The sequence below is a fragment of the Bradyrhizobium ivorense genome (assembly GCF_900696085.1).
Classification (GTDB): Bacteria; Pseudomonadota; Alphaproteobacteria; order Rhizobiales; family Xanthobacteraceae; genus Bradyrhizobium; species Bradyrhizobium ivorense.
Window position 1 is genome coordinate 278,942 of sequence record NZ_CAADFC020000016.1, and the last position, 920,211, is coordinate 1,199,152.

848 protein-coding genes, 5 tRNA genes, 22 pseudogenes and 2 riboswitches (2 of these 877 only partly in view) are annotated in these 920,211 nt (G+C 63.3%); of the genes and pseudogenes, 399 read left to right on the forward strand and 476 right to left on the reverse strand.

The window, feature by feature from the left end:
• The 3 genes from CI41S_RS21150 to CI41S_RS21160 all read left to right on the forward strand — a co-directional run.
• Positions 1-1,189: the 3' portion of an IlvD/Edd family dehydratase gene (locus CI41S_RS21150; RefSeq protein WP_139861431.1), read on the forward strand. The gene continues 662 nt to the left of window position 1, outside the view; the window shows 1,189 of its 1,851 coding nt (coding positions 663-1,851); the start codon falls outside the window, past its left edge; it ends in the stop codon at positions 1,187-1,189.
• Positions 1,190-1,306: 117 nt separating this feature from the next.
• Positions 1,307-2,038, forward strand: coding sequence for an SDR family oxidoreductase (locus CI41S_RS21155; RefSeq protein WP_139861432.1), 732 nt, complete (start codon positions 1,307-1,309; stop codon positions 2,036-2,038).
• A 220-nt stretch (positions 2,039-2,258) separates the two neighbouring features.
• A complete protein-coding gene (locus tag CI41S_RS21160) occupies positions 2,259-3,005 on the forward strand; it encodes an SDR family NAD(P)-dependent oxidoreductase (RefSeq protein WP_139482897.1) in 747 nt (248 codons plus the stop codon).
• Positions 3,006-3,234: 229 nt separating this feature from the next.
• On the opposite strand, the gene CI41S_RS21165 is transcribed toward CI41S_RS21160, so the two are convergent.
• Positions 3,235-4,104 (reverse strand): LysR substrate-binding domain-containing protein, encoded by an 870-nt coding sequence (locus CI41S_RS21165; protein WP_139861433.1) that lies wholly within the window; start codon positions 4,102-4,104, stop codon positions 3,235-3,237.
• Between the two features lie 89 nt (positions 4,105-4,193).
• Here CI41S_RS21165 and CI41S_RS21170 point away from each other — a divergent pair, with 89 nt between their 5' ends.
• The 4 genes from CI41S_RS21170 to CI41S_RS21185 all read left to right on the forward strand — a co-directional run bounded on the left by CI41S_RS21170 (position 4,194) and on the right by CI41S_RS21185 (position 7,807).
• Positions 4,194-5,090, forward strand: coding sequence for a DMT family transporter (locus CI41S_RS21170; RefSeq protein WP_139861434.1), 897 nt, complete (start codon positions 4,194-4,196; stop codon positions 5,088-5,090).
• 70 nt (positions 5,091-5,160) lie between these two features.
• Positions 5,161-5,841, forward strand: a complete 681-nt coding sequence (locus CI41S_RS21175; protein WP_139861435.1) for a site-2 protease family protein — start codon at positions 5,161-5,163, stop codon at positions 5,839-5,841.
• Between the two features lie 46 nt (positions 5,842-5,887).
• Complete coding sequence (locus tag CI41S_RS21180) at positions 5,888-6,301, forward strand: hypothetical protein (RefSeq protein WP_172626877.1); 414 nt, start codon at positions 5,888-5,890, stop codon at positions 6,299-6,301.
• A gap of 285 nt (positions 6,302-6,586) precedes the next feature.
• Complete coding sequence (locus CI41S_RS21185; RefSeq protein ID WP_139861436.1) at positions 6,587-7,807, forward strand: ABC transporter substrate-binding protein; 1,221 nt, start codon at positions 6,587-6,589, stop codon at positions 7,805-7,807.
• A 112-nt stretch (positions 7,808-7,919) separates the two neighbouring features.
• Here CI41S_RS21185 and CI41S_RS21190 read toward each other — a convergent pair whose 3' ends face one another.
• The 7 genes from CI41S_RS21190 to CI41S_RS21220 form a co-directional block, all read right to left on the reverse strand.
• The gene (locus tag CI41S_RS21190; protein ID WP_139861437.1) at positions 7,920-8,723 is read right to left on the reverse strand and encodes a TonB family protein; all 804 of its coding nucleotides are present in this window, start codon (positions 8,721-8,723) and stop codon (positions 7,920-7,922) included.
• Positions 8,724-8,735: 12 nt separating this feature from the next.
• A complete protein-coding gene (exbD, locus tag CI41S_RS21195) occupies positions 8,736-9,197 on the reverse strand; it encodes a TonB system transport protein ExbD (RefSeq protein ID WP_139482756.1) in 462 nt (153 codons plus the stop codon).
• 3 nt (positions 9,198-9,200) lie between these two features.
• Positions 9,201-10,181 (reverse strand): tonB-system energizer ExbB, encoded by a 981-nt coding sequence (exbB, locus tag CI41S_RS21200; RefSeq protein ID WP_139861438.1) that lies wholly within the window; start codon positions 10,179-10,181, stop codon positions 9,201-9,203.
• Positions 10,182-10,184: 3 nt separating this feature from the next.
• Positions 10,185-10,874, reverse strand: a complete 690-nt coding sequence (locus CI41S_RS21205) for a Fe2+-dependent dioxygenase (RefSeq protein ID WP_139861439.1) — start codon at positions 10,872-10,874, stop codon at positions 10,185-10,187.
• Between the two features lie 15 nt (positions 10,875-10,889).
• Entirely contained in the window at positions 10,890-13,436 is a 2,547-nt protein-coding gene (locus tag CI41S_RS21210; RefSeq protein ID WP_139861440.1) for a TonB-dependent receptor, read from the reverse strand.
• A gap of 371 nt (positions 13,437-13,807) precedes the next feature.
• Complete coding sequence (locus CI41S_RS21215) at positions 13,808-14,047, reverse strand: hypothetical protein (protein ID WP_139482822.1); 240 nt, start codon at positions 14,045-14,047, stop codon at positions 13,808-13,810.
• A gap of 115 nt (positions 14,048-14,162) precedes the next feature.
• Positions 14,163-14,624 (reverse strand): MarR family winged helix-turn-helix transcriptional regulator, encoded by a 462-nt coding sequence (locus tag CI41S_RS21220; protein ID WP_139861441.1) that lies wholly within the window; start codon positions 14,622-14,624, stop codon positions 14,163-14,165.
• Between the two features lie 183 nt (positions 14,625-14,807).
• Between CI41S_RS21220 and CI41S_RS21225 the strand changes: the two genes are divergently transcribed.
• Genes CI41S_RS21225 through CI41S_RS21235 form a run of 3 tightly spaced genes read left to right on the forward strand, consistent with a single transcriptional unit; the run spans position 14,808 to position 19,753 of the window.
• Positions 14,808-15,989, forward strand: a complete 1,182-nt coding sequence (locus CI41S_RS21225) for an efflux RND transporter periplasmic adaptor subunit (protein WP_139861442.1) — start codon at positions 14,808-14,810, stop codon at positions 15,987-15,989.
• The gene (locus CI41S_RS21230) at positions 15,986-19,129 is read left to right on the forward strand and encodes a multidrug efflux RND transporter permease subunit (protein WP_139861443.1); all 3,144 of its coding nucleotides are present in this window, start codon (positions 15,986-15,988) and stop codon (positions 19,127-19,129) included. The genes CI41S_RS21225 and CI41S_RS21230 overlap by 4 nt, the downstream gene beginning before the upstream one ends.
• A 57-nt stretch (positions 19,130-19,186) precedes the next feature.
• The gene (locus tag CI41S_RS21235) at positions 19,187-19,753 is read left to right on the forward strand and encodes an invasion associated locus B family protein (RefSeq protein WP_172628122.1); all 567 of its coding nucleotides are present in this window, start codon (positions 19,187-19,189) and stop codon (positions 19,751-19,753) included.
• An 11-nt stretch (positions 19,754-19,764) separates the two neighbouring features.
• Here CI41S_RS21235 and CI41S_RS21240 read toward each other — a convergent pair whose 3' ends face one another.
• Complete coding sequence (locus tag CI41S_RS21240; RefSeq protein ID WP_244626618.1) at positions 19,765-20,196, reverse strand: GNAT family N-acetyltransferase; 432 nt, start codon at positions 20,194-20,196, stop codon at positions 19,765-19,767.
• 35 nt (positions 20,197-20,231) lie between these two features.
• Between CI41S_RS21240 and CI41S_RS21245 the strand changes: the two genes are divergently transcribed.
• Positions 20,232-22,052 (forward strand): hypothetical protein, encoded by a 1,821-nt coding sequence (locus tag CI41S_RS21245; protein ID WP_139861444.1) that lies wholly within the window; start codon positions 20,232-20,234, stop codon positions 22,050-22,052.
• A 115-nt stretch (positions 22,053-22,167) separates the two neighbouring features.
• Here the strand turns inward: CI41S_RS21245 and CI41S_RS21250 are convergent, their stop codons facing one another.
• From CI41S_RS21250 to CI41S_RS21265, 4 genes are all read right to left on the reverse strand, one after another.
• Positions 22,168-22,575: a GNAT family N-acetyltransferase gene (locus CI41S_RS21250; RefSeq protein WP_139861445.1), complete on the reverse strand. Its 408-nt coding sequence runs from the start codon at positions 22,573-22,575 to the stop codon at positions 22,168-22,170.
• A 165-nt stretch (positions 22,576-22,740) separates the two neighbouring features.
• Positions 22,741-22,814 (reverse strand) — tRNA-Gln (locus CI41S_RS21255).
• Between the two features lie 203 nt (positions 22,815-23,017).
• The gene (locus tag CI41S_RS21260; RefSeq protein ID WP_139861446.1) at positions 23,018-23,230 is read right to left on the reverse strand and encodes a hypothetical protein; all 213 of its coding nucleotides are present in this window, start codon (positions 23,228-23,230) and stop codon (positions 23,018-23,020) included.
• Between the two features lie 162 nt (positions 23,231-23,392).
• Positions 23,393-25,882 carry a penicillin-binding protein 1A gene (locus CI41S_RS21265; protein ID WP_139861447.1) on the reverse strand — a complete coding sequence of 830 codons (2,490 nt, stop codon included), beginning with the start codon at positions 25,880-25,882 and terminating at the stop codon, positions 23,393-23,395.
• A 564-nt stretch (positions 25,883-26,446) separates the two neighbouring features.
• Here CI41S_RS21265 and CI41S_RS21270 point away from each other — a divergent pair.
• Positions 26,447-26,758 (forward strand): hypothetical protein, encoded by a 312-nt coding sequence (locus tag CI41S_RS21270; protein ID WP_229175215.1) that lies wholly within the window; start codon positions 26,447-26,449, stop codon positions 26,756-26,758.
• Positions 26,759-26,849: 91 nt separating this feature from the next.
• Here the strand turns inward: CI41S_RS21270 and ggt are convergent, their stop codons facing one another.
• Positions 26,850-28,586: a gamma-glutamyltransferase gene (gene ggt, locus CI41S_RS21275; RefSeq protein WP_244626619.1), complete on the reverse strand. Its 1,737-nt coding sequence runs from the start codon at positions 28,584-28,586 to the stop codon at positions 26,850-26,852.
• A 183-nt stretch (positions 28,587-28,769) separates the two neighbouring features.
• Positions 28,770-29,681, reverse strand: coding sequence for a LysR substrate-binding domain-containing protein (locus CI41S_RS21280; protein WP_139861448.1), 912 nt, complete (start codon positions 29,679-29,681; stop codon positions 28,770-28,772).
• A gap of 107 nt (positions 29,682-29,788) precedes the next feature.
• Here CI41S_RS21280 and CI41S_RS21285 point away from each other — a divergent pair, with 107 nt between their 5' ends.
• The gene (locus CI41S_RS21285) at positions 29,789-31,165 is read left to right on the forward strand and encodes an FAD-binding oxidoreductase (protein WP_139861449.1); all 1,377 of its coding nucleotides are present in this window, start codon (positions 29,789-29,791) and stop codon (positions 31,163-31,165) included.
• Positions 31,166-31,265: 100 nt separating this feature from the next.
• Here the strand turns inward: CI41S_RS21285 and CI41S_RS21290 are convergent, their stop codons facing one another.
• From CI41S_RS21290 to CI41S_RS21335, 10 genes and pseudogenes are all read right to left on the reverse strand, one after another.
• Positions 31,266-31,994 carry a Crp/Fnr family transcriptional regulator gene (locus CI41S_RS21290; protein WP_139482742.1) on the reverse strand — a complete coding sequence of 243 codons (729 nt, stop codon included), beginning with the start codon at positions 31,992-31,994 and terminating at the stop codon, positions 31,266-31,268.
• Positions 31,995-32,396: 402 nt separating this feature from the next.
• A complete protein-coding gene (locus CI41S_RS21295) occupies positions 32,397-32,675 on the reverse strand; it encodes a hypothetical protein (protein WP_139482741.1) in 279 nt (92 codons plus the stop codon).
• A 271-nt stretch (positions 32,676-32,946) separates the two neighbouring features.
• Complete coding sequence (locus CI41S_RS21300) at positions 32,947-33,210, reverse strand: DUF3551 domain-containing protein (protein ID WP_139482740.1); 264 nt, start codon at positions 33,208-33,210, stop codon at positions 32,947-32,949.
• 792 nt (positions 33,211-34,002) lie between these two features.
• Positions 34,003-35,490 carry an amino acid permease gene (locus CI41S_RS21305; protein WP_172628192.1) on the reverse strand — a complete coding sequence of 496 codons (1,488 nt, stop codon included), beginning with the start codon at positions 35,488-35,490 and terminating at the stop codon, positions 34,003-34,005.
• A 151-nt stretch (positions 35,491-35,641) separates the two neighbouring features.
• Positions 35,642-35,944, reverse strand: a complete 303-nt coding sequence (locus tag CI41S_RS21310; RefSeq protein ID WP_139482739.1) for a BA14K family protein — start codon at positions 35,942-35,944, stop codon at positions 35,642-35,644.
• Between the two features lie 166 nt (positions 35,945-36,110).
• The gene (locus CI41S_RS21315) at positions 36,111-36,656 is read right to left on the reverse strand and encodes a c-type cytochrome (protein WP_139861450.1); all 546 of its coding nucleotides are present in this window, start codon (positions 36,654-36,656) and stop codon (positions 36,111-36,113) included.
• Complete coding sequence (gene soxC / locus CI41S_RS21320; RefSeq protein ID WP_139861451.1) at positions 36,643-37,920, reverse strand: sulfite dehydrogenase; 1,278 nt, start codon at positions 37,918-37,920, stop codon at positions 36,643-36,645. The genes CI41S_RS21315 and soxC overlap by 14 nt, the downstream gene beginning before the upstream one ends.
• 147 nt (positions 37,921-38,067) lie before the next feature.
• A complete protein-coding gene (locus tag CI41S_RS21325; protein WP_139861452.1) occupies positions 38,068-38,541 on the reverse strand; it encodes a DUF1801 domain-containing protein in 474 nt (157 codons plus the stop codon).
• Positions 38,542-38,697: 156 nt separating this feature from the next.
• Entirely contained in the window at positions 38,698-39,654 is a 957-nt protein-coding gene (locus CI41S_RS21330; protein ID WP_139861453.1) for a catechol 2,3-dioxygenase, read from the reverse strand.
• Between the two features lie 138 nt (positions 39,655-39,792).
• Positions 39,793-41,583: pseudogene (locus CI41S_RS21335) on the reverse strand (putative bifunctional diguanylate cyclase/phosphodiesterase); the annotation flags it as partial.
• Positions 41,584-42,082: 499 nt separating this feature from the next.
• Here CI41S_RS21335 and CI41S_RS21340 point away from each other — a divergent pair.
• The 3 genes from CI41S_RS21340 (at position 42,083) to CI41S_RS21350 (ending at position 45,035) form a co-directional block, all read left to right on the forward strand.
• The gene (locus CI41S_RS21340; protein WP_139861454.1) at positions 42,083-43,837 is read left to right on the forward strand and encodes an ATP-binding protein; all 1,755 of its coding nucleotides are present in this window, start codon (positions 42,083-42,085) and stop codon (positions 43,835-43,837) included.
• Positions 43,838-43,930: 93 nt separating this feature from the next.
• Entirely contained in the window at positions 43,931-44,509 is a 579-nt protein-coding gene (locus CI41S_RS21345; protein ID WP_139861455.1) for a peroxidase-related enzyme, read from the forward strand.
• A gap of 13 nt (positions 44,510-44,522) precedes the next feature.
• A complete protein-coding gene (locus tag CI41S_RS21350; RefSeq protein ID WP_139861456.1) occupies positions 44,523-45,035 on the forward strand; it encodes an MgtC/SapB family protein in 513 nt (170 codons plus the stop codon).
• Here the strand turns inward: CI41S_RS21350 and CI41S_RS21355 are convergent.
• A complete protein-coding gene (locus CI41S_RS21355; protein ID WP_139482731.1) occupies positions 44,996-45,622 on the reverse strand; it encodes a ParB-like protein in 627 nt (208 codons plus the stop codon). The genes CI41S_RS21350 and CI41S_RS21355 overlap by 40 nt on opposite strands.
• 368 nt (positions 45,623-45,990) lie before the next feature.
• On the opposite strand from CI41S_RS21355, the gene CI41S_RS21360 reads away from it, so the two are divergent.
• The 6 genes from CI41S_RS21360 (at position 45,991) to CI41S_RS21385 (ending at position 50,832) form a co-directional block, all read left to right on the forward strand.
• On the forward strand, positions 45,991-46,332 hold the full coding sequence (locus CI41S_RS21360) for a hypothetical protein (protein WP_139862090.1): 342 nt from the start codon (positions 45,991-45,993) through the stop codon (positions 46,330-46,332).
• Positions 46,333-46,513: 181 nt separating this feature from the next.
• Complete coding sequence (locus tag CI41S_RS21365) at positions 46,514-46,813, forward strand: acyl carrier protein (RefSeq protein ID WP_139482730.1); 300 nt, start codon at positions 46,514-46,516, stop codon at positions 46,811-46,813.
• A 9-nt stretch (positions 46,814-46,822) separates the two neighbouring features.
• Positions 46,823-47,299, forward strand: a complete 477-nt coding sequence (locus tag CI41S_RS21370; RefSeq protein ID WP_139861457.1) for a 3-hydroxyacyl-ACP dehydratase FabZ family protein — start codon at positions 46,823-46,825, stop codon at positions 47,297-47,299.
• Positions 47,292-48,479: a beta-ketoacyl-ACP synthase gene (locus CI41S_RS21375; protein WP_139861458.1), complete on the forward strand. Its 1,188-nt coding sequence runs from the start codon at positions 47,292-47,294 to the stop codon at positions 48,477-48,479. The genes CI41S_RS21370 and CI41S_RS21375 overlap by 8 nt, the downstream gene beginning before the upstream one ends.
• A gap of 114 nt (positions 48,480-48,593) precedes the next feature.
• A complete protein-coding gene (locus tag CI41S_RS21380) occupies positions 48,594-49,874 on the forward strand; it encodes a beta-ketoacyl-ACP synthase (RefSeq protein WP_139482727.1) in 1,281 nt (426 codons plus the stop codon).
• A gap of 22 nt (positions 49,875-49,896) precedes the next feature.
• Positions 49,897-50,832 (forward strand): lipid A biosynthesis lauroyl acyltransferase, encoded by a 936-nt coding sequence (locus CI41S_RS21385; RefSeq protein WP_139861459.1) that lies wholly within the window; start codon positions 49,897-49,899, stop codon positions 50,830-50,832.
• A gap of 130 nt (positions 50,833-50,962) precedes the next feature.
• Here the strand turns inward: CI41S_RS21385 and CI41S_RS21395 are convergent, their stop codons facing one another.
• From CI41S_RS21395 to CI41S_RS21425, 7 genes are all read right to left on the reverse strand, one after another.
• Positions 50,963-52,072, reverse strand: coding sequence for a polyamine ABC transporter substrate-binding protein (locus CI41S_RS21395; RefSeq protein ID WP_139861461.1), 1,110 nt, complete (start codon positions 52,070-52,072; stop codon positions 50,963-50,965).
• Between the two features lie 6 nt (positions 52,073-52,078).
• Complete coding sequence (locus CI41S_RS21400; protein ID WP_172628123.1) at positions 52,079-53,248, reverse strand: aminotransferase; 1,170 nt, start codon at positions 53,246-53,248, stop codon at positions 52,079-52,081.
• 8 nt (positions 53,249-53,256) lie between these two features.
• A complete protein-coding gene (locus CI41S_RS21405) occupies positions 53,257-53,586 on the reverse strand; it encodes a rhodanese-like domain-containing protein (RefSeq protein ID WP_139861462.1) in 330 nt (109 codons plus the stop codon).
• Between the two features lie 135 nt (positions 53,587-53,721).
• Positions 53,722-55,647, reverse strand: coding sequence for a potassium transporter Kup (locus CI41S_RS21410; protein WP_139861463.1), 1,926 nt, complete (start codon positions 55,645-55,647; stop codon positions 53,722-53,724).
• 155 nt (positions 55,648-55,802) lie between these two features.
• The gene (locus CI41S_RS21415; RefSeq protein WP_139861464.1) at positions 55,803-57,701 is read right to left on the reverse strand and encodes a potassium transporter Kup; all 1,899 of its coding nucleotides are present in this window, start codon (positions 57,699-57,701) and stop codon (positions 55,803-55,805) included.
• Between the two features lie 113 nt (positions 57,702-57,814).
• Positions 57,815-58,645: an OmpA/MotB family protein gene (locus tag CI41S_RS21420; protein WP_139861465.1), complete on the reverse strand. Its 831-nt coding sequence runs from the start codon at positions 58,643-58,645 to the stop codon at positions 57,815-57,817.
• Positions 58,646-58,679: 34 nt separating this feature from the next.
• Entirely contained in the window at positions 58,680-59,453 is a 774-nt protein-coding gene (locus CI41S_RS21425; RefSeq protein ID WP_139482719.1) for a motility protein A, read from the reverse strand.
• Between the two features lie 271 nt (positions 59,454-59,724).
• Here CI41S_RS21425 and CI41S_RS21430 point away from each other — a divergent pair, with 271 nt between their 5' ends.
• From CI41S_RS21430 to CI41S_RS44035, 4 genes and pseudogenes are all read left to right on the forward strand, one after another.
• Complete coding sequence (locus CI41S_RS21430; protein WP_139861466.1) at positions 59,725-60,702, forward strand: NADPH:quinone oxidoreductase family protein; 978 nt, start codon at positions 59,725-59,727, stop codon at positions 60,700-60,702.
• Between the two features lie 173 nt (positions 60,703-60,875).
• On the forward strand, positions 60,876-61,064 hold the full coding sequence (locus tag CI41S_RS21435; protein WP_139482717.1) for a hypothetical protein: 189 nt from the start codon (positions 60,876-60,878) through the stop codon (positions 61,062-61,064).
• Between the two features lie 343 nt (positions 61,065-61,407).
• The gene (locus CI41S_RS21440) at positions 61,408-61,641 is read left to right on the forward strand and encodes a hypothetical protein (RefSeq protein WP_139861467.1); all 234 of its coding nucleotides are present in this window, start codon (positions 61,408-61,410) and stop codon (positions 61,639-61,641) included.
• A gap of 247 nt (positions 61,642-61,888) precedes the next feature.
• Positions 61,889-62,089: pseudogene (locus CI41S_RS44035) on the forward strand (lipoprotein-releasing system transmembrane subunit LolC); the annotation flags it as partial.
• 9 nt (positions 62,090-62,098) lie between these two features.
• Here CI41S_RS44035 and CI41S_RS21450 read toward each other — a convergent pair.
• Positions 62,099-63,370: an NAD(P)/FAD-dependent oxidoreductase gene (locus tag CI41S_RS21450; protein WP_139861468.1), complete on the reverse strand. Its 1,272-nt coding sequence runs from the start codon at positions 63,368-63,370 to the stop codon at positions 62,099-62,101.
• Positions 63,371-63,431: 61 nt separating this feature from the next.
• Positions 63,432-65,090 (reverse strand): thiamine pyrophosphate-binding protein, encoded by a 1,659-nt coding sequence (locus CI41S_RS21455; RefSeq protein ID WP_139861469.1) that lies wholly within the window; start codon positions 65,088-65,090, stop codon positions 63,432-63,434.
• 892 nt (positions 65,091-65,982) lie between these two features.
• Here CI41S_RS21455 and CI41S_RS21460 point away from each other — a divergent pair.
• The gene (locus CI41S_RS21460; RefSeq protein WP_139861470.1) at positions 65,983-67,473 is read left to right on the forward strand and encodes a methyl-accepting chemotaxis protein; all 1,491 of its coding nucleotides are present in this window, start codon (positions 65,983-65,985) and stop codon (positions 67,471-67,473) included.
• Positions 67,474-67,497: 24 nt separating this feature from the next.
• Here the strand turns inward: CI41S_RS21460 and CI41S_RS21465 are convergent, their stop codons facing one another.
• The 5 genes from CI41S_RS21465 to CI41S_RS21490 form a co-directional block, all read right to left on the reverse strand.
• Positions 67,498-68,643 (reverse strand): acyl-CoA dehydrogenase family protein, encoded by a 1,146-nt coding sequence (locus tag CI41S_RS21465; protein ID WP_139861471.1) that lies wholly within the window; start codon positions 68,641-68,643, stop codon positions 67,498-67,500.
• 227 nt (positions 68,644-68,870) lie between these two features.
• A complete protein-coding gene (locus CI41S_RS21470; RefSeq protein ID WP_139861472.1) occupies positions 68,871-69,698 on the reverse strand; it encodes an SDR family NAD(P)-dependent oxidoreductase in 828 nt (275 codons plus the stop codon).
• Between the two features lie 219 nt (positions 69,699-69,917).
• A complete protein-coding gene (locus tag CI41S_RS21480) occupies positions 69,918-70,325 on the reverse strand; it encodes a MaoC family dehydratase (RefSeq protein ID WP_139861473.1) in 408 nt (135 codons plus the stop codon).
• Positions 70,322-70,777, reverse strand: a complete 456-nt coding sequence (locus tag CI41S_RS21485) for a MaoC family dehydratase N-terminal domain-containing protein (protein ID WP_139861474.1) — start codon at positions 70,775-70,777, stop codon at positions 70,322-70,324. The genes CI41S_RS21480 and CI41S_RS21485 overlap by 4 nt, the downstream gene beginning before the upstream one ends.
• A gap of 9 nt (positions 70,778-70,786) precedes the next feature.
• Positions 70,787-71,971, reverse strand: a complete 1,185-nt coding sequence (locus CI41S_RS21490; protein ID WP_139482708.1) for a lipid-transfer protein — start codon at positions 71,969-71,971, stop codon at positions 70,787-70,789.
• 93 nt (positions 71,972-72,064) lie between these two features.
• Here CI41S_RS21490 and CI41S_RS21495 point away from each other — a divergent pair, with 93 nt between their 5' ends.
• The 3 genes from CI41S_RS21495 (at position 72,065) to CI41S_RS21505 (ending at position 75,062) form a co-directional block, all read left to right on the forward strand.
• Complete coding sequence (locus CI41S_RS21495; RefSeq protein WP_139861475.1) at positions 72,065-72,838, forward strand: TetR/AcrR family transcriptional regulator; 774 nt, start codon at positions 72,065-72,067, stop codon at positions 72,836-72,838.
• Entirely contained in the window at positions 72,768-74,324 is a 1,557-nt protein-coding gene (locus CI41S_RS21500) for a long-chain-fatty-acid--CoA ligase (protein WP_139861476.1), read from the forward strand. Before CI41S_RS21495 ends, CI41S_RS21500 begins: the two co-directional genes overlap by 71 nt.
• Before the next feature lie 147 nt (positions 74,325-74,471).
• Positions 74,472-75,062 (forward strand): DUF2889 domain-containing protein, encoded by a 591-nt coding sequence (locus CI41S_RS21505; RefSeq protein ID WP_172628124.1) that lies wholly within the window; start codon positions 74,472-74,474, stop codon positions 75,060-75,062.
• A 1-nt stretch (position 75,063) separates the two neighbouring features.
• Here the strand turns inward: CI41S_RS21505 and CI41S_RS21510 are convergent, their stop codons facing one another.
• The 3 genes from CI41S_RS21510 to CI41S_RS44040 form a co-directional block, all read right to left on the reverse strand.
• The gene (locus CI41S_RS21510) at positions 75,064-76,374 is read right to left on the reverse strand and encodes an HlyD family type I secretion periplasmic adaptor subunit (RefSeq protein WP_139861478.1); all 1,311 of its coding nucleotides are present in this window, start codon (positions 76,372-76,374) and stop codon (positions 75,064-75,066) included.
• On the reverse strand, positions 76,371-78,116 hold the full coding sequence (locus tag CI41S_RS21515) for a type I secretion system permease/ATPase (RefSeq protein WP_139862093.1): 1,746 nt from the start codon (positions 78,114-78,116) through the stop codon (positions 76,371-76,373). The genes CI41S_RS21510 and CI41S_RS21515 overlap by 4 nt, the downstream gene beginning before the upstream one ends.
• Before the next feature lie 252 nt (positions 78,117-78,368).
• Positions 78,369-82,814 carry a DUF5801 repeats-in-toxin domain-containing protein gene (locus tag CI41S_RS44040; RefSeq protein WP_175607160.1) on the reverse strand — a complete coding sequence of 1,482 codons (4,446 nt, stop codon included), beginning with the start codon at positions 82,812-82,814 and terminating at the stop codon, positions 78,369-78,371.
• A 1-nt stretch (position 82,815) separates the two neighbouring features.
• Between CI41S_RS44040 and CI41S_RS21525 the strand changes: the two genes are divergently transcribed.
• Positions 82,816-83,055, forward strand: coding sequence for a hypothetical protein (locus CI41S_RS21525; RefSeq protein ID WP_139861479.1), 240 nt, complete (start codon positions 82,816-82,818; stop codon positions 83,053-83,055).
• 423 nt (positions 83,056-83,478) lie between these two features.
• On the opposite strand, the gene CI41S_RS21530 is transcribed toward CI41S_RS21525, so the two are convergent.
• A complete protein-coding gene (locus tag CI41S_RS21530) occupies positions 83,479-83,949 on the reverse strand; it encodes a carboxymuconolactone decarboxylase family protein (protein ID WP_139861480.1) in 471 nt (156 codons plus the stop codon).
• The gene (locus CI41S_RS21535) at positions 83,946-84,365 is read right to left on the reverse strand and encodes a cupin domain-containing protein (protein ID WP_139861481.1); all 420 of its coding nucleotides are present in this window, start codon (positions 84,363-84,365) and stop codon (positions 83,946-83,948) included. Before CI41S_RS21535 ends, CI41S_RS21530 begins: the two co-directional genes overlap by 4 nt.
• Positions 84,366-84,453: 88 nt before the next feature.
• Between CI41S_RS21535 and pdxR the strand changes: the two genes are divergently transcribed.
• Positions 84,454-85,893, forward strand: a complete 1,440-nt coding sequence (pdxR, locus tag CI41S_RS21540) for a MocR-like pyridoxine biosynthesis transcription factor PdxR (RefSeq protein WP_139861482.1) — start codon at positions 84,454-84,456, stop codon at positions 85,891-85,893.
• On the opposite strand, the gene CI41S_RS21545 is transcribed toward pdxR, so the two are convergent.
• Positions 85,871-86,698, reverse strand: a complete 828-nt coding sequence (locus CI41S_RS21545) for an SDR family NAD(P)-dependent oxidoreductase (RefSeq protein WP_139861483.1) — start codon at positions 86,696-86,698, stop codon at positions 85,871-85,873. The two genes, pdxR and CI41S_RS21545, sit on opposite strands and share 23 nt — an antisense overlap.
• 105 nt (positions 86,699-86,803) lie before the next feature.
• On the opposite strand from CI41S_RS21545, the gene CI41S_RS21550 reads away from it, so the two are divergent.
• Positions 86,804-87,241 (forward strand): hypothetical protein, encoded by a 438-nt coding sequence (locus CI41S_RS21550; protein WP_244626620.1) that lies wholly within the window; start codon positions 86,804-86,806, stop codon positions 87,239-87,241.
• Positions 87,242-87,515: 274 nt separating this feature from the next.
• Positions 87,516-88,151, forward strand: a complete 636-nt coding sequence (locus tag CI41S_RS21555; RefSeq protein WP_139861484.1) for a TerC family protein — start codon at positions 87,516-87,518, stop codon at positions 88,149-88,151.
• A gap of 170 nt (positions 88,152-88,321) precedes the next feature.
• Here CI41S_RS21555 and CI41S_RS21560 read toward each other — a convergent pair whose 3' ends face one another.
• From CI41S_RS21560 to CI41S_RS21575, 4 genes are all read right to left on the reverse strand, one after another.
• Complete coding sequence (locus tag CI41S_RS21560) at positions 88,322-89,041, reverse strand: RraA family protein (protein ID WP_139482697.1); 720 nt, start codon at positions 89,039-89,041, stop codon at positions 88,322-88,324.
• A 388-nt stretch (positions 89,042-89,429) separates the two neighbouring features.
• Positions 89,430-90,305, reverse strand: coding sequence for a CDP-diacylglycerol--serine O-phosphatidyltransferase (gene pssA / locus CI41S_RS21565; RefSeq protein ID WP_139862095.1), 876 nt, complete (start codon positions 90,303-90,305; stop codon positions 89,430-89,432).
• 79 nt (positions 90,306-90,384) lie between these two features.
• Positions 90,385-91,197: a phosphatidylserine decarboxylase gene (locus CI41S_RS21570; RefSeq protein ID WP_283813135.1), complete on the reverse strand. Its 813-nt coding sequence runs from the start codon at positions 91,195-91,197 to the stop codon at positions 90,385-90,387.
• Positions 91,148-93,136: an ABCB family ABC transporter ATP-binding protein/permease gene (locus tag CI41S_RS21575; protein ID WP_172628125.1), complete on the reverse strand. Its 1,989-nt coding sequence runs from the start codon at positions 93,134-93,136 to the stop codon at positions 91,148-91,150. Before CI41S_RS21575 ends, CI41S_RS21570 begins: the two co-directional genes overlap by 50 nt.
• Before the next feature lie 212 nt (positions 93,137-93,348).
• Between CI41S_RS21575 and CI41S_RS21580 the strand changes: the two genes are divergently transcribed.
• A complete protein-coding gene (locus tag CI41S_RS21580) occupies positions 93,349-93,969 on the forward strand; it encodes an LOG family protein (RefSeq protein WP_139861486.1) in 621 nt (206 codons plus the stop codon).
• 176 nt (positions 93,970-94,145) lie between these two features.
• On the opposite strand, the gene CI41S_RS21585 is transcribed toward CI41S_RS21580, so the two are convergent.
• From CI41S_RS21585 to cysS, 4 genes are all read right to left on the reverse strand, one after another.
• The gene (locus CI41S_RS21585) at positions 94,146-94,523 is read right to left on the reverse strand and encodes a VOC family protein (protein WP_139861487.1); all 378 of its coding nucleotides are present in this window, start codon (positions 94,521-94,523) and stop codon (positions 94,146-94,148) included.
• Positions 94,524-94,645: 122 nt separating this feature from the next.
• Positions 94,646-96,244: a citramalate synthase gene (gene cimA, locus CI41S_RS21590; protein WP_139861488.1), complete on the reverse strand. Its 1,599-nt coding sequence runs from the start codon at positions 96,242-96,244 to the stop codon at positions 94,646-94,648.
• On the reverse strand, positions 96,241-96,753 hold the full coding sequence (locus tag CI41S_RS21595; RefSeq protein WP_139861489.1) for a GNAT family N-acetyltransferase: 513 nt from the start codon (positions 96,751-96,753) through the stop codon (positions 96,241-96,243). The genes cimA and CI41S_RS21595 overlap by 4 nt, the downstream gene beginning before the upstream one ends.
• Complete coding sequence (gene cysS, locus CI41S_RS21600) at positions 96,750-98,150, reverse strand: cysteine--tRNA ligase (protein ID WP_139861490.1); 1,401 nt, start codon at positions 98,148-98,150, stop codon at positions 96,750-96,752. The genes CI41S_RS21595 and cysS overlap by 4 nt, the downstream gene beginning before the upstream one ends.
• A gap of 294 nt (positions 98,151-98,444) precedes the next feature.
• Between cysS and CI41S_RS21605 the strand changes: the two genes are divergently transcribed.
• Positions 98,445-98,765, forward strand: a complete 321-nt coding sequence (locus CI41S_RS21605) for a hypothetical protein (protein WP_139482808.1) — start codon at positions 98,445-98,447, stop codon at positions 98,763-98,765.
• A 197-nt stretch (positions 98,766-98,962) separates the two neighbouring features.
• A complete protein-coding gene (locus CI41S_RS21610) occupies positions 98,963-100,138 on the forward strand; it encodes a DUF2865 domain-containing protein (protein WP_139861491.1) in 1,176 nt (391 codons plus the stop codon).
• Position 100,139: 1 nt separating this feature from the next.
• Here CI41S_RS21610 and CI41S_RS21615 read toward each other — a convergent pair whose 3' ends face one another.
• From CI41S_RS21615 to CI41S_RS21625, 3 genes are all read right to left on the reverse strand, one after another.
• The gene (locus CI41S_RS21615; protein ID WP_139861492.1) at positions 100,140-101,891 is read right to left on the reverse strand and encodes an NAD+ synthase; all 1,752 of its coding nucleotides are present in this window, start codon (positions 101,889-101,891) and stop codon (positions 100,140-100,142) included.
• A gap of 221 nt (positions 101,892-102,112) precedes the next feature.
• On the reverse strand, positions 102,113-102,466 hold the full coding sequence (locus CI41S_RS21620) for a diacylglycerol kinase (RefSeq protein WP_139861493.1): 354 nt from the start codon (positions 102,464-102,466) through the stop codon (positions 102,113-102,115).
• A 15-nt stretch (positions 102,467-102,481) separates the two neighbouring features.
• Entirely contained in the window at positions 102,482-103,870 is a 1,389-nt protein-coding gene (locus tag CI41S_RS21625) for a class II 3-deoxy-7-phosphoheptulonate synthase (RefSeq protein ID WP_139861494.1), read from the reverse strand.
• 147 nt (positions 103,871-104,017) lie between these two features.
• Between CI41S_RS21625 and CI41S_RS21630 the strand changes: the two genes are divergently transcribed.
• The gene (locus CI41S_RS21630; protein ID WP_139861495.1) at positions 104,018-104,923 is read left to right on the forward strand and encodes an alpha/beta hydrolase family protein; all 906 of its coding nucleotides are present in this window, start codon (positions 104,018-104,020) and stop codon (positions 104,921-104,923) included.
• A 997-nt stretch (positions 104,924-105,920) separates the two neighbouring features.
• On the opposite strand, the gene CI41S_RS21635 is transcribed toward CI41S_RS21630, so the two are convergent.
• Complete coding sequence (locus CI41S_RS21635) at positions 105,921-106,274, reverse strand: cupin domain-containing protein (RefSeq protein ID WP_139482684.1); 354 nt, start codon at positions 106,272-106,274, stop codon at positions 105,921-105,923.
• A gap of 69 nt (positions 106,275-106,343) precedes the next feature.
• A complete protein-coding gene (locus CI41S_RS21640) occupies positions 106,344-106,532 on the reverse strand; it encodes a DUF2934 domain-containing protein (RefSeq protein WP_139482683.1) in 189 nt (62 codons plus the stop codon).
• A gap of 450 nt (positions 106,533-106,982) precedes the next feature.
• Here CI41S_RS21640 and CI41S_RS21645 point away from each other — a divergent pair, with 450 nt between their 5' ends.
• On the forward strand, positions 106,983-107,549 hold the full coding sequence (locus tag CI41S_RS21645) for a papain-like cysteine protease family protein (RefSeq protein ID WP_139861496.1): 567 nt from the start codon (positions 106,983-106,985) through the stop codon (positions 107,547-107,549).
• A gap of 157 nt (positions 107,550-107,706) precedes the next feature.
• Here the strand turns inward: CI41S_RS21645 and gor are convergent, their stop codons facing one another.
• The 3 genes from gor to rpiA all read right to left on the reverse strand — a co-directional run bounded on the left by gor (position 107,707) and on the right by rpiA (position 110,729).
• Entirely contained in the window at positions 107,707-109,092 is a 1,386-nt protein-coding gene (gene gor / locus CI41S_RS21650; RefSeq protein ID WP_139861497.1) for a glutathione-disulfide reductase, read from the reverse strand.
• Between the two features lie 378 nt (positions 109,093-109,470).
• A complete protein-coding gene (locus tag CI41S_RS21655; protein ID WP_139861498.1) occupies positions 109,471-110,007 on the reverse strand; it encodes a DUF2059 domain-containing protein in 537 nt (178 codons plus the stop codon).
• 23 nt (positions 110,008-110,030) lie between these two features.
• Entirely contained in the window at positions 110,031-110,729 is a 699-nt protein-coding gene (gene rpiA / locus CI41S_RS21660) for a ribose-5-phosphate isomerase RpiA (RefSeq protein ID WP_139861499.1), read from the reverse strand.
• A 245-nt stretch (positions 110,730-110,974) separates the two neighbouring features.
• Here rpiA and CI41S_RS21665 point away from each other — a divergent pair, with 245 nt between their 5' ends.
• From CI41S_RS21665 to CI41S_RS21685, 5 genes are all read left to right on the forward strand, one after another.
• Positions 110,975-111,655, forward strand: a complete 681-nt coding sequence (locus CI41S_RS21665) for an HAD-IA family hydrolase (protein WP_139861500.1) — start codon at positions 110,975-110,977, stop codon at positions 111,653-111,655.
• A gap of 158 nt (positions 111,656-111,813) precedes the next feature.
• Entirely contained in the window at positions 111,814-112,296 is a 483-nt protein-coding gene (locus CI41S_RS21670) for a PEGA domain-containing protein (protein WP_139861501.1), read from the forward strand.
• A 360-nt stretch (positions 112,297-112,656) separates the two neighbouring features.
• Positions 112,657-113,691, forward strand: coding sequence for a GTP 3',8-cyclase MoaA (gene moaA / locus CI41S_RS21675; protein WP_139861502.1), 1,035 nt, complete (start codon positions 112,657-112,659; stop codon positions 113,689-113,691).
• A gap of 338 nt (positions 113,692-114,029) precedes the next feature.
• A complete protein-coding gene (locus CI41S_RS21680; protein WP_139482675.1) occupies positions 114,030-114,569 on the forward strand; it encodes a TRAP transporter small permease subunit in 540 nt (179 codons plus the stop codon).
• Positions 114,566-116,167: a TRAP transporter large permease gene (locus CI41S_RS21685; RefSeq protein ID WP_139861503.1), complete on the forward strand. Its 1,602-nt coding sequence runs from the start codon at positions 114,566-114,568 to the stop codon at positions 116,165-116,167. Before CI41S_RS21680 ends, CI41S_RS21685 begins: the two co-directional genes overlap by 4 nt.
• Positions 116,168-116,291: 124 nt before the next feature.
• On the opposite strand, the gene CI41S_RS21690 is transcribed toward CI41S_RS21685, so the two are convergent.
• From CI41S_RS21690 to CI41S_RS21710, 5 genes are all read right to left on the reverse strand, one after another.
• Positions 116,292-117,380 carry a TRAP transporter substrate-binding protein gene (locus CI41S_RS21690; RefSeq protein ID WP_139861504.1) on the reverse strand — a complete coding sequence of 363 codons (1,089 nt, stop codon included), beginning with the start codon at positions 117,378-117,380 and terminating at the stop codon, positions 116,292-116,294.
• A 307-nt stretch (positions 117,381-117,687) separates the two neighbouring features.
• Complete coding sequence (locus CI41S_RS21695; protein WP_139482672.1) at positions 117,688-118,776, reverse strand: TRAP transporter substrate-binding protein; 1,089 nt, start codon at positions 118,774-118,776, stop codon at positions 117,688-117,690.
• 374 nt (positions 118,777-119,150) lie between these two features.
• Positions 119,151-119,384, reverse strand: a complete 234-nt coding sequence (locus CI41S_RS21700) for a hypothetical protein (RefSeq protein WP_139482671.1) — start codon at positions 119,382-119,384, stop codon at positions 119,151-119,153.
• 158 nt (positions 119,385-119,542) lie between these two features.
• Positions 119,543-120,676 (reverse strand): Mrp/NBP35 family ATP-binding protein, encoded by a 1,134-nt coding sequence (locus CI41S_RS21705; protein ID WP_139861505.1) that lies wholly within the window; start codon positions 120,674-120,676, stop codon positions 119,543-119,545.
• Between the two features lie 129 nt (positions 120,677-120,805).
• Positions 120,806-121,243 carry a VOC family protein gene (locus tag CI41S_RS21710; RefSeq protein WP_139861506.1) on the reverse strand — a complete coding sequence of 146 codons (438 nt, stop codon included), beginning with the start codon at positions 121,241-121,243 and terminating at the stop codon, positions 120,806-120,808.
• A gap of 200 nt (positions 121,244-121,443) precedes the next feature.
• Between CI41S_RS21710 and CI41S_RS21715 the strand changes: the two genes are divergently transcribed.
• From CI41S_RS21715 to CI41S_RS21735, 5 genes are all read left to right on the forward strand, one after another.
• Positions 121,444-122,316 carry an NAD(P)-dependent oxidoreductase gene (locus tag CI41S_RS21715; protein ID WP_139482668.1) on the forward strand — a complete coding sequence of 291 codons (873 nt, stop codon included), beginning with the start codon at positions 121,444-121,446 and terminating at the stop codon, positions 122,314-122,316.
• 232 nt (positions 122,317-122,548) lie between these two features.
• Positions 122,549-124,156: a sensor histidine kinase gene (locus CI41S_RS21720; protein ID WP_139861507.1), complete on the forward strand. Its 1,608-nt coding sequence runs from the start codon at positions 122,549-122,551 to the stop codon at positions 124,154-124,156.
• A 62-nt stretch (positions 124,157-124,218) separates the two neighbouring features.
• Positions 124,219-124,422: a DUF1289 domain-containing protein gene (locus CI41S_RS21725; protein WP_139861508.1), complete on the forward strand. Its 204-nt coding sequence runs from the start codon at positions 124,219-124,221 to the stop codon at positions 124,420-124,422.
• Between the two features lie 25 nt (positions 124,423-124,447).
• The gene (locus tag CI41S_RS21730) at positions 124,448-125,020 is read left to right on the forward strand and encodes a TIGR02281 family clan AA aspartic protease (RefSeq protein ID WP_139861509.1); all 573 of its coding nucleotides are present in this window, start codon (positions 124,448-124,450) and stop codon (positions 125,018-125,020) included.
• 309 nt (positions 125,021-125,329) lie between these two features.
• Positions 125,330-125,884, forward strand: coding sequence for an outer membrane protein (locus CI41S_RS21735; protein WP_430642084.1), 555 nt, complete (start codon positions 125,330-125,332; stop codon positions 125,882-125,884).
• A 26-nt stretch (positions 125,885-125,910) separates the two neighbouring features.
• Here the strand turns inward: CI41S_RS21735 and catC are convergent, their stop codons facing one another.
• Entirely contained in the window at positions 125,911-126,201 is a 291-nt protein-coding gene (gene catC, locus CI41S_RS21740) for a muconolactone Delta-isomerase (protein ID WP_139861510.1), read from the reverse strand.
• Between the two features lie 81 nt (positions 126,202-126,282).
• Positions 126,283-127,860 carry a 4-hydroxyphenylacetate 3-hydroxylase N-terminal domain-containing protein gene (locus CI41S_RS21745; RefSeq protein ID WP_139861511.1) on the reverse strand — a complete coding sequence of 526 codons (1,578 nt, stop codon included), beginning with the start codon at positions 127,858-127,860 and terminating at the stop codon, positions 126,283-126,285.
• Positions 127,861-128,133: 273 nt separating this feature from the next.
• Here CI41S_RS21745 and CI41S_RS21750 point away from each other — a divergent pair, with 273 nt between their 5' ends.
• The 6 genes from CI41S_RS21750 to CI41S_RS21775 all read left to right on the forward strand — a co-directional run bounded on the left by CI41S_RS21750 (position 128,134) and on the right by CI41S_RS21775 (position 133,726).
• On the forward strand, positions 128,134-128,745 hold the full coding sequence (locus CI41S_RS21750) for an FAD synthetase (RefSeq protein WP_244626621.1): 612 nt from the start codon (positions 128,134-128,136) through the stop codon (positions 128,743-128,745).
• Positions 128,742-129,266, forward strand: coding sequence for a flavin reductase family protein (locus tag CI41S_RS21755; protein ID WP_139861512.1), 525 nt, complete (start codon positions 128,742-128,744; stop codon positions 129,264-129,266). The genes CI41S_RS21750 and CI41S_RS21755 overlap by 4 nt, the downstream gene beginning before the upstream one ends.
• Before the next feature lie 69 nt (positions 129,267-129,335).
• Complete coding sequence (locus CI41S_RS21760; RefSeq protein ID WP_139861513.1) at positions 129,336-130,202, forward strand: intradiol ring-cleavage dioxygenase; 867 nt, start codon at positions 129,336-129,338, stop codon at positions 130,200-130,202.
• A 70-nt stretch (positions 130,203-130,272) separates the two neighbouring features.
• On the forward strand, positions 130,273-131,451 hold the full coding sequence (locus CI41S_RS21765) for a muconate/chloromuconate family cycloisomerase (protein ID WP_244626622.1): 1,179 nt from the start codon (positions 130,273-130,275) through the stop codon (positions 131,449-131,451).
• Positions 131,452-131,624: 173 nt separating this feature from the next.
• Entirely contained in the window at positions 131,625-132,530 is a 906-nt protein-coding gene (locus CI41S_RS21770) for a LysR family transcriptional regulator (RefSeq protein WP_139862098.1), read from the forward strand.
• Positions 132,531-132,667: 137 nt separating this feature from the next.
• On the forward strand, positions 132,668-133,726 hold the full coding sequence (locus tag CI41S_RS21775; RefSeq protein ID WP_139482657.1) for a class I SAM-dependent methyltransferase: 1,059 nt from the start codon (positions 132,668-132,670) through the stop codon (positions 133,724-133,726).
• 38 nt (positions 133,727-133,764) lie between these two features.
• Here the strand turns inward: CI41S_RS21775 and dusA are convergent, their stop codons facing one another.
• On the reverse strand, positions 133,765-134,760 hold the full coding sequence (gene dusA / locus CI41S_RS21780; protein ID WP_283813128.1) for a tRNA dihydrouridine(20/20a) synthase DusA: 996 nt from the start codon (positions 134,758-134,760) through the stop codon (positions 133,765-133,767).
• Positions 134,761-134,895: 135 nt separating this feature from the next.
• Here dusA and CI41S_RS21785 point away from each other — a divergent pair, with 135 nt between their 5' ends.
• A complete protein-coding gene (locus tag CI41S_RS21785) occupies positions 134,896-135,990 on the forward strand; it encodes a site-specific integrase (protein ID WP_139861516.1) in 1,095 nt (364 codons plus the stop codon).
• 630 nt (positions 135,991-136,620) lie between these two features.
• Here CI41S_RS21785 and CI41S_RS21790 read toward each other — a convergent pair.
• Complete coding sequence (locus tag CI41S_RS21790; protein ID WP_139861517.1) at positions 136,621-138,219, reverse strand: FAD-binding oxidoreductase; 1,599 nt, start codon at positions 138,217-138,219, stop codon at positions 136,621-136,623.
• A gap of 328 nt (positions 138,220-138,547) precedes the next feature.
• Between CI41S_RS21790 and CI41S_RS21795 the strand changes: the two genes are divergently transcribed.
• Positions 138,548-139,498 carry an oxygenase MpaB family protein gene (locus tag CI41S_RS21795; protein ID WP_139861518.1) on the forward strand — a complete coding sequence of 317 codons (951 nt, stop codon included), beginning with the start codon at positions 138,548-138,550 and terminating at the stop codon, positions 139,496-139,498.
• A 156-nt stretch (positions 139,499-139,654) separates the two neighbouring features.
• On the opposite strand, the gene CI41S_RS21800 is transcribed toward CI41S_RS21795, so the two are convergent.
• Positions 139,655-139,951 (reverse strand): hypothetical protein, encoded by a 297-nt coding sequence (locus CI41S_RS21800; protein ID WP_139861519.1) that lies wholly within the window; start codon positions 139,949-139,951, stop codon positions 139,655-139,657.
• 297 nt (positions 139,952-140,248) lie between these two features.
• Here CI41S_RS21800 and CI41S_RS21805 point away from each other — a divergent pair, with 297 nt between their 5' ends.
• Positions 140,249-140,563 carry a co-chaperone GroES gene (locus tag CI41S_RS21805; RefSeq protein WP_139861520.1) on the forward strand — a complete coding sequence of 105 codons (315 nt, stop codon included), beginning with the start codon at positions 140,249-140,251 and terminating at the stop codon, positions 140,561-140,563.
• An 89-nt stretch (positions 140,564-140,652) separates the two neighbouring features.
• Positions 140,653-142,293 (forward strand): chaperonin GroEL, encoded by a 1,641-nt coding sequence (groL, locus tag CI41S_RS21810; protein ID WP_139861521.1) that lies wholly within the window; start codon positions 140,653-140,655, stop codon positions 142,291-142,293.
• 184 nt (positions 142,294-142,477) lie between these two features.
• Here groL (CI41S_RS21810) and CI41S_RS21815 read toward each other — a convergent pair whose 3' ends face one another.
• From CI41S_RS21815 to CI41S_RS21840, 6 genes are all read right to left on the reverse strand, one after another.
• Positions 142,478-142,759, reverse strand: a complete 282-nt coding sequence (locus CI41S_RS21815; protein ID WP_139861522.1) for a DUF2274 domain-containing protein — start codon at positions 142,757-142,759, stop codon at positions 142,478-142,480.
• A gap of 3 nt (positions 142,760-142,762) precedes the next feature.
• Entirely contained in the window at positions 142,763-143,194 is a 432-nt protein-coding gene (locus CI41S_RS21820) for a TraB/TrbI/VirB10 family type IV secretion system protein (protein WP_244626623.1), read from the reverse strand.
• Positions 143,101-143,412, reverse strand: a complete 312-nt coding sequence (locus tag CI41S_RS21825; protein WP_347339258.1) for an ArdC-like ssDNA-binding domain-containing protein — start codon at positions 143,410-143,412, stop codon at positions 143,101-143,103. The genes CI41S_RS21820 and CI41S_RS21825 overlap by 94 nt, the downstream gene beginning before the upstream one ends.
• 494 nt (positions 143,413-143,906) lie before the next feature.
• Positions 143,907-144,416 (reverse strand): isochorismatase family protein, encoded by a 510-nt coding sequence (locus tag CI41S_RS21830; protein WP_172628126.1) that lies wholly within the window; start codon positions 144,414-144,416, stop codon positions 143,907-143,909.
• A gap of 69 nt (positions 144,417-144,485) precedes the next feature.
• Positions 144,486-145,124 carry an acyl-homoserine-lactone synthase gene (locus CI41S_RS21835; RefSeq protein WP_172628127.1) on the reverse strand — a complete coding sequence of 213 codons (639 nt, stop codon included), beginning with the start codon at positions 145,122-145,124 and terminating at the stop codon, positions 144,486-144,488.
• Between the two features lie 191 nt (positions 145,125-145,315).
• Positions 145,316-146,044: an autoinducer binding domain-containing protein gene (locus tag CI41S_RS21840; protein WP_172628128.1), complete on the reverse strand. Its 729-nt coding sequence runs from the start codon at positions 146,042-146,044 to the stop codon at positions 145,316-145,318.
• Between the two features lie 151 nt (positions 146,045-146,195).
• On the opposite strand from CI41S_RS21840, the gene CI41S_RS21845 reads away from it, so the two are divergent.
• The 8 genes from CI41S_RS21845 to CI41S_RS21880 all read left to right on the forward strand — a co-directional run bounded on the left by CI41S_RS21845 (position 146,196) and on the right by CI41S_RS21880 (position 156,137).
• Positions 146,196-147,791 (forward strand): ABC transporter substrate-binding protein, encoded by a 1,596-nt coding sequence (locus CI41S_RS21845; RefSeq protein WP_347339259.1) that lies wholly within the window; start codon positions 146,196-146,198, stop codon positions 147,789-147,791.
• A gap of 247 nt (positions 147,792-148,038) precedes the next feature.
• A complete protein-coding gene (locus tag CI41S_RS21850) occupies positions 148,039-148,353 on the forward strand; it encodes a putative quinol monooxygenase (RefSeq protein WP_139861525.1) in 315 nt (104 codons plus the stop codon).
• Positions 148,354-148,379: 26 nt separating this feature from the next.
• On the forward strand, positions 148,380-149,171 hold the full coding sequence (locus tag CI41S_RS21855) for an enoyl-CoA hydratase/isomerase family protein (protein ID WP_139861526.1): 792 nt from the start codon (positions 148,380-148,382) through the stop codon (positions 149,169-149,171).
• Positions 149,172-149,173: 2 nt separating this feature from the next.
• Positions 149,174-150,403, forward strand: coding sequence for a CaiB/BaiF CoA transferase family protein (locus tag CI41S_RS21860; protein WP_139861527.1), 1,230 nt, complete (start codon positions 149,174-149,176; stop codon positions 150,401-150,403).
• 435 nt (positions 150,404-150,838) lie between these two features.
• Positions 150,839-153,376 (forward strand): CoA transferase, encoded by a 2,538-nt coding sequence (locus CI41S_RS21865; protein ID WP_139861528.1) that lies wholly within the window; start codon positions 150,839-150,841, stop codon positions 153,374-153,376.
• A gap of 45 nt (positions 153,377-153,421) precedes the next feature.
• Positions 153,422-154,087: a flavin reductase family protein gene (locus CI41S_RS21870; RefSeq protein WP_139861529.1), complete on the forward strand. Its 666-nt coding sequence runs from the start codon at positions 153,422-153,424 to the stop codon at positions 154,085-154,087.
• 52 nt (positions 154,088-154,139) lie between these two features.
• The gene (locus CI41S_RS21875) at positions 154,140-155,051 is read left to right on the forward strand and encodes a hypothetical protein (RefSeq protein WP_244626625.1); all 912 of its coding nucleotides are present in this window, start codon (positions 154,140-154,142) and stop codon (positions 155,049-155,051) included.
• Positions 155,052-155,255: 204 nt separating this feature from the next.
• Entirely contained in the window at positions 155,256-156,137 is an 882-nt protein-coding gene (locus CI41S_RS21880; RefSeq protein WP_139861530.1) for a LysR family transcriptional regulator, read from the forward strand.
• A 160-nt stretch (positions 156,138-156,297) separates the two neighbouring features.
• Here the strand turns inward: CI41S_RS21880 and CI41S_RS21885 are convergent, their stop codons facing one another.
• The 5 genes and pseudogenes from CI41S_RS21885 to CI41S_RS21900 all read right to left on the reverse strand — a co-directional run bounded on the left by CI41S_RS21885 (position 156,298) and on the right by CI41S_RS21900 (position 160,702).
• Complete coding sequence (locus CI41S_RS21885) at positions 156,298-157,284, reverse strand: crotonase/enoyl-CoA hydratase family protein (RefSeq protein ID WP_244626626.1); 987 nt, start codon at positions 157,282-157,284, stop codon at positions 156,298-156,300.
• Positions 157,285-158,270: 986 nt separating this feature from the next.
• On the reverse strand, positions 158,271-158,789 hold the full coding sequence (locus CI41S_RS21890) for a thermonuclease family protein (RefSeq protein WP_244626627.1): 519 nt from the start codon (positions 158,787-158,789) through the stop codon (positions 158,271-158,273).
• A 163-nt stretch (positions 158,790-158,952) separates the two neighbouring features.
• Positions 158,953-159,099, reverse strand: coding sequence for a hypothetical protein (locus tag CI41S_RS43605; RefSeq protein ID WP_172628129.1), 147 nt, complete (start codon positions 159,097-159,099; stop codon positions 158,953-158,955).
• Between the two features lie 160 nt (positions 159,100-159,259).
• Positions 159,260-159,487 (reverse strand): hypothetical protein, encoded by a 228-nt coding sequence (locus CI41S_RS21895; RefSeq protein ID WP_139861531.1) that lies wholly within the window; start codon positions 159,485-159,487, stop codon positions 159,260-159,262.
• Between the two features lie 239 nt (positions 159,488-159,726).
• Positions 159,727-160,702, reverse strand: a pseudogene (locus tag CI41S_RS21900) (ArdC family protein).
• Positions 160,703-161,507: 805 nt separating this feature from the next.
• Here CI41S_RS21900 and CI41S_RS21905 point away from each other — a divergent pair.
• Positions 161,508-161,810: a hypothetical protein gene (locus CI41S_RS21905; RefSeq protein ID WP_244626628.1), complete on the forward strand. Its 303-nt coding sequence runs from the start codon at positions 161,508-161,510 to the stop codon at positions 161,808-161,810.
• A gap of 95 nt (positions 161,811-161,905) precedes the next feature.
• On the opposite strand, the gene CI41S_RS21910 is transcribed toward CI41S_RS21905, so the two are convergent.
• The 9 genes from CI41S_RS21910 to CI41S_RS21950 form a co-directional block, all read right to left on the reverse strand.
• Positions 161,906-162,565, reverse strand: coding sequence for a glutathione S-transferase family protein (locus CI41S_RS21910; protein ID WP_139861532.1), 660 nt, complete (start codon positions 162,563-162,565; stop codon positions 161,906-161,908).
• A 1-nt stretch (position 162,566) separates the two neighbouring features.
• Positions 162,567-163,307 carry an SDR family NAD(P)-dependent oxidoreductase gene (locus CI41S_RS21915; RefSeq protein ID WP_139861533.1) on the reverse strand — a complete coding sequence of 247 codons (741 nt, stop codon included), beginning with the start codon at positions 163,305-163,307 and terminating at the stop codon, positions 162,567-162,569.
• The gene (locus CI41S_RS21920; RefSeq protein ID WP_139861534.1) at positions 163,300-164,520 is read right to left on the reverse strand and encodes a CaiB/BaiF CoA transferase family protein; all 1,221 of its coding nucleotides are present in this window, start codon (positions 164,518-164,520) and stop codon (positions 163,300-163,302) included. The genes CI41S_RS21915 and CI41S_RS21920 overlap by 8 nt, the downstream gene beginning before the upstream one ends.
• Positions 164,521-164,567: 47 nt before the next feature.
• Positions 164,568-165,269, reverse strand: a complete 702-nt coding sequence (locus CI41S_RS21925; RefSeq protein ID WP_139861535.1) for an ABC transporter ATP-binding protein — start codon at positions 165,267-165,269, stop codon at positions 164,568-164,570.
• On the reverse strand, positions 165,256-166,005 hold the full coding sequence (locus tag CI41S_RS21930; RefSeq protein WP_139861536.1) for an ABC transporter ATP-binding protein: 750 nt from the start codon (positions 166,003-166,005) through the stop codon (positions 165,256-165,258). The genes CI41S_RS21925 and CI41S_RS21930 overlap by 14 nt, the downstream gene beginning before the upstream one ends.
• Positions 166,002-167,000, reverse strand: a complete 999-nt coding sequence (locus tag CI41S_RS21935; protein ID WP_139861537.1) for a branched-chain amino acid ABC transporter permease — start codon at positions 166,998-167,000, stop codon at positions 166,002-166,004. The genes CI41S_RS21930 and CI41S_RS21935 overlap by 4 nt, the downstream gene beginning before the upstream one ends.
• Positions 166,997-167,875 (reverse strand): branched-chain amino acid ABC transporter permease, encoded by an 879-nt coding sequence (locus tag CI41S_RS21940; protein WP_139861538.1) that lies wholly within the window; start codon positions 167,873-167,875, stop codon positions 166,997-166,999. Before CI41S_RS21940 ends, CI41S_RS21935 begins: the two co-directional genes overlap by 4 nt.
• Positions 167,876-167,901: 26 nt before the next feature.
• The gene (locus tag CI41S_RS21945) at positions 167,902-169,098 is read right to left on the reverse strand and encodes an ABC transporter substrate-binding protein (protein WP_244626629.1); all 1,197 of its coding nucleotides are present in this window, start codon (positions 169,096-169,098) and stop codon (positions 167,902-167,904) included.
• 143 nt (positions 169,099-169,241) lie between these two features.
• A complete protein-coding gene (locus CI41S_RS21950) occupies positions 169,242-170,117 on the reverse strand; it encodes an AraC family transcriptional regulator (protein WP_139861539.1) in 876 nt (291 codons plus the stop codon).
• A 1,322-nt stretch (positions 170,118-171,439) separates the two neighbouring features.
• On the opposite strand from CI41S_RS21950, the gene CI41S_RS21965 reads away from it, so the two are divergent.
• Genes CI41S_RS21965 through CI41S_RS21975 form a run of 3 tightly spaced genes read left to right on the forward strand, consistent with a single transcriptional unit; the run spans position 171,440 to position 174,150 of the window.
• The gene (locus tag CI41S_RS21965) at positions 171,440-172,231 is read left to right on the forward strand and encodes an ABC transporter ATP-binding protein (protein WP_172628130.1); all 792 of its coding nucleotides are present in this window, start codon (positions 171,440-171,442) and stop codon (positions 172,229-172,231) included.
• Between the two features lie 14 nt (positions 172,232-172,245).
• Entirely contained in the window at positions 172,246-173,088 is an 843-nt protein-coding gene (locus tag CI41S_RS21970; RefSeq protein WP_139861543.1) for an ABC transporter permease, read from the forward strand.
• 18 nt (positions 173,089-173,106) lie between these two features.
• Positions 173,107-174,150 (forward strand): ABC transporter substrate-binding protein, encoded by a 1,044-nt coding sequence (locus CI41S_RS21975; RefSeq protein ID WP_139861544.1) that lies wholly within the window; start codon positions 173,107-173,109, stop codon positions 174,148-174,150.
• Between the two features lie 104 nt (positions 174,151-174,254).
• Here CI41S_RS21975 and hutC read toward each other — a convergent pair whose 3' ends face one another.
• Both hutC and CI41S_RS21985 read right to left on the reverse strand, forming a co-directional pair.
• Positions 174,255-174,998, reverse strand: a complete 744-nt coding sequence (hutC, locus tag CI41S_RS21980; RefSeq protein WP_139861545.1) for a histidine utilization transcriptional repressor HutC — start codon at positions 174,996-174,998, stop codon at positions 174,255-174,257.
• 141 nt (positions 174,999-175,139) lie between these two features.
• A complete protein-coding gene (locus CI41S_RS21985; RefSeq protein ID WP_139861550.1) occupies positions 175,140-175,370 on the reverse strand; it encodes a hypothetical protein in 231 nt (76 codons plus the stop codon).
• Positions 175,371-175,632: 262 nt separating this feature from the next.
• Here CI41S_RS21985 and CI41S_RS44510 point away from each other — a divergent pair.
• Positions 175,633-175,773 (forward strand): annotated as a pseudogene (locus tag CI41S_RS44510) (hypothetical protein); the annotation flags it as partial.
• 9 nt (positions 175,774-175,782) lie between these two features.
• Positions 175,783-176,368, forward strand: a pseudogene (locus CI41S_RS21995) (HutD/Ves family protein).
• Here the strand turns inward: CI41S_RS21995 and CI41S_RS22000 are convergent.
• From CI41S_RS22000 to CI41S_RS22025, 6 genes are all read right to left on the reverse strand, one after another.
• Complete coding sequence (locus tag CI41S_RS22000) at positions 176,350-177,162, reverse strand: phosphate/phosphite/phosphonate ABC transporter substrate-binding protein (RefSeq protein WP_139861551.1); 813 nt, start codon at positions 177,160-177,162, stop codon at positions 176,350-176,352. The pseudogene CI41S_RS21995 and the gene CI41S_RS22000 overlap by 19 nt on opposite strands.
• Before the next feature lie 23 nt (positions 177,163-177,185).
• On the reverse strand, positions 177,186-178,187 hold the full coding sequence (locus CI41S_RS22005; RefSeq protein WP_139861552.1) for an ornithine cyclodeaminase family protein: 1,002 nt from the start codon (positions 178,185-178,187) through the stop codon (positions 177,186-177,188).
• Between the two features lie 555 nt (positions 178,188-178,742).
• A complete protein-coding gene (locus CI41S_RS22010; protein ID WP_139861553.1) occupies positions 178,743-179,792 on the reverse strand; it encodes a S1/P1 nuclease in 1,050 nt (349 codons plus the stop codon).
• 576 nt (positions 179,793-180,368) lie between these two features.
• Positions 180,369-181,307: an SMP-30/gluconolactonase/LRE family protein gene (locus tag CI41S_RS22015; protein WP_172628131.1), complete on the reverse strand. Its 939-nt coding sequence runs from the start codon at positions 181,305-181,307 to the stop codon at positions 180,369-180,371.
• On the reverse strand, positions 181,264-183,444 hold the full coding sequence (locus CI41S_RS22020) for a PQQ-dependent sugar dehydrogenase (protein ID WP_244626630.1): 2,181 nt from the start codon (positions 183,442-183,444) through the stop codon (positions 181,264-181,266). The genes CI41S_RS22015 and CI41S_RS22020 overlap by 44 nt, the downstream gene beginning before the upstream one ends.
• Entirely contained in the window at positions 183,411-183,626 is a 216-nt protein-coding gene (locus CI41S_RS22025; protein ID WP_139861555.1) for a hypothetical protein, read from the reverse strand. Before CI41S_RS22025 ends, CI41S_RS22020 begins: the two co-directional genes overlap by 34 nt.
• A gap of 354 nt (positions 183,627-183,980) precedes the next feature.
• Here CI41S_RS22025 and CI41S_RS22030 point away from each other — a divergent pair, with 354 nt between their 5' ends.
• From CI41S_RS22030 to CI41S_RS22050, 5 genes are all read left to right on the forward strand, one after another.
• Entirely contained in the window at positions 183,981-184,874 is an 894-nt protein-coding gene (locus tag CI41S_RS22030) for a 3'-5' exonuclease (RefSeq protein WP_139861556.1), read from the forward strand.
• 219 nt (positions 184,875-185,093) lie between these two features.
• Positions 185,094-185,738, forward strand: a complete 645-nt coding sequence (locus CI41S_RS22035; RefSeq protein ID WP_139861557.1) for an SGNH/GDSL hydrolase family protein — start codon at positions 185,094-185,096, stop codon at positions 185,736-185,738.
• 65 nt (positions 185,739-185,803) lie between these two features.
• A complete protein-coding gene (locus CI41S_RS22040) occupies positions 185,804-187,375 on the forward strand; it encodes a recombinase family protein (protein ID WP_139861558.1) in 1,572 nt (523 codons plus the stop codon).
• Positions 187,376-187,519: 144 nt separating this feature from the next.
• The gene (locus CI41S_RS22045; protein ID WP_139861559.1) at positions 187,520-187,741 is read left to right on the forward strand and encodes a hypothetical protein; all 222 of its coding nucleotides are present in this window, start codon (positions 187,520-187,522) and stop codon (positions 187,739-187,741) included.
• A 201-nt stretch (positions 187,742-187,942) separates the two neighbouring features.
• Complete coding sequence (locus tag CI41S_RS22050; RefSeq protein ID WP_139861560.1) at positions 187,943-190,159, forward strand: calcium-binding protein; 2,217 nt, start codon at positions 187,943-187,945, stop codon at positions 190,157-190,159.
• Positions 190,160-190,251: 92 nt separating this feature from the next.
• Here CI41S_RS22050 and CI41S_RS22055 read toward each other — a convergent pair whose 3' ends face one another.
• The 4 genes from CI41S_RS22055 to CI41S_RS22070 are packed head-to-tail and all read right to left on the reverse strand — an operon-like array spanning position 190,252 to position 195,385.
• On the reverse strand, positions 190,252-191,448 hold the full coding sequence (locus CI41S_RS22055; protein WP_139861561.1) for a M24 family metallopeptidase: 1,197 nt from the start codon (positions 191,446-191,448) through the stop codon (positions 190,252-190,254).
• A 35-nt stretch (positions 191,449-191,483) separates the two neighbouring features.
• Complete coding sequence (locus CI41S_RS22060; protein WP_139861562.1) at positions 191,484-192,953, reverse strand: MFS transporter; 1,470 nt, start codon at positions 192,951-192,953, stop codon at positions 191,484-191,486.
• 24 nt (positions 192,954-192,977) lie between these two features.
• Complete coding sequence (locus tag CI41S_RS22065; RefSeq protein WP_172628132.1) at positions 192,978-193,760, reverse strand: alpha/beta fold hydrolase; 783 nt, start codon at positions 193,758-193,760, stop codon at positions 192,978-192,980.
• Between the two features lie 2 nt (positions 193,761-193,762).
• Positions 193,763-195,385 (reverse strand): FAD-dependent monooxygenase, encoded by a 1,623-nt coding sequence (locus CI41S_RS22070; protein ID WP_172628133.1) that lies wholly within the window; start codon positions 195,383-195,385, stop codon positions 193,763-193,765.
• A 111-nt stretch (positions 195,386-195,496) separates the two neighbouring features.
• Here CI41S_RS22070 and CI41S_RS22075 point away from each other — a divergent pair, with 111 nt between their 5' ends.
• Positions 195,497-196,420, forward strand: a complete 924-nt coding sequence (locus CI41S_RS22075) for a LysR family transcriptional regulator (RefSeq protein ID WP_172628134.1) — start codon at positions 195,497-195,499, stop codon at positions 196,418-196,420.
• 740 nt (positions 196,421-197,160) lie between these two features.
• Here CI41S_RS22075 and CI41S_RS22080 read toward each other — a convergent pair.
• Positions 197,161-198,285 carry a glycosyltransferase family 4 protein gene (locus CI41S_RS22080; RefSeq protein WP_139861566.1) on the reverse strand — a complete coding sequence of 375 codons (1,125 nt, stop codon included), beginning with the start codon at positions 198,283-198,285 and terminating at the stop codon, positions 197,161-197,163.
• 653 nt (positions 198,286-198,938) lie between these two features.
• Here CI41S_RS22080 and CI41S_RS22085 point away from each other — a divergent pair.
• The 3 genes from CI41S_RS22085 (at position 198,939) to CI41S_RS22095 (ending at position 200,241) form a co-directional block, all read left to right on the forward strand.
• Positions 198,939-199,409 carry an Hsp20 family protein gene (locus CI41S_RS22085; protein WP_139861567.1) on the forward strand — a complete coding sequence of 157 codons (471 nt, stop codon included), beginning with the start codon at positions 198,939-198,941 and terminating at the stop codon, positions 199,407-199,409.
• Positions 199,410-199,488: 79 nt separating this feature from the next.
• Entirely contained in the window at positions 199,489-199,986 is a 498-nt protein-coding gene (locus CI41S_RS22090; RefSeq protein ID WP_139862106.1) for an Hsp20/alpha crystallin family protein, read from the forward strand.
• A 63-nt stretch (positions 199,987-200,049) separates the two neighbouring features.
• Entirely contained in the window at positions 200,050-200,241 is a 192-nt protein-coding gene (locus CI41S_RS22095; RefSeq protein ID WP_139861568.1) for a hypothetical protein, read from the forward strand.
• A 47-nt stretch (positions 200,242-200,288) separates the two neighbouring features.
• On the opposite strand, the gene CI41S_RS22100 is transcribed toward CI41S_RS22095, so the two are convergent.
• From CI41S_RS22100 to CI41S_RS22110, 3 genes and pseudogenes are all read right to left on the reverse strand, one after another.
• Entirely contained in the window at positions 200,289-201,449 is a 1,161-nt protein-coding gene (locus CI41S_RS22100) for an ATP-binding protein (protein ID WP_139861569.1), read from the reverse strand.
• A 49-nt stretch (positions 201,450-201,498) separates the two neighbouring features.
• Positions 201,499-201,969 carry a hypothetical protein gene (locus CI41S_RS22105; RefSeq protein ID WP_139861570.1) on the reverse strand — a complete coding sequence of 157 codons (471 nt, stop codon included), beginning with the start codon at positions 201,967-201,969 and terminating at the stop codon, positions 201,499-201,501.
• Positions 201,956-203,471: pseudogene (locus CI41S_RS22110) on the reverse strand (ATPase domain-containing protein). Before CI41S_RS22110 ends, CI41S_RS22105 begins: the two are co-directional and overlap by 14 nt.
• 296 nt (positions 203,472-203,767) lie before the next feature.
• Between CI41S_RS22110 and CI41S_RS22115 the strand changes: the two are divergent.
• Entirely contained in the window at positions 203,768-204,406 is a 639-nt protein-coding gene (locus CI41S_RS22115) for a MarC family protein (protein ID WP_229174182.1), read from the forward strand.
• Positions 204,407-204,533: 127 nt separating this feature from the next.
• On the opposite strand, the gene CI41S_RS22120 is transcribed toward CI41S_RS22115, so the two are convergent.
• The 7 genes from CI41S_RS22120 to groES form a co-directional block, all read right to left on the reverse strand.
• Positions 204,534-204,773 carry a hypothetical protein gene (locus tag CI41S_RS22120; protein ID WP_139861571.1) on the reverse strand — a complete coding sequence of 80 codons (240 nt, stop codon included), beginning with the start codon at positions 204,771-204,773 and terminating at the stop codon, positions 204,534-204,536.
• 193 nt (positions 204,774-204,966) lie between these two features.
• Positions 204,967-206,058, reverse strand: coding sequence for a trypsin-like peptidase domain-containing protein (locus tag CI41S_RS22125; protein ID WP_139862108.1), 1,092 nt, complete (start codon positions 206,056-206,058; stop codon positions 204,967-204,969).
• 134 nt (positions 206,059-206,192) lie between these two features.
• Positions 206,193-206,528 carry a hypothetical protein gene (locus tag CI41S_RS22130; protein WP_139861572.1) on the reverse strand — a complete coding sequence of 112 codons (336 nt, stop codon included), beginning with the start codon at positions 206,526-206,528 and terminating at the stop codon, positions 206,193-206,195.
• A 173-nt stretch (positions 206,529-206,701) separates the two neighbouring features.
• Positions 206,702-207,160, reverse strand: a complete 459-nt coding sequence (locus tag CI41S_RS22135) for an Hsp20 family protein (protein WP_139861573.1) — start codon at positions 207,158-207,160, stop codon at positions 206,702-206,704.
• 534 nt (positions 207,161-207,694) lie between these two features.
• Positions 207,695-208,027 (reverse strand): hypothetical protein, encoded by a 333-nt coding sequence (locus CI41S_RS22140; protein ID WP_139861574.1) that lies wholly within the window; start codon positions 208,025-208,027, stop codon positions 207,695-207,697.
• 197 nt (positions 208,028-208,224) lie between these two features.
• Positions 208,225-209,847, reverse strand: a complete 1,623-nt coding sequence (groL, locus tag CI41S_RS22145) for a chaperonin GroEL (protein ID WP_139861575.1) — start codon at positions 209,845-209,847, stop codon at positions 208,225-208,227.
• Positions 209,848-209,882: 35 nt separating this feature from the next.
• Positions 209,883-210,197, reverse strand: coding sequence for a co-chaperone GroES (groES, locus tag CI41S_RS22150; protein WP_172628135.1), 315 nt, complete (start codon positions 210,195-210,197; stop codon positions 209,883-209,885).
• A gap of 293 nt (positions 210,198-210,490) precedes the next feature.
• On the opposite strand from groES, the gene CI41S_RS22155 reads away from it, so the two are divergent.
• Positions 210,491-210,721 carry a hypothetical protein gene (locus tag CI41S_RS22155; RefSeq protein WP_139861577.1) on the forward strand — a complete coding sequence of 77 codons (231 nt, stop codon included), beginning with the start codon at positions 210,491-210,493 and terminating at the stop codon, positions 210,719-210,721.
• Positions 210,722-210,760: 39 nt separating this feature from the next.
• On the opposite strand, the gene rpoH is transcribed toward CI41S_RS22155, so the two are convergent.
• Complete coding sequence (gene rpoH / locus CI41S_RS22160; RefSeq protein ID WP_172628136.1) at positions 210,761-211,654, reverse strand: RNA polymerase sigma factor RpoH; 894 nt, start codon at positions 211,652-211,654, stop codon at positions 210,761-210,763.
• Positions 211,655-211,950: 296 nt separating this feature from the next.
• Entirely contained in the window at positions 211,951-212,829 is an 879-nt protein-coding gene (locus CI41S_RS22165; RefSeq protein ID WP_139861579.1) for an NAD(P)H-dependent oxidoreductase, read from the reverse strand.
• 90 nt (positions 212,830-212,919) lie between these two features.
• On the opposite strand from CI41S_RS22165, the gene CI41S_RS22170 reads away from it, so the two are divergent.
• The 3 genes from CI41S_RS22170 (at position 212,920) to CI41S_RS22180 (ending at position 215,074) form a co-directional block, all read left to right on the forward strand.
• Complete coding sequence (locus CI41S_RS22170) at positions 212,920-213,858, forward strand: LysR family transcriptional regulator (protein ID WP_139861580.1); 939 nt, start codon at positions 212,920-212,922, stop codon at positions 213,856-213,858.
• A 258-nt stretch (positions 213,859-214,116) separates the two neighbouring features.
• Positions 214,117-214,569, forward strand: a complete 453-nt coding sequence (locus CI41S_RS22175; protein ID WP_139861581.1) for an Hsp20 family protein — start codon at positions 214,117-214,119, stop codon at positions 214,567-214,569.
• A gap of 124 nt (positions 214,570-214,693) precedes the next feature.
• Positions 214,694-215,074: a hypothetical protein gene (locus tag CI41S_RS22180; RefSeq protein WP_139861582.1), complete on the forward strand. Its 381-nt coding sequence runs from the start codon at positions 214,694-214,696 to the stop codon at positions 215,072-215,074.
• Between the two features lie 338 nt (positions 215,075-215,412).
• Here CI41S_RS22180 and ftsH read toward each other — a convergent pair whose 3' ends face one another.
• Both ftsH and CI41S_RS22195 read right to left on the reverse strand, forming a co-directional pair.
• Complete coding sequence (gene ftsH / locus CI41S_RS22190; RefSeq protein WP_139861584.1) at positions 215,413-217,254, reverse strand: ATP-dependent zinc metalloprotease FtsH; 1,842 nt, start codon at positions 217,252-217,254, stop codon at positions 215,413-215,415.
• A gap of 150 nt (positions 217,255-217,404) precedes the next feature.
• The gene (locus CI41S_RS22195; RefSeq protein WP_139861585.1) at positions 217,405-217,677 is read right to left on the reverse strand and encodes a hypothetical protein; all 273 of its coding nucleotides are present in this window, start codon (positions 217,675-217,677) and stop codon (positions 217,405-217,407) included.
• Positions 217,678-218,768: 1,091 nt separating this feature from the next.
• Between CI41S_RS22195 and CI41S_RS22205 the strand changes: the two genes are divergently transcribed.
• The 5 genes from CI41S_RS22205 to CI41S_RS22225 all read left to right on the forward strand — a co-directional run bounded on the left by CI41S_RS22205 (position 218,769) and on the right by CI41S_RS22225 (position 222,238).
• A complete protein-coding gene (locus CI41S_RS22205; protein ID WP_139861587.1) occupies positions 218,769-218,972 on the forward strand; it encodes a hypothetical protein in 204 nt (67 codons plus the stop codon).
• A 25-nt stretch (positions 218,973-218,997) separates the two neighbouring features.
• A protein-coding gene (locus CI41S_RS22210; RefSeq protein ID WP_430649987.1) for an IS630 family transposase occupies positions 218,998-219,949 on the forward strand; the annotation gives its coding sequence in 2 pieces (ribosomal slippage) (positions 218,998-219,344 and positions 219,343-219,949; 954 coding nt in all).
• 784 nt (positions 219,950-220,733) lie between these two features.
• Entirely contained in the window at positions 220,734-221,195 is a 462-nt protein-coding gene (locus tag CI41S_RS22215) for an Hsp20 family protein (protein ID WP_139479865.1), read from the forward strand.
• A gap of 75 nt (positions 221,196-221,270) precedes the next feature.
• Entirely contained in the window at positions 221,271-221,762 is a 492-nt protein-coding gene (locus CI41S_RS22220) for an Hsp20/alpha crystallin family protein (protein ID WP_139479864.1), read from the forward strand.
• 77 nt (positions 221,763-221,839) lie between these two features.
• Complete coding sequence (locus CI41S_RS22225) at positions 221,840-222,238, forward strand: hypothetical protein (protein ID WP_244622062.1); 399 nt, start codon at positions 221,840-221,842, stop codon at positions 222,236-222,238.
• A 17-nt stretch (positions 222,239-222,255) separates the two neighbouring features.
• Here CI41S_RS22225 and CI41S_RS22230 read toward each other — a convergent pair whose 3' ends face one another.
• Positions 222,256-223,578, reverse strand: coding sequence for a serine hydroxymethyltransferase (locus tag CI41S_RS22230; RefSeq protein ID WP_172628137.1), 1,323 nt, complete (start codon positions 223,576-223,578; stop codon positions 222,256-222,258).
• A 34-nt stretch (positions 223,579-223,612) separates the two neighbouring features.
• A riboswitch (ZMP/ZTP riboswitch) is annotated at positions 223,613-223,698 on the reverse strand.
• Positions 223,699-223,897: 199 nt separating this feature from the next.
• On the opposite strand from CI41S_RS22230, the gene CI41S_RS22235 reads away from it, so the two are divergent.
• From CI41S_RS22235 to CI41S_RS22260, 6 genes are all read left to right on the forward strand, one after another.
• Positions 223,898-224,653, forward strand: a complete 756-nt coding sequence (locus tag CI41S_RS22235; RefSeq protein ID WP_139861588.1) for an IclR family transcriptional regulator — start codon at positions 223,898-223,900, stop codon at positions 224,651-224,653.
• A 122-nt stretch (positions 224,654-224,775) separates the two neighbouring features.
• A complete protein-coding gene (locus tag CI41S_RS22240) occupies positions 224,776-225,837 on the forward strand; it encodes an acyl-CoA dehydrogenase family protein (RefSeq protein ID WP_139861589.1) in 1,062 nt (353 codons plus the stop codon).
• Entirely contained in the window at positions 225,834-226,997 is a 1,164-nt protein-coding gene (locus tag CI41S_RS22245; protein WP_139861590.1) for an acyl-CoA dehydrogenase family protein, read from the forward strand. Before CI41S_RS22240 ends, CI41S_RS22245 begins: the two co-directional genes overlap by 4 nt.
• Positions 226,997-228,481, forward strand: coding sequence for a CoA-binding protein (locus tag CI41S_RS22250; RefSeq protein WP_139861591.1), 1,485 nt, complete (start codon positions 226,997-226,999; stop codon positions 228,479-228,481). The genes CI41S_RS22245 and CI41S_RS22250 overlap by 1 nt, the downstream gene beginning before the upstream one ends.
• Positions 228,478-229,587, forward strand: coding sequence for an acyl-CoA dehydrogenase family protein (locus CI41S_RS22255; protein WP_139861592.1), 1,110 nt, complete (start codon positions 228,478-228,480; stop codon positions 229,585-229,587). Before CI41S_RS22250 ends, CI41S_RS22255 begins: the two co-directional genes overlap by 4 nt.
• An 8-nt stretch (positions 229,588-229,595) precedes the next feature.
• Complete coding sequence (locus tag CI41S_RS22260) at positions 229,596-230,774, forward strand: acyl-CoA dehydrogenase family protein (protein ID WP_139861593.1); 1,179 nt, start codon at positions 229,596-229,598, stop codon at positions 230,772-230,774.
• 36 nt (positions 230,775-230,810) lie between these two features.
• Here CI41S_RS22260 and CI41S_RS22265 read toward each other — a convergent pair whose 3' ends face one another.
• Positions 230,811-232,271: an MFS transporter gene (locus CI41S_RS22265; protein WP_172628138.1), complete on the reverse strand. Its 1,461-nt coding sequence runs from the start codon at positions 232,269-232,271 to the stop codon at positions 230,811-230,813.
• 345 nt (positions 232,272-232,616) lie between these two features.
• Here CI41S_RS22265 and CI41S_RS22270 point away from each other — a divergent pair, with 345 nt between their 5' ends.
• From CI41S_RS22270 to CI41S_RS22290, 4 genes are all read left to right on the forward strand, one after another.
• Positions 232,617-232,976, forward strand: coding sequence for a hypothetical protein (locus CI41S_RS22270; protein ID WP_139861595.1), 360 nt, complete (start codon positions 232,617-232,619; stop codon positions 232,974-232,976).
• A complete protein-coding gene (locus CI41S_RS22275) occupies positions 232,933-234,282 on the forward strand; it encodes an alpha-amylase family protein (RefSeq protein WP_139861596.1) in 1,350 nt (449 codons plus the stop codon). Before CI41S_RS22270 ends, CI41S_RS22275 begins: the two co-directional genes overlap by 44 nt.
• 158 nt (positions 234,283-234,440) lie before the next feature.
• The gene (locus tag CI41S_RS22280; RefSeq protein ID WP_139861597.1) at positions 234,441-234,656 is read left to right on the forward strand and encodes a hypothetical protein; all 216 of its coding nucleotides are present in this window, start codon (positions 234,441-234,443) and stop codon (positions 234,654-234,656) included.
• A gap of 452 nt (positions 234,657-235,108) precedes the next feature.
• Positions 235,109-236,407: a c-type cytochrome gene (locus CI41S_RS22290; RefSeq protein WP_430650042.1), complete on the forward strand. Its 1,299-nt coding sequence runs from the start codon at positions 235,109-235,111 to the stop codon at positions 236,405-236,407.
• A 154-nt stretch (positions 236,408-236,561) separates the two neighbouring features.
• Here the strand turns inward: CI41S_RS22290 and CI41S_RS22295 are convergent, their stop codons facing one another.
• Both CI41S_RS22295 and CI41S_RS22300 read right to left on the reverse strand, forming a co-directional pair.
• Positions 236,562-236,867, reverse strand: a complete 306-nt coding sequence (locus tag CI41S_RS22295) for a hypothetical protein (protein ID WP_229173026.1) — start codon at positions 236,865-236,867, stop codon at positions 236,562-236,564.
• A gap of 45 nt (positions 236,868-236,912) precedes the next feature.
• A complete protein-coding gene (locus CI41S_RS22300; RefSeq protein ID WP_139862110.1) occupies positions 236,913-238,883 on the reverse strand; it encodes a 4Fe-4S binding protein in 1,971 nt (656 codons plus the stop codon).
• Positions 238,884-238,964: 81 nt separating this feature from the next.
• Between CI41S_RS22300 and CI41S_RS22305 the strand changes: the two genes are divergently transcribed.
• From CI41S_RS22305 to CI41S_RS22350, 10 genes are all read left to right on the forward strand, one after another.
• The gene (locus CI41S_RS22305) at positions 238,965-239,801 is read left to right on the forward strand and encodes a biotin/lipoate--protein ligase family protein (protein WP_139479852.1); all 837 of its coding nucleotides are present in this window, start codon (positions 238,965-238,967) and stop codon (positions 239,799-239,801) included.
• Complete coding sequence (locus CI41S_RS22310) at positions 239,798-240,337, forward strand: DUF6505 family protein (RefSeq protein WP_139861599.1); 540 nt, start codon at positions 239,798-239,800, stop codon at positions 240,335-240,337. Before CI41S_RS22305 ends, CI41S_RS22310 begins: the two co-directional genes overlap by 4 nt.
• Complete coding sequence (locus CI41S_RS22315; RefSeq protein WP_139861600.1) at positions 240,334-241,341, forward strand: DUF6352 family protein; 1,008 nt, start codon at positions 240,334-240,336, stop codon at positions 241,339-241,341. The genes CI41S_RS22310 and CI41S_RS22315 overlap by 4 nt, the downstream gene beginning before the upstream one ends.
• Complete coding sequence (locus CI41S_RS22320) at positions 241,338-241,850, forward strand: DUF3305 domain-containing protein (RefSeq protein ID WP_139861601.1); 513 nt, start codon at positions 241,338-241,340, stop codon at positions 241,848-241,850. Before CI41S_RS22315 ends, CI41S_RS22320 begins: the two co-directional genes overlap by 4 nt.
• The gene (locus CI41S_RS22325) at positions 241,847-242,488 is read left to right on the forward strand and encodes a DUF3306 domain-containing protein (RefSeq protein ID WP_139861602.1); all 642 of its coding nucleotides are present in this window, start codon (positions 241,847-241,849) and stop codon (positions 242,486-242,488) included. The genes CI41S_RS22320 and CI41S_RS22325 overlap by 4 nt, the downstream gene beginning before the upstream one ends.
• Before the next feature lie 119 nt (positions 242,489-242,607).
• Positions 242,608-243,387: a molecular chaperone TorD family protein gene (locus tag CI41S_RS22330; RefSeq protein ID WP_139861603.1), complete on the forward strand. Its 780-nt coding sequence runs from the start codon at positions 242,608-242,610 to the stop codon at positions 243,385-243,387.
• A gap of 28 nt (positions 243,388-243,415) precedes the next feature.
• Positions 243,416-243,625 carry a twin-arginine translocation signal domain-containing protein gene (locus CI41S_RS22335; RefSeq protein ID WP_139861604.1) on the forward strand — a complete coding sequence of 70 codons (210 nt, stop codon included), beginning with the start codon at positions 243,416-243,418 and terminating at the stop codon, positions 243,623-243,625.
• Between the two features lie 12 nt (positions 243,626-243,637).
• Positions 243,638-246,586 (forward strand): formate dehydrogenase subunit alpha, encoded by a 2,949-nt coding sequence (locus CI41S_RS22340; RefSeq protein ID WP_139861605.1) that lies wholly within the window; start codon positions 243,638-243,640, stop codon positions 246,584-246,586.
• 12 nt (positions 246,587-246,598) lie between these two features.
• Entirely contained in the window at positions 246,599-247,195 is a 597-nt protein-coding gene (gene fdh3B, locus CI41S_RS22345) for a formate dehydrogenase FDH3 subunit beta (protein ID WP_139479844.1), read from the forward strand.
• Positions 247,196-247,236: 41 nt separating this feature from the next.
• Complete coding sequence (locus tag CI41S_RS22350) at positions 247,237-248,235, forward strand: formate dehydrogenase subunit gamma (RefSeq protein WP_139861606.1); 999 nt, start codon at positions 247,237-247,239, stop codon at positions 248,233-248,235.
• Between the two features lie 33 nt (positions 248,236-248,268).
• Here CI41S_RS22350 and CI41S_RS45025 read toward each other — a convergent pair whose 3' ends face one another.
• The 4 genes from CI41S_RS45025 to CI41S_RS22365 form a co-directional block, all read right to left on the reverse strand.
• Complete coding sequence (locus CI41S_RS45025; RefSeq protein WP_283813129.1) at positions 248,269-248,391, reverse strand: hypothetical protein; 123 nt, start codon at positions 248,389-248,391, stop codon at positions 248,269-248,271.
• A gap of 159 nt (positions 248,392-248,550) precedes the next feature.
• Entirely contained in the window at positions 248,551-248,817 is a 267-nt protein-coding gene (locus CI41S_RS22355; RefSeq protein WP_139861607.1) for a DUF6510 family protein, read from the reverse strand.
• Between the two features lie 4 nt (positions 248,818-248,821).
• Positions 248,822-249,583, reverse strand: coding sequence for a ferredoxin reductase (locus CI41S_RS22360; protein ID WP_139861608.1), 762 nt, complete (start codon positions 249,581-249,583; stop codon positions 248,822-248,824).
• Entirely contained in the window at positions 249,570-250,187 is a 618-nt protein-coding gene (locus tag CI41S_RS22365) for a sulfite oxidase-like oxidoreductase (protein WP_139861609.1), read from the reverse strand. The genes CI41S_RS22360 and CI41S_RS22365 overlap by 14 nt, the downstream gene beginning before the upstream one ends.
• A 236-nt stretch (positions 250,188-250,423) precedes the next feature.
• Here CI41S_RS22365 and CI41S_RS22370 point away from each other — a divergent pair, with 236 nt between their 5' ends.
• The 11 genes from CI41S_RS22370 (at position 250,424) to ureG (ending at position 259,614) form a co-directional block, all read left to right on the forward strand.
• A complete protein-coding gene (locus CI41S_RS22370) occupies positions 250,424-250,609 on the forward strand; it encodes a hypothetical protein (protein WP_139479840.1) in 186 nt (61 codons plus the stop codon).
• A 13-nt stretch (positions 250,610-250,622) separates the two neighbouring features.
• Positions 250,623-252,029: an amidase gene (locus CI41S_RS22375; protein WP_172628139.1), complete on the forward strand. Its 1,407-nt coding sequence runs from the start codon at positions 250,623-250,625 to the stop codon at positions 252,027-252,029.
• A 179-nt stretch (positions 252,030-252,208) separates the two neighbouring features.
• On the forward strand, positions 252,209-252,823 hold the full coding sequence (locus tag CI41S_RS22380) for a cytochrome P460 family protein (RefSeq protein WP_139861611.1): 615 nt from the start codon (positions 252,209-252,211) through the stop codon (positions 252,821-252,823).
• 25 nt (positions 252,824-252,848) lie between these two features.
• On the forward strand, positions 252,849-253,430 hold the full coding sequence (locus tag CI41S_RS22385) for a cytochrome P460 family protein (RefSeq protein WP_139861612.1): 582 nt from the start codon (positions 252,849-252,851) through the stop codon (positions 253,428-253,430).
• A gap of 56 nt (positions 253,431-253,486) precedes the next feature.
• Entirely contained in the window at positions 253,487-254,764 is a 1,278-nt protein-coding gene (locus CI41S_RS22390; protein ID WP_139861613.1) for a lactonase family protein, read from the forward strand.
• A 95-nt stretch (positions 254,765-254,859) separates the two neighbouring features.
• Entirely contained in the window at positions 254,860-255,756 is an 897-nt protein-coding gene (locus CI41S_RS22395; protein ID WP_139861614.1) for an urease accessory protein UreD, read from the forward strand.
• Positions 255,757-255,781: 25 nt separating this feature from the next.
• Positions 255,782-256,084, forward strand: coding sequence for an urease subunit gamma (locus CI41S_RS22400; RefSeq protein ID WP_139861615.1), 303 nt, complete (start codon positions 255,782-255,784; stop codon positions 256,082-256,084).
• An 83-nt stretch (positions 256,085-256,167) separates the two neighbouring features.
• A complete protein-coding gene (locus CI41S_RS22405; protein WP_139861616.1) occupies positions 256,168-256,497 on the forward strand; it encodes an urease subunit beta in 330 nt (109 codons plus the stop codon).
• 18 nt (positions 256,498-256,515) lie between these two features.
• Positions 256,516-258,219, forward strand: coding sequence for an urease subunit alpha (gene ureC / locus CI41S_RS22410; RefSeq protein WP_139861617.1), 1,704 nt, complete (start codon positions 256,516-256,518; stop codon positions 258,217-258,219).
• A 52-nt stretch (positions 258,220-258,271) separates the two neighbouring features.
• The gene (locus CI41S_RS22415) at positions 258,272-258,946 is read left to right on the forward strand and encodes an urease accessory protein UreF (protein WP_244626633.1); all 675 of its coding nucleotides are present in this window, start codon (positions 258,272-258,274) and stop codon (positions 258,944-258,946) included.
• Positions 258,947-258,963: 17 nt separating this feature from the next.
• Entirely contained in the window at positions 258,964-259,614 is a 651-nt protein-coding gene (ureG, locus tag CI41S_RS22420) for an urease accessory protein UreG (RefSeq protein ID WP_139862111.1), read from the forward strand.
• Positions 259,615-259,694: 80 nt separating this feature from the next.
• Here the strand turns inward: ureG and CI41S_RS22425 are convergent, their stop codons facing one another.
• From CI41S_RS22425 to CI41S_RS22435, 3 genes are all read right to left on the reverse strand, one after another.
• Entirely contained in the window at positions 259,695-259,976 is a 282-nt protein-coding gene (locus CI41S_RS22425; RefSeq protein WP_229173040.1) for a hypothetical protein, read from the reverse strand.
• Positions 259,973-260,155, reverse strand: a complete 183-nt coding sequence (locus CI41S_RS22430) for a hypothetical protein (RefSeq protein WP_139861619.1) — start codon at positions 260,153-260,155, stop codon at positions 259,973-259,975. The genes CI41S_RS22425 and CI41S_RS22430 overlap by 4 nt, the downstream gene beginning before the upstream one ends.
• 106 nt (positions 260,156-260,261) lie before the next feature.
• The gene (locus CI41S_RS22435; protein ID WP_139861620.1) at positions 260,262-265,742 is read right to left on the reverse strand and encodes a trifunctional serine/threonine-protein kinase/ATP-binding protein/sensor histidine kinase; all 5,481 of its coding nucleotides are present in this window, start codon (positions 265,740-265,742) and stop codon (positions 260,262-260,264) included.
• 683 nt (positions 265,743-266,425) lie between these two features.
• On the opposite strand from CI41S_RS22435, the gene CI41S_RS22440 reads away from it, so the two are divergent.
• Complete coding sequence (locus CI41S_RS22440; protein WP_172628140.1) at positions 266,426-267,745, forward strand: sensor histidine kinase; 1,320 nt, start codon at positions 266,426-266,428, stop codon at positions 267,743-267,745.
• 82 nt (positions 267,746-267,827) lie between these two features.
• Here the strand turns inward: CI41S_RS22440 and CI41S_RS22445 are convergent, their stop codons facing one another.
• Positions 267,828-268,418 carry a YkgB family protein gene (locus CI41S_RS22445; RefSeq protein ID WP_347339260.1) on the reverse strand — a complete coding sequence of 197 codons (591 nt, stop codon included), beginning with the start codon at positions 268,416-268,418 and terminating at the stop codon, positions 267,828-267,830.
• Positions 268,419-268,830: 412 nt separating this feature from the next.
• On the opposite strand from CI41S_RS22445, the gene CI41S_RS22450 reads away from it, so the two are divergent.
• The 5 genes from CI41S_RS22450 (at position 268,831) to CI41S_RS22470 (ending at position 272,064) form a co-directional block, all read left to right on the forward strand.
• A complete protein-coding gene (locus CI41S_RS22450; RefSeq protein WP_139479828.1) occupies positions 268,831-269,196 on the forward strand; it encodes a response regulator transcription factor in 366 nt (121 codons plus the stop codon).
• Positions 269,197-269,351: 155 nt separating this feature from the next.
• Positions 269,352-269,837, forward strand: a complete 486-nt coding sequence (locus CI41S_RS22455; protein WP_139861622.1) for a sigma-70 family RNA polymerase sigma factor — start codon at positions 269,352-269,354, stop codon at positions 269,835-269,837.
• Between the two features lie 319 nt (positions 269,838-270,156).
• A complete protein-coding gene (locus tag CI41S_RS22460; RefSeq protein ID WP_244626690.1) occupies positions 270,157-270,744 on the forward strand; it encodes a sensor histidine kinase in 588 nt (195 codons plus the stop codon).
• A 21-nt stretch (positions 270,745-270,765) separates the two neighbouring features.
• Positions 270,766-271,293 (forward strand): YkgB family protein, encoded by a 528-nt coding sequence (locus CI41S_RS22465; RefSeq protein WP_139861624.1) that lies wholly within the window; start codon positions 270,766-270,768, stop codon positions 271,291-271,293.
• A gap of 105 nt (positions 271,294-271,398) precedes the next feature.
• Positions 271,399-272,064 carry a CGNR zinc finger domain-containing protein gene (locus CI41S_RS22470; RefSeq protein WP_139861625.1) on the forward strand — a complete coding sequence of 222 codons (666 nt, stop codon included), beginning with the start codon at positions 271,399-271,401 and terminating at the stop codon, positions 272,062-272,064.
• Positions 272,065-272,091: 27 nt separating this feature from the next.
• Here CI41S_RS22470 and CI41S_RS22475 read toward each other — a convergent pair whose 3' ends face one another.
• Positions 272,092-273,012, reverse strand: a complete 921-nt coding sequence (locus tag CI41S_RS22475; RefSeq protein WP_244626634.1) for a CGNR zinc finger domain-containing protein — start codon at positions 273,010-273,012, stop codon at positions 272,092-272,094.
• A gap of 350 nt (positions 273,013-273,362) precedes the next feature.
• On the opposite strand from CI41S_RS22475, the gene CI41S_RS22480 reads away from it, so the two are divergent.
• From CI41S_RS22480 to CI41S_RS22495, 4 genes are all read left to right on the forward strand, one after another.
• Positions 273,363-274,013, forward strand: coding sequence for a response regulator transcription factor (locus CI41S_RS22480; protein WP_210241716.1), 651 nt, complete (start codon positions 273,363-273,365; stop codon positions 274,011-274,013).
• Between the two features lie 222 nt (positions 274,014-274,235).
• Positions 274,236-275,189, forward strand: coding sequence for an AraC family transcriptional regulator (locus tag CI41S_RS22485; RefSeq protein ID WP_244626635.1), 954 nt, complete (start codon positions 274,236-274,238; stop codon positions 275,187-275,189).
• 170 nt (positions 275,190-275,359) lie between these two features.
• Complete coding sequence (locus CI41S_RS22490) at positions 275,360-276,334, forward strand: zinc-binding alcohol dehydrogenase family protein (RefSeq protein WP_139861626.1); 975 nt, start codon at positions 275,360-275,362, stop codon at positions 276,332-276,334.
• A 478-nt stretch (positions 276,335-276,812) separates the two neighbouring features.
• Positions 276,813-281,084: a beta strand repeat-containing protein gene (locus CI41S_RS22495; RefSeq protein ID WP_139861627.1), complete on the forward strand. Its 4,272-nt coding sequence runs from the start codon at positions 276,813-276,815 to the stop codon at positions 281,082-281,084.
• A 122-nt stretch (positions 281,085-281,206) separates the two neighbouring features.
• On the opposite strand, the gene CI41S_RS22500 is transcribed toward CI41S_RS22495, so the two are convergent.
• On the reverse strand, positions 281,207-282,229 hold the full coding sequence (locus tag CI41S_RS22500) for an LLM class flavin-dependent oxidoreductase (protein ID WP_139479821.1): 1,023 nt from the start codon (positions 282,227-282,229) through the stop codon (positions 281,207-281,209).
• Positions 282,230-282,446: 217 nt separating this feature from the next.
• Here CI41S_RS22500 and CI41S_RS22505 point away from each other — a divergent pair, with 217 nt between their 5' ends.
• From CI41S_RS22505 to CI41S_RS22545, 9 genes are all read left to right on the forward strand, one after another.
• Positions 282,447-282,905 (forward strand): hypothetical protein, encoded by a 459-nt coding sequence (locus CI41S_RS22505; RefSeq protein ID WP_139479820.1) that lies wholly within the window; start codon positions 282,447-282,449, stop codon positions 282,903-282,905.
• 317 nt (positions 282,906-283,222) lie between these two features.
• Positions 283,223-283,735: a GDSL-type esterase/lipase family protein gene (locus tag CI41S_RS22510; RefSeq protein ID WP_244626636.1), complete on the forward strand. Its 513-nt coding sequence runs from the start codon at positions 283,223-283,225 to the stop codon at positions 283,733-283,735.
• 4 nt (positions 283,736-283,739) lie between these two features.
• On the forward strand, positions 283,740-284,723 hold the full coding sequence (locus CI41S_RS22515; protein ID WP_139861628.1) for a tripartite tricarboxylate transporter substrate-binding protein: 984 nt from the start codon (positions 283,740-283,742) through the stop codon (positions 284,721-284,723).
• A 112-nt stretch (positions 284,724-284,835) separates the two neighbouring features.
• Complete coding sequence (locus CI41S_RS22520; protein WP_244626637.1) at positions 284,836-285,552, forward strand: TetR/AcrR family transcriptional regulator; 717 nt, start codon at positions 284,836-284,838, stop codon at positions 285,550-285,552.
• A gap of 46 nt (positions 285,553-285,598) precedes the next feature.
• Positions 285,599-285,850: a hypothetical protein gene (locus tag CI41S_RS22525; RefSeq protein WP_139479818.1), complete on the forward strand. Its 252-nt coding sequence runs from the start codon at positions 285,599-285,601 to the stop codon at positions 285,848-285,850.
• A 165-nt stretch (positions 285,851-286,015) separates the two neighbouring features.
• A complete protein-coding gene (gene minC, locus CI41S_RS22530) occupies positions 286,016-286,714 on the forward strand; it encodes a septum site-determining protein MinC (RefSeq protein ID WP_139479817.1) in 699 nt (232 codons plus the stop codon).
• Positions 286,715-286,734: 20 nt separating this feature from the next.
• Entirely contained in the window at positions 286,735-287,550 is an 816-nt protein-coding gene (minD, locus tag CI41S_RS22535; protein WP_139861629.1) for a septum site-determining protein MinD, read from the forward strand.
• Entirely contained in the window at positions 287,550-287,831 is a 282-nt protein-coding gene (minE, locus tag CI41S_RS22540) for a cell division topological specificity factor MinE (RefSeq protein ID WP_139480159.1), read from the forward strand. The genes minD and minE overlap by 1 nt, the downstream gene beginning before the upstream one ends.
• A complete protein-coding gene (locus CI41S_RS22545; protein WP_139479815.1) occupies positions 287,828-288,124 on the forward strand; it encodes a hypothetical protein in 297 nt (98 codons plus the stop codon). Before minE ends, CI41S_RS22545 begins: the two co-directional genes overlap by 4 nt.
• Before the next feature lie 117 nt (positions 288,125-288,241).
• On the opposite strand, the gene CI41S_RS22550 is transcribed toward CI41S_RS22545, so the two are convergent.
• On the reverse strand, positions 288,242-289,045 hold the full coding sequence (locus CI41S_RS22550; RefSeq protein WP_139861630.1) for an NAD-dependent protein deacetylase: 804 nt from the start codon (positions 289,043-289,045) through the stop codon (positions 288,242-288,244).
• Positions 289,046-289,155: 110 nt separating this feature from the next.
• Here CI41S_RS22550 and CI41S_RS22555 point away from each other — a divergent pair, with 110 nt between their 5' ends.
• Positions 289,156-289,536, forward strand: a complete 381-nt coding sequence (locus CI41S_RS22555) for a c-type cytochrome (protein WP_172626605.1) — start codon at positions 289,156-289,158, stop codon at positions 289,534-289,536.
• Positions 289,537-289,543: 7 nt separating this feature from the next.
• Here CI41S_RS22555 and CI41S_RS22560 read toward each other — a convergent pair whose 3' ends face one another.
• Positions 289,544-290,008 carry an Lrp/AsnC family transcriptional regulator gene (locus CI41S_RS22560; protein ID WP_139479813.1) on the reverse strand — a complete coding sequence of 155 codons (465 nt, stop codon included), beginning with the start codon at positions 290,006-290,008 and terminating at the stop codon, positions 289,544-289,546.
• Positions 290,009-290,169: 161 nt separating this feature from the next.
• On the opposite strand from CI41S_RS22560, the gene CI41S_RS22565 reads away from it, so the two are divergent.
• Both CI41S_RS22565 and CI41S_RS22570 read left to right on the forward strand, forming a co-directional pair.
• Positions 290,170-291,183 (forward strand): 1-aminocyclopropane-1-carboxylate deaminase, encoded by a 1,014-nt coding sequence (locus CI41S_RS22565; RefSeq protein WP_139861631.1) that lies wholly within the window; start codon positions 290,170-290,172, stop codon positions 291,181-291,183.
• Between the two features lie 350 nt (positions 291,184-291,533).
• Positions 291,534-292,802 (forward strand): S1C family serine protease, encoded by a 1,269-nt coding sequence (locus tag CI41S_RS22570; RefSeq protein ID WP_139861632.1) that lies wholly within the window; start codon positions 291,534-291,536, stop codon positions 292,800-292,802.
• Positions 292,803-293,265: 463 nt separating this feature from the next.
• Here the strand turns inward: CI41S_RS22570 and CI41S_RS22575 are convergent, their stop codons facing one another.
• Positions 293,266-294,207: a metallophosphoesterase gene (locus CI41S_RS22575; protein ID WP_139861633.1), complete on the reverse strand. Its 942-nt coding sequence runs from the start codon at positions 294,205-294,207 to the stop codon at positions 293,266-293,268.
• Between the two features lie 78 nt (positions 294,208-294,285).
• Entirely contained in the window at positions 294,286-296,034 is a 1,749-nt protein-coding gene (locus tag CI41S_RS22580) for a flavin-containing monooxygenase (RefSeq protein ID WP_139861634.1), read from the reverse strand.
• 196 nt (positions 296,035-296,230) lie between these two features.
• Here CI41S_RS22580 and CI41S_RS22585 point away from each other — a divergent pair, with 196 nt between their 5' ends.
• A complete protein-coding gene (locus CI41S_RS22585) occupies positions 296,231-297,163 on the forward strand; it encodes a DUF1186 domain-containing protein (protein ID WP_139861635.1) in 933 nt (310 codons plus the stop codon).
• A 54-nt stretch (positions 297,164-297,217) separates the two neighbouring features.
• Here CI41S_RS22585 and CI41S_RS22590 read toward each other — a convergent pair whose 3' ends face one another.
• Both CI41S_RS22590 and recQ read right to left on the reverse strand, forming a co-directional pair.
• Complete coding sequence (locus tag CI41S_RS22590) at positions 297,218-298,444, reverse strand: MFS transporter (RefSeq protein ID WP_139861636.1); 1,227 nt, start codon at positions 298,442-298,444, stop codon at positions 297,218-297,220.
• A 75-nt stretch (positions 298,445-298,519) separates the two neighbouring features.
• Positions 298,520-300,388, reverse strand: coding sequence for a DNA helicase RecQ (gene recQ, locus CI41S_RS22595; RefSeq protein WP_139861637.1), 1,869 nt, complete (start codon positions 300,386-300,388; stop codon positions 298,520-298,522).
• 98 nt (positions 300,389-300,486) lie between these two features.
• On the opposite strand from recQ, the gene CI41S_RS22600 reads away from it, so the two are divergent.
• The 3 genes from CI41S_RS22600 to CI41S_RS22610 are packed head-to-tail and all read left to right on the forward strand — an operon-like array spanning position 300,487 to position 304,540.
• A complete protein-coding gene (locus CI41S_RS22600; protein WP_139861638.1) occupies positions 300,487-301,830 on the forward strand; it encodes a c-type cytochrome in 1,344 nt (447 codons plus the stop codon).
• Positions 301,827-302,318: a (2Fe-2S)-binding protein gene (locus tag CI41S_RS22605; RefSeq protein WP_139861639.1), complete on the forward strand. Its 492-nt coding sequence runs from the start codon at positions 301,827-301,829 to the stop codon at positions 302,316-302,318. The genes CI41S_RS22600 and CI41S_RS22605 overlap by 4 nt, the downstream gene beginning before the upstream one ends.
• On the forward strand, positions 302,315-304,540 hold the full coding sequence (locus tag CI41S_RS22610; RefSeq protein WP_139861640.1) for a xanthine dehydrogenase family protein molybdopterin-binding subunit: 2,226 nt from the start codon (positions 302,315-302,317) through the stop codon (positions 304,538-304,540). Before CI41S_RS22605 ends, CI41S_RS22610 begins: the two co-directional genes overlap by 4 nt.
• A 6-nt stretch (positions 304,541-304,546) precedes the next feature.
• Here CI41S_RS22610 and CI41S_RS22615 read toward each other — a convergent pair whose 3' ends face one another.
• A complete protein-coding gene (locus CI41S_RS22615; protein ID WP_139861641.1) occupies positions 304,547-305,779 on the reverse strand; it encodes a T6SS phospholipase effector Tle1-like catalytic domain-containing protein in 1,233 nt (410 codons plus the stop codon).
• 340 nt (positions 305,780-306,119) lie between these two features.
• Between CI41S_RS22615 and CI41S_RS22620 the strand changes: the two genes are divergently transcribed.
• Entirely contained in the window at positions 306,120-306,656 is a 537-nt protein-coding gene (locus tag CI41S_RS22620; protein WP_139861642.1) for a hypothetical protein, read from the forward strand.
• Positions 306,657-306,869: 213 nt separating this feature from the next.
• Here the strand turns inward: CI41S_RS22620 and CI41S_RS22625 are convergent, their stop codons facing one another.
• The 9 genes from CI41S_RS22625 to CI41S_RS22660 all read right to left on the reverse strand — a co-directional run bounded on the left by CI41S_RS22625 (position 306,870) and on the right by CI41S_RS22660 (position 315,522).
• On the reverse strand, positions 306,870-308,246 hold the full coding sequence (locus tag CI41S_RS22625; RefSeq protein ID WP_139861643.1) for a vWA domain-containing protein: 1,377 nt from the start codon (positions 308,244-308,246) through the stop codon (positions 306,870-306,872).
• A 6-nt stretch (positions 308,247-308,252) separates the two neighbouring features.
• On the reverse strand, positions 308,253-309,200 hold the full coding sequence (locus tag CI41S_RS22630; protein WP_139479801.1) for an AAA family ATPase: 948 nt from the start codon (positions 309,198-309,200) through the stop codon (positions 308,253-308,255).
• Positions 309,201-309,442: 242 nt separating this feature from the next.
• A complete protein-coding gene (locus CI41S_RS22635; protein ID WP_172628142.1) occupies positions 309,443-310,075 on the reverse strand; it encodes an HAD-IA family hydrolase in 633 nt (210 codons plus the stop codon).
• A 239-nt stretch (positions 310,076-310,314) separates the two neighbouring features.
• Entirely contained in the window at positions 310,315-311,001 is a 687-nt protein-coding gene (locus CI41S_RS22640) for a methyltransferase family protein (RefSeq protein ID WP_139861645.1), read from the reverse strand.
• 107 nt (positions 311,002-311,108) lie between these two features.
• Entirely contained in the window at positions 311,109-311,432 is a 324-nt protein-coding gene (locus CI41S_RS22645; protein WP_139861646.1) for a hypothetical protein, read from the reverse strand.
• Positions 311,433-311,465: 33 nt separating this feature from the next.
• Positions 311,466-311,636, reverse strand: coding sequence for a hypothetical protein (locus CI41S_RS43610; protein WP_172626603.1), 171 nt, complete (start codon positions 311,634-311,636; stop codon positions 311,466-311,468).
• Positions 311,637-311,694: 58 nt separating this feature from the next.
• Complete coding sequence (locus CI41S_RS22650) at positions 311,695-311,886, reverse strand: hypothetical protein (protein ID WP_139479797.1); 192 nt, start codon at positions 311,884-311,886, stop codon at positions 311,695-311,697.
• A 176-nt stretch (positions 311,887-312,062) separates the two neighbouring features.
• The gene (locus CI41S_RS22655; RefSeq protein ID WP_139861647.1) at positions 312,063-314,525 is read right to left on the reverse strand and encodes a S8 family serine peptidase; all 2,463 of its coding nucleotides are present in this window, start codon (positions 314,523-314,525) and stop codon (positions 312,063-312,065) included.
• Between the two features lie 322 nt (positions 314,526-314,847).
• Positions 314,848-315,522 carry a LuxR C-terminal-related transcriptional regulator gene (locus CI41S_RS22660; RefSeq protein ID WP_139861648.1) on the reverse strand — a complete coding sequence of 225 codons (675 nt, stop codon included), beginning with the start codon at positions 315,520-315,522 and terminating at the stop codon, positions 314,848-314,850.
• A gap of 439 nt (positions 315,523-315,961) precedes the next feature.
• Here CI41S_RS22660 and CI41S_RS22665 point away from each other — a divergent pair, with 439 nt between their 5' ends.
• The gene (locus CI41S_RS22665; RefSeq protein ID WP_139861649.1) at positions 315,962-316,723 is read left to right on the forward strand and encodes a S1 family peptidase; all 762 of its coding nucleotides are present in this window, start codon (positions 315,962-315,964) and stop codon (positions 316,721-316,723) included.
• 173 nt (positions 316,724-316,896) lie between these two features.
• Here CI41S_RS22665 and CI41S_RS22670 read toward each other — a convergent pair whose 3' ends face one another.
• From CI41S_RS22670 to CI41S_RS22680, 3 genes are all read right to left on the reverse strand, one after another.
• Positions 316,897-319,119 carry an acetate--CoA ligase family protein gene (locus CI41S_RS22670; protein WP_139861650.1) on the reverse strand — a complete coding sequence of 741 codons (2,223 nt, stop codon included), beginning with the start codon at positions 319,117-319,119 and terminating at the stop codon, positions 316,897-316,899.
• A 168-nt stretch (positions 319,120-319,287) separates the two neighbouring features.
• Complete coding sequence (locus tag CI41S_RS22675) at positions 319,288-319,878, reverse strand: class GN sortase (RefSeq protein ID WP_139861651.1); 591 nt, start codon at positions 319,876-319,878, stop codon at positions 319,288-319,290.
• 192 nt (positions 319,879-320,070) lie between these two features.
• On the reverse strand, positions 320,071-322,296 hold the full coding sequence (locus CI41S_RS22680) for a marine proteobacterial sortase target protein (protein ID WP_430650043.1): 2,226 nt from the start codon (positions 322,294-322,296) through the stop codon (positions 320,071-320,073).
• A gap of 352 nt (positions 322,297-322,648) precedes the next feature.
• On the opposite strand from CI41S_RS22680, the gene CI41S_RS22690 reads away from it, so the two are divergent.
• Entirely contained in the window at positions 322,649-323,413 is a 765-nt protein-coding gene (locus tag CI41S_RS22690; protein ID WP_139862119.1) for a helix-turn-helix domain-containing protein, read from the forward strand.
• Positions 323,414-323,679: 266 nt separating this feature from the next.
• Here the strand turns inward: CI41S_RS22690 and CI41S_RS22695 are convergent, their stop codons facing one another.
• From CI41S_RS22695 to CI41S_RS22705, 3 genes are all read right to left on the reverse strand, one after another.
• Positions 323,680-324,390 carry a DUF1614 domain-containing protein gene (locus CI41S_RS22695; RefSeq protein ID WP_139861653.1) on the reverse strand — a complete coding sequence of 237 codons (711 nt, stop codon included), beginning with the start codon at positions 324,388-324,390 and terminating at the stop codon, positions 323,680-323,682.
• Positions 324,391-325,061: 671 nt separating this feature from the next.
• On the reverse strand, positions 325,062-326,282 hold the full coding sequence (locus tag CI41S_RS22700) for an ABC transporter substrate-binding protein (RefSeq protein ID WP_172628143.1): 1,221 nt from the start codon (positions 326,280-326,282) through the stop codon (positions 325,062-325,064).
• Between the two features lie 129 nt (positions 326,283-326,411).
• Positions 326,412-327,953, reverse strand: coding sequence for an acyl-CoA synthetase (locus CI41S_RS22705; RefSeq protein WP_139861655.1), 1,542 nt, complete (start codon positions 327,951-327,953; stop codon positions 326,412-326,414).
• 219 nt (positions 327,954-328,172) lie between these two features.
• Here CI41S_RS22705 and CI41S_RS22710 point away from each other — a divergent pair, with 219 nt between their 5' ends.
• Positions 328,173-329,309, forward strand: a complete 1,137-nt coding sequence (locus CI41S_RS22710) for an acyl-CoA dehydrogenase family protein (RefSeq protein ID WP_139861656.1) — start codon at positions 328,173-328,175, stop codon at positions 329,307-329,309.
• 164 nt (positions 329,310-329,473) lie between these two features.
• On the opposite strand, the gene CI41S_RS22715 is transcribed toward CI41S_RS22710, so the two are convergent.
• Entirely contained in the window at positions 329,474-330,268 is a 795-nt protein-coding gene (locus tag CI41S_RS22715) for a helix-turn-helix transcriptional regulator (RefSeq protein WP_139861657.1), read from the reverse strand.
• Between the two features lie 168 nt (positions 330,269-330,436).
• Between CI41S_RS22715 and CI41S_RS22720 the strand changes: the two genes are divergently transcribed.
• Entirely contained in the window at positions 330,437-331,093 is a 657-nt protein-coding gene (locus CI41S_RS22720) for a glutathione S-transferase family protein (protein WP_139861658.1), read from the forward strand.
• Positions 331,094-331,207: 114 nt separating this feature from the next.
• Entirely contained in the window at positions 331,208-332,026 is an 819-nt protein-coding gene (locus CI41S_RS22725) for a helix-turn-helix domain-containing protein (RefSeq protein ID WP_139861659.1), read from the forward strand.
• Between the two features lie 90 nt (positions 332,027-332,116).
• Here CI41S_RS22725 and CI41S_RS22730 read toward each other — a convergent pair whose 3' ends face one another.
• Complete coding sequence (locus tag CI41S_RS22730; RefSeq protein ID WP_139861660.1) at positions 332,117-333,340, reverse strand: ABC transporter substrate-binding protein; 1,224 nt, start codon at positions 333,338-333,340, stop codon at positions 332,117-332,119.
• A gap of 211 nt (positions 333,341-333,551) precedes the next feature.
• Here CI41S_RS22730 and CI41S_RS22735 point away from each other — a divergent pair, with 211 nt between their 5' ends.
• From CI41S_RS22735 to CI41S_RS22745, 3 genes are all read left to right on the forward strand, one after another.
• Entirely contained in the window at positions 333,552-334,418 is an 867-nt protein-coding gene (locus CI41S_RS22735; protein WP_139861661.1) for a beta-keto acid cleavage family enzyme, read from the forward strand.
• A gap of 100 nt (positions 334,419-334,518) precedes the next feature.
• Positions 334,519-336,135: an acyl-CoA carboxylase subunit beta gene (locus CI41S_RS22740; protein ID WP_139861662.1), complete on the forward strand. Its 1,617-nt coding sequence runs from the start codon at positions 334,519-334,521 to the stop codon at positions 336,133-336,135.
• On the forward strand, positions 336,132-338,120 hold the full coding sequence (locus CI41S_RS22745; RefSeq protein ID WP_139861663.1) for an acetyl-CoA carboxylase biotin carboxylase subunit: 1,989 nt from the start codon (positions 336,132-336,134) through the stop codon (positions 338,118-338,120). The genes CI41S_RS22740 and CI41S_RS22745 overlap by 4 nt, the downstream gene beginning before the upstream one ends.
• 275 nt (positions 338,121-338,395) lie before the next feature.
• On the opposite strand, the gene CI41S_RS22750 is transcribed toward CI41S_RS22745, so the two are convergent.
• Entirely contained in the window at positions 338,396-339,427 is a 1,032-nt protein-coding gene (locus CI41S_RS22750; RefSeq protein WP_139861664.1) for an IS110 family RNA-guided transposase, read from the reverse strand.
• 588 nt (positions 339,428-340,015) lie between these two features.
• Positions 340,016-340,756, reverse strand: a complete 741-nt coding sequence (locus CI41S_RS22755; RefSeq protein WP_139861665.1) for an SDR family oxidoreductase — start codon at positions 340,754-340,756, stop codon at positions 340,016-340,018.
• Between the two features lie 116 nt (positions 340,757-340,872).
• Between CI41S_RS22755 and CI41S_RS22760 the strand changes: the two genes are divergently transcribed.
• Complete coding sequence (locus CI41S_RS22760; protein WP_139861666.1) at positions 340,873-341,760, forward strand: LysR family transcriptional regulator; 888 nt, start codon at positions 340,873-340,875, stop codon at positions 341,758-341,760.
• Between the two features lie 19 nt (positions 341,761-341,779).
• Here the strand turns inward: CI41S_RS22760 and CI41S_RS22765 are convergent, their stop codons facing one another.
• Both CI41S_RS22765 and CI41S_RS22770 read right to left on the reverse strand, forming a co-directional pair.
• Positions 341,780-342,433 (reverse strand): nucleotidyl transferase AbiEii/AbiGii toxin family protein, encoded by a 654-nt coding sequence (locus CI41S_RS22765; protein ID WP_139861667.1) that lies wholly within the window; start codon positions 342,431-342,433, stop codon positions 341,780-341,782.
• The gene (locus tag CI41S_RS22770) at positions 342,420-342,734 is read right to left on the reverse strand and encodes a hypothetical protein (protein WP_139480545.1); all 315 of its coding nucleotides are present in this window, start codon (positions 342,732-342,734) and stop codon (positions 342,420-342,422) included. Before CI41S_RS22770 ends, CI41S_RS22765 begins: the two co-directional genes overlap by 14 nt.
• A gap of 131 nt (positions 342,735-342,865) precedes the next feature.
• On the opposite strand from CI41S_RS22770, the gene CI41S_RS22775 reads away from it, so the two are divergent.
• Entirely contained in the window at positions 342,866-343,072 is a 207-nt protein-coding gene (locus CI41S_RS22775; protein ID WP_139480544.1) for a hypothetical protein, read from the forward strand.
• Positions 343,073-343,432: 360 nt separating this feature from the next.
• Here CI41S_RS22775 and CI41S_RS22780 read toward each other — a convergent pair whose 3' ends face one another.
• The gene (locus CI41S_RS22780) at positions 343,433-344,065 is read right to left on the reverse strand and encodes a TetR/AcrR family transcriptional regulator (RefSeq protein WP_244626638.1); all 633 of its coding nucleotides are present in this window, start codon (positions 344,063-344,065) and stop codon (positions 343,433-343,435) included.
• Between the two features lie 106 nt (positions 344,066-344,171).
• Between CI41S_RS22780 and CI41S_RS22785 the strand changes: the two genes are divergently transcribed.
• Positions 344,172-345,083 carry an NmrA family NAD(P)-binding protein gene (locus tag CI41S_RS22785; protein ID WP_172626666.1) on the forward strand — a complete coding sequence of 304 codons (912 nt, stop codon included), beginning with the start codon at positions 344,172-344,174 and terminating at the stop codon, positions 345,081-345,083.
• 24 nt (positions 345,084-345,107) lie between these two features.
• On the opposite strand, the gene CI41S_RS22790 is transcribed toward CI41S_RS22785, so the two are convergent.
• From CI41S_RS22790 to CI41S_RS22815, 6 genes are all read right to left on the reverse strand, one after another.
• On the reverse strand, positions 345,108-345,785 hold the full coding sequence (locus tag CI41S_RS22790; RefSeq protein WP_139861669.1) for a DsbA family protein: 678 nt from the start codon (positions 345,783-345,785) through the stop codon (positions 345,108-345,110).
• Positions 345,786-345,821: 36 nt separating this feature from the next.
• Positions 345,822-346,559: a sulfite exporter TauE/SafE family protein gene (locus CI41S_RS22795; protein WP_139862121.1), complete on the reverse strand. Its 738-nt coding sequence runs from the start codon at positions 346,557-346,559 to the stop codon at positions 345,822-345,824.
• Between the two features lie 135 nt (positions 346,560-346,694).
• The gene (locus CI41S_RS22800) at positions 346,695-347,417 is read right to left on the reverse strand and encodes an LrgB family protein (RefSeq protein ID WP_139861670.1); all 723 of its coding nucleotides are present in this window, start codon (positions 347,415-347,417) and stop codon (positions 346,695-346,697) included.
• Positions 347,414-347,800 carry a CidA/LrgA family protein gene (locus tag CI41S_RS22805; protein ID WP_139862122.1) on the reverse strand — a complete coding sequence of 129 codons (387 nt, stop codon included), beginning with the start codon at positions 347,798-347,800 and terminating at the stop codon, positions 347,414-347,416. Before CI41S_RS22805 ends, CI41S_RS22800 begins: the two co-directional genes overlap by 4 nt.
• A 257-nt stretch (positions 347,801-348,057) precedes the next feature.
• A complete protein-coding gene (locus tag CI41S_RS22810; RefSeq protein ID WP_139861671.1) occupies positions 348,058-348,501 on the reverse strand; it encodes a PaaI family thioesterase in 444 nt (147 codons plus the stop codon).
• A 5-nt stretch (positions 348,502-348,506) separates the two neighbouring features.
• Positions 348,507-348,941, reverse strand: coding sequence for an acyl-CoA thioesterase (locus tag CI41S_RS22815; RefSeq protein WP_139861672.1), 435 nt, complete (start codon positions 348,939-348,941; stop codon positions 348,507-348,509).
• Between the two features lie 102 nt (positions 348,942-349,043).
• Here CI41S_RS22815 and CI41S_RS22820 point away from each other — a divergent pair, with 102 nt between their 5' ends.
• Positions 349,044-349,610: a TetR/AcrR family transcriptional regulator gene (locus CI41S_RS22820; RefSeq protein ID WP_139861673.1), complete on the forward strand. Its 567-nt coding sequence runs from the start codon at positions 349,044-349,046 to the stop codon at positions 349,608-349,610.
• A gap of 68 nt (positions 349,611-349,678) precedes the next feature.
• Here CI41S_RS22820 and CI41S_RS22825 read toward each other — a convergent pair whose 3' ends face one another.
• Complete coding sequence (locus CI41S_RS22825) at positions 349,679-350,170, reverse strand: hypothetical protein (RefSeq protein ID WP_139861674.1); 492 nt, start codon at positions 350,168-350,170, stop codon at positions 349,679-349,681.
• 182 nt (positions 350,171-350,352) lie between these two features.
• On the opposite strand from CI41S_RS22825, the gene CI41S_RS22830 reads away from it, so the two are divergent.
• Positions 350,353-350,634 (forward strand): PsiF family protein, encoded by a 282-nt coding sequence (locus tag CI41S_RS22830; protein ID WP_139480536.1) that lies wholly within the window; start codon positions 350,353-350,355, stop codon positions 350,632-350,634.
• Between the two features lie 175 nt (positions 350,635-350,809).
• Positions 350,810-351,895, forward strand: a complete 1,086-nt coding sequence (locus CI41S_RS22835; RefSeq protein ID WP_139861675.1) for an AbrB family transcriptional regulator — start codon at positions 350,810-350,812, stop codon at positions 351,893-351,895.
• A gap of 323 nt (positions 351,896-352,218) precedes the next feature.
• On the opposite strand, the gene CI41S_RS22840 is transcribed toward CI41S_RS22835, so the two are convergent.
• Entirely contained in the window at positions 352,219-352,815 is a 597-nt protein-coding gene (locus CI41S_RS22840; RefSeq protein WP_139480534.1) for a disulfide bond formation protein B, read from the reverse strand.
• Between the two features lie 163 nt (positions 352,816-352,978).
• On the opposite strand from CI41S_RS22840, the gene CI41S_RS22845 reads away from it, so the two are divergent.
• Positions 352,979-353,063: transfer RNA gene (locus CI41S_RS22845), tRNA-Leu, on the forward strand.
• A 210-nt stretch (positions 353,064-353,273) separates the two neighbouring features.
• Complete coding sequence (locus CI41S_RS22850) at positions 353,274-354,644, forward strand: tyrosine-type recombinase/integrase (protein ID WP_139861676.1); 1,371 nt, start codon at positions 353,274-353,276, stop codon at positions 354,642-354,644.
• A gap of 31 nt (positions 354,645-354,675) precedes the next feature.
• Here CI41S_RS22850 and CI41S_RS45390 read toward each other — a convergent pair whose 3' ends face one another.
• Positions 354,676-354,942, reverse strand: a complete 267-nt coding sequence (locus CI41S_RS45390; protein WP_139861677.1) for a helix-turn-helix domain-containing protein — start codon at positions 354,940-354,942, stop codon at positions 354,676-354,678.
• A 702-nt stretch (positions 354,943-355,644) separates the two neighbouring features.
• Here CI41S_RS45390 and CI41S_RS22860 point away from each other — a divergent pair.
• Positions 355,645-355,953 carry a hypothetical protein gene (locus CI41S_RS22860; RefSeq protein ID WP_244626639.1) on the forward strand — a complete coding sequence of 103 codons (309 nt, stop codon included), beginning with the start codon at positions 355,645-355,647 and terminating at the stop codon, positions 355,951-355,953.
• Between the two features lie 134 nt (positions 355,954-356,087).
• Here CI41S_RS22860 and ccoS read toward each other — a convergent pair whose 3' ends face one another.
• The 11 genes from ccoS to CI41S_RS22915 all read right to left on the reverse strand — a co-directional run bounded on the left by ccoS (position 356,088) and on the right by CI41S_RS22915 (position 365,197).
• Positions 356,088-356,255, reverse strand: a complete 168-nt coding sequence (gene ccoS / locus CI41S_RS22865) for a cbb3-type cytochrome oxidase assembly protein CcoS (protein ID WP_139861678.1) — start codon at positions 356,253-356,255, stop codon at positions 356,088-356,090.
• The gene (locus CI41S_RS22870) at positions 356,255-358,441 is read right to left on the reverse strand and encodes a heavy metal translocating P-type ATPase (RefSeq protein WP_139861679.1); all 2,187 of its coding nucleotides are present in this window, start codon (positions 358,439-358,441) and stop codon (positions 356,255-356,257) included. Before CI41S_RS22870 ends, ccoS begins: the two co-directional genes overlap by 1 nt.
• A gap of 11 nt (positions 358,442-358,452) precedes the next feature.
• On the reverse strand, positions 358,453-358,953 hold the full coding sequence (locus CI41S_RS22875; protein ID WP_139861680.1) for a FixH family protein: 501 nt from the start codon (positions 358,951-358,953) through the stop codon (positions 358,453-358,455).
• Positions 358,954-358,967: 14 nt separating this feature from the next.
• Positions 358,968-360,425, reverse strand: coding sequence for a cytochrome c oxidase accessory protein CcoG (ccoG, locus tag CI41S_RS22880; RefSeq protein ID WP_139861681.1), 1,458 nt, complete (start codon positions 360,423-360,425; stop codon positions 358,968-358,970).
• A gap of 95 nt (positions 360,426-360,520) precedes the next feature.
• Complete coding sequence (gene ccoP, locus CI41S_RS22885) at positions 360,521-361,393, reverse strand: cytochrome-c oxidase, cbb3-type subunit III (RefSeq protein ID WP_139861682.1); 873 nt, start codon at positions 361,391-361,393, stop codon at positions 360,521-360,523.
• Between the two features lie 6 nt (positions 361,394-361,399).
• The gene (locus tag CI41S_RS22890; RefSeq protein ID WP_139861683.1) at positions 361,400-361,564 is read right to left on the reverse strand and encodes a cbb3-type cytochrome c oxidase subunit 3; all 165 of its coding nucleotides are present in this window, start codon (positions 361,562-361,564) and stop codon (positions 361,400-361,402) included.
• Positions 361,565-361,574: 10 nt separating this feature from the next.
• Positions 361,575-362,309: a cytochrome-c oxidase, cbb3-type subunit II gene (gene ccoO / locus CI41S_RS22895; RefSeq protein ID WP_139861684.1), complete on the reverse strand. Its 735-nt coding sequence runs from the start codon at positions 362,307-362,309 to the stop codon at positions 361,575-361,577.
• 8 nt (positions 362,310-362,317) lie between these two features.
• A complete protein-coding gene (ccoN, locus tag CI41S_RS22900; RefSeq protein ID WP_430650044.1) occupies positions 362,318-363,940 on the reverse strand; it encodes a cytochrome-c oxidase, cbb3-type subunit I in 1,623 nt (540 codons plus the stop codon).
• A 26-nt stretch (positions 363,941-363,966) separates the two neighbouring features.
• Positions 363,967-364,467 (reverse strand): hypothetical protein, encoded by a 501-nt coding sequence (locus tag CI41S_RS43615; RefSeq protein ID WP_172628145.1) that lies wholly within the window; start codon positions 364,465-364,467, stop codon positions 363,967-363,969.
• 88 nt (positions 364,468-364,555) lie between these two features.
• Positions 364,556-364,900 carry a hypothetical protein gene (locus CI41S_RS22910; RefSeq protein ID WP_244626640.1) on the reverse strand — a complete coding sequence of 115 codons (345 nt, stop codon included), beginning with the start codon at positions 364,898-364,900 and terminating at the stop codon, positions 364,556-364,558.
• Positions 364,901-364,987: 87 nt separating this feature from the next.
• Positions 364,988-365,197, reverse strand: coding sequence for a hypothetical protein (locus tag CI41S_RS22915; RefSeq protein ID WP_139861687.1), 210 nt, complete (start codon positions 365,195-365,197; stop codon positions 364,988-364,990).
• A 663-nt stretch (positions 365,198-365,860) separates the two neighbouring features.
• Here CI41S_RS22915 and CI41S_RS22920 point away from each other — a divergent pair.
• The 6 genes from CI41S_RS22920 (at position 365,861) to CI41S_RS22945 (ending at position 372,793) form a co-directional block, all read left to right on the forward strand.
• A complete protein-coding gene (locus tag CI41S_RS22920) occupies positions 365,861-366,232 on the forward strand; it encodes a hypothetical protein (RefSeq protein WP_244626641.1) in 372 nt (123 codons plus the stop codon).
• Position 366,233: 1 nt separating this feature from the next.
• The gene (locus CI41S_RS22925; protein ID WP_139861688.1) at positions 366,234-366,461 is read left to right on the forward strand and encodes a hypothetical protein; all 228 of its coding nucleotides are present in this window, start codon (positions 366,234-366,236) and stop codon (positions 366,459-366,461) included.
• A gap of 117 nt (positions 366,462-366,578) precedes the next feature.
• A complete protein-coding gene (locus tag CI41S_RS22930; protein ID WP_139861689.1) occupies positions 366,579-368,009 on the forward strand; it encodes a PAS domain S-box protein in 1,431 nt (476 codons plus the stop codon).
• Positions 368,006-368,614, forward strand: a complete 609-nt coding sequence (gene fixJ / locus CI41S_RS22935; RefSeq protein WP_139861690.1) for a response regulator FixJ — start codon at positions 368,006-368,008, stop codon at positions 368,612-368,614. Before CI41S_RS22930 ends, fixJ begins: the two co-directional genes overlap by 4 nt.
• Before the next feature lie 557 nt (positions 368,615-369,171).
• Positions 369,172-371,577, forward strand: a complete 2,406-nt coding sequence (locus CI41S_RS22940) for a phosphoketolase family protein (protein WP_139862126.1) — start codon at positions 369,172-369,174, stop codon at positions 371,575-371,577.
• 37 nt (positions 371,578-371,614) lie between these two features.
• Complete coding sequence (locus CI41S_RS22945; RefSeq protein ID WP_139861691.1) at positions 371,615-372,793, forward strand: acetate/propionate family kinase; 1,179 nt, start codon at positions 371,615-371,617, stop codon at positions 372,791-372,793.
• Positions 372,794-372,926: 133 nt separating this feature from the next.
• On the opposite strand, the gene CI41S_RS22950 is transcribed toward CI41S_RS22945, so the two are convergent.
• The 4 genes from CI41S_RS22950 to CI41S_RS22965 form a co-directional block, all read right to left on the reverse strand.
• Entirely contained in the window at positions 372,927-373,388 is a 462-nt protein-coding gene (locus CI41S_RS22950) for a CBS domain-containing protein (RefSeq protein ID WP_139861692.1), read from the reverse strand.
• Positions 373,389-373,458: 70 nt separating this feature from the next.
• Positions 373,459-374,568 carry an ABC-type transport auxiliary lipoprotein family protein gene (locus tag CI41S_RS22955; protein WP_139861693.1) on the reverse strand — a complete coding sequence of 370 codons (1,110 nt, stop codon included), beginning with the start codon at positions 374,566-374,568 and terminating at the stop codon, positions 373,459-373,461.
• 16 nt (positions 374,569-374,584) lie between these two features.
• Entirely contained in the window at positions 374,585-375,322 is a 738-nt protein-coding gene (locus CI41S_RS22960) for an ABC transporter ATP-binding protein (protein ID WP_139861694.1), read from the reverse strand.
• A 2-nt stretch (positions 375,323-375,324) separates the two neighbouring features.
• Complete coding sequence (locus CI41S_RS22965) at positions 375,325-376,338, reverse strand: MlaE family ABC transporter permease (RefSeq protein WP_244626643.1); 1,014 nt, start codon at positions 376,336-376,338, stop codon at positions 375,325-375,327.
• Between the two features lie 272 nt (positions 376,339-376,610).
• On the opposite strand from CI41S_RS22965, the gene CI41S_RS22970 reads away from it, so the two are divergent.
• Positions 376,611-377,021, forward strand: coding sequence for a hypothetical protein (locus tag CI41S_RS22970; protein WP_139861695.1), 411 nt, complete (start codon positions 376,611-376,613; stop codon positions 377,019-377,021).
• Here CI41S_RS22970 and CI41S_RS22975 read toward each other — a convergent pair.
• Both CI41S_RS22975 and CI41S_RS22980 read right to left on the reverse strand, forming a co-directional pair.
• A complete protein-coding gene (locus CI41S_RS22975; RefSeq protein WP_139861696.1) occupies positions 376,991-379,762 on the reverse strand; it encodes a bifunctional acetate--CoA ligase family protein/GNAT family N-acetyltransferase in 2,772 nt (923 codons plus the stop codon). The two genes, CI41S_RS22970 and CI41S_RS22975, sit on opposite strands and share 31 nt — an antisense overlap.
• Complete coding sequence (locus tag CI41S_RS22980; protein ID WP_139861697.1) at positions 379,744-380,220, reverse strand: CBS domain-containing protein; 477 nt, start codon at positions 380,218-380,220, stop codon at positions 379,744-379,746. The genes CI41S_RS22975 and CI41S_RS22980 overlap by 19 nt, the downstream gene beginning before the upstream one ends.
• A gap of 206 nt (positions 380,221-380,426) precedes the next feature.
• Between CI41S_RS22980 and CI41S_RS22985 the strand changes: the two genes are divergently transcribed.
• Genes CI41S_RS22985 through CI41S_RS22995 form a run of 3 tightly spaced genes read left to right on the forward strand, consistent with a single transcriptional unit; the run spans position 380,427 to position 383,302 of the window.
• Positions 380,427-381,410, forward strand: coding sequence for a zinc-dependent alcohol dehydrogenase family protein (locus CI41S_RS22985; RefSeq protein WP_139861698.1), 984 nt, complete (start codon positions 380,427-380,429; stop codon positions 381,408-381,410).
• Positions 381,410-382,990: a bifunctional aminoglycoside phosphotransferase/ATP-binding protein gene (locus tag CI41S_RS22990; RefSeq protein WP_244626644.1), complete on the forward strand. Its 1,581-nt coding sequence runs from the start codon at positions 381,410-381,412 to the stop codon at positions 382,988-382,990. The genes CI41S_RS22985 and CI41S_RS22990 overlap by 1 nt, the downstream gene beginning before the upstream one ends.
• Before the next feature lie 60 nt (positions 382,991-383,050).
• Positions 383,051-383,302: a hypothetical protein gene (locus CI41S_RS22995; RefSeq protein WP_139861700.1), complete on the forward strand. Its 252-nt coding sequence runs from the start codon at positions 383,051-383,053 to the stop codon at positions 383,300-383,302.
• 201 nt (positions 383,303-383,503) lie between these two features.
• Here the strand turns inward: CI41S_RS22995 and CI41S_RS43620 are convergent, their stop codons facing one another.
• The 4 genes from CI41S_RS43620 to phbB (CI41S_RS23010) all read right to left on the reverse strand — a co-directional run bounded on the left by CI41S_RS43620 (position 383,504) and on the right by phbB (CI41S_RS23010) (position 386,841).
• Entirely contained in the window at positions 383,504-383,671 is a 168-nt protein-coding gene (locus tag CI41S_RS43620; protein ID WP_172628146.1) for a hypothetical protein, read from the reverse strand.
• Positions 383,672-383,825: 154 nt separating this feature from the next.
• On the reverse strand, positions 383,826-385,631 hold the full coding sequence (locus CI41S_RS23000; RefSeq protein ID WP_244626645.1) for a PHA/PHB synthase family protein: 1,806 nt from the start codon (positions 385,629-385,631) through the stop codon (positions 383,826-383,828).
• 86 nt (positions 385,632-385,717) lie between these two features.
• Positions 385,718-386,098: a hypothetical protein gene (locus CI41S_RS23005; protein ID WP_139861701.1), complete on the reverse strand. Its 381-nt coding sequence runs from the start codon at positions 386,096-386,098 to the stop codon at positions 385,718-385,720.
• Positions 386,099-386,115: 17 nt separating this feature from the next.
• Positions 386,116-386,841 (reverse strand): acetoacetyl-CoA reductase, encoded by a 726-nt coding sequence (phbB, locus tag CI41S_RS23010; protein ID WP_139862128.1) that lies wholly within the window; start codon positions 386,839-386,841, stop codon positions 386,116-386,118.
• Between the two features lie 161 nt (positions 386,842-387,002).
• Between phbB (CI41S_RS23010) and CI41S_RS23015 the strand changes: the two genes are divergently transcribed.
• The 6 genes from CI41S_RS23015 (at position 387,003) to CI41S_RS23040 (ending at position 391,717) form a co-directional block, all read left to right on the forward strand.
• Entirely contained in the window at positions 387,003-387,842 is an 840-nt protein-coding gene (locus CI41S_RS23015; protein WP_139861702.1) for a universal stress protein, read from the forward strand.
• 70 nt (positions 387,843-387,912) lie between these two features.
• Positions 387,913-388,200 (forward strand): c-type cytochrome, encoded by a 288-nt coding sequence (locus tag CI41S_RS23020; RefSeq protein WP_139862129.1) that lies wholly within the window; start codon positions 387,913-387,915, stop codon positions 388,198-388,200.
• A gap of 63 nt (positions 388,201-388,263) precedes the next feature.
• Positions 388,264-388,986 (forward strand): CBS domain-containing protein, encoded by a 723-nt coding sequence (locus CI41S_RS23025; RefSeq protein WP_139862130.1) that lies wholly within the window; start codon positions 388,264-388,266, stop codon positions 388,984-388,986.
• A gap of 367 nt (positions 388,987-389,353) precedes the next feature.
• The gene (locus CI41S_RS23030; protein WP_139861703.1) at positions 389,354-390,037 is read left to right on the forward strand and encodes a helix-turn-helix domain-containing protein; all 684 of its coding nucleotides are present in this window, start codon (positions 389,354-389,356) and stop codon (positions 390,035-390,037) included.
• A 61-nt stretch (positions 390,038-390,098) separates the two neighbouring features.
• Positions 390,099-391,451, forward strand: a complete 1,353-nt coding sequence (hemN, locus tag CI41S_RS23035) for an oxygen-independent coproporphyrinogen III oxidase (RefSeq protein WP_139861704.1) — start codon at positions 390,099-390,101, stop codon at positions 391,449-391,451.
• A gap of 134 nt (positions 391,452-391,585) precedes the next feature.
• The gene (locus CI41S_RS23040; RefSeq protein ID WP_244626646.1) at positions 391,586-391,717 is read left to right on the forward strand and encodes a CBS domain-containing protein; all 132 of its coding nucleotides are present in this window, start codon (positions 391,586-391,588) and stop codon (positions 391,715-391,717) included.
• A gap of 177 nt (positions 391,718-391,894) precedes the next feature.
• Here CI41S_RS23040 and CI41S_RS23045 read toward each other — a convergent pair whose 3' ends face one another.
• Genes CI41S_RS23045 through CI41S_RS23055 form a run of 3 tightly spaced genes read right to left on the reverse strand, consistent with a single transcriptional unit; the run spans position 391,895 to position 392,653 of the window.
• Positions 391,895-392,113: a DUF6894 family protein gene (locus tag CI41S_RS23045; RefSeq protein ID WP_139861705.1), complete on the reverse strand. Its 219-nt coding sequence runs from the start codon at positions 392,111-392,113 to the stop codon at positions 391,895-391,897.
• 59 nt (positions 392,114-392,172) lie between these two features.
• Positions 392,173-392,424, reverse strand: coding sequence for a hypothetical protein (locus CI41S_RS23050; protein WP_139861706.1), 252 nt, complete (start codon positions 392,422-392,424; stop codon positions 392,173-392,175).
• Between the two features lie 16 nt (positions 392,425-392,440).
• Complete coding sequence (locus CI41S_RS23055; RefSeq protein WP_139861707.1) at positions 392,441-392,653, reverse strand: YgaP family membrane protein; 213 nt, start codon at positions 392,651-392,653, stop codon at positions 392,441-392,443.
• Between the two features lie 304 nt (positions 392,654-392,957).
• Between CI41S_RS23055 and CI41S_RS23060 the strand changes: the two genes are divergently transcribed.
• Positions 392,958-393,512, forward strand: coding sequence for a SulP family inorganic anion transporter (locus tag CI41S_RS23060; protein WP_347339261.1), 555 nt, complete (start codon positions 392,958-392,960; stop codon positions 393,510-393,512).
• A 95-nt stretch (positions 393,513-393,607) separates the two neighbouring features.
• Here the strand turns inward: CI41S_RS23060 and CI41S_RS23065 are convergent, their stop codons facing one another.
• Both CI41S_RS23065 and CI41S_RS45395 read right to left on the reverse strand, forming a co-directional pair.
• Positions 393,608-394,291 (reverse strand): CBS domain-containing protein, encoded by a 684-nt coding sequence (locus tag CI41S_RS23065; RefSeq protein ID WP_139861708.1) that lies wholly within the window; start codon positions 394,289-394,291, stop codon positions 393,608-393,610.
• Between the two features lie 269 nt (positions 394,292-394,560).
• Positions 394,561-394,725, reverse strand: a pseudogene (locus tag CI41S_RS45395) (CBS domain-containing protein); the annotation flags it as partial.
• A gap of 226 nt (positions 394,726-394,951) precedes the next feature.
• Between CI41S_RS45395 and CI41S_RS23075 the strand changes: the two are divergent.
• The gene (locus CI41S_RS23075) at positions 394,952-395,197 is read left to right on the forward strand and encodes a hypothetical protein (protein WP_139861710.1); all 246 of its coding nucleotides are present in this window, start codon (positions 394,952-394,954) and stop codon (positions 395,195-395,197) included.
• Positions 395,198-395,308: 111 nt separating this feature from the next.
• On the opposite strand, the gene CI41S_RS23080 is transcribed toward CI41S_RS23075, so the two are convergent.
• Entirely contained in the window at positions 395,309-395,926 is a 618-nt protein-coding gene (locus CI41S_RS23080; protein ID WP_139862132.1) for an adenylate kinase, read from the reverse strand.
• A 58-nt stretch (positions 395,927-395,984) separates the two neighbouring features.
• Positions 395,985-397,964 (reverse strand): acetate--CoA ligase, encoded by a 1,980-nt coding sequence (acs, locus tag CI41S_RS23085; protein ID WP_139861711.1) that lies wholly within the window; start codon positions 397,962-397,964, stop codon positions 395,985-395,987.
• Between the two features lie 450 nt (positions 397,965-398,414).
• Between acs and CI41S_RS23090 the strand changes: the two genes are divergently transcribed.
• The 4 genes and pseudogenes from CI41S_RS23090 to CI41S_RS23105 all read left to right on the forward strand — a co-directional run bounded on the left by CI41S_RS23090 (position 398,415) and on the right by CI41S_RS23105 (position 402,978).
• Positions 398,415-398,714: a DUF485 domain-containing protein gene (locus tag CI41S_RS23090; RefSeq protein ID WP_139861712.1), complete on the forward strand. Its 300-nt coding sequence runs from the start codon at positions 398,415-398,417 to the stop codon at positions 398,712-398,714.
• Positions 398,714-400,404, forward strand: a pseudogene (locus CI41S_RS23095) (cation acetate symporter). The gene CI41S_RS23090 and the pseudogene CI41S_RS23095 overlap by 1 nt, the downstream one beginning before the upstream one ends.
• A gap of 35 nt (positions 400,405-400,439) precedes the next feature.
• Entirely contained in the window at positions 400,440-402,242 is a 1,803-nt protein-coding gene (locus CI41S_RS23100; RefSeq protein WP_139861713.1) for a putative nucleotidyltransferase substrate binding domain-containing protein, read from the forward strand.
• 1 nt (position 402,243) lies between these two features.
• Complete coding sequence (locus CI41S_RS23105) at positions 402,244-402,978, forward strand: 3'-5' exonuclease (RefSeq protein ID WP_139861714.1); 735 nt, start codon at positions 402,244-402,246, stop codon at positions 402,976-402,978.
• 377 nt (positions 402,979-403,355) lie between these two features.
• Here the strand turns inward: CI41S_RS23105 and CI41S_RS23110 are convergent, their stop codons facing one another.
• The 5 genes from CI41S_RS23110 to CI41S_RS23130 all read right to left on the reverse strand — a co-directional run bounded on the left by CI41S_RS23110 (position 403,356) and on the right by CI41S_RS23130 (position 406,938).
• Complete coding sequence (locus CI41S_RS23110) at positions 403,356-403,736, reverse strand: hypothetical protein (RefSeq protein WP_139861715.1); 381 nt, start codon at positions 403,734-403,736, stop codon at positions 403,356-403,358.
• A 228-nt stretch (positions 403,737-403,964) separates the two neighbouring features.
• Entirely contained in the window at positions 403,965-404,348 is a 384-nt protein-coding gene (locus CI41S_RS23115) for a RidA family protein (RefSeq protein ID WP_139861716.1), read from the reverse strand.
• Between the two features lie 78 nt (positions 404,349-404,426).
• A complete protein-coding gene (locus CI41S_RS23120; RefSeq protein WP_139861717.1) occupies positions 404,427-405,404 on the reverse strand; it encodes a PDR/VanB family oxidoreductase in 978 nt (325 codons plus the stop codon).
• A gap of 32 nt (positions 405,405-405,436) precedes the next feature.
• Positions 405,437-406,222, reverse strand: coding sequence for an alpha/beta fold hydrolase (locus CI41S_RS23125; RefSeq protein WP_139861718.1), 786 nt, complete (start codon positions 406,220-406,222; stop codon positions 405,437-405,439).
• A 2-nt stretch (positions 406,223-406,224) separates the two neighbouring features.
• A complete protein-coding gene (locus CI41S_RS23130) occupies positions 406,225-406,938 on the reverse strand; it encodes an SDR family NAD(P)-dependent oxidoreductase (protein WP_139861719.1) in 714 nt (237 codons plus the stop codon).
• Between the two features lie 72 nt (positions 406,939-407,010).
• Here CI41S_RS23130 and CI41S_RS23135 point away from each other — a divergent pair, with 72 nt between their 5' ends.
• Complete coding sequence (locus tag CI41S_RS23135; protein ID WP_139861720.1) at positions 407,011-407,694, forward strand: GntR family transcriptional regulator; 684 nt, start codon at positions 407,011-407,013, stop codon at positions 407,692-407,694.
• Here CI41S_RS23135 and CI41S_RS23140 read toward each other — a convergent pair.
• The 9 genes from CI41S_RS23140 to CI41S_RS23180 all read right to left on the reverse strand — a co-directional run bounded on the left by CI41S_RS23140 (position 407,624) and on the right by CI41S_RS23180 (position 415,902).
• Positions 407,624-408,130, reverse strand: a complete 507-nt coding sequence (locus CI41S_RS23140; protein WP_139861721.1) for a cupin domain-containing protein — start codon at positions 408,128-408,130, stop codon at positions 407,624-407,626. The genes CI41S_RS23135 and CI41S_RS23140 overlap by 71 nt on opposite strands.
• 16 nt (positions 408,131-408,146) lie before the next feature.
• Complete coding sequence (locus tag CI41S_RS23145) at positions 408,147-408,419, reverse strand: hypothetical protein (RefSeq protein WP_139861722.1); 273 nt, start codon at positions 408,417-408,419, stop codon at positions 408,147-408,149.
• Entirely contained in the window at positions 408,416-409,231 is an 816-nt protein-coding gene (locus CI41S_RS23150) for a DODA-type extradiol aromatic ring-opening family dioxygenase (protein WP_172628147.1), read from the reverse strand. The genes CI41S_RS23145 and CI41S_RS23150 overlap by 4 nt, the downstream gene beginning before the upstream one ends.
• Positions 409,232-409,257: 26 nt before the next feature.
• Positions 409,258-409,782 (reverse strand): aromatic-ring-hydroxylating dioxygenase subunit beta, encoded by a 525-nt coding sequence (locus CI41S_RS23155; protein ID WP_139861724.1) that lies wholly within the window; start codon positions 409,780-409,782, stop codon positions 409,258-409,260.
• Positions 409,779-411,122, reverse strand: a complete 1,344-nt coding sequence (locus CI41S_RS23160) for an aromatic ring-hydroxylating dioxygenase subunit alpha (RefSeq protein ID WP_172628148.1) — start codon at positions 411,120-411,122, stop codon at positions 409,779-409,781. Before CI41S_RS23160 ends, CI41S_RS23155 begins: the two co-directional genes overlap by 4 nt.
• An 88-nt stretch (positions 411,123-411,210) precedes the next feature.
• Positions 411,211-411,936: an ABC transporter ATP-binding protein gene (locus CI41S_RS23165; RefSeq protein WP_139861726.1), complete on the reverse strand. Its 726-nt coding sequence runs from the start codon at positions 411,934-411,936 to the stop codon at positions 411,211-411,213.
• Positions 411,933-413,696: a branched-chain amino acid ABC transporter ATP-binding protein/permease gene (locus tag CI41S_RS23170; RefSeq protein ID WP_139861727.1), complete on the reverse strand. Its 1,764-nt coding sequence runs from the start codon at positions 413,694-413,696 to the stop codon at positions 411,933-411,935. Before CI41S_RS23170 ends, CI41S_RS23165 begins: the two co-directional genes overlap by 4 nt.
• Positions 413,693-414,736, reverse strand: coding sequence for a branched-chain amino acid ABC transporter permease (locus CI41S_RS23175; protein WP_139861728.1), 1,044 nt, complete (start codon positions 414,734-414,736; stop codon positions 413,693-413,695). The genes CI41S_RS23170 and CI41S_RS23175 overlap by 4 nt, the downstream gene beginning before the upstream one ends.
• A 17-nt stretch (positions 414,737-414,753) precedes the next feature.
• On the reverse strand, positions 414,754-415,902 hold the full coding sequence (locus tag CI41S_RS23180; RefSeq protein ID WP_244626647.1) for an ABC transporter substrate-binding protein: 1,149 nt from the start codon (positions 415,900-415,902) through the stop codon (positions 414,754-414,756).
• A 141-nt stretch (positions 415,903-416,043) separates the two neighbouring features.
• Here CI41S_RS23180 and CI41S_RS23185 point away from each other — a divergent pair, with 141 nt between their 5' ends.
• Positions 416,044-416,823 (forward strand): SDR family oxidoreductase, encoded by a 780-nt coding sequence (locus CI41S_RS23185; protein ID WP_139861729.1) that lies wholly within the window; start codon positions 416,044-416,046, stop codon positions 416,821-416,823.
• A gap of 153 nt (positions 416,824-416,976) precedes the next feature.
• Here CI41S_RS23185 and CI41S_RS44515 read toward each other — a convergent pair whose 3' ends face one another.
• The 3 genes from CI41S_RS44515 to CI41S_RS23200 form a co-directional block, all read right to left on the reverse strand.
• Positions 416,977-417,588 (reverse strand): glutathione S-transferase family protein, encoded by a 612-nt coding sequence (locus CI41S_RS44515; protein ID WP_244626648.1) that lies wholly within the window; start codon positions 417,586-417,588, stop codon positions 416,977-416,979.
• A gap of 260 nt (positions 417,589-417,848) precedes the next feature.
• Positions 417,849-418,721 carry a c-type cytochrome gene (locus tag CI41S_RS23195; protein ID WP_244626649.1) on the reverse strand — a complete coding sequence of 291 codons (873 nt, stop codon included), beginning with the start codon at positions 418,719-418,721 and terminating at the stop codon, positions 417,849-417,851.
• Positions 418,722-418,888: 167 nt separating this feature from the next.
• Positions 418,889-419,647 carry a response regulator gene (locus CI41S_RS23200; protein WP_283813130.1) on the reverse strand — a complete coding sequence of 253 codons (759 nt, stop codon included), beginning with the start codon at positions 419,645-419,647 and terminating at the stop codon, positions 418,889-418,891.
• 514 nt (positions 419,648-420,161) lie between these two features.
• On the opposite strand from CI41S_RS23200, the gene CI41S_RS23205 reads away from it, so the two are divergent.
• Complete coding sequence (locus CI41S_RS23205; RefSeq protein ID WP_139862136.1) at positions 420,162-420,956, forward strand: crotonase/enoyl-CoA hydratase family protein; 795 nt, start codon at positions 420,162-420,164, stop codon at positions 420,954-420,956.
• Between the two features lie 226 nt (positions 420,957-421,182).
• Here the strand turns inward: CI41S_RS23205 and CI41S_RS23210 are convergent, their stop codons facing one another.
• From CI41S_RS23210 to CI41S_RS23275, 15 genes and pseudogenes are all read right to left on the reverse strand, one after another.
• Positions 421,183-421,410, reverse strand: a complete 228-nt coding sequence (locus tag CI41S_RS23210; RefSeq protein WP_139861731.1) for a hypothetical protein — start codon at positions 421,408-421,410, stop codon at positions 421,183-421,185.
• A gap of 270 nt (positions 421,411-421,680) precedes the next feature.
• Entirely contained in the window at positions 421,681-423,423 is a 1,743-nt protein-coding gene (locus CI41S_RS23215; RefSeq protein WP_244626650.1) for an adenylate/guanylate cyclase domain-containing protein, read from the reverse strand.
• A 473-nt stretch (positions 423,424-423,896) separates the two neighbouring features.
• A complete protein-coding gene (locus CI41S_RS44520; protein WP_283813136.1) occupies positions 423,897-424,256 on the reverse strand; it encodes a molybdopterin cofactor-binding domain-containing protein in 360 nt (119 codons plus the stop codon).
• Positions 424,257-424,703 (reverse strand): annotated as a pseudogene (locus CI41S_RS44525) ((2Fe-2S)-binding protein); the annotation flags it as partial.
• Positions 424,704-424,817: 114 nt separating this feature from the next.
• Complete coding sequence (locus tag CI41S_RS23225) at positions 424,818-425,477, reverse strand: hydrolase (RefSeq protein WP_139861733.1); 660 nt, start codon at positions 425,475-425,477, stop codon at positions 424,818-424,820.
• Positions 425,478-425,582: 105 nt separating this feature from the next.
• Positions 425,583-426,368, reverse strand: a complete 786-nt coding sequence (locus tag CI41S_RS45400; protein ID WP_139861734.1) for a sensor histidine kinase — start codon at positions 426,366-426,368, stop codon at positions 425,583-425,585.
• 56 nt (positions 426,369-426,424) lie between these two features.
• Positions 426,425-427,207, reverse strand: coding sequence for a 3-hydroxybutyrate dehydrogenase (locus CI41S_RS23235; protein WP_139861735.1), 783 nt, complete (start codon positions 427,205-427,207; stop codon positions 426,425-426,427).
• Between the two features lie 41 nt (positions 427,208-427,248).
• On the reverse strand, positions 427,249-428,424 hold the full coding sequence (locus CI41S_RS23240) for a DUF3734 domain-containing protein (protein WP_139861736.1): 1,176 nt from the start codon (positions 428,422-428,424) through the stop codon (positions 427,249-427,251).
• A 37-nt stretch (positions 428,425-428,461) separates the two neighbouring features.
• The gene (locus CI41S_RS23245; RefSeq protein ID WP_139861737.1) at positions 428,462-429,025 is read right to left on the reverse strand and encodes a carboxymuconolactone decarboxylase family protein; all 564 of its coding nucleotides are present in this window, start codon (positions 429,023-429,025) and stop codon (positions 428,462-428,464) included.
• Positions 429,026-429,130: 105 nt separating this feature from the next.
• Positions 429,131-429,538: a RidA family protein gene (locus CI41S_RS23250; protein WP_172628149.1), complete on the reverse strand. Its 408-nt coding sequence runs from the start codon at positions 429,536-429,538 to the stop codon at positions 429,131-429,133.
• A gap of 35 nt (positions 429,539-429,573) precedes the next feature.
• Positions 429,574-430,563, reverse strand: coding sequence for a zinc-dependent alcohol dehydrogenase family protein (locus tag CI41S_RS23255; protein ID WP_139861739.1), 990 nt, complete (start codon positions 430,561-430,563; stop codon positions 429,574-429,576).
• A gap of 305 nt (positions 430,564-430,868) precedes the next feature.
• A complete protein-coding gene (locus CI41S_RS23260) occupies positions 430,869-436,487 on the reverse strand; it encodes a trifunctional serine/threonine-protein kinase/ATP-binding protein/sensor histidine kinase (protein ID WP_139861740.1) in 5,619 nt (1,872 codons plus the stop codon).
• 375 nt (positions 436,488-436,862) lie between these two features.
• Positions 436,863-437,528, reverse strand: a complete 666-nt coding sequence (locus CI41S_RS23265) for a response regulator transcription factor (RefSeq protein ID WP_244626653.1) — start codon at positions 437,526-437,528, stop codon at positions 436,863-436,865.
• Between the two features lie 56 nt (positions 437,529-437,584).
• On the reverse strand, positions 437,585-437,956 hold the full coding sequence (locus CI41S_RS23270; RefSeq protein WP_139861741.1) for a response regulator: 372 nt from the start codon (positions 437,954-437,956) through the stop codon (positions 437,585-437,587).
• Positions 437,953-440,133 (reverse strand): PAS domain-containing protein, encoded by a 2,181-nt coding sequence (locus CI41S_RS23275; protein ID WP_139861742.1) that lies wholly within the window; start codon positions 440,131-440,133, stop codon positions 437,953-437,955. Before CI41S_RS23275 ends, CI41S_RS23270 begins: the two co-directional genes overlap by 4 nt.
• A gap of 695 nt (positions 440,134-440,828) precedes the next feature.
• Here CI41S_RS23275 and CI41S_RS23280 point away from each other — a divergent pair.
• The 8 genes from CI41S_RS23280 to CI41S_RS23315 all read left to right on the forward strand — a co-directional run bounded on the left by CI41S_RS23280 (position 440,829) and on the right by CI41S_RS23315 (position 446,966).
• Positions 440,829-441,392, forward strand: a complete 564-nt coding sequence (locus tag CI41S_RS23280) for a carboxymuconolactone decarboxylase family protein (RefSeq protein ID WP_139861743.1) — start codon at positions 440,829-440,831, stop codon at positions 441,390-441,392.
• Positions 441,393-441,636: 244 nt separating this feature from the next.
• Positions 441,637-443,286, forward strand: a complete 1,650-nt coding sequence (locus CI41S_RS23285; RefSeq protein WP_139861744.1) for an alpha-keto acid decarboxylase family protein — start codon at positions 441,637-441,639, stop codon at positions 443,284-443,286.
• A gap of 472 nt (positions 443,287-443,758) precedes the next feature.
• Positions 443,759-444,112, forward strand: a complete 354-nt coding sequence (locus CI41S_RS23290; protein WP_172628150.1) for a helix-turn-helix domain-containing protein — start codon at positions 443,759-443,761, stop codon at positions 444,110-444,112.
• Positions 444,109-444,807 carry an ImmA/IrrE family metallo-endopeptidase gene (locus CI41S_RS23295; protein WP_244626654.1) on the forward strand — a complete coding sequence of 233 codons (699 nt, stop codon included), beginning with the start codon at positions 444,109-444,111 and terminating at the stop codon, positions 444,805-444,807. The genes CI41S_RS23290 and CI41S_RS23295 overlap by 4 nt, the downstream gene beginning before the upstream one ends.
• 122 nt (positions 444,808-444,929) lie before the next feature.
• Positions 444,930-445,166 (forward strand): hypothetical protein, encoded by a 237-nt coding sequence (locus CI41S_RS23300; protein ID WP_139861746.1) that lies wholly within the window; start codon positions 444,930-444,932, stop codon positions 445,164-445,166.
• Positions 445,166-445,573, forward strand: a complete 408-nt coding sequence (locus tag CI41S_RS23305; RefSeq protein WP_139861747.1) for a hypothetical protein — start codon at positions 445,166-445,168, stop codon at positions 445,571-445,573. The genes CI41S_RS23300 and CI41S_RS23305 overlap by 1 nt, the downstream gene beginning before the upstream one ends.
• Positions 445,570-446,085, forward strand: coding sequence for a Mov34/MPN/PAD-1 family protein (locus CI41S_RS23310; protein WP_139861748.1), 516 nt, complete (start codon positions 445,570-445,572; stop codon positions 446,083-446,085). Before CI41S_RS23305 ends, CI41S_RS23310 begins: the two co-directional genes overlap by 4 nt.
• Positions 446,082-446,966, forward strand: a complete 885-nt coding sequence (locus CI41S_RS23315) for a ThiF family adenylyltransferase (protein WP_172628151.1) — start codon at positions 446,082-446,084, stop codon at positions 446,964-446,966. Before CI41S_RS23310 ends, CI41S_RS23315 begins: the two co-directional genes overlap by 4 nt.
• 79 nt (positions 446,967-447,045) lie before the next feature.
• On the opposite strand, the gene CI41S_RS23320 is transcribed toward CI41S_RS23315, so the two are convergent.
• The gene (locus CI41S_RS23320) at positions 447,046-447,255 is read right to left on the reverse strand and encodes a helix-turn-helix domain-containing protein (protein ID WP_069278491.1); all 210 of its coding nucleotides are present in this window, start codon (positions 447,253-447,255) and stop codon (positions 447,046-447,048) included.
• A gap of 1,487 nt (positions 447,256-448,742) precedes the next feature.
• On the opposite strand from CI41S_RS23320, the gene tnpA reads away from it, so the two are divergent.
• From tnpA to tnpC (CI41S_RS23335), 3 genes are all read left to right on the forward strand, one after another.
• A complete protein-coding gene (gene tnpA, locus CI41S_RS23325) occupies positions 448,743-449,630 on the forward strand; it encodes an IS66 family insertion sequence element accessory protein TnpA (protein WP_139861750.1) in 888 nt (295 codons plus the stop codon).
• Positions 449,627-449,980, forward strand: coding sequence for an IS66 family insertion sequence element accessory protein TnpB (tnpB, locus tag CI41S_RS23330; RefSeq protein ID WP_139861751.1), 354 nt, complete (start codon positions 449,627-449,629; stop codon positions 449,978-449,980). Before tnpA ends, tnpB begins: the two co-directional genes overlap by 4 nt.
• A gap of 69 nt (positions 449,981-450,049) precedes the next feature.
• Complete coding sequence (tnpC, locus tag CI41S_RS23335) at positions 450,050-451,585, forward strand: IS66 family transposase (RefSeq protein WP_139861752.1); 1,536 nt, start codon at positions 450,050-450,052, stop codon at positions 451,583-451,585.
• A gap of 436 nt (positions 451,586-452,021) precedes the next feature.
• On the opposite strand, the gene CI41S_RS23340 is transcribed toward tnpC (CI41S_RS23335), so the two are convergent.
• The 3 genes from CI41S_RS23340 to CI41S_RS23350 form a co-directional block, all read right to left on the reverse strand.
• Positions 452,022-452,345 (reverse strand): DUF736 domain-containing protein, encoded by a 324-nt coding sequence (locus CI41S_RS23340; protein WP_139861753.1) that lies wholly within the window; start codon positions 452,343-452,345, stop codon positions 452,022-452,024.
• Between the two features lie 665 nt (positions 452,346-453,010).
• Positions 453,011-453,322 (reverse strand): DUF736 domain-containing protein, encoded by a 312-nt coding sequence (locus CI41S_RS23345; protein ID WP_139861754.1) that lies wholly within the window; start codon positions 453,320-453,322, stop codon positions 453,011-453,013.
• A gap of 723 nt (positions 453,323-454,045) precedes the next feature.
• Positions 454,046-456,052 carry a ParB/RepB/Spo0J family partition protein gene (locus tag CI41S_RS23350; RefSeq protein WP_139861755.1) on the reverse strand — a complete coding sequence of 669 codons (2,007 nt, stop codon included), beginning with the start codon at positions 456,050-456,052 and terminating at the stop codon, positions 454,046-454,048.
• A gap of 951 nt (positions 456,053-457,003) precedes the next feature.
• Between CI41S_RS23350 and CI41S_RS23355 the strand changes: the two genes are divergently transcribed.
• On the forward strand, positions 457,004-457,261 hold the full coding sequence (locus CI41S_RS23355) for a hypothetical protein (protein ID WP_139861756.1): 258 nt from the start codon (positions 457,004-457,006) through the stop codon (positions 457,259-457,261).
• 15 nt (positions 457,262-457,276) lie between these two features.
• Here the strand turns inward: CI41S_RS23355 and CI41S_RS23360 are convergent, their stop codons facing one another.
• The 29 genes and pseudogenes from CI41S_RS23360 to CI41S_RS23495 form a co-directional block, all read right to left on the reverse strand.
• On the reverse strand, positions 457,277-457,954 hold the full coding sequence (locus CI41S_RS23360) for an NAD(P)H-binding protein (protein ID WP_139861757.1): 678 nt from the start codon (positions 457,952-457,954) through the stop codon (positions 457,277-457,279).
• A pseudogene (locus tag CI41S_RS23365) lies at positions 457,936-458,450 on the reverse strand (Ku family protein); the annotation flags it as partial. The pseudogene CI41S_RS23365 and the gene CI41S_RS23360, both read right to left, overlap by 19 nt.
• A gap of 400 nt (positions 458,451-458,850) precedes the next feature.
• A complete protein-coding gene (locus CI41S_RS23370) occupies positions 458,851-459,870 on the reverse strand; it encodes an NAD(P)H-dependent flavin oxidoreductase (protein ID WP_139861758.1) in 1,020 nt (339 codons plus the stop codon).
• A gap of 51 nt (positions 459,871-459,921) precedes the next feature.
• Positions 459,922-460,281, reverse strand: coding sequence for a hypothetical protein (locus CI41S_RS23375; RefSeq protein WP_244626655.1), 360 nt, complete (start codon positions 460,279-460,281; stop codon positions 459,922-459,924).
• A gap of 102 nt (positions 460,282-460,383) precedes the next feature.
• Positions 460,384-461,613, reverse strand: a complete 1,230-nt coding sequence (gene hemA, locus CI41S_RS23380) for a 5-aminolevulinate synthase (protein WP_139861759.1) — start codon at positions 461,611-461,613, stop codon at positions 460,384-460,386.
• A 379-nt stretch (positions 461,614-461,992) separates the two neighbouring features.
• Entirely contained in the window at positions 461,993-462,226 is a 234-nt protein-coding gene (locus CI41S_RS23390) for a DUF6894 family protein (RefSeq protein ID WP_139861761.1), read from the reverse strand.
• On the reverse strand, positions 462,223-462,447 hold the full coding sequence (locus tag CI41S_RS23395; protein ID WP_139861762.1) for a hypothetical protein: 225 nt from the start codon (positions 462,445-462,447) through the stop codon (positions 462,223-462,225). Before CI41S_RS23395 ends, CI41S_RS23390 begins: the two co-directional genes overlap by 4 nt.
• Positions 462,448-462,695: 248 nt before the next feature.
• Positions 462,696-463,127: a cupin domain-containing protein gene (locus tag CI41S_RS23400; protein WP_139861763.1), complete on the reverse strand. Its 432-nt coding sequence runs from the start codon at positions 463,125-463,127 to the stop codon at positions 462,696-462,698.
• A gap of 49 nt (positions 463,128-463,176) precedes the next feature.
• A complete protein-coding gene (locus CI41S_RS23405) occupies positions 463,177-463,632 on the reverse strand; it encodes a hypothetical protein (RefSeq protein ID WP_139861764.1) in 456 nt (151 codons plus the stop codon).
• A 5-nt stretch (positions 463,633-463,637) separates the two neighbouring features.
• Positions 463,638-464,033 (reverse strand): cytochrome o ubiquinol oxidase subunit IV, encoded by a 396-nt coding sequence (cyoD, locus tag CI41S_RS23410; RefSeq protein WP_139861765.1) that lies wholly within the window; start codon positions 464,031-464,033, stop codon positions 463,638-463,640.
• Positions 464,030-464,662: a cytochrome c oxidase subunit 3 gene (locus CI41S_RS23415; protein ID WP_139861766.1), complete on the reverse strand. Its 633-nt coding sequence runs from the start codon at positions 464,660-464,662 to the stop codon at positions 464,030-464,032. The genes cyoD and CI41S_RS23415 overlap by 4 nt, the downstream gene beginning before the upstream one ends.
• On the reverse strand, positions 464,659-466,641 hold the full coding sequence (gene cyoB / locus CI41S_RS23420; RefSeq protein ID WP_139862141.1) for a cytochrome o ubiquinol oxidase subunit I: 1,983 nt from the start codon (positions 466,639-466,641) through the stop codon (positions 464,659-464,661). Before cyoB ends, CI41S_RS23415 begins: the two co-directional genes overlap by 4 nt.
• 2 nt (positions 466,642-466,643) lie before the next feature.
• Positions 466,644-467,606, reverse strand: coding sequence for a ubiquinol oxidase subunit II (cyoA, locus tag CI41S_RS23425; protein ID WP_244626656.1), 963 nt, complete (start codon positions 467,604-467,606; stop codon positions 466,644-466,646).
• Positions 467,521-468,552 carry a heme o synthase gene (locus tag CI41S_RS23430; RefSeq protein ID WP_139861767.1) on the reverse strand — a complete coding sequence of 344 codons (1,032 nt, stop codon included), beginning with the start codon at positions 468,550-468,552 and terminating at the stop codon, positions 467,521-467,523. The genes cyoA and CI41S_RS23430 overlap by 86 nt, the downstream gene beginning before the upstream one ends.
• A gap of 77 nt (positions 468,553-468,629) precedes the next feature.
• Positions 468,630-469,592 carry a 3-hydroxyacyl-CoA dehydrogenase NAD-binding domain-containing protein gene (locus CI41S_RS23435; RefSeq protein WP_139861768.1) on the reverse strand — a complete coding sequence of 321 codons (963 nt, stop codon included), beginning with the start codon at positions 469,590-469,592 and terminating at the stop codon, positions 468,630-468,632.
• A gap of 13 nt (positions 469,593-469,605) precedes the next feature.
• Complete coding sequence (locus CI41S_RS23440) at positions 469,606-470,532, reverse strand: 3-hydroxyacyl-CoA dehydrogenase (RefSeq protein WP_172628152.1); 927 nt, start codon at positions 470,530-470,532, stop codon at positions 469,606-469,608.
• 141 nt (positions 470,533-470,673) lie between these two features.
• Positions 470,674-471,900, reverse strand: a complete 1,227-nt coding sequence (locus CI41S_RS23445) for a CaiB/BaiF CoA transferase family protein (RefSeq protein WP_139861769.1) — start codon at positions 471,898-471,900, stop codon at positions 470,674-470,676.
• A 39-nt stretch (positions 471,901-471,939) separates the two neighbouring features.
• Positions 471,940-472,737, reverse strand: coding sequence for an enoyl-CoA hydratase-related protein (locus CI41S_RS23450; RefSeq protein WP_139861770.1), 798 nt, complete (start codon positions 472,735-472,737; stop codon positions 471,940-471,942).
• Positions 472,738-472,789: 52 nt separating this feature from the next.
• Positions 472,790-474,004, reverse strand: coding sequence for an acyl-CoA dehydrogenase family protein (locus tag CI41S_RS23455; RefSeq protein WP_139861771.1), 1,215 nt, complete (start codon positions 474,002-474,004; stop codon positions 472,790-472,792).
• Positions 474,005-474,295: 291 nt separating this feature from the next.
• Positions 474,296-474,694, reverse strand: a complete 399-nt coding sequence (locus tag CI41S_RS44540) for a helix-turn-helix domain-containing protein (protein WP_244626657.1) — start codon at positions 474,692-474,694, stop codon at positions 474,296-474,298.
• The gene (locus CI41S_RS44545; RefSeq protein ID WP_244626658.1) at positions 474,694-475,254 is read right to left on the reverse strand and encodes a hypothetical protein; all 561 of its coding nucleotides are present in this window, start codon (positions 475,252-475,254) and stop codon (positions 474,694-474,696) included. The genes CI41S_RS44540 and CI41S_RS44545 overlap by 1 nt, the downstream gene beginning before the upstream one ends.
• Before the next feature lie 148 nt (positions 475,255-475,402).
• Positions 475,403-476,263, reverse strand: coding sequence for a COG3904 family protein (locus CI41S_RS23465; RefSeq protein ID WP_430650037.1), 861 nt, complete (start codon positions 476,261-476,263; stop codon positions 475,403-475,405).
• A 150-nt stretch (positions 476,264-476,413) separates the two neighbouring features.
• The gene (locus CI41S_RS23470) at positions 476,414-476,686 is read right to left on the reverse strand and encodes a hypothetical protein (protein ID WP_139861773.1); all 273 of its coding nucleotides are present in this window, start codon (positions 476,684-476,686) and stop codon (positions 476,414-476,416) included.
• A gap of 129 nt (positions 476,687-476,815) precedes the next feature.
• The gene (locus CI41S_RS23475) at positions 476,816-477,799 is read right to left on the reverse strand and encodes a helix-turn-helix domain-containing protein (protein WP_244626659.1); all 984 of its coding nucleotides are present in this window, start codon (positions 477,797-477,799) and stop codon (positions 476,816-476,818) included.
• 134 nt (positions 477,800-477,933) lie between these two features.
• Positions 477,934-478,170: a hypothetical protein gene (locus CI41S_RS44550; protein ID WP_244626660.1), complete on the reverse strand. Its 237-nt coding sequence runs from the start codon at positions 478,168-478,170 to the stop codon at positions 477,934-477,936.
• A 14-nt stretch (positions 478,171-478,184) separates the two neighbouring features.
• A complete protein-coding gene (locus CI41S_RS44555; RefSeq protein ID WP_244626661.1) occupies positions 478,185-478,415 on the reverse strand; it encodes a hypothetical protein in 231 nt (76 codons plus the stop codon).
• Positions 478,416-478,468: 53 nt separating this feature from the next.
• Positions 478,469-478,795: a hypothetical protein gene (locus tag CI41S_RS23485; protein WP_139861774.1), complete on the reverse strand. Its 327-nt coding sequence runs from the start codon at positions 478,793-478,795 to the stop codon at positions 478,469-478,471.
• A 47-nt stretch (positions 478,796-478,842) separates the two neighbouring features.
• Positions 478,843-479,025, reverse strand: coding sequence for a hypothetical protein (locus tag CI41S_RS23490; RefSeq protein ID WP_139861775.1), 183 nt, complete (start codon positions 479,023-479,025; stop codon positions 478,843-478,845).
• 250 nt (positions 479,026-479,275) lie between these two features.
• Positions 479,276-480,172 (reverse strand): LysR family transcriptional regulator, encoded by an 897-nt coding sequence (locus tag CI41S_RS23495; protein ID WP_139861776.1) that lies wholly within the window; start codon positions 480,170-480,172, stop codon positions 479,276-479,278.
• Between the two features lie 220 nt (positions 480,173-480,392).
• On the opposite strand from CI41S_RS23495, the gene CI41S_RS43625 reads away from it, so the two are divergent.
• The 10 genes from CI41S_RS43625 to CI41S_RS23540 all read left to right on the forward strand — a co-directional run bounded on the left by CI41S_RS43625 (position 480,393) and on the right by CI41S_RS23540 (position 490,109).
• Positions 480,393-480,530, forward strand: a complete 138-nt coding sequence (locus tag CI41S_RS43625; protein WP_172628153.1) for a hypothetical protein — start codon at positions 480,393-480,395, stop codon at positions 480,528-480,530.
• Positions 480,531-480,763: 233 nt separating this feature from the next.
• A complete protein-coding gene (locus CI41S_RS23500; RefSeq protein WP_139861777.1) occupies positions 480,764-481,120 on the forward strand; it encodes a hypothetical protein in 357 nt (118 codons plus the stop codon).
• A 270-nt stretch (positions 481,121-481,390) separates the two neighbouring features.
• Positions 481,391-483,445: an FUSC family protein gene (locus CI41S_RS23505; RefSeq protein ID WP_139861778.1), complete on the forward strand. Its 2,055-nt coding sequence runs from the start codon at positions 481,391-481,393 to the stop codon at positions 483,443-483,445.
• Positions 483,442-483,651 (forward strand): DUF1656 domain-containing protein, encoded by a 210-nt coding sequence (locus CI41S_RS23510; RefSeq protein ID WP_139861779.1) that lies wholly within the window; start codon positions 483,442-483,444, stop codon positions 483,649-483,651. Before CI41S_RS23505 ends, CI41S_RS23510 begins: the two co-directional genes overlap by 4 nt.
• The gene (locus CI41S_RS23515) at positions 483,648-484,091 is read left to right on the forward strand and encodes a DUF983 domain-containing protein (RefSeq protein ID WP_139861780.1); all 444 of its coding nucleotides are present in this window, start codon (positions 483,648-483,650) and stop codon (positions 484,089-484,091) included. Before CI41S_RS23510 ends, CI41S_RS23515 begins: the two co-directional genes overlap by 4 nt.
• The gene (locus tag CI41S_RS23520; RefSeq protein ID WP_139861781.1) at positions 484,088-485,011 is read left to right on the forward strand and encodes an efflux RND transporter periplasmic adaptor subunit; all 924 of its coding nucleotides are present in this window, start codon (positions 484,088-484,090) and stop codon (positions 485,009-485,011) included. Before CI41S_RS23515 ends, CI41S_RS23520 begins: the two co-directional genes overlap by 4 nt.
• A gap of 404 nt (positions 485,012-485,415) precedes the next feature.
• Complete coding sequence (locus CI41S_RS23525; protein ID WP_139861782.1) at positions 485,416-488,220, forward strand: ATP-binding protein; 2,805 nt, start codon at positions 485,416-485,418, stop codon at positions 488,218-488,220.
• A 102-nt stretch (positions 488,221-488,322) separates the two neighbouring features.
• The gene (locus CI41S_RS23530) at positions 488,323-488,850 is read left to right on the forward strand and encodes a helix-turn-helix domain-containing protein (RefSeq protein WP_244626664.1); all 528 of its coding nucleotides are present in this window, start codon (positions 488,323-488,325) and stop codon (positions 488,848-488,850) included.
• A 5-nt stretch (positions 488,851-488,855) separates the two neighbouring features.
• Positions 488,856-489,614 (forward strand): sulfite exporter TauE/SafE family protein, encoded by a 759-nt coding sequence (locus CI41S_RS23535; RefSeq protein ID WP_139861784.1) that lies wholly within the window; start codon positions 488,856-488,858, stop codon positions 489,612-489,614.
• A gap of 45 nt (positions 489,615-489,659) precedes the next feature.
• Positions 489,660-490,109 carry a MaoC family dehydratase gene (locus CI41S_RS23540; RefSeq protein ID WP_139861785.1) on the forward strand — a complete coding sequence of 150 codons (450 nt, stop codon included), beginning with the start codon at positions 489,660-489,662 and terminating at the stop codon, positions 490,107-490,109.
• Positions 490,110-490,269: 160 nt separating this feature from the next.
• Here CI41S_RS23540 and CI41S_RS23545 read toward each other — a convergent pair.
• A pseudogene (locus CI41S_RS23545) lies at positions 490,270-490,670 on the reverse strand (winged helix-turn-helix transcriptional regulator).
• Positions 490,671-490,703: 33 nt separating this feature from the next.
• Between CI41S_RS23545 and CI41S_RS23550 the strand changes: the two are divergent.
• The 5 genes and pseudogenes from CI41S_RS23550 to CI41S_RS23570 all read left to right on the forward strand — a co-directional run bounded on the left by CI41S_RS23550 (position 490,704) and on the right by CI41S_RS23570 (position 494,179).
• Positions 490,704-491,244: pseudogene (locus CI41S_RS23550) on the forward strand (VOC family protein).
• A 33-nt stretch (positions 491,245-491,277) separates the two neighbouring features.
• Positions 491,278-492,637, forward strand: a pseudogene (locus tag CI41S_RS23555) (epoxide hydrolase family protein).
• Positions 492,638-492,641: 4 nt separating this feature from the next.
• Positions 492,642-492,863: an antibiotic biosynthesis monooxygenase family protein gene (locus tag CI41S_RS23560; protein WP_347339271.1), complete on the forward strand. Its 222-nt coding sequence runs from the start codon at positions 492,642-492,644 to the stop codon at positions 492,861-492,863.
• Between the two features lie 104 nt (positions 492,864-492,967).
• Complete coding sequence (locus tag CI41S_RS23565) at positions 492,968-493,213, forward strand: hypothetical protein (protein WP_244626665.1); 246 nt, start codon at positions 492,968-492,970, stop codon at positions 493,211-493,213.
• A gap of 90 nt (positions 493,214-493,303) precedes the next feature.
• The gene (locus CI41S_RS23570) at positions 493,304-494,179 is read left to right on the forward strand and encodes an alpha/beta fold hydrolase (protein ID WP_139861786.1); all 876 of its coding nucleotides are present in this window, start codon (positions 493,304-493,306) and stop codon (positions 494,177-494,179) included.
• A 235-nt stretch (positions 494,180-494,414) separates the two neighbouring features.
• Here the strand turns inward: CI41S_RS23570 and hemA (CI41S_RS23575) are convergent, their stop codons facing one another.
• The 5 genes from hemA (CI41S_RS23575) to CI41S_RS23600 form a co-directional block, all read right to left on the reverse strand.
• Positions 494,415-495,644, reverse strand: a complete 1,230-nt coding sequence (gene hemA / locus CI41S_RS23575; RefSeq protein ID WP_139861787.1) for a 5-aminolevulinate synthase — start codon at positions 495,642-495,644, stop codon at positions 494,415-494,417.
• Positions 495,645-495,746: 102 nt separating this feature from the next.
• Positions 495,747-496,106, reverse strand: coding sequence for a hypothetical protein (locus CI41S_RS23580; protein WP_244626666.1), 360 nt, complete (start codon positions 496,104-496,106; stop codon positions 495,747-495,749).
• Between the two features lie 290 nt (positions 496,107-496,396).
• Positions 496,397-497,116 (reverse strand): hypothetical protein, encoded by a 720-nt coding sequence (locus CI41S_RS23585; RefSeq protein ID WP_139861788.1) that lies wholly within the window; start codon positions 497,114-497,116, stop codon positions 496,397-496,399.
• Positions 497,113-497,739: a flavin reductase family protein gene (locus CI41S_RS23590; RefSeq protein WP_139861789.1), complete on the reverse strand. Its 627-nt coding sequence runs from the start codon at positions 497,737-497,739 to the stop codon at positions 497,113-497,115. The genes CI41S_RS23585 and CI41S_RS23590 overlap by 4 nt, the downstream gene beginning before the upstream one ends.
• A 411-nt stretch (positions 497,740-498,150) precedes the next feature.
• Positions 498,151-498,990, reverse strand: a complete 840-nt coding sequence (locus tag CI41S_RS23600) for an SDR family NAD(P)-dependent oxidoreductase (protein WP_139861790.1) — start codon at positions 498,988-498,990, stop codon at positions 498,151-498,153.
• A gap of 100 nt (positions 498,991-499,090) precedes the next feature.
• Here CI41S_RS23600 and CI41S_RS23605 point away from each other — a divergent pair, with 100 nt between their 5' ends.
• Positions 499,091-500,002: a LysR family transcriptional regulator gene (locus tag CI41S_RS23605; RefSeq protein WP_139861791.1), complete on the forward strand. Its 912-nt coding sequence runs from the start codon at positions 499,091-499,093 to the stop codon at positions 500,000-500,002.
• Between the two features lie 89 nt (positions 500,003-500,091).
• On the opposite strand, the gene CI41S_RS23610 is transcribed toward CI41S_RS23605, so the two are convergent.
• The 11 genes from CI41S_RS23610 to CI41S_RS23655 form a co-directional block, all read right to left on the reverse strand.
• Positions 500,092-500,301 carry a hypothetical protein gene (locus CI41S_RS23610; RefSeq protein ID WP_057020993.1) on the reverse strand — a complete coding sequence of 70 codons (210 nt, stop codon included), beginning with the start codon at positions 500,299-500,301 and terminating at the stop codon, positions 500,092-500,094.
• Positions 500,298-500,471 carry a hypothetical protein gene (locus CI41S_RS43630; protein WP_172628154.1) on the reverse strand — a complete coding sequence of 58 codons (174 nt, stop codon included), beginning with the start codon at positions 500,469-500,471 and terminating at the stop codon, positions 500,298-500,300. The genes CI41S_RS23610 and CI41S_RS43630 overlap by 4 nt, the downstream gene beginning before the upstream one ends.
• 2 nt (positions 500,472-500,473) lie before the next feature.
• A complete protein-coding gene (gene clpX, locus CI41S_RS23615) occupies positions 500,474-501,751 on the reverse strand; it encodes an ATP-dependent Clp protease ATP-binding subunit ClpX (protein ID WP_139861792.1) in 1,278 nt (425 codons plus the stop codon).
• Between the two features lie 7 nt (positions 501,752-501,758).
• Positions 501,759-501,992, reverse strand: coding sequence for a DUF6894 family protein (locus CI41S_RS23620; RefSeq protein ID WP_057020995.1), 234 nt, complete (start codon positions 501,990-501,992; stop codon positions 501,759-501,761).
• A gap of 184 nt (positions 501,993-502,176) precedes the next feature.
• A complete protein-coding gene (locus CI41S_RS23625) occupies positions 502,177-502,482 on the reverse strand; it encodes a hypothetical protein (protein ID WP_139861793.1) in 306 nt (101 codons plus the stop codon).
• A gap of 231 nt (positions 502,483-502,713) precedes the next feature.
• Positions 502,714-503,889, reverse strand: a complete 1,176-nt coding sequence (locus CI41S_RS23630) for an HlyD family secretion protein (protein WP_139861794.1) — start codon at positions 503,887-503,889, stop codon at positions 502,714-502,716.
• 11 nt (positions 503,890-503,900) lie between these two features.
• On the reverse strand, positions 503,901-504,104 hold the full coding sequence (locus CI41S_RS23635; RefSeq protein ID WP_139861795.1) for a DUF1656 domain-containing protein: 204 nt from the start codon (positions 504,102-504,104) through the stop codon (positions 503,901-503,903).
• Between the two features lie 50 nt (positions 504,105-504,154).
• Positions 504,155-505,777 carry an FUSC family protein gene (locus CI41S_RS23640; RefSeq protein WP_139861796.1) on the reverse strand — a complete coding sequence of 541 codons (1,623 nt, stop codon included), beginning with the start codon at positions 505,775-505,777 and terminating at the stop codon, positions 504,155-504,157.
• Positions 505,778-505,805: 28 nt separating this feature from the next.
• Positions 505,806-506,267 carry a winged helix-turn-helix domain-containing protein gene (locus CI41S_RS23645; RefSeq protein WP_139861797.1) on the reverse strand — a complete coding sequence of 154 codons (462 nt, stop codon included), beginning with the start codon at positions 506,265-506,267 and terminating at the stop codon, positions 505,806-505,808.
• A gap of 564 nt (positions 506,268-506,831) precedes the next feature.
• A complete protein-coding gene (locus tag CI41S_RS23650; RefSeq protein ID WP_139862147.1) occupies positions 506,832-507,467 on the reverse strand; it encodes a response regulator transcription factor in 636 nt (211 codons plus the stop codon).
• A gap of 231 nt (positions 507,468-507,698) precedes the next feature.
• The gene (locus tag CI41S_RS23655; RefSeq protein ID WP_172628155.1) at positions 507,699-507,914 is read right to left on the reverse strand and encodes a hypothetical protein; all 216 of its coding nucleotides are present in this window, start codon (positions 507,912-507,914) and stop codon (positions 507,699-507,701) included.
• A 590-nt stretch (positions 507,915-508,504) separates the two neighbouring features.
• Here CI41S_RS23655 and CI41S_RS23665 point away from each other — a divergent pair.
• Complete coding sequence (locus CI41S_RS23665) at positions 508,505-508,894, forward strand: response regulator transcription factor (protein ID WP_244626667.1); 390 nt, start codon at positions 508,505-508,507, stop codon at positions 508,892-508,894.
• Here CI41S_RS23665 and CI41S_RS23670 read toward each other — a convergent pair.
• Positions 508,860-515,180: an ATP-binding sensor histidine kinase gene (locus CI41S_RS23670; RefSeq protein ID WP_139861800.1), complete on the reverse strand. Its 6,321-nt coding sequence runs from the start codon at positions 515,178-515,180 to the stop codon at positions 508,860-508,862. The two genes, CI41S_RS23665 and CI41S_RS23670, sit on opposite strands and share 35 nt — an antisense overlap.
• A 236-nt stretch (positions 515,181-515,416) precedes the next feature.
• Here CI41S_RS23670 and pqqA point away from each other — a divergent pair, with 236 nt between their 5' ends.
• The 11 genes from pqqA (at position 515,417) to cydB (ending at position 526,988) form a co-directional block, all read left to right on the forward strand.
• The gene (gene pqqA / locus CI41S_RS23675) at positions 515,417-515,569 is read left to right on the forward strand and encodes a pyrroloquinoline quinone precursor peptide PqqA (RefSeq protein ID WP_139861801.1); all 153 of its coding nucleotides are present in this window, start codon (positions 515,417-515,419) and stop codon (positions 515,567-515,569) included.
• A gap of 153 nt (positions 515,570-515,722) precedes the next feature.
• A complete protein-coding gene (locus CI41S_RS23680; protein WP_244626668.1) occupies positions 515,723-518,131 on the forward strand; it encodes a membrane-bound PQQ-dependent dehydrogenase, glucose/quinate/shikimate family in 2,409 nt (802 codons plus the stop codon).
• Between the two features lie 209 nt (positions 518,132-518,340).
• On the forward strand, positions 518,341-518,658 hold the full coding sequence (locus tag CI41S_RS23685) for a DUF3551 domain-containing protein (RefSeq protein WP_139861803.1): 318 nt from the start codon (positions 518,341-518,343) through the stop codon (positions 518,656-518,658).
• Between the two features lie 37 nt (positions 518,659-518,695).
• Entirely contained in the window at positions 518,696-519,610 is a 915-nt protein-coding gene (locus CI41S_RS23690; protein ID WP_139861804.1) for a 3-hydroxyacyl-CoA dehydrogenase, read from the forward strand.
• 23 nt (positions 519,611-519,633) lie between these two features.
• On the forward strand, positions 519,634-520,605 hold the full coding sequence (locus CI41S_RS23695) for a 3-hydroxyacyl-CoA dehydrogenase NAD-binding domain-containing protein (RefSeq protein ID WP_139861805.1): 972 nt from the start codon (positions 519,634-519,636) through the stop codon (positions 520,603-520,605).
• Between the two features lie 47 nt (positions 520,606-520,652).
• Positions 520,653-522,179, forward strand: coding sequence for a CoA transferase (locus tag CI41S_RS23700; RefSeq protein WP_139861806.1), 1,527 nt, complete (start codon positions 520,653-520,655; stop codon positions 522,177-522,179).
• A gap of 288 nt (positions 522,180-522,467) precedes the next feature.
• A complete protein-coding gene (locus CI41S_RS45030; protein WP_172628156.1) occupies positions 522,468-523,391 on the forward strand; it encodes an NAD(P)/FAD-dependent oxidoreductase in 924 nt (307 codons plus the stop codon).
• Positions 523,306-523,842 carry an NAD(P)/FAD-dependent oxidoreductase gene (locus CI41S_RS45035; RefSeq protein WP_172628157.1) on the forward strand — a complete coding sequence of 179 codons (537 nt, stop codon included), beginning with the start codon at positions 523,306-523,308 and terminating at the stop codon, positions 523,840-523,842. Before CI41S_RS45030 ends, CI41S_RS45035 begins: the two co-directional genes overlap by 86 nt.
• A 48-nt stretch (positions 523,843-523,890) precedes the next feature.
• On the forward strand, positions 523,891-524,325 hold the full coding sequence (locus tag CI41S_RS23715) for a hypothetical protein (protein ID WP_139861809.1): 435 nt from the start codon (positions 523,891-523,893) through the stop codon (positions 524,323-524,325).
• A gap of 252 nt (positions 524,326-524,577) precedes the next feature.
• The gene (locus CI41S_RS23720) at positions 524,578-525,978 is read left to right on the forward strand and encodes a cytochrome ubiquinol oxidase subunit I (RefSeq protein ID WP_139861810.1); all 1,401 of its coding nucleotides are present in this window, start codon (positions 524,578-524,580) and stop codon (positions 525,976-525,978) included.
• Positions 525,978-526,988 (forward strand): cytochrome d ubiquinol oxidase subunit II, encoded by a 1,011-nt coding sequence (gene cydB, locus CI41S_RS23725; RefSeq protein WP_172628158.1) that lies wholly within the window; start codon positions 525,978-525,980, stop codon positions 526,986-526,988. The genes CI41S_RS23720 and cydB overlap by 1 nt, the downstream gene beginning before the upstream one ends.
• Before the next feature lie 889 nt (positions 526,989-527,877).
• Here the strand turns inward: cydB and CI41S_RS23730 are convergent.
• The 7 genes from CI41S_RS23730 to CI41S_RS23755 all read right to left on the reverse strand — a co-directional run bounded on the left by CI41S_RS23730 (position 527,878) and on the right by CI41S_RS23755 (position 534,963).
• Positions 527,878-528,099: a Rossmann-fold NAD(P)-binding domain-containing protein gene (locus CI41S_RS23730; RefSeq protein WP_244622103.1), complete on the reverse strand. Its 222-nt coding sequence runs from the start codon at positions 528,097-528,099 to the stop codon at positions 527,878-527,880.
• Positions 528,100-528,812: 713 nt separating this feature from the next.
• Positions 528,813-530,045 (reverse strand): ABC transporter substrate-binding protein, encoded by a 1,233-nt coding sequence (locus CI41S_RS23735; protein ID WP_244626669.1) that lies wholly within the window; start codon positions 530,043-530,045, stop codon positions 528,813-528,815.
• A 77-nt stretch (positions 530,046-530,122) separates the two neighbouring features.
• Positions 530,123-530,902, reverse strand: coding sequence for a 2-keto-4-pentenoate hydratase (locus tag CI41S_RS23740; protein ID WP_139480533.1), 780 nt, complete (start codon positions 530,900-530,902; stop codon positions 530,123-530,125).
• Positions 530,899-531,708: an alpha/beta fold hydrolase gene (locus CI41S_RS23745; RefSeq protein WP_139480532.1), complete on the reverse strand. Its 810-nt coding sequence runs from the start codon at positions 531,706-531,708 to the stop codon at positions 530,899-530,901. The genes CI41S_RS23740 and CI41S_RS23745 overlap by 4 nt, the downstream gene beginning before the upstream one ends.
• A 30-nt stretch (positions 531,709-531,738) precedes the next feature.
• Positions 531,739-533,247 carry an AMP-binding protein gene (locus tag CI41S_RS23750; RefSeq protein WP_139862150.1) on the reverse strand — a complete coding sequence of 503 codons (1,509 nt, stop codon included), beginning with the start codon at positions 533,245-533,247 and terminating at the stop codon, positions 531,739-531,741.
• A gap of 5 nt (positions 533,248-533,252) precedes the next feature.
• Positions 533,253-533,735, reverse strand: coding sequence for a hypothetical protein (locus CI41S_RS43635; protein ID WP_172628159.1), 483 nt, complete (start codon positions 533,733-533,735; stop codon positions 533,253-533,255).
• A complete protein-coding gene (locus tag CI41S_RS23755; protein ID WP_139861812.1) occupies positions 533,728-534,963 on the reverse strand; it encodes an amidohydrolase family protein in 1,236 nt (411 codons plus the stop codon). The genes CI41S_RS43635 and CI41S_RS23755 overlap by 8 nt, the downstream gene beginning before the upstream one ends.
• Here CI41S_RS23755 and CI41S_RS23760 point away from each other — a divergent pair.
• From CI41S_RS23760 to CI41S_RS23795, 8 genes are read left to right on the forward strand one after another with little or no spacing between them, the layout of a single operon-like run.
• On the forward strand, positions 534,941-536,152 hold the full coding sequence (locus CI41S_RS23760) for an NAD(P)/FAD-dependent oxidoreductase (protein ID WP_139480529.1): 1,212 nt from the start codon (positions 534,941-534,943) through the stop codon (positions 536,150-536,152). The genes CI41S_RS23755 and CI41S_RS23760 overlap by 23 nt on opposite strands.
• Before the next feature lie 16 nt (positions 536,153-536,168).
• Positions 536,169-537,461: an aromatic ring-hydroxylating oxygenase subunit alpha gene (locus CI41S_RS23765; protein ID WP_139480528.1), complete on the forward strand. Its 1,293-nt coding sequence runs from the start codon at positions 536,169-536,171 to the stop codon at positions 537,459-537,461.
• A 10-nt stretch (positions 537,462-537,471) separates the two neighbouring features.
• Entirely contained in the window at positions 537,472-537,957 is a 486-nt protein-coding gene (locus tag CI41S_RS23770; protein ID WP_139480527.1) for an aromatic-ring-hydroxylating dioxygenase subunit beta, read from the forward strand.
• Between the two features lie 43 nt (positions 537,958-538,000).
• Positions 538,001-538,732 carry an SDR family NAD(P)-dependent oxidoreductase gene (locus CI41S_RS23775; protein ID WP_210241721.1) on the forward strand — a complete coding sequence of 244 codons (732 nt, stop codon included), beginning with the start codon at positions 538,001-538,003 and terminating at the stop codon, positions 538,730-538,732.
• Positions 538,729-539,052: a non-heme iron oxygenase ferredoxin subunit gene (locus tag CI41S_RS23780; RefSeq protein ID WP_139480525.1), complete on the forward strand. Its 324-nt coding sequence runs from the start codon at positions 538,729-538,731 to the stop codon at positions 539,050-539,052. Before CI41S_RS23775 ends, CI41S_RS23780 begins: the two co-directional genes overlap by 4 nt.
• Positions 539,039-539,785, forward strand: coding sequence for a TetR/AcrR family transcriptional regulator (locus tag CI41S_RS23785; protein ID WP_139480524.1), 747 nt, complete (start codon positions 539,039-539,041; stop codon positions 539,783-539,785). Before CI41S_RS23780 ends, CI41S_RS23785 begins: the two co-directional genes overlap by 14 nt.
• Positions 539,782-540,669 carry a VOC family protein gene (locus tag CI41S_RS23790; protein WP_139861813.1) on the forward strand — a complete coding sequence of 296 codons (888 nt, stop codon included), beginning with the start codon at positions 539,782-539,784 and terminating at the stop codon, positions 540,667-540,669. The genes CI41S_RS23785 and CI41S_RS23790 overlap by 4 nt, the downstream gene beginning before the upstream one ends.
• 15 nt (positions 540,670-540,684) lie before the next feature.
• Complete coding sequence (locus tag CI41S_RS23795) at positions 540,685-541,545, forward strand: VOC family protein (protein WP_347339262.1); 861 nt, start codon at positions 540,685-540,687, stop codon at positions 541,543-541,545.
• A gap of 259 nt (positions 541,546-541,804) precedes the next feature.
• Here the strand turns inward: CI41S_RS23795 and CI41S_RS23800 are convergent, their stop codons facing one another.
• A complete protein-coding gene (locus CI41S_RS23800) occupies positions 541,805-542,413 on the reverse strand; it encodes a cysteine hydrolase family protein (protein ID WP_139861815.1) in 609 nt (202 codons plus the stop codon).
• A 99-nt stretch (positions 542,414-542,512) separates the two neighbouring features.
• Positions 542,513-542,716, reverse strand: a complete 204-nt coding sequence (locus CI41S_RS23805) for a CsbD family protein (protein ID WP_139480521.1) — start codon at positions 542,714-542,716, stop codon at positions 542,513-542,515.
• A 224-nt stretch (positions 542,717-542,940) separates the two neighbouring features.
• On the opposite strand from CI41S_RS23805, the gene CI41S_RS23810 reads away from it, so the two are divergent.
• Both CI41S_RS23810 and CI41S_RS23815 read left to right on the forward strand, forming a co-directional pair.
• Entirely contained in the window at positions 542,941-543,429 is a 489-nt protein-coding gene (locus CI41S_RS23810) for a YciE/YciF ferroxidase family protein (protein ID WP_139861816.1), read from the forward strand.
• 152 nt (positions 543,430-543,581) lie between these two features.
• Positions 543,582-543,976 (forward strand): annotated as a pseudogene (locus CI41S_RS23815) (DUF4142 domain-containing protein).
• A 309-nt stretch (positions 543,977-544,285) separates the two neighbouring features.
• Here CI41S_RS23815 and CI41S_RS44565 read toward each other — a convergent pair.
• Positions 544,286-544,537 (reverse strand): VOC family protein, encoded by a 252-nt coding sequence (locus CI41S_RS44565; protein ID WP_244626670.1) that lies wholly within the window; start codon positions 544,535-544,537, stop codon positions 544,286-544,288.
• A gap of 172 nt (positions 544,538-544,709) precedes the next feature.
• Here CI41S_RS44565 and CI41S_RS23825 point away from each other — a divergent pair, with 172 nt between their 5' ends.
• From CI41S_RS23825 to CI41S_RS23840, 5 genes are all read left to right on the forward strand, one after another.
• Positions 544,710-546,497 carry a thiamine pyrophosphate-requiring protein gene (locus CI41S_RS23825; RefSeq protein ID WP_139861817.1) on the forward strand — a complete coding sequence of 596 codons (1,788 nt, stop codon included), beginning with the start codon at positions 544,710-544,712 and terminating at the stop codon, positions 546,495-546,497.
• A 124-nt stretch (positions 546,498-546,621) separates the two neighbouring features.
• A complete protein-coding gene (locus tag CI41S_RS23830) occupies positions 546,622-547,374 on the forward strand; it encodes a DUF72 domain-containing protein (RefSeq protein WP_139861818.1) in 753 nt (250 codons plus the stop codon).
• Entirely contained in the window at positions 547,301-547,711 is a 411-nt protein-coding gene (locus CI41S_RS23835) for an MgtC/SapB family protein (RefSeq protein ID WP_244626671.1), read from the forward strand. The genes CI41S_RS23830 and CI41S_RS23835 overlap by 74 nt, the downstream gene beginning before the upstream one ends.
• Positions 547,635-547,850, forward strand: a complete 216-nt coding sequence (locus tag CI41S_RS44570; RefSeq protein ID WP_244626700.1) for an MgtC/SapB family protein — start codon at positions 547,635-547,637, stop codon at positions 547,848-547,850. The genes CI41S_RS23835 and CI41S_RS44570 overlap by 77 nt, the downstream gene beginning before the upstream one ends.
• Positions 547,851-548,232: 382 nt before the next feature.
• On the forward strand, positions 548,233-548,664 hold the full coding sequence (locus CI41S_RS23840) for a CBS domain-containing protein (protein WP_139861819.1): 432 nt from the start codon (positions 548,233-548,235) through the stop codon (positions 548,662-548,664).
• 215 nt (positions 548,665-548,879) lie between these two features.
• On the opposite strand, the gene CI41S_RS23845 is transcribed toward CI41S_RS23840, so the two are convergent.
• From CI41S_RS23845 to CI41S_RS23870, 6 genes are read right to left on the reverse strand one after another with little or no spacing between them, the layout of a single operon-like run.
• On the reverse strand, positions 548,880-549,107 hold the full coding sequence (locus tag CI41S_RS23845) for a hypothetical protein (protein ID WP_139861820.1): 228 nt from the start codon (positions 549,105-549,107) through the stop codon (positions 548,880-548,882).
• Between the two features lie 15 nt (positions 549,108-549,122).
• Positions 549,123-549,317 carry a hypothetical protein gene (locus CI41S_RS23850; protein WP_139480513.1) on the reverse strand — a complete coding sequence of 65 codons (195 nt, stop codon included), beginning with the start codon at positions 549,315-549,317 and terminating at the stop codon, positions 549,123-549,125.
• Between the two features lie 60 nt (positions 549,318-549,377).
• Positions 549,378-549,557, reverse strand: a complete 180-nt coding sequence (locus CI41S_RS23855; RefSeq protein WP_139480512.1) for a hypothetical protein — start codon at positions 549,555-549,557, stop codon at positions 549,378-549,380.
• Positions 549,558-549,566: 9 nt separating this feature from the next.
• A complete protein-coding gene (locus tag CI41S_RS23860) occupies positions 549,567-549,911 on the reverse strand; it encodes a cupin domain-containing protein (protein ID WP_139480511.1) in 345 nt (114 codons plus the stop codon).
• Between the two features lie 50 nt (positions 549,912-549,961).
• Positions 549,962-551,305, reverse strand: a complete 1,344-nt coding sequence (locus tag CI41S_RS23865; RefSeq protein ID WP_139861821.1) for a PQQ-dependent sugar dehydrogenase — start codon at positions 551,303-551,305, stop codon at positions 549,962-549,964.
• A complete protein-coding gene (locus tag CI41S_RS23870) occupies positions 551,305-551,778 on the reverse strand; it encodes a DUF2231 domain-containing protein (protein ID WP_139480509.1) in 474 nt (157 codons plus the stop codon). The genes CI41S_RS23865 and CI41S_RS23870 overlap by 1 nt, the downstream gene beginning before the upstream one ends.
• Positions 551,779-551,915: 137 nt before the next feature.
• Here CI41S_RS23870 and CI41S_RS43640 point away from each other — a divergent pair, with 137 nt between their 5' ends.
• Positions 551,916-552,062, forward strand: a complete 147-nt coding sequence (locus CI41S_RS43640; RefSeq protein WP_172626664.1) for a hypothetical protein — start codon at positions 551,916-551,918, stop codon at positions 552,060-552,062.
• A 39-nt stretch (positions 552,063-552,101) separates the two neighbouring features.
• Here the strand turns inward: CI41S_RS43640 and CI41S_RS23875 are convergent, their stop codons facing one another.
• From CI41S_RS23875 to CI41S_RS23885, 3 genes are read right to left on the reverse strand one after another with little or no spacing between them, the layout of a single operon-like run.
• Complete coding sequence (locus tag CI41S_RS23875) at positions 552,102-552,434, reverse strand: four-helix bundle copper-binding protein (RefSeq protein ID WP_139861822.1); 333 nt, start codon at positions 552,432-552,434, stop codon at positions 552,102-552,104.
• Positions 552,435-552,443: 9 nt separating this feature from the next.
• Complete coding sequence (locus CI41S_RS23880) at positions 552,444-553,004, reverse strand: type 1 glutamine amidotransferase domain-containing protein (RefSeq protein ID WP_139861823.1); 561 nt, start codon at positions 553,002-553,004, stop codon at positions 552,444-552,446.
• A gap of 52 nt (positions 553,005-553,056) precedes the next feature.
• Positions 553,057-553,287, reverse strand: a complete 231-nt coding sequence (locus CI41S_RS23885; protein ID WP_139861824.1) for a hypothetical protein — start codon at positions 553,285-553,287, stop codon at positions 553,057-553,059.
• A gap of 185 nt (positions 553,288-553,472) precedes the next feature.
• On the opposite strand from CI41S_RS23885, the gene CI41S_RS23890 reads away from it, so the two are divergent.
• Positions 553,473-554,573, forward strand: coding sequence for an MFS transporter (locus CI41S_RS23890; protein WP_244626672.1), 1,101 nt, complete (start codon positions 553,473-553,475; stop codon positions 554,571-554,573).
• A 171-nt stretch (positions 554,574-554,744) separates the two neighbouring features.
• Here CI41S_RS23890 and CI41S_RS23895 read toward each other — a convergent pair whose 3' ends face one another.
• The 5 genes and pseudogenes from CI41S_RS23895 to CI41S_RS23920 all read right to left on the reverse strand — a co-directional run.
• Positions 554,745-555,149, reverse strand: a complete 405-nt coding sequence (locus CI41S_RS23895; protein ID WP_244622101.1) for a hypothetical protein — start codon at positions 555,147-555,149, stop codon at positions 554,745-554,747.
• 31 nt (positions 555,150-555,180) lie between these two features.
• The gene (locus CI41S_RS23900) at positions 555,181-555,402 is read right to left on the reverse strand and encodes a hypothetical protein (protein ID WP_139861825.1); all 222 of its coding nucleotides are present in this window, start codon (positions 555,400-555,402) and stop codon (positions 555,181-555,183) included.
• Positions 555,403-555,435: 33 nt separating this feature from the next.
• Positions 555,436-556,260, reverse strand: coding sequence for a hypothetical protein (locus tag CI41S_RS23905; protein ID WP_244626673.1), 825 nt, complete (start codon positions 556,258-556,260; stop codon positions 555,436-555,438).
• 736 nt (positions 556,261-556,996) lie between these two features.
• Positions 556,997-557,806 carry an alpha/beta fold hydrolase gene (locus tag CI41S_RS23915; RefSeq protein WP_244626694.1) on the reverse strand — a complete coding sequence of 270 codons (810 nt, stop codon included), beginning with the start codon at positions 557,804-557,806 and terminating at the stop codon, positions 556,997-556,999.
• A 281-nt stretch (positions 557,807-558,087) separates the two neighbouring features.
• Positions 558,088-558,384, reverse strand: a pseudogene (locus CI41S_RS23920) (helix-turn-helix domain-containing protein); the annotation flags it as partial.
• A gap of 132 nt (positions 558,385-558,516) precedes the next feature.
• Between CI41S_RS23920 and CI41S_RS23925 the strand changes: the two are divergent.
• The 6 genes from CI41S_RS23925 to CI41S_RS45040 all read left to right on the forward strand — a co-directional run bounded on the left by CI41S_RS23925 (position 558,517) and on the right by CI41S_RS45040 (position 565,071).
• Complete coding sequence (locus tag CI41S_RS23925; protein WP_139861828.1) at positions 558,517-559,017, forward strand: DNA-binding protein; 501 nt, start codon at positions 558,517-558,519, stop codon at positions 559,015-559,017.
• A 75-nt stretch (positions 559,018-559,092) separates the two neighbouring features.
• On the forward strand, positions 559,093-561,483 hold the full coding sequence (locus tag CI41S_RS23930; protein ID WP_139861829.1) for a phosphoketolase family protein: 2,391 nt from the start codon (positions 559,093-559,095) through the stop codon (positions 561,481-561,483).
• Positions 561,483-562,604 carry an acetate/propionate family kinase gene (locus CI41S_RS23935; protein ID WP_347339263.1) on the forward strand — a complete coding sequence of 374 codons (1,122 nt, stop codon included), beginning with the start codon at positions 561,483-561,485 and terminating at the stop codon, positions 562,602-562,604. Before CI41S_RS23930 ends, CI41S_RS23935 begins: the two co-directional genes overlap by 1 nt.
• A gap of 1,126 nt (positions 562,605-563,730) precedes the next feature.
• A complete protein-coding gene (locus CI41S_RS23945; RefSeq protein WP_139861830.1) occupies positions 563,731-564,087 on the forward strand; it encodes a hypothetical protein in 357 nt (118 codons plus the stop codon).
• Between the two features lie 442 nt (positions 564,088-564,529).
• Positions 564,530-564,775: a hypothetical protein gene (locus tag CI41S_RS23955; RefSeq protein ID WP_139861832.1), complete on the forward strand. Its 246-nt coding sequence runs from the start codon at positions 564,530-564,532 to the stop codon at positions 564,773-564,775.
• Between the two features lie 164 nt (positions 564,776-564,939).
• Positions 564,940-565,071 carry a hypothetical protein gene (locus tag CI41S_RS45040; protein ID WP_283813138.1) on the forward strand — a complete coding sequence of 44 codons (132 nt, stop codon included), beginning with the start codon at positions 564,940-564,942 and terminating at the stop codon, positions 565,069-565,071.
• 604 nt (positions 565,072-565,675) lie between these two features.
• Here CI41S_RS45040 and CI41S_RS23970 read toward each other — a convergent pair.
• The gene (locus CI41S_RS23970; protein ID WP_139480493.1) at positions 565,676-566,038 is read right to left on the reverse strand and encodes a DUF1236 domain-containing protein; all 363 of its coding nucleotides are present in this window, start codon (positions 566,036-566,038) and stop codon (positions 565,676-565,678) included.
• 158 nt (positions 566,039-566,196) lie between these two features.
• Here CI41S_RS23970 and CI41S_RS23975 point away from each other — a divergent pair, with 158 nt between their 5' ends.
• The 3 genes from CI41S_RS23975 (at position 566,197) to CI41S_RS23990 (ending at position 569,077) form a co-directional block, all read left to right on the forward strand.
• The gene (locus CI41S_RS23975; protein ID WP_139861833.1) at positions 566,197-567,600 is read left to right on the forward strand and encodes a TAXI family TRAP transporter solute-binding subunit; all 1,404 of its coding nucleotides are present in this window, start codon (positions 566,197-566,199) and stop codon (positions 567,598-567,600) included.
• A gap of 663 nt (positions 567,601-568,263) precedes the next feature.
• A complete protein-coding gene (locus CI41S_RS23985; RefSeq protein ID WP_139861835.1) occupies positions 568,264-568,626 on the forward strand; it encodes a DNA ligase-like domain-containing protein in 363 nt (120 codons plus the stop codon).
• A gap of 274 nt (positions 568,627-568,900) precedes the next feature.
• The gene (locus CI41S_RS23990) at positions 568,901-569,077 is read left to right on the forward strand and encodes a hypothetical protein (protein ID WP_175607161.1); all 177 of its coding nucleotides are present in this window, start codon (positions 568,901-568,903) and stop codon (positions 569,075-569,077) included.
• A gap of 2,437 nt (positions 569,078-571,514) precedes the next feature.
• Here CI41S_RS23990 and CI41S_RS24000 read toward each other — a convergent pair.
• Entirely contained in the window at positions 571,515-573,029 is a 1,515-nt protein-coding gene (locus CI41S_RS24000; protein WP_139861836.1) for a helix-turn-helix domain-containing protein, read from the reverse strand.
• A gap of 200 nt (positions 573,030-573,229) precedes the next feature.
• On the opposite strand from CI41S_RS24000, the gene CI41S_RS24005 reads away from it, so the two are divergent.
• On the forward strand, positions 573,230-574,474 hold the full coding sequence (locus tag CI41S_RS24005) for a vanadium-dependent haloperoxidase (RefSeq protein ID WP_139861837.1): 1,245 nt from the start codon (positions 573,230-573,232) through the stop codon (positions 574,472-574,474).
• 756 nt (positions 574,475-575,230) lie between these two features.
• Here the strand turns inward: CI41S_RS24005 and bfr are convergent.
• The gene (gene bfr / locus CI41S_RS24010) at positions 575,231-575,713 is read right to left on the reverse strand and encodes a bacterioferritin (protein ID WP_139861838.1); all 483 of its coding nucleotides are present in this window, start codon (positions 575,711-575,713) and stop codon (positions 575,231-575,233) included.
• 262 nt (positions 575,714-575,975) lie between these two features.
• On the opposite strand from bfr, the gene CI41S_RS24015 reads away from it, so the two are divergent.
• Both CI41S_RS24015 and CI41S_RS24020 read left to right on the forward strand, forming a co-directional pair.
• The gene (locus CI41S_RS24015) at positions 575,976-576,344 is read left to right on the forward strand and encodes a VOC family protein (RefSeq protein WP_139480485.1); all 369 of its coding nucleotides are present in this window, start codon (positions 575,976-575,978) and stop codon (positions 576,342-576,344) included.
• Between the two features lie 123 nt (positions 576,345-576,467).
• Entirely contained in the window at positions 576,468-577,388 is a 921-nt protein-coding gene (locus CI41S_RS24020) for a complex I NDUFA9 subunit family protein (protein ID WP_139480484.1), read from the forward strand.
• A 1,175-nt stretch (positions 577,389-578,563) separates the two neighbouring features.
• Here the strand turns inward: CI41S_RS24020 and CI41S_RS24030 are convergent.
• The 3 genes and pseudogenes from CI41S_RS24030 to CI41S_RS24040 form a co-directional block, all read right to left on the reverse strand.
• Positions 578,564-578,858: pseudogene (locus tag CI41S_RS24030) on the reverse strand (metallophosphoesterase family protein); the annotation flags it as partial.
• Between the two features lie 81 nt (positions 578,859-578,939).
• Entirely contained in the window at positions 578,940-579,335 is a 396-nt protein-coding gene (locus CI41S_RS24035; RefSeq protein WP_139480482.1) for a nuclear transport factor 2 family protein, read from the reverse strand.
• Positions 579,336-579,426: 91 nt separating this feature from the next.
• Positions 579,427-579,984 (reverse strand): annotated as a pseudogene (locus CI41S_RS24040) (aldo/keto reductase); the annotation flags it as partial.
• 11 nt (positions 579,985-579,995) lie between these two features.
• Here CI41S_RS24040 and CI41S_RS45405 point away from each other — a divergent pair.
• From CI41S_RS45405 to CI41S_RS45175, 5 genes and pseudogenes are all read left to right on the forward strand, one after another.
• Positions 579,996-580,265 carry a c-type cytochrome gene (locus tag CI41S_RS45405; protein WP_139480481.1) on the forward strand — a complete coding sequence of 90 codons (270 nt, stop codon included), beginning with the start codon at positions 579,996-579,998 and terminating at the stop codon, positions 580,263-580,265.
• Positions 580,219-580,530 carry a hypothetical protein gene (locus tag CI41S_RS24050; protein WP_139861840.1) on the forward strand — a complete coding sequence of 104 codons (312 nt, stop codon included), beginning with the start codon at positions 580,219-580,221 and terminating at the stop codon, positions 580,528-580,530. The genes CI41S_RS45405 and CI41S_RS24050 overlap by 47 nt, the downstream gene beginning before the upstream one ends.
• A pseudogene (locus tag CI41S_RS24055) lies at positions 580,530-582,289 on the forward strand (MOSC domain-containing protein). Before CI41S_RS24050 ends, CI41S_RS24055 begins: the two are co-directional and overlap by 1 nt.
• Before the next feature lie 36 nt (positions 582,290-582,325).
• Positions 582,326-582,921: pseudogene (locus tag CI41S_RS24060) on the forward strand (redoxin domain-containing protein).
• A 1,056-nt stretch (positions 582,922-583,977) separates the two neighbouring features.
• On the forward strand, positions 583,978-584,268 hold the full coding sequence (locus CI41S_RS45175) for an integrase arm-type DNA-binding domain-containing protein (RefSeq protein ID WP_347339264.1): 291 nt from the start codon (positions 583,978-583,980) through the stop codon (positions 584,266-584,268).
• Here the strand turns inward: CI41S_RS45175 and CI41S_RS24070 are convergent.
• The 14 genes from CI41S_RS24070 to CI41S_RS24135 are packed head-to-tail and all read right to left on the reverse strand — an operon-like array spanning position 584,265 to position 597,427.
• On the reverse strand, positions 584,265-585,764 hold the full coding sequence (locus CI41S_RS24070) for an aldehyde dehydrogenase (protein ID WP_172628160.1): 1,500 nt from the start codon (positions 585,762-585,764) through the stop codon (positions 584,265-584,267). The two genes, CI41S_RS45175 and CI41S_RS24070, sit on opposite strands and share 4 nt — an antisense overlap.
• A gap of 19 nt (positions 585,765-585,783) precedes the next feature.
• Positions 585,784-586,773 (reverse strand): amidohydrolase family protein, encoded by a 990-nt coding sequence (locus CI41S_RS24075; RefSeq protein ID WP_139861842.1) that lies wholly within the window; start codon positions 586,771-586,773, stop codon positions 585,784-585,786.
• A 12-nt stretch (positions 586,774-586,785) separates the two neighbouring features.
• Positions 586,786-588,174 (reverse strand): amidase, encoded by a 1,389-nt coding sequence (locus tag CI41S_RS24080; RefSeq protein WP_139861843.1) that lies wholly within the window; start codon positions 588,172-588,174, stop codon positions 586,786-586,788.
• Positions 588,174-588,368, reverse strand: coding sequence for a hypothetical protein (locus CI41S_RS24085; protein ID WP_139861844.1), 195 nt, complete (start codon positions 588,366-588,368; stop codon positions 588,174-588,176). Before CI41S_RS24085 ends, CI41S_RS24080 begins: the two co-directional genes overlap by 1 nt.
• Before the next feature lie 7 nt (positions 588,369-588,375).
• The gene (locus tag CI41S_RS24090) at positions 588,376-589,080 is read right to left on the reverse strand and encodes an ABC transporter ATP-binding protein (RefSeq protein WP_139480476.1); all 705 of its coding nucleotides are present in this window, start codon (positions 589,078-589,080) and stop codon (positions 588,376-588,378) included.
• The gene (locus CI41S_RS24095; RefSeq protein ID WP_139480475.1) at positions 589,073-589,828 is read right to left on the reverse strand and encodes an ABC transporter ATP-binding protein; all 756 of its coding nucleotides are present in this window, start codon (positions 589,826-589,828) and stop codon (positions 589,073-589,075) included. The genes CI41S_RS24090 and CI41S_RS24095 overlap by 8 nt, the downstream gene beginning before the upstream one ends.
• 58 nt (positions 589,829-589,886) lie before the next feature.
• Positions 589,887-591,146, reverse strand: a complete 1,260-nt coding sequence (locus tag CI41S_RS24100) for an ABC transporter substrate-binding protein (RefSeq protein WP_139861845.1) — start codon at positions 591,144-591,146, stop codon at positions 589,887-589,889.
• Between the two features lie 45 nt (positions 591,147-591,191).
• Positions 591,192-592,121, reverse strand: coding sequence for a branched-chain amino acid ABC transporter permease (locus CI41S_RS24105; RefSeq protein WP_172628161.1), 930 nt, complete (start codon positions 592,119-592,121; stop codon positions 591,192-591,194).
• Positions 592,122-592,150: 29 nt separating this feature from the next.
• Positions 592,151-593,002, reverse strand: a complete 852-nt coding sequence (locus CI41S_RS24110; protein ID WP_139480473.1) for a branched-chain amino acid ABC transporter permease — start codon at positions 593,000-593,002, stop codon at positions 592,151-592,153.
• A gap of 20 nt (positions 593,003-593,022) precedes the next feature.
• On the reverse strand, positions 593,023-593,907 hold the full coding sequence (locus CI41S_RS24115; RefSeq protein ID WP_139861847.1) for a polysaccharide deacetylase family protein: 885 nt from the start codon (positions 593,905-593,907) through the stop codon (positions 593,023-593,025).
• Between the two features lie 2 nt (positions 593,908-593,909).
• The gene (locus CI41S_RS24120; RefSeq protein ID WP_139480471.1) at positions 593,910-594,617 is read right to left on the reverse strand and encodes a fumarylacetoacetate hydrolase family protein; all 708 of its coding nucleotides are present in this window, start codon (positions 594,615-594,617) and stop codon (positions 593,910-593,912) included.
• Positions 594,614-595,498: a polysaccharide deacetylase family protein gene (locus CI41S_RS24125; protein ID WP_244626675.1), complete on the reverse strand. Its 885-nt coding sequence runs from the start codon at positions 595,496-595,498 to the stop codon at positions 594,614-594,616. Before CI41S_RS24125 ends, CI41S_RS24120 begins: the two co-directional genes overlap by 4 nt.
• A gap of 37 nt (positions 595,499-595,535) precedes the next feature.
• Entirely contained in the window at positions 595,536-596,183 is a 648-nt protein-coding gene (locus tag CI41S_RS24130; RefSeq protein WP_139861848.1) for a cysteine hydrolase family protein, read from the reverse strand.
• A 2-nt stretch (positions 596,184-596,185) separates the two neighbouring features.
• Entirely contained in the window at positions 596,186-597,427 is a 1,242-nt protein-coding gene (locus CI41S_RS24135; protein WP_139861849.1) for an alpha/beta hydrolase family protein, read from the reverse strand.
• Positions 597,428-597,641: 214 nt separating this feature from the next.
• Here CI41S_RS24135 and CI41S_RS24140 point away from each other — a divergent pair, with 214 nt between their 5' ends.
• Positions 597,642-598,367, forward strand: a complete 726-nt coding sequence (locus tag CI41S_RS24140; RefSeq protein ID WP_139861850.1) for a GntR family transcriptional regulator — start codon at positions 597,642-597,644, stop codon at positions 598,365-598,367.
• A 47-nt stretch (positions 598,368-598,414) separates the two neighbouring features.
• Here CI41S_RS24140 and CI41S_RS24145 read toward each other — a convergent pair whose 3' ends face one another.
• The 8 genes from CI41S_RS24145 to CI41S_RS24180 all read right to left on the reverse strand — a co-directional run bounded on the left by CI41S_RS24145 (position 598,415) and on the right by CI41S_RS24180 (position 609,318).
• Positions 598,415-599,182 carry a DeoR/GlpR family DNA-binding transcription regulator gene (locus CI41S_RS24145; RefSeq protein ID WP_139861851.1) on the reverse strand — a complete coding sequence of 256 codons (768 nt, stop codon included), beginning with the start codon at positions 599,180-599,182 and terminating at the stop codon, positions 598,415-598,417.
• Between the two features lie 152 nt (positions 599,183-599,334).
• Positions 599,335-600,333, reverse strand: coding sequence for a 4-hydroxythreonine-4-phosphate dehydrogenase PdxA (pdxA, locus tag CI41S_RS24150; protein ID WP_139480466.1), 999 nt, complete (start codon positions 600,331-600,333; stop codon positions 599,335-599,337).
• Positions 600,330-601,640 carry a four-carbon acid sugar kinase family protein gene (locus CI41S_RS24155; RefSeq protein WP_139861852.1) on the reverse strand — a complete coding sequence of 437 codons (1,311 nt, stop codon included), beginning with the start codon at positions 601,638-601,640 and terminating at the stop codon, positions 600,330-600,332. The genes pdxA and CI41S_RS24155 overlap by 4 nt, the downstream gene beginning before the upstream one ends.
• A gap of 29 nt (positions 601,641-601,669) precedes the next feature.
• A complete protein-coding gene (locus CI41S_RS24160) occupies positions 601,670-602,710 on the reverse strand; it encodes a 2-keto-3-deoxygluconate permease (protein WP_139861853.1) in 1,041 nt (346 codons plus the stop codon).
• A 485-nt stretch (positions 602,711-603,195) separates the two neighbouring features.
• Positions 603,196-603,870: a thiaminase II gene (tenA, locus tag CI41S_RS24165; protein ID WP_139861854.1), complete on the reverse strand. Its 675-nt coding sequence runs from the start codon at positions 603,868-603,870 to the stop codon at positions 603,196-603,198.
• A 328-nt stretch (positions 603,871-604,198) separates the two neighbouring features.
• A complete protein-coding gene (locus CI41S_RS24170) occupies positions 604,199-605,917 on the reverse strand; it encodes a PHA/PHB synthase family protein (protein WP_139861855.1) in 1,719 nt (572 codons plus the stop codon).
• Positions 605,918-606,053: 136 nt separating this feature from the next.
• Positions 606,054-607,430 (reverse strand): sigma-54-dependent transcriptional regulator, encoded by a 1,377-nt coding sequence (locus tag CI41S_RS24175; protein WP_139480461.1) that lies wholly within the window; start codon positions 607,428-607,430, stop codon positions 606,054-606,056.
• On the reverse strand, positions 607,420-609,318 hold the full coding sequence (locus CI41S_RS24180) for a sensor histidine kinase (RefSeq protein ID WP_139861856.1): 1,899 nt from the start codon (positions 609,316-609,318) through the stop codon (positions 607,420-607,422). Before CI41S_RS24180 ends, CI41S_RS24175 begins: the two co-directional genes overlap by 11 nt.
• On the opposite strand from CI41S_RS24180, the gene CI41S_RS43645 reads away from it, so the two are divergent.
• Positions 609,317-609,484 carry a hypothetical protein gene (locus CI41S_RS43645; protein ID WP_172628162.1) on the forward strand — a complete coding sequence of 56 codons (168 nt, stop codon included), beginning with the start codon at positions 609,317-609,319 and terminating at the stop codon, positions 609,482-609,484. The two genes, CI41S_RS24180 and CI41S_RS43645, sit on opposite strands and share 2 nt — an antisense overlap.
• Here the strand turns inward: CI41S_RS43645 and CI41S_RS24185 are convergent.
• From CI41S_RS24185 to aceE, 8 genes are all read right to left on the reverse strand, one after another.
• Positions 609,481-610,803: an NAD(P)/FAD-dependent oxidoreductase gene (locus CI41S_RS24185; RefSeq protein WP_139861857.1), complete on the reverse strand. Its 1,323-nt coding sequence runs from the start codon at positions 610,801-610,803 to the stop codon at positions 609,481-609,483. The two genes, CI41S_RS43645 and CI41S_RS24185, sit on opposite strands and share 4 nt — an antisense overlap.
• 48 nt (positions 610,804-610,851) lie before the next feature.
• The gene (locus CI41S_RS24190) at positions 610,852-613,128 is read right to left on the reverse strand and encodes an NADP-dependent malic enzyme (RefSeq protein ID WP_139861858.1); all 2,277 of its coding nucleotides are present in this window, start codon (positions 613,126-613,128) and stop codon (positions 610,852-610,854) included.
• 82 nt (positions 613,129-613,210) lie between these two features.
• Positions 613,211-613,936, reverse strand: a complete 726-nt coding sequence (gene phbB / locus CI41S_RS24195; protein ID WP_139861859.1) for an acetoacetyl-CoA reductase — start codon at positions 613,934-613,936, stop codon at positions 613,211-613,213.
• Between the two features lie 106 nt (positions 613,937-614,042).
• Complete coding sequence (locus CI41S_RS24200) at positions 614,043-615,215, reverse strand: acetyl-CoA C-acetyltransferase (RefSeq protein ID WP_139861860.1); 1,173 nt, start codon at positions 615,213-615,215, stop codon at positions 614,043-614,045.
• Positions 615,216-615,278: 63 nt separating this feature from the next.
• Entirely contained in the window at positions 615,279-616,613 is a 1,335-nt protein-coding gene (locus CI41S_RS24205) for a dicarboxylate/amino acid:cation symporter (RefSeq protein WP_139861861.1), read from the reverse strand.
• A 46-nt stretch (positions 616,614-616,659) separates the two neighbouring features.
• Positions 616,660-618,411 carry a dihydrolipoyl dehydrogenase gene (gene lpdA, locus CI41S_RS24210; RefSeq protein ID WP_139861862.1) on the reverse strand — a complete coding sequence of 584 codons (1,752 nt, stop codon included), beginning with the start codon at positions 618,409-618,411 and terminating at the stop codon, positions 616,660-616,662.
• 16 nt (positions 618,412-618,427) lie between these two features.
• Positions 618,428-620,002, reverse strand: a complete 1,575-nt coding sequence (aceF, locus tag CI41S_RS24215) for a dihydrolipoyllysine-residue acetyltransferase (protein WP_139861863.1) — start codon at positions 620,000-620,002, stop codon at positions 618,428-618,430.
• A 23-nt stretch (positions 620,003-620,025) separates the two neighbouring features.
• A complete protein-coding gene (aceE, locus tag CI41S_RS24220) occupies positions 620,026-622,725 on the reverse strand; it encodes a pyruvate dehydrogenase (acetyl-transferring), homodimeric type (RefSeq protein ID WP_139861864.1) in 2,700 nt (899 codons plus the stop codon).
• A 471-nt stretch (positions 622,726-623,196) separates the two neighbouring features.
• On the opposite strand from aceE, the gene CI41S_RS24225 reads away from it, so the two are divergent.
• Together CI41S_RS24225 and CI41S_RS24230 are read left to right on the forward strand one after the other, a co-directional pair.
• Positions 623,197-623,979, forward strand: a complete 783-nt coding sequence (locus CI41S_RS24225; protein WP_244626676.1) for a substrate-binding domain-containing protein — start codon at positions 623,197-623,199, stop codon at positions 623,977-623,979.
• Between the two features lie 39 nt (positions 623,980-624,018).
• Positions 624,019-624,951, forward strand: coding sequence for an amidohydrolase family protein (locus CI41S_RS24230; protein WP_139861865.1), 933 nt, complete (start codon positions 624,019-624,021; stop codon positions 624,949-624,951).
• 37 nt (positions 624,952-624,988) lie between these two features.
• On the opposite strand, the gene CI41S_RS24235 is transcribed toward CI41S_RS24230, so the two are convergent.
• Positions 624,989-625,621 carry a TetR/AcrR family transcriptional regulator gene (locus CI41S_RS24235; protein WP_139861866.1) on the reverse strand — a complete coding sequence of 211 codons (633 nt, stop codon included), beginning with the start codon at positions 625,619-625,621 and terminating at the stop codon, positions 624,989-624,991.
• Positions 625,622-625,723: 102 nt separating this feature from the next.
• Here CI41S_RS24235 and CI41S_RS24240 point away from each other — a divergent pair, with 102 nt between their 5' ends.
• Positions 625,724-626,389, forward strand: a complete 666-nt coding sequence (locus tag CI41S_RS24240) for an O-methyltransferase (RefSeq protein ID WP_139861867.1) — start codon at positions 625,724-625,726, stop codon at positions 626,387-626,389.
• 3 nt (positions 626,390-626,392) lie between these two features.
• Here the strand turns inward: CI41S_RS24240 and CI41S_RS24245 are convergent, their stop codons facing one another.
• The 4 genes from CI41S_RS24245 to CI41S_RS24260 all read right to left on the reverse strand — a co-directional run bounded on the left by CI41S_RS24245 (position 626,393) and on the right by CI41S_RS24260 (position 629,420).
• Positions 626,393-627,043, reverse strand: a complete 651-nt coding sequence (locus CI41S_RS24245) for a hypothetical protein (protein WP_139861868.1) — start codon at positions 627,041-627,043, stop codon at positions 626,393-626,395.
• Positions 627,044-627,167: 124 nt separating this feature from the next.
• Positions 627,168-627,917: a hypothetical protein gene (locus tag CI41S_RS24250; protein ID WP_139861869.1), complete on the reverse strand. Its 750-nt coding sequence runs from the start codon at positions 627,915-627,917 to the stop codon at positions 627,168-627,170.
• Between the two features lie 120 nt (positions 627,918-628,037).
• Positions 628,038-628,283 carry a hypothetical protein gene (locus CI41S_RS24255; RefSeq protein WP_139480445.1) on the reverse strand — a complete coding sequence of 82 codons (246 nt, stop codon included), beginning with the start codon at positions 628,281-628,283 and terminating at the stop codon, positions 628,038-628,040.
• A 156-nt stretch (positions 628,284-628,439) separates the two neighbouring features.
• The gene (locus CI41S_RS24260) at positions 628,440-629,420 is read right to left on the reverse strand and encodes an NAD(P)H-dependent flavin oxidoreductase (protein ID WP_172628163.1); all 981 of its coding nucleotides are present in this window, start codon (positions 629,418-629,420) and stop codon (positions 628,440-628,442) included.
• Positions 629,421-629,507: 87 nt separating this feature from the next.
• Here CI41S_RS24260 and CI41S_RS24265 point away from each other — a divergent pair, with 87 nt between their 5' ends.
• Positions 629,508-631,070 carry an AMP-binding protein gene (locus tag CI41S_RS24265; RefSeq protein WP_139861871.1) on the forward strand — a complete coding sequence of 521 codons (1,563 nt, stop codon included), beginning with the start codon at positions 629,508-629,510 and terminating at the stop codon, positions 631,068-631,070.
• Positions 631,071-631,215: 145 nt separating this feature from the next.
• On the opposite strand, the gene CI41S_RS24270 is transcribed toward CI41S_RS24265, so the two are convergent.
• From CI41S_RS24270 to CI41S_RS24310, 9 genes are all read right to left on the reverse strand, one after another.
• A complete protein-coding gene (locus CI41S_RS24270; protein ID WP_139861872.1) occupies positions 631,216-633,318 on the reverse strand; it encodes a hybrid sensor histidine kinase/response regulator in 2,103 nt (700 codons plus the stop codon).
• A 400-nt stretch (positions 633,319-633,718) separates the two neighbouring features.
• A complete protein-coding gene (locus CI41S_RS24275) occupies positions 633,719-634,495 on the reverse strand; it encodes a thioesterase family protein (RefSeq protein ID WP_139861873.1) in 777 nt (258 codons plus the stop codon).
• A gap of 116 nt (positions 634,496-634,611) precedes the next feature.
• Positions 634,612-635,583, reverse strand: a complete 972-nt coding sequence (locus CI41S_RS24280) for an NAD(P)H-dependent flavin oxidoreductase (RefSeq protein ID WP_139861874.1) — start codon at positions 635,581-635,583, stop codon at positions 634,612-634,614.
• Positions 635,584-635,824: 241 nt separating this feature from the next.
• Positions 635,825-636,082: a hypothetical protein gene (locus CI41S_RS45180; RefSeq protein ID WP_347339265.1), complete on the reverse strand. Its 258-nt coding sequence runs from the start codon at positions 636,080-636,082 to the stop codon at positions 635,825-635,827.
• A gap of 65 nt (positions 636,083-636,147) precedes the next feature.
• Positions 636,148-636,378 (reverse strand): hypothetical protein, encoded by a 231-nt coding sequence (locus tag CI41S_RS45185; RefSeq protein ID WP_347339266.1) that lies wholly within the window; start codon positions 636,376-636,378, stop codon positions 636,148-636,150.
• Between the two features lie 130 nt (positions 636,379-636,508).
• Entirely contained in the window at positions 636,509-637,090 is a 582-nt protein-coding gene (locus CI41S_RS24295) for a YqaA family protein (protein ID WP_139861875.1), read from the reverse strand.
• 64 nt (positions 637,091-637,154) lie between these two features.
• The gene (hisE, locus tag CI41S_RS24300) at positions 637,155-637,550 is read right to left on the reverse strand and encodes a phosphoribosyl-ATP diphosphatase (RefSeq protein WP_139480436.1); all 396 of its coding nucleotides are present in this window, start codon (positions 637,548-637,550) and stop codon (positions 637,155-637,157) included.
• 153 nt (positions 637,551-637,703) lie between these two features.
• A complete protein-coding gene (locus CI41S_RS24305; protein WP_139861876.1) occupies positions 637,704-638,162 on the reverse strand; it encodes a hypothetical protein in 459 nt (152 codons plus the stop codon).
• A 59-nt stretch (positions 638,163-638,221) separates the two neighbouring features.
• Complete coding sequence (locus CI41S_RS24310; RefSeq protein ID WP_139861877.1) at positions 638,222-638,413, reverse strand: hypothetical protein; 192 nt, start codon at positions 638,411-638,413, stop codon at positions 638,222-638,224.
• A gap of 25 nt (positions 638,414-638,438) precedes the next feature.
• Here CI41S_RS24310 and CI41S_RS24315 point away from each other — a divergent pair, with 25 nt between their 5' ends.
• The 6 genes from CI41S_RS24315 (at position 638,439) to CI41S_RS24340 (ending at position 646,579) form a co-directional block, all read left to right on the forward strand.
• Positions 638,439-639,485, forward strand: coding sequence for an ABC transporter substrate-binding protein (locus tag CI41S_RS24315; RefSeq protein ID WP_139861878.1), 1,047 nt, complete (start codon positions 638,439-638,441; stop codon positions 639,483-639,485).
• Between the two features lie 583 nt (positions 639,486-640,068).
• Entirely contained in the window at positions 640,069-641,847 is a 1,779-nt protein-coding gene (locus CI41S_RS24320) for a glucan ABC transporter ATP-binding protein/ permease (RefSeq protein WP_139861879.1), read from the forward strand.
• Positions 641,848-642,048: 201 nt separating this feature from the next.
• On the forward strand, positions 642,049-643,473 hold the full coding sequence (locus tag CI41S_RS24325; RefSeq protein ID WP_139861880.1) for a D-alanyl-D-alanine carboxypeptidase family protein: 1,425 nt from the start codon (positions 642,049-642,051) through the stop codon (positions 643,471-643,473).
• Between the two features lie 191 nt (positions 643,474-643,664).
• Entirely contained in the window at positions 643,665-645,347 is a 1,683-nt protein-coding gene (locus tag CI41S_RS24330) for a long-chain fatty acid--CoA ligase (RefSeq protein WP_139861881.1), read from the forward strand.
• 78 nt (positions 645,348-645,425) lie between these two features.
• The gene (locus CI41S_RS24335; protein ID WP_139861882.1) at positions 645,426-645,986 is read left to right on the forward strand and encodes a DUF924 family protein; all 561 of its coding nucleotides are present in this window, start codon (positions 645,426-645,428) and stop codon (positions 645,984-645,986) included.
• Positions 645,987-646,093: 107 nt separating this feature from the next.
• Entirely contained in the window at positions 646,094-646,579 is a 486-nt protein-coding gene (locus CI41S_RS24340) for a peroxiredoxin (protein WP_139480428.1), read from the forward strand.
• A 510-nt stretch (positions 646,580-647,089) separates the two neighbouring features.
• On the opposite strand, the gene rnhA is transcribed toward CI41S_RS24340, so the two are convergent.
• The 3 genes from rnhA to ispH are packed head-to-tail and all read right to left on the reverse strand — an operon-like array spanning position 647,090 to position 649,499.
• Complete coding sequence (rnhA, locus tag CI41S_RS24345) at positions 647,090-647,551, reverse strand: ribonuclease HI (protein WP_172627184.1); 462 nt, start codon at positions 647,549-647,551, stop codon at positions 647,090-647,092.
• Entirely contained in the window at positions 647,539-648,519 is a 981-nt protein-coding gene (locus CI41S_RS24350) for a homoserine kinase (protein WP_139861883.1), read from the reverse strand. Before CI41S_RS24350 ends, rnhA begins: the two co-directional genes overlap by 13 nt.
• Before the next feature lie 5 nt (positions 648,520-648,524).
• The gene (gene ispH / locus CI41S_RS24355) at positions 648,525-649,499 is read right to left on the reverse strand and encodes a 4-hydroxy-3-methylbut-2-enyl diphosphate reductase (protein WP_139486936.1); all 975 of its coding nucleotides are present in this window, start codon (positions 649,497-649,499) and stop codon (positions 648,525-648,527) included.
• 263 nt (positions 649,500-649,762) lie between these two features.
• Here ispH and CI41S_RS24360 point away from each other — a divergent pair, with 263 nt between their 5' ends.
• Positions 649,763-650,461, forward strand: a complete 699-nt coding sequence (locus tag CI41S_RS24360) for a DUF1013 domain-containing protein (RefSeq protein ID WP_172628164.1) — start codon at positions 649,763-649,765, stop codon at positions 650,459-650,461.
• A gap of 225 nt (positions 650,462-650,686) precedes the next feature.
• Here the strand turns inward: CI41S_RS24360 and CI41S_RS24365 are convergent, their stop codons facing one another.
• The 3 genes from CI41S_RS24365 to CI41S_RS24375 form a co-directional block, all read right to left on the reverse strand.
• Positions 650,687-650,959 carry a hypothetical protein gene (locus CI41S_RS24365; RefSeq protein WP_172627182.1) on the reverse strand — a complete coding sequence of 91 codons (273 nt, stop codon included), beginning with the start codon at positions 650,957-650,959 and terminating at the stop codon, positions 650,687-650,689.
• 391 nt (positions 650,960-651,350) lie between these two features.
• Complete coding sequence (locus CI41S_RS24370) at positions 651,351-653,261, reverse strand: propionyl-CoA synthetase (protein WP_139861885.1); 1,911 nt, start codon at positions 653,259-653,261, stop codon at positions 651,351-651,353.
• A 169-nt stretch (positions 653,262-653,430) separates the two neighbouring features.
• Positions 653,431-654,201 (reverse strand): lysozyme inhibitor LprI family protein, encoded by a 771-nt coding sequence (locus tag CI41S_RS24375; RefSeq protein WP_139861886.1) that lies wholly within the window; start codon positions 654,199-654,201, stop codon positions 653,431-653,433.
• Between the two features lie 137 nt (positions 654,202-654,338).
• Between CI41S_RS24375 and CI41S_RS24380 the strand changes: the two genes are divergently transcribed.
• Entirely contained in the window at positions 654,339-655,883 is a 1,545-nt protein-coding gene (locus CI41S_RS24380) for a cation:proton antiporter (RefSeq protein ID WP_139861887.1), read from the forward strand.
• A 238-nt stretch (positions 655,884-656,121) separates the two neighbouring features.
• Here the strand turns inward: CI41S_RS24380 and CI41S_RS24385 are convergent, their stop codons facing one another.
• From CI41S_RS24385 to CI41S_RS24400, 4 genes are all read right to left on the reverse strand, one after another.
• A complete protein-coding gene (locus CI41S_RS24385) occupies positions 656,122-656,928 on the reverse strand; it encodes an SDR family NAD(P)-dependent oxidoreductase (RefSeq protein WP_139861888.1) in 807 nt (268 codons plus the stop codon).
• Between the two features lie 91 nt (positions 656,929-657,019).
• Complete coding sequence (locus CI41S_RS24390; protein ID WP_244622530.1) at positions 657,020-657,397, reverse strand: DUF1850 domain-containing protein; 378 nt, start codon at positions 657,395-657,397, stop codon at positions 657,020-657,022.
• A complete protein-coding gene (locus tag CI41S_RS24395; RefSeq protein WP_139861890.1) occupies positions 657,394-659,502 on the reverse strand; it encodes a TRAP transporter permease in 2,109 nt (702 codons plus the stop codon). The genes CI41S_RS24390 and CI41S_RS24395 overlap by 4 nt, the downstream gene beginning before the upstream one ends.
• Positions 659,503-659,637: 135 nt before the next feature.
• On the reverse strand, positions 659,638-660,585 hold the full coding sequence (locus tag CI41S_RS24400; RefSeq protein ID WP_139861891.1) for a TAXI family TRAP transporter solute-binding subunit: 948 nt from the start codon (positions 660,583-660,585) through the stop codon (positions 659,638-659,640).
• A gap of 731 nt (positions 660,586-661,316) precedes the next feature.
• On the opposite strand from CI41S_RS24400, the gene CI41S_RS24405 reads away from it, so the two are divergent.
• On the forward strand, positions 661,317-662,534 hold the full coding sequence (locus tag CI41S_RS24405) for an EAL domain-containing response regulator (protein WP_139861892.1): 1,218 nt from the start codon (positions 661,317-661,319) through the stop codon (positions 662,532-662,534).
• A 22-nt stretch (positions 662,535-662,556) separates the two neighbouring features.
• Here CI41S_RS24405 and CI41S_RS24410 read toward each other — a convergent pair whose 3' ends face one another.
• Positions 662,557-663,036, reverse strand: coding sequence for a hypothetical protein (locus CI41S_RS24410; protein ID WP_139486926.1), 480 nt, complete (start codon positions 663,034-663,036; stop codon positions 662,557-662,559).
• 207 nt (positions 663,037-663,243) lie between these two features.
• Here CI41S_RS24410 and CI41S_RS24415 point away from each other — a divergent pair, with 207 nt between their 5' ends.
• The gene (locus CI41S_RS24415; protein WP_139486925.1) at positions 663,244-663,543 is read left to right on the forward strand and encodes a hypothetical protein; all 300 of its coding nucleotides are present in this window, start codon (positions 663,244-663,246) and stop codon (positions 663,541-663,543) included.
• Between the two features lie 287 nt (positions 663,544-663,830).
• Here the strand turns inward: CI41S_RS24415 and CI41S_RS24420 are convergent, their stop codons facing one another.
• A complete protein-coding gene (locus tag CI41S_RS24420) occupies positions 663,831-665,015 on the reverse strand; it encodes a hypothetical protein (RefSeq protein ID WP_139861893.1) in 1,185 nt (394 codons plus the stop codon).
• 143 nt (positions 665,016-665,158) lie between these two features.
• On the opposite strand from CI41S_RS24420, the gene CI41S_RS24425 reads away from it, so the two are divergent.
• Positions 665,159-665,374: a hypothetical protein gene (locus CI41S_RS24425; protein WP_244626677.1), complete on the forward strand. Its 216-nt coding sequence runs from the start codon at positions 665,159-665,161 to the stop codon at positions 665,372-665,374.
• A 3-nt stretch (positions 665,375-665,377) separates the two neighbouring features.
• On the opposite strand, the gene CI41S_RS24430 is transcribed toward CI41S_RS24425, so the two are convergent.
• The gene (locus tag CI41S_RS24430) at positions 665,378-666,346 is read right to left on the reverse strand and encodes a Bug family tripartite tricarboxylate transporter substrate binding protein (protein WP_139861895.1); all 969 of its coding nucleotides are present in this window, start codon (positions 666,344-666,346) and stop codon (positions 665,378-665,380) included.
• A 13-nt stretch (positions 666,347-666,359) separates the two neighbouring features.
• The gene (locus CI41S_RS24435) at positions 666,360-666,989 is read right to left on the reverse strand and encodes an NUDIX hydrolase (protein ID WP_139861896.1); all 630 of its coding nucleotides are present in this window, start codon (positions 666,987-666,989) and stop codon (positions 666,360-666,362) included.
• Positions 666,990-667,075: 86 nt separating this feature from the next.
• Between CI41S_RS24435 and CI41S_RS24440 the strand changes: the two genes are divergently transcribed.
• The 3 genes from CI41S_RS24440 (at position 667,076) to CI41S_RS24450 (ending at position 669,131) form a co-directional block, all read left to right on the forward strand.
• Complete coding sequence (locus CI41S_RS24440; RefSeq protein ID WP_139861897.1) at positions 667,076-667,507, forward strand: PaaI family thioesterase; 432 nt, start codon at positions 667,076-667,078, stop codon at positions 667,505-667,507.
• Between the two features lie 123 nt (positions 667,508-667,630).
• On the forward strand, positions 667,631-668,641 hold the full coding sequence (locus CI41S_RS24445) for an aldo/keto reductase (protein ID WP_139861898.1): 1,011 nt from the start codon (positions 667,631-667,633) through the stop codon (positions 668,639-668,641).
• Between the two features lie 289 nt (positions 668,642-668,930).
• Positions 668,931-669,131, forward strand: coding sequence for a hypothetical protein (locus CI41S_RS24450; protein ID WP_139861899.1), 201 nt, complete (start codon positions 668,931-668,933; stop codon positions 669,129-669,131).
• 104 nt (positions 669,132-669,235) lie between these two features.
• Here CI41S_RS24450 and katG read toward each other — a convergent pair whose 3' ends face one another.
• On the reverse strand, positions 669,236-671,416 hold the full coding sequence (gene katG, locus CI41S_RS24455) for a catalase/peroxidase HPI (protein ID WP_139861900.1): 2,181 nt from the start codon (positions 671,414-671,416) through the stop codon (positions 669,236-669,238).
• 118 nt (positions 671,417-671,534) lie between these two features.
• Between katG and CI41S_RS24460 the strand changes: the two genes are divergently transcribed.
• Complete coding sequence (locus CI41S_RS24460) at positions 671,535-672,485, forward strand: LysR substrate-binding domain-containing protein (RefSeq protein ID WP_139486918.1); 951 nt, start codon at positions 671,535-671,537, stop codon at positions 672,483-672,485.
• A 310-nt stretch (positions 672,486-672,795) separates the two neighbouring features.
• On the opposite strand, the gene CI41S_RS24465 is transcribed toward CI41S_RS24460, so the two are convergent.
• The 3 genes from CI41S_RS24465 to CI41S_RS24475 form a co-directional block, all read right to left on the reverse strand.
• Positions 672,796-673,143, reverse strand: coding sequence for a hypothetical protein (locus CI41S_RS24465; protein ID WP_139861901.1), 348 nt, complete (start codon positions 673,141-673,143; stop codon positions 672,796-672,798).
• A 182-nt stretch (positions 673,144-673,325) separates the two neighbouring features.
• A complete protein-coding gene (locus CI41S_RS24470; protein ID WP_139861902.1) occupies positions 673,326-674,012 on the reverse strand; it encodes a haloacid dehalogenase type II in 687 nt (228 codons plus the stop codon).
• A 59-nt stretch (positions 674,013-674,071) separates the two neighbouring features.
• On the reverse strand, positions 674,072-674,674 hold the full coding sequence (locus tag CI41S_RS24475) for a CGNR zinc finger domain-containing protein (RefSeq protein WP_139862155.1): 603 nt from the start codon (positions 674,672-674,674) through the stop codon (positions 674,072-674,074).
• Between the two features lie 184 nt (positions 674,675-674,858).
• Here CI41S_RS24475 and CI41S_RS24480 point away from each other — a divergent pair, with 184 nt between their 5' ends.
• From CI41S_RS24480 to CI41S_RS24495, 5 genes are all read left to right on the forward strand, one after another.
• The gene (locus CI41S_RS24480) at positions 674,859-675,554 is read left to right on the forward strand and encodes an alpha/beta fold hydrolase (RefSeq protein WP_139861903.1); all 696 of its coding nucleotides are present in this window, start codon (positions 674,859-674,861) and stop codon (positions 675,552-675,554) included.
• 34 nt (positions 675,555-675,588) lie between these two features.
• Positions 675,589-675,831: a TMEM175 family protein gene (locus CI41S_RS44590; protein WP_244626678.1), complete on the forward strand. Its 243-nt coding sequence runs from the start codon at positions 675,589-675,591 to the stop codon at positions 675,829-675,831.
• A 69-nt stretch (positions 675,832-675,900) separates the two neighbouring features.
• On the forward strand, positions 675,901-676,188 hold the full coding sequence (locus CI41S_RS44595) for a hypothetical protein (protein WP_244626679.1): 288 nt from the start codon (positions 675,901-675,903) through the stop codon (positions 676,186-676,188).
• Positions 676,189-676,229: 41 nt separating this feature from the next.
• Positions 676,230-677,084 carry an alpha/beta fold hydrolase gene (locus CI41S_RS24490; protein ID WP_139861904.1) on the forward strand — a complete coding sequence of 285 codons (855 nt, stop codon included), beginning with the start codon at positions 676,230-676,232 and terminating at the stop codon, positions 677,082-677,084.
• Positions 677,085-677,108: 24 nt separating this feature from the next.
• Positions 677,109-677,879, forward strand: a complete 771-nt coding sequence (locus CI41S_RS24495) for an SDR family oxidoreductase (protein WP_139861905.1) — start codon at positions 677,109-677,111, stop codon at positions 677,877-677,879.
• A gap of 107 nt (positions 677,880-677,986) precedes the next feature.
• Here CI41S_RS24495 and CI41S_RS24500 read toward each other — a convergent pair whose 3' ends face one another.
• The 3 genes from CI41S_RS24500 to CI41S_RS24510 form a co-directional block, all read right to left on the reverse strand.
• Positions 677,987-678,490, reverse strand: a complete 504-nt coding sequence (locus CI41S_RS24500) for an SRPBCC family protein (protein ID WP_244626680.1) — start codon at positions 678,488-678,490, stop codon at positions 677,987-677,989.
• The gene (locus tag CI41S_RS24505) at positions 678,487-678,813 is read right to left on the reverse strand and encodes an ArsR/SmtB family transcription factor (RefSeq protein WP_139861906.1); all 327 of its coding nucleotides are present in this window, start codon (positions 678,811-678,813) and stop codon (positions 678,487-678,489) included. Before CI41S_RS24505 ends, CI41S_RS24500 begins: the two co-directional genes overlap by 4 nt.
• A gap of 148 nt (positions 678,814-678,961) precedes the next feature.
• Positions 678,962-680,257: a PQQ-dependent sugar dehydrogenase gene (locus tag CI41S_RS24510; protein ID WP_139861907.1), complete on the reverse strand. Its 1,296-nt coding sequence runs from the start codon at positions 680,255-680,257 to the stop codon at positions 678,962-678,964.
• A 411-nt stretch (positions 680,258-680,668) separates the two neighbouring features.
• Here CI41S_RS24510 and CI41S_RS24515 point away from each other — a divergent pair, with 411 nt between their 5' ends.
• A complete protein-coding gene (locus tag CI41S_RS24515; protein ID WP_139861908.1) occupies positions 680,669-680,953 on the forward strand; it encodes a hypothetical protein in 285 nt (94 codons plus the stop codon).
• A gap of 73 nt (positions 680,954-681,026) precedes the next feature.
• On the opposite strand, the gene CI41S_RS24520 is transcribed toward CI41S_RS24515, so the two are convergent.
• On the reverse strand, positions 681,027-682,298 hold the full coding sequence (locus CI41S_RS24520) for a serine hydrolase domain-containing protein (protein ID WP_139861909.1): 1,272 nt from the start codon (positions 682,296-682,298) through the stop codon (positions 681,027-681,029).
• A 205-nt stretch (positions 682,299-682,503) separates the two neighbouring features.
• Between CI41S_RS24520 and CI41S_RS24525 the strand changes: the two genes are divergently transcribed.
• The 5 genes from CI41S_RS24525 (at position 682,504) to CI41S_RS24545 (ending at position 691,682) form a co-directional block, all read left to right on the forward strand.
• Positions 682,504-683,661: a caspase family protein gene (locus tag CI41S_RS24525; RefSeq protein ID WP_139861910.1), complete on the forward strand. Its 1,158-nt coding sequence runs from the start codon at positions 682,504-682,506 to the stop codon at positions 683,659-683,661.
• 143 nt (positions 683,662-683,804) lie between these two features.
• Positions 683,805-684,164: a hypothetical protein gene (locus CI41S_RS24530; RefSeq protein ID WP_139861911.1), complete on the forward strand. Its 360-nt coding sequence runs from the start codon at positions 683,805-683,807 to the stop codon at positions 684,162-684,164.
• A gap of 384 nt (positions 684,165-684,548) precedes the next feature.
• The gene (locus CI41S_RS24535) at positions 684,549-687,080 is read left to right on the forward strand and encodes a carbohydrate-binding domain-containing protein (protein ID WP_139861912.1); all 2,532 of its coding nucleotides are present in this window, start codon (positions 684,549-684,551) and stop codon (positions 687,078-687,080) included.
• A 355-nt stretch (positions 687,081-687,435) separates the two neighbouring features.
• Positions 687,436-689,559: a type I secretion system permease/ATPase gene (locus tag CI41S_RS24540; protein WP_283813131.1), complete on the forward strand. Its 2,124-nt coding sequence runs from the start codon at positions 687,436-687,438 to the stop codon at positions 689,557-689,559.
• Positions 689,560-689,633: 74 nt separating this feature from the next.
• Positions 689,634-691,682: an HlyD family type I secretion periplasmic adaptor subunit gene (locus tag CI41S_RS24545; protein ID WP_139861914.1), complete on the forward strand. Its 2,049-nt coding sequence runs from the start codon at positions 689,634-689,636 to the stop codon at positions 691,680-691,682.
• Positions 691,683-691,731: 49 nt separating this feature from the next.
• Here CI41S_RS24545 and CI41S_RS24550 read toward each other — a convergent pair whose 3' ends face one another.
• From CI41S_RS24550 to CI41S_RS24565, 4 genes are all read right to left on the reverse strand, one after another.
• Positions 691,732-692,118 carry a TadE/TadG family type IV pilus assembly protein gene (locus CI41S_RS24550; RefSeq protein WP_139861915.1) on the reverse strand — a complete coding sequence of 129 codons (387 nt, stop codon included), beginning with the start codon at positions 692,116-692,118 and terminating at the stop codon, positions 691,732-691,734.
• Positions 692,115-692,606, reverse strand: coding sequence for a TadE/TadG family type IV pilus assembly protein (locus CI41S_RS24555; RefSeq protein WP_139861916.1), 492 nt, complete (start codon positions 692,604-692,606; stop codon positions 692,115-692,117). The genes CI41S_RS24550 and CI41S_RS24555 overlap by 4 nt, the downstream gene beginning before the upstream one ends.
• Before the next feature lie 26 nt (positions 692,607-692,632).
• Positions 692,633-693,895 (reverse strand): pilus assembly protein TadG-related protein, encoded by a 1,263-nt coding sequence (locus tag CI41S_RS24560; protein ID WP_139861917.1) that lies wholly within the window; start codon positions 693,893-693,895, stop codon positions 692,633-692,635.
• A 243-nt stretch (positions 693,896-694,138) separates the two neighbouring features.
• Positions 694,139-694,924 carry a type III pantothenate kinase gene (locus CI41S_RS24565; RefSeq protein ID WP_139861918.1) on the reverse strand — a complete coding sequence of 262 codons (786 nt, stop codon included), beginning with the start codon at positions 694,922-694,924 and terminating at the stop codon, positions 694,139-694,141.
• Positions 694,925-695,213: 289 nt separating this feature from the next.
• Between CI41S_RS24565 and CI41S_RS24570 the strand changes: the two genes are divergently transcribed.
• The 3 genes from CI41S_RS24570 (at position 695,214) to CI41S_RS24580 (ending at position 698,545) form a co-directional block, all read left to right on the forward strand.
• Positions 695,214-697,400 carry a beta strand repeat-containing protein gene (locus CI41S_RS24570; RefSeq protein WP_139861919.1) on the forward strand — a complete coding sequence of 729 codons (2,187 nt, stop codon included), beginning with the start codon at positions 695,214-695,216 and terminating at the stop codon, positions 697,398-697,400.
• A gap of 262 nt (positions 697,401-697,662) precedes the next feature.
• A complete protein-coding gene (locus tag CI41S_RS24575; RefSeq protein WP_139861920.1) occupies positions 697,663-698,034 on the forward strand; it encodes a hypothetical protein in 372 nt (123 codons plus the stop codon).
• Between the two features lie 79 nt (positions 698,035-698,113).
• Positions 698,114-698,545 carry a hypothetical protein gene (locus tag CI41S_RS24580; protein ID WP_139861921.1) on the forward strand — a complete coding sequence of 144 codons (432 nt, stop codon included), beginning with the start codon at positions 698,114-698,116 and terminating at the stop codon, positions 698,543-698,545.
• A gap of 37 nt (positions 698,546-698,582) precedes the next feature.
• Here CI41S_RS24580 and CI41S_RS24585 read toward each other — a convergent pair whose 3' ends face one another.
• Positions 698,583-700,166: a hypothetical protein gene (locus CI41S_RS24585; RefSeq protein ID WP_139861922.1), complete on the reverse strand. Its 1,584-nt coding sequence runs from the start codon at positions 700,164-700,166 to the stop codon at positions 698,583-698,585.
• Between the two features lie 332 nt (positions 700,167-700,498).
• On the opposite strand from CI41S_RS24585, the gene CI41S_RS24590 reads away from it, so the two are divergent.
• The gene (locus tag CI41S_RS24590; RefSeq protein WP_244626682.1) at positions 700,499-700,780 is read left to right on the forward strand and encodes a hypothetical protein; all 282 of its coding nucleotides are present in this window, start codon (positions 700,499-700,501) and stop codon (positions 700,778-700,780) included.
• Positions 700,781-700,794: 14 nt separating this feature from the next.
• On the opposite strand, the gene CI41S_RS44605 is transcribed toward CI41S_RS24590, so the two are convergent.
• On the reverse strand, positions 700,795-701,286 hold the full coding sequence (locus CI41S_RS44605) for a hypothetical protein (RefSeq protein WP_244626701.1): 492 nt from the start codon (positions 701,284-701,286) through the stop codon (positions 700,795-700,797).
• Here CI41S_RS44605 and tnpC (CI41S_RS24600) point away from each other — a divergent pair.
• Positions 701,203-704,052, forward strand: a complete 2,850-nt coding sequence (gene tnpC / locus CI41S_RS24600) for an IS66 family transposase (protein ID WP_244626696.1) — start codon at positions 701,203-701,205, stop codon at positions 704,050-704,052. The genes CI41S_RS44605 and tnpC (CI41S_RS24600) overlap by 84 nt on opposite strands.
• Here tnpC (CI41S_RS24600) and CI41S_RS43650 read toward each other — a convergent pair.
• Positions 703,970-704,281 (reverse strand): hypothetical protein, encoded by a 312-nt coding sequence (locus CI41S_RS43650; RefSeq protein ID WP_172628167.1) that lies wholly within the window; start codon positions 704,279-704,281, stop codon positions 703,970-703,972. The two genes, tnpC (CI41S_RS24600) and CI41S_RS43650, sit on opposite strands and share 83 nt — an antisense overlap.
• Positions 704,282-704,329: 48 nt before the next feature.
• Between CI41S_RS43650 and CI41S_RS24605 the strand changes: the two genes are divergently transcribed.
• The 5 genes from CI41S_RS24605 (at position 704,330) to CI41S_RS24630 (ending at position 710,838) form a co-directional block, all read left to right on the forward strand.
• A complete protein-coding gene (locus CI41S_RS24605; protein ID WP_172628168.1) occupies positions 704,330-705,541 on the forward strand; it encodes a tyrosine-type recombinase/integrase in 1,212 nt (403 codons plus the stop codon).
• Positions 705,542-706,320: 779 nt separating this feature from the next.
• On the forward strand, positions 706,321-706,539 hold the full coding sequence (locus tag CI41S_RS24610) for a helix-turn-helix domain-containing protein (protein ID WP_139862157.1): 219 nt from the start codon (positions 706,321-706,323) through the stop codon (positions 706,537-706,539).
• Positions 706,536-708,812, forward strand: a complete 2,277-nt coding sequence (locus tag CI41S_RS24620; protein WP_172628169.1) for a hypothetical protein — start codon at positions 706,536-706,538, stop codon at positions 708,810-708,812. The genes CI41S_RS24610 and CI41S_RS24620 overlap by 4 nt, the downstream gene beginning before the upstream one ends.
• Positions 708,813-709,074: 262 nt before the next feature.
• The gene (locus CI41S_RS24625) at positions 709,075-709,431 is read left to right on the forward strand and encodes a hypothetical protein (protein WP_139861928.1); all 357 of its coding nucleotides are present in this window, start codon (positions 709,075-709,077) and stop codon (positions 709,429-709,431) included.
• Positions 709,432-710,295: 864 nt separating this feature from the next.
• Positions 710,296-710,838, forward strand: a complete 543-nt coding sequence (locus CI41S_RS24630; RefSeq protein ID WP_139861929.1) for a lipocalin-like domain-containing protein — start codon at positions 710,296-710,298, stop codon at positions 710,836-710,838.
• A gap of 220 nt (positions 710,839-711,058) precedes the next feature.
• Here the strand turns inward: CI41S_RS24630 and CI41S_RS24635 are convergent, their stop codons facing one another.
• The 4 genes from CI41S_RS24635 to CI41S_RS45190 all read right to left on the reverse strand — a co-directional run bounded on the left by CI41S_RS24635 (position 711,059) and on the right by CI41S_RS45190 (position 713,313).
• Entirely contained in the window at positions 711,059-711,787 is a 729-nt protein-coding gene (locus tag CI41S_RS24635; RefSeq protein ID WP_139861930.1) for a substrate-binding periplasmic protein, read from the reverse strand.
• A gap of 124 nt (positions 711,788-711,911) precedes the next feature.
• A complete protein-coding gene (locus tag CI41S_RS43655; RefSeq protein WP_172628170.1) occupies positions 711,912-712,076 on the reverse strand; it encodes a hypothetical protein in 165 nt (54 codons plus the stop codon).
• 161 nt (positions 712,077-712,237) lie between these two features.
• A complete protein-coding gene (locus tag CI41S_RS24640) occupies positions 712,238-712,717 on the reverse strand; it encodes a lipocalin-like domain-containing protein (RefSeq protein ID WP_172628171.1) in 480 nt (159 codons plus the stop codon).
• A gap of 371 nt (positions 712,718-713,088) precedes the next feature.
• Positions 713,089-713,313 (reverse strand): hypothetical protein, encoded by a 225-nt coding sequence (locus CI41S_RS45190; RefSeq protein ID WP_347339267.1) that lies wholly within the window; start codon positions 713,311-713,313, stop codon positions 713,089-713,091.
• On the opposite strand from CI41S_RS45190, the gene CI41S_RS45195 reads away from it, so the two are divergent.
• Positions 713,306-713,695, forward strand: a complete 390-nt coding sequence (locus tag CI41S_RS45195; RefSeq protein WP_347339268.1) for a tyrosine-type recombinase/integrase — start codon at positions 713,306-713,308, stop codon at positions 713,693-713,695. The genes CI41S_RS45190 and CI41S_RS45195 overlap by 8 nt on opposite strands.
• On the opposite strand, the gene CI41S_RS24650 is transcribed toward CI41S_RS45195, so the two are convergent.
• Together CI41S_RS24650 and CI41S_RS24655 are read right to left on the reverse strand one after the other, a co-directional pair.
• Positions 713,617-714,399: a hypothetical protein gene (locus tag CI41S_RS24650; protein WP_139861932.1), complete on the reverse strand. Its 783-nt coding sequence runs from the start codon at positions 714,397-714,399 to the stop codon at positions 713,617-713,619. The genes CI41S_RS45195 and CI41S_RS24650 overlap by 79 nt on opposite strands.
• A complete protein-coding gene (locus tag CI41S_RS24655; protein WP_139861933.1) occupies positions 714,400-716,370 on the reverse strand; it encodes a hypothetical protein in 1,971 nt (656 codons plus the stop codon).
• Positions 716,371-717,092: 722 nt separating this feature from the next.
• On the opposite strand from CI41S_RS24655, the gene CI41S_RS24660 reads away from it, so the two are divergent.
• Positions 717,093-717,890, forward strand: a complete 798-nt coding sequence (locus CI41S_RS24660) for a bestrophin-like domain (RefSeq protein ID WP_139861934.1) — start codon at positions 717,093-717,095, stop codon at positions 717,888-717,890.
• Positions 717,891-718,034: 144 nt separating this feature from the next.
• Here the strand turns inward: CI41S_RS24660 and CI41S_RS24665 are convergent, their stop codons facing one another.
• Entirely contained in the window at positions 718,035-719,012 is a 978-nt protein-coding gene (locus CI41S_RS24665; protein ID WP_139861935.1) for a Bug family tripartite tricarboxylate transporter substrate binding protein, read from the reverse strand.
• A 120-nt stretch (positions 719,013-719,132) separates the two neighbouring features.
• Here CI41S_RS24665 and CI41S_RS24670 point away from each other — a divergent pair, with 120 nt between their 5' ends.
• Positions 719,133-720,062 carry a LysR family transcriptional regulator gene (locus tag CI41S_RS24670; protein ID WP_172628172.1) on the forward strand — a complete coding sequence of 310 codons (930 nt, stop codon included), beginning with the start codon at positions 719,133-719,135 and terminating at the stop codon, positions 720,060-720,062.
• A gap of 116 nt (positions 720,063-720,178) precedes the next feature.
• Here CI41S_RS24670 and CI41S_RS24675 read toward each other — a convergent pair whose 3' ends face one another.
• From CI41S_RS24675 to CI41S_RS24695, 5 genes and pseudogenes are all read right to left on the reverse strand, one after another.
• The gene (locus tag CI41S_RS24675; RefSeq protein WP_244626683.1) at positions 720,179-721,783 is read right to left on the reverse strand and encodes an MASE4 domain-containing protein; all 1,605 of its coding nucleotides are present in this window, start codon (positions 721,781-721,783) and stop codon (positions 720,179-720,181) included.
• Positions 721,784-722,018: 235 nt separating this feature from the next.
• Positions 722,019-722,972 (reverse strand): annotated as a pseudogene (locus CI41S_RS24680) (transposase).
• 270 nt (positions 722,973-723,242) lie between these two features.
• A complete protein-coding gene (locus tag CI41S_RS24685) occupies positions 723,243-724,706 on the reverse strand; it encodes an adenylate/guanylate cyclase domain-containing protein (RefSeq protein ID WP_139861937.1) in 1,464 nt (487 codons plus the stop codon).
• A gap of 173 nt (positions 724,707-724,879) precedes the next feature.
• Entirely contained in the window at positions 724,880-726,574 is a 1,695-nt protein-coding gene (locus tag CI41S_RS24690) for an adenylate/guanylate cyclase domain-containing protein (RefSeq protein ID WP_244626697.1), read from the reverse strand.
• Positions 726,575-727,285: 711 nt separating this feature from the next.
• Positions 727,286-727,711: a hypothetical protein gene (locus CI41S_RS24695; RefSeq protein ID WP_175607162.1), complete on the reverse strand. Its 426-nt coding sequence runs from the start codon at positions 727,709-727,711 to the stop codon at positions 727,286-727,288.
• Positions 727,712-727,833: 122 nt separating this feature from the next.
• Between CI41S_RS24695 and CI41S_RS24700 the strand changes: the two genes are divergently transcribed.
• From CI41S_RS24700 to CI41S_RS24710, 3 genes are read left to right on the forward strand one after another with little or no spacing between them, the layout of a single operon-like run.
• On the forward strand, positions 727,834-729,372 hold the full coding sequence (locus CI41S_RS24700) for a recombinase family protein (RefSeq protein WP_139861938.1): 1,539 nt from the start codon (positions 727,834-727,836) through the stop codon (positions 729,370-729,372).
• Positions 729,350-730,228: a ParB/RepB/Spo0J family partition protein gene (locus CI41S_RS24705; RefSeq protein WP_139861939.1), complete on the forward strand. Its 879-nt coding sequence runs from the start codon at positions 729,350-729,352 to the stop codon at positions 730,226-730,228. The genes CI41S_RS24700 and CI41S_RS24705 overlap by 23 nt, the downstream gene beginning before the upstream one ends.
• Before the next feature lie 3 nt (positions 730,229-730,231).
• Positions 730,232-731,128, forward strand: coding sequence for a plasmid partitioning protein RepB C-terminal domain-containing protein (locus tag CI41S_RS24710; protein ID WP_139861940.1), 897 nt, complete (start codon positions 730,232-730,234; stop codon positions 731,126-731,128).
• Positions 731,129-731,571: 443 nt separating this feature from the next.
• Here CI41S_RS24710 and CI41S_RS43660 read toward each other — a convergent pair whose 3' ends face one another.
• Positions 731,572-731,970 (reverse strand): hypothetical protein, encoded by a 399-nt coding sequence (locus CI41S_RS43660; protein ID WP_172628174.1) that lies wholly within the window; start codon positions 731,968-731,970, stop codon positions 731,572-731,574.
• A gap of 876 nt (positions 731,971-732,846) precedes the next feature.
• On the opposite strand from CI41S_RS43660, the gene CI41S_RS24715 reads away from it, so the two are divergent.
• From CI41S_RS24715 to CI41S_RS24740, 6 genes are all read left to right on the forward strand, one after another.
• A complete protein-coding gene (locus tag CI41S_RS24715; protein ID WP_172628175.1) occupies positions 732,847-735,570 on the forward strand; it encodes an ATP-binding protein in 2,724 nt (907 codons plus the stop codon).
• A 91-nt stretch (positions 735,571-735,661) separates the two neighbouring features.
• Positions 735,662-741,613 (forward strand): alkaline phosphatase D family protein, encoded by a 5,952-nt coding sequence (locus CI41S_RS24720; protein WP_139861942.1) that lies wholly within the window; start codon positions 735,662-735,664, stop codon positions 741,611-741,613.
• 52 nt (positions 741,614-741,665) lie between these two features.
• Complete coding sequence (locus tag CI41S_RS24725; protein WP_172628176.1) at positions 741,666-742,064, forward strand: hypothetical protein; 399 nt, start codon at positions 741,666-741,668, stop codon at positions 742,062-742,064.
• Positions 742,065-742,463: 399 nt separating this feature from the next.
• Entirely contained in the window at positions 742,464-742,904 is a 441-nt protein-coding gene (locus CI41S_RS24730; RefSeq protein WP_172628177.1) for a hypothetical protein, read from the forward strand.
• Positions 742,905-743,195: 291 nt separating this feature from the next.
• Positions 743,196-743,711 carry a hypothetical protein gene (locus tag CI41S_RS24735; RefSeq protein WP_139861944.1) on the forward strand — a complete coding sequence of 172 codons (516 nt, stop codon included), beginning with the start codon at positions 743,196-743,198 and terminating at the stop codon, positions 743,709-743,711.
• Positions 743,712-744,536: 825 nt separating this feature from the next.
• A complete protein-coding gene (locus tag CI41S_RS24740; RefSeq protein ID WP_283813132.1) occupies positions 744,537-746,411 on the forward strand; it encodes a recombinase family protein in 1,875 nt (624 codons plus the stop codon).
• 173 nt (positions 746,412-746,584) lie between these two features.
• Here the strand turns inward: CI41S_RS24740 and CI41S_RS24745 are convergent, their stop codons facing one another.
• The 3 genes from CI41S_RS24745 to CI41S_RS24755 form a co-directional block, all read right to left on the reverse strand.
• Positions 746,585-747,658 (reverse strand): DUF2939 domain-containing protein, encoded by a 1,074-nt coding sequence (locus CI41S_RS24745; RefSeq protein WP_172628178.1) that lies wholly within the window; start codon positions 747,656-747,658, stop codon positions 746,585-746,587.
• Between the two features lie 862 nt (positions 747,659-748,520).
• The gene (locus tag CI41S_RS24750; protein ID WP_139861947.1) at positions 748,521-749,252 is read right to left on the reverse strand and encodes a hypothetical protein; all 732 of its coding nucleotides are present in this window, start codon (positions 749,250-749,252) and stop codon (positions 748,521-748,523) included.
• A 167-nt stretch (positions 749,253-749,419) separates the two neighbouring features.
• Positions 749,420-750,157 (reverse strand): hypothetical protein, encoded by a 738-nt coding sequence (locus CI41S_RS24755; protein ID WP_139861948.1) that lies wholly within the window; start codon positions 750,155-750,157, stop codon positions 749,420-749,422.
• 540 nt (positions 750,158-750,697) lie between these two features.
• Here CI41S_RS24755 and CI41S_RS24765 point away from each other — a divergent pair.
• The 7 genes from CI41S_RS24765 (at position 750,698) to CI41S_RS24795 (ending at position 765,811) form a co-directional block, all read left to right on the forward strand.
• Entirely contained in the window at positions 750,698-751,897 is a 1,200-nt protein-coding gene (locus tag CI41S_RS24765) for a restriction endonuclease (RefSeq protein ID WP_139861950.1), read from the forward strand.
• Between the two features lie 173 nt (positions 751,898-752,070).
• Entirely contained in the window at positions 752,071-753,357 is a 1,287-nt protein-coding gene (locus tag CI41S_RS24770) for a DNA cytosine methyltransferase (protein ID WP_139861951.1), read from the forward strand.
• Positions 753,293-753,667, forward strand: coding sequence for a very short patch repair endonuclease (locus CI41S_RS24775; RefSeq protein ID WP_139861952.1), 375 nt, complete (start codon positions 753,293-753,295; stop codon positions 753,665-753,667). Before CI41S_RS24770 ends, CI41S_RS24775 begins: the two co-directional genes overlap by 65 nt.
• A gap of 218 nt (positions 753,668-753,885) precedes the next feature.
• Positions 753,886-756,855, forward strand: a complete 2,970-nt coding sequence (locus tag CI41S_RS24780; RefSeq protein WP_139861953.1) for a hypothetical protein — start codon at positions 753,886-753,888, stop codon at positions 756,853-756,855.
• A gap of 3 nt (positions 756,856-756,858) precedes the next feature.
• The gene (locus CI41S_RS24785; RefSeq protein WP_139861954.1) at positions 756,859-762,969 is read left to right on the forward strand and encodes a DEAD/DEAH box helicase; all 6,111 of its coding nucleotides are present in this window, start codon (positions 756,859-756,861) and stop codon (positions 762,967-762,969) included.
• Positions 762,970-763,055: 86 nt separating this feature from the next.
• The gene (locus CI41S_RS24790; RefSeq protein WP_172628179.1) at positions 763,056-764,174 is read left to right on the forward strand and encodes a RecB family exonuclease; all 1,119 of its coding nucleotides are present in this window, start codon (positions 763,056-763,058) and stop codon (positions 764,172-764,174) included.
• Positions 764,175-764,929: 755 nt separating this feature from the next.
• Positions 764,930-765,811: an ArdC family protein gene (locus CI41S_RS24795; RefSeq protein ID WP_139861956.1), complete on the forward strand. Its 882-nt coding sequence runs from the start codon at positions 764,930-764,932 to the stop codon at positions 765,809-765,811.
• Between the two features lie 333 nt (positions 765,812-766,144).
• Here CI41S_RS24795 and CI41S_RS24800 read toward each other — a convergent pair.
• From CI41S_RS24800 to CI41S_RS24840, 9 genes are all read right to left on the reverse strand, one after another.
• Positions 766,145-766,220, reverse strand: a tRNA-Phe gene (locus CI41S_RS24800).
• 224 nt (positions 766,221-766,444) lie between these two features.
• Positions 766,445-767,422 (reverse strand): Bug family tripartite tricarboxylate transporter substrate binding protein, encoded by a 978-nt coding sequence (locus CI41S_RS24805; RefSeq protein WP_139861957.1) that lies wholly within the window; start codon positions 767,420-767,422, stop codon positions 766,445-766,447.
• A gap of 119 nt (positions 767,423-767,541) precedes the next feature.
• Entirely contained in the window at positions 767,542-767,724 is a 183-nt protein-coding gene (gene yacG / locus CI41S_RS24810; RefSeq protein WP_139861958.1) for a DNA gyrase inhibitor YacG, read from the reverse strand.
• Between the two features lie 402 nt (positions 767,725-768,126).
• Positions 768,127-768,756, reverse strand: coding sequence for a Maf-like protein (locus CI41S_RS24815; RefSeq protein ID WP_139486892.1), 630 nt, complete (start codon positions 768,754-768,756; stop codon positions 768,127-768,129).
• A gap of 199 nt (positions 768,757-768,955) precedes the next feature.
• The gene (locus tag CI41S_RS24820; RefSeq protein WP_139486891.1) at positions 768,956-769,420 is read right to left on the reverse strand and encodes an arsenate reductase ArsC; all 465 of its coding nucleotides are present in this window, start codon (positions 769,418-769,420) and stop codon (positions 768,956-768,958) included.
• Between the two features lie 96 nt (positions 769,421-769,516).
• Entirely contained in the window at positions 769,517-770,020 is a 504-nt protein-coding gene (locus CI41S_RS24825) for a UPF0262 family protein (RefSeq protein WP_139861959.1), read from the reverse strand.
• Positions 770,017-771,312 (reverse strand): histidinol dehydrogenase, encoded by a 1,296-nt coding sequence (gene hisD / locus CI41S_RS24830; RefSeq protein ID WP_139861960.1) that lies wholly within the window; start codon positions 771,310-771,312, stop codon positions 770,017-770,019. Before hisD ends, CI41S_RS24825 begins: the two co-directional genes overlap by 4 nt.
• Positions 771,313-771,424: 112 nt before the next feature.
• The gene (locus tag CI41S_RS24835) at positions 771,425-771,850 is read right to left on the reverse strand and encodes a DUF2948 family protein (protein ID WP_172628180.1); all 426 of its coding nucleotides are present in this window, start codon (positions 771,848-771,850) and stop codon (positions 771,425-771,427) included.
• 138 nt (positions 771,851-771,988) lie between these two features.
• Entirely contained in the window at positions 771,989-772,927 is a 939-nt protein-coding gene (locus CI41S_RS24840) for an SDR family oxidoreductase (RefSeq protein WP_139861962.1), read from the reverse strand.
• Between the two features lie 93 nt (positions 772,928-773,020).
• Here CI41S_RS24840 and CI41S_RS24845 point away from each other — a divergent pair, with 93 nt between their 5' ends.
• Positions 773,021-773,671 (forward strand): TetR family transcriptional regulator, encoded by a 651-nt coding sequence (locus CI41S_RS24845; RefSeq protein ID WP_430650038.1) that lies wholly within the window; start codon positions 773,021-773,023, stop codon positions 773,669-773,671.
• A 300-nt stretch (positions 773,672-773,971) separates the two neighbouring features.
• On the opposite strand, the gene CI41S_RS24850 is transcribed toward CI41S_RS24845, so the two are convergent.
• The 5 genes from CI41S_RS24850 to CI41S_RS44100 all read right to left on the reverse strand — a co-directional run bounded on the left by CI41S_RS24850 (position 773,972) and on the right by CI41S_RS44100 (position 778,099).
• On the reverse strand, positions 773,972-774,796 hold the full coding sequence (locus CI41S_RS24850; RefSeq protein ID WP_139861964.1) for an alpha/beta fold hydrolase: 825 nt from the start codon (positions 774,794-774,796) through the stop codon (positions 773,972-773,974).
• Between the two features lie 155 nt (positions 774,797-774,951).
• Positions 774,952-775,443, reverse strand: a complete 492-nt coding sequence (locus CI41S_RS24855; protein WP_139486885.1) for a hypothetical protein — start codon at positions 775,441-775,443, stop codon at positions 774,952-774,954.
• Between the two features lie 155 nt (positions 775,444-775,598).
• The gene (locus tag CI41S_RS24860) at positions 775,599-775,907 is read right to left on the reverse strand and encodes a UBP-type zinc finger domain-containing protein (RefSeq protein WP_139486884.1); all 309 of its coding nucleotides are present in this window, start codon (positions 775,905-775,907) and stop codon (positions 775,599-775,601) included.
• A gap of 169 nt (positions 775,908-776,076) precedes the next feature.
• The gene (locus tag CI41S_RS24865; protein ID WP_139861965.1) at positions 776,077-777,771 is read right to left on the reverse strand and encodes an FAD-dependent oxidoreductase; all 1,695 of its coding nucleotides are present in this window, start codon (positions 777,769-777,771) and stop codon (positions 776,077-776,079) included.
• Positions 777,772-777,874: 103 nt separating this feature from the next.
• Entirely contained in the window at positions 777,875-778,099 is a 225-nt protein-coding gene (locus tag CI41S_RS44100) for a hypothetical protein (RefSeq protein ID WP_210242698.1), read from the reverse strand.
• A gap of 307 nt (positions 778,100-778,406) precedes the next feature.
• On the opposite strand from CI41S_RS44100, the gene CI41S_RS24875 reads away from it, so the two are divergent.
• The 3 genes from CI41S_RS24875 (at position 778,407) to CI41S_RS24885 (ending at position 780,851) form a co-directional block, all read left to right on the forward strand.
• A tRNA-Thr gene (locus CI41S_RS24875) sits at positions 778,407-778,481 on the forward strand.
• A 377-nt stretch (positions 778,482-778,858) separates the two neighbouring features.
• On the forward strand, positions 778,859-779,365 hold the full coding sequence (locus CI41S_RS24880; RefSeq protein ID WP_139861967.1) for a DUF2778 domain-containing protein: 507 nt from the start codon (positions 778,859-778,861) through the stop codon (positions 779,363-779,365).
• A gap of 226 nt (positions 779,366-779,591) precedes the next feature.
• On the forward strand, positions 779,592-780,851 hold the full coding sequence (locus CI41S_RS24885) for a serine hydrolase domain-containing protein (protein ID WP_139861968.1): 1,260 nt from the start codon (positions 779,592-779,594) through the stop codon (positions 780,849-780,851).
• A 146-nt stretch (positions 780,852-780,997) separates the two neighbouring features.
• On the opposite strand, the gene CI41S_RS45045 is transcribed toward CI41S_RS24885, so the two are convergent.
• Positions 780,998-781,123 (reverse strand): hypothetical protein, encoded by a 126-nt coding sequence (locus CI41S_RS45045; protein ID WP_283813133.1) that lies wholly within the window; start codon positions 781,121-781,123, stop codon positions 780,998-781,000.
• Positions 781,124-781,226: 103 nt separating this feature from the next.
• Between CI41S_RS45045 and CI41S_RS24890 the strand changes: the two genes are divergently transcribed.
• From CI41S_RS24890 to CI41S_RS24915, 6 genes are all read left to right on the forward strand, one after another.
• Entirely contained in the window at positions 781,227-781,544 is a 318-nt protein-coding gene (locus tag CI41S_RS24890) for a hypothetical protein (RefSeq protein WP_139861969.1), read from the forward strand.
• Positions 781,545-781,734: 190 nt separating this feature from the next.
• Positions 781,735-782,469, forward strand: a complete 735-nt coding sequence (locus CI41S_RS24895; protein ID WP_139861970.1) for an outer membrane protein — start codon at positions 781,735-781,737, stop codon at positions 782,467-782,469.
• Positions 782,470-782,681: 212 nt separating this feature from the next.
• A complete protein-coding gene (locus CI41S_RS24900) occupies positions 782,682-784,826 on the forward strand; it encodes a methyl-accepting chemotaxis protein (RefSeq protein ID WP_139861971.1) in 2,145 nt (714 codons plus the stop codon).
• Positions 784,827-785,252: 426 nt separating this feature from the next.
• Positions 785,253-786,314, forward strand: a complete 1,062-nt coding sequence (locus CI41S_RS24905; RefSeq protein ID WP_139861972.1) for an MBL fold metallo-hydrolase — start codon at positions 785,253-785,255, stop codon at positions 786,312-786,314.
• Between the two features lie 176 nt (positions 786,315-786,490).
• Positions 786,491-787,720 (forward strand): 5-aminolevulinate synthase, encoded by a 1,230-nt coding sequence (hemA, locus tag CI41S_RS24910; RefSeq protein ID WP_139486878.1) that lies wholly within the window; start codon positions 786,491-786,493, stop codon positions 787,718-787,720.
• Positions 787,721-787,835: 115 nt separating this feature from the next.
• Positions 787,836-791,345 (forward strand): PAS domain-containing hybrid sensor histidine kinase/response regulator, encoded by a 3,510-nt coding sequence (locus CI41S_RS24915; protein WP_139861973.1) that lies wholly within the window; start codon positions 787,836-787,838, stop codon positions 791,343-791,345.
• A 161-nt stretch (positions 791,346-791,506) separates the two neighbouring features.
• Here CI41S_RS24915 and CI41S_RS24920 read toward each other — a convergent pair whose 3' ends face one another.
• Positions 791,507-792,181, reverse strand: coding sequence for a response regulator (locus CI41S_RS24920; RefSeq protein WP_139486876.1), 675 nt, complete (start codon positions 792,179-792,181; stop codon positions 791,507-791,509).
• Between the two features lie 315 nt (positions 792,182-792,496).
• On the opposite strand from CI41S_RS24920, the gene CI41S_RS24925 reads away from it, so the two are divergent.
• Positions 792,497-794,131, forward strand: a complete 1,635-nt coding sequence (locus tag CI41S_RS24925; RefSeq protein WP_210242700.1) for an MFS transporter — start codon at positions 792,497-792,499, stop codon at positions 794,129-794,131.
• A 93-nt stretch (positions 794,132-794,224) separates the two neighbouring features.
• Here the strand turns inward: CI41S_RS24925 and CI41S_RS24930 are convergent, their stop codons facing one another.
• The 3 genes from CI41S_RS24930 to CI41S_RS24940 are packed head-to-tail and all read right to left on the reverse strand — an operon-like array spanning position 794,225 to position 795,919.
• Positions 794,225-794,698, reverse strand: coding sequence for a secondary thiamine-phosphate synthase enzyme YjbQ (locus CI41S_RS24930; protein WP_139861974.1), 474 nt, complete (start codon positions 794,696-794,698; stop codon positions 794,225-794,227).
• 49 nt (positions 794,699-794,747) lie between these two features.
• Complete coding sequence (locus CI41S_RS24935) at positions 794,748-795,266, reverse strand: hypothetical protein (protein ID WP_139861975.1); 519 nt, start codon at positions 795,264-795,266, stop codon at positions 794,748-794,750.
• A gap of 29 nt (positions 795,267-795,295) precedes the next feature.
• Complete coding sequence (locus CI41S_RS24940) at positions 795,296-795,919, reverse strand: 2-hydroxychromene-2-carboxylate isomerase (protein WP_139486873.1); 624 nt, start codon at positions 795,917-795,919, stop codon at positions 795,296-795,298.
• Between the two features lie 254 nt (positions 795,920-796,173).
• On the opposite strand from CI41S_RS24940, the gene CI41S_RS24945 reads away from it, so the two are divergent.
• The 5 genes from CI41S_RS24945 (at position 796,174) to CI41S_RS24965 (ending at position 798,834) form a co-directional block, all read left to right on the forward strand.
• On the forward strand, positions 796,174-796,545 hold the full coding sequence (locus CI41S_RS24945) for an AtpZ/AtpI family protein (RefSeq protein WP_139486872.1): 372 nt from the start codon (positions 796,174-796,176) through the stop codon (positions 796,543-796,545).
• A gap of 72 nt (positions 796,546-796,617) precedes the next feature.
• Positions 796,618-797,367, forward strand: a complete 750-nt coding sequence (locus CI41S_RS24950) for a F0F1 ATP synthase subunit A (RefSeq protein ID WP_139861976.1) — start codon at positions 796,618-796,620, stop codon at positions 797,365-797,367.
• A gap of 56 nt (positions 797,368-797,423) precedes the next feature.
• Positions 797,424-797,654 carry a F0F1 ATP synthase subunit C gene (locus CI41S_RS24955; RefSeq protein ID WP_016847054.1) on the forward strand — a complete coding sequence of 77 codons (231 nt, stop codon included), beginning with the start codon at positions 797,424-797,426 and terminating at the stop codon, positions 797,652-797,654.
• 123 nt (positions 797,655-797,777) lie between these two features.
• Complete coding sequence (locus CI41S_RS24960) at positions 797,778-798,344, forward strand: F0F1 ATP synthase subunit B (protein WP_139861977.1); 567 nt, start codon at positions 797,778-797,780, stop codon at positions 798,342-798,344.
• 4 nt (positions 798,345-798,348) lie between these two features.
• Entirely contained in the window at positions 798,349-798,834 is a 486-nt protein-coding gene (locus tag CI41S_RS24965; protein WP_139861978.1) for a F0F1 ATP synthase subunit B family protein, read from the forward strand.
• 118 nt (positions 798,835-798,952) lie between these two features.
• Here the strand turns inward: CI41S_RS24965 and CI41S_RS24970 are convergent, their stop codons facing one another.
• From CI41S_RS24970 to CI41S_RS24990, 5 genes are all read right to left on the reverse strand, one after another.
• Positions 798,953-799,600 carry a hypothetical protein gene (locus CI41S_RS24970; protein WP_139486868.1) on the reverse strand — a complete coding sequence of 216 codons (648 nt, stop codon included), beginning with the start codon at positions 799,598-799,600 and terminating at the stop codon, positions 798,953-798,955.
• 116 nt (positions 799,601-799,716) lie between these two features.
• Positions 799,717-800,304 (reverse strand): GNAT family N-acetyltransferase, encoded by a 588-nt coding sequence (locus tag CI41S_RS24975; protein ID WP_139486867.1) that lies wholly within the window; start codon positions 800,302-800,304, stop codon positions 799,717-799,719.
• Between the two features lie 169 nt (positions 800,305-800,473).
• Positions 800,474-801,763, reverse strand: coding sequence for a M16 family metallopeptidase (locus CI41S_RS24980; RefSeq protein WP_139861979.1), 1,290 nt, complete (start codon positions 801,761-801,763; stop codon positions 800,474-800,476).
• Positions 801,760-803,178: a threonine synthase gene (gene thrC, locus CI41S_RS24985; protein ID WP_172628181.1), complete on the reverse strand. Its 1,419-nt coding sequence runs from the start codon at positions 803,176-803,178 to the stop codon at positions 801,760-801,762. Before thrC ends, CI41S_RS24980 begins: the two co-directional genes overlap by 4 nt.
• Positions 803,179-803,627: 449 nt before the next feature.
• Complete coding sequence (locus CI41S_RS24990) at positions 803,628-804,707, reverse strand: Cj0069 family protein (RefSeq protein WP_139861981.1); 1,080 nt, start codon at positions 804,705-804,707, stop codon at positions 803,628-803,630.
• Between the two features lie 506 nt (positions 804,708-805,213).
• Between CI41S_RS24990 and CI41S_RS24995 the strand changes: the two genes are divergently transcribed.
• The 6 genes from CI41S_RS24995 (at position 805,214) to CI41S_RS25020 (ending at position 810,174) form a co-directional block, all read left to right on the forward strand.
• Positions 805,214-806,032 (forward strand): chromate resistance protein ChrB domain-containing protein, encoded by an 819-nt coding sequence (locus CI41S_RS24995; protein WP_139861982.1) that lies wholly within the window; start codon positions 805,214-805,216, stop codon positions 806,030-806,032.
• Positions 806,029-807,420: a chromate efflux transporter gene (gene chrA / locus CI41S_RS25000; protein WP_139486862.1), complete on the forward strand. Its 1,392-nt coding sequence runs from the start codon at positions 806,029-806,031 to the stop codon at positions 807,418-807,420. Before CI41S_RS24995 ends, chrA begins: the two co-directional genes overlap by 4 nt.
• Positions 807,421-807,477: 57 nt before the next feature.
• Positions 807,478-807,711 carry a PepSY domain-containing protein gene (locus tag CI41S_RS25005; protein ID WP_172628182.1) on the forward strand — a complete coding sequence of 78 codons (234 nt, stop codon included), beginning with the start codon at positions 807,478-807,480 and terminating at the stop codon, positions 807,709-807,711.
• 42 nt (positions 807,712-807,753) lie between these two features.
• Positions 807,754-808,083 carry a hypothetical protein gene (locus tag CI41S_RS25010; protein WP_139861983.1) on the forward strand — a complete coding sequence of 110 codons (330 nt, stop codon included), beginning with the start codon at positions 807,754-807,756 and terminating at the stop codon, positions 808,081-808,083.
• Positions 808,084-808,130: 47 nt separating this feature from the next.
• Positions 808,131-809,075: a DUF1259 domain-containing protein gene (locus CI41S_RS25015; protein WP_139861984.1), complete on the forward strand. Its 945-nt coding sequence runs from the start codon at positions 808,131-808,133 to the stop codon at positions 809,073-809,075.
• Between the two features lie 382 nt (positions 809,076-809,457).
• Entirely contained in the window at positions 809,458-810,174 is a 717-nt protein-coding gene (locus tag CI41S_RS25020; protein ID WP_139861985.1) for a dihydrofolate reductase family protein, read from the forward strand.
• Between the two features lie 6 nt (positions 810,175-810,180).
• Here the strand turns inward: CI41S_RS25020 and CI41S_RS25025 are convergent, their stop codons facing one another.
• The 8 genes from CI41S_RS25025 to coxB form a co-directional block, all read right to left on the reverse strand.
• Positions 810,181-810,942, reverse strand: a complete 762-nt coding sequence (locus CI41S_RS25025; RefSeq protein WP_139861986.1) for an SURF1 family protein — start codon at positions 810,940-810,942, stop codon at positions 810,181-810,183.
• Positions 810,939-811,325 carry a DUF983 domain-containing protein gene (locus CI41S_RS25030; protein ID WP_139486857.1) on the reverse strand — a complete coding sequence of 129 codons (387 nt, stop codon included), beginning with the start codon at positions 811,323-811,325 and terminating at the stop codon, positions 810,939-810,941. The genes CI41S_RS25025 and CI41S_RS25030 overlap by 4 nt, the downstream gene beginning before the upstream one ends.
• A 121-nt stretch (positions 811,326-811,446) precedes the next feature.
• Positions 811,447-812,343, reverse strand: a complete 897-nt coding sequence (locus CI41S_RS25035) for a cytochrome c oxidase subunit 3 (protein WP_139486856.1) — start codon at positions 812,341-812,343, stop codon at positions 811,447-811,449.
• Positions 812,344-812,448: 105 nt separating this feature from the next.
• Positions 812,449-813,090, reverse strand: coding sequence for a cytochrome c oxidase assembly protein (locus tag CI41S_RS25040; RefSeq protein WP_139861987.1), 642 nt, complete (start codon positions 813,088-813,090; stop codon positions 812,449-812,451).
• 5 nt (positions 813,091-813,095) lie between these two features.
• Positions 813,096-813,260, reverse strand: coding sequence for a CoxF protein (locus CI41S_RS25045; protein ID WP_172627177.1), 165 nt, complete (start codon positions 813,258-813,260; stop codon positions 813,096-813,098).
• Between the two features lie 28 nt (positions 813,261-813,288).
• Positions 813,289-814,227, reverse strand: coding sequence for a heme o synthase (locus tag CI41S_RS25050; protein ID WP_139861988.1), 939 nt, complete (start codon positions 814,225-814,227; stop codon positions 813,289-813,291).
• A gap of 62 nt (positions 814,228-814,289) precedes the next feature.
• A complete protein-coding gene (gene ctaD / locus CI41S_RS25055) occupies positions 814,290-815,918 on the reverse strand; it encodes a cytochrome c oxidase subunit I (protein ID WP_139861989.1) in 1,629 nt (542 codons plus the stop codon).
• 77 nt (positions 815,919-815,995) lie between these two features.
• Positions 815,996-816,835: a cytochrome c oxidase subunit II gene (gene coxB, locus CI41S_RS25060; protein WP_139486851.1), complete on the reverse strand. Its 840-nt coding sequence runs from the start codon at positions 816,833-816,835 to the stop codon at positions 815,996-815,998.
• Between the two features lie 479 nt (positions 816,836-817,314).
• On the opposite strand from coxB, the gene CI41S_RS25065 reads away from it, so the two are divergent.
• The 5 genes from CI41S_RS25065 (at position 817,315) to CI41S_RS25085 (ending at position 821,622) form a co-directional block, all read left to right on the forward strand.
• Positions 817,315-817,848, forward strand: a complete 534-nt coding sequence (locus tag CI41S_RS25065) for an invasion associated locus B family protein (RefSeq protein ID WP_139861990.1) — start codon at positions 817,315-817,317, stop codon at positions 817,846-817,848.
• A 538-nt stretch (positions 817,849-818,386) separates the two neighbouring features.
• Positions 818,387-819,811, forward strand: coding sequence for a metalloprotease TldD (gene tldD / locus CI41S_RS25070; RefSeq protein ID WP_139861991.1), 1,425 nt, complete (start codon positions 818,387-818,389; stop codon positions 819,809-819,811).
• Positions 819,811-820,587, forward strand: a complete 777-nt coding sequence (gene lepB, locus CI41S_RS25075; protein WP_139486848.1) for a signal peptidase I — start codon at positions 819,811-819,813, stop codon at positions 820,585-820,587. The genes tldD and lepB overlap by 1 nt, the downstream gene beginning before the upstream one ends.
• Positions 820,588-820,700: 113 nt before the next feature.
• A complete protein-coding gene (locus tag CI41S_RS25080; RefSeq protein ID WP_139861992.1) occupies positions 820,701-821,042 on the forward strand; it encodes an MmcQ/YjbR family DNA-binding protein in 342 nt (113 codons plus the stop codon).
• A 13-nt stretch (positions 821,043-821,055) separates the two neighbouring features.
• Positions 821,056-821,622 carry a nucleotidyltransferase family protein gene (locus CI41S_RS25085; RefSeq protein WP_139861993.1) on the forward strand — a complete coding sequence of 189 codons (567 nt, stop codon included), beginning with the start codon at positions 821,056-821,058 and terminating at the stop codon, positions 821,620-821,622.
• Positions 821,623-821,729: 107 nt separating this feature from the next.
• Here CI41S_RS25085 and CI41S_RS25090 read toward each other — a convergent pair whose 3' ends face one another.
• The 3 genes from CI41S_RS25090 to CI41S_RS25100 all read right to left on the reverse strand — a co-directional run bounded on the left by CI41S_RS25090 (position 821,730) and on the right by CI41S_RS25100 (position 824,438).
• Complete coding sequence (locus CI41S_RS25090; protein WP_172628183.1) at positions 821,730-822,284, reverse strand: PAN domain-containing protein; 555 nt, start codon at positions 822,282-822,284, stop codon at positions 821,730-821,732.
• A gap of 153 nt (positions 822,285-822,437) precedes the next feature.
• Positions 822,438-823,808 carry a glutamate--cysteine ligase gene (locus tag CI41S_RS25095; RefSeq protein ID WP_139486844.1) on the reverse strand — a complete coding sequence of 457 codons (1,371 nt, stop codon included), beginning with the start codon at positions 823,806-823,808 and terminating at the stop codon, positions 822,438-822,440.
• A 93-nt stretch (positions 823,809-823,901) separates the two neighbouring features.
• Positions 823,902-824,438 carry a MarR family winged helix-turn-helix transcriptional regulator gene (locus tag CI41S_RS25100; RefSeq protein ID WP_139486843.1) on the reverse strand — a complete coding sequence of 179 codons (537 nt, stop codon included), beginning with the start codon at positions 824,436-824,438 and terminating at the stop codon, positions 823,902-823,904.
• A 131-nt stretch (positions 824,439-824,569) separates the two neighbouring features.
• Here CI41S_RS25100 and gstA point away from each other — a divergent pair, with 131 nt between their 5' ends.
• Both gstA and CI41S_RS44610 read left to right on the forward strand, forming a co-directional pair.
• On the forward strand, positions 824,570-825,187 hold the full coding sequence (gstA, locus tag CI41S_RS25105; RefSeq protein ID WP_139861995.1) for a glutathione transferase GstA: 618 nt from the start codon (positions 824,570-824,572) through the stop codon (positions 825,185-825,187).
• A gap of 149 nt (positions 825,188-825,336) precedes the next feature.
• Positions 825,337-825,747: a hypothetical protein gene (locus CI41S_RS44610; RefSeq protein WP_229176593.1), complete on the forward strand. Its 411-nt coding sequence runs from the start codon at positions 825,337-825,339 to the stop codon at positions 825,745-825,747.
• Between the two features lie 526 nt (positions 825,748-826,273).
• Here the strand turns inward: CI41S_RS44610 and CI41S_RS25120 are convergent.
• The 4 genes from CI41S_RS25120 to CI41S_RS25135 all read right to left on the reverse strand — a co-directional run bounded on the left by CI41S_RS25120 (position 826,274) and on the right by CI41S_RS25135 (position 832,117).
• Positions 826,274-828,499, reverse strand: coding sequence for a 3-hydroxyacyl-CoA dehydrogenase NAD-binding domain-containing protein (locus CI41S_RS25120; RefSeq protein WP_139861996.1), 2,226 nt, complete (start codon positions 828,497-828,499; stop codon positions 826,274-826,276).
• Positions 828,500-828,518: 19 nt separating this feature from the next.
• Complete coding sequence (locus CI41S_RS25125) at positions 828,519-829,727, reverse strand: acetyl-CoA C-acetyltransferase (protein ID WP_139861997.1); 1,209 nt, start codon at positions 829,725-829,727, stop codon at positions 828,519-828,521.
• A gap of 76 nt (positions 829,728-829,803) precedes the next feature.
• Positions 829,804-831,594, reverse strand: a complete 1,791-nt coding sequence (locus CI41S_RS25130) for an acyl-CoA dehydrogenase C-terminal domain-containing protein (protein WP_139861998.1) — start codon at positions 831,592-831,594, stop codon at positions 829,804-829,806.
• A 106-nt stretch (positions 831,595-831,700) separates the two neighbouring features.
• Positions 831,701-832,117, reverse strand: coding sequence for a nuclear transport factor 2 family protein (locus CI41S_RS25135; protein ID WP_139861999.1), 417 nt, complete (start codon positions 832,115-832,117; stop codon positions 831,701-831,703).
• Between the two features lie 170 nt (positions 832,118-832,287).
• Here CI41S_RS25135 and CI41S_RS25140 point away from each other — a divergent pair, with 170 nt between their 5' ends.
• From CI41S_RS25140 to CI41S_RS25165, 5 genes are all read left to right on the forward strand, one after another.
• On the forward strand, positions 832,288-832,875 hold the full coding sequence (locus CI41S_RS25140) for a PadR family transcriptional regulator (protein ID WP_139486836.1): 588 nt from the start codon (positions 832,288-832,290) through the stop codon (positions 832,873-832,875).
• A 394-nt stretch (positions 832,876-833,269) separates the two neighbouring features.
• Complete coding sequence (locus tag CI41S_RS25145; RefSeq protein WP_139862000.1) at positions 833,270-836,848, forward strand: tetratricopeptide repeat protein; 3,579 nt, start codon at positions 833,270-833,272, stop codon at positions 836,846-836,848.
• A gap of 292 nt (positions 836,849-837,140) precedes the next feature.
• Positions 837,141-837,800, forward strand: a complete 660-nt coding sequence (locus CI41S_RS25150; RefSeq protein ID WP_347339269.1) for a COG3904 family protein — start codon at positions 837,141-837,143, stop codon at positions 837,798-837,800.
• Positions 837,801-838,166: 366 nt separating this feature from the next.
• Positions 838,167-839,099, forward strand: coding sequence for a sulfite exporter TauE/SafE family protein (locus tag CI41S_RS25160; RefSeq protein WP_139862001.1), 933 nt, complete (start codon positions 838,167-838,169; stop codon positions 839,097-839,099).
• A complete protein-coding gene (locus CI41S_RS25165; protein WP_244626684.1) occupies positions 839,096-839,878 on the forward strand; it encodes a TIGR02186 family protein in 783 nt (260 codons plus the stop codon). The genes CI41S_RS25160 and CI41S_RS25165 overlap by 4 nt, the downstream gene beginning before the upstream one ends.
• Before the next feature lie 31 nt (positions 839,879-839,909).
• On the opposite strand, the gene CI41S_RS25170 is transcribed toward CI41S_RS25165, so the two are convergent.
• The 3 genes from CI41S_RS25170 to CI41S_RS25180 are packed head-to-tail and all read right to left on the reverse strand — an operon-like array spanning position 839,910 to position 842,981.
• Complete coding sequence (locus CI41S_RS25170) at positions 839,910-841,238, reverse strand: Nramp family divalent metal transporter (RefSeq protein ID WP_139862002.1); 1,329 nt, start codon at positions 841,236-841,238, stop codon at positions 839,910-839,912.
• A gap of 58 nt (positions 841,239-841,296) precedes the next feature.
• Positions 841,297-842,058, reverse strand: a complete 762-nt coding sequence (locus CI41S_RS25175; protein ID WP_139862003.1) for an MBL fold metallo-hydrolase — start codon at positions 842,056-842,058, stop codon at positions 841,297-841,299.
• Positions 842,055-842,981 (reverse strand): DMT family transporter, encoded by a 927-nt coding sequence (locus tag CI41S_RS25180; RefSeq protein ID WP_139862004.1) that lies wholly within the window; start codon positions 842,979-842,981, stop codon positions 842,055-842,057. The genes CI41S_RS25175 and CI41S_RS25180 overlap by 4 nt, the downstream gene beginning before the upstream one ends.
• A gap of 97 nt (positions 842,982-843,078) precedes the next feature.
• Here CI41S_RS25180 and CI41S_RS25185 point away from each other — a divergent pair, with 97 nt between their 5' ends.
• Complete coding sequence (locus CI41S_RS25185) at positions 843,079-843,942, forward strand: LysR family transcriptional regulator (protein WP_139862005.1); 864 nt, start codon at positions 843,079-843,081, stop codon at positions 843,940-843,942.
• Between the two features lie 215 nt (positions 843,943-844,157).
• Here CI41S_RS25185 and pdeM read toward each other — a convergent pair whose 3' ends face one another.
• The 4 genes from pdeM to CI41S_RS25205 form a co-directional block, all read right to left on the reverse strand.
• Positions 844,158-844,829 (reverse strand): ligase-associated DNA damage response endonuclease PdeM, encoded by a 672-nt coding sequence (pdeM, locus tag CI41S_RS25190; protein ID WP_172628184.1) that lies wholly within the window; start codon positions 844,827-844,829, stop codon positions 844,158-844,160.
• A 55-nt stretch (positions 844,830-844,884) separates the two neighbouring features.
• Entirely contained in the window at positions 844,885-847,650 is a 2,766-nt protein-coding gene (locus CI41S_RS25195; protein ID WP_430650039.1) for a ligase-associated DNA damage response DEXH box helicase, read from the reverse strand.
• Positions 847,651-847,922: 272 nt separating this feature from the next.
• Positions 847,923-849,149: an ABC transporter substrate-binding protein gene (locus CI41S_RS25200; protein WP_139862007.1), complete on the reverse strand. Its 1,227-nt coding sequence runs from the start codon at positions 849,147-849,149 to the stop codon at positions 847,923-847,925.
• Positions 849,150-849,444: 295 nt separating this feature from the next.
• Positions 849,445-850,371, reverse strand: coding sequence for a class I SAM-dependent DNA methyltransferase (locus CI41S_RS25205; protein ID WP_139862008.1), 927 nt, complete (start codon positions 850,369-850,371; stop codon positions 849,445-849,447).
• 117 nt (positions 850,372-850,488) lie between these two features.
• Between CI41S_RS25205 and CI41S_RS25210 the strand changes: the two genes are divergently transcribed.
• From CI41S_RS25210 to CI41S_RS25230, 5 genes are all read left to right on the forward strand, one after another.
• The gene (locus CI41S_RS25210; protein WP_139862164.1) at positions 850,489-851,547 is read left to right on the forward strand and encodes a ligase-associated DNA damage response exonuclease; all 1,059 of its coding nucleotides are present in this window, start codon (positions 850,489-850,491) and stop codon (positions 851,545-851,547) included.
• Positions 851,544-853,415 carry a cisplatin damage response ATP-dependent DNA ligase gene (locus CI41S_RS25215; RefSeq protein WP_139862009.1) on the forward strand — a complete coding sequence of 624 codons (1,872 nt, stop codon included), beginning with the start codon at positions 851,544-851,546 and terminating at the stop codon, positions 853,413-853,415. The genes CI41S_RS25210 and CI41S_RS25215 overlap by 4 nt, the downstream gene beginning before the upstream one ends.
• Before the next feature lie 98 nt (positions 853,416-853,513).
• Entirely contained in the window at positions 853,514-853,819 is a 306-nt protein-coding gene (locus CI41S_RS25220) for a DUF6460 domain-containing protein (RefSeq protein ID WP_172628185.1), read from the forward strand.
• 16 nt (positions 853,820-853,835) lie between these two features.
• A complete protein-coding gene (locus CI41S_RS25225; protein ID WP_139862010.1) occupies positions 853,836-854,564 on the forward strand; it encodes an MBL fold metallo-hydrolase in 729 nt (242 codons plus the stop codon).
• 2 nt (positions 854,565-854,566) lie between these two features.
• On the forward strand, positions 854,567-855,889 hold the full coding sequence (locus tag CI41S_RS25230; protein WP_139862011.1) for an MATE family efflux transporter: 1,323 nt from the start codon (positions 854,567-854,569) through the stop codon (positions 855,887-855,889).
• A gap of 280 nt (positions 855,890-856,169) precedes the next feature.
• On the opposite strand, the gene CI41S_RS25235 is transcribed toward CI41S_RS25230, so the two are convergent.
• Both CI41S_RS25235 and CI41S_RS25240 read right to left on the reverse strand, forming a co-directional pair.
• Positions 856,170-857,267 carry a quinone-dependent dihydroorotate dehydrogenase gene (locus tag CI41S_RS25235; protein WP_139862012.1) on the reverse strand — a complete coding sequence of 366 codons (1,098 nt, stop codon included), beginning with the start codon at positions 857,265-857,267 and terminating at the stop codon, positions 856,170-856,172.
• A complete protein-coding gene (locus CI41S_RS25240) occupies positions 857,264-857,608 on the reverse strand; it encodes a DUF952 domain-containing protein (protein ID WP_139486961.1) in 345 nt (114 codons plus the stop codon). The genes CI41S_RS25235 and CI41S_RS25240 overlap by 4 nt, the downstream gene beginning before the upstream one ends.
• A gap of 190 nt (positions 857,609-857,798) precedes the next feature.
• On the opposite strand from CI41S_RS25240, the gene CI41S_RS25245 reads away from it, so the two are divergent.
• Positions 857,799-858,452 carry a S24 family peptidase gene (locus CI41S_RS25245; protein ID WP_139486962.1) on the forward strand — a complete coding sequence of 218 codons (654 nt, stop codon included), beginning with the start codon at positions 857,799-857,801 and terminating at the stop codon, positions 858,450-858,452.
• Between the two features lie 106 nt (positions 858,453-858,558).
• On the opposite strand, the gene CI41S_RS25250 is transcribed toward CI41S_RS25245, so the two are convergent.
• Positions 858,559-859,344, reverse strand: coding sequence for a class II aldolase/adducin family protein (locus tag CI41S_RS25250; protein WP_139486963.1), 786 nt, complete (start codon positions 859,342-859,344; stop codon positions 858,559-858,561).
• A 183-nt stretch (positions 859,345-859,527) separates the two neighbouring features.
• Between CI41S_RS25250 and CI41S_RS25255 the strand changes: the two genes are divergently transcribed.
• The gene (locus tag CI41S_RS25255) at positions 859,528-860,013 is read left to right on the forward strand and encodes a cupin domain-containing protein (protein ID WP_139486964.1); all 486 of its coding nucleotides are present in this window, start codon (positions 859,528-859,530) and stop codon (positions 860,011-860,013) included.
• Positions 860,014-860,113: 100 nt separating this feature from the next.
• Positions 860,114-860,868, forward strand: a pseudogene (locus CI41S_RS25260) (carbonic anhydrase).
• Positions 860,869-861,218: 350 nt separating this feature from the next.
• Here CI41S_RS25260 and CI41S_RS25265 read toward each other — a convergent pair.
• The 5 genes from CI41S_RS25265 to CI41S_RS25285 all read right to left on the reverse strand — a co-directional run bounded on the left by CI41S_RS25265 (position 861,219) and on the right by CI41S_RS25285 (position 865,693).
• A complete protein-coding gene (locus tag CI41S_RS25265) occupies positions 861,219-862,871 on the reverse strand; it encodes a lysine--tRNA ligase (RefSeq protein WP_139862013.1) in 1,653 nt (550 codons plus the stop codon).
• 280 nt (positions 862,872-863,151) lie between these two features.
• The gene (locus CI41S_RS25270) at positions 863,152-864,180 is read right to left on the reverse strand and encodes an ABC transporter substrate-binding protein (RefSeq protein WP_430650040.1); all 1,029 of its coding nucleotides are present in this window, start codon (positions 864,178-864,180) and stop codon (positions 863,152-863,154) included.
• A 96-nt stretch (positions 864,181-864,276) separates the two neighbouring features.
• Positions 864,277-864,867 carry an SCO family protein gene (locus tag CI41S_RS25275; protein ID WP_139862014.1) on the reverse strand — a complete coding sequence of 197 codons (591 nt, stop codon included), beginning with the start codon at positions 864,865-864,867 and terminating at the stop codon, positions 864,277-864,279.
• Positions 864,868-864,885: 18 nt separating this feature from the next.
• Complete coding sequence (locus tag CI41S_RS25280; RefSeq protein ID WP_139862015.1) at positions 864,886-865,077, reverse strand: hypothetical protein; 192 nt, start codon at positions 865,075-865,077, stop codon at positions 864,886-864,888.
• A 145-nt stretch (positions 865,078-865,222) separates the two neighbouring features.
• Complete coding sequence (locus tag CI41S_RS25285) at positions 865,223-865,693, reverse strand: hypothetical protein (protein WP_139486967.1); 471 nt, start codon at positions 865,691-865,693, stop codon at positions 865,223-865,225.
• A gap of 285 nt (positions 865,694-865,978) precedes the next feature.
• On the opposite strand from CI41S_RS25285, the gene CI41S_RS25290 reads away from it, so the two are divergent.
• The gene (locus CI41S_RS25290; protein ID WP_139862016.1) at positions 865,979-867,637 is read left to right on the forward strand and encodes an FAD-binding dehydrogenase; all 1,659 of its coding nucleotides are present in this window, start codon (positions 865,979-865,981) and stop codon (positions 867,635-867,637) included.
• Positions 867,638-867,790: 153 nt separating this feature from the next.
• On the opposite strand, the gene CI41S_RS25295 is transcribed toward CI41S_RS25290, so the two are convergent.
• Together CI41S_RS25295 and CI41S_RS25300 are read right to left on the reverse strand one after the other, a co-directional pair.
• Positions 867,791-868,144 (reverse strand): hypothetical protein, encoded by a 354-nt coding sequence (locus CI41S_RS25295; protein WP_244626685.1) that lies wholly within the window; start codon positions 868,142-868,144, stop codon positions 867,791-867,793.
• 248 nt (positions 868,145-868,392) lie between these two features.
• Positions 868,393-868,740 (reverse strand): winged helix-turn-helix transcriptional regulator, encoded by a 348-nt coding sequence (locus CI41S_RS25300; RefSeq protein ID WP_139862018.1) that lies wholly within the window; start codon positions 868,738-868,740, stop codon positions 868,393-868,395.
• A gap of 295 nt (positions 868,741-869,035) precedes the next feature.
• Between CI41S_RS25300 and CI41S_RS25305 the strand changes: the two genes are divergently transcribed.
• The 3 genes from CI41S_RS25305 to CI41S_RS25315 all read left to right on the forward strand — a co-directional run bounded on the left by CI41S_RS25305 (position 869,036) and on the right by CI41S_RS25315 (position 871,913).
• Positions 869,036-870,466: a CDGSH iron-sulfur domain-containing protein gene (locus tag CI41S_RS25305; protein WP_210242701.1), complete on the forward strand. Its 1,431-nt coding sequence runs from the start codon at positions 869,036-869,038 to the stop codon at positions 870,464-870,466.
• Between the two features lie 90 nt (positions 870,467-870,556).
• Positions 870,557-871,483, forward strand: a complete 927-nt coding sequence (locus tag CI41S_RS25310) for a CE1 family esterase (protein ID WP_139862019.1) — start codon at positions 870,557-870,559, stop codon at positions 871,481-871,483.
• A 79-nt stretch (positions 871,484-871,562) separates the two neighbouring features.
• A complete protein-coding gene (locus CI41S_RS25315; protein ID WP_139486977.1) occupies positions 871,563-871,913 on the forward strand; it encodes a RidA family protein in 351 nt (116 codons plus the stop codon).
• Between the two features lie 171 nt (positions 871,914-872,084).
• Here CI41S_RS25315 and CI41S_RS25320 read toward each other — a convergent pair whose 3' ends face one another.
• On the reverse strand, positions 872,085-873,218 hold the full coding sequence (locus CI41S_RS25320) for an alpha/beta fold hydrolase (protein WP_430650041.1): 1,134 nt from the start codon (positions 873,216-873,218) through the stop codon (positions 872,085-872,087).
• A 146-nt stretch (positions 873,219-873,364) separates the two neighbouring features.
• Positions 873,365-874,432 carry an aromatic ring-hydroxylating dioxygenase subunit alpha gene (locus CI41S_RS25325; protein WP_139862020.1) on the reverse strand — a complete coding sequence of 356 codons (1,068 nt, stop codon included), beginning with the start codon at positions 874,430-874,432 and terminating at the stop codon, positions 873,365-873,367.
• 107 nt (positions 874,433-874,539) lie between these two features.
• Here CI41S_RS25325 and CI41S_RS25330 point away from each other — a divergent pair, with 107 nt between their 5' ends.
• The 7 genes from CI41S_RS25330 (at position 874,540) to CI41S_RS25360 (ending at position 879,821) form a co-directional block, all read left to right on the forward strand.
• A complete protein-coding gene (locus CI41S_RS25330) occupies positions 874,540-875,448 on the forward strand; it encodes a LysR family transcriptional regulator (protein WP_139862021.1) in 909 nt (302 codons plus the stop codon).
• Between the two features lie 108 nt (positions 875,449-875,556).
• Positions 875,557-876,246: an RNA polymerase sigma factor gene (locus tag CI41S_RS25335; RefSeq protein ID WP_139862022.1), complete on the forward strand. Its 690-nt coding sequence runs from the start codon at positions 875,557-875,559 to the stop codon at positions 876,244-876,246.
• A 94-nt stretch (positions 876,247-876,340) separates the two neighbouring features.
• Positions 876,341-876,862, forward strand: a complete 522-nt coding sequence (locus CI41S_RS25340; protein WP_139862023.1) for a DUF4142 domain-containing protein — start codon at positions 876,341-876,343, stop codon at positions 876,860-876,862.
• An 11-nt stretch (positions 876,863-876,873) separates the two neighbouring features.
• Positions 876,874-877,194 (forward strand): cupredoxin domain-containing protein, encoded by a 321-nt coding sequence (locus tag CI41S_RS25345; RefSeq protein ID WP_139486982.1) that lies wholly within the window; start codon positions 876,874-876,876, stop codon positions 877,192-877,194.
• Between the two features lie 93 nt (positions 877,195-877,287).
• On the forward strand, positions 877,288-877,650 hold the full coding sequence (locus tag CI41S_RS25350) for a nuclear transport factor 2 family protein (protein ID WP_139862024.1): 363 nt from the start codon (positions 877,288-877,290) through the stop codon (positions 877,648-877,650).
• A 123-nt stretch (positions 877,651-877,773) separates the two neighbouring features.
• Entirely contained in the window at positions 877,774-878,571 is a 798-nt protein-coding gene (locus tag CI41S_RS25355; RefSeq protein ID WP_139862026.1) for a helix-turn-helix transcriptional regulator, read from the forward strand.
• Between the two features lie 83 nt (positions 878,572-878,654).
• On the forward strand, positions 878,655-879,821 hold the full coding sequence (locus CI41S_RS25360) for a cytochrome P450 (RefSeq protein ID WP_139862027.1): 1,167 nt from the start codon (positions 878,655-878,657) through the stop codon (positions 879,819-879,821).
• Here CI41S_RS25360 and CI41S_RS25365 read toward each other — a convergent pair.
• From CI41S_RS25365 to CI41S_RS25380, 4 genes are all read right to left on the reverse strand, one after another.
• Entirely contained in the window at positions 879,818-880,747 is a 930-nt protein-coding gene (locus tag CI41S_RS25365; protein ID WP_139862029.1) for a dihydrodipicolinate synthase family protein, read from the reverse strand. The genes CI41S_RS25360 and CI41S_RS25365 overlap by 4 nt on opposite strands.
• A 70-nt stretch (positions 880,748-880,817) precedes the next feature.
• Positions 880,818-881,984 carry an NADH:flavin oxidoreductase/NADH oxidase gene (locus tag CI41S_RS25370; RefSeq protein WP_139862030.1) on the reverse strand — a complete coding sequence of 389 codons (1,167 nt, stop codon included), beginning with the start codon at positions 881,982-881,984 and terminating at the stop codon, positions 880,818-880,820.
• A 118-nt stretch (positions 881,985-882,102) separates the two neighbouring features.
• Positions 882,103-882,176: transfer RNA gene (locus CI41S_RS25375), tRNA-Gly, on the reverse strand.
• A gap of 206 nt (positions 882,177-882,382) precedes the next feature.
• Entirely contained in the window at positions 882,383-883,858 is a 1,476-nt protein-coding gene (locus CI41S_RS25380) for a glycosyltransferase family protein (RefSeq protein ID WP_244626686.1), read from the reverse strand.
• 239 nt (positions 883,859-884,097) lie between these two features.
• Between CI41S_RS25380 and CI41S_RS25385 the strand changes: the two genes are divergently transcribed.
• The 4 genes from CI41S_RS25385 to CI41S_RS25400 all read left to right on the forward strand — a co-directional run bounded on the left by CI41S_RS25385 (position 884,098) and on the right by CI41S_RS25400 (position 886,490).
• Positions 884,098-884,676, forward strand: a complete 579-nt coding sequence (locus tag CI41S_RS25385; RefSeq protein WP_139862033.1) for a methylated-DNA--[protein]-cysteine S-methyltransferase — start codon at positions 884,098-884,100, stop codon at positions 884,674-884,676.
• A 9-nt stretch (positions 884,677-884,685) separates the two neighbouring features.
• On the forward strand, positions 884,686-885,525 hold the full coding sequence (locus CI41S_RS25390) for a helix-turn-helix domain-containing protein (protein WP_139862035.1): 840 nt from the start codon (positions 884,686-884,688) through the stop codon (positions 885,523-885,525).
• Between the two features lie 56 nt (positions 885,526-885,581).
• Complete coding sequence (locus CI41S_RS25395; RefSeq protein ID WP_139862037.1) at positions 885,582-885,941, forward strand: VOC family protein; 360 nt, start codon at positions 885,582-885,584, stop codon at positions 885,939-885,941.
• Between the two features lie 132 nt (positions 885,942-886,073).
• Complete coding sequence (locus tag CI41S_RS25400; protein ID WP_139862038.1) at positions 886,074-886,490, forward strand: SRPBCC family protein; 417 nt, start codon at positions 886,074-886,076, stop codon at positions 886,488-886,490.
• A gap of 348 nt (positions 886,491-886,838) precedes the next feature.
• Here the strand turns inward: CI41S_RS25400 and CI41S_RS25405 are convergent, their stop codons facing one another.
• The 3 genes from CI41S_RS25405 to CI41S_RS25420 all read right to left on the reverse strand — a co-directional run bounded on the left by CI41S_RS25405 (position 886,839) and on the right by CI41S_RS25420 (position 890,854).
• Entirely contained in the window at positions 886,839-888,281 is a 1,443-nt protein-coding gene (locus CI41S_RS25405) for an MATE family efflux transporter (protein WP_139862039.1), read from the reverse strand.
• 120 nt (positions 888,282-888,401) lie between these two features.
• Positions 888,402-889,451: a hypothetical protein gene (locus tag CI41S_RS25410; protein WP_139862040.1), complete on the reverse strand. Its 1,050-nt coding sequence runs from the start codon at positions 889,449-889,451 to the stop codon at positions 888,402-888,404.
• Positions 889,452-889,747: 296 nt separating this feature from the next.
• Positions 889,748-890,854 carry a 2'-deoxycytidine 5'-triphosphate deaminase gene (locus tag CI41S_RS25420; RefSeq protein ID WP_139486995.1) on the reverse strand — a complete coding sequence of 369 codons (1,107 nt, stop codon included), beginning with the start codon at positions 890,852-890,854 and terminating at the stop codon, positions 889,748-889,750.
• A 130-nt stretch (positions 890,855-890,984) separates the two neighbouring features.
• A riboswitch (SAM riboswitch) is annotated at positions 890,985-891,064 on the forward strand.
• 77 nt (positions 891,065-891,141) lie between these two features.
• Here CI41S_RS25420 and CI41S_RS25425 point away from each other — a divergent pair.
• Positions 891,142-892,332, forward strand: coding sequence for an O-succinylhomoserine sulfhydrylase (locus CI41S_RS25425; protein ID WP_139862042.1), 1,191 nt, complete (start codon positions 891,142-891,144; stop codon positions 892,330-892,332).
• Positions 892,333-892,614: 282 nt separating this feature from the next.
• Here the strand turns inward: CI41S_RS25425 and CI41S_RS25430 are convergent, their stop codons facing one another.
• The 5 genes from CI41S_RS25430 to CI41S_RS25450 all read right to left on the reverse strand — a co-directional run bounded on the left by CI41S_RS25430 (position 892,615) and on the right by CI41S_RS25450 (position 899,991).
• Positions 892,615-893,388: an SDR family NAD(P)-dependent oxidoreductase gene (locus CI41S_RS25430; protein WP_139862043.1), complete on the reverse strand. Its 774-nt coding sequence runs from the start codon at positions 893,386-893,388 to the stop codon at positions 892,615-892,617.
• A 130-nt stretch (positions 893,389-893,518) separates the two neighbouring features.
• Positions 893,519-894,664: a pimeloyl-CoA dehydrogenase small subunit gene (gene pimD, locus CI41S_RS25435; protein WP_139862044.1), complete on the reverse strand. Its 1,146-nt coding sequence runs from the start codon at positions 894,662-894,664 to the stop codon at positions 893,519-893,521.
• Between the two features lie 160 nt (positions 894,665-894,824).
• A complete protein-coding gene (gene pimC / locus CI41S_RS25440) occupies positions 894,825-896,015 on the reverse strand; it encodes a pimeloyl-CoA dehydrogenase large subunit (RefSeq protein ID WP_139486999.1) in 1,191 nt (396 codons plus the stop codon).
• A gap of 70 nt (positions 896,016-896,085) precedes the next feature.
• Entirely contained in the window at positions 896,086-897,771 is a 1,686-nt protein-coding gene (gene pimA, locus CI41S_RS25445; protein WP_139862045.1) for a dicarboxylate--CoA ligase PimA, read from the reverse strand.
• 123 nt (positions 897,772-897,894) lie between these two features.
• Entirely contained in the window at positions 897,895-899,991 is a 2,097-nt protein-coding gene (locus tag CI41S_RS25450; RefSeq protein ID WP_139862046.1) for a 3-hydroxyacyl-CoA dehydrogenase NAD-binding domain-containing protein, read from the reverse strand.
• 180 nt (positions 899,992-900,171) lie between these two features.
• Between CI41S_RS25450 and CI41S_RS25455 the strand changes: the two genes are divergently transcribed.
• From CI41S_RS25455 to CI41S_RS25500, 10 genes and pseudogenes are all read left to right on the forward strand, one after another.
• Positions 900,172-901,038, forward strand: coding sequence for an IclR family transcriptional regulator (locus tag CI41S_RS25455; RefSeq protein WP_139487002.1), 867 nt, complete (start codon positions 900,172-900,174; stop codon positions 901,036-901,038).
• A gap of 69 nt (positions 901,039-901,107) precedes the next feature.
• On the forward strand, positions 901,108-901,905 hold the full coding sequence (locus CI41S_RS25460; protein ID WP_139487003.1) for an ABC transporter ATP-binding protein: 798 nt from the start codon (positions 901,108-901,110) through the stop codon (positions 901,903-901,905).
• Positions 901,902-902,615, forward strand: coding sequence for an ABC transporter ATP-binding protein (locus tag CI41S_RS25465; RefSeq protein WP_139487004.1), 714 nt, complete (start codon positions 901,902-901,904; stop codon positions 902,613-902,615). The genes CI41S_RS25460 and CI41S_RS25465 overlap by 4 nt, the downstream gene beginning before the upstream one ends.
• A 10-nt stretch (positions 902,616-902,625) precedes the next feature.
• Positions 902,626-903,504 carry a branched-chain amino acid ABC transporter permease gene (locus tag CI41S_RS25470; RefSeq protein WP_139487005.1) on the forward strand — a complete coding sequence of 293 codons (879 nt, stop codon included), beginning with the start codon at positions 902,626-902,628 and terminating at the stop codon, positions 903,502-903,504.
• 2 nt (positions 903,505-903,506) lie between these two features.
• Entirely contained in the window at positions 903,507-904,526 is a 1,020-nt protein-coding gene (locus tag CI41S_RS25475; RefSeq protein ID WP_139862047.1) for a branched-chain amino acid ABC transporter permease, read from the forward strand.
• 29 nt (positions 904,527-904,555) lie between these two features.
• Positions 904,556-905,782, forward strand: a complete 1,227-nt coding sequence (locus CI41S_RS25480; protein WP_139487007.1) for an ABC transporter substrate-binding protein — start codon at positions 904,556-904,558, stop codon at positions 905,780-905,782.
• A gap of 118 nt (positions 905,783-905,900) precedes the next feature.
• Positions 905,901-907,127, forward strand: coding sequence for an ABC transporter substrate-binding protein (locus CI41S_RS25485; RefSeq protein ID WP_139862048.1), 1,227 nt, complete (start codon positions 905,901-905,903; stop codon positions 907,125-907,127).
• Positions 907,128-907,402: 275 nt separating this feature from the next.
• The gene (locus tag CI41S_RS25490; protein ID WP_139862049.1) at positions 907,403-908,629 is read left to right on the forward strand and encodes an ABC transporter substrate-binding protein; all 1,227 of its coding nucleotides are present in this window, start codon (positions 907,403-907,405) and stop codon (positions 908,627-908,629) included.
• A gap of 189 nt (positions 908,630-908,818) precedes the next feature.
• A pseudogene (locus CI41S_RS25495) lies at positions 908,819-910,044 on the forward strand (ABC transporter substrate-binding protein).
• Positions 910,045-910,552: 508 nt separating this feature from the next.
• Positions 910,553-911,836 carry a glycerate kinase type-2 family protein gene (locus tag CI41S_RS25500; RefSeq protein WP_139862050.1) on the forward strand — a complete coding sequence of 428 codons (1,284 nt, stop codon included), beginning with the start codon at positions 910,553-910,555 and terminating at the stop codon, positions 911,834-911,836.
• Between the two features lie 133 nt (positions 911,837-911,969).
• On the opposite strand, the gene CI41S_RS25505 is transcribed toward CI41S_RS25500, so the two are convergent.
• Positions 911,970-912,488 (reverse strand): MarR family winged helix-turn-helix transcriptional regulator, encoded by a 519-nt coding sequence (locus CI41S_RS25505; protein ID WP_139862051.1) that lies wholly within the window; start codon positions 912,486-912,488, stop codon positions 911,970-911,972.
• A 184-nt stretch (positions 912,489-912,672) separates the two neighbouring features.
• Between CI41S_RS25505 and CI41S_RS25510 the strand changes: the two genes are divergently transcribed.
• The 3 genes from CI41S_RS25510 to CI41S_RS25520 are packed head-to-tail and all read left to right on the forward strand — an operon-like array spanning position 912,673 to position 916,214.
• The gene (locus tag CI41S_RS25510; RefSeq protein ID WP_172628187.1) at positions 912,673-913,713 is read left to right on the forward strand and encodes a branched-chain amino acid ABC transporter permease; all 1,041 of its coding nucleotides are present in this window, start codon (positions 912,673-912,675) and stop codon (positions 913,711-913,713) included.
• A 3-nt stretch (positions 913,714-913,716) separates the two neighbouring features.
• The gene (locus CI41S_RS25515; RefSeq protein ID WP_139862052.1) at positions 913,717-915,486 is read left to right on the forward strand and encodes a branched-chain amino acid ABC transporter ATP-binding protein/permease; all 1,770 of its coding nucleotides are present in this window, start codon (positions 913,717-913,719) and stop codon (positions 915,484-915,486) included.
• A complete protein-coding gene (locus CI41S_RS25520) occupies positions 915,483-916,214 on the forward strand; it encodes an ABC transporter ATP-binding protein (protein ID WP_139862053.1) in 732 nt (243 codons plus the stop codon). The genes CI41S_RS25515 and CI41S_RS25520 overlap by 4 nt, the downstream gene beginning before the upstream one ends.
• Positions 916,215-916,522: 308 nt before the next feature.
• Here CI41S_RS25520 and CI41S_RS25525 read toward each other — a convergent pair whose 3' ends face one another.
• The 4 genes from CI41S_RS25525 to CI41S_RS25540 all read right to left on the reverse strand — a co-directional run.
• A complete protein-coding gene (locus tag CI41S_RS25525; protein ID WP_139862054.1) occupies positions 916,523-917,674 on the reverse strand; it encodes an ABC transporter substrate-binding protein in 1,152 nt (383 codons plus the stop codon).
• A gap of 87 nt (positions 917,675-917,761) precedes the next feature.
• Positions 917,762-918,181, reverse strand: a complete 420-nt coding sequence (locus CI41S_RS25530; protein WP_139487017.1) for an acyl-CoA thioesterase — start codon at positions 918,179-918,181, stop codon at positions 917,762-917,764.
• 30 nt (positions 918,182-918,211) lie between these two features.
• A complete protein-coding gene (locus CI41S_RS25535) occupies positions 918,212-918,973 on the reverse strand; it encodes an SDR family NAD(P)-dependent oxidoreductase (RefSeq protein ID WP_139862055.1) in 762 nt (253 codons plus the stop codon).
• Positions 918,974-919,007: 34 nt separating this feature from the next.
• Positions 919,008-920,211, reverse strand: the 3' portion of a protein-coding gene (locus CI41S_RS25540) for a feruloyl-CoA synthase (protein WP_139862056.1). It continues 668 nt past the right edge of the window; 1,204 of the gene's 1,872 nt are visible here — the last part of the coding sequence; its start codon lies beyond the right edge, outside the window; the stop codon is at positions 919,008-919,010.

Below are 920,211 nucleotides of genomic sequence, written 5' to 3' on the forward strand. Positions count from 1 at the left end.
CATGGGCACCGCCTCGACCATGAACTCGCTGGCGGAGGCGCTCGGCTTCTCGCTGCCGGGCTGCGCGGCGATCCCGGCGCCCTATCGCGAGCGCGGCCAGATCGCCTACGAGACCGGCAAGCGCATCGTCGACATGGTCTGGGAAGATTTGAAGCCGTCGGATTTCCTGACCCGCCAGGCGTTCGAGAACTGCATCGTGGTCAATTCCGCGATCGGCGGCTCGACCAATGCGCCGATCCACATCAACGCGCTGGCGCGCCATGTCGGCGTCGAACTGTCGATCGACGACTGGCAGAAATACGGCCACGACGTGCCGCTCCTGGTGAACATGCAGCCGGCCGGCTTCTATCTCGGCGAGGAATATCACCGCGCCGGCGGCGTGCCCTCGGTGGTGCGCGAGCTGATCAAGCACAAGCGCATCCATGAAGGCGCGCTGACCGTCAACGGCCGCACCATGGGCGAGAACTGCAAGGAAGCGCCGACGCCCGACGGCGAGGTGATCTGGAGCTACGACAAGCCGCTGGTGAAGGACGCCGGCTTCATCGTGCTGCGCGGCAATCTGTTCGATTCCGCGATCATGAAGACCAGCGTGATCTCTAAGGAATTCCGCGACCGCTACCTCTCCAACCCGAACGACCTCAACGCCTTCGAGGGCCGCGCCGTCGTGTTCGAGGGTCCGGAGGATTATCACGACAGGATCGAGGATCCGGCGCTCGGCATTGACGAGCACTGCATCCTGTTCATCCGCGGCACCGGCCCGGTCGGCTATCCCGGCGGCGCCGAGGTCGTGAACATGCAGCCGCCGGCGGCACTGATCAAACGCGGCATCCTGTCCCTGCCCTGCATCGGCGACGGCAGGCAGTCCGGCACCTCGGGCTCGCCGTCGATCCTCAACGCCTCGCCGGAAGCCGCCGCCGATGGCGGGCTCGCGATTCTCAGGAGCGGCGACAAGGTGCGCATCGACCTCAACAAGGGCAGCGCCAACATCATGATCTCGGAAGATGAGCTGCGCACCCGCCGCGCCGAGCTGAAGGCCAAGGGCGGCTTCCCGCATCCGGCCAACCAGACGCCGTGGCAGGAGCTTTACCGCCAGACCGTCGGCCAGCACGCCACCGGCGCCTGTCTCGAACTCGCCACGCGCTACCACGACATCGCCGGCAAGGTCGGCGTTGCCCGGGATAATCACTAGCACCGTACCCATCCCCGTCATTCCGGGATGGTGCGCCAGCACCAGACCCGGAATCTCGAGATTCCGGGTTCGCGCTGTGCGCGCCCCGGAATGACCGACAAGAGAAGGAAGCAACGCATGTCAGACCGCCTGAAGGGCAAACGTGCCGTCGTCACCGCAGCTGCAGCGGGCATCGGGCGCGCCTGCGCCATCGCATTCGCGCGCGAGGGCGCCACTGTCATCGCCACCGACATCAATGAAAGCGGCATCGCCAACCTCAACAAGGAAGGCATTGCCGAGACGGCGCGGCTCGACGTTCGCAACACCGCCGACGTCAACGCCTTTGCCCAGCGTGTCGGCAAGATCGACATCCTGCTCAACGCGGCGGGCTTCGTGCACCACGGCACCATTTTGGAGTGTTCGGAGGACGACTGGGATTTCTCGTTCGATCTCAACGTCAAGTCGATGCACCGGACCATCAAGGCGTTCCTGCCGGCGATGCTGGCCGGCGGCGGCGGCAGCATCGTCAACATCTCGTCCTGCGCGGCGCTGCGGCCGCCGGCCAACCGCTACGCCTACAGCGCGTCGAAGGCTGCGGTGTCGCTGCTCACGCGGGCGGTCGCGCTCGACTTCATCACCCAGGGCATCCGCTGCAACGCGATCTGCCCCGGCACCGTGGAAACGCCGTCGATGCTCGAGCGCGCGGCCGCCGCCGGTCCCGACGGACGCGAGAAATTCGTCGCCCGCCAGAAGATGGGCCGGCTCGGCACGGCGGAAGAGATCGCGGCGATGGCGGTCTATCTCGCGAGCGACGAAGCCGCGTTCACCACCGGCGTCGACATGGTCGTCGACGGCGGCTTCATGCTCTGATCTTTAAACCTCTCCCCGCTCTTTGCGGGGAGAGGTCGGAAGCGCAGCTTCCGGGTGAGGGCAAGGCACAATACCTCCGCAGGCGCATGCGGAGACAGCCCCTCACCCCAACCCTCTCCCCGCATCCGCCTTCGCCCGAAGGCGGGCTTCGGCGGACAAGAGAGCGGGGCGAGGGAACGTCCGTGCGGCGGCACCGAGGGAACGTCAAAGGATAACACCAATGAACAAGATCGATCTCAACGGCCGCTGCGCCGTCGTCACCGGAGGCGCGCAAGGCTTTGGCCGCGCCATCACCGAGCGCTTCGTCGCTTCCGGCGCCAGGGTCGCGATCTGGGACTTCGACCAGCCGCTGGCGGCGAAAACTGCGCAGGCCATCGGCGAGAACGTGATCGCGATCAAGACCGACGTCACCGATCCCGCCGCCGTCGACGCCGCGCGCGACCAGACGCTGCGCGAGTTCGGCAAGATCGATATCCTGGTCAACAATGCCGGCATCACCGGCGCCAACAAGCCGGTGTGGGAAACCGAGCTCGAGGACTGGCGCAGGGTGATGCGCATCAACCTCGAGGGGCCCTTCATCTGCTGCAAGGCGATCGTGCCCGTGATGATCGGCCAGAAATACGGCCGCATCGTCAACATCGCCTCGATCGCCGGCAAGGAAGGCAATCCGAACGCCGCGCATTACTCGTCGTCGAAGGCCGGCCTGATCGCGCTGACCAAATCGCTCGGCAAGGAGCTCGCGCAGCACGACATCCTGGTCAATGCGGTGACGCCGGCCGCCGCGAAGACCGCGATCTTCGACCAGATGACGCAAGCGCATATCGACTTCATGCTGTCGAAGATTCCGAAGGGCCGCTTCGTGCTGGTCGAGGAGCTGGCATCGATGGTGGCCTGGCTGGCGTCGCAGGACTGCGCGTTCTCCACCGGCGCGGTGTTCGACATCTCCGGCGGCCGCGCGACGTACTAGCGCCGGCTGATTTTGGTTGCAGCGGCATGGCCGCGAACTCGTTTCGCCTCTCCCGCTTGCGGGGGAGGCCGACGCGCTCGGCAGCGCGCTTGCGCGCCAGAGCGCGGCGGGTGGGGGCTCTCTCCACGATAGGATTCGCTGTGATACCCCCACCCCAGCCCTCCCCCGCAAGCGGGAGAGGGAGCACACCGGCTTTGCGGCCGCCAATTCAATCTAATCTCGTCACGCTCTAACGCCCCCGCCTGTCCGGCTGGCGCAACGCCATCACCAGATGATCGGCCAGCAGCGACGCAGCGCGCGTCAGGTTGGGCGCGCGATGCAGGCGGATCTCGGCGCGCGACAGCCGCGGCATGCCGTCGCGCGCGGTCAGACGCCGCAGCGCCGGCGGGAACGTGCCTGACTTGACCACGGTCACCGCGAGCCCCTGCGCCGCGATCGCCTCGACCGCGGACAGGCTGTGGCTGACGAAGGCGAGCCGCCACGGCCGCTTCGCCTCGTCCAGCGCCTGCATCGCCCAGCTCCGGAACAGGCAGCCCTGCGGATAGAGCGCGACCGGCAGCGGATCGATCTGCTCGACGCGATGCTCCGCGCTCGCCGCCCACACCGCCTGCTCGGTGCGCAGCAGTTCGCCCTCGCCGCGCCCTTCCGGATGCATCGCGATCACGAGGTCGTAGGCCTCGCCGAGCCGGTCGGTCATCGTCGACGTCAGCCCGGTCTCCATCTCGACATGGACCAGCGGATAGTTGGCGACAAAGCTCGCCAGCAGCGGTGGGACAATCAAGGTCCCATAATCGTCCATCACGCCGAGGCGCACCCGCCCGTCCATGCCGTGGGCGCGCACCCGCCCGACCGCCTCTTCGTTGAGGCTGAGGATACGCCGGGCATAGCCGATCAGCCCCTCGCCCGCGGCGCTGAGATCGACATTGGTTGTGCTGCGGTGAAACAGCTCGGTCTGCAGCCGCTCCTCCAGCCGCTTGACCTGCATGCTGATCGCCGATTGCGTGCGGTTCAGCGCCGCGGCGGCGCGGGTGAAGGAGCGATGGTCCGCCACGGCGACGAAGGCGCGCAGCAGGTCGGGGTCGAGGACAGGCGCATTCATAATGAACCGTGATCTTGTCTATCAAGGATATTCCATTCCTTGATTATCCCCCGCTCCCTAGATTGCGCAAGCGAAACAAGGGGAACGGGATGGGCGAGATCTGGGGAGTGGCGGCGGCCGTGCTGTCGAGCGCGCTCGGCGGCACCTCGATCGGGGCGACGCGGTTTCTGGTCGGCGCCATCGATCCGCTGGCGATCGGCTCGTTCCGGTTCGGCATCGGCGTCGTGCTGCTGCTGCCGCTGGCCTTGCTGCAGCTTCGCAGCTGGCCGCCGCGTCGCGACTGGCCCGCTGTCGCCGGCCTCGGCCTGTTGTTCTTTGCGGCGTTTCCGATCCTGTTCAATGCGTCGCTGATCTTCACCACGGCAGCGCGCGGGGCGCTGGCGCTGTCGACGCTGCCGCTGCTCACGATGCTGGTCGGCGCCGCGCTCGGCGTCGAGCCGCTAACGGCGCGCAAGACCACCGGCGTGCTGGTCACGATTTTGGGCGTCGCGATGGCCCTGCTCTCCGGCCTCGCTGCGGCGCCGCCGGGCGCCTGGCGTGGCGACCTGCTGATGGTGGCGGCCGCGCTGTGCATGGCGCTCTACAGCATCTGGTCAAGGCCCTACATCCGCCGCTCCGGCCCGATCCCGTTCACCACGCTGGCGATGGCGGCTGGCGGCGCGGTGCTGATCATCGGCTCGCTGCTGCGCGGCAGCTTTACGCCGGTCGCGGATTTCGGCGCGGCGCAATGGTTCGGCGCGATCTATCTCGGCGCCTTCGGCGCGGCGCTGACCTTCTACCTCTGGGCGTTCGCGCTGGAGCGGACCACGCCGACGCGGGTGGCGATCTCGGTCACCGTCAATCCGATCGCGGCAGCGCTGGTCGGCGCCGCCCTGCTCGGCGAGCCGCTGCGCTGGAATCTGATGGCCGGCATCGTCACCGTCTTCGCCGGCATCTGGATCGCCACCACCCAGCCGCGCCCGATGCTGGATTGGCAAAGACCTTAGCAATTTCGTGCTAGCCTGACGGTCCGATCCGGAATGATCCCAATCCGGGACGAACCAGGGGCGGCACGCATTGAACATCTCACTTTATGACGTCTCGGTCTGGGTGCTGCCGGTCATCATCGCCATCACCTTTCACGAGGCCGCACACGGCTTTGTCGCGCACCGGCTCGGCGACAACACCGCCTGGCAGCTCGGCCGCGTCAGCTTCAACCCGTTCAAGCACATCGACCCGTTCGGCACGATCATTCTTCCGGGCGTGCTGTTGCTCGCGCATTCGCCGTTCCTGTTCGGCTACGCCAAACCGGTCCCGGCGAATTTTCGCAACCTCAAGCATCCCCGGCTCGACATGGTGTGGGTCGCGCTGGCCGGCCCCGCCACCAACATCATCCTGGCGACCGCGGCGGCGCTGGCATTCCACGCGCTGCCATTCGTGCCAGCCAATGCCGCGCAATGGACCCTCGACAATCTGAAAAACGCGTTCCTGATCAACATCGTGCTCGCGATCTTCAACATGATGCCGATCCCGCCGCTGGACGGCGGCCGGGTCGCGGTCGGGCTTTTGCCGCGCCCGCTGGCCTATCCGCTGTCCCGGCTGGAGCCGTACGGCCTCCTGATCCTGATCGGGCTGTTGATCCTGCTACCGATCCTGGGCGCTCAGCTCGGCCTAAATCTTGATGTTATTTCGGCGATACTGCGGACACTGACCGGATATGTGATCCAGGCCCTTCTCCTCATAACCGGAAACACATAGTCTGGGCGCGGGAACGCTTGAAGCCATGGTGATCAAAGCTGCAGATATGCTGATTGCGCGCCGCGCCGATACCCGCGCGCGGGCCGATTTTGCCACCTGGAAGATGATGGCCAAGCTGAACGGCGCCTCCGCCTTGCCGCCCGAGGCGCAGAACTTCCTCGCCAGCTACAAGAAGCTGCTGGAACAGATGGGCGACGCCGACGCCGGCGAGGCGACCATCCAGCTGATGTACCGCAGCTACTACGCCGAGATGGGCGGCGCCGGCAAAGCGCCGGAGGTTCCCGCCCGCTCGCGCGAGCCGGTCGCCGCCGACAGCGGCAACGTCACCGCGTTCCGCCGCCTCCCCGCCAAGCCGAAGGCCGGCACGTCCGACCCGAACGCCAAGCGTCCGCTCCCGGTGATGCTGATCTTCGCCTGCCTCGTCGTGGTCTACGTCGCGATCCGCTACTACTGGAAGTAGCCGCTTCTCCAATCGAAATCTGCACTCGTTCAACCCGTCATCCTGAGGTGCGAGCCTCTTCGGCGAGCCTCGAAGGATGCACGGCCACCAGCCGGGCCGTCGACCCTTCGAGGGCCGCTGAAGAAGCGGCCACCTCAGGGTGACGGGTCAGATAGCGTCGCCACCATCAAGCGCCCGCGTCCCGGAATATACGACCTTCGGACCGCCGCCCGCGCCCGCCTAGGCGGCATCGCCGTTGCCGGGCATACTGCGGGCCTCAAAAAACAAAATCATACTGGAGGAGACATGAAGCGTTCTATCGCAGCCGTTGTCGTGACCACGAGCCTGGCGCTCGCAGGCGGCGCGCTGGCGCAGACCATGGACAAGACGGTCCGGGTCGGCAGCCTCGGCGACCAGTCCGGGCTTTACCAGGACATCGGCGGCCCCGGCTCGACGGTCGCAGCGCAGATGGCGATCGAGGATTCCGGGCTGCTCAAGAAGGGCTGGAAGATCGACGTCATCGCGGCCGATCACCAGAACAAGCCCGACGTCGGCGTCAACATCGGCAAGCAATGGATCGACGTCGAGAAGGTCGACGTGTTCGTCGATCTCGCAAGCTCCGGCGTTGGGCTTGCGATCGCCAACCTCGCCAAGGAGAAGAACGTCGTCAATCTGAACTCCGGCTCGGCCTCCTCCGACCTCACCGGCGCGCAGTGCTCGCCGAACACCGTGCACTGGGTCTACGACACCTACATGCTCGCCAACGGCACCGGCAAGGCGCTGGTGAAATCCGGCGGCGACACCTGGTTCTTCCTCACCGCGGACTATGCGTTCGGCCAGGCGCTGGAGCGCGACACCGCAGCGGTCGTCACCGCGAACGGCGGCAAGGTGCTCGGCAGCGTCAAGCATCCGCTCAACAACGCCGACTTCTCCTCCTTCCTGCTGCAGGCGCAGAGCTCGAAGGCCAAGATCGTCGGGCTCGCCAATGCCGGCGGCGACACCACCAACGCGATCAAGCAGGCCGCCGAATTCGGCATCGTCGCGGGCGGCCAGAAGCTCGCGGGCATGCTGATGTTCCTGACCGACGTCAACGCGCTCGGGCTCAACGTCGCGCAGGGCCTCAACTTCACCGAGACGTTCTACTGGGACCTGAACGACGAGACCCGCGCCTTCTCGAAGCGCTTCATGGAGCGGTTCAAGAAAAACCCGCCGACCATGGTGCAGGCCGGGGTCTATTCGTCGCTGATCCATTACTTCAAGGCGCTGGAGGCGCTCGGCAGCAATCCGCATGACGGCCGTGCCGTGGTCGCCAAGATGAAGGAGCTGCCGACCGACGATCCCCTGTTCGGCAAGGGCTCGATCCGCGTCGACGGCCGCAAGATTCATCCGGCCTATCTGTTCGAGGTGAAGAAGCCGTCTGAATCGAAATATCCGTGGGACTATTACCGGCTGGTCGCCACCATCCCGGCCGACGAAGCCTTCCTGCCGCTGGAGAAGAGCGTCTGCCCGCTGGTGAAGAAGACCTGAGTACCTCGCGTAAAGCGGATTAGCGAAAGCGTAATCCGCCGCTCGTCGCAAAAGAATGGCGGGTTACGCTGCCGCTAACCCGCCCTACGCAACGACCGATCCTTCGCTCGCGCTACTTCTTCGACTTGTTGAAGTTGACGTCGAGGCTGAAGGAGAACTGATCTTCGGTCAGATCGGCCGGAGGCGCCGGGACCGGATCGGAGCGGTGCACCATCGAGATCGCCGCGTCGTCGTAGAGCGCATCGCCGGAGGATTCCATCACGGCAACCGACAGCACCTTGCCGACGCGGTTGAGCACCAGGGCGATCTTCACCTTGGCCGACTTGGCCTTGTTGCTGGTCTCCGGGAATTTCTTGTGCAGGTCGAGATAGGCGCTGATCTTCTTGCCCCATTTCGCGGTCAGAGCCAGCTTGTCCTTGCCGATGCCGGGATTGGGCGCCTTGGTGGTCTCGGACTGACGGGTGGCCTCCTCGAGCTTGGTAGGCGCAGCCGCCTCTGAGGCCTGCTGAGCTTCCTGGGCGTTGGTCTCGACCTTGGCGACCTTGGCCTCGTCCTCCTTCTCCTTCTTCTTGTTGTTGTCCTCGGTGACGATGCGATCGGGGTCCTCGGTCTGCTGCGGCTGCGCCTGGGGCAGATCGGTGTCCTTCACCTCCGCCTTCTGCTGCGTCATCTCCTGGACGGCCTGATGCTCGTCGGAAGCGACAGGCGCGGGCGGCGCCACCTCATCGTCCATGGTCGCGGTCGCCAATTCGACGGCGTATTCCGCGCCGGCGGCGCCGAGCCCTTCGTCACCGTCGTCGCCGCGCAAATTCGCCAGCGCCAGCGCCGCGCCGCCCAGATGCAGCCCGACCGCAACCACGGCCGCCATGATCCAGAGCGACTTTGACGTGCGCAGATCGAGAGCGGGATCAGACATCGCCGTCCGCCCTCAAGGTTTGGCCGGTTGCGCCGGCGCCGCGGGTGCGCCGGGGACCCCCTCGAGCGTCACCAGCTTCACCTTGGTGTAGCCGCCCGCGCGCAACAGCTCCATTACGCCCATCAGCTCGCCATAGGGCACGACCCGATCGGCACGCAGGAAAAGGTACTTGTCGCGACCCATGTCCGGCATCGCATCGAGCGAATTGATCAGATCGGTGCGCTTCACCGCGTTCTCGCCGATCGCCAAGGTCAGATCCGGCTTGATGCTGAGGTAGGTCGGCTTGTCCGGCTTCTTCTGCGGCGTCGAGCTGGAGGTCGGCAGATCGATCGGCAGGTCGACGGTCGAGAGCGGCGCCGCCACCATGAAGATGATCAAGAGCACCAGCATCACGTCGATGAACGGCGTGACGTTGATCTCGTGCGACTCCGCAAAGTCGTCGTCGCCATCGTTCTCGGAGATCGAGACCGCCATCGCCTACTCCGCCGCTGCGGCGCGTGCGCCATGCGAAACGTCGCCGCCATGGGTCCGGTCGAGATCGCGCGACAACAGCCGTCCCGCAGCGCCCGAGGCGCGGCCGACCAGCTCGAGATAGCCCTTCGTCACGCGCGAGAAGTGGTTGTAGATGATCACCGCGGGGATCGCCGCGACGAGGCCGATCGCGGTGGCGAGCAGCGCTTCGGCGATGCCGGGCGCGACCACGGCAAGGTTCGTGGTCTGCGACTTCGAGATGCCGATGAAGCTGTTCATGATGCCCCAGACCGTGCCGAACAGGCCGACGAAGGGCGAAGTTGCGCCGATCGTCGCAAGCAGACCCATGCCGACGCGGATGCGGCGCGCCTCGGCGTGCGCGATTTCGGCGAAGCTCGAGGCCGCACGTTCCTTGATGCCGCTGTCGCTGGAGATCCCGGCCGACAGCCGGCCCTCGCGCATCGCGGCGGCGATGAACGACGACAGCACGCTGCCCTTGGCGCCTAGCGCGAACTGCGCCTCGGCGAGCGAGCGGGATTCACCGATCTTGGCCAGCGCGCGGCGCAGCTTGCCCTGCACCACGGTCAGCTCGATCATCTTCGCGATGAACACGGTCCAGGTGACCAGCGAGGCGAAGGCGAGGCCAATCATCACCGCCTTCACGATGATGTCGGCGTTCAGGAACATATTCCACGGCGACAATTCGCGCAGGCCGGTGCTGCTCGACTTCAGCAGCTTGCCTTCGCCTCCCGCAGGCGCGGTTGACGCGTCCAGCGCGGTCGGCGTCGGCGCGGCGGCCGCCGCGGCAGGCGCTTGCGGCGCTGCAGCAGCCGGCGGGGCCAGCGGCTGCGACTGGGCCGGTGCCGCCTGCGACTGAGGTTGCGCTGCAGGCGCCGCCGGCTGCTGTGCCGATGACGGCACGGCGAGCGTGAGGATCGCCAGCGAGGCGATCATGGCGGATGCAACGCGGAGCATGGATGTCTTCATTACTTACACTTCAGCCCAGTGACGGATCAGGTTGTGATAGATGCCGGTCAATTTGACCGTTTCGGGGTCATCGCGCCCCAGCCGTTCCACCAGGGCCTGGATCGCGGTATCGAGATCAAAGATCAGGCTGCGCGCGTGTGCATCCCGTACCATGCTCTGGAGCCAGAAAAAAGACGCAACCCGGGTCCCCCGGGTGACCGGCGTCACCAGATGCAAACTGGAAGCAGGATAAACCACGAGATCGCCCGCCGACAGCTTGATTTCATGGGATCCGTAGCGGTCCTCGATCACGAGCTCGCCGCCGTCATAGTCCTCCGGCTCCGATAAAAACAGCGTGACCGAGAGGTCGGTCCGGATCCGCAGCCCGGTCAGGCGGTCGCCGCGCACCGCATTGTCGACATGCAGGCCGAAATGGTGCCCGTCGCTGGCGGCATAGCGGTTGAACAAGGGTGGAAAGATTCTAAGCGGGATCGCCGCCGAGATGAAGCGCGGGCTCGCCGACAGCGCCGACAGGACCCGGTTGCCGAGCTGCCTGGCGACCTCGCTGTCGGGCGGCAGCTGCTCGTTGCGCTTGACCAGCGCGGAGGCGGCGCCTGCGGTCGAGCGGCCGTCCTCCCAATCGCTGGCATCCAGGATGCGGCGGAAGTCCGCCACATCCTGCTTGCTCAACACATTGGGAACACAGACCAGCATCGCGCCGCTTCAGCCTCAGTAACGCGCAGAAATGACCAGATACGCAGCGCGTCCCGGCGCCTCCAGCACGAAGGGAGCCGCGCTCTGGTACAGCGCGTCGTAGTAGCGCTTGTCGAAGATGTTGTTGACGAACAGTTTGACGGTCCAGTTCTTGTCGATCTTGGCCTCGGCAAAGGCGTCGAAGCGCCAGTAGCTCGGGATCGAGGTGCCCTGGTTGGCCGCCAGGAACGTGCCGCCATAGATCTTCGAGCGATAGACCGCCTGGCCGCCCAGTTCCCAGGTGTCGTTCAACTGGTATTTGCTGAGCATGCTGAACGATTGGTGGGCGATATTGGCGAGCGGCAGCCCGACATTCGAGCCAAACAGGATCGTGTTCGCCGGCGGAATATTCGATTTGGTCACCTCCGACTGCATCAGCACGAGACCGCCGAACATGCTCCACTTGTCGGTGATCTTGCCGCCGACGCCGAGGTCGATGCCGCGGATGCGATAGGCTGCGCCGGCGCTGATGCAGGAGACGGTCCCGGTCGTGCCAGCCGGATAAGGACAGGCGGCAGTCTGGGTCGCCGCGGTGACGTTCATGGATTCACGCGCGTTCTCCTTCTCGGTCTGGAACAGCGCGGCCGTCAGCAACAGGTGCCGGTCGAACAGCTCCCACTTGGTGCCGAGTTCGATCGCCTTGTTCTTCTCCGGGCCGAAGATCTGGCTTGGATTGCCGTTGAGGACCGGCGCGAGGCCGCCATATTGAACGCTGGTGCCGTCAAATTCCGCACCGACCGGGTTGGATGACGTGGCATAGGCGGCATAGACGCTGCCGTTCGGCAACGGCTTGAGCGTCAGGCCGAGGTTGAAGTTCGGCATGCCGTAGTCTTGCTGCTGCTGACCGAAGACGTTGGCGACACCGTTGACCGTGCCGTAGCCACTGGTCTTGATGTTGTAGTCGTCGTAGCGGACACCGCCGTTGAGGATCACGAGATCGTTGTAGTTCGCAGTATCCAGGACATAAACACTCTTGGTGTCGATGGTGAGTTTGGTCGGCAGTCCTGACAGGCCAGCGGGTATGCCGAAGGGCAAATTCGTGAATTGCGGGCTAAATACGCTGACGCCAGTCAGCGATCCGTTGCCGCTGAAGCCGCCGGGCAGCGCTTCCGAGCTCAGGCCGAGATACTTGTCGATCGAGGACCTTTCGTTGTCATACTCGAACCCGGCAAGCGCCGTGTGCTTGAAGCCAACGCCGTCGTTGAACTTGTAGGTCGCCTCGGTCTGATTGGCGAACACGTCCGTGACCTGGAAACGGCTCTGCGGATTGGCACTCAGCGTCGAGGCCGAGAGCGGATTCTTGATGACCGGCGCTTCCGGCAGCGTGCCGATGTAGTTCTGGGTGGAGCGCGATTCCCGCGTCTTGTTGCTGATCATCAGGTCCGGGGTGATCTGCACCTCGGCGTTGATGGTGCCGATGTCCTGCCCGGTCCTGTAGAAGTCGCGGTTGACGAAGCCGTAGAAATTGTGGCGGTTGACGCCGAAATCCGTGAACGGGCCGCCGGCCGTGCTCGCGGTGCTCGGCCGATAATACGGCACGCCGAAATCCGGGATGCCGGTCAGCTCGGTGTGGATGTAGTTGCCGGTGATCTTGACCGCGTCGATCGGCTTCCATGTCCCGGCGACGAAGGCGCCGTTGCGGTCGTCGGTGACGTAACTCCGGCCGGCGACGTTGGCGTCCTGGAACAGGCCGCCGGCGCGCACCGCCAGCGTCGGCGAGATCACCTGGTTGACGTCGAGCACCACCCGCTTGGTCTGGTCGGTGCCGAACGTGGTGTCCATGTTGTAGAAGCTCTTCTCCGTCGTCGCCTGCTTGGTGACGATGTTGATCGCGCCGCCGGTGGTGCCGCGGCCGGCAAACGAGGAGCCCGGACCGCGCAGGATCTCGACCTGCTCGGTGAAGAAGTTCTCGCGGACGCTCACGCCCGCATCGCGCACGCCGTCGATGAAGACGTCGTTGCGCGCGTCGAAGCCGCGGATGAAGAAGCGGTCGCCGAAGGCATTGCCGCCCTCGCCGGTGCCGAGCGTCACACCGGCCGTCGACAGGATCGCCTGCTTCAGCGTGGTGGCGTTCTTGTCCTCCAGCACTTGCTTCGTCAGCACGGTGACCGACTTCGGCGTGTTCAGGATCGGCTCCGGAAACTTTCCGGATGCTTGCACACGATCACCCTTGTATGGCGCCGCCGGGTCGGCATAGGGATCGCGATCGGGCGGCAGGCCGCCGGCATTGGGAAATGCGACCGGTGCAGCCTGCGTCGGCTGGGCGCGACGTGCGGCACGTAGCGCGGTGCGGGCGCGAACATGGTCCGCCGACGGTTTTGACGCGGCAGGGCGCGGGCGCGCCACCGGGGCATCGACCGTCACCGGCGGCAGGTTGGACTGCTGCGCCTCGGCCCCCGAGAACGATGCCACCGCAATCAGGCCCGCGACCGCCGAGACCTTCTTGCCGGAGTGATTTGTTTCGTCAGCCGAGCCGGCCGCTGCCTCAAAGCGCAGCGATCTCGGCGCCCTCACATTGCCCATTCCAAACGCCCCCAAGAAATCCCGAGAAATCGAGTCCGCCCGCAACATCCGGAAATCGGGTGCGACGAACTGTCTCCCTCGGTTATCGAGCGTGAATTTTTCGGTCAATGCGATCGCGGCAACAGCGCGCTTGAATCGCCCCAATTCAAAGCGATTCTAATGTTCGATCTAAAACGGTTCTAAATACCAGAGCGTTTTCCAGCGAAGTGGACACCGGTTCGCGTCAAGAAAACGCGTCAAAGCAAATCTAGAGCTCCGTCCGATTCCATCGGAACGGAGCTCTAGTTTTTAAGCGTTCTAATAATCGTTCTAAATTGGCGCGAGCGTGCTCCGATTGATAACAGCACGGACACCGCGCGAAGCATCGCGAGTCACTCCGCGCTCGGCGGCTTCATCAGCGAAAACAACTCGTCGACGGTCCGCTGCGCGACCTGGCGGACGCGTTCGGTGTTGTCCATGCCCGCGATGTTGACGCCGTTGACCACGGCTTTGATCTCGTCGCGGAAGTCGGTGAGGAAGCGCAGCGGGTCGCGCTGCTCGTTGGCGACACGCGCAATCAATCCGGTAATCAATATCTGGCACGCCATCATGCGCCCGTTCAACTCGTCCATCGCAGCCCTTCCCGTCTCAGATCGGCGATGCGCGATATGAACGACATCGCGCGGCGTTTCAACCATGCCGCGTCGACCGATGACGATGGACGGATTTCAGGTTGCGCAACGCGCGCTATTTCGCGGCGATGCTCTCCGGTCCATCCCCGAGCGACTTGATGCGATCCTTGACCTCGCGCAGCGTGGCAAGTCCGCTCTCGACATGCTTGGCCGAGACGTCGCGCAGCACGTCGCTCGCGATCGCGTCACGCAGGCTGTCGAGATCGTCGACAAGCTGACGTCCGCCCCTCGTCAGGAACAGGCGGTTGGTGCGGCGATCCCGCGGATCGGGGCGCCGTTCGAGCAGACCATGCTCGACCAGACGATCGAGCAGCCGCACCAGCGAGATCGGCTGCAGCTCCAGCACGTCGGCGAGATCGACCTGCGACAGCCCCTCCTGCTCGCGCAACCGGAACAGCACGATCCACTGCGCGCGGGTGGTGCCACGCGCCTTGGCGCGGTGGTCGATATAGTTGCGCAGCAGCCGCGAACTCTCGACGAGCTGGGCAATGAACTGGCGTTTGAGATCGAGCGACATGAGGGTTCTCGGAGGCGTTCCCGGGGCGAACTATTGCTGTTCGTTTCTGACCCTAAACCTTTCCAAATGTTTAGGATTCTCAAGTTGTAGTGTGTTTACACATTAAGTGCACGCATATTATATCCGCAAGCTCTGGGAACCGTTTCAATCACCCTTTATTGTTCGTCGAACCCAAGAGCCCGTATGTCCAAGTCACGTACCATCGGTTGGGTCCTGCTGATCGCTGCGATCGGTGCAGCGGGTTACTTTGGCTGGCAAAAATACGAGGGAAACAGGCAGGCCGCCGAGGCCGCCCAGAAGCGTGCGGCCCAGCGCCCGCCAGTCCCGGTCAAGATCGCCCCGGTCGAGAAGGCGGATTTCCCGGTCTATCTGACCGGTCTCGGCACCGTGCAGGCGTTCAACACCGTCCAGGTCCGCACCCGGGTCGACGGCCAGATCGTCAAGATCGCCTTCAAGGAAGGCCAGTTCGTCAAGGCCGGCGACACCCTGGTCGAGATCGACCCGCGGCCGTATCAGGCGGCGCTTGACCAGGCCAAGGCCAAGAAGGCGCAGGACGAGGCCAATCTCGCCAACGCCAATCTCGACCTCGGGCGCTACACCAAGCTCGGCGAGTTCGCCACCCGCCAGCAGCTCGACACCCAGCGTTCCACGGTGGCCCAGCTCACCGCCCAGATCGCGTCCGACGAGGCCGCGATCTTCAACGCACAGACCCAGGTCGACTACACCACCGTGAAGTCGCCGATCGACGGCATTGTCGGGCTGCGGCTGGTCGATATCGGCAACATCGTCAACGCCTCGGCCGCCACCGGCATTGTCACGATCACCCAGATCGAACCGATCACGGTGATCTTCACTGCGCCGGAAGACCAATTACCTGATATCAAGGCGGCCCTTGCGGTGGCGCCGCCGAAGACCATCGCGCTGACCACCGACGGCAAGAAGGTGCTGTCCACCGGCACGCTGGCGCTGATCAACAACCTGGTCGACACCACGAGCGGGACTGTCCGGCTCAAGGCGGTGTTTGACAACAAGGACCATGCGCTGTGGCCGGGCCAGTCGGTCTCGACCCGGCTGCTGGTCAGGACGTTGAAGGACGCCACCGTGGTTCCCGATGACGCCGTGCAGCACGGCGCCAATGGTCTCTACGCCTATTCAGTCAACCAGGAGAACAAGGCCGAGCTGCGCAATATCAAGGTCACGCAGTCGATCGACGGCAAATCGGTGATCGACGAGGGCCTCACGCCGGGACAGCAGGTGATCACCGCGGGCCAATACAAGGTCTCGCCGGGAACCCTGGTGACGACGGCGGTGGCGAGCTCGGACCAATCCAAAGATGAGCCCAAGGCGAAAGTGACGCAGGAATGAGCGACGGAATTTCCGCACCATTCATTCGCTACCCGATCGGCACCTCGCTGCTGATGGCCGGCATCCTGTTTGTCGGCCTCGTCGCCTATCCGCTGTTGCCGGTGGCGCCGCTGCCGCAGGTCGACTTCCCGACCATCCAGATCACCGCGACGCTGCCGGGCGGCAGCCCGGAGACCATGGCGACCTCGGTGGCCCAGCCGCTGGAGCGCCAGTTCGCACAGATCCCCGGCATCGCGCAGATGACCTCGACGAGCTATCTCGGCACCGCGTCGGTCACCATCCAGTTCGACCTCAACCGCTCGATCGACGGCGCCGCCAACGACGTGCAGGCCGCCATTAACGCCGCCAGCGGCCAGTTGCCGAAGAACCTGCCCTCGCCGCCGACCTATCGCAAGGTGAACCCGGCGGATTCGCCGATCATGCTGCTGTCGGCTACCTCGGACACGCTGCCGCTCACCACGGTCAGCGACTCCGTCGACGCCCAGCTCGCGCAGCAGATCAGCCAGATTTCCGGTGTCGCGCAGGTCATCATCGGCGGTCAGCAGAAGCCGTCGGTTCGGGTCCAGATCGATCCGGCCAAGCTGGTGGCGAAAGGCCTATCGCTGGAAGACGTCCGCGCTGCGATCAACATTGCGACCGTCGACAGCCCAAAGGGCAATATCGACGGCCCGACCCGCGCCTACACCATCTATGCCAACGACCAGCTGCTGACGGCGGATCCCTGGAACGACGTCATCATCGCCTATCGCAACGGCGGCCCCTTGCGGATCCGCGACATCGGCCAGGCCGTCACCGGGCCCGAGGACGCCAAGCAGGCCGCCTGGGCCAACGGCAAGCGCGGCGTGTTCCTCGTCATCTTCAAGCAGCCCGGCGCCAACGTCATCGACACCGTCGACAAGATCAAGGCGACGCTGCCGCGGCTGGTCGCCGCGATCCCGCCGGCGGTCAAGATCGATGTCATCAGCGACCGCACCACCACGATCCGCGCCGCGGTGGAAGACGTCCAGTTCACCCTGCTGCTGACCATCTTCCTGGTCGTGATGGTGATCTTTGCCTTCCTGCGCAGCTTCTGGGCGACCGTGATCCCCGCCGTGACGGTGCCGCTGGCGCTGCTCGGCGCCTGCGCATTGATGTGGATCTTCGGCTACACCCTCGACAATCTGTCGCTGATGGCGCTGACGATCGCGGTCGGCTTCGTGGTCGACGACGCCATCGTGATGCTGGAGAACATCAGCCGCTACATCGAGCAGGGCGAGAAGCCGATGGCCGCCGCCTTCAAGGGCTCGAGCGAGATCGGCTTCACCATCGTCTCGATCAGTATCTCGCTGGTTGCGGTGCTGATCCCGCTGCTGCTGATGGGCGGCATCATCGGCCGCCTGTTCCGCGAGTTTGCGGTGGTGCTGGCGATGACGATCTTCGTGTCGATGTTCGTGTCGCTGACCTTGACCCCGATGATGGCCTCGCGATTCCTGCGCGCCCACAACGAGGAGCGGCATGGCCGCTTCTACCAGCTCAGCGAGCGGGCATTCGACGCGATGCTGCGCGGCTACGAGGCGGTCCTCGATCACGCGCTCGCCTGGAAGCGCACCACGCTCGTGATCTTCTTCGCGACGCTGGCGCTGTCGGTCTACCTGTTCGTCATCATCCCGAAGGGCTTCTTCCCGCAGCAGGACGTCGGCCTGATCACCGCGACCTCGGAAGCCAACCAGGACATCTCGTTCGCCGACATGAAGGGCAAGCAGGAAGAGCTCAGCAAGATCGTGATGGCCGATCCCGCGGTCGCGACGGTCGCGATGGCGATCGGGGGCAGCGGCCGTGCCGGCAACAACGGCACCATGTTCATCACGCTGAAGGCGCTGAAGGACCGCGACGCCAATGCGCAGCAGGTGATCGGCCGGCTGCGGCCGAAGCTGGAAAAGGTGCTGGGCGCCCGGCTGTTCATGCAGGCGGCGCAGGACGTCCGTCTCGGCGGCCGCCCGACCCGCACCCAGTTCGAGTTCACGCTGCAGGATGCCAACCTTGCCGAGCTGAACGAGTGGGCGCCGAAGATCCTCGGCAAGATGCAGACGCTGCCGCAATTGCGCGACGTCGCCACCGACCAGCAGACCAACGGCACCACGCTCGAACTGAAGATCAACCGCGACACCGCCTCGCGCTACGGCATCCAGCCGCAGCTGATCGACGACACGCTCTATGACGCATTCGGCCAGCGCCAGGTGACGCAGTACTTCACCCAGCTCAACAGCTATCACGTCATCCTCGAGGTGCTGCCGGAGCTGCAGGGCTCGGTCGACACGCTGAACAATCTCTACGTCAAGTCGCCGCTGACCGGCGAGCAGGTGCCGCTGTCGACCTTCGCGAAGTGGACCACCGCGCCGGTGCGTCCGCTCTCGATCAGCCACCAGGGCCAGTTCCCGGCGATCACCATCTCGTTCAACCTGGCGCAGGGCACGGCGCTCGGCCAGGCGACCGAAGCGGTGCAGAAGGCGATGGTCGAGCTCGGCGCGCCGCCGACCCTGAGCTCGAGCTTCCAGGGCACCGCGCAGGCGTTCCAGCAGTCGCTGTCGACCGTGCCGCTCTTGATCCTCGCCGCGCTGGTGGTGGTCTACCTGATCCTCGGCATTCTCTACGAGAGCTACATCCACCCGATCACGATTCTGTCGACGCTGCCCTCGGCCGGCGTCGGCGCGCTGGCGATCCTGATGGCGGCCGGCTTCGACTTCTCGCTGATCGCGCTGATCGGCATCATCCTCCTGATCGGCATCGTGAAGAAGAACGGCATCATGATGGTCGACTTCGCGATCGCCGCCGAGCGCGACAATCACATGGAGCCGGAGGCGGCGATCCGTCAGGCCGCCCTGCTCCGCTTCCGCCCCATTATGATGACGACGATGGCCGCCCTGCTCGGCGGCGTGCCGCTGATGCTTGGAACCGGCACCGGCTCGGAGATCCGCCAGCCGCTCGGCTACGCCATGGTCGGCGGCCTGATCGTTAGCCAGGCGCTGACGCTGTTCACGACGCCGGTGGTCTATCTCTATCTCGACCGGCTCTCCAACGCCTTCGCCAATTGGGGCCGCTCGCCGCGCGCCGAGGGCGACGACGACGGCGAGCATGGATCGGTCAAGGAGGCCGCCGAGTGACTTGACTTTGCGCCCGCCCCGGCACATCCGAAGGCTGTTCAGTTCGGAGCCGGTGCCGTGAAAATTGTCGCAAAGTCGCTCGTCGTCCTGTTGACCGCGCTCGGCGTCGCCGGCGCCGGTCATGCCCAGGCTCCGAAGGCCAAGAACGCACCGGCCGCCGCGCCTGCACCTGCGCAGCCAACGGCGCCCCAGCAGGCCGACGCGCCGCCCGGCAGCAACACCGGCTGGGTCGCACGCTGCACCAGCGCGAGCCGCGACGCGCCGCTCGAATGCGCGATGGAGCAGACCGCGGTTCTCACCAAGACCGGCCAGCTCATCGTGCTGGTCAATATCCGCGTCGCCGCTGACACCCGCACCCCGGTCGCACTGATCCAGCTGCCGCTCGGACTGAACCTGCCGGTCGGCGCCAAGCTGCAGGTCGACGAGGGCAAGGCCGTCGACGTCGCGATCCAGACCTGCGAGCAGCGCGGCTGCTACATCAACGCGCCGATCGCCGCCGACATCCTGGCCCAACTGAAATCAGGCAAGCAGCTGAAAGTGTCGTTCCAGAATCTGGCGAAGGAAACCATCACCATCCCGATGCCGCTCAACGATTTTGCGACGGTGTACGACAAGATCAAGTAGCCGCGCCGGCGCTAGCCGGCGTGGCGCCGCGTCTCCTCGATCAGGCGCTTGCCGATGCCGTGTCCCTGATACGCCCGATCGACCGCAAGATCCGACAATAGCAGCAATAGCAGAAATCGGTCAGCGCGCGAGACGCCGACGAGCTTGCCCGCCTGGCGCGCGGTGACGACGAGATCGGCATTGGCGATTATCCGCCCGATCCGGTCGGCGTCGTCAAGGCCGGACTGGCGCAGCACGTCGATGAACTCGTCGACGCCAACTGCGGGGCAAAACGCTGGAAGTCGTTGAACTCTGGCCGATAGGCAACGACTAATGGAATAGAAGGTGAGGAAGGGAGGCGCGCTCTTGCTTGCAAAACGGGGATGATACACTTTTGCTGATAGGTGTTTCTCGCGTGAACCTATTGCCGCAAACACTCTAGCGGTTGGCGGCGTTTCCACCACCGCTCAATTCTCGCTCATCGGATTGGAGGTGTGAAATGACCTCATTCGAGCCATGGCCACAGCGGACAGCGCCTAATTTTTATGCCGGAGTGGACGCGTCGTTCAGCGCGCCCGGACAGTCGAACAAAGAGTTCTTTACCTCGCAACTTTCCCTTCAAGCGGAGCAAGTGCAGGAAGTATGTCTGCGCGATCCGCCTGAGACGAAAGTCGATCTGCGTGACTCTATCCCAAAGAGCTTCCAATTGCCTTTTTCGCAGAATGTCATCCTCGGTCCGGACGTCCACTCTGACAAACCGCATGTGGTCGATATTCAGTTCAAGCAAAAGAGCGGCGCCACGTATATCTATCTAGTGACCGCAAAGAAAACTGCTGACAGCGCTTTGATCGAGGCGCGACCTGCAGGCTCAAGCGGGGCCGCTTTTGCATTCATGCGGGTCAAGGTCGCTGTGCCTGAGGTCGCAAAGAGCGTCAGCGACGCCACTGTGAGATTTGACGCAGCGGCGGCGCTGAAAGACGTGTACGCTGGATTTGTCGAGGGCCTCGCACCCCACACGACGGAAACGGCCAACGCCTTCAAAAAAGCGTTGGGAGGCTCGCTGGAAAGCGTAATTCCCGGTGGCAACGTCGTGCTTGGCGGCAAGTTTGCGGAGGGCTTCTTTAGGGGACTAAAGGAAGGAGGAGAAGCGTTCCTCAACATGTTGAAAGACGCCAAGAACCTGGCCTTTGACGCGAAATTCCGTGATGAGGTGATGAAGAATGCTGCGGAAATTATTGGCCCGATGTCGGAGACGCTACTCCTGATTCAGACAAATCCGGGCAAATTTTTTGCACCGCTGGCCGCCAATGCGAAGCCCATTGGCAGGGTGCTGGGTGACGAACTCGGTAAGGGAGTGAGTGAACAGATCGTCGGCAAGACTAATTCCGAGCTCTTCCAATGGGCTGGCCGTCTTACCGGCCTGGTCGCCTTCGAAGTCATTCTGCAGGTCGCCACTGATGCGGCCGGGATCGGCGTGGTTCAGGGCGTGAAATGGATGGGAGAAGGGGCCGGCATGATTGGCCGTCTGCTGCCCAGGCTGAAGGGTCTGCTGGTTGCGGCGGAAGAGCTCAAGAACGTACTTCGGCTCAAGTTTCAGACGCGAGCTGCAAGGGAGGCTGCGAAAGCTGCCGAAGAGGCCGTCAAAGCTGCCGAGGAGGCTCAGAAAGCCCTCAAGATGGTCGAGGAAGCCGCGCGGGGCGCTGGCAAGCTGCCGCCGGGTTACACCCCGCCGACTCACCAATTGCCGCCACATGTTCCCAGGGGAGGATTACGTCCCGGACCGGCTAACGCGGCCAGTTACGGCGAAAGCGTCGTAGAGCCGGAGGTCCTCAGACACTTCTTGCCGGACCATCTCCAAATGTCGGCAAAGGCCATCGGGTTTGACACCTGCGACCGTGTCGCCGTGGTTGGTACGCGCTTGACCGAAGAGGTGCGAGCAGGACAGACGATAAAGGTCTACGAGGAGCGGATCAGAGGTGGAACGTGGAGCACCATAAAGGGTGTGTCTCGACCCGACAGCAGATTGATCAGGGAAAATGTGGAGTTGGCCGTCCAGAAGGCGTCTGAGGGACTTAAGCTAGCCAGAGCAAACCAATTCGAACGAATTGAGGGAAATATCGCCTATCGCACTGTTTATGCAGGACCGCCGGACAAGGTTCTGATTGTCATCAGGTTGGAGACCGGCACGCCATTTGGTTACGAGCCGGGCTTGGGGCTCGAACAGCTGGCGGCGAAAGCAATTAAGGAATCTCCTTACCGCAGCGATATTCCGGCGGGAGTCGAGGTCGTTGCTGCAATCGTTCGCGTCGGCCGCCCATGATCTTGGCCCGGAGAGCTTCTGGTTCGCCGGAACGCGGAGCTTTTTAGTATGCTTCATCGTGAAGCCGCCAATTTCGGCCGCTTGCTGTACGACAAGATCAAGTAGGCCAACGAGACTAGCGCTCGCGCTTGTAGAGAAACGCGTTGTCCGCCTGCGGCATGCCGATGCTCTTGTAAAAGCTCGTCGCGCCCGGCGCCGACAGCAGCAGGCACATCGACTCGGGGCCGGCGTGGCGCCGTGTCTCCTCGATCAGGCGCTTGCCGATGCCGTGTCCCTGATACGCCCGATCGACCGCAAGGTCCGACAGATAGCAGCAAAAGCAAAAATCCGTCAGCGCGCGCGAGACGCCGACCAGCTTGCCGTCCTTGCGCGCGGTGACGATGAGATTGGCATTGGCGATCATCCGTCCAATCCGGTCGCTGTCGGCGATCGGACGCCGCTCGCCGAGACCGGACTGGCGCAGCACGTCGATGAACTCGTCGACCCCGATCGACGGCTCGCGGGAATAGGAGATCGCATCCATCACTTCACCTCTATCGCAAGATTCCGGCGCGGGCCGGCACGTGACAATGGTGGATTACGCTCCGCCGATCCACCTGCCGACGGCAGCAGCCAGCGCATGGCACATCTCCGCGCGATTGCGAATCTCGTCGGAATTTCTTGACGGCGGTCACGCCATGCGGCGGATTGGCTGGGGAACCTGGATTCGAACCAAGACAAACAGAGTCAGAGTCTGTTGTGCTACCGTTACACCATTCCCCAAGAAAAGCCCTGATATCAACAGCTTAGCTGGATGTCTGGACATCTCGGTACAGCGGGTTCGCCTGCCAAATCAGCGGTCCGCGCGAGTGCGACCTTCTACCTGCTTGGTCCCACGCTTGGCAAGCATTGTTGGCGGGGAATGGGCGTGAAAATCGCGGCCGGTGCGGCGTGTGCGGATGCGGCCCCGCTCCCCGGTCGCGGCGTCAAAGACCCGCGCAAAGGAATTCAAGGAGCACGGAAAGATCTGTGGCAAGCAATGCCCCGGCGCAAAACCCGACGGTGCCGAGCGCAACCGCGCCGATCCAGCCGTGATGCGCCCATCCATAGCTCGCGCCAACCAGGGTAGCGAACGAGATCACGGCAATCGCCCACACGATGTGAACGGCGACCTTCAGCACCTTCAGCACCTTGAGCATTCGTGACCCGTCGCAAACGCCACTTCGATGCGCTTCCATCCATTAGGTCGGTCGCGCAAGCGGCACGTTCAAGCGGCCTGACAAAGCGCCGCACCGCCAACGTTGCCGCGGGCGGTGCGCGAGACTGAATGGATCGAGCTGGCCGACGCTCGCTGCCCCGGCTCAGTACAGCCCGCCGGTGCCCGACCGCATCACCGCCTGCCCCGAATCCGGCGGCGGCTGCTGGGTGCCGTCGATCACGTCGGTGCCCGCGACCAGCGTCGGGTCGTAGGCCGGCGGCGCGCTGCCCGGCTTGAACGCTTCGAGCACCACGCCCTTCTGGCCGGACGCGGCGCGCAGGCCGGTCTTGGCGTCGACCAGCACGAGGCGGATGCCGGCCGGCTGCTTGAACGGGGTTGCGGGCTTGTCGGCCAGCGCGAGCTTCATGAAGTCGCGCGCGATCGGCGCTGCGGTGTGGCCGGCCTGGGCGTTGCGGCCGAGCGAGCGCGGCTTGTCGTAGCCGACGTAGAGGCCGACCACGAGGTCCGGTGAGAAGCCGACGAACCACAGATCCTTGGCCTCGTTGGAGGTGCCGGTCTTGCCGGCGATCGGCTTGCCGACCGCCTTCAGCGCGGTACCGGTGCCGGCCTGCACCACGCCCTCCATCAGCGAGGTGATCTGGTAGGCGCTCATGGGATCGAGCACCTGGTCGCGATGGTCGACCAGTTGCGGCTCGGCCTGGTTCTTCCAGCCCTCCGGCGCATCGCAGCCGCGGCATTCGCGCTGGTCATGCTTGAAGATGGTGTGGCCGTAACGGTCCTGGATGCGGTCGATCAGGGTCGCCTTCACTCGGCCGCCGCCATTGGCGATCATCGAATACGCCGTGACCATGCGCATCACCGTGGTCTCGCCGGCGCCGAGCGAATAGGACAGATAATTCGGCAGCTCGTCATAGACGCCGTAACGCCTGGCGTATTCGCCGATCAGGGGCATGCCGATCTCCTGCGCGAGCCGCACCGTCACGGTGTTGCGCGACAGGCGCAGCGCGTTGCGCAGGGTCATCGGCCCCATATACTTGCCGGCATCGAAGTTTTCCGGACGCCAGATGTTGCCCTGCCCCTGATCGATTTCGATCGGCCCGTCGACCAGCACGCTCGAGCCGGTGTAGCCATTGTCCAGCGCCGCCGAATAGACGATCGGCTTGAACGTCGAGCCCGGCTGCCGGTAGGCCTGGGTGGCGCGGTTGAACTGGCTCTGGTCGAACGAGAAGCCGCCGACCATCGCCAGCACGCGGCCGGTGCGCGGATCCATCGCCACCATCGCGCCCGACAATTCGGGAATCTGGCGCAGCCGATATTGCCCTTCGACGCGCTGGCCGTCCTTGTTGTAGAGCGGGTCGGCGTAGATCACGTCGCCGGGCTGCAGCACCTGCGCCACCGAGCTCGGGTTCTTGCCCTTGTACGGCCCGGAGAGCGCCCTCGCCCAGCGCACGCCCTCGAGCGTGACGATGCCGGTGTCGCGCTGCTTGCTGACGGCGCCGCCGAGCTCGCGGCCCGGCTGGAAGCCGATCCGCGCCGACTGGTCGTTGCTCTCCAGCACCACCGCCATCCGCCATGGCGAGATGTCCGACAGCGACTTGATCTCGGCGAGCGGCACGCCCCAGTCGCCGGAGACGTCGAGCTTCTGGATCGCGCCGCGATAGCCCTGCTGCTCGTCATAGTTCACGAGCCCGGTCACCATCGCCTTGCGCGCCATCACCTGCACCTTGGGATCGAGCGTGGTGCGCACCGACAGGCCGCCTTCATACAGCTTCTTCTCGCCGTAGCGATCGAACAGATCGCGGCGGACCTCTTCCGAGAAATATTCGCCGGCAAAGGTGTGCGCGCCGTTGGAGCGGTTGGTGACGGTCAGCGGTTCCTTGCGCGCCTTCTCGGCGTCGCCCTGGGTGATCCAGCCGTTCTCCTGCAGGCGGTCGATCACGTAGTTGCGCCGCTCGATGGCGCGGGCGCGGTTGCGCACCGGATGCAGGCTCGCCGGCATCTTCGGCAGCGCCGCCAGGTACGCGGCCTCCGAGACCGAGAGCTCGTTCACCGACTTGTCGAAATACACCAGCGAGGCGGCGGCGATGCCGTATGCGCCGAGGCCGAGATAGATCTCGTTGAGATAGAGCTCGAGGATCTTGTCCTTGGAATAGGCCTTTTCGATTCGCATCGCGACCAGGGCTTCCTTGATCTTCCGGGTGAACGACACCTCGTTGGTCAAGAGAAAGTTCTTGGCGACCTGCTGGGTGATCGTCGAGGCGCCCTGCGGACGGCGGTTGGAACCGAAATTCTGGATGTAGGCGACGCCGGCGCGCGCCATGCCGGTATAATCGACGCCACCGTGCTCGTAGAAATTCTTGTCCTCGGCGGCGAGGAACGCGTTGATCACGAGCTTCGGTACCGCCTGGATCGGCAGATAGAGCCGGCGTTCCTTGGCATATTCGCCGAGCAGCGCGCCGTCGGCCGCGTGGATGCGCGTCATCACCGGCGGCTCGTAGTTCTGGAGCTGCGAATAATCCGGCAGGTCCTTGGAAAAGTGCCAGAACGCCCCTGCCACGGCGGCCAGGCCAGCCAGGAACAGGATGGACCCCGCGGTGAACAGGAATCCGAAGAACCGTAACAGAAATCTCATCGACCAGATTTTCCGTGGCGAATACGTGGCTCGTTCTGAGCCCGTTGCGCTGCCACACAGGCGGTCCGGTATATCGGTCGCCTCCCGGACCTGCAATTCGACGCGGGAGAATTATAGCAGCCCAAACGTCAAACTAATGCCATAGAGCGCGGCTCGGGCGCGGCGTCCAAATCAGCGCATAGGCCGCAACAGGCGATGGCTCCGCGCGGCCGGAATCTCCAGCCTCAACCACCGGACCTGCACCAGCGGGGAGCGGATTCCGTCCCCGCCCTCCCGCTCTGAGCCGCAGCAAAACAGCCACCGATCCGGACTTCTACGGGATGCGACTCAACGTAACATCCACAAAGCAGTGGATATTGCTGCGGAAATTGCGGCGTTAATGTTTTGTTAACTATAACTACTGCAAGTTGTTATCACGCAATCGACTCGCGAGGGCTGACTTGAATGGCACTGCGCGGTTTTAGACGGCCATTTTCGACCACTGAAAATATCCTCGGATTTCCACGACCGCCCGCTCCCAATGCCGGCGTCCAGGCTCTCGATCTCGTCTATCAGGCGGCGGATTTGTTCCGCAGCATCGAGGACAGGGCCCGTGCCGGCGAAGCGCGCGCCGAGGCCGCCGAGCGGGCCCAGATCGAAATCATCAACGCCACCGAACGCAAGCTGCGCGACGCCTCGCGCGCGCTTGAAGAGGCCCGGCAACGCATCGAGGTCCAGCAGGAGCAGCTCGAGGCGATCGAATTCCGCGCCCAGGCCGCCGAGGCCGACGCCCGCGAAGCCAGACAATCGCTCGCACTCGTCGAGGACGCGATTCGCCGGCGCCTGCTGCTCACCGCCGACGAGGCCGCCGCCGGCGGATCATCGCAGGTCGCCTGACGCGACGCGGACGCGGTCTCGTAGCCCGGATGAGCGCAGCGATATCCGGGACTCGGTCCCCGCTTGCGGGGAGTAGGATCTACGGCACCGCTCAATACCCTGCGGCCAGTCCCGAATTGCGGCGCGGGTCGTTGGCGCCGTAGAAGCGGTTGTTGCCGACCGGCTTGCCGCCGAGCGACGGCGCGCCGATGATGATGACGGCGAGATGGTTGGCCGGCTGCGGCGGCCCGAATTTGTGGCCCATGCCCTCCAGAATCTTCCGCGTGTCCGGGGACAGCGTAAAATTCTCGAGATTGGTCGCCTCGGGCAGCCACTGCTGGTGGAAGCGCGGCATGTCGACGGCCTCCTGCGCGTTCATGCCGTAATCGATGGCGTTGATCATGGTCAGCAGCACCGCGGTGATGATGCGGCTGCCGCCGGGCGTGCCGATCACCATCACCGGCTTGCCGTCCCTGGAGACGATGGTCGGGCTCATCGAGGACAGCGGACGTTTGCCCGGCGCGATCGAATTGGACTCGCCCTGCACCAGGCCATAGAGGTTCGGCACGCCGACCTTGGCGGTGAAATCGTCCATCTCATCGTTCAGCAGCACGCCGGTCTTGGCCGCCGTCACCTTGGCGCCGAACCAGTCGTTCAGCGTGTAGGTCACCGACACCGCGTTGCCGTCCTTGTCGGCGATCGAGTAATGCGTGGTGTTGCTGCCCTCGTGCGGCGGCACGCCCGGCTTGATGTCCTTGGACACGCCGGCCTTGGCCGGGTCGATCGCGGCGCGGATCTTTGCGGCGTAGCTCTTGTCGAGCAGGCGCTCGAGCGGGTTCTTCACGAAGTCGGGGTCGCCGAGATAGCTGTTGCGGTCGACATAGGCATGGCGCATCGCCTCGATCTGGTAGTGCACGGCCTGGGCCGAATGATAGCCGAGCTCGCGCAGCGGATAGCCTTCCAGAATGTTCAGGACTTCGCAGATCACGACGCCGCCGGAGCTCGGCGGCGGCGCCGAGACCACGTGATAGCCGCGATAATCGCATTCGACCGGCGCCAGCTCGCGCACCTTGTAATTGTCGAGGTCCTCCTGGGTGAGCAGGCCCTTGCCGGCCTGGCTGGACGCCACGATCGCAGCTCCCACCCAGCCCTTGTAGAAGCCGTCGGTGCCGCGCTTGCTGATCTCGCGCAAAGTTTCCGCGAGCTCGTGTTGTGTCAGCCGCTCGCCGACCTGGAACGGCTTGCCGTTGTTGAGGAAGATCGCGGCCGAGGCCGGATCCTCGCGAAAATCATTGGTCGCCGAATGCAGCATCTCGATGTCGCCCTGGTCGAGCACGAAACCGTCTTCGGCCAGTTGCAGCGCGGGCGCGATCAGGTCGGCGCGCTTCATGGTGCCGTATTTCTCGCGCGCGTATTCCATGCCGGCCACCGAGCCGGGCACGCCGACGGCGAGATGGCCCTTGGTCGAGAGGCCCTTGATGACGTTGCCGTCCTTGTCGAGATACATGTTGGCGGTGGCGCCTTTCGGCGCGGTCTCGCGGAAATCCAGGAAAGTCTTGCGGCCGTCGGCGAGCTCGATGGTCATGAAGCCGCCGCCGCCGAGATTGCCGGCCGCCGGATACGCCACGGCCAGCGCATAGCCGACCGCGACCGCCGCATCGACCGCGTTACCGCCGCGCTTCAACACATCGACGCCGACCTGGGTGGCGAGGTGCTGGGCCGACACCACCATGCCGTTCTCGGCGGCGACCGGCGCCACCGAGGCGGCGCGCAGCGGCGCTGTGGCCACGGCGCCGATCGCTACAATCGCGGCGGCGATCCACCGCACGCGCATCGTTGACTTTTGCATGGACTTACCCCGGGGAACGCCGACGTGTCGCGGCCTAGGTTGCACTTTGAGCGCGTAGGTTTAGCAGGCCGCACGCGCGCGCACTATAGGCGAAGCCAACGTTCACCGCGTGCGACGCTGCCAGCCGGCACGGCACGAGGTTTCGCCTGCCCTGCGCCGCTGGTGCGCGCCGTCGATCCGTGTTTATCGAACCGAAAGCAGCCAGGCAGAGAATGCGCGAATGATCCGCTCGCGGGGATGGCCTGGCCTGCGGACGACATAGAAGCGATATCCGGGTAGACTGAGGTCAAACGCCTTTACCAGCGCGCCGGACGCCAGTTCGGGAGCCACGAGCACATCGCTGAAAATCCCGACGCCTTGGCCCGCGACGACCGCCTCGATGGCGTGAAGCTCCTCACGGAAACTCAGATGTTGCATGTCCGTGAACTCGGGCAGATTGCGCCATTTGCGCCGCGCTACGGCGAGCCACCGCTGCCAGCTGGGCGGATCGATGTCAGATGGAAACCAGTAGGAATGAACGAGGACATGCTTTCGAAGATCGGCCGCACTCTTCAGGCGGCCTCCGGCGGGGAGCAGGTCAGGGCTGCACACCGGCCAATAGGTGTCGCTCAAGAACTCTTCGACGATGCCCTCTCGCGGCACCTGGCGCGAGGTCGCATAGCGGATCGCCACATCGGCGTCGCCCGCCGGCAAATCGAGAACGCTGTCGGTGCCGGTGATATCGAGCGGTGATTGAGGATGCTGCTTTCTCCAATGCGGCAGGCGGGGCACCAGCCATCGCGCGGCAAAAGCGTTCGTCGTCGTGATGCGAAGGGCTTGCCGATCGTCCTTGCGCCTGATCGCGCCGAGCGCGGTGGCAAAGGCCTCGAGGCCGTCGCGCACCACGGGAAACAGCCGGGCGCCCGCCTCCGTCAACGACATCGGTCGTGGCATGCGCCGGAACAATGCCCTTCCGCAATACTGCTCCAACAACCTGATCTGATGGCTGATCGCCGTCGGCGTGACGCCGAGTTCGGCCGCAGCCTTCTTGAAGCTGAGGTGCCGCGCGGCGGCCTCAAACGCGCGCAGTTCGATCAGCGGCGGCAGCCTGTTCATGCCTCAGCCTAGATGAATTGTATTCATCTTCAAGCGCAATTCTTTGAGTTTGCCTTCCGCGCCGGCAAGGTGTGAGTGATGGCGAGGCACAACGAGGGCAGCCCACCATGACCGCACTCCGATCGATTGCCGCAGAGGCGGCTGAGCTTGGCAACAAATTTGGCGGCACGCTCATGCAGCCGGGCGATGCGGGCTACGAAGAGGCAAGACGGGTTCACAACGGGCTGATCAACAAGAAGCCCGCGCTCATCGCACAATGCCGGGATGCATCTGATGTCGCCGATGCGGTCAGGCTCGCGCAGCGACTGGGACTCGAGGTCGCGGTCCGTGGCGGCGGTCACAACGTCGCCGGCCGGGCAACGATCGACGGCGGCGTGATGATCGACCTTTCAGCAATGAAGCGCATCGAGGTCGACCCGGAACGCAGAACGGTGCGCGCACAGGGCGGTGTCACCTGGGCAGAGCTCGATCGCGAGACGCAGAAGCATGGCCTGGCGGTCACGGGAGGCGTCGTTTCGAGCACCGGAATCGCCGGACTGACGCTTGGCGGTGGTCTCGGCTGGCTGATGGGAAAATATGGCCTTGCGCTCGACAATCTTGTGTCGCTCGAGCTGATCAATGCCCAGGGCGAGTTGATACGCGCCAGCACGACGGATGAGCCGGACCTGTTCTGGGCTGCGCGCGGCGGCGGCGGCAATTTCGGCATCGCCACCACGCTCGAGTATCAGCTTCACGCGGTCGGGCCCACCATTACGGGCGGTCTGATCGCATACCCGTTCGATCGCAGCCGTGATGTGTTGTCGCTGTTCCGCGAACGCACGTCGTCGCTTTCAGATGAGCAAATCCTCTTCGCCACGCTGGCCCATGCTCCGGATGGCTCGGGGGTGAAATTGGCGGCGATGGTGACGTGCCATTGTGGCCCACTCGCAGCCGGCGAACTGGCGATGCGTCCGCTCAGGCAATTGGGCACGCCCGCATTGGACGGGATCGGCCCGATGCAATACTGCGATCTCAACGGCATGCTGGATGCGGGATATCCCAAAGGTGCATTCAACTACTGGAAATCGACGTTCCTGCGAGATCTCTCCGACGACGCCATCCGGACAATGATCGAATGCTTTGCGCGCTGCCCGACCCCGATGGGGCAGTTCGTTGTGGAGCATGTCCACGGGGCGGCGGTTCGCGTCGGAATCGAGGAAACGGCATTTCCGCATCGGCAGGAGGGCTACAACTTCCTGATCCTGACTCAATGGTTGGATGCCGCGATGACCGATCGTTGCGTCGCCTGGGCCCGCGATACCTATGCGCGGATGACGCCGTTCGCTGCGGCCGGCAGATATGTCAACTATCTCGGGGACGATGAAGGCGGAGATCCCGTTCCCGCCGCCTACGGAGCGAACTATCGGCGCCTTCGCGAGCTGAAGAGCAAGTATGATCCCAAAAACTTCTTCCGCATGAATCAAAATATCAGGCCATCGGTCTGATCGAGATCGCGGTGTCGTCGGCCAGCTCAATGCCGTTCTCGTCCCGCAGAACGCGGCCGCTCTCATGGAGGTCAAAGAAGGATTTTGGCACAGTCAGTCCCTAGGCCGCTGGACTGAGATGGAGATAATGCGGGTCGAACTGCCCGAGTTGCTCCAGCTTCGGCTGGTCGAGCAGCTGGAACGCGGAACGCTCGACCTCGATCAGCCCGTCGCGGCGAAGCTCCTGCAGCACCCTGTTGACGTGCACTGTCGACATCGCCAGGCAGTCCCCCAGCTCCGCCTGCGTGATCGGAAGCCGGAACGCGCCGTTCGAGGCACGGCCGATCGCCTCGAGCCGCCGGCGCAGTTCGGAGAGCAGATGCGCCATGCGCGCGAGCCCGGTGCGGCGGCCGACATTGACCATCCACTCCCTGAAGATGGCAGCGTCGATCAGCGTCTCCCGCCACAGCGCCGCCGCCACATTCGGGCGCACGCGGTTCACTTGCTTCAGAGCATCGTGCGGAACCAAACCCAGCGTGCACTGGGTCAGCGTGACGAGGTCGTGATCCATGATGCCGAGGTGGAGGCTTTGCAGGTCGGGAATCTCGCCCGGAATATGCAGCGACAGGATCTGCCTCTGTCCATCGAACGTCGTCTTGGCCCGGAATACGAAGCCCTCGATGACGAGACAGCACTGTGTCGGCCTTTCCCCGTCCCTGACCACGGTTTCACGCGCCCCGAACGCGCGCCGCTCGATTGGCAATTTCTCGAGCGCTCCAACGTCTTCCGGATCCAGTCTGTTCGATACGGCGATCTTTCTCAGCAGGGCATCCGCCAGATTGTTGGCCATCGTCCCGTTCCCTGAAAATAGAGCCAGGAGAAAGCCGAATGAGCGGTCCTAGCCACGCGACGGCGGACGATCGACGCCGTCTGTCCACCAGTGCCCATGGTCACCGTCGGGCAATACACGAGACAAGTCCGCGAGTGGGCACGGCGTTCCTGAGCCGATATCGCATTGAAAATGCGAGTCTTCTCGATGCAATCGTCCTCGCGAACCGGGTTATCCGGGAGAGGTTGAGGCAAGTTCTTGGTGTCCGCGCCGCACGATCGGGGATGCTCACTGCTCGCTGCGGCGCCTGGCGCTGGCTGCGAATGTTCGCGCTGACCTCGAACCGCGCCAACGGTGAGGACGAACCGGCGAGCCGCCGGTTCGTCTCCCGACGCTGGATGCAGACTGTATGATCGAGACTGCTTATCGATGCTGGCGGTCGGGGCTCACGACGCGACGGCCGTGCTGACGTCCACGCATTTCGGCATGCGCCCTCCTCGTGGCTTCCGAGGGAGCCTGGGCATTCGCCCCTTCAGCCGGCGCCGGCTTCACCGCCAAGCCCTCGGTGAAGGGATCACGGTTCTGGTAGACCGAGCACTCCGCGCACTGCGCAAACGCGTCAGTCGCGGACACCATCGATATCAGAGATGCAATAGCAAGCGTGGCAAATGCTGCTATCAATCCTTCCTTGCGGTTTTCCATCGTTGTTCTCCTTGGTTCAGCCCGCGCACTGCAAGTAGCGCTGCTTCGCGGAGGGATTAGTCCGCGTGGGATGGAGCTGGTATGCGTCGGGAGGACCGGTAGAATGGGCGTGCACGCGCGACAAACGCACCGGCAGGCGGCCGGCATGTCTGTACCGCCAGAACCTTTTCCGTTCCGATAGAACTTGGAACGGAGCTCTGGATTCTTTGTCTTGACGCGCTTTCTTCGCGGGAACCGGCGTCCACTTCGCTGGAAAACGCTCCAACCAAGCTCAGCGGTAGTAGCCCTGCCGTGCGAAGTAGTATTGCGGGTTTACGTCGCAATAGGCGTCGGTGCCCGACGCGGTTGCCATGCACTGGCCGTAGGTTGCGAACTGGCAGTTGCCCGGATAGCCCCAGATGCGGCCTTGCAGGCAAAAGCGGTCATTTGCGGCGTACACGGGGCGCTCACGATGGTACCGCTGCCCGGCAGACGCGGTCGAGACGGCCGTAACCGAGATGACGGCGGCCAGCAGGACGAGTAACGGGCGGTTCATGTTCGGATCCTCAAGATTCGGTTCTCGTCGTTGAGCTTACCAACAAACGCTCTGTCCCCTCCAGCCGTCCCCGGGTTCACATCTGCGACACTATAACCCGACGGGCAACTCGGCCCGAAAAACCTGTCAAGCCCTCGCGCTCAAAATAATTCTGTTTACACGAACGGAAAATTATCCTATGATGCGCCCGTCTCATCCGATCGAGGGGCGCTTCGCGAGTCGTCACAAGTGTTGCGGTGAGATGCGGTGGCCGCTGCGGCGCACGAGACGAACGTGCCGAAGCGGACGGTGAAATCGTGCAGGCCTGACGCCCTCGTGGCAGGTGTCTCCTCACAAGACGCAAGCGTCTTCGCGAGTGACGGTGACAACAAAGCCCAGTCTCGCCGGGGTGAGCACGTATAAGCCGTAAAACCATTGCGCAGGGAATGCCGGAGTGTCTCCCGCTGAACCTGTATGCTCGTGTGCGTTTTCTCTCTACCCTTTGCACACGAGACCGCGGGTGCAGCGCGCACCCGGCATTCCCTGCGCCCTCTGTTTTCAGAGAGGGCGGAACGAATGGCAAAGCTCGGGCAGATGATGTCGCGAGAACGAGAATGCACGCTCAAAGCCATCACCGTCATCCCCGCGCAAAGGCTTCGCCTTTGTCGCTGGAGGTGCGAGCCTTGCAGCGCAATTGCGCTGCCGGGCGAGCCTCGAAGGATGAATCGGCCCCGCTGGTGGCCGTCGATCCTTCGAGGCTCGCCGAAGAGGCTCGCACCTCAGGATGACGGGACTAACGGTACGACTCGCGGCCTACACCCCATCCCTCGCCCGCAGCCGGCTGTGACGCCGGCCGTACACCGCATAGATCGCGAGACCGACCGCCAGCCACACCGCGAGGCGGATCCAGGTGTCGAGCGGCAGGCCGAGCATCAGGAACAGCGAGGTCGCGGCCGCCGCCGGCGACACCAGCCAGATCGCCGGCGCGCGGAATGGGCGCGGCAGATCGGGATCGCGCAGCCGCAGCACCAGCGTCCCGATCGAGACCACCATGAAGGCGAACAGTGTGCCGATCGAGACGAGCTCGCCGACCAGCCCGATCGGCAACAGCCCGGCGAGCACGGCGGCGACGGTGCCGGAGAAAATCGTCGAGACATAGGGCGTCTGGAAACGCGGATGGATTCTGGCGGCCACTTGCGGCAGCAAGCCGTCATGCGCCATGGCGCGGAAGATCCGCGGCTGCGCCAGCAGCATGATCAGGATCACCGAGGTCAGCCCGAACAGGATGCCGAGCTTGATGAAGGGGCCGAGCCAGCCGATGCCGATGGCGTCGATGCCGACCGCGATCGGATCCGGCACGCTGAGCCGGTCATAGGGCACGATGCCGGTCAGCACGAATCCGACCGCGACATAGAGCGCGGCGCAGATCACCAGCGAGCCCAGAATCCCGATCGGCATGTCGCGCTCGGGCCGCTTCGCCTCCTGCGCGGCGGTCGAGATCGCGTCGAAGCCGATATAGGCGAAGAACACCACCGCGGCGCCTCGGACCACGCCGGACCAGCCATAGACGCCGGTGCCGGCATTCGGCGGGATCAGCAGGCCGTCGGGATTGCTCGGCGTCACCCAGTTCGCCAGCGTCACCGAGGAGGCGGCGGCGGCGAGAAACAGCGCGATCACGACGAGCTTGACCGCGACGACGAAGCTCGTGAAGCGCGCGGACTCGCGGATGCCGATCACCAAGAGCGTGGTGATGCAGACGATGACGGCCATCGCCGGGATGTTGATGACCGCGCCGGTCGACGACCACGCGCCGGTGTTGGCGTCGTAGGCCAGCGGCGCCGAGGTGAATTGCGACGGCAAATTGAGGCCGAAATCGCGCATGAAACTGACGAAGTAACCGGACCAGCCGACCGAGACCGCGATTGCGCCGACCGCGTATTCGAGGATCAGGTCCCAGCCGATGATCCAGGCGATCAATTCGCCCAGCGTCGCATAGGCGTAGGTATAGGCGCTGCCGCAGATCGGCACCGTCGAAGACATCTCGGCGTAGCACAGCCCGGCCAATGCGCAGGCGACGGCGCCGAGCATGAAGGAGAGCGTGACCGCGGGACCGGCGTTGGCCGCGGCGGCGTGCCCGGTCAGCACGAAAATGCCGGCGCCGATGATGCCGCCGATGCCGAGCGTCACCAGTTGCAGCGCCGACAGCGAGCGCCTGAACAGCGGCGTCGCCGCGTCGCCTTCGGCGCGCGCCGCCTCCCGCAGCAGGTCGGCGGTCGACTTGCGCTCCCAGAAATTGGCCAAGGACCCTGTCGAGGCGTCGGTCACGGAGTTGCCCTCCGCCGCAGGCCCGGCGGGCCAGATGCGGCGAGCAACTATAACGCGCAACACGCTCGAGCGTTCAGGCGCCCGGCAAAAGCCGCTGCGCGGACGCCGTTATCCACCGGCAATAGCGTTACTGACAGGCGTGGCGGCGGCCGTCGCGGCCGAGGAAGGTGCCCGACGCCGGATCGAACGAACGGTAGCGGGCGCAGGCGGACGGAGCCGCCGGCGGCACGGCGTTATAGGCGTCGGCTGGAATGCCGCGCTGCCCGGCTTGGCGGGCCTCGCCCCACGGCGTCAGCCTGCCGCCGTCGATCGCGCTGCGTCCCGGATTCTGCGCGTCAAACAGCGCCGGCTCCGAGAGCTGGGCCATGGCAGGAGCAAACGTCATTCCCACGAGCAGCGCAGCTGCTGCAACAGCCTTGAAGCCGGCCATATGATATCTCCGATCGATCAATTGAAAATTGCCCGGGGACAGCGGCGTCGCCCTGTGTCCCCCGCTGATGTGGGGAGGACACCACGCGGACGCAGCGGCGGAGCCGGTCACAATGCTGCGAGGCGGCAGGCCGCCCGGCAGGACGGCGCACCCGTCCGGCGTCGCTTCAATGGTTATGCACGTCGGGCCGCGGGTCGGCGACGAAGCCGTCGCGGTTCGGCATTTTGATCGCGCCGAGCGACCTCGCATCGAGCACGGCATTATCAGGCACGATGCCGTTGAGGCTGAGCAGATAGGCCGATACCGCGTAGACATCCTCGTTGCTCAGCGACTGCGGCGCATTCTGCGGCATCGCGCGCCTGACATAGTCGAACAAGGTCGAGGCGTAGGGCCAGTAGCTGCCGATGGTGCGGATCGGCTTCGGGCTCGCGAGCGTGCCCTGTCCGCCGACCAGACGGTCGCCCACGCCGCCCTGCCCGCTGTCGCCATGGCACGATGCGCATTGCTCGCCGAACACGATGCGGCCGCGTGCGACGCTGCCGCTGCCCGGCGGCAGATTAGCGCCGTCGCGGCCGATATCGATGTCCCAGCCGGCGATCTCCGCCGGCGTCGCCGCGCGCCCGATCCCGTAGCGCTCCGCGGCCTGCGTAGCAGCGCCGGGAATGACAATCGCGGCGGCGAGCAGCGCGACACCGAAGTTACGCCTGCGCATTGCTCACCTCGCCACTGGCATCGATCCGCCACGGCCAGATCGCGTTGTTATGATAGAACGAGTTGAGCCCGCGCACCGCCACCAGCTCGGCCAATGTCGGCTGCACGTAGCCGGTCTCGTCGATGGCGCGGCTCTGGATCACCGCTTGCGTGCCGTCCCAATGCCAGGGATAGCGGAAGCGGGTCAGCGCCCGCGTCAGGACCGGCTCCTGCAGCTCGGCGTCGCGCCAGCTGTTGCCGCCATCGACCGAGACCTCGACGCGCTTGATCGTGCCGTGGCCGCTCCAGGCCAGCCCGCTGATCTCGCAAAACCCCTTCGTGGTCAGCCGCTGCCCGCCCGAGGGCCGCGTGATGATCGACTTCGCCTCCATGTAGAACGAGAATTCGCGCGCCGTGCCGTCCGGCAGCGGGTCGGTGTATTTCGAGGTCTCCTCGCGCGAATAGGCCGGCTCGGCCACCACCTTCAGCCGGCGCAGCCATTTCACGTTCATGTTGCCCTCGAAGCCGGGCAGCAGCAGGCGCAGCGGATAACCTTGCTGCGGCCGCAGCCGCTCGCCGTTCTGGCTGTAGACCAACATGGCGTCGTCGAGACATTTTTCGATCGGGATCGAGCGCGTCAGCGCCGCCGCGTCGGCGCCCTCGGCGACGATCCATTTGGCGCCGGCCCGCAGGCCGGCCTCGTCGAGCACCGTTTTCAGCGGCACGCCGGTCCATTCGGCGCAACTGACGAGGCCGACGAGATCGGAGGCCGTTTTGCCGTAGGGCTTGGTGTAGACCGGATTGCCCGAGCACTCGATGAAGTGAATCCGCGATTGCGACGGGAAGCGGCGGATGTCCTCCATCGTGAACAGCAGCGGACGGTCGACCATGCCGTGCAGCATCAGCCGGTGCTCGGCCGGATCGATCGTCGGGACGCCGCCATGGTGGCGCTCGTAGAACAGGCCGTTCGGCGTGATGATGCCGTCGAGCTCCTGCAGCGGCGTGCGGCCCGACGCCGAGATGTACTGCTGCAGAGTCTTGGAGATGTTCTTGACCACGCCCCGCTCATGCACCGACGGCGCGCCATAGGGCTGGCTGCCCATCGGATCGCCCGGCGCCTTCATCCATTCCGGCACGTTGGGTGGAAGATTGTTGTTGGGCTCAGCGAGTGCATTTGTGCCAGCGAGACCTGCCAACGCAGAACCGCTTGCCAACGCCGCACTGGTCTGAAGAAAATGCCTGCGAGACGCCTCTCGCACGCGCTTGCCCCTCGTCCGTTCGCTCATCGACGCTTTCCCCTGACGTTGCAGGTCGAGCCTAGCACCAAATGCCCGAGGCCGAGCAATGATCAGGTATGCAGCGTCCGATCAACTGCCCGCGACGACCGGCAATGCCGCGAGCGAGGACCGCGTCGCCTGCGTACCCGCGGACACTCACATGCGTTCGCCGGGCAACCGGCTGGCTTGCTTCACCCAGCTGGTGAACTGGGCTTCGTCGAATTGGTCGTGCTCATGAATATCGAGATAGCGCGTATGCTGTTGCTTCGACGCGCCCGGCGGGACCGGACGCAGCGACGCACCGCGGAAGAACACCACCTTGACGTATCTGGTGAAGACATGGATGCCGAGGAACCAGCCTTGGCCTTCAACACCGTAGAGCGGCGAGTTCCACTTCACCGCCTTGTGCACGCCGGGAACGACGCGCGCGATCAGCGCATCGAGGTTGCGCCCGACGTCGCGCTTCCAGCCCGGCATTGCCGCGATATAGGCTTGCACAGGGGCGTCGCCGTAACCCTTCGCGATCTGCGGATTGCCGCCCGCAAGCAGCCGCGGCTTTACAGCGCCACGCTTGGTCGCGGCGGCCTTCGTTGCGCGCTTCGCCGATGTCCTGGGAGTCTTGCCGGCCATATGCCTGTTCCACTCGGTTCGCGCTGTGCAGCGTCGCCCCTCGACCCGGATCATATCGGGCATGCGATGACGTTGTCGTCATCGATCGCGCCGGTGCGCGGCGGCGGATCGACGCGCGCGACGCGGTGGACCACAGTGCCCGATCGGCGCGGACGCCTATCCCGTCACCGGCGGCGTGCCATGGGTGTGGAACGATTCGATCGTCTTCAGGCCCCAGGCCTGTCCCCGCTTGCGCTCCTCCTCGGTCCACACGATCGGCTTCCAGTCCGGCGCGAGGATCAGGCGGGCACCGGCATTGGCGACTTCGACGCGGTTGCCGCCGGGCTCGTAGACATAGAGGAAGAAGGTCTGCTGGATCGCGTGCTTGTGCGGGCCGGTCTCGATATGCACGCCGTGCTCGAGGAAGATGTCGGCGGCGCGCAAAATCTCCTCGCGGCTGTCGAGCGCGTAGGTGACGTGATGGAAGCGGCCGGCCTTGCCGTAATGATCGCGGGTGTAGGCGAAGTCGTAGCTTTTGTTCGACATCGTCATCCACATCGCAGCCTCGGTGCCGTCGTTGAGCACGATCTGCTCGGTGGTGCGGCATCCGAGATAATTTTCGAAGAACAGGCGATTGGCCTTGATGTCGACCGCGAGGCAGTTGAGGTGATCGAGCCTGCGGACATTGACGCCGCGCGCCGGAAAGCGCTGCGCCTGATTCTTCAATGCCGGCTTCAGTTCGGCGGGTGCCTGGTACCACTCGGTCTCGTAATAGAGCTCGATGACATGGCCGTCGGGATCGCGGCAGCGGAAGGCCGGCCCCTGCCCCATGTCGCCGTCGACCCAGCCGATCTCGAAGCCCGAGCCCTTCAGTGCCGCGACGCGGCGCTCCAGCGCTTGCGGGCTGCGGGCGCGCAGCGCCATGTGCTCCATGCCCGAGGTGTTCGACGCCGTCAGCTTGAGCGAATAGCGCTCATAGTCGTCCCAGCCGCGCAGATAGACCGACTCCCCCTTGCGGCCGCTGACGGTCATGCCCAAGACGTCGACGAAGAACGCCAGGCTCTCGTCCGGCTTCGGCGTCAACAGCTCCATGTGCCCGAGATGAGCGAGATCGAAGATCGGTTCGGGCTGCATGAGACGGTCTCCTTCGCGGACGCCGGCTCGACCTCGCATCATCCATGCGCGCAAGCGGCGGCAGATCGATTTGTACTACTGTACAAAGGATTAGGTCTCGTCAATAAATTGTTGGCCGGCGGAGCGCACAACGGCGTTTCAGGCAACCGACGCAGCCTTCTCGCAGTCCGACGACAGCAGCCGGCGAATTTCGGCGCCCGACACCGGCCGGCTGAACAGATAGCCCTGCATCTCGGTGCAGCCAAGCAGGCGAAGCATGGTGCGCTGCTGCTCGGTCTCGACGCCCTCGGCGGTGGTGGTCATGTCGCTGGCGGCCGCGATGTTCACCACGGCCTGGACGATGGTGGACGACGCGCCGGTGGCGCCGAGATCCTTGATGAAGGCGCGATCGATCTTGATCTTGTCGAACGGGAAGCGCTGCAGGTAACTCAGCGAGGAATAGCCGGTGCCGAAATCGTCCAGCGCGATGCGCACGCCGAGCTCGCGCAGCTGATGCAGGATATCGAGCGCGGCCTCGTCGTCGCGGATCAGCACGGCCTCGGTGATCTCGAGCTCGAGCCGCGCGGCCGCGAGCCCGGACGCGGCCAGCGCGGCGGCGACGTTGAGCGCCAGCGTCTGGCTCTTGAACTGGATCGGAGACACGTTGACCGCGACATGAACATGATCCGGCCAGTTCACCGCTTCGCGGCAGGCGGTGTTGAGCACCCAGTGGCCGAGATCGTTGATCAGGCCGGTGTCCTCGGCGATCGGGATGAAATCGGCGGGCGAGATCATGCCGCGTTCGGGATGACGCCAGCGCAGCAGCGCCTCGCAGCAGCTGACGGTGCCACCCTCGAGATGAAGCAGCGGCTGATAATGCAGCTCGAAGCCGCCGTCGGCGATGGCCTGGCGCAGCTCCAGTTCGAGCCCGCGCCGCGCCTTGGCGCGCGCGTCCATGCCGGCCTCGAAGAACCGGTAGGTGCGGCGGCCGTCGCTCTTCGCGCCGTAGAGCGCGAGATCGGCGTTGCGCAGCAGCTGGTCGAGGTCGAGCCCGTCGCCCGGCGCCAGCGCAATGCCGATGCTTGCATCGGTGGTGATCAGGTGCCCGCAGCAATCGATCGGCTCACGGATCGCCTGATAGATCGCGGCCAGCAACTGCATGGTTTCGGTATGACTGCGGATCGCGGTCTGGATCACCGCGAACTCGTCGCCGCCGAGCCGCGCTGCGACGCCGGTCTGGCCGAGGCACAGCCGCAGGCGATCGGCGATCGCTTTGAGCAGCTCGTCGCCGATCTGATGGCCGAGCGCATCGTTGACGCTCTTGAACTCGTCGATGTCGATATACATGACGGCGAGCTGCTCATCGGAGCGCAGCGCTCTCAGCGCCTGCTCGAGCCGCTCGCGGAACAGCACGCGGTTGGGCAGGTCGGTCAGCGCATCGTAATGCGCCATGTGCGCGATCTTCTCGTCGGCGCGGGTACGCTCCGTGATGTCCTCGATGGTCGCCACCCATCCGCCTTCGGCCAGCGGCTTGTTGACGATTTCGATCGCGCGCCCACCGGGCGCTTCCGTCAGCTGCCGCGTTCCCTTGCCGAGCCTGACGTTGCGGATGATGGCATCGCAGAACGCGTCGACATCGCCGTCGAACGAGCCGGTCTCCTGCCGGTGGGCGATCAGCCGGTGCATCGTGCAGCCGGGCTTGGCGATGTCGGGCGAAAGGCCGAACATGTCGATGTAGGGCCGATTGCAGATGATGATGCGCGCAGAGGCGTCGTAGAGCACAAGCCCCTGCGGAATGTTGTTGACGGCGGTCGAGAGGTTGCGGCGTTCGGCGGCGAGCCGCTCGTCCGAGATTTGATGCCGCTTCAACACGAGCAGGACGATGACGGCCAGGATCACCACGGCCGCCATCAGCAGGCCTTCGCGCACGCTCCATTCCGCCGTCGCGCTGCCGAGCAGGCTGCCCACCAACAGACCGGCGCAGAACGCGAGCCCCTTGGTCGAACCGGAGTCGGCATTCCCAGACCACGGATTGCGGTGCTCGACGCTCACGCTGCTGTCTCCCCAGGCGCGGCATCGTTACGCGGCACAAATGGAGAGGGCGTTACAAGTTGCGGTTAGCAATCGGTTACGAGATACCATGAGAGCGGGCGCGGCAAATCGTGCCGGGACGTCCGTAAACCTACGGGCCGCCGAGCTCTCCTCGGACATGGTGAATCCGGCGTTAACAGAAACACCGGGAAATAATCGCGGTCCGTGTCGGAAAGCGACGATTTCATCGCGGAAGCGCGCGAACGTGCCGCGCCGCGCCGTTCGACCAGAACATTTCGTCACCGGGAAAGTGTAGATTTAGCCGATCCGGACCCCGGGCGATTTAACGGTTTTTCCAGCCCCGCCTTGGCATATTGGTCCGGACATTTCATCAATCAGAACAAGCCAGGCAAAAACCGTGACATCCTTCGGACGTGTGATCTCTGTGCGCGGCTCACAGGCCCGTGTCGGACTCCTGGCCGCCGGCCAGATGCCGCTTTCAGAAGTGCGAGCAACCGTCGGCCGGTTCGTCAGCATCCGCTGTGCCAGCTCGATCATTGTCGCGATGATCACCGAAGTCTCGTGCGAGGATCTGCCGGCGACGGACAACTACATCGCGACCGCTTCGGTCGACCTGCTCGGCGAGATCCTCGGCGGCGACCGCCCGAAATTCCAGCGCGGCGTGACCCATTATCCGACCATCGGCGACGCCACCGAGCTGATCACGAACCAGGAACTGCGCACGGTCTATGCGCCGAGCGGCTCGGACCAGATCAATGTCGGCACGCTGCAGCAGGATCGCTCGGTGATCGCCTATGTCGACGTCGAGGAAATGCTCTCCAAGCATTTCGCGGTGCTCGGCTCGACCGGCGTCGGCAAATCCACCGGCGTCTCGCTGCTGCTCAACGAGATCCTGAAGTCGCGGCCGAACCTGCGCATCTTCCTGCTCGACGTCCACAACGAGTATGGCCGCTGCTTCGGCGAGCGCGCGCAGGTGCTCAACCCGCGAAACCTGAAGCTGCCGTTCTGGCTGTTCAACTTCGAAGAGATCGTCGACGTGCTGTTCGGCGGCCGGCCCGGCGTGCCGGAAGAGCTCGACATCCTCGCCGAAGTGATTCCGATCGCGAAGGGCATCTACACCCAGTACCAGAACTCCGACCGCGTCGGGCTCGGGCTGAAGCGCGTCGATCCGAAGCAGATCGGCTACACCGTCGATACGCCGGTGCCTTACCGCCTCGTCGATCTGCTGTCGCTGATCGACGAGCGGATGGGCAAGCTGGAGAACCGCTCCTCGCGCATCATCTATCACAAGCTGATCTCGCGCATCGACGCGGTGCGCAACGATCCGCGCTACGCGTTCATGTTCGACAACGCCAATGTCGGTGGCGACACCATGGCCGAAGTGATCAGCCATCTGTTCCGCCTGCCCGCCAACGGCCGGCCGATGACCATCATGCAGCTCGCCGGCTTCCCTGCCGAAGTCGTCGATTCCGTGGTGTCGGTGCTGTGCCGCATGGCGTTCGACTTCGGGCTGTGGAGCGACGGCGTCTCGCCGATGCTGTTCGTCTGCGAGGAGGCGCACCGCTACGCCTCCGCCGACCGCAACATCGGCTTCGGCCCGACCCGCAAGGCGGTGTCGCGCATCGCCAAGGAAGGCCGCAAATACGGCGTCTATCTCGGCCTGATCACCCAACGCCCGGCCGAGCTCGACGCCACCATCATCTCCCAGTGCAACACGCTGTTCACGATGCGGCTTGCCAACGACCGCGACCAGGCGCTGCTGCGCTCGGCGGTCTCGGACGCCGCCGCCAACCTGCTGTCGTTCGTGCCCTCGCTCGGCACCCGCGAGGTGCTGGCGTTCGGCGAAGGCGTGGCGCTGCCGACGCGGCTGCGCTTCAAGGAGGTGCCGCCGCATCAATTGCCGCGCGGCGAGGCCACCATCGCCACGGTGCCGTCGGTCACCGCCGGCCACGACATGCATTTCGTCAGCGCGGTGCTGGAGCGCTGGCGCGGCGCCACCTCGCATCGTGATACCACGGCCAACGACCCCGGCATGAACGCTCCGACAGCGCCGCCGCCGCGCTCGATGTCGCCCGCGGACGCTCCGATGCTGCAGCCCTCGCTGGGGCTCGATCCGGATCGTTTCTCGCTGTTGAAGAAGCCGCTGCGCTAATTGCGGCAAGGCGCGGCTCGCGCCTTGCGCCCGATCCGCCATGGACTATGGTTTCGGTGACGCCGCATTCAGGCGGCATGCCGGAACCTGCTCATGACGCAACCGACCGCAACGCGCTTCGCCACACCCGCTCTCGACAAATTGCCCGAGGACATCCGCACCCGCGTCCTGGCGGTGCAGGAGAAGTCGGGCTTCGTGCCGAACGTCTTCCTGACGCTGGCCTATCGCCCGGACGAGTTTCGCGCCTTCTTCGCCTATCACGACGCGCTGATGGAGAAGGAAAGTGGCCTCTCCAAGGCCGAGCGCGAGATGATCGTGGTGGCGACCAGCGCCGCCAACCAGTGCCAGTATTGCGTGATCGCCCATGGCGCGATCCTGCGCATCCGCGCCAAAAATCCGCTGATCGCCGACCAGATCGCGGTCAACTACCGCAAGGCCGACATCACGCCGCGGCAGCGCGCCATGCTCGACTTCGCGATGAAGGTGAGCCGCGCGGCCGAGGAGGTTGCGGAGGCGGATTTCGCCGCGCTCGCGGCCCACGGCTTCAGCGACGACGACGTCTGGGACATCGCCGCGGTTGCGGCGTTCTTCGCGCTCTCCAACCGGCTGGCCAACGTCATCGGCATGCGCCCGAACGACGAGTTCTACATGCTGGGACGGCAGCCAAAGTAGAAGCGAGGCTGCGTTGATTGACTGGAGCGAGATCATCCTGCGCCTCGGCGCCGCCACCCTGGCCGGTGGCGCGATCGGGCTCGACCGCGATTTGCGCGGCAAGCCGATCGGGCTGAAGACGCTCGGCCTCGTCAGCCTCTCGACAGCCACCATGGTGCTGCTCGCCGTCCAGGCGGCAGCGCCCGGGAGTTTCACCGACGCCGCGAGCCGCGTGGTCCAGGGCATCCTGACCGGCATCGGATTTCTCGGCGCCGGCGTCATCGTCCGGCACGGCGACCACTTCCAGATCCACGGCCTGACCAGCGCCGCGTGCACCCTGTTCGCGGCCTGCGTCGGCATCGTCTGCGGCGCCGGACACTGGCCGATCGTGGTCACGGCGCTCGTGCTGGCGTTCCTGCTCCTGACTGTTGGCAAACCCGCGGAGCGATGGCTGCACCGCACCCTCGGCGGCAAGGACGAGCCGCACGATCCGCAGGCCGCGCCCGATCAGTCGTCCGACGCCGGCCCGCACCAGCCGGGCAGATAGACCGCCTCCTTGCCGCGCCCCACCGCGAGCCCCTTCTCCAGCGCCCTGGCGAAGTTATTCACCACCATCTTGCGCGGGATGTGCCGGCGCAAAAAATCCGCCCAGAGGAATTCGCTGAACGGCGTCGTGTCCTTGGCGAAGCCGCCGGCCCGGCGCATCTCGCCGGCAAGGCTGCGGAACGGATCATCCTTGAGATCCTTGATCGATTTCGGAATGTCGCGGAAATGCCGGCGCTCGCCCTTGGCGTCGTAAGGGTAGACCCAGCGCTTGTTGTCCATCACGCCCCAGAATACGTCGCGCTCGACCATCGTGAGGTCGCCGATCACGGTGACCAGGATGTCCTTGACGCCCTCCTCGTGCAGCGCCCGCGCCATGTGATGGTGATCGACCACGTAGTAGCGGTCGTCCGGGCCATGGACCACCGGGATCATGTGCTTGCCGAGCAGCTCGGCGCGCTTCTTGTCCGACTTGTGCTCGCGCCAGCGCTTCTGCTTCTCCTTCACCTCGTGCATGCCGACCGTCATCTGGGTCGGCCGCAGCGACAGGATCGGCACCGGTTTGACGTAGGGCTCGCGCGTGTGGGCCATGATCTGTACTCCCGTTTCACCGGCGTTTTGGCGTGAGTTCCATTATGACATGATGTCATCTGCGGGTGAAAGGCTCGGTTGAGACCGCCGCCTCACGCTCGTGTGCTCATCGCTGTTCTGTGAACGCGGGCGCCAATGCGAGGCTCGACATTGCGACGCAAACTGTGCAGCCGCGAAAAACTCACACGACGATTTCGACATCAGTTTTCGGTGACCGTTACTCGCGACGCCGGCCGCCCTGAGTTCGACTGCCGCCAGTTCCGGCGAGACGATCAAAGATGAATACCACCTGTGCGCGCAGCAAGATTTTTGCTGTGGAGCGCTGCGAACATGCTAAGAATAATGGCGACGCGACCGGACTGACAGCAGTGAAAACGCAGCGGCCAATTTCCACGGATGACGAGCACGTGGTGCTCAAATTCCGGCCGCGCACGTCGGCGCAGCCACCCGGCAAGCGCGGGGAGCCGGCCCGGCAGGCCCGCCCGGCATCCGTCGCCAACGACCTGTCCCGCTACGAGAAGCCGCGCGAGGAGCCGGATGATTTCCGCCAGCGCATGCTGGCCAATATCGCGGCGTTCGCATTCACGGTGGCGCTCACCGCGATCGGCATCTGGCTCGCCATGAGCATCGCCGACCTGCGCAAGACCCAGGACTGCGTGCTGATGGGCCGCCGGGATTGCGCGAAGATTACCGTGATGCCGCGCAGTTGATTTGGCCGGAACCCCACCCAAAACCGTCCCCGCCCGGCCGGCCAAGCTCCATTGAACTCGCGGCCCCGCTCCGATATACGGGCACACGACTCCGGCAGCAGCAACAGGACATTTCCGGGGCAAAGCGCCCGCCTCCGCCGAGCCGACCCCGGATTATCCAAAATATATCAAAGGCTTAATGATGTCTTCCACATTCGAGCAGATCGCCAACATTATCGCGGAGACCTGCGACATCCCGCGCGATACGATCAAGCCGGAGAGCCACGCTATCGACGATTTGGGAATCGACAGCCTCGACTTCCTCGACATAGCCTTCGCCATTGACAAGGCTTTTGGGATTAAGATGCCGCTGGAAAAGTGGACCCAGGAGGTCAACGACGGCAAGGCCACGACGGAGCAATACTTCGTGCTGAAAAACCTCGCCGATCGCATCGATGAACTGGTCGCCGCCAAGAACGCGGGCGCGAGCACGGGCTCGTAATCGCCCATCATGCAGCTTGAAACTTTTCAGCTGATCGACCGGATCGTCGACCTCGACCTCGACGCAAGGACGATTGTGGTCGAAGCGGACGTTCCCCCTGAGTGTCATTCGGTCTTCGCCGGGCACTTTCCGGGCTATCCGATCATGCCCGGGGTGCTGCTCACCGAGGCGATGGCGCAGAGCTCGGGCTGGCTGATCCTCGGCCTGACCAAGTTCGAGCGCATGCCGTTCCTTGCCATGGTGCGGGAAGCCAAGATGCGCGGCTTCGTTCCGCCCGGCTCGCTGCTGATGATCGAGGCCAAGATCGAGCACGAAGGCTCAGGCTTCGCCGTGACCTCGGCGAAGGTCCGCGTCGGCAAAGAGCTCAAGTGCAATGCCGAGCTGACCTTCCGCCACATCCCCTTCCCCAGCCCGGACTTGCGCGTGCACATGGATGCGATGGCCAACAAGATCGGCTTCCCGCAGCAGGCAATGAGCAATGGCTGAGCCGAAGGAAGTCTGGATCACCGGCATCGGTTTGCTCTCCTCGCTCGGCGAGGGGCTGGATGCGCATTGGGAGGCGCTCGGCGCCAAGCGCGTCAATGCCGACGAGACGCGGCTCGCGCCTTATGTCATCCATCCGATCGCGCCGGTCAGCTTCGACGCCCAGATCCCCAAGAAGGGCGACCAGCGCCAGATGGAGATGTGGCAGCGCATCGGCACCTATGCGGCCGGCCTTGCGCTCGACTCCGCCGGCGTCAAGGGCAACCAGGAAATCCTGGCGCGGATGGACATGATCATCGCAGCCGGCGGCGGCGAGCGTGACCTGAATGTCGACGTAGCGATCATGAACGCCGATGCGCAGGGCAAGCTGCCGCCTGCCCTGCTCAACGAAAAGCTGATGAACGAGCTGCGCCCGACGCTGTTTCTGGCCCAGCTCTCCAACCTGCTCGCCGGCAATATCGCCATCGTGCACGGTGTCTGCGGAACGTCGCGCACCTTCATGGGCGAGGAGGCCTCGAGCATCGACGCCGCGCGCATTGCGGTTGCCCGCATCGGGGCCGGCCAGAGCGACATTGCGTTGGTCGGCGCCGCCCATAATGGCGATCGCGGCGACCTGCTGATGCTCTACGCCTTCGGCAACTTCGCGCTCAAGGATCAGCACAGCGCGATCTGGGCGCGCCGCAACAATCCGGGCTTTGCGATCGGCTCCGCCGGCGCCTTCCTGGTGATGGAGTCGCGCGAACATGCCGAGGCCCGCGGCGCCAAGCCATACGCCAAGCTGAGCAAGGTGGTCGCCGACCTCGCACAGCGCAAGCAGCCCGGCGCGGTGACCAGATCGCTGCAGGCGATGTGGCCCAAGCTCGGCGTCAGCGGCGACAACGGCGTTCTGATCACCGGCGCGAGCGGCGCCGAGCCGGCGACCGCCGAGGAGCGCGCCTTCCTGAGCGAGCACCCTGGCCTCGCCGTCCGCGCCACCGGCACGACCTTCGGCCACACCATGGAAGCGCAATTCCCGCTCGGGCTCGCGCTAGCGGCGCTGTCGATCTCGCGCGGCGCGCTCTATCCGGCCAACGATCCGACCGGGCTGGAGGTTGAAAAGGCCGAACCGCCAACCCAGATTGTCGTCTTGGGGGTCGGCCACTGGCAGGGCGAAGGCATGGCGCTGGTCGAGGCCGTCAGTTAGAGCATGTTCCGGAAAAGCGCGAAGCGGTTTTCCGAAAGATCATGCCCAAACGAATAGCCAAGCGCGATGATCCCATCGCGCTTTAAATCCGGCGCTGATATCGACGGGGAAACCATGACAGCACCACGCGACAAATTCGGCAGACCGATCGTGGTCGTGACCGGCATGGGAATCGTGACCTCGCTCGGCGCCGGCAAGGCCGACAACTGGAAGCGCCTGACCGCAGGCGAGTCCGGCATCCGGACCGTGACGCGCTTTCCGATCGACAGTCTGAAGACGACGATGGCGGGCGCCGTCGATTTCGTCACCGTCGAGCCATTCTCGTCGACCAGCCTGTCGCAGCGGCTGGCGGAGATGGCGACCGAGGAAGCCCTCGAACAGGCCGGCATCGGCAGCAAGGGCGACTTCCCCGGCCCGATGTTCCTCGCGGTCGCTCCGATCGAGACCGAATGGCCGCAGCGGCTGGAAGTCGCGCGCGCCGTCCCGAAGACCGACTTCAACATCATCGATTATCTGGCGACCTGCAGCGAAGGCGGCAAGTTCACCCACTTCCACCGCCGCTTCACCTTCGGCTCGGTTGCCCTTAGTCTCGCCGAGACCTTTGGCACCAAGGGCTCGCCGATCTCGCTGTCGACGGCCTGCGCGTCCGGCGCGACCGCCATCCAGCTCGGCGTCGAGGCGATCCGCCGCGGCGAAACCGATGCGACGCTGTGCATCGCGACCGACGGCTCGGTCAATCCCGAAGCCATGATTCGCTTTTCGCTGCTCTCGGCCCTCTCCACCCAGAACGATCCGCCCCAGGCCGCCTCAAAACCGTTCTCGAAGAATCGCGACGGGTTCGTGATGGCCGAGGGCGCCGGCGCGCTGGTGCTCGAAAGCTACGAAGCCGCAATGGCGCGCGGCGCGCGCATCCTCGGCGTCGTCGCCGGCTGCGGCGAGCTCACCGATTCCTTCCACCGCACCCGCTCGGCTCCGGATGGCAAGCCGGCGATCGGCTGCGTGCGCAAGACGCTGGCGGATGCCGGCATGGAGCCGAACCAGATCGACCACATCAACGCGCACGGCACCTCGACGCCGGAAAACGACAAGATGGAATATCTGGCGACGTCGGCCGTGTTCGGCGAGCACACCGCAAAGATCCCTGTGTCGTCGAACAAGTCGATGGTCGGCCACACCATCTCGGCGGCCGGCGCGGTCGAGGCGATCTTCTCGCTGCTGACGCTCGAGCATCAGCGGATCCCGCCGACCATCAATTACGAGGTGCCGGATCCGGCGATTCCGTTCGATGTGGTCGGCAACAAGGCGCGTGACGCCAAGGTGACCGCCGTGATGTCGAACTCGTTTGGATTCGGCGGGCAGAACGCTTCGCTGATCCTGACGCGCGAACCGGCGTGAGCCGGCGCTCGCGCTTCGCACGATGAAACGCCTGCTCCTTCGCGCCAGGGCGCATCTGCGTGACGCCGCGAAGCCCGTCACCGATGCCGCCGTCGGCGGTCTGACGATCGGCCTGTTGCGAACCGCGCGCTATTTCGACCCGGACAAGACCGCGAGGTTCTTCGGCCGCGCCGCACATTTTGTCGGCCGAAGGCTCCGCGAAGACCGCATTGGCCGCGAGAATCTCAAGGCCGCGTTCCCGGAAAAGTCGCCGGAAGAGATCGAGGCCATCCTCACCGGTGTCTGGCACAATCTCGGCCGCCTCGGCGCCGAGTTCGCGCATCTCGACCGCATCTGGGACCACGACCCGGCGCATCCCGACAAGCCTGGACGCGTCGAATTCTCCGGCCGCAGCAAAGAGCTGTTCGACCAGCTGCGCGACGACGGCAAGCCCGCGCTGTTCTTCGCCGCGCATCTCGGCAACTGGGAGCTGCCCGCACTGGCCGCCGTGGCGCACGGGCTGGACGCCGCGATCCTGTTCCGCCGTCCGAACATCGAGGCCGCCGACCGCGCCATCGAGCGCATTCGCGCCGTCAAGATGGGCACGCTGGTGCCGGCCGGCCGCGACGCGCCGCTGAAGCTTGCGCAGGCGCTGCAGCGCGGCCAGCACGTTGCGATGCTGGTCGACCAGTATCTGACCAACGGCGTTCCGGTCACCTTCTTCGGCCGCAAGACCACGGCCAACCCGACCCTTGCGCGGCTGCGCCGGCAGATCGATTGCCCGATCCACGGCACGCGGATCATCCGCCTGCCCGACGGCCGCTTCCGCGGCGAAGTCTCTGAGGAAGTGAAGCCGGTGTTCGACGCCTCCGGCGAGATCGACATCCAGGGCACCATGCAGGCGGTCACCGACGTCGTCGAAGGCTGGGTTCGCGAGTATCCGGATCAGTGGCTCTGGCTGCACCGGCGCTGGCGGTAGGATCGCCGCTGCCCAACTCGTCGTTGCGAGGAGCGAAAGCGACGAAGCAATCCATGCTTCAACGCGTGCGGCGAGATGGATTGCTTCGCTCCGCTCGCAATGACGGCGAGTGCGGCCGCGACGCCTCGCGTCACTTTCCCGTCTTCACCCGCGTCCAGAGCCGGTTGATGATCCGCTGCGTCGCAGGATCGTGCGCGGTGATCACGAACAGCTTTTTCTGCATCGCGTCGTCGGGATAGATGTTCTTGTCGTTCAGGATCTTTGGGTCGATCAGCTTCTGGCTCGCCAGATTGCCGTTGGCGTAGGACAGGAAGTCCGAGTTCTTGGCCGCAACCTCGGGGCGGTAGAGATAGTTGATCAGCTCATAGGCCTCGGTGACGTTCTTCGCATCCGCCGGAATGGCGAGATTGTCGAAGAACATCTGCGCGCCTTCCTTCGGGATCGTGTAGCCGATCTCGACCCCGGACTTGGCCTCCGCCGCGCGGCTGCGCGCCTGCATAACGTCGCCCGACCAGCCGACCACGAAGCAGATCTCGCCCGAGGCGAGCGCGCTGAGATACTCGGACGAATGAAACTTGCGCACATAGGGCCGAATCTTGATCACGAGATCGGCGGCTTTCTCGAGGTCGGCCTGCTTGGTCGAATTCGGATCGAGGCCGAGATAGCTCAGCGCCGCCGGCAGGATGTCGTCGGCGGAATCCAGCATGTGGACGCCGCAATCCTTGAACTTGGCGAGGTTCTCCGGCTTGAACACCATGTCCCAGCTGTCGATCTTGGCATCAGGACCCAGGATCTGCTGCACCATCTTGACGTTGTAGCCGATGCCGGTGGTGCCCCACATGTAGTTGGCGCCGTAATTGTTGCCGGGATCGTAGGTCGCGAGATGGTTCGTCACCATCGGCCATGCGTTGGCGAGGTTCGGCAGCTTCGACTTGTCGAGCTTCAAAAACACCTTCGCCATGATCTGGCGCTGCAGGAAGTAGCCGGTCGGCACCACGACGTCGTAGCCGGACTTGCCGGCGAGCAGCCGCGTCTCCAGCGTCTCGTTGGCGTCGAACGTGTCGTAGACCACCTTGATGCCGGTTTCCTTGGTGAAGTCCTCGAGGATCCCCGGCGCCATGTAGTTCGACCAGTTGTAGAAATTGACTGTGCGTTCTTCGGCACTTGCCGAGGCGGCGAACAACAGAACCGTGGCGACCGCACAGACAAGACTGACGAGACGACGGTTCTGCTGCTGCATTCTGTCCTACCTCTTGCGGCGGTGTACTGCGTCGGACAGCCGCTCCAGCGCGGTGTCGAGCGTCGAGTCCTTCTTGGCGAAACAAAAACGCACGACCGACGTCACCGCATCCTGCTCGTAAAACGCCGACACCGGAATAGCCGCGACCTTGTAATCCTGCACAATTCGCCAGCAGAACTCGGCATCGGTCTCGTTGAGCCCGAGCGGCGACAGGTCCACGGTGAGGAAGTACGTGCCCTGCGACTTCAGCACGGGAAAGCCGATGCTCTCCAGCCCCTTGGTCAGGCGGTCGCGGCTCCGCGCCATATCCTGGCGCATGTTCAGGAAGTAATCGTCCGGCTTGCCGAGGCCGTAGGCGACCGCGGCCTGCAGGTTCGGCGCCGTCGTGAAGGTGAGAAACTGGTGCACCTTGGCGGCCACCCGCAACAGCGGCGGCGCTGCGCAGACGAAGCCGATCTTCCACCCCGTCAGCGAAAAAATCTTGCCGGCGCTGCCGACCTTGATGGTGCGATCGCGCATGCCCGGGATGGTGATCAGCGGGATGTGCTCGCGGCCGTCGAAGGTGACGTGCTCCCAGACCTCGTCGCAGATCGCGACCACGTCGAACTCCTGGCAGAATCGCGCCAGGAGCTCGAGGTCCTCGCGCTGATAGACCACGGCCGCCGGGTTGAGCGGATTGTTGAACAGCACCGCCTTGGTCTTGTGATTGAAGACGCTGCGCAGCATCTCCTCGTTCAGCCGCCATTCCGGCGGCTCCAGGCGCAACAGCCGCGGAATGCCGCCGGCCTGGCGGATGATCGGCAGATAGGAATCGTAAACCGGCTGGAAGCACACCACCTCGTCGCCCGGTTCCACCATCGCGAGGATCGAGGAGGTCAGCGCCTCGGTGCCGCCTGATGTGACCATCACCTCGGTCATCGGGTCGAGCTTGAGCCCGTGCCAATGGCCGTAATGCGATGCGATCGCCTGACGGAGCTCGGGGATGCCCATCATCGACGGATACTGGTTGTAGCCGTTGAGCGAGGCGTCCGCGGCGGCGCGGCGGATGTCCTCCGGTCCCGGGTCGTCGGGAAAGCCCTGGCCGAGATTGATGGCGGCATTGTCGCGCGCGGCCTGCGACATCGCCTCGAAGATGGTGACGGGCAGGTCCGCGAAGACCTTGTTCATGGAGGTCATGTCAGGGATCAGCCGCCGGTCTTGGTGGGCAACCCTGCCTGCTTCCAACCGATGATGCCGCCGGCCAGGTGCTTGTCGTAGGGCAGGCCCGCGGCCTGGGCGGCCAGCGAGGCCGTCACCGAGCGCTTGCCCGAGCGGCAGGCGAACACCACCTGCTTGCCTTTCGGATCGGGGATCGCTGCCGGATCGAAGGTCGACAGCGGCACCACGACGCCATCGGGATAGGCCTCGACGGCGACCTCATTCGGCTCGCGGACGTCGACCAGGAGATAGCGCCCTTCGGCTATTCCCTTCGACACCTCGTCCGGAAACAAATCTTGCACTTGGTGGTCCGCCACGGAAAAAATCCTCCCGACTTCAGATTGGCCAGCGTCACGCCCCCTCGCCGGCTGGGTGCGCAAAGTCGCCCCTCGCGCGGAGAAAATCAAGCGTCCGAAACGGGTTACGGCCCTGCGCGGAGCCGGATCGTGACCCTAGATCGAGACCTGAGTCCCGACCTCGACCACGCGGCCGGTCGGGATCTGGAAATAGTCGGTGGCGTCGTTGGACGAGCGGCTCAGGGCGATGAACAAATGGTCCTGCCAGCTCGGCATGCCGGAATGCGCCGCCGGCTTCAGCGCGCGGCGCGACAGGAAGAACGACGTCGACATGATGTCGAACTGCCAGCCGAGCTTGCGGGCGATCGCCAGCGTCTTCGGCACGTTCGGCTGTTCCATGAAGCCGAACTTCAGCGTCACCTTGGAGAAGGTCTCGCTCAGCTGCTCCATGCGTACCCGCTCGGACGGATCGATCCGCGGCGTCGGCGCGGTCTCGATGGTGAGGATGACGTTCTTCTCGTGCAGCACCTTGTAGTGCTTCAGGCTGTGCATCAGCGCGGTCGGCGCGCTGACGGGATCGCTGGTCAGAAACACAGCGGTACCGGAGACCCGCTGCGGCGGCCGCTTCTCCAGCATCGCGACCAGATCGGCGAGCGGGAATTCCAGCTTGCGCGACTTCTCGAACAACAGCCGGCTGCCGCGCCGCCAAGTGTACATCACGCCGATCATGGCCCCGCCCATCGCCAGCGGCACCCAGCCGCCCTCGAACACCTTCAGCAGGTTTGCGGTCAGGAAGGTGAGATCGAGGAACAGGAACGGGGCGATCAGCGCCCCGGCTGCGAGCGGCGACCACCTCCAGACCCGCCAGATCACCACGAAGCCCATCATCGCCGTCACCACCATGGTGCCGGTCACCGAGATGCCGTAGGCCGAGGCGAGCGCGCTCGACGAGCGGAACATCAGCACCAGCACGATGACCGCGATGAACAGGAAGCGGTTGATCCGCGGCATGTAGATCTGGCCGGAATGCGCTTCCGAGGTGTGGCGGATCTCGAACCGCGGCAAGAGGCCGAGCTGGATCGCCTGCCGCGTCAGCGAATAGGCGCCGGTGATCACCGCCTGGCTCGCGATCACGGTCGCGACCGTGGCGAGCGCCACCATCGGGATCAGCGCCCAGTCCGGGAACATCAGGAAGAACGGGTTCTCGATGCCCTTGGCATCGCCGAGGATCAGCGCGCCCTGCCCGAGATAGTTCAGCGCCAGCGACGGCAGCACGATGAACAGCCACGCGGTCTGGATCGGGCGTTTGCCGAAATGGCCGAGGTCGGCATAGAGCGCTTCCGCACCGGTGACCGCAAGAAACACCGCGCCGAGGGTGATGAAGCCGATCACGCCGTGATGCACCATGAACGACACGGCGTGGATCGGGTTGAGCGCGTACAGCACCTCGGGATGCCGCATGATCTGCGGCAGCGCCGCGACCGCAATCACGGCGAACCACACACACATCACCGGCCCGAAGAAGGTCGCGACCCGCGCGGTGCCGCGCGACTGCACCGAAAACAGGATGACCAGGATCACCACCGTGATCGGCACCACATAGGGATCGAACGTCGAGGTGACGAGCTTGATGCCTTCGATCGCCGACAGCACCGAGAGCGCCGGCGTGATGACCGCATCGCCATAGAACAGCGCGCCGCTGATGATGCCGAGCAGCACGATGGCGCCGGCACCCCTGGTCGCCGCGCGCTGCGCCAACGCCATCAGCGCCAGCGTACCGCCCTCGCCATTGTTGTCGGCGCGCAGCAGCACCACGACATATTTCAGCGTGACGACCACGATCAGCGCCCACAGGATCAGCGAGAGCACGCCGAGCACCGCGTGCGACGTCACACCGCCCTCGCCGCCGCTGGCGGCCGCCACGGCCTCGCGGAAGGCGTAGAGAGGGCTAGTGCCGATGTCTCCGTAGACCACGCCGATGCTGCCGAGCATCAGGGCCCTGAAGGTAGCGGTGGAATGCGCTTCGCCATTGCCGTTGGCCGCGTGCGTTTCCGCCGCGGTGATCGCACTCTCGGATGACATGGGAAGCTGCGCCTCTGTCTTCTGCCGCACTGCACAATGCCGGGATGCAGGGCTATACTCCCGGCAGGAATGCATAGGTTAGCCCGGATTCAGGCCTCCGCCATGCATATCACGCATAGATCACGGTTTTTCGACTCAGGAATCCTGCTGTCCATTCAGATAGTTACCTGAGTGCCCACCTCAACCACCCGCCCCGTGGGGATCTGGAAATAATCGGTGGCATCGTTGGCCGAGCGGCTCATCGCGATGAACAAATGGTCCTGCCACTGCGGCATGCCGGATTGCGCCGAGGGCTTCAGCGAACGGCGCGACACGAAGAACGAGGTCGACATGATGTCGAACTGCCAGCCGAGCTTGCGCGCCACCGCCAGCGCCTTCGGCACGTTCGGCGATTCCATGTAGCCGAAGCGCAGCCGCACCGCGGTGAACTTGTCGCTGATCTTCTCGATCGCGACCCGCTCGGACACGTCGACCCGCGGCGTCGGCGCGGTCTCGATGGTCAGGATCACATTGTGCTCGTGCAGCACCTTGTTGTGCTTGAGATTGTGCAGCAGCGCGGTCGGCACGAAGCTGGGGTCGCTGGTCAGGAACACCGCGGTGCCCTTGACGATGTGCGGCGGCCGCTTCTCCAGGCTCTGGATCAGGTCGCGCAGCGGCACCTCGATGCGGCGGGTCTTCGCCAGCAGGATCGCGACACCGCGGCGCCAGGTCCAGATCATGGTCGCCACCACGACGCCGAACAGCAGCGGCACCCACGCGCCTTCCAGCAGTTTCAGCAGATTGGCGCTCAGGAACGCCATGTCGACGATCACGAACGGCAGGATCAACGCCGCCGCGGACGCCACACGCCAGTTCCACAGCTTCCAGATCACGATGAAGCCCATGATGCCGTCGGCGACCATGGTGGTGGAGACGGCGATGCCATAGGCCGAGGCGAGCCCGCTCGAGGTGCGGAACAGCAGCACCAGCAGCAGTACGCCGACCAACAGCAGCCGGTTGACCCGCGGCAGGTAGATTTGGCCGGCATGGGTCTCCGAGGTGTAGCGGACCTCGAAGCGCGGCAGGAGCCCGAGCTGCACCGCCTGTCGGATCAGCGAATAGGCCCCGGTGATCACCGCCTGGCTCGCGATCACCGTCGCAGCGGTGGCGAGCACCACGAGCGGCAGCAGCAGCAGGTCCGGCACCATGCGGTAGAACGGATTTTCGACCGCGCTGGGGTCGGACAGCACCAGCGCGCCCTGCCCGAAATAATTCAACAGCAGCGCGGGAAGCACGAAGAACATCCAGCCGGACTGGATCGGCTTGCGGCCGAAATGGCCGAGATCGGCATACAGCGCCTCGCCGCCGGTCACCGCGAGGAACACCGCGCCCAAGGTCACGAGGCCGATGGTGCCGTGGGTCAGCATGAACTGCAGCGCATAATACGGATTGATCGCGGCCAGTACCGTCGGATCGTCCTTGATGTGGACAATCCCCATCACCGCTAGCACGGCGAACCAGACCACCATCACCGGGCCGAAGGCGGAGGCAACGCGGGCGGTGCCGCTGCTCTGCACCGAAAACAGCACGACGAGGATCAGGATCGTCAGCGGCACCACGTAGTGCTCGAGATGCGGGGTGGCGAGCTTGAGGCCTTCGACCGCCGACAACACCGAGATCGCCGGCGTGATCATGGAATCGCCGATGAACATCGAGGCGCCGACCACGCCCAGCGCCAGCAGCGGCCAGCTGCGGCGGCCGAGCGCGCGCTGGCCGAGCGCCATCAGCGACAGCGTACCGCCCTCGCCGTTGTTGTCGGCGCGCAGCAGCAACAGCACGTATTTGGCGGTGACGACGGTGAACAGCGCCCAGAGGATCAGGCTGAGCACGCCAAGGACCATGATCCGGGTGACCGGCTGGCCGTGCGCGGCGCCGCCGACCGCCTCACGGAAGGCGTAGAGCGGCGAGGTTCCGATATCGCCGAACACAACGCCGATGCTGCCCAGTGTCAGGGCCCAGAAGCCCGAGGTGGTTTGACCTTCCTGGGCTTCGGTGGATGAGACGCTGACAGCCATGGCGAGGGTGGAACGCCCGATCGGTTGATTTGATCCGCGCGGCTATCGACGCTTCCGCTGTGCGTGTCAACTGAGCAACACGGCTAGCTTGACGGTAGTATGATAACACACAGCTACGGCTTCAGGTCCGGCGGCAGTGGCGGATTTTCCCGCATCAACGTAATGGTCACGCGACGGTTCGCCGGCAGGGTCGGATCGTCGGGAAACAGCGGCTGGCCGTCGGCCTTGCCGGAAACCGCGAAAACATGCGAGGGCGGCAGCCCTTCCCGCTCCAGAATCTGCCTGACCACATTGGCGCGGTCGGCCGACAGGTCGAAGGCATCGTAATCGCTGCGCGCGGGCACAAAACCTGCGGCAGTATGCCCCACGATCGAGATCCGCAGCGGCGTCGCCTTCAGCGGCGCGGCGAGCTTCTGGATCAGCCGCCTTGTGCGGTCATACGGCTCGCGGGAGCCATCGGCGAACATCGAGCGGCCGTCTTGGTCGACGATCTCCAGATTCAGCCCCTCCTTGGTCTCCTCGAACATGATGTTCTTGGAGATCTCGGTGAGCTCCGGCATGTCCTGCAGCGCCTGGCGCAGCGAGGCGGAGGCGAGCGCGAATTCGCGGTCGATCTTCAGCCGCGCGCCGTTGATCTGGCTGCGTTCCTTCTCGTCCGGCGTCGGGTTGGCCGAGGATTCCTCCGGCGAGATGTGCTCGACATTCTTCAGCTTCGGCCGGGTCGGCAGGCCGTCGGATTCGACGATGCCGGAATAGCGCACATTGGTCTGTACGCCGAAGGCGTCGCGCATCGAGCCGGCGACGATCTTCAGCTTGTTGTTGTCCATGGTGGAGAACGCGACGAGCATCACGAAGAAGCTCATCATCAGCCCCATCAAATCGGCGAAGGTCACGAACCAGCCGTGACCTCCGGTGTGGGCGTCGCCGCGCTTTTTCTTGGCCATCGCTGCTGTTTCCGGGAGCGCCGATGCCGCGCCGTCAGGCCGGGACCGGCTCGCCTTCCTCGTTGCGATGCTTCTCCGGCAGGTAGGCGAGCAGCATCTCGCGCACCAGCGCCGGGCTCTTGGAGTCGCGGATCATCAAGATGCCGTCGATGATCAGCGTGCGGTTGGTTTCCTCGTCGAGCAGCTTGCCGTGCAGCTTGTCGGCGATCGGCAGGCAGAACAGGTTGGCGACCAGCGCGCCGTACAGCGTCGCCAGCAGCGCGGTTGCCATGAACGGGCCGAGTTTCGACGGGTCGGTCATGTTGGCGAACATCTGCACCATGCCGATCAGCGTGCCGATCATGCCGAACGCCGGGGCGCAGTCGCCGATGGCGCGGTAGATCTTGCTGCCCTCGTCGAGATGCATCAGGAAATTGTCGCGGTCGCGCTCCATGTTGTCGCGGATGAATTCGAGATCGTAGCCGTCGGCGACGTAACGGATGCCCTTGGCGAGGAACGGCTCGTCGGTCTCGACCTTCTCGAGCCCCACCGGGCCCTGCTTGCGGGCGATCTCGGCGATGCGGGCGAGCTCGTCGACGAGGTCGCGGGCCGACAGCCGGCTCATGGTGAAGGCATATTTGGCGCCGAGCGGCAGGCCGTGCAGCATCACGCCGAGCGGAAAGCGGATCATGGTCGCGGAGATCGAGCCGCCGAAGATGATGATCATGGCGTGCTCGGAGATGAACATGTGCAGGTCGCCGCCCATGAACATCATGACTGAAATGACGATGATGCCAGCAAACAGCCCGGCGCCTGTCATGATATCCATGAAAAACTCCAACGCGAACGCGAGACCCGCCTGTCCTGGACGGCGTGCGGCCCAAGGCGGGCCGCGTTGGAAAACCCTAACGTTAATGCGATTAAGGACGCGTTACCGAATTTGGTAGGGATAACAACGGGTAAACGGCGTCCTTTTCGCGATGTTGTTGAAGATGTTGGCTTTCCGCAATGGCGCTGCGGCGGCATGCGCAAAAGGTCTCCCCGTAGAACAACGGACATGAGATAGCTTCCGGTCGGGGAAACGAACAAGCGAGCACAGGATGAAGGCGGTCGTCGTCGAGCAATATGCGCCCATCGATCAGATCGGGCTGAAGGAGATCGCCACGCCTGAGGTGGGACCGGGTCAGATCCGGGTCCGGGTGCACGCCGCGAGCATCGGCTTCGTCGACGGGTTGAAGGTCGAGGGCCGCTACCAGACCAAGGACCCGCTGCCGTTTACGCCCGGCGCGGAGTTCGCCGGCGCGGTCGATGCGGTGGCGGGCGACGTCACCGGCTTCACGCCGGGCATGCGGGTGATGGGCACAGCGCGCTCGGGCGCGCTGGCGGACGCCGTCGTCGTGCCGGCGGACGCGGTCGAGATCATGCCCGACGGATTGTCGATGGAGGCCGGCGCCGCGTTCCGCACCAACTACCTCACCGCGCTCTATGCGCTCGGCGAGCGCGGGCGGCTTTGCGCCGGCGAGCAGTTGCTGGTGCTGGGCGCCGCCGGCGGCACCGGCATCGCCGCGATCCAGATCGGCAAGCTGCTCGGCGCCCGCGTCATCGCCGCGGCCTCGACCGAGGAGAAGCGCAGTTTTGCGGCAAGCTTTGGCGCCGACGCGGTCGTCGACTACACCAGGCCCGACTGGCGCGACGCATTGAAGGACGCGACCGGAGGTGGCGGCCCCGACGTGATCTTCGATCCGGTCGGCGGCGAGGTGTCCGTGCAGGCGTTCCGCTCGATCGCCTGGAACGGCCGTCACGTCGTGGTCGGCTTTGCCGCCGGCAGCATCCCGGCGCTGCCGTTCAATTTGCCGCTGCTCAAGGGCGGCCTCCTGATCGGCGTCGACGCCGCCCAGATCGCGCGCCGCGAGCCGGACGCGCAGACGCGGGTGATGACGCAATTGTCGGCCTGGCTGAACCACGGCGAACTCGTACCAGTCGTCGGCAAGGTGTTCGCGTTCGAGGATTTTCGATCGGCGTTCAAGACCATGCAGAGCCGCGCCGCACTCGGCAAGATGGTGGTGCGGATCGGCTAGCGAGATGGGCGCCGCCATCCGGTCAGCCTCCGTGTCGTGCTGCGAAAGCAGGGACCCATTCTGGATGGTGCATGGCGACGTGGATAGAGGCCGCGCCGGCAAAACTATCATGCGTTATTGTCGCCGCGTTCGACGCCCCCTACCGTTCCGGAAAACCGAGCAGAGGCAGGACAATGCAGGACATGCTGACGCATCTGGAGAAATTGCGCGCCGACGCGGCGGAGTGCGCATTGATCCGGGATCTCGCCACCGACATCAAGAAGCGCGAGCTGTTCACCAAGCTGGCGGAGCATCTGTCCGCCCTCGCCGCGGAGGTCGAAAAGGCCGTTGCCGCGCAGCGCAGGGAAGGCGAAGCCAGCTGAGGCGTGCCTTGCGGTCCTCCGACGGGCGGTGGCCGGCGCCCTCGCCTGATCAAGCAGCACAGCAAATTCAGGAGATCGACGTAGCGAACGCCACAAGTGGCTGGGAATGCGCAGATTTCGCTCAGCGGGAACCAGCGATGCGAAGGCGCGTTATCAGGTTCATCCAACGGTTGAGGAGTAATACCCTGCCAGCTCCGGTTTTGCGCCGCTCCTGGCGGGTGGCTGCTCCGTCGGCACGGGCACTTATTGCACCTCCGGGCATTTTCATCGTGGCACCTATTGTACAGCCAAGACTCGGCAAGACACTGCAGCGCGCGCCCGGGCGGCCGTCAGAGACGACGCGATGAAGAACGACAAGGCCATCTGGTTCGTCTCGTTCGCGCTCAGAACCCCCGACGCCGGACACCATCGCTTCGCCCGCCAGACCCGCACCTTTCCCAATGAACAGGAAGCCAAGATCTTCGCGCGCGGTCTGCTCGACCGGACCGAGGACATCAGCGCCGGGACCATCAACCCGCACACGCCCAGGCGCGTGATCGCGCCGGCGGCGATCGTGACCTGGGTCGGTGATACCTGAGGCGTGTGCCAGTTCTCCCGCCTGGTCGACCAGGCGGTCGCCGAGCCCCGCTCTAGCCAATTCCGCGGCAAGCAGACAGAATGCCGACCCTGCCGGCCAATGAGCGAGACCGTGGCGGAGCCATCGCAAACCGCGCCCTTTGCACCGTTCGAATGGATGCTCTCCGCACGCTACCTCCGGGCGCGTCGCAGGGAAGGCGTCATCTCGGTTATCGCCGGGTTTTCGTTTCTGGGCATCATGCTCGGCGTCGCCACGTCGGTTCCTGTCATGGCTGACCGGCATCCAGCTGTTCCCGCCCGAACTCTACTTCCTGTCCGAGCTGCCGGCGGAGGTCGACGCCGCGCAGACCGCGGCCATCGTGATCATGGCGCTGACGCTGTCGTTCCTTGCCACGCTCTACCCGTCATGGCGCGCAGCGCGGCTCGATCCGACCGAAACATTCCGCTAACGCGGCCTGCTACAGGAAGCGCGCCGGCGCGAACGGCGCGAGCGGAATCTCCGGCTCGCGGCCGCTCAGGAGCTGCGCGACCAGCCGGCCGGTGCGAGCCGAACCGACCAGGCCGACATGGCCGTGACCGAAGGCATAGACGACGTCGCGCGTCGCGCGGGCGTAACCGATGCAAGGCCGCCCGTCGGGCATGCTCGGCCGATGGCCGAACCAGGTATTGATGCGCGATGCCGGAATATCCTTCGGCAACTTCGGAAACATGCTGAGCAGATGTTCGCGCAAAATCTCGGCGCGCTTCCAGTTCGGTTCGGCGTCGAGGCCGGCGATCTCGACGGTGCCGGCGGCGCGCAGGCCCTTGTCGGTCCAGTTCACCACCATCTTGGCGTCGGACGCCATCATCGAATTGCGCGGGCCCGATTCCGGGTTCTCGATCATGACGTGGTAGCCACGCTCGGTTTCGAGCGGCAGGGAATCGCCGACCGAGGCGGTGAGCTGCTTTGAGCGCGCGCCGGCCGCGACAACCGCGGCGTCGCAGGCGATCTCGCCGCTCTCGGTGACGACGGCGACGAGTCGGTCGCCCTGCAGCTTGAGGCCGGTCGCCTTGGCGGCTACGCGCACCGCGCCGTTTGCGATCGCGTGCGCGGCAAGCGCCGCGACATAAGCGCCGGGATCGCGGCAGCGGCCGGCCTCCTCGACCACGACGCCGAACTTGTAGCGCGGATGCAGATCGGGCTCGCGCTGGCGCATCTCGTTTTCGTCGAGCTCGAGCCATTCGATGCCGACGCGTTTGCGGATGCGCCAGCCGAGATCGCGGTCGAACGGCGCGCGCGAGGGAAACACGTGCATCACGCCGCGGCGCTCGATCAATTCGGGCACGCCGGCCTCTTCCGCGAGCTGCCGGTGCAGCAGCGGCGCGTCTTTCAGCAGATCGCGCATCGCCCGCGCGGTGGCCTCGACCTGCGCCTCCGTCCAGCTCGACAGCAGATACTTGACCAGCCAGGGCAGCGCCTTCGGCAGATATGACCAGCGGATCGCGAGCGGCCCGAGCGGGTCCATCAGATAACCCGGGACCTTTTTCCAGGTGCCGGGCTCGGCGGGCGGGATCACCGAATGCGACGACAGCCAGCCGGCATTGCCGTAGCTCGCGGCCTGCTCCCCGCCGGGCTCGCCGGGATCGATCAGCGTGATGCGGTGTCCGGCGCGCAGCGCCTCGATGGCGCTGATCACGCCGACCGCACCGGCGCCGATGATCGCGACGTGGCGACCGGCGAGCTTAGACATCAGGCTGTGGCCTCTCGTTGAGGCATGATCTGTTCGGAAAACCGCTTCGCACTTTTCCGGATCATGCCTGCTGCGGCGCAAAATCTTTGCCGACCGACAGCGCGCGCTGATCGACCAGGCAGTGCAGGATCGCGGGCTTGCCGGAGGCCAGCGCGCGCTCGAACGCCGGCGCAAAATCCTCGGTGCGCTCGACCCGCTCGCCATGGCCGCCGAACGCCTTGGCGTACAGCGCAAAATCCGGGTTCTTCAGCTGGGTGCCGACGACGCGGCCGGGATAATCGCGCTCCTGATGCATGCGGATGGTGCCATATTGCGCGTTGTCGATGACGACGACGATCAGCGGCGCATCATACTGCACGGCGGTGGCGAACTCCTGGCCGTTCATCAGGAAGCAGCCGTCGCCGGCGAACGCCACGACGACGCGATCCGGATGATGCCGCTTGGCCATCACCGCCGCCGGCACGCCATAGCCCATCGAGCCCGAGGTCGGCGCGAGCTGCGCGGCGAAGCTGTGGAAGCGATGGTGGCGGTGCAGCCAGCCGGCATAATTGCCGGCGCCGTTGCAGACGATGGCGTCCTTCGGCAGCCGGTCGCGCAGCCAAGTGACGACCTGGCCATACTGAAAATGGCCCGGCAGCTCGCGCGGCTTTTCGGTCCAGGCGAGATAGTCGGAATGCGCCTTGGCCGCCTCACCCTTCCAGGCCGGCGCGGCCGCGGGCTTCATGGTCTCGACGGCGGCAGCGAAGGCGGCGGGCGTCGCCTGGATCGCCAGCGCCGGCTGATAGACGCGGCCGAGCTCTTCGGAGCCCGGATGGACGTGGATCAGCTTCTGGCTCGGCACCGGAATGTCGAGCAGCGTGTAAGATGACGACGGCATCTCCGACATCCGGCCGCCGATCAGCAGGATGACGTCGGCGCCGGTGATGCGCGCCTTGAGCTGCGGGCTCGGGCCGATGCCGAGGTCGCCGGCGTAATGCGTGTGGTCGGCGTCGAACAGCGAGGCGCGGCGGAACGAGGTGGTGACCGGCAGATCGAAGCGCTCGGCGAAACGCGCGATGCCCTGCGCGGCTTCGGCGGTCCAGGCCGAGCCGCCGAGCACCACGATCGGCGCCTTGGCGCTCGCCAGCATGGCGCCGAGCCGGTCGAGATCTGATGGCGCCGGCCAGGTCGCAGCGGGCTCGACCTTCGGCGCGTCGGCGACCGCGGCAGTTTCGGTCAGCATGTTTTCCGGCAGCGAGATCACGACCGGACCAGGGCGACCCTGCAGCGCAACGCGAAAGGCGCGCGCCACCAGTTCCGGAATCCGGTCGGGCCGGTCGATCTCGACCGCCCATTTCGCCATGGTGCCGAACACCGCCTTGTAGTCGAGCTCTTGGAACGCCTCGCGCTCGCGCATGCCGGTGTCGACCTGGCCGACGAACAGGATCATCGGGGTGGAATCCTGCATCGCGATGTGGACGCCATGGGCGGCGTTGGTCGAGCCCGGGCCGCGGGTGACGAAGCAGATGCCGGGCTTGCCGGTGAGCTTGCCATAGGCCTCCGCCATCATCGCCGCCCCGCCCTCGGCGCGGCAGATTACGACGTCGATCGGACTGTCATGCAGGGCGTCCAGCGCCGCCAGATAGCTCTCGCCGGGCACGCAGGTGACGCGCTCCACCCCCTGCGCGACCAACTGGTCGATCAGGATCTGGCCTCCGGTCCGGGCATTGCTCTTGGTCATGACGGCTCCCTGCGGCTAGCGGCGCGCGCCTTGGCTTCGCGCCGATCGTGGCCCCACGGGGTATGATAGACGGAAATAGGGTGCAAGACCGAAGCCGCGTCGCGCGGGCGAAGCGGCGTCTAGCCATGCGATAGGCAATGGGCAGCGCTGTTTCGTCATCGAATTCCGCAGAGCGGACGATCGCGAGATCGTCGCGACCCAGCCCCGGAGCGCAGGAAGGCAATCCTCCACCGATTTCAGACCGCCCTCGCTGCCAGCTTGCGGATGAAATGGTCCGCCACCGGTCAACCGGCTAGATCCGGACTCGTGCCGCGCCAAGATCAACCCGTGCGTGTTTCTTTCAACAATAGCCTCATCGACGACACGACCGCCTCGCGCTCATCGCGAGGCACCGGCCATCGCCCACAGCGCGCATGCGCGACGACGATGCGCAAGCATCGCCAACACCGGCGGCGCGGCCGCTGTACGACGTGAGTCCAACGCGTCGCGGCGCGCGATAACAGCACGGCACAAACTGCATACAGCGCCGCGCCCTATGCACGATAACAATCATTCGAAGCGCACGCCTGCGTTTCCGTAAGACTACGGTGCAACGATCGGTCGCTTCGCGCCCTTCGTTGCATGATCGCGCGGATATCGCGGCAAATCGCCGTCTTACACCGCGATTTCGGCTGCGTGCATCGCATGCATTGCGCGTCGCGTCCTGCACGGTCGCGCGCGGCGCACGGCATGCGCTTTGGAATGGAACTCGAATCGCCTACGGTTTCGTACAGTCAGAAATTGTAAATCGTGTACGGCACCTGCCCGCCGTTCCGCTGCGGAAGGCATTTCTGCTGCCGATCAGGTGCACTCCTTTTAGTTCACCAATTGATACCAATGCTGGAGGCAATGCATGTTGGGGATGAAGAGTGTCGCAAGCGTGATCGGCGCGGATAGTTCATACCGGCTGCTCGACGATATGCCGATCAGTGTCATGCTCTGCGAGCTGGACAATTTCAAGATCACCTACATCAACGAGTCGACGCGGCAGAATCTGAAGAAGATCGAGCATGTGCTGCCGGTGAAGGTGGACGCGCTGATCGGACAATCGATCGACATCTTTCACAAGAACCCGCAGCATCAACGCCGGCTGCTGTCCGATCCAAAGAACCTGCCACACAAGGCGCGCATCACCATAGGCGGCGAGACGCTCGATCTCACCGTGACGGCGATGACCAACGGGCGCGGCCGCTATGTCGGGCCGATGCTGACCTGGGAGCTTGCGACCGAGAAGGCGCGGCTCGAAACCCAGACCGAGCGGCTGTTGCAGATGCTCGACAACATGCCGATCAACATCATGATGTGCGATACCGAATTCAACATCACCTACATCAACCAGACCAGCCTCAAGACGCTCGACACCGTGAAGCATTTGCTTCCGGTCGCGCCGGAGAAGATCCTCGGCAACTCGTTCGACATCTTCCACAAGAACCCGGCGCATCAGCGCCGCATCGTCGGCGATCCCAGGAACCTGCCGCACGCGGCCAAGATCAAGCTCGGTCCGGAAACGCTCGACCTGCGGGTGTCGGGGCTCACCGACAAGCGCGGCAAGTATACCGGCGCAATGCTGAGCTGGTCGGTTGTCACAGGCAATGTGAAACTGGCCGACGATTTCGAAAAGGACGTGAAGGGCCTTGCCGGAATGCTGGCGTCGGCCTCGACACAAATGCAGGGCACGGCCCGGTCACTGACGACGACTGCCGAATTCGTCAATCAGCGCTCGGCGAGCGCGGCGTCCGCCTCCGAAGAGCTGTCGTCCTCGGTCAACGAGATCAGCCGCCAGGTCGCCGAGGCGAGCCGCATCGCCCGCATGGCGGTCGAGGAAACCGAGAAGTCCGACAAGCTTGTGGCGGGCCTCGTGACCATGGCGCAGAAGATCGGCGACGTCGTCGCCCTGATCAGCCAGATCGCCGGCCAGACCAATCTGCTCGCGCTCAACGCAACGATCGAGTCCGCCCGCGCCGGCGAGGCCGGACGCGGATTTGCCGTCGTCGCGTCCGAGGTGAAGGCGCTGGCCAACCAGACCGCCAAGGCCACCGAAGATATTTCGGCGCAGATCAACGAAATGCAGACCGCGACCGGCAACACCGCCACGGCGCTGAAGGCGATCTCGCAGGTCATCGTGCAGATCAGCGAAATCTCGACCGTGATCGCCAGCGCCGTCGAGGAGCAGGCGGCGGCCACCAAGGAGGTCACCGCCAACATCAACGGAACCACCAAGGCGATCGACGACGCCAGCAAGGCCGCGGAGAACGTTCTGGCGGCTTCCGGAGAGCTCGCCAGCAACGCGTCCGAACTTGAAGTTCAGGTCGACAAGTTCCTCAAGAACGTGCGCGCGATGTAATGGCTGTCGGCATCGCGCGCTTGCCTATAGCGAGCGCGCGATCAACAGCTTCATGATCTCGTTGGTGCCGCCGTAGATCTTCTGGATCCGGGAATCGATGAACATCCGCGAGATCGGATATTCCTGCATGTAGCCGTAGCCGCCGAACAGCTGCAGGCATTCGTCGGCAGTCTCGACCTGCTTCTGCGAGCACCACCATTTCGCCATCGACGCCGTCACGGTGTCGAGGTCGCCGGCGACCAAGCGCTCGACGCACCAGTCGACGAAGACGCGGGCGATCATCGCCTCGGTCTTGCGCTCGGCGAGCTTGAAGGCGGTGTTCTGGAATTCCAGTAGCGGTTTTCCGAACGCGCTGCGCTCCTTGGTGTAGTCGGCCGTGATCCTGACCGCGCGCTCCATCGAGGCGACCGCGCCGATCGCGAGCGACAGCCGCTCCTGCGGCAGCTGCTGCATCAGCTGCACGAAGCCGTTGCCCTCGTCGTTGCCAAGCAGGTTTTCCGGCGGCACCGTGACATTGTCGAAGAACAGCTCCGACGTGTCTGAGGCGTGCAGGCCGATCTTGTCGAGGTTGCGGCCGCGCCGGTAACCTTCTGCGCCCGCGGTCTCGACCACGATCAGCGAGATGCCTTTCGAGCCCGCACCGCCGGTGCGCGCCACCACGATGACGAGATCGGCGGCCTGGCCGTTGGTGATGAAGGTTTTCTGGCCGTTGATGACGTAGCTGTTGCCTTGCTTCTTCGCCGTTGTCTTCACGCTCTGCAGATCTGAACCGGTGCCGGGCTCCGTCATCGCGATGGCGCCGACCATCTCGCCCGAGGCCATCTTCGGTAGCCAGCGCTGCTTCTGCTCCTCCGAGCCGTAGTTGAGGATGTAGTGCGCGACGATCGCGCTGTGCACCGACACACCCGTCGTCACCTCCGGCACCGTGCTCTCGATGTCCTCCAGCACCGCGGCATCATAGGCGAAGGTGGCGCCGAGACCGCCATAGGCCTCGGGCACGCTCGGCAACAGCGCGCCCATCTCGCCGAGCGCGCGCCAGGCCGAACGATCGACCAGCTTCTGCACGCGCCATTTTTCGGCGTGCGGCGCCAGATCCTTGGCGAGGAATTTGCGGAACTGGTCGCGGAAGACGTCCAGCTCCTCGGTCATCCAGGACGATCGGTATTGCATTCTGGCCTCTTCGTTAGTCTTATTGCGTCACAGACCGCCGGCATGCCGCAGCTCCATCCCCGTCATTGCGAGCGAAGCGAAGCAATCCATGCCACCGCGTATGCGGATCGATGGATTGCTTCGTCGCTTCAGCGCAAAATTGCTTTGCAATTTTGTCGCTACTGCTCCTCGCAATGACGGGGATGGAGCTGCGACACATCAGTGTAAGCGGTTCATGATGCCCTGAGCTAGATCAAAAGACCGCCGCCGGCGACGATCACCTGACCGCTGATGTAATTCGATTCCGGCGAGCAGAACAGATAGACCGCGTCCGCCGCCTCCTCCGGCGTGCCGCCGCGGCCGAGCGGGATCATGCGGCCCATCGCCTCCAACATCTGCGGCTGCACGCCGACCTTGATGTCGCGGCCGGCGACGTCGATGGTCTTCTGCTGGGTCTCGATCGGCTGGGTCAGGCGGGTGTTGATCAGGCCGAAGGCGACGCAATTGACGTTGACCTTGTAGCGGCCCCACTCCTTGCACATCGTCCGCGTCAGCCCGATCAGCGACGCTTTTGCCGAGGAATAGCTGGCCTGCCCGGCATTGCCGTAGAGGCCCGCGATCGAGGAGATGTTGACGACCTTGCGGAACACCTCGCGCCCCGCCTCGGCCTCCTTCTTGGCCATCACCCGTATCGGCTCGGCCGCCGCGCGCATGATGCGGAACGGGGCGACCAGATGAACGTCGAGCATGGCCTGGAACTGCTCGTCGGTCATCTTCTGGATCGTCGAGTCCCAGGTGTAGCCGGCATTGTTGACGATGATGTCGAGCCCGCCGAAGTGTTCGATGGCGCTGCCGACGAACCGATCGGCAAAGCCGGCCTCGGTAACGCTGCCGTTGACCGCGACGGCGTCGCCGCCGGCCGCCTTGATCTCGGCGACAACGGCATTGCCCGGCTCGGCATCGAGATCATTGACCACGACGCGCGCGCCCTCGCCCGCCAGCTTCAGTGCAATCGCCCGCCCGATGCCGCGGCCCGACCCGGAGACGAGCGCGACTTTGCCTTGCAGTTTCGACATTCAAATTCTCCCTGAGACAACATGATACCTGCCGGCGCCCTTTCGCCTCTCCCCGCCTGCGGGGAGAGGCCGGAACGCATCGAAGATGCGTTCCGGGTGAGGGGGAGTCTCCGCGAATCCGTCTGTCAGACGCACGTGCGGAGATGGCCCCTCACGCCAACCCTCTCCCCGCAAGAGCGGGGCGAGGGAGCGCATTCCCGTTGCGGTCGCAGCTTCTCCCTACAGCGCGATGACCGCTTCCCCGGCGAGCTTCACCTCGCCGTGCTGATCCTTGGTCGTCAGCGCGAGCTTCGCCCGCTTCTCACCACCCTGCTCCATCAGCTCGGTCACCGTGCCCTCGCAGGTCAGCTTCGCCCCGAGTTGGGTGATCGCGGCAAACCGCGTCGAGAACGAACGGATGCGCGACGGCGCCACCGCATCGGTCAGCGCCTGGCCGAGATAGCCCATGACGAGCATGCCATGCGAGAACACATCGGGAAAACCGGCGGCTTTCGCAAAATCGCTGTCGACATGGATCGGATTGTGATCGCCGGAAGCCCCGCAATACAGCGCGAGGCGGTGGCGGGTGATCGGCGGAAACTCCTTGTGGACGATGACGTCGCCGACCGCTGGTTTCGCTACGCTCATGACGGCCTCGCATTGCGCACCACGACGGTGCGCGAGAGGTCGGCGACGTGGACGCCGTCCTGGTTGGTGACCTCGGTTTCGACCACGATCAGCGTCATCGCTCCACCCTTCTTGTCGGTCACGCTGGTGACGCGCGGCCGGAACGTCAGGGTGTCGCCGACCACGACCGGAGCGCGATAGTCAAAGCGCTGCTCGCCATGCAGCACGCGCGCGAGATCGATGTCGAGCGCGGTCAGGAACTCGAACGGCACCGTCGCGTCCATCATCTCCAGGCAGAACAGATAGGTCGGCGGCACCGGCGCCGCCGCGAAGCCGGCCGCCTGCGCGGCCGTCTCGTCGCCATAGATCGGGTTGCTCTCACCGAGCGTGTCGAGGAAGAAGCGCAGGCGTCCCGGCTCGACGCGCGCGGTGACGGGCGTAAAGGTGCGCCCGACAGCGGTTTGATCGACCATGGCGCGCCCTCAGACGCGTTCGTAGAGCGTGACGACGCAGGCGCCGCCGAGGCCGAGATTGTGCTGCAGGCCGATCCGCGCACCCTCCACTTGCGTGGCGGCCGCGGTGCCGCGCAGCTGCCGCGTCAGCTCGTAACACTGCGCAAGGCCGGTGGCGCCGAGCGGATGGCCCTTCGACAGCAGGCCGCCGGACGGGTTGGTGACGATCCTGCCGCCATAGCTGTTGTCGCCGTCGTCGATGAAGCGCGCCGCCTCGCCCTCGCCGCACAGGCCGAGCCCCTCATAGGTGATCAGCTCGTTGTGAGCAAAGCAGTCGTGCAGCTCGACGACGTCGAGATCCTCAGGCCCGATGCCCGCGGTCTCGTAGACCTTCTTCGCCGCGTCGCGCGCCATGTCGTAGCCGACCACCTGCATCATGTCGTTGGCGCCGAAGGTCGACGGCGTATCGGTCGTCATCGCCTGCGCGGCGATGCGGACCTGCCTGTTGAGGCCGTGCTGCTCGGCGAATTTCTCCGAGACCAGGATTGCGGCGGCGCCGCCGCAGGTCGGCGGGCACGCCATCAGCCGCGTCATCACGCCGGGCCAGATCACCTGGTCGTTCATCACGTCGTCGGCGGTGACCTCCTTGCGGAACAGCGCCAGCGGATTGTTCCTGGCGTGACGGCTGGCTTTCGCGCGCACCTTTGCAAACGCACTCAGCGGCGTGCCGTATTTCTTCATGTGGCTGAGGCCGGCGCCGCCGAAATAGCGCAGCGCCAGCGGCACGCCGGGCGCGTCGACCAGCTTGTCGGCGGCCGCGTCGAAATCGTCGAACGCGCTGGGACGATCGGTGAAGACGGCCCCTAACGCGCCGGGCTTCATCTGCTCGAAGCCGAGCGCCATCACGCAATCGGCCGCGCCCGACTCGATCGCCTGCCGCGCCAGGAACAGCGCGGTCGAGCCGGTCGAGCAGTTGTTGTTGACGTTGACGATCGGGATGCCGGTCATGCCGACCGGATAGAGCGCGCGCTGGCCGCAGGTGGAGTCGCCATAGACATAGCCGACATAGGCCTGCTGAACCTTGCCGTAGTCGAGGCCGGCGTCAGTGAGCGCGAGCTTCGCTGCCTCCGCGCCCATCACGTGATACGGCGCATTGGCGCCGGGCTTGACGAACGGGATCATGCCGACCCCGGCAACATAGGCGCGTGACGTCATCGCGTATCCTCCCGAAATTTACCCACTGGACTATTTATTACCCATGGGTAATATACGGGCGATTTCACGGAGTCAATGCGACAACGACTGCCCATGGACGCCCGCTCCCCCTCCAGCAACGAATCCCCCTGGCTGCCGTTCGAGAGCCGGCGCCGTGCCCGCGACGAGAAGCGCGAGGCGGTGCTGCGCACGGCGGTCGCGCTGTTCCTGGAGCAGGGCTATCACCGCGCCACCCTCAACGAGGTCGCCAGACGGCTGAACATCACCAAGCCGGCGCTCTACAATTATTTCCGCGGCAAGGACGAGATCCTGTTCGAGTGCTGGGCGATCGGCAACGAGCTGGTCGACGAATGCATCGCCGAGACCTCGGCCGGCGGCGGCAGCGGCCTCGATAAGCTGCGCAAGCTCACGGTGCGCTACGCCGAGCTGATGACCGCCGACTACGGCAAGAGCCTGGTGCGCTTCGATCTCCGCGACCTCAGCGACGACAACCGCAAGATCGTGCAGAGCGCGAAGCGGCGGATCGACCGCGCCTTCCGCGACTATATCACGCAGGGCATCGCCGACGGCTCGGTCAAGCCGTGCGACCCAAAGCTATCGGCGTTCGCGATCGCCGGCTCGCTGAACTGGATCGGGCACTGGTTCCAGCCGGACGGCGCGCTGAGCGGCCGCGCGGTAGCCGAGGAATTCGCGATCCGCCTCACCGAGGGCATCGCCAGGACTTCAAGGAATACGACATCCAAGAAGAAGGCGGACAAATCGCCTCGCAAGGGAAACGCACCAAGGGAGGAGCAGAGTGAACATCACGCACGGACTGCGGCGCGCGCTGCAGGTCAATCCAAACGGGCTCGCAGTCGTCTGCGGTGAGCGGCGCCGCAACTGGCGCGAGGTCGGCGAACGCGTCGCCCGCCTTGCCGCCGCCATTCGCTCGCTCGGCGCCAGGGATGGCGACCGCGTCGCGGTGCTGTCGCTGAACTCCGACCGCTATCTCGAGCTCTACCTTGCGGTCGGCTGGGCCGGCGCGGTGATCGTGCCGCTCAACATTCGCTGGAGCCCGATCGAGAACGAAGACGCGCTGCGCGACTGCCGCGCCGACATCCTGTTCGTCGACAAGGCGTTTGCGCCGGTCGGTGCGACGCTGGCGAAGACCATTCCCGGCCTCAAGCTGGTCTTTGCCGACGATGGCGAGACGCCCGCCGGCACGGAGAATTACGAGACGCTGATCGCGCGCAGCCAGGCTATGCCGGATGCGATGCGCGGCCGCGACGATCTGGCCGGCATCTTCTACACCGGCGGCACCACCGGCCGTTCCAAGGGCGTGATGCTGAGCCACGGCAATCTGATGGCCAACGCGCTGAACGCGCTCGGCGAAGGCCTGTGGCCGAGCAGCACGATCTATCTGCACGCGGCGCCGATGTTCCACCTCGCAAATGGCGCGGCGATGTACTCGGTGCTGCTGTCCGGCGGCTCCAACGTCGTGATCCAGGGCTTCACCCCCGACGGCGTCGCGGCCGCGATCCAGAAGGAGCGCGTCACCGACGTGCTGCTGGTGCCGACCATGATCCAGATGTTCGTCGATCACCCCACCCTCGGCAATTACGACCTGGCGTCGCTGCGGAGGATCGCCTACGGCGCCTCGGTGATCTCGGATGCCGTGCTGATGCGCGCGATGAAGGCGCTGCCGCATGTCGAGTTCACCCAGGCCTACGGCATGACCGAGCTGTCGCCGATCGCAACCGTGCTGCACTGGAAGGAGCATATCGGCGACGGCCGCGCCAAGGGCCGGCACCGCGGCGCCGGCCGCGCCACGCTTGGCGCCGAAGTGAAGATCGTCGACGCCGAGGACAAGGTGGTGCCGAGGGGCACCGTCGGCGAGATTGCGGTGCGCGGCGACATGGTGATGATGGGCTATTGGGAGCGGCCGGAAGAGACCGCGCGCGCCGTAATCGACGGCTGGATGCACACCGGCGACGGTGGCTACATGGACGAGGACGGCTTTATCTATGTCGTCGACCGCGTCAAGGACATGATCATCTCCGGCGGCGAGAACGTGTATTCGGCAGAGGTCGAGAACGCCCTCGCCCAGCATCCCGCGGTGGCGCAATGCGCCGTGATCGGCATCCCCAGCGACCGCTGGGGCGAGCAGGTTCACGCCGTCGTGGTGCTGAAGGGCGGCGCCAGCGCCACGCCGGAGGAGCTGATCGAGCACTGCAAGACGCTGATCGCCGGCTACAAATGCCCGCGCAGCGTCGACATTACCGCGACACCGCTGCCGCTCTCCGGCGCCGGCAAGATTCTGAAGCGCGAGCTGCGCCGGCCGTATTGGGAGAACCGCGACCGGCGGGTGAGCTGAGGCGGGCAAGCTCTAACCCGCCATTCCGGGTCTGGTCCCGCGGACCATCCCGGAATGACGGACATTCATGACGCCATTCAATGGGAAACGTTTGACATCGGAGCAAGCGACCGATTGGATCGATCAACATCAATCCAGCGAGTTCCGATGACACCCGATACCAATGCCAACGGCGTGCCGCGCCGCCTGATGCACCGCCGCTCCGTCGAATGCGTCGGCTATCTCCGCGATGACGGCCTGTGGGAGGTCGAGGCGCGACTGGTCGATACCAAGCCGTATGCGCGGGAAGACCGCTATCGCGGCCTGCAGCAACCTGAGGATCCCGTACACGACATCCGCCTGCGGCTTGCGGTCGACGACAGCTTTACCATCCGCGAGACCGGCACCACGATGGCTTCGACGCCCTACCCGTCCTGCCTCGACGTCGAGGGCATTTTGCAGCGCCTGGTCGGCGAGCGGATCGGCAAGGGCTGGCGCGAGATCGTCAGGCGCAAGATCGGCAAGCTCGAGACCTGCACGCATCTCGCCGAGCTATTGGGTCCGGCGGTGACGACGCTGTTCCAGACCGCGACCTCGGGCAAGGACCCGGAGGGCCGCGGCGCGCTCGATCACCAGCACGACGCCAAGGAGCCGCCGTTCTTTGTCGGCGGCTGCTATTCGTGGCGGCTGGATGGGCCGGTCGTGGCGGAGATCTTTCCGCAGTTTGCGAAGAAGCCTGACGTCACGCAGGATTCGTGAGCTAGCGCTCGCGCCAGGCGCGCATCAACTGATCGGAAAACGGCTTGACGAGGTATGACATCACCGTGCGCTGGCCGGTCTGGATGAAAGCCTCGACCGGCATGCCGGCGATCAGCTTCAGATCGCCCAAGCGGGCGATCTCCGCCTCGGATACGGCGATGCGGGCCACATAGAAGCTCGCCGTACTCTTCTGGTCGACGGCAACGTCAGCGGACACGTGGCTCACTTCACCATTGATCTGGGGCGTGGTGCGCTGGTTGAAGGCCGTAAAGCGCAACAGCACCGGCTGCCCCATCGACACGCGATCGATCTCATGCGGGGGGATGCGCACCTCGACGACGAGTGCGTCCTGGCTCGGGACGATGAGCATGATCTGCTCACCGGGACTGATGACGCCACCGATGGTGTGCAGCGCCAGCTGATGCACGATGCCGTCCTGCGGGGCGCGGATATCGATGCGCTTGAGCTGATCCTCGGCCGCCACCCGCTTCTCAACCAATTCCGCGGTCTTGGCGCGAATCTCGGCAAGATCCTTTCCCACCTCGGTGCGCAAATCCTGGTCGATCTGCATGATTTGCAGCGTGGTCTCGGTGATCCGGCCCCTGGCCTCGGCGACGGCGGCGACCAAGGCGCCGCGTTCGCCATGCAGGCGCGCCGCGTCGCGCTCGAGCGTCGTCAGGCGGGTGATCTGGACCAGCTTCTTGCGCCACAGGTCGCGCACGCCGAGGAGCTCCTCGTCGATGAAGCTGGTTTCGCGGTCTTTGGCCTGGATCTGCTCGTCGAGCCCGCGGATCTGCTCCCGAAGCTGGCCGATCCGCTCGTTGAGCTGCGCCTTCTTGCCGGCGCGGGCGGTGCTGCGCAGCTCGAACAGCTTGTGCTCGCCGGCGAGCAGCCGATTGACGTCGGGATCTGCGGCGCGTGCGGTGAGGTCGTCTGGAAAGTCGAGACGGTCCCGATCGTCGCGCTCCGCCTCGAGCCGCGCCCGGCGCGCCGCCTGTTCGTCCAGACTCTTGACAACGATGAGGAGATTGGCCCGCGTCACGGTCTCGTCGAGACGCACGACCACGTCGCCCGCCCTCACCCGGGCGCCCTCCCGGACGTTGAGGTCACCGACCACGCCGCCGGTCGGGTGCTGCACCTTCTTGGTGTAGCTGTCGACCACCAGCGTGCCGGAGCCGATGACGGCCCCGGCCAATTCCGTGGTCGCGGCCCAGCCGCCGACACCACCGGCGAGAATGATGACGCCCGCGAGGCCGGCGCGCAGCTGTCGGCGGATCGTGTGCGGAACCACGTTCACCGGCTCGCGGCTCATGACCTCGCCCCCTCGGGTACGATCTTGAGCGGCACGGCCGGCCGCGGCTGCGCCATCCTGGCCAGCAGCGCGTGCTTGGGCCCGAACGCCTGCACGCGCCCCTCGCCCATCACGAGCAATTGGTCCACGGCGGCAAGCGCGCTGGTGCGATGCGCGACGACGATGACGATGCCGCCGCGCGCGCGCACGCTCTCAATGGCTTGGGTCAGGGCCTGGTCGCCTTCGGCGTCGAGGTTGGAGTTGGGCTCGTCGAGCACCACCAGGAAGGGGTCGCGATAGAGTGCGCGCGCGAGCGCGATGCGCTGCCGCTGTCCGGCCGAGAGCGCCGTGCCGGCTTCGCCGATCGGTGTGTCGTAGCCCTTCGGCAGTCGCAGCACCATCTCATGCACGCCGGCGGCGCGCGCGGCGGCGATCATCGCCCCCGCGTCGGGGGCCGGTTCGAAGCGGTTGATATTCTGCGCCACGGTGCCGGCGAACAGCTCGACGTCCTGCGGCAGATAGCCGATGTGGCGGCCGAGCGCCTCGGAGCTCCATTGGTCGAGGGCGGCGCCGTCCAGCCGCACCTTGCCGCGCGCCGCCACCCACACGCCGACGATGGCCCGCACCAGCGACGACTTGCCCGATCCGCTCGGGCCGACCATGCCGAGTCCCTGTCCCGGCTGCAACGCGAAGGAGGCGTCCTGGACGACGGCGGTCTGTTCGCCCGGCGGCACCACGAAGACCGCCTCGACGGCGAGGGCCTTGCGCGGGGGCGGCAGCGGCGTCTTGTCCTCCTCGGCCGGCAGCTGCGCCCAGTGCTGCTGCAGACGTTTCCAGCTCTGCCGCGCCGCGATCAGGCTCTTCCAGTGCGCGATGGCGATTTCGACCGGCGCGAGCGCGCGCGACGTCAGGATGGCCCCGGCGATGATGATGCCGGCGGTCGCCTCCTGGATGATGACGAGATAACCGCCGACGCCGAGCACCGCCGATTGCAGCACGAGACGAAGCACCTTGGAAACGGAACCGAAGCCGCCGGCGATATCGGCCGCGCGCCGCTGCGTGGCAATGTAGCTGTCATTGGCGTCCGCCCAGCGCGCGGCGAGGCGCCCTCGCATGCCCATGGCTTGCAGGACCTCGGCATTGCGCCGGCTGGCCTCGGCGAGTGCATTGCGCTGCGCGATCTGGCCGGAGGCTTCCCTGGTGCGCGCGCGGGTCAGCCGGTCGGTCAGGAAGGTCATTGCAACGAGCACCAGCGAACCGATCAACGCCGTGAGTCCCAGCAACCAGTGAAACAGGAAGCAGATCGCGAGGTAGAACGGGATCCACGGCAGGTCGAACAGCGCGGTCGGGCCGAGCCCGGAGAGATAGCTGCGAACCTGGTCGAGGTCGCGCACCGGCTGCAGCCCGTCGCCGCTCGTGCGCGCCCGCAGCGGCCAGCGCGCGACGATGTCGTAGACGCGCGCCGAGAATGCGCGGTCGAGCCACTCGCCGATGCGGACGAGGATGCGCCCGCGCAGAATGTCGAGGAACGCCTGGAACACATAGAGGGCACCGACCAGCGCGGCGAGGCCGACCAGTGTCGGCACGCTGCGGCTCGGCACCACGCGGTCGTAGACTTCCAGCATGAAGAACGAGCCGGACAGGTACAGCACGTTCAGCATGGCGGTGATCAGGCCGAGCCCGATCAGCACGCCGCGGCAGGCCTGAAGCAGCGAGGACAGGTCGTGCGCCGGCGATGACTCATCGCGATCGCGCGCAGGCACGACGCGTTCGCTCGCCCGCCGGCGTCGCGCCCGGCCGAAGAGAATGATCGCCGCCACAATGAACGGCGCAAGGAAAGACCAGGACTCTGAGAGAATGTCCAACACGCGATCGATTCCGAGAAAACTGTCTACTCCGAGAGATTGGCCCGGCGGCGCGGCTCCTCCGCTCAAGGATGCGCCGCCGGCCTGTTCGCCGCTTGGCTCGTCCGGCGGCCGGCCCTCAGCGCCGGTCTCCGGACGCACCGTCGCGGGCTACGCATTGAGCACGCCGACCGGAATGTGCTGCAGAAGCGTGGCATCCCCGTCCGCGTCCGCGACCTTGAACGCAAAGTCGAGGTTGGCGTCGATTGTCCCACTGGTCTGCTGCACGAAGCCGATGTCCACGATCTTCAAGACATCCTGATCGGCCGGGTCCCAGGCGGTCAGATTGCTGGTGGCATTGCTAAAGCCATTGGCACCGATCGCCCCGTTCAGGTTGATCGCGGTACCCGTCAACCCGTTCGAGCTCTGCATGATCTGGATGCCCTGTATCTGGTAGGTCTCGCCAGCGACCGTGTAGTCGTTCTGCTCGATGATGAGCAGGGCATCGTTGTTGTCGAGCGTGAACTCGGTGTTGTACGGGAACGGAATATTGGCGTTGCCCTTGATGAGGTCCGCGTTCTCGACGTTGACGGCTCTGGTGATTTCATTGCCGTTGGCGTTCTTCAGGTCGAGGATCACGACGAGATCCTCCGAATTACCAATGCCGTCGAACTTGATGACGACGCCACTGGCGGATGTCGTCGGGTCAAGCCGCTCGGTACCGCCACCAGGGGCATTCGGGTCGACGTCGCTAAGGATATTCTCCTTGAAGAACCGCAGCGTCAGCACTTCGCCCTTTTGTATCGTGTCTCCGGCGACACCGTTCGTCGCCTGAGTTGCGCTGACCCAGTCCTCGTTGACGTTGGTGACCATGTCGTGGATGGCACCGGCGTTGTTGAACGTGGTGTCACCAACAGGCGCTCCGTCGCCGGTCGCGTTGAAGCCGAACCCGATCTGCTGGGTAACCGAGTTCGCGGTGAACTGGACAAAGAACGGATTTGGATCGGCGTTCGGCGTCAGTTGCTCTGCGACGATCAGCGGGTGTCCGGTGTTGCCGGTCGGCTGCTTGGCAACCAGGTCGGCGGTGTGCAGCACGTCGAAACTGAATCCGTCGATCGGATCGGTCAAGGTGATCGTGTAGGTGTCGGCAACCTTGTCGAAGACAAGTGTGCCGCCTGCTGTACTGTCCTGCACACCGGCTGTGATCGGGTCCTTGTCGTAATGGAACGTGAATCCGAACGTCGCGGAGGTGGCGCTCTCTGCAGTGAGCGTCGCCACGGCGTTTGTGATGTTTGGATTCTGCGAGTTGTCAACGGTTCCCGTCAGGTCGATCTGCACACCCGCGAGAGTACTGTTGGAATCGACAAAGTCGGAGTGCGTCGCGTCGTAGAACGAGGTGGGACGGCTGTCGTGACCGATATCGTATCCGAAGGTCCCGCTGGCTGTCGCTCCCGCGCTGTTGCCCAGAGTTTCAGGAGTTTGGATCCCCGCAGTACCGGGGTCGGCATCGAACGGCGCCGTAATCGTCGGGGCATCGTCCGTAAAGATCAGGTTCTGGCCGATGTTGAGAGTGGCGGAGTGATGGTCGCCGTCCTTGTCGGTGATGGTTGCCGTCAGCTTGACCAGATTGTCCGACGTCAACGTCTCGGTGTCGTTCGGCCCGTTATTGGGGTCATGCACGACCGCCCGCTGCTGGTCGAGCGTCACGACGCCGGTGGCGTCCACGCTGACCGTGAAGACCAGGGCGTTGGTGACGGCGGTGCGGCCTTCAACAACCGTACCGTTCACTGACAGATTGACTGCCTCGCCCGTCAAGGTGTCGATCAGCCCCGATGCACCCGCGACCACGCTCAACGCGTAGGTCAGCGTGCCGGCGCCGTCGGCGCCGAAGCCCGAGCTGAAGTTGGAGGCGAAATTGGCAGTGGGGTTGGTCGAAAGATCGGTCTCGTCGGCGGTGGCCGTCGCCTCCGTGCCGGTCGTCGAAATGTTCGGCCCGTCGTCCTTGAAGTTGAGGTTCTGACCGATGTTCAGGGTGGCGGCATGATGATCGCCATCCTTGTCGGTGACGGTCGCGGTGAGCTTGACCAGGTCGTCCGCGGCCAGGGTCTTGCTGTCGTCGTCGTTGCCGGTGTCCGGATGGACCACCGCCCGGATCTGATCCAGCGTGACATTGCCGGAGGCGTCGACGCTGACCGTGAACACCAGGTCGTTGCTGACCGCGGTGCGGCCTTCAACCACCGTGCCATTGAGGGATAGGTTGACCACCTGGTTGGTGGCGGTGTCGACCAGACCCGATGCACCCGCGACCACGCTCAGCGCATAGGTCAGCGTGCCGGCGCCGTCGGCGCCGAAGCCCGAGTTGAAGTTGGCCGCAAAGCTCTTCGAATCGTTGGTTGCCAGCGCAGATTCGTCGACGGTCAGCGTCGGCTCGGTGCCGGTCGTCGAGATGTTCGGCCCGTCGTCCTTGAAGATGAGGTTCTGACCGATGTTGAGGGTAGCGGCATGATGATCGCCATCCTTGTCGGTGATGGTCGCGGTGAGCTTGACCAGGTTGTCCGCGGCCAGGGTCTTGCTGTCATCGTCGTTGCCGGTATCCGGATGGACCACCGCCCGGATCTGATCGAGCGTGACATTGCCGGATGCGTCGACGCTGACCGTGAACACCAGGTCGTTGCTAACAGCGGTGCGGCCTTCAACCACCGTGCCATTGAGCGACAGGTTGACCGCCTGGTTGGTGGCGGTGTCGACCAGGCCCGACGGCCCCGCGACCACGCTCAGCGCATAGGTCAGCGTACCGGCGCCGTCGGCGCCGAAGCCCGAGCTGAAGTTGGCCGCAAAGCTCTTCGAATCGTTGGTTGCCAGCGCAGATTCGTCGACGGTCAAGGTCGGCTCCGTGCCGGTCGTCGAGATGTTCGGCCCGTCGTCCTTGAAGTTGAGGTTCTGACCGATGTTGAGGGTGGCGGCCTGATGATCGCCATCCTTGTCGGTGACGGTCGCGGTGAGCTTGACCAGGTTGTCGGCGGCCAGGGTCTTGCTGTCATCGTCGTTGCCGGTGTCCGGATGGACCACCGCCCGGATTTGATCGAGCGTGACATTGCCGGAGGCGTCGACGCTGACCGTGAACACCAGGTCGTTGCTGACAGCGGTGCGGCCTTCAACCACCGTGCCATTGAGCGACAGGTTGACCGCCTGGTTGGTGGCGGTGTCGACCAGACCCGAGGGACCCGCGACCACGCTCAGCGCATAGGTCAGCGTGCCGGCGCCGTCGGCACCGAAGGCCGAGTTGAAGTTGGCCGCAAAGCTTTTCGAATCGTTGGTTGCCAGCGCAGATTCGTCGACGGTCAGCGTCGGCTCCGTGCCGGTCGTCGAAATGCTCGGACCGTCGTCGTCGAAGTTGATGAAGGATCCGACCTGTTCGGTGTAGGCGCTCGGTGTGTCACTGGTGAAGTGCACCTCCTTGACATCGAAATAGTCCTTGTCCGGATCGATGTTCTTGATGGTGAAACGGTCAAAGCTTCCGCTAGCCCCGCCTGCGGTCGTGAAATCGACCGTCACGCCCTCGCCGACATTGAGAAGAATCATTCCGGTGCCGCTGAGGTCGACGGTGATACCCAGGGCCGCAGCCGTCGTTGCGACGCCGTTCAATTTGAACGTCGCGCCCGTGATGTTGATCTCCGTGTCGTTGTCATCGCCGGGGAATGCAGCACCTTTCGCGTTGTCGTCATTGTTATAGGCGTGGATCTCGATATTGGCCTTGGTGTTGGTCGGCGTGGACTGCGAGATCGAGAAGCCCGCGCTCGAGATGTTATCGAGGTGGGCGGTGTAGTTAGGTGCGGTTGGCGAATTGGTAAAGTCCTTGCCCGCACTCTGCGTGCCGCCGCTGATCAGATCGATCTGGAGCTCGCGGCCAAAGCGCACGTCCTGCGATGCGACGCCCAGGCCCTGCGTACTGACGTTGACTTCGGATTGCACGCCGGTATCGTGGGCCGTGACAAGTATCTTCTGCGTGGACGCCACGTCGGCGTCGAGGATGTACCAGTCGTTGTGTCCGGGAGGAGCGTCGCCGAGCTGACTGAAATTGACCACCGTGGACGCCGAGACCGAGGCGAACACCTTGTCAGTCAAATCGATGCGATCGTCCGGGTCGTTCGTGTCCGGATGGAGCAGCGGCACATACTGGACCGTGTACAGGTCCGCATGGGTGGCGCTCGTGCTGACCAGTGCGAATGAGAACGCGAGTGGACCGGTTGCGGCAGGCGCAGCGGCCGGATCGGAGGTGCCGATCACGCCGATCACGACGTTGGAGTGGGTTGCGTCCTGGAACAGCCAGACATAGTTGCCATCGACGGTCTTGATGCCGCTGTTCACGCCGACGCTGGTGGAAAACGGCGTGCCACCGGAATTCTGGGTGAGAATGATTGAGGAGATGGTTTCCCCTGCGCTCGCCGAGGCCACCACGAAGTCGGCCTGGGAGGCAACCTGTGGTGAGGCCAGCCCGCCTGCACTGTCGAGGCTTAAAAGATAAGTCACCGTGGCGTTGGTCGCGCTGGTGTCATCGTCCTGAAGACCGGAGGTCTCGTCGATGATGAGGTCCTGGGCTACGATGTCGAGTGCCATAGTGTCCTCCCAATCGGATGCAGGCCGCCTCGCGCCCTGGCGCGCGATCGGTCCCGAAATATTCCTGTCTGATCAAAATTTTGCGCGCTCGCTCTCCGGCGATCTGTTGCGCTCGCCGGGAGGGGACGTCAGTTTCTGGCAGTCCATGCAAATGGGGCGCAGCAATAAATGCGCGACCTTGCGTATGCCCTTCAAACCCAGCCTGAACGATCAGTCGGAAAAAATAACGGCAATGGAATAATCGAACGCCTTTGAACGCTATGCTTCCTCGATCTGCCGCAGACCGCCGCGAACCCAAATCGGGAAGCCGACGAAGTCGCAATGAATAAATCGGAACCAGACCTGCGTTTGGAACCTTCCAGTAAGGGAGCGAGACAATTCGCGGTAAATTGCTAAAAGGCATTACCCCGTTGGGATGAGACGCATCGCCTCACATCGGTTTTGATAGAACAACGATGGAATCGACCTGCACGTGTGTCCACAGCGAGGGCTCACGGCGTGCCGATAAGTCCACGCGATGGTCATGCAACAAGCGCTTTGGCAGCTCGGCCGCCAAAGCGCTCGTTCCTGCCCAAGGCTGGCGCGAGTTGCCCTCGCCTCACCGTCGTCCGTCAGTCGAAAAGCCGAGCCTCGAGATTCCATGAGACACGTCGGCTCTGCCCATTCACGCCGCGGCGGCATCGTGCTCCAGCACGGCCTGCGGCGGGTTGCGAAAACCGATCCCGATCCGGTTGTAGGTGTTCATCAGGCCGATCGCGATGGTCAGGTCGACCAGCTGCTTCTCGCTGAAGACCTTGCGGGCTGCCGCATACTCCTCGTCCGGGATCGCGGTCTCGGCGACGCGGGTGACGGTCTCGGCCCAGGCCAACGCCGCGCGCTCCTCGGCGTCGAACAGCACTTCGGCTTCGCGCCAGACCTGCAGCACCGCGAGCTTCTCGACCTTGACGCCCATCTTCAGCAGGCTCCGCGTGTGGGAATCGAGGCAATAGGCGCAGCCGTTGATCTGCGAGATGCGCAGATAGACCAGCTCGACCAGCTTCGCGGAGAGGCCGCTCTGCATGATGTAGCCGTAGACGCCGCCGAGCGCCTTGATGCCGGCGGGCGCGACCTTGTTGTAATCGATGCGCAGGCTCATTGCTTGTGTCCTTCGTGATCGTAGGTGGTCAGCGCCTTTTCGCTGCTGTCGACGACAAACGTCGCCAGCAGCTTCGCCGGCTCGGTCGTACTCACGTTTCGGGTTAGCACGTGGTGAGCGCCCGGCGGCTCGAAGAAGCTGTCGCCGGCCCGATAGGTCCGCGCGGGTTCGCCCTCCAGCTGGCTCTCGATCGCGCCCGAGAGGATATAGACATAGAGAAACGCCGATTTGGCGTGGTGGTGCGGCATCGACGTCGCGCCCGGCGGAAAGGTGACCTCGACGGAGACCAGCGATTTTCCGGGGATGTTGGTGATGACGTGCTCGAATTTCGGCGTCACCGTCTCAGGGGGCTTCTGCGCCAGCGCGGGTGTCGCAAACGCCGTGCAGGCCAGCAGCATCGTCAGTAAGGTCTTCATGTTCTGTCTCCATTGCTGACCGATAGATGCGGGCGCGGAGGGCCAAAAAGTAGCACCAAGAACCAACCGAATTGGTGTACCACGGGCCATGCCCACCCCGCTCCCCATCGCGCTCGACCGCTCGGCCAGGACGCCGCTCTCCGAGCAGATCCGCAGGGCGATTGCGGTGGCGATCGACAATGGCGTGCTGCTGCCGGGCGCCCGGCTGCCGTCGTGGATCGACCTCGCGGCACAGCTCGGCGTCGCGCGCGGCACCGTGCGGGCGGCCTATGAAAAGCTCGCCGACGCCCAGCACATCGTCTCGTCGAAGACGAACGGGACCACGGTCGCCGGCCGGCGGAAGACCGCAAAGCCGGACACACCGGTCGCTCCCGGATCGGTCGTCGAGATGTTCCAGGATCTGAGCGGCCAGGGCATCTTCCGGATGGGCGTCCCGGCGCAGGATTCGCTTCCCGCAAAGCTGCTGGCGCGGATTCGCGCCCGCGCCGTGCGCGCCGAATTGAGCGCGGTGACCCGCTACAGCGATCCGCGCGGCGAGCTCGAGCTGCGCCGCGAGATCGCCGGCCATCTGGCGATTGCGCGCGGGATCGAATGCTCGCCGGCGCAGATCGTGATCACGTCAGGCTTCAGCGGCGGACTTGGCCTCACGCTGCGGGTGCTCGGGCTCGAAGGCCGCCGCGCCTGGATGGAGGACCCGGGCTTTCCACTGACCCGAAAGGGACTCGAGCTGGCCCGGCTCGATCTGGTCCCGATCCCTGTCGACGACGCCGGCATCGACGTCGCCTATGGTATTGCGCATGCGCCCGATGCAGCGCTCGCCGTCGTGACGCCGGGACAGCAGGCCCCGCTCGGCCCACCGCTCTCGCCGGAGCGGCGCGCGCGGCTGCTCGACTGGGCCGCGCAGGCCGGAGGGTGGATCATCGAGGACGATTACCTCGGCGAGTTGCAGCTCGACGGGCGCGCCGCGCCGGCGCTGGCCTCGCTCGACCGGCAGGGCCGCGTGATCCATCTCGGCTCGTTCAGCAAGACGATTTCGCCGACGCTGCGGCTCGGCTTCCTGGTGGCGCCGGAGCCACTGGCGGCGCAGTTCGCCGACGTCGCGACGTGCCTGGCGCCGGCGCCCGGGCCGTCGGTGCAGCTCTCGACCGCCGAGTTCATGCGCGAGGGGCACTACATCCGGCACCTCCGGCGCACCAAGCGGGCCTATTGCGACAGCCGCGATGCGCTGACCGCGAGCCTGCGCGCCTTCACCAACGATGTGCGCGTGGCCGGCCTCGCCGTCATGCTGACGCTGCCGGACACCACCAATGATGTCGAGATCGCACGGCAGGTGCTGGCGCACGGGCTCGCGCCGGCGCCGCTGTCGCCCTGGTATAGCGCGCCGGAGCGCGCACAGTCCGGCCTGCTGCTCGGCATTGCGACCGTGCCCGATCGCGGCGTCCGCACCGCATGCAAGCGGCTGTTCGATGCGATCCGCAGCCCCGCTGCGCAGCCGCCGCGCCGCGTCAGAGCCCCGGCAGGCCGGTAAGCTTCAGGCTCAACGCGCGCAGGCGCTTGCGCGCATCCGCGTCATAGGCCTGCGGATGGGCGCGCGCCTCGCGCATGCCGTCGAAGAACAGCCCGCTCCGGTCAGCGACGTCGTCGCCGTGCACCAGATGCAGGATGGCGTCGCCGCCCTGCTCCACGGTCGACATCGGCGTGGCGCCGCTGATGCGCACCATGGTGGTGTTCATGTAAGTCGCCGGATGCAGCGAATTCACCGTCACACCCGTTCCCGCGAGCGCTTCGGCGAGATCAATCGTGAACATGATCTGCGACAGCTTGCTCTGCGCATAGGCGCGGCTGCCGCTGTAATTACGTGTGATCATCACATCGTCGAAATCGAGCGGGTGCTGGCCGATCGAGGCGACGTTGACGATGCGCGCCGGCGCGCTCGCCTTCAGCCGCGGCAGCAGAAGATGCGCCAGCAGGAAGCCGGCGAGATAGTTCACCGCAAAGCGCAGCTCGTGGCCGTCCTTGCTGGTCTGCCGCGCCGGGCCTTCGTTCTGCGAGCCGATGCCGGCGTTGCTGACCAGGACATCGAGGCGCTCCTGATCGTCGAGCACCAGCTGGGCGAACTCGCGGACCTCGGCGAGCGAGGACAGATCGGCCTGGTAGAACATCGGCTCCTTGCCGCTGACGCGCTTGATCTCGTCGCACAGCGTTTGCGCCCGCTTGGTATCGCGGCCGTGGATCAGAACCCGGGCGCCGCTGGATGCAAGCTTCATGGCGACGTAGCGGCCGACGCCGTCGGTGGAACCGGTGATCAGCACCGTCTTGCCTGCCATGTTCATTGCAACGATCTCCTTGCGTCACCGCCAAAGATAACCGCGCGGAACCGACTTTGCCATGGCGGGTCCGGCGCGAAAGACGCCTCGGTCCGCAGGATGGGTGCAGATTTGTCGCGCGGCCTGCGGTCGCGCGGCGCCGCGCCGCGCGTCAAGGTGGATGGGTTCTGCTATCGTCGGCGGCGACGACGAAGCGGGAACGAAATGTTTTCGATCATTTCGGACAGGATTTTGCGCAAAGCTCCCTCGCTGGAACCCTTCGGCATGCTCCTGATCTTCGGCGTGCTGACCGCACTGCCGATCATTCTCGCTACGCGCCTGGTTGAGCCCGCACTTGTCCTGCCCGCGCTCAGCCTGTTGTTGTTCGTGCAGGCAGCCGTCGCCGCCCTTGTCGCGCATCTGATTCACGCGCGGACCAGCGTGGCGAAGGTCAATCTGTGGGATTTTGCCGGCGCATTCACCTTCATGGGCGTTGCGGCGGCGATCCTCGGCGAGCCGGACCAGGCGGCGCTGTTCTTCGAGGAACAGGCGGCGCGGCGTCCGGAATAGAGCATGATCCGGAAAAGTGTGAAGCGGTTTTCCGAAGAGATCATGCTCAAACAAGAAACCAAGCGCGATGATCCCATCGCGCTTTGACCGTAAATCCCAGGCCGGGCCCCTCTGGCAGCCACAAGCTGCGATGTCGGACTGGAACGCAAGTTGGAGTGGCCCTGCTCGACCCTCGGCGCGACCTCGTGCCGTGGCGGATTTGCCGTTCGCGTGACGGCAACAACCAATTGAGTCGAATTGGATCCACTCCCCAGACCGCAAGGGGAGCCGACCCATGTCCGAACTATTCTCGCCCGACCTGTTCTCGCTCGATGCCCTCAGCGCGCTGCTGCAGGTCGTCCTCATCGATCTCGTGCTCGCCGGCGACAACGCCGTGGTGATCGGCCTGGCCGCCGCAGGCTTGCCCGAAAAGCAACGCACCAAGGCGATCCTGATCGGCATCGGCGCGGCGACCCTGCTGCGCATCATGTTCGCGGTCGCCACCACGCAGCTGATGCAGATCGTCGGCCTCCTGCTCGCCGGCGGCATCCTGCTGCTCTGGGTGTGCTGGAAGATGTGGCGCGAGCTCCGCGCGTCCGCTCACGAGTCCACCGCGGAACATAGCGCTGACGGCAAGGCGCCGCCGCGCAAGACCCTGTGGCAGGCCGCGACCCAGATCATCGTCGCCGACGTCTCGATGTCGCTCGACAACGTGCTGGCGGTCGCCGGCGCTGCGCGCGAGCAGCCGATCATCCTGGTGTTCGGCCTCGTGCTCTCGATCGCGATGATGGGCGTTGCCGCCTCGTTCATCGCGAACCTGCTGCAGAAGCACCGCTGGATCGCCTATGTCGGCCTCGCCGTGATCCTCTACGTCGCTATCGACATGACGGTGCGCGGCATTGCCGATGTCGCCCAGGTCGCGCCGGCGTGATCGCTCAGGCCGACTTCGGAATAATGGAAGAGTAACGGTGAGTTGCCCGACGTGTCAAGTGGCCGTCGAGCGCCGGCAGCCGCCGGCTACTTTGCATGGGGTTGTTTTCGCGGTTTGGCCCTGCGCTCCCTCCCCGCAAGCGGCAGAGGGAGCGCAGCGCCGTCGCGGAACTAGTGGATTTCCGCCGAGCGCTTCAGCGCCTCCTTCAGCTTCTCGAGCGAAAAGTCCTTGCTACGTGCGATCTCGAGGATTGGCGTTTCGCGGCGGCCGCACAGTTCGGCCGCTTCCGGCAGCTTCGCCGCCAGTTCATACGGGATCACGATCGCGCCGTGGCAATCGGCGTGGATCAGGTCGTCGGAACGCACCGTCATGCCGGCGACTCGGACCTCGCCGCCGAAGCTTTCGGCATGCACCCAGGCGTGCGACGGGCCGATCGAGCCGGCCAGCGCCTGGAAGCCAGGCGCCCATTGCGGGATGTCGCGGATCGAACCGTCGGTGATGACGCCGAGGCAGCCGAGCGCCTTGTGCACGTTGCTCTGCACCTCGCCCCAGAACGCGCCGTAGCCGACGTCGGGGCCGTCGATGTCCTGGATCACCGAGATGCGCGGACCGAAGCCGGTGCCGACATATTCGTAGTATTCGATGCGGCGCTTCGACTGCTCCTCGGCCGACAGGCCGGATTTCAGCACCGAGCGGATCGCGACGGTGCGGGCGTAGCCGACGATCGGCGGCAGCGTCGGGAACGGGCAGACCAGCGGCTTCACCGTGTAGCCGATCAGGCGGCGTTCCGGCGCCACGACCTCCATCGCGTTGCAGATCGTCGGCGTGTCATAGCGCGCCAACGCTTCGAGGACGGATGCGGGCAGCGGGGCGGAAGCGGATGTCGTCACGGCGTTTCTCTCCTGGTTTTCGGCGTTCGCGGGCCGGCTTCAGGCTATAGCCGAGATCGGGCGCCGACCCAACCGAGGCCCGCGAATGGCTGATATTTGGGAAGATGCGCGCCGCTCCCTCCCGTCATTGCGGGCGAAGCGAAGCAATCCATGGCCGCCGCATATGCGGAAAGATGGATTGCTTCGCTTCGCTCGCAATGACGTGGATGGTTGGTCGGGCGTGGATGCGGGCGCCACTCTCTCACCGTCACCCTGAGGTGGCCGCTTCTTCAGCGGCCCTCGAAGGGTCGACGGCCCCGACTGTGGCCGATTCATCCTTCGAGGCTCGCCCAGCAGCGCAATCGCGCTGCAAGGCTCGCACCTCAGGATGACGGGTTTGAGAGATGCTTCAGTTCAGCCTTGCCGGCCGATTGTCCTGATCCGTGGCCGTGGGCGACGGCGGAAAAGTCGACGCCGCCTCCGGCGCGGGCGCCACGGCAGCGGCGGTCTGCGCCGCAAGGCTGCGCTCGTGGTCGCGATAGGTCTTCCAGCCCCAGGGAAGGCTGATCAGATAGGCCACCGTGCCGGCCGAGAGGATGTGCCAGGGATAGCCGATCAGGAGCGCGACAAAGACCACGACCGCGACGAACACCGGCAGCACCATCTCCGGCGGCACCCGCATCTTCACCGTCTTGCCGGAAAACACCGGCAGCCGCGACACCATCAGGAATGCGATCAAGAGCGTATAGAACGCGGTCAGCGTCGCCGGCGGCATCGGCACACCGAGGAAGGCGAGATAGACCGGAAGCAGCACCGTGATCGCGCCGGCCGGCGCCGGCACGCCGGTAAAATAGTTGGCGGCGAACGCCGGCTTGTTCGGGTCGTCGATCGAGGCGTTGAAGCGCGCAAGGCGCAGGCCGCCCGAGATCGCGAACACCATCGCGGCGATCCAGCCGCCATTGTTGAGTTCGTGGAGCTGCCAGAAATACAGGATCAGGCCCGGCGCGACGCCGAAATTGACGAAGTCGGCGAGGCTGTCGAGCTCGGCGCCGAATTTCGACTGGCCCTTGATCATGCGCGCGACACGGCCGTCGATGCCGTCGAGGATCGCGGCGAACACGATCGCGGCGACCGCAAGCTCCATCCGCCCCTCGGTCGACAGCCTGATAGCAGTGAGGCCGGCGCAGATCGCCAGCAGCGTGATCATGTTCGGCACCAGCATGCGCACCGGGATCGGGCGGAACCGGCGGCGGCGATACTCGGGCGAGTTGGGGTCTGACGGCATCATGGTGATGTAATATAGCAAGCGCCGCGGCCCTCCGCCATTGCGGGCGGAACCGGCTGAGTTGGCTGGCAAAACAGAGTTAATCGGCGCGGAAGGTGCGGCCCGGGTCGGGGGCGCGGAAATCCGCCAGCACGGTCTCGCCGGCAACTGCGGTCTGGCCTTCGGAGACCAGCGCCTTGGTGCCCTCGGGGAAATAGACGTCGAGCCGCGAGCCGAAGCGGATCAGGCCAAAGCGTTCGCCGGCGCCGATCGACTGGCCTTCCTTGACGAAGCAGACGATGCGCCGCGCCACCAGGCCCGCGATCTGGATCACGCCGATGCGGCCGTTCGGCGTCGAGATCACCAGCGAGTTGCGCTCATTGTCCTCGCTCGCCTTGTCGAGCTCGGCATTGATGAAGGCGCCGGGCCGATAGGCGATGCGGTCGATGCGGCCGGCGACCGGCGCGCGGTTCACATGGCAGTTGAACACGCTCATGAAGATCGAGACCCGCGGCAACGGGCGGTCGCCGAGGCCGAGTTCGGCCGGCGGCAGCGCCTGCCCGACCATCGAGACGCGGCCATCGGCCGGCGACACCACGATGCCGTCGCGCACCGGCGTCACGCGCACGGGATCGCGGAAGAACAGCGCGCACCAGATTGTCAGCAGCGTGCCGAGCCAGCCGAGCGGGGTCCAGATCCAGAACAGGATCAGGCTCGCCAGCGCAAAGCCGCCGATGAAGGGATAACCCTCGGGGTGGATCGGCGGGATCTGCGCGCGGATGGAATTGGCGATCGACATCTGATCTCGCTTTGATCTCGCTGTGGTACCCCCGCCCCACTGGCGGCAGAGCGCCCTAGATCGACTATTCCGCGGCGGTCGGCAAGGGTTTCTCGCCCCGGTCAGCCGCGGAATCCTCGGCCGGTTCGGCGACCACCGGCGGCAGGCGGTTCGGCGCCGAGCCGTTGTCGTCGACTTGCGCCAGCCGTTCGCGGGCCGCCTCGGCCTCGCGCTGCCGGTTCCACATGCTGGCGTAGAGGCCGTCGGCGGCCAAAAGCCGCGCATGGGTGCCGCGCTCGGCGATCCGGCCCTGGTCCAGCACGATGATCTCGTCGGCGCCGACGATGGTCGACAGCCGATGCGCGATCACCAGCGAAGTGCGGTTGCGCGAGACCCGCTCCAGCGCGCCCTGGATCTCGTGCTCGGTGTGGCTGTCGAGCGCCGACGTCGCCTCGTCCAGCACCAGGATCGGCGGCGCCTTCAGCACGGTGCGCGCGATCGCCACCCGCTGCTTCTCGCCGCCGGACAGCTTTAGGCCGCGCTCGCCGACCTGAGTCTCGTAGCCCTGCGGCGACAGCCGGATGAAACCGTCGATCTGCGCCAGCCGCGCCGCCTCCTCCACCTCGTCGTCGCTGGCGCCCCAGCGGCCATAGCGGATGTTGTAGCGGATGGTGTCGTTGAACAGCACGGTGTCCTGCGGCACCATGCCGATCGCCGCGCGCAGCGAGGTCTGCGTCACTGCACGGATGTCCTGGCCATCGATCAGGATCCGGCCGCCAGAGACGTCATAGAGGCGGAACAGCAGCCGCGAGATCGTCGACTTGCCGGCGCCGGACGGACCGACGATCGCGACCGTCTTGCCTGCGGGCACCTCGAAACTGAGCCCTTTCAGGATCGGCCGGTCGTGTTCGTAGGAGAAGCGGACGTCCTCGAAGCGCACGCTGCCGGAAGACACGGCGAGCGGCTTTGCGCCCGGCGCGTCCTTCACCTCGGGATCGCGCGCCAGCACCTCGAACATCTTCTCGATGTCGATGATCGCCTGCTTGATCTCGCGATAGACCATGCCCATGAAATTCAGCGGCTGGTAAAGCTGAATCATCATCGAATTGATCAGCACGAAATCGCCGACGGTGTGGGTGCCGTTGCGGATACCGAACGCGCACATCACCATGGTCGCCGTGAGGCCCGCGGTGAAGATGAACGCCTGCCCGGTGTTGAGCACGGCAAGCGAGGTATAGGTCTTCACACTGGCCCGCTCGTAGCGCTCCATCGAGCGGTCGTAGCGCTTGGCCTCGCGCTCCTCGGCGCCGAAATATTTCACGGTCTCGTAGTTGAGCAGCGAGTCGATCGCCTTGGTGTTCGCCTCGGTGTCGGACTCGTTCATGTTGCGGCGGATCTCGATCCGCCATTCCGTCGCGACGTAGGTGAAGTACATGAACACGACGACGGTGAGCAGCACTGCCAGCACATAGCGCCAGTCGAACTGCCAGAGCAGCACCGCCGCCAGCAGCGCGACCTCGACGATGGTCGGGATCAGCTGCAAAATCACCATCCGCACAATGGTCTCGATCCCGCTGCGGCCGCGCTCGAGGATGCGGGTCAGGCCGCCGGTCTTGCGCTCGAGATGGAAGCGCAGCGACAATTCGTGCATGTGCACGAAGGTGATGTAGGCGAGCCGCCGCACCGCGTGCATGGCGACGCGGGCGAAGATGCCGTCGCGCCACTGCGTCAGCACCGCCATGATGATGCGCACCGCGCCGTAGCTGATCGTCATCAGCACCGGCGAGGCGATCAGCCACAGCAACCAGTCGGATGGCGCGACCGGCGCCGAGCCGGCGCCGTTCAGCGCATCAACAGCCCATTTGAAGGTGAACGGCACCGACAGCGTCGCGAGCTTCGCGAACAGCAGGAGGACCACCGACCAGACCACGCGCATCTTCAGATCGTCGCGATCGCCCGGCCAGATATAGGGCCAGAGATGGATAAGGGTGCCGAACAGCGTCGCCTTCTCGGCGGCAGGTATCGCAGCCGCCGGTGGCGCGACCGCGGGCTTGTCAGGTTGCGGCGGCGCCATCAGAAGCCCGCCCGCACCGGAACGGCGCGCCGGCCCGCCGCCACATCTTTTCCACTGTTTGCCATATTGCCCGTCATATAGATCGTTTGAATGCCGCGTACAGACTTGTGGCGAAAATTGTTCGCGATTCGCGGGAATTTACGGGATTTTTCGGCTCACCATCCCCATATGAGAGTCTTGCGCGGTTTTCGCTGCAGTGCCACAAGGATCGCATGAAACAAATCAAGACCGACCAAATCAAGACTGTCTGTGTCTATTGCGGCTCCGGCCCCGGTAACAATCCCCGCTTCGTTGAGGCTGCCATTGCGCTCGGCAAGGCGTTTGCCGAGAACAATGTCCGCCTGGTCTATGGCGGCGGGTCGGTCGGCCTGATGGGCGCGGTTGCAAGGTCCACGCTGGATCACGGCGGCTCGGTCACCGGCATCATTCCGGAATTCCTGCGGGCGCGCGAGAACGCGCTGACCACGGTGCAGGAGATGATCGTCACGCCCGACATGCATGAGCGCAAGCGGCTGATGTTCGAGCGCTCGGACGCGTTCGTGGCGCTGCCCGGCGGCGTCGGCACGCTGGAGGAACTGGTCGAGCAGATGACCTGGCAGCAGCTCGGCCGTCATCACAAGCCGATCCTGCTCGCCAACATCGACAACTTCTGGGAGCCGCTGCTCTCGCTCTTGAGCCACATGCGCACGACCGAGTTCATCCGCGGCACGCTGGACGTCAACGTGCTGATGGCCGACCGCGTCGACGAAATTTTGCCGAGGCTGCGTTCAGCGCTGGCGCGCACGCCGGAGGCCGCGAAGGAACTCGCGCCCGAAGTGGCGCGACGGCTCTGATCTTGGGTCTCTTAGGGCACGTTTCGTGCGATATCATCCCCGTCACCCTGAGGCGGCCGCTTGTTCAGCGGCCCTCGAAGGGTCGACGGCCCGGCTAGTGGCCGATTCATCCTTCGAGGCTCGCCGAAGAGGCGAGCACCTCAGGATGACGGGTGAGGCGCGCCGCCAAACTCACCTCACCCGCTCGGAAACGTCACGGCCTCGATGCGGTTGCCGTCGGGGTCGAGGACAAAGGCTGCGTAGTAGCGCACACGGTCGTGCGGGCGCAGGCCCGGCGCGCCGTCGGAGCGGCCGCCCGAGCTAAGCGCCGCAGCATGGAAGGCATCGACCTCGGCCGTGGTCTTCGCGCGCAGGCAGATGTGCGTGCCGCTTTCGTGCGGTACCTGCGCCATCGCGGCGCGCAGATTGATCCAGAATTCGGGATAGGCCTTGCCGAAGCCGATCGTCGCGGGACGCGTGACGAGGCGGCTCAAGCCGAGCGCGGCCAGCGCCGGTTCATAGAACCTCGCCGCGCGATCGAGATCGCGGACGCCGACGGAGACGTGGTCGATCATGTGTCCCTCTCTTCCTCGTCATTGCGAGGAGCGAAGCGACGAAGCAATCCATACATCCGACCATGCGGAACGATGGAACGCTTCGCTTCGCTCGCAATGACGGCCGTGCGCCGTTTACCGCCTCACGCCGGCGCGCCTGACTTCACCAGCTTGTAGAATACCGAATCCATCAGCGCTTGGAACGAGGCGTCGATGATATTCGGCGAAACACCGACCGTGGTCCAGCTCTCGCCGGTCTCGTCCGCGCTCTCGATCAAGACGCGCGTGACCGCCTCGGTGCCGCCATTGAGGATACGCACGCGGTAGTCGATCAGCTTCAGGCCCTCGATGTACTTCTGGTACTTGCCGAGATCCTTGCGCAGCGCGACATCGAGCGCGTTGACCGGGCCGTTGCCTTCGGCGGCCGAGATCAGCCGCTCGCCGTCGACATCGACCTTCACCACCGCGAGCGCCACCGTGACGCGCTGGCCATTGGCGTTGTAGCGCTGCTCGACGTTGACGTCGAACTGCTCGACCTTGAAATACTCCGGCACCTTGCCGAGCGTGCGCCGCGCCAGCAGGTCGAACGAGGCATTGGCGGATTCATAGGCAAAACCCGCGGCCTCGCGCTCCTTCAGCTCCTCGACCAGGCGGGTCAGCCGCGGATCGCTCTTGTCATAGGCGATGCCGGCGCGGTCGAGCTCGGCCATCACGTTGGAGCGGCCGGCCTGATCCGACACCAGCACCTTGCGGTGGTTGCCGACCAATTCCGGCAGCACGTGCTCATAGGTCTGCGGATCCTTCAGCACCGCGGAGGCGTGGATGCCGGTCTTGGTGACGAAGGCGCTCTCGCCGACATAGGCGGCATGGCGATTGGGCGCGCGGTTCAACATGTCGTCGAGCGTGCGCGACACCTTCATCAAGGTCGCCATCTTCTCCGCGGTGACGCCGATCTCGAACTTTTCGGCGAATTCATTCTTCAGCCGCAAGGTCGGGATCAGCGAGCAGAGATTGGCGTTGCCGCAGCGCTCGCCGAGCCCGTTCAGCGTGCCCTGGATCTGCCGCGCGCCGGCGCGCACCGCGGCCAGCGAATTGGCCACCGCCTGCTCGGTGTCGTTATGGGCATGAATGCCGAGATTGGCGCCCGGCACCTGCTTGGTCACGTCGTCGACGATGGTCTCGACCTCGTGCGGCATGGTGCCGCCATTGGTGTCGCACAGCACCACCCAGCGCGCGCCCGCGTCATAGGCCGCTTTCGCGCAGGCCAGCGCGTAGTCGCGGTTCTCCTTGTAGCCGTCGAAGAAGTGCTCGCAGTCGACCATGACTTCGCGGCCGAGCGCCTTTGCCGCGGCGACGCTGTCGCGGATCGATGCGAGATTTTCCTCGTTGGTCGTCTCCAGCGCGACGCGAACCTGGTAGGCGGAGGATTTGGCCACGAAGCAGATCGCATCCGCCTTGGCTTCGAGGATGCCGGCGAGGCCGGGATCGTTCGACGCCGAGCGGCCCGGCCGCCGCGTCATCCCGAAGGCGGTGAAGCGGGCATGACCGAAATCGGGCTTCTTGCTGAAAAACTCGCTGTCGGTCGGGTTGGCGCCGGGATAGCCGCCCTCGACATAGTCGATGCCGAGTTCGTCGAGCATCTTGGCGATGACCTGCTTGTCCTGCAGCGTGAAGTCGACGCCGTTGGTCTGCGCGCCGTCGCGCAGCGTGGTGTCGAACAGATAGAGGCGTTCGCGGCTCATGCGTGGCCTCCCGGGGGCGAAGGCGCCACAGCATCGAGCGTCTTCTGCATCGTGGTGTTGGCGAGCCATTCGTCGCCGACGGTGACGGTGTTACGCTGCTGCGGGACGTAGCCGCGCTTGCGGAAGAAATCGAGCGCGGTGTCGCTGGCGTCGACCTTCAGCTTCTTGGCGCCGCGGGCGCCTGCGATCTTCTCCAGCGCCTCGCACAGCGCGGCACCGACGCCCTGCCCCACCGCGCTCGGATGCACGTAGAGCATGTCGATCTGGTCGGTGCCTTTCAGCGAGGCGAATCCGACCGGCGATCCCTGCAGCGTTGCAATCAGCGTGAGCTGGCCGGCGAGCTTCTTGCCGAACGCAGCCTCATCCTCCGCAGCCTGCGCCCAGGCCTCCTGCTGCGCCTCGCTGTAGTCGTCGCCGGTCAGGTCCATGATCGAGGCCGCGAAGATCGCCGCCAGCAGCGGCGCATCCTCGGGCAGATAGGGGCGCAATGCGGGGGCGGAACGGCTCATCGCGCAACCTCCCAGGTGGTGCCTTCCTTGGAGTCCTTGATCACGACGCCCATCGCGGCGAGCTGGTCGCGGATGCGATCGGACTCCTTGAAGTCCTTTCGCGCCCGCGCCGCGGTGCGCTCGGCGATCAAGGCTTCGACGGCACTGGCATCGACGCCGCTCGCCTGCTGCTTGCGGCTCTTCCAGGCCGCAGCGCTCTCCGACAGGAAGCCGAGCATGCGGAGCGAGCCGGCAAGCTCCCTGCGGCTCGCTTCGCTGCTCGCCGACGCGTTGCGCAGGCCATGCAGCACGGCCATCGCCTGCGCCGTGTTGAGGTCGTCGGACAGCGCCTCGAGCATGGCCGGCGACGGCGCGCCGGGCTCGATGTCGGCCGCGACCGCATACCAGTCGTCGAGCGTCTTCGCGCTCTCCTCCGCGCTGCGCAAGGTCCAGTCGAGCGGCGAGCGATAGTGCGTCTTCAGCATCGCGAGTCGCAGCACCTCGCCCGGCCAATCGGCCAGGAGGTCGCGGATGGTGAAGAAGTTGCCGAGCGACTTCGACATCTTCTCGCTCTCGAGCTGGAGAAAGCCGTTGTGCATCCAGACGTTCGCCATGCGGTCGGAGTGGAACGCGCAGCAGGTTTGGGCGAGCTCGTTCTCATGGTGTGGAAACACCAGGTCGATGCCGCCGCCATGGATGTCGAACCTTTCGCCGAGATGCTTCCAGGCCATTGCCGAGCACTCGATGTGCCAGCCGGGCCGGCCCTCGACCGCGATGCCGGCCGGCGAAGGCCAGGACGGCTCGCCCGGCTTCGCCGGCTTCCACAACACGAAGTCGGTGTTGTCGCGCTTGTAGGGCGCAACATCGACGCGGGCACCGGCGATCATCTCGTCGAGCGAGCGTTTTGACAGCGCGCCGTAGCGCGGCAGCACCGAATTCGCGGCGTTCATCGCTTGCGGCGAGAACAGCACGTGGTCCTCGGCGACATAGGCAAAGCCGCCGGCGATCAACTTCTCGATGATCGCGCGCATCTCCGGGATGTGCTCGGTGGCGCGCGGCTGCACCGTCGGCGGCAAGCAGCCCAGCGCGGTGACGTCGCCCTGGTACTGCTGGTAGGTCAGCTCGGTGACCTTGCGGATCGCCTCGTTGAGCGGCACGCCGGGATAGTCCCGCGCCGCGCGCTCGTTGATCTTGTCGTCGACGTCGGTGATGTTGCGGACATAGGTCACGTGATCTTTGCCATAGCGATGGCGCAGCACGCGGAACAGCACGTCGAAGACAATGGCGGCGCGGCCGTTGCCGATATGGGCGAAGTCATAGACCGTCGGTCCGCAGGCATACATGCGGACGTTATTGGCATCGAGCGGCACGAACGGCCGCTTCTCCCGGGTCAACGTATCGTAAAGGCGCAGTTCCATAGGCCCATCCCTTGCGGCCGGGCGTCCAATGATCTCATGTCGATTGAGAAAAGACGGCCTCAGCCAGCGAATCGCTAGCTAATAATCTCGCGGCAAATGCTGCAGATGGCGAGGTGACCGTTCATGGTTCCACCTCTCTCACGGCCCCTCCATGGCGTCAAGGGGCTGTTTTTGGCGGTTTTGCCCGCCGATCCGGGCAAGCAAGATCGCGCCAGCCCCTCATGGTTAATCATTATTAAGCATTTGGGCGTATCTGGTGGCCGTGCAGATTCTCTCGCATTTCATTGGTGCCCCATGGGACGTTTTCAGGGACGTTTTTCAGCATTGATTGCCGGCGTATCCTTCCTCATCTCCTCGGCCGCGCTGGCCGACAGCCGCATCTTCATCATCGCCAACCAGGCCGACGGCTACGGCATCGACCAGTGTTTGGCGCGCGGCGACAAATGCGGGGCATCGGCCGCCCGCGCCTACTGCCAGTCGCGCGAATTCGCTCAGGCCACTAGCTACCGCCGGGTCGATCCCGACGAGATCACCGGTGCGGTTCCGCACGCCGCGAACCAGAAGTGCCACGGCAATGTCTGCGGCGAATACGTCGCCATCACCTGCCAGCGCTGAGCTCATATCGACCGCACCGGAAATCAGCCGCGCCGCTCGCGGCGAATTCGCCTCAAGCGGCTGGTCAGGCCGGGCTTTTTGCCACACCGGTGCCCCGGAAACGACGTGACGCTGCCCAGAGAACAGGCTATTGCAGGGCAGCCTTGGCCGCGCGCTTCGGCGTTGATCGCCGCGCGGCGTCGTTTTAATGGCCGGATATGCCCAAGACCTCCTATCGTCGCTTCTCCCGCTGGCTCCTGAGCTGCGCCGTGCTGGCCGGCATCGCCCTGCCCGCCTCGTACGCCTTCGCGCAGCAGCAGATGAATCCGCCGGGCCCGCCCGGTCCGCCGCCGCAGCAGCAGGCGCAGCCCAATCCGCTGTGCAGCCGGCTCGAGGGGCAGCTGGCGACGATCGACCGTGGCGGCGGCACCGGCGATCCGGCGCGTGACGAGCAGATCCGCCGCTACCAGGATGCCGCCACGCGGCAGCAGGGCGAGCTCGACCGCGTCACCGCGCAGGCCCGGCGCATGGGCTGCGACAGCTCCGGCTTCTTCTCGCTGTTCAACAACAACTCGGCGCAGTGCGGTCCGGTCAACAACCAGATCCAGCAGATGCGCGCCAATCTCGACCAGATGACCGCCAATCTCGAGCGGCTGCGCTCCGGAGGGCTCGGCGGTGCCGACCGCGAGAACCAGCGCCGCTCGGTCTTGACCGCGCTGGCGCAGAACAATTGCGGCCCGCAATACGCCGCCGCGGCGGCGCGCGGCCCCGGCAACTTCATTGAGAACCTGTTCGGCGGTGGCGGCAACAGCAACAACCCGCTGCCGCCGCCCGGCGCCGATTATGCCGGGCAGTCCGGCACCTTCCGCACCGTCTGCGTCCGCACCTGCGACGGCGCCTACTTCCCGGTCTCGTTCGCGACCTCGCCGGCGCGCTTCCCCACCGACGAGCAGGTCTGCAAGGCGCAGTGCCCCGCCACCGAGGCGTCGCTGTACGCCTATCGCAACCCCGGCGAAGACATCAACCAGGCGGTGTCGATCAGCGGCCAGCCCTACACCTCGCTGCCCAACGCGTTCAAATACCGCACCGAGTTCAATCCCTCCTGCTCCTGCAAGCCGGCCGGCCAGAGCTGGGCCGAGGCGCTGAAGGCGGTCGACGACAAGGCCGCGGTCGAGCAGCAGGGCGACATCGTCGTCACCGAGGAGAGCGCGCGGAAGATGCAGCAGCGCGCCCAGGAGCGCGCGGCGAAATCAGCGCCCGCCGGCAGCAAGAAGGGCGCCCCCACAACGGCGCAACAGCAGCCCGCGGCGGAGACGCCGCCTCCGGCTGCGCCCTCTGGCGGCGATGGCCAGATCCGCACGGTCGGACCGACCTTCATCCCGCCGAAGCAGTAGCTCACCCTTCAAACGCCTCCGCCGACGCGCGCGAGGTGCGCGTCACCAGCATCTCGTCGGGCGCCGGCAAAACCTTGCCGAAATCGCGAAAGCGGTTGGTGATGGGATAGCGGCGGTCGCGGCCAAAATTTTTGCGCGTGACCTTGACGCCGGGCGCGGCCTGCCGCCGCTTGTATTCGGCGATGTTGAGCAGCCGATCGATGCGGGTCACGACGTCGCGGTCGAAGCCGGCGGCGATGATATCGGCCAGCGGCTCCTCGCGCTCGACCAGACGTTCGAGGATCGCATCCAGCATGTCGTAGGGCGGCAGCGAATCCTGGTCGGTCTGGTTCTCGCGCAACTCCGCGGTCGGCGGCCGCGTGATGATATTGGTCGGGATCACCTCGCCCGACGGCCCGAGCGCGCCGTCCGGCTTCCAGGAATTGCGCAAGCTGGACAGCCGGAACACCTCGGTCTTGTAGATGTCCTTGATCGGGTTGAAGCCGCCGTTCATGTCGCCATAGAGCGTGGCGTAGCCGACCGACATTTCCGACTTGTTGCCCGTGGTCACCACCATGGCGCCGGTCTTGTTGGAGATCGCCATCAGCAGCGTGCCGCGGGCGCGCGCCTGCAAATTCTCCTCGGTGATGTCGCGCTCGAGGCCGGTGAACACCGGCGCCAGAATCCTCTCGAACCCGTTCACGGCATCGGCGATCGGCAGCACCTCGTAGCGGATGCCGATCGCGGCCGCGAGCTTGGCGGCATCGTCGAGCGAGACCTGCGCGGTGTAGCGGAACGGCAGCATCACGCCGCGCACCTTGTCGGCGCCGAGCGCGTCGACTGCGATCGCGGCGCACAGCGCGGAATCGATGCCGCCGGAAATGCCGAGCAGCACGCCCGGAAAGCCGTTCTTGCTGACATAGTCGCGCAGGCCGAGCACGCAGGCGGCGTAGTCGGCCTTGTCGCCCTCGAGCTGCGGCGCGATCGGCCCGTTGCAGCGCCAGCCGTCCGCGGTCTTGCGCCAGAGCAGCGTCGTGATGTTCTCCTCGAATGCCGGCAGGTGCGCCGCCACCGAGAGATCGGCGTTCAGCGCGAACGAGGCGCCGTCGAAGATCAATTCGTCCTGGCCGCCGACCTCATTGAGATAAACCAACGGCAGCCCACTCTCGGTGACCCGCGCCACCACGATCGAGAGCCGGAGATCGGCCTTGTCGCGCGCATAGGGCGAGCCGTTCGGCACCACCAGGATCTCGGCGCCGGTCTCGGCCAGGCACTCGACGACGTTCTCGTATTCCTCCGACTCCTCGAGCCAGATGTCCTCGCAGATCGGCACGCCGATGCGCACGCCGCGCACCGTCACCGGGCCCGGCGCCGGGCCGCGCGCGAACAGCCGCTTCTCGTCGAACACGCCGTAGTTCGGCAGATTGGCCTTGAAGCGCAGCGCGGCGATGCGGCCGCCGTCGAGCAGCGCGCAGGCATTGTAGAGCTTGTCGTCCTCGACCCAGGGCGTGCCGATCAGCATCGCCGGCCCGCCGTCGGCGGTCTCGCGCGCCAGCTGCTCGATCTCGGCCCGGCAGGCCGCCTGGAACGCCGGCTTCAGCACCAGATCCTCCGGCGGATAGCCGGCGATGAACAGTTCCGAGAGCACCACCAGATCGGCGCCGGCCGCTTTCGCCGTCTCGCGTGCGGCGCGCGCCTTGGCGGCGTTGCCGGTGACATCGCCGACCGTCGGGTTGAGCTGCGCCAGGGTGATCTTGATCTGTTGTTCGCTCATAACCTTATGTTGTCCTTCGCAACCGCAAACTTCAATCGCCTTCCGGTCATGGTGCGATTGCAGAAATCGCCCGGGGAGCGTCAAGGTACGAGCTCTGCTCTGGGATCATCGCCGAGTTTTGGCCAAGTTTGGTCGTCCGGACAGGCGATCGGCGGCGAACATCGGGATTACCACCCTTGGTACTCCCCTTTGCCCGGCGCCATCGCGTCGGCCGCTGCACGTCAGAACGCCCCCATGCGTTCGGCGACGGCGAACAGCCAGAACAGCCCGGCCATCACCAACGCGACGCCGACCGCGGCCGAGCCCATGTCCTTGACCCGCCCAATCTGCGGGTCGTGATCCATGGTGAGGCGGTCGGCGAGCTTCTCGATCGCGGTGTTGAGCAGTTCGATCACCAGCACCAGCACCACGGTCGCGACCAGCTCGACCCGGCGCATCACGGTGGCGCCGGCCAGCCAGGCCAGCGGCACCGACAGCACCAGCGCCACCACCTCCTCGCGGATGGCCTGCTCCGAGCGGAGGGCGAACGCCAGTCCGTTGCGCGAGTTGATGGTGGCCCGCCAGAACCTCAGCAAGTCACAGCCCCCAAATCACAATCCCGCGGCGGCCGGCATCGGTTTGGCCTTGCCGGCGCGCTCCTGCTTGAGCAGCTCGGCGATCAGGAAGGCCATGTCGATCGACTGTTCGGCGTTGAGGCGGGGATCGCAGGCCGTGTGGTAGCGGTCGTTGAGGTCCTCGTCGGTGATGGCGCGGGCGCCGCCGATGCACTCGGTGACGTCCTGCCCGGTCATCTCCAGATGCACGCCGCCGGCATGGGTGCCCTCGGCGGCATGGATCGCGAAGAACGACTTCACCTCGGACAGCACGCGGTCGAACGGCCGGGTCTTGTAGCCCGACGTCGAGGTGATGGTGTTGCCGTGCATCGGATCGCACGACCACACCACGACACGGCCCTCGCGCTGCACGGCGCGGATCAGGCCAGGGAGATGGTCGCCGACCTTGTCGGCGCCGAAGCGGTTGATCAAGGTCAGCCGTCCCGGCTCGTTGTCGGGGTTGAGGATGTCGATCAGCTTCAACAGCTCGTCCGGCTTCAGCGACGGGCCGCACTTCAGCCCGATCGGGTTCTTGATGCCGCGGAAATATTCGACATGGCCGTGATCGAGCTGCCGGGTGCGGTCGCCGATCCAGATCATGTGGCCGGAGGTCGCGTACCAGTCGCCGGTGGTGGAATCGACCCGCGTCATCGCCTGCTCGTAGCCGAGCAGCAGCGCCTCATGGCTGGTGTAGAAATCGGTGGCGCGCAGCTCGGGATGGCTCTCGAGGTCGAGGCCGCAGGCGCGCATGAAGTTCAGCGCATCCGAGATGCGGTCAGCCAGCTCCTTGTAGCGGCGGGACTGCGGCGAGTCCTTGAGGAAGCCGAGCATCCACTGGTGCACGCTGCCGAGATTGGCAAAGCCGCCGGTGGCGAAGGCGCGCAGCAGGTTCAGCGTCGCCGCCGACTGCCGATAGGCCATCAGCTGGCGCTGCGGATCGGGAATGCGGGCTTCCGGCGTGAACGCGATGTCGTTGACGATGTCGCCGCGATAGCTCGGCAGCTCGACGCCGTTCTGCTTCTCGGTCGGCGACGAACGCGGCTTGGCAAACTGCCCGGCGATGCGGCCGACCTTCACCACCGGCAGCGCGCCGGCATAGGTCAGCACCACCGCCATCTGCAGCAGCACGCGGAAGAAGTCGCGGATGTTGTTGGCGCCGTGCTCGGCGAAGCTCTCGGCGCAGTCGCCACCCTGCAGCAGGAAGGCCTCGCCGGCGGAGACCCGCGCCAGCGCTTTCTTCAGGTTGCGGGCCTCGCCGGCGAACACCAGCGGCGGAAAGGTCGCGAGCTGGGCTTCGACATCGGCCAATGCCTTGGCATCGGGATAGTCGGGCACCTGCAGCACCTTCTTGGCGCGCCAGCTATCGGGTGTCCACCGCTCGGACATGAGGTCAACTCCTGAGCAAAAACCGCAACTTGATCGACGGGAAAGCCCGGCTTATACACAGCCGCCCCCTCCCCCGCCAGAACCAATTCCGGCAATTCCGTCAAGCTCTTGCAGGAACGGCCGAACTCGCATTTGCTGGACCATATCATGAATGCCGGGGGAAATGCCGTGGCCGGGGCGGCGCTGGACGACGTTTTTAGCGACGACATCGTGGTGCCCGCGGTCGACGGCCACCCGCTCGGCGCCACGCTGTTCCTGCCCCGCGGCGCCAAGCGCCGCGCCGTCCTGATCAATTCGGCGACCGCCGTGCCCCGAAAGGTCTATCGCGGCTTTGCCGGTTACCTCGCCCGCCGCGGCGCGGCGGTGCTGACCTACGACTACCGCGGCACCGGCGACAGCCGGCCGAAGGCCAAATCGCTTAATGGATTCAAGGCCGACATGGCCGACTGGGCCGCGCTCGACGTCACCGCCGCCGTGCGCTGGATGCGCGAGCGCTACCGCGATCTGCCCTTCGCCTATGTCGGCCATTCCTTCGGCGGCCAGGCACTCGGGCTGCTTGCCGACAACGCCGAGATTCCGCGCGCGCTGCTGGTCGCCTCGCAGGCCGCCCATTGGAAGCTGATGGCCTCGCCCGAGCGCTACCGCGTCGTTGCCTTCATGACCGGCGTCGGCCTGCCGCTGACCCGCCTGCTCGGCTACCTGCCGGGCTGGGCCGGCCTTGGCATGGAGCTGCCGAAGGGCGTGTTCGAGCAATGGACGCGCTGGGTGCTGCGCGAGCGCTATCTGCTGGATGATCCCGCGCTCGCTGCGCGCGAAAACTTTCCGAAGTTTCGCGGCAAGCTCCGCGCCCTTGTCATGACCGACGACACCTGGGCGACCCGCCCCGCGGTCGAACTGCTGTGCTCGGCGTTTACGTCCGTGACGCCAGAGATCATCTCGATCCGCCCGGCCGACGCCGGTGTCAAAGCGATCGGCCATCTCGGCTTCTTCCGCAACGAACACCGCGACACGCTGTGGCGCAGTGCGGCGGAATGGATCGAGGCGGAGGGGTAGTGCCAATCTCTCAACCGTCATTGCGAGCGAAGCGAAGCAATCCACGGTTCGGCACATGCGGAGCGATGGATTGCTTCGTCGCTTCGCTCCTCGCAATGACGCATCAAGCCGCATCCTCGATGTCATCACCCGCGCAGGCGGGTGATCCAGTATTCCAGAGACGGTCGTGATTGAGCCGATGGGCCGCGGCGTACTGGATCGCCCGGTTAAACCGGGCGATGACAGGTGTGGGTGGGGACGCAGTTTCGCCATCTCGCGACATGATTTGTCCGAGCTTTGCTTCTCGTTCCGCCCTCTCCGCTATCAGAGGGCGCAGGGAAAGCCGGGTGCCGATTGCACCCATGGGCCCGGTGCAACAAAAAAGCACCGGGGTAGGACCACAGGTGTAACCGGAAACAACCCGGCTTTCCCTGCGCGATGGGTTACGGCTTATACGTGCTCTCCCCGGCGAGACTGGGCTTTTTTGTCACCGTCCTCGCAAGACGCTACGCGTCTTGCGAGGGACACCTGCCACTAGGGCGTCAGGCCTGCACGACTTCACCGTCCGCCTCGCATGCTGTCGTCACTGACACGCGAAACGTCCACCGCATCTCACCGCAACACCGCGACGATGGCCAGCGCCCCTCGATCGGGTGAGACGGATGAACACTACACTGAGTTGCTATTACGAAAAAGCGAAATATTTTTGCGCGAGGGGATTGACGGGGTGGCCAACTCACTTTTGGAGCGAAACCTCCCGCTCGTCATTCGGAGGTCGAGGCGGCAGGGTTGCGCCAATCTCTCCTCCGTCGTCTCTGCGAATGCGATCAGACCCGTCATCCCCGCGCATGCGGGTGATCCAGTATTCCAGAGGCGGCGCTGCTTGAACCGAGAGGTCTCGGCGTACTGGATCGCCCGGTTAAACCGGGCGACGACAGTTGTGAGTGGGGACACGGCCTCACCGGCTCCGGAATGACGGCAGGATAGGTCTCGTGTGGTCCAGCCAACCTACGTTATCTCACACCACCTTCCGCGGTGCCGCGGTGGCCGCATCGCCGGTGTTCGGCGTGCCGGTCGGCTCGATCAGCAAGAGGTGCACCTCTTCCCGGGCGACGGGGCGGTGCTCGACGCCTTTGGGCACGATGTACATCTGGCCGGGCGTCAGCGTCACGGTGCGGTCGCGCAGCTCGAGGTCGAGCACGCCTTTCAGCACCAGGAAGAAATCGTCGGTGTCGTCGTGCTTGTGCCAGACGAACTCGCCCTGCACCTTCACGACCATGACGTCATGCGCGTTGAATTGCGCGACGGTGCGCGGCGACCAGTGATCGGTAAATGTCGATAGTTTTTGTGAAAGATCGATTGCATCGCTCATGGGTGCCTCCGGGCCTGGCCAGCCTGCCGGGCTCGTTAGCTCACCCGCGCGATGCGCTCAATGCGGACCTCAATGCCTCGCTGCCGGCTTGCGTTGCCCCTTGATGTCGCAAGGCCCCTTGCCGTTGGCGGCCTTTCGCTCCAGCAATTCCTTCTCGGCCTGGTACCAGAGGTGGTCCATGTTGCCGTGCGGCTCGCCAGCGTCCTTCCACAATTCGTAGGCTCGGGTCCGGATCTCCTGCTCCGTGGGTCCTGGCATGGGCGGCTCCCTTGGTCTGAGAGGTCAAACTATTTAGGAAATGGAACTGCCAGGCAAGCGCAAGGTTCCAAAAGTCGCACGCCGTTGCAATGTCTGCTGATTCCAGAGCATGCCCGGGAATGGGATGTGGCGCCAGCACCTCTCACCAATGAACATTCGTGATTATGGGGTCCGGCTCCAAGCCAAACGCTGAACCACTCAGGGCGTTCTAATTCTGTAAATCGGCAATTCACCCGGGCACGATCACCATGGCGATGCTCGGCGTGCGATCGTCACCAACTCTCGTCACGAGCTCTTGGGACGCGATCGGGTGAACCCCGTCGGTGGACTTCGCCGGCTGCTGACAGCGGCATATCACCGCTGAGATAAGACTCGCTTGGCCGGCGGGCGGGTGGCGTTTCCAGCTTGAACGAGTATGATTGAGCGTGGCAAAAACAGGGCAGGCCGACCATGCCGTTACCGCGTCCCGTACCGTTTTTCTCGCAAAACGCCGGCGGCCCAAATGGGCCTCCGATCGATGATCCCACAGGCTGTTGGTACGCGTGCGCAAAAATGATGGGCGTCTATTACGAAGGCACCTATTTCAGAGCGCGCAAGGGAGTGCCGGAACTCGTCAACCCGAACGGCACGCATCAATCGCTCGGGGCCGACAAGTTACAGGTCTTTCAGCTAAATGAGAGGCTGCAACCCCTGAGTATTACGACGCCGTTGAACACGGCCAGCGATTTCGACGCAGTGCTGACCAACAGGGGACCAATCATGTTCACCTGGTGGGTTCCGGGGCCGAAATTTTATATCTTTCACGCGTCGGTGGTCGTCGGAACGCTAGGGCCGGACGTTTGCTACCACGATCCCGCCGTTGGCCCCAACCAGTCCATGTCGGCGAGTGTATTGAAATTTGCGCGCAACGGTCCGGGGGGCCGCGTAGACCCAATGCTGGTGCGCGACCCCGCAACCATTCCGAAACAGCAGGTGGATGTAACCGCACCGAGAGGAATTGATTACGCGTCAAGATGAACGCCCCGGTGTTGCTCGCGCCGGCCGCAATCACCATCAGGCGTCGGCGCGCTTTGTCGAGCGTGTCCGGCGATTGCCGGGACTGCGGCCTGCCTTGACGACTGGATAGACTCTCCAGGTCGCCTGCTGCCGACGTGGGTGTCGATGAGGGTCGCCCCTACTCCGCCGCCTGCCGCACGTGGCGGGCGGTCGGGGTACGCATCGTCACCAGCTCTTCGGACGCGGTCGGATGCAGCGCGACGGTGGCATCGAAATCGGCCTTGGTCGCCTTCATCTTCACGGCGATCGCGACCGCCTGGGTGATCTCGGCGGCGCAGTCGCCGACGATGTGGCAGCCGAGCACGCGGTCGCTCAAGCCGTCGACCACGAGCTTCATCAGGACGCGGGTGTCGCGGCCGGACATCGTCGCCTTGATCGGGCGGAAATCGGCCTTGTAGACATCGATGTGGGAAAACTGCGCCCGCGCCTCCTCCTCCGTGAGGCCGACGGTGCCGACCTCGGGCTGCGAGAACACCGCGGTCGGGATCATCGCATGATCGACCTGCACCGGGCGCTTGCCGAACACGGTGTCGGCGAAGGCGTGGCCCTCGCGGATCGCGACCGGCGTCAGATTGGTGCGATGGGTGACGTCGCCGATCGCATAGATGTTGTCGGCCGAGGTCTTGGACCAGCCGTCGACCTGGATGCCGCCATTGGCCGGGTTGATCGCGACGCCCGCGGTCTCGAGCCCGAGATTGGCGACATTGGGATGGCGGCCGATCGCGAACATCACCTGGTCGGAGGCGATGCTGGAGCCGCCGGACAGATGTGAGGTGAAGTCACGGCCGTGCTTGTCAACCTTGGTCACCGTGCAGCCGGTGATGATGGTGATGCCGCGCTTCTCCATCTCGGCGCGCACATGCTTGCGCACGTCCTCGTCGAAACCGCGCAAAATGTTCTCGCCACGATAGACCACCGTGACGTCGGAGCCGTAGCCGGCGAAGATGCCGGCGAATTCCAGCGCGATGTAGCCGCCGCCCTGGATCACGATTCGCTTCGGCAGCTCCTTGAGGTGAAACGCCTCGTTGGAGGAGATCACGTGCTCGATGCCGGGAATCGCCGGACCGTGATTGGGCGCACCGCCGGTCGCGATCAAAATGTACTTTGCCGTCACTGTCTCGCCGGTGCCGAGGCGGATGGTGTGGGCGTCCTCGAGCACGGCGCGGGTCTTGACGATGCGGGCGCCGGATTTTTCGACATTGGTGGTGTAGGCGCCCTCGAGGCGGGCGATTTCCTTGTCCTTGTTGGCGACCAGCTTCGCCCAGTCGAGCGAAACATTGCCGATGCTCCAGCCGAAGCCGGCGGCGTCCTCGATCTCCTGGTGGACATGGCTGCCGATCACGAACAGCTTCTTCGGCACGCAGCCGCGGATCACGCAGGTGCCGCCCATCCGGTACTCTTCGGCGACCACGACCCTGGCACCATAGCCGGCGGCGATGCGGGCGGCACGGACCCCGCCCGAACCGCCACCGATGACAAACAGGTCAACGTCATACTCGGCCATGGTAACCTCTCTGTGCTCCCTCGCCCGGTGCCGGCACGAGCGAGGCCTGCTCCTCGGAGGGTTGGGGTGTGTGGTGCATCTCCGCAAGATAATCTCGCGGCGAGGCCCTTTCACCCCGCACACCGCCGAAGTTTCGCTGCTGCGTCGCTATTGTTACGCCGTGACGCGCAATCCGGGCTACGCAACTCTTTCTGCTCCCTCGCCCTTGCGGGGAGAGGGTCGGGGTAAGGGGCTGTCTCCGCGATTCCCCCTGCGGAGAGTCCCCCTCACCCGGATTGCTTCGCACACAGCCGAAGCTCTGCTTCGGCATTCTTCAAGAACGGCCGCCAAAGGCGGCCTATGCTCTCCCCGCAAGCGGGGCGAGGTGGCTAGGCAGGCTCAGATATCCTTGCCGCGCTTCTTCATCTCGGCCTTGAACTGGTTATTGATGATCACGCCGAACTGCTGCGCCCACTGCTGCATATATTGCAGCGAGCCATTGATGGCCGCGGGCTCCGCCTTCAGGAGCTTGTCACCGAGCGGCGTCTTGTAGAACGCCACCAGGTCCTGCAGCTCCTTCTCGGTGAACTCGGCGGCGTAGATCTGCGCCATGCCCTCGCCGATCTCCTTCTCGCTGCCGCCGAACTGCTTGGCGATCACCACAGCGACCTCGTTGAGGTCCTTCTGGAAGTTCAGGTTCTGCTGCAGCAGGCCGGTCTTGGTCTTCTCGATGATGCCGGCAACCGCGCCGGCATACATCACCGACACGTTCTTCATCGCCAGGATTTCCTTGGCGGCCGCGATCGCTGCCGGGGTCGACTGCTTGACCTTGGGCATTTCGGGCAGCGGCTGCTGTTGCGCCATCGCCGGCGCGGCCGAAAACGCCAATCCGGCCGCAAGCGCGGCAGCCGACAAAAGTCCCGAGAAACGCTTCATTCCAAGTCTCCTTGCTTGCGGCGTCATCGCCGTTCAACAACCCGAATTCCCTGCGCGCCGGCCAGCACGGCGCGGCTCGCGAGCCCAATGAACAGGCCATGCTCGACCACGCCTGGAATGACGCTGAGCAACCCCGCCAGACGCGGCGGATCGCCGATCCGGCCAAGATGCGCATCGACGATCCAGTGGCCGCCGTCGGTGACAAAAGCGTGACCTTCCTTGGCCTTGCGGATCACCATCTGGCCGGACACGCCGGCCTGCGCGAACGCCCGCGCCATCGCCGCCTGCGTGGCCGCGAGCCCGAACGGGATCACCTCGACCGGCAGCGGGAAGCGGCCGAGCGCATCGACCCATTTGCTGTCGTCGGCAATCACGATCATGCGATCGCTCGCGCTAGCTACGATCTTCTCGCGCAGCAGCGCGCCGCCGCCGCCCTTGATCAAATTGAGATCGGCGTCGATCTCGTCGGCGCCGTCGATCGTGAGGTCGAGATGGTCGACCTCGTCGAGCGTGGTCAGCGGCACGCCGCAGCGGATCGCATCCGCCTTGGTGGCTTCCGAGGTCGGCACGCCCACGACCTTCATGCCGGCCTGGACCTTCTCGCCGAGCAGTTCGACGAAATGCTTGGCCGTCGAGCCGGTGCCGAGCCCGAGCTTCATGCCGTCGCGGACCTCTTCGAGCGCGCGCGCTGCCGCCTGGCGTTTCAATGCGTCCATGTCCACCGACGAGTTCCCCCGCTTGCGCGCCGCCCCGGAGGCCCCGATCGGCCCGCCCGGCGGGCGCATATCTAGCGTCGTTTTGCGGGCAGGAATAGGCATGAATCGAGGCTTTTGCGACGATGTTTCAGACCTTTTTCCAGTGCTGAAGCGCCGAGAACGACTGCACCGGACCGCAAGAAATGAAGCGGTGTCCGGAACTGTACGGGAGGCCTTGCCAGCAGCCTCCATCATCGATAGCCAAAGACGTTATGCCCGCCGCTTCTCCCCCCATCATCGTGTTCGATCTCGACGGTACGCTGGTCGATACCGCGCCCGATCTGATCAGCGCGCTCAATTATGTGCTTGCGCGCGAGGGCCTGCGGCCGGTGCCGCTCGCGGCCGCGCGCAACATGATCGGTGCCGGCGCCCGCAAGCTGCTCGAGCGCGGGCTGGAGGTGGAGGGCCGCGCGGTCAGCGTCGCCGACCTCGACCGCTTGACCCGGGACTTCGTCGATTATTACGCCGACCACATCGCCGACGGCTCGCGCCCGTTCGACGGGCTGGAGACCGCACTCGACCAGCTCGAGGCGCAGGGCCACCGCTTTGCGGTCTGCACCAACAAGCTGGAATGGCTGTCGAAGCTGCTGCTCGACCGCCTCGCATTGACGTCGCGCTTTGCCGCGATCTGCGGCGCCGACACCTTCGGCGTGGCGAAGCCGGACCCGGCATTCCTGCGCGAGACCGTGGCCCGCGCCGGCGGCCGGCTGCCGGGCGCCATCATGGTCGGCGATGCCGGCACCGATGTCGGGGTGGCGCGGCGCGCCCAGGTCCCGGTGATCGGAGTCGATTTCGGCTATACCGACGTGCCGATGGCGGAGCTGAAGCCGGACCGGCTGATCGGCCATATGCGCGATCTGCCGGCCGCCGTAGCCAGCCTCGCCGCCGACTAATATTTCACAAACCTTTGATATCGCTTGGTATTATATTGCCATGCATTTTGCCGTTAACCATCCTTTAACGAGCAGGGCCCGCGCTGTTGCGCCCCTGTTCCGACGCCCATATGGTCGCGCCGGGGATTGTGGCTGATAGCCGCAGGTGAGTGTGGATCATGCGTCGTGTCATCGTGATTGCGGCCGCCGGACTGGGTCTGGCGGGCTGCTCTTCCTTTTCATTGGATTCGTTCAAGTCGGCGCCGCCGCCGATGCAGGTCCAGCTCGATTCGGCGCCGCCGGGGGCTGACGCCGTGACCTCGCTCGGGCCGGGCTGCAAGACGCCGTGCACGGTGTCGATCCCGACGCCGGAGACCAATTTCTCCGTCACCTTCAACCTGCCGAAATACCAGCCGGCGAATGTGCCGGTGACGGTCACCCGCGTGCCGGGCGACTTCACCAGCCCGGCCACCACGACGCTCGATCCGAGCCCGGTGTTCGCCGAATTGCAGCCGGCCGGCCCGCCGCCGCGCGCGGCGCGCAAGCCGATCCGGCCAAAGAAGAAGCCGAAGCCGGCCGCCGCGGCAGCCCCTGCCGCCGCCCCCGCCTCGGCGTTCCCCGATCCGAACGCGCCGCCGCCGGCTGCCGCGCCGTCGCGCTAGCAGTTCCCCCTCGCCCCGCTCTCTTGTCCGCCGAAGCCCGCCTTCGGGCGAAGGCGGATGCGGGGAGAGGTGGAGAGCGGCGCTAGCGCGATCGCTCGATTTGCACTGCACAAGAGCCCGGCCGGACGCCGGGCTCGCATTTGTGCTCAAGCACTTCGCCGATCAGGTTCTCGCATCGCGCGATGCGCCTCGCCTATCGTGTCAGCGCGGCTTTGCATGCTGCAGATCATGCTTTGGAACGCATTGTGACAACCCGCCAACATGCATACATTGTCTGACGTCGATGCCGTCAGCGGCGCCGGCGCACGGGGAACAATCGCAAGACCCAAGTCCAAGACCCAAGTCGAAGGCCCGAGTTGAATGAACGGATCCACGCAAGCGCATCCTGACACGCTGTTTCGTCCGATGATCGACCCGTTCGGCCGGACCATCCGCTATCTGCGCGTCTCCGTCACCGATCGCTGCGACCTGCGCTGCTTCTATTGCATGTCGGAGGACATGACCTTCCTGCCGAAGGCCGACCTGCTGACCCTGGAAGAGCTCGACCGGCTCTGCTCGGCCTTCGTCGCCAAGGGCGTGCGCAAGATCCGCCTCACCGGCGGCGAGCCGCTGGTCCGCCGCAACGTGATGAGCCTGGTGCGCTCGCTGTCGCGGCATCTGTCGACCGGCGCGCTCGACGAGCTTACGCTGACCACCAACGGCTCGCAGCTGGCGCGCTTCGCCCAGGAACTGGCCGATTGCGGCGTGCGCCGTGTCAACGTCTCGCTCGACACGCTCGATGCCGAAAAATTCCGCGCCATCACCCGCTGGGGCGACATCGACAAGGTGTTTTCGGGCATCGAAGCGGCGCAGGCAGCCGGGCTCGCGGTGAAGATCAACGCGGTCGCGCTGAAGAACCTGAACGAGGACGAGATCCCGGCGCTGATGCAGTGGGCGCACGGCAAGGGTATGGGACTGACCCTGATCGAGGTGATGCCGATGGGCGACATCGGCGCCGGCCGGATCGATCAGTACGTGCCGCTGTCGCTGTTGCGCGCCCGGCTCGAGAAGCACTACACGCTGACCGATCTCGACGACAACACCGGCGGCCCCGCCCGCTATGTCCGGGTCGCCGAGACCGGCGGCAAACTCGGCTTCATCACCCCGATGACCCACAATTTCTGCGAGTCCTGCAACCGGGTGCGGATCACCTGCACCGGAACGCTGCACACCTGCCTCGGCCATGAGGACGCCTCCGACCTGCGCCGGCCGCTGCGCGCCTCGGAGGACAATGGCCTGTTGTCGGCCACGATCGACCGCGCCATCGGGCTGAAGCCCAAGGGGCACGATTTCATCATCGACCGCCGCCACAATCGCCCGAGCGTCAGCCGCCATATGAGCGTCACCGGGGGCTAATCTCCGTAACTCCCCGGACGCCGTGGCCCTCCCCGATTTACCAAGGCGGGACAACAGTTTGTTGCCGCGTCAATTTGCCCATTTTCCGATTGACGGCGTCACACGGCGCTGAAATGGTGCCCCAGCTTTCACGCTAGTCTGGCCGGATAGGCCGCTGCCCCCGTCGGCTGCTGCCGACGATCCGGCAGCCAAGAACGGCGGAAGCGGATTTCGGGGGAGGACGACCGTTTTGCAACTGCTCCTGAAAGTGAGCCGTGGCTCCGTGCGCATGCGCGCGGCGGCCAGATGATGCTTGGACAGATGTTCGGCGCGCAGCATGCGCGGCCGCGGAGATCGTGATGCGCCCATTGTTGGCACTAAGTCAGGCCATCGACCGACTCAACGAGAAGATCGGCTATATCTGCAACCTGCTGGTGTTGATCTCCTGCCTGGTCAGCGCCGGCAATGCGATGATCCGCTACGCCTTCTCCTACTCCTCGAACGGCTGGCTCGAGGCGCAGTGGTACATGTTCGCCATCCTGGTGATGTTCGGCGCCTCCTACACCTTCAAGCGCAACGAGCATGTCCGGGTCGAGATCCTCTATCTGATGCTGTCGGAGCGCGGCCAGCTGATCCTCGATCTGATCGGCACGCTGTGCTTCCTGATCCCGGCCTGCCTGCTGCTCGCCTATCTGTCGTGGCCGTTCTTCTACCAGGCCTATGCGGTCGGCGAGATGAGCGGCAATGCCGGCGGCCTGTTGCGCTGGCCGATCAAGTTCGTGATCCCGGCCGGCTTCGTCATGCTGGCGCTGCAAGGCGTCTCCGAGGTGATCAAGCGGATCGCCGCACTGGAGGGCTATGTGACGATCGACGCCAAGTATGAGAGGCCGACGCAATGATCACGCTGGAGATGATGCCGCCCTTGATGTTCGGCGGCCTGATCATTGCGATGCTGATCGGCTATCCGGTGGCGTTCACGCTGGCCGCGGTCGGCCTGTCGTTCGGGTTCCTCTCGATCTGGCTCGGCTTCTTTGACCTCAACTTCCTGCAGGCGATCCCGGGCCGCATCTTCGGCAGCGTGCTCTCCAACGAGCTGCTGCTCGCGATCCCGTTCTTCACCTTCATGGGCGCGATATTGGAACGATGCGGGCTCGCCGAGGACATGCTGGATTCGATGGGCCAGCTGTTCGGCCCGATCCGTGGCGGCCTCGGCTATTCCGTGATCATCGTCGGCTTCATCCTCGGCGCCATCACCGGCACGGTGGCGGCGCAGGTCATCGCCATGGCGCTGATCTCGATGCCGGTGATGATCCGCTACGGCTACAACATCCGCTACATCACCGGCGTGCTCGCCGCCTCCGGCACCATCACCCAGCTGGTGCCGCCGTCGCTGGTGCTGATCGTGCTCGCCGACCAGCTCGGCAAGTCGGTCGGCGACATGTATCTCGGCGCCTGGGGCCCGTCGGTGTTCCAGATCATGCTGTTCGCCGGCTACACCTTCCTGCTCGGCATCTTCAAGCCGAGCCACGTGCCCGCGGTGCCGCTGGAAGCGCGCACGCTGACCGGCTGGGCGCTGTGGAAGAAGTGCCTGCTCGGCATCATCCCCTCCGCGGTGCTGATCTTCGTCGTGCTCGGCACCATGATGATGGGCCTTGCGACCCCGACCGAGGCCGGCGCGATGGGTGCGGTCGGCGCCATGGTGCTGGCTGCGATCCACCACAAGGATTTCAGCGCCACCGGCAACAAGGTGCTGATCGCGGGCGTCATCGCCGCAGGCATCGGCACCATCGTCGCGATCCTCTACAGCGAGAACCTGGTCTTCAAGCTCGCCTATGCCGTCACCTATCTTGCGATCGTCTGGATCTGCCTCGAGGCGGTGAGAATTCCCGACCTGCGCGACCTGATCAAGCAGGGCTACGAGACCACCATGCGCATCACCTGCATGGTCACCTTCATCCTGATCGGCTCGACCTGCTTCTCGGTGGTGTTCCTCGGCGTCTCCGGCGGCACCTGGCTGGAGCACCTGTTGACCTCGCTGCCTGGCGGCGTCTGGGGCTTCCTGATCTTCATCAACCTGTTCATCTTCTTCCTGGCGTTCTTCCTCGACTTCTTCGAGATCGCGTTCATCATCCTGCCGATGATCGCGCCGATCGCGCAGAAGATCCTGACGCCGGTGGTCGGCGCCGATGCCGCGCTGATCTGGTTCGGCGTCATGCTGTGCGTCAACATGCAGACCTCGTTCCTGCATCCGCCGTTCGGCTTCGCGCTGTTCTACCTGCGCGGCGTGGCGCCGCGCGAGGTGAAGAGCTCCGACATCTATTGGGGCGCGATGCCCTGGATCGGCCTGCAGGCGATCATGGTCGCGCTGGTGATCGCGTTCCCGGTCGTCGTCACCGGACTGCTCGACAAGCCGCTCAACGTCGACCTCGACAAGGTCAAGATCGATGTGCCGCAAATCGAGCTGCCGCCGCTCGATTTCGGCCAGCCGAAGCAGTAGCCCGGCTTGCAGCGGAGACGAAAAAACCCCGGAGCCCAGGCTCCGGGGTTTTTTGTTTGATGTCGCACGCGCGATGCGGTTTGCAGGCGGCGGCGAAGATGGCTCCGCCGTCGGCTGGCCGTGATCAAATCTGCGCGTGACGCGCCATGAAATTGTCGTAGCCGACTTCGGCGACCTGGAACCACTGATAGCCGTTGCTGGAATAGGCCGTCAGCGACTCCAGCAGCGCCTTGAAGGTGGGATTGCCGGCTGCGACCTCGGCGTGCAGCTCCCGCGCCGCCTTGAAGCTCGCCTCCATGATCGGCGGCGAGAACGCGTGCAGCTTGGCGCCGCCGGCCAGCAACTTCTTCAGCCCGGTCGGATTCACGCTGTCGTATTTCGCCATCATCCAGTTGTTGGCCAGGTGACCGGCCTGCTCGAGGATGTTCTGATAGTGCTTCGGCAACGCGTTCCACTTCTCGAGGTTGATCATCGCCAGCAGCATCGGGCCACCTTCCCACCAGCCCGGATAGTAGTAATGCGGCGCGACCTTGTGCAGGCCGAGCTTCTCGTCGTCATAGGGGCCGACCCATTCCGCGGCGTCGATGGTGCCCTTCTCCAGCGCCGGATAGATGTCGCCGCCGGCGAGCTGCTGCGGCACGCAGCCGAGCTTCTGCATGACGCGGCCGGCGAACCCGCCGATGCGGAATTTCAGTCCCTTGAGATCGTCGACGGTGTTGATCTCCTTGCGGAACCAGCCGCCCATCTGACAGGTGGTGTTGCCGGCGAGCAGCGAGGTGACGTTGTAGTTCTTGTAGAATGCGTTGAGCAGATCCTTGCCGCCGCCCAGCATGTACCAGGCCTGGTTGAGGCGCGCGTTCGGTCCGAACGGGATCGACGAGCCGAAGGTGAAGGCCGGGTCCTTGCCGAAATAATAGTAGGAAGCGGTGTGGCCCATCTCCACCGTGCCGTTCTGCACGGCGTCGAGCACCTGCAGGCCGGGCACGATCTCGCCGGCGGCAAAGGTCTGGATCTGGAATTTGCCGTCCGTCGCCTCGCCCACCGCCTTGGCCATCATCTCGGCGCCGCCATGGATGGTGTCGAGTGTCTTCGGCCAGCTTGTCGTCATGCGCCATTTGATTTCCGGCATCGACTGCGCGATCGCCGGCGCCGCCACCGTCGCCGCACCTGCGACGCCTAAACCGGTGACCTTGATGAAGTCTCTTCGTTTCATAATTATTCCTGCCCTGGTTGTTGGTCGTGTTGTTTGAAGCGGCGACCGATTATTATTGTCGCGCTCGCTTTTCTTGGCCGTCACGATCAGTGAGTGATCTGTGCGTCCGCCCCTGTGCCGAGGCTTGGCGGCGAGCATGGAGCATCCCTCACTTGAATGCCAGACGCAAAAAGCCCGGCCGTCTCGCGAGGGCCGGGCTACTTAAGTCGAACACTTTAGCTTTGGCTCCGACTAGATCAGACCCAAAGCCTTGGATTGTCGTGCTGCGTTCTCTTCACGCGAACGCTGGTCCGCTTCGCGGTGCCGATCAGCCGCGCGTGCGCGAGCGGATCATGAAGCTGTCGAAGGTGTATTCGGCGACCTGCCACCACAGATACTGGTCGGAGCGGTAGGCCTGCATCGCCTCGATCGACTTCTTGAAGTCGGGGTTCTTGCCCGAGATCTCGCTCCACAGCTCGTTGGTCGCCTTCAAGCAGGCCTCGAGCACTTCGGTGGTGAACGGGCGCAGCTGCGTGCCGCCGGCCACCAGACGCTTCAGCGCCGACGGGTTCTGCATGTCGTAGCGCGCGGCCATCCAGCTGTTGGCGTTGGCGCAGGCGTTGGTCAGGATCGCCTGGTAGTTCTTCGGCAGCGCGTTCCACTTCTCCAGATTGACGAAGGAGTGCACGGTCGGACCGCCTTCCCAGAAGCCCGGATAGTAGTAGTACTTCGCGACCTTCTGGAAGCCGAGCTTCTCGTCGTCGTAAGGACCGACCCACTCGGCGGCGTCGATGGTGCCCTTCTCCAGCGCCGGATAGATGTCGCCGCCGGCGAGCTGCTGCGGCACCACGCCGACCTTCTGCAGCACCTGGCCGGCGATGCCGCCGATGCGCATCTTGAGGCCGGACATGTCGGCGACGGTCTTGATCTCCTTGCGGAACCAGCCGCCCATCTGGGTGCCGGTGTTGCCGGTCGGGAAACCGATAACGCCGAACTTCTTGAAGAACTCGTTGCCGAGTGCCTCACCGCCGCCCTGGTACCACCAGGAATTCTGCATGCGGGCATTGAGGCCGAACGGGACCGACGAATAGATCGCGAAGGTCGGATCCTTGCCGACATAGTAGTAGGCGACCGTGTGCGACATTTCGACGGTGCCGTTGGAGGTCGCGTCCAGCGCCTGCAGGCCGGGGACGACTTCGCCCGCCGCGAACACCTGGATCTGGAACTTGTTGTCAGTCATTTCGGCGACGTACTTCGCCACCTCGACCGCACCGCCATAGATGGTGTCAAGCGACTTCGGGAAGCTCGAGGTCAGGCGCCACTTCACTTCGGGAGAGGACTGCGCGATCGCCGGCGCGGCAACGGCCGTCGCGGCAGCACCGGCCGCAGAAACTTTCAGAAAATCACGACGCTTCATCGTAAGGCTTCTCCTTGAGGGGGCGTTTCCCAGTAACTGCAAGCATGTCCTCCGGCGATTCCACGAAGGTGATGCCGGGGCGCTCTGGCTCGGCCCTTTAACACGGAAGGCGGCGTCACGGAAACGCGACAATGGCATGACCGCGCCAATTAAACGAAAGTCTGATGGTGCAGCATTGGCTCGGAAAAAACCGGCTCGGAACGCGACGATGACGCCTGGCACTGCTCGCGGCGCGCGGCGCGATAAATCGCCACGTGCGGGCGGTCCGACACCATCACCAGGTTACCGGAGGTGGTACGGATGGCCGTGTGCAACGGGGATACGATCATGCAACGGCACGTGGCGCCGTGGCGCGCGGCGCATGGCCGCGCCAGTCAGCGCTTCGCCGCTTCTCGCGCCTTCTTGGCCTTTTCGACCAGATACCGTCCGCGCCGGATCCAGCCTTGCGCGGTCGTGGTGCTGACGCCATAGATCTTCGCGATCGCCGCCGCAGCCTCGCCGATCGAGTCGGACTTCTTCATCAGGTTGAACGCCTGGCGCGAGGCCTCTTCGCGCTTCTCCCGCGTCAGATGCTTGCGGCGTTCCTTCTTTGCAGGTGACGGTGCCATGTGATCGTCGCTTACGGTCTCTCGGCAGTTTCGGCTTAACCGATCGCCCTCGTCAAGGTTGACGGACGGCGTGGTGCGATTCGGCTGTATCCGGGCCAGCATACAGGCTGGACGCGATCCGACAATCGGTCAGGGCGACAGTCCTGTGAAGAACGGCCTCAGGCGGCGGCAATCGCGCCCTTGAGCTGCTCGCGGACCTTGGCGCCGATCGCCCGGTAGATCGCCGCGTGCGGGCCGTCGGGCTCGCTCTCGACCACCGGATGACCGGAATCCGAGGTGGTGCGGATCGTGATATCCAGGGGGATTTCGCCGAGGAACGGCACCCCGAGCCGCTCGGCCTCGTGGCGGGCGCCGCCATGGCCGAAAATGTCCGAGCGGGTGCCGCAATGCGGGCACTGGAAGTAGCTCATGTTCTCGACGATGCCGAGCACCGGCACGTTGACCTTCTTGAACATCGCAAGTCCGCGCCGCGCGTCGATCAGCGAGAGGTCCTGCGGGGTCGAGACGATGACGGCGCCCTTCAGCGGGACGTTCTGCGCCAGCGTCAGCTGGGCGTCGCCGGTGCCCGGCGGCATGTCGACCACCAGCACGTCGAGCGTGCCCCAGGCGACGTCGCGCAGCATCTGGGTGATCGCCGACATCACCATCGGCCCGCGCCAGATCATCGCGGTCTCCTCCTCGACCAGGAAGCCGATCGACATGATCGCGAGGCCAAATCGGTTGAGCGGAATCATCTTCTTGTCGTCGTTGAGCTGCGGCTTCTCGTGAATGCCGGTCAGCCGCGGCACCGACGGGCCGTAGATGTCGGCGTCGAGCAGCCCGACCCGCAGGCCGAGGTCGCGCAGACCGAGCGCAAGGTTGAGCGCGGTGGTCGACTTGCCGACCCCGCCCTTGCCGGAGGCGACCGCGATGACGGCGGAGATGCCGGGAATTTCGGCCTGCCGGGCCATCGGCGAGGTAGCGCCGGGCGGCGGCGGATGGCGGTGCGCGGCCGCGGGGGGCACCCCGCCGGCCGGGCGCGGCGGCGGCGCAGCGGCGCTGCCCGGCTTGCGTTCGGCGGTCAGCGCGATCATCGCGACGCTGACGCCGGGAATGGCGCGCACCGCGTTCTCGGCCTGCGCACGCACGCTCTCCCAGGCGCGGGCCTCAGCGGCATCGACGTTGATCGAGAAGAACACCTTGCCGTCGGTGACCGTGATCGCCGACAGCACGTTGGCGTTGGTCAAGGCGGTGCCGCGCGGCGACATCACCTTGGCAAGGCAATCGAGGACCTGTTGCTGCGTCACGCTCACGGCATCTCTCTCCTTAAGGGGGCATGATCTCCGCGCAAACGCTTCGCGTTTGTCGCGCCGGAAAACCGCTTCACACTTTTCCGGATCATGCCCGGGAGACGACCCATTAGAGCGTTGCAGCGCAAAAGGCTACCTCGCTCCGACGTCGTCCCGCCGCTCGGCCGGCGCCGCCCCCGCCTCTTCCTTGGCGGCCTCGTAGTTCAGCTCGATCATGACCCCGTTGGGGTCGTTGACGAAGATCTGCCAGAGGTCGCCGCCGGGAACCTGGCGCGAGTCGTATTCCATGCCCTTGGACTCCAGCCGCTGCTTCATCCCGGCAAAGCCGTGGCTGGCGAAGGCGACATGATGGACGACGCCGGAATCCGGCTTTTGTGCCTCGTCGGTCTTGGAAATATCGACCAGATGCACCACCGCCTTGCCCTCGCTGTACATCCAGGCTCCGGGGAACGCAAAGTTCGGCCGCGGCCCCTTCTCCAGTCCGAGAACATCCTCGTAGAACCGGACCGTATCGGTGAGATTGCGGGTCCGGATGTTGAAATGATCGAGCACACCGACGCTCATGCCCATGCGAAACACTCCCTTTTTTGTGAAGTTCTTTGAAGGCCTTCGGTGAGCCGATCCTAGCACAAAAGCTGGACCTGCCATCCCACGAAGCCGTTGCCCTCCGCTGCACAGGGGGTATGGTGCGGCTCCCCTCCATGAAAGAAATGCCCTGCCCGCCCTAGGGTTGCGGGGCGATCATCAAGGCAAACCATAAGGTAGCAGACATGGCTAAAGTCGCTTTTCTCGGTCTCGGCGTGATGGGTTTCCCGATGGCGGGCCATCTCGTTAAAAAGGGCGGCCATGAGGTCACCGTGTACAACCGGACCGCGGCGAAGGCGAAGGATTGGGCCGACAAGTTCGGCGGCAAGACCGCAGGCACGCCGAAGGCCGCCGCCGAGGGCCAGGATTTCGTGATGTGCTGCGTCGGCAATGACAACGATCTGCGCGCGGTCACGATCGGTCCCGACGGCGCCTTCGCCGGCATGAAGAAGGGCGCGACCTTCGTCGACCACACCACCGCCTCCGCCGAGGTCGCCCGCGAGCTCGATGCCGCCGCGACCAAGGCCGGCTTCAAGTTCGTCGACGCGCCGGTGTCCGGCGGCCAGGCCGGCGCCGAGAACGGCGTGCTGACGGTGATGTGCGGCGGCACCGAAGACGCCTATGCCGGCGCCGAGCCGATCATCAACAGCGCCTATGCGCGGATGTGCAAGCTGCTTGGACCCGCCGGCTCCGGCCAGCTGACCAAGATGGTCAACCAGATCTGCATCGCCGGCCTGGTGCAGGGCCTCTCCGAGGGCATCCACTTCGCCAAGAAGAGCGGCCTCGACGTGACAGCGGTGATCGAAACCATCTCCAAGGGCGCGGCGCAGTCCTGGCAGATGGAGAACCGCTACAAGGCCATGAACGAGGGCAAGTACGATTTCGGCTTCGCGGTCGAATGGATGCGCAAGGATCTCTCGATCTCGCTGGCCGAAGCCCGCCGCAACGGCGCCACGCTCCCGGTCACCGCGCTGGTCGACCAGTTCTACGCCGAGGTCGAGAAGATGGGAGGCAAGCGCTGGGATACGTCGAGCCTGATGGCCCGGCTGCAGCGGTAACTCGCTCGCAGTTCGGCCGGCCGTCATCCTTCAGAATTCGTCATGCCCGGGCTTGTCCCGGGCATCCACGTCTTTGGATTCCCGTGCAAGCGGGGCGAGGTATTCGAAACCGTTAATTTAACCCCCCATTAACGAGTTTCTTTAGCTCTTTAAGTCATCGCTTAATGATTTGGCGTCACAGATAGACAATGCAAAAGGCCCGCGCGGTTCGCGGGCAGGATTTGTGTTGTTTATGAGTGATCCCGCAGAAAAGCCTGAAGTTGTAGCGCTTCCGGCAGGACCTCAACTGGCCGCTCCGGTGAGCAGCCGGCGTGCCGCTGCACAGCGGGTGCGTGAGGCGCGCGATCGGTTAACGTCAACCAGTGGAACCCGCCTGGCGTTCGACGCCGAGCTGCTCCGGCAATACGCCCAGACCCGGATATCGGCCTCCTACGTCGTCATGCTGCTGGTGGTGGCGACCGGCGTGCTGTTCGGCCTGCTCTGGATGCAGCCGATCATCGCCGCTGCCTGGACGGTCGGCATGCTCTGCGTCCATGCCGCGATCATTCGCAGCTGTTCCCGCTTCCTCGCCGAGCAGCCCTCGGTCGCGATGACCCGCAAATGGCGCACCCGCTTCGTGCTGCTCGACCTGCTCTACGGGCTGTGCTGGACCGCGATCCTGATCCACCCCGCCGGCCGCGATCTCGCCTCCAACACGCTGATGATGTTTTTGATGCTGCTGGTGATCGCGGTCTCCAGCATGCTGGCGGCGAGCCTGCCGATCGCGGCGCTCGCGGCCACCGTCCCGGTGACGGTGGCGATCGCGCTCGACCTCGTGCTGTCCGGCTCGTTCGACAATTACGTGCTGGCGCTGCTCGCGCTGGCCGCCGAAGGCTATTTTGCGCTGCTGGCGCACCGCCTGCACTCGACCACGCTGGCGACGCTGGAGGCGCGCGCCGAGAAGGATGCGCTGATCGGCGAGCTCGAGCAGGCCAAGGCGATCTCCGACGAGGCGCGGCACCGTGCCGAATCCGCCAATGTCGCCAAATCGCGCTTCCTCGCCCAGATGAGCCACGAGCTGCGCACGCCGCTGAACGCGATCCTCGGCTTCTCCGAGGTGATGAAGAGCGAGATCTTCGGCGCCCATGCGGTCGCGGTCTACAAGGAATATTCCGCCGACATCCATAATTCCGGCGTGCACCTGCTCAATCTGATCAACGAGATCCTCGATCTGTCGCGGATCGAGGCCGGCCGCTACGAGCTGAACGAAGAGGCGGTGGCGCTGGTGCATGTGGTCGCCGACTGCCACCATCTGTTAAAGCTGCGCGCCTCGAGCCGCGGCATCACCATCCACGAGGTGTTCGAGCACGGCATGCCCAGGATCTGGGGCGACGAGCGCGCGGTGCGCCAGGTCGTGCTCAATCTGCTCTCGAACTCGATCAAGTTCACCCCGCAGGGCGGCGAGATCTGGCTGAAGGTCGGCTGGACCGCGTCCGGCGGGCAGTATCTCAGCGTCAAGGACACCGGCAGCGGCATCGCCGAGGACGAGATCCCGGTGGTGCTGGCCTCGTTCGGCCAGGGCTCCAACTCGATCAAGTCGGCGGAACAGGGCGCGGGCCTCGGCCTGCCGATCGCCAAGAGCCTGATCGACATGCATGGCGGCACGTTCACGCTGAAATCCAAGCTGCGCATCGGCACAGAGGTGATCGTCACCTTCCCGCCGGAGCGCGTGATGAGCGCGCTGGCGCCGATGGCGGAAGAAGCGCCGCCGATGCAGCCGGAACCGATCGAGACCGCGCCGACCGCCGACCGCAAGCGGGTGCGCCGCAAGTCGATCATGAGTGCCGGGACCGGGTTGTAGCGCATGGTCCGGACGGTTCAGGCGGCTTGCGCAAGCCGCCGAAACCGTTCAACAGTTGAAGAATGAGCCTCGAGACGCCGTGTATCGCAGTCTGCATGATGGACCCCAAAACCAAGCTGTGCTTCGGATGCGGCCGCACGCTTCCGGAGATCGCGCGCTGGCACAAGATGGACAGCGCGGAACGGCTGGCGCTGATGGCCACCTTGCCGGCGCGGTTGGCGGAGGCCGGGCTCCAGCGTATCGAGCCGCGCCCGAAGCGCGCCTGACCGAGACTCCCGCGGGAGGCGCGCCGTGAGCCGCATCCTCCTCGTCATCCTGCTGCTGATGGCGACCGCGGGCGTCGTGGTTGCCTATGGCGATCCCCAGCAGATCGCGCGCGCCAGGGAAAACATCTCGCAGATCTTCGGCCACGGCAGCGCCGGTCCCGCCCCCGCGGTGCAGATCGCGCGCAGCCAGGGCGGCGAGTTCGCCTTCCGCGCCAAGATCAACGGCGTCAGCGCGCCGATGGTGATCGACACCGGCGCGACCTCGGTGGTGCTGACCTGGGAAACCGCCAAGGCGATCGGCGTGCCGATCGAGATGCTCGAATACAATGTCGATCTCGAAACCGCCGGCGGCCACACCAAGGCGGCGCGGCTGACGCTCGACCGCCTCGCGGTCGGCAAGCTGGTCGAGAAATCGGTGCCGGCGCTGGTGGTGCAGCGCGGCCAGATGAAGACCAATCTGCTCGGCATGAGCTTTCTCGACCGGCTCGAAAGCTGGGGCGTGCGCGCCGACACGCTGCAGCTGACCGGCTATCCCGATGTCACCGGCAGCATCAGCACCACGGGCCGCCACCGCCGTCCGCGCACCGCCGTCGACTGAGCACGTGTACCCACCTTAGACGAGCGTTGCGGTGTGGCGAGGCCGCTACAGCCATCGCCGCAGACTCGGCGCATGTTGCTTCTTCCAGGATCATGCGGGATGAAGGTCATGCGGAAATTGCTTTCCGGAGTGGCGGCACTCACCGCCTTGGCGGGCCCCGCAATCGCTGCCGATTTGCGACTTCCTATCAAAGCGCCGCCCCCCGCTGCCCCGTCATGGAACTGGACTGGCTGTCACGCCGGCGGTCACGGGGGCGGGCTGGACGCCTCAAAAAGGGACTGGATTGTGCGAACGTCCGGCGCCGCCCACGTGGGCGAGTCGCTCGGCGGCCATGACTCCAATAGCTGGATCGCCGGAGTTCAGGCCGGATGCGACTATCAGTTTGCCGGCGGCTTCGTGATCGGCCTGCAGGGCGACTACGCCTGGGCGGATGCGGTCGGTCGCCATGACAGCGCGCGCGAGGTGGGCGTGGCCTATTACAGCCGGGTGGATGCGCTGGCATCAGTCACCGGCCGCATCGGCCACAGCTTTGGTCGCTTCCTCGGATATGTGCGAGGAGGCGGCGCCTGGGAACGCAACGCGTATTGGGCAACAACCACGATTCTCGGCACAGCCTACGCGGCTCGCGCGACACACCCGGGATGGACCATCGGTATCGGCGGCGAGTACGCTTTCACGGATTATCTGTCCGCTTTCGCCGAATACAACTACTACGACTTCGCCACCAACCGGATCGCGTTCGCTCCCCAGTTGGCCGGGCTCCCGCCGGCATTCGTGGACGTGCAGGAGCGCACAAGCGTCGTGCGCGTCGGGCTCAACCTCCGATTCGGAACAATCGGAGCGCCTGTGGCGGGGAGATACTGAGCCCCCGACCCGCCCAGATCGGCTCGCTACCGGTCGTCCTCGTGGATCGACGACGGATGCCGGCACAGCGGCGTGACCTCGATCTCCATGAACTGAAACAGCGGCAGGCTCGACAGGATGTCGTGCAGCTCCTGCGCGCCTGAAACGTCGAAGATGCTGACATTGGCATAGCGCCCGGCCACCCGCCACAGATGGCGCCAGGCGCCGGAGCGTTGCAGCTCCATGGCCCTGACACGCTCGGCCTGCTTCAGCGCGTCCAGCCTTTCGGCGGGAAGATCGTGCGGAATCCGCACATCCATCTCGACGTGGAACAGCATGGCGAAAACTCCTTCTCCATCCAGACGGCTGGAGCCGCCACGCGATCGTGGCGGCCCCAGCACTTGAAGCGGTCGTTGAGATCAGCCCTGCACCAGGCCGCGGCTGACCAGATTGATGTCGTCGGGGTTGATCAGATCCTTCGCGGTCCAGCCCGACACGTCGTAATCGCTCATGCAGTTGCGCGCAAAATCCTGCATCGCGCCGAGGTCGCCGGTGGCGGTCGCGGCCATCAGGGTCTCGACGCGCAGGTTCTCGTAATTGCCGGCATAGTTGCGCTCGTAGAGCTCGTGGCGTCCGCCGAACTCCGAGCCGACCGCGTCCCACAGCAGCTTTAATAGCTTGATGCGGTCGATCGCGGCATAGCCGTTGGAGCCGCGGACGAAGCGGTCGAGATAGGGCCTGATCGCCTCGCTCTCGAGATCGGCCGAGCTCGACGGCAGATAGATCAGGCCGCTCGCGACATGGCGCTCGATCAATTCCTTGATCCGCGGATAGGCCATCGGCGCGAACACGCGGTAGGCGAGCCCGTAGTTCAGATTGGGCAGGTTGAAACCGTCGGTGCCCTGCCAGGCGATCGGCGATTTCACCATCGCGTCCGCAATGCCGTGGAACAGATTGCGCCACGCGATCACCTCGCCGACCGCGGTCTGCACGCCGCGGAAATCCTTCGAGCCGGTGGCGTCGACCGCCATCGAGAACAGGCCGGCGATGAAGTCGAGCTTGACCGCAAAGCGCGTCACGCCGTGCAGGGTGAAGCGCGGCACGAAGCCCGACGCCGGGAAGAACGCGTTGATCTTGTCGATATCGCCATAGATGAAGACGTTCTCCCAGGGCACTAGCACCTTGTCGAACACCAGGATGGAATCATTTTCGTCGAAGCGGCTGGACAGCGGATAATCGAACGGCGAGCCGGTCGCGGCCGCGGTGAACTCGTAGGACGAGCGGGCGATCAGCTTGATGCCCTTGGCGTCCATCGGCGCGGTGAAGATCAGCGCGAACGACTTGTCCTTGATCGGAATGCCGTAATGCGCGATGAAATTGTAATGCGTTAGCGCCGAGCCGGTTGCGACCACCTTGGCGCCCGACACGATCAGGCCGGCGTCGGTCTCCTTCTCGACATGCATGAAGACGTCGCGCACCTCTTCGATCGCCCGGTCGCGATCGATCGGCGGGTTGACGATGGCGTGGTTCCAGAAGTCGAGCCGCTCCTGGGTCCGCGCATACCATTTCTTGGCGTTGCCGGCGTACTCGCCATAAAAGCCCGAATTGGCGCCGAGGGTGCCGAGGAACGAGGCCTTGTAGTCCGGCGAGCGGCCCATCCAGCCGAACGCGACCTTCTGCAGTTCGGCGATCGCATCGCGGCCGCGGATCAGATCCTCGGCGGTCCTTGAACCGAGGAAGAACGGATGGGTCAGTTGCCCGGTGCCGGTGTCGGTGAGGACGCCGATCTGATCCTTCTTCTCGTGAAAGCGGTCGTACCACCGCGCCACCATCCGCGCCGAATTGCGGAACGCCGGATGCTCGGTGACGTTCTTGACGCGCTCGCCATAGATGTAGATTTCGCGCCCGTCCTGAATGCTCTCCAGGAATTCGGTGCCGGTGTAAACGTTGGTGGTCGACGCGGGCACATCGGCCCGCAGCGCTGCTGCAGTCGTCATGGACATATCTCCTCCGCTTGACGTCATCGGACGCGCGGGCCTGCCGCACCGGTCCGTGACCGTATCGTCACGCTCTTGCCCGGCGTGACATCGGAGCAGAAACTAGGCGCACACAATGAGCCGGTGGAAGGTATCACCCAATACCGGACAGAGCGCCGCGGCTCGCGCTATCACTTGCTGGCGCGGCGCAGACCACGACCTTGCAGCCGACGCAACGCCGCCGCGGACAACGCATCCGCGCACGGCAAGGGAGCGAACCCAAGGGAGCAAACCATGGGCAAGGGTTTTGGCAGCGACGCTGTCGCTTTGCATCGTGCCGGGGAATTGGGCCTCCCGGCCAGCGTGGTGACGATCGGCGCGTTCGACGGCGTCCACCGCGGCCACCAGGAATTGCTGCGGCAGACCATCACTGCAGCGCAGCGGCGCGGCGTCCCTGCCGTGGTCTACACCTTCGATCCGCCGCCAAAGGTGTATTTTGGCCAGGCCGAGGCGTTGACCTCGCTCGCCGAAAAGCTCGAGCGCATCGCAACATTCGGACCCGATCACGTGATCGTCGCGGGTTTCGACCGCGTCTACGCCCGCCGCACTGCGGCCGATTTCATCGCCGAGCTGCAACGGCTGCACCCGCATGAGGTGATCGTCGGCGAGGATTTCCGCTTCGGCGCCTGCAAGAGCGGCACCGCGCGGGCGCTGCGGCACCATTTCCATACACATGTGCTACCGTCGGTGCGGTGCAGCGCGGGTGAGATCGTGTCGAGTAGCCGGATCCGGGCGCTGCGCCGATCGGGCCTCGCCGCCGCCGCGGCAGCGCTGGAGAACTGGAAGGACGTTCTGGCGGCGCCACCGGCCAATCGCCCGTCCCAACTCGAGGTGGCCACCCCATGACCACGATCGATCCGCGCGCGCTGCGCAACGCCTGCGGCCAGTTCGGCACCGGCGTCACCATCATCACGACGCATTGCGAGGGCCGCGACCACGGCATGACGGCCAATGCCTTCATGTCGGTCTCGCTCGATCCTCCGCTGGTGGCGATCTCGATCGCCAAGAGCGCGAAGATGCTGCCCAACATCCAGAAGACCAGCCGCTTTGCGGTCAGCGTGCTGGCCGAAGGCATGGAGGACCTCGCCTGGCATTTCGCCGGCAAGCCCAAGCCTGATCTCTGCGACGTCTTCGAACGGCGCAACGAGCTGCCGGTGATCGCCAACGCGGCGGCCTATTTCGTCAACGATCTCGCCCACGAGATCGCCGCGGGCGACCACACGATTTTCCTGGGCCAGGTCCGCGAGATGTCGGTGCAGCACTGCAGAAAACCGCTGCTGTTCTTCAGCGGCCGCTTCGGCGGCCTGGCCGACCCGCACCCGGCGCGGGCGATGCTGGAGAATGCCGGCTACGAGTTCATCTGGTGAGATCGTCGCAGAGTTTGCCCTGAAGTGAGAAGCCAAACCGACCAACTGCAAGAAAAGGAGGAAACCACCATGAACGTCAACAAGGACACCATCACCGACCTCGTCATCGCCGCGCTCGACAAGGATATTCCGCCGCGCAACCGTCAGATCCTGACCAGCCTGATCAGGCATATGCACGACTTCTGCAGGGAGGTCGATCTGAGCTTTGCCGAGTGGCTCGCCGCCTGCGAGTTCCTGCGCCGCGCCGGCGATATCTCGGACGAGAAGCGCAACGAGTTCATCCTGATCTGCGACATCCTCGGCGTCGAGGTGCTCGTCGATATGCTCGATCACCGCGTCACCGATGGCGAAAGCGAATCGACCGTGCTCGGGCCGTTCTATCGGGAGAACCCGCCGGTGCTGGCCAAGGGTGCCTCGATCATCAAGAAGACGTTCGACAACGCGCAGACCGTCATGGTCAGCGGCCGCATCACCGACACCGCTGGACGGCCGATCGAGGGCGTCACCATCGACGTCTGGGAAGACGCGCCCAACGGCCTCTATGATCTGCAGGATCCGGAGCAGCCGGCCTACAATCTGCGTGGGCGTTTCATGACTGACGGCGACGGCGAATATGCCTTCGTGGCGCTGCGTCCGGAGCCGTACCCGATCCCCTATGACGGCGCCGGCGGGGAGCTTCTGAAGTACATGGGTCACCATCCCTGGCGTCCCGGCCACATCCACTTCATGCTGTCGAAGGACGGCTATCAATCGCTGATCTCGCAGATCTACGATTCCGAGACCAAATATCTCGACAACGACTCGGTGTTCGCCGTGAAGCAGAGCCTGATCGGCCAGTTCAAGAAAGCGCCGGCCGGCGCCAACACCGACCTCGTCCTCGACTTCGACTTCAAGCTCAAGAAGGCAGAGGTCGAGCGGCTTGTCGCGGCCGAGTGACACGCAATATGCCCTGCCCGGCATCGCAACCTGGCAGGGCTAGTCCTTTTGATATGACAGGTGAGGAATGATGGGGCGCGCCCTGATCGACATCGCCGAGCCCGCGCAGCCGGCACAGGCTCTTACAAGAGACACCACGATCCGCAGCATTCGTGCCACGATCGTGGACGCCCCGACGCGGCGACGGCACAAGCTTTCGAACACCGAGGTGACGCATCAGGGCTACGTGCTGGTGCGCGTCCTGCTCGACAATGGCGTCACGGGCATCGGCGAGGCCTCGACGCTCGGCGGACCGCGCTGGGCCGAGGAGAGCGTGGAATCGATCAAGGCCGCGGTGATGACCTATCTGGCGCCCGCGCTGCTGGGTCAGCCTGCGCTGGCGTTCGAGGCCAACGCGCTCCGCATGAGCAAGGCCGCCACCCGCAATTTTGCCGCTAAGGCCGCCATCGAATCCGCCCTGCTCGACGCCGCCGGCAAGACGCTCGGCCTCTCGGCCAGCGCGCTGCTCGGCGGCGCGGTGCGCGCGCGCATGGAGGTGATCTGGGCGCTCGCCTCCGGCGATAGCGGACAGGAGCTGGAGGAAGCCAAAGAGAAGCTGCACCGCCGCGAGCACCGCCAGTTCAAGATCAAGTTCGGCTTCAACCGGCCGCAGGCCGATCTGAAGCGGCTGCAAGCCCTGCGCGCCGGTCTCGGTGACGACGTCCCCCTGATCGTCGATATCAATCAGGGCTGGAGCGAGGCCGAATGCATCCGCTTCATGCCCGCGCTCGAGGAGCTCGATGTCGCGCTGGTCGAACAGCCGGTGTCGGCACTGCAGCTCGAGGCCATGGCCCGCGTCGCGGCGCGGACCTCGATCCCGCTGCTGATCGATGAAGCCGCCTTCACCAAGGAAGAGATCGCGCGGGTGGCGACGATGGCCTGCGGCAGCGTCTATTCCCTTAAACTCGTCAAGAGCGGCGGTCTGTTCGAGATGAAGCGCGCCGCGGCGGTCGCCGCCGCCCACGGGCTCGCACTCTATGGCGGCTGCCTGCTGGAGAGCAGCATCGGCGCGGCGGCGCATCTTGCTGCCTTCTCCACTTTGCCCACGCTCGAATGGGGCAGCGAGCATTTCGGGCCGCGCATCCTCGTCGAGGACCTCGTCACCAATCCGATCAGGTTTGAGGAGTTCGAGATCTGCGTGCCTGATGGCCCCGGCCTCGGCGTCGAGATCGACGAGGACAGGCTCCGCGCCTTCGCGCGAAGGGACTAGCTGATGGCGCCGTGGCCGCGGACAATTGACAAACCCATGACGCCCCCGCACTCTTTGCGCTGTAACCATCATCTCACCTTTGCGTTGATGACCGTGAGCTACGAGATCAGGCAGCTTCCTGGGACGTGCGCGCAGCAACATCCGGCTCGCCGGTGACCGGTCGCGACGATGTCATGGATCTCAGGCGGCTCGCCTATTTCGTCGCGGTCGCCGAGGAGCTGCATTTCGGTCGGGCCGCCTCGCGGCTCGCGATCGCGCAGCCGCCGCTCAGCCGGCAGATCGCGCAGCTGGAGAGCGATCTCGGCGTCATGCTGATCGATCGCAGCCGGAGCCAGATCCGGCTGACCCAGGCCGGCAGCGTGCTGCTGGAGCGTGCGCGCGACGTGCTGGAGCGGCTCGACCGGACGCAGCGCGAGATCAAGCGGATCGGCGAAGGATTTTCCGGGCATTTGCGCGTCGCCTTCGTCGGGTCGGCGACCCATGGCGTGCTGCCCAATGTCATCAAGGCGTTTCGTTCGGCCTATCCGGATGTCGAGCTCGCGTTGTCGGCGATGAACAATGCCGAGCTGAAGCGCGCCGTGATCCAGCGCGAGATCGATGTCGCCGTCGCGCGGCCCGCGCTCGAGGATGAGGAATTGAAGTCGGAGCCGCTGCTGCGGGAGCCGCTGATCCTCGCCGTGCCCGACACCTCGCCGTTGCTCGATCAACAGATCACGCAGCTGTCGGCGCTCAAGGCCGAGACCTTCATTCTCTACCCGCGCAAGCCACGGCCGAGCTTTGCGGACCACATCCTCAGCATCTGCCTCGAGGAAGGTTTCATCCCGAAGTCGCAGGTGCTGGCGCAGGACTACCAGACCGCGATCAGCCTGGTGTCGGTCGGCGTCGGCATCGCGCTGGTGCCGAAATCCGTTTCGCAATCGGAACGGCCGGGCGTCACTTATCGTGCTTATGAGGGACATAATCCGGGCACCGCGCTGTCGCTGAACTACCGGCGCGACAACCGGATGCCGCATCTCTTCAACTTCCTGAAGGTCGCGCAGGAAGTCACGCGGCGGCAGCGCAAGCAGGCGCCTGAGTGACCTGAGCACAGAGACGGGACAGACAGACTGACCCACAGCGATGTGAGCGGTCGTGATTTGCCACCGCCATCACAAAGGTGAACCTTCCTATCGGGCGCATGGACTTATCGCCACAGGGTTACCTCAGGGAGAGTGTCATGCAGCAACCGGATCAAGCAAAGCTCGACGCATTTCTCGGCAAGATGGTCGGCGACCTCGGCAGCATCGCCAGCGGGGCGCTGGTGGTGCTCGGCGATCGGCTCGGCTTCTACAACGCGATGCGCGACGGCGACAAGATGACCGCCGCCGAGCTCGCAAAGCGCACCGGCGCCACCGAGCGCAACGTGCGCGAGTGGCTCGCCGCCCAGGCCGCGGCGGGATATGTCGACTACGACAGGGACGATGACAAATTCAGTCTCAACGCCGAACAGGCCACGGTGTTTGCCGACGAGGACAGCCCCGCCTTCATGGCGGGCGCGTTCGAGGCCCTCTCGTCGATGTGGCTGGACGAGCCGAAGGTGGCGGACGCATTTCGCAGCGGCAAGGGGCTGGCCTGGCACGACCACAGCGCCTGCTTGTTCCGCGGCACCGAGCGGTTCTTCCGTCCCGGCTACAACGCCAACCTGATGTCGGCGTGGCTGCCGGCGCTCGACGGCGTCGTCGACAAGCTCAAGCAAGGCGCGCGCGTCGCCGATGTCGGCTGCGGCCACGGCTCATCGACCGTGCTGATGGCGAAGGCCTTTCCGAAATCGCACTTTGTCGGATTCGACTATCATCCGGCCTCGATCGAGCGCGCGCGCAAGGCGGCCGCGGAAGCCGGCGTCTCCGCCAATACCAATTTCGAGGTGGCGCCAGCCAAGGCCTACCCGGGCAAATACGACCTGGTCGCGTTCTTCGATTGCCTGCACGACATGGGCGATCCGGTCGGCGCGGCCACCCATGTGCGCGAGACGCTGAAGCCCGACGGCACCTGGATGATCGTCGAGCCGTTCGCGCACGATCATCTCGCCGCCAATCTCAATCCGATCGGGCGCGTGTACTACGCGGCATCGACCATGATCTGCACCCCGGCGTCACAGGCGCAGGAGGTCGGGCTCGGCCTCGGCGCGCAGGCGGGTGAGGTTCGGTTGCGGCAGGTGGTCAGCTCCGGCGGCTTCACCCGCTTCCGCCGCGCCGCGGAGACGCCGTTCAACATGGTGCTCGAAGCGCGCCCGTGAGCGCGCAATAGAACGCCGCGATCAAGGCTATCGCGCGCTCAGGCCGCAACCGGCGTGAGCGCGCGGTCGTCGACCAGTGCGATCGCATCACGCAGCACCTCGGCGCCCGCCCCTGGCCGGACGCCGTTCTCCGCCAGATGCCGGCGGAACGCTCGTGCGCCGGGGACGCCGTGGAAGGCGCCGACGAAGTGGCGGGTGATCGCATGCAGCCGGGTGCCTTGCGCCAGCTGCCGCTCGATATAGGGCAGCATCGCCGCGAACACGTCCTTCATCGTCGCGTGCGGCGCGGCCTCGCCGAACAGTTCGGAATCGACAGTGAGCAGCCGCCACGGCTCCTGATAGGCCGCCCGTCCCAGCATCACGCCGTCGACATGCGCCAGATGCCGCTTTGCCTCGGCAAGGCTCAAAATGCCGCCATTGATGATGATGGGCACGTCGGGCAACGCCGCCTTCAGCCGATAGACACGATCGTAATCGAGCGGCGGGATGTCGCGGTTCTCCTTCGGCGACAATCCGTTGAGCCAAGCCTTGCGCGCGTGCACGACGAGCGTGTCGGCGCCTGCGGCGATCACGCCGCGCGCCAGCACGTCGAGCGCAGCCTCCGGATCCTGGTCGTCGATGCCGATCCGGCATTTCACCGTGACCGGAATTTTGACCGCGCGCTTCATCGCCGCGACCCCCTCGGCAACCAGCGCGGGCTCCGCCATCAGGCAGGCGCCGAAGCGGCCGTTCTGCACCCGATCGGACGGGCAGCCGACATTGAGGTTGATTTCGTCATAGCCAAAGTCCTCGCCAATGACAGCGGCCGTGGCGAGGTCATGCGGATCGGAGCCGCCGAGCTGCAGGGCGAGCGGATGCTCGCTGGCATCGAAGGCGAGCAGCCGCGCCCGGTCGCCGTGGATCACCGCGCCGGTCGTGAGCATCTCGGTATAGAGCCGCGCCCGCCGCGACATCAGGCGATGGAAAAAACGGCAATGCCGGTCAGTCCAGTCGAGCATGGGCGCCACGGAAAAGCGATAGTCTTGCGATTCCAATGATTTACTCTACTATCTCAATGGGATGGAACAAGAACGAGTGCCCTCCAAACTAGCCGAAATTGCACACGTTTGTACCCGTTTTGACCTGTCAGCGCACACGTAGCGCACACGATTTGGGGAGTGCACACGACCGTGGCCAGCTTCACTCAGTTGCCATCCGGGAACTGGCGCGTCCAGGTCCGCCGCAAGAACCGGTACGTTGCAGAAACCTTCCGCCGCCGCAAGGATGGCGAGGAATGGGCGCTCGACATCGAGCGCAATATCGATCGCAACAGGTCACCTAAGGCGCGCGCCGCGGTGAAGGCCAAAACCTTCGGCGACATCATCGATCTTCATATCGGAGACATGCACGACGTCGGCCGCCCTCCCCGCCGATCCAAGGCGGCCGTCCTTGAAGCGCTTAAGGAAGACCTTGGATCCACAAAGCTGCCTCGGCTCGACCGGGAGCGGCTGATCGAATATGGCAGAAAGCGAGCGAAGCAAGGCGCCGGGCCCGCTACTCTGGCAATCGATATGTCCTTCATCAGGACCGTTGCGACGCACGCCGCGGCCGTCCACGGAATTGAGGTTTCTGCCGAAGAGGTGCGTCTCGCACGCTTTGCGTTGCGACATCTGGGCCTCGTCGGAAAATCAGATGAACGGGATCGGCGACCAACTCAAGACGAGCTCGACGAGCTGATCGAATACTTTGAGACCAATCCCCGACAGGTCATTCCGATGGGCCGCATCGTCCGTTACGCGGTCGCGACCGCAATGCGACAAGAAGAAATTTGCCGGCCCGCCTGGCCGCACGTGAATATGAAAACTCGGATTGTTACTATCATCGACCGCAAAGATCCCAGAAAGAAAGACGGGAATGATCAGAAGGTCCCCCTCCTCAACCTAACCGGTTACGATGCCTGGGAGATCACTCTCCAGCAGCACATTATCACGAGGGGTCAGGGTCGCGTTTTCCCGTACAACCATCGCTCAGTGAGCAAGGCGTTCGCACGCGGCTGCGAGGAATTGAAGATCGAGGACCTGCATTTTCATGACTTACGACACGAAGGCACTAGTCGGCTCTTTGAGGCAGGGCTACCCATCGAAAAAGTGGCCTTGGTTACCGGCCACAAAGATTGGCGAACGCTGCGACGCTACACTAAATTGAAGCCCGAAGAGCTCCATAAGCTGCAAACGGCACCACAGCCAACTTTGGAAGAATTCATCAAGACGTTAGCAGCTTCTTAGTGCACCAAACGCGAGCGGGTCCATTGCCCGCGAACACTGGTCGATCGAACACTATGAGGCTCAGTTCAACGTAACTGATCAGCTTACCACGGAAGACGATCGGAGGACTTGATCAGTTCGGCTCCCGTATTGGCAGAGCTGCTGGAACCTCCCGCGCGATCAACCGATTGCTGCGCAAGACACGGTCCGATGCCGACGCTAAAGCCATCGCAATCGGTGGCCGGCTTGGCCGACGGCGGCGGCCTATCGATCACCGATGCTGGCGAAAAGTTGTCGGGCGCTGACTGCGTATCCTCGACCCTGGCAGTTAGTGGAGCGCCCGCGGCAGCCGCCCATGGCGGCACATCTTTAGCGGCTCGGGGTGATACCGAACCTTGGCGGTCTCCGCCGGCGGCGGAACGTCATCCGTCGCCGGTGACGACCCACGACTGCTCTTTGCTGATGGCGTGGAACTTTGGCAGCCGCCCGCGGCGGCAACACGCTGGGTGAAGCCATCTGATCGCGTGACTTGGCCACGCTTCGCCGAAAATATCCACGCGCAGCCCGGCGCTCAAAATTGCCTTCCGATTCTCTCGCCATAGGTCTCCACCTTGACCTTGGGATCACCACACGTGCGTTAACGGCATCCGCCTAAGAATCGATCAGGACACCCGGGTTGAGCATGCCGCTGGGATCTAGTTCGCGCTTGGCGGCCCGCAACGCGGCGGCAAAAAGCTGTGGCCGCTGCCGGTCGTACCAGGGTCGGTGATCGCGGCCGACGGCATGGTGATGCGTGATGGTGCCGCCCGCCGCGATCAGCGCGTCGCTCGCCGCGTCCTTGATGGCCTTCCACTGCGCGAGCAGCCCACCGTGCCGACCGCGCGCATGGAAGGAGAAGTAGGGCGCGGGCCCGTCCGGGTAGACGTGGGTAAAGCGACAGGTGACTTCACCCTTCACCCCGGTCGCTTGTAGAATCGCGCGTTCGGTTGCCGTCTTGACCTGATCGTGAAAGCTTTCGAACCGATCCCAGGTGATGGCGGTCTCGAACGTATCGTTGATGATAGCAACGGGCGTCAAGAATTCGCGCGCATAGGGCATGCGAATGAACGCGTTGCGCCAGATGCCTGCCGCGCCTTCGAGATGCGCGTCGCCGGCCTCTACGGGCTCCGGTGTCCCGCGGTGGTCGGCGCAGCATTCGAGCGCACGCTTGAACCAGGCGTCCAAGGGATGGTCGCCCGATTCGAATGCCAGCACCATGATGGCGGAGCTGCCGTCGGACGCACCGGTGTTGAACGCCTCCTGCGGGTCCAAGATGCGGCAATTGGAGGGATAGAGGCCGGCTTGTGCCACGGCACGCACCGCGCGCGCGGCATCGAAGAAAGTGGGAAAGCGAACCGATGCGCCGGCGCGGTATTTTGGACGCTGCTGCAATCGCATCCATGCGCGCGAGATCACGCCTAAGATTCCTTCCGAGCCGATGAACATGCGGTCGGGACTCGGCCCCGCGCCCGAGCCGGGAAGCCGGCGCGTCTCCACAACGCCAACCGGCGTCACGACACGCAGGCTTTCGACGAAATCGTCGATATGGGTGTAGAGACTGGCGAAGTGGCCGCCCGATCGCGTCGCGATCCAGCCGCCCAAGGTCGAATACTCAAAACTCTGCGGAAAATGCCGCAGCGTGACGCCGTACGGCTTGAGCTGGTTTTCCAGCGCCGGCCCATAGGTGCCGGCTTCGATCAAGGCGGCGCGCGAGACCGGATCGACTTCGACGACATTGCAGAGATTGCGCAGGTCAAGCGTGACGGCCGCCTTGTGCTTGATGCCATCGGCCTGCGGCTCGACGCCACCGCACACGCTCGATCCGCCCCCGAACGGCGTCAGCGAAGCACCGACGGATCCCGCCCAGTCCATGACAGCCGAAATCTCCGTCTCGTTGGTTGGATAGGCCACGACATCGGGCGCGCAACCGTAATCGCCGAGCATGGCCCTGACGTAATCCGGGTAGGACTTGCCGTAAGTGTGCGCGGCGCGGTCGTAGCGTTCGGTCGTGCAGAACGGCGTGAGCGAAGCCGGCGGCACCACGCGCGGTTCCCGCAAGGACAGCTCTTCGAGGCCAGGAACAGTGACCGTTTCGAATTCGCCGGCGCCAAACTTGGCATGGTAGCGGCCGAGGACAAACGCCCGCTCTTCCGCGCTCATGCCTTCGCCTTCCCGTCCCCAGCCGTAATGTTTCAGCCTTGCGCCGGTCATGAGCGTTCCCCGCGTTTCGCTTTCGAGAGTTTTTTGAACCGAAGAACAAGAGACTCTGAACGACCACGCTGCGGAGTGAGCTCGTTCGATCGAAACAATACGCTTTCGAGCGGAAGTATGAAAGACGGCGGTAGGACAGTTCCTTCAGCAAACTGCGTCGCAGCAGCCGCGGCACGCGGCTTACCCGCATGGGACACGACCAAATCAGGCCGGCGTATTCCGCCCGGGTAGACATCATGCGACTACGTTGAGAGAGCTTTGGCTTGGCGAATTGCGATAGACTGCACAGACCAGTGGAATACCCCCGTCTGGTTCGGGAGGTGCGCAGTTGGTTTCCGAAAGCGATCTCGAGCTCGCTCTTGATTTCGTCCGGGCTCGGGCCGCCGGACCGGCCGAGGGCATTTTTGGTCCAGGCTCGATGACCTGGCGGATCGACCGAGAAGCCATCACCTTTTTGGGTGCCGGTCGTGCCTTGCTGCTTCAGCTGGCGCATCCCTGGGTCGCCGCCGCGGTGGCCGAGCACTCGCGGACCTTCGCGGATCCGATCGGTCGCTTTCATCGAACCTTTGACGTGGTGTTTACGATGGTGTTCGGCTCGCTCGATGCGGCCCTTACCGCTGCCCGGCAACTGCACCACCGCCATACCATGATCGTCGGCCGCCTGCCCGAAGCAATTGGTCCGTTCGAGAGCGGGTCGCCGTACCGCGCCAACGAGGCTGCAGCATTGCGCTGGGTTCACGCGACCCTTGTCGACACCGCTCTGGCCGTCCACGACCTGATCCTGCCTCCGTTCTCGGTCGAAGAACGCGAGCACTATTGGGCCGAAAGCCGGCTGTTTGGGGCGTTGTTCGGGTTGACTCCGAGCGACTTGCCGGCGCATTGGGATTCATTTGCTGCCTACACGGCAGCGATGATGCAATCGGATACATTGTCCGTCAGCACCGCCGCGCGCGAGGTGGCCCGGCAGATCTTCGCCGGTGGACGACCGTGGTTGCGGTCGCCGCGCTGGTATCAAACCCTGAGCGCCGAGTCGCTGCCGGACCGATTGCGCACCGGCTTCGGATTTGCCTTTGATGCACGCGACAGGAAGGCTGCAGAGCGTGCCGTTGCGCGGATACGACGCATCTATCCCAAAATACCGACCCAGCTTCGCTACGTCGGCCCTTACCAGGAAGCTCAGGCGCGACTACAGGGGAAGTCGCAGCTTGGCTGGACAACCCGGTGCCTGAACAGGGCCTGGATAGGACGCCCCCAGTTGGATGACCGCTGGAATAGGTGAAGGTGTCCCGGACTGCCGCAGACGTTCGCATGCGGCCGACCGCCGCCTGCCGCGATCCCAATCGGCCTACCGACTACCGCCTTCGGGTTACAGGCGGCGATAGAGGCCCGCACACAGAGAAGTCTGGTTCTCCCGCGGCAACCGAGGCGCGGAAGACTACGCATCAGATTCTATTTTCACCAAAACTTCCCCAGCGGTGATTTCGGGGTCTCCAAGATTAAGGTCATGCAGGCTTGCTTGAACGAAATCCAGTACTTTATCGTTTGCAGCATTAGCGCTTTCGCGGTCATCGAATATCATCACGGCGATACCGACGCCATCGCCCCCATCCAATACGTAATAAGATCTGAATCCGTGCGATTCTCTTAGGATCTGACCGATGCCGCTTTTGGCGCGGCGAGCAGCGTCCGCAACCGAACGAACGTTGGTGTACTTTCGAATGAACATGTACATCAGCCACCCATGTATCTCAGTCCTAACCCGCGCATCAAAGCATATTGGGCCGGCGCTGGACTAGGACGTACTTCCGCGTCGGGTCATTTGCGTCGATCTAGTATGCCCGCAGTCACGTCCGATCCCCCCAAAAGAGCCGTAGTCAAAGTGAGGGGCGCGGTTCGACACCAAGGGCCAACAGGCAACATGGGTCGAAGCCCTTGCGCCGGAGTGTCACGGACTTATGTGAGGAGCGGTGAGCACTCGCTCATTGCGACTGCCAATCCAGCAATAATCACAAAAGCCAAGGAGGACCGCATGAAATTCCGTCCGCTTCACGACCGCATCGTGGTCAAGCGCATCGACGCCGAAGAGAAGACCGCTGGCGGCATCATCATTCCGGATACTGCCAAGGAAAAGCCCTCCCAAGGCGAAGTGATCGCCGTCGGCCCCGGTGGTCGCGACGAAGCTGGCAAGCTGATCCCGATCGACCTCAAGGTAGGCGATCGGGTCCTGTTCGGCAAGTGGTCCGGCACCGAGGTCAAGATCGACGGCCAGGAGCTTCTGATCATGAAGGAGAGCGACATCATGGGCGTTCTCACCGACGTTTCCGGCTCCAGGAAGGCGGCCTAACGCTGACCGCCGCAAGCGCTCACCCTGAGGAGCACCTGTCGATGCTGCCTCGCAGGTGAGAGACGAATTTCAATTCAGGGAGGACAAACATGTCAGCTAAAGAGGTCAAACTAGGTGTCGATGCCCGCGATCGCATGCTGCGTGGCGTAGATATCCTTGCCAACGCGGTGAAGGTCACCCTCGGTCCGAAGGGCCGCAACGTGGTGCTCGAGAAGTCGTTCGGCGCGCCCCGCATCACCAAGGACGGCGTTGCCGTCGCCAAGGAGATCGAGCTCGAGGACAAGTTCGAGAACATGGGCGCCCAGATGGTGCGCGAAGTGGCGTCGAAGGCGGCGGATGCTGCCGGCGACGGCACCACCACCGCGACCGTACTGGCTGCCGCGATCGTCCGTGAAGGCGCCAAATCGGTTGCCGCCGGCATGAACCCGATGGATCTGAAGCGCGGTATCGATCTCGCGGTCGACGCCGTTGTCGCGGATCTGGAAAAGAACTCCAAGAAAGTGACCTCGAACGAGGAGATCGCGCAGGTCGGCACCATTTCGGCCAACGGCGATGCCGAGATCGGCAAGTTCCTCGCCGACGCCATGAAGAAGGTCGGCAACGAGGGCGTGATCACGGTCGAGGAAGCCAAGTCGCTCGAGACCGAGCTCGACGTCGTCGAGGGCATGCAGTTCGACCGCGGTTACATCTCGCCCTACTTCGTCACCAACGCCGACAAGATGCGCGCCGAGATGGACGACGCCTACATCTTGATATACGAGAAGAAGCTCTCCTCGCTGAACGAGTTGCTGCCGCTGCTCGAGGCCGTGGTGCAGACCGGCAAGCCGCTGGTCATCGTCGCCGAGGACGTCGAAGGCGAGGCGCTGGCCACCCTGGTCGTCAACCGCCTGCGTGGCGGCCTGAAGGTCGCGGCCGTCAAGGCTCCGGGCTTCGGCGACCGCCGCAAGGCCATGCTGCAGGACATCGCGATCCTGACCGGCGGCCAGGCGATCTCGGAAGACCTCGGCATCAAGCTCGAGAACGTCACGCTGCAGATGCTCGGCCGTGCCAAGAAGGTGATGATCGACAAGGAGAACACCACGATCGTCAACGGCGCCGGCAAGAAGGCCGACATCGACGCCCGCGTTGCCCAGATCAAGGCGCAAATCGAGGAGACCACCTCGGACTACGATCGTGAGAAGCTGCAGGAGCGTCTCGCCAAGCTCGCAGGCGGCGTCGCGGTGATCCGCGTCGGCGGCGCGACCGAAGTCGAGGTGAAGGAGCGCAAGGATCGTGTTGATGACGCGATGCACGCGACCCGCGCGGCGGTCGAGGAAGGCATCCTGCCGGGCGGCGGCGTCGCCCTGCTCCGGGCCTCCGAACATCTCAAAGGCATCCGCACCAAGAACGACGATCAAAAGACCGGCGTCGAGATCGTGCGCAAGGCGCTCTCCGCGCCGGCCCGCCAGATCGCGATCAACGCGGGCGAGGATGGTTCCGTCATCGTCGGCAAGATCCTGGAGAAGGATCAGTACGCGTTCGGCTTCGACAGCCAGACTGGCGAGTACGTCAATCTCGTCAGCAAGGGCATCATCGATCCGACCAAGGTCGTGCGCACCGCGATCCAGAACGCCGCCTCGGTTGCGGCGCTCCTGATCACAACGGAAGCGATGGTTGCCGAGCTGCCGAAGAAGAACGCCGGTGGCCCCGCGATGCCCCCGGCCGGCGGCATGGGTGGCATGGACTTTTGAGTCTGACCGTTCAGCGCTCAAGAGAAAAAAATGGCCCGGCATCGTTGCCGGGCCCTTGCGCGTTAGCTACGGGTCCGACTCGACTACAACAGCTGCGTGGAGGTGACGAATCAGCAGGGGTTGGATCAAGCGGAGACGTGGGCTCCGGCGGAGCCTCAGCTCTGACCACTCTCGCAGGGACGACCTAAAGCTTTAGACCCGGGTCGTTCGCCGGTTCACGCAAGCCCTGCAAGCTACCCAATCGGCTCGATTTTTTACGTTTGTCATCCTTTTGTTTCGATTTGTAATCCGCGTCACTATCGAGAAATGCCTCCAATATGAACGGGATCAATTCGGCAACCTCCTCCTTGCTGCCGTAAGTCTCCGCATAAAAATCAGCATACTCCCGCAGCCGCTTCGCCAAGCTCGGTGCCAGCACAAGATTCATCCTTACGGGTGTTCGATCAGGCAGCTTCGCAAGCTTCATCCCTCACCTGCCCTTCGCTACTGCCTCAACATCCTGGTATGGCTTCAGCACCAGATCCTTCGAAACAATCACCCGAAGCGGCCATCCCGGCCGCACCGTGATCGTTGGCTGCACGTCGAGCTCACGCTCCACCAGGCGCTGCCCCGCACGATTGGTCGTTTGTTGCGTGCTTTCCCGCAGCGCCTTGACGAGATCGCTCTCGTCGTTGCCGATAGAGAGTTGGGTCCCCACCCCAATCAGGGTCGCGAGCGCGACGCCCTTGAGCAACTGCCAGGTATGGAAATCGACCTCGTCTTCGAGACCTGCGTAGCCGGCGACGTCGGTTGCCGGAAGGTTCTCGATCACGACCGAATTGCCATTCGGCAGGATAAGTCTCGTCCAGACGACCAACGCCCGTTTCTGGCCAAAGGCCACGACGCTATCGTATTTGCCCACGAGCCGCGTCCCCTGCGGCCGGAATAGCTCTTGCCGGTCGCAGCGTTGCGCGGCAGGGCAAATGGCTCGCTCGCTCCGCTTGCGCTCCAAGGCCGCGCCCACGGAAAAATGCCCGCCTCAAGCTCGGCGATGATCTTTGCGGTGATATCTTCATAGAGACTTTGTTTCGCCGTGGTCCGCGGGCTCCGTGTCGGCATTGTGGACATGACAATCTCCATTCGCTCGTCCCTGCCGCGCCCGGCCCCCGAAGAGGCGGGGTGGGCGGCGAAGAGCGACCGGGAAGCCCCGAACGAAGAGGCGGGCCGCACCGTCAGGCCGGAGCGTCAGCGGAGGACCGCGCAACGGGCGTCAAAGACGTCTCCGGGCGGCTCGAGCACCCGCGCGGTTGCGGCCCGCCGGTTCGGGGCTATACGGGAGCGCCGCCCACCGCGCCGACCGGGGGCTCCTCAAAAAAAAACGCGCTGGCCGCAAAGGCGGCCGGCTCGACAAGCGAGCGCCATTGTCGGCATCGACGCATCACCGTTCCCGATGCGTCTTGCCGGTGCACCCAACGGTTCTGATGTCCGCGACATGGCGCGGGGAGACATCGCGTTGCGCCAGGGATCGACGCCGGATGGTCGAGACCGCACGCGGGCTCGGTCCACGAGAGCCTGGCCCGCGAGAATCTCGCGGCGGCGCTGCGTTATCAGCGCGGTCGTTTGGACGCTTTCCGTCATGACAACAGCCGCAGCACGCTTTGCTTCAATCGCGCATCGTCGCAAAAGGCCGCCCACTCCAGCAGCATCTGCCGCACGGTGCCTGCGAGGACGCCGTGGCTTGCCAGCCGGTCGAAGGCCAGCGCGCGGTCGTCGTTGCTGCGCGCTTCAATCAGGTCCGACAGCAGGCGGATTTCATATCCGCGTTCGGCGCCCTGGAGCGCGACAATGAAGATATCTTCCTCAAGCCAACTTCCGCAGAGGTAGATGATCCGGGTGTCCGACGCATCGAGAGCCGCAGTGAACTGCTCATTGTGCCAAAGCGAGAGCGCATCGCCCTCGAGCTCGCCCATCGGGCCCGCCGTCTGCTCGCCCGATGCAATCGAAAACGGTGCAGCCTGACCAATGGTCATTACGGGGACCGCGAACAACGCAAGGCCGGCCTTGAGCAGGCTCAAACCGGCCTCGCGCGCCCCAGACGCGGCGCTTGTTTGATCGCCGGCGCGCGCGAGGTTGATCAAGACCACGCGGCTATGTCGGGGATCCGCGAGCATCTGGACAAGCCATCCAACTCGGATTGCGCCTGCACGGGGTGTTCAGGCGGCGATTTCGGCGATATCCGCGGAGACGAGCACGGGTCCGGCAATCCCGGCTTCGCCGTAGATCTGAAGAAGTGATTGCTCGGACGTCTCGAGGAAGCCCGCGACCGCCATGGTGGATCCGATCTGCTGCGGAGCTGCGATCCGCCGGAGCGGCCAGCCTGCCCGGCGCAGAATGCGCTCCATCCTGATGTCGGTAACCGTCACGATGCTGTCGGCACCCGCCAGCCGTGCCGCCTCGATCATGGCGGCAAACAGGATCATGGTGGCGCGGTTGAGCCCCTTGCTGCCCTGTTCGGCAGCACGGCCGGTATCGACGCAAAAGCGCGAGCTCTCGAGAATGTTGTCACCACGTGGCGCGGTCTCCCCGCCGAGCAGAGCCGGAAAGGTGTCGGCCAGCATCGTTGGCCCGGTCGCTGGAAGCAGCCGAACCGCGCCGATCGCCTGTCCAGTGTCAGAGACCAGGACGAGATAGGTCGGCCCCAGCGCATCATAGACGTCGAGCTCGAACTCGCCGGACACGGACACCGACCAGTCGAGCCGGTCCTTGAAGACGCGGCGGCGCATTCGATACATCGCGGATAACAGCTCCAGATTGCGGGAAAATTGCGGGGCGTGAAGTACGACAGCGCGCATAGAGACCTCCTGACAACGTCGGGAGACCTCAAGACCAGAAAACGCGCCAGGCTTCGCCTGTCAGATTCTGCAGGGATCGGCTCATCCTTGCTTAAACTTGACCTGATAGCCGCGCGGACGCCGCGTGAACCCGGTACGCATCAGCGGCAGGGCTGCTTCGGTGGTTGCAGGAAATGAACGTGCAGGAAGCGCTATCGCAGCAGGCCGCGCCGCAGGGCTTCCGCGACGCATTGCGCGATCGACGCCGCACCGAGCTTGCGGCGCGCATTCTCAAGATGAAAGACCACGGTACGCGGTGCGATCTCGACAAGCAGCGCGATGTCGGCTGTGGTCTTTCCCTGCGCGATCCAGGCGAGGCACTGCCGCTCGCGCTGCGTCAGGTCGACGGCGAGGGCTTGTGGTGTGGCGGCGCGGCGAAGCCCGACACTGGCATGCGCGTGAAAATAAAGTCCGGCGAGTTGCACCACGTCCCTCAGTTTGGCTGCAAGCTTCTCGACCTGAATTTCCCGATCATTGGTCGCCAGGGTGAAGGCGGCGGTCTGACCGAACCCGCCGCGGATCGGGACGGTGATGCCCGACCTGATCCCGAATGTCCCTGCTTCCTCAAAGAGTCGACGCTGCTCGCGGCTGCCGCTCGGGGCCGAAGAGCTGCCTGTCCAGCTGAACAGCCCATGCTCGGCGCGTGCACGGATCACCACGGGGTCGAGCTCCTGGTAGCGCAGGCTGAAATAGCGGCTGGTCCAGGATCTTGGATAGGACGAGATCAATGTCGGCGTCTCACCGGCAAGACGCAGATAGGCAAATCGCTCGAAGCCGAGCTTCTCGGCGAAGCGATTGGCGACACGCTCGAACGCATCCATGTCGTCCGCGGTGTGGAGTGCGTCAATGAACTCCTGGAACGTATTCTCGACCTCGCTCATCTCACCCTTCCCCCGACCACCGGCACCTGCCTGCCGCGTCCGCACGCCCGGTGTCGCGCGGCCAAGGCCGTGGCTCAGAGCTCGCCGACCAGCGGAGCCAGGACGGGCGTGAACACCCATAGCAGCGGCCTGTCACCGTCCGTCCTATCGTGTGATTGCTGCCGTTGATGTTCAAGTTGATTGCCATGCCGCTCCCTGCAAGCCCGTCCCGCGATATGCGTCGCTTACCCGCCAGCAGGACCTACGGGACATCTCGACAAAAAATAGAAATCGCCGCCATGCCGTAAAGGGCAAATACGCCGTCATGTCAGGACATGCCGACTTCAGGCGAGTAGCGTTCGGCAGTGAAGTAGCCGGGCTTGTCGGCGCGCAGCTCCGTGCGGGCCTGCAATTCGTGCGCGCGAGCTATTTCATGGCTGGTGCTGGCCGATGCTTTGCCAAGCATTCGAGACCACGGGTTCAGACAGAACGCACCCTCACCGCCTGTTGGACCGCTGCCGGTTTGACTTACTCTCACGTCCTGCTTGTTGGAGGCGTCTTGATGTTCGTCAGGTTGAAACACGCGCTTGTCATTGCCGCGGCCGTTGGACTGGTTCACGCCGATGCGGCCGAGCTGCCAGGTGTTACGGCGACCGAGATCAAGATCGGTGCCACGTTCCCATTCAGCGGGCCGGCTTCACAATTCGGCGCCTACGGAAAGGGTGTGATCGCCTATATCAACGCGCTCAACGATCGGGGTGGGATCAACGGTCGGAAGATCAACCTGATTGCGCTTGACGACGCCTATAGTCCGCCGAAGGCGGTCGAGCACACGCGCAGGCTGGTCGAGGGCGATGAGGTCGCCGTCATCTTCAGCCCGCTCGGCACCGCCACCAATTCGGCGATCGTCCGCTATCTCAATTCGAACAAGATCCCTCACCTTTTCGTGGTTAGTGGCGCGGCAAAGTTCACCCATGCCAGCGAATTTCCCTACACCACGACCTCGCAGCCGAGCTATGCGACGGAAGGCAAGGTCATCGCGCGCTTCATCGCAACGAGCCTGCCCGAGGCCAGGATCGGCGTGCTCTACCAGAACGATGATCTGGGTCGGGACTTCCTCGGCGCCTTCAAGGACGCGCTCGGCGCGGACTTCGACAAGCAGGTGGTGGCAGCGCAGTTCGAGGTCACGCAGCCGACGATCGAATCCCAGATCCTGACGCTCAAGGCTGCCGGGGCGAATGCGCTGTTTGTCGCCGGAGCACCGAAGTTCGCGGCACAGGCGATCCGCAAGGCCCATGAGTTGAGCTGGAAGCCGCTGATTGCAATTCCCTCGGTTGCAAGCTCGGTCTCCGCGACATTGGTGCCGGCCGGGCTCGAGGCCTCGGTCGGAGTGATCTCTTCATCGTTCTACAAGGACCCGAATGATCCAAAGTGGGCCGACGATCCAGCGATCAGGTCGTACCGGGCGCATTTTGCAAAGTATCTGACGGGCGCAGATATTGGCGACACGCTCTACCTTGCGGGAACACAGCAGGCCGCGCTGCTGGAGCAGGTGCTGCGACAGTGCGGCGACGATCTCTCCCGGGAGAACATCAACCGGCAAGCCCACAATATCAAGGATTTCGCGCTGCCGACATTTCTGGACGGCGTCCGTGTCAACACCGGCCCGACGGTCAACCAGGCCATTACCCAGATCAAGCTGCGCCGCTGGAGCGGACGGGCATGGGAGGAGTTTGGCGAGTTGCTCGGTGTCTCCGGCGGGGACTAGCGAGCGATTGGCAACGCTCTGATCGAGCATCTGAAGGGAGCCGCGGCATCGCCGGTTTCACCTGTTTCCCCGGCGCGCCGTTCCATTGTCTTCCCAAGCCCGTTCAAGCGATTGATCTGCGATTGACCGGCAAGCGCCGGAATTGAGCACCAGAAGTGTTCTGACTAATCACCAGTCACTGGCTACTTGCTCACGCTGTGTCACGCTAGGTTTGGACCGTACAAACTCGCTTGAAGGACCAGTTCGAATGATACAAGGCATTGTCGTGATCGTCACCAAGCCCGGCATGAGAGCCGAGGTGCTCGAGATTTTCCATCGCAACGTTCCTGCCGTTCACGCCGAGGCCGGCTGCATCGAGTATACGGCCTTTACCGACTTCCAGGACTATGGTCCTCCGCAGACACCCTATGGCGACGACACCTTCATCATTGTCGAAAAATGGGAAAGCGTTGCGGCGCTAAAGGCGCATGCCCGCTCCCCGCACATGGCAGCCTATGCCGAGCGCGTGAAAGACAAGCTCGCCAGCCGCACGGTGCATCTCTTGCAGCCCGTATCCAGATAGCCAGCTGACCCGACGGAGCGCCGACCTTGTCTGACGATGCTTTGGTAACGCGCGAGGCCCACGGCGGCGTCTCCGTGCTGACGATGGTCTATCGACCCTACAATCTGATCGGGCCGAAACTGATCGATGCCCTGGTGGAAGAGATCGAGGCCGCACGCGATGCCGGCAGCCGGGCGATTACGATCCGCAGCGGATTACGGCATTTTTCCGCCGGAGCCGATCTCGATATTTTCGACCAGCGCGTGGCGGGTGGCGATGCCGGCGGCGAAGGCCGCCGGATGACCGGCCTTGAATTCCTGCGCTTCATGGAATTACTGCCGATCCCGGTCATCGCAAGCGTCCATGGTGCCTGCCTCGGCGGCGGTCTCGAGCTCGCCCTGGCCTGCGACTACATCATCGCAGCCGCCTCTGCGAAGATCGGCTCGGTCGAGGCGACGCTTGGGCTGCACCCGCTGCTCGGCGGCATCCAGCGGCAGGTCCAGCGCATCGGCGCGGCGCGGGCCAAGGAGATGTCGATGCTGGCGCGCCGCTACGATGCGCCGACCCTCGAGAAATGGGGCCTGATCAACCTGACCGTGCCCGACGAGGCGCTTGAGCAGGTGACGATGACGATTGCCGAAGAATTTGCACAGGGTCCGACGCTCGCGCATGCGGCAACCAAGGAGCTCGTCCATATTGCGGTCAACGAGGGAGTTGACGCCGCCGATCAGGCCATGGCGCGGGTTCAAGCGCCGATATGGGCCTCGGAGGACCTGAAGACCGGCCTTGCCTCGTTTCGGGCGAACGGGCCGGGACTGGCCAGGTTTGCGGGGCGCTGACCATGAGCGGGCCTCTGAAAGGATTGCGCGTCGTCGACTTCTCCCGGGTTCTTGCCGGGCCGCTCTGTGCACGCACATTGCAGGATCTCGGCGCCGGGGTCATCAAGATCGAGCCGCCGCGACCGGACCTTTCGCGGTTTGCCTTCCCCTCGAGCGAGGGGATGTCCGGCTATTACGCACAGCAAAACGCCGGCAAGCGCAATATCAGCATCAATCTCAATCTGCCGGGCGCCCGCGAACTGGCGCTCAAACTGTGTGACACCGCCGACATCGTGGTGGAGAATTTTCGCGCCGGAACGCTCGGTTTCTTCGGCCTTGACTACGAGACCCTGGCAAAACGCAATCCGCGCCTGATCTACGCCTCGATCACGGGTTACGGCCAGGGCGGCCCGTGGCGCAGCCGCATGGCTTACGCGCCGACGGTGCAGGCGGAAGTGGGCTTCACCGCGAACAGCGTTCGCCACTACGGCGAGGCGCTGCGCGAGCCGCGGACCGACAGCCTTTCCCATGGCGATGTCTACACCGGATTGCAGGCGGTGATCGCGATTTTGGCGGCGTTGAACAGCAGGCAAAGGACGGGACGCGGACAATTCATCGACGTGGCGATGGCCGCGACTTTGCTCGCGATCAATGAGCGCGCCCATCTCGACCTGTCGGACGATGACATCGGGGCAGAGCCGGCCATTCTGGGTGCGACCGACTGCGCCTTTTTCACCGGGCCCGGGGGCGAGCATTTCACCGTCGCGACGAGCATTGTCGGGAGCCGGACGTTTCCGTCCTGGCTTCGCGCGATGCGGCGGGCCGATCTCGCGGACGATCCGCGGTTTGGAACGGCGGCGGCGCGGCGGATCCATTTCGGTGCCCTGCACCAGATCATCCAGACCTGGATCCTGACCTTCCCGGACATGGCAAGTCTCGATGCCCAGTTCGACGAAGCCAAGATCGCGATGGGTGAAGTCCGCTCTGTCAAGGAACTCGCCGGTTCGGATTGGAGCGCATACTGGGGCGCCGTGCAGCGCGTCCCGGATCGCAGCGGCGGCGAATATCGCCTGCCCGGCCGGCCGTGGCGGTTTTCGGACGAGGAGCTGACGCCGCCGGGTCCCCCCGCCTTCCAGGGTGAGCACAATATCGAGGTCTTGAGCGAGCTCGGCGTCTGTGCGGCGGAATTGGCGCGGCTTGCCGCGGCCGGCGTGCTGATCAGCCATCCCCGCGCTCAAGCGGCCGAGGATTGAGCCCGGCCGCTGCACGAGCAGATGGTCCCGACGGCCTCCAATGGGCGCGTCGACGCCTGATGTTGCGTCATCTTGCCGGGTCGTTGCGCTCGCGCTTCCTCGTCCATGACGATCCGGAAGCCCGTGGTGATTCAGCCGCGAGCCGGCTCGACCTGCGCGCACGACGGCGACGCCTGGGCAGACGACGGCGCAACGCCCCGCACAGCTACGCAAGAACCGGTCGGCGAGGCCATGAGGTCCTCGATCATGCACGAATGGTGTTGATTGAAACAACCCGAAGCCGGTTTATGCCGCAAAGGCAATCGCTAGGATTATCTCAATTTGCTCCGAACAGTCCGAACCAGGCGCAATTCGGCACGAAGATTACCGCAAGGAAGCCCGGCACGAAGACAGCCCGGCACGAGCAATCAAGCGCAAGCAAGGGAGTAAGCAACGATGGCCGTGAAATCGCCTGCGGAACATCAAAAGGCCGACCGGCAAACTGTGTTCGCCCCATTGGAAGGTGTACGTGCCCTGAACCTTGGTGGCATCTGGGCTGGGCGGGTCGCGTCGATGCTTCTTGCAGACCAGGGCGCGGATGTCATCGACATCAACAAGCCGGGCGGCGCGGACGTCCCTGCGCGGGCGCTTCTGTCCCGTGGCAAGCGCGAGCTTGAGCTTGATCTTGCCAGCGAGAGCGGCCGCAGCCGTGCCGTTCGCCTTGCGGAGACTGCTGATATCGTCATCGACAATCTCGGCCAGGGGCGAAGTGTCAGATTCGGGCTCGACTACGAGACGCTGAAGCGGGCCAACAATCAACTGGTCTATATTTCGATGCCTGCCATTGCGTCGGGCACGCCTACCTCAGGGCAAGGCCAGTGGGAGGCCGCGGTTGCGGCATCTGTCGGCGTCTTCACCGATATCCATGCGCTGGGGCCAGTCCTCGGAGGCAGGCCGAACTTCACCGCGCTGCCAATGGCATCCGCCTATGGTGGCGTGCACGGCGCGATCGCAGCTTCTGCGGCCTACCTGCACCGGCTGAACACTGGGCGAGGCGCTCACGTCGAAGTCCCCTTGCAGGACGCGCTGCTGTCGGCAATGGCGCTTTTGATCATGAGGATCGAGAACCAGCCGCAATATTTCGACCTGCCGCCGATCGACAAGTCCATGAGCGAGGTTGCGCTGCCGATCCTGCGGGATCTCGAGGCCCATCTTGCGCCAAAACACCGCGCCGCGATCAGATCCCATCTTGTCGAGGGAGCGCAGCCCTTCTTTGCCAATCATCGCTGCAAGGATGGCCGCTTCATCTTCATCAACGCGATCGGTCATGTCCATCAGCCGAGGGCTTGTCTTGAGGCGCTCGGCCTCCTCAACGATCTGATCGCCGAGGGCATCACGGTTGCAAGCCCATACGATGTCGCGACTGCCGGCAGCAATGTCAGCGATTCCGGCGGCCTGTCGGTTGCCTGGAGAAAGCGCATCTTCGCACTGATGTCGGCGCGGCTGCTGACCAGGACCGCGGCAGAATGGGAAGCTGCGCTGCAGGCGGCCGGCGTTCCCGTCTCAGTGGTCCGGAGCACCGAGGAGTGGTTGAACTTTGCCGCGGCACTCGAGGCCGGCTGTGTCAGCATGCTCTATGATCTACGGTTCGGCACAACGCGGCAGGCGGGCCGCTTCGTGACCATCGCCGGCGAAGGCCTGCATTCGCCGAGGCTCCGTGCTCGCAGCGAAGGCCATGGCGAATGGTTGCGATCACGACTTGCCCCGGCCGGCGCAGTGAAGGCCGGCGGCGCGAATATCCTCGAAGGTCTGCGCGTCATCGATCTGTCGAATGTGATTGCGGGACCGGTTGCGGCACGGACGCTTGCCGAGCTTGGCGCCGATGTCATCCGCATCGACCCGGTCCATCCCCAGGCGGGGCCGCGCATGACGATGTGGTTCGGGGTCGATGTCAATCAGGGCAAGCGCGCCATCATCCTCGACCTCAAATCCGAGCGGGGGCGACGCGCATTCCACCGGATGGTGCGCGACTGCGACGTTCTCGTGCACAACTTCCTGGATCGATCGCTCGATGGGATCGGCATCTGCGAACAGCAACTGCGACAGATCAATCCCGAACTCACGATCTGCCAGATCAGCGCGTGGGGCGGCCCCGAGGGAGGTCCGTTCAAGGATTTTCCAGCCTATGACCCCGTGCTTCAGGCCGCGACGGGCATTACAACGCGGTTCGGCTCGCCAGAGGCCCCCGTGATGCACGGCCTCGCCTCCTGCGTCGACTATATCACCGGCTTCTCTGCAACGCTCGGCATGCTGCACGCCCTGATCGCGCGCCGGCTCGGCCGCGGTGCGTCTGATGTCAGGACCTCGCTCGCCATGGGGGCGCAGCTCGTCCAGTTTCCCTTCATGGTGCAAGCCGACGGTGTTGAGCAACAGGTTCCTTCCGGCCAGGAGACCCACGGCTACGGCGCGCACTACCGGCTCTACCGCGCCAGGGACGGCTGGATTGCATTGTGCAGCCGTCCGTCCGAGCTCGGCAGGATCGCAGGTCTGCTCAATAGCGCCGACAGTTCCGAGGCGGCAATCAGTGCTGCGATCGCAGGGCTGTCAACGCCCGAGATCTCCAGGCGGATCAGCCCGGTCCCGTCGGCCAGTGCGACTGCCGTGATCCGGCTCGATCAATTGCGCGACGCCATCCTGATTCCGGAAGCATCGCAAGCCGACCGGCAGCTGGACGGGCGCCCCTTACTGATGATCGAACGTGATCATCCAAGTGGCCACCGCACAGCCCTGCCCGTTCCTTCATGGTATCGCTCGGCCATCGTGCCGCCCGCGCTGCTGACGCCGGCGCCAAAGCCCGGGAGGGATACCGAGGAGGTATTGGCCGAGCTCGGTTACAGCCAGACCGAAATTGACGAGCTGATCGCTGTCCGCACGGCTGCAACCGCCTGGCCGATATCGCCTGATTATTTCCCAAAGGTCCGGCGCGGCGCCTGATCGCGGTGCCGGCACATCATTCATCTCTTGTTATGGACCTGCTTCATGATCTTTGACTTTCACCGCCTTGAGCCGATCGAGCGCTACAAGCTGCTGCTGGCCACCGTGCTGCCCCGGCCGATCGCCTGGGTCACAACCCGCGACCGGGCCGGCGCAGTCAACGCCGCGCCGTTCTCGTTCTTCAACGTTTTTGGCTCGGATCCCGCAACCGTCGGCATCGGCATTGGCAGCCGCTCACCTGGCGAGCCCAAGGACACCCGCCTCAACATCCGGACCAACGAGCAGTTCGTGGTCAACCTCGTTCCCTATTCGCTCGCCGAACAGATGCGGATCACGTCGATCGCCTTTCCGAACGGCGTCGAGGAGCCGGCCGAGGCGGGACTGACGCTCGCACCCGGCGAGTTCGTGGCTATTCCAAGGATTGCGCAGGCACCGGTCGCGATGGAATGCGGCTTCATGCAGGAGATCGCGCTGGGCTCGTTCAGCCTGGTGCTAGGTCGCATCCATTGCATGCATATAGCGGACGAAGCCGTGATCGACCCCGACCGCAAGCACATCGACGCCGAGAAGCTCGATCTGATCGGACGCATGGAGGGCGGATGGTACGCGCGCACGACGGCGCGCTTCGAGCTGCCCAGCATTTCGCTTGAAGACTGGACCCGGGACGCGGCGGGCCAGACCGCGCGCCAAACGCGGGCAGCTGACCGCTAGCCGCCAAAGCCTATCAGCCAACAACCGATCACCGGCCCCTTCGGAGTTTGCCATGCTCGCTTTGCTCAACGACATCCTTGACGCCCACGGAGGCCTTGCAAAGTGGAACGCGTTCTCCAAAGTGGCGGCCACCATCGTGACCGGGGGCGAGCTCTGGGGCATCAAGGGCCTCATCCAGGACCAGAACCCGCGGCAAATGACGGTGTGGTTGCACGAGCAGCGTGCATCGCTCCTGCCGTTCGGAGCACCGGATCAGAGGACAGCCTACTCGCCATCTCGCATTGCAATCGAGAAAGCCGACGGCACGCTCGTCGCCGAGCGGCAGGATCCGAGGGCTTCATTCGCGGGCCATCGGAAAACGACGCCGTGGGACGGGCTTCACCGCGCCTATTTCAACGGCTATGCCCTGTGGACCTACCTGACGACCCCGTTCCTGTTAAGCCTGGAGGGGGTCAGTATCGCCGAGATGCCCGCCTGGCACGAGGGGCCGGAGCGCTGGCACAGGCTGCGCGCGCGCTTTCCTGTCGGACTAGCGACCCACAGCATGGTGCAGGACTTCTTCTTCGACAGCACATTCCGGCTCCGCCGGCACGATTATGACGTGGACGTTGCCGGCTCATTCCCCGCGGCGCAGCTTGTCTATGACTACGCCGAGGCCTGTGGCATTCACTTTCCGACAAAGCGGCGTGCCTACCAGCGCGCCCCCGGACGAGGGCGTGATCCACGATCCGCTGATGGTGTCGATCGACCTGAGCGAGTTTCGGTTCTCGTGAGCTGGCCGAGACGCGCATCGATCGAGGCGTCAAATCATGAGACCGACATGAGACCGAACCGCTGCTCTGCAGGTCGTGCTGATGAAAATGGCCTGCCGGCGGATGCCGGCAGGCCAAGTCGGAAGACGTACGCCGCGGCGGCTGACACCGGAACGCTTTGCGTATGCGGCCGACGGACATTGCTTTGCTAGCGACCTGCCCGAATCCGAAAAAGCCGGCCGCAGTTGTTTGTGTGTGAACGCGTGGTCGACATTGAATGGTGTTGACGGCCCTGCTCCCTGCTCGACCGGTGTCCGCTCGGCTCCGGTGCGCGAGTTGATCGCTCAAGGTTCGTCAACAATACTGTGGTTCATCTGACGCGCTTCGCGCGCCGACCAACGATCTGGCTTTTGCCCGTGGACCGACTGACCAGCATGGCGGTGTTCATCAAGGTAGCCGACCTCGGCTCCTTTGTTGCGGCCGCCAAGGATTTGCGGCTGTCGCCGACCATGATCGGCAAGCACATCCGCTTTCTCGAGGAGCGGATTGGCTCGCAATTGATCAACCGGTCGACCCGCCGGCAGGGCCTCACCGAGCTTGGTCGGCATTACCTTGAGCATTGCCGTCATCTGCTGGAGGAAGCCGAAGCCGGTGACGTGCTCGCCGAGCACGCCCTGAAGGCGCCGCGCGGCAGGCTGCGGATCACAACCTCGGTGGCATTCGGCTCCTACAGCCTGGCGCCGGCGGTGGTCCGGTTCATGAAGAAATACCCCGAGATCAGCGTGGACATCGTCCTGAGCGATCGGATGATCGACCTGCTCGAGGACGGCATCGATGCTGCAATCCGCGTCGGCAAGCTCGGTGACTCCACGATGATGTCGCGCTCGCTCTCAGCCTACCAGGGGCTGGTCTGCGCCGCGCCGAGCTACCTTGCCGAGCGCGGTACGCCGGCCTGCCCGCAGGATCTCGCCCATCATGACTGCTTGCGGTATGCGGGCTGGGCGGAAGGCCAGCGCTGGACGTTCTTCGGACCGGATGGCGAGGTGGAGGTCGAGGTCAGCAGCCGCTTGAGCATCAACACTGCGTTCGGGATAAGGTACGCCGCACTCGCGGGTGCAGGGATCGTGTTGATGCGTGACGAGCTTCTGGTCGATGACGTCGCGGCCGGCCGCCTGGTGCCGCTCCTGCCGGAATACAGGACCGCCTCGCGCGAACGGCATATCGTCTGGCTGAAGAACCGCCGGATGACGCCAAAGCTCCGGGCCTTCATCGATTTTGTCGCCGAGGTCTACGGCTAGCCTGCATCGGCAAACTTGCTATTGGTCCTTCAACGGTGCCGGGCGGCCGAATTGCATGTTGGCTGACGGCTCGATCGCGGGAGCGGCAGCGCCCACTTGCCGACCAAGCCAGACGTCCGACTTGCCTGGCTGGTCGACTGGCGAGTCATAGCTCCGTCTGTCAGCGTCCCTTGAAGTGGGCCGCCCTTCGCTCGACAAAGGACTGAATGCCCTCGAGCATGTCCTCGCTGTTGAAGACGCGCTGCTTGATCTCGGGAATATAGCCGACAGCTTCCCGTTCCCCGGCATCGATATACTTCAGCGCCGCTTCCTTGGTCACCTGAATGCCGAGCGGCGCATTCCTGGTGATCAGCTCCGCTAGCTCCATCGCCCGCGCGATCTGGTGTCCCGGCTCGACAATTTCCTGCACGAAGCCTACTCTGCGGGCTTCTTCGGCGTCGTATTCGTCGCAGAGGAACAGGTGATACATCGCGTTGCCCCACCCTGCCCTGGTGAGATAACGAAAATGGGCGCCGCCGAGAGGAGCAATCCCGCGCCTCGATTCCATCTGGCAGAAGCGGCTGTCGGCGGCCGCGACCACGATATCGCCTGCGAGCATCATTTCGACCCCGATCGTAAACACGATGCCTTGCACGGCGGTGATGATCGGCTTGCGGCAGCGCCGCTTGAGCGCGAACACGTCGACATTTTGCTCCGGGATGTCGACCTTTTCTGCTTTCGGACCGAAGAACTTCGGCATGTCGAGGCCTGCCGTGAAGTCAGGGCCCTCAGCGCAGATGACGCCCACCCAATATTCGTCGCTGCGGTCCAGCACCGTCATGGCTTCAGACATCTGCAGCATCATCTGCGGCTGGAAAGCGTTCTTTTTGGCCGGATTGTCGATGATGATCTTGAACACATGGCCATGCGTCTCGGTACGAATCTGTCCCATCTCGACCTTTTGCTCGCCCATCGCGATTCTCACCTGCTCCCGTGTCCACACTGGTATTGTGACTTCGCGCCCACTCACACAAGATTTGGTAAACGGCGCTGGTGTGCTTGACGACCCCCGGTCCACGGGCATGGCGGCTTCGGCGGCGCCCGTGGTACGGGACCTCGATAATGAATGATTTAGGACCGATAAAGTCAGCGCCGGTTGTTTTGCCATACACCGCTGGTTTGCGATCACCTAAAGTGCTGAGAACTCTGCGGGTCGCAAGAAGCGGCCGCGAGGAGCCTGGACCGCAGGGAGAGGCGGGGAAAAAAGGAGATCGCGAGGGTTTGGGCGGCGGAGCGCTTGCCATAGGTCGTCGCGCCCGCAAGCAGGGGATCGTCCTTTGCGGCTGAAGGAAAGCGACCCGAGCGCGCCGGTTGGTGACCAGGACCGCGGCGTTGCCCAGCGTGAAGCTCAAGACCGGACCTATCCGGGCTGAGATCGACATCCTGCCGAACCGCGGCAAGACCGCGGACACTCACTTGGACGTCTCTATCGTCAGCCATCGTCATTGCGATCGGCGCGCTCCACGCGAATCCGTTGCGGCGAAAACACAGCCGCAAGGACTTGTGAGCCTGCCGCTGGCAGGTCCGGGGCCTGGAGCTTGCGCGCACGCAAGCCACCCCCAAGCCGCAGGTGGACAGTCCCAACCCGAGCAGGGTGCTGCATTGCGCATCATCGTCGAGACCGCGACGATCAGGCAGCTCATTAACCCGACATGGTATCATTCTTGCTAGTTTCGGATTAGCTTGATGGCGCGTGCGCTGGCTCGCAGCATTCGCGGATTCGTCAAGCCAATCCAACCACGAGGACGACATGGCCAAGAAAGCGAAGAAAGCGAAGAAGGCGAAGAAGACGGCGAAGGCGACCAAGAAGGTCGCCAAGAAGACCAAGAAGATGAAGAAGTAAGCGCGCGATTTTCTGCGCGCCCAAGCCGCCGCGGCGTCGTCACCACCGCAACGCTTTACGATGGTGACGCCGGACGTCTCGTAAGATAGTCCAGCGAAGCCGTAGCGACGAGCAGGCCGGCCCCATGTGCACACGGCTCGAGAAGCCTTTGGATTGATGCACATGGGGCTGGTTTTTCTGATCCGGCTTTCGGGTCCAGGCTCCGTCTCGCCGTCGGACCGGACGTGTCGGTAAGCCCCGAGCTTCCGTCGCTATCGCCCCGCGCCGCTCGCTTCGGTGGAGCAGACATCCGGGCGGCCTCCTCCGCCGATGCACTGCCGGTAGCGCCAGGGCTCGACAAAGCGTCCGCCCCACATGCCGCGCTGCTGTCCTCGTGCTTCGGCCTCGGCGGACGCGTAGGCGCCCTTGCTGTAGCGCGGCCAGTCGACCGCAAGTCCGCGCCGCACCAGCCAGTCCGCAAGGTCGATCTTGCCGGCGCTGCAGACCGCGACCGATCGCCCGTACCGGTCGCGGTCGACCTCCACGCAAGCCACCGTCTGCCTGCCGGTGAACTCGGCCAGCGCGTTCGCCGCGACCTGGCCGCAGCGATAGCTGCCGCCACGCTGGTCGCGGCAAAGCTGATCGTGTTCCGGCGCATCGATGCCGAAAAGACGCACGCGCGTGCCGCGGATTTCGATGGTGTCGCCGTCGATCACGCTGGCCTGCCCGGCCGTGTCGTCGGCGCGAACCTGGCTCGCCGGCATCGTCGCGGCAAGCAGCAATGCGAGCACGCTGGCTGTACGTGGCCCCGGTCCGCAAGTCCGGCTCGAACAGGTCCGGCGCGGCAAACTGCGGAACGGCCACGTCCGGCCCGACCTGACCGCGACCAGCGCGGGCGGCATCCCTTCTGGCTGGGATATAGCTATTGGCAACCGGTTTCCACCTCGCAGGATCTCAAGGCGTGCCAACGGCCAGCGACGAAACGAGCCGCGCCAGCACCAGGACGGTCGCGGTCAGCGTCGCTCCGCCGACCAGCACTTGCGCGAGGCAACGCTTCGCCATGGCACTGCCGTCAACAAAGAGGCTGAATGCATTCTGCATGGGTCCGGCTCCGCCGAATTCCGTGATCGAGCCGGACTCATAGTCTGAGTCGCGGGGCTCGCGCCTCAGGCTTATTTGCCGGGGCGTTAGGGTTTGATTCACGACTCGGGCGCTCCCGAATATGGCTGCGGCGGAGCTCGCCGCAGCCGAATCGACGCCGTCAACCGCCGGTAAACAAGTGCTCGATGCCATTCCAGCCTTCGGCGGCCTGCAAGGTCCTGGTGGCGTCGCAGGTCTGCGGCGGGAACGCCATAGAGCGCGGCACCCAGCCCTCGGCCTTGGCCCCGCCCGCGCCCTTGAGGCAGTCGCGGATGATCTTCCGCCGCACCTTGGCCGTTTCCGAGGCGTTGGCGGCGGCAACCCCGGCTCCCGCGACATGAGCGACCATGGCGTTAATCGCGCCACGATCCCGCACGAGGTCGAGCAAATGTCATCGGCCGCCTACGATCGCGCCACGTCGGGGTTCAAGAGAGGCTGACGGCGGCGATCTTGAGGTTGCTCAGCGTGTTGCAGGTCCATGGTCGGGTCTCCCTAGGTTAGCATGAAATGCGGGCCCAAGATCGAGAACAGCCTGGCCAACGGGCCCGGTTTCGGGAGGCGATGGATTGGCGACCGCGCGGCGGGGCCTCACGCCTCCTGCCCGTCAGGCGCTTCGTGTTCGGTGCTGGCGGGAGGGGGCGCGCGGAAGCCCAGCAGCAAGTCGGCCGCCCTGGATGCCTTGCTCGCGGCATGGAAGATCGCGCGGTTGTCGCCGCGCAGCACATCGATCCAGTTGCCGATGTAGTCGGCGTGCCGAACCGTTGGGGAAATTGAGAGCGTCGCGCAGACGAATGCCGCCGTCATCTCGGCGACCAGTTCCTCGCTGGCGTAGGCCTTCGACCCGAAACCGCCGGTCTGATCGCGCATCAACCGGCTGCCGTGCCCGGTCCAGTGCCCGAGCTCGTGGAACAGGGTGTGGTAGTAGTTGATCTGGTCGAAGAAGGCGGGCTGTGGCGGCAGCTGGATGTAGTCCCGCTCGCACTCATAATAGGCCCTCGTCTCCGCCGTGGCGGATATCGGCGAGGGTTGCGCGGGCGAGCGCCTCCGCCTCGGGCATGATCTCGCGTTCGGGCAATGGCGAGGGCGCGCCATGGCAATGGTCCGGCAGACCGTCGCATTGGGCGATGTTGAACACGGTGTAGCGGCGCAGGAACGCGACCGCCTGGGGTTCGCTCGCCTCGCCCAGTGCAGAGGATGCGTTACCCTGCGACTGCGTGCGGCGGTCCTTGGGAACGAACCTGTCGGCGTAGCAGATGCCGACGCCATGCTCGCCCTTTCGGACTGTCCCGCCGAGCGCGGCGGCCTGGCGGAAGGTGAGCCAGTGCTGCGAGGGATAGCCCGCATCGAACAGCCGGCCCCAGAGGATCAGGATGTTGATCCCGGAATAGCTCCGGCCGGTCGCCGCATTACGCGGCAGACCGATGGCGGATTCCTCCTTGCCGCTGCCCCAAGGCCGCACCCATGGCACGATGCCCTGCTCGAGTTCGCAGATGATGCGGACGGTGACGTCCTCATAAAGCGTCGCACGTGACTTGTCCGCGCTGTGGGTTTGCCGGCATGACATGGCCTTGGTCCTTGCCCTCTTCCCCGCACAGGTCCCCGGAGGTGGGGTGGGCGGCGAGAGCGACCGGACAGCCCCGAACGCAGAGGCAGGCCGCACCGGAACGGCCGGAGCGACAGCGGAGGACCGCGCGCAACGGCAGAGGGGGTCAAAGAGAGATTGGTCGGGGCGCGGTTGCGGCTTGCCGGTTCGGGGCTATACGGGAGCGCCGCCCACCCCGCCGATGGTGGCCAGAAAACCAAAAGTGCCGGCCGCCCAGGCCGGCTCACAATCGTCGTCGTAACTGCAGCGAGGCTTCCGGGTGACGCCGATCGTCAGATGAGCGAATTTCAGAGCGGACTTTTCCAATCGGCACATGTGCAGAGCGGAAGCGTGGCCCACCGCGCGCGCCAACGGTTCGGTCGACTGAAGAAAATCACGGTATTATGGCGCAAACGCCACAAGGCTCAGTTTGAAGTTTCTTCCCGGTATCGCGCAATCGCGCGCCGGAGCAATTCTCTGACAGCAGCCGCTCTATTTGGAAGTCGCTCGCGGAACCAGAAGTCTTCGATCGCCTTCCTATCGTCCTCTGACAATTCCACTTGAAGACGATACGGGCGCTCTGTCCGCTTCATTCCTCAAAACCTCCCGATCTCGCTTCATTGCGAAACCTGCCGCAAGCGTTAATGTGTCGAAAGGCCAAAGGCTCCAAAAGCGAGGGACCTATAATGCCGGCTTCGATCCGCAGCCACGGCTTCGAGGGGTCCCGCCTGCCCTACCTCCTGATGAAGGCCGGCCTGTTCCATGAAGCGCATCGTGCGCTCGACGAGTGCCTGCGCTGCTCGAGATTCCTGCCCACATTGATCGCACCGTCCTGTCGGTCCTATTGGAGCGGGCCCGACAAGTCATCAGAATCTGGGCCGAGCAGTCCCGGTTCGAGCTGAAACTCAAGCGCCACAGCTATCGCTGGAGCGACGGCGCCGACGGCCGGCCGCGGTCCTGGTACGTCGATGTGGACGAGGCCGGCCGGACGGCAGAGATCGAGGACCTGCAGAGAAACGTCCATCAGCGGGAGCTCCAGGTGCGAACTCAGGTCCTGACGGCCTTCGACCGCTTTTCCATCACGGCCTAAGGGAACAAAGAACCAGACGAGCACGCTCGGCAGCGCTTCCGCCAAGATCCAAGTCGCGGCAGCACCGTTACCATCCGCAGGAGCGCTCCTCCATCTCAAGAAGCCACGGGTGATACCGCGCAGTTGGTTTTCTCACTGGCGCGGTAGGCTTGCCTTGCTGTGGTTCGTTCAAGGTATGGGACAGCGCTATCGCAAATTCCTACGCCATAGTCGATCGCCCAGGTAAGGCACGTGGTGAGAAGAATGTCCGCCGTCGTGAATTGGTCGCCCATGAGATAGGTTCGCCCATCGCGCAATGCGACATCGACGTTTCGGAGTTGGCCACGAAAGTACTCACCGGCCTGCTGCACGACCTCTGGCGCATGACCGTAAATGTGCGCCAATCCCTTCACCGTTCCGTGCCGCCGCATCACATACAGGCTGGTCGAATCGAGTTCGGTGACGATGAAGAAGCACCACTCCAGCCACTTCGCGTAACCATCCGGATCCAGCGGCACCAGCGGATTTTCGCGGGTCCCGTAGCGACGCGCGAGGTAGGCGACGATCGCGGCGCTTTCGCCGATTGTGAGGTCGTGGTCCTGAAGCAGCGGAATTTTCTGTCGCGGACTAAGTGCGGTAAATTCAGCCGTCTTGGTCTCACCCGTCCGCGGCTGAATCGGGCGCATCTCGTATTTGAGCCCGAGCTCATGCAGCGCCCAATGCGGACGGATCGTGCGAGACGTCCCGACTCCCCAAAGGATGATATTGGGATCCATGTCACCAGGCCTCCACGCTCGGCCGCAAGTCAAGCTCATGCGTCCAGCCATCGCGGCTCTGCTGATGGGCGAACCAATAGGCCTCAGCGATCGAGGATGTCCTGGTCAGGCTGTCAGGCTTGATGGTCGAAAGATCCACGCCCGCAGCCTTCATGCGTTCGTGGATGGCCACGCTATCGACGCCTGCGTCTATGATGAGGTGCATGACGTGAACGCCTTTCGGCCCAAGTTCACGCGCCATGGCCTGCGCCACCGCCCGCAGTCCGAATTTGGCCGCGGAGAACGCCGCAAACCCCTTGCCGCCGCGGAGACTAGCGGTCGCACCCGTGAACAGGATCGTACCGCGCCCGCGCGGGACCATGTGCCGCGCGGCTTCCCGGCCGACGAGAAATCCGGCGTAGCAGGCGAGCTCCCAGGCTCTGGTGAAGAGCTTCTCGGTGGTTTCGAGCAGCGGCTTGTTCACGTTTGATCCGGCATTGAACAGGCAGACCTCGATCGGCCCCACCTCCTGTTCGACCTTCGTGAACAGCGCTTGCACCGCCTCCTCGCTGCGGGCATCGACCGAGAAGGCGTGGAAGTCACAGCCCTCCTTCCTGAGCTCCTCGCCGAGTTGATCCGACTTCGCGGCATCCCGCCTCGCGACGCACACGGCAAAGCCGCCCAGCGCGAAACGTCTTGCAACGGCGGCGCCGATGGCGTCGCCTGCGCCAACCAGCAATGCGACCTTTTTCGTCTCAGGCATGTTCGTGCTCCTTTACGATCGCAACCCGCACGGCCTTGTCCGCGATCATTCTTTCGATCTCGGCATCGGAATATCCGAGTTCGCAAAGCACCTCGCGGCTGTGCTCGCCGATCCGCGGCGCCGGTCCGCCGATCGCGGACTGATTCAGCGAAAACTGGGCTGCAGGCTTCGGCTGCCGAACGCGGCCGACGCCCGGTTGCTCGAACTCGGTGATGATGCCTCTGGCGACCACCTGTTCGTTCTCGATGATTTCCGACCGGCGCAGGATCGGCGCGCACGGCACATCGGCCGCGTCAAGTCGCGCGAGCCAGTCTGCCGTGGTGCGCTGGCCGATATATTCCTGCATCTTGTTGATCCGTGCGGTGGCATTCAACGAGCGCGCGGTCGGTGTCGCAAAGCGTTCGTCCCTGGCGAGCTCCGGGTCGCCCGAGGCCTTGCAGAACCCCTGCCACTCCGAATCCGAGATCGTGCCGCAGGTCAGGAAGCCGTCGAGCGTCTTGAACACCAGATCTGGCCGGTCGTTGGGGTCGGCGGCGGTCTGCTCCTTGCCGACGACCGTGTACTGCATCATCCCCTCGGGCCAAAGGTAGGAGATCATCACATCGAGCATCGCGACGTGGATGTGATCGCCAAGCCCGGATTTCTCCCGCGCATACAGAGCAGCGGCCACGGCCTGCGCGGTCATTACCGCCGTCGTCTTGTCGCAGACGATTGTCCGGATCATCTGCGGCCGATTGGTCACCGGCTGCGACTGAATGTCCGCGAAGCCGGACAGGCCCTGGACGATCGGATCATAGACCCGCTTCTTGACGTAAGGCCCGTGGTCTCCGACCCCGCTGATCGACACGTAGATCAAGCGGGGGTGGCGCTTCCGCAGGTCGTCCACGCCGAGGCCGAGCCGCTCCATCGTTCCCGGGCGGAAATTTTGTACCAGAACATCCGCTTGGGCGACCAGCCGCGCCAGGATGTCCCGCCCGGCGTCGGACTTGACGTCGACGGAGAGCGAGCGCTTGCCTCGATTGGAAGAGATGAACAGCGCGGAAAACTCGCCGGCCCGGTCAATGGTTGCCCGGCTGCGGCGGGTGATGTCGCCTCCGATCGGCTCGATCTTCAGGACATCGGCCCCCTGATCCGCGAGAAACATCGTTGCAAAAGGCCCGGATACGACTCCGGTCAGATCCAGCACACGGACGCCGTTCAGTGGTCCCGGCATTGAACTCTCCTTTTTTGGCTTCAGAACTCTGTAAGTGCCTCGAATTGTCAGATGCTCAGATACGTGCGGCGCATCGCCTCATCGGAATCCAGCGCAGACATCGTTCCGGCAAATTGGACGCATCCCTGGCTGAGCACATAGGCCCGCTGCGCGAGCCGCAGCGCGAGCTGATAGTTCTGCTCGACCAGCAGAATGGGCGTGCCCTCGTCCCTGATCAGTTCAAGGACATCAGCCAGATGGTCGACGATCACCGGCGCCAGCCCTTCGCTCGGCTCATCCAGGATGAGAAGGTCGGGACCGCAAAGAAGTGCGCGTCCGATCGCCAGCATCTGTTGCTCGCCGCCAGACAACTGGCCGCCGAGACTGCTGCGGCGCTCCGCGAGCCGCGGAAAGAGGCCGTAGACATAGTCCGCGGTCTTTCTCGACCGGCGACCGCGCGACGCTTTCACCGCAATGCCGAGGTGTTCATCAACGGTTACCGACGGAAAGATGCCGCGATCTTCCGGGACATAAGCGATGCCCGTCCGCGCAACCCGATAGGTCGGCAACCGCTCGATCCGGCGATCCCCAAACACCACCTTGCCCTTGCGCGACGGAACGAGGCCGACGATGGCCTTCAGGGTCGTGCTTTTGCCGGCCCCATTGCGGCCCAGAAGCGCCACACATTCCCGCGAGCCGACGGTGAGCGACACGCCCTGAACCACATGACTGTCGCCGTAATAGGCGTGGAGGTCTTCAACCTCTAGCATGACGGCGCCCCAGGTAAGCCTCGATGACTGCCGGATCCTCCTGAATATCGCGACGCGTTCCTGTGGCCAGAACCTTGCCATAGCTGAGCACGGTGATGATGTCGCAGGTCGCGAACACGACATCCATGTCGTGCTCGACCAGCAGAATCGTCAGATCCTTTGGCAGTCTGTTGATGAGATCGATCAGCCGGGCGCGTTCCTGGGGCGAAGTTCCGGCCGCGGGTTCGTCCATCAGGAGAATCTTCGGCTTCGCGCACAGCGCCAGCGCCACTTCCAGCTGCCGTTTCTGGCCGTATGACAGATGCGTAACCGGCACCTCGAGAATGTCGGTCAGGTGCATCCATTCCGCAGCCTGCCGGGCCTGCTCGAACAGATCGCCGAATTCCCGCTTCGAGCGCCAGAAGACGCGGCGGCACGGATGAAAAGCCTGGCAGGCGACCCTGAGATTCTCCACGACCGTCAGATCTTCCAGCAACAAGTTGCGCTGGAACGAGCGCGCAATACCGGCGTGAGTCACCTCTTCCGGATGGGTTGCGACGGCCTGTCCGTCAATCAGCACTGCGCCACTGGTCGGCGTCAGCCAACCCGTGATCAAGTTGAGGAAGGTGGTTTTTCCCGCGCCGTTCGGCCCGATCACCGCGCGCCGCTGCCCGGGCGGCACCGTCAGGTTGAGGTTCGAGATGACATCGAGCCCGCCAAACGCCTTGTGCAGACTTCTGACCTCGAGCGTGCTCATGGCTTGCTCCGAAAGGCCGATTTGAATGCCTCAACCACGCCGTTGCGAAAAAACGCGACCACCAGCATGAAGAAAATGCCGAAGAACAGCATGTACTCGGTGGTAAGGACACTGAGCCCCTGCTTCGCGAGGACGAAGACGGCCGCGCCGACCAGCGGACCAGCCACGGCCGTCGTGCTGCCGATGATGACCATCAGGACCCCCTCGCCGCTCAATTGCCAGCTCATCGAATCCGGATTGATGAAGTAGGTATATTGAGACTGCAGGATGCCGGCGACGGCACAGGTGACAGCCGCAACGACGAACGCGCCGACCTTGTAGCTGCTCACCGCGTAACCCATGGCTGCCGCGCGTCTTTCGCTTTCGCGGATGGCGGCCAGCACACTGCCAAACGGCGACTCGGCGATCCGCCACACGGCTGCGACGGCGAGCATGGTGACCAGGAGGATGTAATAGTAGAAGACCACCGGACTATCGGCGTTCAGGCCGAGCAAGCCGAGATCGGGCCGTGGGATGCCCGACATGCCGTCCGAACCGTTGGTCAACCGGAGCTTGATCGCGGCACCGTAGAACATCTGCGAAAACGCGAGCGTAATGAGCAGGAACTCGACACCGCGGGTCCGCGTGCAGACGGCGCCGATTGCGGCTGCCAGTGTCGCAACCAGGACCAACGTCGCAGGCACCGACAGCCACAGCGGCAGCCCCAACACCGTCGTCCCGATTCCTATGCCGTAGCCGCCGAGACCCAGGAACATTCCCTGCCCCAGCGAGACGAGCCCGGTGGTGCCGACGAGCAGGTTTATTCCTGAAGCAAATATTGCTGCGATCATGATCTCGATCGCCAGCGTTGTGGCGTAGGAGGTCGACAGCCAGGGAAGCGCCAGCGCCCCCAGAACGGCGGACCCAACCAGCACAAACGTGGCACGGCGGACCTGAGCTGCGGGAGAAATATCGTCCCGCGCCGTCGTTCGAGCAATCGTGACCTCCTCGCTCATGCGACGCGCTCTACGTTGCGGAACATGCCCTGCGGGCGGACGATCATGACGCCGATCAGAAGGGCATAGATCGCGAACATCTCGACCTCGGGCAGGTATGCCTGCGACATCGCATTCGTCATCCCGACAATCAGCGACGCATAGAAGGAGCCTCTGAGATTGCCCAGTCCGCCAACCACCACCACGACAAACGTCTCGACGACGATGGTGATGCCCATTTGCGAATAGACGCTCGTGAGCGGCGCTGCGATGACGCCCGCCAGGCCAGCCAGCGCGGCGCCGAGGCCGAACACCGCCGCAAACAGCGCGTTGATGTTCACGCCCAGCGCCGTCACCATCGCGCGGTCGTCGACGCCAGCGCGCAGCGTCGCCCCGAGCAGCGTCCGGTCGAAGACGAAGGTCAAGCCGGCGGCGACCGAAAGACCGACGCCGATAATGAACAGCCGGTAGACCGGGTAGGATATGCCAAGCAGGCTGACGTGGCCCGCCAGCGCTGGCGGCGTCGGTACGGCCAGAAAAGCGGATCCGAACAACCATTCGACGGCTCCGGCCGTCGCGAACAGCAGGCCGAACGTGAGTAGCGCGAGATCAAGATGGGTGGATCGGCCACGTTCGGCCAGCGGCTGCAGCAGCATCGACTGCAGCACGGCACCCAGCACCAGCGGCAACAGCGGCCCCAGCAGCAACGCGAGCCAGAACGAGCCGGTGGCACTCGCAACGGCAACACCGCAATAGGCCCCCAGCGTGAAAAACGCGCCGTGCGCGAGATTCAGGATGTTCATCAAACCGAAAATCAAGGTGAGGCCTGCGGCAAGAAGGTACACCAGCATGCTGAGTTGTAGACCGTTCAGTACCTGCGTGAGGAAAACCTGCATCTGACTGCGCTTTCACTGAATCCGGTTCAGAAGGACTTCGTGCATCCCGGCAAATCCTCGGCGCCGGCAAACTCGTCCACATAGGTCGGCAGGAGATTGCCTGCCGGATCCTTCTTGATCTTCACCACGTAGACTTTCTCGAGCAGCGCGCTATTGCTCGCATTGAAACGGACCTTTCCCCGCGGCGAGTCGAAGACAAGACCTCGCATGGTCGCGATGAACTGCGATTTGTCCGCCGGGATCCTGCCGCCCAGCTTCTCCAGGGTGAGCATGATGGCTTTTCCGTTGTCGTAGCCGAGTTCGGCGTTGACTTCCGGATCCTGCCTGAACATCTCGCGGTATCTCGCGACGAACCTTTCGTTCGCCTCGGTCTTGGCGGTCGGCAGGTAGGTCGTGATGAATTCCGGCCCGACGATCAGATCGCCAAGAGCCGACCAGTTAAGCTGGTCGTATATCCAGTGGTCGCCCACCAGCGGGAGCTTCTCGCGCAAGCCGAAGTCGGCATGTTGCTTGACCAGTTGGACGGCTTCAGCACCGGCGTAGAATGAGTAGATGATTTGCGCGCCCGAATTGCTCGCCTGGGTCAGCGCGGCGCCCCAATCCTTGGTTTTCTGGAACGGCGTCCAGATTTCCTGAACGATCTTGCCGCCGGCCTCCTGGAAACCGCGCTTGAACGCATCCAGGAAAGAGTGTCCCGCGGAGTAGTCGGGTCCCATGATAACGGCGGTACGGATGCCGTGGGTCGCCCAGTATTTGCCCGAGTTGTACTGAAACCCGTTGGCGCTGAACGAGGTGCGGGCCACGTAAGGGCTACAGAATTTGGCTGTGATCTCGTCCGCGAAAGTGTTCACGAGAACCAACGGCGTTGCCGCCTTATCTGCCAATCCCGAAACCGCGATGCCGACGCTCGAGCTGACCACACCCGCGACCAGGTCGACCTTCTCGAGCTGAACCAGGCGATTGAACTGCTGAACGCCCACGTTCGGTGTCAATTCGTCATCGGCCCGGACGACTTCGACGCGCCGACCTCCGACGCTGTTTCCGTATTCGGCGAGAGCGACCTGGAAGCCTCGATCGATCCCTTCGCTCGGAACCGCGTAGACCCCCTTGTACGGAAGCATGAGGCCAATCTTCAGAGGAGGCAGATCCTCGGCGAGCGCGACCTGCGACGCAGCGCCCGCGGCAAACAGCATTGCAGCCGCCAAAATGCCTGTACGCTTCATCCGCGTCCTCCCTCAGCTCATCTCCCGCGGCGCCCGCCTTCGCGGATGGGCTGCCACGCCCGAGCTCTACAAGGACACGTGATGCAATACTTCCGTCAGAGGGCCGGCATTTGCCAAAAAGCGCCGCAAAGCGACATGGTGCGTCAGGACAGACGGCTACGGCGAAACGCCGACGGGGTCATTCCGGTTGCGTGTCGGAAGCTGGTAGAAAAGTGCTGCGAATGGCTGAAACCGGATGCACAGGCAATGCTCGTAAGGTCTTCGTCCGAGCCGGTCAGCCGCTGTTTGGCGTCTTCTATGCGCAGATTGAGCACGTGACGGTGGGGCGTCGTCCCCGTGCTTTCCTGAAAAGCTCGCAGGAAGTGGCGCCTGCTCAGTCCGGCAACGCCACTCAAATCGTCCAGCGAAATGGGCTCCGCCAGGCGGGCCCTGATATACTCATCCAGTTGCGCCAGAACCCGCGCGCTGAGGCCGCCACGCGATACGATCTTTTCCGCGCCGGCGATCTCAGTGATGCGCGCCAAATGGGCCAAGGCTTGGGCACCCCATCCCTCCGCAAAGAGCTCAAACACATTGTCCGGCGCCAACGCCTCCCGGCGGAGCTCTTCCAGGCCCCTCGTCAACTGTTCGTGGGCAAAGCCCACCAGCGGACGATCGATGTTGGTCTTGAGGCGGTCATACACGAACGCCGGATCGAGAAACACGACGACGTAGTCAAGCGACGGGCCGACACTCCATTGACCTTGGATCTCCATACCCGCTGGAAACAGCGCGAGATTGGCTCTTCCGCTGAAACGATGGGCGGCATTGCAGCCGTCAATCATGCCTTGGAGATTTTCGGCACCACGTCGAAACCAGAACAGCGTGACCTCGGGCTGCCGGAAGTGCCACTCCATCTTCGGCCGGGACACCCGACGCAGAACCTCGATCCGCATGGCATCGGTGTTGGTGATCTTCGACGAAACGAGATCGCCCCCGACCATCCGCACGAATGAATTGGGCGCATGAAGCGCGGTCATGCCTTCCTCCCTTTCGACACGTCCTTCTTTGGGATCGCTATAGCGACGTCAGTTCCAATATAGAATGCACAAAATCACTCACCAATCCAGTGATTTATCGGCAGCCACACCCGTCGCTCACCCATTTCAGCACCAAACGATCGGGTTTGGCGCGTGCGACAATGCTGCGATCCCGGAGTCTCGGGCCGAAGCCCTGCGGAGGCGAGAAAGAAGGCAACCGGCGAGAGAGCAGTGATAGCGACGCGGGCATGCAATGCCCGCGGGCACCGAGGCGACTGCAGTCGCGAGACCGGTTAACAAGGCACCCGAGCGCGGGACAGCGATAGCGACGCCGGCATGCAATGCCGGCGGGGCCCGCGAGCGAGTGCCTCCGGCGAGCGACACATGATGCTGCGCGAGGTATCGAAGCCGGATGGAGACGCCGCGCGGCTCGGTTCACGAGAGCCTGCTGCGGCGAAAGCCGCACGCGCGCGGACAAAGTCCGAGAAGACGCGAATTCAGGGAATTCGGATTTCTTCCCGAGCCTTGGTCTCCGCGTCATAGATTCTAACCTGGAGCCTCGGAAAACGCTTCTTGAGCTCTTCTCCGCCTGCCCTGGCACCGGCCTCCGTTGCAAATTCGACCTTCAGCCGACCATCCACTTCAAGCCCGTAACCCGTAGCTGGCGATTTAGGAGTGGCTGCAACCATATCGTCCCCGTCGTGCAGTGAAGGCAATCGAGAGCGATTTGGTAGCGTGAGTCGCCCAAACCAGGCTAGCGGCACTTCAGCCAATGACCAGATTGTCCGCCTTCATCGATGAGGGATGGGCGTTCGCATCATCCGAGCACGCCGCCGCCGTCGGCGCTCCGCGTCGACCACACGAAATCCTGCTGCCCAAGCTGGCTGCGGCGCTTGGGCGTCAATCGCACCGGGCAGCACCAGAAAGCCCGAGCCGCCGTGCCTCTCTCATGCAGTGCCGCGCCGGCTCCAACGGCTTGCACCTTGCCGTCTCCGACTAGAACATAACCGTCCTCGGTCATCCGGTCCGGAAGAACAATCGTTCCTGTGAAAACGCAGTGGGCCATGTGTCTCTCTTCTTCATTGCTCTGTGTCTCGCCGCCCGCAACGTTAGTGGAAGGCTACCGGCGCGACCGATCCGGATCGGCCAAAGCCACCGATAGGAAAAACCAGATGCAGTGAACGCCGCAGATCGCCGCCACCCGCGGCGACTTTCCTGCCGCGGCTCCGGGCACGCGCGACCAAAATCTCGGCATCGATCCTGGCTTGCCCATTCGGACGGCTTCAATTATGTATAGACATGTTCGAATGAGGATCGTCGGCATGCATGACCGGGCACTCGTCTTCGACGGGATCGGACAGGACTTTCCGTCACCGGGGCAGCGGAACAAGGTCCGCGTGCTCGACGGCATCAGTTTCGACGTAGACCACGGCAAATTTGTCGCCGTGATCGGTCCGAGCGGCTGCGGCAAGAGCACGCTGTTGCAGATGGCCGCCGGCCTCTTGATCCCGACCCGCGGTGCGGTGCATCACCGCGGTCGCAAGATCGGGTCGATCAACACTGAAGTCGGCTTCGTGCCGCAGCAGGCCCAGCTGTTTCCCTGGAAGACCCTTGCCGAGAACGTCGAACTGCCGCTGCTGCTCCGCGGCGTCGCAGCCGGCGAACGGCGCCAGCGCGTCGCCAGCGCCCTCAATTCGGTCGGGCTCAAGGGCTTCGAGCAACATTTCCCTAGCCAACTCTCGGGCGGCATGCAGAAGCGCGGCTCAATCGCGCGCACACTGGTCTATCGCCCGGATATCATTCTGATGGACGAGCCGTTCGGAGCACTCGACGCGCAGACGCGCATGGTGATGCAGAGCGATCTGCAGAGCCTCTCGATGGAGGCTGGTGCGACCGTGATTTTCGTGACCCACGACATCACCGAGGCCGTGTTGCTGGCCGACCATGTCGTGGTGCTGAGCCAGCGGCCGTCGCGGCTGCTCGCCAATATCCCGATCGATCTGCCGCGGCCGCGCAACATGTTCGAGCCGTTCCGCAATCCAGGCTTCGAGGCCGCCTACGACGCGGTCTGGACCGAGTTCCGCTCGCAGATCGATACCGGACGGGTTCATTGACGGAGGGCAAGCCGATGACCGACACGGCGTATGACGCCCCTTCCGGCAACCCCACCGCGCGCCGAAGCCTCGCTGCGAGCGCAGCAAAACCGCTGCAATGGTTGCTGAAACTGCTGCCGGGGATTGTGCTGCTGCTGTTCTGGCAATGGGCATCCGGCCGTCTGATCAAGGAGATCTATGTCAGCAAGCCGACGGCGGTCGCCCAACGGCTGTACGAGCTGTTTGCATCCGGCGAGATTTATCCTCATCTGTGGACGACCGGCCAGGAGCTCGTGTTCGGTTACATCATCGGCGTGGCCGGCGGGGTCATCGGCGGCTATGCGCTCGGCCGGTCGCCGCGGCTTGCGCGAATCTTCGAACCCTATGTGATGGCGTTCTATGGCATCCCCAAGATTGCGCTGGCGCCGCTGTTCATCATCTGGTTCGGCATCGGGATGGGATCGAAGATCGCGCTCGCCGCGATCATGGTGTTCTTCCTCGTCTTCTATAACGTGTTTGCGGGCGTGCGCAGCGTCGACCGTGAGCTCGTCAACCTCACGCTGATTATGGGCGCGAACCAGCGTCAACTCACCAGCCACGTATTCCTTCCGGCCGCGGCGCCGTATGTGATGCTCGGCATGCGGCTTGCGATCCCCTACAGCGTGATCGGCGTGATCGTCGGCGAGTTCACCTCGTCGGCGCAGGGGCTTGGCCTGTTCATCCACGAGGCGTCGTCGACCTATGATCCGGCCGGCGTCTTCGCGGGCATCGTGATCCTGCTTGCATTCGTCACCGTCGCCAACGTTCTCGCAGGGCGCCTGGAGCGCAGGCTGCTACGCTGGCGCGCGCTGTCGGGTGCCGGCCCCGCCGACATCTGAAGAAGACCGGAGACCATCATGCGCAAGACCATGAACCTGGCGAGGCTGGCCGTCGTCGGCGCTGCATTGGCGCTGTTGCCTGATTCGGCGACGGCGCAACAGGCGGTGCGGATCGGGCTCGGCGCACCGACCTTGAGTTTCCTGCCGATCTGGTCGGCGCGTGCGCTGGATACCTTCAAGTCGCAAGGGCTGAGCGCCACCGTGGTTGCCCTGCCCGGCGGCGACGCTTCGGCACTTGCGGCGCTCGATGCCGGCGATATCGAGCTTGCCGCGGTCGGCCCCGACGCGACCCTGCGTGCCGTGGCGAAGGGCCAGCCATTCGAGATCGTCTACTCGCTGATGTCGAAGGTCACGCTTCAGCTCACCGTCTCGAAGCCGCTTGCGGAACGCACCGGGGTGAAGCCGGCTGATCCGCTCGAGAAGCGGATTGCGGCGATCAAAGGCGGCCTGGTCGGCGCCACCGCGCTTGCCGGCGTGCAAGAGATTGCGGCGCGCTGGCTCGCCGGCAAGGGCGGGCTCGATCCAAAGGCCGATCTCAAGGTCGCACAGGTCGGCAATCCGACCGCCATCCAGGCCGCGATGGAAGCGAAGCGGATCGACGCCTTCCTGCTGTCGCCGCCGGAAGGCTTCTTGGCCGAGAAGGCGGGCACCGGCATCGTGCTGATATCGCTCGGCGACGACTTTCCGCTGCTCGCCAATCAGCCCTATCTCGTGCTCGTCGCCAAGAAGCCGATCAGCCCCGCAACCGCCGACCTCATCACCAGGACAGCCAAGGCCCTCCAGCTGGCTAGCGCCACGACGGTCAGCAAAACCGACGAAACCGCCGAGGCAATCCACAAGCAATTTTTCCCCAAGGCGGATCCGCAGGCGATTGCGGCCGCGGTGAAAGTCATGAGCAGCGGCGTCGCCGGTGGCGGCAGCATCGACGTCCAGAGCATGCAGAACGCGCTGACTTTCGCCAAGGAAGTCGGCACCAGTTTCGGCAAGGAATTCGATGCCAAGGCATCCGAGAACGATCTGTGGACCAACCGCTACGTCGATGCCGCCAAGGCGAAGCAATGAGCAAGCCTAGAGCATGATCCGGAAAAGTGCGAAGCGGTTTTTCGAAAAGATCATGCTCAAACAAAGAGCTAAAGCGCGATGATTCAGCCTAATCTCATCGCGCTTTAAGCCTGACCGCTCGGCGTGAATCGCGCGACGAGGTCGTAGAGATCGGCGGGATGCGTGAAGCGCACCGCGGTAATCGGCTCGCCGCTGCGCCAGGTCCATCGCTCGATGACAAGGCAGGCTGCCCCGATTTCGATGGAGAGTTCGGCGGCAACCGCCGCGTCGGCATTGCGCGCCGAGATGCGATGCTCGGCTTCGGTCCACGGCACATGGTCGACCAGCCAGGTGCTTGGCGGTACCTGCGAAAAATCCTGCGTGGCGGCATCCGGCACCGCCTTGAGATTGAGCAGCCGGTCCTCCAGTGCGAACGGCTGGCCCGCGGCGTCGTGACGGCAGCGCAGCGCGATGATGGGTTCGCGGAGGTGAACCTCGAGCCGCCCCCTGTCGTCGCGCGTTGCGCCACGCTGCTGCCGTTCGAGCAGTTCGTAGTCGTATTGCTCGCCGCGATTCTCGACCTCCGCCTTGAGGTCCGGAATCTGCAGCACCGCGGAATGCACTTTCGGGCGTGCGACGAAGCTGCCGGCGCGGCGCCGGCGCTCGACCAGGCCGGAGGCTGCCAGCGCCGAAAGCACCTTGTTTGCGGTCATCCGCGCGCACGAATAGGTGTCCATCAGTTCGTGCTCGAATGGCAGACGGTAGCCGGGTGGCCATTCGCCAGACAGAATGCGCCGCTCGATGTCGTTGCGGATGCGTTGATGGAGAGTGCCGCCTGCCGACCCTTTCCGTTTCGATAGTGTTGTCATTCTGTCAGTAAGCCCTGAAGTCGCCGGCGGAAGACAGCCGCGATCGACTCTCCCCCGTCATGCCTGCCCTTTGTCACAACCTTGCGGCCTGATGTCCAGACGCAGTCCACCACCGGGCGCGCGCAGCGGAATATCCAGCCATCAAGGACGTCGTCGCCGGACCGGCCGGCCAGCGCCATCGTGCCATCGGTCGACGCGGTTTGTGGCGTCGCCATGATATTGCGCGCGCAGCGCCAGGCGCTGCGAAAATTCCAGCTGGCGCAGTTCGTCGGCCACGCCGATCAGCACGTTGGAATCGGACCCGACGCCAAATCGGCCTCCGCTTCCGCAATAGCTCGGCGCATCGAAGATGCCGTCGCCGACGATCGACACGCTCACATCGCGCGACCATCCGCTTGGAAGCGGGGCCTGCTCGAAATGCAGCTCGGACAATCCGCTCTCCCTTGTCGGCGGCCTGGACAGCCTCCGCCTCGGTGTAATATGTATAGACAAATATAGGCTTTCTGCCAAGCCAAAGGCTCGCTGCCAAGGCGGCCGACGGAGAAGTATTGGACCTTCAATATCACGACAGTCGCTGATCGAGCTGGCATCAGTGCCGGCCTGCCATGCTTTCTGCGGGTCCGAGGGTCTCGGCGGCACGACGGACGCGGCGCAGCGTGTCGCCCGCGTGCTTTGGAACAATCCGACGAGCGGCGTGATGCGCCATGCCGAGGCTGGCTATGAGACCGCGATCGATTGTGCGAGGTCCAACAATCTCGACCTCCCAAGCCTGGCTGAGGACGCCATGAGGATCATCCGCGCCGCCGATTATCGTCCGACGCCCTGGAAGAATGGCGGCGGCGAAACCACCGAGATCGCGGTCGAGCCCGCCAATGCCTCGCTCGACGATTTCGATGGCCCGGGTTGCCGCCGACGGCCCGTTCTCCGAGTTCGCCGGCATCGACCGGAGCCTTGCCATCGCGGCCGGCCGCGGACTAGCGTTGACGATCGGCGATTGTCCGGAGGTCGTGCTCGATAGCACCTCGGAGCCGGTCCGGTTTGCGGGCGACACGCCGACCTCGGCGAGCCTGCTGGCCGGTCCGATCGTCGATCTCAACGCGATGACACGGCGCGGCCGGTTCGACCACCGCCTGCAGCGCGTGAGCACCTCCACGAATTGCGACTTCGGCGATCATGACATCGCTGCGATCGTCGCGCCTTGCGACGAGGTCAGCCTGGTCGCGCGGCAAGGAACGGTGACGCTGATGCGCGGCGATGCCGCCATCCTGACATCCGCGGCCGACGCTCCCTGCCTGATCGTGCCGGCTCCGGCGAGCGCGTGCTATCTTGTGCTGCTGCGCGAAACCCGCCGTCAGCCCGGCTCGGCGTAGCCAGCCGCGCGCGCCGCGGCGTCCCAGCGCAGCATCAATTGATAGTCGTCGATCTTGACCGGGGCGAAGCCGTCGAGACAAAGCCGGTCCCGCAAATCGGCGCAGGCCTGCGCTTCACCGAACGTTGCGAGCGCCTCCCGCAATCGGACCACAACGCCATCGGGACATTCGGCCGCCGCCACCAGGAACGGGATCGGCGCAGGATTGGTCGTCGCGACGATCCTGATCTTCGGCGAGAGATCAGCCTCGTGGCGCAGCATCAGGTCCAGCGCGTAACTGTCGAGCGGCCCGACATCGATGTCGCCCGCCTGCAACGCATCGAGGACACGGCGCGGGGTCGTCAGCGGTCCGACGCTCTGCCGATAGAGCCTTGCACCGCGCTGCTGGTAATACGGCAGCAGATGGTGCCGCAGCGCGTTGTAGCCGGAATGGGAATCCGCGACCGTGTATCCGATCCGGCCACCGAACGTGTCCTCGATCGTATCGAACCTCGAATCCGCGCGAACCAGCAGCCGCGTCGCGTAGAACGGACGTCCGCGCGCCGGCGCCCCGGCCGGAACAGGAGCTGCGACCGGCCGTGGCCGGCGCGCCGCCAGCATGAACGGATATCCGCACATGAAGGCGCAGGCGAGATCGTTGCGCGACCACAAATCGGACAGTGGCAGCGGAAAAGCGTGGGCGATGACGTCAAGCTCGACGCCGGTCTCGCGCGCCAGCCAGCCGAACAGCTCTTTCCAGGCTGCGGCTGCCGGTGAATTGACCGAGTACATTCGCGCATTGGCAACAAAGCGCATGTTCGAATGCCTCCACGGCAGGATCAGGCAAAGCGCAGGCGTTGGCCGACGCCGATCCGCTCGGCCTTCTCCAGCATTGCATGACCCAGCGCAATGTCGGAGAGCGACAGTCCGCGATGCCACAGCAAATTCGTCTCGGAATCGGTTTCCCGCCCCGGCTTGAGGCCGGCGACGATCTGGCCAAGCTCGGCGTGCAGCGTCGTCTCGGACAGCTTGCCGGCCTCGACATGGGCGCGAAGGCTGCCGAACTTGCCGCCCTTGCATTGTCCCCAATCGTCGACGACCAGCTTTGCCATGATGTCGGTCAGCGACAACTCGATCGCGCTCATCGTGCCGTAAGGCACGACGAAGGCGCCCTGTTTGATCCATTCGGTCTTCAGCATCGGCGTCGGCCTGTCGAGGCGCGACGCCTCGACGACAATGTCGGCGCCCTCGACGCAGCCTTTCCAGTCCTCTGTCGCGACGACTTTCTTGCCGAGATCGCGGCTCAACCGCTCCGCAAAGCTGTTGCGGCTTTCCGCGCGGCGCGAGTGAACGCGAATTTCCTCGAAATCGAACAGATGATCGAGCAGCCGCACGTTCCAGTAGGCGGTGCCGCGGGCGCCGATATGACCGAGGATCTTCGAGTTCTTGCGCGCGAGATATTTGGCGCCGATCGCAGTGACCGCGCCGGTGCGCATGTCGGTTATGCCGCTCGCATCCATGATTGCCTGGGGTGCACCGGTGCGCGGATCGAACAGCGCGAGAATGCCAAGCTCGGAATGCAGGCCGAGCTTGTAGTTGTCGACGAAGTCGCCGACGATCTTGACACCGGCCCGGTCGATCGGAGGCTTGATCGCCCCGCGCAGCACGTTGAAATGGCCATTGGCCGCGCCCGGCTCGAGATGCATGCGCGGCTCGATCACAGTGTCACCCCTGCCCTGGGCAGCCAGGCTGGTCTCGATCGCCGCGAGGATTTCCTGGTCGGTGATCTCTAGCTCTTCGATGTCGAGGCGATTGAGATAGGCGATGTAGATGGGCGGCATACCAAGGTCCCTCGATAATATGTCTATACATTACCTTCGGACAAGTCGGTGTCAATCGCCCAGGATTGGGACGGACAGCTCCGGTGACATCGTCAGCGGGAACGATGCCGGCGGCGCCCGGAATCCACCGCCCGATGGGCGGTATTTTTTCATCACTTGAGCCCGGCGATCCATAGGTCGCCGTCGCCGGTGCGAGCCGCAGGGCCTCGCTGTCGATCTTGAGGCCGCGGAAATCTTCTGCAGCGGGTCAGATAGCGAGGACCGCGGGCCCCGAGGCGACCGCAGTCGCGAGTCCGGATAAAGGCACCCGAGCGGGGGACGGCGATGGCAACGCGGGCATGCAATGCCGACGGGGCCCGCGAGCGAGTGCCTCCGGCGAACGACACATGATGCTGCGCGAGGGATCGAACCCGGATGGCCGAGACGCCGGGCGGCTCGGTTTACGAGAGCCCGCAGCGGCAAACAGCGGCATGCGCACGGGATAAACCCTGACAGATTAGTGAGCGTGCGCCGCTTCACGAACGCCTCACCGCGCCCGTGAAGCGCGACTGATCGTTACGGCCAGATCGCGTTCAGCAGATTTGCAAGCCGAGCCCCTGCCTTCGCCAGTTGCTCACGCTTGATCTTGTCGCGGGCATCTGCATAAGCGGCGTGATCGGGAAACGTGATCGACCAGCCGCCCTTCGGATGAGCGGTGCTCGGCTGCACCCTCGCAAAGGTTGCGCCGGCAAAGGCGCGCGGCGCAAGCTTGATGGTGTCGCTCGCCCAGGCAAACGACCAGTTCTCGATCCGATCGTTGTCCCTGGCGACCTGCTGCGCGGCTGGCAGCAGATCGGAGGCCTGCGCGACATGGAAATTCGTCGGCGGTGCATCCCACGCCGAGTGGAAATTCTTATTGTTGTCGAGGATAGCGTTGCCGCCGATCGTCTCGGTGGCCGGATCGATGGTGTGGGTGATGTCAGGATCGACCAACTGCCCCTGCATGTCGAGATAGACGGACCCGACATGCAACGGCTGATGCAGGTCGCCGATCAGGTGAGCGAGAAGAAAGATCGCTTCTGCCTTCGTGGCGACCTTGAAGGGAGGCGGCGACGGACGATCGAGCAGGACCGCGATCGCCGCGTTGATCGCCGCGACAATGTCGTGGTCGTTGGTGCCCTGGAAGTTGCGGTCGAAACGGTCACGCTGAATGGCGACGTCATCGAAATGGTAGGTGTTGTGACATCCCATTTCCTCGTCGAACTCGTGACCGTTCTCCTTGCGGTGAACCGTGTAGCTACACTGGACGAAATTACGCCCGACATAGGCTTCCATCAGGTCCCTGGCATCCTTGAACGGCGTGCAAGGAGCTTCAAAGGCTTCCTCCACCACATATTTGAAGGTGCCGTCGTCGAGCCGATGGACGCTCTTCACGCAGTCGAGCCAGGGAGCTGCGGTGCGCAGATCAACGCCCAGGATCGCCGCGACCTTCGCCTTGGCGTTCGCGGACAGCATGGCGTCGGCGATCGCACCTACAATCTGATGGCCCTCGGCATTCCAGGCTTTTGCCTGCTGCGCCGTCAGGAGAAAAAACAGCACCGGCAGCGTGGCGAGAAATTTCCGCATGGCGAGGCCCTTTCGGCTGCTGCCGGATAAGACACGCTCAGGTAGATGATGTCAATCTATTCGCGCTGGGTAGTGGCCCCACCTCTCGATCAGGTCGCGAAGACCGCATTTGTCCCGACTGAACCCTGCGCTGGAACCGTGGGCTTACTCAAAATGCTGAGCTGAACAGCGAGCCGAGCTATGTTACAGCTGGCGAACGACAGGCGTGTACCGGTCGTCGCCAAGCTCACGGCTCGTTTCGCTTCCCCCGTTCGGACTTCGCGACGGCCTCGACAAATTCAAGGACCGCGTTTCGATTGTTGGGATCTTCAATTTTCGCGAATGCCCGCAGAAGTCTTAGAGCCTGCAATTCCTTTAACAACATCGATCTCATTCATTCCTCCGCCCCCCACTATTACGCAAGTGCGGGGGAGTCGTCGGTCTCAATTTGCCCTTGGGCAGAACACCGTAGTCTTACGGCTTACGCGCTCGCGGAAGCATAAGGCGAAGCCGCTGGATCAATGCCCCCGATGAGTCCAACCCGAAGTCGACCTCGTTAGGACCTTTGGCTGATGGGGAGACACGGGACCCGCCGGCCTAGCAATTGCCTCTCTGCAGGCAGTGCTCGCGCCCTTCCCGGTCGGTCCGGAAGGATTCGATGAAGCCGCCCTGTCGCTGGGTGACAAACACCGTCTGGCCGTCGCTGCCGCCGAATGCCAGGTTGGTTGGCTCCTTGCCTCTGAGCACGATCTCCCGCTGAAGGCTGCCGTTCGGATCGAGCACCGCGATCGCTCCCTTGAGGATGCGAGCGACGAACAGCCTTCCGCTGACGTCGGTGCGGACACCATCGACGGTGTCCGGCTCGAACGTCCGGATCAACCTGGCATCGGTCAGGTCGTTGCCGTGGAGAGAGTAGGACCAGACCTGTCCGCTGTTGGACTCGCTGACATAAAGCCGACGCCCATCCGGGCTCAGATCGATCCCGTTCGTGGTGCCCATCGCGCGCGGAGCCGTCATCACCTCGCCCTGCACCGCTCCATCAGCTCCGCGCGCAATCCGCCAGATACGTCCGCTGCGGCCTTTCCAATTCGGATCGCTGGCATAGATCGTGCCGTCACGCGCGATTGTCATGTCATTCGGCTGGTTCATCTGGTCGGAGTGAAACCAGACCGCAGCATCGGAGGCGCCTTTGGCGACCAGGAAGATGTTGTGCTTCTTGTAGTCGGCGACAAACATCGTCCCGTCGGGGCTGAAGCGGATCGCGTTGCCCACGCTTCCCTCCGGCAGGTCGAGGAATTTCTCCGACTGCGAGGCGCCCTGGGAGAGTCTGCCGATTGTGCCGGCCCTGCCGATATTGACGACAAACAGATTGCCGTCGAGATCTACAGCGGGGCCCTCGATGCCGAAGGTGTATTCGCCGGCCGGCGTCACCTGCCTGCTCTCGAACAGGGCTGGCTGAGCCGCGGCGGCCCCGCCCGCGACGATCAGGATCTCACAGCAAAGGCACCAGAAAATTGCTCTGGATGTAATAGCCATCTGCGTCGGTGCACTCGCCATTCAGGAAAGGATCGGCTGGCCGGTAGAAGCGGCTGAAGCCGGGCTTATCGCTGACGTTTCTTTGTGTCACCACCACGACCTTTGTCGTCGGAATTTCGCCGCACTCCTTGTTGGATTTGCTTATGAATTTCCGCTGGGGTGGACCGGCCTTGATCCGCATCCGCGTTCCCGGGACCATCTTGCCGACGAGATAATCGGCGAAGTTGAGCACCTTCGCGTAGCCGGTCTCCGTCTTCGGCAGGTTTTCGCCGGCGGGCGGCATCAATTTCTCGGCCCCGATCCCGCGCAGGCGGACCCGCAGCTTTCCGGAGTCCGGATCTCCGGGATAGATCCAGCCATCCTGCGCCAGCATGAAGCGCAGCACGGCCTCGTCCTTCTCGGCATCATTCTGCCCGGCCTTCAGACCAAAATCCGAGTGGCATCCAAGGCAGTGCTTCTCGACGAGATTGGCACGAACCGAGCTGAGATAGCCGCGCTTCTGGACGTCCTGCCTGACGAACCGCACCAGCTCGTCGATCTGGGCCTGACTGCGCATATCGCAGGGCAGCGGCGCCGGCGGCTCACCCGCGGCGCGATCGATGCGGATCACGGTCTTGTTGTTGTCTTCGACGAGCCAGATCGCGCCATCCTCGGCCACGGTCATGCCCACGGGTGCGCCGCGTGGCCGCGCGCCATTGACGCGGTGCCAGCCGGATATCAGTTCCTCGTACGGCGCGGCCTTCATCTCACCCGTGTCGGTCTGAAATGCGCGTGTCGGCTCGGAAGCACAGCTGACGCGGTAGCGCACCGGTGGCGGGCTCAGCTTCGGAAATCCGTGGTCGTCGACATCGTAGATCAGGACGCGGTTGCCGGTCGGGCGATAGCCGTGGAGCCCGACCAGGAGCTTGCCCTCAAGCTCGGGGAATTTGCTGCCATGGTAGTACAGCATGGCGAGCGGCGCGCCGTGGGGCGGTAGCAGCGAGTGCGGCTGCCTGTAGCTCGCCGCCCCGTTGCAGAGGTTCTTGTAGGGCCCCGATTGCAATACCGCCCTGAACTCGGGACTGGACGTCGAGAGATCGTAGCAATACGGCCAGCCATAATGCTTGCCTTGCTCGACGGCGTTGATCTCCTCGTTGGGCTTGAAGATGTCCTGCAGGTCCCGGCCGTTCTCGCCCTGCAGAAAAGCGTAGCCCTCATCGGGAAAGCGCGGGTGAATGGCGAGCGCCATCGAATTGCGCAGGCCACGTGCATAGACGATGCGCGGCGGATTCGGATCACTTGGCTTGAGGGCTGGAAATATGCCGCCCGCCGGCGGCGTGAACATCCAGATCGATGCCAAGGGCGATGGCCCCTCTCCGGCCGCGCAGGGTTTGGTGATCGGCGGCCGCGTAATGCAGTCGTCGCTGTGCGAGCCGATATTGACGAATATCCGGCCCAGCCGATCGAATACAAAATGCTTGAGCGGGTGGCTGCTTTCGGTGACCTTGGTGCCATCCGACAAGGTGAGCCGGCGGCCCGGAAGGTTATGGATGATGGTCTCGATCGTGCTCTTCGGATTGGCCGCAAGGGGGTCGAAACGAAAGATCGTCTCGGCCGTCGATGCGTAAACCTTCCCGTCCGGACCGACCGCAAGGCCGAACGGGTATTCGAACCCGGCGACCAACTCGCTCACTCTCTTCCCTTCCGCGGCAAGCGGATCAAGTAGCAAGAGCCGGCCGTCGCCGTGCCCCCAACCGCCCATGTCCGCAACGACGAAGAGCTCATGGCCTGGAATCTGGACAATCGAGCGCGGGAAGCGGAGGTCATGGTCCTCGCTGGCGACGAGGCCGGCGCAAAATCCCTGCTTCATGTCGATCTGAAGGGCGGGAAACGACAACGAGCCCGTCCCGCATCGATGAGAGCCGATCGCGTAGCCGCTCTTCTTATCGGGCTCTGAAGAGGCCGCTGGTGCGAACAACCCCGCAGCGATCGTGGAAAGAAGCCACGCAATGCCCAATCTGCCTAGTTTGCCCGCGTAGTTTTGCAGATTTTGCGTGCGACCTTTAGCACCGGCATCGTGACCGCCTAGTCCGCCTTTGAATCCCATAGAGCACCGGCTCTGATTCATTGGCCACCGAGCCACCTGCTCTTGAACCACACGACGAACGCCCCGATCAAAGCGGTAACGATGCCGCTCCACCAGATCGACCGCGGCCGCGCCGCGCTGATTGAACTGAGATAAAGAACCGCACCGAGCACGACGCCATAGTGCTTTCGAAAATCACCGCTTCTACGAGCGATTTCAACAATATCTGAAGACCTGACCGGCTCATTCGCCATGACAGCACCCCTGCTGCGTTACCCGACGCTTATAAAGGTGAGTTGGGTGTCCGGTCCAGCTCTTTTTCGCATTTTCCGAATAATGTGATCGGCGCGGCGCGGCGTAGCGCGAGGGATCGAAGCCGCCGGGCCGTGACGCGAAGCGGCACGGTTCACGAGAGCCCGTCCCGCCGATTGCGGCGCGCAGAACACCTCCGGTTCCGTGTTTCCGAACGAACCAATCTCCTTGTGAAAATACCTTCGGGAAAACGGCTTCCGGCGGAACTATCCACAGCCGGCCAGATCCTCGACCTGACCGGATGGGATAAGGTTACGGGCTGCCACGTCAGACAACCTCGACCCATCCGACCCGACATGACCGTTCAACCGACCTTGGCCGAGATAGCGTCCATGCTGGACCAGTCGCCCGACTACCGGGTGCTGCGCCGTCTCGCTCCCCGCTCCGAATTCACCCCTGGCGACGGGCAACCAGCCAGAACGGCGATCCTGCTTGACGTCGAGACCACCGGGCTCGACCCCGTCCGTGACGAGATCATAGAGCTCGGCATGGTCAAGTTTACATACCTTGCCGACGGCCGGATCGCCCGGGTCGTCGACACTTTCAGTTGCTTCAATCAGCCGTCGATCGCGATTCCGCCCGAGATCACGGCGCTGACCGGCATCACCGACGAGATGGTCGCCGGCCAAAGCCTCGAGGACGACCGCATCAATCAGTTCGCCTCCGATGCGGTGGTCGTCATCGCCCACAACGCCGGCTTCGATCGCAAGTTCATGGAGCGCTACGCGCCGCTGTTTGAGCACAAGGCATGGGCCTGCTCGGTCAGTGAGGTCGAGTGGCGCAGCCACGGCTTCGAGGGGTCCCGCCTGCCCTACCTCCTGATGAAGGCCGGCCTGTTCCACGAAGCGCATCGTGCGGTCGACGACTGCCTGGCGCTGCTCGAAATTCTTGCGCTGCATCTGCCCCTCCTCGATCGCACCGTCCTGTCCGTTCTGCTGGAGCGCGCCCGGCGCAAGACCATCAGGATCTGGGCTGAGCAGTCGCCGTTCGAACTCAAGGACGAACTCAAGCGGCGCGGCTATCGCTGGAGCGACGGCGCCGACGGCCGTCCGCGATCCTGGTATGTCGATGTGGATGAGGCCAGTCAGGCGGCAGAAGTCGAGTACCTGCAAAGAAATGTCTATCAGCGGGAGCTCGCGGTGCGAACTCAAGTCCTGACGGCATTCGACCGCTTCTCCATCAGGGCCTAAGAGCTCGCAGGCTCGGACCTACCTCGGAGACCATGTTAGGCCTCTCCTCCGGGTATTTGGCCAAGCAAGGTCGCCCCAAACGCGCGCCTGAAGACCGACGCGCACGCCCGTCTGGCTTGGAACGTCCACACCTGCCTACCCACGGTCGGCACAGCTTCGCTATTGCGCTACTGTTTCCAAATGTTGCAGCGCCGGCCAAATGCATTGATACTGGCTATCATGCGCCGCGCGCTCCCATGGATCTTGGCCGCCGTGTTTTTGGTCGGCTTTGTCGCTTCCTTCTCCGAACTGCAGAGGATGCGCAAACGCTTTGGCGAGGCGTCTCAACACACCTTTCACGACCACGCCGAGGTCCGCGAGTTCATGATACGCGCCGCGCTCGCAGAGGCGGCCGCCCCAATTGTCGTGCTTGGTGACAGCGTAACCGAAATGGCTCCGCTTCCCCGACAGCTCTGCGGACATCCCGTCGTCAACGCCGGCGTCGGCGGCCAGACTATTCAGGAAGCAAGCCGGCTTGCCGCGCGCCTGCTCAAGGACCCCGCATTTCTGGTGGCCCTCACCGTTGGCGCGAATGATATCGGATCGTCGACCGCACAGCGTGATTTCGGCGAGCTTATCGATACCGTCAAAACCCTGTCGACGCGGCCACCAGTGGTCGCCGCGGTCGCCGATGCGCTCACCAATGCGGCGATCGGGGCAGCCGCAGCGGCTCGTGCCGTTCAGTTTGTCGACCCTGAACTGCCATCCGGATCCAAGATGACAGACAGCAAGCATTTCACTGCCACAGGCTACAAGACATGGTTGCCGGCGCTCGAGGCGGCGATTTCCAAGGAATGCGGGACGTTGATTGCTGGCCCGAACTAAGTACCCCTGCTATAAAGTACCGGCATTCCGGCTCAGAACAGCCGCGGTCTTGAGGAGTAAATCCCATGGCCAACGCACTCACGGTCCGTCGCGAGCATCTGCCCACCTCAGACAGAGCAAGGCGACCGGCGCAATATGTTCGGATGTCCACTGAACGGCAGCGATATTCAGTTCAGAACCAGGCCGCCGTCATCGCTGCCTATGCTCACGCTCACGGTCTCAAAATCGTTCGCACCTACGCCGATGAGGGCGAGAGTGGCTTACAGATCAAAAATCGAGCCGGTATCCAGCAGTTGATCAAGGACATCACGACAGGCCAAGCCGACTACAAGCATCTCTTGATCTACGATGTCAGCAGATGGGGACGCTTTCAGGATACCGATGAGAGCGCCCACTATGAGTTCATTTGTAAGCGGGCTGGCGTCAAGATCGCCTATTGTGCAGAGCAATTCGAGAACGATGGGAGCATGCTCTCCAGCATCGTCAAGAACCTCAAAAGAGTCATGGCGGCCGAATACAGCCGCGAACTCGGCGTCAAAATCCATGCCGGGCAATGCCAGCTGGTGCGCCTTGGCTTCTCCCACGGCGGACCCAAACCCTATGGAATTCAACGCCTTCTCGTCGACAAAGATTCGAATCCAAAGGGCTCGTTGGATGATGGCGAGAACAAGAATCTCGTTACCGACCGCGTAAAGCTTCACCCCGGGACACCGCAGCAAATCGCGATTGTGAATTGGATTTTTCAGCAGTGTCTGCACAAGAAGAAGGACGCCGAGATCGCACGCGAACTTAACGCGGCGGGTGTTCCAAATTCGAAGGGGCGCCGGTGGAATGAAAAAAGCATAACGCGAATTCTTCATCACGAAGTTTACGTCGGCAATCTTGTTTACAACCGTCAGTCGTCAAGGCTGAAGACCCCAAGAATTTCGAATCCTCCAGAACTCTGGGTTCGGAATGATGGCTGCATCGATCCCATCATCGACATCGAGACATTTCAGCGTGTTCAACAGTTGACGTGTGATCGACACATTCGGATTTCCGAAGAGGAGATGCTTACAAGGTTGCGTCGCGCTCTCCAGAAGAACGGACGTCTTTCTGCCGCCATCGTCAACGCCACGCGCGGCCTTCCCCATATGTCTACATACATCAACCACTTCGGCTCGCTCCGCAATGCCTACAGGTTGATTGGTTATGCTGGCGACCGCGACTATTCCTTTTCCGATAACAGACAGCTATGGGATCAAACGAGACATGATCTCGTCAAAATAGTTGCGGCCCGCCTTGAAAGATCGGGGAAGCGGGTGAGGATCGCTCCCAAGAATGATCTCCTCCGCGTTGAAGGAAAAGACGACGTATGGTTTCGCGTCGCGCGATCAGAGGCCAATACTAATGTGATGACGCGATATTACATTAGGGACATGCCAAAGACGTCCGATCGATGGCTGGTCGTGATCCGACTCACCGACGATAACAAGTCCGTCCGGGACTACGTGTTGGCGCCGACCACGGGGTTGATTGATCCGTCCAGAGCTTGCGGGCCACGGTTTACTGACTACGCGAGAAAGCGGCTCGGCTTTCATACCTTCAAGACTCCCGATGCTTTGGCAAAGGGTATTCATCGACGACTGATAGCCTAGCGCCCGGGCCTTTCCTGACCGCACTGCTCCCTATCAAAAAACGCTTGCGCCGTCGGGCAACTCAGTGGTTAAATGCTGACATTCCGAAGCTTAACCAATCGAGCCGCCCGGCGCTCTCGCGCGCGGGCGAACGAGGCTGCGTGCATGTCAGACGAACTCAAGGATACCAACCTGGTCGAAGTCGTTAAGCGCAATGGAGATTTTCGAAAGAACTACGGGGTGCTCGTCGGCGCCCTGCTATATCTTCGATCCGTCAGCGCTGTGCGCGGCGGATCGGTCTTCTGGAATGCGGTCATTGCGCTGGCAGCAGCTGGCGTGACTGCCCTACTACAAAAATATGGACTGCCGATCATCACCGGCCATTAGTGGTCGATGCGGTGTGCCGCACCCTGCCGCCTGCCGTTTGGCGCACCGGTGACGGTCTGCTCCGAGAAGTCTTTGACAAATCTGACGTCGAATCAACCTGAGAGCTGATTGACACGCCGAGGTAGAGCAAAGACATTCTGCAAGTGAGAACTATGCCCCGTCGTCACCGATGACAAGGGCGGAATTCGTGGAAGGGAAGTTATGCCGCTGGTTCAAGGAACAGACAATCCAGAACTCCTCAACGGTACCCCAGGCGACGATACGATTACCGGACTGAAGGGCGACGACACTCTCAACGGTCTCGGCGGTGCCGACCTGTTCGTCTGGTCGCGCGGCGACGGCGCAGATACCGTGAACGGCGGTGACGGCAGCGACACGTTCCAGGCCACCATTCCCTATTACGAAGATGTTCTGCAAATCCTGGGGCAGTTCACCTTCGACGACACCGAAAAGGCGCGGATCGAGGTCGACCCCGTCACCGGCCACGTTGTGTTCGATTCGTACATCCTGCATTCGACCTTCAACAGCCATGAGCATACGACCACCTTCACCGAGAACGGCTTCAAGCGAACCGACCTGACATCCGTCGAGCATCTGCAGATCATCGGAGGATCCGCAAACTCGCCCTCACAGTTCACCGACGGCAACGGGCTCATTCACACCTTTTCGACGGACGATAGTTTCGTTCTGCCTAATCTGGCGGGGACCGGCGTTCAGGATGTGTCCTTCGATGGCGGCTCCGGCAACGATGTGTTCGATGCAACGGCAGCCGGGATCTCCGTTGCCGCGCATGGGGGCGACGGCAACGACATCCTGAACGACGGATCAGGTAACGACACGCTGTTCGGCGATGCCGGCAACGACACGTTGCGGGCAGGAGGCGGCCTCAACACGCTGGTGGGCGGAACAGGTGATGACGTCTATTTCGTCAACAACGCCGCCGACACTATCACCGAACTCTCCGGCGAAGGCAGCGACGCCGTGTTCGCAAGCTCGTCCACCTATACGCTCTCCGCGAACGTTGAGAACCTGTTCTATGCGGGCGCGCAGGGTCTCACCGGCATCGGCAATGCCGCGAACAACTGGATCCAGGGCGGTACAGGAAGCGACTGTCTGATCGGCCTCGACGGTAACGATGTCCTCTACGACTACGGCGGCGCGCCGGACGCGTTGCAGGGTGGCAGAGGCGACGACACCTACATCGTCGAGGCTGCCGGCGACGGATTGATCGAATTTCAGGACGAGGGACACGACAGGGTCTTGACCACCCTCGCCGTCTTTGCGCTCGGCGCAAACCTCGAGGACTTGACGTATTCCGGCAGCCAGAACTTCGCCGGCAGCGGCAACGAGCTCGCCAACAGCATCGACGGCGGCAGCGGCAACGATTTTCTGACCGGCGCGGGCGGCAACAATGTCTTGAACGGCGGCGCCGGCAGCGACACCGCGGACTATTCCGCGGCACCTGCGGCAATCTCGGTGAGCCTGGCGACCGGCCACGGCCTGAATGGCTATGGCGGGACCGACACCTATACGAGCATCGAGAACATCGTTGGTTCGAACAATGACGACACCATCATTGGCGATGGCGGCAACAACACGGTGAACGGCGGCGGCGGCGCCGATTCCCTGATCGGCGGCGGCGGTGACGATACGCTCATCGGCGGCGCCGGCGCAGCCAACACGATGCAGGGCGGCACCGGCAATGATCGCTACGTTGTCCAGGCGGCCGGAGACTCGGTGAAGGAGTTGGCCAATGAGGGCACCGACCTGGTCGAGACGGCCTTGGCAACGTACACGCTGCCATCGAACGTCGAGAACCTGACCCACACTGGAAGCGCAAATTTCACGGGGGCCGGCAACGAACTCAACAATGTGATCATCGGCGGGGCCGGCAACGACTATCTGATCGGCGGAGCCGGCGATGACACGCTGATCGACGGTTCGGGCCTCAACACCCTGCAGGGTGGACAAGGCAACGACATCTACGCCGTGCAATCGAACGCCGACACCGTTTTCGAATTCGCAAACGAAGGCGTCGACGAGGTACAGACCTTCCTCGCCTCCTATACGCTCCCGGCCAATGTCGAGAAGCTGACCTTCATCGGCTCGGCTTCGCACGTCGGGGTGGGGAATTCTCTCAGCAACACCTTCACCGGCGGGCCGGGAGACGACATCTTCTACGCCGGGGTTGGAGGCAACGACATCTTCAACTATCGCACACCCGGCAATGGATTCGACGACCTCAAAGAGTTGAAATTCGGTGACATCATCGATTTGTCGGGTCGTGGGCTCGCTTACAAAGACCTGGCGGTGACGGAGACGTTCTATGGCACAGTGGTCGGCATCCCGGGCGGCGATGCCATCCTTATGGACGGCATTCTGAAGGGGCAGGTCAACGAGTCCTGGTTCCGGTTCTGAGAAGGCACTCTGGCGGTTACCTGGATGCAAAGAGCCCCGCCTCAGAGGAGGCGGGGCCGAAGGTCATGATTAGATTGACGCAGCCGCTTTCATCACATCGAAACTCCGCCGAGATTCCACCCACGGCCCTTTTCGCCGAACATCTCATATCCGCTCGCAGTCACTGCGATCGTGTCCTCGAGCTTGATGAAGCCGCGCTTGGGATGCTTCATCGTGGTCTCGACCGAGATGACCATGCCGGGCTCGAGCGAGCGATCGGCATCGGCCGCATCGTAGCGGACGGGACCTGAGGCGGTCAGCCGGGGCGCTTCGTGACTGACAAGGCCCATGCCGTGAGCCAGGAACTCGGTGCTGTCGCGTTGGCTGGTCTCCTTCAGCGCACGCTCGGCCGCTGTGTAGATCATGCTTCCCATCGCACCCGGCTTGATCGCCGCAAATACTGCCTGCTGCACGGCGTCGATCTCGGCAAGCAGGCCCTCCAACTCGCTGTCCGGCTTCCCCAGCACGGCCATCCGTGCCAGGTCACCGATATAGCCGTGATAATTACCGCCTGAATCGAGCGAGAGCACGTCTCCCTCCTCCCAGCGCTGCTCCGAGGGCGCGCGGTTGTGGCTCCTGCCGGCGGCCAGCAGACAATATTCGAAGGTGAGCCCGCGATTGACCTCGGCGACCCGTAGCGCGTCGAACAGCTGTCGCTTGGTGGTGCCGGGGCCGTGATGGGCGATGACCTCGAGCATGGCTTCGGTCACGAGTTCGGAGGCGGCGCGCAATTTGGCGAGCTCGGCCGGGGTCTTCACCGCGCGCAACCGTTCCAGCACCAAGAGTGCATCCTTGATCTCGCTGCCCGCAAACGCGTCCTGCAGCGTCTTGCCCGCATCCATCGGCAGGAAGGCGGTCTCGACGCCGATGCGTTTAGCGGGTACGCCGCTGGCACGGATGATTTCCACGGCGGTCGCAATTGCGTCCACGCTGCCCTGGCCGGACGTCTTGAGTGTCGGCACCCAGGGACGGATCAATTCCCGCTGATGCGTCTCCAGCCCATGGCCGACATAGCCCGCCTTGTCCGGTGCGCCCTTGGCATAGACAACGACCGGCAGGTAGCGGCTGATGCCGATCGCATCCATGTAGTCGAAGAAAATTGCCCGCTCGACGTCGAGCATGTACTGCACATTATGTTTGGAGGTGACGAGCAGCACGTCGAGCCCCGCCGCCTCCATCAGCCGATCGAGCTTGTCCGCATCGAAGGGAATGCCCCGCGAGGCCGATCTCGTCTGAACGCTGTCCTGCATGACCTGCTTCCTTGCTGGTTTGTGGGCATTTAGGCTCACGGTAATGATGGCGTCGGCCGCGCCGCAACGCCGTCCTCCGCGACGTGGCCAAGAGGACTGGCGGCTGTTCCCGCGCTTTCACCGGGTTGCCGCACTTCCAACGCGAGCGGCCGGCCATGGGTTTCGACACCAAGCAGGGTGAATGCCAGTCCGATTACAAGCCCGCACGCCGCCAGGAACAGGAAGGCCGGCGTGACCGCATCGATGGTGGCCCTGGGCGTGATCAGGTTCGAGGTGCCGGCGATCAGCGCAAGGCACAAGGGACCGGCTATCTTGCCGACCCCATTGGCAGCTTGTGCCAGCCCGACGCCGCGTGCGCTGAGCCGAACTGGAAAGATCTCGGCCGAATATGGCGCGATGTTGGAGAAGCCGCCGTCAAAGAACAGCGCGGCCGGGACCAGAAGAACCATGAAGGCGGGATAGCCGAACAGCGTTTGGTCGAACAATAGCCCCGCCGCACCGAGCGATATTGCGATGCCATAGCCCATGATCTCTCCGCAGCGCCGCCGGCCGATCCGGTGCGCCAGCACGGAAAAGATTGCGCGCCCGATCATCCCCGTGAGCGAGACGATCACGAACAAATGAGCGACCTCCACAGCCGACACGCCCATCAGCAGGGCGACGATGGTTGGGCCCCAAAGAAAGACGCCGTAGTTGGCGGTACTTGCGCCGAACCAGACGATCAGCGTCAGCCAGATCCGCCTCGGCTCCTGCAGAAGTTCCACAAAACCCGCACCTTGCGGCTGTGCCGTCGTAGCGATCGCAGGCGACGGCGGCAATGCGTCAGGTGCAACCCGCAGCGCGCGGGCGACGATGCGACGGGCCTCCGCATCGCGGCCGCGCGACACAAGCCAGCGGACGGATTCCGGCATGATGAACGCAATCAAGAGCGCCGGCAGCAGGGGCAGGAAGCCAAGCGCGGCAAGGCCACGCCAGCCGATCTGGTGCAGCAGCGTCGCAGCCGACAGCGATGCGGCGAGGATGCCGAGCGAGACCGGGATGACAGTTGCGCTGGTCACCAGGGTGCGGTGACGGGTCGGGGTATATTCCACGATCAACGGCACGGCGACCGAGGCCGCGGCGCCGACACCAAAGCCGACGAAGAAGCGCAGCACGGCAAACATAACCCATGCCCCGTCCGGTATCAGCGCGACCGAGCCCGAGCTCAACGCGCATAGCGCAACTCCGGCGACCAGGAGCACCTTGCGGCCGAAGCGGTCCGCCAGCGCGCCCCAGGCAAGCGAACCCAGGATTGCGCCGACGCCCGCACTGAGCAGGATCAGCGAGGTCTGCCCGAAGGTCAGCTGCCATTGCGGCGCCAGCACTGCAACCAGGAAACCGACAACATAGTAGTCGAAATAATCGAAGATGCTGGTCGAAATGCCAAGTGCGATGCTGGTCCAATAGCGGGCGTCGAGCGGCGCGCTGTCATAGGCAGTGACGAGATCCTCCCCTGATTCCGCCATGGTCGTCCCTCCTCCACGATTTGGTTAGTCTTTTCTTTGCAGAAACTCCCTCACCCGAGCGGCCACCGCCGCCGGATCCTGAATGGTGCCGACATGGCCGACGCCTTCGATCACTGCGCTACGCGCACCCGGAATCTCCTGTGCCAGCGACATGGTATGCACGGGCGGAATCAGGCGGTCCTCGCTTCCCGCCAACACCAGCGTCGGCGCTTTGATCGCCTCGAGCGAGATTGCAATCGGTTGCCCCAGCACCGCGCCACGGCGCTCCCTCTGCCGCGCATCGCGCTTGTTGTCCGTGAAGAGGCGGAGAGCTTCCGGATGAGCCGCGATGTAGCCTGGCGCGAAGAAATATTCGGCGAAAGCCGGCATACTCTCCGGAAGGCGCGCGCGCAGCTCGGCAAATCTCGGAAAGCCTTCGGGGTTGATCGAGGCGACCGACACGCCGACGCGGAAGGTCGAGGCAAGCACCAGACGATCGATCCGGGCGGGGTGCCGGACCGCGGCGACCTGCGCGATCACGCCGCCGAAGGAGGTGCCGAAGACATGGGCGCGCCCATAGCCGAGCGCTGCGATCAGGGCGGCGAGATCGTCGGCGAGCTCGCCCAATCCGTAGGGCTCAGGCGGATTGAGCGTGGCGCCGGAATCGCGCTGGTCATAGGCGATGACCGTGAAATATCGTGCAAGGGCAGCACCAAACGCATCGAACATGGAATGATCGGCTTCCGCGCCATGCAGCAGGAACAGCGGCGGCCCCTCGCCGCTGCGCCGGAAGCCGATCGAGATGCCGTTGGCCTCAACTCTGTCCATGGCTAGTGCAACACGCTTTGCACGGCACTGGCGAGCTCGCGCGCGGGAGCCTGCGGGATGTAGGGCATGCGCCAGGCGACATGGCCATCGGGCCGGACCAGCACGGCGCCGCGCAGGCCCATCTGGATGCCGTCCGATTGATGCGCATTCGGCAATTGCTGCAAATTGAGCGGGATGCCGAGCTTGTCGGACACGGCGCGCCCGGCCTCCAGCCATTCGCCGCCGAGCGGGCCGGTGACGACCGTGAACTCCTTGTCGAACCAATCGAGCGTCGAGTGCTTGCGCGCCATGTCGAGCCAAAGATGCGGAAAACGTCCACCCGGGCGATCGGATGGAAAGTAGGTTCGGGTCAAGTGACCGCCGCGGGGCGTGCCGTCAGGGACCACGGCGCCCTCCTCATACGAGAAACCGAGCGCCTGGCCGATCGAGTGCAGATGATTGTCGAGGTCGTTGACCCAGAAGCGGATGCGGTCCTCGTTGCCGGAACGCACGGCCTCATCCAGCCGGCGGAAGCGGATCATGTTGCCGTAGCTGAAATCAGCGTTCGATTGCGCGACTGGACGGCGCTCGACATCGTAGCTTTCGAGCAACCGCTCCGAGGCGAGCCCGCGCAACACATAGGCAAGCTTCCAGGCGAGGTTATGTGCGTCCTGCACGCCCGAATTCAGGCCGAAGCCGCCAGTCGGCGGAAAGCGATGCGCGGCATCGCCGACCACGAACACACGGCCCTTGCGGAACTGTCCGGCAACCTGCTTGCTCATCCGCCAGATCGAGCGGTTGAGCAGCGTCACGTCGAGATCGGGAACGCCGGCGTGGCAGCGGATGATCTCGATGGTCTCCGCATCGGTCCAGGGCCGCGGCCGCTCATCCTTCTCCTCGCCGATCTGGATCACCGACAGCCAGCGATCCCGACCGTTGGTGTTGAGAATGCCCGCCCGCCGCGGCATCCCCGGCTTGTTGCTGTAGACCTGGTAACCTGCAGCCTCCCGCGTGATCGGAAAGCGCGAGAGATCGCCGCGCCAATACTCGTTGAGCATCACCGCAAGCGTCGCCGGGCCCGCCATGTCGATGCCGGCGCGGCGCCGGGTCTGGCTGCCTGCCCCGTCGCAGGCCAGAAGAAATCTGGCGTGCCAGCGCTCGCTGCGCCCCGTCTCCACCGACCTGATCTCGCAGATGACGCCATCCTCGACCTCCTCGAAGCCGACAAATTCGGTCGAGAAATGCACCTGGACGAGGTTGGAGTGCGCGATGACCTTGTAAATCTCCTCCTCGACAGCGTCCTGCGCGACCAGCGATTTCCAGGCTGGCGTCTGGCCGAGATTGGGTTCGGGACGCGAGCGGCTGATCTCGCGTCCGGCAATGCTTTCGACCTGAACGAACATGTCGGAGGAATCCTGCAGCCCGCGATCGCGGATCGCCTGCTCGATCCCCCATTGCCGGAAGATCTCCATGGTGCGGACCCAGCAGCCCCGCGACTTCGGATGATCGGTCGTGGTCGGGCTCTTCTCGACAATGATGGCGTCAATACCGAAGCGATCGAGCAACAGCCCCATTGCGAGCCCAACCGGTCCGCCGCCGACGATCATGATCGATGTCCGCCGCAGCGTCTCTTCGGACGTGCCCATGAGCATTTCCTTCCTGGTGATGTGTTCTTGGCCGCGAGGATGCGCGCTTTTTGACATCTCACAAGAATATGTTTGATATGCCCTCCATCTCATTTCGAGATGGAGGCGCGAATGGACCTGCGTCAGCTTCGTTATTTCATCGGTGTGGCCGAGCGCGGCGGTTTCGGCGCCGCCGCCAGCGCGCTGAACATCGCGCAGTCCGCGCTCAGCCGTCATATCAAGGAATTGGAGCGCGAGCTCGGCGGCGCCCTATTCACGCGCACCGCACGCGGCGTCGCGGTGACCGAGTCCGGCAAGGTGCTGCTGGAGCGCGGACGGTGGCTGCTCGGACTGGTCGACGACATCAAGGCCGAGGTGCGCACCGAGAACCGCGAGCCGAGCGGCACGGTGCGGCTGGGCGCACCGTCGAGCGTTGCGGAGATCTTCTATCCGCCGCTTGCCCGCCTGATTGCCGCGCGCTTCCCTCGCGTCCAGCTCGAACTCGGCGAAGCGCTGACCGAGCTTGCGTGCGACCGCCTGTTGCGTGGACAGCTCGACCTTGCGATCGTCACGGGACCGCAGCCGAACGATCATCTTTGCTATGAGACGCTGGTGGAGGAGCAAGTGTTTCTGATCGGCCCGCCAGATGACCCGAAGCTCAAGCGTGGCAGGATGACCGTCAATGACCTGAAACATCTGTCGCGTGCAGTGCTGCCCTTGAGCCGCACGCCGTTCCCGCCCGAGGTCCCCTCTTTCGTGCGCGTCGAAAGCAGCACGCCGATGAAGCGCATCGTGGCTTCCGGTCTCGGCTACGCGCTGCTCCCCTACTCAGGCATCTACCAGGAGGTCGACGCCGGCCAGCTATCCGCGGCCCTCTTGCCATGGATGAGCGCCGAGCGCGTACTCGCCCTGCCGCGCGGCCGGCCGATCAGCAGAGCAACGCAGGAAACCAGGACTCTGCTGAAAGAGATCTGCGGTGATCTGATCCGCGACGGAATAATCCGCACTTCACAGCGCAAGAGAGTCATCCGACAGCAGCGAACTTCCGCTCATTGAGAGCCCAGAGCGCTACCGCCTTTGCCCACACCAACCAAACCTACGATACCCCAACCAATCCTTCGCATAGGGCAATTCGTCAGCCTGTGTCGCGAGTGGAGATTTACCCTCACAAAGGGGAATCAAATCGCGGACCTGTAACCATCTCAAATTGCCATTAGAGGTAACGGCTTGAGGGGTAGATTTCTTGGCCGCAGATAGAATTGTTCGAAATGGCGGAGACAGTGTCCGACGAAGTTCTTTGGTCCGCACCACCGTAGGGTGCATCGTCCCTTTTTTCTTGTGAAGGCCGATCCGGGTCGTCAAATCCCGATCCGAATGTGACATGGATTTGGTATGGACCGGCCCCGACCACGGTCCCAAAAAAGTCCTTTCCGCCCTCCGAATCAACAAGCTCTCGGCGCCGGTACGGTGACGGGAACTGGTCGTCGACCCGTCCGATGGCAAGCGATGCGACATCGGGCCTGGCAGCCTACGCCTCGTGACGCTGGCAGAGCCGCGGACGAAGTCGATCGGCTACCGGAGGTTCGCCAAAGAGTGCGGCGACCGATCGTGGACAGCCGCTTGGCAAAGGCAACGGCCCCCCAATAGCTCGTTCAGATGTGGTGCAATCAAGCTGTGAAGGCGTCCGATCGCCGCCAAGGCAACGCAACGACAACTGCATGCTCACTCAACGTGCTACGCGTCGTCGGTACCTGGCGCACCGGCATTGGAGACATCCCTGGATGTATTGGGCCCCGTCAACTGGGTTCCCTTTGGACTACAGAGTCCGCGCGCGCATGTGCGTGGGAGGTCAGATGCTCCGCCAAGCTCGACAGGTGACGCTCGGATGCGGCATGCTTTCGCAGCATCATCTGATAAAGCTTCACGTAATCGGCTGCCATGCGCGTTGCGGAGAAGCGCTCCTCAAAACGGGCGCGCACGGCCTTACGGTCCAGCGCGAGCAAATTTGGCACGGCTTTCACGGCCTCTTCCACGCCATCGACAATGCATCCGGTGATGCCGTCTTCAATGATCTCGGCGACTGACCCTCCGCGAAACGCCAAGATCGGTGTGCCGCATGCCATGGCCTCGATCATGACGAGGCCAAATGGCTCCGGCCAATCAATCGGAAACAGCAGTGCTGCGGCGTTCCCGAGAAATTCCGTCTTTTCGCTCTCATTGATTTCGCCGATGAACTCCACCCCCGGGCCGTCAAGCAGCGGCGCAATCGTATCGCGGAAGTAGGCCTCATCGGCATTGTCGACCTTCGCGGCAATCTTCAACCGCAGCCCTGTTGCGCGCGCAATTGCAATGGCGCGGTCCGGCCGCTTCTCGGGTGAAATTCGCCCGAGGAAGGCGAGATAGCCGCCGCGCGGATGATAGGTCGGCATGTGCAGATCGAGCGGCAGCCCGTGGTGCACGGTTGAGATGAAATTGGCTCGCGACAGGGGCGCGCGCTGCGCGTTGGAGATCGACACCAACGGCATCTCCGGGAAATGGGCGTAGAACGGCAGGTGGTCTCGCAGGTCCTGCCGCCCGTGGAGGGTTGTTAAAGTCCGTCCCGCCTGCGTCCGAAACAGTGGGAAGTGCAAGTAGTCGACGTGGAAGTGGAGGACGTCAAATTCTCCAGCGCGCTCCCGGACCTTGTCGAGCAGCACCATCTGGTGCGGGATGGAATTTTCAACATCTGGGTCGAGACGCAGCGCCCGCGGCGTGCAGGGAACGAGCTCGGCGGAGGTGATAGAGTCCCCACTCGCGAACAGGGTGACCTTGTGCCCCTGTCTGACCAATTCCTCCGTCAGGTAGTGCACCACCCGCTCAGTACCGCCGTAGAGCCGAGGCGGTACGCTCTCGAATAGCGGGGCGATCTGCGCGATTTTCATTCGGTCCTCCGTGCTTCTAATTGGGTGCATCGTTCTCGGCGTCAGGTCTAGCCGGCTCTGGCGAGACGGCTACGCCGACGCGGCAGCGCTATGAACCGCGGCAGGCGCCGGTCGTTCCGTGATGTCGCCATGCGCTGCTATCGTCGAGCGACGCCTTGGGCGCCGCTGTCCGGCACCGAGGGCACCTGTGGTCTTCCGCCCAGCTGCGACCGAAGGCGGGCGGCTAAGCTCAAGATCCTGCGCGCGCGAAGTACCAAACCGGCTGGGAGCTCCGATATTGACACCGAGCGCGGCGAAGCACGGCGGATCACTCGCAGGAAATGACTCCAGAAGCGCCGTGTCGATCACGTCGTTTGGGACTGCCGCTGCCATGGTCACTCTCGTTGGGTAAGTACGTTTGGAGGGACCGGCTGAGACAGCAGGAACTCCTTTTGCATCCGTCTCAACTGGACCCGACCAAGACATGGGTGCGACATTGCAATTTTCGCAAGTGCCTGGAAGGCCTTGAAGAGATACGACCCGCTTCTAATTTCATGGGTAGCCGCGTAGCAATGGCGCGGCACGATCGGGCGCCTGGTACAGGGCCCGGTCATCGGGCACCCGGAAGGTGTCCGGGGTGCTCTTATCCATGTTGCTCAAAGGAGGATATGGCTATGACCACGCTTGATCTTGCTCCCCTGTGGCGAACGACGGTCGGGTTCGATCGCTTGTTCGACCTTCTCGAGGACTCCGGCCAATGGACCGGCGGGGACAACTACCCGCCCTACGACATCAAACGTGTCGGCGAGGACCACTACCAAATCTCGCTGGCTCTTGCGGGCTTCACGCCTGACGAGGTCTCCATCACGGCCGAGCAGAACACGCTGATCGTCGAGGGTCGCAAGGCCGAGAAGGGCAGCCATCAGTACCTCTATCAGGGCATCTCTTCGCGTCCGTTCCGGCGGATGTTCAATCTGGCGGAATACGTGGATGTGAAGGACGCCTGGTTTGAGGATGGCATGCTCAAGATCGATCTGGTGCGTGAGGTTCCCGAGGCGATGAAACCGCGCCGGATTGCGATCAGCACTGGTGACCACCAACAAGTCGAGAACCACCAACAAGTCGAGAACGAGCAGGCGGCGTAATGCCGCTTGCATCTAGGTGCGGTTCGCGGCGCTGTCTCGCCGCGTCGCGAGCCTTTGGAAACAAGAAAGGAGAAACCCTATGGCTATCACCGATCTGATCCCTTGGGGCCGTGGTCGTGATCTGACCACCCGTCGCTCCGAAAGCTACAATCCGGTCCTGACCCTGCATCGGGAGATGAACCGGCTATTCGATGATGTCTTCCGCGGCTTTGATGTCGCGCCGTTTGGCGGCAGCTTTTTGGAGCAGTCGATGAATTGGCCGAGCATCGAGGTCAATGAGACCGACAAGGACGTCAAGGTCACGGCGGAATTGCCGGGCCTCGAGGAGAAAGACGTCCAGGTCGAACTCGCCAACGGCGTCCTCTCGATCAAGGGAGAGAGGAAGACCGAGACGCAAGACAAGGATCGCAAGTTCAGCGAGCGTTACTACGGCCGATTTGAACGACGCATCCCGATCGAAGACGTGGATCAGGACAAGATCTCTGCTGCGTTCAAGAACGGCGTGCTGACGGTCACAATGCCAAAGCTGCCGCAGGCTGAATCCAAGGTGAAGCGGATTGCGATCAACTCGAAATGAACGCGAATGAACGGGAGCGGGTCCCCGCTCCCGTTTTGCCAAAGCCCGGGGGTATGCCCGACCATGGACACCAAGCGGACTTGCAGTTTTGCAGGCGCCGCGGACGTGGTTGCGCATGCGCAGGCCGCGGCTCAACACATTAAGGAGCTGAAAATCGCTTGCACGAACGGCGACAAGAGCGCCGTCCGTCGATTGTTGCGCCAGGCGAGCGAACTCGAGCTGGCTCGAACCATGGTGCGGACCGGTCTCGACTGAGTCCGAGCGCGGCCAAGTTGCGTTCGCGTGCGTCCGGCTTGAGCAGATTATTGGTTGGTTCTTGTGTGCAGCATCGCATCGAGCTTGCCCGACAGTTCCCGGGAGGAAAACGGCTTGCTGAGCAGCATACTGCCGTTCATACGTTTGCCGGTTTCTTCGATGAGATCAGGATAGCCGCTGCAGTACACGACCGGCAGGCCCGGCTGCCGCCGTTGGACTTCAAGTCCGACGTCCAGTCCCGAGACGCCGGGCATCGCGAGATCGATAATCGCCAAATCGACGGCTTGATGGGAGATGGTTGCCAGCGCAGCTTCCAGATTGTCAGCCGCGATTGCCTGGTATCCGAGATCGTCAAGCATGCTCCGCGTCGTTTCGAGCACGCTGGCGTCGTCGTCCACAACAAGGATGTGCTCCTTCGCGCCCACACGTGGAGTTCCCGATTGGCGATCTTCGTGTCCTACCACCGCTTCGGTGGATCGCGGTAAGAGAATCCGCACCACCGTCCCCCGACCAAGCTCGCTTTCAATTTTCACGGCCCCGCCGGACTGGCGGGCAAACCCGTAGACCTGCGACAATCCGAGTCCCGTTCCCTTGCCGGGCTCCTTCGTGGTGAAGAAAGGATCAAAGGCACGGGCCAGAACGTCCGGAGGCATTCCGGTGCCGGTGTCCTTCACTGCGATGGAGACATACTCACCCGGCCTAAGCTCGGCCTGCAGATCCTCCGGGACGCCGTGGAGAACGTTTGTCTTTATCGTAAGAAGTCCGCCGTCGGGCATCGCGTCCCGTGCGTTGATCGCAAGGTTGAGCAACATCAGCTCCAGTTGGGTGACATCGACCAATGCAGGCCAAAGATTCTTGTGCGTGACTACGTCGACGCGAATGGAAGCTCCCAAGGTTCTGGACAACATCTCCGCCACCGTGCCCACGAGTTGATTGACGTCCACGGGCTCCGGTGCGAGATGCTGCTTGCGCGAGAATGTCAGCAACTGCCCGACGAGTTTGGCTCCGCGCTGCGCTCCGTGCATCGCGTTCCGCACATATCGCTGAATGCGTTCATCCTCCACTCGCCGGGCGATCAGCTCAAGATTGCCGATAATCGCCATCAAAAGATTGTTGAAGTCGTGCGCAATCCCGCCTGTCAGTTGCCCGACAGCCTCCATTTTCTGTGCCTGACGCAGCGCAACTTCGGTGCGCTCTCGTTCCACCATTTCGTCTCTCAGCCGCTTGTTCGCTTCCGAGAGCTGCTCGGTCCGCTCCTCAACGCGCCCGCTCGAGCGTGTCGGCCAGCTGCTTCAATTGCCCCAGGTACTGCTCGGCTTGTCGCTGCCGCCGGCGACCGCGCACTGCTGCGAGTACCGCACTCTTGAGAGAGGTCGCGGCCAATGGTCGCTCGAGCACGGTGACATGTCCAAGCAGATCGATCAATTCCGTGAGAGCCGGGCCGTTGTTGCCGGTCCTCAGCGTTAGCAGCACGAATGGAAAATCTGACCATGGTGGCTGATTTGCGATCCAATGGGCCACCGCGCCACGATGCTCGTGCACGAGCGCCTCCTCCGCAACGACCGCGGCGGCTGCATCATTGAGATTGGCCACCAATGCCGAAAGGCTCGGCTGCTCGGAAGCGTGAAGACCAACGTCGCGCAGAGCCGAGCAAACCACGCCGGCATCACGCCCAAACGGCGCCAGCACGAGCACCGGTCCGCTCGGGGTTGGCTCACGAATGTCCATTGCTCCTCGCCGTAAGTAGCGCGCCATGCTGACCGGTATAGATCGGTGAACCCGATAGGACGCCCTGGAATTCCGCCAGAGGCGGGCCGACCCGGATGCCGCGGTTATCGAGCCGGTATTCTCTGATTTCGTCTTCGTGGCGCCCAGTACGCTTCTTCAGAACGGAGATCGCGCGACGGATCTTTCCAGCGGCCTCGAAGAAGCGCAGCAGCAGGACCGTGTCGCTCAGGTAAGTGAGGTCGACACTTGATTGCATCGAACCGATAAGACCGTGCTGCGCAAGCGTCAGGATCGTCACGACGCCGCGATGGTTAAGGTAGGTCAGCATTTCGTGCATCAAGAGCAGCATGAACTGCTCGGCCGGCATGGCGTTCTGATAGCCGCTCAAGCTGTCCAGCACCACGACCCTGACGTTGTCCGCCTCGACCCGCCGGCGAACCATCCCGGTGAGCTCTCCGGGCGAAAGCTCCGCGGGATCGACCTGCTCGAGCACCAGCTGCCCTGATGCGATCGGCCGATCCAGGTGCCAGCCCATGCCGGCTGCACGTTTCATTAGAATTGCCTTGGTCTCATCAAAGGTCACAAAAAGGGCGCGCTCACCACGAGCAAGCGCCGCCATGACGAACTGCATGGCGATGGACGATTTGCCGGAGCCGGACGGCCCCATGAGCAGGGTGCTCGTGCCGCGGTCGAGACCATTGCCCAGCAATTGGTCCAGCTCGCCGATCCCGCTCAGAAGCGGTTCTGCCAGGGGCTTGCCATCGAGGTGCTCGGACGCGATCAGGCGCGGAAACAGAATTATTCCGCCCTTGCGGATGACGAATTCATGGAAACCGCCGCGGAAGCTGCGACCCCGCATCTTGAAGATGCGCAGCCTGCGACGTTCTGCACCATATTGCAGTGCATTGTGCTCGAGCCTGATAACACCGTGAACGAGACTGTGCATATTAAGATCGTCGGCATCGTCGGTGAGGTCGTCCAACAACAGCCCGGTGCAGCCCTCCTGGGCCAGGAAATGCTTCAGCGCAATGACCTGCCTGCGGTAGCGCAGAGGGTTCTGCGCGAGCAGCCTTATCTCGGAGAGGCTGTCAAAAACCACCCGAGCAGGCGCAACCCGCTTCACCTCATCGAAGGTCATTTTCGTCGTTTCGCCGAGCTCCAGGTCCGGAAGCGTAGACGACGGTCTGTTGCTGCTTCGGGTCCAGGCTGAGTTCCGCGGGGACCAGCTCGAAGATTTCGATCCCATCGAGATTCCAGCCGTGGGTTTCGGCCACCTGTCGCAATTCGTCCTTGCTCTCGGACAGCGTGATGTAAAGACAACGCTCCCTTTTGGAGATGCCATCGAGAAGAAACTGCAATGCGAGCGTCGTCTTGCCGGTTCCCGGCTGGCCTTCGATCAAGTGGACGCGGTGCGACGCGTATCCGCCATCGAGGATGCCGTCGAAGCCGGCGATCCCCGTGGAGATCGCCTGCGTTTTGGTGCTGCCTTCAGGAATGTTCATTTGTCTTCCGATCGTCCAGGCGCGCGCCGGCCAGCAGGCGTCGCTCCGCCCGACTGGCATGGCAGGATGTGTGATTGGCGTGGTTCGCGAAGACAATGCCAAAGCCCTTGAGCAGGCACCTTGGCTCGAGCATCTCCCGGAGGGCTATTTTCGTACGAATTTCCGCTGTTCTGTCAAGCCGCTGGAACTGCCGCGGGCCGGAACCCGAATGAGAGGCTTGAGTTACCCGGTTTTCACGGAAAATCTCTGAGCACGACAGTTGCCTGACGGGCCAGAGCAAAGGGACCCGGAAAACTGTGGCTTGGAATCAGTTTGTCGGCACCATTATGCTCCTCTACGCCCTGACGAACCCGGTCGGAGCGATCCCGGTTTTCCTGGCATTGACGGGGCGCGCCGGCGCGGTGAAGACCCACCGGATCATTGTTTTGGCCTGCGCGGCAGTCGCCGTTTTCTTCGTTGGGTCTGCGATGTTCGGGAAGGAGATCTTGGCCTTCTTCAATGTCGGCCTCGATGACTTCCGGATCGCGGGTGGGCTGCTCGTTCTGGTGATCGCGTTCGAAATGTTTCAGGCACAATATGGAAAGTTCATCCCTCGCGCCGACGAGGCGAACTATAGCGAGGTCGACATACATGGTCTGGCCATCACGCCATTTGCGTTTCCCTTGCTGGTGGGGCCGGCCGAGTTGAGCATTATGATCACCCTCTCGAACGATAACCCGGGATGGCTTGGTAAGGCCTTCTTGGCGGCCGCAGCCGTGCTCGCCACCTCACTAATCGGTTTGACATTGTGGATGGCCGCTGCGATCGAGCGCTTCCTGGGGCGGACCGGCATCAGCATTATGACCCGTGTGATGGCCCTCATCATCGCGGCAATCGCCGTGAACTTTATCATGACGGGGATCAAGAGCCAGCTGCCTGGCTTGGTGAGCCGGTAGGAGGCATCCAGTGCCTGCCCGACTACGGCGTGATGTCGTTTCATGAGGATAAGTCTTTGCCACGGAGGTTGGGCGATCGTAGCTCGTCGTCAAATCGATCCCTTATCTCGAGAAGACGCGCCCGGGACTACGCCGCGGAGTTTAAGTCGCTCCTCTTGCCCCGCTCAGCCGCTGCGCGGCTCGCCGCAACAGCCATCCAATCTCGCAGCAATCCTCTGTCCTCCTTGGAAAAGGACGCCCGCCGCTTGAGATCCTCAAGGGTCTCGCCGGGATGGCATCGCTCGAAATCCTGGCGGATCAACGATTCGAGATACGCCGTCTCCGCTTGAGCGGCATCGCCCGACTCGGAACACGAATGAATCGTCATGGAAGCCACTCCCTTCCGCAGTTCTCAGCAGTTGGAGGAACTTGCCGGATTCGATCCGACTTATCTCCATCTCGGCCCTGACACCCAGCCAACATCCGGAACGACGCGACCGCGGAGGCTGACATTGAGACATCCAGCCCGGTCCTGTCATTTAGCAGCCACTCCGAGCAACGAAGCTCGCCGCCCCTGGGATCTAACGCGGACGAGTGGCGTTACTCGCCTCCACTGCTGGAGCGACTCTGACAACGAGTGAGCTGGCGCGTTCGCCGCGCGCAAACGTGAGCTTCACGTCCTGGCCGACACGCGCGAGACCGATTTTGTTACGAAGTTGCGATGCCGTGCGGATCGGACGGTCATCCGCCATGATCACGATATCACCCTTCCTCAAACCTGCCTTGTCAGCCGGAGATCCCGGCGCAACCTCAGCGATCTGCGCCCCCTCGTTGCGTCCTGGATTGGCCGACCGTTGAAGGTCGCGCAGTGACACGCCGATCCGGCCACGCTCGACGCGTCCCTTGTCGACAATCTGCTCCATAACCAGCCGCGCCATATTCGCGGGAATGGCAAACCCGATCCCGACGTTACCTCCACCGGGCGAAATAATCGCCGAGTTGATGCCAACCAACTCGCCGCGAAGATTGACCAGCGCCCCGCCGGAATTTCCCGGGTTGATCGCAGCATCGGTCTGGATGAAGTCCTCAAAGCCTTCATTGCTCAAGCCGGTGCGACCCAACGCACTCACGAGGCCGGACGTGACCGTCTGGCCGAGACCAAACGGATTGCCTATCGCAAGCACGAAATCCCCCACCTCAAGCGCATTACTATCGCCGAAAGGAAGTCCCTCGAGGCCGGCGGGGTTCTGAATTTGCAGCACTGCAACGTCCGTGGGCGGGTCGCGTCCGATCACTTTCGCAGAAAGCTGGCGGCCATCCCTGGTCGTAATCTGAACGACGGAGGCGCCTTCGACGACATGATTGTTGGTCAGAACATAGCCGCGCCGAGCATCGACGATGACTCCCGAACCGGTCGAATTGACTTCCTTCTCGACCTGCCTGGGAATGTCGAAAAACTCACGAAAGAACGGATCGCGGTAAAGCGGATTGTCCTCACGAACACGGCCGTGCACGGAAATATTCACGACCGCCGGCGTCACTTGTCGAACCACCGGCGCCAATGTTGGCACAGAACCGCCCGTCTTCGGGTCCGGCACCTGAGCTATAGCCGGCTGAAACGCGAACAGCGCCACAATCAGAAGCCATGCCAACATCGTGCGCTGACCAAACATCTCGATCACTCTTGCATTGTTGTGGGATCATTAAGTCGAGGCCAGAGGCGCCCGTTGCCATGCTACGATCGGAATTGCCAAGATCGCTGCGGCGTGGCCAAGCAGAACGATGCCCAGAACGGCTTCCGTGACCATCAGAGCGACCTCGGCTGTGCGGCGGCGGCCCAGGGCCGCCGCAACCGCATGGGAACGCCACCGCCACGGGGCGGTTCGTCATCACCGCCTTCGTCGAGCTGGCGCAAGGCTGCAAGTATGTCGCTCAGCCGTACCGAATTGCCGGTGCCGGGGATCTCCCGCAAGTCGGGCCAGGATGCCACCGCGTACATGTCCGACGCCCACGATGACAGGATGATTCGCTTCTCAGGGGTCGACAGCTCCTTGTCGTTGAGGACTTCCGCTGGCGAACCGTAGTGAGCAGCAGGGTGAAAGAATGGATGCGTACCACCGCCATTAAGGTTGACCTTGTTCATGGTCTGCCTCCCTATCACTCCTTTCCAAAGGGATGGTGCTTGCGTTAAGGGCAGCGGCGCGATCCGCGTCGCCACCCGGCATGTGGGTTAGTAAGCATTGATGCTTGATGAGACAAGACATCCGGAAGTGTGACGCAGGTTGGCGCCACATTCAGCCGTCACGCATCAAGTGCCTAAGCCGCCTTCTTCTGCTCGATCTGCGATGAAGCAGCCGCGCCGCTTCCGATCCGGATTTTGCGCGGTTTCATCGCTTCCGGAATCTCTCGAACGAGATCCACGATCAAGAGGCCATCGTGGAACGATGCCTGCTTCACCTGAACGTAGTCGGCAAGACTGAAGACTCTCCGGAACGGTCGCGCCGAAATACCTTGATACAGATACTCGTGCGCGGCACCATCGGACTTCTTGCCTTCGATCGTGAGAGCATTCTGCTCGGCCGTCACGGAGAGATCGTTGGCACCGAAGCCTGCCACGGCCAGCGAGATTCGATAGTGATCCTCGCCGGACCGCTCGATGTTGTACGGCGGGTAGCTGTCCTCGGTCGGCTTGCGCGACATGCCGTCGACGAGGTCGGCCAGATGATCGAAGCCGACGGTGGTGCGCCAAAGTGGCGCAAAATCAAGTGTCCTCATAGCCAAGTCCTCCAGAGAGCAATATGGATACGAAGCAAGGCAGGATGGAGCTTTCGGTTACGGTCGAACGCCCAGTCCAGCGCCTCGTGCCGAGCCCCACCTGGCGCTCGACACACCGCAGTCGCGGTCGAGAAACGAACTAGAACTGTCGCTCCTGAGTTCAAGTGGCCGTGCGCATTTTTTCCTGCAGCAGACGTTCGCCGGAGCTCAGTGACTACGCGGCGAAGCGCTCGGTGAGAGCGCCCTGGCGTAGATCGCTTATCACTCGCTGCTCCCGCTCAATTCGCGCTTGATAGAGCTAGCGCTCTTGCTCGCTTTTTGCAGTTCGGAGAAGGCGCTCGTAGTGGCCGATCACCTTCTGGCTGCCTCGGATGAGGAAGTCGCGGACGCCAGACCCGACCGTTGTGCTTGAGGCCGGGTCGGAGCTCCCGCGCAGCAAATATCTCGCCGAATTCGGTCCGGACATGATTGTCGCTCGCTCTCGACGACCTTGCATAAGCGAGCGAGCGGCCTTCGCGGGCCGCTCACTGACGTTCAGCTTGTCGCCGCCACTCCGGCGGGACCGGGGGTCGGCTGCGGCCAAATACCGGTCGGCGCGGAGGTCGGCGGCAGCAAGATGTCGATCTTCATCGTTGCCGCCGCAGGCTGCCACTTCAGCCACGGCATCGTCTCGAGATACGGGATTGGCGGTAGTGGCAGTCCCGTGAAGGCGCCCTGTGTGGCCTCGGCTCTCGGCGGGCTTTCCACACCGTAAGCACCGAAGGCGGTCAGGGACATTGCGCTGCCCATTACGAGAGAGAGCAGGCGTCGCCGCAGATTGCGGTTGGTCTCCGTTCGGGCGGAGAACGTACGGTGATGGCTCAGCATCTATACTCCTCCAATCGTTCGAAAACAGATCCAGGTAATGGTGACAAAGCTCAGGTAGAACATGAACCGGTGGATCGCGTCCTGCCTCATCCTGAGCTGACGACGATGAGACTTGTTCATGGGCGACTCCGTCTTTGGAAGCGGTCTTCTCTCCTCTCATTGGTCGAGCCCGGCCGTGATCGGCCGGGTTCTATTGTTCAGAAGTCCATGGCGGGAGCTGCCGGAGCTGGTTCAGCCTTATTCGGCTTCTCGGCTACGAGTGCCTCGGTGGTGATCAGCAGCGAAGCTACCGACGCGGCGTCCTGTAAGGCGGTGCGGACGACCTTGGCGGGATCGATCACACCGGCTTTCACCAGGTCCTCGTACTCGCCAGTCGCCGCGTTGAAGCCCCAGTTGTAACTCTGGTGCTCTACAAGCTTGCCGACAACCAGCGAGCCGTCCTCGCCGGCGTTTTGCACGATCTGCCGAGCCGGCATCCGGATGGCGCGGCGAACGATGTCGATGCCGGCCTTCTGATCGGCGTTCGCCGTCTTGATGCCGTCGAGCGCTTTGAGAGAACGCAGAAGGGCAACCCCGCCTCCGGGGAGAATCCCCTCCTCCACCGCCGCGCGAGTAGCATGCATCGCGTCGTCGACACGGTCTTTGCGTTCCTTGACCTCGACCTCCGTTGCACCACCCACACGGATCACTGCGACGCCTCCGGCAAGCTTGGCGAGGCGCTCTTGCAGCTTTTCGCGATCATAGTCGGAGGTCGTCTCCTCGATCTGGAGCCTGATTTGCTGGGCGCGCGCCTCGATATCCTTCTTGGCGCCCGCGCCCCCAACAATGGTGGTGTTGTCCTTGTCAATGACCACCTTCTTGGCGCGCCCGAGCATCTTTACTGTGACCTTTTCCAGCTTGATACCGAGGTCCTCGCTGATGACATTGCCACCGGTCAGGATCGCGATGTCCTCCAGCATGGCCTTGCGACGGTCACCGAAGCCCGGCGCCTTGACGGCCGCGACCTTCAGTCCGCCGCGCAGTCTGTTGACGACCAATGTCGCAAGCGCTTCACCTTCGATGTCCTCCGCGATGATCAGGAGCGGCTTACCGGACTGAACGACCTGCTCCAACAGCGGCAGCATGGTCTGCAAACCGGACAGCTTCTTCTCATGAATCAGAACGTAGGGATCCTCGAGTTCGACGCGCATCTTCTCGGTGTTCGTGACGAAGTATGGCGAGATGTAGCCGCGGTCGAACTGCATGCCCTCGACCACTTCGAGTTCGGTATGCAGGCTCTTGGCCTCCTCGACGGTAATCACGCCCTCATTACCCACCTTGTTCATGGCGTCGGCCAGGAAGCGGCCGATTTCGGTGTCACCATTGGCCGAGATCGTACCCACCTGGGCGATTTCGTCATTGGAGGTGATTTTCCTGGCGTGTGATTTGAGGTCGGAAACGACGGCGTCGACAGCCAGGTCAATGCCCCGCTTCAGATCCATTGGGTTCATGCCGGCGGCGACGGATTTGCTGCCCTCCTTGAAGATGGCCTGAGCGAGCACGGTCGCGGTCGTGGTGCCGTCGCCCGCTAGATCATTGGTCTTTGATGCGACCTCGCGCACCATCTGCGCGCCCATGTTCTCGAACTTGTCCTCCAGTTCGATCTCTTTGGCGACAGTCACGCCATCTTTGGTGATGCGCGGCGCGCCGAACGATTTCTCGATCACGACGTTGCGCCCCTTCGGACCGAGTGTGACCTTCACCGCGTTTGCCAGTGTGTCGACGCCCCGCAGCATGCGCTCTCGGGCCTCGGTTGCGAACTTCACGTCCTTGGCAGCCATTTTGATCTCTCCTTTCCTCTATGACTGTCAGCGCACTATGCTGCCTTCTTGAGGGTGCCCGCCTCGTCCATGACACCCAGAAGGTCGCTTTCCTTCATGATCAGGAATTCCTCGCCGTCGATCTTGACCTCTGTACCAGACCACTTGCCGAACAGGACGCGGTCACCGGGCTTGACGTCGAGTTGAACGAGCTGGCCCTGTTCGTTGCGTGCGCCGGGGCCAGTGGCGACGATCTCGCCCTGCTGCGGCTTCTCCTTTGCGGTGTCTGGAATGATGATGCCGCCGGCGGTTTTCTCTTCGGCGTCGAGACGTCGCACGAGCACGCGATCGTGCAAGGGACGGAAATGCATGCACATCCTCCTTGGGTAGGTTCAGCGATGTCCAAAACCGGGTCCATAACGGCCCCCGGGCGAAAATCCACCTAGGAGCGAGGGTTCTACTTTCAAGAGGAAGGAAGCAATTTTTTTTGCGGCGAAGGCCGGCTCGTCGATATCGTTTGCGGCTCGCAACCCGGAGTATTCCCTACGTCCAGAGTCGCTCGCCGCACGTTGAAAATTGAGACCATCAAACCGAGATGTTGTCTCGGCTGCAGAACAACTCTGCGCAGCAAATTGGAGCATCGTCGAAAGGAGGATAACCAGCGATGCGGAGCTTAATGGTACTTGCTGCTCTGCTCGGGATGGTGGTTTCGCTGCAGGCGAAAGAAGCGGATTCGTCGCGAGCAGTGCGAAGCCCCGAGGCCACCGTTAAGCAGCTTGTCAGTGATCAAAGCGGCCAGCCTGCGGGCAAGCCCGCAAGAACAAGGTCCGATGGCCGTAAGAACCGTGATTTCTCGGCGGAGATCATCGTGCCTGATATCTGCACCGGCTGCTGATCGATCGATCAGCAGCCGGCCAACGGCTTCTGTTTGCTTCTAGTATGCGCTCGCTGAAGCAGCCTCAAGCTCCGGAAGGCGTGCGCAGAGCATCTGCTTGATACGCTTCAACGCACGCTGCTCGATCTGGCGGATACGCTCACGAGAGATACCGAAGGTATTGGCAAGATCGTCAAGCGTTCTTTGCTCTTCAGCCATGTAACGGGCTTCGACGATGGTGCGTTCTCGCGGAGAAAGCGCACTCAGCGCCTCCAAGAGTGCGGCCTTCTGCCGTTCTCGATCTCCGGCCTCAACGAGCAGGGTTTCAGGATCAGGAGATGAATCGGCGACTCTGTCCTGCCACTGTTCGCCTTCTTCGTCACTGAGCTGAACATTCAGTGTCATGTCGCCACGGATCCGCCCGTTCATCTCGACGACGTCGGTTTCCTTGACCTGAAGATGGTCAGAGATCTGCTTCACCAGCTCCGGCGAAAGCTCGCCATCGTCCGGCGCACCAAGGCGTCTTTTCAGCTTTCGAAGGTTAAAAAACAGCTTCTTTTGCGCCGTGGTTGTGCCGAGCTTGACCAGCGACCACGATCTCAAGACGAATTCCTGCACGGACGCCTTGATCCACCAAGCGGCATAGGTCGCCAGGCGAAATCCCTTCTCAGGGTCGAACCGCTTGACGGCCAGCATCAATCCGACGTTGGCTTCCGAGATGAGGTCGGCGATGGGCAATCCATAGCGCCGATATTTCAGCGCGATCTTGGCAGCCAGTCGCAGATGGCTTGTCACGAGCCGGTAGGCAGCTTCGCGATCACCAGAATCCCGAAGACGCCTCGCATACATCACTTCTTCGGATGCATCGAGCAGCGGGAAGCTACGGATCTCTTGCAGATACCGGGACAAGGCGGCTTCCGAATGGATGGCAGGCAGGGCTGACTTGATTGACATGACTTGCCCTCCTTCAGAAGCCAAAGCCGCTCTTGAGTTCGAACGGGCTGCCAAAGGGAAGATGCAACCGCGCGAGCCCACCGAGGTGAGCGAGACCGGTGGACTGCAAGGTGAAGGGACAGGTGGCTTTCATATCCAAATCCTCCATGGAGCAAAATGGTACGACCCGCCGGGTTGCCTGACCTTGGTTGGGCCCAAAGGGCGCCCAGCGACACTCAGGCCGGCGGCGCCAAAAGAACTGCGAAGCGAATGGGTTGTTCCCCATTTCGACTAGCCATTAGTCGGAAAAATCGTCCTCATTTCGCAAGATCATTGACCACCGTACCGGCACCGCCGGCAGGACGAGGAGACGAGCCCAACGAGTGGAGCTTACCGTCCCGCCCGGCGCCACCCGCCCGATCGAGGTGAAGCGCAAATCCGCTTGCCCCTGGCCCCTCGAGCCCGGCGCGGAGCTGCATGCTCGGGATCAGGTAATCGCCACCATTCTGTCGCCGGTACGGAATGGGCGCTGCGGTTGCGAGCGCGCGCATCCGCTTGCGCAGGGCTTCGGCAATCGGCGCAAAACCGGAATGGTCGAGCCGGTCCGCCCGATAGACCACGAACGGCGGAAGGACGTCATAACCCGGATAGTGGAGAATGCCGTGATTGATGGGAAAGAGCAGGTCGTCGATCGGCCCGTTGATGCCGCGACTGGAATAGTGCTCCTCCCAGCCGCCGGCGGTCACGACCAGCATCGCGCGCTTGCCCTTCAAGGTTCCGTCGCCATAGCGATCGCCCCACCGCTTGTCGCTATGTTCGCCGACCCCATAGGCAAAGCCGTAGGCGAACACCCGGTCGACCCAGCCCTTGAGGATCGCCGGCATCGAAAACCACCACAGCGGAAATTGCAGAATCAGGACATCCGCCCACAGCAGCTTTTCGATCTCGGCTCTCACGTCGCCGGTCAACGTGGCGGCCTCAAAAGCCTGCTTGGAGGCCGCGGCCGGCTTGAGCTGCTCACCTTGGGCCAACGACGGAAAGTCGGCCCGGTCGACCTCCGATTTCCAGCCCCGGGCATACAGATCCGACACCTGCACATCGTGGCCGAGCCGCCTGAGCTCCCTGACAGCGACGTCTAGCAGCGCGCCGTTCAGCGAGCGCGGCTCCGGATGGGCGAAGACAATCAACACTTTCATGACAGCACTTCCTGATGAGTGACGTTGATCAGGTGGCACGCGAAGCCGCGATCCGGTAGATACAGACAATGGATAGGATTATGCCGAAAAATGGATAAATCAGAAGTTACGCTGGAGCGCATGCGCAGCTTCGTCCGGGTCGCCGAACGGGGCAATCTATCCGCGGTCGCGCGCGAACTGGGAGTCGGCCAGTCCACGGTGACGCGCCATTTGCGGGAGCTGGAAGACGCGGTCGGCGTGGCATTGCTCGGCAGAACCACGCGCCGGGTGACAATAACTGAAGAGGGGGCGCGCTACTATCGCCACTGCGTCCAGATCCTCCGCCAGGTCGATCTGGCGGGCGAGGAGGCGCGCAGCACACGCGGCGCGGCAGCCGGTACAGTGCGCATCTCCTGCACCGCGGCCTTCGGAGTGCTGCACGTGAGCCGTTTCATATTCGCGTTTCAGGATCGCTACCCTGACATCGTGGTTGATCTCAGCTTCACCGATGAACGGATCGACCTCGTGCGCGAAGGGGTCGATATCGCCATCCGGCTCGGGCCACCCGGTGATAGCTCGATGAAGCTGAAAGCCCTGGGCCAATCCCGGCGCGTGCTCGTTGCCGCACCTCACTATCTCGCCGCCCGCGGCAAGCCAGCACGCCCGCACGAGCTAGTCGGCCACGAAGGTGTCAGGATGTCCAACATCGCAGGGAGCGATCTGCTCGTACTCCATGGTCGCCGCGGCGGCCGCCACGTGGTGCCGTTCGGTGGCCATTTGCGCGTCGATCATGGACTCGCCGCGCGAGAAGCGCTGGCCGCGGGACGCGGGATAGCGCCCGCGCACCTATGGCTCGTGGAGGATCTCATTGCTGCCAACAAGCTCGAAGTGGTGTTGCCTGACTTCTCCCCGCCTCCGGTTCCGCTGAACATGCTGCTCGTACCCGAGCGGACGGGCATCTCCCGGGTGCGCCTGCTGGCCGACCACCTCGCCGAGCAGATCGCACGTACGCCCGGCATTGAGAAGCCGGCGGTCGGTGGCAGGATGTGAAGTCCCTCGAGCTTCGTCGAGCCGTGGCCAGGCACGGCGGAAGTGTAGTTCCTTTTTCGCTTGGTACTCGATTTGGGCGTGGTTCTCGACTTGGGCGCGCCCGACATCAGGCCTTGAAACTGACCGAGCCCGTTCTAATTCCAAGAGTGCAGCGCGCTCGGTGCGCTGCTCCGGGTGCCTTCTGAGGACCCGGTTATCGGGCGCCGGATACGGTGTCCGTGCGCTCGTAACCATATTGCTCGAAAGGAGGATGTGGCTATGACCACCTTTGACTTCAGCCCGCTCTGGCGATCGACCGTTGGTTTCGATCGCGTGTTCGATCTGCTCGAAGATTCCGCCCAATGGACGGGCGACAACTATCCGCCCTACAATATCGAGCGGACGGATGAGGACCACTATCAGATCTCGCTCGCTCTGGCCGGCTTCTCCCCCGACGAGGTGACCATCACGGCGGAGCAGAACGTGCTGACCGTCGAGGGCCGCAAGGCCGACAAGGGCCCCCATCAGTTCCTGTACCAGGGAATCTCGTCCCGCCCGTTCCGGCGGCAGTTCAACCTGGCCGAATACGTCCAGGTGAAGGGCGCTTCCCTCGTGGACGGCATGCTCAAGATCGAGCTTATCCGTGAGGTCCCTGAGGCCATGAAGCCGCGCCAGGTTCCGATCAAGGCCGGCAACGACAACCAGAAGCTCGAGCACAAGCAGATGGCCTAGGCCTTTGCCCGACGATTCTTTCTCGCCGCGCGGCCCGTTCCGCGCGACGAGGGAGCCTGCCTCCATTGGCCGGACAACCAGTGCTGTTTGACAACTTCGACGCACAAGATTTCGGAAGACAGCCATGGAAACTTGGACCTCAACGAACCTCCAGCAGATCGAGCACAGGCTACTTGCAGCGTTCGAACGCCACGGCCGTGATGGCCGAGCCATGACGCTCGAGAGCCTGGCCGCCAGCACCGGCATGGTTGGGCGCGCAAACGAACTGGCACTTGCCTTGAAGCATCTCGCGGCGCGTGGGCTCATCAGGCGAGCGGGCGAAGATCCGATACCCGGCACTGCAATCGCATTTCGTCTTGCCAGGCCGATGTCGTGCGGCCGGATCGACAAGGCGGAAGACCAACCCGCAGCGACCGGCTCGCCTTCAAGTCCAGCGGAGCCGACGAGATCGCGTGAGGCGGCGAAATCAGCACCGCCACTCCAGGCCAGCGTCCCAGCAAAGTAAACTGCGAAAGACAGGTGCGTTCATATTCTGGAACCGAGCTGCGAACGCAGACGTTGTCTGCTCGGTCAACCGGGTTGTGACGGAGATGGACGACTATCGAGATCTGATGACTGCTAGCCTTGCGCTCGTGTGTGCCGGCATCATGTTGCTTGCGGGCCAGCTCTATATCGAGCACCATCCTGTACAAGACAGCCAGCGAGTCCATTCCCAGCCGCAGCCTCCGGCCCTGGTCTCGCACGCGCCCTCTCCACACGAGAACACGGCTGGGCCGCGCCAAGGCATTGAGATGGACAGCACTAGTTGAGCGCGTGGCAGTCTGCCGATCTGCACAATCCTGTTTAAACCGCCCGCAGGCTTTCCTTGGGCATCTCCCGGATCAGCGCGTCGATGTCGCCCTGCTCCAATGTTTCCTTTTCCAGGAGCTTCTGGGCCGCGCGGTCGAGGATCGAACGGCGCGTCGTCAATATGCCTTCGGACCGCTCAAGAATGCGATCGACAATGTCCTTGACCTCGCGATCGACAGCGGCAGCGGTTTCCTCCGCATAATCACGCTCACGGACCGGATAAGGCCGGTCCGCATTCGCCAGGAAATTGCCGGGGTCGCGGTCATAGGCGACGCTGCCGAGCTTTTCCGACATGCCGTAGCGCGTCACCATGCTGCGGGCGATGTCCGTGACGCGGCGCAGGTCATCCGCCGCCCCCGTTGAGAGGTGACCGAAGACGATCGATTCCGCCGCTCGGCCGCCCAGCAGGACCGCCATCTTGTTCTCGAGCTCCTCCTTGGTCATCAGGAAGCGATCTTCAATAGGGCGTTGAATGGTGTATCCGAGGGCGCCGACCCCCCGAGGGATGATCGAGACCTTGTGCACTGGGTCGACGCCGGGCAGCGAGAGCGCGACCAGCGCGTGACCCATTTCGTGATACGCGACGATTTCCCGCTCTTTGGGATTGAGCAGTCGATTGCGCTTTTCCAGGCCGGCGATCATGCGCTCGACGGCATTGTTGAAGTCACTCATGCTCACGGAATCGCCACCGCGTCTTGTCGCCAGAAGGGCCGCCTCGTTGACCAAATTGGCGAGGTCGGCGCCGGTAAACCCTGGTGTCAGTGCGGCGACAGCGTCCGCCGCCGCGTCAGGCGCGACCCGCACCTTCTTCATATGAACCTTGAGAATCTCGATGCGACCTTTCTTGTCCGGGCGATCCACCAGCACTTGGCGATCGAAGCGGCCCGCCCGCAGCAGAGCGGGATCAAGGATTTCCGGCCGGTTGGTCGCGGCCAGGATGACAAGGCCTGAACGGGAATCGAAGCCGTCGAGTTCGACCAGGAGCTGGTTCAGCGTCTGTTCCTTCTCGTCATGTCCGCTGGCAAAGGGGCCGATGCCGCGGGCCCGGCCCAGAGCGTCGAGTTCGTCGATGAAGATAATCGCAGGCGCCTTTTCGTGCGCCTGTTGAAACAAATCCCGCACGCGCGCGGCACCGACGCCGACGAACATTTCCACGAACTCCGACCCCGAGATTGAGAAGAACGGCACCCTGGCTTCGCCAGCCACCGCTTTCGCCAGTAGCGTCTTGCCGGTTCCGGGCGGCCCGACCAGCAGCACGCCTTTGGGCATGCGACCACCGAGCCGGCCATAGTCGGTGGGGTTCTTCAGGAAATCGACAACCTCCCGAAGTTCGTCCTTGGCTTCGTCGACCCCAGCAACGTCAGCAAAGGTGATGCCGGTGTTGGATTCGACGTAGATCTTGGCCTTGCTCTTGCCGATTTGCATCAGCCCGCCGCCAAGACCCCCGCCTTGTGCTATGCGCTGGCCGATATACCACCAGATGCCGAAGAACAGCAGAACCGGCACGATCCATGAGAGCAGGTCGCGAACGAACGTGCTCTCGAGTTGCCCGGTGAAACGCACGTGGTATTTTTCAAGCTCCTGTGCCACGTCCTGGTCGACGCGCGTGGTCATGAATTGCTTCTGACCTCCAGGCAGCGGCTCCTTCAGGATCCCCTGTACGGAGCGATCGGAGATGCCGACGCTGTCAACCCTTCCGTCGCGGAGCAGTTGCTGGTACTCGCTGTAGGGGATAACGGCGATCCTGTTCGCCGTTACCACCGCGTACTCGATGAAGAACAGCGCACAGAGGGCAAAAATCGCGTAGGCGACGTTGAATCGGCTCTTTTTGGTCATGCATAAAGCTCGAGTTGTCTCCGGAACAACCGGAGAGGACGAGCTTGGTTTCAGCAGTCAGCGTCGTGTTACTCGGCTGCTCGGTCGGACGCCGGATGCATGCGTGCAGACCTCGACAGAAGGCCCGGCGGGGGCCGAGCCTTGTTGTCATCACCAGTACCAGAACGGATAAACCGGCCGATAGTAGCGAACCACCCGGTACGGGGGGCCGTAGTAGTAGGGTGGTGGGCCGTAGACCGGTCCATAGTAGACCGGGGGTGCTGTGGCAGCCGCCAGTGTTCCGGCGAACAATCCGACAGCAAGTCCGGGCCCAATTCCCGGACCGCCCCAGCCATGGTGATGCCAATGAGCGGCCGAAGCAGGGGCAACCGATCCAATGAGGAGCGTTGCCGCCGCGACGACTGCAAGAGCAAGCTTTCTCATGTCCCTTTCCTCAACTTCTTAAGCGCTCCGCGCGCTTGCTTGTTTTATCGTGCTCCAATTAGCCGAAGCTCGGTTCGGCTATACAATGAATTAGAACCATTCGGAGCGAGTTCAAGTAACTCGTTGACTAAAAGGGGTCTAGAACCACGATGTGACGCAAACAATTTCGCGAGCCCAGCACGGCGGCGACAAGTACATTGATCGAGGACCGAAGCTGCCTATTCGATAGCTTAGCACCATGCTCCGCGCGGTGTCGTCACCTGGCGCAGATCGTCGGCCACTCCCGTCGATAGACGACCAACACGATTAATTCAGCTGCAGGGCCCGCCGAGCAGCACGTCGATAAGATGATTGCCGCTACCTTTTCGTGTGCCTGCTGGAAGAGATCCCGCACCCGTGCTGCGCGTGCTCTGCAGGTGCGATCGGAAATGCCGCGGCATCGACTTTCCCCGATGCCGTAACTGCAGGTATTCGCTATAGGGAAAGACGGCCACTTGTCTGGCCGTCGCCATGAAGAGGCTCTGACGGAGCCAAGGACGGCTCCCCGTCGGCCGATCTCAACCGTTTAGATGCGGCGGTAGCCCCACCTTGGGAGAGGCCCCACCCTTGCGCTACGGTGCGCCGCAAGCCCGTCGACCACCACCTTGGCTTTTAGCGTTCGGCTCGTTCGTAGACCTCAACGTCGTATGTAAAGCGCAATTCAAGCAAATTGAGGCTCCTTCTCGTCTAGAACCTATCGTCCGCGAGTTAGTCGTCGATGCTATTCGTGAAACAGGGTTCGACGTCGTCCAGGCCGCTAATGGCGAGGAGGCGCTGAGCTCATGGGAGCGGCGATCTGCAGATGCCCTGCTGACCCACGTAGCGCGTCCGGAGAAAATGGACGGTGGCAGATCGCAGAGCACCGCCGAGAGCATGATCCGAGTTTACCTGTGATCTATATCCGGGCTTTCGCGGGTCCCGCCGCGCTCTGTGTCGGGCAGTGGTGTTCCAGGAACCTTGTGGCACCGCGCAGGTCGTGCGAGCCGTCAGGGGAACAGAGAGCAAGGCTGGGCGTTTCTGAAAAAAGAGGGGCGAGTACGCGGGAGGGAGCAATGGCTGCTGATGCCATAGCCCAGATCAAGATGGGTACAGAAGCTTTGGTGCTGTGTATTGCAGGCGCTTTGTGCGAGCGCGATCCATCGCTCTTGCGGGCATTCCGAGAGAGAATGGAGACGCTTTACCAAATCCTAGAGCATTTTCCGACCTGGCGGAATCGAAAGGGATTCCCTTCCGGGGCAAATCGTGATTCACCCTGAGGGCTGGTGATGGAGGCCAGCCCCCATGGCTAAACCCCTCTCGCCGGACCTTCGCCTTCGCATTGTTCGGGCCGTGGAAGATGAAGGCATGAGCTGTCGGGGCGCCGCCGGCCGGTTCGGCGTGGCGCCGTCGACAGCGATCGAACTGGTCAGCGAGTGGCGAAGCACCGGCGCCTGTGAGGCGGAAGCGCAGGGTGGCGACCGGCGTTCGGCTCGGATCGAGGGGCATGCTGCAGAGATCCTCTCCCTGGTCGAGGCTACGCCTGACATGACGCTGGCCGAGATCGCCGATCATCTCTTCAAAGTCCACGGCGAGCGTTTCGCGCCGAGCGTGGTCTGGCGGTTCTTCGATCGCCGCAACATCACGTTCAAAAAAAACATCGCACGCCAGCGAGCAGGATCGGCCGGACGTCGCCGCTGAACGCGCGGCGTGGAAGGCATCCCAGCCTGAGATCGACATCCACCGGTTGGTATTCATCGACGAGACCGGAGCCTCGACCAAGATGGCGCGGCTCTATGGCCGTTCGCCGTACGGCCAGCGCTGTGTTGCAGCGCTCCCGCATGGTCATTGGAAGACGACGACCTTCGTCGGCGCGCTCAGGGCGACTGGCATGACGGCGCCGATGGTCCTCGATGGCCCCATGGATGGTTCGGCGTTCGAGGCTTACGTGACGCAAGTCCTCGTGCCGACACTCAGGCCCGGCGACATCGTGGTGATGGACAATCTCGCAGCACACAAGCGGACCGAGGTCGGCATCGCAATCGATGCAGCGGGCGCTCGGCTCCTCTATCTGCCGCCTTATTCGCCCGACCTCAATCCGATCGAAATGGCCTTCGCCAAGCTCAAAGCCGCCCTTCGAAAGGCGGCCGCCAGATCTATCGAGGCTTTGGTCAACGCTATCGCCCTCGCCTTGGCCGCCTTCACCGCCCAAGAGTGTCTGAACTTCTTCGCCGCTGCCGGCTATGATCGCGTCTGATCAGAATCTGCTCTAGACGTTGAACAGCCCAAATGCCTACGCAAAAGCGGCCCCGCCATTTGCATTTGCGCAAACCGACGGAGCCTCCGGAGCATTCGTCTCTTTCGAGATCTCCTGCTCCTGGTCAAACAACGCCCAACGAGCCAATCCGTTCCGGATTGCAAGCTGAGATCTCGACACTGCGGTCGCGCCGCTGACGCGTTCCGGGAACGCGAGCTCGGCAGACGCCTTCGCTTGGGAACACCGTGCACGTTCCAGCCGCCGCGCGATAGCACCTAAGCGGCCCGGAACAGCTTAGGGGTGGAAGTCGCTTCGCCGGGGGCCTGCTGGGAATGACCCCTGGCAAACTCCGATGCCTGTCGAGGCGGCGATCAGGCCGTGAAAGGTCAGCATGCAGAGACAGTGGTCCCGAGCAATCGTTAGGCAGGCCGCAACGAACAACTGAGTGGACTTCCATTATTAGGCCCAACCATTATTAGGCCCAACGCATGTCTTGCTGCGATGCAGAATTTCATCGCCTCGGCGTATAGCAGACCTTCACGAGCCGTCAGCGCAGCCGATTTATCGGTTCACGGCCTAGTCAGCTGGAGAGCCACCTAAAAATTTTTGCCATCCTCCTCTTGAAAGCGCTTGCTGCTGTTCTACGTCATTTTTCGCCGCGACAGCGGCGTGCCGAACGCCTCCTTGGGTTCGGCGCGGGCGCCGGGCGGGAGTCTTCGGATCCTGTCTGAAACCCCTGTCTTGCGCTCCTTCGTATCCATCTTGCTCTTTGGAGGACTTGGTTATGAGGACCACCTTTGACTTCGCGCCCCTGTGGCGCTCCACTATCGGCCTTGATCATTTGGCCGACCTCGTCGACAGCGCGCTGCGCCAGGCGCCCGAGGACAACTATCCCCCCTACAACATCGAACGGACCAGCGAGGACCACTATCAGATCAGCCTCGCGGTGCTCGGGTTCGGGGTGGACGACGTCACCGTGACGGCGGAGCAGAATGCGCTCATCATCGAGGGCAGGAAACCTGAGAGCGGCGCGCGTGAGTACCTGTACCAGGAGATCGCCGCGCGTCCGTTCCGACGCGTCTTCAACCTCGCCGAGTACGTGCAGGTGAAGCAGGCCTCCTTCCGAGACGGGCTGCTGGTCATCGACCTCGTCCGGGAGGTTCCGGAAGCCATGAAGCCGCGCAAGATACGGATCGCGAACGGCACATCTCCGACGTCGCAAATCGAGCAGGAGAAAGCAGCTTAGGCTCGTCCGAGACGTTGGTATGGAGCGCGGACGGAACCTCCGCGCTTCCGAGATCATTGAATGAAGGAGGACATCATGGCTATTCGCGATCTCATTCCCTGGTCTAGAAACCAGGAGCTCACGCCGGCGCGAGGCAACTACGATCCGTTCCTGACGCTGCATCGCGAGATGAACCGCTTGTTCGATGACGCGTTCAGGGGATTCGGCGGCGCCGGCCTGTCGCCGCTTATGGAGGGCCGGTTCGGCTGGCCTAAGATCGAGCTCGACGACACCGACAAGACGCTGACGATCTCGGCGGAATTGCCCGGTATGAGCGAGAAGGACGTCCAGCTCGAAATCGCCAACGGCGTCCTTACGATCCGCGGCGAGAAGAAGGACGAGCGCAGCGGCGAAGGTAGGCACTTCACCGAGCGCTACTACGGCGCCTTCGAGCGGCAGATCCCGCTCGATGACGTGGAGGCCGACAAGGCCGAGGCCTCGTTCAAGGATGGCGTGTTGACCATCGCGCTGCCGAAATCCGAGAAGGCGCGCGCGGCGGTCAAGCGCATTGCCATCAATACGCAGTGACAATCATGGGCGGCGGCCCCGGCCGCCGTCCGACCTCAAACCCCATCCCGTAGAAAGGAGTGTAAAGGGAGTAGCCGATGACCGACGCCAACATGAATGCCGACAGACTCAATCCACTATTCCATCCTGCCGCACACTACGCCTCTCCGGACGACGTCCTGAACGACGCCGAACTCTCGACGCCGGAAAAGCGGATCATCCTCTCGTCGTGGGCGTCCGACATGTTCGCGGTCGAATCCTGTCCCGCATTGCGCGAGATTCCCGGCATGGGCCACGCCATCCGGCTTGCCGACATCCTCGCCGCGCTGCGCCAGCTCGATGACGGCGACGATGATCCACCGCCTCGCGGCGGCGTGCCGATGCGGCTGCGGCGGCCCTGGGCCGCCGAGCTGCAAAGGCACCGTCGCTCTCCAATCGGCGCTGCTACCGCGCCAGAACCAAGCCATCCGAGAGGTGGCGAGGAGCCGATGATCTGAACGCACGCTAGCTTGGTTCACTCGTGCACGAACTGGCCATCCGCGCGAACCGTGCCGCGGGCGAACGCGTCCACGTCAGACGTCACACCGGGAACAGGAAACGCCCGGCACATTTCGATGCACTCCGACCGGAGACGCGCGACGGCCGCATCGTCTCCGTTCGCCTGCAGAGCCGCCGCAATGAAGGCGCCGATCCGGCGCATCTCGGCTTCTCCCATGCCACGCGTGGTCGCCGCCGGCGTGCCAAGGCGAATTCCGCTCGGCCTGAGCGGCGGGCGCGGATCGTCCGGAATGACCTGCTTGTTCGTGGTGATGGTGATGGCATCGAGCAGTTGCTCGGCTGTTCGCCCGTCCAGTCCGATCGACGCCACCGTATCGACCACCATCATGTGATTGTCGGTCCCGCCGGTGACCAGCTGCATCCCGCACTCCATCAGCGCGCCGGCAAGAACCTTGGCGTTGCGCAAGACCTGCCGGGCGTAAGCCTGGAAATCCGCGGTCGCCGCCTGCTTGAGCGTCACGGCGATCCCGGCCACGACGTTCATGTGAGGTCCGCCCTGCAAACCGGGAAAGACGGACGCATCGATCCGGCCGGCATGTTCTTTCCGGCACAGGATGATCCCGCCGCGCGGGCCGCGCAGCGTCTTGTGGCTTGTCGTCGTCATGACGTCGAAGCCGGCATCGAGCGGATTGCGCATCACGTTCGCGGCAATCAATCCGCCATAATGGCTCACGTCAGCCATTGTCAGCGCGCCGACCTCGTCGGCGATACTCTTGAATGCCGCATAGTCGAGGTCACGCGGATAGGAGCTGTAGCCGCACAGCACCAGCTTCGGACGCGCCTCGCGGGCGATCGCGCGCAACTCGTCGAAATCGATCGCGCCGCCGTTTGACGGGGCGGTCTTGTAGCGAACGAAGTTGAACAGGCGCCCCATGTGCGACACCGGCGCGCCGTGGGTGAGATGACCGCCGTGGGACAGGTCCATGGCGAGAATGGTGTCGCCGGGATTGAGCAGGCCGAGATAGACGGCCTGGTTCATCGGCGATCCGGACAGCGGCTGAACGTTGGCGTGCCCGGCCCGAAAAACCGAGCAGGCCCGCTGCCGTGCGAAGGTCTCGATCTCGTCGGTATGCTGCTGGCCGCCGTAATATCTGCGGCCCGGATATCCCTCGGAATATTTGTTGGTGAAGACCGAACCGAGCAGTTCGAGCACCTCCGGATAGGTGTAGTTCTCGGACGGAATCAGCTCGATGCCGTCCTGTTGACGGCGCTCTTCCCCGGCAAGGGCAGCGGCGATTTCGTGATCGTTGATCGACAATTCGTTGCGAAATGACGGCATGCGCGGGCTCCTCAATGCGCTGTTTTTCCAGCAGATTGGTTGCCCAGGCGATCGGCGTCAGAACCCTTCGCGCTTCACCGTGGTCAGTTCCACGTTAGCTCGCCAGTCGCGCGACAGGACGAATGAGCCGGGAGGCTCTTCGTGATGCAAAGCCTAGTCGACCTGCCAAGCTTGCGCAACTGCCAGTTCGTGCCAACCCTTGCGGATCGGCCGCGAGTTCGTTGACGCAGCGATCGCTGCAGGCGCGACGGGCTGAAACCGAAACGATTCCCTGATAGAAGATCCAATTTCATATACAGGGAATTTGCAGAGGCAGGCCATGGCCAACGCGACTATCAAATCCGCCCGTCGCGTCATCGAGATCATGGAGTTTTTTGACCGCAAGCGGCGGCCGATCGGTCTCAAGGAAATCTGCGACGGGCTCGGCTATCCCGTCTCGAGTGGCGCCGCCATGCTGAAGAGCCTGATGCTGCTCGGCTATCTCGAATATGACAAGGCGAGCCGAACCTATCTGCCAACCATGCGGATCGCGGTGCTCGGCCGCTGGGTCGCCGATCAGCTGTTCAGCGAAGCCAGGATGCTGCCGCTGATGGAGGAGCTGCGCGAGCGGACCCGGGAAACCATCATTCTGGGAACCCAGAGCGAGATCCGGGCCCAGTACGTGCACGTGCTGCGGTCTCCCCAGCCGCTGAGCTATTCGGCCGAGCCGGGCTCGTTACGGCCGCTGACCAGATCGGGAGTCGGGCTGGTGCTGTTGAGCACCAAATCCGACCCTGAGATCGACACGCTGGTCTACCGCAGCAACTACGATGAACCAAATCGAAGCCGCCGGGTCGCGCTGAAGGACGTGATGGAAAAGGTGAGCGGCATCCGCAAGCAGGGCTACTTCTTTTCCTGTCACCTCTACACCGAAGGCGTCGGGGTGATCGCAATGCCGCTCCCGGCCGCGCCCTACAACCGGACATTCGTCGTCGCGCTCGGTGGGCCGGTCCGACGTCTGGAGAAGAACCTCGCCGCGAACCTGACGGCGATGCGCAAGGCGATCAGGACATTGCTGCCGCCGCAGATCACCTGACGCGCTTTCCAGATATATGGAAATAGCTACCGGCACGTGAATCGGATTGCGACGCTGACGGTCCGCTTCTAATCGTGACCGAGGCCTGCCGCGCGCGGGTCCCCGCCACGCGGAAGGAGCCGATGAACTTCGCTTGCAACGAGACCGACGACATCCTGTCGGAGACCATCGCACGGTTCGCCGCAGAGGAATTGCGCCCGAGGCTGCGCGAATTCGAAGCGGCCGGATCGGTCAGCCAGGACCTGCATACGCGCTTCGAAGCGCTCGGCTTTGTCGCCGTCGACCTACCGGAGGACCTCGGAGGGGCCGGGCTCGGCCTTACGACCCGCCTTCAGATCAATCGCCGGCTCGCCGAGGCTGATGCCGGCGCGGCGCTCGCGCTGGATCGTCTCGGCCCGGCCGCCTACGTCATCGAGGCGTTCGGTGGCCGTGATCTCCTGAAGCGATATCTCGATCTCCTTGCGAAGCGTCCGGAGATGCGCGTGGCGCTGGTCATCGATCCCGATGTGATTTCGGCGCCCAAAAGCTCGGTCCGCGGTGAAGCTGCATGGATCGCGTCCGGCTGCGCCGATGTGCTCGTCGGCCTCGGCCGTGCCGGCGCGTGGCTGCTGGAAAGCGGATTCGTGATCGAAGCCGTTCGCGGTGCGGCGTTGCATGCGGCAGGCAGCAGCCGCGTTCGCTATGATGGCCGACCCGCCCATGCATGGCACGATCCGAGCTCGGTAGCGCGGGCCCTGGCGAAGATCAGGCTGTATTATGCCGCACTGATCTGGGGCGTTGTCGCGGACGCCGCCGGCTTCTCGCGCCGCTATGCGCTCGATCGCGTGGCGTTCGGCAAACCCATCGCCCATCATCAGGCGCTCGCGTTCCTGATCGTTGACATGCACATCGTGGTCGAGCGCCTCGGGCTCCTCATCGAGGATGCCGCGCGACGGATCGATGCCGGCGAAGACGGCGCGGCTGACGCCGCCTCGGCCTTCATCGATGCGATCGAGGCGAGCCGCTTCGTCGGGCCGAACGCGGTGCAGATTCTCGGCGGCCATGGCTTCATGCGGGATTATCCGGTCGAGAAGGCGATGCGGGACTGTCGCGCGCTCGGATTGCTCGGCGGGGGCCTCGATGCCGCGCAGGATGATGCCGGCGCAGGGCTCGCGTCTGCCAAATCACAGGAGTTGGCGGCGTGAGCGGCTTCAGTGCGGCGCTGTGCTGCCATGTCGAACGTGCCAGGGAGTGGGGACAGGCGGAGGTTCGCCCCGCCGGCCTTGAAGCCGACCGCAACGGCGCGCCGCTTTCGGCCGATCACCCCTATTTCGCTAGGTTCATCGCCTGGCGCCGCGCGCATCCTTTGCCCGCAGAGGATGACGCCATGCCCGAGGGCCATGCCGTCCGGATGGCTGTGCTCAACGAGGAGAACGCCTATTGGGACCGCGGCATGGGCGTCGCCGCGCCGGGCCCCGGTCTTCCCACGCCGCTCGTCGTCGCGATGGGCACGCCCGAGCAGCGCGAACGCTTTCTTGCGCCGTTTCGGACCGCCAGCACGCCGCGTTGGGCAGCCTTCGCGCTGACCGAGCCCGGCGGCGGTTCGGACACCTCCGCCTTCCGGGCCCGCGCCATCCGCACCGATCGCGGTTACCTGCTGAACGGTTCGAAGTGCTTCATCGGCAATGCGGCGCGCGCCGACTGGGTGCTGGTTCAGGCCAATCTCGATCCCGACAAGGGCAGAGCCGGCCAGCGCGCGTTCTTTGTCGAGCGCGGCACCCCTGGCATGACCGGGATCAAGATCGAGAACAAGATGGGCCTGCGCGCCTATGAATCGGTCTCGTTCATTCTCGAGCACTGCGAGGTGCCGCGCGAAAATCTGCTGGGCGGCGAGCAGCCCGCGCGCGGCTCCCGATCCGGCGCCTATGGCGAAACGATGGGCGCGCTCAACACGACGCGGGTGGGGGTCGCCGCCAGCGCGGTCGGCCTTGCCCGCTGCGCCTATGACGAGACGCTGAGCTTCGCCAGGCGCTCGGGCGCGATCAGCTCGGCGCGAGTGCGAGACCGGCTCGCGGACATGCGGCGCAAGCTGCGCGCGGCCTGGCTGATGACGCTGCGCGCCGCCTGGAAGGCCGACCGGAAGATTCCCAACGTCGTCGACGCTTCGATGGCAAAGGTGTTTGCCGCCGAGACCGCGCACGAACTGGCCACCACCGGCATGGACATCATCGGCCTGGAAGCGGGCGCTGGAGAGTGCCTGGTCGAAAAATTGTTCCGCGACGCCAAGGCGCTCAACATCGTCGAAGGGACCGGACAGATCCAGCGCATCATCATTGCGCGCAACCTGGTGGGGCTGCCGCGCTGATGACCACGCCATCCCTCACACCGGCGCAGGACCATGCGCCCGCCGATGCCGGCGGCGCGGCGATCGAGGCGTTTCTAAAGCCAAAATCCATTGCTTTGATCGGCGCTGCTCCTGCCGAGCAGCGAAGCATTCGCGGCGCGCTGATGCGCGTGCTGCGCCGCGGCGGCTTCGATGGCCGGATTGTTCCGGTCAATCCAAGTTACGCCGAGATCAACGGCACCCCCTGCTATCCGTCGATCGGCGCGGTTGGCTTTGCGGTCGATCTTGCGGTGATTGCGATCCCCGCGGAGTTCGTTTGCGATGCGGCGGCAGAGTGCGCTGCGGCGGGCGTGCGCGCGGCGATCATCATCTCGTCCGGCTTCGCCGAGGAGAGCGCTGAAAAGGCGCATCTCCAGCTGCGTCTTTCCGAAGTCGCCCGCCGCACCGGCATGCGGATTTGCGGTCCGAATTGTGAGGGCTTCTACAATCTTCTCGACGGCGTGGCGGCGACCTTCAGTGCCGCCGCCGAGCCCGCGGAGGCCGAGAACCAGGCGATCGTCGGTGCGGGACGAGTTGCCGTCGTCGCGCAAAGCGGCGGTCTCGGCTTTGCCATGCTCAATCGGGGCCGCGCCCTTGGGCTCGATTTCACCCATATCGTCACCACCGGAAACGAGTGCGATCTGACCGCCGTCGATTTCATCGGCCATTTCGCCACCGATGCCGTCAGCAACGTCATCATCGCCTATCTTGAGGAGATTCGGGACGTTGCGGGATTTCGCCTCGCGGCCGAGCGCGCACGCGCATCCGGAAAGATGATCATTGTTATCAAGATCGGCCAATCGGAGCCGGGGCGCCGTGCCGCGCTCGCGCATACCGGCAGCATCACCGGGGCTGCCGCCGATCTGGATGCCATGTTCGCCGATCTCGGCGTGCTCGTCGCCGTCGAGGCCGACGAGGCCGTTGCCGCTGCGCTGGCATTCGTCACCAATCCGATATCTGCCGGCAGGCGCGTCGGCATCGTGACCACCGCGGGCGGCGCCGGCACCGTGCTTTGCGAGAGTCTAGCGGGAGCGGGCTTCGCCATTCCTGCGTTGAGCGAACCGCTTCAATGCTTGCTTCGGCCGACGTTTCCCAACTATGGATCGGCGGCGAACCCTGTCGACGTGACGGCCCAGGGCATCTTCACCGGTGGCGCCATGCGCGCGCTCGAGGTGTTGCTGGACGGAGACGAGGTCGATCTCGTCGTCTTTGCAGCAACGCTGTCGGGCGAGCGCAGCATCTCGATCGACATCGATGCCCTGCGCGAACTTGCGGCGCGTAGCGCGAAGCCGATTCTGATCTACAGCTACACCCTGCCATCCGGCTTTGCGCGCCAGGCGCTCAGGCGGGCCGGCTTGCCAGTCTTCGCGCACATCCGGGACCTGGTGGCGGCGGCGCACGCGCTGACCTTCGACAGGCGCCGCCGAGCGGGCCGCTTGGCCGAAACGGGATTGCATTCGTCATGATCAGCTTCGCGTTGACCGACGAGCAGAACCAGGTGCGCGACACGCTGACGGCGTTTGCGGAGAACGAACTGGCGCCCCGCGCGCGCAGCGCCGATCAGGCGCGAGGTGCACCAGCCGAGTTGCTCGATACCGCCTGGTCGCTGGGATTTACCGGCCTCTCCATCCCCGAGGGCTGCGGCGGCGGCGGAGCGCGGCGCTCGCATTTGACCGGCGCACTGATGCTCGAGGCCTTGGGCTACGGCTGTGCCGGCCTTGCCGGCGCGGCCTTGTCCTCCATGCTGTTCGTCAATCCGTTGATCGATCTCGGCTCCGAGGAGCAGAAGCTGCGCTACCTGCCGGCATTTTGCGGCGAGACACGGTGCGCGGCGAGCCTTGCCCTGCACGAGGCGGCGTCGGGCGTCGACCTCGCCGGAATGGCGACCCGCGCCGAACGCAGTGGAACAGGCTGGATCATGACCGGCGCCAAGCGCCTGGTTCCGATGGGCGAGGGCGCAAATCATCTGCTGGTGCTCGCGCGCGCCTCGCATGCGCCGGGACTGGCGGGAATCAGGGCGTTCATCGTCGGCACGGATGCCGCGGGCGTCACGATCACGCCCGAGCGCGGAACCATCGGGTTGACTGCGCTGGGTTTCGCACGGGTCGAATTTGCCGGCGTCCGGCTGGAGGGCGATGCCGTGCTGGGCGGCGGCGATGGCGCCGACATTCGTCCGCTGCTGGCGAGCCTGAGGATCGGCGGGGCGGCGCTCGCGACCGGGCTCGCGCGCGCGGTGACCGATTTCGCGATCCCCTATGCCAAGCAGCGCGTCGCTTTCGGCGAGCCGATTGCAAGGAAGCAGTCGATCGCCTTCATGCTCGCCGATATGCACATCGAATGTGATGCGATGCGCTGGATGGTCTGGAAGGCGGCCGCCGAAGCCGACGCCGGACGTGACGCCACCAGGGCGAGCGTGCTTGCCCGGAACTACGTCAACCGGCACGCATTCAAGATCGCCGATGACGGTCTGCAGATTTTCGGCGGGCACGGCTATATCCGCGATCTTCCGCTGGAGATGTGGCTGCGCAACATGCGGATGCTGACCATCCATGACGCGATCGCGGCAGCATAGGGGCCGACATGGTGGATTTCTCGCTTTCCGATCCAGATCGCGCCGTTCTCGATGGTGTCGCCGCCGAGGCGAAAGCCGGCGAAAAATACGCGCGTCACTATGACGACCATGAAGAAGAGGTTCTGCCGAAATCCTTTCCGGAAGCCTCCGGCTTCCCGCCCATCCAGCAACGCTTGCGCGGCCGATCCGGCCACGACACACCGATGCTCGTCCTGCAGGTGCTGATGCGGATCGAGCGCGAGGCTCATTGCGGGGTGCCGCTGCGTCAGCCGCCGACGGCGCTCGGCAATGCTGCGCTCGACGCCGCCGGGACCGCGGTCCAAAAGGCGCGCTGGGGACATCTGATGCTGGCGATGTCGATCACCGAGCCTGGTGCCGGCTCGGACACCAAGGCGATCCAGACCACCGCCAGGCTCGACGGTGACGCGTGGGTCCTCAACGGCGACAAGATCTTCGTCACCAATGGTGTCCGTTGCGACGGGACCATCGTCTGGGCGACCGTCGACAAGTCGGCTGGCCGCGGCGGCATCAAGTCCTTTCTGGTGATGAAGGGCACGCCCGGTTTTGAGCTTGTTCGCAAGGAAAGGAAGCTCGGTATTCGCGCCAGCGACACGGCCGCGTATGCGTTCCGGGATTGCCGCGTTCCGCGCGATCACCTGATCGGCGGGGACGAGAGCGTGCCACGGGGCGAGCGCGAAGGCTCGGCGTCCTACAAGGGCGTGCTCAAGACCTTCAATATGACGCGTCCGTTCGTTGCGGCCGGCGGCATCGGCAAGGCGTTAGGCGCCTTCCGGTTCGCGCGCGACAGGCTTGCCGAGGCAGGCATCGTGGTCGACGTCGACGAAGGCCCGACCTGCCGCAGCGCCGCCGCACAGGCGCTGCTGGATATCGAGGCTGACATCGAGGCGGCGACCCTGACCGTGCTGAGAGCCGCCTGGCTCGCTTCTCAGGGGAAGCCGAACAATCTCGAAGCGTCGGTGGCAAAGGCCAAAGGCGGTGAGCTCTGCCGCAGCGGGCCCCAACGCGCCATGGAAGCGCTGGGTGCGATGAGCCTCAGCCATGACTATCCGATCGAGCAGTATCTGCGGGATGGCCGCATCACGGACATCTATGAAGGCACCGGCCAGATCCAGCGCCTCGTGATTGCGCGCGAAATCCTCGGCTATTCGTCCGAGGAGCTTACCTGACGAAACCGGAAAGGCGCGAACGCCAGGGCCGCGCGCTCAGGCGCGGCCGATCCCGCTCCGTTGCTTCGCACCGTGACGGTCGCCACCCTCAACGAACAGCAAGCCGATCGTGCCAATGCCGAGCAGCACCGCAACCGGAATGAGGCCGAGCGACTGTGAGTGAAAATAGGCCGTGAAGAGCCCGATCATGGCGGGCGCCATCCAGGCGGTGGTCGAGGCCGTGACATGGAACAGGCCGAGGAAGGAGCCGAGACGCTCGGGCGGCACGATCTCGACGACCATGGCGCGGCCCGACGCGGTGGTCGCGACGGCGAACGCGGTCATCGACGAGGAAATCAAGAGAAATGCAAGCTCCGGCCAGCTGCGAAACACCGGGCCCGACCACAATGGTGCATGCGCCACGAGATCGTACTGCCAGAAATAGAGCAGCCTGGTCGGCGTCGTGCCGAGCACCATCACCAGGAGCAGGATCGTGCAGCAGAGCTCGAGGATGAGCGCGCGACGCGTTCCCATCCGGGTATTCAGGACACCGGCAAGCAGCCCGCCGAGGCTCGCGAAGATGATCTTGACCACCGCGAAGGCCAGCAGGTCGAGCGCATGCCATCCCATCACGCCGGACGCGTAAATCCCCTCCAGCTTGATCAAGGTATAAAGGCCATCGCCGTAGATCGTCCGGGCAATCAGGAATTTGAGGATGTTGCGTTGCTGCGGCAGGCTTCGGATCAGGACCAGAACGTCTCTCAGGCCCGAACGAACCGCCGTGCCCAGCGTCTCGCGTGTCGGCGCAGCGTCGATGGCGAAGCGCAGCAGGCCCGTGAGCCCGACAAAGACAACGACCGCAATGAACGGTCCCAGCAACCGCTCCATGTCGTGATCGGCTTGCGACAGGCCGAACAGCGGCTGGTCCGGCACGCCAAGCCCATGCAGTTTGCCCGGCAGCGCAAAGCCCCACAGCAGAAAGATCATGATGGCAACGGTGAAGAGATTGGCGACGCCGAGGCTGATGCCGGAATAGCGGCCTGCGCGCCGGATGCCGACCGAAGGTCCCAGCATTGCGTTGTGCAGGATCTCGGCATAGGCGAACAGTAAGCCGAGCAAGGCCAGGATGCTGATGACGGTCGTTGCCGACAAGCCGCTGCGGTCCGGTTTCGCCCACCACAGGCTGATGAGGAGCGGGATCTCGAGCAGCACGAACACCGCGATCCAGGGCTTTCGCGGCCCCATGCGGTCCAGCGCCGCCCCGAGAAAGGGCACGGTCAATGCGGCAATCACGCCGGCAGCGACGGCAAAGCCGGCCAACAGGGCCTGCGCCATGACGGGGTCGCCAATCAACACCTTGGTGACGTAGGGCGTGAAGATATAGATCTTGATCAGCACGACATAGGGAACGCGGCCAACCTCATAGCCGATCCACGACCAGGTGCTGAGCGACAGGCTTTGCCCCTCGGCCGCCCTGGCAGCGACGAGGCGCGACGAAGCAAGCGTCTCTTCGGACATGCGGCGGACTCCTCCCGTGTGACCGGCATCCTTTGATGTCCGGCTGCGGCCGATCTTTCCTTGCCCAGCAATCGGAGGCCTGCCGACCGCGTTCTCTGCCGAGAGCAGTGGCCGAACCGTAGCGTCTTCAGCGCGCCAAGCACATCGGAGGACGTCGCGCCGATGCATTTCCACATGCATGGAAATGCCGGATCCGCGCGAGTCTGACAGGTTGTTTACCTGGAGAACTCGATTTCAGGCCTATGACCACGGCAGTCATTCAACCGACGTGACGGGTGCGAGATGTCGAGATCGTGGAGAATTGCCGCCGCCGGATTGGGACTTGTCGCTGCGGCGACAGGGCTGTTGTGGAACGACCTCGTGCAAACCAACCGGACGATATTCTTCCACCTCGCGCGGAGCGAAAGTCCCGTGATATTCGGCGTTGAACGCGATGAACTCCTGAAGCTGAGAGGGAGGGGAGCAGGCCGCATCAGGAGCGCGATCGCGCAGCAGGGCAGGCTCCAGGTCCAGCAATATGCCATCAGCAGGCAGGGCGACGGCCGCTTCGGGATCGGTCCGGAAAGGCAGATCGAGCTGACGCAGGCCGATACGCCGCTGGTCAGATTTGGCGCGCTTTGTGCTTCCATAGACTGCGGTTCAGAAGGATATCTCGCTTGTGATGTTTTCAGACGGACGGAGTCTTCAGGTGTCTGGCGCGCCTGAGCAGGCCATCTGGTGGCACGTGTATCCGCTCGGCTTTGTCGGGGCGGAGCAGGAGGGCCGTGCGTGCAGCGGCGTCGCGCATCGCTTCGGCAGGCTTGCCGCGTGGCTCGACTATGCCGCGGACCTTGGTGTTTCCGGTCTGCTGCTGGGGCCGATCTTTGCCTCCGCCACCCATGGCTATGACACGATCGATCACTTTCAGATCGACCGCCGCCTCGGCGACGAGGCGGATTTCGAAGCCTTCATCTCGGCGGCACAGCAACGCGGCCTGCGGGTCATCCTCGACGGCGTGTTCAATCATGTCGGCCGCGACTGCCCGATCTTCCAGCGCGCGGTCGCCGGCGGCCCGGGTTCAAGAGAGGCGTCATGGTTTCGATTGACCTGGCCGCCGGACGGGGCGGCAGATCGCGAGCCGGATTACGCGACGTTCGAAGGCCACCGGCAACTGGTTGCCTTGAACCATGACGAACCTGCGGTCGCCGAATACGTGACGGGCGTGATGAACTATTGGCTCGAGCGCGGTGCCGACGGCTGGCGTCTCGACGCGGCCTACGCCGTCCCAAGGCCGTTTTGGCGGCGAGTTTTGCCGCAGGTCCGGGCCCGGCATCCGGACGCTTACATTTTCGGCGAAGTCATCCACGGCGATTACGCGGGCATTGTCCGTGACGCCGGCATGAGCGCCGTCACACAATATGAATTATGGAAGGCGATCTGGAGCGCGCTCAACGATCGCAATCTGTTCGAGCTCGCCTGGGCGCTCAATCGTCACGCCGCGATGCTTGAAGCGTTCGTGCCGCAGACTTTTGTCGGCAATCATGACGTCACGCGGATTGCGAGCCAACTGCGCGATGAACGGCATCTTGCCCATGCGCTTGTCGTCCTCATGACCTGTGGCGGCACACCTTCAATCTATGCCGGTGATGAGCAGGCGTTTCGCGGGATCAAGGAGCACCGGGCGGGAGGCGACGACGCGGTCCGTCCGGCTTTTCCCGCGACGCCGGCCCATCTCGCGCCGTTCGGATGGCCGGTCTATCGTCTTCATCAGGACGTGATTGGGCTGCGGCGGAGCAATCCGTGGCTACATAGGGCGAAGACTCGCATCACCGCGCTTCGCAACACCGATATGCTGTTCGAGGCGTTCCATGAAGAGAGCCGGCTGTGGGTTGCGCTGAGCGTGTCCGATGCGCCGGTCACGCACGCGATCGATGCGAGGCTCGACAAGCTGGCTGGCAATCTCGCGGTCGATCGCAAGGGTGCCATGACCGAGATTACGGTGCCGGCGCACGGTTGGGGGATTCTCGCCTGAGCGCACCGACCCTGCGGGTTCCGCGTCGGGAACCTGATGCCTGTTCGATGCAGAAAATCCTGCAGGCTGTGAGCTCGCTCATACCCCCACGCCGCGCCGCGCACTAATCAGATCGCGGGCGGGCGTTTCCTGGATTTGAGCCGGGCAGGAGATTTCGCATGAAGCCTTTGATCATGGCATCGTTCATAGCCGCCCTCGGACTGCTTGCAGTCCTGACCGCCCCGCGATCACACCCGATCTCGACCGTCGGACTTGCCATATCCGGTGGCGGATCGTCGCTGCACGACATGCAAAGCGGGCGGCAGGCCGACAAGCTCCCGGCCGACGACTTTGACGATCGGTCATTGGTCTTCCCGCGCGAATCGAAGCGGTGAAGCAGCGGACCCGTCACGGGCTCAAGAAGTTGGCCGGAATCGAACAGGCACTTCGCAACAGGCCGAGCGCTTCCAATTCGGCACGATGTGCGTCGAGTTCCAGAATGGCCAAGAGAAACGCCAGCACGGTGACGACATAAATGAGGAACGGGGACGCCTCAGCCGGCGCGTCACGATTCTGTGGCGGGATCGAATCGCGAAGTGATCGCCTCCGCGAGAGAAAATGCAGATACGTTCTAGGTCGTATATGCATAATGACGTCCTCGACGTGTCACACAGCATAGGATCGGGCTATATCGCGTTCAAGCCGGACCTATTGCGGCATTGAGTAGCGGTCGATGCGTATCACGCGGCGCAACATGGAAGCGGGCCGACCGCTCCGCATGTTGACGCGGCTCAGGGAGATGTTCTGCCTGGCCGCGGGCGACATGCCGCGGCCGGCCTGCAGGCCGATGAGTTGGGTCGCAAGTCCCGGCATCAGTCTGTGCGGCATCGTTGTCCTGCTCGCGCTCCAAACATCGCCGGCGTGCGCGCAACTGACAGGTCACGGCGGACCCGTGCGGGCAATTGCGACGTCCCGTGACGGCAACAGCCTGCTGTCGGGCAGCTTCGACACCGCTGCCATCCGATGGTCGCTCAAGACCGAATCCGCCGACCAGGTCCTTCGCTTTCATTCGGATGCCGTGAACGCGGTCGCCTTCCTGAAGGACGGCCGAATGGCGACTGCCGGCGCGGATGCGCGGATCGGCATCTGGACGCCCGGCCGGCCGCAGCCGGACCGGATTTTCGAAGGCCATCGCGGACCAATCGTTGCGCTTGCCGAGTCGCCCGACGGCACAAGGCTCGCGTCGGCGTCCTGGGACCACACGGTCCGCGTCTGGTCGCTTGCTGACGGCACGGCGCAGGTGCTCGAAGGACACGCACAGAACGTCAATGGCGTGGCATTCGCGCCGAACGGACGGTCGCTGATCAGCGTCGGTTACGATCGCGAATTGAGGATCTGGCCGATGTCGGGCGGAACGCCGAAACTCGTCGTGCTCCCGGCGCCCCTTAACGCCGTGACGGTCGCGCCCGACGGCGACGTCATCACGGGCGGCGCCGATGGGAAGGTCCGCTTTCTGACGCCGGAGGGCGAGCAAACCGGCGAGGTGGAGGCCGGCGTCACGCCGATCATCGCGCTGGCGATCTCTCCCGACGCGACGTTGATCGCCGCCGCCGCAATTCGCGGCGTGGTGGCCGTCATCGACCGCAAGACGCGAAGCATCGCGCGAACGCTGGCCGATGCGGGTTCGCCGGTCTGGTCGGTCGCGTTCCTGATCGACAACGCAACACTGCTGACGGGCGGCGGCGACGGCAAGATCAGGCGTTGGAACGTGCGCACCGGCGAGCCGATCGGCGCATCGTTGCAGGCCGCGCCACGGGACCCGCTGGCCGCCTTTGCGGGAGATCACGGCGCCGAGGTGTTTCGGGCCTGCATTGCCTGTCACACCTTGTCGGACAAGGAGCCGCAACGCGCCGGCCCGACGCTCGCAGGCCTGTATGGCCGACGGATCGCGACGCTGCCGGGTTATCGCTTCTCCGACGCACTCAAGGGCATGGACATCGTCTGGACGCCGGAAACGGTTTCGAGGCTGTTCGAGGTCGGTCCGAATGCCTACACGCCGGGGACAAAAATGCCGGAGCAGCGAATTGGATCGGCGGAGGATCGCAGGGCCCTCACCGATTTCCTCGCCCGCGCAACCTTGCAATAGACGACGCCGGTCGCCCTCGGCTGTCTAAAGTGCGATGAGATGAGGTTGAATCATCATCGCGCTTTAGCTCTTTGTTTGAGCGTAATCTCCGCGCAAACGCTTCGCGTTTGTCGCGAGGGAAAACCGCTTCACACTTTTCCGGATCATGCTCTAGCTAGAAGCCGGGCCATCGCTCGACCGGAAGATTCGTCAAGTTGGGGCGTTCCTTGAGCATGGTCATGACGTCCATGTTGGGATGGTCTTTCATGGCCTCGGTCACGCAGTTGTTGACGTATTTCCGGCGCGAGAGCCACCTGATCTTTTTGCCTTTCGCTTCCGCCTTGCAGGCCACGATCGCGCGTTTGAGGGCAACCTTTTCAGCCTTGGTTGGGCGTGCCGCCTCGGCGGGTGAGGGCATCACCGCAGCGATGCCAACAATCAACACAGCGGCGAAGGACGCAATTTTGGTGAATAGAGACATGACGCACTTCCCCCAGGTTCGTTGCTCTGTGAATAGTTGCTTGCCCTAATCCTTGTTGTCGCGCTGGCGCAAATAATCGTCCGTCGTGCGCGGCGGCGCGCGTGCCGGCACGTCCTTGAACGGGTCGAATTGCTGTTCGCTCATGGTTATCACGCGGCAGTCCGCGCACATTCTAACCACCTCCAGCCGCTTCTCGCCTGCCGGATACATCCAGTGCCGGCCCTCGAGCTTCGCGGCGATCTTGTCGATCGTGCTCTTCACACCGAAGGGCTTGTTGCAGCGGACACAAAGTGCCGGCTCTTCTTCCTTGATGATCCGCGCGGGAGCCCTGGCGGCCCGGAAATCGATCTGCGGCGTCAGCGTGATCACCTTTTCCGGGCAGGTGCTCTGGCACAATCCGCACTGCACGCAGGCGTCCTCGATGAATTTGAGCATCGGACGTTCGGGATCGTCGCGGACTGCCCCGGTGGGACAGACCGAGACGCAGGACAGGCACAAGGTGCACCCGTCCACATTGACACTGATCGCACCGAGCGGTGCGCCTTCGGGTAGGGCGATCACGTCGGTCGGCGCAGGTGCGACGCGGTGCAGCTCATGAAGCGCGAAGCGGAGCAGGTCGCGCCGCTTGCCGACCGTCTTGAAGGTTGCAGGACGCTCCACGGATCGCGCGGGTTCGATTGCCCGCAGCGCGTCCCCCAGCACATCGGGATCGTCCGTTTCGATCGTCGCCACCGGGCGGCCCGAAAATCCAAGACCGGACACGATGGCATCGGACATCGCGATGGTTTGCGAAAGCCCGGCGATGTCGTGCAGCGGCCGTGCGCGAAGCAGGAAACGGAGTCCTGCCGCGCCATAGGCAAACGACGCCACGACAGCTTCGAGGCCGACCTGCGTCACTTCGTTGACGGCGAACGGCAGCACATTGGCCGGAAGCCCATCGCCGTGACGGGCAAGCGCATCGATCAGGGCGCTGCCATGCTGAACATCGTGCACCAGAACGACGGCATTGGAACCGCCGGCTTCGCGGTAGGTCAGCAGCATCGCGCGCAGTCTGTGCAGCAATGCGTCGGCAGGCGGCAGGGCATAGCTGGCGGCGCCCGTTGGACAGGCCGCGGCGCACTGCCCGCAGCCGGCGCAGATCTCTGCGCTGATCTCGACGTAATCGCCAGCCGGCCTGATCGCGCTGGTCGGGCAGAGATCGAGGCAGCGATGACAGCCGGTCAGCTTCGAGCGCGAATGGGCGCAGAGCGATGCGGTGAAATTGATGTATTTGGGCTTGTCGAAGCTGCCGACGAGGTCGCGCGCCTTGAGCACCGTGCGCAACATCGCGGCCGGATCGCGCGGATCGGCGCGGAGATAGCCGTCGCGCAGGTCATGGGCGGGAAACAGCGGCGTTCCGCCGGAGAGATCGAGCACGATGTCGCAGCGCGAGGTCAGGCCGTTGCGCGGAGCTTCGAACACCAGCGCAGCGCGCGAGGAGGGACGGGGCGCCGAGTAGCCGTCGACCGTCAGCTCGAACGCCCCCAAATGGCCCTTGGCGTTGCGGATCGTGCCCTGCACGATCGGAAACGGGGTTGTCGCCGGCGGGGTGATCTGCGCCGGCTTCGTGATCATGACGGTTACGTCGAGATGGTCGGCCAGCAGTTGGCCTGCTTCGATCGCAACCTCGTTGCAGCCATAGATCAGGATCACCCCGTCGCTCGACAGGGCGACAAACGGAAAATCAGGGGTTGGCTCGGACGCGGCTGCGAGCAGCGCTGCCATTTTTGGCGTCGCCTGGCGCCCTTCGGTGGACCAGCCGGCGGTCTCGCGCAGGTTGACGAACTCCAGTTTCCCGGAACGTCCTTCCGCCTGCTCCGCGAACCGCGCTGCCTCCTGCGTGCAGCCGACGATCAGCGATCCCCCAGCCTTTGCCGCATCGCGAAAATGATCGAGCTCTGCGCGGCAGAGCTGGCGGAACCCGGCGACTTCGCTATCCCGGCACGTCCGCTTGAGGGCGGCCGTATCCGGGTGCATCGTGTCTTCGCACGAGCAGATCAGGATCGTCTGACGCGGATCCGGCATGCCCAGCTCTTTACCTCCCGACGAGGCCCAAGAATGATCGCGGCGGACTCGCGTCGACGCGTTTGCCCGATTAAGCTATTCTCACAAGAGAAGAAAAGGAAGGAGGAGGTCCGACTGACATCGTCAGACCTTTGGCGCGCAGTAGTCTCGGAGCCGATCGAATTGCCACCGCCGTTTGCGCTGGTGAGGCTGCGCGAGAGTCGTGATGCCTTCACCCACGCCATGGCAATTGCCGAACAGGGTGGGGCAGGTACGCTGACCTATGTCGGACGGTTCGACCTTGCCGAGTTCGCCGTCGTGCTTGAACCCGGTGAGCCCTTGCGCACCGCGCGCCGTGCCTTCTACGCGGGGATGGTCGCCCTGACCGATGCCTTGCGTGCCTATGCGCCGCCGAACAAGGAGGTCGCCATCGACTGGCCGGACGCGATCCGTGTCGACGGCGGACTCGTCGGTGGCGGCCGGCTGGGCTGGCCCTCGTCCGCGAGTGAGGAGGAGCCGCCGCGCTGGCTGGTGTTCGGCGCCATGATCCGGACGGTCGCAATGGCGGACGGCGATGCCGGTCTGTATCCGCTCGCTTCCGCGCTGGATCAGGAAGGGTTCGGCGAGGCCGGTGCGATCCAGGTGACGGAAAGCTTTGCGCGGCATCTGATGCGCGCCCTCGACGGCTGGCAAGTCGACGGCTTCGACGGCGTTGCGCGCCAATATCTCGATCGGTTGTCGCGCGAGCGGCAGGCCATGCAGGCGATCGATGACAATGGCGATCTTCTGCTGCGCCGGAGCGCGACAAGTAGGGCCGATCGGCGCGTTCTCAGCGAGGCGTTGGCCTCGTCCTCCTGGTTCGACCCCGAGCTTGGAGGACCGCGCCTGTGAAGCTGTTGCGCACCATCGCGCTCGATCCGTCCGATACGTTCGTGTTCGACGTGGCGGCGGAGCCGGGCGATTGGGCGGTGTCGGGCGCGTTCCGGTTTTGCGACCGGGATCCGGCGAAACTGGACGGCAAGGATCGATCGGCGTTCCGCAGCGGTTTCCTCGGCGTGCAGTCCTGGGGCTGGTCGACGCTGGCGCAAATCGTCCCCGCGACGGAAGGCGATTGCCGAACGCTGGTGGAGTTCCTGGCCAACCAGCTCGTCGAACGGTTCGGCGCACCGGATCTGGTGGCGGCGCGCCTTGCAGCCGAAGAGGAAGTCGCCTTCGCGCAATCGCTCTGCACGCATCCCGTCGGCGCCCTGATCGCGGTTCATCGCTCGGCGGGCGACGGCGAGGTTCGCGAGTCCTTCCGCAGGCTGCAACTGCGCGAGGGCCAGCGTCACGGCAAGGCGTTCTCCTTCATGGAAGTGGTGGATGACACGGAGACCGACGGCGATCTCGACCTTGCAAAGCTGAGCGAGGAGCGGCCGCACCGATGAAGGATTTTTGGATAGCCTGCGGCCACCATCTGCTCGATCGTGATGCGAATGGCGGGCTTGTGGTGACGGACGAGTTTCTCAAGGCCTATTTCGTGCGCCCTGAATTGATGCCGCCGGATGACGCTTGCGCGGCCGAGCGCCGGCTGCACCAGGCGCTGCTGGCCGATCCGCGCCGGGCGGTTGCTGCAGAGGAGGTTGCCGCGATCGCCGATGCGGATGCGCGCGAGAACTGGCAATTCGTGCTGGAATTCCGCGCCCTTTTGCTGCGCGAGCCCACCTTGGAAGCCGCCTATCTCGCAACGGTTCGCTCGCATTCGGTTCACCTGCCACCGCTGTTCGTGAACCACCTCGTGCACGTGATCCTGCGGAATGCACTCGATGGCTGCGAGGACCCCTTTGTGCTGCGCGCGGCCGAACTGTTCTTCCGGCCGCAGCGCATCGTGCCGCACGAGCATTCGTTGCTGCTCGGCGATGAGGAGGTCATTGGCGGGCCAAGTCCAACGCCGGTGTTGTCGCTGATGTCGATGTTGGGAGGCACGACCAGCGCCGGGGTCGACATCTTGAGCGAGGAGACTGCCGACAGTTACTGGTGGCGCAGCGATCAGTTTGATTTTGCTTTCGATCTCACCGCCGGCGGGCGGGGGTCGGCGGCGCTGGCCGAGGCCATCAGGCGCTGGATTTCGCATCTGCTCGGCGTTGATGTCGCCATCGCGCCGCTGACCGCGCTGCGCAATGCCAGGCTCACCTGGTATGTCGGCCTCGATGCTGATGCCACCCGGATCGGCGATCGGCTTTGGCATGGAGAGACGCTGGACGAGACTGCCGTGAACCGTGTGCTGTCGCTGTTTCAGCTGACCTTCCCCGATGCCGGCCTGGTCGTTGATGCCGTCGCGCGCGAGCCGGTCTATCTGATCCTTGCAATGACCGCCGATCAGCTGGTGCGGATGAAGCCGCAGAACCTGCTGACGGGGTTGCCGATCAAGCACCTGGAGGCTGCAACGTGAGCCCAGTCCTGCCATTGCTGCGCATTCCCGTCGGCGTTGTGGTCGAGCGGCGAAAAGCGGATTCGCCGTGGATCGATTTTGTCTGGCGCGGCACCGGCGTATTGCCCGACGCGCCGCAACTGACGCCGTGGACCGTCATCCGGGAGCAGGAGGGAACGACGCTGTTCTATGCGGGGAGCGCGACGGTCGACCTCTATCGCTCGGAAGCCGCGCGCTATCGCGACAATCTTGCCACCGGCGCTCCCTGTGTCTGGATCGTATTGACGCCTGCCGAGGGCAGCTGGCCGTATGCCCTCTCGGCCGTGACTGCAGATCCAGCGGAAGGGGAGGCATTCACCGAGGCCGGCGCCAATCTGGTCGAGGCGGTGCCGATGCCGGAGGTGCTGCACCAGGCGATCGAAAAGTTCATCGCCGAGCACCACGTTGCGTCGGAATTCGTCAAGCGCGAGCGGCGTCGCGCCGATCCGGAGGCGCTTGCGCGGCGTCACCACGAAGGCGGCCACGAATGAGCGACGAGCAATTCCTGGCGCGCTGGTCGCGCCGCAAGCAGCAGGCGAAGGCGGGCCAGGCGGAGCCGGCGCCGACGGACGTTGCCGGCGCGCGTGAGCCGGAACTGCCCGACCGAACGCCGACCGAGTCGGCTCTCACCGAGGCGGAGCTTGCGGACCTGCCGCCGATCGAATCGATCGACGCCGCGACCGACATCACCGCCTTCCTGCGCAAAGGCATTCCGCCGGCGTTGAGCCGTGCGGCGCTTCGTCGCGCCTGGAGCGCCGATCCCGCCATCCGAGATTTCGTGGGGCTCGCGGAGAACGCCTGGGACTTCAACGACCCGAACGCCATGCCCGGCTTCGGTCCGCTGGACTATTCGGCCGAGCAGATCGACGCGCTGCTCCGCCGCGTCGTCGGCGGCCTGGTGCAGACTGCCGAGAACCTTCCGAACCCCGACGCAGCCATTGCCGGAGACGGTGCGCCATCGGCTCATTCGGTTGCGGGTCCCGCGCCACCTTCAACGCAGACGATTGGACCGCCCGGCGAGCTCGCAGCCGCGGAATCGCCGTCCGCTTCTGCTGCATCGCAACCGGAAGCCGTAGATGACAAATCACAGCTTCCGCACCGCACGCACGGCGGCGCGCTGCCTCAGTAGACTGCGACTAAAGGGGATAGCCTTAGGCTATGTACTCGATTGACCGCGTCGCCATGCGCGCCGTAATCTTTCACACACAAACGCAATCAAGCGCTTGGCCCCTAGGATGGGAGGTCGGCGTGCGCGATCCTGGCCTTGAACGCGCCATTGATGCCGCCGGCGGTGTAGCTCCGCTGGCCAGAAAGATCGGTATTGCCCAGCCCTCGGTGTCGAACTGGAACCGGGTGCCCGCGCAACGCGTCATTGCGGTCGAAAGCGCAACGGGGGTGTCGCGCAAGGTGCTTCGTCCCGATCTCTATGCCGAGTCCACCGTGACGGACGATGCAGTGGATCCGATCGATGCCGCTCGCGCGCAGGAATACGCGCTGCTCGCAGCCTTGCTGTCGTCCGCGCCGCCGGCTGCCTTGATCGAACAAATTGCGCAATTGAAGGGCGATGCAACGCCGCTTGGCCGGGCCCATGCCGCCCTTGCCGAGGCCGCGACGGTCGCGGTCGCAACCGAGATCGAGCGCGAATATTTCAATCTGTTCGTCGGCGTCGGCCGCGGCGAGCTGCTGCCTTACGCCTCCTATTACCTGACCGGCTTTCTCAACGAACGGCCGCTGTCCCGGCTGCGCGACGATCTCGCCGTGCTCGGCATCGAGCGGGCGGAAAGCAATCCCGAGCCCGAGGATCACGCGGCGACGCTCTGCGAGATCATGGCGGGCTTTGCGGCGACGCGCTTTGCGGCATCGCCGCAGGTGCAGCGCGCCTTCTTCGAGAAGCACGTATCACGCTGGATGGGACGTCTGTTCGCCGACATCGAGAAGGCGGAAAGCGCCAAATTCTACCGAGCGGTCGGAACGCTTGGACGCGTTTTTCTGGAAATAGAATCCGAGGCTTTCACGTTCGCCAACTGACCGGTGCCACCGGTCCGGGAGAGAAGCGATGAGGGACGAGAAGAAAACGACAGTCGGCCGCCGCGATTTCCTTCGCACGGTCGGCGTCGGCACAGTCGGCGCGGGAGCGACGCTGGCAACACCCTTGATCACCCCTGCGCAGGCCGACAGCGAGAATGACGCTGAGAAGCGCAAGGCGCGTTACAAGGAAACCGATCATGTGAAGGCGTACTACCGCGTCAATCGCTATCCGGGTTGAGGGGAGGCTGCCGTGCTGATCAAGAGAACACAACAGCGTTCCGAATCTGCTTCGCGTGGATCCATCGCGGCGGAGTTGTCCGGTCAAGGCGGCGGTCTCGACCGCCGCACGTTCCTGCGCCGGTCCGGGCTTGCCGGCGGCGCGCTTGCCGCGCTGGGTACGCTGCCGGTCGGCGGCGTGCAAAAGGCGAAAGCGGCAACGGCAGGTCCACTCACATCCGGAGCGACCGCTCGCAAGAGCATCTGCACGCATTGCTCGGTTGGATGCACCGTCACCGCGGAGGTGTTGAACGGGGTGTGGATCGGCCAGGAGCCGAGCTGGGATTCCCCGATCAATCGCGGGTCGCATTGCGCCAAGGGCGCTTCCGTGCGCGAGCTCGTGCACAGCGAACGCCGCCTGCGTTATCCGATGAAGCTCGTGAACGGGCAGTGGACGCGCGTCTCCTGGGACACCGCGATCAACGAGATCGGCGACAAGCTGCTCGAGATTCGCGAGAAGTCGGGCGCCGATTCGGTCTATTGGCTCGGCTCGGCCAAGATGACCAATGAAGGCGCCTATCTGTTCCGCAAGCTCGGCGCATTCTGGGGCACCAACAACACCGACCACCAGGCGCGGATTTGCCATTCAACGACCGTCACCGGCGTAGCCAATACCTGGGGCTACGGCGCGATGACCAACAGCTTCAACGACATCCGCAACGCGAAGACCCAGGTCGTCATGGGCGGCAACCCCGCCGAGGCGCATCCGGTGTCGCTCCAGCATCTGCTCGAAGGCAAGGAGCTGCAAAAGGCCAACTTTATCGTCATCGACCCGCGCCTGACGCGAACCGCCGCGCATGCGACCGAATATGTGCGGATGCGGCCGGGCACCGATATCCCGGTGCTCTACGGCATGATGTGGCACATCCTCCAGAACGGATGGGAAGACAAGGAGTTCATCAGGCAGCGCGTCTACGGGTTCGACGATCTCCGGAAGGAAGTCGAGAAGTGGAATCCGGAAGAGGTCGAGCGGGTCAGCGGCGTTCCCGGCGAACAGCTCAAGCGCGTTGCCAAGATGTTTGCCACGGAAAGGCCGTCGACGCTGATCTGGGCCATGGGCCAGACCCAGAAGACCGTCGGCACCGCCAATGTGCGGGCGAGCTGCATCCTGCTCCTGTTGACCGGAAACGTCGGCGGGCCGGGTATGGGCGCCAACATCTTCCGTGGCCATGACAACGTGCAGGGTGCGACTGACGTCGGGCTCGATATCGTCACGCTGCCCTTCTATTATGGCCTCGCCGAAGGCGCCTGGAAGCATTGGTCGCGGGTCTGGGAGGTCGACTACGATTTCTTGAAGTCGCGCTTCGACTCCAAGCAGGTCATGGAAGCGCCCGGCATCCCGCTCACCCGCTGGTTCGAGGCGGCGACGCTGCCAAAGGACCAGGTCGCGCAGAAGGACAATGTGCGGGCGGTCATCGTGCAGGGACACGCCAGCAACAGCATCACGCGCGTTCCCGAGTCGCTCAATGGCCTGAAGGCGCTCGAGCTGCTGGTGGTCGCCGATCCTCATCCGACCACCTGGGCTTCGCTCGCCGTGGAGGCGGGACGCCGCGACAACCTCTATCTCCTGCCGATCGCCACGCAGTTCGAATGCAAGGGCTCGCGCGTCGCCTCGAACCGTTCGCTGCAATGGGGCGAGCAGATCGTCAAGCCGGTGTTCGAATCGAAGGATGACCTCGAGCTCATTTACCTGCTGGCGAAGCGGCTCGGCTTCGCGGACAGGATGTTCAAGAACATCAAGGTCGAGAACAGCCTTCCGGAGGCCGAGGATACCCTGCGCGAAATGAACCGCGGCAGCTGGTCGACGGGTTACTGCGGCCAGTCGCCCGAGCGGCTCAAGGCGCACATGAAGAACCAGGCCAAGTTCGACTTCCTGACGATGCGGGCGCCCAAGGACGATCCCGAGATCGGCGGCGACTATTACGGCCTGCCCTGGCCGTGCTGGGGCTCGCCGGAAGTCAGGCATCCAGGCACGCCGCTGCTCTACAACACCAATCTGGCCGTGATGGATGGCGGCGGCACGTTCCGGCCGCGCTTCGGGATCGAGCGCGAGGAGAAGCTTCCCGACGGCACGACGCGGAAAGTGAGCCTGCTGGCGGACGGATCCTATTCCAAGGATTCGGAGATCAAGGACGGCTATCCGGAATTCACGCTGGCGAGCCTGAAGAAGCTCGGCTGGGACAAGGACCTTACCGAGACCGAAATGGCGACCATCAACAAGGTCAACCCCGCCACGCCCGATGCGGTGTCATGGTCGCTCGACCTGTCCGGCGGCATCCAGCGCGTCGCGCTGATGCACGGCTGCGTGCCCTACGGCAACGGCAAGGCACGCATGAACGCGTTCGGCCTGCCGGATCCGATTCCGGTGCATCGCGAGCCGATCTACACGCCGCGCGTCGATCTCGTCGCGAAATATCCGACGCTGCCCGACGCCAAGCAGTTCCGGGTGCCCAACATCGGCTTCTCCGTGCAGAAGGCGGCGGTGGAGAAGGGGATCGCCAAGCAATTCCCGCTCATCCTGTCCTCGGGGCGGCTCGTCGAGTACGAGGGCGGCGGCGAGGAGACGCGCACCAATCCCTGGCTCGCCGAGCTCCAGCAGGACATGTTCATCGAGATCAGCCCGGCCGATGCCGCCGACCGCGGCATCAAGGACGGCGGCTGGGTCTGGGTCACCGGCGCCGAAAACAATTCGCGCGCCAGGATGAAGGCGCTGGTGACCGAGCGGGTCGGCAAGGGCGTCGCCTGGATGCCCTTCCATTTCGGCGGCTGGCTCGGCGGCAAGGATCTTCGCGGCAACTATCCGAAAGGCACCGATCCGATCGTGCTCGGCGAAAGCGCCAACACGATCACCACCTACGGATACGATCCCGCGACCGGCATGCAGGAGCCGAAAGTCACGCTCTGCCAGATTGCGGCAGCATAGGGAGCAACGACCATGGCACGTATGAAATTCCTCTGCGACGCCGACCGTTGCATCGAGTGCAATGCCTGCGTCACCGCCTGCAAGAACGAGCACGAGGTGCCGTGGGGCATCAACCGGCGCCGCGTCGTCACCATCGAGGACGGCAAGCCGGGCGAGCGCTCGATCTCGATGGCGTGCATGCACTGTACCGACGCGCCCTGCTCGGCGGTCTGCCCCGTGAACTGCTTCTACACCACCGCCGACGGCGTCGTGCTTCACTCCAAGGATCTGTGCATCGGCTGCGGCTACTGCTTCTACGCCTGTCCGTTCGGCGCGCCGCAATATCCGAAGGTCGGCAATTTCGGCTCGCGCGGCAAGATGGACAAATGCACGTTCTGCGCCGGCGGCCCCGAGGCCGACGGCAGCAAGGAGGAATACGAGAAATACGGCGCGAACCGTCTCGCCGAGGGCAAGCTGCCGCTCTGCGCCGAGATGTGCTCGACCAAGTCGCTGCTGGCGGGCGACGGTGAGGTCATCGCCAAGATTTACAAGGAGCGCGTGATGAAGCGCGGCTACGGCTCCGGCGCCTGGGGCTGGAAGACCGCCTATCGCGAGACGATCGAGTCCTGACGATGACATCGTCTGCTGCCGCTCAAGATCGGGAGGACCTTATGACGCGTTTGGCACGATTCGTCCGCCTTGCGATCGGCGCAAGCGCGCTTCTGTTGCTGGTCACGGCGGCCGCGCCGTCGATGGCCCAGCAGGTCAATCCGACCGCGAGCGCCGTGAAGGAGCAGCAGCTGCTGCAGGAGCTGAACCGGATCCAGGGACGCGTCAGCATTCCCGATCAGCGCTCGGGTGTGCTGGAACAGCCGGCTGGCCGTGAATGGCGCAAGTTCCGCAATGTGACGCTGCGCTGGATTGGCGGCATTGCCATCGTCGGCATGCTCGCGCTGTTGATCATCTTCTATCTCAGCCGCGGCATGGTCCGGCTGCAGAGTGGTCGTTCCGGCCGGACCATCGTGCGCTTTACGTCATACGAGCGCTTCGTGCATTGGATGACCGCGACCTGCTTCATCGTGCTGGCGATCTCCGGATTGAACGTCACGTTCGGCCGGCCGCTGCTGCTGCCGCTGATCGGCCACGAGGCGTTTTCCGCATGGTCGCAGTGGGCGAAGTATGCCCACAACTATCTGAGCTTCCCGTTCACCATCGGCGTGCTGCTGATCTTCGTGATGTGGATCGCCGGCAACATCCCGAACCGGGTGGATGTCGATTGGCTGAAGCGCGGCGGCGGGATCGTGGGCCACGATCACCCGCCGGCCTATCGCTTTAACGCCGGCCAGAAGGCGGTGTACTGGATCGTGGTCGTCGGCGGTCTGTTGGTCTCGGCCACCGGATATGAGCTGATGTTTCCTTTCTATCTGTCCGGTATCGAGGGGATGCAGATTGCGCAGATGGTCCACGCCATCGTCGCGGTGCTTTTCGTGGGGGTCATGCTGGCGCACATCTATATCGGCACGATCGGCATGGAAGGGGCCTTCGAAGCGATGGGGAGCGGCACCGTCGATGTCAACTGGGCCCGGGAGCACCACAGCCTGTGGCTGGATGAGGAGAATGCGCGCACCGACGGTGCGCGACCGCAGCCCTCCGTTACCGCGGCGGAGTAGGACCCGCGCGACCCATCGCGTGCAGGCGCTTGCTCAGAGCCGCACGCCGGTCGTCGCGAACGCTTGCTGGGCCGAATCCTGGACCTGATTAAGGACGACAAAGCCGGCCGCCGCGAGCACGATCGCGGCTGTACAGGCGAGTAAGAACGCTTTCATGGCCTCGCTCCCAGAGATGGCGCGTAGTCTATATGAGAGAGCGATCTGCGGACAACAAATTCAGCGTAAGCCCAAGGCCCGCTGCCTTCGACGGTTGCCAATTGTCTTCGGATGGGAGCAAGCGCTCCAAGAAGAGCGCGACGTTCGCGCGATCTGTCTTCAAAAGTGCAGGTGTCGAGTCCCGCTCAACTCAAGCAACAGCCCCTCCCGGGTTCGCGACGCCCGGATCAGGTCGCTTTCACAGTTGGAGCATCTCACGCGGGCCTCCTGCGAATCTCCCACCAGCGCCAGCGCGCCGAGGCCGAATGCGGAGCCGCATTCCCTGCACCGGATCTTGGCCAGCGTGATGTCGAAGGTGAAGATCTCCTGGAGGAGTTGCGTGGCGGGATCACCGTCGAGCATGAGGTCGGCGACGTTGCTGGCCATGGTGTCACCCTCCTGATGGTCCGAAGCGTTCGGTCTTGATGCTGAGAGGATTGAAGTCGAGATCGACGAGGAGACTGGAAACGTTCTCGACGAAGGCCGTGGGACCACAGATGTAGAACATCGGATTCTGGGCCGGCGGAAAGCAGTGGTCGGCAAGCAGGGTCTTGTCGATCCGCCCCCGATGGCCCGTCCAATGGTCGGGTTGCTGGCGCGTCAGCGCATAGATCAGCCGGAAGTCATTGTCGCGACGGGCAGTCGCATCGAGCTCCTCCCGGTAGACGACGTCTGCCAGGCTCCTCGCCGAATAGAGCAGCAATGCCGGGATGCCGCCCGGAGACCTCTCGCGATGGCGCAGCATGGCCATCAGCGGCGTGATGCCGGTCCCGCCCGCGATCAGGCAAATCGGACCGCCAAGGCCCCGCGTCCAGACAAAATGGCCGCCAATCGGGCCGCGAAACTCGAGCGGATCGCCGACGCGAAGTTCGTCGAGCAGATAAGGAGAGACCTCACCGTCGTCGACCCGCTCCACCGTCAAGGTCAGCAGCTTGTCTTCCGGGGCGGAGGCAATGGAGTAGCTGCGCTCGGCCTGGTAGCCGTCATCCGCGGTCAATCGTATGTCGACATGCTGGCCGGGTCGGTGGCCGGCCCAATGCGCCGGCTGCAAGACAAGACTCTTCACCCGGCTCGTTTCCGTCACGACGGCTTCGACCTGGGCGACCTGCCACGCGATCTTGTTCGGCGCCGGAGGCGCTTCAGTCGCCGTCATATCGCTGCTCCCTCCAGGGATCACCATGGATGTGATATCCGCGCGCCTCCCTGAAGCCGGGTTCGGCTTCCGGCATGAAGCGAATCCTGCGCAGCCACTTCGCGCTCTTCCAGAAGTAGAGATGCGGCACCAGCAGGCGGGCCGGTCCGCCATGGGCGGGGGCGAGCGGCACGCCGTCGAAACGCGTTGCGATCATGGCCTTGCCCGCGATCAAATCCTCGACGGGAACGCTCGTCGTGTAGCCGCCGTCGCAATGCGCCATCACAAAGGCCTGCGGCGGCTTTTCAAGCCCGGCCGATTTCAGGAGATCGTCGAACGAGACGCCCTGCCAGGTCGTATCCAGCTTGGTCCATTTGGTGACGCAATGAATGTCGGTGTTGAGCGTGGTTTGCGGCAGCGCCTCGAATTCGTCCCACGTCCACGCCCGCACCAGCGATCCGCCAAGCTGAAGCGCGAGCTTCCAGTCGGCAACCCGGATGTCCGGCGTAGGTCCTGCCGACAGAATCGGAAAATCGGTCGTGCGATATTGTCCGGGGGGCAGGCGGCCCTGCTCGGAAGTTTGTCGCTTCGATTTGAAGCCGCGAGAAACGGGGACTTCAGCCATGGATTGGTGCCTTTGTTCGCGTGCGGCCTTGCGTGACAGTTTGGCGGGCACTGTCTTGCCTGACATGCGACCCGGCCGATGAATTGTCGATGGGGCTGACGCCGAATGCGTCAAGACTGCGAAAGACAAAGCAATCGCGAACGCGCGGGACGCAGATCGATCCACTATCTGAAGTTTTCCCAGCATGACCTTGTTGATCCGGACGCGCGTTCGGGGGCGGCTGCCGGGGAGACGGAATGATTAGCAAGGCGATTGATCCCGCGGGGCTCGCCGACCTCTCCGCGATGGCGGGCCTTTCCGTGAAAGACGCCAACAAGGCCAAGGTGGCGGCGCTGTTGGTCGCGATGCGGAGCGGGGTGATGCGGCGAGCCGAGCTGCTGCCGGTGGAGTCGCCGCCGGCGCTCGTGTTCGATGCACGGTAGAGCGGGGGTGCAGATGGGCGATCTTCTCACCCTGGACGTGACAGGCGCGGCGAAGGCGATACTCTCGGGGTCGCTCTCGCCGATCGATCTGACCGAACACATGCTGGAACGCATCCTGCTGATCGATCCGCAGCTCAAGGCCTATGTCGAGGTGCTGTCGGACGAAGCGCGCGCGGCCGCAAGGCAGGCGGACGTCGAGATCAGGAGCGGACGATATCGTGGACCGCTGCACGGTGTCCCGGTCGCCATCAAGGAACTGTACGATGTCAGGGGCGTGCGAACGCGGTCCGGCTCGAAGGTGCGGGACGATTACGCCGCGGATGCCGATGCTGCGGTGGTCGAAAAGCTCAGGGAGGCCGGCGCGGTCATCCTGGGCACCACCACGACCTACGAATTCGCCTTCGGCTTCGACTCTCCACCGACGCGCAACGCCTGGAGCATCGATCACATTCCCTCGGGATCGACCGGCGGTGCCGCGGCGGCGGTCGCAGCCGGAATGTGCCTGGCCGGAATAGGCAGCGACAGCGGCGGTTCGATCCGCACGCCGGCGGCGGCCAACGGGATCGCGGGCATCAAGCCGACCTACGGACGCGTCAGCAAGCGCGGTATCACGGTCGTCAGCTGGTCACTCGACCATCCGGCGCCGATGGGGAAATGCGTTCGCGACCTCGCAATCCTGCTCAAGATCATGAGCGGCGTCGACTCACACGACCCGAGCACGAAAGACGTGCCGGTACCCGACTACACGAAAGCGCTTGACGGCGATGTCAGAGGTGTCCGCATCGGACTGCCCACCAATTATTTCTTTGACGACATCCAGCCCGCGGTGGCCAACGCACTGAATGCCGCGGTGAAGCGGCTGGATAAGCTCGGCGCTATCATCGTTCCGATCGCCGTTCCGGGTATTGACGGGATTGTCGACGCATGGCTGCCGATCGCCCTGGCGGAGGCGGCCGTCTATCATCAGCAGAGCTTGCGTGGCAAAGCCGACCTGTATGGCGAAGACGTCCGGATGCTGCTCGAGGCGGGCGAGCTGACGCTCGCCACGACCTACATCAACGCGCAGCGCGTGCGCTTCGCCTGGATAGCGGCGCTACGGGAAACCATGCAGGCGATCGATGTGATCATCACGCCGACGCTGCCGAATACCGCGATGAAGGTCGGCGAAACCATCAGCAAGATCAGCTCGCGGCACGAAACCGTGTTCGAGGTCTCGGCCAGATTCTGCGCGCCGTTCAACATGGCAGGTCTTCCCGCGGCCTCGATTCCGTGCGGGTTCGCGCCGGATGGCCTTCCGATCGGCCTTCAGATTGTTGGCAAGCCGTTCGACGAGGCGATGGTTCTTCGCGTAGGTCACGCGTTCGAGAACGACACGGACTATCACCTGAAGCGGCCGTCGCTTCGCGGGCTGATCGGCTGAATGCGGCAAAGCCGCGGCCTCGATCGCAAACATCCGAATGCGTCAAGATTGAAAAAGCCAAAGCAATCGCCGACACGCGTGGCCTGCATCAGCTCGCTATCTAAGCACCGTCCAGGTCGAACGAGAATGCATCGGTCGCTGACGTTGTGGCGTACGGCCGAAACAGCAGGAGAAAAGCGATGCGTATGGGAACCCAGGCGGTAGCAGCCGTCATTGCAGGTAGTGCGGTTGCAACGATCCTGTTCTTTGGTTCGCTCAAGGATGGGAATGCGCAGACGCAGGCGAGGGCGCGTTACCTACCGGAATACACCGCCGATGGACAGCTGCTCCTGCCGAAGAACTTCCACGAATGGGTTTACGTCGGGTCTCCCCTGACGCCGAATGCCCTCAACGGCGGCCAGGCCGGCTTCCCTGAATTTCACAACGTGTACATCGAGCCGGGCTCCTACGAGATCTACAAGAAGACCGGCGAGTTTCCCGAAGGGACGATCTTCTTCAAGGAGCTTCAGCTCACGCTGCCGCAGGAGAACCCGGACGGTTCGCGGACCGAGGCGTCGGGGCGGGGGTATTTCCCCGGCAAATGGAACGGCGCGGACGTCACCGTGAAGGACTCCAAGCGCTTCGCCGACACCAACGGCTGGGGATACTTCAACTTCAATCACCATGAACCCAAGGCAGCGATGGCCAAGGTCAAGGCGAAGGACGAGTGCGCCTATTGCCATATCGCGAATGCCAAGAAGGACGAGGTGTGGACCCAGTTCTATCCGCTGCTCGACAACAAGGATGCGCGATAACGGCGTAATCGGCGGAGGTGGCAACATGCGAACCATCCAGGCCGCAGGCGTCGCTATCGTGATGTTCGTCGCAATCGCGGCGGTGGCCAAACACACATCGGTGGGCGCGAGTGCGCAGGCCGCCATCTCGGGCAGCAGGCCGGCGGTGGACTCCGAGGGCCATCTGCATGTGCCCGAAGACTATCGACAGACCTATCAGTTTCTCGGCAGTTGGGCGATCGCGGCCGACGACGGCCGAGGCTCCAAGGAGATTCACGTCGTCTATGCGTCGCCGGGAACGATCGATGCCTTTCAGAAGGACCAGCGCTTTCCGGATGGTGCGGTGCTCGTCAAGGAAGTGTTCAAGACCGCGACCGGTGAATTGACGACCGGCACCGTCAGCCACGCCGACGCATTGAAAGGCTGGTTCGTCATGGTGAAGGACGCCACCAACCGATATCCGGGCAATGCGCTGTGGGGCGACGGCTGGGGATGGTCGTGGTTCAACGCAGCGGATCCCTCGAAGACAACCACGATCAACTACAAGGCCGAATGTCGAACATGCCACGTGCCCGCGCGAGCATCTGACTGGGTCTATCTCGATGGATATCCGTCATTGAAACGCTGACGGCGTTGCTGAGCGTTGCGAGTCTACCAACCATAATCAGGCAAAGGAGTAATGAGATGGCCACAGAGTCAATGACGATGAAGGACAGGCCCATGGCGAAGGGCAAGCCCGGACACCTCTACATGCAGACCAACGAGGTCAAGAATACCATCGTCCGCTATGAGCGGAGAGCGGATGGCTCGCTTGTCGAGCTCGAGCGCATCGCCACCGGCGGCGCAGGCTCGGGCGTCTACAAGCCGATCAGCGGCCAGGAAAGTGCACCCAATGCCTTCGAGGGCGCGGCAAGCATCATTCTCTCGCCGGACCGACGCTTCCTGTTCACGACCAATGGTGGCGACAACTCCGTCTCGAGCTTCCGGGTCAGCGAGGACGGCCGGCTGACATTGCTGGACGTGCAGTCCACCGGCAATCCCGTGGAAGGCAAGAGCGGCACCGCCAAATCGCTTGCTTTTGCGCCGTCCTCACGAACGCTGTTCGTGCTGCACTCGTTCGGCCCCGATCACCTTCGGATGATGACGGTCGACGCCGAGGGCAAGCTCAAGCTGCGGCCGGACCGTCACACCGTCAATACCTACAGCAAGCGGAATCGCGTCTCCACCATGGTCGTGGTCGCGCCCAACGAGGAGCTCGTTCTGGTCGGCACCACGTTCGACGAGCCGATCGCGCACACCGGCTTCTATCCGGATGGCTCACCGATGCTCTGGGTCCAGCGGGCCGGCGGCGCGATGCACTCGATCGCGTCGAACGCGCCGGATCCCGACGGCCTCGCCGCGTTTCCCTTGCACAAGGATGGCTCGCTCGGTACCGCCAGGTTCTATGACGCGAAGGGCGGCTCTCCCTTCTATCTCGCCTTCCTGAACAAGCGGCCGGATACCTTCATCATCGGATACGCCGTTGGCGACGGCTGCTCGGTCTGCACCATCGGGAAAGACGGAACGCTCAACATCGGCGATCTCGTGAAGATCGACACCAGCGCGGGCGTGCCGACCGAGCTGTGCTGGCTGGCGGTCTCGCCCGATGACCGGACGGTATATGCGACCAACTTCGGCTACAGCAACATCTGCAGCTATCACATCAATGGCGGTGGACTGGAAATCGCGCGCGATCCGGCATGCCCGAAGGTTCCGGGAGACGGCACGGCGCGCGGGCTGAATGGAACGGTGACCAGCGGCCCGAGCGACAGCTGGATCTCGACCGATGGCGCGTTCCTCTATCAGATCTACGGCAACGCCTCGAAGCTGGTGGGTTATGCCACCCAGCCCGACGGTTCGCTGATGGAGGTCACCAGCGTCACGATCCCCTACAACAGCCCGCAGGGACTTGCCGGCTTCTGATCGGCCCTCGAAGCGAGGTTGGGCGTCTCCACAAGGAGCGCCCAACCTCATGCGTGGCGACCGCAACTGCAACCCCGGTTTGATTCAGTCGTTCAATGTACGAGCTCGCTCACGGAGAGCCACGAGAGTTGCCCGGAAGCAGCACGGGACAGGCTAGTGCTCGCGATATCGATCTCGAGCGCGCGGTCGGCGCCAGTCGTGTCGTGTTTGCGGGCGATGCAAGCGGTACGAGGATTGTCGATACCTATCAGAAATTTCCGATCGCGCTGGCGTTTCCTGGCGTCGACGGCCGACGATCCTTGGAAGCGGTCGTCATCAACTGCTCGGGCGGGATCGCCGGCGGCGACCGTCTGGACGTCGACGTGGTCGCCCGGGGCGCGGCGTCCGTCGCCGTCACGACGCAGGCCGCGGAGAAGGTCTACCGGGCCCTCGATCGCCCGGCGCAAATCACGACGCGGCTCTCAGCTCACGAGACTGCCAGGCTGGCGTGGCTTCCGCAGGAGACGATCATCTTCGACCGGGCGCGCGTCAAACGGCGCACCGAGCTCGACCTTCGCTCCGGTGTGGAGGTGATCGCCCTCGAGTGGCTGGTTCTCGGTCGCATTGACAGCGGCGAGGAGGTGCGGGGTGGCTACGTTCTCGATAGCTGGCGCGTCAAGCTCGACGGCCGTCTGCTCTGGGCGGATGCCTTCCTCATATCCGACGACACGTTCGCGCATTTGCACAGGGACGCGCTGCTCTCGAACTGGAGAGCCGTCGGCACCCTGATCTATTTCGGGCCGAGTCTGGCCAGGCGACTGGACGTCTTGCGCGAGATCGCGAGCTCGCTCGGCTGCAAATGTGCCGCCACCATAGTCGGCGCCATCATCATCGTGCGCCTGGCCGCGATCGCCGGCGCCGACCTGAAGCGCGAGCTGCGCAGCCTGCTCGATCAATTCAGCCGCGAACTCGGCACCGGCCCCTTTGCGGTTCCGAAGATGTGGTCGTGCTAGTGCGCTTCAGCAAACGGAGGACGGTGTGAACCTGACGCCACGCGAAAAGGACAAGTTGATGGTGGCCCTCGCGGCAATTGTCGCGCGCGACAGGCTCGCGAGAGGCGTCAAGCTCAACTATCCCGAAAGCATCGCATTGATCGCGGACTTCATCATGGAGGGAGCCCGCGACGGAAGGACGGTCAACGAACTCGTGTCCGAGTGCGGCCGGGTGCTCACGCGCGATCAGGTCATGGACGGCATCCCGGAGATGGTCCGCGAGATCCAGATCGAAGCGACCTTTCCGGACGGGACCAAGCTGGTCCCGGTCCACAGCCCCATTCGATAGGAGTGAACCATGCGCCTATCCCGGATCGCGCGATCCCCAGTCCTTGCGAGGCGCACCGCCATGCACTCGCTGCGGGTGACGTCATGATCCCCGGCGAGGTCATCCCCGGCGCGGGCGATCTCGTCCTGAACAAGGATGCGAAGGTCATATCGATCACGGTTTCGAACACCGGCGATCGGCCGGTTCAGGTGGGCAGCCACTATCATTTTGCCGAAGTCAACGCCGCCCTGGCGTTCGATCGCGCGGCGGTCCTCGGATGCCGGCTCGATATTCCGGCAGGCACCGCGGTGCGCTTCGAGCCTGGTCAATCGCGTGACGTTTCCATGATCCCGTATGGCGGAGCCCGCCGCATCTATGGCTTCAGCGGCGCCGTCATGGGGCCGCTGTCCGCGTCAGGCGACGCCGGCAAGTGACGAATGAGGTAAGCACCGATGGCCTACACCATGAGCCGCGCGGCTTACGCGCAGATGTTCGGACCGACCGTCGGAGACAAGGTCCGCATCGCGGATACCGATCTGCTGATCGAGGTGGAAAAAGACTTCACGGTCTACGGCGAGGAGGTGAAGTTCGGCGGCGGCAAGGTCATCCGCGACGGCATGGGACAATCGCAACGCACGCGCAGTGAGGGGGCGGCCGACACCGTCATCACCAACGCGCTGATCCTCGACCACTGGGGCATCGTCAAGGCCGACATCGCGATCAGGGACGGGCTCATTGCCGCGATCGGCAAGGCCGGCAATCCCGACGTGCAGCGTGGCGTCGACATCGTGATCGGGCCCGGGACCGAAATCATCGCAGGCGAGGGCAAGATCATCACCGCCGGCGGCATCGATACGCACATCCATTTCATTTGCCCGCAACAGATCGAGGAAGCGCTCTATTCCGGCGTGACCACCATGATGGGCGGCGGAACCGGTCCGGCGGCGGGAACGACGGCGACCACCTGCACCCCCGGACCGTGGCACATCCAGCGGATGCTGGAGGCGGCCGACGCATTCCCGGTGAACATCGGGCTGTTCGGCAAGGGAAATGCAAGCGTAGCCGCGGGATTGATCGAGCAGATCGAAGCCGGCGTATGCGGAATGAAGCTGCACGAAGACTGGGGCGCGACCCCAGCGGCGATCGATTGCTGTCTCTCCGTCGCGGACGAGATGGACATCCAGGTCCTGATCCATACCGACTCGTTGAACGAAGGCGGCTTCGTCGAGAGCACGATGGCGGCGTTCAAGGGCCGAACCATCCACACATTCCATACCGAAGGCGCCGGCGGCGGGCATGCGCCCGACATCATCAAGGCGTGCGGCGAGAAGAACGTCATTCCCGCGTCGACCAATCCGACCCGGCCCTACACCGTCAACACCCTCGATGAAGCGCTCGACATGCTGATGGTGACGCACCATCTCGACCGCCGCATTCCGGAAGACGTGGCGTTTGCCGAAAGCCGGATCCGCAAGGAGACGATCGCGGCGGAGGATATTCTGCACGATATCGGGGCGCTCTCGATCGCATCGTCCGACAGCCAGGCGATGGGGCGCGTCGCCGAGGTGATCACGCGCACCTGGCAAACCGCGGACAAGATGAAGCAGCAGTTCGGGCGATTGCCGGAGGAGGCGGGCCAGAACGACAATTTTCGCGCCAGGCGCTACATCGCCAAGTACACGATCAACCCGGCGATCGCGCAGGGCATTTCCGGCTATGTCGGCTCGATCGAGGTGGGAAAGATCGCCGATATCGTGATCTGGGAGCCGGCCTTCTTCGGGATCAAGCCCGACATGGTGCTGAAATCCGGCACCATCGCGGCCGCCATCATGGGCGACCCCAATGCGTCGATTCCAACGCCGCAGCCCGAATATTATCGGCCGATGTTCGGCGCATTCGGCCGCTCCGTCGCGGCAAGCTCGGTGACATTCGTCAGCCAGGCTTCGCTCGACAGGACGCGGCAGCTTGGGCTGGCGAAACGGCTTCTGCCGGTGTCGAACACGCGCGCGATCGGCAAGCACTCGATGGTTCTCAACAGCGCGGTTCCGCACATCGAGGTGGATTCGGAGACCTACGAGGTCCGCGCCGACGGACGGTTGCTCACCTGTCCGCCGGTCAAGGTGGTCCCGATGGCGCAGCGCTATTTCATGTATTGATGCCATGCCGGCACATTCGGAACGCACGATGACTGCCGAGCAATTTGCGCAATTGCCGCAGGCATTGCTGCGACTGCAGAGCTGGCTCTCGCCGTCGTTCCCGAACGGCGCCTACAGCTATTCGCATGGTCTCGAATGGGCGGTGGAGGCCGGCCATATCACCAGCCGCTGCAGCCTCGTTGACTGGCTCGAGGCCGATCTTTGCTACGGCTCCGGCCGCAATGAGGCGATCTTCTTCAAGGATGCCTATCGCTCCGTGAGCGAGGGCCGGGAGGCCGAACTCCCGCAGCTTGCGGAGCTGGCCGCAGCTTTCCGCGGCACGTCCGAATTTGTGCTGGAGTCGGCACAGCAATCGTCGGCCTGTCTTGCGACGCTTCGCCAGGTCTGGCCCGACCGAATCCTCGATGTCTTCGCGCACATGCACTGCGCGCCGGTGCTGGCCGTCGTGCTTGGTGCGCGGTCGGCGCGCGAGCGAATTCCGCTCTGCCTTGCCCTGCCGGCCTTCCTGCACAGCTACGTCGCCAATTTGGTCATGGCGGGCGTGAGGCTGATCCCCCTCGGTCAGACCGACGGCCAGCTTGCGATCGCGGCGCTTGAGCACCCGATCCTCGCCCTGAGTGCCAAGGCAGTCAGCGCGACCATCGATGAGTTGGGGTCGGCGGGGTTCATGGTCGAGCTCGCTTCTATCGCGCACGAAACACAATATACGAGGTTGTTCCGGTCATGAGCACGAACGCAAGCACGATGTCGTCGCCTCGCACGCGGCCCGCTCCATCAAGCCACGGACCGTTCCGTGTCGGCATCGGCGGGCCGGTCGGCTCCGGCAAGACAGCGCTGGTGGAGGCGTTGTGCAAGCATCTGCGGGACTTCTACTCGATCTATGTGATCACCAACGACATCTACACCAAGGAGGATCAGCTGATCCTGACCCGCGCGGAAGCGCTTCCGGCCGAACGGATCGTGGGCGTCGAGACGGGTGGCTGCCCGCATACCGCGATCCGCGAGGATGCCTCGATGAACCTTGCCGCGATCAACGACATGAACGTGAAATTCCCGGCTACCGAGCTCTGCTTCGTGGAATCGGGCGGCGACAATCTCGCCGCCACGTTCAGCCCCGAACTGGCCGACTTGACCATCTACGTGATCGACGTCGCCGCGGGCGAAAAGATTCCGCGCAAGGGCGGACCCGGCATCACACGGTCGGACCTGCTGGTAATCAACAAGATCGACCTCGCGCCGATGGTGGGGGCCAATCTCCAGGTCATGGAATCCGACGCTCGGCGCATGCGCGCCATACGACCCTTCATCTTCTCGAATCTGAAAAGCGGATTGGGCGTGGAGGAGATCGCCGCCTTCATCCTGGAAAAGGGCGGCCTGACCACCATGGCGCTCTGAACAACGTCAGGCCTGCAAGGCCGAAAGATAGCCGGCCGCGCATGCAGCAGCGGCACGGCGCGTCTTCAACCGCGAACGCATCAACAGCCGCGACAGATCTTCAGCTTCCGGTCGAACTCGGCATTGTCGATGCCTTGTTGTTCGTTGAAGATCGACTGGCGACGCTGAGTGGCCTGGTCTTCCGCCGAATTCGGCATGAACTCCTGGCCGCGCGGTTGCACGCGGACATCTTCAACGGCTGCCGGCGGAGGCGCCTTGGCCGATGACGGGTTTGGCGCGGATTCCGCCGCGATTGGCGTGGCGAGGGCGAGAAGCAGACCGGCGGACGGCAGCGTGCATGAAGCAATCGAGGATATCTTCACTGTTCGTCTCCTTTCGGCAGATCGGACGATGTGTGATCCTCGTGGTCATAGAGGCTCTCGACCTCAAACTCTTTCTCCGGATTGTTGCGGCTACGCCGATCTTGGCGAATGCTGCGGTCGAAAGGCGGGAACCGTGGCCCGCCAGGTGCGCGCTGCGAAATGCCGAAAAACAACCCCATGCAAAGTAGCCGGCGGCTACCGGCCTCCGGCAAGATCCGCTTGACACGTCGGGCAACTCAGCGATATTCTTCCAATATTCCGAAATTGCGGCCCGGCTGCGCCAGGCTAGCTCTGCCGGGAGTCGGAGTGCGCGATGGGTAGCGTGAAGCGAAACACGCTGCCGTGGGGATGATTGGGCGATGCCCACAGCGCGCCGCCATGCGCCTTGATGATCGACCGACAAATCGACAGGCCGACGCCCAGGCCGCTCGGCTTGGTCGTGAAGAAGGCATCGTACAGATGCTCGGTCTCGCCGGCCGGCAGGCCGATGCCGACATCAGCCACGGCGACCGCGACGGTCCCCGAGGAGGTCAGCGCCGCGCCCAGGGAAAGAAATCGAGGCCGGTCCTCCGTCGTGGCCATCGCCTCTATCCCGTTCATCATCAGGTTCATGACGACCTGTTGCAATTGCACGCGGTCACCGAGCACGATGTGCGGGCCGACCGCAAGATCCATTCTGAGCACCACGCGTTGCCGGCGGATCTCACTGCTCAACAGCGCCGCGGTTTCCCTGATCGCGTCGATCACGTCGAGCGGCGCTCGCGTCGGCGCCGACTTCCTGGTCATCTGGCGGATGCTCTCCATCACGCCACTGGCGCGATGCGCGTATCCGGCGATGCGCGCTGCCGCGGCGGCGGCTTTGCCGATCTCGGGAGGGTTGCGCGCGAGCCAGGCGCCGCAGGCGCCGGCCCTTGCGGCGATGGCCGTCAGCGGCTGGCGCACCTCATGCGCGATCAGGCTGGTCAGTTCGCCGAACGCGGTGAGGCGGGACGCATGCGCAAGGTCGGACTGCGCCGCCTGCAACGCTTCCTGCGCACGCCTGTAATCGCTCAGATCGATCGTGGTGCCGATGTAACTCCTCAGCCGCGCTGGTTCGCAGGGAGTAGGTCGCCCCACGATATGCAAATGCCGCACCCCGTCCGGACGGACCAGGCGGAATTCGCAATCGAAGACTTCGTCGTTGCGCATCGACGCTTGCACCGTGCTGCGAAGGGCAGCGCGGTCCTCGGGATGGACCATGCGAAAGGCGCCCGCGACGCTCGGCGGCTTTCCGCTGCGGGGATCCGCGCCGAAGATCCGATAGTGCTCGTCGGACCAAATCAATCGGCCGGTACGCGCATTCCAGCTCCAGCTTCCGGTGTGGCTGATGCTCTGTCCCTCGGCCAGAAAGGCTTCGCTGCGCTGCAGGTCGGCGTATAGCCGTGCATTCTCGAGTGAGATCGCTGCTTGCGCCGCGAGCAGGTCAAGCACGATCGTCCGCTGCGGGGTGAATGCGCCGACTGTAACGTTGCTCTCGAGGTAGAGCACGCCGACGAGCTTGGCCTGCGCGACGATCGGGAGGCAATGAAATGAGACCCGCCGTCTTTGCCGCAGGTAGGGATCTGCCGAGAACAGCGCCTTGTTTGCCGGCTCGGCCGAATTGAGGCTCGTTCGGGTCCGGACAACATAGTTCAGTACCGGCTGAGGGAATTGGACGTGACGATGATCGGCTTCCGACATCGTCACGTCGACGCCGCGTGCCGAAAGGTGCGCCTCCGCGGCGATCTTCGGACCGTCATTTCCTACCAGGAACAGGATGCCGCGTTCGGCGGCGGCCTGCTCGATCACGACCTGCATCAAGGTCCGGATCAACGTGCCAAGTTCGATTTCTCCGGACAGCGCGCGAGACGCCTTGAACAGCGCGTTGACGTCGAGCTGCTGCAGCGGCAGGTCGGCAGCGGCAATCGGGATACGCGCATCCGAGGAGGGCAAATGCGGATGGGTGCGCTCGAGTTGCCGGACCTTGGCGTCAGCACCCCACCGTTGGTAGCAGTCGCGTGCAATCGCCAGATAGGAGAGGACCACGGTTCGAATGCCGCGCGCCTCGTAGAACTTCGCCGCGCGCTCGGCGGCGATCGCTTCGATCTGCACGAAGTCGGCCTCTCGGGCCAGGCGGATCGCTTCCTCGTACAGCCGTTCCGCCTCGAGTTCCCGGCCTTCGATGCGCGCGATCTCGGCCGCGAGCAGCGTCAATCGGCCGGCGAAGTTTTCCGTGGCGTGCGCGCAGCGGATGGTGAGCTCGTGCCAATGCTGACGAATGCTTTCGACATGCAACTCGCGTCGCTCTGGCGGTGCTGCATCGTGTGCGGCCGCATGGGCGAGCGCTGCATAGAACCGGTATTCCACCAACTCCAGATAGGCGCGTACGCGCAGGTAAAGCTGGTCGGCCCGTGCGACCAATGCAACAGCAGCATCGTGGTGCCCTGCCAGCACGTTGACCTGGATCCGGTTCACATAATGCATGCAGGCCGTCTGAGGCCAAGCCTCATGCCGGGGATAGACGTCGATGGGACCGGGCTCCTCGAAGCTGCGGTCGTTGTTGTGGCCGATCAGGCTGAGCGCCAGATCTCTTTGCGTCGCCGAGTTTGCGGCCGGCAGTTCGAAACCCGCAGCCTGGTCGAATGCAACGTCCCCTTCTGCATCATTCAAGGCCTCCTGAAGCGGATTGCCGCAGAACAGGCGGATCGATGTCAGCATCCAACTCAAATAGGCGACCCAGGCAAGGTCCCCCGTCGCCAATGCAATATCCCGGCCGCGTCGAACGAACGGCAACGCGGACCGGATCGGCTGAACCCAGGGGATGACATAATAGCCGAATACGGCGATCGCCCGGCCGCTGAATCCGAGTTGCGGCTGCCGCTCCGCCAGCCAAACCCCGAGCTGCGCCAGACGGACGCCGAATTGCGGATCTGCGTAACGGTTGAAGAAAACGCTGAACACGCACACCAGCGGGTAGCAAGCGCTCTCGCAGCTTCCGTGCTGCAGCGTCAGGCGTGCCGCCCCCATGATCACAAGGTGCGACAGGTTGAGATCGGTGAGGAGAGCAGGTGAGACGAGGTCGGCGAACACTGCCATCGCCGTGCGATGGTCGGGGTCGGTCATGGGGGGTAATGCGCGAAGGTCGTCGTCCGACAGCTGCTCGGACAGCATCCGCAGGCGACGGCCTTCCTCGTCCACTTCGCTGTCGGTCGGATGGGGTTGCCAGTCGATCCCGATCAAACGCAAAACATCGAGACAGACGGCAACGGCGCGCGCAAGCTGGCCCTGCATCGAGTAGAGGTTGGACAGAATCCTGGCGACGGCCGCGCTGGCTTGCAGGTTGGCGCAATTCTGCGACAGCAGAAGTAGATGTGCTTCCGCGACATCGAGATGTCCGACCAGGAATTCGCATTCGGCGCGCAGCAAGGCGATTGCAAACGCCCTCTCGCTACAGCGCGGATGCGCGTCGTCGCCGAGCAACTGCTGGGCGATCTCGAGATAGGCGATTGCGGCATTGTAGGCCGCCGCACTCCGTGCGCGCCGGCCGGCCGCAAGGTTGACGGCGATGATGTGTTGCCGTTCGACGTCGTTCGTCACGGCGGTGACGCCGCGATTGAGCTGGTTGGCGACGATGTAAAGTTTCTCGCTCGTCTCGTCCGGAGCTGTTTGTCCTGCCAGCGCCATCCCGATGCGGAGATGCAAAGCGGGCCTGGATTCGGCGGGCGCAAGCCCGTAAGCAGCCTCCTGCACGCGATCGTGCACGAAGGCGTAAGACCTGCCCTTGCGCGCGACGAGACCGGCCTGCAGCGCCGGACGCAGGCTCGCAATGACCTCCTGCATCGACTGGCCGGAGGCGACCGCGAGACTCTCAACCTCGGCGGCGCTGCCCAGCGATGCGAGATCCAGCAGGACCTGCCGCGAACCTCCAGACAGCAGGTTGAGTTTTGCCGCCATCAGATCGGCGACGCTGTCGGTGAGGCCCTGGGCCCGAACGCGGGCGATATCCCACTGCCAGGCGCCCGCACGCGGATCATATGCCAGCAGGCCTTCGTCATTCAGCGTCCGGAGGAACTGGGTGGCAAAGAACGCATTGCCGCCGGTCTTGGCATGAACCAGCTTTGCCAGCGACCGCGCTTCCGCGCGCCCACATTCGAGTGTTTCTGCAATCAAGACCGCAATGTCGAGCGAACTCAGAGGATCCAGCACGACCTCCTCGACGGGCACGCCCGCGGTGCGAATCGTGTCGAGCTGCAAGGTCAGTGGATGGGAGGGGCCGACCTCGTTGGTCCGGTAGGCTCCGATCAGCATCAGGTTCGACACATCGCGCCGAGTGACGAGATCGCCGACCAGATCGACCGTCGCCACATCCAGCCATTGCAGGTCATCCACAAACAGGACGAGGGGGCGGCCGGGGCGGGAAAAGGCCCCGACGAGCCGCCGGAACACGATGCGCAGGCGGTTCAACCGATCCTGGGGCGTCAGGTCCTCGACCGGAGGCTGCCGACCGAGGATCAGCTCGAACGCGGGGATCAGTTCCGTCACAAGATGACCGTTCGGTCCGATCGCCTCGGCCAGCGTTTGCCGCCAGGCGGCAACCTCCTCGTCATCGTAGGTGAGAATCTGGCGCAGCAGCGATGCGAAGGCCTGGTTGAGCGCCGCATAGGGCGTATCACGCGTTTGCTGATCGAATTTGCCGGTCGCGACCAGGGCGCCCTCCGGCGCCAGATGGGATTGAAATTCCGCGGCGAGCGATGATTTCCCGACACCGGAAGGCCCGGAGATCAGCGCAACCACGGTCTGCCCTGACGTGGCGACGCGGTCGTAGACCGTGTGCAGGGCGGCGATGTCATCGGCCCGGCCGTAAAGGGTGCGTGGGATCCGGATGGTGGTGACGGCATCGTACCTGCCGAGGGCGAAACGATGGACGCGCCGCCGGGCGGTCCACTCCGCCAGGCATTCCTCGAGGTCGGCCGCAAGACCCTCTCCGGACTGATAGCGGTCGGCGGGCTCCTTCGACAGCAGCTTGAGCACGATGGCGGAAATCTGTGGCGGCAGATCCGGCATGCGCGCGCTCGGCGCGGGAGGCGCGCGGACGACGTGGCAGTGGATCCACTCCTCGGGCGCAGATGCGCTGAACGGCAGGGTGCCGGTGAACAGCTCATAAAGCGTGACGCCAAGTGAATAGAGATCGCTGCGGGCATCGATCGGCCGGTTCATCCGGCCGGTCTGTTCCGGCGAGATATAGGGCAGCGTACCGGCAATCACGTCTGCGGCGACGCCGTGGGCGGTCTCCTGGGAGGTCTGATGCGTGGCGTTCCCGAATCCGGTCAGGCGCAGGCCGTCGCGCTCGGTGACCAGGAAATTTCCCGGCTTGATGTCGCGATGCACCAGCCTCTGGCGGTGCAGCCTGGCCACGCAGCCGGCCATCCCGACCGCCAGCCGAAGTCGAGCGTCAAGGTCAAGCGGATTGCCGATGCGCCCGGTCAGCGGTTCGCCGCCGGGGTCCTCGAGCACAAGCATCATGTTGTCCTTGTGGGGGATCAACTCGACCGGAAGCACGGCCCAGGCCGGGTCAAGATCGGCGGCCAGGGCGAATTCGTTTTCAAGCTTCTCGAGGCTGCGTATCGTCGGCTGCCGCGGGACGAGGACGAGTTGCGAGCGCGCTCCGCCCCCCGGATCGGCCCGATACAGGATGAACGTATCGTCTGCCCGCAGGCGTTCGACGGCGCATTTCGTGAGGTCAATCATCGATCGCGCATCCTTCGGGAGACGGATAGCGTTGGCGGCGACTGGGTCTCGCCGGCTGCAAAACACCTGCCTTCATCTTCCCGCGCATACCGGACGCAAGAATGCCGTCCGGTCGAGAGGACGCGTTGGTCAGCTCCATCGGCGGGCCGGGCGGTCGGTCACGGACCGGTGGACTCTGGATGTTCGGACACGGGATCAAGCCGGTTACACCCCCGAGCAGAATTCGCAACAGCTGCACATGACACCGGGAGCGATGGCGAAGCTCCATCGACGGACGTCTGAAGGATCACTTTGTCGCGAGAACAACGGCTTTGCGTTCGACAACCAGGATCTCGCGAGCTTCGAAGATCCGATCGGCCAGTTGTTCTGCGGGCAGGGGATTTCCTCTCGTCTGCCTGTAACGAAACGACCCTGCTCCGCGAATTAGCTATGTCGGAGTTGGCTGGACAAACCGTTCGCGAGTAACCTATCTACTCGCCGTATTAGGGTTACTCCACGCCGGAGCCGCTAGCGTGTATGCGACGATATTTGGACCCCACGATGCTGGCTCACCCGCTGACCGCCCCTGGCGCGAATGCACGCGGGCTGCAGCCAGAGCACCCGCCTGAGAGAGTCAACACGGAGCGATGAGGCGACCGGTACGGACGAGGCGACCTGCCGGGAAGCGGGGTGTGCGCCCTCGCGTGTCTTCCCGTTCGGAGCTGGAACAGCAGGTAGCCGAACTCGTTGCACAGCAAGCGGCCGTATCGGAAGTCCTGCGTGCCATTGCCCGCTCGCCAAGCGATCTGCAGCCGATCTTCGACGCCATCCTGGACAGCGCCGCGAGGCTTTGCCGCGGTGACCTCGGCAGCCTGCGTCTGTTCGAGAAAGAGGGCTTCCGTCTGGTCGCGATCCGAGGGAATCCCGACCTCCTCAAGCGGTGGCGGGTGCCGGACCTCGTGGATCACGGCAGCTATGTCGGCGCGTTGGCTGCAAGCAGGATACCGAGCCATATCCCCGATCTGGCGGTCCACGAGGCCTATCATCGCGGTGAGCCGCTCATCCGGGGTGTCGTCGACATGCTCGGCGTTCGAACCATGCTGGTCGTGCCGATGTTCAAGGATGACGATCTCATCGGCACGATCAATCTGGGCCGGATCGGGGTGCGGCCATACACCAACAAGGAGATTGCCCTGTTTACCGACTTCGCCGCGCAGGCCTCCATTGCCCTGGAGAGCACGCGTCGCGAGCGGCAGTATCGCGAATTGCAGCACGAGCTGGCACGCGCGAACCGCGTCGCCATCCTTGGACAACTCGCCGCGTCGATTGCCCACGAACTCAAGCAGCCGTTGACCTCCGTGGTCGCGAGCGGAGACGCCGGCCTGCGATGGCTTGCGAAACAGCCGCCTGGCCTCGAAGAGGCACGGCGTTCCATCGAGCGAGTGCTCGAAGGAGCGCTGCGCGGTGGCGGCATCATCACGGGCCTGCAGGGTCTCACCAAGAAGCAGCCGTCGCGCAGAGAGCCGTTGGATATCAACAGCGCGATTCAGGAGGTGGCTGTTCTCACCCATGGCGAGGCCATCAAGCACGGCGTGAGTGTGCGCACCCGGCTTGCGTCTTCGTTGCCCCATATCCAGGGAGACCGCCTGCAACTGCAACAGGTCCTGCTGAACCTGTTCGTCAACGCCATTCAGGCGATGAGCGGCATCAGTTCAGGTCGCCGTGAATTGCAGGTCAGCACCGAAAGCGTTGCGGAAGGCGTGCGGGTCGGCGTTCGGGATACCGGCCCGGGGTTGCCGCCGGAGTGTCCCCCGCGTCTCTTTGAGCCCTTCTACACAACCAAGGCCGACGGCATGGGAATGGGCTTGGCGATCTGTCGCTCGATCGTTGAAGCGCATGGCGGACGTTTGTCGGCGACCCGGTGCGAGCCGGACGGAGCGCTGTTCCAGTTCACGATTCCGGCCGACCGGGATGAGATGCCCGGCGATGCTGTCGTCGATGAGGACGCGGTCTCCGGCGATTGACCTGACGGGCCGTTCGCAGACCGGCTCGACCCACCGATCACGATCGGAAGGCCCGGACACTCCGCTTCAACGATCGGACTCTCTAGTTGGTCGCTTCCCGTTCGCTGAATGCGATCCAGCGTTCGCTGTTGCTTGCGCGCAGGATATCCTGCTTCAGCAGATACACCGATGCGGACAGCAGCACGATATCCTTCACAAGGAAGAGAAACGGCAGCGTCGCGGCCGGAAAGCCGCCGGCAGGCGCCGCCCAGGCTTCGGGGAAGAACGGGATGATCGTTACCGTTGCCACGTAGGTCGCGCACGAACCGAGCGAACCGAGGACAGCCAGCCTTCTGTTCCAGAACCCCAGCAGCAGCAGCGCGCCGATCAAAAATTCCGCGCTGCCGAGAAAGAACGCCGCGCCGCGTATGCCGAACACCGGATAAAGCCAGAAGATCAGCGGCCCGTGGCTGATGAACGGGATCAGCGCGTGCGCTTCATAGTCGAACCATTTCTGGCAGCTGAAGACGAGGAAGACGATGATCATCGTCGCGCGAACGAAATGATAATCGAAGTCGCCTCTGACGATGTCCAGTTTCGAGAGCTTCGCTATGAGAGCGTCCATGTGAGTGGCTCCAATGCGCCGTCGAACACGGAGTGACGAGCGCCGCTTCGCTTTTCGATGATCAGACATGCGCTCGCGACGGGCGCTGTCCGTCGATCAAGCAATATCAGGGCTCTCGGGGAGGCGCAGCGCGTCCGTTGCCGCGGATTTCGCAATCTTGCGGACTTTCACGCCTGCGCCCGAAGGGAACGAACAGCGACCGGCTCCCTCTCGCGGTCGGACGCCGCGGAGAAACCTATACCAAGGTATGGGTCCTGGCATCACAACCGAGATATTGTTTTGGGGACGCCGTTGAAAGCATCGTGTCGCGGCGCATTGCGCTGCCGCTCGGCGCAGGTGGACTGGTCAGGCCAGGGAGGTCATGCGCGCTCCCTTGCTTGGCAATTTTCTACGCCCGGATGCCGCGCGATAGCTCACCCAACGAGGCCGTCTTCGTCTTGTTGGGTGCGGTGATCTTGGCCACCTTGCAGGACTGCCTTCGGTGACAATTCCTTTTGTCGCAGTTGTCGATGATGACGAACCGCTATGCTCATCCCTGGTCGACCTGATGCGCTCCGTCGGCTATCGCGCCGAGGCCTTTACCTCGGCGGAGACATTGCTGACGTCCGCGGGCAGATTCACTTTGGACTGCATCATCGCCGACGTTCACATGCCCGGGATGGGAGGCCTCGATCTGATCCGGGAACTCCAGCAGCAGGGCATCGCCACCCCGGTCATCCTCATTACGGCTCTTCCCGACAAGTATCTGGACGACGAAGCGGTCTCGAGAGGTGCTCTGTGCCTGCTCAGAAAACCATTTGAAACGAGTTCATTGCTCGATTGTATCGAGAGGAGCCTGGTCAGATGAAAACGCCCGCGAACGACGGCACCGTCGCTCCGATATCGGCTTCGCCGGCGTCCGTTGGTGATGCCGGTCCCTCGCGCGCGGGGCGCGGCGCCCGTCCGCGGCACAACGCCCGATGGGAGAACTGGAACAAGTGCTCACGGCGATGGGGAGGTCTCATGGCCGCGGCGCAGGCCGGCGACAGTCGGGCCTACGAGCAGTTGCTTCGAGAACTGGATGTGTGGTTGCGCCGCTACTATGCCCGCCGATTGCCCCATCCGGCTGCCGACGATGCCAGACAGGACGCACTTCTGGCCATCCACGCCAAACGCTACAGCTACATACCATCGAAGTCGTTCGGCGCATGGGTCATGGCGATCGCGCATTACAAATGGATCGACCGGATCCGTGACGCATCTCGATATACCGCGCTGTCGCTCGACGAGGAGATTGCGGTCGAGGATCACGAGGGCGCCGCGGTCAGTGCCGCCGCGCTGGATCATCTGCTCGGCCGCTTGAAGCCGGCGCAGGAATGCGTGATCCGCCTCGTGAAACTGAAGGGGCTCAGCATCGCGCGCGCATCGGGAGCGACCGGGCAGTCCGCATCCCTGGTCAAGATCAATATCCATCGCGGCCTCAAGAAACTTGCAACCTTCGTGTCCTGATGCCGACGCGGCGAGCCTGCTGAGCTGCATCGGGAATGCCGCCAATGCGTCGCGTCAGCGTGGAGCGCGCGGCGCTAATTCATCAAGATCACCTCAACGGTCACAATCCCGAAATAGCCGGCCCCCGCAGGATGCCCGACAATGCGCGTACCTTCCGCGCGGCTCCGTATCGAACGGAGGTCGGGACGATCGAGTTCGTGCGGATCCGACAAGAGCGGGTTGATGAATGAGGCCGACAGCTTCCGACCCATCTCGGGCTGCGCGCGGGAAGCCCGGGTGTGATCTGGGGCGCGAGCGCAACGCCGCAACGCAATTGCTGGTGCGGGAGCTTCGGCATCGCATCCACAATCTGCTCGGCGTGGTTCAGTGTCTCGTGACCAACACCGAGGCGGCGACGGCCGATGATTATCGCACGGCGGTCCACGCCAGGATCGAGGCGTTGTCGGACGCTCATGATCTGATCGAGCGCGCGCACCAATCCCGTGTCACGCTGGCGAAGCTGCTTCAGCTGACGCTCAGGCCGCACGCGGCACGCCCGGGCGATCGTCTCGTCCTGGCGGGACCGGACATCACGCTCGAGCCGCATGTTGCGCTGCCGCTTCATCTGATCTTCCACGAACTGGTGACGAACGCCGGCAAGCACGGCGCCCTGAGCTCGAGGTCGGGATCGGTCGAGGTGCTTTGGGACATCGTGCCGGGACCCTGCGGCCGGGCCCTCGCCATCCAGTGGCGCGAGCGCGGCGGACTGCAGGTGAGAAAGCCGGCGAACGAGGGCTTTGGCATGCGCCTGATCGCGAAGGCGCTGCCCCGCGCACAAGTCGATCTGGATTTTGCCCCAACCGGCCTGGTCTGCCGTCTGCTCCTCGAACTCGATTCCGGGTCGGTTCGGGGAGAGTGGGTCGGCTAGGAGCAATCAGGAGTCATCACCATGAACACGCTCATCGACGTCACGCTGAACCCGATCGTCGGCATCCTGCGCCGGTCGGGGCTGCTCGCGAACGATCTTGATTACCATATCGTCCGCGCCTCGATGGTGATCATGTTCTTCTTCTTCGGCTATCAGAAGTGGTGGGCGTATGAGGCGGACCGTCTGGTGCCGTTCATCAGCAATGGCCCGCTGATCTGGTGGCTTTATCCCGTCTTCGGGCACCAGGGCGCCAGCTGGTTTCTTGGCGTCGCCGAATGGACCTGGGGTGCGCTTCTGTTCGCCGGCTTTTGGGACAAGCGTCTCGGCGTTCTCGGTGCTATCGGTTCGAGCGCGACGTTTATCGCGACGGTCAGCATCATTCCCTTCATGCCGGATGGCTGGGATGCGTCGGCCGGAGGGTTTCCGGCGATGACCGGCAACGTGCCGTTCCTGATGAAGGATGTCGTCCTGCTGGCCGTGTCGCTGTATCTCCTGAAGCAGGACGTGGCCCGCGTCACGAGCCCGGTCGTTGCGAAGGCGCTGTCGTGAGATCGTATCCCGCGCCGGCTGAAGCACACCGGCCCGGGCGATCGGCTTAACTTGTAGAGACGGCTTCGAGCGGTTACACCTTGGGCAACGCCCTAGGTGATTCCGATGACTGACCCGCGTCCCGCGCCGATCCTGGTCGCGGATTCTCCCGGTCTCGACTTCCTGAATTCGCTCGCGACGCCCGTGGACACCGAGATCGACTGGATCGGATCGGGCGAGGATCTGATTGCCTGGCTATTGCAGGCCGGCCTGGTGACGCCTGAGGCGATTGCCGACATGCGCAAGGCGGCGGCGCCGGGCGAATTTGACGCGGTCGCGGCGCAGGCTCGCAAGCTGCGCGAGTGGTTCCGCGGATTTGTGAAGGCGCATAAAGGCAAGCCGCTGAAGCCGAAGGTGCTTCAGGAGCTGCAGCCGTTGAACCGGATACTGATAAGGGACGAGGGGTTCGGCCAGGTCGTCTCCCGCGAGCCTGGTCGCAGGAAGCCGGGAGGCGCGGGTGAAGACGACGCGCCGGTTTCCGGGCTGGCATGGCGTCCGCAGCGGCGGTGGCGATCGCCGGATGCGCTGCTGTTTCCGATTGCGAAAGCGATGGCCGAGCTGGTGTGCGACGAGGATTTTCGGCAGGTCAAGGCCTGCGAGGGACATCGCTGCACGCTGATGTTCGTGGACCGGACGCGCGGACGCGCGCGCCGCTGGTGTTCGATGGCCGTGTGCGGAAATCGGGCCAAGCAGGCGGCGCATCGCGAGCGCGTCTCGCGCGCCCGCAAATAACCCCGCTCACACCGATCGTTTCCGGCATCATCGGCTTCCGGAGCTTCGCCGCATCACGCGCTTGGCGCGGTTGCCGCAGACCGCCATCGAGCACCAGCGGCGAACGCGTCCTCTGGTTCTGTCCAGAAACAGCAGCCCGCACTCCGGACCTTCGCAGCTCCGCACATTGCTGAAATCTTCCTCGCACACCAGTTCAGCCATCGCGTCGGCGACCGGCAGCAGCAGCATGTCGGGGGATCGCCAAATGCGCGCCGTGGACCATTTGAGGCCTGATCCGGCGATGCCGCCGTTCGGTCCGTCTGACACGTCAATATGGGTGACCTGGACATCCCGTTCCAGGATTCGATTGAGCGGCCCCAGTCGTTCGATCGCCTGAGGCGGCAATGGTGCGCCCTTGAAATCCTCGACGAAGGTTCGAAACCACTTACCCAGGGCCTTGGCATCAGCGGCCACGGTCTCGAGCGCGTCACGCTCCGCCGTCTTCCGCACGCTCTCGACGACCTCCGCCGGCACGAGCGCCGTGTCCTCCAACCATTGCAGGAAGGTTTCGCCATCGGAGATCGTCCTCGACGCGGCGCCGGGCAACTCGCCGAGCGCGTTCAGAAAGTCGAGACCGATGGCGTTGGCAGCGAAGGTCGTCATGCGCGTGCGATAATGCGGGGCCCGCGATTGCACGCCGATGCAGCAACGGCCTGTGGTTCGCCCGGCCGGCCCGCCTCCCCGCGAGACGCTGCAATGTGTCCGCCGTTGCGCCGGCGGTGGCTGATCCGGGTCATTGGCCTCGTCTCCCTTCCGATTGTCCAACGCGATGCTGCGAGAGGGACGTTGCGCCAAGAAAAGCGAATTCGCCGCGTCGCTCTCGTCGCGCATCTGGATATTCGCAGGTGCGATCGAAGCGGTTACATCGCGGAGGATGATTTCGATCACGACTTCGGCAGTTGCCAGCAACCAACCGCGCTGGCATGAGCGCCCTTGCCATCTCATGCAGGTGGAACGGACGGCTGCGCGACGGCCGGGTGGCCGACATCCGCTTGGCCGTGAGTTGCCCGTGTCGGTTCGCTCCAGCCCGTGGAACGGCAGCGGCGCGGTTCCTTCGGCAGTCGGAACGCCTAACTTGTCAAATTCAACACGAACGGTTACATGCGTCACACTGACGCTGGTAATCTGATCGGGGTTGGCCATCTTCGCGGGGGCTTCCGCTGAGGGGCAGAAAGAGCTTAGTTCGCCCCGCAAGGAGGGCGTCAATGGGTGCAAGAAACCAAGACGCAAGGCGCGACATTCGCATTCGTTCTCCCGGCATGCCCATCGATTCAGACGCGAAGAAGCAACCAAGAATGCCGTCTTCGGGCTTTGTGCATATCGTCGACGACGATGTGGCGGTGCTTGAGTCGCTCGGAGACCTGCTCCGCTCGCTGGACTATCAAGTCGCGCTGTACAAATCGGCCGCGGATTTTCTCAAGGCCGAACTCCCCGATACTCCGGCATGTCTGGTGCTGGACGTCAGGTTGCCGGGCACCAGCGGCCTCGAGCTGCAGGAGTATCTTGCAAGCATCAACGTCGGGCTGCCCGTCATTCTGATGACCGGCTTCGGTGACATCCCGATGAGTGTGCGAGGGATGAAACTGGGCGCGGTGGATTTTCTGACCAAGCCGATCAGGAATCAGGATTTGCTCGATGCGATCGCGGTTGCGATCCGGCTTGACCTCGATCGGCGCGAGGATATCGCGCAGATCGCAGTGTTGCGGGAGAAGTATGCGCGTTTGACCACGCGTGAACGCCAGGTCATGGCGCTGGTGGCCTCAGGGCTCATGAACAAGCAGGTTGCCACCGAGCTCTCGATCAGCGAGGTCACCGTCAAGATGCATCGCGGCAGCGTGATGCGGAAGTTGGGCGCGAGCTCGGTGGCGACGCTGGCTCGAATGGCCGAAGCTCTCGACATCGAGCGGTAGCGGCCGCCGCCGTCGCTTGCGATTACCGGAAACTTGCCCGTCCTCAAGCCGCCCATACCAAGGTATGGGATCGTGCATCCCAACCGAGAGATTGTCGACATCCACGGCCGACAGCATGGTGTCGCCGCGTACTGTGCTGCCATACGGCCTCGCATGGACCCTTGCTTCCGAGGAGGAATGATCGCGATGGCGACATGCATGTCGAGTTCGAGGGAGCGCAGAATGATGCGCCAGGATGGCATCGATGGCGTTTCTGTCGACATCGTACAGGGCAGGGAGAGAGTTGACGCGGACCCGCTGAAATCAGTCGGCGGCACCGTCCATCATCAAACCGTCAAGATCACCCCCGCTGAAGCCGCCAAGCGCTTGGGCACGGGCTGGCATTGGTGGCATTCGGAAAGCATCCACATTCCAATCGGCAGCAAGATCGAGTTCTACTTCCAGGGACTCTGGCATCTGCTCGCATTGTACGACGAGGGCATGCGCAAGAACGGCGAGACGACGGTCGATGGCCTGCGGTCGCGGCTTCGAAGTTTTGTGCACAAACTCACCTTCGTGCCCGCGGGATGCGCATACCGTGAGTGCCATGAAGCCGGAGCGTCAACGCGGTTGACGTTTCTCTATCTGAATCCCGCGGCCTTCCGTGCCTCGGACGGCGAAACCGCCCTGCTGCCACGACTGTACTTCGAAGACAGCCTGGTCTGGGAAACGGCATCGAAGCTGAAGCATACGATCGAGAGCGGCCAGGCCAAACATGCGCCGTATCTGGAGGCGCTCTCCGGCGTACTGGCCCATGAGCTCTCTCGCGTCGACCAGGAGTTGGTTCGCGAGCCGGCGGTGATCCGCGGCGGTCTTGCCAGCTGGCAAAAGCGCGCCGTGGTCGGCTACATCGAGGAGCATCTTGGCGAACAGATCTGCCTGCTGACGCTCGCCGAGCTTTCTCGGCTGAGCCTTCATCACTTCTGTCGCGCGTTCAAGCAATCGTTCGGCATCCCGGCGCATCAATACCAGGTCCAGCGTCGCATGGAGGTTGCCAAGTTGCTGCTGGCGGATCGGACGACGTCGATCACGGATATCGCGCTCAGCCTCGGCTACGCCCAGACCAGTTCCTTCAGCAGCGCGTTCCGAAAGACCACCGGCTGGACGCCGACGGTTTTTCGCAGGGAATTCGAATAGGCCGAGGATCCGATCGCCGGCGAAGCGCGATTGCGGATGTCTGCCTGACCTTTCCGCGGACGAATAACTTCTTTGTGCGCCTGTAACCGATCCACCGCCATCCGCGAAAGCATCTGATGACCGGGCTGGAGGCGTTTCGCGCATTCACAATGGATTCGGGAGATGGTTCGATGCGTGCAATCGTGCTTGAAAAGTTCGGTGGTCTCGACAGTCTTGTCATCAAGGACATCCCGGAGCCCGAGCCGAAGGCGGGGCACGTTGTCATCCAGATCAAGGCCTTCGGCATCAATCACGCCGAGATGCATATGCGTCGGGGCGAGTGGGCCGAAGCGGCGCCCGTCAGCGGCATCGAGTGCGTGGGCCTCGTGAAGTCCTGTCCCGGCGGCGAGTTTCCGGTCGGCGCCAAGGTCGCCGCCCTGATGGGAGGCCTCGGCCGCACCATCAATGGCAGCTATGCCGAATATACCCGCGCGCCGGTTTCCAACGTCGCATCGATCGAATCGGATCTGCCCTGGGCCGATCTCGCCGCGATTCCCGAAACCTATGCGACAGCCTGGACCTGTCTGTTCCGCAACCTCGCCATCGAGCGGGGGCAGCTGCTCGTGATCCGCGGCGCGACGTCCTCGTTCGGCCAGGCGGCGCTCAAGATGGCGGTCAATGCCGGGGCTCGGGTGGTCGCAACGACCCGCAACCGCGAACGCTTTGCCATGCTCGAAAAGCTGGGCGCCGAGCGCTGTGAAATCGAGCGACGTGATTTATCGGGACATATCCCGGAGGCGAAAAAGATCGATGCCGTGCTCGATTTGGTGGGCAACACGGTGATGCTCGATTCGCTTGCCATGCTTCGCCGCGGCGGCCGCTCGTGTCTGGCCGGCTGGCTTGGCGGTCTCGATCCGATCGCCGACTTCAATCCGCTGCTGCAGATGGCCAGCGGTGTCTATCTGACGTTCTTCGGCAGTTTTGTGTTCGGAACGCCGGGCTTTCCGCTCTCGGATGTGCCGCTGCAGCAAATCGCCGCCGATGCGGCCGCGGGTCGGCTCGACGTCAGGCCCATCAGAACCTTCCGTTTCGAGGAGATCCGCGAAGCCCATCGCGTGATGGAGGCCAACGAGGCCAGCGGCAAGTTGGTCGTGGTGCATGCCTGAGGCGACGCTCGAAACGAGAACAGGTACGTCTTCAATGTCGGTGCGGACCGCCCGCTGGCAGGCCGCGCTCGACTTTCGTCGTTCCGCAGGGCGGTAATACTAAAGTCGTTTGGCTTTCGTGCAAGGTGTGACGGGGCAGGCAGATATCGGGCCACGACATATGAAGAGTCGACGCCCGGCAAGTCTTCCCGCAAAACCACGGACAACCTTGGATAGTGCGCGCGGACCTTGACTCAATTCCTAGAATAATCGATGTTTCAATCTATTATTGGGGTTTGGGGGGATTGTTGCGGCTTTTTTCATTCTGCCATTGCTGTTTTCCGAGCGTCTTACGTGCATAGTAAAGATCTGAGATTTTAAGATCCGGACCAGGAATTATTCCTGAAGACCCGCCATTTTGCTGCGCATACAAGCAATCGTCGAAACCAACATTGGCTGAAGCCCGGCGCGTCCTTCCCCGCACTCGGGGGAATTCACCATGACGAATTTTGTGTTTGTTGACGGCGACGACGACGCGTTCACGATCGACAGCGCGCATCAGCGGCATGTGAATCCCGGCGGCCTCACGTTCAGTACGGTGACCGCGGTGTCAGCCTTCACGGCCGCGCAATATGCCGGCGTCTCGTTCTGGGCGATCGATTCCAGCAACCTGTCCGCCTTCCAGTCCGGCGCCGCATTCAGCGGAGTCCGGCTCGGCGCCGACAACTTCACCGGATTTATCTCCGTCAACCTGGCCCCGGGCACCTGGTATCTCGGCATCACCACCAACAGCAGCTTCACCGGCGGAAGCATTCCGACCTACAGCGAAATGTCGACGCTCTCGCTTCCGGGAGAGTCGTTCGTCGGCAACGTCCCGATGCGGGCCGACGGCAATGCCGGCGCGTGGGACGCGCAGGGATTCACCATCACCGGCAACGTTCAGCAGTTCTGGGAGGCTGAGGCGAGCGCCGGCGTCTACGTGATCATGAATGACGAGCTGTTCGGGCAATTCCAGGCGGCCTATCCCAATGGTTACACCGGCGGGAGCTACGCCTATCTGACCGCGCTGGGAAACGGCAACGGCGGCAACACCAGCGACATCGATGCGGAAACATTCCTGCCGGCCGGCCACTACTACATGGTCTGGATCAACAATTCGACTGGCTGGGCGGGCGGCGCCGCCAACCTCACCGGCTTCAGCGCCAGCGCAGGCAATTCGATCGGCACCACCGGTAGCGGTGGTTCAGGCGGCGGTGGCGGTGGTGGAGGCAACACCGGCGTCAATCTCACGACCACGCTGCTGGACGTCAACACCAACGCGGGTATCGGCCTGCCCTCGACCACGACGGTGGCCGGCGGCGACGTCATCTTCCATTATCACGTCAACAATTCCGGCAGCACCTCGGCCTCGGCCGGGGCGGTCGGCTACTATATTTCGTCCGATCCGACGATCACGACGAGCGATCGCCAGATCACGTATGGCAATCTGTTCGATGCGGTGCCGGCGAACGGCAGTTCGCAGGACTACTTCGTGGACATAAAGCTGCCCGCGGATATCGCGCCGGGCACCTGGTATGTCGGCGTCATCGCCAATTCCACCCAGCAGACCGTCGAGACCAACTACGCGGACAATCCCTCCGCAGGTTTGCCGATCACGATCACGGGCTCGTCGACCCCGTCGACTCCGACGCTCTCGATCGTTCCGGTGTCGGCGAACAAGGCCGAAGGAAGCTCCGGCGGCTCGACGCCCTTCACCTTCGAGATCGATCGCAGCGGCAGCACGACGTCGACCTCATCGGTCAACTGGGTGATCAGCCTGAACAACCAGCCGGCCGCCAACGGAGCCGACTTCGTCGGGCCGCTGTCCGGCTCGGTGTCGTTTGCCGCCGGCGAGACCAGCAAGCTGATCACCGTCAACGTCGCCGCCGACACGGTGGTCGAGTCGAATGAAATCTTCCAGGTGGATCTCTACGGCGCCGCCGGCGCCACCATCAACCCGTCGAACGCAAGCGCGCAAGGCATCATCCAGAACGACGACAGCCAGGCGACGCTGTCGATCGTGCCGATTTCAGCCAGCAAGGCCGAGGGCAGTTCCGGAGGTTCGACGCCATTCACATTCGAAGTCGACCGAAGCGGCAGCGCGGCGGCGGCCGCATCGGTCAACTGGGTGATCAGCCTGAACAACGCACCGGCCGCCAATGGCGCGGATTTCGTCGGGCCGCTCTCGGGCTCGCTGTCGTTCGCCGCCGGCGAAACCAGCAAGTTGATCACTGTCAACGTTGCGGCCGACACCGTGCCCGAGTCCGACGAACTCTTCCAGGTCGACCTCTACGGTGCCTCCGGCGCCGCCGTCAATCCGGCGGCCGCTAGTGCTATCGGGATGATCTTCAACGACGACGCGCAGCCGACATTGTCGATCGTTCCGGTCTCGGCGAACAAGGCCGAGGGCAGCTCCGGGGGCTCGACGCCCTTCACGTTCGAGGTTGATCGCAGCGGCAGCTCGTCGATCGCCTCGTTTGTCAACTGGGTGATCAGCCTGAACAACCAGCCGGCTGCGAACGGTGCGGACTTCGTCGGACCGCTGTCGGGAATGCTGTCGTTCGCCGCGGGCGAGACCGCCAAGCTGATCACCGTCAACATCGCGGCCGACACGGTGGTCGAATCGAACGAAGTCTTCCAGGTCGACCTCTACGGCGCCGCCGCCGCCACCATCAATCCGGGGGCTGCCAGCGCGATCGGTATCATCCAGAACGACGACATCCCGCCTCCGGTGCTGTCGATCGTTCCGGTCTCGGCGAACAAGGCCGAGGGCAGCTCCGGCGGCTCGACGCCCTTCACGTTCGAAGTCGACCGGGTCGGCAGCACGGCCGCGGCCTCGTCGGTCAATTGGGTGATCAGCCTGAACAACCCGCCGGCCGCCAACGGTGCCGACTTCGCCGGCCCGCTGTCCGGCTCGCTGAGCTTCGCCGCCGGCGAAACCAGCAAGCTCGTCACCGTCAACATCGCCGCCGACACGGTGGTCGAGTCGAACGAAATCTTCCAGGTCGATCTTTACGGCGCCTCCGGCGCCAGCATCAATGCGAGCGCCGGCAGCGCGGTCGGCATCATCCAGAATGACGACATCCCGCCTCCGGTGCTGTCAATCGTTCCGGTGTCAGCTAGCAAGGCCGAAGGAAGCGCCGGCGGCTCGACGCCCTTCACGTTCGAGGTCGACCGGGTCGGCAGCACGGCGGCGGCCTCGTCGGTCAACTGGGTGATCAGCCTGAACAACGCGCCGGCCGCCAACGGTGCCGACTTTGTCGGGCCGCTCTCTGGTGCACTGACCTTCGCCGCCGGCGAAACCAGCAAGCTGATCACCATCAACGTCGCGGCCGACAAGGTGCTCGAGCCGACCGAAATCTTCCAGGTCGACCTCTATGGCGCGGCCAATGCGACCATTGCGCCATCCGCCGCCAGCGCGATCGGCGCCATCCAGAACGATGATACGGCGCCGATCGTGTCGATCGCGCCGCTGTCCGCCGACAAGGCCGAGGGCGATTCCGGCCTCACGCCGTTCACGTTCAACGTCAGCCGGGGCGGGGATACTTCCGGTTCGACCAGCGTGAACTGGGTGATGAGCCTCAACAACACCCCCGCCGCCAATGGCACCGATTTTTCCGGTGGCTTGAGCGGCGCGTTGACGTTTGCGGCGGGCGAAACCACCAAGACGGTCACGATCAATGTCGTCGGCGACACCACGTTCGAAAACAATGAAGCGTTCCAGATCGATCTCTACGGCGTCAGCAACGGCACGATCGACTCGCACGCGGCGAGCGCGCTCGGCCATATTCTGAACGACGATGCGCTGGCCGGTCTGTTCACCGCGGGCAACGATACGGTGACCCTTCCGGGCCCGGGCGGCGTCTATAACGCGCTCGACGGCGACGACACGGTGTTCGGTACCACCTTGTCGGATTACATCGTCGGCGGCGCGGGCAACGATCGCCTGTTCGGCGGCACCGGCAGTCCGAACACGCTGCAGGGCGGAACCGGCAACGACACCTACTTTGTCGAAGCCTCCGGTGACTCCATCGTCGAATTCGCCAGCGAAGGCACCGATACCGTCCAGACGCCGCTCACGACATTCGTGCTGCCGGTCAATGTCGAGAACCTGACCCACACCGGATCTAGCGACTTCGTCGGCGTCGGCAACGGCTCCGACAACATCCTGATCGCGGGCGGCGGCAGCAACTATCTGGTCGGCCTCGGCGGCAACGATACGCTGATCGGCGGCGGCTCTGCCCCCAATACACTGCAGGGCGGTGCGGGTGACGATATCTACGCCGTTCAGTCCAATCAGGACACCGTCTACGAAGTCGCCAACGAGGGGACCGATACCGTTCAGACGTTCCTCGCCAACTACGTGCTTCCGGCGAACGTCGAGAACCTGACGTTCATCGGACCCATTGCCCACGACGGCACTGGAAACGTGTCGAACAACGTCTTCACCGGAACCGCGGCGAGCGATACGTTCACCGGCGCCGGCGGCAGCGATACGTTCAACTATCGCCAGGCCGGAGGTGGCTTCGACACCATCACCGACTTCAACGCCAACAATGCCGATGCCAGCGGTCATGATCACATCGACCTGACCGGACGCGGCCTGAATTTCGCCCAGCTCGCGGTGACAACGGTCGCCGGCGGCGTTGTCGTCGGCATCCCCGGCGGTGACGCGATCTTCCTCAAGAACGTGGTGGCTTCGCAGATCGATACCGGCGATTTCTTCTTCTAGGACGCGACGAAGTTAGGTTGAGTTGGAGCGGCGTCGGACGTTCACCTCTCCCCGATGGGGAGAGGTGGACCGAATCCAGGCCAAATCGCTTCGACTCAACGTCATCCCGCTCTACGAGGGGGTCACCGCCAGCCCAGCGCTGGCGCGACGTGGGTCAGGATCGCTTCGATCGCGTGGACATTGTAGGCGACGCCGAGCTGGTTCGGCACGGTGAGCAACAGCGTGTCGGCCTCGGCGATGGCTTCGTCGTTGCGGAGCTGCTCGATCAGCACATCAGGCTCGGCGGCGTAGCTGCGGCCGAAGATGGCGCGGGTGCGCGGGTCGATGAAGCCGATCTGGTCTTCCTCCTCGCGGCCGCCGCCGAAATAGGCGCGGTCGCGATCGTCGATCAGCGCGAAGATGCTGCGGCTCACCGAGATCCGCGGGGTGCGGGTGTGGCCGGCCTCCTTCCAGGCGGCGCGGTAGGCGCGAATTTGCGCGGCCTGCTGGACGTGGAAGGCTTCGCCGGTCTCGTCGCTCTTCAGCGTCGAGCTCTGCAGGTTCATGCCGAGCTTGGCGGCCCACACCGCGGTGGCGTTCGAGCCGGCGCCCCACCAGATCCGCTCGCGCAGGCCTTCGGCATGCGGTTCGACGCGCAGCAGCCCGGGCGGATTGGGAAACATCGGCTGCGGATTAGGTTGCGCAAAACCCTCGCCGCGCAGCAGGTCGAGGAAGATCTCGGCGTGACGCCGCCCCATGTCGGCATCGCTCTCGCCTTCGGCGGGCTGATAGCCGAAATAGCGCCAGCCATCGATCACCTGCTCGGGCGAGCCGCGGCTGATGCCGAGCTGCAGCCGTCCGCCGGCGATCAGGTCGGCGGCGCCGGCGTCCTCGATCATGTAGAGCGGGTTTTCGTAGCGCATGTCGATCACGGCGGTGCCGATCTCGATCCGGCTGGTTTTGGCGCCGACCGCCGCCAGCAGCGGAAACGGCGAGGCAAGCTGGCGCGCGAAATGATGGACCCGAAAGTAGGCGCCGTCGGCGCCGAGCTGTTCGGCGGCGACGGCGAGGTCGATCGACTGCAGCAGCGTATCCGCGGCCGAGCGGGTCTGCGATTGCGGGGAGGGCGTCCAGTGCCCGAACGAGAGAAAGCCGATTTTCTTCATGTGGACTAATCTAGCGATGTCCGGATGGTTTTGCGATCGGCCCAGGCGATCGCATGGCTGTGATGTGCCGGAGCCGCCGTGAACGACCTTCTCAACCATTTCTCAAGCATCTCGCGCGGCAATATGACGATTCCTGGTCCGTCCTATCGCGAGGTGGGCGAGAGGCGCCTATGTTTGTTCGACAGGACATAACCAAGTGCGCATCCCCGTGAGGCAAATGAGCCTGTTGCGAAGACTGCGCTACGCCAACAAATACGGCGGCAACCCGAGTCAGGCCGTTCGCCTGCTCTGGGTTTTCGCGACCTTGACGATACCAATGGGCGCGGTTGGTTACGTGTGGATATTCGATCTCAGGCATGGAAGCGCGCAGGACGTGATCCGCGTGCTCTGGATCCTTGCCGGCTCGTTGGTTGCCAGCATTGCCTCCGCTATTGCGGCCCCGCTTCAGTCCTTCGAGGAGGCGCGGTGCATCAGGATCGCACGCGCGAGCCTCTGCTTTGCCTTCGTCCACACGGTTGCGCTCGTGCTCCTCTTCCAGCGTCACTCCGCATTGACGGAGGTCTGCCAGATCGGATCGGAGTGCGGCGACTATCCCGTAGCGATGCTGGCGTGGACAGGCATGTTCTATTGCTACGCCGTCTTTTCCTACACGATCGACCTGATTTATTCCGGATAGGCCGGGTCGCGGGCGCCAGCCGCGGAACGAATGCCGCGGCACCGACTTGTGGGCACATGCAGGCACCAAAACCCTCCCTCGCCCGGATCGCAGCCGTCATTGCGTTTGCGATCGCAGTTTTTGCGATCGCTTACTACGGCTATCTGGCCTGGCTGCTCGTGTCGCCGGACTGACGCCATCGGAGCCTTCCCCGTCGGCAGCTCGTATGGAATGATGCCTTGCGGCTCCGGCACGTCGTGCTGACGCGCAGGCGTGACGGCCGGGCCGCATATTGTTGCGCGCTTGATTTCCCCGGTCGCACCGAAGTGAGGCACGAGATGATGCTGAAGACGCATTGCACCCGAACGCTGGCCATCAGCCTGCTGGCGGCAGCCCTCCTGACCGCGGGATCGGCGCTGGCCGAGGCCGCCACCATCGTGGCGCTCGGCGCCAGCAATACCTACGGCAAGGGCGTGGCCCGCAACGAGGCTTATCCCGCTCAGCTACAGGCCATCCTCAAGGCACGCGGCAAGCCCGCCCGCGTCGTCAATGCCGGCATCAATGGCGACACCACCGAGGGCATGCTGCAGCGGCTCGATCGCGCCGTGCCCAACGGCACCAGCCTCGTCATCCTGCAGCCGGGCGGCAACGACCGGCGCAAGGGCAGCCCGGACCGCAGCGGCGAGATCCAGAGCCGCCTCGCGTCGCGCGGCATCCCTGTCGTCGTGATGGGCAATGAGATGCTGAGCGGCCTGCCGCATCAGCCGGACGGGATGCATCTGACGCCGGAGGGCTATCACATGCTCGCGGAAGCCATCGCCGCGCGCGTCCAGGCCGCAATGGGCCGCTGAGAAAATGATCGCGCGCCGGCCATTCCTGCAGCTCGCGCTCGGTGCAGCAACGCTGCCGCTTGCCGCGTTCGGCGCACGCGCGGAATCCTTTCCATCGCGCCCCGTGACCATCATCGTGCCGTTCGCGGCCGGCGGCCCGACCGACGTGCTGGCGCGGATCATCGCCGAATACATGCGCGGCACGCTCGGCCATCCCGTCGTGATCGAGAACATCACGGGCGCCTCCGGCACGGTCGCCGGGCTGCGCGCATCGCGCGCGGCGCCGGACGGCTACACGATCACGATCGGCCATTGGGGCACGCATTGCCTCAACGGCGCGATCTATCAGCTGCAGTATGACGTGCGCGAATTCGAACCGCTGGCGCTGATCGCGAGCGGGCCGCAGCTCGTGATCGGCCGGCCCGAGCTGCCCGCGAAGGATTTGAAAGGGCTGATCGGCTGGCTCAAGGCCAATGGCGACAAGGCCACCGCGGGCACCGCAGGGCCGGGAACCGGCGCCCATGTCGCCGGCGTGTTCTTTCAGCAGCTGACGCAGACCAATTTTTCGTTCGTGCCGTATCGCGGCGCCGGCCCCGCGCTCAATGACCTGATGGCCTCCCATATCGACATCATGTTCGATCAAGCCTCCAACTCGCTGCCGCAGGTCAAAAGCGGGACGGTGAAGGCCTATGCGGTGACGGCGCCGTCGCGGCTTGCGACCGCGCCCGAGATTCCGACCGTCGATGAAGCCGGATTGCCCGGGCTCTACATCGCCTATTGGCACGGCATCTGGGCGCCGAAGGGCACGCCTGGCGAGATCGTGGCTGTGCTGTCGAAGGCGGTGATGGCCGCGCTCGACGAGCCCGCCGTCGGCAAGCGATTCGCCGAGCTCGGGCAGGGGATCCCGCCGCCGGACAAGCAGGGCCCCGCGTCGCTGCGCAGCCACCAGGCCGCCGAGGTTGAGAAATGGTGGCCGATCGTCAAATCGGCCAACATCAAGCCGGAATAGACGTAATCGTCTGATTTGGAAGCGATTTTTCGCAAAGTCCCCCTGCTTGGCTCCCTCCCTTGAAAGGTCAATTGACGTGCTTATATGTTCATATGAACATATATTGGATGCGATGACTGATACGAACAATGCGGCAGCCGCGCCGGCCTCCCGTCCCAGGGGACGCCGCAGCAAGGACATGCCGGACGGCCGCCAGGCACTGCTGATCGCCGCGACCGAAGCCTTTGCCAATCTCGGTTTCGATGGCGCCGATCTGCGCAGCGTCGCGGCGGCGGCGGGGGTCGCGCCGAACCTTGTGCGGGTTCATTTCGGCAACAAGGCCGCGCTGTGGGAGGCCTGTCTCGATCGCATCGTGACGCTCGCCGTACCGGCGATGGCCGAGGTGCATGCGATCGCTCACGACGCCAGCCGCTCGCTCGGCGACCGGCTCCGCGCGCTGATCATCCGCGTCGCGACATTCTATGCGGCGTATCCGGAAGTGCGGAATTTCGTTGTTCGGCGCGGCGCCGAGAGTCCGGAGCGCGCCACCCTGGTGACCGAGAGGCTGCTGCGTCCGGCCTATGAGACGGCACGCGCGCTTTTTCAGGCCGGCATCGAGGCCGGCATCATCCGCAGCCAGCATCCGGCGCTGTTCTTCGCGTTGCTCAATGCGGCCCTCGACCAGCCGCCGGCATTTCCAATGTTATTGACGCGGATCGCGCCCGAGATCGATGCCGAAACGGCCTGGGCGCAACTGCTCGACACCACCATCGCATCGCTTCTGCACCTTCCGCCGGCGCAAGCCGGCGGCGAATCCGCAGCCGGTGACGGCCGCACACCCGCGCCGTGACAGCCGTCCCGGCCACCCCTTCAACCTGCCAGTTAGAGAGTGATCCATGAAACTTCGTCTTGCCCCCGTGCTTCTCGCCGCAACGATTGCGCCCGCTTTGGCCCAGTCCGGACCGAACGAATCGATGCAGCGGCAGGCCTGCATGGGCGACGCGGTGCGGCTGTGCGGCGCCTACATCCCGGACCGCAACCGGATCAGGGATTGCATGGCGGCCCAGGTCGATCAGCTCAGCCCATCATGCCGCGCGGTGTTCGACGCGTCGGTGCAGGCCGAGCGCTCGCCGTCGCCGCGGCGTTGATCGAGCCGGTTTCGATTCCGACAGGCTTGCACCGCGCCCTTTGCGCGATGGACACAGTGAGGACCCCGTCAGCCCAAATCCGTGAAATCCCCGACGCGCGTTAACCATCGGTTAACCATGCGGGTCGATTGTTAACCATTCGACAAGACAAGTGAGTCAGGGGCGATGGACGCAACTCAACAGGCCGTACGTCAGCAGGTCCGCATGCGCGGCCGTTCCTATGTTGCGTTCGTATTCTCGCCCGTGGTGCCGATCGTCTCGTGGCTTGAGGAGATCGACGCGACGCTGGCGAAGTCGCCCGGCTTCTTTGCCGGCAAGCCGGTGGTGCTCGACCTGTCGGCCGTCGACTTAAGCCAGAGCGCGATCGCGCATCTGGTCGGCAGCCTCGGCGAGCGCAATATCCGGATTCTCGGCATCGAAGGCGTCGACGAATCCAGGCTCGGCGCCAACATGCCGCCGCTTCTGACCGGCGGCCGCGCCTGCGCCATCACCACGGTCGAGCCGCGGCCCAAGCCGGCAAAGCCCAAGGAGAAGTCGCCGTCGCTGCTGCTCGAGACCCCGGTGCGCTCCGGCCAGTCGATCGTGTTCGCCGAGGGCGACGTCACCGTGCTCGGCTCGGTCGGCTCCGGCGCCGAGATCGTCGCGGGCGGCTCGATCCATGTCTACGGCACGCTGCGCGGACGGGCGATGGCCGGCATCAACGGCAATTCGTCGGCGCGGATCTTCTGCCAGAGGATCGAGGCCGAGCTGCTTGCCATCGATGGTTACTACCAGACTGCAGAGGAAATCTCGGACAGCTTGCGCAACCGGCCCGCCCAGGCGTGGCTCGAGGGCGAAATGCTGCGCATCACAGCTTTGAACTGATCGACCACAAGGAGACAGAGATGGCCAAGGTTTTGGTCGTGACCTCAGGAAAAGGCGGGGTCGGCAAGACGACCTCCACCGCCGCACTTGGTGCTGCGCTCGCGCAGATGGGACAGAACGTCGTCGTGATCGATTTCGACGTCGGCTTGCGCAACCTCGACCTCGTGATGGGCGCGGAGCGACGGGTCGTGTTCGATCTGATCAACGTCGTGCAGGGGGTGGCAAAGCTGCCGCAGGCGCTGATCCGCGACAAGCGGCTGGAGAATCTCTGGCTGCTGCCGGCCTCGCAGACCCGCGACAAGGACGCGCTGACCGAAGAGGGCATCCGCAGGGTGATTGCGGACCTCCGGACAAAATTCGACTGGATCCTGTGCGACAGCCCGGCCGGCATCGAGCGCGGCGCGACGCTGGCGATGCGCTACGCCGATGAGGCCATCATCGTCACCAATCCCGAAGTGTCGTCGGTGCGCGACTCCGACCGCATCATCGGCATGCTGGATTCCAAGACGGTACGTGCCGAGCGCGGCGAGCGGGTCGAGAAGCATCTGCTGGTCACCCGCTACGATGCCGCGCGCGCGGCGCGCGGCGAGATGCTGTCGATCGACGACATCCTGGAAATTCTCGCTACTCCCTTGCTCGGCATCGTCCCGGAAAGCCAGGACGTGCTGCGCGCCTCCAACGTCGGCTGTCCGGTCACGCTGAACAATGCCGGCAGCGCGCCGTCGCGGGCCTATATCGACGCGGTGCGCCGCCTGATGGGCGAGGCGGTCGAGATGACCGTACCGGTCGAACGCAAGGGGCTGATGGACCGGCTGCTGCGAAGGAGGGCGGCATGATCAACGTGATGCGGCTGTTCGGCGGCCGCGCTGCATCGGCGCCCGTCGCACGGGAGCGATTGCAGATCCTGCTCGCGCATGAGCGCGGCCAGGGCGGCGGCGGATCCGACCTTCTCGAGCTGCTTCGCGGCGAAATCCTCGCCGTGGTGTCCAAGCATGTCGAGATCGATCCCGACAAGATCGTGGTCCGGATGGATCGGGGCAAGTTCGTCTCGATGCTCGAGGTCGATGTCGAGGTGCCCAACGGCGTGCAACGATCGAAGATGGTGGCGGCCACATGACAGCGGATAGCAACAGTCACATTGCCTGGCAGCGCGCGCAGCTCAAGAAGCTTCGCGCGGCACTGAAGGCGGTCGAGGCCGAGCAGCTCGGCAAGGCCAATTGCGGCCGGCAGACCCAGATGACGATCGACGAACTGCAGCGCAAGATCGGCGAGTCCGGCCGCTGCATCGCCGAGTATGAGCGCCGTACCCGCCGTCCGCTCGGCACCGATCGCGGCAGCCTCGCCAGCGTCAGCTGGGAGCACTGGAACGCCAACCTTCCGATGGCCAAGCCGCAGCGGCAGCGGGCGTAGGAGCCGGGCTCCAAAAGGCTCGTCATTGCGAGCGCAGCGAAGCAATCCATTCTCACCGCACGTGAGGAGAGATGGATTGCTTCGCTTCGCTCGCAATGACGTGGAGAGAGCGGTGCCCTACAGCAAAAACGCCAGCGCCGTCTCGCAACTGTCCTCGACCTTGAGCGTCAGCAGCTCGTCGGCGCGGGTGCGGCCGAGATTGACGGCGGCGATCGGCAGGCCGCGCTCCGCGGCCATCCGCACGAAGCGGAATCCCGAATAGACCATCAGCGAGGAGCCGACCACCAGCATGGCGTCGGCCTGCGCGAGATGGTCCTGCGCCGAGGCGACGACGTCGCGCGGCACGTTCTCGCCGAAGAACACCACGTCGGGCTTCAGCACGCTGCCGCAGGCCTCGCAGGCGGGCACCACGAACGCTGAAAAATCCTGCTCGAGATCGGCGTCGCCGTCGGGGGCATCGGCGGCATCGAGCGCAAGCCAGGCCGGATTGTGCCGCGCCAGCTCGGCTTGAAATTGTTCGCGCGGCATGGTCGCGCCGCAGCCGAGGCAGCGCACCACGTCGAGGCGGCCGTGCAGGTCGATCACCTTCTGGCTGCCGGCGGCCTGGTGCAGCCGGTCGACATTCTGGGTCACGAGCTGCTCGCAGCGGCCCTGCGCCTCGAGTTTGGCCAGTGCGCAATGCGCGCCGTTCGGCGCGGCGCGGCCGAACCGCCGCCAGCCGACCATGCTGCGCGCCCAGTAGCGCTGTCGCGTGCCGGCCTCGCCCAGAAACGCCTGAATGGTGACCGGCCGCGTCCGCTTCCAGTTGCCGTCGCTGTCGCGATAGTCGGGAATCCCGGAATTGGTGCTGCAGCCGGCCCCGGTCAGGACAAACAGGCGCTGGTGGCCGGCGATGAAATCCTCGAGGGCGGGATGTTGCATGGCAGCACATCTAGTGCCGAGGGCGCGGGTGCGCCAGATGCGCGCAGGCCTGCACAGGACCTTTCACGCCGCCCCTGCGTTGACGGCATGCCAAGCCGAAGAGGTGATCCATGCGGCCAGCGCTGATCGTTGCAATCTGCGGGATGATTGGCCTGCTGCTGTCGCCAGGCCGCGCACAGGATGCGGGCGCCTCGGGCGAGCAGGCGTTCAACAATTCCTGCCGCACCTGCCACACCGTCAAGGACGGCGACAACCGCGTCGGCCCGCATCTGCACGGCATCATCGGCCGCAAGGCCGGATCGGTCGAAAAGTTTCCCTATTCGGGACCGATGAAATCCGCCGATATCGTCTGGGACGAGAGCACGCTCACGCGCTTCATCGAGGACCCCGACGCCGTGGTGTCGGGCAACGGCATGAAGCCCTACACCGGCGTGCGCTCGGCGGAGGATCGCGCCAAGATCGTCGCCTTCCTGAAATCGCCCGGCAAGTAGCGGCCGTTCAAAACTCCAGTGCCGCGTTGTCGACCACTTCCTTCATCACGAAGAAGGTGCGGGTCTGCCGCACGCCGGGCAGCGCGATCAATTGGTCGCCATGGATGCGCTTGAAATCGTCGACGTCGCCGGCGCGGATCTTCAGGAAATAGTCGAAGTCGCCAGCGACGAGATGGCAGTCGAGCACGCATTTCAATTTCGCCACCGCCTGCTCGAAGCTGGCAAAGCTCTCCGGCGTCGAGCGGTCGAGCACGACGCCGACCATCACCAGCGTGCCCTTGCCGACCTTGCGCGGCGCCACCATGGCGCGGACGCCGGCCACAAAACCCTCGTCGAACAGCGCTTGGGTCCGGCGGTGGCAGGTGGCGGGGCTGACGCCGACCTGTTCGGCCAGCTCGGCATTGCTGAGCCGGCCGTTCTTCTGCAGCAATCTCAGCATCTTGAGGTCGACGCGGTCGAGCCGGGCGGGCATGGAAGAATCTTTCATTAGGTCAGGATTTGATGAGAGAAAAGATAATCAGACGCGAAAATTGCGCAATACTGAAGAAACGCGGGCCGCGACTTAGAGAGCACCTTTCGCACGCGTGGTGATAGGTGTTGCCGCCGTTCCGAGACCCCAATGAGGATCCCAGCATGCTGGAAAAATTCGCGCGCTATCCGCTCACCTTCGGGCCGACCCATATCGAAAAGCTCGATCGGCTCTCAAAGCATCTCGGCGGCAAGGTCGAGCTCTACGCCAAGCGCGAGGACTGCAATTCGGGGCTGGCCTATGGCGGCAACAAGCTGCGCAAGCTCGAATACATCATTCCCGATGCGATCGCCTCCAACGCCGACACGCTGGTCTCGATCGGCGGCGTGCAGTCGAACCACACCCGCATGGTGGCGGCGGTCGCGGCCAAGATCGGCATGAAATGCCGCCTGGTGCAGGAAAGCTGGGTGCCGCACGAGGATGCGGTGTACGACCGCGTCGGCAACATCCTGCTGTCGCGGGTGATGGGCGCCGATGTGCGGCTGGTCGACGAGGGTTTCGACATCGGCATCCGCAAGAGCTGGGAGCAGGCGATCGAGGAGGTGAAGGCCGCGGGCGGCAAGCCCTATGCGATCCCGGCCGGCGCCTCCGTGCACAAGTTCGGCGGGCTCGGCTATGTCGGCTTCGCCGAGGAGGTGCGCGCGCAGGAGCGGCAGCTCGGCGTCAAGTTCGACTACATCGTGGTCTGCACGGTGACCGGCTCGACCCATGCCGGCATGCTGGTCGGCTTCGCCGCCGACGGCCGCGCCCGTAACGTGATCGGCATCGACGGCTCGTTCACGCCTGATCAGACCAAGGCGCAGGTGCTGTCGATCGCGCAGAACACCGCACAGCTGGTCGAGCTCGGCCGCGACATCGTCGCCGATGATGTCGTGCTGATCGAGGACTACGCCTATCCCGCCTATGGCGTGCCGTCCGAGGAAACCAAAGCGGCGATCCGGCTCTGCGCCCGGTTAGAGGGCATGATCACCGATCCGGTCTATGAGGGAAAATCGATGCAGGGCATGATCGATCTGGTGCAGAAGGGATTTTTCCCGGCCGGATCGAAGGTGCTCTACGCCCATCTCGGCGGCGCCCCGGCGCTCAACGGCTACGCCTATGCATTCCGGAACGGCTGAGATCGACGCGTCGCCCTTTCCGCATTGTCGTCCTGGCGCGACGATGGGGATATCGAAGCCCGGATGAAGCGAAGCGTAATCCGGGGGCCGCAGTCACCGCGGATGGACCGGCCCCGGATTGCGCTGCGCTGCATCCGGGCTACGGTTGCTCGATCCGGGCGACAGCCACATGCCGCAGTTGACATGTTAGGAACAAAATAGGAACGTGCCTCTGTAACCAGAGGGTGTGGCGATTGCCTCATCTGCGGCGGTATTGCGCGGTCGCGGGACCATGGACCAGGCCACGCACCACTTGCAGGTGAACTTTGCTGCCGCCTATGATCGGTTCGGGCTGGGGGAGTGCGCGTGTCATGCGGGTTGTGATTTGGGCGATCGTTACGGCCGCGTGGCTGTTTGCGTCGATGGCTCCGTCGCATGCCCGTGGCCCCTATGGTTCGATCTCCGTCGGCAATTGGCAGGGCGGCGCCTTCACCAATGACACCAATGGTGCCTTCACCCATTGCTCGGCGGGCACCACTTACCAGAGCGGCATCTTCTTCATGGTGTCGATCGCCGAGAACGGCAGCTGGCGGCTGGGCTTTTCTCATGAGAGCTGGCGGCTGACGCCGGGCGAAGCCTTCCCGCTCACGCTGACCTTCGACGGCCAGCCGGCGTTCAACGTCTATGGCATGCCGCTCGGCGCGAAGCTGGTGAGCGTCGAGATGCCGGTGAACTCGGCGCTGGTCAATCAATTCCGCAAGGCGCGCCAGATGACGGCCTTCGCGCAGGGCCAGCTGTTTCAATTCAACCTGAATCAAACGGCGCAATTGCTGCCGGCGCTGCTCAATTGCGTCGTGTCGGTCAAGAAGAGCGGCATCGCCAATGCCGGCGAGTTCGCGGTGGCGGCAAAGCCTGCGGCGGCGCCGCCGCAGCAACAGCAGGCGGCACCAGGCCCGCCGGCGAAGCAGGCGAGGGGCGGCACCGGCACCGGCTTCGTCGTCAGCAGCAGCGGCCACATCGTCACCAATCATCACGTCATCGACGGCTGCAGCGAGATCACGGGCAATCTGAGCGGCGAGGCACCGGTCAAGCTGCGGCTGGTATCGAGTGATCAGACCAACGACCTTGCATTGCTGCAGGCGCCGAGCCCGTTCAAGGATGTCGCCAGGATCAAGCAAAACTCCATTCAGGTCGGCAACGGCGTGGTCGCGATCGGCTTCCCCTATCATGGCTTGCTGACATCCGATTTCACCGTGACCACGGGCATCGTCAGCTCGCTGAGCGGCATCCTCAACGACACCCGTCATCTGCAGATCACAGCCGCGGTGCAGCCGGGCAACAGCGGCGGACCGCTGTTCGATTTCGATGGCGTCGTGGTCGGCGTGGTGGCGGGAAAGCTCGATGCGGTCAGGATGGCGCGCGCGACCGGGTCGATACCGGAAAACATCAATTTCGCCATCAAGACCGGTGCGCTGCGCGATTTCCTCGACAACAGCGCGGTGGAGTACCGGTCCAACGAACGGAGTGAGCCGAAAAAGAAGGAGACATCCGAGATCGCCAAGGACGCACGCGGCTATACGCTGCTGATCACCTGCAAGGTCAATGAGCAGAGCGCGGGCGCCAAGAAGCCGGGGAATTGATCGCACCTCTCCCTCTCCCCGCCCTCTTGTCCGCCGAAGCCCGCCTTCGGGCGAAGGCGGGGGCGAGACAAGAATGCACTAGTCGCACGTTGCGTTGAGCCAGGCCAACACCATCGCCGTCATCCTGAGAGGGTGTGAAGCTTTGTCCTCACCCACCGCTGTCATCGCCCGGCCTGTGCGCAATTGCGCACATGGACCGGGCGATCCAGTACGCCGCGGCCTCTCGCTTATATCACCGGCGTCTCTGGAATACTGGATCACCCGGTCAAGCCGGGTGATGACACCGAGCAAGCTGAGCAAACCAACACCGTCACCCTGAGGTGGCCGCTTCTTCAGCGGCCCTCGAAGGGTCGACGGCCCGGCTGGTGGCCGATTCATCCTTCGAGGCTCGCAAGAGCTCGCACCTCAGGATGACGGGTCTGACGTCGGCTATCATGGCGAGGCCAATTCGCGGCGCCTTCGTTTACCCCAGCCGCCGCAACGTGTGCAGCGTGATCTCCGCCGGGCAGTTGAGCCGCACCGGCGCGAGGCTGGTGCCGGCGCCGGTCGAGGTGTAGCCGGCGAGTTTTTCAAAGCGCCAGGCGCCCTTGCCCATGCGGCGCGGCAGCCGCGCCTCCAGCTTGATCGCGATGCCGCCGGGCAGGCAGAGCTGGCCGCCATGGGTATGGCCGCTCAGCATCAAATCGAAGCCGGCCTCCGCCGCCTGGCGATACGACTCCGGCGTATGAGCCAGCAGGACCGAGAAGGCGTCGCGCGGGATTGCCGCTGCGGCCTTCGGAATGTCGTCGGTGCGGTAGAAATGCGCGTCGTCGATCCCGGCGAGATGGATCGCCGCGCCGTCGCGTTCGATCGTCAGCTGTTCGTTGAACAGCATGCGGATGCCCATCGCCTCCAGCGCCGGCGTCATGCGGATGCTGTCATGATTGCCCAAAATGCCGTAGCGCGGCCGCTTGATGCGCGCGCAGAGCTCGTTCATCGCAGCCAGGCTGGCGTCGAACGGGCCATAGGTCTTGCCGCGGTAGTCGCCGGTCAGGACGCAGATATCGCAATCGATCGTGCACACGATCTCCATCAGATGGCGCATCGCGCCCATGCTCATGTCGGCGTGGAGGTCGCTGAGCTGAAGGATGACAAAACCGTCGAACGCCGCCGGCAGACGCGCCGACGTCACCAGATTGCGCCGCACCTCTACCCGGTCGGCATTGCGCCGCGCACGGCCGTAGAGCCCGACGCATTTCAGTCCGGTCTCGACGATCCAGGGTGCGATATCCCAGTTCTCCACGTTGAAGAACAGCGTGCCCTGCCCGAACAGCTGTCCCCGGTGCCCGGTCTCGATCGCCAGCCGGCGCGCGACATGGTCGGCGCCGATCCGCTCGATCAATCCCTTTAGCGCCGTGTCGGTCATCGCCTCCGTCCGGACCGCGGACGTGGACGCGGTCCGGCGCGACACTACCACGCGCGATTCCCTCGTGCGAACGGTGGTCTAAACAACGGGAACGCGCCGGGCGGCGACCGCGGCCGGCGAGATCACCTCGATGTCGAGCGGCACCTGCCAGCGCTCGGTGAAGCGCACCTGCGGCGGCGCATTGCCGGTGCGGCCGCCGGCCAGCACGAAGCCGTCATAGCCCGAATTCATCACCTCGTTGCACTTCTGCACATAGATCGGGAAGCCGCCGATATAGGGCATGAAGACGCGGGGACGGCCGGGGATGTTGGCGCCGACATACCAGGAGCTGCACGTCGAGCGCAGCGACACGGTCGAGACGTCGTTGACATGGGCGACCCAGGCGTCCTCGTCGTCGCGAACCGCTTCGATGGTGCCGGCGCCGATGTCACGCATATGACTGATGCAGTCCGCCAGCCAGTCGACATGCTGCTCGATCGCCTGGATCATGCTGGCCAGCACCGACGGGCTGCCTGGCCCGGTGATCATGAACAGGTTCGGAAAGCCTTCCGAGGCGAGGCCGAGATAGGCGCGCGGGCCGGCGCGCCATTTCTCGGCGAGTGTCTGGCCGCCGCGCCCGGTGATCGCGATCTTGTCGAACGAGCCGGTCATCGCGGCAAAGCCGGTGGCGGAGACGATGGCGTCGAATTGATACTCGGTGCCGTCGACCACAATGCCTTCGGCCGTGAAGCGCTCGATCGGCGCCTTCGACACGTCGACCAGCTTCACATGCGGCAGATTGTAGGTCTGGAAATAGTTGGTATCGACGCAGAGCCGCTTGCAGCCGAACACGTTCTGCGGGCACAGCAGGTCGGCGGTCGCGGGATCCTTGACGATGCCGCGGATCTTGGCGCGCGCGAAATCGGCGACGGTGTCGTTGGCCGCCTTCTCGAACAGCAAATCGCCGAAGGCGCCGAGGAACGGCAGCCCGCCGCGCTCCCATGCCTCCTCATACAGCCGCTCGCGCTCCTCGGCGCTGGCTTGCAGCGCGGGCTGTGCGTTGAACGGAAAATAGAAGCCGGTCGGGCGCGCCCGCGCCTTGGCGCGCAGCTCCGGATAATGCGCCTTGGCTTCCTTCAGATACTCCGCCGACAGCTGCTCGTTCCATGCCGGCACCGACCAGGTCGCGGTGCGCTGGAACACGGTGAGCTGCTCGGCCTGCTGCGCGATGATCGGGATCGACTGGATCGCGGACGAGCCGGTGCCGATCACGCCGACCCGCAGGCCGGTGAAGTCGACCCCCTCATGCGGCCATTCGCCGGTGTGATAGATCGGGCCGCGGAAATCGCTCATGCCGGCAAAGGCCGGACGGTTCGGCGCCGACAGGCAGCCGACCGCCATGATGCAGAATTTTGCGGTGACCCGGTCGCCGCGGTCGGTCTCGATCAGCCAGGTGCCGGCGTCCTCGTCGAACGTCGCCGCGGTGACGCGGGTGTCGAACACGATCTGGCTGCGCAGGTCGAAGCGGTCGGCGACGTGGTTGGCGTAGGCGAGAATTTCGGGCTGCGGAGAATATTTCTCCGACCAGCTCCATTCCTGGTCGAGCTCCTCGGAGAACGAGAACGAATACTGCAGGCTCTCGACGTCGCAGCGCGCGCCGGGATAGCGGTTCCAGTACCAGGTGCCGCCGACGCCGCCGCCGGCCTCGAACACCCGCGCGGTAAAGCCGAGCCCGCGCAGCCGGTGCAGCATGTACATGCCGGCAAAGCCCGCGCCGACTACGATGGCATCGAACGTCCCGGTTTCCGCCGGACGCGCAATGGTGCGCGCGGCACTCTCCTGAGCCATGGCCCGTCTCTTCCCTATGTTTCGTTTGGGCCGCGCCTCGTTGGGCACGGCCATGGAAGATTAAGGCGAGCGCAGCGCGGCCCGCAAGCACGTGCATTGCCGCGTCGGGTATAGCTCCCATGCTGCAACCGGTTCGCAGGTGGCCCGGTACAGTGCCTCAGGTGTAAGCTCTCGCCGACAACAAGGACCAAGTTCCATGAAGAAGGAAGAAGTCGAGGCCATCCTCGACCAAGGCGATCTGGGGCCGATCGAAAACTACCTCGAGGCGGTCGCCACCGAACGCCGTTTGCCCGCCGTTGCTATCGGGATGTGCCTGACCAGGATGGAGGAGGCCGCTCCCGCGCTACGTGCCCTCGTCGCCAGGGCTGCGAACGGCGAGCGGCTGTCCGATGATGAAGCCCAACTGCTGTTTCGGGGTCTGTACATTCTGGGCGGCGCCCGCGATACGCAAGTTTGCAAGGACCTGTTGCGGCTCCTTCGCAGAACCGAAGCCGAGCTCGACGACCTGCTCGGAGATGGCTTGACGCAGGACATGGCACGCATTGTCGCCGGCGTCTTCGACGGTGACGTCGAGGCTCTTTTGAGCCTCGCGACAGATCGGTCAGTTGATCAATTCGTTCGCGACCAGATCTTAAGTGCGGCGGTCTTCCTCACCTGGAATGGAAGTATCGAACGCGATCGGATGCGAGGTCTGCTCGAACGATTCTATCTGGAGAAGCTGGCTGAAGATCAGGACCAGGCCTGGTTTGCCTGGCAACTGGCAATTGCCCTGTTAGGGCTCCGCGACCTGGCATCGCTGGTGCGCCGCGCGGGAGATGAAGGCCGCATACCGGATTGGCTGCGGGAGCGCCGGAGCTTCGAGGACATGCTGGCTGAGGCGGAGCAGCGGCCCGATGACATCGCGCGCTTTGAGGAAATTCGTTTGGGCTACATCGGGGACGTGCTTGAGGCGCTGCAGTGGTCCGCCTACGATGACACTACGGATCAATCATTTGATGACGATTTCGATGCGGAATGGACGCCCACGGAGCCCGTGAGGAATCCCCTCCGCCATGTCGGACGCAACGACCCTTGCCCGTGCGGAAGCGGCAAGAAATACAAGAAATGCTGCCTCGCTGGTCAGGGGTGACGTGCGGCTACGTCGGTTAGCCTGGGCCGGTCGTTCCCCGTATCCAAGCGCCTCTCACTCTAGCCGCTCGACCTTGCGCAGCGACGGGAACAGCTTCATCCAGAGCAGCGCCACCGCGATGGTGCCGAGGCCGCCGATCAGCGCGGCCGGGATGGTGCCGAACAGCGCTGCGGTGATGCCGCTTTCGAACTCGCCGAGCTGGTTGGAGGCGTTGACGAACAGATAGTTCACCGCGCCGACGCGGCCGCGCATCTCGTCCGGCGTCGCCAGCTGCACCAGCGAGACGCGGATCACGACGCTGATGGTGTCGGCGGCGCCCATCGCGGCTAGCGCCAGGGTCGAGAGCCAGATCTCCTTCGACAGCGCGAACACGCAGATCGCGATCCCGAACGCGATCACGCCCTGGAACATGCGCAAGCCGACATGGCGCGAGATCGGATGCCGCGTCAACACGGCGGTCATCACGAGCGCGCCGACCGCGGGCGCAGCGCGCATCACGCCGAGCGCCCAGGGGCCGGCCTGCAGGATGTCGCGGGCATAGATCGGCAGCAGCGCGCTGGCGCCGCCGAGCAGCACCGCGAACAGATCGAGCGAGATGGTGCCGAGGATCGCCGGATTGTCGCGGACGAATTTGACGCCGGCAAACAGCTGATCGAGCGACGGCGGGTCCGGCTCGGCCGCCGGACGTTCCAGCCGGATCGCGCCGCAGAGCACGGCAGCGAGCAGCCAGAATGCCGCCATCACGGCGTAAGGCACCGCCGGCGAAATTGCGTAGGTGAGGCCGCCGATCGCCGGACCCGCGACGATCGAGAATTGCCAGGCGCCGGTCGACAGCGCGGTGGCGCGCTGCAGCTGCCCCTCCGGCGCCACGGCCGGCAGCAGCGCCGAGGCGGCCGGGTCGCCGAACGCCGCCGCGACGCCGAACGTCACCAGCGCCGAGAAGATCTCCAGTACCGTCAAATCGCCGGCAAAGCTGCGCCAGCCGAGATAGGCGGCCGCCAGCCCCTGGATGATCTGGCAGGCCTGCACGACGCGGCGGCGATCGTAGCGATCGGCGGCATGGCCGGCGATGAAGACCAGCAGCGCGCTCGGGATGAACTGCACCAGCCCGACCAGGCCGAGATAGACCGCGCTGCCGGTCAGCGCGTAGACCTGCCAGCCGATCGCGACGGTGGCGATCTGGTAGGCGAATTCGGAGAAGCTGCGCGACGCCACGAACAGCAGGAGCGGCGGATGACGGAACAGATTGTCGGCTGCTGCGGCCTCAGGTTGTGCGGACATGCGTCACGCATGGCGGAGCGCGTGATCCACGTCAACACGCAGGGATTAGACGGACTATAAAATTCGGCTAGAGGCTCAGCCCTCGGTCCTGTTCACCAGGGCGATCAGCTCGTCGCCGTAATGCTCGAGCTTCTTGTCGCCGATGCCGGCGATGTTGCGCAGCTCGTTCAGCGACGCCGGCCGCACCGCGGCGATGCCGTCGATGGTGGAATCGTGCAGCACGACATAGGCCGGCACGCCGCGCTGCCGCGCGATGTCGGAGCGCCAGGCGCGCAGCGCCGCGTGCAGGGCGGGATTGGCGGCGGCGCCCTTGCCGTTGCTGGCGGGTGCGAGCTCGCCGCGGCGCGACTTGTCGCGGATGGCGCGGTTGCGGGCGCCTTCCGGCTGCTCGCGCAGCATCACCTGTGTCTCTCCCTTCAGCACGCCGCGGGCGCTGTCGGTCAGCTTCAGCGCGCCGAAGGCGTCGCTGGCGGCGCGCAGATGGCCCATCGCCACCAGCTGACGCAGCACCGCGCGCCACTGCTTCTCGTTGAGCTCGCGGCCGATGCCGAACACCGACAGCTGGTCGTGGTTGAACTGCTTGACGCGCTCGGTCAGCCGCCCGACCAGCACATCGATCAGGTGCATGGCGCCGAACCGCTGCCCGGTGCGATAGACGCAGGACAGCAGTTTTTGCGCCAGCACCTTGCCGTCGCGCACCCGCGGCGGCGTCAGGCAGTTGTCGCAATTGCCGCAGCTCTCGTCGGCCTGCGTCTCGCCGAAATAGCCGAGCAGGCGCTGCCGCCGGCAATGCACGGTCTCGGCCAGCGCGACCAGCGCGTCGAGCTTGCCGATCGAAACGCGCTTGAAGGCGTCGGAGCCGTTCGACTCGTCGATCATGCGGCGCTGCTGCACGATGTCGGAGAGGCCGTAGGCCATCCATGCGGTCGACGGCTTGCCGTCACGGCCGGCGCGGCCGGTCTCCTGGTAATAGGCCTCGACGCTCTTCGGCAGATCGAGATGCGCGACGAAGCGCACGTCCGGCTTGTCGATGCCCATGCCGAACGCAATGGTGGCGACGATCACGACGCCGTCCTCGTTGATGAAGCGGTCCTGGTGCCGGGCGCGCACGCTTGCATCGAGTCCGGCGTGATAGGGCAATGCCGGGATGCCGGCCTCGGTCAGCGACGCCGCGACGTCCTCGACCTTGGCGCGCGACAGGCAGTACACCACGCCGGCGTCGCCGGCATGCCGCTCCTTGATCAGGTTCTTGAGCTGCGTCACCGCGTTCTGCTTGTCGACGATCTCGTAGCGGATGTTGGGCCGGTCGAAGCTCGCGACGAAGTGCGGCGCGTCGGTGAGTTTCAGCCGTTCGGCGATCTCCTTGCGCGTCATCGCGTCCGCGGTCGCGGTCAGCGCGATGCGCGGCACGTCGGGGAAGCGCTCGGCGAGCACCGAGAGGCCGATATATTCCGGGCGGAAATCATGGCCCCATTGCGAGACGCAATGCGCCTCGTCGATCGCGAACAGCGCGATCTGCGCCTGGCCGATCAGATTGAGGCAGCGCGGCGTCAGCAGCCGCTCCGGGGCGACATAGAGCAGATCGAGATCGCCGGCGAGCAGCCGCCGCTCGACCTCGGACGCTTCCTCATAGCTGAGCGTCGAGTTCAGCACCGCGGCGTTGACGCCGGCCTCGGTCAGGCCCGCGACCTGGTCGCGCATCAGCGCGATCAGCGGCGAGACCACGATGCCGCAGCCGTCGCGCAGCAGCGACGGCAGCTGGTAGCACAGCGACTTGCCGCCGCCGGTCGGCATCAGCACCAGGCAATTGCCGCCCTCGCTGACATGGCGGATGATCTTCTCCTGCGCGCCGCGAAAATCCGGCAGCCCGAACACGTGGTTGAGCACGGACAGCGCATCGCGGGGCGGAGGGGATGCGCGATCGAGGGCTGGCTGGGCGGTCATGATCCCTGAGGTCAACAGGCGGTGATCGGGGTCTTCGGGCCGAACGATACCGGAGCAGATGTGTTAATACACGTCCCAACAACAAACTCAATTCAGGCATGGCCCGTCGGCTGCGGATCATCACAGGCATTGCGGCTGTCGTGCTGGTCGCCGGCGCGGCGGCGGGTTTTGGCGTCGCCTGGCGTCCGTCGATTGCGGCGATCGCGCCGCCGCGGCCCGATACGTTCAATCCGGACCTCGTCAAGCGCGGCCGCGATCTTGCCGCGATCGGCAATTGCAGCACCTGCCATACCGTGCGCGGCGGCGGCAATTATGCCGGCGGCCTGCCGGTTCCGACGCCGTTCGGCACCGTTTTTTCCTCCAACATCACGCCGGATGCCGCGACCGGCATCGGCAGCTGGCCGGAAGCGGCATTCGTCCGGGCGATGCGTTCCGGCGTCAGCCGTGACGGCCGGCATCTTTACCCGACCTTCCCCTATGACCACTTCACCAACGTCTCCGATGCCGATGATCGGGCGCTGTATGCCTTCCTGATGACGCGCCAGCCGGTCAGCGCGTCTCCGCCGGCGAATCAGCTGTCGTTTCCGTTCAATTTCCGGCCGCTGATCACGGGGTGGAAGCTGCTGTATTTTCACGGCGGCGATGTGCCGTCGAACGTGGCCAAGGGCGCGGAGTGGAACCGCGGCGCCTATCTGGTCGAGGGACTGGCGCATTGCGGCGCCTGTCACACCCCGCGCAACGCGCTCGGCGCCGAGCGCGTCAATGCGCAGTTTGCCGGCGGGGAGGTCGACAATTGGCACGCCTACGCGCTGAACGACACCTCGCACGCCCCGGTGCGGTGGACCGCCGACGCGCTGTACGCCTATCTGCGCCATGGCTGGCAGGCGGACCACGGCACCGCGCGCGGGCCGATGGCGGAAGTGGTCAGCAATCTGGCGTCGGTGCCCGACAGCGACGTGCGCGCGATCGCCGCGTACATGGCCGATATCTCGGGCGCGCCGGCGCCGGACGGCAAGCGGCCCGCAGATGCCGTGGCGCAATCGCCCCCGGCGGTTGCGGCACAGGCCGATCCCGCGGGTGCGGCGATCTATGCCGCCGCCTGTGCGTCCTGCCATGAGAGCAAGCGGCCGCTGCCCTATGGCGGCGTCGATCTCGCGCTCAGCACGGCGGTCACCAGTCCCGATCCGCGCAATCTCGCCAACATCGTGCTGGCGGGCGTCGGCGCGGTCGAGGGCGAGCGCAGCCCGATCATGCCGGGCTTTGCGGCCAGCATTGATGACGTGCAGATGGCGGCGTTGCTGAATTATCTGCGCGTTCGCTTCGGCAAGCGGCCGGCCTGGAACGATCTCGACAAGGCCGTGCGCGATGCGCGCGCGGCGCAAGCGGTCTCGGTCGCGGCGCGCGAGGCGCCGGCCGAATCCAGTCAGCGAGGCAAGCCATGATCACGTTGAAGGTCAACGGGCAGGATCATCAGGTCGATGCCGACCCCGATACGCCGCTGCTCTACGTGCTGCGCAACGATCTCGAGCTCAACGCCGCCAAGTTCGGCTGCGGGCTCGGGCAATGCGGCTCCTGCACGGTGATCGTCGACGGCAAGGCGGTGCAGTCCTGCGTCACGCCGCTGGTGCTGCTTGCGGGCAAGCAGGTGACGACGCTCGAAGGGCTCGGCACCCTGGCCGCGCCGGCGCCGATCCAGCGCGCCTTCATCGAGGAGCAGGCGGCGCAATGCGGCTACTGCATCGCCGGGATGATGATGCGGGCGCAGGCGCTCCTCATGCGCAATCCGAAGCCGACCGATGCGCAGATCCGCGCCGAGCTGGAGCCGAACCTCTGCCGTTGCGGCACCCATATGCGCATCCTGCGCGCCGTGCACCGCGCCGCGCGGCTGATGGACACCGCCGATGCGGCGAGCGACAGGAGCGTCCGATGAACGGGCCCGTGATCCTCGACCGCCGCAGCGTGCTGGCCGGCGCCGGCGCGCTGATCGTCAGCTTCTCGCTGCGTGGCGCATCGGCTCAAGAACAGAAGCCGGGCCAGGGGCCAGAGCTGCCCGGCAGCCTCGCCAAATTCCCCTATCTGGATTCCTGGATCCGCATCGATGCCGACGGCCGCATCACCGCCTTCACCGGCAAGGCCGAGCTCGGCCAGGGTTTTCGCACCGCCTTCCAGCAGATCGCGGCCGAGCAGCTCGATGTCGCCTTCGAGGCGGTGAAGATGATCACCGCCGACACCAAGCTGACGGCGAACGAAGGCTACACCTCCGGCAGCCACTCGATGCAGGACAGCGGCACCGCCATCCTGCATGCCGCGGCACAGGCGCGCGGACTGCTGGTGGCGGAAGCCGCACGCCGGCTCGAGCTGCCGGCCGAGACGTTGCGGACGGAAAACGCTGCCGTAGTCGCGCCGGACGGCCGGCGTCTCGGTTACGGCGAGCTTGTCGCGGCGGATATCCTGCACGTCCAGGCGCAGCCGACGTCGCCGCTGAAGGACCCGCAAAACTTCAAGGTGATGGGCCAGCCGGTGCCTCGCGTCGATATTCCGGCCAAGGTCACGGGTGGCGCAGCCTATGTGCAGGACATGCGGCTGCCCGGCATGGTGCATGCGCGGGTGGTGCGGCCGCCGAGCTACGGCGCGGAGCTCGTGGAGCTCGACGCTGCCGCGGTCGAGAAAATGCCCGGCGTGATCCGGATCGTGCGCGACGGCAACTTCCTCGCCGTAGTCGCGGAGAAGGAATTCTTGGCCGTCAAGGCGATGCACGCGCTGGCTGCCGCGGCGAAGTGGCGGGAAAGCGCAAGGCTGCCGAACCAGAACGATCTGCCCAACGTGCTGACCAAATTGCCGTCGCAGGATTTTGCGATCTTTTCGCGCAACGATTCGTCCGTGACCGGAACCAGGACGATCGAGGCGACCTACACGCGGCCTTACCAGTCGCACGGCTCGATCGGGCCATCCTGCGCGGTGGCGCAGTTCGCCGACGGCGCGATGACGGTGTGGACGCATACGCAAGGCGTCTATCCCGACCGCCAGGCGATTGCCGAGATGCTCGGCATGCCGCAGCCGAGCGTGCGCCTGATCCATGTCGAGGGCTCCGGCTGCTACGGCCACAACGGCGCCGACGATGCCGCGGCCGACGCGGCGCTGATCGCGCGGGCGCTGCCCGGGCGTCCGGTGCGGGTGCAGTGGATGCGCGAGCAGGAGCACGGCTGGGAGCCCTATGGCCCGGCGATGGTGACCAGGCTCAGTGCCTCGCTGGACGCGGGCGGCAAGATCGCCGACTGGAATTTTGCGGTGTGGAGCAACACCCATTCGATGCGGCCCGGCGGCGCCGGCGCGCTGCTCGCCGCCCAGCACATGGCGAAGTCGTTCGCGGTGCCTGCGCCAAAACCGCTGCCGCTGCCGGAGGGCGGCGGCGATCGCAACGCGATCCCGATCTACAACTTTCCGAATGCGCATGTGATGCATCATTTCATCGCGGCGATGCCGCTGCGGATCTCGGCGATGCGCGCGCTCGGCGCCTATCACAACGTGTTCTCGCTCGAGAGCTTTATGGACGAGCTGGCGGATCTCGCCGGCGCCGATCCGGTCGAGTTTCGCCTCAAACATCTCGACGATCAGCGCGGCCGCGCCGTGGTCGAGAAGGCCGCCGAGGAGTTCGGCTGGAGCCGCGACCGGAAGGCGCCGCCAAACCGCGGTCATGGTTTTGCATTCGCGCGCTACAAGAATCTCGCCGCCTATTGCGCCATCGCCTCCGAAGTGGAGGTCGATCGCGAGACCGGGCGTGCCCGGCTGGTGCGCGCGGTGGCGGCGGTCGATGCCGGGCAGGTCGTCAATCCGGACGGCATCACCAACCAGATCGAGGGTGCGATCGTGCAGTCGGCGAGCTGGACGCTGTATGAAAGCGTCGCGTTCGACGATACCAGGATCACCAGCATCGACTGGCAGACCTACCCGATCCTGCGCTTCAATGCCGTGCCTGACAGCATCAAGGTCCACATCATCAACCGCCCGGGCCAGCCGTTCCTCGGCAGCGGCGAGACCGGGCAGGGCCCGGCAGCGGCATCGCTTGCCAATGCGATTGCGCACGCGACCGGCAAGCGGCTGCGAGACCTGCCGATCAGCCGCAAGAAGATCAAGGATGCAATCGACGCCTGAGGCCGCTCAGGCGGCGGGAGCGGCCAATTCCGACGGTGGGGCCGGGGGCGGTGTCAGTTCCTCGACCCTGTAATCCTTAGGCAGGTTGATCGGACGATAGCCCGGATCCTTGTCCATGCGCTCCAGCACCGAGCGATGGATCAGCACGCCATCCGGAACCAGCCGCGGTTCGCCCCTCGGCAGATAGAAGCCGAGGAAGGTCTTTCGCTCGGGCCATTCCTTCCATTTGGCGCTCTTCGGAATCCATTCCAGGATTTTCCAGAACCCCGTCAGCGAATTGTGCAACGGCGCGGTCGCGCTCGGCGGCACATATTCGTGCTTGTGCGGCGGCAGCGGCATTCCCCAGGCGAGATGATCGATCAGCGCCTGGTCCATGTGCAGCCCGGCGGACTTGGCCTGCTCGAGCATCCAGATCAGCGGGAATTTTGACGGTCCGCTCTGATCCTCCGGATAGCCGCCGCCGACGTCGGAGTGAACGCCGGCGAACCAGACCTGGCGGATGTCCTGCTCGACCTCGGTCGCGGGATCGAACGGATCGGAACGGAATTTCTGCGGCTCGATCCAGCGGTTGAGGCGGAACATGCGCCGGCGCTCGTCGATCGAGATCGCCTGGCGGAAGCACTTGACGCTGGAATTGGTGCGGGTGAACAGCAGCGTCTGCAGGTCGAACCAGAAATTGTCCTGCCGCGGCACGATGATCGAGGCGACGGTGTCCCAGACGCCGACGAACTCGATGTCGATGTTGCGGCCGCCGGCGATCTGGCTGAAGTGCCAGACCTCCTTGAGCGGGGCCAGATCGAACTTTCCGTCGGAGTCCTGGGCGTCCGAGCTCGCCTTCTTGTAGGTCGAGAACGCGTAGCCCGCGAGGTCGAGCTGGTCGACCGGCAACAGCCCCATCACGTGAACGAAGGCGGCCAGCACCCGCACCGTATAGGCGCCGCGGCTGAAGCCGAACATCCAGACCCGGTCGCCCGGCTCCCACACCCGGCACAGGAACTGGTAGGCGCCGAGCGTGTCCTTGTCGAGACCGGCGCCGAACGCGAGCCCCCACAGGCCGCGAACCTCCTGCTTGAAGCGCCCCCAGGTGTTCTGCAGGCCGATCGTGCCGAGGCCGGGATGATAGTAGATCCGCTGCCGGTCATCCTTGTCGGCGACGCGAAACAGCTTCAGAACGTTGGAAATATTGGCGCCGATCTCGTTGCCGGTGCCGTCGCAGCAAATCACGATGTCCTTCGGCATCCGTTGCCCTCGCGGTCGCCGTGAAATTTTCCGGGTCTATCTAGGGCATAATGCGGGGGAGATTCAATCTCCAATTGAAGACAGTTTGATGTATCCGGCTGGACTTTCGCCAAGCCGAAGCCACGCAACGCCGGCGCCGACAAGCCGCCGTGGCAGTCGGCGGGGCCCCTGCACGATTCTTGGAAATCAATTGCAACGACTCAGAAAAGGTAGGATTCTGGCGAACAATCTCTCTGTATTCAGTTCATATTTTTCTCGTTTCGGAGACTGCGCCGGTGCATGCGATCGTCTTGCGCGCGGATGTCCGCGATACGTTCGGCCCGCTCAGGGGCGGACCGGCATGAGCCACGAAACCATTGTCACGGTCATCCTCGCGGCCCTGGTCGCGATCGCATTCGGCCTGTTCTGGTGGGTCGGTACATACTCCGATCGGGTCTTCGCAAAACGGTTCCGCTCCCGCTTTCCCGAGAAGACGCTGAGCTACACCGCCAATCAGCTCGGCGAGCTCGTCACGTCAGATCTGCGGATGAAGTATGTGTTTCCGATCCTGTTCCCGCTCGATCTGATCGTGATGCTGGCGCTCGCCGGCGCGATGGGCGCCGCATCGTCGCACTGGATCGGCCGGCTCTATCCGTCGTTCGCGTGGCTCGGACTGCTGGTGCCGGCGGTGTATCTGCTCAGCGACCTGATCGAGGATTGCCTGCTGGCGTGGCTGTTGCTGCGCGGTGATCCGAACGAAGCGGCGCGGTCCGTCCCGAAGCTGAAGGCGATCACGACGATCAAGCTCGTCAGCATCTCCGCTGCGATCGCGCTGACGCTGATCTCGTTCGTGGGCTGGCTATTCCGCCACGCGCTACCGATGGCGGCCGCGTCCTGATGCGTGATGAGACTAGGTCGAGCTGGAGCGGCGTCGACGGTTCACCTCTCCCTTGGGAGAGGTCGATTTGCGTAGCAAATCGGGTGAGGGGTTACGGTCTATCGAGAGAGCAAGAGCCCTCACCCGGCGCTTCGCGCCGACCTCTCCCCAGCGGGGAGAGGTGGACCGAACTCGCGGTCAAACCGATTCAACCTAACTTCATCCCGCTCTAGATCACTGATACGTCGCGACGATGTCCGACACCGCGCGCTCGAGCTGCTTGGCGGTGGCGCATTGGCGCACCACGGTGCAGAAGGTCGCGTAGCGCGGCATCTCGGAATCGCCAAAGCCCCAGGTCATGCGGCCCTCGGGGTTGAGCCACACCAGCCGCTTCGAGCGTTCGTCGATCCGGCGCAAAATGTCGGCGCGCGGATCGAGATTGTTGCTGCGGGCGTCGCCGAGCACGATCACGGTGGTCTGCGGCGTGATCGTGTTCATCCACTCATGCTCGAAATCGGCGAACGAGTTGCCGTAGTCGGACGAGCCGAAGCCGACCTTGGACATGATTTCCTTCATCGCCTCCTCCGGCGATTTCTTCGCGAGGATGTCGCTGACCTCGATCAGATGGCCGGAGAAGGCGAACGAGCGGACGTCGTCGACCACCTCGTGCAGGCTGTGGATCAAGAGCAGGAAGAAATCCGAGACGCGGGCGACCGAGCCCGAGACGTCGCACAGCGCCACGATCTTCGGCCGGTCGCGATGCTTGCGCTTCCAGGCGGTGAGGAACGGCACGCCGCCCCAGGCCGCGTTGCGCCTGAGCGTACGGCGGACGTCGAGATGGCCGCGGCGCTGGCGCTTGCGCGGCTTCGAATAGCGCTCGCGCAGGCGGCGCGCGATCTGGCGGATCAGGCTCCGCATCTGCTCGACCTGGCGCGGCTCGATTCGGGCCAGCGGCGCATTGCGCAAAATCTCGTTGCGCAGGTTCTCGGTTTCCTCGCGCCCGTACAGCAGCAAGGCTTGCGAGACGGCGTCGCGGACGGTGCCGCGCAGGCCGGTGAGCGCGTCCTGCAGCCGCTCGGCGACCGCCGGGTTGCGCGCGGTCATATTGTCGATGTCGTCGCGCAGGCGCTGGATGCCCATCGCGTCGAGGATGCGGGTCAGGAAGATGCCGCGCTGGGTGAAGTAGCGGATGTCTGACAATGACGCCGCGCCCGAGGCGTTGGCGATCGCGGTCGAGATCGCGGTGCGGTCCTGCGACAGCAGCATCTGCGCCAGCGGCCCGACGTTCTCGCTCTCCGCGCCGCCGGAGCTGTCGCCATGGCCGTCGGCTTGCGGATTGCCGCCCGACTGGTTCTGGTCGTCCGCTTTCTGCTGCTCCGAGGTCTCCTGCTGCGGCTCGGGCTGGCTGAAGAACAGGTCGAAGCAGTCGCCGAGCGCGCGCTTCTCGTCCTGGGTCTTGGCCAGCGTCAACAGAAACGTGTCGCGCAGCACGGCGCGGTCGGCAAAGCCGACCTGGGCGACCGCGCGCATCGCATCGATGCTTTCCGCGGGCGAGACCCGGACCCCGGCTCCCCGCGCCGCACGAAAGAAGCGATGCAGGTTCTCGCGCATGTTGCTCTAGCTAAAAACGCCCTGGCGCGACGCCTTGGCGATGAAGGCGGAGATCTGCGGCGTCGCGGCCTCGATGTCAGCCTCGTATTTCAACAGCACGTTGAGCGTGTCCCTGACGATCTCGTGGTCGAGTTCGCTCGCCTGCAGCAGCACCAGCACACGCGCCCAGTCGATCGCCTCGCTCACCGACGGCAGCTTCTTCAGATCGAGCGAGCGGATCTCGTGGATGAAGCCGACCATCTGCTTGCGCAAGGTCTGCGAGATGCCGGGCACCCGGCTCTCGACGATGCGCTCTTCCAGCCGCTGCTCGGGGAAGCCGATATGCAGATGCAGGCAGCGCCGCTTCAGGGCGTCGCCGAGGTCGCGCTCGCTGTTCGAGGTCAGGATCACGGTCGGCGGCGCCACTGCGGCGACGGTGCCGAGTTCGGGGATGGTGACCTGGAAGTCGGAGAGGATTTCCAGCAGCAGCGATTCGAACTCGGCGTCCGACTTGTCGATCTCGTCGATCAAGAGCACGCAGCCATTGGGCTGCTCCAGCGCCTGCAGCAGCGGCCGCGGCTCGACGAACTCCTTGGAGAAGAACACGTCGCCGAATGTGTGCAACTGGTCGAGCGCGGCGCCTAACGTCTGCGCGCCGCCGAGCACTTCGCCGAGCTTATCCTTCAGGATCTGGGTGTAGAGCAGCTGCTTTGCATACTTCCACTCATACAGCGCCTTGGCTTCGTCGAGGCCTTCGTAGCATTGCAGGCGGATCATCTTCATGCCGCGCCAGGCGGCGATCGCCTTCGCGAGCTCGGTCTTGCCGACGCCGGCGGGACCCTCGACCAGGATCGGCTTGTCGATCTGCTGCGACAGGTAGACCGCGGTCGCGATCTGCCGGCTCGCAATATAGCCTTGCGCGGCAAGGCCGCTTTCCACGGCCTCGATCGAGGCGGTGGGCCTGGTGTCAGCCACGAGGATCAGCTCCGAATTTGCCTTATTCAGACCTGTTCTGCGCCCGTTGCGGGCAAAGCACAAGGCTCGTTTGGCCCGCAAAGCCATCGGCTTAGCGCATGGTTCGGGGGTATTCCGCCGAGCGGAAGTGGCTAGCCCGTAGCCCGGATGGAGCGCAGCGTAATCCGGGACAGACCATCCGCGGAGAGACTTCCCCGGATTGCGCTCCGCTCCATCCGGGCTACGAAACGACGAAGCGGGCCTTATCTCAGCTTCAGCCCGGTCGCGGCCTCGAGCTCACCGATCGCCTGTGCGGCGTTCAGCACCTTGATCGTGGTCATGCCCATCTCGCGCGCCGGCTTCAGGTTGACGCCGAGATCGTCGAGATAGACGCAGTGCTTCGGATTCACGCCCAGCGTCTCCACCATCATCCGGTAGATGCGCGGGTCGGGCTTGCGCAAGCCGATCTTGGCCGACTCGATCACGTGGTCGAACAGCGCCATCACCTCGGCGACATAGAGCGTGCGGCCGCTGCGGCTGCCGATTGCGTTGGCCGGCAGATTGTTGGTGATGCAGCCGGTCTTGCAGGTCGCCTTGATCCGCTTCAGCGCTTCCACCATCTCGGGGCGCAGATCGCCGGACAGCAGCGGCAGCACGTCCTTGCCGCGGATTTCGGCGCCGAGCGCCTTCGATTCCGCGGCGAACAGCTCGTCGAAGGCGTCGATATCGATCTCGGCACGCTCGAATTTCGCCCAGGCGTTTTCGAGATGGTTGGCGGCGTTGGTGCGGCGGATGATGTCGGCGGGCAGGCCGCGCTCGGTCTCGTAGCGCATGAACGCCTCGAACGGCGAGGTGGTCAAGACGCCGCCAAAATCCCAGATCACTGCCTCGATCATCAAAATCCTGCCCGTTGCAAAGCGGTGGCATCGCCTCGGCTGCTCACGGAGACAGGGCGCGCGTCCCGCCTTCTTATTGGAATTGCAGCCAATCAGGCAAGCCGCCAAAGCGCGATGAGATTGGTCGAATCGTCATCGTGCTTTAGCGCTTTGATTGAGCATGATCTTTTCGGAAAACCGCTTCGCACTGTTCCGGATCATGCTGCATTCTGCGGCAAACTCCGTCACGCGGAACGGGCTTACCAGACCATCGGCACCAGCCGGTAGCGCACCCGCGCAAGGTAGTCGGCATAGCCGTCGAGCTCGGCGGTGAGCATCCGCTCCTCCATCATCGACCGCAGGCCGAGCAGCGCCGCCATGACAGGCACGATGGCAAGGCCATACCAGGAGCCGAGCAACAGCGGCGTACCGACATAGGTCAAAAGGCCGCCGGCGTAGATCGGGTGCCGGACATAGGCGTAGGGCCCCGTGGTCACCGCAGCATGTCCGCGCTCGCGCTGGATCTTCACGACCGGCGCGGCGTAGCTGTTTTCCCGATAGGTCCGGTAGACGATGATGAACGACGCCGCGATCATCAGCGCGCCGGCGCATTGCACGGAGCCGGGGACGAACGATGTCTGGTAGCGTGCCGCGTCGAGCGCCATCAGCGGCAACCAGGCGAGCCACAGCAGCGGCATCATCGAGGTGATGACGCGATCCCATCCAGCCTGGCCGCGCGATGTGCGCCGCTCGGCCAGCAGCGCCGGATCGTGCTTGGCAAGCCAGGCCTCGGTGAGCAGTCCGCCGATCGCGATCTCGAGCAGGAAGACCCAGCCGCCAGCCCACCGCACGGTGCCTGCGGCGAGGAAAAGCAGCGCCGCGAGCCCCGCGAACGAGCCCGCGGCGCGGAGGAGATTCGGGCGGCAGGGATGATCGCTTGGGTCCATGTCTCGCATCCTCGATGAACGGCAACGGCCGCCGCCGGATCCGGCGGCCATTGCTGCCTGTGGAGCCGCTTCACCGTTTTCGCACGTGCGTGCGCAGCGGATCGCGTTCAGCGCGACCAGTTTCGCGCCTGTCCGGAATAGACTTTGCTCGCAAGCCCGCGGGCCACCGGATCGAGCAGGATCCGCATCGCGGTGTTGAGCCGCGCTTCCGCATGTGGCGATCCGTCGTGGCGCAATTGCTGCGGAGCGCCGCCGGTCTGCGGCGGCGCCATGTAGAGCGACGCGGTCGCGGGAACACTGGTGGCGGCCTGCGGGCGGGCCACATAGGCGGCCTCCATCGGGCGCCGTGCCTCGGCATAGCTTGAGGCCGATTCCGTCGCGGCTGGCGGCGGTGCGCCGTCGGATCCGGATTTGCGGGGCGATTTTGCCATGGCATCGACTCCATAGGTTGGGTGATGACGACGTCAGGACGCGTCCTCGTCGGACGTCGTGCGATTGGCGATGATCGGGTTGCGGTCGCTGATCGCCGCGAGCAGCGAGGCGTGGCTCACGACCGACGATACCACGATCTTGTCGGGCGGTTGAATCGGGCGGCCGTTCTGCTGCGGGCTGCGCGCGGTGGATTTCTGCATCATGTCGATCTCCTCTGGCAAAGGTGGGGCCCGACAGCGCCGGGCCCCGGGAGTTGGCGGATCAGATACCGAATGCGCCGAGGACGCCGGGCAGGGCGTGCACGACCCCACCGAGGATGTCCTGCCAGCCCTGCGGGTTGACCGACCCGTTGGTCGCCACGTCGGTAATCCGCTTCGGACCGCGCTCGATGCCCTCACACTGGATCGGGCTACGCACGCTGCCGAAAGTCTCAAAGTCGTTCCTTGCGTACATGTTCAGCTCCTTCTTACGGTTTGAATTGACGGCAGCTACGGGAGGTGGGCACCGACCGGGGCAGCCGTCGCTGGACGTCGCCCAGGGGATCGCTCACATCGGGTCGATCCCCTGGACCACGTGACGCCAATTCGCGCCACGTTCTGATCTCCTCCGGACGCAGAGGAGCAATCGCGTCAATAGACCTGCCACTGCCGCAGCGGTCCGACCGCAACCGGCACCACGTCGCTCACGTCGATCGTGTACTGATAGACCTCGCGCGCCTGGGTCAGGACCTGCGTCGGATTGAAGAAGCGGTAGGTGACGTCGTGACAGATCGACTCCGGGCGGCAGATCACGCTCTTGTCGACTTCGACGGAGTCGAGCCGCAGGCCCTTCTTGGCGACGTCGGCGAAGATTTTTCGCGTGTTGTAGGCATTCATCGCCGAATAGTTCAGCGCGCGGTCCTGCGGCGAGAGGCCGACATTGCGGAACTCGTTGTAGATCCGCTCGAGGAAGCCCTCGGCGCCTGCGGGCCAGTTGTCGGGGTCGGGTCCGAACAGCGTGTACAGATCCCACTGGTAGAAGCCGCGCCAGTCGGTCACCAGCGTCGGCACCACGGTCCCGTTCAGCAGCTTGGTCGTGTCGGCGCTGTCGACCCAGCCGGCCATCGAGACCCGGGCAACGCCGCCGCGCCCCGGGAACGCGGACGGTGACGGCGGCGTGTCGTCGCCGGTGCGCGCCAGCGGCACCACGGTCCGCGTGGTGGCGGGATCCTCGTGCGAGACTTCCTGATGCCAGAGCGCCAGGATCAGGGCGACGAAGAACCCGAGGCCGAAGACATCGAGCGGCTTGACCGCATAGATCGGGATCGAATCGATCGTCAGCGTCCAGATGATGGCGTCGGCGTCCGGGAAGTTGTTGCCGAGGCCAGTGGGCGTCTGTGCCTCGCCCTCGGGCTGGTTCAGCAGATAGCGCGCCATGATCGCCGGATTGTACGGCGCCGAGGTGTCGCCGGAACGATCGCGGTCCGGTCCGAACATCGGATCGCCGCGTCCGATCAGGCTGTCGCGCCAGCCGGCGATCGCCTGCACGAAGTAGTCGAGGCGGGCTTCCTTGCCGAAATCGTAGAACAGCCTGCCGATCGGGAAGGCGAGCTGGCCGGTGGATTCGGCCGCGGCGCTCTGCGGGCGCAGACCGCCGCCGCAGCCGCAGCTCTTCGCGCTGGTCCGGACCGCAGGTGCTTCGTACATCGGCAGTGCCTGAGGCGTCGCGACGGGAAACGCGTTGTTCGGCATCAGCGCGGGAAGCTGCTGCGGCTGCAGCCAGGCTTGCGGGGCCATGCCGGGCGCCGGCATCACCATCTGTGGCATCATCTGCGGCATCATCATTGGCGGCATTGCCATTTGCGGCGCCGGTGTCGGCATCCACACCATGTCGCCGCCGGCATGCGGGGCGTGATAGGCATAGGGCGCGGGCGCCGCGATCGGTGCGGCGATGGCGCCTTGCTCAACGGGAGCCGCTACGGCCACCGGTGCCGGCGCTGCGGCCGGCTGGGCCTCGCTTGGCATGACTGCGGCGCTGCTTCGCAGGACCGAGCCGTCCGGCCCGTAAATGCGCGGAGCCGATGGTGCAGATGTCGCTGATAGATCTCCCATGGAACCCTCTCTGGTTGCAGTTGGCTGAGCGGCGGATGACGGTTGGACGAAAGGGCGCGCGGACACTCCCCAGAAACGAGGAGGCGCGGCCGTGGCACCCGACGGCATGACGGCGTCCGCCCGCTCGCCAAGCAGGGCGGCGACAGCCGCGGGAATATCGAGACGTCCGGCAAGGCAGCGCGTGGCGCTGCCTTCGTTGCGGCAGGGCGCCGCGCTCTCCAGCAGCGCAGCGCGGACGGCTTGCGGATCGGCCTTGCGCCCGCTGCGGCGCAGGCATGAGAGCAGCAGGGCGACGACGCCGGTGACGATCGGTGCCGCGAAGCTCGTTCCCGAGCGCAAGCTGACATTGCGCACCGGCGAGGCGCCGGCGACGTTCTCGCCCGGCGCGAGGAGGCCGTTCTCGAGATAGGCATCGCCGAAATTGCTGAACGGCAGCGGATTGCCGGCGAGATCGCAGGCGCCGACGGCAAGCACCGAGCCGAGGCTGCCCGGCACCTGCACGCAGCGGCAGCCGTCATTGCCGGCGGCGGCGACGATAAGTCTGCCGGCGCGCTCGCAGGCGCGGACCGCGTCGACGAGAATGCGATCGGCCTGACCCGTCGCGGATTGCTGGCCGCTCGAGATGTTGATGACGTCAGCGCCGGCGGCGAGCGCCTGGTTGATCGCAAGCGCCAATGTGCTTTGCGACGACGGCTCGATCTGGCCGGCCGCATTCTCGCGATAGATCGAGAACACGGTCGCGCTGCAATTCGGCGCCACACCGAGCACCGGGCTGCCGGGCGTGCCCATCAGAACGCTCGTGACATGCGTGCCGTGCTCGGACTGGATGGGCGATGCGGACGGCGCGACGAAATGGCCGCCCATTGCGACGTGGGCCTGGCTGAGCGAAGGATGATTGAGATCGACCGGCCCGTCGATGATCGCGATCCTCACCGCGGGGTCGCCGCCCGACGCGCGCTGCCACAAGGCAGACAGACCAGCGATGTCGGCAACAGGATTCATGCAATATATCCCGACCGGCCTGCCGCCAATATCGGCAGCCGATTCGTATGTCGCGGCAATCTGCACTCACGCTGCGAACGAGCACGTGCCCGTGCATCGGCGTTGTTGTGACAGGTGCGAGGTGAAAGGCCTATTCGCCGCGGTGGCTCAGAAAGGATCGAGCGCAACGTGCGGATCGGATCGATCGGTGAGATCGATCGTGTGCACCCAAGGATCGATCAAAAGATTTAGTCGGGATCGATTTCCGCGCGCCGCGATGCGCCGCGTCCTTGCGCGCGAACTCGGCCGCGATCAGCCGAACTCGGAATTCGGGATGTTGCCGTCAGTCCAGTTCGCGGCGCCGATCGACGTTCGGCGGGAACGACGCGATCCACGGCGCTTCGCGCACCCGTCGCATCGCCTGCGCACGGCGCGGCAGGCCGAGCTTCTGCAGGATGTGATGGACGTGATGCTTGACGGTCGCAAGGCTCAGATTGAGATCGCGCGCGATCTCCTTGTTCGACAGGCCCTGTCCGATCAGCCTGAGAACCTCGCCCTCGCGGCGCGTCAGTCCCTGGTCCGCCTCGATCGTATCGGTCTGACGTTCCATGCAAAACAGCGCGCGCAGCAGGCCGCCGGAAATCTCGGCGCTGCAGGCGAGCCGGCCTGATGCAACGTCCGACAGCGCGCGGCAGAGTTCATCGAAGCTGGCGTTGCGGGAAATATAGCCGCTGAATCCGGCCCGGCCGCAGCGAACCACGTCGCGCCGGTCCTCGTTGAGGCCAAGCGCCACCAGCGCGACATCGGCATGTTCGCTGGCAATCACGCGCACTTCCTCGAGATCGATGCCTTGTGTGACATCGATGAGAATGACGTTCACGCAACTGGTCTCGAGGGTTTCGCGCAGGCCGGCAAGATCGGGAACCGTCGCCTGAACTAAAAATTCGGCGTGATTCTGGAAGCTTGAGGTCAGCCCTTCGCTGAACAGCCTGATCGGCGTAACGACCGCGATCCTCATGATTATCCTCGAACTCAACAAAATGGCGGAGTGAAAGCCGTACCAAGCGCAACGGCGCCGACATCCAGAAAGTCATGAAGGTAAGTATGCGGAATGCTGCCAGAGGTTGCATAATCATCAGGTCAAAATTACGGCTGTAGCGCGTGCAGGATCAAGAGACACAGTTCACATTCCGCCGTCGCCGGGATCGCGCAGCGCAGGATTGGCTTTGCCGTATGTCGGCAATGCAGACGGCGATACGGAGTGAGGCCGTGCGAAGCGGCGCGCGGGATTTGGTGATGACTTCAACAGCGTAGTCGCCGACGTCTCGATATTTAGACAATTGACGCGCGCAATCGCGGATGCTCTGTACACGTCGCGCCTGCTTCGAAGCAACGCGCGGGCGACGCAATGCCGCGCCTCGGATGTGCCTGGTTTCGGTGCAGATCAACAGGGTTCCATGACGGGTTTGATTCGAACGACAGGCCTTCTGACCCTGCTGCTGGCAACGCCGGCGCTCGCCATCGTCGGTGGCGGTGCGCCGCAGGCCGACGGCGTTGCGCGCACCATAGTCACCATCGTCGGCTCGCGCGGCAATTTCTGCACCGGCGCGATGATTGCGCCGAAGGTGGTGCTGACCGCGGCGCATTGCGTGCAGCCCGGCGCCGACTACAAGATCGTCGAGTATGGCGCGGACCGGCAGCCGAAGCTGCAGGACGTCAAGGCGGTCGCGATCCATCCCGCGTTCAAGATGCAGGCCATAGTCAATCATGTCGCGACCGCCGATGTCGCGCTGCTGCAGCTTGCCGCGCCCGCCGCGGGCAAGGCGCAGGCGGTGCTCGGCGCGCCCACCATCCCGATCCGGGTCGGCGGCCGCTTCACCATCGCCGGCGTCGGCGTCACCGTGCGCGGCGACGGCAAGAGCGGCGGCACCATCCGCGTCGCCGGCCTTATCGCGACCGGCAAGCCCGGCACCTTGCAGATCCGCCTGGTCGATCCGGTCGGGCAGGGCGCGCGCGACGGGCTCGGGGCCTGCACCGGCGATTCCGGCGCGCCTGTGTTCGAGGACAAGCAGGGCGGGCCTGTGATCGTCGGGGTGGTGAGCTGGTCGACCGGGCCGAACGGCGCCGCCGGCTGCGGCGGCATCACCGGCGTCACGCCGCTGACGCTGTACCGCGACTGGGTGATGCAGACCGCGCGGCAATGGGGCGCGAGTTTTTAGCGCTGCTTGCGCGCTCTTCATTCCGTCATCCTGAGGTGCGAGCTCTTGCGAGCCTTGAAGGATGAATCGGCCACAGTCGGGCCGTGCATCCTTCGAGGCTCGCCGAAGAGGCGAGCACCTCAGGATGACGGGGCGGGAGAAGGACGACGGGGCGGGAGTGCCGCAGAGTGAACTTAATGCCCCGCGGCCTTGCTCGCGGCGGCGTTGTTCAGCACGATCAGGCCATCCACCGCGACGCCGAGCTTGCTGTTGATCAGGAACGGGTTGACGTCAACAGAGGCGATGCGGCCGGCGGCGTCCGCCATCAAATTGGAGAGGCCGACCAGCGCCTTTACCGCCGACGGCTCGTGCAGCGCCGGCTTGCCGCGATAGCCCTTCAGCTTGACGCCGGCCTTGGTCCTGGCGATCAGGTGTTTCGCCTCGGCGGCATCGAGCGGTGCGCCGGCCAGCGCAACATCCTTCATCAGTTCGATGTCGACGCCGCCGGTGCCGAACAGCACCACGGGCCCCATCTCGGCGTCGAGCGAGGCGCCGACCACAAGCTCGAGATCGGCCTTGACCTGCTGCGCGATCAAAATGCCCTCGAGCTTCGGCTTGCCCTTCAGCTTCTTCACCCGCGCGGTGATGTCGTTGAAGGCCTGCTTCACCTCCGCCGCATTGCCGAGGTTGAGCACCACGCCGCCGATGTCGGATTTGTGCAGGATGTCGGGGCTGACCACTTTTGCCACCACCGGGAAGCCGATCTGCTTGGCGATCTTGACCGCCTCGGCCGCGGTCTGCGCGACGGCTTCCTTCGAGATCGGAATGCCGTAGGCCTTGAGCAGCGCCTTCGAGGCGACCTCGTCGAGCGCGGCAGCGCCATTGGCGGCCTTCAGCGTCTTTTCCAGCACGGCGCGCGCCGAGGCCTTCGAGCTCGAGACGATGTCGGGCACCTCCTTGCGCAGGCCGGCATATTCGATCAGCGACTTGATCGCGCCGACGGCGCGGTCGAGGCCCTGCATCACCGCGACGTTCGGCAGGGTCTTGCGCAGCCCCTTGGTGAACTCGGTGAAGCCGATCGACATCGCGCTGATATAGATCACCGGCTTGTTGGCCTGGCCCGCCATCTCGTTGACGATGCGCAAATTGCGCTCGCGCATCTCGTGCGGCGCTTTCGGCAGCTCGGAATCGATGATGACGACGTCGGTGTCGGGATCGTCGATCATGATCTTGATCGACTTCATGTAGACGGAGGGATCGACCACCGCGGCGAAGCCGGCATCGAGCGGGTTGCCGACGATGCTGCCGGGCCCGAGCATCTGCGCCAGTTGCTCGGATGCATTCGCGCTCAGCGGCGCAAAATTCAGCCCGGCGGAATAGAACGCATCGATCAGGAGGCCGCGCTTGCCGCCGGACAGCGACACCGCGGCGAGCCGGTTGCCCTTCGGCGGATCGGCGTGAACGAAGCATTCCGTGGTTTCGATCAGCTCATCCAGCCCGCGAACGCGGATCACGCCCTCGCGGGTCGAGATCGCATCAAAGGTCTCGATCGAGCCGGCGAGCGCGCCGGTATGCGCCATCGCCGCCGCACGGCCGCCCTCGGAGGCGCCGAGTTTCAGCGCGATCACCGGCTTGCCGGCGGCGCGCGCGGCCTTGCAGGCGTCGCGAAACCCTTTCGTGTTCCGGACGCCTTCGAGATAGACCACGATGACGCGGATGCTTGGATCGGCGGCGAAATAGCTCATCAGGTCCGGCGTCTCGAGCCCGGACTCGTTGCCGGTGGTGACCATGTAACCGACGCCGACGCCGCGATCCTCCAGCGCCTGGCGGATCGCCATCACGATGGCGCCGGACTGCCCGGCGATCGCGACCGCGCCCTGCTCCATAGTGACGATGCGGTCGTCGATATTGGTGAACAGGTTCTCGCCGGCGCTTAAGTTACCGAGGCAGTTCGGGCCGGTGACCGCAAGCCCGGTCTCCTTGATCGCCTGCTTCAATTCGACCGCGAGCCGCTGGCTCTCCTCGTCCTGCAACTCGCTGAAGCCCGAGGTGACGATGGTCGCCGAGCGCGCACCGGCCGCGGCCGCATCGCGCACCACCTGCACGGCGAAGCGCGCCGGCACCAGCACCAGCACGTGGTCGGGCCGTTCGGGCAGGCTGGCAAAATCCTTGTAGCAGGTGACGCCCCAGATCGTCTCGCGCTTGGAATTGATCGGAAACAGCCCGCCGGCATATTGGTACTTGATCAGGTTGTTCCAGATCCGTTCGGCGTAGTTGCCGGGCTTGTCGGTGGCGCCGACCAGCACGATGTTGCGCGGGTGCAGCATCGCATGAATGCTCTTGACGATGTCGCTGGCGTCGTCGGACGGCGTCCATTTGAGGGACGGATGAGACGCGGTGCTTGCGAGCGCTTCCATGGAGCCTTGCCCTTACCCTTGTTGTCGTCGTTTCCTTGAGGCCGGCGGTGGATCACCGCAGGCCGCGATTTTTCATTGTTTTTATGGCGAGGAAAAGAGGGAGGCAACTCACGCTGGCGCAAGTCAGGGCATCGCGCGCGATATCCCGGCACACGCAAAATTCATCGATCAGGAACCCGGTTGGGACGGGGGCGAATCCGATTCGATCAGGGTGGCGTGCAGCAGATAGCGCTCCGGCCCCGATGTCACCGCATCGAACGGCCAGCAGGTCGACAGCACCAGCTCATACTGGTCGGTCAGCGGATCGATGCCGGACTGATCGAAGCGGACGATCGAAGAGCGATCGGCCCGGTAGCGGAACGTCCTGCCGTCGCTTCGGGTGACATCGATCTCGTCGCCAACAGCGACGTCCTTGAGGAAGCGGAAATGGGTGTCGCGATGCGCGGAGTACACCGCGACGCCACGCTCGCCGGCATCCACGGTCTGTTCGACATGGCCGGGGCCGAACGCCAGCGCCTGGCCGCTGCTGCCGGCGAGCACGATCGCGGACGCCTGCAGCCGCTTCACCTCGATCCGCGCCACCGGCCAGGTATCGGCCCAGCTCCACGGTTTTACCGGATGTCTGGTGGCGATGGTCCGCGTGAAAGCGCGCTGCAGCAGCACCTGCGCCAGCAACGCCTTGGCGTGGATGTAGGCGCCCTGGCCGAACAGGATCAGGCCGATCAGGGCGAAGACGAGGGCGGGAAGGAGGCGGGGCATTCTTGTTCTCCCGTCATTGCGAGCGAAGCGAAGCAATCCATCGTGCGGCACATGCGGAACCATGGATTGCTTCGCTTCGCTCGCAATGACGGCCGGTGGAAAAATGCGCGCGCGGCCCTTGGGGGACGGGTGGGAGGCCGCGCGCGCTCTTGAAAGAGGAGGTCGGGGGGCACCTCCTCCTTTCATCCGACGTCAACGGGGGGACGACGTCTGACGTCGGTTGAACACCAGAAGCAACAGGCTGACCGTGAGCAGGATCACGCCCGCGAGCATCTTCAATTCGGCATCGGTCGCCGTCTTCGGCAGCTGCACCGTGGCGGCCGGAGCCCGCGTCGCCACCGGCGACCGCTTCAGCGCGGCGACCTGGACCTTTGCATCACCTGCGTCGGCGCGGCGCTCGCCTGTCGCGGCCGGCAGGCGCGGACGCTCGCCGAGAACTTTTGCAAAGTCCCAGCCGGCGGGCAGGTTGAGCGGCAGCTCGGCGAGCTTCAGCGGCTCGCCCGCGGGACGGCTCGGGGTCTTGTCGACCGCAACCAGGCTGGTCAGCCGTGTGACGAGCTGATGCTCCAGCGCCAGCGCCAGGATGGTCTTGTCGGCGTCCTCGGGGCTCGCCTGCCGCGTGGTGCGCGCCACCTCGGCGTCCGCGATCTTGCGGCGCGCCCACAGCTTTGACAGGCCCTTGCCTTCGGCGGCGTTGGCCAGCGGCAAGGTCACGCTCCACGGACGGTCGCCGATGTGGCCCTTGATCTCGACCGCGCCGGCGAGCTTGTCGAGCTTCGCGGCCAGCACCAGCGGCTCGTCGCGATAGACGTCGGGCAGCGCCGCAGGCGTCAAATCGGCATTGGCGTCGGAGAACTTTGCCGAGAGCCCGGTCACGGCGGGATTCTCCAGCTTGGCGAACAGGCCGCGCATCCGCTCGTCGACCTGCTCGACCGAACCGATATGGGTGAAGCTGCCGCGGCCGAGCTCGGCCGCACGCGTCATCAGATAGGTGTTGGGCGCCGAGCCGATGCCGACCATGAAGACGCGGGAGCGGCCGCGCACCGCGCTGATGGTCTCGAACAGCTGCTGCTCGTTGCCGATGGCGCCGTCGGTCAGGAACACGACCTGGCGGACGTAGCTGGCGTCGTCACGGTTGGTGTCCGACAGCGCGGCGCGCATCGCCGGGATCATCTCGGTGCCGCCGCGGGCCTGCAGCGCGCTGACGAACGACGTCGCGGTGCCGATATTGCCGCTGGTCGCCGCGACCGGCGCCGGGAACAGCACGTCCATGGTGTCGTCGAAGCGGATCACGTTGAAGCGATCGCTCGGCTGCAGCCGGCCGAGCGCGTACAAGAGACTCGCCTTGGCCTGGATGATCGAGGTGCCGCCCATCGAGCCGGAATTGTCGATCACGAACACGACCTCGCGGGGCAACGGCTTCTGTTGCGCCTGCTCGACCGAGGGCGGGGTGACGAAGGCCAGGAGATAGTCGGAATTGCCGACATGCTCGCGGAACAGTCCGACCGACGGCGCCTTCTCGGCCGCCGGCTTCCAGGTCAGCTCGAAATCGCGATCGGCGGGCACCGGGCCTTCGGCCAGCTTGACGATGCGCGTCGTGCTGTCGGGGCCTTCGATCTTGACCTGATGGAAGGGGCTCTTCACCTCGCCGAGCGGAAAGCCGGCGTTCAGGCGCACCGTGATGTTGGTCGGATTGACCGGCGCATGCGCGGCGGGATCGAGCACCTCCGGCGTGATGCGATCGCGATCCGGCACCGGATCGGTCGTGGTGGCGCCCCAGCCGCCGCCGTCGGCACGGAGGTCGACGCTCTGCACCAGCGGCCTCGGATTGCAGCGCGGGCCGACCACCATCGGCACCCGCAGCGAGAACTCGTTGCCGCTCTGCTGCACCGGCTCCTGATATTCGATCTGCACCAGCACGGTTTCGCCGGGGCCGATATTGGCGACCGAGTTGGTGAAAATGTTCGGCCGCTCCTGCTCGGTGAGCGCGGCCTTCTGGCCGTTCTGCTTGGCCTGCTCGTAGATCGCGCGGGCCTGCTGCTTCTCCTTGATGTCGCCGACCACGACGCGGTCGCCGACCACCATCTTCAGCGTGTCGACCGCGCCGTCTGATGGCAGCGGGTAGACGTAGGTGGCTTCCATCCAGTCCTTGGTCGGGTTGCGGAAGATCTGGGTGACGCGGGCGCGGATCGTCGGCCCCGACACCGTGAGATCGACATCGATGCCGAGCCGCGTCGCGTCGGCATAGCCGTCGTCCGTCTTCAGCAGCAGCGAGCCGGAACGCGCCTCGCTCGGCCGCAGCACTGCGTGCCGCGGCTGCTCCGCCGACCACGCCGATTCGAAACTCAGAAACAGCGCCGCGAAGCCGATCGCTAGCGCGGCCACACCTTCCACCACGAAGAACAGCGCGATGCGCATCCTGCGCGACAGGCGCATCCGCCTGCTGTCTTCACTCACGTCGTAAATCGTCATCGTCGTCTCTCCCGAGCGAGGTTTTCGCTGCTTCGCCATCATGGAGAGCGGCGGTTTTGGCGCGAGCAGAATGATCGGCAATGATTGGCCGCCGCCCGGCGCGGTCCGCCCGGGGCAAAGGCGGGTTTGTGCGGTTTTGTGATGGATTGTCCGGTCTGGTAGAGTGGTGAAATCGGAAGCGTTTTCGAGCGAAGTGGGTACCGGTTCGCGTGAAGAAAACGCGTCAGAACAAGAATCTAGAGCTCCGTTCCGATTCCATCGGAACGGAGCTCTAGAGGGAATCGCGCAGGGAGCCACGATGTCGACGCCGGACAAGCAGCTTTCCGCCGAGCAGAGCCGGCAGATCGCGGAGACCATCCGCGAGGAGATCGCGCGCCGCCGGATTTCGCGGCAGACGCTGGCCGAGCAGGCGAAGCTCAGTCTCTCGACGCTGGAGAAGGTGCTCGGCGGCCGCCGCCCGTTCACGCTCGCGACCACAGTGCGGCTGGAGCAGGCGCTCGGCGTGCCCCTGCGCAAGCTGCCCGATGTCGTGACGATCAAGCCTCCGGTCAATGGCGAGGTCGCGCCCGACAGCCTCGGCTCCTATGCGCGCCGCGCGGTGGCGCGGATCGAAGGCACCTACGTCACGGTGCGGCCGTCGTTCGGCGACAAGGACGCGATCTATGCCTACCGCACCGTGATCGCCTGGGACGAGGCCGCCTCGTCGCTCGGATTTCGCGAAAGCGAGCGGCAGGATTCCGATTACACTCAGTTCGGCGAAGTCGCGGTGCCCAACGAGTCCGGCTTCGTCTATCTCGTCACCAACCGGCACGGCCAGCACCGCGTGATCACGGTGTCGCGGCCGCGAAATTCCGGCGAGATGTACGGCATCATCACGACGCTGCTCGCCGGCCGCGGCGCGGTGCTGACGCCGATCGCAGCGCCGATCGCATTCCTGCCGTTCAAGAACATAGCCAACCCAAGTCTTGGACGGATCTCGTCCGAGGATGCGAACTACAAGGTCTACCGCGAGCATCTGCGCCGCACGGTCGACGAGCCATTTGCCATCCTGCTGCAGGGCTAAAGCGGGATGAGCTTTGGTTGAATCGGCTAGCCCTGATCTCGCTGCACCTCTCCCCGCCGGGGAGAGGCATCGGCCGCTTTTGGCGGCCGTTCTTAAGGACGCCGAAGCGAAGCTTCGGCTGTGGCGTAGCGCCGGGTGAGGGCTCTTGCACTCTCGATAGACCGTAACCCCTCACCCGATTTGCTGCGCAAATCGACCTCTCCCAAGGGAGAGGTGCTCAGAAGCTGAGGCCAAACCGATGCAACCTAACTTCATCGCGCTTTAGGTCAGGCCCGCCTCGGCTGCGCCGGCGCGACGACGCCGGCAATCAGCACGGCCAGGATGCCGGTGAGGAAGACGCCGTCGAATGTGCCGGCGCCGCCGATCGAGGCGATCGGCGCGCCGAGGCTGCCGATCTTGTCGAGGTTGAGCAGGTCGGCGCCGAGCAGCGTGCCCATCGAGCCGCCGATATAGGCCAGCGGCGCCGCGTATTCGCGCGACAGCAGCAGCGCGAGGATGGCGGTGACGATCACAGGCACGAACACCGGGACGGCGATCCCCATGCCCGGCACCGGCGTGGCGCTGGCATGAACAATGGCGGCGATGACCACCGTGGCGATCATGGCCCTGAGCCAGAGCTGATAGCGCAGCACGAGATAGGCCGACATCAGCGCCGGGATCACCGCGCCGCCGACATTGACGGCGAGGATGGTGCTCGGCGAGGCCAGGTACGGTACCACGTAGCGCATGCCGAAGAAGTCGACGATCTGGCCCGCCTGCACCGGCGGTCCCGGCAACACCGTGAGCGGGATGTTGAAATAGCTGCCGATCAGCGAGCCGAACAGCAGCAGCATCGCAGCCCCCGGACTGACGCCGAGCCGCAGATAGGCGTAGCGCAGGATGCGAAGCTGGATCAGGATCAGCAGCACCACGGCCGCCAGCACCAGGATCGAGAACAATCCCGGCGTCATCGGCAGATAGTGCATGTGGGAATGCATCGGATTCGACGGCTCGGTTGTGGTGCGGCCTACCTCTGTAAGGTGGGAATTTTCGGATGGGATCGCAAGCACATTGCCAATCCGTCATCCCGTCAGTCCCGTCATCCCCGCGCAAAGGCTTCGCCTTTGTCGCTGGAGGAGCGCGCTCTTGCGCGCGTCTCGAAGGATGCACGGCCCCGATGTGTCGATGCGGAGAGAGCCGGGCCGTCGACCCTTCGAGGCTCGCCGAAGAGGCTCGCACCTCAGGATGACGGTGTTGGTTTGCTCAGCTTGCTCGGTGTCATCACCCGGCTTGACCGGGTGATCCAGTATTCCAGAGACGCCGGTGATAGAAGCGAGAGGCCGCGGCGTACTGGATCGCCCGGTCCATGTGCGCAATTGCGCACAGGCCGGGCGATGACAGCGGTGGGTGAGGACAAAGCTTCACACCCTCTCAGGATGACGGTTTGAACAGCGGCGCAACATATTCAGTGTCGTCCCGGCGAAGGCCGGAACCACCGAACGTTGTGGTTACGCGAAGCTGGGGCCACAGCCGCTTCAACAACGCAGCCCTGTGGTAATGGGCCCCGGCCTTCGCCGGGACGATACCGAATGTTTCCGCTCGTGAGTCACAAAACAACGAAGCCGCCCGGAAGGGGCGGCTTCGCGACATTGTGAAGTCAGCGCCAGCCCTAACCCCCGGTCTCCGCGCTGATGATGTCGCCGAACAGTTCCCACTGCCCGCTCTTGAAGCGCATCATCTTGAGCTGCTCGATCGGGGCGAAGTCGGCGGCGCCGGTGTTGACGCGGATGCCGGGGATCAGCGTGTCGGGCGTAAAATCCTTCAGGCTGGCGGCATGCTTCATCACGTTTTCGCGGGTGAGGTTGTCGCCGGACTGCTTCAGCACCTGCACCATGGTCTGCGCCGCGGCGTAGCCATAGACCAGGTTGGCATCGGAGATGTTGGCGCCCGGCATGTACTTGTCGATGAAGGCCATAAACGTCTTCATGCCGGCATCGTCCTTCCATTGCGGATCGGAGGCGTCCTTCAGGTAGCCGGCCGACAGCACGCCTTCGCTGGCCTCGAGGCCGGCGGGCTTCATGACCGCGCCGATCGAGATCGAGACGTCGGTCATCACATGCATCGGCTTCCAGCCGAGCTCGGCCATCTTCTTGATCGCCTGCGCCGCGAATTTCGGCGTCGAGATGTTGACGAACACGTCGGCGCCGGTGTCCTTCAGCTTGACGATGTGGGAATCGATCGACGGCTCGGTGGTCTCGTAGCTCTCTTCTGCTATGATCTTCGCGCTCGACTTCTCCAGCACCTCCTTGAGGCCGACCAGGTAGTCCTTGCCGAAATCGTCATTGGCATAGAAGATCACGACCTTGGCATCGGGCTTGGCCTTGAGGATGTACTTGCCGAAGATCCGCGCCTCGACGCGATAGCTGGGCTGGAAGCCCATGGTCCACGGGAAATCCTTCGGGTCGTTCCACTTGCTGGCGCCGGTGGCGAGGAACAGCTGTGGCACCTTCTTGGAATTGTGATACTTCTGCACCGCGGTCTGGGTCGGCGTGCCCAGCGCGTTGAACACCAGGAACACCTCGTCGCTTTCGATCAGCTTGCGGATCTGCTCCACGGTCTTCGGCGGCGAGTAGCCGTCGTCATAGGAGATGAAGTTGATCTTGCGGCCGTTGATGCCGCCCTGATCGTTGATCATTTTGAAATAGGCTTCCTCGGTCTTGCCGATGATGCCGTAGGCGGAGGCGGGGCCGCTATAGGCCTCGACATTGCCGATCTTGATCTCGGTGTCGGTGACGCCGGTGTCGTATTTCTTTTGCGCAAAGGCGGCCTGGGTGGAGAGCAGGCAGAGGGCTGCGGCGGCGGCCAGCAGCGGCAGTGTTCTTGTTGTCATGAAAGCAATTTCCTCGATTGATTCTGGTTGGGGACGTTTGCAACGAACCCGTAGCCGGTCCCGGCAATTGGCTACGGGGCAACTTCTTGTCTCGGCACGATCAGGAAAACGCCAGACACGTTTCCGGAATCATGCCGCGGTATCGGTCGGCTTCGGCTGGCTGAACTGCTGCCGCAAGGTCGGCTTATGAATTTTGCCCGTTGCATTGCGCGGCAGGGCTTCGACGAATTCGACCACGCGCGGGCATTTGAACCGCGCCAGATTGGCCTGGCAGTGGGCGTGGATCTCGGCCGCCGCCAGCGAATGGCCTGGCTTGACCGCGATGATCGCCATGCCGACCTCGCCCCATTGCTCGCTCGGGATGCCGATCACGGCGGCCTCGGCGACCGCCGCAAGCTGATGCAGCACGCTCTCGACTTCGGCCGGATAGACGTTCTCGCCGCCGGAGATGTACATGTCCTTCCAGCGGTCGACGATGTAGTAGAAGCCGTCCTCGTCCATCCGCGTGGCGTCGCCGGTGTGCAGCCAGCCGTCGGTGAAGGAGGCGGCGTTGGCGTCCGGCCTGTTCCAATAACCCGGCGTGATGTTCGGTCCCTTGACCCAGAGTTCGCCGAGCTCGCCGACCGCGGCATCCGTGCCATCCGGCCGCACGATCCGCACCTCGGTGTGCAGCACCGGCTTGCCGGAGGAGCCGGCCTTGCGCGCGGCGTCCTCGCGGTCGAGCACCATCACCGCCGGCGAGGTCTCGGTCATGCCATAGCCCTGCTGCAGCGCGACGCCGCGCGTCTCCCAGGTTTTCAGGAGCGGCACCGGCATCGGCGCGCCGCCGACGCCGCCGACGATCAGGCGGCTGAAATCGGCGGTCGCGAACGCCGGATGCTGTGCCATGAACTGGTAGATCGAGGGCACGCCGAAGAACACGTTGATGCCCTGCGCGGGATCGCTGATCAGCCGCAGCGCCTCGGCGGGATCAAACACCCGCATGATCAGCACCGTGCCGCCGGCATGCAGCACCGGGTTGGTGTAGCAATTCAGCCCGCCGGTGTGGAACAGTGGCAGCACCGTGAGCAGCACCGACGACGGCGAGATGCAGGCCGGGCCGCCGAGATTGACGCAGTTCCAGAACGTCATCCCGTGCGTGATGATCGCGCCCTTGGGCTGGCCTGTGGTGCCCGATGTGTACATGATGGTCGAGATGTCATCGAGCGTGACCTCCTCGAACCGCGCGAGCGGCGTCGCCGCAGCGATGCCGGCTTCATAGGAGCCGCCGGGGCCGAGCCGCCTCGCGGAGGCGACATTGCAGAGTTTTGCCACCGCCAGCGCGGTCTCGGCGAGATCGTCGTCATGGATCATCACGACAGGTGCGGCGTCGCCGACGATGTAGTGCAGCTCGGGCACGGTGAGGCGGGTGTTGAGCGGCAGGAACACGGCGCCGATCCGGAAGCAGGCGAACTGCACTTCCAGCGTATCCGTCGTGTTCAGCGCCAGCACCGCGACGCGGTCGCCGCTGGCGACCTTGAGCCGGTCGCGCAGATGGGTGGCAAGCTTTGATACGCGGTCGTCCAGTTGTGCGTAGCTGAAGCTGCGTCCGCTGGCGAGATCGACCAGCGCAATCTTGTCCGCTGCGCGCCGGCGATGATGCGCGATCCAGTCGTAGTAACGAACCGGCAAATGTCCCTCCTCGCGGAGCGGCGGTCTTGCGCCGCCTGCTCCTGGCTCGGTTGATGTCACGTGCTGCCAGTGGAGGCGCCGCGGCCGGAAACTGTCTTGCGTCTAGTGGCTGGCGCATGGCTGGAACGGCCCGTCCGCCCCGCCGGGCAGCCACTCGACGCAAGTGGCCCGGGAAAAATCCGGACATCGTCGCAGGTAAGAATCAATGGAGCCAGGCCGATGGCAAGCCCGTTTTACACCAGCGAGCACGAGGCGTTTCGCGAGGTGATGCGCCGCTTCGTGGCGAAGGAAATCGAGCCTTATGCCCATCAATGGGACGAGGCCGGCGAGTTTCCGCGCGAGCTTTACGTAAAGGCCTCCGAGATCGGGCTGCTCGGCCTCGGGTTTCCGGAGGAGTACGGCGGGATCGCCGCCGATCAGTTCATGAAGATCGTGGCCTCGCAGGAACTGGCACGCGCCGGTGCCGGCGGCGTCTCGTCGAGCCTGATGAGCCACACCATCGGCTCGCCGCCGATCGCGCGCGCCGCGCGGCCGGAGGTGAAGGCGCGGGCGCTGCCCGAGGTGCTGGCGGGCAAGAAGATCTCCGCGCTCGCGATCACCGAGCCGAGCGGCGGCTCCGACGTCGCCAATTTGCGCACCAGGGCGCGGCGCGAGGGCGACCACTACATCGTCAGCGGCGAGAAGACCTTCATCACCTCGGGCATGCGCGCCGACTATCTGACGGTGGCCGTGCGCACAGGCGGCGAGGGGCCCAGCGGCGTCAGCCTGCTGCTGATCGAGGGCGATACGCCTGGCCTCTCCCGCACCAAATTGAAGAAGATGGGCTGGTGGGCCTCCGACACCGCGACGCTGCATTTCGACGAGTGCCGGGTGCCGGTCGAAAACCTGATCGGCGAGGAGGGCCAGGGCTTCAAGATCATCATGCAGAACTTCAACAGCGAGCGGATGGGCATGGCGGCGAGCTGCACCGCCTATGCCCGGGTCTGCCTCGACGAGGCGATCGCCTACGCCAAGGAGCGCAAGACCTTTGGCAAGCCGATCGCCCAGCACCAGGTGATCAGGCACAAGATCGTCGACATGGCGCAGAAGGTCGCGGCCTCGCAGGCGATGCTGGAAATGCTGGCGTGGCGGCTCGGCCAGGGCGAGAGCCCGGTCGCCGAGATCTGCATGATGAAGAACCAGGCGACCCAGACCATGGCGCACTGCGCCTCCGAGGCGGTGCAGATTTTTGGCGGCGCCGGCTTCATGCGCGGCGTCAAGGTCGAGCGGATCTACCGGGAGGTCAAGGTCAACGCCATCGGCGGCGGCACCGAGGAGATCATGAAGGACCTGGCGTCGCGGCAGATGGGGCTGTGATCAAGCTTGCGCAATGTTTCGGAATACTAGAATAATACGGCTGACTTGCCCGACGTGTCAAGGGGTCTGATCGAGTTCCGGCGCCACCGGCTACTTTGCATGGGGTTGTTTTCGCGGTATTTGGCCGTGCGCTCTGGAATGACGACAGGGAGCGGAGGCCACGCCTACTTCAGCGCCGCGATCAGCTGGCTGCGCTTGCTGATGCCGAGCCGCTCATAGATGCCGCGAAAATGATTGCCGACGGTGTTTTCGGAGATGCCGAGCCGTGTCGCGATGGTCTTGTCCGGTAGGCCCATGAGCGCGAGGTCGACCAGCTGGCGCTGCCGCTCCGTCAGCTTCGACAGGTCGACAGATGGCGCCCCGACCTGCTCGGTGGCGAGGAACAGCGCGTGCAGCACCGGCGCGATCAGATTGAGTGAGGCCCGCGTGCGCACCGGATCGTCCGCCGCGACGCCGGCGAAGCTGAGATAGGTGCCGGTGTTGGCGAACGGATCGACGACACCATGCGCCGCGATCACGCCGAGCGAGAACTGCCTGATCTCGTCGAGCTCGCGCTTGGTTGCGAACGGCGGCGGGGCTGCCGGATCGAGGATGAAGGCGGCGCGGTTCTGCACCCACCAGGCGAAGCAGCCGCGTGATGCGAGATCGAACGCGGTGTCCAGCGTCGCGATGAATTCCGGCTGATGGCCCGACGTCACCAGATTGCGCATCTTGATGCGCCCGCCGGACAGCCGGCCGTAGCTGCCGAGGAAGCGCTCGAACGGGAAGAAGCGCCGCAGCGGCCCTTCGACCCAGGTGAGGATCTGGCTCTCGGTGATCGCGCCCGCCGGCGCTGCGCTCAGCGCGTCGACCCAGGCTTTCAGCTCCAGCCCGGACCGGTCCGCCGGGGTATCGGCCGGCTTGGCCTTGCGGGGAGTCCCGCTGTTCGAGCCCCGCGATCGCTGCCCCGCTTTCCGCATCAATTTCAGCCCTGCCCGACGCGGTTTCATCCTAGAATGAAACATCCGAACCCACCAGCCGCGCCGGACAGCCACTCAGCGCAAGTTCGATGGGGTGGTTTTCGGCATCGTCGCGCCGCTTCGCCGCGGTGGGCCGGCTTGCGGGTTCGAAGTGAAGGGAAACGCCTGATGATCACGCTCTATCACTGCGACGCCGCGCGCTCGTTCCGTCCGTTGTGGATGCTGGAGGAGCTTGGCCTCGGCTATGAGCTGAAGATGCTGCCGTTCCCGCCGCGGGTGTTCGCCAAGGAGTATCTCGGCCTCAATCCGCTCGGCACCATTCCGTTCATGATCGACGGCGAGACCAGGATGACGGAGTCCTCTGGCATTTGCCATTACCTCGGCACCAAATACGGCCCGACGCCGCTGATCGTCGGCCCCGATGAGCCGGCCTACGGCGCGTTCCTGAACTGGATGTATTTCTCCGACGCCACGCTGACCTTCCCGCAGACGCTGGTGCTCCGCTACAGCCAGCTCGAGCCGGAGGAGCGCCGCAATCCGCAGGTCGCCGGCGACTACGCAAAGTGGTTTTTTGGCCGGTTGCGTGCCGTGGAGGCCGCGACCGCGAATTCAGAATTCCTCTGCGCCGGCCGCTTCACCGCCGCCGATATCACGAACGGCTATGCGCTCCGGCTCGCCGCCAATATCGGCCTCGCCAAGGATTTTGGGCCGAATGTCGCGGCCTATTGGGCCCGTTTGCAGCAGCGCAACGGGTTTCGGCGCGCGGTGGCCGCGGAGCAAAAAGCCGGGCTGGAACAGAACGTTGCGCCGCGGGCGCGGCCGTAGGTTCCGGTGCGAGCGCCTCGTCCCGGAACGACTGCCGTCGGTCCGTGACAGCCTCCGAATTTGCGCTATGGTAGCCCGCCGCAGCGGCCAAAAGAGCCGCGAGGAGGATACGCCATGGACGCCATCGTGGACACGCAGAACCCGGATTCCGGCCACCGGATGCTGATCACGCCGGAGCGGGTGTTCTATGCCGGTTTGCTCGGCCGCCCGCGCGAGCGCTGCCCGGGCGCCTTCCATGTCTATGTCGCGATCCGCGACGGCCTGCATCTGTCGACCAGCGACGGCCAGCAGGCTCATGGCGAGCTCGCCGTGACCATGCCGAACCTGCGCCACACCATCACCAGCGAATACCGCGCCGCGATCTGCGTCGCGATCGAACCGGAGAGCGTGCCCGATGGCACGCTTGAAGTTGTCGCCCGCCGCCTGCAAGGCCCCGATGCGCATCTGTTCGCCAACCGCATCCGTGCCGCCTATGCGCGACTTGCCGAGATGCAGTATCGCGATTCGATCTCGAACGCCGAGTTCGACACCATGTGTTTCGGCGATGCGCTGCCGCAGCGCGTGCTCGACCCGCGCGTGGTGCGTGCGATCGCCCGGATCGGCCAGTTCTCCGGCGAGCCGGTGACCGCCGCGGGCTGCGCGGCCGAGGCCTCGCTGTCGCCGTCGCGCTTCCTGCATCTGTTCAAGGAAGAGACCGGAATCTCGTTCCGCTCCTTCCGCGCCTGGAAGCGCGCGCGGCACCTGCTGCACTTCGCCAACCAGGATATCAACCTCGCGCATCTCGCGCAGGACATCGGCTATCCCGATTCGACGCATTTCAGCCACTCGATCCGCCGCTTCTACGGCCTGAAGCCGCGCGCGATCTTTTCCGGCTCGCGCGATCTTGCGATCTATCGGGCGGGGCAGGTGGCGAGCGAGCCGGTGTTGACGTAACCCGTCATTGCGAGCGAAGCGAAGCAATCCATGCTTCCGCGTATGCGGTGCGGTGGATTGCTTCGCTTCGCTCGCAATGACGGGGCGACATCACAAATTCGCACCCTGGATCACTTCGCCGAACCGCTGCCATCCCGAGCCCTCGATTCGTTGCAGCTGCAGCTGTTGCAGCGGGTGATGGTTGGTCGGGCTGGTGTTGACGCGGATGCCCGGCAATAGCGTCGGCACTTCGACGTCCTTGAGATTGTTGGCCTGCGCCATGATGTTGTCGCGGGCAAAATTGCCCTTGCACTGCTCGAGCACGATCTTGAGCACCCGCGCCACGGTGTAGGCGTAGAGGTTGTAGCCCTCCTTCGGATTGCCGTCGGGAAAGTACTTTTCCATGAAGGCGAGAAACTCCTTCACGCCGGGATCGTTGGCCCAGGCCGGATCGGCGACGTCCTTGACATAGGCCGACGAGATCGTGCCCTGCGCCTTGTCGAAACCTACCGGCGCGATGGTCGAGGAGATCGAGGCCGCGCCGCTGGCGATGAAATGCATCGGCTTCCAGCCGAGCTCAAAGATCTTGCGCATCGACTGCGCGGTGAATTTTGCGGTGGTGCCAGAGATCAGCACGTCGGGATTGGCGCCGCGCAGGCCGACGATCTGCGAATCGATGGTGGGATCGGTCACTTCGTGCGATGCCACCACCGCGGCGCTTGCAAACTTCTCGCTCAGCACATCCTTGGCGCCGGCGACAAAATCCTTGCCGAGATCGTCGTTCTGGTAGAGCACGGCGAACTTGGCATTCTTGTTCTGGCTCAGCGCATATTTGACGAACACCTGCGCCTCGGTGCGCGCGCTCGGCGCAAAGCCCATGGTCCAGGGATAGCTTTGGTAGTCGCCCCATTTGTCGCCGTTCACCGACAGGAACAGATGCGGCACCTTGGCGGCGTTGATGTACTTCACCACCGCCGAGTTCGGCGCGGTGCCGAGCATGTTGAACAGGAAGGCGACATTGTCGCTCTCGATCAGCCGCCGCACCTGCTCGACCGTCTTCGCCGGGTTGAACGCGTCGTCGTAATAGATGTACTTGATCTGCCGCCCGGCGATGCCGCCCTGTTCGTTGAGCATCCTGAAATAGGCTTCCTGGCAGCGCGCCTGCACGCCCAGTGCCGACACCGGGCCGCTCAGCGACGTCGTGCTGCCGATCCTGATCTCGGTTGCGGTGACGCCCGGCGTGTCCTCGGCCAGCGAGGGGCGGATTCCCGCGAATGCGGCAAAGCCCGCGCCGGTTGCGCCCGTCAGCCATCTGCGCCGGTTGATCGAGACCATGACGTCCTCCCCGCGATGCCGGCTTGTTGCGCCGCTTGTGCTTGCGGCAGAGGCTATGCGCCATGCGGTTGGGTGTCTTGTGTTAACCGGCTGATGCGCCTTGCCGCGTGGCGGCGCCCGGGTAGCCAGTCAACGCAAGATGATGCCAAGCCAAATTTCCCATCATGGGAAAATCGGCAGCGTCCGCGCTGCAAGTAGGACCAGCCAGACCATGAGCGACAAGGCCGTCATCACCTGCGCGCTGAACGGCGTGCTCACCGATCCGAAGCAGCACAACGTTCCGGTGACGCCGGAGCAGATGGCGCGCGAGGCCAAGGCCGCGTTCAACGCCGGCGCCAGCATTATGCACATCCATCTGCGCCAGCAGGAGCCGAACAAAGGCCATCTGCCGTCGTGGGAGGTCAGCGTCAGCAAGGAGATCCAGCAGGCAATCCGCGAAGCCTGTCCCGGCGTCATCATCAACCACACTACCGGCACCTCGGGGCCGAACTACCAGGGCGCGCTAAACTGCGTGCGCGAGACGAGGCCCGAGATCGCTGCCTGCAACGCCGGCTCGCTGAATTACCTCAAGGTCAAAGCCGACAATACCTGGGCGTGGCCTCCGATGATGTTCGACAACGCGGTCGAGAAGGTGCAGGACTATCTCGACGTGATGAACGAGGTCGGCACCATCCCGGAGTTCGAGTGCTTCGATGTCGGCATCGTGCGCTGCGTCGGCATGTACCGGCAGACCGGCATGTATTCCGGCCCGCTCGAATACAACTTCGTGATGGGCGTCGCCTCGGGCATGCCGGCCGATCCGGAGCTGTTGCCGATCCTTTTGAAATTGAAAGCGCCGGAAGCGCATTGGCAGGTCACCGCGATCGGCCGCGCCGAGATCTGGCCGCTGCACCAGCGCTGCGCGGATCTCGGCGGCCATTTGCGCAGCGGGCTCGAAGACACGTTCTATCTCGACGACGGCACCAAGGTGACGTCGAACGGGCAACTGGTCGAGGCGCTGGCGGCGTGCGCGCGCCGCGCCGGCCGCGAGATTGCGAGCCCGGCGGAAGCGCGGACGATTTTTGGTACAAGGCACTAGTGCCGTCATTGCGAGCGTAGCGAAGCAATCCATCGCGCCACCAGGGAGGGTATGGATTGCTTCGTCGGTTCGCTCCTCGCAATGACGAGCGGGAGAGTTCATGCCCATCATCGAAAACACCATCGCCACCGGCAGCGCCGCCTACCTCGCCAACCGCGACGGCATGCTGGCGCTGATCGCACGGATGCGGGCCCTGGAGGATCGCACCCGCGCCGCATCGGCGGCCGCCAAGGACCGCTTCCACAGCCGCGGGCAGCTGTTGCCGCGCGAGCGCGTCGCGCTGGTCCTCGATCCCGGCTCGCCCTTCCTCGAACTGTCGACGCTCGCCGGCTACATGTTCGACGTGCCTGATGCGGACAAGAGCGTGCCCGGCGGCGGCGTGGTCGCCGGCATCGGCTTCGTCTCCGGCATCCGCTGCATGGTCAGCGCCAACGATGCCGGTATCGATGCCGGTGCGTTGCAGCCTTACGGCCTCGACAAGACGCTGCGGGTGCAGGAGCTCGCGCTGGAAAACAAGCTGCCCTATGTGCAACTGGTCGAGAGCGCCGGCGCCAACCTGCTGCGCTACCGCGTCGAAGACTTTATCCGCGGCGGCAACATCTTTCGCAATCTCGCGCGGCTGTCGGCGGCCGGGCTTCCCGTCGTCACCGTCACCCACGGCTCCTCGACCGCCGGCGGCGCCTACCAGACCGGCCTCTCTGACTACATCGTGATGGTGCGCGGACGCACCCGCGCCTTCCTTGCCGGCCCGCCGCTGCTGAAAGCCGCCACTGGCGAGATCGCGACCGAGGAAGAACTCGGCGGCGCCGAGATGCACACCACGATCTCCGGCCTCGGCGATTATCTTGCCGAGGACGATCGCGATGCCCTGCGCATCGCGCGCGACATCATGGCCAAGCTGCCCTGGGACCGGACGGCGCGCGAGGCGGCCGCGGTCAAGCTACCGCGTTACGACGCGGAAGAGCTGCTCGGCATCATGCCGATGGACCACAAGCGTCCCGTCGATATGCGCCAGGCGATCGCGCGCTTCATCGACGATTCCGATTTCACCGAGTTCGGCGCCAATTACGGCCCGGCGACGGTCTGCGGCCATGCTCGCATCGAGGGCCACGCGATCGGCATCATCACCAACAACGGCCCGCTCGACGTGCCCGGTGCCAACAAGGCGACGCATTTCATCCAGGCCTGCTGCCAGTCGCGCACGCCGATCCTCTATATGAACAACACTACGGGCTACATGGTCGGCAAGGCCTATGAAGAGGCCGGCATGATCAAGCACGGCTCGAAGATGATCCAGGCTGTGACCTCGGCGACGGTGCCGCAGATCACGCTGTATTGCGGCGCCTCGTTCGGCGCCGGCAATTACGGCATGTGCGGCCGCGGCTTCCATCCGCGCTTCTGCTTCTCCTGGCCGAACGCCAAGACCGCTGTGATGGGCGGCGAGCAGGCCGCCGAGACCATGGCGATCGTCACCGAGGCCGCCGCGGCGCGGCGCGGCAAGCCGGTCGAGAAGGAGAAGCTCGAAGCGATGAAGGCGCAGATCACAGGCGTGTTCGACGGCCAGATGGACGTGTTCTCGACCAGCGCCCGCGTGCTCGACGACGGCGTGATCGATCCGCGCGACACCCGCAGCGTGCTCGCCGAGGTGCTTGCGATTTGCCGCGAGGCCGAGGCGCGCAGCCCACAGCGCATGCAGTTCTCGGTGGCGCGGCCATGAGCGGAACGAAGGTGAAGCGGACGCCGTTCTTCAAGATCCTGATCGCCAACCGCGGCGAGATCGCGCTGCGCATCATGCGATCAGCGCGGCGGCTCGGCTACGGCGTGGTCGCGGTCTATTCCGATGCCGATCGCGATGCGCTGCATGTGCGCGAAGCTGATCAGGCAGTGCGGATCGGCGAGGCGCTGCCGGCGCAATCCTATCTGAAGATCGATGCGATCATCGCCGCGGCCAAAGCGAGCGGCGCCGGCGCGGTGCATCCCGGCTACGGCTTCCTCGCCGAGAACGAGGATTTTGCGCAAGCCTGCCGCGATGCTGGGCTGGTGTTCATCGGGCCGTCGCCGCAGGCGATCCGCGCGATGGGCAACAAGGCGGGCGCCAAGGACATCATGCAGGAGGCCGGCGTGCCCTGCGTACCCGGCTATCAGGGCGCCGACCAGAGCGACGCCGTCATGCTGGCGGAAGCCAGGGCGATCGGCTTTCCCGTGATGATCAAGGCGGTCGCCGGCGGCGGCGGACGCGGCATGCGGCTGGTCGCGGATGCCGCCGCGTTCCCGGACGCGCTGCGCAGCGCGCGCTCGGAGGCGCAGGGCGCGTTCGGCGATCCCACCGTTATCCTCGAGCGCGCGATCGTCGATCCCCGCCATATCGAAATCCAGGTGTTCGGCGATCGCTACGGTAACGCCATCCATCTCGGCGAGCGCGACTGCTCGGTGCAGCGGCGGCACCAGAAACTGATCGAGGAGGCGCCGTCGCCGGCCGTGACGCCTGCGCTGCGCGAGCAAATGGGCGCGGTCGCCGTGCAGGCGGTCAAGGCGATCGGCTACGAGGGCGCCGGGACGCTGGAGTTCCTGCTCGACCGCGACGGCCATTTCTACTTCATGGAGATGAACACGCGGCTGCAGGTCGAGCATCCCGTCACCGAGGCGATCACCGCCCTCGATCTGGTCGAACTGCAGCTCCGCGTCGCGAGCGGCCAGCCGCTCGGGCTGACGCAGGACGACATCACGTTCTCCGGCCATGCCATCGAGGTCCGGCTGTGCTCGGAGGATGCCGGGCACGACTTCATGCCGCAATCAGGACGGATGGCGCGGTGGCAGAGGCCTGATGGCATCCGCGTCGAGCACGCGCTGCAGTCCGGTTCCGAGATTCCACCGTTTTACGATTCGATGATCGCGAAGCTCATCAGCCACGGCGCGACGCGTGATGAGGCGCGCGGCAAATTGATCTGCGCGCTGGAGCAGGTCACCGCCTTCGGCGTCACCACCAACCAGGGATTTCTCATCGACTGCCTGCGCCACCCGGTCTTTGCCAAAGGCCAGGCGACCACTTCGTTCATCGGCCAGAACGGCGAAGCACTGCTGGCATCGCGCCCCGATCGAGCCAGCGACGTCGCACTCGCCGCGCTGCTGCTCTATGTCACGAGCCGCTACGCGCCTCTATGGCAGGGCGGGCGATCGCTCGCCGCGACATTTCCATTGGGTTTGCGGATCGACCTCGGCCACGGCGTGCAGGAGATCGAGATCGTCCGCCAGCGCGACGGCAGCTATCTCGCCGCCCGCAATAGCGATCGCTTTAGCTTCGAGATCGACGAGCTCGGCGAGGACAGCATCCGCTTTCGCCGCAACGGCCTGATGGAATCGGCAAAATTTCTGCGCGATGGCGACCGGCTCTTCATCCTGCACCGCGGCGTCACGCTGGCGGTCCGCGATCTCACCCTGGCACCACCGGAAAGCGCCAGCGCGGCCGGCGGCGACGGCAAGGTCCGCGCCGCCATGAACGGCCGCGTCGTCGCGGTGCTGGTGAAGGCCGGCGACAAGGTCGCGGCCGGCCAGCCGGTCATGACGCTGGAGGCGATGAAGATGGAGCACGTCCACACCGCCGGCGTCGCCGGCACGGTGTCGGCAATCGACGTCGCCGAGGGCGAGCAGGTGACGACGGGGAAGATCGTGGTGGAGATCAAGGTCGATAAGCAGGCGGCCTAACCACGCGTCATGTATGGACGGCCCCCTGTCGGCAAGGGCTTTCTTGATGTTTCGGCAAGCGGATCGGGGAGCGGTCATGTATACGGCCTCGAGATGCGGCCATTGACCGCGGGCCCTGATGGAGATCGCTGATCGAATTCCAATCATTGCGGCGCGCTGTGACGCGCGATGACGTGGCGGAGTGTTTCGATCCCGGTTTCCTGACCATTTGCCATCACACCTTGATTGCCCTTCCGATAGGAATGAGCGCGAGCGCGGCGGCTGTCGCCCCTCGACTAGGCAGCAGCCGGCGCGCTCGCGCGGTCGCGGTAAGGTTCTCCTTTGACCAGCATGGCCCAGATGATGCGCGCGGTCTTGGCGGCGAAGGCCACCATGGCGACCTTGTAGGGCCGCCGCGCCAGCAAATCACGCAGCCATGGATCGCTGACGCCGCGCGCCTTCTGCTGCCGCAGATGGGCGCTGGCGCCGTTGATGAAGAGCGCGCGCAGCACGCGATCGCCCTGCTTGGAGATGCGGCCTGGGCGATGCTTGCCCCCGGTGCCGTGATCTTTGCCGGTGAGCCCGATCCAGGCGGCAAAGTCCCGGCCGGAGCGGAACAGCTTCGCATCGGGCACTTTGGCCAACACCGTGCTGGCGATCATCGGGCCAACGCTCGGGACTTCCATCAGCCGCTTCGCGTCGCGATCGCGGCGAGCCGCCTTGCCGATCTGCCGTTCCAGCGCCCGTTCGTCGGTATCGAGCGCTCGCCAATGTGTGGCGAGCACCAACAGGGCGCCGCGCATGATCTCCGGGATCTCCTCACTCGGCTTCTCGAGCCGGGCCATCAGCTCGCGCAGCCCCTCATAGCCCTGCGCCGCCACGATCCCGAGCTCGCTCAGCGCCGCCCGCAGCGCGTTCGCGGCCATCGTCCGCTGCCGAACCAGCAGCGCGCGGGTGCCGTGAACCGCCAGCGCCGCCTGCTGCGCGACGCTCTTCACCGCCACAAAGCGCATCGTCGGCCGGCTCACCGCCTCGCAGATCGCCTCCGCGTCCCGGCCATCGTTCTTGTTGCGCTTCACATAAGGCTTCACATAGGCCGGCGGCATCAGCTTGACTTCGTGGCCGTACTTCCCGATCACCCGTGCCCAATGATGCGCGCTGCCACAGGCCTCCATGCCCACCAGGCACGGCGGCAACTGCGCAAAAAACTTCTCCACGGCGGCCCGCCGAAGTTGCCGCCTCAGCACCACAGCTCCCGCCGCATCAACCCCGTGAACTTGAAACACGTTCTTCGCCAAGTCCAAACCAATCGTGCTAATCTTCGTCATGGACGGTCCCCTTGTCTGGTCGAATCAACATCACCAGTCTGGCACACTGATGCCGTTGGGGGCCGTCCACCCCATCTTTGCGAGGCGCGAAGCGACGAAGCAATCCATGCCTCCGCTCGTGGAGAGATGAATTGCTTCGCGGAGCCGCTTTGCGCCGACCCGTTGGCTCGCAATGACCGAGATAGAAGTACGCACAATCTCGCCCCGTCACCCTGAGAGGGTGTGAAGCTTTGTCCTCACCCACATCTGTCATCGCCCGGCCTGTGCGCAATTGCGCACATGGACCGGGCGATCCAGTACGCCGCGGCCTCTCGGTCATTCACCACCGCCTCTGGAATACTGGATCACCCGCCTGCGCGGGTGATGACACCGAGAAAGTTGAGCAAACCTCCCCGTCACCCTGAGGTGGCCGCTTCTTCAGCGGCCCTCGAAGGGTCGACGGCCCCGCTGCGGCCGCGCGGCTACATCGGGGCCGATTCATCCTTCGAGACGCGGCCAAGTGGCCGCTCCTCAGGATGACGGTGATAGATGGAGCGCTCGGCGTTCCCCGTTCACCCGCGGCTTGAACGAGAGTTGGGCCAGAGCGGATCAGACCAGGCCGCCGTTGGCGCGCAGCGTCTGGCCGTTGATCCAGGAGCCGTCGGGACCGGCAAGGAAAGAAACCGCACCGGCGATATCGGTCGGTGTGCCGAGCCGCTCCAGCGGCACCATCTTGGCAAAGCGGTCGATTAGTTCGTCCGACTTGCCGTGCAGGAACAGATCGGTCGCGGTCGGGCCGGGCGCGACCGCATTCACGGTGATGCCGCGGCCGCGCAATTCCTTCGACAGGATCGCGGTCAGAGATTCGATCGCGGCCTTGGTCGCGACATAGATGCCGTAGGTCTCGAGCTTGGTGCCGACCACGCTGGTCGAGAAGTTGACGATGCGTCCGCCATTGCGCAGCCGCCGCGCCGCCTCGCGCATGGTGTTGAAACTGCCCTTCAAATTGACCGCGACCTGTTGGTCGAAGGCCGCATCGTCACTGTCGGCGATCTTGCCGAGCTTCATGATGCCGGCATTGTTGACCAGCACGTCGACGCCGCCGAAGGCGGCTTCCGCTGCGTCGAACATGCCGCGCACCGCGCTCGCGTCGCTGACATCGGCCTTGGCCGTCAGCGCCCGGCCGCCGGCCGCCTCGATCCGGTCGGCAACCGCCTGCGCCGGCTTGGCGTCGCCGGAGTAGTTGATGACGACGGTAAAACCGTCCTTGGCGAGCCGTTCGGCCACCGCGGCGCCGATTCCGCGCGAGGCGCCCGTCACCAGTGCTACCTTGTTGGTTTGGTTGGTCATTTTCAGTCTCCATCCGGTTGTGCGGACCAAGCCGCGTTCGATAGGAGGACGCTACGCCTTGGCATAAATCGGATAATTATGCATCTTCTGGCATCACTGTTCTGGATTTTCGGACAATGGACCGGTTCGATGCGATGCGGGTGTTCACCCGCGTGGTGGAGCGGCACAGCTTTTCCCTGGCCGCCGACGACCTCGGGCTGCCGCGCTCGACGGTGACCGATGCGGTCAAGGGGCTGGAGGCGCGGCTCGGCGTGCGGCTGCTCGAGCGCACCACGCGCACGGTGCGGCCGACGCTCGACGGCGAGGCGCATTACCGGCGCTGCCTGTCGCTGATTGCAGATCTCGAGGATGCCGAGGGCGCGTTCGGCGGTGCCAGGCCGAAGGGGCTGTTGCGGCTCGAAGTGCAGGGCACGCTGGCGCGGCATTTTCTGCTGCCGAACCTGCCCGGCTTCCTCGCCGAATATCCCGATATCGAGATCAACATGAGCGAGAGCGATCGCTGGATCGACCTGATCCGCGAGGGCGTCGACTGCGTGCTGCGCTTCGGCCGGCTGCCTGACAGCGACATGATCGCGCGCGAGGTCACGCTGCTGGAGCGGCTGACCTGCGCGACGCCCGACTATTTCGCGCGCTTCGGCCTGCCGACCGATCCGTTCGCGCTCGACGGCCATCGCATGATCGGCATCCGCTCGCTGACCACGGGACGGCTGCGGCCGATGGAGTTCGTGATCGACGGCGCGACAAGGCAGTTTCCGCTGCCGGCGCCGATGACGGTGACCGGCCCGGAGAGCTATCTCGCCAGCGCCAGGCTCGGCCTCGGCCTCGTGCAGGTGCCGCGCTTCCACGCCGAGACCGATCTCGCCAACGGCACGCTGCTGCCGGTGCTGCAGCACTGCCCGCCGCCATCGGTGCCGGTGCACCTGCTCTACCCGCGCAACCGCCAGCTTTCGCCGCGGGTTCGCGTGTTCATCGATTACGTGATGCGGGCGTTCGAGCGAAGGTGATGGGGACCGTCACGCCGCTTCAACAAAGACCGGCCTTAAGACGGACCTCGGGCAACTGCCCAACCCGGTCTCGCGCATTCGACAGAACGTCTCGATCGGCGGCGGGCAATGTATTCAGATCGCCGTCGTCAAAGAACCCCAGCGCTCGCAATGCCTGCGCGGGCTCGCCCCGAAACATCGCCTTGAAGGCACTTAGTGCCGTCGGCAGCGAAGCGCCCGCGGACAGCATGGCGGCGATGTCCCGGTAATCCTTGGCTTCGGCGCGGTCCAGCGTGGCCTTGATCTTGGTCGCCATCAGATCGTCGAGCGAAGCAACGAGCAGCACGCCGTCGGCGGTCTCAAGTGGATCGTTGACGCGGCCAATTTTGAGACCGCCAAAGAACGAAACCTTGACCGGGCCGGACGGCATCTCAGCCAGAACCACCAAGGTGTCCGGCGCATCCTGGAGGATTACGGCGTCGGCAATGAACGAGAACTCGGCACGAATGCGTTCCTTGTCGAGGCCTTCGGTACAGAAAAAGTCGAAATCGACGGATTCGCGATGGCCAAGCTGGAGTGCGATGGCGGTCCCGCCGTAAAGGACGAACTTCAATCGGCGGGCGGCAGCCAGACTGGGCCATATCTCCCGCTGTGCCGCCGGCAGGATATCAAGTCGCGGCTCAAACTGTGGCATGGAATCCCCTGCGCGGGGCCTTGTCGGGAATTGCCATGCCGGTCGCGAATGTCAGCCGGCCTCGCCAGAATTCCCACGAACGATCGCTGAACCAGCCGGGCTCGGCACCCCGCATGATCTCGACCAGACGCGCCTGACCGACCGCATCCTCGAGCAGGAGGATATCGTCATATGTCCCGAGATCCATCGTTTGCGCGATCACGCGCTCTTCGGAAAACGGACGGCCATCGACCGGCTTCCACCACAGATATTTGCGGCGAAATTGCTGCAGGAGATCGGTCGGTGGGCGCTCTGCCGTCATGACCTACCCTAGCCGAATCGGCACTGATTTTCCACGCAGAACACCGGCGCGCGCGGACCGACAACGCTGCCCCCATCCGGAACCAGCGCTACCCCCACGGCGTTATCCCGGTCAACACCGGAGAACATGTGATGCGAGTCTTTCTCGGCATGATTTTGGGCGCGCTGCTCTTGGTTTGCGGCGTCTATGTCATCGATTCCATGCGGACATCGAGCGTCGCCAGCGGACAGACTGCGCAGGAGACCCGCACCATCGTCAATTGGGACGTCGCAGCCCAGGACTGGAATGCGCTGAAGACGCGGGCGCACGAGGAATGGACCAAAATCGCCGCGAAGTAGCCGCGGACGTCCTATGGTCGACACAAAACAAATGGCCTCTCCGGCGCCGGAGAGGCCATGATTCTTGGCGAAAACGCTTCAGTGCTGTCTCAAACCATGAGGCCGCCCAGCAGTTCCCTCCGCCGTCTTTGCGAGCCAACGGGTCGGCGCAAAGCGCCGCCCGATGACAGGCTCCGCGAAGCAATCCTTTGGTCAGCAAACGTGGAAGGATGGATTGCTTTCTCGCTCCTCGCAATGACGGGCGGAACGAAGAGAGGCGACACTTATGACGTCGCAGAACTAGGGCGTGTACTCATAAACACCCGATGTCCGCTTTCTGGGGTAAGCGCGCAACAAGATTTGGTTCGAACTTGCTGATCTTCAGTTCGCTGCAGCCGGCGGCTCATAAAGTCGCAGTAACGCCGCCGTCGCCGCCTCGGCGCGCTGTGTGATTTCGCGCGGGCTCGGACGGTTGCCGACACCGAGCAGCAGACGTGTCATCTGGGTTCCCCATAATAGGCCCACGAAATGCTCGGCCATTTCTGCAGACTCGCCGTCGAGCAGCCCCGCCGCACGGGAGCGGGTCATGAGTTCGCGCAAAGCGGTGCGGCTTGCTGCGATACCGACATCGTTCAACGCCTTGGCGACATCTGGCGCGCGGACCGCCTCGGCGATTGCCAGCCGGAACACCGCGATCACGGTGGGATCGCTGATCTCCCGCAAGAGATTGCTTCCGAACGCGGCCAGCGCCAGCGTCAGCGTCTGGCGGTCGCGCGGCTCAGGCAAATCGGCCGGCATGCGCAATCGTTTCGCGCGCTCGGCGATGCAGGCGGCCAGGATCTCCTGCTTGCTGCCGAAATGCGCATAGAGCTCGCGCTTCGATGCTTTCGCCCGCGTTGCGATTTCGAGCGTGGAGGTCTTGGCGAAGCCCTGCTCCATGAACGCCGAAAAGGCTGCCTCCAGGATGCGCCGGCGTACCGGGACTTCCCCGGCCGCATCCGCGCGCGACTTCACAACTTGTTTAACTGTCATCCGGCCACCTTGACTTGGTACCAGTCGGTACCGCACATTGCCTGCAGCTTGGTACCATATGGTACCAGCGAATCCTAGGGGTGTAGTCATGACAAAACCCATTCTCGTCACATCTGCAGGCGGCGGCAGGCAAGGCAAGACCGGCCGTCACGTGTCCGAAATGCTGCTCGCGCGTGGCGTTCCCGTGCGCGCCTTTGTCCATACGATCGACGAACGATCGGAGCGACTGCGCGCACTTGGCGCCGAAATCGTCCAGGGCGATTTTCTCGACATCCGTTCGGTCCAGCGCGCTGCGCAAGGCACGTCGGCGATCTATTTCGCCTATCCGGTCCAGGACGGTCTTCTCGACGCGGCTACCCCAATGGCACTGGCCGCCCGTGAGGCCGGCGTATCCAGGCTGGTCAATCTGGTGATGCTGCAATCCTCTCCCGATGCGCCGACGCCGCGGATGCGGCAGAACTATTTGTCAGAACAGGTCTTCGAATGGGCCGACATCGGTGCGGTGCATATTCGCGCGACCATCTTCTACGAAAATGTCGCAGCACTGGTCCGTCAGAGCCTGCCAGCGCAAGGTGCGGTCCGGCTGCCCTGGGGCGGCGAAAATACCGTTCTGCCGCTGGTTGCGGGCGAAGATGTCGCCCGCGTCGCCGCCGGCCTTCTGGCCAGCCCCGAACTTAAGGCGGGCACCGCCTATCCGCTGATCGGCGCAACGCTGTCGCTGAAGGAGATCATCGCGACCTTCGCGCGCGTCCTTGGCCGCGATGTGCGGTACGAGCAAATCTCCGACGACGAATGGCGCCAAGATGCGCGGGCACGCGACTACAATCCCCATGCAGTCGAGCATCTGTCCTCACTGTGGCGGGCGATCCGCGGCGCCGCGATCGACCCGAAGGATCCCCGCTATGCAGTGACCGGTACGATCGAAAAGATCGGCGGCGCACCGCCGAAACCGTTCGAGACCTTCGTGCGCGAGAAGCAAGGCGAATTGCTCGCGAGCTAGCGCTTCGCCGCCGGTGCATTCCCCCTAGTTTCTCTCGATCTTGCGGCCCATGTTGGCCTTGCGGGCGTCGGCGATCGCCTGCTCGAACTGGTCCATGCTGAGCGCGCCGGGGACGCGGTATTTGCCGACGATGAAGGACGGCGTGCCGTTGAAGCCGAAAGCCTCGGCCTGCTCGTTGTTGCGCACCAGCAGCGCGTCGATCGCCTTGGCGTTGGCGTCGAGATCTTTCTTCAGCCGGTCGACATCGAGGCCGGCGCCGGAAAGCAGTTCGGCGATGCGCGGCTCGGTGATGCGCGAATTGACCGAGATCATCGCCTCATGGGCGGCCTCGAACTTGTTCTGGTAGCGTGCCGCCAGCGCCATCCGCGCCGCGACCTTGGACACCGGCCCGAGGATCGGCCAGTCCTTCAACACCAGGCGGACCTTGCCGTCGTCCTGCACCACCTGACGGAGCTCGGGCGCGAGCTTGCGGCAATAGGGGCAGTTGTAGTCGAACCATTCGACGATGGTGATGTCGCCGTCGGGATTTCCAATCACGGGAATCTCCGGATCGCGCAGCACCTGGGCCTCGGTCAACACCTTCTCTTCCTCGGCGCGCGCAGCTCCTGCCGCCAGCAGCCCGATGCCCGCGCCGAACAGGCCGAGCGTTGTGCGGCGGGTGAGCCCGGAATTGATCCCGGATGGTTTGGTCAGTTGGTTCATGTCTGGCTTTCGCGCGGGTCCTTCGCCGTTCTACGCTCAGGACACATTGATGTTACGCAGCAACATATAGATCGCGACGGCGATAATCACCGCCGCAAAGACGATATTGAGGGCGCCGCGCCGTTCCGACAGGTGCCGCGCCGACCGCGTGCCGACCAGCCCCCCGGCGATGCCGCCGGCGACAAACAACGCCGCCAGGCCCCACGACACCAGTCCCGACCATGCATAGCTCAATGCGGTGGTCATGCCAAAGGCGGTGACGGCCACCAGCGAGGAACTGACCGCGTTCATGATCGGCATCCCGGTCGCCAGCATCAGGGCCGGCACGATCAGAAAGCCGCCGCCGATGCCGAAAAAGCCGGACATGGTCCCGGTGGCAAGGCCAAAGCCGGTGATCGCGGGCATGTTGGCCATCGAGATCTTGACGTCGGTCAGCCCGACCCGCGCGCGGGTCTTCAGCATCAGCCCTGCGATCACCAGCATCACCAGCGCGAACAGCGCCAGCAGCTTGTGGCCGTCGAGCATCTTGCCGAGGATCGAGCCGCCGAATGCGCCGCACATGCCCGACAGCGCGAACACCAGCGCGCAGGACCAGATCACGGTGCCGCCGCGCGCATGGTTGGAGAGGTTGACCGCGGCGTTGGTAGCGACCGCGATCGCCGAGGTGCCGATCGCGACATGCGGCTCGGGCACGCCGACCACATAGACCATCAGCGGCACGGCCAGGATCGAGCCGCCGCCGCCGACCAGGCCGAGCGAGAAGCCGACCAGCATGCCCGATGCGAGGCCAAGCACACTTTGAGCTGCAGAGAAGACCAAGGGGAACAGACTCGCGTTTGCGGCCGCGACCCTAGAAGAATTTGCTGTCCAGCGCTATGCCGATAGCAAAAAACTGCACTGCATCGGCTATCAGCGCAGCAGAATTGTCACGGCGAGCGGCACCAGCAGCGACGTGACCAGCGCATTCAGGCTCATCGCGATGCCGGCAAAGACACCCGCGACCTCGTCGACCTGGAACGCGCGCGCCGTGCCGATGCCATGCGCGGCGATGCCGGCCGCAAAGCCGCGAGCGCGGTAATCGGTGAAGCCTGCGCGGTTCATCAGCGGCGTGACGATGATGGCGCCCATGATGCCGGTGAGGATCACCGCGACCGCCGTCAGCGAGGGATCGGCATGCAGGGATTCGCTGATCCCCATCGCGACGCCGGCGGTGACCGATTTCGGCGCCAGCGACAGCGCCACATCGCGCGGCAGGCCGAAGGCTTCGGCCAGCAGCACCACCGAGACGATCGCCACGATCGAGCCAACCACGAGCGCAATCAGCATCGGCAGGATCGCGGCCGCGACCCGCCTGCGGTTCTCGTACAGCGGAACCGCGAGCGCGACCGTCGCCGGCCCGAGCAGGAAATGCACGAACTGCGCGCCGGCGAAATAGGCGGTGTAGGAGGTCTTGGTCACCAGCAGGAAGACGGCGATGATCCACACCGAGTGCAGCACCGGATTGGCGAGCGGGTGACGCGCGGTCTTCAGCGAGACCGCGTCAGCCACCGCATAGGTCGCGAGCGTCACCGTCAGCCAGAGCAGCGGCGACTGCGAAAGATAGACCCAGAGCGAGAACGGATTGTCGCTCATCGCCTCTCCTCGCGGCGGGCGAGGAGACGGCTGGCGGCGACGAAGGTCGCGACCGTCGCCAGCAGCGTGATCACCACCGAGATCGCCAGCACCACGAGGATGGCGACGCCGTGGGCTTCGAGCAGGTTGAGCTTCTGCACCACGCCGACGCCGGCCGGCACGAACAGCAGCGAGAGATTGGCAAGCATGCCGCGGCTTGCGCTCTCGACACCGTCATTGGCGAGCGGCCCGCGCGCGAACGCGGCGAAGCGGTCGCGCGCGAACAGCAGCGCCAGCAGCAGCATCAGCCCGATCACCGGGCCCGGCACCGGCACGCCAAGCGCGCGCACCGCGACCTCGCCGATCAATTGGCAGAGCAGGATCAGGCTGAGGCTGGCGATCATGGTGCGGCGTTCGCGAAGGACATCCACCTATCAGGTCGCCGCGGCGGGGGCTTGTCAATGCGTGAGGCGCTGTCGGGGCGCACCTTTGCCAGGCCCGTCATCCTGAGGAGCGGCCTCTTGGCCGCGTCTCGAAGGATGCACCGCCACGGGCGGGGCCGATTCATCCTTCGAGGCTCGCCGAAGGGGCTCGCACCTCCAGCGACAAAGGCGAAGCCTTTGCGCGGGGATGACGGGGATGGATTATTGCGGGCCGCTCACTACTCCCGCGGCTGCAGCGCCATCAGGGTGCCGGTCATGGTCGCGACCAGCGTCTCGACGCCGTCTTGCACGGCGTAGGCCTTGGCCTCGCACACAGTGAGCGTGCGGCCGGGCTTGACCACCACGGCGCGGAACAGGAAGCGCTCGCCGCGGGCCGGCGCCAAAAGGTTGGTCTTGAACTCGACGGTGAGGATGCCGGCGCCTTCGGGCATCAGCGTGAAGGCCGCGATGCCGCAGGCATTGTCGAGCCCCGCGGTGATGATGCCGGCATGCACGAAGCCGTGCTGCTGGGTGAACTCTACCGCATAGGGCATTGCGAGATCGACCTCGCCCGGCGCCATGCGCGCGATCGAAATGCCGAGCGTCTGCATCGCGCGCTGGCGCGCGAAGGTGTCGGCCGCGACGGCGCGAAAATCCGGATTCTTCGGCTCGAAGCTCGGCATGGCGCTCACGCGATTGCGGGTTCGGCAGGGACCAGATGCGGCATCGCCGCGTAGCGGATCGCCGGTGCGAACGGCACCGATTTGTGCGCGGCGCGATCGATATGCACGGCCGTGATCTCGCAGGTCGCGGCGATATCGCCGGTTTCCGCGTTGCGCATCTCATGCAGGATGCGAAGCGACTTGTCGCGGAATTCCGCCAGCCGGCTCCTGACCTCGATGACGTCGCCCGCGAACAGCTCGCGCTTGTAGGCGATGCTCTGCTGCACGGCGGCCATGCCGCAGCCGGACTCGCGCAGATAGCTCGGCGTCAGCCCGATCCGCGCGAACATGTTCCAGTTCGCCTCGTCGAACTTGCCGACATACCACATCACGTTCATGTGGCCGATGTGGTCGCAGTGCCAGGGATAGACCGCGCCGCGATAGGTCGCCTCGCCCTCCATCTTGCCGCTCCTCCGCTTTTGCCATTCTTGATACGGTAGCGTATCACTGGCGAAGCGGGCTAGCAATACGGTACCGTATCGGGTCCGGTCTGCGGAGATCACATGACTGAAAGCAAGGGCGACGTCTGGATCGCCGCCGGCTTTGCCGAACTCGCCCATAGCGGGGTCGACGGCGTCCGGGTCGAGGTGCTGGCGAAGAATCTCGGCGTCACCAAGGGCGGCTTTTATCGCCGCTTCCGCGATCGCGCCGCGCTGCTCGAGGCGATGCTGGTGCGCTGGCGGGACGGGCGCATCGCGGCGATCGAGAAGCAGACCGCGCTCGACGGCGCCAGCGCGCGCGAGCGGCTGAAGGCGATCATCACGCTGTATACCGAGCGCATGAACACCGAGGCGATGGCAATCGAGCTTGCGATCCGGCAGTGGGCGCGCACCGACGAGGCTGCCGCCGCCGCGGCTGCAAGCGTCGACGCCGCGCGGCTGAAGAATGTCGGCCAGCTCTATCGCGCCACCGGGCTGTCGACTGAAGAGGCCGATGCGCAGGCGTTCCTGTTCTACGGCTTCCTGTTCGGCCAGAGCCTGCTGTTTCCCGACCGCGGCCCGCGCAAACGCGCGCAACTACTGGCCCAGTCGGCCGACAAGCTGCTCGCGGATGACCAGTGGGGCCGGTAGGGCCGGCGCCGAATCAAAAGCGGCCGGCTTGCGCCGGCCGCTCTGATCGAAAACGCGTAACGGCCGGCTCAGGCGCCCTTCAGGCGCTTGTTGCATTCGCTGTAGTAGCCGCCGCCCTTCTGAATCCACTTCAGGCCGCCATTGCCGCCGGTGGCCTTGTTGGCGTTGTACTGGTCGACGCAAGTATGCATGCGTCCCTTGCCTTCGGTCTCCTTGGCATATTTGGGATCGATGGCGCTCGGAAACACTGCCGGACCGCTCGGCGCTGCCGGTGCCGCAGCGGGAGCAGCTTCCTTCTTGGCCTCCTTCGGCGCGGCCGGAGCCGGCGCGGCGGCCGTCGGCGGCGGAGCGGCGGGCGCCGCAGCCGGCGTCGCGTCGGCGCCGCACTGCGCCTTGCGGAAGTCATTCCACTTCTGGCCGCCGAGGGTGCCGGCCGACTTTGCCGCCTGGTACTTGGCGCTGCACTCCTGCGCGGTCAGCGCCTGCGCCGGCGCGCTTGCCGCGAAGGCTGCGAAGCCCGACACCGCCATCACGCACAACAATCTGGTCTGAATGTTCATCCCTGGTCTCCCTTTGGGGGGCATTGGAATTAAGACCATTATCCTAGCGCAACCCGAACTTGCGACAACGCGCTGGCGCGCCGCCCCGGCAAAATATTGTGGCGGCGGGACCGCCGCATGTTCATCCGCGGTTCATCATCGCCGCGCGACGGTTCGGCTCCTTTCCCGATGAGGTACCTGCCATGACGAAGATTTCCTCGCTCGCGACCGTGACCGCGCTTGCCTCCGTGCTGCTGATGGGCGGCGCGTTCGCGCAAACGGCCGCGCCGGCCGCCAAGGATGCCGCCCCGCAGGCCACCGCGCCGGCCAAGGAGTCCAAGCCGCGCAGCGCCGCCTCGCTGGAATGCTCGAGGCAGGCCGACGAGAAGAAGCTGAAGGGCAAGGAGCGCAAGAAGTTTCGCAAGGCCTGCCTGAAGGAAGCCGGCGACAAGGCTGCGCCGGCGGCCGCACCGGCCAAGCAGTAATCGATCGGACCCGCTCGCGCCGGCGGACGACGCGAGATGGCGAGGCGGGACCGCCCCGACACATCGGGCGCGGTCCCTTCGCGTTGACGCGGCCTTGTCACAATCGATCGGCCGGCGCATTGCTGCATGGCGCTGCTGCAATTGTTCTACGGATGCGAATTTGCCATAAGATGCCGTGACCCAGCTCCCCGCATCTGTCGCGACAGCCATTCCTGACCGCGCCAAAGTCCTGAACGGGCTCGAGACTCTCGTCATCGGCACCGCCGGCGGCGTGCTATTCCTGTGGGCGGAATTGCCGGGCGGGCTGATCTCCGGCGCGATGGTCGCGGTCGCGATCGCCGCGCTGGCGGGACGGCCGCTCGCGGTGCCGGCGGTGCTGACGCAGGCGGTGCTGCTGCTGCTCGGCATCTCGCTGGGATCGCTGATGTCGCAGCAACTCCTTCAACATATGAGCTCGTACCCGCTGACCATCGGCCTGCTCGCGCTCGCGACCTTCTGCTCGACCTTCGGCTCCAGCCTCTATCTGCAGCGCGTGCACGGCTGGGACCAGACCTCGGCCTTACTCGCCGGCAGCCCGGGCGCGCTGTCGCAGATCACCATCCTCGCCGCCGAAAAGGGCGCCGATGTCGCCGCCATCGCCGTGGTGCAGACCATGCGCGTCATCATCCTGACCGCGGCGCTGCCGATGGTGCTGGCGCTGACCGGGGTGACCCATGCCGCGCCGCCGCCGCTGCCGACCACGGTCGCCTCGCCGTTCGGCCTTGCCGCACTGGTCGGCGCCTCGATCGGCGCCTCGCTGCTGCTGCGCTGGGTGAAATTTCCGGCAAGCTGGATGTTCGGCGCGATGCTCGCCTCCAGCCTGCTGCACGGCTCGGGCCTGGTCGATGGCGGCCTGCCGCCCTGGATCCGCAACGTCGCGCTGGTCGGCATCGGCGCGCTGATCGGCACCCGCTTCGCGCGGATGAAGACCTCTACTTTGCTCAGCCACATCAATGCCGGGCTCGGCTCGTTCGCGATCGCGATCCTGATCTCGGCGGTATTCGTCGCGGTGATCGCCTTCACCACCCATGTGCGGCTGGCCGACGTCGTGGTGGCGTTCGCGCCCGGCGCGATGGACGCCATGCTTGCGCTGGCGCTGACCCTGCACATCGACCCGATCTTCGTCGGCGCCCATCATCTGTCGCGCTTCGTGTTCGTCACGATCTCGACGCCGGGCATCATCCATCTGTTCGGCCGCCCCCAGGACGACGTCGACGATTAGCCCTCCCAACCCGTCACCCTGAGAGGGTGTGAAGCTTTGTCCTCACCCACCACTGTCATCGCCCGGCTTGACCGGGCGATCCAGTACGCCGCGGCCTCTCGGTTCATTCCCTACTGCCTCTGGAATACTGGATCACCCGCATGCGCGGGTGATGACACCGAGCAAAGTTGAGCAAACCAACCCGTCATCCAGAGGTGGCCGCTTCTTCAGCGGCCCTCGAAGGGTCGACGGCCCCGCCGGTGGCCGCGCATGCTTCGAGACGACCGCGACGCGGCCTCCTCAGCATGACGGGATTGCTAGCGCGTGTAGGACGGGTCTGCGAATCAGCCCCTGGCCGTCTTTGCGACACCCCAGGTGGCGATCGCGGCCATCAGGAGCGAGATCAGCACGTTGTAGCCGGCGAGCGAGATGCCGAGGAAGCGCCACTGCACCTCGTCGCAGCGGATCACCTTGACCTTGTCGAGCTGCTCGAGCAGCGAGCCGGCCTTGCTGAAATCCATCACCGGGCCGGAGCAATCGGTCGGTCCCGGCCAAAATCCCCATTCGACGCCGGCGTGGTAGGCCCCGAGCCCGGCATTGGCCAGCGCGGCGAGACCGAGGATCGCAAGCCCCGCCAGCAGCACCGGACGCGGCGCGCCCTTCGCCGCCGCGAACGCCACCACGGCGCCGAGCGGGACCGCGAGGTAATAGGCGTAGCGCTGCTCGAGGCAGAGCGGACAGGGCAGGATCTCCAGCACCAGCTGGAAGAACCAGGCGCCGGCCAAGGTCGCGGCCGCAATCACGGCGATCGCGGCGGCCGAGGTCAGCGCCGGATTGCCGGTGGCGGCGGCATGCGACTGATGGGCGGCGGCGAGCGTCACGGCAGTTCTCCTGGCACTTCTCTCGGCAGGTCGCCTGCGGGCATCGTTCGGACGGGCCATGCTCGTTGAGGCCCCGGCCCTGCTCTCCCGGGTCGTATCGCGCGAAAATACCGCTGTCGAGGCGCGGGACAATCACATCCGCGCGGGTTGACCGCGACGGGCCGCCCGCTATAGTCCGCGCGCTTCGCAACCCTGGCCATTTTCCACGGCTCGGGCCATGAAGGCCCCTGTGGCGGAACTGGTAGACGCGCTCGACTCAAAATCGAGTTCCGCAAGGAGTGCTGGTTCGATTCCGGCCAGGGGCACCAACTAGGTCGTTCGGGCCCGTTCGCGAGCGTCCACAACCGTCCGCACAGCGCTCCAAGCCCTTGAAAAATAGGCACTTCTGCATAAGTCGGTGTTCGTCACCGTTTGTTCTCATCCGACCCCAGCCGCGCGATTTGTTGGTATTTTTGTTGGTATCGGGAGAACAGACGTTCACGGTGACTTCCGCTATTCCGAACGATGGAATTGAGCAGATGGCTCGCAAGAACGACGGCGCGTACGCAAACCCCAAGCAGATCAGGAGCGACGTCGACTGCCGCGCCGCCCGACCGAAATTCGGCGGCGGCGCGTGGAGCCCGGCCAAGATTTCCGACGTGACCGGCGGCGGCCTCTATCTATTCGTCACGCCCGACGTGAGTAGGCCCGGGCACGCTGCTTCCAAACTCTGGCGGATGAGCTACCGATTCCACGGCCGTCAGAAAACCTACTCCATTGGCCCTTACGGCAATGGCAGTGATGGCTCGTTCTCTCTTGCTGACGCGCGGCGCGAGCGCGACAAGGCCAAAGAGCAGCTTAAGGAAGGAAAAGATCCGAGCACCGAGAAGCAGCTGGACAAGCACAGGCGGGCGGCCGCCCGGTCTTTCGGGCAATGGGCGGACGAGTGGCTCGCGAAGAAGAAAGTGGAGAAAGTCAAACGCGGCAGGGTCGTAGCGGTGCGCGATCCCAAGACCATCGAGGTGCTTGAGCTTCGCGTCGGCTACGTCAAGGGCCGCTTCGGCAAGCTGTGCAGGCAGGACATTAAGCGTCCGGACGTGCTCGCTTTCATGCGTTCATATGAAGCCGACGGGAAGCTGGAAACCCGCGACCGCGTGCGCAGCATCGGTGAGCAAATCTGCGACTATGCCGATGTCGAAGGAGACGGCTACAATCCATTCCGTAACCTGAATGGACAGATGATTGCGAACATTTCGACGCCGCGTCCTGGCGTCACCGAACCACGCGACGTGACGCGCGTTTTCAAGCTCATCAGCGTACCGTGGACGAGAGCGAGGTTTAGTGACGTTGTTGGCCTTGCCTTACGCTTCGACGCGCTGACCGTTCCTCGCCCCGGGATGGTCAATGAAATGGAGTGGACCGAGGTCGATTGGGACACCGAACGCTGGACTGTTCCAGCCGCCAAGATGAAGACCGGCTGGGACCACGTCGTGCCTCTGTCACGCCAGGCACTTGCGATTCTTAGGAGCGTTCAGAAGCTAACGGGTCATCGCCGGTACGCGTTCTCCTGCTCCAGGGACACGCCGCTGTCGAACAACACGCTCAACAAGCGCTTACGGCTGCTTGGCATTGACACCAAGACTGAACATTGTGCCCACGGATTTCGGACCACCTTCTCGACCTTGTCTCACCACGAAGAGATCAAGGACGCCAAAGCGTGGGACGGTGATGTCGTCGAGCTGCAGCTCGCGCATCTCGATAGCTCTACCGTCGAAGGTCTCTACAAGAAGCACGGACCGCTCGCGCTGATCGGCTCGCGCACAAAGCTGATGCAGCATTGGGCCGATCGGATTGACCACTGGCTCAATCCCAAGAGGGTCATTCCGATCAAGGGAGGCGCGCAGCGCTGAGCGCGCGCCTATCAGGCTGATTAAGGCTTGGTCACGCCGAAATAGTTGTGCCCACAAGTTCAAGAAGCGATCGCACTATCACCAAGCGCCGACGCCCAATCGTTGTTGTGACAAGTTGGCCCGATCCAATCAACTCATAAAGCTTCGTGCGTCCCAAGCCCGTTACCGTGCAGGCCTCGTCCACCGTGCAGCTGAGTCGCTCCCGAAACGGGACCACTTTCACGTCGCGATCGCTCGTAGGAGAAAGCGGGTTTCTGGGCGAGCTCCGCCCGTCCTCTTCCAATAGATCATCCGTCATAGCCTCTCCTTGTCACGAGAGCAGTCGCTTGATTACAGCACGCGGGAGACAGATCGGATTAGCAAAACCCAATAGTGAAGGCAGTTCAACAGCTCCGAAAATTTCACGGACTGAGCTGTGGCAATTTCAATCGAGTTACGCCACATGCACATCAAGCTCTGGCAAGCTTCGGCGCATGTGGTGAAACTGTTCAATAAGGCGTGAGCGGTCCAAGTATCAAAGCTGCCTGCCGCGGAAGAACGAGAGAGAGTGTGTGTGAGTGAGTGATGCGCGAGGATATCACCAAGACGCATCAGTCCAACCGCTCATAACGGTCTGGTTGCAGGTTCGAGTCCTGCCGGGCCCACCAAAAATATCAGTACCTTGCTTGGTCTTCGTTGTCCTCGGCGTGACCACCGCACCAGAAACCGCACCAGATACGTGCACTTTTCGTTCGCACGCAAGTTCGAAGGCGTCGGGCGAACTCGCGTGTTGGTGAGTGGATACGACACTGCATCCACGATTCTCGCCTTTCCAGCCAACGGAGAAGGGCTGACAGGTGGCAGGCGCTTCCATGCAGTCGGGCGCGCGGCTTCTTGCTACCTGAGTGAATGTCGCGGGCAACAAAAGAACGGCCACGGGGACGCTTCCCGTCGATTTCGTTGTGCTGTTCTTTGAACAACCCGGCCGCCAAAAGAAATAACAGAGCCTCCGGCTCTGGAGTTGCTCTACGTCAAACACTCCACGATCAAGCGCGTGATGATCGATCCACCGATTGGAGTGATTTGCGACATGCGTCGGATCTTCAACGCTTTGATTCGAAGGCTAGCCCGGTTCGGGTGGCACGACATCGCGTCGGCGCCGTCCGACTGCGTGATCGAGCTCGCGGTCGACGATCGACATCCGCTGGGCTTCCCCTGCATTCGGCATGCCGACGGATGGTTAGATGCCACCACGATGCGCCCCATCGCTGTGTCGGCGACACACTGGCGCTACTGGCGGCCCGACGTGCTGCCGGTGTGCTGCTGCTGACGATGGCACCGCTGGTGCCATCAACCAACTACTGCGGTCACGGCAACGCTGGCAGACGGGCCGGACCAATCGTGCTGGCCCTTCGCCTGCACAGCGCTGCCCCTCGCATCCGCGGTTTCACTGGTGCATTTTCACTACTTGGACCGGCCCTGACCGCCGACGGGCTCGTCGTCGGCAATGGCACGCCAGGCGGCGCCATCGAGGTCATCGTATTGACCGCTCTTCAGTGACCAGAGAAACCCGAGCAAGCCGGCAAAGCCAAGTGCAAGAGCCAGCGGCACCAGGATAACCAGAACTTCCATCAGACCGCCTCCCTCGTACGTGCCCTCAGCGCGTTCAGCATCACGATCACCGACGATCCCGACATTGCCGCCGCTGCGATCAGCGGTGTGACCAGGCCAGCGATCGCGATCGGTACGGCCAGCACGTTATAGACGACGGCAAGCCAAAGGTTTTGCCGCATCAGCCGCAGCGCCGTCCGGGACACCTTGACTGCTGCCAGCACCGGCGCAAGACGTTCGCCGAGAAAGACCGCATCGGCGACCGCCTGGCTCATATGCGTCGCCGTAACTGGAGACATCGAGGCGTGCGCGGCGGCCAGCGCCGGCGCATCGTTCAGGCCGTCGCCGACCATCAGCACCTTGTGGCCACGGCGCGCCAGATCTTCAATCCGAGCAATTTTGTCGACCGGCAAGACCTCGGCACGCCATTCGTGCACGCCCAGCATCTGGGCCGCGAGCCGGACCGCCGGCTCGCGATCCCCCGACACGATCTCAACGGCGACGCCTATGCGGGTCAACGCTGCTATCACCTCGGCCGCATCCGGCCGCAACCGTTGCCGAACTGAGAAGGCATATCTGTGCTCGCCTTGGCTGAATGCGACGACTGACGCCTCCGGATCGCGGCACAGGATCTCGTTCGCGAGGTCGTCAGCACCACAGAATGACGGGCGGCCCAGCCGGATCGGACGCCCGTCGTGAAAGCCGTGCACGCCCTGACCCGGTTCCTCCTGGATGTCCGGCAGCGGTGAAGCCGCCCCCGCCTTGCGCGCGACCGCGGCAGCGACCGGATGACGGCTCGAGAGTGCCAGCCGGCCTGCAAGCTTCACGACCTCATCCGGGATGTCCACGAGATTGGCGACGTCGAGGTCGGGCAATGTCAGAGTGCCCGTCTTGTCGAAGATCACCCGGTCGATCTCCGCGATACGTTCGATTGCATCGCCGGCGTTAAGCAGCACGCCCGAACCGAACAGCGCACCGGATGCCACGGTCTGCACGGCGGGAATGGCCAGGCCGAGCGCGCAGGGACAGGTGATGATCAAGACCGCAATCGCCGTCACGATCGAGTCGTGAAAACTCGCACCATAGGCTAGCCAACCCAGCATCGTAAGCAACGCGGTCGCGTGCACGACCGGGGCATAGAGCCTTGATGCACGCTCCGCCAGACGAAGATAGCGCGAGCGTGCCTGCAGCGCGTGATCCAGCAGCCGGGATATTTCATCCAGCAGCGTGCCACCGGAGGCCGCCGACGCGCGGACGCGCAAAGTGCCCGAGCGAATCAGCATGCCCGCGAATACGGTGCTTCCAGGCGTCGCCACCGCCGGCAAGGTTTCGCCTGTGATCAGGCTCTGATCGACCTCCGAGCGGCCTTCGACCACATTGCCGTCGACCGCACATCGCTCGCCGGGCCTCAGCAGCACGATGTCGCCAGGCCGAATCGCAGCCGCCGGGACCGTCTTGATCTCGGTCGGGCTGATGAACTTCGTCGCCGTCTCCGCCTTGAGGGCCGCGAGGTTGCCGGCGAAAGCGCGGGTGCGTCGCCGCATGTTCTGGTCGAGGTAACGGCCAGCGAGCAGGAACGCGATCAGCATGATCGCGGCATCGAAATAGGCGTGTTCGGCGTGGTTAAAGGTCTCGATCACTGAGGTCGCCAGTGCCAGCACGATCCCGATGCTGATCGGCACGTCCATGTTGACGCCGCGTGCCCGCAGCGATGACAGCGCCGACGAGAAGAACGGCTGCGCCGAATAGGCCGCCGCCGGCAGCACGATCAGCGCCGACAGCCAGTGGAAGAAGTCGCGCTGTTCCGGCAGCATGTCGGAGACGTTGCCGGACCACACTGGAACCGACAGCATCATCACGTTCATCGCGGCAAAGGCAGCGACACCCAACCGGCGCAACAGGCCCTTCGCCCGCTGCGCCTCCAGCGTTTCGGCGTCGTCCCGCTCGAACGGATAGGCCTTGTAGCCGAGCTCGGCGAGTCGGCTCACGAACTGTGCCGGATCGAGGGCGCCGGCCTTCCACTCCAGCGCCAAACGACTGTCGGTCAGGTTCACGCGAGCCGAGGTGACGTCGGGAATGTTCGAGAGGGTGCGCTCGATCTTGGCCATGCAGCCTGCGCAGCTGATGCCCTCGACCGCGAGATCGAGATGGACGAGCCCCGTTCCCGTATTCTTCAAATAGTGCGAGAAATCGATATCCGCTTGCATGCGGGTTACCCTCAGTTCAGCAGCACGCGATTTCTGGACAGGAACATGCGGCGTCCCTCGGCATCGCCCTCGATCACGAGGTCCCACTGCCCCGCGGCAACGCACTCGGCGCGGCCACGATAGTGGCCACCACCGGCCTCACTGATTTCGATCGTCCGATCGGCGCGACGATCGATCGGTCGTTCGAGCCTTACGAGAAAATTCAATGCCGTCAGAGGCGCACCCGCATGATCGCGTGCCTCAAGTGCAAGTGCGGCGGTTCCATCAGGCCGCCGATCAATATGCGCCTGCACCTGCCAGTCGCGCTCGTTCTGCTGCCGCGCCGCCACGATCTCGCGCTGATAGGCGAGGCTGGCGCTGTAGGCACTGTCGACTTCGGTGCCCGGAAGGGTCGTGATGGCAAGACGCATCATGACCATGTTGACGCCGATGACGACGGCGAAGAACGCGATCGCCGTGACCAGAACGAACCGTCCGGTGATGGGTCGCACGGCGGAACTCGAGGCTGCCATGGTAGATTCCGTCGTTATGGAAGAACGAAATGGTCGGTCGCGGAGGCGGCCTCTCCGAGACCGATATCCGTGACGCGGAACGTGACCGGCACCGACTTTTGCGCTCTTTCATCGAAGGGCGCCGTCACCAGCACGCGAAGTTCGGTGGTGGTGTCGCGGCCAAGCACGATCATCGGCCGGTCCGGCGTCACGGACTCAGCACCGATGACATGAAGTTTGGCCTCGGCCGGTCCGTCGACATCGATCGCAATCACCCGATCAAAGCCGCGCTTGTTGAGGAAGCGCAGCGTGTATCCATTGCGGATCGCGCCCTCGCTGAGACGCACTGCAATCGGGTTGCGGTCGTGCAGCACGTTGATGTCGAGCAGAGTGCGAGACATCAACGCGTAGAGCATCACCGCGCAGACCGCGGCAATCAGGCCGGCATAGACGACGGTGCGGGCGCGAACCGGCTTGAAGACTTCTTCCTTGCCGGCGACGCGTCGTTGAACATTGATATCGTTGTCGTAGCCGATCAGGCCGGTCTTGCGGCTGACCTTGGTCATGACGGCGTCACATGCATCGATGCACAGACCGCACTGGATGCAGCCGAGTTGCGCGCCGTCGCGGATGTCGATCCCGGTCGGGCACACCGCGACGCACTGGTTGCAATCGATGCAATCGCCGGCCTTCTCGCCGAGCGAGCGAATGTCGAACGCCTTCTTCACCGAGCAACGCGGCTCGCCGCGATCGTATTTATAGGTGACGTTGAGCGCCCATTCGTCGGTCAGCGCGGCCTGGATCCGCGGCCACGGGCACATATAGACGCAGACCTGCTCGCGCATGTAGCCGGCCAGCAGATAGGTCGAAGCGGTCAGCATCGCGATCCAGACATAGGCGATCGCCGGTGCGTGAAACGTCGCCAGATCGCGCACCAGGGTCGGCGCGTCGGCGAAATAGAGCACCCATGCGCCGCCGGTCCACCAGGCGATCATCAGCCAGATTGCATGCTTCAGCACGCGGCGGCCGGCGCGCTTTACCGTCATCGGGCCGGCATCGGCCTTGATCTGGACGCGGCGGTCGCCTTCGACCAGGCGCTCGACCGCATAGAACAGATCGGTCCAGACCGTCTGCGGACAGAGATAGCCGCACCAGATCCGGCCGCCCAGCGCATTCATCAGGAACAGAGTGAGCGCCGCTAGCACCAGGAGGCCGGTGAAATAGTAGATCTCCTGCGGCCACAGCTCGATAAAGAAGAAATAGAAGCGCCGGTTGGGAAAATCGATCAGCACGGCCTGGTCGGGCGCCCCGAGGCCGCGATTCCAGCGCACGAAAGGCAGCAAATAATACACGCCGAGGCAGACCGCCATCAGCCGCCATTTGATCGAGCGGAACCGGCCGGAGACGCTCTGCGGGTATACCTTCTTGCGCGGCGCGTAGAGCGGCCCGTCTTCGTCGGCTATGAGTTCGTCAGGCGACACAGGCTTGTTCATGGGTTGCTCGAATAAGGCTCTGCCTGAGCCTACATTCCTGCGCTGGGCGCGAACTTGACCTTGATCAACAATCGCAACTGAGACCGCCGCAGCGGCTACTTGCCGCCGCCCAACGAGTGCACATAGACCGCCAGCGCCTTGACCGTGACCGGGTCCAGCCGGCCGATCCACGCCGGCATGACGCCGGCACGGCCATTGGTAATGGTCTCGATCAGCGTCTCCTCGTCGGAGCCGTAGAGCCAGACCTGGTCGGTCAGGTTCGGCGCACCGAGTTCCGCATTGCCCTTTCCATTGTCGCCGTGGCAGCTGGTGCAATTCTCGGTGAATAGCTTCTTGCCTGCCGCGGCGTCGAACTTCGGCGCGGTGGAAAGGCCGGACAGCGAGCGCACATAGTTGGCGACCGTCACGATCTCATCTTTCTTGAGAACGCCGTCACGGCCGAACGCCAGCATCTGCCCTTCATGGGTCTTGGCGTGTCCGGAGCGCGCACCGAACTGGATAGTCTGCATGATCTGGTCGAGCGAGCCGCCCCAAAGCCAGTCGTCGTCGTTCAAGTTCGGATAACCCTTTGCACCCGCACCGCCGCTGCCGTGGCAGGGTGCGCAATTGTCCGCAAACACGGTCTTGCCGCGGGCACGCGCCAGCGCCAGCAGCGCCGGATCTTTCTCGATGTCGGCCAACGACGCATTGCCGAGCACCGCCATCTTCTCGCCGCGCAATTTTTCGAGATCGGCAAGGTCGGTCGCGACGCTCGCGCGGGTGGAATAGTGGAACAGGCCAGAGGTGTAGCCCGAAACCAGCGGCCAGGCAGGATAGACGACCCAGTAGCCAATCGCCCAGACGATCGTCGCATAGAATGTCAGGACCCACCACCGCGGCAGCGGCGTATTCAGTTCCTTGATGCCGTCCCACTCATGGCCGGTCGTGCTGCGGCCCGAAACGTGGTCGATCTCATTGTGCTCGCTCATGATCGGTCAGTCCTCCCGCAGCGGCATCCGGGCCGCGGCATCGAAGAGAGATTTGTTGCGGGGCCACAGCGCGTAGACGACGATGGCGACGAAGATTCCGACGAAGATCGGGGTCCAGAGCGTGCCGACCAGGCTTGATGCAAAATTCTCGGCTTGAATGATCGCTTTCATGCCCGTGTCCTCAGCGCAGATTGGCTTTTTCGTTGTAGAGCTTGAAGTCGACGAGCGTGCCGAGCATCTGCAGATAGGCGATCAATGCGTCGAGCTCGGTCGGATTGCCGCCTTTGCCGTCGAAGTTGCGGACCAGGGCTTTCGGATAGCGCTTCTGAAGCGCATCGGAGCCGGGGTTGTCGGGATCGACCTGAGCCTTGAGATCGGCGGCCGCATTGGCGATCTGCTCCTCGGTATAGGGCACACCGACCGCGCGGTTCGTCCGCAGATGAGCCGCGACATCGGACGGATCGAGTTCCGTCTTCGCGAGCGCCGGATATCCCGGCATTACCGATTGCGGGACGATCGACCGCGGATTGATCAGGTGCGTGACGTGCCAATCGTCGGAATACTTGCCGCCGACGCGCGCCAGATCCGGCCCGGTGCGCTTGGAACCCCACTGGAACGGATGGTCGTACATGCTCTCGGCGGCGAGCGAATAGTGGCCGTAGCGCTCGACCTCGTCACGCAGCGGCCGGATCATCTGCGAGTGGCAGAGATAGCAGCCCTCGCGGACATAGATGTTGCGGCCGGCGAGTTCGAGCGGCGTATAGGGCCGCACGCCGTCGACCGCCTCGATCGTGCTCTTCAGGTAGAACAGCGGCGTGATCTCGACCAGCCCGCCGATGGCAATGACGACGAGAATGCCGGCGATCAGGATGATCGAGTTCTTCTCAAAGATCTTGTGTCGATTCCAGAAGGACATTGCGTGACCTATTCGGCGGGCTGGAGGGCAGCGGCACCTTCGGTTTCGCTGGCTCGGCCGGCATTGACCGTCATCCAGAGATTGAAGGCCATGATCAGGGCGCCGGCCAGGAACAGCGCGCCGCCGGCTGCACGGATGATGTAAAAGGGATGCATGGCCTCGACAGACTCGATGAACGAGTATTCGAGAAAGCCGAGCGAGGTGTAGGCACGCCACATCAGGCCCTGCAGGATTCCCGACACCCACATCGCGGAAATGTAGAGTACGATGCCGATGGTCGAGATCCAGAAATGCCAGTTGACCAGCTTCAGGCTGTAAAGCTGGCGATTCCACAGCCAGGGAATCAGGCAGTAGAGCGCGCCGAAGGAGACGAAGCCGACCCAGCCCAGCGCACCGGAATGCACATGGCCGATGGTCCAGTCGGTGTAGTGGCTCAGCGAATTGACCACCTTGATCGACATCATCGGGCCTTCGAAGGTCGACATGCCGTAGAAGGCGACCGACACCACCATCATGCGCAGCACGGGATCGGTGCGCAGCTTGTCCCAAGCTCCCGACAGCGTCATCAGGCCGTTGATCATGCCGCCCCAGGACGGCATCCAGAGCATGATTGAGAAGGTCATGCCGAGCGTCTGCGCCCAATCCGGCAGCGCCGTGTAGTGCAGATGATGCGGGCCGGCCCAGATGTAGAGGAAGATCAGCGCCCAGAAGTGGATGATCGACAACCGGTAGGAATAGACCGGACGCTCCGCCCTCTTCGGGATGAAGTAGTACATGATCGCCAGGAAGCCGGCGGTCAGGAAGAAGCCGACCGCGTTGTGGCCGTACCACCACTGGAACATCGCATCCTGCACGCCGCCCCAGGCGATGTAGGACTTCGAGCCCAGGAAGGAGACCGGCAGCGCGGGGTTGTTGCCGAGATGGAGCACTGCGATCGTGATGATGAACGCGAGATAGAACCAGTTGGCGACGAAGATGTGCGGTTCCTTGCGCTTCACCAGCGTCATCAGGAACACGAGCAGATACGTCACCCAGACGATCGTCAGCCAGAAGTCGGCATACCACTCCGGTTCGGCGTATTCCTTTGACTGGGTGACCCCCAACAGATAGCCGGTGCCGGCAATCAGAATGAAAAAGTTGTAACCGACCACGACGAACCAGGGCGCAAGGTCGCCTGCAAGGCGCGTGCGGCAGGTCTTCTGCACAACGTAGAACGAGGTTGCGATCAGAACGTTGCCGCCGAACGCGAAGATGACTGCAGACGTGTGCAGCGGTCGTAGACGACCGAATGTCGTCCAGGGCAGATCAAAGTTGAGTGCGGGCCACGCCAGCTGCATGGCGATAATCAGACCCACGGTGAAGCCCGCAATACCCCAGAACATCGCCATCGCCGAGGCGAACTTGATCGGGCCGAGATTGTAATTGGGGCGCCCACCGATCTCCGCCGGAGGCAGCTCGGCCGGACGGTCAAGATAGCGATTGCAGATCACGATCACGGAAATCAAGCTGGCGGCGCAAGCGAGCGCCGCGTGAAAACTGAACGCCGCATCGTGCCCCATCGCCATGCCGAGAAAGCTAACGAAGGCAAAAACAACGAAGCCCAACGCCAGGCCGGCTTCGCCCATCGTCATCGCCTTTGAAACGGAAGACGGACTTGTCATGTGGAAGCTTTCTCTGAATGCGATGACGTCATGGAAAGCACGATCTTGCCGGCAGCTGCTTGATCGGCATCAATTCCTGCGCCCTGCCGCGCGCCACCGGCGCCGCGGCCCAGCGCGGTCAGGGTCAGTTCGTTCGGACAATATTTGGCCGGACTGGCCCGCCTTTCCCGCGCGAGATCCGCAGCACAGCGCGCCTTCTCGCGGCATAGACCGCACACTCGCTGCAGATCGCGCAACACATCGCAATGGGACGAAGCGAGACTCTGCTCGGACAAACCCGCATGCTCGAGGCGCTTGCTCAGCAATTCCGGCGAGCCTTGCTCGCGGGCAAGCGCACAAAGGTCCGACGTCGAGAGATTGAGTTCGTGAGCGATCTCATCGACCTCCCTAGCAGCCATCAGATCGAACTCGTGCCGGCGCGCTAGAAATGCACGCAGGCGACCGAGAAGACTTTCAAACTGCGGTGAGCTATTGCCGTCTGCTCGATCGGATATCATCGATACCCCTCATTGACTCGCGGTTGCCGGATTGATTCTGGTCAGCAGTGACGTTGCGGTAATCGAATGTGATCGCCGTGCAGGATCGTCAGCCGCCCCAAGCGGACGGCGGCGCCGGCGGCGTTCGAAGCTCCATCGAATCGGCAAAGATCGTCCAGTCGCGGATACCCTTTTGTCTGCAGAAGTCGGCTTCGGCCAACTGCGCGGCTGCGGAGAGCGAGGCGGCGTCGACCTTGAACGCGGCTTGACAGGCGCGATGTTCATGGCCGGTATCGTCGCAAACGGTCTTGATGAAGCGAACGTCGAATGATGTCATGGCACCCTCACCTGGGTTGATTCCTTGTTTTCCACGCTGCCATTGATGCGCGACGCCCGCTTTGATCTGTCGCAATTGAATGCCGCGCGGTGGAGATGTCATATCGCGGGAGGACATCGAATATGGACAGCGTCCTGCCCCCGGCATCGACCATGCGCAACCCGTGGCCCACCAAATCCGCAAAGATGATCGTGCCAAGAGCTACTATTTGTGGAGACGCTTCCTGTCCACGGATCGCGGCCGGACCGACGGCAGTGATGACGTATCGCTGCCAATGGTCCATCCGGCCGCAGCAATAGCAAAGCCGACGATCACGCCGATCGTAAGCATCGTTGCAGCGAATCCCAGCACATTTGCGTCGATCGTGGCGGTCACAATCAACGGAATCAGCAGAACTGCGAGGCGAACGGTCATCCTACCATCTCCTGATGCGGGCGCATGGCCGTTCTTCCTTGCACCAAATCAATCTGCCGATAATGATTTCGCTCAACTCCCGAACTTGACTGGAATCAAGGCGCCGCGACCGATTGTCGGAGATGCTGGCCTCGACATCGGGAGAAGACAATCATGCTGCAGATCCTGCTCGCCTCAATCGGAGTTCTCGCCGTCGTTCTCGTGGCGCTCGCCCGGATGAGCTACTGGGCAAGGCGGCCTCCGTTAAGACAAACCGCGCATTCGTCTGCTCCGCCTCCGCTCCGTCACCGCCGGCCTTTTTAGCCCGCGCGGGCGGATTTTTGAGCTGCATCAATACGGAGCCGCACTCCGTTATCGTAGGATGCCGCGTCCGGCAGGATTACGCAGATGACAGAAATAGCGGCCTGGCGCCCAATTATCTTCTCGTGCCCAAACACCGGCGATCGAGTTCAAGGCCTGCTTCCCCGTGACACATCCGATCGTCAAGCCGACGACCTGCAGTCGATCTCATGTGCCGCTTGCGACGGCATCCATTTCATCAACCTGCGAACCGGCACGATCGTCGTTCCCAGGCGCATTTAGCGCCAGCGTCAGGGGCATGCGCCCGGTTGACGCAAATCAACACGCAGGCACCGCCATCGTGAGACACGAGGCCACTAGCAATTGAGGAAGCTGAACATGACATACCGTAGCCAAGCCCGTCCCGTCGCCGAGGCCATCCAGAGCTGCGCGAAACGCGCAATTGCCGTCCAATCGGAGTTCTCGGAAAAGCTGATCGAAGCGAACCGACACTGGCTCGAGCAGATTCAGATCGAATCGACCGAAGCCTGGGAGCTTTTCCGCAAATTCAATTCCACCGCCTCGGTCGCCGAGAAAATCACGGCGCTGCAAGACTGGAGCAAGGGCGTGACGGCGCGCGCCGCAGAGGACGCGACATACGCGATCGAGACCGCGCGTTCGCTGGGCACTATCGAGCTGAACCTGCTTGCACGGCGAACCGGCGCTACCGAGGAGACGCCTCGAAAGGCTGCCTGACGTGACGACTCGTGACGCTTCAGACCTCTCAAAAGGCGGCGTCAGCCCGACATGGGAAGGGATCGCGGTCGCTCCTTACGACCGCGACCTGGAGCTCGCCGTGATCGAGGGTAACGCCATTCACCGGCTCGTCTTTCCCTGCCGCCGCACTCTGGGCGGCTGGATCAAGGCGGAGACCGCCGAGCGCATCGTGGTACAACCCACCCATTGGCGCCCTTGGGTCAGATAGTCCGGACTCCCGGTCGCATTCTCGCCGCCAAGAACGATCTCATACCGGGCGGGCGGTGGCTTCAGGCGCCCGAACATTGTACTATCGAACAGATTTGAGGGCTTTGCCCGGGGGAATATGTCTGACCGCATCTGGTACCGCTATGGCACTGCCGCGGCAGCGGCCGCGCTCGTATTCGTGGCGCGCGCGGCATTGAATAACTACTTCGAAGACCGGACGTTCACGATCATCTACGTTCCCGCCGTGTTGTTCGCCGCCTTCGCCGGTGGCCGCGGTCCGGCGATCCTCACAACCCTGCTCTGCCTTGCCATCAGCGCCAACTTCCTCGGCAAAAGTCTGGTTACTGAACCTGCGAACCTGGTCGACATGGCGTGTTTTGCCATCCTCGGCCCGATCCTTGGCTTTATGGGCGACCGGTTGTTGAGGGAAAGCGATCAAGCGCGAAATCGACAAGCGCATCTACAATCGATCCTGGACACCGTTCCAGACGCCATGATCGTGATCGACGACCACGGCAATATTCGCTCCTTCAGCGCGGCCGCGGAGCGCCTGTTCGGCTGGAAAACGGACCAGGTCGTTGGAAAGAACGTCTCGAGCCTGATGCCGCAGCCGTATCGCGGCGAGCACGACCGGTATCTCAAGCGTTACCTTACGACTGGCGAACGACGCATCATCGGCGTCGGGCGGATCGTGGTCGGAGAGCGGAGCGACGGCTCTACCTTCCCGATGGAGCTCGCCGTCGGCGAGGCCAAGGTACGTGGTGAGCGGTTCTTCACCGGCTTCATCCGCGATCTTACCGAACGTCGGGCGCAAGAGCGGAGGCTCCAGGAACTGCAGTCCGAGCTGGTCCACGTATCGCGGTTGACCGCCATGGGCGAAATGGCGTCATCCATCGCTCATGAGATCAACCAACCGCTATCAGCGATTACAAACTACATGCGCGGCGCGGGCGCGCTGCTGGCGTCGGAGACACCTGACGTAAAGCGAATACGCGACGCGCTCGAGCGGGCCGCGCGGCAGGCGCTGCGGGCCGGTGACATCATCCAGCGCCTGCGCGAATTCGTTGCCAAGGGCGAAACACAGCACTCTCTGGAAAGCCCAGTCACGCTGCTTGAAGAGGCCGTCGCGCTCGCACTGCTCGGCGCCAAGGAGCAGGGAGTCCGGGTGACAATCCGCAGCGACCGGGACATTCCACCGATCCTGGTCGACAAGATCCAGATCCAGCAGGTGGTACTGAACCTGGTCCGGAATGCGATCGAGGCGATGGCCGCGAGTTCGCGCCGCGAATTAACGGTCGGGGTCACCAAGGCGGATGGCGTCGCAATATTCACCGTTGCGGATACTGGCCCCGGCATCAGCCCCGATATCGCCGACCGCTTGTTCCAGCCTTTCATCACAACCAAGGAGAACGGCATGGGCGTCGGACTTTCGATCTGCCGAACCATCGTCGAGTCCCATGGTGGGCGCATCGTCGCGCTGCCAAACACCGGCGGTGGTACGGCTTTCCAGTTTACCCTCCCGTTGGCGGAGGACGGAGAAGAAGAATGACTACGCGCCGCGCAATTCTTGTAATCGACGATGACGCCGCAATGCGGGATTCGCTCGCTTTCCTACTTGACGTTAACGGCTTTGCCGTCACGACGTATGAGACCGCAACCGATTTTCTCGATCATTTCGAGAGCGGCACGGTCGACTGTATCGTATCGGATATCCGCATGCCCGGCATGAGCGGCCTGGAGCTGGTCCGCAGGCTCAAGGCAGATGCATCAGCATGTCCTGTCATCCTAATGACTGGCCATGGTGACGTCGCACTTGCGGTTGAAGCGATGAAGGCCGGTGCGGTTGATTTCATCGAAAAACCCTTCGAGGACGAAGCGCTACTGCGTGCAATCAACGAAGCCCTGCAAACACAGTCGGCAGCGCCAACCGACGCTACGGCCAAACGCGAGGCGGAAGCTCGCCTGGTAGACCTTTCGCCGCGCGAGCGCGACGTTCTGCGGGGGCTCGTGGCAGGCAAGATCAACAAGGTAATCGCCCACGACCTAGGTATCAGCCCGCGCACGGTTGAGGTCTACCGAGCCAACCTGATGGCCAAGACCAATGTGCGCAGCATGTCGGAGCTGATGCGGATTGCGATCACTGCCGGGCTGTAGATCCCCTCGGAAAACGGCCGTCCGCCCCTGCTTAGATGGAACGAGCGATGTGCTGCTCTTCAGAGCCTGACGAACCTCGTCATCTTCCAATTTGTCCAGAAGCCAGCGACGATCTTTCTCGCATTTGACACTCGCGGTGTCCTTCGGTTGCAATTGTGACTGTTCGACAAGAGGCGATTTCGCTTGGTCGGTCACGTCAACGCTCAGCAGGGTAAGAGCACCCTGCCAACGTGCGCGATCCGTCACACAGACGTATTGCGTAAGGTCAATTCCCGGGTGAAAATAATTGGAACCACCTTGTGGGCTACCGGTAACGTCCCTCAATTTGAGCCAGCCGGGTTTTCGCTTTCGCGATGATCGCGTCTTGCGTTGTTTGGCGGCTTCGTCAAGCGGCGACGGCTTGGCGGTGGCAGGACGGTGACGATTTGGGTCCGCATCGGCGGGCATGTTCGAACTGACTCAAGCTGTTTCCGTCATATTGGTCGTCTAGTTTGGAACTTATTGATGGAGTTCGAGGTCATTTCCTGAACTTTTCTTTGGAGAGCGACATGCGACCGATGACTGCTCCAAACGAACCGGCAAGCGCCAACGATCTGAAATTGCTGGACCGTTACTGGCGCGCCGCCAACTATCTCTCCGTCGGCCAGATCTATTTGCTCGACAATCCTCTGCTCAGGGAACCGCTCAAGCCGGAACATATCAAGCCGCGGCTGCTCGGCCACTGGGGCACCACGCCCGGGCTCAACTTCATCTATGCCCACCTCAACCGCGTGATCTGCGCCTTCGATCTCAGCATTATCTATGTCTGCGGCCCCGGCCATGGCGGTCCAGGCATGGTCGCCAACACCTATCTCGAAGGCACCTACACCGGCATCTATCCGGAGGTGACCTGCGATGCTGATGGCCTGCGAAAGCTGTTCCGCCAGTTCTCCTTCCCCGGGGGCATTCCGAGTCATGCGGCGCCGGAAACGCCCGGTTCGATCCATGAGGGCGGCGAACTCGGCTATGCACTGGTCCATGCCTTTGGAGCCGCCTTTGACAATCCCGATCTGATCGTGGCCTGCGTGGTCGGTGACGGTGAAGCTGAAACGGGTCCGCTCGCCGCATCTTGGCATTCGAACAAGTTCCTCAATCCAAAGCACGACGGCGCGGTGCTTCCGATCCTGCATCTCAATGGCTACAAGATCGCAAATCCCGCCGTGCTCGCGCGAATGAGCGACAAGGAGATCCGCAGTCTTTTCGTCGGCTATGGTTACGAGCCGCTCTTTGTCGAAGGCGACGAGCCGGATTCGATGCATCGGATGATGGCGGACACCGTCGACCGCGCGCTTAGCGCCATCCGCTCCATCCAGCACGGCGCGCGCGAAGGATCCGCGGATTTCCAGCGGCCAAAATGGCCGATGATAGTGCTGCGAAGCCCGAAGGGCTGGACGGGACCGAAAGAAGTCGACGGGTTGAAAGTCGAGGCATTCTGGCGCGCGCATCAGGTGCCAATCGCCAATCCGCGCGGCAATCCCGAACATCTGCAACTGCTCGAACAGTGGATGAGGAGTTATGAGCCCGAAACGCTGTTCGATGCAAGTGGCCGGCTCGTGCCGGAATTGCGGGACCTTGCGCCCGCGGGCGACCGTCGGATGGGAGCCAATCCGCACGCCAATGGCGGCTTGCTGAAGCGGGAGCTGAAATTGCCGGATTTCCGCGCCTATGCGGTCGAGGTTGCCGATCCGGGCGGCGGCGTCGCCGAAGCCACACGCGAGCTCGGCAAGTTCCTGCGCGAGGTTATGAAGCTGAACGCCGATGCGCGCAATTTCCGTATCATGGGACCCGACGAAACCGCATCCAACCGGCTCGAGGCGGTCTTTGAGGCCACCGACCGCGTCTGGATGGAAGGGATCGAGCCCTATGACGTCCACCTCGCCCATGACGGCCGGGTGATGGAGGTGCTAAGCGAACATCTCTGCCAAGGCTGGCTTGAAGGCTACCTGCTCACCGGTCGCCACGGCTTCTTCTCCTGCTACGAGGCCTTTATCCACATTGTCGATTCGATGCTCAACCAGCACGCCAAATGGCTAAAGGTCTCGCGCGCGCTGACTTGGCGGCGCCCAATCGCGTCGCTGAACTATCTCCTCACCTCGCACGTCTGGCGGCAGGATCACAACGGCTTCAGCCACCAGGATCCCGGCTTCGTCGATCTCGTCACCAACAAGAAGGCCGATATCGTCCGCGTCTACTTCCCGCCCGATGCCAATACCCTGCTCTGGGTCGGCGATCATTGCCTGCGCACCTATGACCGCATCAATGTGATCGTCGCCGGCAAGCAGCCTGCTCCACAATGGCTCCCCATGCGTGAGGCGATCATCCATTGCGAGGCGGGCATCGGCATCTGGAAATGGGCCGGCACCGAAGCCCCCAACGCCGAGCCCGACGTGGTGATGGCCTGCGCCGGCGACGTTCCGACGCTGGAGACGCTCGCCGCCGTTGACCTGCTGCGCAGGGCGCTGCCGGCCCTGAGAATTCGCGTCGTCAACGTAGTTGACCTGATGACCCTGCAGCCGAAGGATCAGCATCCACACGGCTTGTCAGATCGGGACTTCGACAGCTTGTTCACCCGGGACAAGCCGGTGATCTTCGCCTATCACGGCTATCCCTATCTGATCCATCGCCTGACCTACAACCGCGCAAATCATGCGGGCATGCATGTGCGCGGCTTCGCCGAGGAAGGCACTACCACCACACCGTTTGACATGGTTGTGTTGAACGGCCTCGACCGCTTCCATCTTGCCATCGAGGCGATCGAGCGGGTGCCGGGGCTCGATATCGCGGCCGCCCACGTCAAGCAGCAGTTTCGCGACAGGCTCATCGAACACTCGCGCTACGTCCGCGAGCATGGCGAAGATATGCCGGAGATCCGCAACTGGGTCTGGCCCGCGGGTGGCACGACGGCGCGCGAGCCCGGGGACTGAGCGCGGGGCCGGCAGCCAACGCGAAAGAGGATCGCCGATGTCCAACAATGCTCTGGTATTCAATGCCGGCTCCTCGAGCGTCAAGTTCGGCCTGTTCGATATCGAGCAGGCCGAGCCGAAGATGAAATGCAAGGGCGTGCTCGACGAACAGGAGCGAGCACCCCGCGTCGTCGTCACCGATACCTCGGGCAAGGCGCTCTTGGAGAAGAGCCGTCCCGCCGGCGAAACCAACGGCGACAGCCTGCTGGCCGAAATCTTTGCTTGGATCGACGGCTACCTCGGGTCCGGCAAGATCGCTGCCGTTGGCCATCGTATCGTTCATGGCGGGCGCGAATTCTCGGGTCCCACCGTGCTCAACGAACAAGTTCTTGCCTCGCTTGATGCGCTGACGCCGCTGGCGCCGCTGCATCAGCCGCGCTGCCTTGCGGCAGTCCGGGCCGTGCAGTCCCTGCAGCCGGGGCTGACGCAGATCGCTTGCTTCGATACGGCCTTTCATCATGACTTGACGCCGCCCGCGAGCCGCTTCGCCATTCCCCGACGCTTCGAAGAGCAAGGTATTCGTCGCTACGGATTTCACGGGCTCTCCTTTGAGTATGTTGCAGACCGCCTTGCCACGCTCGCACCGATGCAGACGCGTACGGTGATCGCGCATCTCGGCAACGGCGCGAGCCTCTGTGCTTTGCACAAAGGCAAGAGCGTCGACACCACGATGGGATTTACCCCGCTCGACGGTCTCGTGATGGGTACACGCTGCGGAGAGATCGATCCCGGTGTACTGCTCTATCTGTTGCAGGAACAGAAAATGTCGGTCGACGAAGTCCAGCATCTGCTGTACGAGCGATCTGGCCTGCTCGGCGTCTCTGGGATATCAGCCGATATGCGCGCTCTTCTGACGAGCCACGACGCCGCGGCTCGCGAAGCCATTGATCTCTTTACCTTTCGCGTCGCCGCCGAAGTCGCCGTGATGGTGAATACGCTCGCCGGCCTTGATGGCCTGATATTTACCGGCGGCATCGGCCAGCATGCAGCCGAGATAAGGCAGCAAATCTGCGATCGCCTCACCTGGCTCGGGGTCCGCCTCGATGCAGAAGCAAATGCAAGGGGAGAACAGCGCATCGCAGCGGACGGCAGCGCGGTGGACGTGCTGGTCGTTCCGACCAGCGAGGAGATCACCATCGCGCGGCACTGCCGCAGGTTATTAGGCGCCGATTCATAGCTCCGCACGACGTCCGGTCGCCCACGCGGCGGCAAACCGCGTTGCAGCCGTCAGGAATCCTATACGTACACACTGGCAACAAGGCAGACACTAGGCAACCGCCCCGATTTGATCCGGCTGCAGCTCGCGCGGCTCATGCGGCCGCAGATCCGGCCAAGCTTTGCTCAAGCGCCACGAGCAACTGCAGCCGGCCCACGATGCCAACAACCCGGGCGTCACGAAGCACCAGCACCTGAGAGATCTGACGACTGTCCATTTTGCCAACGATCTCGTCTACGGTTGCACGCTCTTCGACCCAGACAGGCTTACGGCTCATAACAGCATCAACGCGGAGGGCTCGTGTCCGCTCGCGAACGAGCTTTCCTTCCTCGCTACCGAGCAACCATTCGGGCCAACAACCTTCAGGGCAACGCACACCGAGTTCTCGACGGTGAAGGAAGTCACCCTCTGAGATCACACCGACCAGAGATCCCGTTCCGTCGAGTACCGGCAAACTTCGCTGGCCGGTTTCCAGCAATAGCCGCACAGCATCAAGCAACTGTGCGTCTGGCTTGATCGTTGCAAACGAAGTGCGCATTACGTTCATCGCAAGCATGGCTACCTCCGTTGTACTTGGCGATTGAGCTCGTTGCTTTGCAGTAACCGTCTATCAAGGTCTCGCTCGCTCATGACGATGACGACGTCCATGTCACGAGCTTGCGAGCGAGCGCGCCAAAGGCCATGTCGAAGGCCACGGCGGCGCTAGAGGGAGTAAGAGTATCGATGGCCCGCGCCTCCTCGAACAGTTGCGCTGCCTTGAGGCGACCGTCCGGATTCACTATCTTCGCTGCTAGTATGATAATCGCCTGCGGCCGAGGCCCCAGCGTAATCTCGAAACGACGCAGATCGATCAGAAGGCGCGATGCACCCTCGACAACATTGTCGGCGCGCAGCGGTGCATGTGCGATGTCAAAGTTCTCGAAGCTCTGCAGCAGCCGTGCCTGCACCAACGCCGGCAAACTATCGCTCCACTGCGCTCCGTCGAATCTCTGCGTTTCCTCGTCTGGCGTGAACAGAAAACGCTGTGTCTGTAGTCGCGCGATCGCGGTCGGCTCCGCTATGACCCACGGTGCAGGCAAAACCGCATGCGGCAGTGACCCGAAGCTGTCCACCGCGTGAAGGTCGTAGACCACCTTGCGCGTCGCCGAAGTGCCGCTGGCGGTCATACGCTCGAGGCCGGCGATGATGCCGTCAAGCTTTGGCGTATTGCGCGCTAGCCCTTCAGCGAACGTGCTGAGATTGTTGATCGTGCTGTGCAGCGGCACGGCATTCTCCGACAGGACGGCATCCACCCGGCGTAGCGCGTCGCGGGCAGCCTGCGTCATGCTCCGACCGGCCCCCTTTTCGGCCACCAGCGGTTCGCGCGCCGACGGCGCCACGGGATCATCACCGCCTTCCAGCGCGATCACCGGAACGCCGGTCAACCCTTGGAAATCGAGGCCGACACGCGTATCGCTGTGCACCGGCGTGCGCTCGGCGACTGCGATCTTGACGCGGACCTCGCGCTGGCGTTCCGGAACCAACTCAAGAGCGGTGACCTCGCCGACGCGGATACCGTTGAAGAGAACACCCGCCCCGACGAGGAGACCAGGGACGGGATCGGTAAAGACGACCTGATATGTCTCCCGCTTTCCGATTCCACCGACGTTGTTCAGCCAATAGATGAAGCCGAACACGGCGACGATTGCCGACAATACGAATGCACCAACGACAATGTAGGGCCCGCGAATTTCCATGTGCGTCTCTCTTTGCCTAATTGCCGAGGCCCAGCTTCTGCGCCCTGGCTCCGTGAAAGTAGGCCTGAACCCAGGGGTGATCGGACTTGAGCACCGACGACAGGCGCCCGATTGCTGCGATCCTGCCATCTGCAAGCGCCGCGACGCGGTCGCAGATTGCCTGCAGGCTGTTCAAGTCGTGCGTCACCATGAACACGGTAAAGCGCAATGTCCGGTGCAGCGTCCGAATCAACGTATCGAACTCGCCCGCTGCGATGGGATCAAGGCCTGACGTTGGCTCATCGAGGAACAGAAGCGAAGGATCAAGCGCCAGAGCCCGCGCGAGCGCGACACGCTTGGTCATGCCACCCGAGAGTTCGGACGGAAACTTGTCCCCGTCTTCGCGCGTCAGGCCGACCATCTCGAGCTTAGCGTTCGCAATTTCGTCCAACAGCCCTGGCGAAAGCCGCGCCCGCTCACGCAGTGGAAACTGAATGTTCTGGGGAGCCGTCAACGCCGAGAATAGCGCTCCTTGCTGGAACAGGACGCCCCAGCGGCGCTCGTCATCGCTGTTGTCCGCAAAATCGATCTGACCGCTCCGTTTGGGCAGCAGGCCAACCAGTGTCCGCATCAGTACCGATTTTCCGCCTCCGGACGCTCCCACGAGACCGAGAATTTCCCCGTCGCTCACGTCGAGGTCGAGATGATCGAGGATGATCTTCTTGCCGAAGCCGACCACGAGATCGCGGATATGAATGGCTGGAGTTTCGGTCATGGCTACAACCCGATCGACGCGAAGAATACCGCAAACAGCCCGTCAAGCACGATCACCAGGAAGATGGATTTCACGACTGACGCAGTCGTCTGCTGTCCCAGCGACTCAGCGCTGCCCTTGACGCTCAGTCCCTCGACGGCCGCAACAAGTCCGATCACCAGGGCCATGAACGGTGCCTTGATGATGCCGACCTCAAAATGCGTGACGGAAACCGCGTCATGGAGGCGCGCAATGAAAATCGCGGGGCTCATACCGCCATAGAGCCACGCGATAAGCCCCCCGCCATAGAGCGCCGCGAGCGAGCCAAGAAAAGCAAGGATCGGCAACGCCACCACGAGCGCCAGGACTCGTGGCAGGATCAGCACCGCAACAGGATCGAGCCCCATGGTGCTGAGCGCATCGATTTCCTCACGCATCCTCATCGCACCGATCTCGGCGGTATAGGCACTGCCCGATCGCCCGGCCACCATGATCGCGACGATCAGCACGCCGATTTCGCGCAGCACGAGGATGCCGACCATGTCGACGACGTACGATTCCGCACCGAAGCGGCGGAAATGGAAGATGCCCTGCTGGGCGATGATCGCACCGATCAGGAACGTGATCAGTACCATGATGGGTACGGCTTGCCAGCCCACCCGGCCGAGCTGATAGACGGTCGACGTCAGTCGGAACGACGGCGGACGCCTGAGAATGCCGAGCAACGCGGTGCTGACGGCACCCAGCATATGCAGGAATGCCGCCGAATCGGACGCCAGACGCCTGCTGCCGCGGCCGAGCTGATCGAGCCTCTGCAGCAAGGGGTTGTCCGATCTGCGTTCGGCGGAGCCGCTGCGGTTCAGTCCTCGCACCTCCTCCAGCAGGTCGCCATATGGACCGTCGGCACCAGTGAGGGCTGCTCTGGTAGCGCCACCGCGGGCGAGTCTTTCAAGCAGCCAGGCTCCGACCGTGTCGAGAGCGGTAACGCTGCGCAGATCGATCGAGCGGATGTCGGTGCGCGCGGCGTGTGTGCACAATCGTTCCAGCGCCTCGACGTTGGCAACGTTCTAGGCCCCGCATGCGGTAAGCATGCGCGGATCGTCCGCGTTTGCTGTCAATGCCGGTGCGTTCAACAAGAGACCAACTCCGAAGTCGCAGATCCAGCATAAGAGACTGAAGGCAGCGGTGTTTGACCCAGAGCAATTCGCATCCTCAGACTTTCTTGACGCAAATCAACGACTTGGCGGGCCTCGAAGCTACAATTGCCATGTCTGGCCCGGCAGCACCGGGCGCATTGAGGGAGAGTTCGATGAATCGTGCCGCCTTCACGCCACTGCAAAACACTGCGTTGCCGCACTCATTCAGGCTGATCCGGCTCGGACGTGCGCGTGAACACGATCACCCCGAGGGCGCGCCGGCGATCGGCTACATCATCGTCGCTCCGCTGAATGCGGCGTCGCGAATCGATGTAGAGACCTGGAAAGCCCATCGTGACGCCTGCCGCGTCGTTCGCCAGCGGCCGGGCGAGGAGGATCAACTCGGTCACCTTGTTCATGGTCCGAACGACAGGTGGCGCTTCCACTATGACGTGGCAGGAGCGGCCGCCGATGAAACCGGATATCATTTCGGCAACGAGCGCTTCCGCCTTGGCGAGTACGTCTCCGTCCGCGAGGCGGACGGCGTGCATCCCTATCGTGTTGTCGCCGTCACGCCGCTTTGATCCCGCCTGGGCCGGATCAGGATTTCGGCCCCTACGGCATCCGCCACTGGAAGGGAGAGGTCGAGGACGACATTGACTATCCTGTGGTCGGTCGGCTCTGTGGCGGTGGTGAACCCGAGCTCGTGGCACATGCTCAGCATGGTCGTGTTCTCGGCTAGCACTTCACCGGACAGCCGTTTCAGCCCTTCCGACCTCGCATACTGGATCAAGAGCTGCATCAGCGCCCATCCAAGCCCTTTGCCCTTCAGGTCGGATTGCAGCAGGATCGCATACTCGGCATTCTCATAGAGCGAGTCCGAATGGAGCTGGACCGCTCCCACCATAGCGCCTGTACTCGGATCCAGCGCCGCGAAGGCCATTGCACGCGCGTAGTCGAGCTGAGTCAGCCGCGCAATGAACGCATGCGAAAAGTTCTTCATTGCCTGGAAGAAACGAAGCCTGAGATCCTCGGCGGACACCCGCCTGAAGAAGCTCTCGACCATCGGCTCATCTTCCGGCCGCAGCGGCCGTACCACGAGGCGCGAGCCGTCCCTCGAGGCAAGCTCGCCTTCCCATTGCGAAGGATAGGGCCGCACGGCGAGCCGCGTGTGACCGGCAAACAGCCGCGCCGGCTTGCGGATCGCCACGCGTGCATCGAGCGCCAGCACGCCGGTCTCGTCCGCCAGCAGCGGATTGATGTCGAGTTCGGCGACTTCCGGAATATCCGCTGCCATCTGCGCGAGCTTGACGAGGGTGAGCGGCACGGCCTCTTCCGGCACAGCGGACACGTCGCGGTAGCCAGCAAGCAACCGCGAAACCCGGGTTCGCCCAACCAGGTCGCGCGCCAGGTTCATGTCGAGCGGCGGCAACGCCAGTACCTTGTCGTTGATCACCTCGACCGCGGTGCCGCCGCGGCCGAACACGATCACCGGACCGAAGGTCGGATCGTCGGCAATGCCGAGGATCAGTTCAAGTGCCGCCCGTCGCACGATCATCGGCTGGATCGTCACGCCCTGCAGGGTCGCATCCGGCCGCGCGTTGCGTGCGCGCGACAACACTGTCCTCGCCGCCTCGGCGACACTTTCGCGAGTCCGTAGCCCTAGGATGACCCCGCCGACATCCGACTTGTGGCTGATGTCGCGCGAGAACAGCTTCACCGCCACCGCAAGCCCCTGGGTCAGGAACGGCGCAGCCTTGTCCGCGGCATCGTCGGCATCACAAGCGGTAACGGTTGGAACGATAGGAATATCGTAAGCCTTGAACAAGGTGACGATCTCGGTCGGGTCGAGCCAACCCCGTTTCTCGGACAGCGCCTTCGCAATCACGCGCCGCGCTGCTGCCACCTCCGGCGTGAATGTCGAGGCAACGCTGGGCGGAGTGGCGGCGAGTGCGATCGAGGCCTCGCGGTATCTCACCAGATACATGAAGGCGCGCACCGCATCGTCCTCGGTGGGGAAATGCGGCACGTGGGCTGCCTCAAAGGTCGCTGCAGTTCGCTCGTCCGCCCCGGTCCATGCCGCCAGCACCAGCGCGGCCACCTTACTCCTGGTCGCCCGGCGGTCACGAGCACATTGCGCCACCGCTTCGGCGATCGTCTCGGTCGGCGCCACCGCGGTCTCCACATTCATAACCAGGATCGCATCGCTATTCGCGTCATCGAGCAACGCGTCGAGCGCGGACACATAACGGGCGGCGTCAGCATCGCCGGAAATATCGACAGGGTTGGCGCGCGACCAGCCTCGCGGTAGCACCTGATCGAGCCGCTCGACCGTCTCCGCGGTCAAGTTCGCAGGAGCGCCGCCGAGTTCGGCGAGCCGGTCGATCGCGAGAATGCCGAGCCCACCGCCGTTGGTCAGAATTGCGAGGCGATTGCCGCGCGGGACGAATCCGCGGCCGAGCAGCTCCGCGCAATCGAACAGCTCACGCAGATCGTAGACGCGCAGCATGCCAGCACGACGGAACGCGGCGTCATACACGGCATCCGACCCGGCCAGCGCGCCGGTATGGGTTGCCGCGGCCTTGGCACCCTGCGCCATCCGCCCCGACTTGACGACGACCACCGGCTTCAGCCGTGCGGCGGCGCGCGCCGCCGACATGAATTTGCGCGCATCCTTGACGGCCTCAAGGTAGACCAGGATCGCATTGGTATGATTGTCGAGCGCGAAATAATCGAGTAGGTCGGCGACGTCGACATCGAGCTGGTCGCCGATCGACACGATGCCCGAAAAGCCGAGCCGCCGTTCCGCCGCCCACTCGATCATCGCTGCCGCAACCGCACCAGACTGCGAGATCAAGGCGACGTGTCCGAGGGACGGCTGATGCGCGGCAAAGCTCGCATTGAGCTTCGCGCGGGGCAACAGCATACCGATGCAGTTCGGCCCGACCAGACGCATACCGTGCGCGCGTGCAGTCCGCACGATGCTCTCGGCAAGCGAGCCTGCGCCGTGCCCGAGCCCCGCCGACAGGATCACCGCGCCGGCGATACCGATCGCGGCGGCGTCCGAGATGATTCCGGGGATCGCCGCCGCAGGCGCGGTAATCACGAGGAGATCCGGAACGAAGGGGAGCGACTTGAGATCCGGGTATGTGTCCTCGCTATCGATCGCGGTATAATTTGGATTGACAACGGCGAGACGACCGGCAAAGCCGCTCGCCTTGAGGTTCATGAGCACCGCCAAGCCAAGCGACGACGGACGTGAACTGCCGCCAACAAGCGCTACGGTCCGAGGCGAAAAAACCCGCTCTAGGCCAAACGTAGACATCTAACGGTCTCGCATGGAACAAGCGGAGGCGCCTGCCGCTTCGTGCAGCGCGCCAAGGCCCGCATGACATCCTCGCGAGCGATAATGCCGAGCAGGTGGCGATACTTGTCAACCACGGGCAGGCTTTTCAGGCGGTGTGCGACCATCAGCTGCAGAACGCGCTGCAGATTTGTGTCCGGTTCGACCGCAATCACGTCACAGGTCATGATCTCGTCGACCGTGGTTCCCATGCGGTCGTCATAATGCGGTAATATGTGATCCGTTGTAAAAGTGAACACCTTCAGGGCGTCAAGTTTCGTGACAAACCCGACGACGACATCGTCGCGCAGCACGGGATAGCCATCGTAGTCTTCTTTTGCGAACAAGCGGTACAGATCGCCCACGGTCATTTCGGGAGCGATGCTCCGCACCGAGCTCGTCATGTTGTTCGCGACAGTTTCCTGGAGAAATTCGTACATGGCTGATTCCTTCGGATGGGCAAAGCTTTATGGATGCGTCGCTGCCCGACCAGCGACGTGTCCCAAGGCTTGATCATCGGTGCCTTCTGGTCGAGTGCTATTGCGAGGCAAGCTAATCAGGAACGGCCGATCGGCGTTGACCAGGATCAAAACAGGACCAATGTCATGTGATCAAAGGAATGTCACAGACCCGAGCGAGCTCCACCATGCACGCCATGATCCTGCCCGCGCGCGGTGCGCGGCTGCAATATGTGGAACGGCCTGACCCGGTTCCCCGCCCGGGCGAGGTCCGCATCAGAATCGGCGCCTGTGGCGTTTGCCGCACCGACCTGCATGTCGTCGACGGAGAGCTGCCAAACATCGTCTATCCGATCGTTCCCGGCCACGAAGTGATTGGCCGCATCGACGCGGTTGGTGACGGTGTAAGCGGTGGGCAGCTCGGTACGCGCGTCGGCGTTCCCTGGCTCGGCTCGACCTGCGGGCGTTGTCCCTACTGCCAAGAGGGCAAGGAAAACCTCTGCGACGATCCGCTGTTCACCGGCTATACGCGCGACGGTGGCTTCGCGACCCACCTCGTTGCAGATGCGCGCTACTGCTTTCCGCTCGGTGAGGACGGCGCGGATGCCGAGCTGGCACCCCTGCTGTGCGCGGGCCTGATCGGCTGGCGTTCGCTGGTGATGGCCGGCGACGGCCACAAACTCGGTATTTACGGATTTGGCGCTGCGGGGCACATCGTCGCGCAGGTAGCGCGCTGGCAAGGGCGGGATGTGTACGCCTTCACGCGCACGGGCGACACAGAGGCACAACATCTGGCATTGTCACTCGGCGCATGCTGGGCCGGAGCCTCCGAGGACCGCCCGCCGGCGGACCTCGATGCAGCGATCATCTATGCGCCCGCCGGGCCCCTCGTTCCGCTTGCATTGCGTGCCCTGCGCAAGGGTGGTCGCGTGGTCTGCGCCGGCATTCATATGTCTGACATTCCGAGCTTTCCCTACAACATCCTCTGGGGTGAACGACAGATCGTCTCTGTCGCCAATCTCACTCGACAGGACGGCGTCGACTTTCTCAAGACGGCGGCGAAGGCCGAAATCCGCACGCACGTCACCGTCTTCCCCCTGGATCAGGCGAACGAAGCGCTCGCGCTCCTGCGCGGCGGCGAGCTTGTCGGCGCAGCCGTCTTAAAGCCATGATGACGCTGGCATCATCAACCGGCATGGCCACAGGCGAGGCGGACCAAGCCGCCGTATCGTCGTTCCTGGCAGAATCGAGTCCGTTGAACCTGCCCCTGCAACGGATCGACACCCATTGCTCGATCGTCTTTCTCGGGCCTTCGCGTGTCCTGAAGATCAAGCGCGCGGTCAAGCTCCCCTATCTCGACTTCTCGACGCTGGAGAAGCGACATCGCGCTTGCGAAGATGAGATTGCCATCAACCGGCGCCACGCTCCCTCAATCTATCGCGGGGTGGTGCCGATCACGCGCGGGCGCAACGGTCTCGCGGTCGGAGGAACCGGGCCAGTTGTCGAATGGGCGGTCGAAATGGCCCGGTTCGACGAACGCAAGACGCTCGATCACCTCGCCGAGCACGGCGCATTCGGGCCGGAGCTTGGTGAGAACCTGGCCGCCGTCCTGCTCAAATCCCATCGGACCGCAACCGGCAGCGATGGATCGCACTGGCTAGCGTCGCTCCCCGCCATCATCGATCGCAATACCGAGCAATTTCGCGCCGAGACAGATCTGCCGCGCAATTATATCGAAAAGCTGCACGAATTGAGCCATCGGTCGCTTTCACGTAACCTTGATCTCCTGCGCCTCCGCACGGCGGGACAGGTACGGCACTGTCACGGCGACGCGCATCTCGGCAACATCGTCCTGCTCGACGGCGAACCGGTGCTATTCGATGCAATTGAGTTTGATCCCAATATCGCCACAACTGACGTCATCTACGACCTCGCATTTCCTATGATGGATCTGCTTTACTTTTGGCAAACAGCTGCGGCTAACAAACTATTCAACAGTTACATGCAACCGGCGTGGGACACACAGTCGAACGCATTGCCCTTGTTGCCACTATTTCTATCGATGCGCGCCGCGATCCGGGCCAACGTGCTGTTCACCAAACGGCAGCAGCACCAGAACGACGAAGCAACCGCTGCCCGTGCGACGCGATATTTCGAGCTCGCAGTCCGGCTGATTGAGCCGGAGTCCCCGCACCTTCTCGCAATTGGCGGAAAATCCGGCACAGGCAAGAGCGTCCTGGCGCGTGACATGGCGCATCTGCTCGCGCCCCCACCGGGCGCCCTGGTCTTGCGATCGGACGTCATTCGCAAGCAACTCTATCATGTGGGCGAGCACGCGACGTTACCGCCCGAGACCTATACAGCCGAAGCCTCCGACCGCGTCTATCACGCCATGCTTGATCGAGCCAGACATGCATTGACTCAGGGGATTTCCGTCATCCTCGACGCCGCATTCCTGAAGCGGGCGGAGCGCGATGCGGCAAAAGCGGCTGCCCGCGACGCCACGGTAGAGTTCCATGGAATCTTCTTAACTGCCGATCGTGCGGCACGGCTGCATCGCGTTGCCGCGCGGCGGCACGACGCCTCGGATGCCACCACAGACGTAGTCCTCTTCCAGGACAGCATCGATACCGGCAATATGGATTGGAAAGTCGTGGACGCATCCAACTCGCCTGCGATGACACTCCAACGCAGCTCACTCCATCTGTACGAAGGCTCCGCACAGACAAAGGGAACATCCCTTAAGGGATAATGCGGAATTTGTGTGCCGGCCGAAGCCTGTCAGCATCCTCCTGCGAAACAGGAGGATGCTATGAAACGCGCAATGGCCATGCTTTTTTGCGGAAGCGCCGTCACAACGGCTGCGCTTGTTCTGTTCTACAACTGGTTCTTTCCCGACATCTTGCCGCTCGCCTCCACCGAGCCGCAAGTGATCTGGCGATTTGAGGCGGCCTTCATCGTAACCGCGATTACCTGGATCACCGCGGCTGTGGCAGCGGTATCCGGGCTGTCATTGCTGCTGATGGCCTTTACCAACTCGAAGCCCACATTCGAGGGACGCTAGAACGCAGACTGACGGGTAAAAGCCGTCAACTCGTCCATCCTTCCCTTAAGGCCCGTCATGCGTCGAAAGTCGGTCCTTTGGGGCCGGCCTTCGACCTTTATCGCGTATCGAGCCCCGCGGTATTCCTCGGCGCCTGTAACCCAGCGTCGCTGCTCTGACTCGCCCCGTCGGCTTCACTCGGCCCAATTTGATCTGCGGCTTTCATGTCTTCCGCCACAGGCTCCAGAAGCTACCGCCGAGCAGAAGCGCGGTGACGAGCAGGATAGCCACAAATGTTTGAATGATGTCAAAGTTGAGGGAATCCCGCGCAACGAATAGCGCGGTGATCGATCCGACAAGAACGAAGAGGATTCGAAGGATGATGCTCATAGCTCTCTCCTAGAGGCCCAGCGTCGCTTGACGCGCCCCGGGGGCATGGATGCCTAGCCGGATCGTTGATCCTGCTATGCGGCGTTTACTGTACGGACCCGCACCGATGGAGGAGTTGCTGCAGATCAAGCTGCCTGAACACCGTAACGGCGGGTCAATGCTGGAGAACGTACTGCCCGGGCGCATCGTCGATCGGCGGCCCGCCGTCGGGCGCATGAAGCGACGACCGCGCCGGCACCCAAGCATCCGAATGCGCCGTGAGGAAGCGAACCCACTCCAGCCACCAGGATCCCTCGCGACGCGCCGCTTTCTGCAGCCACTCGTCGGGGCCCACATAGTGTTGGCCTGCCTTCGTCTCCAGCAGTTGATAGGTGTGTCCCTCCTCTGACGGTGGAGCGACAATGCCGGCGTTGTGACCGCCGCTCGCCAGCACGAAAGCGATATCGGCATCGGCGAGCAAATGGACCTTGTGGACCGACCGCCACGGCGCGACATGATCACGCAATGTGCCGACTACGAACATCGAGGCACGGAGGTCGGAAAGCGCCACCGGCTGCCCGTCCGCCAAATAACGGCCCTCGGCAAGGTCGTTATCGAGAAACAGCTTGCGCAGATAGTCCGAATGCATCCGGTACGGCATGCGAGTGGCGTCAGCATTCCATGACATCAGGTCGCTCGGTGCGGCGCGCTCACCGATGAGGTAGTCGCGCACCAGGCGCGACCAGATCATGTCATTCGAGCGAAGCAGCTGGAACGCACCGGCCATCTGTACCGTTTCAAGCACACCGCTCTGCCACATCATGTCCTCGAGGAAAGCCACCTGACTCTCGTTGATGAAGAGCGTCAGCTCGCCCGCCTCGGTGAAATCGACCTGGGCGGCCAAGAGCGTCACCGACCGGAGGCTGCCAGGCCGCTCCTTTTGCAGCCGCGCGGCCGCAATCGCGAGCAGTGTCCCGCCGAGACAATAGCCCGCCGCATGGATCGCGCGTCCTGGAACGAGCTGATTGATCACGTCGACAGCGGCATCGACCCCCAGCATGCGATAGTGATCGAGGCCAAGATCACGATCGGCCGCGCCGGGATTGCGCCACGAGATCATGAACACCGTAAAGCCGCGCTCGACCAGGAAACGCACCAGCGAGTTCCGCGGCGAGAGATCGAGAATGTAATACTTCATGATCCATGCCGGCACGATAAGCACCGGGTCGGGGCAGACGTCTGCCGTCTGGGGCGCGTATTGGATGAGCTCAATCAGCTCGTTCCGGTAAACGACCTTGCCTTTGGAGACGGCAACGTCCCTGCCCACCGCAAACGTGGTCGGTCCGGACGGCTTGGTGCTCAACAGATTCCTGCAGTCTTCCACCCAGTTGTGCCAGCCCGACAGGAAATTGCCGCCGCCCGACGCCATCGCCCGGCGCACCACCTCCGGGTTGCTGAACCCAAAGTTCGATGGCGCCACTGTATCAAGGCACTGGCGGATAACGAAATCCACAATTTCTGTATTTCCCTTCGAAACGCCGTGCAGGCCGCTGGTCGCCGAATGCCACCACTGCTCGCCGAGCAGGAATGTTTGCGCCATAATATTGAATGGCGGTAACGTCCAGTCACGGCCGGAAAACCGGCTGTCACCCGGTCGAGGCTTGACCATAAACCAGGGCTGCCAGGCCGCATGCGGCGTCGACACCATTCGTGCGAAGCGCGCGCCGTCACCAAGAGCGTTCAGTGCAAGCTCAACCCATTTGCCGGGTGACGCCGCCAGATGCAGCTGCCAATCGGCAAAGGCGAGCGCGAGGCTCGCCGGTGAGAGCCCACCGGTCAACCGCGCTATCGCCGCGCGGATCAATCGATCGGCGGATTCGCCCGCCGACGCGCCGCTCTCAGGCACCGAGACGGGCCCTTCAGGGACCGCGTCATCATTGGCGGGAAATTTCATATGATCGGAAATCGCCCGGTTCGTCATCGCCTACCTCCTTCGGCCCAAGCCGAACGAAACACATGCCGCGTCATCGCTCGATTTGAATGCTCGTTACCAAGCGAAATGTCGCATCATCGATCGAGATGAAAGCGCTTTCGGCCCAGCGCAATGATTTCCCGATCGGTCGGGTGATCACTGGATTCGACATGAAGATTGAGCTCCGGCCGAACGACCTTCAGATATTGCATCAGTTCGGTCTTCTCCGTGCCCGGGCCGATGATCAGCAGGTCGGTGCAGTTGCCCAGCGCCTCACTGATCCTTGCGAGGAATGTCGCGTCGTCGTGAACCCGGCCGGAACCGATCGCGTTTGCCTTGTGATGAAGATGGTGGGACGACAATTGCGCGCGCACGGCCGCGGCGCTGACGCCAGTCAACCCGATCGAGAATATCTTGGCGATGAAGTGGTCGATCCAGACAACTGCATGCGAGTGAGGAACTGTCGCCTCCATCATACTTCGGCTCCCTCTCGTCAGCACATGTGCTGGCCGCCGTTGATCGAAAGTGTCGATCCTGTAATGAAACCCGCTTCCTCGGCGGCCAAAAATACTACCGCACGGGCGATGTCTTCCGGTTGCCCTAGCCGCCCGACCGGAATTTGCGGCAGGATGGCCTTCTCCATGACGTCGGGGGACACCGCCGCCAGCATCTCCGTGCTGGTGTAGCCCGGACAGATCGCGTTGACCGTGATCCCAAACCTCGCGCTTTCGAGCGCGAGCGCTCGCGTGAAGCCAAGCTCGGCGGCCTTCGCTGCGGCATAGTTCGTCTGGCCGACCTGACCCTTCTGCCCGTTGATGGAGGAGATATTGATAATCCGACCAAATCGTCGCGCCCGCATGCCCTCGATCAGAGGCCGGCACATATTGAACAGCGAATCGAGATTGGTGCGAACCACGGCATCCCATTGCTCCTTGTTCATTCGGTGCAGCATGCTGTCCCGAACAATCCCGGCATTGTTGACCAGGATATCGATCGGCCCCAGCACCGCTTCAACCTGGCCAATCCCTGCTGCGCACGCCTCGTGCCGGCTGACGTCCCATTGAAACACGGGAATGCCGGTTCGATCGCGAAAGGCGTCGGCGGCGTCTATGTTGCCGGCGTAATTCGCTGCGACCCTGTATCCCGCTTCCTCCAGAGCACACGCTATTGAAGCGCCGATTCCGCGGGTCCCGCCAGTCACCAATGCAACGCGTGGCATCCTGATGTCCTCATCATTGAACCAGGTGAAGCATTCCTCGAAATGCGCAAGCACCGGTTTGATCTCGGTCAAATCGAATGAGTGAGCGCATATGAGCTAGATCAACACGCAGGTCGCGGTGTCCTGCTTTGATGGGAAGAACTCAGCTACGGAGGACAGCGATGTTTAGAAGTATCTTGGCCCACATCCCCACGGAGCGATCGGCGCGTCCTGCCGTGGACGGTGCGATTTCGCTCGCAATCAAGACGGGGGCGCATCTCGACGCGGTGGCAATCGGCTACGAATCAACCAGTGCACCATTCTTCGCAGAGGGCGGCGCGGCCGTCGCCTCGATCTTCGAAGTCGAGCGTCAGCAGGCACTGGAGCGAGCGGAAGGTGCGCTCCGCGTCTTTGAAACGGAGGCGCGAAACGCGGACATCAGCTACACCCAGCGTGCCCTGAGTGCTCTTCCCATCGATGCGCGCGCAATCATCTGCGCGAACGCACGGCTGCACGACCTGACCATCATGGCGCACCCGGAGGCCGATCATAACAGCTACGACAATGTGATCCCGCAGGAAGTCCTCTTTCAGGCCGGCGGCCCAGTGATGTTCATGCCCCACACGTTCCGTGGGGCATTTTCCGGCAAACGGATCGGGATTTGCTGGGATGGCAGCCGGCTCGCGGCCCGCGCATTGCGCGACGCGATGCCATTGCTGCGTGGGGCCGATGCCCTTACGATCATCACCGCCGTGACAAGCTCGCAATGGACCCTTCCGGAAACCTCGACCGACCACTTGCTACGGTATCTCGCAAGATCCGGGCTTCCTGCAAAGGTCGCCTCGGTACCCGCATCTCACTCCGAGGTCCAGCCGGCAATCGTGTCGATCGCGTCGGACGAGAGCCTCGATTTGCTGGTGATGGGCGGATACGGCCACTCCCGTCTGCAAGAGACGCTGTTGGGCGGCGTGACGCGCGACATGCTTCAGTCGATGACCGTTCCGGTCCTGATGTCGCATTGAGGGCGGGAACGCGATGCGACGTATCGGATCGTTCCTTCGCGCGCTCGGCGGCTGCATCGCGCTCGGCGCCATGCTGCCAACTGATGCCGACGCCGATGTGGAACAGGGCCGCCGGCTGGCGCGGCTCTACTGCGCGCGCTGCCACGCGATCGACAGGGTAAGCCCTAGTCCGCTGACGATCGCCCCGCCCTTCCGAACACTACACGAGCGCTACTCCGTCGAAATGCTGCAGGAGGCGCTTGCGGAAGGGATCGTCACCGGTCACCCGTCCATGCCGGAGTTCAGTTTTGAGCCGGACCAGGTCAACGACTTCATCCTTTTCTTGAAATCGTTGGAGCACAGCACTTCCGACCGTTGAGCGAGGTCAATGCCCAACATGCGCAGTGGCTCTAGCGTTCAATTCAAAACCCGGAGGTTCGCAATGCGCGCGCATCAGATCATGACCAAGCATGTGATCAGCGTCAGTCCGCATACCACAATTCTGGATGCGGCCAATATCATGCTGAAATGTCATCTCAGTGGTCTGCCGGTGCTGGATGAGGATGGCACGCTCCGCGGCATGGTGTCGGAGGCCGACTTCCTGCGACGGGCGGAGATCAGCACGGGACACAAGCGATCGGCCTGGCTCGAGCTGTTCACGGGCGTCGGCCGCGCCGCGACCGATTTCGTGCACGAGCGCGGCCGCAAGGTCGAGGACGTCATGGCTACGAATTCGATCACCGTCGAGGAGCAGACGCCGCTCGATGAGATCGTGCACCTGATGCACAAGCATGACGTCAAGCGAGTTCCGGTTATGAACGGCAAGACCATGGTCGGGATCGTCACGAGAGCGGACATTTTGCAGGCCGTAGCCTCGTTGGCGCGCGAAGTGCCTGATCCGACGGCCAACGATACCCATATCCGGGAACGAATCTTGCGCGAAATCAACGCGACAGGCTGGCGTCCGCCTGGGTTCCAGGTCTGGGTGCGCAACGGCGTTGTGCACCTGCACGGCCTGGTCTTCGACGAACGCGCCCGCCAGGCCGCGATCGTGCTCGCCGAAAACACCTCGGGTGTCAAAGAGGTTCATGATCACCTCTGCTTCGTCGACGGCTACTCCGGCTACTACGCCGAGTCGCCCGAGGACATCAAGGCGGTCAGTTGATCAGATCCGAGGAGCTTGCAACATGGCAATGAATACTCTGCTTGTCGTCACGGCCGTCTGCCTTATGTTCTCGTCCTTCGCGATCGTGCTCGCCCTTACCGATCGCAGCACAACACGTTGGCGCCAGGAACAGGATAGAGCAAGCACACGTGCCTCTTATCCCGACAAGAACGTCGCCTAGCCTTACGATCGATCCGCGCGCCGCAGGACCGACGTCCGGATGCGCGGGCGGCTGTCTCCGCTTGGATCGTCCGGACCTACGTACAAGTACGTAAGTGGTTTGTACTTAGGTGAAACATCCGAATTTCCCCGTCAGTTGGATGCGGTCAAAGTGCCTCCATCGATCTTGCCCATCATGGAGCGCCTCATGCACACCCAGACCGCAGCTTCTCTCGAGATCAACCGTCGTCCAAGCAGCAGCATTTCGAGCCGGCAGCCTCACGCCGAGGGCCCTTTTGGCATGACCGGGACCCCGATGCGGTTCGCGCGCAACAGCGAAATCTACGGCGAGGACGAGGCTGCGGGATACCTTTACCAGGTCGTCTCCGGCGCCGTCCGAACCTACAAGATTCTGGAAGACGGACGCCGGCAGATCGGTGCATTCTACTTGCCCGGCGACATCTTCGGCTTTGAGGCCAGCGAGACCCATATCGCCTCGGCTGAGGCCGTCTGCGAAACACGGGTCATCATGGTCAAGCGCGCTGCGCTGATGGTCCGCGCCACCCACGAAAAGGATCTGGCACGCCAGCTGTGGGATGCGACGGCTCAGGAATTGCGTCGCTCTCAGGAACATTTGATGCTCTTGATCCGCAGCGCCGAAGATCGTGTCGTCGGTTTTCTTCATGACATGGCGCGCCGCGCCGTCAAGACTGCCACCGCCATCGAGCTTCCGATGTCGCGACAGGACATTGCCGACTATCTCGGTCTGACCATCGAAACGGTGTCACGCACCTTTACCCAACTCGAGCAGAACGGGATCATTTCTCTTCCGACCTCGCGCCGGGTCGAACTGCGCAACCGCGCGATGCAAAATCGGCTGATGGCGGCGTAAAGCGACGGGGTTGTCCGCCTGCTTCCGATAGTCGATTTGCGAGGCGGAAACGAGGATCCGAATGCGGTCGAGTCTGGCGATCATCTATGGGCAGGACCGGCTGCCGCGCTATACCAGCTATCCGACGGCTCCGCATTTTTCAGCGTCGGTCGGCGAGGCCGACTACCGGGCATGGCTCCAGTCGGTGCCGACCCGACGGCCGGCCTCGATCTATCTGCACGTGCCGTTTTGCCGATCGATGTGCTGGTACTGCGGATGCCACACCTCCGTCACCAGGCTTGACGAACCGATCGCTATCTACGCTGCGGGCCTTCGCACTGAAGCGTACCTCGTCGCGAAAGCAATCGGTCGGCGATTGCCCGTCTCTCATATCCATTTCGGCGGCGGCACCCCGACGATCATGACGCCCGAAACCTTCGCCGACCTCGTCGGCGCGCTGCGCTACTCATTCTTTGTGCAGCCCGATGCCGAGATCGCCATCGAGATCGACCCGCGCACCCTGGTGGTGCCGATGGCCGAGGCGTTGGGCTACAGCGGGGTCAACCGCGCGAGCCTTGGCGTCCAGAGCTTCGATCCTGCCGTCCAGCACGCCATCAATCGTTCGCAGAGCCTCGAGCAGACCGCGGAAGCGGTTGAGCGGCTGCGCTGTGCCGGCGTCAGCCGCATCAACTTCGACCTACTTTACGGCCTCCCCCTGCAAACCGCCGCTTCTTGTCTTGATACCGTCGACAAGTGCATCGCGTTACGGCCCGACCGGTTCTCGGTGTTTGGCTATGCTCATATTCCCTCCTTCAAGAAGCATCAGCGCATGATCGACGAGGCGGCGCTGCCCGACAGCCTTGAGCGGCTTCGTCAATCCGAAGCGATCGCGCAGGCACTGACCGCAGCTGGATACGTCCGCATCGGGCTCGACCATTTCGCCCTCCCCGACGACAATCTGGCCATTGCAAAGCGTGAAGGCCGGCTGAGACGCAACTTCCAGGGCTACACGGACGATGCTGCCCAAACCCTGATTGGTTTCGGCGCCAGTGCGATCGGGCGGATGTCCCAGGGCTTCGTGCAGAATGCAGTCTCGACACGCGACTACCTCGCACGCATCGCCGAGGACCGCCTCGCCACCGTCAAGGGCTGCATGCTTACGGCGGAGGACCGTTTCCGTGCCGATATCATCGAGCGTATCATGTGCGACATGGCCGTCGACCTGCCCCGGATGTGCCGCGAGCACCGTTGGGATCCGAGTTCTGCTGTCGTCGATCGTTCCCGGCTTGACAAGCTGATCGCAGACGGCGCCGTGACGATAGTAGGTGATCGCCTCTCGATCAGCAGTGGCTCGGAATTCCTGGTCCGGAGCGTCGCCTCGGCTTTCGACGCTCACCTCACAGATTCTGCGGCTAGGCACAGCCGGGCCGTCTAGGGTCCGCTTTTCGAGCTTGCTGTAGTTCATAGAGGTCAACGCGCTTCGAGCGACCTGAAGGCATTCTTCAAGTCTCGATTCGTACCGCCTTGGCTCCAATGCAAAAGACTTCCGTTGTGCGTGTGCGGGAAATCATGTCACGGGACGTCATCACAATCGATCCCGACGCATCAGTGATCGACGCCATCAATGCCATGTTGGCTCATCACATCAGCGGACTTCCTGTCACCGGTCGGGATGGAGCGCTGATCGGTATCGTATCATAAGGCGAGGATCAGTTCCTGAAAATCACCTCGCCAGCACCGGAAGACGACTATGACGGCGGCGACTTTGTCTCTTTGCAGGAAGAGGCCTCAACGGAAGACGATCAGCCGCTCTACGCATTGTACGGGTGCCGGGCATTCCGGCATCGACGTCTCGGCATCGACAGACGAACTGCCGGCTCAGGTCACCGCCGGGTAGACCGCCTCCCGGTGGATTACCTCGCCCGACTCGTTAATGACCACGACGTAGCAATCGTCGTTGCCAGTCGGGTTCTTACAGCGAATTCTGCTGGCCATTCGCATGCTGTGCGCGATTGCGTCGCCGTCGTTGGCGAACTCAACTTCGCCCCGATCACGGATCGCAATGCCATCGTTCCCATCGAAGTAGTAGGTTCTCATCGGAGCTTCCAGGCATCCCAAGGCATCTCGGCTGAGGTGCGAGTGAAACGATTTTCGGATCAGCGGAACGCTGCATCGTCGCCCTGCACTAACTCGGGTTGAGTAGCGCTCCATTTTCGGAAGTACACCGCATTCGCTCCGGAAACGCTCACGCAGTGATGCATCTCGGCAAACTGTGCGACCCTCTCGGCAGCGACCTCGTTGATACCAAACAATCGTTCATAATCCTGCTCGGAAATTCTCAAAACAGCGCCCGCGTCGAGATGGTTGAGTCGCGACCCCAACTCGGCGAGGCCAAGGTGTGCATCCATCTACGTTGCCAGCCCCCTAGACCGAGCTGGATTTCCGCCGAGTGTTAATTCCCAGCAACGTGTATAGCGGACAGTACGAGAAGAATGCCGTGGCGATCAGAGCGAATCCGAGGGTCGCGGCGACCAGCCACCCCGCTCCAAGCGAGCCATCTTTCACGATGTATGCGATCAGAGCCATACCGATGAGGATCCGGGCATACTGATCAATGAATCCGACGTTGCGTGCCATGGCAGTGAGCCTCCTTTGAACGCCAGCGCATTTTGAACGGACTCGCGCCCACAGCACTTGATCATGATCAATTCGGATGCCCCGGATCCCCGACACCGTTTTCATCTATCTAACGCTGTCGATTCGTCGTGCCTCGCTCGTGGGCCCAAAGGCCAAGCAAGCTGGACCGCCCGTGAGCAGGCGGGATGGAATGCTGAGGTTACATTTGCCAAGCATGCTAGAGTGAGCTCGACTGCTCCGAGTTGACGGCAGGACAGCCGACTGAGGGTTCAACCGGACTACGGAGTGACCTACAAATGAAGCGTTGGCTCCGCTGGCTGCGGGTCTCGAGACCTTCGACCGTTATGAGGCCGCTTGGCTTCGGCGCAACGTCGTCGCAGGACTCGTTCTGGCGGCTGTGCTGGCTCCGGTCGGAACTGCGTATGCGGAAGCATTGGGCGTGCCCAGAATCTACGGGCTATACGCAACGATGATCTCGCTCGTGGCTTATGCGGTCTTCGGCCCAAGCCGCATCCTCGTCGTCGGACCGGGCTCCGCTTTGGCAGCAATCGTTCTTCGCACGGTCGTTCTACTATCTGGAGGCAAACCTCTTCGAGCTGCAGCTCTAGCGAGCATGATGGCGATCGTTTGGGGCGTGGTGTGCATTCTCGCGGGCATATTGCGCCTGGGCTTCGTAACTGAACTCCTCTCCAAGCCGAGCCGCTACGGCTACGTCAACGGAATTGCACTGACCGTATTGATCAGTCAGCTTCCGAAACTGTTTGGCTTCTCGATGGAGAGCAAAGCGCTACTGCCGAGTCTGTGGACGATCACCAACGCGATCATGCAGGAAAGATCTACTGGACGGGCTCGCTACTGATCGCAATCCTGCTGTTGACAGGCCAGCCTTGGGGGAGCCAATTGACTCGCCCAGAGCCGCGTTTGATATCCGCAGCACGAGCGATGAATGGATAATCAAGTCTCGGAGCCTTGGGGCGCAATGCCCAGATGATCAGATACCGACTCGATTCCCGGCGTCGCCTCGGCCGCAACGCGAACGGCTGTCTTTTCATCTACGCTATGAACAAATCCCCAGAGATCGGCGCGACGATCCTTAACGATGACATTGAAGGGTCTGCTTGCCCACGGCTGATTCCTGATGCTCTCGACGAAGCGCTGATGCAGCGCGCGGTCGCTTTCGACCCACTCCGTATTGTCGTTGGCGCGTGCCAGGACCTGCAACAGGTTCGCGCGGCTGACGATGCCGACTAACTGTTCGCCCTGAACGATCGGCACCCGTTTTATGTTATGCTTCTCCATCAAGTTTGCGATTTCCCGCAGCGGCGTTTCAGGCTGCGCCGTTACCACCTCACGCGTCATTACATCGCTTACGCGTCTGGCGTGCGATTTGACGAAATCCATCGCCAGCGAATCGCTCGACATGGGTGCCTCGCCAACGCCGGGAGGGTGCCGATCGGTGTCGATCTCGACGCGCCGGATCAGATCGCCCTCCGAAACGATGCCGACCAGCTTTGCATAGATATCAATGACCGGGAGCGCGCTGACACAGTTGCGAACCATCGCATTGGCCGCGATTTGAACGGGGATATCTGGGCCAACCGAGATGACACTGCAAATCATCACGTCGCGCGCTTGCATGTCCGGCTCCTCTTTTTGTGCGGTCGCAGGCTAACGAGGGCGGCAGAGAGAATGTTTGAGCCACGTCAATTCAGCGTAGCATGATATGGCAGAGTTCCCAGAAACTTTAGCCGATGCTCCCTCAAGCCATTTCTCCTGCGATGCAGAAACCGAGACGACGAATGCGCGCACGGCACTCGCCGACGCCCGTCAGTCCGATGGAGAGGTCTTGGCACTGAGATGTTCACTCCAGACGAAGGCATACGCACGCGTGCAGACGGCCATCTCGTTCATCGCTGCGCTCTAACCTTTCGCCTTGCGGTCTCTTCGCTCAGTCGAATTGCCAGTGTCGCCAGCAGCTCTACTCGGCTGACAATACCGACGACGACTCCGCCGCTGACGACCGGGACTTGCGCGATGTCGTAAGCATCCATCTGCTTGACAACGTCGTCAAGCGACGCATCGACGTCCTATGAGGGAGATCAATTTTTCGCGCTCGCCTGCGCTTCCATGGACGGCAGCCACTTTTCGCGTCCGGAGGACGGCAATATTCCGCAACATCGGTCGACGGATCGATTTCGCTCGCCTTCAGCACAGGCTGCAAAGCGGCCCGTTGAGCCAGGTCAATACGTCCCTTTGGCGCTGATGTATTGTTTGGCTTCCAACTGGGAGGTTAACATAATGAATGAACTCAACCAGTTCGTTGCGGTGCCGTACGACATGACCGATCAACGGCTCGTAGCCGGCCAACAGCTCAAGTGCGCCACTCCTTCTTCGGCGATAGAGTATGCGAAGCACCTGTGGAAGATACTCGGGCATACCGGCGCCGTCGCAATTGTCCGCACCGGATATCCCGAACCCAGAACCACGGTACTCAGGACGTTTGGTGTGGTTCCTTCGCACGAGGACCTACGTACAATCGCTTAGGGACTCACAGCCGCTCCTCTCGACGGTCATCGCCTTGTGTGGGCGACCTGGCACCGATGAGCCATTCGGCATGATCGGCAAGTCGTTCCCGTTCGCTCGGAATGCCGCAGTCTACGGCGAGGATGAGGCAGCGTAACGCACCCCTTCCCCTTGCGTATGGATAGCTTCCAAGAGTGAGCTCGCCACCTTGTCTATCGGTTGCAAGCCATCAACGCTCTTCAAAATACCTTGCTCACGGTAGTAATCTGCAAGCGGTTTGGTTTGTCTTCCGTACTCCTCCAAGCGAACTCTCAATGCAGCTTCGGTGTCATCTGCTCTGGCGTGGCCGTTGGCCGTCGCGTCCTTGGCTCGGTTAAGGATTCGACCCAGCAGGGCGGCTTCGTCAACGTCCAATTCCAGCACCGAGTCAAGTCGAAGGCCCGCTGCCCGCAAGATATCATCGAGTGCGGCGGCCTGGACAATAGTGCGGGGAAAGCCATCCAGAATGAACCCATATTTCGCGTCGGGCCGCGAGATGCGCTCGGCGACTATAGCGACGACTAGTTCGTCGGGAACGAGTTCGCCGCGTTCCATGATCGCCTTTGCCTTTGCGCCGATCGATGTTCCCGCCGACACTGCAGCGCGCAGCATATCCCCAGTCGACAGCTGAGGAATGCCTAACTGCTTAGCCAGACGGATCGCTTGAGTCCCTTTCCCGGACCCTGGAGGCCCCAACAGAACTATTCTCACCGCATTGTCTCCATCGGCCCGTTTGGCGCTTTCCAGTTGTTGCTGCTCAGTCACGCTGTTACGCCGGCGCGCCCTTCTTGTTCTGGCGGTTGTGCACGAGGTCGTCGACCACGGCCGGATCGGCCAGCGTCGAGGTGTCGCCGAGGCTGGACGGATCGTCCTCGGCGATCTTGCGCAGGATGCGGCGCATGATCTTGCCGGAGCGGGTTTTCGGCAGGCCGGGCGCGAATTGAATGAGATCCGGCGAGGCGATCGGGCCGATGTCCTTGCGGACCCAGGCCACCAGCTCCTTGCGCAACGCTTCGGTCGGCTCGGTGCCCTTCATCAAGGTGACATAGGCATAGATGCCCTGGCCCTTGATGTCGTGGGGGTAGCCGACCACCGCGGCCTCGGAGACCGCCTCATGCGCGACCAGCGAGCTCTCGACCTCGGCGGTGCCCATGCGGTGGCCGGAGACATTGATGACGTCGTCGACCCGGCCGGTGATCCAGTAAAAGCCGTCGGCGTCGCGCCGGCAGCCGTCGCCGGTGAAGTACTTGTTCTTGTAGGTCGAGAAGTAGGTCTGCTCGAAGCGGTCGTGGTCGCCATAGACGGTGCGCATCTGGCCCGGCCACGACCTCGTCAGGCAGAGATTGCCCGAGGTCTCGCCGTCCAGCGTCTTGCCGTCGGCGTCGACGATTTCAGGCACCACGCCGAAGAACGGCCGCGTCGCCGATCCCGGCTTCAACTTGGTGGCGCCGGGCAGCGGCGTGATCAGAATGCCGCCGGTCTCGGTCTGCCACCAGGTGTCGACGATCGGGCAGCGGTCGTCGCCGACCACGCGGTGGTACCACTCCCAGGCTTCCGGATTGATTGGCTCGCCGACCGAGCCGAGCAGCCGCAGCGAGGCGCGCGAGGTCTTCTTCACCGGCTCGTCGCCGCCCTGCATCAGGGCGCGGATTGCGGTCGGCGCGGTGTAGAAGGTGTTGACCTTGTGCTTGTCGATCACCTGCCAGAACCGCGAATTGTCCGGGTAGTTCGGCACGCCCTCGAACATCAGCGTGGTCGCGCCGTTGGCGAGCGGCCCATAGAGAATGTAGCTGTGGCCGGTGACCCAGCCGACGTCGGCGGTGCACCAGTAGATGTCGCCGCCATGATAGTCGAAGACGTACTGATGCGTCATCGACGCGAACACCAGATAGCCGGCCGAGGTGTGCAGCACACCCTTCGGCGTTCCGGTCGACCCCGAGGTATAGAGGATGAACAGCGGATCCTCGGCGTTCATCGGCTCGCACGGGCATTCGGTGGTCACCATCTCGGCGGCGGCGTGATACCAGAGGTCGCGCGTCGGGTTCATGTCGACCTTGCCGCCGGTGCGCTTGACCACCACGACCCAGTCGACGCCGCCGGTTTTGGCGATCGCCGCATCGACATTGGCCTTCAGCGGCACCTTCTTGCCGCCGCGCAGGCCCTCGTCGGCGGTGATGATCACCTTGGAGTCGCAGTCCTTGATGCGCTGCGCGAGGCTGTCCGGCGAGAAGCCGCCGAACACCACCGAATGAATTGCGCCGATCCGCGCGCAGGCCAGCATCGCGTAAGCCGCCTCCGGAATCATCGGCAGATAGATCGTGACGCGATCGCCCTTCTTCACATTCCGGGTGCGCAGGATGTTGGCCATCTTGCAGACTTCGTCATGCAGCTGGCAGTAGGTGATGTGCTTGGATTCGGAGGGATCGTCGCCCTCCCAGATGATCGCGGTCTGGTCGCCGCGCTTGTCGAGGTGGCGGTCGATGCAGTTCCAGGCGACGTTCAGCTCGCCGTCCTCGAACCATTTGATCGAGATGTTGCCCGGCGCGAAGGAGATGTTCTCGACCTTGGTGAAGGGCTTGATCCAGTCGACCCGCTTGCCGTGTTCGGCCCAGAATCCGTTGGGGTCCGTGACCGAGCGCGCATACATCTCGCGATATTTGGCGTCATCGATATAGGCGCGCTTGGCCCAGTCGGCCGACACGTCATAAACCGCTTCCGGCGAACTGGCACTTACGGACTTCGCATCCATGGCAATTCCTCCGAGATTATCTTCTGTGTAACGCCATTACCCCACCACACCAGGGAAGTCTGCTCTCTTCTCGGAGGCTAAGCGGTCCGCACGCGGATCGTGCACGGCCAGCTGGCTGTTTTATCCAACTCCCCACTCATACGCCATATATGAGCATGTATTCGATGCCGGATTGATCTCCATCAAGAAGCGCACGTCTGCAGCTGCTTTCTAGACAACGCGTCAGAGTCACCTTCGCGATCGAGACCGGCAGATCAATGCGCATCTGCAACATTTGATCTGCATCAAGACCCCTCTTCTTCGATCGTACATACTTAACGCCGCTTCATTGGCGGCTTGTCGCGAATTTATGCGCCTCGCGCCCATCAGTACCTGACGTTGAATACGCCGGAAATGAATGAAGTCCCCCGTGGTCAGAGGTTCTTCCGTCCATTCTGAAGGGATCGACAATTGAACACTTACGAAAAGATTGAGCAAGACCCGGACTATCAAGAACTCGTTCGCCGGCGTTCGTCCCTGGGCTGGACGCTATCGGCGATCATGTTGATCGTCTATTTCGGCTTCATCCTGCTCGTCGCCTACGCGCCACACCTCCTGGGCACACCCATAAGCGCCGGCGTCACAACTATTGGCATTCCGATCGGGCTATTGGTCATCGTTTCAGCATTCCTGCTGACAGGCATCTACGTCAGCAAAGCGAATTCCAAATATGACCCTCTGATCCGCAAGATTGTTGGAGCACGCCGCTAATGAAAAAGATGTCCTACCTGTTGGTGATGATTTTCTTTTGCTTTCCTTCGGTTGCACTTGCAGCCGGGACGATCGATGGCGGCACGAAGCAAGCGGTCAATTGGGCCGCCATAGCATGTTCATGGGGTTCGTGTCCCTGACGCTTGCAATTACCTATTGGGCATCGAAACGGACGGTTTCGGCGGCGGATTTCTACTCGGCAGGAGGCGGCATCTCGGCCGGCCAGAACGGGCTTGCGATCGCCGGCGACTACATGTCGGCCGCATCCTTCCTCGGCATTTCAGGTCTTGTTTACACTTCAGGGTATGATGGCCTGATTTACTCTGTAGGTTGGCTTGTTGGCTGGCCTGTCGTCACGTTCCTGATTGCTGAGCAGCTCCGCAACCTTGGCAAGTTTACATTCGCCGATGTCGCTTCATTCCGGCTCGGCCAGACGCGGATACGCATCCTGGCCGCGTGCGGTTCGCTGGTGACCGTCGCGTTCTACCTGATCGCGCAGATGGTTGGCGCCGGCAAGCTGATCCAACTGCTTTTCGGCTTGGACTATTGGATGGCCGTCATCCTGGTGGGTGGCCTTATGATGATCTACGTAACCTTTGGCGGCATGAAAGCCACGACGTGGGTGCAGATCATCAAAGCTGTGCTGTTGCTGTTCGGCGCGACGTTCATGGCCGGAGCCGTCCTTTACAAGTTCGGGTTTAGCCCTGAAGCATTGTTCGCCAAGGCGACCGAGGTACATCCCAAGAAGCTCGCCATCATGGAGCCCGGCAGCCTCATCTCAAATCCGCTGTCGGCCATCTCGCTCGGCTTGGCCCTTATGTTCGGTACCGCCGGTCTGCCGCACATCCTCATGCGCTTCTTCACGGTGAAAGACGCACAGGCCGCTCGCAAGTCAGTGTTCTATGCAACCGGCTTCATCGGCTATTTTTACATCTTGACCTTCATCATCGGGTTCGGGGCCATTACGCTTGTCTCTACCGATCTGGCGTTCCTCGACGCGGGCATCCTCGAGAAAACCAAGAGCGGGATCGCGGCCATCAGGGGTGGGTCGAACATGGCGGCGATCCATCTGGCCGACGCGGTGGGAGGCAATCTGTTCCTCGGCTTCATTTCGGCCGTCGCTTTCGCCACGATCCTGGCCGTCGTCTCCGGCTTGGCGCTCGCAGGCGCTTCCTCCATCAGCCACGATATCTACGCCATGGTGGTCAAGGGGGGACATGCCAACGAGCAGGATGAAGTTCGTGTTTCCAAGATAGCGACCCTGTTCTTGGGCGTGCTCGCGATCGTGCTCGGCATCATCTTCGAGAACCAAAACGTCGCCTTCATGGTTGGCCTTGCGTTCGCCATCGCGGCGTCTTGCAACTTCCCTATGCTGGTGATGTCGATCTTCTGGAAAAACCTAACCACGAGAGGTGCGCTGATTGGAGGCTTGCTCGGCCTGGCAAGTGCCGTGGTCGGCGTCATCCTATCGCCAGCGGTCTGGGAGGTGACCCTCGGTTTCGCGAAGGGATCCGCCCCCATCAAGCTGGACAACCCTGCTTTGTTCTCGATGGCGATTGCATTCGTCTCCATCTGGTTGATCTCGGTCCTGGACCGGAGCGCGCGCGCCGACACCGACCGCGACGGATTCGACGCGCAATTCGTGCGGAGCCAGACCGGCATCGGAGCAGCAAGCGCCACCAGTCATTGAGACCTCCACTCCGTGGAAAATAGGCGCAATGGCGAATGCCCAAGGCTTTCGACGCCGCGAATCCACCGTTTGATCGCCTGACGCCGCACGAAGCAGAGACACTTCGTGCGGCGCTGGACATTGTCTACTTTCGTCCAGATGAACCCGTTATCGATCAAGGCAGCCCTTCTCAGGCGCTCTTTGTCGTCATCAAGGGCACCATCGAGGAACGTGACGGGACCGATCTGCTGGCCTTGCTCGGCCCCAAGGACAGCTTCGATAGCCGCGCCCTCCTGCACGGCAAGAGCGGACACGCCTTCGTCGCGCGTGATGAAGCGCTGTGCTACTCGGCGCCGAGGCATACAGTGCTCGACCTGATTCAGAACAATCCAAGGTTTGCCGCGTTCTTCTATGGCGATATCGCACGCAAGCTGGATGAATTCGTCAGGGATCAGGATGAGCAGAGGCACGGATCGGTGATGCGGGCCCGCATTTCCGAGCTTTTTCTGCACCCGGCCGCCTTCGTTGACGCCGACGACACGGTAGAAACGGCAGGCCGCAAGATGCAAGAGATCAACAGCAATGCATTGTTTGTTCGCGACGGCCATCGGACTGGCATCATCACTGGCATGAACCTATCGAAGGCCGTCGTATTGAGACGCCAATCGATTCAAGCATCCGTTCGCGATCTGGCGCACTTTGACCTGGTTACACTGCGGCCTGACGATCTCGTCTCCTCGGCGCTCGTACTTATGACCAAGCTCAACAAGCGTCGCATCGCCATACGCGACGACGAACGCCTCGTCGGTATCCTCGAGGACATCGATGTACTAGGCTTCCTCGCTGGCAGCGCCCAGGTTATTGCCGGACGCATAGAGCGCGCTGCGAGCCAGGACGACCTGGCGGCGGCCGCGCGCCAAACAGCGGCCCAGGTGCGGACCCTGCGGCGCCAAGGGATCGATGTCGAGTTGATTGGCGAGATTGTCTCTGACTTGAATCAGCGTCTACTTTCCAGATTGTTCGATCTCGTGGCGCCGGCCGACATTCGCACTGGCGGATGCCTAATGGTCATGGGAAGTGAGGGCAGAGGTGAGCAAACTGCCCGCACCGATCAAGACAACGGCCTCATCCTGTCGGGTGCAGTCGAGGAGGTGACGCTTAATGCGTTTCGCACTGCTTTCTCCGGCGCGCTGTCGAACTTCGGCTTTCCGCCCTGCCCCGGAAACGTGATGGTGAGCAATCCAGCGTGGTCCAAACCGCTGTCCGATTATGTCGCCGACATACGCAGGTGGCTCACATTGCCTGACGATACCGCGCATCTGAACGTCGCTATCCTCTTCGATGCACGGTGCGTTGCCGGCAATGCGGCCCTACTAACCGAAGCGAAGACCACGCTGATCGAGATGGCGCGGGGGGAACAGGCGTTCCTCGCGCATTTTGCACGGGCCATCGACCTCTTCACGACACCGATCGGCTTATTCAGGAACTTGATCACATCTGGGGGCAATGGTGACGCGATCGACCTGAAAAAGGGCGGTCTGTTTCCGATTGTGCATGGCGTTCGCAGCCTTGCTCTCGAGCATGGGTTAATGGAAACCGCGACGGACAAGCGTATTAGTCGTCTACGTGATATGGGCGTCTTTCACGCCGAATTCGCGCGCGAGCTTCATCAAGCTCTCAACTTCATCTTGATGCTGCGTCTCGACGGACAACTGGCGGAGTCCGCCGGCGCCACAGGCACGTTGGTAAGACCATCATCCTTGTCGAGCATGGAGCGGGACCTGCTGCGTGACGCGTTCTATGTCGTCAAGAGGTTCCGCGAGTTTATTCGCCACCACTTCAATCTCGGTGTCTTCTGACGTGATCCCGCGCGCGATCAAACGCCTGTTTCATCAAGCGTCGATCTGCGACCAGTCATATCGATTCATGCTCAAGCACGGACCCGCAGATGAAGTGGTCGCCATCGATTGCGAGACCACCGGGCTAAATGTGCGAACGGATGACATCATAAGCATCGCCGCAGTCAAGATCAGAGGTAATCGCATTCTAGCCAGTGAGCGCTTCGAGAGGGTGGTACGCCCGGAGACCAACATACGGGCGGACGCCATCAAGATTCATCGCCTGCGTCAGGTCGACGTTGAGCATGAAGCCCCGATCCGGAAGCTGCTCCCTGATTTCCTGCATTTCGTCGGCGGACGACCGCTGGTCGGATACTACGTCGATTTCGACGTCGCGATGCTCGACAAGCATATCCTTCCGTTCATTGGCATCGAACTGCCAAATCGCCGCATTGAGATCTCCAGCCTCTACTATGAACGAAAGTACGGTGATGCACCTCCTAACATCTCCGTCGATCTCTCGTTCTCCGCAATTCTCGGGGACCTCGAGATCCCTCCGCTTCCTCAACATGAGGCATTCAACGATGCGCTAATGAGCGCAATGATGTACGTCATGCGGTACGACAACATCCGCGATCAGCGAAACCTGGATCACGCGGCGGGCCGCAGGCATCGTCGATCGCGTCCCGACCCTGCGCAGCACAGTCTGGCATTGTGCCACAGCCTGGCGCGACGGCTCGATCGATATTTCCGATGATGTACCTGAGTTGGTTCATATCTGTCCCAATTCTCCCCAAGCAAACTTGGCATCGACGTCGATGTGTCGGCACTCAGCGCACTACGACGCGACAGCGCCTTCGAGAATCCACTGCTAGGCGAAATCACTCGCACCATTGCCTCAGAGCTCCGCGCTCAAAACGCGCTCTCGACTATATCGAGGCGACTCTTGAAGGTGATCTCAGCCGGGACACCGTGGCGTCGAGCGCATGTCTGAGCCGTTTCACTTTGCACGAGCCTAAGCCCTCGGGCAGGCGCCTCACGGTTATGCCAGCTTGAGGCGCCTCGAGAGCGCGAAAGCGTTCCTAATCGACGCCGATCGATCTCTCGTCGACATCGCATTGGCCCTTGGGCTTTTCAAGTCAAGCCAACTTCAGGCGGGCGGTCTCGCCAGCTAGGTTGAGCAGCCGACGAGCAGGTGCTGGTGGACGCCTCCGGCTGGCTCACTTTCGACGAGGGTGAGCTGATCCGCGCAGGGCAGCGCTCGCAGGATACGGCCTGGTCTAGTTGCGCCGGCGTTGCGCTCATATCCTGTAGCAGTGGAACAACGTAAGGCGCTCGAAGGGCGGCCAGTTGTTGTCCAATTCCCAGCACCGCGCTGAACGCTTCCACCGCGTTGATCGCTTCAGATTTACTGGAAACGGTACCCGCTTGTGGCACAACAACTTCCGCGCCAAGGATCACCGGCGGCGCGGTGACCGACAGCATCGACATCGCAAACAGCCGCCCAATCCGCATCAGATTTTCTCCCGTCCCGGTACCGCAGGCCGACCACTAAGCGCATCGGGCGGCCCCTCCTCGAAAACACTGTCTGGTCGTCATTCCATTATCGCGGGAGGCGCTGTTTTCTACGGGACGCACCATACTTCGATGACGCTCCCTTTCGCGCAATCTCTTCGACCACCACTGGCGAGACGTGTTGCGCGGCCCTGCGTCTTGCTGCGGCAAAGTGTCCTGCAAGACCGGTTAGCCGCGCCTCGCTTTTCGATGCGCCACAGCGTCGATCTCGACTGTCGCTCCGTACGGCAGACAGCTCACCTCGACGAATGTCCTCGCCGGGCGGGGGTGCGCAAAGTGCTTGATCAGTTGCTGATTGGCCTCGTCGCGCAAGGTGATGTCCGTCACGAAATAGGTGAGCTTGACGACGTCGCTGAGAGTCAAATTGACTGCAGCCAGGCGGAACGCAAGCGTCTCGAGCGCGGCCTCCATTGCCGCCTCGCGCCCTCCCACGACGGTTCCATCTCGTGTCGTCGGAAGCGCTCCTGAGACGAATGCAAGGTCGTCGACCATGAAGGCTGGAGAATAGGGATGAGCCGGATCTACTGAAGCCGGCGTCGATTGCTGTTTCATCGATACGCTTTCATGTCTTGAGATCGGTCTGCAGAATGGCCGAAACGCCGGGTTCGTTTCGTCGAAGTTCCCGGTTACCTACAGATCCAGCACCAGAACCGGTGTTCTCGAGCGGGATACGCAGATCTGCATGACCTTGTTCATCGAGCGCTCTTTCTCGCTGAGATAGTAGTCGCGGTGCTCTGGCAGACCTTCGAGCACGCCCGCCTGGCAAAGACCGCAGTCTCCCCGTTTGCAGTCGTGAAGGGGCTGCTCGCCGTTTTCAATCAGCGTATCCAGAATCGATCGGCCGGGAAGAACTCGGAAACGCTTGCCAGAGCTCGCAAGAACGACTTCAAACGCGGCATCGCCCTCGGTAAAGGTCGGCTTGGTAAAGATCTCGAAGCGTAGCCGGCCATCGGGCCAGTCGAGGGCGCGCGCCGCCGAAATGGCCGCCTCTATCATCGAAATCGGACCGCATACGTAAAGTGATATGCCCTCGCCCAGCGAACGCATTTTGGCGACCACGTCGAGTACGCCGGAGACGCTATCGTCATGTATTTCGAGCCTTTTGCCGAGCAGCACCTCGAGTTCAGGAACGAAAGCCAGATCCCGCCGCGCACGGCCGGCATAAATCAACCTGAAGGCACTGCCCCGTCTGGTCAATTCTGCGGCCATCGAAACGATCGGCGTGATGCCGATCCCACCGGCGAGCAGAAGCACTTCATTCTGCCCGGGATCCAGCGCGAAATTGTTGCGGGGCGATCTGACCGCGACTCGGTCGCCCACGTTCAGGCTGTGAACGAACGCGGAGCCTCCGGAACTGGGCTCTTCGCGCCGCACGCCGATGCGATATGACTTTGCCTGTTTTGTATGATTCTCATCCAGCGAAGTATCCATCAACGAATATGAGCGCCGGTCTCCGGACGGCAGTTCGATATCGATATGCGCTCCGGCGCTCCATTCTGGAAGCAGGCCACCGTCCGCCTTCGCCAAGGTAACGGAACGGATCGCCGGCGTTTCGGTATTGATCTCCGTCACGACTAGGTTCAGCATTCCACCATTCGGTTCACTCATTGGAATAATCCCGCGCAGGTCCGCCCTGCGTATCAATCAGCGGTAACGGCTGCGCCGTCGGTGCGGCTCAACTCGTTCAGAAACTCCTGCACGGCGTGCGCAAAGCGGTCGGGCCGTTCGATGTGCGGTGCGTGGCCTGCTCCCGCGACCTCGACCAGCTTCGCGCGAGGCAGGTGCTTTGCCAGTGCTTCAGAGACTCCCAACCCGGTAACGCTGTCCTGGTCGCCGCAGATGATCAAAGCGGGCTGGACGATTCTATCGAGCCATGGCACCGCATCCGTTTCAAAGATGGCTTGAGCGACCGCAAGGTAGCCGGCTGGCCGCGCCCGTCGCATGTGCGCGGCTATTTCTTCAATCACCCCCACCGGCGCCCCTGGCGCGGCGATCTCACCGGCGCGTTCGAGGCTTCTTGAGGCGAGATTCCCGGCCAGCGCTCGCCGATGCATCAGCCAACGTTCGCGATCACTATCCCGCTCGCGCGCCTTGCCCAGCGTGGCATCGGCCAGGACGAGAGATTTCACGAGTGACGGGTAGGTGCGTGCGATGGCAAGAGCCGCCAGTGCCCCAAACGAGACACCGATGACGTGCGCGCTCCGACCGTCAAGGACCGCTGCAAGACCACGCACGATTGCACCCAGGCCCGGTTCCGCGGGATCTGGAGAGTCGCCGTATCCCGGTAGATCAGGGGCGATGCAGGTGAACGAGTTCTTCAGCCGCGAGATTTGGTGATCCCAGCCTGTCCGGCTCGATCCTATGCCATGCAACAGCAGCAGTGCCGGCCCCTGTCCGATCCGATAGGCGCTCATCGAAGTCGTCATGCTCAAAGCCCCTTAAACTCACCGCCGTCGATCAAATATCCGGTGCCGGTCACGAACTTCGTTGCTTCGCCGCAGATCGAGGCGACGATGGCCCCGAAGTCCTCCGGGCGCCCCATGGCTTTCGGGCTTGCTCCGAGTTCGCGAACACGATCGGTTGCGTGCGGTCCGGCAAATACGGCATTCACGGTAACACCGTGCTCGAACAGCGCAGGAGCCGCACTCTTCGCCCACGCCCATAGCGCGCTGCGGGCTGCGGCCGAGAGAGACAGAAAATCCTTTGGCCCTTTGACACTTGTCGACGAGACAATGACGATCCGCCCGCTCTTGCTCTCGCAAAGATGCTTCGCCGCCGCCCGGATGAGCCTTACCGCCGGATAGAAGGTGGTATCGAAGGCGCGAACGAAATCCTCGTCAGTTGCCTCCAGCGGCTTCATCGGAGGAGGCCCCGGCGTATTGACCACGACAATGTCCAACCGTCCGTATGCCCTGATGGCACAGTCGACGGCGCGCTCAGCCGTCATCGGGTCGAGCAGATCAGCAGGCATTGCGGTGCATCGGGACGGGTTTTCGGCCTCGAGCGCAGCCAGATCAGAGGCACTTCGCGCGAGCGCCACTATGTTTGCGCCCTCGGCCACCAAGGCTTCGGCCGTGGCGCGACCGAGGCCGCGGGACGCAGCGGTAATCAACGCGACCTTTTGATCGAGTCCCAAATTCATTTCATTTCACCGAAGCATGTAGTATACTAGATACAGAGACGTAGTGAACGGTCCAATCTCCTGGGTCCATCGATGCCTTCCTTCAAACCTCTTGTTCGTTCCGACAGCCTCGCACAGCAAGCCTATGTGGCGATCAGACGCGCGATACGCGAAGGCAGGATCGCTCGCGGCGAACTGTTTTCCGAAACCACGTTTGCGAAATCGCTCGGCGTATCGCGCACTCCGGTCCGCGAGGCGCTGTTGGATCTCTTTCGGGACGGGATTGTCGAAATCGTCCCGAAGCGCGGTTTTCGCCTCGTCGAGCTCGACGATGCCGCGATCGACGAGATTCGCATGCTGCGCATCGCCCTCGAGCAGCTGGTTGTGGAGCGGCTTTGCGCGACGGCCACGAATGAGGACCTCGGTGAACTCCGCACTATCGCGAGCGGCAAAGGGCGCACTCGCGACGATATGTTCGGCCTCGACGAGACACTGCACATGCGAATGGCCGAAATCGCAGGATTGCCGCAGGTCAGACGGGTTCTGCTCGGTGTCCGCGGCAAGATGTACCTCATCGCGAGCGGCGCCAGAATTACAAAACTCCGCAATGAGGTGGTTATGAAGGAGCATAACGAAATCCTCGACCTCATTGCGAAGCGCAGCCCTGCGGCAGCCAGAACGGCCATGACTGAACACATCAAGAAATCTATCGACGCGTTTCTGGCTGCTCGCGAGCCGCGTTCCGCACCTCAGCAATATGCTGAACAGCCTTCGTAACGGGATCGACGCGCACACGCCGACGGACCCCACCGGGATAATCCGCTTCATACTCCCGGATGGCTTCGCCTTCGGGGAAACTCGTGAAGAATGACTCGTGAATTGGAGAGTCGAGCGCTCCCAGAATGTGCAGCGGCTTGTCGCCATGGCAGGCGAAGCTGTGTACGGCCCGAGGCGGTATAATGACGCAAGCCGGTGCTTGCAGAACCCGCGTCTCCTCGCTCACTTCGATGGTGATCGTACCCGCGAGAACCAGGATCTGTTCCTCATAGGTGTGCCAATGCGCCGGCACTCCGATGCTGCCAGGCTCGAAGATCTGTTCTCCGACACGAATCTGCTGAGCGCCATCGATCTGACCTGACCAACTGCGGCTCTTCACGCCGGGGCGCCATTCTTCCCATTTTCGATCGCCAACCGAGACCGCGACAACTGACATAGCGCTTCTCCCTGAATCAAGATTTCGATGGACGATCGACGCCGACGCCCGAGATACACTCGTAGTATCGTTCGCTGGTCCAACCGCATGACCGCGCGAAATAGAGCAGCGCCATCGGGTGAGCACCGGCCTGCCATAGCGCGCCGATGTCCTGCTTTTCGATCGCAGTGCGCAAATCGTTCGTGAGACCGGACGTCTTCAGAACCTGCGCGGGATCCTTGGCGTACGCTCCGGCCTGGCCTCCGCGCGTGACGTCGATCAGAAACTGTGTGAGTGCGGCGGAGCTCATGCAGCCTCCCAGACAAGCTGATGCACACCACTGTTCCACCCCGTCACGTACGGGATCGCGGTGACCACTTTGGGTCGCTGGGGATACATGGCCCCGGCGACGGCAACCCAATTCCGGATCTCGTGGGTGCCATTGCCCGCCGCATCGATCTCCGCGTCCGAGATGCGAGACAGTGCATCGAGATCGCCATTTGCCAGGGCGCCGAGGAAACGCTGGTCAAATGTCGGATCATTGCGCTCCGGTCCGGGAGCGCCGACGGTATGCGATATGCCTCCGGTGGCCAGAAGGCCAACGCGGCGCCCGAGATTCGATTTCGAGAGCACTTCGCGGACCGCACGCCCGAAGTTGCGACAGCGATCCAGCGACGGCAGTGGCTTGAAGATGCTGTTGATGATCACCGGGACGATGGCGATGCCCGGCGGAAGGTTCATCAGAGCTAACGGCAGCACGGTGCCGTGGTCAAACAGGAGCTCGCTCGAGTGGGCCACGTCGTATCCGCAAGCATAGAGCTCGCTCACGAGATTCCCGGCGAATTCCGGATCCCCTCGCCGCGTCACCGGCCTCAGGTTGAAATGAGGCTCGGGGAAAGCGTTGTGGCTTTGCCCGATGCCGACCAGGAACGGAGCGGCAAGCCGGGGCTGCAAGTTGACGATGTGCTCGCTGGTGAAAGCGATGACCGTATCGACGCCGCCATCAATGAACAGCTGCCCGAGACGTGCAAACCCGTTTATCGTCGCCTCGCGGTCATTAGCCGGAGCGCGCTCGGGCCAGCCGGTAATGTAGGGAAAGTGTACTGTTGCTGCAGCCAACACGGCGCTACTCCTTGTCAGAGGTCGGTTCAGAAGAAGACGCTCAAGCCCTGTTCGGTGAACGCCTGTCGATCGAGGACCACCAGACGTGATCTCAACCGGAAACCACCCGGAATAGGCATCAGAACATCGTTCCTTTCGCCCGTAAAACTCTGATCGAGATTCCACCTGTGCTGGTAGAGCAGAAGGTTGCTGCTTGCCGCGATGGTCCCGTCGGGCTGATGCACGAGATCGAGAAGCTGGATGAAGTACCGCAGCCTGGACGTCGGTTGCTCCACCCACGACTGCTTGCTCTCCAGCTTGGCGACGCGAGCCTTCAGCAGTTCCAGGTCCTCATCGTAATATCCGAGCGCGTCGTCGGCAGCGACCAGCCCGTTCACCGTCGACGTGGTCACAGGCACCCGGTATTTGATGCTCTCATCCATGAGTTCCAGCCACTGCCGGTACCGATGACCCTGCAGCAGGAGAATTTCAGTGCGATAGAACGCTTCGATCTCCCTCCGGAGATCGTCGGACACGACGCCGGCGTCTTCGCGAACCGCATCTTCGCTCATCGATCGCCCTCCGTCATCAACTTGGCCCACTGCCGATAGTAGGCGCGCTGATTGGCCTCGGTCATAAGGATGTCGCTGGTGGAGCCCACAAACGGGGGACCGTACCGGTCCACAGTCGGACCTTCACGGCCGACCCCCATCTCGTAATTGAGCCAGCCTTGACGACCTATGCGCCCGCGCATCGAATCCTGAATGCTCTGCCACACGTCTCCGTCGTCCTGCTCGAAGATGCCGCTGGGGCCGAACGCCAGGGAGTAGCGCTTGCGCACTTCGCGCTTGAGGTCCTCCGGCAATGCACGATCCACGATCAAGCAGGAGTGGATTTCGATCTTGTCGACACCGCGCGGATGCCAGACGCGGAAGGTCCGGAAGCGGGCCGTGTCCATGAAGGAAAGGTTCGGAAAAATCGTCCCAACTCCGACGGGAACGAACGCGGCGGCCTTCTCTCCGTATTTGGCCACAAGCTGCGCCCGCATGTTGTCCATGAAGCCCTTGTATTCGGTCTGGACCGCATGACCCTGCTGTGCACCACCTCTCTCGGAACCGATCGAGTGCCCGTTGCCAGTGTGAATGCAGTAACCGTCATTGCTGAGCTGGCTGCGATAGCCCATCTCGACGCCGGCACCATGCGTGACCGGAACGTGATAGTGGTCACCGGCGAAGTTCTCTGCCGGGATCTTCCAGTTCACACCGATGGTCCACTTGTGGAGACCACCCAGCAGCTCCGTGCCGCCCTCCATGCGAGCCAGCATGAGATCGAGATAAAAGGTCATCTCGCCGAGATATTCGCGAAGAGTCGGCGCGGCCGGATCCCAGGTCGCGAAGATCAGACCATGAATTGAGTCGATCTTCGCAACCTCGCGCAGGCTGTGCTTGCTGCGATCGAAATTCTCACCATAGACCTGCCCGAGCCGCGGAACGCTCATCAGAGCGCCCTCGCTGTTGAACGTCCAGCCATGATAGGGGCACTTGAACGTCGACGAACGACCGGAATCGGCGCGGCAGATCTTCGTGCCCCGATGGGTGCAGCTGTTCAGATAGCCCCGGAGCTTACCCGCCTTGTCGCGCACGACAAGAACGGGATCCTCCGCCATCGTTGTCGTTAGAAACGACCCGTTCGCTTCCAGCTGGCTCTCATGGCCGACGAAAAGCCAGCACTTCGCGAAAATCCGCTCCTGTTCGAGACGATAGAGCTCTTCATCCACAAACAGCCTTCGGTCCACGGCAGAAGCGTCCGCATTCACCAGTTCGCCGGAACGGAAGCTTCCGATCCGCGCATCAGGCGGAACGGGTGGCGGCTGTAGACCGGCCAGTTCAGCGTGCTTGGCGCGCTCTCCCATGATCGCCTCTCCTTGGTGTAGTATGTAGTATACTACAAACACGTTGCTTCTGCAAGCGTCATTTGCCTGCATCAGGCTTTTGCCTGCATCAGGCTTTCCGTCGCGGGCCTAGATACTGTGCCGCAATATCCTCGCGGGACCGCATCTCGGCCGCATCAGCGCGCGGCGAGATTTCGCCCTGGCGCATGACATAGGCGTACTGCGCCACATCGAGCGCAAGGCGGGCATTCTGTTCGATCAGCAGAATGGACATCCCCTCTTCGCGCAGGCCAACGATCCACTCGAACATCTGGTTGACGAAGTTTGGGGCGAGCCCGAGCGAGGGCTCGTCGAGCATGAGAAGCCGCGGATTTCCCATCAGGGCGCGGCCGAGCGCCAGCATCTGGCGCTCCCCGCCCGATAGCGTGCCTGCCTGTTGCGTCCGCCGCTCCGAAAGCCTCGGGTACTTCTTGTAGACGAGGTCCAGACGATCTCTTCTCGAATGGCGCGTTGCCTTGACCGCCATTGCTCCGAGCAGCAGGTTGTCCTGGACGGACATCGAACCGAACAGCTCGCGCCGCTCCGGCACAAGGATCATACCGCGACGGACCTTCGATTCAGGCGGCTCGTCGCTGACGTCACGTCCCTGAAATACGATTGAACCGGAGCGCGCAGCGAGCCCCATTAGTCCGGAAAGCAAGCTGGTCTTTCCGGCTCCGTTTGCTCCGATGATCGTTGTGATCGTACCAGCGGCGACATCGAGACAGGCCTGGTTGACGGCCAGCTTCTGTCCGTAACGTACGTCCAGCCGGCTTACTGTCATCAACGTGCTCATGCGGCACTCCTGGGGCGGCCCAAATAAGCCTCGACGACGCGCGGATCGTTCAACACAGTGGCGACCGATCCCTCCGCTATCTTTGTTCCGAAATCGAACACAACGACCCGGTCGGCGATCTGGTCTACGAAATCGAGATCGTGCTCGACCACGAGAACCGCGACTCCGCGTTTGCGCAGTTCGTCGATCACCGTGGCAAGCGCCTGCTTTTCGGCAAAACGCAGCCCCGCGGCCGGCTCATCAAGCAAGACGATGACGGGGTCCACCATCAGGGCTCGTGCAACTTCGATGATGCGCTGCTGGCCAAGTGCGAGGGAACCCGCCTTCTCATCCCTGACCTCGGTGAGTCGCAGGCGATCAATTTGAAGAGCCGCCTCAGCCAGCAACGCGGCCTCCTTGCGGCGATCGAGCCGCAGCGCGGCGGAAATCAGACTGGTGTTGCCGCGAAGATGGCCGCCAAGTGCGACATTCTCAAGTACAGTCATGTCGTCGTTCAACTGCGCATGCTGGAACGTCCGGGCAAGACCACGTTTCACGATCGATCGCGGAGATTGACCGTCAACCCGTTCGCCAAGGAGGCTGACCGCACCCGCCGAAGGCTCGGCCAGGCCACTCAACAGATCGAATAATGTGCTTTTCCCGGCCCCGTTGGGTCCCACCAGCGCAACGACCTCGGCGGCGCCGACGTCCAGGCTCACCTCATTGAGTGCGCGAAGACCACCGTAGTACTTGCTGACACCCTTGGCGCTCAGAACTACGCCGCCCCGGGCTGGCTTCTCGACGGAATTGAGTGCCTCTCTTGCCGACCCGGTCAGCCTCGAATGCAGTTGCAGCGAGCCCGGCAGGAGTGACACAACGCCGTTGGGGGCGAAATGAAGCAACAGCAGCACGACCACGCCGAAGGCGACAATTTCATAGTTGCCGGTGGTCTGCACAAGGCTTGCAAGGTTCGTCTGCAGCAGGCTTTTCGTTACGACGACAAGGAACGGACCAATCACGGCTCCAGCGAAGTGCGAAAGCCCGCCGATAAGGCTCATGAAGAGATATTCAACGCTTGCGTTCAGGTTGAACGGGTTCGGATTCACGAATCTAAGAAAATGCGCCTGAAGCCATCCTGACAGCCCCGCGGTTGTCGCCGCGAGAACGAAGACGGCGAGCTTGTAGCGTGAGGTGTCGATACCGAAGGATTCGGCCATGGCCTTCGAACGGACGACGCGAATAGCACGCCCGGGCCCGCTGTCGAGAATGTTGATGGTGATGAGAAGCACGGCAGCTTCAAGCGCCCACACCAGGACGTTGAACGGAATGCGCTCATCGTTCCCGGTCATGAGAAAGAGCTGGGGCAGCCCCGATATGCCATCGTATCCGCCAAGCCCGGGCACGTTCGCCAGAACATAGTAGAAGCCGACGCTCCACCCGAGCGTGCCGAGGACAAGATAGTGGCCCGACAGGCGTACCGTGATCCATCCGATGACGAACGCAAAGGCGACCGTCAGTCCGAGACTTGCAAATAGAGAAACCCAGGGCGGAAGGTGGCCCTGCGTCGTCAGTAGGGCGGTCGCATAGGCACCGACCCCGACGAAGGCCGCTTGCCCGAATGAGGCAATGCCGGCCTGGCCCGCCATGACGCAGAGGCCCACGCAGACGAGTACATTGATGCCGACGGATATGACCAGCGTGAGCCAGTAGCTTGACAGAACAACGGATGATGCCGCGATCCCCAGCGGTACCAGCAGCGCAATTGTTGTTAGGCGTCTCACTCCCCGGCCTCCTCGCCGCGTCCTGAAATCTGCGTTACCGACATGTAGAGAAGCATCGGGACCAGCAATGCGAAGACGATGCTGTCTTTGAGGGCCGAGGCGTAGAATGCCGCGAATGAATCAAGCAGCCCGGTCAGAAGCGCTCCGAGTGCAGCAAGCGGAAAGCTTGCCAATCCTCCCACGACGCATCCAACGAACCCCTTGAGCGCGAGCAGGAACCCCGAGTCGTAGTAGACGTTGGACAGCGGTGCGATCAGAATGCCCGATACCGCTCCAATCAGGGATGCAAGACCGAATGCCGCCGCGCCGGCAATGTCTGAAGAGATGCCGACCAGGCGAGCACCGACGCGATTGATCGATACCGCACGCAAAGCCTTGCCCGGCAGAGTATGGTGGAAGACCAACCAAAGCGCCGTCGTCAGCAGAAGGAAGACGCAAAGCATAAAGATCAACTGAGCGGACAGCCATATCCCTCCGAAATCGATCCGTCCTCGAACGAGCGGTAACGCTCGGAACCCCTCGGGCCCGAACAGCGGCAGCATCAACCCCTGCAGTACGTAGTGAACACACATTGCCGCAAACAGCAGCGTCAGAATTGAGGATCTGCATATGTTGCGGAACGCGGTCCAGTACAGCAGCGGCCCCATCGGGGTGATGAGACAGACAACCGTGGTGATCTGCAGCCACGCCGACTTTCCTGCCGGCGGGTAGAACGTGGCGCACAATCCGATTGCAAGCGCGAGCAGGCAAATTCCATTCTGAAGACTCCAGAGACGGGAGTTGCGTTCGCGGACGAACTGTATCGCTGAAAGCACGAGGCAAAGGAGCGCCAGCGGCATCAGCAACCAGGCCGCGCCCGCGACCTCACCCCGCTGCACTTGAACCAGTGTGACCGCCCCAAGCACCACGAACTCGCCCTGGACAACAAACAGAACGCGCGTGACGAGGAAGACCAGCAGTATGGCGACCCCGAGCAGCGCAAAGACAATCCCGTTCGTTATTCCATCCTGGGCAAGAAGAAGCGCAACGGTCGGATTCATCGGTCCGCCTCCCCTGCTCAGTTCGCCAGGTAGTGGTATGCGCCGTCCTTGACGACGACCAGAATGCGGGATCGTTGATCGACGCCTTCATGATCCTCGGCGGTATAGCGATAGACGGCGTGCGTTCCCGCGATCTCCTTTCCGGCCTCGAGCGAGCCGCGAAGGGCATTCCTGAACTCCGCCGTACCCGGTTCGCCGGCACTCAGTGCGGCCGGTACGGCAGCGCTGATGAGCAGCATCGCGTCCCAGGCGTATCCTGCAAAAGGATTGCGCGTGCCCTTTCCCCATCTCGATTCGTAGGCGGACACGAAATCGATTGCTGCCTTCTTGGTCGGATATGAATCCGGCAACTCGTCCGCCACGACGAGCGGCCCCGTGGGGGCAATCGTTCCTTCCATTGCGGCACCGCCGGCCTGCAGGACGGCACGCGAGACACTTCCGTGAGAATTATAGAGCGGGCCCTCGTACCCGCTGTCCCGAAGCGTCAGATTGGGAAGCACCGCCGGCGAGCCACTCGCCCCGATGAAGACCGCGTCCGGCTTCGTCGCCAGGATCTTCAGGACCTGGGCGGTGACCGACGCGTCGACCCGATTGTATCGCTCGTTCGTCGAGATTGTGATTCCCTTGGCCGGAGCCAGCCGAACGAGCGCGTTGTAGTTTTGATCACCCCAGCTATCGGTAAACCCGATATATCCGACCTTCTTCACACCTTTTGCGGCCATGTGGTCGACCACCGCCGAGACCATCACCGGCACGGCCTGAGGTACGCTGAAGATCCACATCCGCTTTGCCGCCGGGACCGAGACAGGTGCCAGGGAAAGCTGCGGCGTTTTGCTCTCAACGGCGACATCGAACATCGCAATGGCCCCCGGAGGCGACGTCGAACCGAGGATCGCATCGACCTGCTCCTCATCTGTGAAGCGGCGGGCATTACGGACCGCCGCCGCGGGGTCGCCGGCATCATCCAGCACGATCCACTTCACGGAATGGCCGGCGATCTGAGACGGAAACAACTCGGCCGCCTGTTTGTATGGAATACCGATTGACGCCGCGGGCCCTGTGAATGTCCCGGTAATCCCGATGCGAATTTCGTCGCGAGCTGACGCCGGCGTAAGCAAGACAACGGCCCACATCATCCAGACGGCAGGACCCAAAACATTGCGCATGACGCTTCTCCTTCTTGCTTCCATGAAGTATGTAGTATACTACACACGAGAGCTGTCAAGCGAGCGCCGCGGGTACTTGCCTCGAGGTATGCCTCAAGGTTGAATTCGCGGGATTTGGACAGAGCGGCCGCAGGAGGACAAATGCAGCGTCAACTTGAGAACAAGGTGGCATTCATCACCGGCACGACGACCGGCATCGGCCGCGCCGTCGTGAAGCGCTTCCTCGCCGAGGGTGCCCGTGTCGTTGGGCTCGCCCGTAGCGCCGCACAATCGGGGGATATGACAGACGGCTATATATCTCTCACAGGCGACGTACGTTCAGCGTCCGACAATCAGCGAGCCGTTCAAACAGCGGTCGAACGCTTCGGCGGTCTTGATATTTTCGTGGGGAACGCCGGCATCTATGACAATCGCTTTCCGTTTGCCGAGTTCTCGCCGTCAACTCTCGAAGCGACGTTCGACGATATCTTCGGAGTGAACGTCAAAGGCTACATGCTCGGTGCACAGGCAAGTTACGGTGAACTGTCGAAGCGGCGGGGGTGCATCATATTCACGAGCTCGATCTCCGGCACGCACGCGGGTTTCGGCGGTACTCTGTATGTTGCAGCGAAGCACGCCATCACGGGATTGACCAAGCAACTCGCGCTCGAACTCGCTCCGTCCGTGAGGGTCAATGCGATAGCGTCCGGTTACGTACCGACCAATCTGCGAGGCTCGGAAGGTCTTCCGGAGAGCGCTCGGACGCCTGCGCCGAGAACTGCGGCCGACATGCCATTGGAGGTTCTGGGAACACCGGACGATCACGCGGCGGCTTATGTCTTTCTGGCATCGGACGCCTGTTCTCGAACCGCGACCGGCACGATCCTGACGCTCGACGGAGGCTCCACGCTTCGGGGACCTGGATCTCCAAACAGGACGTGAAGGTCAGCGCCATTTCGTAAGCATCGCGGTGAAGTCGCCGGCGACTGGAATCACGCCCTACTCCGTTTCAACCGCACAATTCGTCATTGCAGGCCCGTTCCCCGCTGAGAGAGCGTTCTTCATCTCAAGGAGCCCCGGACCACAATCCGTGTCTCAAACCGTGCAGTTTGTCTTCTCACTGGCGGCATAGGCTTGCCTCGCCGTTGTTCGCTCAAGATATGGGACCGCGCTATCGCAAATTCCCACGCCACAGTCGATCGCCCAGGTAAGGAACGTCGTGAGAAGGATGTCCGCCGTCGCGAATTGGTCACCCATCAGATAGGTTCGTCGATCGCGCAATGCGACATCAACGTTTCGGAGTTGGCCACGAAAGTACTCGCCGGCTTGCTGCACGACTTCCGGCGCATGACCGCAAATATGTGCCAATCCCTTCACCGTTCCATGCCGCCGCATCCTCTTTTCGTTCGCGGACAAACTCGCGAAGACGTCGCAAGCTTGAGTGATGAGAAGCGGATACACCGGTACCCCCATCGTCGGCTTTCCCTCCAAGGGAGGAGGCCAGACAGCGGGTGGCGCTTTCCAGTCCGCCTCGCCGCAAGCAAGCGCGTGGCGAACCGAGGATGCGCTCGCACCGGAGCAGGCGGCCGTCGCGGTTTGATCGCAGTCGCACACAGCCGGATGGCCGAGACGCGGCGCGGCTCGGTTCACAAAACCTCGGTGCGGCCAAAGGCGCACGCGCCCGGACAGGAGCACGATATTAAACATGATGAGCTCTGAGGCCGAACAGATCGGCTGCACGACGCGACCGATCGATAGCTTCAAGTCAACCACTGATACTGACGTTACAGCGCCGAAAGGCACGGCTTTCGAATCACGTCCTACGAGATGATGGGTAATAAGGTACTCACGTCGATCCGCCTGCGCATTTCGGCGAGCACGGCGCGACAATCGGCAAGATCCCGCTCAAGCGCCGTGGAGCCCTATCCGAACCGCTGTTGTCGGATCGCTCGAGCGAAGACCTGGTCTCATCGTCCTCGCAAAGATTTTAGGTACGTCGCAATCGCCTGCCTGTCCTCCTCAGTCATCTTGGACGTTGATAGGTCGACAACCTCAGCCATTGGCCCGGCGGCCGCGGCGGTCCGATTGTGTCCTGTCTTGAGGTAAAGCGCTATATCCTCGACCGTCCAACGGGCTAAGCCCGCGCGGCTGTCGCCCGTGATATCGGGGGCCGACCATCCCTGTAGGCTCGCGCCTTGCAGATACTGATCCACGCGTTCCCCCCCGAGCAAGGTCTTCGGCGTGTGACAGGCTCCGCAATGCCCAGGACCATCGACAATGAACTTGCCGCGATTCCATTCGGCAGACCTGACCGGATCCGGCTTGTAGCTACCCTCCTGAAAATAGAGCGCATTCCATACAGTCATCGCAGCCCGAATGCTGAACGGGAAAGGAAGTGTCTTGGGACTGCGCGAGTTTCGTACCGGCTGCAGCGAGTTGAGATAGGCCCGTATCGCCAGTACGTCCTCACGGGACATCTTGGTGAAGGCATTGTATGGCATGGCGGGATAGAGATGAGCACCGGTCCGTCCAATGCCCTTTCTCAGCGCGGCCTCGAATTCGTCGTCGCTCCAGGTTCCGATGCCGGTTTTCACGTCGGGCGTGATATTGGCCGACGCAATATTGCCGAAAGGCGTCTCGATCAGCCGCCCTCCCGAAAACGGCTTGCCGCCGGGAGCGGTATGGCAGCCAGAGCAATCCGATAGGATAGAAAGGTAGCGGCCGCGTTCGACCTGAGTGAATTCCTGCGGGCTCAATGATCCGGCGCATGCGCGCCAGACCATCACGGGAGCGAATAGCACCGCGACAGCCGGCGCGCCAGCTCGAAGCGTTTTGAGCATCATCTTTCTCTGTCGGTCGGCAGGCGATCACCCTGGGCGCGGGACATGCAGCCACCCTCTCTCCGAAACATTCTGGTGTGAGGCAACCGGGCTACCTCCGTGATGCGCCCTATCGCGGCTTCGCCACTGCAAGGTGCGCTCAGCAAGCGGCGCTTTCCGTCGCTCGGTCACGAAATTCGCTCGACCGTCGGCGTGAAGACATAGCCGACGCCGCGCTCGGTACGAATCATGGAAGGCGCGCTCGGATCGGTCTCGAGCTTGCGGCGCAGGTGAAGCACCTGCACATCGATGCTGCGGTCGAATACATCCTCGTGGACGCGCGTTGCCTGCAAGAGATATTCACGCGACAACGGCCTCTGCGGCGACTCGATGAAGGCTATCAAAAGCGCGTATTCTACCTTCGTGAGCGCGATCGGTTCGCCGGAAGGGTTGGTCAAGCGGCGCAATCGCCGATCAATCTGCCAGCCGCCGAAACGACAGCGACCGTTCTCGACACTACGCTGGGTGAATGCCGTAGCGGTCTCTCGCCGCCTGAGGATGGCTTTGATCCGGGCGAGGAGTTCCCTCAGGCCGAATGGCTTCGTGATGTAGTCGTCGGCCCCCAGTTCCAAGCCGACAACACGATCAATTTCGTCGCGCCGCTGACCCGTGGTGATGATGACCGGAATGTCCGACTGCGCTCGAATCTCACGGAGTAGGTCGAGGCCGTCGGCCTGTCCGAGGCGAAGGTCCAGCACGACGAGGTCCGGCTGATCGCGTGCAAGAATACCGGGGACCTCATCCCGTCGCGAGGCTGAGATGGTACGGATGTCGTGGTCTTCGAGATAGCTTGTCACGAAGCGCTGCATGGTCATGTCGTCCTCGACGACAAGACACGTGCGGGCTCGGCGAACCGTGCTGTCCGATTTAGGCCTTTGTCCGTGCAAACCGAAACTTTCGATATCAGGTTGTTTGAGAAGCGCGACCGGGGCACACCGTGCGTTGGATCATTCCGGCTTTCTCCGGTGCTCCACCGACATATAAGATCGGCATCCGAGGATCGTCGCACACATTTTCGAGAGCGGCTCTTGGAAGACGTAGATCTTCTTCTCGAGAATCCGAGGCGCTGAGATCGCCGGATCTCTTCCATTACAATTGTAGCGGGACGCGCCATCGCCTGATCGGGCGCTCGTCGGCGGCAGGTGCTGTTCCGATCCAAGTTCTCCAGCTCATCGAGACTTACTCGCCGCCGATCCGATTCTCGATACGTCTGTTGCGGCTGCAATGAGTTCTCCTGAAACTGAAATCCGAATGCAAGAATGCCCGGATATCCGGATCTGCTTCAAACGCCTCGGGGGTTCGAGGCGAAGCCTTGCCTTGCTCGACCAGAATGCAGGATTGGAGTTCCTCATGACATTTGCGCTCAACGATTCGAGCCCGATCAATCTGGCAGCCACGGATATGGGATCTGGTGACTTCTCGGATCGTCTTGCCGTAAGCCAGCGTGGTCCTGTAACTCTCGTTCAGCTATCGCGGCCCGCCAAGCGGAACGCGATAGACGCCAAAATGATGGATGCGATCCGGTCGGTTTTCAGTCATCTTCCACAGGGAACGCGTGCCGTCGTCCTGCATGGTGCAGGCGAGCATTTCTGCGCCGGCGCCGATCTGGGGGATGTCGCTGGGCGCGACGGAGCTGACGCGATTGCCTTTTCCAGGAGCATGCACGAAACGCTCGACCGCATCGAATATGGCAGCGTTCCCGTGATTGCGGCATTGCACGGTGGCGTGATCGGAGGCGGTCTCGAACTGGCCGCTTCGGCGCACATCCGCGTGGCTGAACGCAACACGTACTTTGCCCTGCCGGAGGGCATCAGAGGCATTTTCGTTGGCGGGGGTGGTGCCGTCCGGATTCCGCGCCTGATCGGCAGCAGTCGGACGATTGACATGATGCTGACCGGTCGCAGGTACAGTGCCGAGCAGCATGAGATCGGCTTCTCGCAATATGTCGCCGACAACGGAACTGGCCTGGCGACCGCCATCGAACTCGCAGAGAAGATCGCAGCGAACGCCCCCATGACCAATTTTGCCGTGGTTCAGGCATTGCCACGCATCGCAAGGGCCGATTCGGAAACCGGTCTGCTGATGGAGAGCCTCATGGTTACACTCGCCGTAGGCGACCGTGAGGCGAAGACCCGCATCCGTGACTTCCTCGAGAAGCGCGCCAGCAAGGTCCTGCACAACCCGGTGGCGGAGTGAGGCAGATCCAGCGCCAATCAGTTGGTGATCCGCGCCGCCTTGTTGGCGAGCGCCACCGAGACGAGGCGCGCCCGGCGACGCCGCCTCTCCATTATGCGGTTAAGCCAGCGTGCTTCTTCAGCGAAGCGCTTCGATCCGATAGGATCAGGCCCGTATTGCGAAAGGCCTGATCCACCTAGCGGCTTACGCGAAGTGCGGAAAAGGTGACTTGTTGGTGCGTCAGCGATTAATGACCGGCTATCCCCGACGTCATTGCGCCTTCTGCCAAGTTGGACCCATAAGACGGCACCGAAATAATTGCTGGTGCGGCAGAGGCGTTGCGGTTCCGCCATTGCTCGCCTGCCAAGATGCGGTCCTTCGCTCGATTGTGGTGGTCCCTGGGAGCAGCAGTCGCTTCTGCCGCCAGAAAAGCAATTGCCGGGACAAGAAGCGCGAGGAGGATTTCGTTTCGCATTGTTATCTCCGTTTGGTTTGCCGAAAACGCGGATTGCGCCTTTCGCATCTGCGATCGTCGTCAGCCGGACGCTCAGTGGCCGACACGTTCATCGCATCGCAGGGAGATGGCGTGGGCCAGCGTTCTCGAAAATCGTACCAAGGTACTGGTTATACGTTCGTCTTGGCTTAGCCATACCTTTGGGTGGTCACGACAAGCCGACGGTCGATCTAGATCGCAGAACCCATGGGTGATGTATTTGCATCGTCCCCCCAAGCAAAGCGCATGCGATTATTCCGGGAGGCCGATCAGCCGAAGGCCGGCATCAAATGCAGCCAGGTCGGCGGGGCGGCGCAGCGGAAACATGTTGGCAAACTTCGAGGCAGCCGCGGTTGGGTCTATTTGGTGTAGCCGTGCGACGGCCTTCCGCGCTTCGGCGTCTCGCCCTGCCACGGCCGAACTCACCGCGGTCAAAATGGCTGCCGTGACGTAGCCTGGACTGTGCCTCGAGGCCCTCTGGGCCCAGGAAAGTGCTTCTTCGTACCGTCCGGCGAAGAAGTGGGCCAGTCCAATGCCGGTTTGCACGATGAAGATGAGAGGGTCGAGCGGACTAAGGCGCATCGCGCGGTGCAAATGATCTATGGCAAGGTCCGGCTCGCCAAGAAAGATATTGACCCACCCGCTAAATCGCCATGCTGCCGCAAAATTAGCATTGAGCATGAGCGCACGTTCGATCAGCGCACCCCCATCCTCAAGTTCTCCAACCACATAGGCAAGTGCGTAGCCGGCATGAGCAAGGGCCACCGGATCATTCGCACCGAATCGTGCCGCAGCGCGGGCCAATCGTTCCGCTTCGCCGGCTTGCCCTTCCCGATCGCTTGCCCAGCCGTTTGCCTTGCACCAGACATAACAATAAGCGCACATTCCGTAGGCCGCGGCAAAATTCTCGTCCGTCCCGATCGCGCTTTGAAAATTCTGGAGGGCCTCGAGGTTGGCTTGTCTCGTGACTTGATAGATATTGGCCATACCGCGCAAAAAATAGTCGTGAGCGGCCAGGTTTTCGGTCGGCTTGCGCTTGGCCCGTTCGATTTCGACCTGTTCAAGCCTGGGCGAGATCGCCCCGATAACGTTCCTGGTAACTTCGTCCTGCAGCTCGAAGATATCATCGAGGCAGCCGTCAAAATGATCCGCCCACAAATGCGCGCCGGTGGGTGCGTCTATCAGCTGCCCTGTGATGCGAACCCTGTTTGCTACCTTGCGAACACTTCCCTCGAGCACGTAGCGCACGCCGAGTTCGCGGCCGACCTGCTTTATGTTGACTGCCTTGCCCTTGTAGGTGAAGCTCGAGTTGCGCGCGATCACGAATAGCCAGGTCATGCGCGATAATGCCGTGATGATGTCCTCGACCATGCCATCGGCGAAATACTCCTGTTCGGGATCTCCGCTCATGTTGGTAAAGGGCAGCACCGCAATGGAAGGCTGGTCGGGAAGCGCGAGTGTCGGCACATCGGCATCCATCGGCGGGCATGCATTCGCAACCGCCCGCGCTCGCCAAGCTCGTATCGGCTCGGGGATGTTCTTCAACGATTGATAGCCCATATCGTCATAGGCGATCTTCGTTTTGCCTCGAATCTGGCGGTGAGCATCGTCGGAGATGCAGATGCCGCCGGGCTCGGCGATTCCCTCTAGCCGCGAGGCAATGTTGACGCCATCACCAAAAATGTCGTTGTCGTCGATGATGATGTCGCCAACATGGATGCCAATACGCAATTCGAGGCGCTTGCCTTCGGGCACGCCGATATTGCCGTTGGCAATGCCTCGTTGAATCTCGACAGCGCACCGGACCGCTTCCACCGCGCTGATGAACTCGACCAGCATGCCATCGCCGGTGGTCTTGACGATGCGGCCCCGATGCTCGGCAATCTTGGGGTCGACAACCGCCCGCCGGCACTGCTTCAGTCTTGCCAGCGTGCCCTCCTCATCCGCATTCATGAGACGGCTGTAACCGGCGACATCCGTTGCGAGCACGGCCACAAGCCGTCGCTCAATCCGCGCCGCGGGCTTGCGGTCTGTTCCGAGTAGGGAACGTCTCCGTCGGGGGCGGTCGGGAGAGACGGGAGCGCTGCGGTGTTGTACCGCCTCAAACCGAGAAGCAGGCTCCTCGGCAGATGGCATGGTGCACTCGTCGTCTCGTCCTGTTCTTGATCCATCAACGATCGGCGCGGATGTCATGGTCAGCTCCACCCCCGCAGGTTCATCGGGCGTCGTCGGTATAAATGTTCAGGCCGTTCCGACGTGGTTTTCGAACGTCGTCCTGAAGTACTGGAGGTCGCCGGCCATTTACACTGTTTGGTGAAATATTAGCGCTTGTCGCAGCGGACTGCGCTGCGGCAGAGCCGAGGAGGCCGAGCATGGTGGAGCACCTCGTGAGCATCACGACTTCTCCCTGGTGAGTCGCGCCCTTTCTTAGCGCACCGGCGCGTAGTTCATGAGTTTGAAAAGAAGATTCATGCCGACTGAACTGGCAATCGCCTGATACGGCGTCCGGTCGCGGCGAAGATCGCATTCGTGAGCGCCGGCGCCACGACAGCCGTCGCGGCTTCACCGAGGCCGCCGGGACCGGCCCTGCTCGGCACGATATGGGTCTCGATCCGCGGCGTTTCGTCGATGCGCAACGGCAGATAACTGTCGAAGTTGGATTGCTCCACGCGCCCGTCCTTGAACGTGATCGCTCCGTGCAGCGCTGCCGTCAGGCCAAAGATCGTTCCGCCCTGCACCTGCGCGTCGATCGTCAGCGGATTGATCGGCAGCCCGCAGTCTACCGCGCAGACCACACGCTCGACCTTGACATTGGCCTCGCCATCCAACGCCGCGCGCTGGATGGCGTCGTGAATGCGATTGTAGGTACCGCACCGGGAGACATTGCTCGACATCGCGGTGTTGATCTCGGACACCGTCGAATGAGGCGTGCTGGTCAGGAGTGCCGCGGCGGACATGATCTGCCCCGACTGGCAATAGCCGCACTGGACGACGTCAAGGTCAAACCATGCCTGCTGCACCTTGCGGCCGACCGGGGTGTCGCCAATGGCCTCGATGGTCATCACCGCGGCGTCCCCGATGCTGTCGATCGTGGTCGCGCAGGAGCGGGCCGCCGCGCCATCGACGTGAACCGTGCATGTACCGCACAGCGCCATCCCGCATCCGAACTTCGTGCCGGTCATGTTGAGGACGTCGCGAAGCACCCACAGCAAGGGCGTGTCGCCGTCCACATCCACCGTCTTCTGCATTCCGTTGATCTTGAGAGCGTATTTCATTTGTCTTACAGTCGAGCGCCGTGAGATGGACGTGAAAAGACATTTCGGAAGCGGCACGTGACGGCGGAGCGGAGGTCACCCCGCAGGTTTCGTCGGTGTCCCCGGGGCAAATGTTCAACCCTTCCCACCGTGGCTTTCGAACATCGTTTTGAAGTACTGGAGGCCCACGCCGAACGGGCCGCCGTACCGCTTCGCGATCTCCACGGTGAGGTCGTAGGTCTCAAGGCGCGCCCAATCCCGCTGCAATTCCAACAGATAACCTAGCGATGTCATCGGCCGTGCGCCGGCCTGGATCATGCGCTCGACCGCCCGTTCGTGCGCCTCGACCGAGCAGTCGCCGCAAGCATCCGTGATGACATATACCTCATAACCCTGTTCCAACGCCGACAGCACCGGACCATTGCAACAGACAGACGTCCACAGGCCGCACATCACGAGGCGGTCCTTTCCGATAGCGTTGATGCGACGAATGAGATTCTCGTCCTCCCAGCCGTTCGAGGTCGTGCGATCGGCGACCTCCGCATTTGGGAAAACATCGGTGATCTCACTGAACAGCGGACCCGCGAAGGCATCCTTCGAAATCGTCGTGATGATCGTCGGGACCTTGAAGGCTCGCGCCGTATGGGCAAGGATCGCGACGTTGGTACGCAGGATGGTGATGTCAATTGACTTGGTATTGAACGCCATTTGCGATTGATGGTCAATCAGCAGCAGCGCGTGATCACTCGGACTCAGAAGCGTTTTGGCGGGTTTGGCGATGGCTTTGAGGCCCATGTGGTCTCTCCTTGTGTTCGAGCGATGCAGCGCTGTGTTTTGAAACAGTCACTGCGGATGAAGTGGGAAATGGATCCAGCGCTCCGCGCCTGCTGCGGAGTTCCGCTATTGTCGATGCTCGTGCACATCGGTACGGGCCCGCTCGGCCACGATCGAAAACCGGGTCCCTCGACCGACCGCAGAGCTCACTTGAACACGATGGCCAAGTACACCCACGGCTTGCCGAACGATGAAGAGCCCGATGCCGAGACCATCACCGCACATTACATCGATCCGCGCAAAGGCCTCGAATATTCTCGACATATGCTCACCGGAAATGCCGATTCCAGTGTCGACAACATCGATCCGGATATGATTCCCAAAGTGACGACAGCCCATCAGGAGGCGGCCGCCTGGTTCGGTGTATTTGATCGCATTGCTGACGAGATTGCGGAGCACCGCACCCAGCAGCAAAACGTCGCTTTTGATCCAGGTGCGGGTTGAGACCACCCTGATCTGAAGCCCCTTTTCCTGCGCCGCCGCTTCGTGCTCGCGCCGAACTTGTCTCAGCGACGTCTCGAGGTTGACCGCAGATAACTTGACATGCCCGCCGCGCTCGCTCAAACGAAGTGCGATCAGCAACTGATCGAGTTGCTCGCCCAATCGATCGATTGCGCTCTGGCAAAGCTCCAGGAGGGCTTGCTCGGATGCGGTTCGAAGCCCATCGCCAAGCCGCTCGCGAACTCCCTGAATGATTTGCAGCGGCTGGCGAAGATCATGCCCCGCGATCGCGAGCAGCGTTGCTTCAAACTCACGGTCGCTTAAGCGCTTTGACGAAATTGTCGTGCTTGTTGCAGCGGAGCACCCGCTATCGCCCTTGGGGTCTCGGATGGGTCTGCGCGTTCCATGCATCGGCTTGTACTCCTTGGGTCGTCTGGAGCGATCCGTCCCCGACTTGCGCGTTCGCGCTACTGTGCAGTCCAACCGCCGTCGATCGAGATCGCGGTTCCGGTGATCTGCTCCGCCGCATCCGAGCACAGGAAAGCGACCGCGCCTCCGAGTTGTTCGAGAGCGACAAATTCCAGAGACGGCTGCTTTTCCGCCAGCAACCCATTCGCCGCCTCCTCCTGACTAATGCGCTTCTCTGCGGCGAGGTCCGCAATTTGCCTCTCGACCAACGGCGTTCGGACCCAGCCAGGGCAGACCGCATTACAGGTCACGCCACTGCCGGCGGTCTCCAGGCCGACCACCTTTGTCAGACCGACCAGTCCGTGCTTGGCTGCGACGTATCCCGCCTTATGTGTTGAACCGACGAGCCCGTGGGCGGAGGCGATATTGATAATCCGTCCCCAACGCTGCTTTCTCATCTGAGGTACTGCCGCGGCGATGCCGTGGAACGCCGCTGACAGATTGATCTTCAGAATGGCATCCCACCTGGCAATCGGAAATTCCTCGACCGGCGCCGTGAACTGAATGCCGGCATTGTTGACCAGGATGTCGAGCCGGCCGAATTTCTCGATCGTACCGGCGACCAATCCGCGAACGGCTTCTCCCTGCGCCATATCCGCGCCATCGTACACAACACGCACGCCGTGCTCGCGCTCGATCCCGCTGCGCAGCGCCTCGATGGCTCCCGCTTCGCCAAAGCCGTTCAACACCAGGCCAGCGCCGAGCTTACCCAGCTCTTTGGCAATGCCCAAGCCAATGCCGCTGGTCGATCCCGTGACGATCGCTACTTTGCCTTTCAACATGAGACGTCCTTTCGATGCTTTGGGCGATAGGTCTGCCGCTCTCAATCGCGGCGATGGATGTCGTGTGTGATGACGCCGAGTTCAGGTGCGGGCGGTTCGAGACGGTGCGGGTCGGCCAGCGTGCGGCGGATGTCATCAAGCCCGCTCTGCCAATGGGCGCGCATCGCGTTCAGCCCGAACTCGTAGTCCTTCGAATGGCGCTCGTAGATCTTGGACTGGTAGATCAAGTGGATGATGTTGTAGGAGCGGTGTCGGGCCATGTTCGCAATGGCGCGGATTCCCGGGTCCTCTTTCGCGCTGGCGGGCAATTCCTCAATTATCCGCTGCAGGGCCTGACGCATGGCCTGCATGCGCAGCGCCTGGTCGGTGACGGCGCGCGTGCGGCTCGAATATTGGATGTCCTTCTGCCGGCTCGACACTTCCATCATGTCATTGGGAACGCTCCCCCTCGCCGACCAGAGATCGACCTGAAAGGTCAGCGTGTCGCAGGGTTCGCTGGACAGCACGCGGGACAGAGGGGTGTTCGAGACGACGCCACCATCCCAATAATGCTCGCCTTCGATTTCGACTGCGGGAAATCCCGGCGGCAATGCGCCGGAAGCCATGAAATGCTTCGGCCCGAGCCTGCGTTCGGCGGTGTCGAAATAAGTCAGGTTGCCCGTGCGGACATTGACCGCTCCGACGCTGACGCGTACCTCGCCCGAGTTCAAGCGATCGAAGTCGACAAGTTGCCAAAGGGTCCGCTTCAACGGCGAGGTATCGTAGAAACTGGTCGCCGCATCGCCTGAAAACGGTGACCAGAAGGGCGGCGGAAAGCGCGGCTTGAAGAACCCGGGCTGCCCTTGGAATAAGGCCCTCACCGCGGCTACCGCGTTGCGCGCCGAGCGCAGATCGAAGGCAAAGGGCATGGCGTCGGCCAACCCTTCGCCAGCGGGCCATTCCACCGGAGTAGCGCAGATTGTCTCCCAGAATTTGCGCAGCCGCTCGACACGCTCCGCCTCTGGCGAACCGGCGATGATGGCAGCGTTGAGCGCGCCAATCGAAATGCCGGCGAGCCAGTTCGGCCGGATGCCCGCCTCGTGCAGACCTTCGTACACGCCGGCCTGGTAGGCGCCAAGCGCCCCGCCCCCCTGCAACACCAATGCGATGACATCGTATGGCAACGATTTGACAGTCTGCGCCACAGAGATTGTTTGCTCTTTCATCACGTTCAACATTTTCCAAACTCCTTGCGTGGAGACGACGTCGCGCGTCTCAACTCTCCGGAACGGGTACGTCGAATGTGTTGAGCGTGACCGATACCATGCAGTAAAGACCGATGAGGTAGGACAACTCTGCCGCTCCGTGCGCGCCGAACTGCTCCACCGCCGCCCGATAGGTCAGTTCGGGCAATATGCCGCCGGACACCAGAGCGGATGCGAAGTCGTAGGCCACGGCCTCCTGCCTTGTCAGATCCGCTGGGCGTTGACCAGCCACGATGGTCGCGAGCTTCTCGTCGGACAGCCCTTTCCGCTCCGCCACGATCACATGGGCATAGAGCTCATAAGCGGCCTTGAAATGCGCGCCCGTCACGAGGATCGCGATTTCGCGGATTGGTGCCGGCAGGGAAGGATTGAAAGCCATCGCCTTGGTCAGATCCCAAACCGGCTTTCCGAACTTTGGCTCGTGCAGCCACGGATTCCAGGGTCCCATCAAGCCGCCGTCGGCGCGTATGTTCGCGAATCCCTGGAAGCTCTTGGCTATTCCCTCTTTCATGTCTACGGCGAGAGACTTCTGCTGATCGGTAAGCTCGTCGGGTGGAATGATGGGCAGGCGCATCAGTTGTTCTCCTTCAATCGTGCGGCTGCTTCGCTTCGAGCGGGGCTCTGGCGTTGCAGCGTGTGTCTCGGGGGACGGGATCGTCCGCCCGTCCGGACGCGAGCCTCAATCCGCGGTCACAGCCGCGATCTCAAGTTCAATCAGGAAATCGGGGTTTGCGAGCGCGGTGACGCCGATCAGCGTGCTTGGAGAGGGGCGGTCTCGGCTCCAGGGTATCGGGAAGGTTTCATCCCGAAGGCAGCGCTCCACGTAGGCCGATACGTCGATCGCATACACTCGGCGGAACACGACGTCGTCCCATGACGCACCGACTGCCTTCAGCTGCACGGTCAAAGCATCAAGGATTGCCCTGAATTGAGCCCTGATGTCTCCGACATGGATGGGCCTGGAGTTCTCGTCAGTTGGCACCTGTCCCGCAATATAGATCAGCTTCGACGGCTTTGTGATGCTGAGGATGCGAGTGAAGTACGGGCTCCTTGGGACACCCGCAGGATTGATGTACTCTTTCGGCACTTTGGATCTCCTTCCGGAGCGGCACAAGCAAGCAGTTACCTGCCGCTCACGACGTCGATAACGACCTTGATATTTCCGCCTGCCTTGACGGCATCGTACGCGTCCGTCGCGGTGTCGAGCGTGAACGTCCGAGAATCAAGGATGGGGCGCACTTTGCCGGCCTCCGCCAGCTTGGCGACCTCGCGCAGGATCTCTCCATGATGCGCTCGACGTTCGCCGCTCAGCATCGGGTACAGGACAAACACGCCACTGATATCAGCGCAGCGGAATGAAGAGATCGCCAGATTGTGCGCTTCGTAGGCCGCACAGCTCGCGACACGGCCATAGTGGCGTACGGCGCCCAGGGAGGCTTCGAGCGTGTTGCCTCCGACGGTGTCATAGATGATATCGAAGCCTTTCCCGTCAGTGTATTTCCCGACATATTGCGCAACGGCCGTCGTGGTGTAGTCGATCGGCGTTGCGCCGAGCTCGCGCACGAGATCCCGCTTCTGGGGCTGAGCTGTCGCGTAAACGTCGGCCCCGAATGCTTTCGCGAGCTGGACAACGACGTGGCCGACGCCGCCGGCGCCGCCTTGAACAAGGACCTTCTGTCCCGGCTGCACATGTGAGCGGTCCACCAGGCCCTCCCAGGCGGTGAGTGCGACCAGCGGTAATGCGGCGGCCTCGCGCATGCTGAGGTTGGTGGGCTTCTTCGCCATCAGCGCGGCATCGACGGTCATGAACTCCGCGAGCGAGCCCGGCAGTCCGCGCACACCCCCCGCTAGACCGTAGACCTCATCCCCGACCGCAAATCCTTTTACTCCCGGCCCGACTTCGGTGACGACTCCGGCCGCGTCCGTTCCTAACACAGCGGGCAACTCCGGCATCGCGAAGGGCGCCTGACCGGTTCGGATCAGGTAGTCGATCGGATTGACGCCGCTGGTGTGGACGCGAATCTGCAGTTCACCTTCCTTGGGAGTTCGCGCGCTGATATCAGCGTCGCGAAAGCGGCCATTCTTGTAGCTATCGAGAACGAGTGCCCGCATGTTTGTGTTCCATGGATTTAGTGCGACGTTCGCTGCGTTTCGGCGCTCGGCTCGATCGCGGAACGACCTTCATGGACACTTGTTTGCGACGATCGCCTCGACGATTCCATTGGACCAAGGTGTCGGCGATACTATTGGATTGATCGGTAAGGACAGATGTTTCTGAATATTTCAATACATCTGACGATACCGACGCCGATTGCTGCGCGCATTTCAAAGCGAATACCTGCCGCTCGAAAATACGAGCTTGCAGCGATAGCGACCGATTAGTCGCGGCGTCATCAAGTCGTAATGAGCGTCAGGCGCTACGTATCGCCTTGAATCGTCACGAACCCCTCTTGAGGACTTTCGCCGACAGACGCCCGTTCGCTGTTCGGTTCGCGGGCGTACGTTGCATCCTCGAGTATCCGGGGAACGGAAAACGCAAATGTAGCTCCTGGACCGTCATTCGGTGTCGCCCACAGGCGGCCGCCGTGGCTTTCGACGATCGACCGACTGACGGACAGTCCAATGCCCATTCCGTCCTTCTTGGTGGTGTAGAACGCATCGAAGAGTCTGGCCGTGCCTTCCGGACCGAAACCATGCCCCGAATCTTGCAAGATCAGGCGCAAATCGTCGCGCTCACCTCGCTCGGTCCTGATCAGCAATCGCTTCGGCCGATCGTCGATTCCGCTCATCGCGTCAGCGGCATTATTGAGCAGATTGATGATCACTTGCTGAAGCTGCACACGATCGCCCATCACAAGCGGAAGATCGTCGGTCAAGTCGACCTGCAGAATGATATTCTCTCGGCGAAGGCTACTCAACGACAACGCAATCACGTCGCGAGTTGCCTCATTCAAATCCACCGGGCCAACTGCGGGCGGCTTTCTGTTGAATAACGCTCGCAATCGCGCGATAATATCGGATGCACGATTGCCATCACGTATCGTCCGTCGCACCGTCTCGCGTGCGCCATCGAGATTTGGCGGATCAGCAGCCAGCATCCGCAGGCAGGTGCCGCTGTTGGTGACGATGCCGGACAGCGGCTGGTTCACTTCGTGCGCTATCGATGCGGTCAGCTGCCCGATCGTAGCAACACGAGTGGCGTGCGCCAATTCCACCTGAAGCTCCTGATAGCGTTTCTCGGTTTCGCGTACCGCTTCCTCTGCTTTCCTTCGGTGGGTCAGATCGAGAACGAACGCCACACCCTGATCCTTCGCTCCATCGAAGATCGCACAAACAACGAGCACCGGCACCCGACTGCCGTCTTTCTTCCAAAACTCCTTCTCGTAGGATTCGGCAACGCCCGTTGCCAACATATCCGCGACGCGGCGCTCGGCGGCTTCGCGGTATTCCACAGGCGTGATCTCAAGCCATCGCAAGGCACCGCTGGCGAGGTCGTTGCGGTCGTACCCCACAATGTCGAGGAAGGCATCGTTGGAATCGACGATGTTTCCCTCAAGGTCCCAGATGAATATGCCGATGATGTTTGCCTCGAAGAGACGCCGGATTTTTGCCTCACGTTCGGCGAGATCAGCGTACAGATAGGTATTTTCAAGCGAGATCGCGGCCTGCAGTGCCAGCAGCTTCAGCACGGCCATTCGAACCGACGCGAAGGCGTGCGGGGTGAGATTGTTCTCGAGGTAGAGCACACCTGTCACCTTGCTGTCGTTAACGAGCGGCAAGCAAAGGATGGATCTCGCGTTGTGCTCTCGTATATACGGGTCCGAGAAATGGGTCGGGTGAGCCGACGCATCGTTGAGGATCGTAATTTCTCGGGTTCGAATGACATAGTGGACGATAGAATCGGGAAGCGGCGCGGCCGAGTTGAACGGCCGGCGAACCTTGATGGCGTCCTGGTCGATGACAGCTTCGGCTTCCTGCCGCAAACTACCGCCGCGCGCCAGCAGTAATACGCCGCGCTGAGCACCCGCGTGCTCGATGGCGAGGCGCATGAGAGTGTCGACCAGCTTCTCCAGCACCATCTCACCCGACACCGCCTGCGACACCTTCACGACGGTTGCGAGGTCGAGGTGCTCGACCGGGGTAGCGACGGTCGCTGACAAACCGTGCGTCGACGGCGATCCATTCAGGAACGGATGGAGTGTGTCGAGCTGCCGTACCTTTCCTTCCGCTCCCCAGCTCAGATAGCAGGAACGAGCCTCTCGCAGATAAGCCTTTGCGATGATCTCAAAGCCGCGGGACGCATGAAAGCGCGCCGCGAGCTCGTTGGCGATTGCCTCATTGTGAACGAATCGGTTTGCTCGCGCGGAAGCGATGGCACGCTCATACATCCGTTCGGCCTCGAGCTCCCTGCCGGTAATACGCGCAATTTCGGCGCCGACGAGTGCCGCGCGGTTCTCAAAGTTCTCCGGGCAGTTCTGGGCCCAAGCCTCAAGCTGCTCGCGATGAAGTGTGATGGCGTCCAGCCCGCTTTGGCATGAATCCGGCTCTGACGTGCGGTACGAGGCCGCCAAGGCAAGCGCCCGGTAGAAATGATACTCTGCCGTTTCGAACATCGACGGTGACGCCCACAGGAATCGCTGCGCTCTCTCGGAGGACTCCACGGCGGCCACATGGTCACCGGCAAGGAAGCGCGCCTGGAGCTTGCGGATCCAATACCAGCCCTCGGCCAGCGCAAGAGCCGGGTTACTAGCCAAACGACCTTCGAAGCAGCGTTCGTCAAACCCCGTGTCGTCAAATGAGCCGAATGTCGGCGTCAAGCCACGCAGAGTCCGGATCAGCGCGAGTTGTGTCCGCATGCGGTCGACTGCGAGGGCAAACGGCATCTTCTGCACAAAGGCGAGACCGCGCTCGACTTCGGCCTGCACTCCTTCGAGTGGATCGCCCGCAGCCAAGAGGTTCGTGTTCAAATAGGCGAAGCAGTACGCCTCGAAGTTGAGGTCTCCCGTGCGGTTTGCCGTATCGGACGCACGACGTAGCAGATCGCGCCCCTCCCGGACGTGCTTCACCCAGGGTGTCACAAAGCTCCCAAAGTTGAAGTAGATCCTCGTTTGAAAGCGCCTAAGACCCCGTTGTTCGACCAGATCATAGCTAAGCTGACCGAACCGGAAGCCGGTTTGGTAATCGCCGAAACGGGGCCCAGCGAGGAAGCCGACCACAGCATAGGCCAGACAAGCCCCGTCACAATTGCCGCCCTCAAGACTAAGATTGACGGCATAGGCTCCGATCAACGAAAGCAGGTGCGGATCCGTGTACAAGGCCGGCACCGAAAGCTTGGCCAAAACATCGAGCGTCGCAAGCGATGACGAATCTTGCATCAAAGGCAGATCGACGAGGGCCGCGATCGGCCGGCCACCCAGCCGCGCCCCGATTCGTTCATATTCGAGTTGCGCTTCCTCTGCCGTCGGATGCGGCGACCACCTGATCCCCAAATGCCCAAGGAAATCGAGACCGACGTCGACCGCCGCATCAGTCCGGCCCAGCATAAGGTACAGATCTATCCGGAGGCAGGCCACGCTGGCTCGTTCGATAGTTGTCGCAGCCCGTGTTGCCAAAGCCGCCAGCCTGTCTTCCGCGGCGGCCGACGCGCCGGTCAGGAACTCGCATTCCGCAAGGCTCAATTGCAGCTCGAAGACGAGTTCGTGCCGGTGCTCGCGGCAATCCTCCGGCAGCAATGCGGCGCCGACGGTGAGATAATTCAGCGCCGATGCGTACGCAGTGGACGCCTTTGCGCGTTGCCCCGCGAGCAGATTGAGCTCAACGAGCCGCTCTCGCTCGTTCATCGAGGTGATCAGAATCGCCCCACGGTTGAGATGATTGACAATGTCGAAGATCGCTTCATTCCGCGCTTCCGGAGCCGTTTGCGTCGCAAGCAATCTTCCGATCCGAAGATGGGTTTCAGCTCGCTTTGCTACCGGGATCAACGAATAGGCGGTCTCCTGCACCCGGTCGTGGGCGAACTTGTACTCAGCCGCCAGAGGAACGATCAGCCCCTGGCGAAGGGCTTCCAACAGATCGGCGTGCACCCGCTCTTTCGAAATCCTGAGAACTGTCGAGAGCGTCGCGACGTCCGCAGCATTGCCTAGAGCAGCCAGCTGTTGTAATGCCTTCCGCGTGTCAGCGGACAGACGGTTCAGCTTCCAAAGCAGCAGGTCAACCACATTGTCAGTGTAAGCTTTGGCGCGAATACGCTCGAGATCCCAGCTCCATCGCGCATCGTCATGACCAAAGGTGAGCAAGCCTCCTTCGGTGAGCACGGATAGAAACTGGATCACGAAGAACGGATTGCCTGCGGTCTTTTCGTATACGAGTTGCGCAAGCGGCGCGGCGTGCTCCGACTCGCAACGAAGAGCATCCGCAACCAGTTGGTTGACGTGACCATGCGCAAGAGGCGCGAGCGTAATCTCCTGTATCCTGCCTCCCTCTCGCCGGATCGCATCCAGCGCGCGCGTGAGCGGGTGAGCTGCGGTTACCTCGTTATTGCGGTAGGCACCGATCACCAGCAGGTGACGGACATCCGACTGGGTCAGCAAATTCTCGATGAAATCAAGCGTGGCCGCATCGAGCCACTGCAGATCGTCGAGAAACAAGACCAAGGGATGGTCGGGCCGAGCAAAAACTCTGATGAACCGTCGAAACACGAGCTGGAAGCGGGCTTTCGCCTCCGGCGGCGCAAGTTCGGGAACCGCGGGCTGTTGTCCGATGATCAGCTTCAATTCTGGGACGAGGTCGACAATGAGCTGGGCGTTTGGGCCGAGAGCCTCAATGAAGGCGCAACGCCATTTACTGAGCTCGACCTCACCTTCTCCGAGCAGTTGACGAACTTGGCTCTGAAAGGCTTGCGCCAACGTGGCATATGGGATGTCGCGCTTGTACTGGTCGAACTTGCCCGATGCAAAACGACCGCACGTGCCAACCAGCTCCTTGTGCAGCTCGTCGACCAAAGCCGATTTACCGATCCCGGAATATCCCGAGACCAGCACCAAACCGACCGTTCCGGTCGCCAACACGCCGTCGAGACAGGCGATGAGGGTGGCGACGTCGTGCTCTCTTCCATAAAGTTTCTCGGGTACGAGAACTCGGTTCGGGATATCACGTTCGCCAAGACGAAATGGGGCGATCCGACGATCCGTGCTCCACTCTGCAAGGCAGCGTTGAAGGTCCCGCTCCAATCCGGCTGCCGTCTGGTAACGGTCCTCCGCTGGCTTCGAAAGCAGCTTCATGACAACTGCAGAAATCGCTTGCGGTACCTCAGGCGCCAGATCAGCCGGCGAGCGCGGCTGGCGCGCGATGTGACAATGGATCCATTCAATCGTATCAACGGCCTCGAAAGGCGGACGCCCCGTCAACAATTCATAGAAGATAATACCGAGCGCATAGAGATCGCTACGGGAGTCAATTGATCGGTTCATCCTCCCCGTCTGCTCGGGCGCCATGTAAGCAGGCGTTCCCGCGATGAGCTGAGACGACTCGGACGCCTGCCGTTCGCGTGGAAGGGGCGAAGCCATTCCGAAGCCTGTAAGGCGCGCGCCGCCATCCGTGCAATTCAGCATGATGCAGGCGGGCTTAATATTCTTATGAACCAGCCCGCGCTGGTGCATTTTCCCGACTGACCGCACGATCGCGATGGCCACGCGCAGGAAGTTCTCGATCTCCAAGGGCCTGCCAAGCCGTTGGCTCAGCAGCTCGCCGCCGGGATCTTCGAGCACTAGAATGGTTCGACCCCGCCCCTCGACAAACTCCAGCGGCCGGATTGCCCAACTACCCTCGAGGTGCTCCCGCAGTCCGTATTCACGCGCGAGCCGCTCGATGCTGCCAGGTATCGGATGTTCCGCCGCGACAAACGCAACAATGATGGAATTGCGATTGCCCTCGGCATCGCAGCACCACGTCCTGCAGAAGAGCGTTCCGCTTTCTTCCCACAACACTTGGAGCGAACTGCGCTCCTCGACCAATCCAAATAGCGACGGGCCACTCATGCGCCGCCTCCACCGATGAGCAACGGCTGTCCAAATTGTGAGCGCACGGTTTGTGCCTCGTTAGCTCGGCCGGGCACGATTGAGCATGTGCTGACTTGAGCTTTCATAGCGCAGCCCGCTGCCACTTAGGAAGTGATCAGCGCTTCAATTTTCTTCAACTACCCCGCAAGTTTAGGCAATATCGCCGGAACTTGATCGGCACGACGGTGCCGGCAGCTTCCCCGGATAATGGCCGGCGATATGCCAACTAACAATCATTGTCCGAGATCAATTGGACCCCGATTCGATCGGATTACCGCGAACGTCAGGGGGAACTCTATTGCACTATGGTATCGCCCGCACCCTTGAGACCGTGCCTGCCTTGGCCGACTGACCCTACTGTGCAATGCCGAGCCTGCCCGCAATGTTCACCAGTTCGGCAAAGGAGGCGACATTCATTTTGCGCATCACCTGTCCCCGATGCGCCTTGACCGTTATCTCGCTGATACCGAGTTCGTAACCAACCTGCTTGTTGAGAAGCCCGCGAACGACAAGAGCCATCACCTCCTGTTCACGGCGGCTGAGAGAAGCATAGCGATCTCGCAGCGCTCGTATCTCCGATTCGAGACGAAGCGCTGCATCGCTGCGCGAGATTGCATGCTGGATGGCGTTCAGCAGGATCGAATCGTTGAATGGCTTGGTCAGGAATTCAACAGCCCCTCCCTTCATAGCCTGCACCGTCATCGGCACGTTGCCGTGCCCCGTGATGAAGATGATGGGCATGTCAGGCCGGTCCACGACGACACGCTTCTGCAGCTCGAGGCCGTCGAGGCCCGGCAGACGAACATCCAGAATCAGGCAGTTTGGAACGGAAACTCGGGGGCGCGACAGGAATTGCTGTGCGGACTCGAACGTCTCCGCTTGCCAACCGGCATGACTGATCAGCAATTCGAGGGACTCGCGCACGGAGATGTCGTCATCAATAACGAAGACGATCGGCCCATCCTGCGGCATGGCGAGCGTCCCGGCTTTTCGATTGAACTCCTCGACCGGCCATTTCATTGTAGATGTTCCATCTTCTGAAGCGCAAGGGGTTTAAATGCTACGGAACCGGGTGATCAATTCACTCCGAAGGCAACGGTGAGTGCTGCCAACAAAGCGGCGTCGCTGAAGGGCTTCGACAAGCAATCTGCGGCGCCCTGCTCCAGCATTTTCGGACGCGTGGACTCGTCGCCCTGCGCCGTGACGAAAATTACCGGAATATTGTTATTGCGGCGCATCAGTTCTCTGTGAAGTTCAGGTCCCGTCATACCAGGCATTGCGATATCGAGGATCAAACAACGCGTTTGCTCTACAATTTCTGAGGCGAGAAACTCCTCGGCGGACGAAAACGCCTGAGCAGCATAGCCAAGCTCCTTCAGCAAGTCGGGCAAGGACTCCCGAACGGATTCATCGTCGTCAATGACGGTTACAAGCAACTGCGTCGTCATGGCTCCGTCCTCGCCGCGCAGCCTCCGCCAGACGCACCTCGGTCTCCGAAGCCGCGGGCGCCACCGGCATCTTTGGGTACGCGCGGAATGGAAAACGAGAACGTTGCTCCCCGACCCTCATTCAGCGTAGCCCAAAGACGGCCACGATGGTTCTCAATGATTGACCGGCTGACGGACAGCCCGATTCCCATGCCCTCGTCCTTCGTCGTATAGAAAGCCTCGAACAGTCTGTCCACAAGGGCCGGATCAAATCCGGATCCCGAATCTTGGATACTCAACCGGACCGCACCGTCGCCGTCGCGTTCCGTCCTGATTGTCAATTCCCTCGCGCGATCGTCGGTCATGCTCATCGCATCCGTCGCGTTGTGCAACAAGTTCAGAATCACCTGTTGCAGCTGCACGCGGTCGCCCGCCACAAGGGGAAGATCTTCGACAAACTCAGTCCGCAAAACGACGCCGTCGCGATCAAACTTGTTCAGCGATAAGGCGATCACCTCGCGGATCGCCTCGTGCAAGTCCACGGCTCCGGCTACCGGCGCCTTGCGGTTAAAGAGCGCTCGCAGCCGCGCGATGATCTCGGACGCGCGACGGCCATCGCGGATCGTACGCCGGACCGTTTCGCGGGCACCGGCGAGATTTGGAGGATCCGCGGTCAACATTCGCAGGCAGGTGCTGGAATTGGTAACGATGCCCGATAGCGGCTGGCTTATTTCATGCGCGATGGATGCGGTAAGCTCTCCTATCGTCATGACGCGCGTCATGTGGGCCAGCTTCGCCTGGGTCTCGCGCAGCTCTTCCTCGGCGCGCTTGCGATCCTCGATCTGAATATTGATGCCAAACCACTTGATGACGTTGTCGGTTCGGTCACGCAGCGGGTTGGCCCGAAATAGGAACCACCGATACGTGCCGTCAAAGCGGCGCAGCCGTGCTTCCGCCTCTCCAGGCTGGCGAGACGCCATGATCGATTTCCATGCCCGAGTCAACGCGTTCAGATCGTCCGGATGAACCGCAGCAGTCCAGCCCCAATCCCTCATCTGCTCGGAAGTACGGTTCACGTATTCAAGATAGTGCTGATTGAAGAATTCGGCGGAGCCGTCCGGCCGCGCCGACCATACAGCCGCGGGAATCGTGTTGATGATTACGTTCAGATTACGCTCACTTGCACGCAGCGCTTCCTCGGCGCGCTTACGATCTTCGATGTCGATCAGCAACACGCACCACCGTACGATCTGTCCATTACCGTCTCTCAGAGGAAAGCCGCGCACATGGAACCAGCGATAGACGCCATCGCTGCGGCGGTGTCTGCTTTCGATCTCGTAGGATTCGCCAGCCTCGACTGCCTTCGCCCAAGTCTCTATCGAAGGGGCAAGATCGTCTGGATGAACCGCATCATTGGCCGTCCAGCGCTGCAATTCCTCTAACGTCTTCCCGAAATACTCCAGAACAGGACGATTGACCGCCTCGACCCTGCCATCCGCCGTCATGATCGCGATCGGCGCGGGAACCGCATCCGCGACCATCTGGATGTCGATATCCCGAATGCGACGGGCTTCTTCCAATCTTTTGTGCGCGGCGATCTCGGCCTCCAGCTCCTGATTTTTGTTAAACAGCTCCTTTGCACGGCGCGCCAGCCGTCGATCGATGATCGCGGCGATCCGTTGTCGTTTTCCGAATCGGCGAGCCGCCTGCAGGGCAATTGTCATCTGATTGGCCGCTATGGAGAGACGAAGCCTCTCCGTCTCGCCAGGAAAATCGGGGCGGCGCGATGCGGCGACCAGAACTCCGAGCTCGCTATGCAGACCTATTGGAAATGCTGTGACGGATACTGTCCTGTCACCGATCGCAATTTGGGAAACCGACGACCATTTCCGCACGTCGAGATCTGGCGAATCGCTAAGGATCGCTAAGATGTCCCGCGGCAGGCTCACCGCGCCCTGCAATTGCTCGCCCCGGCCGATGTCGATCGGCGCAGAACTGATCGGATGCTTGAGGCGCAGGTGAAGAAGATCCAGCTGGAGCGCATTCAGGAGCATGTCCAGTAGATCCGACAGTACTTGTGATAGAGCACCAACACGCCAGACCTCGGGGCGACTGAGCACGTCGAACAGTTCGTCGGCGCGCCACTGAAGACGCTCGCTTTCGGTTGCGGACTTGTCGTTGGTCAGCCCATATCGCATTGCCGAACTAGACCGCCCGGGCCACTATTCGCGATCGCTTAACAACAATCGCCGCAATTGCTCGCGCTGTTCACCGACTGGCGAGATCCGTCCAGCAGCCACATCGGAAGTGCATGCTATCACCAAAATAGAAAGATGATTTCTTCATGGTTTCTGGCTGGCTGCGCATGCTTTTGGCCGGTTGCGAGTCACAAGCGAGTGGAGATCGTCATGGCATCTGCGGTCATATAGACGTTCCTTTTCAATGGAGGTCTATTGTACCTTGGTGTCGATTTCCGCACATGGCGGGACGACGATTCCATCGGACGACAGACCGGAGCAATATCGCCATGCCGAGCACGGCACATTGATATGGCTCACAGAGTGCGCTGCGATCGGCATTAGCGTAGCAACAAATCAGCTGAGCAATCGGCCGCGTCTTTCCCGGCCGGTGCATCAATCGGCTTACCGATCTGCGGGGTAATCCGATGGTATTGCCGACACCATGGTTCAATGGAAGCCCGATGGTGATCGCTGCAAGTCTGGGCGTACTGGACTACGCACGAACTAGAACCCGGAGCGCCACAACGGTCCATGTCCGTGGCGAAGATATCACGACCCATCGCCGCCCGTCACGCGACGCAGACGCTTAACGCCCGGCGCATTTCCGCAGCAGGATTTGTGAAATCTGGGTACCGATCACAGGAGGACAGCCGATGCGATTACCGATCATTGCTCCCGAACACCTCACCTTGGAGCAGAAGTCCTTAGCGGCCGACATGAAGGAGGAGATCGCCAAATACTACCAGGGCTTCTCGAACATCCGCGACGATGGCGCTCTGATGGGCCCCTGGAATCCCTGGTTGCACGAGCCGAAGTTCGGCAAGCCGATTTGGGACCTGGCGAAGGCGATGGCGGTAAACCCTTCCGTTCCGGCCGGGGTTCGCGAAATCGCGATCCTGGTGACAGGCACGCACTTCAAGGCGCCGTACGAACTCTACGCTCATGTGCGCATGGCGGAAAGAAGCGGGCTGTCCGACGCGAAGCTCACAACGATCGTGTCCGGCCAGCGGCCGGTGGATCTGACCAGGCAGGAGGCGGTCGCCTACGATTTCGCATCTGCGCTAGTTTCCGGAGGGATCTTGCCCGAGCTGACCTACAAGGCCGCAGTGGAGCAGTTCGGCGCTCAGGGGGCTGCGGAGTTGTCCTATTTCATCGGCTTCTATTGCATGGTGTCGGTTACGCTCAACACGTTCGACGTCCCGGTTCCGGAGAGTTGACTAGCCCGGAACGCTCTCTCGTCGGCGATCAGGTTGTGCCATTGGCGGGCCTGATCGTCGAGAAACCCTCCTTTGCCAACTAAGACCCAGACCACGACCGTGCGCGGTGCATCAACGTTCCCTGTCGGAAGTTGATCGTTGACGTCCTGCACTCTCGATTCACACGGGCTTCCTGCCTCTGCGTTGGGAGCCCTTCCCCCTTCGACGGCAATTGCTTTCACAGCGGCGCTATGGAGTTTGCTCAATGTCAACGACGGTCGTTCAGCACGTCCTCTCGCGGTTGCGCGACGTCGGTATTACCGACGTTTTCGGTGTTCCAGGCGATTTCTCCTTCCCGCTCAACGACACCGTCGATGCTGCCAGCGGAATGCGCTGGATTGGCTGTGCCAACGAGCTCAATGCCGCTTATGCCGCAGATGGCTATGCGAGGGTCAAAGGTGCCGGCGCTGTCTGCACCACTTTTGGCGTGGGTGAATTGAGCGCGCTGAACGCCGTCGCCGGCGCCTACGCCGAACAACTCCCGGTCTTTCATCTGGTGGGAACGCCACCGATAGCCGCGCAGGCCGCACGAATCTTATCGCACCACACGCTGGGCAATGGCGACTTCAATCTCTTCCAGCGCATGAGCGAACCTATCGTGTGCGCAAGCGCGGTGATGACGCCACAGAATGTGGCGTATGAAACTGAACGACTCATTCATGCTGCATTCTACCATCTCCGTCCTGTCTACATGGCGTTTCCCGCGGACTTGGCCACCCGACCGGCTTTGGGACGCGCGAAGCCGGTTGACGGCCCGGAAAGCGACGCCCTTTTCCTCGAACAAGTCGTTGAGAACATCCTCTCGGCCCTTGGCCGGGCGAGGACTGCCTGCATCCTACCTGGCTTTCTAGTGGCGCGCAGCCGTTTGGAAGCGTCGATGCAGGCCGTGATCGATTCATCCGGGCTGCCCTTCGCGACGATGCTGCTCGATAAATCCGTGCTCGATGAAAGCCAGCCAGGCTACATCGGCATGTATGCCGGCCGATTGCTGGATGAGGATGTGTGTCAGTTTGTCGAGAGCTGCGATGTTGTGCTCGCCGTGGGGGTCGTGTTCAGCGACCTGAATACAGGGGCGTTCACGGCCCATCTCGATCCCGCGCGACTGATTTCGATCGGTCTGCATCAGGTGACGCTGCGGGGTCGAACATACCATGGCATCGAAATGGCTGACGTTCTCACTCTTCTCTCGAAACGTCTGACCAGGCGGCGGCAACCAGCTTGCGTTCGCGCCACGTCCGTCCGAGCAGCAAGTGGCGATGACTCGGCTCCGATCACGGCGGCCGCGCTATACCCTCGCTGGAACATGTTCATCCGTCCCAACGACATCGTGGTGGCCGAAACCAGCACCGTGTCAATGGGTCTTGGCTTTGCTCGACTGCCGAGAGGAGCGACCTTCTACAACCAAGCGCTCTGGGGCTCGATCGGCTGGGCCACGCCAGCCGCGCTCGGTGCCGCAGTTGCCGCACCTGGCTCTCGCGTGCTGCTCATCACCGGAGAGGGCTCTCATCAATTCACTGCGCAGGAAATCGGCCAATTCGGCCGTCTCGGCCTGAAGCCGGTGATCTTTGTGCTGAACAATGGCGGGTACACGCTGGAGCGCCTGCTCTGCGGCGATCCTGGTGCCTCCTACAATGACATCGCACCATGGCGCTACGCCGAATTGCCGCGAGTGCTAGGCTGTGACGGTTGGATGACTTCGCGAGTCGCGACCTGCGGTGAGCTCGACCAGGCGCTCAAGCGCGCCAACAGTGCCGAAGGCGGAGTCTACATCGAAGTGGTGACAGCTCCGGATGAAGCGCCACCATTTCCGCTGCGACTGAGAGACGCGGCGACAAGGCTGTATCGACCAGACTGACGTCAGCCAACTTGCTCGGAATGCTGCTGAAAGCACTCCCCGGCCTCGATCGTGTGGCAATGTGGGTTTATGGTGCGCTCGGAGGGCGTTCGCATTTGCTGGGGTTTCAACGGCTTGTGCCGACGACGAGGATCGAAAGGGTCGTTTCAGGCTCAAAGGGGCCTTTCAGCTCCGTTAGCCGGTCCAACTTCGCACGTGAAGCAAATGAACGCAAAAAGGGCAGACGCGAAGGGCTTGGCCTTGACGGCATGGGACCGCAGGTCCCCAAAACAATCGAAAGGAAGTCAGCCGAAGGCTGTCCTGCTGACCTTGCGCGAGGGATCGTCACCAGACCGCGGGGACGCTGCAAAGCCTTGGCGAAGCAGCGGCTCCGGGAGCGCAGCGAGTAGTTCCTGGTACGGCGTGGCGGCACGCGCTTTACCAATCCGCAAGATTCTTGACGGCCGAGTCGTTCGCTGGATATGCTTACACTGTGAAAACGCTTGGCCAAAAAATCCGCGAACGCCGCGAAGAGCTCGACCTCTCGCTCCGTGAATTCGCGAAGAAGCTCAATTGCTCGCCCCCATTCATCTCCGACGTGGAGCACGGACGGCGCTTTCCGTCCGAGCCAATGCTGGAGGAGATGGCGCGCCTGCTGAAGCTCGATGTCGCGGAAATCAAGCGGCATGACCAGCGCGCGCCGCTTGATGAAATCAAACGCATGACTGAGCAGGACCCCGGCTACGCCTTCGCATTCCGCACTCTCGTCGATAAGAAGCTGACGCCGGAACAACTTCTCGAGCTCGTCAATAGGAGCAAGCCTTCACCCAAAGGAGGCAAGAAATGAGGACGTACCGGACGAACCGGGGGCCGTTCGCAGCCCGCCCTTTCTATAAGCCCGCGGAGATCGATCGCATCTGCGGCGACGCTTTGAAAGCCGCGGGGCTGATGCCCGACACGCCCGAAGCCGTCAGGGTCGAACGGTTCGTCGAAAAGCACTTCAAGATCTCACCGCGATACGAGGCGCTTCCCGACGGTGTGCTCGGCTATACATCGTTCGGGCCGAAGGGGGTCACGGGCATCGTGATCACGACGGCGCTGGATGAGGAAGGCGGCAGCGTCTCCGAGCGCCGCATCCGGACGACGCTCGCCCACGAGGCGGGGCACGGCCTGCTTCATACGCATCTCTTCGCCCTCGGCGAGAAGCCGCCGAAATTGTTCGAGGACGGAAGCGACCGGCCTGAAATTCTCTGCCGGGATGTTCACGGCACGGCGCACGAATCGCGCTACGACGGGCGCTGGTGGGAATTCCAGGCGAATCGGGCGATCGGCGGTCTGTTGATGCCGCGCGGTCTCGTTATCAAGGCGGCGGCCCCCTTTTGCGAGGAACGCGGCGGGCTGGGCCTGCCCACCCTCAAGGAGGACGAGCGGGAGCGCGCCGCCCGCGAACTGGCTGAAATCTTTGACGTAAATCCTGCCGTGGCCCGTATCCGGCTCGATGATCTTTTCGCCCGCCCAGAGAATGGTCAGCTGACCCTTTAATTTTTTTGACAGACGTGTTAGCTATATAAGCTAACGTTGGCATACAGTCCAGCGGAGGCATCTGGATCGGCGCTAGAGCCGGGAAAGGAACTAATATGCAGAGCGAAACTATGAGTCAGGCGATGGCGAAACCCGATAAGGGACCGAAGTACATTCTCAACATCGAAGGGGAGGAATTTCCCTGGGAGGAGGACACGATCACGACCGAGCAGATTGCCGAGTTGGGCGGCTGGGACATCTCGCAAGGCGTGATCGAGGTCGACCAGCACAACGTCGAACGGACGCTTGCACCGGGCGAGGTCATCGCGATCAAGCCGGGCCAGGGATTCGGCAAGAAGCACCGCTGGAAGCGTGGCTGATGCGCGCGCGTATCAGCCACGAACTGGCCCTGCTGCGCCGCCACTTCGGCGACGTCGAGCACGCGGAATCGAACGGGGAAGACTGGTTCAGGATTCCCCGTTACGTGCTGCCCGAAGGCTGGCGCATCGGCGACAAGGCGGTGAGCGAGCTGCCGGTCTGTTTTCTGATCAAGGGCAACTACCCCGGCGATGCGCCTTACGGATTTCTCACGCCCGCCGGACTGAATTTCAAAGGCGCCGCTCCGAATAACACGGGCGCTCCACCGTCGCCGCCGCCCTTCTCCGGCGAGTGGCTGCATTTCTCGTGGTCGGTGGAGAATTGGTCAGCAACCGCCGACATGGGCAAGGGCTCGAACCTGCTCGCGTGGGTGCGGAGTTTCATGGTGCGATTGCAGGAGGGAGCATGAAGGCATTTTTGAAGTTGGAGAACGGCGCGCTCGATGATTTGATGGCGCACCTGCTGCCGTCTGGCTCCGAAGAAGAGCAAGCGGCGTTCCTGTTTGCCCGCGCCGTGCGCAGCGATCATCAGGTCACTTTTGAGGTCGCGGAAACGAAGAAGCTCGGTCCTGGCGACTTCATCGTGCAGCAGGACGACTATCTAGAACTGGCCGATGAAACGCGCGCCGCGTTGATCAAGCGCGCGCACGATATCGACATGTCGCTCGTGGAATTGCACTCGCATCCCGGCCCATGGCCCGCCGGCTTCTCTTACGCCGATCGCCTAGGGCTGCAGGAGACCGTGCCGCACATGTGGTGGCGGCTCAAGAAGCGTCCCTATCTCGCCATCGTCGTCGCGAAGTCCGGGTTCGACGCCCTGCTCTGGCTCGACAATCCGAACATCCCGCGTCCGCTGGACGGGATTGTCGAGGGCAGTCGCATGCTCAAACCGACCAACTTTTCTCTGGGAGGCTGGGGATGAGCGATCTTCCTGCCCGCTTCGACCGCAACATCCGCCTCCTCGGCGAGGATGGCCAGCGCAAGCTGCGAGCCACGAACGTCGCGGTCATCGGCGTCGGTGGCCTCGGCAGCCCGCTCGTCCAGCACCTTGCCCTGCTCGGCATCGGCGGCGTCACGCCGGTCGACGACGAGGAGCTGGACGAGACAAATCGCAACCGCTTCGTCGGCGCAAGACATGACGATCCCGTGCCTGGCAGTCCGAAAGTCGAACTGGCCGCGCGTCTCGTGCGCGAGATCGATCCCACCATTCGCGTCACGCCGGTAAGGGCAAGCCTGCTCAGCGAGGAAGCGTTCGCTGCCGTGAGGCAGGCGGATTGGGTGTTTGGCTGCTTTGATGAGGATGGCCCGCGATCGATCCTGAACGAGCTCTGCGCGGCCTATGCAAAGGACTATGTCGATCTCGCATCAGACGTTCCGGAAGCGGGCGTATACGGAGGGCGCGTCTGTGTCGCTTGGCAGGGGGGCGGCTGCCTGCACTGCCTCGATGTGCTCGATCCTCGTGATGTCGAGGCATATCTGAGCACGGACGCCGAAAATGCGGGCAGAGCGGCGATCTACGGCGTGCCGGTGGACGCGCTGCGCGAGATCGGACCTTCCGTGTCCCCCATCAACGGCGTCGTTGCCGCGCTCGCCGCAACCGAGTTCATGGTCGCCGTCACCGGCATGAGAAAGCCGCAGCGCCTGATCAACTACTACGGCCACATACCGAAACTCACCACGGCGAAGCCGAAGCCGGACTGCTACTACTGTAAGGGAATTCGCGGTAAGCCGCAGGACGCCGATGCTGAGCGCTTCCTGCGGATGCCGCATCTTGGTGAAAGACGGCTTAAAAAGGCTCTGTGAATGTCAGCTTAATGCTTGTTCTCGTACCGAAGCCGTACAGGCACCTTATAGCGCTCCTTAATTAGCGGACACTTGGTAGTCATCGTCGACGAACCAACTCCTCCGGGTCGACCCTTAGAGCCTTGGCTATCCGCTCAATCACTAAAAGCGATGGGTTTCTTTTACCGCTTTCGACTCCGCTCAAATACGTCTGATGGACCTCGGACAGGCCCGCGAGCTCTTCCTGGCTGAGCTTCCTTGCCCGACGTAATTCTTGAATGTTCAGACCGACTCGATCCTGCAAGCGCATGCAGGACAGCAAGAGAAACTATGCTGACTAGCCCATAGACTATGAGTCATAAAATGGATATCCTCGCTACCTCTTGAAGAAATTGGGCGACCTATGTCAACAGGTCCGGTCAAGCTGCGCCTCAGTCCCTTCGTCAAATGCGGTCGAGAAATCTCGAACGTCGGCTATGTCGACGTGTCAACCGGGAGGGTTGTGGCTTCATTAGAGGTCCCTCTCGAACTGATCGAGCGTGCGGTTCTCGCCAACGCGTCCGTGGAAATAGCTTTGGCAGGCGACGGAAGAATTGCGTCCTCCGTCGCTGGAGGGGCAACCGTCTGCTCGTCGGCGGTTAAGACAATTTCCATTGACCAGCTAATCCAAGGGTTCCTGACTAGTAGCAACCTGCGTATGGAAGAAACGACACAAGCGGAGCTCAGAACGCTCCTGAAGCGGCTCCAAGATTCAGCTCGCGCGGTGCAGCACGCGATCGCGTCGTTCGAACGTTCGGCAAATGAGGCATAAGAGCGCTCAAACACCGTTAAAGCTTCTCGTGTTGCACCACCGCTTGATGCCTTCGTCGGCATCTTTGCCACCATTCAATGAGTCCGGTGGCCGTGGGTCGCGATTTATTCGTCCGCTGCCTCCGAATGAGGCGCAATTCGGCGGCTCGTTTATTCAGCCGGCCATGTCGGAGCCCGCTCGCTGAGATCGGTTCGTCAATCTAACGTGGGACAGTAGATCCAGCGCGCCTGCGCGATTGTTCCCGGGCCGGAGGGGCCTTGGCGATCAGCGGGAAATGCCGATGTCCGTGGTGAGACCCATCATAGAGCGTGGCCATGGGCGAGACACATCGGCGCGCCGCATGCGTCCAATCCATGCCGGACTGCCAGGCCGCGACAGGTGCTGCCTCGGTGAGCGCCTGGCGATACCGCGAGTAACCAACCGCCGCGCCCCGGTGTCCGACGACCTCACCGGGCAAGCCCAACTCCTGACGACGTCGAGGCGGAGATGGCGAAGGCCGACGTCGTTGGCTCTGGTACTGCTCGGCCAACGGGCGAAACACGCACCTGGATCGACGCTCCCAATTCGCATTCCAACAGCACACCGTGCTGCGCGCGTCCGTGATCAAGTGAAGCGTCCAATGAACGGTGACTTCATGCGAGACTCCCAGCAGAGTTGCTGTAGACTGCTGGCCGTGCTCGTGGCCCTTCGGCTAACGGCCGAGCTTCCCGCCCCGAATTCGCCGTCGATCTTTTGCGTGGTCCCATGGCGACCCGTGGTCACATACTCACCCGCAGATGCAATAAGCAAGACGCGTCTTGACCTTGGCTTGGCTTTGGCGACATCGCAGATTGTAACAGCGCTAACTCTTAGATGTGCAGACAACCACTTAGCCGCCCTTCGGCGACAGTGCTTTTATCTTGCCCTCACTCCTTCTGTTGTAAGCGTTCGGTTCCCGCACATCTTCCGAGAATGCCTCGCCGTTCCATATTGGATTTCTCTGCAGCATGGAGAATCTCGTGGGGCGGAAACAATATGAGAACAGAGCACGCCGAACCTGGTGGTCGGTGCACATCGAGGCGTGGCGTAGAAGCGGCCTCAGCCGGCGCAGTTACTGCCGTCAGCATCGCCTGGACCAGGGCACATTTGCACGCTGGCTGAGCGTCCTGGTCGACGTGGAAGCCCTTAAAGTACAGGCCGAATTGAGGCGTGAGGAGCGTCGTTTGCGGCGGTCTCTCAAGGTGTCCAGCGACGCGCGCAGCCGCGCCGTCCAGGCGTTCTGGGCCATGCATGTCGAGGCGATGACGTGGTCGGGAATGAGCATCCGGGCGTACGCAGGCGCCCATGGAATATCGCGTTACGCCCTCGGGCGATGGCGCGATCTCATCGAGGCCAAGGAGGTGGAGATCGACTGGCGAGCGCAACTCCATCCCAGTGCCTGCGCCCAAATAAGCACTGGTGCTAGCAGCGCTGCTAAGGGGTCCGGCGCCGAAAGCCGCTTGACAGACGCCTCGAGCGACGATCCGTCGGTCGACGGACGTTCCAACCGGCGCCGCTTCAGCGACGAGGAGAAGCTCGCGATCGCACGCGAATCCGATGCTCCCAATGCCAGCGCCGCCGAGATCTGCCGGCGCCACGGCATTGTCACCAGCATGCTGTTCCGGTGGCGAGTTCAGTTCGGGTTTGGCCGACGAGCGCGGGCGAAATTTGCCCAGGTCGAGGTGGCAAACGCAGCGTCAGACGCTCCTTCGCCCCTCGTTCTGCGTGATTTGTTGCAGCCGCCTGATGGCATGGTGGCAGTCGAACTGCCCGACGGTCGGCGCGTCTTCGCACCCGCCGATGTTGATCCGGACGCCGTCCGTCGACACGTCGCCGAGCAGGAGATCGCATCATGATGGTCGTTCCTGCGGGCGTGAAGGTGCATCTGGCGCTGGGGTACACCGACATGAGAAAGGGCCTCGACGGGCTCGCGACCATCGTCCAGGAAACCTTGAAGAAGGATCCGTTCTCCGGCCACCTGTTTGCGTTCCGGGGCAAGCGAGCGAGCATGCTGAAGATCCTGTTCTGGGACGGCAACGGGCTTTGTCTGTTCACCAAAAAGCTCGATCAAGGCGGCTTCATCTGGCCCAGAATGAGCGATCCAGGCGGCACGGTCACGTTGTCGCCGGCGCAACTGGCGATGCTGATCGAAGGCATCGACTGGCGCACGCCGGAGCGTCGATGGCGTCCGGCCATTGCCGGTTGAATCGCAAAAACCCGCATAGAATATAGCGAATTTGATTTTTCGAATCAGGGTGTCCGAGTAGAATCGGACATGCAGCTTGATCTCAACAATCTGCCGTCGGACCCAGCACTTCTGCATTGCCTGGTGCGCGACATCGCCTCGCTCATCGAGCATCGAAACACTGAGATCGAGCGCCTCCGCCTGATCATCAGACAGCTTCAACGCGCGCAGTACGGGCGTCGCTCCGAGCGGCTCGACACCGACCAGTTCGCGCTTGGACTTGAAGATCTGGACACCGATCTGGCAGCAGCCGAGACAGATCCCGACCCAATCACGCGCCCCGCGCCGGCTCCGGATGCATCGCCGAAACGCAAGTCGCTGCCCGACCATTTGCCGCGCGAAGAGGTCGTTCTCGGCCCTGGGAATGAGGCTTGCGCGGGCTGCGGCGGGGCCTTGCATGCCATCGGCGAGAGCATCAGCGAGATGCTGGATTGGGTGCCGGCTCAGCTGCGCGTCGTGCGTATCCGCCGCCCGAAATTTGCCTGCCGCGCATGCGGGACCGTCACCCAGGCCCCTGCTCCCGAGCGGCCGATCGCGGGTGGTCTGGCCACGCCGGCCCTGCTCTCCCAGGTGCTGGTCAGCAAATATTGCGACCACACGCCGCTCTACCGCCAGGCGCAGATTTTTGCGCGCCACGGCGTCGAACTGGAGCGTTCGACATTGGCCGGCTGGGTTGGCGGCGCCTGCTGGTGGTTCGAGAGTTTGCACGAACGGCTGTGCAAAAACGTGTTCGCCTCCGATCATCTTTTTGCTGACGACACCCCGATCCCGGTGCTGGATCCTGGCCGCGGACGGACGAAAACAGGGCGATTGTGGGTCTATGCCCGCGATCAACACGGATGGGGTGGACCGGCGCCGCCGGCAGCAGTCTACCTGTTTGCGCCGGATCGAAAGGCCGAGCGTCCCGCCTCGCATCTCGAGCATTTTAAGGGCGTTCTGCATGTCGATGGCTATGCCGGCTTCGAGCGGTTGACCAGCAATGGCGACATCATTCTTGCGGCTTGTTGGGCTCATACCAGGCGCAAGTTTTACGAGATTGCTGAGGCCGACGGCGCCCCCTTGGCGCTGGAAGCCCTGCGCCGGATCGGCGAAATCTATGCCGTCGAGGCCAGAATCCGCGGTCAATCGCCGGCGCATCGGCTCGCCGCGCGGCGCTCATTGTCCAAGCCGTACGTCGACAACTTCCGGCTTTGGCTGGAGGCGCAGCTCCCCCTGCTGCCCGGTCGCGCCAAGCTCGCCGAGGCGATGCGGTACGCTCTCTCGCGTTGGAATGGCCTGACGCGCTTCCTGCACGACGGTCGCGTTGAGCTCGATACGAACCCTGTTGAGCGTGCGATCCGCCCCGTCGCGCTCGGGCGCAAGAACCACCTTTTTGCCGGAAGCGATGGCGGCGGAGCGCGCTGGGCCATCCTCTGTTCGCTGATCGAAACCTGCAAGCTGAACGGCGTCGAACCTTACGAATACCTTCGCGATGTGCTCACTCGTATGGTCGATGGATATCCCGTCAACCGCCTCGACGAACTCCTGCCGTGGGCCTGGAAAGCCGAGAATCCCGTCAATGGATGAGGTCAGGTGCAAGCTCTGGACGCTTACCTTCTGTTCGCAGCTACCAGCTCACCCTTCCTCATCTTGCCGCAATCGCATCTGCTGATCCACGAGGCACGCAAAAAAATCGGCTGCTCGGCACGTGCCCAAGCCCTCGATTTTAGCCTCTTGGCTGTCCATAGATTGGCGTAAATTCCAACGCGGGGGAGCGATCTTTTGCATCGAAACGAAGAGAAAAATCCATCGGACGACCTTCATGCTTCGGGGCAGAATTCCGCTCCGTGCGAGTGCGTTTCGTCGATCGAAATAGGATGTTTCGCTCGTTGCCAGCCGCGTTTGCTCCTCCAAAGTGGGCCTAGCTACGGGCTCACGTGCGTCGGTCGGCGATATCCAAAACGTGGTCTCCGGAAGACAAAAAAGGGCTCCCGCGCGATGCGCGGGAGCCCTTCATTTGATCCTAGTCGACAGGATTCCAGATCAGGAAGAAGCTGCCGTCACCGTAAAGGCCGACCGTTCGACCAAGGTTGGCGCAGAGCTTGCGGCCTCCCAAGCCGGGTACTGCGAGCGACAGGCTGACGTAGTCCGTTCCGCGGCTCTCGCCGGTGAGAATCCGACCGGATCCGACCTCGAGCCCTTGGGTGAAGATGCGGAAGTCGGGTGGAGCATCGCTGGACTTATCGCGGTTCGGCACGATGTCGATGTCGGCGCAGATAGGCAGGAATTTGAGCTGGCCCCTGAAGCCGCCGTTAATTGTGCGGGTGACGAATCCGATCGCGGTCATGGTCTGTCTCCTTCGTTGCCGCAGGGCCCGATGCCCTGCGATGGCGAGACCGTCATGGCGGCCGGCCCACATCCGAACCCTTGGGGCGAAGTGCAGCGGCGCACCCGAGCCCGCTCCTTTTTTGCAGCGAAGCGGCCGCGAGGAGCCGGCTTGCCGGCGGGGAAAAAAGGAAGCGCGCGAGGGTTTCGGATGGGGGACGGCTGCCATAGGTCGTAGCGCCATAAGCAGGGAATCCTCCCCTTCCGGCGAAGGAGCCAGGCCTTGCCGCCGAGCGGCTCCTCATCGCACCAACGATGCTGGGACGACGATTCGATGTAGCCTCAAGTCTCGAGTTTCTCGCGGTCCAGACCAGATTATTTCGCTTAGGAAGCGGGTCGGTCTCGCATCCGAGGCGCCGTCCTGGCGACGACCATCGAATAGAATTCGGCGCTATCAGTGGGTAGCGCAGATGACGATGAGCTCGCGAACCACCCAACGAAAGCGCACCAAAAGCTCAATTAGTTCCCAACGCAACGCCTAGAATTGCCTCTGAGCTGCGTCACGAATCTCTGGCTGCGCGTCTCCCTTTTGAGGAAGAACATGCTCTTCCGCCTCCTGTTAAAAGCGGCGCGAGAAACGCAAAAAAGCCCCGCCTCCGAGGAGGCGGGGCCGATGCTTCCGGCCGGTCAGTCGCCGCTGCGCCGCGACCAGATCAGGCTAAAACCCTCCTCGCCTTCGATCCTGACCAGCGAGGCGTAGATCGGGGCCGGGAAGCTCGGATCGTCGAGCTTGACCGAGAGATATTCGCGCTCGCTGTCGCGGACGGTCTTCTTCCAGGCGGCGCCGAACTCGGTCGCGCCCGCGAAGATGCGGTAGTCCGGCGCCTTGTCGTTGTCCTTTTCGGATGCGACGAGCTTGGCCTTGATGTTGAGCGTCAGCGTCTTGATCGAGCCGGTGTAGCCGCTCTCGGAAGCGGTGAAAGTGCCGATGGTCGCCATGATGATCTCCGTCTGTCTTGCTCGGGCCGCGTCCATCGCAGCCTCGATGGCGATCCTTGGCCCGGGGAGCGATCGGCCCGCAGCCTTAAAGGCCCGCAGCGCCAGCGGAGGACGGCGAAGGGCTGCTTTTTTGTCTCCCCGCGAGGAATGCCGCCCGCTTCGCGGCAGGGGAAAAAAGCAGGCGCGAGCTGTTGCGGGAAGGCGATCGAGGCCCTTGCCGTCCCCCGGGCTTGATCAGCCCAATCGTGGCTGCGTTGGACGCGAGCCCATGACCGAAACTGACGGAGATTTCCTGGCGACCGCCACGTCACAGCATTAGACGACGGCTGAATCGGTGGAAGATAAGCCGATGTCCGTGCATCAATCGCAGCGAAGACGCAACCGGATCAACGCAAGGAAACCGGGCCACATGTTCGCACAGGACACCGGTCGGACCGCCGGAATTGTCCGCCCCAATGCGCGCTGGATGCGCACGGTCAAGGCCAAGATCCACACTCCGGGCCCCGGTCTTCGGCTCGCTGGTGAAGGTCGAAGGGGGCGCGATGCAGCCACCCTGGCTGCAGCAATCGGTGTAGATCGGACGGGTCATTCGCCCCCAATCGGAGGGAGCCCTTGCGTGAGCAATCGCCGCTTTGCATCCATGGAATCGGCCGCGCACCGTCAGGTGCGCGGCCGCAATTTTTGGAGCCCTGCCGGGGCCGCCTAGCAGCCCCGGCGTTGGCCTCACTCCGCAGCTTCCGCTCGGAGTTCGCTACCCTGCGCCTCGCCTTGCACGTCAGTTAGCCCTTGCGAAGCAGCCGTCCGCAGCAACGCCGGCAACCAGCCGGTCGCCGCCAACAGCTGCTCTGCGGCCTGCGCCATGCCGGCCTTCTTCATGTCCGACAGACGCTCGGCCGCCTCCCCGCCCACGCCTTCGCGGACAGCTTCCAAGATGCCAGCCTTGGTGACGCGGCCGAGATAGCTGCGCACCGTCGGGCGCCAATATCTGGTCATGTCGAGGGCCACGGCCTCCGCCAAACGGCGGGCCGCCGCCAGCGCCCGCGGCCTCCGGTCGAACGGCAATTTGACCGCATTGACCGTTAGGGAGACGCAATGCGCGAACAGCGCCATGCGGCTGTCGTGGTCGAGCTCGGCCACGAATTCCCACAGTCCGGCGACGTCCTTGGGCATCTGCCGTGCCCAATTGGCATGCCGATCCGACCACGCCTTGCCGGCCGGCGTATCCTCGATCTCGGCCGCATGCGCAGCCAAATCGCAGTTCACCGGCTGGATGCCGACCACGTGCGCATTCGCTCCGAAATAGAAGATTTGAGCGGCGAGCGCATGGGTCACCGCCACGATGGCGACGTCAGGCTGCTCACTCAAATTGAGCCGCAGCCCCAAGGTTCGGTGCGCGGTGAGGTCGCGAACCAGAGCGTCAGACAGCGGCCGGTCCTCGTCCTCCTCCTCGCTCGCGCCCTCGTCGTCCTCGCCATCCGGCGCGGCCTCCTCGCCTTCCCGATCCTCCTCATCCCGCGCCCCGACGTCGCTTTGCTGGCCGGTTTCAGTCTCGGGTTTCTCATCTTGGGGGCGGATAAAACCCCGTTCGATCCTTAACGTGCCGTCGTGATTGAGGATCACGAAAGCCCCGCCGCGTGCGACGTCCTCGGCGTCATAGGCGGTCCGCATTGCTTCCAGCCGGTCGATCTCAGCCTCCAGTTCGCCAAACCGCGCAGCCACGTCGTCGGGCAGTTCCTCGGCCGTCTGATGCTGCTCGGTCAGTCGGTCGAATTCCGCGTGAGCCGCCGCAAGGGACGCCTCATCTTCCGACGACAGCACCACCGCATGCGGGTAGACGCGGCGCATGCCATGGGCATGCGGGAAGTCGAGATAGGCCTCGGTCCACCGCCATCCCTCGGCCGCCCTCAAGGCATCTGCCTCGCGGCCAAGCTTTGCCGTCACCAACAAATCGAGCAGCGCGACGTCTTCCAGATAGCCGCCGCGATCCTCGGTAAAGAGGTCGCGCAGCACCGTGCCGCCCGCCTCCATATAGGCCTCGAGCCCGACAAAACGTACGCGCCGATCCGTGGCCGGAACGTGGGTTTCGGTGAGCAGACGGCGGATGGTGCTGGCATCCGGGTCGAACGGCAGGCGCTCATAGAGGGCTTCCTGCCGGGCATGATCATCGGTGATGGCAAACGCCATCAGCTGCTCAAGGGTCAGATCGCCGTCCCGATAAAGCTGCATCAATCTGGGCGAAACCGCTCCAAGGCGGAGGCGCTGCCGCACCACATGCGCGGTCACGCCGAAGCGGGCCGCGATGTCCTCCACACCGAAGCCGCGCTCATCCGCGAGCTTCCGGAACGCCTCGAACTCGTCGGCCGGATGCATCTTCTCCCGGGTGACATTCTCGTCCAGGCTGATCTCGTGGGGATCGTTCGCGGTGTCGACGACGCAGCGGATCGGCTCGCTCTTCCTGATCTCCTTGCGCTTGACCCGCAGCAGCTGGGCCAGCCGCCTGCCCTCGCCGATGGTCACACAGAAGAACCCGGTGGCCGCCCCCTCGCCATCGACTTCCGGCTCCACAATCAGATTCTGCAGGATGCCCTTCGCCGCAATACTCGCCGCCAAAGCCTCGATCGCCGCCTCGCTATGCGGTGTCTTGCGCGCATTCTTCGGCGATTTCTTGAGCTTGCTGAGGGGAATGCGAACCTCAGTTCCATCCGGTATTCCAACTGACTTGGCCGACATGATCATTCTTCCTTTTGGCTTCCATGGGTGCAGGGCGCACTCCGCGCCTGCACCCCTGCCCGTCGGCGAGACCGGGGGTAGCAAGGGCCAGGGCGACCCGAGCGGAGGGGTATCGCCCGCCCGAAGGGCCGCTTCGCAGAAGCGGGTCTGCACAAGCGCGTGCCTATGTCGTCCGAAGTCGGCAGAGTGAGAACAGCGCGGAAGACCGGGGAGACCGCTCGGGTCGGCGCCGGCGCAAAGCCGGCGCTTTACCCTGGCGCGCGCGAGGGGCGGAGCCCCTGAGCCCTCGACGATAAGAACGCTGGACAACCCGGAAGAAGTGAAATCAAGCGACGAGTGCCAAAATCAAAAAGGGCAGCCGCCGACAGGGCAGTGATAGCGACGCGGGCATGCAATGCCCGCGGGCACCGAGGCGACTGCAGTCGCGAGACCGGTTAACAAGGCACCCGAGCGCGGGACAGTGATAGCGACGCCGGCATGCAATGACGGCGGGGCCCGCGGGCGAGTGCCTCCGGCGAGTGACACATTATATATTGCGGTATATTGCGTGGGTGATCGTCATATGCTTGCGCTTGAGCGAGGGATGCCAGCCGGATGGCCAGGACGTCACACGGCGCGGTTCCCAAGAGCCGGTGCGGCCATCGCCGCACGCGCCCGGACAGGAACACGATGACCAGGTTTGACGAACTTGGACCTTCCTGCGAGCCGCTGTCATCGCATCACTCATCAGCGCGAGGACGACGTTTTCTGCGACTCTTCTCTCTCATGCCTTCTCGAAGTCGCAAACCCGGTCTTCCATCGTTACCGCCTCCAGACGCGCAAAGCTGAAGCGAGCGGAGCGTCGACTCGTCAGACTTCAATCATTGAGTTCGCAGCCTCGCGAAGTCCGGGCATGTGCTAGGAGCGGAACGAATTGCGGGCAGAGCGATTCGTCTGTCAGGAGCGATTTCAATGCTGATGACGAGGCAACGAAGGCCGGCGATACGGACGCCGCGCGGATGGGCGATCCACGTGCTTCAGGAAGCGGGCGCTATCCGCGAGTGCGAGGAGCACGGCTGGATGCAGGATCGCGCCGATCCGCACGCGCGAGAGCGGGCGATCGAAATCGCCCGTAAAGATCCACCGGTGGGCCTCTCCACTGATGAAGCGGTGGCCGAGGTCCAAGAGGTGCTGGATTCGATCGGCGACACCTGCCCGGAATGCCAGTAGTTCAGAAAGGACGGGCTACTTGAGCGTACGAGACATCCGTCTCATGGTCCCGTTTTCGAGATACACAACACCATCCTGGGTCGCGCTATCCACGAACTCCGCGACAAAGGCGCGCGCGATATCGTCCTGCTCGATTGCGCCAAACCGCCCCGGAATCAGGCGGCCGAGCCAGGCGACATAGCTCGGCGTATGAACATTGCCCGCGATGATTCCCGGCCGAAAGATCGCGAGACGTTGGAAGCCTGCCGCTTGAACCGCCTCTTCCTTGAGCCCCATGATCCGGACATAGCGGATCCTGCTTTGCGAGGTGCTTCCGACGGCCGAGAGCAAAGCAAACCGTGTGATGCCTGCGGCGCGGCAACCGCGGGCAAAGCCGCCGACCACGCCGATCTCAAGGGCCTTCAGCTCGTCCTCGCTCCATTTCAGGCTGCCTTGACCGACACCGACACAGCATGCCGCAAAGACGGGACCGGCTTGCCCAAGCATGCTCTGGGCGAGCTTGTTCACCTCTGATGGAAACTCGGCAGCTGCCGTATCCAGAACCACCTGCCGCACCCGGGGAGCCGCTCTCAGAGAAATTGCCCGGCGATTGACCATCACGACTTCAGCGCAGCGCGACTCCGCAGCCAGCGCTCCCACCACCGCAGCGCCCACCTGCCCCGTGCCGCCGATGATCAAGACACGAAATGCCATGCCGCATTTATATCAGCAAAATTGAGCAAGACGACCCAGGCTGACTTGCGCTGCGGTGTCGCGGCCGGCTTCCTTGCCGCGACTTCCTTCGCGGGTTTCTTGCCGGCGATCGGCATCAGCATCTCCTTTTGACCGCTCGCGGCCTTGCGCAGCTTCCTGGCGGACTTCGATGCATTTGCGGCCTTCTCGTTGCCGATGCTCTCACCCAGCGCGTCCATCAGATCGACGACATTCTCGCCACGCAGCCGCCCTTTCGCGGCAATCGGCTTGCCGGCGCGCTTCCTGTTGATGAGGTCGATAAGAGCAATTTCATTTTGTCTTCGAACTTCTCAGGCTCGAAGTGACCCGACTTTTGATTGACGATCTGCTTGGCAAGTTCGGACATGTCCCTGGTGACACTGACATCCTGGATGTTGTCGAAATACTCGGCTTCGGAACGCACTTCGTAAGAATAGCGCAGCAACGTCCCAATCAGGCCTTTGTCCATGGCCTCGATAGTAGGGCCGGATCAGATTTCGCGAATCGATTTCGGTGCGCTTTTGCAACCCGTTGCGCTTGGCCACCTGACATAAACCGCCGCGCGTACATACGCCGTAACCAAGAGATCGTCTGCGCTCCTGACCGCTGCCTTCCGAAGGCAAAGGTCACACGTTCGAATCGTGTCGGGTGCGCCAATTTCGCTTGGTTTCACAGAATGATGCGTGCGCTGACTGTTCGCCGTTCCGGATTTGTGTGAGTAAGCAATCTGGCTGCGTCAAAGGCGAATTTGCAATCATCGCCACTGAAATGCAGGTTGCGCAGCACGCGTGGGTGCAAAGAACGCCAGCGATAGCGGTCGCAAGCCGAGTCTTCCTGTCCTGGTCTACCGTCCACCCAAGTCGCCAACACCTGGTTTGTTAACGCTCTCGGACAACCTTGCGGGCTGGTTTGGTATCATTGGTACCGGCAAGGAGGCCAGTCAGCCGTCGCCGGATGATCTGCTCGGCTTCGCTCATGATGCGGTCGATCAGTTCTTTGACCGTCGGAATGTCGTGGATCAGGCCGACCACGAGGCCGCAGCTCCATGCGCCGGCATCCATCTGACCGTTGATCATCACCTTGGGGTAGACGCCTGCGACCTGTGTATGGATGTCCTCGGTTTTCAGCAACGCGCCCTTCTCACGCTCGATCTGGAGAAGCTCGTCGACGCCCTTGTTCCGCAGCACGCGTTCGGTGTTGCGAAGTGCGCGCATCACCAGCACCGTATCGAACTCGGTCGCCTTGACCAGCGCCTGCTTCACGTTGTCATGGACCGGCGCTTCCTTGGTGGCGATGAAGCGCGTACCCATGTTCATGCCGGCCGCGCCCAACGACAGCGCGGCGACCAGGCTGCGCGCGTCCGCCATGCCGCCGGAGGCGACGAAGGGGATCTTCAGTTCGTCTGCTGCGCGCGGCAGCAGAATCATGTTCGGGATGTCATCCTCGCCGGGATGACCACCACACTCGAAACCGTCGACGCTGACGGCGTCGCAGCCGATCTGCTCGGCCTTGAGCGAATGCCGAACCGAGGTGCACTTGTGGATCACCTTGATGCCAGCCGCCTTCAGTGCCGGCATGTATTGCTCGGGGCTGCGGCCCGCGGTCTCCACCGCCTTGACGCCGCCTTCCCTGATCGCGGCGATGTATTCCGGATAAGGCGGCGAAGTGAAACTCGGCAGGAAAGTGAGGTTCACGCCGAACGGCTTGTCCGTCATGCCACGGCAGCGCGTTATTTCCTTTGCCAGAAGGTCCGGCGTCTTCTGGGTCAGCCCCGTGATAATGCCAAGGCCGCCGGCATTCGACACCGCGGACGCGAGTTCGGCGAAGCCGACGTAATGCATGCCGCCCTGGATGATCGGATGCTGGATGCCGAGCAATTCAGTGATTGCTGTCTTCACGTGAAAACTCCGTTTTCAGATCAGTCCGAGGAGCCCCGCCGCGCCTATTCGTCAGGTCCGCCGAGCGGTCCAGTACCCTGAGCAACGCGCGCCTCCTGAATAGCCGCTCCATGTCCCGCGACCGGAATTGCTCGAGAGCCGGCCCGAGCCGGCCGCATACTTATCCGGAACGGTCACAGAGGCGCGGACGACGCCCGAACGCGCCACTTTGCCCCTGAACTTGACGAGGTTGGGATGCGTGACGACGCCCTCGGTGATGTTGACGGAGAAATTATAGGTCGGGTCGCACGCGCCTCGTTGCGTCACGAAGAGAAGGTCCCATGACCCGTCATACGCCGAGCGGGCTTGTGCGGCCGATATGAAGGCGACCAGGCAACCCGCGGCTACCGCTGATGTGAAGAGGTTTCTCATTGTGTGCTCCATTGTTTTCGTCATTCGCTTGGTCGAAAAAATTGCCTCAATGCGGGTCGCTGATCTCGGCGAGACCGTGGCCGATGCGGCATGCACTGCTGGTCACTCTGCCGCGAGCGCATGGTGTCGCCGCGGCAATCCGACCCGGCCCCATATATCGACCAACGCCTCACCGAGCGCGTCAATCAGCTTGTCATCGTGATAGGGAGTCGGCGTGATGCGGAGCCGCTCGGAGCCACGCGGGACGGTGGGATAGTTGATCGGCTGGACATAAATGCCGTGCTCGGCGAGCAGGAGATCGCTCGCCTCTTTGCACCTTTCCGGATCACCCACCATCACCGGGACAATGTGCGTCTCACTGGGCATGACCGGCAGGCCCACCGCATTGAGCACGGACTTTACCCGCGCCGTGCGCTCCTGATGGCGGTCGCGCTCCCATTGCGAAGACTTGAGATGCCGGATCGCTGCGGTAGCAGCGGCACAGACCGCCGGCGGCAGCGCGGTGGTGAAGATGAATCCCGGCGCGTAAGAGCGCACCGCATCGATGATATCAGCGTTCGCTGCGATGTAGCCTCCTAAGCAGCCGAATGCCTTGGCCAGGGTGCCCTCGACGACGTCGATGCGATGCAACGCACCTTCCCGCGCGGCGATGCCGGCACCGCCGCGGCCGTACATGCCGGCCGAATGGACCTCGTCAATGTAGGTCATGGCATTGTAGCGCTCCGCGAGGTCGCAAATGCGCTTCACCGGCGCGATGTCGCCGTCCATCGAGTAGAGAGCTTCGAATATGATCAGCTTCGGCCGCTCGGGCGCCTCCGCCGCCAGCAATTCTTCGAGGTGATCCACATCATTATGACGCCAGATTTTCTTTTCCGCACCAGCGCGCCGCACACCTTCAATCATCGAATTGTGGTTCCAGGCGTCAGAGAGGATTAGGCAATTCGGCAGCAGCTTGGCGATGGTCGCGATGCCAGCCTGGTTCGACACGTAGCCCGACGTGAAGACCAGCGCGGCTTCCTTGCCGTGCAAGTCGGCGATCTCGCTCTCCAATTCGACCAGTGGATGATTGGTGCCCGCAATGTTACGGGTGCCACCCGCGCCAGCGCCCATGCGGGTCGCGGTTTCGATCATTGCGCCGATCACCTTCGGATGCTGCCCCATGCCGAGATAGTCGTTCGAACACCAGATCACGACCGGCCGCGGGCCATCCGGAGAATGCCACACTGCGCGCGGAAAACGTCCGGCGATGCGCTCGAGATCGGCAAACACGCGGTAGCGTCGTTCGGCGTGCAGCCGAGTTAGCGCCGCGGAAAAGAAATGATCATAGGTCATCGAATCTTCGCCTGGTTTTTGCTCAACGATTGGGACGTCGCCTACTCAAAGAACCGCCGAGCCCATCCGATCCGCTGTCGCCCATCAGGCTGAAAGGGGCGGCCGGTCCTCGGGAGGGGAAAGGACCGGCCGCGGGGATGCCCGGCGAGGGACACGGGGGGAGGCACGCGCCGGGAGCCCAAGCTGCGTTCAGCTAATCGTGACAGATGCCGATGCTCCATATTTGGCGAACCATTTTGGCCCGGGGCCACGCATGTAATGAAGCTCGGGCCGATACGGATCGTGAGCCCTCGCCATGAGCTTGCTCAGTCTGCACGCGAATTCGTTCACCATCTGACCAAGCGGCACTTTCCGCGATCCTATTGCGCGCATGCTGACCTCAATGCGGCTTGCCAAGTACGAAGGCGAAAGGGACCACGAAGAGCTCATCGCCCTGGTCGTCACTGACATGCAGGACCCAGTCACGCCAATCCTCGAGACTGTGCTCGCTGGTGAAGGATTGCACAAGGCGGGTCGCATGATCGCGCGCCTCGGCGAGATCGTTCACCATCGCGCCGTGTTGATCGAGGAAAACCTTCCTCGTGGTCGAACGGTGGAAAAATACCTGGGTCATGTCCAATCTCCTTCGAACGGTGTCGCGGCGGCGGCGGACGCGCGAGCCAAGGCCTTCGCCGCATCGGCATGCGAAGCTTGCTCCGCTCGCTGCTCGTACATCTCGGCAAGCGTCTTCAATTGATCCGCAACCGCTCGATCTGTCGCGGCATTGGCGGAGTGCAGCAAAGTCTCCGCCGTTTTCAAATATTCCTTGCCGCGTCGTGAAATCTGCAACGTCATGGTGCCCTCCGTCGGCCCGGCGATGAGCGGGATCGATCCGGCTTGGCTCGTGTTATGCAGAATTCTCCCGGGCGTGGCTTTGCTTCGGTTGCCGCGATTTTGTCATGGATTGCTGTCGACAGCGGCCGCCATATCCGGCCGATGCAGCCGCGACGTTCGAAGCCAAATTTCGCATTTGGGCATAGAACTGATCGGCACGCCTCCTCCTTGGAGGACGCCAGACAGGCCGATTGAGCGGCTGAGATGCTCTACTTGGTTCCGTCGGGCTTCACTTTAGAGTCAGCCGAAAGGAGAACGCTCGATCTATTCCAAGCTCGGGCTAGATCGAATTGAATCCACTCCGGACTCACGTGAATGTCGAGCGAATCAAGCCGTCCAGGCCCCAAGTTCTGATAGCCGTGCGGAATGTTTGCGGGACCGAACACGACGTCACCGGCTTCGGCATCAATAGTCTTGTCGCCGACGGTGAATCGAGCTCGGCCTTCGATGATCATGAATATCTCGTCATACGGGTGAACGTGCAAGGTCGGCCCCTCGCCCACCACGTCAGTAACGTAACGGATAAGCGTAATGTTGGTCTGCAGGCTCTTTCCTTCAAGCAGACCGCGTAGTTTCTGCCCGGGATGTTGCCATTCACAAGCGGGCACTTTTGCGGGTTCTGTTTTCGATCGAATTGGCATGGCTGACACTCCCTTGGATAGTGATGTTCTTGACGCTCGGCATCCGCGATCAGAGCTGGCGGTCGCGCATCTCGTCGAATTCCACGCGGCAGGCCTCGCTGAATTCGCGCAAGAGGTCAATGGATCCGCACTTTGCCATGTCACGCAGTTCGCCGAAGCTTCTGTCCGGCTCCAGATAGGTATCCATGATCGTCTTGGCGATGTGCTCGGCACTGTGCACGACCGGCCTGGAGGACAGCACCCTCATCCTGTTGAGCTTTGCATACAGGGCAACCAGGCCCGGGGTCCCTTCGCTGACATCATGATGTTGAAGCGCATCGATGTGGCATCGCGAGGCTTCCTCGATGAAATCCCTGTAGAGAACCTGCCGCCGGCTCTTCTCATAAAGAAGCCATTGCGCGCGGACCTGGCGGCGGTGGTTCAACCAATTGGCGATCCCGCTCGTCAGACCGCCGATCGTTGCGCCGGTAAGCGCGGCGAACGCGGAAATAATGGAAGCGTCCATCGGTTTCAGCGCTGCATTTGCAAATTCATCATCTCGCCGTGTGCCATCATGTTCTCATTCAAGTTGGCCATGATCACGAGCGAGCCTGCGAGGACCAGGAATACGATGAGCACGCCAAATGCGAGCGCCAGCACATTGTGGGTGCTGTCCGGCCCCGTCGTGATGTGAAGAAAGAAGACCAGGTGCACGCCCATCTGGGCAATGGCAAGGACCGCAAGCCCGGCCGGCACGCCGGGCGCCCAGATCGCCGAGGTATTTGCCACCCAGAACGACGTGGCCGTCAGGATCGCTGCCAGCAGCAAGCCGATCGTGTATACGAGCAAGCCGGAAGATACGCTTCGCTCCGAGGCCGGAATCGCCGGCCTGTCTCCCGGTGCAACATCCCAACGCGTGTCGGTCATGGCAGGACTCCCATCAAGTAGACAATCGTGAATATCAGGACCCAGATGATGTCGAGCGCGTGCCAGAACAGGGAGAAGCAGTGCAAGCGGCGCACCACGATGTCTTGGAATCCCCTCAGCGACAGCTGAACCATCATGAGAACCAGCCAGACCAGTCCGACTACAACGTGCAGTCCGTGGCAGCCGACCAACGTGAAGAAAGCTGAAAGAAAGGCGCTGCGTTGAGGGGACGCCCCCACCGCAATCATGTCCTGGAATTCGCGGAGCTCGAGATTGAGAAATGCCGCACCCAGCAGGAATGTCACCACGGCGCCGAAGACGGTGCCGAGCTGATGGCGCGAATTGATGGCGAGCGACATCAGTCCGCAGCTGTAGCTGGAGAGCAGGAGAAACGCAGTCTCCATTCCGGCGTTGCGCAGATCGAACAGCTGGGCGCCGGTCGGACCGCCCGCACTCGCCTTTGCGAGTACGGCATAGCTCGCAAACAGCGCCGAGAACATCACGATGTCGCTGAGCAGGAAGATCCAGAACCCAAAGCCAGCAATGATTCGCTTGGGCGCGGGACCCGCCTCGCTGACATCAAGCAGCTCAGCTTGGTGGACAGATTCTACCTCAACCAGGACGTTCATAGCGCTATCTCCACCGAATGCGTCCGATCGAACCGGCCAAGCTGCTCTGCCGGAATCTCGATTTCGTCTTCTGCGCGGAACAAGAAGCCGAGCCACGTCGCGGCGGCGCCGAGAAGTCCGAGGCCGGCCATCCACCAGATGTGCCAGATCAGGGCGAAGCCGATGATCACCGCGAAGAACGCGGTCGCGAAACCGGCCGGACTGCTTTTCGGCATTTCGATTGGCTCATACCTACGCTGCCTCCCTGGCAATTCCTGCTTCGCGAGCATGCGCTGCTTCTTTGCCCAGAACGCATCAATGTCATCGACGCGAGGCAACACCGCAAAATTCCAGGCCGGCGGCGGTGAGGCGGTCGCCCATTCCAGAGTGCGGCCGTTCCACGGATCGCCCGTCGTATCGCGCAGTTGCTCACGGTGACGAATGGACACCACGAGCTGGACGACCTGACAGATGATGCCGACCATGACGATGACCGCGCCGGCTTCGGCAACCAACAGCCACGGCTGCCAGGCGAGCACATCATAATGCTGCAGGCGGCGGGTCATGCCCATCAGGCCGGTCACGTAGAGCGGCATGAAAGCGAGGTGAAAGCCGATAAACCAGCACCAGAACGCGGCGAGGCCCCAGCGCTCATCGAGCTTGAAGCCGAATGCCTTGGGAAACCAGTAATTGTAGCCGGCGATGGCGCCGAACAGGACACCCGGCACGATGACGTGATGGAAATGCGCGACCAGGAAGACACTGTTGTGCACCTGCCAATCGACCGCCGGCAACGCCAGCAGGACTCCGGTCAGGCCTCCGAAGACGAACGTCACCATGAAGCCGATCGTCCAGAGCACCGGAACGGTAAACCGGACGCGACCGCCGTACATCGTGAACAGCCAATTGAAGACTTTGACGCCCGTCGGCACTCCGATAATCATGCTGGTGATGCCAAAGAAGGCGTTCACGCCGGCGCTCGCGCCCATGGTGAAGAAGTGGTGCAGCCACACCGTGTAGGAGAGCACGCAGATCGCCAGGGTCGCGCCGACCATCGACCGGTAGCCAAACAGCGTCTTTTCGGAGAACGTCGCGCTCACTTCCGAATAGATGCCGAAGGCCGGCAGGACCAGGATGTAGACTTCGGGGTGACCCCAGACCCAGAACAGGTTCACGTACATCATCGCGTTGCCGCCGGCGTCCAGCGTAAAGAAATGAAAGCCGAGGTAACGGTCGAGCAGCAGCATTGCGAACAGCGCGGTGAGCACCGGAAATGCCGCTACGATCAGCAGATTCGAGGCAAGCGCAGTCCAGCAGAAGACCGGCATGCGCATGTAGCTCATGCCCGGGGCCCGCATTTTCAGGATCGTGGTGACGAAGTTGACGCCGCTCAACAAGGTCCCGATGCCGGAGATTTGCAGGGACCATAGATAGTAGTCGACGCCGACGCCCGGCGAGAACTGCAGCTCGCTGAGCGGCGGATAGGCGACCCAGCCGGTCTTTGCGAACTCACCGACAAAGAGCGAGACGTTGATCAGCAGGATTCCCGTCGCCGTCAACCAAAGGCTCGCGGAATTCATCGTGGGAAACGCCACGTCACGGACACCGAGCTGCAAAGGCACTGCAAAATTCATCAGCCCGATCACGAACGGCATCGCCACGAAGAAGATCATGATGGTGCCGTGCGCCGAGAAGATCTGGTCGAAATGCTCGGGCGGCAGATATCCCTGCGCGCCGCCGGCGGCGACCGCCTGCTGCGTGCGCATCATAATTCCGTCCGCGAAACCGCGCACAAGCATGAGCAGCGCAAGCACGATATACATCACACCGATGCGCTTGTGATCGACCGACGTGATCCATTCCCGCCAGAGATACGGCAAGTACCCCTTGATGGTAACCCATGCCAGGGTCGACAGGATGGCAACGCCGACGCTCGCCACTGTGCCCATGATGATCGGCTCATGAAAAGGAATGGCGCTCCAGTCAAGTTTACCCAACAGGTTCATCGTTCTGCCCTCATGGATTTGGGATAAGCGATACAGAGACCGGCAGCCGGCTGCATCGCGGCACTCATGGCGTTGGCAAACAGGCCGTCCACAACCGACCGATAAGTAAAGGGCGCAACCGCCCTGCTCGGCCGGACCAAATCGGAATAGGTCCGTGCGTCGAGCACGGGGCCGGCGCTGCGCGCTACAGCGGCCCATTGCGCAAAGCTGTCGGGCGCCACCGCGTCGACCTTGAAGACCATGTCGGAGAAACCCGCGCCGCTGTAATTCGCCGACATCCCGCGATATGTGCCCGGATAGTCAGCCAGCAGGTTCAGCCGCGTCACCATTCCGGCCATGGTGTAAATCTGGCCGGCGAGCTGCGGCACGAAGAAACTATTCATGACGCCCGAGGACGTCAGTTCGAAGCTGACCGGCGTGCCGACCGGGATCGTCAGCTGATTGACGCTCGCGACGCCCTGCTCCGGATAGATGAACAGCCACTTCCAGTCGAGCGAAACGACTTGAATCTTGAGAGGCTTGCCGGAGGAGGCGATCGGCTTGGGCGGATCGAGATCGTAGGCACCGATCCAAGCCACGGTGCCGACAAGCAGGACGGTCATTAGCGGGATTGACCAGACCAGTATTTCGATGCGGCCGGAATCGATGAAATCCGGCCGATAGCGCGCCCGCTCGTTCGATGCACGGAACCAGAAAGCAACGCCTAGCGTCGCAATGGCCACCGGGATCACGATCGCCAGCATGATGCCGGTCGCGTTGAATAGGATTTGCCGCTCGGCAAGGGCGATCGGCCCCTTGGGATCGAGTACGCCGTCGCAGCCACCAAGCGTCGCGGCCGCCAGCAGGAGCAGGGTAAGCGAACCGTATCGCATATCAGGCCTCCCGAACCTTGAAGGTATGAACACTGCGCACGGCGCCCGGCTGTCGCGCGGCAGGCGTCGACGCGCTTGGCCGGTCATCACGCGACAACTGCTTCGGCGCGAACGCACCGCCGTTGTGATCGACCAGAAGAGTTGCAAACAGCAGGAACAGATAAGCGATGGAGAAGACAAACAACCTGTGAGCTGCGCGACGATCCGCGGCGGCACTCCTGTTCAGCTGAAATGCGAGCAGGAGGAAAGCCCCGCCTGACGTGGCGACGATCCCGCCATAGGTCGCGCCTGCAAAGCCAAGCCCTAGGGGGAGCTCCGAAGCGAGAACAAGCAAGCCGCTGTAGATCAGGATCTGCCGCGTTGTTGCAGTCCGTCCTGAAACAACCGGCAACATGGGAACGCCGGCACGCGCATAATCATCGGTGCGATTGAGTGCGAGCGCCCAAAAATGAGGCGGCGTCCAGAGGAAGATGATGAGGAAAAGCGCAAGCGGCTCAAGTCCGATTTGCCCGGTCGCAGCCGCCCATCCGATCACGGGCGGAAGCGCACCGGCCGCACCGCCGATGACGATGTTCTGCCGCGTTGTTCGCTTCAGCCACGCTGTATACACGACGGCATAGAAGAAGATGGTGCCGGCCAGCAGCGTGGCTGCCGCCAGGTTCGTCGCCAACGCGAGGGCCGCAACTGCGATGATGCCAAGGACGAGCCCGAAGACGAGCGCCTCAGCCTTCGAGATCTTGCCGCGGGGGATTGGCCGCATCGCGGTGCGCGCCATGACCGCGTCGATGTCGGCGTCGTACCACATATTCAGTGCGCCGGCGGCCCCGGCGCCGGCTGCGATAGCCAGGATTGCGATGACGCCAGGAAATGGTTCGGGGCGCATCGGTGCAACCATCAATCCGACGAACGCGGTGAACAGCGAGAGCGCCATGACGCGCGGCTTGGCCAAACTTATGAAACATGGCAGTCGCTCAGCCCAGCCAGACCACGAAGTCAGCCGGAAACGCGACAACGGAATCGCGGACGTATTCATGGTGGTCGATCCCTCAAGCGAGAGAGTTGTCGATGGACTTCACGGTTTTGCCGTCGCAAGGATTTTGTGCCGCCTCGTTATTCTGCTACGACGCGCGGGGCGTCTGCACGCCTGGTGCGCAGCTCGAGGAGACCGAGCAGGATCTCGTCCCGGTCGGCTTCGAGCTCCTCGATAGTGCGCGATCCGACTTCGGCATGGACGCCGTCGATGAGCTTCTTCTGGAGCTCGGGCGTCAGCGTCGGCGATCCCAAGACCTTCCACCAGGCCGTGAGAGGTCCGGTGAACTGCTGCAACATATGCTCGATGCCGCCGGAGCCGCCGCCGAGGTGGTTGAGCATCACGTTGCCCATGATGCCCCAGCGCAGACCAGGACCCCAGGAAAGCGCCGTATCGACATCGGCGACACTGACAACTCCCTCATCCACGAGATAGTAGACCTCTCGCGCGAGCGCGGCCTGGAGACGATTGGCGACGTGGCCAGGAACCTCCTTGTTGAGCCGCACAGTCTGCTTCCCGATCGAGGTGTAGAACTCCGTCGCGCGCCGGATCGTCGCTTCCGAGGTTTTTGCGCCCCCGACGATCTCGACCAACGGAATCAGATGCGGCGGATTGAACGGATGACCGATGACGCAGCGTTCAGGATGCAGGCGACAATCGGACTGGATCTCGCTCATGGTGAGGCCTGACGAGCTCGACGCGATGATCACGTCGGCCGGCAGCAATTCATCCAGCTCGCGATACAGCTTCTTCTTGAAATCGATGCGCTCGGGCCCGTTTTCCTGGACGAGGTCCGCACCCGCCACGGCGGTCGCCAGGTCAGCGGTGAAGGCGAGACGCGACTGCGATGCGCCGGGCGCGAGGCCCAATCGTTCGAGCGCCGGCCAGGCAGCCTTCACGAAGCGTCGCAGCGCCGCCTCGGCATCCGGCGCGACATCGGTCGCAACGACGTCCAGTCCCTTGGCGAGGAATTGCGCGGCCCAGCTCGCGCCGATCACGCCGGTGCCGATGATTGCGATCTTGTGAATTGGCTTGTTGGACATATCACACTTCCTTTCAGAGCATGTCGACGTATGCGACGCCGGTGAGATTTCCCTGGGCGGCAAGCAGCATCCGCTTCTCCGTCCCATCGAGCTTCGCCGCATAGAGCGAGCCGGCGAAATCGGTGACGAACATGCGGTTGCCCGGAACATCGAGCGCGATGCCGATACCTTCCATCAGGTCCGAGACCACGATCTGCGGTGCGTTTTGCGCGGGCTTCGCGTCGACGGGCGCGCGGTTCACCGTGTTGCCCCGCGGAGGATTGCCGCGGTCGGTCCAGTAAAGAACGCGATGCTCGAGATCGAGCTCGAGATCGATCGGCTCGGGAAGGCCGTTGAAGAAGACCTCGACGTCGCTCCGATCAACTGCCGTCTCGCCCTTCGGGATATCGATCCCGGCGCGCAAGATGCGCCCGACTTCGGCGTTGTCACCGCCTTTTTGCGTCCAGTAGATCTGTCCGCGGGCCGGATCGACAGTGATTCCAACGCACCATCTGGTCTGATCGCGCCGGTCATTTTCGCCCTCCCCCGTCTGGACCAGCGTCTCGATCTGCGAACCATCGAGATTCGAACGCATGACTCGCATCCCTTCGCGGTCGGACCAGTAGAGCTTGCCGTTCGCCTTATCGAGATGGAGCTGCTTTGGCGTGAACGTGCCACCGGGCGAAACGATGAACCTGCGATTGCTTCCGTCGATATCGGCGCGTTCGATGGAGCCGTCGTTCAGCGCGGGGACGCCCATATTGGTCCAGTAGACGTGACCGGCTACCACATCGACGACGATGCCGTCGGGATGGGGACAGTCGGCGGCGATCACTTGGGGATGCGAACCGTCCGGATCCATCGACAGGACGCGGCCGCCGCTCAAGTCGAGGAGGAACAATCGGCCGAAGCGAGTTGTGGTCGACACGGTTTTTGTTTGCATGGCATGGAGTACGGTCATGGACTGTCCTTTGGGTCGCTTCTGCACTAGGCTATTCGGCCGCGCGCGGCTTCGGCAGGTTGGTGGAGAAATTGGCGGCCGCTTCTCGCGGAACGCCGTGAAGGCTTCCTTGGGTGCTTCCTTTCGAGCGCCTCTGCACGGCTAGGCCGTCCGTTCCCTTGCTTTCGGAACGGCATCGCTTTCGCGCAGGTTTTCGATACTCTTGGGGTCGAAGCCGAGCTCGCCGAGAATCTCCTCGGTGTGCTCACCGAGACCGGGCGCACGCCGGGCCGGAACCTTATCGACGCCATGGATCTTGATAGGGCTCGATACGGTTGAGGTTAGCTTGCCGCCGGCACCATTGAGCGGGACGATGATCTCGTTCTCCAGGAGCTGCGGATCGTTGATCACCTCCTGAGGTCCGCGGACTTCGCCAAAGGTGACGTTCAGGCCGGCGAAGACCGAATGCCAATGCGACATGGGGTGAGTGCCGAACAGCTCGTCGAAGATGGCCGTGAGCGGCGCCATATTCGCCATGATCTGCGCCGGGCTTGAAAAGCGCTGATCGGTCAGCAGGTCCGCCCGGCCGATCGCCTTGACGACGGTCACGAACTTGTCGGGCGTGACGATGAGAACGAACCAAATCCCGTCGGAGGAACGATAGACGTTCATCGCCGCGTTGGCGGGATGCGTGCGATCGTGCAGTGGGGGAAACTTGGCGCCGGAAAGCGCCGCCTGGATCGAAACGCTCGCCGACCACACACCCTGGGCGAGCAGCGACGTTGTAACATACGAGCCTTTGCCGGTGCGTTCGCGCCGGTAGAGGGCAGTAACGATCCCCGAGTAGAGACCGACCGCCGTCGCGTTGTCGCCGCTGCCGCCCACCGGCCAGGTCGGCGGTGCGCCGGCATCGCGGGTCAACGACAGCAGGCCGCTGCGCGCCCAGTACGCTGTTACGTCGAAGCCAGGCAGGTCGGCATCAGGCCCGTTCTCGCCGAAACCGGTGAGATCGGCGTAGATCAGGCGCGGATTCCACCCTGCTACGTCCGCATATTCGAGCTTGAGCTGCTTGCGCGCGTGGTGCGGCGTATTGACGATGAACACGTCGGCCCAATTGACGAGTTCGAAGAGAACCTGCTGCGCGCTCTGTGACTTCAGATTGAGCGCGATGCTGCGCTTGTTGCGATTGGCGAGATGCCACTGATAGGGGTCCTCCGACATCGGCTGGATCGGGGTCTGATTGCCGCGCCGCCACGTGTCGCCGTACGGCGGCTCGACCTTGATGACATCGGCGCCGAAGTCGGAGAGGATCACGGCCGCGCCCGGTGCGGCGACGAAGCTCGAGAAGTCGACGACCTTCAAGCCTGAAAAGATGTTGTCGTTTGCCATTGGTGGCTCCTGAGTTCGATTGGGTTTGCTGGTGCAATATCAGCGGCCTTGGAATTCCGGCGCGCGTTTCTCGAGGAAGGCGGTGGTGCCTTCCCGCTTGTCTTCCGTCGAGGCACAGATGCCGAAATACGAGGCTTCCAGCGCGAGACCTTCGCTCTGGCTGGTGTTGAGACCCTTGTTGGCCGCATCCAGCGAATACTTCACCGCGATCGGCGCGTTGGCCGCGATTTGCTTCAGAACGGCCTCTGCGCGTGCAATCAGGTTCGCGGCGGGGACGACTTCGTTGACCAAGCCGATGCGGTACGCCTCCTGCGCCGAGATGGTCTCGCCGGTGAGAATGAGCTGCAGCGCACGGCCCTTGCCGACCAAACGCGGCAGGCGCTGGGTGCCGCCGCCACCGGGCAGCAGACCAAGCTTGACCTCGGGCTGGCCGAATTTGGCGTGTTCGGCGGCAATGCGGATGGTGCAGGCCATGGCCGTTTCGCATCCGCCGCCCAGCGCAAAGCCGTTGATCGCCGCGATCACCGGCTTGCCGAGGTTTTCAATCAGGTTGAGCACCTCGTGGCCGAAGCGGCTGAACTCTTCCGCCTCGTAGGCGTCGACGCGGGCAAGTTCGCTGATGTCGGCGCCGGCAACGAAAGCCTTGTCACCGGCGCCGGTCAGGATCACGCCGCGCACGGAGCTGTCGGCCTTGGCGTCCTCGAACGCGCACCGCAAGTCCGCCCAGGTCGTCGCGTCCAGGGCGTTGAGCACCTTGGGGCGATTGAGCGTGACATAGGCAATGCCATTTCTCTTTTCATAGAGCACGTTCGCTAGAGCGATAGTCATGGGGGACATGGTCATCTCCTGTCAGGGCGCAGACTGCGATTCTGCGCCCGCTGGCTGGTGATCAGACGAAGGCGCTGAGTCCGGTGATCGCCTTGCCGACGATCAGGGTCTGCATCTGGTAGGTGCCTTCGTAGGAGTAGATGGCCTCGGTGTCGGCAAAGAAGCGCGCCACGTTGTAGTCGACCAGGATCCCGTTGCCGCCCATCAGCTCGCGGGCCCACGCTACGGTCTCGCGCGCCTTGGACGTGCAGTACGCCTTGACGACCGCGGCCTGCGCGTCCGTCAGCTTGCCTTCGGTTTCCAGCTGCCCCGCGCGGACCAGCATGCCTTGACACGCAACGATGTTGCCCAGCATCTTCGCGAGAAGCTCCTGAACGAGCTGGAACGAGCCGATCGGCTTGCCGAACTGCAGGCGCTCCTGGGCGTATTTGAGGGCGTTTTCGTAGGCGCCCATCTGCGCGCCGGTGATTTCCCACCCGCTGCCATTCCGGGTGCCACGCAGCACCAGCGCGGCGTCCCGGAACGTTCCTTTGCCGCCCTGCAGACGATTCGCATCGGGCACGTGGCAGTCGGTCATCGTGATCTGGCCGTTCTGCACGACCTTCAGGGCGATCTTGTTCTGCATCTTCTCGACGCTGAACCCGGGCGTCGTCTTGTTCTCGACGATGAAACCCTTGACCTGGTTGTCTTCCACGTCACGCGCCCAGATGATCGAGACGTCGCACCACGGCGCGTTGCCGATCCAGCGCTTCTGGCCGTTGAGGATCCAGCTGTCGCCGTCACGCGTGGCGGTGGTCAGGAGACCCGCACCGGTGCCCGACCCCACCAACGGCTCGGTCAACCCGAAGCAGCCGACCTTTTCCATGCGCGCCATCGGCGGCAGCCACTTCTGCTTCTGCTCCTCCGTGCCCGCAAGGTAGATGGACATCATCGCGAGGCCGGTGTGGACGCCGTGGAAGGTACAGAACGAAACATCGGTCCGTGCGATCTCCATCGCGACCAGGCCGAACAGCAACGGGCTTCCGCCTGGACAGCCGTAACCATTGAGGCCGAGACCGGCGATGTTCAGCTCCTTGTACGACGGCAGCAATTCGAACGGGAACGCGTCCTCGACCCAGTATTTGTTGATGATGGGCTGGACCTTCGTCTCCATGTAGGTCCGTACCTTCTTGACGAGCGCCCGCTCCTCGTCGGAGAGCAATTCGGCGAATTGAAAGAAGTCGCTATTCGGCGGCGGAAGCTGTTTCGAAGGCTTCGGTGCGGCAGCGGTGGCCATGTCGGTCTCCATTCGTTGCGGGGCCTGCGACTGCGGCAGGCGTCTCATAACGCATTGAAGATAAGTAAAGCGACCAGCCAAAGGATTTGCGCGGCTTGCTCTCGTTTTGTCATTTGTTGCGGGCGATCTGCAGCCAACGCAAAGGCGGGGTGACCGGCACGTCATCTCAGGAACGTCTGATTACGCTGAAGGGGGTATGACAATGCCGAACGCATGACGCGATCGAGTCGGCCCGGCCGGACGCATTCGACGTACTCAGATCAGGTCGAGGCCGCAACGCAAGAGCGCGCCTCAGTGACGCCCTGCTGATCCAAATACCTGACGAAACTGACCGGGTGCCTGACCCGTTGCTTGCCTGAATGCGCGCGTGAAACTGGCTTGGTCGGAAAAGCTGAGCGCCAGTGCAATATCGACCAACGATCGATCGCCTTGCATCAACAAGGCTTTCGCGCGGTCAAGGCGCCTGGCGCTAACGTAGCGATGGGGAGTTTGTCCAACGGCTTGCCTGAAGGCGCGAGCAAAGTGGTATCGGCTCAGGCAGGCGGCCGACGCCATGAGATCAAGGTTGAGATCGCCTTCCAGGTTCGCTTCGATAAATTCCAGCACACGCTGAAGCCTGCGTCGATCGAGCGCGCCTCTCGGAAGAGATACAAAGGGCCGGCTGGTCGGCGCCATGGTGTATTTCTGCATCAACCTCGCTGCCAGACAGATGCGAGGCCTTCAATCAGCAGATTGCCGGCGGAGGTTTGGCTCTGCAGCTCCGATGCGATTGCACATCCGATCTCGGCCAGAAGCGGATCCTCGAACGCACTTTCATAGCTCAGCGAGCCGACCACGGACGTATCGACACTGATATCGCAATTGCTCAGCGAGAAGTGGCTGAGTGGAAGATAGATATGCAAGACACCGCTCATATCTTCGGCGATATCAACCGACCCATCCTGCAAACCAGGAGGAGAGAGCCACACGATACCTCGTCTTACGACGATCCGACTTTCGATGCCTGGAGCCCGCCGCGCAATGAACGAATTATTGCCGCGGACATCGATGCACATTCGGATTTCGGATTGTGGGGTCCTCCACGGGACCACTGCCTTGCTGACACTGCACAATTGGGCCGACAGGCCCGACCAGCCTCGATCCGTGGACGTCGATAGCAGGTTCACTGGGCCATGCTTGCCCCAAAAATCGTAGTACGGCCACGGCGCATTGCGACCCTCAGCCGTCGGTTGCTCCTGCCGAACTTCCATGACGCGCTCCTGCAGAGTGGGCCTCAACTGTTGCTCGCCGGAAGATTGGGGCAATGAGCCTCTGCTTCACCAGACGGCGGAAGTGAAAGGAACCGAATTCAAAGGCGGCCAGGACTCTTCGCAACTCGCAGATAAGGCTACCTGATACTTACTCTTGCCCAAGCGGCGTCGTCGCCGTTCTCACGCCGCCCGTGCGGCTCATAGCTTCGGCCGACCTGACAGGTCTTGCCGGCTCCGGCGAGGTCGCAAGCGCGCTGCTCACGAAGCGGCTCTGCACCGGTTTGCGCGTCGGCTCGACCTCCGCTGCATCGGAGCTGCCCGCCTCAGCAACCATATCGGTGGTGACGAGATTGGTCATTCGCAACTCATCCCGAGACAGTTCATGCAGATCTTCCCACGGTGGCACGTTCAGCGACAGCGATAGCAGATCGCCCGCGCCGCCCATATCGAAGGTGTATTTGGCGAGGCGCCCGATATCGCGTTCCACGGTCACCAGATCATCTGCGCTGTACGTTGCGGCCTTGGCGTCATTGGCGCGGTCGCCGAGCCAGATCTGATGCACCCGGACATGAGCAGTCTCGGGTACGTAACGCGTCTTGCCCGACAGCAGCAGGAACACGCACATCGATTCGCAGTAGGCGACGGGCAGCATATTGGCAGGAGCATCCCGGGCGGTGTGGGTCTGGACGCTGATACCGACGGTGGTCAGTGCCCCAAGCTCGCGGAAACGCCGTCCAAGCGCGATCGCAGCGTGGACCGAACCGCCACTGGAATCCAGCACGATGGTCGCGCCGCCGAGCTGGCGCCCACGGGCGAATTCATCAAAATCCTTCGGACTGTCGGCAGTCACGATACCGGTCGCGCTGACCCAGCCCCGGCAATTCGGCTGGCAATCGACCCAAGTGAACTTCATCGGCAGTTTCCGTTCTTCGAGGACGACGCGGGCTTGCACCGAACCGCTCAGCACGGCCATCAATGCGATACAAAGGCCGGCGCCTATGAGCAGCATCCATCCTCGGAGTTCTGCCCAACGAGCGCGGTAAGAGGCCCGATCGACGCGCTCCGACGGTTTGCCCCTTGAGATTGTCGCAAGGTTGATCAAGAGGGAAACGGCAAGCAGGTACACTGGTATCGCGAACATGATTGCGTAACCTCGCCCCTATCGGATGCGGTCGGCCGGACCGCGGCGTTGAACGTAGACCGGCGACAGCTGATGGTACCCGGCCGACGGCATGACTTCAGAACCGGCGCTTTGCCTCGGTTGATACCTGGCCCGCCATTTTGGGCCAGGGCCGCGCATGTAATGCAGTTCGGGCCGGTAGCTGTCGCGTACGTCCATGATCAGGTTTTGAAAGACGCTGACGAAGTTGCTTGCTGACTCAACCGTCTTGCGAGCAAAAACTGACAATGCACTTGCATCCATGCTTCTCATCGCCGAGCTCCTCAGTCGTCTTGCCTCACCGCAATCGAACATGACGGGGGGACCGGCCGAATTCTTTGCATCGCATGCTGTGATATTGTCATTTCTTGCTGGCCAAAGATGGCCAATACACCCGCGGCATCACGCCAGCATCGAGAGAGCCTGCCCGATATCAGCCGGCGACGATCCGTGACGCCGCGATCCAAACTCGTGGCGATACCGGCCGGGCGCCTGACCTGTGGCCTGCCTGAATGCCCGCGTGAAACTGGCTTGGTCAGAAAAGCTGAGAGCCAGCGCAATATCCACCAACGATCGATCACCCCGCATCAACAGGGCTTTCGCGCGGTCAAGGCGCCTGGCGCTCACATAACGATGTGGGGGCTGTCCTATGGCTTGCTTGAAGGCACGGGCAAAGTGGTATCGGCTCAGGCAGGCAATGGATGCCATGAGATCAAGGTTGAGATCGCCTTCCAGGTTCGCCTCAATGTAATCCAGCACACGCTGGAGTCGGCGCCGATCAAGCCCTTGACTTGTATGACGAGGAAAGGCTTGAGCGGATGATGCGGTGACATACTTTTGAATCAGCCTCGCCGCGAGGCTGGATGCGAGCGATCCTACCAGTAGACCGCCGGTGGAGGTTTCACTCCGTAGCTCCGATGCGATCGCAAATCCGATCTCGGCCAGAAGCGGATCTTCAAGTGCCCTTTCGTAGCTGAGTGTGCTGACTGCAACCAGATCGACATTGATGTCGAAATTGCTCGGCGAGAAGTGGCGCACCGGAAGATATATATGTAGGATCCCCGTCAAATCTTCGGCGATATCAACCGCACCTTCCTGCAGGCCGGGAGGAGAGAGCCACACCGTACCTCGCCTTGCGATTATCCGGCTTTCGACGCCTGGGGCCCGCCGCGTGACCAGCGAATCATTGCCGCGGGTATCGACACAAATCCTGATATCGGATTGTGGCGTCCTCCATGGGATCACCCCTTTGCGAACGACGCCACACAGTTGGGCCGACAGGCCGGACCAACCTCGATCCGCTGAGGATGACTGAATCCCCTCGAAGCCGTAATGCTTCAATCCATAGGGAGTCGCAGCGGCCGGCTGATCATGTTGGATGTCCAAGACACTCTCCTGCAGAGTTGGCTCCAATGCTGTGCAATCCGATATCCGGAAACCGTTGTCGCGAGATAAGCGATGTCTCTTGTCTTGACGGTGATGACGGCCATTTCCCGCCGTTTCGCCCATTACCCGACTGCTCAAGCGGCGAGGTCGGACAAGCCCGTGTCTGGATGCTTGACGTTTTCGTTCTGGGCTTCGATGGCCTTGACCGAGTTTTCAAACGCCTCCTCCAAAACGCGGCGGCCGATGGTCCCGAGCACGAAACCGAGCAGCCGCCCCATCAGGTTCTTGCCGTCACGTACGACAACCACGTCGATGTCGGTGGTGCCGTCGGGTTGACGTCTGAAGGTGTAGGTGTGGCCCCAGGGCGCCACCCCACACGTTGGAGTCACGTCGTCAGAACGACTCGATTGGGATCGGACCAGTCATAATGCAGCGCTCCCAGATCCCGCCCGAGCCTCGTGACATCGGCCTGCAAGCCGCCCCGGTGATGCACCTTGAGGTACGCGTCGGCGCTGTTGCCAAACAGCTTCGAGCGACCAGGCCCGAAATCGGTGAGCGCGGCGAGGTACTGCTCGGGCGTCGCGGTAGTCGTCCGATGGAGGTGGATGGTGGACATGTGCAGTTTCCTTCCATTCCGCTTGACGACTGCGTGCTGTTTCCAGCCGAACTTCAGTTCGTGGCCGCCTTCGCCTTGCGAACAAGTAAACTATCGTCGTTCCGGCTGATCTCGATTGCGTCAGCTTGTTGCGGTGTTGAGAGAACCGCGCGCTGGCCGGGCGTAAGGACCGATACGACGCGGATCGGCGTTCCTGTCTCGCCTTGCGCCAGAGTGGCGATCACGCGAAATCCATCGCGCTCGGCGGTGTAGTAAGCGAGCCCCGACGTCCCGCCGAGGTCAATGCTCTTGCCCTCAATCGGACGCAGGCCTTCTGCCCGGGCGGCAGTCAGAGAGGCGAGACTGAACGCAACGACAACAAGTATGTTGCGGATTGACATAGCGATTTCTCCCAATGGTTGACTATCGAGCGCAGCTACGTTGCTGGTTACGACAACGGTTCGCCGCCCTGATGAATCCAGGTTCCGTTAATGACGATTGGTGCGTTGTCGAGCTGCCTATTGGCGGAATCGCCCGACGGGAAGACGCTCTCGTAGTTCGCGCGGGCTTCTCGTATCAGGCGGAGCCGTTCGCGCTCGGCCTTCGGGATAAATTGGATAACTTCACCCATTTTCGCCTCCAGTTCGTAACGCCGTTTTCCGGCAGGTCATGACTGGGAGGTGGGGCGTAAGGCCAGGGTCAACAGGCGGGCAAATCGGGAGTCATCCTTCCAGATTTTGGAAGTCAGACCAAGTGCTGATCATCTCGGTCAGCCGAAGTGGCGCGCACGAGCATTTCGGAAGGGGATTACGTGCTGACGCGGTGCGTTTTTGTCGCCTAGCACGCCGCATCGTCTCAACAGCGGAGATCGGAGCGGCGGCCTACCCCGCGAAGGCTCGCTTAAGCCGCGGTGCCGCAAAGTCCAGGAAAGCCCGTACCTTGATCGGTAGAAACCGGTTGGCCGTATACACCAGATTGACCGGCATTGGGGGCGGCTGAAATTCATCCAGCACGGTTGTCAATGCCCCTTCTTCCGGACCAGCGTCGATTTGGTAAGCAAAGGCGATGGAAATTCCGATACCAGCCCGGGCTGCGGTACAAGCCGCTTCAGCGCTGCCGACGATGAACCGCGTATGCACCGGCGCCGCTATAGTCTCGTTGCCTCTGACGAACGTCCAGACATCGGGTGGCGAGAAGCCAGGATAACTGATGCAATCATGCTTGACTAAATCTTCCGGCGTGCGCGGCGTTCCACGGGCCGCCAGATAGGCGGGGCTGGCGCACACGACTCGGCGCGTCGTGCCGAGCCGCAACGCGACCAGGCTCGAATCCGGCAACTCGCCGATGCGCACCGCGACGTCGATTTGCTCCTGCGCCAAGCTCAGCTTTTGATCGGTGGGGATCATTCTGATTTTGATATCTGGATAGGTCTTGAGGAAGCCCGCGATGATCGGCATGAGGATGACGCGCCCAAGGCCCAATGGGGTGGTCACACTCAGTTCGCCTGTCGGGGCGGTATACTCACCGGACGCGATACGCTCCGCTTCGTTCACATCGGTCAGAATGCGCTTGCAGGCCGCAAGGTAGGAAGTACCTGCATCCGTTAGCACCAACTGCCGGCTCGATCGATTGAAGAGCTTCGTTCGCAGGTGAGACTCGAGCTCGGATACATTGCGGCTGACTGTCGTAAGCGGCGTGTTCAATCGCCGCGCCGCCGCGGACAGGCTGCCCTGCTCGACGACGGTCAGAAAGGTCGACATCGCTTCCAGGCGATCCATCGAAGCCCCTTCCATATTTTGGAAGCGTACTTTCCGATTCTGCCACATCCCCCCTTACTTCGGAAGACGACATCGGCATAGCCGAGCAGGCCTATCGCGCGACCTTCCGCCGCTCGGAAGGACCCCTTCCACGTGCGCCCCTTTCCAAGGCAGGCCTGTCAATTGATCTCCTTAGAGGACGGCAAGAGAACGCCCGTCCTCAAACACTGAGGAGAGTTCGATGACGAGACATCTGGAATCCTATCGGTACGAAATTCTTCACGGAGACGACGCGGACTTCGTCGCGTACCAGCGCAAGTCGGGTGATGGCTGGCAGACGATCTCCACGTGGATGATTCCGGACCCGACGGATCAGTAAGTGCTTCCGACTTTGGCTGGAGCTTGCGAGTTGCGACGCCCCCGACTGCGCTCGAAGCAAGAAACGACAAGACGACAGCAGGCAATGCAAAGCCGGTGCGCCGCCATTGCACTACCGTCGCGTCATGGAGGGCAATGGGCGCCACCACGTGCCAGCGCCCTCGCTCAGTCGCTGTGGGTCCGCCTGTCATGCCTCTACGCGAGTACTTTGTCTGGGTCGGAAGTACCCTGTTCGTGGTGCTGCTTGCCGCCGACTGGTGGCTTCCGGCTCCCGCTGCGCCTTTGCCTTCTGCGATTGCCCTCAGTGAGAAGGTGCATCTTCGGATCCGTTCGGACCACAAATGGCCGGAACGGATCGTGTTCGATACCGCACATTCGGAAATGTCGGCCCCGGCTGAGTTAGAGGCCAGGCAGGACGCCATCCCGAACCAGAAGCTCGCGCAGACTAATCAGCGCAATCGATTCGACGCGCTCGCGGCGATCAACGGGAATCAAGACACGCCGACAGCAACAAATGACAAAGCGTCCGCAATCCGAGCAAAGCCGCGACCGCTCGGAGCTCGTATGACCAGCACAGTCGAGTTCGATTGATCAGGAGCTCACATGAAAGACGTTTTCTGCCTTGCCGTGCTCGCTGCCAAGGTGCTGTGCCTCATGGTGTTCGTAACGGTCGTGAAGCCCGATGGCAGCATTGGTGCTATCCGGACCTCGACTGAAACCGTCCACTGCAGGGTAGAGCGCCCGGGGTCGCGGGAATGCAACTTGAAGATATTCGCAGCGGCCTCACAAGCAGACGCAAGGCCGTAAATCTCGAGCAATCCCCTCTTCTGAAACCATCGTTTTCCGACAGCGCAAATCGCCATGGCTCAAGCTCCTTCTTTTCGGGACCGACATGCCGCCCCCATCTTTGCACTGAAGACATTTGCAGCAGCAATGCTGGCGTTCTACTTCGCGCTGCTGCTGGACATGCCGCGCCCCTATTGGGCGATGACGAGCGTGTATGTTACCTCCAACGTCCTGACCGGAGCGACCTCCTCGAAAGCGGTCTATCGCATCCTGGGAACGCTGATCGGCGCGGCAGGTGCGATCGCTCTGGTTCCGAACCTCGTGGATGCGCCCGAACTGCTCAGCCTCGCAATCGCAGTGTGGGTCGGCGCATTCCTGTATATCGCGCTGCTCGACGGCACCCCGCGCGGCTACGTATTCATGTTAGCGGGCTACACCATTGCAATTGTCGGACTTCCGGTTCTCTCGACACCCGAATTGACGTTTGACGTCGCGGTCTCGCGCGTGCAGGAAATCACGCTGGGAATCATCTGCGCGAGCGTGTTTTCGATGCTCGTGCTGCCTCGGAGCGTCGCTTCTGCCGTCGCGGGTCAGGCGGATGCCTGGCTTGCAAATGCAAGCCTGCTTTGCGCAAACGTCCTGATCGGCGGCAGCCACGATCCAAAGCGCGAAGACGAACGCATGCGCCTTGCCGCTGCTGCGTCCGCAATCGACGAGCTCTGCAACCATCTCGATTATGACGCTGCCACGTCCGCATCGATCGTGCGCGGCCTGCAGCGTCTGCGCCGGCACATGTTGGCACTGCTCCCGATGTTTTCCTCGATCGAGGACCGCATGGTGGCGCTCGACTCCGGGGGCGGAATGCCGGTCAATCTCGCGATGATCTGCGCAAGGATTGCGAACTGGCTGACAGATGGCAGTCAGGGTCGCGCGGAAGCGGATCTGATACGTACCGCACTAGCCGAGGTGCGGCCAGCGCTATACCCGGATGCCGACTGGACCGGGATCATGGCAGCGAGCCTCGTCAATCAGCTCCGCAACCTCATCGACATCATGCAGGATTGCCGCGCGCTGCGCCTGGCGATCGCCGAAGGCCGGGATCCTGAACAGCTCACGCTCGCCTTCACGCTCGATGTATCGGGGCACGCCGCCGCGCATCGTGATCGCGGGATTGCGCTCTGGTCTGCCGCGGCGACGACGCTCTCCTTGCTGGCATGCTTTGCATTCTGGATCGGCACCGGCTGGGCCGACGGCACGACGGCAGCTCTGTTTTCGGCCATCCTCGGCACATTGCTCGCCAGCGCGGACGAACCCCTCCCGGTATTTCGCAATCTCTACAAAGCGGTCATCGTCGTCGTTGCGCTGAATGGAATCTACATATTTGGCATCTTACCACGAGTGACTACCATCGAGATGCTGATGGCCGCGCTGATGCCGATGTTCCTGCTGTTTGGATGGATGGCCGCGCGTCCCGCGACAGCCGCTATTGGCGCCCTCCTTGCCAACTTTATCGCTGTGCAGCTGACGCTGCAGCCGTTTTACACGGCGGATTTCGCTTCGTTCGCGAATTCTAGCGTCGCGCTGATGCTGGGCGTTGGGCTCACGGGCGTCATATCGGGTATTGTTCGTTTCTTCGGGACCGACTGGATCGCGAGAAGGCTGCTTCGCAGCAACCGCGAGACCTTGGCCGCGGTTGCCGTACGCAAGTCATGGCAGGACCGCGTCGCAGTGGCGAGCCTGATGCAGCATCGTCTCGCACTGCTTGCTCAGCGCATTGCCGCGGTTCCCGCAGAAGCGAAAAGCGATGCCGCCAATCTTCGCTTGCTGCGGACGGCGCTGAACATCATCGATGTCAGGCAGGCAAGCCTCGACCTGTCGCTGCCCGCAAGAAGCGCGATCGAAATGCTGCTCGCGCGTCTTGCCGCGATATTCGCGACCCCAGGTGCCGGTCAACTCCCGGACGACGTGCTCGGACAGCTCGATAGCACGATTCCGTTCACGTTGCGGGAGCCGGCGAGTGAGACGCGCAACCAGGCAGTCATCGCCCTCGCCGGAATTCGCTCCGGTCTTTTCCCGGAGGCTCCGGCCTACCAGCCGTTGTCGCCAGAGCCACGTGAGATAGCCGCATGAGATACGAGCTTGATCTGTTCGGTGTCCTCGTTCCGAGCCTGGTGCTGTGGAGCGTGATTGCCTTTGTGCTTGCACGCATCGTCAGCAAGCTGATCGCGCGGGCGGGCTTGTATCGCCAGATCTGGCACCCTGCGCTGTTCGATTTCACGCTCTACGTCTGCCTTGTCGCCGGCCTGACCTTTGCTTCCACGGAGTTCTTTTCGTGACAGCCTCTGTTTCGCTCCCGAAAGCCTTATGGCGCGGATTCACGATGAAGTGCCCGAACTGCGGTCAAGGCCATCTGTTCGGTCGCTTCCTGAAGGTCATCGACAGCTGCAAGGCTTGTGGCGAGGACTACACGCCGCAACGCGCCGACGACCTTCCGGCCTATCTCGTGATCGCTATCGTTGGCCACCTTGTCGTGCCGGCACTTCTTGCCGTCGAGATGGCCTATTCGCCTCCCGCCTGGCTCCAATTGCTGATCTGGATGCCTGTGACCGGGCTCGCGGCTCTCTTTTTGTTGCAGCCCGTGAAGGGGACAATCGTCGGCCTGCAATGGCAGACCGGCATGCACGGCTTCGAAGCCGCCAGACGCCACCGGGATGGAGAAGCCCGCGATGGTGACGCGCGCCTGCCGAACTTCATCTCCAAGGAGTTGGTGCCATGAAAGCTGCCTCGAATGCGTTACGCCGCCTCGCGCCGACCGCGCTCACGTTACTGCTCGCGCTGTGGGCCGGCTACAAACTTTGGGACTACTATTTTGATGCGCCCTGGACACGTGATGGTCACGTGCGAGCCGACGTGGTGCCCGTGGCGCCCGATGTTTCCGGCTTCGTGAGCGAGGTGCTCGTCCGGGACAACCAGCAAGTTCAACGCGGCGACGTACTGTTCCGGATTGATCAGGCACGGTACGCCATCGCGCTGGAGCAGGCCGAGGCGGTGCTCGAGGCGAAACGGGCGATCCTCGTCAATGCCGATGCGGACCTGAAGCGGTACAGCTCCCTAACCACGGACGTCGTTGTTTCCAGGCAGAGGATGGATCAGGTCGTCGCCACGCAAGCCACGGCAAAGGCGAATTATGATCAGGCGACGGCCGACCACGCTCTTGCGAGGCTCAATCTAGAGCGCAGCGAGGTGCGCGCCTCCGTCAGCGGCATTGTCACCAATAACGAGCTGCGACCGGGCGCCTACTTGACCCCGGGAAAGGGTGTGATGGCGCTGCTCGATACCGACACGCTGCACATCCAGGGCTATTTCGAGGAAACCAAGTTGCAGCGCATTCACGTCGGCGATCCAGTAGCCGTGCGGCTTATGGGAAGCAGCCATGTGCTGCAAGGCAAGGTGGAGAGCGTTGCAGCCGGTATCGAAGACCGCGATCGCAGCAACGGCACCACCCTCCTTGCCAATGTCAATCCGACCTTCAACTGGGTGCGGCTGGCCCAGCGCGTCCCAGTCCGGATCGCGCTCGACCGCGCCGACGAGCGCAACGAACTCGTTGCCGGAGCCACGGCAACCGTCGAAGTCCTTGAGCCGGCCTCGCAGGGCGACACCAGCAAAGCTCGCAACCGACAAGCCGCTTCACGGTAGCACGGACATGTCCCGAGCACTACAACATCACCTGGCAGCACGGGTTGGTGAGGAATGGCTCATCCTCGACAACCGCACACTCACGCCGGTTCGCGAGACGAATCTTACCTGGACGGCGCCGGTGTCTGTCCTCGACCAGGCAGACGTCTGGCGCCTTGCCTCAGGAAACCAGCCTTCTCGAGCGCGAGGATGGGCTTCGTGAATATCCTGATAACCTTTCTGGCGTTGGCGAGCGCAAGTGTATTTGCGGCCCACACCATCGAGGCGCTTCGTGCCCTTTGGCCGCATCCCCGACCGGATAATCGACGTTCGTGCCAATAGAATCGCGCCTGTCCTCTTCGTTGGCACGTGATAAGCTGCGTCCTCGGGACTGGAATCGTCTCCGGCAGGGCGCGAAGCCAACGATGGCGAAACGGCTGAAGAGATCTACCGTACCCCGGCAGAAGGAGCGCGACCGCATCGCGCGATCCAGGGCGCCATCCTTGCTGGGACGCGAAGCGGAAATCGCTCTGATCGATGAGCTACTTGACCGAATCGATCAAGGTGGAGCTACGCTTTTCATCACCGGAGCAGCTGGAATTGGTAAATCGGCGCTGCTTGAGGAAGCCAAAGATCGAGCGCGGGAACGCGGCATGGCCGTACTCGGCATGACGGGCGTTCTCGCCGAAGCGCATTTGGCTTTCGCTGGGCTTCAGCAGGCGCTGCATCCGCTCATGAGGCAGGCAAAGTCTTTGCCTGCTCATCAACGGTCTGCCTTGCTCAATGCTTTTGGCATGGGCGACGCAACGACCGACGCACCGGATATTTGGCTCGTCGCGCTTGCGACGCTGGCACTCCTGACTGAAAGCCCATATCACAAGGCAATCCTGCTGGTGGTTGACGATGCGCAATGGCTGGATGAACCGACACGCCAGGTCCTGTCATTTGTTTCCCGTCGGCTGAGTTCTGATCCCATCGTTCTGCTGCTCGCTTTGCGCGAGGGTTTCGAGCTTCCATTTGGCGACGCCCACACCTTGCGACACGCCATTCCGGCTCTCAGCGAAGCCGATGCGACCCGGTTGCTCGAGATGAAGGCGCCCGGCCTTTCCGAAAATCTGCGCAACCGGTTTTTAAGAGAAGCCGCCGGAAATCCGCTGGCGTTGGTGGAGCTGCCGCGCAGCTTGCGGTCGGAGGACGATCGCGAGGCGGCATGGCTCCCGTTGACGGAGCGGCTTGAACGCACCTTCTCCAGCCGTCTGTCCGACCTTCCCGAGGTCACGCGCATGCTGCTGTATGTCGCGGCTGAAAACGACGGAAGCTCTCTCTACGAGATCATGCGTGCCGGCGAGGTGCTGCTGGCTCGGACCATTGACGTTGCAGCCTTCGACCTTGCGGTCTCGGCCAAGCTCGTCGATCTCGATGCAACAGAGGCGCGGTTTCGGCATCCTCTCGTGCGATCCGCGATCCACCAGGCTGCCGACCTTTCCGTGCGTCAAAAGGTTCACGCCGCACTCGCGGGGGTCATCGAGGATCAGGATCGCAAGCTTTGGCATCGTGCAGCGGCGGCAATGGGTCCTGACGATGAATTGGCTGGCGAACTGGATCTGATGGCACATCGAGCGCAGCGCAGAGGGGCCGGCAGCAGCGTTGTCGAAGTCCTGCAGATTGCTGCAAAGCTGAGCAAGACAGCCGAAGCCAGGCGAGAGCGCTTTTTGCAGGCCGCCGAAATTGTGACGGACCTCGGGCGGCCGAAGTTGCTCGAGCATCTGTTGCGAGAGGCCGCGGTTGATCCGTCAGACGAGTTGGGTACAGCGCGGGTCGGGTGGTGTCGGGAAATGAGCCAGTTCCTGACGATCAATGATCCGGGCAAGATCTCCGCGTTGATCAAATTTGCCGATCAGGCACATGCGGGCGGGGCAAAGGACCTGGCAAGCAATCTTCTCTGGCGCGCGGCACAACGCTGCTGGTGGAGCAACGCGAGCAGTGACACCTGCTCAGAGGTTCTCGCCGGAGCAAGGCGACTGAAGCTCCTGGAGCTCGACTCACGCGGCATCGCGATATGCGCCTATGCCGAACCGCTTCGCCGCGGCGGCGAGGTGTACGCCAAGCTGAAGGCGCTGTCCGAAAGGAGGGGCAACGATCCGCATGTCGCGCGAATCCTTGGCAGCACTGCGAATGTCGTCGGCGCATTCGATCTTGGCGTGACTTTTCTGGCTGAGTCCACCGCGGAGCTGCGTAAGCAGGCTCGAATTGGCAACTTGGCGCGCGCGCTTTTCGCTCAGGCATGGGCCGAAATGGAAGTCGGCGACTGGATTGGCGCAATGAGAGAAGCCGAGGAAGCGATCCGTTTTGCCGAAGAGATCGGATCCCTTGTGTGGAAGGCAGCAGCTGCCATCGTGAAGGCGAAGGTTGCCGGCATGCAAGGCAATCTGCAGCGATCCGAAGAGTATGCGAGTCAAGCGGAACGCCTCGTTTTGCCCAGCGGCGCGAGCTTCCTGCTCGCGATGCTGCAACTGGCGCGAGGCATTACAGCTATCAGCGCCGGCCGCCATTCAGAGGCACTCGCGCATCTGCAGCGCCTGTTCGCGCCTGCCGATCCGGCCTTCAACGCGGGTCTGCAGTTCTTTGCACTGGCCGACTTCGTCGAGGCGGCTGTTCATTCGGATCGAGTGCAGGACGCGCGCAGCGTGATCGATGAGATGGAGCGCGTATCTGGCCCAGGACCGGTGCCGTGGGTCCAAACGATGTTGTCCTACGGCAAGGCGTTGGTCGCGACGAATGAGGAAGCCGAACGATACTTCCTGGAAGGCCTTGGGCCGGCCGCGAAGAATTGGCCCTTCCTGCGTGGGCGTCTCTTGCTTGGCTACGGCGCCTGGCTGCGCCGGCAGCGTCGCGCCGCCGATGCGCGGGCCCCGCTGCGCCAGGCACGTGATATTTTTGACGCGCTTGGCGCTTCGCCGTGGAGTGATCGCGCGCGGGAAGAATTGCGAGCAGCGGGCGAGGCAAGCCTTCGCCGGACCGCGCAAGTCTGGGAGAACCTGACCCCGCAGGAGCTGCACATCGCCCAGCTGGCAGCGCAAGGACTTTCGAACAAGGTCATCGGGGCAAGGCTCTATCTGTCTCATCGGACCGTCGGCTACCACCTGCAGCGGGTCTTTTCGAAGATCGGAATCACCTCCCGATCGGGCCTGTCTGCCATCCTCGCCACGGCCGGTCCTACGGCAGCCTGATCCCATCGGTCACCGGACTGGTCATTTGACGGATGCCGCGCACGCCGTTCGGCCGCCTATTTTCGCGAGGTGCAATCCCGCGAGAACTGGCAGGAGGCCGCCTTGGAAATCGAAAACAGTCTACCGATCGCCCTTGCCGCGAGGCTCCATCAACCGGGAACCACGGCGCCAGGTACTCGATCGATCGGCCCGTCGGCCAAGGGAAGGCTCGATCGACGCCGGCTGTTTCGCGTCCTTGATTACATCGATAGGCATCTGGAAGGCGACCTCACCCTGGATGAGCTGGCTTCGGTCGCCTGCCTCAGCCGGTTCCACTTCGCGCGAGCATTCAAGCAATCCGTCGGGCAATCGCCTCACCGCTATGTCATTGCGCGGCGGCTTGAGCGCGCGGAAGTCCTGTTGACCGAAGGCGAAACGTCATTGGTCGAAATCGCGCTGTCTCTTCGGTTCTCGAGCCAGGCAAACTTTTCTCGCGCATTCCGGCAGTCGACGGGCATGGCTCCTGGCCAATACCGCCGCGAAGTGACGGCGTCCTTCGACATCAATGCGCTGCGCGCGAGGAGCGGTTTCAAGGAAGCCGCCCTGGCGCCCGCCAATTCCGGCGAGAGTTTTTTCGAGAGCGTCGGATAGGAGCCATGGAACTGACCGCCACCACGATCCTCGTCGCCTTTGCCGGCGTCTTCCTGATCTGCTTCATGAAGGGTGCGTTCGGCGGCGGCTTTGCCATTGTCGGCATTCCCATGCTGTCGCTGGTGATGGACCCCGTGACCGCCGGCGGCCTGCTCGCGCCTTTGTTCATCGCCATGGACCTGTACGCGCTACGCTACTGGAAGCCCTCGACCTGGTCGAAGCCGGACCTCAAAATGCTGTTGCCGGGGCTCGTGACCGGAATCGGCCTCGGCTACGCACTGTTTCGGGTGCTCGACCATCGGGCCGTCGCAATCGTCATGGCCGTGGTCACCCTGATTTTCGTCGTGCTGTGGTTCTTCGGCGGCCCCGAGGTGACGATCCAGCCTCGTTCAACGCGGAAAGCGGTCGCCGCCGGCCTCAGTTCCGGAATCGCCTCGATGGTCGCGCATTCCGGTGGACCGCCGCTTGCGATGTATCTGCTGCCGCTTGGGCTCGCGAAGGACGTCTATGCGGGAACGAGCAGCATGTTATTCACCGTCGGCAATGCGCTCAAGGCTGTGCCTTGGTTGCTGCTGGTGAGGCCAGGCCATAACGTCTGGATCGTGATGGCGACGTGCCTGCTCGCTGTTCCCGCCGGCGTGTGGGCCGGCTGGCAGCTTCACGGCAGGCTGGACCAGCGCCAGATCTATCGGGCCTGCTATGGATTGCTGGTGATCACTGCGCTGAAGCTATTGTGGGACGGTGTGCACGGCTATCTTGGTTAGGACGATCCAGAGCAGCCCAGATTGGTAGTCGAGAGGAGAATGTTTATGGCTATGATCGAGTGGTTTGACGACCTTGCCATCGGGATGCAATTCAGGACCGGTGAAGCCCGCATCACCGCTCCAGAAATCAAACGCTTCGCAGCAGAATTTGACCCCCAATCAATGCATTTGGACGAAGTCTCAGCCGCCAAAACGTTCTTCAAAGGTCTTGCGGCTTCGGGATGGCATACAGCCGCAATTGCAATGAGGCTGTTGGTTGAAAGCCGCCCTTTCGGTGATCATCCAATTATCGGGATTGGAGGCGGAGTGAGTTGGATGGCGCCAGTGCGCCCCGGCGACGTCCTGTATCTGGAGGGCGAAATCGAAAGCCTCACTCCCTCGAAGACCAAACCGCAAGGCACCGTGGGCATGAAATGGACGATGTACAACCAGCATGGCCAGGCAGTTTATGCGTTCACTCCCATGACCATCGTTCCGCGTCGCCCGGGCGCATGAACCGTCTTCGAAGCGGACCAAAACCGATATGGAAGTCGGGACCAGCCCTGCTTTATGTCCATTCAGCCCCTGAAAGCAGGGTCTCGATTGGCGATGCTCTGCCGACAAGTTAGTAGAAGCACGGTGGCGTAGTTGCGCGCGACCGGAGGCCGCATCGTTCTCAAGGGCTTTCCTTGAAGGCGTCGCGCCGCGCCAGAGCCGCTCACTTCGATATTTGGGAGCCTGCTCGGCGCTCATCTCTTCGCGGCGAAGCGGCTTGCCGCAGGACTCGCAGACCGGCCCGAGCCCCGCCGGCTCGCCGCAGACGAGGTGGATGTAGTTCATGGCGCGGCCCTCTTTCGGCGATTTGCACCAGGTCTCGCCCCAGGCGCGCAGCGCCAGGATCACGGGATAGAAGACCTCGCCCTTCTCCGTCAGATGATATTCGTGGCGCAGCGGGCGCTTGCTGTAGACGCGCCGCTTCACCAATCCGTCGGCTTCGAGCACCTTCAGGCGCGTCGCGATCATCTGCGGCGTTCCGCCGGTCTGCGCCTGGATCTCATCAAAGCGGTGCATCCGCATGAACAACTCGCGTAGAATGAGCACCGTCCAGCGATCGCCGACGACGTTCTCGGCCCGAGCAACCGGACAGAGCGTTGGGTCGACCGCGCCAAGCGCTTCTACGAGAACCTGGGTTGGCGACTGGATGCCGATTTCGTCAGGCCCGACGGATCCCGCGCCGTGCAATTGACGCCTCCGGGCTCGCCGGCCTCCATCCAGCTTGGCACAACGCCTCCATTGCCCCACTTCCTCATCGTGAACGACATCGAGGCGGCGCGCGCCGATCTGATCGCGCGCGGCGTCGAGGTAAGCGAAGTGTTTCATCGCGGCCCGCATGGACGCATCGCGGGTCCGGACCCGGACCGCCCAAGCTACGGCTCGCTCGCGACGTTCAGCGATCAGGACGGCAATGTCTGGCTGGTGCCGCAGGTCACGCAGCGGCTGCCGGGACGCCTCTCTCGCCGCAGCGCTGAAGCGCGCAGCCGCCGCGCATGGCGAGCACGAGAAACGTACCGGCGGCCACGATGCCAACTGGCCCGACTGGTACGCCGCCTACATCGCCGGTGAGCAGTCCGGCCAGAAACTGCCCGACTGACCGCGCCCGCAACACTTGCCAGAGAGACCAGCCATGACCGCGCATATCAAACCGGCCGCTCTCGCGGCGGCACACACGGACACCGACGTCATCAATCACGAGAGGCGCAATCTGCTGACCACGGCAGCGTTTGCCATCGCGGCCACGGGCGTCGCCAACCTGTTCCCGCTGCACTCGGCACCCGCTGCGACGATCGACGAAATCCGTCCGTTTCACATCAATGTGCCCGAAGCCGACCTCGTCGATCTCCGCCGGCGCCTCGCCGCGACGCGATGGCCCGAGAAAGAGACGGTCGCCGACGACAGCCAGGGCCTGCCGCTGGCGATGCGGCAGGACCTCGTCCGCTACTGGCAATCCGATTACGACTGGCGGAAGGTGGAAGCACGGCTCAATGCCCTGCCCCAGTTCATCACTGAGATCGACGGGCTCGACATCCATTTCATTCATGTTCGCTCCAAGCATGACAATGCGCTGCCGATGATCGTCACGCATGGCTGGCCCGGCTCTGTCATCGAGCAGCTCAAAATCATCGAGCCCCTGACCAATCCGACGGCGCATGGCGGCAGTGTCGGCGACGCCTTCCACCTCGTGATCCCGTCGATGCCAGGCTACGGCTTCTCCGGCAAGCCGACGGCCACGGGCTGGGATCCGCAACGCATCGCGCGCGCCTGGCTCGTGCTGATGTTGCGGCTCGGCTACCAGAAATTCGTCGCACAGGGCGGCGACTGGGGCTCGCCCGTTACCAATGAGATGGCCAAGCTCGGCGCACTGGAACTCATCGGCATCCATGTCAACCTGCCCGGCGTCGTTCCGCCTGATGTCTTCAAAGTGGTCGCCTCGGGCACGCCGGCTCCGGCGAACCTGTCGGCGGAAGAGTTGCACGCCTTCGATCAGCTCAAGGTACAGTTCACCAAGCGCCGCGCCTATGCGCAGATCATGGGGACGCGTCCGCAGACGCTCGCAGCTCTGACGGATTCACCGACCGGCCTTGCCGCCTGGCTGCTCGACCACGGCGACGGCTGGGCGCAGCCGGCCTCGGCCATGCAATCGGCCGTGCTCGGGCGCTCGGTCAATGGACATCCGGCAGGCGCGCTGACGCGCGATGACGTGCTCGACAATATCACGCTGTACTGGGTGACCAATACCGCGATTTCCTCGGCGCGGGGAAAACAAGATCAACCTCTATCTGCCCGCCGACGTCTCGATCCCGGCGGCCGTGACGGCATTTCCCGGCGAGAGTTTTGTCGCGCCGCGGAGCTGGGCCGAGAAGGCCTATCACAAGCTGATCTATTTCCATCAGGCCGAAGCCGGCGGCCACTTCGCCGCCTGGGAGCAGCCGGACATCTTCAGTAGAGAAGTCCGCGACGCCTTCCGCTCTCTCCGCGCAGCCTGATCTGATCACATCGGCGCGCGCATGCCTGAAGGACGAACCCGGCACCCTGCAATTCGAAGCGGTGCTGCCTCGCGACGACCTATCCCGAATCCTCATCTATGAAGTCTACCAGGATGACGCAGCTTTCGAGGACCACCGTGCCGCCGCGTCAATCAAGCAATTCCGCGAAGAGACAGCCGACACCGTCATCAAAGTCATCGCGACCAGATGCACACCGATTGAATAGCCAAGACCGCAGGGGAAGCAGCATGAAATTCATTTATGCCGCCGCATTGGCATTTTGTTGTCTGCCTTGTCGGCTTTAATTCCGCAAACGCACAAGAGACCGCCATGAAAACGACGCCGACGACCAAAATTCTCGCCATCGGGACCATCAATCCCGGTTTTGAACAAGCGCAGGTGTTTGCCGTCCTGCCGGATGAGGTTCGGGAAACCGTCGACCTCTACCTCGAGGGCAAGATCGAGCCATGGTACTCGCTGCAGGGAAGCGGGGCGTGGTGTTCATCATCAACGCCACCGATCCTGCCGTCGCCCACGAAATGCTCGAGAAGCTGCCCTTGGGTAAAGCGCATATGATCAGCTTCGAGTTGATCCCCATTGGTCCGCTCAACCCGCTTCGCTTCTTGTAGGGCATGCAGCCGAAACCTTGAAATGTGTGGGGACATCATGTCACAGCCGGTGAACGACAAGACGATCGATTTTGTCGAGATCGACCAGGATATCACGCTCAGGCGCATGGTTCTGCGCAGCGCGAATCCGAAGGGGGCCGTCCTCTTCCTGCATGGGTTTCCGGAGACCTTGTACGCGTGGAAGGACGTCGCCAGGGCGTTGGCCGATGAGTACGAGGTCCACGCTTTCGACTGGCCGGGTTATGGCCTCTCATCGAGGCCAACGGTCGACAGGTTTTCCTATGCGCCCAGAGACTACGCGCAAATTCTGGATCGATACATCGGCAAAGCGGGGATCGACACATCGAAGCTGACGATCTACGCGACCGATATCGGCGCGCTACCGACCCTCCTGCTGGCCGTGGAAAGACCCAATCTCGCAAGGATGATCATCGTGGGCGATTTCGCCCCGTTCAACAGGCCCCAACACATGTTCGCGAGCTTGCAAAGCCTCAAGGAGGGACCCGCGATGGCTCAGGTCCGCGCCAACATGAACGCCAATCGCGACGAGATTCTGCAGAACCCCTTCACGAGAGGTCTGCCCGCGGAAGCGCACTTTGAAATTGCGCGCGAGTTCAAGGACGACATGGCCGAGGGATGGACCCAGGGAGCGATGACGTCGGTTGACGCGTTCTCCCGCTACTACTCTCACTTCACGCGAGAGCAGGACCACTTCGAATCGCAACTTGCCAGGCTCAAGACACCTTTGAAGATCGTCTGGGGCGAGAAAGACCTCTATATCAACAAGGAGATGGGAGTGGAGTTCGCCGAGCGCGTCCGCGCGAAACTGACACTTCTTCCGGGCATAGGGCACTTCCCACACCTGCAAAATCCAATGCTGACAATCGAGGAGATTCGTGGCGCCCTCCGATGATGACCGGCGAACGGAGCGAAAATGGCACGTGCATTCCCTTCGCGTATACCATCAGACACTTGGGATGCCGATCAGTCCTCGGATGCCGATTCACAATCAACTGCTGTACGGCATCCCGCGTAGGCCAAAGCCTGCCCAGGAGGTCTTGCTAATCGCCAAACCGCGAGCGTGGATAGAGAAATTGGCGCCTGTGCTGGATATGAGGCTTGTACCGATGCTGCCTTGTGATGGCCAGTCACTCCGCCGCGAGCGCATGGCGTCGCAATGGCAATCCAAGTCGCACCCATACGTCGACCAGCGCTTCAGCCAGCGCGTCGATCAGTGCGTCATCATGGTAGGGCGTCGGCGTGATGCGCAGCCGCTCGGTGCCGCGCGGGACAGTCGGATAATTGATCGGCTGCACATAGATGCCGTGCTCGGCGAGCAGGAGATCGCTCGCCTCCTTACACGTCTCCGCATCCCCCATCATGACGGGCACAATGTGCGTCTCGCTGGGCATGACCGGTAGGCCTGCAGAATTGAGCACGACCTTGACCCGCGCCGCGCGTTCCTGGTGGCGATCGCGCTCCCATTGCGACGCCTTGAGGTGTCGGATCGCCGCAGTCGCGGCGGCGCAAACCGCCGGCGGCAGTGCGGTGGTGAAAATGAAACCCGCCGCGTAGGAGCGCACCGCATCGATGATATCGGCATTTGCCGCGATGTAGCCGCCGAGACCGCCGAAGGCCTTCGCAAGCGTCCCCTCGACCACGTCAATGCGGTGCAAGGCCCCTTCCCGCGCGGCAATGCCGGCGCCGGCCGGGCCGTACATGCCGGCCGAATGGACCTCATCGATATAGGTCATGGCTCCGTAGCGCTCTGCAAGATCGCAGATCCGCTTCACAGGCGCGACGTCGCCGTCCATCGAATAGAGCGCTTCGAACACGATCAGCTTCGGGCGTTCCGGAGGCTCCGCCGCCAGCAACTCTTCGAGATGGGCAACGTCGTTGTGGCGCCAGATCTTCTTGTCCACGCCCGCACGCCGCACGCCTTCGATCATCGAATTGTGGTTCCAGGCGTCCGACAGGATCACGCAATCAGGAAGCAGCCCGGCAATGGTAGGGATGCCGGTTTCGTTGGATACGTAGCCCGAGGTGAAGACCAGCGCCGCTTCCTTGCCGTGGAGGTCAGCGAGTTCGCGCTCCAACTCGACCAGCGGATGGTTGGTGCCGGAAATATTGCGCGTACCACCGGCGCCCGCGCCCATCCGCGTCGCCGTTTCAACCATCGCGCCGATCACCTTGGGATGCTGGCCCATGCCCAGGTAATCGTTCGAGCACCAGATCACGACCGGACGCGGTCCATCTGGAGAATGCCATGTTGCGCGCGGGAAACGCCCGGCGATGCGCTCGAGATCGGCGAACACGCGGTAGCGCCGTTCCTGATGCAGGCGGGCAAGCGCGGCGGAAAAAAATCGATCGTAGGTCATAGAGCAACATCTCCGTCCAAGTTTGCGCTCAACGATCGGCATTCCCGCGATCCAGAAGGCCGTGATGCCCATGCAATCGTGGCGAATGCGTCGATCATGTCGTCAACTTCGCTCGGCGGTCCAATAGCCCGAGCAACGCGAACTTCCCGAATAGCCGCTCCATGTCCCGCGACCTGAACTGCCCAAAAGCCGGCCTGAGCCGGACGCGTATTTGTCCTGAACAGTCACGGAAGCGCGAACGGTGCCGGAGCGCGTTACATAGCCTCTGAACTTCACCAGATTCGGATGCATGACGACGCCATTGTTGACGTTGACCGAGAAATTGTAGGTCGGATCGCAAGCGCCCCTTTGCGTCACGAAGCGAAGATCCCAAGACCCATCATACGCGGAGCGCGCCTGCGCGACGGAGAAGGATGCGAGCAAGCAACTCGCCGCTGCAGCATAAGTGAGAAGCTTCTTCATCATGTGCTCCAAGGTTGTGGTCGTTGATTACTCCGATCCAAGAAACCTCCGCATCCTTCCGATCCAACACGTCAATCGAACGGAGGGCGCGGCCGGTCCCCGGGAGGGGAAGGACCGGCCGCGAGCAGGCCCGGCGAGAACAAGGGTCGGGAACGCGCCGGGCACCGAACACTTGCGAAGCCGTCTGCCTCGCGAGGCAAATCGATACGCGACCAGGCAGCGAGGAGCGAGTGAAGCGATCCAAATTCCTGCAAATCGTGACGACCGGCCTCATCCGCCGCGCCTTCGCCTTACGAAAAGGTTACGTCGCTGATGTCGATCGACACCATCAGCATATCCAGGATCGGACGCCGGTCGGGGCCGCGCGTATAGGCGCGCCGCTTGCTCGGCAAGCGCATGCCGTTTGCCTCGGTATATTCCAGCATCAGTTGCGCGGCGGGGAAGCCACCGGCGATGTTGACACTGTAGTCGTGGCGGCGGAGCTCAAGTTGCTCGTCAAAGAAGAAATCCTGAACCTGGCAATGCGTCTCGATCGCGCCGGGAAAATAGACACGCAACACCCGCCATGTCTCCTTGCCCTCTTGCCAAGGGGCAGTCTCCTCGACACGGAAGCCATCCATCGCAAAGGCAAAGGGCGTCGCGAGATAGGTCCATAGGGCTTCGCCGTTGAAATAGGCGCGATGCAGGGGATCCCAGGGCGTGTGCATCTGGTGTCCGGCGAATGAGTCCCTGGGCATGCGCCGCTCGGCAACGGCCGTTCCGTCGAGCTTCTCGATGGCGATGCGGTCTGGGGTGAACATTGTGCGCTGATCGGCCACGCCATAAGGTGTGACGGACGATCGCTCCTCGTGCAGCCATACAGTCATGCGGCGCGGATTCGCGTCCTGCAGGACGCCTTTCAAGGCAAAGAAGCCGCCGCCGCTGACAATCGTGGCCTCAACCTTGTTGTAGCTACGCCAGCGCTCCAGACCGCCGTGGGCGTTGAGAACTTTCGTGAGTAACTCGTTCATGGCTTTTCTTTCCAATCTTCAAGAGCGATCGCGGGCATTTCGAAACGATCGCGCGTGCGCGTATACCAGCCGCCTTCCATGCGTCCGATCAGGTCAAGCTTTTCGGCATCGACGTGCTGGCGCGCCGCGTTGGTCACAGCCTCGTCCTTGACATGCACCATCAGGATCCTGCCGAGCACCAGGCTGAAGCTGCCGAGCGCGATTTCCTGCATGAAGGTGCACTCCATCGAGACCGGCGCATCCGCGATACGGGGAACGCCGACCCGTATCGAGGGTGCCAGCGACAGTTCCGCCTCTTTCAGCTCCTCGACGCCTCTTGGAAAGGCAATTGACGTGACGCGCATCTGCTCGGCCAGTGCGAACGGCACCAGATTGACGACGAACTGCTCGTTGCCGCGAATATTGGCGCGCGTGTCCTTTGGCTCAGCCGGTTCCTTGCTGCCAATGCCAATACCGACGGTCGCGGGGTCGCTGCCGAAGACATTGAAGAATGAGAACGGCGCGGCGTTGATGGCCCCGGCAGCATCACGCGTGGTCACCCATGCGATCGGCCGCGGCAAAACTGTCGCCAGCAGCAATTTGTAGCGCTCGGGCGCGCCCATCCTTTCGAAATCGAACTCCACAGCTTCTCCAATCCTCAGCTTGCGTGGCCGATCCGGTAGGAGCTAAAGCGCGATGGGATCAGATTGAATCACCATCGCGCGTTGGCTCTTTGGTTACGCATAAGCCGTCAGCTTTGAGGCTTGCTGCCGAGAAGCTGCTTGTGCGCCGTCAAGACCTGGATCTGACTGGGCGAGGCAGGCATGCCACCCAGCGTGAGCGCGGGGACGGAGGAAGTCTCCTCAACATGCCCTGCACCCATCACGGAAACCTGGTGCGCGGTGATCGGGAAGCCTGTTGATTCATAAATGGGGAGTTCGGCAGCGGCGGCCGCATCGATTCCGTTCGCGATGGCGAGGCGGCAAACGGCACTAAACGTTTCATGACTACATCTCCTTTGGTTCGACTTTCCTTAGGTTACGGTGGTGATTGGGTTACTTTGCAGACGCTACGGCAGCCTTCGGCGTGGGGCCGTTCGCTCCGACCCCGTATCGGGGAGCGGGAACGGCGCTTGAGAGCTTGCCGGACATCGCGCGGCGCGCGGCCTCGTATCTATCCCAGTCGGCCTTGTCGGCGAGCGCGGGAATGGTGACGACCTCACCCTGGTCGAGACCGGCCAGAGCGGCGTCGACCATGTCGTCGGCGGACATCACGATCGCAGCCGGGAGGTGGTGCAACGGCACGCCGGCGACGTCCCAGAAATCTGTCGCGGTTGCGCCGGGCAGGACGGCCTGGATGCGCACACCCTTCTCGGCGAGTTCGTGATGCAGCGAGAGCGAGAAAGCCAACACGTAGGCCTTGCTGCCACCGTAAACGCCATTGAGCGTCTCGGGAGAAATCGCGACAATCGACGAAATGTTGATGATGGTGCCGACGCCACGGGCGACGAAGCCCGGGGCTGCGGCATAGCTCAGGCGCGTGAGCGCGCCGACATTGAGGCGGATCATCTCATCCATTTTCGCGACGTCGGCGTTGAGCAGCGGCGCTGTGGCCCCGACGCCGGCATTGTTGACCAGGAGCGTGATGTCCGCGTTGGCGCGCAAGATCGCCTCGATCTTGGCGAGATCCGTCTTGTCGTTGAGGTCGGCTGCGACCGTATCAACGGAGCGGCCGCTTGAACTGCGCAAGCGCTGCGCCAGGCTGGCGAGACGGGTCTTGTCGCGGGCGACCAGGATCAGGTCATAACCACGCTTGGCCAGACGATCGGCATAGATGGCTCCGATGCCGGCGGATGCGCCCGTGATGAGGGCAGTGCCTTGGGTCGTAGTGCTCATGGACGTTCTCCTTTGCCGCCCACACCTATGACCTTCCGGAATTTGACGCTATACGTTAATTTTGAGAGTTATCTTTCCACAAAACGGAAGGGACGGACCGATGGATCGCCTGGAGTCGATGTCGACTTTTTTGGCCGTGGTCGAGACTGGCAGCTTGTCGGCCGCCTCGCGGCGACTCAAGACGCCACTGGCAACGGTCAGCCGCAAGGTCTCCGAGCTCGAGTCACATCTCCGGACGAAGCTGTTCAACCGTTCAAGCCGCAAGCTGGTCCTGACCGATGCAGGCAGCTCCTACTTCGCCGCGTGCAGGCGGATTTTGGCTGATGTAACCGAGGCCGAGCGCGCCGCATCCGGCGAATATTCTGAGCCGACCGGAGAGCTGACCGTAACCGCTCCGGTGGGACTTGGCCGCGCTTACCTCATCCCGATTCTCGCTGATTTCCTCAAGGCTTATCCGGATATCAAGGCGAGCTTGGAGCTCGCCGACCGCGTGCAGAGCCTGTTTCAGGAGCAGATCGACCTTGGCTTACGCATCGGTCCCCTGCCCGACAGCAGCCTGATTGCGGTACGCGTCGGCACGACGCGTCGCGTGGTTTGCGCTAGTCCAGCCTACATCGCAGCCCACGGAGCACCGCGCACGCCGGACGAACTCGCCGGGCATGACTGCATAACCTATGCGGGTTTCATGTCGCCCGATGTCTGGACATTCTTCAAGGATAAGACAGCTGTCGCGGTGCCCGTACGCGCACGGCTCGTGGTCGGCAGCGCAGAAGCAGCCTGTGACGCAGCATGCGCCGGCATCGGCATTACCTCTGCCTTCGCCTACCATTTCCAGGCGGCGCTCAAGCGCGGTGATCTCACGACTCTGCTCGATGAATTCCAGCCCGAACCGCTGCCGGTCAATCTCGTGTACGCGGCCAACCGGTTTCTGCCGATCAAGGTCCGCGCTTTCCTCGATTTTGCTGCGCCGAGGCTCAAGACAGTTTTCGGGGAATTCCAGCCGCCCGCTTAGGGTCAGCCACCAACAAAGGACTTGCGGAAATCTGGACCAAGATCGAGCTCGATCTGAACCACCGAACCGGCTGCGACCCAATTTCTACTTTAAGCTCCCCTGCCGTCCTGTTTGCCGATCACGCAGCGCCATGCCGCGAGACGCTCGGCCGGATGCTGCGTCATCCAGTCGGCAAGCTGCGGCGCGCCCATCAAGCATGACTGCACCGAGACGTTCGCGAAATCCGACGTGGTGACGATCTGCTCGTGGCAATTCGCCGGAGAAGACAGGCTGCAAAGCACCGCAATGATCTTGATCACGAGACAACTCCGGCATTGATGTTGCTGATTGCTTGACCCATCGGCGGCTTCTTGTCCTGCTTGCTGACGGGAGCCGACGGGATGACGCTGTCGCTAATCGCGCAGGGTTCATGAATCAGGCGGCTTCGTTCGCGCCCAGACGCTTGGATAAATCGAAAGAATTCTTCCATCTTCAGCCTCTTCTGAATTGCGCGCCGCCTGCCACCGCGCGATCGGGCCGATCGGCGTAGATGTAGAGCGGATGCGCGGTCCCCTCCGCCACTTCGCGCGAGATCACGACTTGCTCGACGCCTTCGAGGCCCGGCAGATCGAACATGGTCTCGAGCAGGATGCTTTCGAGGATCGAGCGCAGGCCGCGCGCGCCGGTCCTGCGTTCGATCGCCTTGCGCGCAACCGCGCCAAGTGCCTCGTCTGCGAAGGTCAGATCGATATTCTCCATCTTGAACAGGCGCTGGTATTGTTTCACCAGCGCGTTCTTCGGATTGGTGAGGATCTTCTTCAGCGAGGTCTCGTCCAGGTCCTCGAGCGTGGCGACCACCGGCAGGCGGCCGACGAATTCGGGGATCAGCCCGTACTTCGAGAGGTCCTCTGGTTCCACATGGCGGAAGATCTCACCGCTGCGGCGGTCTTCCGGTGCGAGTACCTGGGCCCCGAAGCCGATCGAGGTCGAACGGCCGCGCGCGGAGATGATTTTCTCCAGCCCCGAGAACGCACCACCGCAGATGAACAAGATGTTGGTGGTGTCGACCTGCAGAAGCTCCTGCTCCGGATGCTTGCGGCCGCCCTTCGGCGGAACTGAAGCGACCGTGCCTTCGATGATCTTGAGCAGCGCCTGCTGCACGCCCTCGCCTGATACGTCGCGAGTGATCGACGGATTCTCGGACTTACGGCTGATCTTGTCGATTTCGTCGATATAGACGATGCCGCGCTGGGCACGCTCAACGTCGTAGTCGGCGGTCTGCAACAGCTTCAGGATGATGCTCTCGACGTCCTCGCCGACATAGCCCGCCTCGGTCAGCGTGGTGGCATCCGCCATCGTGAAGGGCACGTCGAGGATGCGGGCGAGCGTCTGCGCGAGCAGCGTCTTGCCCGCACCTGTCGGCCCGATCAGCAGGATGTTCGATTTCGCGAGTTCGACGTCGTTGTGCTTGGTCTGGTGGTTGAGCCGCTTGTAGTGATTGTGGACGGCGACCGAGAGGACCTTCTTCGCGTGGCTCTGACCGATCACATAGTCGTCGAGGACCTTGCAGATATCCTTCGGGGTCGGAACGCCGTCAGGCGACTCTACCGGCGAGGACCTGTTCTCCTCGCGGATCATGTCCACGCAGAGTTCGACGCATTCGTCGCAGATCAACGCCGTCGGCCCTGCGATGACCTTGCGGACCTCGTGCTGGCTCTTGCCGCAGAAGGAGCAGTACAGCGCATTTTGCGTAAGTGAATGAACTGCCATAGCGACCTCAATGCGACTTGCCGAGCACGAAAGTGAAGGGAACAACAAACAGTTCACCGCCCTGCTCGTCGCTGACATGCAAGGCCCAGTCACGCCAATCCTCGAGGCTGCGCTCGTCGATCAAGGATCGCACGATGCGGGTCGCATGATCGCACGCCTCAGCGAGATCATCCACCAAGGCGCCGCGACGATCGACGAACACCTTCTTCGTGTTCGAGCAATGGAAGTAGACCTGGGTCACGTTCAGTCTCCTTTGGATCGAATGGGGAGTAGCGAGAGGCAAGCGTCGCTCGTGTCCTCAAAGAGGCAGCGCGAGGTAGACAGCGGCGAGGCCACGAATATTTGGAACCACATCCAGGTTGTCATCAGCGGAAACAGGATCATCTGCGCACCTCTAGAGTTGGCATTTGCCACGAATAGGAGGCTCAGCTGCCGCACTTCGTCGCCAACAGGTCGTTGAAAGCGTTGATCACGGAATCGAGCGCGGCCAACACACGCGCACCATCGACGCGTTTGGCTGCCAATTGCCGCAACATCACCGACTCGTAGAATGAGGCGGCGTAGGCGCGACAGCTCGTTTCCTTCTCGGCATTGGCCGGCTGGCTCTGCACGGTCGGCCAGCGCTTGCAAAAGGCATCGACGTCCTTGCTTGAGGTACATTCAGCCGCAAGGGAGGGGGCCGTAGATGCGATGATCGCGGCAGACGCGATGAGAACGGCTAATCTCCTCATGATCGAACTCCGCAAGGGGAATTGTTACGAGGAGAGTTACAGTTCTTTAGGCTATGTTCCATTGCACGCGAGCCGTTCCAGGTACGGCTGTGGCTGCATCAACTGAACCTTGGCTTACCGAGCGACTCTGTATGGATGCAGCGGCCCACCTTCGTCCGAGGTGACACGAGTTGACGCAGTCAGCCTGCGCGCAAGCGAACAGGCTGACCGCGTTAAAGCTGTCGTGTAGACTCATGCCGGGTCTGGAATGCAGCCCGGCCGCGCCGAGGCTCTGCCGATCAATCCGAAAAAGCTCGTTTCGAGTTTGGCGCGGGCACTTTGCAACAGCGTTGCGCTTTCGCCATCCGTGCCGTCCCGGATCGTCACAGTTGCTGTCAGGCCCGACACCAGCGGCACGCCGGTCGGGACGTGATCAATTGCGATCCGGACCGGTACCCGCTGCGCCAGGCGCACCCAGGTGTAGACAGGATCGACATTGGGCAAGCCCTGCGTGGCGGCGGCCGCATTGGACACGCTGACGCCACGCGTCACCGTTGCGATATGGCCTGTAATCGGCGCCGAATAGCCCATCAGCCTAGCCTCGGCACGGTCACCAACGCACAGCCTCGCCAGCTTGGTTTCCTCGAAATAGCCGTCGACCCAATAGCTATCCGTATCGATAATGGAGACGTTTGCGACACCAAGATGCGCGTAGTCACCCTCCCGAAGCAGGAGATTGGTGACGATTCCATTCACCGGACTGCGCACTTCGGTGCGTTGCAGGTTGATCTCCGCCTGCGCAACCTGCTGCTCGGCTGATTCGACAGCCGCCTTTGCCTGAAGAGCGTTTCCCTCATAGACCTGCTTCTGCTCGGTGGACGCAGCCAAATCAGACAAGCGGCTCCGCCGCTCGGACTGCAATGCCTTCACGCTCAGATCCGCCATCTTCTGCTGGAGGGCCGCCTTGTTCGTGCGCAGCGCAATCTCGAAATCAAAGGGGTCGACGACATACAAAACGTCACCCTTATGAACAAATTGGTTGTCGACGACTCGCAGCTGCTTGATTCTCCCGGAGATCTCCGGCGCAACACTCGCCACCTGCACGCGCAGCCGCCCATCGCGCGTCCACGGTCCGGCGTTATACTGGTCCCATGACACGAGCGCAGCCAGCACCGCAGTGGCGGCGATTCCGACGGTCGCCAGCCTGCGCACCAGAAGCCGCCCGGCTCGCGAGCCATCGTTTCGGAGCGGCGGCGTCGATTTTACTGGAGCCGGTACGATCGGCCCATCATCCGTGTGACCTTCCGATACCCTCAGTGCGGGTTGGTCGACCGGGCTCACTCGACGAACTAATTCCTCAGCTTCACTCGGCAAAGCGGCATTTGCCTGTATCTCACGAACAGTCACATCATGAACGACCGCATCCATGGCGCCCTCCTCTAGACCAACAGAATCAACAGGCCGAGAACCGTCACAAACAGGCTCATCTCGGCGATCGCGGCGTGGCTGAACATCTTCGCAAAGCCGACGGCATGCAGAAGGGGCCGAAGCGCGATGATCATGATGAGAGCTATCGCGAGGTAAGTTACAAACGGAGCGAACAGGACGCCTCCGATCACCAGCTCCGCAAAGGTCTGTGCCATCAGGTTTCCTCCGATAAATCGAGATCTTGGTCGCAACGCCCATCCCCGGGTTAGGTCAGCTTCGAACCATCGCGCCGCATCATCGTTGATTGGTCGAAACAAGAGACCATTTCGGCGAGCGCCTCACTGTCCTCTGAGCCGCCGGCGGAAAGAAACTGCCCAAGCCGTGACGCATTCCGGAGCATCGCTTCTTCCGGCGCCTCTCCATTCTTGAAAGACAGCTCCTGCAGTTCACTGCGAGCCTCCGCTAGAAGCTGCATCCTTCGTTTGTCATCGGATAAGGGAGGAATCAGTGTTTGCGTTGCGAGCAGCAACGCGGCCGCCGCGATAATGAACACGGACGTAAAGAGGAAGGCTTGCGGATTGTAGGTCTGCGGATTACTCGGCGCCAGGAGGAGCATGATGAAGGGCAGAATGGCGCGACCAAGCGAGGACCACAGAAGATTGCTGGAGGTAACGAGGAGCGCCGCGCCGATCACAAAGGGGGCAAGACCGATGGCCAGCAGCGGAAAGTCATCGGCACCATTGAGGATGAAGAACTCGAGTATGCCGGTCAGCACGATCGCGATCGGCGCAGCAACGAGTGCGATCGCCGTGAAGGCGCGCGGTTTCGGGGTTGTGGCCCCCAATCCGATCATCATTGTCACGAAAGACAGCGAAACGCTCGCGGCAGGCCACCCGGCCCACACGTAGAACGCCGAGGTGATGGCGAGCCATAGAGCAGCGCGGACAGCGCTCTCGGCAGCAATTCGGTAGGAACGATACAAAGGCGCGCGCCACAATCGCCGCGGCCACTTCGCTGAACTCAGGGCAAGCAAATCTTGCGAAACTTGTTCGCCCCGTAGAAGTACCTCACTCCGCGCCAGGATTTCCGTTTCAGCGCCCGCGCCGTGGGCACGACCGTTGCTCAGGCTCCGAGCAGCCTGCAATTCGGCGATAAGCGAGACCGCGGTGCTGCGGGCAGCCGCACTCCCAACCGCGCCGCTACTCGACTCCGGAGCTACACTTGCGATCTCCGGCCGAAGGAACACAATTTCGCGCAGCAGCGACAAGAATGTCTTGGAGTCGCCTGGTTCGCCACGGAGCGCAGCGCTGGCACAGAGACGAACGCGACGATGAATCGCCGCGAGCTGGGTGATCAGGTGCGATCGGCGATCGGGAGCAGACATCAGGGTATTCACGACTGCAATCGAGAGAACGCCGACCACGATCGCGGCGCCACGCGCCATGCCGGATTCAAAGACGTGCTGCGGGTTGTCGATCTGCTGTGTCGCAATAAATGCGACGGTATAGCCGGACAGCACCGCCGCATAAGCCCGATAGCCATCCAGGAGCTTTGCCGCGAAAACGCAGACACCAAGCCAGACCGCAAACGCTGCGAGGATCAGATCCCTCGCCTGCGAGAAGAGACCGGTGATTGCGATTGACGCTGTCACACCCACGACAGTAGCGAGCAGACGCCAACGCGCCTTGTCCAACGCCTGACCGCGGGTTGGTTCGGCGAGAATCGCAACCGTAAGCGCGGCCGTCGTCGGCGATTCAAGCTGCAACCAAAAACTCACGAACAGTGCCAGGATCGTGGCGAGCCAAATACGGATAGCGAAGCTCCAGGCGCCGACGGGTATCTTCGCTATGGTGAGCCGCTGCTCTGTTGTCGTCGCGACCACGGTCATGTCTCTGCTGATGCTTCGTCAGTCGCGCTCAATTCTCGTGTACCAGCACGTCGACCTTGCCGACGAAGCAGTAGCCACGTCCGGGAATGTTGACGATGAACCGGTGCCCGTCGCGGCCATCACGCAGCGCACGGCGCAGCGCGGACATATGGACCGTGAGGTTCGCTGGTTCGACAAAGACATTGGGCCAGACCCGCGTCATCAAGTCCTGCTTGCTGACCAGCTCACCCTGGCGCTCAAGCAAGGCGATCAGGATCTCCAGCGCGCGACTTCCAAGGCAGACCGGCTTGTCGCCTTCCAGCAGAAGAAGCTGCGTCGGAAGTAGCCGGAACGGTCCGAAAGAAACGTCGACTGGGGCGACGCCGGCCGATCTGACTCGCTGCGGGACGGATGGTCTGGTCGAGAGCGGACCCTGAACCGTGTGCGCGGCGTCGAGCCTCGGTTCAGGATGAAATTGCTCCAGGCGGCCGAAAGCTGAAATCGATCGCATCGTGACCTCGCGTGCTTTTGCCGGGCTAATCCCCGCAAAGGTGCCAGTGGCCCGCAATTTGACGATTTGGAGAGCCGCGAGCTATTCCACGCTGGTCGCGCGCAATGACAGATTTGGTTGCATGACCTAAACCTAGATTTACAGGCTGCGCGAGAGAGCGGGCCATCGATCACGAGTGCTGTGGCACGATCAAGACGCCCGACAACCCCGAGGCTTAGCACACGCCCTGCATGGCCCTTCGTGATCGATAAGCCAACGTATAGCTGGCTGTGTCTAGATCACTAGCGCGAAGCGCCCTCGGTACAATCGCGCCATACCCGTGTGCAATGGTGTCGGGCATCGCTCTGCTGTAACGATCCACCCGATGCGGATCACCAATTGCATGGTGGGCCGCTCTTTGTTGCTCCGGCACCCACGCCGGAATCGCAGCGGAACCGGACCCACGAGCCGGCAGTTGCAAGAAAAGGTCGGCGGTGTAACGCCCGCCGGCCTTTTCTGTTGGTTTGCCTGGAGATAAGCGACTGCGGATCCGAGCGTGCGGGTGGCACGCAGCAAAGTGACCACTCAAGCGCGCTGCGTCGTGTCGGGCACCAGCTTGAGCTTGTCGGCCATCCGGCCAAGCTCGGGAAGAGAACCGGCCTGCATCTTCTGCATCGCCCTGCTGCGGTGCACCTTCACGGTGGCTTCGGCGATGCCGATATCGTGGGCGATCTGTTTGCTCAGGCGGCCTCGCGCGACTTGAATCACGATTTCGCGTTCCCTGGGACTCAATGAAGCGAAACGCTCCCTCAAGGAAACCAGATCCTTGTCAGTTTCCCGCCGTTCACGATCGCGAGAAAGCCCGAGTTGAATAGCATCGAGAAGATCCTGGTCGCGGTACGGCTTGGTCAGGAACTCGATGGCCCCCCGCTTCATGGCCTGCACGGACATCGGTATGTCGCCATGCCCCGTGACGAAGATGATCGGGATATCCCTGTTTGATGCAGCAAGCTCGCGCTGAAGATCGAGGCCGCTTTGACCCGGCATTCTGATGTCGAGCACCAGGCAGGTGGGCCCATCCGGTAGGTCGGACTTCAGGAAGTCGGGAATGGAGGCAAATAGCTGAACATTGATGCTAAGCGATCGCAGCAAACGTCCGACCGACGTGCGGACGTCCGGATCGTCGTCGATGACCAACACGGTGGAATCTGCGCCAGGCATAGCTGCTGCTCGGGACGCCGCGAAAATTTCGCCTTCTTGGACCGCGGCCAGATTGCGCATTTCTAGTCCTAATCCCGGAGCCTGAACAGTCCCATTTTTCCAGAGGATGCGCGCGGGGCGTACACCAAAGTTTACGCAAGACCGACGCAACTGACCTCGCCCAACGCTGGTCGGCCTTGCCCAACCATCTACGGTTCGTCCGATAGCTGATGAGCAACACTGCCCATCAGCTCATGCGCTCCACGCGCGTTCAACATTATAGGCCAATCGAGCCGACGCTTTGTCTGCATCATCGCGCGAAGCCTTCGCGGCTCGCCGCTCGTAGTCGTCGGCAAGCGCCTTGAGCTGACCCGCAACCGCTCGATCCGTCATGGTTTTGGCGGTGCGAAGCAAAGTCTCCGCCGTTTTCAAATACTGCCTGCCTCGTGGTGAGATCTGAAGCATCATGAGGCCCTCGCACGGCTTTCGAGCGACTGGTCGGAGGTGACTCGGAGCCAGCCCATCCAGTTGCCGTCACTTTGGCGACGGCTCTTGAGGCGATCGACACACCTTTTGGAGCAAAGCTGGGTTCGCCACGAATAATGCCGGACGAGGCCGAACTTGCCATCACAGACGGCGCATCGTGTGACCCTGCGAGACCCCCGACTTTCCATGCGGTAAGGCATTGTTCTCTCCTGTTGGCCCCTGCGCATTCCGGACGCATAGACATTAGGAGCATCGTCACCGGCACCTCAATTGACCGCGAGTCGATGTAGGCCCTCCAAGGGAGGCAGGACGGCGATACGAAGGCTTATGGGGCTCCGCCATGATCTGAGATCGGCACGCATGATCCCCGCGACCAGTCCGTTCAGTGGCAATTTTCCATCAGGAGCAACGACTGCCGGGCTTGGCAATTGGTTGTCGAGGTAAGCCAAAGTTTACGGGGCGCCAGCGTCGCATTGGTGTCATCCTTGACGCAAGTCAAGCAATCCCACGCGGAGTTGCGGCACCGTTACGTCGCCCGCACGACGGGTCCTGCGAGTGGCCATAGAGGCATGATGAAGAAGGTATTGGTTTCGGTCGTCGACGATGACCGGTTCTTTCGGGACTCCATGTGCAGGCTCATGAGATCGCTTGGCCACACGGTCGATGTTTTCTCGTCTGCAGCCGAGTTTCTCGCGTCCCCACGCCTCCCGGAAACCGCGTGCCTGATCGCCGACATCCATATGCCTGGCATGACGGGACTCGAACTCCGTCGATCTCTTATCGATACGGGCTACGCGATTCCAACGATCCTCGTGACGGCGTTTCCCAATGACGTTGACCGGGCTCGCGCGCTCGAAGATGGCGTCTTGTGTTACCTGCGCAAGCCTCTGGACGAAGTGGATCTCACACGATGCGTTCGCGAAGCTCTCACAGTCGCGGGCTGGCCTGAAGAGGAGCCGTGAGCTCTGTTTCGGCATCGGGCAAGGTGAACTGAAATACAGCGCCGCGAGGCTCGTTAGCTTCGACCCACAACTTGCCTCCATGCGCGTGGATGATGGACCGGCAGATCGACAACCCCATGCCCGTTCCACTGGATTTGGTGGTATAGAAGGCATCGAAGACCCGATCGAGATGCGCCGGATCAATGCCAGGCCCGGAATCGCGAACGCCCACAAGGGCGCCTGCTCGGTCCTGCTCGGTGCTGATCAACAGCTCTCTTGCTCCCTCTTCTACTGAGATCATTGCTTCAGCCGCATTCAGAATTAGATTCAGCATGACTTGTTGCAGCTGAATACGATCCCCCAGAACCGGAGCCAATCCCTCCGCAAGCCGAGCCCGGACCGAAACGCCATTCCTGACAGTCACGCTTTGCCCCAATGTGATCACCTCCCTAATCGCAGCGTTGAGATCAAACCGCCCCTTTCGCGGCGGGGCTTTCTTGATTTGCTCTCGGATGCGATCGATGATCTCCGCGGATCGATCCGCGTCCGCAACCACACAGGAGAGCGCTTCCCGGACCTCGCTCAGGTCCGGCGGCTGCATCTTCATGAAATTCTGGGCCGCCCGAGCGTTGTTGCGCGCGCTGGCGATCGGTTGTGCGATCTCGTGAGAGAGCGAAGCCGCCAGTTCTCCCATCACGCTCACGCGGTTCATGTGCGCGAGATCCGACTGCATCTGCTGCAACCGCGCCAGCGCCTGTGTCCGATCCTCAATGTCAGTAGACGACCCGTACCATTTGACAATATTGCCCAACTCATCGCGCAGCGGCACGCCGCGGAACAAAAACCGGCGATATTCACCATCGAAGCGGCGAAGTCGGGCTTCGAGCTCGCCGGGCATGCCCGACTCCCGTATTGCAGTCCATTTTTGCAACATGCCCTTCTTGTCTTCCGGATGAAAGGCGCGAGGCCAGCCGGTTTCGGCCTGGTCCAATTTGAGGCCGGTGTAGTCGAGGGCCGGCTGATTGAGGAAGTCGGGAATCCCATCCGGGTTGGCGCGCCAGACCAACGCTGGAATTGTGTCGACGACCAGTCGAAGGCGATCTTCTGACTTCTTGATATCGTCGAAGGCCTTTTGCAGCCTCTCGTTTGCGAGGTGCTGCTCGGTAACATCGATATGCGTACTAACCACTTCGACTACTTCGCCATCCGTTCCGAGCAAGGGATGCCCCACGGAATGTACGTACTTGATCGATCCGTCTGGAAGTGCAATGCGAAAATCGACTTCGCGACCTGCTTTCTCTTGAACCGCCTGTTGCGCCGTTTCGATGACCCGCTCTCTGTCCTCGGGAAGGATACGATCATAGAAATGCTGGGGTGATCTTATGTCCTTCTTCGGATCGAACCCAAAAAGGCGGTATGCTTCGGACGATAAATACACGAACTCTCGACGGCGCACATCCAAGGCCCAGCTGCTGGTATGACTCAAGCGTTGGGCTTCAGCCAAATAGGCTTCGCTGCGTCGCAGCGCCTCCTCCGCCCGCTTGCGCTCAGTCAGATCGAGTACGAACGCAACGCCCTCGTTGCCTCCTTCCTTGAGCATCGTGGCAGCACCAACAAGCACGGGAACGCGGCTGCCATCTTTCCGGAAATATTCTTTCTCGAAGGGCTGAGCGAGCCCGGTCGAGACCAATTCTGCCCAGCGACGTTTATCGACTTCGCGCCATTCCGGCGGGGTCAGCTCGGTCAAGCTCGCTCTGCCCAAGGCCAAGTCTACACGATCATATCCTAGCATACGTAGAAATGCGTCATTGGCTTCAATAATTCGACGTTCACGGTCAACAATGATTATCCCGATGATGTTGGAGTCGACAAGACTCCGAATCTTCTGTTCGCGATTCGCAAGGTCATGGTAGAGCCGCGCGTTTTCGAGCGAGATTGCCGCCTGCGACGCCAGTACCTTCAATAGAGCAACACGGTTTGGCGTGAAAACGTTCGGCGTTAGACTGTTCTCAAGGTAGAGTACCGCTGTGAGCTTTCCCTGATTGATCAGCGGCAAGCAGAGAATAGAACGGACGCGACTCTGAAGAATATAGCGATCGGCAGAAAATTCATTCTGACATGACGCATCGTCCAGAATCACAGTCTCATGGGTGCGCGTTCCATAACGCACCAACGACTCCGGCAACGCGGCCGTGCTGTAGGATCCGTCCCGCAGACGCACGATTACATTGTCTCCACCAGCGATTGCTTCCGCTTCTATCTGCAGCACATCTCCTTGCGGAACGATCAAGAGACCTCGCTCGGCGCCGGCGTGCCCGATGGCCGCTCGCAGCAGCCTATCGATAAGCTTTTCGAGAACCATCTCGCCGGAGAGTGCCTGCGAGGCTTCAATCATTGTCGCGAGATCGAGATGTTCGACCGGCGCTTCGATCGTGCCCGCTGGCCCCAGCGCGCGTCCGTCCTGCCTCAGATGCGGATAGAGATGATCGAGTTGCCGCACCTTTCCGTCGGCACCCCATCGCAGGTAGCCCCGCCGCGCGTTTCGCAGGTAGAGATGCGCGACCTCCTCGAAGCCGCGCGCCAAGTAAAAGCGCCCGGCCAGCTCATAGGCGATCGCCTCATTGTGGACGAATCCATTGATTCGCGCCGAGCGGATAGCCTGTTCATACAATTGCTCGGCATCGAGCGTGCGGTCTTCGATCCTGGCGATCTCGGCGCCCACCAGCGCGGCGCGGTTCTCGAAATTTTCCGGGCAATTCGCCTCCCATGCGCGGAGCTGCCGGTGATGAGCAGTCAGTGCATCGAGATGCGGCTGCCGCTCCTCGGCAGGAGCGGTATCGCAAAATGCGGCGCGAGAGAGCGCCGCATAGAACTGGTATTCCGCGCTGTCCCAGTACGAAGTGGCGGTCCACACCAGCGGTTGTGCCCTGGACAGTGCGTCAACGGCCGCTGCGTAGTCTCCCGCAAAAAAACTCGCCTGCAGCTTCTGAATGCAATACCAGCACGTGGCAAGCGCAAGGTTCGGATTGCTGGATAACCGCTGCGCTACTTGATCTTCGTCGAATTCGTCGCAGTCCATTGAACCGAATGCTCGCGTCAACCCGCGTAACATTTTGACCAGCGCAAGCTGGGAAGCGATAACATCAATCCCCCATCCCATCCGCGTCCTCTGCATAAACGCGTGACCACCCTCGACCGCTCGCTGCACCTCAATGAGCGGATCTCCGGCCGCCAGCATGTGGCTGACCAACTGGCTCCGGCTGTATGCCCCGATGGTGAGATCGCCGATTTGATCGGCCGACGTCACCGCGCGACGCAGCAGATCGCGTCCGGACTTCACATGTTTCGTCCAGGGTGCGACCAGGCCGAAGATCTGATACGTCGTAGCCTGGAAGCGCGTTAATTCGTATCCTTCGCACAGTTCATAGCCAAGCTGGGCTAACCGATACCCCGCCTCGTAATCGCCGAACGAAGGGCCGGCGAGCATGCCAACTCGAATATAGGCGACGCAAGAAGCGTCGCAGTTCCCATGCTCAATACTTAAATTGACGCCGCGGCAGGCCGCCAATGAATAGAGATTTATATCCGTGAATCGCGCGGGGGCCCCTAGCCTTACCAAAACATCGAAGGTCGCGAGGGATGAAGGATCGCTCACCAGCGGCAGTTTGATCAGATCCTCGATCGAGCGCTCGCCGAGCTGCGACCACATCAAGTCATACTCGCGCAGAGCCTTCTCTTTCGTTGGATGTGCCGACCATTCCATGCCCAGCTGGCGGAAATATTCCAGAGCCACGGCGACCGCGTCGCTGTTCCTGCCGAACATCGTGTGCACGTCCATGCGTAAGCACGCGACGGTCGCACGTTCGACGGAGGTGGCGGCACGCGTTGCAAGCACGGCGAGACGCTCATTCGCGGCGTTCAATTCGCCGGTCAGAAATTCGCATTCCGCTCGGAGCAGCTCCAGTGCGAAAATGAGCTCGTGCTGGCGCTCCCAGCAATCGTTCGTCAGCAGCGCCACGCCCGCGGTGCTAAATTTGAGCGCCGAGGCATAGGCGGTGGACGACCTGGCGCGCTGCCCTGCGCGCAGGTTAAGCTCGGCGAGTTGCTCACGCTCGTCTCGCGAAGCGATCAGTGCGGCGCCGCGGTCGAGCTGATTGACGATCTCGAAAATCGCCTCCGCTCGCTTAGATGTGTCTGCCGCGAGCAGCCAGCCGATCCGCAGATGCATCTCGGGGCGTAGATCCACGGGAATGAGCGAGTAGACAGCCTCCTGGACCCGGTCATGAAGAAAGCGGTAGGACCGTTCGGTACGGAAAACGAGCCCGGCACGGACCGATTCCCATAGCCGCTCATGCATCTCTTCTTGCGACAGCCGGGAAACCATGCCGAGGAGATCGAACCCCGCGCTGTTGCCGATGCACGCCAGCAGCTGCAACGCTTGCTGCGTTTCGACGGGAAGCCGCGCCAATTTGTCAACCATTAGGTCGACCACATTGTCAGTGTGGCCCTTCGCGCGGATGCTGTTGATGTCCCAGGACCACGCGCGCTCGTCATAGTTGAATGTCAGCAGATCCTCGTCGACAAGCGAAGAGATGAATTGAATGGCAAAAAATGGATTGCCTGCCGTCTTGTGATGGATCAATTCCGCCAATGCTGCGGCATCTTCCGCTCCGCGGCGAAAACAATCGACGATCAGCTCTGTCAGATCGTCACGTGCGAGCGGCGCAAGCACGATCTGTTGAACGGGTGCTCCGGCTTTCCGGATCTCCTCCAGCTTGCGCATCAGCGGATGCGCTGCAGTGACTTCATTATCGCGGTAGGCGCCGATAAGGAGAAGATTGTGGAGGTCGGACCGGGTCACCAGGTGTTCGAGCAAGTCGAGCGTTGCCGCGTCGAGCCACTGCAAGTCATCGAGGAAGAGCGCCAGGGGATGTTCCGGCCGAGCGAAAACGCCTATAAACTGCCGAAGCACACGCTGGAAGCGCCGTTGCGTGTCCTGCGGCGGAAGCTCGGGCACCGGCGGGGGCTCTCCGATGAGGAGCTTCAGTTCAGGAACGAGATCCAGCATCAGTCCCGCGTTCGGTCCCAGCGTCTCCCTTAATGCATCGCGCCAAGGCGCAAGGTCCTCTTCACTCTTGCCCAGCAGCGGCCGGGTCAGGCTCTGAAGGGCCTGGATCAACGTCGCGTAGGGAATGTCCCGTTTGTACTGATCGAACTTGCCGGAAGCGAACAGGCCGCGCGGCGGCACCAGCACGGGCTGCAGCTCGTTGACCACAGAGGATTTACCAATGCCGGAATAGCCCGAGACCAGGACCAGTTCGGGAGCGCCGCCGTTGACGACCCGATCGAAGGCAGCGAGCAAAATGTCGACCTCGCGTCGCCGCCCGTAGAGTTTCTCTGGAATCAGGAGGTGGTCGGACGTGTCGTGCTCGCCGAGGGGGAAATCATCGATCTGGCGCTGCGCTGCCCACTCGGTCTGGCAGTTGCGAAGGTCGCTTTCCAGGCCGGCCGTCGTTTGATAGCGATCTTCCGCCCGCTTCGCGAGCAGCTTCATGACGATGGCTGAGACAGCGACCGGGATCTCTTTCAGCCGCTCAGCAGGCGGCACCGGTAGCTTGGCGAGATGGCAATGCACCCAGTCCATCGGCTCCGCAGCGGCAAACGGAAGTCCACCGGTGAGCATTTGGTAGAAGGTGACGCCAAGCGCATAGAGGTCACTGCGGGAATCGATCGACCGATTCATTCGACCGGTCTGTTCGGGCGCCATGTAAGCGAGCGTGCCGGCGATCGTCTCGGGAGGATGAGGCGATTGACGTTCGCGCGCGAAGCGCGAGGCGATGCCGAACCCGGTCAGCCGCACCTGGCCAGTCGCCTCGTTGAACAGGATGTTGGCCGGCTTGATGTCTTTATGGACGAGCCCACGTTGGTGAAGCTTGCCCAGAGCCGATGAGATGGCGATGCCGAAGCGCAAGAAGCGCCCTACATTCATGGGCACGCCGAGCAACGTCTCGAGCGGCTCGCCGCTCGCATCGTCGAGCACCAGCTTAATTCGATTGGCTTCGCGCACGAGCTCCAGCGGACGCACTGCCCACGCGGCCTCGAGTTCATCCCTTAGTTCGTATTCGTGCGTGAGACGATCGAGGCAAGAGCGGGACGGATGCTCGGTGGCGGGAGCGACGAACAACACGCCGTGGCGCTTGCCGTCTTCATCCATTCGCCAACCGCGGTGAAAGACGCGTTCGCTGTCCCTCCACAAGACCTGAGCGTCACCGTCCGAATACGCGACATTCAGCGAATGCGGCACCATGTGAGCCTCCGGCGTTCGGCCAATCGAGCTTTACACCATGCGCGCGGCCGGTCTCTGGCCCCGCGAAAATCGTACCCGATCGGCTGAGAAATGCCAGCCGTCACGTTAACCCACCTGATCCAAATAGGTCGAATCCGCTGACTCCTTAGCAGCAATTTGCCGCGATTTGGCGGGCTTTACTCGCGACGGCGACACATGCGCGTCAAATCAATCATTGCGAAACAATGGAGATCCGCATGACCACCACCCTTGGCCTCACCCCGTCATTGACGAAGCAACTTCCTGCATCCGAGCGGGCGGCCCCCGCACAGAAGTGGACTAGCCCGCGCGTCGTCGAGATCGCGGTCGGCCTCGAAATCAACTCATACGCCCGCGCCGAGCTCAATTAGCACCGGCGATCGATCGCCGAGCTCTCGCGGCGCATCAACGCCGGGTCGCCTCGGCGGCTCGGCGGCGTCTCGAAACACCGGAAAAAGGAGAACCACATGTCTTCGACAGTCCATACAGGCCCGGCCACACCAACACGAGGCCGGACCTCTGAGTTGCAGAGATACCTCGCGTGGACGCCTGCGCTGTTGGGCGGCGTGATCGCCCTGCTCGGTTGCATCCTCGCAGGCGGCGGTGCTTACCTCGCCTCGCTCGGGGGCAGCCTCTACTACGTTGTCGCCGGCGCGATGCTGATCGCCGCGGGCCTGCTCATGATCAAGGGCAAGATCGCAGGCGTCTACACCTATATCGGCGCGGTCGCCTTCACAGCCGTTTGGACGTTCTGGGAAGTGGGCTTATCGGGCTGGGAGTTGATCCCGCGGCTCGTCGGACCCTTTGTCCTTCTCATCCTCGCAATCCTGGTTGCTCCCCTGCTGGACCGGACCATTGGTCGACAGGCCCGGAAGTGGGGGTTGATCGGCGCCGGCGGCTTCGCTGCCGCACTCGCCGTTCTTATCCCGATCTTCAATCAGCAGGCGGCACCGAACCAGCTGCCTGAGGCGCACGCAAACGCCCCCTTCGCGGATTCCGCCTATGCGCCCAAGAAGGGTGAGTGGAACGCCTATGGCGGCGGTCAGAGCGCACAGCGCTTTTCGGACCTTGCGCAGATCACGCCCGCAAACGCCAAGGACCTCAAGCGCGTATGGACCTTCCACACGGGCGACATTCCGAAGAAATACGGATCGGAATTGACGCCGCTCAAGATCGGCAATGCGATCTACGGCTGCACGCCGATGAACAAATTGTTCAAGCTGAATGCGGCGACCGGCCAGAAGGAGTGGATGTACGATCCCGAGGTTCCGGCGTCCTGGGTGCCCTACACGGCGGCCTGCCGCGGTGTGGCATACTATGAGAACCCCAAGGCCGCAGCCGGCGAGGCCTGCGCGGCACGCATCATCGAGGGAACGCTCGACATGCGCCTGATCGCTGTGGACGCCAAGACGGGCCAGCCGTGCCAGGATTTTGGCAAGAACGGCGCCGCCGATCTCAAGGTCGGACTTGCGCAGAAGGATAGCGCCAATGGCGCCATCACGCCCGTCGTTCCGGGTACAGCGGCCATCACTGGCGTCCCTGTCATCGTGCACGGGGTCGTCGTCACCGGGCATCAGGTGCTCGATGGTCAACGCCGCTGGGCAGCATCGGGCGTCATCCGCGGCTACGATGCTGTCACGGGTGAATTGCGCTTTGCCTGGGACATCAACCAGCCGGAGGTGACGAAGCTGCCGCCGGACGGCAAGCCGTACTCGTTGGGCACGCCGAACATGTGGACGACCGCCGTCGGCGACGAGAAGCTCGGACTCGTCTACCTCCCGATGGGTAATTCGGCGGGCGACTACTACACCTCGCTGCGCTCGGATGAGGAGAAGAAGTACAGCTCCGCACTGGTCGCGCTCGATGTGGCGACGGGCAAGCCGCGCTGGGTGTACCAGACCGTGCATAACGACGTGTGGGACTACGACCTCGGCTCCCAGCCGACCCTGGTCGAATTCCCCACCGCCGGCGGCAAGGTGCCAGCAGTGCTGCTGCCGACCAAGCAAGGCGACATGTTCGTGCTCGACCGCGCCACCGGCAAGCCGCTGCACCAGGTCGACGAAGTTGCCGTCCCGCAGGGCGGCGCCGAGCCCGACCAGCGCTCTCCAACGCAGCCGTTCTCGCGTTACCACACGCTGCGTAAGCCCGATCTGGTCGAGCACGACATGTGGGGCATCTCGCCGATCGACCAGATGATCTGCCGGATCAACTTCAAGCGTGCTCGCTATGAGGGCCCGTTCACTCCGCCGGAGATCGACCGTCACAACCTCGAATATCCCGGCTACAACGGCGGGTCGGACTGGGGCAGCGTCGCCGTCGATCCGCAGCGCGGGGTGATCATCGCGAACTACAACGACATGCCCAACTACGACAAGCTTGTCACTCGCAAGGACGCGGACGCGATGGGACTGTTCCCCGCTGGCGATCCGCGTGCGGCCGGAAGCGCCTCGAGCGCTGAAGGCGCCGGCGCGCAGACGGGCACGCCCTATGGCATCCTCGTCAATGCGGGCTGGCAGATGCCGACTGGCGTGCTCTGCACGCGGCCTCCTTACGGTGGCATCCGTGCGATCGATCTCGCCACCGGCAAGACGCTGTGGGATCGCCCGTTCGGTTCGGCTCGCCGCAATGGTCCGTTCGGAATGCCGACCTTCATTCCGCTCGAGATCGGCACGCCGAACAATGGCGGATCGGTCGTGACGGCCGGTGGTCTGATCTTCATCTCGGCAGCAACCGACGATCTGATCAAGGCGATCGACATCAAGACCGGTGAGATCGTCTGGAGCGACGTGCTCCCCGCCGGCGGCCAGGCAGCGCCGATCGTCTACGAGCAGGATGGCAAGGAGTACGTTGTCATCATGGCGGGCGGCCATCACTTCATGATGACGCCGGGCGGCGACTCGCTGATCGCGTACGCTCTGCCGGACAAAAAGTAAGAGTCTACGATCTCTGCAACGCGCGGCATCACCCGATGCCGCGCGTTGTGCCGTCTGGAGATGGAAAGAGAGAGAGAGCCATCGATCGAGCCGATCGATTCACGAGCAGACTCCCTCGCAACAATTTGTCGCGATTTGCTGCGCTTCACTCGCGCTCACAGCACATCCGGATCAAATAGTGCCAAACGCATGCAACGAAAGAGATCCAGATGACCGCAGTCGCCCTGAGAACAACGACCATTCCCGCCGTTACCTTGGCCGTGGCAATTGCGCTCGGCGCAATGTTCGCCTCGTCTGCAGCGCGCGCCGGCGAGTTTTGCAGCCTGGACGGTGATTTCACCAAAGACTGCGGCTTCAGCTCGATGGAGCAATGCCAGGCAACGCGTTCCGGCATCGGCGGATGGTGCCTCCTGAACCCATCGAACAGGGAGACCGGCATCACGGCAATCAACCGCAATGCCTACGCCTATGCACCCCGTTTAGTCCATCACGAGCGCTCCGGAAGAACGGCTACCCACAACAAGTAGGCAAAGCATTTCGATGCTCCGCACAGAAGGACGAGCCATGACGACAATCGAAGCAGCCAAATCGAAGAACTTATCGGGCACCACCCGCTCCGGCCGACTGTTCGTACTCGAACTGAGCGGCGATCGCATTCACTCGATGAATCCCGATGGTTCCGACCGCAAGGTCATCGTTACCGATGGCCGCTACCCCGACGGCATCGTCGTGGATGCGCAGGCAGGTCACATCTATTGGACCAACATGGGCGTTCCCCCTCTCAACGACGGCTCGATCGAGCGCGCCGACCTCGGCGGCGGGAATCGCAAGATCATCGTCCCGCAGGGCGGCACCCACACGCCGAAGCAGATCCACCTCGATAAGGAGAACGGCAAACTCTACTGGTGCGACCGCGAGGGCATGCGCGTGATGCGCGCCAATCTCGATGGCTCGCAGGTCGAAACGCTGGTCCAAACCGGCCACGGCGACGAGGATGCGCGCGATCAGAACCGGTGGTGCGTCGGGATCACCATCGATCCGAAGTTCAAGAAATTCTACTGGACGCAGAAGGGCCCCGACAATGGCGAGCAGGGCCGCATCTTACGCGCCAACATCGAGATCCCGAAGGGCGAGACCCCGACGAACCGTTCCGACATCGAGGTGCTGTTCGATCGTCTGCCGGAGCCGATCGACCTTGAGCTCGATGTGGCGAACCGTGTCCTCTACTGGACCGATCGTGGCGATCCACCGCGCGGCAACACCGTCAATCGTGCGCCGGTCGACACAAAGGCAGCGCCGGAGATCGTGGTTACGCATTTGATGGAGGGCATCGGCATCGCCCTCGACGTGCCCGGCAACCGGATGTTCGTCACCGACTTCGCCGGCTCGGTTTATTCCGCCGACCTCGACGGCAAGAACGAGCGCAACTTCCTCTACGCCCAGGGCAATCTCACCGGCATCGCCTACGCCGAGGTTTGAAAGCCGAGCAGGAGAATCAAATCATGTCGAACACCAAATCCATTCGCCGCATTGCCATCATCGGCACCGGCGTGATCGGTGCGAGCTGGGCCTCGCTGTTCCTCGCGAAGGGATTGCAGGTTGTCGCAACCGACCCTGCACCAACCGCAGAGACCTCGCTCCGCAAGTTCGTGGAGGCGGCCTGGCCAGCTCTCACGCGATTGGGCCTGTCGCCCGGGGCATCGCAATCGAATCTCAAGTTCACGGCCGACCTCGCCCAGGCTGTCGCCAACGCGGACCTTGTTCAAGAGAACGGCCCGGAGCGGATCGAGTTCAAGCAGAGGCTCTATGGTCAGCTCGACGAGCTGCTGCCAGCCGACGTGATCATCGCATCGAGTTCGTCGGGGCTCACCATGAGCGAGATCCAGAAAGGTGCCGCGGCACATCCCGAGCGCTGCGTCATCGGCCACCCGTTTAATCCGCCGCATCTGATCCCGCTGGTCGAGATTGTCGGGGGAACCAAGACTTCCGAGGAGACGATCCGGCGCGCGACGGAGTTCTATGCATCGATCGGGCAGCGCCCGGTGCGCCTCAACAAGGAAATGCCGGGGCATGTCGCAAACCGCTTGCAGGCCGCGTTGGCACGTGAGGTTTATTATCTCGTTGCCGAGGGGATCGTGAGCGCCTCCGACGTTGACACCGCCCTCTCCTGGGGACCCGGCCTTCGCTGGGGCGTCATGGGCAACATGATGCTCAACCATCTCGGTGGCGGGCCCGGCGGTATCGAGCACTTCTTTCATCAATTCGCCGGCCCGACGACAGCTTGGTGGAAGACGCTCGGTGCGCCGGTGCTGACTCCGGAGTTGCAAAAGAAGCTCATCGACAGCGTCCATGCCGAGGTCGGCTCGCGCACGATCGAGACGCTGGAGCAAGAGCGTGACGATGTTCTGCTCGGCCTAGTCGAATTGCGCAAGCGGTCGGAGACGGCCGCTCCGCACGAATCCGCGGCCAAGTAGCGATCGGCTGCAGGCAGCAATCTTCCCCAAACGCAGGAATACACACGATGAACATCGAGACGACCATTCAGGCAGCGGAAGAGCTCAAACCCGATCTGCTCACCGAGACGATTGTATCGAAGCTCGCCAATCCGGAGACCAGGTCGGATTTTGACTTTCACGGCGCAGTCAACGACGTCCTGAAGGACGTCGGAATGTCGACAGCGGATAGCGGCGGCAAATTCACATTCTACGGTCGCGATCCCATCATTCCTACCCCATTTCGGTTTGGCACGATGGCGGCGATTGGTCTGGCTGCCAGGTCCACCGCCGTCGCGGCATTGTGGCGCGACCGTTCCGGTGAGGGGCAGGATATCGCCGTCGATGTGCGCAAGGCGCTCCGGCGCTTCGCCGGTTTCTTCGATCTGAAATGGGAAACCATCAATGGACGTCCGCCGGCCTTCTTTGAGCCTCTGAACCCCTTCATCGATATCCCCATGTTTCGCGAAACCCGCGATGGGCGGCACGTCATACCCCTGAACATCTACCCAAGGCTCGCCGCCCGCGCACTTAACCTCCTCAAATGCAGTTCGAGCACCGACTCCGTGCGGAACGCCATTCTGCAGTGGCGTGCCCTGGACCTGGAGAAGGCGGCGGCCGAGGCCGGCCTGCCTATCGTGATGGTGCGCACCTTCGATGAATTCCGGAGGGAGATTCAATACGCCGAAGTGCTCTCCAGGATGTCGCTGATTTCGGTTGAGAAGATCGGTGACAGCGATCCGATCCCTTTCAAGAAGGATGGCAAGAGCCCGCTGGACGGCATTCGCGCAATCGGAATGGGGCATGTGATCGCCGGAGCCGGTATCGGCAGAGACCTCGCTCAACACGGCGCCGATGTACTCAACATTTGGCGGCCTGACGACACTGAGATCGAAGCCTTTGCCTGGGATGTGCAAGTCGGGATGCGCTCGACGATCCTGAACAATTCGAAAGAGGACCGGGTACAATTCGATCGACTGCTGAAGGATGCCGATGTCTTCTTCGCCAACAAGCGGCCGGGCTATCTGGAGCGCAATGGCCTCGACGCCGACGAGCTCTGCGCGAAGAAGCCAGGCTTGATCCATGCGCGTGTCGTTCTCCATGGCGACAGAGGCCCCTGGAAGAACCGTGTCGGGTTCGACGAGATCGGCGGCGCCGTATCGGGGCTGTTCTGCATCGAGGGCACCCCCACAAATCCCAAGTCGCCTCCGACCATCCCGATTTGCGACAACGTGGTGGGTTGGCTTGGCACGGTCGGCATTCTGTCGGCGCTGCGCCGACGCGCGGTCGAGGGCGGCAGCTATCGGGTCACCGTTTCGCTGACCCGGACGCTGCTGTGGCTGTATTCGCTCGGCATTTTCGACAAGGACTATGCACGAGCGACTGCCGGGTCCTCCGACGAGCACGCTGACGTCGCTCCCGATCTGTTCACGGCGGAGACGCCGCTCGGCACGTATCAGGGGATAACCGAAGCGATCCTGTCGCGGACACCGCCAGCATTCAGGACGGTGCTCGTGCCGCGCGGCGCGAGCAAACCCGAATGGCTGGAGCGTTGAGACGATAGAGGTCCAGCGACCTGTAAATGCATGGGGCTCCCATGAAAGACCTCTTGAGCGTGGTTGCGGTCCTCATGGGAGCCCTGTGCTTTGTTGTGTTTCTCATCGCGCTGAAGCCGGATGCGCACATTCCCGTTACAGCACCGGTCAAGCCCTCACTTTGCAAAAGGCCGGCTCCTAGTGCGCCAGGATGCCGTAACGGAACTGAATACACGGAGCGTTGAGAGACCGTTGCGGACGTCAGTTGCAGACTCTCTCAATGACCAAGAGCACGAACGAGGTGAGCCTATGAGTGCGATGCTGGCTGAGACCCGGGCTGACGAGGCGACTGCCGTTGCCGAGCCCCCCCGCCGTGAGCGCAAGCGCGTCGTCATCATCGGCGGCGGCTTTGCAGGGATCGCAGCCGCGCGTGCACTCCGGCGCGCCCATGTCGATGTCATCCTGATCGACCGCCGCAATCATCATATATTTCAGCCGTTGCTTTACCAGGTGGCGACGGCGGTCCTCTCGCCCGCGGAGATCGCCGCGCCGATCCGTCAGCTCGAAGTGAAGCAGAAAAACCTCAGCGTGCTCCTGGCGGAGGTCACTGGCATCGACGTAGCCTCCCGCACAATCGAGGCGTCTTCGCCTGGCGCGGGCGCGCTCAACATCGCGTACGACTACCTGGTGGTCGCGACCGGCATGCGTCCGAGCTACTTCGGGCACGACGAGTTCGCGCAATATGCGCCGGGACTCAAGAACCTCAGTGATGCCGAGACGATCCGAGCCAAAATCCTGGGCGCGTTTGAACTGGCCGCAACGACCGAGGACGAGGCCGAACGTGCGCGTCAGATGACGTTCGTGCTCGTCGGCGCAGGCCCAACGGGTGTGGAACTCGCAGCATCCCTCGCGCAAATGGTGAAGGTCACGTTGCGCGGCAACTTCCGCTACATCGATCCGGCACAGGCGAACATTATTCTGCTTGACGCAGGCAAGCGGGTTCTGTCGACCTTTGCCGAGTCGCTGTCCCGCAGGGCAACCCGACGGCTCGAAAAGCTCGGCGTAAAGATCTTGACCGAAGTGAAAGTCGAGACCGTCGACGCGCAGGGCGTGGTCGCCGGCGGAAAACCGGATCCCCAGCGCCACGGTGCTCTGGACCGCGGGGGTTGCGGCATCGCCGATCCCAACGATGCTCGGCACCAAAACCGACCGCGCAGGGCGCGCGCTCGTTGATCCCTTCCTTAAGGTCGTGGAGGCGCCCGGCGTCTTCGTCGCCGGCGATGCGGCGTCGGTCGTACAAAAGAACGAACACCCCGTGCCGGGCGTGGCGCAGGCGGCGATCCAGGAAGGACACTATGTCGGGCGGCTGATCGCGAAGGAGCTGAAAGGAGGGAAGGTCAGGCGTCCGTTCAGCTATTTCGACAAGGGCAATATGGCGGTCGTCGGCAAGAATTACGCTGTGCTGGAGCGCGGCTGGCTGCGCACGAGCGGGGCCCTGACGTGGCTGGTGTGGGCGTTCGTTCACGTCCTCGCCCTGCCGCAGTTGCAGAACCGTTGGCGCGTGCAGCACCAGTGGCTCTGGTCGTATTTCACTAGCCAGCGCAGCTCGCGATTGATCCCGGAGCCGCCAAGGGACGTTGCTCCCGCGCGGGACTCGCGTGAGGGCCACCAGCCGACATCGTAAGCGGCGATACGCTTGCGGCGATGATTAGGATCCCCGAGTTGATGGACAATGCAGGTGCTCGATCACATTTTGAGATTTATGACGCTTGGCACGATCATAGTTAGCAGTATTGCCATCTACGCCGCGCTGCACACCAACAACAGGCGTGTAGGAGCCGACATTTTCCTCAAATATTCCGATCGGATCTCCAACCTGAGGCGCACGCTCCCGATAGCTGCCTTCGTTGAAAGAGACGCACCTTGCAACCTGGACATGACGCCCGATGAGCGTCGAGCAGCACACGAAATCATCTACTCAATCTACGAGCTTTATGAGCTTAAAGTGCATGGCTTTCTTCCATCGGCGATCTGGAAGATAAGAGAGCCCGACATTGAAAGGACTCTTTCTCTTCCGTTTTTTCGTCAAGAGTTAGCTGCCTTAGAGGGAAGATTTACCCGGCACCCACGCTTTGCGAGCTGGCTCGAACAGCTCAGGCGAGGATAGGCCGCTTACGAGCAATCAAATCTGAGGACTTCAGCGAGCAACGCCGGGCCGAATTGCATACGCTCGATCACAGTTGAGCATGTGCTCAGCATAGTTGCTCCGCTGCTTTTGAAGATTTTGCCGGAATTTGGCAGCGTTTACTCATGCATCTGAACCTCGCCAGCTATTTTGAGCGGGCCTGCATGCTGCAGACGGCTTTAGAGAGCCCCTCGGCTGCTCTCTCTACATTACCGAAACAAAAGAGGTTCAGCGATGCACTTCGATCCAGTCCTGTTATCACGCATCCAGTTCGCCTGGGTCGTCGCCTGGCACATCCTGCTGCCGGCGTTCACCGTGGGATGCGCGTCCTTCATCGCAGTCGTCGAGGGCTTGAGTTTCGCGACCGGACGCGAAGAATATGCCCGCATCTCGACATTCTGGACCAAGATCTTCGCCATCGCATTCGGCATGGGCGTTGTGAGCGGGCTCGTCATGCCGTTCCAGTTCGGCACCAATTGGAGCCGTTATGCGGCCGCCGTCGGCGACGTCCTGTCGCCGCTATTTGCATATGAGGGCTTGACTGCTTTCTTCCTGGAAGCCGGCTTCCTCGGCGTCCTCTTGTTCGGCCGCAAGCTGGTGCCGCCATGGGCGCACTTCTTCGCGGCCCTTATGGTGGCAATCGGGACGTTGTTTTCCACGTTCTGGATTTTGTCCGCCAACAGCTGGATGCAGACGCCAGCCGGCTACGAGATCGTCAATGGTCAGTTCATTCCGACAGACTGGATCAAGGTGATCTTCAATCCGTCATTTCCTTATCGGCTGGCGCATACCGCATTCGCATTCTTCACCACCACCGGCTTCGTCGTCCTCGGTGTCGGCGCATACCTGCTGAGGCGCAACCGCTCGGTTCGCGAAGCGCGCATCATGTTCTCGATGGCGCTGTGGGCGCTGACCTTGCTGGTGCCGATGCAGATGCTGATCGGCGATATGCACGGCCTCAACACCCGCAAATATCAGCCTGCAAAGCTGGCGGCCATCGAATCTCGCTGGGAGACCGGCAAGGGCGTGCCGCTGACGGTCTTTGCGATCCCCGATGACAAGGCCGAGCAGAACAAGTTCGCGATCGAAATTCCATTCCTCGGAAGCCTGATCCTGACTCACGAACTCCATGGCGAGGTGAAGGGTCTGAAGGACTTCCCCGCCGATCAGCGGCCGCCGGTGGCGATCCCCTTCTTCGCCTTCCGCGCGATGGTTGGATGCGCAGGGTTGATGCTGGGGCTCGTGCTGCTGGGCGGCTGGTTGCGGTGGCGCGGGCAGCTCTACGACACGCGGCTGTACCTGCTGGCATGTCAGTGCGCGCTTCCGCTTGGCTTCATCGCGGTCGTGGCCGGATGGTTCGTGACCGAGGTCGGCCGGCAGCCTTGGACGGTCTATGGGCTCTTGCGTACGGCAGCCTCGGTGTCGCCGTCCCTGACAAGCTCCGACGTGACGCTGTCGTTGCTGACCTACATGGCGGTCTACCTGCTGATCTATCCCTGCGGCGTCATGCTGATTGCCCGGCTCATTCGCAAGGGGCCGGTCGAGTTCAGTGAAACGGCTTCGGCCGTCGAGGCTGGCATTGCCTCCGCGCCGATCCTTACCCCCGCCATCAACGTCATCAAAGGAGAAATGTAATGACCCAGATCCTCGATTTGGTCCCGATCTGGACAGTGATCCTGGCCGCGGCCGTGTTCTTCTACGTGCTGCTGGACGGCTTCGATCTCGGCGTCGGGATGCTCTATGGCCTGGCAGGCGACAAGCACTCCCGCAACACCATCATGAACTCGATTGCCCCCATCTGGGATGGCAACGAGACCTGGTTGGTGCTTGGCGGCCTTGGCCTCCTCGCCGCGTTTCCCAAGGCCTTCGCGGTCATCATGCCGGCCGTGTATTTCCCGATCCTGGTCATGCTGCTTGGACTGGTGTTTCGCGGCGTTGCGTTCGAATTTCGCGTTCGCGACGCCGAGAACAAGACGATCTGGGACCGCGCATTCTGCTACGGATCCGCGATCGCCACTTTCGCGCAAGGCGTCGTGCTTGGTGCATTCGTCCAGGGTTTTCCGGTTCAAAACGGGCAATTCGCGGGAACATCCTTTGCGTTTCTCACGCCCTTCTCCGTTCTGACCGGCGTCGCTCTGATGTTCGGCTACGGCCTTCTCGGCGCCGGCTGGCTGATCCTGAAGACCGAGCGTGACGTCCAGGCCGCGGCACGTCGTTACGGCCGCGTCTGCCTCATCGGTGTCGTGTCTGCGATCGCCATCGTGAGTGTCTGGACACCGATCATGAGCCCCGCGGTGGCGGCGCGCTGGTTCAGCTTGCCCAATTTCGTGTTGTTCCTGCCGGTGCCGGTGCTGTCAGGCGTGGTTGCACTCTGGACTTGGCGATCCCTCAACAGCAAGGCTGAGGCGGCGCCATTCTTCAGTGCGATCGGGCTCTTCGTCCTGACCTACATCGGAATGGCCGTCAGCCTCTATCCGATGATCGTGCCCTACCAACTGACGCTGTGGGAGGCAGCCTCCTCGCCGCGCACCCAGGCATTCCTGCTGGTCGGAACGCTATTCCTGCTACCCGTCATCCTGACCTATTCGAGCTGGTCGTATTGGGTGTTCCGCGGAAAGGTCAAGGCCGAAGCGGGGTATCACTGATCGGCTCTCGTCAACGTTGGCGAGGTCAAGTGATGACGACGACGAAACATGCAAAACGCTTCGCGTCGTCATCGCGTTATTCCATGAGCCAAACTGCCCTGACTCAGACGCCGCATCCCGCAACCTGGGCGCTCCCACGATCCCGGATGCCAGAAGGCGCAATTGCAATGATCATCTGCTCCTGCAATGTCCTCAGCGATCATGATGCACGGCTACGGCTTCTCCGGCAAGCTGCCGAATGCATTGTCCTCGCCCTGCCCGGGAAGACGTATGTGCCGACATTCTCCGTGCGCCGTCGCTCAAGATATTCGACGTCATTGGCCCATCCAGCAGCTCGCGGATCAGCGTCACGCGGTCAGTCTCGCGCCAAGCGCAACCGAATCGACCCCCGAAGTCGTCCACCACGAGGTAAGTGTCTCGCTCGGGATTGTGGGCACACTGGATGGGGTACGCATGACAAGAGGCTCGCCGGGATTTCGAGTCCGAGCCGGGTTCGATTCCGGTCGGGGCGATTGTCAAGACCGGAAGGGCATTGGGGCATGCCTGCTGCCGGGGTTTTTATCGGCAAATGCCGCGCGTCATCCTGCTGGTATTTGTGCTGGTATCGGCAGCAATCGACGACAAAACTGGTTTCAAATTCAAAGGGTTACGGCTCTAGGCAATTATCGGCCAGGGGCACCACGGAAAAAAATAATAATAATAACAATAACTTAAGCCAATGGTTCGATTCCGGATTTCTCCGGAAAACTTTCGCGATGCATTGAAAATACGAGCAAAAGCCCACTGCAGCCGTCCGCTTTGCTGGTATTTTTGCTGGTATCGCCAAGCCAAACGCGCCGCGGCGGATTTCGATATTCCCGACGAGGGAATTAGGCGCCGCATGCCCCGTTCACCGCTTAACGCGTGACGTTCGGACGTCAAACTCAAATGACCAACCCCGAGTTGGCTGGCCATAGAGGAACGCGAACGCGTTCACGATTGCTTCGATGCTGATCAGGCTTTCTTCCCGGCTGGCTGAGGGGAAGCGATTGAAAATTTTGTCCCCGGCGATAGCGCCGTCGACGATGACGTGACCGACATGGATTCCATCCTCGGCGTATTCCTCCGCCATGCCCTGCGCGAGCGTTCGAAGCCCAGCCCTCGCTCAGTTGAATGCGCCATGGTTCGGCCTGCCGCGAAGCGATGCGCTGGCATGGCTCGTCCAAGTATTGGCCCAACCTTTCGATTTCCGTCGGTGCTGGACAGCCGGGCTGTTGGCGTTTGCCCTCCGAAGGCGAAGGCCACACGTTCGAATCGTGTCGGGTGCGCCATTTTTGCCATCTCCACTACGGCTTAGCCGAAAATCACTGCCAAAACTGCGAATGACGACTCCAGCCAGCAGCGATATTAAGGTACGCGCATTCAGCAGCGCTGCGCGAAGAATCAGCGCCAATGCGCAAGATCGCATCCACTCTCCAGAAATCTAAGATGACTGCCAACAAGTGACCGTCGCATTGCGAAGGTTTTGCCGCAGACGAAAAGCACGGTTGGACGAATCGTCAACATCGCTTCCGCGCATGGCCCCATCGCCTCGGCCGTACAGTGCGCTTAGATTTCATCACCGACGCGAGAACCGCCGCGTTTCGCGGCTAGCGCAATTCGCGGCACTGGTTCGAGCGCTACTTTCAGGAGTAGAAAATCGTAGAAGATCGTACTTTAGCGCGCAAAATCGCACGATTGTAGCGGGGGAACGACTCGAAGCCCCGACTGCACCGCTTCTTTTCGCCCTCGGATATTGGCGTTGGGCCCGAGTTGCGTATCAGCTCCATCACTCGAGGGCCGAGTTCATGACGCAATGCCGTCGAGATCAACCATATTCCCGACCGGCATCCAGTTAGCGCCGTCAAAGCGGGTGATTTGAAGGTTATGGACGGCACGATAGTCGGTTGGAGAGTTGTTGACCTTGATGCCATCCAGAAACAGCGGCGGCTGCTCGTCCTTCAGAGACGTTGCATGCTTCAGCAGATGTTCGCGCGTGAGTTCGTCGCCACATCGCCTCAAAACCTGCTCGATCATGTAGGCGTTGTTGTAGCCGGGCGTTGCGGTGTTGTCGTCGATGCCAACGGACGGCAGGTATTTCTTCATGAACTCGACATAGGCCCTGACACGAGGCTTGTCGCGCTGGTGCGGATCGGTCGCTATGACTTCCCACCAGGCCGAAATCAGTCCCCTGGCATTGTCGAGACCGGCTGGCGCCAGCGTTCCGCCAACCGAACTGCAATTCGAATTGACGATGTGGAGAGGCTTCCAGCCGAGGGCAGCCACCTTGCGGATGCCTTGTGCCGCGAACTTGGAATAAGTGAGCTGTACGAAGACGTCGGCGCCCGCCCCCTTGCAATCGGCGACCTGGTTGTCGATCGAGGGTTCAGTGATCTCGTGACTGATCTCCTTGACGATGGCAGTGGTGTTGCCGCCGAGCCCTTTCTTGAGACCGCGAAGGAAATCCTTGCCGAGATCGTCGTTCACATACTGAACCGCAATCTTTGCATCCGGCCTTTGGTTGAGGATGAATGCGCCTAGTGCCGCTCCCTGCGCGACGTAGATCGGGTAGAACGGCACGATCCAGGGAAATTCCTTGGGATCGTTGAAACGCTCGGCACCCGATGTCAGGAACAGGTTCGGCACCTTCTTGGCATTGAGATATTTTTGCACAGCGGCATTGGTTGCCGTACCGAGAAATCCCGCGATCGCGAATACCTCTTCGGATTCGACAAGCTTGCGGGTTTGCTCGACCGCCTTCGGCGGCGAGAACGCATTGTCGAGCGAGATCAGGTTGACCTTCCGACCGTTGATACCGCCATTGTCGTTGATCATCTGGAAATAGGCGGTTTGCGCCTGTCCGTAGACGCCATAGCCGGATGCGGGCCCGCTGTAGGGTGCGGTGGTCCCGAGCTTGATCTCCGTATCAGTGACGCCCGGTCCATAGTTGCCGGCCGCGCGCGACCGCGACGTGCCCACGAATGCAAGCGCACTCGCCCCGAGGCCCGCGACCGCCGATCTTCGCGAAATCAGTCCCATGTTCATTCCTCCCCTTTCGATTGTTGGTGATCTTGAAGCTCTTGAATCGGCTCCAATGGTCTGTTGCGCGGGCTCGGCTACGTGAACGTCACGCTGACGGGGCCAAAGCCGGAGATCCTCGCCTCGTAGACTTCGTCGGCCGAGACCGGCGATACCGGGCCAAGGGCTCCCGTCAGTACAACGTCCCCGCTTCGCAGCGGCTGGCCAGCACGCGCCATGGCCCGCGCCAGCCAGAGCGCGGCACGCAAGGGATGACCGAGACAAGCCGAGCCGCAGCCGACGGACACGATCGCCCCGTTGCGGGTCATCGTCATGCCGCAGGCCTCGAGATCCACATCCGTCAACCGCCGGGGCGAAGCACCGAGCACGTAGCGCGCGCTCGAGCCGTTGTCTGCGACGGTATCTAGAATGCTGATCTTCCAATCCCGTATCCGGCTGTCGACCACTTCAAGTGCTGCCACAGCATAGGCGGTCGATCGCATCAGCTCGCCGAGCGTGACGTCTTCGCCGGCGAGATCGCGCTCCAGAACGAGTGCAATCTCGGCTTCGATCCGGGGCTGAATCAGCCGCGCAGTTGCGATCGCCTCTCCGGTCGGGACCTCCATGTCAGCAAACAGGGCGCCATAGTCGGGCTGATCGACGCCAAGCTGCTGCTGTACGGCCTTCGACGTGAGACCGATCTTTCGGCCCACCAATCGTCTCCCGCCTGCGATGCCGCGCCGGGTCACCTCGGACTGCACCGCGTAAGCGATCGCGATGTTACCCTCGCCGATCTCGGCGGCGATCGGCTCAATTGACTGCCGGGCAGATTCCGCGTGTTGCAAGCGGGTCGCAAGCCTGTCAACGAGCGCGTTCATGGCCGGTCCAGGAAGTCGGCGACCAGCGCGTTGAACTCATCGGCCTTCTCCCACTGCGCCCAGTGACCGCATTTGGGATAAACGTGAAGCTGCGCGTTCGGCATGGTTTTGAGCAGAATGAAGGCGGAATCGAGCGGCACGACGCGATCGTCGCGCCCCCACACGATCAACGTCCGGTGCTTCAGCGCAGCCAGATTCTCGCGCCAGATGTCGAGCGGCGGCCGCTTGAAGATGTCGATGACATCCTTGCGTGTCGCGGCCTTCAACCGCTCCTCAAGCAATGCATCGGTGATCGATTTCGTATCGAACACCAGGAGTTCGATGACGCCCTTCAACTTCTGCATCGAAGGACCGTCGCCCGCATGGAACATCGCCATGCGGCGCAGGCCTTCCGTCGGCATCGGCGTGAAGATCGCTTGGCTGCCACCCGTCCCCATCAGCACCAGGCGGTTGACCCGCTCCGGCGCGCGTAGCGCAACCATCAGCGAGGTCGCGCCACCCAGGGAGTTGCCGACAAAACTGGCCGTCTGAACGCCGATCGCGTCCATGAACGCGCGGACGAACTCGCCCATTGCCTCGAAGATCGGTCCGTCCTTCAGCTTGCCTTCGGTCTCGCCAAAGCCGGGTAAGTCAACGACGATGACACGACGGCGCGCCGCCAGCGCCTCAACATTCTTGCGGTAGTTGCTCAGGCCCGAGGCGCCTGGTCCACCACCGTGGACCAGAATCGTCGGCTCTCCCTGCCCGACATCATGATAACGCGTGCGGGTCCCCGCCACGTCGATGAACTTGTCACTTAGATCCACGCTTGATCTCCTGTTCCTGGTAATGACCGATCACATCGGCGGGATGCCGGATTGTAGGTAGCGGTCGCGCAGCTTCCGCTTGAAGATCTTGCCGCTCGCCTCCCGCGGCAGGGTTTCGAAAACGAAGCGCTTGGGCACCTTGAAGCGCGCCAGACGCCTTTCGAGGAACGCCATGACGTCGGCCGGCGCAGGCTCGGCGTCCGGCTCGGCCTCGATCGCTGCAATCAGGCTTTCGCCGAATTCAGCGTCAGGCACGCCGAACACGGCGCAATCTCGTACGCCGGGACAATTGACCAGAACGTTCTCGATCTCAGCCGGGTAGATGTTGACCCCGCCCGAGATGACCATGTCGCGCTTGCGATCGCAGAGGTAGAGGAAGCCGTCGACGTCGAGATAACCGACATCTCCGCAGGTCACGAGCCCGGAACGGTCGACCTCCGAACGCTGCTCCGGACGGCCGTGGTAGGTGAAATCCGAATAGGCCTCCGTGCGCAGATAGATCTCGCCGATGCCTCCCTGGGCGACCTCGCGGCCGGCTTCGTCGTAGATCCTGAGCTCAGTGCCGGTCATCGGCCGGCCAACCGTCCCGGGATGCGCAAGCCATTCCTCGGTGTTGCAGCCGACCGCAGCGCCGGTCTCCGTCGCTCCATAGGTCTCGTGAATCACCGGCCCCCACCATTCAATCATCCCGCGCTTCACGTCCGGCGGACAGGCCGCGCCAGTGTGAGTCACCCAGCGGATCGACGACAGGTCGTACCTGCCGCGAACGGAGTCAGCGAGCCGCAGCAGACGCACGAACATGGTCGGCACCATCGTCAGATGCGTGATCCGATACTCGGCAATGACCCGCAGCAGATCCTCCGGATCGAAGCTCTGTTGCAGTACCGTGAGATCGGCGTGCTGGAAGGCCTGCCGTGCGAAAGCACCGGGCGATGCGTGATAGAGCGGCCCGCAGACGAAAGCGCGCATGCCAGCCTCGATGCCGTAGATCTCGCGAAGCAGCGCCGCGTTCTTCTTGATCTGCTCCGGCGTCATTGGTGCGCGCCGAACGCCCTTCGGATGCCCCGTCGTGCCCGACGTGTAGATCATCGTGCCCCGCGGCGCGCGCGCAGGCTGTTCCCATCGAACGGCGTTGTCGCGAAACAGTGGCCAATCCCGCGCGTGAAAGGGCGATGGTGACGACGAAGCGGTCGCGGCCGCATCATCCATGATAAAAGTCGGCAGTTCGGCCGGAATGACCGGTTGGGCCGCCGCAATCAGATCGCTGTGTCCGATCAAGGCCCGGGGCGTGCAATCGGCAAGAATGTAGCCGATCTCGTCGGCCTTGCTGTGCCAGTTCAATGGGACAACATAGGCACCCAGCAACGCAGCCGCATGCAGGACTTCGAAATAGCAGGGGTCGTTGCGGATCAGCAGCGCGATTGCATCACCTTCGCGGACACCAATTGCGTCAAGTGCCGTGGCCGCACGACTGCCCTGGTCGAGCAGTTGCTGGCGCGCAACGCGACACTCCCCGATCACGATCGTCTTGTCTGCCATTGCGCTCACTCCAGGCAAACCGTCACCCTGGCGCGAGCCGGCGGCACCAAAATGCGGTCGAGCAGCTCGAACGCCTCGTCCGAGAGCGCCAGCGGTATCGAATACGTCAATGCGTCCATATGACCGCTGAGAATGATGGGATACCGCCATTCAGCTTTCGCGATCGTGCGCCCTCGCCCACGCAATTCGAACACCAGCGGTTCGGGCTCGCTGGCGCCATGTCCGCTCTGATAGCCGTCTCCGATGGCATAGATCTCGCACGCAAAGAGCCCGGGACCACGGCGTTGGATCGCGATTTCGATGTCGAGCAAGCCGAATGCCGGATCAGCTGTCGCGCCGTCCTGATAGAAATAGACGAAGGGTATTCGGCCGTATTTGCAAACGCCCCGCGCCGCGTCCGATGGCACCTGCGCATCGCTACGGCCCGGTGTTCTCGGCGGAATTGGGCCGAGCAGACACATTTGAGGCAGTGAGCGACAGTCAGCCATGGGATAGCCCCGTCGGCTTGCCCTTCGCGTGCACTGTTGTGCCATCAAGCGGCGCAACCTCGTAGCGCCGCCCGAGGAAACCAAAGGAATTCTCGGCGAGCACCGCCTCGCTGCTCAGCGCGCGCTTGGCGAACGCACCCGGCTGCTTCTGCCGTATTGCGAAGGGATAGTCGGACCCGACGACGATGCGGCTCTCGCCCACCGCGTGACCGAGGAACGAGAGCGAAACGGAATCGTACAGAATGCTATCGTACCAGAATTTGCGAGCGAGCTTCGATGGCGCCTGCGTCATCCTGCCTTTCGCGCCGAGCCCCCAGCCGAAATCCATCCGCGGCAGTATCCAGGGCAGCGCCCCGCCGCCATGGCTCAGCAGGATTCGCAGCCGCGGAAATCTCTCGGGGACGCCGGCGGCCAACAACGACACGGACGCGAGCGCCGTCTCAAGCGGAAACACGGCCGTGGCCGCGAATTCCGGGCTGGCGCCCACCCGCTCCAGCCCGGCTGGATGCAGCGGATGCACGAAGACGCCGAGATCGAGCGATTGCGCGGCCTCGTAGATCGGAAACAGGATCTCGCTGCCGAGGGCCACGCCATTGATGTGTGTTCCGATCTCGACTCCGGCGAAACCGACCGCCTTGATCTTCTCGAGCTGCCGCACGGCGCGCGGCACATCCTGCATGCATACCATCCCCATCCCGGCGAAATGGTGCGGCGCTTGTGCCACCATGCCTGCAATCTGATCGTTCATGACATCAGCGAGATACTCGGCGTCATCGGGCGGCAGCCAATGCGACAACAGCTCCGGCATCGGCGAGAGCACCTGCATGTCGGTGCCGTCCTCGCGCATGTCGGCAAGCCGACGCTCGACGTCCCACGATCGCGTATCAATCTTTCGAAACGGCTTGCCGGCGATCATCACCGTGGCCTGATCGCCCGTCGAATGCTCGACGCTCGGCCAACGCGCGTCCCGCTTTGGGTCCGCGGGCAGCCGCGCAGGCACAACATGTGTGTGAATGTCAATCACCGTTCCCAACACGCTCTCCCTGTCGCCCTCTTGCGAGCTTCTTGTCGTGGTTCTTGTGCGCTCGCGCGTCACAGAATTCACTTTACAAACAGAAATGATTGTTTTTATCTTGGCTGTCAAGACGCCTTGGAACGTCACGGCAGCGACGAGCGGAAATGTCGCGCCAAGGGAGTGAACGACGTTGGACCTGAAGGAAGCGCGCATCGTGATCGTTGGAGCCGGACAGGCCGGCGCCCGGGCCGCCGAGGCATTGCGCGCAGCTGGCCATCACGGCCCGATCAGCCTGGTCGGCGAGGAAGAGCACCCTCCTTACGAGCGTCCGCAGCTCTCGAAGGCCGTTCTGATCGACAAGGAGCCCAATCCGACGCTCATACGGCAGGCGCAGGATTGGAGCGACCTCGAGGTCGCATTGCTCACTTCGTCCTCTGTGGTGGCGGCCGATGCACAGCGACGCGTTGTCGCCCTTGCGAACGGGCGTGAACTTTCATTCGACCGACTGCTGCTCGCGACCGGGACTCGCGTGCGGCGTTTGGCCGAGCTCGACAACGGCCCGCTTCCCGTTCGCTATCTGCGCAGCCTGGGGGATGCGCTCGCGCTCCGCCCGGAATTAAAGCCCGGACGAAGGATCGCCCTCGTTGGCGGCGGAGTCGTGGGCCTCGAAGTCGCATCCGCCGCGATCCGGCGTGGATGTCAGGTCACCATCATCGAGAAGGCGGACAGCCTGCTGCCGCAGATCGGCTCCGGATCACTCGCCGATTACCTTCGTTCCCTTCATTCATCGAAAGGGGCGAGGATCGTCTGCGGCGCTGTTGCAAAGCGAACAATATCCGGCGGACTGGAACTGAACGATGGTCGCCTCATCCCGGCCGACCTCGCCCTGGTTGGCGTCGGAGTCGAGCCGGTCACCGAACTTGCCCTCCAATTGGGCCTTGATTCGCGACGCGGCATCCGCGTGACGTCGACTGGTGCCACCGCAATCGAAGGCATCTTTGCCGCGGGCGACGTCGCCGAGCAGTGGAGCCCGGGCCACGACCGCTGGATGCGCATCGAGAACTGGGCCAACGCGCAGAACCAGGCAATCGCCACGGCAAGATCGATGGCAGGAATTGAGACGGCTTACGGCGCGCCGCCGTGGTTCTGGTCCGACCAGTATGACGCCAACATCCAGATCGTCGGCAATCCAGCCGGTGGAGACGAGATCGTCAGGGGGGACACCACCGACGGACGCTTTACCGTCGCCAGCGTCCGTGACGGCGAAGTCGTCGGCGGCATCGCCGTCAATTCCGCGCGGGACATGGCAGTGCTGCGCCGTCTCGTCGCCTCACGCAAGCGTGTTCGAAAAAGCGACCTCGAGAATCCGGCATTCGAACTCAAGCGCTTACTCGCTGCCTAGGGAACAGGAAACCGCAATGAACGCAGAACACCAACCCGCACTGCTCGTCGATCCGGCCCAGCGCATTTTCAAGGTTGCGCGCCGCAATTTTGTCGACCCCGAGATCTTCAAATCCGAGAAAGAGAAGATATTCGACCGCTCGTGGCTGTATCTCGGACATTCGTCCGAACTGCCGAAGCCAGGCGACTTCATTACCCGCAAAGTTGCCGGCCGCGGCATTTTGTTCACCCGAGACAGCAAGGGACAACTGCGCGCCCTGCTCAACACCTGCCCGCATCGCGGCGCTCAGGTGTGCCGCGAGCGTAAAGGCAACGCCAAATCGTTCCAGTGCTTTTATCACGGCTGGGTATTCGGGGCGGACGGCAAGCTCCGCAGCCAGCCCGGCGAGACGTCCTACCCGGAGGGCTTCAAGGGCCGCGACACCTCGAATATGCAGCCGGTGCCGCGCTTTGATACCTATCGCGACTTCAACTTCATTTCGTTCGATCCCAACATCATTCCGCTGGTCGACTATCTCGCCGGTGCGAAGGAATTCCTCGACGTCATCTGCGATCAGACCGATGCCGGAATGTCGATCGTCGCCGGCAGCCAGGAATATTCGATCCGGGCGAACTGGAAGCTTCTCACCGAGAACAGTATCGACGGCTATCATGCGGCAACCACTCATGCGACCTATTTTGATATCCTGATGAGCTCGACCGATAATCTCGCTTCCGGCATGGGCGGCGGCGGTTACGGCTACGATCTCGGCAGCGGCCATGCCGTTCTCGAATATGGCGCTCCCTGGGGACGTCCGGTCGCGCAATGGATTCCCGGGTGGGGAGAAACCGGAAAGTCGGAGATAACCCAGCTCTACGACAACCTGGTCAAGCGTCATGGCAAGGACCGCGCCGACCGGATCGCGCGGAAGAACCGCAATCTGTTCATCTTCCCGAACCTTGTCGTCAACGACATCATGGCGCTGACCGTGCGCACCTATTTCCCGATGGCCCCCGACTACATGGTGATCAACGCCTGGGCGCTGGCGCCGAATAATGAATCGGCCTGGGCGCGAAAATATCGCCTCAACAACTTCCTCGAATTTCTCGGCCCGGGCGGCTTCGCGACACCCGACGACGCCGAGGCGCTGGAGCACTGCCAGCGCGGCTTCGAGAACTCGAAAGAGGCGCTCTGGAACGACATCTCGAAGGGGATGGGCAAGGACAAGGCGCATCACGACGACGAGCTGCAAATGCGCGCGTTCTGGACGCAGTGGAACAAGCAGATGTTCCCTGCCCCGGCGTCCGGCATCCAAGGCGTCGCGGCCTGAGGAGAACAACATGCAAGCCCCAAGCCGAAACGACGTGGAAGACTTCCTGTTCAACGAGGCTGAGTTGCTCGATCAATGGCGCCTGCCGGAATGGCTCACGCTGTTCACGGACGATGCAAAGTACGAGGTACCCTGCACCGACCTCCCGACCAACGCCTCGTCGGACAGCAACCTGTTCTATATCGCCGACGATCGCACCCGGCTCGGCGAGCGGGTCAAGCGGCTGATGAAACGGACGGCCCACGCCGAGTTTCCGCATTCGAAGACAAGCCGGATCGTTGGCAACGTCCGGATCCAGGCCAAACGCGAGGACGAGATCGACGTCAGTTGCGTCTTCCAGACACTCCGGACCAAGGACGGCGTCACCGATCTCTACTTCGGAACTAACAAGTATCGGCTTGCGCTCGATGGCGAGGGCCTCCGCATCCGCGAGAAGCGCTGCCTGCTCGCCGGAGACGGACTGCGTCCGAGCGGTCGTATCAGCATCGTTCTTTGAGGCGGAGAACGACATGGTTCTCCGCTTCCAAGGACAATCCGTCGTGGTGACCGGTGCCGCCAGCGGCATCGGCGCGGTCATCGCCCGCCATTTCGCTGATGCCGGTGCACAGCTTGTGCTTTCGGATATCGACGAGGGGCGGCTTGGCGCCGTTGCCGATGACATCGCCGCGAGCGGCGCTAGGCGACCGGTCGTCAAAGCCGGCGACCTGTCCCGCGAAGACGTCGCCGGCGCCGTGATCAAGTCGGCGGTGGACAGCTTCGGGACGCTCGACATTCTCGTCAACAATGCCGGCGGCGGGATCATCAAGCCGTTCCTGGACCACACGCCGGACACGCTACGGACGACCGTCGACCGCAATCTCTGGACTGCGCTCTGGTGCACCTGGCACGCCGTTCCGGTCATGAAGGCCCGGGGCTACGGCCGCATCGTCAATATCGGGGCCGATTCGGTCCGCAATGGGCTCTGGGATCACGCCGCCTATAACGCTGCCAAGGGAGGCGTGCATGCGATGGCGACCGGGTTGGCGCGCGAGTTTGCCAAGGACGGCATCACCGTGAACGTCGTCGCTCCCTGTATCGTCGATACGCCCCAGGTGCGGCAAGCTACCCTCAAGGCGCCGAAGGCGCTGCAACGCTTCATCGACGTCGTACCGATGGGGCGTGCGGCCGAGATGGACGAGGTGGCATCGATGGTTTGCTATCTCGCATCGAAAGAGGCCTCGTTCGTCACCGGGCAGGTCATCAGCGTCAACGGCGGAAGCACCATGCTATGACGACCACGATCAACGGCATCCTCGTGGGCACGGTCCAGGACTTTCCCGAAGGTGAAATCCGTCCCGCCGCGATGCCGGACGGCACCAATCTTGCCATCTACAATGTGGGCGGGACGCTCTATGCGACGGCGGACTTGTGCACCCACGGCGAGGCGTCGTTGTCCGAGGAAGGCATCCTGACCGGAAACATTGTCGAATGCCCCTGGCATTTTGGTACATTCGACGTCACCAGCGGCGCGCCGACCGGCATGCCGTGCACGGTTCCATTGAAGACCTTTCCGGTCAAGGTGATAGAAGACAGCGTCTATGTCGAATTCTGAAGACCCAAAACTCAATTCTCGCCGTGCCGCAGGCTCGTCGCGAACGCCCGCCCCCCGGCAGAAGCTGAGATCGCGCCGCGACAGCACCGCGGAGCCGAAATACGCGCCGCGGCGAACCCAGGCGGAGCGCAGCGAGACCACGCGCAAGCAGCTCATGGACGCAGCGGTCAAGCTGATACGTCAGAACGGCTTCGGCGGCTTGCGAACCGTCGAAGTCGCCGACCTCGCCGGCGTTTCGCGCGGCGCGCTGATGCATCATTTCCCGAGCAAGCACGAGCTTGTGGTGGCCGTGCTGACCTATGTCAACGAGGTCACGTTCACCCAGAGTACACGCCGTGCGCAATCGGCGCGACATGACGGCGGCGATCCGATCGACAGCATCATCAAGGACGCTCAGGACTTCTTCTTCGGCGACTACTTCTTCATCGAGCTCGCCATCGGCATGAGCGATGAAAGTACCCGGCGTCTCAAACGCGAGACCCAGCAGTTCGCCCGGCAGACCCGTTTCTCGATCGAGGCGACCTGGCTCGACACGCTGATATCATCGGGCATCCCGGAACAGCTCGCCAGAGATGTGCTTGCGCTCACGCTGAGCGTGGTGCGCGGCTTCTCGGTCAGAATGCTCATCGAGAACGATCCAGAGCGCTTCTCGCGCCTGCTCGCGGTCTGGCGCAAGATCGTGCGGCAGCACATCGAGGATTCGCTCCCCAAGCCATCGAGAAAGCGGACATGACGGGCCGGAATTCGACCGAGAGAGCGCCACAGAGCCCGCTGATCGCGCTCTGCTACGTCAGGCTCGCAGTCCGTGAGCCGCTCGCGGCGGCGACTTTCGCAACCGACATTCTCGGCCTGCAACCGGTGCCGGACAAGCAAGCCCTGTTCCGGTCGGACGATCGTTATCACACGCTGTCGCTGGTACCGGAGCCGACGGCGTCGTCAATCGGGATCGAGGTATCCGACGAAGCCGCCCTCGAGCGCATCGAACAAGCGCTGCAGACGGACGGTTTCATCGTGCGCCGGAGCAACCGGGACGAATCCAGGCAGCGCTTTGTGCGCGACGCGGTCATCGCGCAAGACGCCAGCGGCAACGAGATCGATTTGGTGTTGCGGCCCGCACAAAGCGGCCGACGTTATTTTCCGAGCCGCGACGCGGGCATCACCGGATTGCAGGGCGTCGGACTGCGGAGCACCCGGTTGAAGGACGACCAGCGCTTCTGGACCTCGATCCTCGGTGCCCGGATCAGCGACTGGGCCGGCGACGTCACATATCTCGGGATCGACCGAAAACACCACCGCGTTGCGCTCTACCCGTCCGACCGCGCGGGGATTCTCTACGTCAGCTACGGCGTCGAGAGCCTGGATGCGGTCATGCAGAGCCACTATTTCGTGCAAGAACGTCAGATCAGGGTTCTGCATGGCCCCGGACGCGAGCCAGCATCGGGACAGATCTTCCTGAGGTTCGAAGGACCCGAGGGGCACGTCTTCTCATACACCCACGGCCTCAACGACATCGAACCCGGTCATCACCCTCGGCAGTTTTCAGCGCATCCCACCTCGCTCTGCGAGTGGGGCAGCCAATGCCAAGGCATCCCCGAACTGCAGCCGGCCGACCACTGATCAACGCCGAAAACAATGGAGGCGCACATGATTGAATTGCGGGATCTCGCCTACGTAAGGCTGGGCGCCTCCAACCTCGAGGACGCGCAAAGCTTTGCCACCAAAAGCCTTGGCCTTCAGGTCGGTGAACAGGCGAAGCAAGCGCTCTATCTCCGCTCCGACGATCGGGCGCACACGCTCTGCTATTTCGAGGGCGATCCGCAGGACCAAACAGTTGCCTTCGAGATCGCCGACCAGGACAAGCTCAATGCCGCGGGCGCCACACTCGACGCGCTTGGTCATGCCGTGCATGCCGGTACACCGGATGAATGCGCGCTCCGCAAGGTCAAAGCGTTCATCGGCTTCAAGGATCCGACCGGCAACCAGATCGAACTCGTCGTGCGCCCCGAACGCAACGGCAAGCGATATTTTGCCACGCGCGATGCCGGCATCACCGGCTTCAGCCATGTCGGTCTCTTTACGACTGATCCGTTGCGCGACGAGCTGTTCTGGACCCAGGTCTGCAATGCCCGCGTCAGTGACCGCATCGGCGATATCGCGTTGATGCGGGTCAACGCCATCCACCATACCGTGGCGCTGGCGCCGGGACGCGGCCCCGGCGTGCATCACATCAACCATCAGGTCGAGAGCAATGACGATGTCTTGCGTTCGTACTATCATTTGTCAGGTCAGCGCGTTCCGATCGTCTTCGGTCCGGGTCGTCACCCAACCTCCGGAGCGCGGTTTCTGTATTTTCAGGGACCGGACGCAATGGTGTTCGAATATTCCGTCGGTGTCGATGAAATCGAGGACGAAGAAGGACACCGACCCCGACAATTCGGCTTCGAACCGTCAAGCCTCTGCATGTGGGGTGCAAGGTCCGGCCGCCCCCGTTAGGCGAAGTCGGCTCTCGGCACCAGAGGAGACTTTGATATAGCCATGCTCAACTTCCGCCGCCGACAGAACCCGAAGCTGGCGGAATGAAACACGACCGGTGGGGGAATGGTTGAACGGTCCCCCGACCGTCCGGGTCGGTGCAGACTATACTTGCGAAACCCTTTGCAGTCCGCTGCTATCAGTCGTCTCGAACGCACTGGCCGATACCGGATTGCGGGCGGGGATTTACTTCCTCGGTCTGGGCGTGGAGTGTCGTTCCTCAGCCACTGACGGACCAAACGCGCAGGATATCGGCCGTGGACGCCACCTCGATCTGGATGCTGAACCGTTCGGCATAAAGCTGCAACAGCGCGTCATGACTTTGGTCGGATGAACTGCACAGCGCGTCCTCGACCACGATCACCCGATATCCGATATCGATTGCCGCCAACACAGTGGCGAGTACGCAAACGTCGGTCTCCCCGCCCGAAACAATGAGCGCATCGACCCCGTGTGCATCCAGATGAGCTTGCAGACGTCCGTTGCCGAATGCGCTGTAGATCTGCCGATCGAAAACGACGGCTGGCGGCACACAGGTGGCGAGTGCCGGTACGAGCTCTATCAGTTCCGGATCAAGCCGCTCACGGGTTACGCATTCCCATTTTTCATAGTAGGCGCGCCATATCCCTCGCGCGTCATGCTTTGAGCGCGGTGGAATAAAACGCGTGAACAGGGTACGTTCAGGCGCATGCCGCGCCAATTCGACGATACGCGGCAGCACGCGGCTCATCCAAGGCGTTGCCCAGGGCGCTGCTGGCTCGAACAGCCGCTGCATATCGATGCACAGGTGCACCGCCCGGGGACCGGGTGGGCTGAGAAGCTGTCCCATCGCTGATTCCTGCTCGCGCCGACCGGATGCTGTCACACGCAAGATCAGCCGTTCAGGCCACAAGAGGCCCCACGGTATGGAGCCCGCGGCACGGCCGGTTCACCATTTCTGGCGGCTGTACCAGTCGTTCACTTCCTTCGCGGCCTGATCCTTGGCATAGCCGTAGCGCTGCTGCAGGCGGCCTTCAAGCTGATCCTGCTTGCCGGCGATCACATCGAGGTCGTCGTCGGTCAGCTTGCCCCACTGCTCCTTGACCTTGCCCTTGACCTGCTTCCAGTTGCCTTCGACACGATTCCAATCCATCGCGGTTCTCCCTTGAACGATGAGACCGACCAACCGGCCGGCCGAGACTTCGTTCCGTAATCGCCTTGCGGCAAGACTTCGCAATCCGGCAAAACCCCATCGCCGTGCGCGTGACGGCGCGACGGCCGACGAGGCGCTTTGCCGCGCGTTGATCCGGGATAGGAACTTGCCTTCTGCACTCGTGTTGGCAGTCCGAACTATTCACCCAACTGACGGAGCGACCAATGCCGGACAAAGATCTCAGCGCCCTCTTCCTCGATACCCTCAAGGACATCTATTACGCGGAAAAGCAGATCCTCAAGGCATTGCCGCGAATGGCCAAGGCCGCCGAGTCCGACGATCTCCGCGCCGCCTTTGAGAAGCATCATGACGAGACCGAAGGACAGATCGAGCGGCTCGAGCAGATCTTCGAGCTGATTGGCAAGCCGGCGCGCGGCAAGAAGTGCGACGCGATCGAGGGCATCATCGATGAAGGCAAGGAGATCATGGAGGAGTATGCCGACACGCCGGCGCTTGATGCGGGCCTGCTCTCGGCGGCCCAGGCGGTCGAGCATTACGAAATCGCCCGTTACGGCACCTTGAAGGCATGGGCGGACCGGCTCAGCATGAAGGATGCCGTCAAGCTCATCGACCAGACCCTGGCCGAGGAAAAGAAGACGGATGAGGCGCTCACCAAGCTCGCTGTCAGCGCCATCAACGCCGAAGCCGCCTGAGGACACGAGCGATGAAGCGAACCATTCTGGCGATCGCCATCGGCTGCGGGCTAGCATTCCCCGCGCTGGCCCAATCGGTGGGTGAGAAAACCGGCGTCAATTCGGTCCTCGGTATCGCGCCGAAGACGGAAGATTTCATCAAGGAAGTCGCAATGAGCGACATGCTGGAGATCGAGGCGGCGAAGATTGCCCAGCAGAAGGGCAACGCGGCCGAAAAGAAATTCGCCGATCAGATGGTGAAGGATCACACCAAGACCAGTACGGAATTGAAGGACATGGTCAGCGGCGAGATGAAGTCGGCGTTGCCGACCAGCCTCACGACAGCTCCGGGAAGAAGCTCGGGCGGCTGCGCGACGCCAAGGCGGAGGATTTCGCCATCGAGTACGATCCGATGCAAGTCAGCGCGCACAAGGATGCGGTCTCGCTGTTCGAACGCTACGCCAAAGGCGGCGACGATCAAAAGCTGAAGGATTGGGCCGGCAAGACCTTGCCGGCGCTTCAGCACCATCTCGCGATGGCGCAGGATCTTGACAAGAACCGAAAGTAGCCGACCGGCGCCGGCAAACGCCAAAATGCTTGCCGGCGCGTTCCCCGCAGACTCGCGGGATAGCGGGTCGGCCAGCCCGGCCCGCGTGTTTCCTGCATGATCGCGATCTTTGCGGCGGTCGCGCTGATCTTCGGCCTGCTCTATCGGCGCTAATTTCGAAATCCACTCAGGGGTTCCAGCCGCCACTGCCATAAGGCCTCGTTATGATCTCGAGCAGATGGCCGTTCAGTTCCTCGAAATAGAGTCCACGTCCGCCGTCGTGGTTGTTGATCTCACCCGCCCTTTGTTGACTGGGATCCGCCCAATAAGTCAGTTTTCGATCCCGGATGCGCTTGAAGATCGCATCGAATTCATCCTCGCCGACGAGGAACGCGCGTAGTGCTGACGCGGAATGTCGGCCTGGGAGTCTTTGTAATCCAGGTTGGCGCCGTTGGCTGTGGTGACCATCTGGAATGGCCCCCAATGGCGGGGCGCCGACAAGCCCAACACATCCGTCACGAACTTAGCGGAAGCCTTGCTGTCACGCGCCGGAACGATGGTGTGATTGAAGTCAATCGGCATGATAATCCCTCCCGCCGCTTAGCTCGCTCTGCACACGTCCAAGCGCATCTCAAACGAAGTTTTGCACTACGCGTTCCTATCGTGCTCGAGCTCGCGCACTCCGTCCCCATTGGAACACGTCGCGGATCCGATAGTTCAGGATTGGCAGCGCAACCTTATCAAGCGAGCCGCCATGTCCCAGACCGTCAGCGACTTCGTCGTCCACCGCCTGCACGATTGGGGTGTGCGGCACATCTTCGGCTACCCCGGTGACGGCATCAACGGCGTGTTCGGCGCACTCAACCGCGCCGGCGGCCGGATCGAATTCATCCAGGCGCGTCACGAAGAAATGGCCGCGTTCATGGCCTCGGCCTACGCAAAATTCTCCGGACGTCTCGGAGTATGCATTGCGACCTCGGGGCCAGGCGCCTCGCACCTCACGACCGGCCTCTATGACGCGCTGCTGGACCATCAGCCGGTGCTCGCCCTCGTCGGCCAGCAGGCGCGCAATGCGCTCGGCGGTCAGTACCAGCAGGAACTCGACCTCGTCGCGATGTTCAAGGACGTGGCCAGCGCCTATGTCGCCCAGGCCGCCGCGCCTGCGCAGGTCCGCCATCTGATCGATCGTGCGGCACGCATCGCATTGGCTCGGCGCACCGTGACCGCGGTGATCCTTCCGAACGATCTTCAGGAGGAGAGTTACCAGGATCCGCCGCGCGCTCATGGCACTCTGCATTCCGGTATCGGCTACACCCCGCCCCGCGTCATCCCGCATGAGGCCGACCTCGACCGCGCCGCTGACATTCTCAATGCCGGAAGGAAGGTTGCCATGCTGGTCGGGGCTGGCGCGCTTGGTGCAACCGACGAGGTCATCGCCGCCGCAGACCGGTTGTCGGCCGGCTGCGCGAAGGCGCTGCTAGGAAAAGCGGTCCTGCCCGACGACCTTCCCTGGGTTACTGGCTCGATCGGACTGCTCGGCACCGAGCCGAGCTACGACCTGATGATGGAATGCGACACATTGCTGATGGTAGGCTCCGCCTTCCCCTATTCGGAGTTCCTGCCGAAGGAGGGCAGCGCCCGTGGCGTTCAGATCGACATCGATGCCAGCATGCTGTCGATCCGCTTTCCGATGGAGGTCGGCCTGGTCGGCGACGCCGCCGAGACACTCCGCGCCTTGCTACCGAGGCTGAAGCAAAAGAGCCCGGACGGCTGGCGCAACGCCATCGAGGGCAAGGTCCGCGAGTGGTGGACGACACTGGAGGACCGCGCGCGGCAGCCCGCCAAGCCGGTCAATCCGCAGCGCGTCACCTGGGAGCTATCACCCCGTATTCCCGACCGCGCCATCATCACCAGCGATTCCGGCTCCTGCGCAAACTGGTTCGCGCGCGATCTCAAGATGCGGCGCGGCATCGACGCCTCGCTCTCGGGCGGCCTGGCCTCGATGGGAGCCGCCGTCCCCTACGCCATCGCGGCAAAATATGTTGCGCCCGACCGTCCCGTGATCGCGCTGGTCGGCGACGGCGCCATGCAGATGAACAACATGGCCGAGCTGATCACGGTCGCGAAATACTGGCGGCAGTGGAAAGACCATCGCTGGATCGTTTGCGTATTCAACAACGAGGACCTCAATCAGGTGACCTGGGAGCAGCGGATCATCAACGCCGATCCGAAGTTCGAGGCCTCGCAGCGTATCCCTGACGTCTCCTACTCCCGCTTCGCGGAGATGATCGGACTGCGCGGCATCTATGTCGATCGGCCCGATCTCGTCGGACCAGCCTGGGACCAGGCGTTGGCGAGTGACGCGCCTGTGGTTCTCGAGGTGAAGACCGATCCAGAAGTGCCGCCACTCCCGCCGCACATCACGCTGGAGCAGGCCAAGAACTTCTCCATTGCGCTGGCCAAGGGCGATCCGAACGAGGCTGGCGTGATCCGCGGCACGGCACGGCAGGTGCTGGAAACGATCCTTCCAGGCAAGGAATGAGGCGGGCGCTGAGGCATTTCGCGAACAAGCGCGCCCGCTTCCCAGCGCTGCAGGACGGCTCGATATTTGATCGGGAAGCCCAACTTACCTCGTGCAACGGGATCACCAACACTTGGACCATCGCATGGCGCGCGTTCTGATCGGTACATCCGGCTGGCACTACTCGTCCTGGCGTGGCCCGTTCTTTCCCAAGGGATTGCCGCTCAAGCAGCAACTTGACTATTACGCGACCCAGTTCCCGACCACGGAACTGAACGGCGTGTTCTATCGCACACCGACGGAAAAGGCCGTGGCAGGCTGGCGGGATGCGACCGATAAGGATTTTGTCTTTGCCTGGAAGGCGTCGAAATTCATCACGCACTGGAAGCGTCTCTCCGAAAGCTCGGTCAATAGTCTTGAACTGCTCGAAGACCGGCTGTCGCTGTTGCGCGACAAGGCCGGTCCGATCCTGTTCCAGCTGCCGCCGAACTTCATGATCGACGCCGACCGGCTGGCCACTTTCCTCAAGCTATTGAAACGGCGGCGGCGATACTCTTTCGAGTTTCGCCATCCTAGCTGGTACGAGCCGCGCATCCTGAAGCTCCTGGCGGGCCGTAACATCGCGCTGTGCATTTCCGATCATCACGACGCTCCGGCGCCGTGGAATCGGACCGCCGATTTTGTCTATGTTCGAGGTCATGGCCCGGGAGGCCGCTACAGCGGGCACTACACCCAGGCCGAACTCGTCGATTGGGCAAAGCGTATCCGCGGCTGGAAGCGGCAGGGATGTGACGTCTACGTCTACTTCGACAACGACCAGAAAAGTGCGGCACCGGCCGACGCCAAGAGACTTTGCCAACTGCTCGGATCAACGCTTCCGCGGCGGGCGACGCAATAGGAACGAACAATTCCACCCGCACTGGCTCCCAGCAAAAGGAACCGAGACGGGATATGCCCTTCATCCCACCCGGACCGACATTGCCATCCGGATCGCCTTGACCATTTTGGCGAGCGCCATCATCGGCTTTGACCGCGGGGCGCGCGGGCATGCCGCCGGACTTAGGACCACAATTCTTGTCGGCCTCGCCGCCTCGCTGTCGATGATCCGGGCAACCTCCTTCTCAGCCTCGACGGAAAGGATTCGGGCTCATCACGGTCATGGACCTGATGCGGCTCCCGCTCAGTATTCTGACAGGCGTCGGCTTTATTGGCGGCACAATCCTCAAGAAAGGTGACCTTGTCACCGGCGTGACGACGGCCGGGACGCTCTGGCTGATTACGGTGATCGGCCTCTATCTCGGTGCGGCCAGCCTGTGCTGGGCTGCATCGCAACCGTCATTGGGGTTGTCACCCTCTCGTCCTCAAATGGGTTGACCAGACGCCACCGCGCGTCGCTGACTGTAACCTGGAGGCTGATTTCAGCGTGATCGATGCACTCCCAAAACTATGCGGGTCGATTTCAGGAGCACAGACGCCGCGACGGCTCCACCAACGCAGATTACGTCTTTGAAGGTGTCGTGGCGGCGACCAGAAATGGCCTATCCGCGGGTCGACCTTTTGCAGTCGCTTGAAAAGCAATTCGTCATCAAATCCTTCGAACTGACCACCGAGAACGGCAAGTAGTACGCCGTTCCGCCCGTGCATTCGTGCGCTGAAAGCGCCCGGTATCTTGGCACGCATACGGCGACAAAGTTAGGAACGCCCCACCAGTCACATCGTTAGGCGATTGAAGCAACTAACCACCGGAGAGGCGACTATGAAGGTTTCCGATGCGATGACGCAGGAAGTCCAGCTGTGCACCCCCGACGACACGCTACGCGACGCCGCAGAGGCCATGGCGATGCTCGGTGTCGGCCTATTGCCTGTCGCCGACAACGAACGCCTGGTCGGCATGATCACCGATCGAGACATCGCACTTCGTGGCATCGGGATGGGCCGCAGTCCGGACTCTCGGGTCGGTGACGTCATGACCGCCGAGGTGAAGTACTGCTTCGAGGATCAGGAGCTTGAAGACATCACCCAAAACATGGGAGCGATCCAGGTTCGCCGTCTGCCAGTGCTCAACCGTGACAAGCGCCTCGTTGGTATTATCGCACTCGGCGATATCGCCCAGATCCACGCGAACGGCGCCACCGGTGCGGCCCTGAGCCAGATCTCGCGGCCGACAACGCAGCATGCGCAAGTCTAGATTTCGGGTTATGCCCGGCTCCGCGGCTTTGGCGCGCGGAGCCGGGCGTTCAAGGTACTCCAATGACCGACTACCTGCCGTGGATCGTGATCGCCGTGGGGATCATCGCGTTGATCGTCACGGCGCTGCTCTGGCGCGCCAACTATGTGAGCTCCGATTAGGCCTGCCAATGAACTCGCCTGGCGGACACGCGCCAGGCATCCGCCCGAGAGCCATCAGCTGCTCTTCTCGGCGCTGTCGATACTCTCGCGGTGAATTTCACGCGCGTCGTTGCCAATCACCGAGACGAAGCAGCCACGGCCCAGATATTCCTGCCGGGTCTCGGCAAGGTCGATTGCAAGGCGCTTGGCGACGGCAATGGCTTGGTCGCGATCCTCGACCGGCTGACCCGTCGGCTCGATGATGCGCTGATCGTCGACAATTGCAAAGCGAAAAGCGGACATCGTCACATCCGCCGGCTAATGCGTGTTCGATTCATGCCACTTTTCCAGATCCGGCTTCTCATCCCCGGAGTGCTTCTTGCTTCCGGAACTCTTCTCGTGTCCGGTCCGCTGCTCCTTTTCGGGATTGCCCTTCCAGGGCTTGTCGGTTTGCGCGTGGGATCCCCAGTCGCTCGAGCGGCCGGAATCCTGCGTCACTGGTTTTCTAGTCATGTCGATCTCCTCAACAGCAGAAGCGCCGACATGGCGATCAGTTCCTAAGCCGACGGTTCCTCAAGGCCCGCCCGCGACCGAGCCGGCGATCACCATCACTAGCGCGTCGAGATCGATGCTGCCGTGAACGGCCAGGTCTCCAGCATCCTGCACGCGGAGCAGCTCCGGTCGGTCGGCGGCCTGCCGCTTTAGCTCGGCGATGATGGCTTCCCTCAGCTTTTCCTCGAGCATGTTCGACACCGCTAACCCCTACGATCGGGGCTGGTCGCGGCCACGGACCTGCGCCGGCGGCGCAGTGGCCTCGATCGCCGTGAACGGTTCCAGAATGCGATAGCTGTGCTGTGATCCCGCGGGCACCAGCCAGGAGTCACCAGGCGCCAGGCGGATGGTCTGCCCTTCCACAGTCAGCTCCGCGAGTCCATCGATGACATACCCGACCGTCTCGTAATCGCGCTGATCCGACGCGCCTTGTTGAGGCTGTTCACGGTCCCACAGCCGCATCGCGAGCCTCTTGCCCGAGACGAGATAGGTCTGCCCCAGCGCGCCTTTCGGCGACGTGCTGACCGACACTTTCTTGACCGTGCTGTCCTTCATGACGTTCTCCTATCGTTTGTGCGCGCTGCCGCTGTGCGGACCTGGCGCCGTTAGAGCCAGCCCGAGCCAGTCACGCGCCACACGGTGTTGCCGACATCGTCGGCAATCAGCAACGCGCCGGATTTGTCGAATGCCAGGCCCACCGGCCGGCCGCGGGATTTCTCGTCCTCGTTGAGGAATCCGGTGACGACGTCCTGCGCGGACCCATTTGGATGGCCTTCGGCGAACGGCACATAGACGACCTTGTAGCCGTTGAGCTGCGGTCGATTCCAGCTGCCATGCTCGCCGACGAAAGCGCCGCCCCGATATGGCGCTGGCAGGCTGTCCCCCGTCGCGAAGACAAGTCCCAGCGGCGCGACGTGCGAGCTCAACGCGTAATCCGGAACGATCGCCTTCGAAACCAGATCCGGCCGCTGCGGCTGCACGCGCGGATCGACGTTGTGACCGAAATAGCTGTACGGCCAGCCGTAGAAGCCCCCCTCCTTCACCGACGTCAGATAATCCGGCACGAGATTCGGGCCGATCTCGTCGCGCTCGTTGACAACAGTCCACAGCGCGCGGCTTTGCGGCTCGAAGGTCAGTCCGTTTGGATTGCGCAACCCGCTGGCAAAGATCTTCCAGCGCCCGGTCGCGCGGTCGACCTCGAGGATGGCGGCGCGGTTCTTCTCCGCCTCCATCCCGTTCTCGGTGATGTTGCTGTTGGAGCCGACACCGACATAGAGCAGTCCGCCGTCCGGGCTCGCCACGAGGCTCTTGGTCCAATGATGGTCGATCGGCCCGCCCGGAAGCTGGGTCAGGGTCTGCCCCGGCTCGGTGATCCTGGTATCGCCCTCGTGATACGGATATCGAACGATCGCATCGGTGTTTGCGACATACAGATCGTTGCCGACCAGCGCGACACCGAATGGCGAATGAAGGTGGTCGAGGAAGACGCTCTGCACCTCCGGCTTACCATCGCCTTTGGCGCCGCGCAGCAGCGTGATGCGATTGCTTTCGCCGGTATCGCCGCCGGAGGTCGCCCACGACTCCACCCATTTCATGATGAAGTCCTTTGGTCGCTTGATCGGCTCCGTCCCCGGCGCCTTGGACTCGACGACCAGGATGTCGCCGTTGGGCAACACATAGAGCGAGCGCGGATGCTGCAGGCCGGTGGCGAGTGCATTGATCTGCAACGTGTCCGGCACCTTTGGCTTCTCGCCCTGCTTCCAGCCGACGACCGAGGCGACATGCATCGGCGGCATCAAATACTGCTCTAATGCCGGCAAATCGGGACGCGCGCCGGTCTGGGTCTTCGGATCAGGCGCCGTCTCCCTGCTGCAGCCGGGAAGGCTTAATCCGGCCGCCAGCGCCGCCACCACTGCAATTTGAGTGATGTTTGTCAGATCGAACCGCATCAGCCTATCACTCCGACCCGATGCCGATAGACCATCGCCCAGCCGAGCCAGCCCGTGCACAGCATGACGAGAACCGTCAGCGCCGACAGCATCAGTCCGGTGGGTACCACGGAGGTCCAGGCGTCGCGGCTGTGAATGAAAGCGTTGAACAGTGCCAGCAACATTACAACCACGTTGCCGATCATATGAAGCCAGGCATAGGCCAAGCCACGGATCAGGCGATTGCTCAGGAAGTCGATCAGGCCAGCGATCGCCGCGAGGCCGCCCATGATCAGCCCCGCGAACAGCAACCAGGCGGAAAAGTTGGCCCACTGCATCTCCGCCGTCTGCCAGTAGGCAATGTCGGTCACCAAGGTGCCGACAAAGCACGCGATCGGAAACGGCACCAGCATTGGATGGATCGGATGCGAGCCGATCCGCGCCGTCGAGGCCGGATTGACCGAATGCGTAGGGACCGTGACGACCTCGTGCATTTGCGCATCTCCGAATGAGGCCTCAACGGGGCGTTTGGAGTCTGGTTCCTAAGTGGACCGAGCCGGCCCGAGATGGATTAGGAACCAAGCTCTCGCGGCCGCGTCGGGTTAGAGTTGCCACGAGCAGGACGTCAATCATGGTCCGAGAAGGTCCGGCCGAACCACCGCCGCCGAGCGCCACCGAGATGGCGCAAGCACGGAAAGCACGTCCCTACGGCATGATGATCACCTCGGCGGTCATCGCTCTGGTGATCATCATCGTCGTCTACATCTTGATCAAATAGGCGAGCGTGCGCGATTGGTCGCGGAGCCTTGCCTGCCGGTCAGGCCGCGGCCATTCTCCTGCAGGATTCTGCGCACGCACGGCACATCGCCGCGCATTCGTCCATGCCACCCACGCTCTCGCAGTCTTCGGCGCATTCGCCGCAGATCTCCGCGCATTCGCGGCAGGTGTGCTTGTGGTGCGGGGTGTTGATCAACATGAAGTGAGCCGCTGTCCGGCACATCTCCGCGCAAGCCATCATCAGTCGGAAATGCGCCGGCTCGACATGCTTGCCGCCGGTGACAAGGCAATGGTTCATCGCGGTGGCAAGACCAGTCTTGTAGCAGGACAGGCAAGTCTCGATGCATCGGTTCATTTCCTGCGAGAACGCCATGACCGTCCCTCACGCCGCACTGCGCTGGGTATGCGGTCCCTCCCTGACCTCCTCGGCGATCTTGGCGCTGAAGGCCTCGAGGTCACCGGGATTTCGAGAGGTGATGACGCCTTGATCCACCACGACCTCGGCGTCCTGCCAGGTCGCGGCGGCGTTTGCGACGTCGGTCTTGATCGACTTGTAGGAGGTCATCTTGCGGCCCTTGGCAATTCCGGTCTCGATCAATAGCCATGGCGCATGGCACACCGCGGCGATAACTTTCTTGGCATCGAAGATATCTTTGATGAACTTCAATGCCTTGGGTTCGACACGCAGCAGGTCCGGATTGATCTGTCCTCCGGGAAGAATGACTGCGTCGTAATCGGCGGCGGCCGCTTGATCCAGCGTCTTGTCGACCTTGACCGGACGCCCCCAATCCTTCTTGTCCCACCCCTTGATTTCGCCCGCGGCAAGCGACACGACATCGACCGTGGCGCCAGCCGTCTTCAGGCGATCACGCGGCACTTCGAGCTCCGACTGCTCAAAGCCATGCGTTGCGAGGATGGCGATCTTTTTGCCGTTCAAGTTCATTGGCTGCTCCGTTATCGGTTTGCCAGTTCATGATCAGCGCGAGACGATGCGGTTACTCAACGTTCCGCGGTGGCGAGAGCAATGCTTCGGTCAGCAACCGCCGCAAGAAATACAGCCCGTCAAAGGTCAGCCTGGTTTCTCTCATCTCGCCCTTCGCGGCCTGTGCCTCGAGAAAGGTCTCAAGCTCGGGAAGCGCACGGTCGAACTTGTCTGCGATACCTGTCAGTTCGCAGGTTTCCTTAATGCGCGCGATCGATCTTTCCAGCTCGGTGATCTGATCCATTTAGCTTAAGTGTGCCTGCTGCCGTTGGTTCCTAAGCGCGCTGCCGCATGCGCGGTTGCGGAAAATATCAATCTGCCGCGGCGTCATTCGGCGGTTACGCGCGTTCATGGAACATGAACCGCCGCAAAGCACGAACGTCTGCCGCCTCAGCACGTCTATGGCCGCTCCTTGCCGTCAATTTCTTCATGGCGGACATGCAGTCCGGGATCGGACCGTTCGTCGGGATATTCCTGCAGTTGCATGGCTGGAGCAGCGGCCTGATCGGGACCGCAATGACGCTCGGCAATGTCGCAGGCATGCTGATCACGACCCCGATCGGCGGCTGCATCGATACCACCACCTACAAGCGAGCGTGGGTGATCGTGCCCGGCATCGCCGTCGTTGTGGCGTCAACCGTCATCCTGGTGTCGCAAACATTCTGGGCTGTGGCCTTGTCCCAGGTTGCGACGTCGATCGCGGGTGCGGCCATCGTTCCGGCGGTCACGGGCATCACACTCGGCATCGTCAAGCAGCGCGGCTTCAACCGGCAAAATGGCCGCAACCAGGCCTTCAACCACGCCGGTAACATGATCGGCGCGGCGGCATCTGGCTATCTCGGCTGGCAATACGGCTACGTGGCGGTGTTCCTGCTCGCTGCGCTGTTTGGGGCGATCACGATCGCCTGCGTCCTGATGATCCCGCCCGACAGCATCGACTACCACGCGGCCCGCGGTAAGGAGGAAGATCCGGAAAGCCAGCCCAGCGGCTTCACGGTGCTGGTCAAGCACAGGCCGCTGCTGGTGCTCGCCCTTGCGCTCGCCGCCTTCCATCTCGGCAATGCGGCAATCGTGCCGCTCTACGGCCTTGCCGCGGTCGCCGGCGGTCTTGCCGATGGTCCGAGCTTCGTCGCAACCACCATCGTGATCGCGCAGGCGGTGATGATCCTGGCATCGATCGCCGGCATGCACGCGGCCGAACGCCGCAACTACTGGATCGTCCTGCTGCTGTCGTTCCTGGCCCTGCCGGTGCGCGGCGCGCTCGCTTTCTTTCTCTCTGGTTGGTGGGGCGTCCTGCCGGTGCAAATCCTCGACGGCATCGGAGCCGGACTGCAAAGCGTCGCGGTGCCGGGAATGGTGGCGCGATCGCTGAACGGAACCGGCCGCGTCAATCTTGGGCAAGGCGCGGTTATTACGATCCAGGGCGTCGGCGCATCGCTCAGCCCCGCGCTCGGGGCTGGGTCGCGCAATGGGTCGGCTACGGACCTGCATTCCTCGTGCTCGGTGGACTTGGATTGCTGTCGGTTCTGATCTGGATCGTCTTCCGGACCACCGTGCGTCACTACTGAAGCGGTTTTCGTGTGCAGGCCCGCTCCGCAAGTCTGGGAGCGGCGGCAATCTTCCGCCTCAGCCAGCACGGATGCGCCGGCCTCATCCGACCGCGTGACGTTTCCCGACCGCGCGGCTGCGGCGCGGCAAAGCCTAGCCGCATGGATGGAGATCCGAACGGGGCGGCAGCGAACTCGAAAACGGTCGCGCCACCATGAGCGTGGCGCGTTCATCGGTTTCCAAGGCAATCTTCTGGGCAAGCATCACATCGCCCGCCGCCAGCGATCCAGCGGGCCGGAAGCACCAGCCAAGGACAACGCGGCCTCCGCCATCCATCTCGTAGACGTTGGTCGATGTGCCGTAGCAAATCCGATACCGCTTGCCGGAGTCCGAGCCGATCACGTCGAAGCGCTTGTAGGTCTCGAACTGCGAGCGCTGCTCCGGAGAGAGCCATGCCGAAAGCAGCTCCAACCCGCGCGCTTCGATGCGCTCATACGCTTTCCAGCGGTCCCAGATCGACGCCAGCGTCGCGGCGGCGCGCCCCAGCCCAACCCGCATGGGCATATCCCGTAGACGAGCCATCATGGCGTCAGCCGCCGACCAGTCTGGGATAAAATAGCGTTTCCTCAGCGGTCGGATCCAGCGTGCGAACGAGCGCGGTTTCGCCCGTGGATCGCCGCACCGCGGCGGTATAGCCGCCCGACATCAGCTCGGCGAAGCGAGCACTCGCCCACGCCAGTTGCTCGCCGTCGTCAGGATCGAAATACTGCCTTGTGTCGCCTGTGTGATCCATGACCAAGATCGTTGCCATCATCTTCTCCCTTGAAGCTCATTCACGACTGCATCAGACCACCGGCACAGCCGTCGTCGGCCTGCCGCCCAGCCATTCCGGCAGCGCTGCGCCGTCGCGATGCCGCCCGCCTGCACAGGCTGCAGCCCAAGCGATGACCGCGCCGAACAGCAGCGCCGCAGCGGCTGAGAATGCAAAGATCACCGAGCTACGCCGCGATCGCTGGATGGCGGTTCTGGCATCGCCGATGACGCTGTCGACGCGCTTCTCGGCCTCCGCGGCAGCCAGCCCGGTCGAGGCCGCGACCTGCTGGATCAGATAGCTGTGATCCTCGGTGCTGATACCGCTGTGGCCAGAACTGGTCAGCAGGATGCGGCCTGCCTCCGCGCGCTCATAGCCGATATCGATATTGGCCGGACGCCGCAACGACCGGTACAGGCGGTCGAGCTCGGCGCTCAGCAAAGGCTCCGCGGCCGTCACCGACGGCCGGCTCTGGATCGTCGGGCGCGTGACAGACAGACCCACCAGTGCAACGATTGCGGTGCCGAGAATGACGGCGAACGCCCAGGCCGTCAGGCCGTGAAGCCCGTCGCGATTCTCCGTCACATCGGCTGGCGCCGAGCCGATCACCCGTTGCGCACGGCCGGCGATGTAGCCGCCGACGCCGAAGCTCACCAGTGCCTGCAGGATCAGATATAGCCCCGACAGAAGCGCGAGCGCCGCCGATGCGTCGCACCATGATGGCGAGCTCGAGCTGACATCCAAACCGACCGCTGCGGCAAAGCCGATCAGAATAGTCGACAGTGCGGCCGCAGTCAGCGCGCCCGCGAATACTGGACTCCATTGTAGCCGAAAGACGGTCCTGTTGCCGGCGGACACGGCAAGCCCTCGCTCGTTATCCATGACCCGCCTATCGCAGTCCGAAGAACGACAAGATCGCGAGTATGACCACGATCAGTCCCACCAGATAAATCAACTGGTTCATCCAAAACTCCTCCGCTTTGTTCTGACAATCTGGCCGAGACGGCAAGGTTCCTATGCGGACGCAGGGGTGCGATGCGGAAGCGAAGATCAACGGACGTGAACCATCGCTGAAGCTCCGTACGGGCATGGGGCGCCTGTGCGGCCAGAACGAGGTGTCCAGCTTGCCTCGACCAACCGCGCCAGAGTTCGGTCAACGAAAGAGCCGCCCGACGGCCGGAGCGCCGTGAGAAATCGTCACGCGGACGGCAGGGCTCAGCGCCACATGCTCGGGGCAGACTGTAACGCAGCTCGGCCTGCGATTCGGAGTTCATCGAGTGACGAGCGCCCATCCCGGACGGCTTGCAATAACCCGGACGCTACGCTGGTCCGCCGCGTGGTATCGGAGCGCGGCACATCTCCGCACACCTCATCAAGCACGGCGCGAAGCACTGCCGCGGTTTCACCGTCCAGCATGGCCGTCTCCCTGCCCTGGTCAATTGAGCCTGATCGTAATCTAAGACGGCACGAGGCGAGTTTAAGTATGTTAACACAGCAAGCGTAATTTCATCTCCCGCGCAATCACTCGTCGTTTCGTCTTCGTCACGACAAATCACTGTCACCGTTCGGATCGACAATGCGATGCGAGCGCGCCTCAGGTCCGCTGCGCAATTTCGAGGATCGCATCAGCGAACGCCTGCGGCGCTTCGCGGGGCACGAAGTGTCCGACGCCACCAAGCAGACGGCGCTCGTAGCCCGCGGTAAAATACTTCTCCTTGTTCTCGGAGGTGACCGGCTGATTGTCGCGATCCTCGGCCCCCTGAAGCATGATGGTCGGTATCGATATTTCGGGCGCCCCGGCGAGACGATGCTCGATTTCCTCGTGCTCCGGTGCTCCCTTGGCATCGTGCCAACGTTGCCGATAGGCGTGAAGACTGATATCGGCCCAGTCGGGATTGTCGAGCGTAGCTGCGATCGCATCGAATTCGGCATCGCGGCCCGGCCATGGCGGCGACCAGCTTGCCCAGAGATACCGGCATAGCCGCTGCCGATCCTCACGATAGGCTTTCTCGCCGAGCGAAGTTGCGACGAACCACTCGTACCAGTAGGCTTTGGCCAGATCATAAGGCATCTCGGCCACCTGCATCGCCGTGGCATAGCCGGCCGCTGCCGTCACCAGGCCCGCTACCCTGCTCGGAAACAGGGCCGCAACCCCATAGGCTACCCGGGCGCCCCAATCGTAGCCGGCGAGCACGACATCATTCAGATCGAGGGCGTCGAGGAATTCAGCCAGATCGACGGTCAGGGCCGAAATAGCGCCGCTGCGCATCGTCTTCTCCTGCAGAAACCGCGTCGGGCCGGAACCGCGAAGATACGGCGCATAGATCCGGAAATGATGGTCGCCGAGCTTCTCGATCACGCGGTCCCAACAGCGCGCTCCATCAGGCCAGCCGTGCAGCAGCACCAATGGCCGTGCATCAGCCGCACCCGAGTTCTCATAGGCAACGTCAAGCTCTCGCGTGCGGCATGACAGCAGCATCTGTTGCCGAGCGACGGGATTAATCATCCGCCGGCTCCTTCCAGCTTATCGGTCGCATCCGTTGCAGGCGACGCCACCGGCCAACACCATCCGCCTCGCTGTGTTCCTACGAGCCGAATGTCAGGGTCGCCGGACTCTTGGTATATCTCGGCATTGTGAGGAACGGTTCATTGCGTGGCGAAGCCGGGAACGCGCCTGGCCGCGCGTCAGCCGCGCCGCTTGGTGTGCGGATAGTCCGCAGAAGACAGCGCGGTATCCTTCAGGACTTTCAAATCCTTGATCGTCAGCGTCCGATCGCGCAGCACGATCAGGCCGGAGCCACGCAGCTCCTGCAGCGTCCTGTTGACATGGACAACGGACAGGCAGTCGCGTCGGCGAGATCGGTCTGCATGATCGGGAACAGACACGAGCCGTGCCTCGATCATTCCGACCGGAAGCAGCCGCTCGTATGGCTCGCACAACAAATGCGCGACCCGCTCCAGCGCCACCCTCCGGCCGACATCGGGAGCGATCGTCGATGTCGGCGAAAGAGCAGACGCACTAAGAGCGAGATCTTTCCTGAACAGCGGTCAAGGATCAGTTTAGCGATTCGAACGTTGATACGCACCCCATCTCCACAATAGCGGAGACAGCTGATGCCAGAACGCAAAACAATTCAAAAGGCGAAACAGGACCGACGTGCGGGCAAGTCGGCAACCACCCAGGCCGGCGAGTTTGTCCATGAGGAAATTCGCAAGGTTCGGCGCGGGCAACATGGAGCGAGATCACCGAAACAGGCGATCGCAATCGGCCTGTCCAAGGCGAGGCGCGCCGGCGTTCCGCTCCGGCCGCCTGGAAAGGGCAAGGCAAAGGCGAAAACGCGCAAGAGCGCCGAATATGCGTATGAGGCAGGCCAAGGCAAACGGAAGCCCCGCCGCCGGCCGCGTGTTTCGCGTGCCGTATCTCGAGCCCTGAAGCGGGAGCCCCACGGCAGTGCATCGCGGTCCGCGCTGTCGAAACAAACACGACAGGCGGCGTCGCACCGCTCGGCCTCGGCGCGCTCGGCCGCAGCCCGCAAGGCAGCCAAGACCAAGGGACCGGCACGCCGCTCGGCCGCGGCAAAGAAGGCAGCCCGGACGAGGGCGCGTCGCCGATAGGGCCTGTAGGCATTTGTAACGCTAAGGCAACTTTCCCAAGCGCCGGAGATTGGTTCGCAGACCGCTCTTCCAGGGATGCTTTCGATGGACGCCAGTTCACCCGATAAGACCGACCTGACCGCACTCGACCAGTATTGGCAGGCAGCGAACTACCTGTCCGTCGGTCAGATCTACCTGCTGGACAACCCTCTTCTGCGTGAGCCGCTGCAACCCGAGCACATCAAGCCTCGGCTGCTCGGTCATTGGGGGACCACGCCGGGGCTCAACTTCATCTACGCGCACCTCAATCGCGTCATCAGGGCACGCGACCTCGACATGATCTACATCTGCGGGCCGGGCCACGGCGGACCCGGAATGGTCGCCAATACCTACCTTGAAGGGACCTATTCTGAAATCTATCCGGATATCACGCGTGACAAGGACGGCTTGCGAAAGCTCTTCAGGCAGTTCTCGTTTCCAGGCGGCATTCCGAGCCATGCGGCGCCCGAGACGCCAGGGTCAATTCATGAAGGCGGCGAGCTGGGGTACTCATTGCTGCATGCCTACGGGGCAGCCTTTGATAACCCGAACCTCATCGTTGCCTGCGTGATCGGTGACGGCGAAGCCGAAACCGGCCCCCTCGCTGCATCCTGGCATTCGAATAAATTCCTGAACCCGGCGCATGACGGCGCTGTGCTTCCGATCCTGCACCTCAATGGCTACAAAATCGCCAACCCGACGATTCTTGCACGCATGCGCGACGAGGAGATTTCGCTTCTACTCAAAGGCTACGGCTTTGATCCGCTGTTTGTCGAAGGTAGGGATCCCAGCGACATGCACCAAAAGATGGCGCGGGCGCTCGACGAGGTGCTCGATCGCATCGGCGATACGCAAACCCGCGCCCGCAACAATCCAAGCGCCGGTCGCCCACGCTGGCCGATGATTGTCTTGCGCACTCCCAAGGGGTGGACCGGTCCGAAAGAAGTCGATGGCAAGAAGGTCGAGGGTTTTTGGCGTGCGCACCAGGTGCCCATTGAAGGCGTCCGAACCGACCACGCTCATCTCGAGATTCTCGAGAAGTGGATGCGCAGTTACCGTCCCGAGGCATTGTTTGACGACGCTGGCTGCCTGCGCACCGATCTTCAGGCGCTGGCGCCAACGGGCCTGCGCCGGATGGGCGCCAACCCGCACGCTAACGGCGGAACCCTTAAACGAAAGCTGACACTTCCGGACTACCGTAGCTACGCAGTCGATCTCCGGTCGCCCGGCTCACAATTCGGCGAGGCCACACGGATCATGGGCGGCTATCTCCGTGACGTCATTTGGCTGAACGCAGCGAACAAGACATTTCGATTGATGGGGCCGGACGAAACCGCCTCAAATCGACTCGATGCCGTTTTCGAGGCCACCGATCGCGTCTGGTTGGAAGAGATCGAGCCATTCGACGTGGGCCTCGCGCCCGATGGTCGCGTCATGGAGGTCCTGAGCGAGCATCTGTGCCAGGGATGGCTCGAGGGCTACCTGTTGACCGGACGCCACGGCCTCTTCAACTGCTACGAGGCCTTTGTTCACATCGTCGACTCTATGTTCAATCAGCATGCCAAGTGGCTTGCAGTGTCGCGCCGCCTGCCTTGGCGCCGACCGATCGCATCGTTAAACTATTTGCTCAGTTCCCATGTCTGGCGTCAGGATCACAACGGCTTCACGCATCAGGTTCCAGGCTTTGTCGACCTTGTCGCCAACAAGGATTCCGATATCGTTCGCATCTACTTTCCACCCGACGCGAACACCTTGCTCTGTGTCGCCGATCACTGCCTCCGCACCTACGATCGTATCAATGTCATCGTCGCCGGGAAGCAATCGTCGCCGCAATGGCTCTCGATGCAGGAGGCAGAGGCTCACTGCAAGGACGGCATCGGTATCTGGCAATGGGCGACCACGGAGGGGACTGACGAACCAGATTTGGTCATGGCCTGCGCCGGCGACATTCCAACGCTCGAAACCTTGGCCGCGGTTAGCCTGCTACGTGAAGCACTGCCCGATCTGAAGATCCGCGTCGTCAACGTCATCGACCTGATGACCCTGCAGCCGCGCGAGCAACATCCGCACGGACTGTCCGACAAGGAATTCGATCGTTTGTTTACGCGCGACCGGCCGGTGATCTTTGCCTATCACGGTTATCCCTACATGATCCATCGGCCGACCTACAATCGTGCCAATCATGAAAATATTCACGCGCGCGGCTATCGGGAAAAGGGGACGACGACCACGCCGTTCGAGATGGTGGTGATGAATGAGCTCGATCGCTTCCATCTCGCTATCGAGGCGGTCGAGCGCGTTCCCGGCCTAAAGGCCAAGGCGACTGCGATCCGGCAGCTCTACGAGGGAAAGCTGACCGAGCACCACCGCTATATTCGCGAGCACGGTGAGGATATGCCCGAGATCCTGAACTGGCGCTGGCCTCGCTCCTTCGGGCGGGACGAGTAATGACCAAGGCAATTCTGGCGCTGAACGCGGGCTCATCAAGCATAAAGTTCGCGGCCTATCGCGTCGACGGCGATGATCCCGGCCTCTCGCTGATTTGCAGAGGTCTTCTCGACCGGCATGCATCGAGCGCCGGGTTCACCATCAAAGATGCTGCGGGCAAGATACTTGATCAAGCGCAGTCTGCCCCCGATGAACAGACCGATCCCATTTCTCCGTTGCTTCCCCGGCTGCAATGCATTCTCGGGAGGGCCACCCTGATTGCGGTCGGCCACCGGGTCGTGCACGGAGGAGCCCACTTCTCCGCTCCCATCCTGATCCAGGACGACGTACTACAACGGATCGATACGCTTACGCCGCTGGCACCACTCCATCAACCTGCTTGCCTTGCCCCCATTCGGGCCCTGCAACGGGCGCGCCCCGAGCTCGCGCAAGTTGCCTGCTTCGACACGGCATTTCATCGCGATATGCCATCGGTTTACAAGCGGTTGCCAATTCCAGATATCGGAGATGACATTCATCGATACGGATTTCACGGCCTCTCGTTCGAATACGTTGCCGCACAGATCGGCGATCCCCAGAAGCGCACTGTCATCGCGCACCTGGGCAACGGATCCAGCGTGTGCGCGCTCCAAGACGGCAGAAGCATCAACACGAGCATGGGCCTCACACCTCTGGACGGGCTGATGATGGCGACGCGATCGGGGGCCATCGATCCAGGGCTCTTGCTGTACCTGCTGGAATCGAAGGGACTTTCGACCCAGGAACTCAAAGATCTGCTCTACCGTGAATCCGGCCTCGTCGGAGTATCAGGCGTATCTTCCGATATGAGGACTCTTCTCTCCGCATCGGACCAAAGGTCACGACTGGCCGTCGATCAGTTCTGCGCGCGGGCGGCGGAGTACATTGCCGTGATGGCGGTCAGTCTCGGCGGTCTGGACCGTCTGGTGTTTACCGGTGGCATTGGCGAGAATAGCTCGCAAGTTCGTAGCGAGATTTCCTACAGGATTCGATGGCTGGGAATTGAACTGGAGGAAATCGAAACGAACGATCCTCCAGCACCATTTCGCGCCCACGCTGCCAGATCAAGGTGCAGGTGGTACCAACAGACGAAGAAGCGATGATTGCCAAACACATTCTCCTGCTGTTGCCGAGTCGGCTCTAATGAGATCATTATTGAAAGGTTCAGCGTCACGCGATTGGCGCTTTTGGCGCCGGTCTCGCGCGAAGCGAAACGAGCGCTCCCCGAAGTCGTCCAGCGCGAGGTTAGCATCGTGGATGCACGATGGATGTGCCACGACAAGAATGCGCTGCGATACCACCTAACGGACCCTGCTTTGTTTAGGGAGTTCTGCGACGAATTCGCAACCAGGACGGCTGCCGGCGTGTCTTCCGGGGCTAGGCGGGACGCCGAAGCCGTCCCGATCAGAGCGCTCCCTCTGGAACGCCAATGTCATTGTAGCGGGAAAAAGCGGCATCAAAGACGCTCTTGCGATTACCTCAACTTGACAACTGTCTAATTTTCCGTCTTTGGCACCGCTCGCAACGAAGAGCGTCCCCGTCCTGCTCCGACCAAAGAACAAGCCATGGAACTCTTGGCTTCGTCGTGCTTTTTCCCGTTTTTGGGGCAGCAACGTCAGCTTTGGAGAGAGGAGCCATGAAGCGACGACGCCGGGTTAAACAGATTTTCCCCCTTGAAGAACGCCTTGCCAGAGAAGCCCAAGAGCTACGGCAACGAGCGAAGAAACTCCCCCCAAGTCGAGAGCGCGAGATACTGTTGAGGAAGGCGCGCCAGGAAGAGACCACCGCCCATTTGACCGAATGGCTGATGTCATCCGGCCCCCGGGTCCCGATCTAAGAGGGATCAGCACGCAGGCCAACAACCACCATATAGACGGCGTTGAGATTGTCTTCGCTTGTGCTGCAGCGGTGTCGTTTGTGGCCCTGATCGGCAGCGTGGCTTGGCTTCTGATGCGGTGAACGTGGCGCCGTGACCGGTAGGTGGGCATCACGCATGGGATACCGCAGAGGCGTCGATCTGCGCCTCATGGCGATCGAAACCTGTTAAATTGGCCCAGCGCCTTGCCCTCGCTGGGGTCCTTTCGGTGGTCGAACGGAGTTCCGGATCCGCTATTGAACCAACGTCGGTTCTGTTAGTTTACCGGCATCACCGGCCAAGGCTTAGCCGTAGGCGTCGATGGCTGAGAGACCAAGTGCGCTCCCGCCTGCGTTGCAAGGGAGCGTGACTCGATGGAATATCGAGGCATTGTCGTCGGCATTCTGCAATCCATTCCGAACGGCTGGCGTTGGCAATTCGAGCTTAACGGCACCTCTAAATGCGGTCAGGGCTTTGGTCGGCAGAACGCGGCGCATCGGGCCAGGAAGGCGATCGATGCCGCGATCAAGGACACGCCTGCCGATCGCAGCGCTTGGCAAGTTGGCCAGCGCGTTTCCCGCAAAAACCACGATGAGCTTGGCACCGTCGTCGAGATTAACGGCCAGGTCAAGGTGAAGTGGGACGGCGGCCGGACGAGCTACTTCAGACACGACGACAAAGCCAATGTCGAAATCGCTCCCCCCTACCCCCAGCCGGGAGCAGCGCCATGAAAAAGCGGCGCATAGGCAAACTCAATCATTGGAAGCACGGCTTGAGCACGAGGCGAAAAGCCTGCGCGAGGAAGCAAAAGTGCTTCCTCCAGGCGCACGAAGGGAAGCCCTGCTGAGGAAGGCGCGGCAACACGAGATCACCGCTAACATGACGGAGTGACTGATGTCGCCCGGCCTAAGGCCGCCCACCTGAGAACGCTCGAAAATGACTCCACTCAACCACCAGCGCGTGATGGAGCTATTGGAGACGCTACGCGAGCGCAGCTCTGAGGAAGTAATGATTGGCTCGCTTGCGTTGGGTGCAAGCTTCACTCCAGAGATGTGGCATGCCTTGGAGCTACTTCGCAAAGAGCGAAGTTCGTAAGCTCTGTTCATCCAAATGGACGGCATCTCGGCCGTCCTAGCCACTAGAAACCAACGGTCTGCAACCAAATTAGCCCCGATGGCAGAGTCGTTCGGCAGCAAGTTTACTATTGTTGAAGTCACTGCGGACGATTTGGCGTCGGACGTGCCAAGCCAGATTTGGATTGCGCTAGCTAAACCAAGTCAGGCCCTGACGTTGGTTCTTGCTGCCGTTCCGGAGGGGTGGACAGCGGAACTTATTGACCAGCCCCTGACACAAGAGCAGCAACGGCTATTCGAGGAGCTCAACCTCAAGCCAGGCGATGTTTACAGGCTCACCAAGTAGGTCCACCTCCGGCAGCAACTCGCCCTCTGCCATTCCAACGCAAGAAGCCGGAGGCGATCGGCACCAAGGCACTCTTTCCCGGCTTCATTGCACCGGCCCGAGGTGCCGAGCGGCACGCGCTGGATTCACGAGATTAAGTTCCAAACCCATTCGCCAATCAAGAGGTGAAGATCTACACCGGGCGCGGCAACAACTCGACCAAGCGCTTCAAGAAAATCGCGGAGGACGCCTGGCACATCTCCATTGGGCTACGCGAGAAGGCTGGCGATACCAGCACGTCAGAGCAATCATCGTAGCAATCGACCAATACGCTGAAGCTGGGTTGGGCAATCGCGAATTCTTCCTCAATCGGCCTTATGGCATTGCAGGACGAGATAACTTTCCGTAGCCACAGGCGCTAATTGAAACCCTGCTCGTTCCGGATGGCGTCGGATGCTGCATTGACGCGTTGAGCCTCTGCTTCAGCAGCCTCTCGGATTGATTTGCTGCGGTCGGCCACTGTGTCGGGATGGCAGCTCGGCCTACGGCGCCGCCAGGGCCCTCGCGCTTGTTCCGTTGTGGTCCTACTATTCCGCGCAAATTCTTCTTTTCGGCGCCGAGATCACGCGCGCCATCTTCGGTCCGCCGCTTGGCGAGCAGGAGAGCGCCGGCAGGACGCCCGCCGAACGCGCCCCCGATGACCATCCCCAGTTCCGTAGTTGCCCAGCCTGGCAGCCGAATAGGGTTCGGTCGTAATCTCAAGTCGACTCCGCCCAGCCGCTGGATGTGATCGGGACTCCTAGCGTTCCCGATCGTGAGCACTTCTGAAGCATTTCCTTGAGATCGAACTGCGTTGAACGGCCGCTCGCAAATGAGAAGTCAGGTATCGGCGGGGGCGGGATTGGAGTGGCGGCCGCCCGCTCAGCAAACCGCCGCTGGAGGGATTAGTCGACTGACGACCGTTCGGGTCGACGGATCGACCAGCATCACGCGCTCGCCCGAGTAGACATAGCGGTACTTGGTGAGCGAGGGACCCCAGTCGGTAGGCACCGCCTCGAGCTCGACTTCGCGCGGCACCCGCTGACCGACGACGATCTTCTCGCGGGTCTCCACGGGACGGACCTTGTGCTCGGTGACGTGGGTGCGGATCTTCGTGCGGTCTTCCGGTTCGATCTGCACGGCGGCGGCATGTCCGGTGCCGGTGGTGCTGACGACGGTGGACTGCGCCATCGCGCCCGTTGCGATCATCTCCGCCAGCGCAGCCGTCAGTAGACGCTTGTTCATCTTTCTCTCCTCGCCGCCATATGCGGCAGGGTCGAGAACCCTTGAACGATGGCCAGGTTCCCGCTCGTCCGCAGAGGTCCTCGCGTGCGATGGAACATTCAGGTTCGGCAATGGTTCGCCCCAGGTTCTCAGCAGGCGCTTGCTCAGGGAGTCCGCTGATGCCACCGTCCGATGCAGTCAGGAGCGCCTCCGATCGACGCCAGCGAAGGCTCCTGATCCTGTTGGCTTTAGGATTCGTCGTCTTCGGCGCCGCTGCGGCCGCCCTGTTCTACGTCCTCCAGCCCGAGACCCTCCGGATCGCCGTCGGCCCCGCAGGCAGCGACGACCATCAGGTGGTCCAAGCGATGGCGGAGGCCTTCGAAGAGGAAAGCAGGACGGTTAGACTGTCCCCTATCACTACCGCCGGAGCAGCCGAATCCCTTACCTTCCTGGGTGCCGGCAAAACCGACCTGGCAATCGGTCGCGGCGACCTCGCCATGCCGGCTGATGCGCAGACGCTAGCCGTCCTGCGTAAGAACTACGTCGTCATATGGTCGCCGTCTGGACGCGCAGGCAAGGACTCCAAGAAGAAGGCCGCCGCGAAGATCGGAGAGATCGCCGATCTTGCGGGGCATAAAGTCGGCATCATCGGAAAGACCGGCGCCAACGTCGCGCTCCTGCGGACAATTCTAGAAAGCTCAGGCGTGCAGCCCGACAAGGTTGCCGCGGCTCAATTCGGCACCGAAGAGATCGAAAAGCTTGCGCAGGACACCACGCTGGACGCGTATCTCGCCGTCGGTCCCCTCGACAGCAAGATCACGGCCGCGGCCATCGCCGCGACGTCCCGATCGCGCGGAGCGCCGAAGTTTCTTCCGGTCGAAGCGTCCGAGGCGATCGCCCTGCGGCATCCCCGCTACGAAGCCGAGGAGATCCCCGGCAGCGTCTTCAACGCCAAACCGGCCTGGCCCGAGGACAAGATCGACACCATCAGCGTCAACCATCTCATCCTTGCCAGAAAAGAACTGTCGGAAGCCAAGGCGGCGGCGTTCTACCGGCAGCTTTTCGCCGTACGCGACACGATCAAGCAACGTGTCGCCGGCGCGGCGCACATCACGAAGCCGGAGACGGAGAAGGAGGCTGAGCCCTCCGTGCACCGGGGCGCCGCAGCAGTCATCAACGGGACCGAGCGGACGTTTCTGGACAAGTACAGCGACTACTTCTGGTTCGCCCTGCTTCTTCTTTCCGGGATCGGTTCGGCCGCCGCCTGGCTGCGGCGCTACCTGAACCGGGATGAGCGGGACGATAACACCAGTCATCGCAACCGCATTCTCGCCGCGATCTCGGAAGTTCGCGATGCCGGCTCCGAACAGGATCTGCTGGCATCGCAGCGGGAGGTCGACGCGATCATCGGCGAGACCCTCAAATGCTACGACGATGGAGCTATCGAACAGGAGGACCTCGCCGCATTCGGCCTTGTTCTTGAGCTGTTCAATCATGCGGTCGCGGAAAGGCGGGCGGCGCTGCAGAGCGGTCTCGTCGATCAAGCGCGGACTCAAGGACCGACCCTCGCGTCTCGCCGATAGTCGTACCCGGCAGGCCAATACTCATGACTTCTGCAACACCGTCGAAAGCACCGAACCGTCGTTCAAGATCGAGAAGACCTCCCGCGGAGATAGATGCGCGGCGGCTCTCGCATCGACCTTGGCACGCCCGACCGCCAGGTTGGCGTCGACCGTGTCGGGTCTGGCGCGGCGAGGAGGCGTCAGCTGCGCGGGGGCGGCCGGCGCAGGAACACGGTCGGGTACCCAGTTCTTTCCGAGGTCGCCAGGAGCCATCGGAAGGAGCGACTCGCGCGGTAGCAGGCGTTGGGTCGCGATATCGTCGGCGGCCGGCCGGGGCGCCGTGCTCGGCGGGCCCATCGGAAGACCCAGAGTTCCGACAAGGACTTGTCGCCTCAGTCAGAAACCCCGCAGCTCGATCGGATCGCCCTTCACCTGGCACTGGAAGCTCAACCGCCACCACCCGCAATGGTCACGACTGGAGCACCCGCTTTCCCGCGATCGTCGAGGCTGCGCTGCGCAACCGCGCCACGTCATTCGTGCTCGACGGCGAAGCCGTGCTGCTTGGCGTCGACGGCCGCTCCGATTCCAACGGCCTGCACTCGCGCCGGCACGATGGAGGTGTAGCTCTACGCTTTCGACATTCTCGCTCTCGACGGCGACGACCTGCGCAAGCTGCCGTTGCACTTGCGCAAGACCAACCTCGCCCGGATCCTCACCCGCCGCGTCGGACGGCATCCACCGGCGCCGTTCGAGCAGGGCGAGATCGGCCCCGAGCTTTACCGCCATGCCTGCCTGATGGGCCTCGAGGGCGTGGTATCGAAACATCGCGAGCGGCCCTACGCGGCCAAGGATGAGCTCAAGCGGCGCGGCTACCGCTGGAGCGATGGCGCCGATGGCCATCCGAAGTGGACGCCGGTCCACGAGCTGGAGCGCTCCATGCGCTGCAAAGATTGCTCTCGCCGGCACGGCCACCCGTTCAAGCGCAGCCACTTTGTGGCGTTGCGGACCAACAACATATCCACCACGAACCGACCGTCGACTTGGTAGCCAGGGGAACGTTAAATCGTGGCCAGGGGAACGTTAAATCGGGAGTCGATGTTCGCCCATGTTAAGGCGAGGAACAACTAGGCCTGTTTATGTGAGCGCTAATCCAGCTTTTTGATTTGAGATACCTTGCCTCGTCAGAGCGAACCAATCTTCGAACCTAAAAAGGGTGCCCTTTGGCGCGTCCTACTGTCACTCGGAGTGACCGCCGCTATTGTGGCGGGCGTTTATTTCGTCATTCGATTCGTGATCGGTTCTTGAGAAGCCCTACCGAAAGTTGGACGGCCGCATCTGTATCGAGAAGATCAACGGTCCTTTTCTGTTCGAGGATAAGGGCACTCCGGCTGAATACAGCGCTGGCCTAAAGGTGGCGATCGATCGCGGCTGGCTAGAACTTCACGAGAGCTGCACCTATGTGCGGATGTTGCCGGCCGGCGACGACCTATTCGCCTAAAGTCGAGAGGCCGATTTCACATAGTTCATAGACGGTCGGCGCCGTAGGCCCGAGTGTGCCTGACCCTAGCCTCGTGGTGATTGTAATGGATACAGTTGGGCGGCCGATGCAAGGCCGGTTCCTTGTTCGGAGAGGCGGCACTGGTTGGATGGTCTACGATAACGAACGCAAGGGGCCGGCCCAGGCAGAAAAAGGCGGCCCATTCGCAGAGAAGCTGACAAAAGAACAAGCTGATGTCTTAGCGCAGAGGTTGAGAGAAGAGATTCGCTAACCCGCGTCGACGGCTACCGTTTGCGCCTCGAAAGACGGGCGCATCTACATTGAGAAGATCAACGGCCCGTTCCTGTTCGAGGACAAGGGGACGCCTGCCAAGTACAGCGCCGGCCTCGCCTATGCGATCGACCGGGGTTGGCTGGAGAAGCACGAGACCGGGACCTACGTCCGGATGACGCAGGCTGGCGCCGATCTCTTCGCTTGAAAGGTAACGCAGGTTAAAGACGGGCACGCAGAAAAGGTTCTTCAATTCCTCCCCTCGGGACCTCTCCAAGGGTTCGAGATCCGGCGGAAGGCGAGGCTCCGAAGCCCACAAAACCCCAACGGGGCCTCGCTGCCCGGCGCTCCCAGTATGGCGCTTCTCCAAAACAGTCAAAAATCACCGACAGGTCTCGGAGAGCGTTCCCAGCGGTCGTTCTCGCCCCAAAGAAACGGTCCCGGCGAGGGGGCGCGCGGGACCGCAGTTTAGTTGACCACTTCCAATGCGCCCTCGAAGGAAGGCGCCATTCAGAAAACTATTCGCGCCCGCGTTGGTTCCTAATTTCAGCAGGCGCGACCCGACGGCGAATAATAGCATCAACGCAGTTTTGTGATGAGTCATTGCCAATGTAACTCCACAAACCAAGCAGCCCCGAGGAGCGCTATCGCGCGCCTGTCCCCCCGCTGACTTGCTCACCAGATCGCCGACGAATGCAGCCCGAGACGCCCTGTTGAAGTCGACGACCTCGATTGCCGGCTTCAGGTGCTACGTCGCCAGCTACCGGGTAAGGGTCTTAGCTCCGCCGCGGGGATTGTGCACCCGGTGACGCGCTTCGCATTGCCAGCCCCCGCACCTACTCCCTTGGTAGTAATCCATTTGGGACATGAACCACGGCGCGCTTCGTATCGACTCCCACCTGTCGGGATTTTGCTCATCCTTCCCGGAGCTAGATCAACGCCGCCAGCGATCATTTTAAGCTTGGCGGCGTTGTTGATGCACTGTGCTGATGCCAACGGCCCGTTGCAGCACCCCGCTCCCCGCGCACGGAGGGCCGGGCCGTCATGGACAAACAACCGGTCCCCATCGGCGAACAAATCATCATCGTCGTCTTGCTGGTGATCTTCGCGCTCGTGATTTGGTACGGCGTCATGATCTGAGACGCGTTCGGTTAATAATCCGAAACGGTGGTGATGGCCCCATGCGGGCCTGCGGGTTGTTGGACTTCTCCGCGTAGGCGCAGGGATCTCGCTCAGATGACGGGGTGGGAATATCGCTAGCCGACACAGGAAGACGCCGACGATCAATGGAAGGCCGACCAGTGGTGATTCCGCGGGGCCGTTAGTGATAATTCGAAATTGCGATTGTCACGGGCATTCTGAATTCTACTGTGTCAACAGTCGTGCTGATTGGCCGACACCACGAGAAGCCCGACCATTGCATCGCGCGATCAGGGATCGTCGCCCACGAAGCGACGGTCCCGCCCAAAACGACCCCCGGCGCGGGAATTGATGGGGGTGCACCGAGGATCGTCAACCCAAGTGGGGTTTACTCCCGGTTGGGTAGTGGGCGCACCGGGAGCGGGGAATCGACTCTTCCGGGCTCTGGTTGGTTCCAAAGACTGGCGCCAGCAACGGGCTCAAAGCCGGCATCCCAAACGATTAGCCCGGCGCCGCCCCGTAGAACCACGCATTCGTACTAGTTGAAACCCCGCAGCCCCGCGGTAGATTTGTCCCATTGCTTGCCGGCGGCATTTTTCAGCCGGATGCGGAGTGACATTCCGCCAGATTATTACGGGGCTTCATTTTGACGAAGGAGCAGCTTGCTCGAGACGCCGCAGATACTTTCCGACTGCTGCGAGCATTTCGCTCGATCAAAAATCGGGCAACGCGACAGCGCCTGATCGCGTGCATTCGCTGGCCGGCGCCGGCGAGATTGCCTCTCGGAAACGCTGTATTCGGCATCGGGCGTTAGTCCTCTTCTCGCCGCCACAAGGTCGTCGCTTTCGATGCACGGCTTCGTGGTGTTGACGGACAGGCCTGTGTGTATCGAGTGGTGCGCGGTTAGGGAAACCAAGCGCGCTCGCGATCACGAGAGAACGTAAGCCGACTTCTGCTTATGGCCTTGGCTTACGACTTCGCCTTGCAGAATGGCCCGCCGTCGCCCAAGGCGGAAGTTAGTGGGGCTTCAGGGCCGCATTCCGACCTGTTCAAGACCTTCGCAGGTACGGTCGAGGTAAGAAGCGTTCCAGGGAAGGCTCGAGCGCACCTCACTGATGGTCAAACCCGGGTAGTGGCGCATGAATGTGTCGAGGGCGAATTGAGCTTCGTCGGTACGCCCCGCTAACACGCAGGCGGCAGCGAGGAAACGGTTGGTCCAGGTACTCGCCGGATTTTCTGCCTGGGCGCGCTTAAACCAACGGACCGATTCATCGTAACACCCGTTCTGGAAATAGGCTGAGGCAATTCCGACCGACCAGAGAAAATTCAGTTGGTCGGCCGGCGCCAGCGAGCGCGCGATCTGGAACTCCTCCAGCGCGTCGCTCGCCTGGCCATGATACGCCTTGACCCAAGCGCTACGGCCCCACGCCCAGGCCGAACCGCCATCAAGCGCAAGCGCGCGGTCGGCGTGGATTGCCGCCGAAGCAAGGTCGTGCGCGAGGGTGTAACCGGCTGCTAGCATGGTTTCTGCCAATGCGTCGCCGGCACTAAGCTTTGCAGCGCGGGCGGCCAATTCGCTCGCCGCGGCTCTTTCCACTTCGGGCCGTGCCGTGAAGTGATGGCCGGCGCGCAACCCCCGACACCACGCGGCCATCGCGATCGGTAGCGGATCGTGCGGAGCACGCTCCATCGCCTGATCCAGCAATTCGAGCGCCGTGCCTTCGGCCGCGGCGTTGACTGCTGTGACGCATGGGAGCGCGCGCATGGTCAGTTCCCATGCGGTAAGTTCGCCACAGTGAAGACGCGTCGCGCGATCGATTTCAGCGTCGCGCAGGGCCAGCTGAACTGCGCGCGCCACGCCCTGAGCGACGCGCTCCTCAAAGCCGGCGGGATCGCGGACATCACCCTCCCAGGTTGCCGCCCAGAGGTAGCGGCCAGTCAGGGCATCCAGCAGACGAACGATAACCCGCACGTTGCCATGCGCGCCTTCACGGACCTTGCCGTGCAATCGATAGCGCGCATTTGGCGGCGCGACGACGTGGAGCCAGTGCAGATGCCAGAGCGCGAGAGCAACCTCTTCGGCGAAGGCTGTTTTATAACCGGGCCGTACGCCGATGGTGTCGAAAGGAAGAACGGCGATAGCTGGTCTCTCCAGCCTGGATCCAAGGATCGCCAGCTGTGACACCGACGTCGTTCTGGTCCGCAGCGACCTTCGCAGCGTCGCCGACGGGGTCTCCCCGTAGCGATGCCGGTAGCGGATCGCGAAGCGGCCGAGGTGTATGAAGCCGAACCGCGTTGCAATTTCGGTGACGCTTGCACCTTGTGCGTCGCAAAGCAATTCCTGGCGCACGCGCTTGAGCCGCAGGTCGCGCAAAAAGGCCAGCGGCGCCTGGTCGAGATACCGGTGAAAGTGCTTTTGCAACGTACGCGGCGCGACCCCACACAGCGCCGCCAGCTCGCCAACCCGCCACGGGCGTGCGGGCTCGAACTCAAGCCGCTCGATCGCCTTTTTCAATCCGCGCGGAAGTAGTTCACGGCCCATGAATGCGCCTCTAGGGCCATCATAGGTCGATTGGGGTGCAAAGTGGAGCTCGTTTCGGACGCAAATTGGATAATCGGGGCGCGTTTCGCATTGCCGGGGATGCCGCTATTTTGCAGGTTCCCGAGGTCGGTACCCAAGGGCGGGAGCAGTGGCGACGCCGAACGTGACTCCTGCTTCCCCAGGATCATCCGGAGGACGTCATGTCGGCAATCCTGCGCAAGCTTCTCGTCTGCCTTTCGCTCCTAGGCCCAATCCCAGCATCGGCCAACGTGATAGCCGACTGGGATGCCACGGCGGTGGCGATCATAGCACCCGCGGTGCCGGCACCGTTGAGCCAGCGTGAGGCGGCCATCGTCAACGTCGCCATGTTCGACGCGGTCAACGCCATCGGTGGGCGCTATCAACCCTACCTATTCAAGCAAGGCGCCGCTCCTGGAAGCTCGCAGGAGGCGGCCGCCGCGGCTGCTGCTGCAGCTGTCATCGTAGGGCTGCACCCCGACGCCGCAAACGATATCAAGATGGCGCTCGAAAAGTATCTAGCACCGATTGCGGACGGCCCAGCGAAGACAGAAGGAGTAAAGATCGGCGAAGCCGTCGCGGCCACCATCCTGCAGGCACGGGCTACAGACGGGGCAACCGCTCCTGATATCTATCGGCCGAAGACCAAGCCGGGCGCATGGATCCCGACTCCGACGGCCGCGGCCTCGGCGTGGCCGAACATGAAGCCGTTTGCACTTGGAACTCCGTCGCAGTTCCGTCCCGGACCGCCGCCTGCTCTCGACAGCAAGGAGTGGGCCGCGGATTACAATGAGATCAAGACGTATGGCAGCAAGACCAGCACCTCGCGTTCGCCGCAGCAGACCGAGACCGCGCGGTTCTGGTTGGCCGTGGGACCGGCGGCTTATCACCAGATCCCCCGCCAGCTCATCATCGGCCAGAAAATGGATATCCTCGACAGTGCGCGGTTGATGGCGCTTTACTCTGTCGCACTGACGGACGCCTACATTGCGGTATTCGATGCCAAGTACCAATATGAACTGTGGCGGCCGATCACTGCGATCCGTAACGGCGACGTTGCGGAAAATGCCGCGACCAAGCGGGACCCTACATGGCAGCCAATCGACAATACGCCGATGCACCCGGAGTATCCATGTGCCCATTGCATCAATGCGGGCGCAGCGGCCGCAGTGCTCGAGGCGGTTCTCGGCTCACGAACGATATCCGAGGTAATGATGACAAGCTCGGCGGCGCCGGGCGTCGTCCATCGGTTTACCAATCTGGACGTCTTTTGTGAGGAAGTATCGAACGCCCGCGTCTGGGCCGGCTTCCATTATCGTTTCTCGACCGTCATTGGCACCACAATGGGCCGTCAGGTCGGCATGTACGTCGTGCAAAACCTCATGCAGGCGATCGCGCCGCGAGCCATCGCGTCCGACGGACGCTGAAAAAACGAGCGCACACGAGTAGAAAACAGTGGCGTCGCGGGGTCGCAACTCGCGGCAGGCGGCACAGGAGAGCTGCGAGTTCGCGTTCGATTTGGGACGGATAGGTTCCGGCGAGGTCGAGGTGCAGAGATGGCATGGTCCGGTTCTCCTACCGAGCCATGCCGTTCGGGGGTGGGGATCGAAAGGTACGCCAACCGCACCAGTTTCGCACCAGAAACGATCCCGCCAAGCGCGATAAACGCGGCCAAACATCACAAAAAATATAGAATAATCAATGACCGCATCCCTTTTCCTACCGCTCATAACGGTCTGGTTGCAGGTTCGAGTCCTGCCGGGCCCACCAAAAATATCAGTACCTTGCTTGGTCTTCGTTGTCCTCGGCGTGACCACCGCACCAGAAACCGCACCAGATACGTGCACTTTTCGTTCGCGCGCAAGTTCGAAGGCGTCGGGCGAACTCGCGTGTTGGTGAGTGGATACGACACTGCATCCACGATTCTCACCTTTCCAGCCAACGGAGAAGGGCTGACAGGTGGCAGGCGCTTCCATGCAGTCGGGCGCGCGGCTTCTTGCTACCTGAGTGAATGTCGCGGGCAACAAAAGAACGGCCACGGCGACGCTTCCCGTCGAGGCTGCGGTTTCAGGGCCCCCGAGGCGGACTTCCAATGGATCAAAGTCCAAGCTCGGCATCCAGAGCGGAAGTCAGCCATGACGCCAATCACGTCCGCCGAGGGCCGAAAGCAGTCGTTTGGCACTTTAGTCCTTGTCGAGCTCTCCGATATGACGCTGGGCATATAGCTCGAGGCCGATCCTCGCGACGAGTTCGATCTGGGTTTCCAGAAAATCGATATGCTCTTCCTCATCGTGCATGAGTTCATCAAACAGATCCCGTGTCACGTAATCCTCGACCTGATGGCAATGGGTCGCAGCTTCAGCGTAAAGGGAGTGCGCCGACAATTCGGCTTGCAAGTCGCTATCGAGCACGGCCTTCACGGTCTTCCCGATATGAAGGGATTCCAGCGTCTGCATATTGGGAGATCCATCGAGGAAGATGATGCGTTCGATGAGCTTGTCTGCATGTTGCATCTCTTCAATCGATTCCTTGCGCCACGCCTTGGCCAGCACCTTGTATCCCCAATTGTCGAGCAGGCGGTAGTGCAGCCAGTACTGGTTCACCGCGGTGAGCTCGTGTCGCAGCGCTTTGTTGAGGTATTCGATAACGTCTTTATCGCCCTTCATGCTCCGCTCCTTTTCGCGGGTGCCACTGGGATCGATTGGTTGTGTGGGCGCCTGGACTTGATGTTTGGCCGACGCGATGGAGAGTTTAGAGCGTCAGCGCTTTCGGTTCGAGCAGTCTGGGGCATCTACCGCTCGCCGTGACCGGCGACGCAAGGAAGGGGCGCTCGGCGTTGATTTGCTCACCGTTCGACACACATGAGAGGTTAATCTCTGCGCCGCGACTTCAAAAGGCGTAAGGAGATGGAACAGGGGAGTTTTGGCCATGATCGAGGGGATCAGCGCGCTCACGCTGGGCACCCATGACATGCCACGAGCTGTCCGATTCTACCGAGCCCTGGGATTTGAGGTCCTGCGTGGCGGCGAATGGTCGTCGTTCACTAGCTTTCGAGCAGGTCTGAGCTACCTCAACCTCACCGACCAGCCTGCCGAACGACGCTGGTCCTGGTGGGGTCGGGTCATCTTCTACGTCACCGATGTTGACGCACTTTACGAACGTGCGCTGGCGGCGGGTTACCAGCCGGCGACTGTGCCCCGCGACGCCGAATGGGGTGAGCGTTTCTTCCACCTAGCTGACCCCGACGGCCATGAACTCAGTTTCGCTCGACCTTTGCTTCCGGCTTCCGTCCAATAACGGATCGAAGCGGCCTGCATTCCAACCGTCGCTGCGAGAGAGTATTGTTCCGACAGGCGGCCATCGCCCTGACGTCAGCTTCGGCTCGGGCTATGGCGCGGTCTCTCGAGCAAAGATCAAAGGATGGCAACGAACGGTCGCACCGTCACCGTATTCGGCGGAACCGGCTTTCTCGGCCGCCGCATCGTTCAGCGTCTGCGCGATCACGAGTTTCCCGTCCGGATCGCGTCAAGGCATCCAGATCGCAGGCGCAGTCAGTTTGGCCCGCATGATTCCCAACTTCTGTTCGTCCAGGCCGATATTCACGACGAACGGTCCATCGCAAATGCGCTTGCCGGCGCTTACGCCACTGTCAACACCGTCAGCCTTTACGTCGAGCGCGGACGTGAGACGTTTCATTCCGTTCATGTCGAGTCCGCCCAACGGGTAGCGGCCGAAGCGCACCGGGCCGGAGTCAAAAGACTCGTTCACGTGTCAGGCATCGGCGCCGATGCCGCGTCCCAATCGCGGTACATCCGAGCGCGCGGTGAAGGTGAACTGGCGATCAGGGCTGCGTTCGCCGACGCACATATCATCCGACCCGCCGTCATGTTCGGACCGGACGATGCGTTTCTGACGACCATCCTGCACTTTCTCCGCCGGCTGCCGATCTATCCGATGTTCGGCCGCGGCTCGATGAAACTGCAGCCGGTCTATGTGGAAGACGTGGCGGAGGCGACTGTCCGGATCATCGAGCGAGCCGAGACGCAACCGACGATCTTCGAGTGCGGCGGCCCTCGTGTTTATTCCTACGAAGAATTGGTCGGAATCGTCGCGCGTCAGGCTGGTCTTGCGCCCATCCTCGTGCCGATCCCGCTGGCCGTTTGGCACGCCCTGGCATGGGCTTCCGAAATGCTCCCGGACCCGGTTCTCTCGCGCAATCAGGTGGAGCTGATGCAGATCGATACCGTGTCGTCGCCGGAGATGCCTTGCCTTGCGGGACTTGGGATTTCGCCGCTGCCGGTTGAGGCAATTCTCCAAAAGATGTTGTCAAAGTGCGGATAGAGAGCTCTTAGAGTCGGCATAGGCCTTGCAGCTTAAGTGGCGTTGGCAATTTCAGTGTCCCGGCTGAGGAATAAACTACCGCCAGGTGTGTTTTTTTGAGACCGAAGGGCGCGACCAGTTGGGAGGTAACGTTGAAATACACAGAGCCCCTACAGTCCAGATTCGTCGTTCGGAGAGGAAGCACTGACTGGATGGTTTATGACCGAGAACTGAAGGGTCCAGCACAGTTGGAAAAAGGTGGCCGCTTCGCCGAGAAACTGACGAAGGAACAAGCCGAACAGGCAAAGCAAGCGCTAACGACTGCCCTCCAAAGTCGTTCAGGCACAAGGTAGGCAAGTTCAGGACATAGCCGCTTTAGAACTACGGTTACTCTATCGCCTAAATGAATCTCTGGTCATTTTGGCAACCGGAGTAATCGGAATAATCGAGGTTCTTTTAGACTAGTGGGACTGTCGGACGCCCGCCAGGAAGGCCGCTGATGCGCGCTCTCCCGTCGCTTGTTTGAAGCGACGCATAGGCGGCCACGTCTACCGTGCCTACACGCGCCTCAAGCAGGCGGGGCACCGGACGACCGTATTCTCCTTCGGAGGATAGAGGGCCGCATTGGCGTCGCAAGCCGGATTCTATCTCCGTACTGGCGTCTCTATTGGCACGCCGGGCGCCCGATCAAGCGGCGGATGCGGCCTAGCTAGCCCCATCGCGCCCGGCGGCGTCTCATTGCTGGCCACACGAGTATTGACGTTCTGCGGCGTCGTAATCGTTGCGGCGACGAGCGCCGTCGCAAGAGCGACCGCAAATAGGATCAGTGCCACTCGGTGGTTGGTCATTGCCATGCACTCCAGCCCAAACCAATTCAACGTAGTCCCGCAAGCTCGGGTTCCTTGTTCCGGCCCCTCCTGAGGGACGGTCGATTCTTCGGCATGGCCCCTCTGCGACAGGACTCCGGCACGAAGTATCGCGATAGGTCTTCGCCCCGGTGGAAGCCCTCGCCTACGACGACGCAGTCCCGCTAGAAACGGATCATCTTCGGACGGATCCACGAAATCGATGGTCATCCACTGAATTGCGGCCGAGACTCGTTGTTTTATCGTAGTCGTATTCAAACTGAACAACCCAATCCCGTTCACCCTTACTAACTCTTGGCGTTTGCTGTCGGCGCATTCGAGACGCCCTGCTCAGACTTCAATCAAGGCATAGGGTCGACCGGTTGGCTTCTCAATTGATCGGGCCACGTTGTAAACCCGCCTACGGGTATTCGGCCTTCATAGCGACCCTGATGAGCATGGCCGTGCACTACCGCGCTCACTTTGAATCGACGATGGTTTCGCCGAGACGTGACGAGCCAAGGAACGGAAGAATCTCCGGTGGCTTGCCTTCGACCGTGTCCGGAATCGGCACATAGTGAAGAACGACCACAGCCTGCTTGCCCGCCACCGCACGCATCGCATTTTCCAGGCGTGTCTGTTCGTCGCACATGGATGCTGAGTTTCGCTCCGATCGAAACTTTGTGCTCCAGAGCGGCGTTCCTTCGGAATAATCCGCACTCGCCATTCAGGGTGGCGACATTCGGTCAATTCGCTCGACGAGATGCACGCGCGAGGGCGCGGGCTCAAATCGGTCGGCGAAATACTGCGTTTCGTGCGCCACCAGTCCTTGGAGGAATTCCATAATACTCACCACGTAAGATGGCACGTCGTCATAGCTAAGCACGAATTCGGTGACCCAGAGATCGCCCCTTCCAATAATTCGCCGGACCGTAAATCGCTTCTTGCTCGGCTGGACGAATCGGCTCTGCTGGATGTTATGCCGACCGCGAATCCGCTCGCCCGATTGCGGATAATCAAGCACGGCATCTTCGCGGTAAATTTCATGCTCGACATTGAAATCGCCAGCATCCGATGCTTGCCAGTGACGCTCCAGTGCGAGCTGCGCGGTTCGATTATCCATATCAGTCCTCCTACCTGTGCTCTTGCCAGCCATTGTTCCCCTATCGCTAACGATGATGCGAGGAAATCCCACTGTGCTGCACTGATTCAGTTCACTTAGCCCGAGGAATAAATCCGGGTACGCCGGTCTCGACGACTGCGTTAAACCTGACGCTCGTGGTGATGCGGTCGCGGATCTCTTGCATGGAGTCTTCGGGGAGAGCCGAAATATCAAAGCTCTCCCAGATTCGCTGGGGTTTGGTCGAGGTGGTCAGAAAGGCGGTGCCGCGCTGCACGGCCCAGGCCAGGGCCACTTGAGCCGGGGTCTTGTGCACACGCCGCGCGATGGCCGCAATCACGGGATCTTCCAACACGCTTGGCTCCATGGCGTGGCCTAGCGCCGCAAACGCCTGAAGTACGATGCCGTGGTCGCGGCAGAAGTCAAGCAGCTCCCATTCGGGAAGATACGGATGCGATTCGACCTGCACCATGGCAGGCCTGATCCGGGCAATCGCAACGATCTGGCGCAGCTTCTCCAAAGTGATGTCCGATAGACCGATCGACTTGCAATGACCGTCGTCGACGAGGCGCTCCAGCGCCTGCCAGGTCTCAGCTAGTGTAACGCCGGGATCATAGATCACCCGACCGCGCTCATCCCTCGGGTCCTGTTCGGACACCCCCGTTGCGTAACGGCGTAAGATCCGATAGCCAATCAGACCCCAGCGGCGCGGAGCTATTTCAAGGCAATTGCAGCTCCTGCCATTCGGCCGAGGGGCAAGGTAGCAAGGACGGCTACTATCCGAGTCTGTTCTCGAATTCGGCCACCGGTGCCAGGAACGCGACGAACCTCGTTGCGACCATCCTGTACGGTGTGAAATCGCACGACATCGGAAGGACAGGCCTTTATGCCGGGCTTCGGCGGTCGTCCGACCGACGCCAATCCACTCAGTGATCGCAACATCGCGACGTTGAGTAACTTCGTGCTCACGCACTATGGATCAGCCGACACTACCATTACCGAACAACAGGTCGCCGAAGCGCGCCAAGGCGGGCCCTCCTCCCCGCTGCTTGCACTTGCTCGCGGGAGCACGTCCATCGTGGCGGCCATTGCATTCCTGGGTGTCGCCTTTCTCCTCGTCCGGAGACGAAAACTGCGCCGAGTTGATGGCGAGTCGCCTGTTCAGGAACCCGGCTACCATCTTCGGAGAAAAATGTGATGGGACGCTTGCTTTCAGTCAACGTGGGTCTGCCGTGCGATACGACTTGGCAAGGGAGAACGGTGCATACCGGCATTTGGAAGACGCAGGTCAAAGGTCCACGGATGGTGCGCCGCCTCAACATCGAGGGCGACGGACAAGGAGATTTGGCAGGCCACGGCGGCGAACACCGCGCTGTATTGGTCTATCAGCTCGATTCTTATCGATACTGGCAGAATCAACTGAGCCGATCCGATTTCGCTTACGGCCAGTTCGGCGAGAACTTCACAGTTGATGGCCTGTCGGACGCGGAGGTGTGTATCGGAGACCGTTACCGGATCGGCAAAGCCTTGTTCGAGGTGACGCAGCCGCGGGTCACCTGCTACCGGCTGGGCATTCGGATGAACGAGCCTGACATGGCTGCGCTGCTGGTCAAGCACGGAAGACCCGGTTTCTATTTGCGTGTGCTGGAGGAAGGTGAGGTCGAGACCGGCGACGAGATCACGCTTGTCACCACCGGGCCCGAACGCATGAGCGTGTCCGAGGTCGATGCCCTGCTGTACATGCCCGGTCACCCCCGCGATCAACTGAGCGCGCGCTGCGCATTCCGGCGATGAGCGCCGGATGGCGCAAATCCTTCGAGGCGCTGCTGAACCAGGACCGTAAGGATGGTGCACCTTCGGGAAATGCCGGTCTCACCGCCGCGCCCAGCCGGGCGCCGGCATGGCAAGGATTCCGGCCGCTGCGCGTGTCGCGTAAGGTGCGGGAGAGCAGCAACGTAACGTCGCTGGTGCTGGAGCCGATCGACAAGCAGCCGATCGCCGCGGCTCTCCCCGGCCAGTTTGTCGTGCTGCGGCTCGGGCCGACACCTGCACCTACCCTGATGCGTAGCTATTCGCTGTCGGGCGAGCCCGGTGCCTCGTTCTTTCGCGTGAGCGTCAAAAGGGAAGCCCATGGCGCGGCCAGCGGCTAGATTGACGACGAGCTGAAGGTTGGCGACATCGTGCAGGCGAGTGCGGCGCGGGGCAGCTTCACACTGCGGTCGGGCAACACGCCTGTTGTTTTGGTGAGTGCCAGCATCGGAGTAACGCCGGTGCTCGCGATGCTTCATGCGTTAGTGGCCGGAGCATCGAAGCGGGATGTCTGTTGGCTGTACGGGGCCCGCAATGGCAGCGAACATCCGTTTGCCAGCGAGACGCGCCAGTTGCTGGGCGCCCTTCCCCGCCATCACAGCCAGATTTGCTACAGTGCGCCCGACCCTGAGGACCGACTCCATATTGATTTCGACGTTCGTGGTCATCTGGATATGCGAGTAATCGAACAACTCAACTTGCCGCGAGATGGTGATTTCTACATCTGCGGACCGACCGGGTTCATGAGCGACCTGTCCGCTGGGCTTGCGTCCTTCGGCGTCGCCAAGGATCGCATCCGCACCGAGATATTCGGCACGGGTCCGTTGATGACGCCAGGTATCGCCGCTTCGCCCCGCCAAACGCCCCATGTGCCGGCGGGACCTCCGGGCTCGGGACCGATGGTTTCCTTCGCGCGTTCCGGTCTCAATGTCCGCTGGGGATCATCGTTCAAGAGCCTGCTCGAGTTGGCCGAAGCTTGCGACGTTCCGGTGCGTTGGTCGTGTCGAACGGGGGTGTGCCACAACTGCGAGACCGGACTGGTAGCTGGAAACGTCAGCTACCAACCCGAACCAATCGATGCAGCGGCTGACGGTAACTTGCTGATTTGCTGCTCACGGCCCGAGGGCAACGTCGTGATCGACTTATGACGGCAGCGGCCTCGCATCAAATGATGGAGAATTCAAATGCGATCAGACATCACGCAGGGGGCCGCTTTCCCGGACTATGAGTTGAGCGACCACACCGGGAAACATCGCAAGCTCTCCGAGCTGCAGGGACAGGATCCGATGGTGGTCGTGCTTGGGCGCGGCGGCTTCTGTCCAAAAGATCGCCGCCAGGCCGAAGGCCTGCTGGAATTACATCGGGAGATGGAGGTTGGCTATTGCCGGCTGGTCACGATCACAACTGATAACATCAGCCAGACAAACGAATATCGTAACGGTGTAGGGGCGCACTGGCCTTTCTCTCCGATCCGCGGCGCATCGTTCAGAAGGATCTCGATATCGCGGAATACACCGACCCAACCCATGATCCAATGATTCCGCACGTGATCGTGCTGGAGCCGAATCTCATCATTCACAAGATCTACAACGGCTACTGGTTCTTTGGGCGTCCCACGACGGAGGAACTTCGCCAGGATCTCCGCGCTGTAACCAGGAAATGCCGTGCGGACTGGGACATTACAGCACCCGAGTTTAGAGCTCCGTGGCAGCAGGGGCGCAAAGAGCTCTTCTATCCGTACGGCAAAGGCTATCTTCAAACTCTCGGAAATCAGGATTAGCAGCAGACGCGGAAGGAGCCGCTATGGGTGAGAGCAACCTTGAGCTTGGAGATCAAAGATGTGGCCAATATCCCGCAGAAAGGCAATCGCAGCGATCCAGACCTGAGGCGCTTAAGTCCCTCGAGGTGCAAGGACTGATCACGATTAGCACCCTCGGCTGGCCGCTCGCGATCTGATTGGTTGCTGAGTTGGCTGGCGCGCCGCCTGCCTCGCATGGGCAGCGATGCACGTCCCTTCTCGCACTTCCGCTCGATCGCGATGATTCCTGCCTCCGTCCATCCACGGACGAAGTGTAGCCATTCGCCCGGCCTGTCCTGATGGCGATAATGGGGAAGCACGACGGTTTACCGGCACCGTATGCCGGAACGTCGGAAAAAAGGACAACGCACAGAACGTTCGTTCAATCGAGAGTTCAAAGTGCGGGCGAAAGTGACGTTACTGGGGAGAGCTGTGGCGTAGAAATGGCAGAGAGAGTGCGAGTCAAACTCACGATTTTCAATCATTCCGCTCGAACAGCTGAGAATAACCTCGATCGATCCCTCCGGAGGTTCGGTCAGAGTCGGGTTCGATTCCGATCGGCGCGATTGTGGAGTTTGGAACTGCATGGGCGTGCCCCCCTGCGGGAAGCCTGTTTTATTTTTGTCGGCGAATACCGCGCGTCATCCTGCTGGTATTTGTGCTGGTATCGACAGCAATCAACGATAAAAGTGGGTTCAAATTCAAATGGTTATAGCTCCAGGCAATTATCGGCCAGGGGCACCAACTAGGCTGTTCAAGCCCGTTCTCAAGCGTCCGCAACCGTCCGCGCAGTGCTTCAAACCCTTGAAAAATAGGCACTTCTGCATAACCCGGTGTTCGTCACCGTTTGTTCTCATCCAATCCCGGCCGTTCGATCTGTTGGTATTGGGAGAACAGACGTTCACGGCGACTTCCGTTATTCCAAGCTAAGGAATTGAGCAGCTGGCCCGCAAGAGCGACGGCGCGCACGCAAATCCAAAGCAGGATCAGGACTGATGTCGACTGCCGAACTGCCCGACCGAAATTCGGCGGGGACGCGTGGAGCCCGGCCAAGATTTCCGACGTGACCGGCAGCGACCTCTATCTATTCGTCACGCCGGACGTGAGCAGGCCCGGCAGCGCTGCCTCCAAAGTCTGGCGGATGGGCTACCGCTTCCATGGCCGTCAGAAAACCTACTCCTCGGCCCTTACGGCAATGGCCGCGATGGCACATTCTCTCTTGCCGACGCACGGCGCGAGCGCGACAAGGCCAAGGACCAACTCAAAGAAGGCAAAGACCCGACCACCGAGCGTGGTGCTTACCGAGCTTCGCGACGTCCGCTTGTCTAGCTATAACGTTTTTCTTTGCCGTCGTCAGCGTACCAGTCAAACGGCTCGTCAGAGAGATTGACGATGACGTTCTGGATCTGCGTGTATTCCTCAAAGGCGACGACGCCATTCTCGCGCCCGATGCCGCTCATCTTGAAGCCGCCCCAGGGCGAGCAGGGATCGATGCGATGATGGTCGTTGATCCAGACGATGCCACTCTGCAGTTGATGCGCGACGCGATGTGCGCGAGTCACGTCACGGGTCCAAATGGATGTGGCGAGGCCGAATTCGGTGCCATTGGCGATGGCAATCGCTTCCTCCTCGGCGTCGAACGGAATGACGCAGACCACTGGGCCGAAGATTTCCTCTTGGGCGATGCGCATGGTAGGATTCACATGGGTGAAGATGGTCGGCTGGTGATAATAACCGTTCGCAAACTGCGCACCGTCCGGCCGCCTGCCGCCGGCCGCGAGGACAGCCCCCTCCTGCAGACCGATCTTCACATAGTGCTCTGTGAGATCGCGCTGCCTGGCTGAGACCAGCGGCCCCATTTGGGTCGCCATGTCCTGCGGATCGCCGAGCCGGATCGCATTGGTGCGTTTCACCAGCTCCGCCACGACCGCGTCATGCACTGAACGCCGCACGAGCAGACGCGCGCCCTGCACGCAGGTCTGGCCGGTGGCGATGAACGACGCGAACAGCGCTGCGGCGACGCCGCGCTCCACCGGCGTGTCGTCGAACATGATCACCGCGGCCTTGCCGCCAAGCTCGGCGGCCACCTTGGTGAGATTGGCGCCGGCCATGGAGGCCACCATCTTGCCAGTCTCGGTACCGCCGGTGAGATCGATCTTCTTGATACGCTTGCTGGCGGTCAACGCCTTGCCGGCCACGCCGCCGAGACCGGGCACCACGTTGTAGACGCCATCGGGTACGCCGGCTTCCTTGAAGATGTCGCCGAGCAGCAGCGGAGTGATCGGCGCGAGTTCGCTAGGCTTCACCACCATGGTGTTGCCCGCCGCCATGGACGGCGCGATCTTCTTGGTGAGGATCAGCAGCGGATGATTCCAAGGCGTGACATGACCGACAACGCCAAGCGGAACGCGGCGCGTATAGTTCAGGAAGTTGCCGCCGAACGGCGGGACGGTGTCTTGGTACGTGCGCGCCAGCGCTCCGAAATACCGGAACCATTCCGGCAGGCGGCCGAGCTGCGCGCTCATCTCACGGCGGGCGCGGCCAATCTGGTCGATCTCGATGGTGACGAGTTCGGGCAATTTCTTCACCAGCAATTCGCCCGCCCGGTGCATGATGTCGCCGCGCACCGCGCCGGGCGTCGCTGCCCAGACCGAAGCAGCCTGCTCGGCGGCGTCGATGGCGCGGTCGATATCCGTCTCATTGCCTTCGGCGACGTCGGCGAGATGGCTGCGGTTCTTGGGATTCTCGATCCGCATCACACGCCCCGACGAAGCGGACTGAAAGCGGCCGTCAATGTAGAGGCCGTAGGGCTTGCCGTCATTCATCATGTTCTGTCCTCCTGCGCTAGGCGATGCGGAACAGCCGGCTGGCATTGCCGAACAGGATTTTCTCGCGATCGGCATCCGAGAGCTTCGCCTGTCTGACGAGGCCGACCGGATCGTCGTCACCCATGTCGAAAGGATAGTCCGAGCCCATCATCACGCGATCGGCGCCAACCGTGGCGACCAGATTGTCGATCAAGGTCGGCGAGAATACGCAGCTGTCGAACCACAAGCGCTTGAGATAGGTGGACGGGGCGTCCGCCGTGAAGCGGCGTACTTCGGGGCGCACCTTCCAAGCATGATCCATGCGCGCGGCATAGAACGGATAATAGCCTCCACCATGAGCGATCACCACGTCGAGATCAGGATGGCGATCGAGAACGCCGCCCATGATGAAATGGGCGATGGCCAATGTTTCCTCGACCGGCTGACCAACGCTGTTTACCATGAAGAAGTCACCCAGTCGCTGGCCCTGAGAGAAGCCAAGTGGATGGATGAACAGCGGCGCCCGCAGTTTTGCGAGGCGCGCATAGAGCGGGTCGAAGGCGGCGTTGGAAAGTTCGAGATCCTCGACGCGGGTGTCGATCTGGAAGCCGCGCAGGCCGAGCGTATCGACACCATGCACGGCCTCTTCGATGGCCCGCTGCGGGAAGCGCATCGGCAGCGTGCCCATCCCAGCGAAATGTGCGGGATCCTGCGCAACCAGCGCGGCGACGTCCTCGTTTTGCACGCGCGACAGTGCGACCAGCAGGTCCTCGCCGGCCCAGTAATGCTGCTGCGCCGGCGCTGGCGCGACGACCTGGATATCGACGCCCATCTTCGCCATCATCTCGCGGCGCGTGACGATATCGAGCATCAGCCCGGGCAGGATCTTGCCCTGCTCCGCATCGGTCTCGCGACTCGCCGGCGACATGTCGCGGCGATAGGGATTGCTCATCGGATCATATTTGCCGGCCACCAGCGGCTCGACGCGCTTGCTGAAGGCGTGGGTATGCATGTCGATGATGGGCATGAAACGTCTCTTCTAGTTGAGTTCGGCGGCGGCAGGCACGCGGTGGTGCCAGTCGGTGGCGCTCTGATAGGCGTGCGCCGCGCGCAGCATGATTGCTTCGCAGTAGGGACGGCCGACTAACTGGAATGCGATGGGCAAGTCGGCGTTATCGAAGCCGCAGGGCACCGAGGCAGCGGGCAAACCAAGATAATTGATGCCACGAGTGCAATGGGTGAGCCGGCCGATGACGCCTGCCACATCGGCGGGATTGCCTTCGGTGGTCGCGGCAATAGTCGGCACCGGGATGGAGATCGCCGGTAGCAGAGCGAGATCGGCGTCACCGATGCAGGCTGTGATCCACGCTTCGGCAAGTTGCGCGCGGAGCGAGAGCGCTTCCACATAGCGTGTGGCCGGATAGTACAGGCCGGGCTCGATCCGGGCACGGACCTGATCGGCATAATCCTGCGGGCGCTCGATCAGCCATCGGCGATGGATGGTCGCCGCCTCGACGCTCATCACAAGCTGCATCAGCGCATTGATCAGCGTCATGTCGGGTGGCGTCGTTTCGGACACCACGGTGCCGAGCGAAGTCAGAGTCTTGACCGCTTCATCCAACGCAGTCGCGATCTGCGGATGCAGCAATTCGCGATAATAGCCGCCGGGCACGGCGATGCGCAGCCCGGCGATGCCGGTATCGATGCCTTTGAGATAGTCGCGCCCCGCTATCACCGAGAGAATGCTCGCCGCGTCCTTCGCGGTGCGCGTCAGCGGACCAGCGCAATCGAGCGAGGCGGACAGCGGCATAACACCATCGATCGGCACGAGCCCCCAGGTCGGCTTCAACCCGATCAATCCGCACATGGCGCCGGGATGGCGCAACGAACCGCCGGTGTCAGTGCCGAGCGAGGCAGTGACGAGACGCGCCGCCACGGCAACGCCGGAACCCGACGACGATCCACCGGGCACGTGAGCCGGATTCCACGGATTGCGGGCATGGCCGAGAGACTCGTTAAAGCCGGTCGGGCTCATGGCAAATTCTGCGAGTTGCAGGCGGCCGAGATCGAGCGCGCCAGCCGCATCGAGCCGCGCGATGGCCGTCGATGTGACATCGGCTCGGAAATCTGCACGGATCCTGGAGCCGCCGCCAGAAAGATCACCGGCGCGATAGAACAGGTCCTTATGCGCCAGCGGCACGCCGTGCAGCGGCGGCAAGGCGGCGCCGGATGCACGCAGCTTGTCCGCGGCCGCCGCAGCGTCCATCGCGCGTGCGTTGTCGAGACGCACGACTGCATTGAGCTTGTGGCCTATGCTCACAAGGCGGTTGAGGGCAACAGCGGTCGCCTCCACCGACGTCACCTCGCCGTCAGCGATGGCCTTGGCGAGCGCGCTCAGATCGAGCGCAGCAATCTGTGTCACCTGCATCAGGACCTGTCCGCTTGGGCGAGCCACGCCTGATAGGCATAGGGCGAGGTATCGAATGGCATCGCGCGCAGGGCCTCGGTCGCGATCCGCGTATTCACATCTGTGACGAGAGCTGTCGCTCGCGCCGTGCGATTGGCGGCTTCCGGTGCCTGATTCAATTCGACGACCACCTGCCGCAAAAGATCTTCGCTCATGACAACCTCACTGGACGCCGAGGCGTTGGAACAGCACATCGGTCTGATTGTTCAGTTCTTCCGCTGTGCCATGATGCACGACTCGCCCCGTCTCCAGCACATAGACGCGATCGGCAACCGCGAGTGCGCTGTAGAGATTTTGCTCGACCAAGAGGATCGACAGTCCCTCCTTCTTCAGATCGACGATGATGCCTTCGAGATGCTGCACCATCACCGGTGCAAGGCCCTCGGACGGCTCGTCCATCAGGATCAGTTCAGGGTCGATCATCAGTGCGCGGCCGACCGCGAGCATGCCGCGCTCGCCGCCGGAGAGCTGGCCGCCGCGATGATGGCGACGCTCGGCGAGGCGCGGAAATATCCCGAACACGCGATCGAGCGTCCAGCCGTCTTTGGCGCTTGCGCTCTTGAGCATGGTGAGATGTTCGGTGACCGTTAGCGACGGAAACAATCGGCGGCCCTGCGGCACGATGGCGATCTTCTTGCCGGCGATATCGTGCGCGCGCAGACCGAGCAGGCTCTCGCCACGCCAGGTGATGCTGCCCGAGCGCACCTGCGGCGGCACGAGGCCCATGATGCAGCGGATCACCGTGGTCTTACCCATGCCATTGCGGCCGAGCAGCGCCACGATTTCGCCGGGCATTACATCGAGCGAGACGCCGCGCACGACGACCGCATCGCCGTAACCGCTGTACAGATCGCGAATCTCAAGCATGACGCGGCTTCCCGAGGTAGACTTCCTGGACTTTTGCGTTGCGGCGTATGCCTTCCGGCGGCTCCTCTACCAGCACGCGGCCCTCGAACATGCAGGTGACGTGATCGACGAGGCCGAGCGCGAGATCCATGTCGTGCTCGATCAGGATCACCGTGATGGCCGGATCGAGCGAGCGGATGACTTCCGCGATCATCGAGCGCTCCGAGGGCGACAGTCCGGCGGCGGGCTCGTCGAGCAGGAGCATGGTCGGCGTCGTCACCAGCGCGATGGCGATTTCGAGCTGGCGCTGCTCGCCATAGGACATTTCCTTGACGATGACATCCGCGCGCTCGGCAATGCGGGCGGCCTTCAGCGCTGAGCCGATGCGCGCAGCTTCGGCCTCGTCCGGATCGGGCGCGCCAAACAGCGAAAACTTCTTCGGCTTCAATCCACGCAGCGCCAGCATCATGTTGTCCTGCACGCTCAGCGTCGGAAACAGATTCGTGATCTGGAACGTGCGCGAGATGCCGAGCCGGGCTCGCCGATGCGGCGGCAGTTCTGACACGTCATTTCCGTTGAACATGACCTTGCCGGAGGTCGGCGGATGCGCGCCGGCAATGGCGTTGAACAGAGTGGTCTTGCCGGCGCCGTTAGGCCCGATGATGGCTCGGCGCTGGCCGCGTGGCACGGTCAGGCTGACCCCATCGACCGCCTTGAGGGCGTCGAAAGCCACCGTAACATCGCTCAGCGTCAGGATCGGTTCGGACACGGAAAATTCCTGTCAAGCGAGGCGCGGACCCGCCGCGTCTCGGTGTCAGCGTTTCAGATCAGGCCTTCTTGATACCCTGGAAGGTCCGCGAGTAAGGCGGCTGCTTCAGGTACGTCGCCGGATCGTATTTCCAGAACTGCGAGACATTCGGATAGGTCTCGATCGGCACGTTCCAGAACTTGCTGTCGGCGCGCTTGACGACCTTGCGAATATAAACGTCATAGATCGGGTTGCCGTAGTCGTCGAACTTGACGGCCTTGCCGAGCGGCGAGTTGTCGAGTTCGGTTTTCAGCACCGTTTCGATGAAGGTCTCGCGGTCCTCAACCTTGCCGTCGATCTTCTTCAGCGCGGCATCGATCCACATCATGCCGGAATACATCGAGAAGCCGTAGAGCGACGGGATCTTACCGTACTTGGCCTCGTACTCCTTCTCGAACTTCGCAGTGGTCGGCACGTCCGAACCTTCGGCGAAATGCGCGGCTGCGACAATGCCTTCGCATTCCGGGCCTATGGTGCGGATGACCGACTGGTCAGTGCCGTTCATGGCCATCAGCAGCGGCGTCTTCTCCTTCAGGCCGAAAGACGCATATTGCTGAATGAGGCGCGTCGAGTCGGCGCCGGTTTCCATGGCGAAGATGGCATCGACCTTGAGTTCGGCGAGCTGGCCGAGATAGGGGCTGAAGTCGGCAGTGTTCAGCGGATGCCAGAACTGCTGCACGATCGTCCCGCCGCCTTCGGTGAAGACCTGAGCTAGACCGCCGCACTGCTCATGGCCGAAAGTATAATCCTGGCTGATGGTGGCGATCCTCTTGTAGCCCTGCTTCAGGCACCAGTCGCCGAACGGATGGGTAAAGGCGGAAGCCGTATAGCCGGCGACGCGGATCACGTTCTTGATGCGCGCGCGCTGGGTGAGATCGTCGGCGGCGATGATCGGAATGAAGTAAGGAGTGCCGGTGCCCTTGACGTAATTGGCGACGGCAAGGCCGGTATTGGCGAGCAAATTGCCGATCAGCATGTGGCAATTGCCCTGCTCCACCAGACGGCGCGCCTTCTGCAGCGCCGTGTCCGGGTTCGAGGCGTCGTCCTCGATCACGAGTTCAACCTTCCGGCCGCCCATCTCGTTCTTCACCTGATCGAGATAGAACTGCACACCCTCGACCATTTCCTTGCCGCCGGAAGCGACAACGCCGGTCAGTGGCGCCAACAGGCCGATCTTGATCGGCGTGGCCTGCGCTTGCGCGGCGCGCCATGGCGCGGTGCCCGCACCCATTGCAGCCACCGCGGCGGTCGAAGTCTTGAGAAATTGTCTGCGATCCATCTCGAAGCCCTTTCGTGAGAAACCCGAATGAAATGTAAGTGCGGTCTAAGGTGCTTTGGCCTTGCGCGAGAAGATCGCGCGCAGTTTGCCGATGATACCTTCGGGGGCAAAGATCATGATGAGGACGAAAGTGATGCCGAGCACCATCAGCCAGCGCTGAGTATAGGAGCTGACGATGTTCTCCAGCACGATGATCGCCGCCGCGCCGACAAAGGCGCCAAACAGCGTGCCAACACCGCCGGCGATCATCATCAGCACACCCTCCACAGACTGCGCGAGCGCGACGGTCGAGGGACTGACGAAATTGTTGAACATCGCATACAGCGCTCCGGCGATGCCGGCGAAGACGCCGGACACCGAGAAGCCGATGAACAGATGCAGCGGCACATTGTAGCCGAGGCTGCGCATGCGGCTTTCGCTGTCGCGGATACCGCGCAGCGTCAAGCCGAACGGCGAGCACACGAAGCGCCACATGGCGTAAGAGACCACTGCCGCACAGGCCAACACCGCCCAGTAGAACGCGCTCTGACCGACAAGGATCGCCGGACGGACATCGCCGCGCATGCCGTTCTCGCCGCCGGTCACCTGAGTCCAGCGCAGACAGACGCCCCAGATGATCATGCCGAGCGCCAGCGTCAGCAGCAGGAAGTAGACGCCGGAGGTGCGCACCGCGAGCAGCGCGAACACCGCCGCCACCACAGTGGCCGCCGCAATACCGAGCAGCAGCGCCAACCACGGCGACATCTCCGCCTGCGAAGTCATATAGACCACCACATACGTGGAGACGCCGAAGATGGCGCCATGGCCAAGCGAGGTGCGGCCGGCGAAGCCCGCGAGGATATCGATCGACATCGCGAGAATGCCGAAGATCAGGATCTCGGTGGCGAGACCGACCTGATAGCTGGACAATCCCAACGGCAGCAGCGCGGCGACGATCAGGATCGCAGCCGCAGTAGTTGCGCCTCGCGCGGTCATACCGAGAATCCGGGATTTGGATGCGGGCGTCATGTGGCACGTCCGAACAGGCCGAGCGGACGGAATGCCAGCAGCACCGCCATCGGGCCGAAGATCACGAAATAAGCAAGTTCGGGGAACATTACCTGCCCCAGCGTATTCAGCAGGCCCACCAGCAGGCTGCCGACGGCGACGCCGACCAGGCTGCCGCGACCGCCGATGATCACCACAGCAAGACTAAAGGTGAGGATTTCCGCATCTGCCGACGGGTAAAGCGACAGGAAGGCGCCGCCCATCAGACCGGCGAGGCCGGCCAGCGCCGAGCCGAACAGGAAGGTAAACAGGAACACGCGGCGGATATTGACGCCGGAGGCTTCCACCATCTCGGCATCATCGACACCAGCGCGGATCAGCGCGCCGAGCCGCGTGTGATTGAGCAGCACCCACAGGCCGATGAAAACGAGAATGCCCATCACCAGCACGAACAGGCGGTACTTCGGATAGAAGGTCCCGAACACGCGCACACCGCCGCGCAGGAATTCCGGGATCGGGACGGTGAAGCTGTCCCCGCCCCAAATCACCAGCGCGAGATCGTTGAGGAAGAAGGCCACGCCGAGGGTCAGCAGCACCTGCCGCAGCTCGTTGCCGCGCACGAAGCGCAGCAGGCCCTGATCGAGCACGAAGCCGATGGCGGCGATTGCGGCCATGGCGCCGATCCCGCCGACGATGAAGCTGCCGGTCTTCACGGCGATGCTGAAACCGATATAGCCGCCGAACAGATACAGCGCGCCATGGGCGAGATTGACGATGCGCAAAAGGCCGAAGATCAGCGTGAAACCGCTCGCAACCACGAACAGCAGTGCAGCGAAGGTCAGGCCGTTGAGGAGTTGAAAGAGGCTCATGCCCAGTGACTTTGCCCGCCCTATGCCGCCGGCGCTTTCGGCCCGACGTCGAGATACCAAGCGAGAATCTGCTCGCCCGTCATGAAGGCGACGTCCGGCTTCTTCGCGATCGTGTCGAAGATGCGACGAAAATGCTTCAGGCGATGCGGTGCGCCCATGATGTAGGGGTGCACAACCAATGCCATCACGCGGGCGCTATCCGCCGCGTCCTCGTAGATCTGCTCGAACTGATCGATGGCGCGGTCGTAATATTCTGACGCCTTGTGATGCTGGATCAGCATCATGGCGACGTCGTTGCATTCCTGTGTATAGGGCACGTTCACGATGGGCGTGGTCGTCGTCTTTAGCCACACGGGCTGGTCATCCAGCACCCAGTCGCATACATATTCATAGCCTTCCAGCTTCAGCAGATCCGGCGTTTCCCACGTCTCGGTGAGGCCCGGTCCGAGCCAACCACGCGGCCGTTTGCCGGTGACTTTTTCGATCACGTCGGCGGTCTTGCGGATATCCTCGCGCTCGTTCTCCACCTTCTGCATGTTGCGCTGAGTGAAGCCATGGCCCATGAATTCCCAGTTTCGTGCTTTCGCGGCCTCGACGATGGGCAGGTAGGCAGCAATTGCCGAACCGTTGATAGCCAGCGCCGCGGGCAGCTTGTAATCGTCAAACACTTTCAGCATGCGCCAGAAGCCGACGCGGTTGCCGTATTCGTGCCACGCCCAGTTTGGGATGTCCGGTGATGGCGAGCCGCCGGCCGGCGGCGTCAACACGGTGCGCGGCATCGGCAGCTTGGCGTCCCATTCCTCCACATTGACGATGATCCACACCGCCATGCGCTTGCCATTCGGCAGCTTCAACGGTAGCCGGGCGTCGATCGGCGAATAAGAGATACGTTCGGTAGGCAGCATGCTCACACCTCCGGGGCAACGATGGTGATGCCGAGCGAGGGCAGCCCCTCGATGCGTGCATCGATGACATCGCCGGGCATCACGGCGCCGACGCCGGCGGGAGTGCCCGTGTAGATCAGATCTCCCGGCTCCAGCCTCATCTGCTTGGAAAGCTGCGCCACGATTTCCGGCACGCTCCAGATCATCTGGCTGATATCGCCGCGTTGCTTCTCGACGCCGTTGACCGACAGTGTGATGACGCAATTGTTGAAATGCCGCGCGTCGCGCGCCGGCGCGATGACGCCGCAGGGCGCCGATGCGTCAAAGCTCTTGCCCATCTCCCAGGGCAGACGCATGTCGCGCGCCTCGCGCTGGCGATCGCGGCGGGTGAGATCGATGCCGACCGCATAACCCCAGATATGTTCGAGCGCGTCTTCCACCGCGATATTGCGGCCGGGCTCACCGATCGCCAGCACCAGCTCGACCTCGTACTGGAAGTCCTCGGTGAAAGGCGGATACGGCACGCGCGAGCCATCTGGCACCACGCTGTCACGCGGCTTCTGAAAGAAGAAAGGCGGATCGCGTTCGTCGGCCTCCTTCATCTCGCGGATATGGTCGAGATAGTTGCGGCCGACGCAATAGACGCGGCGCACCGGAAAGAAACCGCCGCCGACGACCGGCACGCCGATCGCCGGGACCGGCGGCAATACCTGCTGACCTGCCACGCTCACTTGGTCACCTGCGTGTTGTACCAGTCGAGGATCTCGGCGCCGTTCATATGTACGACGCCTTCGAACTGGTTCACGTAGTCGTACACCTGTTCGAGATATTTGATGCGGAACGGCTGGCCGGAAATGTAGGGATGGATCGCGATCGACATGATCTTTGGCCGATCAGCGCTTTCGATATATAGGCGATCGAACTGATCCTTGGCGCGGTTGAAGAACTGGGTCGCCTCGTGATGCTGCACCATCATCATCGGAATGTCGTTTATCTCGACCGTGTAAGGCAGCGTGGTGAGCGGTCCCTTGTCGGTGCGGATTACCGTGGGTTCGTCGTCATAGACCCAGTCGCCGATATATTTTACGCCAGCCTCGGCAAGATATTCCGGCGTCTCCAGCGTCTGCGTCAGGCCCGGTCCGAGCCACCCCACCGGGCGCTTGCCGGTGAATCTCTCGATCACGTCCATCGAGTGATGAATCATCGCCTTCTGATCGGCCTCCTTGTGGATCGGCCCCTGCTCATAAGCGTGGCCCATGAATTCCCATCCGAGATCCTTGGCTTCCCGCGCGACGCGCTCATAGTCCTCACAGACACGGGCATTGATCGACAGCGTCGGCTTGATGCCGAGCTTCTTGTACAGATCGAAGAAGCGCCAGGCACCGACACGCATGCCGTATTCATGCCAACTCCAGTTCGGCACGTCAGGGAGCAGCGGCAGGCCGGTCGGCGCCGGGAGCACCTGCCGCGCCATCGGCTTGGAAATGTCCCAGACCTCAAAATTGACGATAGTCCAGAAGATCAGGCGGGCATTGCCTGGCAGCTTCAGCTTGGGGCGATCGACAATGGCAGAAAAATCAGAGCGCTCACGCGGCTGCATGGGACTGGTCATAGCTGGATGCCCTTGGAAGGTGAGAAATTGAAACGGATCATGCGACGCCGCTGCCGGCCTTGAGGCCGTCGAGCTCCATGACAGCATCGGTATCCATCACGAAGCCGAACGCGGTGCGGATACAGGCGAGGCCGGCGGCATGCAGCTCGGGGCCGTCCATGCTGTCCACGCAGTCCTCGACCACGATCACCGAATAATCGCGCACGTTGGCGGCCGTCGTCGTCGCCAGAACGCAGGAATTGGTGTTCACGCCGGTGATCAGCAGCGTGTTGACGCCATGTGAGCGCAGCACAAAATCGAGATCGGTGCCGAGGAAGCAATCGTAGCGCTTCTTGGTGTCGATAATGAAATCCTTGGCGTCGAGCAGCTCCGGCATCACGGTGCACCCGGGACCGCCGATGATATTGTGCCGCATCACGTTCTTGCGCGTCGCCTTGGGATCCTCGGCGCGCGTGCGCCAGAACGGATTGGCGCGGATCTCAGCCTCGTCGCGATAGGAGGTGAGCTGATGTACGACCAGAATGCCGTTGGCGCGGCACCAATCGAACAACCGCTTATTCGCAGCAATGACGCGGTCCGCTACTTCCTGCGTGGTCGGCATGGTCGCGACCGTCAGGTCGAGATGACCGCGATGAAGGTCGATGGCAACAACCGCAGCCTTGATATGATCGACACCGAGATTCATGCTCACACCAGCGGATTAAACGAGGTTTTCAGCAGCTCGCGCTGATCGATGCCGAACTTGTCGGCGAGCCAGTCGGCAAGGACCTCCTGCCCGATGGTCGGATTGTCGTGCTGGCAATGCTCGGCTCCGGTTTCCTCCGGTTCAAGCACGCGCAAGGTCGCATTCACGCCATTGGCGATAGCGTGATTATAGGTGGCCCGCGCCGCCGTCACCGTCAGCACGTCGTGACCACCATGCAGCACGAGATATGCGCACTTCATGTGCTTGAGATGCCCGTTCAACGTAAAGGGCTTCATCAGTTCGTGGGCTTCCGTCATGGTCTTGGCGCCAAATACCCAGCGGATATGCATCGCCAGGCCGAAATCGTCACCCTTCTGGCCCCACATGTCATGCACGGACCACACCGCGCCATGGGAGATCACAGCCGCGAGGCGATGCTCGTAACAGCCGGCGCGCGCTGCGTAGTAGCCGCCCATGCTGGAACCGCAGACGGCAATGCGCGACGGATCGACATCGCTTCGCTGCTCCAGCCAATCGATGCACTTGCCGACCGGCACTTCCGTATCGGCGCGCGTGGGAAGGCCGTGACGGCGCAGCGTGCCGCCCTGTCCGGGCAAATCGACCATCAGCACCGAGATGCCTCGCTGCAGACAGCCATGGGCCTGCATGAACCACATCTCATCCTTGATGGAATCGAGACCGCCCATGCAGATCAGCACCGGCAGCCTGTCGCCGGGAAATGGTGCGCGGATGAAGTAGCCGCAGATCGGCTTGCCCGGCTCATAGGGGATATCGACGACCTCGCCGGGTGGATTTAGATAGGAAATGAACTTGTGCGAACAGGCTTCCATCTTCTCGAAGGTCGGAAGCCGACGCTGGTCGATCGGCTCCAGATGGAATTCGGCTTGCCGGTAGTAATCGGCAGCACGGAGAAAGCAGTTCATGGCGGTGCGGATGTGGCCAAGTCTCTCCTCGGCCAGACCGCGTTGCCAGTTGGCATCGGCGATCACCATCCATTCCTTGTGCCAGCTCTCGAGATCGCCGGGGATCATCCGAGATCCCGCCAGCATCACCTCGGAGACGCTGCCGCCACCTTCCTGGGTCTCACCGAGACCGCGGCGGAATTGATAAGCGAGCCAGGGGTGTTCCGGCCAATGATGCCATCCGAACGGCTCATAATGCGGAGAACGGTCCGCAGTGATCTCCTCGATGGCATTTTCGCCGATCGCCCTCCCAGAACCCATGAGATGTGCCGTTCATTTTGGTCATTTCCGATGGCGCATCATCGCGCGTCACAAATCGGAGTCAACAAGAATTACATACACTTTTTAGGCCTGGTCAACATTTTTGCAGACTGCCTCCCAAAAATGCGCGAATTTCGTGCAAAATATCCCCTGAATCTGTAGGATGAACTACTGGAATTGACATTCTACAGCAAAAGTGTGTACAGTTGCCGTGATGCAGGAAATCGAGACGTCTGATCAGACAGACCTCAAAACAGCCGAAGCCGCGAGTATCCGCGCAGGCAACCGCGCGCTCTCGGTTATGGAGCGGATCCGCAACTTCATCCTGGATGGCACCGTCAGCGCCGGCGAGCGCATGAATGAGGTCCGGCTCAGCAAGACCCTTGATGTGTCGCGCACGCCGGTGCGCGCGGCCCTGCAGGCGCTGGCCGGCGAAGGCCTGCTTGATTACGCACCCAATCGCGGCTTCACCGTCCGGGAATTCCCTCTCAACGTCATCGTGGACGCCTATGAGATCCGCGCGTCGCTGGAGGGACTTGCAGCACGTTTTGCGGCCGAACGAGGCCTCAGCGACAGCGAGCGCGAAGTGATCGAGAAAAGTCTCGTTGCGGGCGATGAGTTGCTGTCACGCGGAGAATTTGCGGACGGCGACCTTCTCATCTATCGCGGCATCAATGGCGACTTTCACGACACGTTGCTGGCCGCTGCGCGCAATCGCATGCTCAGCGAGATGATCCGGATTTGCCATCACGTCCCGATGTCGTCGAGCCGCAACATCGTCGCTTTCGAACATCGTGATGTGCGCAGGCGACACGATGATCACCACCGCATTTACGAAGCCATCATGGCGCGCGAACCGTGGCGTGCAGAGGCAATCATGCGCGAGCACGTTTCCGGCGTGCGCGCTTCTCTTCTCAAGTCATTGAAGGGCAGGGTTTAATAGCGCGAGCGAGCGAACGAACCATCGCGAAGAATTGCGATGCCGGCTCAGCGAACGCCCGCAACGATCACGCGCGCTCCCGCATCGGCGAGACGCTTGCACTGCTCCTCGGATGCGCCGACATCAGTCACCAGCGTCCAGCGCGGCGGCAGCGGCGCCCAGGCCATCTGTTCGGCGCGGCCGAGCTTGCTGGCGTCGGCGAGAACGATGACTTCCTTCGACTGCTGCATCATCAGCGACTTCAGTGCGACCTGTTCGAGATCCGCTTCGCACAGGCCACGGCCATTCACCACGCCGTCGGCGCTCATGACGGCGCGGTCCGCGGTCATGCGCCGCAGCGCCTCATTGGCGAGCGGCCCCATGGTGCTCATGCTGGTGGTGCGCAGCGCGCCGCCCAGCACCACAAGCTCTATGGTCGGAGCCTTGGCGAAGAAGGGCAGCAGCGCAAGATTGTTGGTGATGATGCGCAGCCGCCGCTGCTGCAGCAGCCGGCCGAAGGCTGCGACCGTCGAGCCGGCATCGAGAATCAGCGTGTCGCCATCCTCGATCAGATCGATCGCCGCGCGCGCGATCGCCTGCTTCTGTTTGCCCTGGACCGCGAGGCGCTGCTCGAGCGTCGTCTCGTTCGCGTGGGCGGTGAGAATAGCGCCGCCATAGGTGCGGCGCACGGCATTGTTCTTGGAAAGATGCTGCAGGTCGCGCCGCACGGTGGAAGCGGAGACGTCGAAGCGCCTCGCGAGATCGTCGACATCGATCTCTCCCGCGTTCAGTGCTTCCAACAGACGAGCGTGACGCTCCTTGCTGCGCATCGACATCGAACCTCAGCCCCCGGATTCATTGCCGTCAGCCGAGCTCGACCGTATCGGCTTCGCGGCACGGTCGATGGATACCACGATACACCGGCCGCGCAATGTCAGCGGTTAACGCGCATCTCGCTCCTCATCCTAAGGGAGTCCGCGCAGCCCCCTCAAGCCGCGTTCTTCGGCGCGAGATCGACCGCCTGCCGGAGCGCCTCGATCAGGCTGCGCTCGTCGGCGATGCCTTTGCCCGCGATGTCGAAGGCGGTCCCGTGATCGACCGAAGTGCGGATCACCGGCAGACCAACCGTGATGTTCACACCGGCTTCCAGCCCCAGCACCTTGATGGGTCCATGGCCCTGATCGTGATACATCGCGACCACCATGTCGAAGTCGCCGCGGCCGGCCAGGAAGAACAGCGTGTCGGCAGGCAGGGGGCCGCGCACGTCCCAGCCCTTGCGCTGACAGGCTTGCACGGCCGGCGCGATCTTCGCGGCTTCCTCGCCGCGGCCGAACAACCCGTTCTCGCCGGCATGCGGATTGATGGCGCAGACGCCGATTTTCGGATTGGCGACGCCGGCGCGCACCAGCACGTCATGTCCGCGTGCGATGACACGCTCGACGAGGCCGGGCTCGATCTTCTCGATCGCATCGAGCAGGCCGATATGCGTGGTCACGTGAATGACGCGGAGTTTCGGCGACACCAGCATCATCGATACTTCCGGCGTGCCGGTCAGATGCGCCAGGAGCTCGGTATGGCCGGGATATTTGTGGCCGGCCGCATGCAGCGCTTCCTTGGAAAGCGGCGCGGTGCAGATGCCCTGCGCGAGCCCCGCCTGCACCACCTGCACGGCTTTCTCGATATAGCGATAGGCCGCCTCACCTGCCGTCGCCGACACCTTGCCGAACGGCAGATCGTCCGGCACCAGCTTCAGGTCAACGCACTGCACGGCCTTCGACGCAAAATTCGCCTGCTTCGCGTCGCTCAACGCATCGACCTCAAGCGACACGCCGACGATCTGACCGGCCTTGCGCAGTCGGTTGGCGTCGCCGATCACCAGCGCATTGCAGATCGCCTGCACCTGCGGCTGCGCCAGCGCCTTCATGATCACCTCGGGCCCGATACCGGCCGGATCTCCCATGGTGATCGCAATGGTCGGACGAGTCATGTGAAACTTCCTCTGGTTCGGACGGCGCGAAGCCGCTCGCTGATGCGGATGAGGCTGTTCTCGTCACCGAATGCGCCCGCTTTGGTGGCGATCGGAACAGACAATCGGCCAAGAGTAAGGCCGAGCGACACGCCCGGCTCGATTTCGTCGGCAAGACGGATGCCGTTGACGCCGAAGCGCGACAGCATCGCCGCGGCGGTTTCGCCGCCGGTCGCAGCGAAGGCGCCGATCGCGGGTGCGACGGCCTCAAGAGCGTCGGCGAGCCCCTTGGCGAGCTGCGGGCCGAGCGACATGTCGGGATCATCATCCATCATGATCTCAACCAGTGTATCGCTGCCGCCGGCAAGTCGTTTCATCACGTCCGCGGCGAGCGCCGCCCGGCCGGCACCATCGTTGAGCAGCCTCTCCGGCGCGACCGGGAAATGCGCCACGGTGCCGGTCGCCTCCAGCTCGCGCGCGGCGACGCGAGATGCGCCGGCGAGCGAGCCCACCACGATCAGGGTGCCGGATGCGCTCGTCGGAATGCGCAGCGGCTCGACGGCATGGCTGACTTCGAGGCCGGCCAGCGCGTGCGCGAGGCCGGCGCTGCCGATGAAGAAGGTTGCGGGCGATGCATGCAGGCTCGCCTCCGCGATCAAATGCAGATCGTGTTCAGTCTCGGCGTCGCAGGCCGCGACCACGTCGCCCTCCCGGGCGAGCCTCGCGAACGTGGCTTTGAGATCGCCACCGCGCACGGCAGCGAGCTTGACCTTCTCACCGCGAACGCCAGCGGTTCCGAGAACGTCGACAAGATCGGCATTCGGGTAGGTGTGGTCGCGGTGCCAGACCTCGGCCTCCTCGAGGGGGCGGCCTTTGACCAGGATACACCCGTCGATGATGGCGCGGCCGGTGGCCGGAAAGGCCGGCGCGAGCACGCCGAAGGCCGGACCCGACCGTGACCTGAGATGCGCAAGCACGGCGGCAGTCTCCGCTGCAGGTTGCCCCCGCAGCGTCGAGTCAATCTTCTTGAAAAGAATACGTCCGCCTTTGCACAGGTGCGCCAGCACATCGGCATGGCGGGCTGCAGCGGCCCCGGCCGAAAGGCCTCGACTCGCGGCATCGTAGGCCAGGACGGGCAGTTGGTTGCCCGACGCGTCGGTCATCTCACCCCACGTCACCGCAGCCGTACGCCCCCTTCTGCCGAAGGCGATCGCACAGTCCGCGGCACCGGTGAGATCGTCAGCGACGATCAGCCAGCTTTGGCTTGACGCGTTTTCTTGACTCGAACCGTTATCCACTTCGCCGGAAAACGCTGCTTTAGGGGCCATCTTCAGCGACCTGCTTCAGTGACTTTGCCTCAGTGACTTGCCTCAGTGACAACCGAGCGCGCCGCGGGGGTCATCTTGCCGGCAGAAGCCACGTTGTTCTCTTCTGCAGGCTCCTCGACGTCGCGGCCAACAACGCGGGCTGTCCAGGCGGTGACGATGGGCACGAGGATTGCGGTAACCACGACGCACGCCGCGACGAGGATAGTCGCAGGCCGCGCCGCGTCCGCATAGGCTGGATTCGCCGCGGCGACAATCGCCGGGACGGCCGCCGCATTACCGGCCGTCGAGGCCGCAGCAACACCCGCGACACCATTCCCGCCCGTGATGCGATCGGCGAGGAACAGCGGGATGCCGGTCACAACCACCACGGCCACTCCCATGCCGAGGCCGAGCAGGCCGGCCTGCCAGACCTTCGACAGATCGAGGCCGGCGCCGAGCGCGAAGGCGAAGAACGGGATCATCACAGGCACCGCGCGGCTCAGGAAGTCGCGCATCTCTCTGTCGAGATTGCCGATGATCATACCCACCACCAGAGGCAGGATAGCGCCCACGAGGGTCTGCCATGGAAATGCCGAGAGGCCGGCGACGCCCAAAGTGATCATGGTGAGGAAAGGACCGCTCTCGAGCGACATGACGGTATAGGCGCCGACGTCACGCGGACGTCCATATTGGCCCATCAACGCCATATAGAGACCGCCATTGGTGTCGTTCATCGCGGCGACGATCGCGAGCGTCGAGACACCCGCGAACATGCCAGCTGCGACCGGCGTCTCTCCCAAAATGCTGCCGAAGATCAGGCCGAGGACAACGGCCACGCCAACCTTCACGATCAGCAGGGTGCCGCCCTTCTTCACAATGTAGGGGGTCGCGCGGAAGTCGATGCTCGCGCCCATGCAAACATAGAACACCGCGAGAATCGTCAGCGCGCCAGAGAACAGTGCGCCGGTGAAGGAGCCAAAAAACTTCGGGGTATCGGGAAAGAAGGTGGCAATAAGCGCCCCGACCAACAGAGGGACTACCATCATCCCGCCAGGCACGCTCTCGATCGCCCGCTTAATTGGAACCTGCATTTTCTGTTGTCCTCCCGCGCATCGCGCACTTCGATCATTCTGCGCGTTCCGCTATAAGACGAGCAGGGCAGGTAACTTCGCCGTTTATGCTCATATCACGCAGACTTCAAGACCTGTATTGCGCATTTTGAGCAAAACCGACCCGATCATTCGCTCCGTCGGATGCGATTGATTTTGCTCGCGGGAGAATGCCAGGCAACTGAGTCTCGGCCGGGCCCTCGCCTGCAGGCGGGACACCGCCCCGGCCCAGCGGAACGTCGGCTTGTAAGCCGTCGCGCTCGCAACGATCTAAAATTAGAAACGACAAGCGATGTTTGAAAACGTTCGTTGGGCCAACTGCATGGGTCTGCTTTGGGTCAAACGGTGTCAGACCAAGAGACCGAAATCACTAAATAGAGCCCAGTTGAGCCCAAATCTGCGGATGGCTTTGCCAACAAATTTGAACCGATGACCTTCAGGTTATGAGCCTGACTATTTCCGAAGCGCTATTCGGCACGTTGGCCCGCGCGCCAGCCCATTTCCCAGAAGTCTGCCTCGAGACGAGTAGCTTCCTTGAAGATCGCAATCAGCTCTGCCTCGCGGGCCGGGGTGGCGTAGAGATCAGCGAGACGCTCCAAGTGCGCCCCCGCTTTCGCCGCGACCTCTTGGTATGGCGCGCCGGCGTACTCGGCAATCCAGCCGCGATAGGGGTTCGTCGCAGCGTCCGCATCGGGTTGTGCAGCTAGGCGCTTCGCGATCTCCGCGTACCCGATCACGCAAGGGGCTAGCGCTACCTTGAGCGCCAGCAGATCGCCGCGCATTCCGGCATCCAGCACGTAGCGAGTATAGGCTAGCATCTCGGCGGCCGGAGGAGTCTGTTCAAGGTCGCTTGGGGACAGACCCCAACCGGCACAGAGCGTCACATGAAGGTTCATCTCGACATCAAGGATGGCCGAAAGACCGGCCGCTGCTTCACGCATGTCGGCAAGCTTGGGCGATTTGTAGACCGAGAGCGCGTAGGCGCGCGCGAACTCGATGAGGAACAAGTAATCCTGGACAAGATAATAACGAAACGCCGCTTCGGCGAGCGAGCCGTCTGCCAGTCCGTTCGTGAATGGATGCTCGGTGTAAGCGCGCCACTCAGCAGATGCCTCTGTCTTTAGACGCTCCCAGAAACTCACGTTATGTTCCGTTTGGCTTGCATGAACCGCTTTTGATTACTTTCCCATAGCCTGCGTCGTGACGCTGACCTTGGCCGGCCGCGGCGATCTGCCGGCCCGCTGCCGCATGGAGGTCTCTTGCCGTCGATCGCTGAGCCTGAGTGCGTTCTCACGTTATCACCTGCAGAACGCAACGTCCTGGTCCAAGATTCGACGACAGACAATCCGCACCAGTTTCGCGCTAGTAACAACCCGCGCAATGCGCCGCGAACGTGGTCGAATTCGACGAAAAGGGCAGGAAACTTAGCAGCGGCGACGATTCTCCCACCAATGCCGACGGCAGACGCGATCAGTTTGCCTTCGTCTTCACATATCGGCCCGGCGCGGATTCGCCCGAAGGATACTGGTTGCTGCCGAGCTGCGTGCGGGCGGGCACCCGGTCCTCAGCCCACGGCTGGAGCCAGGCGATCCAGTCATTCCACCAGCTGCCCGGCTTCTCGTTCGCGCCGGCGAGCCACGCCGCAGGGTCGTCGCAGCGCTGGTCCGACAGCCAGTAGCTGCGCTTGTTCTTGGAGGCGGGATTGATCACGCCGGCAATGTGCCCGCTGGCGCCGAGCACGAAGCGGGTCTCGCCGCTGAACAGGCCCGTGGTGCGATAGGCCGACCGCCACGGCACGATGTGATCTTCCATTGTGGCCAGCACATAGGCCGGCAGGTCGACCCGCCCGAGATCGACCGGAGTGCCGCACATCGTCAGCCGGTTCGGCTCGCGAAGATTGTTCTCCAGGTACATGTTCCTGATGTACCAGCAATACATCGGCCCCGGCAGGTTGGTGACGTCGGCGTTCCAGAACAGCAGATCGAACCGCTCCGGTGGCTTTCCCTTCAGATAGTTGTCGATCACGTTCGGCCAGATCAGCTCCTTGGAACGCAGGGTCTGGAACACGAAGCCAAGCTCCGAGCCGCGGTAGATGCCGCCATTGCCGATCGTGAGCTCACGCTGCCGGGTGCCCTCTTCGTCCACGAACACGCCGAGATCGCCCGGCTCGCGGAAGTCGAGCATCGTGGTCAGCAATGTCACGCTGGCGACCTGCTCGTCGCCGCGTGTCCGCAGGATCGCCAGCGCCGACGACAGGATAGTCCCGCCGACGCACCAGCCGACGACGTTGATCTTGTCGGCGCCCGCGATCGACCGGGCAATCTCGATGGCGCGCATGGCGCCGTGCTCGACGTAATCGTCCCAGCCGAAGTGTCCGCACGAGGCATCGGGATTGCGCCAGGACACCATGAACACGGTCAGGCCATGCTCGACCGCGAAGCGGACAAATGAATTGGCCGGCTGCAGGTCGAGAATGTAGAACTTGTTGATACAGGGCGGCACGATCAGCAGCGGCCGGGCCGTCACCTGCTCGGTCGCCGGTGCATACTGAATGAGTTGAAACAGCTCGTTTTCGAACACCACCGCGCCCTTCGACGTGGCGACATCCTTGCCGACCTCGAACGCCTGCTCGTCCGTGATGGTCAGGCTGCCTCGGCCCAGATCGGCCATCAGATTGTCGAGGCCTGCCTTCAGGCTCTGACCTTCGCTATCCGTCGCCAGCTTGATGACGTCAGGGTTGGAGGCGATGAAATTGGTCGGGCTCATCGCCTCGACCAGCTGGCGGGTGAAGAAGCGCAGGCGATGCTTTTCCTTCTCGTCGAGCTCGAGCGCCTCGACGAAATCGACGCAATAGCGCGAGTTCAGGAGATAGCATTGCTTAAGCAGGCTATAGGCGGCGTTGTCGCGCCATTCCGTGGCGTTGAACCTGCGATCGCCGCGCGCAGGCTCGATGCCGCCGTCGCTCTGCACGCCGGCTGCAGATTTCATCACGTGCTCGGTGAGCTGGTACAGGCGCATCAGGTGGCCCGCCTGCAATTCGGCGAGGCGGCCCGACGCGTTCAGGGCTGCGCCGAGGTCCGCCCCGTCACCATCGGCCTTGGGTGCCCACCCGAGCGATCGCCACAGGCTTTCCCCCGCCTTCATGAAGCCCTCGACAAACTCGTCAGGCATGTTGAATGGCCGATTCATGACGTCCCCTCGCAAGATTGATGAGTTCGTTTGCTTCCGACTTCGGGCCGCTTCTACCTGGCGCCCTTTACCCTCGCATGAACGAGAGCTTGTGATCTCGTCGCCCGCACGGAGCGGCCGTCGGCCGCCGCGATCGTCAGGACGCGGAGCGCACGGTCGCGCCTTCCCTGATGCCGTCGACGTTGACTGAAAGCCGCTTGATCTTGTCGTACAGCGTCTGCTTCGGGATGCTCAGCAGCACGGCGGTCGCCTGCACGTCGCCCTGCTTGCGCCGCAGCGCGTCCTCGATGATCGAGCGCTCAATGTTCTCCAGCTGCCGCGGCAATGACACCTCCGATGTCGCGAAACCGGATTTGGTGATCGCCTTGCCGTCGAGCACGCCGAGCACAAAGCGGTCGGCGACGTTGCGCAGCTCGCGCACGTTTCCCGGCCACGAATAGGCCAGCAGGCGCAACATGGTCTGCTCGTCGAGGATCGGAGCATCGCGCTCGAACCGCCGCGCCGCGTCCAGGGTGAAATGCTCGAACAGCAGCGGGATATCCTCGCGCCGCTCGCGCAGCGGCGGCAGCTCGATGAAGGCGACGCCGAGGCGATAATACAGATCGGCGCGAAACAGCCGCTTTTCGCTCAGCTCAAGCAAATTCACCTTGCTCGCGGCCACGACCCGGCAATCCACCGCGATCGGCTTGTTGGTGCCGACGCGCTCGATCGACCGATCCTGCAGCGAGCGCAGCAGCTTGACCTGGACGCTCAGCGGCATGCTCTCGATCTCGTCGAGGAACAGCGTGCCGCCATTGGCATATTCGATCTTGCCGATCCGCTGGCGGGTAGCACCGGTGAACGCGCCGACCTCGTGGCCGAACAGCTCGCTCTCGACCAGCGATTCCGGCAGGCCGCCGCAGTTCACCGCGACATAATTGCCGCCACGCCGGCCGCTGTGATTGTGCAGACAGCGCGCGACGACGTCCTTGCCGGTGCCGGTCTCGCCGTAGATCGTGACGTCGACATTGGTCGCCGCCAGCGTGGAGACCAGGCGGCGCACCTCCTGGATCTGCGGCGACCGTCCCAGCAGACTGGCGTCGATGCCCTGGCGGTCCGCCAGCGCAGAGCGCAACGAGCGCACTTCGAGCGTCAGCCGCCGCTTCTCGGCCGCGCGGCGCACGACCGAGATCAGCTGCTCCGAGGAGCAGGGTTTTTCGATGAAGTCATAGGCGCCGGTCCGCATCGCCTGCACCGCCATCGAGATATCACCATGACCGGTGATCAGGATCACCGGCAGATCCTGGTCCAGCCGGCGCAGATCCGACAGCCAGTCGAGGCCGCTCCGTCCGCGCAAACGCACGTCGCAGACCACCACAAAGGGCATGTCGGCGCGAACCGATCCGTTGGCGGTCTCGACCGAGGCGAAGCCGAGGACGGAAAATCCGGCCAGCTCGAGCGCCTGAACGCCGCCGATCCGGACGTCGTCATCGTCCTCGACATAGATCACGCCGATCGTTTGGTCATCGCCCATGCGAAGCCGCCTCTGCTGTCTCAGCCAATGGAAGGGTCACGACGAACTCGGCACCATCAGGCATCAGGTTTCGCGCGTGCAGTTCGCCGCCAAACGAGCGCACGATGTGGTTGGAGAGCATCAGGCCGAGGCCCAGGCCCTTGCCCGCGGGCTTGGTCGTCACGAACGGCTCGAACATGCGCTGCAGCACGTCGGAGGCGATCGCCGGCCCGCTGTTGCTGATGGTGATGCGGCAGCGCGCGGCCGGCGCTTCTTCCCTGCCCGCCCGGATCAGGATCGATTTGCGCTCTGCGCCTTCCACGGCATCGAGCGCGTTCGCCACGATGTTGCACAACAGCTGCTCAAGCCGGGTCTGATCGGCAACGACACAAAGCTTGGCGTCGACCTCGGTCACGACGGCGACGCCGCCTTCTTTGACGCGTCCGGCCAGGATCTTGAGCGACTCGGCCACGGCTTGTTCGACCGACACCGCACCGAGCGGGCTGCTCGACTTGTAGGCGAATACCCGCAACTGGCTGGTCAGGCGCGCGAGCCGGCGCACCAGTTCGCCAATCCGGGTGAGGTTGCCGCGGGCATCGCCGATCGCGCCGCGGTCGACCAGCAGGACCGCGTTGTCGGCTGCGGTCTGCAGCGCGGCCAGCGGCTGGTTCAGCTCGTGGACGATGCCGGCCGACATCTGGCCGAGCGCCGCCAGCTTGCCGGCATGGACCAGCTCATCCTGCGTGGCCCGCAATTCGGCGGTGCGTTCCTGCACCCTGGTCTCGAGCATGTCGTTCGCGGTCTCCAGCGCAGCCTGGCTGGCCAGCCGTTGCCGGATCTCCCTGCGGCGTTGCTCGACCAGGCCAAGCGCCAGCAGCGCAACGACGGCTGCGAGGCCCGATATCACGCCGATAATCAGCGCGGTCTGCCGCGTCGGCGCCTCGTCGTCGAGCAGGATCAGCCGCCACAGGCCGCGGTTGATCGGAAGCTCACTGACCGTGTAGGCGGTGCCGTTCTCCGCGGTGATCCGCGCAGCATCGCCGGTGGACTGACCGGCGAAATTCCATCCCAGTGGTGCCAGGTCGTGGTTGCCGTAGGGTTTGGATCGCGCAATGTCGTCGCGCGTCTGAACCGACAGCGGCGCCATCGGGCGATAGCGCCACGCGTCGCGAGAGGCGAGGATCGTCACCCCGCGCTCGTCGACCAGCAGAATGTCGTTTTCAGTGTTGCGCCACGCCTGCTCGAACGATTCCAGATTGACCTTGACGGTGGCAACGCCCTTCGTCGCCCCGCCGTCCTTCAGCGCATAGGACAGATAGTAGCCGGCCTTGGCGGTCGTGATGCCGACGCCGTAGAACGCGCCGCGGCCGCGCGACAGCGCTTCGCTGACATAGGGGCGATACGACAGGTTTTCGCCGAACGGCGTCCCGGGCTGGTCGAAATCCGCCGCGGCAAGCGTCGCGCCGGAGACGCTCAGAACATAGAGGTTGTCGGCTCCCGCAAGCAGGTTGATCGACTTCAGATAGAGGCTGACGGATTGCTGCAGTGCACGATCGTCGGGAGCCTCGAGCAGCCGGAACACGCTGGGCGATGTCTCCAGCAGTGACGGCAGATACTCAAATCGCGAAAGATGGCCGTCGAGCCTGGCAGCCTCGACGGTCAAGCGCTGCTGAGCTGCGGCGTGCAAATGGTCGAGCCCCTGACGGAACGCGATCACATATCCGAGCCACGACGCCGCGGCGACCAGCGCAAGAGCAACCGCGCCGCGAACCAGCCAACGCGTGGAAGTGGGCACCACCGAACCGACTGTGGCAGGTCCCTTGATGGTCACCAGGGAAGGAAGCTCCGTCATCTCGTGAACCAGCACAACGCCGGGAGCGCCGGCCATTGCGGACGACCACTCACGCATGGCCCAACTCTACGGTCTTGCCCCGGAATACGCGACAGGAAAATCCGGTGCAGGCGGTGGTGAGCGGCAGGATCAAGCCGAGGAACACAGCGTCCATCAGCCTTCCCTCCAGCTTCGGCACAGCATCATGGCCGACACGGCATTCACCTCCTCTACACTGCGCTAATGGAGCTTGACGTGCGGCTCGGTCCGTCTGGTGATCAGGCGGGCCAGCGTGTCGAGCGCCACCTTCGCCGGACCGTGCAGGGCGTATTCGTGCATCTTGTACAGCGACAAGTACATCATGCGCGCGAACAGACCCGCGAACACCAGGTCGCCGCCGACCAGCGAGCCCATCATCGAGCCGACCGTGCTGAACTCGCCGAGCGACACCAGCGATCCGAAGTCGCGATATCGATAATCCTTGATCGGTTCGCCGCGCAGATGCCGCGGGATCTGGGAATAGAGGTGCGAGGCCTGCTGATGCGCCGCCTGCGCGCGCGGCGGCACATTGCCGCGCTCGCCCCATGCGCAGGCCGAGCAGTCGCCGATGGCGAAGATGTTGTCGTCGCGCGTGGTCTGCAAGGTCGGCCGCACGGCGAGCTGGTTGATGCGGTTGGTCTCGAGGCCGGCAATACCTTTAAGGAAATCCGGCGCCTTGACGCCGGCGGCCCAGACGATCAGTTCGGCGGGGATGGTTCGTCCGTCTGTCAGACTGACGTGGTCGGCGAACACTTCGGAAACCTTGGCCCCCACCAGCAGATCGACGCCGAGCTTGACGAGCAATTTCTCCGTCTCTTGCGCAACCCGTTCGGGCAGCGCAGGCAGCACCCGGTCCGCAGCCTCGATCAGCGTGATCTTGATGTCCTTGTGCGGATCGACCTGGTCGAGGCCATAGGCCACCACCTCCCGGGTCGTGCGGTGCAGCTCCGCCGCCAGCTCGACGCCGGTCGCGCCGGCGCCGATGATGGCGACCTTCAGCTGGTGCTCGCCGAGAGGCGCCGACTGCGCATGGGCACGGATGCATGCATTGACCATGCGTTCGTGGAACCGCTTCGCATCGGCCTGCGACTCCAGCTTGATCGCGTGGTCAACGACGCCGGGCGTGCCAAAATCGTTGTTCTGGCTGCCGACGGCGATGACAAGAACGTCGTAGTCGAAGCTGCGCTGCGGCGTCACCTCGCGGCCTTCGGCGTCGAGATAGGCCGCCACCTCGACCTGACGCCGCTCGCGATCGATGCCGATCATCTCGCCGATCCGATAGCGGAAGCTGTGCCAATATGATTGCGCGAGGTAGTCGACCTCGTGGGCGGCGATATCCATGCTGCCGGCTGCGATCTCGTGCAGCTTCGGCTTCCACACATGGGTGCGGTTGCGCTCGATCAGCGTGACATCGAGCTTGCCCTTGCGGCCGTATTTGTCGCCGAGGCGGGTGGCGAGTTCCAGTCCGCCCGCCCCGCCTCCGACGATCACGACCCGGCGTTTTCCCGATTGCGGCTCACTCATGATGGCCTCGATCGATCGCGTTCACAGTGCGCCCAATCCGCCCCTCGATCAGGCTCGCTCGGATATCGCATCCGCGGCTGCGACCGCGGCCATGTTCACGATGCGGCGGACGGTCGAGGACGGCGTGAGGACGTGCGCCGGCCTGGCCGCACCGAGCAGGATGCCGCCGACCGTCAGCCCCTGCCCCGCCGCCATCCGCAGCAGATTGTAGGAGATGTTGGCGGCGTCGAGGTTCGGCATCACAAGCACGTTGGCCGGACCGACGAAGCCGCAATCCGGGAATTCGTGATCGAGCACCGATTGCGAGAGCGCAGCGTCGCCGCGCATCTCGCCTTCCACCGCGAGATCCGGCGACCGCTCGCGAATGATCGCGCGCGCCTCGCGCATCTTGTGCGCCTCCGGCACCGCCGAGCTGCCGAAGCTCGAATGCGACAATAGCGCCACCCGCGGCGTGATGCCGAACCGCTTGACCTCCTCCGCCGCCAGCAAGGCGATGTCGGCCACCTGCTCGGCGGTCGGGTTGAGGTTGCAGTGGGTGTCGCAGATGAACAGCTGATGCTGCGGCAGGATCAGCATTTGCATCATCGCGAGCGTCCGCACGTTTTCTCGCGTTCCGATCACGCTGCGAATGGCGGCCAAATGATCGGCGGTCCTTCCGATCACGCCGCACAGCATCGCGTCCCCGATGCCGCGTTCGAGCAGGATCGAGGCGAGCACGGTTGCATTACTCCGCGTCTCCGACAGCGCCAGCGCGGCCGACACGCCATCGCGTTTGCGGCGCGCATGGTAGATCTCGGCGCATTTGGAATAGATCTCCGCATCATGCGGATCGACGATCTCGCAGTCGCGGCCGGGCCGCAGCCGGAGGCCGAACGCTGCGATCCGCTGCTCGATCGTCGCCGGCCTGCCAAGCAGCAGCGGCCGCGCAATCCGCTCGTCGGCGATCACCTGCGCCGCGCGCAGGATGCGCTCATCCTCGCCTTCGGCCAGAACGAGCGATTTTCCGCTGTCCTTGGCGATCGAGAACACCGGCTGCATCGCGTTGCCGGAATGGTAGACGAACCGGCCGAGCTTCTGGCGGTAGGCATCCATGTCGGCAATCGGGCGCCTGGCGACGCCGCTGTCGGCTGCCGCCTTGGCCACCGCCGGCGCGATCATCTCGATCAGCCGCGGATCGAACGGCTTTGGAATCAGGTAATCGCGGCCGAAGCGCAGTCCCTCGCCCTTGTAGGCCGCGGCCACGACTTCCGGCACCTCCGCCATGGCAAGGTCGGCGAGCGCGCGGACCGTCGCAAGCTTCATCTCCTCATTGATGGTGGTCGCCCCGCAGTCGAGCGCGCCGCGGAAGATGAAGGGGAAGCAGAGGACATTGTTGATCTGGTTCGGGTAGTCCGAGCGTCCGGTGCCGATGATCGCATCGGGACGAACCGCCAGCGCATCCTCCGGCATGATCTCGGGGATCGGATTGGCCATCGCGAAGATCAAGGGATCGCGCGCCATCTTCCTGACCATGTCAGGGGTCAGCACCTTGCCGGCCGACAGGCCGAGGAAGATGTCGGCGTCGTCAATGATATCGTCGAGCTTGCGCGCCTCCGTCCTGACGGCATAGCGCGCCTTGTTGTCGTCCATGCTCTCGGCGCGGCCGGCATACACGACGCCCTTGGCATCGGTCACGATGATCCGCTCGCGGCGCAATCCAAGACTCACGATCAGATCGAGGCAGGCGAGCGCCGCCGCGCCCGCGCCGGAGCACACCAGCTTGACATCAGCGATGTCCTTCCCGACCAGCTTCAGTCCGTTGAGGATCGCGGCCGCGGCGATGATCGCGGTGCCATGCTGATCGTCATGGAACACCGGGATCTTCATCCGCTCGCGGAGCTTCTTCTCGATGTAGAAGCATTCCGGCGCCTTGATGTCTTCCAGGTTGATGCCGCCGAAGGTCGGCTCCATCCTGGCGATCGTCTCGATCAGCGCGTCGGGGTTTTCCTCGGCGAGCTCGATGTCGAAGACGTCGATCCCGGCGAACTTCTTGAACAGGCACGCCTTGCCCTCCATCACCGGCTTGCCGGCCAGCGCGCCGATATTGCCAAGGCCGAGCACGGCCGTGCCGTTGGTGACGACGGCAACGAGGTTGCTGCGCGACGTCAGCACGTCAGCCTGCAGCGGGTCGTCGGCGATGACCAGGCAGGGTTCGGCGACGCCGGGCGAATAGGCCAGCGCTAGATCGCGCTGGGTCGCCATCGCCTTGGTCGGCACCACCGAGATCTTCCCCGGCGTCGGCACGCGATGATATTCGAGCGCCGCCTCTCTCAAATCCTGGTCCATCCTGTTCCCCGCCTTGATGCCCTCGTTCGAGGCGCCGACATGGGCTTGCCCTCGCCTTCAATTCTGCGCTGGCCGAAACAGCTCAGACCGCGTGCTGGCCGCCGTTCGCCGAGATCGTCGAGCCCGTGATGAAGCCGGCATCGTCGGACGCCAGGAACAGCACCGCGCGCGCGATCTCCTGCGGCTCGCCGAGGCGGCCGACCGGAATTTGCGGCAGGATGTTCTTGGCCACGATCTCCGGATTGATCGCCTTGACCATTTCGGTCGCGATGTAGCCCGGGCAGATCGCGTTGACGGTGATGCCGGAGCGGGCGCCTTCCTGGGCCAGCGCCTTGACGAAGCCGATGTCGCCGGCCTTGGCGGCGGAGTAGTTGACCTGGCCCATCTGGCCCTTCTGGCCGTTGATCGAGGAGATGCAGATCACCCGGCCGAACTTCCGCGCGCGCATTCCCTCCCAGACCGGCCGCGTCATGTTGAACAGCGAGTTCAGATTGGTGTTGATGACGGCGTACCACTGCTCCGGCGTCATCTTGTGGAACATGCCGTCCTTGGTGATGCCGGCATTGTTGACCAGCACGTCCACCGGCCCGAGGTCGGCTTCGACCTGCTTCAGGCCGGCGACGCAGGCCTCGTAGCTCGAGACGTCCCATTTGTAGACGTCGATGCCGGTCTGGCTCTTGAACTTCGCGGCCGCCTCGTCATTGCCGGCATAGCTGGCGGCCACCTTGTAGCCTTCAGCCTTGAGCGCGATCGAGATCGCCTCACCGATGCCGCGCGTTCCGCCGGTCACCACCGCAACCCTCGACATGATCTCCTCCTGATCGGTTTGTTGTCTGTTCGTGCGCTTTCGGCCGCCGCCGTCGCCCGCGGACGGCGTGTGCCGTCCGCGTCTTGCTTGCGTCCTGCCGGTTGGCTCAGTGCTCGACGGTCAGGGCGACGCCCATGCCGCCGCCGATGCACAGCGTGGCGAGGCCCCGCTTCGCGCCGCGCTTCTGCATTTCGAACAACAGCGTGGTCAGAACCCGCGCGCCGGATGCACCGATCGGATGACCGATGGCGATGGCACCGCCGTTGACGTTGACGATCGACGGATCCCAGCCCATGTCCTTGTTGACGGCAATGGCCTGCGCCGCGAAGGCCTCGTTGGCCTCGACGAGGTCGAGATCCCTGACCTTCCAGCCGGCCTTTTCCAGCGCCTTGCGCGACGCCGGAATCGGGCCCGAGCCCATCACGGCCGGATCGACGCCTGCGGTCGCCCACGACACGATCTTCGCCAGCGGCGTCAGACCACGCCTGCTGGCTTCGTCAGCGCTCATCAGCACCAGCGCCGCCGCACCGTCATTGAGACCCGAGGCGTTGCCGGCGGTCACCGAGCCCTCCTTGTTGAAGGCGGGCTTCAGCTTGGCCAGCGCATCCTGCGTCGTGCCGGCCCGGATGTATTCATCCTGGTCGACGACGACGTCGCCCTTCCTGGTCTTGACGGTGACCGGAACGATCTCGTCCTTGAACCGGCCGGCGTTCTGGGCGTCCTCGGCCTTGTTCTGCGAGCTGGTCGCGAAGGCGTCCTGCTCCTCGCGGGTGATCTGCCATCGCGCCGCGATGTTCTCCGCCGTGACGCCCATGTGATAGCCATGGAATGCATCGAGCAGGCCGTCCTTCAGCATGGAGTCGATGAACTTGACGTCGCCCATCTTGGTGCCGGGACGCAGATGCGACAGATGCGGCGCCATCGACATCGACTCCATGCCGCCGGCGACGATCACCTTGGCATCGCCGTTGGCGATCTGCTGCAGGCCGAGGGCAACCGAGCGCAGGCCCGAACCGCACAGCTGGTTCATGCCCCATGCCGTCTTCTCCTGCGGAATGCCGGCCGCCATGGCGGCCTGCCGCGCCGGATTCTGTCCCTCGCCGCCTGACAGGACTTGACCGAGGATGACCTCGTCGACGTCCTCGGGCGCGACCTTGGCGCGTTCGAGCGCGCCCTTGATCGCGACCGCGCCGAGCTCGTGCGCGGGCAGCGCGCCGAAGGCCCCGTTGAAAGAGCCGACCGGCGTCCGCGCCGCGGAGACAATTACCACGTCCGTCATGACCAACTCCCTTGATGCCTCGTGATGATCCGGCGCTGATCCCTTGCGGATCACGCCGCTCTGCTAGCCTGTCGTGATGGCGACCTCGATGTCGGACGGATCGATGTCGCGATCGAGCGCGACCTTCAGCTTCTCGCGATCGAGCTCGCCTTCCCACCACGCCACCACGACGCAGGCGACGCCGTTGCCGCACAAATTGGTCAGGGCCCGGCACTCGCTCATGAACTTGTCGATGCCGAGCACGATCGCCATGCCGGGAAGCAGCTCTGGCCTGACCGCCGCCAGCGTGCCGGCGAGCGTGATGAAGCCGGCGCCGGTGATGCCCGAGGCGCCCTTCGACGTCAGCATGGCCACGATCAGGATCGTCATCTGTTCGCCAAACGAGAGATCGACATTCATCGCCTGAGCGATGAACAGCGTCGCCAGCGTCATATAGATGTTGGTGCCGTCGAGGTTGAACGAATAGCCGGTGGGAACGACGAGGCCGACCACGGACTTGGAGCAGCCGAGACGTTCCAGCTTCTCCATCAGCTGCGGCAGCGCGCTTTCCGAGGACGACGTGCCGAGCACGATCAGCAGCTCGTCCTTGATGTATTTCAGGAACTTGAAGATCGAGAAGCCGGCGATGCGGGCGATGATGCCGAGCCCGACGATCACGAACAGGAACGCGGTGAGATAGAAGGTTGCGATCAGACCGGCGAGATTGCCGAGCGCCTGGGGTCCGTAGCGGCCGATCGTGTAGGCCATGGCGCCGAACGCGCCGATCGGCGCGACCTTGACCACGATCGAGATCACGCCGAACATCGCGTGTGCGACGTCGTCGATCATGGTGCGAACGGTGTGGGCGCGTTCGCCGAGCCCCATCAGCGCGAAGCCGAACAGGATGGCGAACAGCAGGACCTGAAGGATCTCGCCCTGCGCGAACGCGCCGACCACCGTGTCGGGAATGATGTGCAGGACGAAGTCCACCGACTTCATCTCGCTCGCCTGCTTGGCGTAGCCGGCGACCGCCGCGGCATTGGACTGGCCCTGGAAGCCGGACCCCGGGTGCAGCACGTTGGCGACGATCAGGCCGAGCGCCAGCGCGAAGGTCGAGACCACTTCGAAATAGACCAGCGCCTTGACCGCGACGCGGCCCACTTTCTTCACTTCGGAAATGTGCGCGATGCCGGAGACAACCGTGCAGAAGATGATCGGCGCAATCGCCATCTTGATGAGCTTGACGAAGCCGTCGCCCATCGCCTTGATCCACTCGTTCTTGCCGAGATCCGGCCAGAGCCAGCCGACCATGACGCCGAGCACGATCGCCACGAGCACCTGAACATAGAGAATCCTGTAAAACGGCTTCTTCTGCGTCACGGCCGCCGTTCCAGACGCCGCAGTGGTCGCTCCAGACATTGTGTGTTCTCCTTGATCTCGCTGTGCCCGCGGGTCGGCAGGCAGGTTATTTCTTCTTCTGCGGCGGCAGGTCGGTGCAGTGTCCCTCAAAGACCTCTGCCGCCATGCCGATCGACTCGCCAAGCGTCGGATGCGGATGGATGGTCTTGCCGATATCGGCCGGCTCGCAGCCCATCTCGATCGCGAGGCAAATCTCGCTGATCAGATCGCCGGCATGGGTGCCGACGATGCCGCCGCCGATGATGCGATGGCTCGTCGCGTCGAACAGCAGCTTGGTAAAGCCCTCGTCGCGGCCGTTGGCGATGGCGCGGCCGGACGCTGCCCAGGGGAACACCGCCTTGCCGAACTTGACGCCCTCGGCCTTGCACTGGTCCTCGGTCTTGCCGGCCCAGGCGACTTCTGGATCGGTGTAGGCGACCGACGGAATCTGCCGCGCGTCGAAATAGGATTTTTCGCCATGGGCGACTTCGGCGGCGACATGGCCTTCATGCACGGCCTTGTGCGCCAGCATCGGCTGGCCGATGATGTCGCCGATGGCATGGATGTGCGCGATGTTGGTGCGCATCTGGTTGTCGACGTCGATGTAGCCGCGATCCGTCACCCCGACCCCAGCCTTGTCGGCGCCAATATTCTTGCCGTTCGGGCTGCGGCCGACCGCCACCAGCACGAGGTCATAGAGCTGCGGCCCCGACGGCGCCTGCGCGCCCTCGAAGCTGACCTCGATGCCGGCCTCGGTGGCCTTGCCGCCGATCGTCTTGGTCTTCAGCATCACCTTGTCGAAGCGCGACTCGTTCATCTTGTCCCAGACCTTGACCAGGTCGCGGTCGGCGCCCTGCATCAGGCCGTCGAGCATCTCGACGACGTCGATGCGCGCGCCGAGCGTCGAATACACCGTCGCCATTTCCAGCCCGATGATGCCGCCGCCGATCACCAGCATCCGCTTCGGGATCGATTTGAGCAGCAGCGCGCCGGTCGAATCGACGATGCGCGGATCCTCGGGCAGGAACGGCAGCTTCACCGCCTGGCTGCCGGCGGCGATGATCGCCTTGGCGAACCTGATCGTCTTCTTGCCGCTCGCGGTGGCGACTTCGAGATGATGCGGGTCGACAAAGGCGCCGACGCCGGTCACCACCTCGACCTTGCGCGCCTTCGCCATTCCGGCGAGGCCGCCGGTCAGCTTCTTGATCACGCCGTCCTTGAACGCGCGCAGCTTGCCGAGGTCGATCTGCGGCGCGCCGAACGAGATGCCGTGGTCGGGCAGATGCTTGACCTCGTCGACCACCGATGCCGTGTGCAGCAGCGCCTTGCTCGGGATGCAGCCGACATTGAGGCAGACGCCGCCGAGCGTATCGTAGCGCTCGACCAGCACGGTCTTCATGCCGAGATCGGCGGCGCGGAAAGCGGCCGAGTAGCCGCCTGGACCTGCGCCGAGCACCAGCATCTCGCATTCGATATCAGCCTTGCCGGAATAGGAGGCCGCGGCCGCTGCGGCCGGCGGCGGCGCAGCGGCGGGCTTCGATGCGGCTGCGGGCGCAGGCGCCGGTGCGGCCGCGGCCCCCGCAGCTTCCAGCACGAGGATGATCGACCCCTCGCTCACCTTGTCGTCGACCTTGACCCTGACCTCCTTGACCACACCGGCATGCGAGGACGGGATCTCCATCGACGCCTTGTCGGACTCCACCATGATCAGGCTGGTGTCGACCGCGACGGTCTCGCCGGGCTTCACCATGACCTCGATCACCGCGACGTCCTTGAAGTCGCCGATATCGGGGACCTTGACTTCGATCTGCTGGGCCATGCCGCGCTCCCCCTTCTCAGAACAGCACGCGCCGCAGATCGGCGAGCACGTTGGCAAAGTAGACGTTGAAGCGCGCCGCGGCCGCGCCGTCGATGACGCGGTGGTCCCAGGACAGCGACAGCGGCAGGGTCAGACGCGAGGACCAGGTCTTGCCGTCGGCCGAATGCTGCTTCCAGTAACCCTTGCAGACGCCCATGATCGCGACTTCGGGCGCGTTGATGATCGGCGTGAAGTAGATGCCGCCGATGCCGCCGAGCGAGGAGATCGAGAAGGTGCCGCCCTGCATCTGGTCGGGCTTGATCTTGCCCTCGCGCGCCAGCTTGGCGAGCGCGTTCATCTCATTGGCGATCTCGGGCACCGACTTCTTGTCGGCATCGCGGATCACAGGCACCATCAGGCCGTTCGGCGTGTCGGCGGCAAAGCCGATGTGCCAGTAGTTCTTGTAGACCAGGGTGTCGCCGTCGAGGCTGGCATTGAACTCGGGGAATTTCTTCAAGGTCGCGACCGCCGCCTTCACCATGAACGGCAGCAGCGAGAGTTTCACGCCGCTCTTCTCCAGCTCCTTGTTCATCTTGACCCGGAACTGCTCGAGCTCGGTGATGTCGGCCTCGTCGTGGGTCGTGACGTGGGGAATGACGACCCAGTTGCGATGCAGATTGGCCGCGGAGATCTTCTTGATGCGGCCGAGCTCCTTGCGCTCGACCGGCCCGAACTTTGCGAAATCCACCTTCGGCCAGGGCAGCAGATCGATGCCACCGACGCCGCCTCCGCCGCTTGCCGCCGCAGCCTGCGGCTTGTCGGCCGGCGCGCCGCCCTTGGCAAAGGCCTCGACGTCTTCGCGCACGATGCGGCCGTGGTTACCGGTGCCCTTGACCTTGCCGAGATCGACGCCCATTTCGCGGGCCAGCTTTCGCACCGCGGGACCGGCATAGGCCAGCGCGAACGCCGTCTCGTCGACCGCGCCTGCCTGCTGCGCCACGGGGGCCGCGGCAGGAGCCGGAGACGCCGGCGCCGCGGCAGGCGCGGCAGCGCCGGCCGCCGCCGATGCATCGCCGGTCGCAAGCACGAGGATGATCGCGCCCTCGCTGACCTTGTCGCCGGTCTTCACCTTGATCTCACGCACGGTGCCCGAGAGCGGCGCCGGCACCTCCATCGTCGCCTTGTCCGACTCCAGCGCGATCAGCGGGTCCTCGGCCTTGACGCTGTCTCCGGGTTTCACAAAAATTTCGATGACCGGAACGTCCTTGAAGTCACCGATGTCGGGGACGCGCACCTCGGCGAGTCCGGCCGGCGCGCTGACCGGCGACGGCGGCGCGCTGACGACGGGGCGCGTCTCGGCCTGCTCGGCGCCGGCGCCCTCGAACTGCACGATCACCGCGCCTTCGCTCACCTTGTCGCCGACCTTGACGACCACGGCCTTCACCACGCCATCGCGCGGCGACGGCACCTCCATGGTGGCTTTGTCGGATTCCAGCGCGACCAGCGGATCCTCGGCCTTCACCTTGTCGCCCGGCTTGACGAAGATCTCGATCACCGGAACGTCCTTGAAGTCGCCGATGTCGGGAACCTTGATGTCGATCAGACCACTCATCGCTCTGCCCTCGGCTCCCTGCCTCACACGGTCCACGGCGCAGCGCGCCCGGCATCGATCTGATATTTGGCGATGGCCTCGGCCACTGTCGCAGGCTTGATCGCCCCCTCATCGGCGAGCGCCTTGAGTGCCGCGACGGCGACGTAGTAACGGTCGACCTCAAAGAATTTCCGCAGCTTCACGCGATAATCGCTGCGACCGAAGCCGTCGGTGCCGAGCACGACGTAGCGCCGTCCCGCCGCGTGGACATATTCCCGGATCTGGTCGGGGTAGTTGCGCATGTAGTCGGTCGATGTGACGACCGGCCCCGGATGGCCTTCGAGCTGCGTTTCCACCCAGCTCTTGCGGCGCGGTTCGGTCGGATGCAGCAGATTCCAGCGTTCCGCCGCCATGCCGTCGCGGCGCAGCTCATTGAAGCTGGTCGCGCTCCAGACGTCGGCGGTGACGCCGAAATCCGCCTTGAGCAGGTCGGCCGCCGCGATCACCTCGCGCAGGATGGTGCCGGAGCCGACGAGCTGGACGCGCAGTCCCTTCTTCGCGGTCTCGCCGCCGTTCTTCAGGAGATAGAGGCCCTTGAGAATGCCCTCCTCGGCGCCCTGGCCTGCCTCGGCCAGCGCCGGGTGCGGATAGTTCTCGTTCATCAAGGTGAGGTAGTAGTAGACGTCCTCCTGCGCCTCGTACATGCGGCGCATCCCTTCGCGGACGATGGTCACGACCTCATAGGCGAAGGTCGGATCGTAGGAGATGCAGTTCGGAATGGTGGCGGCGAGCACGTGGCTGTGGCCGTCCTCATGCTGCAGCCCCTCGCCGTTCAGCGTGGTGCGGCCGGCGGTGCCGCCGAGCAGGAAGCCGCGGGCGCGCATGTCGCCGGCAAGCCAGGCGAGATCGCCGACGCGCTGCAGACCGAACATCGAGTAGTAGATGTAGAACGGGATCATCGGCACGTTGTTGGTCGAGTACGACGTCGCCGCGACGATCCAGCTCGACATCGCGCCGCCTTCGTTGATGCCCTCCTGGAAGACTTGCCCGCTTTTGTCTTCGCGGTAGTACATCAGCTGATCGGCGTCCTGCGGCCGGTAGAGCTGGCCGACCGACGAATAGATGCCGAGTTGCCGGAACATGCCCTCCATGCCGAAGGTGCGGGATTCGTCCGGCACGATCGGCACGATGTGCTTGCCGATCGCCTTGTCGCGCACCAGCGCACCGAGCAATTGCACGAACGCCATCGTGGTCGAGATTTCGCGCTCGCCGGTGTTTTCGAGCAGCCGCTGGAACGTCGAGAGCGGCGGAATTTGCAAGGATGCGGATTTCCGCCGGCGTTGCGGCAGGTAGCCGCCGAGCTTCTCGCGCTGCGCGCGGAAATACTTCATTTCCGGGCTGTCTTCCGGCAGCCGGAGGAACGGGACCTTGGCGAGGTCCGCGTCCGCGACCGGCACCTGGAAGCGATCGCGGAAACCGCGCAGCGCATCCTGGGTCATCTTCTTGGCCTGATGCGCGATCATCTGGCCTTCGCCTGATTCCCCCATGCCGTAGCCCTTGACGGTTTTCGGCAGAATGACCGTCGGCTGGCCCTTGTGGTTCACGGCCGCGGTATAGGCGGCGAACACTTTCGCGGGATCGTGGCCGCCGCGCGCGAGCTGCCAGATCTCGTCGTCGCTCATGTCAGCCACGAGCTGCCTGGTTTCATCGTACTTGCCGAAGAAGTGCTCGCGAATGTAAGCGCCGCTCTTGCTCTTGAAGTCCTGGTATTCGCCGTCGACACATTCCTCCATGAGCCTGAGCAGCTTGCCGCTCTTGTCCTTTTCCAGCAGGCGGTCCCAGCCCGAGCCCCACAGCACCTTGATGACGTTCCAGCCGGCGCCGCGGAACACGCTTTCGAGTTCCTGCACGATCTTGCCGTTGCCGCGGACCGGCCCGTCGAGGCGCTGCAGGTTGCAGTTGATGACGAAGATCAGATTGTCGAGGTTTTCGCGGCCGGCGAGCGAGATCGCGCCGAGCGACTCCGGCTCGTCGGTTTCGCCGTCGCCCATGAACGCCCAGACCTTGCGGTTGGACGTCTCGGCCAGCTTGCGGTTCTCGAGGTATTTCAGGAAGCGCGCCTGATAGATCGCCATCAGCGGCCCGAGCCCCATCGACACCGTGGGGAACTGCCAGAACTCCGGCATCAGCCAGGGATGCGGATAGCTCGACAATCCCTTGCCGCTGGTCTCCTGCCTGAAGCCGAGCAGCTGCTCTTCGCTCAATCGCCCTTCGAGGAAGGCGCGCGCATAGATGCCGGGGGAACAGTGTCCCTGCACAAAGATCAGGTCGCCGCCATGGCTATCCGTCGGCGCGTGCCAGAAATGGCCGAAGCCGATGTCGTAGAGCGTGGCGGCCGACTGGAAGCTCGCGATATGGCCGCCGAGCTCCGAACTTTCCTTGTTGGCGCGCAGAATGATCGCCAGCGCGTTCCAGCGGATGATGGAGCGCAGCCTGTGCTCGATGGCGCGATCGCCGGGCAGCGCCGGCTGCTGGTCCAGGGGGATCGTGTTGCAATAGGGTGTCGTCAGCGACTGCTCGATCTGCAGGCCGTCGCGGCGCGCCGCCTCGAGCATCGCATTGACGACGAACTCCGCGCGTTCATTGCCGCGATGGCCCCGGACGGCCGACAGGGCGTCGAGCCACTCCCGGGTTTCCTGCGGATCCTGATCGTGCGTGTCCGCGATCGTCATTGCTCTCTCCATTGCATGCCAAGCCGAAGTCGCACGCCGACGCTCATTGCGGCCCGCATTCATGCGGAAGCGCGCAATGCCGAACGGGCGAAGTCCCGGTCGTTTCAGGTCGTGATTTGAATGTTGGTTGGCATCCGAACGTCCCCTCGCACTGTATATTCTGGAGCTGCCGCTCCTTTTGCAGGCATCTCAAGCAGCATTCGTGCCATGCCGCGGAATGCCCGGTCGATCACCGAGATGTCATTCAATTTGCTGGCTTTTGCCCTGCGGGCCGGCGCACCCGCCGGATGCGTCCAAAGCGGACCTGTCCGGAGCACCGGAAAACCGCCGGGGCGGCCATCCGAAATATCGGATCGCCCTGGTTGCGGTTCCCGAACATCGGGCGCGATCCCGCCCATCGGCCCACCGCAACCAGTGCGGGCCACCACGCACCCAGCGGCATGCAGTCATCGACTGCGACCAAAGCAGGACAACAGATTCAAGTTGACGCGCTTCGCGGCGATCGCTGAATGTCCGTGCGCGTTACATCTCGGCGCATCGAAGGCTGGCCTTAGACACATCGATCAGGCGTCAAGAATGGCGGCAACGGTAACAGGCATCTCCTCGATGGCGACCCGTCAGATCCTGGCGGAGCTGAGCAGGGCGTTCCAGAACAAGACCGGACACATGGTCGCCATCGAGTCCGTCGGCGGCGTCGATGCGGCCAAACGCGTTCGCGCCGGCGAGACGTTCGACATCGTCGTGCTCGCCGACGATGTCATGACACAACTCGATGCCGACGGTTTCCTCAGGCCGGGAAGCCGGGCAGGCTTTGCGAAATCGGCGATGGCGGTTGCGGTCGGTGCCCAGGCCAACCGCCCCGATCTCTCCAACGAGGCGAGCCTGCAAGCGGCCGTACTCGCGGCAAGATCGATCGGATATTCAACCGGCCCAAGCGGCACTCACCTGCTCGATCTTCTGCGAAGGTGGGGCATCGAACAGACTGTATCGGATCGGCTGGTGAAGGCATCACCAGGTGTTCCCGTAGGCACCCTGGTGGCTCGCGGCGAGGCCGAACTCGGCTTTCAGCAGCTGAGCGAATTTCTCGATGTGCCGGGCATCGCGGTCGCCGGACCGCTTCCCCCTGAGGTTCAGTCCACGACACTGTTTGCGTGCGGGGTCTGCGCCACGGCCTCCAATGCGGCCGGCGCACACGACTTGATCAGGCATCTGACATCTGCGGAAGCCGATGCGTCCAAGCGTCGTTACGGCATGGAGCCGGCGTGACCACGGTCAAGTCCGGGCGGTTAGCCAGAAGGGGAAGCGATGTCGAAACCTGTGACCGGGCCGTTCGAGAAGACGCCGGGCTGGCTCGACTGGTACACCGGCCCATCGACGCCTCGTTTCAAGCTACCCACCGGCGCCGTCGACGCGCATTGTCACGTGTTCGGGCCCGGCGGCGAATATCCATACGCACCCGAGCGGAAATACACGCCGTGCGATGCCTCACGCGCGCAGCTCTATGCGTTGCGCGATCATCTGGGATTTTCCCGCAGCGTCGTCGTGCAGGCGACCTGCCACGGCGCCGACAACCGCGCCATGATCGATGCACTGCTCCACTCCGACGGCAAGGCACGTGGCGTTGCCACGATCAGGCGCGGTGTCAGCGACGCCGCGCTCGCGACCATGCATGCAGCCGGCGTTCGCGGCGTCCGCTTCAATTTCGTCAGGCGCCTGGTCGATTTCACGCCGAAAGACGAGCTGAACGAGATCGCTGCACGCATCGCAAGGCTCGGATGGCACGTTGTGATCTATTTCGAGGCCGTGGACCTGCCGGAGCTCCGGGATTTCTTCACCGCCTTGCCCACGACCATTGTCGTCGACCACATGGGGCGGCCGGACGTCTCCAAGCCGATTGATGGCCCGGAGTTCGAGCTGTTCCTGAGGTTCATGCGCGAGCACGCCAACGTCTGGTGCAAGGTGAGCTGTCCCGAGCGCCTCTCGGTCTCAGGACCGCCGGCGCTGCACGGCGAGCAGAACGCCTATCGCGACGTTGTTCCGTTTGCTCGCCGCATTGTCGAAACCTTTCCCGATCGTGTGCTCTGGGGCACCGATTGGCCGCATCCCAATCTGACCGGCCACATGCCCGACGACGGTTTGCTGGTCGACGTCATTCCCCACATCGCGGTCACGCCGGACCTGCAGCAGAAGCTGCTGGTCGACAATCCGATGCGGCTCTACTGGCCCGAGGAATGCTGAAGCGGCCGACCCGGGGTTCGATCGTGCGCCCGCGACGTCATCGCCTCCCGAGACTCCTCAGATACGCGCAAAACATGTCGGCCATGGCGTCGGCATAGGCCGCGATCTCCGCCGGCGTGCGCGGGCTTTCCGAAAACTCCTTGCCGACGGCGCTCAGGGTCGTCGTAATCAACTCGCCCGCCACCGCGCGCGTCGCATCCGACGCGCTCGGCAACGCCTCGCGCAAAAATGCCTCGACAATGCCTTCGCCGGCGGCGCGCGCCTGCCGCGCTTCGGGCGCGTCGCGATAGAGCGGCGCAGCGTCGTTGAGCGCGACGCGCACCGCGGCCTCCTCGCATTCCGAGCGGATGAAGGCGTGCACCAGGCGGCGCAGCCGCTCGAGCGGCGGCCGCGCGGCATCGGCGAGAATGTCACGCAGCAGGCCGGAGGTCTGCCGCCACTCGTCGCTCTGCAGCCGGAACAGGATCGCCGCCTTGTTCGGAAAGTACTGATAGAGCGAGCCGACGCTGACGCCGGCCTTTTCCGCGACCCGCGCCGTGGTGAAGCGCTGCGCGCCCTCCCTGGTCAAAACCTGAACAGCGGCATCCAGGATCGCCGAAACCAGCTCGGTCGAGCGGGCCTGCTGCGGCTGCTTTCGCGAGGAAATTGAAGCGGTTCGGCGTTCGGTCATGGCCGCGTCGGGGAATGCGATTAGCGAATGCGAATAATTAGTCGTATTTCAGGTCGCGCGCAAGGACGCGCCACCAACCAAGGATTTGCCAAGGATTTTGCAATGACCACCCTGACCACCCCGAAGCTCGCGCGCCTGCTCGATGGCCTGTTCGCGCAAGCCTCCGCCGCGGCGGAGGAGACCAGCCTTGCCGTCGCCGATCTCTTCGATGCGGAGCGCGCGCGGATGATGCGGAGCAAGACCGACTATCGCGAGCTCTATGGACGGCTGAAGCACGCGCCGCTCGCAGTCTCGCGCGAGACCGGCGCGCTGCTCTACATGCTGGCGCGCGGTGCGCGGGCGCGGAGCATCGTCGAGTTCGGCACCTCGTTCGGCATCTCGACCCTGCACCTCGCCGCGGCGCTGCGCGACAATGGCGGCGGCCACCTGATCACCAGCGAGTTCGAACCGTCCAAGGTGGCGCGCGCGAAGGATAATCTGACCGCCGGCGGCCTGATCGACCTCGTCGAGATCCGCGAGGGCGACGCGCTGAAGACGCTGGGCACGGATCTGCCCGAGACGATCGACCTCGTGCTGCTCGACGGCGCCAAGGCGCTCTATCCCGACATCCTCGATCTCGTCGAGAGCCGGCTGAAGCCGGGCGCCTACATCGTCGCCGACAATGCCGATGACAGCCCCGATTACCTAGCGCGGGTGCGCGCGGCCAACAGCGGCTATCTGTCGGTGCCGTTCGGCGATGACGTCGAGCTGTCGATGCGGCTTGGCTGACGCCTAATCGTCGCTGTCGTCGAACAGCTCGATCCGGCGTGGCGCTTCCACCGCCATGAGACGCGGGCCCTCGGTCGATCGCCGCACACTGCGCTCCACGTCGCGCAACTCGTCGCCCTGACGGATGTCATCGCCCTGACGGCCGCGGCGGCGCTCGGCCCAGCGCTGACGCCGCTCGGCCCGGCGCTTCTCCGTAGTTGCACGCTTCACGTCCGCGTCGCGCGCGCTTGTGTTGGTGTTCGATGCTTCGGAGGACGCGGACGGTTCGCGTGCGGCGGCGGGCTTGGTCTGCGCGGGAGCTGACGGCGGCTGTGCATTCGTCTCCTGCACGGCCGGCGTCTCAGGTTGCGCGGCCGGCGGATTGTTCGGCTGCGCATTCTGCTGCTGAGGCTGCTCGGATTGCGGCGGCGCCGGCGCGACAGTCACCGGCTTCGTCGCGGCTTCCTGCGTTGCGGCAAGGTATGGTGCAGGCTGTGACGAAGCCGATGGCGGGCCGGCTTGCTCGCTGGTCGTGCGGCGGTCGAGCCGACTGGCCTCCTGCTTTGCTTCGTGTGGGTTGGCGATGTTGGCGATCGTGAAGCCGCCGCCGACGCCGACTGCGATCGCAGCAACAACAGTTCCCACACCGGCGAAATAAGCCGTTGATGTCCGCATGACTCGCCTCCTCGTCCCGGGCGAGCAACGTGTGAGGAGATGCGATGTTCCGATAAAACCGCGCGCGATGCCACGCGCGAAGGATTCACGGCGAATCAACGCGCGCGACGATGGTTCCGATCGCTCAGATCATCGCCGCGACTTTTTCCAGACCGATCAGGCGGGCCAGTGAACGGACCTCGTTCTTCTGGTCCTCGCGGAGCTGGAACAGCAGCGGCATTGCCGCCGATTTCAGCTGCTGGACTTCCTCGGAGTCCGGATCGATCGGCATGCTGCCCGAGGCCGCATCGCCCTGGCGCTTGCTGTGGATCTTGCGCGCCACCGCGCGCAGCGCGGTCTCGACCGGCGGCCAGTAATATTCCTGCGACGACGACAGGCGGAGCCGTTCCTTGATGCTGGCGATCTGTGCGTCGCTGAGCAGGGTGTAGCTCTTCTGCGGCGCCGGCTTGGCGGCCGCCTTCGGCTTCGGCGGCGCGGGGGCGACCGGCGCGGCCGCGGGCTCGGTGATCTTCGGCGCGACGTCAGCCGGCTCGGTCAGCTTCGGCAGGCCGACATCGGCGGGTTCGGTGGAGGCATAGGCCTGACGCAGGCTGTCGGAGGCCCCCGGAATGGCAGCCTGGGCACGCAGTTGCAGCTGCGACGGTGCGGCGGGCGGCGCGACCGCCTGCAGCGGCTCGAAGGCAGCGGTGGCGAGCGCCGCGACCGCAAGCTTGTCCTGCTTGCCCGCCCTGTTGGCGACGGGGGCGGCATCGGCCGGCACCGCGGCGACCGCCAACGGCGCCGCCGGGAGGCTGTCCCGGCCCAAAATGGCTGCTATCGCGGCGCCGGCGAGGAGAAAACAGGTCAGCGCGGCGAGGGTGATGGCTCTGGTCAAAAACGTCTCCATTCCCGGCCGGTGTCGCCGCAGGCTGACCGCCAAATGCGGCGTTAGCGTGCCGCGACGGCGACAATCGCCGCCAAATTGGGTGAAAATTGCACCGAAACGGCTGGAAAATCAGGCCGCGAGGTCAAGCTCATAGGCTTCCTGGATGTCGGCCACGATCTCATGGGCGGTCCACAGGGCGCCGGGCTGCACCGAGCGCAGGCTGACCGTCCAGTTGGTCCGGCGGGTGCGCGGCGTGCTGACGATGTCGAATTCGACCTGACGGCACAGCGGGTGCCGCTGCAGGGCAAAGAAGACGCGGGTCGTGAGCTCGTCGAGCGTCGCCGGGGTCTTGGCTGAAAGCGCCTCTAGGGGCATGTCGCATTCCCATCATTGGCGGCCCAGCCATGACGATGGCGGCCCGTCCTGTGGCGCTATTGTTGGGACCGGCATGGTTAATGGCGGGTTAAGTCGGCAGGTCGATACGCCGCCGGGCCGGTGCGAGGCTTGCGGCAGGGGCTTCGGCCGGGGGAACTAGATCAGCCGCACCCGCGCGCTCGCGGCCTCATACTCAGTGGCTGTGCGCGCCACGAGTTCGTCGACCGCGAGCACCCCGGTTACCCCCGAGGTAGAGTGGCCGCCGCTCCAGACGTCGCGCCAGCGCTTTGGGCGGTTTTCGCGGGCCCCGATGTCGATGTCCTTGCCGATGTCGATCGCGCCGCGCGCCGGCAGATTGTCGGGATCGAGCCCGGCCGCCGCGATCGAGGGCCGCAGCATGTTGGTCTGCAATCCGGTGAACGCGGTCGTGAGCAGGATGTCGTCGGCGGTCGCCTCGACCAGCATCTGCTTGTAGCGGTCGTCCGCCATGCTCTCGCGGGTCGCGATGAATTTGGTGCCCATATAGGCGAGATCGCAGCCCAGCGCCTCGGCGGCGCGCAGCGCGTGGCCGTCGCTGATGCCGCCGGCGAGCACGATCGGGCCGTCGAAGAAGCCGCGCACCGCACGGACGAACACGAACGGGTTGAGCCAGCCGGTCTGGCCGCCGGCACCCGCGGTGAGCAGCACGAGCCCGTCGGCGCCGGCTGCTGCCGCGCGCTCGGCGTGGCGGATCGAGGCGACGTCGGCGAACACCAATGCGCCGGCATCGTGCAACGGTGCGAGCACCGGCGCCGGCGAGCCGACCGAGGTGATCACGATCTCGGGCTTGTGCCGCAGCAGCACGGCGAGATCCTGCGCCAGGCGCGCGTTGGAGCGATGTACGATCAGGTTCGGGCAGATCGGCGCCGCGGCATGGCCGCTGGCATCCGCATGCGCCTGCAGCCGCCGGTCGATCTCGCCGAGCCAGAGGTCGAGTTGTTCCGTGTCACGGCAATTCACGGTTGGAAACGCGCCGATCACGCCATTACGGCACGCCGCCACCACCAGTTCGACACCGGAGACCAGAAACATCGGCGCCGCGATCAGCGGCAGCCGCAGGCGATCGCGAAAGCGGGCGAGAGGACCTGTGTCCGGCAACTTGTTTCTTCCCCGTATCGATGTGCTAGCGTTACCGCCAACCTTGGCACGACAAGAGCCAAAGACAAAGGCGGGAGAAACAACAACATGAGCAATCCGCTCTATGCATTTCCGGCGGTGTGCGAGCAGACCTTGCGGGCACTGGCGCGCTATCCGTCACGCACCGCCTTTGCCTGGCCGGGCGGCACGCTCTCCTATCAGGGCGCGACCGACCTGATCGGACGGATGCAGAGCGTGTTCATGCGGCTCGGCTTTGCGCCCGGCACCCGCGTCGCCTTCCTCACCGCCAACCGCGCCGACAGCTGGTGCGCCGGCGTTGCCGCCCAATTGTCACGGCTCGCCATCACCTGGCTGCATCCGCTCGGCTCGCTCGACGACCAGCTGTTCCAGCTCGAGGATTCCGAAGCGCAGATGCTGATCGTCGACGGCGTCAGCTTTCGCGATCGCGGCGGCGAGCTCGCGGCGAAAGCTTCCGGGCTCAAGACCGTGTTCACGCTGGGACCAGCCGAATACGGCGCCGACCTGCTGCAGGCGGTCGAGGCCGCAGGCAGCGCGAGACCGAAGAACTTGGCACAACACGACGACATCTCGACCCTGAACTACACTGGCGGCACCACCGGAAAATCCAAGGGCGCGTTGCGCTATCACCACCAATATGCCGGCTTCGCCAATGCGATCCTCGCTGACTTCGAAATTCCGGAGACGCCGCGCTACCTCACGGTGGCGCCGATCAGCCATGTCGCTGGCACCAAGGTGCTGCCGACGCTGATGCGCGGCGGCACCGTGCACATGCTCAAGGGTTTTGATCCGGAGGCGGTGTTCAAGACCATCGAGCGCGAGAAGATCAACTTCACGCTGTTGGTGCCGACCATGATCTATGTGATGCTGGATCATCCGGCGCTCGACAACACCGACCTCTCCTCGCTCGAGCTTCTGCTGTATGGCGCCTCCGCGATGTCGCCGAGCCGGCTGGTCGAGGGCATCGAGCGGATCGGGCCGGTGTTCTCGCAGCTTTACGGCCAGACCGAATGCTATCCGGTCTCGGTGCTGCGCAAGGCCGACCACGATCCGAACACGCCGGAGCTGTTCCTGTCCTGCGGCTTCCCGATCGCCGCCTGCCAGGTGAAGATTCTGGACCAGGAAGATAAGGAGGTCGCGACCGGCGAAGCGGGCGAGATCTGCGTGCGCGCCACCCATGTGATGGCCGAATACTGGAAGCGGCCCGACATCACGGCCGAGACGCTGAAGAACGGCTGGCTGCATACCGGCGACATCGCCCGCATGGACGAGCGCGGCTACATGTTCATCCTCGACCGCAAGAAGGACATGATCGTCTCCGGCGGCTTCAACATCTTTCCGCGCGAGGTCGAGGACGTGCTGTCGCAGCACGCCGATGTCGCGATGGTCGCGGTGGTCGGCGTGCCCGACGACAAATGGGGCGAAGCCGTCACCGCAGTGGTGGTGCCGCGCGAGGGCGCCAAGCCCGACGCCGAGGCGCTGATCGGCCTGGTGAAGGCGAAGAAAGGCTCGGCGCATGCGCCGAAGCAGATCCAGTTCGTCAAGGAGCTGCCGATGACCGGCGTCGGCAAGGTCGACAAGAAGGTGCTGAAGGCGCGCTTCTGGGCCGGTCGCGACCGCATGGTGGGGTGATAGCCATGCTTCTCATCCCGTCATCCTGAGGAGCGCGCTCTTGCGCGCGTCTCGAAGGATGCACGGCCGAGATATCACCACGCGCTTCCCCCTGTAGCAACGGCGGGGCCGTCGACCCTTCGAGACGCCGCGCAAGCGCGGCTCCTCAGGGTGACGGGGAGAGAGCAGCGTCTGGGGTGACAGCCGCGCGAGCTTCCATCCCCAGCAACTGATCGAGCCGCTGGCGGAGCTGGTCCTGGTGATAGGGCTTGGCCAGCCGCGGCAGGTCGACCTGGATGCCGTCGGGCAGTTCGGCGAAACCGGTGGCGAGCAGGACCGGGAGCTCCGGGCGCAGCTTGCGCGAGGCGGCGGCGAGCTCGATGCCGGTCATGCCTGGCATCACGTGATCGGTCATCATCAGGTCGATCGCCTGATCACTCCTGAGAATATCGAGCGCGTGCAGGCCGGAGCTGGCGGCGATCACGCGATGGCCGAGATCCTCGAGCATTTCGGCGGTCGACATCGCGATCAAGGGATCGTCGTCGACGAGCAGGATCACCGCCGAGCGCCTGATCTTCGGCGCCGCCGGCGCCGGCCCTTCCGCTTCCGGCGCCGAGGTCGCGACCGGCAGCACCAGCGTGGCGGTGGTGCCCTTGCCGAGCGTGCTGGCAAGCTGCAGCGCGCCGCCGAGCTGCACCGCGAGCCCGTGCACCATCGAAAGGCCGAGGCCGGTGCCCTTGCCCACCGGCTTCGACGAGAAGAACGGCTCGATCGCCCGTTTCAGCACGTCGGGCGGCATGCCGGTGCCGGTGTCGACCACCGACAGTTTCAGGTAATTGCCGGGCTTAAGCGCGGCATCGTTCTTGGCCTGCCAGGCCGCGAGGCGGATCTCGATCATGCCGCCGTCCGGCATCGCGTCGCGCGCGTTGATCGCAAGGTTGAGGATCGCGAGCTCGAGCTGGTTGGTGTCGATCGCGGCCGGCGGCAGCCCCTCGGGAATCTCAAGCCGGAGCGCGACGCGCGGCCCGAGCGAGCGCTCCAACAGGTTGCTCATGTCGCGCACCAGCGCGCCGAGATCGACCGGCACGGCGCGCAAATCCTGCTGGCGCGCGAATGCCAGCAGCCGCTGCGTCAACGCCGCGCCGCGCTCGGCGCCCTGCTGCGCGCCGTCGATCAGGCGATGCAACCGCGGATCGTCGGGCAGGCGCTTGCGCAACAGATCGAGATTGCCCATCACCGCCATCAACAGATTGTTGAAGTCGTGCGCGACGCCGCCGGTGAGCTGGCCGATTGCCTCCATCTTCTGGGCGTGACGCAGCTGCTCCTGCGCCTTCTCGCGCGCGGCGACCTCCCGCAGCAGATCGGCGGTGCGCTGCTCGACCCGCTGCTCCAGCGTGGCGGTGAGCTCGGCCAGCGCAGTGCGCTCGGCGGCGAGCTGCGCCAGCAGCGCCTCGCGCTCGATCTCCGCGGTCTTGCGCGCGGTGATGTCGGAGCAGACACCGACCAGGGAGCGGGTGCTGCCGTCGGCACGGCGCACCGCGCGGGCGCGGACGTCGACCCAGTGCTGGGTGCCGTCGGGCCAGATGTTGCGGTACTCGATCCGGTAGTCGGCGCCGGTGCGCAGCGTATGCTCGATGGCCTCGCCGCGGCGGGCGCGGTCTTCGGGATGCACCGCGTCGAGCAGGTCCTGATAGGTGAAGGGATCGGCCGGCCGGCGCCCGAAGAAGCGCTTGCAGGTCGGCGATGCCTCGAGCTCGAATTCGGGCAGATGGAGCTCCAGTGCGCCGAGATGGCCGGCGTTGAGCGCGGTCTGCAGCAGGTCCTCGCTCTCGGTGAGATCTTCGAGGATGGCGCGGGTCTGGTACTGGCGGCGGCGCCCGCGCACCGCTGCGGCCACCAGGCTGACCAGCGTGGTCGGATGAAACGGACGCTCGACGAAGGTGACGTTGCCGAGCGCGCGGCCGAGCCGCGCTGCTTCCGGATTGCGCTCCGGCCCGCCTCGCTCGCTCATCAGCACGATGGGGAAATCCGACCACGACGGCTGTTCGTTCAGCCAGCGCGTGAGGCCCGCGAGGTCGGCGTTGCCGATCGCCTCATCGGCAATGATGGCAAGACCGGCGCCGCTCGCGATCTGGCGCCCGAGCTCGGCGAGATCGCCGCAGATATTGGCGTAGTAGCCGGCTTCCTTGATCAGATGCGCAGTCTTGACCGCGTCCCGTTCGCTCGCGGCGAGAATGACCGCACGTTCCGAGGACGGGCCGGGCCTCACCGCGATTGTCCTTCCGGCTGTGCCGCTTGCACATCGACCAACGCGAAATCACGAAGCCGCCGGGTGGCCGTAGCCTCGATACCGGCGGCAAGATCGACACGCGTCATGAAACCCCCTCTCGGGAGCAAAACTCGGTCGGGCTGCCAACCGTTCCCGGGGCGCGGGACTATTTTGTCGAAAAAGCGGCCAAGAGGGCACGGCTCCCGGTTGCGGCTCCGGGCGAGCTAGTGCACGTGACGGGGAAGGAACTCCTCGTAGCACGGGCGCCCAACCAAAATGCCGAAAAACAACCCCATGCAAAGTAGCCGGCAGGCTGGCCAGCGTCCGACACGGCAACTTGACACATCGGGCAACTCACCGGTATTCTTCCAATATTCCGAAATCGCAGCCCTCGCCCGCGCTATTGGCGCGGCTCGATCACCAGGCTCTGGATCGCCCGGCCAAAATAGCCGCGCTGGTCGGCCAGCCGCGACATCGCAAGGCCGGCGCCGTCAGGCCCGATCCAGGATTCGCCATCGAGCAAGATCCAGTCGCCGACCGGCTCGCGCGCCAGGCTCACCGTGAGGTCGGCGTTGATGAAGGTCCACTGCTTGAAATCCAGCGCCGGCGAGGTGCCGTTGGAGAAGTCCGAGGCGACCACCGCGCGCATCGCCTGCGAGACCGCCGCGCCCGCAATCAGCGGACGGTCGACGCGGAACCAGATCGCGCCCGGCCCGGTCTCGCCGAAGCGGCCGCGTGCAGCGCGCATCGAGATGCAGTTCACGAACGGGCTGCTGGCGGCGTTGCCCGGCTCGACCATGCATTGGTCGGGGCCGGGCAGATCGAGCGGACGCGTGACGACCTCGGACGGCAGCTCGGCCGCCTGCTGCTTGATCTTCAGCACGCTGGCCGAGACCACGACGACGCCGTCGGCGAGCAATTTGACGCCGCAGAGCTGGATCTTGCGGCCGTCGCGCTGCACCTCGCTCTCGATCGTGAGCGGCGCCACCGGCACCGGCCGCATGAGGTCGATGGTGATACGCGCGATCCGCATCGGAACGGCGACCGGAAGGGCTTCGGCAGCCCAGACCACCAGCGCCGCCGGCGCCGAGCCGTGCTGCATCCGCGGATCCCATGGACCCGCGGCATCGGGGCTGGTGACGACGCGGTTGCCGTCGACGTGAAAGATCGGCTGCATCAGAGCATGATCCGGACCCGGAGGGCCGCGTTAGCGCAAAGTGTGAAGCGGTTTTCCGAAAAGATCATGCCCAAACAGAAAGCTAAAGCGCGATGAATCATTTTGATCATCGCGTCTTACGCAAGCGCCGGATCGATCGCTTCGTCGTATTCCTTCTTGAAGCGCGCGATCAATTCACCCGCGGGCACCACCTTGGAGATGCTGCCGACGCCCTGCCCCGAGCCCCAGATCTCCTTCCACGCCTTCGGCTTGGCGCGCTCGCCGGAGGCATCGGTGCCAAAGCTCATCTTCGAGGGATCGGAGGTCGGCAGGTTTTCCGGGTCCATGCCGGCGTTGACGATCGACGGCTTCAGGTAATTGCCGTGCACGCCGGTGAACAGGTTGGAGTAGACGATGTCCTCGGCGGAGGAATTGGTGATCATGTCCTTGTAGCCCTCGACCGCGTTCGCCTCCTTGGTGGCGATGAAGGCCGAGCCGATATAGGCGAAGTCGGCGCCGATGATGCGTGCGGCGCGGATGGCGCGGCCGTTGGCGATGGTGCCCGACAGCGCGATCGGTCCGTCGAACCAGTGCCGCGTCTCCGACACGAACGGGAACGGCGAGATGGTGCCGGCATGGCCGCCAGCGCCGGCCGCGACCAGGATCAGGCCGTCGGCGCCCTTCTCGATCGCCTTGTGGGCGAACTTCTGATTGATCACGTCGTGGAACACGATGCCGCCCCAGTTGTGGACCGCCTGGTTGAGCTCCTCGCGCGCGCCAAGCGAGGAGATGATCATTGGCACCTTGTGCTTCTCGCAAAGCGCCATGTCGTGATCGAGCCGGTTGTTCGATTTGTGCACGATCTGGTTCACCGCGAACGGCGCCGACGGCCGCTCCGGATGCGCCTTGTCGTAGGCGGCGAGTTCTTCCTTGATCCGATACAGCCATTCGTCGAGCAATTCCGGCGGCCGCGCGTTCAGCGCCGGAAACGAGCCGACCACGCCGGCCTTGCACTGGGCGATGACGAGGTCGGGCACGGAGATGATGAACAGCGGCGCCCCGATCACGGGAAGAGACAGGCGGCCCTTGAACAGAGCTGGCATGGACATAGGGAGCGGATCCTCGGTTGGTCGTTGATCTCAGATGCTGGCCGTCATACCAACAAGGCAATCTTTCCACTGTCAAGTCTTGCGTTTGCGCGCTGCAAAAAAGGATGACAAAACATCATCCAAACGCGGCATTTTTCTCAGGCGTCTGGCATCCCAGACGAAGCTTTGTTTTGAGCATGATCTTATCGGAAAACCGGTCCCCACTTTGCGCTAACGCGGCCCTCCGGGTCCGGATCATGCTCTATTGGCACACCGCCCGCGTCACGAAATTTTCGGTCTTGCAATCATTGGGGCCGCGTTTGTAGCCGGGCAGATAGACCAGCGGCGAGCACTTCTCCGTGGTGTTGATGTCGATGCTCTTGCCTTCCCTGAAGCCCTTGGTCTGGCACAGCCGATCGGCGCCGATCTTGCAATCCGGCGCGCCGTTCGCCGACACCACGCAAGCCGCGCGACCCGTCACCATCGACGACGGCCGCGCGATGTTCGACAGGTCGTTCATGGTCTCGGTGGGACTCTTCAGCGGCGGCAGCGCCGACCTCTTGAACAGCTTTCCGATTTCGTTGATCAGCCGGGATTCTCACGCTCGACCGGCGCGGGCGGCAGCTCGATCTGCTGCGGCTCGGGCGCAACCTGTTGCGCCAGCGACTGCAGGCCGAGCGCCGGCGGCGCCGTCTGGGTCCAACCTCGGTCGATCGCAGTCAGCGCCATCGACAGCGCAAGCCCCGCCATCGCCACACGCGCCTTGCCGCAAGTCAGCCGTGCGGGATTGAGCAGGTCGTCGATTCCTTCAGCCATCGCGGCCAGCGTAACCCGAAGCCGATCACCGGCAAAGCCGCGCGAGGCTAGACCTTTGCATCAGAACCGGAGCTCTATCTCCAGTTTGACGCACTTGCTCCACGCGAACCGGCGCCAACGCCGCGCGAAGCTAGATCAGCTTGAATGCGACGACAAAGCCGAGCACCAGCACGATGGCGCCGATCGCGACCCAGAAGCCGAGCCGCTTCTCCAGCTCCTTGCGGATCACATCGCCGTAGCGGTTGAGCAGCACCGCGACGAAGAAGAAGCGGCCGCCGCGCGCCACGATCGAGCACAGGATGAACAGCCAGATGTTGTAGCCGGCAAAGCCCGAGGTGATGGTCACGAGCTTGTAGGGGATCGGCGTCAGCCCCTTCACCAGGATGATCACCGCGCCCCATTCATTGTAGCCGGCGCGGAACGCGTCGACCTTGTCGGACAGGCCGTAGAGATGGATCAGCCATTGGCCGAGTGAATCGTAGAGCAGCGCGCCGATCGCATAGCCGACCACGCCGCCGGCGACGGACGCGATGGTGCAGACCATCGCGAACCACCAGGCCCGCTGCGGCCGCGCCAGCGACATCGGCAGCAGCATGATGTCGGGCGGGATCGGGAAGAAGGAGCTTTCAGCGAAGGCGACGGCGGCGAGAATCCAAAGCGCGTAGGGCTTGTCCGCAGCGTCGATGCACCAATCGTAAATCCGTTTCAGCATGGGCGCGATGAACCATCATGGAGCGGATTTGTCCATGCCGGGAATGAGCGGATTTTAGGTTGATTTACGGCTGCCGTTTGCGCAGGCGGCTTTCCAGAGCGACAATTCGACGCCGAACCACCGGAACAGGCGCGTTCTTGGGCACCGGCCCCTTCGGCAGCTTCTCGGCGATCCCGAGCAGGCGCTCGCGCCGTTCCATCTCGCGCCAGACGTCCTCCGGCTTCACACCGGCCTGCGCCCAGAGGACAATGAGGTTGTAGAGCAGGTCGGCGCTCTCGCGGACCACGGCATCCGGCTTGCCGCTCAGCGCATCGATCACGACCTCGATGGCTTCTTCGGCGAGCTTCTTGGCCATCTTGGCCGGGCCGCGCTGGAACAGCCGTGCCGTGCGCGAGGCGGCCGGATCGAGATCCCTGGCCGCGCTCACCGCCCGATAAAGCCGTCCGATCGAATCACTCATGACTTACGAGCCTAGTTCAAAGGCGTCGCCAGCGTGTTAACGCCGCGTACCGCAACAAAAAAATCCACCGGCCCGACGGCCGGTGGACTTCGACCTTGTGTGACAGTTGCAAGAACCGTCTGCGAGAACCGCCTTAAAGAACCGCCTGGTGCCTCAGTACGGCACGTAGGACAGCCCTGAACGGGGCCCGCCATAAGTGCGATAGCCGCCGTAATAGCCATAGCCGCCGTAATATGGTCCGCCGCCGTAATAGGCCGGTCCACCATAATAGACGGGTCCGCCGCCGTAATAGCCGGGGCCGTAACCATAGCCATAGGAGTCATAATAATCGCGGCGGCTCTGGGCCGCGGCGATCGCAAGACCGGTGCCGACGATACCGGCGAAGGCGGCCGCAGCGGCCGCACCGCCACCGCCACGATAATAACGGCGGCGTGCGCTGATATCGGTCGCGCCGCTGGTGCCGTGCGACGTGGTCACGGTGGTAGCCTTGCCCGCGGAAGCGGAGCCTGCGAACGCCATCGTCGGCTCAACGGCCGTCAACGCCACCGCGGCAACCGTAGCCAGGGTGGCTGCGCGGCCAATGGACGAAAAAACACCCTTTCGCGCAAACATTGCAGTCTTCCTTTGTGGGAGCCGGCCCGAAGGGGCCTCGGATGAGCTAACCACAGCCTCTACATTAGGTTCCGCAAACCGAATGCAAGCTGAACAACCCCGGGCAAAATCATGGCAATGATCGGCGCGGTCATCGGGCATTCACCTTGGCTGGGGCAGAATGCCTGCAATCGACGCTTGAAATTGACATTTGCCTTGAGGGATTCCTTGGCGCATTCCTTGTCATGAAGCAGGCGCAGCCGGCGCGGCACTTTGTCTCGCCTCCCGGATGTCATGATGCAGGTAACTCGGACCACCGTTCTCCGCTTGATGCTGGCCGCTGCGATCGGCCTTTCGGGAGGCGTGTGGCCGGCGCGCGCCGCGAGCGATCCGCCGCAGCCGCTCGCCATCCAGTTCACCCTCGACCGCCCGCTTGATGCCGCCGCGGCCCCGTTCGTGATGGCCAGCATCGGCGGCCTGTTCAGCGCCGAGGGGCTTGCGGTCACGACCAACGTCGCAACCAACTCGGCGGACGCGATCGCGCGCGTCGCCGACGGCGCCAGCGAGTTCGCCCTGGCCGACATCAACTCGCTGATCCGGTTTCACGACAAGCCGGGCGCCCCGCCGGTGAAGGCGGTGTTCGTGCTGTTCAACCAGGCGCCTTACGCGATCATCGCCCGCAAGAGCCGCGGCATCAGGACGCTGCCGGACATCCACGACAAGAGTCTTGGCGTTGCCGACGGCGACCTGTCGATCCGGCTGTGGCCCGCGATTGCGAAGCAGAACGGCATCAAGCTTGCGAGCGTGAAGCAGAGCACGATCAGCGCCGCAGTGCGCGAGCCGATGCTGTCCGCCGGCCAGGTCGACGCCGTCACCGGCTTCTCCTATCTGTCCGCGATCAATCTGCGCGACCGCGGCGTCCCCGCCGACGATCTCGCGGTGCTGCGCTTTGCCGAGTATGGCTGCGAGGCCTATGGCTTTGCCGTGATCGTCAGCCCGCGCCTCGCCGCGACGCGGCCCGAGGCCGTCAAGGGCTTCATCCGCGCGGTGATCGGCGGCACCAACCTTGCGATCAAGGACCCGGCGCGCGCCGCGGCCGAGGTCGCGAGCCGGATGGACGGCGGGTCGCGCGATCTCGAGCTCGAGCGGCTGCGCGCGATCATCCGCGACAACATCCTCACCAGCGAGGTCAAGCGCGACGGCCTCGGCAGCCTCGATCCGGCGCGGTTCGAGCGCGCGCTCGACCAGCTCGCGGAGGACGGCAAGTTCCAGAAGCGGCCGCATCCCACCGACATCTTTGACGAACAATATTTGCCACCGATCGACGGCCGGCTGGTGAATTGAGAGACGGCCGGCTGGTGAACTGAGAGCATGTGAATGCATGACCGACGAGCGGCGCCAAACATCCGGTGTCGTCCTAGCCAGGACGACGCGGGGAGAGAACTACGCTGCTAACCCCGTCACCCTGAGAGGATGTGAGGCTTTGTCCTCGTCTACTGTTGTAGTCGCCCGGCTCGACCGGGCGACCCAGTACGCCGCGGCCTCTCGCTTCTACCACCGGCGTCTCTGGAATACTGGATCACCCGGTCAAGCCGGGTGATGACACCGAGCAAGCTGAGCAAACCAACACCATCACCCTGAGAGGGGTGAAGCTTTGTCCTCACCCACCGCTGTCATCGCCCGGCCTGTGCGCAATTGCGCACATGGACCGGGCGATCCAGTACGCCGCGGCCTCTCGCTTCTATCACCGGCGTCTCTGGAATACTGGATCACCCGGTCAAGCCGGGCGATGACACCGAGCAAGCTGAGCAAATCAACACTGTCACGCTGAGGATGACGCGCGATCCACGCTGGCCCTTCACCGCCAACCCTGATTAGATTGCATCCCGCCTGAACGGGCGTCCATCGTTTTGCGAGTCCCGCCGGCATGTCCATGCTTCGCCTCTATACACGCGTTCTCGAGCTGCTCGGCAAGGAGGCGCGGCTCGGCTGGATTCTTGCGGGCGCCAATCTGCTGCTCGCCGGCGCGCAATTCGCCGAGCCGGTGCTGTTCGGCAAGATCGTCGACGTGCTGTCGGGGCGCCCGGTCACCGGATGGTTCGCCACAAACTCGGCGTGGCCGCTGCTGATCGCCTGGGCGGCGTTCGGCCTGTTCACGATCGGCTGCAGCGCCGTCGTCGCGCTGCAGGCCGACCGGCTGGCGCATCGCCAGCGCCAGGCGGTGCTGACCGATTATTTCGAGCACATCCTGCAGCTGCCGCTGACCTTCCATTCCGGCACCCATTCCGGACGCTTGATGAAGGTGATGCTGAACGGCACCGACGCGCTGTGGCGGCTCTGGCTCGGCTTCTTCCGCGAGCATTTTGCCGCGATCATGTCGCTGGTCGTGCTGCTGCCGCTCGCGCTCTACATCAACTGGCGGCTGGCGATCCTGTTGTTCGTGCTCTGCGTCGTGTTCACGGTGCTGACCACGCTGGTGGTGCGCAAGACCTACGGCATGCAGAGCGAGGTCGAGGCGTTCTACAGCGATCTCTCGGCGCGCGCCTCCGACGCGCTCGGCAACGTCGCGCTGGTGCAAAGCTTCGTGCGGATCGATTCCGAGGTGCAGGGCCTGCGCTTCGTCGCCGACAAGCTGCTCGCGGTGCAGATGCCGGTGCTGTCGTGGTGGGCGCTGGTCACCGTGATCACCCGGGCCTCGACCACGATCACGGTGCTGGCGATCTTCACCGTCGGCATCGCGCTGCATAATGAGAATCTCACGACGGTCGGCGAGATCGTGATGTTCGTCTCGTTCGCGACCATGCTGATCCAGAAGCTCGAACAGGTGGTGAGCTTCATCAACAACGTGTTCATGGAAGCGCCGCGCCTGCAGGAATTCTTCGATGTGCTCGACGCGGTGCCGGCGGTGCGCGACCGGCCCGGCGCGGTCGATCCCGGGCGGCTGTCCGGCCTCGTCGAATTCAACGACGTCTCGTTCTCCTATGACGGCAAGCGGCCGGCGGTCGAGGATCTCTCATTCACCGCGCTGCCGGGCCAGACCATCGCGCTGGTCGGCTCGACCGGCGCCGGCAAGTCCACAGCGATCGCGCTGCTGCATCGCGCCTTCGATCCGCAATCCGGCATCATCAAAATCGACGGTATGGATATCCGCGCGCTGAAGCTGACCGGGCTGCGGCGGAATATCGGCGTCGTGTTCCAGGAAGCGCTGCTGTTCAACCGCTCGATCGCCGAGAACCTGCGGGTCGGCAAGCCCGATGCAACCGATGAGGAACTGCGTACCGCAGCCAGCCGCGCGCAGGCGTTGGATTTCATCGAGCGCAGCGACAAGAAGTTCGACACCCACGCCGGCGAACGCGGCCGCATGCTCTCGGGCGGCGAACGCCAGCGGCTGTCGATCGCGCGCGCCTTGCTGAAGGACCCGCCGATCCTGATCCTGGACGAGGCGACCAGCGCGCTCGACGCCGTCACCGAGGCGAAAGTTAACGCCGCTCTCGATGAAGTGATGAAGGGTCGCACCACCTTCGTGATCGCGCACCGCCTCTCCACCATCCGCCACGCCACACGGATCCTGATGTTCGAGCAGGGACGGGTGATCGAAAGCGGAACTTTCGATGAACTGGTGGCAAAAGGCGGGCGTTTTGCCGATCTCGCGCGCGCCCAGTACATGGTCCAGGAGCAGGCACGCGCCGAGATCGAGGCGCCATAGTTGCCGCTTTCCAATTGAGGCGGCTGCCGAAATTCAGCCGATTTCGTCCACGATTTAGTTCGGTGGCCTCTGTTCTCGAATTGCAACCCGGTATAGGGTTTGCATTGCCGCAAAGCGGCCCCGGACACGCTTGAAACCCGACGTCACATTCGCAAAGACCTCCTTGTTGAAGGCGGGTCTCAAAGGACCGGAACCGGATTCGTGCATTTGCTTCGCCCGCTGCTGCGCCCGTCATTGAAATGGATACTCGCCGTCACGATGCTTGCCGTCGTGGCGCCGCGCATGGCTGCGGCCGAGGCGCTGCTGGTGATCGAAGCCGACAGCGGCAAGGTGCTACAGGCCGACAATGCGACGATGCCGTGGTATCCGGCCTCGCTCAGCAAGCTGATGACGGCCTATGTGACGCTGGCGGCGGTAAAGCAGGGCCGCGTCTCGCTCGACACGCTGATCACGGTGTCGCCGACCGCGGCGTCGCAATCGCCCTCGAAGATGGGCTTCCGGCCCGGCACCCAGGTCACCGTCGACAACGCGCTGAAGATGATGCTGGTGAAGTCGGCTAACGACATGGCCGTGGTGCTGGCTGAAGGCATCGGCGGCTCGGTCGACGGCTTTGCCGGGATGATGAACCAGACCGCGCAAAAGCTCGGCATGACGCAAACGAGCTACGTCAACCCGAACGGCCTGCCCGCCGATGGCCAGATCACCTCGGCGCGCGACATGGCGATCCTCGCCCGCGCCATCATCCGCGACCTGCCGGAATACGAATACTTCGTCCACATCCCCTCGATCCGCTTCGGCCGCCGCGTCACAGCGAACTTCAACAAGCTGATCGGCCGCTATCCCGGCGCCGACGGCTTCAAGACCGGCTTCATCTGCGCCTCGGGCTACAATCTGGTGGCCTCGGCAACGCGTGACGGCAAGCGGCTGATCGCGGTCGTGCTCGGCGCTTCCTCCGGCCGCATGCGCGCGATCCGCGCCGCGCAGCTTTTGGATCGCGGCTTTACCAATAACGGGCTGGCGTGGCTGAAGCCCTCGCTCGGCACGGTCGACAATCTCGTCCCGATCGATGCCTCGCCGCCGAACCTGCGCGAGGAGATGTGCGGCGGCAAGCACAAGCGGCCCGCCAGCGACGAGGATCAGGAAGACACCGTGGCCAGCGCCGGGAGCGCCGGCGGTGGCGAGACCAACATGAACTTCTTCGCCGCGGGCCTGCAGGCGGCCATGCCGAAGCCGTCGGAATTGCTGGCGCTGCCGGCGGCGGCATCGGAGCCGGTGATCGTCTATACCGGTCCGACCAAGACTGGCGCCGCGCTGATCGCAGCCGCCGCGGCCGACAGCGAGAAGATGCAGCCGGTCAAGCACGGCAAGCGCACCCGGGTCGTCATCAAGATCAACAAGCCGGACGCTGAAACCAAGGGCGATCTCAAGGGCGATGCGAAGTCCGACGGCAAGGCTGCGGCCAAGCCGGCGCGCCACGCCGCCGCCAAGCCGGATGCCGCGGTTGCGAAGCCGCTGGCCAACAAACCGGCGGCCGCCGCCAAACCCGAGAAGCCGGCGGCGGCAAAACCCGCCGCAAAGCCGAAGGCGGCCGGCAAGCCGAAGAGCGACGCCAAGCCGGCGAGCTAGCCGAGCCCTCCACTCTCCCCAGTCCAATGCGTCGATAGCGCGCAGCGGCTTGCCATTGGCCGCCGCATTGCTCAATACTGCCCGAAATAACGCGGCCGAGGCCAGCCAAGGGCGGCCAAAGGACCGGACAAGGACCGGACAAACCGGAAGCAATCCGGGACTTCGGGCAGAGTTTGGAGAGGGGAAGGACCATGGAGCGCATCTGGCTCAAACACTATCCGGCCGGCGTACCCGCCGATATCGACCTCGCGCAGTATTCGTCGCTGGTCGAGTTGCTGGAGGAGAGCTTTCGCAAGTACGCCGACCGCAAGGCGTTCATCTGCATGGACAAGTCGATCACCTATCGCGAGCTCGACGAGATGTCGGCGGCGCTCGGCGCCTATCTGCAGAGCAAGGGCCTGCAGAGGGGCGCGCGGGTCGCGCTGATGATGCCGAACGTGCTGCAATATGCGGTTGCGACCGCCGCCGTGCTGCGCGCCGGCTATGCCGTCGTCAACGTCAATCCACTCTACACCCCGCGCGAGCTCGAGCATCAGCTGAAGGATTCCGGCGCCGAAGCGATCATCGTGTTGGAGAATTTCGCCACCACCGTGCAGAAGGTGCTGCCGAACGCCGCGGTCAAGCATGTCATCGTCGGCAGCATGGGCGACCTGCTCGGCCTCAAGGGCGTGATCGTCAACCTCGTCGTGCGCCGGGTGAAGAAGATGGTGCCGGCCTGGTCGATCCCTGGCGCCGTCGGCTTCAATGAGGCGCTGTCGGCCGGCCGCGGCCTGAAGCTGAACAAGCCGCAGCTCACGCTCGATGACGTTGCCTTCCTGCAATATACCGGCGGCACCACCGGCGTGTCCAAGGGCGCGACCCTGCTCCATCGCAACATCCTGGCCAACGTGCTGCAGAACGATGCCTGGCTGCAGCCGGCGCTGGCGAAGCCGCCGATCGTCGAACAGATGGTCATCGTCTGCGCGCTGCCGCTCTATCACGTCTTTGCGCTGACCGCGTGCTATCTGCTGGGCATGCGGTGTGGCGGCACCAATCTCCTGATTCCGAACCCGCGCGACATGCCCGGCTTCGTCAAGGAACTGGCGAAGTACCAGGTCAGCTTCTTTCCGGCGGTCAACACGCTCTACAATGCCCTGTTGAACACGCCCGGCTTCGACAAGCTCGACTTCTCCAAGCTGAAGATCGCCAATGGCGGCGGCATGGCGACGCAACGGCCGGTCGCGGAGAAATGGCTGAAGGTCACCGGCGTTTCGCTGTCGGAAGGCTACGGCCTGTCGGAGACCTCGCCGACCCTGACGTGCAATCCCGCGACCATCACGGAGTTCTCCGGGACGATCGGCCTGCCCGTGCCGTCGACCTGGCTCTCGATCCGCGACGACGACGGCAATGAATTGCCGCTCGGCGAAGCCGGCGAAATCTGCGCCAAGGGTCCGCAGGTGATGGTCGGCTACTGGAACAGGCCGGACGAGACCGCGCGCGTGATGACGGCGGACGGCTATTTCCGGACCGGCGACATCGGGGTGATGGACGAGAAGGGCTATACCAAGATCGTCGACCGCAAGAAGGACATGATCCTGGTCTCCGGCTTCAACGTCTATCCGAACGAGATCGAGGAAGTGATCGCGAGCCATCCGGGCGTGCTGGAATGCGCCGTGATCGGCGTGCCCGACGCCAAGTCCGGCGAGGCGGTGAAGGCGTTCGTGGTCAGGAAGGACCCGAACCTCACCGCCGAGGACATCATCAAGTTCAGCGCCACCCAGCTCACCGCCTACAAGGTGCCGAAGCAGATCGAGTTCAGGACCGACCTGCCGAAGACCAATGTCGGCAAGATCCTGCGTCGCGAATTGCGCGACGAGAAGAAGGCCGCGGCCTGAGCATGATCCGGAAAAGTGTGAAGCGGTTTTCCGAATAGATCATGCTCAAACAAGAGCCGAGCAGGTCGGCAGTGCAGTATGACTGACGCGGGCATTGCGACGCCGGCCGACATCCTCGCCTTCTGGCGCGGGGTCGGCCGTGACGGCTGGTACAAGCGCAACGACGCGTTCGATGCCGAGATCAGCGGTCGCTTCCTCGCGACGTGGCAGAAAGCGGCGGCCGGCGAGCTGTCGTCATGGGAGGCGAGCGACGACGGCGCGCTGGCGCTGACCATCGTGCTCGACCAGTTTCCCCGCAACATGTTCCGCGACGACCCCAAAACGTTCTCCAGCGATGCGCTGGCGCGCGAGGTGGCCGGCCGCGCCATCGACCGCGGCGTCGATGCGCGGGTCGACCCGCTGCTGCGCGAATTCCTCTATCTGCCCTTCATGCATTCGGAGCATCTCGCCGACCAGCAGCGCTGCGTCGCGCTGTTCAGCGAATACGGCGGCGGCCATCCGCAAAACCTGAAATACGCCGAGGACCACGCCGACATCATCCGCCGGTTCGGCCGCTTCCCGCACCGTAACCGCGTGCTGGGCCGCCAAACGACGCCGGACGAGCAGGCTTTTCTCGACAGCGGCGGGTTTTCCGGCTGATGACGGAACAGTGACGCCCCTCGGCATTGCCGTTCCCCCGCTACGCCATATTGTGCCGTCCGCGCGCCGGGTCTAAGACAGGTCCGCTTCAGCGAGGGAGAACGACGATGACGATCAAGGTTGGCGACAAGCTGCCGGAAGCCAAGTTTCGGGTGATGACCGCCGAAGGACCGCAGGTCAAAACCACCGACGACATTTTCAAGGGCAAGAAGGTCGCCCTGTTCGCCGTGCCCGGCGCCTACACCGGGACCTGCCACAAGATGCATCTGCCGAGCATCTTCCTCAACGCCTATGCCATGAAGAACAAGGGCGTCGACACCATCGCGATCGTCTCGGTCAACGACGCCTTCGTGATGAACGCCTGGAAGCGCGACACCGACCAGCGCGACGAAGCCATCTTCCTCGCCGACGGCAACGCCGAGTTCGCCAAGGCGATCGGCATGGAGCTCGACGCCTCCGCCAACGGCCTCGGCATCCGCTCCAAGCGCTACTCGATGCTGGTCGAGAACGGCGAGGTCAAGAAGCTCAACCTCGAGCCCGCCCCGGGCAAGGTCGAGGTCTCCGGCGGCGACACGCTGCTCGGCCAGCTCTGAGCCTCACCGTCATTGCGAGGAGCGAAGCGACGAAGCAATCCATGCCGCAGCGAGCGGAGAGATGGATTGCTTCGCTTCGCTCGCAATGACGAGTTGAGATAGCTCCTCAGGAAACACTGTCATCGCCCGGCCTGGGCGCAATTGCGCCCATGGACCGGGCGATCCAGTACGCCGCGGCCTCTCGGCTCAATCACCGCTGCCTCTGGAATACTGGATCGCCCGGTCGAGCCGGGCGATGACAGTTGCGGTTGGCCAACGCCGCTCGTTCGGATGGATAGCTCGTAGGATGGGTAGAGCGCAGCGAAACCCATCAACTTCCCGCCGCGCATCGGGATGATGGGTTTCGCTTCGCTCTACCCATCCTACGCTTCTTCCCTTCTCCCCTTGTGGGAGAAGGTGGCGCGGACGCAGTCCGCGACGGATGAGGGGTCTCTTTCCGCGGAGACAGACCCCTCACCCGGCTTCGCTTTGCGAAGCCACCCTCTCCCACAAGGGGAGAGGGTACGATCCCTACGCCTTCAACCTTGCCATCGCCACGCCCTCGCGGGCGAGGAGGTCGGCGCGCTCGTTCTCGGCGTGGCCGGCGTGGCCCTTGATCCAGTGCCAGCGCACCTCGTGCGGCTTCAGCGCGGCATCCAAACGCTGCCACAGCTCGACATTCTTGACCGGCTTCTTGTCGGCGGTGCGCCAGCCGTTGCGCTTCCAGCCGTGGATCCAGCCGGTGATGCCCTGACGGACATACTGGCTGTCGGTGGTGAGGTCGACCACGCAGGGTTTTTTCAGGGCTTCCAGCGCCGAGATCGCCGCCATTAGCTCCATGCGGTTGTTGGTGGTGTGCGGCTCGCCGCCCTTCAATTCCTTCTCGACCTCGCCGAAGCGGAGGATCGCACCCCAGCCGCCCGGCCCCGGATTTCCGGAGCAGGCACCATCGGTGAACACCGTGACATGCGGCTTCTCGCTCACGCCGCGCATCCTGCCGGCGTGATGCCGTAGTCGCTGATCGCAGCGACATTCTGCTGGAAACGCAGCTTGCGGACATATTCCAGCGGGTCCTTCGGCTGCACCAGCGCGCCTTCCGGCACGTTGAGGAAGTCGACCAGCCGCGTCAGCAAAAAGCGCATCGCAGCGCCGCGCGCGAGCAGCGGCAGCGCCGCCTCCTCCGCGGCTGACAGCGGCCGGGCGCGGCGATAGGCATTGAGCAGCGCGCGCGCCTTGGTGACGTTGAAGGAATGATCCACCTCGAAGCACCAGGCGTTAAGGCAGATCGCGACGTCGTAGGCCAGGATGTCGTTGCAGGCGAACGGGAAGTCGATCAGGCCGGACAGCTTGTCGCCGAGGAAGAAGACGTTGTCGGGAAACAGATCGGCGTGGATGACGCCGACCGGCAGATCATCGGGCCAGTTCGCCTCGAGATGATCGAGCTCGCGCGCGATGAAGTCGGAGAGGCCGGCCTGCACGCTGTCGGCCCGCGCGGCGGCAAGCTCGAACAGCGGCCGCCAGCCGGACACTGACAGCGGATTTTGCCGCACCATCGGAAAATCCTGCCCGGCCAGATGCATTTTGGCGAGCGCCTCGCCGACACCCGAACAATGCGTCACGTTCGGCCGCCGCGGCCACATGCCTTCGAGGAAATTGATGATCGCGGCCGGCCGCCCGGCCAGCCGGCTAAAGACCTCGCCCTTGCGATTGCGCGCCGGCTGCGGGCACGAGACCCCGCGTTCAGCGAGATGGCCCATCAGCGACAGGAAATACGGCAGGTCGCCCTCCGCCACGCGCTTCTCGTAAAGCGTGAGGATGTAGGCGCCCTGGCTGGTGTGCAGCAGGAAGTTCGAATTCTCGACGCCCTCGGCGATGCCTTTGTAGGAAAGCAATTCGCCGATGTCGTAACTCTCCAGGAATTCCGCGAGGTCTTCGGCGGCAACGTCGGTGTAGACCGCCATATGGTCTATTCCGCCGCGGCAGCGTCAGGCCGCAGCGAGCGCGGCAGCGGGAAGAACTCGTTCTCCTCCGCGGCCGAGACCGTCTCCACGTGGAGTTCGAAGCGCTCGGCGAAGGCGCCCATGATCTCCTCGACGATCACCTCCGGCGCCGAGGCGCCCGCGGTGATGCCGAGGCTCTTGATGCCCTCGAACCGCGCCCAGTCGATGTCGCTGGCGCGCTGCGCCAGCACCGCAATCGGGCAGCCCTCGCGTTCGGCGACCTCGCGCAGGCGCTGCGAGTTCGACGAGTTCGGCGCGCCGACCACGATCAGCGCATCGACCACCGGCGCCACCTTCTTCACCGCGAGCTGGCGGTTGGTGGTGGCGTAGCAGATGTCTTCCTTGTGCGGCCCGTTGATGTTCGGGAAGCGCTCCTTGAGCAGCGCCACGATCTCGGCGGTGTCGTCGATCGACAGCGTGGTCTGGGTCACGAAGGCGAGGTTGTTGGGATCCTTCGGCGCGATCGTCTTGGCGTCCTCGGCGGTCTCGATCAGGGTCACGGCGCCGACCGGAAGCTGGCCCAGCGTGCCGACCACCTCAGGATGATGGGAATGCCCGATCAGGAAGATCTCGCGGCCGCGCTTGAAATGGATCGCCGCCTCGCGGTGCACCTTGGTCACCAGCGGGCAGGTCGCGTCCAGCGAGAAGAAGTTGCGGGACTTGGCCTCGGCCGGAACCGATTTCGGCACCCCATGGGCCGAAAACACCACCGGCGCGTTGGTATCGTCGGGGATTTCAGCCAATTCCTCGACGAAAATGGCGCCCTTGGTCTTCAGGCTGTCCACCACGTACTTGTTGTGGACGATCTCGTGCCGGACATAGACCGGGGCGCCGTAGATGGTGAGCGCCCGTTCCACCGTGTCGATGGCGCGGACCACCCCGGCGCAGAAGCCACGCGGGGAACAAAGCACGATTCTCAGGTCGGGTTTTTTCGCTGACATGGGGCTGTCTTCAGGCCTGTCTTGGGGTGTCTTGGGGCTGTCTCGGAGCAATCTCGGGACCGAATCACCCCTCGCCGGCTGGGCGGGGAACGGCCAATTTGACTAAGGACTTGGGACTGCTTTCGGGCGCTGTCAAGGCGATTTTGCTGGCCCATTGCGCCATTCCCCCCTGAGGGCTTATATAGGGCCTATAATTCCCGTCATCGCCGATGACTACCAGCTTCGCCTCGACAGAGGTGGGCGAAGCACAAAGGAGATTTGCCATGAGCAACGCACCGCTGATGCCGAAGGCGACTGCCGTGTGGTTGGTCGACAATACCGCCCTGACGTTCGATCAGGTGGCCGATTTTACCAAAATGCACCCCCTGGAGGTCCGCGCCATCGCCGACGGTGACGCCGCCCAGGGCATCAAGGGCATGGACCCCATCTCCAACGGCCAGCTGACCCGCGAGGAGATCGAGCGGGGCGAGCGCGACCAGAACTACCGGCTCAAGCTGCAGGAGAGCAAGGTGGTGCTGCCGACTTCGGCCAAGAAGAAGGGCCCGCGCTACACCCCGGTGTCGCGCCGCCATGAGCGGCCGAGCGCGATCCTCTGGCTGGTGCGCAACCACCCCGAGTTGAAGGACGCCCAGATCATGCGCCTCGTCGGCACCACCAAGACCACGATCGCGAGCGTGCGCGACCGCACCCACTGGAACGCCTCGACCCTGACGCCGATGGACCCGGTGACGCTCGGCCTGTGCTCGCAGATCGAGCTCGACTTCGAGGTGCAGCGCGCCGCCAAGGAGAAGCCCGCCGCGACCGTCTATGGCGGCGCCACGCTGCTGCCGGCCTCCGAGACCACGCGCAAGGACGAGCTCGACGATCAGCCGATCGAGAAGCACGACGATCTCAATGTCGACGCCGTGTTCGCCAAGCTGAAGACGATCGGCGGCAAGAAGATCGACGAGGACGAAGAGTAAGCGCAGCCGCTTCTCCGCATGGAATGCGCAACGCGGCAGGGTAACCTGCCGCGTTTTTGTTTGGGGCGTGCGTGCGCACCACAATCTCAACTGTCATCACCCGCGAAAGCGGGTGATCCAGTATTCCAGAGGCTTTGCAGTTTCATCGAGAGGCCGCGGCGTACTGGATACCCAGCTTTCGCGGGTATGACGCCGGGCATGTGAAGCGAGCAGCCGTCGCGCGCCTCAAGGCCGGTTCGGATTGTTCAGCATGTATTCGCCGAGATCGCGCTGCCGGCGGTCGTAGCGGGCTTCGGCGTTCTGGCGCTGCACGTCGCGGTCCTTGCGGCAGGCGACATATTCGGGCGTGCCGACCGCAACCTTGCCATTGGCCTGGCAGTACTGATCGTCATCGCCCATGCTAGCCGCGACCGGCGAGTTGCCGCGCTCGAGGCAGCCGGTGAGCAGCGGCAGCGCGAGCAGCAATGCGAAGGGTACGCGTGCGGAAAAGGATCGCATCCGGTGGTCCGTATCTGGTGGCGATATGACGTGAGGCCGGAAATGACCCGGCAATCCATCAAAATCAAGGCCGTTTTGCTTCCGGATGGGTTTCGGTGGGGCGGTCAGGAGTTGCACGATGGTGCGCTCAATCGAGGACCTCGCCCGGGGCTCCCCCCTCTCCCCAACCCTCCCCCGCAAGGGGGGAGGGAGCCTGACCAGCGTGCTCACCTCACTCGTGACAGATGACGTCGAGCACTGCCCAACGTGAGGGACGCACCGGTGGACGGGTTCCCTCCCCCCTTGCGGGGGAGGGTTAGGGAGAGGGGTGGCCACACGACGTGCTCCCTCGATTGAACTTTCATTGCAAGCGAAGCGCGCGAAGGCGTCGCTTCACTCCTCGCAATGACGATCACACCTTCCCCTTCAGCGCATCGCCGATCTCATCCAGCACCTTCGGATCCTCGATCGTCGCCGGCATGGTCCAGGGCTCGCCGTCGGCGATCTTCTTGATGGTGCCGCGCAGGATTTTGCCGGAGCGGGTTTTCGGCAACCGCGCCACCGTGATCGCGAGCTTGAAGGCGGCGACCGGGCCGAGCTTGTCGCGGACCAGCGCCACCACCTCCTTCTCGACATCGTCGGGGCTCTTGCTGACGCCCGCCTTCAGCACCAGGAAACCGCAGGGCACCTCGCCCTTGATGTTGTCCTTGATGCCGAGCACGGCGCATTCGGCGACGTCGGGATGCGAGGCAAGAATCTCCTCCATGCCGCCGGTGGAGAGCCGATGTCCCGCGACATTGATGATGTCGTCGGTGCGGCCCATCACCCAGACATAGCCGTCCTGGTCGCGGTAGCCGGCGTCCGAGGTCTTGTAGTAGCCGGGGAATTCCGACAGGTAGGCCTCCTTGAAGCGATCGTCCTGCTGCCACAGCGTCGGCAGGCAGGCCGGCGGCATCGGCAGCTTGATCACGATCGAGCCCATGGTGCCCGCCGGCACCGGCTTTGCCGCTTCGTCCACCACGTCGACCTGGTAGCCCGGCATCGGCACCGTCGGCGAGCCATGCTTGACCGGCAGCATGCCGAGGCCGACCGGATTGCCGGCGATGCACCAGCCGGTCTCGGTCTGCCACCAGTGATCGATCACGGGCACCTTGAGCTGCTGCTCCGCCCATTCCACCGTCGGCGGATCGGCGCGCTCGCCGGCAAGGAACAGCGTGCGGAAGCTCGACAGATCGTACTTGCGGATCAGTCTGCCCTCGGGGTCTTCCTTCTTGATGGCGCGGAACGCGGTCGGCGCGGTGAACAGCGCCACCGCTCTGTGCTCGCTTATCACGCGCCAGAACGCGCCGGCGTCGGGCGTGCCGACCGGCTTGCCCTCATACATGATCGAGGTCGCGCCATGGATCAGCGGGCCGTAGACGATGTAGCTGTGGCCGACCACCCAGCCGATGTCGGAGCCGCACCACCAGACCTCGCCCGGCTTGACGCCATAGAGGTTGTACATCGACCATTTCAGCGCAACGAGATGCCCGCCATTGTCGCGCACCACGCCCTTCGGAACGCCCGTGGTGCCGGACGTGTAGAGGATGTAGAGCGGATCGGTCGCCAGCACCGGCACGCAGGGTGCGGCCTTGCCGGCGTCGAGGGCGGTGCGGCGCAACGTCGCCCAGTCATGGTCGCGGCCCGCGGTGAGCTCGCAGCCGTGCTGCGGCCGCTGCAGGATGATGCAGGCCTCGGGCTTCGCGCCGGCAAGCCGGATCGCCTCGTCGAGCAGCGGCTTGTATTGCACGATGCGGCCGGGCTCGAGCCCGCAACTCGCCGAGAAGATCAGTTTTGGCTTGGCGTCGTCGATCCGGCTCGCCAGCTCCTTGGCCGCAAAGCCGCCGAACACCACGCTGTGCACCGCGCCGATCCGCGCGCAAGCCAGCATCGCGACCACGGCCTCCGGCACCATCGGCATATAGAGGATAACGCGATCGCCCTTGGCCACGCCGAAATCCTGCATCACGGCAGCGAGCGCCTGCACCTCTTTCAGGAGCTCGGCATAGGTGAATTTGGTGATGGTGTTGGTCAGCGTCGAATCGTGCAGCAGCGCAACCTGGCCGGCGCGGCCGCCGGCGACGTGACGATCCAGCGCGTTGTAGCAGGTGTTGACCACGGCGCCGCTGAACCAGCGGCCGTAGGTCCCCACCGCTGGATCGAAGATCTGCTTCGCCGGCTCGATCCAGTCGATCTCGCGCGCCGCTTCCGCCCAAAACCCCTCGGGGTCCCGGAGCGAGCGGGCATGCACCTCATGATACCGGCCCGTTTGCAGGATCGTCATGGCGTTCTCCCTCGCGCTGGTCGCGCGTCGTTGATCGACCATTGTCACGGGAAGCGGCGGCGTTTCAAGCCGAAATCACCGCCGCCGTTGCCACAGCCCTGAGCATGATCATTTCGGAAAATCGCTTCGCACTTTGCGCTAACGCGGCCCTTTGGGTCCGGATCATGCTCTAGTATCCGTCCACCCCGTTGATCTGCTGCAGCCGCTCGCGCATCGCCTTCTGCAGGTCGTAGCCCGGCTTGCCGAATTCGGCATTGCGGCGGGCGATGAACTGGTCCTGCTCGCGCTGCAGCTCGCGCGCCTGGCGCGGGTTTTGCGCTTCGCGGATCGCCCGGACGTTGGAGGCGTTGACCTCGCGGTCGAGGTCGGCGAGCTCGGGATTGGCGCAGATCGCCTTCTCCACCGGCCGGCGCGCCTTGCGGCAATCGAAGCTCGGCTTGCCGGCCACCGCCATCATCGCGCCGATCCGCTCCAGCTCCAGCGACAGCGATTTGTAGTTGGCCTTGGCCGCCGCATGGTTGGGATCGAGCTTGACCGCGGCGCCGAAATCCATGATCGCCCTGCGCCGGTCGCCCTTCCTGCGCCAGAGCTCGCCGCGCGCATTGTAGGCGTCGGTGAGCGACGGATCGAACCTGAGCGCAATATCGTAGTCCGTGATTGCGCGATCGATCATCTGCTTGCGATCATAGGCCGCAGCGCGCGCCAGCAGCGCCCTTGCGCGATCGGTCCGCTCCGCCTTCTCGTTGTCGATCAGGGAACCGCAGACCTCGATGGTCTTGTCGTCATCGCCTGCCGCGGCCGCAGCGACACAGCGGCCGGGATCGGCCTCCACGTCCTTGCCGGGCTCGCTGCTGGTCGCACGCGCGAGATCGGCGAACAGCATGCATGACAGGCAGACGCCGAGCAGCGACCGCGTCCAATTTGCAGAATTGCGTCGCATCACGATCGCCGACGAGGCGTCCCTGTCCCGCGCCTGAACCCGCCAGGCAGCCCGCCATCCGGACCGCGTAGCAATTGCCGCAAAACCACACGCTGGATTATACGTCAATTGCGACGATCGGCGCACGGGGGTTCGGCTTGCTGACATTCGAATGGATCATCGGACTGCTGCTCGCGGCCGTTGCGCTGTCGGCGCTGGCGCGGCGGCTCAAGGTGCCCTATCCGACGTTCCTTGCGATCGGCGGCATGCTGCTCGCCTTCCTGCCCTCAGGCCCGTCCTGGGCGCTGGAACCGAAACTGGCGCTGGCGCTGTTCGTGGCCCCCGTGCTGCTGGACGCCGCCTTCGACACCTCGCTGCGCGACCTGCGCAACAACTGGCTGCCGGTCACGACGCTGGTGGTGGTCGCGGTCGGCATCACCACGGTGGGGGTCGCGGTGGTCGCGCGCTGGCTGCGCCCCGATATGCCATGGCCGGTCGCGATCGCGCTCGGCGCCATCGTCGCGCCGCCCGACGCCGCCGCGGCCACCGCGATCCTGCGCCAGGTCAAGCTGCCATATCGCATCCAGAAGATCCTCGAGGGCGAAAGCCTGCTCAACGACGCCAGCGCGCTCTTGATCTATCGCGTCGCGGTCGGCCTGGTCGTCGCCGAGCACATGAAGGTGCGCGAATTCGTGCCGTCGCTCGCGGTGGCGCTGGCCGGCAGCCTCGCCGCCGGCTACATCTTCGCGCAGATCTGGATGATGATCACGCGCCGCATCACCGAGGCGCCGAGCGCGATCATCACGCAGTTCGGCGGCACCTTCATGGTGTGGATCGTCGCCGAGCATGTCGGGCTGTCCGGCATCCTCACCATCATCGCCTATGCGATCACGATCGCCCGCGCCGCGCCGGCCAGCACCTCGGCGCGGCTGCGCGTCTCGTCCTACACGGTGTGGGAAACCGTCGTGTTCGTGCTCAACGTGCTCGCCTTCATGCTGATCGGCATGCAGCTGGGTCCAATCTGGTCCGGGCTCGACGACGAGGTGCGATTCAAATATTGCAGCTTTGCCGCGATCATCCTCGCCGTGGTGATCTTCATCCGGATCGCCTGGGTGATGTCCTATGGCGCGTTCCTGCGCGTCCTGAAATCGCACGACCTGCTTCCGTCATACGTGGTCGCGGCCGTGCCGTCGTCGCGGCGCAGCATCGTCGTGTCCTGGTGCGGGATGCGCGGCATCGTCACGCTGGCGGCCGCCTTCGCGCTGCCCGAGTATTTTCCGTATCGCGATCTGATCCTGCTCACGGCGTTTGCCGTGGTGCTGGGTTCGCTGGTGATCCAGGGCCTGACGCTGCGGCCGCTGATCCTGGCGCTGAAGTTCGATGACGACGACCCGGTGGCGCGCGAGGCCGCGCATGCCCGCGGCATCGCCATTCGCGCGGCGCTGGACGAGATCGATGCCGATCCCTCCGAGGAAGCCGAGATTCTCAGGCTCGAATACCGCGCCGTGCTGCTGCGTGCCGAAAACGAGCCGGACGGCGGCGTCGCCTCGGGCGAACTGCCGGCCGACCCGCTGCGCCGCCGCGCCATCGCAGCGGCGCGCCGCGCGCTGCTCAATCTGCGCCATAACGAAGCGATCGGCGACGATGCCTTCCATCTGGTCGAAGAGGAGCTCGATCGCGCCGAACTCAGCGCCGAGGCGTGATGGGAGCGCTAGAGATGGGCGGTGCAACTCTCTCCACGCGTCGTCCCGGCGAAGGCCGGGACGACACTGTGTTTGTAGCACCGCTGTCCGATCCGTCACCCTGAGGTGGCCGCTTCTTCAGCGGCCCTCGAAGGGTCGACGGCCCGTCTGGTGGCCGTGCATCCTTCGAGGCTCGCAAGAGCTCGCACCTCAGGATGACGGGTCAATAGCCAGCGCTATGGCTCGCGACGCAGTGGACCTATGCGCCCGACTTGCTGGTGATGCCGCCGTCGACCACGAGCTCGATACCGGTGACGTACTTCGATTCATCTGACGCGAGGAACAGCGCCGCGTTGGCGACGTCCCAGGCGTCGCCCATGTGGCCCATCGGCACCTGCGCGTCGCGGGCGCGCCACATCGCCTCGACGTCGCCCTTGGCGTAGCTCTGCGCCAGACCCGCCGAATGCGCCACCATCGGCGTCTTCATCAACCCGGGCAGGATGGCATTGACGCGAACGTGTTTGGAGGCGAACTCGACCGCGGTCGAGCGCGTCATCTGGTTCATCGCCGCCTTGCTCGCATTGTAGCTGACATAGGAGATGCCGACATGGCGGATCGAGGCGATCGACGAGATGTTGATGATCGAGCCGCCGCCCTGCTTGATCATCACGGGGATGACGTGCTTCATCGACAGGTAGGCGCTCTTGAGATTGACCGCGAACACGCGGTCCCATTCGGCCTCCGCGACCTCGACCACGCTGCCGACCTCGGCGATGCCGACATTGTTGTCGAGCACGTCGATGCGGCCATAGGTTTTCAGGCAGGCCGCGACCATCGCCTCGACCTCGGCGGCGCGCGAGACGTCGGCAGTGAACGCGGCGGCCTTGCCGCCCTCGCCGGTGATGAGGCCGACGGTTTCCTCGGCCGCCGCGCCGTTGCGATCGACGCAGAACACGCTGGCGCCCTCGCGCGCGAAGGTCACGGCGGTCGCCTTGCCATTGCCCCAGCCGGGCCCAATCGAGCCCGCGCCGACCACCATCGCAACCTTGCCCTTGAGCCGATCCATCGGTTGTTTCTCCCTGTTGTTCTTGTAGCCCGGATGAAGCGCAGCGCAATCCGGGGCCGCTGTTCCCGGATTACGCTGCGCTCCATCCGGGCTACGGATTGTCGCAAGCGCTCATCGTGGTGACATTAGCACCGATCGGATGGCCGAAAATCTCCGATAGCGTCTGGCAGCGTCCCGCGTGGCACAGAAGCCATTCGCCGGCGGCGCCGGAATTGCCGAGCACGACTTCCGGCCGAGGCAGCGGCGGCGGCGACCATTGAAACCAGCCGCCGACGAGCCGCGCCTCCGGCGGCGGCTCCATGCCGGCGCCGGTGCCCTTGATGCGGGCCTGCGTCAGCTCGAGGCCGGCTGATGTGATCAGCCAATCCTCCTGCCAGGCGGTCTTCTCGATCGAATGGGTCCAGGCGAGCGTGAACGCCGCCACCGACAGCGTCTTCACCACGCCTGCGGAGGCGAGGCAGAGGCTCAAGCCGCCGCCACCGCGTCGCGCGCGCGCTGCCGCCACTGCCAGAGCAGGACGGCCGCCGACAGCGTGAAGCCCGCGGTGTCCGAGAACGGGAAATCGCCGAGCAGGCAGAGCGCCGCCACGAACGCCACCGCGATCTCGACCAAAGTCAGCCGCGTGAACAGGAAGCCGATCGCGACGATGCCGAACAGGGCGATCGCCACCAGCGCCTTGAAGGTCGCCAGCGCCACCGCGCCGTAGAAGCCGAGCTGCGCCTGCATCGGGTCTCCGCTCTGCAGCATCAGCGCCGGCGAATACACGAAGATGAAGGGAATGACGTAGCCGGCGAGCGCGATCCGCATCGCCTCCCAGCCGATCTTGTCCGGGTTCTCCTTGGCGATCGGCGCCGCCGCCAGCGCCGCGAGCGCCACCGGCGGCGAGAGGTCAGCCATGATGCCGTAATAGAACGCGAACATGTGGCTCGCGATCAGCGGCACGCCGAGTTTCGCCAGCGCCGGCGCGGCGAGCGCGGCCGTGATGATGTAGGTCGGGATGGTCGGGATGCCGGTGCCGAGCAGGATCGACAGGAGCATGGTCATGATCAGCGCCAGGAACAGGCTCTTGGCGCCGAGCCCGATGATCCAGCTGCCGAAGATGGTGCCGACGCCGGTCTGCGTCATCATGCCGATGATGGTGCCGACGATGGCGCAGGCCATGCCGACGGTCAGCGCCGACTTGGCGCTGTCGGCGAGCGAGTCGCGGCAGGCTTTGAGGGTGGCGCGGCCGCCGCGTGTGATCGCGGCGATCACGATCAGGCCGGCGACGACGCTGGCGACCGGAATGATCTCGAGCCCCTTGCGCGAGACCGCGGCGACGACAAGCGCGAGCCCGATCCAGAACACGTAGCGGATCACGGTGTTGGAAAAGCCGAGCGTGATGCTGGCGCCGAGGATCAGCGCCACAGTGAGCGCAAGCCCCATGCTGCCGGCATAGAGCGGCGTAAAACCCTCGAACAGCATGTAGACCAGCGCGGCGAGCGGCAACACCAGGTACCAGCGCGCCACCAACGCCTTCCAGGCGCTCGGGATCTCCGAGCGCTTCATGCCGACCAGGCCGTGCTTGCCCGCCTCCAGATGCACCATCCAGAACGCCGAGGCGAAATACAGGATCGCCGGGATCACCGCCGCCTTGACGATCTCCGAATAGGGCACGCCGAGCGTCTCCGCCATGATGAAGGCAACGGCGCCCATCACCGGCGGCATGATCTGTCCGCCCATCGAGGCGGTGGCCTCGACACCGGCGGCGAAGGCGCGGCGATAGCCGAACTTGATCATCAGCGGAATCGTGAACTGGCCGACGGTGACGACGTTGGCGACGCCAGAGCCGGAGATCGTGCCCATCATGCCCGAGGCGAACACCGCGACCTTGGCCGGCCCGCCGCGGGTGCGGCCGAACAGGCCGAGCGAGACGTCGGTGAACAGCTGGATCATGCCGGCGCGCTCCAGGAACGAGCCGAACAGGATGAACAGGAAGATGTAGGTCGCCGAAACGTAGATCGGCACGCCGTAAAAACCTTCGGTGCCGAACGAGAGATGGGTGACGATCTGGTCGAAATCATAGCCGCGATGATTGAGCGGCGACGGCAGATACTGCCCGAAGAACCAGTACAGCAGGCAGGCGCCGCACATCAGCGGCAGCGCCGCGCCCATCAGCCGCCGCGTGCCCTCGAAGATCAGCACCGCGAGCAGCGTGCCGACCGCAAGGTCGGTGGTGGTCGGATCGCCGTCGCGGGCGATCAGGTCGGCGTAGAAGATCCACTGATAGAGCCCGCAGAGAAAGCCGGCACCGCCGACGATCCAGCTCACCGCGCGGCCGAAATCGGTCTTGGCGGTGAAATTGCCGATCAGGCCGAAGGTCAGGAGGATCAGGAAGCCGACATGGACGCCGCGCACCACCTGGCTCGGCAGGTAGTTGAAGGCGGCGACATAGAGCTGGAACACCGCAAAGGCGAGGCCGACCGCATAGGCCAGATAGCCCCAGCCGCCGGGGCCAAACCCTTCCGGAAAGCCATGCTCGAAATTGTCGAATTCGACCTTGACGGGCTCGGCGCCCTCAAGCTGCTGCTGCATTGAATCAGTCCCCCGCCGTGCGTCCCCCGCACGTCATGCGCGGGCCTGACCCGCGCATCCATCGAAAAATAGGCTCTTTAGAAAGATGGATGGCCGGGTCAAGCCCGGCCATGACACCCTTGAAGCGTAATAGCCCTACTTGATCAGGCCCTTTTCCTTGTAATAGCGGATCGCGCCCGGGTGCAACGGCACCGGGCTGCCGGTCGCGGCGGCCTCGAGCTTGATCTCCTTGCCGGCGGCATGGGCGTTGGCAAGCTCCGGCAGCGAATCATAGACCAGCTTGGTCATCTGATAGGCCAGTTCATCCGACACCGCACTCGAGGTGACGAGATAGTTCACGACCGCAGCCGTCCGCACGTCCTTGTCCTGGCCGGTATAGGTGTTGGCCGGAATGACGACCGAGACGAAGGGCGGGCCGATCTTGTCGACGGTTTCCTTCGGCACCGCGACCACGGTGATGTCGGTCGAGGTCGAGAGGTCCTTCAGCGAGGCGACGCCGAGGCCGGCGGACTGCAGCGTCGCGTTGAGCTGGCGGTTCTTCATCAGGTCGACCGACTCGGCGAACGGCAGATATTCGACCTTGCCGAGGTCCTTGTAGCTCATGCCGGCGGCCGCAAGGATGGCGCGCGAGTTCAGCTCGGTGCCGGACTTCGGCGCGCCGACCGACAGGCTCTTGCCCTTCAGATCGGCCAGCGTCTTGATGCCGCTTTCGGCGGTGGCGACGATCTGGATGTAGTTCGGGTAGATCGCGCCGATGGTGCGCAGCTTGTCGAGCTTGGTCTTGAAGCCGGCTTCGGCATCGCCCTCCCAGGCCGCCTTCAGCGAATCGCCGAGCGTGAAGGCGATCTCGCCGCGGCCCTGCTGCAGCAGCACCAGGTTCTCGACCGAGGCCTTGGTGGCCTGCACCTGGGTCTTCACGCCAGGGATCTTGTCGCCGTAGATCTTCCCCATCGCGACGCCGAGCGGATAGTAGACGCCGGAGGTTCCGCCGGTCAGCACGTTAATGAACTGCTCGGCCCGCGCGACAGGCGCGGCGAGCACGCTGGCTGCCACGGTCGCGGCCGCCACCAACTTCCAATTCATGAGTATTATTCTCCCCTTAAGCCGGGCGGACGTTGGCCTTGTGTCCCCGCCGGGTCAAGCCATCCAAACGACGCATGCCGGGCAAAATTCGGTATGCCAGCACTGCTTTCGGAAGATGCCGGGAACTCTCCGCCTGCCGCGCGGGTTGAGAGGCGCAACCTGCCAGCGAGGTATGATTTGCAGCCGTCCGGGGCGACCGTGGGGCGCTCGATGCGCTGAACTTCTTCCTCGCCGATGTGCGCGACGGGCTCGGCCCCTATCTCGCGATCTACCCGCTGACCGAGCGCGGAGACATTGCGACGGCCGCGACCTCTCGCTCTGCCGTATCGACGCCGCGAACCAGCTGGCGCGGCTCGTCGCCCGATCGAGTCGCGATCGCAGGCCACGCGTTGCGCGCGCCGTGATTCAGAACGCGCGACGCGATCTGCTGTTCAGCAATGGTGCAGATTCGCGTCTGTAGCGGCGCATCAACACAGGCATTAACGCGGTCTCGCGATGACACACGACAACGGTGCATTCCAGTCGTGATCGTGAAGCGGCGATGAAGGTCAGATGACGCCTTTATTGCAGGCAACATGGCGCTCTCGCGGTGTCGTTCGATCGCAATTTAATTCGAATTGTCGGCTTTAAGGTTAGCGAAGCAACGCTTGTATAACCCTGAAATTTCCATGATTGCCGCCACCCCGTAGTTGTACGACTTGCGCCGGGGCAATTCCAAAAAAAGGCGGGGCATGAATCACGTCAGTCACATCGGACACGCACGGGCCGGTTGGTTCGGGCATCGCAAGCTGACTCCGCGCGCATGCATTGCGGACAGCAAAAAGCACCTTCGCACCTTCCTGGCCGAGGCGCTCGAAGACCTCGGTTTCATCACCTGCGAATGCACCCAGGCGGCCGATCTCGACACCGTCCTGGACGCGGAACGGCCGGATGTTCTGGTGCTCGGCGTGTCCGTGGACGGCATCGAAGTCAGTAAAATTCTCGAGACTTTGGTGAGAAAGGACTATGGCGGCAAGGTTCTGGTGATCGGTCAGCCGGACTCGATCATCGTCAAGGCCGTGCGCCAGATCGGCGACGAATACGGGATCGCCATGCTGCCGGCGCTCTCGACGCCGTTCAGCGCCGGAACGCTGCGCGACAGCCTGGCCTCGCTGATGCCGGTCGAGCCGGCGCCGAGCCCGGCCGTGGATGTGCCCGAAGCGCTCAAGGCCGGCTGGCTCGAGCTCTGGTACCAGCAGAAGATTCAGCTCAGGACCCTGGCGCCGAGCGGCGCGGAGGCGCTGATAAGGATGCGCCATCCCGCCTGGGGCGTGGTTCCGCCGGCCTACTTCATTCCCGATGACGGCGACCCGCATTTCAATGCCCTGTCGCACTTCGTGATCGAGCGGGCGATCGAGGACTGGCGCTATCTCGTGGAACAGATCGGCCCGGTCAACCTCTCGATCAACCTGCCGATCTCGTTTCTTGCCGACGACGACGCGGTGGGCGAGCTGTGCCGCCGGATGCCGGATCATCCGGCATTCGCGGGCCTTCTGATCGAGATCGACAGCGGCGAGGTGATCGACAATCTCGATCTTGCGATCGACGTCGCAAGGCGGGTGCGGCTGCACAACATCGCGATCTCGATCGACAATGTCGGCGCCAACTGGCCGTCGCTGCTGGGGCTGGAGAGCTTCCCCTTCGTCGAGGTGAAGGTCGACCACCAGTTCGTCACCGGCTGCGCCGACCAGCGCCTCAAGCAGACGGTGTGCCGCCGGATCGTCGAGCTCGCCCACGACAACGGCGCGCTGGTGGTCGCGCAGGGCGTCGAGACGCGCTCGGATTTCCTGGCCGCGCACGAGATGGATTTCGACCTGGTCCAGGGCTACCTGTTCGGCAAGCCGATGGGCGTCAAGAAGTTCGCGCGGTCGCGGGTCTCGCTGGCATCAGGCCCGCAGCCCGATTCGTAACGGGCTGCGCGCCGGTCAGGCGTCACTGAAACGTCATGTCGAGGCACTTGGAGATGTCGGAGCCGAGGCCGGACGAGATGGTGATGCAGCCGCGGATCTTCTGGGTGGTGTTGTCGCTCGCCCAGATCGCATAGCCGCCGGGACCGAAAAACGAGTTGGTGTTCGGCGGCTCAGTCTCGGTGGCGTCGAACGAATAATTGCCGTCGGTGTCGAAGATCCGCGGCTTCTTGGTGCAGCCGCCGTCGGCCTGGACGTTGATGACCTCCTTGTTGTCCCGCGTCAGCGCCAGCGACACCTGGCAGCGGAAGTATTCCGAGGTCTTGGCGTTGAACAGGTAGGCATAGGAGCGGCAGGTCGCGGTGTTGAGCTTGCCGGCCGACAGGCCGCGGCTGCAGGAAATCCGCTGGTTGTTGGACAACTTGAACTCGTCGGCTTGCGCGACCGAAGCCAGCGTCATGAACGACAGAGCGACACCGAAACCGATCTTCATGACGTGATGCATCCTGACCATCCCCAACCTGTGTTTCTGGCAATCAACGCGTTTGTAAACGGTAACGCGAAGATAGTCGCCAAGCTTGCGGCGGGAAATCACAAAGTCGCGGAGGGTGTGAGCGACCGCGCACCTTTGTCGTATTGACGACGCAACAGCGTTCGTGATTTGTTCAGAAACGATGGGGACAACACGCTTTTTTCAGCCGTGAGGTGGATCATGACACGTATTTCAACCAAGACCTTTTTGACGATCGCTGCCCTTGCCACGTTGACCGCGCCCGCATTCGCGCAGAGCGCCACGCCGTGGGAGCTGAAGCCCGACATGGGCTACGCCTATGACAAGGAGGGCAAGACCTGGTCCTACAAGATGGGCACCAACAATGCCGGCACGCTGCTGAAGGGCGCCAAGAAGGTGCCGCGGGGCACGCTGTTCTTCATCGGCCAGAACGGCCAGCTCTATATGCGCTCCGGCCCCTATCTCGAGGGTGACGGCAAGTTCATGTTCGGTTCGAACTGAGCTCTTTCCCTCGGCAGCCAAAGCATGATCCGGACCCGAAGGGCCGCGTTAGCGCAAAGTGCGAAGCGGTGGAGCGCGATGAGATTAGGTTGAGCTGGCGCAGCATGGAAAGTTCACCTCTCCCTTGGGAGAGGTCGGCGCGCAGCGCCGGGTGAGGGGTTACGCTCCCTCGTTAGTGCTGCGGCCCTCACCCGATTGGCTGCGCAAATCGACCTGTCCCCGCCGGGGAGAGGTGGACCGAACCCGCGGTCAAACCGATTCAACGTAATCACATCGCGCTCTGGGCGTCAGAACGCCGTGGCGAGCTCTCTCGCACCGGGCTTGTTGCTGTTGAAGTCCATCCGCTCGTTGGTGACCGCGAGCAGCTTCGCCACCGTGTTGTGGCGGATCGCGACCGGATTGCGCTCGTAGCCGGAGCGCTGGAAGAAGTTCGCGGTCGGCACCTGCTCGCGCATCGCCTGCGGCATGGTCACCATGTCGAGCCCGGTGCCGTCGCCGGTCAGGTTCATCATCTCGAGTTCGGCCGCGGTGAGCGGCCGGCCGTAGCCCTTGTTGCGGGCGAAGATCACCGAGGTCAGCAGCTTGTGGGTCTGCAGCATCGGGCCAACGTCGATGTCGAGCACCATGGCGTGCATGGCCCAGCCCTGCGGCGTGTTGCCGATCTTCTCGTGCTCCGACCAGGTGTCCGGCACCGCCTTGGCATGCGCCACCATGCGCTTCAGCACCGCGAGCTTGTGCTCGAGCGATTTGCGCGGCGGCCCTGAGGTCTGGGCGACCTTTTCGGCGAGTGCGCGAACCAGTTCGTGGCCCTGCTCGGCGAGCAGCTCGACGCTGTTGGTGGTCAGCAGCTGATTGTAGCCGATCGCGGTCGAGATCGCGCGCTTGCCGCCATGCTCGATGCCCGATTGCACGTCGTAACTGCCGGTGCCGCCGGTCTCGAACGAATAGACCCGCACCGCCTGCTCGCGCGTCAGGCCTGACGCGAGCGCGTAGCGCGCATAGGCGCGCTTGAACTCGATCTCGTTGGCCGGGCGCTGCGGCGTGAACTGATAGAGTTCCTGCGCCGCGGCGACGAAATCGGCGACCACGGGAATCGGCCTTTTCTCGGGGCGCTCCGGCGTCTCCTCCGGCTCGGGATTCACCGGCCGCTTCGGACCCGTGTAGAGCGGCGGGTGCTCCAGCACGTAATCGTCGAGCGTGATCTGAATGCGCTCGCGGCGCTTGGCATTGCGGCCGCGCCGCTTCTCGGCGATCGCGTTCCAGTAGGCGCCGGCCTCCTGATCGAACGCGGCGCGAGCCTCCAAATATTCCTTCAGCTTGCGGCGATATTCCGCGATCGCCTGCGGCGACGCCCCCTGCGCCATCGCGCCCGCGACGGACGGCGGCAGTTCCGCGGCCACGACCTGCGGCGCACCCGCGGTCAGCGCGAGCGCGAAAAATCCTGAACAGAGGCGAATCAATTGCGGGCGCATCGTCCCCTTGTAGCAAGCGCGGCCGCGAAGTCAGCCCGGAATTAGGGCGTCGAGAGCGGCGCGATGCCGCGATGCGACCGCGAATATCCGTCAAGATACGGTGTTCTGTGACAGGAGTGATCTCGGAACGGATGGAGGCGCCCATGAGAATGACGATCTGGCTCGCCGCCGCAGCCTTGGCGACGCTCGCGGCGCCGGCGCGCGCCGAGCGTCCGGATTGCGCCACTTTTCCGGATACGCGCTCGCGCCTCACCTGTTACGACAACGTGTCGCGGGCGCCGCCGGAACCCGAGGCGAAGGCAGCCACCGTGCCGCCGAAGGCAACACGGCCGGACCGGCGCAAGCCGCACGCCCAGTGATGTTCACTCCTGCTCGACGCCGCTCGCCTTGACCAGCTGCGCCCACTTCTTCTCGTCCTTGTCGATGAAATCGGCATAGTCCTCCGGCGTGCCGGGCGTGATGTCGGTGCCGTCATTGCCGAGCTGCCGCTTCACCTCTTCCGAGGCCAGCGCCGCGTGCAGCGCCTTGTTGAGCTTGTCGATCACCGGCCGCGGCGTGCCGGCAGGCGCTACCAGGCCGTAATAGAGCGAGGCGTCGAATCCCGGCAGCCCCGCTTCCGCGATCGTCGGCACATCCGGCAGCAGGCCGGAGCGTGTCGAGCTGGTCACCGCGAGCGCGCGCAGCTTGCCCGCCGCGACATTGGTGTGCGACGCGGGGATCGGCGCGAACGCCATCGGGATGTGACCGCCGAGCAGATCGGTCAGCGCCGGGCCCGTGCCCTTGTAGGGGATGTGCACCAAGGTGATGCCGGCGGCGCGCGCGAAATATTCGCCGGTGATGTGGCTCGCGGTGCCGGCGCCGGCCGATCCGAAATTGACCTTGCCCGGATTGGCCTTGGCGTAGGCGATCAATTCGGCGACCGACTTGGCCTGGAAGGACGGATGCACCACCAGCGAGTTCGGCGCATTGCCGATCATGCCGATCGGCGCAAAATCCTTGCGCGGGTCGTAGCCGGCATTCTTGTAGAGCGACGGCCCGATCGCGAGCGTGCCGGTGTAGCCGAGCAGCAGCGTGTAGCCGTCGGGGTCGCTCTTGGCGACCGCCTTGGTGCCGACGGTGCCGCCCGCGCCCGGCCGGTTGTCGACCACGACCTTCTCGCCGAGCAGCTCGCCCATCTTCTCGGCGACGCCGCGGCCGACGATCGAGGTGCTGCCGCCGGGCGCGAACGGAATCACCAGCGTGATCGGCCGCACCGGATAGTTCTGCGCCTGTGCCGCGTCCGACAGCGCGGCGAAGGCGAGCGCGGCAACAGCGACGATCAGTTTTTTCATTATGTTTTCCTCCCTACTTCCAGGCGAACACCGGCTGCTCCAGATCGGCGACGCGAGTGTTGCGCCCGGCCAGCACTTCGCGAAATTGATAGATCAATGCGGCGGTGGGCGCATGGATATGCGACCCGCCGAGCCGGAAACGAATCACGCGCCGCACGCTCTCGGGGATCGTGACGAACGTAAAGACGTCATCGGCCTCGATCGCATCGAGGCCGATGCGATGCACCGAAGCGACCTCGTCCGGGTTCGGGGTGATTGCGGCACGCGCGCCGGCCCAGACCACGACCGGTGTGATCAGATAGCCCGAGCGCGTCGGGTAGTCGTCGAGCATGCCGAGCACGTCACGCTCGCCGAGCGCCATTCCGAGCTCCTCGTGCAATTCGCGGAGCGCCGACTGGACCTGGGTTTCGCCGGCATCGCAGCGGCCGCCGGGCAGCGCCCATTGCGCGCGGTGGGAGCGCAGGCTGGCGCTGCGGCGGGTCAAGAGGAACGCCGTACCTACGCCATCATCGGCTTCGGTCAGCGCGATCGCGACCGCGGCGCGCTTCAGCATCGGTCCGGCATCCGCCGGCGCCAGGCGCGTGAACGCGGCGCAGAGCTCTGCGATATTCCGCCGGGTGGCATCGTCAAATGAGCGGGCCATGCACCTTGACTACAACACTGCAGCGTTTGATGAAATGACTGCCAACACATGCCTCCTGCGATCGATCATTGACCATGGACCAACTCATGCCGGCGGACAAACTGGCCGCGGACAAGCTCAAGGCCGACGGCTGGAAGATCGCCGAAACCACCGGCTTCCTGTCGCTGATCGGCCCGCTGTGGGAGCGGCTGAAGGACGGTTCGCTCGAGCTCGCGCTGATCACCGAGGACAAGCACCACAACCGCCGCGGCCTGGTGCAGGGCGGCGTGATCATGACCTTTGCCGATCGCGCCTGCGGCATGGCCGCGCGTTTCGTCTCGGGCAAGCCGACGCTCGCGACGGTGCAGCTCGACACCCATTTCGTCGAGGCCGGCAAGATCGGCGAGATCCTCACAACCCGCCCGCGCGTAGTGCGCTCGACCCGCAGCCTGATCTTCATCACGACGGAAGTCACGGTCGAGAAGCGCTGCATCGCGATGGCCAATGGCGTGTTCAAGATTTTGAAGACTGAGAGTTAGCACCGTCATTCCGGGGCGGTCCGCAGGACCGAACCCTCAGATGCGCAATTGCGCACCGAGAATCTCGAGATTCCGGGTCTGGTCCTTCGGACCATCCCGGAATGACAGCCGGAGGGAGCCAAGATGCAATACCGTCAGCTCGGCCGCAGCGGCCTGAAGATATCCCCGATCTGCCTCGGCAGCATGATGTTCGGCGGCCCCACCGACGAGGCGACGTCGGGCCGGATCATCGCGAAAGCGCGCGAGGCCGGCATCAATTTCATCGACAGCGCCGACGCCTATAATGGCGGCAAGTCCGAGGAGGTCGTCGGCCGCGCCATTTCCAACCAGCGCTCGAACTGGGTGCTGGCGACCAAACTCGCCAACCCGATCGGCGACGATCCCAACCATGGCGGGCTGTCGCGGCGCTGGGTGTTCCAGGCTTGCGATGCCAGCCTGCAGCGGCTCGGCACCGATGTCATCGACATCTACTATCTGCACAAGGAAGACCACACCACGCCGCTCGACGAGACGGTGCGCGCGATCGGCGACCTGATCCGATCAGGCAAGGTGCGCTATTTCGGCGTCTCCAACTACCGCGCCTGGCGCGTCGCCGAGATCTGCAACATCTGCGACCGGCTCGGCATCGACCGCCCGATCGCGAGCCAGCCCTATTACAACGCAATGAACCGGATGCCCGAGGTCGAGCATTTTCCGGCCTGCAATTTCTATGGCCTCGGCATCGTGCCCTACAGCCCGCTGGCGCGCGGCGTCCTGACCGGCAAGTACGCGCCCGATGCAGCGCCGCCCGCCGACACCCGCGCGGGGCGCAACGACAAGCGCATGATGCAGACCGAGTGGCGGCCGGAATCGCTGCAACTCGCGCAGGAGATCAAGCGCCACGCCGAGGCGCGCGGCATCACCGCCGGGCAGTTCGCGGTGTCGTGGGTGCTGAACTCGTCGTTCGTCAGCGCCGTGATCGCCGGCCCGCGCACCGAAGCGCAGTGGGACGACTACATCAGCGCGCTCGACTACCGCTTCACCGCCGAGGACGAGGCGCTGATCGACCGCCTGGTCGTCACCGGCCATCCCTCGACGCCGGGCTTCAACGATCCGGCCTACCCGATCGAAGGCCGCCGGGCGCGGACGGAGTAGCTGCAGCGTCACTGGGATTTTGAGTTGGAGCCGCGCTCCATCCACCGTCATTGCGAGGAGCGCTTGCGACGAAGCAATCCATAGCACCGCATATGCGGATCGATGGATTGCTTCGCGGAGCCTGTCATCGGGCGGCGCTTCGCGCCGACCCGTTGGCTCGCAATGACGGGGACAGACCGCCGCTTCAATCACTCGGCAACGCCGAAGTTACGTTTCGCGCCTTCCGAATTGCGCAAGCCCTGAGTCGGCTGCACCATCACGGCATGATAATGCTGATGCTGGTGCTGCAATGACGGCAACCAATGTGCTGGACTGGGTGGTGGCGCTGTTCGTCTGCTGGGCGAGCCTGACCGCCATCGTGCAATCGCCGCACGAGACGGCGCAGTGCGCCGCCCCGTACACGACCGGCAGCGCGGTGCGGACCATCCCGCCAACACCGGCCAAAGCCGAGATCGAGGCGATGATCCGGGACATGAAGCTGCACGATTGACAGAGGCGACAAACCTCGAAAGCCGTTCGTCTTGTACAAGCCCTGAAATGCGTGAGGGCGGCGCCGAAGCGCCGCCCCCTTGTCTTGCAGTTCTTAACCGCCGCTTACTTGTGGCCGACGAGGTCGAAGCGGTCGGCGTTCATCACCTTGGCCCAGGCGGCGACGAAGTCCTTGACGAACTTCTCCTTGGAGTCCGACTGGCCGTAGATCTCGGCGAACGCGCGCAGCTGCGAGTGCGAGCCGAAGATCAGGTCGGCGCGGGTGCCGGTCCACTTCACCGCCTTGGTCTTGCGGTCGCGGCCCTCATAGACGCCCTCGCCGACATGGCTCCACTCCGTGCCCATGTCGAGCAGGTTGAGGAAGAAGTCGTTGGTCAGCGTCCCGACCTTGCCGGTGAAGACGCCGTGCTTGGACTTCTTGGCGTTGGCGCCGAGCACGCGCAGGCCGCCGACCAGAACCGTCAATTCCGGTCCGGTCAGCCGCAACAGCTGCGCGCGATCCACCAGCGCCTCCTCGGGCATCATGAACTGATGCTTGCCGCTGACGTAGTTGCGGAAGCCGTCAGCCCGCGGCTCGAGCGGCGCGAACGACTCGACGTCGGTCTGGTCCTGCGACGCGTCGGTGCGGCCGGGCGTGAACGGGACCTTGACGCTGGTGCCGCCGTCCTTGGCCGCCTTCTCGATCGCAGCAGCGCCGCCGAGCACGATCAGATCGGCGAGCGAGACCTTCTTGCCGCCGGTGCTGAACTCCTTCTGGATGGCTTCGAGCTTGCCCAGCACATTCTTGAGCTGAGCCGGATCGTTGACCTCCCAGTCCTTCTGCGGAGCGAGACGGACGCGCGCGCCGTTGGCGCCGCCGCGCTTGTCGGAGCCGCGGAAGGTCGACGCCGAGGCCCAGGCCGCCGACACCAGTTCGGACACCGACAGGCCGGAGGCGAGGATCTTCGCCTTCAGCGCCTCGATGTCCTTCTCGCCGATCACCTCGTGATCGAGCGCCGGCACGCGGTCCTGCCAGATCAGCGCCTCCTTCGGCACCAGCGGGCCGAGGTAGCGCTGGATCGGGCCCATGTCGCGATGCGTGAGCTTGAACCAGGCGCGGGCAAAGGCGTCCGCGAACTGATCCGGGTGCTCGTAGAACCGGCGCGAGATCTTCTCATAGGCCGGATCGACGCGCAGCGAGAGGTCGGTGGTCAGCATGGTCGGCTTGCGCTTCTTCGACGGATCGAACGGATCCGGGATCACCGCGTCGGCGCCCTTGGCCACCCATTGCTGCGCACCCGCCGGGCTCTTCTCCAGCTCCCATTCGTACTTGAACAGGTTGTCGAAGAAGTGGTTGCTCCACTTGGTCGGGGTCTGGGTCCAGACCACTTCCGGGCCGCCGGTGATCGAGTCGGCGCCAACGCCGGTGCCGTATTTGCTCTTCCAGCCGAGGCCCTGATCCTCGAGCGCGCCGGCTTCCGGTTCGGGGCCGACCAGCGACGGATCGCCCGCGCCGTGGGTCTTGCCGAAGGTGTGACCGCCGGCGATCAGCGCGACGGTTTCTTCGTCGTTCATCGCCATGCGGAAGAACGTCTCGCGGATGTCCTTGGCCGCAGCGAGCGGATCCGGCTTGCCGTTCGGGCCTTCCGGGTTGACGTAGATCAGGCCCATCTGCACCGCGCCGAGCGGCTCGGAGAGCTGGCGCTCGCCGCTGTAGCGCTCGTCGCCGAGCCAGGTGCCTTCTGGACCCCAGTACAGCTCTTCCGGCTCCCAGACGTCGGCGCGGCCGCCCGCGAAGCCGAACGTCTTGAAGCCCATCGATTCCAGCGCGACGTTGCCGGCGAGGACCATCAGGTCGGCCCACGAGATCTTGTTGCCGTATTTCTGCTTGATCGGCCACAGCAGCCGGCGCGCCTTGTCGAGGTTGGCGTTGTCCGGCCAGCTGTTCAGCGGCGCGAAGCGTTGCTGACCGGCACCGGCGCCGCCGCGACCGTCGGTGATGCGATAGGTGCCGGCGCTATGCCAGGCCATGCGGATCATCAGGCCGCCGTAGTGACCGTAGTCGGCCGGCCACCAGTCCTGCGACTCCGTCATCAGGGCGGTGAGATCCTTGATCACGGCGTTGAGGTCGAGCGATTTGAACGCCGTGGCGTAGTCGAAGTCCTTGCCCATGGGATCGGACAGATTCGAATTCCGATGCAGGACCTGGACGTCGAGCGACTCCGGCCACCAGTCGCGGTTGGTGCGCCCGCGGGGGCTCGCATTGAACGGGCACTTGCCCGCACCGTCGTCGGTTTTTGCGTCCATGTTTCTTCTCCGAGGTGATGGATTTTGGAATGGGCTGGTGCTCTTCCAAGAATGATTCTACGCGGCCCAATCCATCAGGTGAAATTGACTTTAATGATCGCGGCGATAAGATAATCTGATGATAAATGTCACACTCCGGCAACTCAGGTATTTCGATGCGCTGGCCCGCCACGGCCATTTCGGACGCGCCGCGGACGCCTGCGCGGTGTCGCAGCCGGCGCTGTCGATGCAGATCCGCGAGATGGAACAGGCGGTCGGCGGCGTGCTGATCGAGCGCAATGCACGGCAGGTGACGCTGACGGCGTTCGGCGAGGAACTTTTGCACCGGGTCCGCGACATTCTGCGCTCGGTCGACGAGCTCGGCGACTTCGCGCGCGCCTCGCGCGACCGGCTGGCCGGCCGGCTGCGCGTCGGCATGATCCCGACCATCGCGCCGTATCTCTTGCCCAAGGTGATCGAGACGCTGGCGCGGCTGCATCCCGAGCTCGACATCCATGTCCGCGAGACGCTGACGCCGAAACTGATCAAGGAGGTGGTCGAGGGCCGGCTCGATACCGCGATCGTGGCGCTGCCGGTCTCGGAACCGTCGCTGAGCGAGGTCGCGCTGTTTTCGGAGAATTTCCTGCTGGTGCGGCCCGGCGAGGATGCCAAGACGCCGGTGCCGAGCGCCGAGATGCTGCGCGAGATGCGCCTGCTGCTGCTCGAGGAGGGCCACTGCTTCCGCGACCAGGCGCTGTCGTTCTGCAACATGCAGTCCTCGCCGCCGCGCGAGCTGCTCGATGCGAGCTCGCTGTCGACGCTGGTGCAGATGGTCGGCGCCGGCATCGGCGTCACCCTGATCCCGGAGATGGCGGTCGGCGTGGAAACCCGCTCGGCGCCGGTCACGGTGGCGCGCTTCAAGAATCCGCAGCCGTCACGGACCATCGGCATGGTCTGGCGCAAGACCAGCCCGCTCGCCGCGCAATTGCAGCAGATCTCCGAGGTGGTGGCACTCGCCGCCGACGCCCTGCGCGCGCCGAAGGCGAACGGCGCCGCCGCGAAGCGCGCGGGACGGCGGAAGGTGGCGTGAGGATTCGCCGGGACGACATCGCGTGTCGCGCAGGTCTGGTGTCAAGTAAGGCGAGCACGCCGGTCAGGCTCCCTCTCCCCTTGCGGGAGAGGGTGGGGAGAGGGGTGCCGCGGGCGAGATGCTGATGTGAGCGTGAGGGCCTCGCAAGTCGCTCGCGCATCATTCGCGCGTGAATGAGAGAGCGCGCCGCGGGTTACCCCTCTCCCCAACCCTCCCGCGCAAGGGGGGAGGGAGCCCCGGCTGCGTGCTCGCCTTACATCGGCTGTTGGACGGGATGACGCTCGCGCTCATCTACGCGCCTGCGCCGATCTCACTTCGCCTTGAGCGCCTTCTCGTGCGCCTCCAGCGCCGCAGTCAGCAGTTTTGGCAATTGGCTGGCATAGGTCTCGATGAAGGTCGCATCGCCCCAAGCGTTGGGATCGCGCGCAGCCTGCTCGGCGATGCGGGCGGCCTTGGCCTCGCACTTGGCGAACATGTGCCAGAACCAGTCCGGGTTCTTGCCGAGCGCGGTCTTGCTGCGCTTGATGACGGCGGCGCCGACCGCGCTCATGGCGCTGACGGCGCCCGCGCTCAGCGTGCTGATCGCCTGCGCGTTCAAGATGTCTTCGCGCTCCGGCGGCTGGGGCTTGGCTGCGGTCGCTCGTGCTTTGGCCGGCATGCTTCTGGCTCCTCGTGGCTCCGTTCGACGCCGCCGAGCATCGGCGGCGGAGGTTGAGGAACACTCAAGGGACATGGTTGAAAACCGGATCGGATTTCATTCCGGTTTTATGCGCTTCAGAGACATCGGGACTGGAGGGATCCGGGTTCCCTCGGTCGCCCCGGCCTATCCTGCGGGAACCGCTAGGCTTTCGCGCCGTAGCGGCGGATCAGCTGGTCGGCGACGTCGTCGAGATCACGGCCGACGACCTGCGGCTGCGGCCCGACGCCGAGCAAATCGTTGCCGGGGCGCTTGATCAGCGCGGCCTCCCAGCCGGCGGCGACCGCGCCCAGCGTGTCCCAGGTGTGGCAGGCAATCAGGCAGAATTCCGCGGGCTTTGCGCCGAGTTCCCGCTCGACATAGCCATAGGCCTGGCGCGACGGCTTGTGGTGCTTGACGCGGTCGGCGGAAAACCGCCGTTCGAACAGATCGACGATGCCGCCATGGGTCAGCTGGCGGGTCTGCACCTCGAGCAGATTGTCGGTCAGCGTGAACAGGCGGAAGCCGACCGCGCGCAGCTTGCGCAGCGCCGCCGGCACTTCCGCGTGCGGCGGCATGGTGGAGAACTTGTCCGTCAGCTCCTTCTTGTCGCCCTCGTCGATCCTGATGCCACGCGTATCGGCCAGCATCTTCATCACGGCGGCGCCGATGTCGGTGAACGGCACGTAGCAGCCGGCCACCGTGAGCGCCGCCGAGTACATGATGAAATTCGCGAACCACAGCCGCATCGCATTGCTGTCGCCAAAGATGCGCGCAAACACCGGCTCCATGGTTTCGAGATCAAGCAGGGTCTCGTTGACGTCGAACACGATCAAGGGAAGCTTGGCCATTTGTCGGTCTCCTTGCTCTTCTTGAGCATGATCTCTTTCCGGATCATGCTGGGGTGGTCTCAGCCCCTTTGCTTGATCCGGCTGCGGTGCGCGGCCTGCTTGGCGCGGTTGCCGCAGATCGCCATGCTGCACCAGCGGCGCGCACGGGCCCTTGTGTGATCGGCGAAGATCAGCGTGCAGGCGTGCCCCTCGCACGCCCGGATGTCGGCAAAGCTCTCCTCGCAGACCACCTTGGCCATCGCCTCGCCGACCGGCAGCAGCAGCGACTCGGCCGAGCCCCAGCGCCGCCTCTGCTCCAGCGCAAAACCGTCGTGGCCGCGGTGGCTGATCGCCACGACCTGGCTGAAGGTCTCGTCGCGCGCGAGCACCCGGTGCAGCGGCTCGAGCTCCGCGAGCGCCTGCGGCGTCAGCGGCCGGCCCATATGCTTGCGCACGAAGCCGCGAAACCATTCGCGCAAGGCGCGGGCCTGCTCGGCGACCTTGTCGAGCTCGCCCGGGGCGGCGCGCGCCTTCAGTTCGCCGAGCACATCAGGCGGCACCAGCTTCGCCTGCGCGAGCCAGCGCACCAGGCCGTCGCCATCGGCGATCGCATCGACCGGCGCATCGAGCGGGGTCGCGATCGAATTGATGAAATCGAGGCCCAGCGAGTCGGCGATGAACATCGCTGGCGGATGGGGTTGCACGGGTGAAGCCCTCCTGGCGGCGTCTTTCAAGGCCAGCCGCAATAACCTGCTCGAAGCCTGTTGACAAGTTACGACGAGTGAGCCATAAGCGTCGTAACCTGTCAAGCGGCTTCTGAGAAGTTACGCGACCCAGGCGACCCAGGACGTTACGATGGAGCGAACGATGTCGATCAAGGATGTCAGCGTGGTGCTTGCCCATGGCGCATGGGCCGACGGGTCGAGCTGGGCGAACGTGATCACCGCGCTCGACGCTGAGGGCATCACCGCGGTGGCGGCGCCGCTGCCGCTGACCTCGCTGAAGGACGACGTCGCCGCGCTGAACCGGACGCTGGATCGCGTCGAGGGGCCGATCGTGCTGGCCGGGCACGCCTATGCCGGCGCGGTGATCGCAGAGGTGCGCTCGCCGCGGGTGAAAGCGTTGGTCTATGTCGCGGCGCTGGCGCCCGACGAGGGCGAGACCGTCGCCGACGTGTTCTATCGCGCCCCGCCGCATCCGTTCGCGCCACAGCTCGCGCCCGATGCCAACGGGCTGATCTGGCTGCCGGAGTCCGCCTTCGCATCGGCCTTCGCGCAATGCGCAAGGCCCGAGGACCTCGCCGTGCTCGCAGCGGTGCAGCGGCCGATGTCGCCGGCCTGCATCACGGTGCCGGTCGGCCGCCCGCGATGGAAAGACGTCCCCGCCTGGTTCCTGGTCGCCGAGGAGGACCGGATGATCGCGCCCGCCACGCAGCGCAGCATGGCGGCGCGGATGAACGCCGTGGTGCATGCGCACGCCGTCGATCACAGCCCGATCGTGACCGCGCCGATGCTCGTCGCCGACATCATCCGAGAGGCGATCCGCGGCGTTACTCCGGCCTGAGGCATTTCTTGCAAATCAGGACAGGAGAGCTGCCATGCAGGAGAGACAGGTATCGTCCGATCGGCTCGGTGCGTTTTCCGATGCCGTGATCGCCGTGATCATCACCATCATGGTGCTGGAGCTGAAGGGGCCGGAAGGTCCGGCGCTCGCCGACCTGCTGCCGCTCTGGCCGACCGCGATCACCTACGCCGCGAGCTATGTCTTCATCGCCGTGATCTGGGTCAATCACCACCATTTGCTGCATCTGGTGCGGCATCCGACGCCGCTGCTGATCTGACTGAACTTCCTGCACCTGTTCGGGGTCTCGCTGCTGCCGTTCGCCACCGCGTGGGTCGCGCAGTCGCACATGGCCTCCGCGCCGGTGGTGGCCTATGCGTCGCTGTTCCTGCTGATCGACCTCGCCTATCTCGGCTTCGAGCGCGCGGTGCTGGCGCAGGCGGACCAGACCATGATCTCGGCGCGGGCGCGCACGCTGGCGCAGCGGCGGACGCTGGTCGCGGTGCTGATCTTCGCCGCCGGCGCAGCGGTCGCGCCATTCATGCCGCTGCTCGGCTTCGCCGTCGTGTGCTGTGCGCTGCTGCTCTACCTCAAGCCCGAGATGTTCAGCGCCGCTGCGGGACAGCGCGAATCCTGACCTTCCACGCCCCACCACGTTGCGACCACAAGGAGTGAGAGATGTCCCAAGTCAAATACCGCACCGCCGATGTCGACGGCTTCAAGGTGTTCTTTCGCGAGGCCGGCACACAGGGCGCGCCAAAGCTGCTGCTGCTGCACGGCTTCCCGAGCGCCGGGCACATGTTCCGCGATCTGATCCCGCAGCTTTCGGAGAAATTCAACATCGTGGCGCCGGACCTGCCCGGCTTCGGTCAGTCCGACATGCCGGCGCGCGACAAGTTCAGCTACACCTTCGACGCCATTGCCGGCGTGATCGATCGCTTCACCGAGGTGATCGGCTTCGATCGCTACGCGGTCTATGTGTTCGACTATGGCGCGCCGACCGGCTTTCGCCTTGCGGTCAAGCATCCGGAGCGGATCACCGCGATCATCTCGCAGAACGGCAATGCCTATGCGGAAGGCCTCAGCGACGGCTGGACGCCGATCCGCGCCTATTGGCAGGATCCGTCGCAGAAGAACCGCGACGCGCTGCGCGCCTTTCTCACGCCGGAGACCACGCACTGGCAGTACACCCACGGCACCACCGATCCGCAGCGCGTGTCGCCGGATGGGCAAAACCTCGACAATTACTACATGGCGCGCCCCGGCGCGCATGACGTGCAGCTCGATCTGTTCGGCGACTACAAGAGCAATGTCGCGCTCTATCCGGCGTTCCAGAACTACTTCCGCACCCACCAGCCGCCGTTCCTCGCGGTGTGGGGCAAGAACGATCCGTTCTTCCTGCCGCCCGGCGCCGAGGCGTTCAAGCGCGACAATCCGAAGGCCGTGGTGCGCTTCTTCGACACCGGACATTTCGCGCTGGAGACTCACGCCGCCGAGATCGCGCAAAGCATCCGCGAATTTTTCAACCGCTGACGCGCGCCAGGTGAGGAAATGGCCATGACAAGATCCGTCGCCATCGTGACCGGCGCGAGTTCCGGCATCGGACGCGCCACTGCGCTGCGGCTCGCGCGCGATTTTACCGCCATCGTGCTGGTCGCGCGCGGCGGCGGCAAGCTGCGCGAGGTCGGCCAGCAGTGCGAGGCCGGCGGCGCGACGCCGCTGCTGCTCGAGCTCGACCTCGCCTCGCCCAAGGCCGCGGAGACCGTGGTCAAGGCCACGCTGGATCACTTCGGCCGCATCGACGCGCTGGTCAACGTCGCCGGCGCGGTGCCCGGGCTCGATCTGTTCGAAATGACGGACGAGCAATGGGACGCCGGCCTTGCGCTCAAGATGCATGGCGCGCGGCGGCTGACGATCCGCGCCTGGGAGGCGCTGAAGGCGTCACAGGGCGCGGTGATCTTCACCTCGGGCAACGCCGCCGTGCTGCCGCGCGCAGGCGCGGCCGCCGTCGGTGCGATCAACGCCGCGATCGAGGCACTGGCAAAAGCCTTCGCCGAGCGCGGCATCGACGACGGCGTGCAGGTCAACTGCGTGTCGCCGGGCGCGGTCATCACCGGCCGCCGGCTCGCGATGCTGGAGAAGGCGGCCGCCGCAAAGGGCATCACGCTCGACGCCGCCAAGGCTGTTTTCCTCAAGCAGGCCGGCATCAAGCGGTTCGGCACGCCGGAGGAGATCGCCGATCTCACCGCCTTCGCGATCTCGCCAGCGGCGCGCTGGATGACCGGTACCGTGCTGCGGATGGACGGCGGCGAGATCAGGTCGGTGTGACGAATCGCGCGGCGTACTCCGCTTGGGCTTGACGGGACGGCGTCGATGCAATCGATCGGCAAGCCGCGCTGAGGTCGACGCCGCGCGTCGGCGTCAGATGCCCACGCTCATCGCGGCGGCCCCTGCACCACGCGCGCCGCGAACATCGCGAGCAGCCGGCCCCAATCGCCCTCGGTGTCGAAGATCCGGCGCATCTCGGCGGCGCGGGTGCCGTAACGGTCGAGCTTGCGGTGCTCGAGCTCGACTCGGGTGGCGTCATTGCCGTCGGCGATGAAGCGCACCTCGATCTCGGTCTTCAGGTCCGGATCGTACTGCCAGTCCGCGGTGATGTCCCACGACAGCACGAGGCGCGACGGCGGCTCCCAGGCCAGCACGCTGCCCCATTGGCAGGTGCTGCCGTCGTCGCCGCGCTCGTACCAGCGGCCGCCGACCCGCGGCTCCATGATCGCATCGACCGCGCTGGTCTTGCCGATCTTGTAATGCGCGAGCGGCCACCAGCTGCCCATCTGCTCGGTGAAGACGCGCCAGGCCACCTGCGGCGGCGCCTCGACGTTCATCACCTTGCGGACGCTGTACGGATCGTAGGGCGCGGAGCTTTCTTGCATCGTCATCGGGTTTTCCTCTCCTTGGCGGCTTCGCGTTCGGCCGCATGCTTGAAGGCGGTGAGCGTCTTGTCCCAGAAGCCGTCGAGCCAGCCGCGCAGGCTCTCCAGCCCGCGGGTGTCGATGGCGTAGAGCCGCCGCGTGCCCTCGATCCGCACCACGGCAAGGCCGGCATCCTTGAGCACGCGCAGATGCTGCGAGACCGCCGGGCGGCTGACCTCGAGGCCGTCGGCGATCTCCTGCACCGAGCGATTGCCCTCGCGCAGCCGCCTGAACACCATCCGGCGGGTCGGGTCTCCCAGCGCGTCGAGGGCGCGTTCTGCGCTGATCATGGCGAGTGTTGTCCGTTGCTGCCATTCATCGTAAGTCTACGCTTACGGTAAGTCAAGACTAACGGTTTGTCCCATCACGAAAACGGCGCGGCTTCGATCCAACGAAGCCGCGCCGTTGAGGCACAGATGGCAAGGAACCCGGCGCCGCCTATGCGCCGGTGACGCGCCAGATCACGTTGCCGACGTCGTCGGCCACCAGCAGCGAGCGGTCGGGACCGAGCGCGACGCCGACCGGGCGGCCGTAGGAAAACTTCTCGTCTGGCGCGAGGAAGCCCGACAGGATGTCGCGCGCGGGACCGGAGGGGCGGCCGTTTGCGAACCGCACGAACACCACCTTGTAGCCCGACAGGGTCGAGCGATTCCACGAGCCGTGCTGGCCGATCGCCATGCCCTCCGGAAAGCCCGGCAGCGTGCCCGCCGGCATCCAGCACAGGCCGAGCGAGGCGGTGTGGCCGCCGAGCGCGTAGTCGGGCTGGATCGCCTTGGCGACCATCGCCGGATCCTGCGGCACCCGGTCGTCGACGGTCTGGCCCCAATAGCAATAGGGCCAGCCGTAGAAGCCGCCGTCGCGCACCGAGGTCAGATAGTCCGGCGGCGTCTCGTCGCCGATGCCGTCGCGCTCGTTGACGACGGTCCACAGCACGTTCGTCGTCGGCTCGAAGGCGAGCCCGACCGGGTTGCGCAGGCCGCCGGCGAAGATGCGGCTGGTGCCGGCGGCGAGATCGAGCTCGTAGATCGCGGCGCGGCCTTCCTCGACCGCAAAGCCGTTCTCGGCGATGTTGGTAAGCGAGCCGACGCCGGCATAAAGCTTTTTGCCGTCGGCGCTCGGCAGCAGGCTGCGCGTCCAGTGCCCGTCGGGCTTGAAGGTCACGAGCTTGCGCCCCGCGGCGGTGATGCGGTCGGCGCCCGCGGTGTAGGGAAACGCCACCACGCCGTCGGTGTTGCCGACGTAAAAGGTGTCGCCGATCAGGGCCATGCCGAACGGCTGGCTCAGGTTCTCCATGAAGGCGCCGCGGATTTCGGCGACGCCGTCGCCGTCACGGTCGCGCAGCAGCGTGATGCGGTTGGCGCTGACGCCGAGCGCCGCGGCGCGCCGCATCGTCGCCTGCATCGCGATGTGAAACACGGAGCGCGGCGGCCCGGCGATCTGCGTCGCCTCGGCAATCAGCACGTCGCCATTGGGCAGCACCTCGATCCAGCGCGGATGGTCGAGCTCGGAGGCGAACGCGTTGACCTTGAGCCCCGGCGCTGCGGTCGGCAGTTCGCCCTTGGCCCAGCCTCGCGCCGTCGGCATCTTCAGCGTCGGGATCGCGCCCTGCGATTTCGCCGCCGGAATCTCCGGCGTCGCGCCCCAGGCGGGCTTTGGCTCGGCACCCTGCGCCCGCCGCCACGCCACCGCGACGGCCCCGATCCCCGCGACCACGCGCGCAACCACTCCGGACATGCTCAAATTCCCCTGTTGACTGCGCCGCGCGGCCCGCGCCGCCCGGCAGCATTGGCATAATGCCAGCCTTGATGACAGTAGTTATACGATCTTCGCAGCCGGCCCCGAATCGCCGAAATTACGGCGGTGCTCCTTTTCAGAGCGCTTTCTCCCTGACCTGCCCGCCGCGTCCGGCGGGCCTTCTTTTCCGGATCCCTCCGGCAGCCCTACCACCGTTCGTTATAGCCGGCAAAGCATAGCGGGTCGGCGCGAGACGCGGCGCGCCGGCGAACCACGTTCCATCTGACGCAACCCCTCCTCACCAAAACATGATCGCGCGTGAGCGCGTTTTCACATCGCTGCGCTGATCGCAAAATCAGGAACGCTGCTCCATCGCGGTCGTTGGTCGTGACACCAGCAAGGAGCATATCAATGAACCAGAAGATCAAGTTCCTCTCGCTCGTCGCGGCGTCTGTTATGGCGACGACGGCCGGTGCGTATGCGCAGGGCTACTACGGGAGTTCCTGGGACCAAGAGTATGCCTATAGCGGACCGCGCTATTATACCGCCCAGCCGGATGTGATGTATCAGCCGGCGCCTGGCTATTACGGCGCGTATAACGGCACCCGCCATCCGACCCCGAGCTCGACGCAGGGCGATGTGGGGCCGTCAGGGAACAACAACGGCACGCTGACCGGCGTCTATCGGCGCTGGTAATGCAAGCGAAGCCGAGGCCCATCGCTCCCCGAGCGATGGGCTTTTTGCCGTGTGTGCGCGCGGGTGATACCGCCTACTTCACCATCGCGCCGTAGACGATGTCCTGCACGTTCTCGCGATAATATTTGCGCAGCTCGCCCGGCGCGGCGGTGCCGACCACCACGACGAGGCGCTCCTTCGGATCGCAGAAGAACTGCGTGCCGTAGGCGCCGTTCCAGGTGAACTCGCCGGGATTGCCCGGCACCGAGGACAGGCCCTCGCCGGTGCGCACCGCCACCGACAGGCCGAAGCCGAAGCCGGCGCGATGCGGCTCGACATTGGCGACGGTGTTCTTGATCTCGGGTCCGAGATGGTTCGAGGTCATGTGGTGCACGGTCTTCGGGCCGAGGATGCGCTTGCCGTCGAGCTCGCCGCCGTTGAGCAGCATCTGGCCGAAGCGGACATAGTCGCCGACGGTGGCAAACGAGCAGGCGCCGCCGCAGTCGAATTTGGTCGGCGTGTCCAAGAGCTTGATCGATTGCGGCTTGCCGGTGAGCGGATCGTTCGAGAACGGACGCGCGAGCCGCGGGCGCTGTGCGTCAGTCGGGTGGAAGGTTGCGTCCTTCATGCCGAGCGGCCCCCACACATTGGCCGCGAGATATTCCCCGAGCCGCTGCTCTGAAACCTTCTCGACCACCGCACCGAGCACGTCGATCGAAAACCCGTATTCGAACGCGGTGCCGGGCTGGTGCACCAGCGGCAGCTTGGTGATGCGGTCGATGAAGGCCGCCGTGTCGCCCTCGACCGCCGGCGCGGTGCCGTCGGGATAGAGCCGCGCCAGCGCGCTCGAGCTGTCGGGCCGGCCGCCATACATCAGGCCGGAGGTGTGGCGATAGAGATCATGGATGAAGATCGGCTGCGCCTGCGGCTCCATCTTCAGCGAGCCGTCGCCCTGCTGCACGCCGACCTTCATGTCGGCGAAACCAGGATAGTAGTCGGCGAGCTTGGCCTGCAGCGGCAGCCTTCCCTGCTCCATCAGCGTCAGGCCCGCGACCGCCGCCATCGGCTTGGTCATCGACGCCAGCGCGAACACCGCGTCGATCGGCATCGGCGTGCCCTTGGCCGGATCGAGCTGGCCATAGGCCTTGTAGTGCACCAGCTTGCCGTCGCGCGCGATCGCCACCACGGCGCCGGGCACCCGCTTGGCCGCGATCTCGCGCGCGAAGAAATCATCGAGCCGCGCCAGCCCCTGTTGCGAGAACCCCTCCTGCTCCGGCTTTGCCTCGGGCAGCGGCGGCGCGGCGTGGGCGATGTTGAAGGCGAGACTTGCGGCGGCGGCAGCCGCGGCAATGACGATTTTTCTCATTGTTTCCTCCCCGGGGACCGCGGGTGTTTGTTATGCAGTTCGCTGCCCGCAAGCTCAGGCTTAGATGACGCCGGCAGGGGCGACAAGGCTGGGAGACGCACGGCCGCGGCGCAGCGGCGCATGTCTGGTTGCGCCTTCAGCCATTTCCATGGCTGGACCGTTGCGCCTGCGGTAGCATGGCTCGGTCCACTCGATCGGATTCGGCATGAACCGGCGCGATTTTGTTGGGGGAATAGCAATCGCCGCGGCGTTCGCGGGCGTGGCCGCGGCGCCGGCGGCGGCCGACGGCAGGCGGGTGGCGCTGGTGATCGGTAACGGCGGCTATAGAAGCGTGCCGGCGCTGTCCAATCCGCCGAGCGATGCCGGCGATATTGCCGCGGCGCTGAAGCGCCTCGGCTTCGCCGTCACCTTGATCACCAACGCAAGCTTCGACGAGATGCGGCGCGGCCTGATCGCGTTCGGGCGCGCCGCCGCCGGCGCCGACATGGCGGCGGTGTACTTCGCCGGCCATGGCATGGAGATCAACGGCGACAACTGGCTGATCCCGGTCGATGCCGAGCTGAAGCGCGACACCGACGCCGCGAACGAGGCGATCGGCCTGCAGAGCGTGATGCTGCAGGTCTCCAACACCACGAGTCTCGGCCTCGTCATCCTCGATGCCTGCCGCAACAATCCGTTCGCGGCGAAGATGAGCCGCTCGCTCGCGACGCGCGCCACTGCCGGCAGCGGGCTCGGCCGCATCGAGCCGGTCGGCAATGTGCTGGTCGCCTATGCCGCGCGCGACGGCACCACGGCGCTCGACGGCGACGGACGCAACAGCCCGTTCGCTGCGGCGCTGTTGCGCAATATCGAGACGCCGGGCGTCGAGGTGACCTTCATGTTCCGCAACGTCCGCGACGACGTGATGGAGGCGACGCGCAACGCCCAGCAGCCCTTCGTCTACGGCTCGCTGTCGCGCAAGGCGATCTATCTGGCCGGGCCGCCTGCGGCCGACGCCGGCGGCAAACAGGCGAACGCGGCTCCGGTGGCTGCGGCTCCGCTCGCCTCCGTGCCGGCGACAGCGGCCGGCGTCATCGATCCCGCGCTGGTCGGCACCTGGGAGATCATGGTGCCGGGCGGCCGCGGCCAGTCGCGCTGGATCTGGCAGATCATGGCCGACGGCAGCTACAGATTCCACGCCGAGCCCTCGCGCTCCGCGCGAGCGCATGAAGGCACGGTCACCTTCGCCAACGGCCGCTGGACGCTGCACGCGCTGCGAGGATTGCGGAATTACAGCGACGGCGGCTCCTACGAGATCCACGATGCCACCGCCGTGATCACCGGCAAGCTCGGCACCGGTTACTGGAAGCGGACCGTCGACTGAAGCGACTCCGCGACGGGGTGCCCAGGGACTGAACTTCAAAGGACTGAACCTCAAAGGACTGAACCTCAACCAGTCTGGATGCACAAATATGGAGAGTATTCCTATTCTGCACAATTTTACGTAGATCATGCTGGAGAGACGCCATGAAACGGTTCTGGCTTTGCGCAATTGCGATCGTTAGCGTGTTCGCCCTGGCGGGAAACGCCGAAGCGCGATCGGCCTATGACGGGTCCTGGGATCTGGTGTTCGTCACCCAAAGCGGCGGCTGCGATGCCGCCTACAATTTTACGGTCAATGTCTCTAACGGCGTCGTCACCCATCCCAATCTGGTGAAGTTCCGCGGCTATGTCGCGAAGTCGGGCGCGGTGCGCGCCTCCGTGGCCGTTCATGACAAATACGCGTCGGGCTCCGGCCGGCTTTCGAGGACCGCTGGCCGCGGCACCTGGCGCGGCTACTCCGGCAGCGCGCAATGCGCCGGCTACTGGACGGCGCAGCGCAATTGAAGCCTGCTCGCTGCTGATGTCGGCGGGCCTTGACCCGCACAATTACGGGCCTCACAGCACGCGTCCGACAAAACGCGTAACCGCGCCTGCACGATTCATGTGAATCATGGGAATTGTCGAAGCCGGGAATCGAACCACGGACATTTGGTTGGTAGATTTGATGTTGCCCGGGTTTTGGGCCTGCATCCGAGCCTTCGACGGCTGCCCAATATGCGACAGCCGGTCGCGATGATGCTGCTGTAATGCCGCATTTTCATCTCGCCATCGGCACAAACTCGATTGCGAATCCCGCCCGGACGCTTGCCCGGGGACGTGCAAGAAACCTCCGTTTCATCACAGGGCCAGAACGGCTCTGGATCAAGGAATTTCCAGAAGGAGCTTGCAATGGGAATTTATGGGACAAAGGTTACATCTGCGCCCGCCGGCGCGATCATCCTTCATCCAGGTGACGATGTCTCGGCTATCGTGAACGCGGCTCCCGCTGGGGCCACGTTTTACTTTGAGGCCGGTGTCTACCGCGGCGTTTCACTGGCGCCGAAAGACGGTCAGACCTTCATCGGTGCTCAAGGCGCAATCCTCAACGGCTCGGCCGTGCTGTCCAGTTGGACCCAGAGCGGCAACCTCTGGAGCATTGGCGGCCAGACGCAGCAAGGCCGCGTCAACACGAGCGCGGAGTTTGTGGCTGGCACGCAGCGACCCGGCAATCCGGAGACCGTGTTTCTCGACAACACGCCGCTCAAGCCGGTCGACGCCCTCTCCAAGGTCGTTCCCGGCACCTTCTATTTCGATTACGCCGCCGACAAGATCTACATCGCCGACAACCCGGCGGGGCACACGCTCGAAGCCGGCAAGCAGACCGATGCTTTCCACGGCACCGCCACGAACGTGACCGTGCAAAACCTCGTCATCGAGAAGTATGACCCCCAGATTCAGGACGGCGCCATCAACGGCGACCGGGGCTGGATTATCAGGGACAACGAAATCCGCCTCAACTACGCCGTCGGCGCCACGGCCCATGACGGCAGCCAGTTCATCGGCAATTACGTGCATGACAACGGCCAGATGGGGCTCGGCGGATACGGCAACAACATCCTCGTTCAAGGCAACGAACTCGCAAGCAACGGCTTCTGGTCCGGCATCGATCCGATGTGGGAAGCCGGCGGATTCAAATTCGCCGACACGGATAATCTGGTCGCGCGAGCCAACTACTCACACGACAATAACGGCGCGGGCCTGTGGACCGACATCAGCAACATCCACACGCTCTACGAGGACAATCTCGTCGTCCACAACACGATCAACGGCATCAGCCACGAGATCAGCTACGACGCGATCATCCGCAACAACACGCTGATCGGCAATGGCTACGCTGACCCGCGCGGATGGGGTTGGGGCAGCGAGATCAATATCCAGAATTCCAAGAACGTGCAGGTTTATGGCAACCGGGTCGACATGACCGGAGGCGGTAACGGCATCGTCCTGATCCAGCAGGACAGAGGTTCCGGCACCTACGGCACCTACACGACCACCGGCAACCAGATCCACGACAACATCATCGTGGATCGTGACGGGCACGGCTACATCGGCGCCTTCGCCGACTACAACGAGTCCGGCATGCTCAATGGCGGAAATACCTGGACCAACAATCAATACTTCATGTCTGACGGAGGAGACAGGTTCGAGTGGGGCGGGTCCCAAACCTTTACGCAATTCAAGGCCGCCACGCACGAAACCGGCTCGATCTCACTGTCCTATCCCGACACGAGCAGCTGGCTGACGACTTCGCCGACGGCCCCTGTCCCAACGCCACCTGCCGACCCTGCGCCGCTGCCACCCGTCGACCCGGCGCCGGTACCTCCGGTCGTCACCACGCCGCCAGGTGTGACCACCACGGTCGGTAGCGGCTCCGACGTGCTCGAACTCAAGATCACGCAGGACGCCTATCAGGGCGATTCCCAGTATGCCGTCTCTGTCGACGGCAAGCAGATCGGCTCGACGCTGACCGCCAGCGCCTTGCACGGCAGCGGGGTGGTCGACACGGTGCAGGTCAAAGGCGACTGGGCCGCGGGCAGCCACACGGTTTCGGTGCAGCTGCTCAATGATCTCTATGGCGGCACGGCCACCACGGACCGCAACATCTACATTGAAAGCGCGACCTATGATGGCGCCAATGCCTCCGGCAGTCGGGCGATTACCAGCGACACGCCGGAGACCTTCACCGTCACCGACACGACGGCCGTGCCGGGGTCGCCGACTCCGACGCCAACCCCTGCGCCAACGCCGAGTGGCCAGAACCTGCTGGTGAACGGGTCGTTCGAAGCCCCATCGGTGGCCGCGGGCAGCTGGGCCGCATTCAGTTCGATCCCGGGCTGGACGGCGATCAGCGGCGGCACGATCGAGCTGTGGAACAACCTCAACAAGGTCAAGGCCACCGACGGGTCGAACCTTGGCGCGCTCGATTATCGCGGCGCTCAAGACGGTCTCTACCAGACGGTAACGACCACGGCAGGGCAGAGCTACGATCTCTCCTTCGATGCGCGGATGCAGTCCAACGCCGGCAAGCGCACCAGCACGATCGAGGTTTTGTGGAACGACAACGTGGTCGCCACGGTCCCGCCCGGCAGCAGCTGGACAACCTACCACTTCTCGGTGACCGGCACCGGCGGCCAGGACCGCCTCACCTTCCGCGAGGTTGCCGCGCAGGCCGGCGACGGACGCGGCGCGCTCTATGACAATGTCAGCTTGGTCGCCAGGTCCGGCGCAGTCCAGCAGAGCGCCATCAGCCAGCAGCCGATGAATCTGGTGAACCAGTTCGCGGCGACAAGTTTTGCCGACACCGGCGCTGGCCTCAGCGCAGGGTCAAGCCAGACCGATCTGTCGGCAACACTGGCTCAGACATTGGCCAAAGCGCACTAGCCGGCTGCGCACCTTGAGCACGACTTCCGCCAGCAGCGCCGCAGTTCGGCTTCGCTGGCGGGAGGACTTATCCAACTCGAACTTGTCGTGCGGTCCATCTGGACGCGCCTGGCAAGCAGGTTCTGTCAAAGTCTGGCCTTGTTCGGGTTGAATGGTCGATCGGTAATTAATTGCAAGTATCTCAGTACCAAGTCGCAGTTCGGTGTGCGCCGTTGTGCCCACACCTCCGGAATTCGTCACAGATCGGAATTCATCACCGAACATGTCCCCCTGGGCACGGCCCATTTGGGCTGGACTTCGGCGAACAGCATTCATTTCCAGTCGGGGAAGGGGCGTGCACGCACCTCATACGAACTTGTCACCAACTGATCCCGGTCTCATCGCACTTGTGATGATGCTTCGGTTTCAGGGTCTGGCCGTCGATCCTGAACAAATTCGTCACCAATTTGGCGGCGTCAGCATCGGCCTGCCCGAAATGCTCCGCTGCGCCAAGTCATTCGGGCTGAAGTCCCGCGTCTCGGCGACGACATGGGCGCGGCTCACGAATATGCCGATGCCGTCGCTGGCCACCCTCAAGAACGGGAGCTTTTTGCTGCTCGGCAAGGTCGCCGAGGACAAGCTGATCGTGCTCGAGCCCGGTTGCGCGCATCCGATCCAGATGACGCAGGCCGAGTTCGAGGCCGAATGGGACGGCCGGCTGCTGATGATGACGCGGCGGGCCAGCCTCACCGACCTGTCGTCCCCGTTCGGCATTGCCTGGTTTCTCGGCGCGATCCGGAAGTACAAGCGCGTGCTGGGCGAGGTCCTGCTGGCCTCGTTCTTCCTTCAGCTCTTTGCCCTGGTCTCACCGCTGTTTTTCCAGGTCGTCGTCGACAAGGTGCTCGTGCATCGCAGCCTGAGCACGCTGGAGGTGCTTGCGATCGGACTGATCGCGATCGCCCTGTTCGAAACGATCCTCGGCATCCTGCGCACCTACCTGTTCTCCCATACGACCAACCGTATCGACGTCGAACTCGGTGCGCGGCTGTTTCGGCATCTGCTCGGATTGCCGATCGGATACTTCCAGGCAAGGCGGGTCGGCGACTCCGTTGCCCGCGTGCGCGAGCTGGAAAACATCCGCAATTTTCTCACCAGCTCGGGTCTCACGCTGGTGATCGACCTGTTCTTCACCGGCATCTTCATCGCAGTGCTGTTCTACTATTCCCCGCTGCTGACCTGGATCGTCCTCGCCTCCTTCCCGTTCTATGTCGGGATCTCCGCGGTCGCGACGCCGCTGTTCCAGCGGCGCCTCGACGAGAAGTTCAAACGCGGCGCGGAAAATCAGGCGTTCCTGGTCGAGAGCGTGTCCGGCATCGAGACGCTGAAGGCCATGGCGGTCGAGCCGCAGATGCAGCGGCGCTGGGAGGAGCAGCTGGCCGGCTATGTTGCCGCCAGCTTCCGCGTCACCAGTCTCGGAAATGTCGCGAGCGAATCCGTCCAGTTCGTCAGCAAGCTGGCCAGCGCCGCGATCCTGTTTTTCGGCGCCAAGCTCGTCATCGGCGGCGAGCTTTCCGTCGGCGAGCTCATCGCCTTCAATCTGCTGGCCGGCCGGGTCAGCACGCCGGTGCTCCGGCTGGCGCACACTTGGCAGGATTTCCATCAGGCGCGGCTGTCGATCGCGCGCCTCGGCGACATTCTCAACACCGCACCCGAGCCGGTCTACAGCCCGGGCAAGATGGCGCTCGCGGCGGTGCGCGGCGACATCAGCTTCGAGAATGTGAGCTTCCGCTATCGCATCGATGGCCCGGAGATCCTGCACGACATCAATCTGGAGGTGCCGGCCGGCCAGGTGCTCGGAATCGTCGGCACCTCCGGATCCGGCAAGAGTACGCTGGCGAAACTCGTGCAGCGGCTTTATTTGCCCGAAAGCGGCCGCGTGCTGATCGACGGCGTCGATATCGCCCAGGTCGATCCGGCCCGCCTGCGCCGTCAGATCGGCGTCGTGCTCCAGGACAGCACGCTGTTCAACGGCACGGTCCGCGACAACATCGCTCTCGTCGATCCGGCGATCCCGGCCGAAAACGTCATGGCCGCCGCCAAGCTCGCCGGAGCCCACGATTTCATCCTCAAGCTCCCCGAGGGTTACGACACCATCGTCGGCGAACGCGGCGGCACGCTGTCGGGCGGGCAGCGTCAACGCATCGCGATTGCCCGCGCGCTGATCGCTGACCCCCGCATTCTCATTTTCGACGAGGCGACGAGTGCGCTCGATTATGAAAGCGAGAGCATCGTGCAAAAGAACATGGCGCAGATGGCGCGCGGCCGGACCGTGATCATCATCGCGCACCGCCTCTCGGCGCTCCGGCTTGCCGATCGTGTCATCACCATCGAGCGCGGCCGCCTGATCGAGGATGGCTCTCACCAGGAGCTGGTCAGAGCGGGCGGCCGATACTCGAAGCTGCACCGCCTGCAGGCAGGCTTGCAGGAACACTATTCCTGACAGTGCGAAGCCCGTCTGGGGCCAAGTCACGACAAGTCACGACACGTCACATCGATGCATGAAGGCCAAGTGCGATGGAAGCAAATGCGTTGGAAGCAAATGCTAACGGAGCCGATACCAAGACCCCGATCGAGGATCCGGGCTTTCACATCCTAAACCTGTTGCTTCGTCTGATCGGCGTTGGTGCCGAACCCGGGCAGCTCCGGCGGGACGCAGCGTCTCCCATGGGCGTCAAGCAGATGCTCCAGTATGCCAGGGCGGCCGGTTGCACGGCCCGCTCCGCCAAGCTGCCGTGGACCAGGCTGGCCGGCGGTCCGCTGCCGGCAATTGCCGTGCTGCGCAACGGAAGCTTCCTGCTGCTTGGAAAGGTCTCGGGCGATACCGCCATCGTTCTCGCGCCGGATGCCGAGCGGCCAACCCTGATGACGCAGGACCAGTTCGAGGCGGTCTGGGACGGCCGGCTCGTCGTCGTAAAGCGGCGCGGAGCCCTGGCTGCTCAGGTCGAGCAGACCCGTGCGGCCGCCGTCAGACAACTCCAGCAGCTCTGGAAGACCTCGCTCACCCGCGCGAACGACATCTCTCGCAATGTGATCGATGGCCGGCGGAATATCGTCAAGGCTGACGCACGGAACGAGGAGCCGTCGAGCGCGGCGGCGAGCAACGGCGGGATCATCATATTCGCCGACCACGCCCGCAGGCTCGGGCGGGCCGTCGCACGCATCGGACCCGGCGAGGAACGCCGGCGGCACGACGAGCTGGCCTTTCTGCCGGCCGCGCTCGAGATCGTCGAGACGCCGCCCTCGCCGCTTGGGCGCGCAACCGCGTTCAGCATCGCCGCCATCTTCGCGGCCGCAGTCGCCTGGGCGTGCCTGGGCACCGTCGACATCGTCGCGATATCCCCGGGCAAGCTGATCCCGAGCGGCCGGACCAAGACGATCCAGCCGTTCGAGACCGGGGTCGTGCGCGCGATCAAGGTTCGCGACGGCGAGGCGGTCAAAAGCGGCGACGTGCTAATCGAGCTCGATACGACGATGACGGCGGCAGAGCTCAGCCGCTTGAAGGGCGACTTGCTGTCGGCTCAACTCGACGTCGCGCGCACCAAGGCGGCATTGGCGAGAAACGAAGATCCCGTCGGCGCCTTTGTGCCGCCCGCGGACGCCACCCCCGCCCAGGTCGAGATGCACCGGCGCTTTCTCGTCAGCCAGACTGCCGAGCAGAATGCCAAGCTGGCCGCGATCGACCAGCAGGTGAAGCAGAAGGAGGCTGAACGCGCAACGTTCGAAGCCTCCGTCGAAAAGATCAAGGCGACGCTGGCGCCGTTGCAGCAGCGCGTCGAAATCCGCCAACAGCTGTTTCAGAAGGAATTGGGATCCAAGCTCACATACCTGACGGAATACCAGGAGCTCGTTGCGCAGCAGCAGGAAATCTCCGTCATGCAGCGCCGATCCAGCGAAGCCGATGCCGCGATCGCGGTCCTGATGGAGACTCGGACCAAAGCAATCGCCGAGTACGAACGCGGCCTGTTCGAGGGCCTGGCCAAGGCCGAGGAAAAGGCCGCCGGCCTCACGCAGGAGGCCGTCAAGGCCGAGCAGCGAACCAGCCTGCAAAGGCTGACCGCGCCGATCGATGGCGTGGTGCAGCAACTCGCGGTTCACACCATCGGTGGCGTCGTCACGCCGGCGCAGATGCTGATGCTGATCGTTCCGAGCGAAAGCCGGCTCGAGATCGAGGCCATGGTCTCGAACCGCGACATCGGCTTCGTCGAGCCGGGCCAGGATGCGGCGATCAAGATCGACACCTTCAATTTCACCCGATACGGCCTGCTGCAAGGCAAGGTTCTCAGCATTTCGCAGGACGCGATTACCCGCAACAAGCCCACGGACAAAGGCAGCGAGACATCGGCAGGTGCGGAAGCCACCAGCAGCGAGCCGAAGGGCCAGGAGCTGGTCTATGCCGCGCGGCTGTCGATCGACCGCAGCCAGATGGAGATCGAGAACAAGCGCGTCAATCTTTCACCCGGCATGGCCGTCACCGTCGAAATCAAGACCGGCTCCCGCAGGATCATCTCTTACCTGCTGTCCCCGCTCGCCCGCTACAAGCAGGAGAGTTTGCGCGAAAGGTGAGTGCCGGAGTCTCACCTGCGGCGCCTCACCGATTCGACCGCGTTGCCTGTCAGGCAGGAAAGCAGGACGCCGCCGTCAGCGTGAGCGGCGCCAGATTGAGGATCTGCGGAAACTGGAACTGATAGCTCGCGGTCACCTGGTTGCCGCAGGCCGGCGTGGAATAGGCAAAGGTCGACGCGGGCAGATTGAGGCCGAAGGCCTTCTGGCTCGCATACGCGGTAATCATGCCCGGATTGCCGGTCGGACACAGCGTGGCGTTCACCGTGGCGCAGCGCGCGGCCAGCGCGGCACCATGCTGCATCCCGGCCTGGGTCCACAGCAGCAGGCCCATTTCGACGATGCCGAACAAGAAGGCAAAGAACAGCGGCGCGATCAGGCCGAATTCGAGCGCGGACGCGCCGCGGCGATCGCCCCAGAATGCAGCGGCGCGGCTCATTGCAGCCGCACCTTCGACTGCATGCTGAAGGCATAGCTGGCCGGCACCACCTGATAGTTGATGATAGTCCAGTAATTCGCCTGCGCCGACACGGTGGTGTATGTGCCCGCCGGCCGGCCTCCCGGACAGGTGCTCCCGCATGTCGCGCTGCTGACCCCGGACGACGTCGCGCAGCCGCAATATTTGGTCGGCGCCGGGGTGGCGGTGATCACCGGGTTGTTGGTCGCATTGACCACCGCCGCGGTAATCGCAGTGACATCAAATCCGTGCGCGATGGCATATTCGACCCCGGCCTGGGCCGCGTTCTCCACCTGCATCTTGCGGTAGATCGCAAGGCCGAGGTCGGTCACCGAAACCGCCATCAGCGCCAGCAGCGGCACCAGCACGCCGAATTCGACCGCGGCGGCGCCGCGCCGGTCCTTCCTGAACCGCCCGAAGATGCGGCGTGACTTGTCACGCCTTCGCGCAAGGCATTCTCCACCTGTCATGTCCGCCTCCATGCTGATGCTTCGGCTTACTCGACGAGCTGCGCGGTTGCCGTGCCGATGGGGCTACCGCCCATCGCCGCGCAGTTGACCTGAACATTCGAATTTCCAACAAAGGTAATCGTATCGGCAATGATCTGGGTGCAAGTGGTGCTGGTGCCGTTGCCGCCGCTGAAGCTCAAATCGCCCTTGGGCAGATAGATCGCGCCGGCGAGGTTCTGCGTGCCGCCGCCGGTGAGGTTGAACGTGGTGCCGACCGGCATGTTGCGGTCGCCATACATGGCAATGCCGGCGGTGACCCCGCTGGTGGGCGCGGTCAGCATGACATTGGCGTTGCTGCCGATGTTCGCCGAGCTCCAGCTGCTGCCCGAGCCGGTGAACACCAGGGTGACGCCGGTGCCGGTGATGGTGGCATTGCCGGCCACCGACAGGTTGCTGCCCTTGAGATAATAGATTCCGGGATCGAGCGTCAGCGTGGCGCCGGCGTTCACCGAGATGTCGCCGCAATAGCTTCCCGGGCTGAGCGCCGTCGTCCCCTTCACGTTGAACTTGTTCGAGTAGTCGCAATGGCTGGGCATCGTCGGCGTGACGTTGGCGTAGGGATCGGGCGTGGGCCGCACGCCGGTGCGGATGCCGGCGGTGGTGGTGATGTTGCTCGTGCCGGTGACGCCGCCGACCACGGCGACCATCCGCGCGTTGACCGTGGACGTGCCGGTGACGGCGAGCGCCGGGCCGCCGCTGGAATTGTCATAGAGGTTACAGTTGATCAGATTGACCTGGGCGCTGCCCTTCACGGACGCCGCCGGACTGGCGGTGGGGTCGAGGGCCAGCACGCAGCCGGTCCCGACATTGCCGAGCGCGACGGCGCGCGCCGTGATCGGCACCGTCCCGGAGCCGAACAGCGCCGACAACAGCCGCTGTTGCGGCTGGGTGATGATGACTTCGACGGCCAGCGTGCCGCTGGCGAAGCTTCCGGTGGCGGGCGGCTGGTTGACCGCGACGGTGACGTTGTCGACGCCGTTGGCATAGCCGTAGAACGCCGTGATGGCGTTGGCTTCGGTCAACAGATTGGTGCCGGCGGTGGCGGCGCTGACGGCGGCCGAATCGGCCGCGCTCATCATGTTCTTGTGCTTGTAGAACCACCAGGCGACCTCGGTGCCGAGGCCCGCCGCACCGACCAGGACGGGCAGCAGCAAGGCGACCAGGATGGCATAGCTGCCGGATTCGTCGCGCGCAAAGCGGCGCAGGTGCGCGCGCCACGCAACGACCACCGGTCTGACTTGCAACCTCATTCGCGAGGGTATTCCGGCTTCCAATCCCGCAGAGGAGATCATGCTGCCCTCAAGCATCCGATTGCCTGGACGGGCGATCATGAGCGCGCCGATTTAACGTCAACTTCGCTCGAGCAACGAAATTCGGGGCCGGCGTGTAACGCTTCGTTAGGAATTGGCGGCTGCGGCAGGCCGGGGCGATCGCTGGTCGAGCTGCCGCGTTCGAATGGCTGCGCGCGAGCGGTGCGCCCCGGCGACGGTCGACTAGCCCCGGCCGGTCGGGGCAGCCGCATTGCGCCGGTGCACCTCGAGCAAGCCCCGAATGGTCAGATCGGGGTCGAAATGATCGATCGCCTGGGTCGCGTCGTGGAACAGCGAGGCGACGCCGCCGGTCGCGATCACAGTCATCGCTTCATTCCGTTCGGCCTTGATGCGCGCGATCATGCCCTCGATCAGCGCGACATGGCCCCAGAACACGCCCGACTGGATCGCGCTGACGGTGTCGTTGCCGATCACGCGCCGCGGCCGCTGCAGCGCGATCCGCGGCAGCTTTGCCGCGGCGGCATGCAGCGCCTCCATCGACAGGTGCACGCCGGGCGCAATCACGCCGCCCTCGAAGGCGCCGTCGCTGCCGATCACGTCGAGCTTGATGGCGGTGCCGCTGTCGACGATGATCAGCGGCGGCGCATGGAGCGCCAGCGCGCCGAGCGCATTGACCAGGCGGTCCGAGCCGACCTCCGCCGGTTTCAGGGTGCGCACGGGAATGCCGAGCTCGGCATTCTCGCCGACGATCAGCGGCTCGACGTGCAGATAGCGGCGCGACAGGTTGCGCAGGTTGAAGATCGCCTGCGGCACCACACTGGCGATCACGCAAGCCTTGAGCATGCCGAGATCGAGCTTGTGCATCGCCATCAGCTGCGCGAGCCACACCGCATATTCGTCCGCCGTGCGGCTGGTCGCGGTCGCCGAGCGCCATTGCGCGACCCAGTGCTCGCCGTCGTGAACCGCAAACACGCTGTTGGTGTTGCCCTGATCGATCGCCAGCAGCATCGGTCGGTCCTTTGTGACGGGGCGCGGCGCGCCGCTTCCTGCTCAGCCTAGAGCATGATCCGGAACGGTGTGAAGCGGTTTCGCGCGAACATGGCGCGCTCGAACAGAGCCAAGGCGCGGCGACGCGTCCGGGGAGTTTTGCGGAATTTCCGGCGCGCACCCGATTGCATAATCCTCGGCTTCAAGACTAAGGTACAGCCTCGAGTAGAGCATACGATTTTCAGTAATCAACAACCATGCCCCGGTCTTCCATTGCGACACGGGTCACATTTTCTGGAAGGGCATTTTCATGGCGATCGTTACGGGAACGGATAATCCCGAAACCCTCAACGGCACCCCGGACGACGACACGATTACCGGGCTGAAGGGCAACGACATCCTCAACGGTCTCGGCGGCGACGACCTGTTCGTCTGGTCGCGCGGCGACGGTGCAGATACCGTGGACGGCGGCGACGGCAGCGACACGTTCCAGGTCAGCATTCCTTATTATGAAACGCTTTATCACGTTCTTGGACCCTATTACGGTTGGAGCACAGAAAGAGCGCGGATCGAATTCGATCCCGTCACCGGCCATGCTGTTTTCGATTCTTATGTGTACTACTATTCCTACCACTCCGCACTTCTGCTCGGCTCCGGAGAGATATCATTCCAACGAACCGACCTTCAATCGATCGAGCACTTGCAGATCTTCGGGGGCGCCGCTGACGCGCCAGCGACCTTCAGCGAAGGCTCCTATGTCGATATGACCTATCACTACTTTTCGACGAACGATAATTTTGTGTTGCCCAATCTCGCGGCGACCAGCATTCAAGACGTTTACTTCGACGGCGGCTCGGGCAACGACACTTTCGATGCGACCTTCGCCGCGGTGTCGATCGTTGCATTTGGCGGCACCGGCAACGATATCTTGAAGGGAGGAAGCGGCGCCAACACCCTGGCGGGCGGCAGCGGCGACGACATCTACTTCGTCAACAAGGCCACCGACACCATCACCGAGTTGTCCGGCAAGGGCAACGACGCCGTCTTCGCCAGCTCCTCCAGCTATACGCTCTCGGCGAACGTCGAGAACCTGTTCCATTCGGGCACGCAAAATTTCACCGGCATAGGCAATGCCGGCGACAACTGGATCCAGGGCGGCCAGGGCAGCGACTATCTGATCGGACTCGATGGCAACGATACGCTCTACGATGGCGGCAGCGCGCCGGATGCCTTGCAGGGCGGCACCGGCGACGACACCTACGTCGTCGAGGCGGCCGGTGACAATCTGATCGAATTCGCTGGCGAAGGCCACGACAGGGTGCTGACCACCCTCACCAGCTTCACGCTCGCTGCAAACATCGAGGACCTGAAATATTCCGGCAACCAAAGCTTCACCGGCATCGGCAACGAGCTCGACAACACCATCCAGGGCGGCAGCGGCAACGATGTTCTGTCCGGCCTGGGCGGCACCAATGTCCTGAATGGCGGGGCCGGCAGCGATACCGCCGACTATTCGGCGGCGCCGGGAGCAATATCGGTGAATCTGTCGAGCGGCCAGGGCCTGAACGGCTATGGCCAAACCGACACGTTTTTCAGCATCGAAAACATCATCGGATCTGATAACGATGACACCATCATCGGCGATTCCGGCAACAACACGCTGAACGGCGGCGGCGGCGCCGACACCCTGGTCGGCGGCGACGGCAACGATACGCTGATCGACGGGGCCGGCGCGGCCAACACGATGCAGGGCGGCACCGGCAACGACACCTATGTCGTGCAGGCGGTGGGGGATTCGATCACCGAATTCGCAAATGAAGGCACCGACCTGGTGCAGACCGGCCTCGGGTTTCTGATCCTGGTGTCGAATGTCGAAAATCTCACCCATACCGGCAGCAACGATTTCATCGGCATCGGCAACGAGCTGAACAATCTGATCATCGGCGGCACCGGCAATGACTATCTGGTCGGCGGCGCGGGTAACGACACCCTGATCGACGGCTCCGGCCTCAACACCCTTCAGGGCGGGAACGGCGACGACATCTACGCCGTGCAATCGAATGCCGACACGGTGTTTGAATTGATATTTCAAGGTGCCGACGAGGTGCAGACCTTCCTGGCCTCCTATACTCTCCCGGCCAATGTCGAAAAGCTGACCTTCGTCGGCGGCACTTCGCACGACGGTACGGGCAACACCCTCAACAATATATTCACCGGCGCGGCGGGAGACGATACCTTCACAGGCGCCGGCGGCAACGACACCTACAACTATCGCACGGCGGGCAACGGCTTCGACACGATCAACGACTTCAACGCCGACAATGCCATCACGGCCGAGCACGACGTCATCGATCTGACTGGGCGCGGCCTCAACTTCGGCGCGCTGGCACTCACCAGCGTCACCGGCGGCGTCGTGGTCGGCATCCCCGGTGGCGATGCCGTCCTGCTCAAGGGGGTCCAGCTTGGGCAGCTCGATGCCGGAGATTTCCTGTTCTGAAACGCACGGAGGGAGAGACTCAGTGTTGAGCCTCTCCCGCCGGAGCTTGACCGCTTCGCCATAGTCGGCAATCGCGCGGTCAAGATCCCCGGTGTTGAAGGCGCCGCGGCCCCGGTTCCTTAAGCCGCTGACTCGGAAATCGCAGACATTGTCGCGCCAACGGCTCGCGTCAGACTTGAAAATCTTCCGGCCCGGGGCACACTGGTCGTGTGCCTAAACGGCCGTGGTGCGATGATCTGAGACAAGTCCGGACTTTCATTGCATGGAAATGTCGATCGAAGACCTGTGGAGCATATCCGATCAGGCGTTGATCCGCGCCTATGCCGGCGCACGACGCCGATACGCCGAGGGTAAGCTCGCGCGCGATACGCAGCGCGCGCGGCTGGAATGGATGCGAGCGAAGGCCTTTGTCAACGGCACGGGTAACGTGACCGAACGCAGGATGGCGGTCGATGTATCGGAGGAGCTCGCGCGCAAGGGCCAGGAGGTGCGCGAAACCACCCGCGATGTCGATCTCCTGAAAATCGACGTTGACGTCATCGAGATCGTGATCCGGCTACGAGGCCTGCACGGGGCTGCGGCCGCTCAGGTCGAAGACCCCGCGGACAAGCCGGTGCATCAGGAACCCGAATGAGCCTCACTTGCACGGCCCTGTCGCATCGGGCACACAGGCCGTCCGAGAGGCTCATCTAAAGGTATCGAAAGTACTCCGCATGCCAGTCAGCTTCACAGAACTGCTCGACACATTTGAGCTTGTGAGCATGATAAACTCTATCGGGGATTATCAGGCGTTCGTGTGCCGACGGACGGGCAAGATCTACTGTCATACCGACGCTGAAGATTTCGCCGAGTTCTACGACGAGCTGCCCGATGACGTCGAGGACAATGAGAAATACATCGCTGTTCCCGACAAGCGAGAGCTCGATCTCGGCAAGCCGCTGGTCCTGGACTTCGCGCGGGAATTTCTGCCCGGCGACTTCGACGAGATTCGCGCCATCTTCAGCAAGCGCGGCGCCTATCAGAAATTCAAGGCCCTGCTCGTCCGCCGCCATGCGCTAGATCGATGGCACGATTTCGAGAACAAGGCGACCGAGCGCGCGCTGCGCGACTGGTGCAAGGACAACGAGATAAGCGTCACGGATTGACGGATGCCTGGAGCGGTGCGCCGGGACGAGGTTACGATCAGTCGCCGGCCAGCACGGCGATCGTGCGCTCTGCGACATCGCGCATCAGCCCGATCTCGGACAGGTCCGCTCCGTCGGCAATCGCCTGAGCAATGATCGTCAGCTCGGGCCAGGCCAGATCGGCTTCAGCAGGCGCTTCGCGCATCCACAGGGCCGTCCGCAGCAGCAATTCGGCCCACTGGTCGCGGCGGCGGGCGATGAAGCTCTGCAACAGATAGCTGGCAAGCTTCGCGCGACCGCGGCGCTGTCCGCGCGTCACCAGCTCCAGCAGTTCCGGATCGTCCTCGAACCAGGATTGTTCGATGACATCGAGGCCGGCAAATCCGCCGCGGTAACGCAGCACTTCCGCGACGGCCTTCGGATGATGCGCCATCTTCGGGAGGTCGGCGGTCAGCTCTGAGAGGGCCGCGCAGAAATCGATGCGCGCGGGTTGCCAGTCGGCGCCGCCGATCGTCTCGGCGACCTGCAGCAAGCCGAGCGGGGCTGCGCCGCCTCGATCCGTCGTGAGCGACAGACCGTGCGAGAGCATGCGGTCGAGGTACGATCGGGATACTGTCCGCATCGGCAGGTCCATGCTGGCGGCCGCTATCGCAACCTCGATCTGGCGCTTTGTTTCCGGTTCGCCGCTCCAGGCGTCCGCGACGTGGCCCTTCGTCAAGATCGACGAGACGCGCTTCTTGCGTCCGGCCGGCGAGACCAGCAGAAATGACTGCGTTGCAGCACCGTCGATTGCGGTGGCCAGAATCTCCTGAGCGGCGCCGGCCTCCCATTGCGCGCAGGTAACGCCCGCGGTCCGGGCGCTGCGAATGATGGTGTCGAGTTCGGCGCGTTCGCCCTCCGGTCGCCAGTTGCGCATGGTGACCAATCGGCGAAGGTCCACCGCCGACAACGACGCGGCGACCTGGGAAAGCGCACCCGCCACCGCGCGGCGAACAACGGGGCTGGAATCCAGCAGAAACAGGACGGCGGCCGGACGCGTCTCCGCTAGCGCGCCGATTGCAAGTCCGCAGCCCAAAGCGCCCCGTGCCTGCTCGGGCATGGCATGACCAAATTCCGCGAGCGAGCCAACAAGCGCGAACGGATCGCCATCACAGGCTTGCAGCAGACCTTGCAGAGCATCGCCGACATCGGCGGGCAGTTCACCTTGATAGTCGGCATGTTGCTTCGCCGAAGCGGCGGCGAACTCCGGCGACGCCGGAATGCTCGCCTGATGCAGGGCTCCTCCAACATAAACGAGCATCTGTTCGTCGATCTGTCCCGCCTCGGCTCGCGCAGCGACCTCTGCCTGGAACGTTGCGATCAGTTCGGCGGCATCCGTGTAACCCCGATCGGTCTGGTACCGCAGGCGCTCGAGCAGCGCCTGGAGCAGGAAGAGATATCCGAAGGCAAGGGACGCGTCCGTGCCCATCGGAGGCATATGGCGAGACGCCGCATCGAAGGCGGCGAAAATCTCGCCCGGGGATTCGTCCAGATATCGATCGAGATCGGGCGAGAACGCGGGTGGCCGGCCCTTGGCAATGGCCGCCGCGATCTTCCTCGCGTGCTGGTCAGTGGCAGACGCTTTGGCGTGGGCTCTTCTCATGGGCAGGATACTCCATGAAAGAGGCTACCTCGAACGGACGCGCCTGACTGACCCAAAATCAGAGAATCCACCGCAAATTGCGACGGGCGCCAGCAGATGCATCCTGTCAGAATGTCGGTGACAGTGCATTCAATTGACGCCCGATATCACGCCGTCAACGGCTGCATTCGCTTGTCGCCAATTAGTGCACTGTCACCGTAATTCCCAAGGGGTGCAGTCCAGCACTGTCACCGTAATTCCCTATCGGGGAGTATCAGGCGTTTGTATGCAGACGGACGGGCAAGATCTACTGTCATACCGACGCCGCAGATTTCGCCGAGTTCTACGACGAGTTGCCTGATGACGTCGAGGACGATGAGAAATACATCGCTGTTCCCGACAAGCGAGAGCTCGACCTGGGCAAGCCGCTGGTCCTGGACTTCGCGCGGGAATTTCTCCCCGGCGACTTCGACGAGATTCGCTACATCTTCAGCAAGCGCGGCGCCTATCAGAAATTCAAGGCCCTGCTGATCCGCCGGCGCGCGCTTGATCGGTGGTATGATTTCGAGAACAAGGCGACCGAACAGGCGCTGCGCCGCTGGTGCGAGGACAACGAGATCAGCGTCACGGATTGATGGGACGGAGCGGACTAAGCGAGCATCAATCCGGAATTTTCGGCGACAGTGCGTTCAATCAACGCCCGATATCGCACCGTGCGGCGCGCGTTGCTCGTCTCGTTGTCTCCGATCATCCGCACCGCGTCACTCAGCAGTTGCGCTCGGCTCCCGCCAATTGGTGTGCTCTGCCACCGCGTTTCCTCGATTGCATCCAACACGAAGTCGAGCCTTTTTCCGACGTCTGCAAGGAAAGCGCAGAACAAAATAGCCATTCTCGTGGAGCAGTTGGTCTTTTCTGCGATCGCGCCGGTGCGAGCCCGCTGCCGGAGCGTTCCGTTCGCCCGATAATCGTGGGCCGAACGGCCCTGAGCGAGGAGGTAGTCATGGCTACTGGACAGGTCACACGCTTGGTTCTCGAAGGTTACCTCCACTGCAAGTACTTGGCGCAACTTCGCCTTGCCGGCCGAGAGGGCGTCCGATCGGAATATGAGGATATTGTTATGAAGCTCCGCCGCGAACGGCACCTAGCGATCGCCGAAGCGCTGCGCGAACGCCACGGGGAAGGCTGCATCGGCGGGCTAAACGTCTCGCGGACCGACCTTCGGCAAGGCACCTCGTTCGTCCTTGGAGCCGAGATACGCGATGACACGTTCCATATCCAGTTCGATGCCTTGAAGCGGGTTGAGGGTCACTCCGACCTCGGCCCCTTTCACTATGTTCCAGTACTCTTCTCGGAAGCACGGAACGTTCACCGCTGGCATCGACTGATGCTGGCCTCCCTCGGCGCGTTGATCGCGCGGGTGCAGAAACGCGCTCCGTCTCGCGGCGTGATCTACCAAGGCGACCCGTGCTATGCAACGAGCGTTCCATTCGGCTCGTCGGCACGTTCCGGTGAAGACGCGGTTCGGGACCTTGTGCGCATGCAGCGCGGTGACGCCGCGCCGCCACTCCGTCTCAACGATCACTGCGCGGTGTGCGAGTTTCAGGCCGAGTGTCGCGCGAAGGCGATAAAGGACGACAATCTCACGCTCCTGCGGGGTCTGGGGGAAAAAGAACAGCGGCGCTATGCGCACCGGGGGATCTTCACGCTTACGCAGCTGTCCCACACGTTCAGGCCGCGGCGGCCCGGCAAGCGAACGCAGCCGATGCGTCGACGCCAGTATGGCCTTCAGGCCCTCGCGATCCGGGACCGGACCGTGTATGTCCTCGGCAAACCGGAGTTGCCCGCTAGCCCGACTGAGATATTCCTCGACGTCGAGGGAAAACCCGATGAGCAGTTCGTGTACCTCATTGGCGCGATCGTCCGGCGCGGCGAGAACGAGGAGCGTCATTCGTTCTGGGCGGACTGCAAGACCGAAGAGCGGCGGATCTTTGACCAGCTGGTAGCATTGCTGGCCGCACACCCAGAGGCGCTCATTTTCGCCTACGGTGCCTACGAGCATGCCTTCATAAAGCGAATGCGCGCGGGCGCTCCACGCAAGAAGCCGGTCGACCGGATCCTCGACCGGCTCGTGAACGCGCTGGCGTTCGTATACGCACACTTCTACTTCCCGACCTATACGAACGGTCTGAAGGAAATCGGGACGGCGCTCGGATGCAGGTGGCATGACGAGCGCGCATCTGGTATGCAAAGCGTTGCGTGGCGCTTGCATTGGGAACGCGATCGAGACGCCGAGTGGAAGGAGAAGCTGCTCCAGTACAATCTCGACGACTGCGGCGCGCTCGCGGCAGTAATCGCCTTCCTGAGATACGCCAGCCGACCGCAAGATCGAACTCAAGATATCGCAGCCGGTCCGGCAGGCGAGCTGAAGATCACGTCAGTCGCCGAACTCGACAAGGCCCGGTATACGTTGCCGTGGACGACGTTCGATAACCCGGACTTGGCGTTCGTCAATAAGTGCGCACATTTCGACTACCAGCGCCAGCGCGTCCACGTCCGCGGGGACGCAAAACTCCGCCGTCGCTACCGGGACAAAGACGCCAGCAAGAACCGCAAGCTACGCAGAAGCAAGCTTGTGCGCATCACGGCGTCTCGATGCCCCAAGTGTGGCGCCTGCGAGATCGACCCCATTGCTAAGCCCGATCGCCACCTTGGAACGATACCGCGCCAGAAGCGCACCTTCGACTTGCGAGTCACGCAATCAAGTCTAAAGCGGCGGGTGGTCGACTGCCGTGCGACTATGTATTGGTGCCGAAAGTGCGGCCATCAGTTCGCGCCGTTACGGTACGAACGCGTCGCGAGCCATTCCCATGCCCTCATGTGCTGGGTAATCTACCTGTCGGTCGCCCATCGCGTGAGCTTCGGCGCGATCCTGGAAATCTTCCGGGATTTCTTCGGCGTGAAGCTCTCTCCGGCAGAACTCCTCATGTTCCGCTCGCTGCTGGCGCGCTACTACCGCCCGACGTATCGCGCCATCCTGAAGCGTCTGACCTCGGGACCGCTGCTGCACGCCGACGAGACGGAGGTAACGCTCCGCACTGGCACGGGGTACGTCTGGGCGCTCGCGAGCATCACCGAAGTCGTCTACCTGTACCGGCCCAATCGTGAGGGCGCGTTCCTCAAGGAAATGCTCGGAGGGTTTACGGGCGTCCTCGTCTCCGACTTCTACGCTGCCTACGATGCGCTAGCGTGTCCACAGCAGAAATGTCTCATCCACCTCATCCGCGACCTGAACCAAGAAGTGCTCACCCATCCGTTTGACACCGAGCTTCAGTCGATTGTAAGTGGCTTCGCCACGTTGTTACGATCGATCGTCGCCACCGTCGACGAGCATGGTCTGAGGCGACGCCACCTGCGAAGGCATGCGAATCCGGTGGCCGAGTTCTTCCGGGTACTTGCGGATCAAAATCTTTTGTCCGAACCCGCGCAAGCCCTCAGAACGCGACTGCTCAAGAATCGGGAGCGGCTCTTCACGTTCATCGAATATGATGGTGTGCCCTGGAACAACAATGCGGCCGAGAACGCGATCAGACGATTCGCATATTTTCGTGACGACACCGCGCCTCTGACCCGCGAGAAGGGACTGAGAGATTACCTAGTTCTCTTGAGCTTGTTCCAAACCTGCCGGTACAAGGCTGTCAATTTCTGGCAATTCCTGCTTTCGAGGCAGAAGGACATTGACGCCTTCGCCTCGGGCGCATCGTCGCCCGGTCGTCGAGATCTCGACCTGTATCCGCCCGGCTTCGAACCGCCCCATTGGAAGAGAATCAGGGAGCGAAACGTCGCCCTTTCACCACCCGAAGCAGGTGGAATTTCGGTGACAGTGCATTCAACTGACGCTCCGGAATGACGCCGTCAACGGCCGCATTCGCTTTGTCGCCAATTAGTGCACTGTCACCGAAATTGGCGGAGAGATTGCCGGCTACGGTCACATGGGGGATGATGGTGCCCAGGGGCGGAATCGAACCACCGACACTGCGATTTTCAGTCTCACTGCCTTCGTTATCTCTCGATGTCGTGACATTGCTGCACTTGAAAGCGCTGCGATTTTTCTTCAACTCATTTGCCAGAGTTTTCATTCATTCGCTTTCCCGGTTGCAATGGGGTTGCAAAATCGAGTTGCCCATATGAGTACCGCGTTGTCGTTAACCAGGTTGCCGTCACCATCCAAACGCACTCCGACCACGCGCCTGAAGCTGACGGAGCAGCGCATCGCGAACCTCGTAAAGCCACGGGTAAGCTTAGCCTACGTTTACGACACCGTCACGCCCTCGCTTGCCATCCGTGTTGCGTCGACTGGCGGGCGCTCGTTCGTTGTCGTCAAAAAGATCAACGGCACAACCCAGCGGATTACGCTGGGTCGCTACCCCGGTCTTAGACTTGATGACGCGCGTCAAGCCGCGCGAACGATCGCCGGAGAAATCGCCAAAGGCGACAATCCGGTGGCTTTGCGGAAGGCCGCGCGCGCGCGAAAGGCCAAACTGTCCGATCTGTGGCCCGCTTATCTCTCTCATTTGAAACAACGCAATCGGACTTGGCGCCGAGACAAACAGCGCTGGGAGACCGAGGTGAGCCCGGCACTTGGCAAGAAGGCCCTGGCAGAGCTTTCCCGCAGCGATTGCCAAGGGCTGATTGATCGAATTGGAGCCGACCGCCCGATTGCTGCCAATCGCGTTGCCGCATTTTTGTCGGCCCTTCTAAACTTTGCCGTTCGATCAGACCGGCTGGCCGTCAATCCGGCGAGAGGTCTGATCCGGTTCCAGGAGACATCGCGGTCCCGCGTTCTGAAATCCGATGAACTCGAAAACCTCATGAAGGCGATCGAGGCGGAGCGAGAGCCCTGGGTCAGCGTCTTCCTGATGTTGATGTTCACCGGAGCCCGCCGCGGGAGCGTCCTCAGCTTGCGCTGGGAGGATATCGATCTTGGAGCTGCCATCTGGACGATACCGGCAGAGGTCGCGAAGAACAAGACGGCCACCCCGATTCCGCTCACGGAGCCGGCCGTCAAGCTGCTTCAGCAGCAGTTGGAGCGCGCGGCCGGCGAGCCTTGGGTGTTCCCGAGTGCTATCGGGGCTGGCCATCTGGTGGGCCTGCCAAAGGCGTGGGCGCGAGTGCTGCGTCGGGCTGAAATAAAAAATCTTCGTATTCATGACATCCGACGCTCGGTCGGCACCGCAATGGCCAGAACCGGCGCGAGCCCCCATGTTATCGCGACCGGGCTTGGGCATCGGAGCATCGCCTCCGCACGAGCCTACGTGCGACTAGCAGGCGAAGACGCACGTCAGGCGCTCAGCGAGGCCGTTGCTTCGCTCACCACAGCGAGCCCGCGTGATGGTTAAGTAGAGCGGCGATTTTTCGCTGCGCATCTCTTCCGAAAGAATCCGAGGAGCCCCGCAACGACGTGTTGCCGAAATCCCGCGTAAACGAAACCGCAACCACCTAGAGCTTGCACTAGCCGTCGTGGAGGTGATCCATGATGGTAGACACAAATTCCCCTAAGTCGTCCAGAGAAGCAAAGCGCCCCAGACTGGCTCCGCGCGCCCTGCAAGAGATCTATCGCCTTCCGGCAAACGCCTTGCTGACGCCGGCAGAAACATCGCTCGTCACCCGCCTGACCGAATCAGCCCTCTCCGTGAGACGCTCGAAAGGCCAATGGCCACCGTTCGTAAAATTCGGGCGCCTGGTTCGCTACGGGCTTGGCGATCTATTGACGCCGCCAGGCAAAGGTGGCGAACGATGATCGACCTCGTAAGCCATCCACCCGGCATCATGCAGGGCAGCGACCCGCCCCCATCTATCGCTATGCCCCGAACTACGGCCCTTACCGCCACGGTAACCAGCCCCACCCCCAGCCAAGCGGCTAGCGCCTAGCACTACTGAATGGTCGACCGCAGACGAAAGCCGCAAGTTCTTGGAAAACGTGTTGGTCTGGCCCCGGGAGCACGCTCGACGTTAGTTACCGCCACGGTAAACGAGGTCCTGATCATCAGTCGCCCACAGCGATTTAGGAAGTCGCAACGAGCTGTTCCTGACTGTGCACCGGCGGACGCTCGAACATCCGCAAGGACGTACGCGAGCGGTTTCGATCCGCATGATCATTAAGAACAGCGAGGTCAAAATGGTTCCTCTTGTACACACCATCCCGGAGGCATGCTCCGGCGCAAAGATAGGACGCACTGCCCTCTATGAAGCTATTCGCTCCGGAGCGCTGCGTGCAGTCAAGCGCGGAAGGCGCACACTGATCCTGGACCAGGATTTGCGGCAATGGGTTCGCTCGTTGCCTTCAGTTAAAGTGAGGGCAATGGACGACCCTGATAATCGCAGGGACGCAACATGATCGCCACCGAGTGCGACGGGGCTAGTCGTAGCAGGGGAATTGCGCGCACCGTAAAAGTAGCGGGTGATCTCCCGTCCGATTCGACAAATTTGGTTTCGGAGACCCGTCCGGGTGAGGCGGGGCAGTCCTGCGTGCACGGCGCCCTTGCGGATGATCAGCCCGTAGGGCTGGGCGCGCAGGCTGTCGTCGATGATGCGCCAGTAGGTCGGATTGGCGGTGTTCGCGATCAGGCCGGCGAGCAGGATGTCGTCCCGACAACAGAGCCGCTCGAACCGCCGCGGGAATCCGAACCCGAGGCGGAACGTCGTCCCTATCACCTTGACACGGGCTTTGCGGACGCCTTGGCTGAAGGCAATCCATGGTTTCCGAAGCTATTGCCGACCACTCGGAAGGAGGTAGTTGAATTTGCGGTACGACACATTGCGAATAATTCGTCCCTGTTTGAGTTGACCAAGAATGGTGGCGATCAAGGTACTTACCGGCGCCTGGTGGTGGCTATCGCTCGGAGTGGTGTAGTAGACGCCGAGGGCATCTTTGTTGACGCAGCTTCGAGCGCAAAGGAGGCCGATCCCGAAGACACTCTACGTCATTTTTTCCGAACCTGCGGCGGAGGGCACTCCGACCAGGATGGCATCACTGCGGGAACACTCATCAATAAGGCGCGCGAGGTGGGAGCGAATTTCAGCCGCTGGGAACGTGCAACAAAAGAAGATGGCTCGCCGGTTGGTTTTGCTCCCGGACATGAGCAGAAGTGCCGCGAACGCCTTGACCGCACGGTAGCTGCCGACGGTCGGACCTTCACTTTAGGCGATCCAAGCGGTCCACTCGTCATTCTTAGGAAGCCTGACCAGGACACGCTTCCCTCAGACACTCGCTGGGACGGAGACCTTCCGGCCACGACGATAGCGAAGGCTGCTGATGTTATGATGCGTGCCGAACGGCTTCAGTGGATGCAGCGCGCCGGCGGAAGGGGCGAAACGCGTATGGTCCGGACATTGCCGCCGCGAGCCTTCATCAATGACTATCTGGACCAGATGCGCGGCCAGTACGGTGCACCACCCCTACGTGGTATCGTGCGTGTGCCAAGAATTGACGATCGGGGCATAATTCACTTCACACCCGGCTTTGATCTAAAGACCGGGCTTTTCCACGACAAGGTCCCAGGATTTTACGTGCCTCTGGCACCGAAGCTCGATAGCGCCCGGAAAGCGGCCGAAGCGCTGCTCGTCCCGTTCTCCAAATACCAGTTTGAGGATGCTGCGGTCGGGCAGGCCCTGCTTCTAGCCGCAATCTTCACAGCGATAGAGCGGCCCTTTATCTCGACTGCACCGATGTTCGTAATCCGCAGTTCAATGCCTGGTACAGGCAAGGGGCTGATTGTAAACACGCTGACCTGTCTAGCCTTCGACACCAAGCCGGTCATCATCACGTGGGGTGGCAGTACGGAGGAATTTGAAAAACGCCTGGCCGCGCTTCTCCTCCAAACGCCGGCCACGCTCAGCATCGACAACGCGAATGGGATGCAGATCAAGGGCGATCTGCTCGAAAGCATCATCACAGAAGGAGCGGCAGATATCAGGCCACTCGGTCGCAGCGAAACGGTAAGAGTTCGCAACCGCTCCTTCCTCACGCTCACAGGCAACAACCCGATCATCACCGGCGATATGGCAAGGCGCGCACTCGCCATAAGCATTCTGCCCCAATCAAGCAATCCAGAGAGCGATCGCTTCGCGTTCAATCCCGTGACCTTTGTAAGTGAACGTCGCGCTGTTTTCTTGCGAGCCGCATTCACTGCTATGCGAGCGTTCCGCCTCGCTGGTATGCCGCAACATGGCCTCCCCGCGGCAGGGTCATTTGATGAATGGTCCCGCAACGTCCGCGACCTCGTATACTGGCTCACGGCTCACGACGTCGCAGATGCGTTCCGCCAGAACAAGGTGGAAGATCCCCGCCGACAAGGCGACGCCGCACTGCTTTCCGCTCTGTATCAGCATTTCGGCACGGCACCTTTCAGGGCGGCGGAAGCGATCGCTGTTCATAAGCGTGTTCTCGATCATCGACGATCGTCGCACACGTTCATCGCACCACCCTCGGCTGCGGAACAGGCACTCCACGAGGCTCTGGAGGAGGTGCTCGGCGCTCGAGACCTCACGGCAAAGGTTATGGGCTACTGGGCACGAAGAATGAAGGGCGTCCATACCGGAGGATACATCCTCGATACGCAGCAAAACACCGCGACGAACGCCAACGACATCACCGTCCGCGTCATATAAGCCGCGGCAGCGGCCGGGAAGGCCGGTAAGTCCGGGAAGTATCCACTCCTAGTATGAGGATCAAAAATGAGAGTATTGATACATAGCTTTCGGCAGAAACATTCCCGCCTTTCCCGGCCTTCCCGGCACGCTGCCGACGGCACGCGTGGCAGATCAGGCCACCTTAGCTACGTCGTTTCCGAACGAGCCGAACTAATTGCCCGCCAGAAGCGTCACAGATCGACCGCCGCAAGGGTGGCGGCTAGAACACCAGGAGGCGCCCATGTCCTTCCTTGAGAAAATGCGCGACGCCGCCAAACAGTTTGAGGCTCCTCCCGACCCGTGGCGGAAGCCCCTGGAAAACGCTCTCAAAGGCGTGGACGCTATGAGCACGGTTGCGCTCCTTGACCTCGTCGGAGCCCGCCGCACGACCCAGAACGCCCGTCGGCTGGCAGCGATTATGCGCGACCTGACATTCATCCCGATCCAATCGCGCCGGCTGATGCCTGGTGGCTTTCGCGACACCGTCACTCGCGGGTGGGCGCGGCCGATACGCGGCTCGGCTCAATCTTCAACAAGGTACAAAGGTGAGACGGCGGGCTGGGATCGGCCCTCGCCGACAAGAGAAGGAAGTACATGATGACCGGCTCGAACGTCGCAAAGTTGGTAGAAGAGCCAGGCGGAGACCTGGTATGGAGCTTAGGTGACCGGATTGTCGGGCGGGTCACGCGCAATGGCGCGTTGTGGGGCGTATCGTGGTCCCTCTCTACGAGGACGGAGCGACGGCTCACTGATCTATTCGGTTCATCCCATGCAGCATGTTTGGCGGCCGAAAGATGTTGGCCTGCAGAGGCATATTGCGGTTGGGTTGAGAGCCCTCAGGGTGGATTTTTCCGGCAGTTGGGGCGCTCGCGCATCTACGTCAGGCAAGCGGTCCCGGGCTGGTATGCAGTGCGTGACCGCAAACTCTTGGGCAGGGCGGGAAACGCCATCTGGTTCACAACCGCCAGCGACGCAATGGCCGCCGTCGAAATGGATTACTACACACCGTTCGACGCTGACCCGTTCCGCGACGTTCCCGAGCGATACACTTGGCTGACGATCGCCGGCCGGCGAGCCGCTTGAGGTCCCGGAAGTCGCGAGCGGGAATGGTCAGGTGCCTGCGTTGCACGGTATTTCAAACGTCGCTGCAGCCCCGCCGTGGAGCACAGCCGGTGCCATTGCTAGCTAGGGCGTGTACTCATAATTCCGCCGTGTCGGCTTTCCCGCTAAAGCCGGACATCGCCGGGTGACCACAGCATGTCGGTTTTGGGCCAATAACCGACATGGCCCCCTTCCATGCTGGCAACTATGTCGATAGCCTCTTCTGTAAGACGGCCAGCTGATGGGCGATCAACGCCTGCCAATCAAGTGAAGCGGCCCCGGACTCCATAAGCAGCGATCCCGGCCTGAAGGTATCAACTGATCTTCTTTCAAGTGCCAATTTCGAACGCGGAGCACTTATATGATCATCATCAACCTAACTGCTGACAATACCAGGAAGGCAAAGGCTCGCAGATTGGTTGCGTGCCCGATTGTCACGGTGCTGACCATTGCTGCCATGGCTACTCCGGCCTTCGCTGAGTCGCTTAAGGATAAGGTCATCGGCACCTGGATTTACGTTTCCAGCACTGCCAAGCGGGCTGATGGCAGCAGTGTGCCGCGCCCACAATTGCAGGGAGCAGTGACTTATACCGCGGATGGGTATTTCCACTTCATCACAGTGCCGGTTGATCTGCCCAAAATCGCGTCAGGCGACCGGCTAAAGCCCACTCCAGAAGAAGCCCAGGCTGTCGCCACTGGAGTGATCGCTTACACAGGGACTTACACCCTCGACGAAGGTACCAAGACTGTTCACCCGACTGTCGTAACGAGTACTTTTCCGAACATGGTTGCTTCGGATCAGAGTCGGATCATCACGTCGGTTACGGCCGACGAATTGCGATTGACGAATCCAGGTGGATCAGGCGGTTTGATCCTCGAACTGGTGTTCAAGCGCGCGAAATGAAAGCACCTGATCCATTATCAAGACGGCCCTACGGGGTCCCATCCCGAGCGTTCCCCTCCGCGGTTGTTAGGCACGGCCGGACTATAGATGCGAACAACTCACAGTGAGTACAACACGCCGGCTTGCCCTTCGAGAGGCGACTTAGTGTACGCACGCGACGACTTCGCCTTTGGGCCAGCCGACATCGGAGCGAAAGCGCACGTGAACCGGCAAGCGCTCTCTAAAGACCGTACTTGGCCTTTATCGTTTCCATTGTTCCGTTTGCATGCAGTTTCTTGAGCGCGGCCTCAACTTTTTCGTAGCTTTCGGAGGCGCCTTTCGGGAACGCCGCCACCACCGGACGCGACAGTGCCGGCTGGTAAGACCTCACGACCTGCAGGCCGGATAATTTATCCTGCTTCTCCATGTATCCTGCAATGATGCCGGAAAACATCGCAGCGTCAGCTTCTCCCGACGTGACAGCACTTAAAACGTCCGGGAGATTGTTGAACTCTCTGATGCTGACAATGCCACTGTTCTTGAGGTAATTTGCGTAAGCCGTGTCCTTGAGTGTGGCAAATCTCAAATTCCTGATGTCATCAAGATTGCGATACGGACGAACGTCCGTCTTCGGGACCACCAATGCTTCGGCCGTCGGCAGGATCGTAGTCGTCCGAAGGTATTTTTCCGAAGTGGTAGACGTCCACCCTGCAACGTCTACCTTGCCCTCATCCAAAGCCGCGAGCAGCGCTGACGGGTTCTTCACGTATACATAGGTGACACGTACGCCGGTGTCGTTCGCGATAGCAGTCCAGACATCTATGTCACGACCGCCCCCTTGATTGTTGTTTCGAACAACCCCGGGCTCCTCGTCCATAAGCCCTACACGCAATTCTTGTTGCGCACTTGCAACTGCAGCAGCAGAAAAAAAGAACGCCGCCAACAACAGTACAACCTTTGTAGTCCGCATCTCGACCGTCGCCTCATGTCACCCCGGAGCCGATGGACCAGCATCGTAACGGCAAAGCCCGTCCGTTGGAAGGCGTGGCGGATGTCCGGTCAAAAGCTGACCATAACACCCCGCTCGACCCTGGTCAGCTTCTCTCCTGACGGCGGACATGAGCGGCGCAACGCTGTGTTCCCTTGAGCTGGCTGTCCATCGATAGCCCGTGTTGCCCGCTCTGCAAGTGCGACACGATGATGATGTGCACGATGCCGAGGACTACGCTTGCGACGAGCAGGACGAGTTCGATGGTCATAGAAGACAGTATACCCTCAGCCGCGTGGATGTCTGCTGTGGGTCAAACTCGGAAGTCGGAACGCTCAAGCGTAACGTCCGCTTCACTTCCCGACACCGGACTTTCGATGGGCCAGCGCGGCACTTCCGAAAAGGGCCAACAGCGGACGCGGCCATCGATGGTCACTTTGCTCGCTTCCAGGTCACATCGACATTCTCGCCGCTCGGAGGGCGAATGGTCAGTGTGAGTTGATCCCTAGTGATCGTAACGAAGCGCTTCTGATCTGAACCGTTCCAATTGGGAAAGGAGCTACCTTCAACATGGATTGCGATGCTACGGTCTGCCTCGTTCACCCTGTACGTCCCGAAGTAGGTCTGGGTCCCATTAGCTGTTGTTTCATTTTCTTCCGGAGTACCCTGCCACAGCGCATTGCTTTTGTATTTGGCGCGGTCTGGGCGCATGACCGTGATGATGTACCGCCCGCTTGCGTCAAAAATGGCCATACCCGCTGGGTTCTCTCCGAATTGCCGCAAGGTAGTGCCATCGTTTTTCTTCTGCTCCCACGACGCCACGATCCATGTCCCGACGAGGCCTTCTTTCGTCGATGGTTCCTGACCAGCGGCGCTATTCGCATGCAAGGACAGTCCGAAAGCCGCAGCCATGCACGTTCCAAGAACTCTACGGTGCTTCCTCATGTCTCCTCCGCCCTTTCAAGTCGCCAGATTACAGGAAATCTAGGCTTGTGAGGGACTGATTTCCGCTTAGGGTCAAGCGCGACCGGTCGTTTGCCGGTAAGCCTGAGGCTGGGTCCGCCTTTGCCCGAGAACGGACCTGGTTTCGATGCTTAATTTGACGGCTCATTCTTATCGACTCTGTAACGAAGCCGAGGAGTATGGCCATGCAGGATTCAGTAAATACGGCTCAGCGGGTACCATGGAATAAGGGAAAGCTGACGGGCGCAAAGCCACCGCTGCGTCCCAAACATGTCTGGTCGATCCGAACGAAACTCCAGATCGAAGGCCGCACACGCGACCTAGCGCTGTTCAATTTGGCGATCGACAGCAAGCTTCGCGGCTGCGATGTCGTAGCCCTCCGGGTCGAAGATATCGCCGCCGGCGGATACACAGCCGATCGGGCAACCGTCCGGCAAAAGAAAACCGGACGGCCGGTGAGATTTGAACTGAGCGAGCAGACCCGCCAGGCCGTCGACGACTATCTGAGGTTCTCCGGAAAGCGGCAGGGCGAGTTTTTTGTTCACCGGCCGTCGCGGACCCCACCGCAGCATAACAACGCGCCGATATGCTCGGCTCGTGTCTGAGTGGATCGGGAGCGTGGGGCTGGACCCGAGGCTGTTCGGGACGCATTCATTGCGGCGAACAAAAGCGACCTTAATCTATCGGCGAACGGGCAATCTGAGAGCCGTCCAACTCTTACTTGGGCATACCAAGATCGAGTGCAGCGCGCCGACACGGCGGTGGGATACTGCTGCAATCATTGCGAATAGCTTCCTGCAGGCTCAGCCGGCGCGCGGTCAAGGTGACGCATCGTCCACCCAGACTGATTATCGCGAAGGAGCGGCCGTCACCTCGGTCCAAGCCGTCCGCCAATGCCGCGGAACAGCAAACCAGCGGGAAGAATAAAAGCACCTCATGCGATAGGCAATTTCGGATTCGCCTTTAGGCAGGGCGACGAGAGCCCAAGTTTCGATATCGCGATCGGCGAGCGGCAGATCGTGCACAGAAAACTCGAACATGCATTGTCGGGAGCCGACGCCGATGGCGGCGATGAACGGTGTCATCAGCTTCAAGGATAAGGCGAGCTTGAACCCTCCTTGGAGGCCGACAGACGACGAAAGGGATGCCGAACCGGAAATAGGCTTTAGCGCCAGATCGGCAGGAAGCGGCAAGGCAACCTCCAGCGCTCCGCTCTCACTCAGAATTGCCTTGGCGGAAGCTTCAACATTGAGATTGGCGGAAAGACGCTCCACGTACTCCGGTGCTGGCAGCAAGCCTAGAATGGAGAACGTCTGATCGGTATCAACATATTCGATCTCGCAGCCGGCCTTGATGATTTTCGATGAACCGACCACACGCCGGATTGAGAAGCGATGCGGGACAAGCCAGAGGTCAAATCGTTTGAAAATCTTGGCGGCCGTGGAGACGTTGGCGGCGCTCATCATGTCCCGGATCGACAAGGAGATAGGTCGGTCATGGATCTGCGCGCGGAATTCCGGCGAAGGAGCGGTTCCCGGCTCCACCTGTGGCACGGAGGGGCCTAGATGCGCGTCACCTTCGATTTCCAGGGCGTCGGACTCGTTGACGGGCTCAAATGGCAGGTCAAGCATTCAGGACACGCTCCAGATTCCAGTTAGCCCTTGCGCGGCAGTAAGGCCTCTGAGGAAATCGACCAATTTCTGTTTCGACTTCTCCTTAACGGTCTTGGCCATGGATTCGATCATCTGAGAGACATTTTCAGCGGGGATCGTACCCTCATAGACAAAGGCGGCCTTGGCACCGTATTGCCCAGTGATCTTTTCGGCAATGCGGCGTGTTACTGGGGTTTCGCAGGAATTGACAATGACATAGCTGTTCTTGAAAGAACCGGCGCCGCCCAGTGCATCAACGAACTTCGCAAACTCCTCGTCCGAATGCGCCGTGATCAGTATGACGTTCTTTTCCTTGTTATCGCCTTGAACTCCCTTCTGGATCGGTATGCCCGCCTGAATTAGCGAACTGCGGATGTTCTGCACGATTTTGTAATCGGTAACCTTGAACGAAGTGTCCGCGATGATCGCTACATAGTCGTTCGCATCGCCGACAAGATGGGCGCCAAGATTGCTGACGATCGATTTGGTTTGATCCGATAAAGAGTCCCGATAGACCTGCTTCTTTGGAAGAGCGCGTTGAAGCCCAAAACTGAACTGATCGGCAGACGCGCGAAACTCGTTATCATTGTCGGCGGACATAAATGGATTGGAATATTCGACGAGCGCCGCCTCCTTCAACTGATCAATAAAGGGGCTCATGGGATGGTCGGCGGGAAGCGTTCCGGTTCCTCCAAGCGCCTTCATCTCCGCGGATTGAAGCGTAAAACGCTGCATTGCGGCTGCTGGATCGCCGGTCTTGTCGCCTCCCGGCTTGGCAAAGGAAATACTGTAGCTATCGCCATCCTTCTGGATGTCGAAGAGTGCCATCTCGCTGCTGGAATATTCGACGAGACGGCTATCGACGAAGCGGCGATAGGCAGCCTTAGCTTCGCTGGCGGCGAGGATGCCGGCGCTCAGAATATCGGCGTTGGCATAAGACCCTAATCCACCGCTGGCCGGGGAATTTCTACCGGGAGCGAGGAGCATTGGCCGTTCGGGGCCGTTAGGTGACGCAGCCGATTTGTTGTCATTGGCCGGGGGCGGCGGCTCGCCTCCACCTCCAAATGAAATCTGGAATGTGTTGGATCGCTTGCCGCGAAACACGACAAAGCCTTGAGCCTGCCCGCCGTCCCTTTGAATCCAAGATGCCTTGATGGCGGCTCGCGGGAGGACTCCGAGAGCGCCACTCATCGCCGCGGTGGCCAGGCCCGCTGCACTTTCAAGAATGTCGTTGTCGTCGTCTTCACCAATAAAGAACCCGAGCTTTATCGTCGACAAAAGCTCGTCACGGATGTCGAGATATCTGACGATCGAGAGAAACTTGTCGGCGTCGGTGCTTGCGCCAGTAATGCGCCCGAGCCTTGCGTACAAAAAGATGGCGTTCGCATTGGTTTCATCGGTGAGATAAGTGCCGCTGGTTTCGGCAAGGTCGAGCTGGTGAAAGCTTGGGGATAGATGGAACTTTTGGATCGCGGACTCGGCTGCACTGGCTGTCTCTGCGTACTTCCCATTGCGATACATGGCGCGCAGATAGAATGCATAGGCGAAAAGCTGCATCGTCCGCTGGGATGTGCCTGCTTTGCGCTGCCTGATGTATTTCTGCTTACCCTTTTCATCGCCCGCCTGCACGAGAGGCTGACGAAACAACGAGCGGGTCTGATAATCGGCTTCCCACTCGTCATAAGAGGCAAGCGTTGCTTTCCAGTCGCTTTCACTTGCGTCGGCTGCTTCGTTAGCGCTTCCGGCTAACGGAACGGATATATTACATACACGTGTGTTTTCGATGCGCTTTACTTCAGCCTTATCCTTGATGTCTCGTATTTGCTTCCAAAGAGGCGATAAGCCAACAAGACCGAAGTCCTGCAGGCCCTGCGCACAAGCCGCCGCCGCAGAAAACATGGCTGCGACGCTTACCGCAATAGCGATTAACGCCAAACGTTCGCGCTGCATGTTATCACCCCTCTGCTCCCTCGGGAATAGGGATCCTTCGAGATTGCCATTAAGCGAATCACGGAGCAGCACCGTTCCGAGGAATTTCCCACTACAGGTTAAACGTAATACCTCTGGGTGGATGTGATATACTTCACAACTCGGCGGAATTGAAGGAAACGAAGCGGGCCAGCCATAGTCTAGTAGTCCCCATGGAGCCAAGAGGTCGCTCAGTCGGAAGGCCAGAAGGTCACATCCAGTCCTGAGGTTGTGCAGGTCCACGCCTGCATCACCGTTGCATAGGCCCATGCGCAGGCGATTGGATGACAAACGAAATTATACGCCAATCCTACTACCCGTCACCGCAATCCTGACGCCGCAGTACTTGATCTGGGCGCTCGAAAATATTGAAAGGCTGGCAACCCGAAAGCTGCCGATTACGCTCGGTCTGCGATAAAAGCGTTGCGTCAAGCACCTCTATCAAGCGCGAAGAGCGCCCACGCTATTCTGAAATGTCTGCTATGGGTCAAAAAGCACCGTTTTGCCGGTCTGCCGTTGCCTTCTGGTCTACCCCGACGAACAGACATTCTCGGGGTTCGTCCGCATGTCGCAGTCGGGCCAACTTCGGAAGTGGCGGGCGTTCCGCATCGGGAGCGGCTCAAGATCGGAGATCCGCCGTAATCCTTGCATGATTTGCGGCGACACTTTGCGGCGTAAAGGCCGTTCCCCAATGGAGATCAAAAATGATCTTCATGTTGTTTGCCGTGGCCATTGCCGCCCTATTTTTTGTCGGCTCACTCATCGCGCTACGTTTGGGTCAGCACCTCGGCTTGCGGCATCGCAAGCGGATCGGCGACGAGAGCATCGGAGGGTTAGCGACCGTTGAGGGCGCGATATTCGGCTTGATGGGTCTGCTGCTGGCATTCACCATTTCTGGTGCGCTGCAACGCTTCGATGACCGCCGACAGTTGGTCATTCAGGAAGCGACGGCGGCCACCATGACATATGACCGACTAAGCCTTTTCGGCGGAGACGAGGCGCGCAGGCTCCAGAGCAGCCTCAAAGAATACGTCCGCGCTCGGGTCGAACTCTATCGAATGGCGCATGATTTCTTGCTGGTCCAGCGCGCGGAAGATTTTTCGGATCAGCAAGAAAAGAAGCTGCTTGAACTCAAGAACCAGTTATGGGACGCGGCAGTGGCGGCTTGCCCGCAACCGAACTACCGTCCTGCATGTGCTCTATCGCTCCCGGCGCTGAATAGCCTCTTCGAGGTTGCGCGTCTGCGTGCGGGTGCCGCCGAAAAACATCCGCCACAGATCATCTACTTTATGCTGTTTGGCCTTGGTCTGGGCTGCTCACTGCTCGCCGGGTTCGGCATGGCCGCGAGCGCAGGGCACAGCTGGATACACATGCTGCTCTTTGCAGGAACCCTGACCGTCGCGCTCTACACCGTGACCGATATGGAATACCCGCGTCTCGGCCTCATTCGGATCGAGAACTTCGATCATTTCCTCGTCGACGCCTACGACGAAATGCGGTGAGCGGCGCGTCATATCCGATTTGGGTCCACAAGCGGCGGTATGGACGAGCACGGACCGGCGTCCACTCTGCCCCTATCAGCGGACATGACAAGGGCTTCGCCGGTGTTCGGCTTAGGGCCAGAAGCAGACAGAACATAGACGGCCCTATCTGGTTATGTTAGCAGCGCGAACGACCTTCGCGTACTTTTCCGTCTCGCTGGCTATGAACGCGGCAAAATCGGCTGCTGAGCCAGGCATTGCAGTTCCCTCGAGTTCTGCAAGCTGCGCCATGATCTTCGGAGCAGCGAGCCCGGCATTAATTTCGGTGTTGAGCATGGCGATGATGCCCGTTGGCGTATTGCGTGGAGCGCCGACGCCGAACCACGAGCCCGCCTCATAGCCAGGCACAAAATTACCCATTAGCGGGACATCAGGCAGCGCCAATGACGGCGTTGTCGCGGTAATTGCCAAGGCAATGAGCTTGCCGCTCCTAATGTGCCCGATCGAAGACGGGATCGGATCGAACATCACGTGCGCCTGCCCGCCCAGGAGATCGGCCAATGCAGGAGCTGATCCTGAGTACGGTACAAGTGTTAGATCGATACCTGCCATCAGTTTGAACAGCTCGATGGCGACATGCTGCGGAGTGCCCTTGCCGGCATACGCCACCTTCAGCTTTCCAGGATTACCCCTGACGTAGGACAGGAATTCGGCGACCGACCTTGCGGGCACGGATGGATTGATCACCACCACAAGGGGGACGCGATAGAGACCTGCAACCGCCACAATATCGCGCGTGAAATTGAAATCGAGTGTTCCCTCGAACAGGGTGGCGTTGATCGTATTGACCGGACCACACAGAAGAAGCGTGTGGCCATCGGCGACCTCCTTCACGACCTTGGCGGTGGCGATATTGCCGCTCCCGCCCGGAAGGTTCTCAACGACAAACGGCTGACCGAGCCGCTCCGACAGCCAAGGACTAATGAGGCGCGCAGCGATGTCGATGGCCCCTCCCTGCGGGAATCCGGCGATGATGCGTACGGGCTTTGTGGGATACGCCTGCGCTAACGCAGTCCTCGGTAGGAATTGCGCCGCGACCGCTCCTGCTGCCAACTGCAAAAATCTTCGACGAACGACTTCCATCGCACCCTCCGTTGCCTAAGCGAACTAGATGCAAAGTCGGCCCAGCTCCGGCATAGCGCGTCGGGTACGATTGAGCCATTATATGAAAGCAGCAAAGTTGATATGCTTTTTGGTATGGCAATGGACCTGAAGCGCCTTCGGTATTTCGTCGCCGTCGCTGAAGAGGGGCACGTCACACGGGCCGCCGAGAAGGTCGGCATGCAACAGCCGGCGCTTAGCCTGCAGATTAAGGCCCTCGAACGGGAGCTTGATGTGCAGCTCTTTCGGCGCATACCTCGCGGCGTGGAGTTGACCAGCGCAGGTGAAGCCCTTCTCGCAGATGCCAAAGCATTGCTGGCTCATCGTGATCGCGCGGTGGAGACGACTCGGCGCGCCGCACGCGGCGCGCAGGGCCGGTTGTGGGTGGGGATGACACCGACGGCTCCGTTCCACCCGTTAGTGCCTCGTGCCATTCGCGCCTATCGACAAAGCTTTCCGCTGGTGTCGCTAGCCTTGGAGGAAGCGCTGAGCAACGAGTTGATCGAACGGTTCGCCAAAGATCAGATGGACGTGGCGTTTTTTGTGCGCTCATCCAGCGTCCATGTTGAGACGCTGGTGGTGAGTACGCTGCTGGAAGAGCCAATGATCGCGGCCCTGCCTAGTCTCCACCCGATGGCACAGAATCGCCGAAGCCCGACCGTTCACCTCAGGGATCTAGCCAGCGATCCCTTCATTCTCATTGGGCCGCCGGGAACTAGCATCCACGATGAGACGGTTGCAGCTTGCCGGGCAGCCGGCTTCAACACCCGCGTCGGCCAGCAGGCTCCTAGGATTACGTCTACGCTCGGCCTAGTGGCCGGCGGGATGGGCGTCGCGCTCGTTCCTGGCTTTATGCAGAACATGAGAATGGATGGCGTCGTTTATCGTCGTTTGAAGGGACCACAACCGAAAGTCTTTTTGGGATTGGCATCGCGCCGAGGTGACCCATCGCCGGTCGTTCGCCAGTTCCTGAGCCTCGTCAAAAGGGTGGCAAAAAAATACTCCGGCCATCGCGACTTCACCGCCGGTTAGGGTCACACGCCGACCACGACGCCCCGCTCGACCTTGGTCGGCTTCCCTCCCGAAAGCGGGTATTGCGGCAGTCGCAGCAAAGGTCGGCTAAGGGCCAAGGTCGGACTCAGGGGCTACTATGATGGGCTGTCCGAGTCTACCGGAACCGTGAAGTGAAAAATGGCGCCGCGGCCTTTATCTGCGGTCACCCATACTTGTCCTTCATGCGCCTCGATGATCGACCGGCAGATTGACAGCCCCAAGCCCATGCCGTCCGCTTTGGTCGTGAACATCGGGTTGAATATCCGATCCACGGCGCCGCCAGGCTCTAGACCTTCCCCCGTGTCTTCTACCGATACCATCACGTAGCTGGAGTGATGGACTTCAGACCTTATGGATAGGACCCGCTCCCCATTCTTCGTGGCCATGGAGTCAATTGCGTTCGTAATCAAATTCACCAGCACCTGCTGGAGCTGAACTTGTTCGCCTCTTATCCGCGGCAGCCGTTTGTTAACGTCGGCTTGAACGGCGATCCGATGTCTCCGCAATTGGTCACGGACGACGGCCAGAGCTTCCTGGATGACATCGTCGATATCGAGCGAAGTCCGAGTCCGTCCACCCGTCTTGAAATGCACCCGGATATTTTCGATCACGGCGTCCGCACGGTGTCCGGTGGTCACGACGCGCCGAAATGCATTCCTGGCACTATCGAGGTCAGGTTCGACACGATCAAGCCAGTGCAATCCCGCGTTGGCACTGGCTATGATCGCCGTTAATGGCTGTTTGATTTCGTGGGCAATTGAAGCCGAGACGGCGTCACCGGTCATCAGCCGCGCCTCACGTTCGCGACGTTGCGCCAGGACCGCGCCGAGCAGCTGCGCGTGAAGCGTCGTTATCTCATACAGCAGGACAAATAGTACAAGAATGCTGGACACGAACCCGAAGACCCGGCCAGCATACCAGCCGGCGCTGAACCGGGCAAAACCGGGAAACGAGACCAGATAGATCTCAATTGCATACGCGCAAACAACCACCATCAGCCACAGATCGAGCACCGAACGCTGGTGCATCCAGAGCAAAGTGAGCGCAACTGCGTTCCACAGGATTAGACAACTGGCAATATAAAGCGCGAGGGTAGAAAAATGGACCGGGTCGAGCATGATGCGGGGCAAGTATGCCTCACCCACTGTGACAAGAACTGTCACGGCACACACAACGGCTGACGTCATCGCAACACTCGAAAGAATCGTCGCGCCCACTGAGCCCTCCCACAATCGCTTGGGCGGATCGGCAACCTTCAAAAAGGTATATGCGATGACGAACGTAGGAAAACCGGCGTACCTCAGAGCGTTGAGCCAATCCGTGCTCTGTAGCCCCGCGCCAAGCAGGCCACCTGGCGCGAACGCCCCTGGAAAGACCAGCATCCATGGGACAAGCATGAGCCCCGTGAAGAGATACCCGATTGAGATTGCGAGGAGGGCACTCGAACGCAGGGTGGCGAACTGGTTGAACAGCAGGACCGCGGTGATCATGTCATTCACGAACATCGCCGTGCCGTAGGCCGGGACGAAGCTATCGATCCGCGCCAGCTGGACGTTCGAGAGCGCCCCTGCCAAGATTAAGACGGCGCCCAGGAAAGCGAGCATGACCGCAAGGGCAAGCCGTTTCTGCGCCCGGCCGGGCGGTAAGGTCGCAAGGGCGAAAGACTGATCCTCCGGGATAGTGACGGCGGGCTTCATCATCGGAGCGAATCTCCCCAGCGGCTGGAACGCGCGGCACGAAGCTGCCCTGAGTTTCGTCTGGACGGAGCGTATGTTTTCGAGACGATGTTTTCAACTTGCCGAAGACGCGCTTGCAGGGTTTCAGTGGCCTGCTGCTAGTCCTGACCGGGCGGCACTTAAAGGTCCGCTTCGGGTCTTGGCTGTGTAAAAACGGCCCTTAGGGATGTCCGGCCTGGCAGCCAGAACCTGGCGAATCTCAGGCCACGATCGCGACGATAAGCGGCTTGACCCCGACGATGTTCATGACCCGTGTCAGATTATAAGCCAGAACCGAGAGAGCCATCTCGGTAGCTACTTTTGGAAGCGTTTTGGTCAGGAAGTGCGTCGCTCCCATGCGGGCGGATGCTCGACTGTCTCGCGACGCTGGCGCATCGCTTCTGGGTTTGCATCAGGGCGCTGCTGCACGGCCTCGAGCAGATGCTCATGCTCCCACCGCGCAATTCGCCGCTCCGGCCCGGTTGTGCATTGCGATTTGAGCGCACAATTTTGACAGGCTGTGGTCCAGTAGCTGCCGCAGCATCTTACCGTCTTCTTCACTCGTATAGCGATACGGCAATCGCTCCCCAGCCGGGCATCGATAAGCGTCCTCCTCCGACAAATAGGCAAAGTCCTGCTTGCCGAAGCGCCCATCCGCCTTGGCACCCGATGTCAGCGGTTTGGGCAAGGTTACCGTGATGCCTGCTTCGTGGCAGGCGAGGATTTCTGGGCTGTTGAAGTAGCCGCGATCGGCCACGGCTTCGAGCGTCTCGGTCTTCAGAACAGCCTTCGCCTGCTTGGCCATATTGGCAAGTTGTGCTCGATCTGAACCGCTGTCCTGGCGGAAATCCGCGATCGCCTTGTGATCTGGAGTGAGCCGACCCAGCAGCCACATCACCTCGACATTGCGGCCGGACTCTCGTTCGAGCCGTCGGCTCGACCGCACCCGGCTCAGATAGCCATAGATGTAAAGCTTGAGGAGCACCGAGGGGTGATACGACGGCCGACCAGTCGCCGCCGGCTCAACCCCCTCAAAGCCCATCTCAGCCAAATCGAGCGCATCGACAAATACGTCGATCACGCGAACGGAGTTGCTCTCGTCAATGAAATCATCGAGGCATTCGGGAAATAGCGTCCACTGCCCACGATCCGCCTCTTCAACCAAGCGACCCATCAATTTCTCCCGAGAATCACAGGAGAATCATAACCGCGGCACCGCGTTTTCACACAGCCAGGGTCATTTGCGAACCTCAACCTGAGACGCGAAGGTCAGCGAGGGGCCAGAAGCGGAAGTTGCGATCTGGGATTACGGCTCCCAGGAATCAGGCTTTCTTAACCCAGGATACCTGGCGAGAACGAACTAGGACATCGAAGTCAAACTACCACATCACCGCTGCCATCGAAATTCTCTGGCGGCGGCCCTGGAACGATTGGTGAAACAACACTACGATCGATCAGCGATGCGATAGACTCGTGCGCTGCCCTCGACACCGCGCAGCGGTGCCTCGAATCGCTCGACATCGCGACCCGTCAAGAGCTCACGAACACCGGGCGCCGTGTACAGCGCTTCCGTCAGACAGATTTCGCTGGCATCCGCGAACGATTGCACCCGCGCGGCTATGTTCACGGTCTGACCGAAGTAGTCGAGATTCTCATTGAGGGTCACGGCAATAGATGGGCCGCAGTGTGCGCCCATCTTCAGAATGATGGCAGGCTGGCGTTGCTCGCGGTTGAATTGGCCGATCTCCTGAAGCATGTGGAGCGCCGCTGACACGGCGTCGACCGGCCGGGAAAACGCTGCCATTACCGCGTCGCCGATGGTCTTCACGATTGCACCGGCGTGCCGTTGAGCGGCGGCGTCGAGCAGAGCGAAATGTTCCCGGACCAACGCATAGGCATTAAGATCTCCCAGATGCTCGTAGAGCGCGGTTGAGCCTTTCAAGTCAGTGAACAGGAGTGTCACTTGCCTGATGCCCAGGCCTTCCTCCTCGTCCACCCGCTCAGAGCGGAAGAGCTTCCGGAAGGTCTGGCGCGTCAGCAGCATGCCGCCGGAAACATAGGGGTCGAACTCGAGCGTTGGCTTCTCTGGCATGGCCACGATCTCGGGCGGCCAGTTGATCAAGAGCAGCGAGCCGCGCCTGGCGCCGGTATTGTTGATCTCGAAGACGGTGGGTCCCGACGGGACGGCCGAAACAGCGGACGTGAAACGTTGCCCATCGTAAGTGATGCGAATGGTGGCGGGAGTGCTGACGCCCGGTACGGCCACAGATGGGTCCACGACCGGAAGCATAAAGCCGGCCTGCGTCTGGACGTTGACGCCTGAGAGGGCGCCCGGCCCAATCTCCGCCTGCAGCGTCGTGGTCACGCCTGCCGGCAAATATGTCATGCCGCGCACGAGCGTACGCAGGACATCGACAAATCGGGTTTGGCCGCCGGGCAGCCGCCCGCTCTCCGCAAATTTCAGCTTCCAGTGCAGATCTTCAATCGAGAGCTTGTCAACGTCGTGCAACGCGAGACGCCGAATTTGCGGCGAGACGGAGAAAGAAGCCTCGATAAAGTCGTCGAGGGCCGTCTGACCATCAATATCGCACAGCCCGCAGACGAAATGGCTCCGGAGTGCCCTTAGCTTGCCGAAGCTTTCCAGTACCAAGCCAGAATGGGGGCATAGAATGTCCCAATGCAGGTCGAACAGCCCGGCGCGGGCGGCGTGGAGGAACAGATCGATTGCCTCTGGCTCGGCCACACCGCGATCGCGGGCGAACGCCAGGGGGTTTGCGCGGAAGATGCTGACCTCGTCGCCGCTACGGATCAGCGTTTCGAATTTGGAGATCACGCGCGGGCTCCAGGCGCGAGCCTGCTCGATTTGAACCATCTTGCTCTCGAGAAGCCGTTCGTCAATCGATGTCATCGACAGCTCCTGACTATGCCAATCTCGCGACCACCTATCAATTTGGGGACTTCACGGGCAACCGCTGCCGGACCCGGTCCGAATGATAACACAGCCACACGTCGGACTGCATCAACCCGCCGCGTTGCTTTTGGGCCATAAGCCGTCATTCGATCGCCTCATCGGATGGTGGGCTACTCGGGCAACCCCGCCTTCCGAAGACCGTCAGTCACCAGCTGCGCGTTCGATTGCCCGCTCAAAGCGATCCATCCAGATATTCTAAAGGTAGGATTGACCTCAAGCAGACGCGCCGCCGCCTCACGCGCCTCCGCGTCGCGTCCGAGATGGGCGAAAGCGGACGCGCGACAGAGGTAAGCATACGAATGGGACGGGTTGAGACGCTGAGCTTTCTTTCCTGCGACGATGGCCTCGTCAAAGCGACGAAGCTCAACAAGGGCCATCCCCATCCCGGCAAACATCGTCGGGTCAATCGGGCTCATGCGAATGCCACGTTCAAAGCACCGAACCGCTTCCTGCGGTAGCCCCGCAGCTCTATAAACCCAGCCTCTGCAGCTCCATGCGTTAAATGAATTGGGGTTGAGCGCGACCGCCCGATCTGCCATTTCGAGCGCACTTTCACTATCGCGGACCACGTAAGCCGAGATTAGGCTAGCTCCTGCTAACGTGCTCGGATCACCATCGTCGATGCGCAATGCCAGGTGAGAAAGCCGCACTGCTTCCTTGAGCTCGAATTTAGGATCGGTAGAATACCCAAAAACAACGTTGTTCAGGTGAAAGACGCTTGCCAGAGAAGCGGCTCGACCACCTGGGTCCAGCTCCAAAGCGCGACGGGCCAGCCTGATCGCTTCGGCCAACCCCTCGCGGGTCACAGGGAAGGACTGCTGAATGGCGCGGAGGAAAAAATCATAGGCGGTGAGGTTCTCCGGTCGCCGCCGCGCCGATAATGCGACTTCTGTTTGAAGTATCTTTGGCTCAATGGCCGAGACGACTGCCAACGTGACCTCGTCCTGAAGCGCAAAAACGTCAGTCAGGTCACGCTCAAACGTGTCCGCCCATATGTGCGCGCCCGTAACCGCATCAATCAACTGCCCCGTGATACGAACTTTCCCCGCTGCCTTGCGCACAGACCCCTGAAGGATATAGCGCACGCCGAGCCTGCGGCCGACCTCCTTGATATCAACGGCCTTGCCTTTGAACGTGAAGCTCGAATTACGCGCGATCACGAACAACCACTTGAACCGCGAAAGCGCCGTGGTGATCTCCTCAACCATCCCGTCCGCAAAATACTCCTGCTCGGGATCGCCGGACATGTTCTCAAACGGAAGTACGGCGATGGCGATGGCAGCCTTGTCGGGGAGCGGAGGGGCTGCACTCAGCCCCTCTGTCAGCGCGCCATGCGCACCCGCGCGCACGGCGTAAGCGCGGATCGGCTTGGAGATGTTCTTGAGTTGCTGCTCGCCTCGATCGTCGAAGCCAGCGTCCAGCTTGCCTTCGACCTCGGCGTACACCTTGTCGGAAATCAGGATGCCACCTGGATCAGCAATCCCCTCCAGCCGGACCGCAATGTTGATGCCGTCGCCATAGATGTCGCCGTCCTGGCCGACGATGACATCGCCCAAGTTGAGCCCGATGCGCAATTTGAGGGGACTGCTGCCGGCGGCGAGGTGATCCTGTAACTCGAGCGCGCATCGTGTGGCGGACAAGGGGCTTGCGAACTCGACGAGAGCACCGTCTCCGGTTGTCTTGATCAGGCGACCGTCGTGGCGAGACAGGCTGGGCTCGATTAGATCGCGCTTGAGCCGCTCGAACTCGGCATAGGTGGCTTCTTCCGCCTTCTGCATGAGCGCAGAATAGCCAACAACGTCCACCGCCAAGATGGCCGCCAATCGCCGTTGAACACGCCCCTCGGGCAATGCTGCCCCCTGCATTCAAGATCAACTTGCAGGGATCAAACCACATCAACGGGCCACTCCGCCAGTTGATTTGCCGGGCCGGAAGCAGTCGTCGGCGGGTAGCTTCGATCGCACACGGCCCATGGCCCGAGCGGGCAATCCGTTGCAGACGAGCGCAAAAGCCCGGCAGCCAGTTAAGGCCGCCGAGCGGGCGCAAATATGAACTCGATCAACGCCACGGATATGCTGCGGCGCGAGACGAATTTCCAGCCCGGATGAATACGGTGGCTTTGGCATGCTTCCGGACCGCTGAAATAAGGAGCGGACCTGGCTCAGGCTGCTGGTGCACAACGACACCGCCAAGCGCGAACGTCGAAATTAATCGCAAACGCGATTCCAGCCAGCGCGTTACTATGGGCTTCATTCGGGAATATGGGATTCAACTCAAAACATTCAGGGTGTCGAGCAGACCAGGTTTCGCTTCATGGTCGCTATCTCGCCGTTGTTAATGTTCTTTGCGACTTTTGCGCCGCTGTTTCGGCGATGGCCTAGACGTGTGTTCGATTTTAGTCTCAGCACAATGCGGCGAACGTCCTTTTTCAAAGAAAGGCGTTTCATATTCACGTCGATGGTACGCGCCGCGGTCGACAGCTCTCGGCTCCTTGAAAAGATATCATCTGCATCACACTACGTCTCAGGCCGGCCTTGGTTGAGAAGTATTGTTTGAGGGGCCTGCATGGTCTTCGGCCGTGAAGGGCATTGAACGTCGATGACTTCGGAGAGCAGATCGGCCGTCCCCTGTAGGCTATTCCGCACTTCGACAAGCCTCCGATTTGAGACCACAACTGGTCGATGAGATAACCGCAGCACGCATTCGAATACCTCATCTGAGTTGCGCATTAGCTGCAATAAGTGCTCGCCGCTTGGGCCATTTGATCCTGACAGCCAGTTTTTTGCGGTTCGCTCATTCGCACCGGTCCACCGCATCAACGTCTTATGGGCTCTATGACTGTTGCCGAGTTCGGACCGCAGCACGTCGGCGATCAAGGCCGCATAGGTGGGAGCTCCGATATCGGCGTCGCCCGGAAACTTCTTACCCGTTTTTGGAAACATGTTTCCTCCCAAGCTGCGCTATGGTTTCACTCACCGCATCATGTATTCTTGACGCTAGTGGGGCGGCAATGTTCCCAGGCACTTCTACGAACCAAATGCAAACTCCGCCACACGATCAGAGCATGTCAGCAGCCGAGTACGTGCGGATGTCGACTGATCATCAGCAATACTCGACGGCAAACCAATCCCAAGCCATTCGCGAATATGCCACACGGCACGGCTTTCAAATACAGACGACTTACGAAGACAATGGCAAGAGCGGCCTAAATCTGGATGACCGAGACGCGTTAAAGCAACTCATAGACGACGTGCAAAGCGGCGCGGCAGGCTTCTCGACAATCCTGGTTTATGACGTCAGTCGTTGGGGCCGCTTTCAGGACGCTGATGAAAGCGCGTATTACGAATACATCTGCAAACGAGCCGGCATCTCCGTGCGCTATTGCGCCGAACAATTCGAGAATGATGGAAGCCCCGTTTCGACCATTGTTAAAGGTGTAAAGCGGGCGATGGCCGGCGAATACAGCCGTGAGCTTTCGGTCAAAGTCTTTGCCGGGCAGCGACGATTGATCGAACTCGGCTACCGTCAAGGCGGACCAGCCGGCTACGGACTAAGGAGACAACTAATCGATCAGAACGGCGCACCCAAAGGGGCGCTGGTGCGCGGCGAGCACAAAAGCATTCAGACCGATAGAATCATTCTTATTCCTGGTCCCAATGAGGAAATCGAGACCGTTCGATTTATCTACGAGAGTTTCGTGTATCACGCCAAGAGTGAGCGCGAGATTGCGTCCTATCTCAATGGCAAGGGTATCTTCACCGATCTCGGCCGCCCCTGGAATAGGGCCACCGTGCACCAGATCCTGATCAACGAAAAGTATGTCGGCAACAATGTCTGGAACCACTGCTCTTGCAAGCTGAAGGGTCACCGGGTCCATAATCCACCCGAGCGCTGGATCCGACACGACAAAGCGTTCAATTCGATTGTCGATGACGAGACTTTCCAGGCAGCACAAAAGATCATCAACGATCGCGCCAAAACATATTCCGATGAAGAATTGCTAGACCTGCTGCGGGGCCTGCTCGAAAGGCACGGCTACTTGTCTGGACTCATTATCGATGAATTAGAGCTTGGGCCGTCGAGCAGCGCCTACCGCGCCCGCTTCGGAAGCCTTGTCCGGGCATATGAACTGATCGGTTTTACCCCGGATCGGGACTATCGCTATATCGAGATCAACCGGGCACTGCGGCGAATGTATCCCGAGCTGATCGAGACAACGGTTCACGGTATCGAAGAGATTGGCGGCACAGTCGAGCAGAACGTCGAAACCGACCTCCTCTCCGTCAATGACGAATTCACGGCCTCGCTATGTTTGGTTCGTTCGCAGGAGACGATGGCCGGCTCACATCGCTGGAAAATTCGGTTCGATGCCGGCCTGCGCCCGGACATCACTGTCGCGATTCGCATGAACCAGATGAACAGCGCCATCCTCGACTACTATCTGTTGCCGCGCTTCGAGATTGAGCACTCTCATGCGGCACTCGCCGAAGACAATGGCTTGGCGCTGGATGCGTACCGCTTCGATAGCCTGGATATGCTGTTTGAGCTCGCCGCGCGTTCGCAATTGATGGAGGTCAGCTATGGGCTCGGTTCAATCCATTGAGATGGTTTCGATCGGCGCGATAGACGTGGTGAACCCACGGGCTCGCAACCGGCGTGTCTTCAAAGAGATTGTCACGAGCGTTGCAGAACTCGGGTTAAAGCGGCCGATCACGGTGAAGCGGAAGGCGGGTGACGGCGACCAGCGCTACGACCTTGTCTGTGGTCAGGGGCGGCTCGAGGCCTACCAGGCGCTCGGGCAGCGCGAGATTCCGGCGATCGTCATCGATGCGACCAATGAGGACAGCGCGATCATGAGCCTGGTTGAGAATTGCGCCAGGCGCCAACATCGCTCGATCGACCTGCTGCACGATATCGACGGTCTGCGGCAGAGAGGATACGAATTCGATGACATCGCCCGCAAGACGGGACTGACCGTCGAATATGTGAGGGGCGTCAGCAACTTGCTGGAGAACGGCGAGCAGCGGCTGTTGCGCGCGGTCGAGGCCGGGCAGTTGCCGGTCAGCATTGCCGTCTTAATTTCCCAGGCCGAAGACAATGACGTCCAGAACGTCCTGCAACACGCATATGAGGAAAAGCTATTGCGCGGCCAGCGTTTGCTTGCAGCCAAGAAATTGATCGAGCAGCGGCGACGCCGCGGCAAGGGATACAAAACCGGCCCGCGCCGGAGCGACGATGGCCCGATCAGCTCGAATGCCCTGCTGCGCGCCTACCGGCAGGACGTTGACCGCAAGCGTGTCCTGGTCCGTAAATCCAACAGCACGAAGGCGCGGCTGGTCTTCATTCTGGAGGCTTTACGGAAGCTCCTCACCGAGCCGGACTTTCTAACCATCTTGGAAGGTGAGAAGCTCGATACGCTGCCGAAGAACCTTGCGGTCCGCCTACACGGCCAGGCATGAGCCATGGCGCGCCGGCCTCATATTTCCGTCCGCATGGGCTTTGAGGAGCGCACGCTCACCGTCCGGCTTGCCGATATCCAGCCCCTCAAGCTGGTGTCGGAGGAGGTCAAGCGCTCGGCAAAATACCGCCAAATCGTGGCCTCGATCGCAGAAATCGGACTGGTCGAGCCGCCCGTCGTGGCGCGCAGCCGGGACGCAAGTGGCCGATTTCTGCTGCTCGATGGTCATCTGCGGCTGGAGGTCTTGAAGGATTCCGGCCTGGTGGAGATCGAATGTCTGGTGTCGACCGAAGACGAGGCCTTCACCTACAACAAGCGGGTCAACCGCATCGCGATCATTCAGGAACATCGGATGATTCTCAAAGCGATCGAGAAAGGCGTCTCGGAGGCGCGGATCGCAAAAGCACTCAATGTCGACGTCGCCAGCATCCGTCGTCGCCGCAAGCTGCTAGATGGCATCTGCGTCGAAGCAGTTGAGCTGCTCAAAGAAAAACATCTGACCCTCAATACGTTTTCAGAACTGCGCAAACTGGCGCCGATTAGGCAGATCGAGGCCGCGGAGCTGATGATCGCGATGAACAATTTCTCGAATAGCTACGTGCGCTCGCTGGTGGTGGCGACGCCACGCGGTCAATTGGCAGCCGGCTATACTCCGCGCCAGCCCAAGGGGCTGTCGGACGAGCAAGTTGCATTGATGGAACGAGAATCCGCTTCGCTCGCCCGTGAGTTCAAGGTCGCCGAACAGACCTATGGCACCGACCATCTCGATCTGGTGTTGGCGGTCGGCTACGTCTCAAAACTGCTGCGCAACGGCAAGGTCGTTGGCTATCTGGCAAAACACTTCCAGGAGCTGCTGTTTGAATTCCAGCGGATCACGGAATCCGAGGCGACCGCGGCCTAACGGCCTGCCTGTTCGGCAGGCCCTTTAGTCAAGTTGGCTGCATTCGCGTATTGAAGATATGGAATTGCCACGTCTTCGCTCAACGTAAAACAGAGACATGTGGCGCACGACGCTAACTCGCAGCTGTTCCACACGTGGACGGCTTGCTAAGTCAAATAGCATAGTCTTCGTTGCGCCCTCGGCTTCAATGACCCGTCGCGGGGTTGATAGTTTAGGCCATTGCCTGATCAGATATGTGTAATCCATTTCACACCCGACCACTGGTTGCACCAGGAGTAATTATTTTGTACCTTAACAGAACAACCATTTCTGAGGCCGCGTAGCAGCGGGGATGCTTGCAACCAGGAATTTTCAAGAGCCCATCATACACGAAATCATTTAACGCATCTTTTACCCGCTCTACTGAGCGCGCATAGCGGAAGCAGAACATGAATGGCAATCATTCACTGCTTGATGATTTTCTTCCACTCAAGCTGCTCGATCGAATTCACGGCAGCGAAGGTCGTAGACCAGCGGCAATTCGGTTTCCCGCAGCCGTGATGTTTGTTGATGTATCTAGATACACGGCGCTCGTAGAACAACTCGCGCACCGCGGGCGTAAGGGGCTTGAAGAACTTCCGAGACTTCTGAGTACCTCGTACGGTCGCTGCTCCGAGCATGTCGTAGAACTCGGAGGTGAACTCCTCTATTTCGCCGGAGACTCGTTGCTGGCGTATTGGGATACTGAAGCCGACCATCTTGGAGACGCCGTCCGACGAGCGGTCGAGTGCGCCGATATCATCTGCCAGGGCGGCAACGATGCCAGGCGTCGCGGCGTCAGCGAGATTATCCCAGCTCTTCATATCGGAATAGGCGCTGGCGACCTTTGGGCTGCAGCTCTGGGTGATCTGTCTAATTGGAAACTAATAGCGGGCGGGCAAGCCGTTGCCCAAGCTGCTGCGTGCCAGGGCGTCGCTCGCAGTTGGAGCTACGAACTCTCTGACTACGCGAAAGGCGTGTTGGAGACACACTCGACCGGTGCACTGAATATCTCTCCCATGGAAGCCACACGCGTGCACAGGGCTCCGATTGACTGGCTAGCGGCCTTCCTACCGCCGCAGGTGAGAGAGCGTCTGGCACATTCAAAACCAGCGCGCATCCAAGGGGCGCTGGCAACCGAATTCGACCCCTTCGGACAGGTCGATGACGATTTGTCGGCGCTAGACGAAATAAGACCAGTCTCGGCGGTTTTCACACGCATAACCGGTCTCGATTGCCTACATCATTCGGCGTTATCGCAACACCAAGATCTTTGTGTTGCGTTGCAGGACGTTACTCGATCTCTAGGTGGCCCACCGGGCGAGTTTTTCTATGATGATAAAGGGCTTGTCTTTTCCACTGCATTTGGAGCCCGGGGCACCTTTCACCGAGATGATCCGCGGCGTGCTGTCCATGCAGCACACTCTATTAGTCAGGCCGTCGACCGGCTTGGGCTATCCTCATCGATCGGTGTTGCTACGGGCGACGCCTTTTTTGGAATTGTGGGAAGCGTGCGCCGCCGCCAGCTTATGTGGCACGGCGCCCCGATCAACCGTGCTGCGCGACTAATGGTGGCAGGCGACAGACGCGTTCTGTGCGACGCGCCAACAGAGCGGTCCAGTCGAACTGCATTCAAATTCGAACCGCAAGGTACGCTTCAATTAGCCGGGCTCGGAAACGTGGCAGCGGTTTTTCGCCCCATGGAGCCAAACGCAGCTAGTTCTAGCTGCGCGTCTTTGGTTGGTAGACGCAATGAACTGGAGTTTCTAACGCGTACATTCGAAGAAGTACAAAACGGCGGTAAGAGGCTGCTGGTCGTTCAAGGCGAAGCTGGCATCGGCAAATCCACGCTGATCGCTTCGTTTGCCGAAGAGCTCCGATCCTCAGGGACGTTGGTGTCTGTGGCGCGAGCCGAGCGCGATGATCGTAGGACGTCGCTTTTGCCGTGGCGACGGCTGTTGGCATCTCTTTTAAGTCTGCCATCGGATATCGAGGGCCGTGCGGTCTTAGACGCACTTATAACTTCCGTGAAGGATGATTCGGCAATTGTTGAACGACTGCCGCTGCTGGGCGGGGTCTTGGACGTTGAGATTGCTGAGAGCGATAGCACGCGCCATCTACAGGCAGCCCACCGCGGTGATGCAACCATGCGCCTGGTCGGTGACTTACTAGGCGCGATCGGTCCACACCCGTTAATTTTGATTCTTGAGGATAGCCAGTGGCTTGATTCAGCCTCTTGGAGACTCGTCGAGTGGGTCCTCGCTAGCCGTTCGTCTGTGTTGATCTTGCTGTGCGTGCGATCGGAGGAAGTACCCGAGGAGCTCCGGGCCATACAGCGGCGCGCCGATGCGGCGAGAGCAACCGCGTCGGGTACTGACCTGGATGATCCAACTCGCTTCTGCCGCTTTATGACAATCGAAGACCTTAATGATGCTGAGATTCGTGAGCTTGCCGCGCGTATACTTGGCACCGTCCCGCCAGAGCACGGACTGGCCGATAGGATTTCTGCGCTAGCTTGTGGCAACCCCCTGTTCGCGGAGGAGATCACCCTCACACTAAAGACTGAGGGATTGGTAGCCATACGCGACGGTTGCTGGCGCTCAATCCGACCGCTGGACGAGCTTCGGTACTTCGAAGGTGTCGAGCGGGTTATTCGAGAACGAATAGACCAAGTAGACCCCAAGACTCTGGAGGTCTTGAAGGCCTCAGCTGTTATCGGGCGATCATTTTCGTTTGATTCTCTTAAGGTGCTGCTGAAGCACACATCCGCGGAGGCTATACGGTGCAATCTCGACTTGCTCGTTGCGGCGCACTTCATTCGAAGCAGTGGAAGTGCCGGAGAGTACGAGTTTCGACACGATCACATTAGGGATGTTGTGTACGCTTCAATTTCCGCGGACTTGCGCCAACGATTCCATGGAACCCTGGCTGATTGGCTAGAGCAAACAGAAGACGCTACTGCTGGTGGTGATATAGCAGCTCTTGTCCAGCACTTCGAAGCCGCCGGCCAGAATGATAAGGCCGTCACTTACGCCGAGATCGCAGCGGCCAAAGCGTTGCAGGTCGGCGCATTCCGTGAGGTAGAAGCCTTTCTCGGTATATGTTTCAGCCATGAATCACGCCAGCCCATCCTGACGAAGGAGCAAAAGCTACGAGCGGTGCGACGGCGGATACAGCTAGCCGAAGCTCAGTACTGTCGAGGCGATATTCATGCTCAGGGCGTCGCCGTTCGTCGAGCACTTACTCTCGCGGGAGAATCAATTCGGAGTTCATCGGTCAGCGGGGTCCGCCGCCTTCTCGCAAGTGCGGCACAGCTCCTCCTTCAGCAGCTCTTTACTCCAACAACGTTTAAATACTCTGCTACTGCACGGGCTTGGGAGCGAGAGTTGGCTCGATGCCACAGCCAAGCAGCCATGGTCGACTATTTCGAGCTTCGATTTATCGAAAGCATGCGCCACCTTATCGAGGCTGTCGTTCATGCCGAGCGAACCGGAATCACGACGGAGCTCGCTATAGCATCATCCCAAGTAGCGTCCGGCTTCGGGCTCATCGGCCTTCGTCGCACTTGCGAATATTTCATCAGGAAGGCCGAGCGCGTCGCCATAGCTCTTGGCGATCCGGCGACACATTCCCACGTGTGCTACTTGGATGCACTCTGGCAGGTCGGCCGTTGCAATTGGCCAGCGATTGACTATCGCATTAAGCAGTCGCAGGAGCTCAGTTTGCAGGCGGGTGATCAACTGCGATGGTCTAATGGGCAGGTCATTCGATTCTGGTCTCTTTTTTATAGAGGTGATTGGACCAACTTGGAGGAGACAGCGAATGCGCTTTTATCGCGCGCTCAGAGCAGCGGAAACATCCAACAGGAGATATGGGCACTGCGATGCAAGTCCCTGTGTGCACTGCAGGCCGACAGACCTCGGGAAGCGATCGACATACTAAAGCTTATCACCTCCTCAATGTTTGGATCCGCCGACCTTGCTGCTTTCGTATCATCGAAAGGCTCATTAGCCTTAGCGCTGTCTCGCGTCGGCTCCAATGACGAGAGCCTTCAGGCCGTTGATGAGACGCTTCGACTACTGCGCGCGATGCATCGTCCGACATCTCATAGCATACTCGTTGGAATATCTGGTGTTTGTGAAGTCCTCCTCCGTGGCCGCGAGACCGGCCTGTCGCGAGAGTATGACGAATGGAGTGAGTGGGAAACACAAGCTCTTTATCAGCTGAAACGATATAGTCTCGCCTTCCCCGTCGGAAGAGCACAGTACCGTCTATGGAAAGGCGTCGCTAACTGGTTGGATGGGGAGAAGGATCAAGCGCTGGCTGTTTGGAACGAAGCTTTGTCTGCCGCGGAGAAGCTCTCGCTGCGACAAGACAAAGCGATGATTTCCGCTGAAATGAGGCGCCGACAAGATCGAATTTGACATTATAAAGCCGTCGTGGCCATTCCGTTTTCCACCGGCCAAGATCGCTCGGAGACGATATTCGAAGTCCATTTTTTGAGGATATCATTCAATGCGGCCGACAGACTCGCTTCATGAGTTGCCTTCGACACCGCCTAAACAAGCAACATGGCTGTCTTCTGGGCTCGAATCGCTGATTGATGAGTGCCCGTGGTTGGGGGATTCAGACTTACAGCGAGATAAAGAGTATGATTTTGACGTTGTCATAGTCGGAAGCGGTTATGGCGGTGCAGTTGCCGCCGCAGAGCTCAGCGCTTGCACCGACGAGAACGGCCGACCGCTACGTCTGTGCGTTCTTGAGCGCGGTCGAGAGTATTTATCTGGAGCATTCCCGTCTCGCCAGGCAGATCTAGCCGGCCATGTCCGGTTCATGACCCCCGATGCAACACGTCAAATCGGAGCGCATGATGGCCTTTATGATGTCCGCTCGAGTGACGACGCCGTTACGGTTGTTGCCTCAGGACTTGGTGGCGGCTCCCTTATTAATGCTGGCGTAATGGAGATGCCAAGATGTGAGGTGTTCCGCGAAGGACGTTGGCCTCACGCGATTCGTGTCGACGAGACGCTTTTCGAGCGAGCAGCGATATTGCGCAGGTTTCTAGGAGCACGTCCCCTTCCCGCGACGCACGTCAGACAAATCAAAAAAACGGCTCAACTCAGCAAGCTTGCGAAGGCAACATTGACGCCGATAACAGTTGCGTCGTCCCGGGCTCCGAACAGCGCAGGAGTATTGCTCAATGAGTGCGCCCTGTGCGGGGATTGTGCAACCGGTTGCAACCACGGTGCCAAAGATTCGTTAGATTTGAACTTACTCGCCTTAGCTAAGCAAAGCGGCGCACGGTTCGTGACAGGTGCGACCGTCCTTCGCGTCGTGCCGTGTACCGACGCCGGATGGGTCGTCCATGTCAATCACACCGATAACCATCTTCGTGACCGGCAACCAACGGCTTTCCAACTCCGTACAAAGCGCGTGATCCTGTCGGCGGGCACTCTTGGATCGACCGAAATATTGATGCGCTCACAAGGTGCGCTCCGGTTCTCGGCTCAGTTGGGCCGCAAGTTTTCGGCGAACGGAGATATGCTCGTCACGGCGTATGATTTGAATGAAGCGGTCAATGCGGTAGCCGACGAAACTGAGCCTCCAGTAGCTGCGGACCAGAAGCGGGGCGGCGCTCGCGCCATCGGACCGACGATCACGGCGATGATTGACCTACGAACGGGGAAGGCCGAAACCGACGTTGTTATTCAAGATTTGGCAGTCCCCGGCGCCCTGCGACGCCTATTCGAGGAAGCTATCACATCCTTTGATGTCCTTAATCAGCTAGGCCAAAAGGGGTGGAGACGGGCCGAGCATGATTGTTCAAAGCATGATGATGCAGCCGTCAACCGCGATGCAGTGAAGAAGTCGCTCGTGCTCGCGATGATCGGCCGTGATGACGCGGAAGGCGAGCTCACGCTTGGCAAGAAAGCCATCTGCGACGATGCCGACGGACTGCTCACGGTTCGCTGGCCGGGACTTCGAATGGACCGCCGTTTCGATGAACATCATCGGCGGCTCAGAGAAATGATGACGAAATCAAACGTCGGCGGGCGAGTGGTTAACAATCTGCTCTGGCGACCATTCGCCGAGGAACTCGAGCGTCTTTTCGGGAGGCAGCGAGGGCCGCTCATTACCGTACATCCGCTCGGTGGTTGCGCGATGGGCAACGACGTCCGCCAAGGAGTCACTGATCATTGCGGACGCGTCTACGACGCCAGCGGCCCGGATGCGACTTCTGTACATCGAGGCTTAGTCGTTTTGGATGGCTCAATTATCCCTACATCTTTGGGCATCAATCCCGCACTCACAATATCGGTCCTATCTCTTCGTGCTATTACTCAGCTTAAGACGGAGTGGCGCCTCACTGGTGGTCGCCTAAGAACTACGTCTCCGTGGAAAAGTCGTCTAGAAGAGAGGCCGGTGTATGCGTCCCCCTCTTGCATTACCAACCCTAAACCGACGCTCATCGAGCTCACGGAGCAGGTCCGGGGCTGCTTGAAGCTTCGGGCGCAAGATGGACGTCGTAAGGTCTGTCAAGTCCAACTAACGCTCACGAGCAAGCCAGCGGCAATTTCTGATCTGATCGCAGATCGGCCAGAGACGCTACGTGGCTTTCGGATTGATTCCGGCAAGGCAAGACTCCAAATACTCAAGCCGGGCACGGATTATGACCCGGTGTCTGACCAAGCCGACCCTGACAATATCGCTCTAGAGGCAGAGGTCTCAGGAGAGCTTCGTCTATTTTCGACTCAACGCTCAATTCCCTATCTTTCTGCCGCGCGAGCCCTGCATGCATGGCTCATGAATCGTGGACTGCGCGACGCGATTCAGTGGGGCGTGCAGCGCATTCAAGAGCATCTCCATTTGCGACCAGAGCTAGACCGACCTAGGCCTATGCCGTCATTGCATAGCCGCGCTAGAGACTTCGTCACCGGATTGCTATCTTTGTGCTCACGCGCGGGAGTCGTACGTCTTATTGAGTATGATTTGACCATTGGTAGAATAATTCGATCCTCTGAGTTTGACGTTTCTGCGTTAAGCGGAAAGCGAATTCGCGCAGTAAAGCGGCTGACCTACACTCGAGCATCCAGTCCTTTCACGCAGTTGCTGGAGATGTCGGTCGAGACTTTTCCCGAGTTATGCAAGCCGATATTTGGCAAGTTGCCTACTTTGCGATTGAATAAGCGATACCTTGCGCGCCAACAGATTCCCTTGTTGCGTGTGGTGGATCAGCAAGACGGCGTGGCATCGCTGATCGATTTGCTGTCCTTCGTGCTTTATGTATTTCGCGTCTCGATGCAAAGCCATGCCTTGAGCTTTCGCCGACCGGACCCTCCGCCGGAGCGGCTCCCTGAACGCCTACCCGGACGACTGCCCGACCTGCCTCCACCCGACGTGGATTGGCTAACGGTAGATGGCCTAGCTTCGCCGCCCGCGCGCATACGGTTGACCCGCTACAATGGCTCGACGGAACGCACGGCAAACGTTGAGATCGCACGACCGGTTCTGCTCCTCCATGGATATAGCGCCAGCGGTACGACCTTTGCTCACCCAGAAGTGCCGGGAAACTTAGTTAAGACCCTGTACGATGCAGGTCGTGATGCATGGGTGCTAGACATGCGCTGTAGCGCTGGGCTTCCGTCTGCCACGGACGATTGGCCATTTGAGGTCATGGCGGATCACGACATCCCTATAGCAATTGAACACATCGCTGCTGCACAGGGCGGCCAGGCTGCGGATTCCGTCAAAGTCGACGTCGTCGCTCACTGCATGGGAGCAGCCATGTTCAGCATGGCTGTGCTCGGTGATGGGCCGCGACAAAAGCGCTTACACCAAAGGATCGGTCGGGTGGTTTTCTCGCAGGTCGGACCGGTAATGATACTGAGCCGAACTAACGTGCTTGCGGCGTATATCATGCGGTACGCTCGACGCCTCGTATCATCAGATACCTACGCTTTTAGTCCTCAGGAAGCAGGTTCACTTAGCGGGCAGCTTCTTGATCGGGCATTGGCTGCAATGTCCCTGCCTCGCCACGAATTCAAACGTGAAAATCCATTCTGGCTGCCACGCGCCACTCCGTGGGCTGGGACCCGCCACCGAATGGATGCTCTTTACGGTCGAACCTTTTCGCTAAAAAACATTCCAAAAGGCGTACTTGCAAAACTAGATGATTTTTTCGGTCCGATCAGCCTTGAGACCGTATCTCAAGTGATTCATTTTGCGACTTACAATGCGGTCACTGACCGCCGTGGGGTCAATCACTACGTGATGCCTGACCGTGTCTCCGAGCGCTTCGATTTCCCTTTGATGTCGATTCATGGAGAGGAAAACGGTTTAGTCGATGTAGCGACGCTCAGCATCATGCGCAACCTTCTTACTGAGGCTGGCGTGCCCTATCTCAATGAAGCGTTCAGAATCGATTCAGCGTCCGACGCGAAAGCCGCCAGAGAAGGGCTACTTGATTCTTTTGGGACCCTCGTTCACTTCATCACGTCGTGGCTTTCGAAATGCTTTGGACTGGCGTTAAGTCACGCTGCGGATCGAGCCGGAGACGCTTGCCAGACCACCACGTCGCAAACAGCGAGGCAAATTGAGCGCTTGATTGACCAAAGCAGCCAATGCCTGGCGTTGGGACACCCTTCATATTTGACGTGGCGAATAAGCGAACACGGCCACCAAGACTGCCTCATTGGGAAGCATGCGCAGACCATATCACAGGTAATAGCGAAGTATCTGGCGGCCCCGGATCGAGCGCCTGCTCGTGACCCAAAAACTCCAGAGCCGGCGAGGCGCGGCATCCCGGCTTCCTATCGAGCGTTTGCGCCGGCGTTTGGCGTTAGAGCGCAGATTCTTGAGAAGGCTGGCACGATCCGGATACAGGCATGCGACGGCGCCGGCCGTGGGTCTCCTCTCAAGGCACTGGTTCTCCCGGTACAGCAAGCTGGTGAGCGGTTCGTGATCCTACAACGCGATGGAAAAATTGGGATACCAAACGACGACGCAAGTCTCCTTCAGGCAGGCGCCTGCATCCTCGACCCGATCACGAAACGAAAGCAAGAGATCGGATTACCACGCTTTTTTGAAGTGCCGAAAGCAGATTGGCCCAGCCATGCGCGCGAGGTTCTGATTCTACTGCTCTATGACCAGGCAGAAGGCATAGGAGGCAGCGCTCGTGGGCCGGGTCTGATGAAGCAGCACACCGCAAACTACTCAGGTTTTCCTATTGCTCAAGCGGCAGCGGAAGCTCTCGTCTGTGACACCATCGACGACTTGCGTGGCGGCCTGCTCCGTGGAGCGATCACGGACGAATCGCCTCAAGGGAACGTAACCTTTGCTGTCGCAAGCTGTCTTTATCCAAGCGACATCCTAAACCACATGCCGGCCGCCGAACAAATCCCGCGAGGTCCAGCTGACGCGTCGTTGCTGGCGCTAAGCGATATGCTTGGAAAGTCGGATTCTCCCAGCCTGCTGTTGCTAGCCGGGGATCAGATTTATGTCGATGCGACAGCGGGACTGTTCGATCCAAAAGTACTCGATGAACGGTTTCGCATACCGCACGAGCGTCGAGGCGAAAGCCGTGGCGCGAAAGCTGTGATGCAGCGACTGGATCTTGAAGTACAAATGATGCTCGACGATCACGAGATTAAGGACAACTGGGCTCCGAACGATCCGGACATCGAAGCAACTCGCACCGGTAGGACTGCACTTCAACGCGGACGGTCAGCCTACTTCTTATACGAACGGGGCACCCCAAAGCCCCAAAACCATATCTGGCACAAACTGCATCATCGAGGGCTGCCCTTCTTTCTCGCCGATGCACGAACAGAGCGCGACGCACGAACTGCGGCTGAGTGGCGACAACAACGAATCATGGGGCCGAGGCAATTCGGAAAACTATGTAGTTGGATGATTGCTCCGAAGCACGAGGACCTACCTAAGTTTGTCATGACAGCGTCCGCGTTGCTGCCACGACGTTTGATCATGAAGCAACCTCTCAATGCTTTGCGATCCGACGCTTGGGACGGATATCCCCGGTCTCTTTATTCCCTACTCAGATTCATCTGTGATTACGAGGTTGAGGGTTTGGTGTTTCTGTCAGGCGACGAACATATCAGCAGCCTCGTCGTGGCAAGCGTCACCTGTCTCGACACAGGGAAGAAGTGCGTTTTTCACTCCATTCACAGCTCTAGCCTGTTTGCGCCTTACACCTTTGCCAACGGTGTTCCCGACGATTTTATCGCGGACGACTGCTTTGAGTTTTCGTCTCAATCATCGAATGGGAGAATGCAGCGATATCGATGCGAGGCAAAAGTGCAGTTCTTTCCGGGCGATGGCTTTGCCGTTCTTACGGCGACCCAGCACGGCACCGCCAATTGGACTCTCCGCACCAGATTTTACGACGCGGCCGGCCTAAAGCCCGACGGTGATATTACTCTTTTTCCGTTTAGCCCGCCAGCGAGCTAACTCAAGAGTAGTGGCAATTTATCTTTACCACGCAATGCGCATATCCCATCTTATGGTAGAACTCGGCCAGCGCCCTGCGGCCGAAGAGACGCCTCGCCGTGCCAGCAAGCCGATCCCCGGTTCGTGGCGGCCGCAACCGCAAAGTACCCAGCCATTGAAGTCAAATCGACCGGAAGCACAGAGTCGCTGGCAATGTATAAGGGTTTCGTCCGTCCAGCTGAACGGCCTTCAAAGCCGCTTCGACGGTCTGGAACGCATCTCTACTCAAACTCTGATGGACATCTTGGAGGTCCCGCAGCGCGATCGCACCGCCGGCGCATACCGACACCTCGCGACCTTGATGGTTGAACTCGGCTGGACCGCAGTTCGTGTGCGCGACTTCGCACGTGGCGGATATAAAGAACAAGTTCGTGGTTACGTGCGCCCGCAAGGTGAGAAGAACGCAAGGTGACGGCATATCCAATCCTCTGCGCCGCGATTTTGGATCGAACACAAACCGAGATGTCGAACTACCAGGTACCCACGTGTCGATCGCGGGGTGGCAACCCGATCTGGACCCGAACGATGGCGTCGGCAATGCTCGTCGCCGAACATTGCAATCCGCCTCGGCTGACAGCCGTAGCGGCATGCGTGGCTCGCCATCCATGAAGCGGCGCACGCCGTTTGCGCGCGTCTGCTGGATCATGAAGTCGGCGGCGTGACTGCGCACCCTGACCCGGTGCGCGGTTCCGAGGGACTGTGCTGGGGGCTGGACCACGCGGAGGCGTTCGCGGAGTGCCGCGGCGATGCTCCCGCTGTTCGGGACTTGCTCAGCACGATTATGCCGCAAGCGGGTGAGGATCGCCGCCCCGTGGCTGACGATTTCGGCAGCGTGTACAGCCAGTTCATCGAGTTTATGGCCGGTCGGGCGGCGGCGCGCATGCTGCTCGACGGCGAACCGGCTGCGCCTGTTAACGACTTGTATCAGGCGCGTGAACTCGCCAGGCTGATTTGCACCAGTGACGAGGCGATTGATGCATTCATCGGGCACTGTGATGTGGCTGCGCGCGATTTACTTATGGCATATGGCGATGCCGTGATGGCGCTGTCTGTCGTTTTGCGCAGGACGTTGGATGGTGCTGAAACTGATCAGATCATCCGGGAAATGGAGGCGCGGAAGGCGTTGGCGGTTGAGTATCCGCGTCGGGCTGAATGGCGCAAGAGCGAGTTGGCCGCGAGCTGGTTTCGCGATGAGTGTAATCACCTCAACGCCGCTCCGCCGTCACATCTTGCTCAAGATCGGATGGTTTGATCCGTGACATGTTTGATCGGGTGGCGCGGCGGATGTACCTGCGCTTCATGATCTCGGGGGCCCCGGCGTGTAAGCGTCGGGGCCTTTGCTATGAAACTGGCTCGTCAAGGAAATGCGCGCGCGATAAGCCCATTTTCGATCACTAGCCATTGATCCAAATCAAGGGAAGTGAAGTCAAATGGTCGCGACGGGTTGTCCGAGGTGCGACAGTCTTATCCTTGCTTGCGTTATCCGCGAGGCATACTTTTCGTGGTTGCAATTAGTTCTCTGCACAATCAACGGAGAGGGCAAATGGCAATTTCTCATGTACTTATTGGATTGTCGTCGATTGCTGTCCTTCTGACGGCTGCCGGTGCTCAGGCTCAGAGTATGCCACCGGAAGGACCGGTCTCTGTCACGTTTAGCGCAACACCAATCCCGCCACCCAAGCCAATGCCCATCGGCGGCAGTAAAGAGTTTGACTTGCTGCACCAGGCGATGGCAGCAACGAACGACGCGGGAAATCCGGTGCTCAATAACATGGGTGGACGCTGCCAGTTTAGCCGGCTCAGAGATACGTCGGCCAAGACTGTCGAGGTCCACGGGTTCTGCACTTACGTCGACAAGGACGGCGATCAAACATTTGAACAATGCGATTTCTTGCCGGGACAACCCAACAAATGCAAGATCATCGGCGGGACCGGGAAATTCGAAGGTCTTCAAGCCGAACTCATCATCACCATCGAACCCCTCAAGAGTAACTTCGAAGGAATTAGTCAGGTCATTGGTCACAAGAAGGGCACGTATAAGCTCGCAAAGACCAACTGATAGGTTCAGGACGGACGCCGAACTTTGAAAGCCTGGATATCGATGGGACTGTCGTCGTCCTGCGCATTTTGATCGGATAGCGCGACAGATGTACTCCGCCGGATGATCTCGAAAGGCCCCGACGATCTTCATCGTTGGGGCCTTTGTCTTGAACAAGCTTGATGCAACGCCGCCGTTGGTCGATGCCGGGCTTAGCCTCTCGGCCGCTTCCCTTGCTTCGCCGCCGAGTGCTTCTTACGCCTGTTCGCTAGTCGCCGCCTACCCCTATCCCAGGCGTTGACTGCCTCTTCAATCGCATCCATCCGGATTAGGACCATCTCAATGAAATCGCCCTGCGGCTCCACATAGTGTGCGCGTCGATATATCTCGTTCCTCAAGCTCTTGGGCATTGTACCTCGGTCCTTTGAGTGCCCGCTAGCGTCAAGGCACAAACTGGGCAGGAACACCCGCGCGGCCATCACGCTTTAGAGTAACACAGGTAGCAAAAAGGCGGCATGGCCGTTGAAGACGAATGATAAGTTGTCCGAATAGAAACCTGAGCGGCGACGACTGGCCGAGCCTAACATGCTGTCGGATGCGGTGGGCGACAGCGTCGAATCTAGAAACCTTCACCGTCGCTAATTATACTACCTTCGCGGAAGCAGTATAACTTCGCAATGTTCTGCAAACCCTTTGAGCGAGGAATATTAGCCGTCCGGTAACGCGCCGCGTGTCAGTCGAACTGCAAGGATTGGGCTTTCACCGGAGCTGACTGACGGTTTATGATGCGGCGAAACAGTTCAACGCCGTTAGACTGGAGGCGGCCATGCTCTACTGCCTCGTCTCGTGATCGCTTCCTTCAATGGACCAATTAGGGCGGCGCAGTATTTGCGCATGTCGTCGGATGTCCAAAAGTACTCAACCGAAAATCAACAGGACGCGATCGCGGAGTACGCAAAGGAACACGAATACACCGTCGTTGCGACTTACATTGATGTCGGCAAGAGCGGCCTCTCATTGAGAGGCAGGGACGCGCTTAAGCAACTTCTCAGCGATGTGCTCTCGGTGGAACGAACCTTCGATGTCGTTTTGGTTCTCGACGTTAGCCGTTGGGGGCGGTTCCAAAACCCTGACCAAGCTGCACACTATGAGTTCCTATGTCGTCAAGCTGGCGTGCGCGTCATTTACTGCGCGGAGCCGTTCGGAGATGACATCGCGCCCATCACGACCATCATCAAGCATCTCAAGCGAGTGATGGCAGGCGAGTATAGCCGGGAACTTTCTGCAAAGCTGTACCGTGCGCATCTTCAGCAAGCGCTGCTGGGCTTTCGTCAAGGCGGAAAGCTGATTTATGGCTTCCGACGGCTTTTGGTCGATCCCACACGCAATCCCAGGCAAGTCTTGAACAGCGGGGAATATAAAGCACTCAGCTCTGACAAGGTCCTCGTTATTCCTGGTCCGCCGGAAGAACTTGCGGTGATTAAGCGCATCTTCAGACTATATGTTCGTGATAAGCTTTCTATATCGCAGATCGCCAGGCGCTTAGCGAGCAGTGGCATAGTGGGCTATGGTGCCAAGCCTTTGCAGGTAGCGACAATCAAACATCTGCTTCGCAACGAGCTCTGTATCGGCCAACTCACGTACAATGTAACGACGAAGAAGATGCAAGGTCGGACGATACGGAACCCGGATCAATTGTGGACACGGTTCCCCGCATTCGCGCCCATCGTGCCAGTTTCTCAATTCCGAAGAGCTCAGGAACGTCTTACGCAATCTGCAAACCGACGGTGGGACAAAAAGACCATAGCTCATTCTTTGCGTGGCCTACTTGCGCAGGAGGGCCGCCTTTCGCAGAAGCTGATTGACGAGGCCAAAGGCAGGCCATCGGCAGAAACCGTAGCAAATCACTTCGGATCGCTTCCCGCGGCTTATGCCGAGATTGGCTATAGCCCGCCAGTCAAAGCACCGTTCGGCATGAACGGGAAGCATTGGAGCAGAAAGGCCATCCTGACCGGATTGCAAAGGCTTCACGCCTCTAAGGGACGCATCACCAATCGATCAATCGACAGCTTTCCCGGCCTGCCTTCGTATGCGTATATCCGGCGTCACTTCGGTTCCGTGGCTGATGCAATGAGGCAAGCGGGCTTGCCTGTGCTCTCTCATAGCCAAATTCAAAGCTACACGTGGAAGTGCCGAAAGGTGGCACGTTCCGATGAATACTTCTTTGGTGTCCGATGGACGGATGCAAACCTCCTTCAAACGCTGCGTCGGCTCTACAAGCGACACGGATACATCTCCCAACATTTGCTTGATTGGACTGAAGGCATTCCAAGCGCCTACTACTTCGCCAAACGCTTTGGTTCACTCGACAATGCTCGAATTATGGCGCACATACCTCTCCTTACTCGTTCAGAGATGATGCTTGCCGCGCTTAAGCGGAAGCGAGAAGGCAAAACCATCGAGCGACCGAGCCGTCAATCAAGGGGGCGCCCTGCGCTGCGATATCGTTCCGACGACATTTTGCTTGGGTTAAGGCGATTGGCAACACGCGAAGGTGTAGTCTCTGCCCGCCTGATCGATGCAGATGCAAGATTGCCGTCTTGGGGTACGGTAGCTAGGCACTTTGGTTCGTTATCCGCAGCATACAAATTGGTCGGTCTCGTTCGATTGAGAAGGAAGCCTGCGCGTTTTGGATTGCTGCCTAAGAGAACAACTCGCTGAAACACCCCGACATCAATGATACGGTGAGCGCAAGCGAGGGAGACCATTCCTTGAGAATGTTATGAGTGCGATCACGACCAAGGCTGTCGCCGCTCTGCTCCAGGATGGCATCTGGGGTCCTCAAGTCGTGATCAAACTTCATCCCGCTGTATGAGCCGCCGTGTCCGAGCGAGCTATCGAGTGATTTGTTCCATGCTTCCGTCGGCAAAGAGCAATTTTCTTGGAATGAACTTGATCTTCAAATTCTCAAAAGAGGCGCTCCGAAGACGTTGATGAGCGTCCATGAACTGGTTGTACTTCAACCTTCCGTTCCAAACCAAGGTAGTTCCGGCTGCTACCGGCTCATTGATCGCTAGAAGCGATGAGTAAATTTCGTTGTCCAACAGATCGGTAAATGTGAGCGTTCCATCAAACGCTCTAATGTTCCTTTGGCCGATGTTCTCAATCACCAACGAAAATGTAATGTCGTCCTCAAAATCCCTGTTTGTGGGATCCGAATTCTTGAACCCTTTACGGGTCAAAGATACTCGAAACGGTGATTGAATTTGCGAAGAGACCGATGTGCTATTCGACGCGACAGGGGCGGTCCCAGCGATCCTGTTTGAAGCTGCCCCCGGACTGGAGGGAGGCGACTTTTTGTCAAGCGTGTTTCCAAATGCGCTCTTTGGAAGCACCAGCCGGTTCAAGCGCCAGCTGCCGTCCCAATGAAATAAAATGACAAACGGCTCCTCATTCGGCTTTTCGTTTCTTAGCTGGACCTTGAAAGTGAAAGGGCCACCATCGAAGAATGCATGCTGAACGCGGGAGAGATCGAACCCCTCTCCGTTTCCGTCTCCTGTGGTGGCGCCGCCAGCCCTGGCTCGTGTTTTCTGGCCGACGAGGTTCGCCATCCCTTGCGGAGTTATGTAACCGTCGATCATCTGATTTATGATGGCAGGCGCGAGAGCCGCGACCAGCCCTGAAGCAGAAGGCGACGATCCTGTGCGGGATACGTTCTGCAAGACCATCGCGTTTAGATCGGCTCGCAGGCCTTGGCGAAGATGCTCCCAATCAACTCGACTCTCGATCGCACTTGCGTTGCCGTCTTTCAACGCAACCGCCAGGTTGTAAGCGACGTGACAAGGCCAAGCGATCCAGCACAGAGCGAACGAAAGTAGTGAGAGAAAGATAGCTGTGTTTCTCTTGAAATGTGCAAATACAATGAGAGCTACAACGGCGCAAAAGATGGTTGGGATTAGCCAGTCCAAATTACCCTCCCTCGAATGAATGTTCGATTGGAAAGCAGTACCCTCATATCGCTAAACGTCGTGCACGGAATGGGGGTATCTAGGGATCACAGCGGCGGCTTCCGTGTGCGTAATGACGCGTTGAAAATTTGAAATACGTTGATCGGGCAACGCGTCCTCCCCGCAAAAGAGAATAGTCGTCCAATCGTGATGGGGGTTGATCGTTGCTCGCGTTTGAAACGTCTTTGCAAAACATGCTGCGCGCAAAGGATATGCTTCGGGCTGTCCGTATCCGAACGCCTCGAATGCATGTTTGAATTCAACGTGAACGGCCAGGACGCGGCCTGAGGGAGATCGGAGGAAGAATATGGCGTCCGACTCCAGACCTCTGCTGCCCTCAATTCGGCAAGTGCAGCGAGAGTCTTTGCCGCACCAATAGTTCGCCCAGAATGGCTGTTTCGTCGGCCCCCGTTGCCAACGTACCTTGCGTTGCTCTCCAAGAAGAGGTTGCGATCCGAGATATTCGACCTCGGCTGGCGTGCCTTTGACTAGCCAATCTCTAACCTTCTCTGACGAGAAGACGCCGTTTGCAATCGCGTCCAAATAGGGCTGCGCCTTTGAGGAATAGGTCGGCAAAATCTTCGTCCTAAATACAGCTCGGGCTTAAACTCGCGGCATTGAAAGAATAGACATTGTTCCGCAACTTGTGCGCGTATGCAAGTGTGGGTCGTCAGCCGAGATGTCCGTAGAAGCACGGGCGGCCTCATCATCCCTGGGTCGGAAAATGCTTTGACGGTAGCGGCAGTCTAACGGCTCCCTAAGCGACGACGGCCGCCGTCGCCAGCCAGAGCACCGCCGCAATTATTAGACCCGCCAACCTCAGCTATTGCGTCCATTCCATAATAACGCTCTCGTGGCGCAGGCCATCTTCCCAAGAGAGGAACACTCGATTGATCGCCGCACCAATGCGGAAGACAAATCCAGCAGGCCGATAGAGCGCGTGAGTGAGACGCGTGCCTGCGAGGTCGTGGTCGGCGGCAACCAATGCGAAATGCAGACCCTGTATGTCTAGCGCGATACCAACCAGTTCCTCGCTTCCGGCTTTTAGCAGGGGTGCAATTTGCAAATTATCAGCGCGCATGAACTGTTGGCCAACGCTTCGTGTGAAGTAGAGCCCAAGGGGTCTCTTCCAGTTCGCCACGCTCTCAAGCAACTCGATGATGTGAAGGCGGTCGACAAAGTCTCGATCAATCACCGTGCCATCAATGGCAAAATTGCCGGATACACCGAAGATCGTCAGCGAGCGCAGTATCCAGCGTTCAACATCGTGCCCTGAGATCAGGAACAATAGCCCGCGACCACAGTCATTCGTACCGCACTTCTGAATTGCTTCGAAAAACCTGGCGCCCGCAATATCAATGGGTGACAATAGGCTGTTGTGCCTTGAGCAAAGGCAATTCGCTGTGAGGGCGCCGAAGCCGAGCGTTTTCTTCTGTCCTTTGAGCCAAGGCATTCCGCTCACCTCGATCTCTTTGTCAGCGATTACCTTGAGCACAGCCTCGCTAATCAGATGCTCCCCGGAAACCCGGGTGCCGCACCCTCCCGTTCTTGACATGTAGCAGCGGTCACGACTGCCTGTCACACCCGTGTTGCGCAGGTCAAGAACCGCAGGCTTCTTATGAAAACCTCGTGCCGTCCAGCAGCATTGGCCTGCTGGCAGGCCGCTGCCGCAGATGCACGGTTCGAGCTTTCGCCGTCTCGCCTGTCCCATTGGGTCAGCGCTCAGACCCCCGCTGGTCCCTGTGCAATATCGATAACGTGCCGGTCAGCCCCAACGGTTATGACAATTGTGTACGTCTTGGCCCCGCCGCCCTGATCAGTCGGTGGCGCTAGGTGCAACTGGCCGCCATACCATTCGCCCGACATGAGTGTGTTGTCCTTGATCACGGATTGCTCAAGCGCCGCCATGTTGCGTTGGCCTGCCTCCACCGTCGCAGCGACCATCGCTTCATTTTGAGCCGCTGCATTGCCCTGGGCAATCGCCGCGGCCGTTGGGCTGTAGAAAGTACCGGTGCGACCGTTTGGAGTGGTGTAGCTGCCATACCCAGCTTGCGAAGCGCTGTAGGCGTTGCCCGCTGCCGCTAGACCCGTAATGAGAGCCCTTGCGACTTGACGGTTCTTCTCTTTCTGCATGAGCATTTCATACGTCACGATCTGCATCGAATGATCGGTTCCCTCGACGTGTTGGATCGCTTCGACCTGTGATACCCGGAAATCTATGGGGGCTCTGCCAAGATTGTTGATGCCCACGACGAATACCGGCCGACCGTTGGCTTGAAACTGTCGAGAAGCAGGACGCCACAGGACGAGCGAGTTCTTCTGTCGAGAGACAAGTGCTGGCTGCCCATCCCGCATGAGCGCCTGCTGTTGCGGATTAGAAGTTTTGAACTGAACTGTTTCGCTGTTCGTTACACAGCCGCCCAATGTGATGCAAAGCGCCACGATGCCTAAGCTACGCACGGTATTGCCCCCGCCAGACCAATATGGGATACAACCGCAACCAGAACGTGATATCAATAGGTCGCGTCAACTCACAGCATAGACCTTAGTTGTGTGTATGCGAACGAGCCGTGTCTTGTTGCACCTGGCTGTTTGATCATAAACAACCGTCGCTAAGACGGTTGCGGTTGAGGGAGGATTGCGTTGAAAGAGATTACAGTATTTGCGGTCGTGCTGCTTTGCTCAACGACCTTTGCTGAAGCAAGAGGCGGGGGAGGTCATGGCGGTGGCAGGGTTTCCTATGGAGGAGGCCATCACACGTCCAGTCATGGTGGCTCATATACTGGGGGTTCGGGATCGTCTCACAAAGGCGGCACCTATTCGAACCCGAGCACCGGAAATCAATACGGCACTCACAGGTAGCGTCATCTCACATCCCGGCACCGTTCTGCGATGCCGGGATGATGTAAATACTAGGTATGGTACGTTCGGGCAGTTGGCAGCGCATCTATTTTGGACAGTTGAGCAAAATGCCACGTCTCTGGTGGGGGCGAAATTCTCGTGCGCATCATTCCTTCGAATGACCTATCATCATCGGACCTAATCGTCGATGCCATCTATGAGGGCGGAAGGCATGGGAACGCCGCCGACGATCCAATCTCCAAAATCCTTGAGGGCGTTGGAAACCAGGGCGGGTTTCGCGAAGCTGGGCGCGGCCCGGACAAGAAGTTCGTTGTGCTCTACACCAGTGGTGAGGATAGTGATTGGCCGGACAAATTGGATTTGAGCACCGGCCAATTCATCTATTTTGGCGACAACAAGAAGCCGGGGCATGAGCTGCATAAGACATCTGGCAATCAAATCTTGCGTCGCGCCTTCGAGCTTTTGCACGGTCCTTCGGAGTTGCGCGCAAAGGTGCCACCGTTCTTTATTTTCAAAAAATTCCCCACGACTGCGAGTTCTCGGTCTGTGCAATTTAAGGGACTAGCGGTGCCGGGATTTGCTGGTCTGCCATCGACCGCCGATCTCGTCGCTGTTTGGAAGACGACAAAAGGACAACGCTTTCAGAATTATCGTGCCGTCTTCACCGTGCTGGACGTTCCGGTGATTACGCGCTCGTGGTTGTTGGCGCTGGCTTGTGGAAATGGCTCAGGTGCGGCCTCCGCACCTACGCCGTGGCAAGACTGGGTGAAATCAGGTCAAGCGAAAGCCCTGGCCTCGGAAAATACCACCGCCATTAGAAGCGCTGACCAGCAGCGTCCTGACACCCCGACGAAGACGGCGATATTGCGAGTAATCTTCCAATATTTCGAGCCGGCACCGGTTGCCTTCGAGGCCTTTGCCGCTCGAGTGTTTCAAATGCACGATCCGAGAGTCATCATCGACACCATCACGCGAGGAAGCGTGGACGGAGGTCGTGACGCAATCGGTCGATACCTTTTGGGCCTTACGGACGATCCGGTCTACGCCGAATTCTCGCTTGAGGCTAAATGCTACCAACCGGCGTTCGACGGGGAGACGGGCAACACTGTAGGGGTTCGAGAGGTCTCCCGTCTGATTTCGAGGATCCGCCACCGACAGTTCGGAGTCCTAGTAACCACCTCTGTGGTTGCGCCCCAGGCCTATGAGGAGGTACGCGAAGATCGACACCCGATCATTTTCTTAAGCGGCAAGGATATTGCAGACATTCTAGTCGCCAATGGATTCAATACGCCAGAGTTGGTGAGTTCTCTCCTAACTACAGAATTCCCACTGACCTGAAGTGTCTCATGGCAGGTCCAGCGAGCGTGGCCGTATCGACGGCGCTTGATCATACGTTGCGCTAGCGAGAGGGGCAGCCGTGAGCGACGCAAGCCTTGTTTACCAAAGTAATTGGGGGCGCGGTTTGAGACGCACTCAAATCTTTCTCGAGAATACCGCCCGAACCAGGTATCATGCCGACTCGCAAGCCCCTCCAGGGGCCAATTATCGGTGATCAAAGGCAGGGCGCTTTGAGGGTTGTTGGTCTATTTGCGGGTATCGGCGGACTAGAACTGGGCCTGAAGGCTGCCGGGCATAGTGTGGAGATTGTTGCTGAGAACGATCCCGTCGCCAGCTTGGTGCTGGCCCGACGCTTTCCGGATGTGGTGAACCTCGGTGACATCACTCGGATCGGGAAGCTGCCCGAATGCGACGTTCTGGCTTGTGGATTTCCTTGCCAGGATCTCAGCCCAGCGGGCGGCACAGCCGGCATCCATGGCCCGAAGTCGGGCCTCGTGTCTCACGTCCTTCACCTCGTTCATGCCGCCCGTCGCAAACCGAAATGGATGTGCTTCGAGAATGTGCCGTTCCTGCTCTCCCTCAAGCGAGGTGCAGGCATGCGCTATCTGACGCGGAAGATCGAGGAGGCTGGCTATACGTGGGCCTATCGTGTCATCGATAGCCGAGCCTTCGGTTTAGCGCAAAGACGCCGTCGAATCTTCCTCCTTGCGTCGCGCGTCGAGGATCCTTCCGAATTTCTTTTCTCGGATGTCGGTGCATCGCGCGAGCCAGAGTGGGTGCCAGACACGCCTTGTGGGTTCTATTGGACGGAAGGCAATCGAGGTGTGGGCTGGGCGGTCGATGCCACGCCGCCGTTGAAGGGAACATCGGGCGTGGGCATTGCGTCGCCGCCAGCGATTTGGCGGTCAGGCAGCCGTGATTTCGTTACGCCGACCATCGAGGACGCAGAAGCACTCCAGGGTTTCCGACGTGGCTGGACGGCATTTAGCTCGGAAGAAGCCGTTGCCGATCGGTTACGGTGGCGCCTCGTCGGGAACGCTGTCAGCGTGCCAGCAGCCGGATGGGTAGGGCGGATTCTCGCTGGGCAGTCTGTACAAAGGCGCCCCGAAGCGAAAGAGCTTGATGCGGCACATCCCTGGCCCATAGCAGGTTACGGCGGAAAAAACCGGCGGTGTAAGGTGGAGGTGTCGGAGTGGCCTGGTCGTAAGGCATATGTAGGTTTATCGGAATTCCTCTCCGACGCGGCGCCGCCCCTATCACTGCGGGCCGCGAGCGGTTTTCTTAGTAGGCTTGAGAGGAGTGGGCTTCGTGTCCCGCCGGAATTCACCCGCGATCTCAGGGACTTCGTCGCACGCCAAGGTGCGACTGCAAACGGATGGGGGGACGAGCGCGCGGATGAGCCGAACGCGCGGGCGAGACAATCCGCAGGAAAGAGCTCTGCGGTCAGCTCTGTTTCGTGAAGGCCTTCGCTTTCGTGTCCATTACCGCGTTCCAGGAGTCACACGACGTTCGATCGATGTGGCCTTCGTAGGATCTCGTCTGGCGGTGTTCCTGGACGGCTGTTTTTGGCATGGCTGTCCTCAGCACGCGACGTGGCCTGCGAGAAATGCGGACTTCTGGCGGCAGAAAATAAAGGCTAACCGCGAACGTGATCGCGAAACGGATGCGCTCCTAGCGGCCGCTGGTTGGCGCGTTATTCGGATCTGGGAGCATGAGGATACCGATGCGGCCGTAGCCCGCATTCGCGATGTAGCCAAAGGAAGCCGTTGACGATCGGATTCGGCGAAGGAATCATCCGCTGCAAGCAATGGGTGAGTCGGGGGCGACGTGTTTGAGGCGGGTTTCCCCATACTTCCTGGAGCCGTGGCGATGGTTCAGATCGGTAAGGCGTAAGTAGGGGATCTCACGTCAAGCATGTCATGTGCTTGAGGCCCCCGTATCCGCAACAATTCCGGCCTGACAAGTGGACACCCTAAGAGGGGGTCGGAATGAGTGATTGGCGAAGCTGGCAGCTTCCGGAGTGGAACGAACGCCTTGTCGTGCATTTCTTCGGTCGTCGCCCGGGGGAGGACGCCCCTGTCGTCGCCCTTCTCACGACACCTGAGGAACTGGCCCTTGTCACCGGAGACGCGACAGCAGACCCGTCAGACGTCAGGGACAGTTTCATCGCCCGGCTACGCGAAGCGATTGGTCCGAACCGCAGTCTCTTCGACGATGCTGCGAACTATCAGCATTGGCCGAAACCGCCGCCACCAGAACGCGTGCCGAGGTTCGTGTCCCACCTGATCTTCTCTTGCATCGCAGCGTCTGAGTCCTCAGAGGAGTTGGCGAGCGAGGGATCGTACTTGTTGCGCTTGCGTGAGCTGGCCGGAGGCACGCTGCCAGATTACACGCTGCAATGGCTGCCAACGCTATGGGGGAATCTTGCGGCCTGGCTTGCTGCGAATGCTCGGCACTTCAGGGCGCTGAGATTGCCGCATCCAGGCGGCTACACCCGGATCGGTCATTCGGTGAAGCTCGCCTTTCCCGATCGGCGCGATCAGCGAGTGTTGTCCGAAATTCTCGACCGAGCTGGTCTACAGGGGCATGAGCCTCCGGTCGGTAAGGTGATTGCGCTGGTAGCTGCTTCGCGTGGCCGGTTTCGGCAAGCGTTCCAGCAAGCCTTCGACGATTTTCGAAGCGGTTTCGCGAATGGGGCGCGCCACGCGAGAGAGACACTTGAGCATCGCTTCTGGTCGGCAGTGCGGGACGCCGCGCTGCGTGGGCGTGGCTCGGCAGTTGTTGAAGAAGGCAAGGATGCAGCACTGTTACAACTGCTTTGCGAAGAGCAGGATGATAAACTCCACCTATTCCTTGTAACGGATGAGGCGATGTCCGAAGGCCGGTTTCGGACCGCAGAATTGCCTGTGACGTTTGATCGATGGCGCTACGCCGTGATCGAGAACAAGGAAGTGGCAGATGCGCCCGAAGCCGCGTACGCGACCGCGCGTGACGTGCTCACCGGCCGCATTGCGATCCCACGCCTCAGCAGCCTCGTTGCGCAAGGTCTCGTGACATTGGTGGAGGGTGTCCACGGCTGCCTCGAATTGGGGGGACCGGAGCACCTGGAGCAGTCAAGGACCGTTCTTGCGCGCGAGGAGCGGGCAAAGGCTCTGATCACTCTCTTCGGCAAAGGGCGCGTGCGATCCAACCCATCAGTGTACCGCGGGTGGGTCGAGTTGCGAGACCTGGAGCTTCGCCGCCTTTCAGCCGAGACGCTGGAGGAGACGGCGCTGGTCGGGTGCTGGCAGCTTTATGATTCGATCGTAAGGCCATTCGCGCGATTGCAGGGCGGGGTGAGGGCGGATGACGGATGGCTAGGCCTGCGCGAGATCCTCCCCCGCATTACGGCGCCCGGCGCCAGTGCGGTCGTGATGACCGGTGTCGACGGTAGGCACGAGGCACTTGGAAAGGATGAAGAAGGCGCCTGGCAACTGCCTTCCCGCGATCTTGAGGGAGAGTTCCAATTCGAAATCGGCCTGGAGGAAGGCGGAACAGTTGGCTTGTCGGCCCGCTTCAATCGCGTGGTCGCTGGCCAGGATGTCCGCCTGCCCGACGAGCTGAATGCTTGGATCCTAGAGGGATTGGGTGGGACGACGACCTTAGCGGGAACCGCGCCGCTTCGCGAGAACCCAAGCGCTGAGTCAGCTCCGGCAGCCGACCTCACATTTCATCTTGGCCCGGTCGTGGGCCAATTCCTCGATGGACCTGAGGAGGCAGCTTGGTCTGTAACACGATTTGCTGGCAAAGCGATGGGAGCGCGATGCCGACCCGATCTTGCGGAGACGTCGGGAATCGCACGCGTATCCGACATTTCGGCTCGGCGGAGGTGGCGTCAACTACTGTTCAACTGCCGGCCGGATCCCTCGGATGAAGGTTTCAATCCTGCGAGGAGCCGAATCCGTCAGAGCGTGATCTCAACGGAATTACCGACCGCCGAAGGCATTGTGTCTTCGGCCCAGGCTGCGGCGCCGCGAGACTTGACCGTCGCTGCGGAGGTTGAGCGCCTGCTTGCGATTGCGGCGGCACGCGCTGGCGGACGTACGGGAATTCCCTTCCGGGAATGGTCCGGCCATGTGGAGCGGGTCATGGGGCTGTCGCGCGAGCGGATGCGCGCGCTCACGCGCAGCTGGGCCGAGGCAGGAATCTTGGACATCGCCTTCTATGCCCGCTGGCGGCATTGCAGCGTGTTCGCACGCGCCCCTACTCTCGTTGGATTTCGAACTGAGCGAGGCTTCGGGGCGACAATTCTTGGACTTTTGCTGCCGACCACGCGACGCAGCGTGCGGCTGGCCGCTGAGCAGGCGGGAGTGGCGATCGAAGAACGTGCCCACGTCACTGCGCAAGCGCCTGCCATCGTGACCATGCGCTGCAGCCGGCAAGAGCAACTTGAAGCAATCTCGACGCGTGCGGGCGTTCCCCTACGGTGGCTGGAGTTCGAATTCGCGCGTTATGCCGAACAAAGTCGGCACGATGGATTTGGACCAGCACCACAGAATTACGACGAGCGCACGCCTTGGACGAGGTGGTCGTTGGGTGCTGGGCTCGATACGAGTGAAATATCATTCACACATTACGTCCGCGCCGGCTGCCCAGACTATTGGCACTTGGAGGCCGGAGATCGTTCAGTGTGGTCGTTCGACCTCAACACGGCTCGCCTTTGGGGGCTCGCAATGTTGGGGCAAAAGCCTTTCGCCGAAGCAGATGGCGCGAAGCTGATTGCTGAACAAGCCTACCTCCCCTTGCCCATGGCGCGTTGCTTGGTAATCGTCAATGGTACCGCCCCTGGCGTCGCTGAGGATGGCCGATACAGCTATCCGTGCGCGTCAACAGCGCTGAGCAGAAACATATTGAGCGTTCTTGAGAGAATTTTCGATCCGCAACGCCTTCATCGGCATGCGCAAGTTATGATGGGATGAACTATGTACGATCCGATCGGCTGCTTTCTGAGAGTGCGCGAGTTGTACGCCACGTACCTCGACACCGCCTTTCGCATTGGCGATCCAATGATCAGCGCCGAACGCAGAGCCTTGATCGAGCGTCCAGGAACCCTGTGCACGGATCCGCTTCTCGAGCCGCTGCCGCGTTACCGCACCACCCCATGGAAACTGGGCGAACTCGTCGACCGCGAAGGGGATGAACAGGTCCTTGATCATTTCACGCGTAACGAGCGCGAAGTATTCGTTCGGCTGGTCGCTTCGGGGCTCTTCGATAGTGCCGATGTTGAGCTCTACCTTCACCAAGCGAAAATGCTTTACCGCGGCAGTAGGAACGCGCAACCTGGAATCGTGACCTCTGGCACCGGGTCGGGAAAGACCGAGTCCTTCCTGTTGCCGGTACTCGCAAGCATCTCACGTGAAGCACTGCGCTGGGAAGCGCCACAGGCTGGATACTTGACCCGTCGGTGGTGGCAGGATGCGAATGGGCGAAGCTACGAGAGCTACGGTGGCGAGGGCGGAATTCCGAAGCAGCGTCGCCCATTGAAGCGCAATCCCGCCGCCGATCCATTCGTGGGGCATCGTGCTGGTGAGCGGCGCGAGGCAGCCGTGCGTTGTTTGATCCTCTATCCGATGAATGCGCTGGTCGAGGATCAGCTGGCCCGCTTGCGCAAGGCGCTCGATTCGACTCCTGCGCGCGAAGTCATGGCGCAAAGCCTCAACGGCAATCGCATTTTCTTCGGTCGTTATACGAGCGATACCCCGGTCACAGGTTTCAACGTCCACCCTCGCAAGGCGGCCGAAGATGATTGGCAGCGTCGCGCTCGTCAACTCGGCAAGCTATTTGCCGAGATGGTCGATTTTGAGCGCACGCAACGCTACGTGGAGACGTTGGTTACGCGCGGCGAAGCGGAGCCGGACGACCGTTATCTTTTTCCATCGGTCGATGGAGCAGAGCTGCTCTCGCGATGGGACATGCAGACCTCACCTCCCGATCTACTTATCACCAACGTCAGCATGCTGGGAGCTATGCTTAATCGTGAGGTCGATGCGCCAATCTTCGATCGGACGCGCCGATGGCTACAGTCGGAAGATTCATATTTTTACCTGGTCTTGGATGAGCTGCATTTGCAGCGAGGCGCGGCGGGTACGGAGGTGGCATATCTCATTCGGACCCTTCTCGCGCGTCTGGGGCTCACGGAGCCGGCGCATCGGCATAAGCTTCGCATTCTAGCCTCGAGCGCCTCGTTGCCCACAGATGGCGAGGAAGGAACGAGGAGCCTCGCGTATCTCTGGGACATGTTCGGACGCTATAGTACATACACCGCAAACGGAAATGGTGTCGCGGACAGGAGGGGCTGGCGTTCGGCGATCGTCACGGGCGAAACCGAGGCCGAGCGGCCGCTTGGTACGGAGCCGTTGGTACCCGAGCCTTTCATTGCCTTCGTCGAAGCGCACGGAGGTACGAATACCGAACCGGCCTGCGCTGGAGACGTTCCGCTTCTCGAAGCGCCATGGCGGGACGTTGCGGCCGGATTGGGTGTGGTGTCAGAAGGGCCGCTTGTAGATTTGGTGCGGGCCTGCGTAGAGGAGGCGGGGCGCAGGCTCGCACTGGCCTGCTGGTCGCAGGAAGACAGGCGGGTCAGAGCCACGGAATGGTCCGTCTTGAGCAGCACACTGTTTGGGGGAAACAGCGATCGGGAGCGCGGTGCAGTACGGGGCTTGATGCTGATCCGTGGTCTTGGAGACGCGTTCGGACGATGGTTTGGGGAAGTCGCTCCAGGAGCTCGCGCGCCTTCCTTCCGATTGCACACGTTCTTCCGCAGCATCGAAGGGCTTTATGCTCCGCTGGATCGCGGCGCTGGCGTCGCACCGGCCTTTCGCTCGGAGAGCCGCGTAGCTGGCAGCCTGTCGATCGAGCGCACGGTCAGCGAAGAGCCTGTTGGCCGCGAACGTGAGGCACTGCCGCTGCGGTTGTTCGAGATGCTGTACTGCGAATGCTGTGGCGAGATGTTCGTCGGTGGCATGCGTCGTCGCCGCGGCAACAACGAATTCGAACTGCTGCCGAGCGATGCGGATCTGGACGGGCTACCCGATAGCGCAGTCAGTCAGCGATTTGAGGATCTGTCGTTCAACCAGTATGCCGTATTCTGGCCAACAGCCCGGAGTGAACTGCCCAAGGTAGCCGACTATCGCGGCAACTCGCCGGAAGGCTGGGCGGCAGCCAGGCTCGATCCTGCGACCGGTGTGGCTCGGACGATCGGTATCAATAGGCAAGCAGCACGGGACACCGATATTCTGGGCTGGTTGTTCACACGACGAGAGGGGGCTGATCGGCATCAGCGGAGCAATACACGCGCTGGCACGAACGTGCCGTACCAATGCCCGAATTGTGAGACGGACTATTCACCGCGTCGCATCGAGACCAGTGCAAGACTTTCGCCGCTTCGACACTTTCGGACAGGCTTTGCAAAGACGACGCAACTCCTCGCCAGCGAAGTATTCGATCTTCTCAAACTGCATGCCGAGAGCCCTAAGCTGGTATCGTTCTCGGACAGCCGTCAGGACGCTGCCAAAGCGGCGCTCGACGTGGAAAGCCGGCATCACGAGGATTTGCGGCGCGATCTGGTAATCACGCAACTCCAGGCCGTTCTACGCGGTCGGCCGTCTACCGAAGCGATTGACACGCAGCTTCGGGAGCTGCGCGCTCAACGCCGTCTCGCCGAGGACAACAATGACCTTCCTACCGAGGAGAGGATCAGCGAGCAGATCAGTGCGTTGAACAGCGCGCGAGCAGGTGTCGGCGAAGATAGCGTCCTTATCAGTGACATCCTTGAGAATGCACGGACCGTGGCGCAGTATTCTGGCGCACGCGGGATACGCCAGTCGCTAAAACCATTGATCCGCGCCTTTGTTGAGCTTGGAGTCCACCCCACTGACCCTGCCGGAACGCGGCCGATTGCGGCGGAGGCGGACCGAGAGACTCGCTGGTTCGAGTGGAACGAGCTGTTCGAGTCTCACGACGCGGGGTTCGATTGGCGGGATGACGTTCAGCAGCAACAATGGCTGAACCAGGCCCGGCGGCTTGTCGTCGAGGATACGCAGAAGCTCGTCACGGAAATCCTGGTGAGCCGCACATACTTTTCCATTGAGGAAGCTGGTCTCGGGCATCTATGCATGCCGCGCCAGATTTTCGGCGGCGATGAGAGCGCGTACGCACTGCATTCGGCTTTTCTGCGTGTCTTTGCCGATGCCTATCGACTGCTTGATAGTCCTTACGATCGCACCCCTAACCCGTGGACGGATGAGAACCAGATCGAGCAAAGCAGCCGTGTGCTGAAGTTTGCAACCAGCCTTTGGGGAGACCAGGCCCGGGCACGGTTGCGTGACGTGCTGCAGAGGCTTTCGCAAGCTGGTCATCAGCACGGGTTGCTCACGACCTCGGCCCTGCGCGTCAAGCTGGTGGACCCGTCTGATCCATTCTGGCGATGCGGAAAATGCGCGCGTGTGCATTTGCATCGAGGGGCTGAGATATGCACGCGCTGCTTCGATCCCCTCCCTCAGGAGCCTAACGGCCGGGTGATCGACGTCGTGGAGCGGAACTTTTTGGCCAAGCGGCTAATCCGCAACGGTGCACAACCATTCCGGTTGCATTGCGAGGAGTTGACCGGCCAGACCGACAATGGCGCAGAACGTCAGCGAAAGTTTCGAGGGATTTTGTTTCCCGCCGTAAGGCCTGCTCGGGATGCGAACGGCCAGCGAATCCTCGACGAAGATGGGCAGGAAGTTCTGGTTCGCGACGACAGGTCCTTCCTACGGCAACGGGAAGAGATCGACGTTCTGGCGGTCACTACGACAATGGAGGTCGGAATTGACATCGGACCATTGCAGGCCGTGCTGCAGGCCAATATGCCGCCGCAAAGGTTCAACTACCAGCAACGGGTCGGGCGTGCTGGCCGAAGGCGTCAGGCGTATTCGATGGTGCTGACGGTATGCCGAACGAAAAGCCACGACCTCTATTACTTCCGTGAGCCCCGGAGGATCACCGGTGACGTACCACCCCCTCCATTCTTGACGCGTGGCATGCCGAACATCGCGCGTCGCTTTTTGAGGAAGTGGTGGCTGAACGCGGCGTTCGGGCGTCTTCGCGACGAACATCCAACCAATTGGCCAGCAGACGACATGCGTCCACCTGACATCCACGGTGAGTTCATGGAGACGAGCGTGTATTTCGCCGAAGACTGGCGTGATCGTTTGCGAAACGCTTTGATCACGGAGGAGGCGTCGGCACGTGCTTTCGCAGAGCTTGTGTGTCAGGATTCTCCCTTGAATTCGCAGGCGGTGTGGATGAGCCCTGATCGGCTCGTGCAGGAGATTGACGCCTTGGAGTGCCGCCCGGAGTCGAGGCGCTATGGTCTCGCGCATTCGCTGGCCGAGCAGGGCGATCTGCCATTGTATGGTATGCCGACGCGAGTCCGCGACTTGTATGTCAGCCATCGTTTCTCTAGCTCGACACGCGAGCGCGAATGGACCACGATCGACCGCGATCTCGATCTGGCTGTCTTCGAATTCGCGCCCGGTTCGATCATTGTGAAGGACAAGCGAGAGAACGTCTGTATCGGCTTCACGGGGCGACTTGGAAGCTTCGGCCTTAGGCGACCAAATTCACCGAATCCAATGCATGTGCCGCTGATGTCCGAGGCACTTGGGCCCACTTTCTGGATGCTTGAATGCGAGAACTGTGGGTCATGGTACCGGCACGAAGCCAGGCCCGAGGAGGGACTGGCCGATTGTGGATCTTGCGGACATCCGCTTTCCCCAGACCGTTCGTCACCATGCCGCGAGCCGCTCGGATTCCGTACCAACTTCCGACCGTCACCTGACGTGGAGAGCGATGGGCCGAGCGGACGGCATCGATCGATTCAGTCGGAGGCGGGCGCACTTGCGTTGGCGCAATCGCCTGGTTCGAATCTATCTTACCAGGTGGGCGAACAGATCAAAACGTATCGGCTCAACCGGGGCGGCCTCGATCCCGATACACCAGGCCGATGGAAGGGATTCAGTGCGGCGGCGGGCGAAGAGCGGCTCAGCCGGCGCGGTCAGGAGGCGTTTCTGGATTCGCAATGGATCGCCGATGAGTTCATCGGTGATGCAGCGGGGCCAAGCGATTTCACGGCGTATACTGGCGATCAGGAGCGCCGGATCGATTCTGTTTGGCTCGCCGCGCCGAAAACGACAGACGCACTTTACATCGCGCCGGCCCAAATGCCTCGCGGCCTCAGTCTGGAGCGAGTGGTTGGGCGCCGTAACTTGGACGGCGTGGTGGGCAGAGACGTCCTTGAGGCACTCTCATCAACGAGCGTACGCGCCGCAGCACTTTCGGCGACGTTTATTCTAGTGAACAAGGCGGCGCTGGAGCTCGACATCGATCCCGAGGAGTTCGACGTCATCGAGCCTAGGATGTTTCGGCCTGCGGGTGGCGCGGCCCTGCCCGTGCTGCAAATCGCGGACCACCTGGTGAATGGTGCAGGCTTTAGCAATGCGCTGGGAACACCACAGCCGGAATCGGGTGCGGCGCTGGTCGCATCGCTGTTGCGGCAAGCAGTGACCGATGAAAGCGACTATCCGCTCAATGCTTTCATCCGCGACAATCATGAGCACGCCTGCGAACAGTCCTGTTACCGGTGCTTGCTCCGGTACCGCAACCAGCCATTTCATGGCTTGCTGGATTGGCGACTCGGCTTGTCTTTCCTTGAAGCGCTCAATCGCCTTGATTTCCGATGCGGTCTCGACGGGCGGTTCGAGGGGCTAGCCCTGAGGATGTGGCCTGAGTTGGTTGAGCGGGATCTGCAGCGCCTTCGGCGACAGTTCAGCACGGCAGAAGTGCGCGAGATCGGAGCGCTACGGGCGGTACGGTTCGATGGGAATACACGCTGGGGCGTGATCGCGCATCCGCTATGGGATCCTGAGGCGCTTGACGGGGTGCTCGGAGATGCGGTGGCCCAACTGGGTAGCGAACCATTCACGATCATCGATTCCTTCAATCTGGCGAGGCGGCCGGTGACAATCCGGCGAGCGCTGCTCGACTGGACTTGAACATGCAAGCGCTACCTGAAGCGCTGCGATCAATCGATGTGCCAAATCGGCTGGCAGCATCTCTGCTGGGTGGTTGGAGCGGGTGCGTGGCCAAGTTTGCGCAGGCATCTCAGCGGCCCGCGAGGGCTCTTTCGCTCTTGCCAGGCGGTCCCGCGGCCGCAAGGGGCATCCTTGCGCACCGAGTTATCGAGCAGTGGTTCAAGGGCGAGGGCTCGGACGATCCGGCAACTGTGTTCGCCGCCATCTATGAAGCCCTCCGTGAGGAGCTCATGGCTGATCCGGCCCGGACTGCCTTTGCCGATCTGGCCGAAGTGTTTGGCCCAGCGGAATGGAGTGGCTTCCGGGCTTGGGTTCTTCGTCGCTGTGAGACTTTGGGGCGGAACTATCCCGGTCGCCGCCGAGGAGAAACATCCGATCGAACGGGACACAGGCCGTTGTTGGGTGCGGAAGTATCGCTGACGAGTGAAGCGTTGCGGCTCAAAGGGCGGGCTGATCGTATTCGCCGCGTTGCAGCAGAGAGCTACGAGATCCGGGATTACAAATCAGGGGCAGTGCTGGATGACGATGGTGAGGTGAAGGAGAGCATCGCCCTGCAACTGCAGGCCTACGGTCTAATGTTTTTGGAGGCCATGCCGAGTGCAGAGGTGACGCTAATAGTCGACGTGGGTAAGGAGATTCCTGTTGGATTCGATGAGGCAACTCGCGCTCGTGCCCGGGAGCGGATCGAAGCCCTTTTGGCACCCGTTCCTGAGGCGGGTCACTATCCAATGGAAAGCTTGGCTAAGCCAGGCGCAGACTGTCTGGGCTGCCGTATACGGCATCTATGCCGTGCTTATCTTACACAGGCACCCTCTTGGTGGCTGGCTTACCCCGACAAATCAGCGCGGATTTCCTATGATTGCTGGGGGACCGTTCAGGCCGTGAATGCAGGCGCAATGGACGTGACGCTGAAGGACGCCGCGGGAAGACGCATTCGGGTTGATCGTCTCGCTCACCGTCATGGTATTGCTGCCTCATTTGTTGGTCGTGCGATTTGGCTGTTCGATCTGGAGAGTCCCGGACCTAGCAGGGACTTCAAGGGGAACCGCTATCACCCGCGCGTCTTTTACGAATTACCACGCGACCGACGCGAGCGGCGTGCCTGGGGTGCGCAGGTATTTCTCGAACCCGAAGGGACGGACGCACTCAAGGCCGGCGCGCGTTGATCGGAGCAGCACCCAGGGGGACGCGATTTTGCAAGACCGTCGAACGAAGGCCGCCCAATCTGGTCGCGGGCCGTCATGTTGCTAATGCGACGTGCGCTCCTGCCAACGCCATGTGAACGATAGGTTCGGTGTCACGTGCCATGACCATTTTACACGCTACGCTTTTAGCCTCCGCCTTCGCCCAAGTGATCCGGACAGAGCTGACCGATGCAATAGGCCTCTAGGAGTACCTTTGCCTTTAAGTGCTTTGGTGACGAATGAGGAGGCCCCATACAGGTGGTTGTTGAGCCGCCGACGTATGCCGTTCTTGCCTCTTACAGTTCGACCAACGTGAGCCACCCGTCCTTTGGGCGAGTAGACAATGTAGACGCCATGAAGATTGGTGACGCTGAGTCGGTCACCGGCGCTTGGAAACCGGATCTTTGGTGATCGCAGTAGCTGATCGAACTTCGCCTTGATCGCCTTCGGTTCGCCCTTCATTTTTCCCCCCACGCGCCTGAACGATTAATTCAATTGGTGGTCAAAACTCCGTCTGGGGATCGGTTCTGGCGTCAAGTCAAATCCTGTTAAGAAAGTAGCAACCTTTCGGATTTTTGACCCTAGAAATTTTCGACCCACGTGTCGGCGCGCGCGAGACGGGGGGCCTGTCCAGGTACCCCCGGGGGGTGAAGATTTGATGCGCGCGGCCTGAGGGCCCGACGCGGCTGTAACGAGCGACCGACCGGTCGCACCAGTCACAGCCATCGGGTACCTTCATGAAACGCGACCTCTATGCGGAAGTCTCGGCACGCATCATTGCCGAGCTGGAAACCGGCGCCGCCCCGTGGATCAAACCCTGGTCGGCAACCCCCGGCGCAAGCACCCCCTACAATGCGGTGAGCAATCGGCCCTACTCCGGATGCAACGTCGTTCTGTTGTGGATGGCGCAGGCGGCGGGGTATCGCACGCCGCGCTTTCTGACCTTCAAGCAAGCCTTGGAGTTGGGCGGCAACGTGCGCAAAGGCGAGCGCGGCACGAAGGTGTATTTTGTCAAACAGCTGCAGGTCCGCGACAAGAGCGCGGACGATGACGCCGTAACGCGTATTGTGCCGATGCTGCGGGAATACACCGTCTTTAACCTGGACCAGTGTGAAAACCTTCCTGAGAGGATCGTGGCGCCAGGTGCCGTAAAGCCGCGCAATTGCGACGAACGCTCCGCCGCGGTCGATGAATTTCTGGCGTGCACCGGCGCCAGCATACGGGAAGGCTTCGGCGAAGCCTACTACCTGCCCGGTGCCGATTTCATCAGCCTGCCGCGGTTCGAGGCTTTCAAGAATGCTGCTCACTTCTATTCGACCGCGTTTCATGAGCTTGGCCATTGGACGGGCCACAAGTCGCGGCTGGCCCGTGATCTGCGTCACCGCTTCGGCGAGAGGGCCTACGCTGCAGAGGAACTGGTTGCCGAACTCTGTTCAGCCTTTCTGTGCGCCGAGTTCTCGATTGACGGTGATCTGCGCCACGCCGGCTATATCGAGAACTGGATCCGCCTTCTAAGGGCCGACACGCGCGCTTTCTTCACGGCATGCAGCAAGGCGCAAGCCGCCGCTGACTTCCTGCGGGGGCTGGCGCTTTCGGCGCCGTCGGAAGCGGCGGCATGACAATATCCTGCCATCGGCACGAGCCGTTTTTCGACATTCATCCGGTGACGGGTGCCACGATCGAAGTGTTCTACACAGATCGAACGCTGGAGACCTTCGGCTGGGCAGGTGCTGGTTGGCTCTGGTGGTTGCGCCGGCCAGGGTTTGCGCCTAGCGGTGCGGCAGTTGGCCCGTTTGCTACGAGCTACTCAGCCTATCGGGACGCGCTGCATTCAGGGAGCTGCAAACGCATCTTTTTCGGAGTGAGGTTGCAATCTGGTTGCAACGAAGATTGGGCGGAAAATGTCTGGAGTGGAGCCGAGATAATTTATTGAATTAGCTCAAGGTGTTAGGTGGTGCCCAGGGGCGGAATCGAACCACCGACACTGCGATTTTCAGTCGCATGCTCTACCAACTGAGCTACCTGGGCATGTCGCGAGCGGCCCAAAGGCCGAAGCGAGCGGGCGGTTTATAGAGAGGTCGAAGCGTTGTGTCCACCCGCCTTCGCCGTTGGCTTCGGCGTGGCGAGCCCGGCCGCTGTGCCAGCCACAACACATTGAAATAATGAAGTTATTTCACATCATCAGGCGAGATTGGGCGACCAACGAGGCGATGCTGCCTGTGGTTGGCTGATCGCGGCGGGCGCTTCTTTCCTCAGTTTTCCAGCTTGATCCTGGCGTCGCGGATCACCGGGCCCCATTTGTCGGTCTCCGATTTCAGGAACGCGGCCAGTTCCGCCGGCGTCGAGCCCTTCGGGTTGGCGCCGAGTTGCTCGAAGCGGGTCTTCACCGGCGGATGCACCAGCGCGGCGTTGGTGTCGGCGTTGATCTTTGCGATCACCTCCGGCGGGGTTTTGGCGGGCACGAAGAAGGCGAACCAGGAAAACACGTCGAAGCCGGGCACGCCGGACTCATCCAGCGTCGGGATCTCGCCCACCAGGGCGACGCGCTGCCTGGTCGTCACCGCCAGCGCGCGGACGTGGCCGGCCTGCACATGCGACAGGATCGAGGGCATGTTGTCGAAGATGACGTCGACGCGGCCCGGGATCAGATCGTTGATGGCCGGCGCGCCGCCGCGATAGGGGATATGCGTCATCTCCACCCTGGCGAGCCGCTTGAACAGCTCGCCGCTCAGATGCAGCGTGGTGCCGTTGCCCGACGAAGCATAGGTCACCTTGCCGCGATTGGCGTTGCAATGGGCGATGAACGCCTGCACCGACGTCGCCGGCGAGGAATTCGGCACGCACATCAGATTGGGCTGGGTGATCAGCATCGTCACCGGCGCGAAATCATTGACCGGATCGTAGCTCAGCGACGGATAGAGAAACGGGTTGGTCGCCATGCCGGGCCCGACGATGAAGACGGTGTAGCCGTCGGCCTCCGAATGCGCGACCAGGTCGGCGGCGATGTTGCCGCCGGCGCCCGGCTTGTTCTCGACCACGACGGTCTGGCCCCAGACCTCCTGCAGCCGGTTGCCGACCAGGCGCGCGGTGATGTCGGTCGAGCCGCCCGGCGTGAACGGCACCACGATCCGCACCGGCTTTGCCGGCCACTCCGCCGCCCGCGCGCGCGAACTCAGGATTGCGGGTGCGGCGATGACGGCAAGGCCGACGAGATGGCGGCGGGTCAGCATCGGTCGTCTCCTCCACGCATCGCCCGATTGTCTCGGGTCGTGCTGTTGCCGGGAGTGTGGCGGCGGCCGGCGGCGAAATCAATCCGGCGCGGAGCGCGGGCGGGCTATTGCGCGGCGCGCTATTCCGGATCCTCGTCGTCGTCCTCGCGGCCGGGGACGACGTAGGAGCCGCTCAGCCAGCGGTTCAGGTCGACGTCGCGGCAGCGCGGCGAACAGAACGGGCGGAACGCCTGCTCGACGGGCTTGCCGCAGATCGGGCAGCGCCGCGGCGGGCTTTGCGGTTTTTCGGCTTGGTCGGTCATGGCGGCACGCAGGTTACATCAATTGGCAATGAAGAAGGCCGCCGCGCGTTCCGCGCTGCCTCCTTCCCGCTTGCGGGTGGCGATGGGTGCCTGCACGATTTCGGAATATTGGAATATTACCGCTGAGTTGCCCGACGCGTCAAGTGGCCGGCGAGCGCCGCCCGGCTACTTTGCATGGGGTTGTTTTTCGGGTTTTGGCAACGCGCCCCCGCGATCGGGCGCGGCCGCCGGTTCCTCTGCCCTTCTCCCTTGTGGGAGAAGGTGGCGCGGATGAAATCCGCGCCGGATCAGGGGTCTCTATCCGCGGAGACAAACCCCTCACCCGAATCGCATCTGCGATGCGATTCGACCTCCCCCACAAGGGGAGAGGTGCACCACCGATGCCGAGCGAATATTGCGATCCTACACCGCGACGGCGTTGAGCCAGCCGTGGCGGATCGGAAAGCCTTCGCCGCCGAGCAGGGTCACGGTCTCGTAGAGCGGCAGGCCGACGACGTTGGTGTAGGAGCCGACCATCTTGACCACGAATGAGCCGGCGATGCCCTGCACCGCATAGCCGCCGGCCTTGCCGCGCCATTCGCCCGAGCCGATATAGGCCTGGATGTCGTCCTCGCTGAGCCGCTTGAAGCGGACGCGGGTCTCGACCAGGCGCTGGCGGAACGCCTCGCGCGGCGTCACCACGCAGATCGCGGTGTAGACGCGGTGGTTGCGGCCGGACAACAGCCGCAGGCACTGCGCGGCCTCGTCGACCAGATTGGCCTTGGGCAGGATGCGGCGGCCGACCGCGACCACGGTGTCGGCCGCGACGATGAAGGAGCCGCGCAGATCGTCGTCGAGATGCACCGATTTCAGCGCCGCATCGGCCTTGGCGCGCGCCAGGCGGTTGGCGCAGGCGCGCGGCAGCTCGCCCCGCCGTGGGGTCTCGTCGACATCGGCCGGACGCAGCGCATCAGGCTCGATGCCGGCCTGGTTGAGCAGCGCCAGCCGCCGCGGCGAGCCGGAAGCAAGAACGAATTTGGGACGGCCTAGCATTCGGTTATTTGGCTGGAATCGGCGGGACGGGCGAGCGCGGAACCTATCGGATGGGGCATGGTTGCACAACCGCGGAACCGGCCGCGAATCGCGCATCCCCTGACAGACAAGGCCCCATAAGCACAGCTGTTTGTCAGTCTGGCGACAACGGCCGGCAAAGTCACCTCTCCCCCGGAGGCGGGACCGGCGTTCATCGTCATTACCCGCTCGCCGCCGCGACCTTCGCAAAGCGGCGGCGGATGCGCAGCAGCAGGCTGTCGCAGACCTCGCGATAGGCGGCGAGCTTCTGCTCGCGCGTGCCCTCGGTGCCGGTCGGATCGACCGTCGGCCAGTACTCGACATCGGCGGCCAGCGTGCGGGTGAGCTCGAGGGCCTTGTGATGGGCCTCGGGCGCCAGCGTGATGATCAGGTCGAAATTCAGCCCCTCCCAGTCCTCGAGTTCCTCGAAGGTCTGCGGCTTGTGGCCGGAAATGTCCTGGCCGAGCTCGGCCATGACGGCGACCGCGAACGGATCGAGCTCACCCTTGCGCGCGCCGGCCGAGCGGACATAGAGCCCGTTCGGAAACATCTGCTGCAACAGGCTCTCGGCCATCGGCGAGCGCACGCTGTTCAGGCCGCATGCGAACAGCACAGCCTGGGGATTGCGCGCGCCCGGCGCCACCATGCGATCAGGCTTTCAGTCGAGGAGCCCACGCCGACTTCATGCGCCCTCCTTGTTTGCGCATGATCTGGTCCGAAAACCGGTTCCCACTTTTCGGGATCATGCGCCCTCACCTTTCCAGTGCAGGACGGTGATCAGCGTGAACAGCCGCCGCGCGGTCTCGAAGTCGACGCGCACCTTGCCCTTGAGCCGCTCCTGCAGCGTGCGCGAGCCCTCGTCATGGATGCCGCGGCGGCCCATGTCGATCGCCTCGATCTTGTCCGGCGTCGCGGTGCGGATCGCCTGGTAGTAGCTGTCGCAGATCATGAAGTAGTCCTTCACGACGCGGCGGAACGGCGTCAGCGACAGCAAATGCGCGACCACCGGCGCGCCGTCCTCCTTGCGGATATCGAACATCAGCCGGTTGCCGGTGATCGCGATGTGCAGCGTGTAGGGCCCGGGCTCCGTGCCCTCGGGCGCGAACACGTTCTGCTCGATCAGGTCGTAGATCGCGATCGCGCGTTCATGCTCGATATCCGGCCCGGAACGGCCGATCGATTCCTCGTCGAGCGTCACCGCGACGATGCGACTGTTGGAATCCTCGTCGGCGGGGGACTTGGTCATGAGAGATTGAGGCGCAATCCGACGGAACGTGAATGGGCGTCGAGACCCTCGGCCTGGCCGAGCGTCATCGCGGCGGGCCCGAGCGCGCGGAGCTGATCCGGCCCGCACTTCAGGATCGAGGTTCGCTTCATGAAGTCAAGCACCCCGAGGCCGGACGAGAACCGCGCCGAACGCGCGGTCGGCAGCACGTGGTTGGAGCCGCCGACATAGTCGCCGATCGCCTCCGGCGTATGCGCGCCGAGGAAGATCGCGCCGGCGTTGCGAACCTTTTGCGACAGCGCTTCGGCATCCGCGGTCATGATCTCCAGATGCTCGGCGGCGATCGCATTGGCGAGCTCGACCGCGTCATCGAGCTGTTTCACCATGATCACGGCGCCGAAGTCATTCCACGAGGCCCGCGCGATTTTTTCGCGCGGCAAGGTCTTGAGCTGGGCCTCCACCGCGCGCTCGACATCGGCGGCGAGCCGCGCCGAATCGGTGATCAGGATCGACTGCGCGCTGACGTCGTGCTCGGCCTGCGCCAGCAGGTCGGCGGCGATCCAGTCGGCATTGCCGGTGTCGTCGGCGATCACCAGCACCTCGGAGGGGCCGGCGATCATGTCGATGCCGACCTTGCCGAACACCAGCCGCTTGGCCGCGGCGACATAGGCGTTGCCGGGACCGACGATCTTGGCCACCGGCGCGATCGTCGCGGTGCCGTAGGCCAGCGCGGCCACCGCCTGGGCGCCGCCGACGCGGTAGATCTCGGAGACGCCGCCAAGATCGGCGGCCGCCAGCACCAGCGGGTTGAGCTTGCCGTCCGGCGCCGGCACCGCCATCACGACGCGCGGCACGCCGGCGACCTTGGCCGGCACCGCGTTCATCAGCACCGAGGACGGATAGGCCGCGGTGCCGCCGGGCACGTACAAGCCGACGGCATCGACCGCGCTCCAGCGCCAACCGAGCTCGACGCCTTCGGCATCGGTAAAGCGCTCGTCCTTCGGCATCTGACGGCGATGGAAGGTTTCGATCCGATCGCGGGCGAATGTCAGGGCATCGACCGTCCTGGCGTCGCAGGCCTGCACCGCAGCGTCGATCTCGGCCGCGGTGACGCGCAGGCCCGAGGCGGCGATGTCGAGCCGGTCGAACTTTTTCGTCGCCTCGAGCAGCGCCGCGTCGCCGCGGGCCACCACGTCGTCGACGATGGCGCGGGTGGCGCGCTCGACGTCGGCCGACACCTCGCGCTTGGCCGCCAGGAAGTCGCGGAATCGCTGGTCGAAATCGGCGCTCTGTCGGTCCAGGCGAACGGGCATGGCGGCTTTCTAAAGAGGACGTAAGGGATCGGGTCCCTGCTCAATGGCGCGGCGGATTATGGCCGTCAACCCTTGCCTCCCGTCGTTCCCGGCGAAAGCCGGGACGACGCAACTATACCGCCGTCCCCAGCTCATCCGTCCCCAAATCGGTCAATTCGCACTCCAGGCACTCGACATCGAGCCGCAGCGCCGCGCCATGGCCGAACATCAGGAGCGCGCAGCCGCCGGGCGGGTCGGAGGCGTGGAATTCGATCCCGAGCAGTTCCAGGATGGCCTCCGGGGCCTCCAGGTCGATATTGCGCGACTTGCATGCCAGCACCCGGTCGAAGCGCAGCGCCGCGATCAGCCGGCGCGAGCAGGCGCCGCCCGCCAGGGTCTGCTCCCAGTCGAGCCGGTTCAGCCCGATCACGAGGCGCTTTTCGTCCTGGCGCCAGACGATATCGGCGGCCTGGACGCGGGCGTCCTGCACATGGGTGGAGATGACCGCGAGGTCATCGGCATCGAGGGCGATCAGTTTCAGCGGCGCGGGTGGGGACATGCGATCAATATAACGCCTGACCGCACCGGAGGTACCACGCTGCCGAAGGAAATCGCGGCCGACGGAACCGGGCCGCGCCGGTCAGAGGCGTGCGCCGAACAGGATGACCTTCATCGCGATGATCCCCGTGCCGCCCGCTCAGGCCGCGGTCGCGACCTGAGCGAACGGAACACCGGTGAGTGCGGCCGAGATGTCCCACAGCCGCTCCGCCACCGCGGCGTCCCTGGCCTGCGGCATGATCCGCGCCGGCGCCGGCGGGCCCTTCAATTCGTAGAACCCGTTGGGTCCGTAATAGCCGCCCCCCTCGGCCGCAGGCGAAGTGGCGGCAAACAGCGTCGGCAACGCGCCTGCGGCCGCCGAGTGGCTCATCAGGGGCTGCAGATACCGGCCGAACCGCCAGGACAGGCTCTCGGTGCCCGGGCCGTTCGGGATCAACTCGGTGCGGGCATAGCCGGGATGCGCGGCATTGCTCATGATGCCCCAGCCATTGATCGCGCTGCGGCGCTGCAGCTCGAGCGCAAACATCAGCATCGCGAGCTTCGACTGGCAGTAGGCGCGCCACGGCGCATAGCCGCGCCGGGCCTGCAGGTCGTCGAAATTGATCGCGCCGGAGCGATGCGCAAGGCTGGACAGATTGACGACGCGGGCGTTGCGGCCGCGGCGGAGCTGCGGCAGCAGCAGCGCGGTCAGCGCGTAGTGCCCGAGATAGTTGGTGCCGAACTGCATCTCGAATTCGTCGACGGTGACCCGCCGTGTCGGCAGCGCCATCACCGCGGCATTGTTGATCAACAAATCGAGCGATGTGTGGGTCGCGGCAAAGCGGGCCGCGAAATCGGCGACCGATGCAATGCTCGCAAGGTCGAGCGTCTCATAGATGATGGCAGCATCGGGAAGCTGGCCGCGGATCCGCGCCAGCGCATCCTGGCCCTTGGCGCCGTTGCGGCCGGTCAGCACCACGGTGGCGCCGGCGCGCGCCAGCTCCAGCGCGGTCTGGTAGCCGAGCCCGCCGGTTGCGCCGGTGATCACGGCGGTCCTGCCGTCGAGCCGCGGAATGTCTGCAGTGCTCCAGCCGGTCATGGTTATATCTCCTGGCAAACGCGATTCGGTTGTTGCGGGTCCAGCCGCACCGGATAAATGTGCACCAAGTGCAATTTTGCAAGAGGTGAAAATTTGAGACGCCCCGCGCTCGCGCGCAAGGCCGCCAAACCGCGGCAATCCAGGGAGAATTCGGCCGCCCCCGCCGAGCGCTCCGGCCTGCGCGCACGCAAGCGGCAAGAAACGCGAGAGCGGCTGACACGGGCGGCGATGGCGCTATTTTTGGAGCGCGGCTTCGAGGCGACCACGCTCGACGACATCGTCGCCGCGGCCAACGTCTCGCGCCGCACCTTCTTTCACTATTTCGCCTCGAAGGAAGACGTCGTGCTGGCGTGGCAGGAGGACGGCACGGCGGCGCTGGTCGCGGCGGTGGCGGCGCGCCCGGCTAGCGAATCCATGCTGCAGGCGGCGGAGAACGCCATCATCGAGCTGGTCCGGCAGCTCGATCCGCGCGAGGCGATCGCGCTGGCGCGGCTCAAGCGCGACAATCCGGCGCTGCAGGCGCGCGATCAGGCCAAGTACGAGAAGATGGAGCGGGAGCTCGCCGACGCGCTGCTCAAGCGCGCCAACCACAAGGCCGACCGGATGAAGGCGCGCCTCGTCGCAATGATCACCACCGGCGCGATGCGCGTCGGCGCCGACCTCTGGACCGCCGACGGCGCCCGCGAGAAACCGGAGCTGTTCGCCAAACGGATGTTTGCCGCGATCCGCGGGATTTTCGAGTGAGCGGACGCCCGGCGAATGGTGGTGAACGCAGCGTAAGGTGAGCACGCCGGTCAGGCTCCCTCCCCCCTTGCGGGGGAGGGTTGGGGAGAGGGGTGGCCCCGGGCGAGATGCTCGAGCAACGCACCGTCTCGCAATCTCGGCTGTGCATGATCGAAAGCAGATTGAGAGAGCACCCGTGTGGTACCCCTCTCCCTAACCCTCCCCCGCAAGGGGGGAGGGAACCCTTCCGCCGGTGACTCCCAAACGTGAACCCGCAGAGACGTGCGCGGGATCGATGCGGCACGGCGAACCGCACCGCACTCACTCCCTGATGAACGCCAGCAGATCCGCGTTGATGGTCTCGGCTTCGGTGGTCGGCATGCCGTGCGGAAAGCCCTTGTAGGTTTTCAGCGTGCCGTTCTTCAGCAGCTTGGCGGACAGCGGGGCGGAGTCGGCGTAGGGCACGATCTGGTCGTCGTCGCCGTGCATCACCAGAACCGGGACCGTGATCTTCTTCAAATCCTCGGTGAAGTCGGTCTGCGAGAAGGCGACGATGCCGTCGTAATGCGCCTTCGCGCCGCCCATCATGCCCTGACGCCACCAGTTCTGGATTACCGCCTCCGACGGCTTGGCGCCCGGCCCGTTGTAGCCATAGAACGGGCCGGCCGGCAGATCGCGGTAGAACTGCGAGCGGTTGGCGGCGAGCTGGGCCTGCAAGCCATCGAACACCGATTTCGGCAGGCCGCCCGGATTGTTCGCCGTCTGCACCATCAGCGGCGGCACCGCAGAGAGGATCGCCGCCTTGGCCACCCGGCTCTCGCCATGGCGGGCGATGTAATGCACCACCTCGCCGCCGCCGGTGGAATGGCCGACGTGAACCGCGTTCTTCAGATCGAGATGCGCGGTGACGGCGGCGAGATCGTCGGCGTAGTGGTCCATGTCATGGCCGTCGGCGACCTGGGCCGAGCGGCCATGACCGCGGCGGTCATGGGCGATGACGCGAAAGCCGTTGTTGAGGAAGAACAGCATCTGCGCGTCCCAATCGTCCGACGACAGCGGCCAGCCATGGCTGAACACGATCGGTTGGCCCTTGCCCCAATCCTTGTAAAAAATCTCGACGCCGTCTTTGGTGGTGATAGTGGGCATGGACGCACTCCTTCAGTTAGCCGTCATTCCGGTTCACGCGAAGCGTGAACCACAGATGCGCAATTGCGATTGGGCAAGATCTAGCGATGGTTGACAGAACGCGTTTGCGGATTCGCACGTGGTGCGCCCTGCAACAGCGAGTGCGTGTTGGTCGATCAGGCGAGGCGGAACGGCCTGAACCGGCGCCAGATACCAATCGTCACCACGACGAAGAACACCAGCACGATGCCCTGCACCACCGCGAACACCGGTCCGGACGGCGGGTTCGGCGGCACCGCCGGCGCCAGCGCCTGCAGCGCCGGTATCTTCAGGAAGCTCTGGATCACCAGCACGAAGACGTTGAGATAGAGCGAGACCATCGCGGTGACGACATAGACCGGGCGCCAGATGCCATTGAGGCGCATCGCATAAAGCGCGATGCAGGCGATCGCGAGCAGCACCAGCGAGAGCAGGCCGATGATGTGCGACGGCAGCAGCTTCTCGGTGAGCAGCGGCGGAATCACGAACCCGGTGACGTTGGTCAGTATCGTGAGCACGAGGAAGATCGCGGTGAGCCCGGGCATCGATTTCGACCCGAGCAGGCCAAACATCACGATCAGGCCGGAGACGATAGCAATCAGACTGATGACCACGTGCAGCAGGACCATGTGGATGCACTCCCCGTTGAGAACCCGCGCCACGTTACGATGCGCGAGGAGAAATTGCTACATGGTTCCAATGGCAGGACGGCCGACATCTCATGAAAAATCCGCCACGGCCCGCCGCCGTCAGGCATCGCGCCGTGCGCTTCCTGAGACATCGATCAATCATAGCGCGGGATCGGCCCGTTATGCGGCGTCTTGCGCTTCGACAGGTCGAACAGCACCTCGTCGACATAGCACCAGCCCCAGCCTTCCGGCGGATCGTAGCCCTCGATCACGGGATGGCCGGTGGCGTGGAAATGCGCGGTTGCATGCTTGTTGGGCGAGTCGTCGCAGCAGCCGACATGGCCGCAGGTCCGGCAGATCCGCAAATGCAGCCAGCGGCTGCCGCTCTTCAGGCACTCCTCGCAGCCAAGCGCGCTCGGCGTGACGTCCGCAATGCCGGCGATGTGGGTGCAGCCTTTTGACATTCTCTACCTCTCAACTCGTAATTTTAGTCGATCCGTCATCCTGAGGTGCGAGCCCTTGCGAGCCTCGAAGGATGAATCGGCCACCGGCGGGGCCGTGCATCCTTCGAGGCTCGCCGAAGAGGGCTCGCACCTCAGGATGACGGGACATTGAGCCTGCACGGCGCCTTCCCTACAACGACGGACTGCCCGCATCCGCAAGATAGCCGTGCAGCGCGGCGACGACCTGGGCGCCTTCGCCGATCGCACCGCCGACGCGCTTGACCGAGCCGGAGCGGACGTCGCCGACCGCGAACACGCCGGGCACCGTGGTCTCGAGCAGCGGCACGGCGCGGTTGCCCTCGCCGTTCTGCTTGCCGGTGAGCACGAAGCCGCCGCGGTCGACCTCGACGCCGCAGCCGTCGAGCCAGCCGGTGGCCGGATCGGCGCCGACGAACAGGAACAGATTGCGGATATCGAGCGAAAACTCGTCGGGCGCGAGCCGGCTCTTCCAGCGCACCCGCTCCAAGGTCTCCGCGCCCTCGAGCCCGATCACCTCGGCGTTGAACACCAGATCGATGTTCGGCGTCGCCTCGATGCGCTCGATCAGATAGCGCGACATGCTGGCCCCGAGCCCGCCGCCGCGAATCATCATGATCACCTTGCGGGCGTGGGCTGACAGATACACCGCCGCCTGGCCGGCCGAATTGCCGCCGCCCACAAGCACGACCTCCTGCTCGGCGCAGAGCCGCGCCTCGATCGGCGAGGCCCAGTACCAGACGCCGCGGCCCTCATAGGCATCGAGATTGTCGATCTCGGGCCTGCGATAGCGCGCGCCGCTCGCGACCACCACCGACTTGGCGCGCAGGGTGTGCCCGCAATCGGTGGCGAGCGCGAATGCGCCCGAGGTCTTGCTGCAGTCGAGCGCCTTGATCGAGACCGGGATCAGCATCTCGGCGCCGAATTTCTGCGCCTGATTGAAGGCGCGGCCGGCCAGCGCCTGGCCGGAGATGCCGGTCGGAAAGCCGAGATAGTTCTCGATGCGCATGCTGGCGCCGGCCTGGCCGCCATAGGCGCGGGAATCGAACACCGCAACCGACAGCCCTTCCGACGCGGCGTAGACCGCGGTGGCGAGCCCGGCCGGGCCGCTGCCGACCACGGCGACGTCATAGAGCTTGTCGTGCTTCTTGCCGCCGATCATGCCGAGCGCCATCGCCAGCGCGGTCTCCGACGGATTGCGCAGCACCGTGCCGTTCGGCGCGACCACCAGCGGCAGTTCGGCGCGGGACACCGAATAACGGGCAACGAGGTCGGCCGCATCCTTGTCGGTCTCCGGATCGAGCACGTGATGCGGCTGGCCGTTGCGCGCCAAAAAGTTCTGCAGCCTCGCCATGGTGCCGGCCGCGCCGATCAGCACCGGCCCGCCGGCGCCGCCCTGGATCAGGCTGACCCGGCGCAGGATCAGCGCGCGCATGATGCGCTCGCCGAGATCGGCCTCGGCGACCAAGAGCGCACGCAAGCGCTCCGGCGGCAGCAGCAGCGTCTCGACCTCGCCCTCGGCATGGCCGTCGACCAGCGCAGGCCGCCCGGAGAGCTGGCCGATCTCGGCCAGAAACTGCCCCGGCCCCTGGTCGATGATCGGCGTGACCCGGCCGAGGCCGTCGCGCTGGGTGATCGCGACATGGCCCGCCAGAATCACGAACATGCCCGGCCCCGGCTTGCCGGTCTCGAACAGCGCCTCGCCGTCGCCGTATGACCGCGGCTCGCCGAACCGGCGCATGCGCTCGATCTCGAGCGACGTCAGCGTTGGAAAGGTCTGCTCCTGGCGTGGGAACGCGTAGGCGGTTGCGGTGAGCCGGTTGATCGTCGGTGTGTCGTCTGCAGCCATCTTTGGCGCCCCACTTTCTTCAGCACTCGCGAACCGGCTAACGATCCGGCTCGTCTCGGTCGGCGTGAAGCGCGATGAGATCAGGTTGGATCGTCATCGCGCTTTAGCTCTTTGTTTGATCATGATCTTTTCGGAAAACCGCTTCGCACTTTTCCGGATCATGCTCTAGCGAGGCATCGCCCGGTTCGGAAGCCACATCCTCGCGACCGCGTGCCTGCGATTTCCGCCGCTTCAGGTTTTCGCGCAGCGCCAGCTTCAGGCGGTCCTGTCGCGAATCCTTCACGCTGGCTCCGGCCTGCCCGCCGCCCTTGCCTTGATCGCCTGTCATTTCCAAAACTCTGAACCGCCGACGCTCGCGCACGGAGCATAGAGGATGGCCGCCGCCCGCGCACCCTAGCCGGCCGGCCAGTTGCGTCTGGCGGACGATTCGGCCGCAAGGGCCCGCGAAGGCAACGTTGGGAACCAAATCAGGCCGGAATCCGCCGGATTGGCGACGATCGCCGGCAGGGAACGGCAATTTCCGCCGATTTCACCGCCGGCAGCGGCGCCCTTTTGCTTGCGCCGGAGGGGGCCTTGTGGCAAGAACCGCCCGCTTGGACGGGCCCCTCGAGGGTCGATTCTATTTTCCCGGGCATGCTGCCGTAGCTCAGTGGTAGAGCACTCCATTGGTAATGGAGAGGTCGACAGTTCAATCCTGTCTGGCAGCACCATTCTCTTCATAAAAGCAGATGTTTAGTTGGGGCCGATTCGGGACCAGCCATCTCGTCCGTCTCGGGGGAGCGGCAACGGCTCCCGTCATCCGATCTTGGGCAGGCCGGTTCTGGTCCTTTGACATGTGGAGACCGGGCTGGGCTGACGATGTGCGCTCACGCTGGCAAAGCAGACTTCGTGCGAAGGAGCCCGCCGCCTTCCTAGTTTGGGCCCACATGCGACCGTGGTTGCTGTCCAAGTGGCGCCACCGCAAGCTGCTCGATAGACAGCTACGCCGCGGGAGAAGTGACGCTAGCATGGCAGCACGCCGAGTTCCGACGTAAATTGCAGCTCCATATTGGAGGCACACTGCTTATTAATACGAAGGGACACGGACATGCTTACCTATTCGATTGCACGTGAATTCCTTTCCGTTGCCATAGATAGCACAACCTTTTCGGTTCGGGCCTACTCGGGCGGCGGACGAGGGCGCACCGGCGGAGGGGCTGAGCACAGCTTTTCCAGTTATGATGCGTTCCGTAAAGAGAGAGACATCAAGGCAGGTCACACCCACGGCGGTCCTATCCCGCCAGGATTTTATGTATGTCATTACGTCCCACTCCACCCGCCGTTCCACGGCCCAGTCATTCAGCTCGAACAAACCATAACATCTCTTCTCAATGTCGATGCTCCAAGTACGCCACGCTTGTACGGCCGAGATAAGTTTTGGATACACGGGAGTGGAAAGCACGGCAGCGACGGTTGCATAGTGATCGAGGACAAGTATCTCCGCGATCGCCTCAACAATGCGGTGAAAAACGCGAAGAACGCTGTTCTGCTAAAGGTAGTAGAACCGGGGTTTCCGCTTCCGGCGGCGCGTGCGATGATAAGACCTATTGCCTAGCACCGTTCTCGCACCAGAGACCCGGACTCTGATTTGCGCGACCATCGGAGACATCGGGTTCTTCGAGGTGAAGCGGAAGTCCCGGTTCGGTCGCTATGGGCGGCTTTTGGACCCAAATCCAACTTGCTTGGTCGCCCAAGTCTTGCCCTGATCAGTAGATCAGGCATAGTCCCGCCAATCACATTACTGCAGCCATTTACTTTAGCCATTTGCTGACGAGTGGGGAATGAAGAGAATTGTGCTTGTCTTTCTCGCTGGCATGTCCGTAGCGCTCGGTAGTGAGGCCATCGCGCAATCACCAGGCCCACGTTTCCGCCCTGACGGCCAAGACGCCGATGCCTACGGCAGAAGGGATGGATATCCGGCTTGCTCCAATTACGACTACGTCACCAAGCAGCGTTGTCGTGTCGGGGCATTCAGCCATTTTGATACGCTCTTCCCCACGCGCACTATTGCCGCCCCAAAGGTACCGAGCCGCTTGATGCGCGCGCCCACTGAGCCGACTATTCGCTACACCTACCTAGGGCAAACTGTGACGCTCGACGACTATCTCGAGCATCATCCGATCACCGGCTTCCTGATCGCGAAGGGCGACACTATTCTTCTGGAACGATACCAATACGGGCGGACAGACAAGCATCGTATGACGTCGTTCTCAATGGCTAAGACGATCACGGCAATGTTGGTCGGAATTGCCGTAAAGAATGGGGCTATTCGATCTATCTACGATTCGGCTGAAACTTACGTACCGGAGCTGAAGGGATCTGAATACGGACGCACCCCAATCAAGGCACTGTTGCAGATGTCGTCCGGGGTCGCTTGGAAAGAGGAAACAACCAATCTGACCGACGCAAAGAGCGACAGTGCTATTCTCTCTCGATATACCGTGGGACAGGGACCCGGAGGAGTTATTGCTGCGCTGAAGCACTTCAATACGCGCGAGGCTCCGCCAAATGTACGGTGGAATTATTCTTCTGCAGAGACAACAGTTTTGGGCCTCGTAGTTGCTGGTGCAACCGGTCGACGCCTATCCGACTACGCAAGGGAGAAGCTGTGGGCGCCCTTGGGCGCAGAGGCCGATGCCAAGTGGTCGTTGGACGCGACGGGCCGCGAGGTTGCGTATGCCTACTTCAACGCGACGCTTCGGGATTGGGCCCGCCTCGGCTTGATGCTTGCCCATGACGGTAAGTGGAACGATAAAACCATTGTCCCCGAAAACTGGCTGCTCACCGGGACCACCATCGCGCCGACCGACACCCATCTAAGTTTCTCCAATTCTTATTGGGCCGGATACGGCTACCAAGTGTGGCTCATTCCCGGGAATAACCGCATGTTTGCGTTTCAAGGTTTCCGCGGCCAATTCGTGATGGTTGATCCGGAAAACAAGCTGGTGCTTGTGCAGACGGGAGCGAGGCCCGCCAACGACTATGCCGCTGACAAGGAACTGATCGCAATTTTTCAGGCCGCGTCCGCGCAGCTCCACTAACGCTAACTTCGTTTACGTGCCGTGCCGGCGCTTCGCGTGCGAACCACAAACCCTTTGCCCGCACATGCCACGGCCGCTTGTGTCCTTAAGCGGCGGCGGAGGGATATGGCCGGCGCACCGCGCGCGCCGGAGTCGCGCAGCACGAATCAGTGCGATATCATCCCGCCGGCAAGCAGCATCATCGCCACGATATAAAAGACGAACACACTGCCGACCCATTTCCAATCGATGTCACTGTGCTCGGGGCTGAGACTTTCAATGATGCCTTGCATGATCGTCTCTCCATCTGGAGGTCGCATGCATGTCGTATAGCCCCGACCCGGCGTACGCCGCGTGACCTACTTCACACTTGCCTTGTCGCGGAGCGGAACCAGAGTGACCGGCCCAGAACTGAAGAAACTGCGCGAAGCGCTCAGCGAGGCGATCGGCCGCAAGCTGACGGCAGCCGACATGGCGAAGCTTTGCGGACTGGACGCCGGCGGTGCCGAGAAGATCCGGCGCTGGGAGGTCACCGGCCCGACCGCCAAGGTCGCCGCGCTGCTGCGGGTGCTGGCGATGGCCAGCGAGCACTATCCGATCCTGGAAAAGTTCGACGTGTTCGACCGCCACGACGTTCCCGTGAAGGAGCGGCCGGCACGGCGCCAGGCTTTTCGCGAGCAGATGCGCGAGGATGTGCGGCGGCGGCTTGGCTAGCCCAGCGCTGCGTTAAGCCTTCCTTCATCCACGCTTAAGCGTTCGTTAGGCACAACAAAACCTTTCGCGGCAAACGGCAGGTTTAGCGGCCGCGGTGGACAGCATTTTATTCAAAAGCTGTGTAACTGCAGCCGCAAGGATGGCGCCAATGCGCGGCGCCTCCGCACGACCTGTCCGGAGACTGACCACAATGAACAAGTTCCTGCTCGCAACCGCAGCCATGGCTGCCGCCGTCGCCGCCTTTGGCGCGACCGCCGAGGCCGCCGATCTCGGCGCCCGTCCCTATTACAAGCAGCCCGCGCCCGTTTACGCCGCACCGCTCTACAACTGGACCGGCTTCTATCTCGGCGGTCACCTCGGCGGCGTGTTTGCCGACAACAACACCTTCAACGGCCTCGCGCTGTCCGACAGCAGCGCCCGCTTCATGGGCGGCGTGCAGGCCGGCTACGACTGGCAGCTCTCGCCGATGTGGGTGATCGGCCTCGAAGGCCAGTATTCCTGGGTCGGCGGCCACCAGCTCAATGCGATCTTCCCCGGCGGCTATGTCTACAACAACAACCAGCGCGGCATCGCCTCGGTCACCGGCCGGGTCGGCTACACCTGGGGTCCGGGCCTGATCTATGTGAAGGGCGGCTACGCCTACTCCGACAACAACGAGAAGGTGACGCTCGGCGGCGTCGCGATCCCGTTTGCGCTCAGCGACAGCCACCAGAACGGCTGGACCGTCGGCGCCGGCGCCGAATATATGTTCGCCCCGAACTGGTCGGCGAAGGTCGAGTACCAGTATTACGACTTCGGCGACAGCCGCTTCACCGGTCCGGCCGCGCTGGTGCCGTTCGGCAGCTTCCACAATGACGAGCACACCGTGAAGGCCGGCATCAACTACCGCTTCAACTTCGCTAACCCGATGGCGGCGCGCTACTGAGATCGTCGATACAACCAGGCGTGGAAAAGGCCGGCGCACGCCGGCCTTTTGCATATGGGCACGTGCATCAATTCCGTGCAGGAGAAAGCGCCGGCACACGCGATGCTCAAAATTCGCCCGCTTTGCCGCAATTTTCCCGATTTTGTTAACCGGCCGCACCGATACTCCCGCGCCGGGAAACACTGGGGAAAGTGCACGGGGGCACGGGGGCAATGGCGTTTCGGTTCAAGCTCGGCAAACCAAGTTTCAAGAGCATCCGCGTTCCGCAGATGGGCGTGCGCGGCAGCCTGTTCGCGGCGTTTGCCGTGATCGCCGGCATGGCGCTGATCATCAGCGCCGGCGCCGGTTGGGTGCTGCACCAACTCGGCGGCACCATGACCGATCTCAGCGGCCGCGACATTCCGCGGCTTGCCGCGAGCCTGCAGCTGTCGGCGCAGAGCGCCGCGCTCGCCGCCCAAGGCCCCGGCCTGCTCGCGGTGCAGAGCGAGGACGCGCTCACCGAGCGCACCAAGAAGGTGCAGGAGGTCGCGCAGCTGACCAACGCCAAGCTCGGCGAGATCATCGAGCTCGGCGCCGACAAAGCCGTGGTCGGCGCGCTGAAGGAGAACGTCAAGAACACCGACGACGCCACCAAGAGCCTGATCTCGGCGGCGCGCGAACGGCTCGACGTCAGCGCGCTGCGCGACAAGCAGTACAACGCGCTGCGCAAGGCCCAGGCCGCCTTCGTCGGCGCCGCCAGCCCCGCGATGCTCGACGCGCAGACCCGGCTCAACGCCATCCTCGGCTCAGCCGAAGTCTCCGCCGATGACGCCACCGAAGCGGCCCGCACCGTCGGCCAGATCAGCAACGTGCTCTCGGCCGGCAATCTGATGGCCGCCGACATGACCGCGGCGCTGTCCGCCACCTCGAGCGAGACGCTGGATGCGATCGAGGCCGAGTTCAAGGCCGGGCGCGAGCGCGTCAAGTCCAACCTCGAGGACCTGCCGAAGAATCCAGCGATCGTCGCGGTGCGCGACAGCGCGGAAAAACTGCTGGCGCTCGGCGAAGGCAAGACCGGCGTGTTCAAGATCCGCCAGAAGGAGCTCGACTCGATCGACTACGGCCAGACCATTCTGGACGAGACCCGCAAGCTCAACATCGGGCTCGGCATCAGCGTGCAGCAGCTGGTCGACGCCGTGCAGAAGGAGACCGACTCGTCGACCTTCCAGGCGCGGCAGCAGATCGCGTTCGCCACCATGGTGATGATCGGCCTCGGCGCGCTGACCCTGGTCGGCTCGTTCCTGTTCGTCTGGCTCTATGTCGGGCGCAACATCCTGCGCCGCATCCGCGGCCTGCAGCGCTCGATGCAGCTGTTGTCCGACGGCGACCTCGACACCGAGATCCCGCACAGCCGCCAGCGCGACGAGATCGCGGTCATGGCCGACGCGCTGCAGGTGTTCCGCGAGAGCATGATCGAGGGCCGCGAGCTCACCGCGAGCCAGAACCAGGACCGCATCGCCAAGGCCGAGCGCGCCTCGCGCATGGAGACGCAGATCGCCGAGTTCGAATCCACCGTCCGCAGCGCGCTCGGCAGCCTGCAGAGCTCGGCGAACTCGATGCAGTCGACCGCACAGAGCATGTCGGCGACCGCCGACCAGTCCAGCGCGCTGGTCAGCGCCGTCGCCTCGGCGGCCGAGGAGACCTCGGTCAATGTGCAGACCGTGTCGGCCGGCACCGAGGAATTGTCGTCGTCGATCTCGGAGATCGGCCGCCAGGTCGTGACCTCGGCGGAGATCGCGCGCAAGGCGGTGGAGGAAGCGCGGGCGACCGACACCACGATGCAGGGCCTTGCCGACAACGCCGCGCGGATCAGCGTCGTGGTCGATCTGATCCAGACCATCGCCTCGCAGACCAATCTGCTGGCGCTCAACGCCACCATCGAGGCGGCGCGCGCCGGCGAAGCCGGTCGCGGCTTTGCCGTGGTCGCCTCCGAGGTGAAGAATTTGGCGAGCCAGACCGCCAAGGCGACGGAAGAAATCCGCCAGCAGATCGTCAGCATGCAGGAGGTCACGACCTCGGCGGTCTCAGCGATCCGCAACATCTCGAGCACGATCGGCGAGATCAACGACGTCACCACCGCGATCGCGGCCGCGGTCGAGGAGCAGGGCGCGGCGACCCGCGAGATCGCCCGCAACATCCAGCACGCCGCCGGCGGCACCAGCGAGGTGTCGAGCAACATCATCGGCGTCTCGACCGCCTCGACCGAGGCCGGCGCCGCCGCGACCGAGGTCCTGAGCGCCTCCGACGCGCTGCGCCGCGAGGCCGACGTGTTGCGCTCGGAGATCGACGGGTTCTTGTCGAATATCAGGGCGGCCTGACGCACGTCGTTCCGGGGCTCCAACCTCCCCTTGCAAAGGGGAGGTCGCTTTGCTCGTGAGCAAAGCGGGTGGGGATCTGGTCTCTCCGCCGACACTGTCGCCCGTGGCCGACCCCCCATCCCGACCTTCCCCCTTTCAGGGGGAAGGAGAAGAAAGTGCAGCGCTGCGCTTCATCCGGGCCCCGGGATCGCCTCCAACCTCCCCTTGAAAAGGGGAGGTCGCTTTGCTCGTCAGAGCAAAGCGGGTGGGGATCTCTCCGCCGACACTGTCGCCCGTGGCCGCCCCCCCATCCGACCTTCCCCCTTTCAGGGGGAAGGGGAAGAAAGCGCTGCGCTTCATCCGGGCTGCGGAATTCCCGCTCTTCTCCGCATCCGCATCCTGATTTTTCGGCTGGCGCGGCAGCCGATGTACCGCTAAGCCGGTAGCATGCATTCGAAGACCGACGGCCTGCCCTCCTCGGCGGAGGCATTGAGATACCCCTGGGAGAACCATCCCGGCCCCGACCAGGTCGTGGAGGTGGCGCCCGGCGTGCTGTGGGCGCGGCTGAAACTGCCGTTCCGCCTCAACCATGTGAACGTCTATCTGCTCGCCGACGGCGACGGCTGGACCATGGTGGATGCCGGCTTCGGCAATGAGGAATCGATCGCGGCCTGGACCACGCTGTTCGAGGGGTCGCTGAAGCACGTCAAGGTCACCCGCCTGATCGTGACCCATTCGCACCCCGACCATGTCGGGCTCGCGGGCTGGATCACCGAGCGCTTCGGCTGTCCGCTGTTCATGTCGCAGGTCGAATATCTGCAGTCGGTCTATCACCAGAACCGCGGCACCGAGGAGCGGCGCAACGCGCAGCGGCTGTTCTTCCGCCGTCACGGCATGGACGAGGACCTGACCGAAAAGCTGCTCGGCCGCGGCCAGGACTATCTGAAGCGGGTCTCGGTGCTGCCGCCGTCCTATCACCGCCTCACCCATGGCGACGAGGTCGTGATCGGCACGCGGCGCTTCAAGGTGATCACCGGCGGCGGTCACGCGCTCGACCAGGTGATGCTGTATTGCGCGGCCGACAAGCTGTTCCTGTCCGCCGACCAGGTGCTGAGCAAGATCTCGCCCAATGTCAGCGTCTGGGCGGTCGAGCCCGAGCAGAATTCGCTCGGCGAATACCTCGCCTCGCTGGCCAGCCTCACCACCACGCTGCCCTATGACGTGATGGTGCTGCCCGGCCATGGCGTGCCGTTCTACGGGCTGAAGACGCGGATCAAGCAGCTCGCCGATCACCACGAGGAGCGTTGCCGGCTGATCGCCGAGGCCTGCCGCGAGGTGCCGCAGACCTCCAAGGAACTGGTACCGGTGGTGTTCCACAAGCACGTGCTGGACGAGCACCAGATGGGTTTCGCCTCCGGCGAGCTGGTCGCCCATGTCAACTACATGCTGGTCGAGGGCCGCCTGACGGCGGAGACCGCCGACGGCGTGCTGCGCTTCAGGACGACCTGAGCGCGTCACGGCCCGCCGGCCGGTCCGGGTCCGAATCAAGCAAGATCCCCGCAGCTAGGGCAATTTGACCACCTGCGGCGCATGCCCAGATGTGAGCCAATGCATAGACATTAGAGCTGGAAAAGCTCTAAGTAAGGCCTTCAGTGCCCGGTCAGGTTCCGTTTGTGGGTTCGCCGATGGATTACAACCAGTTCTTCAATGCCGCCCTCACCCGCCTGCATGATGAGCGGCGCTACCGCGTGTTCGCCGATCTCGAGCGGATCGCCGGCCGCTTCCCGCACGCCACCTGGCACTCGCCGAAGGGCCAGCGCAATGTCGTGATCTGGTGCTCCAACGACTATCTCGGCATGGGCCAGCACCCAAAGGTGGTCGGCGCCATGGTCGAGACCGCGACCCGGGTCGGCACCGGCGCCGGCGGCACCCGCAACATCGCGGGCACCCATCATCCGCTGGTGCAGCTCGAGGCGGAGCTCGCCGACCTCCACGGCAAGGAAGCCTCGCTGCTCTTCACGTCCGGCTATGTCTCGAACCAGACCGGCATCTCGACCATCGCAAAACTGATTCCGAACTGCCTGATCCTGTCGGATGCGCTGAACCACAATTCGATGATCGAGGGCGTGCGCCAGGCCGGCTGCGACCGCCTGATCTTCCGCCACAACGACGTCGCGCATCTCGAAGAGCTGCTGATCGCCGCCGGTCCCGACCGGCCGAAGCTGATCGTCTGCGAGAGCCTCTATTCGATGGACGGCGATGTCGCGCCGCTCGCCAAGATCTGCGATCTCGCCGAGAAATACGGCGCCATGACCTATGTCGACGAGGTTCACGCGGTCGGCATGTACGGCCCGCGCGGCGGCGGCATTGCCGAGCGCGACGGCGTGATGCACCGGATCGACATCCTCGAGGGCACGCTTGCGAAGGCGTTCGGCTGCCTCGGCGGCTACATTGCCGCCAAGCGCGAGATCATCGACGCCGTGCGCTCCTATGCCCCGGGCTTCATCTTCACCACCGCGCTGCCGCCGGCGATCTGCTCGGCCGCAACCGCGGCGATCCGCCATCTGAAAACCTCGAACTGGGAGCGCGAGCGCCACCAGGACCGCGCCGCCCGCACCAAGGCGATCCTGACCGCCGCCGGCCTGCCGGTGATGTCGAGCGACACCCACATCGTGCCGCTGTTCGTCGGCGACCCCGAGAAGTGCAAGCGCGCCTCCGACCTGCTGCTCGAGGAGCACGGCATCTACATCCAGCCGATCAACTATCCGACCGTCGCCAAGGGCACCGAGCGGCTGCGCATCACCCCCTCGCCGTACCACGAGGACGGCCTGATCGACGCGCTGGCCGAGGCCCTGCTGCAGGTCTGGGACCGGCTCGGCCTGCCGCTGCACCGGAAATCGCTGGCCGCCGAGTAACCCTGTCCGTTCCTGCCCCCCGAAATCGGGCCGGTCGTGCGATGCGCGGCCGGCCCTTTGGGTTTATAGTCCCGTGACCTGGCCCTCCCCCGGCCGGGAAGGGAGATGAGCAGCGATGCTGCACGACTGGGGCGTAATCGCCACGGCGTTCGCCTACATCGGATTGTTGTTCTTCGTCGCGAGCCGCGGCGACCGGATGCCGCCCGGCGAGCGCGGCCTTGCCAGCCAGTGGATCTATCCGCTGTCGCTGGCGATTTACTGCACCTCCTGGACCTTCTTCGGATCGGTCGGCTTCGCCACCCGCACCAGCATCGACTTCCTCGCGATCTATGTCGGCCCGATCCTGATGATCGGGCTGTGCACGCCGCTGCTGCGCCGGGTGATCGCGCTCGCCAAGTCGCAGAACATCACCTCGATCGCCGATTTCATCGCCGCGCGCTACGGCAAGAGCCAGGCGGTGGCCGCGACGGTGGCGCTGATCGCGATCATCGGCTCGGTGCCCTACATCGCGCTGCAGCTGAAGGCGATCGCCTCGTCGCTGGAGGTGATCCTGAGCGAGGACCAGGCGTTCTCGAGGATCCCGATCATCGGCGATATCGCGCTGATGGTGACCTTGGCGATGGCCGTGTTCGCGGTGCTGTTCGGCACCCGCCACACCGACGCGACCGAGCACCAGCACGGCCTGATCCTGGCGATCGCGGCCGAATCGATCGTCAAGCTGGTCGCCTTCATCGCCGCCGGCGCCTTCGTCACCTTCTGGATGTTCTCGCCCGGCGAGCTCTACGAGCGCGCCCTGAAGACGCCGGAAGCGGTGCGCGCCATCGAATATGTGCCGTCGGTCGGCAATTTCCTGATCATGACGCTGCTGTCGTTCTGCGCCATCATGCTGCTGCCGCGCCAGTTCCACGTCAGCGTCGTGGAGAATTCGACCAGCGCCGACGTCAACCGGGCGCGCTGGCTGTTCCCGCTCTACCTCGTCGTCATCAACCTGTTCGTGATTCCGATCGCGATCGCGGGCCTCGTGATCTTCCCGTTCGGCGCCGTCGATGCCGACATGTTCGTGCTGGCGCTGCCGATCGAGGGTAATTCGCAGCTGCTCAGCCTTGCCGTATTCGTCGGCGGCCTGTCGGCCGGCACCGCGATGGTGATCGTCGAATGCGTCGCGCTGTCGATCATGGTCTCCAACGACATCGTGCTGCCGCTGGTGCTGCCGCGCAGCGACGATGCCCGGGTCGGCCACAAGGACTTTGGCGACTTCCTGCTGAAGGCGCGCCGGTTCTCGATCTTCGCCATCATGGTGATGGCGTATTTCTACTATCGCGCGCTCGGCAACACCCAGCTGGTCTCGATCGGCCTGCTCTCCTTTGCCGCGATCAGCCAGCTGGCGCCGGCGTTCTTCGGCGGTCTGTTCTGGCGCCGCGCCACCGCGCGCGGCGCCATCGCCGGCATGCTGATCGGCTTTGCGACCTGGCTCTACACGCTGTTCATTCCGAGCTTCCTGGAAACCTCGACCGCCGGGCTGATGCTGTTGCAGCACGGGCCGTTCGGCATCGACGCGCTGCGGCCGCAGGCGCTGTTCGGCGCCGATCTGCCGCCGCTCCTGCACGGCGTGCTGTGGAGCCTCTCGCTCAACATGCTGACCTATGTCGTGTTCTCGCTGGCGCGCGCCCCGTCGTCGATCGAGCTGTTGCAGGCCGACCTGTTCGTGCCCAACGAGCTGGCGCCGATCGCCCCCAGCTTCCGGCGCTGGCGCACCACCGTGACGGTGCAGGACATCCAGAGCACGGTGACGCAATATCTCGGTCCCGACCGCACACGGGAGGCGTTCGCATCGTTCGCCGCCGATCGCAACATCGCGCTCGATCCACAGGCGCCGGCCGATTTCGAATTGCTGCAGCACGCCGAGCGGTTGATCGCCTCCTCGATCGGGGCGGCGTCCTCGCGCCTCGTGATGTCGCTATTGCTGCAGCGGCGCACCGTGTCGGCCAAGGCCGCGCTGAAGCTGCTCGACGATTCCCACGCCGCGCTGCATTTCAACCGCGAGATCCTGCAGACCGCGCTCAACCATGTGCGGCAGGGCATCGCGGTGTTCGATCCCGACCTGCAGCTGATCTGCTCCAACCGTCAGTTCTCCGAGCTGCTGGCGCTGCCGCCGCATCTGGTACAGCTCGGCATCCCCTTACCCGAGATCCTCGAATTCATGGGCGCGGTCAGCCCGCCGCCGGCCGGCGACAGCGACAGCCTGCTGCAGCTCAGGCTGCGCGCCTACACCACCGAGGGCGAACCCTATCTGGAACGCTTCATCGACCGCCACCAGGTGATCGAGGTGCGCGCCAACCGGATGCCGGGCGGCGGCCTCGTCATCACCTTCTCCGACGTCACGCCGAGCTTCGAGGCCGCCGAGGCGCTGGAGCGCGCCAACGCGACGCTGGAGAAACGGGTGCGCGACCGCACCGAGGAGCTGACCCGGCTGAACTCCGAGCTCGCGCTCGCCAAGGGCATCGCGGAAGACGCCAACGCCTCCAAGACGCGCTTCCTGGCCGCGGCCAGCCACGACATCCTGCAGCCGCTCAATGCGGCGCGGCTCTATGTCACGAGTCTGGTCGAGCGCCAGAACGGCGGCGAGGATTCCCGCCTGGTCGAGAACATCGACGATTCGCTCGAGGCGATCGAGGACATCCTGGGCGCGCTGCTCGACATCTCGAGGCTCGATGCCGGCGCCATGACGCCGGCGATCACCAGCTTCCGGATGGCCGACCTGATGCGGTCGCTGGAGATCGAGTTCATGCCGATCGCCCGCGACAAGGGTCTCGATCTGCGCTTCGTGCCCTGCTCGCTGCCGGTCGAGTCCGACCGTTCGCTGCTGCGCCGGCTGATGCAGAACTTCATCTCGAATGCGATCAAATACACCCCGCGCGGCCGCGTGCTGATCGGCTGCCGCCGCCATGGCAAGCAGCTCCAGATCAGCGTCTACGACACCGGCGTCGGCATTCCCGTGCAGAAGCGCGGCGAGATCTTCAAGGAATTCCATCGGCTCGAGCAGGGCGCGCGGATCGCGCGCGGTCTCGGCCTTGGGCTCTCGATCGTCGAGCGGCTGGCGCGCGTGCTCAACCACCGCATTGCGATCTCGGCCAATGACAGCGGCGGCTCGGCGTTCTCGGTCACGGTGCCGATCGCAACCGCGGTCAACCATACCGCGGCCGTCACCACCGCCACCCCGGTGTCGAAGACCCCGATGAGCGGCGCGCTGATCGTCTGCATCGAGAACGACCCCGCCATCCTTGACGGCATGAGGACGCTGCTCACGGCATGGGATGCCGAGGTGATCGCGGTGACCGATGCCGACGCCGCCATCACCGCGATCGAGGCCGCCGACGGCCGCGTCACCGGCGTGCTGGTCGACTACCATCTCGACCGCGGCAACGGCGTCGCCGCGATCCGCGAGATCCGCCGCCGCTTCGGCGACAACATTCCGGCGATCCTGATCACCGCCGACCGCAGCCCGGCGGTGCGCAGCGCCGCCCGCGAGGAAAACATCGCGGTGCTGAACAAGCCGGTCAAGCCGGCCTCGCTGCGCGCTTTGCTCGGACAGTGGCGGACGCAGCAGATGGTGGCAGCGGAGTAGCGCGATCAGGCGTGCGGGATCTTCATTCCGTCATCCTGAGGCGGCCGCTTCTTCAGCGGCCCTCGAAGGATCGACGGCCACCAGCCGGGCCGTGCATCCGTCGAGGCTCGCCTAAGAGGCGAGCACCTCAGGATGACGGAATGAAGTTTGACCGGTGGTCTCTAAGTCGTCGGCGTGCCCTGGCGCCATTGACCGCCGGCGATCTTGGCGGCGGCGATCACAGCCTGGGTGCGGCTTTCGACGCCGAGCTTCTGCAGGATGGCCGAGACATGCGCCTTGATGGTCGCCTCGGAGACGCCGAGCTCATAGGCGATCTGCTTGTTGAGCAGCCCCTCCGACAGCATCATCAACACGCGCACCTGTTGCGGGGTCAGCGTCACCAGGCGGTCGCGCAGCCGCGTCATGTCGGGATCGCCGGCAGCCGAGAGATCGGTGTCCGGCGGAACCCAGACGTCGCCTTCCATCACCTTCATGATGGCGTCGCGCAGCGTCTCGACGCCGAAGCGCTTTGGAATGAAACCGGAGGCGCCGAAGTCGAGCGAGCGGCGGATGGTTCCGGCATCGTCGCTGGCGGAGACGATCACCACCGGGATCGCCGGATACTGCGCGCGCAGATAGATCAGTCCGGAGAAGCCGCTGATCCCCGGCATCGTCAGGTCGAGCAGAATCAGGTCGACCTCGGAGTCCCGTTCGAGCAGCGCGGTGAGATCCTCGAACGATCCGGCCTCGCTGATCGTGGCCGAACTCACGACACTCGACACCGCCTGGCGCAACGCATCACGGAACAGCGGATGGTCGTCAGCGATGACAAGATGAGTATTGGCAACAGCAGTCATCTCAGTCCCATTAGCGGGTTTTGACAAACCCGCGAAGTCCTTTGTCACCCAGGCGGGAATACCACGCAAGCGCCTGGTAATGCCACATGCCAACGCGGTTAACCCGCCGAACTTGTGCGCCGCAATAGACGCTTCCGCCGGCGCTCCATCCCATTCGCACTCCTGGCGATAAGACCTGGCGATAAGACCAAGTGTGCAACGGCCAAAAGTCTTATTGGGGCAGGTTTCACTGCGATGTTACCTTTCCGCGAGTCCCCATATCCGATCCGGCCTGCCGGACGTGTGGGAAGAGGAAAAGCACTGGGGAGCAAACGAATGACGATAGCTGCGACTGCGGGCGGAAACGTCCGTACACGTGGAATGACCGGCGAAGAGAGAAAGGTCATCTTTGCCTCCTCGCTCGGGACCGTGTTCGAGTGGTACGACTTCTACATTTACGGAACGCTTGGCGCCTTTCTGGCGAAATACTTCTTCTCGAACGTACCCCCAAATGTCGGCTTCATTTTCGCGCTGCTGGCATTCGCCGCAGGCTTCGCGGTGCGCCCGTTCGGTGCGCTGATTTTCGGCCGCCTCGGCGACATGATCGGTCGCAAATATACGTTCCTCGTCACGATGACCCTCATGGGCATCGGCACCTTCTTCATCGGCTTGCTTCCGGGCTATGACAGCTGGGGCATTGCCGCGCCCGTCGTGCTGATCGGGTTGCGCCTGGTCCAGGGCCTTGCGCTCGGCGGCGAGTATGGCGGCGCCGCCACTTACGTTGCGGAACATGCTCCGCAAAACAAGCGCGGCTACTACACGTCCTGGATCCAGACCACGGCAACGCTCGGCCTGTTCATGGCCCTGCTGCTCATTCTGGGCATCCGGACCTGGATGGGCGAGGCCGCATTCGGTGACTGGGGCTGGCGCGTGCCGTTCCTGCTCTCGGGCATCCTGCTGATCGTCTCGATCTGGATTCGACTGAGCCTGAACGAGTCGCCGGTCTTCCAGCGGATGAAGGAAGAGGGCAAGACGTCGAAGCGGCCCCTCACCGAATCGTTTGCCGAGTGGTCCAACGCCAAGGTCGCGATCTTCGCGCTGCTCGGCGCCACGGCCGGTGAGGCCGTCGTCTGGTACGGCGGACAGTTTTATGCACTGTTCTTCCTGACCCAGACCATCAAGGTCCCCGCCGTCACCGCACAGATCATGATCGTGGTGGCGCTGGCACTGGGAACGCCCGGCTTCATCCTGTTCGGCTGGCTCTCCGACAAGATTGGTCGCAAGCCGATCATTCTGGCCGGCTTCCTGCTCGCGGCGCTGACCTACTTCCCGATCTTCAAGGGCATCACTCACTTCGCCAACCCGAAGCTCGAAACCGCATTGGCGTCCTCCCCGGTGACTGTCATCGCCGACCCGAACGAGTGCTCGTTCCAGTTCAAGGCGACCGGCACCGAGAAATTCACCACAAGCTGCGACGTGGCCAAGTCCGCGCTCGTGAACCTGTCGGTGAACTACACCAATGAAGCCGCGCCTGCCGGCACCAAGGCCAAGGTCAAGATCGGCGATCAGACGCTTGCAGCCGACAGCCCGGATTTCGCAAAGGCGCTGCCGGCGGCAATCACGAAGCACGGCTATCCGGCGTCGGCCGATCCGAACGAGATCAACACCGTGATGACGACGGTGCTGCTCTGGATCCTCGTGATCTACGTAACCCTCGTCTACGCACCGATCGCGGCATGGCTGGTCGAGTTGTTCCCGAGCCGCATCCGCTACAGCAGCATGTCGCTGCCCTACCACATCGGCAACGGCTGGTTCGGAGGCTTCCTGCCGGCCACCGCGTTCGCGATCGCGGCGGCCACCGGCGACATCTATTCGGGCCTCTGGTACCCGGTCGGCGTCGCCCTGATGAGCCTCGTGATCGGCTTCCTGTTCCTGCCGGAAACCAAGGACGTCGACATTACCAAGACCTGATCGCAAGAGCCGATCAGTCGACATCACCATCGAAAATGCATCGGCCGCGGAGCGATCCGCGGCCGATGTTATTTGGAAGCGCGATCGAACGCGTCAGCGCGTCGCGCCGATGAACTGCAGCACGATCTCCCGGCTGTGCTGGCGCGCGCGGTGCTCGATCAGATAGATGCCCTGCCAGGTGCCGAGCGCCATCGCGCCGTCGAGCACCGGGATCTGCAGCGAGGTCGCCGTCAGCATGGTCTTGATGTGCGCCGGCATGTCGTCGGGGCCCTCGGCGTCGTGACGCCAGCCGCCGTCCTCGGGCGCGGCGCGATCGAGCGCCGTCATCAGGTCGGCCAGCACCGTGGGATCGGCATTTTCCTGGATCGTCAGCGACGCCGAGGTGTGACGGATGAACAGGCTCACCGCGCCCTCACCGGCGCGCGCCTCGCGCAGGAATTTTGCGACCTCGCGCGTGATGTCGGTAAACCCGGCGCCCGCGGTCTGCACCGTCAGCCGCGACGAGACGATGCTGGTTGCAGCGACGGAAGACGGCGCCGAGTGTGACATTGTTTTCGCCGAGTTCATCTGCACTCTCTCAACACGTCGTCCCGGCCAAAGCCGCGGCAGCGCCACATCAAATCTTGCCGCCGTTGACGTCGCGCTGCACCCGGTTGGCCATCTCGATCAGCCGCCGCCAGGCACGCTCCAGGAACGACATCATGCGGTCCATGTCGCGGTCGCTCGGCAGCGGGATCTCGATCTTGCGCTCGCTCTCGGCGGTCTTCGGCTCCGCCTTCTTGAGCTGGTCCGATTTCGGCAACGCCTCGTCGGTTTTGCCGGAGACGGCGGGCCCGCGCGCCGCGAGCTCGGTCTTCAGCCGGTCGTTGTCGGCCTGCAGGCGGCCGATCTCGGCATCCAGCGCCGCACGCTCGTCGGGCACCAGATAGCAGGCCCAGCCGGCGCGGGAGCTGGTGCAGGTCGACACTGCGCCGGTGCGGGTGTCGAGCCGCAGAAAACCATCGCCTGCAGGAGACAGCGCATAGCGGCCGTTCTCGGTGTCGGGTGTCGCTTGCGCGCGCGCCGCACCGCCGACAGTCAGGACGGTGGCCGCAATCGCGATGGACAGTTTCAAGGGCGACGTCGCTATCGGCATGACTTGCTCCGCCTCTACCAATCAGGCCCCTAACTATCAGAGCTATAGGGCTTGCGACCTGACTTCAACGCGTCTTCGAGCAATTCGATCCGGTCCTGGCCCCAGAATACTTCGCCGTCGAGCACATAGCCCGGCGAGCCGAACACGTCCGCAGTCAGCGCATCCTGCCGGTTCTGCTCATAGGCGGCGTCGATCGCCTCGCTCGCCGAGCGCGCCACGAGCTGCTGGCCGGGCAGACCGGCATCGTCGGCAAGCTGCACCAGCACCGCTGGATCGGCGAGGTTGAGCTGTTGCTCCCAGACCGCGGGATAGGCCCGTTGCAGATAGGGCTCGACGTCGAGGCCGGCCTCGAGCGCCGCGATCACGACGCCATCGGCCAGCCGCGGATTGAACGGCCAGTTGGCCGGCTGGAGGTGGAAATTCAGCCCACGCTTGTCGCGCCAGCGCTGCAGCTCGATCATCCGGTAGCGCTGCCGCACCGGATGGCGCTTGGCGAGCGGCAGCCCGCCGGTCTCCATGAACAGATCGATCAGCAGCACCGGGCGGTAATTTACCTTGAGATCGTAAGTGCTTACGAGTGCAAGGAACGGCTTGTGGCCGATATACGCCCATGGCGATTGCAGCGAGAAATAGTAGTCGACCTGGCGCGGCATATGGACTTCCCGGCTGCACGTGGAACGGGTGGGCTTCGAGCATCCCACATCGCTTCATTGTATCCCAGCTGCTGCAGTGCGATCACTGCGTCACTCTGACCTTGAATATCTCCAGATAAATCCAGCAAAATCAAAGCAATAGCTGGTTACGACGCAATCTTGACTTGATTAGACGCGGTCAGTATGGTCCGCGCGGCTTTCGACGGGGACGGGCGTAATTTCCATCATCCGCGGCATCGGTTAGTGTTTGCAGCATGGCTGAAAACACCAACGAAGACGCAGGTGGAAATCGCGATCAATCGTCTCCTGACGAAGCTGCGCTTTCCGCAAGGCTCGGAAGTCTCGATCATCGGTTGTCTGAAATTCGCGACAGCCGCAGGAGCAAGACTGATCAACCCGGTACTGAAGGCGGGGACAGTGCGGCCAGAGCTTCGGCGATGGCGCTCGGTTTTCGTCTTTCGTCGGAGCTGATCGCGGGCGTTGCCGTCGGAGCGGCGATTGGCTGGGGAGTCGACCGTTGGCTGTCGACGTCGCCATTCGGCTTCATCGTGTTCATGCTGCTCGGCTTCGTCGCCGGCGTGGTCAACGTGGTGAGGTCTGCTGGCAGGGCCTCGGGCAAGCGTTGAGCGCCGGCGGGAAGTCACGACATTTGAAATTCGATTACCGGCACGACGGCCGGTGGACCAAGAGCCGCGCGGATGAAAATCGACCCGATCCACCAGTTCAATATCGAGCCCCTCTTCACGCTCGGTCATATCGGCAATCACACGATCGCCTTCACCAACTCGTCGCTCTACATGTTCATCGCGGTGCTGCTGATCGCGCTGCTGATGCTGGCGAGCGGCCGTGAGCTGATTCCGGGGCGGCTGCAGTCGGTCGCCGAGATCTCCTACGAGTTCGTCGCCACCACGATTCGCAGCACGGCCGGCGCGGAGGGCATGAAGTTCTTCCCGCTGATCTTCTCGATCTTCATGTTCATCTGCGTCTCGAACCTGGTGGGCATCATTCCCTACACCTTCACGGTTGCGAGCCATCTGATCGTCACCGCCGCGCTGGCGCTCCTGGTGTTCTTCACCGTGCTGATCTACGGCCTCTACAAGAACGGCGTGAAATTCTTCAAGATCTTCGTGCCGTCCGGCGTTCCGATCTACATCCTGCCGCTGGTGATGTTCATCGAGGTGCTGTCGTTCTTCCTGCGGCCGGTTTCGCACAGCGTGCGTCTGTTCGCCAACATGCTGGCCGGCCACATTGCGCTGAAGGTGTTCGCGGGCTTCGTCGCGATGCTCGGCTTCTCGCTGGGCGCGCTCGGCTGGTTCGGCGGCGTGCTGCCGCTGGCACTCACGGTTGCGCTCCAGGCGCTGGAACTGCTGGTCGCGTTCCTGCAGGCCTATGTGTTCGCGATCCTGACCTGCATCTATCTCAACGACGCCATTCATCCGGGACACTAAGCGGTCCGGGGAATCTCCACCCACCAATCTGTCTATCTTTCCTCAAGGAGCTACATATGGAACCGGCAGCAGCAAAACTTATCGGCGCGGGCATCGCGTGCATCGGCATGGGCGGTGCGGGCGTTGGCGTGGGCATTATCTTCGGCAACTACCTTGCTGCTGCGGTGCGCAACCCGTCGGCCGCTCAGGGCCAGTTCGGCAACCTGATCTTCGGCTTCGCCGTGACCGAAGCGCTCGGCATCTTCTCGCTGCTGATCGCGCTGCTCCTGCTGTTCGTTCCGCTCTGAGCGGCACCCCGGTTCCGCTCTGCGGTAACCCGGTTCCGCTTTGCGGTAACCCCTTCGCGCCGCCCAAAATCGTTCCAAGGATCGTTCCAAGGGCGGCGCGCATGACAGCAACAGGAGAACACCATGGCTGAGAGTCATGGCGAGGCAAAAGGCCAGAAAGCCGGTGCCCACACCGAGGCCGATGGCGGACATCACGGCGGAACCTTTCCGCCGTTCGATTCCACCTATTACGCCTCGCAACTGGTGTCGCTGGCGATTGCGTTCGTCGCGCTCTATCTGATCGTGTCGAAAATCGCACTGCCGCGCGTCGGCGGTGCCATCGATGCACGGCAGAACAAGATCGAGGGCGACCTGGCCGATGCGCAGAAGCTGAAGGACGAGTCCGACGCTGCGCTGAAGGCCTATGAGAGCGAACTGGCCAATGCACGCTCCCGCGCGCAGGCGATCGGCAACGAGACCCGCGAGAAGCTGAACGCGGCCTCCGAAGCCGAACGCAAGGCGCTGGAGGAGAAACTGGCGGCCAAGCTCGCCGACGCCGAGAAGCAGATCGCAACGACCCGGACGAACGCCATGAGCAACGTCCGCGGCATCGCGGCGGATGCGGCCGGCGCCATCGTCCGGCAGCTGTCCGGCGTGACGCCGGATGCGAACGCAGTCGGCAGCGCCGTCGACGCGACGCTGAAGGGATAGACGGATGTTCTACGAACCGGAAACCTGGGTCGCGATCGCCTTCATCATCCTGATGGTCGTGTTCGCCTATCTCGGCGTCCATCGCACGCTGCTCACCGCGCTCGACCACCGTGCCGAGCGCATCAAGGCCGAACTCGACGACGCCCGCCGTCTGAAGGAAGAGGCCGCCAAGCTGCTCGGCGACTACAAAGCCCGCCGGGCCAGCGCCGAGCGCGAGGCCGAGGAGATCATCTCCAGCGCCAAGGCCGAGGCCGAACGGATCGCGGCCGAGGCCAAGACCCGGATGGAAGAGTTTGTTACGCGGCGGACCAAGACCGCCGAGAGCAAGATCGCCCAGGCCGAGGCCCAGGCCGTGGCCGACGTCCGCGCCGCGGCCGCCAACGCCGCGGTCGCCGCCGCCTCGACCATCCTGTCGCAACAGGTCAAGGGCTCGGTCGCCGACGACCTGCTCAACAAGGGCATCGCCGAAGTCCGTTCCAAGCTGAACTGACGCGACACCGATCTAACGACAAAGGCCGGCGCGAGACGATCGCGCCGGCCTTTTCGTTTGTCCCGTCTTTCTTTCGAATGGTTGCGATCCCGTTATGGTCGCACGCCGGATGTTGCCGCTACTTCTTCCTCGGACGGGCTTTGGGCTCGCCCTTCAAGGCCTGCGGGTCGAAGCCGATATAGAAGACATAGGCGTCGTTCTCGGCCGCCGACGGCGCGGGATAGACGACGTCCTCGGCGACCAGGCTGAACGGCACGCTGCCGCTCTCGTCGATCTGCACCGTGGTCGTGTAAGCCTTGGTCGCGATGGTCTTCTCGCCGACGCCGCCGCGCACCACGGCGACGCGCAGCGGCACTTCGACCGACGGCGGCGCGCCCGAGGGACCGACGATCACCCGGCCCTGAATCCCGATCTTGGCGGTGATCTCGCCGTTGTTCAGGCTGCACTGCCGCGCGGTGCGCGTGATCGAGGCCAGGAACTTGAGATCATTGCCGACCGGCTGCTTGCCGGGCGCCGCCACCGAATAGGTCGATGCGCCGGCCCGGATCTGCACCGGCGGACAGGTCAGCTCGGCATCGCTGTCATCGAGCTGCCGCGGCGCCGCCGGCGCGGCAGCCGGCTTGTCGGAATCCGACGAACCGCCGCCGAACAGGCTCTTGAAGCGGTCGCTCAGGGACTGCGCCGAGCTCGCCTGTGGCAGCAGGGCCGCGCCGAGACCAACCGATACCGCCGCCGCGATCGCGAGCCTGATCACCCTGTCACCCATGCGATATCCCAAAGCCTCCAAGCAAAGTTCCTTGTTTCAAGGGGCGCCTTATAGCAAGGCAATGACGGCGAACCCAAGGCGCCGGGCGGCCGCCGCCGTCAGCCAATAGGCGAAGGTCAGCCGCGAAAATCCTCATGCAGCAGCCCGAACAGCAGGTGGTCCTGCCAGATCCCGTTGATGCAGAGATAGCGCCGCGCCAGCCCCTCGCGGGTGAAGCCGCACTTCTCCAGCACGCGGATCGACGGGCCGTTGGAGGGAATGCAGGCCGCCTCGATGCGATGCAGATTGAGTTCGCCGAACAGCGACGGCAGCAACACCCGCAGCGCCGTCGTCATGTAGCCGCGATCGGCGTGGGGCTGACCGACCCAGTAGCCGATGGTTCCGGCCTGCACGATGCCGCGGCGGACATTGGCGAGCGTGATGCCGCCGATCATCATCCCGTCCGATTCGCGGAAGATGATGAACGGATAGGAGCGGTCGGCCGCGATGTCCTCGGTGTAGCGGCGCAGGCGGCGGCGGAAGCCCGAGCGGGTCAGGTCGTCGGAGGGCCAGATCGGCTCCCATGGCGTGAGATAGCCGCGGCTGAATTCGCGAAGCTGCGCCCATTGCGGGAAATCCGACATCTGCGGCGCGCGCAGCAACAACCCGTGACCGCGCGGCATCAATGCAGCCGGTCCACTGGAAGGCAAACGAAACAGGGCCATGGCCCACTACTCCCCGCCTATTGATCCCTCGCCCCGCATATGCAGGGAGAAGGTCGGGGTGAGGGGCTCCATCCACGAGCGAGCCGATCGTTGGGACCTGTACCCCTTCACCCGGATTGCTTCGCAATCCGACCTCTCCCCGCAGGCGGGGAGAGGTGAACTATATCTCCTAATGCAGCAGCGTCTTTGCCTTTGACTGGGTCAATCCTTCCGCAAAAGACACCGCCGTGTCCAGACCTCTTCCACTGCCGAGCGCCACAACGGCCGGGCGGCTGCGCGACAGCAGCGCGCGGGCGGCATTGCGGCTCGATTCGACGCTGACCGCATCGATTCGCGCCACCAGTTCCTCCACCGTCTGCGGCCGCCCATAGGCTAGCACATGGCGTGCCAATTGTTCGGCCCGGGATGAGCAGCTCTCCAGCGCCATCAACAGGCCGGCCTTCATCTGCGCCTTGGCGCGGGCGACCTCGGCCTCGGTCAGGGTCTCCACGGCGTCGTTGATGACATCGACGATCACTTCCATCATCTCGGGCGCGTCGGCCGGATCGGTCCCGGTATAGAGGCCGAAGAAGCCGGTGTCGGTGTAGGGCGCGTGGAAGGTATAGATCGAGTAGCACAGGCCGCGCTTCTCGCGCACCTCCTGGAACAGCCGCGACGACATCCCGCCGCCGAGCGTGTTGGTGAAGACCTGCAGTGAGAACAGCGACGGGTCGGTCTGCGGCACGCCCTCGAGCGCCAGCGTCAGATGCGCCTGTTCGAGCTCGCGATGCACGACCTTGGAACCGCCCTTGCCGAACATCGCCGCCTGCGGCTTCGGTGCCGGCGTGGCGTCGAAGCTGGCAAATTTCTGGGTGACGTCCTCGACGATGCGCTTGTGGTCGACGGCACCGGCGGCGGCGACCACCATGTCGGGCGCGCGGTAATGCGTCGAGAGATAGCCGCGCAGCATGTCGCGGTTGAAGGCCTTCAGGGTCTTGGCGGTGCCGAGCAGCGAACGGCCCATCGGCTGGTCCGGATAGCAGAGCTCGTTGAGATGCTCGAACACGACGTCATCGGGGGTGTCCTGCGCCGCGCCGATCTCCTGCACGATCACGCCCTTCTCGCGCTCGAGCTCGTCGGGCACGAAGGACGGATTGGCAAGAATGTCGGACAGCACGTCGAGCGCCAGCGGCACGTCCGCCTTCATCACCCGCGCATAATAGGCCGTGGTCTCGGTCGAGGTGCCGGCGTTGAGGTCGCCGCCGACCGCCTCGATCTCCTCGACGATCTCGCGCGAGGAACGCCGCGTGGTGCCCTTGAACGCCATATGTTCCAGCAGATGCGAGATGCCGTGCTCGTTCGGCTTCTCGTCGCGACCGCCGACGCCGGCCCAGACGCCGAGCGCCGCGGTTTCCAGATGCGGCATGGTGTCGGTGACGATGGTCAGCCCGCTCGGCAGTTTTGTGATCTCGACGCTCATCCGATGGCTCCCTGCTTGGCGGCGCGGCTGACCGACAGCACGAAGCGCTCGATCTCGGCGGAATCGTTCTTCATCACAGTCATATGTTCCGATTTGGCCATCAGGCCGCCGAGCCAGGCCGGCAGCTGCGGGCGCACCCCGCAGGCAGCCTCGACCGCGTCGGGGAATTTCGCCGCATGCGCGGTCGACAGCACGATGTTGGGAATCTTCGAGTCGGACGTATCGCGGTCGGCGACCGCGAGCGCCACCGCGGTGTGCGGATCGACCAGATCGCCGGCCTCGCGCCAGGCGGCGCGGATCGCCGCCGCGGTCTCGGTCTCGTCGGCACGGCTGGCGTCGAAATCGCACCGCACGGCAGCCAGCGTCGCATCCGGCAGCACGAAGCGGCCGGACTGCTTCAGCGAGGCCATCAGGCGGCGGACCTGGTCGGCGTCGCGGCCGCTGGCCTCGAACAGCAGCCGCTCGAAATTCGAGGACACCTGGATGTCCATCGACGGCGACGTCGTCGCATGCACCTCGCGCACCTCGTAGATGCCGGTCTTCAACGTGCGCGGCAGGATGTCGTTGACGTTGGCGGCAATGCGCAGCCAGCGGATCGGCAGCCCCATCCGTTTTGCCACGTAGCCGGCGAAGATGTCGCCGAAATTGCCAGTGGGCACCGTGAAATCGACAGTCCGCTGCGGCGCGCCGAGCGCGACCGCCGAGGTGAAGTAGTAGACCACCTGCGCCACGATGCGCGCCCAGTTGATCGAGTTGACGCCGGACAGCGCGACGGTGTCGCGGAAGCGATGGTTGTTGAACATCGCCTTCACCAGCGCCTGGCAATCGTCGAACGTGCCTTCGACCGCCAGCGCATGGACGTTGGCGGCGCCGGTCGTCGTCATCATCCGGCGCTGCACGTCGGAGATGCGCCCGTTCGGGAACAGCACGACGAGGTCGACATTGTCGAGATTGGCAAAGGCTTCCACCGCGGCGCCGCCGGTGTCGCCGGAGGTCGCGACCACGATGGTGGTGCGCTGGGCACGCTTGGCCAGCACGTGATCCATCAGCCGCGAGATCAACTGCATCGCGACGTCCTTGAACGCCAGCGTCGGCCCGTGGAACAGCTCGAGCAAGAATTGGTTCGGCCCGGCCTGGTCGAGCGGCACCACCGCGGGATGGCGGAACGTGGCATAGGCCTCGTTCGCCATGCGGCCGAGCTCGGCATCGGAAATCTCGCCGGCCACAAACGGGCGGATCACCTCGACCGCGACTTCCCAATAGGGCCGGCCGAACAGCGCGGCGATCTGTTCGGGCGACAGCTGCGGCCAGGTCTCGGGCACGTAGAGCCCGCCGTCGCGGGCCAGCCCGGTCAGCATCACATCGCAAAAGCCCAGCTGAGGGGCTTCACCCCTGGTCGAAATATACCGCGTCAAACCGCCCTCCAAAGGCTTCGATCCGAGCCTTAAGCCTTTGATATCATGGAAGTATCTCGCACGCCTCCGGGCGTGCCGAACGGTCACCATAGAAGATCGGACCAGCAAAGGGTAGCCCGAAGCGTGCGTCCCGGGGTCGCTTGAGGTGGTGTTGAAGCATCGGTTCGGTGCGGCGGGGCGCATCGCTCCCCTCCACGTCGTCCGTCCTGGCCTGCGCCGGGACGACGCTGAGGGTGTGGCGCGGTCAAGGTCCCACGCCGTCATTGCGAGGCGCGAAGCGACGAAGCAATCCATCGCTCCGCATATGCTGCTCGATGGATTGCTTCGCGGAGCCTGTCATCGGGCGCGCGTTCGCGCGACCCGTTGGCTCGCAATGACGCGTCTGGCGTTTGCGCAAACGTCCGCGTGATTCCGGGGACTCGCGAAGCGAGATCCCGGAATGACGAACTCTATCGGCCGACACCCGCTCCGGCAGCCTGACGCAGACGCTCGCGCACCGTCCGTGCGATCGCCGCCGGTGCCTCGTCGGGAATCGCAAAGCACGAGCTCGCGTTGATCTCGCAGAGCACGTAGGTGTCGGCGCCATCGGCATCGCGCGGACCGTAGAGGAAATCCGCATCCCAGATCACCGGCAGCGACGCTTCGTCGATCTCGAACGTCGCTGACAGTTGCGGGATCCATTCGTGCTCCATCAGCCTGCGCAGCGTCTGGAATTGCGGCGCGTCGGGGCCGTGCATGATGCGCGGTCCGGGCTGGGCCTCGGGTGCGTCAGGGCCTTCCGCGGGCGGCGGGATCAAGGCCTTGATCAGCTGCTGCCCAAAACCCGCGACCTTCGATCCGCTCACGTAACAGCGGATCATGCCCTCGGGCAGGCGCGGCTGAAAGGCCTGGTCGATGATGCAGCCGCCCCAGCCGAAATACGGCTCGCAACGCGCCATGAATTCGTCCAGCGGCATCTGCTCCGGCCGGCTGCCGCGCAGCGCATGCAGCACGCGAACGGTCGCGTCCGCATTCGGCACGGCTTCGACCTTCCAGACGCCCTGCCCGCCATTGCCGCGGTTCTGCTTGAGCACGCGCGGACCGGCCGTGCGGAGCCGCGACGGAAATTCGGCGCGGAACGCGGCTGCGGTGTCGTAGCGGTGCGTGTCGGCGCCCCAGCCGAGATGACGCGTGCGGTACAGCACCTCCTTGACGCCCATCTTGAGGATGACGTCCGGATGGGCGCTGACCCACGGGCGCTTCGCCGCGACCTCGCGGAGCAGCGGATCGAGCTCCGCACGGGTCTTGCCCTGATGGATCGGATCGACCCAGACGAGCACGCCGTCCACGGTCAGCAGTTGCTCGCGGACATCATCGGCGAAGCTCTCGTCGTAGATGACGGGAATAGCCTCAATGCCGCAAGCGGCGAGTGCGTCGAAGACGCGAACGAAACGGCTGTTGTACGCGGTCGCCCCGCGGCGCATCGCAGCATCGCCGCGGCACAGGATCGCAATTCTGGTACGAGGGGGAACGTAGTGTTCGATGTCCATATCAAAGCTCCACGACGGGATTGTGTGTCGCGCAGAGCTTGGACCGAAGTCTCGCGGGGGGTCTGCCGTTCCCCCGTGCGCTTTAATCTAGACGGCCTTGTCTAGGTTTCAAGATGGAAGGCCGTGATGGAGCCACCGGCGGAAGGGTTCCCTCCCCCCCCTTGCGGGGGAGGGTTAGGGAGAGGGGTGGCCACACGACGTGCTCTTTCGGTTTGCACTGGATAAGCGCGCGAGATTGCAAGAGAGCCGTGTTCCCATCAATCATATCGCCCGGGGCTTACCCCTCTCCCCAACCCTCCACCGCAAGGGGGAGGGAGCCTGACCAGTGTGCTCACCTCACCACCAGGAGACACGCACAAGCAAAGTTGAAACATCGCGCTTCTCCCCCATCCGGCAAGGCCGTTGACAGCGAGGGGCATTAGTTTTTTATTGAGGGTACGGGGATGTGCGATCTCCCCGCGAGGCGACATGCCCAAGAATCGCGTCCTGTTCACCAAGGGCGCACCATGTCGTCATACACATCGATCTCATCCGAAAAGTTGTCTCGTCTCATCGGCACGGCCAAGGCGCCGACGCTCGTCGACGTCCGCCTCGATGAGGATTTCGCCGCCGATCCGCGGCTGATTCCGGGCGCGGTCCGGCACTCCCATCTCGACGTCCAGGAGTGGGGCTCACGCCTCACCGGCCAATCCGTGGTCGTGGTCTGCCAGAAGGGGCAGAAGCTGAGCGAAGGCACCGCCGCCTGGCTCCGCTGCGGCAACATCACCGCCGAAGTCCTCGAGGGCGGCCACCTCGCCTGGCGGGAGGCGGAACTTCCGACCGTTCCCGCCGACAAGATTCCAAAGCGTGACAAACGCGGCCGCACGGTATGGGTGACGCGGTCGCGGCCGAAGATCGACCGCATCGCCTGCCCCTGGCTGATCCGCCGCTTTGTCGATCCGTCGGCCGTGTTCCTGTTCGTCACCTCGGCTGAAGTCGAGGCCGTCGCCGAACGCTTCGAGGCGACGCCGTTCGACATCGAGAACGTGTTCTGGAGCCATCGCGGCGAGCTCTGCACCTTCGACGTGATGGTCAAGGAATTCGGCCTGTCGACGCCGGCGCTGGAGCGGCTCTCGATGATGGTGCGGGCCGCCGATACCGCGCGGCTCGATCTGTCGCCGGAGGCGCCCGGACTGCTCGCGGCCTCGCTCGGTCTGTCGCGCATGTTCGACGACGATCTCGAGCAACTGAGCGCCGGCATGCTGCTCTACGATGCGTTCTACCGCTGGTGCCGCGACGCGACCAGGGAGACGCACAACTGGCCGACCAGCAAGGTGAAGCCATGAGCGACGTCGCAGCAACGCGAAAGGGCAACGCGCAGGAACACGCGCACGGCATCTCGTTCAACGAGGCGCTGCTGGTGTGGATGCGCGTCGCGATCCTGAGCTTCGGCGGACCGGCCGGCCAGATCGCCGTGATGCATCGCATTCTGGTCGAGGAGAAGAACTGGATCTCGGAGGGCCGCTTCCTGCACGCCCTCAACTACTGCATGCTGCTGCCGGGCCCCGAGGCCCAGCAGCTTGCGACCTATATCGGCTGGCTGCTGCACCGGACGCTCGGCGGCATCGTGGCGGGCGGATTGTTCATCCTGCCCGGCGTCTTTGCCATCATGGGGCTGAGCTACATTTATGCGGCCTACGGCAATGTCGGCTTCGTCGAGGCGTTGTTCTTCGGCCTGAAGGCCGCGGTGCTCGCCATCGTCATCCAGGCGGTGGTGCGGGTCGGCAAGCGCGCGCTGCGCAATCGCGTGATGATCGCGCTGGCGGCGATCGCCTTCGTCGCGATCTTCTTCTTCGGCGTGCCGTTTCCCTTGATCATCGTGGCCGCCGCCGTCACCGGACTGGTCGGGGCTCGCCTCGGCCGGCCCGAATTCGCCGCGATCGAGCATAACGGCAAGAATTCCGCGGTGATCGACAGCATGCTCGGTGAAGCGGTGCCGGATCACGTCCGCCCCGATGCCGCGCGCACATTGCGGGTCGGCGCGGTGTGGCTGGCGCTCTGGCTGGTGCCGGTGTTCGCGCTGCTGATCGCGCTCGGCTCCGACGACGTGTTCAGCCAGATCGCGATCTTCTTCAGCAAGATGGCGATGGTGACGTTCGGCGGCGCCTACGCCGTGCTCGCCTATGTCGCACAGCAGGCGGCCGAATATTATCATTGGGTCAGCCCGCGCGAGATGCTCGATGGCCTCGGCATGGCCGAGACGACGCCCGGACCGCTGATCATGGTGGTGCAGTTCGTCGGCTTCATGGCTGCGTTCCGCGAGGCCAGCGGGCTGTCGCCGATGCTCGCCGGCACGCTCGGCGGGCTGCTCGCGACCTGGGTGACCTTCACGCCGTGCTTCCTGTGGATCTTCGTCGGCGCCCCCTACATCGAAGCGCTGCGCGGCAACAAGGCGCTGGCGGGCGCGCTATCGGCGATCACCGCGGCCGTGGTCGGCGTGATCCTCAATCTGTCGATCTGGTTCGCGCTGCACACGCTGTTTCGCCAGACCTTTCCCGTGCACGGATTTGGCCTGGCGTTCGACGCGCCGGTGCCGGGCAGCATCGATTGGCCGGCACTGGCGCTGTCGGCCGCCGCCGCGCTTGCGATTTTCCGCTTCAACGTGGGGATGCTCAGCGTCCTCGCCGCGTCCTGCATCACGGGCGTTCTGCTGCGGCTGGCGGGCATCATCTGAACGGGCAGGCGCGTATTTCGAGAACCTGGGGCAGCACAGACAACCAGGAGAACAACCATGCAGAAACCAAAACTCTCCCAACTGATCCTTGCGTTCGCGATCGCGGGCACTGTCGTGCCCGCCCATGCCCTGACGCAGGACGAACTCGTCGCAAAGCTTCAAGCCGCCGGTTACGCCGAGGTCCGCGACGTCAAATCGACGGCCGAAGGCATCACGGCAAAGGCGATGAAGAACGGCAAGCCCGTTCGGCTCGTCATCGACAGCAGCGGTCAGGTCAAGGAACAGCACTGAGACCGCTGCGCGCCCCCAATCGAAGCGAATGAAGGAACAATCATGATCAAACCAGCATTAGCTCTGGCGGCCGCCCTGCTGTGGCCTGCCGCAACGCTCGCTGCGCCGACCGACGGCAGCGAGCAGCAGCAAGCCGTATCGGCCGAAGCGGCCGGGATCCACGCGCCGGCGCCGCAGATCGTGCGCGGTGTCGTCGACAGCATCGACGAACGCAGCGACACGATCAGGCTACGCCTGTCAGCGGACCACACCGAGCCATTCAAGGTGCAGGACGGCCTGCTCTTCAACGCCGTCCGCTTCGGCGATCCCGTCGCAGTCTCGGTGCAGACCGTTTCCGGGGTCCGGACCATCGTCGGGCTCTCGAAGGAATAGCGCCGCGGTTTTTGACGCATCGTATTCAGCTTCACAGGAGTGCTCCCATGAGAACCACCATTTCGGCGCTGATCGGCGTCAGTGCCTGCCTGTTCGCGACAGGCGGAAGCGCGCAAAAGATCGACTGGCAGGTGTTCAACGAGCCGTTCGTCTCGGCGGCCCATGCACAGGCAATCGACTGGCAGAAGGTCGACGATGCGCTGGGCAGAAAGCCGGCGGTCAGCGGCGACGTGCACCGCTACGGCTTTCCGCGCAGCGATCTCACGGTGACGCTTGACGGCGTCACCATCAAGCCGGCGCTGGCGCTCGGCGGATGGGTCGCGTTCAAGCCCATGCATGATGGCGTCATGGCGATGGGCGACCTGGTGCTGCTCGAATCCGAGATCAACCCGGTGATGGCGAAGATGATCGCGAACGGCCTGCAGATCACGGCCGTGCACAACCATCTGCTTGGCGCTAGTCCTGCGACCTTCTACATGCACGTCGCCGGCCACGGCGACCCGGCCAAGATTGCGAGCGCGATCCGCGATGCGCTGGCCGAGAGCAAGACGCCGCTTTCGATCCCGGCATCGACCGCGCCGCCGCCCGCGGTCGATCTCGACACCGCGCAGCTCGACCAGATCATCGGCGTCAAGGGCCAGGCCAATGGCGGCGTCTACCAGTTCAACGTGCCGCGCCGCGATCCGGTCACCGAGGACGGAATGGCGTTGACGCCGGTCGGGCCAATGGGCGTTGCGATCGCCATCAACTTCCAGCCGACCGGCGGCGGCAAGGCGGCCATCACCGGCGACTTCGTGCTGACCAACGACGAGGTGAACCCGGTGATCATGGCGCTGAAGACCCACGGCATCGCGATTACCGCGCTGCACTCGCATATGCTGGACGAACAGCCACGCCTGTTCTTCATGCATTTCTGGGCCAACGACGACGCCATCAAGCTTGCAAACGGCCTGCGCGCCGCGCTCGACAAGACGGCGAGCACCAGGAGCTGAGGCGGCTCTTTGATAGAGCACGCCGTGATGGAGCCACCGGCGTTAGGGTTCCCTCCCCCCTTGCGGGGGAGGGTTAGGGAGAGGGGTGGCCACACGACGCGCTCTCTCAAAGAAGTGTCGACGACGCAGGCAAGATTGCGAGAGCCGTGTTCTTGCATCGATCATCTCGCCTGGGGCTTACCCCTCTCCCCGACCCTCCCCCGCAAGGGGGGAGGGAGCCTGACCTACGTGCTCACCTCACCATCAAGGCACATCGCACAACCAAAGTTGAAACATCGCGCCGCGATGGGCGTTGAGCGCTCGGCCGCACCGGCCTAAATGGAAGATGCATCCCATCTCGCCGCACCCGCGGTCCGCATCCCATTTCAAAAAGAGCAGCTCCATGCGTCCCCACATCATCTGCCACATGGGCACGTCGATCGACGGCCGCTTGCATCCCAGCCGTTTCACGCAGGCGGCGGCGGGCATCTCGCGCGAGGTGCTGCGCGGACATTATGAGCGGATCCACGACGAGTTCGGCGCCGATGGGTGGATCATCGGCCGCGTCACCATGAACGAGATGGCCAAGGGATCGCAGCGGCAGATCGCCAACCCGCCAAAATTTCCGCGCGAGGCGCATCTCGGCCATCGCGACGGCCGCAAGCTCGCGATCGGCATCGACCCGTCGGGCCGCGTGCATTTCGGCAAGGACAATGTCGGCGGCGATCACGCCGTCGCGGTGCTGGGCGCAGAGGTCTCCGACGGTCATCTCGCCGAGCTGCGCGAGGACGGCGCGTCCTACATCTTCGCCGGCGCCAAGGGCGACGATCTGCCCGCTGCGATGGAGCAGCTTGGCCGCCTGTTCGGCGCCAGGACGCTGCTGCTCGAAGGCGGCGGCGGCATCAACGGCGCGTTCCTCAAGGCTGGGCTGATCGACGAGTTCAGCACGCTGATCTTCCCGGCGGTCGATGGCGTCGCCGGATCGCAATGCATCGTCGACTATCACGGCCCCGAGGGCGATCGCCCCGGCGCCGGACAGGCGCTGCGGCTGACCCATTGCGAGACGCTGGACGGCGGCATGGTCTGGCTGCGTCACGCGGTGGAGCGCGTACCGACCTGAGACTCCTCAAGCCCCCTTGCGGCGCTGGCCACGCCACCACAGGCCGAAGGCGATGCTGACGGCGGCGGCGAGCGAGAACCAGGTGATGGCGTACTGCATGTGGTCGTCCTTGAGACGCACCTTGAGCGGGCCCGGCTTCGGTGTGCCGCTGTCCGGCACCGGCGCTTCGAGGTCGATGTAGAACGGCGCCACCTCACCCCAGCCGAGCGCCCGGGCCATCGCGCGGTGATCGCGCACGAACCAGAGCCGCTTCGCCGTGTCTTCCTTCGGCGTCAGCCGGCCCGGCGGCTCGGGGTAGCGGAGATAGCCGGTCATCGTCACCGGCGCGCCGGTGACGAGGCGCGCAGCGACGCGATCCTCGAAGGCGCGGTCCTGCATCGTGTTCTGCACGAAGCCGGCGTTGATCACGATGGTCTCGCCGCTGGCGAGCTTGGCCGGCAGGAACGCCCAGGTGCCGGGACCTGAGATGTCGTCGCGCACCGCGGAGCCGGAGCTGTAGACCATCGCGTCCGGCAGTTTTGCGTAGGTCGCGGTGAAGTTGAAGCGGTGGAATTCGTCCTTGGCCGACGACAGCGCCGGCCACGCCGATGGCGGCGGCAGCGCTTCCGGCGCGGCGGAGAGCCGGGCGTCCAGCGTTGCGATCAGCGCATGCTTCTCGACCCGGCGCTGCAATTGCCAGACGCCGAGGGCGACGAAGACCGCGATCAGGATCAGGGTGAAGATGCCGAAGCCGGCGGCGCTCGACCGCCGCGTCGTGATGTCGTTCATTTCGGGTCGCGCTGGATCAACTGGCCTTCGGCCGCCTTGTGGTGGAATTGCAGCGCGATCAGAAGCGACTTCATGGAACGCAGCGGCAGGATGGTGGTGACGAGGATCAGCGGCAGCCAGAGCGCGGCATGAACCCAGAACGGCGGCTGGTACTTGACCTCGACGATCAGCGCGGCCGCGACCACGACGGCGCCGGCCAGCATGATGATGAAGACCGCCGGTCCGTCGCCGGCGTCGATGAAGGCGTAGTCGAGGCCGCAACGCTCGCAGCGCGGCGCCAGCGTCAGGAAGCCGGCATAGAGCTTGCCCTTGCCGCAGCGCGGACAGCGGCAGGCGATGCCGCGGAGGGCGCTCTCGGTCACGGTGGGCAGAGGTTCGGTCATCTTGGCTCTTTGTTGGAGCATGATCTCTGCGGAAAACCGGCTACCACTTTTCCGGATCATGCTCTCGAAAACAAAAGGGCGGCCGTTGCGGCCGCCCCTCTCTAGCACATCAGGGAAGCGGTTAGTGCGCGGCGTGCGCAATGGTCTCGGCGCCGCGGCCCCAGACGTAGATGCAGATGAACAGGAACAGCCAGACCACGTCGACGAAGTGCCAGTACCAGGCGGCGAATTCGAAGCCGAGGTGCTGCTTCGGCGTGAAATGGCCGGCATAGGCGCGGAACAGGCAGACCAGGAGGAAGATGGTGCCGACCAGCACGTGGAAGCCGTGGAACCCGGTCGCCATGAAGAAGGTCGCGCCATAGACGTTGCCGCCGAACGAGAACGCCGCATGGGCGTACTCATAGGCCTGCACGCAGGTGAAGCAGGCGCCGAGGATCACGGTCAGGATCAGGCCCTGCTTGAGGCCCTGGCGGTCGTTCTCCAGCAGCGCATGATGCGCCCAGGTGACGGTGGTGCCCGAGGTCAGCAGCAGCAGGGTGTTGAGCAGCGGCAGGTGCCAGGGATCGAAGGTCTCGATGCCCTTCGGCGGCCAGGTGCCGGGCACGCTGCAGGCGCCCATCGCCGTGCCGGCGCCGCAACCAAACACCGCGTCGCGGGTGGCGTGAACGGCGTCGGCCGGGAACAGCGCCGCGTTGAAGAAGGCCCAGAACCAGGCGACGAAGAACATCACCTCGGAGGCGATGAACAGGATCATGCCGTAGCGGTGGCTGATCTGCACCACGCGGGTGTGGTCGCCCTTGTACTGGGCCTCCTTGATCACGTCGCCCCACCAGCTCGCCATGGTGTAGAGCACGCCGACGGTGCCGATGCCGAACACGATCGGCGCCGCCGAGTACATGTGATGCATCCAGCCGACCGCGCCGACCGCCATGATGAAGGCCGAGATCGAGCCGACCACCGGCCACGGGCTCGGGTCGACGAGATGATAGTCGTGATGCTTGACTTGCGCCTCAGCCATTGCCGTCTCTCCATTCGCGTGCCGCAAGGCACGTCTTACATCTCATCGTTTCATCTCTCGACCATGACCCCGCAACCGCCCCGCGCTTGCCGGATCATGGGCGCATCACAAACTGCCCTTGCGCTGATCCGCCTCGCCCGACGCCACGGGCTTCGGCGCTGCGTCGCGCACGGGGAAGAAGGTGTAGGACAGGGTGATCGTCTTCAGCGTGTCGTTCTCGCTGTCCTTGGCCAGTTCAGGATCGACATAGAACACCACGGCCATCTCGCGCTTCTCGCCCGGCGCCATGGTCTGCTCGGTGAAGCAGAAGCAGTTGATCTTCTGGAAGTAGGCGCCGACCGTCAGCGGCGCGACGTTGTAGGACGCCTGTCCGGTGGTGGTGCGCGCCGACTGGTTGGTCACCGTGTAATAGACGGTGACGACCTGGCCGATCTTGACGTCGATATTGTTCTGCTCGGGCTCGAACTTCCAAGGCAGGCCCGGCGCGACGTTGGAATCGAAGCTGACCGTAATGGTGCGCGCGAGCGGCGCGTCCGACGGCGTCGAGGTTGCGACCTGGGTGGTGCCGTTGAAGCCGGTGGTGCGGCAGAACCAGTTGTAGAACGGCACTGCCGCATAGGAGGCGCCGACCATCAGCACCACGACGAAGCCGCAGACCGACGCCACCACGGCGTCGCGCGTCAGGGTGCGGCGCGTCACCTTCACGGCCTTTGCCGGCGGCGGCTGCATGGGGGGCTGGTTCGCCATCTCGCTCACAGCGGCCGCACCAGCACGGCCGGCCCCTTGACGATGGTGACGGCGAAGAACAGCACGACGAGAACGCCGAGCGCGAGCGCAATGGCGATCGAGCGCTGGCGGCGGCTCTTCAGCTGCGCCTCGGTGAGGACGATTCCTTCTGGCTCGCGATTGTCGTCCATCGATATCCCTTGCGCCCCCATCTTCGCCCTACCCGGTGATGACAGGCACAATCGCACGGATCACGACCTCGGCGAGGAGGACGGCAAACAGCGCGAACAGATAAAGGATCGAGAAGGCGAACAGCCGGCGCGTGGCGCGGTTGGCCGCCGTGCCCTCGCGGCGGCGGTAGACGTCGATGGCGAGCCACAGCATGCCGGCGCCTGCTACCAGCGAGGTCACGCCATAGATGGCGTCGAAATAGCCGAGCGGCCACGGCGCCAGCGCGATCGCAACCAGCACGATGGTGTAGAGCAGGATCTGTAGCCGGGTGGCGTCGGGGCCGGCGACCACCGGCAGCATCGGAATGCCGGCGCGCGCATAATCGTCGCTGCGGAACAGCGCCAGCGCCCAGAAGTGCGGCGGGGTCCAGAAGAAGATGATCAGGAACAAGAGGATCGGCTCTGTGGACAGCGAGCCGGTCGCCGCGGCCCACGCCACCACCGGCGGCAGCGCGCCGGCGGCACCGCCGATCACGATGTTCTGCGTGGTCCAGCGCTTCAGCCACATCGTGTAGATCACGGCATAGAAGAAGATGGTGAAGGCCAGCAGCGCGCCGGCCACCCAGTTGACCAGAATGCCGAGCGTCATCACCGAGAAGAAGGCGAGCGTGATGCCGAACGCGGCGGCTTCCGCCTGGGTGATGCGGCCGCGCGGGATCGGCCGGTTGGCGGTGCGCGTCATCAGCGCGTCGACGTCGCCCTCATAGGCCATGTTGAGCGCGCCGGACGCGCCGGCGCCGACCGCGATGCAGAGGATCGCAGTGAACGCCAGCACCGGATGCACATGCACCGGCGCGATCATCAGCCCGACCAGTGCGGTGAAGATCACCAGCGACATCACGCGCGGCTTCAGCAGCGCGATGTAGTCGCCCACTTCGGCCTCGGAAATCCGCGGCAACTCGACGGCGTTGTGATCGACAACCGACAAGATCTGGTCTCTTTTCTCTCAAAAAGCGCGGCGCACTTTGGATGCGCCGCGCGGTCTTTGACTTACTGCACGCGCGGCAGCACTTCGAACTGGTGGAACGGCGGCGGCGACGGCAGCGTCCATTCCAGCGTGGTCGCACCCGCACCCCACGGATTGGCCGCGGCCTGCTGCTTGCGCACGAAGGCATCGATCACGCCGTAGATGAAGATCAGGACGCCGATGCCGGAGATGTAGGAGCCCCAGGACGAGATCAGGTTCCAGCCGGCGAACGCATCCGGATAGTCGACATAGCGGCGCGGCATGCCCGACAGGCCGAGGAAGTGCTGCGGGAAGAACACCAGGTTGACACCGACGAAGGTGAACCAGAAGTGCGCCTTGGCGATGGTCTCCGAGTACATGTAGCCGAACATCTTCGGGAACCAGTAGTACCAGCCGGCGAAGATGCCGAACACGGCGCCGAGCGACAGCACGTAGTGGAAATGCGCCACCACGTAATAAGTGTCCTGCAGCACGCGGTCGACGCCGGCATTGGCCAGCACGACGCCGGTGACGCCGCCGACGGTGAACAGGAAGATGAAGCCGATCGCCCAAATCATCGGCGCCTTGAACTCGATCGAGCCGCCCCACATCGTGGCGATCCAGGAGAAGATCTTCACGCCGGTCGGCACCGCAATCACCATGGTGGCGGCGACGAAATAGGCCTGCGTCGCCGACGACATGCCGACGGTGTACATGTGGTGCGCCCACACCACGAAGCCGATGCCGCCGATCGCGACCATGGCGTAGGCCATGCCGAGATAGCCGAACACCGGCTTGCGCGCGAAGGTCGAGACGATCTGGCTGATCATGCCGAACGCCGGCAGGATCAGGATGTACACTTCGGGGTGGCCGAAGAACCAGAACAGATGCTGGAACAGCACCGGGTCGCCGCCGCCGTCAGCGGCGAAGAAGGTGGTGCCGAAATTGCGGTCGGTCAGCAGCATGGTGATCGCACCGGCGAGCACCGGCAGCGACAACAGCAGCAGGAACACCGTCACCAGGATCGACCACACGAACAGCGGCATCTTGTGCAGGGTCATGCCCGGCGCGCGCATGTTGAAGATCGTGGTGATGAAGTTGATAGCGCCGAGGATCGACGACGCACCGGCAAGATGCAGCGACAGGATCGCGAAATCGACCGCTGGCCCCGGATGGCCCGAGGTCGACAGCGGCGCGTAGATGGTCCAGCCCGCGCCGACGCCGTTGGCGCCCGGCTCACCCTCGACGAAGGTGGACATCAGGAGCAGCGCGAACGAGGCCGGCAGCAGCCAGAACGAGATGTTGTTCATGCGCGGGAATGCCATGTCGGGCGCGCCGATCATCAGCGGCACCATCCAGTTGCCGAACCCGCCGATCATCGCCGGCATCACCATGAAGAAGATCATGATCAGGCCGTGCGAGGTCACGAACACATTGTAAGTGTGCGTCTCGTGGAAGATCTGGACGCCCGGATACATCAGCTCGGCGCGGATCGCGATCGACATCGCGGCGCCGATGATGCCTGCGATCACCGCGAACACCAGGTACATCGTGCCGATGTCCTTGTGGTTCGTGGAGTAGAGATAGCGCCGCCATCCGGTCGGATGATGGGCGTGATCATCATGTCCATGATCTTGGGCGTGATCGCCGTGAGTCGCAGCACCAGTAGCCATGTTCCAAATCCTGCCTTGCAGTCCCTCTCGGGCCTTGCGGTCCCGTCGCCCTTATTCTTCGCGCGTAAGCCTGCTGCTTACTGCGCCGCCTGACCAGCCGAGGCGTAGGAGTTCGCCGGGTTGGTCGCAAACTTCTTCTTCGCCCCTTCAACCCAGGTCGCGAATTCCTGGTCGCTGACGACCCTGACCGCGATCGGCATGAAGGCATGGTCCTTGCCGCACAGTTCCGAGCACTGGCCGTAGAACATGCCGGTCTTGGTGGCCTTGAACCAGGTCTCGTTGAGGCGGCCCGGCACCGAGTCGATCTTGATGCCGAACGCCGGCACCGCGAAGGAGTGGATCACGTCGGCACCGGTGGTCTGCACCCGCACCACCTTGTTGACCGGCACAACCATCTCGTTGTCGACGCCGAGAAGACGCGGCGCCTTGTCCTTGTCGAGCAGCGAGTCGAACTCGAACTTGCCGTTGTCCGGATAGCCGTAGGACCAGTACCACTGCTTGCCGGTCACCTTCACCGTCAGGTCCGGCTTCGGCACGTCGAGCTCGAGGAACAAGAGGCGGAACGACGGCACCGCGATGCCGACCAGGATCAGCACCGGAATCAGCGTCCAGGCCACCTCGATCAGCGTGTTGTGAGTGGTCCGGGAGGGGACCGGGTTGGCCTTGGCGTTGAACTTCACCACCACAATCACGAGCAGCGCCAGCACGAACAGCGTGATGACGGTGATCAGCACCAGCAGGAAATTGTGAAACCAGATGATGTTTTCCATCACCGGGGTCGCGGCTTCCTGCAGCGTGTGCTCCCACGGCGCCGGCTGACCCATTTCGGCAGATGCCGGTCCTGCGGCGACAAACGCCATGCCCGCCACCGCCACCCCCAGCAATTGTCGGCCCATCCGGCCAATCGACATCTTCATGCCGCTCGCGCTCCCTAGATAATTCCCCAAAGCACTTCCGGCATTTGGCCGGAAATGCAGCACGATCCGCCCTGACAAATGGCCTACCGGACGTACCCGTCGTCAAGTCAAGGTGGGTACGGGAGCCAGATCGCTAGAACGCGTCGAAATCCAGCCTCTCAAACCATAATTCGCAGGCGCTCGCAATGCAGTAGTGGGACCGAAAGCCATGCGCGTGCGGCTAACCTGCAGCGGCGGATTTTTCCCGCAAAATCAAGCGAAAGTCGCCGGACAAATTGTCCACCTGCTTGACAGGGGAATTGCCAGATGTACCCACAGACGAGGCGGCCCGCAGGAACCTGATTCGCGGTGGGACGCCTCAATCCGGCGCGGGAATAGCTGAAGATTCGCCTTCAAGGCGCCGTCATTGGGTATCAGTCGACTGTTGCGTGCTACCGGCGGCCGGAACGGCCGGACCCAACATCAGAGGATCGACCCGGATGGGCGTTTCAGACGTTCAGGCAAGACGAAAGGCGCTGGCCGGCTGGCTCGGCGGCCTGCTGGCGGTGGTGTTCGCGCTCGGTCTGACCCAGGCCACAAACGCGCAGGGCGCGGTGCGCTCGGTCCATGGCGACTGGCAGATCCGCTGCGACACCCCGCCGGGCGCCCAGGCAGAACAATGCGCGCTGATCCAGAGCGTGGTAGCGGAAGACCGCTCCAATGCCGGCCTCACCGTGATCGTGCTGAAAACCGCCGACCAGAAGAGCCGCCTGATGCGCGTGGTCGCCCCGCTCGGCGTCCTGCTCCCCTCCGGCCTCGGCCTCAAGCTCGACAACCAGGACGTCGGCCGCGCCGGTTTTGTCAGATGCCTGCCCAATGGCTGCGTGGCCGAGGTCGTGATGGACGACAAGCTGCTCGGCCAGCTCAAGAACGCCAAGACCGCGACCTTCATCATCTTCGAGACGCCGGAAGAAGGCATCGGCTTCCCGCTCAGCCTGAACGGGCTCAGCGAGGGGTATGACAAATTGCCCTAGAGCATGATCCGGAAAAGTGCGAAGCGGTTTTCCGAAAAGATCATGCTCAAACAAGGAGCTAAAGCGCGATGGTGATTCAACCTGATCCCATCGCGCTTTAGGGCCTACGGGGTCCGTTCTGTTGGCGCAGCCCGAATCTGTCTTCCCCTTCCCCCGCAAGAGCAGGGCTATCGCATATGGCTATCGGCCATGCCCATAGCTCGTCATGCCCGTGCCCCGGGCGAGTGGCGCCTGCCAGATTTCGGAATAGTGGAAGAATATCCCTGAGTTGCCCGACGTGTCAAGCGCCTCGTCGCACAGTCGCTGTGTCGAACGCCGTCAGCCGCGTGCTACTTTGCATGGGGTTGTTTTTCGGCATTTTGGTGCGCCGCTCCCGCGCCACCGTATCGAGGGTCCGTGGAAGCTTTCCGAATGTTCATCCCGGACCGGAACTATTCGACACTATCCATGGTCTCGGCAACGTGTGCTGCGGCCTCTCGCGGAACGGGCGCCAAACCACTATCTTGGATCGAATCTCCCCGACAACGGACGATCGCTGATGACCAATCCTGCCACGACCTCCCTGCTCGACCGCGCCAAACTCGACCGTGATGCCGTCCGCCGCGAGGTGGCGCGCGGGCTTGCCGGCGCCGATGACGGCGAACTGTTTCTGGAGTTCGGGCAGACCGAGGCGCTGGTGTTCGACAATGGAAGGCTGAAGCAGGCGACCTACGACACCTCACAGGGTTTTGGCCTGCGCGCGGTCAAGGACGACGCGGTCGGCTATGCGCATTCCTCCGATGTGTCGATCCCGGCGCTGATCCGCGCGGCCGACGCGGTCGCGGCGGTGCGCGGCGGTTACGCGGGAACGTTCGCGGCGGCGCCGGCGCACACCAACGTAAAGCTTTATGGCGACGAGAACCCGCTCGACGGCCCGGCCTTCGAGGCCAAGGTGAAGTTGCTTGGCGAGATCGACGCCTATGTCCGCGACAAGGATCCGCGGGTGCGGCAGGTCTCCGCCAGCCTGACCGCGACCTGGCAGGTGGTCGAGATCGTGCGGCCCGACGGCGAGAGCTATCGCGACATCCGCCCGCTGGTGCGCGTCAACATTTCCGTGGTCGCCGGCCAGGGCGACCGGCAGGAGAGCGGCAGCAAGGGCTATGGCGGCCGCGAGGGTTATGCGCGCTTCATCGAGACCAAGGCCTGGCGCGATGCCGCCGACGGCGCGCTGCGCGAGGCGCTGGTCAATCTGGAATCGGTCCCTGCGCCCGCCGGCGAGATGGACGTGGTGCTCGGCGCCGGCTGGCCCGGCGTGATGCTGCATGAGGCGGTCGGCCACGGGCTCGAGGGCGATTTCAACCGCAAGCAGACCTCGGCTTTTGCAGGCCTGATGGGCAAGCAGGTCGCCGCCAAGGGCGTCACCGTGGTCGACGACGGCACCATGGCCTCGCGCCGCGGCTCGCTTTCGATCGACGACGAAGGCACGCCGACCAACCGCACCGTGCTGATCGAAGACGGCATTCTGGTCGGTTACATGCAGGACCGCCAGAACGCCCGCCTGATGGGCATGAAGCCCACGGGCAACGGCCGGCGGCAGAGCTATGCCCATGTGCCGATGCCGCGTATGACCAACACCTACATGCTCTCAGGCGACCGCGACCCGGCCGAGATCATCGCCTCGGTGAAGAACGGCATGTATGCCGCGAATTTCGGCGGCGGCCAGGTCGACATCACCTCGGGCAAATACGTGTTCCAGTGCACCGAGGCCTACAAGATCGAGAACGGCAAGCTCGGCGCACCCCTGAAGGGCGCCATGCTGATCGGCAACGGGCCGACCGATCTCCACAGGATCACCATGATCGGCAACGATCTTGCGCTCGACACGGGAATCGGCACCTGCGGCAAGAACGGCCAGGGCGTGCCGGTCGGCGTCGGCCAGCCGACGCTGCGGATGGAACGGATTACGGTCGGAGGAACAGGCTAGTGAGCAGCGGAAACGAGGTAGCGGCGGCGAAGCCGAAGCAGTCGACCTGGCGCGGACAGGCGGCGCAACTGGTCGCGATCGTGGCCGTCGTGTTCCTCGCCAAGGGCGCAATCGCCGAGCCGTTCTACGTGCCGTCGGGCTCGATGGAGCCGACCCTCCTGATCGGCGACGCACTGGTCGCCTCGAAATACCCCTATGGCTACGGCGCTGCCTCGCTGCCGATCCAGATCACGCTGCCGGAAACCGGCCGGGTGTTCGGCGAGACGCCGAAGCGCGGCGACGTGGTTGTGTTCCGCTGGCCGGGCGATCGTTCTCAAGCGTGGGTGAAGCGTGTGGTCGGGCTGCCCGGCGACCGCATCCAGATGCGACAGGGCCAGCTCTTCATCAACGATCATCCGGCGGCGCTGAAGCCCGATGGCACCGGCTTCGCCGAGGACGATCGCGGCGGCGGCGAGGAAGCCTATCGCTATGTCGAGACGCTGCCGAACGGCGTCAGCCACGCCATTTTCAAGATCCGCGACAACGGCCGGCTCGACAACACCGCCGAGGTGACGGTGCCGCCGGGCGAACTGTTCGTGCTCGGCGACAATCGCGACAATTCGGCCGACAGCCGCGTGCCGGTGCGCGACGGCGGCGTCGGACTGCTGCCGATCGACAATCTGATCGGCCGCGCCGATGCGGTGGTCGGCTCCTGGGACCTCGGCATCCGCAGCCAGCCGGTCTACACATGGCTCTCGGGCTTCCGCCTCGCCCGGTTCTTCACCTCGGTGCATTGAACGAGCCTGCCGTAGCCCGGATGAGCGAAGCGACATCCGGGATCGCTCTCACCGCGGATAGACCTGCCCCGGATATCGCTGCGCTCATCCGGGCTACGTTCTCGTGGGGCACTGTGACCTTCGACGACATCCGAACTCTTGCGCTGACGTGGCCGGAGGTCGAGGACGGCACCTCCTACGGCACGCCGGCGCTGAAAGTGCGCAAGAAGCTGCTGGTGCGGCTGAGGGAGGACGGCGACAGCCTGGTGATGCCGGGCGTGCCGCCGGACGAACGCGACATGCTGGTCGAGCGCCAGCCGAGCGTGTTCTATTTCACCGATCACTATCGCGACTATCCGACCGTACTGATCCGCCTGTCGAAGGCGAGGCGCGCCAGCGTCGAGCCGCTGCTGCGCCGGCACTGGCGCACGCTGGCCTCGAACAAGGCGGTGAAGGAGTATGACGCGACGATGTAGCCACGGTTCATCGATGAACTCCGACCAATTCCTTGACGCGGCGCTTCGCAACCCGGCCAACCGCATCATCACCGACGAACTGCATCGCCTTGCCTTGCCCGACGCGTGGCTGGTCTCCGGCTGCCTCGTGCAGACCGTCTGGAACGTGCTGACGAACCGTCCGGTCGATCACGGCATCAGCGACTACGACGTGTTCTATTTCGATCCCGATCCCTCATGGGAAGCCGAGGACGCCGTGATCCGCGCATTGCAGGCGCGCCTTGGCCATCTCGGCGCAGAGATCGAGGCGCGCAACCAGGCCCGCGTCCATCTCTGGTATCCCGAGAAGCACGGCCTGCCTTACCCGCCGCTGTCGCGATCGACCGACGGCATCGACCGCTTCCTCACCGAGAACACGCGGATCGGCATTCGCCGCAGCAGCGATGGCTACGAGATCTACGCGCCGAACGGTTTTGACGATGTCGCCGCCATGATCGTGCGGCCGAACCGCACCGCGAATTTCTCCGCGGCGAATTACGCCAAGAAGGCCGCGCGCTGGAAGGCGCTGTGGCCGGAGATCACGGTCTTGGCGGCGGAGTAGGTGCCTTGTAGCCCGGATGCAGCGAAGCGTAATCCGGGGCCGCTCTTGCCCCGGATGGACTTTCCCGGATTACGCTTCGCTGCATCCGGGCTACGGAGCTTCGCGCGTCAGCGCACCACGCCCGACGTGAACCCCGCCTTGCGGCGCGGCGGCTTGATGTCTTTCTTCAGGAAGCAATGCGCGTCGCGGCCGGCGTAGCCGGGGCGGGCATAGGTCCAGGCGCGGCACTTGTTGTCGGCGGTGCAGGCGGCTTGGCAGGCCCCGTCGCCCTCGGCGGCCTTCAATTCAAAATTCTTGTAGTCGCCGCCGAAGCGGTCGATCGAGGTCTCGATCGGGCCGGAGCGCGGCTCGACCACGCCGGCGCCGCGCACGCCGGAGACGCAGCAGGAATCCGGCACGCGGGCCGGTACCGTGCTCTTGAGCCAGCACACTGCGCCCGCGGCGACGTCGGTCGGATAGTTGAAGCTCCAGGCACGGCAGCGGCGGTCGCGCTCGCAGGCAAGCGCGCAATCGGCGGGATCGCCCGTGGCCACCGGCGAATTCATGTAGTCGCCGCCGGGCCGGTCGAAACTCGACTGCGCCAATGCCGGACGCGCGACGAGCAGCGCCGCAAAAATTGCGAACGTCGCCACACACGCCCTGAAGAGGCGGCCTATCTCCATGAGTTTGCTTTCAAATTCGCGCAGCCCCGCGCATTTCGCGGGGCGTCATTTGAACGCCATGAACCTGTACGGCGGATGAACGGCGCGTGACCGGCGATGCGACATCGCCGCCGCAAGCCGCGTGTTTCAGTTCATTGCTGAGGCCCCTTGGAGCTAGAACGCGTATTCCTGATACGCCGGTTCCACCGAGCCCTTCCAGGCGCCGTTGTACTTGTCCAGCATCTCCTCGGCCGGCGAGCGGCCGGCTTCGATGATGCGCTCCAACGGCTCGAGGAAGCGGCTCTCGTCGCGGCCGAGATGGTCGATGCGGCCACGCCGGCGCAAGCCGGCATGCGACAGGATCAGGCACTCCTTGGCGATCTCGAACAGATAGCGGTCCTTGATCCGCGACTTGAAGCCGAAACGCGGCACGTCGTCACGCAACGCCTGCCGCTCCGGCGCGGTCCAGTGGCGGACGATGTCCCAGGCGGCATCGAGACTGTCATTGTCGTAGAGCAGGCCGACCCAGAACGCCGGCAGCGCCGGCAACCGGCCCCACGGCACGCCGTCGGCGCCGCGCATCTCCAGATACCGCTTCAGCCGCACCTCGGGGAAGATCGTCGACAGATGATTGGCCCAGTCCGACAGCGTCGGGCGCTCGCCGGGGAACGTCTTGTTCTTGCCGGCAAAGAAATCGCGGAACGAGGAGCCCGAGACGTCGATATAGTCGTCGCCGCGCTTGACGAAATACATCGGAACGTCGAGCGCGTAGTCGACATAACGCTCAAAGGACATGCCGTCCTCGAACGCGAACGGCAGCATGCCGGAGCGCGCATTGTCGGTGTCGCGCCAGATCTCGGAGCGGAACGACAGAAAGCCGTTCGGCTTGCCTTCGGTGAACGGCGAGTTGGCGAACAGCGCGGTCGCGACCGGCTGCAGCGCCAGCGAGACCCGCAGCTTCTTGACCATGTCGGCTTCGGAGGAGAAGTCGAGATTGGTCTGCACCGTGCAGGTACGGAACATCATGTCGAGGCCGTATTTGCCGACCTTCGGCATGTAGTTGCGCATGATCTTGTAGCGGCCCTTCGGCATCACCGGGATCTGCGCCCGCGACCAGGACGGCGTCATGCCGAGGCCGAGGAAGCCGATGCCGAGCGGCGTTGCGATCTCGCGCACCTGCGCGAGGTGAGCCATCAGCTCGGCCTGGGTCTGGTGCACGGTCTCGACCGGCGCGCCCGACAATTCGAACTGGCCGCCCGGCTCGAGCGAGATCGCGCCGCCGCCGGTGACGTCGTAGAGGCCGATGATGTTGCCGCGCTCCATGATCGGCTCCCAGCCGAGCAGGAGCTTCATGCCCTCGAGCAGCGCGCCGATGCCTTTGGCGCCGGCGTAAGGCACCGGCTGATGGCCGTCGAGCGTGAACGGGGTCTTCTCGTGCTCGGTGCCGATCCGGAATTCGGACTCGGGCTTCACGCCGGCTTCAAGCCACGCCACGAGTTCGTCGCGCGACTCAAGCGGCGTCATGTCGATCTGGTCACGCGCCATACGAAATCCAACTCAAGGGCGCTTCGATCGAAGGCGCGCGGTGGCAAGGGTATCCGCGGGCCCCGTGGCGCGCGGATGATGGGGTCAGGACGATCATCGGGCAGGCACACTGTCTCGCGCAGGCGCGGCCTTGGTCTCGCTCTTGGTGTCGGCCTTTGCGTCGGCCTTTGCATCGGCCTTGGCGTCGCTGCAGGAGCAGCCGAGGCGGTCGAGCAGGCCGCAGAGTCTCGCGGCCTCGGCATCGGACAGTTTGGAGCCGACATGCTTGTCGATCGCGGCCGAATAGGCGCTCCACATCCGCTTCTGCAAGTCGCGCCCGGCCTCGGTGATCTCGACGAACTGGCCGCGCTTGTCGATCTTGCATTCGCGCCGGGCGGCGAGCCCCTCGTCGACCAGCTTGTCGATCAGCCGCGAGGTCGAATATTGCGGGATCAGCATTTGCCGCTCGAGCTCGACCGGGCGCAGCTCGCCGGACGGGGCGCGCGACAGCTCGAGCAGGGCATCGTACCAGGCGAGCGGCGGATAGCCGGCCTTCTTCAGATCCTGCTCGACACAGTCAAGCACCCGGCTCGGCACCCGCATCAGGCGGATCCAGGCGGCCGTCGCCTCGGTCGATAGCTTGCGTTTCATGGTCTAGCCCATAAGGTCCCGGAACCCAGTGTACCGCACTGAATGCATCTGCATCAATCTTGACTATTTCATGCAGGTGCATGTAGGCAATCCCTCTCCGGCTGCCAAGAACAAGGGAAGGAATACCCCCCATGAAGCTCTATTACTCCCCCGGTGCCTGCTCCCTCTCCCCCCACATCGCGCTGCTCGAAGCCGACCTGCCCTATGAGTTGGTCAAGGTCGACCTGCGCGCCAAGAAGCTCGAAAGCGGCGACGATTTCTGGCAAGTGAACCCCAAGGGCCAGGTGCCCGCGCTGGCGCTCGATTCCGGCGAGATGGTCACCGAGGGGCCGATCATCATCCAGATGATCGCCGACAAGGTTTCCGACAAGAAGCTGGCGCCGGCCCGCGACTCCAACGAGCGCTACAAGCTGCTCGAATGGCTGAACTACATCACCACCGAGTTGCACAAGAATCTCGGCCCGATGTTCTCGCCGGTGCTCGCCGACGACGCCAAGGCGTTCTTCAGGGACCGCGCGATGGGCAAGTTCAAATATGTCGAGAGCCAACTCGCCGGCCGCGACTATCTGATGGGCAGCCAGTTCACCGTCGCCGATGGCTACCTCTTCACCATGATCATGTGGGCAGCCGACCGGCTCGGCTTCGATCTCTCGGCGCTGCCCAATGTCACCGCCTACAAGGCCCGCGTCGCAGCGCGCCCGAAGGTGCAGGAAGCGCTGAAGAAGGAAGGCCTGCTCAAGGCGGCGTGAGCTCGCGATCGCAATGAAAGCGAAAGAGCCGGATCGCCGATCCGGCTCTTTTTTGTGCACGCTGATTCTCTTCCTCAGGCAGGCGCGCCGGAACCAAACAATTTGATCGGTATTGTAGTGATTAACAATGAGTCGGCGTTGTTCGCGCGTTGGGCGTTGCCGTTCTTGTTCACGCGATCCAACTGACCCACTATGACCTGCGGCGTGCCCTCCGCTCCAACTGGTCTAAAAATGTGACGATCGCCATTACCCTGTTGTTCGCGAGCGTGCTGGCCGGTCTGGCCACCGGCTTATACTTGCGCGTCTGGGCGCTGTTGCTGGTGTCGCCGGCGGTCGCGCTGCTGGCCGCGATCGTGCTGCAGTCCAACGGCTTTGGATTCGCCGGCGGGGTTGCGCTCGTGGTCGGCAGCCTCGTGGCCTGTCAGCTCGCCTATCTCGCCGGGATGTCTTTCGCTCCGCGGGCCGACAGCTCAATGGCGGAAGAAATCGACGGCGCCCCAGGCGGCCAGCGCCAGCAGCAGATCCGCGGCAAGAAGGAGCAGCGCCAGGCCCGCCCATGAGGGCCCCTTGCGGCGCAGCCGAAGCAGCCACCCGCGGCCCGACGGCAGGCGCAGCAAGCCAACCGGCGCGCTTTTCGCCGCAGTGTCGGCAGCGTCTTTTCGGAACACCAGGGAACTCATGACGGAACACCTTTGGCGCTGAACGTGGTCGCGGACGGCTATCGATTCAGCAGCAAGAGTGGTGCCAGTACGGAGCAAGCATGGTGCTCGCGGGGAGCTAGCGTGGCGGTAGTTTGACCGGCGTGACAGCGCGGCGGCGATGACGAGATTTGATCCGACCACGTGGCCCGGATGGAGCGCAGCGCAATCCGGGGCAGGCGCATCGGCAGAAAACGCCCCGGATTTCGCTGCGCTCCATCCGGGCTACAAGTCTTCTCCTTCCCCCTGAAAGGGGGAAGGTCGGGATGGGGGTCGGCCACACGCACCGTCGCTCGTGGAGAGAGTTGATCCCCACCCGCTTTGCTCTGCGAGCAAAGCGACCTCCCCTTTTCAAGGGGAGGTTAGGACGCCGCTTCGGCGACGAGAACTACTCCGCGGCCTGCGCCGCCGGCTTCTTCGGCGGGAAGCGGCCGTAGAAGGTCTCGCCCTTGGCGGCCATCTCTTCCAGCAGTTTCGGCGGCGTGAAGCGCGAGCCGTATTTCTTCTCGAAGCTGTGACACAGCGCGACGAAATTTTTCGTGCCCATGAAGTCGATATAGGACAGCGCGCCGCCGGTGAACGGGGCGAAGCCGAAGCCGAGGATCGAGCCGACATCGGCCTCGCGCACGTCGGTGATGACGTGGTCCTCGACCGTGCGCGCAGCTTCCACCGCCTGCGCCACCAGGAAGCGCTGCTTCAATTCCTCGACGCTGAGCGTGTCGGGGTCGAGCTGCTTCGGCTGCAGGCTGGCGAGCCCCGGCCACAGGCTCTTCTGACCCTTGCCCTTTTCCGGATAGTCGTAAAAGCCCTTGCCGTTCTTGCGGCCGAAGCGGCCCTGCTTCTCGACCATCTCGACCATCAGCTTCTTCTGCGCCTGGTCGACCGCGTTGGGACCGAGATCGGCCTCGGTGGCCTTGGTGATCTTCAGCCCGAGATCGAGCGCGACCTCGTCCTGCAGCGACAGCGGGCCGACCGGCATGCCGGCCATCTTGGCGGTGTTCTCGATCATCGCCGGCGGCACGCCTTCGAGCAGCATCTCGTTGCCCTCGGCGATGTAGCGCATCACGCAGCGGTTGGCGAAGAAGCCGCGGGAGTCGTTCACAACAATCGGGGTCTTGCCGATGGCGCGCACATAGTCCAGCGCGGTCGCCAGCGCGACGTCGCCGGTGTTCTTGCCGAGGATGATCTCGACCAGCATCATCTTCTCGACCGGCGAGAAGAAGTGGATGCCGATGAACTTGCCCTGGTCCTTGAATTCTTCCGCGAGCGAGTTGATCGGCAAGGTCGAGGTGTTGGAGGCGAAGATCGCGCCGGACTTGAGCAGCGGCTGCGCCTTGGCATAGGTATCGGCCTTGACCTTGCGGTCCTCGAACACGGCCTCGATGACGAGGTCGCAGTCGCTGATCGCGTTGTAGTCGGCCGTCGCCGTAATGCGCGCGAGAATGGCGTCGCCCGCCTCCTGCTTCATGCGGCCCTTGGCAACCTGGCCGTCGACCACGCTCTTGGCGTGACCCTTGCCCTTGTCGGCGCTCTCCTGGTCGCGATCGACAAGCACGACGTCGATGCCGGCCTGCGCCGAGACGTAACCGACGCTGGCGCCCATGAAGCCGGCGCCGATCACGGCGAGCTTCTTCACCTTGGTCGGCGGCACGCCGGCCGGGCGGCGCGCGCCCTTGTTGAGCTCCTGCATCGACAGGAACAGCGAGCGGATCATCGCCGCCGCTTCCTTCGAGCGCAGCACACTCGTGAAGTAACGCGACTCGACGCGCAGCGCGGCGTCGATCGGCAACTGCAGACCTTCATAGACGCAGCTCATGATGGCGCGCGCGGCCGGATAATTGTCGAACGTCTCGCGGCGGTAGATCGCGTTGCCGGCCGGGAACATCTGCATGCCCATCTTGGAGAAGACCGGGCCGCCGGGCAGCTTGAAGCCCTTCTCGTCCCACGGCGCGACGGCCTTGCCGCCGCCCTTGATCCAGTCCTTCGCCGCCTTGATCAGATCGGCGGCGGGAACGATGGCGTGGATCAGATTGAGCGCCTTGGCGCGGTCGAGCTTGACCGCCTCGCCCTTGAGCAGCAGCGTCATCGCATCCTGCGGCGGCACGAGACGCGGCACGCGCTGGGTGCCCCCAGCGCCGGGGAACAGGCCGACCTTGATCTCGGGCAGGCCGAGCCGGGTCTTCGGATTGTCGGCGGCGACGCGATAGTGGCAGGCCAGCGTGACCTCGAAGCCGCCGCCGAGCGCGAGGCCGTTGATCGCGGCGACCCACGGCTTGCCGGAGGTCTCGATCGCGCGGAACGCCAGCGACATCTGGCGGCTCTGCTCGAACAGCATCTGGTTGGCGGCTTCCTCGCCCTTCTCTTTCAGGAGCTTGGCATAGGCGTGGTTCATGCCCTCGAGCATCGAGAGGTCGGCGCCGGCGCAGAACGCCTCCTTGGCCGAAGTGATGACCACACCCTTGATCGCGGCATCGCTCGTGGTCTGCTTGATGATCTCGCCGAGCTCCTGGTTGGAGAGCTCGTCGAACACGTTCATCGAGCGGCCCGGGATGTCCCAGGTGACCAGCGCAATGCCGTCGGCATCGGTCTCGAACTTGAAATTCTTGTAGGCCATGTTGTTCGCTCCCCTCGCCTTACACGCGCTCGATGATGGTGGCGGTGCCCATGCCGCCGCCGATGCACAGCGTCACCAGCGCGGTCTGCTTGTTGGTGCGCTCGAGCTCGTCGAGCACGGTGCCGAGGATCATCGCGCCGGTGGCGCCGAGCGGATGGCCGAGCGCGATCGCGCCGCCATTGACGTTGATCTTGGCATTGTCGATGTCGAAGGCCTGGATGTAGCGCAGCACCACCGAGGCGAAGGCCTCGTTGAGCTCGAACAGGTCGATGTCCGACTTCTTCATGCCGGAGCGCTCGAACAGCTTTTCGGTGACGTCGACCGGGCCGGTCAGCATCATCGCCGGCTCCGAGCCAATATTGGCGAACGCGCGGATTTTCGCCCGCGGCTTCAGGCCGTGCTTGGCGCCAGCCTCCTTGCTGCCGAGCAGCACCGCGCCGGCGCCGTCGACGATGCCGGAGGAGTTGCCGGCGTGATGCACGTAATTGACCTTCTCGACCTCGGGATGCGACTGGGTCGCCACCGCGTCGAAGCCGGCCATCGCCGCCATCGCGGCGAACGACGGCTGCAATTGCGCCAGCGACTGCATTGTCGTGGTCGGGCGCATGTGCTCGTCCTTGGCGAGGATGGTCAGGCCATTGATGTCCTTGACCGGCACCACCGAATTCTTGAAGCGGCCTTCGTCCCAGGCCTTGCCGGCGCGCTGCTGGCTCTGCACGGCGTACGCATCGACATCATCGCGCGAGAAACCGTATTTGGTCGCGATCAGGTCGGCCGAGATGCCCTGCGGCATGAAATAGGCCGGCACCGCCATCGACGGATCCATCGGCCAGGCGCCGCCGGAGGCGCCGATGCCGACGCGGCTCATCGATTCGGCGCCGCCGCCGATCACGAGCTCATGCTGGCCGCTCATGATCTGGGCCGCGGCAAAGTTCACGGCATCGAGGCCGGAGGCGCAGAAGCGGCTGATCTGCACGCCCGGCACCTTCTCGCCGAGGCCGGCCTTCAGCGCCGCGAAGCGGGCGATGTCGCTGCCGGCCTCGCCGACCGGATCGACCACGCCGAGCACGACGTCGTCGACGGAGTCTTCCGGCAGGTTGTTGCGGTCCTTCAGCGCCTTGAGCGGCACCGTGGCAAGCGCCAGCGCGGTCACTTCATGGAGCGCGCCATCGGCCTTGCCGCGGCCGCGCGGGGTACGAACGTGATCGTAGATATATGCCTCAGGCATGACGCCCTCCGTGATATGAGGATCATAATATATAGCCGAAGGAAGCCGTCGCCGCAGCAGGTGCGGCGACGATTTTTCAGAACGCTTCCGCGGCCAGTTCCATCGTGGTGGCGCTGCCGCTCTGGATCCGCGCCAGGTGCACCGCGGTCTCCGGCAGCAGCTTCTCCATGAAGAAGCGACCGGTCACCAGCTTGGTGGCCAGATAGGGCGCGGCGCCGGAGGCGGTGATCTTGTCCTGCGCCACCTTGGCCATCCTCGCCCACATGTAGCCGAGCGCGACCAGGCCGAACAATTTCATGTAGTCGGTCGCGGCGGCGCCGGCATTGTCGGGCTTGGCCAGCGCATTCTGCATCAGCCAGCCGGTCGCCTGCTGCAGATGGCCGAGCGCCGCCGACAGCGGGGTGATGAACGGCTTCATCGCCTCGTCGCCGCCATGCTCCTTGGCGTAGGCGCCGACCTCGCCGAAGAACGCCATCGCGGCCCGGCCGCCGTCGCGCGGCAGCTTGCGGCCGACCAGGTCGAGCGCCTGAATGCCGTTGGCGCCCTCATAGATCATCGAGATGCGGGCATCGCGCACGAACTGCTCCATGCCGTGCTCGGCGATGTAGCCGTGGCCGCCGAACATCTGCTGCGCGGAGACCGTGTTGGCGAAGCCGGTGTCGGTCAGCACGCCCTTCAGCACCGGCGTCATCAGGCCCATATGGTCGTCGGCCTCCTGGCGATCCTTGGGATCGTTGGAGCGGTGGGCGACGTCGCTCTTCAGCGCGGTCCAGACCACCATGGCGCGCGCCGCCTCATTGAAGGCGCGGATGGTGAGCAGCGTGCGGCGCACGTCGGGATGCACGATGATCGGATCAGCCGGCTTGTCGGCCGCCTTGACGCCGGTCAGCGAGCGGCCCTGCAGGCGCTCGCGCGCATAGGCGACCGCGTTCTGATAGGCGACCTCGGACTGCGCGAGGCCCTGCACGGCGACGCCGAGGCGGGCCTCGTTCATCATCACGAACATGCCCTGCATGCCCTTGTTCTCTTCGCCGATCAGCCAGCCGGTGGCGTTGTCGTAGTTCATCACACAGGTCGAATTGCCGTGGATGCCCATCTTGTGCTCGATCGAACCGCAGGTGACGCCGTTGCGCGCACCCAGCGAGCCGTCGGCATTGACCAGCACCTTCGGCACGACGAACAGCGAGACACCCTTGATGCCGGCGGGCGCGCCTTCGATCCGCGCCAGCACCAGATGGATGATGTTCTCAGTGAGATCGTGCTCACCGGCGGAAATGAAAATCTTGGTGCCGGTGATCTTGAAGCTGCCGTCCTGCTGGCGCACTGCCTTGGTACGGAGCAGGCCGAGATCGGTGCCGCAATGCGGCTCGGTCAGGTTCATGGTACCGGTCCATTCGCCGGCGACCATCTTCGGCACATAGGTCTTCTTCTGCTCGGGCGTACCGTGCACCAGGAGCGCGGCGGTCGCGCCCATGGTGAGGCCGCCATACATCGAGAACGCCATGTTGGCCGAGATCTGGAATTCGTTGACCGCCTGCGAGAGCGTCACCGGCAGGCCCTGGCCGCCATATTCCGCCGGTGCCGACAGGCCGAGCCAGCCGCCTTCGGCGACCTGCTTGAAGGCTTCCTTGAAACCCTTCGGCGTGGTGACGCTGCCGTCGTCGCTGCGCTTGCAGCCTTCGAGATCGCCGACCCGGTTGAGCGGCTGCAGCACTTCCTCGCTGAGCTTGGCGGCCTCGCCGAGGATCGCCTCGCGCACATCGGCGGAGGCGTCGGTGAAGCCGGGAAGGTTGTCATAGCGGTCGATCTGGAAGACGTCGTTGAGCAGGAAGGTGACATCCTCGACGGGGGCTTTGTAGGTCGGCATCTTGGTCTCCCGGCTGGCTCGTGGTCGCATTCGCGACAATCGCTGCGCAGCTTGCTTGGGTGAGTTGGAACGAACCTTATCCGCTTCCGGCTGGCTGCGGCAGGTCCTATCGGGACTGTGATTGCGACGTAGCGCCGCTTTGCTTCATCAGCTCGGCACCCATCATCTGGTGCAGCAGGTTGATGGCCTTGAGCGGACGCACCATCACCTTGAAATGCGTGATCCGGCCATCACCATCGAACGTGATGATGTCGACGCCGTTGAGCTTGATGCCGTCGATCTCGTTCTCGAATTCGAGCACCGCGCCGCTGTCGTTGGTCCACTCGCCCAGATACTTGAAGGTGGGACCGCCGAGCACCTTGGCGGCGCTGGTCAGATATTTGAAGGTGATGTCGCGGCCGCGCTGCGGCGTGTGCACGACCGGGCTTTCGAACACCGCATCGGAATGCAGCAGGTCCCACAACGCCGATGTGTCGTGGGACTTCATGTAGGCGTACCACTTGTCGAGACCCGGCTTGCTCATTCGGACGTCTCCTGCGGCGGGTTTAAGGTTTAAGAAGAAGCCTGAACACCGCGCGCCCACGGCGGGCGCGGCGGCGGTCACCATATGCATATTGACGCATATGCACAGTAGCGCATAAAGTCAAGCGAACTGAAGAATGGCCTTTTCGGGAACCGGGATGGAGGTGGGTGTTGGCGCTCGGTGACGCAATCCTCGCGTGCCTCACGGAACGTCCAATGACGGGCTATGAGCTCGCCAAGACGTTCGATGCCTCGATCGGCTTCTTCTGGAAGGCCGACCACCAGCAGATCTATCGCGAGCTGTCCCGGCTGCGCGACAAGGGCCAGGTCCAGGGCCGCGAGGTGGTGCAGTCCGGCAAGCCGAACAAGCTGGTCTATACCCTGACCGCCGAGGGCCGCGCGGCGCTGCGGCACTGGGGAGCGCGGCCGAGCGTGCCACCCTCGATCAAGGACGACCTGCTGGTCCGGCTCTATGCGCTCGACGGCGTCGACATCGAATCCCTGCGCACCGATTTGATGGCGCGGCTGGAGCATCACCGCGACCGCTACGAGCGCTACGAGCGGATGCTCAACAAGCGCTTTCCCGATGGCACCGCGCCGCCGGCCGACCTCGGCAAGATGCTCAACCTGCGTCTCGGGATGCGCCATGAGCGCGTCGTGGTGGAGTGGTGTGAGGAGGCGCTCGACGCGCTGTCCGCGATCTCCCAGCGCAACAACGTGCTGCCGCTCGACGACAGCAAGCGCGAGAGCAACGGCTAGAAACAATTCTTAACCTCCCCTTGAAAATGGGAGGTCGCTTTGCTCGCAGAGCAAAGCGGGTGGGGATCATGTCTCTCCACGCACAGCAGTGTCTGAGGCAGACCCCCATCCCGGCCTTCCCCTTTCAGGGGGAAGGAGAAGTTCGGAGCCCCGAATTGCGCGCGGAGCGACTCAACGGCGACGCAAATCGCTGTCCTGTTCCGGCGCAACAGGTTCCCTAATTGCTAACTTTAGGGCCCCTCGGCCGCATTCCTTAACCCGTTATTTACCGTGACGGGAAAAAGTCGACAGCTGAGGCAGACGACCCGCGCAGAATTCGATTGTCTCTTAACGGGAATGCGCGGGGAGGCTGCGGGCGCAGGGTACAGCGCCGGAGTCGGGACCGGACGGAATCATGAATTCGCGCGTATCGTGGAGTGTTGACGGCATCGATCCCTCCGTCCGCGAAAGGGCCGAGGCGGCGGCGCGGCGCGCCGGCATGTCGCTGAACGACTGGCTCAATTCCACCGTCGGCGAGCCGAGCCCGCCGGATTATCGCGCCATTCACGAGCAGCGGCAGCCGATGCAAAGCCGGGAGAGCCGCGAGGTTGCCGACATCCATCAGCGGCTCGACGCCATCACCCGCCAGATCGAGCAGATCGCAAAACCGATGTCGCGCGGCGAAGCCGTGCGCGCCGAGGTGCCGCGCGGCCAGCCCGCCGTGGCTCGCCAGCTCAACGACGCCATTTCGCGCCTCGATGCGCGGCTGTCGCAGATCTCCAGGCCGCAGGCGGTGCCGCAACCGCAGGCGGTGCGGGAGCCGCAGCCCCAGTTGATCCGCGAGCAGCAGCAACAGCCGCAATCGATCCGCGAGCCGCAGATCCAGGAACGGCTCCAACACGAGCGCCTGCTGCAGGAGCGGCAGCGTCAGGCCGAGGCGGTCGAACGCGCCGCCGCGCAGGTCTATCGCGCCTCGCCGCCGCTCAGCCCGGCATCGTTCGATTCCGCGATCGCGGAGATCGCCGCGCGCCAGAACGAGCTCGACGGCCCCGCGCCGCGGCAGATGCCGCCGCGCAACGCGCCGCCGATGGCTCCATCAGCTCCGCCGATGGGCGCCTATGCGCCGCCCCCCGCCCCCGCAGGTCCGGACTTCTCCGCGCTCGAGCAGCATTTGCTCAAGATCACGAGCCAGATCGAGGCACTGCAGCGGCCCGACCATCTCGAGCAATCGATCGCCGCCTTCCGCAGCGAGCTTGCCGACATCCGCCAGGCCATCACCGAGGCGATGCCGCGCCGGGCGATCGAATCGATCGAGAACGAGATCCGCTCGTTGCATCGTCGGATCGACGAGATCCGCCAGGACGGCAGCAACGGCCACGGCCAGGTGATCGCCGGCATCGAGCGCGCGCTCTCCGAGATTCGCGAAGCGCTGCGCACGCTGACCCCGGCCGAGCAGCTCACCGGCTACGACGAGGCGATCCGCAATCTCGGCGCCAAGCTCGACATGATCCTGCGCGCCAACGACGATCCGTCGACGGTGCATCAGCTCGAGGGCGCGATCGCGGCGCTGCGCGCCATCGTCTCCAACGTCGCCTCCAACGACGCGCTGCTGCGGCTCTCCGAGGACGTGCACGCGCTGTCGGCCAAGGTCGACCAGCTGTCGCAGTTCTCGCGCACCGACACCGCGAGCGACGCCTTCGGCGTGCTGGAGCAGCGCATTGCCGCGCTGACCTCGACGATGGAAACCCGCCAGGTCCCCGGCGGCTACGACAATTCAGAGGCGATCGAAGCCGCGGTGCGCGCGCTCTCCGAGCGGATCGACCGCCTGCAGGTCGGCAATGACAGCTCCTCGGCGTTCACCCATCTCGAACAGCGCGTCGCCTACCTGCTCGAGCGCCTCGAGGCGACCGACCAGCGCACCGGCAATCTCGGCCGGGTCGAGGAAGCGCTGCATGACATCATGCGGCATCTCGAGGCCCAGCACGCCCATATCGCCTCGCTCGCCGACGCCACCCGCAACTTCAACGGCGCCTCGCCGCAGCCGATGATGGACCCCGGCATCGTCGACATGGTGAAGCGCGAGCTGTCCGACATCCGCTTCAGCCAGTCGGAAACCGATCGCCGCACCCAGGATTCGCTGGAGACCGTGCACAACACGCTCGGCCATGTCGTCGACCGGCTGGCGATGATCGAGAACGATCTGCGCACCGTCCGCACCGCGCCGCCGCCGGCCGCACCGCCGCCCACCGAAGCGCGGATGGAGATGCCGCGCGCGCCGATGCGAGAGCCGGTCGCGCAGCCCCAAGCTGATCCGTACAAGGCCGATCAATACAGGCCCGACCCGTACAAGCCCGAACTGCCGAATCCTGCGCTGGCGCAGGAGCACTTCATGTCGGCGCCGCGCGAATTCCATGCGGCGCCGCCGGCTGCTGCCGCTCCCCCGCCGCCGCTGCCGCCGCGCGCCATCAGCGAAATCCTCGAGCCGCATACCGCGCCGGCTCGCGCGACGCTGGCGCCGGAACTGCCGCCGGATCATCCTCTCGAGCCGGGCACCCGTCCCGCCGGCCGCATGTCGTCGCCGTCGGAGCGGATCGCCGCGTCCGAGAGCGCGATCAGCGACCTTCCCGCCGGCAAGAAGGAGCCGGTCTCGACCTCGAGCTTCATCGCCGCCGCGCGCCGCGCCGCGCAGGCCGCCGCCGCGCAGCCGGTCAACGAAAAGGCCGCGCGCGCCGCCAGCAAGGCTGCGGCCAAGGCCAAGGAGAAGGCCGACAAGGCCGCGAAGGCCGCCGCCGTCAAGGCCGGCGCGCCCGAGCGCGAGCCTTCGACCATCACCTCAAAGATCCGTTCGCTGCTGGTCGGCGCGAGCGTGGTCGTGATCCTGCTCGGCACCGCCAAGCTGGCGATGAACCTGCTCGACACCAGCAGCGCCCCGCAGATGCCGGCGATGGAAAGCGAGCCCGCCGCGGCTCCGCCGCAGTTGCCTTCCGATCATTCCGCGACGCCGGCGCCGCCCGCAGCCACACCCGGGCCGTCGATGACCTCGCCGACCCCGCTCGGCCGCCAGTCCAACAACACGCCCGCGCCGAACACGCTCGACAGCGCGCAGGTGGCGATCCCGGCAGCGGCGGCAGCCATGCCGGCGGTTGCACCGATGCCGGCCGCCGCTCCCGCGGCAGCAGCGCCGATCAGTGGCAATGACGTCACCGGCTCGATCGCAGCGGCACCGCTGGCGCCGCCGCTTGGCGGCAAGCTCGCGACGATCCAGATTCCCGCCGGCGAGAAGCTGCCGGATGCGATCGGCGGTCCGGCGCTGCGCACCGCCGCGCTGAAGGGCGACGCCACCGCGGCCTACGAGGTCGGCATCCGCTTTGCCGAGGGCAAGGGCGTGACCGCCAATCTCGACGAAGCCGCCAAATGGTATGGCCGTGCCGCGCAAGCGGGCGTGGTGCCCGCGATGTTCCGGCTCGGCACCTTCTACGAGAAGGGCCTCAGCGTGAAGCGCGACTTCGACGTGGCGCGCCGCTACTACGTGCAGGCCGCCGAGCGCGGCAATGCCAAGGCGATGCATAACCTCGCCGTGCTCGACGCCGATGGCGGGGGCAAGGGCGCCGACTACAAGAGCGCGGCGCAGTGGTTCCGCAAGGCCGCCGACCGCGGCGTCGCCGACAGCCAGGTCAATCTCGGCATTCTCTACGCCCGCGGCATCGGGGTCGAACAGAACCTCGCCGAGTCCTTCAAGTGGTTCAGCCTCGCGGCGGCGCAGGGCGATGCCGACGCCGGCCGCAAGCGCGACGACATTGCCAAGCGGCTCGACCCGCAGTCGCTGGCCGCCGCGAAGCTCGCGATCCAGACCTTCATCGCCGAGCCGCAGCCGAGCGACGCCGTCAACGTGGCGGCCCCGGCCGGCGGCTGGGACGCGGCCCCGGCGCAGCCCGCAGCCGCCAAACCGCTCAGGCCGGCGACGAAGCGGACCGCCGCCTTGACCGCTCACTAAGTTGAAACGAGGGCGCCCCCTCGCGGGCGTCGCCGTCCTATCCCTCCGGGCTGCAGCCGTGTAGATAAGCGCGACGTGGCTTTGTGCCGGAGGATCGGGCTTGTCTGCCGATGATCGTCAGGAGGATGGTACGGACGTGCATCGTTCGTCGCCCACCGGACCGCGGATTGCGCCGCCGCGCCAGCGCCCCTCAGTCTGGGGGCCGCCGCCAAATCCACCGCCTCGCCAGCCGCCGCCTTTCCCGCCGCAGGCTCCAGCACCGCGCGGCATCTTCCGGCCCTCGATCTGGTCCGTGATCATCTTCGTCCTGCTGCTGTCGGGTGTGCTGATCCGCGCCTATCGCGACCTGTCGCAGCCCGGCGCCTGGGAGTTCTGGCGCGAGAGCTATATCGCGGCGAGCATGACCTCGGCCGTGATTTCCAGTGTCGACATCGACGGCTCGGGCCGCGGCCGGCGCGCGCTTGCGATCAGCGGCGAGATCGGCTCGGCCAGCGCGAGCTGGTTCCGCGACCGGCTCGATGAGGCGCGCCTGTCGCGCGGCGACGCGGTGCTGCTGTCGTCGCAAGGCGGCTCGCTGAACCAGGCCGCGATCATGGGCGAGGTCATTCGCGCGCGCGGGCTGGTCACGGCGGTGGGCACCGCCGACGCATCGGGCAGGATTCGTCCCGCCGCATGCGCCAGCGCCTGCGTCCTGATCTATGCCGGCGGCGACAAGCGCTATGGCATTGCGGGCTCACGGCTCGGCGTGCATCGTTTCACCTCGAAAGCGCAGATGAGCGATCCGGTCGCCGAGGCGCAGCGCATCCAGGGCATGGTACTCGGCTACATGACCAAGATGGGCGTGTCCTCGGAGATCGTCGAGGCGATGTCGCAGACCGCGGACATCCGCTGGTTGAGCGAGAGGCAGGCGCTCGCGATGAACCTCGTCACCACGCCGGTCAACCGGCGCTGAGCTAGAGCGTTTTCCAGCGAAGGGGATACCGGTTCGCGTGAAGAAAACGCGTCAAAACAAAAATCTGGAGCGCCATTCCGATTCCATCGGAACGGAAATAGCTCCGGGCGCGTCTGTCATTAATCTGAATCATCAACCACCTCCGCAAGCACGCCGGCAACATGCGGCAAAAAAGCCCCATGAGGCGGATTCTTTAGTCCCGCCTCCCGCCGATTTCAGTTATGCAGGGATGCGGCAATCGACCCGCGTTCGCCTGCTTCTTGCGCGCCGACCGGATCGTTCTGCCGGAGAATGCCCGGAACGACACCACGCCCGTGATGCGGCCTTGCGCCCAGCCTCGCGCGCGAACCGACAGAAGCGACGCGCGTGCAGCTCTATCTCCCGATCGCCGACATTCCGGTCAATGTCTTCCTCATCCTGGCGATGGGTGCGGCGGTGGGGTTCGTCTCCGGCATGTTCGGCATCGGCGGCGGCTTTCTGATGACGCCGCTGCTGATCTTCGTCGGGATCGCGCCCGCGGTGGCGGTGGCGTCCGTCGCCAGCCATATCGCGGCTTCGTCGTTCTCCGGCGCGATCTCCTATTGGCGCAGACGCGCGATCGATCCCTTGCTGGCGACGGTGCTGCTGGTCGGCGGCACGCTCGGCACCGCGATGGGGGTGTGGACCTTCACCTTCCTGCGCTCGCTCGGCCAGCTCGATCTGATGATCGCGCTGTCCTACGTCATCCTGCTGACCACCGTCGGCGGGCTGATGTTCTGGGAAGGCCTGCGCGCGATGCTGCGGATCCGCCGCGGCGGCGCGGTGACGCTGCGCAAGCCCGGCAGCCATGGCTGGGTCCACGGCCTGCCGCTGAAGCTGCGCTTCAAGCGCTCCAAGATCTATCTCTCGGTGATTCCGGTCGTCGTGGTCGGGCTGGTGATCGGCTTCATCGGCGCCATCATGGGCATCGGCGGCGGCTTCATCCTGGTGCCGCTGATGATCTATCTGCTGCGGGTACCGACCTCGACCGTGATCGGCACCTCGATGGTGCTCACCCTCGTCACCATGACGTTCGCGACCTTGCTGCATGCGGTGACCAATCATCTGGTCGACGCGGTGCTGGCGCTGATCCTGATGGTCGGCGGCGTCACCGGCGCGCAGTTCGGCGCCCGCGCCGGCCAGAAGATCCGCGGCGAGCATTTGCGGCTGCTGCTCGGCCTTCTGGTGCTCGCGGTCGGCATCCGCTTCGCGGTCGAACTGGTGATCCGGCCGCAGGACCTGTTCAGCATCCGCGAAACCGGTGGCGGAGGTCCGCCATGAGGGCGCGCACGCCGCTTGCCATCATCGGCCTCGTTACCGCAATCCTTGCGGCCACACCGGTCCATGCCGAGCGGCTGATCGTGTCGGTCTCCAATCACCGCGTCACGGTGACGCCGAACTATTCCGGCGGCGAGCTGGTGTTGTTCGGCTCGGTCGAGAAGGATGACAAGACGCCCCCAAATCGCGGCAGCTACGATCTCGTCGTCACCGTCTCCGGCCCGCGCGCCGACATGGTGACGCGGCGCAAGGAGCGCAAATTCGGCATCTGGATCAACACCGACTCGCGGCAATTCCTGCAGGTGCCGGGCTATCTCGCGCTGTTCTCCAATCGCCCGTTCGACCAGATCGCCTCCCCCGAGGTGCAGCGGCGCCAGCAGCTCGGGCTCAACAACGTGCTCTTGATGCAGCGGGTCGGCCCCGATTATGCCGACGTGGTGCCGAACGACGCCTTCCGCAGCGCCTTCGTGCGGCTGCGCACCGAGCACGGCCTCTATCGCGAGGAAACTTCGGCGGTGACGTTCCTGACGCCGACGCTGTTCCGTACCGGCATTCCGCTGCCGGCCGAGGTGCCGATCGGCACCTACAATGTCGAGATCAAGCTGTTCAGCGACGGCGCGCTGGTGACCAAGACCGAGACCGCGTTCGAGATCGTCAAGGTCGGCTTCGAGCAGTTCGTCGCCACCACCGCGCGGCAGAACGGCCTGGTCTACGGCCTCGTCACCGCCTTCATGGCGCTGATGACCGGCTGGATGGCCTCGATCGTGTTCCGCAAGGATTGACAACAGGTGCGTAGGCTGCGCGCCGTCCATCCTACAGGAATTGCATGATCCCCATCGCGATCACGCTGAGCGCCATCGCCCCCGTCGACAGCCAGCCGAGCCAATAGAGCAAGCCGCGAACCGCGAAGCGGCCCATCACATCCTCGCGGCGCGCCATCAGCATCAGCAGCACCATCACGGGCACGGCGAGCACGCCGTTGACGACGGCGCTCCAGTACAGCGCCGAGATCGGATCGATCGGCGTGAAGTTGAGCACGATGCCGAGCCCACCCGACAGCGCCAGCACCGAATAGAACGCGACCGCCCGCCTGGGCCTGCGGGTCAGGCCGACCCGCCATCGCCGTCCCTCGCCGACCGCGTAAGCCGTCGCGCCCGCAAGCACCGGGATCGCCAATAGTCCGGTGCCGACGATGCCGAGCGCGAAGATCACCTCCGCCCAGGGCCCTGCGATCGGGCGCAGCGCCTCGGCCGCCTGCGCCGAGGTCTGGATGTCGGTCTTCCCGGTGGCATGCAGCGACGCCGCGGCGGTGACGATGATCGACAGCGCGATCAGGTTGGAGAACGCCATGCCGGTGATGGTGTCGGCGCGGATGCGGGAGAACTCGCGCTGTGCGCCGTAATGCTGGACGATCAGCGGATGCTTGGTGACATCGACGCGTTGCTCGTCGGCCTCCTGCGAGGCCTGCCAGAAGAACAGATAGGGCGAGATCGTGGTGCCGAGGATCGCAACGATGGTCGTGAGATAGTCCGCGCTCCAACTGATGTGCGGCACCAGCACGCCGGCCAGGGCTTCGTGCCACGACACCCTGGCAAAGGCGAGCGCCGCGACGTAGGCAAACAGGCTGAGGGTCAGCCATTTCAGCACCGCGACGTAGCGCTTGTAGTTCATGAAGATCTGCGCCGCCACCGAGGCGACGCCGAACAGCACGACATAAAGGATCGCCGGACCGCCGACCAGCAGCCTGGTCGCATCCGCCATCGCGGAGAGGTCGGCCGCGATATTGACGGTGTTGGCGATCGCAAGCAGCGCCACCACGGCGATCAAGATCCAGGGCGGATAATGTCGGCTGACATTGCCGGAGATGCCGCGTCCGGTAACGCGGCCGACCCGTGCGCAGATCTCCTGGATCGCCGACATCAACGGAAACGTCACCAGCATGGTCCAGCCGATGCCGTAGCCGAATTGCGCACCGGCCTGGCTGTAGGTGCCGATCCCGGACGGATCGTCGTCGGAGGCGCCGGTGATCAGACCGGGGCCGAGCGTCTTCAGGAAACGGCCGAAGCTGAACGGCTGACGCTGCGCCTTGCCACGCGGCGCATCCTCACATTGGTCCCGCGAGATCGTGTTGTGCCGCGTCATGTCCGGTTCCAGCCGTCGCGACAACGAGCCGGACACGACCAAGGTTCCTCGGACGAAACTATGCGATCTCTGTCGCAACCCCGGGCTCGAGGATGCGCAGGCGCCGGCCGAAGCCGAGCGTGTCGAACGACATCCGCAGGTCACTGGCGTTCTGCCGGAAATGCGCCCAGCCGTCGGTATGCACCGGCACGATCACGGCGTCGTCAAAAGCGCGCGCGGTCTCGATCGTGTCGTTGGTGTCCATGGTGAGATGGAACGGGCCGCGGGTCTGCGCGGCTCCCGCGAACGGCAGCACGACGCCGCAAGGAAAGCGCCGCGCCACCTCGGCGACACCGTCGAACCAGGTGGTGTCGCCGCTGACATAGATCGGCCGGGTGCCATGGCCCGGTTCCAGCACAAAGCCGATGACGTCGCCGGACAGTGGCTCGATGCCCGCCGGTCCGTGCCGCGCCGGCGTCGCGGTGATGGTCAGCGACCGGTCGCCCTTCTTCAGCACCGTCGAGGCCCAGGGCGCAAAACCCTCGGCGTGGCCGCCGAGCCGCTTGGCACCGGCCTCGGTGGTCAACACGCGCTTCGCGCGCTTGAGGAAATCCCGCCCCGAATGATCGAGATTGTCGGAGTGCTGGTCGTGGCTCAGCAGCACCGCATCAACGTCGCCGACATCGCTGGCGCGAAGCGCGGGGCCGGTCAGCTTCTCCAGCTTCACATGCGGCAGTTGATAGTCGCCGGGCGCATCGAAGGTCGGATCGGTGAGCAGGCGGAACCCGCCGACCTCGATCAAGGCCGTGGGTCCGCCGATCAGTGTGATGGTGATGCTCATGTCACAGTCCTGTTGGGTGCGGCGGCCGCGGGGCGGGTCACCAGATAAATGCCGAGTGCCACCGGAACGATCCCGAGCAGGTCGCGAAATTCGACATGCTCACCGAGCACGAGGAACGCGAACAGCATGCCGAGCGGCGGCATCAGGAAGTGATAGGCGCTGGCGGCGGTGGCGCCACACACTTTCAGGAGATGAAACCAGAGCAGATAGGCCAGGATCGAGCCGCCGAGCACCAGGAACGCGAAGGCGCCAGCCAGCCGCATGCTCGGCACGATGTCGCTGATGCTGGACAGCGTGAAGGCGAACGGCATCACCGCAAGCCCGCCGGCGATGTTCTGGATGCCGTTGCCGATCCACAGGCTGCCCTTCGGCGACAGCAGCTTGAACAGGATGGTGCCGGCAACGATCGAGGCCAGCGAGGCCAGCGTGAACACGATGCCATGCGGATCATCGGTGCCGACCGATATCCGGTGCCAGACGATGAAGGCGACGCCGACCATGCCGAGCAAGAGGCCGATCACCTTGCGCAGGGTCAGCGCCTCGCTGAGGAACAGCGCGGCCAGCACCGCGGTGAACACCGGATTGGCCGAGACGATCAGACCGCCGAGGCCGGCGGATACCGTCTTCAGGCCGGTATAGCCGAGGCCGAGATAGAGCGCGTTGTTGGCGACGCCGAGCACCGCGAACACCGCCGCATCGCGCCAGGTGAGATCCCACGCATCCCTGCGCAGCAATGAAATGCCGAGAATCAGGACGCCGGCCAGCGAAAACCGCGCGGCGAGCAGGATCAACGGCGGGCAGTCGGTGACGCCGATCTTGCCGGCGACGAAGGCATAGCTCCAGAGCAGGCAGAACAGGGCGATCAGGAACGGCAGGGCGTTGAAGCGGGCGCGTGGGGCGGCCATCGAGGACGCGACGGACATGGCGGTTCTCCTTCGGCCATGATCTAGGCCTGCGCCTTCCCATTTGGAAATTAAATGATAAACTGGCCCGCAGTGGATTTCTTAATGGAGATCGAAGATGCTCGACCTGGAGCTGCTGCGCAGTTTCGTCTCGGTGGTCGATGCCGGGGGTTTTACGCGGGCCGGGGAACGCGTCCACCGCACCCAGTCGACGGTGAGCCAGCAGATCAAGCGCCTGGAGGAGGATGTCGGCCAGCCGCTGCTGATCCGTAGCGGCAAGGACGTCACCCCGACGGAGGCCGGCGAGCGGCTGCTGTCCTATGCGCGGCGGCTCCTGGCGCTCGCCGAGGAGGCGCGCGATGTGGTGTCGCAGCCGAGCGGTGAAGGCGCGATCCGGCTCGGCGTGCCCGAGGATTTTGCCGCGTTCCGCCTGGCGAAGGTGCTGGCCGGATTCTCGCGCTCGCATCCCGCGCTGCGGCTCGACGTGCGCACCGACCAGAGCACCCAGCTAAGGCGCGACCTCGAGCGGGGCGATCTCGACCTCGCGCTGTTCAAGCGCACCGCCGGCGAGAAGGGCGGCATCGCCGCATGGCCGGAACGCGTGCACTGGGTGACCAGCAAGCATCGCCCGCGCGACACCACCACCGGATCGGTGCCGCTGATCGGCTTCCCGCCGGGCTGCCTCTACCGCGCCGGCGCGATCCATGCGCTGGAGAGCGCGGGGCGCAGCTGGCACATGACCTACACGTCGTCGAACCTCTCCGGCATCCAGGCCGCGGTGGCCGCCGGCATGGGGCTGAGCATCCTCTCGGAGATGGCGATCCAGGCCGATCACCGCGTCCTGACCGCGAAGGAGGGCTTTGCGCCGATCGACCGGACCGAGGTCGCGCTCGTCGCCTCCCCCGGCGCCAGCCCCGCGACGCTGCGGCTGGCCGAGCGGCTCGCGGAATTTTGCGAGAGCGTGCAGGCGAAGGCGGCGTAGGACAGGGTCGCGTCGCCCACGCCCATTTGCATCCCGTCATCCTCGCGCAAAGGCTTCGCCTTTGTCGCTGGAGGTGCGAGCCTCTTCGGCGAGCCTCGAAGGATGAACGGCCCGGCTGGTGGCCGATTCATCCTTCGAGGGCCGCTGAAGAAGCGGCCACCTCCAGCGACAAAGGCGAGGCCTTTGCGCGGGGATGACGGGGATGGAGTACCGACCTAGTAGCACCGCGACGCGACGAACGCGTGCACGCGGTTGTCGCCGAGCACGTGGGCCGTGAAACCCGGCGATCCAAAAATCCTTGCGAACGCCGCGTCGCGGATGCTCAGGCCGCCGGTGTAGGCGCCGAAGGCCGGCATCACCGCGCGCTCGCCGTCGGAGGCGAAGCAGCGGCGCTCGATCGAGCGGCCGCGGGTCGGCACGCGGGCCTTGGGATGCAGATGGCCGGCGATCTCGCCGCTGGCGCCGGTCGGCTCGTGGCGGAACGCGATCGGACCGATCGCGACCTCGGTGGCGACCACGCCGCCGAGGTCGGAGGGCAGCGCCGGGTCGTGATTGCCTGAAATCCAGATCCAGCTGCGCCGCGCCTGCAGCGCGGCCAGCGCCTCGCGGTCCGCATCCGACAGCCGCTCATGCGCGGTGCGATCATGAAAGCTGTCGCCGAGCGCGATCACCTGGCGCGGATCGTGCCGCGCGATCACCGCAGCGAGCCGGCTCAGCGTCGCCACGGTATCGTAGGGTGGCAGCAGCACGCCGCGGGCGGCAAAGCTCGAGCCCTTTTCGAGATGCAGGTCGGAGACGACCAGCAGGCGCTGCTCTTCCCAGAACAGCGCGCCGGAGCAATCGGCGACGAAACCGACATCCGCGACCGTGACCTTCGTAACGCGCATCTCGTCACTCGTCTCCGAAGCCAGCGCGCCTGCCGTCACGTCCCATGTCCCAGCTTTATGTCATCGCCTCCCGCACGAGTTCCTCGGCCGCTTCGGCCAGGAGCTCGTCGGATGCTTCGCCATAAACTGACTCGCGGCCGATTTCCAGCAGCGCGGGGACCGCAAGCGGGGAAACGTGGTCGAGCGACTTGTGGGTGATTCGCCCCTTGACGCGCGACAGCATGTCGCCAAGACGGCGGAGATCGAGCAAACCTGTGGCGGCATCACCGCGCGCGGCGCGCAGCAGCACATGGTCGGCCTGGTGCTTGCGCAGCACGTCGTAGATCAGGTCGGTCGAAAACAGCACCTGGCGGCGCGACTTCTCCTCGTCGGTGAAGCGGCGCGCGATCAGGCCCGAGATGATCGCGCAATTGCGGAAGGTGCGCTTCATCAGCGCGGATTCCGCCAGCCACGCCTCGAGATCGTCGCCGAGCATGTCGGCGTCGAACAGCGCGTTGAGATCGAGTCTGCCCTGCCGGATCATGAAGGAGAGATCGCCGACGCCCCAGACCGCCAGCGCATATTCATTGGCGACGAAACCGAGCGGCCGGGCGCGGGCGCGCTCCAGCCGCCGCGTCAGCAGCATGCCGAGCGTCTGGTGCGCCAGCCGGCCCTCGAAGGGATAGCAGATCAGATAATGGCTGCCGCCGCGCGGAAAGGTCTCGACCAGCAGCTCGCGCACCGCCGGCACGCGGGAATATTTTTTTTGCAGCGACAGCCAGTCGTGCACCTGGTCCGGCAGCGCATTCCAGGCGCGGCTGTTGTCGAGCAGCTTGCGGACGCGCTCGGCGAGATAGGTCGAGAGCGGGAACTTGCCGCCCATATAGGACGGCACCTTGGCGTCCTTGTCGTTGGCGCGGGAGACATAGACCTGGTCCTCGACCAGCGCCTCGTAACGCACCACCTCACCGCCGAACACAAAGGTGTCGCCGACGACGAGGCCTTCGATGAAGACCTCCTCGATCTCGCCGAGCATACGTCCGCCGCGCGCAATCGCGCCAGTCGAGCCGGAACCGCCGGCGCGCGAGCGCACCAGCCGCACCTTCAGCATGGTCTCTTCGACGATGGTGCCGACGTTGAGGCGGTAGCTCTGCCGCACCTTGGGATTGGCGACCCGCCAGCGGCCCTGCTTGTCCTGCTTGATGCGCGCGAATCGCTCATAGGTCTTCAGCGCGTAGCCGCCGGTGGCGACGAAGTCTACGACATCGTCGAAATCGCTGCGGGCGAGCGCGGCGTAAGGCGCTGATGTGCGCACTTCATCGTAGAGCTCGTCCGACAAAAACGGCTTGCCGCAGGCGCAACCGAGCACGTGCTGGGCCAGCACGTCGAGCGCGCCGGTGCGCAGCGGCGGCGTGTCCTGCGCATTCTCGGCGATGGCATCGATCGCGACCGCGCACTCCAGCACTTCAAACCGGTTCGCCGGCACCAGCACAGCGCGCGAGGCTTCGTCAAAACGGTGGTTGGCGCGGCCGATCCGCTGCATCAGCCGCGACGATCCCTTCGGCGCGCCGATATTGATCACGAGGTCGACGTCGCCCCAGTCGACGCCGAGATCGAGCGAGGAGGTGCAGACCACGCCGCGCAGCTTTCCCGCGGCCATCGCGTCCTCGACCTTGCGGCGCTGCGCAACGTCGAGCGAGCCGTGATGCAGCGCGATCGCAAGCCCGTCATCGTTCATGCGCCAGAGATCCTGGAACAGCATCTCGGCCTGACTGCGGGTGTTGACGAACACCAGCGTGGTCTTGTTGCGCTTGATCAGCTCGTAAACCTCGGGCAGCGCATGGCGCGCGCTGTGGCCGGACCATGGCAGCCGCTCGCGGGTGTCGAGCATCTCGACAACAGGCGGCGCGGCGCCGCCGGCGGTGACGACGTCGGCGGATGCGAACTCGCCGCCCGGCTGCGGCACCAGGAAACGCGCGAGCTGTTCAGGCTCGGCCACGGTCGCTGACAGGCCGATGGCGCGGATCTGCGGCGTGATGGTCCAGAGCCGCGCGAGCCCGAGCGACAACAGGTCGCCGCGCTTCGAGGTCACCAGCGCATGCAGCTCGTCGAGCACGATGCGCTTCAGTGACGAAAACAGATACGGCGCGTCGTCGGAGGCAAGCAGCAGCGCCAGCTGCTCGGGCGTCGTGAGCAAAATATCCGGCGGATAGCGCCGCTGCCGCTGCCGCCGCGACACCGGCGTGTCGCCGGTGCGGGTCTCGATCCGGATCGGCAGCCCCATCTCGGCGACCGGCGTCTCCAGATTGCGCGCGATGTCGACCGCGAGGGCTTTGAGCGGCGAGATGTAGAGCGTGTGCAGCCCGCCAGTGCGGCGAACGGAGCGGCCGGTGGAGATGAGACTGGGGCGAACTTTCTCCGCCGCCATCTCTTCGCCGCTTGCGCGGTCGTCAGACTCCTTCCCCCTGAAAGGGGGAAAGTTGGGACGGGGGTCAGCCGCTTGCTCCGTGCCCGCGGCCGGCCCCCACCCGTCCCGCTCGGTTGCGCTCACACGACCCCGAGCGTGCCGACCTCCCCCTTTCAGGGGAAGGTGAGAATCCTTGCGGTCCTGCTCGCCACTCAACTCCACCAGCGTCGGCAAAAACCCCGCCAGCGTCTTGCCGGCGCCGGTCGGCGCGATCAGCAGCGCCGAGCGCTGCTCGCGCGCCTTCGCCAGCAACGCGAGCTGGTGCTCGCGCGGCGACCAGCCGCGGGAAGCAAACCAGTCGCGAAACCGGCGCGACAAAAGATCGGCCGCCTCTGGCGGCGTGACGGAGAAGAGATCGAGCGTCGACACGCCCAACAGGTAGGCGGTTCAGGCGGCTTCGTCGAGGGTGGGCGGGAATGGCAGCAGGTGGCAGGGGGTATGCCCCCGTCGAACTTTTGATGACGCGAAGCGCCTCGAAAGTCACCTCGCCCCGCTTGCGGGGAGAGGTCGGATCGCATCGCCAGATGCGATCCGGGTGAGGGGGTACAGGCCTCGCAACTTGCACCGCCTGATGGAGAGATGCCCCTCACCCCGCCCTCTCCCCGCGAAGGGCGGGGAGAGGGGGACGAGAGAGCGTGCGCCTTCCCCTACTCCGTCACGGGCTTGTCGGAGATATCCCAGTCCTTGCCGTTGAAGATCGAGATGTAGAGCGTCTTCATCGGCGTGTAGTCGTCGGGCGTGTAGCTGTAATTGACGCCGTCGAGGAAGAACGGCGAGTGGTAGCCGGCGAGCGTGGTGGCGTGCTTCAGCACGTTGGCGCGGGTCAGCTCGTCGCCGCAGCGGCGCAGGATTTCCGCCATCGAGGCCACCTGACCATAGCCGGCATAGGCGATGGTGTTATCAGGATCGACATTGGGCAGATACTTCTTGCGCAACTCCTCGAACGCCATCGAGTCCGGATCCTTCTCCCAGCGGCCCGGCCCCGCCTCCTTGGCGTAGCGGATCGCGACGATGTCTTTGGCATTCTCGAAGCCGGCGGCGCTGAGGATCGAGCGGCCGGTCGAACCGGCCGACAACAGCTGCAGCGGCTTCCAGCCGAGCTCGGCGACCTTGCGGACCGACTGCGACGTCGCCTTGCCGGTGGTGATGTTGTAGAAGACGTCGGCGCCCGACTTCGAGAGATTGATGAGCTGGGAGTCGACCGTCGGATCGGTGAGATCGTAGGTCTGCTCCATGATCACCTGCGCGGTGCCGCCGGCATCCGCCAGCACCTTCTTGAAGGGACCGAGGAAGTCGCGGCCGAAATCGTCGTTCTGGTAGAGGATGCCGATCTTGGCGTTCGGCTTCACGGCGACGACGTGCTTGGCGAGAATGCGCGCCTCGGTCGGATAGAGCGGCAGGCCCGCCATGGTCCATTTGTTGTTCTTCGGATCGTTCCACTTCGAGGCGCCGGTGTTGAGCAGCAGCTGCGGCACGCCCTTGGAATTGAGATATTTATGCACGGCGGTCTGCGGCGCGGTGCCGAGCGAGCCGTACAGCGCCAGCACCTCCTCCTGCTCGACCAGGCGGCGCGTCGCCTCGACGCATTTCGGCGCGCTGTAGGCGTCGTCCATGGTGAGGAATTTCACCTTGCGGCCGTTGATGCCGCCCTTCTCGTTGATCATCTGGAAATAGGCTTCGCCGACGCGGCCGAGCACGCCATAGAGCGAGCCGGGTCCGGAATGCGGCACGGTCTGCCCGAGCTTGATCTCGGTGTCGCTCGCGCCCGGATCGTATTTCTTCTCGGCGGCCCGGACGAACGGTGCGGGCAGCACCGACGCTGCGATGGCTGACAATGCGGTGGCGCCGAATTCGCGCCGGGTTTGCTTTTTCATTGTTTCTCTCCCTTGGAGCGCAAGCTGTCGCATTCCGCCATGCAGCGGGCAAGCGCGAAGTCATCACCGCGCGGCGCAATGCCGCCTCACGGCAAATGCGTAGCGTGTAGACTCAAGTTGGGGTCACGGCGGCAGATGACGGTGCACCCTCTCCCCTTGTGGGAGAGGGTGGCGCAATCGAGCGGAGCGAGATGAAGCCGGGTGAGGGGTATGTCTCCGCGGAGAGAGACCCCTCATCCGTCGCGGACTACGTCCGCGCCACCTTCTCCCACAAGGGGAGAAGGGAAGAAAGCACTCACGGCTTGATGGCCACCGCAACGAGTCCCGGCGCCGGGACGTTATCCTCGTTACGCGCCGACAGATCCTCGAGCAACGCCAGTGTCAGCCCAGCCGCCGCAACCGACGCGCGGACATGCGCCGCACTGTGCGCATAGCGCAGCCCTTCGCCGACGATGACGCCCTCGCCGTCATGCGTTTCGGTCGTGAACGCGAGCACCCCGCCCGCCACCAGCACGCGCCTCGCCTCGGCGAGCACCGGCGCGAGATCGGCGACATAGACCATCGCGTCAGCGGCGAGGATCAGTTCGGCGCTGGCATCCCGCTTGCTCACAATCCCCTTCAGCATGTCGTCAGTCTCGAGCTCGGCATAGAGGCCGGTTGAGCGCGCCTTCTCGATCATGCGCGGCGACAGGTCGATGCCGATGAAGTGGTCGACGTGTTTCGCGAACGCGCCGGCCGCAAGGCCGGTGCCGCAGCCGAGATCGATCGCGCGCTTGAAGAACGCCGGCTTCTTTGCAGCGGCCCGCACCGACAGCACCGCCTTGAACAGCAGCGCCGGCCCCCGATAGCCGAGGTCGCCGACCAGCGCGGCCTCGAACCGCGGCGCATATTGGTCGAACAGCGTCTGAACATAAGCCGGCGGCATCGCGCTGACCGCCTCGGCGCCGAGCTGCATCAGGCGCAGGCCGGCGCCATGGCGGTCGTCGGGATCGGCCTCGCGCGCGGCGCGGAGGGCGGCGATCGCGGCCTCGCGCTGGCCGAGCTGCCGACGAATTTCGCCGAGCGTGAACCAGGCGGAGACGAAGTTCGGGGCGAGCTCGATGGCCTGCTCCAGCAGCTCGGCGGCGGCCGGCAGATCGCCCTTCAATTGCAGGTCGCGCGCGAACTCGAAGCGGCGGTCGGCGACGAGGTCGCCGGAGGACAGGAACAGGCGGGCTGGCATTCGCTGTTAAGGAACCGATGTTGTCGTGAAAGCCGGGACTTTTTCCGAAGAAGCACGCGGCGGTCAAGCCCGCGCATGACGGCTAAACATCGCGGATCGAGCCCCTATATTGGCACCATGCGTCCACACGACATCCTGATGCCCGTCCCGGCCGGCCTCGCTTGCAAGGTGGGCGGCTTCCATATCGACCCCGTCAAGCCGGTCGAGCGCGCGCTGATCACCCACGGCCATTCCGACCACGCCCGCCCCGGCCACCGCGCGGTGCTCGCGACCCAGGAAACGCTCGACATGATGCGGCTGCGCTATGGCGACAATTTCGCCGGCTCCACGCAGGCGGTCGCTTACGGCGAGGAGATCAGGCTCGGCGATGTCACGGTGACGTTCCATCCTGCCGGCCATGTGCTGGGTTCGGCGCAGATCGCCGTGACCTGCAAGGACACGCGCATCGTCGCCTCCGGCGACTACAAGGATGCGCGCGACCCGACCTGCGTGGCGTTCGAGCTGGTGCCGTGCGACGTCTTCATCACCGAGGCGACCTTCGGGCTGCCGGTGTTCCGCCACGGCAACGCCGCCGACGAGGTGAACAAGCTGCTGGCCTCCGTCAAATTGTTTCCGGAGCGCGCGCATCTGGTCGGCGCCTACTCGCTCGGCAAGGCGCAGCGCGTGATCGCGCTGCTGCGCGAGGCCGGCTACGACGCGCCGATCTACCTGCACGGCGCGATGGAGAAGATCACATACTATTATCAAGAGCGCGGCATCCCGCTCGGCGAGCTCCGGCCGGCCCGCGGCATGAAGAAGGCGGAGCTTGCCGGCACCATCACGCTGGCGCCGCCGAGCGCGACATCCGACGTCTGGACACGACGTTTCCCCGATCCCGTCACCGCCTTCGCCTCCGGCTGGATGCGGGTGCGCGCCCGCGCCCGGCAAGGCGGCGTCGAGCTGCCGCTGGTGATTTCTGATCATGCCGACTGGGACGGCCTGATCGCGACGATCGCCGCCACCGGCGCCGGCGAGATCTGGGTCACGCATGGCCAGGAAGATGCGCTGGTGCACTGGTGCAAGACCAGGGGCCTTGCCGCGCGGCCGCTCGACCTCGTCGGCTATGGCGACGAGGACGAAGGCGAGACCGCGGCGCTGACCGGCGAGGCCGAGCCCGTCGGCGAGGCCACGTCATGAACCGCTTCGCCGAGCTGCTGGACCGCCTCGCCTACGAGCCCGGCCGCAACAACAAGATCAAGCTGCTGGTGGCCTATTTCCGCGCGACCGAGGACCCCGACCGCGGCTACGCGCTGGCGGCGCTGACCGGCGCGCTGTCGTTCAAGCACGCAAAACCCGGATTGATCCGCGACCTGATCACCGAGCGCGCCGATCCGGTGCTGTTCGGGTATTCCTACGATTACGTCGGCGATCTCTCCGAGACGGTCGCGCTGATGTGGCCGAAGAGTACCGGCGCGTCTCACAACGAGTCTTTCCTGGGCCACCCCTCTCCCCAGCCCTCCCCCGCAAGGGGGGAGGGAGCCCAACCGTCGCGCTCACCTCACGGCGATTCGACAGTGATTGACGTGGGTGAGGGACGCATCAGCGGAAAGGCTCCCTCCCCCCTTGCGGGGGAGGGTCGGGGAGAGGGGTACCGCGGGCGAGATGTCGGCGATGACCCACGTACCCGCAACACACTGCACAACAACCCGCCGCCCGCGACGCTCACCGACGTCGTCACCACGCTGCGCACGCTCGGCAAAACCGAGCTGCCGGCGCAGCTGGCACGCTGGCTGGACGAGCTCGACGAGACCGGGCGCTGGGCGCTGCTGAAGCTCGTCACCGGCGCGATGCGGATCGGGATTTCGGCGCGGCTGGCGAAGACCGCGGCGGCCGCGCTCGGCGACAAGGACCCGCACGAGATCGAGTTGATGTGGCCGGGGCTGTCGCCGCCCTATCTCGATCTATTCGCCTGGCTGGAAAGTCGCGGCGACAAGCCGGTCAATCGCGATCCCACCCCGTTCCGCCCGGTGATGCTGGCGCACGCGATCGAGGATACGGATTTCGCCGGTCTCGACGCCGCCGATTTCAGCGCGGAATGGAAGTGGGACGGCATTCGCGTGCAGGCGGTGTCCGGCCGCGACGCACGCGGCCACGTCCAGGCGCGGCTCTATTCGCGCACCGGGGAGGACATCACCGGCAGCTTTCCCGATCTGGTGCCGTCGCTGCATCTGCCTGGCGCGATCGACGGCGAACTTTTGGTGCTGCGCGACGGCCGGGTGCAGACCTTCAACGTGCTGCAGCAGCGGCTCAACCGCAAGGTCGTCTCGCCAAAACTGATCAAGGAATTTCCGATCCACCTGCGGGCCTACGACCTGCTCGGCGACGACGAGAACGATCTGCGCGAGCTGCCGTTCGTCGAGCGCCGCGCGCATCTCGAACGCTTCGTCGCCAAGCTGAACGATCCGCGCATCGATCTGTCGCCGACCGTCCCGTTCGCAAGCTGGGACGAACTCGCCGCGGCGCGCGCCGATCCGAAAAGTGCCGGTGCAGGCGACGACGCCGACGCGGTCGAGGGCGTGATGCTGAAGCGGCGCGATGCACCCTATCTGCCGGGCCGCCCGAAAGGGCCGTGGTGGAAATGGAAGCGCGATCCGCACATCATCGACGCGGTGCTGATGTATGCGCAGCGCGGTCACGGCAAACGCTCGTCCTATTATTCCGACTACACGTTCGGGGTCTGGACCCGCGGCGACGCCGGCGACGAGCTCGTGCCGGTCGGAAAAGCCTATTTCGGCTTCACCGATGAGGAGCTGTCGCAGATCGACCGCTTCGTCCGCCGCAACACCACGGAGAAATTCGGCCCGGTGCGCCATGTCGTGCATGAGCCCGACCAGGGGCTGGTGCTGGAAGTCGCCTTCGAGGGGCTGCAGCGCTCGCCGCGGCACAAGTCCGGCGTCGCGATGCGCTTTCCCCGCATCAGCCGGCTGCGCTGGGACAAGCCGCCGCGCGAGGCCGACCGGCTGGAAACGCTTGAACGGCTGTTAATGAGCATGACGGGAAGTTAAGCCGCGCATCTGCATGGCAGCCATTGATTGGGGTTCCCGGGTTCCCCATCTGCCCCGCCGTGACCTATAATCGCCACGCGATTCCGCAGGAGACAGTGATGCCTAACGACGTCAGGGATTTGCCGGCCGGCCGGAGTGACGGCCTGTACCGCTTTCTCGGCGGATCGCCGCTCTCGGTGGCGTTCCGGCTGATCCTGCTCTCGATCCTGGTCGGCGTCGTGCTCGCCGCTGTTGGCCTCGACCCGTGGAATATCCTCTACAGCATCCGCCGGCTGTTCCAGACCATCTGGGATTTCGGCTTCGACGCGATCAATTGGGCCTGGCGCTACTTCCTGCTCGGCGCCGTGATCGTGATCCCGATCTGGCTGCTGTCGCGGCTGCTCGGCGCGCCGCGCGGCCGCTAGGGAGAGCGTGCAGTCGATGCAATTGCAATTTGTCGGCTGCGGCGATGCGTTCGGCTCCGGCGGCCGGTTCAACACCTGCTTCCACGTCACCGGCGCGCGGGTCAACTTCCTGATCGACTGCGGCGCCTCGTCGCTGCCGGCGCTGAAGCGGCTTGGCGTCGACCGCGACGCGATCGACCTGATCCTGATCACGCATTTCCATGGCGATCACTTTGCCGGCCTGCCGTTCTTCCTGCTCGATGCGCAGTTTTCCCACCGCATAAGGCCGCTCGTGATCGCAGGCCCGGAGGGCATCGAAGCCAAGCTGCCGCAGGTGATGGAGGTGATGTTCGAGCACTCCTCCAAAACCAAACAGCGGTTTGATCTCTCGGTGGTCAGCCTCGCGCCGGAGCAAAGACGCGGCTTTGGCGAAGTGAGCGTGACGCCCTACCCAGTCGTGCACGGCGAATCCGGCGGGCCGTTTTTGGCGTATCGCATCGAGGCCGAAGGCCGCGTCATCAGCTACAGCGCCGACACCGAATGGACCGACGCGCTGATACCAGCCGCGCAGCATGCCGATCTCTTCATCGCGGAAGCCTATACCTACGACAAGACGGTGAAAAACCATCTCAGCCTGAAAGCGCTGGAAGCGCATCTGCCCGCCATCGCCGCCAAGCGCGTCGTGCTCACCCATATGAGCGACGACATGCTCGGCCGCGCCCTGCCCTACACGGCGGCGAGCGACGGCATGACGATCGAATTCTGACCATGCACGCGCCGGTCCATCCCAAGATCACGACGCGCCAGGTGTTCGCCATCGCCGGCCCCGCGATGGTCGCCAACCTGACCACGCCGCTGATTGGCATCGTCTCGACCACGGCGATCGGCCGGCTCGACGACGCCGCGCTGCTCGGCGGCGTCGCCATGGCGTCGGTGATCTTCGACTGCCTGTTCTGGCTGTTCGCCTTCCTGCGCATGAGCACCTTGGCGTTCACTGCGCAGGCGCTAGGAGCGGGCGAGCCGCAGGAATTTTCCGCGATCCTGGTGCGAGGCTTCATCGTCGCCGGACTGATCGGCGCCGCCCTGATCGCACTGCAGGTGCCGCTCGCCGGGGTCACGTTCCAGCTGATGGGTGGCAGCGAGGGCGCGACGCGCGCGGCGAAAACCTACTTCATGATCCGGATCTGGTCGGCGCCGCTGGCGCTCGGCAATTACGTCATCCTCGGCTGGCTGGTCGGGCAGGCCCGCGCCAATCTGGCGCTGGCGCTGCAGATCGTGATCAACGTGATCAACATGGTGGCGACCGTGCTGCTGGTGGAGGCCTACGGCGCCGGCATCGCGGGTGCTGCGATCGCCGCCGTGCTTGCCGAGGCGGCCGGGTTTGTAGCCGGCGTCGTCGTGGCGTGGCGGATTTCGCAGAGTGGCTTCGCCGTTCCGCGTGCCACGCTGTTCGACCGTGCCAAGCTGATGCGAATGCTGGCGGTCAACCGCGACATCATGATCCGCACCGCAGCGCTGATCATCGTGTTCCTGTTCTTCACCGCAAAGGGCGCGCGTGAGGGCGACGTCACCTTGGCGGCGAATTCGGTGCTCAACAATTTCCTGCTGGTCTCCGCCTTCTTCCTCGACGGCCTCGCCAATGCCGCGCAGCAATTGTGCGGCCGCGCCTTCGGCGCGCGCGATGCCCGCGGCTTTGCCGATTCGACCCGCCTGGTGCTGCTCTGGGGGATCGGCTTTGCGCTGGTCGTGTCGGCGCTGTTCGCGCTGTTCGGGCCCGCGCTGATCGACCTGATGACGACCAGCGCCGAGGTGCGGCGCACCGCGCGCGACTTCCTGCTGTTCGTGATTCTCGCCCCGCTGCCCGGCGTGTTCGCCTTTGGCTTCGACGGCATCTATGTCGGCGCCACCTGGGCGCGCGAGATGCGCAACCTGATGCTGGTCTCGCTGGCGAGCTTCCTCGTCGTCTGGTGGACGCTGAGCGGATACGGCAACACCGGACTGTGGATTGCGCTGCTCGGCTTCTATATCGCGCGCGGCGGCTTTCAGGGCGCGCGCTATCCGGCGCTGCTGAGGAAGTCGTTCAAGTCTTGACAGGCTCGCTCCGCCCCTTCTCCCCGCGTGCGGGGAGAAGGTCGGGATGAGGGGGAGTCTCCGCGAGGACGGTGACAATTGCGCTTGCGGAAACTCCCCCTCACCCGGATCGCATCTGATGATGCGATCCGACCTCTCCCCGCAAGCGGGGCGAGGTGAAGAGCAGGCTGCCGTAGCCCGGATGCAGCGAAGCGAAATCCGGGACCAGCACTCCAATCTCCGCGGAAAAACTTGCCCCGGATTGCGCTGCGCTTCATCCAGGCTACGGGGTTACGGACACCTACTGCACCGGCCAGTCCTCGGCGGTGATGGTGGCGGCGTCGGCGCCGACGATTTCCGATAGCGAGTCGCGGCCGGTGCGCAGCAAGGTTGACGACAGATCGCGCTTGATGTCCTCGACCAGGCCGAGGCCCTTGTAGACCAGCGACGAATAGAGCTGGATCAGGCTGGCGCCGGCGCGGATTTTTGTCAGCGCGGCGCCGCCGGAGTCGATGCCGCCAACGCCGATCAGGGGAAACGCGCCTTCGACCCGCACATAGGTCTCGGCCACCATCCGCGTCGACAAACGGAACAACGGCCGGCCGGACAGCCCGCCCTGCTCCTTGGCCCGGTTCTCCTCGCGCAAGGTCGAGGGCCGCGCCAGCGTGGTGTTGGCGACGATCATGCCGTCAACGCGGCGCGAGCGCGCGATGTGCACGACGTCGTCGAGCTCGGCGAGGCTGAGATCCGGCGCGACCTTCAGCAGCACCGGCGAGTCGCCGGCGTTGCGGCGCACCCGCTCGCGGGTGTCGATCACCCGCGCCAGGAGATCGTCGAGCGCGGCGGATTGCTGCAGATTGCGCAAACCCGGCGTATTCGGCGACGACACGTTGACGGTGAAATAGCTCGCGACCGGCGCGAAGGTCTCGATCAGCTTGACGTAGTCGGCGACGCGATCCGCTGAGTCCTTGTTGGCGCCGACATTGACGCCGATGATGCCGCCCTGGCTGGCGCGGGCGGCGAGCCGCCGCAACGCCGCCTCGGCGCCGTCATTGTTGAAGCCCATGCGGTTGATCACCGCTTCGTCGCGCTCGAGCCGGAACAGCCGCGGCCGCGGATTTCCGGCCTGCGGCCTCGGCGTCACCGAGCCGATCTCGACAAAGCCGAAGCCGAGCCGCAGTAGCGCGTCGGGCACCTCCGCGCTCTTGTCGAAACCCGCCGCCATGCCGATCGGGTTCGGGAAGTTCAATCCGAAGGCTCGCACCGCAAGCTTGGGATCATCCGGCCGCTGCCGGATCGGCGGCAGCAGCTTCAGGCCCTGGATCGCCATGCGATGGGCATCTTCCGGATCGAACCAGCGCAGCAGCGGCAGCGAGAAGGCGTCGAAGGCGCGGATCACGGCTTCAGCTCCGGAACGTCGTGGCCACCGTCGGAGCGCGCGCGCAGATCGAGGATCTCGATGACAGCGCCGAGATCGAGCTCGCCATAGAGATGCGGAAACAATTCGTCGTTGCGCGATGGCTCCCAGCGCAACTCATCGCCGAGCGCGTCGGCATCGACCGCGACCAGGAACAGGCCGGTTTGGCCGAAATAGTGCTTGCGCGCGGTCTCGGCGACCTGGGCGGCGGTGGAAAAATGGATGTAGCCGTCGCGTAGATCGTCCGCACTGCCCCGGTACACGCCCTGCCGCTCGGCCTCGCGCCAGGCCGACGCGGGGGTGATTTTATAGATCGTAGGCACGTGCCGGCCTTCCCTTTTGTCCTTGAGTCTTCTGGGATTTTTTCCGGATTGATGGGGAAAAGCCCCAGAGGTGGGCGACCGTATCGACGGCCGCGGCGCAACTCAAGCGGCGCCACGCCACACCTGTCGCCAGATTTGCGCAAACCGCCACTTTCAGGCAATAATTCCTACCGCACCGGGGATGATCACGATGGCCAAACAACCCAAAGCCGCCCGGCCGCTGACCCACGCCCAGGTCTGGGCGGCCCTCGACCGGCTCGCCGAGCGCGCCGGTCTGTCGCCGTCAGGCCTTGCCAAGGCCTCCGGTCTCGATCCCACCACCTTCAACAAGTCCAAGCGCATCACCGGCGACGGCCGCGAGCGCTGGCCGTCGACCGAGTCGGTCTCCAAGGCGCTGGCGGCGACCAATGCCAGCATGGAGACCTTCGTGCAGCTGCTGGGCGACGGCCCGCGCGGCGGCCAGTCGGTGCCGCTGCTCGGCTTCGCCCAGGCCGGCGCCGGTGGCTATTTCGACGACAGCGGTTTTCCGGCCGGCAAGGGCTGGGACGAGGTGGCGTTGCCGGCGACCGGCGACGAGCACGCCTATGCGCTGGAGATCGAGGGCGACTCGATGCGGCCGGCCTATCGCGAAGGCGACATCATCGTGGTCTCGCCCGCGACCGCGATCCGCCGCGGCGACCGCGTCGTGGTGCGCACCACCGGCGGCGAGGTGATGGTGAAGGAGCTGCGCCGCCGCACCGCCAAGCTGCTGGAGCTCGCCTCGCTCAACCCCGAACATCCGGACCGCACGCTGGAGGCCGAAGAGGTCGAGTGGATCGCGCGCATCGTGTGGGCGAGCCAGTAACTCAGGCCGTCATTGCCGGGCTTGACCCGGCAATCCATCACTCTTGAAAGAATCGATTTTGAGATGGATGCGCGGGTCAAGCCCGCGCATGACAGGTGAGTGCAGCTTACGTCGCGTAGTCCGGCTCCTTGCGGTCCAGCATCCGCTTCAGCGCATCGAAATGCCGCTGCGATGGGCTCGGGCCGGTGTAGAGGTGATCGTCGCGATAATCGCGCTTGGTCTTCTCGACCACATGCGCCGGCAATTGCTTCAGCGGCTGCTGGGTCCACATTGCGTAGATCTGCACCTGCGCGGCGCGCTCGATGTAATAGAGCCGGTCATAGGCATCGGCGACGGTCTCGCCGACGGTCGAGATGCCGTGATTGGCCATGAACAAGATCGTCTTGTCGCCGATCACGCTGGCAAGGCGCGCGCCTTCGGCCGGATCGAGCGCGGGACCGGTATAGAGATCGTCATAGGCGATCGCCTCCGAGAGTCCGACTTCGGTCTGCCCGATCTCCTTGATGCGCGGATCCTCGAGCCGGGTCAGCGCGCTGGCATACGGCATGTGGGTGTGAAACACCGCTTTGGCCTGCGGCAGCGCCTTGTGGATCGGCGCGTGGATGCAATAGCAGGAGCGCTCGACCTCGCCCTCGCCGCGCTTTACCTCGGCATCGTCGATCCCGACTTCCATGAAGGACGACGCGGTCACCTCCGACCAGTGCATGCCGAACGGGATCTGGTAGTAGCGGTCGGTGCGGCCCGGCACCACGAAGGTGAGATGGTTGAAGATGCCTTCGGAGAAGCCGTGGATATAGGCGAGCCGGTGCGCGGCGGCGAGATCGACCCGCGCCTGCCATTCCTCGGCGCTGGTATCATTCCGCAGCGATGACGGCGAAACCCTGAACTGCATGCGCGTGCTCCCATCTGTGCCGGCCGCTCGACGGAGGCCGTGCGGATTTTATGGCAGGGAGTGTAGCGCAATCCGCGGCCAACCTCCGGTGAAAATGCCGATGGGCTGCCATCCGGATTTTGCGGGCCCGCTGCACCTATGCGATGATGCGCCGCAGGGGACATGACATCGGACTGGGCTGCAATGACCGACGACACCAAGCCAAAACCTCCGGCATTTGATCCGGATACAGTCGCTGAGAGCAATTACACCAGCTATCCGCCGCTGCACCGCGCCGCCAACCAGTCGCGCTACAATCGCCGGCTCGGCGACCATGCCGGCCTGACCAATTTCGGGGTCAGCTTGACGCGGATTGTTCCGGGCGGGCAGTCCTCGTACCGCCACGCGCATTCGCGCCAGGACGAGTTCGTCTATGTGCTCGAGGGCGAGGTGGTGATGGAGACCAACGGCGGCGCGCAGGTGCTGACATCAGGCATGTGCGCCGGCTTCCCCGCCGGTTGCGGCGACGCGCACCGCTTCGTCAATCGCACCGCGACCGACGTGAGGCTCCTGGTGATCGGCGATCGCACGGCCGGTGACGAGATCAGCTATCCCGATGTCGATATGCACGCCGTGCTGGGAGCGGACGGGGCCTATCGATTCACCACCAAGGCGGGCGAACCGCTGTAATCGGCGGCAGCCGGGCGCGCAATTGCCGTCATTATCCAAGTTTGTACTGACCCGGATTCGGATATTAGAAGGTCCTTTTTTCAAGCCATGGGGGGCTCATTTGAATCGTCGGCACTTTCTGAAGGCACTGGGCGGACTTGCCGTCTGCCCGCTCTGTTCAACCACCGGTTTCGCCGCGGAAGGCGCGCATTGGAGCTATGAGGGAGACGCTGGCCCCAGCAAATGGGGCGATCTCGACGCCGCGAACAAGGTTTGCTCTATCGGCTCTCAGCAATCGCCGATCGATATTGCCGGACGGTCAAATCACAACTGCCGGCGCTGAAGATCGCGTGGGGCAAGACGGCGGAGACCATCGTCAACAATGGGCACACCATTCAGCTCAATTTTGCCGATGGCAGCACGCTGAAGCTCGGCGACACCACCTACAATCTGGTGCAGCTTCACTTCCACCGGCCGAGCGAACATCTGATCGGCGGCAGGAATTTTCCGATGGAGGCGCATTTCGTCCATCGCGCCGCTTCGGGCGCGCTGGCGGTCATCGGCGTGCTGATGGCGGAAGGCAAGGCAAATGCCACGTTCGCCAGGATCGTGGCAACGATGCCGGCCAAGGAAGGGCCGGCGGTGAAGGCGGATGGCGCCATCGATCCGCACGGCCTGCTGCCGGCAAAGCTCGGCTATTATCGCTATTCCGGCTCGCTGACGACGCCGCCATGCGCGGAAGTCGTCGAATGGCTGGTGCTGACCGACCCGATCCAGGTCGCGGCATCCGACGTCGCCAGCTTCGCGAAGCTCTATCCGATGAACGCCCGCCCGGTGCAGAAAAGCAACCGCCGCTACGTGCTGCAATCGAGCTAGAGCGGGATAGGTTGAATCGGTTTAGCCGACCGCGTCAGTAGTAGCCCGGATGAAGCCAACGGGCCGCGCGAACGCGCGCCCGATGACAGGCTCCGCGCAATCCAGGGCAGTTGGACCACAGGCAAGATTCCCGGATTTCGCTTCGCTGCATCCCGGCTACGCTTCTTGCCTCGCCCCGCTTGCGGGGAGAGGCCGGAGCGCATGCAGCGAAGCGAAATGCGATCCGGGTGAGGGGGAGCCTCCGCGAAGCCATCCCTCACCGTACGTGCGGAAAGCGCGGAAAGAGGCCCCTCACCCCAACCCTCTCCCCGCAAGCGCGGGGCGAGGGAGAACCACGAACTGCGCTACAACTACGCCGACCGCGCCAGGGCGCCGTCGATCATGTTGACCGCGTTCTGCACGCCGTAGACCGCGACGAAGGAGCCGAAGCGCGGGCCCTTCTCCTGGCCGAGCAGCACCTGGTAGAGCATGTTGAACCAGTCGAGCGAGACGCCGGGACGACCGTCCTTGCCCTTCTTCACCTGGTCGAGGAACGGCTCGCGGCGGCCGATCTCGTAGACCACGTTCTGAATGTCTTCCGCGGTCGCGTCCGCGGGCAGGCTCGACAGCGCGTCGCGCAAGTCCTGCAGCGCGGCGCGCTCGCTGTCGGTCGGCTCGCGGAATTGCTTCGTCGGCGCCACGAAGTCGCGATAATAGTTGATGGCGTAGCCGACCATCGCATCGAGCTTCGGATGGGTCTGCGGCGTCGCGCCGGGACGATAGCGGCCGATAAAACCCCACAGCGTCGCGGCATTCTCGGCATTCGACGACGACACCAACGTCAGCAACAGCTGGAAGGTGACCGGCATGTCGGCCTGCGGCGGCTTGCCGGAGTGAATGTGCCAGACCGGGTTCTGCAGTTGCTGCCGCGCTTCCTGCCGCGCAAATCCGTCGAGGAACTGCTGGTAGTCGTCGACATTGCGCGGGATGACATCGAAGAACAGCCGCTTCGCCGCCTTCGGCTCGCGGTACATGAACAGCGACAGCGACTCCGGCGAGGCGTAGCGCAGCCATTCGTCGATGGTGAGCCCGTTGCCCTTCGACTTCGAGATCTTCTGGCCCTTCTCGTCGAGAAACAGCTCGTAGTTGAAGCCTTCCGGCGGCGTGCCGCCGAGTGCCGAGCAGATCTTGCCCGACAGCTTGACCGAGTCGATCAGGTCCTTGCCGGCCATTTCGTAGTCGACGCCGAGCGCGTACCAGCGCATCGCCCAGTCCGGCTTCCATTGCAGCTTGCAACGGCCGCCGGTGACGGGAACGGTGACGCTTTCCTTGGTGTCGGGGTCTTCGTAGGAGATCGTGCCGGCCTTGGCGTCATGCGCCGTCACAGGAACGTACAGCACCGTCCCGGTGCGCGGGCAGATCGGCAGAAACGGCGAATAGCTCGCCGCGCGCTCCTCGCGCAGCGACGGCAGCATGATCGCCATCACCTTCTCGATCCGCTCCAGCATGCGCAGCAGCGCGGCGTCGAACTTGCCGGAGGTGTAATACTCGGTCGAGCTCGCGAACTCATAGTCGAAGCCGAACTGGTCGAGGAAGGCGCGCAGCCGCGCATTGTTGTGTTCGCCGAAGCTCGGATGGGTGCCGAACGGATCGGGCACCTTGGTGAGCGGCTTGCCGAGGTTCTGTTCCAAGAGCTCCTTGTTCGGCACGTTGTCCGGCACCTTGCGCAGGCCGTCCATGTCGTCGGAGAAGGCGAGCAGGCGGGTCTTGATCTTGTCCTCGGTGAGCACGCGGAAGGCGTGGCGCACCATGGTGGTGCGCGCGACCTCGCCGAAGGTGCCGATATGCGGCAGGCCCGACGGGCCGTAGCCGGTCTCGAACAGCACCTCATGCTTTGGACTCTCCTTGGGATTTTTCTTCAGCCGCGCGACAATCGCCTTCGCCTGCTCGAACGGCCAGGCGTTGGATTGTTCGGCGAGCGCCCGCAGGTCGCTCGGGCTGGCGGCAAGATCAATCACGGACATTCTTCTGCTTCTCTCCAAAAAGGCCGCGAAAACTAACGCTTTCGCGGGAAAATGCAAAACGGCTGCGGGACGGTCGCCGCCTCCCTCGCCCCGCTCTCTTGTCCGCCGAAGCCCGCCTTCGGGCGAAGGCGGATGCGGGGAGAGGGTTGGGGTGAGGGGCTAGATCCGCATCAACAGCAGGAAGACGGATTCGCGGAGGCTCCCCCTCACCCGAAATTCAAGCTGCGCTTGAATTTCGACCTCTCCCCCGCAAGCGGGGCGAGGTGAAGAAACTCCGCGGTCAGAACGGGCTGATCGAAAAATACCGCAGCCACAGGTCGGTGAAGCGGCCTTTTTCCCAGATCCGGAACAGCGCCCAGTTCAGCGACTGCCGCAGCAGGTCGTTGCCCTTGCGCACGGCAATCCCGACGCCCTCGCCGAAATAGCGGCTCTCGACGAACGGGCCGCCGGAGAACGCGCAACATTCGGCGGAATCGGTGCCGTTGACCCAGAACGCCAGCGAGATCGCGTCGCCGAAGATGAAATCGACCTCGCCGCGGCGCAGCGCCGCGCGCAGCGCGTCGTTGTCAGGATAGGCGTGGATCTCGGCGTCGGTGAACATCGCCTTGAGATAGGCCTCGTGCGAGGTGCCGCCGATCACGCCGACCTTCTTGCCCTCGAGATATTCGGGGCGGATTTCCGGCAGCACATTGTCGCGCCGGGAAACAAAGCGCGCTGGCGCGCGGTAATAGGGATCGGTGAAATCGACCCTGGCGCGCAGCTGCGGCGTCACCGCCATCGAGGCGATGATGGCGTCACCCCGGTTGGTCGCGAGCGCATCGACCAGGGTCTCGAAGCGGCGCATCTGGATGGTGCAGGTGACCTTGATCTCGTCGCAGAGCGCCCGCGCCAAATCGACGTTGAAGCCGGCCGGATTGCCGTCGGGGCCGGTGAAATTGAACGGCGGATAGTCGGTCTCGGTCAGGAAGCGGATCACGGTCAGCCGCGACAGGTCCGGCCGCTCCGGCCGGCGCCGCGGGTCCCAGAACCCGGGCACCGCCTGCGGTGCCGCCTCGACGGCGGGCTTGGACGGGGTGGTCTGCGCCGGCGGGGCGGCCGCGGCCGGCGGCGCCGCGGGTGCAGCCGGCGCAGGGGCCGGCTTTGCGGTTGGGGCTGGAGCAGGCGCGGTCTTTGCCCCCGGAGGCTGCGGCGCTGGTGCTTGCGCCGCCGCGGGCCGTCCCGAAACCAGCAGCGCAGCCGCCGTCATCCCCACAGCCAGACAGAGCTGGCGCGAGCGGACGGCAAAGGGCTGGATGGACGGCACTGGCATAAACTAAGCGATTTCAAGGGAATTGGACGGCCTTATAGACCATCCGGCGCGCGATGCGAGTGCCGATTCGGTCGATTCCGCCTCCGACCAGGGGGATCAGAGATACCGTTTCAGATCGGTCGCCGCCGCTTCGGGGGTCCGTTTCAGGTTGAACGGCGAGACGAAACGGCCGTCGCGGTCCATCAGATAGATCAGCGCGGTGTGGTCCATCGTGTAGTCGCCATCCTTCAGCGGCACCTTCTTGGCGTAGACGCGATAGGCCGACAGCACCTTGGCGATCGCAGCCGGATCGCCCGTCAGGCCCTTCAGGTGCGGATCGAAGCTCGAAAGATACTCCTTCATCGCAGCCTGGGTGTCGCGCTCCGGATCGACCGAGACGAAATAGGCGTTGACGCGGTCTGCGTCCTTGCCCATCGCCTTCAGCACCTCCGAGATCTCGAACAGCGAGGTCGGGCAGACGTCGGGGCAATGGGTGAAGCCGAAGAAGATCAGGGTCGGCTTGCCCTTGAGGTCGTTGTCGGTGACGGGCTTGCCGACCTGATCGGTAAGCTGGAACGGCCCGCCGATCGCCGACGGCGCGGCGACGGTGCGCAGGCCCCCGACCAGCCACAGCGTCAGGAACAGGCCGACCGCGAGGCTGGCGGCAAAGGCGGCGAAGATCACCAGCGGGCGGGTGGTCCGGGTCATGACGTCAGGCGATCCTTGTCAGAAGCAGGCCGAGATGCCGGCAGCGATCATCTCGAAGAACACCGCGGTCCCGTAGTGGAACCAGAGCGCGGCGGCGGCAAGCAGGGCCAGCCCGCCGATCCCGGCGGCGCCCCACAGGATCGCAGACGCCAACCGGCCCTGCGCCGGGGCGGCGATATCGTGAGGCTGGGCGGAAATCGGCTGAACCATGCATGTGAGATAAGCCGGGTTCCGGCGAGCGGCAAGCGCCATGGCGGCGGCGCGCCGTCACATCATGGCGAGGGAGTTTTCCACCCGCCTGATTGGTCGTGGCCGTGCCCGGCCTTGCCTGACTGACGGAAGAAGCAGCCGCCGCTTACCGCGTAGACGGTTTGTTCGCCGAAGCCTGAGCGTCATAGAAGCAGGGCCGGTACAGCGCCTGCAGCTGCTTGCCGCGCAGGAAGATCATGCGCCGGGTCAGGCCGCCCCGCGCCGTGATCCATTTCCGCACCGCCGGGGGATACATCAAGTACAGCATGTGCGTTGCTTCGGGATTGGTGATGGCGCGTCCGTCATCACCGTAGTCCCAGGCGGCATGGAAGCCGAGCGTGGCGTGCGAGGTCACACAGATCCGATCGTGAGGAACCTTGCCGAGCACGATGGTGCAGGCCGAGGCGCACAGACCGTCGATGATCACGGTTTCGCCCGATGTGCGCAGGTCTTGATATCTGTCGACGTAGATTCCGATTTTTCCGCCGCGATCGTCGGCGATCCTGACCACTGCTTGAGACGCCCCCATTCCCGCCAGCAGCAGAACCGCAGCGAGCAACCCCGTCATCAACTTCATTGGCCTGCCCCAGTCGAAATCGAATCTGTTGGTCTTGTGATGCAAGATTGGCGTGAGCGTGTTGCGGACTCGGATTTTTGTCCAGACGACGCAGGCCAGTCAAAACAAATTCAAATTGGGTGTTGCGCCCACGCTGCAGTCACGTGTGGAAAGGTCCCAATCTGGAACAGATTGCCGCAACCGCTTGATGCCGCGCCGCCACAGGCAACGGGCTTTCGGGGACGATTTGCCGTTGACCCCGTGCAATGACGGGGTCTTCAATCTCGGCGGGTGGGGGAAATCAGAATGGCTGACGATGCAGACGTAATCGTGGTCGGCGGCGGACTTGCGGGTCTGGTCGCGGCAACCGAGATCGCCGACGCCGGCAAGCGCGTCATCGTGCTCGACCAGGAAGCGGAACAGAGCCTCGGTGGCCAGGCGTTCTGGTCGTTCGGTGGCCTATTCCTGGTCGATTCGCCGGAACAGCGGCGGCTTGGCATCAAGGATTCGTTCGAGCTTGCGCTGCAGGACTGGATGGGCACCGCGGGCTTCGATCGCGAGGAGGATCACTGGCCGCGCCAATGGGCCGAGGCCTATGTCGCCTTCGCCGCCGGCGAGAAGCGCGACTGGCTGCGCGCGATGGGCCACCGTATTTTCCCGGTCGTCGGCTGGGCCGAACGCGGCGGCTATGACGCGATGGGCCACGGCAATTCGGTGCCCCGCTTTCACGTCACCTGGGGCACCGGCCCCGGCATCGTCGAGCCATTCGAGCGCCGCGCGCGCGAGGCCGCCAAGACCGGACGGCTGATCTTCAAGTTCCGCCATCGCGTCGACGCGCTCAGCGTCAGCAACGGCGGCGTCGACGGCGTCCGCGGTGTCATCCTCGAACCGAGCAGCGTCGACCGCGGCAAGAGCTCGTCGCGCAACGTCGTCGGCGATTTCACGTTGCGCGCGCAGGCGGTGATCGTCGCCTCCGGCGGCATCGGCGGCAACCACGATCTGGTGCGGCAAAACTGGCCGAAGCGGCTCGGCGAACCGCCGAAATTCATGATCTCCGGCGTGCCCGAGCATGTCGACGGCCGCATGATCGGCATCACCGAGGCCGCCGGCGCGCGGCTGATCAACCGCGACCGGATGTGGCACTACGTCGAGGGCATCCAGAACTGGAACCCGATCTGGCCGCGTCACGGCATCCGGATTCTGCCGGGACCGTCGTCGATGTGGTTCGACGCGACCGGCAAGCGGCTGCCGGCGCCGCTGTTCCCCGGCTCCGACACGCTCGGGCAGCTGCATTACATCATGGGCACCGGCTACGATTATTCCTGGTTCATCCTGACCCAGAGCATCATCAAGAAGGAATTCGCGCTCTCCGGCTCCGAGCAGAATCCCGATCTCACCGGCAAGAGCTGGCGCATGACGATCAAGCGCGCCACCAACAAGGGCGCGCCGGCGCCGGTCGAGGCGTTCAAGCAGCACGGCGTCGACTTCATCGTGCGCGACAATCTCGGCGATCTCGTCGCCGCCATGAACAAGCTCGCCGGCGGCGACCTGCTGAAGCTCGATCGTATCAAGGCGCAGATCGAGGCGCGCGACCGCGAGATCAGTAACCCCTACGTCAAGGATGCGCAGGTGATGAACCTGCACAATGCGCGCCGCTACATCGGCGATAAACTGATCCGCACCGCCAAACCGCATCGCATCCTCGATCCCGAGCACGGCCCGCTGATCGCGGTGAAGCTGAACATTCTCACCCGCAAGACGCTCGGCGGCTTCGAGACTGATCTGGACTCGCGCGTGTTCGGCAACGATCACCAGATCATCCGCGGGCTCTATGCAGCCGGCGAAGCCGCCGGCTTCGGCGGCGGCGGCGTGCACGGCTATCGCTCGCTGGAGGGCACCTTCCTCGGCGGCTGCCTGTTCTCAGGCCGCAACGCCGGACGCGCGGCAGCGAAGGCGGTGGGGTAGAGCATGATCCGGAAAAGTGTGAAGCGGTCTTCCGAAAAGATCATGCTCAAACAAAGAGCTAAAGCGCGATGACGCTTCAACGAAATCTCATCGCGCTTTAGTCGGAGCCCGCCGGGGTGAACCGACGGGCCTTGTTGCTGAGTCCGTATGTCTTCAGGCCGTCTTGGTGAAAAGCGTCAGGACGCCGTCGGTGAGATTGACCGCGACAACTTGTGCCGAGGTCATGCCCTTCGCCTTGAGCGCGGATACGGCTTCCTTGGACCCGTCGATGGAACCCCGCAGCCTCTGCAGATCGTCCTCGCTTGCCTTTGCGACCACAGCCTCGATCCTTGACCGGACCTCGGGCTGCAGTTCCTTGACGTCTACGACCTGTATGCTCCGGATGGTGGCGGACTCTTCTGACTGAGCCTGCGGCGGCGCCTTCGGTTGCGTTCCCTGCATTTGCGCCCAAGCAGGTGTTCCAAGCGAGAGCGCAGCAGCGATGACCGATGCCGTAAAGATGCGCATGAGCATTCCTTATGTTGATTGCCCCCAACATCCCGCGACAACGAGCCTTCCCTGCATAAGGTTCCGGCCGGAACTCCACTCTCGACGAGTGCGGTATGCAGTTAGGGGCGCCACCAAATACCGAAAAACAACCCCATGCAAAGTAGCACCGGCGGCCGGCGTTCGACATGGCGGCTTGACACGTCGGGCAACTCAGGGGCAATATTCTAATATTCCGAACTCGTGTGCATGCCCCTCGCCCGCCCCGACTAATCCGCCTCCGCGCTGAAGAAGCGGACGCCGAAGGTGTCGGCGTTGGCCTCGCCCCAATCGTACAGCGCCTGCAGCATCGGCTTCAGCATCTCGCCGCGCCTGGTCAGGCAATAGCGCGACGAGCTGCCGGCGCGCTCCTGCTTGACGAAGCCTGAATTGCAGAGATCGCGCAGGCGTTCGGTCAGGACCTTGTCGCTGAGCTGCGGGATGTCGTGGCGCAGTTCGCCATAGCGCATCGGGCGCACCTTCAATCGGCTCAGGATCACCGTCTTCCATTTGCCGCTGAGCTGATCGATCGAGAACTCGACCGGACAGCCATATTTGCGCTTGGTCTTGCGGATCATCCCACTCTCCTGCGGGGCTCTCCATGCCCCGGATTGCGCGGCGCTCCACCCGGGCTAGAGGTCCTCCCCTTGAAAAGGGGAGGTCGCTTTGCTCGCAAGAGCAAAGCGGGTGGGATCTGCTCTCTCCACAAGCAGCGGTGCCTGGGGCTGCCCCCATCCCGACCTTCCCCCTTCCAGGGGGAAGGAGAAGCAAGCAATCCCTCAAGCTTTCCATCTGGTTCGTTGAGCGCCGCCGTCGATCCATCTAAGCACGCTTTGCGCGGGTTGGGCGAGATTTGGGACAGCAATGCAGGACATGACAGAGGACAGCTCCGCACCAGGCCCGGGCAACCAAAGTACGACGCGCAAGCGCATCGTCGTCAGACGCAACGGACCCTACGAACCCGATCCCGGCATTCCGATCGTCGATCATCTCGGCGTGCCTGTTACAGCCGAGGCCCCGGTGCGGCTGTGCCGCTGCGGGCAATCGCAGTCAAAGCCGTTTTGCGATGACAGCCACATCACGCGCGGCTTTGTCGATGCCAAGGACCCGCGCCGCGTGCCCGACAAGCTCGACGTCTACGCGGGGCAGCAGGCGTTCGTGTTCGACAACCGCGGCACCTGCGCGCACTCCGCCTTCTGCACGGATCGGCTCAATGCTGTGTTCCATCTCGGCGAGGAGCCGTTCATTGCGCCGAGTGGCGCGCGGCTCGACGATCTCGTCAATGCGGTGCGCCGATGCCCGTCGGGCGCGCTCGGCATCGGCATCGGACCAGTGCGTGACACGAACCTGTCCGATATCAACCGGCCGCCGCAGATCGAGATCTCTAGGGACGGCCCCTATCGCGTCACCGGGCATGTCGAGCTGGTCGACGAGGATGGCGTCCCGATCGCACAGAATGCCGGCGCCTCGCGCGAGCACGTCAGCCTGTGCCGCTGCGGCGCGTCGTTGAACAAGCCGTTCTGCAGCGGCATGCATTGGAGCGTCGCCTTTCGCGATCCGCTGCCCGATCCGCTGCGCGAGCCGACGCTGTTCGAATGGGCCGGCGGCTATCCGGCGCTGCTCGACATGACGCGGATCTTCTACAGCCGCTACGTTCCCGAGGACCCGCTGCTCGGGCCGCTGTTCGCCGAGATGTCGCCGGACCATCCGGAACGGGTCGCGGCCTGGCTCAGCGAGGTGTTCGGCGGCCCGCGCTTCTACACCGAGCGCTATGGCGGCTATCGGCGGATGGTCTCGCAGCACATCGGCAAAGAGATCAGGCCGGAGCAGCGCGCGCTGTGGGCCACCTACATGGTGCAGAGCGCCGACGATGCCGGACTGCCGTCCGATCCGGAATTCCGCGCCGCCTTCGTCGCCTATATCGAATGGGGCTCGCGGATCGCGGTGGAGAATTCCGGCCCCAGCGCCACGCCGCCGCCGAACATGCCGGTACCGCGCTGGTGGTGGGTCTGCAACGCGACGCCCGGCGCGCGGCCATCCGCCGTCGCAGATGACACGCAGATGACGAGCGATGCCGGCCCGGCCTTGCCCGGCCCCGGCGAGGCCGTCGCGTTCGAACAGCACATCTGTTCCGGCCGATGGACCGCAACTCGATGCTGTTCGCCTTCGACCTCTGGAAGGAAGACGACGTCATCAGGCACCATCGCCGGATCCTGGCCCGCCTCGAGACCGGCACCATGCCTTGCGACGGCGCATGGCCGGCCGAGCGCATGGCGCTGTTCGCGCGGTGGGCGGCGGCGCTGAACGCGCCAACCGGATCGTGAAGCCACGCCCGATTGAACCGTCCGCGCAGGCGTGGTGCAATCGCCATCGCACGGACGGAACTGCTCGGCGATGCGGCTGCGACCAATCCGCATGTTGGCTCTGGCTGGCGCGCTCGCCGTGAGCACGGCGGCAGCGCACGCGGATGCGCTCGTCGTCGGCGGCACGACGCGGACGTTCACGGCGCAGGTGCCGAACGGCACAAGGCCGGTGCCGCTCGTCATCGCGCTGCACGGCAAGACCCAGCGCGGCGCCGACATGGTCACGCGAACCTCGTGGCCATTGATCGCCAGGCGCGACGATTTTGCCGTGGTGTTTCCCGACGGGCTGAACCAGGCCTGGGCCGACTCCCGGCCGGACGAGCGGCGCGCCGCCAATCCCCCGCCAAAGGGCACCGACGACGTCGCCTTCATCACCCAACTGGTCGGCAAGTTCGTCGCCGACGGCATCGCCGACCCGAAGCGCGTCTATGTCACCGGCATCTCCAATGGCGGCGCGATGGCGATGACGCTGGCCTGCGAGCGCGCCGAGCTGTTCGCCGCCGCGGCCAGTGTCGTGATGAACCTGACCGCCGAATCCGCGCGCGCCTGCAAGCCGTCGCGTCCGATCCCGATGCTGCTGATGAACGGCACGGTCGATCCGCTGATTCCCTATGACGGCGGGCGCGGCAGCAGCTATTTTGCCGCCGACGGGTTCTGGTCGACGACGCAGACGCTGCAATTCTGGCGCCGCCTCGACGGCTGCGAGAGCAAGGATGCCGCAACCACCGATCTTGCCGACCGCAACCCCTCGGATCAATCGACGGTGACGCGGATCGACTCAGCCTGCCCGCAGGGCCGCGACGTCGTGCTCTATCGGGTCAATGGCGGCGGCCATCGCATGCCCGGTCACTTTCCGGACGCGCATTTTCCAAAACTCGCCGCCGCGCTGCTCGGCCCGCAAAATGGCGACATCGACGGCGCCGACACGATCTGGGCGTTCTTCGCGCGATTTCCGTGAAGGTGCGCGCTGCAAAATGCGCAGTGGCGGCGGCAGCGTAAGCAGGCTAGACAGTGCCGCCATTCAAGTGGAGACCCAAATGAGCATTCAGCGTTTCGAAACCGGCCCGCGCATGAGCCAGGTCGTGGTGCACGGCAACACCGTCTATCTCGCCGGCGTCGTCGCCGGCAAGGCCGCGGGCGGCAGCGTGGCCGACCAGACCAAGGACATCCTGTCGATCATCGACGGCCATCTGGCCAAGGCGGGCACCGACAAGTCAAAGCTGCTCAGCGCCAACATCTACATCACCGACATGAAGACCTTCCCCGAGATGAACGCGGTGTGGGACGGCTGGGTCTCGCCGGGCAACACGCCGGCGCGCGCCACCGTCGAGGCCAAGCTCGCGGCGCCACAGTACAATGTCGAGATCATGGTGGTCGCGGCGAAGTAACGCGACCACGTCCGCCGAAACGAGCTTCCCCATGCCCCGGATTGCAAACTGCAATTCGGGGCATGGTTTTGTCGGCGCGTTAAAGCGCGATGAGATTTGGTTGAACGCTTTAGTTCTCTGTTTAAGCATGATCTTTTCGGAAAACCGCTTCGCACTTTTCCGGATCATGCTCTAGGCGCTCATCCGCGGCGCTTCCGAGGTATCGCCGATATCGGCCTGCAGCCAGCGGGCGATCCGACGCCACGAATTGTTCAACGCCTTGCAGCCCATGAAGAGGCCGAGGTGACCGCACGGTTCGGTGGCGCGCTCCTGCCATGCCGGCGGTGTGCCCAACAATCGGGTGGTCGCCAGCGCCTGGTCGCGCGGCACCACGATGTCGTTGTCGGCGGCGAGCAGGAAAACCGGCACCTTCACCTCGGCGAGATCGACCGCGCGGCCGAGCGCGACGAAGTCGCCGTGGGCGATCCGGTTCTGGCGAAAGATCCAGTCGGTGACCTGAAGATAGTACGTGCCGGGCAGATCCAGCGTCTCGCGATTCCAGCGCTCGAACCGATCGCGCAGCGCTCTGCCGGTCTCCGATCCGGTGAGATCTCGCTGCAACGCCGCTTCCGCGTCTTTCAGGGTGAGCGGCATGCTCCATAGTTGCAGCATGTTCGCGCCGCTAATGATGCCGTCGCCCTGACGCGCCAGCACCTCGAAGCCCGGCTGCGGAAGCGAGACCACCATTTTGGCAATTGGCGACGGCACCGAGATGTCGATCGGGCTACCGGCGAGCACAAGCCGCCGCACCTTGCCCGGAAAGCGCGCGGCATACAGCAGCGACAGCCATCCGCCCTGGCAGAGTCCGGCAAGATCGACCGGAGGCCCGATTTCATCGACGGCGACGTTGAGCTCTGCAAGATAGGTATCGATCGAGAAGTGGCGCATCTCTGATGTGGCCGAGCGCCAGTCGGTGAGATAAAGCCGCGTAACGCCCGCGTTTCGCAGCACCTCCACCAGGCTGTGGCCCGGCGAGAAATCCGCAATCACCGAGCGGTGCAGCGCGTAGGGCGCGCAAACCAGCAACGGCCGGCCTTCAGCGCTTCGCGAAAAATCCACGAGACGCATCGACGGCAGTTGCAGGGCCCCCCTGTTCGGCGTGGTCCATGGCAACGGCGCCTCGTCTTCGGGCCGCTGTGCGCGGTCGGCGAACCATTGCCAATAAGTGTCGAGCATGAGTCTCGTGGCCTCAAACGGCCACAGCCAGACATGCTGCGCCAAATCGGCGCCCGCATGCCGTTCGGGAGGTCCCGTCTTGTCGCTCAAGACTGTTCACCGATTGATGGACGTCGATGTAGTCGGGGGCGGCATGGGGCAAGACGTTCGCGCCCGACCAAGGACCGACGAATTCAGGTCCATCATTCTACGCCAAATCCGGCGGAAGCGGCAGCCATAAAGGCTGCCGCCGTCAACTATGCGGCGCGTGCGGTGCCCTTCTCGGCCTCGATCTTGCGCGCAAACAGCCAGCGGAAATAGGTCAGCGGCGCATCGGCGCCGATCGCGAGCAGTTGATAATCCGGATCGGCGTCGAACACCCGCTGCTGCGCCTCGATGATGTCCTTGTCCTCGTTGAAACCTTCCTCGAGGCTGTGGCGCAGCGACAGCGCGATATTCGGATTGTCGACGTCGAAATCGTGCAGATAGTTCCAGAAGAAGTGCGTGGTCGAGCGCGTCTCCGGCGTCATGAACTGCGCGTTGCGATAGGAACGCGTGCCCGGGACCTGGACGCCCTTCTCGACGCCCTGCCCCGCCGGCGCGAAGGTGGTGTCCAGCGTGAAGATGCCGGGAACGATCATGCGACCGATATTGCGGCGGTCGATCGGGTCGGTTTTGTTCGGGATCACCTTCTTGTGGTAGGGCGGCGGCTCGGCGCCCATGTGCCAGCGCTCGACCCGGAAACCGTCGTCCAGCTTCTCGATCGCGACCGGTTTGGTCTTGTAGGCGTATTCCTCGGAACCGCCGAGCGTGTTGGTGTGCACGAAGGCGAGATGGGCGAAGTCGCTGAGGTTATCGACGATCAAGAGCCAGTTGGCCTTGTAGTGCATGTAGCCCGGCAGTCCGCGCCATTTCGGGTCTTCGAGCGGCGGATAGTCGAGGATCAGCTTCGGATCGGCCTTCTCGGGATCGCCGGTCCAGATGAAGATCAGATTGTAGCGCTCGACCACCGGATAGCTGCGCACGCCGAGTTTTGCCGGGATCGCATCCTGGCCGGGGATCTGGATGCACTGGCCGTCGGCGGCGAACTTCATGCCGTGATACATGCACCTGATGTCGTCGCCCTCGACGCGCCCCATCGACAGCGGCGCGGCGCGATGGCAGCAGCGGTCATCGAGCGCGACGACCTTTCCGCTGGAGCCGCGATACAGCACGATCGGCCGCTCCAGGATGGTGCGCGCGACCATCTTGCCGTCGATCAGCTCGTGATTCCACGCCGCCACATACCAGGTGTTGCGCAGAAAAATTCCGTCGTGGTCGGCCATGTCTCGCTCCCGATGCAATGTTGGTCGCTCGCGAGGTTAGGTGATTGCAGCCGCCCGGATAATCCGATTTGGCTGGACACACTGTACCGCTGGATGGACAATCGGCCATGGAGTGGCGCGATTGGGAGCTGTTTTGCGAGGTTGTCGAGCACGGCGGCTTCACCGCGGCCGCGCGGGTGCTCGGACATCCAAAATCGAGCCTCAGTGCTGCAGTGCAGCGACTGGAGGCCAATCTCGGGCTGCGGCTGATCGAGCGCACCACGCGGCATCTGCGGCTGACCGATTCCGGCGAGACGATCTATCGCAAGGTGCGCCCGCTGTTCGCCGCGCTGCACGACACCCACAGCGAGGCGCTGGCGATGAGCAGCGCGGTCGCCGGCACGCTGCGCATCAAGGCGCCCTACGAATTCGGCGCGCATCACGCCGGGCCGGTGGCCTGCGCGGTGATGAGCCGCTATCCGGAGCTTTCGATCCGGATCGATGTCGAGCACGACATCGTCAACCCCGTCGCCGAGAACTACGACATCGTGTTCGCGATGCTGGAGGCGCCGCTGCCGGCGGCCGGCATCGTGATCCGCCGCGTCTTCACCCTGGAGCGCGGCCTGTTCGCGGCGCCGGCGCTGCTCGAGAGGTTCGGCGAGCCGCGCACGCTGGATCACTTACGGAAGCTGCCGCTGCTGACCGGCCCCAGCGATCCGCCATGGGCGATCACCGCGCCCGGCGGCGCGGTCGAGCATCTCGCGGTCGACCACGCGCGCCTCACCTCATCGAACGCCCATGTCCGCCTGCAGGCCGCGCTCGCCGGCCATGGCGTGCTGCGGGTGACAGCGGCCTACGCCCGCGTCGCGGTGGCAGCCGGCGAGTTGCGGCGGCTGCTGCCGGACCACGCCTGCGAGCCGCTCAACGTGCATGCGCTGCTGCCGGCGCGACAATTCGTCCCGGCCAAAGTGCGCTGCTTCCTCGACGCCATGGAGACCCATGCGCGCGGCGATCCCGAGGCCTATATCAAGCCGTAAGGCTCCGGCGCGGTCGATTTTCCGGCCGGGCACTGATTTTCTCGGGAACCTGTTCGTGTCAGCCGCATCCAATGACCGTATCTCGTGATCAGTGAGGGTGACCCCGCCATGCGTCAGGCCCAGGTAACGACCGTTCTGCCGATCGGCGCAGCAGACACCGAACTGGTGCGGCGCGCGCTGGCCCGCGACGAGGCCGCGGTCCGCGCCATCATGCAGGCGAACAATCGCCGGCTGTTCCGCCTCGCCCGCGGCATCCTGCGCAACGACAGCGAGGCCGAGGACGTGGTGCAGGACACCTATGTCCGCGCCTTCACCCATCTCGACCAGTTTCGCGGCGAGTCCAGCCTGTCGACCTGGCTGTCGCGGATCGCGATGAACGAGGCGCTCGGCCGGGTGCGCCGCAGGCCGGCCAGCGTCGAATGGTCCGAGTTGCGGCAAGGCGGTCACGAAGCGCAAATCATCCAGTTTCCCCTTTCGTCAGCAGACGATCCGGAACGCTCCATGGCCCAGCGCGAGATTCAGCATGTCGTCGAGCACGCGATCGACGAGTTGCCCGAGGCTTTCCGCCTCGTCTTCATCACCCGCGTGATCGAAGGCATGAATGTCGAGGAAACCGCCGACATCCTCGATCTCAAGCCGGAGACCGTGAAGACGCGGCTGCACCGCGCCCGCGCCATGCTTCGTGACAATGTCGAGCGAAAGATCGGCCCGATCGTGTTGGAGGCCTTTCCCTTCGCCGGCCGGCGCTGCGAGCGGCTGACCGAGGCGGTGCTGAAACGGCTCGGCTACGGCGCGTAAGATTTTCGGGAACCTCTGCGCGGCCGCGCCATCCAATCCCTGTGCAATCAACCACGCGCCGGCTTGCCGCCGGACGCCACAGGAGTGTCAAACCATGTTCGTTCGATTGAGCATCGCCGTCGCCGCGCTGAGCCTGCTCGGCAGCGCCGCGCTCGCACAGGGCGCGAAGCCGACCGATCCGCAGATCGCCCATATCGCCTATACCGCCGGGGTGATCGACATCAACGCCGCCAAGCAGGCCGAGTCGAAGGCCTCCAGCAAGGAGGTCAAGGCGTTCGCCCAGGACATGGCGCGCGACCATGAGGCCGTGAACAAGCAGGCGCTCGACCTCGTCAAGAAGCTGAAGGTGACGCCGGAGGACAACGACACCAGCAAGACGCTGTCCAAGCAGGCCGCCGACAAGCTTGCCGAGCTCGGCAAGCTGAAGGGCGCGGAGTACGACAAGGCCTACATCGCCAACGAGGTCGCCTACCACAAGGCCGTCAACAGCGCGCTCGAAACCCAGCTGATCCCCTCCGCGAGCAACCCCGAGCTGAAGAGCCTGTTGCAGACCGGCCTCAAGCTTTTCCAGGGCCACCAGCAGCATGCCGAGCACGTCGCGGCCAGCCTGAAGTAGGAGGAAAACGCATGTCGCCAGGACGCCATCTCACGACGCTGGTCCTGCTGGCGCTCGGCGCGCTGGCGGTCCCGGCACATGCAGCCACCATCCAGATCGTGATGGAGAATCTCGTGGTCTCGCCGGCCGAGGTATCGGCCAAGGTCGGCGACACCATCGAATGGATCAACAAGGACGTCCTTGCCCACACCGCGACAGCGAAGAATGGCGACTTCGACGTGACGATCGCGCCGAAGAAGACCGTCACCTCGGTGCTGAGCAAGGCCGGCACGGTCGATTATTTTTGCCGCTACCATCCCAACATGAAAGCGGTGCTGAAGATCGCACCGTAACGCCGCGATGACCTGCGAGGTAATCGATCGAACGCTGCGAACCTTCGATAGTCCGGACAGCCGAACCATCCGGCAGCATCGAAGGAGACAGCCATGACCGACCACGCAACCATCGCCCGCCGCTATATCGAGCTCTGGAACGAGCGGACGCCGAGCCGGCGCCGCGAGCTGCTGAGCGAGAGCTGGACCGCGGATGCGCGCTATATCGACCCGCTGATCAGCGGCGACGGCCATGAAGGCGTCGACGCGCTGATCGCGGGCGTGCAGCAGAAGTTTCCCGACTTCCGCTTCAAGCTGCTCGGCGAGCCGAACGGCTTCGGCGACCACGTCCGCTTCTCCTGGGGCCTCGGCCCCGACGGCGTCGACAGCCCGATCAAGGGCACCGACTTCGCGGTGCTGAAGGAGGGCCGGATCAGGAGCATCACCGGCTTCCTGGACCAGGTGCCGGGCGCCTGAGGCCTCCCGTCATTCCGGGGTTCGCGAAGCGAGAGCCCGGAATGACGAAGGCATGGGCTTCCCGCCCCGCTTCCACGGCGGCGATGTCGCTGATACTCTTCCCGAAACCAAAGGGAGGATACCATGAAGGCAGCTCGCGCCTTCACGCCTGATGTCGTCAGCGACATTACGCCGGCGCTGCTCGCGATCGGCCGCGACAGCTTTCCGCAGGCGCTGATCGGCACACTGCGCCGCGTCGCCGATGTCGGCCACTGCATGGTGTTCTCGTTTGCCGGCCCGCGCTCGGCGGCGTGCCTGCTCGACGTCGGCAACATCCCGACCGGACGCGACCTCGGCATCGCCTATTCCGAGCATTTTCACCAGGCCGATCCGAACCGTGATGCGGTGTTCGAGGGACAGGCGCGGGCCGCGCCGATCGTGCTGCCGAATTTCGCCCGCCGCATGTACAGCGACGGCTACCGCAAGATCTTCTTCGACGATTCCGACATCGTCGACAAGTTCGCCTCCGCGATCTGGACCGGCGACACCTGCTTCTATGTCAATTTCTATCGCATCACCGAACAGGGCCGGTTCACGCGGGAGCAGATCGCGCGCCTGACCGCGGTGGCACCGGCGGTGAGCGCGGCGGTCGCGCGGCATTTCCAGTGCGACGAAGCGCCGGACCGCGATCCGATGGCCCGGCTGAAGACGCTGTTCGCGACCGCCGAGCAACTCGCCAGACTGACCGCGCGCGAGAAGGAGGTCTGTCTGCGCATCCTCTCGGGCTTCAGCTCCGAAGCGATCGCGGCCGAGCTCGGGATCGGCCTGCACTCCGCCCTCACCTATCGCAAGCGCGCCTATGACAAGCTCGGCATCTCCTCGCAGAACGAGCTGTTCGCGATCGCGTTGCGCCTGGTGGCGTCGTCCCGGCCGCTGAACTGAAGAGCGCCCGGCCTGTCCCAAGGCGTGGGGACAGAAATCCCCGTTCGGCTGGACTATCCTGCGGCGAGACAAAGGACCACGCCGTGAGCACCGCCCCCCGTTTCGACATCGACGTACCTGCGTTCTGGCAGGACCCCTACCCGGCGCTGGCGCGGATGCGCAAGGAGGCGCCGATCGCCTTCGTGCCGCAGCTCGGCAGCACGCTGCTGTGCAGCCGCGACGACATCTTCGTCTCGGAAAAGCAGATCGACGTGTTCTCGTCGCACCAGCCCGAAGGCCTGATGAACAAATTGATGGGCCACAACATGATGCGCAAGGACGGCGATGCGCACATGAACGAGCGCAAGGCGATCTTCCCGGCGATCTCGCCGAAAACCGTGCGATCGCACTGGACCGCGCAGTTCGAGGGACATGCGACGCGTATTCTCGACGACCTGACGCCCGGCGGCGTGGTCGATTTCGTGCGGGCCTTCGCGCTGCCGTTCTCGGCCGAATGCCTGAAGTCGATCACCGGCCTCACCAACATGCGCTTCCAGGACATGAATGCCTGGTCGCAGGGCATGATTGACGGCATTGCCAACTATGTCGGCGATCCCGCCGTGGAGGCGCGCTGTCATGCGGCGACCTCCGGGATCGATGCCGCGATCGACGACATGGTCCCAGTGCTGCGCAGGACGCCCGATCTCAGCCTGCTCGGCGTGATGCTGCAGACCGACATGCCGATGGAAAGCGTGCGTGCCAACATCAAGCTCGCGATCTCAGGCGGCCAGAACGAGCCGCGCGATGCGATCGCGGGCGCGGTGTGGGCGCTGCTGACCCATCCCGACCAGCTTCAGCTTGCGACCAGCGGCGCGATCCCGTGGCTGCAGGTGTTCGAGGAATATGCCCGCTGGATCTCGCCGATCGGGATGTCGCCGCGGCGGATCGCAAAGCCCTGGACCATCCGCGACGTCGCGTTCGAGACCAATGAGCGCGTGTTCCTGATGTTCGGCTCGGCCAACCGCGACGAGAAGCATTTTGAGCGGCCCGACGCCTTCGACGTGCGCCGCGACGCCAGCAAGAGCATCGCGTTCGGCGCCGGCCCGCATTTTTGCGCCGGCGCCTGGGCCTCGCGCGCCATGGTCGCCGATGTCGCGCTGCCGCTGATCTTCACGCGGCTGAAGAATTTGCGGCTGGTCGAGGGCAAGCCGCCGCGGATCGGTGGCTGGGCGTTCCGCGGGCTATTGGATCTGCCGGTACAGTGGGATTAGCGGCCCCAGCGCAGCACGACCGGATCGAGCGATTTCGCGATCTCGATCAGGCCGGCACGCGTCGCCGGGTGCAGCGGCTGCAGCGGGTGGCGCACCATGTCCGACTTGATGACGCCGCCCTCGCGCATCAGCACCTTGCAGGCCGATAGCCCGCATTGCCGGTTCTCGTAGTTGATCAGCGGCAGCCAGCGCGCATAGGCGGCCATCGCCTCGTCGCGGCGCCCGGCGAAGAACGGGTCGATGATCTGGCGGATGCCGTCGGGATAGCCGCCGCCGGTCATCGCGCCGGTGGCGCCGGCGTCGAGATCGGCCATCAGCGTGATCGCCTCCTCGCCGTCCCACGGCCCCTCGATCGCGCTGCCGCCCTTCTCGATCAGGCCGCGCAGCTTTGCCGCCGCCATCGGTACCTCGATCTTGAAATAGCTGACATTGGCGAGTTCGTTCGCCATCCGCGCCAGGAAATCGACCGAGAGCGGCGTGCCGGCCACCGGCGCGTCCTGGATCATGATCGGGATGCCGATGGCATCCGACACCACGCGATAGAATTCGTAGATGCTCGCTTCCGGGACGCGAAACGTCGCGCCGTGATACGGCGGCATGATCATCACCATCGCGGCGCCCGCGGCCTGCGCCTGCCGGCTGCGCGCGGCGCATACCGCCGACGAGAAATGCGTCGTGGTGACGATGACGGGAATCCGGCCGGCGACATGCTCGAGCACCGCATGCATCACCGTCTCGCGCTCGGCGTCGGTCAGCACGAACTGCTCTGAGAAATTGGCGAGGATGCAGATGCCGTGCGAGCCGGCATCGATCATGAAATCGATGCAGCGGCGCTGCCCGTCGAGATCGAGATTGCCGCTGGCATCGAAGATGGTCGGCGCGACCGGGAAGACGCCGCGGTAGGAACGTTGTGCCGGAGATGTCATGTCGAACCTCGCTTGCGATTGACTTACTTGAGCATGATCTTTTCGGAAAACCGCTTCACACTTTTCCGGATCATGCACTACGGAACGGCAGCGCGGGCCCGTCGAGCTTGCGCAGGCCCGGCTCGCGCCGCTCCAGCCACCAGCCGTATTGCTTCGGCCAGGAGGCGAAAACCTCGCCGCTTCCGCCGCCGAGCGCAAGCTCGGCATGCAGCGGCCAGTTCGGATCGAACAGCGCCTCGCGGCCGATCGCGACCAGATCGGCGTGGCCGTTGGCCAGAACGTCTTCGGCCTGCTGCGGATGCAGGATCAGGCCGACCGCGATGGTGGCGATATCGGCCGCGCGGCGGATCTCGCTGGCATAGGGCACCTGGAAGCCGTAGCCGCGCGGAATCCGCGCCGCGGTGGCCGAGCCGAGCAGGCCGCCGGACGAGCAGTCGATCAGGTCGACGCCGCGCGCCTTGGCTTCGCGGGCAAACGCAATCTGATCCTCGAGCACGATGCCGCCTTCGACGCCGTCGACCGAGGAAATCCGCACCGACAGCGGCCGCTCCGCCGGCCAGGCGGCGCGCACGGTCTCGATGATCTCCAGCGGATAGCGCATCCGCCCGGCGCGGTCGCCACCATAGGCATCGGTGCGGCGGTTCGACAGCGGCGAGAGGAATTCGTGCAGCAGATAGCCGTGCGCGCAATGCACCTCGACGAATTCGAAGCCGGCCTCCACCGCGCGCAGCGTGGCGCGCCGCCACTGCTCGCGCAGCGCAGCGAGCTCGTTGACGTCGAGCGCGTGCGGCATCAGCCAGCCCTCATCCATCGGGATCGCGCTCGGCGCCACCGTCCGCCACGGCAAATCGCCGCGGGCGTGGTCGGCGGCATCGAGCGCGGCATTGCCGTACCAGGGTCGCTGCATGCTGGCCTTGCGGCCGGCATGCGCGAGCTGGATCGACGGCACCGCGCCGTTGTCCTTCAGGAACGCGGCGATGCGCGCGAGCGGGGCGATCTGCGCGTCATTCCAGATCCCGACGTCGCCATGGGTGATGCGGCCCTCGGCGGTGACCGCCGCTGCCTCGACCATCACGAGCCCGGCGCCGCCCTGCGCGAACTTGCCGAGATGCACGAGATGCCAGTCGCCGGCGATGCCGTCGGTCGCGGAATACTGGCACATCGGCGAAATCAGGATGCGGTTTCGGGAGCTCACGCCGGCAAGCGTGATCGGCTGAAACAGAAGCGGCTGCGACATCGGGACCTGCGGGAGGGTGGAGCGGAAACGATGCCGGCAAGCTAAGCGGCTCGCCAATTCGCCGCAAGGCACGCGACAGCGCAGGCGATCAGAGGCGAATGCATGCAAGGTTGGGGATTGGAGCGGGCGAAGGGAATCGAACCCTCGTATGCAGCTTGGGAAGCTGCCGTTCTACCATTGAACTACGCCCGCGATCGCAAATCGGGTCGGACTTGTCCGGCCCGGACCCGGCGGACCATAGCCCGGGCGGCGGCGCAGGATCAAGCGCGCATTCATTTCCGTCGCGGGCCGGCCCTTCTAAAGCGCGATGAGATCAGGTTGAACCATCATCGCGCTTTAGCCCTTTGTTTGAGCATGATCTTTTCGGAAAACTGCTTCGCACTTTTCCGGATCATGCTCTAGTGACCGAGCCGCACCAGCACGTCGTTGATGGCAAAGGGCGCGGCGGCGGATGCATCGCAGCTGCCGCGGCGCGCGTAGATGCAGGCATCGGCATTGCCGACGCGGGTGCAGCTGCGCGGTGAGAAATCCGCCGGCAGTTCGCCTGCCGCGTCGGGGCGCGCAAGGATGCGGTTGAAGGCCGGCCGGCTCGCCCGCAGCAGCGCCGGAAGGCGGCCCTGCGCAATCGGGTCGGCGGCCTGCAGCGCGTAGAGCGGCGATGCGCCGGCCAGGCGGTCCCGCCCGGGGAAGAGCTGGAAACGGATATCGTAAAGCGCGAGGCCGCAGAGCTCCGGATCGCTGCGCAGTTCCGCGGCGAGCCGCGCGGCACCGATACCGCGCGTCCAGTAGTCGCGCATCGGCTCGCTGGCGCCGGCCAGCATCGCGGACACCAGCACCCAGCCGCCGGCGATGATCGGCAGCGCGAACGGACGCCATGCGCGCCGCGCGCGCAGCGCCTGCACCCAGTCGGCCGATCCCAACGCCGCCACGATGGTGAACAGCACCACCGACAGAAAGATGAAGCGGTATTCCTTGTGCGCGATCAGGCTGTGAAAGACCAGGTTCACGAGCGCCACTGCCAGCAACAGCGGTGCGTGCCGCCGGCCGCGCCAGATCGCGGCGAGCGGCAGCACGATCGCCGCCGACCAGACGACCAGGAAGTTGACGAGATAGGCCGAAGGCGGCGACACGCCAAAATCGGCCGCGCGATCATGATAGAGGTTCTGCGCGATATTGCCGATCAGCCAGCCGAACGGCACCGCGCCATGCGCGATGTCGATCACGCCGGCGAACAGCAGCGCGAGCAGCCCGCCGGCGACCAGCGGAATCAGATTTCGCCATGCGGTCCAGCATGTCCCGAGCGCGAGCACGGCGATCGCCGGCGCATACTGAAAGCGGCAGACAAAGGCGGTCGCCAGCAACGCGCCGCCGATGACCAGCCGCTGCTGCGACGGGCCGTTGGTCAACAGCAGCGCCGCCGGCACGATCAGCGCGGTCGCGAGCGGCTCACCCAAGGTGTGCGGAGCGAGCAGGATCAACTCGAACCAGATCGCGGCAGCGAATGCCGCGATGATGGCGTGGGTGCGCGAGACCCGCGCGCCAATGAACCAGGCGCTGACCACGATCGACAGCGACAACAGCGCGGCCACCAGACGCGGCACCACGAAAGCGCCGGCGCCGCCCGGCGCAATCCAGTCACCCAGCGCGACCGGACCGGCCAACAGTGTCGGCAGGAACCAGCCGCGAATGCCTTCACGCCACTCCCATGTGACGATGCTGTCGTGGCCGAGCATCCGCCACGCCGGCTCAAGGTATTGGAAGACCTCATCGGGATACATGACGGTGGGCCAGAAGGCGAGCGCCACGCGGACCGTCAGCGCCAACACCAGCATCGCCGCCAGCGGGTGCACACGCCGGATCGATAGTCCAGCCACGCCTTCACGGCCGGGCGCCGAATGAGCGCCCGCTGTCGTCAGTGTTCCGTCGATTGCGTCAGGGAGCAGCATGTTGCCGAACAGATAGCGTCGAAAGCCTTTAGGATGTGTGACCGAAACTTGCGCATCGGAGGTTGCCTGATGGCCAGGAACCGCCGTCATCGTTAACCGAGCGTCAAGATTCCGGATGCGCGCGACGGCAAGGGTGTTATGATCCTGCCTGTGGGGTTGGTGGCGTCATGGCGGGGCGTGGGTACACCATTTTCGACACGGCGGTCGGCCGATGCGGCATCGCATGGGGCGAGCTTGGCGTCGTCGGCGTGCAACTTCCCGAACTTCGCGAGATCGAGACCCGCAAGCGGCTGTTCCAGCTCTATCCCGATGCGCGCGAGCTGCGGCCGCCTGAAGAGATCGAGACGGCGATCGAGGGCATCGCCGCAACGTTGCGCGGCGGCAACGGCGATCTGAGCGGCGTGGCGCTCGACATGACCGGCATCCCGGCCTTCAACCAGCGCGTCTACCAGTTTGTCCGCAGCATTCCCCGCGGCGAAACGCGCACCTATGACGAGGTGGCGAGCGCCTTGCGCGTCTCCGGCGCGGTCTATTCAGTGGCGCAGGCGATCGGCCGCAATCCCTTCATGATCATCGTGCCCTGCCATCGCGTGCTCGAGGCCGGCAATTATGCCGACCGGATCTCGCCGAACGGCGGCAGCATCTCCAAGCGGCGGCTGCTCTCGATCGAGGGCGCGCGAACCATCACGAGCAAGACCTTGTTCGACGTTCTGCTGCCGGTTGCGCCACCACGACCCCATCCCTAAATCTGGGGCATGAACCGCACCCCGCTGCTGCAGCGCGAGCGCATTTCGGTGACCGAGTTTCGCTGCACCGCGGAGCCCGGCGACAAGCCATTCGCCGAGCAATTCCTCAGCCATTCGGTGTCGTATGTCCGCAAGGGCAGCTTTGGCTGCCATTGCCGCGGCCGCTTCCACGAACTGGTGACAGGCTCGATCCTGGTCGGCCATCCCGGCGACGAATACACCTGCACCCATGACCACGTGGTCGGCGACGAGTGCCTGTCGTTCTTCCTCGATCCGGAGCTGGTGGAGACGATCGGCGACCGCGCCGCGGTCTGGCAGATCGTCTCGGTGCCGCCGCTACCCGAACTGATGGTGCTCGGCGAGCTCGCGCAAACGGCGGCAGCTGGCAACAGCGATGTCGGGCTCGACGAGATCGGCCACCTTTTGGCCAGCCGCCTGGTCGAGCTGGTGTCCGATCGCACGGCAAAGCCGCTCACCGCCAATCTGCGCGACCGCCGCCGCGCGGTGGAGGCGGCGCTGTGGATCGACGCCAATTCGCACCGCGCCATCGATCTCGACGACGCCGCGGTGCAGGCCGGCCTCAGCACCTTCCATTTCCTGCGGCTGTTTTCCGCCGTGCTCGGCGTCACCCCGCATCAATATCTGGTGCGCTCGCGGCTGCGCCACGCGGCGCGCCGGCTTGCCGACGACGACAGCCCGATCACCGACATCGCCTATGACGTCGGCTTCGGCGACCTCTCCAATTTCGTGCGCAGCTTCCATCGCGCTGCCGGCGCCCCGCCGCTCAAGTTCCGCCAGGCCTCGCGCGGCGACCGCAAGATTTTCCAAGAACGTCTCGCGCTGCAATAGCTAGGGTTGCTCCAGGCCGCGCGTTCACCGACGCGCTAAACTCTGGAGAGCCATTCATGTACGATCACATCGGATTGCACGTCGCCGATCTCAACGCCAGCGTGCGCTTCTACACGGCAGCGCTGGCGCCGCTCGGCTTCGTACTATGTTCCCGCGACGACAGCGGCGCCGGCTTCGGCCCGAAGGACGCACCGGCGCTCTGGCTCTATCTGGACAAGGGCAAAAAGGCCGGTGACGCCCACATCGCCTTCCGCGCGCCCGATCACGACGCGATCAAGCAATTCCATAGCGCAGGCGTGAAGGCGGGCGGCAAGGACAATGGCGCGGCGGGTCACCGCAAGGACTACAGCCCGACCTATTACGCCGCGTTCCTGATCGATCCCGACGGCAACAATGTCGAGGCAGTGTGCGGGTAAGGAGCCGCTGCTCGTGTTCCGTCATTGCGAGCGAAGCGAAGCAATCCATCGCTCCGCACGCGTGGAAGGATGGATTGCTTCGTCGCTTCGCTCCTCGCAATGACGGTCTTCCACATCACAAAGGATCAAACCATGGCTTCCATCTACAAGGACATTCCCATCGACGCACCGGCCGACCAGGTCTGGGACGCGTTGCGCGATTTCGGCGCGGTGCATACGCGGCTGGCGCCGGGCTTCGTGACCGACAGCAAGCTCGACGGCGATGCGCGCATCGTCACCTTTGCCAACGGCTCGGTGGCGCGCGAAACGCTGGTCGATTGCAACGACAGCCGGCGACGGCTGGTCTATGCGATCAAGAGCGAGCGCCTGACGCAGCACTCGGCCTCGGCCCAGGTATTCGCCGAGGGCGACGGGCGCTGCCGCATGGTGTGGATCACCGACGTGCTGCCGAACGAGATCGCATCCTACATCGACGCGCAGATGGACCTCGGCGCAGCCGCGATGCAGAAAGCGCTGGCGCAATCCGCGAAGGCGAAGAGCGCCGCGTAGCGCGGCCCGATCGGAACAACTCTGTCACCGTCACCCTGAGGAGGCCGCTTCTTCAGCGGCCGTCTCGAAGGGTCGACGGCCTCCGCTTCATCCACGAGCATGTTGAAGCATCTGGGCCGTGCATCCTTCGAGGGCCGCTAAAGAAGCGGCCACCTCAGGATGACGGGACTGAGTTGCTCTGTTTGCTCAGTGTCATCACCCGCGGATGCGGGTGATCCAGTATTCCAGAGGCCGCAGTGCTTGAGCCGATGGGCCGCGGCGTACTGGATCGCCCGGTCAAGCCGGGCGATGACAGCCGTGGATGAGGAGATAGCCTCATATCCTCTCAGGATGGTGGGCCAGGATTGCTCAAGAGAGCGCCGGCTGCACCTTGGCGATCGGCGCGGGCTTGCCCCAGCGGGTCAGGACCACGCTGAGGCAAGACATCACGCCAAGCACGCCCATCGAGGCGGCGGCGAGTGCGAAGAAGTTTTGCGCGCTCGCCTCATGGGTCGACAGCCACCAGCCGCCGGCGCAGATGAAGATCAGCCGCGCAGTCTGCGCCAGCACCGGACCGACCACCTTGGCTGCGCCCTGCGACGAGAAATACATCGACATCGCAAGCCCGATGAAGGCGTACATCGGCGCGGCGGTCGACAGGTACTGATGGCTGGTGGTCCGCACATGCGGATCATTGGTGAACAGGTTGACCCAGAGATCGGGGAAGATTGCGATCAGACTGCCGATCACGCCCACCGAGAGAAATGACACCGTGCCGGCGGTCCAGGCGATCCGCCGGGCGCGCGCGATGCGGTCGGCGCCGACCGCCATGCCGATCATCGGCACCGAGGCGATGCCGACGGCGAACGCGACCGAGGTCAGCATGAATTCGAGCCGCGCGCCGATGCCGTAGCCGGCCAGCACCGCGGTGCCGAACTGCGCCAGCATGTGGGTGAAGATCGAGATGGTCAGAACCGATTGCAGCGGCGAGAAGCAGGAGATGGCACCGACCTTGAGAATGTCGATGAACATCGCCCACTGCACCCGCAATCCCCGAAGCTTCGGCACGACGCGGGCGCGGCCCGAGAACAGATACCAGCCCATCACGCTGATGCTGATCGAATAGGCGATCAGGGAGCCGACGGCGACGCCGCGCATTCCGAACTGCGGCACCGGGCCGAGCCCGAGTCCGAGCGTGCCGCCCAGGATGATCTGCCAGCACGCGGACGACAGGATCATGGTCGAGGGCAGCTTCATGTTGCCGGTGCCGCGCAGGATCGCGGCCATGGTGTTCATCAGCCAGGGCAGCACGGCGCCGCCGAAGAAGATCTGCGAATAGCCGATCGCCTGCGCCAGCACATTGCCGCGGCCGCCAAGCAGTTCGAGCAGGCGCGGCCCGAAGATCAGCATGCCCAGCATGAATGTCAGGCCGAAGCACAGTCCGATCAGCAGCGCATGCGCCGCGAGCGTCGAGGCGCGCTCGACGTCGCCGGCACCGAGCGCACGCGCGATCGACGATGCGACGCCGCCGCCCATGGCGCCGCCCGACATCGTCATGGTGAGAATGACGCAGGGAAACAGCAGCGCCATCGCCGCGAGCGACTCGACACCGAGCCGGCCGATATAGGAGGTCTCCGCGATCACCACACAGGTGCCGGCGGACAGCGCGATCACGTTCGGCCAGGCCAACCACAGCAGCGTGCGCAGGATCGGCCCGTCGAGCAGCTTGTTGCGCGCGGGTTTGCTGACCGGCGGCGGCAGCGGCCGCTCGGCTTCGTCGACAGGTATTTCGGCGAGGCCGAGATCGGACATCTGCTCTCCCGCGCGCGATCTTCTGGCGCCGCGCCACGGTGTTTCCCTACCATGGTGGCGGCCGATTCCACGTGCGCGGGACGCAAGGGGGGCCTGCGTGATTGCAGGTGAACCCGAAGCCTAGCCGATCGACCAGAGCAGCGGCGCGGTGGCAGCGCCATTCGGCTTCAAATGCACCGGAATATGCCGTCCGCAGCCGGCCGCCAGACCCTCGAACAGCCCGGTCAGCACGCTGGCGCAGGCCGGATGATAATCGGCGACATCGGCCATCAGCTTCCAGCCCTGCTGGCGGATTTCGAACTGGCCTTCTGACGCGCTGATCTCGGCGACATCATCCTGCGCCTCGAAAAGCGCGCGCAGGAACGCGGCAAATTCCGCCGCACGGCCGCGGCTGCCGCCGAGTGCCTGCGCCACCTCGTCGAAATACTGCATGCCAATCAGTTTGCCGGTGAGATGCAGCAGATAGCGCGCATCCTCCGGGCCGAACACCTGCACCATGATCGGCGCCGCCGTCTTCACGTATTCCATCGCATAGTTGCGATAGGCCTTCTCCAGCCGCGGCTTCGGCCAGCTGTCGACCGGCAGCGCCGGCGCGCTCGCCGGATCAAAGTGCGGCGCCTCGAGATGCCGCGCAAAGACGAGACGCTGGTCGAGCTCGAGCGGATGATCGTATTCGCAGTAATAGCCCTCGAGCCCGTCCTGCCCGTCGACGCTCTGCTTGGTGCAGACGAAGCCGAGCCTGAGGTCGCCGAGGGCTGCGCCGTTATTGGCGTGCCAGCCGCGCAGCATCGCGCGCGAGACCTCGCCCGGCACGCCGCAGATCGCGGTGCCCTTCCAGATCCAGCGCGGCGGCGGATAGCGGATCCAGGCCTTGCGGTCGGTCTCAACCATGTATTCCACATGCACGCCGCCGATCCAGTTGGAGAGGTAGTGATACCGCGCGGCGGCGACCGCCGGCGGCAGATGATCGAGGCCGAGCTTCTTCAAGCCGGGCAGGAAGCGCTCCTGCTGCTGGCGGCGAAACACCCGGAACACGAACTCGGCCGCGTCAGCCGTGCCGCGCCGCGTCACCACGGTGAGGATCAGGCCGGTGAAGAAGGCATGATAGAGATCGGCGACGCTGCGCCATTTCCGCCATTGCGCCTCGTGTGCGCTCTCGCCTGCGGTCATGTTCGCTCCCGATGTGTTGCTTTTGCTCAAGTGTGTCATCGCAAGAGAGCCGGCGCAACCAACACACATTCGGTGTCATCGCCCGACTTGATCGGGCGATCCAGTATTCCAGAGCCAGTCGTTATCGATCGAGAAGCCGCAGCGTACTGGATTCCCCGCTTTCGCGGGGAATGACAGCGGAGGGAATTGACGCACAATCGTAGCCCGGATGGAGCGAAGCGCAATCCGGGGCAGGTGCATCCGCCGACACAGCAGCCCCGGATTTCGCTGCGCTTCATCCGGGCTACGGAATTTTCTTACACGCGAAAATGCTTGGAGAGCTTCAGGCCCTGGGCCTGGTAGTTCGAGCCGATGCGCTGGCCGTAGAGCGCATCGGGACGCTCGAGCATGCGCTCATAGACCAGGCGGCCGACGATCTGGCCGTGCTCGAGGATGAACGGCACCTCGCGCGAGCGCACTTCGAGCACGGCGCGCGCGCCCTTACCGCCGGCGCCGGCATAGCCGAAGCCGGGATCGAAGAAGCCGGCATAGTGGACGCGGAATTCGCCGACCAGCGGATCGAACGGCACCATCTCCGCGGCGTAATCCGGCGGCACCTGCACGGCTTCCTTGGAGGCCAGGATGTAGAACTCGCCGGGATCGAGGATCAGGCTGCCGTCGGGGCGCGCCTTGATCGGCTCCCAGAAGTCATCGACCGGATAGCCGGCGCGGCGGTCGACGTCGACCACGCCGGTGTGGCGCTTGGCGCGGTAGCCGACAAAACCGTTGGAATTCTCTCCGGAGAGATCGACCGACAGCGCTACGCCTTCCGCGAGATCGGCATTGTCGATGTCGACCAGGCGTTCGGCGGCATGCAGCGCTTCGAGCTCGTCGGCACTGAGGATGGCTTCGCCGATCCGGAAGCGCACCTGGCTCAATCGCGAACCCTCGCGCAGCAGCACCGGAAAGGTCTTCGGGCTGATCTCGGCATAGAGCGGGCCGTGATAGCCGGCGCCGATCATGTCGAAGCGGCGAGTGCCGTCGGCGATCACGCGGGTGAAGACGTCGAGCCGCCCGGTCGAGCTCTTCGGGTTGGCGGCGGCGACGATCTCCGGCGGCAGCGCCAGGCTTTCCAGCAGCGGCACGATGTAGACGCAGTTGGTCTCCAGCACCGCGCCGTCGGACAGGTCGATCTCGTGCAGCTTCAGCTCGTCGATCCGCTCGGCGACGGTGGCGTCGGGCCCCGGCAGGAAGCTGGCGCGGACGCGATAGGCGATGTCGCCGAGCCGCAGATCGAGGCTCGCCGGCTGGATCTGGCTCTCGACGAAGTCATAGGCGGGCAGAATCAGCCCGGCGTCCGCCATCTCCGCGATCATGCGGTCGGGCAGGATTCCGTTGGATTCATCTTCCAGCGTGAACGACACGATGTGGTCCTTCGGTCCCTCGGGATGGCCCCAAAATCATACATTGAGCGGCCATCCAAGCCCCAGATATAGGCTTTTACGGGTTATCCGATGACCGTCTTGACGAAAAGGGCGCGAGGGAATATCAGCAGCGTTATCCCGTGGTGATTTGAGCCGGCCGGCTTGCAGCCACGTTAAATAAGTCGCTAAACAGGCCGGGGACAGTGTGATCCCGGCTTGTGGAGGCAACTCCAGGCCGGTTTTTTTGTGGCCGTTTTCCCCGGAGGGACGGCCGCGTCGGAGGTCACATGTCTGAGTCTGAAGTCACCCGCTATCGCCCTGAAACCCGCCTGGTCCATGGCGGCACGCTGCGCTCGCAATTCGGCGAGACCTCGGAGGGGCTGTTTCTCACCCAAGGCTACGTCTACGACAGCGCGGAGCAGTGTGAGGCGCGCTTCAAGGGCCAGGACCCCGGCTTCATCTATTCGCGCTATTCCAACCCGACGATTGCGATGTTCGAGCGCCGCATGATCGAGCTCGAGGGCGCGGAAGCCGCGCGCTCGACCGCGACCGGCATGGCCGCGGTGACCACCGCGATCCTGGCGCCGCTGAAGGCCGGCGATCACGTGGTGGCGTCGAAGGCGCTGTTCGGCTCGTGTCTCTATGTGGTGCAGGACCTGCTGCCGCGCTACGGCATCGAGACCACGCTGGTCGACGGCCTCGATCTCGACCAGTGGCAGCGCGCGCTGCGGCCGAACACCAAGACCTTCTTCCTGGAGAGCCCGACCAATCCGACGCTCGACGTGCTTGATATCGCGGCGATCGCCAAGATCGCGCACAGCGGCGGCGCGCGGCTGATCGTCGACAACGTGTTCGCGACGCCGATCTGGCAGAGCCCGCTGTCGCTCGGCGCCGACGTCGTGGTCTATTCCGCGACCAAGCACATCGACGGCCAGGGCCGCTGTCTCGGCGGCATCATCCTGTCGTCGGAAGCCTTCATCGCCGAGCACATCCATAATTTCATGCGCCAGACCGGCCCGTCGCTGTCGCCGTTCAACGCCTGGGTGCTGCTCAAGGGGCTCGAGACGCTCGGCGTCCGCGTCCGCGCCCAGACCGACACTGCGGCGAAGATCGCCGAGGCCTTAGCGACGCATCCCAAGGTGACGCGGCTGATCTATCCGGGCCGCGCCGACCATCCGCAGGCCGACACCGTGAAGAAGCAGATGGGCGCCGGCTCGACCCTGGTCGGCTTCGAGGTCAAGGACGGCAAGGCCGGCGCCTTCCGCTGCCTCAACGCGCTGAAGATCGCGCGCATCTCCAACAATCTCGGCGACTCCAAGAGCCTGGTCACCCATCCCGCGACCACGACGCATCAGCGCCTCGCCCCGGAGGCCCGCGCCGAGCTCGGCATCAGCGAAGGTTTTATTCGCTTCTCGGCGGGCCTGGAGCATCCCGACGATTTGATCGAGGATCTCGCGCGCGCGCTGGAGAAGGTGTGAGGCTGAGGTAGAAGCAGCGAAGCGAGCTGAGCTGGTGCGATAGCTTACAGGTCAGGAAGGCACCACCGGATGGGTTCCCTCCCCCCCTTGCGGGGTCCGAGGCGAGCGGAGCTCGCTCTCGAGGTTAGGGAGAGGGGTAAGCCGCACGGGCAGTGATCGTGGCTTACCCCTCTCTCCAACTCTCCCCCGCAAGGGGGGAGAGAGCCCCTCCCACCTCCCGTGCAGCCTCAAGCAAGATCGTGCGGTCTCCCCCGCAAGCGGGAGAGGCGAAGTGAGCAAGCCCTACGTCGCCGCCGTGGTGACGCCGCCGTCGACCACGATGGTCTGGCCGGTCATGAAGGTCGAGGCGTCGGAGGCGAGATAGGCCACCGCGCCGGCGATCTCGTCGGGCTCGCCGATGCGGCGCAGCGGCGTCGAGGCGGTGCGGCGCTTCAGATTGTCCGGATCCTCCCACAGCGCGCGGGCGAAATCGGTCTTCACGAGGCCCGGCGCCACGCAATTGACCCGCACGCCCTTCGGCCCCCACTCGCCGGCGAGGCTGCGGCACAGCGCGAAATCCGCCGCCTTCGAGATGCCGTAGGCGCCGATCACGGTCGAGCCGCGCAGGCCGCCGATCGAGGAGATGATCACGACCGAGCCCTTGCCGCGCTCGGCCATCTGCGGGATCGCGAGCGCCGAGAGCCAGATGTTGCTCTTGACGTTCGAGCCCATGATCTTGTCGAAGGCCTCGTCGGTGATGTCGAGCAGCGGGCCGTAATACGGATTGACCGCGGCGTTGCAGACCAGGATGTCGATCTTGCCGTAGTGCTTCAGCGTCCCCGAGATCAGCGCCTCGACCTCGTTGCGGCGCGCGATGTTGCAGGGGATGACGAGCGCATCGCCGCCGGCCTTCTTGATGCCGTCGGCGACCTCCTGGCAGGCATCGGCCTTGCGCGAGGAGATCACGACCTTGGCGCCGAGCCTCGCCAGCAGTTCGGCCGAGGCGCGGCCGATGCCGCGGCTCGAGCCGGTGACGACGGCGACCTGGCCGGTGAGATCGAATGGCGTGTTCTTCATTGTTGTTTGCCTCCCTGAGGTTCACACGTCATTCCGGGGCGCGACGCAGTCGCGAACCCGGAATCCAGAGGTAGTAGCGCGAGACTCCGGGTTCTCGCTTCGCGAGCCCCGGAATGACGGTTGGAAAGAGCTACGCCAACAGCCCGCCACCCTCGCTGACGCGGCGAAGGTGGTAGTCGGTGTCGCCGAGCGTGTTCTCGATCATTGTCAGCCGCTTGAAATAGTGGCCGATCTTGGCCTCCATGGTCATGCCGATGCCGCCATGGAGCTGGATCGACTGCTGGCCGACGAATTTCAGCGACTTGCCGACCTGCACCTTGGCGGCGGCGACCGCCGACGAACGCTCCTTGGCGTCGTCGAAGTCGGACGCCATGGTCGCGAACATCGACATGCTGCGGGCCTGCTCCAGCGCCACGAACATGTCGGCGGCGCGGTGCTGCAGGCTCTGGAACGAGCCGATCGCAACGCCGAACTGCTTGCGGGTCTTGATGTACTCGACGGTCTCCTTCAGCGACTCGTCCATCGCGCCGACCGCCTCCGCGCAGAGCGCGGTGCGGGCCTCGTCGGCGACGCGCTCGATCAGCGGCAGCGCGTTCTCGCCATCGCCGATCGCGGCGTCAGCGCCGACCTCGACATTGGTCAAGGTGATGTCAGCCGCGTGCAGGCCGTCCTGAGTCGGATAGCCCTTCTTGGTGACGCCCTTGGCGTCCGCCGGGACCAGGAACACGCCGATGCCGCTCTTGTCGCGCTGGCCGCCCTTGGTGCGCGCGGTGACCACGAGCACGTCGGCGTTCTCGCCGTTGAGCACGACGAATTTTTCGCCGTCGATGACCCAGCCGTCGCCCTTCTTCTTCGCGGTGGTGACGACGTCATGCAGGTCGTAGCGCGAGTTCTTCTCGAGCTGCGCGAAGCCGAACGTCTTGCTGCCGTCGATGATGCCGGGGATGTATTTTGCCTTCTGCGCGGCCGAGCCGCCATGGCGCAGGAAGCCGCCGGCGATCACGACAGTGGCCAGATAAGGCTCGACCACCAGCGCCTTGCCGAGCGCTTCCATCACGATCATGGTCTCGACCGCACCGGCGCCGAAGCCGCCATCGGCCTCCGCAAACGGCAAACCGAGCAGGCCCTGCTCGGCGAGCTTGCCCCAGAGCGTTTTGCTCCAGCCGCCCTTCTCCTTCATGTACTTCTTGCGCGCATCGAAGTCGTAGGCATCGGTCAGAAGCCCGTCGACGCTTTCCTTGAGAAGCCGCTGCTCCTCGGACAGATCAAAATCCATTTTACCATCTCTCCAAAATCACGCGGGCGCTTGCCCCGATCTCCCCTCGTCATCCCCGCGAAAGCGGGGATCCAGTACGCCGCGGCCAGCATCGTAAGCCACGACCTTCCCGGCGTACTGGGTCCCCCGCCTGCGCGGGGGACGACATCGAAATTGTGGCTTACAGCCCCAGCACCGCCTTGCTGATGATGTTGCGCTGGATCTCGTTCGAGCCGCCGTAGATCGAGACCTTGCGGTTGTTGAAGTAGCTCGGCGCGATCTGCGCGGTCCAGTCCATGCTCTCGTTCGAACCGGCGTCGCCATGCTCGTCATAGGGCGCGGCGAACGGGCCGATGATCTCCATCAGGAGCTCGGTCGTGGTCTGCTGGATTTCCGAGCCCTTGATCTTGAGCACCGAGGACGCCGGATTGGGCTTGCCCTTGCCATGCTTGCCCTCGTCGGCGACGACGCGCAGTTGGGTCAGCTCGAGCGCCTTCAGCTCGATCTCGCACGCCGTGAGCTTTTCGCGGAACGCCGGATCCTCGATCACCGGGCGGCCGCCGGCCTCGACCTTGGACGCCAGCGCGCGGATGCGGCGCAGCCGCTCCTTCGAGACGCCGACCCGGGCGATGCCGGTGCGCTCATTGCCGAGCAGGAACTTTGCGTAATCCCAACCCTTGTTCTCCTCGCCGATCAGGTTTTCGTACGGCACCTCGACGTCGTCGAAGAACACTTCGTTGACCTCATGGCCGCCGTCGATGGTCTGGATCGGGCGCACGGTGACGCCCTTCGACTTCATCGAGAACACGATGAAGGAGATGCCCATCTGCTTCTTCGCCGCCGGATCGGTGCGGCAGAGGCAGAAGATCATGTCGGCATGCTGGGCGAGCGTAGTCCAGGTCTTCTGGCCGTTGATGATCCACTTGTCGCCACGGCGCTCGGCCTTGGTCTTCAGCGAGGCGAGGTCCGACCCCGAGCCCGGTTCCGAGAAGCCTTGGCACCACCAGTCGTCGACATTGGCGATACGCGGCAGGTATTCCTTCTTCTGCTTCTCGTTGCCGAAGGTGTAGATCACCGGGCCGACCATGCTGACGCCGAAGGCGAGCGGCTGCGGCGCCGGATAGGACTGCAGCTCTTCATTGAAGATGTAGTGCTGCACCGAGGTCCAGCCGGTGCCGCCATATTCCTTCGGCCAGTGGGTGACGCCCCAGCCCTTCTTGTTGAGGATGCGCCACCAGGTGACCATCTCGTCCTTCGACAGATGGCGGCCTTCCTGCAGCTTGCGGCGGGTCTCCGGCGGCACGTTGTTCTTGAAGAACTCCCGCACCTCCTCGCGAAACGCTATCTCTTCCTTGGTGAAAGCGAGATCCATCGGATCCTCCTTTTAGTAAGATTCCAGAACTCTTTCTTGGTCGTCCCGGCGAAGGCCGGAGCGACGGAATTCAGCGCGATCCTGATGCAGTCTGCTGCAATTGCGGTTGAGGTGTCTTCGGCTGCTGCTGGCGCAATTCGTGGCGTGACAGTTTTCCGACCGGGGTGCGCGGCAGTTCGGCGACGAACTCGACCGCCGCCGGCAATTCGTGCTTGCCGATCTTGCCGGTGAGGAACGCGCGCAGCTCGTCGGCCGAGAACGGCGCCTGCCCGTCGCGCAGCTTGATGAACGCCTTGGCCCCCTCGCCGCGGTAATCGTCCGGGATGCCGATCACGATCACCTCCTGCACGGCGGGATGGGTGTAGATCGCCTGCTCGATCATCTGCGGATAGACGTTGAAGCCGCCGGAGATGATCATGTCCTTCTTGCGGTCGACCAGATAGAAATAGCCGTCGGCGTCCATGTAGCCGATGTCGCCGGTGAGGAAGCGGTCGCCGACGAAGGCTTCCGCGGTTTCCTGCGGCCTATTCCAGTAGCCCTTTGTGACATTCGGGCCGCGGATGCGGATCTCGCCGACCTCGCCGACCGGCATCACTTTCGTGGAATCCTCCAGCGACACCACGTCCATCTCGATGCCGGGCAGCATCAGCCCGATCGAGCCGGGCTTCTCCGGCCCCTCCTTCGGATGGCCGGTTCCGGGCGAGCAGGTCTCGGTCATGCCCCAGCCGCTCTTCAGCTTCATGCCGACGCGGCGCTCGAAGATCTTTGCCACCTCGACCGGCAGCGGCGCGCCGCCGGAGCCGCAGGAGACCAGCGACGACAGGTCGCGCTTGTCGAGATCGGGCAGCGCCGCGATCGCGATCCACATCGTCGGCACGCCCGGAAACGCGGTGGCGCGCTTGACCTCGATGTCGCGCATCACGGCCTCGACGTCGAAGCGCTGGTGCAGCGAGATCAGATTGCCGCGCCGGATCGACGACAGCAGCACGACGGTCAGCGCATAGATGTGAAACAGCGGCAGCACGCAGATCACGCGCTCGATCGCGTTGCGCTCGAGCCGGGCCGGCTTGCCCCAGACATCGTAGATCGACACCGCAGCGGTCAGGTTGCCGTGGCTCAGCATCGCGCCCTTGGGCAGGCCCGTGGTGCCGCCGGTATATTGCAGCAATGCGACGTCCTCGACATCGACCGCGGGCCATTGCGACGGCCGGCTCGCGCCTTCGACGAACTGCCGGTGCGTGATGATCACGGGGTTGTCGGGCAACGCGGTCTGTGGCGTGCCGACCTTGCCCCAATTGTCGTCCTCGCAGACGATCAGCCGGTCGAGCAGCCCCTTGTCGAGGAATTTCAGCGCCGTCGGCAGCAGCGCGGACAGGTTGCTGGTGACCAGCACGCGCGCGCCGGAATCCGACAGCTTGTGCGATAGCGCAATCTCGCCGTCGAGCGGCGACAGATGCACGATGCGGGCGCCGGTCTTCAGCGCCCCGAAGAAATTGATCGGGTGATCCGGCGTGTTGCCGAGGAACAGCGCGACCGACGCGCCCTTGCCGTAACCCGCGCGCATGAATGCGGAGGCCGCCGTTTCGACCAGGGTCTCCAGCGCGCTGTAGCTGATCGGCAGGTCGCGGAATTCGAGCACCGGACGGTCGCCGAATTCGGCGGCTGCAGTCGAGAGCAGATCCGGCAGCGTGCCGCGCGTGATCGCGTCGCTCCAGTGCACGCCCTTGGGATAATATTGTTCGCCGGGATAGGTCATGAATGCAACGGCTCAGCAGGCTGTCATTCCGGGGCACGCGAAGCGTGAACCCGGAATCTCGAGATTCCGGGTCTGCGCCTTACGGCGCATCCCGGAATGACGAGTGGTTACAGATGATCAAGATCACGCCGCCTTCGACGGCGCGGCGAGCGAGGCAAAGGTCTTGCCCTCGTCGGCGAGCTTCTTGAGCAGCGGCGCCGGCTCCAGCGACGGATCGTTGGTCTCCTTGGCGTAGAAGGAGAGACGATCGGCGATGTGCTTCAGGCCCACCGTGTCGGCCCAGTACATCGGGCCGCCGCGATAGATCGGCCAGCCGTAGCCATAGAGCCAGACCACGTCGATGTCGGACGGCCGCGCCGCGATACCCTCGGCGAGGATCTTCGCGCCCTCGTTGATCATCGGGTACATCATGCGCTCGAGGATCTCGTCGTCGCTGACGACGCGCTTCTTGCGGCCGAGCCGCGCCAGGGTCTCGTCGATCAGCTTCTCGACCTCCGGATCGGGCAGCGCCGCGCGCGAGCCCGGCTCGTACTTGTAGTAGCCCTTGCCGGTCTTCTGGCCGAAGCGGCCGGCTTCGCAAAGCGCATCCGCGATCTCCGACTTGATGCCGCGGTCCTTGCGCGAGCGCCAGCCGATATCGAGGCCGGCGAGATCGCCCATTGCGAACGGGCCCATCGGCATACCGAACTTCGTGACCACGGCGTCGACCTGCTGCGGCAACGCGCCTTCGAACAGCAGCTTCTCGGACTGCTTGCCGCGCTGCGCCAGCATGCGGTTGCCGACGAAGCCGTCGCAAACGCCGACCACCGCCGGCACCTTGGCGATCTTGCGCGCGATCGAAACCGCGGTGACCAGCGCATCCGGTGCGGTCTTGTCGGCGCGCACGATCTCGCACAGCTTCATCACGTTGGCCGGCGAGAAGAAGTGCATGCCGAGCACGTCCTGCGGACGCTTGGTCGACTTCGCGATCTCGTCGATGTTGAGATAGGAGGTGTTGGAGGCGAGCACCGCGCCGGGCTTGGCGTATTGATCGAGCTTGCCGAACACTTCCTTCTTGACCGCCATGGTCTCGAACACCGCCTCGATCACGAGATCGGCGTCGCCGACGTTCTCGATGCCGACCACGCCATTGATCAGCGCCATGCGCTTGGCGGGCGCGTCCGCCGGGATGCCGCCGCGCGCCGCGGTGGCCTCGTAGTTCTTCTGCATGATGCCCATGCCGCGCTTCAGCTGGTCCTCGCCGGTCTCGACCAGCGTGACCGGGATGCCGGCATTGGCAAACGACATCGCGATGCCGCCGCCCATGGTGCCGGCGCCGAGGATGGCGACGCGCGCGACGTTGCGCGGCTTGGTGCCGTCGGGCACGCCGGCGATCTTGGCGGCCTCGCGCTCGGCAAAGAACGCGTAGCGCTGCGCCTTCGACTGGTCGCCGTTCATCAGCTTGAGGAAGCCCTCGCGCTCCTTCTTCAGCCCCTCCTCGAACGGCAGGTCGATCGCGGCACCGACGGCGTCGGCCGCGGCGAACGGTGCGTCGAGCCCGCGCGCCTTCTTGGTCAGCGCGGCGACCGCATTGGTGAAGATCGAGCGATCGGCCCTGGCCGCCGCGAGCTTGCTGTCATCATCGCGCAACTTGCGCAGCGGGCGCTTCTCGGCGACCAGCTTGCGGGCAAACGCCTCGCCGCCCGACGCCGGGCCTTCGACGATCTCTTCGATTAGGCCGGCCTTAAGCGCCTCTGATGCGCCGATCGGATCGCCGCCGACGATCATCTTGACCGCGAGCTCCGGGCCGACCGCGCGCGGCAGCCGCTGGGTGCCGCCGGCGCCCGGCAGCAGACCGAGCTTGACCTCGGGCAGGCCGAGCTTGGCGTCCTTGGTGGCGACGCGATAGTGGCATGCCAGCGCGACCTCGAGACCGCCGCCGAGCGCGGTGCCGTGGATCGCGGCAACCACCGGCTTTGGCGAGCTCTCGATCAGGCTCAACACCTCGGCAAGGCCGGGCGGCTGCGGCGGCTTGCCGAACTCGGTGATGTCGGCGCCGGCGATGAAGGTGCGGCCGGCGCAGGTCAGCACGATGCCGGCAACCTGCGGATCGTCGATCGCGCGCTTCACGCCATCGAAAATACCGCCCCGCACCGCAGCGCTCAGCGCATTTACAGGGGGACTGTTAACCGTGACGACGGCAATGTTGTCATGACGTTCGAAGCTGACGACTTCACTCACCGGGATCTCCCTGAATGCTTGTTCTTGAACTTGTGCTGAGTGGCTACGCGACTGGCGTTGCGAAGCCACTTCCGAGGTGCTTCATACTAATTTCGCACTGCGAAACTAAATTCCACATCTTGACAGGGAGGGTTATTTTGAAGCACGAGCCTTGTCAACGAACATCACGAGCGCCAGGGAATGAAACGTCCAACCAAGAAGGCAGCGACCGATCGCAATTTTGTCGTCGCGCTTTCCCGCGGACTCGATGTCCTGCGCGCATTCCAGCCCAATGACGGGCTGCTCGGCAATCAGGAGATTGCGGCTCGCACCAAATTGCCGAAGCCGACGATTTCCCGGCTGACCTACACGTTGACCAAGCTGGGATACCTTACACCTGTTCCAAGGTTCGAGAAGTACCAGCTCGCCCCGTCGGCGATGGCGCTGGGCTACGCTGCGCTGGCCAATCTCGGTGTTCGGCATTTGTCCGAGCCGTATCGTGAAGAAGTGATGCGCGCGACCGGCGGCGCCGTCGCGGTCGGCGGCCGCGATCGTCACAGCATGATCTATTTCGGCCAGAGCCGGAACGGTTTGGCGCTCGGCGTGCAACTCGACGTCGGTTCGCGAGTACCCATCGCGACCACGGCGATGGGCCGTGCCTACATTTGGGCATTGCCGCCGGACGATCGGGCGGCTTTACTGCGCGAGCTGCGTGATCACTATGGCAGCCGCTGGGCCAAGATGCGCGACGGCATCGAGCGCTCCGGCGAGACGGTGGCGAAGTACGGATTTGCGATGTCCGCAGGTGACTGGCAGACCGACGTCGCCGCGGTCGGCGTGGCCTTGAAGCTGAACGACGGAACCGGCCCTTACGCATTCAATTGCGGCGCGCCGGCATTCCGCTTCACGGAAGATCTGCTGATCAACGACATTGGACCTCGTCTTGTGGCGATGGTAAGGAACATCGAATTGGCGCTCGGTGGGATGGCGCCGCAATCCAAAAAACAAGAAAGCAAAAAGGCTAGAGTAGGAGGGAAACTTGCACGTTTGGCCGAGGGGATCAGATAGCCGCCATCACGACCGGCGAAATGCATCGCAGGGTCTCTCGCACCGCACGACGACGGCGGGCGAGACGAGATGACGCAGGCACAGCTCGCGCAGGGAAATAATCCCCTGCTCGCGGTTCGCGACGTCAGCGTCGTGTTCGGCGGCATCATCGCACTCAATGGCGTGTCGTTCGACATGCGCCAGGGACAGATCCTTGGCCTGATCGGCCCGAACGGCGCCGGCAAGACCACGCTGTTCAACTGTCTGTCGCGGCTGTACCAGCCGTCGTCCGGCGACATCCTGATGGAAGGCCAGAGCATCCTGACGCGGCCGCCGCACCGGATCGCCGAGATCGGCATCGGCCGCACCTTCCAGAACGTCGCGCTGTTCCCCAACCTGTCTGTCATCGACAATGTGCGGGTCGGCGCCCATTCGCGCACCTCGAGCGACATCGTCAGCGACTCGCTGCGGCTCGCCTGGGTCCGCCGCGGCGAATCCGACATGAACGAGAAGGTGCACGGGATTCTCGGCTATCTCGACCTCGAGGATGTCGCCCACACCGTGGTGTCAGGCCTGCCGTTCGGCACCCAGAAGCGCGTCGAGCTGGCGCGCGCCTTGGCCGCGGACCCCAAGATCCTGCTGCTCGACGAGCCGGCCGGCGGCCTCAATCATGAGGAAGTCTATGTGCTCGGCGACCTGATCCGCAAAATCCGCGACGACCGCCACATCACCGTGCTGCTGGTCGAGCATCACATGGGTCTCGTGATGTCGATCGCCGACCATGTCGTCGCGCTGAATTTCGGCCGAAAGCTTGCCGAGGGAACGCCGGCCCAGGTCCAGGCCGACCCGGATGTGATCAAGGCCTATCTGGGGAGCAAGGACCAATGACCGCGATGCTCAACGTCAAGGATCTGCGCGCCTATTACGGCCAGGTCCAGGCCCTGCACGGCCTCAACTTCTCGCTCAACGAAGGCTCGCTGACCACGCTGCTCGGTGCCAACGGCGCCGGCAAGACCACGACGCTGCGCGCGATCTGCAACATGGTGCGCTCGACCGGCGCGATCGAGTTCGAGGGCAAGCCGATCGGCACCCGCTCGACCGAGAACGTGGTGCGCCTCGGCATCGCCCATGTGCCGCAGGGCCGCGGCACCTTCACCACCATGACGGTGGAGGAAAACCTGCAGCTCGGCGCCATCAGCCGCTCCGACAAGAAGGCGATCGTCGACGACATCGAGCGGATGTACACCCACTTCCCGGTGCTGAAGCAGCGCTACACCCAGCAGGCCGGCACGTTGTCCGGCGGCGAGCAGCAGATGCTCGCGGTCGCCCGCGCGCTGATGCTGCGCCCGCGGCTGATGCTGCTCGACGAGCCGTCATTCGGCCTCGCGCCGCTGATCGTGCGCGACCTGTTCGGCATCCTCGGCAAGATCAATCGCGAGGAGAAGGTGACCATCCTGGTGGTCGAGCAGAACGCCCAGCTTGCGCTCGAGCTCGCCGACCAGGCCTATGTGATCGAAACCGGACGGATCGTGATGTCGGGCAATGCCAAGGACATCGCGAACAACGAAGACGTCCGCAAATCCTATCTCGGCTACTGAGGAGCAGGCCATGGAGCTTTTTGCCAACCAGGTCCTGGCCGGTATCGCGACCGGCGCGATCTACGCCTGCATGGCGCTCGCCGTGGTGATGATCTACCAGGCGATCGACCATCTGAACTTCGCCCAGGGCGAAATGGCGATGTTCTCGACCTTCGTCTCCTGGCAGCTGATGCAATGGGGCGTGCCCTACTGGGGCGCCTTCGTCCTCACCGTCGCGTTCTCGTTTGCCGCCGGCATCGTGATCGAGCGGCTGCTGTTCAAGCCGCTGGCCAAGGCGCCGATCCTGACCAACGTCGCCGGCTTCATCGCGCTCTACGCGATCATCAACTCGGTCGCCGGCCTGATCTGGGACTTCACCATCAAGCAATACCCGACGCCGTTCGGCTCCTCGCCGTTCCTCGGCAGCCAGCTGATCTCGACCCACCAGGCCGGCATGATCGGCATCACCCTGCTGATGCTGGTGCTGCTGTTCTTCTTCTTCCGCTACACCCGCGTCGGCCTTGCGATGCGCGCGGCCGCCTCGCTGCCTGAATCGGCGCGGCTGGTCGGCATCAACACCTCGTGGATGATCGCGCTCGGCTGGGGCATGGCGGCCGCGATCGGCTCGATCGCCGGCATGATGATCGCCCCGGTGGTGTTCCTGGAGCCGAACATGATGCTCGGCGTGCTGATCTACGGCTTTGCCGCCGCCGTGCTCGGCGGCCTCTCCAGCCCGTTCGGCGCGGTGGTCGGCGGCTTCCTGGTCGGGATCTTCGAGAACCTGGTCGGAACCTACATCCCCGGAGTCGGCAATGAGCTGAAACTTCCGATCGCGCTTGCGCTGATCGTCACCGTCCTGGTCGTCAAACCGGCAGGCCTGTTCGGCCGCGCCATCGTCAAGCGAGTTTGATCATGAGCGCCGCCGCTGAAGAAGTCGTCACAGAAGCCCCGGCCGTCGAGGCCGTTCCCAAGCGTGCCATGACGCTCGGCTATGGCACCTCGCTCGTGGTGCTTGCCGCGCTCGTCATCATCCCGCTGCTCGTGAAGAACTTCATCATCTTCCAGATGACGATGCTTCTGATCTACGGGCTTGCGGTGCTGGCGCTGAACATCCTGACCGGCGGAAGCGGCCAGTTCTCGCTCGGCCAGAGCGCGTTCTACGCGGTCGGCGCCTACACCTCGGCGATCCTGATGGAGCATGTGGGCATGAACTATGCCCTGACGCTGCCGATCGCCGGCGTCATCTGCTTCGGCTTCGGCTTCCTGTTCGGCCAGCCGGCGCTGCGGCTGTCCGGCGTCTATCTGGCGCTGGCGACCTTTGCGCTCGCCACCGCGATGCCGCAGCTTTTGAAGCTCGGCTATTTCGAGCACTGGACCGGCGGCGTGCAGGGCCTCGTGGTCACCAAGCCGGACGCGCCGTTCGGCCTGCCGATGTCGCAGGACATGTGGCTGTATTACTTCACACTGGCCATCACCATCGCGATCTACGTCGCCTCGGTGAACCTGCTGCGCTCGCGCTCGGGCCGCGCCTTCATGGCGATCCGCGACAACGAGATCGCAGCCTCCGCGATGGGCGTCGACGTCGCGCTGTACAAGACGCTGGCGTTCGGCGTCTCGGCCGGCATCACCGGCGTTGCCGGCGGTCTCGGCGCCATCGCGGTGCAGTTCGTGGCGCCCGACGGCTACACCATCCAGCTCGCGATTTCGCTGTTCCTCGGCATGGTCGTGGGCGGCGTCGGCTGGTTGCCCGGCTCGATCGTGGGAAGCGCCTTCATCATCTTCGTGCCCAACATCGCCGAAGGCATCTCCAAGGGCCTGTCCGGCGCGGTGTTCGGCGTGCTGCTGTTCCTCGTCATCTTCCTCGTGCCGCATGGCGCGAGGCAAGTTGCGATCGTTGCCCAGCAACTGGCCGCAAAGCTCAAGAAAAACTGACAATCAATAGAACAAGACCAGGAGAAATTATGCTTTCTACCCTACGGATCGCCGCGATGTCCGCGGCGATCGTCGCGGTTGCCGCGACGTCCACGACCGCTTTCGCCCAGAAGAAATACGACACCGGCGCGACCGACACCGAGATCAAGATCGGCAACATCATGCCGTATTCGGGGCCGGCATCCGCCTACGGCGTGATCGGCAAGACCGAAGAAGCCTTTTTCAAGATGATCAACGATCAGGGCGGCATCAACGGCCGCAAGGTCAATTTCGTCACCTATGACGACGCCTACTCGCCGCCGAAGGCGGTCGAGCAGGTTCGCAAGCTGGTCGAGAGCGACGAGGTGCTGCTGGTCTTCAATCCGCTCGGCACGCCGTCGAACACCGCGATTCAGAAGTATCTCAACTCCAAGAAGATCCCGCAGCTGTTCGTCGCCACCGGCGCCACCAAGTGGAACGATCCGAAGAACTTCCCGTGGACCATGGGCTGGCAGCCGAGCTATCAGAGCGAGGCGCACATCTATGCCAAGTGGCTGTTGAAGGAGAAGCCCGACGCCAAGGTCGCGATCCTCTATCAGAACGACGATTTCGGCAAAGACTACCTGAAGGGCACCAAGGACGGTTTCGGCGCCAAGGCCTCCAACATCATCATGGAGGAGAGCTATGAGGTCTCCGAGCCCTCGATCGACGGCCATATCGTCAAGATCAAGGCCGCCAATCCCGACGTGCTCTTGATTTACACCACGCCGAAGTTCGGCGCGCAGACCATCAAGAAGACCGCCGAGCTCGGCTGGAAGCCGCTGCAGATCATCACCAACGTGTCGATCTCGGTCGGCAGCGTGATGCAGCCGGCCGGCTTCGAGAACGCCCAGAACGTATTGTCGGCCGCCTATGCCAAGGACGGCTCCGACCCGCAATGGGCAAACGATGCCGGCATGAAGAAGTGGAATGCGTTTCTCGACAAGTACATGCCGGGCGTCGACAAGACCGACAACGGCGTCGTCTACGGTTACGGCGCCGCGCAGACCTTGGCCAAGGTGCTGGAAATGTGCGGCGACGACCTCACCCGCGCCAACGTCATGAAGCAGGCGGCGAGCCTGAAGGATTTTGCGCCCGACACGCTGCTGCCCGGCGTCAAGATCAACACCTCCGCCACCGACTTCGCCCCGATCGCGCAGCTGCAGATGCAGCGCTTCAAGGGTCAGAAGTGGGAGCTGTTCGGCGAGATCATCTCGGGTGACGTCCCGACCCAGTAACGCTGCACTGCAGAAACAAAACCATGCGCCCCCGCGACTAATGTCGCGGGGGCTTTTTGTTGACGGCTCATGCCGATCGTATTGAATAGACAGACCAAAACACCGAGGTGGGGAAACCATGACGGCAGCACGCCAGTCCCTGACGGCGCTCTCGATGATGCTCGCGCTGATCGTGACAAGCTGCAATCTCGCATTGGCGCAGAAGGCCTACGACACCGGGGCCAGCGACACCGAGATCAGGATCGGCAACATCATGCCCTACAGCGGTCCCGCCTCGGCCTATGGCGTGATCGGCAAGACCGAGGCCGCCTATTTCAGGATGATCAACGCGTCCGGCGGCATCCGCGGCCGCAAGATCACCTTCATCTCCTATGACGACGCCTATTCGCCGCCGAAGACGGTGGAGCAGGCCCGCAAGCTGGTCGAAAGCGACGACGTGTTGCTGGTGTTCAACTCGCTCGGCACCGCGACCAATGTCGCGATCCGCAAATACATGAACGAGAAGCAGGTGCCGCAGCTGTTCGTCGCCTCCGGCGCTTCGAAGTGGAACGACCCGAAGGACTATCCATGGACCATGGGCTGGCAGCCGTCCTACCAGGACGAGGCGCGGGTCTACGCAAAATACATCATGAAGCATAACCCGGATGCCAAGATCGCCGTGCTCTACCAGAACGACGATTTCGGCAAGGACTACCTCAAGGGGCTGAAGGAGGCCTTCGGCGACAAGGCCGCGATGATCGTCGCCGAGGAGGCCTACGAGACGTCGGAGCCCACCATCGACAACCACATCGTCAAGCTGAAGGCCGCCGGCGCCGACACCTTCATCAGCATCACCACGCCGAAATTCGCCGCGCAGGCGATCAAGAAGGCGGCCGAGATCGCCTGGACGCCGATGCAGATCCTTACCAATGTCTCGGCCTCGGTCGGCGGCGTGATGCAGCCGGCGGGCTACGAGAACTCGCAGGGCATCCTGTCGGCCGCCTATCTCAAGGACGGCGCCGATCCGCAATGGGACAAGGATCCCGGCATGCAGAAGTTCATCGCCTTCCTCAAGAAGGACTACCCGGAAGGCAACCGGCTCGACGGCGCCACCGCCTTCGGCTACGCCGCCGCGCAGACCCTGGTGAAGGTGCTGGAGCTGTGCGGTGACGATCTCACCCGCGCCAACGTCATGAAGCAGGCCGCAAACCTCAAGGGCTTCGTCCCCGACACGCTGCTGCCGGGCATCACGATCAACACCTCGCCGACCGATTTCGCGCCGATCAAGCAGCTCCGCCTGATGCGCTTCAAGGGCGAGAAGTGGGAGCTGTTCGGCGACATCATCTCGAGCAGCCTCAGCAACTGACCGGCGACGCCGCGCAACTCAATGGTGCGCTTCTGAGTGACCGCAATCCTTGCGGAATTCGCGCAGGCTTACGCGACACATTGATGAATGATTGAGCAGTATATTTACGGCAGCTGCCCGCCAAACTGTCGACTAAAGACGCAACCCCTGCCGCAACGCGGCAGGGGCTTTTCATTGAGACCACCTGGGTAAGATGATAGCGTCGCCGATTAACAAAAGAGCCTTCGCAACAGGGGGCCGCGACACATCAGTCCGACAACAGGGAGAGAGACGTCATGTCCACAAGACGGCAACTGGCAGTGCTTGCCGCTGCATTGGCGATCGTCGCCACATCGGGTAGCGCGGCGCTGGCCCAGAAAAAATACGACACCGGCGCCACCGACACCGAGATCAAGGTCGGCAACATCATGCCCTACAGCGGCCCCGCATCCGCCTACGGCGTGATCGGCCGCACCGAGGCCGCCTATTTCAAGATGATCAACGATCAGGGCGGCATCAACGGCCGCAAGATCAACTTCATCTCCTATGACGACAACTACTCGCCGCCGAAGACGGTGGAGCAGGCCCGCAAGCTGGTCGAGAGCGACGAGGTGCTGCTGGTCTTCAATTCGCTCGGTACGCCGCCGAATACGGCGATCCAGAAGTACATGAACCAGAAGAAGGTGCCGCAGCTGTTCGTCGCCACCGGCGCCACCAAGTGGAATGATCCGCAGAATTTCCCCTGGACCATGGGCTGGCAGCCCAACTACCAGAGCGAGACCATCATCTACGCAAGGTACATTCTGAAGAATCATCCGAACGCCAAGATCGCGGTGCTCTATCAGAACGACGACTACGGCAAGGACTACCTGAAGGGCCTGAAGGACGGGCTCGGCGCCAAGGCCGCCTCGATGATCGTCGCCGAGGACAGCTACGAGGTGTCGGAGCCGACCATCGATTCCCACATCGTGCGGCTGAAGGCCACGGGCGCCGACGTCTTCATCAACATCACCACGCCGAAATTCGCGGCGCAGGCGATCAAGAAGAACGCCGAGCTCGGCTGGAAGCCGCTGCACTTCCTCAACAACGTCTCGGGCTCGATCGGCAGCGTGATCAAGCCGGCGGGGTTCGAGAACGCCCAGGACATCATCTCGTCGCAGTATTTCAAGGATCCGACCGACGCGCAGTGGAAGACCGACAAGGCGATGATCGCCTGGAACGAGTTTTTGGATAAGTACTATCCGGAAGCCAACCGCGCCGACGCCTCCGTGATGTACGCCTACATCGTCTCGCAAGGCCTGGTGCATGTGCTCAAGGCCTGCGGCGACAATCTGACGCGCGAGAACATCATGAAGCAGGCGGCCAGCATTCGCGATTACGAGCCCCTCGGCCTGCTGCCCGGCGTCAAGGTCAACACCTCGCCGACCGACTTCGCACCCCTCTCGCAGCTGCAGCTGATCCGCTTCAAGGGCGAGACCTGGGAGCGCTTTGGTGAAGTCCTGAGCGGCGACGTCGGCGGTTAGCTCCGGCGCTTCCAACCGAAGAACACAGCCCCCGCGGCCCGGCCGCGGGGGCTTTTCGTTGGCCGGGGCCTCGACCGCGTCCCGCTTACACTTTGGCCGGCGATGCGCTAGGGAGATCGGCGGCAGATCAAGAACAAGCCGGCGCCTCTTTGAGGCGGCAACAACGAAGGGAGTGTCAAGAAAATGCCGATGCCGATCCGACACCGCGTCGCCACCGCCCTGCTCGGCCTCACCGTCGCAGCCGCAACCGGCAGCGCCGCGCTGGCACAGAAGAAATACGATACCGGCGCGAGCGACACCGAGATCAAGATCGGCAACATCGTGCCCTATAGCGGCCCGGCCTCGGCCTATGGCGTGGTCGGCAAGGCGATGGCCGCGGTGTTCAAGAAGACGAACGACGAAGGCGGCGTCAACGGCCGCAAGATCAACTTCATCTCCTATGACGACGCCTATTCGCCGCCGAAGGCGGTCGAGCAGGTGCGCAAGCTGGTCGAGAGCGACGAGGTGCTGCTGCTGTTCGGCACGCTCGGCACCGCCTCCAACACCGCGATCCAGAAGTACCTCAACGCCAAGAAGGTACCGCAGCTGTTCGTCGCCACCGGCGCCACCAAGTGGAACGACCCGAAGACGTTCCCGTGGACCATGGGCTGGCTGCCGAGCTACCAGAGCGAGTCGCGGATCTACGCGAAATACCTGATCAAGTAGAAGCCGGCCGCCAAGGTCGCGGTGCTCTACCAGAACGACGACATGGGCAAGGACTATCTCAAGGGCCTCGAGGTCGGCTTCGCCGGCGATCCCAACCGCATCGTCGCCAAGGAGAGCTACGAGGTCGCCGAGCCCACCATCGATTCGCATGTGGTGCGGCTGAAATCCTCCAACCCCGACGTCATCGTCTTCTTCACCACGCCGAAATTCGGCGCGCAGGCGATCAAGAAGCTCGGCGAGATGAGCTGGAAGCCGGTCACCATCGTCTCCAACGTCTCGGCGTCGACCGCGACCGTGATGCGGCCGGCGGGGATGGACAACTCGCAGGGCGTGATCTCGGCGGCCTACGCCAAGGACGCCAGCGACCCGCAGTGGAAGGACGATGCCGGCATGAAGGCGTTCGACGAACTGATCGCCAAATACATGCCTGACACCAACCGCGTCGATTCTTCGGCGATGACCGGCTACAACATGGCGACCACGATGGTCGAGGTGCTGCGCCGCTGCGGCGACGATCTGACCCGCGCCAACGTGATGAAGCAGGCAGCGAGCCTGAAGCAGTTCGCGCAGGGCGGCCTGCTGCCGGGCGTGACGTTGTCGACCGGGCCTAACGACTTCCAGCCGATCGAGCAGCTGCAGCTGATGCAGTTCAAGGGCGAGCGCTGCAGCTGTTCGGCGACGTCATCTCCGGCGAAGCCGGCGGCAATTAGGGGATGATGAGGCTAATGGCGACGGCGCCAGGCTCCCTCTCCCCGTTCTTACGGGGAGAGGGTTGGGGTGAGGGGCCCTCTCCGCGCATACGGTAACAGCTGCGCTCGCAGAGGCTCCCCCTCACCCGGAACGCATCTGACGATGCGTCATAGCCGAGGCTTTGCCTCGGCGTTCTAAACGTCGGCCGCCAAAGGCGGCCTGTGCCTCTCCCCGCAAGCGGGGCGAGGTGAAGCGGAGTGCGCCGCTCGGCTCGAAGTATTGGTGCGCCTCCGCTCCTCCTTCCCGCTTGCAGGCCCGCCCAACCAAAACCCAAAAAACAACCCCATGCAAAGTAGCCGGTGGCGGCCGGCGCTCGACAGGCGGCTTGACACGTCGGGCAAGTCAGGGATAATCTTCCAATATTCCGAAATTGCGCCCGAGTGCGCCCTCGCCCCCGCAAAGCGGGAAAGGGAACCCTGCAGCTCGCAATTCAGCCCTCGCCGTGCCTCCGCCTCCGTGAGTATTGCCATGACCGACCGACGTCCCCTGCTGCGTTCGATCTTCGATGCCGCGGTTGCGGCCGCGCATCCCGATGTCGTGCTGGCGTCACGGCTGCGCCCGGTGCCGAAGGGCCGCATCATCTGCCTCGCCGCCGGCAAGGGCGCCGGCGCGATGGCCGCAGCCGCCGAGCGGCATTATCTCGACGCGCTCGGCCTCGCGCCGTCGCGGCTGGTCGGCATCGCCACCACCCGCCACGGCCACGGCGTGCCGACCCGGCGCATCAAGGTGGTCGAGGCCGGCCACCCGGTGCCCGACGAGGCCGGCCTGCGCGCCGCCGACGACACGCTGCGGCTCGCCACCGAGGCGACGCCTGACGACCTGCTGCTGGTGCTCTTGACCGGCGGCGGCTCGGCGAACTGGATCGCACCGGTCGAGGGCATGACGTTCGCGCAGAAGCAGCAGGTCAACCGCGCGCTGCTGCGCTCCGGCGCACCGATCGGCGAGGTGAACACGGTGCGCAAACACCTGTCGCGCATCAAGGGCGGCCGGCTGGCCCGCGCCGGCCAGCGCGCCGCCGAGATCGTCACGCTCGCGATCTCGGACGTGCCGCATGACGATCCCTCCGCCATCGCCTCGGGGCCGACGGTGCCTGATACGACCACGCTCGGCGACGCCGGTGCGCTGGTCGCAAGATACAATCTCTCGATCGACGACGCCGTCCGCCGCGCGCTCGACGATCCCGGCAATGAGAGCTGCAAGCCCGGCGATAGCGCCTTTGCCCGCGCGACCTTCGAGCTGCTGGCGAAGCCGAAAGCCTCGATCGATGCCGCGGTCAAGGTCGCGCACGATGCCGGCTACGAGACCATCGCGCTCGGCGCCGATCTCGAGGGCGAGGCGCGCGATGTCGCCGCCGCGCACGCCCAACTCGCGCTCAAGGCCCGCAGCGAAGGCCGGCGCGTTGCGATCCTGTCCGGCGGCGAACTCACGGTGACAGTGCGCGGCAACGGCCGCGGCGGCCCCAACCAGGAATACGCTTTGGCGCTGGCCGGCCTGCTCAAGGACACACCTGACATTTCGGCGCTCGCCGCCGACACCGACGGTGCCGACGGCGGCGCCGGCAGCGCCACCGATCCGGCGGGCGCGATGATCGACGAGACGACATTTGCGAAGATGCAGTCGCTCGGGCTGGATCCCAAGGCGTATCTTGCGAACAACGACGCCACGGGATTTTTCGCGCAGACCGGCGACCTGTTGCTGACGGGCCCGACGCTGACCAATGTCAACGACGTGCGCGTGATCTTGGTGGACTGATTCCTGCCGTCATTGCGAGCGCCAGCGAAGCAATCCATCGCGCCGCTTGCGGAGATGTGGATTGCTTCGCTGGCGCTCGCAATGACGGGGAAAGGGCTGCGACGCCCCGGAATGACGCGGCGAGGGCGGAGGCTCAAAACTCCTGCGCGAGCTTGGCCAGCATCTCCAGCAGCGCGGCGTGGTTGGCGGGGCCGAGGACCTCGATCAGCCGCGCCTCGTGCTTGTTGGCGACCAGCTTCTTGGCGCGCGCCAGCACCGCGCGGCCCCGGTCGGTCAGCACCAGAATGTGCGAGCGGCGATCGTTGGCCGAGCGCATCCGCGCGCAAAGGTCGCGGCTCTCCAGCGCGTCGAGCATGGCGACGAAGTTCGGCCGGAGGATGCCGAGCGTGTTGGCGATTTCGGTCTGGTTGCGGCCGGGGTTCTTGTCGAGCAGCAGCAGCACGGAGAACTGCGCCGGCGTCAGCTGCAGCGGCGCGACGCAGCGCAGAAAGTCCTCGAACACCTTGAGCTGGGCACGCTTCAGCGAATAGCCCAGCAGGCCGGACAGTTCGCCCAGTTGCAGCATGCCGTCGTCCCCGGCAGGATCGACCGGTTCCCTGCGCAGGGAGCGCTGTGGCCGGACGGCATCGGAGGCGGTCTTGGAAACTGTCATTCGCTCGAGGCTCGCAATCCCGCTAGAAGGATTCCCCGTGCGCGACGTTTGGGGACCTTGAGATTATATTCGATAATTGTTATCAACTATACCAAATATCGGCAGCTTTCAACAGCCGATATCGGCCGGCCCGGCCGCCACAACCGGTGGCGGTGGTCCGACGCTGAAGGGGGAGCGCTCGGCCTTGAACACAACGATCATGCTGTTCCTGCTGCAGGATGGCATCACCAACGGCGCGGTCTACGCGCTGCTCGGGCTGGCCCTCGTGCTGGTGTTCGCGGTCACGCGCGTGATCCTGATCCCGCAGGGCGAATTCGTCACCTATGGCGCGCTGAGCTACGCCATGCTGGCCACCGGGCAGGTGCCCGGCACGGTGAAGCTCGCGGTGGCGATGGGCGTCGTCGCCTTCGGCCTCGACCTGTTCTTCGCGCGCAAGGCGCTGCATGCGCGGCTGGTGCTGCGCTCGGTCGCGCTCAACATCGTCTTCCCCGTCGCGCTGCTCGCCCTCACCTATGCGCTGGTCGGCCGCAACACGCCGATCGCGATCAACATCGCGCTGGCGCTCTTGATCGTGGCGGCGATCGGGCTGTTCCTCTATCGCATCGCGTTCCAGCCGATCGCGCACACCTCGGTGCTGGTGCTGCTGATCGCCTCGGTCGGCTGCCATCTGGCGCTGCAGGGCCTCGGGCTCGTGTTCTTCGGCGCCGAAGGCCTGCGCGGCCCGGCGCTGTCGAACGCGGCGGTGTCGGCGGGTCCGCTGCGCTTCACCGGCCAGAGCCTTGCGGTGTACGGCCTGACGGTCGCCTTCATCGTCGCGCTGTGGCTGTTCTTCGGCTACACCAAGACCGGCAAGGCGCTGCGCGCCACCGCGGTCAACCGGCTCGGCGCCCGCCTGGTCGGCATCCGCACCACGCTGTCGGGCCAGATCGCGTTCCTGCTCGCCTCTGTCATCGGCGCGATCTCCGGCATCCTGATCGTGCCGATCACGACGCTCTATTACGACACCGGCTTCTTGATCGGCCTGAAGGGTTTTATTGCCGCGATCATCGGCGGCCTCGTCAGCTATCCCCTCACCGCGGTCGCCGCCATCCTGGTCGGAATCGTCGAGGCGTTCTCCTCGTTCTACGCCAGCAATTTCAAGGAAGTCATCGTGTTCTTCCTGATTATCCCGGTCCTGGTGCTGCGCTCGCTCGCGGCGCCCGCGGTCGAAGAAGAGAAGGACTGAGCGGTGTCGCAGCGGCTTCCTCTCATCATCTTCACGCTCGCGATGGCGGTAATCCCGCTGATCCCGGGCATCCCGCCGTTCTGGATCGTGCTGCTCGACAATATCGGGCTTGCCGCGCTGGTCGCGATGGGGCTGGTGCTGCTCACCGGCGTCGGCGGCCTCACCTCGTTCGGTCAGGCCGCGTTCTGCGGCTTCGGCGCCTACACCACGGCGGTGTTGACCACCGCCTACGGCGTTTCGCCCTGGCTGACGCTGCCGGCCTCGCTCTTGGTCAGCGGCATCGCCGCGGTTCTGCTCGGCATCGTCACGGTGCGGCTGTCCGGCCACTACCTGCCACTCGGCACCATCGCCTGGGGCATCGGCCTGTTCTATTTGTTCAGCAAGCTCGAATTCCTCGGCCGCAACGACGGCATCTCCGGCATCCCGCCGCTCTCGATCGGCTCGTTCCGGATGCTGAGCCCGGACACGATCTACTACGCGATCTGGATCGCGGTGCTGGTCTCGGCGCTGCTGACCATGAACCTGCTGGACTCCCGCACCGGCCGCGCCATCCGCGCGCTGCGGCGCGGCCATGTCGCGGCCGAGGCGTTCGGCGTGCAGACGCCGCGCGCCAAGCTGCTGGTGTTCATCTATGCCGCAGTGCTGGCCGGCCTGTCCGGCTGGCTCTATGCGCATTTCCAGCGCGCCGCCAACCCGACGCCGTTCGGCGCTCAGGCCGGCATCGAATATCTGTTCATCGCGGTGGTCGGCGGTGCCGGCTATGTCTGGGGCGCGGTGCTCGGCGCCGGCATCGTCGTGGTGCTGAAGGAGGTGCTGCAGAGCTATCTGCCCTACATCTTCGGCGGCCAGAGCCAGCTCGAGACCATCGTGTTCGGCATCATGCTGGTGCTGCTGCTACAGCTCGCGCCGGCAGGCGTCTGGCCGTGGCTGATGTCGCGGCTGCCGTTCAAGCCGGCCCGCAAGACGCCCGATACCTCGCTGAAGCTCGAGCATCCGGCGCGGGCATCCGGCACCTCCCCGGTGCTGCTGCACATCGAGAAGGCGCGAAAACAGTTCGGCGGCGTGATCGCGGTCAACGACGTCTCGTTCGACGTCAACGCCCGCGAGATCGTCGCGCTGATCGGGCCGAACGGCGCCGGCAAGAGCACGACCTTCAACCTGATCACCGGCGTGCTGACCGCGACCAGCGGCAAGATCGCGGTGCTCGGCAAGGAGGTCGAGAACGCGCCGCCGCAGGAGGTGGTCAAGCTCGGCGTCAGCAGGACGTTCCAGCACGTCAAGCTGGTGCCCGACATGACCGTGCTCGAGAACGTCGCGATCGGCGCGCATCTGCGCGGCTCGTCGGGTGCGATCTCCAGCATGCTGCGGCTCGACCGCACTGATGAGGCGCGGCTGCTGGCGGAAGCCGCGCGGCAGATCGAACGCGTCGGGCTGTCCGACCAGATCGACCAGCTCGCGGGCTCGCTCTCGCTCGGGCAACAACGCATCGTCGAGATCGCCCGCGCGCTGTGCGTCGACCCTCAGCTGCTGCTGCTCGACGAGCCGGCCGCCGGCCTGCGCCACATGGAGAAGCAGCGACTCGCGGCGTTGCTGCGGCAACTGCGCGACGGCGGCATGTCGGTGCTGCTGGTCGAGCACGACATGGGGTTTGTGATGGATCTCGCCGACCGCATCGTGGTGCTGGATTTCGGCACCAAGATCGCGGAAGGCGCGCCGGCCGCGATCAAGCGCAACCCCGACGTCATCAAGGCCTATCTCGGAGCCGCCGCATGAGCACGCTGTTGTCGGTCGCCGACGTCCACATCGCCTACGGCAAGGTCGAGGCCGTGCGCGGCGTCTCGCTCGAGGTCGGCGCGAACGAGATCGTCACCATCATCGGCGCCAATGGCGCCGGCAAGACCACGCTGCTCAACGCCATCATGGGCGTGCTGCCGCTGAGGGGCCGCACCAGCTTCGCCGGCACCGACATGGCGCCATCAGACATCGAGGACCGCGTCGCCACCGGGCTCAGCCTGGTGCCGGAGCATCGCGAATTGTTCGGCACCATGAATGTCGAGGACAATCTCGAGCTCGGCGCCTTCCGGATTGCCAAGGCGGTCGCGGCGCAGTCGCTGGAGCGGGTCTACGCGCTGTTCCCGCGGCTGAAGGAGCGGCGCAAGCAGCTCGCCGGCACGCTGTCCGGCGGCGAGCAGCAGATGCTGGCGATGGGCCGCGCGCTGATGGGCGCGCCAAAGCTTCTGATGCTGGACGAGCCGAGCCTCGGCCTCGCGCCGATCATCGTCGCCGACATCTTCCGCACCGTCGGCGAACTCCGCGCCGCCGGCGTCTCGGTGCTGCTGGTCGAGCAGAACGCGCAAGCCGCGCTGCAGATCGCCGACCGCGCCTACGTGATGGAGCTCGGCGAGTTCGTGCTGCAAGGCTCGGCGAAGGACATCGCCTCCAACACGCGGGTGGCGGCGAGCTATCTCGGCTTCCAGCACGAGGGCGAAAGCGCGATCTGAGGGCAGAAATGCGATTCCAGCTGCGGCCGTGTGAGGAAGCCACCGGCGGTAGGGTTCCCTCCCCCCTTGCGGGCGAGGGTTAGGGAGAGGGGTGCCGCACGGCGTGCTTTCGCGATGTGCGCTTCTGCGACGCGACAAAAATTGCAAGAGCAACTCCTCCGTTGGACATCCAGCCCGGGGCTTACCCCTCTCCCCAACCCTCCCCCGCAAGGGGGGAGGGAGCCCGAACAGTGTGCTCTCCTCACTGGTGGAATTAAAAAGCCGGCCACCTTGCGGAGGCCGGCTCGTCTGTCTCGATCCGTGATCGTCTACATCGCCGGGACGTACTTCCCGTCCTTCACCGTCAGCAGGATGCGCGAGCGGTCGTCGAGGCCGTAGCGGTCCTTTTCGGTCCAGTTATAGACGCCTTGCGTGGCGGCGATTTCCTTTTCCGAGATGAAGGCCTGGCGGATCGCCTCGCGGAATTCCGGCGTGCCAGGTTTCGCGGTCTTCAGCGCCGTCGGGACGACGCGCTTCAGCACCTCGAAGGCGTCGTAGGAATGGCCGGCGAACTGGCTGCGGCTGTTGGCGCCGTACTTCGCTTCATAGGCGGTGTTGAGCGCAAGGCCCGGCTTCTTGGTCAGCGCGCTGTCCGGCTGGGTTTCCGGCGACATCACCGGGCCCGAGGCCATGATCACGCCTTCCGCGGCCGCGCCGGCGATGCGGATGAAGTCCATGCTGGCGGCGCCGTGGGTCTGGTAGATCAGGCCCTTGTAGCCGCGCTCACGCAGCGCGGACTGCGGCAGCGCGGCTGCGGTGCCGGAGGCGCCGACCAGGATGGCGTCGGGATTGGCGGCGACCAGCTTCAGCACCTGGCCCGCGACCGAAGTGTCGGGACGCGCAAAGCGCTCCTCGTCGATCATGGTGAGGCCCATCGGCACCGCCTGCGCCTTGAAGTCGTTGACCCAGAGGTCGCCGTAGGAATCCGAGTAGCCGATATAGCCGACGGTCTTGATGTTGTGCGCCTTCATGTGCTCGTACAGCACCTTGCCCATGATCGGAATCGACTGCGGCAGGTCGACCGACCACTTCATGCGCGCTTCGTTGATCGGAAACGGCGCCAGGCCGAAATGCGGAATGCCGGCCTCGTTGGCAACGGTCGACACCGCAATGGTCGGCGGCGTGGTGCAGGAGCCCATGATGATGTCGGCCTTCGACTCGGTGACGAAGCGCCGCGCGTTGGTGGTCGCCGCGGTCGGATCGCCGCCGTCATCGAGCACGATCAGCTTCAGCGGCACGCCGCCGATCTCCTTCGGCACGAAATCGAGCGCGTTGCGCTCGGGGATGCCGAGCGCCGCGGCCGGCCCGGTGGTCGAGATCGAGATGCCGATGGTGATTTCGTTGGTCTGCGCCATTGCCGGCGCGCCCGGCAACGCGATCGCGGCCGCGAGCGCTGCTGCGGCGAGAGTAGACTTCTTCATACATTCCTCCCTGCGGATATGTTTTTGGGTTTAAGCGGTTTTTGCGGGGCAATTCAGCCCCTTCTTTAGGTCATGAGCGGGCACGATTTAGCCCTTCGTGAAGCGGTCGATCATCTCCTGCGGAAACGGTGCCGATTTCAATTTGTCGGGATCGTCGGGATGGCGGCCGACCAGCACCCGCGTCTCGAATGCCTCGATCGCAAGCGCCTCGCCCTTGAACACGCGGTGCGTCACCTCGAAGCTCGAGCGCTTGATGCCGTCGATCCGGGTCTCGATGGTAATCCAGTCGCCATGGGTTGACGGGATGTGGAATTTCGCCCGCGTGTCGACCATGGGAATGCCGACCAGGCCGTATTTGTGCACGAGGTCCTGCTTCGAGAAGCCGGCGGCCTCGAACATGATCGAGGTCGAATCGTCGAACATCGCAAAGTAGCGCGGGTAGTAGACGATGTTGGCGGGGTCGCAATCGCCCCACTGGATCTGCACATCGCGCCGATGAACGAACATCATTGACCTCGATCAGGACCCGATCATGCTCTAGCGCGGCGCCATTCGAAGCGCGGCATCGAGCCGCACCACTTCGCCGTTCAGATAGGGGTTGTCAATCATGTGCAGCGCCAGCGAGGCGAACTCGTCGGCCTGGCCGAGCCGGCGCGGGAACGGGATCGCGGCGGCGAGCGAATCCTGCGCCTCCTGCGGCAGGCCGGCGAGCAGCGGCGTCATGAACAGGCCGGGGGCGATGGTCAGCACGCGGATGCCGAACTGCGCAAGCTCGCGCGCGATCGGCAGCGTCATCGCGACGATGCCGCCCTTCGATGCCGAGTATGCCGCCTGCCCGATCTGGCCGTCATAGGCGGCGATCGAGGCGGTGCTGATCACGACGCCGCGCTCGCCGGTCGCCAGCGGCTCGAGCTTGGACATCTCGGTGGTCGCCAGCCGCAGCATGTTGAACGAGCCGATCAAATTGACCTTGATCACCTTGTCGAAATCGGCCAGGGCCATCGGCCCCTCGCGGCCGATCACCCGTTTTGCGACGCCGATGCCGGCGCAGTTCACCAGCACCCGCGCCGGGCCGTGTGCCTTGGCGGCCTGCGCGACCGCGGCTTCGGCGGCGGCGGCATCGGCGACGTCGCAGACCAGCGCGATGCCGCCGATCTCGGCCGCGACGCTCTCGGCAAGTTTTGCGTTGAGGTCGCAGACCGCGACCTTGGCGCCCTGTGCGGCGAGCCGGCGCGCAGTCGCGGCTCCCAATCCCGATGCGCCTCCGGTGACGATGGCGGCCTGGTCCTTCAACTGCATGACGCTCTCCTCTCAATTCGGTTCAGTTCAAAATTCAGTCCAGTGTCATCACGGATGGCGGCGGTGCTGGCGCATACAGCATCTCGACCACATCAGCGCGATGCTCCAGCACCGCGCGCTGATTGATCGAGCCCTTGTCCGTGACCTCGCCGCGGTCGATCGACAGCGGCGTGTCGAGCAGGATCGCGCGCCTGATCCGGTTCGACGAGCCGGTGGCCCCAGTGAGCACGCGCGCGAAGCGTTCGCGGAAAGCTGCGCGCACCTGCGGATCATTGGCCGCGGCGGCGATGTCGCCGGCCGGCAGGTTCGGATTGATCAGGCGGCAGCCGTCGAGATCGAGGATCACGATCGCGGCGAGTTCATCGCGGTTGAGACCGGCAATCACGACGTCGCGCACCAGCGGCGCGCAGGTGCCGACGAAGCGCGCGCGCAGCGGGCCGACGCTGACCCAGGTGCCGCTCGCCAGCTTGAAATCCTCGGCAATGCGGCCGTCGAAATCGAACCCGGCGTCGAGATCGCCGGCATTCGCGGGCTTCAGCGCGTCGCCGAATTTGTAAAAGCCCTCTTCGTCGAACGCTTTTGCGGTCAATTCGGGCTGCCGCCAGTAGCCCGGCGTGACGTTCGGCCCCCTGGCGCGCACTTCGAGTTTGCCATTGTTCGGCACCAGTTTCGCATCGTTGCCCGACACCGGAAGCCCGACATGGCCGGAGCGGCTGGTCTCGGGGCGCACCGACATGAAGAACGGCGAGGTCTCGGTGGCGCCGAGCCCGGTCAGCATGGGCACGCGATAGCCCTTCTCCTGCATCGCAAGTGCGTCGAGGCTGTTCCAGACGAACGGCGACAGCGCCGCGCCGGAGAAGAACATCGCGTGCAGCCGGCCGAAGAATTTTGCCCGCAGCGCGGCGTCGTCGCGCAGATAGGGCAAGAGCGATTCATAGCCCTTGGGCACGTTGAAATAGACCGTCGGCGAAATCTCCCGCAGGTTTCGCACGGTCTCCTCGATGCCGCCGGGCATCGGCTTGCCCTCGTCGAGATACATCGAGCCGCCGTTGTAGAGCGTCAACCCGATATTGTGGTTGCCGCCAAAAGTGTGATTCCACGGCAGCCAGTCGACGATGACAGGCGGCTCGTCCTTCAGGAACGCCAGCGTCTCGCGCAGCATCACCTGGTTGGCGCAGATCATGCGCTGGGTGTTGATCACAGCCTTGGGATTGCCTGTGGACCCCGAGGTCAGCAGG

Coding starts and splice junctions, on each gene's coding strand:
- CI41S_RS23955 (WP_139861832.1), top strand. CDS start 564,530: ATGGCAGAGTCGTTCGGCAGCAAGTTTACTATTGTTGAAGTCACTGCG.
- CI41S_RS43615 (WP_172628145.1), bottom strand. CDS start 364,467: ATGATATCCGATCGAGCAGACGGCAATAGCTCACCGCAGTTTGAAAGT.
- CI41S_RS44570 (WP_244626700.1), top strand. CDS start 547,635: ATGGACCTGATGCGGCTCCCGCTCAGTATTCTGACAGGCGTCGGCTTT.
- CI41S_RS23030 (WP_139861703.1), top strand. CDS start 389,354: ATGCACACCCAGACCGCAGCTTCTCTCGAGATCAACCGTCGTCCAAGC.
- CI41S_RS24140 (WP_139861850.1), top strand. CDS start 597,642: ATGCAGGAAATCGAGACGTCTGATCAGACAGACCTCAAAACAGCCGAA.
- CI41S_RS24525 (WP_139861910.1), top strand. CDS start 682,504: ATGAACCGGCGCGATTTTGTTGGGGGAATAGCAATCGCCGCGGCGTTC.
- CI41S_RS22640 (WP_139861645.1), bottom strand. CDS start 311,001: ATGGACCCAAGCGATCATCCCTGCCGCCCGAATCTCCTCCGCGCCGCG.
- CI41S_RS21940 (WP_139861538.1), bottom strand. CDS start 167,875: ATGCAGGTTTTCCTCACGCAGGTACTGAACGGTCTACAACTCAGCATG.
- cyoD (WP_139861765.1), bottom strand. CDS start 464,033: ATGACCGACACGCGTTGGGATGTTGCACCGGGAGACAGGCCGGCGATT.
- CI41S_RS21355 (WP_139482731.1), bottom strand. CDS start 45,622: ATGGCCCACACGCGCGAGCCCTACGTCAAACCGGTGCCGATCCTGTCG.
- CI41S_RS23495 (WP_139861776.1), bottom strand. CDS start 480,172: ATGGATCGCCTGGAAGCGATGTCGACCTTTCTGACCGTCGTCGAGCAG.
- CI41S_RS21910 (WP_139861532.1), bottom strand. CDS start 162,565: ATGGATCCCAATATCATCCTTTGGGGAGTCGGGACGTCTCGCACGATC.
- CI41S_RS23730 (WP_244622103.1), bottom strand. CDS start 528,099: ATGGCGGAGGAATACGCCGAGGATGGAATCCATGTCGGTCACGTCATC.
- CI41S_RS22085 (WP_139861567.1), top strand. CDS start 198,939: ATGACCACGCTTGATCTTGCTCCCCTGTGGCGAACGACGGTCGGGTTC.
- CI41S_RS23340 (WP_139861753.1), bottom strand. CDS start 452,345: ATGACCGCGATCGGATTCGTCACCCGCACAATTAACGGCGGCTTCAGG.
- ispH (WP_139486936.1), bottom strand. CDS start 649,499: ATGTCAGCGAAAAAACCCGACCTGAGAATCGTGCTTTGTTCCCCGCGT.
- CI41S_RS24320 (WP_139861879.1), top strand. CDS start 640,069: ATGTCCATGCTTCGCCTCTATACACGCGTTCTCGAGCTGCTCGGCAAG.
- CI41S_RS22740 (WP_139861662.1), top strand. CDS start 334,519: ATGCCCATCATCGAAAACACCATCGCCACCGGCAGCGCCGCCTACCTC.
- CI41S_RS22255 (WP_139861592.1), top strand. CDS start 228,478: ATGATCAGCTTCGCGTTGACCGACGAGCAGAACCAGGTGCGCGACACG.
- CI41S_RS25085 (WP_139861993.1), top strand. CDS start 821,056: ATGAACTCCGACCAATTCCTTGACGCGGCGCTTCGCAACCCGGCCAAC.
- CI41S_RS22045 (WP_139861559.1), top strand. CDS start 187,520: ATGTCAGACGAACTCAAGGATACCAACCTGGTCGAAGTCGTTAAGCGC.
- tnpC (WP_139861752.1), top strand. CDS start 450,050: ATGCAGCTTGATCTCAACAATCTGCCGTCGGACCCAGCACTTCTGCAT.
- CI41S_RS23830 (WP_139861818.1), top strand. CDS start 546,622: ATGGCGCGCGTTCTGATCGGTACATCCGGCTGGCACTACTCGTCCTGG.
- CI41S_RS22055 (WP_139861561.1), bottom strand. CDS start 191,448: ATGCAGGACAGCGTTCAGACGAGATCGGCCTCGCGGGGCATTCCCTTC.
- CI41S_RS22755 (WP_139861665.1), bottom strand. CDS start 340,756: ATGACCAACCAAACCAACAAGGTAGCACTGGTGACGGGCGCCTCGCGC.
- CI41S_RS23890 (WP_244626672.1), top strand. CDS start 553,473: ATGGCGGACATGCAGTCCGGGATCGGACCGTTCGTCGGGATATTCCTG.
- CI41S_RS24350 (WP_139861883.1), bottom strand. CDS start 648,519: ATGGCGGTCTACACCGACGTTGCCGCCGAAGACCTCGCGGAATTCCTG.
- hutC (WP_139861545.1), bottom strand. CDS start 174,998: ATGACAACACTATCGAAACGGAAAGGGTCGGCAGGCGGCACTCTCCAT.
- CI41S_RS22170 (WP_139861580.1), top strand. CDS start 212,920: ATGGATAAATCAGAAGTTACGCTGGAGCGCATGCGCAGCTTCGTCCGG.
- CI41S_RS24670 (WP_172628172.1), top strand. CDS start 719,133: ATGGACCTGAAGCGCCTTCGGTATTTCGTCGCCGTCGCTGAAGAGGGG.
- CI41S_RS25500 (WP_139862050.1), top strand. CDS start 910,553: ATGACCGACCGACGTCCCCTGCTGCGTTCGATCTTCGATGCCGCGGTT.
- fdh3B (WP_139479844.1), top strand. CDS start 246,599: ATGGCACGTATGAAATTCCTCTGCGACGCCGACCGTTGCATCGAGTGC.
- CI41S_RS23850 (WP_139480513.1), bottom strand. CDS start 549,317: ATGACTAGAAAACCAGTGACGCAGGATTCCGGCCGCTCGAGCGACTGG.
- CI41S_RS25470 (WP_139487005.1), top strand. CDS start 902,626: ATGGAGCTTTTTGCCAACCAGGTCCTGGCCGGTATCGCGACCGGCGCG.
- CI41S_RS24975 (WP_139486867.1), bottom strand. CDS start 800,304: ATGGCCCTGTTTCGTTTGCCTTCCAGTGGACCGGCTGCATTGATGCCG.
- CI41S_RS24825 (WP_139861959.1), bottom strand. CDS start 770,020: ATGACCAAGTCCCCCGCCGACGAGGATTCCAACAGTCGCATCGTCGCG.
- CI41S_RS24505 (WP_139861906.1), bottom strand. CDS start 678,813: ATGATCAGCGCAGAACGCGCCCTCGACGCGCTGGGAGACCCGACCCGC.
- CI41S_RS24675 (WP_244626683.1), bottom strand. CDS start 721,783: ATGATGAAGCCCGCCGTCACTATCCCGGAGGATCAGTCTTTCGCCCTT.
- CI41S_RS24905 (WP_139861972.1), top strand. CDS start 785,253: ATGCATTCGAAGACCGACGGCCTGCCCTCCTCGGCGGAGGCATTGAGA.
- gor (WP_139861497.1), bottom strand. CDS start 109,092: ATGGCCGAGTATGACGTTGACCTGTTTGTCATCGGTGGCGGTTCGGGC.
- CI41S_RS25325 (WP_139862020.1), bottom strand. CDS start 874,432: ATGGCCGACCACGACGGAATTTTTCTGCGCAACACCTGGTATGTGGCG.
- CI41S_RS24295 (WP_139861875.1), bottom strand. CDS start 637,090: ATGCTGAAACGGATTTACGATTGGTGCATCGACGCTGCGGACAAGCCC.
- pimC (WP_139486999.1), bottom strand. CDS start 896,015: ATGGATCTCGCTTTCACCAAGGAAGAGATAGCGTTTCGCGAGGAGGTG.
- CI41S_RS22010 (WP_139861553.1), bottom strand. CDS start 179,792: ATGCGGAAATTTCTCGCCACGCTGCCGGTGCTGTTTTTTCTCCTGACG.
- CI41S_RS23235 (WP_139861735.1), bottom strand. CDS start 427,207: ATGTTGAAAGGCAAAGTAGCGATCGTCACGGGATCGACCAGCGGCATT.
- CI41S_RS25395 (WP_139862037.1), top strand. CDS start 885,582: ATGTACGATCACATCGGATTGCACGTCGCCGATCTCAACGCCAGCGTG.
- CI41S_RS25250 (WP_139486963.1), bottom strand. CDS start 859,344: ATGCAGTTCAGGGTTTCGCCGTCATCGCTGCGGAATGATACCAGCGCC.
- CI41S_RS24185 (WP_139861857.1), bottom strand. CDS start 610,803: ATGAGTGAGCCGCAATCGGGAAAACGCCGGGTCGTGATCGTCGGAGGC.
- CI41S_RS22675 (WP_139861651.1), bottom strand. CDS start 319,878: ATGCCCCGCCTCCTTCCCGCCCTCGTCTTCGCCCTGATCGGCCTGATC.
- CI41S_RS24005 (WP_139861837.1), top strand. CDS start 573,230: ATGTCGGCAATCCTGCGCAAGCTTCTCGTCTGCCTTTCGCTCCTAGGC.
- CI41S_RS21545 (WP_139861483.1), bottom strand. CDS start 86,698: ATGAACATGGCAGGCAAGACGGTGCTGATCACCGGTTCCACCGACGGC.
- CI41S_RS23525 (WP_139861782.1), top strand. CDS start 485,416: ATGGCGAAACGGCTGAAGAGATCTACCGTACCCCGGCAGAAGGAGCGC.
- CI41S_RS24395 (WP_139861890.1), bottom strand. CDS start 659,502: ATGCAGCAGCAGCTTGAGGGCGCCGAGCCCGTCAAGGTCGAATTCGAC.
- CI41S_RS24535 (WP_139861912.1), top strand. CDS start 684,549: ATGGGAATTTATGGGACAAAGGTTACATCTGCGCCCGCCGGCGCGATC.
- CI41S_RS22735 (WP_139861661.1), top strand. CDS start 333,552: ATGAGCGACAAGGCCGTCATCACCTGCGCGCTGAACGGCGTGCTCACC.
- CI41S_RS23470 (WP_139861773.1), bottom strand. CDS start 476,686: ATGAGAAGCATGGATGCAAGTGCATTGTCAGTTTTTGCTCGCAAGACG.
- CI41S_RS23585 (WP_139861788.1), bottom strand. CDS start 497,116: ATGAACGAGTTACTCACGAAAGTTCTCAACGCCCACGGCGGTCTGGAG.
- CI41S_RS22405 (WP_139861616.1), top strand. CDS start 256,168: ATGATCCCCGGCGAGGTCATCCCCGGCGCGGGCGATCTCGTCCTGAAC.
- CI41S_RS22815 (WP_139861672.1), bottom strand. CDS start 348,941: ATGGAGGGCGAGGCGACCTATCGCGGCGCGGTCTATCCCTGGCACTGC.
- CI41S_RS21370 (WP_139861457.1), top strand. CDS start 46,823: ATGCAGCTTGAAACTTTTCAGCTGATCGACCGGATCGTCGACCTCGAC.
- CI41S_RS21490 (WP_139482708.1), bottom strand. CDS start 71,971: ATGACGTCACGCGCCTATGTTGCCGGGGTCGGCATGATCCCGTTCGTC.
- CI41S_RS23065 (WP_139861708.1), bottom strand. CDS start 394,291: ATGCAAGCGCGCGACGTGATGATTTGCAGTGTCATCTCGGTTGGCCCA.
- CI41S_RS24265 (WP_139861871.1), top strand. CDS start 629,508: ATGAGCAATCCGCTCTATGCATTTCCGGCGGTGTGCGAGCAGACCTTG.
- CI41S_RS24655 (WP_139861933.1), bottom strand. CDS start 716,370: ATGCAGCGCGAACGTTTGGCGTTAATCGCTATTGCGGTAAGCGTCGCA.
- CI41S_RS22680 (WP_430650043.1), bottom strand. CDS start 322,296: ATGCGCATCGCGCTGTTCTTCGTGGTGGAAGGTGTGGCCGCGCTAGCG.
- CI41S_RS25005 (WP_172628182.1), top strand. CDS start 807,478: ATGCAGAAACCAAAACTCTCCCAACTGATCCTTGCGTTCGCGATCGCG.
- CI41S_RS24930 (WP_139861974.1), bottom strand. CDS start 794,698: ATGAACTCGGCGAAAACAATGTCACACTCGGCGCCGTCTTCCGTCGCT.
- CI41S_RS23315 (WP_172628151.1), top strand. CDS start 446,082: ATGAGCGATCTTCCTGCCCGCTTCGACCGCAACATCCGCCTCCTCGGC.
- CI41S_RS21505 (WP_172628124.1), top strand. CDS start 74,472: ATGACACCCGATACCAATGCCAACGGCGTGCCGCGCCGCCTGATGCAC.
- hemA (WP_139861787.1), bottom strand. CDS start 495,644: ATGACCTACGATCGATTTTTTTCCGCCGCGCTTGCCCGCCTGCATCAG.
- CI41S_RS23540 (WP_139861785.1), top strand. CDS start 489,660: ATGGCTATGATCGAGTGGTTTGACGACCTTGCCATCGGGATGCAATTC.
- phbB (WP_139861859.1), bottom strand. CDS start 613,936: ATGTCGAGGGTTGCGGTGGTGACCGGCGGAACGCGCGGCATCGGTGAG.
- CI41S_RS23175 (WP_139861728.1), bottom strand. CDS start 414,736: ATGAATCCGACCGTTGCGCTTCTTCTTGCCCAGGATGGAATAACGAAC.
- CI41S_RS22000 (WP_139861551.1), bottom strand. CDS start 177,162: ATGCGCTTTGTTGCCAATGCGCGAATGTACTCGGTCAATTCACCGGCA.
- catC (WP_139861510.1), bottom strand. CDS start 126,201: ATGCTGTTCCACGTCGAGATGGATGTGCGGATTCCGCACGATCTTCCC.
- CI41S_RS25530 (WP_139487017.1), bottom strand. CDS start 918,181: ATGTTCGTTCATCGGCGCGATGTGCAGATCCAGTGGGGCGATTGCGAC.
- CI41S_RS45025 (WP_283813129.1), bottom strand. CDS start 248,391: ATGAAAGCGTTCTTACTCGCCTGTACAGCCGCGATCGTGCTCGCGGCG.
- CI41S_RS23605 (WP_139861791.1), top strand. CDS start 499,091: ATGGATCGCCTGGAGTCGATGTCGACTTTTTTGGCCGTGGTCGAGACT.
- CI41S_RS21835 (WP_172628127.1), bottom strand. CDS start 145,124: ATGCGCGCTGTCGTACTTCACGCCCCGCAATTTTCCCGCAATCTGGAG.
- CI41S_RS23100 (WP_139861713.1), top strand. CDS start 400,440: ATGCCCAAGGCTTTCGACGCCGCGAATCCACCGTTTGATCGCCTGACG.
- CI41S_RS22570 (WP_139861632.1), top strand. CDS start 291,534: ATGCGGGTTGTGATTTGGGCGATCGTTACGGCCGCGTGGCTGTTTGCG.
- CI41S_RS23045 (WP_139861705.1), bottom strand. CDS start 392,113: ATGAGAACCTACTACTTCGATGGGAACGATGGCATTGCGATCCGTGAT.
- CI41S_RS22135 (WP_139861573.1), bottom strand. CDS start 207,160: ATGAGGACACTTGATTTTGCGCCACTTTGGCGCACCACCGTCGGCTTC.
- CI41S_RS22025 (WP_139861555.1), bottom strand. CDS start 183,626: ATGGCGAATGAGCCGGTCAGGTCTTCAGATATTGTTGAAATCGCTCGT.
- aceF (WP_139861863.1), bottom strand. CDS start 620,002: ATGAGTGGTCTGATCGACATCAAGGTTCCCGACATCGGCGACTTCAAG.
- CI41S_RS24510 (WP_139861907.1), bottom strand. CDS start 680,257: ATGTCCGGAGTGGTTGCGCGCGTGGTCGCGGGGATCGGGGCCGTCGCG.
- CI41S_RS23780 (WP_139480525.1), top strand. CDS start 538,729: ATGACGACCACGATCAACGGCATCCTCGTGGGCACGGTCCAGGACTTT.
- CI41S_RS22725 (WP_139861659.1), top strand. CDS start 331,208: ATGGACGCCATCGTGGACACGCAGAACCCGGATTCCGGCCACCGGATG.
- CI41S_RS22005 (WP_139861552.1), bottom strand. CDS start 178,187: ATGCCGCCCATCTACATCGCCTATCTCAATCGCCTCGACATCGAAGAG.
- CI41S_RS23320 (WP_069278491.1), bottom strand. CDS start 447,255: ATGCGCTTGCAGGATCGAGTCGGTCTGAACATTCAAGAATTACGTCGG.
- CI41S_RS25290 (WP_139862016.1), top strand. CDS start 865,979: ATGGCTGACGATGCAGACGTAATCGTGGTCGGCGGCGGACTTGCGGGT.
- CI41S_RS24360 (WP_172628164.1), top strand. CDS start 649,763: ATGAGCAACGCACCGCTGATGCCGAAGGCGACTGCCGTGTGGTTGGTC.
- CI41S_RS24170 (WP_139861855.1), bottom strand. CDS start 605,917: ATGAATCGGCCATTCAACATGCCTGACGAGTTTGTCGAGGGCTTCATG.
- CI41S_RS43645 (WP_172628162.1), top strand. CDS start 609,317: ATGGCCCAACTCTACGGTCTTGCCCCGGAATACGCGACAGGAAAATCC.
- CI41S_RS21680 (WP_139482675.1), top strand. CDS start 114,030: ATGCGCCCATTGTTGGCACTAAGTCAGGCCATCGACCGACTCAACGAG.
- CI41S_RS24235 (WP_139861866.1), bottom strand. CDS start 625,621: ATGACCGAACGCCGAACCGCTTCAATTTCCTCGCGAAAGCAGCCGCAG.
- CI41S_RS25425 (WP_139862042.1), top strand. CDS start 891,142: ATGTCTGAGTCTGAAGTCACCCGCTATCGCCCTGAAACCCGCCTGGTC.
- CI41S_RS21885 (WP_244626626.1), bottom strand. CDS start 157,284: ATGGCAAAACAACCGGCGCTGACTTTATCGGTCCTAAATCATTCATTA.
- CI41S_RS23140 (WP_139861721.1), bottom strand. CDS start 408,130: ATGTCAGTTGTCGCGGTCTCGGTTGGCGATCGAAAATGGGAAGAATGG.
- CI41S_RS25405 (WP_139862039.1), bottom strand. CDS start 888,281: ATGTCCGATCTCGGCCTCGCCGAAATACCTGTCGACGAAGCCGAGCGG.
- CI41S_RS23975 (WP_139861833.1), top strand. CDS start 566,197: ATGCCACCGTCCGATGCAGTCAGGAGCGCCTCCGATCGACGCCAGCGA.
- CI41S_RS23895 (WP_244622101.1), bottom strand. CDS start 555,149: ATGCGGGTTGGGCTGGGGCGCGCCGCCGCGACGCTGGCGTCGATCTGG.
- CI41S_RS22875 (WP_139861680.1), bottom strand. CDS start 358,953: ATGGCAGCCTCGAGTTCCGCCGTGCGACCCATCACCGGACGGTTCGTT.
- CI41S_RS23635 (WP_139861795.1), bottom strand. CDS start 504,104: ATGGCACAGACCTTTGCGGAGCTGGTGATCGGAGGCGTCCTGTTCGCT.
- CI41S_RS22635 (WP_172628142.1), bottom strand. CDS start 310,075: ATGATCGAGGCAGTGATCTGGGATTTTGGCGGCGTCTTGACCACCTCG.
- CI41S_RS21575 (WP_172628125.1), bottom strand. CDS start 93,136: ATGGCGCCGCCGCAACCTGACAAGCCCGCGGTCGCGCCACCGGCGGCT.
- ggt (WP_244626619.1), bottom strand. CDS start 28,586: ATGCAAAAGTCAACGATGCGCGTGCGGTGGATCGCCGCCGCGATTGTA.
- CI41S_RS24635 (WP_139861930.1), bottom strand. CDS start 711,787: ATGCGGACTACAAAGGTTGTACTGTTGTTGGCGGCGTTCTTTTTTTCT.
- CI41S_RS24965 (WP_139861978.1), top strand. CDS start 798,349: ATGTTCTACGAACCGGAAACCTGGGTCGCGATCGCCTTCATCATCCTG.
- CI41S_RS22355 (WP_139861607.1), bottom strand. CDS start 248,817: ATGGCCAGCAACGTCGCCGACCTCATGCTCGACGGTGATCCCGCCACG.
- CI41S_RS24500 (WP_244626680.1), bottom strand. CDS start 678,490: ATGACGATGCAAGAAAGCTCCGCGCCCTACGATCCGTACAGCGTCCGC.
- pdeM (WP_172628184.1), bottom strand. CDS start 844,829: ATGCGCGTTACGAAGGTCACGGTCGCGGATGTCGGTTTCGTCGCCGAT.
- CI41S_RS21700 (WP_139482671.1), bottom strand. CDS start 119,384: ATGGCACCGTCACCTGCAAAGAAGGAACGCCGCAAGCATCTGACGCGG.
- CI41S_RS25015 (WP_139861984.1), top strand. CDS start 808,131: ATGAGAACCACCATTTCGGCGCTGATCGGCGTCAGTGCCTGCCTGTTC.
- clpX (WP_139861792.1), bottom strand. CDS start 501,751: ATGGCAGTTCATTCACTTACGCAAAATGCGCTGTACTGCTCCTTCTGC.
- CI41S_RS23805 (WP_139480521.1), bottom strand. CDS start 542,716: ATGGATTGGAATCGTGTCGAAGGCAACTGGAAGCAGGTCAAGGGCAAG.
- CI41S_RS23280 (WP_139861743.1), top strand. CDS start 440,829: ATGCGATTACCGATCATTGCTCCCGAACACCTCACCTTGGAGCAGAAG.
- CI41S_RS25295 (WP_244626685.1), bottom strand. CDS start 868,144: ATGCGCATCTTTACGGCATCGGTCATCGCTGCTGCGCTCTCGCTTGGA.
- CI41S_RS21770 (WP_139862098.1), top strand. CDS start 131,625: ATGGATCTCAGGCGGCTCGCCTATTTCGTCGCGGTCGCCGAGGAGCTG.
- CI41S_RS23275 (WP_139861742.1), bottom strand. CDS start 440,133: ATGCGATATGGGCTGACCAACGACAAGTCCGCAACCGAAAGCGAGCGT.
- exbB (WP_139861438.1), bottom strand. CDS start 10,181: ATGAAGACATCCATGCTCCGCGTTGCATCCGCCATGATCGCCTCGCTG.
- hemN (WP_139861704.1), top strand. CDS start 390,099: ATGCGGTCGAGTCTGGCGATCATCTATGGGCAGGACCGGCTGCCGCGC.
- CI41S_RS22625 (WP_139861643.1), bottom strand. CDS start 308,246: ATGCGCGAGAACCTGCATCGCTTCTTTCGTGCGGCGCGGGGAGCCGGG.
- CI41S_RS22125 (WP_139862108.1), bottom strand. CDS start 206,058: ATGTTTGGTCAGCGCACGATGTTGGCATGGCTTCTGATTGTGGCGCTG.
- CI41S_RS22585 (WP_139861635.1), top strand. CDS start 296,231: ATGAAGAAGGAAGAAGTCGAGGCCATCCTCGACCAAGGCGATCTGGGG.
- CI41S_RS24425 (WP_244626677.1), top strand. CDS start 665,159: ATGAGAATGACGATCTGGCTCGCCGCCGCAGCCTTGGCGACGCTCGCG.
- CI41S_RS44590 (WP_244626678.1), top strand. CDS start 675,589: ATGCAGGAGAGACAGGTATCGTCCGATCGGCTCGGTGCGTTTTCCGAT.
- CI41S_RS21180 (WP_172626877.1), top strand. CDS start 5,888: ATGCTGATTGCGCGCCGCGCCGATACCCGCGCGCGGGCCGATTTTGCC.
- CI41S_RS24100 (WP_139861845.1), bottom strand. CDS start 591,146: ATGGATCGCAGACAATTTCTCAAGACTTCGACCGCCGCGGTGGCTGCA.
- CI41S_RS21170 (WP_139861434.1), top strand. CDS start 4,194: ATGGGCGAGATCTGGGGAGTGGCGGCGGCCGTGCTGTCGAGCGCGCTC.
- CI41S_RS23925 (WP_139861828.1), top strand. CDS start 558,517: ATGCCAGAACGCAAAACAATTCAAAAGGCGAAACAGGACCGACGTGCG.
- CI41S_RS23205 (WP_139862136.1), top strand. CDS start 420,162: ATGGGATCTGGTGACTTCTCGGATCGTCTTGCCGTAAGCCAGCGTGGT.
- CI41S_RS22690 (WP_139862119.1), top strand. CDS start 322,649: ATGTCGACGCCGGACAAGCAGCTTTCCGCCGAGCAGAGCCGGCAGATC.
- CI41S_RS22080 (WP_139861566.1), bottom strand. CDS start 198,285: ATGAAAATCGCGCAGATCGCCCCGCTATTCGAGAGCGTACCGCCTCGG.
- CI41S_RS24850 (WP_139861964.1), bottom strand. CDS start 774,796: ATGCCCACTATCACCACCAAAGACGGCGTCGAGATTTTTTACAAGGAT.
- CI41S_RS22070 (WP_172628133.1), bottom strand. CDS start 195,385: ATGGGCACGTCCGAAGAGACGCTGCGGCGGACATCGATCATGATCGTC.
- CI41S_RS23025 (WP_139862130.1), top strand. CDS start 388,264: ATGCGCGCGCATCAGATCATGACCAAGCATGTGATCAGCGTCAGTCCG.
- CI41S_RS43630 (WP_172628154.1), bottom strand. CDS start 500,471: ATGGAAGAATTCTTTCGATTTATCCAAGCGTCTGGGCGCGAACGAAGC.
- minD (WP_139861629.1), top strand. CDS start 286,735: ATGGCCAAGGTTTTGGTCGTGACCTCAGGAAAAGGCGGGGTCGGCAAG.
- CI41S_RS25300 (WP_139862018.1), bottom strand. CDS start 868,740: ATGATCCGCAAGACCAAGCGCAAATATGGCTGTCCGGTCGAGTTCTCG.
- CI41S_RS23120 (WP_139861717.1), bottom strand. CDS start 405,404: ATGAGTGAACCGAATGGTGGAATGCTGAACCTAGTCGTGACGGAGATC.
- CI41S_RS23430 (WP_139861767.1), bottom strand. CDS start 468,552: ATGAATACGTCCGCGATTCCGTTGTCGCGTTTCCGGCTGACTTCGTGG.
- CI41S_RS24900 (WP_139861971.1), top strand. CDS start 782,682: ATGGCGTTTCGGTTCAAGCTCGGCAAACCAAGTTTCAAGAGCATCCGC.
- CI41S_RS23185 (WP_139861729.1), top strand. CDS start 416,044: ATGCAGCGTCAACTTGAGAACAAGGTGGCATTCATCACCGGCACGACG.
- CI41S_RS24625 (WP_139861928.1), top strand. CDS start 709,075: ATGTCCTTCCTTGAGAAAATGCGCGACGCCGCCAAACAGTTTGAGGCT.
- CI41S_RS22545 (WP_139479815.1), top strand. CDS start 287,828: ATGACAGCGGATAGCAACAGTCACATTGCCTGGCAGCGCGCGCAGCTC.
- CI41S_RS24240 (WP_139861867.1), top strand. CDS start 625,724: ATGACCACCCTGACCACCCCGAAGCTCGCGCGCCTGCTCGATGGCCTG.
- CI41S_RS21395 (WP_139861461.1), bottom strand. CDS start 52,072: ATGCAGCAGCAGAACCGTCGTCTCGTCAGTCTTGTCTGTGCGGTCGCC.
- CI41S_RS24710 (WP_139861940.1), top strand. CDS start 730,232: ATGGCGCGCCGGCCTCATATTTCCGTCCGCATGGGCTTTGAGGAGCGC.
- CI41S_RS24895 (WP_139861970.1), top strand. CDS start 781,735: ATGAACAAGTTCCTGCTCGCAACCGCAGCCATGGCTGCCGCCGTCGCC.
- CI41S_RS21665 (WP_139861500.1), top strand. CDS start 110,975: ATGCCCGCCGCTTCTCCCCCCATCATCGTGTTCGATCTCGACGGTACG.
- CI41S_RS22490 (WP_139861626.1), top strand. CDS start 275,360: ATGCGTGCAATCGTGCTTGAAAAGTTCGGTGGTCTCGACAGTCTTGTC.
- CI41S_RS24650 (WP_139861932.1), bottom strand. CDS start 714,399: ATGCTTGACCTGCCATTTGAGCCCGTCAACGAGTCCGACGCCCTGGAA.
- CI41S_RS44555 (WP_244626661.1), bottom strand. CDS start 478,415: ATGTCCACCATCCACCTCCATCGGACGACTACCGCGACGCCCGAGCAG.
- CI41S_RS22790 (WP_139861669.1), bottom strand. CDS start 345,785: ATGAACCAACTGACCAAACCATCCGGGATCAATTCCGGGCTCACCCGC.
- CI41S_RS43660 (WP_172628174.1), bottom strand. CDS start 731,970: ATGAAGAGCTGGGATAATCTCGCTGACGCCGCGACGCCTGGCATCGTT.
- CI41S_RS23580 (WP_244626666.1), bottom strand. CDS start 496,106: ATGAAGAAGCTTCTCACTTATGCTGCAGCGGCGAGTTGCTTGCTCGCA.
- CI41S_RS24915 (WP_139861973.1), top strand. CDS start 787,836: ATGCTGCACGACTGGGGCGTAATCGCCACGGCGTTCGCCTACATCGGA.
- groL (WP_139861521.1), top strand. CDS start 140,653: ATGTCAGCTAAAGAGGTCAAACTAGGTGTCGATGCCCGCGATCGCATG.
- rnhA (WP_172627184.1), bottom strand. CDS start 647,551: ATGCGCGGCGTGAGCGAGAAGCCGCATGTCACGGTGTTCACCGATGGT.
- CI41S_RS21470 (WP_139861472.1), bottom strand. CDS start 69,698: ATGTCGAAACTGCAAGGCAAAGTCGCGCTCGTCTCCGGGTCGGGCCGC.
- CI41S_RS23455 (WP_139861771.1), bottom strand. CDS start 474,004: ATGGCCACCGCTGCCGCACCGAAGCCTTCGAAACAGCTTCCGCCGCCG.
- CI41S_RS24305 (WP_139861876.1), bottom strand. CDS start 638,162: ATGTTTGCGCGAAAGGGTGTTTTTTCGTCCATTGGCCGCGCAGCCACC.
- CI41S_RS23075 (WP_139861710.1), top strand. CDS start 394,952: ATGAATGAACTCAACCAGTTCGTTGCGGTGCCGTACGACATGACCGAT.
- CI41S_RS25390 (WP_139862035.1), top strand. CDS start 884,686: ATGAACCGCACCCCGCTGCTGCAGCGCGAGCGCATTTCGGTGACCGAG.
- CI41S_RS23245 (WP_139861737.1), bottom strand. CDS start 429,025: ATGCGCCTGCCCATCATTCCACCCGACGAGCTTACCGATCAGCAGAAG.
- exbD (WP_139482756.1), bottom strand. CDS start 9,197: ATGGCGGTCTCGATCTCCGAGAACGATGGCGACGACGACTTTGCGGAG.
- CI41S_RS22075 (WP_172628134.1), top strand. CDS start 195,497: ATGGACCTGCGTCAGCTTCGTTATTTCATCGGTGTGGCCGAGCGCGGC.
- CI41S_RS25120 (WP_139861996.1), bottom strand. CDS start 828,499: ATGGCCTACAAGAATTTCAAGTTCGAGACCGATGCCGACGGCATTGCG.
- CI41S_RS21535 (WP_139861481.1), bottom strand. CDS start 84,365: ATGAAGACCTTACTGACGATGCTGCTGGCCTGCACGGCGTTTGCGACA.
- CI41S_RS22850 (WP_139861676.1), top strand. CDS start 353,274: ATGGCTCGCAAGAACGACGGCGCGTACGCAAACCCCAAGCAGATCAGG.
- CI41S_RS22315 (WP_139861600.1), top strand. CDS start 240,334: ATGAAGGATTTTTGGATAGCCTGCGGCCACCATCTGCTCGATCGTGAT.
- CI41S_RS24175 (WP_139480461.1), bottom strand. CDS start 607,430: ATGGGCGATGACCAAACGATCGGCGTGATCTATGTCGAGGACGATGAC.
- CI41S_RS23145 (WP_139861722.1), bottom strand. CDS start 408,419: ATGAGCTCCGCCGCACTCACACAGTTTCTGATCGACGTCACGCGCGGA.
- CI41S_RS22495 (WP_139861627.1), top strand. CDS start 276,813: ATGACGAATTTTGTGTTTGTTGACGGCGACGACGACGCGTTCACGATC.
- CI41S_RS22375 (WP_172628139.1), top strand. CDS start 250,623: ATGGGCGATCTTCTCACCCTGGACGTGACAGGCGCGGCGAAGGCGATA.
- CI41S_RS22730 (WP_139861660.1), bottom strand. CDS start 333,340: ATGGTCTCGATCAACCGGCGCAGATGGCTGACGGGCGCAACCGGCGCG.
- CI41S_RS21930 (WP_139861536.1), bottom strand. CDS start 166,005: ATGAGCACGCTCGAGGTCAGAAGTCTGCACAAGGCGTTTGGCGGGCTC.
- CI41S_RS25270 (WP_430650040.1), bottom strand. CDS start 864,180: ATGCCAGTGCCGTCCATCCAGCCCTTTGCCGTCCGCTCGCGCCAGCTC.
- CI41S_RS25220 (WP_172628185.1), top strand. CDS start 853,514: ATGCCTAACGACGTCAGGGATTTGCCGGCCGGCCGGAGTGACGGCCTG.
- CI41S_RS23050 (WP_139861706.1), bottom strand. CDS start 392,424: ATGGATGCACACCTTGGCCTCGCCGAGTTGGGGTCGCGACTCAACCAT.
- CI41S_RS45030 (WP_172628156.1), top strand. CDS start 522,468: ATGAGTGCGATGCTGGCTGAGACCCGGGCTGACGAGGCGACTGCCGTT.
- CI41S_RS23935 (WP_347339263.1), top strand. CDS start 561,483: ATGACCAAGGCAATTCTGGCGCTGAACGCGGGCTCATCAAGCATAAAG.
- CI41S_RS23700 (WP_139861806.1), top strand. CDS start 520,653: ATGAACATCGAGACGACCATTCAGGCAGCGGAAGAGCTCAAACCCGAT.
- CI41S_RS23345 (WP_139861754.1), bottom strand. CDS start 453,322: ATGGCGACCATCGGCACTTTCACCGCTTCCGAGAGCGGCTACACCGGC.
- CI41S_RS25410 (WP_139862040.1), bottom strand. CDS start 889,451: ATGACCGCAGGCGAGAGCGCACACGAGGCGCAATGGCGGAAATGGCGC.
- CI41S_RS24410 (WP_139486926.1), bottom strand. CDS start 663,036: ATGCATCACGTCATGAAGATCGGTTTCGGTGTCGCTCTGTCGTTCATG.
- CI41S_RS22760 (WP_139861666.1), top strand. CDS start 340,873: ATGGACCGGTTCGATGCGATGCGGGTGTTCACCCGCGTGGTGGAGCGG.
- tldD (WP_139861991.1), top strand. CDS start 818,387: ATGACCAATCCTGCCACGACCTCCCTGCTCGACCGCGCCAAACTCGAC.
- CI41S_RS21865 (WP_139861528.1), top strand. CDS start 150,839: ATGGCCGTGAAATCGCCTGCGGAACATCAAAAGGCCGACCGGCAAACT.
- CI41S_RS22350 (WP_139861606.1), top strand. CDS start 247,237: ATGACGCGTTTGGCACGATTCGTCCGCCTTGCGATCGGCGCAAGCGCG.
- CI41S_RS24835 (WP_172628180.1), bottom strand. CDS start 771,850: ATGTCCCCACCCGCGCCGCTGAAACTGATCGCCCTCGATGCCGATGAC.
- CI41S_RS22365 (WP_139861609.1), bottom strand. CDS start 250,187: ATGGCTGAAGTCCCCGTTTCTCGCGGCTTCAAATCGAAGCGACAAACT.
- CI41S_RS21775 (WP_139482657.1), top strand. CDS start 132,668: ATGCAGCAACCGGATCAAGCAAAGCTCGACGCATTTCTCGGCAAGATG.
- CI41S_RS23110 (WP_139861715.1), bottom strand. CDS start 403,736: ATGCGGATTGGGCGGCTGTTTGCGATGTCGATGCTGTCGGTCACCGCG.
- CI41S_RS22985 (WP_139861698.1), top strand. CDS start 380,427: ATGCACGCCATGATCCTGCCCGCGCGCGGTGCGCGGCTGCAATATGTG.
- soxC (WP_139861451.1), bottom strand. CDS start 37,920: ATGAGCGAACGGACGAGGGGCAAGCGCGTGCGAGAGGCGTCTCGCAGG.
- CI41S_RS22445 (WP_347339260.1), bottom strand. CDS start 268,418: ATGTCTGATCATCGAAAAGCGAAGCGGCGCTCGTCACTCCGTGTTCGA.
- yacG (WP_139861958.1), bottom strand. CDS start 767,724: ATGACCGACCAAGCCGAAAAACCGCAAAGCCCGCCGCGGCGCTGCCCG.
- CI41S_RS21185 (WP_139861436.1), top strand. CDS start 6,587: ATGAAGCGTTCTATCGCAGCCGTTGTCGTGACCACGAGCCTGGCGCTC.
- CI41S_RS22515 (WP_139861628.1), top strand. CDS start 283,740: ATGATCGCGCGCCGGCCATTCCTGCAGCTCGCGCTCGGTGCAGCAACG.
- CI41S_RS23825 (WP_139861817.1), top strand. CDS start 544,710: ATGTCCCAGACCGTCAGCGACTTCGTCGTCCACCGCCTGCACGATTGG.
- CI41S_RS25170 (WP_139862002.1), bottom strand. CDS start 841,238: ATGACGCGGCACAACACGATCTCGCGGGACCAATGTGAGGATGCGCCG.
- CI41S_RS22825 (WP_139861674.1), bottom strand. CDS start 350,170: ATGAACATTCAGACCAGATTGTTGTGCGTGATGGCGGTGTCGGGCTTC.
- cysS (WP_139861490.1), bottom strand. CDS start 98,150: ATGGAACTGCGCCTTTACGATACGTTGACCCGGGAGAAGCGGCCGTTC.
- CI41S_RS24980 (WP_139861979.1), bottom strand. CDS start 801,763: ATGAGCGTCGAGATCACAAAACTGCCGAGCGGGCTGACCATCGTCACC.
- CI41S_RS22290 (WP_430650042.1), top strand. CDS start 235,109: ATGAGTTGGGTCGCAAGTCCCGGCATCAGTCTGTGCGGCATCGTTGTC.
- CI41S_RS24560 (WP_139861917.1), bottom strand. CDS start 693,895: ATGAGGTTGCAAGTCAGACCGGTGGTCGTTGCGTGGCGCGCGCACCTG.
- CI41S_RS24955 (WP_016847054.1), top strand. CDS start 797,424: ATGGAACCGGCAGCAGCAAAACTTATCGGCGCGGGCATCGCGTGCATC.
- pqqA (WP_139861801.1), top strand. CDS start 515,417: ATGACCACCACCCTTGGCCTCACCCCGTCATTGACGAAGCAACTTCCT.
- CI41S_RS21645 (WP_139861496.1), top strand. CDS start 106,983: ATGCCGTTACCGCGTCCCGTACCGTTTTTCTCGCAAAACGCCGGCGGC.
- pssA (WP_139862095.1), bottom strand. CDS start 90,305: ATGCCGTCAGACCCCAACTCGCCCGAGTATCGCCGCCGCCGGTTCCGC.
- CI41S_RS25030 (WP_139486857.1), bottom strand. CDS start 811,325: ATGACCGAACCTCTGCCCACCGTGACCGAGAGCGCCCTCCGCGGCATC.
- CI41S_RS21555 (WP_139861484.1), top strand. CDS start 87,516: ATGTCCGAACTATTCTCGCCCGACCTGTTCTCGCTCGATGCCCTCAGC.
- CI41S_RS22220 (WP_139479864.1), top strand. CDS start 221,271: ATGGCTATTCGCGATCTCATTCCCTGGTCTAGAAACCAGGAGCTCACG.
- CI41S_RS25265 (WP_139862013.1), bottom strand. CDS start 862,871: ATGTCCGTGATTGATCTTGCCGCCAGCCCGAGCGACCTGCGGGCGCTC.
- CI41S_RS22720 (WP_139861658.1), top strand. CDS start 330,437: ATGATCACGCTCTATCACTGCGACGCCGCGCGCTCGTTCCGTCCGTTG.
- CI41S_RS25310 (WP_139862019.1), top strand. CDS start 870,557: ATGCGGCTGCGACCAATCCGCATGTTGGCTCTGGCTGGCGCGCTCGCC.
- CI41S_RS22765 (WP_139861667.1), bottom strand. CDS start 342,433: ATGCCACAGTTTGAGCCGCGACTTGATATCCTGCCGGCGGCACAGCGG.
- CI41S_RS23665 (WP_244626667.1), top strand. CDS start 508,505: ATGAAGAAGGTATTGGTTTCGGTCGTCGACGATGACCGGTTCTTTCGG.
- CI41S_RS21725 (WP_139861508.1), top strand. CDS start 124,219: ATGAGCCTCGAGACGCCGTGTATCGCAGTCTGCATGATGGACCCCAAA.
- groL (WP_139861575.1), bottom strand. CDS start 209,847: ATGGCTGCCAAGGACGTGAAGTTCGCAACCGAGGCCCGAGAGCGCATG.
- CI41S_RS23125 (WP_139861718.1), bottom strand. CDS start 406,222: ATGACGACTTCGATGAGCGCCTATCGGATCGGACAGGGGCCGGCACTG.
- CI41S_RS22230 (WP_172628137.1), bottom strand. CDS start 223,578: ATGCCGTCATTTCGCAACGAATTGTCGATCAACGATCACGAAATCGCC.
- CI41S_RS21935 (WP_139861537.1), bottom strand. CDS start 167,000: ATGAGCGAGGAGGTCACGATTGCTCGAACGACGGCGCGGGACGATATT.
- CI41S_RS22385 (WP_139861612.1), top strand. CDS start 252,849: ATGCGAACCATCCAGGCCGCAGGCGTCGCTATCGTGATGTTCGTCGCA.
- CI41S_RS22610 (WP_139861640.1), top strand. CDS start 302,315: ATGAACGGGCCCGTGATCCTCGACCGCCGCAGCGTGCTGGCCGGCGCC.
- CI41S_RS22700 (WP_172628143.1), bottom strand. CDS start 326,282: ATGACAACAAGAACACTGCCGCTGCTGGCCGCCGCCGCAGCCCTCTGC.
- CI41S_RS21210 (WP_139861440.1), bottom strand. CDS start 13,436: ATGGGCAATGTGAGGGCGCCGAGATCGCTGCGCTTTGAGGCAGCGGCC.
- CI41S_RS25125 (WP_139861997.1), bottom strand. CDS start 829,727: ATGCCTGAGGCATATATCTACGATCACGTTCGTACCCCGCGCGGCCGC.
- CI41S_RS25330 (WP_139862021.1), top strand. CDS start 874,540: ATGGAGTGGCGCGATTGGGAGCTGTTTTGCGAGGTTGTCGAGCACGGC.
- CI41S_RS22505 (WP_139479820.1), top strand. CDS start 282,447: ATGAGCCTGTTGCGAAGACTGCGCTACGCCAACAAATACGGCGGCAAC.
- CI41S_RS24315 (WP_139861878.1), top strand. CDS start 638,439: ATGCAGGTAACTCGGACCACCGTTCTCCGCTTGATGCTGGCCGCTGCG.
- CI41S_RS24405 (WP_139861892.1), top strand. CDS start 661,317: ATGAATCACGTCAGTCACATCGGACACGCACGGGCCGGTTGGTTCGGG.
- CI41S_RS22560 (WP_139479813.1), bottom strand. CDS start 290,008: ATGCCCGCCCGGCTCGACCGCGTCGACCTCAAGATGCTGAGATTGCTG.
- CI41S_RS23720 (WP_139861810.1), top strand. CDS start 524,578: ATGCACTTCGATCCAGTCCTGTTATCACGCATCCAGTTCGCCTGGGTC.
- CI41S_RS22335 (WP_139861604.1), top strand. CDS start 243,416: ATGAGGGACGAGAAGAAAACGACAGTCGGCCGCCGCGATTTCCTTCGC.
- CI41S_RS22565 (WP_139861631.1), top strand. CDS start 290,170: ATGCTGGAAAAATTCGCGCGCTATCCGCTCACCTTCGGGCCGACCCAT.
- CI41S_RS22660 (WP_139861648.1), bottom strand. CDS start 315,522: ATGAGGATCGCGGTCGTTACGCCGATCAGGCTGTTCAGCGAAGGGCTG.
- CI41S_RS25480 (WP_139487007.1), top strand. CDS start 904,556: ATGCTTTCTACCCTACGGATCGCCGCGATGTCCGCGGCGATCGTCGCG.
- CI41S_RS24145 (WP_139861851.1), bottom strand. CDS start 599,182: ATGTCGATGCGCAGCAAGGAGCGTCACGCTCGTCTGTTGGAAGCACTG.
- CI41S_RS22015 (WP_172628131.1), bottom strand. CDS start 181,307: ATGGCTATTACATCCAGAGCAATTTTCTGGTGCCTTTGCTGTGAGATC.
- CI41S_RS23785 (WP_139480524.1), top strand. CDS start 539,039: ATGTCGAATTCTGAAGACCCAAAACTCAATTCTCGCCGTGCCGCAGGC.
- cydB (WP_172628158.1), top strand. CDS start 525,978: ATGACCCAGATCCTCGATTTGGTCCCGATCTGGACAGTGATCCTGGCC.
- CI41S_RS21225 (WP_139861442.1), top strand. CDS start 14,808: ATGTCCAAGTCACGTACCATCGGTTGGGTCCTGCTGATCGCTGCGATC.
- CI41S_RS25090 (WP_172628183.1), bottom strand. CDS start 822,284: ATGGAGATAGGCCGCCTCTTCAGGGCGTGTGTGGCGACGTTCGCAATT.
- CI41S_RS21420 (WP_139861465.1), bottom strand. CDS start 58,645: ATGGCCAAGAAAAAGCGCGGCGACGCCCACACCGGAGGTCACGGCTGG.
- CI41S_RS25145 (WP_139862000.1), top strand. CDS start 833,270: ATGAATTCGCGCGTATCGTGGAGTGTTGACGGCATCGATCCCTCCGTC.
- katG (WP_139861900.1), bottom strand. CDS start 671,416: ATGGACGCAAAAACCGACGACGGTGCGGGCAAGTGCCCGTTCAATGCG.
- CI41S_RS25520 (WP_139862053.1), top strand. CDS start 915,483: ATGAGCACGCTGTTGTCGGTCGCCGACGTCCACATCGCCTACGGCAAG.
- CI41S_RS21950 (WP_139861539.1), bottom strand. CDS start 170,117: ATGACCGCGCTTCATGCGCCCAATTCATTCGTGCGGATGGTCGGGGGC.
- CI41S_RS22105 (WP_139861570.1), bottom strand. CDS start 201,969: ATGGACATTCGTGAGCCAACCCCGAGCGGACCGGTGCTCGTGCTGGCG.
- CI41S_RS22940 (WP_139862126.1), top strand. CDS start 369,172: ATGACTGCTCCAAACGAACCGGCAAGCGCCAACGATCTGAAATTGCTG.
- CI41S_RS23135 (WP_139861720.1), top strand. CDS start 407,011: ATGCCTTCCTTCAAACCTCTTGTTCGTTCCGACAGCCTCGCACAGCAA.
- CI41S_RS22525 (WP_139479818.1), top strand. CDS start 285,599: ATGAAACTTCGTCTTGCCCCCGTGCTTCTCGCCGCAACGATTGCGCCC.
- CI41S_RS23810 (WP_139861816.1), top strand. CDS start 542,941: ATGCCGGACAAAGATCTCAGCGCCCTCTTCCTCGATACCCTCAAGGAC.
- CI41S_RS21720 (WP_139861507.1), top strand. CDS start 122,549: ATGAGTGATCCCGCAGAAAAGCCTGAAGTTGTAGCGCTTCCGGCAGGA.
- pdxR (WP_139861482.1), top strand. CDS start 84,454: ATGCCCACCCCGCTCCCCATCGCGCTCGACCGCTCGGCCAGGACGCCG.
- CI41S_RS23860 (WP_139480511.1), bottom strand. CDS start 549,911: ATGAAGGACAGCACGGTCAAGAAAGTGTCGGTCAGCACGTCGCCGAAA.
- CI41S_RS22165 (WP_139861579.1), bottom strand. CDS start 212,829: ATGAAAGTGTTGATTGTCTTCGCCCATCCGGAGCCGCGCTCGCTGAAC.
- CI41S_RS21745 (WP_139861511.1), bottom strand. CDS start 127,860: ATGACGACTGCAGCAGCGCTGCGGGCCGATGTGCCCGCGTCGACCACC.
- CI41S_RS24715 (WP_172628175.1), top strand. CDS start 732,847: ATGGAGCCAAACGCAGCTAGTTCTAGCTGCGCGTCTTTGGTTGGTAGA.
- CI41S_RS24820 (WP_139486891.1), bottom strand. CDS start 769,420: ATGGTGGCGCCGGGCGCGCGCAATCCCCAGGCTGTGCTGTTCGCATGC.
- CI41S_RS24115 (WP_139861847.1), bottom strand. CDS start 593,907: ATGCTGCCTACCGAACGTATCTCTTATTCGCCGATCGACGCCCGGCTA.
- CI41S_RS24340 (WP_139480428.1), top strand. CDS start 646,094: ATGACGATCAAGGTTGGCGACAAGCTGCCGGAAGCCAAGTTTCGGGTG.
- CI41S_RS22970 (WP_139861695.1), top strand. CDS start 376,611: ATGAATCGTGCCGCCTTCACGCCACTGCAAAACACTGCGTTGCCGCAC.
- CI41S_RS21860 (WP_139861527.1), top strand. CDS start 149,174: ATGAGCGGGCCTCTGAAAGGATTGCGCGTCGTCGACTTCTCCCGGGTT.
- CI41S_RS24255 (WP_139480445.1), bottom strand. CDS start 628,283: ATGCCCCTAGAGGCGCTTTCAGCCAAGACCCCGGCGACGCTCGACGAG.
- CI41S_RS23450 (WP_139861770.1), bottom strand. CDS start 472,737: ATGTCCCCCATGACTATCGCTCTAGCGAACGTGCTCTATGAAAAGAGA.
- CI41S_RS21460 (WP_139861470.1), top strand. CDS start 65,983: ATGTTGGGGATGAAGAGTGTCGCAAGCGTGATCGGCGCGGATAGTTCA.
- CI41S_RS22280 (WP_139861597.1), top strand. CDS start 234,441: ATGAAGCCTTTGATCATGGCATCGTTCATAGCCGCCCTCGGACTGCTT.
- ureG (WP_139862111.1), top strand. CDS start 258,964: ATGTCGTCGCCTCGCACGCGGCCCGCTCCATCAAGCCACGGACCGTTC.
- CI41S_RS23165 (WP_139861726.1), bottom strand. CDS start 411,936: ATGAGCACGTTGATGACAGTAAGCCGGCTGGACGTACGTTACGGACAG.
- CI41S_RS22795 (WP_139862121.1), bottom strand. CDS start 346,559: ATGCTGGTCGGCTTCTCGCTCGGCCTGGTCGGCGGCGGCGGCTCGATC.
- CI41S_RS43640 (WP_172626664.1), top strand. CDS start 551,916: ATGGTCCGAGAAGGTCCGGCCGAACCACCGCCGCCGAGCGCCACCGAG.
- CI41S_RS23210 (WP_139861731.1), bottom strand. CDS start 421,410: ATGCGAAACGAAATCCTCCTCGCGCTTCTTGTCCCGGCAATTGCTTTT.
- CI41S_RS25020 (WP_139861985.1), top strand. CDS start 809,458: ATGCGTCCCCACATCATCTGCCACATGGGCACGTCGATCGACGGCCGC.
- groES (WP_172628135.1), bottom strand. CDS start 210,197: ATGCATTTCCGTCCCTTGCACGATCGCGTGCTCGTGCGACGTCTCGAC.
- CI41S_RS22645 (WP_139861646.1), bottom strand. CDS start 311,432: ATGGCAAAATCGCCCCGCAAATCCGGATCCGACGGCGCACCGCCGCCA.
- CI41S_RS21690 (WP_139861504.1), bottom strand. CDS start 117,380: ATGAAACGAAGAGACTTCATCAAGGTCACCGGTTTAGGCGTCGCAGGT.
- CI41S_RS21710 (WP_139861506.1), bottom strand. CDS start 121,243: ATGGGCATGAGCGTCGGTGTGCTCGATCATTTCAACATCCGGACCCGC.
- CI41S_RS24160 (WP_139861853.1), bottom strand. CDS start 602,710: ATGCAGGTTCCAATTAAGCGGGCGATCGAGAGCGTGCCTGGCGGGATG.
- CI41S_RS23695 (WP_139861805.1), top strand. CDS start 519,634: ATGTCGAACACCAAATCCATTCGCCGCATTGCCATCATCGGCACCGGC.
- CI41S_RS21760 (WP_139861513.1), top strand. CDS start 129,336: ATGAACGTCAACAAGGACACCATCACCGACCTCGTCATCGCCGCGCTC.
- CI41S_RS24090 (WP_139480476.1), bottom strand. CDS start 589,080: ATGCTTGAGATTCGCGATCTGTACAGCGGTTACGGCGATGCGGTCGTC.
- CI41S_RS21310 (WP_139482739.1), bottom strand. CDS start 35,944: ATGGCCGGCTTCAAGGCTGTTGCAGCAGCTGCGCTGCTCGTGGGAATG.
- CI41S_RS25045 (WP_172627177.1), bottom strand. CDS start 813,260: ATGGACGACAATCGCGAGCCAGAAGGAATCGTCCTCACCGAGGCGCAG.
- CI41S_RS23800 (WP_139861815.1), bottom strand. CDS start 542,413: ATGGGACAGCTTCTCAGCCCACCCGGTCCCCGGGCGGTGCACCTGTGC.
- CI41S_RS24580 (WP_139861921.1), top strand. CDS start 698,114: ATGCCAGTCAGCTTCACAGAACTGCTCGACACATTTGAGCTTGTGAGC.
- CI41S_RS24570 (WP_139861919.1), top strand. CDS start 695,214: ATGGCGATCGTTACGGGAACGGATAATCCCGAAACCCTCAACGGCACC.
- CI41S_RS22240 (WP_139861589.1), top strand. CDS start 224,776: ATGAACTTCGCTTGCAACGAGACCGACGACATCCTGTCGGAGACCATC.
- CI41S_RS21345 (WP_139861455.1), top strand. CDS start 43,931: ATGACGCAACCGACCGCAACGCGCTTCGCCACACCCGCTCTCGACAAA.
- CI41S_RS23180 (WP_244626647.1), bottom strand. CDS start 415,902: ATGCGCAATGTTTTGGGTCCTGCCGTCTGGATGATGTGGGCCGTTGTC.
- CI41S_RS24630 (WP_139861929.1), top strand. CDS start 710,296: ATGATCATCATCAACCTAACTGCTGACAATACCAGGAAGGCAAAGGCT.
- CI41S_RS22555 (WP_172626605.1), top strand. CDS start 289,156: ATGCGGCCAGCGCTGATCGTTGCAATCTGCGGGATGATTGGCCTGCTG.
- CI41S_RS23690 (WP_139861804.1), top strand. CDS start 518,696: ATGACGACAATCGAAGCAGCCAAATCGAAGAACTTATCGGGCACCACC.
- CI41S_RS21800 (WP_139861519.1), bottom strand. CDS start 139,951: ATGTACATGTTCATTCGAAAGTACACCAACGTTCGTTCGGTTGCGGAC.
- CI41S_RS22715 (WP_139861657.1), bottom strand. CDS start 330,268: ATGCGGAAAGCGGGGCAGCGATCGCGGGGCTCGAACAGCGGGACTCCC.
- CI41S_RS24440 (WP_139861897.1), top strand. CDS start 667,076: ATGCCGGCGGACAAACTGGCCGCGGACAAGCTCAAGGCCGACGGCTGG.
- CI41S_RS21685 (WP_139861503.1), top strand. CDS start 114,566: ATGATCACGCTGGAGATGATGCCGCCCTTGATGTTCGGCGGCCTGATC.
- CI41S_RS22910 (WP_244626640.1), bottom strand. CDS start 364,900: ATGTCCTCCCGCGATATGACATCTCCACCGCGCGGCATTCAATTGCGA.
- CI41S_RS22175 (WP_139861581.1), top strand. CDS start 214,117: ATGACCACCTTTGACTTCAGCCCGCTCTGGCGATCGACCGTTGGTTTC.
- CI41S_RS23055 (WP_139861707.1), bottom strand. CDS start 392,653: ATGGCACGCAACGTCGGATTCATTGATCAGTATGCCCGGATCCTCATC.
- CI41S_RS24020 (WP_139480484.1), top strand. CDS start 576,468: ATGGCAACGAACGGTCGCACCGTCACCGTATTCGGCGGAACCGGCTTT.
- CI41S_RS21220 (WP_139861441.1), bottom strand. CDS start 14,624: ATGTCGCTCGATCTCAAACGCCAGTTCATTGCCCAGCTCGTCGAGAGT.
- CI41S_RS22275 (WP_139861596.1), top strand. CDS start 232,933: ATGTTTTCAGACGGACGGAGTCTTCAGGTGTCTGGCGCGCCTGAGCAG.
- CI41S_RS21630 (WP_139861495.1), top strand. CDS start 104,018: ATGAATGCCGGGGGAAATGCCGTGGCCGGGGCGGCGCTGGACGACGTT.
- CI41S_RS24230 (WP_139861865.1), top strand. CDS start 624,019: ATGTCGAAACCTGTGACCGGGCCGTTCGAGAAGACGCCGGGCTGGCTC.
- CI41S_RS22890 (WP_139861683.1), bottom strand. CDS start 361,564: ATGAAAGCGATCATTCAAGCCGAGAATTTTGCATCAAGCCTGGTCGGC.
- CI41S_RS24970 (WP_139486868.1), bottom strand. CDS start 799,600: ATGGGTGACAGGGTGATCAGGCTCGCGATCGCGGCGGCGGTATCGGTT.
- CI41S_RS25285 (WP_139486967.1), bottom strand. CDS start 865,693: ATGAAGTTGATGACGGGGTTGCTCGCTGCGGTTCTGCTGCTGGCGGGA.
- CI41S_RS23255 (WP_139861739.1), bottom strand. CDS start 430,563: ATGCGGGCACTCGTTCTCGATAGCTACAAGAATGGCCGCTTTCGCGAC.
- CI41S_RS22300 (WP_139862110.1), bottom strand. CDS start 238,883: ATGCACCCGGATACGGCCGCCCTCAAGCGGACGTGCCGGGATAGCGAA.
- CI41S_RS22995 (WP_139861700.1), top strand. CDS start 383,051: ATGAAACGCGCAATGGCCATGCTTTTTTGCGGAAGCGCCGTCACAACG.
- CI41S_RS24435 (WP_139861896.1), bottom strand. CDS start 666,989: ATGGCCCGCTCATTTGACGATGCCACCCGGCGGAATATCGCAGAGCTC.
- CI41S_RS25180 (WP_139862004.1), bottom strand. CDS start 842,981: ATGTCCGTCGCGTCCTCGATGGCCGCCCCACGCGCCCGCTTCAACGCC.
- CI41S_RS24480 (WP_139861903.1), top strand. CDS start 674,859: ATGTCGATCAAGGATGTCAGCGTGGTGCTTGCCCATGGCGCATGGGCC.
- CI41S_RS23885 (WP_139861824.1), bottom strand. CDS start 553,287: ATGGATCAGATCACCGAGCTGGAAAGATCGATCGCGCGCATTAAGGAA.
- CI41S_RS24000 (WP_139861836.1), bottom strand. CDS start 573,029: ATGGGCCGTGAACTACTTCCGCGCGGATTGAAAAAGGCGATCGAGCGG.
- CI41S_RS25505 (WP_139862051.1), bottom strand. CDS start 912,488: ATGACAGTTTCCAAGACCGCCTCCGATGCCGTCCGGCCACAGCGCTCC.
- CI41S_RS23310 (WP_139861748.1), top strand. CDS start 445,570: ATGAAGGCATTTTTGAAGTTGGAGAACGGCGCGCTCGATGATTTGATG.
- CI41S_RS23765 (WP_139480528.1), top strand. CDS start 536,169: ATGAACGCAGAACACCAACCCGCACTGCTCGTCGATCCGGCCCAGCGC.
- chrA (WP_139486862.1), top strand. CDS start 806,029: ATGAGCGACGTCGCAGCAACGCGAAAGGGCAACGCGCAGGAACACGCG.
- CI41S_RS21850 (WP_139861525.1), top strand. CDS start 148,039: ATGATACAAGGCATTGTCGTGATCGTCACCAAGCCCGGCATGAGAGCC.
- CI41S_RS21715 (WP_139482668.1), top strand. CDS start 121,444: ATGGCTAAAGTCGCTTTTCTCGGTCTCGGCGTGATGGGTTTCCCGATG.
- CI41S_RS21585 (WP_139861487.1), bottom strand. CDS start 94,523: ATGATCGACCACGTCTCCGTCGGCGTCCGCGATCTCGATCGCGCGGCG.
- CI41S_RS24565 (WP_139861918.1), bottom strand. CDS start 694,924: ATGCTGCTGGCGATCGATCAGGGCAACACCAACAGCGTGTTTGCGGTT.
- CI41S_RS22455 (WP_139861622.1), top strand. CDS start 269,352: ATGGCCGCGGCGCAGGCCGGCGACAGTCGGGCCTACGAGCAGTTGCTT.
- CI41S_RS25205 (WP_139862008.1), bottom strand. CDS start 850,371: ATGCCAGCCCGCCTGTTCCTGTCCTCCGGCGACCTCGTCGCCGACCGC.
- CI41S_RS24775 (WP_139861952.1), top strand. CDS start 753,293: ATGAGCCGAACGCGCGGGCGAGACAATCCGCAGGAAAGAGCTCTGCGG.
- CI41S_RS23900 (WP_139861825.1), bottom strand. CDS start 555,402: ATGGCAACGATCTTGGTCATGGATCACACAGGCGACACAAGGCAGTAT.
- acs (WP_139861711.1), bottom strand. CDS start 397,964: ATGGATGCGAAGTCCGTAAGTGCCAGTTCGCCGGAAGCGGTTTATGAC.
- CI41S_RS24075 (WP_139861842.1), bottom strand. CDS start 586,773: ATGCCCATCATCGACATGCATACCCACGCCTTCAGCAAGCGCGTCGAG.
- CI41S_RS21920 (WP_139861534.1), bottom strand. CDS start 164,520: ATGCCGGGACCACTGAACGGCGTCCGTGTGCTGGATCTGACCGGAGTC.
- CI41S_RS25455 (WP_139487002.1), top strand. CDS start 900,172: ATGAAACGTCCAACCAAGAAGGCAGCGACCGATCGCAATTTTGTCGTC.
- CI41S_RS22250 (WP_139861591.1), top strand. CDS start 226,997: ATGACCACGCCATCCCTCACACCGGCGCAGGACCATGCGCCCGCCGAT.
- gstA (WP_139861995.1), top strand. CDS start 824,570: ATGAAGCTCTATTACTCCCCCGGTGCCTGCTCCCTCTCCCCCCACATC.
- CI41S_RS21465 (WP_139861471.1), bottom strand. CDS start 68,643: ATGCAATACCGATCGTCCTGGATGACCGAGGAGCTGGACGTCTTCCGC.
- CI41S_RS25100 (WP_139486843.1), bottom strand. CDS start 824,438: ATGAAACGCAAGCTATCGACCGAGGCGACGGCCGCCTGGATCCGCCTG.
- CI41S_RS24795 (WP_139861956.1), top strand. CDS start 764,930: ATGAAACGCGACCTCTATGCGGAAGTCTCGGCACGCATCATTGCCGAG.
- CI41S_RS22325 (WP_139861602.1), top strand. CDS start 241,847: ATGAGCGACGAGCAATTCCTGGCGCGCTGGTCGCGCCGCAAGCAGCAG.
- CI41S_RS25165 (WP_244626684.1), top strand. CDS start 839,096: ATGAGGGCGCGCACGCCGCTTGCCATCATCGGCCTCGTTACCGCAATC.
- CI41S_RS25035 (WP_139486856.1), bottom strand. CDS start 812,343: ATGGCTGAGGCGCAAGTCAAGCATCACGACTATCATCTCGTCGACCCG.
- CI41S_RS21205 (WP_139861439.1), bottom strand. CDS start 10,874: ATGCTGGTCTGTGTTCCCAATGTGTTGAGCAAGCAGGATGTGGCGGAC.
- CI41S_RS22485 (WP_244626635.1), top strand. CDS start 274,236: ATGATGCGCCAGGATGGCATCGATGGCGTTTCTGTCGACATCGTACAG.
- CI41S_RS21970 (WP_139861543.1), top strand. CDS start 172,246: ATGACCGACACGGCGTATGACGCCCCTTCCGGCAACCCCACCGCGCGC.
- CI41S_RS21485 (WP_139861474.1), bottom strand. CDS start 70,777: ATGGTCGATCAAACCGCTGTCGGGCGCACCTTTACGCCCGTCACCGCG.
- CI41S_RS24735 (WP_139861944.1), top strand. CDS start 743,196: ATGGCAATTTCTCATGTACTTATTGGATTGTCGTCGATTGCTGTCCTT.
- CI41S_RS21165 (WP_139861433.1), bottom strand. CDS start 4,104: ATGAATGCGCCTGTCCTCGACCCCGACCTGCTGCGCGCCTTCGTCGCC.
- CI41S_RS24050 (WP_139861840.1), top strand. CDS start 580,219: ATGCCGGGCTTCGGCGGTCGTCCGACCGACGCCAATCCACTCAGTGAT.
- CI41S_RS24520 (WP_139861909.1), bottom strand. CDS start 682,298: ATGAGAAAAATCGTCATTGCCGCGGCTGCCGCCGCCGCAAGTCTCGCC.
- CI41S_RS21640 (WP_139482683.1), bottom strand. CDS start 106,532: ATGCCAGGACCCACGGAGCAGGAGATCCGGACCCGAGCCTACGAATTG.
- CI41S_RS23630 (WP_139861794.1), bottom strand. CDS start 503,889: ATGGATGCGGTCGTTCATGATGTGACTGTTCGTGAGATACAGGCAAAT.
- CI41S_RS24420 (WP_139861893.1), bottom strand. CDS start 665,015: ATGCGCCCGCAATTGATTCGCCTCTGTTCAGGATTTTTCGCGCTCGCG.
- CI41S_RS21825 (WP_347339258.1), bottom strand. CDS start 143,412: ATGGAGATTGTCATGTCCACAATGCCGACACGGAGCCCGCGGACCACG.
- CI41S_RS23505 (WP_139861778.1), top strand. CDS start 481,391: ATGGCTCAAGCTCCTTCTTTTCGGGACCGACATGCCGCCCCCATCTTT.
- CI41S_RS23570 (WP_139861786.1), top strand. CDS start 493,304: ATGTCACAGCCGGTGAACGACAAGACGATCGATTTTGTCGAGATCGAC.
- CI41S_RS24935 (WP_139861975.1), bottom strand. CDS start 795,266: ATGCCGATAGCGACGTCGCCCTTGAAACTGTCCATCGCGATTGCGGCC.
- CI41S_RS25025 (WP_139861986.1), bottom strand. CDS start 810,942: ATGAACGACATCACGACGCGGCGGTCGAGCGCCGCCGGCTTCGGCATC.
- CI41S_RS21375 (WP_139861458.1), top strand. CDS start 47,292: ATGGCTGAGCCGAAGGAAGTCTGGATCACCGGCATCGGTTTGCTCTCC.
- CI41S_RS25370 (WP_139862030.1), bottom strand. CDS start 881,984: ATGTCGCAGCCGCTTCTGTTTCAGCCGATCACGCTTGCCGGCGTGAGC.
- CI41S_RS22955 (WP_139861693.1), bottom strand. CDS start 374,568: ATGGAAATTCGCGGGCCCTACATTGTCGTTGGTGCATTCGTATTGTCG.
- CI41S_RS23000 (WP_244626645.1), bottom strand. CDS start 385,631: ATGACGAACCGGGCGATTTCCGATCATATGAAATTTCCCGCCAATGAT.
- CI41S_RS25175 (WP_139862003.1), bottom strand. CDS start 842,058: ATGAGCATCACCATCACACTGATCGGCGGACCCACGGCCTTGATCGAG.
- CI41S_RS22480 (WP_210241716.1), top strand. CDS start 273,363: ATGCCCATCGATTCAGACGCGAAGAAGCAACCAAGAATGCCGTCTTCG.
- CI41S_RS21945 (WP_244626629.1), bottom strand. CDS start 169,098: ATGAAGCGTACAGGCATTTTGGCGGCTGCAATGCTGTTTGCCGCGGGC.
- CI41S_RS25345 (WP_139486982.1), top strand. CDS start 876,874: ATGTCGCCAGGACGCCATCTCACGACGCTGGTCCTGCTGGCGCTCGGC.
- CI41S_RS25010 (WP_139861983.1), top strand. CDS start 807,754: ATGATCAAACCAGCATTAGCTCTGGCGGCCGCCCTGCTGTGGCCTGCC.
- CI41S_RS22950 (WP_139861692.1), bottom strand. CDS start 373,388: ATGCTTGCGATGAACGTAATGCGCACTTCGTTTGCAACGATCAAGCCA.
- CI41S_RS23040 (WP_244626646.1), top strand. CDS start 391,586: ATGTCACGGGACGTCATCACAATCGATCCCGACGCATCAGTGATCGAC.
- CI41S_RS25485 (WP_139862048.1), top strand. CDS start 905,901: ATGACGGCAGCACGCCAGTCCCTGACGGCGCTCTCGATGATGCTCGCG.
- CI41S_RS44100 (WP_210242698.1), bottom strand. CDS start 778,099: ATGACAGGCGATCAAGGCAAGGGCGGCGGGCAGGCCGGAGCCAGCGTG.
- cimA (WP_139861488.1), bottom strand. CDS start 96,244: ATGAGCCGCGAACGCCTCTATCTGTTCGACACCACGCTGCGCGACGGC.
- aceE (WP_139861864.1), bottom strand. CDS start 622,725: ATGGAGAGAGCAATGACGATCGCGGACACGCACGATCAGGATCCGCAG.
- CI41S_RS23285 (WP_139861744.1), top strand. CDS start 441,637: ATGTCAACGACGGTCGTTCAGCACGTCCTCTCGCGGTTGCGCGACGTC.
- CI41S_RS23445 (WP_139861769.1), bottom strand. CDS start 471,900: ATGGCAAACGACAACATCTTTTCAGGCTTGAAGGTCGTCGACTTCTCG.
- CI41S_RS23930 (WP_139861829.1), top strand. CDS start 559,093: ATGCTTTCGATGGACGCCAGTTCACCCGATAAGACCGACCTGACCGCA.
- CI41S_RS21425 (WP_139482719.1), bottom strand. CDS start 59,453: ATGGATATCATGACAGGCGCCGGGCTGTTTGCTGGCATCATCGTCATT.
- CI41S_RS22580 (WP_139861634.1), bottom strand. CDS start 296,034: ATGGCTCAGGAGAGTGCCGCGCGCACCATTGCGCGTCCGGCGGAAACC.
- CI41S_RS24605 (WP_172628168.1), top strand. CDS start 704,330: ATGAGTACCGCGTTGTCGTTAACCAGGTTGCCGTCACCATCCAAACGC.
- CI41S_RS43605 (WP_172628129.1), bottom strand. CDS start 159,099: ATGCAGAATGCATTCAGCCTCTTTGTTGACGGCAGTGCCATGGCGAAG.
- CI41S_RS22870 (WP_139861679.1), bottom strand. CDS start 358,441: ATGCAAGCGGATATCGATTTCTCGCACTATTTGAAGAATACGGGAACG.
- hemA (WP_139486878.1), top strand. CDS start 786,491: ATGGATTACAACCAGTTCTTCAATGCCGCCCTCACCCGCCTGCATGAT.
- ccoP (WP_139861682.1), bottom strand. CDS start 361,393: ATGAGCGAGCACAATGAGATCGACCACGTTTCGGGCCGCAGCACGACC.
- CI41S_RS21790 (WP_139861517.1), bottom strand. CDS start 138,219: ATGACCGGCGCAAGGCTGAAACATTACGGCTGGGGACGGGAAGGCGAA.
- CI41S_RS21655 (WP_139861498.1), bottom strand. CDS start 110,007: ATGAAGCGTTTCTCGGGACTTTTGTCGGCTGCCGCGCTTGCGGCCGGA.
- CI41S_RS22800 (WP_139861670.1), bottom strand. CDS start 347,417: ATGAGCGACAATCCGTTCTCGCTCTGGGTCTATCTTTCGCAGTCGCCG.
- CI41S_RS21455 (WP_139861469.1), bottom strand. CDS start 65,090: ATGACCAAGAGCAATGCCCGGACCGGAGGCCAGATCCTGATCGACCAG.
- CI41S_RS24335 (WP_139861882.1), top strand. CDS start 645,426: ATGACTGACGCGGGCATTGCGACGCCGGCCGACATCCTCGCCTTCTGG.
- CI41S_RS23130 (WP_139861719.1), bottom strand. CDS start 406,938: ATGAATTTGGGACTCGATCAAAAGGTCGCGTTGATTACCGCTGCGTCC.
- CI41S_RS22785 (WP_172626666.1), top strand. CDS start 344,172: ATGACAAAACCCATTCTCGTCACATCTGCAGGCGGCGGCAGGCAAGGC.
- CI41S_RS25535 (WP_139862055.1), bottom strand. CDS start 918,973: ATGCAGTTGAAGGACCAGGCCGCCATCGTCACCGGAGGCGCATCGGGA.
- CI41S_RS21495 (WP_139861475.1), top strand. CDS start 72,065: ATGGACGCCCGCTCCCCCTCCAGCAACGAATCCCCCTGGCTGCCGTTC.
- CI41S_RS21155 (WP_139861432.1), top strand. CDS start 1,307: ATGTCAGACCGCCTGAAGGGCAAACGTGCCGTCGTCACCGCAGCTGCA.
- CI41S_RS22390 (WP_139861613.1), top strand. CDS start 253,487: ATGGCCACAGAGTCAATGACGATGAAGGACAGGCCCATGGCGAAGGGC.
- CI41S_RS43625 (WP_172628153.1), top strand. CDS start 480,393: ATGACGAGACATCTGGAATCCTATCGGTACGAAATTCTTCACGGAGAC.
- CI41S_RS24950 (WP_139861976.1), top strand. CDS start 796,618: ATGAAAATCGACCCGATCCACCAGTTCAATATCGAGCCCCTCTTCACG.
- CI41S_RS23535 (WP_139861784.1), top strand. CDS start 488,856: ATGGAACTGACCGCCACCACGATCCTCGTCGCCTTTGCCGGCGTCTTC.
- CI41S_RS24555 (WP_139861916.1), bottom strand. CDS start 692,606: ATGACAGGTGGAGAATGCCTTGCGCGAAGGCGTGACAAGTCACGCCGC.
- CI41S_RS24070 (WP_172628160.1), bottom strand. CDS start 585,764: ATGAATGACGGCAAGCCCTACGGCCTCTACATTGACGGCCGCTTTCAG.
- CI41S_RS22670 (WP_139861650.1), bottom strand. CDS start 319,119: ATGGAAGCGCTCGCAAGCACCGCGTCTCATCCGTCCCTCAAATGGACG.
- CI41S_RS21250 (WP_139861445.1), bottom strand. CDS start 22,575: ATGGATGCGATCTCCTATTCCCGCGAGCCGTCGATCGGGGTCGACGAG.
- CI41S_RS21265 (WP_139861447.1), bottom strand. CDS start 25,882: ATGAGATTTCTGTTACGGTTCTTCGGATTCCTGTTCACCGCGGGGTCC.
- hemA (WP_139861759.1), bottom strand. CDS start 461,613: ATGACCTATGATCATTTCTTTTCCGCGGCGCTAACTCGGCTGCACGCC.
- CI41S_RS22395 (WP_139861614.1), top strand. CDS start 254,860: ATGTACGAGCTCGCTCACGGAGAGCCACGAGAGTTGCCCGGAAGCAGC.
- CI41S_RS23375 (WP_244626655.1), bottom strand. CDS start 460,281: ATGAGAAACCTCTTCACATCAGCGGTAGCCGCGGGTTGCCTGGTCGCC.
- CI41S_RS25185 (WP_139862005.1), top strand. CDS start 843,079: ATGCTCGACCTGGAGCTGCTGCGCAGTTTCGTCTCGGTGGTCGATGCC.
- CI41S_RS24940 (WP_139486873.1), bottom strand. CDS start 795,919: ATGCCGCGCCAGGTCGACTACTATTTCTCGCTGCAATCGCCATGGGCG.
- CI41S_RS44515 (WP_244626648.1), bottom strand. CDS start 417,588: ATGTTTAATATCGTGCTCCTGTCCGGGCGCGTGCGCCTTTGGCCGCAC.
- minC (WP_139479817.1), top strand. CDS start 286,016: ATGGACGCAACTCAACAGGCCGTACGTCAGCAGGTCCGCATGCGCGGC.
- CI41S_RS22065 (WP_172628132.1), bottom strand. CDS start 193,760: ATGGACAGAGTTGAGGCCAACGGCATCTCGATCGGCTTCCGGCGCAGC.
- CI41S_RS21755 (WP_139861512.1), top strand. CDS start 128,742: ATGACCACGATCGATCCGCGCGCGCTGCGCAACGCCTGCGGCCAGTTC.
- CI41S_RS21750 (WP_244626621.1), top strand. CDS start 128,134: ATGGGCAAGGGTTTTGGCAGCGACGCTGTCGCTTTGCATCGTGCCGGG.
- CI41S_RS22990 (WP_244626644.1), top strand. CDS start 381,410: ATGACGCTGGCATCATCAACCGGCATGGCCACAGGCGAGGCGGACCAA.
- ccoS (WP_139861678.1), bottom strand. CDS start 356,255: ATGGAAGTTCTGGTTATCCTGGTGCCGCTGGCTCTTGCACTTGGCTTT.
- CI41S_RS25095 (WP_139486844.1), bottom strand. CDS start 823,808: ATGGCGCGTGACCAGATCGACATGACGCCGCTTGAGTCGCGCGACGAA.
- CI41S_RS21330 (WP_139861453.1), bottom strand. CDS start 39,654: ATGCAGCCCGAACCGATCTTCGATCTCGCTCATCTCGGGCACATGGAG.
- CI41S_RS24960 (WP_139861977.1), top strand. CDS start 797,778: ATGGCTGAGAGTCATGGCGAGGCAAAAGGCCAGAAAGCCGGTGCCCAC.
- CI41S_RS24130 (WP_139861848.1), bottom strand. CDS start 596,183: ATGAATCTCGGTGTCGATCATATCAAGGCTGCGGTTGTTGCCATCGAC.
- CI41S_RS24370 (WP_139861885.1), bottom strand. CDS start 653,261: ATGACGATCCTGCAAACGGGCCGGTATCATGAGGTGCATGCCCGCTCG.
- CI41S_RS24925 (WP_210242700.1), top strand. CDS start 792,497: ATGACGATAGCTGCGACTGCGGGCGGAAACGTCCGTACACGTGGAATG.
- CI41S_RS24885 (WP_139861968.1), top strand. CDS start 779,592: ATGAAGAGAATTGTGCTTGTCTTTCTCGCTGGCATGTCCGTAGCGCTC.
- CI41S_RS24105 (WP_172628161.1), bottom strand. CDS start 592,121: ATGACCGCGCGAGGCGCAACTACTGCGGCTGCGATCCTGATCGTCGCC.
- ccoG (WP_139861681.1), bottom strand. CDS start 360,425: ATGAACAAGCCTGTGTCGCCTGACGAACTCATAGCCGACGAAGACGGG.
- CI41S_RS24180 (WP_139861856.1), bottom strand. CDS start 609,318: ATGCGTGAGTGGTCGTCCGCAATGGCCGGCGCTCCCGGCGTTGTGCTG.
- CI41S_RS23770 (WP_139480527.1), top strand. CDS start 537,472: ATGCAAGCCCCAAGCCGAAACGACGTGGAAGACTTCCTGTTCAACGAG.
- CI41S_RS23840 (WP_139861819.1), top strand. CDS start 548,233: ATGAAGGTTTCCGATGCGATGACGCAGGAAGTCCAGCTGTGCACCCCC.
- CI41S_RS25475 (WP_139862047.1), top strand. CDS start 903,507: ATGAGCGCCGCCGCTGAAGAAGTCGTCACAGAAGCCCCGGCCGTCGAG.
- CI41S_RS43610 (WP_172626603.1), bottom strand. CDS start 311,636: ATGATGCAGAAATCCACCGCGCGCAGCCCGCAGCAGAACGGCCGCCCG.
- CI41S_RS21975 (WP_139861544.1), top strand. CDS start 173,107: ATGCGCAAGACCATGAACCTGGCGAGGCTGGCCGTCGTCGGCGCTGCA.
- CI41S_RS21615 (WP_139861492.1), bottom strand. CDS start 101,891: ATGAGCGAACAACAGATCAAGATCACCCTGGCGCAGCTCAACCCGACG.
- CI41S_RS23240 (WP_139861736.1), bottom strand. CDS start 428,424: ATGTTGAACGTGATGAAAGAGCAAACAATCTCTGTGGCGCAGACTGTC.
- CI41S_RS22180 (WP_139861582.1), top strand. CDS start 214,694: ATGGAAACTTGGACCTCAACGAACCTCCAGCAGATCGAGCACAGGCTA.
- CI41S_RS25040 (WP_139861987.1), bottom strand. CDS start 813,090: ATGGCGAACCAGCCCCCCATGCAGCCGCCGCCGGCAAAGGCCGTGAAG.
- CI41S_RS22225 (WP_244622062.1), top strand. CDS start 221,840: ATGACCGACGCCAACATGAATGCCGACAGACTCAATCCACTATTCCAT.
- CI41S_RS25385 (WP_139862033.1), top strand. CDS start 884,098: ATGGCGGGGCGTGGGTACACCATTTTCGACACGGCGGTCGGCCGATGC.
- CI41S_RS21300 (WP_139482740.1), bottom strand. CDS start 33,210: ATGAACCGCCCGTTACTCGTCCTGCTGGCCGCCGTCATCTCGGTTACG.
- CI41S_RS22930 (WP_139861689.1), top strand. CDS start 366,579: ATGTCTGACCGCATCTGGTACCGCTATGGCACTGCCGCGGCAGCGGCC.
- CI41S_RS23520 (WP_139861781.1), top strand. CDS start 484,088: ATGAAAGCTGCCTCGAATGCGTTACGCCGCCTCGCGCCGACCGCGCTC.
- CI41S_RS24750 (WP_139861947.1), bottom strand. CDS start 749,252: ATGTCAAGAACGGGAGGGTGCGGCACCCGGGTTTCCGGGGAGCATCTG.
- CI41S_RS22590 (WP_139861636.1), bottom strand. CDS start 298,444: ATGTCCGCACAACCTGAGGCCGCAGCAGCCGACAATCTGTTCCGTCAT.
- CI41S_RS24450 (WP_139861899.1), top strand. CDS start 668,931: ATGACGGCAACCAATGTGCTGGACTGGGTGGTGGCGCTGTTCGTCTGC.
- CI41S_RS23970 (WP_139480493.1), bottom strand. CDS start 566,038: ATGAACAAGCGTCTACTGACGGCTGCGCTGGCGGAGATGATCGCAACG.
- CI41S_RS25225 (WP_139862010.1), top strand. CDS start 853,836: ATGCAATTGCAATTTGTCGGCTGCGGCGATGCGTTCGGCTCCGGCGGC.
- CI41S_RS21315 (WP_139861450.1), bottom strand. CDS start 36,656: ATGCGCAGGCGTAACTTCGGTGTCGCGCTGCTCGCCGCCGCGATTGTC.
- CI41S_RS24700 (WP_139861938.1), top strand. CDS start 727,834: ATGTCAGCAGCCGAGTACGTGCGGATGTCGACTGATCATCAGCAATAC.
- CI41S_RS23655 (WP_172628155.1), bottom strand. CDS start 507,914: ATGATGCTTCAGATCTCACCACGAGGCAGGCAGTATTTGAAAACGGCG.
- CI41S_RS23295 (WP_244626654.1), top strand. CDS start 444,109: ATGAGGACGTACCGGACGAACCGGGGGCCGTTCGCAGCCCGCCCTTTC.
- CI41S_RS45400 (WP_139861734.1), bottom strand. CDS start 426,368: ATGCATGGAACGCGCAGACCCATCCGAGACCCCAAGGGCGATAGCGGG.
- CI41S_RS22745 (WP_139861663.1), top strand. CDS start 336,132: ATGAGCGGAACGAAGGTGAAGCGGACGCCGTTCTTCAAGATCCTGATC.
- CI41S_RS21400 (WP_172628123.1), bottom strand. CDS start 53,248: ATGACCTCCATGAACAAGGTCTTCGCGGACCTGCCCGTCACCATCTTC.
- CI41S_RS21325 (WP_139861452.1), bottom strand. CDS start 38,541: ATGGCCGGCAAGACTCCCAGGACATCGGCGAAGCGCGCAACGAAGGCC.
- CI41S_RS23790 (WP_139861813.1), top strand. CDS start 539,782: ATGACGGGCCGGAATTCGACCGAGAGAGCGCCACAGAGCCCGCTGATC.
- CI41S_RS23005 (WP_139861701.1), bottom strand. CDS start 386,098: ATGATGGAGGCGACAGTTCCTCACTCGCATGCAGTTGTCTGGATCGAC.
- CI41S_RS22195 (WP_139861585.1), bottom strand. CDS start 217,677: ATGAGAAAGCTTGCTCTTGCAGTCGTCGCGGCGGCAACGCTCCTCATT.
- CI41S_RS24430 (WP_139861895.1), bottom strand. CDS start 666,346: ATGAAAAAACTGATCGTCGCTGTTGCCGCGCTCGCCTTCGCCGCGCTG.
- CI41S_RS21380 (WP_139482727.1), top strand. CDS start 48,594: ATGACAGCACCACGCGACAAATTCGGCAGACCGATCGTGGTCGTGACC.
- CI41S_RS21290 (WP_139482742.1), bottom strand. CDS start 31,994: ATGGCCAACAATCTGGCGGATGCCCTGCTGAGAAAGATCGCCGTATCG.
- CI41S_RS22470 (WP_139861625.1), top strand. CDS start 271,399: ATGACTGACCCGCGTCCCGCGCCGATCCTGGTCGCGGATTCTCCCGGT.
- CI41S_RS23115 (WP_139861716.1), bottom strand. CDS start 404,348: ATGAAACAGCAATCGACGCCGGCTTCAGTAGATCCGGCTCATCCCTAT.
- CI41S_RS24135 (WP_139861849.1), bottom strand. CDS start 597,427: ATGGGTTCTGGGAGGGCGATCGGCGAAAATGCCATCGAGGAGATCACT.
- lpdA (WP_139861862.1), bottom strand. CDS start 618,411: ATGGCCCAGCAGATCGAAGTCAAGGTCCCCGATATCGGCGACTTCAAG.
- CI41S_RS22695 (WP_139861653.1), bottom strand. CDS start 324,390: ATGCATTCCCACATGCACTATCTGCCGATGACGCCGGGATTGTTCTCG.
- CI41S_RS23845 (WP_139861820.1), bottom strand. CDS start 549,107: ATGTCCGCTTTTCGCTTTGCAATTGTCGACGATCAGCGCATCATCGAG.
- CI41S_RS23300 (WP_139861746.1), top strand. CDS start 444,930: ATGGCGAAACCCGATAAGGGACCGAAGTACATTCTCAACATCGAAGGG.
- CI41S_RS23395 (WP_139861762.1), bottom strand. CDS start 462,447: ATGACGTTGCAGATTTCACGACGCGGCAAGGAATATTTGAAAACGGCG.
- CI41S_RS24855 (WP_139486885.1), bottom strand. CDS start 775,443: ATGGTCCTGCTGCACGTGGTCATCAGTCTGATTGCTATCGTCTCCGGC.
- CI41S_RS21190 (WP_139861437.1), bottom strand. CDS start 8,723: ATGTCTGATCCCGCTCTCGATCTGCGCACGTCAAAGTCGCTCTGGATC.
- CI41S_RS24275 (WP_139861873.1), bottom strand. CDS start 634,495: ATGCAGCCGATCTTTCACGTCGACGGCAACCGCGTCGTCACCAGCCCC.
- CI41S_RS21430 (WP_139861466.1), top strand. CDS start 59,725: ATGAAGGCGGTCGTCGTCGAGCAATATGCGCCCATCGATCAGATCGGG.
- CI41S_RS22360 (WP_139861608.1), bottom strand. CDS start 249,583: ATGACGGCGACTGAAGCGCCTCCGGCGCCGAACAAGATCGCGTGGCAG.
- CI41S_RS23265 (WP_244626653.1), bottom strand. CDS start 437,528: ATGAAATGGCCGGTCGAGGAGTTCAATCGAAAAGCCGGGACGCTCGCC.
- CI41S_RS24665 (WP_139861935.1), bottom strand. CDS start 719,012: ATGGAAGTCGTTCGTCGAAGATTTTTGCAGTTGGCAGCAGGAGCGGTC.
- CI41S_RS25210 (WP_139862164.1), top strand. CDS start 850,489: ATGCGTCCACACGACATCCTGATGCCCGTCCCGGCCGGCCTCGCTTGC.
- CI41S_RS21415 (WP_139861464.1), bottom strand. CDS start 57,701: ATGGCTGTCAGCGTCTCATCCACCGAAGCCCAGGAAGGTCAAACCACC.
- CI41S_RS24155 (WP_139861852.1), bottom strand. CDS start 601,640: ATGGCCCCTAAAGCAGCGTTTTCCGGCGAAGTGGATAACGGTTCGAGT.
- CI41S_RS22100 (WP_139861569.1), bottom strand. CDS start 201,449: ATGGTGGAACGAGAGCGCACCGAAGTTGCGCTGCGTCAGGCACAGAAA.
- CI41S_RS24865 (WP_139861965.1), bottom strand. CDS start 777,771: ATGGCTGCAGACGACACACCGACGATCAACCGGCTCACCGCAACCGCC.
- CI41S_RS22260 (WP_139861593.1), top strand. CDS start 229,596: ATGGTGGATTTCTCGCTTTCCGATCCAGATCGCGCCGTTCTCGATGGT.
- CI41S_RS22305 (WP_139479852.1), top strand. CDS start 238,965: ATGATCGCGGCGGACTCGCGTCGACGCGTTTGCCCGATTAAGCTATTC.
- CI41S_RS22620 (WP_139861642.1), top strand. CDS start 306,120: ATGAGCCACGAAACCATTGTCACGGTCATCCTCGCGGCCCTGGTCGCG.
- CI41S_RS21480 (WP_139861473.1), bottom strand. CDS start 70,325: ATGAGCGTAGCGAAACCAGCGGTCGGCGACGTCATCGTCCACAAGGAG.
- CI41S_RS24545 (WP_139861914.1), top strand. CDS start 689,634: ATGGAAGCAAATGCGTTGGAAGCAAATGCTAACGGAGCCGATACCAAG.
- CI41S_RS21765 (WP_244626622.1), top strand. CDS start 130,273: ATGGGGCGCGCCCTGATCGACATCGCCGAGCCCGCGCAGCCGGCACAG.
- CI41S_RS22550 (WP_139861630.1), bottom strand. CDS start 289,045: ATGCAACATCCCGCCCTCGAGGATTTCATCGCCGGCCACCAGCGCCTG.
- CI41S_RS23750 (WP_139862150.1), bottom strand. CDS start 533,247: ATGGCAGACAAGACGATCGTGATCGGGGAGTGTCGCGTTGCGCGCCAG.
- CI41S_RS22605 (WP_139861639.1), top strand. CDS start 301,827: ATGATCACGTTGAAGGTCAACGGGCAGGATCATCAGGTCGATGCCGAC.
- CI41S_RS45180 (WP_347339265.1), bottom strand. CDS start 636,082: ATGAACGACCTGTCGAACATCGCGCGGCCGTCGTCGATGGTGACGGGT.
- CI41S_RS23650 (WP_139862147.1), bottom strand. CDS start 507,467: ATGCCTGGCGCAGATTCCACCGTGTTGGTCATCGACGACGATCCGGAC.
- CI41S_RS25400 (WP_139862038.1), top strand. CDS start 886,074: ATGGCTTCCATCTACAAGGACATTCCCATCGACGCACCGGCCGACCAG.
- CI41S_RS23865 (WP_139861821.1), bottom strand. CDS start 551,305: ATGCGGTTCGATCTGACAAACATCACTCAAATTGCAGTGGTGGCGGCG.
- CI41S_RS24400 (WP_139861891.1), bottom strand. CDS start 660,585: ATGAATTGGAAGTTGGTGGCGGCCGCGACCGTGGCAGCCAGCGTGCTC.
- CI41S_RS23875 (WP_139861822.1), bottom strand. CDS start 552,434: ATGGCGTTCTCGCAGGAAATGAACCGATGCATCGAGACTTGCCTGTCC.
- CI41S_RS21635 (WP_139482684.1), bottom strand. CDS start 106,274: ATGAGCGATGCAATCGATCTTTCACAAAAACTATCGACATTTACCGAT.
- CI41S_RS25340 (WP_139862023.1), top strand. CDS start 876,341: ATGTTCGTTCGATTGAGCATCGCCGTCGCCGCGCTGAGCCTGCTCGGC.
- CI41S_RS22655 (WP_139861647.1), bottom strand. CDS start 314,525: ATGAATCCTGTTGCCGACATCGCTGGTCTGTCTGCCTTGTGGCAGCGC.
- CI41S_RS21670 (WP_139861501.1), top strand. CDS start 111,814: ATGCGTCGTGTCATCGTGATTGCGGCCGCCGGACTGGGTCTGGCGGGC.
- CI41S_RS21965 (WP_172628130.1), top strand. CDS start 171,440: ATGCATGACCGGGCACTCGTCTTCGACGGGATCGGACAGGACTTTCCG.
- CI41S_RS25460 (WP_139487003.1), top strand. CDS start 901,108: ATGACGCAGGCACAGCTCGCGCAGGGAAATAATCCCCTGCTCGCGGTT.
- pimD (WP_139862044.1), bottom strand. CDS start 894,664: ATGGATTTTGATCTGTCCGAGGAGCAGCGGCTTCTCAAGGAAAGCGTC.
- CI41S_RS22840 (WP_139480534.1), bottom strand. CDS start 352,815: ATGGCCCGTCCGAACGATGCCCGCAGGCGACCTGCCGAGAGAAGTGCC.
- CI41S_RS22050 (WP_139861560.1), top strand. CDS start 187,943: ATGCCGCTGGTTCAAGGAACAGACAATCCAGAACTCCTCAACGGTACC.
- CI41S_RS24035 (WP_139480482.1), bottom strand. CDS start 579,335: ATGGATAATCGAACCGCGCAGCTCGCACTGGAGCGTCACTGGCAAGCA.
- CI41S_RS21160 (WP_139482897.1), top strand. CDS start 2,259: ATGAACAAGATCGATCTCAACGGCCGCTGCGCCGTCGTCACCGGAGGC.
- CI41S_RS24815 (WP_139486892.1), bottom strand. CDS start 768,756: ATGCTAGGCCGTCCCAAATTCGTTCTTGCTTCCGGCTCGCCGCGGCGG.
- CI41S_RS22960 (WP_139861694.1), bottom strand. CDS start 375,322: ATGACCGAAACTCCAGCCATTCATATCCGCGATCTCGTGGTCGGCTTC.
- CI41S_RS43655 (WP_172628170.1), bottom strand. CDS start 712,076: ATGACCATCGAACTCGTCCTGCTCGTCGCAAGCGTAGTCCTCGGCATC.
- CI41S_RS25365 (WP_139862029.1), bottom strand. CDS start 880,747: ATGACATCTCCGGCACAACGTTCCTACCGCGGCGTCTTCCCGGTCGCG.
- CI41S_RS24280 (WP_139861874.1), bottom strand. CDS start 635,583: ATGTCCATGCCAGCTCTGTTCAAGGGCCGCCTGTCTCTTCCCGTGATC.
- CI41S_RS21605 (WP_139482808.1), top strand. CDS start 98,445: ATGGGACGTTTTCAGGGACGTTTTTCAGCATTGATTGCCGGCGTATCC.
- CI41S_RS22120 (WP_139861571.1), bottom strand. CDS start 204,773: ATGACGATTCATTCGTGTTCCGAGTCGGGCGATGCCGCTCAAGCGGAG.
- CI41S_RS22130 (WP_139861572.1), bottom strand. CDS start 206,528: ATGAACAAGGTCAACCTTAATGGCGGTGGTACGCATCCATTCTTTCAC.
- CI41S_RS21840 (WP_172628128.1), bottom strand. CDS start 146,044: ATGAGCGAGGTCGAGAATACGTTCCAGGAGTTCATTGACGCACTCCAC.
- CI41S_RS43650 (WP_172628167.1), bottom strand. CDS start 704,281: ATGAAAACTCTGGCAAATGAGTTGAAGAAAAATCGCAGCGCTTTCAAG.
- CI41S_RS24920 (WP_139486876.1), bottom strand. CDS start 792,181: ATGACTGCTGTTGCCAATACTCATCTTGTCATCGCTGACGACCATCCG.
- CI41S_RS21530 (WP_139861480.1), bottom strand. CDS start 83,949: ATGAGCCTGCGCATCGATTACAACAAGGTCGCGCCCGCCGGCATCAAG.
- CI41S_RS21870 (WP_139861529.1), top strand. CDS start 153,422: ATGATCTTTGACTTTCACCGCCTTGAGCCGATCGAGCGCTACAAGCTG.
- ftsH (WP_139861584.1), bottom strand. CDS start 217,254: ATGACCAAAAAGAGCCGATTCAACGTCGCCTACGCGATTTTTGCCCTC.
- CI41S_RS22600 (WP_139861638.1), top strand. CDS start 300,487: ATGGCCCGTCGGCTGCGGATCATCACAGGCATTGCGGCTGTCGTGCTG.
- CI41S_RS44540 (WP_244626657.1), bottom strand. CDS start 474,694: ATGCAGAAATACACCATGGCGCCGACCAGCCGGCCCTTTGTATCTCTT.
- CI41S_RS23510 (WP_139861779.1), top strand. CDS start 483,442: ATGAGATACGAGCTTGATCTGTTCGGTGTCCTCGTTCCGAGCCTGGTG.
- ctaD (WP_139861989.1), bottom strand. CDS start 815,918: ATGGCTACTGGTGCTGCGACTCACGGCGATCACGCCCAAGATCATGGA.
- CI41S_RS25465 (WP_139487004.1), top strand. CDS start 901,902: ATGACCGCGATGCTCAACGTCAAGGATCTGCGCGCCTATTACGGCCAG.
- CI41S_RS23670 (WP_139861800.1), bottom strand. CDS start 515,180: ATGGTGCCGCATTCGCTGAATGTCGCGTATTCGGACGGTGACGCTCAG.
- CI41S_RS22435 (WP_139861620.1), bottom strand. CDS start 265,742: ATGATTGACCTCACGAAATGCGCCGTCGAACGCCTGCGGGCAGACGAT.
- CI41S_RS22945 (WP_139861691.1), top strand. CDS start 371,615: ATGTCCAACAATGCTCTGGTATTCAATGCCGGCTCCTCGAGCGTCAAG.
- CI41S_RS24085 (WP_139861844.1), bottom strand. CDS start 588,368: ATGAGCGAAGATCTTTTGCGGCAGGTGGTCGTCGAATTGAATCAGGCA.
- CI41S_RS24685 (WP_139861937.1), bottom strand. CDS start 724,706: ATGACATCGATTGACGAACGGCTTCTCGAGAGCAAGATGGTTCAAATC.
- CI41S_RS22030 (WP_139861556.1), top strand. CDS start 183,981: ATGACCGTTCAACCGACCTTGGCCGAGATAGCGTCCATGCTGGACCAG.
- CI41S_RS43620 (WP_172628146.1), bottom strand. CDS start 383,671: ATGAGCATCATCCTTCGAATCCTCTTCGTTCTTGTCGGATCGATCACC.
- CI41S_RS22370 (WP_139479840.1), top strand. CDS start 250,424: ATGATTAGCAAGGCGATTGATCCCGCGGGGCTCGCCGACCTCTCCGCG.
- CI41S_RS23490 (WP_139861775.1), bottom strand. CDS start 479,025: ATGGGTGAAGTTATCCAATTTATCCCGAAGGCCGAGCGCGAACGGCTC.
- CI41S_RS23405 (WP_139861764.1), bottom strand. CDS start 463,632: ATGGACGCTTCCATTATTTCCGCGTTCGCCGCGCTTACCGGCGCAACG.
- CI41S_RS44040 (WP_175607160.1), bottom strand. CDS start 82,814: ATGGCACTCGACATCGTAGCCCAGGACCTCATCATCGACGAGACCTCC.
- CI41S_RS22155 (WP_139861577.1), top strand. CDS start 210,491: ATGCGGAGCTTAATGGTACTTGCTGCTCTGCTCGGGATGGTGGTTTCG.
- CI41S_RS22650 (WP_139479797.1), bottom strand. CDS start 311,886: ATGTACGCAAGGAACGACTTTGAGACTTTCGGCAGCGTGCGTAGCCCG.
- CI41S_RS22205 (WP_139861587.1), top strand. CDS start 218,769: ATGGCTGCTGATGCCATAGCCCAGATCAAGATGGGTACAGAAGCTTTG.
- CI41S_RS22215 (WP_139479865.1), top strand. CDS start 220,734: ATGAGGACCACCTTTGACTTCGCGCCCCTGTGGCGCTCCACTATCGGC.
- CI41S_RS24080 (WP_139861843.1), bottom strand. CDS start 588,174: ATGCAGGTGACACAGATTGCTGCGCTCGATCTGAGCGCGCTCGCCAAG.
- CI41S_RS21510 (WP_139861478.1), bottom strand. CDS start 76,374: ATGAGCCGCGAGCCGGTGAACGTGGTTCCGCACACGATCCGCCGACAG.
- CI41S_RS24245 (WP_139861868.1), bottom strand. CDS start 627,043: ATGCGGACATCAACGGCTTATTTCGCCGGTGTGGGAACTGTTGTTGCT.
- ureC (WP_139861617.1), top strand. CDS start 256,516: ATGGCCTACACCATGAGCCGCGCGGCTTACGCGCAGATGTTCGGACCG.
- CI41S_RS24445 (WP_139861898.1), top strand. CDS start 667,631: ATGCAATACCGTCAGCTCGGCCGCAGCGGCCTGAAGATATCCCCGATC.
- CI41S_RS22060 (WP_139861562.1), bottom strand. CDS start 192,953: ATGGCGGAATCAGGGGAGGATCTCGTCACTGCCTATGACAGCGCGCCG.
- CI41S_RS21695 (WP_139482672.1), bottom strand. CDS start 118,776: ATGAAGCGTCGTGATTTTCTGAAAGTTTCTGCGGCCGGTGCTGCCGCG.
- CI41S_RS21925 (WP_139861535.1), bottom strand. CDS start 165,269: ATGCTAGAGGTTGAAGACCTCCACGCCTATTACGGCGACAGTCATGTG.
- CI41S_RS21875 (WP_244626625.1), top strand. CDS start 154,140: ATGCTCGCTTTGCTCAACGACATCCTTGACGCCCACGGAGGCCTTGCA.
- CI41S_RS25245 (WP_139486962.1), top strand. CDS start 857,799: ATGGCCAAACAACCCAAAGCCGCCCGGCCGCTGACCCACGCCCAGGTC.
- CI41S_RS23015 (WP_139861702.1), top strand. CDS start 387,003: ATGTTTAGAAGTATCTTGGCCCACATCCCCACGGAGCGATCGGCGCGT.
- CI41S_RS24695 (WP_175607162.1), bottom strand. CDS start 727,711: ATGTTTCCAAAAACGGGTAAGAAGTTTCCGGGCGACGCCGATATCGGA.
- CI41S_RS23400 (WP_139861763.1), bottom strand. CDS start 463,127: ATGCCAATTCGATCGAAAACAGAACCCGCAAAAGTGCCCGCTTGTGAA.
- CI41S_RS22710 (WP_139861656.1), top strand. CDS start 328,173: ATGGCAAGCCCGTTTTACACCAGCGAGCACGAGGCGTTTCGCGAGGTG.
- CI41S_RS25525 (WP_139862054.1), bottom strand. CDS start 917,674: ATGAAGAAGTCTACTCTCGCCGCAGCAGCGCTCGCGGCCGCGATCGCG.
- CI41S_RS24530 (WP_139861911.1), top strand. CDS start 683,805: ATGAAACGGTTCTGGCTTTGCGCAATTGCGATCGTTAGCGTGTTCGCC.
- CI41S_RS23625 (WP_139861793.1), bottom strand. CDS start 502,482: ATGAGGAGATTAGCCGTTCTCATCGCGTCTGCCGCGATCATCGCATCT.
- CI41S_RS23880 (WP_139861823.1), bottom strand. CDS start 553,004: ATGAACTTGAACGGCAAAAAGATCGCCATCCTCGCAACGCATGGCTTT.
- CI41S_RS21915 (WP_139861533.1), bottom strand. CDS start 163,307: ATGCCTGAGACGAAAAAGGTCGCATTGCTGGTTGGCGCAGGCGACGCC.
- CI41S_RS25130 (WP_139861998.1), bottom strand. CDS start 831,594: ATGCCGACCTACAAAGCCCCCGTCGAGGATGTCACCTTCCTGCTCAAC.
- CI41S_RS24660 (WP_139861934.1), top strand. CDS start 717,093: ATGATCTTCATGTTGTTTGCCGTGGCCATTGCCGCCCTATTTTTTGTC.
- CI41S_RS23440 (WP_172628152.1), bottom strand. CDS start 470,532: ATGACCGTACTCCATGCCATGCAAACAAAAACCGTGTCGACCACAACT.
- CI41S_RS24550 (WP_139861915.1), bottom strand. CDS start 692,118: ATGAGCCGCGCCGCTGCATTCTGGGGCGATCGCCGCGGCGCGTCCGCG.
- CI41S_RS21385 (WP_139861459.1), top strand. CDS start 49,897: ATGAAACGCCTGCTCCTTCGCGCCAGGGCGCATCTGCGTGACGCCGCG.
- CI41S_RS22040 (WP_139861558.1), top strand. CDS start 185,804: ATGGCCAACGCACTCACGGTCCGTCGCGAGCATCTGCCCACCTCAGAC.
- CI41S_RS24110 (WP_139480473.1), bottom strand. CDS start 593,002: ATGAGCCTCTTTCAACTCCTCAACGGCCTGACCTTCGCTGCACTGCTG.
- CI41S_RS22975 (WP_139861696.1), bottom strand. CDS start 379,762: ATGTCTACGTTTGGCCTAGAGCGGGTTTTTTCGCCTCGGACCGTAGCG.
- CI41S_RS23945 (WP_139861830.1), top strand. CDS start 563,731: ATGGAATATCGAGGCATTGTCGTCGGCATTCTGCAATCCATTCCGAAC.
- CI41S_RS24015 (WP_139480485.1), top strand. CDS start 575,976: ATGATCGAGGGGATCAGCGCGCTCACGCTGGGCACCCATGACATGCCA.
- CI41S_RS24610 (WP_139862157.1), top strand. CDS start 706,321: ATGGTTCCTCTTGTACACACCATCCCGGAGGCATGCTCCGGCGCAAAG.
- CI41S_RS25280 (WP_139862015.1), bottom strand. CDS start 865,077: ATGGTTCAGCCGATTTCCGCCCAGCCTCACGATATCGCCGCCCCGGCG.
- CI41S_RS22520 (WP_244626637.1), top strand. CDS start 284,836: ATGACTGATACGAACAATGCGGCAGCCGCGCCGGCCTCCCGTCCCAGG.
- CI41S_RS23415 (WP_139861766.1), bottom strand. CDS start 464,662: ATGAACGTCCTGGTTGAGGTAGAATCTGTCCACCAAGCTGAGCTGCTT.
- CI41S_RS21365 (WP_139482730.1), top strand. CDS start 46,514: ATGTCTTCCACATTCGAGCAGATCGCCAACATTATCGCGGAGACCTGC.
- CI41S_RS22615 (WP_139861641.1), bottom strand. CDS start 305,779: ATGCCGAAGGACATCGTGATTTGCTGCGACGGCACCGGCAACGAGATC.
- tnpA (WP_139861750.1), top strand. CDS start 448,743: ATGGAGAATCTCGTGGGGCGGAAACAATATGAGAACAGAGCACGCCGA.
- recQ (WP_139861637.1), bottom strand. CDS start 300,388: ATGACCGCCCAGCCAGCCCTCGATCGCGCATCCCCTCCGCCCCGCGAT.
- CI41S_RS24725 (WP_172628176.1), top strand. CDS start 741,666: ATGGTAGAACTCGGCCAGCGCCCTGCGGCCGAAGAGACGCCTCGCCGT.
- CI41S_RS21435 (WP_139482717.1), top strand. CDS start 60,876: ATGCAGGACATGCTGACGCATCTGGAGAAATTGCGCGCCGACGCGGCG.
- CI41S_RS24205 (WP_139861861.1), bottom strand. CDS start 616,613: ATGTCTGGAGCGACCACTGCGGCGTCTGGAACGGCGGCCGTGACGCAG.
- CI41S_RS23740 (WP_139480533.1), bottom strand. CDS start 530,902: ATGAACGCGCTCGTTGACAGGCTTGCGACCCGCTTGCAACACGCGGAA.
- CI41S_RS21230 (WP_139861443.1), top strand. CDS start 15,986: ATGAGCGACGGAATTTCCGCACCATTCATTCGCTACCCGATCGGCACC.
- CI41S_RS22095 (WP_139861568.1), top strand. CDS start 200,050: ATGGACACCAAGCGGACTTGCAGTTTTGCAGGCGCCGCGGACGTGGTT.
- CI41S_RS44545 (WP_244626658.1), bottom strand. CDS start 475,254: ATGGAAGTTCGGCAGGAGCAACCGACGGCTGAGGGTCGCAATGCGCCG.
- CI41S_RS21440 (WP_139861467.1), top strand. CDS start 61,408: ATGAAGAACGACAAGGCCATCTGGTTCGTCTCGTTCGCGCTCAGAACC.
- CI41S_RS24365 (WP_172627182.1), bottom strand. CDS start 650,959: ATGCGATCCTTTTCCGCACGCGTACCCTTCGCATTGCTGCTCGCGCTG.
- ccoO (WP_139861684.1), bottom strand. CDS start 362,309: ATGTCCTTCTGGAATCGACACAAGATCTTTGAGAAGAACTCGATCATC.
- CI41S_RS25355 (WP_139862026.1), top strand. CDS start 877,774: ATGAAGGCAGCTCGCGCCTTCACGCCTGATGTCGTCAGCGACATTACG.
- CI41S_RS24785 (WP_139861954.1), top strand. CDS start 756,859: ATGTACGATCCGATCGGCTGCTTTCTGAGAGTGCGCGAGTTGTACGCC.
- CI41S_RS24470 (WP_139861902.1), bottom strand. CDS start 674,012: ATGGCCAAGCTTCCCTTGATCGTGTTCGACGTCAACGAGACCCTGCTT.
- CI41S_RS24125 (WP_244626675.1), bottom strand. CDS start 595,498: ATGACCAGTCCCATGCAGCCGCGTGAGCGCTCTGATTTTTCTGCCATT.
- CI41S_RS24880 (WP_139861967.1), top strand. CDS start 778,859: ATGCTTACCTATTCGATTGCACGTGAATTCCTTTCCGTTGCCATAGAT.
- CI41S_RS23355 (WP_139861756.1), top strand. CDS start 457,004: ATGCTGATGACGAGGCAACGAAGGCCGGCGATACGGACGCCGCGCGGA.
- CI41S_RS23795 (WP_347339262.1), top strand. CDS start 540,685: ATGGAGGCGCACATGATTGAATTGCGGGATCTCGCCTACGTAAGGCTG.
- CI41S_RS45045 (WP_283813133.1), bottom strand. CDS start 781,123: ATGCAAGGCATCATTGAAAGTCTCAGCCCCGAGCACAGTGACATCGAT.
- cyoA (WP_244626656.1), bottom strand. CDS start 467,606: ATGACCGGCCAAGCGCGTCGACGCCTGCCGCGCGACAGCCGGGCGCCG.
- CI41S_RS21595 (WP_139861489.1), bottom strand. CDS start 96,753: ATGAGCCGTTCCGCCCCCGCATTGCGCCCCTATCTGCCCGAGGATGCG.
- coxB (WP_139486851.1), bottom strand. CDS start 816,835: ATGAAGATGTCGATTGGCCGGATGGGCCGACAATTGCTGGGGGTGGCG.
- CI41S_RS23350 (WP_139861755.1), bottom strand. CDS start 456,052: ATGTCGGCCAAGTCAGTTGGAATACCGGATGGAACTGAGGTTCGCATT.
- CI41S_RS23305 (WP_139861747.1), top strand. CDS start 445,166: ATGCGCGCGCGTATCAGCCACGAACTGGCCCTGCTGCGCCGCCACTTC.
- CI41S_RS21580 (WP_139861486.1), top strand. CDS start 93,349: ATGAAACAAATCAAGACCGACCAAATCAAGACTGTCTGTGTCTATTGC.
- CI41S_RS25275 (WP_139862014.1), bottom strand. CDS start 864,867: ATGACCCGGACCACCCGCCCGCTGGTGATCTTCGCCGCCTTTGCCGCC.
- CI41S_RS25215 (WP_139862009.1), top strand. CDS start 851,544: ATGAACCGCTTCGCCGAGCTGCTGGACCGCCTCGCCTACGAGCCCGGC.
- CI41S_RS22980 (WP_139861697.1), bottom strand. CDS start 380,220: ATGTACGAATTTCTCCAGGAAACTGTCGCGAACAACATGACGAGCTCG.
- pimA (WP_139862045.1), bottom strand. CDS start 897,771: ATGACCTATCCCGGCGAACAATATTATCCCAAGGGCGTGCACTGGAGC.
- CI41S_RS21260 (WP_139861446.1), bottom strand. CDS start 23,230: ATGCTCAAGGTGCTGAAGGTGCTGAAGGTCGCCGTTCACATCGTGTGG.
- CI41S_RS22500 (WP_139479821.1), bottom strand. CDS start 282,229: ATGAAGAAAATCGGCTTTCTCTCGTTCGGGCACTGGACGCCCTCCCCG.
- CI41S_RS22775 (WP_139480544.1), top strand. CDS start 342,866: ATGCGAGTCTTTCTCGGCATGATTTTGGGCGCGCTGCTCTTGGTTTGC.
- moaA (WP_139861502.1), top strand. CDS start 112,657: ATGAACGGATCCACGCAAGCGCATCCTGACACGCTGTTTCGTCCGATG.
- CI41S_RS23160 (WP_172628148.1), bottom strand. CDS start 411,122: ATGGGAGAGCGCGCCAAGCACGCTGAACTGGCCGGTCTACAGCCGCCA.
- CI41S_RS22915 (WP_139861687.1), bottom strand. CDS start 365,197: ATGACCGTTCGCCTCGCAGTTCTGCTGATTCCGTTGATTGTGACCGCC.
- CI41S_RS23390 (WP_139861761.1), bottom strand. CDS start 462,226: ATGACCCAGGTATTTTTCCACCGTTCGACCACGAGGAAGGTTTTCCTC.
- phbB (WP_139862128.1), bottom strand. CDS start 386,841: ATGCCACGCGTTGCATTGGTGACTGGCGGGACCCGCGGAATCGGCGCT.
- CI41S_RS23260 (WP_139861740.1), bottom strand. CDS start 436,487: ATGAGTGGCCCGTCGCTATTTGGATTGGTCGAGGAGCGCAGTTCGCTC.
- CI41S_RS21215 (WP_139482822.1), bottom strand. CDS start 14,047: ATGGACGAGTTGAACGGGCGCATGATGGCGTGCCAGATATTGATTACC.
- CI41S_RS21625 (WP_139861494.1), bottom strand. CDS start 103,870: ATGTCCGAGCGGTGGACACCCGATAGCTGGCGCGCCAAGAAGGTGCTG.
- CI41S_RS22035 (WP_139861557.1), top strand. CDS start 185,094: ATGCGCCGCGCGCTCCCATGGATCTTGGCCGCCGTGTTTTTGGTCGGC.
- pdxA (WP_139480466.1), bottom strand. CDS start 600,333: ATGACTCGTCCGACCATTGCGATCACCATGGGAGATCCGGCCGGTATC.
- CI41S_RS21610 (WP_139861491.1), top strand. CDS start 98,963: ATGCCCAAGACCTCCTATCGTCGCTTCTCCCGCTGGCTCCTGAGCTGC.
- CI41S_RS21280 (WP_139861448.1), bottom strand. CDS start 29,681: ATGAACAGGCTGCCGCCGCTGATCGAACTGCGCGCGTTTGAGGCCGCC.
- CI41S_RS21815 (WP_139861522.1), bottom strand. CDS start 142,759: ATGAAGCTTGCGAAGCTGCCTGATCGAACACCCGTAAGGATGAATCTT.
- CI41S_RS24575 (WP_139861920.1), top strand. CDS start 697,663: ATGGAAATGTCGATCGAAGACCTGTGGAGCATATCCGATCAGGCGTTG.
- CI41S_RS24495 (WP_139861905.1), top strand. CDS start 677,109: ATGACAAGATCCGTCGCCATCGTGACCGGCGCGAGTTCCGGCATCGGA.
- CI41S_RS21895 (WP_139861531.1), bottom strand. CDS start 159,487: ATGGTCGCTCATGTCGCGGGAGCCGGGGTTGCCGCCGCCAACGCCTCG.
- bfr (WP_139861838.1), bottom strand. CDS start 575,713: ATGAAGGGCGATAAAGACGTTATCGAATACCTCAACAAAGCGCTGCGA.
- CI41S_RS24720 (WP_139861942.1), top strand. CDS start 735,662: ATGCGGCCGACAGACTCGCTTCATGAGTTGCCTTCGACACCGCCTAAA.
- CI41S_RS25350 (WP_139862024.1), top strand. CDS start 877,288: ATGACCGACCACGCAACCATCGCCCGCCGCTATATCGAGCTCTGGAAC.
- CI41S_RS22465 (WP_139861624.1), top strand. CDS start 270,766: ATGAACACGCTCATCGACGTCACGCTGAACCCGATCGTCGGCATCCTG.
- CI41S_RS24840 (WP_139861962.1), bottom strand. CDS start 772,927: ATGACCGGCTGGAGCACTGCAGACATTCCGCGGCTCGACGGCAGGACC.
- CI41S_RS24385 (WP_139861888.1), bottom strand. CDS start 656,928: ATGGATCGGCTCAAGGGCAAGGTTGCGATGGTGGTCGGCGCGGGCTCG.
- CI41S_RS23020 (WP_139862129.1), top strand. CDS start 387,913: ATGCTGCCAACTGATGCCGACGCCGATGTGGAACAGGGCCGCCGGCTG.
- CI41S_RS44565 (WP_244626670.1), bottom strand. CDS start 544,537: ATGCCGATTGACTTCAATCACACCATCGTTCCGGCGCGTGACAGCAAG.
- CI41S_RS22770 (WP_139480545.1), bottom strand. CDS start 342,734: ATGACGGCAGAGCGCCCACCGACCGATCTCCTGCAGCAATTTCGCCGC.
- CI41S_RS24860 (WP_139486884.1), bottom strand. CDS start 775,907: ATGTCAAAAGGCTGCACCCACATCGCCGGCATTGCGGACGTCACGCCG.
- CI41S_RS22665 (WP_139861649.1), top strand. CDS start 315,962: ATGACGGGTTTGATTCGAACGACAGGCCTTCTGACCCTGCTGCTGGCA.
- CI41S_RS25430 (WP_139862043.1), bottom strand. CDS start 893,388: ATGAAGAACACGCCATTCGATCTCACCGGCCAGGTCGCCGTCGTCACC.
- CI41S_RS25305 (WP_210242701.1), top strand. CDS start 869,036: ATGACAGAGGACAGCTCCGCACCAGGCCCGGGCAACCAAAGTACGACG.
- CI41S_RS24620 (WP_172628169.1), top strand. CDS start 706,536: ATGATCGCCACCGAGTGCGACGGGGCTAGTCGTAGCAGGGGAATTGCG.
- CI41S_RS24995 (WP_139861982.1), top strand. CDS start 805,214: ATGTCGTCATACACATCGATCTCATCCGAAAAGTTGTCTCGTCTCATC.
- CI41S_RS25200 (WP_139862007.1), bottom strand. CDS start 849,149: ATGAAAAAGCAAACCCGGCGCGAATTCGGCGCCACCGCATTGTCAGCC.
- CI41S_RS23870 (WP_139480509.1), bottom strand. CDS start 551,778: ATGCACGAGGTCGTCACGGTCCCTACGCATTCGGTCAATCCGGCCTCG.
- CI41S_RS21450 (WP_139861468.1), bottom strand. CDS start 63,370: ATGTCTAAGCTCGCCGGTCGCCACGTCGCGATCATCGGCGCCGGTGCG.
- CI41S_RS24945 (WP_139486872.1), top strand. CDS start 796,174: ATGGCTGAAAACACCAACGAAGACGCAGGTGGAAATCGCGATCAATCG.
- rpoH (WP_172628136.1), bottom strand. CDS start 211,654: ATGTCAATCAAGTCAGCCCTGCCTGCCATCCATTCGGAAGCCGCCTTG.
- CI41S_RS22295 (WP_229173026.1), bottom strand. CDS start 236,867: ATGTCTCTATTCACCAAAATTGCGTCCTTCGCCGCTGTGTTGATTGTT.
- CI41S_RS25135 (WP_139861999.1), bottom strand. CDS start 832,117: ATGAGCAAGCCGGGTCTCGACAAGTGGTACGCCTACATGAAGTCCCAC.
- CI41S_RS24475 (WP_139862155.1), bottom strand. CDS start 674,674: ATGTTCATCGCCGACTCGCTGGGCCTCGATTTCATCAATTCGATCGCG.
- CI41S_RS23225 (WP_139861733.1), bottom strand. CDS start 425,477: ATGGGCCTCAAAGCCATCGCCAAACCCGCCAAAACGCTTCTGAGTCCG.
- CI41S_RS23645 (WP_139861797.1), bottom strand. CDS start 506,267: ATGCGATCGATTTCAGCTTTCGGCCGCCTGGAGCAATTTCATCCTGAA.
- CI41S_RS22830 (WP_139480536.1), top strand. CDS start 350,353: ATGACGAAGATTTCCTCGCTCGCGACCGTGACCGCGCTTGCCTCCGTG.
- CI41S_RS22510 (WP_244626636.1), top strand. CDS start 283,223: ATGATGCTGAAGACGCATTGCACCCGAACGCTGGCCATCAGCCTGCTG.
- CI41S_RS22090 (WP_139862106.1), top strand. CDS start 199,489: ATGGCTATCACCGATCTGATCCCTTGGGGCCGTGGTCGTGATCTGACC.
- CI41S_RS22750 (WP_139861664.1), bottom strand. CDS start 339,427: ATGACGAAGATTAGCACGATTGGTTTGGACTTGGCGAAGAACGTGTTT.
- CI41S_RS23360 (WP_139861757.1), bottom strand. CDS start 457,954: ATGGCATTTCGTGTCTTGATCATCGGCGGCACGGGGCAGGTGGGCGCT.
- CI41S_RS21805 (WP_139861520.1), top strand. CDS start 140,249: ATGAAATTCCGTCCGCTTCACGACCGCATCGTGGTCAAGCGCATCGAC.
- CI41S_RS44595 (WP_244626679.1), top strand. CDS start 675,901: ATGGCCTCCGCGCCGGTGGTGGCCTATGCGTCGCTGTTCCTGCTGATC.
- CI41S_RS22820 (WP_139861673.1), top strand. CDS start 349,044: ATGACTGAAAGCAAGGGCGACGTCTGGATCGCCGCCGGCTTTGCCGAA.
- CI41S_RS22265 (WP_172628138.1), bottom strand. CDS start 232,271: ATGTCCGAAGAGACGCTTGCTTCGTCGCGCCTCGTCGCTGCCAGGGCG.
- CI41S_RS45185 (WP_347339266.1), bottom strand. CDS start 636,378: ATGGCTGAAGGAATCGACGACCTGCTCAATCCCGCACGGCTGACTTGC.
- hisD (WP_139861960.1), bottom strand. CDS start 771,312: ATGCCCGTTCGCCTGGACCGACAGAGCGCCGATTTCGACCAGCGATTC.
- CI41S_RS22805 (WP_139862122.1), bottom strand. CDS start 347,800: ATGATCGCCAGCCTCAGCCTGATCCTGCTCTGCCAATTGATCGGCGAG.
- CI41S_RS24415 (WP_139486925.1), top strand. CDS start 663,244: ATGACACGTATTTCAACCAAGACCTTTTTGACGATCGCTGCCCTTGCC.
- CI41S_RS24200 (WP_139861860.1), bottom strand. CDS start 615,215: ATGACGGACGTGGTAATTGTCTCCGCGGCGCGGACGCCGGTCGGCTCT.
- CI41S_RS23435 (WP_139861768.1), bottom strand. CDS start 469,592: ATGTCCAACAAGCCAATTCACAAGATCGCAATCATCGGCACCGGCGTG.
- CI41S_RS23600 (WP_139861790.1), bottom strand. CDS start 498,990: ATGAGCACTACGACCCAAGGCACTGCCCTCATCACGGGCGCATCCGCC.
- CI41S_RS23195 (WP_244626649.1), bottom strand. CDS start 418,721: ATGCTCAAAACGCTTCGAGCTGGCGCGCCGGCTGTCGCGGTGCTATTC.
- CI41S_RS21410 (WP_139861463.1), bottom strand. CDS start 55,647: ATGTCATCCGAGAGTGCGATCACCGCGGCGGAAACGCACGCGGCCAAC.
- CI41S_RS23485 (WP_139861774.1), bottom strand. CDS start 478,795: ATGTCAATCCGCAACATACTTGTTGTCGTTGCGTTCAGTCTCGCCTCT.
- CI41S_RS24805 (WP_139861957.1), bottom strand. CDS start 767,422: ATGCTGACCCGCCGCCATCTCGTCGGCCTTGCCGTCATCGCCGCACCC.
- CI41S_RS23270 (WP_139861741.1), bottom strand. CDS start 437,956: ATGACGACGCAGTTGCTTGTAACCGTCATTGACGACGATGAATCCGTT.
- CI41S_RS25230 (WP_139862011.1), top strand. CDS start 854,567: ATGCACGCGCCGGTCCATCCCAAGATCACGACGCGCCAGGTGTTCGCC.
- CI41S_RS21295 (WP_139482741.1), bottom strand. CDS start 32,675: ATGGAAAACCGCAAGGAAGGATTGATAGCAGCATTTGCCACGCTTGCT.
- CI41S_RS22810 (WP_139861671.1), bottom strand. CDS start 348,501: ATGCCGAGCTTCGAGCCGAAGAATCCGGATTTTCGCGCCGTCGCGGCC.
- CI41S_RS24585 (WP_139861922.1), bottom strand. CDS start 700,166: ATGAGAAGAGCCCACGCCAAAGCGTCTGCCACTGACCAGCACGCGAGG.
- CI41S_RS24375 (WP_139861886.1), bottom strand. CDS start 654,201: ATGCGACGCAATTCTGCAAATTGGACGCGGTCGCTGCTCGGCGTCTGC.
- CI41S_RS24465 (WP_139861901.1), bottom strand. CDS start 673,143: ATGCCGGCCAAAGCACGAGCGACCGCAGCCAAGCCCCAGCCGCCGGAG.
- tnpB (WP_139861751.1), top strand. CDS start 449,627: ATGATGGTCGTTCCTGCGGGCGTGAAGGTGCATCTGGCGCTGGGGTAC.
- CI41S_RS25490 (WP_139862049.1), top strand. CDS start 907,403: ATGTCCACAAGACGGCAACTGGCAGTGCTTGCCGCTGCATTGGCGATC.
- CI41S_RS22140 (WP_139861574.1), bottom strand. CDS start 208,027: ATGCTGAGCCATCACCGTACGTTCTCCGCCCGAACGGAGACCAACCGC.
- CI41S_RS43635 (WP_172628159.1), bottom strand. CDS start 533,735: ATGGCTGACTGTCGCTCACTGCCTCAAATGTGTCTGCTCGGCCCAATT.
- CI41S_RS23155 (WP_139861724.1), bottom strand. CDS start 409,782: ATGAGCGAAGATGCGGTTCGCGAAGACGCCGGCGTCGTGTCCGACGAT.
- CI41S_RS23565 (WP_244626665.1), top strand. CDS start 492,968: ATGAAAACGACGCCGACGACCAAAATTCTCGCCATCGGGACCATCAAT.
- CI41S_RS45390 (WP_139861677.1), bottom strand. CDS start 354,942: ATGACGGATGATCTATTGGAAGAGGACGGGCGGAGCTCGCCCAGAAAC.
- CI41S_RS22235 (WP_139861588.1), top strand. CDS start 223,898: ATGGCCAACGCGACTATCAAATCCGCCCGTCGCGTCATCGAGATCATG.
- CI41S_RS24990 (WP_139861981.1), bottom strand. CDS start 804,707: ATGGACATCGAACACTACGTTCCCCCTCGTACCAGAATTGCGATCCTG.
- CI41S_RS22575 (WP_139861633.1), bottom strand. CDS start 294,207: ATGACCGACACGGCGCTAAAGGGATTGATCGAGCGGATCGGCGCCGAC.
- CI41S_RS24190 (WP_139861858.1), bottom strand. CDS start 613,128: ATGGACCAGGATTTGAGAGAGGCGGCGCTCGAATATCATCGCGTGCCG.
- CI41S_RS22380 (WP_139861611.1), top strand. CDS start 252,209: ATGCGTATGGGAACCCAGGCGGTAGCAGCCGTCATTGCAGGTAGTGCG.
- CI41S_RS25255 (WP_139486964.1), top strand. CDS start 859,528: ATGACCGACGACACCAAGCCAAAACCTCCGGCATTTGATCCGGATACA.
- ccoN (WP_430650044.1), bottom strand. CDS start 363,940: ATGACGATGGGCGAAGCCGGCCTGGCGTTGGGCTTCGTTGTTTTTGCC.
- CI41S_RS24490 (WP_139861904.1), top strand. CDS start 676,230: ATGTCCCAAGTCAAATACCGCACCGCCGATGTCGACGGCTTCAAGGTG.
- CI41S_RS23715 (WP_139861809.1), top strand. CDS start 523,891: ATGCAGGTGCTCGATCACATTTTGAGATTTATGACGCTTGGCACGATC.
- CI41S_RS23755 (WP_139861812.1), bottom strand. CDS start 534,963: ATGCGCGCTTCCTTCAGGTCCAACGTCGTTCACTCCCTTGGCGCGACA.
- CI41S_RS25065 (WP_139861990.1), top strand. CDS start 817,315: ATGGGCGTTTCAGACGTTCAGGCAAGACGAAAGGCGCTGGCCGGCTGG.
- CI41S_RS24515 (WP_139861908.1), top strand. CDS start 680,669: ATGAACCAGAAGATCAAGTTCCTCTCGCTCGTCGCGGCGTCTGTTATG.
- CI41S_RS23465 (WP_430650037.1), bottom strand. CDS start 476,263: ATGCTGCTCATAGGCGCCGGCCTTTGTATCGCATTGATGGCCGTGCTG.
- CI41S_RS24640 (WP_172628171.1), bottom strand. CDS start 712,717: ATGGCTGCGGCTTTCGGACTGTCCTTGCATGCGAATAGCGCCGCTGGT.
- CI41S_RS21245 (WP_139861444.1), top strand. CDS start 20,232: ATGACCTCATTCGAGCCATGGCCACAGCGGACAGCGCCTAATTTTTAT.
- hisE (WP_139480436.1), bottom strand. CDS start 637,550: ATGAGTGATTCGATCGGACGGCTTTATCGGGCGGTGAGCGCGGCCAGG.
- CI41S_RS24780 (WP_139861953.1), top strand. CDS start 753,886: ATGAGTGATTGGCGAAGCTGGCAGCTTCCGGAGTGGAACGAACGCCTT.
- fixJ (WP_139861690.1), top strand. CDS start 368,006: ATGACTACGCGCCGCGCAATTCTTGTAATCGACGATGACGCCGCAATG.
- CI41S_RS24330 (WP_139861881.1), top strand. CDS start 643,665: ATGGAGCGCATCTGGCTCAAACACTATCCGGCCGGCGTACCCGCCGAT.
- CI41S_RS23685 (WP_139861803.1), top strand. CDS start 518,341: ATGACCGCAGTCGCCCTGAGAACAACGACCATTCCCGCCGTTACCTTG.
- CI41S_RS22430 (WP_139861619.1), bottom strand. CDS start 260,155: ATGGGGTTGTTTTTCGGCATTTCGCAGCGCGCACCTGGCGGGCCACGG.
- CI41S_RS23735 (WP_244626669.1), bottom strand. CDS start 530,045: ATGGGACTGATTTCGCGAAGATCGGCGGTCGCGGGCCTCGGGGCGAGT.
- CI41S_RS24770 (WP_139861951.1), top strand. CDS start 752,071: ATGCCGACTCGCAAGCCCCTCCAGGGGCCAATTATCGGTGATCAAAGG.
- CI41S_RS25335 (WP_139862022.1), top strand. CDS start 875,557: ATGCGTCAGGCCCAGGTAACGACCGTTCTGCCGATCGGCGCAGCAGAC.
- CI41S_RS25315 (WP_139486977.1), top strand. CDS start 871,563: ATGAGCATTCAGCGTTTCGAAACCGGCCCGCGCATGAGCCAGGTCGTG.
- CI41S_RS24460 (WP_139486918.1), top strand. CDS start 671,535: ATGATAAATGTCACACTCCGGCAACTCAGGTATTTCGATGCGCTGGCC.
- CI41S_RS23640 (WP_139861796.1), bottom strand. CDS start 505,777: ATGACCGTGGTCGCGACGACAACAGAGCAGCGGCTCACCATAGCGAAG.
- CI41S_RS24705 (WP_139861939.1), top strand. CDS start 729,350: ATGGGCTCGGTTCAATCCATTGAGATGGTTTCGATCGGCGCGATAGAC.
- CI41S_RS21285 (WP_139861449.1), top strand. CDS start 29,789: ATGACCGCACTCCGATCGATTGCCGCAGAGGCGGCTGAGCTTGGCAAC.